The 908289-nt window shown below is 73.6% G+C and carries 788 protein-coding genes, 6 tRNA genes, 12 pseudogenes and 4 riboswitches (2 of these 810 running past the window's edge); of the genes and pseudogenes, 461 read left to right on the forward strand and 345 right to left on the reverse strand.

Going from position 1 to position 908289, the window contains the following annotated elements:
- From D1J60_RS27865 to D1J60_RS27885, 4 genes are all read right to left on the reverse strand, one after another.
- A protein-coding gene (locus tag D1J60_RS27865) for a M14 family zinc carboxypeptidase (RefSeq protein ID WP_125822938.1) crosses the window boundary here: on the reverse strand, window positions 1-597 show its beginning. Its footprint begins 627 nt before the window's first position; the window shows 597 of its 1224 coding nt (coding positions 1-597); it begins with the start codon at window positions 595-597; its stop codon lies beyond the left edge, outside the window.
- Between the two features lie 529 nt (window positions 598-1126).
- Window positions 1127-1477, reverse strand: a complete 351-nt coding sequence (locus tag D1J60_RS27875; RefSeq protein WP_125822939.1) for a hypothetical protein — start codon at window positions 1475-1477, stop codon at window positions 1127-1129.
- 50 nt (window positions 1478-1527) lie between these two features.
- Entirely contained in the window at window positions 1528-1938 is a 411-nt protein-coding gene (locus tag D1J60_RS27880; RefSeq protein ID WP_125822940.1) for a hypothetical protein, read from the reverse strand.
- A gap of 43 nt (window positions 1939-1981) precedes the next feature.
- Window positions 1982-2767, reverse strand: a complete 786-nt coding sequence (locus D1J60_RS27885) for an RICIN domain-containing protein (protein ID WP_125822941.1) — start codon at window positions 2765-2767, stop codon at window positions 1982-1984.
- A gap of 203 nt (window positions 2768-2970) precedes the next feature.
- Here D1J60_RS27885 and D1J60_RS27890 point away from each other — a divergent pair, with 203 nt between their 5' ends.
- The 3 genes from D1J60_RS27890 to D1J60_RS27900 all read left to right on the forward strand — a co-directional run bounded on the left by D1J60_RS27890 (window position 2971) and on the right by D1J60_RS27900 (window position 5227).
- Window positions 2971-3531 carry a hypothetical protein gene (locus D1J60_RS27890; protein WP_125822942.1) on the forward strand — a complete coding sequence of 187 codons (561 nt, stop codon included), beginning with the start codon at window positions 2971-2973 and terminating at the stop codon, window positions 3529-3531.
- 15 nt (window positions 3532-3546) lie between these two features.
- On the forward strand, window positions 3547-3996 hold the full coding sequence (locus D1J60_RS27895; protein ID WP_125822943.1) for an RICIN domain-containing protein: 450 nt from the start codon (window positions 3547-3549) through the stop codon (window positions 3994-3996).
- A gap of 157 nt (window positions 3997-4153) precedes the next feature.
- Window positions 4154-5227 carry a serine hydrolase domain-containing protein gene (locus D1J60_RS27900; protein ID WP_206436583.1) on the forward strand — a complete coding sequence of 358 codons (1074 nt, stop codon included), beginning with the start codon at window positions 4154-4156 and terminating at the stop codon, window positions 5225-5227.
- Window positions 5228-5419: 192 nt separating this feature from the next.
- On the opposite strand, the gene treY is transcribed toward D1J60_RS27900, so the two are convergent.
- Window positions 5420-7687, reverse strand: coding sequence for a malto-oligosyltrehalose synthase (gene treY / locus D1J60_RS27905; protein ID WP_125822945.1), 2268 nt, complete (start codon window positions 7685-7687; stop codon window positions 5420-5422).
- 82 nt (window positions 7688-7769) lie between these two features.
- On the opposite strand from treY, the gene D1J60_RS27910 reads away from it, so the two are divergent.
- Complete coding sequence (locus D1J60_RS27910; RefSeq protein ID WP_125822946.1) at window positions 7770-9122, forward strand: MFS transporter; 1353 nt, start codon at window positions 7770-7772, stop codon at window positions 9120-9122.
- On the opposite strand, the gene glgX is transcribed toward D1J60_RS27910, so the two are convergent.
- A complete protein-coding gene (gene glgX / locus D1J60_RS27915) occupies window positions 9107-11221 on the reverse strand; it encodes a glycogen debranching protein GlgX (protein ID WP_125822947.1) in 2115 nt (704 codons plus the stop codon). The genes D1J60_RS27910 and glgX overlap by 16 nt on opposite strands.
- 318 nt (window positions 11222-11539) lie before the next feature.
- Here glgX and D1J60_RS27920 point away from each other — a divergent pair, with 318 nt between their 5' ends.
- Both D1J60_RS27920 and D1J60_RS27925 read left to right on the forward strand, forming a co-directional pair.
- Entirely contained in the window at window positions 11540-12823 is a 1284-nt protein-coding gene (locus D1J60_RS27920) for an SAV2148 family HEPN domain-containing protein (RefSeq protein ID WP_125822948.1), read from the forward strand.
- Window positions 12824-12952: 129 nt separating this feature from the next.
- Window positions 12953-13678 (forward strand): exonuclease domain-containing protein, encoded by a 726-nt coding sequence (locus D1J60_RS27925; RefSeq protein WP_125822949.1) that lies wholly within the window; start codon window positions 12953-12955, stop codon window positions 13676-13678.
- A 143-nt stretch (window positions 13679-13821) separates the two neighbouring features.
- Here D1J60_RS27925 and D1J60_RS27930 read toward each other — a convergent pair whose 3' ends face one another.
- A complete protein-coding gene (locus tag D1J60_RS27930; RefSeq protein ID WP_125822950.1) occupies window positions 13822-14685 on the reverse strand; it encodes an aminoglycoside phosphotransferase family protein in 864 nt (287 codons plus the stop codon).
- Between the two features lie 179 nt (window positions 14686-14864).
- Here D1J60_RS27930 and mgt point away from each other — a divergent pair, with 179 nt between their 5' ends.
- Window positions 14865-16076, forward strand: coding sequence for a macrolide-inactivating glycosyltransferase (gene mgt / locus D1J60_RS27935; protein ID WP_125822951.1), 1212 nt, complete (start codon window positions 14865-14867; stop codon window positions 16074-16076).
- A gap of 20 nt (window positions 16077-16096) precedes the next feature.
- Window positions 16097-16660 carry a DUF1697 domain-containing protein gene (locus tag D1J60_RS27940; RefSeq protein ID WP_125822952.1) on the forward strand — a complete coding sequence of 188 codons (564 nt, stop codon included), beginning with the start codon at window positions 16097-16099 and terminating at the stop codon, window positions 16658-16660.
- A 12-nt stretch (window positions 16661-16672) separates the two neighbouring features.
- On the opposite strand, the gene D1J60_RS27945 is transcribed toward D1J60_RS27940, so the two are convergent.
- Window positions 16673-17524: an aldo/keto reductase gene (locus D1J60_RS27945; RefSeq protein ID WP_125822953.1), complete on the reverse strand. Its 852-nt coding sequence runs from the start codon at window positions 17522-17524 to the stop codon at window positions 16673-16675.
- Between the two features lie 44 nt (window positions 17525-17568).
- On the opposite strand from D1J60_RS27945, the gene D1J60_RS27950 reads away from it, so the two are divergent.
- Window positions 17569-18570 (forward strand): 2-dehydropantoate 2-reductase N-terminal domain-containing protein, encoded by a 1002-nt coding sequence (locus tag D1J60_RS27950; protein ID WP_125822954.1) that lies wholly within the window; start codon window positions 17569-17571, stop codon window positions 18568-18570.
- Between the two features lie 43 nt (window positions 18571-18613).
- Here D1J60_RS27950 and D1J60_RS27955 read toward each other — a convergent pair whose 3' ends face one another.
- From D1J60_RS27955 to D1J60_RS28015, 14 genes are all read right to left on the reverse strand, one after another.
- A complete protein-coding gene (locus D1J60_RS27955; protein ID WP_125822955.1) occupies window positions 18614-19375 on the reverse strand; it encodes a sirohydrochlorin chelatase in 762 nt (253 codons plus the stop codon).
- Between the two features lie 7 nt (window positions 19376-19382).
- Window positions 19383-20279: an ABC transporter permease subunit gene (locus D1J60_RS27960; RefSeq protein ID WP_125595146.1), complete on the reverse strand. Its 897-nt coding sequence runs from the start codon at window positions 20277-20279 to the stop codon at window positions 19383-19385.
- Complete coding sequence (locus D1J60_RS27965) at window positions 20266-21057, reverse strand: ABC transporter ATP-binding protein (protein WP_125595147.1); 792 nt, start codon at window positions 21055-21057, stop codon at window positions 20266-20268. The genes D1J60_RS27960 and D1J60_RS27965 overlap by 14 nt, the downstream gene beginning before the upstream one ends.
- A 33-nt stretch (window positions 21058-21090) precedes the next feature.
- On the reverse strand, window positions 21091-22224 hold the full coding sequence (locus D1J60_RS27970; RefSeq protein WP_125822956.1) for an ABC transporter substrate-binding protein: 1134 nt from the start codon (window positions 22222-22224) through the stop codon (window positions 21091-21093).
- Between the two features lie 211 nt (window positions 22225-22435).
- A complete protein-coding gene (locus tag D1J60_RS27975; RefSeq protein WP_125822957.1) occupies window positions 22436-23764 on the reverse strand; it encodes a GTP-binding protein in 1329 nt (442 codons plus the stop codon).
- Window positions 23765-23766: 2 nt separating this feature from the next.
- On the reverse strand, window positions 23767-24708 hold the full coding sequence (cysD, locus tag D1J60_RS27980; protein WP_125822958.1) for a sulfate adenylyltransferase subunit CysD: 942 nt from the start codon (window positions 24706-24708) through the stop codon (window positions 23767-23769).
- Entirely contained in the window at window positions 24705-25295 is a 591-nt protein-coding gene (cysC, locus tag D1J60_RS27985; RefSeq protein ID WP_125822959.1) for an adenylyl-sulfate kinase, read from the reverse strand. The genes cysD and cysC overlap by 4 nt, the downstream gene beginning before the upstream one ends.
- Window positions 25295-25993: a phosphoadenylyl-sulfate reductase gene (locus D1J60_RS27990; RefSeq protein WP_125822960.1), complete on the reverse strand. Its 699-nt coding sequence runs from the start codon at window positions 25991-25993 to the stop codon at window positions 25295-25297. The genes cysC and D1J60_RS27990 overlap by 1 nt, the downstream gene beginning before the upstream one ends.
- Window positions 25990-26169 (reverse strand): hypothetical protein, encoded by a 180-nt coding sequence (locus tag D1J60_RS27995; protein WP_125595153.1) that lies wholly within the window; start codon window positions 26167-26169, stop codon window positions 25990-25992. The genes D1J60_RS27990 and D1J60_RS27995 overlap by 4 nt, the downstream gene beginning before the upstream one ends.
- Complete coding sequence (locus tag D1J60_RS28000; protein WP_125824218.1) at window positions 26166-27872, reverse strand: nitrite/sulfite reductase; 1707 nt, start codon at window positions 27870-27872, stop codon at window positions 26166-26168. The genes D1J60_RS27995 and D1J60_RS28000 overlap by 4 nt, the downstream gene beginning before the upstream one ends.
- A gap of 219 nt (window positions 27873-28091) precedes the next feature.
- Window positions 28092-28175: a putative leader peptide gene (locus D1J60_RS38885; RefSeq protein ID WP_312847410.1), complete on the reverse strand. Its 84-nt coding sequence runs from the start codon at window positions 28173-28175 to the stop codon at window positions 28092-28094.
- Window positions 28176-28641: 466 nt separating this feature from the next.
- Window positions 28642-29205 carry a GNAT family N-acetyltransferase gene (locus tag D1J60_RS28005; RefSeq protein ID WP_125822961.1) on the reverse strand — a complete coding sequence of 188 codons (564 nt, stop codon included), beginning with the start codon at window positions 29203-29205 and terminating at the stop codon, window positions 28642-28644.
- A 5-nt stretch (window positions 29206-29210) separates the two neighbouring features.
- Window positions 29211-30476 (reverse strand): GAF domain-containing protein, encoded by a 1266-nt coding sequence (locus D1J60_RS28010; protein ID WP_125824219.1) that lies wholly within the window; start codon window positions 30474-30476, stop codon window positions 29211-29213.
- A gap of 400 nt (window positions 30477-30876) precedes the next feature.
- Entirely contained in the window at window positions 30877-32520 is a 1644-nt protein-coding gene (locus tag D1J60_RS28015; RefSeq protein ID WP_125822962.1) for an acyl-CoA dehydrogenase family protein, read from the reverse strand.
- A gap of 17 nt (window positions 32521-32537) precedes the next feature.
- Here D1J60_RS28015 and D1J60_RS28020 point away from each other — a divergent pair, with 17 nt between their 5' ends.
- Together D1J60_RS28020 and D1J60_RS28025 are read left to right on the forward strand one after the other, a co-directional pair.
- Window positions 32538-33662 (forward strand): YihY/virulence factor BrkB family protein, encoded by a 1125-nt coding sequence (locus D1J60_RS28020; RefSeq protein WP_125595156.1) that lies wholly within the window; start codon window positions 32538-32540, stop codon window positions 33660-33662.
- 27 nt (window positions 33663-33689) lie between these two features.
- Window positions 33690-34421, forward strand: coding sequence for a helix-turn-helix domain-containing protein (locus tag D1J60_RS28025; RefSeq protein WP_125822963.1), 732 nt, complete (start codon window positions 33690-33692; stop codon window positions 34419-34421).
- On the opposite strand, the gene D1J60_RS28030 is transcribed toward D1J60_RS28025, so the two are convergent.
- Window positions 34355-34753, reverse strand: coding sequence for a VOC family protein (locus D1J60_RS28030; protein ID WP_125822964.1), 399 nt, complete (start codon window positions 34751-34753; stop codon window positions 34355-34357). The genes D1J60_RS28025 and D1J60_RS28030 overlap by 67 nt on opposite strands.
- Window positions 34754-35248: 495 nt before the next feature.
- On the opposite strand from D1J60_RS28030, the gene D1J60_RS28035 reads away from it, so the two are divergent.
- The 4 genes from D1J60_RS28035 (at window position 35249) to rsgA (ending at window position 38844) form a co-directional block, all read left to right on the forward strand.
- A complete protein-coding gene (locus D1J60_RS28035; RefSeq protein ID WP_125604256.1) occupies window positions 35249-35713 on the forward strand; it encodes a DUF1453 domain-containing protein in 465 nt (154 codons plus the stop codon).
- A 40-nt stretch (window positions 35714-35753) separates the two neighbouring features.
- The gene (locus D1J60_RS28040) at window positions 35754-36842 is read left to right on the forward strand and encodes a histidine kinase (protein WP_164720978.1); all 1089 of its coding nucleotides are present in this window, start codon (window positions 35754-35756) and stop codon (window positions 36840-36842) included.
- On the forward strand, window positions 36839-37522 hold the full coding sequence (locus D1J60_RS28045) for a response regulator transcription factor (protein ID WP_185899759.1): 684 nt from the start codon (window positions 36839-36841) through the stop codon (window positions 37520-37522). The genes D1J60_RS28040 and D1J60_RS28045 overlap by 4 nt, the downstream gene beginning before the upstream one ends.
- A gap of 215 nt (window positions 37523-37737) precedes the next feature.
- A complete protein-coding gene (gene rsgA / locus D1J60_RS28050; RefSeq protein ID WP_125822966.1) occupies window positions 37738-38844 on the forward strand; it encodes a ribosome small subunit-dependent GTPase A in 1107 nt (368 codons plus the stop codon).
- A 174-nt stretch (window positions 38845-39018) separates the two neighbouring features.
- Here rsgA and D1J60_RS28055 read toward each other — a convergent pair whose 3' ends face one another.
- The gene (locus D1J60_RS28055; RefSeq protein WP_125822967.1) at window positions 39019-39975 is read right to left on the reverse strand and encodes a helix-turn-helix domain-containing protein; all 957 of its coding nucleotides are present in this window, start codon (window positions 39973-39975) and stop codon (window positions 39019-39021) included.
- Window positions 39976-40207: 232 nt separating this feature from the next.
- On the opposite strand from D1J60_RS28055, the gene D1J60_RS28060 reads away from it, so the two are divergent.
- From D1J60_RS28060 to D1J60_RS28070, 3 genes are all read left to right on the forward strand, one after another.
- Window positions 40208-41647: a protein phosphatase 2C domain-containing protein gene (locus D1J60_RS28060; RefSeq protein WP_125822968.1), complete on the forward strand. Its 1440-nt coding sequence runs from the start codon at window positions 40208-40210 to the stop codon at window positions 41645-41647.
- 66 nt (window positions 41648-41713) lie between these two features.
- On the forward strand, window positions 41714-43456 hold the full coding sequence (locus D1J60_RS28065) for a pyruvate dehydrogenase (protein ID WP_125822969.1): 1743 nt from the start codon (window positions 41714-41716) through the stop codon (window positions 43454-43456).
- A gap of 183 nt (window positions 43457-43639) precedes the next feature.
- Window positions 43640-44029, forward strand: coding sequence for an ATP-binding protein (locus D1J60_RS28070; protein ID WP_185899380.1), 390 nt, complete (start codon window positions 43640-43642; stop codon window positions 44027-44029).
- A gap of 56 nt (window positions 44030-44085) precedes the next feature.
- Here D1J60_RS28070 and D1J60_RS28075 read toward each other — a convergent pair whose 3' ends face one another.
- Together D1J60_RS28075 and D1J60_RS28080 are read right to left on the reverse strand one after the other, a co-directional pair.
- A complete protein-coding gene (locus D1J60_RS28075) occupies window positions 44086-45144 on the reverse strand; it encodes a DUF2637 domain-containing protein (RefSeq protein ID WP_125595477.1) in 1059 nt (352 codons plus the stop codon).
- A 192-nt stretch (window positions 45145-45336) separates the two neighbouring features.
- On the reverse strand, window positions 45337-46182 hold the full coding sequence (locus D1J60_RS28080) for a (2Fe-2S)-binding protein (protein WP_125822970.1): 846 nt from the start codon (window positions 46180-46182) through the stop codon (window positions 45337-45339).
- Window positions 46183-46388: 206 nt separating this feature from the next.
- Here D1J60_RS28080 and D1J60_RS28085 point away from each other — a divergent pair, with 206 nt between their 5' ends.
- Window positions 46389-47021 (forward strand): GntR family transcriptional regulator, encoded by a 633-nt coding sequence (locus D1J60_RS28085; protein WP_241253614.1) that lies wholly within the window; start codon window positions 46389-46391, stop codon window positions 47019-47021.
- Between the two features lie 229 nt (window positions 47022-47250).
- Here D1J60_RS28085 and D1J60_RS28095 read toward each other — a convergent pair whose 3' ends face one another.
- Together D1J60_RS28095 and D1J60_RS28100 are read right to left on the reverse strand one after the other, a co-directional pair.
- Entirely contained in the window at window positions 47251-48006 is a 756-nt protein-coding gene (locus D1J60_RS28095; RefSeq protein WP_185899378.1) for a hypothetical protein, read from the reverse strand.
- A 191-nt stretch (window positions 48007-48197) separates the two neighbouring features.
- Window positions 48198-49874, reverse strand: a complete 1677-nt coding sequence (locus D1J60_RS28100; RefSeq protein WP_125822972.1) for a PucR family transcriptional regulator ligand-binding domain-containing protein — start codon at window positions 49872-49874, stop codon at window positions 48198-48200.
- 253 nt (window positions 49875-50127) lie between these two features.
- Here D1J60_RS28100 and D1J60_RS28105 point away from each other — a divergent pair, with 253 nt between their 5' ends.
- The 7 genes from D1J60_RS28105 to D1J60_RS28135 all read left to right on the forward strand — a co-directional run bounded on the left by D1J60_RS28105 (window position 50128) and on the right by D1J60_RS28135 (window position 59792).
- Window positions 50128-51021, forward strand: coding sequence for an FAD binding domain-containing protein (locus D1J60_RS28105; RefSeq protein WP_007267274.1), 894 nt, complete (start codon window positions 50128-50130; stop codon window positions 51019-51021).
- 2 nt (window positions 51022-51023) lie between these two features.
- The gene (locus D1J60_RS28110) at window positions 51024-51623 is read left to right on the forward strand and encodes a (2Fe-2S)-binding protein (protein ID WP_125822973.1); all 600 of its coding nucleotides are present in this window, start codon (window positions 51024-51026) and stop codon (window positions 51621-51623) included.
- Window positions 51624-51625: 2 nt separating this feature from the next.
- Window positions 51626-54025, forward strand: coding sequence for a molybdopterin cofactor-binding domain-containing protein (locus tag D1J60_RS28115; protein WP_125595472.1), 2400 nt, complete (start codon window positions 51626-51628; stop codon window positions 54023-54025).
- Window positions 54026-54362: 337 nt separating this feature from the next.
- Window positions 54363-55826 (forward strand): NCS2 family permease, encoded by a 1464-nt coding sequence (locus tag D1J60_RS28120; protein ID WP_125595471.1) that lies wholly within the window; start codon window positions 54363-54365, stop codon window positions 55824-55826.
- Between the two features lie 76 nt (window positions 55827-55902).
- Window positions 55903-57054: an XdhC/CoxI family protein gene (locus D1J60_RS28125; RefSeq protein WP_125595470.1), complete on the forward strand. Its 1152-nt coding sequence runs from the start codon at window positions 55903-55905 to the stop codon at window positions 57052-57054.
- A 115-nt stretch (window positions 57055-57169) separates the two neighbouring features.
- On the forward strand, window positions 57170-58435 hold the full coding sequence (locus D1J60_RS28130) for a YncE family protein (protein ID WP_125822974.1): 1266 nt from the start codon (window positions 57170-57172) through the stop codon (window positions 58433-58435).
- A gap of 115 nt (window positions 58436-58550) precedes the next feature.
- Window positions 58551-59792, forward strand: a complete 1242-nt coding sequence (locus D1J60_RS28135; RefSeq protein WP_125822975.1) for a GNAT family N-acetyltransferase — start codon at window positions 58551-58553, stop codon at window positions 59790-59792.
- Window positions 59793-59808: 16 nt separating this feature from the next.
- On the opposite strand, the gene D1J60_RS28140 is transcribed toward D1J60_RS28135, so the two are convergent.
- Together D1J60_RS28140 and cobN are read right to left on the reverse strand one after the other, a co-directional pair.
- The gene (locus D1J60_RS28140; protein ID WP_125822976.1) at window positions 59809-62025 is read right to left on the reverse strand and encodes a germacradienol/geosmin synthase; all 2217 of its coding nucleotides are present in this window, start codon (window positions 62023-62025) and stop codon (window positions 59809-59811) included.
- A gap of 135 nt (window positions 62026-62160) precedes the next feature.
- Entirely contained in the window at window positions 62161-65781 is a 3621-nt protein-coding gene (gene cobN / locus D1J60_RS28145) for a cobaltochelatase subunit CobN (RefSeq protein WP_125822977.1), read from the reverse strand.
- A gap of 32 nt (window positions 65782-65813) precedes the next feature.
- Window positions 65814-65971, reverse strand: a riboswitch (cobalamin riboswitch).
- A gap of 355 nt (window positions 65972-66326) precedes the next feature.
- Here cobN and D1J60_RS28150 point away from each other — a divergent pair.
- From D1J60_RS28150 to D1J60_RS28160, 3 genes are read left to right on the forward strand one after another with little or no spacing between them, the layout of a single operon-like run.
- Window positions 66327-67622 (forward strand): cobalamin biosynthesis protein CobG, encoded by a 1296-nt coding sequence (locus D1J60_RS28150; protein WP_164720979.1) that lies wholly within the window; start codon window positions 66327-66329, stop codon window positions 67620-67622.
- 4 nt (window positions 67623-67626) lie between these two features.
- Window positions 67627-68274, forward strand: a complete 648-nt coding sequence (locus tag D1J60_RS28155) for a precorrin-8X methylmutase (RefSeq protein WP_125603406.1) — start codon at window positions 67627-67629, stop codon at window positions 68272-68274.
- Complete coding sequence (locus D1J60_RS28160; protein ID WP_125822978.1) at window positions 68271-69773, forward strand: precorrin-2 C(20)-methyltransferase; 1503 nt, start codon at window positions 68271-68273, stop codon at window positions 69771-69773. Before D1J60_RS28155 ends, D1J60_RS28160 begins: the two co-directional genes overlap by 4 nt.
- Window positions 69774-69884: 111 nt before the next feature.
- Here the strand turns inward: D1J60_RS28160 and D1J60_RS28165 are convergent, their stop codons facing one another.
- Genes D1J60_RS28165 through D1J60_RS28180 form a run of 4 tightly spaced genes read right to left on the reverse strand, consistent with a single transcriptional unit; the run spans window position 69885 to window position 73855 of the window.
- Complete coding sequence (locus tag D1J60_RS28165; protein ID WP_125822979.1) at window positions 69885-70652, reverse strand: cobalt-precorrin-6A reductase; 768 nt, start codon at window positions 70650-70652, stop codon at window positions 69885-69887.
- Window positions 70642-71391 (reverse strand): precorrin-4 C(11)-methyltransferase, encoded by a 750-nt coding sequence (gene cobM, locus D1J60_RS28170; RefSeq protein WP_125603409.1) that lies wholly within the window; start codon window positions 71389-71391, stop codon window positions 70642-70644. Before cobM ends, D1J60_RS28165 begins: the two co-directional genes overlap by 11 nt.
- A complete protein-coding gene (cbiE, locus tag D1J60_RS28175) occupies window positions 71388-72638 on the reverse strand; it encodes a precorrin-6y C5,15-methyltransferase (decarboxylating) subunit CbiE (RefSeq protein ID WP_125822980.1) in 1251 nt (416 codons plus the stop codon). The genes cobM and cbiE overlap by 4 nt, the downstream gene beginning before the upstream one ends.
- Window positions 72635-73855 (reverse strand): MFS transporter, encoded by a 1221-nt coding sequence (locus tag D1J60_RS28180; protein WP_125822981.1) that lies wholly within the window; start codon window positions 73853-73855, stop codon window positions 72635-72637. Before D1J60_RS28180 ends, cbiE begins: the two co-directional genes overlap by 4 nt.
- 168 nt (window positions 73856-74023) lie before the next feature.
- On the opposite strand from D1J60_RS28180, the gene D1J60_RS28185 reads away from it, so the two are divergent.
- From D1J60_RS28185 to D1J60_RS28195, 3 genes are all read left to right on the forward strand, one after another.
- Entirely contained in the window at window positions 74024-74497 is a 474-nt protein-coding gene (locus tag D1J60_RS28185; protein ID WP_125822982.1) for an SgcJ/EcaC family oxidoreductase, read from the forward strand.
- A 188-nt stretch (window positions 74498-74685) separates the two neighbouring features.
- Complete coding sequence (locus tag D1J60_RS28190) at window positions 74686-75663, forward strand: winged helix-turn-helix domain-containing protein (protein ID WP_125822983.1); 978 nt, start codon at window positions 74686-74688, stop codon at window positions 75661-75663.
- A gap of 328 nt (window positions 75664-75991) precedes the next feature.
- Entirely contained in the window at window positions 75992-77401 is a 1410-nt protein-coding gene (locus D1J60_RS28195; RefSeq protein WP_206436584.1) for a hypothetical protein, read from the forward strand.
- Here the strand turns inward: D1J60_RS28195 and D1J60_RS28200 are convergent, their stop codons facing one another.
- Together D1J60_RS28200 and D1J60_RS28205 are read right to left on the reverse strand one after the other, a co-directional pair.
- Window positions 77402-78145 (reverse strand): trypsin-like peptidase domain-containing protein, encoded by a 744-nt coding sequence (locus D1J60_RS28200; RefSeq protein WP_241253418.1) that lies wholly within the window; start codon window positions 78143-78145, stop codon window positions 77402-77404.
- Between the two features lie 295 nt (window positions 78146-78440).
- Window positions 78441-80720 (reverse strand): immune inhibitor A domain-containing protein, encoded by a 2280-nt coding sequence (locus D1J60_RS28205; RefSeq protein WP_206436585.1) that lies wholly within the window; start codon window positions 80718-80720, stop codon window positions 78441-78443.
- Between the two features lie 191 nt (window positions 80721-80911).
- Here D1J60_RS28205 and D1J60_RS28210 point away from each other — a divergent pair, with 191 nt between their 5' ends.
- Both D1J60_RS28210 and D1J60_RS28215 read left to right on the forward strand, forming a co-directional pair.
- A complete protein-coding gene (locus D1J60_RS28210) occupies window positions 80912-82027 on the forward strand; it encodes an AMP-binding protein (RefSeq protein WP_125822985.1) in 1116 nt (371 codons plus the stop codon).
- Window positions 82028-82046: 19 nt separating this feature from the next.
- Window positions 82047-82715, forward strand: a complete 669-nt coding sequence (locus D1J60_RS28215) for an O-methyltransferase (RefSeq protein WP_164720980.1) — start codon at window positions 82047-82049, stop codon at window positions 82713-82715.
- Window positions 82716-82744: 29 nt separating this feature from the next.
- Here the strand turns inward: D1J60_RS28215 and D1J60_RS28220 are convergent, their stop codons facing one another.
- Window positions 82745-83275, reverse strand: coding sequence for a hypothetical protein (locus D1J60_RS28220; RefSeq protein ID WP_125822986.1), 531 nt, complete (start codon window positions 83273-83275; stop codon window positions 82745-82747).
- Window positions 83276-83381: 106 nt separating this feature from the next.
- On the opposite strand from D1J60_RS28220, the gene D1J60_RS28225 reads away from it, so the two are divergent.
- The 20 genes and pseudogenes from D1J60_RS28225 to D1J60_RS28315 all read left to right on the forward strand — a co-directional run bounded on the left by D1J60_RS28225 (window position 83382) and on the right by D1J60_RS28315 (window position 110915).
- The gene (locus D1J60_RS28225) at window positions 83382-84611 is read left to right on the forward strand and encodes a hypothetical protein (protein ID WP_125822987.1); all 1230 of its coding nucleotides are present in this window, start codon (window positions 83382-83384) and stop codon (window positions 84609-84611) included.
- Window positions 84608-86716 (forward strand): caspase family protein, encoded by a 2109-nt coding sequence (locus D1J60_RS28230; protein WP_125822988.1) that lies wholly within the window; start codon window positions 84608-84610, stop codon window positions 86714-86716. The genes D1J60_RS28225 and D1J60_RS28230 overlap by 4 nt, the downstream gene beginning before the upstream one ends.
- Before the next feature lie 73 nt (window positions 86717-86789).
- Entirely contained in the window at window positions 86790-87866 is a 1077-nt protein-coding gene (locus D1J60_RS28235; RefSeq protein WP_164720981.1) for a MoxR family ATPase, read from the forward strand.
- Window positions 87863-91861 (forward strand): SAV_2336 N-terminal domain-related protein, encoded by a 3999-nt coding sequence (locus D1J60_RS28240; protein WP_125822989.1) that lies wholly within the window; start codon window positions 87863-87865, stop codon window positions 91859-91861. Before D1J60_RS28235 ends, D1J60_RS28240 begins: the two co-directional genes overlap by 4 nt.
- A 52-nt stretch (window positions 91862-91913) precedes the next feature.
- Window positions 91914-92663 carry a tyrosine-protein phosphatase gene (locus tag D1J60_RS28245; RefSeq protein ID WP_125822990.1) on the forward strand — a complete coding sequence of 250 codons (750 nt, stop codon included), beginning with the start codon at window positions 91914-91916 and terminating at the stop codon, window positions 92661-92663.
- Between the two features lie 324 nt (window positions 92664-92987).
- Window positions 92988-95033 carry an elongation factor G gene (fusA, locus tag D1J60_RS28250; protein WP_125822991.1) on the forward strand — a complete coding sequence of 682 codons (2046 nt, stop codon included), beginning with the start codon at window positions 92988-92990 and terminating at the stop codon, window positions 95031-95033.
- 157 nt (window positions 95034-95190) lie between these two features.
- Window positions 95191-96639: an MFS transporter gene (locus D1J60_RS28255; protein ID WP_125822992.1), complete on the forward strand. Its 1449-nt coding sequence runs from the start codon at window positions 95191-95193 to the stop codon at window positions 96637-96639.
- 174 nt (window positions 96640-96813) lie between these two features.
- A pseudogene (locus D1J60_RS28260) lies at window positions 96814-97644 on the forward strand (aminotransferase class V-fold PLP-dependent enzyme); the annotation flags it as partial.
- Window positions 97645-97747: 103 nt separating this feature from the next.
- Window positions 97748-97984 (forward strand): PLP-dependent transferase, encoded by a 237-nt coding sequence (locus D1J60_RS38730; protein WP_277607526.1) that lies wholly within the window; start codon window positions 97748-97750, stop codon window positions 97982-97984.
- Window positions 97985-98086: 102 nt separating this feature from the next.
- A complete protein-coding gene (locus tag D1J60_RS28265; RefSeq protein WP_125822993.1) occupies window positions 98087-98593 on the forward strand; it encodes a MaoC family dehydratase in 507 nt (168 codons plus the stop codon).
- Window positions 98594-98628: 35 nt separating this feature from the next.
- Window positions 98629-99468, forward strand: a complete 840-nt coding sequence (locus D1J60_RS28270; protein ID WP_125822994.1) for an SAM-dependent methyltransferase — start codon at window positions 98629-98631, stop codon at window positions 99466-99468.
- On the forward strand, window positions 99465-100511 hold the full coding sequence (locus tag D1J60_RS28275) for a methyltransferase domain-containing protein (protein WP_125822995.1): 1047 nt from the start codon (window positions 99465-99467) through the stop codon (window positions 100509-100511). The genes D1J60_RS28270 and D1J60_RS28275 overlap by 4 nt, the downstream gene beginning before the upstream one ends.
- 44 nt (window positions 100512-100555) lie before the next feature.
- Window positions 100556-101449 carry a diiron oxygenase gene (locus tag D1J60_RS28280; protein WP_125603927.1) on the forward strand — a complete coding sequence of 298 codons (894 nt, stop codon included), beginning with the start codon at window positions 100556-100558 and terminating at the stop codon, window positions 101447-101449.
- Between the two features lie 33 nt (window positions 101450-101482).
- Window positions 101483-102358: a hypothetical protein gene (locus D1J60_RS28285; RefSeq protein ID WP_206436586.1), complete on the forward strand. Its 876-nt coding sequence runs from the start codon at window positions 101483-101485 to the stop codon at window positions 102356-102358.
- Between the two features lies 1 nt (window position 102359).
- The gene (gene acpS / locus D1J60_RS28290; protein ID WP_125822996.1) at window positions 102360-103136 is read left to right on the forward strand and encodes a holo-ACP synthase; all 777 of its coding nucleotides are present in this window, start codon (window positions 102360-102362) and stop codon (window positions 103134-103136) included.
- Window positions 103133-104341, forward strand: a complete 1209-nt coding sequence (gene metK, locus D1J60_RS28295) for a methionine adenosyltransferase (protein ID WP_125822997.1) — start codon at window positions 103133-103135, stop codon at window positions 104339-104341. Before acpS ends, metK begins: the two co-directional genes overlap by 4 nt.
- Before the next feature lies 1 nt (window position 104342).
- A complete protein-coding gene (locus D1J60_RS28300) occupies window positions 104343-105326 on the forward strand; it encodes a carbohydrate kinase family protein (RefSeq protein ID WP_125822998.1) in 984 nt (327 codons plus the stop codon).
- Window positions 105323-108781 (forward strand): methionine synthase, encoded by a 3459-nt coding sequence (metH, locus tag D1J60_RS28305; protein WP_125822999.1) that lies wholly within the window; start codon window positions 105323-105325, stop codon window positions 108779-108781. Before D1J60_RS28300 ends, metH begins: the two co-directional genes overlap by 4 nt.
- A 35-nt stretch (window positions 108782-108816) precedes the next feature.
- Complete coding sequence (gene ahcY / locus D1J60_RS28310) at window positions 108817-110223, forward strand: adenosylhomocysteinase (RefSeq protein WP_206436587.1); 1407 nt, start codon at window positions 108817-108819, stop codon at window positions 110221-110223.
- 14 nt (window positions 110224-110237) lie between these two features.
- Window positions 110238-110915 carry a maleylpyruvate isomerase family mycothiol-dependent enzyme gene (locus tag D1J60_RS28315; protein WP_125824225.1) on the forward strand — a complete coding sequence of 226 codons (678 nt, stop codon included), beginning with the start codon at window positions 110238-110240 and terminating at the stop codon, window positions 110913-110915.
- Window positions 110916-110993: 78 nt separating this feature from the next.
- Here the strand turns inward: D1J60_RS28315 and D1J60_RS28320 are convergent, their stop codons facing one another.
- Window positions 110994-111737: a PIG-L deacetylase family protein gene (locus tag D1J60_RS28320; protein ID WP_125601975.1), complete on the reverse strand. Its 744-nt coding sequence runs from the start codon at window positions 111735-111737 to the stop codon at window positions 110994-110996.
- A gap of 145 nt (window positions 111738-111882) precedes the next feature.
- Here D1J60_RS28320 and D1J60_RS28325 point away from each other — a divergent pair, with 145 nt between their 5' ends.
- The 3 genes from D1J60_RS28325 (at window position 111883) to mshA (ending at window position 117058) form a co-directional block, all read left to right on the forward strand.
- Window positions 111883-113679 carry an asparagine synthase-related protein gene (locus tag D1J60_RS28325; protein WP_125823001.1) on the forward strand — a complete coding sequence of 599 codons (1797 nt, stop codon included), beginning with the start codon at window positions 111883-111885 and terminating at the stop codon, window positions 113677-113679.
- 185 nt (window positions 113680-113864) lie between these two features.
- Window positions 113865-115439, forward strand: a complete 1575-nt coding sequence (locus D1J60_RS28330) for a class I tRNA ligase family protein (protein WP_125823002.1) — start codon at window positions 113865-113867, stop codon at window positions 115437-115439.
- A gap of 284 nt (window positions 115440-115723) precedes the next feature.
- Complete coding sequence (gene mshA / locus D1J60_RS28335; RefSeq protein WP_125823003.1) at window positions 115724-117058, forward strand: D-inositol-3-phosphate glycosyltransferase; 1335 nt, start codon at window positions 115724-115726, stop codon at window positions 117056-117058.
- A 404-nt stretch (window positions 117059-117462) separates the two neighbouring features.
- Here mshA and D1J60_RS28340 read toward each other — a convergent pair whose 3' ends face one another.
- The 9 genes from D1J60_RS28340 to D1J60_RS28380 all read right to left on the reverse strand — a co-directional run bounded on the left by D1J60_RS28340 (window position 117463) and on the right by D1J60_RS28380 (window position 125384).
- Complete coding sequence (locus D1J60_RS28340; protein ID WP_241253419.1) at window positions 117463-118515, reverse strand: helix-turn-helix transcriptional regulator; 1053 nt, start codon at window positions 118513-118515, stop codon at window positions 117463-117465.
- 224 nt (window positions 118516-118739) lie between these two features.
- The gene (locus D1J60_RS28345; RefSeq protein WP_241253420.1) at window positions 118740-119180 is read right to left on the reverse strand and encodes a transcriptional repressor; all 441 of its coding nucleotides are present in this window, start codon (window positions 119178-119180) and stop codon (window positions 118740-118742) included.
- Between the two features lie 88 nt (window positions 119181-119268).
- Complete coding sequence (locus D1J60_RS28350; protein WP_125823004.1) at window positions 119269-120171, reverse strand: class I SAM-dependent methyltransferase; 903 nt, start codon at window positions 120169-120171, stop codon at window positions 119269-119271.
- A gap of 180 nt (window positions 120172-120351) precedes the next feature.
- Window positions 120352-120831, reverse strand: a complete 480-nt coding sequence (locus D1J60_RS28355; RefSeq protein WP_125823005.1) for a GNAT family N-acetyltransferase — start codon at window positions 120829-120831, stop codon at window positions 120352-120354.
- A gap of 164 nt (window positions 120832-120995) precedes the next feature.
- On the reverse strand, window positions 120996-121904 hold the full coding sequence (locus D1J60_RS28360; RefSeq protein WP_125823006.1) for a M56 family metallopeptidase: 909 nt from the start codon (window positions 121902-121904) through the stop codon (window positions 120996-120998).
- Window positions 121901-122290 carry a BlaI/MecI/CopY family transcriptional regulator gene (locus D1J60_RS28365; protein ID WP_125823007.1) on the reverse strand — a complete coding sequence of 130 codons (390 nt, stop codon included), beginning with the start codon at window positions 122288-122290 and terminating at the stop codon, window positions 121901-121903. Before D1J60_RS28365 ends, D1J60_RS28360 begins: the two co-directional genes overlap by 4 nt.
- Window positions 122291-122447: 157 nt before the next feature.
- Window positions 122448-122729: a metal-sensitive transcriptional regulator gene (locus D1J60_RS28370; RefSeq protein WP_125605416.1), complete on the reverse strand. Its 282-nt coding sequence runs from the start codon at window positions 122727-122729 to the stop codon at window positions 122448-122450.
- Between the two features lie 9 nt (window positions 122730-122738).
- Complete coding sequence (locus tag D1J60_RS28375; RefSeq protein WP_125823008.1) at window positions 122739-124997, reverse strand: heavy metal translocating P-type ATPase; 2259 nt, start codon at window positions 124995-124997, stop codon at window positions 122739-122741.
- Between the two features lie 96 nt (window positions 124998-125093).
- Window positions 125094-125384: a cation transporter gene (locus tag D1J60_RS28380; RefSeq protein ID WP_125603832.1), complete on the reverse strand. Its 291-nt coding sequence runs from the start codon at window positions 125382-125384 to the stop codon at window positions 125094-125096.
- Window positions 125385-125578: 194 nt separating this feature from the next.
- Here D1J60_RS28380 and D1J60_RS28385 point away from each other — a divergent pair, with 194 nt between their 5' ends.
- The 4 genes from D1J60_RS28385 (at window position 125579) to D1J60_RS28400 (ending at window position 129875) form a co-directional block, all read left to right on the forward strand.
- On the forward strand, window positions 125579-126568 hold the full coding sequence (locus D1J60_RS28385) for a hypothetical protein (protein ID WP_125823009.1): 990 nt from the start codon (window positions 125579-125581) through the stop codon (window positions 126566-126568).
- Window positions 126569-126661: 93 nt separating this feature from the next.
- Window positions 126662-126979 carry a metal-sensitive transcriptional regulator gene (locus D1J60_RS28390; RefSeq protein ID WP_125823010.1) on the forward strand — a complete coding sequence of 106 codons (318 nt, stop codon included), beginning with the start codon at window positions 126662-126664 and terminating at the stop codon, window positions 126977-126979.
- Between the two features lie 116 nt (window positions 126980-127095).
- Window positions 127096-128424: an MFS transporter gene (locus D1J60_RS28395; RefSeq protein ID WP_164720982.1), complete on the forward strand. Its 1329-nt coding sequence runs from the start codon at window positions 127096-127098 to the stop codon at window positions 128422-128424.
- Window positions 128425-128573: 149 nt separating this feature from the next.
- Window positions 128574-129875 (forward strand): NAD(P)/FAD-dependent oxidoreductase, encoded by a 1302-nt coding sequence (locus tag D1J60_RS28400; RefSeq protein ID WP_125823011.1) that lies wholly within the window; start codon window positions 128574-128576, stop codon window positions 129873-129875.
- A gap of 41 nt (window positions 129876-129916) precedes the next feature.
- On the opposite strand, the gene D1J60_RS28405 is transcribed toward D1J60_RS28400, so the two are convergent.
- Both D1J60_RS28405 and D1J60_RS28410 read right to left on the reverse strand, forming a co-directional pair.
- A complete protein-coding gene (locus D1J60_RS28405) occupies window positions 129917-131455 on the reverse strand; it encodes an amino acid permease (protein ID WP_125603833.1) in 1539 nt (512 codons plus the stop codon).
- Window positions 131456-131528: 73 nt separating this feature from the next.
- Entirely contained in the window at window positions 131529-132515 is a 987-nt protein-coding gene (locus D1J60_RS28410; RefSeq protein ID WP_125604227.1) for a hypothetical protein, read from the reverse strand.
- A 411-nt stretch (window positions 132516-132926) separates the two neighbouring features.
- On the opposite strand from D1J60_RS28410, the gene D1J60_RS28415 reads away from it, so the two are divergent.
- The 4 genes from D1J60_RS28415 (at window position 132927) to D1J60_RS28430 (ending at window position 137510) form a co-directional block, all read left to right on the forward strand.
- Window positions 132927-134363 (forward strand): FGGY family carbohydrate kinase, encoded by a 1437-nt coding sequence (locus D1J60_RS28415; protein WP_125823012.1) that lies wholly within the window; start codon window positions 132927-132929, stop codon window positions 134361-134363.
- The gene (locus D1J60_RS28420; protein ID WP_125823013.1) at window positions 134360-135760 is read left to right on the forward strand and encodes an FAD-dependent oxidoreductase; all 1401 of its coding nucleotides are present in this window, start codon (window positions 134360-134362) and stop codon (window positions 135758-135760) included. Before D1J60_RS28415 ends, D1J60_RS28420 begins: the two co-directional genes overlap by 4 nt.
- On the forward strand, window positions 135757-136956 hold the full coding sequence (locus tag D1J60_RS28425) for an FAD-dependent oxidoreductase (RefSeq protein ID WP_125823014.1): 1200 nt from the start codon (window positions 135757-135759) through the stop codon (window positions 136954-136956). The genes D1J60_RS28420 and D1J60_RS28425 overlap by 4 nt, the downstream gene beginning before the upstream one ends.
- 152 nt (window positions 136957-137108) lie before the next feature.
- Entirely contained in the window at window positions 137109-137510 is a 402-nt protein-coding gene (locus D1J60_RS28430) for a VOC family protein (protein WP_125823015.1), read from the forward strand.
- A gap of 62 nt (window positions 137511-137572) precedes the next feature.
- Here D1J60_RS28430 and D1J60_RS28435 read toward each other — a convergent pair whose 3' ends face one another.
- Both D1J60_RS28435 and D1J60_RS28440 read right to left on the reverse strand, forming a co-directional pair.
- A complete protein-coding gene (locus D1J60_RS28435; protein ID WP_125823016.1) occupies window positions 137573-138451 on the reverse strand; it encodes a sigma-70 family RNA polymerase sigma factor in 879 nt (292 codons plus the stop codon).
- A 77-nt stretch (window positions 138452-138528) separates the two neighbouring features.
- Window positions 138529-139029, reverse strand: a complete 501-nt coding sequence (locus D1J60_RS28440; RefSeq protein ID WP_241253421.1) for a hypothetical protein — start codon at window positions 139027-139029, stop codon at window positions 138529-138531.
- 495 nt (window positions 139030-139524) lie between these two features.
- Between D1J60_RS28440 and D1J60_RS38230 the strand changes: the two genes are divergently transcribed.
- The 5 genes and pseudogenes from D1J60_RS38230 (at window position 139525) to D1J60_RS28465 (ending at window position 145260) form a co-directional block, all read left to right on the forward strand.
- The gene (locus D1J60_RS38230; RefSeq protein ID WP_241253422.1) at window positions 139525-140532 is read left to right on the forward strand and encodes a helix-turn-helix domain-containing protein; all 1008 of its coding nucleotides are present in this window, start codon (window positions 139525-139527) and stop codon (window positions 140530-140532) included.
- 130 nt (window positions 140533-140662) lie between these two features.
- The gene (locus D1J60_RS28450) at window positions 140663-141505 is read left to right on the forward strand and encodes an NAD(P)-dependent oxidoreductase (RefSeq protein WP_125823018.1); all 843 of its coding nucleotides are present in this window, start codon (window positions 140663-140665) and stop codon (window positions 141503-141505) included.
- A gap of 270 nt (window positions 141506-141775) precedes the next feature.
- Window positions 141776-142204: pseudogene (locus D1J60_RS28455) on the forward strand (flavoprotein); the annotation flags it as partial.
- Window positions 142205-142404: 200 nt separating this feature from the next.
- Window positions 142405-143535, forward strand: a complete 1131-nt coding sequence (locus D1J60_RS28460; RefSeq protein ID WP_125823020.1) for a winged helix DNA-binding domain-containing protein — start codon at window positions 142405-142407, stop codon at window positions 143533-143535.
- Between the two features lie 45 nt (window positions 143536-143580).
- Complete coding sequence (locus D1J60_RS28465; RefSeq protein ID WP_125823021.1) at window positions 143581-145260, forward strand: AMP-binding protein; 1680 nt, start codon at window positions 143581-143583, stop codon at window positions 145258-145260.
- 131 nt (window positions 145261-145391) lie between these two features.
- Here the strand turns inward: D1J60_RS28465 and D1J60_RS28470 are convergent, their stop codons facing one another.
- Together D1J60_RS28470 and D1J60_RS28475 are read right to left on the reverse strand one after the other, a co-directional pair.
- Complete coding sequence (locus tag D1J60_RS28470) at window positions 145392-145880, reverse strand: glutathione peroxidase (protein WP_125817995.1); 489 nt, start codon at window positions 145878-145880, stop codon at window positions 145392-145394.
- A 95-nt stretch (window positions 145881-145975) separates the two neighbouring features.
- Entirely contained in the window at window positions 145976-146857 is an 882-nt protein-coding gene (locus tag D1J60_RS28475) for a hypothetical protein (RefSeq protein ID WP_125823022.1), read from the reverse strand.
- Between the two features lie 267 nt (window positions 146858-147124).
- Between D1J60_RS28475 and gcl the strand changes: the two genes are divergently transcribed.
- Window positions 147125-148912, forward strand: coding sequence for a glyoxylate carboligase (gene gcl, locus D1J60_RS28480; protein ID WP_125823023.1), 1788 nt, complete (start codon window positions 147125-147127; stop codon window positions 148910-148912).
- A gap of 205 nt (window positions 148913-149117) precedes the next feature.
- Window positions 149118-149804 (forward strand): alpha/beta hydrolase, encoded by a 687-nt coding sequence (locus tag D1J60_RS28485; protein ID WP_125823024.1) that lies wholly within the window; start codon window positions 149118-149120, stop codon window positions 149802-149804.
- Between the two features lie 381 nt (window positions 149805-150185).
- Here the strand turns inward: D1J60_RS28485 and D1J60_RS28490 are convergent, their stop codons facing one another.
- From D1J60_RS28490 to D1J60_RS28500, 3 genes are all read right to left on the reverse strand, one after another.
- Window positions 150186-151643, reverse strand: a complete 1458-nt coding sequence (locus tag D1J60_RS28490; protein ID WP_125605315.1) for a catalase — start codon at window positions 151641-151643, stop codon at window positions 150186-150188.
- Between the two features lie 243 nt (window positions 151644-151886).
- Complete coding sequence (locus D1J60_RS28495; protein ID WP_125823025.1) at window positions 151887-152786, reverse strand: 2-hydroxy-3-oxopropionate reductase; 900 nt, start codon at window positions 152784-152786, stop codon at window positions 151887-151889.
- A gap of 75 nt (window positions 152787-152861) precedes the next feature.
- On the reverse strand, window positions 152862-153695 hold the full coding sequence (locus D1J60_RS28500; protein WP_125823026.1) for a TIM barrel protein: 834 nt from the start codon (window positions 153693-153695) through the stop codon (window positions 152862-152864).
- 125 nt (window positions 153696-153820) lie between these two features.
- On the opposite strand from D1J60_RS28500, the gene D1J60_RS28505 reads away from it, so the two are divergent.
- From D1J60_RS28505 to D1J60_RS28535, 7 genes are all read left to right on the forward strand, one after another.
- Window positions 153821-154072 (forward strand): thiamine-binding protein, encoded by a 252-nt coding sequence (locus D1J60_RS28505; protein ID WP_125598709.1) that lies wholly within the window; start codon window positions 153821-153823, stop codon window positions 154070-154072.
- Window positions 154069-154473, forward strand: coding sequence for a helix-turn-helix domain-containing protein (locus tag D1J60_RS28510; protein ID WP_125823027.1), 405 nt, complete (start codon window positions 154069-154071; stop codon window positions 154471-154473). The genes D1J60_RS28505 and D1J60_RS28510 overlap by 4 nt, the downstream gene beginning before the upstream one ends.
- A 146-nt stretch (window positions 154474-154619) precedes the next feature.
- The gene (gene uraD / locus D1J60_RS28515) at window positions 154620-155135 is read left to right on the forward strand and encodes a 2-oxo-4-hydroxy-4-carboxy-5-ureidoimidazoline decarboxylase (protein WP_125598703.1); all 516 of its coding nucleotides are present in this window, start codon (window positions 154620-154622) and stop codon (window positions 155133-155135) included.
- Window positions 155136-155137: 2 nt separating this feature from the next.
- On the forward strand, window positions 155138-155527 hold the full coding sequence (gene uraH, locus D1J60_RS28520) for a hydroxyisourate hydrolase (RefSeq protein WP_007267387.1): 390 nt from the start codon (window positions 155138-155140) through the stop codon (window positions 155525-155527).
- Window position 155528: 1 nt separating this feature from the next.
- A complete protein-coding gene (gene pucL, locus D1J60_RS28525) occupies window positions 155529-156452 on the forward strand; it encodes a factor-independent urate hydroxylase (protein WP_125598700.1) in 924 nt (307 codons plus the stop codon).
- A 187-nt stretch (window positions 156453-156639) separates the two neighbouring features.
- Complete coding sequence (locus tag D1J60_RS28530) at window positions 156640-158040, forward strand: 8-oxoguanine deaminase (RefSeq protein ID WP_125823028.1); 1401 nt, start codon at window positions 156640-156642, stop codon at window positions 158038-158040.
- A gap of 448 nt (window positions 158041-158488) precedes the next feature.
- A complete protein-coding gene (locus D1J60_RS28535) occupies window positions 158489-159889 on the forward strand; it encodes a nucleobase:cation symporter-2 family protein (protein WP_125823029.1) in 1401 nt (466 codons plus the stop codon).
- Between the two features lie 203 nt (window positions 159890-160092).
- Here the strand turns inward: D1J60_RS28535 and D1J60_RS28540 are convergent, their stop codons facing one another.
- Window positions 160093-161190: an Lrp/AsnC family transcriptional regulator gene (locus tag D1J60_RS28540; RefSeq protein ID WP_125823030.1), complete on the reverse strand. Its 1098-nt coding sequence runs from the start codon at window positions 161188-161190 to the stop codon at window positions 160093-160095.
- Window positions 161191-161318: 128 nt separating this feature from the next.
- On the opposite strand from D1J60_RS28540, the gene D1J60_RS28545 reads away from it, so the two are divergent.
- Window positions 161319-163358, forward strand: coding sequence for an AAA family ATPase (locus D1J60_RS28545; RefSeq protein ID WP_125823031.1), 2040 nt, complete (start codon window positions 161319-161321; stop codon window positions 163356-163358).
- 132 nt (window positions 163359-163490) lie between these two features.
- The gene (locus D1J60_RS28550) at window positions 163491-164561 is read left to right on the forward strand and encodes a saccharopine dehydrogenase (protein ID WP_125823032.1); all 1071 of its coding nucleotides are present in this window, start codon (window positions 163491-163493) and stop codon (window positions 164559-164561) included.
- 16 nt (window positions 164562-164577) lie between these two features.
- Here D1J60_RS28550 and D1J60_RS28555 read toward each other — a convergent pair whose 3' ends face one another.
- From D1J60_RS28555 to D1J60_RS28565, 3 genes are all read right to left on the reverse strand, one after another.
- Window positions 164578-165180, reverse strand: a complete 603-nt coding sequence (locus tag D1J60_RS28555; RefSeq protein WP_125598682.1) for a 3'-5' exoribonuclease — start codon at window positions 165178-165180, stop codon at window positions 164578-164580.
- Window positions 165181-165221: 41 nt separating this feature from the next.
- Window positions 165222-166502, reverse strand: coding sequence for a GDSL-type esterase/lipase family protein (locus D1J60_RS28560; protein WP_125823033.1), 1281 nt, complete (start codon window positions 166500-166502; stop codon window positions 165222-165224).
- 166 nt (window positions 166503-166668) lie between these two features.
- Window positions 166669-167907: a glycosyltransferase family 87 protein gene (locus D1J60_RS28565; protein ID WP_164720983.1), complete on the reverse strand. Its 1239-nt coding sequence runs from the start codon at window positions 167905-167907 to the stop codon at window positions 166669-166671.
- A gap of 319 nt (window positions 167908-168226) precedes the next feature.
- Between D1J60_RS28565 and D1J60_RS28570 the strand changes: the two genes are divergently transcribed.
- Window positions 168227-169390: an acyltransferase gene (locus tag D1J60_RS28570; RefSeq protein ID WP_125598672.1), complete on the forward strand. Its 1164-nt coding sequence runs from the start codon at window positions 168227-168229 to the stop codon at window positions 169388-169390.
- Between the two features lie 153 nt (window positions 169391-169543).
- Here D1J60_RS28570 and aceB read toward each other — a convergent pair whose 3' ends face one another.
- From aceB to D1J60_RS28585, 3 genes are all read right to left on the reverse strand, one after another.
- A complete protein-coding gene (gene aceB, locus D1J60_RS28575; protein WP_125823035.1) occupies window positions 169544-171163 on the reverse strand; it encodes a malate synthase A in 1620 nt (539 codons plus the stop codon).
- A 252-nt stretch (window positions 171164-171415) separates the two neighbouring features.
- The gene (locus D1J60_RS28580; protein WP_125605428.1) at window positions 171416-171997 is read right to left on the reverse strand and encodes a nucleotidyltransferase family protein; all 582 of its coding nucleotides are present in this window, start codon (window positions 171995-171997) and stop codon (window positions 171416-171418) included.
- A gap of 38 nt (window positions 171998-172035) precedes the next feature.
- On the reverse strand, window positions 172036-172257 hold the full coding sequence (locus D1J60_RS28585; RefSeq protein ID WP_125823036.1) for a hypothetical protein: 222 nt from the start codon (window positions 172255-172257) through the stop codon (window positions 172036-172038).
- Between the two features lie 89 nt (window positions 172258-172346).
- Here D1J60_RS28585 and D1J60_RS28590 point away from each other — a divergent pair, with 89 nt between their 5' ends.
- A complete protein-coding gene (locus D1J60_RS28590; protein WP_125823037.1) occupies window positions 172347-173834 on the forward strand; it encodes a PLP-dependent aminotransferase family protein in 1488 nt (495 codons plus the stop codon).
- Window positions 173835-173843: 9 nt separating this feature from the next.
- On the opposite strand, the gene D1J60_RS28595 is transcribed toward D1J60_RS28590, so the two are convergent.
- The 3 genes from D1J60_RS28595 to D1J60_RS28605 form a co-directional block, all read right to left on the reverse strand.
- Window positions 173844-174212 (reverse strand): hypothetical protein, encoded by a 369-nt coding sequence (locus D1J60_RS28595; protein ID WP_125823038.1) that lies wholly within the window; start codon window positions 174210-174212, stop codon window positions 173844-173846.
- Window positions 174213-174445: 233 nt separating this feature from the next.
- On the reverse strand, window positions 174446-175075 hold the full coding sequence (locus D1J60_RS28600) for a response regulator transcription factor (RefSeq protein ID WP_007267402.1): 630 nt from the start codon (window positions 175073-175075) through the stop codon (window positions 174446-174448).
- Between the two features lie 2 nt (window positions 175076-175077).
- A complete protein-coding gene (locus D1J60_RS28605; RefSeq protein WP_125823039.1) occupies window positions 175078-176262 on the reverse strand; it encodes a sensor histidine kinase in 1185 nt (394 codons plus the stop codon).
- Between the two features lie 134 nt (window positions 176263-176396).
- On the opposite strand from D1J60_RS28605, the gene D1J60_RS28610 reads away from it, so the two are divergent.
- Both D1J60_RS28610 and D1J60_RS28615 read left to right on the forward strand, forming a co-directional pair.
- Window positions 176397-177485, forward strand: a complete 1089-nt coding sequence (locus tag D1J60_RS28610) for an ABC transporter permease (protein WP_125823040.1) — start codon at window positions 176397-176399, stop codon at window positions 177483-177485.
- Complete coding sequence (locus tag D1J60_RS28615) at window positions 177482-178198, forward strand: ABC transporter ATP-binding protein (protein ID WP_125823041.1); 717 nt, start codon at window positions 177482-177484, stop codon at window positions 178196-178198. Before D1J60_RS28610 ends, D1J60_RS28615 begins: the two co-directional genes overlap by 4 nt.
- 76 nt (window positions 178199-178274) lie before the next feature.
- On the opposite strand, the gene D1J60_RS28620 is transcribed toward D1J60_RS28615, so the two are convergent.
- A complete protein-coding gene (locus D1J60_RS28620) occupies window positions 178275-179078 on the reverse strand; it encodes an IclR family transcriptional regulator (protein ID WP_007267406.1) in 804 nt (267 codons plus the stop codon).
- A gap of 327 nt (window positions 179079-179405) precedes the next feature.
- Here D1J60_RS28620 and allB point away from each other — a divergent pair, with 327 nt between their 5' ends.
- Together allB and alc are read left to right on the forward strand one after the other, a co-directional pair.
- A complete protein-coding gene (allB, locus tag D1J60_RS28625; protein ID WP_125823042.1) occupies window positions 179406-180749 on the forward strand; it encodes an allantoinase AllB in 1344 nt (447 codons plus the stop codon).
- Between the two features lie 2 nt (window positions 180750-180751).
- Window positions 180752-181864 carry an allantoicase gene (gene alc / locus D1J60_RS28630; RefSeq protein ID WP_125823043.1) on the forward strand — a complete coding sequence of 371 codons (1113 nt, stop codon included), beginning with the start codon at window positions 180752-180754 and terminating at the stop codon, window positions 181862-181864.
- Between the two features lie 104 nt (window positions 181865-181968).
- On the opposite strand, the gene D1J60_RS28635 is transcribed toward alc, so the two are convergent.
- A complete protein-coding gene (locus D1J60_RS28635; protein WP_125823044.1) occupies window positions 181969-182703 on the reverse strand; it encodes an SDR family oxidoreductase in 735 nt (244 codons plus the stop codon).
- 173 nt (window positions 182704-182876) lie between these two features.
- On the opposite strand from D1J60_RS28635, the gene D1J60_RS28640 reads away from it, so the two are divergent.
- Both D1J60_RS28640 and D1J60_RS28645 read left to right on the forward strand, forming a co-directional pair.
- The gene (locus D1J60_RS28640) at window positions 182877-183494 is read left to right on the forward strand and encodes a dihydrofolate reductase family protein (RefSeq protein ID WP_125823045.1); all 618 of its coding nucleotides are present in this window, start codon (window positions 182877-182879) and stop codon (window positions 183492-183494) included.
- 127 nt (window positions 183495-183621) lie between these two features.
- Window positions 183622-184536, forward strand: a complete 915-nt coding sequence (locus D1J60_RS28645) for a DMT family transporter (protein ID WP_125823046.1) — start codon at window positions 183622-183624, stop codon at window positions 184534-184536.
- Between the two features lie 98 nt (window positions 184537-184634).
- Here D1J60_RS28645 and D1J60_RS28650 read toward each other — a convergent pair whose 3' ends face one another.
- On the reverse strand, window positions 184635-185639 hold the full coding sequence (locus D1J60_RS28650) for a Gfo/Idh/MocA family oxidoreductase (RefSeq protein WP_125603903.1): 1005 nt from the start codon (window positions 185637-185639) through the stop codon (window positions 184635-184637).
- A 142-nt stretch (window positions 185640-185781) separates the two neighbouring features.
- On the opposite strand from D1J60_RS28650, the gene D1J60_RS28655 reads away from it, so the two are divergent.
- The 12 genes from D1J60_RS28655 to D1J60_RS28710 all read left to right on the forward strand — a co-directional run bounded on the left by D1J60_RS28655 (window position 185782) and on the right by D1J60_RS28710 (window position 195721).
- Window positions 185782-186792, forward strand: a complete 1011-nt coding sequence (locus D1J60_RS28655; protein ID WP_125603904.1) for a sugar ABC transporter substrate-binding protein — start codon at window positions 185782-185784, stop codon at window positions 186790-186792.
- The gene (locus tag D1J60_RS28660; protein ID WP_007267413.1) at window positions 186789-187826 is read left to right on the forward strand and encodes an ABC transporter permease; all 1038 of its coding nucleotides are present in this window, start codon (window positions 186789-186791) and stop codon (window positions 187824-187826) included. The genes D1J60_RS28655 and D1J60_RS28660 overlap by 4 nt, the downstream gene beginning before the upstream one ends.
- Window positions 187793-188659, forward strand: a complete 867-nt coding sequence (locus D1J60_RS28665; RefSeq protein ID WP_125603905.1) for an ATP-binding cassette domain-containing protein — start codon at window positions 187793-187795, stop codon at window positions 188657-188659. The genes D1J60_RS28660 and D1J60_RS28665 overlap by 34 nt, the downstream gene beginning before the upstream one ends.
- The gene (locus tag D1J60_RS28670) at window positions 188656-189825 is read left to right on the forward strand and encodes an ROK family glucokinase (RefSeq protein WP_125823047.1); all 1170 of its coding nucleotides are present in this window, start codon (window positions 188656-188658) and stop codon (window positions 189823-189825) included. Before D1J60_RS28665 ends, D1J60_RS28670 begins: the two co-directional genes overlap by 4 nt.
- Window positions 189822-190421 (forward strand): hypothetical protein, encoded by a 600-nt coding sequence (locus D1J60_RS28675; protein WP_125823048.1) that lies wholly within the window; start codon window positions 189822-189824, stop codon window positions 190419-190421. The genes D1J60_RS28670 and D1J60_RS28675 overlap by 4 nt, the downstream gene beginning before the upstream one ends.
- A 25-nt stretch (window positions 190422-190446) precedes the next feature.
- On the forward strand, window positions 190447-191079 hold the full coding sequence (locus D1J60_RS28680; protein WP_125823049.1) for an MBL fold metallo-hydrolase: 633 nt from the start codon (window positions 190447-190449) through the stop codon (window positions 191077-191079).
- A gap of 30 nt (window positions 191080-191109) precedes the next feature.
- Window positions 191110-191889, forward strand: a complete 780-nt coding sequence (locus tag D1J60_RS28685; protein ID WP_125823050.1) for an exodeoxyribonuclease III — start codon at window positions 191110-191112, stop codon at window positions 191887-191889.
- A 63-nt stretch (window positions 191890-191952) separates the two neighbouring features.
- Window positions 191953-192393 carry a DUF6278 family protein gene (locus D1J60_RS28690; protein ID WP_125823051.1) on the forward strand — a complete coding sequence of 147 codons (441 nt, stop codon included), beginning with the start codon at window positions 191953-191955 and terminating at the stop codon, window positions 192391-192393.
- A gap of 130 nt (window positions 192394-192523) precedes the next feature.
- The gene (locus tag D1J60_RS28695; RefSeq protein WP_125824229.1) at window positions 192524-193267 is read left to right on the forward strand and encodes an amino acid ABC transporter ATP-binding protein; all 744 of its coding nucleotides are present in this window, start codon (window positions 192524-192526) and stop codon (window positions 193265-193267) included.
- 11 nt (window positions 193268-193278) lie between these two features.
- Window positions 193279-194184 carry a glutamate ABC transporter substrate-binding protein gene (locus D1J60_RS28700; protein WP_125823052.1) on the forward strand — a complete coding sequence of 302 codons (906 nt, stop codon included), beginning with the start codon at window positions 193279-193281 and terminating at the stop codon, window positions 194182-194184.
- A 17-nt stretch (window positions 194185-194201) separates the two neighbouring features.
- Window positions 194202-194846: an amino acid ABC transporter permease gene (locus D1J60_RS28705; protein WP_125823053.1), complete on the forward strand. Its 645-nt coding sequence runs from the start codon at window positions 194202-194204 to the stop codon at window positions 194844-194846.
- Complete coding sequence (locus D1J60_RS28710) at window positions 194843-195721, forward strand: amino acid ABC transporter permease (RefSeq protein ID WP_125823054.1); 879 nt, start codon at window positions 194843-194845, stop codon at window positions 195719-195721. The genes D1J60_RS28705 and D1J60_RS28710 overlap by 4 nt, the downstream gene beginning before the upstream one ends.
- A gap of 25 nt (window positions 195722-195746) precedes the next feature.
- On the opposite strand, the gene D1J60_RS28715 is transcribed toward D1J60_RS28710, so the two are convergent.
- Together D1J60_RS28715 and D1J60_RS28720 are read right to left on the reverse strand one after the other, a co-directional pair.
- The gene (locus D1J60_RS28715) at window positions 195747-197333 is read right to left on the reverse strand and encodes a CocE/NonD family hydrolase (protein WP_125823055.1); all 1587 of its coding nucleotides are present in this window, start codon (window positions 197331-197333) and stop codon (window positions 195747-195749) included.
- 130 nt (window positions 197334-197463) lie between these two features.
- The gene (locus tag D1J60_RS28720; RefSeq protein WP_125823056.1) at window positions 197464-198696 is read right to left on the reverse strand and encodes an Ig-like domain-containing protein; all 1233 of its coding nucleotides are present in this window, start codon (window positions 198694-198696) and stop codon (window positions 197464-197466) included.
- Window positions 198697-199007: 311 nt separating this feature from the next.
- On the opposite strand from D1J60_RS28720, the gene murJ reads away from it, so the two are divergent.
- The 5 genes from murJ (at window position 199008) to D1J60_RS28745 (ending at window position 204745) form a co-directional block, all read left to right on the forward strand.
- Window positions 199008-200678 (forward strand): murein biosynthesis integral membrane protein MurJ, encoded by a 1671-nt coding sequence (gene murJ / locus D1J60_RS28725; protein ID WP_125823057.1) that lies wholly within the window; start codon window positions 199008-199010, stop codon window positions 200676-200678.
- A gap of 40 nt (window positions 200679-200718) precedes the next feature.
- Window positions 200719-201399 carry a response regulator transcription factor gene (locus D1J60_RS28730; RefSeq protein WP_125823058.1) on the forward strand — a complete coding sequence of 227 codons (681 nt, stop codon included), beginning with the start codon at window positions 200719-200721 and terminating at the stop codon, window positions 201397-201399.
- A gap of 3 nt (window positions 201400-201402) precedes the next feature.
- The gene (locus D1J60_RS28735) at window positions 201403-202848 is read left to right on the forward strand and encodes a HAMP domain-containing sensor histidine kinase (RefSeq protein ID WP_125598127.1); all 1446 of its coding nucleotides are present in this window, start codon (window positions 201403-201405) and stop codon (window positions 202846-202848) included.
- On the forward strand, window positions 202845-203363 hold the full coding sequence (locus D1J60_RS28740; RefSeq protein ID WP_125823059.1) for a hypothetical protein: 519 nt from the start codon (window positions 202845-202847) through the stop codon (window positions 203361-203363). Before D1J60_RS28735 ends, D1J60_RS28740 begins: the two co-directional genes overlap by 4 nt.
- Before the next feature lie 113 nt (window positions 203364-203476).
- A complete protein-coding gene (locus tag D1J60_RS28745; RefSeq protein ID WP_125823060.1) occupies window positions 203477-204745 on the forward strand; it encodes a cytochrome P450 in 1269 nt (422 codons plus the stop codon).
- On the opposite strand, the gene D1J60_RS28750 is transcribed toward D1J60_RS28745, so the two are convergent.
- A complete protein-coding gene (locus D1J60_RS28750; protein ID WP_125823061.1) occupies window positions 204705-205427 on the reverse strand; it encodes a hypothetical protein in 723 nt (240 codons plus the stop codon). The genes D1J60_RS28745 and D1J60_RS28750 overlap by 41 nt on opposite strands.
- 101 nt (window positions 205428-205528) lie before the next feature.
- Here D1J60_RS28750 and ggt point away from each other — a divergent pair, with 101 nt between their 5' ends.
- The 7 genes from ggt to D1J60_RS28780 all read left to right on the forward strand — a co-directional run bounded on the left by ggt (window position 205529) and on the right by D1J60_RS28780 (window position 213871).
- The gene (ggt, locus tag D1J60_RS28755; protein WP_125823062.1) at window positions 205529-207328 is read left to right on the forward strand and encodes a gamma-glutamyltransferase; all 1800 of its coding nucleotides are present in this window, start codon (window positions 205529-205531) and stop codon (window positions 207326-207328) included.
- Window positions 207329-207551: 223 nt separating this feature from the next.
- Window positions 207552-207713, forward strand: coding sequence for a hypothetical protein (locus D1J60_RS37455; RefSeq protein ID WP_164720984.1), 162 nt, complete (start codon window positions 207552-207554; stop codon window positions 207711-207713).
- 23 nt (window positions 207714-207736) lie between these two features.
- Window positions 207737-209110, forward strand: coding sequence for a hypothetical protein (locus D1J60_RS37460; RefSeq protein WP_164720985.1), 1374 nt, complete (start codon window positions 207737-207739; stop codon window positions 209108-209110).
- 167 nt (window positions 209111-209277) lie between these two features.
- Window positions 209278-210120: a nitrilase-related carbon-nitrogen hydrolase gene (locus tag D1J60_RS28765; protein ID WP_125823063.1), complete on the forward strand. Its 843-nt coding sequence runs from the start codon at window positions 209278-209280 to the stop codon at window positions 210118-210120.
- Window positions 210117-211412 (forward strand): aspartate aminotransferase family protein, encoded by a 1296-nt coding sequence (locus D1J60_RS28770; protein ID WP_241253423.1) that lies wholly within the window; start codon window positions 210117-210119, stop codon window positions 211410-211412. Before D1J60_RS28765 ends, D1J60_RS28770 begins: the two co-directional genes overlap by 4 nt.
- Before the next feature lie 10 nt (window positions 211413-211422).
- Entirely contained in the window at window positions 211423-212814 is a 1392-nt protein-coding gene (gene hydA / locus D1J60_RS28775; protein WP_125823064.1) for a dihydropyrimidinase, read from the forward strand.
- A gap of 43 nt (window positions 212815-212857) precedes the next feature.
- Window positions 212858-213871, forward strand: a complete 1014-nt coding sequence (locus D1J60_RS28780; protein WP_125823065.1) for a TIGR03842 family LLM class F420-dependent oxidoreductase — start codon at window positions 212858-212860, stop codon at window positions 213869-213871.
- Between the two features lie 201 nt (window positions 213872-214072).
- Here D1J60_RS28780 and D1J60_RS28785 read toward each other — a convergent pair whose 3' ends face one another.
- The 3 genes from D1J60_RS28785 to D1J60_RS28795 form a co-directional block, all read right to left on the reverse strand.
- Complete coding sequence (locus tag D1J60_RS28785) at window positions 214073-214312, reverse strand: hypothetical protein (protein ID WP_241253424.1); 240 nt, start codon at window positions 214310-214312, stop codon at window positions 214073-214075.
- Window positions 214313-214338: 26 nt separating this feature from the next.
- Window positions 214339-214551, reverse strand: coding sequence for a hypothetical protein (locus D1J60_RS28790; RefSeq protein ID WP_125823067.1), 213 nt, complete (start codon window positions 214549-214551; stop codon window positions 214339-214341).
- A gap of 193 nt (window positions 214552-214744) precedes the next feature.
- Entirely contained in the window at window positions 214745-215782 is a 1038-nt protein-coding gene (locus tag D1J60_RS28795) for a saccharopine dehydrogenase NADP-binding domain-containing protein (RefSeq protein WP_206436588.1), read from the reverse strand.
- A 128-nt stretch (window positions 215783-215910) separates the two neighbouring features.
- On the opposite strand from D1J60_RS28795, the gene D1J60_RS28800 reads away from it, so the two are divergent.
- From D1J60_RS28800 to D1J60_RS28815, 4 genes are all read left to right on the forward strand, one after another.
- Entirely contained in the window at window positions 215911-216846 is a 936-nt protein-coding gene (locus D1J60_RS28800; protein ID WP_125823068.1) for a helix-turn-helix domain-containing protein, read from the forward strand.
- A 70-nt stretch (window positions 216847-216916) separates the two neighbouring features.
- Complete coding sequence (locus D1J60_RS28805; protein ID WP_125823069.1) at window positions 216917-218452, forward strand: hypothetical protein; 1536 nt, start codon at window positions 216917-216919, stop codon at window positions 218450-218452.
- A gap of 58 nt (window positions 218453-218510) precedes the next feature.
- Window positions 218511-221534, forward strand: a complete 3024-nt coding sequence (locus D1J60_RS28810) for an AAA family ATPase (RefSeq protein ID WP_125823070.1) — start codon at window positions 218511-218513, stop codon at window positions 221532-221534.
- 177 nt (window positions 221535-221711) lie between these two features.
- Window positions 221712-222728, forward strand: a complete 1017-nt coding sequence (locus D1J60_RS28815; protein WP_241253425.1) for an alpha/beta hydrolase-fold protein — start codon at window positions 221712-221714, stop codon at window positions 222726-222728.
- 13 nt (window positions 222729-222741) lie between these two features.
- Here the strand turns inward: D1J60_RS28815 and D1J60_RS28820 are convergent.
- From D1J60_RS28820 to D1J60_RS28835, 3 genes and pseudogenes are all read right to left on the reverse strand, one after another.
- A pseudogene (locus D1J60_RS28820) lies at window positions 222742-223029 on the reverse strand (potassium-transporting ATPase subunit C); the annotation flags it as partial.
- Window positions 223030-223229: 200 nt separating this feature from the next.
- Entirely contained in the window at window positions 223230-224561 is a 1332-nt protein-coding gene (gene lysA / locus D1J60_RS28830) for a diaminopimelate decarboxylase (RefSeq protein ID WP_125823071.1), read from the reverse strand.
- A 14-nt stretch (window positions 224562-224575) separates the two neighbouring features.
- Window positions 224576-224944 carry an SAV_915 family protein gene (locus D1J60_RS28835; RefSeq protein WP_125603760.1) on the reverse strand — a complete coding sequence of 123 codons (369 nt, stop codon included), beginning with the start codon at window positions 224942-224944 and terminating at the stop codon, window positions 224576-224578.
- A gap of 244 nt (window positions 224945-225188) precedes the next feature.
- Here D1J60_RS28835 and D1J60_RS28840 point away from each other — a divergent pair, with 244 nt between their 5' ends.
- Window positions 225189-226649, forward strand: a complete 1461-nt coding sequence (locus D1J60_RS28840; RefSeq protein WP_125823072.1) for a glycosyltransferase — start codon at window positions 225189-225191, stop codon at window positions 226647-226649.
- Here D1J60_RS28840 and D1J60_RS28845 read toward each other — a convergent pair.
- The 3 genes from D1J60_RS28845 to D1J60_RS28855 form a co-directional block, all read right to left on the reverse strand.
- Window positions 226642-228216 carry a M4 family metallopeptidase gene (locus D1J60_RS28845; protein ID WP_125605208.1) on the reverse strand — a complete coding sequence of 525 codons (1575 nt, stop codon included), beginning with the start codon at window positions 228214-228216 and terminating at the stop codon, window positions 226642-226644. The genes D1J60_RS28840 and D1J60_RS28845 overlap by 8 nt on opposite strands.
- A gap of 205 nt (window positions 228217-228421) precedes the next feature.
- Window positions 228422-229477: a M4 family metallopeptidase gene (locus D1J60_RS28850; RefSeq protein ID WP_241253426.1), complete on the reverse strand. Its 1056-nt coding sequence runs from the start codon at window positions 229475-229477 to the stop codon at window positions 228422-228424.
- Between the two features lie 266 nt (window positions 229478-229743).
- Entirely contained in the window at window positions 229744-230817 is a 1074-nt protein-coding gene (locus D1J60_RS28855; RefSeq protein WP_241253427.1) for a trypsin-like peptidase domain-containing protein, read from the reverse strand.
- A 128-nt stretch (window positions 230818-230945) separates the two neighbouring features.
- Between D1J60_RS28855 and D1J60_RS28860 the strand changes: the two genes are divergently transcribed.
- The 3 genes from D1J60_RS28860 to D1J60_RS28870 all read left to right on the forward strand — a co-directional run bounded on the left by D1J60_RS28860 (window position 230946) and on the right by D1J60_RS28870 (window position 233781).
- Window positions 230946-231770 carry an inositol monophosphatase family protein gene (locus D1J60_RS28860; protein WP_125823075.1) on the forward strand — a complete coding sequence of 275 codons (825 nt, stop codon included), beginning with the start codon at window positions 230946-230948 and terminating at the stop codon, window positions 231768-231770.
- A gap of 77 nt (window positions 231771-231847) precedes the next feature.
- On the forward strand, window positions 231848-233266 hold the full coding sequence (locus D1J60_RS28865; protein WP_125823076.1) for an NAD(P)/FAD-dependent oxidoreductase: 1419 nt from the start codon (window positions 231848-231850) through the stop codon (window positions 233264-233266).
- On the forward strand, window positions 233266-233781 hold the full coding sequence (locus D1J60_RS28870; protein ID WP_206436589.1) for an O-acetyl-ADP-ribose deacetylase: 516 nt from the start codon (window positions 233266-233268) through the stop codon (window positions 233779-233781). Before D1J60_RS28865 ends, D1J60_RS28870 begins: the two co-directional genes overlap by 1 nt.
- Window positions 233782-234015: 234 nt before the next feature.
- On the opposite strand, the pseudogene D1J60_RS28875 reads toward D1J60_RS28870, so the two are convergent.
- The 3 genes and pseudogenes from D1J60_RS28875 to D1J60_RS28885 form a co-directional block, all read right to left on the reverse strand.
- A pseudogene (locus D1J60_RS28875) lies at window positions 234016-234848 on the reverse strand (IS5 family transposase).
- A 40-nt stretch (window positions 234849-234888) separates the two neighbouring features.
- Window positions 234889-235434, reverse strand: a complete 546-nt coding sequence (locus tag D1J60_RS28880; protein ID WP_125823077.1) for a tetratricopeptide repeat protein — start codon at window positions 235432-235434, stop codon at window positions 234889-234891.
- Window positions 235431-236558, reverse strand: a complete 1128-nt coding sequence (locus D1J60_RS28885; RefSeq protein ID WP_241253428.1) for an NlpC/P60 family protein — start codon at window positions 236556-236558, stop codon at window positions 235431-235433. The genes D1J60_RS28880 and D1J60_RS28885 overlap by 4 nt, the downstream gene beginning before the upstream one ends.
- Window positions 236559-236868: 310 nt before the next feature.
- Between D1J60_RS28885 and D1J60_RS38735 the strand changes: the two genes are divergently transcribed.
- From D1J60_RS38735 to D1J60_RS28925, 8 genes are read left to right on the forward strand one after another with little or no spacing between them, the layout of a single operon-like run.
- On the forward strand, window positions 236869-237726 hold the full coding sequence (locus D1J60_RS38735; RefSeq protein WP_206436590.1) for a hypothetical protein: 858 nt from the start codon (window positions 236869-236871) through the stop codon (window positions 237724-237726).
- Between the two features lie 13 nt (window positions 237727-237739).
- Window positions 237740-238039 carry a hypothetical protein gene (locus D1J60_RS28895; protein ID WP_125823079.1) on the forward strand — a complete coding sequence of 100 codons (300 nt, stop codon included), beginning with the start codon at window positions 237740-237742 and terminating at the stop codon, window positions 238037-238039.
- Window positions 238036-238836 carry a hypothetical protein gene (locus D1J60_RS38245; protein WP_241253430.1) on the forward strand — a complete coding sequence of 267 codons (801 nt, stop codon included), beginning with the start codon at window positions 238036-238038 and terminating at the stop codon, window positions 238834-238836. The genes D1J60_RS28895 and D1J60_RS38245 overlap by 4 nt, the downstream gene beginning before the upstream one ends.
- Window positions 238826-240748, forward strand: a complete 1923-nt coding sequence (locus D1J60_RS28905; protein ID WP_125823080.1) for a hypothetical protein — start codon at window positions 238826-238828, stop codon at window positions 240746-240748. Before D1J60_RS38245 ends, D1J60_RS28905 begins: the two co-directional genes overlap by 11 nt.
- Window positions 240748-242274: an SCO6880 family protein gene (locus D1J60_RS28910; protein ID WP_125823081.1), complete on the forward strand. Its 1527-nt coding sequence runs from the start codon at window positions 240748-240750 to the stop codon at window positions 242272-242274. The genes D1J60_RS28905 and D1J60_RS28910 overlap by 1 nt, the downstream gene beginning before the upstream one ends.
- Window positions 242274-243827 carry a type VI secretion protein gene (locus D1J60_RS28915; protein ID WP_125823082.1) on the forward strand — a complete coding sequence of 518 codons (1554 nt, stop codon included), beginning with the start codon at window positions 242274-242276 and terminating at the stop codon, window positions 243825-243827. Before D1J60_RS28910 ends, D1J60_RS28915 begins: the two co-directional genes overlap by 1 nt.
- Before the next feature lies 1 nt (window position 243828).
- On the forward strand, window positions 243829-245538 hold the full coding sequence (locus D1J60_RS28920; protein WP_206436591.1) for a type IV secretory system conjugative DNA transfer family protein: 1710 nt from the start codon (window positions 243829-243831) through the stop codon (window positions 245536-245538).
- Window positions 245525-246046: a hypothetical protein gene (locus D1J60_RS28925; RefSeq protein ID WP_206436592.1), complete on the forward strand. Its 522-nt coding sequence runs from the start codon at window positions 245525-245527 to the stop codon at window positions 246044-246046. The genes D1J60_RS28920 and D1J60_RS28925 overlap by 14 nt, the downstream gene beginning before the upstream one ends.
- 16 nt (window positions 246047-246062) lie before the next feature.
- On the opposite strand, the gene D1J60_RS28930 is transcribed toward D1J60_RS28925, so the two are convergent.
- Complete coding sequence (locus D1J60_RS28930; RefSeq protein ID WP_125823083.1) at window positions 246063-246617, reverse strand: hypothetical protein; 555 nt, start codon at window positions 246615-246617, stop codon at window positions 246063-246065.
- 44 nt (window positions 246618-246661) lie between these two features.
- Here D1J60_RS28930 and D1J60_RS28935 point away from each other — a divergent pair, with 44 nt between their 5' ends.
- Window positions 246662-249484, forward strand: a complete 2823-nt coding sequence (locus D1J60_RS28935; RefSeq protein ID WP_125823084.1) for a hypothetical protein — start codon at window positions 246662-246664, stop codon at window positions 249482-249484.
- Between the two features lie 46 nt (window positions 249485-249530).
- Here D1J60_RS28935 and D1J60_RS28940 read toward each other — a convergent pair whose 3' ends face one another.
- The gene (locus tag D1J60_RS28940; RefSeq protein ID WP_277607518.1) at window positions 249531-250025 is read right to left on the reverse strand and encodes an Lrp/AsnC family transcriptional regulator; all 495 of its coding nucleotides are present in this window, start codon (window positions 250023-250025) and stop codon (window positions 249531-249533) included.
- A 166-nt stretch (window positions 250026-250191) separates the two neighbouring features.
- On the opposite strand from D1J60_RS28940, the gene D1J60_RS28945 reads away from it, so the two are divergent.
- The 7 genes from D1J60_RS28945 (at window position 250192) to D1J60_RS28975 (ending at window position 258157) form a co-directional block, all read left to right on the forward strand.
- The gene (locus tag D1J60_RS28945; protein WP_241253431.1) at window positions 250192-251220 is read left to right on the forward strand and encodes a DMT family transporter; all 1029 of its coding nucleotides are present in this window, start codon (window positions 250192-250194) and stop codon (window positions 251218-251220) included.
- Entirely contained in the window at window positions 251213-252400 is a 1188-nt protein-coding gene (locus D1J60_RS28950) for an aromatic amino acid transaminase (protein ID WP_125603274.1), read from the forward strand. The genes D1J60_RS28945 and D1J60_RS28950 overlap by 8 nt, the downstream gene beginning before the upstream one ends.
- A 191-nt stretch (window positions 252401-252591) precedes the next feature.
- Window positions 252592-253206 (forward strand): hypothetical protein, encoded by a 615-nt coding sequence (locus D1J60_RS28955; protein WP_125823085.1) that lies wholly within the window; start codon window positions 252592-252594, stop codon window positions 253204-253206.
- Window positions 253203-254411: an MAB_1171c family putative transporter gene (locus tag D1J60_RS28960; protein ID WP_125603272.1), complete on the forward strand. Its 1209-nt coding sequence runs from the start codon at window positions 253203-253205 to the stop codon at window positions 254409-254411. Before D1J60_RS28955 ends, D1J60_RS28960 begins: the two co-directional genes overlap by 4 nt.
- On the forward strand, window positions 254408-255328 hold the full coding sequence (locus tag D1J60_RS37465; RefSeq protein WP_164720986.1) for a DNA-binding protein: 921 nt from the start codon (window positions 254408-254410) through the stop codon (window positions 255326-255328). Before D1J60_RS28960 ends, D1J60_RS37465 begins: the two co-directional genes overlap by 4 nt.
- A gap of 144 nt (window positions 255329-255472) precedes the next feature.
- Complete coding sequence (locus D1J60_RS28970; protein ID WP_125603271.1) at window positions 255473-255952, forward strand: DUF3574 domain-containing protein; 480 nt, start codon at window positions 255473-255475, stop codon at window positions 255950-255952.
- Between the two features lie 135 nt (window positions 255953-256087).
- Window positions 256088-258157: a SpoIIE family protein phosphatase gene (locus tag D1J60_RS28975; protein WP_125823086.1), complete on the forward strand. Its 2070-nt coding sequence runs from the start codon at window positions 256088-256090 to the stop codon at window positions 258155-258157.
- 15 nt (window positions 258158-258172) lie between these two features.
- On the opposite strand, the gene D1J60_RS28980 is transcribed toward D1J60_RS28975, so the two are convergent.
- A complete protein-coding gene (locus D1J60_RS28980; protein WP_125823087.1) occupies window positions 258173-260971 on the reverse strand; it encodes a SpoIIE family protein phosphatase in 2799 nt (932 codons plus the stop codon).
- Window positions 260968-261954 carry a helix-turn-helix domain-containing protein gene (locus tag D1J60_RS28985; RefSeq protein ID WP_164720987.1) on the reverse strand — a complete coding sequence of 329 codons (987 nt, stop codon included), beginning with the start codon at window positions 261952-261954 and terminating at the stop codon, window positions 260968-260970. Before D1J60_RS28985 ends, D1J60_RS28980 begins: the two co-directional genes overlap by 4 nt.
- A 113-nt stretch (window positions 261955-262067) precedes the next feature.
- On the opposite strand from D1J60_RS28985, the gene D1J60_RS28990 reads away from it, so the two are divergent.
- Window positions 262068-262673 (forward strand): cysteine hydrolase family protein, encoded by a 606-nt coding sequence (locus D1J60_RS28990; RefSeq protein ID WP_125602719.1) that lies wholly within the window; start codon window positions 262068-262070, stop codon window positions 262671-262673.
- A 233-nt stretch (window positions 262674-262906) separates the two neighbouring features.
- On the opposite strand, the gene D1J60_RS28995 is transcribed toward D1J60_RS28990, so the two are convergent.
- Window positions 262907-264055 (reverse strand): glycerate kinase, encoded by a 1149-nt coding sequence (locus D1J60_RS28995; protein ID WP_125823089.1) that lies wholly within the window; start codon window positions 264053-264055, stop codon window positions 262907-262909.
- A gap of 142 nt (window positions 264056-264197) precedes the next feature.
- Here D1J60_RS28995 and D1J60_RS29000 point away from each other — a divergent pair, with 142 nt between their 5' ends.
- Genes D1J60_RS29000 through D1J60_RS29010 form a run of 3 tightly spaced genes read left to right on the forward strand, consistent with a single transcriptional unit; the run spans window position 264198 to window position 266945 of the window.
- Window positions 264198-265910, forward strand: a complete 1713-nt coding sequence (locus tag D1J60_RS29000) for a BCCT family transporter (RefSeq protein ID WP_125823090.1) — start codon at window positions 264198-264200, stop codon at window positions 265908-265910.
- Window positions 265911-265969: 59 nt separating this feature from the next.
- Window positions 265970-266470: an NUDIX hydrolase gene (locus D1J60_RS29005; protein WP_125823091.1), complete on the forward strand. Its 501-nt coding sequence runs from the start codon at window positions 265970-265972 to the stop codon at window positions 266468-266470.
- A 46-nt stretch (window positions 266471-266516) separates the two neighbouring features.
- Window positions 266517-266945, forward strand: a complete 429-nt coding sequence (locus tag D1J60_RS29010; RefSeq protein ID WP_042802173.1) for a hypothetical protein — start codon at window positions 266517-266519, stop codon at window positions 266943-266945.
- Between the two features lies 1 nt (window position 266946).
- Here D1J60_RS29010 and D1J60_RS29015 read toward each other — a convergent pair whose 3' ends face one another.
- From D1J60_RS29015 to D1J60_RS29070, 12 genes are all read right to left on the reverse strand, one after another.
- Window positions 266947-267462, reverse strand: coding sequence for a methylated-DNA--[protein]-cysteine S-methyltransferase (locus tag D1J60_RS29015; protein ID WP_125823092.1), 516 nt, complete (start codon window positions 267460-267462; stop codon window positions 266947-266949).
- Complete coding sequence (locus D1J60_RS29020) at window positions 267459-268958, reverse strand: AlkA N-terminal domain-containing protein (protein WP_125823093.1); 1500 nt, start codon at window positions 268956-268958, stop codon at window positions 267459-267461. Before D1J60_RS29020 ends, D1J60_RS29015 begins: the two co-directional genes overlap by 4 nt.
- An 82-nt stretch (window positions 268959-269040) precedes the next feature.
- Complete coding sequence (locus D1J60_RS29025) at window positions 269041-271260, reverse strand: caspase family protein (protein ID WP_125823094.1); 2220 nt, start codon at window positions 271258-271260, stop codon at window positions 269041-269043.
- Between the two features lie 163 nt (window positions 271261-271423).
- Complete coding sequence (gene pssA, locus D1J60_RS29030; protein ID WP_185899636.1) at window positions 271424-272245, reverse strand: CDP-diacylglycerol--serine O-phosphatidyltransferase; 822 nt, start codon at window positions 272243-272245, stop codon at window positions 271424-271426.
- A 25-nt stretch (window positions 272246-272270) separates the two neighbouring features.
- Window positions 272271-272927, reverse strand: a complete 657-nt coding sequence (locus D1J60_RS29035) for a phosphatidylserine decarboxylase (RefSeq protein ID WP_125603019.1) — start codon at window positions 272925-272927, stop codon at window positions 272271-272273.
- Window positions 272928-273113: 186 nt separating this feature from the next.
- On the reverse strand, window positions 273114-274319 hold the full coding sequence (locus tag D1J60_RS29040; protein WP_007267474.1) for an acyl-CoA dehydrogenase family protein: 1206 nt from the start codon (window positions 274317-274319) through the stop codon (window positions 273114-273116).
- A 2-nt stretch (window positions 274320-274321) separates the two neighbouring features.
- Window positions 274322-274834, reverse strand: coding sequence for a MaoC family dehydratase (locus tag D1J60_RS29045; RefSeq protein ID WP_125603018.1), 513 nt, complete (start codon window positions 274832-274834; stop codon window positions 274322-274324).
- Window positions 274835-274914: 80 nt separating this feature from the next.
- Window positions 274915-275889, reverse strand: coding sequence for a CoA ester lyase (locus D1J60_RS29050; protein ID WP_125603017.1), 975 nt, complete (start codon window positions 275887-275889; stop codon window positions 274915-274917).
- Complete coding sequence (locus D1J60_RS29055) at window positions 275886-277955, reverse strand: protein meaA (protein WP_125603016.1); 2070 nt, start codon at window positions 277953-277955, stop codon at window positions 275886-275888. Before D1J60_RS29055 ends, D1J60_RS29050 begins: the two co-directional genes overlap by 4 nt.
- A 31-nt stretch (window positions 277956-277986) precedes the next feature.
- The gene (ccrA, locus tag D1J60_RS29060) at window positions 277987-279324 is read right to left on the reverse strand and encodes a crotonyl-CoA carboxylase/reductase (protein ID WP_125823095.1); all 1338 of its coding nucleotides are present in this window, start codon (window positions 279322-279324) and stop codon (window positions 277987-277989) included.
- A 391-nt stretch (window positions 279325-279715) separates the two neighbouring features.
- The gene (locus D1J60_RS29065) at window positions 279716-280531 is read right to left on the reverse strand and encodes a TetR family transcriptional regulator (RefSeq protein ID WP_185899635.1); all 816 of its coding nucleotides are present in this window, start codon (window positions 280529-280531) and stop codon (window positions 279716-279718) included.
- Between the two features lie 181 nt (window positions 280532-280712).
- A complete protein-coding gene (locus D1J60_RS29070; protein WP_125823096.1) occupies window positions 280713-282515 on the reverse strand; it encodes a 3-hydroxyacyl-CoA dehydrogenase in 1803 nt (600 codons plus the stop codon).
- A gap of 395 nt (window positions 282516-282910) precedes the next feature.
- On the opposite strand from D1J60_RS29070, the gene D1J60_RS29075 reads away from it, so the two are divergent.
- Window positions 282911-283480, forward strand: a complete 570-nt coding sequence (locus D1J60_RS29075) for an adenylosuccinate lyase (RefSeq protein WP_125823097.1) — start codon at window positions 282911-282913, stop codon at window positions 283478-283480.
- 163 nt (window positions 283481-283643) lie between these two features.
- Here D1J60_RS29075 and D1J60_RS29080 read toward each other — a convergent pair whose 3' ends face one another.
- The 3 genes from D1J60_RS29080 to D1J60_RS29090 all read right to left on the reverse strand — a co-directional run bounded on the left by D1J60_RS29080 (window position 283644) and on the right by D1J60_RS29090 (window position 286847).
- On the reverse strand, window positions 283644-284069 hold the full coding sequence (locus tag D1J60_RS29080) for a RidA family protein (RefSeq protein ID WP_125823098.1): 426 nt from the start codon (window positions 284067-284069) through the stop codon (window positions 283644-283646).
- Between the two features lie 24 nt (window positions 284070-284093).
- Complete coding sequence (locus D1J60_RS29085) at window positions 284094-285677, reverse strand: alpha/beta hydrolase (RefSeq protein WP_125823099.1); 1584 nt, start codon at window positions 285675-285677, stop codon at window positions 284094-284096.
- A gap of 135 nt (window positions 285678-285812) precedes the next feature.
- Window positions 285813-286847 carry an Rv2578c family radical SAM protein gene (locus D1J60_RS29090; RefSeq protein WP_125823100.1) on the reverse strand — a complete coding sequence of 345 codons (1035 nt, stop codon included), beginning with the start codon at window positions 286845-286847 and terminating at the stop codon, window positions 285813-285815.
- Between the two features lie 310 nt (window positions 286848-287157).
- Between D1J60_RS29090 and D1J60_RS29095 the strand changes: the two genes are divergently transcribed.
- The 4 genes from D1J60_RS29095 (at window position 287158) to D1J60_RS29110 (ending at window position 292082) form a co-directional block, all read left to right on the forward strand.
- Window positions 287158-287601: an SRPBCC family protein gene (locus tag D1J60_RS29095; RefSeq protein WP_125602815.1), complete on the forward strand. Its 444-nt coding sequence runs from the start codon at window positions 287158-287160 to the stop codon at window positions 287599-287601.
- A 237-nt stretch (window positions 287602-287838) separates the two neighbouring features.
- Complete coding sequence (locus tag D1J60_RS29100; RefSeq protein WP_125602816.1) at window positions 287839-288672, forward strand: M55 family metallopeptidase; 834 nt, start codon at window positions 287839-287841, stop codon at window positions 288670-288672.
- A 1-nt stretch (window position 288673) separates the two neighbouring features.
- Complete coding sequence (locus D1J60_RS29105) at window positions 288674-290065, forward strand: M20/M25/M40 family metallo-hydrolase (protein WP_125824239.1); 1392 nt, start codon at window positions 288674-288676, stop codon at window positions 290063-290065.
- A 13-nt stretch (window positions 290066-290078) separates the two neighbouring features.
- Window positions 290079-292082, forward strand: coding sequence for a prolyl oligopeptidase family serine peptidase (locus D1J60_RS29110; RefSeq protein ID WP_125823101.1), 2004 nt, complete (start codon window positions 290079-290081; stop codon window positions 292080-292082).
- A gap of 12 nt (window positions 292083-292094) precedes the next feature.
- On the opposite strand, the gene D1J60_RS29115 is transcribed toward D1J60_RS29110, so the two are convergent.
- Complete coding sequence (locus D1J60_RS29115; RefSeq protein WP_125824240.1) at window positions 292095-292775, reverse strand: hypothetical protein; 681 nt, start codon at window positions 292773-292775, stop codon at window positions 292095-292097.
- A 37-nt stretch (window positions 292776-292812) separates the two neighbouring features.
- Here D1J60_RS29115 and D1J60_RS29120 point away from each other — a divergent pair, with 37 nt between their 5' ends.
- From D1J60_RS29120 to D1J60_RS29130, 3 genes are all read left to right on the forward strand, one after another.
- Window positions 292813-293343: a GNAT family protein gene (locus D1J60_RS29120; RefSeq protein WP_125823102.1), complete on the forward strand. Its 531-nt coding sequence runs from the start codon at window positions 292813-292815 to the stop codon at window positions 293341-293343.
- A gap of 66 nt (window positions 293344-293409) precedes the next feature.
- The gene (locus D1J60_RS29125) at window positions 293410-294309 is read left to right on the forward strand and encodes an arginase family protein (RefSeq protein WP_125823103.1); all 900 of its coding nucleotides are present in this window, start codon (window positions 293410-293412) and stop codon (window positions 294307-294309) included.
- Between the two features lie 64 nt (window positions 294310-294373).
- On the forward strand, window positions 294374-296347 hold the full coding sequence (locus tag D1J60_RS29130; protein ID WP_125823104.1) for a DUF5107 domain-containing protein: 1974 nt from the start codon (window positions 294374-294376) through the stop codon (window positions 296345-296347).
- A gap of 4 nt (window positions 296348-296351) precedes the next feature.
- Here the strand turns inward: D1J60_RS29130 and D1J60_RS29135 are convergent, their stop codons facing one another.
- Complete coding sequence (locus D1J60_RS29135; RefSeq protein WP_125824241.1) at window positions 296352-297182, reverse strand: methyltransferase domain-containing protein; 831 nt, start codon at window positions 297180-297182, stop codon at window positions 296352-296354.
- Between the two features lie 204 nt (window positions 297183-297386).
- Here D1J60_RS29135 and D1J60_RS29140 point away from each other — a divergent pair, with 204 nt between their 5' ends.
- The 3 genes from D1J60_RS29140 (at window position 297387) to D1J60_RS29150 (ending at window position 300691) form a co-directional block, all read left to right on the forward strand.
- A complete protein-coding gene (locus tag D1J60_RS29140) occupies window positions 297387-297959 on the forward strand; it encodes a TIGR03086 family metal-binding protein (protein WP_125823105.1) in 573 nt (190 codons plus the stop codon).
- Between the two features lie 122 nt (window positions 297960-298081).
- A complete protein-coding gene (locus tag D1J60_RS29145; RefSeq protein WP_125823106.1) occupies window positions 298082-299326 on the forward strand; it encodes an aminotransferase class I/II-fold pyridoxal phosphate-dependent enzyme in 1245 nt (414 codons plus the stop codon).
- Between the two features lie 399 nt (window positions 299327-299725).
- On the forward strand, window positions 299726-300691 hold the full coding sequence (locus D1J60_RS29150) for an MBL fold metallo-hydrolase (protein ID WP_241253432.1): 966 nt from the start codon (window positions 299726-299728) through the stop codon (window positions 300689-300691).
- Here the strand turns inward: D1J60_RS29150 and D1J60_RS29155 are convergent.
- From D1J60_RS29155 to D1J60_RS29170, 4 genes are read right to left on the reverse strand one after another with little or no spacing between them, the layout of a single operon-like run.
- Window positions 300688-301386 carry an XRE family transcriptional regulator gene (locus D1J60_RS29155; RefSeq protein WP_125823108.1) on the reverse strand — a complete coding sequence of 233 codons (699 nt, stop codon included), beginning with the start codon at window positions 301384-301386 and terminating at the stop codon, window positions 300688-300690. The two genes, D1J60_RS29150 and D1J60_RS29155, sit on opposite strands and share 4 nt — an antisense overlap.
- A 60-nt stretch (window positions 301387-301446) precedes the next feature.
- Window positions 301447-301782, reverse strand: coding sequence for a MazG-like family protein (locus tag D1J60_RS29160; RefSeq protein WP_125823109.1), 336 nt, complete (start codon window positions 301780-301782; stop codon window positions 301447-301449).
- Window positions 301779-302420: a VTT domain-containing protein gene (locus D1J60_RS29165; RefSeq protein WP_241253433.1), complete on the reverse strand. Its 642-nt coding sequence runs from the start codon at window positions 302418-302420 to the stop codon at window positions 301779-301781. The genes D1J60_RS29160 and D1J60_RS29165 overlap by 4 nt, the downstream gene beginning before the upstream one ends.
- On the reverse strand, window positions 302417-303193 hold the full coding sequence (locus D1J60_RS29170; RefSeq protein ID WP_125824243.1) for an MBL fold metallo-hydrolase: 777 nt from the start codon (window positions 303191-303193) through the stop codon (window positions 302417-302419). The genes D1J60_RS29165 and D1J60_RS29170 overlap by 4 nt, the downstream gene beginning before the upstream one ends.
- A gap of 118 nt (window positions 303194-303311) precedes the next feature.
- Between D1J60_RS29170 and D1J60_RS29175 the strand changes: the two genes are divergently transcribed.
- The 4 genes from D1J60_RS29175 (at window position 303312) to D1J60_RS29190 (ending at window position 308018) form a co-directional block, all read left to right on the forward strand.
- Window positions 303312-303716 (forward strand): hypothetical protein, encoded by a 405-nt coding sequence (locus D1J60_RS29175; RefSeq protein ID WP_125823110.1) that lies wholly within the window; start codon window positions 303312-303314, stop codon window positions 303714-303716.
- Window positions 303717-303917: 201 nt separating this feature from the next.
- Window positions 303918-306035 (forward strand): phage holin family protein, encoded by a 2118-nt coding sequence (locus D1J60_RS29180; RefSeq protein WP_206436593.1) that lies wholly within the window; start codon window positions 303918-303920, stop codon window positions 306033-306035.
- Between the two features lie 75 nt (window positions 306036-306110).
- On the forward strand, window positions 306111-307535 hold the full coding sequence (locus D1J60_RS29185) for an amino acid permease (RefSeq protein WP_125823111.1): 1425 nt from the start codon (window positions 306111-306113) through the stop codon (window positions 307533-307535).
- 42 nt (window positions 307536-307577) lie between these two features.
- The gene (locus D1J60_RS29190; RefSeq protein ID WP_125603264.1) at window positions 307578-308018 is read left to right on the forward strand and encodes an SRPBCC family protein; all 441 of its coding nucleotides are present in this window, start codon (window positions 307578-307580) and stop codon (window positions 308016-308018) included.
- A 129-nt stretch (window positions 308019-308147) separates the two neighbouring features.
- On the opposite strand, the gene D1J60_RS29195 is transcribed toward D1J60_RS29190, so the two are convergent.
- Together D1J60_RS29195 and D1J60_RS29200 are read right to left on the reverse strand one after the other, a co-directional pair.
- Entirely contained in the window at window positions 308148-309728 is a 1581-nt protein-coding gene (locus D1J60_RS29195) for an RNA polymerase sigma factor (protein ID WP_125603265.1), read from the reverse strand.
- Window positions 309729-309943: 215 nt separating this feature from the next.
- Window positions 309944-310705 (reverse strand): methyltransferase domain-containing protein, encoded by a 762-nt coding sequence (locus D1J60_RS29200; RefSeq protein ID WP_125823112.1) that lies wholly within the window; start codon window positions 310703-310705, stop codon window positions 309944-309946.
- Between the two features lie 57 nt (window positions 310706-310762).
- Window positions 310763-310865, forward strand: a riboswitch (ZMP/ZTP riboswitch).
- Between the two features lie 74 nt (window positions 310866-310939).
- On the opposite strand from D1J60_RS29200, the gene D1J60_RS29205 reads away from it, so the two are divergent.
- Together D1J60_RS29205 and D1J60_RS29210 are read left to right on the forward strand one after the other, a co-directional pair.
- Window positions 310940-311785 (forward strand): bifunctional 5,10-methylenetetrahydrofolate dehydrogenase/5,10-methenyltetrahydrofolate cyclohydrolase, encoded by an 846-nt coding sequence (locus D1J60_RS29205; RefSeq protein ID WP_125824245.1) that lies wholly within the window; start codon window positions 310940-310942, stop codon window positions 311783-311785.
- 60 nt (window positions 311786-311845) lie between these two features.
- A complete protein-coding gene (locus D1J60_RS29210) occupies window positions 311846-313102 on the forward strand; it encodes an NADH:flavin oxidoreductase/NADH oxidase family protein (protein ID WP_125823113.1) in 1257 nt (418 codons plus the stop codon).
- Here D1J60_RS29210 and D1J60_RS29215 read toward each other — a convergent pair.
- Entirely contained in the window at window positions 313099-314286 is a 1188-nt protein-coding gene (locus D1J60_RS29215; protein ID WP_125823114.1) for an MAB_1171c family putative transporter, read from the reverse strand. The genes D1J60_RS29210 and D1J60_RS29215 overlap by 4 nt on opposite strands.
- Window positions 314287-314364: 78 nt before the next feature.
- Window positions 314365-314928, reverse strand: coding sequence for a toxin-antitoxin system, toxin component (locus D1J60_RS29220; protein WP_125823115.1), 564 nt, complete (start codon window positions 314926-314928; stop codon window positions 314365-314367).
- A 381-nt stretch (window positions 314929-315309) separates the two neighbouring features.
- Here D1J60_RS29220 and D1J60_RS29225 point away from each other — a divergent pair, with 381 nt between their 5' ends.
- Complete coding sequence (locus tag D1J60_RS29225; RefSeq protein ID WP_125823116.1) at window positions 315310-315738, forward strand: hypothetical protein; 429 nt, start codon at window positions 315310-315312, stop codon at window positions 315736-315738.
- On the opposite strand, the gene D1J60_RS29230 is transcribed toward D1J60_RS29225, so the two are convergent.
- The gene (locus D1J60_RS29230) at window positions 315724-316527 is read right to left on the reverse strand and encodes a helix-turn-helix transcriptional regulator (protein ID WP_125823117.1); all 804 of its coding nucleotides are present in this window, start codon (window positions 316525-316527) and stop codon (window positions 315724-315726) included. The genes D1J60_RS29225 and D1J60_RS29230 overlap by 15 nt on opposite strands.
- A 33-nt stretch (window positions 316528-316560) precedes the next feature.
- Complete coding sequence (locus tag D1J60_RS29235; protein WP_241253434.1) at window positions 316561-318420, reverse strand: FAD-dependent oxidoreductase; 1860 nt, start codon at window positions 318418-318420, stop codon at window positions 316561-316563.
- A 190-nt stretch (window positions 318421-318610) separates the two neighbouring features.
- On the opposite strand from D1J60_RS29235, the gene D1J60_RS29240 reads away from it, so the two are divergent.
- Complete coding sequence (locus D1J60_RS29240) at window positions 318611-318916, forward strand: 4a-hydroxytetrahydrobiopterin dehydratase (protein ID WP_125819435.1); 306 nt, start codon at window positions 318611-318613, stop codon at window positions 318914-318916.
- A 22-nt stretch (window positions 318917-318938) separates the two neighbouring features.
- On the opposite strand, the gene D1J60_RS29245 is transcribed toward D1J60_RS29240, so the two are convergent.
- The 7 genes from D1J60_RS29245 to D1J60_RS29275 all read right to left on the reverse strand — a co-directional run bounded on the left by D1J60_RS29245 (window position 318939) and on the right by D1J60_RS29275 (window position 328409).
- Window positions 318939-319364, reverse strand: coding sequence for an RICIN domain-containing protein (locus tag D1J60_RS29245; protein ID WP_125604083.1), 426 nt, complete (start codon window positions 319362-319364; stop codon window positions 318939-318941).
- A gap of 7 nt (window positions 319365-319371) precedes the next feature.
- Entirely contained in the window at window positions 319372-320214 is an 843-nt protein-coding gene (locus D1J60_RS29250; protein ID WP_185899743.1) for an aldo/keto reductase, read from the reverse strand.
- A 182-nt stretch (window positions 320215-320396) separates the two neighbouring features.
- Window positions 320397-321161: an ABC transporter ATP-binding protein gene (locus D1J60_RS29255; protein ID WP_125823118.1), complete on the reverse strand. Its 765-nt coding sequence runs from the start codon at window positions 321159-321161 to the stop codon at window positions 320397-320399.
- Complete coding sequence (locus tag D1J60_RS29260) at window positions 321158-324115, reverse strand: ATP-binding cassette domain-containing protein (protein WP_125823119.1); 2958 nt, start codon at window positions 324113-324115, stop codon at window positions 321158-321160. The genes D1J60_RS29255 and D1J60_RS29260 overlap by 4 nt, the downstream gene beginning before the upstream one ends.
- A gap of 9 nt (window positions 324116-324124) precedes the next feature.
- The gene (locus tag D1J60_RS29265) at window positions 324125-325396 is read right to left on the reverse strand and encodes an ABC transporter substrate-binding protein (protein WP_125823120.1); all 1272 of its coding nucleotides are present in this window, start codon (window positions 325394-325396) and stop codon (window positions 324125-324127) included.
- Between the two features lie 122 nt (window positions 325397-325518).
- Complete coding sequence (locus D1J60_RS29270) at window positions 325519-327345, reverse strand: AMP-dependent synthetase/ligase (protein WP_125823121.1); 1827 nt, start codon at window positions 327343-327345, stop codon at window positions 325519-325521.
- 212 nt (window positions 327346-327557) lie between these two features.
- On the reverse strand, window positions 327558-328409 hold the full coding sequence (locus tag D1J60_RS29275; protein WP_125604038.1) for a LysR substrate-binding domain-containing protein: 852 nt from the start codon (window positions 328407-328409) through the stop codon (window positions 327558-327560).
- A gap of 140 nt (window positions 328410-328549) precedes the next feature.
- Here D1J60_RS29275 and D1J60_RS29280 point away from each other — a divergent pair, with 140 nt between their 5' ends.
- Complete coding sequence (locus D1J60_RS29280) at window positions 328550-329602, forward strand: bile acid:sodium symporter family protein (RefSeq protein ID WP_125823122.1); 1053 nt, start codon at window positions 328550-328552, stop codon at window positions 329600-329602.
- A 9-nt stretch (window positions 329603-329611) separates the two neighbouring features.
- Complete coding sequence (locus D1J60_RS29285) at window positions 329612-330049, forward strand: (2Fe-2S) ferredoxin domain-containing protein (protein ID WP_125823123.1); 438 nt, start codon at window positions 329612-329614, stop codon at window positions 330047-330049.
- Here D1J60_RS29285 and fdhD read toward each other — a convergent pair.
- Window positions 330046-330897, reverse strand: coding sequence for a formate dehydrogenase accessory sulfurtransferase FdhD (gene fdhD, locus D1J60_RS29290; protein WP_125823124.1), 852 nt, complete (start codon window positions 330895-330897; stop codon window positions 330046-330048). The genes D1J60_RS29285 and fdhD overlap by 4 nt on opposite strands.
- A 208-nt stretch (window positions 330898-331105) precedes the next feature.
- Here fdhD and D1J60_RS29295 point away from each other — a divergent pair, with 208 nt between their 5' ends.
- The 3 genes from D1J60_RS29295 (at window position 331106) to D1J60_RS29305 (ending at window position 334166) form a co-directional block, all read left to right on the forward strand.
- On the forward strand, window positions 331106-332047 hold the full coding sequence (locus D1J60_RS29295; protein ID WP_125604034.1) for a beta-ketoacyl-ACP synthase III: 942 nt from the start codon (window positions 331106-331108) through the stop codon (window positions 332045-332047).
- A gap of 194 nt (window positions 332048-332241) precedes the next feature.
- Window positions 332242-332326, forward strand: a tRNA-Leu gene (locus D1J60_RS29300).
- A gap of 232 nt (window positions 332327-332558) precedes the next feature.
- Window positions 332559-334166 carry a serine/threonine-protein kinase gene (locus tag D1J60_RS29305; RefSeq protein ID WP_241253616.1) on the forward strand — a complete coding sequence of 536 codons (1608 nt, stop codon included), beginning with the start codon at window positions 332559-332561 and terminating at the stop codon, window positions 334164-334166.
- Between the two features lie 35 nt (window positions 334167-334201).
- Here the strand turns inward: D1J60_RS29305 and D1J60_RS29310 are convergent, their stop codons facing one another.
- Together D1J60_RS29310 and D1J60_RS29315 are read right to left on the reverse strand one after the other, a co-directional pair.
- A complete protein-coding gene (locus tag D1J60_RS29310) occupies window positions 334202-336061 on the reverse strand; it encodes an IclR family transcriptional regulator C-terminal domain-containing protein (protein ID WP_125823125.1) in 1860 nt (619 codons plus the stop codon).
- Entirely contained in the window at window positions 336058-336588 is a 531-nt protein-coding gene (locus tag D1J60_RS29315) for a sigma-70 family RNA polymerase sigma factor (RefSeq protein WP_241253435.1), read from the reverse strand. Before D1J60_RS29315 ends, D1J60_RS29310 begins: the two co-directional genes overlap by 4 nt.
- Before the next feature lie 584 nt (window positions 336589-337172).
- Between D1J60_RS29315 and metG the strand changes: the two genes are divergently transcribed.
- Complete coding sequence (metG, locus tag D1J60_RS29325) at window positions 337173-338888, forward strand: methionine--tRNA ligase (RefSeq protein ID WP_125823127.1); 1716 nt, start codon at window positions 337173-337175, stop codon at window positions 338886-338888.
- A 192-nt stretch (window positions 338889-339080) separates the two neighbouring features.
- Window positions 339081-340334: a glycosyltransferase 87 family protein gene (locus D1J60_RS29330; RefSeq protein ID WP_125823128.1), complete on the forward strand. Its 1254-nt coding sequence runs from the start codon at window positions 339081-339083 to the stop codon at window positions 340332-340334.
- Between the two features lie 11 nt (window positions 340335-340345).
- On the opposite strand, the gene D1J60_RS29335 is transcribed toward D1J60_RS29330, so the two are convergent.
- Together D1J60_RS29335 and D1J60_RS29340 are read right to left on the reverse strand one after the other, a co-directional pair.
- Entirely contained in the window at window positions 340346-341005 is a 660-nt protein-coding gene (locus D1J60_RS29335) for a response regulator transcription factor (protein WP_125603570.1), read from the reverse strand.
- Window positions 340993-342312 (reverse strand): sensor histidine kinase, encoded by a 1320-nt coding sequence (locus D1J60_RS29340; RefSeq protein ID WP_125823129.1) that lies wholly within the window; start codon window positions 342310-342312, stop codon window positions 340993-340995. The genes D1J60_RS29335 and D1J60_RS29340 overlap by 13 nt, the downstream gene beginning before the upstream one ends.
- Before the next feature lie 144 nt (window positions 342313-342456).
- Between D1J60_RS29340 and D1J60_RS37470 the strand changes: the two genes are divergently transcribed.
- Window positions 342457-343029 (forward strand): hypothetical protein, encoded by a 573-nt coding sequence (locus D1J60_RS37470; RefSeq protein ID WP_164720988.1) that lies wholly within the window; start codon window positions 342457-342459, stop codon window positions 343027-343029.
- Window positions 343030-343089: 60 nt separating this feature from the next.
- Window positions 343090-343866: a DUF4239 domain-containing protein gene (locus D1J60_RS29350; protein ID WP_125602948.1), complete on the forward strand. Its 777-nt coding sequence runs from the start codon at window positions 343090-343092 to the stop codon at window positions 343864-343866.
- Between the two features lie 75 nt (window positions 343867-343941).
- Here D1J60_RS29350 and D1J60_RS29355 read toward each other — a convergent pair whose 3' ends face one another.
- From D1J60_RS29355 to D1J60_RS29365, 3 genes are all read right to left on the reverse strand, one after another.
- Entirely contained in the window at window positions 343942-345117 is a 1176-nt protein-coding gene (locus D1J60_RS29355) for an MAB_1171c family putative transporter (protein WP_125823131.1), read from the reverse strand.
- Entirely contained in the window at window positions 345114-345671 is a 558-nt protein-coding gene (locus D1J60_RS29360) for a toxin-antitoxin system, toxin component (protein ID WP_164720989.1), read from the reverse strand. Before D1J60_RS29360 ends, D1J60_RS29355 begins: the two co-directional genes overlap by 4 nt.
- 64 nt (window positions 345672-345735) lie before the next feature.
- Window positions 345736-346404, reverse strand: coding sequence for a helix-turn-helix transcriptional regulator (locus D1J60_RS29365; RefSeq protein WP_125602946.1), 669 nt, complete (start codon window positions 346402-346404; stop codon window positions 345736-345738).
- A 332-nt stretch (window positions 346405-346736) separates the two neighbouring features.
- On the opposite strand from D1J60_RS29365, the gene D1J60_RS29370 reads away from it, so the two are divergent.
- The 3 genes from D1J60_RS29370 (at window position 346737) to D1J60_RS29380 (ending at window position 351367) form a co-directional block, all read left to right on the forward strand.
- On the forward strand, window positions 346737-347609 hold the full coding sequence (locus tag D1J60_RS29370; protein ID WP_125602945.1) for a helix-turn-helix domain-containing protein: 873 nt from the start codon (window positions 346737-346739) through the stop codon (window positions 347607-347609).
- Window positions 347610-347868: 259 nt separating this feature from the next.
- Window positions 347869-349224 (forward strand): 6-phospho-beta-glucosidase, encoded by a 1356-nt coding sequence (locus tag D1J60_RS29375; RefSeq protein ID WP_125824248.1) that lies wholly within the window; start codon window positions 347869-347871, stop codon window positions 349222-349224.
- A 52-nt stretch (window positions 349225-349276) separates the two neighbouring features.
- Window positions 349277-351367, forward strand: coding sequence for an MDR family MFS transporter (locus D1J60_RS29380; RefSeq protein WP_125823132.1), 2091 nt, complete (start codon window positions 349277-349279; stop codon window positions 351365-351367).
- A gap of 13 nt (window positions 351368-351380) precedes the next feature.
- Here the strand turns inward: D1J60_RS29380 and D1J60_RS29385 are convergent, their stop codons facing one another.
- Window positions 351381-351911 (reverse strand): NUDIX domain-containing protein, encoded by a 531-nt coding sequence (locus D1J60_RS29385; RefSeq protein WP_125823133.1) that lies wholly within the window; start codon window positions 351909-351911, stop codon window positions 351381-351383.
- Between the two features lie 126 nt (window positions 351912-352037).
- On the opposite strand from D1J60_RS29385, the gene D1J60_RS29390 reads away from it, so the two are divergent.
- Window positions 352038-353960, forward strand: a complete 1923-nt coding sequence (locus D1J60_RS29390) for an NAD(P)-binding protein (protein ID WP_125823134.1) — start codon at window positions 352038-352040, stop codon at window positions 353958-353960.
- Window positions 353961-354024: 64 nt separating this feature from the next.
- Here D1J60_RS29390 and D1J60_RS29395 read toward each other — a convergent pair whose 3' ends face one another.
- Window positions 354025-355092 carry an ATP-dependent DNA ligase gene (locus D1J60_RS29395; protein WP_125824249.1) on the reverse strand — a complete coding sequence of 356 codons (1068 nt, stop codon included), beginning with the start codon at window positions 355090-355092 and terminating at the stop codon, window positions 354025-354027.
- A gap of 75 nt (window positions 355093-355167) precedes the next feature.
- Here D1J60_RS29395 and ligD point away from each other — a divergent pair, with 75 nt between their 5' ends.
- Window positions 355168-356190, forward strand: a complete 1023-nt coding sequence (ligD, locus tag D1J60_RS29400) for a non-homologous end-joining DNA ligase (protein WP_125605421.1) — start codon at window positions 355168-355170, stop codon at window positions 356188-356190.
- A gap of 80 nt (window positions 356191-356270) precedes the next feature.
- Window positions 356271-356771, forward strand: coding sequence for an HAD domain-containing protein (locus D1J60_RS29405; RefSeq protein WP_125823135.1), 501 nt, complete (start codon window positions 356271-356273; stop codon window positions 356769-356771).
- On the opposite strand, the gene D1J60_RS29410 is transcribed toward D1J60_RS29405, so the two are convergent.
- Window positions 356768-357259, reverse strand: coding sequence for a DUF6183 family protein (locus tag D1J60_RS29410; RefSeq protein WP_125823136.1), 492 nt, complete (start codon window positions 357257-357259; stop codon window positions 356768-356770). The two genes, D1J60_RS29405 and D1J60_RS29410, sit on opposite strands and share 4 nt — an antisense overlap.
- An 82-nt stretch (window positions 357260-357341) precedes the next feature.
- Here D1J60_RS29410 and D1J60_RS29415 point away from each other — a divergent pair, with 82 nt between their 5' ends.
- Window positions 357342-357587, forward strand: coding sequence for a WhiB family transcriptional regulator (locus D1J60_RS29415; protein WP_125604078.1), 246 nt, complete (start codon window positions 357342-357344; stop codon window positions 357585-357587).
- Window positions 357588-357656: 69 nt separating this feature from the next.
- On the opposite strand, the gene D1J60_RS29420 is transcribed toward D1J60_RS29415, so the two are convergent.
- The 3 genes from D1J60_RS29420 to D1J60_RS29430 all read right to left on the reverse strand — a co-directional run bounded on the left by D1J60_RS29420 (window position 357657) and on the right by D1J60_RS29430 (window position 361125).
- A complete protein-coding gene (locus D1J60_RS29420) occupies window positions 357657-358628 on the reverse strand; it encodes an acyl-ACP desaturase (protein WP_125823137.1) in 972 nt (323 codons plus the stop codon).
- A 241-nt stretch (window positions 358629-358869) separates the two neighbouring features.
- The gene (locus tag D1J60_RS29425; RefSeq protein ID WP_125823138.1) at window positions 358870-360513 is read right to left on the reverse strand and encodes an ABC-F family ATP-binding cassette domain-containing protein; all 1644 of its coding nucleotides are present in this window, start codon (window positions 360511-360513) and stop codon (window positions 358870-358872) included.
- A gap of 195 nt (window positions 360514-360708) precedes the next feature.
- On the reverse strand, window positions 360709-361125 hold the full coding sequence (locus D1J60_RS29430) for an SsgA family sporulation/cell division regulator (RefSeq protein WP_007267557.1): 417 nt from the start codon (window positions 361123-361125) through the stop codon (window positions 360709-360711).
- A gap of 343 nt (window positions 361126-361468) precedes the next feature.
- Between D1J60_RS29430 and D1J60_RS29435 the strand changes: the two genes are divergently transcribed.
- Window positions 361469-362557, forward strand: a complete 1089-nt coding sequence (locus D1J60_RS29435) for an oxidoreductase (protein ID WP_241253436.1) — start codon at window positions 361469-361471, stop codon at window positions 362555-362557.
- 375 nt (window positions 362558-362932) lie between these two features.
- On the opposite strand, the gene D1J60_RS29440 is transcribed toward D1J60_RS29435, so the two are convergent.
- Window positions 362933-363229 carry a YciI family protein gene (locus D1J60_RS29440; RefSeq protein ID WP_125823139.1) on the reverse strand — a complete coding sequence of 99 codons (297 nt, stop codon included), beginning with the start codon at window positions 363227-363229 and terminating at the stop codon, window positions 362933-362935.
- A gap of 25 nt (window positions 363230-363254) precedes the next feature.
- Here D1J60_RS29440 and D1J60_RS29445 point away from each other — a divergent pair, with 25 nt between their 5' ends.
- Together D1J60_RS29445 and D1J60_RS29450 are read left to right on the forward strand one after the other, a co-directional pair.
- Window positions 363255-363944, forward strand: coding sequence for an endonuclease V (locus D1J60_RS29445; protein ID WP_125823140.1), 690 nt, complete (start codon window positions 363255-363257; stop codon window positions 363942-363944).
- A 168-nt stretch (window positions 363945-364112) separates the two neighbouring features.
- Entirely contained in the window at window positions 364113-365459 is a 1347-nt protein-coding gene (locus D1J60_RS29450) for a DUF11 domain-containing protein (protein ID WP_125823141.1), read from the forward strand.
- 63 nt (window positions 365460-365522) lie between these two features.
- Here D1J60_RS29450 and D1J60_RS29455 read toward each other — a convergent pair whose 3' ends face one another.
- Window positions 365523-366737: a saccharopine dehydrogenase NADP-binding domain-containing protein gene (locus D1J60_RS29455; RefSeq protein ID WP_125823142.1), complete on the reverse strand. Its 1215-nt coding sequence runs from the start codon at window positions 366735-366737 to the stop codon at window positions 365523-365525.
- Between the two features lie 201 nt (window positions 366738-366938).
- Here D1J60_RS29455 and D1J60_RS29460 point away from each other — a divergent pair, with 201 nt between their 5' ends.
- Genes D1J60_RS29460 through D1J60_RS29475 form a run of 4 tightly spaced genes read left to right on the forward strand, consistent with a single transcriptional unit; the run spans window position 366939 to window position 372729 of the window.
- A complete protein-coding gene (locus D1J60_RS29460) occupies window positions 366939-368066 on the forward strand; it encodes a CaiB/BaiF CoA-transferase family protein (RefSeq protein ID WP_125823143.1) in 1128 nt (375 codons plus the stop codon).
- A 35-nt stretch (window positions 368067-368101) separates the two neighbouring features.
- Window positions 368102-369244: an acyl-CoA dehydrogenase family protein gene (locus tag D1J60_RS29465; protein ID WP_125824251.1), complete on the forward strand. Its 1143-nt coding sequence runs from the start codon at window positions 368102-368104 to the stop codon at window positions 369242-369244.
- A 46-nt stretch (window positions 369245-369290) separates the two neighbouring features.
- Complete coding sequence (locus D1J60_RS29470; RefSeq protein ID WP_125604004.1) at window positions 369291-370505, forward strand: acetyl-CoA C-acetyltransferase; 1215 nt, start codon at window positions 369291-369293, stop codon at window positions 370503-370505.
- 52 nt (window positions 370506-370557) lie between these two features.
- Window positions 370558-372729: a 3-hydroxyacyl-CoA dehydrogenase NAD-binding domain-containing protein gene (locus tag D1J60_RS29475; protein ID WP_125823144.1), complete on the forward strand. Its 2172-nt coding sequence runs from the start codon at window positions 370558-370560 to the stop codon at window positions 372727-372729.
- A 79-nt stretch (window positions 372730-372808) separates the two neighbouring features.
- Here D1J60_RS29475 and D1J60_RS29480 read toward each other — a convergent pair whose 3' ends face one another.
- Window positions 372809-373471, reverse strand: coding sequence for a 1,4-alpha-glucan branching protein (locus D1J60_RS29480; RefSeq protein WP_125823145.1), 663 nt, complete (start codon window positions 373469-373471; stop codon window positions 372809-372811).
- Between the two features lie 16 nt (window positions 373472-373487).
- Entirely contained in the window at window positions 373488-374210 is a 723-nt protein-coding gene (locus D1J60_RS29485; protein WP_125823146.1) for a MerR family transcriptional regulator, read from the reverse strand.
- A 94-nt stretch (window positions 374211-374304) separates the two neighbouring features.
- Here D1J60_RS29485 and D1J60_RS29490 point away from each other — a divergent pair, with 94 nt between their 5' ends.
- Window positions 374305-376131, forward strand: a complete 1827-nt coding sequence (locus tag D1J60_RS29490; RefSeq protein WP_125823147.1) for an AMP-dependent synthetase/ligase — start codon at window positions 374305-374307, stop codon at window positions 376129-376131.
- A gap of 747 nt (window positions 376132-376878) precedes the next feature.
- Here D1J60_RS29490 and sph read toward each other — a convergent pair.
- Window positions 376879-377868: a sphingomyelin phosphodiesterase gene (gene sph, locus D1J60_RS29495; RefSeq protein WP_125823148.1), complete on the reverse strand. Its 990-nt coding sequence runs from the start codon at window positions 377866-377868 to the stop codon at window positions 376879-376881.
- A gap of 139 nt (window positions 377869-378007) precedes the next feature.
- Here sph and D1J60_RS29500 point away from each other — a divergent pair, with 139 nt between their 5' ends.
- On the forward strand, window positions 378008-378898 hold the full coding sequence (locus D1J60_RS29500) for an oxygenase MpaB family protein (RefSeq protein WP_125823149.1): 891 nt from the start codon (window positions 378008-378010) through the stop codon (window positions 378896-378898).
- Between the two features lie 46 nt (window positions 378899-378944).
- Here the strand turns inward: D1J60_RS29500 and D1J60_RS29505 are convergent, their stop codons facing one another.
- Entirely contained in the window at window positions 378945-380447 is a 1503-nt protein-coding gene (locus D1J60_RS29505) for a M1 family metallopeptidase (RefSeq protein WP_125823150.1), read from the reverse strand.
- Window positions 380448-380964: 517 nt separating this feature from the next.
- Between D1J60_RS29505 and D1J60_RS29510 the strand changes: the two genes are divergently transcribed.
- The 5 genes from D1J60_RS29510 to D1J60_RS29530 all read left to right on the forward strand — a co-directional run bounded on the left by D1J60_RS29510 (window position 380965) and on the right by D1J60_RS29530 (window position 386504).
- Entirely contained in the window at window positions 380965-383412 is a 2448-nt protein-coding gene (locus D1J60_RS29510) for a Tex family protein (RefSeq protein ID WP_125823151.1), read from the forward strand.
- Window positions 383413-383671: 259 nt separating this feature from the next.
- Window positions 383672-384178, forward strand: coding sequence for an ImmA/IrrE family metallo-endopeptidase (locus tag D1J60_RS29515; RefSeq protein ID WP_125600683.1), 507 nt, complete (start codon window positions 383672-383674; stop codon window positions 384176-384178).
- Complete coding sequence (locus tag D1J60_RS29520; protein WP_125823152.1) at window positions 384168-385373, forward strand: MAB_1171c family putative transporter; 1206 nt, start codon at window positions 384168-384170, stop codon at window positions 385371-385373. The genes D1J60_RS29515 and D1J60_RS29520 overlap by 11 nt, the downstream gene beginning before the upstream one ends.
- 20 nt (window positions 385374-385393) lie before the next feature.
- Complete coding sequence (locus D1J60_RS29525) at window positions 385394-386176, forward strand: SDR family oxidoreductase (RefSeq protein ID WP_125823153.1); 783 nt, start codon at window positions 385394-385396, stop codon at window positions 386174-386176.
- Between the two features lie 79 nt (window positions 386177-386255).
- On the forward strand, window positions 386256-386504 hold the full coding sequence (locus D1J60_RS29530) for a hypothetical protein (RefSeq protein WP_125600674.1): 249 nt from the start codon (window positions 386256-386258) through the stop codon (window positions 386502-386504).
- Window positions 386505-386600: 96 nt separating this feature from the next.
- Here D1J60_RS29530 and D1J60_RS29535 read toward each other — a convergent pair whose 3' ends face one another.
- On the reverse strand, window positions 386601-388238 hold the full coding sequence (locus D1J60_RS29535) for an ABC-F family ATP-binding cassette domain-containing protein (protein ID WP_125823154.1): 1638 nt from the start codon (window positions 388236-388238) through the stop codon (window positions 386601-386603).
- A gap of 31 nt (window positions 388239-388269) precedes the next feature.
- The gene (locus D1J60_RS29540; protein WP_241253617.1) at window positions 388270-389532 is read right to left on the reverse strand and encodes an SLC13 family permease; all 1263 of its coding nucleotides are present in this window, start codon (window positions 389530-389532) and stop codon (window positions 388270-388272) included.
- A gap of 129 nt (window positions 389533-389661) precedes the next feature.
- Here D1J60_RS29540 and D1J60_RS29545 point away from each other — a divergent pair, with 129 nt between their 5' ends.
- Window positions 389662-390630: a GlxA family transcriptional regulator gene (locus D1J60_RS29545; protein ID WP_125823155.1), complete on the forward strand. Its 969-nt coding sequence runs from the start codon at window positions 389662-389664 to the stop codon at window positions 390628-390630.
- A gap of 138 nt (window positions 390631-390768) precedes the next feature.
- The gene (locus tag D1J60_RS29550) at window positions 390769-391398 is read left to right on the forward strand and encodes a DJ-1/PfpI family protein (RefSeq protein ID WP_125823156.1); all 630 of its coding nucleotides are present in this window, start codon (window positions 390769-390771) and stop codon (window positions 391396-391398) included.
- Here D1J60_RS29550 and D1J60_RS29555 read toward each other — a convergent pair.
- On the reverse strand, window positions 391391-392134 hold the full coding sequence (locus D1J60_RS29555; RefSeq protein ID WP_125823157.1) for an enoyl-CoA hydratase/isomerase family protein: 744 nt from the start codon (window positions 392132-392134) through the stop codon (window positions 391391-391393). The two genes, D1J60_RS29550 and D1J60_RS29555, sit on opposite strands and share 8 nt — an antisense overlap.
- Window positions 392135-392214: 80 nt before the next feature.
- On the opposite strand from D1J60_RS29555, the gene D1J60_RS29560 reads away from it, so the two are divergent.
- Both D1J60_RS29560 and D1J60_RS29565 read left to right on the forward strand, forming a co-directional pair.
- Window positions 392215-392886: a DUF308 domain-containing protein gene (locus tag D1J60_RS29560; protein ID WP_125823158.1), complete on the forward strand. Its 672-nt coding sequence runs from the start codon at window positions 392215-392217 to the stop codon at window positions 392884-392886.
- Window positions 392887-393016: 130 nt separating this feature from the next.
- Complete coding sequence (locus D1J60_RS29565) at window positions 393017-393511, forward strand: ATP-binding protein (protein WP_241253618.1); 495 nt, start codon at window positions 393017-393019, stop codon at window positions 393509-393511.
- Between the two features lie 46 nt (window positions 393512-393557).
- Here D1J60_RS29565 and idi read toward each other — a convergent pair whose 3' ends face one another.
- Together idi and D1J60_RS29575 are read right to left on the reverse strand one after the other, a co-directional pair.
- Window positions 393558-394160: an isopentenyl-diphosphate Delta-isomerase gene (idi, locus tag D1J60_RS29570; protein WP_125602988.1), complete on the reverse strand. Its 603-nt coding sequence runs from the start codon at window positions 394158-394160 to the stop codon at window positions 393558-393560.
- A gap of 130 nt (window positions 394161-394290) precedes the next feature.
- Window positions 394291-395541 carry a GNAT family N-acetyltransferase gene (locus D1J60_RS29575; RefSeq protein WP_125824253.1) on the reverse strand — a complete coding sequence of 417 codons (1251 nt, stop codon included), beginning with the start codon at window positions 395539-395541 and terminating at the stop codon, window positions 394291-394293.
- 447 nt (window positions 395542-395988) lie between these two features.
- Here D1J60_RS29575 and D1J60_RS29580 point away from each other — a divergent pair, with 447 nt between their 5' ends.
- From D1J60_RS29580 to D1J60_RS29650, 15 genes are all read left to right on the forward strand, one after another.
- Window positions 395989-397764 carry a DUF5941 domain-containing protein gene (locus D1J60_RS29580; RefSeq protein WP_125823159.1) on the forward strand — a complete coding sequence of 592 codons (1776 nt, stop codon included), beginning with the start codon at window positions 395989-395991 and terminating at the stop codon, window positions 397762-397764.
- Window positions 397761-398513, forward strand: coding sequence for a phosphocholine cytidylyltransferase family protein (locus D1J60_RS29585; RefSeq protein ID WP_125823160.1), 753 nt, complete (start codon window positions 397761-397763; stop codon window positions 398511-398513). The genes D1J60_RS29580 and D1J60_RS29585 overlap by 4 nt, the downstream gene beginning before the upstream one ends.
- Window positions 398501-399562 (forward strand): iron-containing alcohol dehydrogenase family protein, encoded by a 1062-nt coding sequence (locus D1J60_RS29590; RefSeq protein WP_125818570.1) that lies wholly within the window; start codon window positions 398501-398503, stop codon window positions 399560-399562. Before D1J60_RS29585 ends, D1J60_RS29590 begins: the two co-directional genes overlap by 13 nt.
- The gene (locus tag D1J60_RS29595) at window positions 399540-400319 is read left to right on the forward strand and encodes a CDP-alcohol phosphatidyltransferase family protein (protein ID WP_125823161.1); all 780 of its coding nucleotides are present in this window, start codon (window positions 399540-399542) and stop codon (window positions 400317-400319) included. Before D1J60_RS29590 ends, D1J60_RS29595 begins: the two co-directional genes overlap by 23 nt.
- Window positions 400320-400327: 8 nt before the next feature.
- A complete protein-coding gene (locus tag D1J60_RS29600) occupies window positions 400328-401200 on the forward strand; it encodes a glycosyltransferase (protein ID WP_125824254.1) in 873 nt (290 codons plus the stop codon).
- Window positions 401201-401296: 96 nt separating this feature from the next.
- On the forward strand, window positions 401297-402226 hold the full coding sequence (locus tag D1J60_RS29605) for an ABC transporter permease (protein ID WP_125823162.1): 930 nt from the start codon (window positions 401297-401299) through the stop codon (window positions 402224-402226).
- Window positions 402219-403001, forward strand: a complete 783-nt coding sequence (locus D1J60_RS29610; RefSeq protein ID WP_007267598.1) for an ABC transporter ATP-binding protein — start codon at window positions 402219-402221, stop codon at window positions 402999-403001. Before D1J60_RS29605 ends, D1J60_RS29610 begins: the two co-directional genes overlap by 8 nt.
- Window positions 403002-403390: 389 nt before the next feature.
- The gene (gene hpnC, locus D1J60_RS29615) at window positions 403391-404323 is read left to right on the forward strand and encodes a squalene synthase HpnC (protein WP_125824255.1); all 933 of its coding nucleotides are present in this window, start codon (window positions 403391-403393) and stop codon (window positions 404321-404323) included.
- Window positions 404320-405270 carry a presqualene diphosphate synthase HpnD gene (gene hpnD / locus D1J60_RS29620; RefSeq protein WP_185899837.1) on the forward strand — a complete coding sequence of 317 codons (951 nt, stop codon included), beginning with the start codon at window positions 404320-404322 and terminating at the stop codon, window positions 405268-405270. Before hpnC ends, hpnD begins: the two co-directional genes overlap by 4 nt.
- 370 nt (window positions 405271-405640) lie before the next feature.
- On the forward strand, window positions 405641-407020 hold the full coding sequence (hpnE, locus tag D1J60_RS29625; protein WP_125823163.1) for a hydroxysqualene dehydroxylase HpnE: 1380 nt from the start codon (window positions 405641-405643) through the stop codon (window positions 407018-407020).
- Window positions 407017-408174 carry a polyprenyl synthetase family protein gene (locus tag D1J60_RS29630; RefSeq protein WP_125602619.1) on the forward strand — a complete coding sequence of 386 codons (1158 nt, stop codon included), beginning with the start codon at window positions 407017-407019 and terminating at the stop codon, window positions 408172-408174. Before hpnE ends, D1J60_RS29630 begins: the two co-directional genes overlap by 4 nt.
- A 112-nt stretch (window positions 408175-408286) precedes the next feature.
- Window positions 408287-410317 carry a squalene--hopene cyclase gene (shc, locus tag D1J60_RS29635; RefSeq protein WP_125823164.1) on the forward strand — a complete coding sequence of 677 codons (2031 nt, stop codon included), beginning with the start codon at window positions 408287-408289 and terminating at the stop codon, window positions 410315-410317.
- Window positions 410317-410964 carry a 1-hydroxy-2-methyl-2-butenyl 4-diphosphate reductase gene (locus tag D1J60_RS29640; RefSeq protein WP_125823165.1) on the forward strand — a complete coding sequence of 216 codons (648 nt, stop codon included), beginning with the start codon at window positions 410317-410319 and terminating at the stop codon, window positions 410962-410964. The genes shc and D1J60_RS29640 overlap by 1 nt, the downstream gene beginning before the upstream one ends.
- Before the next feature lie 6 nt (window positions 410965-410970).
- A complete protein-coding gene (gene hpnH / locus D1J60_RS29645) occupies window positions 410971-412002 on the forward strand; it encodes an adenosyl-hopene transferase HpnH (RefSeq protein WP_125602613.1) in 1032 nt (343 codons plus the stop codon).
- The gene (locus D1J60_RS29650; protein ID WP_125823166.1) at window positions 411999-413402 is read left to right on the forward strand and encodes an aspartate aminotransferase family protein; all 1404 of its coding nucleotides are present in this window, start codon (window positions 411999-412001) and stop codon (window positions 413400-413402) included. The genes hpnH and D1J60_RS29650 overlap by 4 nt, the downstream gene beginning before the upstream one ends.
- Before the next feature lie 48 nt (window positions 413403-413450).
- On the opposite strand, the gene D1J60_RS29655 is transcribed toward D1J60_RS29650, so the two are convergent.
- Window positions 413451-414218, reverse strand: coding sequence for a tyrosine-protein phosphatase (locus tag D1J60_RS29655; RefSeq protein WP_125824256.1), 768 nt, complete (start codon window positions 414216-414218; stop codon window positions 413451-413453).
- A gap of 331 nt (window positions 414219-414549) precedes the next feature.
- A riboswitch (cyclic di-AMP (ydaO/yuaA leader) is annotated at window positions 414550-414752 on the forward strand.
- A 4-nt stretch (window positions 414753-414756) separates the two neighbouring features.
- Here D1J60_RS29655 and D1J60_RS29660 point away from each other — a divergent pair.
- The 3 genes from D1J60_RS29660 (at window position 414757) to D1J60_RS29670 (ending at window position 418069) form a co-directional block, all read left to right on the forward strand.
- Window positions 414757-415758 (forward strand): M23 family metallopeptidase, encoded by a 1002-nt coding sequence (locus D1J60_RS29660; protein WP_125823167.1) that lies wholly within the window; start codon window positions 414757-414759, stop codon window positions 415756-415758.
- Between the two features lie 163 nt (window positions 415759-415921).
- The gene (locus D1J60_RS29665) at window positions 415922-416707 is read left to right on the forward strand and encodes an SGNH/GDSL hydrolase family protein (protein ID WP_125602605.1); all 786 of its coding nucleotides are present in this window, start codon (window positions 415922-415924) and stop codon (window positions 416705-416707) included.
- A gap of 168 nt (window positions 416708-416875) precedes the next feature.
- Window positions 416876-418069: an MBL fold metallo-hydrolase gene (locus D1J60_RS29670; RefSeq protein ID WP_125823168.1), complete on the forward strand. Its 1194-nt coding sequence runs from the start codon at window positions 416876-416878 to the stop codon at window positions 418067-418069.
- A 65-nt stretch (window positions 418070-418134) separates the two neighbouring features.
- Here the strand turns inward: D1J60_RS29670 and D1J60_RS29675 are convergent, their stop codons facing one another.
- Genes D1J60_RS29675 through D1J60_RS29685 form a run of 4 tightly spaced genes read right to left on the reverse strand, consistent with a single transcriptional unit; the run spans window position 418135 to window position 420790 of the window.
- On the reverse strand, window positions 418135-419076 hold the full coding sequence (locus tag D1J60_RS29675; RefSeq protein WP_206436594.1) for a sporulation-delaying protein SdpB family protein: 942 nt from the start codon (window positions 419074-419076) through the stop codon (window positions 418135-418137).
- Window positions 419058-419666: an SdpA family antimicrobial peptide system protein gene (locus D1J60_RS29680; RefSeq protein ID WP_164720990.1), complete on the reverse strand. Its 609-nt coding sequence runs from the start codon at window positions 419664-419666 to the stop codon at window positions 419058-419060. Before D1J60_RS29680 ends, D1J60_RS29675 begins: the two co-directional genes overlap by 19 nt.
- On the reverse strand, window positions 419663-420349 hold the full coding sequence (locus D1J60_RS37475) for a hypothetical protein (RefSeq protein ID WP_164720991.1): 687 nt from the start codon (window positions 420347-420349) through the stop codon (window positions 419663-419665). The genes D1J60_RS29680 and D1J60_RS37475 overlap by 4 nt, the downstream gene beginning before the upstream one ends.
- 39 nt (window positions 420350-420388) lie before the next feature.
- Window positions 420389-420790 (reverse strand): SdpI family protein, encoded by a 402-nt coding sequence (locus D1J60_RS29685; RefSeq protein ID WP_125823170.1) that lies wholly within the window; start codon window positions 420788-420790, stop codon window positions 420389-420391.
- Between the two features lie 253 nt (window positions 420791-421043).
- On the opposite strand from D1J60_RS29685, the gene D1J60_RS29690 reads away from it, so the two are divergent.
- From D1J60_RS29690 to D1J60_RS29715, 6 genes are all read left to right on the forward strand, one after another.
- Window positions 421044-422102 carry a helix-turn-helix domain-containing protein gene (locus D1J60_RS29690; protein ID WP_125823171.1) on the forward strand — a complete coding sequence of 353 codons (1059 nt, stop codon included), beginning with the start codon at window positions 421044-421046 and terminating at the stop codon, window positions 422100-422102.
- A 225-nt stretch (window positions 422103-422327) separates the two neighbouring features.
- Window positions 422328-424601 (forward strand): ATP-binding protein, encoded by a 2274-nt coding sequence (locus tag D1J60_RS29695; RefSeq protein ID WP_125823172.1) that lies wholly within the window; start codon window positions 422328-422330, stop codon window positions 424599-424601.
- Between the two features lie 23 nt (window positions 424602-424624).
- Window positions 424625-425068 (forward strand): roadblock/LC7 domain-containing protein, encoded by a 444-nt coding sequence (locus tag D1J60_RS29700; protein ID WP_125595263.1) that lies wholly within the window; start codon window positions 424625-424627, stop codon window positions 425066-425068.
- The gene (locus tag D1J60_RS29705) at window positions 425065-425502 is read left to right on the forward strand and encodes a DUF742 domain-containing protein (RefSeq protein ID WP_125595261.1); all 438 of its coding nucleotides are present in this window, start codon (window positions 425065-425067) and stop codon (window positions 425500-425502) included. The genes D1J60_RS29700 and D1J60_RS29705 overlap by 4 nt, the downstream gene beginning before the upstream one ends.
- On the forward strand, window positions 425480-426100 hold the full coding sequence (locus tag D1J60_RS29710; protein ID WP_125823173.1) for an ATP/GTP-binding protein: 621 nt from the start codon (window positions 425480-425482) through the stop codon (window positions 426098-426100). The genes D1J60_RS29705 and D1J60_RS29710 overlap by 23 nt, the downstream gene beginning before the upstream one ends.
- A complete protein-coding gene (locus tag D1J60_RS29715) occupies window positions 426097-426642 on the forward strand; it encodes a GAF domain-containing protein (RefSeq protein WP_125595259.1) in 546 nt (181 codons plus the stop codon). Before D1J60_RS29710 ends, D1J60_RS29715 begins: the two co-directional genes overlap by 4 nt.
- On the opposite strand, the gene D1J60_RS29720 is transcribed toward D1J60_RS29715, so the two are convergent.
- Together D1J60_RS29720 and D1J60_RS29725 are read right to left on the reverse strand one after the other, a co-directional pair.
- Complete coding sequence (locus D1J60_RS29720) at window positions 426643-427539, reverse strand: transketolase (RefSeq protein ID WP_125824258.1); 897 nt, start codon at window positions 427537-427539, stop codon at window positions 426643-426645.
- A 20-nt stretch (window positions 427540-427559) separates the two neighbouring features.
- Window positions 427560-428261, reverse strand: a complete 702-nt coding sequence (locus D1J60_RS29725) for a transketolase (RefSeq protein WP_125823174.1) — start codon at window positions 428259-428261, stop codon at window positions 427560-427562.
- 145 nt (window positions 428262-428406) lie between these two features.
- On the opposite strand from D1J60_RS29725, the gene D1J60_RS29730 reads away from it, so the two are divergent.
- From D1J60_RS29730 to sulP, 5 genes are all read left to right on the forward strand, one after another.
- Window positions 428407-428483: transfer RNA gene (locus tag D1J60_RS29730), tRNA-Pro, on the forward strand.
- A 243-nt stretch (window positions 428484-428726) separates the two neighbouring features.
- Entirely contained in the window at window positions 428727-429062 is a 336-nt protein-coding gene (locus D1J60_RS29735) for a hypothetical protein (RefSeq protein ID WP_125823175.1), read from the forward strand.
- Complete coding sequence (locus tag D1J60_RS29740; protein WP_125823176.1) at window positions 429062-430048, forward strand: polyphosphate kinase 2 family protein; 987 nt, start codon at window positions 429062-429064, stop codon at window positions 430046-430048. The genes D1J60_RS29735 and D1J60_RS29740 overlap by 1 nt, the downstream gene beginning before the upstream one ends.
- 59 nt (window positions 430049-430107) lie before the next feature.
- Complete coding sequence (locus D1J60_RS29745; protein ID WP_125823177.1) at window positions 430108-432828, forward strand: HAD-IC family P-type ATPase; 2721 nt, start codon at window positions 430108-430110, stop codon at window positions 432826-432828.
- A 17-nt stretch (window positions 432829-432845) separates the two neighbouring features.
- Window positions 432846-434624, forward strand: a complete 1779-nt coding sequence (gene sulP / locus D1J60_RS29750) for a sulfate permease (protein WP_241253437.1) — start codon at window positions 432846-432848, stop codon at window positions 434622-434624.
- A 9-nt stretch (window positions 434625-434633) separates the two neighbouring features.
- On the opposite strand, the gene D1J60_RS29755 is transcribed toward sulP, so the two are convergent.
- Window positions 434634-435977 (reverse strand): diacylglycerol kinase family protein, encoded by a 1344-nt coding sequence (locus tag D1J60_RS29755; protein ID WP_125823179.1) that lies wholly within the window; start codon window positions 435975-435977, stop codon window positions 434634-434636.
- A 155-nt stretch (window positions 435978-436132) separates the two neighbouring features.
- Here D1J60_RS29755 and D1J60_RS29760 point away from each other — a divergent pair, with 155 nt between their 5' ends.
- Entirely contained in the window at window positions 436133-437878 is a 1746-nt protein-coding gene (locus D1J60_RS29760; protein WP_125823180.1) for an alpha/beta-hydrolase family protein, read from the forward strand.
- A gap of 57 nt (window positions 437879-437935) precedes the next feature.
- On the opposite strand, the gene D1J60_RS29765 is transcribed toward D1J60_RS29760, so the two are convergent.
- Both D1J60_RS29765 and D1J60_RS29770 read right to left on the reverse strand, forming a co-directional pair.
- Window positions 437936-438652 carry a CPBP family intramembrane glutamic endopeptidase gene (locus D1J60_RS29765; protein WP_125823181.1) on the reverse strand — a complete coding sequence of 239 codons (717 nt, stop codon included), beginning with the start codon at window positions 438650-438652 and terminating at the stop codon, window positions 437936-437938.
- Between the two features lie 48 nt (window positions 438653-438700).
- A complete protein-coding gene (locus tag D1J60_RS29770) occupies window positions 438701-439063 on the reverse strand; it encodes a transglycosylase family protein (RefSeq protein WP_125823182.1) in 363 nt (120 codons plus the stop codon).
- Between the two features lie 342 nt (window positions 439064-439405).
- On the opposite strand from D1J60_RS29770, the gene D1J60_RS29775 reads away from it, so the two are divergent.
- Window positions 439406-439825: a TOBE domain-containing protein gene (locus D1J60_RS29775; protein ID WP_125823183.1), complete on the forward strand. Its 420-nt coding sequence runs from the start codon at window positions 439406-439408 to the stop codon at window positions 439823-439825.
- On the opposite strand, the gene D1J60_RS29780 is transcribed toward D1J60_RS29775, so the two are convergent.
- The 3 genes and pseudogenes from D1J60_RS29780 to D1J60_RS29790 all read right to left on the reverse strand — a co-directional run.
- Window positions 439826-442600 (reverse strand): molybdopterin-dependent oxidoreductase, encoded by a 2775-nt coding sequence (locus tag D1J60_RS29780; RefSeq protein ID WP_125823184.1) that lies wholly within the window; start codon window positions 442598-442600, stop codon window positions 439826-439828.
- A complete protein-coding gene (locus D1J60_RS29785; protein ID WP_125823185.1) occupies window positions 442597-443421 on the reverse strand; it encodes an FAD binding domain-containing protein in 825 nt (274 codons plus the stop codon). The genes D1J60_RS29780 and D1J60_RS29785 overlap by 4 nt, the downstream gene beginning before the upstream one ends.
- Window positions 443422-443549: 128 nt before the next feature.
- Window positions 443550-443795 (reverse strand): annotated as a pseudogene (locus tag D1J60_RS29790) (molybdopterin-dependent oxidoreductase); the annotation flags it as partial.
- A 162-nt stretch (window positions 443796-443957) separates the two neighbouring features.
- Between D1J60_RS29790 and D1J60_RS29795 the strand changes: the two are divergent.
- Window positions 443958-445457, forward strand: coding sequence for a helix-turn-helix domain-containing protein (locus tag D1J60_RS29795; protein ID WP_125823186.1), 1500 nt, complete (start codon window positions 443958-443960; stop codon window positions 445455-445457).
- Window positions 445458-445630: 173 nt separating this feature from the next.
- Window positions 445631-446161 carry a DM13 domain-containing protein gene (locus D1J60_RS29800; RefSeq protein WP_241253438.1) on the forward strand — a complete coding sequence of 177 codons (531 nt, stop codon included), beginning with the start codon at window positions 445631-445633 and terminating at the stop codon, window positions 446159-446161.
- 137 nt (window positions 446162-446298) lie between these two features.
- On the opposite strand, the gene D1J60_RS29805 is transcribed toward D1J60_RS29800, so the two are convergent.
- Together D1J60_RS29805 and D1J60_RS29810 are read right to left on the reverse strand one after the other, a co-directional pair.
- Window positions 446299-446622 carry a hypothetical protein gene (locus tag D1J60_RS29805; protein WP_125823188.1) on the reverse strand — a complete coding sequence of 108 codons (324 nt, stop codon included), beginning with the start codon at window positions 446620-446622 and terminating at the stop codon, window positions 446299-446301.
- Window positions 446619-447203 carry an RNA polymerase sigma factor gene (locus D1J60_RS29810; protein WP_125823189.1) on the reverse strand — a complete coding sequence of 195 codons (585 nt, stop codon included), beginning with the start codon at window positions 447201-447203 and terminating at the stop codon, window positions 446619-446621. The genes D1J60_RS29805 and D1J60_RS29810 overlap by 4 nt, the downstream gene beginning before the upstream one ends.
- Before the next feature lie 430 nt (window positions 447204-447633).
- Here D1J60_RS29810 and D1J60_RS29815 point away from each other — a divergent pair, with 430 nt between their 5' ends.
- The 4 genes from D1J60_RS29815 (at window position 447634) to D1J60_RS29830 (ending at window position 453779) form a co-directional block, all read left to right on the forward strand.
- Window positions 447634-448707 carry a hypothetical protein gene (locus D1J60_RS29815; protein WP_125823190.1) on the forward strand — a complete coding sequence of 358 codons (1074 nt, stop codon included), beginning with the start codon at window positions 447634-447636 and terminating at the stop codon, window positions 448705-448707.
- A gap of 184 nt (window positions 448708-448891) precedes the next feature.
- Window positions 448892-450721 (forward strand): ABC transporter ATP-binding protein, encoded by a 1830-nt coding sequence (locus D1J60_RS29820; protein WP_125823191.1) that lies wholly within the window; start codon window positions 448892-448894, stop codon window positions 450719-450721.
- A gap of 386 nt (window positions 450722-451107) precedes the next feature.
- Complete coding sequence (locus D1J60_RS29825; protein ID WP_125823192.1) at window positions 451108-453171, forward strand: SpoIIE family protein phosphatase; 2064 nt, start codon at window positions 451108-451110, stop codon at window positions 453169-453171.
- A 170-nt stretch (window positions 453172-453341) separates the two neighbouring features.
- Complete coding sequence (locus tag D1J60_RS29830) at window positions 453342-453779, forward strand: hypothetical protein (protein WP_125823193.1); 438 nt, start codon at window positions 453342-453344, stop codon at window positions 453777-453779.
- Between the two features lie 50 nt (window positions 453780-453829).
- Here the strand turns inward: D1J60_RS29830 and D1J60_RS29835 are convergent, their stop codons facing one another.
- From D1J60_RS29835 to D1J60_RS29860, 5 genes are all read right to left on the reverse strand, one after another.
- Complete coding sequence (locus tag D1J60_RS29835) at window positions 453830-454486, reverse strand: DUF305 domain-containing protein (RefSeq protein ID WP_125823194.1); 657 nt, start codon at window positions 454484-454486, stop codon at window positions 453830-453832.
- Window positions 454487-454557: 71 nt separating this feature from the next.
- Complete coding sequence (locus tag D1J60_RS29840) at window positions 454558-454986, reverse strand: DUF6153 family protein (RefSeq protein ID WP_125823195.1); 429 nt, start codon at window positions 454984-454986, stop codon at window positions 454558-454560.
- A 150-nt stretch (window positions 454987-455136) separates the two neighbouring features.
- On the reverse strand, window positions 455137-455613 hold the full coding sequence (locus tag D1J60_RS29845; protein ID WP_125823196.1) for a hypothetical protein: 477 nt from the start codon (window positions 455611-455613) through the stop codon (window positions 455137-455139).
- A gap of 120 nt (window positions 455614-455733) precedes the next feature.
- Window positions 455734-456780: an NUDIX hydrolase gene (locus D1J60_RS38250; protein WP_241253439.1), complete on the reverse strand. Its 1047-nt coding sequence runs from the start codon at window positions 456778-456780 to the stop codon at window positions 455734-455736.
- A gap of 123 nt (window positions 456781-456903) precedes the next feature.
- The gene (locus D1J60_RS29860) at window positions 456904-457527 is read right to left on the reverse strand and encodes a LysE/ArgO family amino acid transporter (protein ID WP_125823197.1); all 624 of its coding nucleotides are present in this window, start codon (window positions 457525-457527) and stop codon (window positions 456904-456906) included.
- Window positions 457528-457595: 68 nt separating this feature from the next.
- Here D1J60_RS29860 and D1J60_RS29865 point away from each other — a divergent pair, with 68 nt between their 5' ends.
- The 6 genes from D1J60_RS29865 (at window position 457596) to D1J60_RS29890 (ending at window position 465404) form a co-directional block, all read left to right on the forward strand.
- The gene (locus tag D1J60_RS29865; protein ID WP_125823198.1) at window positions 457596-458501 is read left to right on the forward strand and encodes a LysR family transcriptional regulator ArgP; all 906 of its coding nucleotides are present in this window, start codon (window positions 457596-457598) and stop codon (window positions 458499-458501) included.
- Between the two features lie 110 nt (window positions 458502-458611).
- On the forward strand, window positions 458612-460300 hold the full coding sequence (locus D1J60_RS29870; RefSeq protein WP_241253440.1) for a serine/threonine-protein kinase: 1689 nt from the start codon (window positions 458612-458614) through the stop codon (window positions 460298-460300).
- A gap of 94 nt (window positions 460301-460394) precedes the next feature.
- On the forward strand, window positions 460395-461477 hold the full coding sequence (gene corA / locus D1J60_RS29875) for a magnesium/cobalt transporter CorA (RefSeq protein ID WP_125824259.1): 1083 nt from the start codon (window positions 460395-460397) through the stop codon (window positions 461475-461477).
- Window positions 461478-461649: 172 nt separating this feature from the next.
- Window positions 461650-462480: a chitosanase gene (locus D1J60_RS29880; protein WP_125824260.1), complete on the forward strand. Its 831-nt coding sequence runs from the start codon at window positions 461650-461652 to the stop codon at window positions 462478-462480.
- A gap of 167 nt (window positions 462481-462647) precedes the next feature.
- On the forward strand, window positions 462648-463001 hold the full coding sequence (locus tag D1J60_RS29885) for a DUF805 domain-containing protein (protein WP_125823200.1): 354 nt from the start codon (window positions 462648-462650) through the stop codon (window positions 462999-463001).
- Window positions 463002-463184: 183 nt separating this feature from the next.
- Window positions 463185-465404, forward strand: coding sequence for an NADP-dependent isocitrate dehydrogenase (locus D1J60_RS29890; RefSeq protein WP_125823201.1), 2220 nt, complete (start codon window positions 463185-463187; stop codon window positions 465402-465404).
- Window positions 465405-465536: 132 nt separating this feature from the next.
- Here D1J60_RS29890 and D1J60_RS29895 read toward each other — a convergent pair whose 3' ends face one another.
- The gene (locus D1J60_RS29895; RefSeq protein ID WP_125823202.1) at window positions 465537-466010 is read right to left on the reverse strand and encodes a hypothetical protein; all 474 of its coding nucleotides are present in this window, start codon (window positions 466008-466010) and stop codon (window positions 465537-465539) included.
- 554 nt (window positions 466011-466564) lie between these two features.
- On the opposite strand from D1J60_RS29895, the gene D1J60_RS29900 reads away from it, so the two are divergent.
- The gene (locus tag D1J60_RS29900) at window positions 466565-467719 is read left to right on the forward strand and encodes an aminotransferase class V-fold PLP-dependent enzyme (RefSeq protein WP_125823203.1); all 1155 of its coding nucleotides are present in this window, start codon (window positions 466565-466567) and stop codon (window positions 467717-467719) included.
- Here the strand turns inward: D1J60_RS29900 and cobF are convergent.
- The gene (gene cobF / locus D1J60_RS29905; RefSeq protein ID WP_125595551.1) at window positions 467706-468458 is read right to left on the reverse strand and encodes a precorrin-6A synthase (deacetylating); all 753 of its coding nucleotides are present in this window, start codon (window positions 468456-468458) and stop codon (window positions 467706-467708) included. The genes D1J60_RS29900 and cobF overlap by 14 nt on opposite strands.
- Window positions 468459-468476: 18 nt before the next feature.
- On the opposite strand from cobF, the gene D1J60_RS29910 reads away from it, so the two are divergent.
- Genes D1J60_RS29910 through D1J60_RS29925 form a run of 4 tightly spaced genes read left to right on the forward strand, consistent with a single transcriptional unit; the run spans window position 468477 to window position 471754 of the window.
- A complete protein-coding gene (locus tag D1J60_RS29910) occupies window positions 468477-469262 on the forward strand; it encodes a (Fe-S)-binding protein (protein ID WP_125823204.1) in 786 nt (261 codons plus the stop codon).
- Complete coding sequence (locus D1J60_RS29915; RefSeq protein ID WP_125823205.1) at window positions 469259-470737, forward strand: lactate utilization protein B; 1479 nt, start codon at window positions 469259-469261, stop codon at window positions 470735-470737. The genes D1J60_RS29910 and D1J60_RS29915 overlap by 4 nt, the downstream gene beginning before the upstream one ends.
- Window positions 470734-471360, forward strand: a complete 627-nt coding sequence (locus D1J60_RS29920; protein WP_125823206.1) for an LUD domain-containing protein — start codon at window positions 470734-470736, stop codon at window positions 471358-471360. The genes D1J60_RS29915 and D1J60_RS29920 overlap by 4 nt, the downstream gene beginning before the upstream one ends.
- A 4-nt stretch (window positions 471361-471364) precedes the next feature.
- Window positions 471365-471754 carry a VOC family protein gene (locus D1J60_RS29925; RefSeq protein WP_007267700.1) on the forward strand — a complete coding sequence of 130 codons (390 nt, stop codon included), beginning with the start codon at window positions 471365-471367 and terminating at the stop codon, window positions 471752-471754.
- Here D1J60_RS29925 and D1J60_RS29930 read toward each other — a convergent pair.
- Window positions 471751-472242 carry a DUF309 domain-containing protein gene (locus D1J60_RS29930; protein WP_125823207.1) on the reverse strand — a complete coding sequence of 164 codons (492 nt, stop codon included), beginning with the start codon at window positions 472240-472242 and terminating at the stop codon, window positions 471751-471753. The two genes, D1J60_RS29925 and D1J60_RS29930, sit on opposite strands and share 4 nt — an antisense overlap.
- Window positions 472243-472358: 116 nt before the next feature.
- Here D1J60_RS29930 and D1J60_RS29935 point away from each other — a divergent pair.
- Window positions 472359-472435 (forward strand) — tRNA-Pro (locus D1J60_RS29935).
- 28 nt (window positions 472436-472463) lie between these two features.
- Here the strand turns inward: D1J60_RS29935 and D1J60_RS38255 are convergent.
- The 4 genes from D1J60_RS38255 to D1J60_RS29960 form a co-directional block, all read right to left on the reverse strand.
- Window positions 472464-473282: a site-specific integrase gene (locus D1J60_RS38255; RefSeq protein ID WP_125824261.1), complete on the reverse strand. Its 819-nt coding sequence runs from the start codon at window positions 473280-473282 to the stop codon at window positions 472464-472466.
- 912 nt (window positions 473283-474194) lie between these two features.
- Window positions 474195-474755: a hypothetical protein gene (locus tag D1J60_RS29950; RefSeq protein WP_125823209.1), complete on the reverse strand. Its 561-nt coding sequence runs from the start codon at window positions 474753-474755 to the stop codon at window positions 474195-474197.
- 170 nt (window positions 474756-474925) lie between these two features.
- The gene (locus D1J60_RS29955; protein WP_164720992.1) at window positions 474926-475909 is read right to left on the reverse strand and encodes an SDR family oxidoreductase; all 984 of its coding nucleotides are present in this window, start codon (window positions 475907-475909) and stop codon (window positions 474926-474928) included.
- 73 nt (window positions 475910-475982) lie between these two features.
- Window positions 475983-477182, reverse strand: a complete 1200-nt coding sequence (locus tag D1J60_RS29960; protein ID WP_125823211.1) for a hypothetical protein — start codon at window positions 477180-477182, stop codon at window positions 475983-475985.
- A gap of 311 nt (window positions 477183-477493) precedes the next feature.
- Between D1J60_RS29960 and D1J60_RS29965 the strand changes: the two genes are divergently transcribed.
- The 6 genes from D1J60_RS29965 to D1J60_RS29990 all read left to right on the forward strand — a co-directional run bounded on the left by D1J60_RS29965 (window position 477494) and on the right by D1J60_RS29990 (window position 483373).
- Window positions 477494-479308: a fatty acyl-AMP ligase gene (locus D1J60_RS29965; RefSeq protein WP_125823212.1), complete on the forward strand. Its 1815-nt coding sequence runs from the start codon at window positions 477494-477496 to the stop codon at window positions 479306-479308.
- A complete protein-coding gene (locus D1J60_RS29970; RefSeq protein ID WP_164720993.1) occupies window positions 479305-479601 on the forward strand; it encodes an acyl carrier protein in 297 nt (98 codons plus the stop codon). The genes D1J60_RS29965 and D1J60_RS29970 overlap by 4 nt, the downstream gene beginning before the upstream one ends.
- Window positions 479598-481106 carry an NAD(P)/FAD-dependent oxidoreductase gene (locus D1J60_RS29975; protein ID WP_125823214.1) on the forward strand — a complete coding sequence of 503 codons (1509 nt, stop codon included), beginning with the start codon at window positions 479598-479600 and terminating at the stop codon, window positions 481104-481106. The genes D1J60_RS29970 and D1J60_RS29975 overlap by 4 nt, the downstream gene beginning before the upstream one ends.
- The gene (locus tag D1J60_RS29980) at window positions 481106-481333 is read left to right on the forward strand and encodes an acyl carrier protein (RefSeq protein ID WP_125823215.1); all 228 of its coding nucleotides are present in this window, start codon (window positions 481106-481108) and stop codon (window positions 481331-481333) included. Before D1J60_RS29975 ends, D1J60_RS29980 begins: the two co-directional genes overlap by 1 nt.
- 90 nt (window positions 481334-481423) lie before the next feature.
- Complete coding sequence (locus D1J60_RS29985) at window positions 481424-482716, forward strand: beta-ketoacyl-[acyl-carrier-protein] synthase family protein (protein ID WP_125823216.1); 1293 nt, start codon at window positions 481424-481426, stop codon at window positions 482714-482716.
- 123 nt (window positions 482717-482839) lie between these two features.
- On the forward strand, window positions 482840-483373 hold the full coding sequence (locus tag D1J60_RS29990; protein ID WP_164720994.1) for a sterol desaturase family protein: 534 nt from the start codon (window positions 482840-482842) through the stop codon (window positions 483371-483373).
- Between the two features lie 1361 nt (window positions 483374-484734).
- Here D1J60_RS29990 and D1J60_RS29995 read toward each other — a convergent pair.
- Together D1J60_RS29995 and D1J60_RS30000 are read right to left on the reverse strand one after the other, a co-directional pair.
- The gene (locus tag D1J60_RS29995) at window positions 484735-486012 is read right to left on the reverse strand and encodes a hypothetical protein (RefSeq protein ID WP_206436595.1); all 1278 of its coding nucleotides are present in this window, start codon (window positions 486010-486012) and stop codon (window positions 484735-484737) included.
- Window positions 486009-486971 carry a hypothetical protein gene (locus tag D1J60_RS30000; protein WP_125823218.1) on the reverse strand — a complete coding sequence of 321 codons (963 nt, stop codon included), beginning with the start codon at window positions 486969-486971 and terminating at the stop codon, window positions 486009-486011. Before D1J60_RS30000 ends, D1J60_RS29995 begins: the two co-directional genes overlap by 4 nt.
- A gap of 382 nt (window positions 486972-487353) precedes the next feature.
- Here D1J60_RS30000 and D1J60_RS30005 point away from each other — a divergent pair, with 382 nt between their 5' ends.
- Window positions 487354-488421: a glycosyltransferase gene (locus D1J60_RS30005; RefSeq protein ID WP_164720995.1), complete on the forward strand. Its 1068-nt coding sequence runs from the start codon at window positions 487354-487356 to the stop codon at window positions 488419-488421.
- A 33-nt stretch (window positions 488422-488454) separates the two neighbouring features.
- Here the strand turns inward: D1J60_RS30005 and D1J60_RS30010 are convergent, their stop codons facing one another.
- The 4 genes from D1J60_RS30010 to D1J60_RS30025 all read right to left on the reverse strand — a co-directional run bounded on the left by D1J60_RS30010 (window position 488455) and on the right by D1J60_RS30025 (window position 494717).
- Complete coding sequence (locus tag D1J60_RS30010; RefSeq protein WP_125823220.1) at window positions 488455-489465, reverse strand: clavaminate synthase family protein; 1011 nt, start codon at window positions 489463-489465, stop codon at window positions 488455-488457.
- Between the two features lie 40 nt (window positions 489466-489505).
- Window positions 489506-490504 carry a hypothetical protein gene (locus tag D1J60_RS30015; protein WP_241253442.1) on the reverse strand — a complete coding sequence of 333 codons (999 nt, stop codon included), beginning with the start codon at window positions 490502-490504 and terminating at the stop codon, window positions 489506-489508.
- 482 nt (window positions 490505-490986) lie between these two features.
- Window positions 490987-492504, reverse strand: a complete 1518-nt coding sequence (locus tag D1J60_RS30020) for an NAD(P)/FAD-dependent oxidoreductase (RefSeq protein WP_164720996.1) — start codon at window positions 492502-492504, stop codon at window positions 490987-490989.
- A gap of 992 nt (window positions 492505-493496) precedes the next feature.
- Entirely contained in the window at window positions 493497-494717 is a 1221-nt protein-coding gene (locus D1J60_RS30025; RefSeq protein ID WP_241253443.1) for a glutamate--cysteine ligase, read from the reverse strand.
- A gap of 323 nt (window positions 494718-495040) precedes the next feature.
- Between D1J60_RS30025 and D1J60_RS30030 the strand changes: the two genes are divergently transcribed.
- Window positions 495041-495226 (forward strand): hypothetical protein, encoded by a 186-nt coding sequence (locus D1J60_RS30030; RefSeq protein ID WP_125823222.1) that lies wholly within the window; start codon window positions 495041-495043, stop codon window positions 495224-495226.
- Between the two features lie 48 nt (window positions 495227-495274).
- Here D1J60_RS30030 and D1J60_RS30035 read toward each other — a convergent pair whose 3' ends face one another.
- Window positions 495275-495820 carry an EF-hand domain-containing protein gene (locus D1J60_RS30035; protein WP_241253444.1) on the reverse strand — a complete coding sequence of 182 codons (546 nt, stop codon included), beginning with the start codon at window positions 495818-495820 and terminating at the stop codon, window positions 495275-495277.
- A gap of 450 nt (window positions 495821-496270) precedes the next feature.
- On the opposite strand from D1J60_RS30035, the gene D1J60_RS30045 reads away from it, so the two are divergent.
- From D1J60_RS30045 to D1J60_RS30055, 3 genes are all read left to right on the forward strand, one after another.
- Window positions 496271-497455: a PP2C family protein-serine/threonine phosphatase gene (locus tag D1J60_RS30045; RefSeq protein ID WP_125823224.1), complete on the forward strand. Its 1185-nt coding sequence runs from the start codon at window positions 496271-496273 to the stop codon at window positions 497453-497455.
- 95 nt (window positions 497456-497550) lie between these two features.
- Window positions 497551-498621: a tRNA (adenosine(37)-N6)-threonylcarbamoyltransferase complex transferase subunit TsaD gene (tsaD, locus tag D1J60_RS30050; protein ID WP_125824266.1), complete on the forward strand. Its 1071-nt coding sequence runs from the start codon at window positions 497551-497553 to the stop codon at window positions 498619-498621.
- Window positions 498622-498694: 73 nt separating this feature from the next.
- Window positions 498695-499135, forward strand: coding sequence for an ATP-binding protein (locus D1J60_RS30055; RefSeq protein WP_125823225.1), 441 nt, complete (start codon window positions 498695-498697; stop codon window positions 499133-499135).
- Window positions 499136-499178: 43 nt separating this feature from the next.
- Here the strand turns inward: D1J60_RS30055 and D1J60_RS30060 are convergent, their stop codons facing one another.
- Complete coding sequence (locus D1J60_RS30060; protein ID WP_347147199.1) at window positions 499179-500210, reverse strand: translation initiation factor 2; 1032 nt, start codon at window positions 500208-500210, stop codon at window positions 499179-499181.
- A 92-nt stretch (window positions 500211-500302) separates the two neighbouring features.
- On the opposite strand from D1J60_RS30060, the gene D1J60_RS30065 reads away from it, so the two are divergent.
- Window positions 500303-504754 (forward strand): NACHT domain-containing protein, encoded by a 4452-nt coding sequence (locus D1J60_RS30065; protein ID WP_125823227.1) that lies wholly within the window; start codon window positions 500303-500305, stop codon window positions 504752-504754.
- The gene (locus tag D1J60_RS30070; protein WP_125823228.1) at window positions 504751-506130 is read left to right on the forward strand and encodes a hypothetical protein; all 1380 of its coding nucleotides are present in this window, start codon (window positions 504751-504753) and stop codon (window positions 506128-506130) included. Before D1J60_RS30065 ends, D1J60_RS30070 begins: the two co-directional genes overlap by 4 nt.
- Window positions 506131-506144: 14 nt before the next feature.
- Here the strand turns inward: D1J60_RS30070 and D1J60_RS37480 are convergent, their stop codons facing one another.
- Window positions 506145-506315, reverse strand: a complete 171-nt coding sequence (locus D1J60_RS37480; protein ID WP_164720997.1) for a hypothetical protein — start codon at window positions 506313-506315, stop codon at window positions 506145-506147.
- Window positions 506316-506358: 43 nt separating this feature from the next.
- Window positions 506359-506910 carry a type 1 glutamine amidotransferase domain-containing protein gene (locus D1J60_RS30075; RefSeq protein ID WP_125823229.1) on the reverse strand — a complete coding sequence of 184 codons (552 nt, stop codon included), beginning with the start codon at window positions 506908-506910 and terminating at the stop codon, window positions 506359-506361.
- 208 nt (window positions 506911-507118) lie between these two features.
- Between D1J60_RS30075 and D1J60_RS30080 the strand changes: the two genes are divergently transcribed.
- Window positions 507119-507577: a flavin reductase family protein gene (locus D1J60_RS30080; RefSeq protein ID WP_125824267.1), complete on the forward strand. Its 459-nt coding sequence runs from the start codon at window positions 507119-507121 to the stop codon at window positions 507575-507577.
- 102 nt (window positions 507578-507679) lie between these two features.
- Window positions 507680-508186, forward strand: a complete 507-nt coding sequence (locus tag D1J60_RS30085) for a hemerythrin domain-containing protein (protein WP_125823230.1) — start codon at window positions 507680-507682, stop codon at window positions 508184-508186.
- A 63-nt stretch (window positions 508187-508249) separates the two neighbouring features.
- On the opposite strand, the gene D1J60_RS30090 is transcribed toward D1J60_RS30085, so the two are convergent.
- From D1J60_RS30090 to D1J60_RS30115, 6 genes are read right to left on the reverse strand one after another with little or no spacing between them, the layout of a single operon-like run.
- Entirely contained in the window at window positions 508250-509272 is a 1023-nt protein-coding gene (locus D1J60_RS30090; RefSeq protein WP_125823231.1) for a glutathione S-transferase C-terminal domain-containing protein, read from the reverse strand.
- Window positions 509269-509856, reverse strand: a complete 588-nt coding sequence (locus tag D1J60_RS30095; protein WP_206436596.1) for a hypothetical protein — start codon at window positions 509854-509856, stop codon at window positions 509269-509271. Before D1J60_RS30095 ends, D1J60_RS30090 begins: the two co-directional genes overlap by 4 nt.
- Window positions 509853-510116: a CDGSH iron-sulfur domain-containing protein gene (locus tag D1J60_RS30100; RefSeq protein ID WP_125601028.1), complete on the reverse strand. Its 264-nt coding sequence runs from the start codon at window positions 510114-510116 to the stop codon at window positions 509853-509855. Before D1J60_RS30100 ends, D1J60_RS30095 begins: the two co-directional genes overlap by 4 nt.
- Window positions 510113-510886 (reverse strand): metallophosphoesterase, encoded by a 774-nt coding sequence (locus D1J60_RS30105; RefSeq protein WP_125823232.1) that lies wholly within the window; start codon window positions 510884-510886, stop codon window positions 510113-510115. Before D1J60_RS30105 ends, D1J60_RS30100 begins: the two co-directional genes overlap by 4 nt.
- The gene (locus D1J60_RS30110; protein WP_125601022.1) at window positions 510883-511137 is read right to left on the reverse strand and encodes a hypothetical protein; all 255 of its coding nucleotides are present in this window, start codon (window positions 511135-511137) and stop codon (window positions 510883-510885) included. Before D1J60_RS30110 ends, D1J60_RS30105 begins: the two co-directional genes overlap by 4 nt.
- Window positions 511134-511841 carry a nucleotidyltransferase family protein gene (locus D1J60_RS30115; protein ID WP_345498428.1) on the reverse strand — a complete coding sequence of 236 codons (708 nt, stop codon included), beginning with the start codon at window positions 511839-511841 and terminating at the stop codon, window positions 511134-511136. The genes D1J60_RS30110 and D1J60_RS30115 overlap by 4 nt, the downstream gene beginning before the upstream one ends.
- Window positions 511842-512677: 836 nt before the next feature.
- Here D1J60_RS30115 and D1J60_RS38890 point away from each other — a divergent pair.
- From D1J60_RS38890 to D1J60_RS30135, 4 genes are read left to right on the forward strand one after another with little or no spacing between them, the layout of a single operon-like run.
- Window positions 512678-513259 carry a cytochrome P450 gene (locus D1J60_RS38890; protein WP_347147200.1) on the forward strand — a complete coding sequence of 194 codons (582 nt, stop codon included), beginning with the start codon at window positions 512678-512680 and terminating at the stop codon, window positions 513257-513259.
- Window positions 513231-513554, forward strand: a complete 324-nt coding sequence (locus D1J60_RS30125) for a plasmid stabilization protein (protein WP_125823234.1) — start codon at window positions 513231-513233, stop codon at window positions 513552-513554. Before D1J60_RS38890 ends, D1J60_RS30125 begins: the two co-directional genes overlap by 29 nt.
- A gap of 22 nt (window positions 513555-513576) precedes the next feature.
- A complete protein-coding gene (locus D1J60_RS30130) occupies window positions 513577-514251 on the forward strand; it encodes an HAD family hydrolase (RefSeq protein ID WP_125823235.1) in 675 nt (224 codons plus the stop codon).
- 5 nt (window positions 514252-514256) lie between these two features.
- Window positions 514257-514793 carry an isochorismatase family cysteine hydrolase gene (locus D1J60_RS30135; RefSeq protein WP_125824268.1) on the forward strand — a complete coding sequence of 179 codons (537 nt, stop codon included), beginning with the start codon at window positions 514257-514259 and terminating at the stop codon, window positions 514791-514793.
- Between the two features lie 97 nt (window positions 514794-514890).
- Here D1J60_RS30135 and D1J60_RS30140 read toward each other — a convergent pair whose 3' ends face one another.
- Entirely contained in the window at window positions 514891-516360 is a 1470-nt protein-coding gene (locus D1J60_RS30140; RefSeq protein ID WP_125823236.1) for an amino acid permease, read from the reverse strand.
- Between the two features lie 555 nt (window positions 516361-516915).
- Here D1J60_RS30140 and D1J60_RS30145 point away from each other — a divergent pair.
- Together D1J60_RS30145 and D1J60_RS30150 are read left to right on the forward strand one after the other, a co-directional pair.
- Window positions 516916-517281 carry an STAS domain-containing protein gene (locus D1J60_RS30145; RefSeq protein WP_125823237.1) on the forward strand — a complete coding sequence of 122 codons (366 nt, stop codon included), beginning with the start codon at window positions 516916-516918 and terminating at the stop codon, window positions 517279-517281.
- 15 nt (window positions 517282-517296) lie between these two features.
- Window positions 517297-517752: an ATP-binding protein gene (locus D1J60_RS30150; protein WP_206436597.1), complete on the forward strand. Its 456-nt coding sequence runs from the start codon at window positions 517297-517299 to the stop codon at window positions 517750-517752.
- On the opposite strand, the gene D1J60_RS30155 is transcribed toward D1J60_RS30150, so the two are convergent.
- Window positions 517724-518317, reverse strand: coding sequence for a hydrolase (locus D1J60_RS30155; protein ID WP_125823238.1), 594 nt, complete (start codon window positions 518315-518317; stop codon window positions 517724-517726). The two genes, D1J60_RS30150 and D1J60_RS30155, sit on opposite strands and share 29 nt — an antisense overlap.
- Window positions 518318-518409: 92 nt before the next feature.
- On the opposite strand from D1J60_RS30155, the gene D1J60_RS30160 reads away from it, so the two are divergent.
- Together D1J60_RS30160 and D1J60_RS30165 are read left to right on the forward strand one after the other, a co-directional pair.
- Window positions 518410-518967, forward strand: coding sequence for a DUF6434 domain-containing protein (locus D1J60_RS30160; RefSeq protein ID WP_125823239.1), 558 nt, complete (start codon window positions 518410-518412; stop codon window positions 518965-518967).
- Window positions 518968-519092: 125 nt separating this feature from the next.
- Window positions 519093-520166 (forward strand): enoyl-CoA hydratase/isomerase family protein, encoded by a 1074-nt coding sequence (locus D1J60_RS30165; protein ID WP_125823240.1) that lies wholly within the window; start codon window positions 519093-519095, stop codon window positions 520164-520166.
- A 64-nt stretch (window positions 520167-520230) separates the two neighbouring features.
- Here D1J60_RS30165 and D1J60_RS30170 read toward each other — a convergent pair whose 3' ends face one another.
- Window positions 520231-520977 carry a TetR/AcrR family transcriptional regulator gene (locus D1J60_RS30170; RefSeq protein ID WP_125597396.1) on the reverse strand — a complete coding sequence of 249 codons (747 nt, stop codon included), beginning with the start codon at window positions 520975-520977 and terminating at the stop codon, window positions 520231-520233.
- A gap of 282 nt (window positions 520978-521259) precedes the next feature.
- Between D1J60_RS30170 and D1J60_RS30175 the strand changes: the two genes are divergently transcribed.
- Both D1J60_RS30175 and D1J60_RS30180 read left to right on the forward strand, forming a co-directional pair.
- Window positions 521260-522006: a class I SAM-dependent methyltransferase gene (locus D1J60_RS30175; RefSeq protein ID WP_125823241.1), complete on the forward strand. Its 747-nt coding sequence runs from the start codon at window positions 521260-521262 to the stop codon at window positions 522004-522006.
- Window positions 522007-522122: 116 nt separating this feature from the next.
- A complete protein-coding gene (locus D1J60_RS30180; RefSeq protein WP_125823242.1) occupies window positions 522123-523373 on the forward strand; it encodes a cytochrome P450 in 1251 nt (416 codons plus the stop codon).
- Window positions 523374-523483: 110 nt separating this feature from the next.
- On the opposite strand, the gene D1J60_RS30185 is transcribed toward D1J60_RS30180, so the two are convergent.
- The 3 genes from D1J60_RS30185 to D1J60_RS30195 form a co-directional block, all read right to left on the reverse strand.
- On the reverse strand, window positions 523484-525061 hold the full coding sequence (locus D1J60_RS30185) for a molybdopterin-dependent oxidoreductase (protein ID WP_125823243.1): 1578 nt from the start codon (window positions 525059-525061) through the stop codon (window positions 523484-523486).
- A gap of 40 nt (window positions 525062-525101) precedes the next feature.
- On the reverse strand, window positions 525102-525281 hold the full coding sequence (locus tag D1J60_RS30190; RefSeq protein WP_125823244.1) for a hypothetical protein: 180 nt from the start codon (window positions 525279-525281) through the stop codon (window positions 525102-525104).
- Window positions 525282-525451: 170 nt separating this feature from the next.
- Window positions 525452-527137 (reverse strand): ricin-type beta-trefoil lectin domain protein, encoded by a 1686-nt coding sequence (locus D1J60_RS30195; RefSeq protein WP_241253445.1) that lies wholly within the window; start codon window positions 527135-527137, stop codon window positions 525452-525454.
- Between the two features lie 203 nt (window positions 527138-527340).
- On the opposite strand from D1J60_RS30195, the gene D1J60_RS30200 reads away from it, so the two are divergent.
- From D1J60_RS30200 to D1J60_RS30210, 3 genes are all read left to right on the forward strand, one after another.
- On the forward strand, window positions 527341-527997 hold the full coding sequence (locus D1J60_RS30200) for an AsnC family protein (protein WP_164720998.1): 657 nt from the start codon (window positions 527341-527343) through the stop codon (window positions 527995-527997).
- A gap of 116 nt (window positions 527998-528113) precedes the next feature.
- On the forward strand, window positions 528114-529034 hold the full coding sequence (locus D1J60_RS30205) for a serine/threonine dehydratase (RefSeq protein WP_125823246.1): 921 nt from the start codon (window positions 528114-528116) through the stop codon (window positions 529032-529034).
- A gap of 121 nt (window positions 529035-529155) precedes the next feature.
- Window positions 529156-529515, forward strand: coding sequence for a hypothetical protein (locus tag D1J60_RS30210; RefSeq protein ID WP_125823247.1), 360 nt, complete (start codon window positions 529156-529158; stop codon window positions 529513-529515).
- A 30-nt stretch (window positions 529516-529545) separates the two neighbouring features.
- On the opposite strand, the gene D1J60_RS30215 is transcribed toward D1J60_RS30210, so the two are convergent.
- The 8 genes from D1J60_RS30215 to D1J60_RS30250 form a co-directional block, all read right to left on the reverse strand.
- Entirely contained in the window at window positions 529546-529755 is a 210-nt protein-coding gene (locus D1J60_RS30215) for a hypothetical protein (protein WP_125823248.1), read from the reverse strand.
- Window positions 529752-531668, reverse strand: a complete 1917-nt coding sequence (locus tag D1J60_RS30220) for a peroxidase family protein (protein ID WP_125823249.1) — start codon at window positions 531666-531668, stop codon at window positions 529752-529754. Before D1J60_RS30220 ends, D1J60_RS30215 begins: the two co-directional genes overlap by 4 nt.
- A 9-nt stretch (window positions 531669-531677) precedes the next feature.
- Window positions 531678-533051 carry an alpha/beta fold hydrolase gene (locus D1J60_RS30225; protein WP_125823250.1) on the reverse strand — a complete coding sequence of 458 codons (1374 nt, stop codon included), beginning with the start codon at window positions 533049-533051 and terminating at the stop codon, window positions 531678-531680.
- Between the two features lie 13 nt (window positions 533052-533064).
- The gene (locus tag D1J60_RS30230; RefSeq protein WP_125823251.1) at window positions 533065-534417 is read right to left on the reverse strand and encodes a cytochrome P450; all 1353 of its coding nucleotides are present in this window, start codon (window positions 534415-534417) and stop codon (window positions 533065-533067) included.
- Window positions 534414-535829: an FAD-linked oxidase C-terminal domain-containing protein gene (locus D1J60_RS30235; RefSeq protein ID WP_125823252.1), complete on the reverse strand. Its 1416-nt coding sequence runs from the start codon at window positions 535827-535829 to the stop codon at window positions 534414-534416. Before D1J60_RS30235 ends, D1J60_RS30230 begins: the two co-directional genes overlap by 4 nt.
- A gap of 63 nt (window positions 535830-535892) precedes the next feature.
- Entirely contained in the window at window positions 535893-537503 is a 1611-nt protein-coding gene (mdlC, locus tag D1J60_RS30240) for a benzoylformate decarboxylase (protein WP_125823253.1), read from the reverse strand.
- Between the two features lie 303 nt (window positions 537504-537806).
- The gene (locus D1J60_RS30245; RefSeq protein WP_241253446.1) at window positions 537807-540161 is read right to left on the reverse strand and encodes a hypothetical protein; all 2355 of its coding nucleotides are present in this window, start codon (window positions 540159-540161) and stop codon (window positions 537807-537809) included.
- Window positions 540161-540235, reverse strand: a tRNA-Gly gene (locus tag D1J60_RS30250). Before D1J60_RS30250 ends, D1J60_RS30245 begins: the two co-directional genes overlap by 1 nt.
- Before the next feature lie 225 nt (window positions 540236-540460).
- Here D1J60_RS30250 and D1J60_RS30255 point away from each other — a divergent pair.
- The 7 genes from D1J60_RS30255 to D1J60_RS30285 all read left to right on the forward strand — a co-directional run bounded on the left by D1J60_RS30255 (window position 540461) and on the right by D1J60_RS30285 (window position 549834).
- Window positions 540461-541795 carry a sugar ABC transporter substrate-binding protein gene (locus D1J60_RS30255; RefSeq protein WP_241253447.1) on the forward strand — a complete coding sequence of 445 codons (1335 nt, stop codon included), beginning with the start codon at window positions 540461-540463 and terminating at the stop codon, window positions 541793-541795.
- 95 nt (window positions 541796-541890) lie between these two features.
- Window positions 541891-542766: a sugar ABC transporter permease gene (locus D1J60_RS30260; protein ID WP_125824273.1), complete on the forward strand. Its 876-nt coding sequence runs from the start codon at window positions 541891-541893 to the stop codon at window positions 542764-542766.
- Window positions 542763-543602: a carbohydrate ABC transporter permease gene (locus D1J60_RS30265; RefSeq protein WP_125823254.1), complete on the forward strand. Its 840-nt coding sequence runs from the start codon at window positions 542763-542765 to the stop codon at window positions 543600-543602. Before D1J60_RS30260 ends, D1J60_RS30265 begins: the two co-directional genes overlap by 4 nt.
- 56 nt (window positions 543603-543658) lie before the next feature.
- Window positions 543659-546682: a glycoside hydrolase family 38 C-terminal domain-containing protein gene (locus D1J60_RS30270; protein WP_125823255.1), complete on the forward strand. Its 3024-nt coding sequence runs from the start codon at window positions 543659-543661 to the stop codon at window positions 546680-546682.
- 129 nt (window positions 546683-546811) lie between these two features.
- The gene (locus D1J60_RS30275) at window positions 546812-547177 is read left to right on the forward strand and encodes a hypothetical protein (protein ID WP_125823256.1); all 366 of its coding nucleotides are present in this window, start codon (window positions 546812-546814) and stop codon (window positions 547175-547177) included.
- 171 nt (window positions 547178-547348) lie between these two features.
- A complete protein-coding gene (locus D1J60_RS30280) occupies window positions 547349-549373 on the forward strand; it encodes an NADPH-dependent 2,4-dienoyl-CoA reductase (RefSeq protein WP_125823257.1) in 2025 nt (674 codons plus the stop codon).
- A 47-nt stretch (window positions 549374-549420) separates the two neighbouring features.
- Window positions 549421-549834 carry a PaaI family thioesterase gene (locus D1J60_RS30285; protein WP_125823258.1) on the forward strand — a complete coding sequence of 138 codons (414 nt, stop codon included), beginning with the start codon at window positions 549421-549423 and terminating at the stop codon, window positions 549832-549834.
- Between the two features lie 10 nt (window positions 549835-549844).
- Here the strand turns inward: D1J60_RS30285 and D1J60_RS30290 are convergent, their stop codons facing one another.
- From D1J60_RS30290 to D1J60_RS37740, 5 genes are all read right to left on the reverse strand, one after another.
- A complete protein-coding gene (locus D1J60_RS30290; protein ID WP_241253621.1) occupies window positions 549845-551407 on the reverse strand; it encodes an alpha/beta hydrolase in 1563 nt (520 codons plus the stop codon).
- 185 nt (window positions 551408-551592) lie between these two features.
- Window positions 551593-552039 (reverse strand): hypothetical protein, encoded by a 447-nt coding sequence (locus tag D1J60_RS30295; RefSeq protein WP_125823260.1) that lies wholly within the window; start codon window positions 552037-552039, stop codon window positions 551593-551595.
- A 100-nt stretch (window positions 552040-552139) separates the two neighbouring features.
- The gene (locus tag D1J60_RS30300) at window positions 552140-553189 is read right to left on the reverse strand and encodes an SCO0930 family lipoprotein (protein WP_164721091.1); all 1050 of its coding nucleotides are present in this window, start codon (window positions 553187-553189) and stop codon (window positions 552140-552142) included.
- A 154-nt stretch (window positions 553190-553343) separates the two neighbouring features.
- The gene (locus D1J60_RS30305; RefSeq protein WP_125823261.1) at window positions 553344-554795 is read right to left on the reverse strand and encodes an NADH-quinone oxidoreductase subunit NuoF family protein; all 1452 of its coding nucleotides are present in this window, start codon (window positions 554793-554795) and stop codon (window positions 553344-553346) included.
- Window positions 554792-555781: a hypothetical protein gene (locus D1J60_RS37740; RefSeq protein ID WP_206436598.1), complete on the reverse strand. Its 990-nt coding sequence runs from the start codon at window positions 555779-555781 to the stop codon at window positions 554792-554794. Before D1J60_RS37740 ends, D1J60_RS30305 begins: the two co-directional genes overlap by 4 nt.
- A 454-nt stretch (window positions 555782-556235) precedes the next feature.
- On the opposite strand from D1J60_RS37740, the gene D1J60_RS30315 reads away from it, so the two are divergent.
- The gene (locus tag D1J60_RS30315) at window positions 556236-557510 is read left to right on the forward strand and encodes a PucR family transcriptional regulator (protein ID WP_125823262.1); all 1275 of its coding nucleotides are present in this window, start codon (window positions 556236-556238) and stop codon (window positions 557508-557510) included.
- Window positions 557511-557593: 83 nt separating this feature from the next.
- On the opposite strand, the gene D1J60_RS30320 is transcribed toward D1J60_RS30315, so the two are convergent.
- The 3 genes from D1J60_RS30320 to D1J60_RS30330 form a co-directional block, all read right to left on the reverse strand.
- Window positions 557594-558985, reverse strand: a complete 1392-nt coding sequence (locus D1J60_RS30320) for a DUF1996 domain-containing protein (protein ID WP_125823263.1) — start codon at window positions 558983-558985, stop codon at window positions 557594-557596.
- A 4-nt stretch (window positions 558986-558989) separates the two neighbouring features.
- Window positions 558990-559718 (reverse strand): DUF4142 domain-containing protein, encoded by a 729-nt coding sequence (locus tag D1J60_RS30325; RefSeq protein ID WP_241253622.1) that lies wholly within the window; start codon window positions 559716-559718, stop codon window positions 558990-558992.
- A 329-nt stretch (window positions 559719-560047) separates the two neighbouring features.
- Window positions 560048-560431: a hypothetical protein gene (locus tag D1J60_RS30330; protein ID WP_125823265.1), complete on the reverse strand. Its 384-nt coding sequence runs from the start codon at window positions 560429-560431 to the stop codon at window positions 560048-560050.
- A 237-nt stretch (window positions 560432-560668) separates the two neighbouring features.
- On the opposite strand from D1J60_RS30330, the gene D1J60_RS30335 reads away from it, so the two are divergent.
- A complete protein-coding gene (locus tag D1J60_RS30335) occupies window positions 560669-563182 on the forward strand; it encodes a DUF6185 family protein (RefSeq protein ID WP_241253623.1) in 2514 nt (837 codons plus the stop codon).
- A 10-nt stretch (window positions 563183-563192) separates the two neighbouring features.
- Here the strand turns inward: D1J60_RS30335 and D1J60_RS30340 are convergent, their stop codons facing one another.
- Genes D1J60_RS30340 through D1J60_RS30350 form a run of 3 tightly spaced genes read right to left on the reverse strand, consistent with a single transcriptional unit; the run spans window position 563193 to window position 569188 of the window.
- Complete coding sequence (locus D1J60_RS30340; protein WP_125823267.1) at window positions 563193-564908, reverse strand: thiamine pyrophosphate-binding protein; 1716 nt, start codon at window positions 564906-564908, stop codon at window positions 563193-563195.
- Between the two features lie 25 nt (window positions 564909-564933).
- Window positions 564934-566313 (reverse strand): hypothetical protein, encoded by a 1380-nt coding sequence (locus tag D1J60_RS30345; RefSeq protein WP_125823268.1) that lies wholly within the window; start codon window positions 566311-566313, stop codon window positions 564934-564936.
- A 13-nt stretch (window positions 566314-566326) separates the two neighbouring features.
- Window positions 566327-569188, reverse strand: a complete 2862-nt coding sequence (locus tag D1J60_RS30350) for a peroxidase family protein (RefSeq protein WP_125823269.1) — start codon at window positions 569186-569188, stop codon at window positions 566327-566329.
- A 227-nt stretch (window positions 569189-569415) separates the two neighbouring features.
- Here D1J60_RS30350 and D1J60_RS30355 point away from each other — a divergent pair, with 227 nt between their 5' ends.
- Window positions 569416-570579, forward strand: a complete 1164-nt coding sequence (locus tag D1J60_RS30355; protein WP_164720999.1) for a PP2C family protein-serine/threonine phosphatase — start codon at window positions 569416-569418, stop codon at window positions 570577-570579.
- 6 nt (window positions 570580-570585) lie between these two features.
- Here the strand turns inward: D1J60_RS30355 and D1J60_RS30360 are convergent, their stop codons facing one another.
- The 8 genes from D1J60_RS30360 to D1J60_RS30395 form a co-directional block, all read right to left on the reverse strand.
- On the reverse strand, window positions 570586-570879 hold the full coding sequence (locus tag D1J60_RS30360; protein ID WP_125823270.1) for a hypothetical protein: 294 nt from the start codon (window positions 570877-570879) through the stop codon (window positions 570586-570588).
- On the reverse strand, window positions 570876-572534 hold the full coding sequence (locus D1J60_RS30365) for a PAS domain S-box protein (RefSeq protein ID WP_125823271.1): 1659 nt from the start codon (window positions 572532-572534) through the stop codon (window positions 570876-570878). The genes D1J60_RS30360 and D1J60_RS30365 overlap by 4 nt, the downstream gene beginning before the upstream one ends.
- A complete protein-coding gene (locus D1J60_RS30370) occupies window positions 572527-572904 on the reverse strand; it encodes a PadR family transcriptional regulator (protein ID WP_125823272.1) in 378 nt (125 codons plus the stop codon). Before D1J60_RS30370 ends, D1J60_RS30365 begins: the two co-directional genes overlap by 8 nt.
- A 128-nt stretch (window positions 572905-573032) precedes the next feature.
- On the reverse strand, window positions 573033-573848 hold the full coding sequence (locus D1J60_RS30375) for an ATP-binding cassette domain-containing protein (RefSeq protein WP_241253448.1): 816 nt from the start codon (window positions 573846-573848) through the stop codon (window positions 573033-573035).
- On the reverse strand, window positions 573845-574840 hold the full coding sequence (locus tag D1J60_RS30380; protein WP_164721000.1) for an ABC transporter ATP-binding protein: 996 nt from the start codon (window positions 574838-574840) through the stop codon (window positions 573845-573847). Before D1J60_RS30380 ends, D1J60_RS30375 begins: the two co-directional genes overlap by 4 nt.
- Before the next feature lie 5 nt (window positions 574841-574845).
- Window positions 574846-575745, reverse strand: coding sequence for an ABC transporter permease (locus tag D1J60_RS30385; RefSeq protein ID WP_125823275.1), 900 nt, complete (start codon window positions 575743-575745; stop codon window positions 574846-574848).
- On the reverse strand, window positions 575742-576695 hold the full coding sequence (locus D1J60_RS30390; RefSeq protein WP_125824276.1) for an ABC transporter permease: 954 nt from the start codon (window positions 576693-576695) through the stop codon (window positions 575742-575744). Before D1J60_RS30390 ends, D1J60_RS30385 begins: the two co-directional genes overlap by 4 nt.
- Complete coding sequence (locus tag D1J60_RS30395; RefSeq protein WP_125823276.1) at window positions 576692-578329, reverse strand: ABC transporter substrate-binding protein; 1638 nt, start codon at window positions 578327-578329, stop codon at window positions 576692-576694. Before D1J60_RS30395 ends, D1J60_RS30390 begins: the two co-directional genes overlap by 4 nt.
- A 131-nt stretch (window positions 578330-578460) precedes the next feature.
- Between D1J60_RS30395 and D1J60_RS30400 the strand changes: the two genes are divergently transcribed.
- Window positions 578461-579573: a LacI family DNA-binding transcriptional regulator gene (locus tag D1J60_RS30400; protein WP_125823277.1), complete on the forward strand. Its 1113-nt coding sequence runs from the start codon at window positions 578461-578463 to the stop codon at window positions 579571-579573.
- Here the strand turns inward: D1J60_RS30400 and D1J60_RS30405 are convergent.
- Window positions 579540-581180, reverse strand: coding sequence for an amidohydrolase (locus tag D1J60_RS30405; RefSeq protein ID WP_125823278.1), 1641 nt, complete (start codon window positions 581178-581180; stop codon window positions 579540-579542). The genes D1J60_RS30400 and D1J60_RS30405 overlap by 34 nt on opposite strands.
- Before the next feature lie 95 nt (window positions 581181-581275).
- Between D1J60_RS30405 and D1J60_RS30410 the strand changes: the two genes are divergently transcribed.
- Window positions 581276-581986 (forward strand): TetR/AcrR family transcriptional regulator, encoded by a 711-nt coding sequence (locus D1J60_RS30410; protein ID WP_125823279.1) that lies wholly within the window; start codon window positions 581276-581278, stop codon window positions 581984-581986.
- Window positions 581987-582051: 65 nt separating this feature from the next.
- Here the strand turns inward: D1J60_RS30410 and D1J60_RS30415 are convergent, their stop codons facing one another.
- From D1J60_RS30415 to D1J60_RS30430, 4 genes are read right to left on the reverse strand one after another with little or no spacing between them, the layout of a single operon-like run.
- Window positions 582052-582507: a MaoC family dehydratase gene (locus D1J60_RS30415; RefSeq protein WP_125823280.1), complete on the reverse strand. Its 456-nt coding sequence runs from the start codon at window positions 582505-582507 to the stop codon at window positions 582052-582054.
- 53 nt (window positions 582508-582560) lie between these two features.
- On the reverse strand, window positions 582561-584081 hold the full coding sequence (locus tag D1J60_RS30420; RefSeq protein ID WP_125823281.1) for a long-chain fatty acid--CoA ligase: 1521 nt from the start codon (window positions 584079-584081) through the stop codon (window positions 582561-582563).
- A 2-nt stretch (window positions 584082-584083) separates the two neighbouring features.
- The gene (locus D1J60_RS30425; RefSeq protein ID WP_241253449.1) at window positions 584084-584962 is read right to left on the reverse strand and encodes an amidohydrolase family protein; all 879 of its coding nucleotides are present in this window, start codon (window positions 584960-584962) and stop codon (window positions 584084-584086) included.
- Between the two features lie 11 nt (window positions 584963-584973).
- On the reverse strand, window positions 584974-585885 hold the full coding sequence (locus D1J60_RS30430; RefSeq protein ID WP_125823283.1) for an SDR family NAD(P)-dependent oxidoreductase: 912 nt from the start codon (window positions 585883-585885) through the stop codon (window positions 584974-584976).
- Between the two features lie 157 nt (window positions 585886-586042).
- Here D1J60_RS30430 and D1J60_RS30435 point away from each other — a divergent pair, with 157 nt between their 5' ends.
- Both D1J60_RS30435 and D1J60_RS30440 read left to right on the forward strand, forming a co-directional pair.
- A complete protein-coding gene (locus tag D1J60_RS30435; protein ID WP_125823284.1) occupies window positions 586043-586909 on the forward strand; it encodes a PaaX family transcriptional regulator C-terminal domain-containing protein in 867 nt (288 codons plus the stop codon).
- A gap of 138 nt (window positions 586910-587047) precedes the next feature.
- Complete coding sequence (locus D1J60_RS30440; protein WP_125823285.1) at window positions 587048-588442, forward strand: FAD-dependent oxidoreductase; 1395 nt, start codon at window positions 587048-587050, stop codon at window positions 588440-588442.
- Between the two features lie 66 nt (window positions 588443-588508).
- Here the strand turns inward: D1J60_RS30440 and D1J60_RS30445 are convergent, their stop codons facing one another.
- Window positions 588509-589198, reverse strand: a complete 690-nt coding sequence (locus tag D1J60_RS30445) for a substrate-binding domain-containing protein (RefSeq protein WP_125823286.1) — start codon at window positions 589196-589198, stop codon at window positions 588509-588511.
- A 76-nt stretch (window positions 589199-589274) separates the two neighbouring features.
- On the opposite strand from D1J60_RS30445, the gene D1J60_RS30450 reads away from it, so the two are divergent.
- The 7 genes from D1J60_RS30450 (at window position 589275) to D1J60_RS30480 (ending at window position 596360) form a co-directional block, all read left to right on the forward strand.
- Complete coding sequence (locus tag D1J60_RS30450) at window positions 589275-590042, forward strand: IclR family transcriptional regulator (RefSeq protein ID WP_125823287.1); 768 nt, start codon at window positions 589275-589277, stop codon at window positions 590040-590042.
- Between the two features lie 103 nt (window positions 590043-590145).
- Complete coding sequence (locus tag D1J60_RS30455) at window positions 590146-591357, forward strand: 4-hydroxybenzoate 3-monooxygenase (protein WP_125823288.1); 1212 nt, start codon at window positions 590146-590148, stop codon at window positions 591355-591357.
- Between the two features lie 26 nt (window positions 591358-591383).
- A complete protein-coding gene (locus D1J60_RS30460; protein WP_125823289.1) occupies window positions 591384-592418 on the forward strand; it encodes an amidohydrolase family protein in 1035 nt (344 codons plus the stop codon).
- A gap of 18 nt (window positions 592419-592436) precedes the next feature.
- Complete coding sequence (gene ligK, locus D1J60_RS30465; RefSeq protein WP_125823290.1) at window positions 592437-593126, forward strand: 4-carboxy-4-hydroxy-2-oxoadipate aldolase/oxaloacetate decarboxylase; 690 nt, start codon at window positions 592437-592439, stop codon at window positions 593124-593126.
- Window positions 593127-593128: 2 nt separating this feature from the next.
- Window positions 593129-594049 (forward strand): amidohydrolase family protein, encoded by a 921-nt coding sequence (locus tag D1J60_RS30470; RefSeq protein ID WP_125823291.1) that lies wholly within the window; start codon window positions 593129-593131, stop codon window positions 594047-594049.
- A gap of 24 nt (window positions 594050-594073) precedes the next feature.
- On the forward strand, window positions 594074-595384 hold the full coding sequence (gene ligA, locus D1J60_RS30475; protein WP_125823292.1) for a protocatechuate 4,5-dioxygenase subunit alpha: 1311 nt from the start codon (window positions 594074-594076) through the stop codon (window positions 595382-595384).
- 1 nt (window position 595385) lies between these two features.
- A complete protein-coding gene (locus D1J60_RS30480) occupies window positions 595386-596360 on the forward strand; it encodes a Gfo/Idh/MocA family oxidoreductase (protein WP_125823293.1) in 975 nt (324 codons plus the stop codon).
- Between the two features lie 110 nt (window positions 596361-596470).
- Here the strand turns inward: D1J60_RS30480 and D1J60_RS30485 are convergent, their stop codons facing one another.
- Window positions 596471-596893 carry an arsenate reductase ArsC gene (locus tag D1J60_RS30485; protein ID WP_125823294.1) on the reverse strand — a complete coding sequence of 141 codons (423 nt, stop codon included), beginning with the start codon at window positions 596891-596893 and terminating at the stop codon, window positions 596471-596473.
- Between the two features lie 107 nt (window positions 596894-597000).
- Between D1J60_RS30485 and D1J60_RS30490 the strand changes: the two genes are divergently transcribed.
- Together D1J60_RS30490 and D1J60_RS30495 are read left to right on the forward strand one after the other, a co-directional pair.
- Window positions 597001-597315, forward strand: coding sequence for a metalloregulator ArsR/SmtB family transcription factor (locus D1J60_RS30490; protein WP_125823295.1), 315 nt, complete (start codon window positions 597001-597003; stop codon window positions 597313-597315).
- Between the two features lie 40 nt (window positions 597316-597355).
- On the forward strand, window positions 597356-598132 hold the full coding sequence (locus D1J60_RS30495; RefSeq protein WP_125823296.1) for an aquaporin: 777 nt from the start codon (window positions 597356-597358) through the stop codon (window positions 598130-598132).
- Window positions 598133-598193: 61 nt separating this feature from the next.
- Here D1J60_RS30495 and D1J60_RS30500 read toward each other — a convergent pair whose 3' ends face one another.
- From D1J60_RS30500 to D1J60_RS30510, 3 genes are read right to left on the reverse strand one after another with little or no spacing between them, the layout of a single operon-like run.
- Window positions 598194-599009, reverse strand: coding sequence for a sulfite exporter TauE/SafE family protein (locus tag D1J60_RS30500; RefSeq protein ID WP_241253450.1), 816 nt, complete (start codon window positions 599007-599009; stop codon window positions 598194-598196).
- A gap of 56 nt (window positions 599010-599065) precedes the next feature.
- On the reverse strand, window positions 599066-599554 hold the full coding sequence (locus D1J60_RS30505) for a GNAT family N-acetyltransferase (protein ID WP_125823298.1): 489 nt from the start codon (window positions 599552-599554) through the stop codon (window positions 599066-599068).
- Window positions 599555-599559: 5 nt separating this feature from the next.
- Window positions 599560-599928, reverse strand: a complete 369-nt coding sequence (locus D1J60_RS30510) for a metalloregulator ArsR/SmtB family transcription factor (protein ID WP_125823299.1) — start codon at window positions 599926-599928, stop codon at window positions 599560-599562.
- A gap of 294 nt (window positions 599929-600222) precedes the next feature.
- Between D1J60_RS30510 and D1J60_RS30515 the strand changes: the two genes are divergently transcribed.
- The 5 genes from D1J60_RS30515 to D1J60_RS30540 all read left to right on the forward strand — a co-directional run bounded on the left by D1J60_RS30515 (window position 600223) and on the right by D1J60_RS30540 (window position 605323).
- A complete protein-coding gene (locus tag D1J60_RS30515) occupies window positions 600223-601587 on the forward strand; it encodes an FAD-dependent oxidoreductase (protein ID WP_125823300.1) in 1365 nt (454 codons plus the stop codon).
- A gap of 221 nt (window positions 601588-601808) precedes the next feature.
- Complete coding sequence (gene panD, locus D1J60_RS30520; protein WP_125602581.1) at window positions 601809-602228, forward strand: aspartate 1-decarboxylase; 420 nt, start codon at window positions 601809-601811, stop codon at window positions 602226-602228.
- Window position 602229: 1 nt separating this feature from the next.
- Window positions 602230-602598 carry a GNAT family N-acetyltransferase gene (locus D1J60_RS30525; protein ID WP_125824277.1) on the forward strand — a complete coding sequence of 123 codons (369 nt, stop codon included), beginning with the start codon at window positions 602230-602232 and terminating at the stop codon, window positions 602596-602598.
- Window positions 602595-603209, forward strand: coding sequence for an arylsulfatase (locus D1J60_RS30530; RefSeq protein WP_125823301.1), 615 nt, complete (start codon window positions 602595-602597; stop codon window positions 603207-603209). Before D1J60_RS30525 ends, D1J60_RS30530 begins: the two co-directional genes overlap by 4 nt.
- A gap of 734 nt (window positions 603210-603943) precedes the next feature.
- Window positions 603944-605323 carry a transglycosylase family protein gene (locus D1J60_RS30540; protein ID WP_125823303.1) on the forward strand — a complete coding sequence of 460 codons (1380 nt, stop codon included), beginning with the start codon at window positions 603944-603946 and terminating at the stop codon, window positions 605321-605323.
- 24 nt (window positions 605324-605347) lie between these two features.
- Here D1J60_RS30540 and D1J60_RS37745 read toward each other — a convergent pair.
- Window positions 605348-606160, reverse strand: a pseudogene (locus D1J60_RS37745) (DMT family transporter); the annotation flags it as partial.
- Window positions 606161-606440: 280 nt separating this feature from the next.
- Between D1J60_RS37745 and D1J60_RS30550 the strand changes: the two are divergent.
- Entirely contained in the window at window positions 606441-607916 is a 1476-nt protein-coding gene (locus tag D1J60_RS30550; RefSeq protein ID WP_125823304.1) for an SDR family NAD(P)-dependent oxidoreductase, read from the forward strand.
- Window positions 607917-607960: 44 nt separating this feature from the next.
- Here the strand turns inward: D1J60_RS30550 and D1J60_RS30555 are convergent, their stop codons facing one another.
- The gene (locus D1J60_RS30555) at window positions 607961-608371 is read right to left on the reverse strand and encodes a hypothetical protein (protein WP_125823305.1); all 411 of its coding nucleotides are present in this window, start codon (window positions 608369-608371) and stop codon (window positions 607961-607963) included.
- Between the two features lie 297 nt (window positions 608372-608668).
- Between D1J60_RS30555 and D1J60_RS37495 the strand changes: the two genes are divergently transcribed.
- Complete coding sequence (locus D1J60_RS37495; RefSeq protein WP_164721003.1) at window positions 608669-608839, forward strand: hypothetical protein; 171 nt, start codon at window positions 608669-608671, stop codon at window positions 608837-608839.
- Window positions 608840-609023: 184 nt separating this feature from the next.
- Entirely contained in the window at window positions 609024-610007 is a 984-nt protein-coding gene (locus D1J60_RS30560; RefSeq protein WP_125823306.1) for an NAD-dependent epimerase/dehydratase family protein, read from the forward strand.
- On the opposite strand, the gene D1J60_RS30565 is transcribed toward D1J60_RS30560, so the two are convergent.
- On the reverse strand, window positions 609993-611432 hold the full coding sequence (locus D1J60_RS30565; RefSeq protein ID WP_125823307.1) for a lipase maturation factor family protein: 1440 nt from the start codon (window positions 611430-611432) through the stop codon (window positions 609993-609995). The genes D1J60_RS30560 and D1J60_RS30565 overlap by 15 nt on opposite strands.
- A 90-nt stretch (window positions 611433-611522) precedes the next feature.
- Here D1J60_RS30565 and D1J60_RS30570 point away from each other — a divergent pair, with 90 nt between their 5' ends.
- From D1J60_RS30570 to D1J60_RS30585, 4 genes are all read left to right on the forward strand, one after another.
- Window positions 611523-613088 carry a DUF6777 domain-containing protein gene (locus tag D1J60_RS30570; protein WP_206436599.1) on the forward strand — a complete coding sequence of 522 codons (1566 nt, stop codon included), beginning with the start codon at window positions 611523-611525 and terminating at the stop codon, window positions 613086-613088.
- 7 nt (window positions 613089-613095) lie between these two features.
- Window positions 613096-615159, forward strand: coding sequence for a SpoIIE family protein phosphatase (locus D1J60_RS30575; RefSeq protein WP_125823308.1), 2064 nt, complete (start codon window positions 613096-613098; stop codon window positions 615157-615159).
- 108 nt (window positions 615160-615267) lie between these two features.
- Window positions 615268-616128: a DNA-formamidopyrimidine glycosylase family protein gene (locus tag D1J60_RS30580; RefSeq protein ID WP_125823309.1), complete on the forward strand. Its 861-nt coding sequence runs from the start codon at window positions 615268-615270 to the stop codon at window positions 616126-616128.
- Window positions 616129-616165: 37 nt separating this feature from the next.
- The gene (locus D1J60_RS30585; RefSeq protein WP_125603427.1) at window positions 616166-616546 is read left to right on the forward strand and encodes a hypothetical protein; all 381 of its coding nucleotides are present in this window, start codon (window positions 616166-616168) and stop codon (window positions 616544-616546) included.
- Window positions 616547-616561: 15 nt separating this feature from the next.
- On the opposite strand, the gene D1J60_RS30590 is transcribed toward D1J60_RS30585, so the two are convergent.
- Window positions 616562-617062, reverse strand: coding sequence for a hypothetical protein (locus tag D1J60_RS30590; protein ID WP_164721004.1), 501 nt, complete (start codon window positions 617060-617062; stop codon window positions 616562-616564).
- Between the two features lie 221 nt (window positions 617063-617283).
- Window positions 617284-617817, reverse strand: coding sequence for a sigma-70 family RNA polymerase sigma factor (locus tag D1J60_RS30595; protein WP_125603425.1), 534 nt, complete (start codon window positions 617815-617817; stop codon window positions 617284-617286).
- A gap of 369 nt (window positions 617818-618186) precedes the next feature.
- On the opposite strand from D1J60_RS30595, the gene D1J60_RS30600 reads away from it, so the two are divergent.
- Window positions 618187-619389 (forward strand): CapA family protein, encoded by a 1203-nt coding sequence (locus D1J60_RS30600; RefSeq protein ID WP_125823311.1) that lies wholly within the window; start codon window positions 618187-618189, stop codon window positions 619387-619389.
- A gap of 130 nt (window positions 619390-619519) precedes the next feature.
- Here the strand turns inward: D1J60_RS30600 and D1J60_RS30605 are convergent, their stop codons facing one another.
- A complete protein-coding gene (locus D1J60_RS30605) occupies window positions 619520-619981 on the reverse strand; it encodes a universal stress protein (RefSeq protein WP_125823312.1) in 462 nt (153 codons plus the stop codon).
- Window positions 619982-620041: 60 nt separating this feature from the next.
- Here D1J60_RS30605 and lysX point away from each other — a divergent pair, with 60 nt between their 5' ends.
- Both lysX and D1J60_RS30615 read left to right on the forward strand, forming a co-directional pair.
- Entirely contained in the window at window positions 620042-623344 is a 3303-nt protein-coding gene (gene lysX, locus D1J60_RS30610) for a bifunctional lysylphosphatidylglycerol synthetase/lysine--tRNA ligase LysX (RefSeq protein ID WP_125823313.1), read from the forward strand.
- Between the two features lie 91 nt (window positions 623345-623435).
- Complete coding sequence (locus D1J60_RS30615) at window positions 623436-624308, forward strand: polysaccharide deacetylase family protein (RefSeq protein WP_125823314.1); 873 nt, start codon at window positions 623436-623438, stop codon at window positions 624306-624308.
- Between the two features lie 57 nt (window positions 624309-624365).
- Here D1J60_RS30615 and D1J60_RS30620 read toward each other — a convergent pair whose 3' ends face one another.
- Window positions 624366-625028 (reverse strand): class F sortase, encoded by a 663-nt coding sequence (locus D1J60_RS30620; RefSeq protein ID WP_125823315.1) that lies wholly within the window; start codon window positions 625026-625028, stop codon window positions 624366-624368.
- 353 nt (window positions 625029-625381) lie between these two features.
- Between D1J60_RS30620 and D1J60_RS30625 the strand changes: the two genes are divergently transcribed.
- Window positions 625382-625882, forward strand: coding sequence for a hypothetical protein (locus D1J60_RS30625; protein ID WP_125605488.1), 501 nt, complete (start codon window positions 625382-625384; stop codon window positions 625880-625882).
- Between the two features lie 82 nt (window positions 625883-625964).
- Here D1J60_RS30625 and D1J60_RS30630 read toward each other — a convergent pair whose 3' ends face one another.
- From D1J60_RS30630 to D1J60_RS37500, 3 genes are all read right to left on the reverse strand, one after another.
- A complete protein-coding gene (locus tag D1J60_RS30630; protein WP_125823316.1) occupies window positions 625965-626735 on the reverse strand; it encodes a hypothetical protein in 771 nt (256 codons plus the stop codon).
- 188 nt (window positions 626736-626923) lie between these two features.
- On the reverse strand, window positions 626924-627694 hold the full coding sequence (locus tag D1J60_RS30635) for a DUF4239 domain-containing protein (protein ID WP_125823317.1): 771 nt from the start codon (window positions 627692-627694) through the stop codon (window positions 626924-626926).
- Between the two features lie 33 nt (window positions 627695-627727).
- Window positions 627728-628327, reverse strand: coding sequence for a hypothetical protein (locus D1J60_RS37500; RefSeq protein WP_241253451.1), 600 nt, complete (start codon window positions 628325-628327; stop codon window positions 627728-627730).
- A gap of 378 nt (window positions 628328-628705) precedes the next feature.
- Here D1J60_RS37500 and D1J60_RS30650 point away from each other — a divergent pair, with 378 nt between their 5' ends.
- Both D1J60_RS30650 and D1J60_RS30655 read left to right on the forward strand, forming a co-directional pair.
- A complete protein-coding gene (locus D1J60_RS30650) occupies window positions 628706-629536 on the forward strand; it encodes an SAM-dependent methyltransferase (RefSeq protein WP_125823319.1) in 831 nt (276 codons plus the stop codon).
- A 200-nt stretch (window positions 629537-629736) separates the two neighbouring features.
- The gene (locus tag D1J60_RS30655) at window positions 629737-631905 is read left to right on the forward strand and encodes an EAL domain-containing protein (protein ID WP_125824278.1); all 2169 of its coding nucleotides are present in this window, start codon (window positions 629737-629739) and stop codon (window positions 631903-631905) included.
- Window positions 631906-631961: 56 nt separating this feature from the next.
- Here D1J60_RS30655 and D1J60_RS30660 read toward each other — a convergent pair whose 3' ends face one another.
- Complete coding sequence (locus tag D1J60_RS30660; protein ID WP_125823320.1) at window positions 631962-633026, reverse strand: FAD-dependent monooxygenase; 1065 nt, start codon at window positions 633024-633026, stop codon at window positions 631962-631964.
- 118 nt (window positions 633027-633144) lie between these two features.
- On the opposite strand from D1J60_RS30660, the gene D1J60_RS30665 reads away from it, so the two are divergent.
- Window positions 633145-633804, forward strand: coding sequence for a TetR family transcriptional regulator (locus tag D1J60_RS30665; RefSeq protein ID WP_125823321.1), 660 nt, complete (start codon window positions 633145-633147; stop codon window positions 633802-633804).
- Window positions 633805-634098: 294 nt separating this feature from the next.
- Here D1J60_RS30665 and D1J60_RS30670 read toward each other — a convergent pair whose 3' ends face one another.
- Window positions 634099-634980, reverse strand: a complete 882-nt coding sequence (locus D1J60_RS30670; protein ID WP_125823322.1) for a LysR family transcriptional regulator — start codon at window positions 634978-634980, stop codon at window positions 634099-634101.
- A gap of 95 nt (window positions 634981-635075) precedes the next feature.
- On the opposite strand from D1J60_RS30670, the gene D1J60_RS30675 reads away from it, so the two are divergent.
- The 4 genes from D1J60_RS30675 to D1J60_RS30690 all read left to right on the forward strand — a co-directional run bounded on the left by D1J60_RS30675 (window position 635076) and on the right by D1J60_RS30690 (window position 639338).
- Window positions 635076-635780 (forward strand): succinate dehydrogenase, encoded by a 705-nt coding sequence (locus D1J60_RS30675; RefSeq protein ID WP_125823323.1) that lies wholly within the window; start codon window positions 635076-635078, stop codon window positions 635778-635780.
- Between the two features lie 2 nt (window positions 635781-635782).
- A complete protein-coding gene (locus D1J60_RS30680; RefSeq protein WP_125823324.1) occupies window positions 635783-637807 on the forward strand; it encodes a fumarate reductase/succinate dehydrogenase flavoprotein subunit in 2025 nt (674 codons plus the stop codon).
- Window positions 637804-638544: a succinate dehydrogenase/fumarate reductase iron-sulfur subunit gene (locus D1J60_RS30685; RefSeq protein WP_125823325.1), complete on the forward strand. Its 741-nt coding sequence runs from the start codon at window positions 637804-637806 to the stop codon at window positions 638542-638544. Before D1J60_RS30680 ends, D1J60_RS30685 begins: the two co-directional genes overlap by 4 nt.
- 131 nt (window positions 638545-638675) lie before the next feature.
- Window positions 638676-639338, forward strand: coding sequence for a hypothetical protein (locus tag D1J60_RS30690; RefSeq protein ID WP_241253641.1), 663 nt, complete (start codon window positions 638676-638678; stop codon window positions 639336-639338).
- 15 nt (window positions 639339-639353) lie between these two features.
- Here the strand turns inward: D1J60_RS30690 and D1J60_RS30695 are convergent, their stop codons facing one another.
- Both D1J60_RS30695 and D1J60_RS30700 read right to left on the reverse strand, forming a co-directional pair.
- Window positions 639354-641771 carry an excinuclease ABC subunit UvrA gene (locus D1J60_RS30695; protein WP_125823326.1) on the reverse strand — a complete coding sequence of 806 codons (2418 nt, stop codon included), beginning with the start codon at window positions 641769-641771 and terminating at the stop codon, window positions 639354-639356.
- 10 nt (window positions 641772-641781) lie between these two features.
- Window positions 641782-642816, reverse strand: a complete 1035-nt coding sequence (locus tag D1J60_RS30700) for an MsnO8 family LLM class oxidoreductase (protein WP_125823327.1) — start codon at window positions 642814-642816, stop codon at window positions 641782-641784.
- 89 nt (window positions 642817-642905) lie between these two features.
- Here D1J60_RS30700 and D1J60_RS30705 point away from each other — a divergent pair, with 89 nt between their 5' ends.
- Window positions 642906-643400 (forward strand): hypothetical protein, encoded by a 495-nt coding sequence (locus tag D1J60_RS30705; protein ID WP_125823328.1) that lies wholly within the window; start codon window positions 642906-642908, stop codon window positions 643398-643400.
- Window positions 643401-643460: 60 nt separating this feature from the next.
- On the opposite strand, the gene D1J60_RS30710 is transcribed toward D1J60_RS30705, so the two are convergent.
- Entirely contained in the window at window positions 643461-643676 is a 216-nt protein-coding gene (locus D1J60_RS30710) for a dodecin (RefSeq protein ID WP_042802362.1), read from the reverse strand.
- A gap of 171 nt (window positions 643677-643847) precedes the next feature.
- Between D1J60_RS30710 and D1J60_RS30715 the strand changes: the two genes are divergently transcribed.
- The 3 genes from D1J60_RS30715 (at window position 643848) to D1J60_RS30725 (ending at window position 647039) form a co-directional block, all read left to right on the forward strand.
- Window positions 643848-645104 (forward strand): extracellular solute-binding protein, encoded by a 1257-nt coding sequence (locus tag D1J60_RS30715; RefSeq protein WP_125824280.1) that lies wholly within the window; start codon window positions 643848-643850, stop codon window positions 645102-645104.
- A gap of 166 nt (window positions 645105-645270) precedes the next feature.
- Window positions 645271-646080: a GNAT family N-acyltransferase gene (locus D1J60_RS30720; protein ID WP_206436600.1), complete on the forward strand. Its 810-nt coding sequence runs from the start codon at window positions 645271-645273 to the stop codon at window positions 646078-646080.
- Entirely contained in the window at window positions 646077-647039 is a 963-nt protein-coding gene (locus tag D1J60_RS30725) for a lysophospholipid acyltransferase family protein (protein ID WP_125823329.1), read from the forward strand. Before D1J60_RS30720 ends, D1J60_RS30725 begins: the two co-directional genes overlap by 4 nt.
- Here the strand turns inward: D1J60_RS30725 and egtD are convergent.
- The 4 genes from egtD to egtA are packed head-to-tail and all read right to left on the reverse strand — an operon-like array spanning window position 646931 to window position 651400.
- A complete protein-coding gene (gene egtD, locus D1J60_RS30730; RefSeq protein WP_125604523.1) occupies window positions 646931-647896 on the reverse strand; it encodes an L-histidine N(alpha)-methyltransferase in 966 nt (321 codons plus the stop codon). The genes D1J60_RS30725 and egtD overlap by 109 nt on opposite strands.
- A complete protein-coding gene (egtC, locus tag D1J60_RS30735; RefSeq protein WP_125823330.1) occupies window positions 647893-648651 on the reverse strand; it encodes an ergothioneine biosynthesis protein EgtC in 759 nt (252 codons plus the stop codon). Before egtC ends, egtD begins: the two co-directional genes overlap by 4 nt.
- Window positions 648651-649985 (reverse strand): ergothioneine biosynthesis protein EgtB, encoded by a 1335-nt coding sequence (egtB, locus tag D1J60_RS30740; RefSeq protein ID WP_125823331.1) that lies wholly within the window; start codon window positions 649983-649985, stop codon window positions 648651-648653. Before egtB ends, egtC begins: the two co-directional genes overlap by 1 nt.
- Window positions 649982-651400: an ergothioneine biosynthesis glutamate--cysteine ligase EgtA gene (gene egtA / locus D1J60_RS30745; protein ID WP_125823332.1), complete on the reverse strand. Its 1419-nt coding sequence runs from the start codon at window positions 651398-651400 to the stop codon at window positions 649982-649984. Before egtA ends, egtB begins: the two co-directional genes overlap by 4 nt.
- 108 nt (window positions 651401-651508) lie before the next feature.
- Between egtA and D1J60_RS30750 the strand changes: the two genes are divergently transcribed.
- Window positions 651509-652324 (forward strand): TIGR02452 family protein, encoded by an 816-nt coding sequence (locus tag D1J60_RS30750; RefSeq protein ID WP_125823333.1) that lies wholly within the window; start codon window positions 651509-651511, stop codon window positions 652322-652324.
- 9 nt (window positions 652325-652333) lie between these two features.
- Here D1J60_RS30750 and D1J60_RS30755 read toward each other — a convergent pair whose 3' ends face one another.
- Together D1J60_RS30755 and D1J60_RS30760 are read right to left on the reverse strand one after the other, a co-directional pair.
- Complete coding sequence (locus D1J60_RS30755) at window positions 652334-652798, reverse strand: type II toxin-antitoxin system PemK/MazF family toxin (protein WP_125823334.1); 465 nt, start codon at window positions 652796-652798, stop codon at window positions 652334-652336.
- A 293-nt stretch (window positions 652799-653091) separates the two neighbouring features.
- Window positions 653092-654285 carry a cytochrome P450 gene (locus tag D1J60_RS30760; protein WP_125824282.1) on the reverse strand — a complete coding sequence of 398 codons (1194 nt, stop codon included), beginning with the start codon at window positions 654283-654285 and terminating at the stop codon, window positions 653092-653094.
- A 344-nt stretch (window positions 654286-654629) separates the two neighbouring features.
- Between D1J60_RS30760 and D1J60_RS30765 the strand changes: the two genes are divergently transcribed.
- Window positions 654630-655292, forward strand: a complete 663-nt coding sequence (locus D1J60_RS30765) for a GPP34 family phosphoprotein (protein WP_125823335.1) — start codon at window positions 654630-654632, stop codon at window positions 655290-655292.
- A gap of 247 nt (window positions 655293-655539) precedes the next feature.
- Here the strand turns inward: D1J60_RS30765 and D1J60_RS30770 are convergent, their stop codons facing one another.
- Window positions 655540-656784, reverse strand: coding sequence for an MFS transporter (locus tag D1J60_RS30770; protein WP_125823336.1), 1245 nt, complete (start codon window positions 656782-656784; stop codon window positions 655540-655542).
- 211 nt (window positions 656785-656995) lie between these two features.
- Here D1J60_RS30770 and D1J60_RS30775 point away from each other — a divergent pair, with 211 nt between their 5' ends.
- From D1J60_RS30775 to D1J60_RS30795, 5 genes are all read left to right on the forward strand, one after another.
- Window positions 656996-658045 (forward strand): LacI family DNA-binding transcriptional regulator, encoded by a 1050-nt coding sequence (locus D1J60_RS30775; RefSeq protein ID WP_241253452.1) that lies wholly within the window; start codon window positions 656996-656998, stop codon window positions 658043-658045.
- A gap of 535 nt (window positions 658046-658580) precedes the next feature.
- Window positions 658581-659780, forward strand: coding sequence for a thiolase family protein (locus tag D1J60_RS30780; RefSeq protein WP_125823337.1), 1200 nt, complete (start codon window positions 658581-658583; stop codon window positions 659778-659780).
- 162 nt (window positions 659781-659942) lie between these two features.
- Window positions 659943-661382 (forward strand): aldehyde dehydrogenase family protein, encoded by a 1440-nt coding sequence (locus tag D1J60_RS30785; RefSeq protein WP_125823338.1) that lies wholly within the window; start codon window positions 659943-659945, stop codon window positions 661380-661382.
- Window positions 661383-661463: 81 nt separating this feature from the next.
- Complete coding sequence (locus D1J60_RS30790) at window positions 661464-661856, forward strand: thioredoxin family protein (RefSeq protein ID WP_125823339.1); 393 nt, start codon at window positions 661464-661466, stop codon at window positions 661854-661856.
- Window positions 661857-661962: 106 nt separating this feature from the next.
- Window positions 661963-663399: an NAD(P)/FAD-dependent oxidoreductase gene (locus D1J60_RS30795; RefSeq protein WP_125823340.1), complete on the forward strand. Its 1437-nt coding sequence runs from the start codon at window positions 661963-661965 to the stop codon at window positions 663397-663399.
- Window positions 663400-663419: 20 nt separating this feature from the next.
- Here D1J60_RS30795 and D1J60_RS30800 read toward each other — a convergent pair.
- Window positions 663420-664052 (reverse strand): annotated as a pseudogene (locus D1J60_RS30800) (phosphoribosyltransferase family protein); the annotation flags it as partial.
- A 248-nt stretch (window positions 664053-664300) separates the two neighbouring features.
- On the opposite strand from D1J60_RS30800, the gene D1J60_RS30805 reads away from it, so the two are divergent.
- The gene (locus D1J60_RS30805; RefSeq protein WP_125823342.1) at window positions 664301-665065 is read left to right on the forward strand and encodes a metallophosphoesterase; all 765 of its coding nucleotides are present in this window, start codon (window positions 664301-664303) and stop codon (window positions 665063-665065) included.
- On the opposite strand, the gene D1J60_RS30810 is transcribed toward D1J60_RS30805, so the two are convergent.
- The 6 genes from D1J60_RS30810 to D1J60_RS30835 all read right to left on the reverse strand — a co-directional run bounded on the left by D1J60_RS30810 (window position 665038) and on the right by D1J60_RS30835 (window position 669312).
- The gene (locus D1J60_RS30810; protein ID WP_125823343.1) at window positions 665038-665355 is read right to left on the reverse strand and encodes a DUF2087 domain-containing protein; all 318 of its coding nucleotides are present in this window, start codon (window positions 665353-665355) and stop codon (window positions 665038-665040) included. The genes D1J60_RS30805 and D1J60_RS30810 overlap by 28 nt on opposite strands.
- A gap of 93 nt (window positions 665356-665448) precedes the next feature.
- A complete protein-coding gene (locus tag D1J60_RS30815; RefSeq protein WP_125823344.1) occupies window positions 665449-666099 on the reverse strand; it encodes a hypothetical protein in 651 nt (216 codons plus the stop codon).
- Window positions 666096-666533 carry a DUF6114 domain-containing protein gene (locus D1J60_RS30820; RefSeq protein ID WP_125823345.1) on the reverse strand — a complete coding sequence of 146 codons (438 nt, stop codon included), beginning with the start codon at window positions 666531-666533 and terminating at the stop codon, window positions 666096-666098. The genes D1J60_RS30815 and D1J60_RS30820 overlap by 4 nt, the downstream gene beginning before the upstream one ends.
- On the reverse strand, window positions 666524-667081 hold the full coding sequence (locus tag D1J60_RS30825; protein WP_125603102.1) for a DUF6230 family protein: 558 nt from the start codon (window positions 667079-667081) through the stop codon (window positions 666524-666526). The genes D1J60_RS30820 and D1J60_RS30825 overlap by 10 nt, the downstream gene beginning before the upstream one ends.
- 217 nt (window positions 667082-667298) lie before the next feature.
- Window positions 667299-668078 carry a MerR family transcriptional regulator gene (locus tag D1J60_RS30830; RefSeq protein ID WP_241253453.1) on the reverse strand — a complete coding sequence of 260 codons (780 nt, stop codon included), beginning with the start codon at window positions 668076-668078 and terminating at the stop codon, window positions 667299-667301.
- Between the two features lie 40 nt (window positions 668079-668118).
- The gene (locus D1J60_RS30835) at window positions 668119-669312 is read right to left on the reverse strand and encodes a methyltransferase (protein WP_125824285.1); all 1194 of its coding nucleotides are present in this window, start codon (window positions 669310-669312) and stop codon (window positions 668119-668121) included.
- Window positions 669313-669436: 124 nt separating this feature from the next.
- Between D1J60_RS30835 and D1J60_RS30840 the strand changes: the two genes are divergently transcribed.
- Window positions 669437-670402: a pirin family protein gene (locus tag D1J60_RS30840; RefSeq protein WP_125823346.1), complete on the forward strand. Its 966-nt coding sequence runs from the start codon at window positions 669437-669439 to the stop codon at window positions 670400-670402.
- A 402-nt stretch (window positions 670403-670804) separates the two neighbouring features.
- Here the strand turns inward: D1J60_RS30840 and D1J60_RS30845 are convergent, their stop codons facing one another.
- The 7 genes and pseudogenes from D1J60_RS30845 to D1J60_RS30870 all read right to left on the reverse strand — a co-directional run bounded on the left by D1J60_RS30845 (window position 670805) and on the right by D1J60_RS30870 (window position 674131).
- Window positions 670805-671365, reverse strand: coding sequence for a hypothetical protein (locus tag D1J60_RS30845; protein WP_125823347.1), 561 nt, complete (start codon window positions 671363-671365; stop codon window positions 670805-670807).
- A 114-nt stretch (window positions 671366-671479) separates the two neighbouring features.
- A complete protein-coding gene (locus D1J60_RS30850) occupies window positions 671480-671725 on the reverse strand; it encodes a hypothetical protein (RefSeq protein ID WP_125823348.1) in 246 nt (81 codons plus the stop codon).
- Between the two features lie 12 nt (window positions 671726-671737).
- Window positions 671738-672106: an ATP-binding protein gene (locus tag D1J60_RS38895; RefSeq protein WP_347147208.1), complete on the reverse strand. Its 369-nt coding sequence runs from the start codon at window positions 672104-672106 to the stop codon at window positions 671738-671740.
- A 16-nt stretch (window positions 672107-672122) separates the two neighbouring features.
- A pseudogene (locus tag D1J60_RS30855) lies at window positions 672123-673118 on the reverse strand (histidine kinase); the annotation flags it as partial.
- Between the two features lie 2 nt (window positions 673119-673120).
- The gene (kdpF, locus tag D1J60_RS30860; RefSeq protein WP_125594421.1) at window positions 673121-673210 is read right to left on the reverse strand and encodes a K(+)-transporting ATPase subunit F; all 90 of its coding nucleotides are present in this window, start codon (window positions 673208-673210) and stop codon (window positions 673121-673123) included.
- A 319-nt stretch (window positions 673211-673529) separates the two neighbouring features.
- Window positions 673530-673697 (reverse strand): hypothetical protein, encoded by a 168-nt coding sequence (locus D1J60_RS37505; protein WP_164721006.1) that lies wholly within the window; start codon window positions 673695-673697, stop codon window positions 673530-673532.
- A 14-nt stretch (window positions 673698-673711) separates the two neighbouring features.
- Entirely contained in the window at window positions 673712-674131 is a 420-nt protein-coding gene (locus D1J60_RS30870; protein WP_241253454.1) for an SDR family NAD(P)-dependent oxidoreductase, read from the reverse strand.
- A gap of 271 nt (window positions 674132-674402) precedes the next feature.
- Between D1J60_RS30870 and D1J60_RS30875 the strand changes: the two genes are divergently transcribed.
- Together D1J60_RS30875 and D1J60_RS30880 are read left to right on the forward strand one after the other, a co-directional pair.
- On the forward strand, window positions 674403-674819 hold the full coding sequence (locus D1J60_RS30875; RefSeq protein ID WP_125823350.1) for a hypothetical protein: 417 nt from the start codon (window positions 674403-674405) through the stop codon (window positions 674817-674819).
- Entirely contained in the window at window positions 674816-675148 is a 333-nt protein-coding gene (locus tag D1J60_RS30880; RefSeq protein WP_125823351.1) for a transcriptional regulator, read from the forward strand. Before D1J60_RS30875 ends, D1J60_RS30880 begins: the two co-directional genes overlap by 4 nt.
- Before the next feature lie 88 nt (window positions 675149-675236).
- Here D1J60_RS30880 and D1J60_RS30885 read toward each other — a convergent pair whose 3' ends face one another.
- The 8 genes from D1J60_RS30885 to D1J60_RS30915 all read right to left on the reverse strand — a co-directional run bounded on the left by D1J60_RS30885 (window position 675237) and on the right by D1J60_RS30915 (window position 684189).
- Window positions 675237-677780: a sensor histidine kinase KdpD gene (locus tag D1J60_RS30885; RefSeq protein WP_125823352.1), complete on the reverse strand. Its 2544-nt coding sequence runs from the start codon at window positions 677778-677780 to the stop codon at window positions 675237-675239.
- 39 nt (window positions 677781-677819) lie between these two features.
- Window positions 677820-678509, reverse strand: a complete 690-nt coding sequence (locus tag D1J60_RS30890) for a response regulator (protein WP_125823353.1) — start codon at window positions 678507-678509, stop codon at window positions 677820-677822.
- A 97-nt stretch (window positions 678510-678606) separates the two neighbouring features.
- The gene (locus D1J60_RS30895) at window positions 678607-679323 is read right to left on the reverse strand and encodes a potassium-transporting ATPase subunit C (protein WP_125823354.1); all 717 of its coding nucleotides are present in this window, start codon (window positions 679321-679323) and stop codon (window positions 678607-678609) included.
- 6 nt (window positions 679324-679329) lie between these two features.
- Entirely contained in the window at window positions 679330-681432 is a 2103-nt protein-coding gene (gene kdpB, locus D1J60_RS30900) for a potassium-transporting ATPase subunit KdpB (RefSeq protein ID WP_125823355.1), read from the reverse strand.
- Window positions 681429-683093, reverse strand: coding sequence for a potassium-transporting ATPase subunit KdpA (gene kdpA, locus D1J60_RS30905; protein ID WP_125823356.1), 1665 nt, complete (start codon window positions 683091-683093; stop codon window positions 681429-681431). The genes kdpB (D1J60_RS30900) and kdpA overlap by 4 nt, the downstream gene beginning before the upstream one ends.
- A gap of 6 nt (window positions 683094-683099) precedes the next feature.
- Window positions 683100-683189, reverse strand: a complete 90-nt coding sequence (kdpF, locus tag D1J60_RS30910) for a K(+)-transporting ATPase subunit F (RefSeq protein WP_125594429.1) — start codon at window positions 683187-683189, stop codon at window positions 683100-683102.
- Window positions 683186-683341: a hypothetical protein gene (locus tag D1J60_RS37510; RefSeq protein WP_164721007.1), complete on the reverse strand. Its 156-nt coding sequence runs from the start codon at window positions 683339-683341 to the stop codon at window positions 683186-683188. The genes kdpF (D1J60_RS30910) and D1J60_RS37510 overlap by 4 nt, the downstream gene beginning before the upstream one ends.
- Window positions 683342-683439: 98 nt before the next feature.
- Window positions 683440-684189 (reverse strand): DUF4118 domain-containing protein, encoded by a 750-nt coding sequence (locus D1J60_RS30915; protein ID WP_125823357.1) that lies wholly within the window; start codon window positions 684187-684189, stop codon window positions 683440-683442.
- A 221-nt stretch (window positions 684190-684410) separates the two neighbouring features.
- Here D1J60_RS30915 and D1J60_RS30920 point away from each other — a divergent pair, with 221 nt between their 5' ends.
- From D1J60_RS30920 to D1J60_RS38265, 5 genes and pseudogenes are all read left to right on the forward strand, one after another.
- Window positions 684411-686294 carry an APC family permease gene (locus D1J60_RS30920; protein WP_125823358.1) on the forward strand — a complete coding sequence of 628 codons (1884 nt, stop codon included), beginning with the start codon at window positions 684411-684413 and terminating at the stop codon, window positions 686292-686294.
- Window positions 686295-686549: 255 nt separating this feature from the next.
- Entirely contained in the window at window positions 686550-688700 is a 2151-nt protein-coding gene (gene kdpB / locus D1J60_RS30925) for a potassium-transporting ATPase subunit KdpB (RefSeq protein ID WP_125823359.1), read from the forward strand.
- 297 nt (window positions 688701-688997) lie between these two features.
- The gene (locus D1J60_RS30930) at window positions 688998-690935 is read left to right on the forward strand and encodes an APC family permease (protein WP_125823360.1); all 1938 of its coding nucleotides are present in this window, start codon (window positions 688998-689000) and stop codon (window positions 690933-690935) included.
- 77 nt (window positions 690936-691012) lie between these two features.
- On the forward strand, window positions 691013-691186 hold the full coding sequence (locus D1J60_RS37515; RefSeq protein WP_164721008.1) for a hypothetical protein: 174 nt from the start codon (window positions 691013-691015) through the stop codon (window positions 691184-691186).
- A gap of 160 nt (window positions 691187-691346) precedes the next feature.
- A pseudogene (locus D1J60_RS38265) lies at window positions 691347-691647 on the forward strand (transposase); the annotation flags it as partial.
- Here D1J60_RS38265 and lysA (D1J60_RS30935) read toward each other — a convergent pair.
- Both lysA (D1J60_RS30935) and D1J60_RS30940 read right to left on the reverse strand, forming a co-directional pair.
- Window positions 691643-692866: pseudogene (lysA, locus tag D1J60_RS30935) on the reverse strand (diaminopimelate decarboxylase); the annotation flags it as partial. The pseudogenes D1J60_RS38265 and lysA (D1J60_RS30935) overlap by 5 nt on opposite strands.
- Window positions 692866-693219 (reverse strand): SAV_915 family protein, encoded by a 354-nt coding sequence (locus D1J60_RS30940; protein ID WP_125823362.1) that lies wholly within the window; start codon window positions 693217-693219, stop codon window positions 692866-692868. The pseudogene lysA (D1J60_RS30935) and the gene D1J60_RS30940, both read right to left, overlap by 1 nt.
- 290 nt (window positions 693220-693509) lie before the next feature.
- Here D1J60_RS30940 and D1J60_RS30945 point away from each other — a divergent pair, with 290 nt between their 5' ends.
- The 5 genes and pseudogenes from D1J60_RS30945 to D1J60_RS30965 all read left to right on the forward strand — a co-directional run.
- The gene (locus D1J60_RS30945; RefSeq protein ID WP_125823363.1) at window positions 693510-694022 is read left to right on the forward strand and encodes a universal stress protein; all 513 of its coding nucleotides are present in this window, start codon (window positions 693510-693512) and stop codon (window positions 694020-694022) included.
- 187 nt (window positions 694023-694209) lie between these two features.
- Complete coding sequence (locus D1J60_RS30950; RefSeq protein ID WP_125823364.1) at window positions 694210-694542, forward strand: PadR family transcriptional regulator; 333 nt, start codon at window positions 694210-694212, stop codon at window positions 694540-694542.
- Window positions 694543-694544: 2 nt separating this feature from the next.
- On the forward strand, window positions 694545-694934 hold the full coding sequence (locus D1J60_RS30955) for a DUF1048 domain-containing protein (RefSeq protein WP_125823365.1): 390 nt from the start codon (window positions 694545-694547) through the stop codon (window positions 694932-694934).
- A 151-nt stretch (window positions 694935-695085) separates the two neighbouring features.
- Window positions 695086-696321, forward strand: a complete 1236-nt coding sequence (locus tag D1J60_RS30960; RefSeq protein WP_125824286.1) for a serine hydrolase domain-containing protein — start codon at window positions 695086-695088, stop codon at window positions 696319-696321.
- A 152-nt stretch (window positions 696322-696473) separates the two neighbouring features.
- Window positions 696474-696635: pseudogene (locus tag D1J60_RS30965) on the forward strand (pirin family protein); the annotation flags it as partial.
- Window positions 696636-697340: 705 nt separating this feature from the next.
- Here the strand turns inward: D1J60_RS30965 and D1J60_RS30970 are convergent.
- Window positions 697341-701075 carry a DEAD/DEAH box helicase gene (locus tag D1J60_RS30970; RefSeq protein WP_125823366.1) on the reverse strand — a complete coding sequence of 1245 codons (3735 nt, stop codon included), beginning with the start codon at window positions 701073-701075 and terminating at the stop codon, window positions 697341-697343.
- Between the two features lie 765 nt (window positions 701076-701840).
- Between D1J60_RS30970 and D1J60_RS30975 the strand changes: the two genes are divergently transcribed.
- The 4 genes from D1J60_RS30975 to D1J60_RS30990 all read left to right on the forward strand — a co-directional run bounded on the left by D1J60_RS30975 (window position 701841) and on the right by D1J60_RS30990 (window position 704813).
- On the forward strand, window positions 701841-702143 hold the full coding sequence (locus D1J60_RS30975) for a CU044_2847 family protein (RefSeq protein ID WP_125823367.1): 303 nt from the start codon (window positions 701841-701843) through the stop codon (window positions 702141-702143).
- 181 nt (window positions 702144-702324) lie between these two features.
- Entirely contained in the window at window positions 702325-702603 is a 279-nt protein-coding gene (locus D1J60_RS30980; protein ID WP_125823368.1) for a polyprenyl synthetase, read from the forward strand.
- Complete coding sequence (locus D1J60_RS30985) at window positions 702600-703640, forward strand: polyprenyl synthetase family protein (RefSeq protein ID WP_125823369.1); 1041 nt, start codon at window positions 702600-702602, stop codon at window positions 703638-703640. The genes D1J60_RS30980 and D1J60_RS30985 overlap by 4 nt, the downstream gene beginning before the upstream one ends.
- Before the next feature lie 15 nt (window positions 703641-703655).
- Window positions 703656-704813: an oxygenase MpaB family protein gene (locus tag D1J60_RS30990; protein WP_125823370.1), complete on the forward strand. Its 1158-nt coding sequence runs from the start codon at window positions 703656-703658 to the stop codon at window positions 704811-704813.
- Between the two features lie 48 nt (window positions 704814-704861).
- Here the strand turns inward: D1J60_RS30990 and D1J60_RS30995 are convergent, their stop codons facing one another.
- Complete coding sequence (locus D1J60_RS30995; RefSeq protein ID WP_125823371.1) at window positions 704862-706094, reverse strand: NUDIX domain-containing protein; 1233 nt, start codon at window positions 706092-706094, stop codon at window positions 704862-704864.
- Between the two features lie 323 nt (window positions 706095-706417).
- On the opposite strand from D1J60_RS30995, the gene D1J60_RS31000 reads away from it, so the two are divergent.
- The 3 genes from D1J60_RS31000 (at window position 706418) to D1J60_RS31010 (ending at window position 708703) form a co-directional block, all read left to right on the forward strand.
- Window positions 706418-706990, forward strand: coding sequence for a GIY-YIG nuclease family protein (locus D1J60_RS31000; RefSeq protein WP_125823372.1), 573 nt, complete (start codon window positions 706418-706420; stop codon window positions 706988-706990).
- 320 nt (window positions 706991-707310) lie between these two features.
- Window positions 707311-708309: a hypothetical protein gene (locus D1J60_RS31005; protein WP_125823373.1), complete on the forward strand. Its 999-nt coding sequence runs from the start codon at window positions 707311-707313 to the stop codon at window positions 708307-708309.
- Window positions 708310-708346: 37 nt separating this feature from the next.
- The gene (locus D1J60_RS31010) at window positions 708347-708703 is read left to right on the forward strand and encodes a hypothetical protein (protein WP_241253455.1); all 357 of its coding nucleotides are present in this window, start codon (window positions 708347-708349) and stop codon (window positions 708701-708703) included.
- A gap of 850 nt (window positions 708704-709553) precedes the next feature.
- On the opposite strand, the gene D1J60_RS31015 is transcribed toward D1J60_RS31010, so the two are convergent.
- Window positions 709554-711428 carry an ABC transporter ATP-binding protein gene (locus tag D1J60_RS31015; protein WP_241253625.1) on the reverse strand — a complete coding sequence of 625 codons (1875 nt, stop codon included), beginning with the start codon at window positions 711426-711428 and terminating at the stop codon, window positions 709554-709556.
- 490 nt (window positions 711429-711918) lie between these two features.
- Window positions 711919-713694, reverse strand: a complete 1776-nt coding sequence (locus D1J60_RS31020; protein ID WP_125823375.1) for a helix-turn-helix domain-containing protein — start codon at window positions 713692-713694, stop codon at window positions 711919-711921.
- A gap of 270 nt (window positions 713695-713964) precedes the next feature.
- On the opposite strand from D1J60_RS31020, the gene dnaK reads away from it, so the two are divergent.
- The 8 genes from dnaK to D1J60_RS31060 all read left to right on the forward strand — a co-directional run bounded on the left by dnaK (window position 713965) and on the right by D1J60_RS31060 (window position 723825).
- A complete protein-coding gene (gene dnaK, locus D1J60_RS31025) occupies window positions 713965-715863 on the forward strand; it encodes a molecular chaperone DnaK (RefSeq protein ID WP_125823376.1) in 1899 nt (632 codons plus the stop codon).
- A gap of 9 nt (window positions 715864-715872) precedes the next feature.
- A complete protein-coding gene (locus tag D1J60_RS31030) occupies window positions 715873-716406 on the forward strand; it encodes a nucleotide exchange factor GrpE (protein WP_125823377.1) in 534 nt (177 codons plus the stop codon).
- A gap of 6 nt (window positions 716407-716412) precedes the next feature.
- Entirely contained in the window at window positions 716413-717366 is a 954-nt protein-coding gene (locus tag D1J60_RS31035; RefSeq protein ID WP_125823378.1) for a J domain-containing protein, read from the forward strand.
- Window positions 717363-717770 carry a chaperone modulator CbpM gene (locus D1J60_RS31040; protein WP_125823379.1) on the forward strand — a complete coding sequence of 136 codons (408 nt, stop codon included), beginning with the start codon at window positions 717363-717365 and terminating at the stop codon, window positions 717768-717770. Before D1J60_RS31035 ends, D1J60_RS31040 begins: the two co-directional genes overlap by 4 nt.
- On the forward strand, window positions 717761-720400 hold the full coding sequence (gene clpB, locus D1J60_RS31045) for an ATP-dependent chaperone ClpB (RefSeq protein WP_125823380.1): 2640 nt from the start codon (window positions 717761-717763) through the stop codon (window positions 720398-720400). Before D1J60_RS31040 ends, clpB begins: the two co-directional genes overlap by 10 nt.
- Complete coding sequence (gene trxA, locus D1J60_RS31050) at window positions 720397-720837, forward strand: thioredoxin (RefSeq protein WP_125823381.1); 441 nt, start codon at window positions 720397-720399, stop codon at window positions 720835-720837. Before clpB ends, trxA begins: the two co-directional genes overlap by 4 nt.
- A 29-nt stretch (window positions 720838-720866) precedes the next feature.
- The gene (locus D1J60_RS31055; protein ID WP_125823382.1) at window positions 720867-722639 is read left to right on the forward strand and encodes a cyclic nucleotide-binding domain-containing thioredoxin-disulfide reductase; all 1773 of its coding nucleotides are present in this window, start codon (window positions 720867-720869) and stop codon (window positions 722637-722639) included.
- A 64-nt stretch (window positions 722640-722703) separates the two neighbouring features.
- Window positions 722704-723825 (forward strand): hypothetical protein, encoded by a 1122-nt coding sequence (locus tag D1J60_RS31060; RefSeq protein WP_125823383.1) that lies wholly within the window; start codon window positions 722704-722706, stop codon window positions 723823-723825.
- 74 nt (window positions 723826-723899) lie between these two features.
- Here D1J60_RS31060 and D1J60_RS31065 read toward each other — a convergent pair whose 3' ends face one another.
- The 8 genes from D1J60_RS31065 to D1J60_RS31095 form a co-directional block, all read right to left on the reverse strand.
- Entirely contained in the window at window positions 723900-725099 is a 1200-nt protein-coding gene (locus D1J60_RS31065) for a low specificity L-threonine aldolase (protein ID WP_125823384.1), read from the reverse strand.
- Window positions 725100-725177: 78 nt separating this feature from the next.
- Window positions 725178-726464: an MFS transporter gene (locus D1J60_RS31070; RefSeq protein WP_164721009.1), complete on the reverse strand. Its 1287-nt coding sequence runs from the start codon at window positions 726462-726464 to the stop codon at window positions 725178-725180.
- Window positions 726457-727716 (reverse strand): biotin carboxylase, encoded by a 1260-nt coding sequence (locus tag D1J60_RS37520; RefSeq protein ID WP_164721010.1) that lies wholly within the window; start codon window positions 727714-727716, stop codon window positions 726457-726459. The genes D1J60_RS31070 and D1J60_RS37520 overlap by 8 nt, the downstream gene beginning before the upstream one ends.
- Window positions 727713-729344 (reverse strand): class I tRNA ligase family protein, encoded by a 1632-nt coding sequence (locus tag D1J60_RS31075; protein WP_125823386.1) that lies wholly within the window; start codon window positions 729342-729344, stop codon window positions 727713-727715. The genes D1J60_RS37520 and D1J60_RS31075 overlap by 4 nt, the downstream gene beginning before the upstream one ends.
- Window positions 729341-730444, reverse strand: a complete 1104-nt coding sequence (locus tag D1J60_RS31080) for an FAD-binding oxidoreductase (protein ID WP_125823387.1) — start codon at window positions 730442-730444, stop codon at window positions 729341-729343. The genes D1J60_RS31075 and D1J60_RS31080 overlap by 4 nt, the downstream gene beginning before the upstream one ends.
- On the reverse strand, window positions 730437-730814 hold the full coding sequence (locus tag D1J60_RS31085; protein WP_125823388.1) for a cupin domain-containing protein: 378 nt from the start codon (window positions 730812-730814) through the stop codon (window positions 730437-730439). Before D1J60_RS31085 ends, D1J60_RS31080 begins: the two co-directional genes overlap by 8 nt.
- Window positions 730811-732040, reverse strand: a complete 1230-nt coding sequence (locus D1J60_RS31090; RefSeq protein ID WP_125823389.1) for a SidA/IucD/PvdA family monooxygenase — start codon at window positions 732038-732040, stop codon at window positions 730811-730813. The genes D1J60_RS31085 and D1J60_RS31090 overlap by 4 nt, the downstream gene beginning before the upstream one ends.
- A 16-nt stretch (window positions 732041-732056) precedes the next feature.
- Entirely contained in the window at window positions 732057-733319 is a 1263-nt protein-coding gene (locus tag D1J60_RS31095; protein WP_125823390.1) for an ATP-grasp domain-containing protein, read from the reverse strand.
- A 265-nt stretch (window positions 733320-733584) separates the two neighbouring features.
- Between D1J60_RS31095 and D1J60_RS31100 the strand changes: the two genes are divergently transcribed.
- Window positions 733585-734646, forward strand: a complete 1062-nt coding sequence (locus D1J60_RS31100) for an NAD-dependent epimerase/dehydratase family protein (RefSeq protein WP_125823391.1) — start codon at window positions 733585-733587, stop codon at window positions 734644-734646.
- Between the two features lie 19 nt (window positions 734647-734665).
- Here D1J60_RS31100 and D1J60_RS31105 read toward each other — a convergent pair whose 3' ends face one another.
- Complete coding sequence (locus tag D1J60_RS31105) at window positions 734666-735784, reverse strand: HAMP domain-containing sensor histidine kinase (RefSeq protein WP_125823392.1); 1119 nt, start codon at window positions 735782-735784, stop codon at window positions 734666-734668.
- Window positions 735781-736569 (reverse strand): response regulator transcription factor, encoded by a 789-nt coding sequence (locus D1J60_RS31110; RefSeq protein WP_125823393.1) that lies wholly within the window; start codon window positions 736567-736569, stop codon window positions 735781-735783. Before D1J60_RS31110 ends, D1J60_RS31105 begins: the two co-directional genes overlap by 4 nt.
- A gap of 116 nt (window positions 736570-736685) precedes the next feature.
- Here D1J60_RS31110 and D1J60_RS31115 point away from each other — a divergent pair, with 116 nt between their 5' ends.
- The 6 genes from D1J60_RS31115 (at window position 736686) to D1J60_RS31140 (ending at window position 742206) form a co-directional block, all read left to right on the forward strand.
- Complete coding sequence (locus D1J60_RS31115; RefSeq protein WP_164721011.1) at window positions 736686-737408, forward strand: glycosyltransferase family 2 protein; 723 nt, start codon at window positions 736686-736688, stop codon at window positions 737406-737408.
- Window positions 737405-738034: a DUF2064 domain-containing protein gene (locus tag D1J60_RS31120; RefSeq protein WP_125823395.1), complete on the forward strand. Its 630-nt coding sequence runs from the start codon at window positions 737405-737407 to the stop codon at window positions 738032-738034. The genes D1J60_RS31115 and D1J60_RS31120 overlap by 4 nt, the downstream gene beginning before the upstream one ends.
- Before the next feature lie 290 nt (window positions 738035-738324).
- Entirely contained in the window at window positions 738325-738978 is a 654-nt protein-coding gene (locus D1J60_RS31125) for a class I SAM-dependent methyltransferase (RefSeq protein WP_241253456.1), read from the forward strand.
- Complete coding sequence (locus tag D1J60_RS31130) at window positions 738975-740387, forward strand: glycosyltransferase 87 family protein (RefSeq protein WP_125823397.1); 1413 nt, start codon at window positions 738975-738977, stop codon at window positions 740385-740387. Before D1J60_RS31125 ends, D1J60_RS31130 begins: the two co-directional genes overlap by 4 nt.
- A gap of 32 nt (window positions 740388-740419) precedes the next feature.
- On the forward strand, window positions 740420-741688 hold the full coding sequence (locus tag D1J60_RS31135; protein ID WP_125823398.1) for a molybdopterin-dependent oxidoreductase: 1269 nt from the start codon (window positions 740420-740422) through the stop codon (window positions 741686-741688).
- Complete coding sequence (locus tag D1J60_RS31140; protein WP_125823399.1) at window positions 741685-742206, forward strand: hypothetical protein; 522 nt, start codon at window positions 741685-741687, stop codon at window positions 742204-742206. Before D1J60_RS31135 ends, D1J60_RS31140 begins: the two co-directional genes overlap by 4 nt.
- Here the strand turns inward: D1J60_RS31140 and D1J60_RS31145 are convergent.
- The 3 genes from D1J60_RS31145 to D1J60_RS31155 form a co-directional block, all read right to left on the reverse strand.
- Complete coding sequence (locus D1J60_RS31145; RefSeq protein WP_125823400.1) at window positions 742166-743356, reverse strand: cytochrome P450; 1191 nt, start codon at window positions 743354-743356, stop codon at window positions 742166-742168. The two genes, D1J60_RS31140 and D1J60_RS31145, sit on opposite strands and share 41 nt — an antisense overlap.
- A gap of 429 nt (window positions 743357-743785) precedes the next feature.
- The gene (locus tag D1J60_RS31150; protein ID WP_125823401.1) at window positions 743786-744952 is read right to left on the reverse strand and encodes an agmatine deiminase family protein; all 1167 of its coding nucleotides are present in this window, start codon (window positions 744950-744952) and stop codon (window positions 743786-743788) included.
- A gap of 175 nt (window positions 744953-745127) precedes the next feature.
- Complete coding sequence (locus D1J60_RS31155; protein WP_125823402.1) at window positions 745128-745736, reverse strand: TetR/AcrR family transcriptional regulator; 609 nt, start codon at window positions 745734-745736, stop codon at window positions 745128-745130.
- A gap of 112 nt (window positions 745737-745848) precedes the next feature.
- On the opposite strand from D1J60_RS31155, the gene D1J60_RS38270 reads away from it, so the two are divergent.
- The 11 genes from D1J60_RS38270 to D1J60_RS31210 all read left to right on the forward strand — a co-directional run bounded on the left by D1J60_RS38270 (window position 745849) and on the right by D1J60_RS31210 (window position 758546).
- Window positions 745849-747384 carry a serine/threonine-protein kinase gene (locus tag D1J60_RS38270; RefSeq protein WP_241253457.1) on the forward strand — a complete coding sequence of 512 codons (1536 nt, stop codon included), beginning with the start codon at window positions 745849-745851 and terminating at the stop codon, window positions 747382-747384.
- Window positions 747385-747491: 107 nt separating this feature from the next.
- Window positions 747492-748655 carry an agmatine deiminase family protein gene (locus D1J60_RS31165; protein WP_125823403.1) on the forward strand — a complete coding sequence of 388 codons (1164 nt, stop codon included), beginning with the start codon at window positions 747492-747494 and terminating at the stop codon, window positions 748653-748655.
- A 128-nt stretch (window positions 748656-748783) separates the two neighbouring features.
- Window positions 748784-749365 carry a TetR/AcrR family transcriptional regulator gene (locus D1J60_RS31170; RefSeq protein ID WP_185899817.1) on the forward strand — a complete coding sequence of 194 codons (582 nt, stop codon included), beginning with the start codon at window positions 748784-748786 and terminating at the stop codon, window positions 749363-749365.
- A gap of 257 nt (window positions 749366-749622) precedes the next feature.
- On the forward strand, window positions 749623-750327 hold the full coding sequence (ureA, locus tag D1J60_RS31175) for an urease subunit gamma (RefSeq protein WP_125823404.1): 705 nt from the start codon (window positions 749623-749625) through the stop codon (window positions 750325-750327).
- On the forward strand, window positions 750324-752075 hold the full coding sequence (locus tag D1J60_RS31180) for an urease subunit alpha (protein ID WP_241253458.1): 1752 nt from the start codon (window positions 750324-750326) through the stop codon (window positions 752073-752075). The genes ureA and D1J60_RS31180 overlap by 4 nt, the downstream gene beginning before the upstream one ends.
- A 77-nt stretch (window positions 752076-752152) precedes the next feature.
- Window positions 752153-753169 carry an agmatine deiminase family protein gene (locus tag D1J60_RS31185; protein WP_125823405.1) on the forward strand — a complete coding sequence of 339 codons (1017 nt, stop codon included), beginning with the start codon at window positions 752153-752155 and terminating at the stop codon, window positions 753167-753169.
- 81 nt (window positions 753170-753250) lie between these two features.
- Window positions 753251-754921, forward strand: coding sequence for an ABC transporter substrate-binding protein (locus D1J60_RS31190; RefSeq protein ID WP_125823406.1), 1671 nt, complete (start codon window positions 753251-753253; stop codon window positions 754919-754921).
- The gene (locus D1J60_RS31195; RefSeq protein ID WP_125595945.1) at window positions 754918-755877 is read left to right on the forward strand and encodes an ABC transporter permease; all 960 of its coding nucleotides are present in this window, start codon (window positions 754918-754920) and stop codon (window positions 755875-755877) included. The genes D1J60_RS31190 and D1J60_RS31195 overlap by 4 nt, the downstream gene beginning before the upstream one ends.
- Window positions 755874-756728, forward strand: coding sequence for an ABC transporter permease (locus tag D1J60_RS31200; protein ID WP_125823407.1), 855 nt, complete (start codon window positions 755874-755876; stop codon window positions 756726-756728). Before D1J60_RS31195 ends, D1J60_RS31200 begins: the two co-directional genes overlap by 4 nt.
- Complete coding sequence (locus D1J60_RS31205; RefSeq protein ID WP_125823408.1) at window positions 756725-757741, forward strand: ABC transporter ATP-binding protein; 1017 nt, start codon at window positions 756725-756727, stop codon at window positions 757739-757741. The genes D1J60_RS31200 and D1J60_RS31205 overlap by 4 nt, the downstream gene beginning before the upstream one ends.
- Entirely contained in the window at window positions 757731-758546 is an 816-nt protein-coding gene (locus D1J60_RS31210; RefSeq protein ID WP_125823409.1) for an ABC transporter ATP-binding protein, read from the forward strand. The genes D1J60_RS31205 and D1J60_RS31210 overlap by 11 nt, the downstream gene beginning before the upstream one ends.
- A gap of 11 nt (window positions 758547-758557) precedes the next feature.
- Here the strand turns inward: D1J60_RS31210 and D1J60_RS31215 are convergent, their stop codons facing one another.
- Entirely contained in the window at window positions 758558-759205 is a 648-nt protein-coding gene (locus D1J60_RS31215) for a TetR/AcrR family transcriptional regulator (protein WP_125823410.1), read from the reverse strand.
- Between the two features lie 157 nt (window positions 759206-759362).
- On the opposite strand from D1J60_RS31215, the gene D1J60_RS31220 reads away from it, so the two are divergent.
- Window positions 759363-760514, forward strand: coding sequence for an agmatine deiminase family protein (locus tag D1J60_RS31220; RefSeq protein ID WP_125823411.1), 1152 nt, complete (start codon window positions 759363-759365; stop codon window positions 760512-760514).
- 76 nt (window positions 760515-760590) lie between these two features.
- Here D1J60_RS31220 and D1J60_RS31225 read toward each other — a convergent pair whose 3' ends face one another.
- Together D1J60_RS31225 and D1J60_RS31230 are read right to left on the reverse strand one after the other, a co-directional pair.
- A complete protein-coding gene (locus D1J60_RS31225) occupies window positions 760591-761103 on the reverse strand; it encodes a hypothetical protein (RefSeq protein WP_241253459.1) in 513 nt (170 codons plus the stop codon).
- Between the two features lie 83 nt (window positions 761104-761186).
- Window positions 761187-761945 (reverse strand): hypothetical protein, encoded by a 759-nt coding sequence (locus tag D1J60_RS31230; protein ID WP_125823412.1) that lies wholly within the window; start codon window positions 761943-761945, stop codon window positions 761187-761189.
- 231 nt (window positions 761946-762176) lie between these two features.
- Here D1J60_RS31230 and D1J60_RS31235 point away from each other — a divergent pair, with 231 nt between their 5' ends.
- Complete coding sequence (locus tag D1J60_RS31235; RefSeq protein ID WP_125595966.1) at window positions 762177-763502, forward strand: hypothetical protein; 1326 nt, start codon at window positions 762177-762179, stop codon at window positions 763500-763502.
- Window positions 763503-763622: 120 nt separating this feature from the next.
- Here D1J60_RS31235 and D1J60_RS31240 read toward each other — a convergent pair whose 3' ends face one another.
- Window positions 763623-765746 (reverse strand): transglycosylase domain-containing protein, encoded by a 2124-nt coding sequence (locus tag D1J60_RS31240; protein WP_125823413.1) that lies wholly within the window; start codon window positions 765744-765746, stop codon window positions 763623-763625.
- Window positions 765747-766015: 269 nt separating this feature from the next.
- Between D1J60_RS31240 and D1J60_RS31245 the strand changes: the two genes are divergently transcribed.
- From D1J60_RS31245 to D1J60_RS31265, 5 genes are all read left to right on the forward strand, one after another.
- Window positions 766016-767167 (forward strand): amidase domain-containing protein, encoded by a 1152-nt coding sequence (locus tag D1J60_RS31245; protein ID WP_125823414.1) that lies wholly within the window; start codon window positions 766016-766018, stop codon window positions 767165-767167.
- A gap of 285 nt (window positions 767168-767452) precedes the next feature.
- Entirely contained in the window at window positions 767453-768865 is a 1413-nt protein-coding gene (locus tag D1J60_RS31250; protein WP_125823415.1) for a family 2B encapsulin nanocompartment shell protein, read from the forward strand.
- A gap of 98 nt (window positions 768866-768963) precedes the next feature.
- Entirely contained in the window at window positions 768964-770349 is a 1386-nt protein-coding gene (locus D1J60_RS31255) for a family 2 encapsulin nanocompartment cargo protein terpene cyclase (RefSeq protein WP_125823416.1), read from the forward strand.
- Window positions 770350-770363: 14 nt separating this feature from the next.
- On the forward strand, window positions 770364-771251 hold the full coding sequence (locus D1J60_RS31260; RefSeq protein WP_206436601.1) for a geranyl diphosphate 2-C-methyltransferase: 888 nt from the start codon (window positions 770364-770366) through the stop codon (window positions 771249-771251).
- A gap of 133 nt (window positions 771252-771384) precedes the next feature.
- Entirely contained in the window at window positions 771385-772107 is a 723-nt protein-coding gene (locus tag D1J60_RS31265) for a hypothetical protein (RefSeq protein ID WP_125823417.1), read from the forward strand.
- A gap of 70 nt (window positions 772108-772177) precedes the next feature.
- Here D1J60_RS31265 and D1J60_RS31270 read toward each other — a convergent pair whose 3' ends face one another.
- The 7 genes from D1J60_RS31270 to D1J60_RS31300 all read right to left on the reverse strand — a co-directional run bounded on the left by D1J60_RS31270 (window position 772178) and on the right by D1J60_RS31300 (window position 778530).
- On the reverse strand, window positions 772178-773482 hold the full coding sequence (locus D1J60_RS31270) for an MFS transporter (protein ID WP_125823418.1): 1305 nt from the start codon (window positions 773480-773482) through the stop codon (window positions 772178-772180).
- Window positions 773482-774576 carry a PLP-dependent cysteine synthase family protein gene (locus tag D1J60_RS31275; RefSeq protein WP_125595988.1) on the reverse strand — a complete coding sequence of 365 codons (1095 nt, stop codon included), beginning with the start codon at window positions 774574-774576 and terminating at the stop codon, window positions 773482-773484. Before D1J60_RS31275 ends, D1J60_RS31270 begins: the two co-directional genes overlap by 1 nt.
- Window positions 774577-774699: 123 nt before the next feature.
- On the reverse strand, window positions 774700-775065 hold the full coding sequence (locus D1J60_RS31280; protein ID WP_125823419.1) for a hypothetical protein: 366 nt from the start codon (window positions 775063-775065) through the stop codon (window positions 774700-774702).
- Between the two features lie 202 nt (window positions 775066-775267).
- Window positions 775268-775675, reverse strand: a complete 408-nt coding sequence (locus D1J60_RS31285) for a hypothetical protein (RefSeq protein WP_125823420.1) — start codon at window positions 775673-775675, stop codon at window positions 775268-775270.
- Window positions 775676-775778: 103 nt separating this feature from the next.
- Window positions 775779-776297, reverse strand: coding sequence for a universal stress protein (locus D1J60_RS31290; RefSeq protein ID WP_125603437.1), 519 nt, complete (start codon window positions 776295-776297; stop codon window positions 775779-775781).
- A gap of 114 nt (window positions 776298-776411) precedes the next feature.
- Window positions 776412-777860 (reverse strand): ATP-binding protein, encoded by a 1449-nt coding sequence (locus tag D1J60_RS31295; RefSeq protein ID WP_241253461.1) that lies wholly within the window; start codon window positions 777858-777860, stop codon window positions 776412-776414.
- Complete coding sequence (locus D1J60_RS31300; RefSeq protein WP_125823421.1) at window positions 777853-778530, reverse strand: response regulator transcription factor; 678 nt, start codon at window positions 778528-778530, stop codon at window positions 777853-777855. The genes D1J60_RS31295 and D1J60_RS31300 overlap by 8 nt, the downstream gene beginning before the upstream one ends.
- A gap of 136 nt (window positions 778531-778666) precedes the next feature.
- Between D1J60_RS31300 and D1J60_RS31305 the strand changes: the two genes are divergently transcribed.
- From D1J60_RS31305 to D1J60_RS31315, 3 genes are all read left to right on the forward strand, one after another.
- Window positions 778667-779254, forward strand: a complete 588-nt coding sequence (locus D1J60_RS31305) for a hypothetical protein (protein WP_125823422.1) — start codon at window positions 778667-778669, stop codon at window positions 779252-779254.
- A gap of 148 nt (window positions 779255-779402) precedes the next feature.
- Window positions 779403-779603, forward strand: coding sequence for a hypothetical protein (locus D1J60_RS31310; protein WP_125823423.1), 201 nt, complete (start codon window positions 779403-779405; stop codon window positions 779601-779603).
- Between the two features lie 80 nt (window positions 779604-779683).
- Window positions 779684-781747: a SpoIIE family protein phosphatase gene (locus tag D1J60_RS31315; RefSeq protein ID WP_125823424.1), complete on the forward strand. Its 2064-nt coding sequence runs from the start codon at window positions 779684-779686 to the stop codon at window positions 781745-781747.
- Window positions 781748-781765: 18 nt separating this feature from the next.
- Here D1J60_RS31315 and D1J60_RS31320 read toward each other — a convergent pair whose 3' ends face one another.
- Together D1J60_RS31320 and D1J60_RS31325 are read right to left on the reverse strand one after the other, a co-directional pair.
- Window positions 781766-783406, reverse strand: coding sequence for a PucR family transcriptional regulator ligand-binding domain-containing protein (locus D1J60_RS31320; protein ID WP_125823425.1), 1641 nt, complete (start codon window positions 783404-783406; stop codon window positions 781766-781768).
- Between the two features lie 61 nt (window positions 783407-783467).
- Window positions 783468-785141 carry an AMP-binding protein gene (locus D1J60_RS31325; RefSeq protein WP_125823426.1) on the reverse strand — a complete coding sequence of 558 codons (1674 nt, stop codon included), beginning with the start codon at window positions 785139-785141 and terminating at the stop codon, window positions 783468-783470.
- A gap of 86 nt (window positions 785142-785227) precedes the next feature.
- Here D1J60_RS31325 and D1J60_RS31330 point away from each other — a divergent pair, with 86 nt between their 5' ends.
- From D1J60_RS31330 to D1J60_RS31350, 5 genes are all read left to right on the forward strand, one after another.
- Entirely contained in the window at window positions 785228-785854 is a 627-nt protein-coding gene (locus tag D1J60_RS31330; protein WP_125823427.1) for an alpha-ketoglutarate-dependent dioxygenase AlkB, read from the forward strand.
- 4 nt (window positions 785855-785858) lie between these two features.
- Window positions 785859-786809 carry a tellurite resistance/C4-dicarboxylate transporter family protein gene (locus D1J60_RS31335; protein ID WP_125823428.1) on the forward strand — a complete coding sequence of 317 codons (951 nt, stop codon included), beginning with the start codon at window positions 785859-785861 and terminating at the stop codon, window positions 786807-786809.
- 99 nt (window positions 786810-786908) lie between these two features.
- Window positions 786909-787583: an epimerase gene (locus tag D1J60_RS31340; protein WP_125823429.1), complete on the forward strand. Its 675-nt coding sequence runs from the start codon at window positions 786909-786911 to the stop codon at window positions 787581-787583.
- A 67-nt stretch (window positions 787584-787650) separates the two neighbouring features.
- On the forward strand, window positions 787651-788868 hold the full coding sequence (locus D1J60_RS31345) for an RNA ligase (RefSeq protein ID WP_125823430.1): 1218 nt from the start codon (window positions 787651-787653) through the stop codon (window positions 788866-788868).
- 2 nt (window positions 788869-788870) lie between these two features.
- Window positions 788871-789803: an AAA family ATPase gene (locus D1J60_RS31350; RefSeq protein WP_241253462.1), complete on the forward strand. Its 933-nt coding sequence runs from the start codon at window positions 788871-788873 to the stop codon at window positions 789801-789803.
- Window positions 789804-789875: 72 nt separating this feature from the next.
- On the opposite strand, the gene D1J60_RS31355 is transcribed toward D1J60_RS31350, so the two are convergent.
- Window positions 789876-790418, reverse strand: coding sequence for an SH3 domain-containing protein (locus D1J60_RS31355; RefSeq protein ID WP_125600484.1), 543 nt, complete (start codon window positions 790416-790418; stop codon window positions 789876-789878).
- A gap of 217 nt (window positions 790419-790635) precedes the next feature.
- Between D1J60_RS31355 and D1J60_RS31360 the strand changes: the two genes are divergently transcribed.
- Window positions 790636-791010, forward strand: a complete 375-nt coding sequence (locus D1J60_RS31360; RefSeq protein ID WP_125600487.1) for a YbjQ family protein — start codon at window positions 790636-790638, stop codon at window positions 791008-791010.
- A 51-nt stretch (window positions 791011-791061) separates the two neighbouring features.
- Here the strand turns inward: D1J60_RS31360 and D1J60_RS31365 are convergent, their stop codons facing one another.
- Window positions 791062-792006 carry a DMT family transporter gene (locus D1J60_RS31365; protein WP_125823431.1) on the reverse strand — a complete coding sequence of 315 codons (945 nt, stop codon included), beginning with the start codon at window positions 792004-792006 and terminating at the stop codon, window positions 791062-791064.
- A gap of 29 nt (window positions 792007-792035) precedes the next feature.
- Between D1J60_RS31365 and D1J60_RS31370 the strand changes: the two genes are divergently transcribed.
- The 5 genes from D1J60_RS31370 to D1J60_RS31390 all read left to right on the forward strand — a co-directional run bounded on the left by D1J60_RS31370 (window position 792036) and on the right by D1J60_RS31390 (window position 796716).
- On the forward strand, window positions 792036-793499 hold the full coding sequence (locus tag D1J60_RS31370) for a PLP-dependent aminotransferase family protein (protein ID WP_125823432.1): 1464 nt from the start codon (window positions 792036-792038) through the stop codon (window positions 793497-793499).
- A 350-nt stretch (window positions 793500-793849) separates the two neighbouring features.
- The gene (locus D1J60_RS31375; RefSeq protein ID WP_241253463.1) at window positions 793850-794803 is read left to right on the forward strand and encodes a nitroreductase/quinone reductase family protein; all 954 of its coding nucleotides are present in this window, start codon (window positions 793850-793852) and stop codon (window positions 794801-794803) included.
- A gap of 124 nt (window positions 794804-794927) precedes the next feature.
- The gene (locus D1J60_RS31380) at window positions 794928-795422 is read left to right on the forward strand and encodes an LAETG motif-containing sortase-dependent surface protein (RefSeq protein WP_125823433.1); all 495 of its coding nucleotides are present in this window, start codon (window positions 794928-794930) and stop codon (window positions 795420-795422) included.
- 8 nt (window positions 795423-795430) lie between these two features.
- Window positions 795431-796153 carry a sigma-70 family RNA polymerase sigma factor gene (locus tag D1J60_RS31385; protein ID WP_241253464.1) on the forward strand — a complete coding sequence of 241 codons (723 nt, stop codon included), beginning with the start codon at window positions 795431-795433 and terminating at the stop codon, window positions 796151-796153.
- Window positions 796150-796716: a hypothetical protein gene (locus D1J60_RS31390; RefSeq protein ID WP_125823434.1), complete on the forward strand. Its 567-nt coding sequence runs from the start codon at window positions 796150-796152 to the stop codon at window positions 796714-796716. Before D1J60_RS31385 ends, D1J60_RS31390 begins: the two co-directional genes overlap by 4 nt.
- A 17-nt stretch (window positions 796717-796733) precedes the next feature.
- On the opposite strand, the gene D1J60_RS31395 is transcribed toward D1J60_RS31390, so the two are convergent.
- Window positions 796734-797186: a MarR family transcriptional regulator gene (locus D1J60_RS31395; RefSeq protein ID WP_125605116.1), complete on the reverse strand. Its 453-nt coding sequence runs from the start codon at window positions 797184-797186 to the stop codon at window positions 796734-796736.
- A gap of 199 nt (window positions 797187-797385) precedes the next feature.
- Here D1J60_RS31395 and D1J60_RS31400 point away from each other — a divergent pair, with 199 nt between their 5' ends.
- From D1J60_RS31400 to D1J60_RS31410, 3 genes are all read left to right on the forward strand, one after another.
- On the forward strand, window positions 797386-798630 hold the full coding sequence (locus tag D1J60_RS31400) for an MFS transporter (protein ID WP_125823435.1): 1245 nt from the start codon (window positions 797386-797388) through the stop codon (window positions 798628-798630).
- 49 nt (window positions 798631-798679) lie between these two features.
- A complete protein-coding gene (locus tag D1J60_RS31405; protein WP_125603876.1) occupies window positions 798680-799117 on the forward strand; it encodes a heme-binding protein in 438 nt (145 codons plus the stop codon).
- 67 nt (window positions 799118-799184) lie between these two features.
- A complete protein-coding gene (locus D1J60_RS31410) occupies window positions 799185-800831 on the forward strand; it encodes a glycoside hydrolase family 20 protein (protein WP_241253465.1) in 1647 nt (548 codons plus the stop codon).
- 156 nt (window positions 800832-800987) lie between these two features.
- On the opposite strand, the gene D1J60_RS31415 is transcribed toward D1J60_RS31410, so the two are convergent.
- Entirely contained in the window at window positions 800988-801812 is an 825-nt protein-coding gene (locus D1J60_RS31415; RefSeq protein WP_125823436.1) for an endonuclease, read from the reverse strand.
- Between the two features lie 218 nt (window positions 801813-802030).
- Between D1J60_RS31415 and D1J60_RS31420 the strand changes: the two genes are divergently transcribed.
- On the forward strand, window positions 802031-802597 hold the full coding sequence (locus D1J60_RS31420) for a DJ-1/PfpI family protein (protein ID WP_125823437.1): 567 nt from the start codon (window positions 802031-802033) through the stop codon (window positions 802595-802597).
- 52 nt (window positions 802598-802649) lie between these two features.
- Here D1J60_RS31420 and D1J60_RS31425 read toward each other — a convergent pair whose 3' ends face one another.
- Complete coding sequence (locus D1J60_RS31425) at window positions 802650-803462, reverse strand: glutamate ABC transporter substrate-binding protein (RefSeq protein WP_125823438.1); 813 nt, start codon at window positions 803460-803462, stop codon at window positions 802650-802652.
- Between the two features lie 235 nt (window positions 803463-803697).
- Between D1J60_RS31425 and D1J60_RS31430 the strand changes: the two genes are divergently transcribed.
- The 7 genes from D1J60_RS31430 (at window position 803698) to D1J60_RS31455 (ending at window position 811224) form a co-directional block, all read left to right on the forward strand.
- Entirely contained in the window at window positions 803698-804792 is a 1095-nt protein-coding gene (locus tag D1J60_RS31430; RefSeq protein WP_125824295.1) for a hypothetical protein, read from the forward strand.
- A 66-nt stretch (window positions 804793-804858) separates the two neighbouring features.
- Window positions 804859-804931: transfer RNA gene (locus D1J60_RS37525), tRNA-Arg, on the forward strand.
- A gap of 119 nt (window positions 804932-805050) precedes the next feature.
- On the forward strand, window positions 805051-806202 hold the full coding sequence (locus tag D1J60_RS31435; RefSeq protein ID WP_125824296.1) for a gala protein: 1152 nt from the start codon (window positions 805051-805053) through the stop codon (window positions 806200-806202).
- The gene (locus tag D1J60_RS31440; RefSeq protein ID WP_206436602.1) at window positions 806199-808139 is read left to right on the forward strand and encodes an ankyrin repeat domain-containing protein; all 1941 of its coding nucleotides are present in this window, start codon (window positions 806199-806201) and stop codon (window positions 808137-808139) included. The genes D1J60_RS31435 and D1J60_RS31440 overlap by 4 nt, the downstream gene beginning before the upstream one ends.
- Window positions 808136-809326 carry a sigma 54-interacting transcriptional regulator gene (locus D1J60_RS31445; protein WP_125823439.1) on the forward strand — a complete coding sequence of 397 codons (1191 nt, stop codon included), beginning with the start codon at window positions 808136-808138 and terminating at the stop codon, window positions 809324-809326. The genes D1J60_RS31440 and D1J60_RS31445 overlap by 4 nt, the downstream gene beginning before the upstream one ends.
- A 16-nt stretch (window positions 809327-809342) precedes the next feature.
- On the forward strand, window positions 809343-810554 hold the full coding sequence (locus D1J60_RS31450) for a VWA-like domain-containing protein (protein WP_125823440.1): 1212 nt from the start codon (window positions 809343-809345) through the stop codon (window positions 810552-810554).
- A 124-nt stretch (window positions 810555-810678) separates the two neighbouring features.
- Window positions 810679-811224 carry a TerD family protein gene (locus D1J60_RS31455; protein ID WP_125823441.1) on the forward strand — a complete coding sequence of 182 codons (546 nt, stop codon included), beginning with the start codon at window positions 810679-810681 and terminating at the stop codon, window positions 811222-811224.
- A 159-nt stretch (window positions 811225-811383) separates the two neighbouring features.
- Here D1J60_RS31455 and D1J60_RS31460 read toward each other — a convergent pair whose 3' ends face one another.
- Window positions 811384-812004 carry a TetR/AcrR family transcriptional regulator gene (locus D1J60_RS31460; RefSeq protein ID WP_125823442.1) on the reverse strand — a complete coding sequence of 207 codons (621 nt, stop codon included), beginning with the start codon at window positions 812002-812004 and terminating at the stop codon, window positions 811384-811386.
- Window positions 812005-812152: 148 nt separating this feature from the next.
- Here D1J60_RS31460 and D1J60_RS31465 point away from each other — a divergent pair, with 148 nt between their 5' ends.
- The 10 genes and pseudogenes from D1J60_RS31465 (at window position 812153) to D1J60_RS31510 (ending at window position 821440) form a co-directional block, all read left to right on the forward strand.
- Window positions 812153-812995: a phosphatase PAP2 family protein gene (locus D1J60_RS31465; RefSeq protein ID WP_125823443.1), complete on the forward strand. Its 843-nt coding sequence runs from the start codon at window positions 812153-812155 to the stop codon at window positions 812993-812995.
- A complete protein-coding gene (locus tag D1J60_RS31470) occupies window positions 812992-813861 on the forward strand; it encodes a hypothetical protein (protein WP_241253466.1) in 870 nt (289 codons plus the stop codon). Before D1J60_RS31465 ends, D1J60_RS31470 begins: the two co-directional genes overlap by 4 nt.
- 5 nt (window positions 813862-813866) lie before the next feature.
- Window positions 813867-814157, forward strand: a complete 291-nt coding sequence (locus tag D1J60_RS31475; RefSeq protein ID WP_125823444.1) for a hypothetical protein — start codon at window positions 813867-813869, stop codon at window positions 814155-814157.
- A gap of 65 nt (window positions 814158-814222) precedes the next feature.
- The gene (locus tag D1J60_RS31480) at window positions 814223-814489 is read left to right on the forward strand and encodes a GlsB/YeaQ/YmgE family stress response membrane protein (protein WP_125823445.1); all 267 of its coding nucleotides are present in this window, start codon (window positions 814223-814225) and stop codon (window positions 814487-814489) included.
- Between the two features lie 70 nt (window positions 814490-814559).
- A complete protein-coding gene (gene rraA / locus D1J60_RS31485) occupies window positions 814560-815045 on the forward strand; it encodes a ribonuclease E activity regulator RraA (protein ID WP_125823446.1) in 486 nt (161 codons plus the stop codon).
- A 202-nt stretch (window positions 815046-815247) separates the two neighbouring features.
- Window positions 815248-816765 (forward strand): annotated as a pseudogene (locus D1J60_RS31490) (peptide-N4-asparagine amidase); the annotation flags it as partial.
- A gap of 27 nt (window positions 816766-816792) precedes the next feature.
- On the forward strand, window positions 816793-818475 hold the full coding sequence (locus tag D1J60_RS31495; protein WP_206436604.1) for a serine/threonine-protein kinase: 1683 nt from the start codon (window positions 816793-816795) through the stop codon (window positions 818473-818475).
- An 88-nt stretch (window positions 818476-818563) separates the two neighbouring features.
- The gene (locus D1J60_RS31500; protein WP_125823447.1) at window positions 818564-819463 is read left to right on the forward strand and encodes a squalene/phytoene synthase family protein; all 900 of its coding nucleotides are present in this window, start codon (window positions 818564-818566) and stop codon (window positions 819461-819463) included.
- 85 nt (window positions 819464-819548) lie between these two features.
- The gene (locus D1J60_RS31505; RefSeq protein ID WP_241253468.1) at window positions 819549-820835 is read left to right on the forward strand and encodes a sensor histidine kinase; all 1287 of its coding nucleotides are present in this window, start codon (window positions 819549-819551) and stop codon (window positions 820833-820835) included.
- Complete coding sequence (locus tag D1J60_RS31510; RefSeq protein WP_125600311.1) at window positions 820835-821440, forward strand: response regulator transcription factor; 606 nt, start codon at window positions 820835-820837, stop codon at window positions 821438-821440. Before D1J60_RS31505 ends, D1J60_RS31510 begins: the two co-directional genes overlap by 1 nt.
- 19 nt (window positions 821441-821459) lie before the next feature.
- Here D1J60_RS31510 and D1J60_RS31515 read toward each other — a convergent pair whose 3' ends face one another.
- Both D1J60_RS31515 and D1J60_RS31520 read right to left on the reverse strand, forming a co-directional pair.
- A complete protein-coding gene (locus tag D1J60_RS31515; protein WP_125823448.1) occupies window positions 821460-822230 on the reverse strand; it encodes a transglycosylase SLT domain-containing protein in 771 nt (256 codons plus the stop codon).
- Window positions 822231-822630: 400 nt separating this feature from the next.
- Window positions 822631-823581 carry a dihydrodipicolinate synthase family protein gene (locus D1J60_RS31520; protein ID WP_125823449.1) on the reverse strand — a complete coding sequence of 317 codons (951 nt, stop codon included), beginning with the start codon at window positions 823579-823581 and terminating at the stop codon, window positions 822631-822633.
- Window positions 823582-823652: 71 nt separating this feature from the next.
- Here D1J60_RS31520 and D1J60_RS31525 point away from each other — a divergent pair, with 71 nt between their 5' ends.
- From D1J60_RS31525 to D1J60_RS31545, 5 genes are all read left to right on the forward strand, one after another.
- Window positions 823653-824606 (forward strand): LysR substrate-binding domain-containing protein, encoded by a 954-nt coding sequence (locus D1J60_RS31525; RefSeq protein ID WP_125823450.1) that lies wholly within the window; start codon window positions 823653-823655, stop codon window positions 824604-824606.
- A gap of 103 nt (window positions 824607-824709) precedes the next feature.
- Window positions 824710-825795 (forward strand): S-(hydroxymethyl)mycothiol dehydrogenase, encoded by a 1086-nt coding sequence (locus D1J60_RS31530; RefSeq protein ID WP_125823451.1) that lies wholly within the window; start codon window positions 824710-824712, stop codon window positions 825793-825795.
- Between the two features lie 141 nt (window positions 825796-825936).
- A complete protein-coding gene (locus D1J60_RS31535; protein ID WP_125823452.1) occupies window positions 825937-827247 on the forward strand; it encodes an alpha/beta fold hydrolase in 1311 nt (436 codons plus the stop codon).
- Window positions 827248-827293: 46 nt separating this feature from the next.
- Window positions 827294-828058: a PIG-L deacetylase family protein gene (locus D1J60_RS31540; RefSeq protein WP_125600323.1), complete on the forward strand. Its 765-nt coding sequence runs from the start codon at window positions 827294-827296 to the stop codon at window positions 828056-828058.
- A gap of 53 nt (window positions 828059-828111) precedes the next feature.
- Window positions 828112-828945 (forward strand): enoyl-CoA hydratase/isomerase family protein, encoded by an 834-nt coding sequence (locus tag D1J60_RS31545; RefSeq protein WP_125823453.1) that lies wholly within the window; start codon window positions 828112-828114, stop codon window positions 828943-828945.
- On the opposite strand, the gene D1J60_RS31550 is transcribed toward D1J60_RS31545, so the two are convergent.
- From D1J60_RS31550 to D1J60_RS31560, 3 genes are all read right to left on the reverse strand, one after another.
- Window positions 828932-829573, reverse strand: coding sequence for an SMI1/KNR4 family protein (locus D1J60_RS31550; RefSeq protein ID WP_125823454.1), 642 nt, complete (start codon window positions 829571-829573; stop codon window positions 828932-828934). The two genes, D1J60_RS31545 and D1J60_RS31550, sit on opposite strands and share 14 nt — an antisense overlap.
- A gap of 93 nt (window positions 829574-829666) precedes the next feature.
- Window positions 829667-830566: an SDR family oxidoreductase gene (locus D1J60_RS31555; RefSeq protein ID WP_125823455.1), complete on the reverse strand. Its 900-nt coding sequence runs from the start codon at window positions 830564-830566 to the stop codon at window positions 829667-829669.
- A 54-nt stretch (window positions 830567-830620) separates the two neighbouring features.
- Entirely contained in the window at window positions 830621-831745 is a 1125-nt protein-coding gene (locus D1J60_RS31560) for a hypothetical protein (RefSeq protein WP_125823456.1), read from the reverse strand.
- 297 nt (window positions 831746-832042) lie between these two features.
- Between D1J60_RS31560 and D1J60_RS31565 the strand changes: the two genes are divergently transcribed.
- The 5 genes from D1J60_RS31565 (at window position 832043) to D1J60_RS31585 (ending at window position 836731) form a co-directional block, all read left to right on the forward strand.
- Window positions 832043-833020 carry an NADPH:quinone oxidoreductase family protein gene (locus tag D1J60_RS31565; RefSeq protein ID WP_125823457.1) on the forward strand — a complete coding sequence of 326 codons (978 nt, stop codon included), beginning with the start codon at window positions 832043-832045 and terminating at the stop codon, window positions 833018-833020.
- Complete coding sequence (locus D1J60_RS31570; RefSeq protein WP_125823458.1) at window positions 833017-834207, forward strand: acyl-CoA dehydrogenase family protein; 1191 nt, start codon at window positions 833017-833019, stop codon at window positions 834205-834207. Before D1J60_RS31565 ends, D1J60_RS31570 begins: the two co-directional genes overlap by 4 nt.
- Window positions 834204-835343, forward strand: coding sequence for an acyl-CoA dehydrogenase family protein (locus D1J60_RS31575; protein WP_125823459.1), 1140 nt, complete (start codon window positions 834204-834206; stop codon window positions 835341-835343). The genes D1J60_RS31570 and D1J60_RS31575 overlap by 4 nt, the downstream gene beginning before the upstream one ends.
- A gap of 129 nt (window positions 835344-835472) precedes the next feature.
- On the forward strand, window positions 835473-835841 hold the full coding sequence (locus D1J60_RS31580; protein WP_125823460.1) for a tyrosinase family oxidase copper chaperone: 369 nt from the start codon (window positions 835473-835475) through the stop codon (window positions 835839-835841).
- Window positions 835842-835867: 26 nt separating this feature from the next.
- The gene (locus D1J60_RS31585) at window positions 835868-836731 is read left to right on the forward strand and encodes a tyrosinase family protein (protein WP_125603765.1); all 864 of its coding nucleotides are present in this window, start codon (window positions 835868-835870) and stop codon (window positions 836729-836731) included.
- A 117-nt stretch (window positions 836732-836848) separates the two neighbouring features.
- On the opposite strand, the gene D1J60_RS31590 is transcribed toward D1J60_RS31585, so the two are convergent.
- Entirely contained in the window at window positions 836849-837136 is a 288-nt protein-coding gene (locus D1J60_RS31590; RefSeq protein WP_125603764.1) for a chaplin, read from the reverse strand.
- A gap of 299 nt (window positions 837137-837435) precedes the next feature.
- Between D1J60_RS31590 and D1J60_RS31595 the strand changes: the two genes are divergently transcribed.
- Window positions 837436-838890, forward strand: a complete 1455-nt coding sequence (locus tag D1J60_RS31595) for a carboxylesterase family protein (RefSeq protein ID WP_125823461.1) — start codon at window positions 837436-837438, stop codon at window positions 838888-838890.
- On the opposite strand, the gene D1J60_RS31600 is transcribed toward D1J60_RS31595, so the two are convergent.
- Window positions 838868-840316, reverse strand: a complete 1449-nt coding sequence (locus D1J60_RS31600; protein ID WP_206436605.1) for an alpha/beta hydrolase-fold protein — start codon at window positions 840314-840316, stop codon at window positions 838868-838870. The two genes, D1J60_RS31595 and D1J60_RS31600, sit on opposite strands and share 23 nt — an antisense overlap.
- A gap of 264 nt (window positions 840317-840580) precedes the next feature.
- Between D1J60_RS31600 and D1J60_RS31605 the strand changes: the two genes are divergently transcribed.
- Genes D1J60_RS31605 through D1J60_RS31615 form a run of 3 tightly spaced genes read left to right on the forward strand, consistent with a single transcriptional unit; the run spans window position 840581 to window position 843809 of the window.
- Window positions 840581-841471, forward strand: a complete 891-nt coding sequence (locus D1J60_RS31605; RefSeq protein ID WP_125823462.1) for an alkaline phosphatase family protein — start codon at window positions 840581-840583, stop codon at window positions 841469-841471.
- A 2-nt stretch (window positions 841472-841473) separates the two neighbouring features.
- Complete coding sequence (locus tag D1J60_RS31610) at window positions 841474-842760, forward strand: MFS transporter (protein ID WP_125823463.1); 1287 nt, start codon at window positions 841474-841476, stop codon at window positions 842758-842760.
- A gap of 23 nt (window positions 842761-842783) precedes the next feature.
- A complete protein-coding gene (locus D1J60_RS31615) occupies window positions 842784-843809 on the forward strand; it encodes a hypothetical protein (protein WP_125823464.1) in 1026 nt (341 codons plus the stop codon).
- 46 nt (window positions 843810-843855) lie between these two features.
- Here D1J60_RS31615 and D1J60_RS31620 read toward each other — a convergent pair whose 3' ends face one another.
- Window positions 843856-844542: a GNAT family protein gene (locus tag D1J60_RS31620; RefSeq protein ID WP_125603023.1), complete on the reverse strand. Its 687-nt coding sequence runs from the start codon at window positions 844540-844542 to the stop codon at window positions 843856-843858.
- Between the two features lie 140 nt (window positions 844543-844682).
- On the opposite strand from D1J60_RS31620, the gene D1J60_RS31625 reads away from it, so the two are divergent.
- The 3 genes from D1J60_RS31625 (at window position 844683) to D1J60_RS31635 (ending at window position 847129) form a co-directional block, all read left to right on the forward strand.
- Complete coding sequence (locus tag D1J60_RS31625; protein WP_125823465.1) at window positions 844683-845492, forward strand: alpha/beta fold hydrolase; 810 nt, start codon at window positions 844683-844685, stop codon at window positions 845490-845492.
- 89 nt (window positions 845493-845581) lie between these two features.
- A complete protein-coding gene (locus D1J60_RS31630; protein ID WP_125823466.1) occupies window positions 845582-846430 on the forward strand; it encodes an alpha/beta hydrolase in 849 nt (282 codons plus the stop codon).
- 12 nt (window positions 846431-846442) lie between these two features.
- The gene (locus tag D1J60_RS31635; protein ID WP_125823467.1) at window positions 846443-847129 is read left to right on the forward strand and encodes a (2Fe-2S)-binding protein; all 687 of its coding nucleotides are present in this window, start codon (window positions 846443-846445) and stop codon (window positions 847127-847129) included.
- A gap of 65 nt (window positions 847130-847194) precedes the next feature.
- On the opposite strand, the gene D1J60_RS31640 is transcribed toward D1J60_RS31635, so the two are convergent.
- Both D1J60_RS31640 and D1J60_RS31645 read right to left on the reverse strand, forming a co-directional pair.
- Window positions 847195-848964: a S8 family serine peptidase gene (locus D1J60_RS31640; protein WP_125824301.1), complete on the reverse strand. Its 1770-nt coding sequence runs from the start codon at window positions 848962-848964 to the stop codon at window positions 847195-847197.
- 292 nt (window positions 848965-849256) lie between these two features.
- The gene (locus D1J60_RS31645; protein ID WP_125824303.1) at window positions 849257-850693 is read right to left on the reverse strand and encodes a cation:dicarboxylase symporter family transporter; all 1437 of its coding nucleotides are present in this window, start codon (window positions 850691-850693) and stop codon (window positions 849257-849259) included.
- Between the two features lie 118 nt (window positions 850694-850811).
- Here D1J60_RS31645 and D1J60_RS31650 point away from each other — a divergent pair, with 118 nt between their 5' ends.
- Window positions 850812-852359, forward strand: coding sequence for a sensor histidine kinase (locus D1J60_RS31650; protein WP_125824302.1), 1548 nt, complete (start codon window positions 850812-850814; stop codon window positions 852357-852359).
- The gene (locus D1J60_RS31655; protein ID WP_125602623.1) at window positions 852356-853054 is read left to right on the forward strand and encodes a response regulator; all 699 of its coding nucleotides are present in this window, start codon (window positions 852356-852358) and stop codon (window positions 853052-853054) included. Before D1J60_RS31650 ends, D1J60_RS31655 begins: the two co-directional genes overlap by 4 nt.
- Here the strand turns inward: D1J60_RS31655 and D1J60_RS31660 are convergent.
- Entirely contained in the window at window positions 853012-853857 is an 846-nt protein-coding gene (locus D1J60_RS31660) for a tyrosinase family protein (RefSeq protein WP_125823468.1), read from the reverse strand. The two genes, D1J60_RS31655 and D1J60_RS31660, sit on opposite strands and share 43 nt — an antisense overlap.
- Entirely contained in the window at window positions 853857-854249 is a 393-nt protein-coding gene (locus D1J60_RS31665) for a tyrosinase family oxidase copper chaperone (protein WP_125602627.1), read from the reverse strand. Before D1J60_RS31665 ends, D1J60_RS31660 begins: the two co-directional genes overlap by 1 nt.
- A gap of 298 nt (window positions 854250-854547) precedes the next feature.
- Between D1J60_RS31665 and D1J60_RS31670 the strand changes: the two genes are divergently transcribed.
- Entirely contained in the window at window positions 854548-855939 is a 1392-nt protein-coding gene (locus D1J60_RS31670) for a glutamate decarboxylase (RefSeq protein WP_125823469.1), read from the forward strand.
- Between the two features lie 42 nt (window positions 855940-855981).
- Here D1J60_RS31670 and D1J60_RS31675 read toward each other — a convergent pair whose 3' ends face one another.
- The 3 genes from D1J60_RS31675 to D1J60_RS38740 form a co-directional block, all read right to left on the reverse strand.
- Window positions 855982-858486, reverse strand: a complete 2505-nt coding sequence (locus tag D1J60_RS31675; RefSeq protein WP_125823470.1) for a DEAD/DEAH box helicase — start codon at window positions 858484-858486, stop codon at window positions 855982-855984.
- Between the two features lie 94 nt (window positions 858487-858580).
- On the reverse strand, window positions 858581-860248 hold the full coding sequence (locus tag D1J60_RS31680; protein ID WP_125823471.1) for a sigma-70 family RNA polymerase sigma factor: 1668 nt from the start codon (window positions 860246-860248) through the stop codon (window positions 858581-858583).
- Between the two features lie 76 nt (window positions 860249-860324).
- On the reverse strand, window positions 860325-863585 hold the full coding sequence (locus D1J60_RS38740) for an AAA domain-containing protein (RefSeq protein ID WP_125823472.1): 3261 nt from the start codon (window positions 863583-863585) through the stop codon (window positions 860325-860327).
- A gap of 242 nt (window positions 863586-863827) precedes the next feature.
- Between D1J60_RS38740 and D1J60_RS31690 the strand changes: the two genes are divergently transcribed.
- A complete protein-coding gene (locus tag D1J60_RS31690; RefSeq protein WP_241253469.1) occupies window positions 863828-864466 on the forward strand; it encodes a bifunctional 4-hydroxy-2-oxoglutarate aldolase/2-dehydro-3-deoxy-phosphogluconate aldolase in 639 nt (212 codons plus the stop codon).
- Window positions 864463-865434, forward strand: a complete 972-nt coding sequence (locus D1J60_RS31695) for a PfkB family carbohydrate kinase (RefSeq protein ID WP_125823473.1) — start codon at window positions 864463-864465, stop codon at window positions 865432-865434. The genes D1J60_RS31690 and D1J60_RS31695 overlap by 4 nt, the downstream gene beginning before the upstream one ends.
- On the opposite strand, the gene D1J60_RS31700 is transcribed toward D1J60_RS31695, so the two are convergent.
- On the reverse strand, window positions 865431-866660 hold the full coding sequence (locus tag D1J60_RS31700) for a serpin family protein (protein WP_125823474.1): 1230 nt from the start codon (window positions 866658-866660) through the stop codon (window positions 865431-865433). The genes D1J60_RS31695 and D1J60_RS31700 overlap by 4 nt on opposite strands.
- Window positions 866661-866727: 67 nt before the next feature.
- On the reverse strand, window positions 866728-868062 hold the full coding sequence (locus D1J60_RS31705) for a glycoside hydrolase family 18 protein (protein WP_125824305.1): 1335 nt from the start codon (window positions 868060-868062) through the stop codon (window positions 866728-866730).
- Between the two features lie 235 nt (window positions 868063-868297).
- Between D1J60_RS31705 and D1J60_RS31710 the strand changes: the two genes are divergently transcribed.
- Complete coding sequence (locus D1J60_RS31710) at window positions 868298-869380, forward strand: dihydrodipicolinate reductase (RefSeq protein ID WP_125823475.1); 1083 nt, start codon at window positions 868298-868300, stop codon at window positions 869378-869380.
- Entirely contained in the window at window positions 869377-869856 is a 480-nt protein-coding gene (locus D1J60_RS31715; protein WP_125603312.1) for a carboxymuconolactone decarboxylase family protein, read from the forward strand. Before D1J60_RS31710 ends, D1J60_RS31715 begins: the two co-directional genes overlap by 4 nt.
- A 99-nt stretch (window positions 869857-869955) precedes the next feature.
- Here D1J60_RS31715 and D1J60_RS31720 read toward each other — a convergent pair whose 3' ends face one another.
- Window positions 869956-871608, reverse strand: coding sequence for a GMC oxidoreductase (locus tag D1J60_RS31720; protein ID WP_125823476.1), 1653 nt, complete (start codon window positions 871606-871608; stop codon window positions 869956-869958).
- Between the two features lie 161 nt (window positions 871609-871769).
- Window positions 871770-872228, reverse strand: a complete 459-nt coding sequence (locus D1J60_RS31725) for a DUF4232 domain-containing protein (RefSeq protein ID WP_125823477.1) — start codon at window positions 872226-872228, stop codon at window positions 871770-871772.
- A gap of 130 nt (window positions 872229-872358) precedes the next feature.
- Here D1J60_RS31725 and D1J60_RS31730 point away from each other — a divergent pair.
- The 8 genes from D1J60_RS31730 (at window position 872359) to D1J60_RS31765 (ending at window position 880340) form a co-directional block, all read left to right on the forward strand.
- Window positions 872359-872435: transfer RNA gene (locus tag D1J60_RS31730), tRNA-Trp, on the forward strand.
- Window positions 872436-872769: 334 nt separating this feature from the next.
- Window positions 872770-873090 (forward strand): hypothetical protein, encoded by a 321-nt coding sequence (locus D1J60_RS31735; protein WP_125823478.1) that lies wholly within the window; start codon window positions 872770-872772, stop codon window positions 873088-873090.
- Window positions 873087-875501, forward strand: a complete 2415-nt coding sequence (locus tag D1J60_RS31740) for a tetratricopeptide repeat protein (RefSeq protein WP_125823479.1) — start codon at window positions 873087-873089, stop codon at window positions 875499-875501. The genes D1J60_RS31735 and D1J60_RS31740 overlap by 4 nt, the downstream gene beginning before the upstream one ends.
- A gap of 137 nt (window positions 875502-875638) precedes the next feature.
- Entirely contained in the window at window positions 875639-876085 is a 447-nt protein-coding gene (locus tag D1J60_RS31745) for a hypothetical protein (protein ID WP_125823480.1), read from the forward strand.
- Window positions 876082-877350, forward strand: coding sequence for a hypothetical protein (locus D1J60_RS31750; RefSeq protein WP_125823481.1), 1269 nt, complete (start codon window positions 876082-876084; stop codon window positions 877348-877350). The genes D1J60_RS31745 and D1J60_RS31750 overlap by 4 nt, the downstream gene beginning before the upstream one ends.
- Before the next feature lie 35 nt (window positions 877351-877385).
- Window positions 877386-877529, forward strand: a riboswitch (cobalamin riboswitch).
- Between the two features lie 35 nt (window positions 877530-877564).
- A complete protein-coding gene (locus tag D1J60_RS31755; RefSeq protein WP_125823482.1) occupies window positions 877565-878554 on the forward strand; it encodes an ABC transporter substrate-binding protein in 990 nt (329 codons plus the stop codon).
- Window positions 878555-878601: 47 nt separating this feature from the next.
- Entirely contained in the window at window positions 878602-879567 is a 966-nt protein-coding gene (locus tag D1J60_RS31760) for an iron ABC transporter permease (protein ID WP_125824306.1), read from the forward strand.
- Window positions 879564-880340 (forward strand): ABC transporter ATP-binding protein, encoded by a 777-nt coding sequence (locus D1J60_RS31765; RefSeq protein ID WP_125823483.1) that lies wholly within the window; start codon window positions 879564-879566, stop codon window positions 880338-880340. The genes D1J60_RS31760 and D1J60_RS31765 overlap by 4 nt, the downstream gene beginning before the upstream one ends.
- Before the next feature lie 96 nt (window positions 880341-880436).
- On the opposite strand, the gene D1J60_RS31770 is transcribed toward D1J60_RS31765, so the two are convergent.
- Entirely contained in the window at window positions 880437-880817 is a 381-nt protein-coding gene (locus tag D1J60_RS31770) for a VOC family protein (protein WP_125604026.1), read from the reverse strand.
- A 244-nt stretch (window positions 880818-881061) separates the two neighbouring features.
- Here D1J60_RS31770 and D1J60_RS31775 point away from each other — a divergent pair, with 244 nt between their 5' ends.
- On the forward strand, window positions 881062-882009 hold the full coding sequence (locus D1J60_RS31775) for an aldo/keto reductase (RefSeq protein ID WP_125823484.1): 948 nt from the start codon (window positions 881062-881064) through the stop codon (window positions 882007-882009).
- 48 nt (window positions 882010-882057) lie between these two features.
- Here D1J60_RS31775 and D1J60_RS31780 read toward each other — a convergent pair whose 3' ends face one another.
- Together D1J60_RS31780 and D1J60_RS31785 are read right to left on the reverse strand one after the other, a co-directional pair.
- Window positions 882058-882960 (reverse strand): ABC transporter permease, encoded by a 903-nt coding sequence (locus tag D1J60_RS31780; protein WP_125823485.1) that lies wholly within the window; start codon window positions 882958-882960, stop codon window positions 882058-882060.
- On the reverse strand, window positions 882957-885722 hold the full coding sequence (locus tag D1J60_RS31785) for an alpha/beta fold hydrolase (RefSeq protein WP_125823486.1): 2766 nt from the start codon (window positions 885720-885722) through the stop codon (window positions 882957-882959). Before D1J60_RS31785 ends, D1J60_RS31780 begins: the two co-directional genes overlap by 4 nt.
- A gap of 315 nt (window positions 885723-886037) precedes the next feature.
- Between D1J60_RS31785 and D1J60_RS31790 the strand changes: the two genes are divergently transcribed.
- The 3 genes from D1J60_RS31790 to D1J60_RS31800 all read left to right on the forward strand — a co-directional run bounded on the left by D1J60_RS31790 (window position 886038) and on the right by D1J60_RS31800 (window position 888582).
- Window positions 886038-887576, forward strand: coding sequence for an ATP-dependent DNA ligase (locus D1J60_RS31790; RefSeq protein WP_125823487.1), 1539 nt, complete (start codon window positions 886038-886040; stop codon window positions 887574-887576).
- An 89-nt stretch (window positions 887577-887665) separates the two neighbouring features.
- Window positions 887666-888331, forward strand: coding sequence for an XRE family transcriptional regulator (locus tag D1J60_RS31795; RefSeq protein WP_241253470.1), 666 nt, complete (start codon window positions 887666-887668; stop codon window positions 888329-888331).
- A 122-nt stretch (window positions 888332-888453) separates the two neighbouring features.
- Complete coding sequence (locus D1J60_RS31800) at window positions 888454-888582, forward strand: DUF6126 family protein (protein ID WP_042804421.1); 129 nt, start codon at window positions 888454-888456, stop codon at window positions 888580-888582.
- A 28-nt stretch (window positions 888583-888610) separates the two neighbouring features.
- Here the strand turns inward: D1J60_RS31800 and D1J60_RS31805 are convergent, their stop codons facing one another.
- Window positions 888611-890263: a DHA2 family efflux MFS transporter permease subunit gene (locus tag D1J60_RS31805; RefSeq protein ID WP_241253471.1), complete on the reverse strand. Its 1653-nt coding sequence runs from the start codon at window positions 890261-890263 to the stop codon at window positions 888611-888613.
- A gap of 242 nt (window positions 890264-890505) precedes the next feature.
- Between D1J60_RS31805 and D1J60_RS38745 the strand changes: the two genes are divergently transcribed.
- From D1J60_RS38745 to D1J60_RS31825, 4 genes are all read left to right on the forward strand, one after another.
- The gene (locus D1J60_RS38745; protein WP_125823488.1) at window positions 890506-894072 is read left to right on the forward strand and encodes a S8 family serine peptidase; all 3567 of its coding nucleotides are present in this window, start codon (window positions 890506-890508) and stop codon (window positions 894070-894072) included.
- A gap of 124 nt (window positions 894073-894196) precedes the next feature.
- Window positions 894197-895150 (forward strand): hypothetical protein, encoded by a 954-nt coding sequence (locus D1J60_RS37530; RefSeq protein ID WP_164721012.1) that lies wholly within the window; start codon window positions 894197-894199, stop codon window positions 895148-895150.
- 37 nt (window positions 895151-895187) lie between these two features.
- Window positions 895188-895886, forward strand: coding sequence for a hypothetical protein (locus D1J60_RS31820; protein ID WP_125604816.1), 699 nt, complete (start codon window positions 895188-895190; stop codon window positions 895884-895886).
- Window positions 895883-896125 carry a hypothetical protein gene (locus tag D1J60_RS31825; RefSeq protein ID WP_125823489.1) on the forward strand — a complete coding sequence of 81 codons (243 nt, stop codon included), beginning with the start codon at window positions 895883-895885 and terminating at the stop codon, window positions 896123-896125. The genes D1J60_RS31820 and D1J60_RS31825 overlap by 4 nt, the downstream gene beginning before the upstream one ends.
- Window positions 896126-896151: 26 nt before the next feature.
- On the opposite strand, the gene D1J60_RS31830 is transcribed toward D1J60_RS31825, so the two are convergent.
- Together D1J60_RS31830 and D1J60_RS31835 are read right to left on the reverse strand one after the other, a co-directional pair.
- On the reverse strand, window positions 896152-897549 hold the full coding sequence (locus tag D1J60_RS31830) for a gluconate:H+ symporter (protein WP_125823490.1): 1398 nt from the start codon (window positions 897547-897549) through the stop codon (window positions 896152-896154).
- 11 nt (window positions 897550-897560) lie between these two features.
- Entirely contained in the window at window positions 897561-898073 is a 513-nt protein-coding gene (locus D1J60_RS31835) for a gluconokinase (protein WP_125823491.1), read from the reverse strand.
- Window positions 898074-898207: 134 nt separating this feature from the next.
- Here D1J60_RS31835 and D1J60_RS31840 point away from each other — a divergent pair, with 134 nt between their 5' ends.
- Window positions 898208-898918 carry an FCD domain-containing protein gene (locus D1J60_RS31840; protein ID WP_125604807.1) on the forward strand — a complete coding sequence of 237 codons (711 nt, stop codon included), beginning with the start codon at window positions 898208-898210 and terminating at the stop codon, window positions 898916-898918.
- 67 nt (window positions 898919-898985) lie between these two features.
- On the opposite strand, the gene D1J60_RS31845 is transcribed toward D1J60_RS31840, so the two are convergent.
- Window positions 898986-900866, reverse strand: a complete 1881-nt coding sequence (locus tag D1J60_RS31845) for an ABC transporter ATP-binding protein (protein ID WP_125823492.1) — start codon at window positions 900864-900866, stop codon at window positions 898986-898988.
- A gap of 140 nt (window positions 900867-901006) precedes the next feature.
- Between D1J60_RS31845 and D1J60_RS31850 the strand changes: the two genes are divergently transcribed.
- Entirely contained in the window at window positions 901007-903031 is a 2025-nt protein-coding gene (locus tag D1J60_RS31850; RefSeq protein ID WP_125823493.1) for an AMP-binding protein, read from the forward strand.
- Between the two features lie 432 nt (window positions 903032-903463).
- Here D1J60_RS31850 and D1J60_RS38310 read toward each other — a convergent pair whose 3' ends face one another.
- The gene (locus tag D1J60_RS38310) at window positions 903464-905254 is read right to left on the reverse strand and encodes a GNAT family N-acetyltransferase (protein WP_125823494.1); all 1791 of its coding nucleotides are present in this window, start codon (window positions 905252-905254) and stop codon (window positions 903464-903466) included.
- A gap of 116 nt (window positions 905255-905370) precedes the next feature.
- On the opposite strand from D1J60_RS38310, the gene D1J60_RS31860 reads away from it, so the two are divergent.
- The gene (locus D1J60_RS31860; protein WP_125819052.1) at window positions 905371-905793 is read left to right on the forward strand and encodes a DUF350 domain-containing protein; all 423 of its coding nucleotides are present in this window, start codon (window positions 905371-905373) and stop codon (window positions 905791-905793) included.
- Window positions 905794-905881: 88 nt separating this feature from the next.
- On the opposite strand, the gene D1J60_RS31865 is transcribed toward D1J60_RS31860, so the two are convergent.
- Complete coding sequence (locus D1J60_RS31865; RefSeq protein WP_125823495.1) at window positions 905882-907093, reverse strand: pyridoxal phosphate-dependent aminotransferase; 1212 nt, start codon at window positions 907091-907093, stop codon at window positions 905882-905884.
- 94 nt (window positions 907094-907187) lie between these two features.
- Between D1J60_RS31865 and D1J60_RS31870 the strand changes: the two genes are divergently transcribed.
- Window positions 907188-907853 (forward strand): helix-turn-helix domain-containing protein, encoded by a 666-nt coding sequence (locus D1J60_RS31870; protein WP_125823496.1) that lies wholly within the window; start codon window positions 907188-907190, stop codon window positions 907851-907853.
- Between the two features lie 262 nt (window positions 907854-908115).
- Here the strand turns inward: D1J60_RS31870 and D1J60_RS31875 are convergent, their stop codons facing one another.
- A protein-coding gene (locus tag D1J60_RS31875) for an acyltransferase (RefSeq protein WP_125823497.1) crosses the window boundary here: on the reverse strand, window positions 908116-908289 show its 3' portion. The gene runs 1053 nt beyond the window's last position; the window shows 174 of its 1227 coding nt (coding positions 1054-1227); the start codon falls outside the window, past its right edge; the stop codon is at window positions 908116-908118.

Here is a 908289-nt window from a genome sequence, read left to right on the forward strand (position 1 = left end):
CACCGGGATCCGCAGCTCGGCGGCCGACTTCCCGAAGGGCTCGGCGAGCCCGGGCACGTCACGCGTCAGCTGCACCCAGGACCCGCCGAGGTCCGTACCGTGCAGGGAGACCTGCAGGGCGGGCCGGAGTTCGTCCAGGAGCCCGGTCAGGGTGCGCGTCTCGGGCGGGAGTCGGTCCGGGGGGAGCAGGGCGGGCGCCCACTCGGGCTGCTCCGGCCCGGGCGGGCGGTAGAAGCCGCGGTGGTAGTCCAGCAGCGAGTGCGGGCGCGGCGTGCGGTGCAGGGCGGCGCCGTCGGGGTCGGCGCAGAGCAGGAAGTGCCAGCCCGCCCCGCCGCCCCCGGCCCCGACCACCCGCCGGGCGAGGTCCAGCGCGGTCGCCCCGCCGACGGGCTCGTTGGCATGGGCCCCGGCGACGACGAGCACCTCCCCGGGCCCGCCGCGCTGACCGTCGACGGAGAGCAGCCAGAGCGGCCTCCCGCCCCGGGAGACACCGGCCTGCCGCATCCGCACCCGCCCGGGGTGCTCGTCCGCGAGCGCCCGGCCGGCCAGGGCGAGTTCGTGCGGGGTGGGGTAGCGCATGTCAGGGAGGAGGGTCACATGGTGCCCATGCCCGCCACACCGGGCCGCTACTGCTCCACGGGGGTCGAATGTGTGTGCCGCCGGTGGGCGGGCCGGTGGTGTGGGCTGCCGGTGTTCCGGCCGGGCGGTTTCACAGCCGGTTCGGGGGTTTCCCGTCAGTCCCATCGTCCTTCCGGGTCGGGCCGGTCCCTCAAGGGCGCTCCCTTCGGTCGCGTCACTTCGTGATCGCCTTCGGCGACCCTTGACCGACCGGCCCGCCCCGGAACGCCGAAAGACTGCCGGGAAGCCCCCGAAGGAACGGTCACCGGGGGAGGAAGGGGGAGGGCGGGTCCGTCAGGGAGCGCGGGCGGGGCCTGGCGCCGGCCCGCCGGGCATCCGGGGGACCGGGGCGTGCGGATCCGGGCCAGAGGCGCGGCAACCCGCACGAGAGGTTGAACAGAGCCACCCGCGGAGCGCCCGGGCGCATCAGATCGCTCCGCGCTCCCGCCGGCTCGGCGGCCGGCCGCCGTCCGGGGCTGACATCCGCACGGGGACGTCGGCGGTGGGATTACAGGCGTCGCTGGGCCGCTTCCAGGAGTTCCCCCACCGTCGAGTTGAACGCGATGGCGGCCTGCGGGGCGTGGCGGGGGATCAGGTTCACGATGAGCTCGAACAGCGGCAGCAGGTGCTCGGACTTGCGGATGCCGCCGCCGACGATCACCACGTCCCACGGCTTCCTCGTGAGTGCGGCGACGAGGGTGGATTCGACCTGCTCGTCGTGGACGACCAGCTCCATGGCGGCGTCGATGCCGTGCTCCCCGAACCGGACCATCTCCGCGTCGAGGGCTGCCTGGAGGGCCGATCCGTCGATGCCGGGGATCGCCTGGGGTTCATAACCGATCAGAAGTGTAGAAGGCATGCAACGAACCTAACGAAGTCCGCTGAGGCGCGATCGGTTTCCGGACACCCTCAGCCGTCGGCCCCCGCCAAGGCGGACCGCAGCAGTTGCATGGAGTCCGGAGAGCAGCCGATCAGGACGGTCCTGTCCCCGTCACGGCACTCGGCCACTCCCCAGGTGAACTGCACGAGCCGGGAGTCGGTGTGCCGGTCCCTGTGCCGGACCCTGACGAGGCGCAGGGCCGGGATCCGGCTGGGGTGGAGTTCCGGGAACTCCGTGGGCGTCACGTGCAGCGTCGGGCCGGTGACCCAGAGGTGGACCAGGGACTGGTTGCGGCAGTACGAGCGGTCGCCCAGGACGCAGGCGGGGAAGCCGACCCGCTCCCCCCGGGCGGCCGAGCTCTCCCGTTCCCGGGCCCTGCGGCGTTCGTCGGCCCACGACAGCACTGCCCCACCGACGAGTTCGAGCAGTAGTCCCAGCACCCGTCCACCCTTGGTGAGCGGACGGGATCGGACAAGGCTGAAGTCAGCCCCACTTCTGGCGGTCCGAGCGGTCGCAGGGGCGTGCGCGCAGGCCGCCGGGGCCGTCGTCCAGACACTGGCCGGTGCCGGCGCTCCTGACCTCCACCGACGCGTCGGCCCACGCGGTGACCTTCCACTTCTGGGACGTGGACTTGCCGCACGCGCGGGCGGTGAGGCCCGTGTCGTCGCCCTGCAGGCAGGCGCCCGTGGCGTGGTTCCTGAGCGTGCCGGTGCCGTCCGGGAGGGGGTGGAAGGTCCAGCGCTGGTAGCTCATGCCGTTGGGCGGGAAGGAGCGCAGGCCCTGGTCGAGGCTGTGGTCCAGGCAACTGCCCGTGGAGCGGTTGACGAAGTTGCGGATCATGTCGTTCGATGCGGCCGCGGCCCCCGCACGGGGCTCCGCCGGAGTTGGTTCCGGCGGAGCCAGGAACATTCGGCACAGTCCGGCGCCCAGGAGGAGGCCGGCCAGGGCTGCTCCGGCTGGCCACGTCCAGCGGGCCCGCCACCACGGGGCGGCCGGAGCCGGCGGTGGGGGCGGCGGGGCGGGCTGGCTGCGGTCGGCCGCCTCCCACAGGGCGCGGTACTCCGCCGGATCGGCACCCAGCGCCCGGCACAGGTCCCGGACGGTGTTCCACGGAGGGACGGTGCTGCCGCGCAGGTAGCGCGAGAGCGAGGAGTCGCTGATCATCACCTCGGACTCCAGGGAGCGCAGCGTACGGCCGGACCGCTGCTGCAGAGCCCTCAGCGCACCACCCAGTTGCTGCCCCGGGCTGCGCCCGTCGACGTCCGCCATGTTCGCCCCTGTCCCGGGATGGTCATGTCCCAGCAGGTCAGAAGGTTAGGGATCCCGACTCGGGCGAAGCAAACGGGACACCGTTGCCAGGCCCCGCCGGACCCCCGCAGACTCGGCACCAGCCGGCTCCCAGTCGAGTGAGCGGCGAACCCTCATCAGCGCCCGACCGGCGCATTTCCCCTGCCAGAAAACGGAGAACGGGCATGTCCGTGAACCTCACCCGCCGCGTGGCCACGGCCGCGTTGACCACCATCCTCTCCCTGGGCTCCCTCGCCCTGACCGCGCCCACCGCCCCGGCGGCCACCACCGTCCAGGCCCCCGCCGAGGCCGCGCCGCGCGTCAGCCGGGCGGAGGTCATCGCCCGGGCCAAGACCTGGCTGACCGCCAACAACGGCCGCCCGGTGCCCTACAGCCAGAAGAAGCACTGGAAGGACGGCTACCGGCAGGACTGCTCGGGCTACGTCTCCATGACCCTCGGTCTGCGCAAGCCCGGCCCCAACACCGTCTCCCTCAAGAAGGACGGCTTCACCCGCCGCATCGCGATGAAGGACCTCGCCCCCGGCGACCTGGTCATCAAGGCCGACAGCGACAGCGCCGACTTCCGCCACGTCGTCATCTTCGACGGCTGGGCCAACGGCGCGCACACCGCCTACAAGTCCTACGAGCAGGCGGGCGGCGTCGGCACGCGGTGGAAGCAGCACTCCTACGGCGTGAACGGCCGCGACGGCTACCACGCCTACCGCCCCGTCAACATCACCAACTGACCGAGGAGCACAAGCATGAGCACCATCCTGCCCACCGTCCTGCTCGCCACCACGCTGCTCACGGCCACCGCCACGGAGGCCGGCTCCCTCGACAGCGTCCAGACCTTCCGCAACGCCGCCACCTCCGCCTGCCTCGACGACAGCGACGCCGGTGTCCGCACGTACACCTGCCTGGGCAACGACCACCAGAAGTGGAACGTCCACCAGTGGGCCGACGGCACCCGCGAGCTGAGGAACCGCAAGACCGGCCTCTGCCTCACCGACCACCCGCGCGGCACCGCCTCGGCACAGCCGTGTGACAAGGCCAAGGACGAGAGCTGGATCGTCCACCGCTACCCGGACGGAGCCGTCGAGTTCAGGAACCAGGCGACCGGCCTGTGCCTGGACGACAGCCCCCAGCACCACCTGCGCACCTTCCCGTGCGGCACCCACGCCCAGAAGAGCCCCTACCAGACCTGGCACTGACCACCCCCGGGCCTGCCCTCCCGAGGGAGGTCAGGCCCTCCACCGTCGGGGGATACCCCCACCCCCGCCATGCGGACAGCCGGATCGCCCGGGAGGGCCGACCCCGGAAATGCTGGGCACATCACCGATCTCCCCACCATTGCCCAGGAGTTGCCCCATGCCCCGACGAAGGACCTTCCTGCGGGTGACGGCCGCGGCCGCCGCGGTCACCGCCCTGCTGGCCCCGTCCGCGACGGCCGCCCCCCGCCCCGACACGGTCCGGCAAGGCCTCAGCGCCCTCGTCCGGACCGACCACCTCCCGGGCGCGCTCGCCACCGTGACGGACCGCGACGGCCGCACCCGCACCTACACCGCGGGCGCCGAGGACGGACAGGTGCGCATCGGAAGCAACACCAAGACCTTCACCGCCGTGGTCGTGCTCCAGCTGGTCGGCGAGGGAAGGATCGGCCTCGACACCACGGTCGACACCTACCTCCCGGGACTCGTACCGGGCGAAGGGATCACGGTCCGCCAACTCCTCCAGCACACCAGCGGACTGCCCGACTACGAGGAGGACGTCAGCGACGCCATCCTCCGGCGCCGCTACTTCGAACCCCGCGACGTCCTCGACATCGCCCTCCGGCACAAGGCCGCCTTCCCCCCGGGCACCAGCTGGGCCTACAGCAACACGAACTACGTCGTGGCCGGCCTGATCGTGCAGAAGGTCACCGGACGCCCCCTCGCCGAGGAGATCGACAGGCGTGTCATCCGGCCCCTCGGACTGCGCCACACCTACTTCCCGGCCGCCGGCGACACGACCATCCGGGAGCCCCACCCCAGGGGCCACCACCAGGACTCGCCGGGCGCCCCGCTGCGCGACGTCACGGACATCGACCCCTCCGCGGCCTGGGCCGCGGGCCAGATGATCTCCACGAACTCCGACCTGAACCGGTTCTTCACCGCGCTCCTGGCCGGCGACCTCCTCCGGCCCGCCCAGCTCGCCCAGATGCGCACCACCATCCCCCTCGGCGACTCCGGCGCCGGCTACGGCCTGGGCCTGATGAGCCGGCCCCTGTCGTGCGGTGGTCTCTACTGGGGCCACGGCGGTGACATCACGGGCTACGAGACCCGCGGAGGAGTCACCGAGGACGGCCGCGCCGCCAACGTCACGGTGACCGTCGACCCCACCGACGGCGCGACCACGAAACACGTCGAAGCCCTCGTGGACACCGCCCTCTGCCGAAGCGCCTGACCACCGTCCCCGTGCGGATGTCAGCCCCGGACGGCGGCCGGCCGCCGAGCCGGCGGGAGCGCGTAGCGATCTGATGTCCGGCCGGAACACCGGCAGCCCACACCACCGGCCCGCGGACAGGGCGGCGGGTGGGCAGCTGCCGACCCGCCCCCACCCCTCGAGGGGGAGACAGCGGGCCCGCGCCGCGAGCCCCTACCCCCGCACCAGCACCGCCACCGGCTGCGCCGCCAGCAGCTGCGCCAGGGCCACCCGCCCCTCGTGGACCGTGCCCCCCGCCGCCGCCCACCGCCCCGCGGGCAGGTCCAGGGCGGTGTCGCGCCAGCCGCCCGCCGCCGCCAGGCGGTGGGAGAGGCGGGTGGCCACCGCGATGAGGCCGGGCGGGCGGGCGAAGGCCAGGCAGTGGCCGGCCGCCGGGCCCCGGGCCGCCAGGGGGGCGTAACCGGTGAACAGCCCGGGCCGGTCGCGGCGCAGCCGCAGCAGGGCGGCCGTCAGCGCGAGCTTCTCCCGCGCGAGGTCCGCCGGGACGGCGCCCGCGTCCAGGGCGGCCAGCGCCTCCCGGGGGAACTCGACGGGGCGGCGGTTGTCGGGGTCGACCAGCGCCCTGTACTCGTACTCGGCGCCCTGGTACACCTCCGGCACCCCCGGCATCGCCAGGTGCAGCAGGGTCATCCCCAGCACGTTGGCGCGGGCCGCCCGCGCCAGTTCCGGCGGGAGCTCCACCGCGTCCCGGGGCACCAGGTCCGCGATCCGCGCCTCGTACTCCTCGTCGGGGTCGGTCCAGGAGGTGTGCACCCCCGCCTCCCGCGCGGCCTTCAGCAGGGCGGCCGCCAGCCGGGACTCCCGCTCGGGCGCCGCGCCCAGCCCCAGCGCGCTCTGCCGGGCCGTCCACGCCATCCGGGGATCCGCCCCCGGCGGCACGACCGGCGCCCCCATCGCCTCCGGGGCCTGGGAGAGCACCGCGATCCGGGCCCGTACGTCCGCGCTGCGCTTCGTGTCGTGCGTGGACAGCACCGTCCCCGAGGCGGGCCAGTCCCGCTCCAGCTCCGCGCAGTACGCGTGGAACCCGGCGGCCGACACCGCCGGGTCCCCGGGCTCCCCGCCCACCTCGGTGGCCGACAGGAGGGGCGCCCACCGGTAGAAGGCCCGGTCCTCCAGGGACTTGGCGCGCAGGGCCGCCGAGGTCTGGGCGAACCGCGCCGCGAAGGCGGGGTCCCGCAGCAGCAGCGCCCGTACGCCGTCCACCGCCCGCGCCCCCGCCCGCCCGGCGGCCCGCTCCAGGGTCTCGGCCGACGGCCCCGGCCCGCCCGGGTACGTCCGGTACACCGGGAAGGCGATCAGCAACTCGCGCACGCCGTCGGCCAGTTCCGGCCCGGCCCAGCGTTCCAGCAGGGCCAGCTCGGCGGCGAGGTCGACGGTCAGCACCTCCCGCGCCGCGGCCGCGGCGGTCTCCTCCCACGAGGCGGGGCCGCCGCCGGACTCCCCGTACGCGCGGGCCAGCCGGGCCGCCCCCGCCGGGTCGGTGAACACCCCGTCGATCCGGTGCAGCGCGTCGTACCCGGTGGTGCCGGCCACCGGCCAGGACGACGGCAGCCGCTCCGGACGGGCCAGGATCTTCTCCACGACCACCCAGCAGGCGTCCCCGGTCGCGGCGCGCAGCCGGCGCAGGTACTGCTCCGGATCCGCCAGCCCGTCGACGTGGTCGATCCGCAGGCCGGACACCACCCCGTCCCGCACCAGCTGCAGCACCTTGGCGTGGGTCGCGGCGAACACGGAGGGGTCCTCCACCCGCACCCCGATCAGGTCGGAGATGGTGAAGAAGCGGCGGTAGTTGAGCCCGGTCCGGGCCTCGCGCCACCACGCGGCCCGGTACCACTGCGCGGCCAGCAGCTCCGGCATCGGCAGCGAGGCGGTGCCCGCGCGCAGCGGGAACTCGTGGGACCCGTACCGGAGCACCCCCGCCCCGTGGTCCACCTCGCCCTCCCGCGCCTCGTCCTCCCCGCCCAGCACCGGCAGCAGGACCTGCCCCCCGCCGCCCTCCCAGTCGATGTCGAACCACCGCGCGTACGGCGAGTGCGGCCCCTCCCGCAGCACCTCCCACAGGGGCCGGTTGAGCCGCAGCGGCGCCGGTACCGCCATGTGGTTCGGGACGATGTCCAGGACCAGCCCGAGCCCGTGGGCCCGGGCGGCCGCCGCGAGCGCGCGCAGCCCCCGCTCGCCGCCCAGCTCGGCCCGCACCCTCGTGTGGTCGGTGACGTCGTACCCGTGCTCCGAGCCCGGCACCGCCTCCAGCACGGGCGACAGGTGCAGGTGTGACACGCCGAGCGAGGAGAGGTACGGTACGGCTGCCTCGGCCGCCGCGAAGGTGAAGCGCGGGCCCAGCTGGAGACGGTAAGTGGACGACGGAGTGTCCGGCGTCCGAACACCGGATTCCGATCGGCTGATTGAATACTCCAGGCTCATGAGAACGTACGTACCCAGCCCGCGCGATTCCGTGCCATTACCCAATGCATCCGGGTGACTGCGCCGCGTTAGTGTCGATCAGGTGGTTGGAACCGTCAGTACCTATCGTCACGTCATCGCCCTGACCGGGCCCCTACTCCCGCTCGTCTCCTTCTTCGCCCGACTGCCCGTCGCGATGTCCCAGTTCGGGAGCGTCCTGCTGGTCGCCGAGACCAGCGGTTCGCTCGCCACCGCCGGAATCGTGGGAGGCACCCTCTCCGCCGGCCAGGTGGTCTTCGGGCCCCTCCTCGGCCGGCTCGCCGACCGCCACGGGCAGCGGCCCGTCGTCCTCACCGCGGCGGCCGTCAACGCCCTCGCCACCGGCGCCCTCGTCGCCGGCGCCCTCGGCGGCCTCGCGACCGCCCCGCTCGCCGCGATCGGCGCCGTCACGGGGGCCTCCGTACCGCTGATCGGGCCGCTCGCCCGCACCCGCTCCGTCGCGCTCGCGCACCGTGCGAAGGCCGACGAGAGGACCGTCGGCGCCGTGCACTCGCTCGAAGGCACCCTCGACGAGGTCTCGTTCGTCTTCGGCCCGGCCCTCGTCGGCCTCGCCGCGCTCCTCGCGCACCCGGCCGTCGCCCTCGGCGGCGCCGCCGCCCTGGTGGCCGTCTTCGGCACCGCGTACGCCCTGCACCCGACCGCCGCCGTCACCGCCGGGACCCCCGCACCGCGGCGCGCCCCCGGAGCCCGGCGTGCCCGGCAGCCCCGCGTGGTGCACGCCGTACGCGGCTCCCTCGCCCTCCAGGGCGCCATGTTCGGCGCCTGTCAGGCGGGAATCGCCTCGCTCACCGCGCAGTTGGGCGTCCCGGGCCAGGCCGGCGTCGTGTACGCCGCCATGGGGGTCGTCAGCGCCGCCGTCGGCCTCGCGCTCGGCGCGCTGCCCGCCCGCTTCGGACTGCGGCTGCGCTGGCGGGTGGCCACCGGCGCCGCGCTGGTCCTCTCGGTGCCGCTGCTGTTCACGCAGACCCTGTGGCCGCTGTACCTGGTCGTCACCGTCCTCGGCGCCGCGTACGCCCCTCACCTGATCACCGCGTTCGCGCTCACGGAGCGGGTGGTGGAGCCCGCCCGGCTCGCCGAGGCCATGGCCTTCGCCGCCAGCTCCCTGGTGGCCGGGCAGGCCGCCGCCCTGGCCGTCTCCGGCCGCCTCGCAGAGTCGTACGGGCCCGCCGGGGCCTTCGCCGTCGCGGTGGGCGCGGCCGCGCTGTGTCTGGCCATCGCCCTCGTCACCCGGGTGCCGTCCGCCCGGACCCGGTCCCAGGACCCGGACCAGGCCCAGGACCAGGCCCCCGACCGGGACCCGGCCCGGGACGCTCCCAAGCTGTTCATCCCGGCCCAGCGCACGGCCTCCCCCGAGGACTCGGCGGCCGGCTCCGGGACCGGCTACGCCGGCCGCTGAAGCACCACCAGGCACCGTCCCGTCAGCGCCACCCGGTCCCCGGCCGCGTACTGCGGCCCGGTGCCGGGTGGCAGTACCTCCGCCCGCGCCGTGTCCACGACCATCCGCCAGTGCGCCCCGTGGCCGGCCGGGACGGTGAAGTCCTGCGGTTCGGCGCCCGCGTTGAACATCAGCAGGAACGAGTCGTCGGTGATCCGCTCCCCGCGCGTGCCCGGCTCGGAGATCGCCTCCCCGTTGAGGAACACGGTCAGTGCCCGCGCGTGCTGCGCCTGCCAGTCCCGCGCCCGCATCTCCTCGCCGTGCGGGGTGAACCAGGCGATGTCGGAGAGTTCGTCGTGCGTGCCCTCCACCGGCCGGCCGTGGAAGAACCGGCGCCGCCGGAACACCGGGTGGTCGCGGCGCAGCCACACCATCCGCCGGGTGAACTCCAGCAGCGAGGGCGGGGGCTTGCCGGGCTCCGGCCAGGCCACCCAGGACAGTTCGTTGTCCTGGCAGTAGGCGTTGTTGTTGCCCTCCTGGGTGCGGCCGAACTCGTCGCCGTGGCTGAGCATCGGCACGCCCTGCGACAGCATCAGGGTCGCGGTGAAGTTCCGCATCTGCCGCGCGCGCAGCTCCCGGACCTCCGGGTCCTCGGTGGGGCCCTCGACCCCGCAGTTCCAGGACCGGTTGTGGGTCTCGCCGTCCCGGTTGCCCTCCCGGTTGGCCTCGTTGTGCTTCTCGTTGTACGAGACCAGGTCGTTCAGGGTGAAGCCGTCGTGGCAGGTGGTGAAGTTGATCGAGGCCAGGGGCCGTCGCCCGTCGTCCTGGTAGAGGTCGGAGGAGCCCGTCAGCCGTCCCGCGAACTCCGCGAGGGTGCGCGGCTGGCCGCGCCACAAGTCCCGTACGGTGTCCCGGTACTTGCCGTTCCACTCGGTCCACAGCGGCGGGAAGTTCCCCACCTGGTAGCCGCCCTCGCCCAGGTCCCAGGGCTCCGCGATCAGCTTCACCTGGCTGACCACCGGGTCCTGCTGCACCAGGTCGAAGAACGAGGACAGCCGGTCCACCTCGTGGAACTGCCGGGCCAGGGTGGCCGCGAGGTCGAAGCGGAAGCCGTCCACGTGCATCTCGGTCACCCAGTACCGCAGCGAGTCCATGATCAGCTGGAGGACGTGCGGGGAGCGCATCAGCAGCGAGTTCCCGGTACCCGTGGTGTCCATGTAGTGCCGGGGGTCGTCCGCGAGCCGGTAGTAGGAGGCGTTGTCGAGGCCCCGGAAGGACAGTGTCGGGCCCAGGTGGTTGCCCTCGGCGGTGTGGTTGTAGACCACGTCCAGGATCACCTCGATCCCGGCCTCGTGCAGCGCCCGCACCGCCGACTTGAACTCCAGCACCTGCTGGCCCCGGTCCCCGGAGGCGTAGCCGTTGTGCGGGGCGAAGAAGCCGATGGTGTTGTAGCCCCAGTAGTTGCTGAGACCGTCGTTCACGAGGCGGTGGTCGTTGACGTACTGGTGCACCGGCATCAGCTCCAGCGCCGTCACCCCGAGCTTCGCCAGGTGCCCGATCACCGCCGGGTGCGCGAGCGCCCCGTAGGTGCCCCGCAGCTCCTCCGGGAGGTCGGGGTGGCGCATGGTCAGGCCCTTCACGTGCGCCTCGTACAGCACCGTGTGGTGGTACTCGTGGCGCGGCGGCCGGTCGTTGGCCCAGTCGAAGTAGGGGTTCACCACGACCGAACTCATCGTGTGCGGGGCCGAGTCCAGGTCGTTGCGGGAGTCCGGCCGGCCGAAGTGGTAGCCGTACACCTCCTCGCCCCAGGACACCTTCCCGCTGATGGCCCGCGCGTACGGGTCCAGCAGCATCTTCGCCGCGTTGCAGCGCTGCCCGCGCTCGGGCTCGTACGGGCCGTGCACGCGGAACCCGTACCGCTGGCCGGGCATGATCCCCGGCAGGTAGGCGTGGCGCACGAAGGCGTCCGTCTCGCGCAGCTCGACGGCCGTCTCCGAGCCGTCGTCGTGCAGCAGACACAGCTCGATGCGCCGGGCCACCTCGGAGTAGACGGCGAAGTTGGTGCCCGCGCCGTCGTACGTGGCGCCCAGCGGATACGCCTGCCCCGGCCAGACTTGCATGGCTAACGACTCTTCCCATCCTGGTCCGGCTCGGTCCGGTCCGCGATCCGGCTGGACCGGGCACGGATGACGTCTCTGCCAGATCTTCCCCGAAAGAGGGTCCCCACGCGTGGACTTGGAATGCTGCCGATGGGTGAACCGGAGAGCTGATATGAGGGTCAACGGACTGTCCGGGCATCACATAATGGGTCAACGGACAGCCGGACCAGGGGACCTGAGGTCACTGGGGACGGCTTCGGGCTGCGTCGGGCCGCGTGCGCGGAGTACCCTTCCGTGATCACTGGAGACGGGCGTCCAGACGCAGAAGGCGGTGCACGGGTGAGCTCGGGAGGTCTGGAGCTGCCCCCTGGTGACAGCGGTCACGAGGGTGGCCCGGTGGACGCCGCGGGCGGTCCGGCGGGTACGGCCGGCGGCGTGCCGGGCGCGGCGGCGGCCGGGGCGGCGGTGTCACTGGCCCCGCAGGCGACCGGGGACGCGCGGGCCGGGGCCGAGCTGGACTGGGGCGCGGACGCGTGGAGCGAGGTCCGTACCCGGGCCCAGCGCGCGGGCCGTGCGTACATCTGGCTGAATCTCATCGAGCAGCGGCTGCGGTCGGTGGTCGGCGCCGTCCTGCGGCCGGTCTACGAGCCGGTGCACGGCGGTGACGACTGGGTCGTCGCCGCGGCGGGCCCCGCCGGGCAGGAGTGGGTGCAGCGGGCCGTGGCCGTGCGCGAGGTCAGCCGGCGCAAGGGCTACCTCCTCGACCCGGCCGACGACAACGTGCTGAGCTTCCTGACGCTGCCGCAGCTGCGGGAGCTGATGGTCCAGCACTGGCCGTGCTTCGAGCCGTACTTCGACGACCGGCGCGAGATCGAGCTGGCGCTCGACGAGCTGGAGGTCACCCGGAACGTGGTCTCCCGCAACCGGGCGCTGTCACGGGCGGTGCTGGAGCAGGCGGAGCGCGCCTCGGCGCGGCTGCTGGAGGTGCTGGGCGCCGGCTCGGGCAGCCCCTCGGCGGACCGGCTGCCGATCGACGCCGTCGAGGACCTGGTGGGGGACCGGTACGCGGACGTCATCTCGGTCCACCCGGACCGGGTGCGGCTGCAGCGGCAGCTGCCGGCGGAGGACCTGTTCGGGGGCGCGCGGCGGCTCGACGCCATCGGCATAGGCCTCAACCTGCTGGTGCAGAACTTCTCGGGGCGCAGGCTCGTCCGGCTGACGGAGGCGGGCTGCCGGGTGCGGCTGCTGTTCCTGAACCCGGCGAGCAGCGCGGTCAAGCGGCGCGAGCGGGAGCTGGGGCTGCGCAAGGGCGAGCTGAGCCGGTCGGTGGAGATGAACATCCTGCACGTGCGCCGGGTGCGGGCGGGCCTGAAGGACCCGTCGCGCTTCGACATCCACGTCTTCGACGAGACCCCGCGCTTCACCGCCTACCTGGTGGAGGGGCAGTCCTCGGGCATCGCGGTGGTCCAGTCGTACCTGAGGCGGGCCCGGGGGATGGAGGCGCCCGTGCTGGTGCTGCGCGGGGGCGGCCGGGGCGTCCCGAAGGACGCCGACCACGGGCTGTTCCAGACGTACCGGGAGGAGTTCGAGTCGGTCTGGGAGGACTCGCGGCCGGTGTCGTGAGGGTGGGCCCGTGACCCCGGGCTTACCAGGTGGGGTCCGGGCCGGCGCCCGGGGGGTGCCCCGGCCGGGTGTCAGTGGCGCGTGGCAGGCTGAAACGCGTTGACCGGAAACACGGGGGAGGGGCGCGTCATGGAGGCGTGGCACGGGGGAGCGCTGGTCGGGTTCGACCTGGAGACGACCGGTACGGAGCCGGGGGAGTCCCGGATCGTGACGGCCGCGGTGGTCGAGGTGCGGGGCGGCGAGGTACGGGCGAGGCGCGGCTGGCTCGCGGATCCGGGGACACCGATCCCGCAGGAGGCCGCGGCGATCCACGGGATCAGCACGGAGCGGGCCGTCGCCGAGGGCCGTCCGGCGGCGGAGGTCGCCGAGGAGGTCGCGGCGGCACTGGTGGAGCACTGGCGCGGCGGCGCGGTGGTCGTCGCCTACAACGCGGCCTTCGACCTGACGCTGCTCTCGGCCGAGCTGGCCCGGTACGGGCTGCCCTCGTTCGCCGACCGGCTGGGCGGGCCCGAGACCGGGCCGGTCGTGGACCCGCTGACGATAGACCGGGCCGTGGACCGCTTCCGGCGCGGCAAGCGGACGCTGGAGGCGGTGTGCGGGGTGTACGGGGTCACCCTCGACGCGGCGCACGACGCGGGGGCCGATGCGCTGGCGGCGGTTCAGGTGGCCCGGGCCATAGCCGCCCGGCACCCCGAGGTGGCGGCACTCAGCCCGGCGGAGCTGCATGACCGTCAGGGCGGCTGGCACGCCCGCTGGGCCCGTGACTTCCAGTCCTACCTGCGCCGCCAGGGCAGCCCGGACGCGGTGATCGACACGGCCTGGCCCCTGCGCGGCCTCCTCCCGGCCCCGGCCTGACGCGGCCCCCGGGGGTGTCCGCGACGTGGCGCCCGCCGCCCGGCGGGTGGGCCGCCGGCCGCGCCGGGAGTGCGCGCCGCGCACCGCGAGATCCGCCCGACCCGGCCACCCGGCAGCCCGTGCCCCGGCCTGATCCGAAGACCCTAGAAGGGGTGCCAGCGGGTTTCCGTGTCGCCTTCGCGGAGGGAGGCCACGCGGCGGCGGAACTCGGCGAGGGCCTGCGGGTTGGCGGGGGCGTGCTGGGCGACCCAGGCGCAGCTCGCCGTCTCGCGGGCGCCGCGCAGGACCGCGCAGCCCTCCCACTCCCGGACGTCCCAGCCGTACGCCGCCGTGAAGGCCCCGTACGCGGCGGCGGGCATCCCGTACCGGTCGCGGGACAGGGCCATGACCACCAGGTCGTGTTCGCGCAGGTCCGAGGAGACGGTCTCCAGGTCCACCAGCACCGGTCCGTCCGGGCCCACGTGCACGTTGCGCGGCAGGGCGTCGCCGTGGACGGGGCCGGGGGTCAGGTGCGGGGTGAGCGCGGCGACCTCGCCCGCGTAGGCGTCGCGCCGGGCGCGCAGGTACGCCGCGTCCTCGGGGTCGACGGCGTCGCCGGCCAGCCGGAGCCATCGCTCGACCCCGCCCAGCAGGTCCCGCGCGGGCAGTGCGAAGGGGGGCGCGGGCAGCGCGTGCAGCGGCCGCAGCAGCGCCGCGAGGTCCTCGGGGCCGGCCGGGCGCAGGGGGGCCGGGAGCCGGTGCCAGACCGTCAGCGGGTGCCCGCCGACCAGCCGGGGCGCCGGTTCGGCGGCCCGGACCGCCGGGATCCCGGCCTCCGCGAGCCAGCCCGCCACCGCGAGTTCCCGTTCGGCCCGTTCCAGCAGGGCCGCCTCGCGGCCCACCTTGACCACCAGGCCGCCGGCCGCGAAGACGGCGTTCTCGCCGAAGGCGAGCAGCTCGGGGCGGTCCGCCCCGGTGCCCGCGAATCCCGCCTCCGCCAGTACGTCCCTGGCCCGCGCCTCGTCCATGCGTTCGTCTCGTCCTTCGCCGGATCGTCGTGATCACCGTGAGTCCGCCCAGTCTCGCATTGCGGGCCCGGGAGGGCCGGGTGGGGCGGGAATCGGCCAGTGCGTCGGTTTTCGGGCGGGACGGCCCGGGCGGCGCCTTTTCCGTTGCACGAGACGTCTCGTCTCGTTATGGTCGGGTCATGATTCCAGCAGCCACGGCCAAACCCGCACACATCGCCATGTTCTCCATCGCCGCCCCCGGGCACGTCAACCCGAGCATCGAGGTCATCCGGGAGCTCGTCGCCAGGGGACACCGCGTCAGCTACGCCATCCCCGCCTCCTTCGCCGAGAGGGTCGCCGAAACCGGTGCCACCCCGGTGGTCTGGACGTCCGTCCTGCCCACCGAGGACGAGCCCGAGGGATGGGGCACCGAACTCGTCGACAACCTCGAACCCTTCCTGAACGACGCGGTCCAGGCGCTCCCGCAGCTCGCCGACGCCTTCGAGGGCGACGAACCCGACCTCGTCATCCACGACATCACCGCCTACCCGGCACGCGTCCTCGCCCGCCGCTGGGGCGTCCCCCAGATCTCCCTCTCCCCGAACCTGGTCGCCTGGACCGGCTACGAGGAGGAGGTCGGCGCCCCGATGACCGCGCAACTGCGCGCCTCCGAGCGCGGGCGGGCCTACTACGCGCGCTTCCGCGCCTGGCTCGACGAGAACGGCATCGACGAGGACCCCGACCACTTCGTCGGCCGGCCGACGCGCAGCATCGTCCTGATCCCGCGCGCCCTCCAGCCGCACGCCGACCGGGTCGACGAGTCCGTCCACACCTTCGTCGGCGCCTGCCAGGGCGACCGCAGCGCCACCCAGGGCACCTGGGAGCGGCCCGCCTCCGCCGAGGGGAAGAAGGTCCTCCTCGTCTCCCTCGGCTCCGCCTTCACCCACCAGCCCGCCTTCTACCGCGCCTGCGTCGAGGCCTTCGGCGGCCTCCCCGACTGGCACGTGGTCCTGCAGATCGGCAGGTTCACCGACGAGGCCGAACTGGGCGAGGTCCCCGCCAACATCGAGGTCCACCGCTGGGTCCCCCAGCTGGACATCCTGCGCCAGGCCGACGCCTTCATCACCCACGCCGGCGCCGGCGGCAGCCAGGAGGGCCTGGCCACCGCCACCCCGATGGTCGCCGTACCGCAGGCCGTCGACCAGTTCGGCAACGCCGACATGCTCACCGCCCTCGGCGTCGCCCGCCGCGTCGACACCGAGGACGCCGACGCCGCCACCCTGCGCGAGGCCGTCCTCGGCCTGCTCGCCGACCCCGAGGTCGCCGCCCGCGCGGAAGCCGTCCGCGCCGGCATGGCCGCCGAAGGCGGAACGCGGCAGGCCGCCGACCTCATCGAGGCCGCACTGTCATAGCCACCGCCTAGGGTGCGGCCATGACGAAGACGACGGGCACGAAGAAGTACGCCGCCCTCCTGCGCGGCATCAACGTCGGCGGGAACAAGAAGGTCCCGATGGCCGAGCTGCGCTCCGTCCTGGAGGGCCTCGGCCACCGCGACGCGCAGACGTACCTGCAGAGCGGCAACGCCGTCTTCAGCAGCGCGGAGACCGACACCACCGCCCTCGCCCGGGGCCTGGAGGCGGCCATCGAGGCCCGCTTCGGCTTCCGCGTGCCCTGCCTCGTCGTCGACGGGGACCACCTCGCGGCCGTCGTCGCGGCCTGCCCCTTCCCGGCGGACGAACTGGAGGGCAGGCAGCTCCACGCCACCTTCTTCTCCGAGCAGCCCGGCCCCGAGCGCTTCGCCGCGCTCGACGGCGCCGCGTACCTCCCGGAGGAGTACCGGCTGGGGGACCGCGTCCTCTACCTCTACGCCCCGGACGGCCTCGGCCGCTCCAGACTGGGCGAGGCCCTCGCCCGGCCCGCCGTCGTCAAGGGCCTGGACGTCACCACCCGCAACTGGAACACCGTCGTCAAGCTCGTGGAGCTGACCCGCCCCTGAGCACGGGACGCCCTACCCGGCCCCCACCCCGTCGAGCAGCGCCAGGTCGCCGTCGGACAGGGACAGCGCCGCCGCGTCCAGGTTCTCCGCCAGGTGCACCGGGGAGCCGGTGCCCGGCGTCGGGCACAGCACCGGCGAGCGGTGCAGCAGCCACGCCAGCGCCACCTGCCCCCGGGTCGCCCCGTGCGCCCCGGCCACCTCCGCTACGGCGGTCGCACCCGCACGCGTCAGGGCCCCGCTGCCGAGCGGGTAGTACGGCAGGAAGGCGATCCCGCGCGCCTCGCACAGCGCCAGCACGTCGGCGGAGGACCGGTCCCGCAGGTTGAACGGGTTCTGCACCGCGGCGACCGGCACCGACTCCACCGCCAGGAGCAGCTGCTCCACCGTCACGGTGTCCAGACCGATGTGCCGGATCTTCCCCTCCGCCCGCAACTCCGCCAGCGCGCCCAGCTGTTCGGCCACCGGCACCGCCGGGTCGAAGCGGTGCAGCTGGTACAGGTCGATCCGCTCCAGCCGCAGCCGCCGCAGGCTCGCCTCGCACATCCGCCGCAACTCCTGCGGCCGGCCCGCCACGTGCCACTCGTCCGGGCCGGTGCGCACCACCCCGCCCTTGGTTGCGACCACCAGCCGCTCCCCGTACGGGTGCAGGGCTTCGGCGACCAACTCCTCGGCCAGCCCGGGCCCGTAGTTGTCGGCGGTGTCGATCAGGGTCACGCCCCGCTCCACCGCGGCCCGCAGCAGCGCCCGGGCCTCGGCGCGGCTGCCGCGCGGCCCCCAGTAGCCGGCGCCGACCAGTCCGCCCGTGCCGAGACCGATACGGCGGACGGGCAGGTCCCCGCCGAGAAGGAACGTCGGATTCGTCATGGCCCGAACGTAGCCGGGCGCTGCGGGTGTGTCAGGCTCGGGGCATGCGGTACATCATCATCGGCGCCGGAGCGATCGGCGCGACCATCGGCGGACGCCTCGCCGAGACGGGCCGGGAGGTCGTCCTCGTCGCGCGCGGCGCGCACGCCGAGGCGCTCAAGGCCGACGGGCTGCGGCTCACCACCGCCGACGGCACCCGCGTGCACCGGCTCCCCGTGGTCACCGGCCCGCCGGAACTGGGCGAGCTACGGCCGGACGACGTCCTGCTGCTCACGGTGAAGACGCAGGACGCCATCGCGGCCCTGGACGCGTGGGGCGACGCGGAGGTCGCCGGCGGCGGCACGGCCGCGCAGCGGCTGCCGCTGCTGTGCGCGCAGAACGGCGTGGAGAGCGAACGGCTCGCGCTCCGCCGCTTCTCCCGGGTGTACGGGGTCTGCGTCTGGCTCCCCGCCACCTTCCTGGAGCCGGGAGTGGTCTCGGCCCTGTGCTCCCCGCTCACCGGGATCCTGCACCTCGGGCGGGCCGCCGGCGGGTCGGACGCGCGGATCCGGGCGATCGCCGCCGACCTCGGCGGGGCGGGCTTCGAGGCGCCCGTCGTCGAGGACGTGATGCGGTGGAAGTACGCGAAGCTGCTCGGGAACCTGGGCAACGCCGTCCAGGCGACCACCGGCCCCGAGCCGGACCCGGCCAAGGCCGCCCTGCTGCTGCGCGCCGTCCGGGAGGGCAGAGCCGCCTTCGACGCGGCGGGCATCGGCTACGTCACCGAGGCCGAGCAGGCGGCGGCCCGCGACGGCAAGGTCGACCAGCCCGCGGGCGTCCGCGGCGGCTCCTCCTGGCAGAGCCTGGCCCGCGGCACGGGCTCGGTGGAGGCCGACTACCTCAACGGTGAGATCTCCCTGCTGGGGCGCCTGACCGGCGTGCCCACCCCGGTCAACGACGTCCTGCGCCACGCGGCGAACATCTTCGCCCGGGAAGGCCTCCCGCCGGGGGCGATGTCCATCGCCGACCTGACCTCCCTGGCCGACGAGGCCGCGGCCCGCGGCTGACGGGGCCCGCCGCCCCCGGCGACGGGGGCGGCACCTCGGGCCCTCAGGCCGTCAGGGCCCGGTGCGGGGCGCCGGCCGGGGCCGCGGTGTCGTAGCGGTGCAGCAGGAGGCGGGCCAGCTCGACGGTGGCGCCCAGGACGGGCGCGATCACGTCCGCGCCCGCGGCCTCGGCGCCCGCCGAGATGCGGTCGGGCAGGAAGCCCGGGGCGATGACGTACGGGGCGACCGCCACGCGGCGGACGCCCTCCGCGCGCAGGGCGCGTACGGCGTCCTCCGTGCGGGGAAGGGCGGCGGAGGCGAACGCGGGCCGCACGGCGCACCAACCGGTGTGCCGCCACTCCCGCGCGATTTCAGCGATCACCGCGATCGCCTCCGGGTCGGTGGAACCGGCGGACGCGAGGACGACACCGGTCGTCGCGCGGTCCGCCGGGGTGAGGCCGAGGCCGGCCTCGGCGAGGCGGCGCTCCAGGGAGGCCACCAGCAGGGGGTGCGGGCCCAGGACGTCCGCGACCCGGACCGAGAGGTCGGGGAGCCGGACGGCCGACTCCGCCAGGACGGCCGGGACGTCGGCCTTCGCGTGGAAGGCCCGGGTCAGGAGCAGGGGCAGGGCCACGACCTCGCGGACGCCCGACAGGTAGAGGGAGGCCAGGGACTGGGAGACGGTCGGGCCGTTGAAGTCCAGGAAGGCCGTCTCCACCCGGAGCCCCGGCCGCAGCGACCGGGCCCGCCCGACGAGGGCGTGCACGGTCGCCGCGTGCCGCGGATCGCGGCTGCCGTGGGCGATGACCAGAAGTGCGCGGGACATCGGGTGCTCAGTTCTTGACCAGGAGGCCGCGGCTGCGCAGGACCCACCGCTCGACGGGGCTGAAGATCAGCAGGTCGATGGCGATGCCCACGACCAGGATCAGGATGATCGCGAGGAACACGCCCGGCAGGTCGATGTTGTTGCGGCCGTTCTCCAGGAGCTGGCCCAGGCCGAGGCCCAGGTCGGGGGAGCTGGCGATGATCTCGGCGGCCATCAGGGAGCGCCAGGAGAAGGCCCAGCCCTGCTTGAGGCCGGCGACGTAGCCGGGCAGGGCCGCGGGCAGGACCACGTGCCAGGCACCGCGCAGGCCCGTGGCCCCCAGGGTGCGGCCGGCCCGCAGGAACAGCGGCGGGATCTGGTCGATGCCGGAGACGAGGCCGTTGGCGATCGACGGCACCGCGCCGAGCAGGATCACCGTGTACATCATGGCGTCGTTGAGGCCGAACCAGAGCACGGCCGGCGGCACCCAGGCGACCGACGGCAGCGACTGGAGGCCCTGGAGGATCGGGCCGATCGCGGCGCGGACGAACCTCACCCGGGCGACGAGCAGGCCGAGCGGGGTGCCGATGGCGAGGGCGAGGAGGAAGCCGAGGAGGCCCCGGGAGACCGAGGTCCAGACGACCTCGACGAGCGTCCCCTTGAGCCACATGTCGGACAGGCTGTGCCAGACGGCGGACAGGGCGGGGAGCTTGGTCTCCTCGGTGACCTTCGCCGAGACCAGGACCTGCCAGACCACCAGCACCAGGGTGACGGCGAGCGCCGGGGGCAGGACCTTCTTGGTGAGGACCTCGCGCACCGGCGTGCGGTGGGTCTGGACCGCGTCGAGGGCGTCCAGGCCGGCCTCCAGGCCGGCCAGGTCGTCGGTCTTCGCCGGGGCCTTCGAAGTGGTGTCAGTGCTGGCCATGGCGGCGGATCTCCCCACGCAGGTGTTCAGTGATCTCGAGGGACAGTTCCGCGACGTCCGCGTCCTCGATGCGGCGCGGCTGCGGGATGTCCACGGTCCATTCCTTCGCGACCCGCCCCGGGCGGGAGGAGAGGAGGACCACGCGCTGGGCGAGGCGGACGGCCTCGCGCACGTTGTGGGTGACGAACAGGACCGACACGCCGGTCTCTTCCCAGATGCGGGTGAGCTCGCCGTGCAGGACGTCGCGGGTGATGGCGTCGAGGGCCGCGAACGGCTCGTCCATCAGCAGGAGGCGGCTGTCCTGGGCGAGGGCCCGGGCGAGGGCGACGCGCTGGCGCATGCCGCCGGAGAGTTCGTGGACCCGCTTGCCGTACGCGCCGCCGAGCCGGACCAGCTCCAGCAGCCGGTCGGCCTCGGGCTTGCGGTCGGCCTTGGCGACGCCGCGCAGGCGCAGCGCCAGCTCGATGTTCTTGCCCGCGGTGAGCCACGGGAACAGGGCGTGCTCCTGGAACATCAGGGCCGGACGGCCGAGGGTCTCGATGGACCCCGCCGACGGCTTGTCCAGACCCGCGACCAGGTTCAGCAGGGTGGACTTGCCACACCCCGATGCCCCCAGGAGCGTGACGAACTCTCCGGGAGCGACATCGAGGCTGATGTCGTCCAGGACGAGCTGCGATCCGGCCGGGCCGGAGAAGGACTTCGAGACGTGCTCGATGCGGGCGGCGTGCGTCTGCTCCGCTACCGAGCCCTCGGCAGCCTTGGCGAGAGTGGTGGCCATGGTCGTCACCTCCTGGGATTGCTGGACTACGGGTTACTTGGCGCCGAGGCCGGCGTCGGACACCGGGGGCTTGCCGGCGGCCTTGAGGACCTTGTTCAGGAGCGTCAGGTCGTAGATGCCGGCCAGGTCGGGGTTCTCCAGGAGCTTGGCCTTGACCGCCCACTCCGACTGCTTCTTCAGCGTCGCCGCCAGCGGGTCGTCGGTGACCGAGATGCTCGGCCACGCCGGGTCGATGACCTTCGGGTCCAGCCCCTTGCCGGTCTCGGCGAGGAGCCGGGCGTTCGCGGAGGCCTTCGCCTTGTCCTGGTTGGAGTGGATCCACTCGTTGGTCTTCACCGTGCCGCGCAGTACGGCCTCGACGACGTCCGGGTGCTCCTTGAGGAACTTCTGCGACACGATGACGTTCGTGATCACGAACTTGTTCCCCGGCCACAGGCTGCCCTCGTCGAGGAGGACGGAGCCGCCGTCGGAGACGAGCTTGGATGCGGTGGGCTCGGGCACCCAGGCGCCGTCGATCGAACCCTGCTTGAAGGCGTCGGGGGTGACCTTGTTGTCCGTACGGACCACCGACACGTCGCCCTTGCCGGACTCGGGGTCGACCGACCAGCCCTTCTCGGAGATCCAGTTGAGGAACGCGACGTCCTGCGTGTTCCCCTTCTGCGGGGTGGCGATCTTCTTGCCCTTGAGGTCGTCCAGGGTCTTGATCTTGTCCGGGTTCACGACCAGCTTGACGCCGCCGGAGGCGGAGCCGGAGATGATCCGCAGGTTGGAGCCCTTGGACTTGACGTAGCCGTTGATGGACGGCGAGGGCCCGATGAAGCCGATGTCGAGGGAGCCGCCGTTGAGGGCCTCGATCTCGGAGGGGCCGGCGTTGAAGGACTGCGGCTTGACCTTGGTGCCGTTCAGCTCCTTCTCGATCAGGCCCTCCTGGAGGCCGACCAGGGCGGTGGCGTGGGTCAGGTTCGGGAAGTACCCGATGCGGACCTCGGACGCGGAGAGCTTCTGGCCGCCGCCGTCGGCGGCGGCCGGCCGGGCGTCCGCGTCGGCGGTCTTCTCGGCCTGGGACCCGTAGCCGCAGGAGGCGAGGGCGCCGATCAGCAGCGGCAGGGCGGCGACGGCGGCGAGGCCGCGGCGCGGGGTCTTGCGGGTGTCACGGGGGGCAGGCACGGGAGGGCTTCCTCTCGACGCGCCGTCAGGGGACTACGGCGCGGGTCTTCGTCTGTGGTGCGTGGGCGGGTACGGCTCGCGGGGGGTGCGCATGAGGTGCGCGTACGTCATCGCGCACATCGCGCCACCCCTCCCTGGCCGCTGCCGAGGGCGCCGCTGCCCACGCGGCCGCCCTCCTTCGCGAAAGTGGAGTACATGTCGGCGGGCATCACTAGAAGTCCCACCCGTCCTCGTCCGCAGCCACGACCTCGGCCCTGGAGGCGAAGGACTCGCCGGCCATGCCGGCCGCCAGGGTGGTGCCGTCGGCCGGGTCGATCAGCAGGAAGGAGCCGGTGCGGCGGGAGTCGGCGTACGCGTCGAGCGCGAGGGGCTCGGCGGTGCGGACGACGACGCGGCCGATGTCGTTGGCCACCAGCTGCCCGGGGTCCGGGTGCTGGGACAGGTCGTCCAGCGTGAGCCGGGAGGGGATCTCCTTGACGATCGCCTTGACCGTGCGCGTCGTGTGCTTGATCAGCACCCGTGCGCCGACGGCCAGCGGCTGGTCCGCGACGTGGCAGACGGTGGCGACGACGTCCTGCGTGGTCGCCGGGGCGGTCGCGGACGGCGCGATCAGGTCGCCGCGCGAGATGTCGATGTCGTCCTTGAGGCGCAGGGTCACCGACTGCGGGGACCAGGCGATGTCCACGGACTCGCCGAGGGCGTCGATGCCCTCGATGACCGAGGTGCGGCCCGACGGCAGGACGGTGACGGCCTCGCCGACGCGCAGGACGCCGGAGGCGATCTGGCCCGCGTAGCCGCGGTAGTCGGGGTGCTCGGCGGTCTGCGGGCGGATCACGTACTGCACCGGGAAACGCGCCGGGCAGGCGGTGAGGTCGTGGCTGACCGGGACGGTCTCCAGGTGCTCCAGGACGGTCGGGCCGCCGTACCAGTCCATGTTCGCGGAGGGCTCGACCACGTTGTCGCCGGCGAGGGCCGAGATCGGGATCGCGGTGATCTCCGGGACGCCCAGCTCCGAGGCGTACGCGTTGAACTCCTCGGCGATCTTCGCGAAGACCGGCTCCTGGTAGCCCACGAGGTCCATCTTGTTGACGGCGAGGACGACGTGGGGGACGCGCAGCAGGGCGGCGACGGCGGCGTGCCGGCGGGTCTGCTCGATGACGCCGTTGCGGGCGTCGACGAGGACCACGGCGAGGTCGGCGGTGGAGGCGCCGGTGACCATGTTCCGGGTGTACTGCACGTGCCCGGGGGTGTCGGCCAGGATGAACCGGCGGCGGGCGGTGGCGAAGTAGCGGTAGGCCACGTCGATGGTGATGCCCTGCTCGCGTTCGGCGCGCAGGCCGTCGGTGAGCAGCGCCAGGTCCGGGGCGTCCTGGCCGCGGTCGGCGGAGACCCGCTCCACGGCCTCCAGCTGGTCCTCCAGGACCGACTTCGAGTCGTGCAGCAGGCGGCCCACGAGGGTGGACTTGCCGTCGTCGACGGAACCCGCGGTGGCGAAGCGCAGCAGCGTGGTGGCGCTGAGCTGCTCGGTGGTGGTCGTCATGGTTAGAAGTACCCTTCGCGCTTGCGGTCTTCCATCGCGGCCTCGGACAGCTTGTCGTCGGCGCGGGTCGCGCCCCGCTCGGTGAGCCGGGACACGGCGATCTCGGCGATCACGGCGTCGAGGTCGGCGGCGTCGGAGTCGACGGCGCCGGTGCAGGACATGTCACCGACGGTGCGGTAGCGCACGAGGCGCTTCTGCACGGGCTCGGACTCCTTGGGGCCGCCCCATTCGCCGGCGGTCAGCCACATGCCGTTGCGCTGGAAGACGTCACGCTCGTGCGCGAAGTAGATCTCGGGGAGTTCGATGTCCTCGCGGGCGATGTACTGCCAGACGTCGAGCTCGGTCCAGTTGGAGAGGGGGAAGACGCGGACGTGCTCGCCGGGGGCGTGGCGGCCGTTGTAGAGCTGCCACAGTTCGGGGCGCTGGCGGCGGGGGTCCCACTGGGAGAACTCGTCGCGCAGGGAGAACACGCGCTCCTTGGCGCGGGCCTTCTCCTCGTCGCGGCGGCCGCCGCCGAAGACGGCGTCGAACCTGAGCTGCTGGATGGCCTCGGTGAGCGGGACGGTCTGCAGCGGGTTGCGGACGCCGTCGGGGCGCTCGCGGAGCTTGCCGGCGTCGATGTACTCCTGGACGGAGGCCACGTGCAGGCGCAGGCCGTGCTTCTCGACGGCGCGGTCGCGGTAGGCGAGGACCTCGGGGAAGTTGTGCCCGGTGTCCACGTGCAGCAGCGCGAACGGCACCGGCGCGGGCGCGAAGGCCTTCAGCGCCAGGTGCAGCATGACGATGGAGTCCTTGCCGCCGGAGAACAGGATCACCGGCTTCTCGAACTCGCCCGCCACCTCGCGGAAGATGTGCACCGCCTCGGACTCGAGGGCGTCGAGGTGCGACAGCGCGTAGGGCGCGTCGGAGCCGGACTCGGTGTGCGGGTGCGCGGCGGTGGTCATGCCAGACCCCTCTCGGTGAGCAGTGCGTGCAGGGCGGAGGCCGACTCCTGCACGGTCTGCGTGTGCGACTCGATGCGGAGGTCCGGGTTCTGCGGTGCCTCGTAGGGGTCGTCGACGCCGGTCAGACCGGAGATCTCGCCCGCCGCCTGCTTGGCGTACAGGCCCTTCACGTCGCGCTCGGAGCACACCTCGACGGGGGTGGCCACGTGCACTTCGAGGTAGTTCGTCGAAGCGGCGGCGTGCCGCTTCGCGACGGCCTCGCGGCTGTCGGCGAACGGCGCGATCACGGGGACGAGGGCCTTCACGCCGTTGCTGGCGAGGAGTTCGGCGACGAAGCCGATCCGCTGCACGTTGGTGTGCCGGTCCTCGCGGCTGAAGCCCAGGCCCGCGGAGAGGAACTCGCGGATCTCGTCCCCGTCGAGCACCTCCACCCGGTGGCCCTCGGCGCGCAGCCGCTCGGCCAGCGCGTACGCGATGGTGGTCTTGCCCGCGCTGGGCAGACCGGTCAGCCACACCGTGGCTCCCTGGCCGGTCACGCTCATCCGCTTCTCCGTAAGTTCCGTGGTTTCCGTAGGTGTCGTGGTCATCAGCCGTGCAGTCCGCACTCGGTCTTGCCGCGTCCGGCCCAGCGTCCGGCCCGCGCGTCCTCGCCCTCCGCGACCCGGCGGGTGCAGGGGGCGCAGCCGACGGAGGCGTAGCCGTCCGTCAGCAGCGGGTTGGTGAGGACCCCGTGCTCGGCGACGTACGCGTCCACGTCGTCCTGCGTCCAGCGGGCGATGGGGGAGACCTTGACCTTGCCCCGCTTCTCGTCCCAGCCGACGACCGGGGTGCCCGCCCGGGTGGGGGACTCGTCGCGGCGCAGGCCCGTCGCCCACGCGTCGTACGCGGTCAGGCCCTCTTCGAGGGGCTTGACCTTGCGCAGCGCGCAGCACAGGTCCGGGTCGCGGTCGTGGAGCCTCGGCCCGTACCGGGCGTCCTGCTCGGCGACCGACTGGCGCGGGGTCAGCGTGATGACGTTGACGTCCATCACCGCCTCCACCGCGTCCCGGGTGCCGATCGTCTCCTCGAAGTGGTACCCGGTGTCGAGGAAGACCACGTCCACACCCGGAGCGACCCGCGAAGCCAGGTGGGCGACGACGGCGTCCTCCATGGAGGAGGTCACGCAGAACTTCTTCCCGAAGGTGTCGACCGCCCAGCGCAGGATGTCCAGCGCGGAGGCGTCCTCGAGGTCGCGGCCCGCCTGCTCGGCCAGTTCTCTGGGACTCGCGTCTTGAGTGGTGGTCATATCTCGTCCCCTCCAGCGGCGTTGGACTGGACACCCCGGGACAGCAGGCCGAGGTACTTGAGCTGGAAGGCCCGGTTGCAGGCCCTGCATTCCCAGGCGCCGTGACCCGTTTCGTGGGGAAACAGGTCCTCGTCGCCGCAGTACGGGCAGTAGAACGGTGCGGCGCGCTCGCTCATGAGAGGCTCGCGTCGCTGGCGCGGCCGACCCAGGCGGCGAAGCGCTCGCCGTCCTCGCGCTCCTCTTCGAAGCGCTTGACGACCCGCTCGACGTAGTCGGGCAGACCGGCCGAGGTGACCTTGAGGCCGCGGACCTTGCGGCCGAAGCCGGCCTCCAGGCCGAGGGCGCCGCCGAGGTGGACCTGGTAGCCCTCCACCTGGTTGCCGTCGTCGTCCAGGACCAGCTGCCCCTTGAGACCGATGTCCGCCACCTGGATACGGGCGCAGGCGTTCGGGCAGCCGTTGATGTTGATGGTGAGCGGCTCGGCGAAGTCCGGCAGGCGGCGCTCCAGCTCGTCGATCAGCGAGGCGCCGCGCGCCTTGGTCTCGACGATGGCCAGCTTGCAGAACTCGATGCCGGTGCAGGCCATCGTGCCGCGGCGGAACGGGGACGGCTTGACCCGCAGGTCCAGCGCCTCCAGGGCGGCGACGACGGAGTCGACCCGGTCGGCCTCGATGTCGAGGACGATCATCTTCTGCTCGGCGGTGGTCCGCAGGCGGCCGGAGCCGTGCTGCTCGGCGACGTCCGCGATCTTGGTGAGGGTGGCGCCGTCCACCCGGCCGACGCGGGGCGCGAAGCCGACGTAGAACCTGCCGTCCTGCTGCTGGTGCACGCCGACGTGGTCGCGCCACTGGCCGCTGGGCTGCTCGGGCGCGGGGCCGTCGGTCAGCTTGCGCTTGAGGTACTCGTCCTCCAGGACCTGGCGGAACTTGGCCGCGCCCCAGTCGGCGACCAGGAACTTCAGGCGGGCGCGGGTGCGCAGGCGCCGGTAGCCGTAGTCGCGGAAGATCGAGATGACGCCCTCGTAGACGTCGGGGACCTCGTCCAGGGAGACCCAGGTGCCCAGGCGCACGCCCAGCTTGGGGTTGGTGGACAGGCCGCCGCCGACCCACACGTCGAAGCCGGGACCGTGCTCGGGGTGGTTCACGCCGACGAAGGCGATGTCGTTGATCTCGTGCGCCACGTCGAGCAGCGGCGAGCCGGAGACCGCCGACTTGAACTTGCGCGGCAGGTTGGAGAAGTCCGGGTTGCCGACGATGCGGCGGTAGATCTCCTCGATGGCGGGCGTGCCGTCGATGATCTCGTCCTGGGCGATGCCGGCGACGGGCGAACCGAGGATGACGCGGGGCGTGTCACCGCAGGCCTCGGTGGTCGACAGGCCGACGGCCTCCAGACGGCGCCAGATCTCGGGAACGTCCTCGATCCGGATCCAGTGGTACTGCACGTTCTGGCGGTCGGTGAGGTCGGCGGTGCCCCGCGCGAACTCCTCGGAGATCTCGCCGATGACGCGGAGCTGCTCGGTGGTCAGCCGGCCGCCGTCGATGCGGACGCGCAGCATGAAGTACTTGTCGTCCAGCTCCTCCGGCTCCAGGATCGCGGTCTTGCCGCCGTCGATCCCGGGCTTGCGCTGGGTGTAGAGGCCCCACCAGCGCATGCGGCCGCGCAGGTCGTTGGGGTCGATCGAGTCGAAGCCCGTCTTGGAGTAGATCGTCTCAATGCGCGTCCGCACGTTGAGACCGTCGTCGTCCTTCTTGAACTGCTCGTTGCCGTTGAGGGGCGTGTGGTGCCCGACGGCCCACTGGCCCTCGCCGCGGTGACGGCCGGTCTTGCGGCGCGCTGCGGCTGCGGGGGCGGCTGCGGGCGTTTGAGGGGTGGCGGCCATGGCGGGTACGTCCTTCTTCAACGGCTCGACGTGGAGGCAGGGGGGAGCGGCGGCGCGCCCCTGTCACGCTGGAGTCTCCGAGCAGGTGTGGCCGGTTTCCGCCCGCGTGTCGGGGTTGCCGACAGGCAGGGGGCGGCGTTCGGCCTCAGGGGGCTTGCGGGTGATCGACGCGTCCGCGGCGGCGGGGACTGCGGCGATGTGCGGCGGGTGCTGGTTCCGTCAGCGCGCCGGACAGATGGCGCTGGACATGCGGCCGAGGTCGACGTGCCGCCGACTCACCAAGGCAATTCCAGCTCCATTCATGGCCGAAGCGTGTCATGTGCCGATTGGAGGAGTCCACTACTGTCCACGATGCGGACGAACTCGTCCCGGATCATGAGACCACGTGACCGGGGTCACCTTTTTTGACACGCCGCTCGCACGGCTCGGCGCCGGGGCGCCTCCCCGGCTTCGCGCCGCTGCGCCGGCCTCCGGCCGTCGGGTGCGGGGCGGGGGTCCCCTACCCGCCCTTCGCCCGTTCCCTGGGGGCTCCGCCCCCAGACCCCCGCGCCTCAAACTCCCCAAGCTACCGCTGGGAGGTGCCCCCAGGCGGGGCTGGACACATCCAGCCCGCGCGGCGTTTGAGCGCACCGGGCGCGCAGCGCCCGGCTCTTTCAGCCTCGCCGGCGTTTGAGGCGCGGGTCCGGGCAGCGCCCGGGGAACGGTGGAAGGGCGGGTCGGGGGCAGCTCCGCGCAGCGGCACCCGGTCCCCGCCCGGCCGGGGCAGGGGCTACGCGCCCGGCCAGGGGCCCGGGGTCGGGGTTTCTTCCGTGGGTTCCGTTTCCGTCTTGAAGACCTTGAAGCCGCGGCGCCGGTAGTTGTCCATCGCCGTCGGGCCGTCCTGGCTGCACGTGTGGACCCACACCCGGCGGGTCGGCTCGCGGTCCGGCCAGCGGGACGCGAGGTCCCAGGCGCGGGCCGTGCCGAACGTCAGCAGGTGGCCCCCGATGCGGCGGCCCCGGAAGTCCGGCAGGAGGCCGAAGTACATGATCTCCACCACGCCGTCGGGCTGCGGGTCCAGCTCGACGTAGCCCGCCGGGGTGCCGCGGTCGTACGCGACCCACGTCTCCACCCCCGGCCGCTCCAGCAGCTCCACCCACTGCGCGCGGGTCAGCGACAGCCGGTCCGTCCAGTGGATGTCCTGGCCCACCGAGGCGTACAGGAAGCGGCTCAGCTCCGGGGACGGGACTTCCGCGCGGGTGATGGTGATCTCCGGGCCCGGTATCGCCGCCGGGACGAGGTCCTCGGGGGAGGTCATCTCCAGGGACCAGGTGGTGAGGGTGATGGTGCTCATGCCGTTCAGGGAACCACGGGCGCCCCGCCGCGGCCCAGGCGGGCCCTGATCACGGCCGGGGCGGTGGAGTGGGGCAGCAGCCGGCCCGGGTCCGCCGGGCGGATCAGCTCCACCTCCACGTCCTCCGCGAACCGGTACGGCCGGTGCGTCAGCACCCCCGCCAGGTGCCTGCGCACCCGGGACAGCTCGGCGCGCACCGTCACCGTCCGCGTCGGGTCCCCGAACAGCTCGGCGGCCAGCTCCGCCGCCGAACGCCCCCGCGGGGTCTCCGCCAGCAGGAACAGCAGCTCCGCGTGGCGCGGGCTCAGCTCCTGGGACCAGCTGCCGGCTGCCCCGTACACGGTCGCCGACCAGGACCGGGGCCCGCTCAGGTCCAGCACCACCCGGCTCACCGCCGGCGCGGCGCCGCGCGCCTCGGCCAGCCGCAGCAGCCAGCCGCCGGGCAGCGGCTCCGCCACGCAGTCGCCCAGCTGCCCGACCCACGCCGGGCCGGGGCCCAGCCCCTTCGGCAGGGCGACCCGGTCGGCGGGGGCCAGCCCCGTCACCGCCGCCGTCCAGCCGTGCGGGTCCACGACCGCGGCCCGCCCGGGCAGCCGGGCCAGCAGCGGCGCCGCCACGGCCCGCAGCCGCTCCAGGGACTCCAGGTGCCGCACCCGCAGCTCACGCTCGGCGAGCCGGGCCACGGAGCTCACCCAGGCCAGGGTGGCCGGGTGCATGGTGGCCAGCGGGCCGCTGACGTCGACCACGCCCAGCAGCCGGCCGTCCCTCGGGTCGTGCACGGGCGCCCCCGCGCAGGTCCAGTCGTGGTGGCTGGAGACGAAGTGCTCCGCCGAGAACACCTGGACCGGCCGCCGCGTCACCAGCGCGGTGCCCACCCCGTTCGTGCCGACCACGGCCTCGTCCCAGTCGGCCCCCACCGCGAAGCCCAGCCGGTCCGCCTTGCGCAGGATCGACCGGTGCCCCTCCCGCCACAGCAGCCGCCCGTCCGCGTCGGCGACGACCATGATGTGCAGGGCCTCGTCCAGCGCGGGCAGCAGCCCCTCGCGCAGCACCGGCAGGACCTCCCGCAGCGGCGAGACCTGCCGGCGCTCCTCGGTCTCGGCGGCCGACAGCAACCGCGAGCGGGCGTCCCGGTCGGGGTGCACCCCGCCGGCGAGCATCCGCCGCCAGGACTCGGCGATCTCGGGGCGGGGGGCGGCCGGCGGACGGTCCCCGGCCAGCGCCGCTGCCCGGACCCCCTTCAGCAGGCGCGTCGCCTCCCGCGTGTCCATGGCCGAGATGCGCGCCACGTCGACCGTGCTGCCTGCGGTGTTGGCCACCGGAACCTCCCCGTGCTGAACAGGACGTACTGCGCAAGCCGCCCCCCGTGCCGCACGCGCGTACTTCCCGGGCACATGCGGCGGGCGAATTCCGAGCCGTAAGGAATGCAGGGTTGCAACGGTATGCAACCCTCGCCAACCCCCGGTCACCCGACCGAAACTATGGGCACGCCGCCGAGCGGCGTGACAGCTCCTTCCTCGGGGCTCTTGGACCAGGGGTGGTGCCGAGTCGGCGCGGCGCCACTCCTGATCCCACCTCCACGGGCTCGGATCCGGCGCTGACCGCTCCGCCGGCCGCGCAATGGTTTGGGGACCACCGCGGCCGGGGAGCAGGGTGGTCTGGGGACCGCCGTCAGCCCGTGATCCGCGCCCGTGCCACCACTTCGGCCAGGTCGAGGCCGTGCGGCAGAGTGCCGAAGGCAGCCCCCCAGTCACCGCCGAGCCGGGACGCGCAGAACGCGTCCGCCACCTCCGAAGGGGCCCAGCGGACCAGCAGCGAGCCCTGGAGCACCAGGGCCATCCGCTCCACCACCCTGCGGGCCCGGGCCTCGATCCCGTCGAGGTCGGCCAGCTCCGTCAGCAGGTTCTTGATCGCCGCGTCCAGCCGGTGGTCCGCGCCCCTGGCCAGGCCGACCTCCTGGAGGAACGCGTTCAGGGCCCGGGGTTCGCGCTGGAGCGCGCGCAGCACGTCCAGGGACTGGACGTTGCCCGAGCCCTCCCAGATGGAGTTCACCGGGGATTCGCGCAGCAGTCTCGGCAGGCCGGACTCCTCGACGTAGCCGTTGCCGCCCAGACACTCCAGGGCCTCCGCCACCATCGGCGTACACCGCTTGGTCACCCAGTACTTCGCGGCGGGCACCGCGAGGCGCAGGAAGGCCCGCTCCTGGTCGGTGCCGGCGTCGTACGCGGCCGCGAGACGCAGCGTGAGGACGGTGGCGGCCTCCGACTCCACGGCGAGGTCGGCGAGGACGTTGCGCATCAGCGGCTGGTCGATGAGCGGCGCTCCGAAAGCAGAGCGGTGCTCCGCGTGGTGGACGGCCTGCGTCAGCGCCTGCCGCATCAGCGAGGCCGAACCGATCACGCAGTCCAGTCGGGTCGCCGCGACCATCTCGATGATGGTCCGCACCCCCCGGCCCTCCTCGCCCACCCGCCGCGCCCACGTCCCGGAGAACTCGATCTCCCCCGAGGCGTTCGACTTGTTGCCCAGCTTGTCCTTCAGCCGCTGGATCGCGAACGCGTTGCGCGTCCCGTCCGGCAGCACCCGCGGCACCAGGAAGCAGGTCAGCCCGCCCGGCGCCTGCGCCAGCACCAGGAACCCGTCCGACATCGGCGCCGAGCAGAACCACTTGTGCCCGGTCAGCACGTACTCCCCGGCCGCGTCCAGCGGAGCCGCCGACGTCGTGTTCGCCCGTACGTCGCTGCCCCCCTGCTTCTCCGTCATGCCCATCCCGAAGAGCACCCCGGCCTTCTGCCCGGCCGGCCGCAGCCCCTCCTCGTACACGTGCGAGGTCAGCCTCGGCTCCCACTGCGCCGCCAGCTCCGGATCGGCCCGCAGCGCCGGCACCGCCGCGTGCGTCATCGACACCGGACAGCCGTGCCCCGCCTCCGCCTGCGACCACAGGAAGAAGCCCGCCGCCCGCCGCAGGTGGCCGGCCGGACGCCCCCAGGCGTCCGTCAGCCCGGCGCCGACCGCGTGCCCGAGCAGCCGGTGCCACGACGGGTGGAACTCCACCTCGTCGATCCGGTTCCCGTAGCGGTCGTGCGTCCGCAGCACCGGCGGGTTCTCGTTCGCCTCCCGGCCCCACCGCTGGGCCTGCGCCGAACCCGCGGCGCGGCCGAGCGCGGTGAGCTCCTCCCGTACCTCGTCGCGGAGTTCGGGGGCCGCGTCGGCGAGGTGCCGCTCCACGCCCTCGGTGAGGGCGCGGTCGCCGAGGTAGACCTCGTACCCGACGAGCGGCGGGGCCTGGTTGCTGACTGTGTGGGTGGTGGCTGCCATGCGGATACCGTAAGGACGTGCAGCCAGCAAAAGAAACACCCGAGGGGACCCCGGTACGCCCGGGCAGGCTCCACCGGGCCCGCGTCCTCTACCGCAACGTCTCCAAGCGCAAGATGGGCTGGCTGCTCCTCAAAGACACCGTCAACTCGTGCATCGAGTACCGGATCCTCGGTCTCGCCGCCGAAGCCGCCTTCTTCACCCTGCTCTCCCTGCCGCCGCTCTTCCTCGGCCTGCTGGGTCTGCTCGGCTACGTGGACGGCTGGACCAACACCCAGTCCGTGGCCAGCATCGAGGAGAACATCCTGCGCGCGGTCGGCACCGTCCTGTCCGACCGCGGCGTCAACGACATCGCCAGACCCATGCTCGACGACGTCACCAGCCGCGGCCGGCCCGACCTGATCTCCCTCGGCTTCGCCTTCGCCCTGTGGTCGGGCTCCCGCGCCGTCAACGTCTTCATCGACACCATCACCGTCATGTACGGGCTCGACGGGCAGCGGGGCATCGTCAAGACGCGGCTGCTGGCCTTCCTCCTCTACGTGATCGCCCTGCTGATCGGCGCGATCGTGCTGCCGCTGATGGTCGTCGGACCCGACGCCGTCGTCCGCCTGGTGCCCTGGAGCACCGAGGTGATCGCCGTCCTGTACTGGCCGGTGGTCACCCTGCTCTCCATCGCCTTCCTGACGACCCTCTACCACGTGTCCGTCCCCGTCCGGTCGCCGTGGATCGAGGACGTGCCCGGCGCGCTCGTCGCGCTCGCGATGTGGGTGCTCGGATCGTTCCTGCTGCGGATCTACCTGACCAACACGGTGGAGGGCCCGACCATCTACGGGTCGCTGGCCGCGCCCGTCGCGATCCTGCTGTGGATCGGCATCTCGGCCTTCGCGGTGCTCGTCGGCGCCGCCGTCAACGCCGCCATCGACCGGGTCTGGCCCTCCGTGGCCACCGCCGCCGCCCGCGAGGCCAACGAGCGGGTCCGCGAGGCCGAGGCCGCCCAGCTCGTCGCCCGCGCCGCCGCCTGGCGGGCCCTCGCCGAGGGGGAGTCGGAGGACGACGAGGACGCCGGGATGCCCTCGGAGTTCCCCGAACGCTGGTCGAACTTCCTCCCGCCCGACGACTACACCTCCCGCCTGCGCAAGCACTGACCGGCGACCACGGCCTACGGTGGCGGTGTGTACGAGGAAGCGCCGTCCCGGGCCGTGGCCGGAGCCGTGCTCTGGCGGGCCGAGGGGCCCGGCGGGGTCGTGCTGCCCGACGGGTGCATGGACCTGCTCTGGACCGGCGGCCGGCTGCTGGTCGCCGGCCCCGACACCGGCCCGCACCCCGCCGGGGAGGTCCCCGGCCGCGCCTTCGCCGGAATCCGCCTCGCCCCCGGCACCGCGCCCGCGCTGCTCGGCGTACCGGCCCATGAGCTCCTCGACCGGCGCGTCGAGCTGGCCGACCTGTGGCCCGGCCCCGAGGTACGCCGCCTCACCGCGCGCACGGCCGCGTACGGGGACCCGTGCGCGGCCCTCGAAGCGCTGGCCCGGACCCGCCTCGCCGCCGCGGGCCCGCCCGACCCGCTCCCCGCCGAGGTCACGGCCCGGCTCCGCGCGGGCCAGCCCGTCGCCGCCATCGCCCGGGCCGTCGGCCTCGGCGAACGCCGGCTGCGCCGGCGCTGCCTCGACGCCTTCGGGTACGGCCCCCGGACCCTGGGCCGGGTGCTGCGCCTCCAGCGGGCGCTGGCCCTGGCCCGGCGCGGGCTGCCGCAGGCCGAGGTGGCCTGTGCCGCCGGGTACGCCGACCAGGCGCACCTGGCCCGCGAGGTGCGCGCGCTGGCCGGGACCACCCTCGGGGCCTACACGGCGTCCGCCGGCGCGAACAGCGACACCCCGCAGCCGTCGGGGTCGAGCACCACCGCGTAGCGCTGGCCCCAGAAGGCGTCCCAGGGCTTCAGGTGCCCCTCGTACCCGGCGCCCGTCAGCTCCGCGTACAGCGCGTCCACCTCCGCGGGGGACTCGCACAGAAAAGCGAGCTCCCGGCGCTGCCCGCCGCGGGGCGGGGTCCAGGAGGGGTCGAAGGAGCGGACGGTCTCCTCGGTGTCCCAGCCGATCCGCAGCCCGCCGGGCAGCACGGCCTCGACGTGCGGCAGGTCGTCGGCGCCGGCGGGGACGTCCAGGCCGAGCCGGCGGTAGAAGGCGAGCGAGGCGGCCATGTCGGAGACGACCAGGCCGATCATGTCGAGTCGTGGAGTCATGCCCGCAGGCTAGGCACGCGGCCGCCCGACGGTCTTGAACGAAACGGACACGCCCGCCGGCCCGGCACCCGCTCCAGCCCCACCGGCGTCTGAGGCGCGGGGTTCGGGACGGAGCCCCGAGGAACGGTGAAGCGGGGGTCCCCCCGGACGGAGCCTGGGGGAGGGCAGGTGACCTCGCCCCGCGCACCGGCGCACTCCGCGCACCGGCCCGTCCCGCGCACTGGCCCGTCCCGCGCACTGGCCCGTCCCGCGCACTGGCCCGTCCCGCGCACTGGCCCGTCCCGCGCACTGGCCCGTCCCGCGCACTGGCCCGCCCCGCGCGGCGCCCGCCCCGCGCGGCGCCCACCCCGGCGCGGACGCCCGACCCCCGACCTCCCGGAACGGCCCGGGCTCGGGAGGCCGGTGGGCTCCACCCCCGGGTGGAGAGCGGACCTCCACCCGGGATCCACCCCGGCGCCGATCACAGCCGCCCCGGCCGCTCCTAGCGTGGAACCCATGGATGCCGCACGCCTTCTCGTCACCGCCCTCGTCATCGTCCTCGTCGTGGTCCGCCGGTTCACCGGGCGGCCCGTCAAGGAGCAGGAGCGCCTCTGGGTCCTGCCCGCCGTGCTGGCCTTCTTCGCCGTGGCCGGCGGCGGGCTGGTCGAGCCCCGGCACCCCGTGGCGGCCGTCCTGCTGCTCGCCGCCGAGACCGGGGTGGCGTTCGGGCTGGGCCTCCTCATGGGCCGCGCCATGACCGTGTGGCGGGAGCCCGACGGAACCCCGTGGGCCAAGGGCAACAAGGCCGTCCTCGCGCTGTTCGGGCTCTCCCTCGCCACCCGCGCCGGCCTGGCCCTGCTCGGCTACGCCGACGGCATACCCCCGCACACCGGGGCACTGCTGCTCACCCTCGCCGCCTGGATCCTCGCCCAGGGCCTGGTCCTGGCCGCCCGCGTCCGCCGCGTCCCGCTCCCGGCATGACCCGCACGCCGCCCCCGGGACACGGCCTAGCATGGGCGAGATGCCGCCGCCACGACCGTTGCCCCAGGTCACGACCACCCACATCCGGGTCGCCGTGCAGGTAGCGCTCCTCGGCTGGTTCCTGCACGGGCTGCTCGTCCCGCCCACCGGCGCCGCCGCCCTCGCCTGCGGGATCGCCGGGCTGGGCCTGATCGTCCTCGGGCTGACCGCCCTCGACCGCACCCCGGCCGGCGCCGGCGCCCTCGGGGCCGCGCTCGCCGCCGCCTGCGCCACCGGGCTGCTGGCCCCCGGCACGCCGTGGGTGGCCCTCGTCTTCGCCGCCTGCGGCTTCGCCGCCGCCCGCCACGGCACCGCCGCCGGCGCGGCCCTCCTCGGCTGCGGCGCGGCCGCCGTCGCCGCCGTCACCCTGCTGCGCGACCGCGACCCCGTCGAACTGTGGAACGTCGTCGGCCTCTGCGGCATGTACGCGTACGTCCGTGCCGGCCGGGCCCGCCGCGCCGCGCAGGAGTCCGAGCGCGAACGCGCCGTCCTGGCCGAGCGGGCCCACGTGGCCCGCGAGGTCCACGACATCCTCGCGCACTCCCTCTCCGCCCAGCTCATCCACCTGGAGAGCGCCCGCCTGACCCTGGCCGCCGGCCATTACGAGGAAGCCGGTGCCCTCGTCGAGCGGGCCCGCTCCCTCGCCAAGGGCGGCCTGGAGGAGACCCGCCGGGCCGTCGCGGTGCTCCGCGGAGACGTCCCCGCCCCCCAGGAGGCCCTCGCCGGCCTGGCCGAGGAGTACCGCCGCACGACCGGCTCCGCGTGCGACCTCACCGTCACCCCCGGCCCGCGCCCGCTGCCGCCCGAGGCCGCCCTCGCCGTCGTCCGCACCGCCCAGGAGGCCTTGACCAACGCCCGCCGGCACGCCGCAGGGGCCGACGTGGTGGTCACCCTGTCCTACCCGGCGGACCGCTGGGAGCTGTGCGTCACCGACACCGGGGGCACCGGCCCGGGCCCCCACGCCGCCTCCGGGGGCGGGTACGGGCTCGTCGGGATGACCGAACGGGCCGAACTCATCGGGGCCGCCCTCGACGCCGGACCGTACGGCACCGGCTTCCGCGTCCGGCTGGAAGGACCCCTGTCACCGTGACCGACCCCAACGCCCCGGCCGGAGCCCCGATCCGCGTCGTCGTCGCCGACGACCAGACCGTCGTGCGCGAGGGGCTCGTGCTCCTCCTCGGCCTGCTCCCCGGCACCGAGGTGGTAGCCGCCGCCGCGGACGGCGCCGAAGCGGTCCGGCTCGTCGCCGAGCACGCCCCCGACGTGGTGCTGATGGACCTGCGCATGCCCCGCATGGACGGGGTGGAGGCCACCCGGCGGATCACCGGCGCCCACCCCGGCACCGGCGTCGTCGTCCTCACCACCTACAGCGACGACGCGTCCGTGCTGGCCGCCCTCAGGGCCGGGGCCCGCGGCTACCTCACCAAGGACGCCGACGCGCAGGAGATCGCCCGCGCCCTCGCCGCCGTACGGGACGGCGCGACCAGCCTGGGCCCGGCCGCCCAGGAACGCCTGGTGGCCGCCGCCGTCTGCGCGGAACCGCCGCGGAGCCACCGCACCGGCCTGCCCGACGGCCTGACGGCACGTGAGGGCGAGGTGCTCACCCTGATCGCCGCGGGGCACTCCAACTCCGAGATCGCCCGGCGGCTCGTCATCGGCGAGTCCACGGTCAAGACGCACATCAACAACCTCTTCGCCAAGACCGGCGTCCGCGACCGCGCCCAGGCCGTCCGCTACGCCTTCCGCAACGGCCTGGCGGCCGCGGATTAATCCAGTGGTGCGGCCGGCCGGGGCGGGCTAGGGTTCCGCAGGAACGGACCAGCAGGAAGCAGGAGGTGAGGACATTGATGACTGTCACGGAGACGGGCACTGCCCGCATTCAGGAGTTCGTCATCGTTTCCACCCCTGTGGCCTCCGGCTGACCTCACACCCATCGCACCGCCGCCGGGCGGGCGCTGCCGGGGCCACCCTTCGAAGGGTCCCCCTTGACTTCCTCTTCTTCCCCCTCTTCTCCGTCGCGCTCCCTCACCTCCCTCGCCGCCTTCGGCTGGGACGAGGCGTGGGCCGCCGAGTTCGCCCCGTACGCCGCGCAGGGACTCGCCCCGGGCCGCGTCGTCCGGGTCGACCGTGGCCAGTGCGACGTGATGACCGAGGACGGCGTGATCCGCGCCGACACCGCTTTCGTCACCCCGCACGACCCGCTCCGGGTCATCTGCACCGGCGACTGGGCCGCCGTCGAGACGGCCGGCAGCCCGCGCTACGTGAAGGCGTACCTGCCGCGCCGGACCGCCTTCGTACGGTCCACCTCCTCGCAGCGTTCCGAGGGGCAGATCCTCGCCGCCAACGTCGACCACGCCGTCATCGCGGTCTCGCTCGCCGGCGAGCTCGACCTCGGCCGCATCGAGCGGTTCCTCGCGCTGGCCTGGGAGTCGGGGGCGCAGCCGCTGGTCGTGCTGACCAAGGCGGACCTCGTCCCGGACCCGGCCGCCCTGGCCTACCTGGTCCAGGACGTGGAGACCACCGCCCCCGGCGTGCAGGTGCTCACCGTCTCCTCCCACACGGGGGAGGGCACCGACGTGCTCGCCGCGGTCGTCGCCGGCGGCACGAGCGTGCTGCTCGGCGTCTCCGGCGCGGGCAAGTCCACGCTGGCGAACGCGCTGCTCGGCGCGGACCTCATGGACGTCCAGGAGACCCGCGAGGTCGACGGCAAGGGCCGCCACACCACCACCACCCGCAACCTCCTCGCCCTGCCGGGCGGGGGCGTCCTCATCGACACCCCGGGACTGCGCGGCGTCGGCCTCTTCGACGCGGAGGCGGGGGTCGGGCAGGTCTTCTCGGAGATCGAGGAGTACGCCGGACAGTGCCGCTTCCACGACTGCGCGCACGAGCGGGAGCCGGGGTGCGCGGTGCTGGCGGCGGTGGCCGAAGGGGCGCTCCCGGAGCGCCGCCTGGACAGCTACCGCAAGCTGCTGCGCGAGAACCAGCGGATCGTCGCGAAGACGGACGCCCGGCTGCGGGCGGAGCTCGCACGGGACTGGCGCATGAAGTCCGCGGAGGGGCGCGCGAACTACGCGGCGAAGCGGGGGCGCTAGCCGCTGCCGGACCAGTGCGGGGTGGGGGCCGCTGCGCGGAGCGGCCCCCACCTGGGGGCTCCGCCCCCGGCCCCACCTGGGGGCTCCGCCCCCCGGGCCCCGCGCGGGGGCTCCGCCCCCGGGCCCCGGCGCCTCAAACGCCGGCGGGGCTGGTTCGTGCCGCCCATCGGCGGGCTACCGGGCCACCCAGCCCCGTTCGTACGCGTGCCAGCCCAGCTGGAGCCGGGTCGTCACGCCCGTGAGCTCCATCAGCCCCTTCACGCGCCGCTGCACCGTCCGCAGGCCCAGTTCCAGGTGCTTGGCCACGCTCGCGTCCGTCATCCCCGCCAGCAGCAGGGAGAGGATCTCCAGGTCGGTGGTGTCGGGGCCGCCGTCGCCCTCCTCGGGGTGGCCGGTGGCGCCGAGCCGCAGCGGGAGGGACTCCCGCCACACCGCCTCGAAGAGGCCCCGCAGCGATTCGAGCAGGCCCGACGCGTGCACGACGAGGGCCGCCGGCTCGGCCCCGGGGGGCGTCAGCGGGACCATGGCGAGGCTGCCGTCCGTGATCAGCAGTTTGGTGGGGACCGCCGGCGACACCCGGATCCGTGCGCCGCGGGCCAGCGCGCTGGAGGCGGCCCGCACACCGGTGGGCAGGGTGAGGACCTCGCGCTCGACGACCACCCGGTGTTCGACGCCGCGTGCGGGCGTCCGGTCGCCGTCCCCCTCCTCCGGGCCCGACAGCAGCGCGCAGACCTCCTTCCGGGCGCCCAGCCGGAGCTGCTGGAAGCGGCGGGCCACGGCGCTCGCGCCCGTCACCACCTCCACCAGGTCGTGCGCCGCCGGTTCGGCGGCCTCCGCCCGGTACTCCAGGGCCAGCAGCGTCGCGGCCCGTTCCGCCCGCTCCAGTTCGTCCCGCTGGCGGGTCAGCAGGGCCTCGAGGGCGGTGTGCGGAGGGGCCGCCACCCAGCGGCCCGGACGGGCCGGGGAGCGGGCGGCCAGTCCGTGGCGCTCCAGGTGCCGCAGCGCCCGCTCGGTCTGCGGTACGGACAGCGCCAGCCGGTGTGCGAGGTCGGGGACCTCCGCCGCCCCCAGTGCCACCAGCGCCCGGTACGCCGATTCCTGGCCCTCGTCCAGGCCTATCGCTCCCAGCAACCCGTCCACCCCCACGCCCCAGGGCCGTTCCCCGTTCCCGCCGACATCTTCGCCGCACGCCCCACCCGTTCGGCAAGGAGGTGCCGCCCCGGCCGGAAGGGGATTCGATCGGATGTGTCAATTGCGCCCGTATGTGCGGGTCGTGCGGGGTGGGCGCGCGGGGTGGCGGCCCGGTGGGGCCTTTTCCCGGATTCGGGGTTTTCCACCGCCCGGTCGCGCCCAGAATGGGGGCATGAGTCAGCAGGGCGCGCAGGACTGGTGGCAGAAGCTGTACGAGGACCCCGACGCGGGCCCCGAGGCGGGCCCCGCCCCCGACCCGGGGGACACCCTGGACCAGCGCTTCCGCTCGGCGTCGGTCCTGGTGACGGAACCCGGCCCGGCCGGCCACGGTCCCCCCGGCCCGGCCCCCGCCGAGCAGCCGTCGCTGCCCGGCCCGCGCCGGGAGGCCCACGCCGGGGCGGCCGTACCGCCGCCCCCGCCGGGATACCGGACCGCGGCCCCGCCGGAACCGCCGGTGCCGCCCGTACCCCCCGCCGCGCCGGAACCGCCGGCGCCGCCCTCGCCGGGGTACCGGCCCGCGGCGCCGCTGGAACCGCCGGCGCCGCCCGTACCCGCCGCCGCGCCGGAACCGCCCGTGCCGCCCCCGCCGGGGTACCGCATCGCCGCGCCGCCGGAACCGCCCGTACCCCCCGCCCCGCCCGTACCCCCCGCACCGCCGGACCCGCGGGTGGCGGGGGAGACCGGGTACGCGCAGGGGGACCTGGCCGTGCCCCCGGCTCCGGTTCCGGCTCCCGGGGAGGCGGCCGGCCCGCCGCCGCCCGGGCGGCCCGCGGTGCGGTACCTCGGCGACCGCGCCCCCACCTACGCCGCCGAGCCGGGGGCGCTGCCCGCCGCCGACCCGGCCGCGCTGGACTTCCTGACCCCGGACACCGTCCTGGAGGGCGCCCGCTACGGGACGTACACCCTGCGGGCCGCCTCGCTGCGCGGGGACTCCGCCCGGTACCGGGGCGAGGCCCGGCGGGACTTCCTGCTCACCGCCCGCTTCGGCAGCGGCGACGAGGCCCTGGTGCTGGTGGTGCTGGCCGGCGGGGACCGGGCCGCCCCCGGTGCCCGGGAGGCCGCCGCCGAGCTGGGCCACCTCGTCGCGGCGGCCGTCGGGCGCAGCCGGGAGCGGCTCGCCGACGACATCCGGGCGGGCCGGCGCGAGGCCCTGCTGTCGGGGCTCCAGCGCCTCACCGACCGGGGCTACGGGCGGCTGCGGGCCCGCGCCGCCGAGCTCGGGCTCGCCGAGGAGGCGTACACCGCCGGGCTGCGCGGGCTCCTGCTGCCGCTGGATCCGGACTGCCCCCACCGGATCTGCTTCGGCGCCGGCGCCGGCGGGGTGTTCCGGCTGCGCGGGGGCCGCTGGCAGGACCTGGAGGAGGACGGCGCCACGCCCGGCGTCACCGGCTTCCGGTTCCGCGCCTCGGTGGCCCGCCCGGGTGACACCCTGCTGCTCTGCTCCGGCGGTCTCGCGGAGCCCATGCGGGAGGAGGGCCTGCTCCCGGCCGAGCTCGCCGCCCGCTGGTCGCACGGGGAGCCGCCCGGCCTGGCGGCCTTCCTCGCCGACACCCAGCTCCGCCTCAAGGGCTACGCCGACGACCGGACGGCCGCCGCGCTCTGGGAGGCGTAACCGCGCGGGACGTGCGTGGATGGAAGACGCACACGGCTCGCGGGGAACCGGAGAGGGCGTCCAACCATGGCCAGGCAGAACGTGGCGGAGCAGTTCGTCGACATCCTCGTGCGCGCGGGCGTGCGCCGGATGTACGGGGTCGTCGGCGACAGCCTGAACCCGGTCGTCGACGCGATCCGCCGCACCGGCGGCATCGAGTGGATCCAGGTCCGCCACGAGGAGACGGCCGCGTTCGCGGCGGGTGCCGAGGCCCAGATCACCGGGCGGCTCGCCGCCTGCGCGGGCTCCTGCGGTCCCGGCAACCTCCACCTGATCAACGGCCTGTACGACGCGCACCGTTCCATGGCCCCCGTCCTGGCCCTCGCCTCGCACATCCCCTCCGGCGAGATCGGGCTCGGCTACTTCCAGGAGACCCACCCCGACCAGCTGTTCCGCGAATGCAGCCACTACAGCGAGCTGATCTCCAACCCGGCGCAGATGCCCCGGCTGCTGCAGAGCGCCGTCCAGCACGCCGTCGGCCGCGGCGGCGTCAGCGTCGTGGCACTGCCCGGCGACATCGCCGCCCAGCCGGCCCCGGAGAAGGCCGTCCAGCACGCCCTGGTGACGGCCCGGCCGTCCGTACGGCCCGGCGACGGGGAGATCGAGAAGCTGGTCCGGCTGATCGACGAGGCCGACCGGGTCACGCTCTTCTGCGGCAGCGGCACCGCGGGCGCGCACGCCGAGGTGATGGAGTTCGCCGACCGGGTCAAGGCCCCGGTCGGGCACGCCCTGCGCGGCAAGGAGTGGATCCAGTACGACAACCCGTACGACGTCGGCATGAGCGGCCTGCTGGGGTACGGCGCCGCCTACGAGGCCACGCACGAGTGCGACCTGCTGGTGCTGCTCGGCACGGACTTCCCGTACAACGCCTTCCTGCCGGACGACGTGAAGATCGTCCAGGTGGACATCCGCCCCGAACACCTGGGCCGCCGCTCGCAGTTGGACCTCGCCGTGTGGGGTGACGTACGGGAGACCCTGCGCGCGCTGAACACGCGGGTGCGGCCGAAGCAGGACCGCCGCTTCCTGGACCGGATGCTGAAGAAGCACGCGGACGCGCTGGAGGGGGTGGTGAGGGCGTACACGCGCAAGGTGGAGAAGCACACGCCGATCCACCCCGAGTACGTGGCGTCCGTTCTCGACGAACTCGCCGACGAGGACGCGGTGTTCACCGTCGACACGGGCATGTGCAACGTGTGGGCCGCGCGCTATCTTTCCCCGAACGGCAAGCGGCGCATCATCGGCTCCTTCAGCCACGGCTCCATGGCCAACGCCCTCCCGCAGGCCATCGGCGCACAGTTCACGGACCGGAGCCGTCAAGTGGTGTCGATGTCGGGTGACGGCGGTTTCTCGATGCTGATGGGAGATTTCCTCACCCTCGTGCAGTACGACCTGCCCGTCAAAGTGATTGTCTTCAACAACTCCTCCCTGGGGATGGTGGAGTTGGAAATGCTGGTTTCCGGCCTTCCGTCGTACGGAACGACGAACCGGAACCCGGACTTCGCCGCCATCGCCCGCGCGGCGGGCGCCTACGGGGTCCGGGTCGAGAAGCCCAAGCAGCTCACGGCCGCTTTGCGGGACGCTTTCCGGCACAAGGGCCCGGCTCTGGTGGACGTGGTGACGGACCCCAACGCCCTGTCGATTCCTCCGAAGATCAGCGCCGACATGGTGACCGGATTCGCACTGTCCGCCAGCAAGATCGTGCTGGACGGCGGGGTTGGCCGGATGATCCAGATGGCTCGATCCAACCTGCGCAACATGCCCAGGCCTTGAGCACGAAGGAGTGCGGACCGTCGCCGGGGGCATGCATTCCGTAGACCTGTTCGAGACCACGGGCAGCGCGATACGGGGAGGTATGTCGCCGTGCGGGTGGGGGCGAGGACCGGGAAGACGTGGCGGACCGAGCGGCCGCCGGCGCGCGAGCCGTCGGCGGACGCCGAGCAGGACCGCGCCGAGATGGCGCGGAGCGTGCGCCGGGCCGACCTGAAGGCGGTGGGGGAGGTCCGCCGGGCCCTGCGGGAGCTGGTGCGGCACCGCTGCCGGGGCGAGACGGCCGACGTGGCGGAGCTGCTGATCACCGAGGTGGTCACCAACGCCCTCGTCCACACCGACGAGGGCGCCGAGGTGTCCGCGACCGTCCGGGCCGGCCGGCTCAGGGTCGAGGTCCGCGACCACGCCGGCCGCCTGCCCCGGCCGCACGTACCGTCCGCCGACGACGGTACGCACGGCCGCGGGCTGGTGCTGGTGCAGGCGCTGGCCGACGCCTGGGGCGTGGACCCCCTCACGAGGGGGCGCGGCAAGGTCGTCTGGTTCGAGCTCGGGGCCGCGGGCGCGGCGGTGGCCTGAGCGTGCGGAGGCGGGGCGCCCAGGGGGTGCCCCGCCTCCGTGCCATCGCGGTCCGGTCAGCCGAACTGCTGCTCCAGGTCCTTCAGTTTGCGCTCCAGGGAGTCGAGCCGGGGGATCGTCTGGGTGTCGTCCTCGGCGGTGAGGTCCACCGTCCGGGGCCCGGACGGATCAGGGGATTCGGTTCCGTTCACGGCCTGCAGGGAGGGCCTTTTTCGCAGGGGCAGCTGTCCCGCTTCCGATATGGCCGGCTCCGCGCCGACCGGCGCGGAGCCCGTCCCGGGGGTCAGCCCCGGCAGGTCGACCTGACGCGCCCGGGCCCGCCCGAACGCCCTGTGCTGCCGGCCCAGCGCCTTGATGCGGGCGCGGTCGAGGCGGTGCTGTTCCCGCCTGCGGTGCCGGTCCTGTTCGCGCTCCTTCTTGTCCTCGCGCACCTCGTCCACGGCCTCGTCGAGGGTGCGCACCCCCTCCAGGAGCATCAGCGACCAGGCGCCGAAGGTCTCCCGGGGGGCCCGCAGCCAGCGGACCATGCGGATCTGCGGCAGCGGGCGCGGGATCAGGCCCTGTTCGCGCAGGGCCGCGCGGCGGGTCTGCTTGAGGGCCCGGTCGAAGAGCACCGCGGCCGAGAGCGACATCCCGGCGAAGAACTGCGGGGCGCCGTCGTGGCCCGTGCCCCGGGGGGCGTGGACCCAGTTGAACCAGGCGGCCGCCCCGGCGAAGAGCCAGACCAGCATCCGGGAGCCGAGGGCCGCGTCGCCGTGGCTGGCCTCGCGGACGGCGAGCACCGAGCAGAACATGGCGGCGCCGTCGAGGCCGAACGGGACCAGGTACTCCCAGCCACCGGAGAGGTTGAGGTTCTGCCGGCCGAAGCCGACGAGCCCGTGGAAGGAGAGCGCGGCGGCCACCGCAGCGCAGCAGAAGAGCAGGACGTACGAGGCGGTCCCGTAGACGGCCTCCTTGCGGCGGCGGCGCTCCTCGCTGCGTTCCCAGCTGTCGTCGGCCGTCGCCTTGTCGCCCTCACGCTTGCCCCGGGCCACCACCGCCACTGCCGCAAGCACGCCCAGGATCAACAGGCCGCCGGGCAGCAGCCAGTCCAGCGATATGTCGGTCAGTCTCATGCGGATGTCCCTTGCCTCGCGTATGCGGCTTTCCGGGCGCCATAGTGGCGCAGCCGGTCAGTGGTGCACGTGGGTTTCGGGGCAAGTGGACGCCATCGGGGGGCGGGTCCCGTCGGATAGGGTGTTGTGGGTCGAACTGGCGCTCGTACGAGTCGAGTTGAGTTCGAATTCACTTCATCCGCACGGGTGGGTTCAGCCGTCGGCCCCCGTGAGCCGGGTGACGCGGTCCGCGTCGCAGGTGCGCGGGCAGGTCGTACAGGTGTCCTCCGGCCGGATGGTGTAGAAGAAGCAGCAGCTCGCCCGGTCCCGGGTGGTCAGCTCCGCCCCGCCGGGGCCGGGCAGGGTGCGGAAGCCCGCGGCGCCGGTGTACGGGGCGAGGGCGCCCGGCAGCAGCAGCTCCAGCTCGCGCACGGCCCGCCGCTCCTCGCCGAGCAGGCTCCCCAGGTACCAGAGCCCCTCGACGACCTCGTCGGCGGCCATCGCCCACAGGGCGCGGCGGCCGCGCCGCATCCGCGGGCCGAAACCTTCCAGCAGCGGTCCGAGGTGCTGGGCCACCGCCGCCCGCACCTCCTCGCGCAGGGCCTCCTCGTCGGCGACGACCCGCGCCCCGGGGAGGAGGGCCGCCGGGTCGCCCGGCAGGCAGGCGAACTCCTCGACGCGTACGGACATCAGCCCGCGTGTCCGGTGGAAGGCCACCCGGTCCACGGGCAGCCGGGGCACCCGGCGCTCCAGGAACCACGGGACGGTGATCAGCAGGCTGGCCGGCCAGGCGTACCGGTGCAGGCCGAAGCCGGCCACCACGTCGGGCCGCGCCCGGCGCCCGTAGTCCCGCAGTACCTGGGCCTCGTCCCAGGCGAGGTGGGCGTCCAGGGCCGCCCCGCCCGCCGCGAGCTCGTGCGCGCCGACCCAGCCCACACCGCGAGGGAGGGGTTCGTGCGCGCCGCGCTCCTCGGCCCGCAGGCCGGGGTAGGCGTCCGCCAGGCGCTCGTACGCACGGGCCACCGGAGAGCCGGCCGGGGCGGGCGCGGACAGGAGCATGCGGACCACCGAATCACGCGTCGGGAAGAAAGGTAAGGCTTACCTTAGCTGATCTCGGGGGGTGTGGGGAGCCCGGGGAGGCTCGAGTTCCGCCTATCCTCGGAACCGGTCGAGACCCGGAGGAGGACCGAGTGCACGGAGCGGCCCACGCCCTGGTGTCCGAGGCGGAGTCGGAGTACGAGGCGGCGGACAAGGCCGGGGAGCCCCTGATCCCGCCGCAGAAGGTGCTGCGCCACTCCGTGCGCGGGCAGGTCCTCGAGGCCCTGCGCGCCGCCCTCGTGGACGGGGAGCTGGTGCCGGGGGAGATCTACTCGGGCCCCGCGCTCGGCGAGCGGTTCGGGGTCTCCGCGACCCCCGTCCGCGAGGCGATGCAGCAGCTCGCGCTGGAGGGGGCGGTGGAGTGCCTGCCGAACCGGGGCTTCCGGGTGCTCACCCGCACGTCGCGCAGCCAGGCGGAGCTGTCCGAGGTCCGGGCGCTGATCGAGGTGCCGGTGATGCTCCGGCTGGCCCGGTCGGTGCCCGCCGCGACCTGGGAGTCCCTGCGGCCGGCCGCCGAAGCCGCCGCGGAGGCGGCGCAGGAGGGCGACCTGCCGCGCTACGCGGAGGCCGACCGGGCCTTCCACCGGGCGGTGCTCGGCCTGTCGGGCAACGGCCAGCTGGTACGGACCGCCGAGGAACTGCACCGGCGCGCCCAGTGGCCCCTGCCGGGTGCCCCGCGGGTGCGGCGCGACGACCTGGTGGCCGACGCTGCGGAGCACGGGGCCCTGCTGGACGCCCTTGTCGCGCGCGACCTCCCGGCGGTGGAGGCCCTGGTACGGGCCCACTTCGCCGGCGCCTGACCGCTCCCGCTGGGGCGCCCCGGTTTCCGCTGCGCGGGGCCGTCCCCTACCCGCCCTTCCACCGTTCCCAGGGGCTCCGCCCCTGACCCCGATACCGGGCGCTCCGCGCCCGGTGCGCTCAAACGCCGCGCGGGCTGGAGAATCCGGCCCCGCCGGCGTTTGAGGCGCGGGGTCTGGGGCGGAGCCCCAGGGGGCCGCCCCGCAGGGGCCCCGGACCGGCCCCGCAGGGTTACGCGGCCGGGGCCAGTTGGTCCGCCAGCCAGGTGGGGATGCCGCCCAGCAGGTGGAACAGGCGGCGGGCCTCCGCGCGGAGCCGGGCGGCTTCCGGTTCCGGTTCGACCTCCGCCAGCGCCGCCAGCGCCGGCGCGGTACCGACCAGGAAGCCCAGGTCCTCCCGGATCCGCAGGGACTCCGCGAAGCCCTTGCGGGCCTCGGCGACCTCCCCGTCCCGCAGCGCCAGCGCGGCCAGGTGCCGCCAGGTGAACGACAGCAGCAGGGTGTCCCCGTGCGTGACCGCCCCCGCGTGCGCGCGGTGGTACGCCGGCCGGGCCGCCTGCGGGGCGTCCGCCAGGTGCTCGGCGACCAGGCCGCGCCGGAAGTCCAGCAGCGGGCGCGTCCGCGACCCCGGGGACAGCAGCGCGGCCGCGCGCCCCAGCGCCGAGCGGGCCTCGTCGGCCCGGTCCCGCACGCCGAGCACGGTCGCCGCGTACGCCAGCTGGCCCCGCTCGCAGGCCGCCGCGCCCCGTTCGTCGTCGTCCCGGGCCACGGCCTCGGCCGCCCGCAGCGCGTCCTCCGCGTCCGACCAGCCCTGGCCGGTGAACAGGCACCGCTCCACCAGGAGCGCGGTGCGCTGCACCGCCGCGCCCGCGTCGTGCGCGTGCGGCGTCAGCAGGGCCGCCGCGTCCGTCCAACAGCCGCGCGAGCGCAGCCGCCATATCGCCCGCTGGAGGGGGTCGTCGCCCCCCGTCGATCCCGCACCGGACATGGCGGTATCCGCCACATTGCCCTCCCCGAAGCAGCCAAGCAGCACGTCGTTGAGCCCTGGGGCGAAATGAGAGCACGGATCGGCTGCCTCGGCCAAGGGGTCGGGTGAACTCTTTCACAAAGTCCGGACGGCTCGTCAGCCGCCTCTGCCCGGCCCCTCCGGGGGGAGTGCGCAGATGGGAGGCCCGGGGGTCAGCTCATGCGCAGTGCCAGGAAGAAGTCCAGCTTGTCCTCCAGGCGCGAAAGGTCGCGCGCCGTCAGCTGCTCGATTCGCCCGACCCGGTAGCGCAGCGTGTTGACGTGCAGGTGCAGCCGGGTCGCGCAGCGGGTCCAGGAGCCGTCGCAGTCCAGGAACGCCTCCAGGGTCGGGATGAGCTCCGCCCGGTGCCGGCGGTCGTAGTCCCGCAGCGGGTCCAGCAGGCGGGCCGTGAAGGCGCGGCGGACGTCGTCCGGCACGAACGGCAGCAGCAGCACGTGCGAGGCCAGCTCGTGGTGGCCGGCCGCGCAGACCCGGCCGGGGCGGGCGGCGGCGACCCGGCGGGCGTGCCGGGCCTCCTCCAGCGCCCCGCGCAGCCCTTCGGCGGAGTGCACGGCCGCGCTGACGCCGAGGGTGAGCCGGCCGTCGTCGGCCAGGCCGGCCGCCAGCGGCTCCCGTACGGTCGCCAGGAGCACGTCGGCGTGCAGGGCCGAGTCCGGGCCCTTGTCCTCCCCGGCGTCGCCGGAGAGCGCGGGCAGCGGCACCAGCGCGATGGCCTCGTCGCCGGCGTGGGCCACCGCGATCCGGTCGGACGGCTCCGGTCCGGACATCGACGGGTCGACCAGGATCTCCTCCAGCAGCGACTGGGCCACCGGGCCGCCGGGGATGTCCCCGCTGTCCCAGTCCACCCGCGCCACCACGACCTGCCAGTGCGGGGCCGCGCCCAGTCCGGGCAGCAGCACCGGGGCCGCCACCCGCAGGCGGGCGGCGATCTCGGCGGGCGGGGCGCCCGTCTGGACCAGCTCCAGCACCTCCTGCGCCAGCCGGCGGCGCACCGTGCGGGCCGCGTCGCGGCGGTCCCGCTCGACCGCGATCAGCTGGGTGACGCCCTGGAGCAGGTCCAGTCGTTCGGCGGGCCAGTCGCCCGCGTCCGCCTCGACGGCCAGCAGCCAGTCCGACAGCACGCTCTCGCGTACGTCGCGCACGGCCTGACCAGGGCCGCGACCGTGTCCCCTGATCGGGAAGAGGGAGTAGGTAATACCCTGGATGGACAGCCGGTGCGGGCCCCTGCGGCCCGTCCGGACCGCCGCGAGGTGTTCGCTCGCCAGCGTCGCGCAGATCCCCGGCGCCAGCGGCTCGCCCGCTCCGGCGATCTGCCGGCCGGTGGGGGAGAGCACCCAGGCCCGCAGATCGAGGTCCGTGGTGAGCAGATCCAGCACCACATCGGGTCCGCCGCCCGCGGGGCCCGAGGTCATCAGACGCCGGTGTCGGTCCACGACCGCCGCGAGGTCGCCCGCACGCTCCCCGGAGACCTGCCGCACCACGTATTCCGTGATGGTGGCGAATGCAACGTCCTCGTTCACCGCGAAGAGCGGCAGCCGGTTGCGCACGCAGGCCGAAACCAGATCATCCGGGATGTCGCCCAGTTCCGCTTCGCCGGCCGCGAGGCCCGCCACTCCCGCGCTCGCGAGGATTCGTACGAATGGCTCGGAGTCGGCTGAATTTCTTCGCCATGCCAGGCCGGTGAGAACAAGTTCTCCCCCGGTCAGGTATCGGCTGGGATCCCTCAGGTCGGTCGTCATGACCCCGCGGACCGTCCGGTCGAGTTCTTCCTCGCCGCCCAGCAGCCGCAGCCCCAGCGCCTCGGTTTCCAGCAGTGCGCGCAGCCGCATGATGTCGCCGCCGATCTGTCTCGAATGTTGCCGTTGGAAATCGGGCAGGTCGTCGCATCCTGCCTTTCATACGAATCTACAAGACGAAGGAGGCCGCCAGCCAACTCCTTCATGGTTTCGGTGACTGCACCCGAGGGACACCGGGCTTGTGTACTGACTCCACACCGCGTTAACAGCACGTGAACGACCAGTCGAGGGCCTTCGGCCTCCTGGCTTGAAGTGAACGACCCGATTAAGAAGAAGAGAGCCGCACATGGACTTCCTTCGCCCCGCCAGCTGGGAGGAGGCACTCGCCGCGAAGGCCGAGTACCCCACAGCTGTGCCGATTGCGGGTGGCACCGACATCATGGTCGAGATCAACTTCGATCACCGCCGTCCGGAATACCTCCTGGACCTCAACCGCATCGAACTGCTGCGGGAGTGGGAGGTCGGCGAGGAGGTCACCAAGCTCGGCGCCTCCGTCCCGTACACCCAGATCATGGAGAACCTGCGCGCGACGCTGCCGGGTCTCGCGCTCGCCTCGCACACGGTCGCGTCCCCGCAGATCCGCAACCGCGGCGGTGTCGGCGGCAACCTCGGTTGCGCCTCGCCCGCCGGTGACTCCCACCCCGCGCTGCTCGCCGCCGACTGCCACGTCGAGGTCGAGTCGGTGCGCGGCTCCCGCCTGATCCCGATCGACGAGTTCTACACCGGCGTGAAGCGCAACGCGCTCGCCGCCGACGAGCTCATCAAGACGGTCCACATCAAGAACGCCACGGGCCCGCAGCAGTACTCCAAGGTCGGCACCCGCAACGCGATGGTCATCGCCGTCTGCGGCTTCGGCATCGCGCTGCACCCCGACACCCGCACCGTGCGTACGGGTATCGCCTCGGCCGCCCCGACCCCGATCCGGGCGAAGGCCGCCGAGGAGTTCCTGAACGCCGCACTCGAAGAAGGCGGCTTCTGGGACAACGGCAAGGTCATCACCCCGTCGATCGCCAAGCAGTTCGGGGAGCTCGCCTCCGCCTCGTGCAACCCGATCGACGACGTCCGCGGCACGGCGAAGTACCGCCGTCACGCGGTCGGCATCCTTGCTCGCCGCCAGCTCGTCTGGACCTGGGAGCAGTACCGCGGCACCAACGGCCGCTCGCTTGAAGGGGCTGCGTAACCATGCGCGTCAATTTCACTGTCAACGGCCGTCCGCAGGAAGCCGACGACGTCTGGGAGGGCGAGTCCCTCCTCTACGTCCTGCGTGAGCGCCTGGGCCTGCCCGGTTCCAAGAACGCGTGCGAGCAGGGCGAGTGCGGCTCCTGCACCGTCCGCCTCGACGGCGTGCCGGTCTGTTCCTGCCTGGTCGCGGCCGGTCAGGTCGAGGGCCGCGACGTCGTGACCGTCGAGGGCCTGGCGGACTTCGCCAAGCAGCGCGACCAGCACGGCCACGCCTGCGGCACCGGCGCGTGCGGCGGCGGCAAGGGCGTCTCCACGGACGAGGCCAAGCAGTGGTCCGCCAAGGGCACCGACTCCCAGACCGGTGAGGGCGGCGAGCTCTCCAACATCCAGCAGGCGTTCATCGACGCCGGCGCGGTCCAGTGCGGTTTCTGCACCCCGGGTCTGCTGGTCCAGGCCGACGCTCTCCTGGAGCAGAACGCCGACCCGTCCGACCAGGACATCCGTGAGGCCCTGTCCGGCAACCTCTGCCGCTGCACGGGCTACGAGAAGATCCTCGACGCGGTCCGCCTCGCGGCCGCCCGTCAGGGAGAGGCGGTCTGATCATGGCTCAGGACACCCGCACCGTCGGCACGCCGAAGAACGTCACCCAGACCCACACCAAGGGCGGCATCGGCGAGTCCACGCTCCGCCCGGACGGCACCCTCAAGGTCACCGGTGAGTTCGCGTACTCCTCGGACATGTGGCACGAGGACATGCTGTGGGGCCAGACCCTGCGCAGCACCGTCGCCCACGCCGAGATCGTCTCCATCGACATCTCCGAGGCCCTGGCCATGCCGGGCGTCTACTCGGTCCTGACGTACGACGACCTGCCGGCCGAGATGAAGAACTACGGCCTGGAGATCCAGGACACCCCGGTCCTGGCCAACGGCCGGGTACGCCACCACGGCGAGCCGGTGGCCCTCGTGGCCGCCGACCACCCGGAGACCGCCCGCCGCGCGGCCGCCAAGATCAAGATCGACTACCGGGAGCTGCCGCTCGTCACGGACGAGGCCTCCGCCCTCGCCGCCGACGCGCCGCTGATCCACGAGGGCCGCGACGACCACCACGCCGGCCACGTCCCGCACCCGAACATCGTGCACCGCCAGCCGATCATCCGCGGCAACGTGGAGGAGGCCCGCAAGCGGGCCGACGTGATCGTCGAGGGCGAGTACACCTTCGGCATGCAGGACCAGGCCTTCCTCGGCCCCGAGTCCGGCCTCGCCGTGCCCTCCGAGGACGGCGGTGTCGACCTGTACGTCGCCACCCAGTGGCTGCACTCGGACCTCCAGCAGATCGCCCCGGTCCTCGGCCTCCCGCCGGAGAAGGTCCGCATGACGCTCTCGGGCGTCGGCGGTGCCTTCGGCGGCCGCGAGGACATCTCGATGCAGATCCACGCCTGCCTCCTGGCCCTGGCCACGAACAAGCCGGTCAAGATCGTCTACAACCGCTTCGAGTCCTTCTTCGGCCACGTGCACCGCCACCCGGCGAAGCTGTACTACGAGCACGGCGCCACCAAGGACGGCAAGATCACGCACATGAAGTGCAAGATCGTGCTCGACGGCGGTGCCTACGCGTCCGCCTCCCCGGCCGTCGTCGGCAACGCGTCCTCCCTCTCGGTGGGCCCGTACGTCATCGACGACGTGGACATCGAGGCGATCGCGCTCTACACGAACAACCCGCCCTGCGGCGCGATGCGCGGCTTCGGCGCCGTCCAGGCCTGCTTCGCGTACGAGGCCCAGATGGACAAGCTCGCGGCGAAGCTGGGCATGGACCCGGTCGAGTTCCGCCAGCTGAACGCCATGGAGATGGGCACGATCATGCCCACCGGCCAGGTCGTGGACTCCCCGGCCCCGGTCGCCGAGCTGCTGCGCCGGGTCAAGGCCCGCCCGCTGCCGCCGGAGCGCCAGTGGGAGACCGCCGGCGAGCACGCGGACGTCCGCGCGCTGCCCGGCGGCCTGTCCAACACCACCCACGGCGAGGGCGTCGTCCGCGGCGTCGGCTACGCGGTCGGCATCAAGAACGTCGGCTTCTCCGAGGGCTTCGACGACTACTCCACCGCCCGCGTGCGCCTGGAGGTCATCAACGGCGAGCCCGTCGCGATGGTCCACACGGCCATGGCGGAGGTCGGCCAGGGCGGTGTCACCGTCCACGCGCAGATCGCCCGTACCGAGCTCGGTGTCACGCAGGTGACCATCCACCCGGCCGACACGCAGGTCGGCTCCGCCGGTTCCACGTCCGCCTCCCGGCAGACGTACATGACCGGTGGCGCCGTGAAGAACACCTGCGAGGCCGTCCGCGAGAAGGTCCTGGAGATCGGCCGCCGCAAGAACGGCTCCTACCACCCGGCGTGGGCGACCGCCGAGCTGCTCCTGGAGGGCGGCAAGGTCGTCACCGACGGCGGCGAGGTGCTCGCCGACTTGGCGGACATCCTGGAGGGCGAGGACGCGATCGACCTCGAGCTCGAGTTCCGCCACCGTCCGACGGTCGCCTTCGACCTGAAGACCGGCCAGGGCGACGGCCACGTCCAGTACACCTTCGCCGCGCACCGCGCGGTCGTCGAGGTGGACACCGAGCTCGGCCTCGTCAAGGTCGTCGAGCTGGCGACCGCCCAGGACGTCGGCAAGGCGCTGAACATGCTCTCCGTGGTGGGCCAGATCCAGGGTGGTACCACCCAGGGTCTCGGCGTGGCCGTCATGGAGGAGATCATCGTGGACCCGAAGACCGCGAAGGTGCGCAACCCCTCCTTCACGGACTACCTGATCCCGACCATCCTGGACACCCCGACCATCCCGGTCGACGTCCTGGAGCTGGCCGACCCGAACGCGCCGTACGGCCTTCGCGGTCTCGGCGAGGCCCCGACCCTCTCGTCCACCCCGGCCGTCCTCGCGGCGATCCGGCAGGCGACCGGTCTGGAGCTCAACAAGACGCCGATCCGTCCGGAAGCCCTTACCGGGACCCTCTAGGACGGCGTGGTCCGGGGGCCGCCAGGCCCCCGGACCCCACCCCTCGGATTTCCGGGCGGTGTGACTCGGGAACGTCACACTTCACGCCACACCGCCCGGAGCAAGAAGTACGCGGTACCGCACCGCTCGCGGTCCCCCGTCACTCGGCAGAGCAGAACCCCTGCACAAACCCCCACGTAGTACCAGCGGTCACCCCCGCACTACCCGCAGTACACGCAGTGCACCTTTCGCGTCGCCTCGGGCCGTCACCCCGGGTCGTGCAGCCAACGCAGTTTCCCAAATCCCGCGTCTCCAATCTTTATGCGGGTGCCCCTTTGAACCTTGGGAGTTAGGCACCATGACCCAGTCGTCTGTGGAGCCCAAGACCACCGCGGAAGAGGCCGGCGACGGCACTCTGAACCCCGCTGGGCGTTCTTGGCTCGACCGTTACTTTCACATCACCCACAGAGGGTCGAACGTCGGCAATGAGATTCGTGGCGGCGTCACGACCTTCATGGCCATGGCGTACATCCTCCTGCTCAACCCGCTGATCCTCTCCGGCAAGGACGTCGCCGGGGACACGATGAGCCAGAAGGCCCTGATCACGGCCACCGCCTTCGCCGCGGCCCTGACCACCCTCCTGATGGGCTTCATCGGCAAGGTCCCGCTGGTCCTCGCCGCCGGCCTGTCCGTCTCCGGCGTCCTGGCCTCGCAGGTCGCCCCGCAGATGACCTGGCCGCAGGCCATGGGCATGTGCGTCATGTACGGCGTCGTGATCTGTCTCCTGGTCGTCACCGGCCTCCGCGAGATGATCATGAACGCGATCCCCCTGGCGCTCAAGCACGCGATCACCATGGGCATCGGCATGTTCGTCGCCCTGATCGGACTCGTGAAGGCCGGCTTCGTCGGCAAGGGTCCCGAGTTCGGTCCTCCGGTCCAGCTCGGTTCGGTCGGCGAGCTCGCCGGCTGGCCCGTCCTGCTCTTCTGCGTCACCCTGCTGGGCATCTTCATGCTCCAGGCCCGCAAGATCCCCGGCGCCATCCTGATCGGCATCGTCGGCGGCACCGTCCTCGCGGCCATCCTGAACGCCGTCCTGGACATCGACCCGAAGGCCTGGAAGAACGGTCCGCCGACCCTCGAGGGCTCCGCGATCTCGATGCCGGACTTCTCGCTCTTCGGCAAGGTCGAGTTCGGCGGCTGGGGCGACGTCGGCGTCATGACCGTCGGCATGATCGTCTTCACCCTGGTGCTCGCCGGCTTCTTCGACGCGATGGCCACCATCATCGGCGTCGGCACCGAGGCCAAGCTGGCCGACGACAAGGGCCGCATGCCGGGCCTGTCCAAGGCGCTGTTCATCGACGGTGCCGGTGGCGCCATCGGCGGCATCGCCGGCGGCTCCGGCCAGACGGTCTTCGTCGAGTCCGCCACCGGTGTCGGCGAGGGTGCCCGCACGGGTCTCGCCTCCGTCGTCAGCGGTCTGCTCTTCGCCGCCTGCCTCTTCTTCACCCCGATCACCCAGATCGTCCCGGGTGAGGTCGCCTCCGCGGCCCTGGTGATCATCGGCGCGATGATGATGCAGAACGCCCGCCACGTGGACTGGGCCGACGCCGCCACCGCCATCCCGGTCTTCCTGACCGTGGTGATCATGCCCTTCACCTACTCGATCACCCCCGGTGTCGCCGCCGGTGTGATCTCCTACGTGGCCATCAAGGTCGCGCAGGGCAAGGCCCGCGAGATCGGCGCCTTCATGTGGGTCCTGACCGGTGTCTTCCTGGTCTTCTTCGCCCTCCACCCCATCGAGGCGTGGCTCGGCGTCAAGTAGGGCGAGGCCCGTGGGCACCACCTGACCCTCCACGCATCCGATACTGGAACCCGAAACCTCTCCGAGGAGGCCGCACATGCTGGACATCGCCGAAGAACTGAACCGGTGGGTCGAGCAGGGACGTGACTTCGCCGTCGCCACCGTGGTGGCGGTCGGCGGGAGCGCTCCCCGGCAGCCCGGAGCCGCGCTCGCCGTCGACGGCGAGGGCACGGCCATCGGTTCGGTCTCCGGCGGATGCGTGGAGGGCGCGGTCTACGAGCTGTGCCGGCAGGCGATCGAGGACGGCGAGACCGTGCGCGAACGCTTCGGCTACAGCGACGACGATGCCTTCGCCGTGGGTCTGACCTGCGGCGGGATCATCGACATCCTGGTCACCCCGGTCCCCGTGGGCTCCCCCCTGCGGGAGGTGCTCGCCACTGCGCTGCGTGCCGCCGCGCAGGGCGAGGCCGCCGCGCTGGCCCGGATCGCCGAAGGTCCGGCCGAGCTGACCGGCCGCGCCCTCGTGGTCCGCCCCGACGGCACCTTCGAGGGCGGCTTCGGCGGCCACCCCGAGCTGGACCGCACCCTGGCCGAAGAGGCCCGCGCCATGCTCGACGCCGGGAAGACCGGCGTGCTGGAGATCGGCGCCGACGGCCGGCTCTGCGGAGAGCCGCTCAAGGTCCTGGTCGAGTCCAGCGTCCCGCCCCCGCGGATGATCGTCTTCGGTGCCATCGACTTCGCCTCCGCCTTGGTGCGCATCGGCAAGTTCCTCGGCTACCACGTCACGCTGTGTGACGCCCGGCCCGTCTTCGCGACGAAGAAGCGTTTCCCCGAGGCGGACGAGATCGTGGTCGACTGGCCGCACCGCTACCTGGAGACCGCCCGGGTCGACGGCCGGACCGTGCTCTGCGTCCTCACCCACGACGCCAAGTTCGACGTACCGCTGCTCGAACTGGCCCTCAGGCTTCCCGTCGCCTACGTCGGCGCCATGGGCTCCCGCCGCACCCACGAGGACCGCAACAAGCGGCTCCGCGAGGTCGGCGTGAGCGAACTCGAACTGGCCCGGCTGCGCTCCCCGATCGGCCTGGACCTCGGCGCCCGCTCCCCGGAGGAGACCGCGCTGTCCATCGCCGCCGAGATCGTGGCGAACCGCCGCGGCGGCAGCGGAGCCGCCCTCACCGGCGCGCACATCCCGATCCACCACGACACCTCGAACACGGTGATCGGCAGGATCGGCTCGGTCGCCTGAAGGGGCGACCCCCTGACATGAGCGAAGGCGCGACCCTCCCGGGGGTTGCGCCTTCCGCATGTCCCGCCTATTTTACCGGCCGGTAACAGCGCTTTCCCGTATCGGAGTTGAGCGGATGTCCCGGACCCGTCACACCCCCGCACGCGCCCTCCGCCTCACCTGCGCCCTGGCGCTGGCCGGCCTCGCCGCCACCCTCGGCCCCGCCTCGCGGGCGGCGACCCCGCCGGACGGCGGCCTGCGCGAAGTGCTCTTCGTCGGCAACAACTGGGAGGGCACCGCCGACGTCCTCGCCTCCACCGGCGACCTCGCCCGCGTCGGCCGGATCAACGTCGTCCCCGACAAGGAGGAACGCCTGCGCGAGATCTACCTCAACCCCGTCAGGCTCGGCTTCTTCCTCGGCATCCGCGCCACGGCCGGCGAGGGCCACGACCAGTTCGTCGACGACATGTACACCACCCCCGACGGCTCCGCCGTCGTGGTCTCCCGCCCCAGCTTCGCCGACGTGGTCTCCATTGACCTCCGCACCGGCCGGATCAACTGGCGCTTCCCCGTCGCCGGTCACCGCTCCGACCACATGGCCGTCTCGCCCGACGGCACCCGCGTCGCCGTCTCCGCCTCCACCGCCAACACCGTCCACGTCCTCGACATCGCCACCGGCCGGCAGACCGGATCCTTCACCACCGGCGACAAACCCCACGAGAACACCTTCACCCAGGGCGGCCGGTACCTCTGGAACAGCGCCATCGGCGACGTCACCTCCGCCCTCGACGCACCCTGGCTCGACTGGACCAAGGGCGACCGGAAGATCACCGTCGTCGACACCGAGACCTTCCGCACCGTCCGCGTCATCGACATGCGCGAACGCCTCGACGCCTTCGGCCGCGGGGACCTCTCCGACGCCGTACGGCCGGTCTCCTTCAGCCCCGACGAGACCAAGCTCTACTTCCAGGTCTCCTTCTTCAACGGCTTCGTCGAGTACGACGTCCCCTCCGACCGCATCACCCGCGTCAAGACCCTCCCCGAGAACCCCGCCACCCCCGCCGACCGCACCAAGTGGGTCAACGACTCCCGCCACCACGGCATGTCCATGAGCCCCGACGGCCGCAAGCTCTGCGTCGCGGGCACCATGGACGACTACGCCACCGTCGTCGACCGCGCCACCCTCGCCGAGGGACCGCTCGTCCCCGCCGCGAAGCCCTACTGGGCCACCGTCAACGGCGACGGCACCGCCTGCGTCATCTCCGAGAGCGGCGCCGACCGCGTCACCGCCATCGACTTCGCCACCGGGATGCCCCGCGTCTCCGTCCCCGTAGGCGACCACCCCCAACGGGTACGAATCGGTCACGTCCCGGCAGGCTGGAACGGCCCCGTCACCCGCTGAGAGCCCCTGCCGACAAGCCCGGACACCGGCCGGACCCGGCATCGGGACCGGCCGGACGGGCAGATCCGGCCAATATGGTGCGAGCGGTCCGCGATGACCGATTAGTCTCCGGATCATGGTGGACATCCGCGAGGTACCCGAAGCCGACATCGACCGCGCTCAGGAGCTCGCCTACCTGGTCTTCCACGACCGCCCGGAACCGGAGACACGCGAACGGCACCACCGCCTGCTCGCACGCTGCGCCCGCCTCGGCGCCTACGACGGCGACGCACTGGTCGGCTTCATGGCCGCCCACCCCTTCCGCCTGTCCGTGCCCGGCGGCACCGACCTCGCCGGCCCCGGCCTCACCTTCGTCTCCGTCGCCCCCACCCACCGCCGCCGGGGCGTCCTGACCGCCCTCATGGACGAACAGCTGCGCCGCGCCGGCGCCGACGGCAGCCCCCTCCTCGTCCTGTGGGCCTCCGAAGCCGCCATCTACGGCCGCTTCGGCTACGGTGCCGCCACCCAGGGCGCCACCATCGAGATCGACTCCACCCGGCCCCTCGCCCTGCGCATCGACCCCGACCCGCGCCCGCTGCGGCTGGTCGACCCCGACGAGGTCCCCACCGTCATCGCCCCCTTCCACGAAGCCGCCCGCCGGACCCGGGCCGGCCGGCCCAGCCGGAGCGCGGAGCGCTGGGCCCAGGAGTGGCTCTGCGAACAGGACGAGGAGGACGAGGAGCTGGGCCCGCCCCGGATCATCGCCCTCGGGGAACCGGGGGAACCCGTGGCGGGCTACGTCCTCTACCGCACGAAGCACGAGGACGACGGGGCGCCGCCCGCCCGCGGCGGCCCGGGCCTCGTCCGCGTCGAGGAACTGGAGGCCGAGACCCCCGCCGTCGCCGCCGCGCTGTGGCAGTGCCTGGCCTCCCTCGACCTGACCGGCAAGGTCTCCGCGTGGGGCCGCCCCCCGGACGACCCGCTGCTGCACTTCGCCGCCGACCGGGACCAGGTCAGGGTCACCGCCCAGTACCCGGCCCTGTGGCTGCGGCTCGTCGACGTACGGGCCGCGCTCACCGGGCGGTCGTGGGCCGCCCCCGTGGAACTCGTCCTGGACCTCGCCGACGCCCGGCTGCCCGCCAACGCGGGCCGGTTCCGGCTCAAGGCCGGGCCCGGCGGGGCCACGTACGAGACCGCCCGCGCGGAGCCCGACCTGTCCCTGGACGTACGGGAGCTGGCCGCCTGCTACCTGGGCGGGACCCGGGTCGCGGAACTCGTCGCCGCAGGGCTCGTCGCCGAGCACCGCCCCGGCGCGGCCGCCGCCCTCGACGCGGCGCTGCGCACCGGGCCGCTGCCGCACACCTCCGACGAGTTCTAGCGTCCTCCAGCGGGTTTCAGCGTCCCGGGATCCGGGCCGCCGCCATGCCGAAGCCGCCGCCCAGGACCAGCGTGGACAGGGCGTCGACCGGCGGCCGCAGGTCCTCGTCCCGGTAGCGGCGGGTCGTCCGGTGCCAGTGCAGGACCCCCGCGAGCCAGTCCCGGAGCCCGCCGACGTACGCGTCGAGCCCGGCCCGCGCCCCGGCGTCGAGCCGCTGGTCGTCGCAGAGGACGGGCAGCCGGTCGGCGGCGATGTGCTGGAACTCCTCGACGCGCTGAGCCAGCAGGGAGTGGCAGATGTGCAGCGCCTCGGGGTAGCCGATGTCGAAGAAGTTCCGCGTGACGAGGACGTGGTTGTGCACCTCGCCCTCGAACTCGACCTCCTTGCGGTAGGAGAAGATGTCGTTCACGAGACACCCGGCGTCGGCCGCCGCGTTCTCCAGCGACCGGATGGTGCCCGACCGGTACACCTCGTCGGGGATGCCCCGGCCCTCCTGCCCCAGCCGGCACATGTACATGGTCATCCGGGAGCCGAACGTCAGACGGCGCATCTCCGCGTAGTCCACCGGGTCCGGGACCCGGCGGTGGAACTGGTTCTCCACCTCCCACACCCAGCTCTCCAGCATCTCCACCATCGTCGCCCGGAACTCGGCGCGGGCGGCCGCGGCCATGCCGCGGACGGTGCGCGCCCACAGGTCGGCGAGGCCCCGCTCCAGCACGGTCACCGGCGCGGGCCCCGCACCGCCGTCCTGCGGCGGCATCATCGCGACCAGCCGCGCGGTGGCCGCCCTGGCGCCCGCGATGTCGCCGGTCCGCCCGAACACCACGGGGTAGTAGTCGTCCGCGTACGTTCCCCAGGTCAGCCAGCACGCGTTGAGCAGCAGCGCCGCGGCGGTCGCGGCGGGGGCGATGGCGGCCGAGCAGAGCGCGAAGTCGTAGCCGCGCAGCTTCTGTTCGTCCCAGATCGCCGACCCCGGGTCCCCGGGCTGCGCGTCCAGCAGCCCCGTCCGCCGCGCCCACGCCACCGAGCCCTCGCGGGCGTGTCCCAGGTGCGGGCTCAGGCGCAGCTCGTAGGGCATCCGGATGTCGGGGAGGAGCAGCGGGCCGGTCTTCTGGTACGGGACGTGGGTGAAGGAGCGGCGGCGCAGCTCCATCGAGCGGCGGGTGAAGGCGGAACGCAGGTCGAAGGCGCTGGTGCCGAGCCCGGAGGGGAGGAAGGGCAGCGTCGTCCGGCCGGTGGCCCGGGCGCCCTCGTTCATGTAGCGGCTGGAGGCCATGTGCCATTCGTGGCCGCCGGACTGCCAGTCCTGAAGGCCCTTGGTGTAGGCGAGTACGGCCGCGGTCTCGGCGGGCGTCAGGGCGTGTTCGGCGAAGAGGCGGGGGAGTTCGGTCAGCGCGGTCTGCTCGAACTGCTGGAGCCGGGAGGTGATCAGGTCGTTGGAGACCTCGGCGGCCTGCTGGGTGGTGCAGCCGAGGAAGGTCTCCAGCACCAGGACGGCGTTGGAGAGTTCGCCCTCGTCCTCCACCTCGCGCTGGTAGGAGAAGAGGTCGTTCCTGAGGTGCACGGCGTCGGAGAAGGCGTCGCGCAGGACGCCCAGCGGCCGTGAGTGCGCCACCCGCGCCGGCACCTCGGCGGCCACGTACTCGACCAGGCCGGCCGACCAGGGCGCCCCGCCGACCTTGCGGCGCATCTCGATGTACTCCAGGGGGTTCGCCACCCGGCCGATGCCGATGTTGGCGAGCTCCCACATGGACTCGTCGAGCAGGTTCCTCGTGGAGAGCGAGAACCGCTCCCGCCAGTCCGCCGACATGGCCGGGACCGTACGCGCCCACAGGTCGGCGAGCCCGGCCTCGACGGGGTTGGAGGCCTCGGGGAAACCTTCCGCCAGGTCCATCGGCATGAAGGCGGGCAGCCGGTCCAGGTAGGCCTTCGCGCCGGCCCGGTCCTGGGAGCGCTTGAACATCTCCAGGAAGTGGTCGTCGAAGAAGAACACCCACACGTACCAGTCGGTGACCAGGGACAGCGCCTCGGCGTCGCAGTCGGGGTGCGTGTACGAGCACAGCAGCGCGTAGTCGTGCGAGTCGAGGTCCGACTCCTCCCACACCCCGGACCCCTCCAGCATCCCGAACGCCCGCGCCCACCGCCTGCTGTGGGCCCTGGCCTCCTCCAGGTGGGGGTTGAGGCGCGCCGGGTACGGCACGTAGAACTCCGGCAGGCGGAACGGCTGCGTCACTGCGGGGCCGGCCTTTCGTCAAGGTGCGGGGGCCGGCGTTCCGGCCCCCGCACGAGATCAGCACTGCCCTACCCGCGGCGCCTCCCGGACGAGGGGGAGTTCACCGCTTCAGGTGACGTTCGCACGGGCGTCCGCCTACTCGGCTTCGCCCTCCAGGTTGCCCTCCGTGTCCAGGTAGACCTGGCGCAGCGCCTCCAGGACCTGCGGGTCCGGCTTCTCCCACATGCCGCGGGACTCGGCCTCCAGGAGGCGTTCCGCGATCCCGTGGAGGGCCCACGGGTTGGCCTCCTCCAGGAAGGCGCGGTTGGCCGGGTCGAGGACGTACGTCTGCGTCAGCTTGTCGTACATCCAGTCCGCGACCACGCCCGTCGTGGCGTCGTAGCCGAAGAGGTAGTCGACCGTCGCCGCCAGCTCGAAGGCGCCCTTGTAGCCGTGGCGGCGCATCGCCTCGATCCACTTGGGGTTGACCACGCGGGCGCGGAAGACGCGGGAGGTCTCCTCGACCAGGGTGCGGGTCTTGACCGTCTCCGGGCGGGTGGAGTCGCCGATGTACGCCTCGGGGGCCGTGCCGCGCAGGGCGCGCACGGTGGCCACCATGCCGCCGTGGTACTGGAAGTAGTCGTCGGAGTCGGCGATGTCGTGCTCGCGGGTGTCCGTGTTCTTCGCGGCGACGGTGATGCGCTTGTACGCCGTCTCCATCTCGGCTCGCGCCGGACGGCCCTCCAGGCCGCGGCCGTACGCGTAGCCGCCCCAGACGGTGTAGACCTCCGCCAGGTCGGCGTCCGTACGCCAGTCACGGGAGTCGATCAGCTGGAGGATGCCCGCGCCGTAGGTGCCGGGGCGGGAGCCGAAGATGCGGGTGGTGGCCCTGCGCTCGTCGCCGTGGGCGGCCAGGTCGGCCTGGGCGTGGGCCCGGACGAAGTTCGCCTCCGCGGGCTCCTCCAGCGAGGCCGCCAGCCGGACCGCGTCGTCCAGGAGACCGATGACGTGCGGGAACGCGTCACGGAAGAAGCCCGAGATGCGCAGCGTCACGTCGATGCGGGGACGGCCGAGTTCGTCCGCCGGGACCGCCTCGATGCCGGTGACGCGGCGCGAGGCCTCGTCCCAGACCGGGCGGACGCCGAGCAGCGCCAGGGCCTCGGCGACGTCGTCGCCGGCCGTGCGCATCGCGCTCGTGCCCCACAGGGAGAGCCCGACGGAGGCCGGCCACTCGCCGTCGTGGTCGGCGCGGTAGCGGGTCAGGAGCGAGTCCGCCAGGGCCTGGCCCGTCTCCCACGCCAGCCGCGAGGGCACGGCCTTCGGGTCGACCGAGTAGAAGTTGCGGCCCGTCGGCAGGACGTTGACCAGGCCGCGCAGCGGGGAGCCCGACGGGCCGGCCGGGACGAAGCCGCCGTCCAGGGCCCGCACGACGTGGGCGATCTCGTCCGTCGTGCCCGCCAGGCGCGGGACGACCTCGTTCGCCGCGAAGCTGAGGATGTCCGCGACGGCCCGCGGGTGGTCCGCGGCGACCGAGGGCACCGCCTCCGGGTCCCAGCCCGCGTCCTCCATCGCCTGCACCAGCGCGCGCGCCGTCTCCTCGACGGTGTCCGCCGCGGTGCGCGTCGCCGCCGACTCGTCGAGGCCGAGGGCCTCGCGCAGGCCGGGCAGGGCGGAGGTGCCGCCCCAGATCTGACGGGCCCGCAGGATGGAGAGGACCAGGTTGACCCGCGCCTCACCGGTCGGGGCGCCGCCCAGGACGTGCAGGCCGTCACGGATCTGGGCGTCCTTGACCTCGCACAGCCAGCCGTCGACGTGCAGCAGGAAGTCGTCGAAGCCGTCGTCGTCCGGGCGCTCCTCCAGACCCAGGTCGTGGTCCAGCTTCGCCGCCTGGATCAGCGTCCAGATCTGCGCGCGGATCGCCGGGAGCTTCGACGGGTCCATGGAGCTGATCTGGGCGTACTCGTCCAGGTGCTGCTCCAGGCGCGCGATGTCGCCGTACGACTCCGCGCGGGCCATCGGCGGCACCAGGTGGTCGACGAGGGTGGCGTGCACGCGGCGCTTGGCCTGCGTGCCCTCGCCCGGGTCGTTGACCAGGAAGGGGTACACCAGGGGCAGGTCGCCGAGTGCGGCGTCGGGCGCGCAGGAGGCGGACAGGCCCGCGTTCTTGCCGGGGAGCCATTCGAGGTTGCCGTGCTTGCCCAGGTGGATCATCGCGTCGGCGCCGAAGCCGCCGTCCTCGGACGCCGCCTGGATCCAGCGGTACGCGGCCAGGTAGTGGTGCGAGGGCGGCAGGTCCGGGTCGTGGTAGATCGCGATCGGGTTCTCGCCGAAGCCGCGCGGCGGCTGGATCAGGATCAGCAGGTTCCCGCGGCGCAGGGCCGCGAGGACGATGTCGCCGTCCGGGTTCGAGGAGCGGTCCACGAACATGTTGCCGGGCGCCTCGCCCCAGTGCTCCTCGACGCTCTCGCGCAGGTCCGAGGGGAGTTCGGCGAACCAGCGCCGGTAGTCCGCGGCGGGGATGCGGACCGGGTTGCGGGCCAGCTGCTCCTCGGTCAGCCAGTCCTGGTCGTGGCCGCCGGCCTCGATCAGCGCGCGGATCAGCTCGTCGCCGTCGCCGGAGACCAGACCGGGGATCTCGGCCGCGGGGCCGAAGTCGTAGCCGTGCGAGATGAGGGTGCGCAGCAGCTCCACGGCGCTGGCCGGGGTGTCCAGGCCGACGGCGTTGCCGATGCGGGAGTGCTTCGTCGGATACGCGGACAGGACCAGGGCGATCTTCTTGTCGCGGCGGTCGACGTGCCGCAGGCGGGCGTGGCGCACCGCGATGCCGGCCACGCGCGCGGCCCGCTCGGCGTCGGCCACGTACGCGGGCAGGCCGTCCTCGTCGATCTCCTTGAAGGAGAACGGGACGGTGATCAGACGGCCGTCGAACTCGGGGACCGCGACCTGGGTGGCGGCGTCGAGCGGCGACAGGCCCTCGTCGCTCTCCTCCCAGTCGCCGCGCGAACCCGTCAGGCACAGGGCCTGCAGGATCGGCACGTTCAGGGAGGCGAGCGCGCCCGCGTCCCAGGACTCGTCGTCCCCGCCGGCGGAGGCCGTCGCGGGGCGGGTGCCGCCGGCCGCGAGGACCGTGGTAACGATCGCGTCGGCACCGGACAGGGCCTGGAGGAGCTCCGGCTCGGGGGTGCGCAGCGAGGAGACGTACAGGGGGAGCGGCCGCCCGCCCTTGGCCTCGACGGCGTCGCAGAGGGCGTGCACGAAGGCGGTGTTGCCGCTCATCTGGTGCGCGCGGTAGTACAGCACCGCGACCTGCGGGCCGGTCGCCTCCGTGGCCGGGCGCTCCAGGGCGCCCCAGGTGGGGGAGGCGGCGGCGGGCTCGAAGCCGTGGCCGGTGAGCAGCACGGTGTCGGAGAGGAAACGCGCCAGCTGTTCGAGGTTGGCCGGGCCGCCGTGCGCGAGGTAGCGGTGCGCCTCGGCGGCGATGCCGATCGGAACCGTGGAGGCCTCCATCAGCTGCGCGTCGGGGGCCTGTTCGCCGGTCAGCACGACCACCGGGCGGGTCTGGCCGGCGGCGAGGAGCACGTCCAGGCCCTCCTGCCAGGCGCGCAGGCCGCCGAGGAGGCGTACGACGACCAGCCCGACCCCGTCGAGCAGACCGGGCAGGTCGTCCAGGGGGAGGCGGGAGGGGTTCGCGAACCGGTACGGCACGGGGCCGCCGGCGACGTTCGCGGCGCGGGCGCTGAGCAGATCGGTGTCGGACGTCGACAGCAGCAGGATCATGCGGCGGCAGGCCTTCCTCGGGGTTTCCGCGCCCCGGGCAGTGAGGACGGCGGGAGTTCCTGACTCACCCGGCCGATCGCTCCGCGGGGTTCACAGTGGCGGGACCGCGCCGGAATCGCACCGGGCTTCCTCCCATGTCGCCGTCCTCGGCGGTGACGGGCCGAACGGCCCGTCGGAAGGTCATCTTAGGCGGCCTTTCCCCTGGCCGGGAGTGGGGGTGGGCGGGGCGGTGCCGCACGGCCCGCGTGGGGCGGGTGCGCCGGGAGCCGAGGGCGGGCCCCGCCGCGCGGGCTCCTCCCCGCCCGGCCCTTCGCCCGTTCCCCGGGGCCGCGCCCCGGGGGCCCTTCGGGGCTGGGGCCCGGGCTCGCCTCGGGGCTGGGGCCCGCGCGGGTGCGCCGCGGGCTCGCCTCGGGGCTGTGCCGGGGGTCGGGGGCGGGGGGCTCGGGGCCGTGGTCCGGTGGTCCGGGGGTGGTGGGGCGGAGGTGCTGGTCGGGGTGGCGACGGCCACAGGTCGGGGGTGGGGAATCGTGGGTATGCTCGCGGCCATGCCCCAGCCCCCCTCCGCCGCGTCGCGGGACAAACCCGCCATACGCGAGCGCGGCGACGCCTGTCCCGGCGCGCTGCGGCTGCACGCCGCCGACGACGGGTACCTGGCGCGCGTCCGGATCCCCGGCGGGCTGCTCACCACCGCGCAGGCGTCCGTGCTCGGGCTCGCCGCCGACCGGTTCGGGGACGGGCACCTGGAACTCACCTCGCGCGGCAACGTCCAGCTGCGCGGCCTCGCCGACGGCTGCGGCGCCGGCCTCGCGGAGCTCCTCGACGGCGCCGGGCTGCTGCCCGCGCCCGCCCACGAGCGGGTGCGCAACGTCGTCGCCTCCCCGCTGGGCGGGCCCCGCGTCGTGCGGGGGGTCCGGGAGCTGGACCGCCTGCTGTGCGCCGGCGCCCGGGCGACGGGCCTGTCCGGGCGGTTCCTGTTCGCCCTTGACGACGGGCGCGGGGACGTCGCCGCCCTCGACCCCGACGTGACCGTGCTCGGCGACGGCGACGGCGACGGCGACGGCCGCGGCCGCGGCGGCGACCGGGTGCTGGTGCGGCTCGGAGCCGCGGCCGGGGCCGTCGAGGTGGCCGCGGTCGACGCGCCCAGGGCGGCGCTGCTGGCCGCCGAGTACTTCCTCGACGCCGCCGACGCGGCCGGGACCCGGCCCTGGCGGGTCGCCGAGCTGCCCGACGGACACGCCCTGGATGACGGGGAGTTCGCCCTGCGGCTGGCCGCCGCGGGGATCGCCGCCGACCGGCTGCCCGAGGTGGCCTGGCCGCACGCGGAACCGCCCCGGCCCGGCGTGCACGGCGACGCGCTGTGCGTGCTGCCCCCGCTCGGCCGGCTCGGCTCCGCCCAGTGGCGGGTGCTGGCCGAGGTCGCCGACGCCGCCGGCGACGGGCTGCGCGTCACCCCGTGGCGCAGTGTCGTCCTGCCCGGCGCGGGCGCCCGCGGCCCCGCCGGCGGCCGCGCCGCGCTGGAGGCGGCCGGCCTGGTGACCGGGCCCGGCGGGCCCTGGCAGTCCGTCACCGCCTGTACGGGCAGGCCCGGGTGCGCCAAGTCCCTCGCGGACGTGCGCGCCGACGCGCGTGCCGTCGTAGGACAAGACCACTCCGCGGCCGCGCTGCCCGTGCACTGGTCCGGGTGCGCCCGCCGGTGCGGGCACCCGCGCGGCACCGCCTGGGTGGACCTGGTCGCCACCCCCGACGGGTACGAACTCGACGGCCGGCCCACCCCGTTCGCAGACCTCGCGGCCGCCCTCACGGCCGCACGCACCACCACCACACCACCCGCACCGCAGTGAAGAAATGAGCGAGTACACCGTGTTCGAGTACGAGAAGGACGGCGCCGCGATCTACCGCCAGTCCTTTGCCACGATCCGCGCCGAGGCGGACCTCTCCGGGCTGCCCGCATCGGTCGCCCAGGTCGCGGTGCGCATGATTCACGCCTGTGGCATGACCGACCTCCCCCAGGACCTCGGCTACACCCCCGACGTCGTCCTGCGGGCCCGCGCGGCCCTGCACGCCGGCGCGCCGGTCCTGTGCGACGTGCAGATGGTCGCCAGCGGCGTCACCCGCAAGCGGCTGCCCGCCGGCAACGAGGTGATCTGCACCCTCTCCGACCCGGCCGTGCCCGCCCTCGCCGCGAAGACGGGCACCACGCGCAGCGCCGCCGCCCTCGAGATCTGGCGCGACCGGGGCCTGCTGGAGAACTCCGTGATCGCCGTCGGCAACGCGCCCACCGCCCTGTTCCGGCTGCTGGAGATGATCGAGGAGGGCGCCCCGCGCCCCGCCGCCGTCATCGGCGTGCCCGTCGGCTTCATCGGCGCCGCCGAGTCCAAGGACGCCCTCGCCGCCCACCCCTCGGGCCTCGACCACCTCATCGTGCGGGGCCGGCGCGGCGGCAGCGCCATCGCGGCCGCTGCCGTCAACGCCATCGCGAGCGAGGAAGAATGAGCGACCGTCAGGACACCAAGGGCAAGCTGTACGGCGTCGGGCTCGGCCCCGGCGACCCCTCCCTGATGACCCTGCGGGCCGTCGAGGTGATCGCCGAGGCGGACGTCGTCGCCTACCACAGTGCCCGCCACGGCCGCTCCATCGCCCGCTCGATCGCCGCGAAGCACCTGCGCTCCGACCACGTCGAGGAACCGCTGGTCTACCCGGTCACCACCGAGACCACCGACCACCCCGGCGGCTACCAGGGCGCGATGGAGGAGTTCTACGAGGCCTCCGCCGCCCGCCTGGCCGCGCACCTCGACGCCGGCCGCACCGTCGCCGTGCTCGCGGAGGGCGACCCGCTCTTCTACGGCTCGTACATGCACATGCACAAGCGGCTCGCGGACCGGTACGAGGCCGAGGTCATCCCCGGCGTCACCTCCGTCAGCGCCGCCGCCGCCCGCCTGGGCACCCCGCTCGTGGAGGGCGAGGAGGTGCTGACGATCCTGCCCGGCACCCTGCCCGAGGAGGAGCTCACCGCGCGCCTCGCCGCCACCGACTCGGCGGTCGTGATGAAGCTCGGCCGTACCTTCCCCGCCGTCCGGCGCGCCATGGAGGGCAGCGGCCGCCTCGCCGAGGCCCGCTACGTCGAGCGCGCCACGATGGAGGGCGAGCGGACCGGGGTCCTCGCGGACACCGACCCGGACAGCGTCCCCTACTTCGCCGTCGCCGTCGTGCCCAGCCGCATCGGCAACCCGGGCAGCGTCCCCTCCGGACCCGGCGAGGTCGCGGTCGTCGGCACCGGCCCCGCCGGGCCGCTGTGGCTGACCCCCGAGACCAGGCGGGCGCTGGCCGACGCGGAGGTCCTCGTCGGCTACACCACCTACCTGGACCGGGTGCCGGTCAAGCCGGGCCAGGTGCGGCACGGCTCCGACAACAAGGTGGAGTCCGAGCGGGCCGAGTTCGCCCTCGACCTCGCCCGGCGCGGCAAGCGGGTGGCCGTCGTCTCCGGCGGCGACCCCGGGGTGTTCGCCATGGCCACCGCCGTCCTGGAGGTCGCCGGGCAGGCCCCGTACGAGGACGTCCCCGTACGGGTGCTGCCGGGCGTCACCGCCGCCAACGCGGCGGCCGCCGCGGCCGGGGCCCCGCTGGGCCACGACTACGCCACCCTCTCGCTCTCCGACCGGCTCAAGCCGTGGGAGGTCATCGCGGAGCGGCTGCGCGCGGCCGCCGCCGCCGACCTGGTGCTCGCCCTGTACAACCCGGGCTCGCGCAGCCGGACCTGGCAGGTCGCCAAGGCGCGGGAGCTGCTGCTGGAGCTGCGCGCGCCGCAGACCCCGGTGGTCGTGGCACGGGACGTGGGCGGCCCGGAGCAGTCGGTGCGCGTGCTGACGCTGGCCGAACTGGAGCCGTCCGAGGTGGACATGCGGACGATCCTGCTGATCGGTTCCTCGCAGACCCAGGTCACGCGGCGGCCCGACGGCTCGCACGTGACGTGGACGCCGCGCCGCTACCCGTGAGCCGGGGGCTGGGGCTGGGACCGGCGTTGGGGCTGGGGCTGGGGCTGGGGCTGGGCTGACGGGGCGCCGGCCGTCGCCCGGGCGGGCGGACCGTCCGGGCCGCGGCCGGCGTCAGTTCCGGCGGAGCCAGTCCAGGGCCGCCTCCACCGAGGCGGCCCGTGGCACGTGCTCCGGGACCGGGGGCCGGCGTACGACCAGGACCGGGATCCCGGCCTCGCGGGCGGCGGTGAGCTTGGGGGAGGTGGCGTCGCCGCCGCTGTCCTTGGTGACCAGCACGTCGATCCGGTGCCGGGCCAGCAGCTCCCGCTCCTCCTCCAGCCCGAACGGGCCCCGCGCCAGCAGCACTTCCAGCCGCGGCGGCATCGGCGCGGCGGGAGGGTCCACCGAACGCACCAGGAACCAGGTGCCGGTGAGGTGCGCGAAGGCGTGCAGGCCCATCCGGCCGGTGGTCAGGAACACCCGCCCGCCGAGCGAGGGCAGTACGGCGGCCGCGTCGGCGAGGGAGTCCGCGAACGTCCAGTCGTCGCCCGCCCCCGGGGTCCAGCCGGGGCGGCGCAGCGCCAGCAGCGGCACGCCCGTGAGCGCCTGCGCCTGCGACGCGTGGAAACTCATCCGCTCCGCGAAGGGGTGGGTGGCGTCGACCACGTGCGTGACGCCGTGGCCGGTGATCCAGCCGGCGAGTCCCTCGACGCCGCCGAAGCCCCCGATCCGGGTCTCGCCCGGCGGGAGCACGGGCGCGGAGACGCGGCCCGCGAGCGAGCTCGTCACCCGGTACGGGGTCTCGCGCGCCAGCGCCTCCGCCAGCCGGCGGGCCTCCGTCGTACCGCCCAGGATCAGGACGTGCCGGCCGGCCGGCGCTGCGCCGGCCTCAGCAGACATGCCGGTCGCGTTCGGGCGAGTACAGGTGGCTGTCGCGGAACTGCTCGGCGCCCAGCGTCCGGCCCACCACGATGACGGCGGTCCGCACCAGTCCGGCCGCCTTCACCTGCGCCGCGATGTCGGACAGGGTCCCGCGCAGGATCAGCTCGTCGGGGCGGCTGGCCATCGCCACCACCGCCACCGGGCACTCGGCGCCGTAGTGCGGCAGCAGTTCGTCCACGACCCGGTCGACGTACCGGGTGGCCAGGTGCAGCACCAGCAGCGCACCGCTGCGGCCGAGCGTGGCCAGGTCCTCGCCGGGCGGCATCGGCGTGGCCTGCTGGGCGATCCGGGTCAGGATCACGGTCTGGCCGACGGTGGGGACCGTCAGCTCCCGCTTCAGGGCGGCCGCGGCGGCGGCGAACGCCGGTACGCCCGGGACCACTTCGTAGGGGATGCCGGCCGCGTCGAGGCGCCGCATCTGCTCGGCGACCGCGCTGAAGATGGACGGGTCGCCCGAGTGCAGCCGCGCCACGTCCAGGCCCGCCCCGTGGGCCCGTACGCACTCCGCGATGATCTCGTCCAGGTTCAGCTGCGAGGTGTCCACCAGCCGGGCGCCGTCCGGGCATTCGGCGAGCAGCTCGCGCGGGACCAGGCTGCCCGCGTAGAGGCAGACGGGGGCGGCGGCCAGGGTCCGGGCGCCGCGCACCGTGATCAGGTCGGCGGCGCCGGGGCCCGCGCCGATGAAGTACACGGTCATGCTGCTTCTCCTTGTGTCTTCGTGACCGACCACTGGGTGACCGGCATGGCCTGACGCCAGCCCGTGAAACCGCCGACCGGCACGGCGTGCGCGACGGCCAGCTTCACCAGCTCGCCGCCGTGGCGCCGGTAGCGCTCGGCGAGGACCGCCTCCGACTCCAGGGTGACCGTGTTGACCACCAGCCGGCCGCCGGGTGCCAGCGCCGCCCAGGCCGCGTCCAGCAGCCCCGGCGCGGTCAGGCCGCCGCCGATGAACACCGCGTCGGGGGCCGGGAGCCCGTCCAGGGCGGCCGGGGCGGCGCCGACGACCACGCGCAGCGCGGGAACGCCGAGCGCGGCCGCGTTGCGGCTGATCCGCCCGGCCCGCTCCGGGACCCGCTCGATCGCCACCGCCCGGCAGGACGGGTGCGTACGCATCCACTCGATGCCGATCGACCCGGAGCCGCCGCCGATGTCCCAGAGCAGCTCGCCGGGGGCCGGGGCGAGCGCGCACAGGGTCGCGGCCCGCACGTGGCGCTTGGTGAGCTGGCCGTCGTGCTCGTACGCGGCGTCGGGCAGGCCGGGGGTGGCGCCGAGCCGGGGCACGTCGGCGGCCGGGTCCCGGCGGCACTCCACGGCGACCACGTTGAGCGGGTCGCCGGGTGCGCGGTGCCAGTCCGCCGCGGTGCCCTCGTACGCGTCCTCGCGCTCGGAGCCGAGCTGTTCGAGCACCCGCATCCGGCTCGGGCCGAAGCCCCGCTCTCGGAGCAGAGCGGCGATCTCGTCGGGGGTCGCCGCTCCGGCGCTGAGCACCAGCACCCGCCGGCCCTCGTGCAGCGCCGCCGCCAGCCGGGCCACCGGCCGGCCGACCACCGTCACCACTTCGGTGTCCTCCACGGGCCAGCCCAGGCGGGCGCACGCGTACGACACCGACGAGGGGTGCGGGTGGATCCGCAGCGCGTCCGGGCCCAGCTCCTCGGAGAGCGCCCGGCCGATCCCGTAGAACATCGGGTCCCCGCTGGCCAGTACGGCGACGCGGCGCCCCGCGTGCTCGGCCATCAGCTTCGGCACGGCCGGGCGTAGCGGGCTCGGCCAGGCCACCCGCAGCCCGGCGCAGTCCGCGGCCGGGAGCAGGTCCAGCTGCCGGGGGCCGCCGATCAGCACCTCGGCCGATGCCAGCGCGGACCGCGCGCCGGCGGTGAGCCCGGCCCAGCCGTCGGCGCCGAGGCCGACGACCGTCACCGGTGCGGGGGGTGCTGCGGAGCTCACTGCGCGGTACCTCGGGGAAGGGGAGAAGGGGAATGCGGCGGACGGATCCGCAGCCTATCGGGGCGCAGACCCGGCTCCAGTGCCAGGGTGACCACGACGGACAGCGCCGCCAGCGCGGTGATCGCGGCCGCCGGCGAGGTGTACTGCGCCACCGCCCCGGCGAGGGCCGCGCACACCCCCTGCATCGTGAGCATCCCGGCCGAGTGCAGCCCGAGAGCCTGCCCCTGCGTCCCCTCGGGCAGCAGCGGTACGAGCCGCTCCTGCATCAGCAGCCCGGCCGCGTAGCCGGTCGACGCCACGGCGACGGCGGCCGTCGCGAGGACCGGCCCCGGCTGGAGGGCGAACACCAGGTAGGGCAGCGCGAGCAGCAGCCGCAGCGGGGCCGCCAGACGGGTGCGCCACCGCTCGGGCAGCCAGCGGCCCGCGACGGTGTCCCCGGCCAGCATCCCGGCGGCGGCACAGCCGAAGAGCAGCCCGGCGTGCGCGGGGTCGTACGGGACGAACAGGGACTCGCAGCCGACGATCAGGCCGTTCGGCACCCAGAGGGCGAGGTACAGGGTCCGGCGGGCCGGGTCGGACAGCAACAGGCGGTTGACGCGCCGGGTCTCGGCGGGCGACGGCCTGCCCCCGGCCCGGGGCGCCCGGCGGCGCAGCCCGAAGCGGACCGTGAGCGCGGCGGCCGCCCCGAGCCCGGCCGACACCAGCAGCACCCCGCGCGGGGACAGCGCGGCGAGCAGCAGCCCGCCGGCGGCGAAGCCGGCGACCTGCGTCACACCGGCGGCGACGGCGAGGAGGGAGCGGCCGAGGAGATAGTCCCCGGGCGGCAGGATCTCGGTGAGCAGCCCGTAACGGACCCCGCCGGCCAGGGAGTCGGCCAGCCCCTGCCCCAGCAGCACCGCGAACACCGCCCACAGCGGCAGCCCGGGGGCGGCGAGCAGCCCGGTCCCGGCGGCGGCGAGAGCGGCGAGGGCGGCGAGCGCGGCCCGCGGGGGCAGCCGGTCGGCGGCGGCCATCAGCAGGGTCGCGCCGAGCACCTGGGCGAGGGACGGCCCGAACATGGCGAGGGCCGACAGCAGCGGGGAGCGGGTCCGGTCGTAGACCAGTACCCCGAGGGCGAGGCCGCCGGTGGTGGACGCGGCGACGCGGAGGGAGGCGGCGAGGAAGAAGGGGGCGAACTCGGGGGTGCGGAGGAGGAGGGAGCGGTAGCTGCGCGACATGCCGGGAGTCTGCGACGGGTGGCGTGCGGGTCCCAGAGTTTCGCCCGGACGCGAAACCCCGGCGGTCCGCACGCCCCTCCCGCGGGCTTGTCGCGGCATCCACGGACGATCGTGTTCCCCTAAAGGCCGCTTGACCGTGGAACGGGACCCCCTTTCATACTTATCCGCATGGACACGACGAAGCCGGTTGACGAGCAGAAGAAGCAGGACATCGAGGCGATCAGGGAAGTGGTCGCCCGGGTGCAGCATTCTCAGCAATATGAACTCGTCGACGAATTCCTGGCCCTTTTCCGTGAGGACGCGATCTACACCGCACCGCACGGGCGGATCCTGACCGGGCTGGCGGAGATCGCGGAGTTCACCCGTCGAGTCCTGCCCGGGGCCATGGAGAACGCCACGGTCACCTACGAACTGATCGACGTGCTGTTCATCCGTCCCGATGTGGCGGCGGTGAAGCTCAAGGGGCAGCATTACACCCTGGACGGGAAGCCCGACGGACACCCCAACTCCCCGCTCTACGTGATGTCCAAGGAAAACGGGAAGTGGCTGCTGACCGCATGCCAGGGCACTTTCCAGCTGTACCCGGAGTTCGACATCCCGAGCCGTATTCCCCCGGCGCCGGAAACCGTCGAAGCCGGCTGAACCGGTCCGGGGCGGGCCGGGGGCCGCACCCCCCGGCCCTCGGGTCGTACAGCCCCCGGCCCCGGGCCGCACCACCCGGCGGTGCCCCCGGCCCCGGGGCCGCGCGTACACCCCGGCCGGGGGCGCGGCATGATCGGGGCAGCCCCCGGAGGGACCGGCGGCCCGGACACCGACTGGCGGCGGTACCCATGGGATGGTGGCGCATCGACACCGACGCGCTCGCGCGCAGCCGCTTCGTGGTGTCCCCCCTCGCCGAGACCACCGCCGCTCTCATGGCCCTGGAGCGCCGCGCCCCCGCCCACCCCGCCGAGCGGGCCTGGCTCGCGGACCGGCTCCCGCACTACCGGGCCCACCTGGCCGCCGAGCCCCTCACCGCCGCCCTCGTCCGGGCCGCCCTCGGCCGCCTGTGGATCGCCGGGTACCTGACCCCGCCCGCCCACCGGGACGGCCGCGCCTTCGCCGAGGAGCTCGCCACCGTCCGCGCCGCCCCGGACGCGGTGGTCCGCACCGACCTGCGCGCCGCCACCGGCCGGCTCCCCGAGGGCCTCGACCGGGCCCGCGGCCTCGGCCCGAGGACGGCCGAACTGCTGGAGTGGGTCTGGGAGGAGGCCGTACGCCCCGACTGGGAGCGGCGCCGCCGGACCGCGGAGGCCGACGTCCTGGTGCGCACCAGCCAGCTCGGCCGGGAGGGCTGGGCGGCGGCCCTTTCCGGAATGCGGCCGGGGATGGCATGGCTGGGCGGCGGGCGGCTGCGGGTCAACCTCCAGCAGCGGCGGCCGCGCGAGCTGTCGGGGGACGCCGGGCTGGTCTTCGTACCGGTGACGCACGCCCACGGCTGGGTCGCCTGGACCGGTACGCACCGGCACGCGCTGGTGTACCCGTGCGCGGGCCAGCTCGCCCAGCCGGGTCCCGGGCCGGCCGCGCCGCAGGCGCTCGTACGGCTGCTGGGGCCGGTGAGGGCGCGGGTGCTGGTGCTGCTGGAGAGCCCCAAGTCCACGACGCAGCTGGTGGCGCTGACCGGGTACAGCCTGGGCGCGGTGGCCGGGCAGCTGAAGGTGCTGCTCGCGGCGGGGCTGATCCTGCGCCGACGGGCGGGCCGCAGCGTGCTCTACAGCCGGGTCGCGGCCGGGGACGTACTGGTGTCGGCGGCGGGCGCCGCCGAGTAGGGTGGCCGCGGCGGGCCCGAGGAGGCGCCGGCGACGCGGCCGGCGAGCGCCCGTGGGCCGCGTCCAAAGAAGCTCACGGGGCCTCAGGTACCGCCTCTGTGGCCGACCGGCCGGCCCGCACCTGTCGGCCGACCCCGGTCGCCGATGAGGCCGGCGCCCCGCCGATCCCCTGGGCGATCCCCCCCGCCACGCCCCCTCCACCTGCCCCCCGCACGCGCCCCCGGCCGCCCCCTCCGCCCCGTCCGCGCCCCCGCCACGCCCCGGCACGCAACCGTCCGCCCCGGCCGGGGCCTGACCCGGGCCGCCCCGACGGCCGGACACTCGTCCCATGGACGACACTCCGGACAACCACACAGAATCCCCCGGGGACCACGCCGTGGTCCTCGGGGCCGGCCTGGCCGGTCTGCTGACGGCACGGGTCCTGGCGGGGCGGTTCGCCCGCGTCACCGTCGTCGAACGGGACGAACTGTCCCTGCACGGGCCGGAGTTCCGCCCCGGCCTGCCGCAGTCCCGGCACGCGCACGTGCTGTGGGCGCGCGGTGTCGAGCTGATGGAGCAGCTGCTGCCCGGCACCACCGCCGAGCTGCTGGAAGCCGGCGCGGCCCTGCTGGAGTCGCCGCGCGACTTCCTGTGGCTGAGCCCTTCCGACTGGTTCCGGCACGTACCGGGCGCCGGGATGCTGATCGGCAGCCGGGAGCTCCTCGACTGGACGCTGCGCCGTGCCGTACTGCGCGACGGCCGGATCCGGATGCTCGGCGGCCGGCTCGCGACGGGCCTCGTCGGCGGCCCGGGCAACCGCTCGGTGACCGGCGTGTCCTTCCGCGACGGCGGCCGCCTCGCCGCCGCGCTCGTGGTCGACGCCACCGGCCGCACCTCCAAGGCCCCCGCCTGGCTGGCCGCCCTCGGCTACCCCGCCCCGGCGGTCACCCGCTACGACTCCCACCTCGGCTACTCCAGCCGCCCGTACGCCATCCCCAAGGCCGCCCTGGACGACCCGCGGCGCCGCTGGCACGGCATGTACGTACAGGGCCGGCCCGACAGCCCGCGCGGGGGAGTGCTGGTGCCGCTGGAGGGGGACCGCTGGCTGGTCACCCTGATCGGCAACGGCGAACACGCCCCGCCCACCAAGGACCCCGAGTTCCTCGGCTTCGCCCGCACCCTGCGCAGCCCCGCCCTCTACGACGCCATCCGCGACGCGGAACCGCTGGCCCCGCCCGCCGGCTTCCGGGCCACCGCCAACGAGTGGCGCCACTACGAGCGCATGGACCGCTGGCCGGAGGGCTTCCTCGTCGTCGGCGACGCGGCCTGCCGCTTCAACCCGGTCTACGGGCACGGCATGACCGTCGCCGCCATCACCGCCCAGGCCCTGGGTGACGCCGTCAGGGCCCTGCCCACCGCGCAGATCCCGGCCGGGACCCGGCGCGTCCAGCGGCACACCGTCACCGCGGCCAACGTCGCCTGGCAGATCGCCACCAGCGAGGACCTGCGCTACCCGGGCACCGAGGGCCCGCCGGCGGACCGGGCGACCCGCGTCCTCCAGGCGTACATGTCCCGCGTCATGGCGGGCGCGAACACGGACCCCGCCCTCTCGGCCCCGTTCTTCGGCGTCCTGTCCCTCTCCACCCCGCCGAACACCCTGCTCGCCCCGGCCACGGTCCTGCGCGTCCTGTCGAAGTGGCGCCTGCCCACCTCACCCCGCACGACGACGGCCTACCCGCCGCACCACGGCCCCGCCTGACTACCCCCGCACGGCCCGCTCGTACAGTTCACGCACCCCGTCCCCGAAGTAACTGCTGTACGACGTCACCTCGTCCCCGCCTCCATCGCGGCCGCCGATCACCCCGATCAGGGTTCCGGCCGCGGTCAGGACGGGGCCGCCGCTGGTCCCGTTGGGCACGTCCGCGCAGTCCAGCCGCAGCTGCGTGGACCCGGCGGCGACGGCCGTGTTGGCGCACCCCAACGGCTGCTCGGCGTCGTTGGGGTAGCCCACCAGCCGGGCGGGGGCGGGCAGCTGCTGCCCGAACCGCACGGGGTGCGCCCCGGTGACGTCCTCCAGCCGCTGCCCGGCATGCCCGGGCCGGCGCACCCGGATGAACGCCACGTCGTAATCCGGATCCGCCTCCTCCACCCACCGCGGATCCACGTCGATCCGCGTCGGCACCCACACCCCGAACGGCGCCTTCCCCTCGGCGTACCCGGGCACGAACGCCAGATTGGTCCGGAACCCCCGCGCGTACACGCAGTGCGCGGCGGTCACGACGAGGTCCCCGCCGGCGGAATGCACCACGCTCCCGGAACAGTGGTGCTCGTCGTCCCAGTCCATCCCGGGCGAGAACAACGCCCCGATGGCCGGCTCGGCCTCGACGACCCCCGCCTCGAGCGGCTCGGACACCTTCCACCCGGCCCCGTCGGGCGCCGCCCGCCGCTCCCCACCCCCCTCGACGAGCCCCTCCAGCGCCTCGGCAGCGGTCTCGTCCCCCACCCGCTCACCCTGCACATAACTCCCGCGCCCGGCATCCCCGACGGCCACGGTCCCGAACCGCCCCACGGCAAAGGCCACCCCGGCCACCACAACCGCACAACAGACCCCCGCCAGCACACACACCCGCACGGCCCTGCCGGTCATACCCCACTCCCAAAGATCGCCACCACCCCCCAACGGCTCCCGCCGCCCGCGGGTTCCCTACCAGGGCGTGTCCGTCCTCACAGCTCCCCGGCCCCGTACGCGCGAGCGCCCCGCCGGGAGGGCCGGCGGGGCGGGCGTGTGGGGGGTGGGGTCAGGGGGAGGGGGTGAGTTGGAGGGTGGTGCGGGTGGTCGTTTCCTTGGTGAGCTCGATGCGGGTGCCGGTGTCCGGGACCTTGACGCCGAGCTGGGGGAGGTCCGGGTTCCAGTACGTGTCGCGGTGGTCGTCGAAGACGCGGATGCCCGGGCGGGAGGGGACGGTCAGGGAGGTGCCCGGTTTGTGGAGGGTGATGCGGTCCGTGGGGCGGGTCGAGAAGGGGGCGTCGAAGGTCTGGGCGCGGGCGTTCAGGAGGCTGCCGTCCGGGTAGCGCAGGGGGGCCGGGCGGGCGTCGACCGGGAGGATGAGGCCGTTGCCCGGGTGGGCCTTGGTGGTGTTGTCGCTGTACGCGGTGTCCCAGAGCCAGAGCAGGACGCCCTGCTGGTAGGGGTAGAACTCCACCCGCTGGTCGGTGGAGGTGAAGTTGTAGGGGCCCGTCCTGAGGAAGGAGCCGTAGCCGGTGTGGCGGCGGTACTCGGCGAAGTAGGCGCGGGGGTGTTCGGTGGTGCCGGTGCGGCCCTCCGCGCGCGACCACTTGAGCGGGGTCCAGCCGTTGTCGCCCTGTTCGGCGCCGTCCTGGAGGAGGGTGCGGCCGTCGGCCGCCGTGACGCGGATGTCGTCGAGGGTGACGCCGCGGCCGTGGGTGTTGCTGTCCGAGGTGGTGCGCAGGCGCAGGTGGGTGGTGGACGCGGGGAGGGGGGCGGTGAGGGTGGTCCAGGACGGTGAGGTGCCCGAGATGCCCTTCGGGGGGATCGGGGTGCCGCCCACCGTGCCGGGGAGGATGGTCCAGGTCTTGCCGCCGTCCGCGGAGGCTTCCGCCGTGAGGAAGTCGAAGTCCTGTTCCAGGTCGTACCAGACGCGGGCCGTGAGGGTGGCCGGGCCGGCGGCGGGGTCCAGCGGGCGGGTCAGGGTGTTGTCCATGAAGTCACCGGTGCCGCTCCACCACTGGCGGGCGCCCTCGTAGGGGTCGGTGAGCTCGGTGCGGGTGGTGGAGGGCGGGAGGTGGACCAGGAGGGCCTGGGGGTCGTCGGTGTGGTAGCCCGAGACGCCGAGGGTGGCGCGGGTCCTGCGGCCCGCGTCGGCCTCCGTGTAGTCCAGCCAGCCCAGTTGGAGCTTGCTCCACGGGTCCAGGTCGCCGGGGAACTGCCCCGTGGTGTTGGGGCCCTTGCCCAGGTAGGAGGCCGAGGACATCAGGGACCAGAAGTTGACGCCGTTGTCCCCGTCCGAGCTGTAGAGGTCGGGCAGCCCGAGGTCGTGGCCGAACTCGTGGGAGAAGAGGCCCGCTCCGCTGTTCTCGCCGCCGGTGAGGTAGTCGCCGGCCCAGATCCCGGTGTCGCCGACCGGGGTGCCGCCGGCCTTGTTGCCCTCGGGGCCCGCGCTGCCGGCCTGGTTCCAGTACGCGAACCAGCGGTGCGCCCAGATCGCGTCCTTGCCCTGGGCGCCGCCGCCCCAGGTCTGGTCCTTGCCCGCGTGGACGACGACCAGGTGGTCGAGGTAGCCGTCGGGCTCGTCGAAGTTCCCGTCGTGGTCGGCGTCGTAGCGGTCCCACACGTCGTACTGGGCCAGTTCGGCCTTGATCTCTTCGGGGGTGCGGCCCTTCGCGCGCTCGGACTCGTACCAGGCGGTGGTGGAGTCGCGGACCAGGTCCCAGTTGGTGCGGCACTGGCCGGCCTCGGTGCACGTGTCGGTGCCGTAACGGGCCTCGTTGTAGGGGAGCTTGACCCAGTCGGTGACCTTGCCGTCGATGTCGTAGCGGCCGGAGGACTGGAGGTTGTAGTAGGCGCGCAGGGACGCCGAGCCGGGCGTGGGCGAGAAGAACTGCTGCTGGTAGTAACCCCTGTCGAAGTCCTTGCGCCAGAGGGTGTGGTTGTCGTCCGGGGCGGGCTTGCCGATGGTGTTGTGCAGGGGGCCGGGGGTGCCGCCGAAGCGGGGGTCGGTCTGGTCGCCGAACTCCGCGAGGATGACGAACACCTTGTCCTTGCGCCGCTGGGCGAGTTCGACGTACTGGTCGCCGATCTTCGCGGTGCGGGGGAGCGGGCCCGCCGCCCGGGCGGCGGCCCGGTCGCCGGAACCTCCCGCCGCGATGCCCTCCAGCGCCTGGCGGCGCAGGGCCTGGCGCTGGAGCTCCAGCGGGGCGAGGGGCGGGGCGGCGGCCTGTTCGGCCCCGCCCGTCGGCGGGGTGGGCGGAGGAGCGGTGGCCGCCAGGGCGGCGGGGGCGGGCAGGAGGGCGAGTACGGCGAGGGATATCGCCGCACCCGCCGAGGCGAGTCTGCGCAACGGAGTTGCCCTTTCGGGGAGTTCGGGGCCGGGGCGCAGGTAATATTTCACATGTCACAGGTGATGGATAGGGGGTGCGTGTAGGGCCCGCCGTGTCCCCGGAGGGGCCCGCGTCGTTGTGCCCCTGAGGGCTCCCGGGGTGCCGGTCCGCCCCCGCCCCGGAACCCGAACGCACAGGGGGAGACGCGCACATGTCCCTCGAACCGCCGTACCCCGCACTGCCCCTCGACGCCCTCTGGGAGGGCCCCGGCATCGGCACCGCCGCCCCCGACGGGCCGCCGGGCCCCTGGCACCTGCCGTGGGACCGGCTCACGCCCGCCGAAGCCGCCGAGGCCCGGGAGGGGCTCGCCGGCCGGGCGTACGAGTTCCAGGCCTCCGACGCCGCCACCGGCGACCCCGTCCGGCGGATCTTCACCGGCGACCTGCTGCGCGCCGACGCCGAACGGACCGCCCGCCTGCTCACCCCGTACGCGCCCGAGGCGATCGTCGCCTTCGCCCCGCCCCGGCACGTCTACGGGGCCGCCGCCGGCGTGTTCCTCCCCGCCGTGACCGGGCTGCCCGTGTGGTTCTGGCCCGCCGGCGACTGCCCGCCTCCGGCCGTGCCCGCCCGGCGGATCGCCGTCGTCGCCATCCCCGCCGCCTTCCGCGCCCTCGCCCGCCACCCCCGCTGGACCGCCTCCTTCGAACAGCTCACGTTCCTGCACGGCGGCGCCGAACTCCCGCCGGAGGCACGCCGGTTCGCGACCGACCCGCGCGCCGCGCTGATCGAGCTGCTCGGCTCCACCGAGACCGGATCCGTCGCCCACCGCACCGGCTGGGACCCCGCCGGACCCTGGACGCTGCTCGACGACGTCGCCTTCGCCGCCCCCCGCACCGGCGCCGAGGGCCCCCTCATCGTCACCGGGCCCCGGCTGTCCGCGCTGCCCGACGGCAGCCGGCCCGACCGGCACGAGATGGACGACGTGGTCCGCCGCCTCGGCGACCGGCTGTTCCTGCGCCTCGGCCGCCGTGCCCAGCTGGTACGCGTCAACGGCGTCCGGTACGACCTGGGCGCCATCGCCGCCCGGCTGCGCGCCGCGCTCCCCGGCGCCGACGTGGCCTGCGTACGGGTCCCCGGCCCGGCCGGCCCGCCGCACGAGGAGGCGTACGACGTGCTCGTCGCCGGAGGCGGACCCCTGACGGCGGACGGCGTACGGGCCGCCGCGCGCGGCCTCGGCGCCGAACCCCGCCTGGTGCGCCTCGTGGACCGGATCCCGCGCGGTCCCCTCGGCAAGCCCCTGCCCGCGCAGCTCAACCCGCCCGACTGACCCCGAGAGGACGTACGCCGTGAACCCGCAGCCCGAAGACGTGAAGACGGTCCCCCTCACCCCCGAGGTGTACGCGTACCTGCTCGCCCAGGCCGAGCCGCAGACCGGGGTGCAGCGACGGCTCGTCGAGCGCACCCGCGCCCTCGGCGACCGGGCCGTGATGCAGATCCCGCACGAGCAGGGCGTCCTCCTCACCCTCCTCGCGAAGCTGACCGGAGCCCGCCGCGTCGTGGAGGTCGGCACCTTCACCGGCTACTCCACCCTCGCCCTCGCCGCCGGACTGCTCCCCGGCGGACGGGTCCTCACCTGCGACGTCTCGCAGGAGTGGACCGCGATCGCGCAAGAGGCCTGGAAGGAGGCCGGGGTCGCCGACCGGATCGAGCTGAGGCTCGCGCCCGCCCTGGACACCCTGCGCGCCCTGCCCGCCGAACCCGTCCTCGACCTCGTCTTCCTGGACGCCGACAAGGGCGGCTACCGGGACTACTGGGAGGAACTGGTGCCCCGCGTACGCCCCGGCGGCCTGCTCCTCGCCGACAACGCGCTCTTCGGCGGCGCCGCCGCGGACCCCGCCGCGCGGGGCAACGGGCTGGCCGTGCGCGAGTTCAACGCCCACGTCCGCGCCGACGACCGGGTGGAGTCCGTGCTCCTCCCGATCGCGGACGGGCTGCTGTTCGCGCGCAAGCTCTGAGCACCGGCCGGGCCGGCGGGGGTCACGCGTCAGTCGTCGTCCGCGACGCCCAGGTCATGGCGCATGGCGGTGCGCATCGTCCGCAGCAACTCCCAGAGCGCGTACTGCTCGCGGGCCGCCGTGTTCATCGTCTCGCCCGGCGCGGGCTCGTCCCGTTCCAGCCGCTTGACCTGGCCGTACACCGTGTTGAGGCCGTGGTTGACGGCGCTCGCCGTCACGAGCACCGCGTCCGGGGCGACCATCTGCGCCTCCGAGTAGCGGTCGCGGTGCGCACCCTTCGCCGCGTCGAGCGCGACCCGGTCGGCGTCCTCCACGGTCCGCTCCCGCATGACGTGCAGGTGGTGGCTGAGCGCGGTGGCGAACTGCCGCGACTCCCTGTTGAGTTCGGCGTAACAGGTGCGCCGGAGCGCCCGGCTCTCGCGGATCTCCTCCTGGGCGCGCACGAGTTCTATCTCCCGGCGCTTGGCCCGTTCCGCACCCCGCTGCGTCAGCAGGGACCCGCCCAGGGTTCCGGCGACACCCGCCACCGCGATGACCACCGAACTCAGATCCACCCACATGCTCCTTCACGGTCGAGGGCGCCCGAACCGGCCATTCGGTACGCCGCCTCGCGGACTCGGCGCTATCGTGCCGGGCGGGGGAGAGCGACGAGGGGGCGGGGCGGCCATGCGGTTTCTGTTCGTTCACGGTACGGGGGTGCGGCGGGAGCGGCACGACGCGCTGTTCGCGCTGGTGCGGGAGCGGCTCGGGGAGCGGTTCCCCGGGGCCGAGATCGACTCGTGCTTCTGGGGCGAGCGGTTCGGCGCGCGGTCGGGCGCCGGCGCACGCTCCGTACCCGGGACGCCGGAGGGCGCTGACGGGGGCGCGGAGGCCGCCGAGTGGGGGCTGCTGCTCGCCGACCCGCTGTGCGAGCTGCGGGTCCTGGCCGAGACCGGCTGGGCCGACGCGGGCCCGGAGGACGACCCCTTCGCCATGCCCGGCTTACGCCCCGCCGGGGAAGCGGTGCTGGAGCTGCTGCGCCGGCTCGCCGGGGCCCCCGACGCGGACGGCCCCGGCGAGCTGCGCGCCCTGCTCGACGGCACCGGCCTCGCCGCCGGGTTCCGGCCCGCGCTGGAGGGCGCCGCCGGCTCCGCCGAAGCGGCCCGCGCCGCCGCCCGCGCCACCGCCGAACCGCAGGCCCGCGAGCTGGCCGCCTCCCTCGCCCGGGCCGTCACCGCCGGGGCCCTCGCCGAGGCCGGGACCGACGCCGACTGCACCGCCGCCGAACGGGACCGGCTCGTCGAGCTCCTCACCACCCGCCTCGGCGGCGGCGCCCGCGTCCCCGGGGCCCGGGCCGCCGCCGTCCTCGGCCGGCTCGCGCAGCGGGTCACCACGCAGCCCCTGCTCAACGCCTGGCGCGGCCCCCTCACCGCCGGTGCCGCCCCCGCGCTCGGCGACATCCTGCGCTACCAGGCCAGAGGCGCCGGCCTGCGCGCGTACCTGCGCGAACGGATCACCGCCCGGCCCGGCCCGACCGTACTGATCGGCCACAGCCTCGGCGGGATCGCCCTGGTGGACCTGCTCGCCCTGGCCGCCGCCGACGGCGTACCCGTACCCGGCGCCGAACTGCTCGTCACCGTCGGCTCGCAGGCCCCGTACCTCTACGAACTCGGCGCCCTCACCGCCCTCGCCCCCGGCAGCCGGCTCCCGTACGGCTTCCCGCGCTGGCTCAACGTGTACGACCGCCAGGACGTGCTGTCCTACCTCGCCGCGCCCGTCTTCCCCGGCGACCCCCGCGTCAGCGACCACGAGATCCGCAGCCGCCAGCCCTTCCCCGCCAGCCACAGCGCCTACTGGAAACAGCAGTCCCTCTACGAGCGCGTCGAACGGGCGGTGACCGAAGCGGGGATGGCGTGACGGCCCCCGGCGGACCGCACACCGACGTGGACCCCCGGCGCGCCTTCGCGCTCGTCGCCGGGGTCGAGCGGTACGAGGTCAGCCACCACTGGAACCTGCGCGGACCCGCCCGGGACGCCCTGCGCTTCGCCCGGTGGCTGACCGGTCCCGGACAGGTGCCCGCCGCGAACGTACGGCTGCTGCTGTCACCGCTCGACGACCCCGACACCCTCGACTGGTCCGCGTCCGAGGGCCTGGCCGCGCTGCGGGCCTCGTACCGGCCCGCGACCGAGACCAACGCCCGCACCGCGCTGCTCGACGAACTCCCCGCATGCGACGGCGACCTCCTGTGGATCTTCTGGGCCGGGCACGGCTACCTCGGGCGCGACCACGAGCTGATGCTGCCCTGCGCCGACGCCCGCCCCGGCCAGATCCGCCACCTCAACCTGGACTCGGCCCTGCGGTGGTGGCGCACCGACCTGGTCAAGCACCGGCGGTTCCCGCTCCAGGCCGCACTGGTGGACGCCTGCCGCGTCGACGCGCCCCGCGACAGCCGCTGGAACTTCGGCAGCGCCGACTACGGCGGCGGCCACACCGTCCCCGGGCGGCGCCAGTTCCGCCTGTACGCCTCCCGCGTGGGGGAGGCCGCGCAGAACGACGCCGAACGGGGCGCGGGCCGCTTCACCGAGGCCCTGCTCGGCGAACTCGGGGACCGGTCCGTGGGGGAGGGCGCGGCCCTCCTGCCCGAGGCCGCCCGCAGCATCCACCTCGCCTTCCGGGGACTGCGCGAACGCGGCGAGAGCTGGCAGCTGCCGCAGTTCCTCGTCGACAGGGACTGGGACGCCAACTCCTTCCTCGACTTCCCCTCCTTCCCGGCCCTCCCCGCCCCGGCCCTCCCCGCCCCGGCCGACGACGGCCCCGCCGTCCCCGCCGGCCCCGGCGGCGGCCCGCCCGGACCGTCCCTGCCCAGCGCCCCCCGCCTCGACCAGACCGGCTGGGACGGGCTCGGCGACCTGTTCGAGGGCCGTGACCTGCCGCGCTGTGCCTACGAGGCCTACGCCTGGGCCTTCAAGGCGGCCGGCTGCACCACCCCCGTCGACGGCGGACTGCCCGCCGACACCCTCCTCGAGGTGGTCGCCGACCTCGACGAACGGCAGGGCGGCCGGACCGGGATGCCGCTCGCGGTGCCCTTCGTGCACTTCCTCGCCGACCGGACCGCCCGCCCCGGCGGCGGACCCGGCGGCGGCCCCGAGGACCCCGAGTGGGCCGCCGCCCTCGCACGCTGGGTACGGGACACCCGCGAGCGGCTCGGCCTGCCCGCCCTGCGCCCGCCGCCCGCCCCCGCCCGCAAGGCCACCCTGCACGTGCGCCTGGAGTCCCCGCCCGGCGGCGAGGACGGCCTGCTGGCCCGGATGTGGCTGCGCGGCGAACGGACCCGCCACGTCTGGGAGTCGGAGGGCAGCCCGGTCCAACTGGCCGCCGTACGCGCCGAACTCGTACGCCGCCTCGCCGAGGCCGCCGCGGGCGGGCAGCCGCACGGCGGCATCGGGCGGATCGAGTTCCACGTCCCCTACGAACTGCTGGAGACGGACTTCGACCAGTGGCCCGTACCCCGCCGCGGACCGGGCGGCCGGACCCGCCCGCTCGGCGCCGTCCACGAGGTGGTGGTGCGCTGCCCGCAGGAACGCGAGGACACCCGCACCGAATGGCTCGACAAATGGCGCTGGCTCCACGTCCACGACGGCCGGCACCCCGACGCCGTACGGACCGTCGAGGACCCCGACGTCACCGACGCCCTCGGACTGCGGCTGGGGGCGGCGCCCGCGCCCGCCTGCGTCCTCGGGCACGTCGGCGGCCCCCGTACGGCCGCCCTGCTGGACGCCCTCCTCGAAGGCGGGGTGCCCGTCGCGGTGTGGCGGCGCGGCGGCGGAACACCCCCCGGGGGACTGCCCGCGCTGCTCGCCCCCGACGCCGGGCCGGGGGCGCCCTCGGTGTTCGCCCTGCCCGCCCGCGTGCGCGAGGTGCGCCGGGCGGCCGCCGGCCAAGGACCGGAAGGGGGAGACCCGTTGGTGCTCCTGTGGGACGATCCCGACGACACGGTCCACCTCCGTTCCCTGGCCACCTGACCCCACCGCCCACGACAGCCCGAGAACCGGCCCGCCACGGGCCCGACCCGAACGCACCACCCGCGAACAGACGATGGAGGCACAGGCAGTGGCGAAGGACTGGTGGCTGTACCGGGGCGCGGGCCCCGGCGAGGAGCGCCGCACCCGGCTGGAAGCCGGACCACCGCCGCCCTGGCGGGACTTCACCGGCGAACCAGACCCCGCCTACGCGCCGCCCGGCTGCTCCGGCGAGGCCTGGGAACGCACCCGCAGGCGCGGCGAGGGCTACGTCCCCGACGAGGCGGAGAAGGACGTGGTCAACACCGCCCTGCACCTGCGCCGGCCGCTGCTGATCACCGGGAAGCCCGGCGTCGGCAAGTCCACCCTCGCCTACAGCATCGCCACCGACCTGGCCCTGGGCCCCGTACTGCACTGGCCGATCACCAGCCGCACCGTGCTGCGCGACGGCCTCTACCTCTACGACGCCATCGGCCGGCTCCAGGAGGCCGGCCTGGAACAGGTCCGCGTCCCCGGCGCCCGGCTCCCGGACCCGGCGGAGCAGCCGGCCGCCGTGCCCTCCATCGCCCGCTACCTGCGCCTCGGCCCGCTCGGCACCGCCCTCCTCCCGCAGCACGGCCCCCGCGTCCTGCTCATCGACGAGATCGACAAGAGCGACATCGACCTGCCCGGCGACCTCCTCACCGTCTTCGAGGACGGCGGCTTCGTCATCCCCGAACTGGCCCGCCTCGCCAAGGAGGAACCCACCGTCGCCATCGGCACCGACGACGACCCCGACGCCGGCGTGGCCGTCACCCAGGGCCGCGTGCAGTGCCGCCACTTCCCCGTCGTCATCCTCACCAGCAACGGCGAACGCGACTTCCCGCCCGCCTTCCTGCGCCGCTGCGTCCGCCTCCACCTGGACGCGCCCGGACCCGAGAAACTCGCCCGCATCGTGCGCGGCCGGCTCGGCGTCGACATCACCGGCGAGGACGCCGCCGAGTACCAGGACCTCGTACGCAGCTTCCTCGAACGCGCCGAGGACGGCGACCTGGCCACCGACCAGCTCCTGAACGCCATCCAGCTGCGCCTGGCCGGAGCCTGGTCGGCGCCCGCCGACCGGGACCGTTTCCTCGCCACCGTCATGCAGCACCTCACCGGGCCCACCGCGTGATCGAGAGGCTGCTCGCCGCCTTCGCCGAAGGCGCCGAGGACGGTGCCGCGCCCCGCACCGCCGTCGGCCCCGAGGAGATCGCCGACATCCTCTGGCTGGCCGCCCGCGTGGACCCGGCCGCCGCCGCGTCCCCGGACGGCGGGGTGCGTCCGCCCGGCCCCGAGGGACCCGACGGGACCGCGGAGCCGCCCCCACACCCCGACGGGCCCGCATCCGGTGCCGGGCGGGCCGGCCCGGACGCGGCCGGGGCCGTCCAGCTGTTCCCCGCCGTCCGCGCCCGGCCGGAGCGGCCCGCCGAGCCGGCGGCCGACGCGCCCGCGCGGCGCGGCGTACCGCTGCGGCTGCCCCGCACCGCCTCCCTCGACGACCCGCTCGCCCTGATGCGGTCGCTACGGCCCGTCGGACGCCGCGCCATCGGCGGCCCGGGGGAGGAGCTGGACGAGCAGCTCACCGTGGAACGCAGCATCGAGGCGATGGTCCCCACCCCGGTCCTGCGCCCCGCCGAGAGCCGCTGGCTCGACCTGGCCCTCGTCGTCGACGCCCACCCCTCGATGCTCCTGTGGAGCGACCTGGTGGACGAACTGCGCGGGGTGTTCACCCGCAGCGGGGTCTTCCGCGACGTCCGAACCTGGCAGCTCACCGGCACCGCCCCCGGCGGCACCCCGATGCTCGCCCGGGGCCGCGGCGGCCCGCCCCGCAACCCGCTGGAACTCGCCGACCCCGCCGGGCGGCGGCTGATCCTGCTCGTCTCCGACACCGTCGCCGGGGGCTGGCAGGAGACCCCGCTGCTGCGCGTCCTGCGGCACTGGAGCGCCCACAACGCCGTGGCCGTGCTGAACGTACTGCCCGAACGGCTGTGGACCCGGGGCGCCGTGCGGCCCGTGCCCTTCGCCGTCCGCTCCGACCGGCCCGCCGCCGCCACCCGCTCCTGGCAGCGGGTGCCCGCCGCCCGGCGGGCGCGGGGCGGCGGGCCCGTCGTCCCCGTGGTGGGGCTCGCCTCCGGCAGCCTGGCCCGGCTCGTGCGGACGGTGTCCGGGGACGGGCGCTGGCGCCGCCTCGCCTGCCTGCGCCTGGACGCCGCCCCCGCCCCCGGCACGGCACCGCCGCGCCGGGCCGCCACCGCGCTGGAGGCGGTCGAACGGTTCCGGGCGAGCGCCTCCCCGACCGCCCAGCAGCTGGCCGCCCACCTGGCCGCCGTACCGCTGACGCTGCCCGTGATGACCCTCGTACGGCGCTCCCTGCTGCGCGACTCCGAGCACGGGCACCTGGCGGAGGTGGCCCTCGGGGGGCTCTTCGCCCCGTGGGAGGGGCAGCAGCGGCCGGAGGACGCGGAGTTCGACTTCCTGCCGGGGGTACGGGACGTGCTGCTCGGCTCCCAGCTGCGCGGGGACGTCGCCGCCGTACGGGAACTGGTGCGCCGCCGCGTCTGGGAGTTCATGTACCGCCACCGGGGCACGGGCCCCGACTTCTCCGCGACCCGGGTCACGACGGGGGCGGAGGGCCGCCGCCGGGTCCCGGCGGAATCCCTGCCGTTCGCCGAGCGGCCGGGCCCCGGTCCGGGGGTGGGCGAGGGAGTCGTACGGGTCCGCTTCGAACCCCTCGCCGAGCCGCGCGAGGTCGGCACCTTGCTGACCCCCCGCCTGGTGCTCACCGCCGCGGACGCGGCCAGCCCCCGGGACACCGTCGCCTGGGCCGGCACCCCCGACGGCAGGGAGGCCGCCTGCCGGCCCGTCTGGTGGGACGACGCGAGCCCGCGGGTGCTGCTGCTGGAGAGCGAGGAGGACCTGGCGGACCCCGGGTTCTTCACGCCGCCGGCCTGGGAGGCGTCGCCCGCGCCGGACGAACCGTTCGTCTTCGTGCCCGGATTCGCGGACGGTCACGACTGGCTCACGACCGCGGGCGAGACACGGCTGCAGGGCCGGTCCCGCAACGGCGAGATCGTCGGGCTCTCACCGGAGGCGGAGGACTGGACCCGCTTCCGAGGTGCCCCCGTGCTCTCGGTGCCGGGCGGTCTGCGCGGCGTCGTGCACACGGTCGGGCCCGACCGGATGGTCTTCCTCACGGCCGAGGCCCTGCTCGCCCAGGACGGCTTCCGCGCCGCGCTGGGCGACCAGGCACCCGGGAAGGCGGTGACCCTGGCCGTGCGGGCGGACGAGAGCGTGCACGGGCCCGGCCGCTCCGCCCGCCGGGAGCTGACCAGCCTCCTGGCGGAGGCGATGGACGACGCCGAAGTGGCCGAGCGGGTGGAAAGCGCGTCGATGGGCGTACGCGTGACCCTGGCCGGGCCGGATGCCTTCGCCCGGACGGGAGCGCTGCTGCTCGCGCTGTACCGGGTGGCGCTGAGGGTCCGCTTCCAGGGCCCACCGCTCGCCGTGGCCCTGGCCGGACGCGGTCCGGGGGAGGACGCCGACACCATGGACCGGCTCCTCGACAACGACGTGGTCAACGGGTGGCTGCGTGACGGCGGCCCGGACGACACGCCCAGTCTCGTGCTCACCCTCTCCCGGTCGCTGTACGAGGAGCTCCACGAGCTCCTCGGCCCGCTGGCCCTGCGCCCCCTCAAGCCGTTGGGGGAGGAGCCGGGCGGATGGTTCGTCCTCGGGGACCCCAGCCGGGTGGCGGAGCTGCTGACCGACGCGGAGACGTACCCGGTGGAGGAGTCCGTCTGGCCCCGCTGCGGCTTCGGCGCGTCGGAGGAGAACCCCTCGGGGTGCATGGGAGTGAAGGTGACGGGCCGCCACAACTGCCTGGCCCATCTGCCGAGCACCGAGCGGGAGGCCTACCTGAGCAGCTTGGGGCCCGGATCCTCCGTCGACTTCCGGGGGACCACTTTCGAGGGGGGCCTGCTGGGGCGTGTGCTCGACGCGGTGCGCGAACCGGCGACGGGACGGGTCAGGCTGGGCTCGGCGGCCTTCACACGAGCGTGCTTCAAGGACGACTGGCTGGTGGTGGCGGGCACCTTCACCGGCGAAGCCGACTTCACCCGCGCCGTGTTCGAGGGCGCCTCGGGCTTCACCACCAGCACCTTCGCTTCGGATGCGAACTTCGACCGTGCGGTCTTCAACAAGGGGGCGGCCTTCCAGCGGGCCAGGTTCATGGGCGCGGCCGCCTTCGGCCGGACCGTCTTCGAGCAGGAGGCGCTCTTCGAAGGATCCGCCTTCGAGGGGGCGGCAGCCTTCGACCGTGCCGTTTTCGTCGCAGCGGCGCAGTTCGCGGAGGTCACCTGGTTCGAGGACATGTCCTTCGGGCGCGCCGTCATGGAGGGGGAGGCGGTGCTGGACGGGATGACGGTGCGCAAGCGGGCGGACTTCGACCGGGTCGTCTTCAAGGGGCGTGCATCGCTGGGTGACTCCGTCTTCTGGGGACCGCTCTCCTTCGCACGCGTCGTGTGCGAAGGGCCGTTCTCGGCGACGGGAACACGCTTCGCGCACGCGTCGGATTTCGAGTCCATGGTCTGTGAGGGGGAGGCTGTCTTCCGCGACGCCCGTTTCGACGGCCCGGCCGCCTTCGCCGGTGCTCTCTTCCACGGTCTGGCGGCATTCGACGCGGCCAGGTTCGGGGAGCGGGCGGGCTTCGACGGTGCCGTCTTCCGGGGCCCGGTCCTGATCAAGAACAGTGTGTACACGGAACCGGTCAGCTTCGACGGCGCTGTGTTCGAGGGCCTGCTCCGGTGGGTCGACACGAAGACGGAGACGGAGGCGGCACACAGCAGTTTCGCGGGAGCCGTCTTCCAGGGCGCGTCCCGCTTCCTGCGCGGCGAGTTCACTGGCGACGCCGTCTTCGACGGGGCCGTCTTCGACTGGTCCGTCACCTTCGAGGGCTGCGACTTCCGGGCCGCCCTCTCCCTGGCCGGCGCCGTCTTCCACGGGCAGGCCACCTTCACCGAGGTCACCCTCGCCCAACCGCTCCGACTGCAGGCGGGCTGGAGCGCGACCGAGTCGGACGGGGTGTGGGAGATCACGTCCCCCCAGCGTCCGGAATCCGGTGACGCCTGAGGCATTCTGGCCAGGTCGCAGCCAGCGCCAACCCTTGCCCCAGGAGCCACAGTTGACCCAGGCCACCGCCGCCGAAGGCACCCGGCACATCCCCTTCGACCGCCTCCACAACTTCCGCGACCTGGGCGGCTACCGCTCCGCCGACGGCCGGGCCGTCCGGTGGGGGTGCCTCTACCGGGCCGACTCCCTCGGGAAGCTGGGGGGCGCCGACTGGGAGCGGTTCCTCCGGCTCGGGGTCCGGACCGTGATCGACCTGCGCTACCCCTGGGAGATCGAGGCCAAGGGCCGGATACCGGAGCCGGAGCGGTTCACGTACGCCAACCTCAGCATCGAGCACCGCCCCTACGACCAGGCCGAGATCGACCCCGCGCTCGACCCCTGGCGCTACCTCGCCGACCGCTTCGCGGAGGTCGCCGAGGACGGCGTGGACGAGATCCGGCGGGCCGTCGAGCTGATCGCCGACGGCCCCGGCCCCGCCGTGTTCCACTGCACCTCCGGCAAGGACCGCACCGGCCTGATCGCCGCCCTGGTGCTGACCCTGCTCGACGTGTCCGAGGAGCAGATCCTGGCCGACTTCGCCCTCACCGAGCTGGCCACCGAGCGCCTCACCGCCGACTGGCACGCCGCCAACCCGGGCCGCACCATGCGCTGGCCCTCGTACGGCCGCGCCCCGGCCACCGTCATGGAGCTGGTCCTGGCCGACCTGACCGGCCGTTACGGGTCCCCGTCCGCCTATCTCACCGAGGCCGTCGGCATCACCCCGCAGACCACGGCCCGGCTGCGGGAGCGGCTGCTCGCCTGAAAGGCCGCGCCTGAAAAACCAGGTGCCCCGGCCGGCGCGCGCCGCCTACAGTCGCGGTGCGCGCCGCCGCCAGGGCGGTGCCCGCCGATGCCGAGCGAAGAGAAGGGGAACCGGGCCATGCGTACGAACCGCACCGCCGCCGTCGTTCCCCCCTGCCGGTACGACGTGATCCCGGTGTCCCGAAGCGCGCGGTAACAGCCGCGCGGCTGTCACCGTACGCCCGTGACGCACCCCTTTTTGAACGCTGCACCCCGCCACGGGGTGGAGCGGCGTCCCGGGAATCGCGCTGCCCTCTTCCCACCCAGGCACCGAAAGGCCCGGGCCATGCGCACCGATCACCGTCACACCAACGTCACCACCGCCGCCGTGCGGAACCTCGGCATCCTCGCCCACGTCGACGCCGGCAAGACCACCGTCACCGAGCGGATCCTCTTCGCCACCGGCGCCATCCACAAGCGGGGCGAGGTCCACGACGGCACCACCGTCACCGACTACGACCCCCAGGAACGCGACCGCGGCATCACCATCTTCGCGGCGGCCGTCAGCTGCGCCTGGGACGGCCACCGGGTCAACCTGATCGACACGCCGGGCCACGTGGACTTCGCCGACGAGGTCGAGCGCTCCCTGCGGGTGCTCGACGGCGCGGTCGCGGTCTTCGACGCCGTCGCCGGCGTGGAGCCGCAGAGCGAGTCGGTGTGGCGCCAGGCCGACCGGCACGGCGTGCCGAGGATCGCGTTCGTCAACAAGCTGGACCGGGCGGGCGCCGACCTCGACGCCGCCGTCGGCTCCATCAGGGAGCGGCTCGGCGCGGTCCCCCTGGCCGTGCAGCTGCCCGTCGGCCGGGAGGACGGTTTCACCGGCGTCGTCGACCTGCTGCGGATGCGCGCGCTGCTCTGGGGCGCGGGCGACGGCTCGTACGAGGAACTGCCGGTGCCCGGGCCGCTGCTGGAGGAGGCCCGGCGCAGGCGCCGGCTGCTGGAGGAGACGGTGGCCGGACTTCACGCGGAGGCCCTGGAGGAGTTCTGCGCCGGCGACGGACTGGGCGAGGCGACCCTGGCCCGTGCCCTGCGCGAGCTGACCCTCGCCGGGGACGCGGTGGTCGTGCTGTGCGGTTCGGCGTACCGCAACCGGGGCATCGAGCCGCTGCTCGACGCCGTGGTGGCGTACCTGCCCGCACCGGGGGACATGCCGCCGGTGCGGGAGCGGGCCGCCGACCCGGCGGAGCCGCTGGCCGCGCTCGCCTTCAAGGTGACGGCGACGGCGACCGGCCGGCTCACCTATCTGCGGGTCTACGCGGGAACCCTGCGCAAGGGGGACTCCGTACTGGATCCGGCGACGGGCCGGACGGAACGCGTCGGGCGGATCCTGCGGGTGCAGGCCGACCGGCACGAGGAGCGGGAGGAGGCGGTGGCCGGTGACATCGTCGCCGTCGTCGGGCTGAAGTCGGCGCGGGCGGGGACGAGCCTGTGCGCGCCGGAGGCGCCCCTGCTGCTCGAACCGCCCGTGGTGGCGGACCCGGTGGTGTCGGTCGCGGTCGAGGCGGGCCGGGGTACGGACACCGGGCGGCTGGCCTCCGCGCTGGCCCGGCTCGCCGAGGAGGACCCCTCCCTGGTGGTGCGGACCGACGCGGAGACCGGGCAGACCGTGCTGTCCGGGCTGGGCGAGCTGCACCTGGAGGTGGCGGTGGAGAAGGTGCGCCGTCTGCACGGGGTGGAGGTCGTGGTGGGCCGGCCGCGGGTCTCCTACCGGGAGACCGTGGTGCGCGGGGTGACCGGATTCGTGTACCGGCACGTCAAACAGGACGGCGGCGCGGGCCAGTTCGCGCACGTCGTGCTCGACGTGGAGCCGTTGGAGGAGCCCGGTTTCGAGTTCCGTTCGGCGGTGACGGGCGGGCGGGTTCCGCAGGAGTTCGCGCGGGCCGTGGAGGCCGGCTGCCGTGACGCCCTCGCCGAGGGTCCGCTCGGCGGGCATCCGGTGACGGGCGTGCGGGTGGTCCTGACCGACGGGGCGACGCACTCCAAGGACTCCTCGGAGATGGCGTTCCGCGCGGCGGGCCGGTTCGCGCTGCGCGACGCCCTGCGCGCCTCGGGGCTGGAGCTGCTGGAGCCGGTCGCGGAGGTCACGGTGACGGTTCCGGACGACGGTGTCGGCGCGGTCCTCGGGGACCTGGCCGCCCGCCGCGGCCGGGTCACGGGCTCGGCCGGGCAGGCCGGGACCACCGTGGTCACGGCGACGGTGCCGCTGGCCGAGCTGTTCGGGTACGCGTCCCGGCTGCGCGGCCGTACGCAGGGCCGGGGGTCCTTCACCAGCCGCCCGGCGGGTCTGGCGCCCGTTCCGGCGGGGGTGGCGGCGACCCTGACGGCCCGCTAGCACGGCGGGGCCGACCCGCTGTGGGGCCCCGTCCCGGCTTCGGCCGGGGCGGGGTCCCTTCGCGTTCCCACACCGCTCTTACATACCCCCCATGGGTATGCTACGTTGCTGCGCGTAGGTACCCCCCAGGGGTATACCTCAGAGGAGGGTCAGGGCAATGTCAACCGTCAATCCCCGGCGCTGGTGGGCACTTGGCGTGCTTGCCGCCGCTCAGTTCATGGTCATCATGGACACCTCGATCATCGGGGTCGCGCTCCCCGAGATGCAGAAGGACCTGGGCTTCTCCCAGGGCGAGCTCCAGTGGGTCTTCAACGCCTACGTCATCGTCTTCGGCGGGTTACTGCTGCTCGGCGGGCGGCTCTCCGACCTGTTCGGCGCCCGCAGGATCTTCGCCACCGGCTGGGTGGTCATGATCGCGGGCTCGGTGCTCGCCGCCGCCGCGCAGAGCGCCTCGGTGGAGATCGCCGGCCGGGCCGTCCAGGGAGTCGGCGGCGCGCTGATCGCGCCCTCGGCGATGACGCTGCTCATGATGCTCTTCGGGCACGACCCCAGGGAGCTGGGCAAGGCGATGGCCCTCTACGGCGCCGCCGCCCCCGCCGGCGGTACGGCCGGCGTGTTCCTCGGCGGCGTGTTCACCGAATGGGTCAGCTGGCCGTGGGTCTTCATCATCTACGTCCCGATCGGCGTCGCCACCCTCGCCGCGACCGGGCTGCTGCCCGCCGTCCAGGCCCGCCGCGGCTCCGTCGACGTCCTGGGCGCCGCCGCCGTCACCGCCGGGCTCGCGCTCGCCGTGTTCGCCGTCGTCCGGGCCCCCGAAACCGGCTGGGGCGCCACCGCCACCGTACTGGAGCTCGTCGGCGCGGCCGTCCTGCTCGCCCTCTTCTTCGTGATCCAGCGGACCGTCCGCGAGCCGCTCATGCCGCTCAGCGTGTGGCGGATCCCGCGCCTGGGCTCGGCCAACCTCGCGATGACGCTGCTCGGCGCCGCCTGGATCCCGATGTGGTACTTCCTCAACCTGTACCTCCAGCAGGTGCTGGACTACGGCGCCTTCGCCTCCGGCGCGGCGCTGCTCCCCATGACGGTGCTGCTGATGATCTTCATGACGGCCATCACCGCCCGCCTCATGGGCCGCTTCGGGGCCAAGCCGCTGATCGTCGCCGGTCTGTTCGCCCTCGCCGCCGGGCTGGTCTGGCTGTCGGCCGTCGAGCCGACCGGCACCTTCCTCGTCGACGTCCTGCCCGCCTCGCTCGTCGCCGCGCTCGGCATGGCGCTCGCGTACATCCCGGCGATGATGGCCGCCATGTCCGGTGCCCCGCAGGAGCAGGCCGGCCTCGCCTCCGGCATCGTCAACACCACCTACAACGTGGGCTCCGCCCTCGGCCTGGCCGCGCTGACCGCGCTCGCCACCACCCAGGGCGCCGGAGAGCTGGGCAACCTGCCCGCCCTCACCGACGGGTTCAGCGCCGCCTTCATCGGCGCCGCGGTCATCGCCGCCGCCGGCGCGGTGATCACCCTGTTCGCGATGAAGGGCGACGGGCCCGCCGCCGCGGCCGCCGCTCCCGCCGCCGACGCCCCGGCGTCGCGCAGCGAGACGGCGGGGGTGTGACGTACGGGACCGCCCGCACGCACCCGAGGGGTCGCCCGACGTCCGTCCCGGACGTCGGGCGACCCCTTTCCCGTACCCCGGCCCCGTACCCCCGTCCCGTGCGCCGCCCCCCATACCCCCGCCCCGTATCCCGGGGCCCGCTCCCGGACCCGCTCCCGAACGAAAGGCCCCCCGATGAAGGACATCCGCACCCGCGCGGTGCACGTGGCCCACGAGCTCGAAGTCCCCGCCAGCCGCCCGCTGTCCGTACCGCTCGTCCAGTCCTCCGCCTTCGCCTTCGACTCCGCCGACGAACTGGCCCGGGCCATGGCCGGCCCCGACGGCGACTACGTCTACAGCCGCCGTGGCAACCCCACCGTCCGCGCCCTGGAACGGACCCTCGCCGGACTGGAGGGCGGCGCCTCGGCCATCGCCTTCGCCTCCGGGATGGGCGCCATCAGCGGGGTGCTCCTCGCCCTGCTCCGCCCCGGCGACCAGGTGATCGCGCAGCGCTGCCTGTACGGGGGGACGTACGCGGCGCTGAGCGACCTGAAGGAGCGCTACGGGGTACGGGTCGACCACATCGGCGGTGACGACGCGCGGGAGTTCGAGGCGCTCGCCGGGCCCCGCACCCGGCTGCTGGTCCTGGAGACCATCGCCAACCCCACCGGCCAGGTCCCCGACCTGCCCGGCCTGCTGGCGGCGGCCCGGCGCCTCGGGGTGACCAGCGCCGTGGACAACTCCCTGGCCTCGCCCGTCCTGTGCCGGCCGATCGAGCACGGCGCCGACATCGTGCTCCACTCCACCACCAAGTACCTCGCGGGGCACTCCGACGTCCTGGGCGGCGCGGCCGTCTTCGCGGACGACGCCCTGCGCCGGGAGGTGTGGCCGCGCACCGTCGAACTCGGCGCCAGCGCCGACCCGTTCGCCGTCTGGCTGACACTGCGCGGGATCGCCACGCTGCCGCTGCGGATGCGCGAGCACTGCGCCAACGCCGGCGTGCTCGCGCAGCGGCTGGCGGCCCACCCGGCGGTGGCGGCCGTCCACTGGCCGTGGCTGGGAACGCACCCCTCGTACGCGATGGCCCGCAAGGTGCTCTCCGGGGGCGGGGGGGCTGCTCTCCTTCGACCTGCGCGGCGGCCGGGAGGCGGGCCGCGCCTTCGTCGAGGGGGTGCGCCTGGCGCGGCTCGCGCTCTCGCTGGGCGGGGTGGAGACGCTGGTCACGCACCCCGCCAGCACCTCCCACCGGGAGCTGGACGAGGGGGCGCTGGCGCGCGCCGGCATCGGTCCGGGCCTGGTCCGGATGTCGGTGGGGATCGAGGACCCGGAGGACCTCTGGCAGGACGTGGAACAGGCACTGCGATAGAACAGACGATGCGGTCTTCTTTTGGGTTGACAAAATAATCGGCTGATTCGTAGATTGGTTCACGCCAGAGGAACTGTTTCTCTCCGTCAAGGGGGTTGCGTGATGCGCTACTTCGAGGACTTCCGGACCGGTGACGTCCACGAACTGGGCTCCGTCACCGTCACGGCGGAGGAGGTGCTGGAGTTCGGCAGGCGCTTCGACCCGCAGCCCTTCCACACCGACCCGGAGCTCGCCGCCCGGACCCCGTTCGGCGGCCTGATCGCCAGCGGCTGGCACAGCGCCTCGATGTTCATGCGCCGCTACGTCGACGGGCTCCTCGCCTACAGCGCCTGTACCGGCTCCCCCGGCGTGGACGAGATCCGCTACCTGCGGCCCGTCCGCCCCGGGGACGTGCTCACGGCGCGCGTAGAGATCCTGGGCTCGCGCCCCTCGCCGTTCAACCCGCGCACCGGCGTCGTCCAGCCCAGGTGCACGCTGGCCGACGCCGACGGGAACGTCGTGTTCAGCATGATCCTGCACAGCATCTTCGAGCGGCGGCCCGCCGAGTGCGACGCGCCGCACCCCGCCGCGGCGGAGGACCCGGTCGTCCGCGCCGGCTCCCCGGCCTGACCATCCCCCCACCCCACGAGTGAAGGGAGCCTCCCGTGGAGGCCGTATCCCGCACCGCCCAGTGGACCGCCGCCGCGCGGGCCCTGGAAACCGAGCGCGAGGACCGGCTGTTCGCCGACCCGTACGCGCGCACCGTCGCCGACACCATCGGCTTCGACCTGCTGGAGCGCTACGCCGGCGCCGGCACCGTGCCGTTCCTCGCCATCCGCACCACCTACCTGGACAGGGCCATCGTCCGTGCCGTCCAGGACCACGGCATCCGCCAGGTGGTGTTCCTCGCCGCCGGCATGGACACCCGCTTCTACCGGCTCCCGTGGCCCGAAGGCGTCACCGTCTACGAACTCGACCGGCCCGCGCTCCTGGAGGCCAAGGCCGAGATGCTGGCCGGGGAACCCGACCCGGCCGGGCGTACCCGCGTCACCGTCCCCGTCGACCTGACCCAGGACTGGACGGGGCCCTTGGAAGAGGCCGGCTGGCGCGCCGACCAGCCCGTGCTGTGGGTCGTCGAGGGTCTGCTCTTCTTCCTCCCCGAGGACGCCGTACGCGGCCTCATCTCCACCCTCGCCGGCCACTCCGCGCCCGGATCCGTCCTGCTCGGCGACGTCATCAGCAAGGCCGCCCTGCAGAACCCGCTCTCCCGGCCCTTCCTCAACTGCCTCGAGGAGGACGGCAACCCGTGGCTCTTCGGCACGGAGACCCCCGAGGCCCTCCTCACCGAATGCGGCTGGGACGTGCGCGAGGTCCGCCAGCCCGGCGAGGACGGCGCCGACTTCGGCCGCTGGCCCTACCCGGTGCCCGCCCGCGAGGTCCCCCGCGTCCCGCGCTCCTTCCTGTTCACCTGTGACCTCCCGACCGCCGAGGTGAAGGCAGCATGACCGCCGTCCACGACTTCCACCAGCGCGTCATCAGCGACGCCGGCGCCGCCGTCCGCGGCCTGACCGTCGCCCTCGGGGAGCGGCTCGGCCTCTACCGGGCGCTGGCCGGGGCCGGCCCGCTGACACCCGCCCAGCTCGCCGAGCGCACCGGGATCAGCACCCGCTACGCCGAGGAGTGGCTGCACGCCCAGCTGAGCGCCGGATACGTCGAGCGCCACCCGGGCGCCGGGGCGTACACGCTGCCCGCCGACCACGTCCCCGTGCTGGCCGACCCCACCGCCGTCACCTTCGCCGCCGGGTTCTTCACCGCCCTCAAGGCCCTCTACGGCACCGAGGACCTCCTCGTCGACGCGTACCGCACCGGCGACGGCGTCGGCTGGGCGGAGCACGACCCGGCCCTCGACACCGGCATGGGCAGCTTCTTCCAGCCCACCTACGAGCACCGCCTCGTCCCCGAATGGCTGCCCGCCCTCACCGGGGTCACCGCCAAGCTCGCCGCCGGCGGCACCGTCGCCGACGTCGGCTGCGGCGTCGGCCACACCACCCTGCTGATCGCGAAGGCCTTCCCGCAGGCGACCGTCCACGGCTTCGACTACTCCGAGGAGGCCGTCTCGATCGCCCGCCGCCTCGCCGACGAGGCCGGGCTCGGCGACCGCGTCGTCTTCGAGGTCGCCTCCGCGGACGACTACCCCGGCACCGGCTACGACCTGGTCACCTTCTTCAACGCCCTGCACGACATGGGCGACCCGGTCTCCGCCGCCCGGCACGTGCACAAGTCCCTGGACGCGGACGGCACCTGGATGCTCGTCGAGTCCAACGTCTCGCCCGACGACATCGGCACCCAGACCCCGGCCGCCCGCATGTTCATGGCCCTCTCCGCCGTCATGTGCCTGCCCGTGGCCGTCGCCCAGCACGGCCCCCACGCGCTCGGCAACCACTCGGGCGAGACGGCCTTCCGCGGCATCGCCGAAGAGGCCGGCTTCACCCGCTGGCGCCGCGCCACCGAGACCCCGGTCAACGCCGTCTACGAAGTCCGGCCGTAGCCGCCGCACCCGGCCCGCGCCACCCCACACCCCGAGGAGTCACCATGGGCGTCAGCGCCCCCCTGCCGGTCACCGACCGGTTCCTTGAAGTCCTGGAACGGCTCAGCCACCGCTCCATCGAGGAGTACTACAACCCCTACCAGCAGTTCGACTGGCCCGAGCAGCTCGACGAGGGCCGCATGTGGATGACCCCCGAACTGCTCACCGTCTACGGCACCCCCTTCCACGAGGAGCTCGGCGAGGAGACCCTCCGGCGCCTCTCCAAGTGGGAGAGCATCAACTTCTACAGCCTCAACGTGCACGGCATCCGCGAACTGCTCATCGAGGTCGTCGGACGCATCCACATGCCCGGCTTCGAGGTGCCCTCGGACTTCTTCCACCACTTCATCGGTGAGGAGAACGAGCACATGTGGTTCTTCGCCGAGTTCTGCCGCCGCTACGGCGACAAGATCTACGGCTCCACCGCCCTGCGCGCCGACTCCGCCTGGGAGCCGGAGGTGGAGAACTTCCTGGTCTTCGCCCGCATCCTGTTCTTCGAGGAGCTCGTCGACCACTACAACACGCGGATGGCGCGCGACGAGGACCTCTGCCACACCATCCGCGAGGTCAACCGCATCCACCACCAGGACGAGTCCCGGCACATCGCCTTCGGCCGGGAACTGGTCTCCCTGCTCTTCGACCGGATGCGCCAGGCCGTCCCCGCCGCCCGCGTCGCCGAGGTCGAGGCCTACCTCAAGCGGTACGTCGTCTACAGCCTCAACTCCCTCTACAACCCGCACGTCTACCGCGACGCCGGCATCGCCGACCCGGTGGGCCTGCGCAACGCCCTGGTCGCCGACGAGCGCCGCCGGCCCTTCGAGCGCAAGACCATCCGCAAGCCGCTCGGATTCTTCCTGAAGACCGGGATCTTCACGGACGACGTCCTGCCCGTCGTCTGAGCGGCCCACCGCCGTCCGAGAGGTGACTCCCCCATGACCGCCATGACCGCCATGACCACCGCCACCACCACCGCTCCGGCCACCACGGGCCTTCCGTCGCTCGGCCCCGAGGGCACCGCCCTGCTGCGGCTGCTCGACGACACCTTCGAGAACTGGGGCGTCCAGGCGGGCGCCCGCTCGATGACCATGCCCCCGCTGCTGCCCGCCGCCGACCTGGCCCGGCTCGACTACTACGACAACTTCCCCCACCAGGCCGTCGTGGCGGCCCCGCTGAACCTGGACGTCCGGGAGACCAGCGAGTTCTGCGCCGACACCGGCTGCTTCCCCTGTGACGCGCTGGAACCGGCCGCCCTCGGCCTGCCGTCCGCGTCCTGTTACGCCGTCTACATCGACCACCAGGGCCGCCCGGCCGCCGACGACGAGCTCGTCACCGTCGTCGGCTGGTGCTTCCGCAAGGAGGCGCACTACGAGGGACTGCGCCGCCAGCTCGGCTTCCGCATGCGGGAGATCGTCGCCATCGGCACCCGCGAGCACGCCGAACGGCACCTCGCGACCTTCACCCGGCGGATCCACGCCTTCGCCGAGGCCCTCGACCTGCCGCTGAGCCGCGAGGCCGCCTGCGACCCCTTCTTCGACAAGGGCAGCTCCAAGGCCGTCCTCCAGCGCCTGACCCCGGTCAAGCACGAGTTCCTGTACGAGGACCTCGCGATCGCCTCGGTCAACACCCACCGCAACTTCTTCGGCGACCGGTGCGAGATCCCCCTCGCCTCCGGCGGCGGCCCCGCCTTCACCAGCTGCGTCGCCTTCGGACTGGAGCGCTGGCTGTCCGCGCTCACCCGCCGCCACGGCAGCTGGGGCGCCGCGACCGCCGCGGTCCTGCGCGCGAACGCCGCCGGGCCGGCGATCTGAGATGCCGACCCGACCCGTCGTCGCCCCGCCGGCGGGCGGCCTGGGCTGGGCGAACCTCGGCATGGACATCGTGTCCGTCACCCGTGTCCGCCGGCTCCTGCGCCTCTACGGCGAGGACTTCTTCCAGCGCATGCTCGCCCCCGGCGAACTCGCCGACTGCCGCACCGCCGCCAAGCTCGACGTACTGAGCCTGTGCGGGCGGATCGCCGCCAAGGAGGCGGCGTTCAAGACCCTCCGCGTCCGCGCCGTGTTCCTGCCCTGGCGGGACATCATCGTGCGGCGCTCCGAGGGCGGCTGGCCGCTCGTGGAACTCCACCGGTCCGCCGCCGAGATGGCCGAGCGCTCCGGCATCGCCGGGATCACCGTGACCATCAGCCACGACGTGGACTACGCGGTGGCGGTCGCCGCCCCCGTACTGGACCCGAACGCCGTCCCGGAGCCCCTCCCCGCCCCGGGCCCCGCCCCGGAGCCCGCCCCGGCCCCCGCGCCCCCCACCCCACCCGTACACAGCACTTCAAGGAGAGACACCATGTCCGACGGTCTGCAGCTCGTGAAGAACTGGCTCCTCGCCCGCCACGAGGAGCTCGACGACATCGCCGGCGACCTCGACCTCATCGAGACCCGGCTGATCGACTCCCTGTCCTTCGTCGAGTTCGTCTTCCTGCTGGAGCAGCACAGCGGCCGCGCCATCCAGCTGGAGACCCTGGAGGTCGACGAGATCCGCACCCTCGACGCGATCCGCACCCACTTCTTCACCGCCCAGGCGGTCCAGGCATGAGCAGGCGCCTGTTCACCTCCGAATCCGTCACGGAAGGCCATCCCGACAAGATCGCCGACCGGATCAGCGACACGATCCTCGACGCCCTCCTGCGCGAGGACCCGGCGTCCCGCGTCGCGGTCGAGACCCTCATCACCACCGGCCAGGTCCACATCGCCGGAGAGGTCACCACGACGGCGTACGTGCCGATCGCCGAACTCGTCCGCGGCGCCATCCTCGACATCGGCTACGACTCGTCCAAGAAGGGCTTCGACGGTGCCTCCTGCGGCGTGTCGGTGTCCATCGGCGCCCAGTCCCCGGACATCGCCCAGGGCGTCGACACCGCCTACGAGCAGCGCGTCGAGGGCGAGGGCGACGAACTCGACCGGCAGGGTGCCGGCGACCAGGGCCTGATGTTCGGCTACGCCACGGACGAGACGCCCGAGCTGATGCCGCTGCCGATCCACCTCGCGCACCGCCTCTCGCGCCGTCTGACCGAGGTCCGCAAGAACGGGAAGATCCCCTACCTGCGCCCCGACGGCAAGACCCAGGTCACCATCGAGTACGACGGTGACAGGGCCGTCCGCCTGGACACGGTGGTGGTCTCCACCCAGCACGCCGCCGACATCGACCTCGACTCCCTCCTCACCCCGGACATCCGGGAGTTCGTCGTCGAGCACGTCCTCGCCCGGCTCCTCGAGGACGGCATCAAGCTGGACACCGAGGGCTACCGGCTGCTGGTCAACCCGACCGGCCGCTTCGAGATCGGCGGCCCGATGGGCGACGCCGGCCTGACCGGCCGCAAGATCATCATCGACACGTACGGCGGCATGGCCCGCCACGGCGGCGGCGCCTTCGCCGGCAAGGACCCCTCGAAGGTGGACCGCTCGGCCGCCTACGCCATGCGCTGGGTCGCCAAGAACGTGGTCGCCGCCGGCCTGGCCGCGCGCTGCGAGGTCCAGGTCGCCTACGCCATCGGCAAGGCCGAACCCGTCGGCCTCTTCGTCGAGACCTTCGGTACCGGCACCCTGCCCGACGAGCGGATCCAGGAAGCCGTGACCGAGGTCTTCGACCTCCGCCCCGCCGCGATCGTCCGTGACCTCGACCTGCTGCGCCCGATCTACGCCCAGACCGCCGCCTACGGCCACTTCGGCCGCGAACTGCCGGACTTCACCTGGGAACGCACCGACCGAGTGCACGCGCTGCGCAAGGCCGCCGGGATCTGACATGCGCATCGCTGTCACCGGGTCCATCGCGACCGATCACCTGATGACCTTCCCCGGCCGGTTCGCGGACCAGCTGCTCGCGGACCGGCTGGACCGGGTCTCCCTGTCGTTCCTCGCCGACAACCTGGAAGTGCGACGGGGCGGGGTGGCGGCGAACATCGCCTTCGGGCTGGGCGTGCTGGGACTGCGCCCGTCCCTGGTGGGCGCGGTGGGCGGGGACTTCGAGCCCTACCGGGTGTGGCTCAAGGACCACGGGGTGGACACCGACTCCGTCCGCGTCAGCGACACCCGCCACACCGCCCGCTTCGTCTGCACCACCGACCGGGAGCAGAACCAGATCGCGACCTTCTACGCCGGCGCGATGGCCGAAGCCCGCGAGATCGACCTGCGGGAGGTCGTCACCCGCCACGGCCGGCCGGACCTGGTCCTGGTCTCCCCGGACGACCCCGAGGCCATGCTCCGGCACACCCGGGGCTGCCGCGAACTCGGCATCCCCTTCGCCTCCGACCCCTCCCAGCAGCTGGCCCGGCTCGACCGCGACGAGGTGCGCGAACTGGTCGACGGCGCGCAGCGGCTGTTCACCAACGAGTACGAGTCCGCCCTGCTGTGCGAGCGGTCCGGACTCACCGAGGAGCAGGTCCTGCGGCGCGTCGGCTCCTGGGTCACCACGCGCGGCGAGGACGGCGTACGGATCCGCGCGGAAGGCCGCGAGACCCTCACCGTCCCCGCCGTGCCGGTCGCCGAGGTCGTCGACCCGACGGGCGTCGGCGACGCCTTCCGGGCCGGCTTCCTCGCCGGGACGGCCTGGGGCGTCGCCGAGCGGTACGCGGCCCGGCTGGGCTGCGCGGTCGCCGCGACCGTCCTCGACCACACCGGCACGCAGGAGTACCGCCTGGAACGCGAACCGCTGCTGGCCCGGCTCCGCACCGCCTACGGCCCGGCCACCGCGACGGAACTGTCCACACACCTGGGGGCTCTGGAATGAGACGGTCACTGCGGGAGGAACTCGCCAGACGCGTCGTCGTCGCGGACGGCGCCATGGGCACGATGCTCCAGGAGGCCGACCCCGCCCTGGACGACTTCCTCGGACTGGAGGGCTGCAACGAGGTCCTCAACCTGACCCGCCCCGACATCGTCCGCTCGGTCCACGACGCCTACTTCGCCGTCGGCGTGGACTGCGTCGAGACCAACACCTTCGGCAGCAACCTGTCCGCGCTCGCCGAGTACGGCATCGAGGACAAGGTCTACGAACTCTCCGAGGCCGGAGCCCGCATCGCCCGCGAGTCGGCGGACGCGCACACCGCCCGGGACGGCCGGCCCCGCTGGGTGCTGGGGTCCCTGGGCCCCGGCACCAAGCTGCCCACCCTCGGGCACGTGGGGTACGAGCCCCTGCGCGACGCCTACCAGCAGAGCGCCGAGGGCCTGGTCCGCGGCGGCGCGGACGCGCTGCTCGTGGAGACCACCCAGGACCTCCTCCAGACCAAGGCCGCCGTCATCGGCGCGCGACGGGCACTGGACTGGTGCGGCATGGGAGACCTCCCGCTGATCGTCCAGGTCACGGTCGAGACCACCGGCACGATGCTGCTGGGGTCGGAGATCGGTGCGGCGCTGACGGCGTTGGAGCCGCTGGGGATCGACATGATCGGTCTGAACTGTGCGACGGGTCCGGCGGAGATGAGCGAGCACCTGCGCTACCTCGCCCGCAACGCGCGGATCCCGCTGTCGTGCATGCCGAACGCGGGCCTGCCGGTGCTGACGAAGCAGGGCGCGCACTATCCGCTGTCGGCCTCCGAGCTGGCGGACGCGCAGGAGACCTTCGTCCGTGAGTACGGGCTGTCGCTGGTGGGCGGCTGCTGTGGTACGACGCCGGAGCATCTGCGGCAGGTGGTGGAGCGGGTGCGGGGCACGGCGGTGACCGAGCGCAGTCCGCAGCCGGAGGCGGGTGCGGCGTCGCTCTATCAGACGGTGCCGTTCCGGCAGGACACCTCGTACATGGCGATCGGTGAGCGGACGAACGCGAACGGGTCGAAGAAGTTCCGTGAGGCGATGCTGGAGGGCCGCTGGGACGACTGTGTGGAGATGGCGCGGGACCAGATCCGTGAGGGCGCGCACATGCTGGATTTGTGCGTGGACTACGTGGGCCGTGACGGTGTCGCGGACATGCGGGAGCTGGCGGGGCGTTTCGCCACCGCCTCCACCCTGCCCATCGTCCTGGACTCGACCGAGGTCCCCGTCATCCAGGCGGGGCTGGAGAAGCTGGGCGGGCGTGCGGTCATCAACTCGGTCAACTACGAGGACGGTGACGGGCCGGACTCGCGGTTCGCGAAGGTGACCCGTCTGGCGCGGGAGCACGGTGCTGCGCTGATCGCGCTGACCATCGACGAGGAGGGCCAGGCCCGTACGGTCGAGCACAAGGTCGCCATCGCCGAACGCCTCATCGAGGACCTGACGTCGAACTGGGGGATCCGGGAGTCGGACATCCTCATCGACACGCTGACGTTCACGATCTGCACGGGGCAGGAGGAGTCCCGTAAGGACGGGATCGCGACGATCGAGTCGATCCGTGAGCTCAAGCGCCGTCATCCGGACGTGCAGACGACGCTGGGTCTGTCGAACATCTCCTTCGGTCTGAATCCGGCGGCCCGGGTGCTGCTGAACTCGGTGTTCCTGGACGAGTGCGTCAAGGCGGGTCTGGACTCGGCGATCGTGCACGCGTCGAAGATCCTGCCGATCGCCCGGTTCGACGAGGAGCAGGTCAGCACCGCCCTCGACCTGATCTACGACCGGCGTGAGGGTGACTACGACCCGCTGCAGAAGCTGATGGCCCTCTTCGAGGGGGTGAACACCAAGTCGCTGAAGGCCGGCCGTGCGGAGGAGCTCCTGGCGCTGCCGCTGGAGGAGCGGCTCCAGCGGCGGATCATCGACGGCGAGAAGAACGGCCTGGAGGCGGACCTGGACGAGGCCCTGCAGTCCCGGCCGGCGCTGGACATCGTCAACGACACCCTGCTGGAGGGCATGAAGGTCGTCGGTGAGCTGTTCGGTTCCGGGCAGATGCAGCTGCCGTTCGTCCTGCAGTCGGCGGAGGTGATGAAGACGGCGGTCGCCTACCTCGAGCCGCACATGGAGAAGACGGACGACGAGGGCAAGGGCACGATCGTGCTGGCCACGGTCCGCGGGGACGTCCACGACATCGGCAAGAACCTGGTCGACATCATTTTGACCAACAACGGCTACAACGTGGTGAACATCGGCATCAAGCAGCCGGTCTCGGCGATCCTGGAGGCCGCGCAGGAGCACAAGGCCGACGTGATCGGCATGTCCGGGCTGCTGGTCAAGTCCACGGTGATCATGAAGGAGAACCTGGAGGAGCTCAACCAGCGCAAGCTGGCGGCCGACTACCCGGTGATCCTCGGCGGCGCCGCCCTCACCCGCGCCTACGTCGAACAGGACCTCCACGAGATCTACGAGGGCGAGGTCCGCTACGCCCGGGACGCGTTCGAAGGCCTGCGGCTGATGGACGCGCTGATCGCCGTCAAGCGCGGCGTCCCCGGCGCCCAACTCCCGCCCCTCAAGCAGCGCCGCGTACCGCAGCGGGCGGCCGTACTCGACGTGCACGAGCCGGAGGAGTCCGGCGCCCGCTCCGACGTCGCCGTCGACAACCGGGTGCCCACCCCGCCGTTCCTCGGCACCCGGGTCGTCAAGGGCGTCCCGCTCAAGGAGTACGCGGGCTGGCTCGACGAGCAGGCGCTCTTCAAGGGCCAGTGGGGCCTCAAGGACGCGGAGTCCGTCGAGACGGAGGGCCGGCCCCGGTTGCGCGGCTGGCTGGACCGGCTGCACACCGAGCGGCTCCTGGAGGCCGCCGTGGTCTATGGCTACTTCCCCTGCGTCTCCAAGGGCGACGACCTGATCGTCCTGGACGAGGACGGGGGAGAGCGCACCCGGTTCACCTTTCCCCGCCAGCGCCGCGGGCGTCGGCTCTGCCTCGCCGACTTCTTCCGCCCGGAGGACTCGGGCGAGACCGACGTCGTCGGCCTCCAGGTGGTCACCGTCGGCTCCAGGATCGGCGAGGCCACGGCCAAGCTGTTCGAGTCGGACTCCTACCGCGAGTACCTGGAGCTGCACGGCCTCTCCGTCCAGCTCGCCGAGGCCCTCGCCGAGTACTGGCACGCCCGCGTCCGCGCCGAGCTCGGCATCGCCGGGTCGGATCCGGCGGCCATGGACGGCATGTTCCGCACCGAGTACCAGGGCTGCCGCTACTCCCTCGGCTACCCGGCCTGCCCCGACCTGGAGGACCGCGCCAAGATCGCCGACCTGCTCCGGCCGGAGCGGATCGGCGTCCACCTCTCGGAGGAGTTCCAGCTCCACCCCGAGCAGTCCACCGACGCCATCGTCATCCACCACCCCGAGGCCGGCTACTTCAATGCCGGAGGCCGCCGATGACCTCCGGCGCCGGACGAGTTCAAGGAGCACTTCCCATGTCTGACGGGTTCACGGACTTCAAGGTCGCGGACCTTTCCCTTGCCGCCTTCGGCCGCAAGGAGATCACCCTGGCCGAGCACGAGATGCCGGGTCTGATGTCGATCCGCGAGGAGTACGCCGAGGCGCAGCCGCTGGCCGGCGCCCGCATCACCGGCTCCCTGCACATGACCGTGCAGACCGCCGTGCTGATCGAGACCCTCGTCGCCCTCGGCGCGGAGGTCCGCTGGGTGTCCTGCAACATCTACTCGACGCAGGACCACGCGGCCGCGGCCATCGCGGCCGCGGGGATCCCCGTCTTCGCCTGGAAGGGCGAGACGCTGGAGGAGTACTGGTGGTGCACGGAGCAGGCGCTGACCTGGCCCGGGCACGCGGGCCCGAACATGATCCTGGACGACGGCGGGGACGCCACCCTCCTGGTCCACAAGGGCGTCGAGTTCGAGAAGGCCGGGGCCGTTCCCGACCCGTCGACGGCCGACAACGAGGAGATGGCCCTCGTCCTCGAACTCCTGGGCCGCTCCGCCCTGAACTGGACCGAGCTCGCCTCCGGGATCCGGGGGGTGACGGAGGAGACCACGACCGGTGTCCACCGCCTCTACGAGATGCACCAGGCCGGCGCCCTCCTCTTCCCGGCGATCAACGTGAACGACGCCGTCACCAAGTCGAAGTTCGACAACAAGTACGGCTGCCGGCACTCGCTGATCGACGGCATCAACCGTGCCACCGACGTCCTGATCGGCGGCAAGGTCGCGGTCGTCTGCGGCTACGGCGACGTGGGCAAGGGCTGTGCGGAGTCGCTGCGCGGCCAGGGCGCGCGCGTCATCGTCACCGAGATCGACCCGATCTGCGCGCTGCAGGCGGCGATGGACGGCTACCAGGTCGCCACCCTCGAGGACGTGGTGGAGACCGCGGACATCTTCATCACCACGACCGGCAACAAGGACATCATCATGGCCTCGGACATGGCCAAGATGAAGCACCAGGCCATCGTGGGCAACATCGGCCACTTCGACAACGAGATCGACATGGCCGGCCTCGCGAAGATCGAGGGCATCGTCAAGGACGAGGTCAAGCCGCAGGTCCACACCTGGAAGTTCCCCGACGGCAAGGTCCTGATCGTGCTGTCCGAGGGCCGCCTGCTGAACCTGGGCAACGCCACCGGCCACCCCTCGTTCGTGATGTCGAACTCCTTCGCGGACCAGACCCTGGCCCAGATCGAGCTCTTCACCAAGCCGTCCGAGTACCCGACCGACGTCTACGTGCTCCCCAAGCACCTCGACGAGAAGGTCGCCCGCCTCCACCTCGACGCCCTCGGCGTCAAGCTCACCACCCTGCGCCCCGAGCAGGCCGCGTACATCGGCGTCAAGGTCGAGGGCCCGTACAAGCCCGACCACTACCGCTACTGACGGCCGTGGCCATCATGGAAGCGGCCGTGGAAGCCGACGCCGAGGTGCGCGACCCGTGGCTGCCCGACCGGCTGCTGCGCACCGAACGGGACGCGCTGCTCCCGCTGTTGCGGCGTACGCCGGAGTCGGCGTTCGGGCTGCGCACCGCCTGCCCGGGGTGGACCGTACGGGACGTGCTCGCGCACTGCGGGGCCGCCCTGGTTCGCATCGTGGAGGGCCGGCTGGAGGAAGGCGTGTTCCTGCCCGCCGCCAACGCCGCCGACGTGGCCGAACGCGCGGAGTGGCCGCTGGCGCGGATCGTGGACGAGCTGGAGCGCGGGCTCGGCGAGGCCGGCCCGGTCATCGCCGGGGGCGACGGCACGCTCGACGCCGTGGCCCTGGGGGAGTGGATCCACGCGGGCGACGTCCGCGCGGCCTTCGGGGAGCCCGGGGCGTACGCCGGGGACAGCCTGCCGCTGGCCCTGCCCCTGCTGCGGATGGTCAGCCGCAAACGGGACACGCCCCGGCTGGTCGCGGACACCGGCGGCCCCGGGGGCCCGCTGGTCCTGGGCAACGAGGTGCCGGGCCGGCCCCCGGCCCGCTTCCGGGGCGACGCGGCGACGCTGATCCGCCTCTACTCCGGCCGCCCCCTGGTCGCGACCCGCTACGAACTGGCGGGCGCGGCCGAGGCGGAACTGCTCGTCTACCGGTGACCCCGGACAGCACGACGGCCAGGTCCCGTACGCCCCACAGGGCGCACGCGGCCCGGCCCCGGGAAGGCCCCCGGCCGGTCAGTCGGTCCTGACGACCTGGAAGGCCTCCGCCATCCGGCCCGGGGGCAGCCCCGCCGCCCGGGCGTGCTCGCCCAGCCACTCCCGCAGCAGCCCCGCCAGGTCGTCGAAGTGCGCGGTCTGCGAGGTGTGGATGCGCAGGGCCTCGACCTTGCGGTCGAAGACGGGGGTGACGTCGATGTACTGGTTGGGCGTCGGCCCCGTCATCAGCCACAGCTCCGGCACGATCCACGGCTCCAGGCCCTCCTCCTTGAGGAGTTCGGGGTGCGCGAACGGGTTGCGCGCCTCGGGGTAGACGGCCCGCAGGGCGGCGTCGCCCACCGCCCGGTGGTCCGGGTGCAGGTCCGCGATCCGGCCCCAGTTGATCTCCGGGCTCGGGATGACGGCACGCTGCGGCCGGACCTGCCGGATCACCCGGCACAGGTCCCGGCGCAGCTCCACGCTCGCCTCGACGTAACCGTCCGGGTAGCCGAGGAAGCGGACGTCGTCGACGCCGCTGCGCTTGGCCGAGTGGACCTGCTCGGCCCGGCGCAGGTCCCCCATGGCCTGGCGCGGGAGCTGCTCGTCGTAGCCGCCCGCACCGCCGTCGGTGACGATGCAGTACGTCACCCGGGTGGTGCCCTGCGCGATCCACCGCATGACCGTCCCGCTGACGCAGAACTCGATGTCGTCCGGGTGCGCGGCCACGACCAGCAGGGATTCGGGGGCGCTGCGGTCTGTGTGATCGGTCGCGAAGTGTTCCATGTGATCAGCGTGTTGGGCTCGGGCACCCGCCGCAAGGCGGCCCCTTTGGCGTACTCGCGACATGTCGCCTGTACGCCACGCGCAGGTCTGACTGCTCCACATCGTCGAGGGAACCACGCACGCGTGGGAAGCGGAGGCGTCCGGCATGGGCAGGATCTTCGGCTCGCTCGCGGCCGGCGCGGCCGCACCCGACCCGGCCGAGCTGGCGGCCGTCTCGGCCCGGCAGCGGCACGGCGGCCCCGACGGGCACCAGGTGCTGCGCGGGCCGGGGTGGGCGCTGGGCTGCGACCGGCTCGCGGTGACCGACCCGCGCGGCGGGCGGCAGCCGTACCGGCTGGCCCACCTGCCGGGGGTGGTCGCCGTCCTGGGCGGGGAGATCTACAACCACGCCGAGCTGCGGCGCGAACTCGCCGCCCGCGGCCACCGCTTCCCCGACCTGTGCGACGGCACGCTGCTGCCCGCGCTGTACGCCGAGTACGGGACGGGATTCGCGCAGCGCCTCGACGGGATGTTCGCCGTCGCCGTCGTCGACGTCCGCGCGGCCCCCCGCCTGGTCCTGGCCGTGGACCCCATGGGCGGCAGGTTCCTGCACTACCACCAGGGCGCGGACGGGGCGTTCCGGTTCGCCTCCGAGATCCCGGCGCTGCTGGCGTTCGACGGGGTGCGGGCGGCGCCGCGTGCGGACAGCCTCGACACCGTCCTCGCCCTGCGCACCCCGATCACCGCCCGGACCGCCCTGGAGGGCATCAGTACCCTGCCGCCCGGCGTGACCGCCGTCGTGCACCCGGGCAGACCGGCGGCGCTGCGGCGGCTCCCGGCACCGCCGGCCCCCGAGCGGGGACGCCGGTCCACCGCGGACGTGCTCCGCCGGGAGGTGCGCCGCCTCGCGCGGGCCGATGTGCCGGTGTGCGTCCTCACCAGCGGCGGGCTCGCGTCGGGCCTGGTCACCGCGCTGACGGCCGAGTACGCCCGGGAGGCGGGGGCGCCCGCCCCGCACGGCTTCCACCTCCGCTACCGGGGGCGGTGGCCCGACGGGGAGGCCGCGTACGCCCGCGCTGTGGCCCGGCACACCCGTACCGTCCACCACGAAGTCGCCCTGGACCCGGCCGAGCTGGGGTCGCTGCTGACCCTCACCACCCGCCACCTGGGGCAGCCTGACGCCGATCCGGCCGCGCTGAGCACGTACGCCCTCTTCCGGGCCGTGCGGCGGGCCGGGTACAGCGTGGCCCTGACCGGGGACGGCGCCGACGAGCTGTTCGGTGCCGACGCGCGTACGCGGGTGGCGGGCACGGGCCCGTTCGTCGCCGACTGGGCCGCCGCCTACACGGACGGGCTGTCCGCCGCGCCGCGGCTGCTGCGCGAGTACCTGTACACGCCCGACTACCGGGCCTTCATCGAGGAGGAGGGCTCGGCCGCCGACCGCGTCGAACGGGAACTGCGCTCGGCGGGCGGAGACCGGCTGGCGGCGGTCACCACGTTCGAGGGCCGCTGGCGGCTGCCGTCCCGGCACCTGCGCCGGCTCGACCACCTGGGCATGGCCTCGGCCGTCGAAGCGCGGACGCCGCTTTGCCGGCCGCAGGTGGCCGCGCACGCCCGGGCCCTGCCGCCGCGCCTGCTCCAGGACCGGCGGGCACTGGCCGAGGCGGGCCGGGAGCTGCTGCCCCGGGCCGTACGGCGGCGGCCCCGGCAGCCGTTCGCGCTGCCGGTCACCGCGATGCTCGCCCCCGGCGGGCCGCTGCTGGAACCCGTACGCGACCTGCTGTCGGCGGAGCGGCTGGCGCGGGCCGGGCAGGTCCGGCCGGACCGGGTGCGGACCCTGCTGGCCCGCCAGCTGGAGCGGCCCTCGGACGGCGACGCGCTCGCGCTGTGGGCGCTGGCCACGTACGAGCTGTGGACCGAGGTGGTGCGGGGGCTGCGGGTGCCGGCGGACTGCGCCGCCTGAGGGCCGCGCACCGGCCGCGCACCGGCCGTGGGGAGGTCCGCTGGCGTGTCCACGCAACGGCGCGAACGCGCAAGCCGATACCAGACCGGGCGGTCCGTTTCTCTGTCAGTCTTGGCTGGGCACCCGCTGTCCCTTCCGTTCCGAGCCTCGCTGCGTCCTTCGCACCACAGCGTCAAGGAGGTCCCATGAGCACCCCCGTCTGGATCACCGCGACCCCGCCGGCCACCCACGGCGAACTGCACGTCGGCCATCTCGCAGGACCGTACGTCGCCGCCGACGTACTCGCCCGGTTCCTGCGGGCCGAGGGCGAACCCGTCCGGTTCACCACCGGCACCGCCGACCACGACAGCTCCGTCCACGTCCGCGCGCTCCGCGCCGGCCGCAAACCGGAGGAGGTCGCCGAGGGGTACCGCGCCGCGATCACGTCGGACTGGCTGCGCTCGGGAGTCGAGTTCGACCACGTCGTGCGACCCCGCCAGGACAAGGGCTACCGGGGCCGGCTGACGGAGCTCTTCCGGCAGCTCCACGCGGACGGCGTCATCGCCGCCCGCACCCGCCTGACCCCGTACTGCGAGCCCTGCGGGCGCTGGCTCCACGGAGCACACGTCACCGGCACCTGCCCGCACTGCGCGGCGGCCTGCGAGGGCGGGATGTGCCACGAGTGCGCCCGCCCCAACGACGGGGGCGACCTGCTGGAGCCGCGCTGCGCCCTGTGCGACTCCCCGGCCTCGCTCCGGCGCTGCCGGCGGCTGTACGTCCCGCTGGAGCCGTACCGCGAGGCCCTCGCCGAGTACTGGGCCGGCACCGGGCTGCCGCCGAGGCTGGCCGCGCTGTGCGAGTCGCTCGTGGAGGACGGGCTGCCGGACATCGCGGTGTCCCACCCCGCCGAGTGGGGGCTGCCCGTCCCCGTCGACGGGTTCCCCGAGCACCGGATCGACGGCTGTTTCGAGGCGGCCGCCATGCACCTCTTCGGCCACGGTGACCGGCCGTTGCCCGAACGGGCCGTCCACTTCTGCGGGTTCGGCCACGCCTTCTGCCACGCGGTGCTGCTGCCGGTGCTGCTGTTCGCCCAGGGGCTCAAGCTGCCCCAGCACTTCTGCGTCAACGAGGCGTACCTCATCGAGGACGAGGCGCTCGTCCGGGGCTCCGGCCCGAAGGCCTGGGCGCTGGACCTGATCACCGAGTACGGTTCGGACACCCTGCGCCGGCACGTCCTGCAGGCCCGCCCGCTCGGCCGCCGCACGGCCTTCCGCGCCGACCGGCTCGCCGCCGCCCGCCGGGAGCTGGACGAGAGCTGGAACAGCTGGCTCGCCCGGCTTTTCGCCGCCGTCCGCGAGGAGTGCGCGGGACGGGCCCCGGAAGCCCTTCCCGCAGGCTCCGGCTGGGAGCTGCTGGAGCGCCGGCTGCTGCGCGGGCTGGAGGACCTGCGCGAGGCCTACTCCCCGGAGGGCTTCGACCCGCGCAGGGCGGTCGCGCTGCTCGACGAGATGGTGCGTTCCGCGGCGGACTTCGGGCACGTCAACGCGCACGAGGCCCACCGCCCCACCGGCGCCGGCCGCCACCTGCCGGTGCTGGCCGCGCAGTTGGCGGTGGCCCGGGCGCTGGGCGCGTGGGCGCGCCCGGTGATGCCGGAGGGCGCGGACCGGCTGGCCGCCGCCCTCAGGACGCGACCGGGCGGCCCGGTCTCGGCCGCCGCCCTCGTCCCGCCGGCCCCGGGCACGCGCCTGGCCCCGCCATCGGGACCGGTGTTCGGCTTCTAGCGCCGGGCCGCGGCGCGCCTCCCGCACCGACGGCACGCGCACGCCGCGCACGACGCACACCACGGGCCCGGCGCGCACGACGCCGACACCGGGGCCGACGCGCACCCCGCGCCCGACGCGCACCCCGCGCCCGACGCCCACACCCCGCCCGACGCCGCACGCCCCCCGCGCGAGCGCACCACCGCACCACCGCACCACGACAGAAACCCTTCCTCGCCGCGTGACCGCGCGCCGGTCGCCCGGCGGTGCGGGGCGGGCGCGGCCCCTGCCCGTAGGAGCTCCACGTGTCCCTGCGCGTCGCCATGCTCAGCGTCCACACCTCGCCGCTGCACCAGCCCGGCACCGGGGACGCGGGCGGCATGAACGTCTACATGGTCCAGCTGTCCCGCGCGCTCGCCGAACACGGCGTCGAAGTGGACCTGTTCACCCGCTGCCGGGGCGAGGCCCGCCCCTCCCCGGACGCCCTCGGCCCCGGCGTACGCGTGCACCACCTGGAGGCCGGCCCGCGCGCCGCCCTCGCCAAGGAGGACATGCCCGCCCTGGTCGTTCCGTTCTCGCTGGCGCTGCTCAAGCGGGAGCGCCGCTACGACCTGGTCCACTCGCACTACTGGCTCTCCGGCCAGGCGGGCCGGATCGCCGCGGCCGGCTGGCGGATCCCGCTGGTGCACACCGCGCACACCCTGGTCCGGGTGAAGAACGGGGCCCTCGCCGACGGCGACGCCCCCGAGCCGGAGCTGCGGATCCGCGGCGAGCACCAGGTCGTCGGTTCCGCGGACCGCCTTATCGCCAACACCGCCGACGAGGCACGGGCATTGCGCGAGCTGTACGCGGCCGAGGAGCGGCGCACGGAGGTCGTCCGGCCGGGGGTCGACCTGCGCACCTTCGGGCCCGGCCGGGGGCGGGCGGCGGCGCGGGCCCGGCTGGGACTGCCGGCCGGCGCGTTCGTCCCCCTGTACGCGGGCCGCGTCCAGCCCCTGAAGGGCCCGGACGTGATGGTCCGGGCCGTCGCCGAACTGCTGCGCCGGGAACCGGGGCTGCGCCGGCGGACCATCGTCCCGGTGGTGGGCGGCGACTCGGGGGCCGGGCCGCGCGGCGGGGCCTGGGAGCTGGCGCGCGAGCTGGGGGTGTCGGACGTACTGCGGCACTGCCCGCCGGTGCCGCAGGCGGAGCTCGCGCAGTGGTACCGGGCGGCGGACGTGCTGCTGGTGCCCTCGCGCAGCGAGTCCTTCGGGCTGGTCGCTCTGGAGGCGCAGGCCTGCGGGACCCCGGTGCTGGCGTCGGCGGTCGGCGGGCTGCCGACCGCCGTGCGCGACGGGGTGACGGGACGGCTCGTACGCGGCAACGACCCGCTGGAGTACGCCCGTTGGCTGCACTGGTTCGCCGGGCGGCCGGAGGAGGCCGCGCGGATGGGGCGGGCGGCGGTGCGCCACGCGCGGAGTATGAGCTGGCGGGCCGCGGCCGCGCGCACCCTGGAGGTCTACCGGGACGTGCTGCGCGAGGAGCGGTGGGGGCCGGAGGTGAGTGAGGCAGGAGCGGCGGCACGCTCCTGCCTCGCCGACGCCTCTCCCCTGGAGGGCCGAGAAGGCCGGAGGGCCACCCTAACAGCTCTTTTGAGCTGACCAAAGGTGTGCAGGTGTAACGTCTGTATGAACTCCAGATCCGCCCTAAAGGCGCTACAGGAAAGTGGTCCGGGCGCGGAATCCATATGAGAATGGAGATGTCTTCGACGGAATACCGGCGGCACGGATCCGCGGAGACGGAATCGATATTCAGACTTCCTGGAGGAATCATGTCCGTCGTGCGCACCACCCGAATCCGCGCGAACTCCCGTCACGCCGCTCTCGTCCGCCCGTCCTGTACCGGGGCCGTCGCCGTCGGCGCGGTGTCCCGCGCGGACGGCAACGGCTGGGACTGAAGGCCCTGACCCGCCCGGCCTGCCCCGCTCGGGCGGGCGGGCCGAAGCCCCGTGACCGCCTCCCGCGGACGCGGGGCTTTTCGTTTTCCCGGTGCGTGTCCTGTGAAATCAGTCCAGCCAGCCGAGCCGCTGGGCGCGTACGCCGGCCTCGAAACGGCTCGAGGCGCCCATTTCCTGCATCAGCTCGGACAGCATGCGGCTCACCGTCCGCAGGGACACCCCGAGATTTCGTGCGACCTTCTCGTCCTTCATTCCCGAGGCGAGCATTTTCAGGGCGGCCCGCTGCTGTTCCGAAAGGCCGTCGCCGCCGAGTTCCGGCGCGACGTCGTCGCCGTAGGGGGTGGCCGCGTGCCAGCAGTGCTCGTACAGCGCGAGGTAGGAGCGGACCAGGGCGGGGCCGCGGGCGAGGATCGCGCCGGCCGCGCGGTCCTCGGGGTGTACGGGCAGCACGGCGAACTGCTGGTCCGCGATGATCATGTTCATCGGGACGGCGGGGGAGAGCCGGATCTCCACCCCCGCCTCGACCCGGCGGCGGAGCATCTCCACCGCCTCCGGCGAGGTGGTGATGCGCTGGTGGTAGATGGCCCGGATGCGCACCCCGTTGTCGATCTGCCGGCGGTCGCGGCTGAGCACCCGGTCGGCGACCTCCCGGACCAGCGCAGTGACGTGCATGGACGTCAGGTCGTGCCGGATGACGTCGGTGATGTCCTCCAGCACCTGCTGGATCCGGCCGTAGTCGTCGAGGATCTCGACCTCGACGTCGGACGCGTTCAGCGAGCCGGGCCGCAGGAACCGTCCGACCAGGTTCTCCAGCGCGCTGTACGCCCGGTCGGACTCGTCGAGGTGCTCGCGCAGCCGCTCGCGTTCGCGCTGGAGCATCCGCAGCAGGGCGATCTCGGGGTCGATCACGGTGACCGCGTCGGGCCCCGGCTCCCAGGCGCCGGACTGGAGGTCGGCGCGGGTGGCGTGGGTGGTGCCGGTCGGTACGATCAGGCCGAGGGAGGTCAGCTCGGCGCGCCACTTCTCGTACTCCTCGGGCGCGATGCCGAGCTCCCGGAAGACCTCGTTCAGGTCGGACACCCCGCGCAGGCGCAGCTCCTGATAGAAGGCCAGCACCCTGTCGGCGGACTGGATGCCGTCCCTGCCGTCGCCCGTTGCCATCGCGAAGCGACCCCCTCATCTTACGAATCGACAGTCACACTTTGGCACATACCTATGGGAGGGCTCCCGTCCCCGCGAACGGGATGTGACGGGCGTCACAGGGTGCCTCTGAGGTGCGCGACTGCGCTTCCGGCCGGCCCGGACGGGGCTCCGGCGGGGGTGGTACGGGACCTTCCGCGCGCCAACTCCCTTGCGGCCGACGGGAGACGGCCGGGGGTGGGCCGTCAGTCGCGCGGCGTGGCCTGACAGTCGGGGCACAGCCCCTTGAAGGTGATCTCGGCGCCTTCGCCCATGCGCCACGCGCGGATCGTGTCGCCGACCGGCTCGGGCACCTCCGCCCGCACGTTCTCCACCCGGCCGCAGCGCACGCACAGCGCGTGCTGGTGGGGCGGGCCGGCGATCTCGAAGACGGCCGGCAGGCCGGGGCGGTCGAACTTCTGCGCCAGCCCGGTCTCCAGGAAGTGCCGCAGCATCTCGTAGACCGCCTGGCTGGTGAGGGTCCCGAGCCGCTCGCGGGCGGCGGCGGTGAGGGACTCGACGTCCATGTGGCCGCCCGCCGACAGCACTTGCAGCACTTCGAGGCGCGGCCCGGTGACCCGCAGCCCGACGTCGCGGAGGCGCTGGATCACCGCCTCGCGGCCGGTCGACTCCTCCACGACAGCCATCTCCCCGCCACCATCCGCGATCTGGTCCGCTCAAACTTTTGTGGGCATCGTACCTCTTGCCCGACCTCGCGGAACGGCGGCCGAGGGGTCAGTCCCGGGCCCGGCAGACGAGCAGGACGCTCTGGGTCCGCTCGTCCACGCGGTGACCGCGGCGGCGCTCCACGCGCAGGCCCGCCCCGTGCAGTTCGGCGGTCAGTCGCTCCGGGTCGACGATCCACTTCCGGGTGGCCGTGACCACCCGTTCGCTGCCCGGCTTGCCCGTCCGGACGGAGTGGTAGGTGATGTGCTCCCGCATGCCGTCCAGGTCGAACTCCTGGCGGGCCACCGTCCACTCCTCCACCCCGTCGAACCGCGGCACCTGGAACGCCCAGGTGCGCGAGGGGTCCTGCGCCAGGCCGCGCAGCTGGTGCGCCGTGAAGTCCAGGGCGAGCGCGCCGCCCGGCTCCAGGTGCGCGGCGATCTCGCGCAGCAGCCCGGGACGGGCCCCGGGCGGCACGGCGGAGATCATCGCCCCGGCCAGCAGGACCAGCCGGTACCCGCCCCGCAGCCGCAGCCCCGCGAGGTCGGCGCGGGTGGTGACCAGGCGCTCCGAGACGTGCGGCCCGATCCGCCTGCCCCAGGCCCGCAGCCGCTCCAGGCTGTCGGCGTCCCGGTCCACGGCCTCGACCCGGAAGCCCTGCCGGGCGAACGGCACCGCGAGCCGCCCCGCGCCGCAGCCCAGGTCCAGCACCGGGCCGCCGCCGCAGTCCCGCGCGAGGCCCAGGTAGCGGACGATGTCCGCGCTGTGCGGGCCCAGCAGGGCGTCCTGGAGCCAGAGCGAGTCCTCGTCGGCGGGCGCGGCCGACTCCAGGCCGGGCAGGAAGCCCGCGTACGACGGGACGGCGGCCGTGCGCGCGGCCGGCGCGAGGGGCGCGGCCGGCGCGAGGGGCAGGGACGGGGCGGGCACGACCGGAGGTCGGGGCGGGGAAAAGACGCCGCTCGGTGTGTTCATCGCTCCTCCAGGGGGTCGCTCGGTCCAGCCGTCCGGGGCGGGCGGAGCTCCCGTGCCGCCGGGACCGCACCGCTGGGGAAATCCTGTCCTGGGCGGGAGGTCCGGGGCCAGAGCGGCGGGCTGCGTGAACACGCGATGGCGTGGATCTGCCACGCCCCGGCGCGGGACGGGCGGCGGCCGTCAGAGGCTGCGGCCGAGCCTGACCGGCGTGAGCGTGCCGAAGCCGTGGTGGGTGAAGAAGGGGAGTGCGGGGGCCTGTTCGCCGGGCAGGGTGATCCGCTGGTACGCGGCCCCGTGCGCCCGCATCCGGTCGGTGGCCGCCTCCAGCAGCGCCGTGCCCACGCCCTCCCGCTGCCGGGCCGGGGTCACGCACAGGGCGTAGATCTCGCCCTCGGCGTCGACCGGCACGCCGCCCGAGACGGCGCCCACCACGGTGCCGTCGGTGTCGGCCGCGACCAGCCAGCCCAGCCAGGCGGGAGCTCCGCCGGGAATTCCAATTTCCGCTCGAATGCGGGGCAGGGCGCAATGGTCCGACACCAGCCGGCCGACCCGGATTTCCCCGAGGGTCTCGCCGTAGCCGTCGCGAATCGCTTCGGCGAGGAGCCGGGAAATCGCCGTCGCGTCACCGGGCGCTGCCGTCCGCACGTCAGCCAGCAGCATTCTTTCCGCACCTCTCGCCGTACCGGTCCTGAGCCCGCACGCGCTCAGAATAGCGGGCAATTCGAGTGGCCGGGGGCGGCGGGAAATCTACGAATTGGCTTAGTAATTAACCGGGTTGGGGCTAACCGGGTTGGGGCCGGAGAGAGGACGAGCGCAATCCGCTGTCAGGACGTCCAACAACACGCGACCACCAGCGGAACGACCGCCGACACGGCCGCGCCCACCGCCAGCACCCCGCGCAGCACGGGACGTCCCGCCCGGCGCGGCCCCAGGATGCGCCGCATCCGCAGCGCCGCCGACGGCCCGCCCGCCGCGAACGCCCTGCGCGGCGCCCGCCCCGAGGCCAGCGCGTACAGCGCCGTGGCCAGCGCGTCGCTCGAACAGCCGCGCAGCGCCCGGTCGTCGGCCGCCATCTCCAGCAGCAGCGGCACCGTCCGCCCGCCGATCCGGGCCAGCGGCAGCCGGCGGAACACCGCCGAGTACGCGCCCGCCGCCGCGACCAGCAGGTGGTGCCGGCCGCCGATGTGCGCCCGCTCGTGGGCGAGCGCCGCGGCCAGCTCCTGTTCCGTCAGCACCTCAAGCGCCCCCGAGGACACCACCACCCGCCGCGACCGCCCCGGCAGGCAGTACACCGCCGGGCGCGCGTCCTGCAGGACCGTCGCCCCGAGCCGGGAGTCGTACCGGCCGACGAGGCGCAGCAGTTCGGCGTGCCGGGTGCGGGCCCGGCGCGCCCGCACGAGTTCGCGTACGAAACCGGTGGCCGGTACCGCCAGCACCGCCAGGGCCGCCAGCGCGGCGAGGGCCTCGCGCGCCGTGGCCGCGGCCAGCCGCCCGCGGGAGGGCGGGGTCAGGGTCAGCACGGCGTCGACGAGCCGGTGGCTGGTCTCCGCGGGGAGCAGCAGCTGCGCCGGCAGCAGGGCCGTGGACAGCGCGAAGGCGGCGCCGCAGGCGATCCAGGCGGCCAGCCCCAGCCGGGGCACCTGCTGGGCCCAGCGGGCGCGCACCAGCAGTAACGGCAGCACCAGACCGGTGACCAGGGCGAGTCCGAGGGGCGGCAGGACGTGGTGGTTCACCGGCCGCGCCCCTCGGCCGGCCGGTCGGTGCGGGCGGCGCGCAGCGCCTCGTCCAGGGCTTCCACGTCCTCGTGGGACATCCGCTCCACGAACCGCAGCAGCGTCGCCCTGCGGTCCTGGCTGTCGCCGAGCGCGTCCTGCATCAGCGCCGCGGTGTACTCCTCGCGGCTGCGTACCGCCTCGTACATCCAGGCCCGGCCGGATTTCTCGCGGCTGAGCCAGCCCTTGCGGTACAGGATGTCCGCCACGGTCATGACGGTGGTGTAGGCGACCTTGCGGACCCGGTTTATGTCGTCCACGATCTCGCGGACCGAGGCGGGGCGTTCCCACTGCCACACCCGGTCCATGATCTCGGCCTCCAGCTCTCCCAGCCGGCGTACGCGCATCCCTCTCGGACCTCCCCCTCGCGAGCGGCTCATCGTACGGCCCGCCCCGGCGCCGGGGGCATACCCGGGCCAGGTACGCGGGCCCCGGACGGCCGCCGCCCCTCCACCGGGGGTTCCGGTGGAGGGGCGGCGGCCGAGGGGCCGGGGGAGGGGCCCGTCAGGTGCGGATCAGGCGGGCGATGGCCCGGGTCGCCTCGACGACCTTGGTGTCCGCCTCGTCCCCGCCCCTGGCGACGGCCTCGGTGACGCAGCAGGCGAGGTGTTCGTCGAGGAGGGTCACGGCGCAGGACCGGAGTGCGGCGTTGATCGCGGAGACCTGGGTGAGCACGTCGACGCAGTAGACGTCCTCGGCGACCATCCGCTGCACGCCGCGGACCTGGCCCTCGATCCGCCGCAGCCGTCTGATGACGTCGTCCTTGTGTTCTGAGTAACCGGCCACGGGGACTCCTCAGTCGGTGGCGGCCCGGAAGCCGCGCAGCCGCAGGCTGTTGCCGACGACGAAGACCGAGGAGAAGGCCATGGCCGCACCGGCGATCATCGGGTTGAGCAGTCCCGCCGCGGCGAGCGGCAGGGCGGCCACGTTGTAGGCGAAGGCCCAGAACAGGTTCGAGCGGATGGTGCCGAGGGTCTTGCGGGCGAGCCGGATGGCGTCGGCCGCGGCCCGCAGGTCACCGCGTACGAGGGTCAGGTCGCCGGCCTCGATGGCCGCGTCGGTGCCGGTGCCCATCGCCAGGCCCAGGTCGGCCTGGGCGAGCGCGGCCGCGTCGTTGACGCCGTCGCCGACCATCGCGACGCTGCGGCCCTCGGCCTGGAGCCGCTTGACGACGTCCACCTTGTCCTGCGGCATGACCTCGGCGATGACCTCGTCGATGCCCACCTCGCGGGCCACCGTCTCGGCGACGGCCTTGTTGTCGCCGGTCAGCAGGATCGGGGTGAGGCCGAGGGCGCGCAGCCTGCGGATCGCCTCGGCGCTGGTGTCCTTGACGGCGTCCGCGACCTCCAGGACCGCGCGGGCCTCGCCGTCCCAGGCCACCGCGATGGCGGTGCGGCCGGCGGCCTCCGCCTCGGACTTGGCGCGCTCCAGGTGCACGGGCAGTTCCATCGCCCATTCGGCCAGGAGCCTGCCGCGGCCGACGAGGACCGCGTGGCCCTCGACGACGCCCTGGACGCCGAGGCCGGGGATGTTCGCGAAGTCCTCGGGGGTGGGCAGGGTGCCGACCCGGGCGGCGGCGCCGGCGGCGACGGCCTGCGCGATGGGGTGTTCGGAGGAGTGCTCCAGCGCTCCGGCGAGGCGCAGCACCTCGGCCTCGTCGGTGCCCTCGGCGGTGTGCACGCGCAGCAGGGTCATCTGGCCGGTGGTGACGGTGCCGGTCTTGTCCAGGACGATGGTGTCGACCTTGCGGGTGCTCTCCAGGACCTCGGGACCCTTGATCAGGATGCCGAGCTGCGCGCCGCGGCCGGTGCCGACCATGAGGGCGGTCGGGGTGGCCAGGCCCAGGGCGCAGGGGCAGGCGATGATCAGTACGGCGACGGCGGCGGTGAAGGCGGCCGCCAGGCCCGAGCCGGTGCCGAGCCAGAACCCGAGGGTGGCCAGGGCCAGTCCGATGACGACGGGGACGAACACCGCGGAGATCTTGTCGGCGAGCCGCTGGGCGGCGGCCTTGCCGTTCTGGGCGTCCTCGACCAGCCGGGCCATCCGGGCGAGCTGGGTGTCGGATCCGACCCGGGTGGCCTCGACGACCAGGCGGCCGCCGGCGTTGAGCGTGGCGCCGGTGACGGAGTCGCCGGCGGAGACCTCCACGGGCACGGACTCGCCGGTGAGCATGGAGGCGTCGACGGCCGAGGAGCCCTCGACGACGGTGCCGTCGGTGGCGATCTTCTCGCCGGGGCGGACCAGGAAGCGGTCCCCGACCTGGAGGTCGGCGGTCGGCACGGTCACCTCGCGGCCGCCGCGCAGCACGGTGACCTCCTTGGCGCCCAGTTCCAGCAGGGCTTTGAGGGCCGCGCCGGCCTTGCGCTTGGACTTGGCCTCGAAGTACCGGCCCGCCAGGATGAAGGCGACGACGCCGGCCGCGGCCTCCAGGTAGATGTTCCCCGCGCCGTCGGTGCGGGCGATGCTGAACTCGAAGGCGTGCGTCATGCCGGGGGTGCCGGCGGTGCCGAAGAACAGCGCCCACAGCGACCACAGGAACGCGGCGATGGTGCCCACCGAGATCAGGGTGTCCATGGTGGCCGCGCCGTGCCTGGCGTTGGTCCAGGCGGCGCGGTGGAAGGGCCAGGCCGCGTACGTGACGACGGGCGCGGTCAGGGTCAGCGAGAGCCACTGCCAGTAGTCGATCTGGAGGGCCGGGGCCATCGCCATCGCGATGACGGGCACCGCGAGCGAGACGGCGGTGACGAGCCGCTGGCGCAGCGGCGCGAGTTCGTCGTGCTCGGGCTGTTCCCCCTCGGGGCCGGCGGCGCCGTCGGTGCGCGGCGCCCTGGGCTCCTGCGCGGTGTAGCCGGTGGCCTCGACGGTGGCGATCAGGTCCGCGACGGAGATGTCGGCGTCGAAGGTGACCTTGGCCTTCTCGGTGGCGTAGTTGACGGTGGCCTCGACGCCGTCCATGCGGTTGAGCTTCTTCTCGATGCGTGCCGCGCACGAGGCGCAGGTCATGCCGCCGATGGCGAGCTCGACCTGGGCGGCGCCGGGAGTGATGGTGGTCATGAGTGCTGCTCCTCGTTCGAGCGCGGGGTGGGGGCCGGGGCCCGGTGGGACGGACGGGGCCCCGGCGGCCGGGTGGGTCGGGGGACTGACCGGGTGTCAGGCCCGGCCGGTCAGCTCGTAGCCGGCGTCGTCGACCGCCGCGGTGACCGCGGCGTCGTCGGGCTCGCCTGCGGTGGTCACCGTGACCAGGCCCGCGTCGACGTCCACGTCGACGGAGACGACCCCGTCGAGCGCGCCGACCGAGGCGGTGATGGCGGTCCGGCAGTGCCCGCAGGACATGCCGGTCACGCGGTAGACGGTGGCGGTCGTGTCGACCACGGCCACGGTGGTGGTCGTCTCGCCGGCGTTCGTACCGCAGGTGCCTTCGGGGGTGCAGCAGGAAGACATGTGTTTCTCCTAGATCGGACCTCAGTCGCCGATGCATACCCGCTGGGGGTATCCGGTCTGACTCCAGGTATACCCCCCAGAGGTATGCGCCGCAAGTGTCCCTCCCGCTTGACTTGATACCCCTGGGGGGTATCTTGAAGTGCAGGGAACCGCTGGATGCGGCCCTGGTACGTACGTCGTAGGGGAGATCAGCCATGAACACCGGAGTGAAGATCACCGTTTTCGCCGCAGCCCTGGCGGCGACCTTCGGCACCGCCTACGGGGTGGGTGCGGGCGTGGGCCCCGTGGGCGGACCAGCCGAGCCGGCCCACGGCGCCCACGCGGCGCAGGCCTCCACCGGACCCGGGGGGCCCGGAGGATCCGCGGCGGCGCCCGCGGGCCACGGTGGCCATGACGCCGCCCCGGGGACGGCGGCCCAGGGGCCGGCGGCCGGCGGACTCCAGGTCTCGGAAGGCGGGTACACGCTGAGCCTGGACACCCCGAACATCGCGGCCGGCCAGGGTGAACTGCGGTTCTCGGTCAAGGACGCGCAGGGCCGCAAGGTCACCGGGTACAAGACCGAGCACGGCAAGGAGCTGCACTTCATCGTGGCCTCGCGCGACCTGACGGTCTACCGCCACCTGCACCCGGTGCGGGCGCAGGACGGCACCTGGTCGGCGCCCGTGGACCTGCCCGCGGCAGGCGCCTACAAGGCGTTCGCCGACTTCGCCCCGGACGTGCCCGGCGCGAAGAACGTCACCCTGGGCGCGGACCTCTCGGTCCCCGGGGCGTACGCGCCGGCCCCGATGCCGCCGGCCCTGAACACGACCGAGGTGGACGGCTACCGGGTGGCCCTGGGCGGGACCCTCGACCCCGGCAAGGCCGGCGAGCTCAAGCTCACGGTCAGCAAGGACGGCAAGCCCGTCACCGACCTGGAGCCCTACCTGGGCGCCTACGGGCACCTCGTCGCCCTGCGCGACGGAGACCTCGCCTACCTGCACGTCCACCCCAACGAGGGCGGCCCCGGCCCGGACGTCTCCTTCACCGCCACCGCGCCGAGCGCCGGCACGTACCGCCTCTTCCTGGACTTCCAGCACGAGGGCAAGGTGCGCACGGCGGCCTTCACGGTCAACGCGGGCGGCGCCGCCGCCGGGCCCGCGGCGGCCCCCGCGGCGCCGGAGGAGCCGGGCGCCCACTCCCACTGAGCGGGCGCGCCCGGATACCCCCCGGGGGGTTGCGCACCAGACGTACGAGACGCAGGAGACGCACGAGACGCAAACGGGAAGGATCCGACCGCCGTGACCGCTTACACCGCACTCTCCGCACGCCCCGCAGACCCCGCCCGCCGTACGGACAAGGACGACGTCCTCAAGCGGCTGCGCCGCATCGAGGGCCAGGTGCGCGGCCTCCAGCGCATGGTGGAGGGGGACACGTACTGCATCGACGTGCTCACCCAGGTCAGCGCCGCCACCAAGGCCCTGCAGTCCTTCGCGCTGACCCTGCTGGAGGACCACCTGCGCTCCTGCGTCGCCGACGCCGCGGCCGAGGGCGGCGACGGGGCGCGCGAGAAGGCCGAGGAGGCCTCCCGGGCCATCGCCCGCATGCTCCGCTCCTGACGCCGGGGAGGCGCGGCCCGGCCGGAAATATCTTGACGTCGAGATGAATGGCGGGCAGGCTGCCGTGAGGTATCTCGACATCGAGATACTTTCCACGGGGGAGACGGAGGCCAGCCATGCGGCGGCTCGGCACGGAACGGCGACGCGACACGGACCACCACCCGGCCGGAGACGCCGACGGCGGCGGCGGACTGATCGCACAGCTCAGACGGCCGCCCGGCGGCCGCGACGCCCGGATCATGCTGCTCGGCCAGCTCGTCGACCGCACCGGCAGCGGCATCTGGGCCGCCGCCTCGGTGCTCTTCTTCACCTTCGTCGTCGGCCTCGACGCCGGCCGGCTCGGCCTGCTGCTCGGCGCCGGCGCGGTCGCCGGCATCGCCGGCTCACCCCTCGCGGGTCACCTCGCCGACCGGTGCCCCGTACGCCCCCTCCTGATCGCCTGTCACCTGCTGCGCCTGGCGACCCTCGGTGCGATGCTCGTCGTCACCCGCTTCGAAGCGCTCCTGGTGATCGTCGCCCTCACCTGCCTCGGCGACCGCGCCGCCAAGACTCTCGAAATGCTCTTCGCGACCCGGGTGGCGGGCGAACGCCGCACCACCTACCAGGCCCTGTCGCGCAGCGCCGCCAACGCCGGGTGCGCCGTCGGCGCGGGCCTCGCCGCCATCGGCCTCGCCGTGGGCACCCGGGGCGCGTACGAGGTCCTGATCCTCGGGAACGCGCTGTCCTTCCTGGCGGCCGCCGCCCTGGTGTGGCGCACGCGCGAACCCCGCGGCCACGGCCGCGTCGTCGCCCCCGTACCCGGCGACGGCCCGCCCGGGCCGAAGGCCCCGGCCCCCGGACCCTGGCGGGACCGCGGCTACCTCCGCTTCGTCCTCCTCGACACCGCGATGAACCTCGACGCCTCGCTCCTCGACGTCGGGCTCCCGCTGTGGCTGGTCCACCACACCGACGCACCGCACGCCGTCGTCCCCGCCTTCCTCGTGCTCAACACCGTGCTGGTCGTCGCCCTCCAGCTCCCCGTGTCGGCGAAGGTCCGCGCACCCCGCCAGGCGGCGGCCGCCGTCGCCTGGTACGGGCTCTTCCTGCTCGGCGCCTGCGCCCTCCTCGCCCTCACCCCCGAGCACGGACCCTGGACCGCCTCCGCGACGCTGCTGGCCGCGGCCGCCCTGGTCACCGCCGCCGAGCTGGTCCGCTCGGTGTCCTCCTGGGAGCTCGCCGTCTCCCTCGCCCCCCGCCAGGCGCGCGCCTCCTACCTCGGCGTGGCCGGCATCTCCTCCTCCGCGCAGAAGGCCGTCGGCCCGCCACTGCTCACCGGCGCCGTCATGGCCGCGGGCCCGCCCGGCTGGCTCGCACTCGGCGCGGGCGTGACGGCCCTGGCCCTCCTCCAACGCCGCACCGGCCTGCGCCGACTGGAGGCGGTGAGCCGGGCCGTGTCCAGCGGCTGAGCCGTACCACACCGGACAACCGGACGATCATGCTCCAAAGGGCACATTGACAACAGGGCTGCTCCCGACTGCAGTTGAGGCGGCACCACACAGCTCCACACTGCGCCACTCCCACGACCGCACCACACCCCGAAGGGGGCGATCAGCGCATGACCGAGCCCGAGAGCGCGGCAGACGGCCACGACGTCGTCATCAGCGGAGCCAGCCTCGCCGGATGCACCGCCGCGATCCTGCTCGCGCGGCGCGGTGTCCGCGTCGCACTGCTGGAACGACGCTCGGACCCCGAGGCGTACAAGGTGCTGTGCACCCACTCCATGACCGCCAACGCCGCCCCGGTACTGGACGAACTCGGGCTCCTCCCCGCTCTCGAGAAGGCCGGGGCCGTCCGCAACGAGGCCCGCTGGTACACCCGTTGGGGATGGATCCATCCGCGCTCCGCCCCCGCCGGGCCCGCGCTGCCGTACGGGTACAACGTCCGGCGCAGCACCCTCGACCCGCTGATCAGGGCCCGGGCGGGGGAGACCCCCGGCGTCGACCTGCTCCTGGGCCACCAGGTGACCGGGCTGGTCACCGAAGCCGGGCGGACCGTGGGCGTGCGGGCGAGGACGCCGCGGGGCGAGCGGGAGATCCGGGCCCGGCTCGTGGTCGGCGCCGACGGCAAGGACTCGGCCGTGGCCAAGCTCGCCGGGGTGCCCACCCGGAGCCACGAGAACGCGCGGTTCGGGTACATCGCGTACTTCCGCGGCCTGACGCTGGAAGGGGGGCTGGGCCGCGCCTGGTTCCTGGAGCCCGACATGGCGTACGCGTTCCCCAACGACGACGGGGTGACGGTCGTCGCGGTGCTCCCGGACAAGAAGCGGCTGCCGGCCTTCCGCGACGACCTGGAGGGCAGCTTCCGCTCCTTCGTCCGGGGCCTGCCCGAGGCGCCGGACCTCGACTCCGCCGAGCGGATCGGCAAGATCATCGGGACCGTCGACTACCCGCTCCTCACCCGCGAGCCGACCGCGCCGGGCCTCGCGCTGATCGGCGACGCCGCCCTGACCGGCGACCCCCTGTGGGGCGTGGGGTGCGGCTGGGCGCTGGAGTCCGGGAGCTGGCTGGCCGGGGCGGTCGCCGCGGCCGCCGCGGGCCGGGGCGACCTCGACCGCTCGCTCGCGGCGTACGCCCGTACGCACCGGCGCCGGCTGCGCGGCCACCAGGCGCTGGCCGTCGACTACGCCAAGGCCCGCCCGTTCAACCCCCTGGAGCGGCTGATGTTCGCGGCGGCGGCCCGCGACGAGGCCATGGCGCGCCACATGCACCACTTCGGGTCCCGCCTGATGGGTCCGGCGCGCTTCATGAACCCCGCGGCGCTGGCCAGGGCCGCGGTCATCAACGCCCGCTACCGCGGGACGCCCGCCCCGGGCGCCGCGGTCCCCGGCGCCGCCGCCCCGGGCGGCGGGCGCCGCTGAGGCACTCCCGGCGCCGCCCGCCGCTCCGCGGGACCCGGGGGTCAGACGATGCCCTCCGCGATGTCCGCCTGCTCGCGGGCGGTGCCGTAGGCGGCCGGGGTCCCGTACGAGCGCCGGGCGGCGTACCACCACACGCTGGCGAGGACCAGGACGACCGCCAGGGCGATCACGGCGTAGTTCATCGAGTCGATCGTCACCGGGGACTTCTGCGGCAGGCAGAACAGGACGGTGACCAGGGCCACCCACCCGACGGCGACCCAGCCGACCGGCTTGCCCCAGCGGCCGAGGCTCCACGGCCCGGGCTGGAACCGGTCCCCGGCTCGCAGCCGCAGGTAGATCGGGATGGCGTAGGCCGGGGTGATGCCGATGACGTTGATGGCGGTCACGGCCCCGTAGGCGGTGGCGGACCACAGCGAGGGCAGCGCGAGCACGCCGGCGGCCGCGACCGAGAGCCAGACGGCCGGGACGGGGGTCTGGGTGCGGCCGCTCACCTTGCGCCACAGGGCGGAGCCGGGCAGGGCGTTGTCCCGGCTGAAGGCGAAGACCATCCGGCTCGCCGCGGCGACCTCGGCGTTGCCGCAGAAGATCTGCGCGACGATCACGACGAGCAGCAGGGCGGTGGCGCCGCCGGAGCCGAGGGCGTCGAGGAAGATCTGCGCGGGCGGCACTCCGGTGGCGCTGTCCTGGACGGCCGCGTAGTCCTGGATGGCGAAGGTGAGCCCGGCGAGCAGCGCGAACCCGGCGATCCAGGAAGCCCAGATGGCCCGGACGATCCCCTTGGCCGCGGAGACGGAGGCGTTGGAGGTCTCCTCCGACAGGTGCGCCGAGGCGTCGTAGCCGGAGAAGGTGTACTGCGCGAGCAGCAGGCCGATCGCCGCGACGTAGAGCGGGTTGGCCCAGCCGGTGTCGTTGACGAACTCGGTGAAGACGAAGGAGACCGACTGGTGGCGGTCGGGTACGAAGGCCAGAGCGCCGACGATCACGGCTACGCCGGCCAGGTGCCACCAGACGCTGATGGAGTTGAGCACGCTGACGAGCCGGACGCCGAACAGGTTGAGCACGGCGTGCAGCAGCAGGATGGCCAGGAAGATCAGGAACGTCGAGCCGGGGGTGGGCACGAAGCCGAACTGGAGGTTCAGGAAGGCGCCGGTGAACAGGGCGGCGCCGTAGTCGATTCCGGCGATGGCGCCGAGCAGGCCGAGCAGGTTGAGCCAGCCCGTGTACCAGCCCCAGCGGCGTCCGCCGAGCCGGTCGGCCATGTAGTAGAGCGCGCCGGAGGTCGGGTAGGCGCTGGTCACCTCGGCCAGGGCCAGGCCCACGCACAGGACGAAGAGGCCGACGCCGGCCCAGCCCCACAGCATCACGGACGGGCCGCCGGTACCGAGGCCGAAGCCGTACAGGGTCATGCAGCCGGACAGCACGGATATGACCGAGAAGCTGATGGCAAAGTTGCCGAAGCCGCCCATCCGGCGGGCGAGTACGGGCTGGTAGCCCAGTTCTCTGAGCCGCTCCTCCTCGTCCTGGTGGGGCGGGGCCTTGTGGTCCGGGCGGGCTGCCGGCGTGGTGCGCGACACGGGGATACCTCCGAGGGGGGTTGGAGCGGGGGACGGGGGGAGACGGAGCGGGGGTGGGGGGTGCCTGGGGCGAGGGGCGTCAGTTCCCGCCGGCCAGGCTGCGGGACCTGGCACGCAGGAACACCTCCTCCGCGAGCGCCGCGTCGGCGGGGTCGCGGGTCCGAAGGGCCCAGGGCAGGGTGGTCCAGTACCCGCCCATCGCGTCGAAGACCCGGACCGCCGACTCGAACCGGTGCGCTCCCCACAGGGCGTGCGCGAGGTGGTTCAGGTCGAGCGGGGAGGCGAGCGCCGGGTCGGCGTAGGGGAACCAGGCGTCCAGGGCGTGGACGGCGTCGCGGATGGCGTCCTCCGCGACCCAGTGCAGGTCGAGGGCGCGTTCCTGTCCGCCTTCGCGGCGGTAGCGCTCGACGTGCACGTAGAGCGGCAGGAGGTGCACCGCCGACCCGGGCGGGGCCGTGGCGACCGCCCAGCGGGCGAAGTTGGCGGCCTCGGTACGCGGACGCGGCCCGGGCGCGCCCGCGTACACGAACTGGAGCATCCGGTGGTAGGCCTCACGGTTGTGCGGGTCCCGCTCGTCGGCCTGCGCCAGGATGCCCCACGGCCCGGGGGGCAGCATCGGGCCGGGCGGCGGCAGCCGGTGCTCGTCCATCCGGCGGTCCTCGTCGAGGAGGGCCAGGGCGAGCAGGCAGACCCACGGCACGGGATCGGCGGGGCTCAGGCCTGCGGTGGTCCGGCAGGACTGCCAGGCCTCCTGCCACAGCTCGTGCGTACGGGGATGTCCCGCGCGGTGGGCGCGGACGGCGCGTTCCACCGCGACCCGGGTGTGCATGACGGTCGCCGCCATGCTGGTGGGCTGCTCGCTCCGCCAGGCCTGGACCACGTCGGAGCCGGCCGCGACGGCGGCGAGCACCTGGGTGCGCTGGGTCCACAGGCCCCAGCCGTCCGTGCGCTCCAGCAGCCGCGCCATCGACAGCCAGCGGCCGGTGCGCAGGTCCTGTACGGCGGCGCGCAGGTCGTTGTCGAGGCCGGCGGGGTGGTAGACGGGCCGGAAATCGCCGCCCGCCATCACCCGGTCCCGGGCGAGGTGCGGCCGGAGCCGGCGCGTACTGCGGTCATCGTGGTCATCGGTCCTCGGATCGCATGGAGGGACGGGTCGGTCCGTCTGGCGTCCGATCGCCGCACCGGCGGAGTCGGGCCAGCCCCAGGGATGCGTGAACCATGAGCTGACTGTTCGGCGGACCCCCGCAGTTGAGCCACGGGCGGCCCCGTTACCGCCCGTTGATCGGCGATCACTATAGAGCGGGTGCGGCGGATCTCACCCGGAAACTTTTTCGATGGCAAGTTTCAAGCCACTCCGCAGAGGTGATTGTCCGTCAGCCGGGACGGGGGAGGAGCGGAAGGATCTTGACGGGCGTCCTGCGCTGGTGGAGGCTTCCGACCGGCGGACCTGCCGGCATGCGGACGGAGCGGAGTGGTGATGACGGGCCCGGTGCTCGCAGTGGACCAAGGCACCTCGGGGACCAAGGCCCTCGTCCTGTGCCCCGACCGCGGGATCATCGGCTCGGCCTCCGCCCCCGTACGCCCCCGCCACCTGCCGGACGGCCGCGTGGAGGTGGACCCGGCCGAACTGCTGGACTCCGTCGTCGACGCCGGACGGGCCGCGCTGGCCGCCGCCGGCGAGCCCGTGGCGGCCGTGGGCCTGGCCAACCAGGGCGAGACCGTACTCGCCTGGGACCCCGCCGACGGCGAGCCGCTGACCGACGCGATCGTCTGGCAGGACCGGCGCGCCGCCGGCCTGTGCACCGAACTGGCCCCGCACGCCGAGATGCTGCGCGAGCGCACCGGACTGCCGCTCGACCCCTACTTCGCCGCGCCCAAGATGGCCTGGATACGCCGCCACCTGACGCGGCGCGGCGTGGTCACCACCAGCGACGCCTGGCTGGTGCACCGCCTCACCGGCGCGTTCGTCACCGACGCCGCGACCGCCGGCCGCACCCAGCTGCTCGACCTCGACACCCTCGGCTGGTCGCCGGAAGCCCTCGGAGCCTTCGGCCTCGACGGCGAGGCGCTGCCCGAGGTCGTCGACGCGGACACCCGCGTCGGCACCACCACCGCCTTCGGCCCCGAACTGCCGCTGACCGGGCTGCTCGTCGACCAGCAGGCCGCCCTCCTCGCCCAGAGCGTCACCGCCCCCGGCACCGCCAAGTGCACCTACGGCACAGGGGCGTTCCTCCTCGCCCAGACCGGGTCCCGGCCGCGCCGCAGCACCACCGGACTCGTCGGCTGCGTGGCCTGGCGGATCGGCGGCCGCACCAGCTACTGCCTCGACGGCCAGGTGTACACGGCCGCCTCCGCCGTGCGCTGGCTCACCGACCTCGGCGTGATCTCCGGCGCCGGGGACCTCGACACCGTCGGCGCCGGCGTCCCGGACTCCGGCGGCGTCACCTTCGTCCCCGCCCTCGCCGGACTCGCCGCCCCCTGGTGGCGGGGCGACCTGCGCGGCTCCGTCACCGGCCTCGGCCTCGGCACCACCGCCGGACACCTGGTGCACGCCCTGTGCGACGGCATCGCCGCCCAGGTCGCCGAACTCGCCGACGCGGCGGCCGCCGACCTCGGCACCCCGCTCACCACCCTGCGCGTCGACGGCGGCCTCACCCGCTCCGCCCTGCTCATGCAGGCCCAGGCCGACCTGCTCCGGATACCGGTGGAGGTGTCGGCCCTGCCCGACGCCACCGCCCTCGGCGTCGGCGCGGTCGCCCGCCTCGGCCTCGACCCCGCCCTCACCGTCCGCGACGCCGTCCCGCAGTGGAAGCCGGCCGCCGTCTACGAACCCAGGGCCGGCGCCGACGAAGCCGCCGAACGCCGGGCCCGCTTCCGCACGGCGGTCGCCGCCCTGCTCGACGGCCCCGCGTGAGCGTCACCACCCGCGGCGCCCTGCCCGGCGGCGCGTACGACGTCACCGTCATCGGCGCCGGCGTCGTCGGCTCGGCCATCGCCCGCGAACTGGCCCGGCTCCCGCTGCGGATCGCCCTGCTCGACGCCTCCGACGACGTCGGCGACGGCACCTCCAAAGCCAACACCGCCATCCTGCACACCGGCTTCGACGCCGTCCCCGGCTCCCTGGAGTCCCGGCTCGTCCGCGACGGCAGCCGGCGCCTGGCCGCGTACGCCGCCGAGAACGGCATCCCCGTCGAGCCGCTCGGGGCGCTCCTCGTCGCCTGGGACGGCGAACAGCACGCCGCGCTCCCCTCGCTCGCCGCCAAGGCCGGGCGCAACGGCTACCACGACGCCCGCATCGTCACCGCCGAGGAGGTCCGGTCCCGCGAGCCGCACCTCGGCCCCGGAGTCCTGGGCGCCCTCGACGTACCCGGCGAGTCCGTCATCTGCCCCTGGACGACCACCCTCGCGTACGCCACCCAGGCCGTCCGCGCGGGCGTCGACCTCCACCTCAACTGCCGCGTCGACGCCGTCACTTCCGGCGACCCGCACCTGCTGGCCACCGGCCGCGGGCCACTGCGCACCCGGCACCTGGTCAACGCGGCCGGCCTGTACGCCGACGAGATCGACCGGCTGCTCGGCCACGACGACTTCACCGTGACGCCCCGGCGCGGCCAGCTCGTCGTCTTCGACGCGCTCGCACGGGACCTCGTACGCCACATCCTGCTGCCGGTGCCGGGCGCACTCGGCAAGGGGGTCCTGGTGACGCCGACCGTGCACGGCAAGGTCATGCTGGGCCCCACCGCCGAGGACCTCGACGACAAGACGGCCACCGGATCGACCGCCGAAGGCCTCGCCCTGCTGCGGGAGAAGGGCCGGCGGGTCCTGCCCGCCCTCCTCGACGAGGAGGTCACCGCCGTGTACGCGGGACTGCGGGCCGCCACCGGCTCCGAGGACTACGCGATCCGCGCCCACCCCGCCCAGCGGTACGTCACCGTGGGCGGCATCCGCTCGACCGGCCTGACGGCCTCGATGGCCATCGCCGCCCACGTCGTGGACCTCCTCGCGGAGGGCGGCCTGCCGACCTCCGGTGCCGAGGACCTCGAACCGCTCCGCATGCCGAACCTGGGCGAGGCGTTCCCCCGCCCCTACCGCGACGCCGAACTGATCGCCTCGGACCCCGAGTACGGCCGGATCGTCTGCCACTGCGAGCGCGTGACCCGCGGGGAGATCCGCGACGCGCTCGCCTCCACCGTCCCGCCCGGCTCGCTCGACGGCCTGCGCCGCCGCACCCGCGCCCGGGCCGGCCGCTGCCAGGGCTTCCACTGCGGGGCCGAGGTCCGCGCCCTGCTCGAGTCGAAGGCCCGCCCGTGAACACCACCGACCGACGGGTGGACGTACTCGTCATCGGGGCGGGCCCGGCCGGGCTGGCCCTCGCCGCCCGGGCCGCCCGCGCGGGCGCCGGCCGGGTCGAGGTCCTGGAACGCGACCAGCAGCCCGGCGGCGTACCCCGCCACTGTCACCACGGCGGCTTCGGCAGCCCCCCGCGGCCCTGGCTGCACGGCCCGGAGTACGCACGCCGCGCGGTCACGGCCGCCCTGGACGCCGGAGCGGCCCTGCGCACCGGCGTCACCGCCACCGGCTGGGCGGGACCGCTGACCCTGGAGACCACGAGCCCCGCCGGGCTGGAACGGATCACCGCCCGGGCCGTCGTCCTCGCCACCGGCGCCCGGGAACGCCCCCGCAGCGCCCGCCTCGTCCCGGGAACCCGCCCGGCGGGCGTCCTCACCACCGGCGAACTCCAGCGGTCGCTCCACGCGTACGCCCAACCGGTGGGCCGCCGGGCCGTACTGGTGGGAGCCGAACCGGTGTCCCGCCACGCGGCACGCGCCCTCCGCCGCGCGGGAACGCAGGCCGTGGCGATGCTCACGGAACACCCGCGCGGCACCGCCCTCCCCGGAGTCCCCCTCCTCACCCGCACCACCGTGACCGCCCTCCACGGCCGGGGCCGCCTCACGGGCGTCGCCGTACGCCACCAGGACGGCCGGGCGGGGGTCATCGCCTGCGACACGGTGGTCTTCACCGGCGACTGGATCCCCGACCACGAACTGGCCCGCCGCGGCGGCATCACCCTGGACCCGGGCACCCGGGGCCCGTGCGTGGACCCCGCCTTCCGCACCACCACCCCGGGCGTCTTCGCCATCGGCAACGCCCTCCACGGCGCCGAACCCGCCGCCACCGCGGCGGCCGAGGGCACCGCCGCGGCCCCGGCCGTCCTCGCCCACCTCACCGGCACCCCCTGGCCCACCCCCGGCCCCCGCCTGCTCCCCGAGTCCCCCCTCACCTGGATCACCCCGAACCACCTCCCCACCCCGGCCACCCGCCCCCTCCTCCTCCGCGCCACGACCCCCCTCACGACCCCCCTCCTCCAGGCCCACCAGGACGGCCGCCCCCTCTGGCACCACCGCTTCCCCACCCACGTCCCCCCGTCCCGCTCCCTCCACCTCCCGCCGGGCTGGACACGACGGATCGACGGGGAGGGCGGCCCGGTGATCCTGTCGGTCTCGTGAACGGGGCTTCGAAGCCCATGCCGTAGCGGTGCCGTCCAAGCCGGGGGTGCAGAGGACCGCGGTCACCGCTCGCACGGTCCGCCCGCCCGTTACCTTCGTCCGCCGGGGTCCGTCAGTGAGGTGACACAGACCGCGGACGGAAGGACCCCACGATGCTCACCGACATCATGTACGTGACGCTCTACGTCACCGACCAGGACCGCGCCCTGCGGTTCTACACCGAGCAACTCGGCCTGGAGAAGCGCATCGACTACCCCAACCCCGGTGGGCGCTTTCTCACCGTCGGCCTTCCCGGCACCCCCGTCGAGCTCCTCCTGTGGGAGGACCCCGCCGCCGCGGGCCGGCCGACGGCGCCGGGCGCCGCGCCCGGACCCGTCATCCTGGAGTCGGACGACCTGCGCGCGGACTTCAGGGTGTTCCGGGACCGCGGGGTGATCTTCGACGAGCCGGAGCCGGAGGACTACGGCTTCGGCGTCCGCATCGAGACGGCGGACCCGGACGGCAACCGCATCTCCCTCCGTGAGCGCGCCCGCGCACCCCGCGGCAACGGCTGACGCCCCTGACCACCGGCGCGGTCCGGCGCGGCGCTGCGCCGCCGGACCGCGCCTCGCCCCGCTCACAGCGGGTCCGGCAGGTCCGTCAGAGCGAGCTTGGCCGGGTCGGTCACAGCCGTGATGTCCGTGATCCGCCCGTCGACGACGGTGAAGGCGAGGACCGAGAGCGGGGAGCCGTCCTCCCGCCAGGAAACGACCCCGGGCAGACCGTTGACGAGCGCAGCCCGCCCCAACGCGGCCGCACCGGCGGCCAGCCGCGCGCCGGCGGCGACCTTGGTGGCGCCGAGGACGACGACCACGCCGTCGGGGGTGTCGACGGTCAGCCTCACCTCGGGGTCGAGCAGCCGCAGCAGCGCCTCGAACTCGCCGCCGCGGGCCGCCGCCAAGAAGGCCTGGACCACCTCTCTCTGCCCCCGCCCGCCGCCGGCCGGACGCTCGGTCGCCCGCACCTTCCTGCGGGCGCGGCTGGCCAGCATCTTGGCGGCGGCGGTGGACTTGCCGAGGATCTGGCCGATCTCGTCGAACGGCACGGCGAAGAGGTCGTGCAGCACGAACGCCAGCCGCTCGTCGGGCCGGAGTGATTCGAGGACGACGAGGAGCGCGAGCCCGACCGAGTCGGCGAGCACCGCGTCCTCCTCCGGCGCGGCGGCATCGTCGAGCGTCACCACGAGCTCGGGCAGCCGGTCGTCGTAGGACGCCTCGGGACGGGCCTGCCGCGATCGCAGGACATCAAGGCTGATCCGTCCCACCACGGTGGTCAGCCAGCCGCCGAGGTTGTAGATGCTCGCCGTGTCCTGGCGGGAGAGGCGCAGCCACGCCTCCTGGACCACGTCCTCGGCGTCGGCCTGTGACCCGAGCATGCGGTGGGCGACCGCGCGCAGCCGGTCACGCTGAGACTCGAACGCCTCGACCATCGAGGCCGTGGGGCCGGTGTCGGACATGGTGCCACCTTCCTCGGATCCGCTCCGTCATGGGTGATGACGGACCCGGACGGGCGCAGGTAACCGATGACGGGCTCTCAGGAGACGACGCGTTCGCCAGACGGCTCGGCGACCACGATCTGGATGTGCGGCGGGCCGTACTTGCGTGCCTTGTCGACCATCTTGGCCACATCGACCTTGTGCCGTTGCGCGGATACGTACAGCGGTGCCGGCATGGCCGGGTTCGGCGGCGGTACGGTCGCTCCGGCGGGCAGCGTCATGCCCGGCCGCAACCGGACCCCGATCAGGGCGCGTTCACCGTCCGGGGGGATCACCACGACGAACTGAGTGACATCGCTCCACGGCAGTATCACATTGCCGATCCGCACCAGGGCGGTGTTGAAGTAGAACAGGAGCCGCCGGGAGTCGAACCAGGACGAGATGAGTGGGATCGCGAAGACGATCACCGCTCCGCCCTTCATGTCGAGCGCCCAGCCAAGGAACAGAGCGAGCGCCACCACGGCGACGATCGCCCCCCACAGTCCCGCCAGGTCCTGCGAGGAGGCCGGGCGCGTCACCTTGTAGCGCTGCCACCGCATACCACGCTTCGGCCTCCATTCCGCGCCCGCTGAGGAGTTCGGATAAGACGAATTCGGATTCGACACGGAAAGAACCTCTGAATCTCACTGGGATGGATATCGAGTTGCGACAAGGGGCGGCTCGGCCGCCGGTCGCGGACGACGCGGGCAGGTACGGCGACTGTGAAGTACCGCACAGGTTCGATCGGCTCGAAACCGGATCCGGATCGAACACGCGCCGGTTGGATGTGCTCATGCATGTCGCAACCGAGGTCTTCCTTCACGTCAGGGCTCCGCCCCGTACCGGTGGTGGCCGGGGTCGGTTTTTGCGCTCCCGGGGCGCAAGGCCTCGCGGCGTACGGACGCCCGGGCCCCTCACCGTCGCCAGCCGTGCGCCGCGCACATTCAAACCGGCATCGCGCCGCGTGTCCCGGCCCGCCGGCCTCGTCGGACAGACACCGGACAATCGCCGGACAACGGCTTTCCGGACGCTCCAAGGAGAGAAAGGAACGAGAGGTGGGACGCCAAGAGCAGCCGCTGGACCCCGAGCAGGGGCCTGTGGTCCGATTCGCCCACGACTTGCGCGACCTCAGGCGGCGGGCGGGTAGCCCGTCCTACCGCCAACTCGCCGCCCGGACCCACTTCTCGGCCTCCACGCTGGCGTCCGCGGCTGCCGGTCAACGCCTGCCCAGCGCCGCCGTGCTGGCGGCCTTCGTCAACGCCTGCGGCGGCGACCCGGAAGAATGGGAACAGCGCCGCATCCACACGCACGTCCTCTCCACCAGCCCACCTTCGGTCTCCTCGCCGTCGACGCCCAACGCCCAGGTCGAGACACGCGATTCTCCGCAGCAGTCGAAGTCGCGGTGGCGGGTGTTGCGCAAGCTCGCCGGCCCTGCCGCGGCCTTGGCGACGGCTGTCGTGATGCTCGGCGTGTTCGCCTCCGGCGACTCCGTGCCATCGAAGGGCGCCCAGGCAGCGGACCGGCTGCCCGACATGCCTGCCGCCATGGTGGAGGTCCGACTGCGTGATGACGGACGGTGGTTGCGAACCGACGCGGGCATTCCCCGGCAGTATCGGCACCTGATCGTCGAGGCCGGGACCATGTGCGACGTCCCGCAGGTCACGCCCGCCCTGGTGGCCGCCATACTCGAGGCGGAGAGCGAATTCGACCCCCTGCTGAGCGACCCGGCCAAGGACGAGTACGGCATCGCCCGCTGGACACCCCGAGTCCTCCGCTACTACCTGCCGCCCGCCAAGCAGAAAGCCATCCCCAAGCCGCCCTTCAGCCCCGAGGACTCCATCCCCGCCGTGGGCAGGATGCTGTGTGCGATAGCCCCCGAACTCGAAAGCATCCCAGGTGACCGGGCCCTCAACCTCGCCGCCGGCTACCGAATCTCGACCTGGCGAGTACAACTTCAGGGCGCCGAACTCCGAAGCATTCAGCCCTACCTCAACCGAGTCCGCGCCAACCTCGACCGATACCAGCCGGCGTCGGACTCTTCCCATGGCCTTGCCGGGCGGTAGCGCGCTCAGCACAAACGCCATGCCCTGCTCGTGAACGCGCAGCCGGATCACCTGCCACGATCGGCCTGCGTGAGGTGATCATTGCCCATAAGGAACGCATGCCCGCTCAGCTCCCGCCAGGAGGCAATCAGTGACGACCTTGACCCTCCTGAATCCGGGCGCCATGGGTGCGGCCGTCGCCGCCCAGGCGGTCAAGGCAGGCCACGAGGTGCTGTGGGTGCCGGAAGGCCGGAGCGACGCCACCCACCGACGCGCGAACGAAGTCGGCGCCACCGCGTGCGACTCGCTCGACGAGGCGCTGGAGAGGAGTGAGATCGTCCTGTCGATCTGTCCTCCGCAGGCCGCCGAAGACGTGGCGACCAAGGTCGCCGGCCACGCCTTCGCCGGGGTGTACGTCGACGCCAACGCGATCAACCCCCAGCGAATGCAGCGCATCGCGGAGGAGATCAGGCCGGGCGCCATGGTCCTCGACGGTGCGATCTTCGGCCCGCCGCCCGGTGGCCGGCGGGCTGCTCGTTTCTACCTCGCGGGCGAAGCCCAGGCCGTGGACACGGTGCAGCCCGTGTTCAAGGACACCGCATTGCTCGTCCGCCGCGCGAGCGGCGGCATCGGCTCAGCCTCCGCGCTGAAGATGGCGTTCGCCAGTTACCAGAAGGCCGCCCGAACCCTCGCCGGCGTGGCCCACGCGCTGGCCCATGCTCATGGCGTCGGGGACGAGCTCACGGCCGAGGCACAGGTGATGGCGTCCAACATCCTCTCGGCCCCTGGATACCTGCCCAGCGTGGCCGCACGCGCCTGGCGCTGGGCTCCGGAGATGGAGGACATCGCCGAAACGCTCCGCGCCGCCGGGTTGCCTGCGGATATGGCCGATGCGGCGGTCGCGGTCATGGCCCGCTGGGAAGGAGACAAGGACCACTACGACCTGTCGGTCGCGGAGGTCTTGTCCCATTTGCGGGAACAGCCTGCTCGCTGAGTGGCGGCCCCTTCAAGACAGTGGCGTGGTCGCGGCTCATCTGCTGCCCAGAGGGCAAAGAGGAAGCGGAAGATGTGGTTGAACGGGGTGGTCCTGTGAGGTTCCGGTCACCCGGTCGCGCTGCGCCACAACCCGGTACCCGACAGCCGAACCGCACTGTGGGTGTAACCCGCCCGCCCCTACGCACAGCAGGGGCCACCTCGTCGACGTCTACCGGGCCCGGCGGATCGCCGAGACCTGCGCCGCCCAGGACGTACGCCGCCCCGCCGACCACAGGGTCTCGAGTTCCTCGACGCTTGGGCGATCGAGGGGCGGACCGGGTACCCGGTCCGGTCCGCCTGGCGCTCGCCCGGCGAGGCGCGGACCTACCCGCGGGCCGATGCCATCGCGGTCGCGCCGGCCACGTTCAACACGGTCAACAAGTGGGCCGCCGGCTTCGCCGACAACCTCGCGCTCGGCATCCTCTGCGAAGCCCCCGGCATGGGCATCCCCACGGTCCTGCTGCCCTATGTGAACACCGCGCTCGCCGCCCACCGGGCCTACCGGCGCAGTATCGACGAGCTCCGCGAGATGGGCGTGCTGATCGGCAGCTACGAGCCCCACCGCCCGAAGTCCGGCGGCGGGGCCGACCGCTTCCCGTGGGAGGAAGCGGTCGATCTGCTCACCCCGCTCCTCCGGACCGGGGCCGAGCCGCAGTGAACGCGCTTGGGCGGCCCTCGCCGAGATCTCCGGATACATCCCGTACCGCCTGTTCGAGCGGGTGCAAGAGCACCTCGACGTCGTCCTGGAGCGTTGACGCGGACCGACCGCGGGAGGGGCGGCGGTTGGGTGGTTCGGCAGAATTGCCGGTCGGGTCGTTGCGGACAGGGGGTGTCCGCTATCGGGGATAGGTTGCCGGTATGGCTTCCAGGACGAATCCCGTGCTCGACACCCGCGCGCTGAACCGTGCCACGCTCGCCCGCCAGCTGCTGCTGAGCCGCGCCGAGATGTCCCCCGAGGACGCCGTCGCGCACCTGCTCGGACTCCAGGCGCAGAACGTGAAACCCCCGTACTTCCAGCTCCACGCCCGGCTCGCCGGGTTCCGGCCGGAGGCGTTGGCCCGGCTGATGGAGGAGCGGAAGGTCGTCCGGATGGTGACCATGCGGTCCACCATCCACACCCACACCGTCCGGGACGCGCTGGGACTGCGGCCGCTCGTGCAGGGGGCCCGCGACCGGGAGGTCGGCTACTTCCGCAAGGGGCTCGTCGGCGTGGACCTGGAACGGCTCGCCCGGCGCGCCCGGGCCTTCGTCGAGGCCGAGCCGCGCACCATGGGGGAGATCCGCGAGGAGCTGCTGCTGGAGTGGCCCTCCGCCGACCCGCAGGCGCTGGCCGTCGCCGCCCGCTGCCTGCTCCCGCTCGTGCAGGTCACCCCGCGCGGGGTGTGGGGCCGCAGCGGGCAGGTGCGGCTGACGACGGTGGAGGCCTGGGTGGGGGAGACCCCGCAGGAGCGCGCGTCGGACGGCGTCGACGACGTCGTGCTGCGCTACCTGGGTGCCTTCGGGCCCGCCTCCGTCAAGGACATGCAGACCTGGGCCGGGCTCACCCGGCTGCGCGAGGCCTTCGAGCGGCTGCGCCCGCGGCTGGCCGCCTTCCGCGACGAGAACGGCATCGAGCTCTTCGACCTGCCCGACGCGCCCCGCCCCGACGCCGGCACCCCGGCGCCGCCCCGCTTCCTCCCCGAGTTCGACAACCTGCTGCTCTCCCACGCCGACCGCTCCCGCGTGATCCCCCCGCAGGCCAAGGGCCGCAGCTGGACCGGGAACCAGGCCCACTGCACCCTCCTCGTCGACGGGTTCCTCGCCGGCCTCTGGCGCATCGACGACGCCGGCGGACGGCCGCGCCTGACCGTCGAGCTCTTCGGTACGCGGACACGGCCGGGGAAGGAGGAGAAGCAGGAGAAGGAAGAGATCGTCGCCGAGGGCGAAGCCCTGCTCGCCGCGATGGGCGGCGCGCCCGGGCCCGTCCGCTTCGGGTCAATCCACGGCTGACGCCGCCCTGGTGGAGGTCCCTCCCGGCGCGGCACGATGCCTCTCATGACGGAGAACAGCGCCACCGAAAGCTTCCAGGCCGCGCGGGACTTCCTGCTCGAACACCGCGGGAAGTACGACGCCGCCCACGCCGGCTTCACCTGGCCCCGCCCCGAGCGCTTCAACTGGGCCCTCGACTGGTTCGACCACATCGCGACGGGCAACGGCGCCGACGCCCTGCGCATCGTCGAGGAGGACGGCACCAGTCGGTCCGTCTCCTTCGGGGAGATGGCGAACCGGTCGGACTCCGCCGCCAACTGGCTCCGCGCCCAGGGCGTCGCCGCCGGCGACCGGATCCTCGTCATGCTCGGCAACCAGAGAGAGCTGTGGGAGGTGATGCTCGGCGCGATGAAGCTGCGCGCCGTCGTCATCCCCGCCACCCCGCTGCTCGGCCCCGCCGACCTGCGCGACCGGGTCGACCGCGGCCGGGTACGCCACGTCATCGCCCGCGCCGAGGACACCCACAAGTTCGACGAGGTTCCCGGCACCTACACCCGCGTCGCCGCCGGGACCGAGGTCCCCACCGGGTGGCGGCGGCTGGAGGACATGTACGCCACCGACTGCGACTTCACCCCGGACGGCGTCACCCTCGCCACCGACCCCCTGATGCTCTACTTCACCTCGGGCACCACCGCCAGCCCCAAGCTGGTCGAGCACACGCACGCCTCGTACCCGATCGGACACCTGTCCACCATGTACTGGCTCGGGCTGCGCCCCGGCGACGTCCACCTCAACATCGCCTCGCCCGGCTGGGCCAAGCACGCCTGGTCCAACATCTTCGCCCCCTGGAACGCGGGCGCGACCGTCTTCGTCCACAACTACACCCGCTTCGACGCCGAGCGCCTCATGGCCGAGATGGACCGCGGCGGCGTCACCACCTTCTGCGCCCCGCCCACCGTCTGGCGGATGCTGATCCAGTCCGACCTCACCAAGCTGCACAAGCCCCCGCGCGAGGCCGTCGCCGCCGGCGAGCCGCTGAACCCCGAGGTGATCGAACGGGTCCGGGACGCCTGGGGCATCACCATCCGCGACGGCTTCGGCCAGACCGAGACCACCCTCCAGGTCGGGAACTTCCCCGGCGCCGAGGTGAAGCCCGGGTCCATGGGCCGCCCCGCGCCCGGGTACGAGATCGTCCTGCTGGACGCCGTCACCGGCAAGGAGTCCCCCGTCGAGGGAGAGCTGTGCGTGGACCTGCGCCATGCCCCCGCCGGGGTGATGACCGGCTACCGCGACGATCCCGAGCGCACCGCCGAGGCCATGGCCGACGGCCTCTACCGGACCGGCGACATCGCCTCCCGCGACGCCGACGGCTACCTCACCTACGTGGGCCGCGCCGACGACGTCTTCAAGGCCTCCGACTACAAGATCAGCCCGTTCGAGCTGGAGAGCGCCCTCCTGGAGCACGAGGCCGTGGCCGAGGCGGCCGTCGTCCCCGCCCCCGACGAGCTCCGCCTGGCGGTGCCGAAGGCGTACGTCACCCTCGCCGCCGGCTGGGAGCCCGGCGAGGAGACCGCCCGGGCGCTCTTCGAGCACTCCCGGGCGGTCCTCTCCCCCTACAAGCGGATCCGGCGCATCGAGTTCGCCGAGCTTCCCAAGACCGTCTCCGGCAAGATCCGCCGGGTCGAGCTGCGGGAGCTCACCGCGGCCGGCTCGACGCGCGAGTACGACGAGGCCGACCTGGGCTAGGTACGGCGTACGGGCCTACGGGCGTACCGGCCCGAGGCGTACCGGCCCGAGGCCCACGCGCCCGAGGCCCACGCGCCCGAGGCCCACGCGCCCGAGGCCCACGGGCCTGCGGCCTGCGCGGCCCAGGGGCCTCAGCCCGGCAGCTGCGCCTCGATCGCGGCGATGACCTCGGGGGCCTCGGGCTCGGTGCGCGGGCGGAAGCGCGCGACGACCTCGCCGGCGGGGGAGATCAGGAACTTCTCGAAGTTCCACTGGATGTCCCCCGCCTCACCCTCGGCGTCCGGGGTCTTCACCAGCTCCTGGTAGAGGGGGTGCCGGTTCTCGCCGTTCACCTCGGACTTCTCCAGCATCGGGAAGGTCACGCCGAAGCCGGCCGCGCAGAAGGTCTGGATGTCCTCCGCGGTGCCCGGCTCCTGCCCGCCGAACTGGTTGCAGGGCACACCGATGACGGTGAAGCCCTTCTCCTCGTACTTGAACTGCAGCCGGGCCAGTCCCGAGTACTGGGGGGTGAGCCCGCACTGGGAGGCGGTGTTCACCAGGAGGATGGCCTTGCCCCGGTGGGCCGCCAGGCTGGTGGGCTCGTCGTCCAGGGTCGTCAGCGGGATGTCGTACAGGCTCATCGGGCTCTCCTCGGCGGGGGAAGGGGCGTCGGGACGGTGTTCACGATGGCGTCCGAGACGTCGAACGTCGATACGGACATCAACAGCCCCAGAGCCTAGGCCCCCATTCCCACCAGCCGGTCCGCCGGGTCGTTGACCGGCTGCGGCATGCCCGTCAGGTCCATCACGAACAGCGGTATCCCCAGGTCGTCCGCCCGGCTCCGAGCCTCCTCGGTGTACCCGGCCAGGGAGAAGTAGACGCTGGTCGCGGAGGCCGTCAGGCCGTTCAGCCACACGCATTCCACCGCCCGCAGCCCGGCCGGCGCCGTGGTCGGGTCCACCTGCGCCACCACCCCGGGCGCCCGCAGGTCCACCACCGCCGACGGGATCGGGACCTGGTCGGGCTGGCGCACGTCCTGGAAGCCGAGCCAGCGCAGGTACAGCGCGGCGGTGACCACCGCGTCCCGCGCGGTACGGATGGTCACGGGCCGGAACGCCGGCCGCGACACCGCGGGCTGCCCGGTGGCGGGGGCGCCCGTCCGGGGCCCGGCGCCGCCCGCACCCTCCGGGTCGCCCGGGCCACCCGCACCGTCGCCGGGCTCCGCCCGCCCCGCGTCCCGCCGTACGCCGTCCCGCGCGCCCGCTGCCGCGCCCCCGCCCGACGCGCCGGTGTCCCCGGCAGACGCCCCGGCCTCCCCGGCCTCCCCGGCCGGCCGGTCCGCCGGCGGCCGCTCCACCGGATGCACGGGCACCCGTACTACCGTCCCGCAGGAGCCGCAGCCGACCTCCGGGTGCGGCCACTCGCTCTCCCGCCCGCAGGCCGCGCAGCGCACGGTCACCCAGGCCTCCGACCAGTTGCGGTGCGTGAGGGGGACGGCCGGGGCGGCCAGGTCCAGGGGCGGTGCGACCGGGCTCCCGCAGGCGCAGGGATAGACCGGGACGCTGTAACCGTTCTCGCGCCGGCACGAAGGACAGCGCACCGGTACCGCTTCCGCCATGAGACCTGGACCCCCTCCGTCGCTGTGCGTGGCTCCATGCTCCACCACCGGCGACCCCGGCGGGACGAGGACCGGCCGATTCACGCCGATCCGGCTCCGGGCCCGGTCATTTGTACAACTCACCGAACGCAATGCGGCTTTTGGTGGGTTCGGGGGTGCCTCGGCGCCTTGACGTGCGCGAAGTCGCGCCTTAGCTTGTTCCGTATAGCAGAACAAAAATTCCGGATGACGGAAAAAGTCTGACCGCCAGACCCGCAGGAGAACCTGATGCCTCGTATGACAGCCGCCGCTGCCGCAGTTGAGATCCTCAAGCTCGAGGGTGTCGAACAAGCGTTCGGCGTGCCCGGTGCTGCGATCAACCCGTTCTACCGCGAGCTCAAGAACGTGGGCGGCATCGCGCACACGCTGGCCCGCCACGTCGAGGGCGCCTCGCACATGGCCGAGGGCTACACCCGTGCCCAGGCGGGCAACATCGGCGTCTGCATCGGTACCTCGGGCCCGGCCGGCACCGACATGATCACCGGCCTGTACTCCGCCATCGCGGACTCGATCCCGATCCTCTGCATCACCGGTCAGGCTCCGGTCTCGAAGCTCCACAAGGAGGACTTCCAGGCCGTCGACATCGCCACCATCGCCAAGCCCGTCACCAAGGCCGCCACCACGGTCCTGGAGGCCGCGCAGGTCCCCGGCGTCTTCCAGCAGGCCTTCCACCTGATGCGCTCCGGCCGTCCGGGTCCGGTCCTGATCGACCTGCCGATCGACGTCCAGCTGACCGAGATCGAGTTCGACCCCGAGACCTACACCCCGCTGCCGGTCTACAAGCCGCAGGCCAGCCGCGCCCAGGCCGAGAAGGCCCTGGGCTTCCTGCTGGAGGCCGAGCGCCCGCTGATCGTCGCCGGCGGCGGCATCATCAACGCCGACGCCTCCGACCTGCTGGTCGAGTTCGCCGAGCTGACGGGCATCCCGGTCATCTCCACCCTCATGGGCTGGGGCACCATCCCGGACGACCACGAGCTGGCCGCCGGCATGGTCGGCGTCCAGACCGCGCACCGCTACGGCAACGCCACGTTCCTGGAGTCGGACACGGTCATCGGCATCGGCAACCGCTGGGCCAACCGTCACACCGGTTACAACCTGGACGCCTACACCAAGGGCCGCAAGTTCGTCCACGTCGACATCGAGCCCACCCAGCTGGGCAAGATCTTCGCCCCCGACTTCGGCATCGCCTCCGACGCCAAGGTCGCCCTGGAGCTCTTCATCGAGGTCGCCAAGGAGTGGAAGGCCGAGGGCAAGCTCCCCGACTTCTCCGCCTGGGCCGCCTCCGCGCAGGAGCGCAAGGCCACCCTGCAGCGCCGTACGCACTTCGAGAACATCCCCATGAAGCCGCAGCGCGTCTACGAGGAGATGAACAAGGCGTTCGGCCCGGAGACCCGCTACGTCACCACCATCGGCCTCTCCCAGATCGCGGCCGCGCAGTTCCTGCACGTCTACAAGCCGCGCCACTGGGTCAACTGCGGCCAGGCCGGCCCCCTCGGCTGGACCATCCCGGCCGCCATCGGCGCCGCCACCGCGCAGCCGGACGTCCCGGTCGTCGCCCTCTCCGGCGACTACGACTTCCAGTTCATGATCGAGGAGCTGGCGGTCGCCGCCCAGCACAAGGTCCCCTACGTCCACGTCCTCGTGAACAACGCCTACCTGGGCCTGATCCGCCAGGCGCAGGGCGGCCTCGGCATCAACTTCGAGGTCAACCTCGAGTTCGAGAACATCAACACCCCGGAGATCGGCGTCTACGGCGTCGACCACGTCAAGGTCGCCGAGGGCCTGGGCGTCAAGGCCATCCGCGTCACCGACCCGGACAAGCTGGGCGAGGCCTTCGAGGAGGCCAAGAAGCTGGCGCAGGAGTTCCAGGTCCCGGTCGTCGTCGAGGCCATCCTGGAGCGCGTCACCAACATCGCGATGAGCAAGACGGTCGACATGAGCGACGTCACCGAGTTCGAAGAGCTCGCGACCGAGCCGGGCCACGCCCCGACCGCGATCAAGGCCCTCCAGGTCTGATCACACCCCGTACGCACCCCGCGGCCCCCGTTCCTCCACCCGGAGGGGCGGGGGCCGCGGGGCGTTGGGGGGTACGGGGCCCGTGGGCGTGAGTGAGGGGGCCGTCGGGATGCGGGGCGGCGGGGACTGGTGTGGACTGCTGGGGGTGGCCGGCGGGCTGTGGAGTCCGTGCGGGGCGCGGTCGTCCTACCGGAGGAGCACGTACATGTCGCCGAGCAAGCCGAGCATCGTCTTCGCCCACGGGCTGTGGGCCGACGGGTCCTGTTACAGCAAGCTGATCCCGGTCCTCCAGAGCGAGGGCCACGAGGTCGTCTCCGCGCAGAACACCCTGGACTCCCTGGAAGGGGACGTGGACGCCGTCCACCGTGCCCTGGGGCGCGTCAGCGCGCCGGCCGTCCTCGTGGGGCACTCCTGGGGCGGGTACGTCATCACCGCCGCCGGTACGGACGAGCGGGTGAAGGGGCTCGTCTACGTCGCCGCCCTGGGTCCGGACGCCGGCGAGTCCCCCGAGGAGCTGATCGGGAAGTTCGACCCGCCGCCGCTCTTCTCCCACCTGGACAACGAGGACGGGCGCATCTGGATCGCCCGTGACGGCATCTCCCACTTCTGCGGGGACCTGCCCCAGGCGGAGCAGCAGCTGGTGTGGGCGACGCAGGGCGCCCCGCGCGCGGAGGTCCTGGGCTCCAGGCTCGACGAGCCGGCCTGGCGGACCCGGCCCAGCTGGTTCCTCGTCGCCACGCGGGACCACGCGGTCAACCCGGAGCTCCAGCGGTTCTGCGCTCAGCGGATGGGGGCCACCGTCGCCGAGGTCGAGTCCTCGCACACCCCCATGCTGTCCCGGCCCGAGGCGGTCCTGGACCTGATCCGGACGGCGGCCCGCTCGGTGGGGTGAACGGCAAAGAGCCGAGTCACGGGACCGTCCGTGACTCGGCTCTCTGGTTGTTACCGCCCGACGGAGCGAGGCTGGCGCGACAGGACGTTCGCACCGCCGGGCGGAGTCGGAAGGTTCTCCTCCATACGGAGGGGGCCCTGTGCGTGGCCCCTCTGTACAGAGGAGTGGCTGGGACCGTGGCGGTCGGGCGACGAGAACTCCGGCGTCGTCTCCCTCAGGTCAAGAGACGGGCCTCGGAACCCATTACCACCGCACTGGCTCGCTCGCCCGCCACGGTCCTCGTCCTGCCCCCACCGCGTACCACCCCTCATCCGGGTCCGCGGTGCGGGCTCGGCACCCGGGACCTGACCTCCCGTCAGGCCCCCGGTGCAGCTTGTCGGCTCAGGCGTCGCGCAGGGCGCGGACGGCCTCCTCGACGCGGCGGCCGTAGTCGGCGTCCGCGGCGTGGAAGTGAGCCAGGTTCTTCTCGATGACGTCCTCGAGGGTGACCTGAGACAGGCCGCCGGCGATGTTCGCCACCAGGCGCTGCTTCTCGGCCTCCGACATCAGGCGGTAGAGCTCACCGGCCTGGAAGAAGTCGTCGTCCTTGGTGTGGGCCGGGGCCTCGTGGGTGCCCGTGTAGCCGGAGACGGCCTTCGGGGCACCGAGGGCTATGCCGGTCTCGGCGGGGCCCTGGTACGAGTTGGGCTCGTAGTTCTTGTCGTGGCGCGAGCCGTTGCGCAGCGCCATGACGCCGTCGCGGCCGTAGTTGTCGGCCTTCGTCGCCTTCGGGGCGTTGACCGGCAGCTGGGTGTGGTTCACGCCGAGGCGGTAGCGCTGGGCGTCGGCGTACGCGAACAGGCGGCCCTGGAGCATCTTGTCCGGCGAGGCGGTGATGCCCGGGACGAAGTTGTTCGGGGAGAAGGCGGACTGCTCGACCTCGGCGAAGACGTTGTCCGGGTTGCGGTCGAGGACCAGGCGGCCCACGCGCTGCAGCGGGTAGTCGGCGTGCGGCCACACCTTGGTGAGGTCGAACGGGTTGAAGCGGTAGTCCGCGGCCTCGGCGGCGGGCATGATCTGGACGTAGAGGGTCCAGCTCGGGTTCACGCCGCGCTCGATCGCCTGGAGCAGGTCGGTCTGGTGCGAGTTGGCGTCCTGGCCGACGAGCTCGGCGGCCTGCTCGCCCGAGAGGCAGCGGATGCCCTGGTTCGTCTTGAAGTGGTACTTGACGAAGAAGGCCTCGCCCTGGGCGTTGGTCCACTGGTAGGTGTGGGAGCCGTAGCCGTTCATGTGGCGGTAGGAGGCCGGGATGCCGCGGTCACCCATCAGCCAGGTGATCTGGTGCGTGGCCTCGGGGGCGTGCGCCCAGAAGTCCCAGACGTTGTCCGGCTCCTGCTTGCCCGTGAAGGGGTCGCGCTTCTGGGAGTGGATGAAGTCGGGGAACTTGATCGGGTCCTTGATGAAGAACACCGGGGTGTTGTTGCCGACGAGGTCGTAGTTGCCCTCTTCGGTGTAGAACTTGAGCGCGAAGCCGCGCGGGTCGCGGACGGCGTCCGCGCCACCGAGGGAGTCGGCCACGGTGGAGAAGCGCAGGAAGGTCTCGGTCTTCTTGCCGACGGTGTTCAGGAACGCCGCGCTGGTGTACGCGGTGACGTCGTCGGTCACCTCGAAGTAGCCGTACGCGCCCGAGCCGCGGGCGTGCACGACGCGCTCCGGGATGCGCTCGCGGTTGAAGCGGGCGAGCTTCTCCAGGAGCTGCTGGTCCTGGATCAGGAGCGGGCCACCGACGCCGGCGGTGGCGGAGTTCTGGTTGTCGGCGACCGGGGCGCCGGACTCGGTCGTCAGCGTGCGCTTCGACATGGTGACCTTCCGTACGGGTAACTGCTGACGGAAAGCGTCTTCCGTCATGCGGAACAGCCTAATTTCGGCGTGAACTCGACGTCAACAGTTTGTTTAAAAGAAAGAGAGAGGAGAGGTGATCCGGACGGTGCCGGCACTTGGGCGCGACAGGACAGGTGTCAGCACCGGCACCATCCGGAAACTCAGGCCCCCGTCAGGGCGGGGGGAGGGCGGCCGGCCCGGGGGAGCTGGCCGCCGCGGGGATCAGACCTGGGCGCCGGAGAGGCGCTCGACCGCGCGCAGCAGCGCGGAGTGGTCCAGGCCGCCGTCACCCTGGGCGCGCAGCGAGGCGACCAGCTGGGCGACGACCGCGCCGACCGGCAGGGCCGCACCGACGTTGCGGGCGGCGTCGGTGACGATGCCCATGTCCTTGTGGTGCAGGTCGATCCGGAAGCCGGGCTTGAAGTCGCGGTTCAGGAAGTTGTCCTTCTTGCGGGTCAGGACCGTGGAGCCGGCCAGACCGCCGTTGAGGACGTCGAGGGCGGCCTCGAGGTTCACGCCGGACTTCTCGAGGAAGACGACGGCCTCGGCGCACGCCTGGATGTTCACCGCGACGATGAGCTGGTTGGCGGCCTTCACCGTCTGGCCCGAGCCGTGCGGACCGCACAGCACGATGACCTTGCCGAGGGTCTCCAGGATCGGGAGCGCGGCGTCGAAGTCGGCCTGCTCGCCACCCACCATGATCGACAGCACGGCCTCGATGGCGCCGGCCTCGCCGCCGGACACCGGGGCGTCGATGACGCGGATGCCCTTCTCGGCGGCGTTCTTCGCCAGGTCGACGGAGGTCTGCGGGGTGATCGACGACATGTCGATGATCAGCGCACCGGACTTGGCGTTCTCGAGGATGCCGTTCGGGCCGTAGTTGATGGCCTCGACCTGCGGGGAGGCGGGCACCATCGTGATGATGACGTCGGCGTCGGCGACGGCCTCGGCGATCGAGCCGGCCGCGGTGCCGCCGGCGGCGGCCAGGCGGTCCAGCTTGTCCTGCTCCAGGGTGAAGCCGGTGACCGAGTAGCCGGCCTTGAGGAGGTTCTCGGACATGGGGGAGCCCATGATTCCGAGGCCGATCCAGGCGATCTTCGGGAGCGCAGCGGAGTTGCTCATGATGAGGGTCCTTCTCTTAATGCTTCGTACGAAAAGTGCGTGAGGTGCCTGGCCGATCGCCCGGACTTCGTCCTCTTACTTGGCGGCCCGGGCCTCGGCCGGGAGCCAGTCGAAGGACGCGGCGGCGTCGGCGGCCTTGTACTCCAGGCCGACAAAGCCCTGGTAGCCGGCCTTCTTCAGCTGGTCGAGGAGGTCCTCGAGGGGCAGCTCGCCGGTGCCGGGGGCACCGCGTCCCGGCTTGTCCGCGATCTGGACGTGCCCGGTCTTGGCGGCGTACTTTTCGATGACCTCGGAGAGGTCCTCATCGTTCATCGCCAGGTGGTACAGGTCGAGGAGGAACTTGGCGTTCCCGAGGCCGGTGGCCTCGTTCACCTTGTCCACCACCTCGATGCCGGCCGGGGCGCTCACCAGGGGGTAGAGCGGCGACTCGGGCTTGTTGAGGGTCTCGATCAGGAGGATCGCGCCCACCCGGTCCGCGGCCTGGGCCGCGACGACCAGGTTCTTCAGGGCCAGCTCGTCCTGGACCGCCGGGTCCACGCCCTCGACGCGGTTGCCGTACAGGGCGTTGAGCGCCTTGCAGCCGACCGAGGCGGCGAAGTCCGCCGCCACGTTGATGTTGGCGTTGAAGCGGTCCGACTCCTCGCCGGGGACCGATACCGCGCCGCGGTCCGGGCCCGGCAGCCGGCCGGCGTAGAAGTTCAGTCCCACCAGCTGGGTGCCGGCGTCCTCAAGAGCCTTCTTGAGGGCGTCCAGCTCCTCCTGAGCGGGGGTGGGGGTCTCGATCCAGGGCCACCACAGCTCGACCGCGGTGAAGCCCGCCGCGGCGGCGGCCGCGGGGCGCTCCAGGAGCGGGAGTTCCGTGAAGAGGATCGACAGGTTCACATCGAAGCGCTGGTCCGTGTATCCCATGAGGGGTGTGCGCTCCTTCCGTATTGCGGAAGTTATTTTCTGCTTGATGGAAGACTGCAAGCCGACCGTCGTACTTGTCAAGTGCGGGCTCCCGGAATCTCAGGACTGCCGGGTAGCTTGGCGGCGTGCGATTGAGAGTTGAGTTCACGACCGAGCCCTTCGACCTCGAAGAGGCTCCCGCCCACGCCGTGGCCGCCCGCGAGGTCATCCAGAAGGCCGAGCTGGACGCGGTCGACGTCGGCCCGTTCGGAAACACCGCCGAGGGCGACTCCGACCGGGTGCTGACCGCCGTCGCCGCGCTGCTGCGCGACTCCCTGGACGCCGGCGCGACCCGCGTCTCGCTCCAGGTCAACGTGATCGGGGAGGACGGCGCATGACCGAGCCCCGCGACCACCCCTTCGTCGCCGCGGTCAAGCCGCTGGTGGACGCGATGGGCGGCGAGATGATGGACCCCGCCCTGGCCGAGCCCGACGACGTCGTGCTCGCGTGGGAGGGCCAGGAGCTGCTGGCCGTGCGCCTGCCCCAGCTCTCCGACTCGCTGGACCGCATCCTTGCCGTGCTGGAGCGCCGCCACGGCGTACCGTTGGCGCAGCTCGACCGCAAGGCCAAGCAGGACGTGGTGCGGATACTGGAGGCGCGGGGCGCCTTCTCGGTGCGGCACGGTGTGGAAACGGTCGCGAGCGCCCTGGGCGTCAGCCGTTTCACGGTCTACAACTACTTGAACCGGGACGCCGCAGCTCAAACGAAGCCCGAAAAGACAGCCAAGGGTGAGGATTGAATAACCCGTGGTGACGAGCCGCCGCCCAATTCACCCGGGCGGCGGCTTTTGTGTACGGGAAGTTTCAACAAAGTGTTGACGCGGTGTTGTGGAGGGCGTTAGCTATGCGCAGCCCGTCAAGCAACAACAGGCCACGGAGGCCTACCGTGACTTCGAGTCCGACCCCGGGTCTCACCCGGTTCAACGCCTTGGACGACAGCGCGGCCACGGCCGAGCTCCACGAGGTGTGCGCCAGTTCGGCGTGGGGGAGCAAGATGCTCGCCCAGCGCCCCTTCGCCACCGCCGACGCCCTGTTCGCCGCCAACGAGTCCGCCATGGCGGAACTCACGGCGCAGGACCTGGGCGAGGCGATGGGAGGCCACGCGCCGATCGGCCGGCCGAAGCCGGGAGACCCGACCTCCGCCCGCGAGCAGCGTGGCATGGCCGGTGCCTCGGAGGAGCTCAAGACCGAGCTCCTGGAGCTGAACCTGGCCTACCAGGAGAAGTTCGGCCACGTCTTCCTCATCTGCGCCACCGGTGCGACCGGTGAGTTCATGCGGGACGCGGTCAAGGTCCGGATCGAGAACAGCGCCGAGCAGGAGCGAGAGATCGCCCGCGGCGAGCTCGTGAAGATCAACCGGATCCGCCTGACCCGCCTCGCCGAACTCGCAGAAGGAGAGTGACCATGAGCACCGAGACCACCGCGTCGGTGTCCACCCACATCCTGGACACCAGCATCGGCCGCCCCGCCGAGGGCGTCGCCATCTCCCTGTCGGCCCGCGCGGGCCTCGACGGCGAGTGGGCGGCCCTGGGCGGCAGCGCCACCGACGCCGACGGACGCTGCAAGGACCTGCCGGCCCTGCCGGAGGGCACCACACACGTACGTCTCGACTTCGAGACCGAGACGTACTTTTCGAAGAAGCAAGCCGAGGCGCAGCAGGACGCCCCCCGCGTAAGGGACAGCGGTGCGTTCTTCCCCGAGGTAACCATCACCTTCGCGGTGAACCCGGGCGAGCACTACCACGTACCGCTGCTGCTCAACCCGTTCGGCTACTCCGTTTACCGAGGGAGCTAGCATGGCCACGATTCTGGGCCAGAACCAGTACGGCAAGGCAGAGAACCGCGTCGTCAAGATCACGCGGGACGGCGACACCCACCACATCAAGGACCTGAACGTCTCGGTCGCCCTCTCCGGCGACATGGACGACGTCCACTACTCCGGCTCGAACGCCAACGTCCTCCCGACGGACACCACCAAGAACACGGTGTACGCGTTCGCCAAGGAGTACGGCATCGAGTCCGCCGAGCAGTTCGGCATCCACCTGGCGCGTTGGTTCGTGAACAGCCAGGAGCCGATCCAGCGCGCGCGCATCCGGATCGAAGAGTACGCCTGGGACCGCATCGCGACCTCGGACGCCAACTCCAAGTTCATCGGCGCCGACGAGGTCAACCACTCCTTCGTCCGCAAGGGCATGGAGACCCGCGTCACCCAGATCACGTACGACGGCCAGAACTGGGAGGTCATCTCCGGCCTCAAGGACCTGATCGTCATGAACTCCACGAACTCCGAGTTCTGGGGTTACGTGAAGGACAAGTACACGACCCTGCAGGAGGCGTACGACCGCATCCTGGCCACCCAGGTGTCGGGCCGCTGGCGCTTCAACTGGACCGACGACGAGCAGCGGATGCCCAACTGGGAGAAGTCCTACGCCGAGACCAGGAAGCACATGCTCCAGGCCTTCGCGGAGACCTACTCCCTGTCGCTCCAGCAGACCCTGTACCAGATGGGTTCGCGCATCATCAACCACCGTTCGGAGATCGACGAGGTCCGCTTCTCGCTCCCGAACAAGCACCACTTCCTCGTCGACCTGGAGCCCTTCGGCCTCAAGAACGACAACGAGGTCTACTTCGCCGCGGACCGCCCGTACGGTCTGATCGAGGCGACGGTCCTCCGCGACGGCGCTGACGCCCGTATCCCCGTGGACATGACCAACCTCTGAGCAGTGCACGCGCGCCCCGGGGCTCCGCAGTGGCCCCGGGGCGCGACACCCCCACAACTTCCTGAATCGGCACCCGGACCAGCACACGGGGCGGCAGTACTGTCAGCTGTCAGGCCCCCGGCTCCGGCACTCAAATCCCCTGGGTTTTGCCGTGCCCGCACCGCCACTGAAAGCACGAGGAAGTCCCATGGCACCGGCAGCCCATGACAGCGCCGTAGAGCGCATCGTCATCGAGAACTGTGCGATCGCTACCGTCGACGCGAACGACACCGAGTACGCCTCGGGTCACATCGTCATCGCCGGCAACAAGATCGAGTCCATCGGCGCGGGCAAAGCCCCCGAGAACCTCGACAACGTCGTCCGCCGGATCGACGGCACCGGGCACCTCGTGACCCCCGGTCTGGTCAACACGCACCACCACTTCTACCAGTGGATCACGCGTGGCCTGGCCACCGACCACAACCTCTTCAACTGGCTCGTCGCGCTGTACCCGACCTGGGCGCGCATCGACGAGCAGATGGCGTACGTGGCCGCGCAGGGCTCCCTGGCCGCGATGGCCCGCGGTGGTGTCACCACCGCGATGGACCACCACTACGTCTACCCCAAGAACTCCGGCGACCTCTCCGGCGCGATCATCCGCGCCGCGTCCGAGATGGGCGTCCGCTTCACCCTCGCCCGCGGCTCCATGGACCGCAGCGAGAAGGACGGCGGCCTGCCGCCGGACCACGCCGTCGAGACCCTTGAGGGCGCCCTGGCCGACACCGAGGCGACCATCAAGAAGTTCCACGACGCCTCCGCCGACTCGATGACGCAGGTCGCGGTCGCCCCGTGCTCCCCCTTCTCGGTCTCCACCGAACTGCTGAAGCAGGGCGCCGAGCTGGCCCGCCGCCTGGGCGTGCGCATGCACACGCACGGCTCGGAGACGGTCGAGGAGGAGAAGTTCTGCCACGAGCTCTTCGGCATGGGCCCGACCGACTACTTCGAGTCGACCGGCTGGCTCGGCGAGGACGTGTGGATGGCGCACAGCGTCCACATGAACGACTCCGACATCGCCGCGTTCGCCCGCACCAAGACCGGTGTCGCGCACTGCCCGTCCTCCAACGCCCGTCTGGCCGCCGGCATCGCCCGCGTCCCCGACATGCTGGCCGCCGGCGTACCGGTCGGCCTCGGCGTGGACGGCACCGCCTCCAACGAGTCCGGTGAGCTGCACACCGAGCTGCGCAACGCGCTGCTGATCAACCGCCTGAACCCGGTGCACCGCGAGGCCGCGCTCAACGCGCGCCAGTCGCTGCGCCTGGGCACCTACGGCGGCGCCCAGGTCCTCGGCCGCGCCGACAACATCGGTTCGCTGGAGGCCGGCAAGAACGCCGACCTGGTGCTGTGGAACCTCAACACCTTCCTGCACTCCTCGATCGCCGACCCGGTCACCGCGCTCGTCTTCGGCGCGGCCGCCCCGGTCACCGCCTCGTTCGTCAACGGCAAGCAGATCGTCGAGAACAACCGGCTGCTCTTCGCGGACGAGGAGGCCATCGCGGTCTCCACCCGCGAGGAGGCCCAGCGCCTGGCGCGGATCTCCGCCCAGGGCTGATCTCCCCAGCGACCGCTGGGGGGAACCCCAGGAGTCCGGCCGGGGGGGACGGCCCCCGGCCGGCGGCCGCGGACCCGAGCGGGGTCCGCGGCAGCCGTTCCCGGGAAGCGCCCGAGGAGAGATCCGACGGCGCTCCCGGGAGCGGTCACCGCGCCACCGGAGCGGTGATCCGCGCGACGACCGCCCGGCGGCGATGACTCGTCGCACCCGCACACCCGCACACTCACACCGCAGGCGACACGTACACCGCGTGCTTGCCACGGCACCGCCGGCCCCTGACCGGGGCGGGGCCACCGCGTGGAGCCGATTTTGGGCGAATCGATTCCGCACCCCTTGGGACGAGAAGTAGCAGCACCCACAACTCCATACAGGCTGGACCAGCACGCTTTCGCACCACCTCCATGACACCCACGTCCCTGCCGACGTGTTTAACCGACCGGAGGAAGCCGTGGCCGCAACGCCCAGGTTTCGCAAAGATGCAGTCGCAGTACCGGAGGAGAAGCACCCGGTCGACGAGACCCTGCCTCCGCTGAAGATGTTCACGAGCGGTCTCCAGCACGTGGCGGCCATGTACGCGGGTGTCGTAGCCCCGCCCATGATCGTCGGACCGGCGGTCGGCCTCTCCGCCGCCGAGACCGCCTTCCTGATGGGCGCCTCGCTCTTCACCGCAGGGCTCGCCACCCTGCTCCAGACCCTCGGGTTCTGGAAGATCGGCGCCAAGCTGCCCTTCGTCAACGGCGTCTCCTTCGCCGGTGTGACCCCGATGATCGCCATCGGCAAGGGCCAGGGGAGCGACGCCATCCCCATCATCTTCGGCGCGATCATCGTCGCCGGAGTGGTCGGGTTCATAGCCGCCCCCTACTTCGGCAAGCTCGTACGCTTCTTCCCGCCCGTCGTCACCGGCACCGTCATCACCCTGATCGGCGTGTCCCTGCTGCCGGTGGCCTTCAACTGGTCGCAGGGCGGCAACCGCGCCGCCGCCGACTACGGCTCCATGAAGAACATCGGCATGGCGGCCCTCACCCTGGCGATCGTCCTGGTGATGCGGAAGTTCCTGCGCGGTTTCCTCCAGCAGATCTCCATCCTGCTGGGCCTGGTCGCCGGCACGCTGATCGCCCTCCCGCTGGGCATGACCAGCTTCGACGCCGTCAAGAACGCCTCCGTCGTCGGCTTCCCGACCCCCTTCCACTTCGGCGCCCCGCAGTTCCAGGTCGCCGCCATCGTCTCGATGTGCATCGTGATGCTGGTCTGCATGACCGAGTCGACCGCCGACATCCTGGCCCTCGGCAAGATCGTCGGCCGGCCCGCGGACGCGAGGACCATCGAGGGCGGCCTGCGCGCCGACACCCTCGGCAGCGCGCTCAGCCCGCTGTTCAACGGCTTCATGTGCAGCGCCTTCGCCCAGAACATCGGACTCGTGGCGATGACCAAGGTGCGCAGCCGCTTCGTCGTCGCCGCCGGCGGCGGCATCCTGATCCTGCTCGGCCTGTGTCCCATGGCCGCCTCCGTGATCGGGGTCGTCCCGCTGCCCGTCCTCGGCGGCGCCGGCGTGGTCCTCTTCGGTTCGGTCGCGGCCAGCGGCATCCAGACCCTGGCGGGCGCGGCCATGGAGAAGGGCGAGAACGCCCTGATCGTCGCCGCCTCCGTCGGCATCGGCCTGATCCCCATCGCCGCGCCCGGCTTCTACCACGCCTTCCCGAAGGACCTGCTCGTCGTCCTCGACTCCGGCATCAGCACCGGCTGCGTGGTGGCGATCCTGCTCAATCTGGCCTTCAACCACCTCGGTGCGAAGCGCGACGCGGCCGCGGAGGACGCGGAGGCCGCGGCGGAGCCGGCCTTCGTCCACTGAGCCCGCCGCCCCGGCCCGCCGGGCCGGACCCGGGCGCCGCGCGCGGCGGCGCGTACGTCACCCACTGCGGGTGTGGCGTGCGCGCCGCCGCGCGTCGGCGAGGCCCCGCACCCGCCGTCACCGCGGGGGCCCGGCACCGCGGACCGGGCGCCGCGGACCCGACGCCCGTGAAGGCGCCCGCGGCCGCCCCCGCGACCACCCTCCTACGCCGTCCCGTGCGGGCGGCCGGTCCCGTAGGGCAGGGCCTCGTCCCAGGCCACCGGCGTCGTGTCCGCCCAGATGTCCGGCCGGACCGTCCGCACCCGCCGGCCCGTCCGGTCCAGCTCCTGCGCCTGCGACTTGCGTACGTGCAGGGCCACCGCCGTGTCGGTCACGCGCAGCCCCGGCATCCTCCGCGTCAGGTCGGCGGTGTACCGCGACAGTTCCTCCATGGTGCGCAGCCGGGCGCCGATCATGAAGTTCCAGCGGCCGCTGACGGACATGCAGGTCCGGGTCTCGCGCAGACCCGAGGCCACCGCCGCGCAGTCGGCCACCTCGTGCTCGGGCACCTCCGCCCACACGGTCGCGGACACCGGCCAGCCCGTCAGCCCCGCGGCCATCGCACAGCTGTAGCGCAGGCTCTGCCCCGCCTCAAGGCGGCCCAGGCGGCGCCGTACGGTCGACTCGCTCATGCCCGACTCCCGGGCCAGCGAGGCCACGCTGCGCCGCGCGTCCGCGGCCAGTGCCAGCACCAGCGGCCGGTCCTCCTGCGGCATCGGGGCGACGGGCGCCGGGGAGGCGGTGGCTCCCTTGCGGCGGCCGCGCCCGGTCAGCAGGTCGGCCTGGGCGGGCGTCAGCTGGTCCAGGCGCCAGCGGTCGGGGGAGGCGTGCACGGCCGTGACCATCGAGGAGCGGGTGCCGACCACGCCCGGTATCCGCTGCACCCGGAAGGAGAGGTACTGGTACAGCATGTGCAGGTCCGGCACGGCGACGAAGGCCAGCAGGTCGCGGTCGCCCGTGGTGTGCTCCACGCCCATGGTGTGGGCGTCGCCGGTCAGGGCCGCGCCCACCGCCGGAGCGGCGCCCGCCGCGCACGTCACCTCGACCCACGCCATGCAGGGGGCCTGGTTGCCCGTGCGCAGCCCGAGGCCGCAGACCCAGGCGTCGCCGGCGGCGGTCATCCGCTCCCAGCGGCGGGCGAGGGTCTCGGGACGCACGCCGAGGACCTGGGCCAGGCGCTCCCAGCTCGCGCGCGGGGCGAGTTGGAGTGCGTGGACGAGCGCCCGGTCGGTGTCGTCGATGGCGGAAATGGCCGAGTTCATACCTTCCCCTGGTGGTTCTCCCGGCCATGGGCCGGTCAACCCTGCTTTCGGCTGATCATCTCTCCTCGTGGGCCCGGCCGTGCCACCAGGCGGTTGAGTGGGCCTTGAGGAGATCGGGAGGAGGACGTGTGGGGAACCCCGGCTCGAACCTGCGCCACGCGGTGCCGGCCGAACCGTCGAGCTTCGTGGGGCGGGAGCGCGAGCTCGCGCGCACCGCTGCCCTGCTCCGTACGGAACGCCTGGTCAGCCTGGTCGGACCAGCGGGAATAGGCAAGTCCCGGCTGGCCGCGCGGACCGCTCGCGCCCTGGTCCGCGAGGAGGGCGCGGAGGTGGTGTGGGCCGCTCTCGCGAGCCTGTCCGCGCCGCGGGGAACCCTGGCGCGGGAGTTGGAGGGGCGGCTCGAAGGCCGCCGGGCGCTGCTGGTGCTCGACGGCTGCGAGCGGCTCGGGGAGCGGGCAGGGGTGCTGGCGGGCCGGCTGCTGGCTCGATTGCCGCAGGTGCGAATTCTGGCCACCTCGCAGCGGACTCTCGGGTTCCATGACGGGGCGGAGGTCTTCGTGGGCCCGCTTCCCCTGCCGCCGGAGCCACACGATCCGGCCAGTCGGCGGCCCTCCCGCGACCTCCCCGACCGGGCCGGAGCCGACGCGTTCCGTACGGCCGGGGCCGACGGGTGCGCCGGCGCCGCCGAGGTCTCCGGCTACGCCTCCGTACGCCTCTACGCGCAGCGGGCGCGCGCCGCGGACCCCTCCTTCGAGCTCACCGACCACAACGCCGCCGCCGTCGCCGCCCTGTGCCGCGCCCTCGACGGGATCCCCGCCGCGCTGGAGCTGGCCGCCGGGCGCGCCGGCCGCTACAGCCCGGCCGAGGCGCTGCACCGGCTGACCGCCGACCCGCTCGGGTTCCTCGCCGAGGGAGCGGACCGCCCCGGCGGCACCGACCTCCTGCGCGCGCACCGGCTGTCCTCGCCCGGGGAGCGGCTGCTGTGGACCCGGCTGTCCGTCTTCGCGGGCTCCTTCGACGAGGCCGCCGTCGCGCAGGTCTGCGGCTTCGGCGAGCTCGGCCCCGAGGACGCCGCCGAGACCCTGCGCCGGCTCGCCCCCGCCCTGCTCGCGGAGCCCGGGGAGCCGGGCCGCTACCGGCTGCCCCTGTCCGTACGGGCCTACGAGGCCCGGCGGCTCGCGCACGCCCCGGGCACCGAGGCGGCGCTGGCCGAGCGCCGCCACCACGAGCGATGTCGGGTCATCGCCGAACGGGCCGCCTGGCTGTGGCGGTCGGGGGCGCAGCCCCAGGCACGCGCCCTGGCGCTGCGGGAACTGCCCGAGCTGCGCCGGGCGATGGACCCGCTGTCGGAGGCCGGACCGGCGGGGGCGCTGGAGGTGGCCGTGTCCCTGTGGTTCCTCTGGTCGGCCTGCGGGCTGGAGGCGGAGGGGCGCCGGCACCTGGAGCGGGCCCTGGCCCTGCACCCGGAGCCCCGGCCGGCCCGCGCGCTGTGCCTGGCGGCCTGGCTGGCCGCCGCCTTCGGCCCGGCGGGGGCGGCCGATCCGCTGCTGGTGGAGGCCTGGACCGCGGCCGTACTGGAGGGGGAGGACACCGCTCTGGCCTACCTCGCACATGCCCGGGGCACCGCGGCCCTGTGGCAGGACCGGCCCGGCGAGGCCGGCGACGAGTTCCGTGACGCCCTCGGCCAGCTGCCGCCGGAGCCGGAGTTCGGGCCGGGCCGGGAGGTGCTGCGGGCCGCCCTCGCGATGGCGCTCGCCCACACCGGCCCGGGGCCCGCACCCGTCGGGGACGGCGCGGGGGACGACGTCCCCGCCGACCTGTGGGCCCGGTCCTGGTCCGACTACGCCCACGCGCTCGTGCAGCGGCGCGAGGACCGCCCCGCGCTGGCCCGGACCCGGCTGGTGGCCGCCCTGGAGATCCAGCTGGCCCTCGGGGACCGGCTGGGGCAGGCCCTCTCGGCGGAGCTGCTGGCCGAACTGGAGGCCGGCCTCGGCCGCTACGAGGAGTCCGCCAAGCTGCTCGGCGCGGTCGCGGGCCACCGCCCGGCCGCCGCCTGCACCCCGCGCGCCGAGCGGACGCTGCGGGCCCGCATGACCCCGGAGGCCTTCCGGGCGGCGCACGCGGAGGGCTCACGGAGCACCCTGAGGGACCTGCTGCCGGAACTGTGAGCCGCAGGTCACCGGGTGGGGCGGGAGGTGCCCGCGGGCCCGGAGTTCCTGCGCCCGCCCGGCGTACCGCGTCAAGGACGCGGAAAGACATCGCATGAGCCCACCCCTTCCGACCGGACAGGTGGTAAAGCGATGCCCGAAACACCGCAGCTCTGGATGCGCGCCGAGACCCGGCCCACCGAACGCCGCGCCCCCCTGACCCCCGAGGACGCCTTACGGCTCGTCCGGCAGGGCGTACGGATCACCGTGGAGGAGTCCGGCCACCGGGTCTTCCCGCTCGAGGACTACGAGGCCGCCGGCTGCCGCACCGCGCTGGCCGGCTCCTGGTCGCGGGCCGCGCCCGGGTCCGCGTACGTCCTCGGCCTCAAGGAGCTCCCGCCGACGCCCGAGCTCCTGCACCACCGGCACGTCTACTTCGGGCACGCCTACAAGGGCCAGGCGCAGGCCCCCGCGCTGCTGCGCCGCTTCGCGGCGGGCGGCGGGACCCTGCTCGACCTGGAGTACCTCGCCGACGCGCAGGGCCGTCGGCTGGCCGCCTTCGGCTACTGGGCCGGGTACGCGGGAGCCGCGCTGGCCGCCCTGCACGCCCGCGGTGCCCTCAGCACCCCGCTGGTCCCGCTGCCCCGGCCCGAGCTGGACGCCCGGCTGCGCGCGGCGGCCCCCGACGGGCTGCGGGCACTGGTCATCGGCGCGGGCGGCCGCAGCGGGCGCGGCGCCTGCGACGCCCTCGCCACCGCCGGGATACCGGTCACCCGCTGGGGCCGCACCGCGACCCGCAGCCTGGACCGGGCCGCGCTGCTCGGCCACGACATCCTGGTCAACGCGGTGCTGACCACCCGTCCGGTGCCGCCCTTCCTCACCCCGGCGGACCTGGAGGCCGGGGGCCCCCGGCGGCTGTCGGTGATCGCCGACATCACCTGTGACACCGGATCGGAGCTGCACCTGCTCCCCGTCTACGACCGCCTCACGGACTGGACGGCCCCGGCGCGGAGGCTGCCGGGCGGCGGGCCGCCGGTGGACGTGATCGCCATCGACAACCTCCCGTCGCTGCTCCCGGCGGAGGCGGCCCGGGCCTTCTCGGCGGACCTCCTGCCCAAGCTCGCCGCCCTGCACGCGCCGTCCCCGGACCCGGACTGGCTCCGCTGCCGCGCTGCCTTCGCCACGGCCCTGGCGGCCCTGACGGGTCCGGACCGCGCGGCCTAGGACGGCTTCGGGGCAGCTACGGGAGGTCCGTGTCCGGCTGCCAGAGCATCAGGTTGCTCATCAGCTCCGCCTGCTCGACCGCGTCGTCCAGCGCGTGGTGGGTGTGGCGGCGCTGCGAGCGCAGTTCGCGGGGCATCCGGCCCTTCACGGCCGCCCGCAGGGGGACCCGGGCCTTGGCCGCGTACAGGGTCTTCATGTCCAGGCAGCCAGAGTGGCCGAAGGGGCTGTCGTCCCCGAACTCGATCAGGTACCAGTAGAGGAAGGTCCAGTCGAAGGAGGCCGGGTAGCCGCACATCACCGGCTGCGCCCCGGCCGAGACCTCCCGCACCCACGCTCGGAACTCCGCCATCGCCGCGGCCGGGTCGGCGCCCTCGCGGAGCAGTCGTTCGCGGTCCAGGCCGCTGACGGCGAGGGCGGCGTCCACGTACCGGTCGCTGATGGGGCGCAGCTCCCGGTAGAAGGTGTGCCGTTCCGGGTCGGCGGCCGTGTACACGGCCCCGTCCTGGCGGCCGGCGACGGCCGCGCCGAAGCTGATCATCGAATAGGGGCCGGGGATCGGGCCGTCGGCCTCGATGTCGACGGAGATGTAGAGACTGGGACGCGCGGGACGGACTGCCATGGCCTGATCATGACAGCCCGCCCCGCGCGTCCACCTCCGATTTACGGAGCAGCCGTCAGGAACATGCCGGTGTGGTCGCCCCCGGCGGTGTTCTTGCAGCTGGAGGCCGAGTTGGCGGGCTGGGCCACGGCCAGGGCCAGGCAGCGGCCGACGGCCAGCTGGCCGTAGTAGTTGGGGTGCATGGACTCCTGGACCAGGCCCTGCGATTCGTTGTTGTCGATCCAGCGCGCCCATTCGCCCGTCTTCGCCGAGGCCGGGACGGTGGAGCTGACCTGCTTGCTGGCCTTCGCGCAGACCTCACGGCCCTGGAGCATGTCCCGCAGGTCCAGGAACTGCACGCCCTTGGCGGCCGCGACGCCCTTGAGGCGGTTCGCGATCTGCGGCACGAGGGAGTCGCGGGCCCAGTCGGAGTCGCGGTTCCAGAACGGACAGCCGCCGGTGTTGAGCCGGCTCCAGTCGCTCTGGGTGTACCGGTTCTCCGCGCCCCGCGGGATCGGGGACGGGTAGGACTGGAGCACGATCCGGTACGAGGCGTCCGCGTACCCGGCCTGGCGCATCACGGCGCGGATCTCGTCGACCGACTTGCCGACGTTCGCCATGACGCCGTCGATCTTCTGGTCGACCCCGGCCTGCTGGTCGTCGTAGCAGTACGAGCCCCACAGGACGAAGTCGTACGCGCAGTCCTTGATGATGTCGGCGAAGCCCAGGTCGTTGCCGCCGACGGACAGCGCGATGACCTTCACGTCGCGGCTCGCGGCGACCGCGGCGAGCTGGTCGGCCTGCGGCGCCTCGCCCTTGTAGGCCACGCCCCCGTTGGAGGCGCGGAAGACGTTCTGCGAGACCGCCCCGGAACAGGCCAGGTTCACCGCCGTCTCGGCGACGGCTCCGGCGCTCAGCACCTCGGCCGAGTCGGAGCGGTGGCACCCGCCCGCGGTGGTGCCGTATACCTTCGCGGGATCGTAGGAGCTGCCACTGACCCACGCCCGGTCGGTGCCGTTCCTGCTCCCGCTGTTGGTCAGGCTGTTGCCCTTCCAGCGTCCGGCCTCGCCGGAGATGTAGCTGTCGCCCATGGACACCACGGCGGTGGGCCCCGTCCCGGGTCCGGCCACGGCCGTCCCGGCTCCGCCGGCGAGCAGCGCGGCCGCGAGCGGCAGTACCATCCCGGCGCCGGCCAGTCGTCGCACACGACGAGGGGCCGCACGGCCCTCGCCGGCCTTTCGGAATCCGATCACTGCGGAACTCCTGCGGTCGGCCACGCCGAAGTCGCCAACAACTTCGGTGCGTGGCTTGGAAAGTGGGGGTACCTCCGGCGCCGGTGGCATCGGAAAGGTGGCACGCGCCCGCTTGTTACCGCTAGGTACAGTCAGGTTACGATGCAGTAACGTCCGACCGGTCGGTCGGGCGCCGGGGCCGCGTCAGGGCGCGGCCGTGCGTGAACGCGCCGGAGCCGGGCCCGTTGGCACGGGCCCGGCTCCGGTGTGCTTCGAGTCAGACGCCGGAGGGCGTCCGCTGCCGCTCCTGCGTACGGCCGGGAGCGGCGCCGGCCGGGGCGGCTCCGGCGGGCCGTCGGCCCACGGCCCGGGAGGCGAGCGTGGCGGCCGAGACCAGGTTGGTGCCCAGGACGCGGTAGTTGTACGTGTTCCAGGCGGAGACGAACGGCAGCGTCAGACCGTTGACCATCGGGACGTAGCCGATCCAGAACCACGGGGAGCGCGAGGCCGCGCCGGGGACCACCACGGCCGCGGCCATCGGGACCAGGACGATCAGGGTGTAGTGGTCGAAGGACGGCTTGGTGCCCAGGAAGGCCGCCAGCATCAGCATGGCGCTGGTCTCCACCAGGCGCAGGCCCTCGTGGCCGCCCCGGCGCCAGCGGAGCCAGGCCAGCACGATCATGAGGGCCGCCGCGGCCAGGCCGGCGGCCCCGGCCACGCCCTCGGGCAGGCCCAGCCGGGTCAGGACGTTGGAGACCGAGGCGTCGAACGGCGCGGCGAAACCGCCCTGTCCGCCGAGCAGGTAGGGCAGCGTCTTGGTGAGGAACAGCGTGGGCTGGGGCATCATCGCGCCGGCCGCCACCGCGATCACCGCCGGCACCACTATCGCGACGGCGAAGGCCTTGAACTGGCGGGCCATCAGGAAGACCAGCACCACGGGGGCGAGGATCGGCTTGATGCTGATGGCCACGCCGAACACCACCGCGGCCGCCGTCCAGCGGCGGTTGGCGGCCAGCAGCAGCACCGCCGGGAGGGCCATCACGTAACCGGAGGTCCAGTTGCCGATCTGCACGACGTTGGTGAACGGCTCCAGGAAGCAGAGCGCGATCGCACCGAGCACGGCCAGGCGGCTCCGCGCCGAGACCCCGAATATTCGCAGCGAGAGGATCCAGCCCGTGAGGACGAAGGCGATGCCGACGAAGGGCAGCAGGTCCAGCCGGGTCTTCAGGGAGAACCAGAGCCAGGGCACGCCGGCGAGGACGCCCGGCGGCAGGTAGAGGAAACGTTCCTCCTCATACGGGGGCCTGCCGTGGTTGAAGACGTCCGCGGCCTTGATGACCCACTCGTTGTCGAGGCCGACGTTCCCCGAGTGACGGGCCTGGTAGTAGACGTTGGCGAGCAGCGCGACCGCCGCCGCCACCAGGGCCAGCGGCGCCCGTCCCCGGAGCCAGTCGAAGAGCCGGGGGTCGCCGTCGCCGGCTCCCGCCGAACGCCGTGTTCCGGGCGCGCTACGCATGGGACGAGTCCATTCGGTGTCGATGTCGGCGGGTGCTGCCACTCGGCTGCCACCGGCGCCGTGACCGGTCGGCCGGGCCAGGTCGCAAGGCCCGCGGCGGGCAACCTTACCCGTTGCCCCCGGTGCCCCGGTGAACTGAGGTGCCGTCAGCGCCCCTGACCGGGACCCCCTCTCGGGTGGGGGAGGCGGGCGGCCGGGCCGGGATCGGCCCATGATATGGTGACCGGGTTTGCATCTGAAATTGTACTGATAAGTACCTCCGCACCGGCCCCCGAAAGCGTTGTCGATGGTCTCCGACGTCAGTTCCCCGCCGGTATCCATGTCGCCGCCCCCGGCGGCCCAGCCGGAGGAGGTGCGAGGCGGCGCGCCGGCCGCCGGCAAACGGCCCCGGCTCTACGTCCTGGACGGCCTCCGCCTGATCGCCGCGATGGGCGTCGTCCTGTGGCACTGGCTCGGAGTCGAGCGCTTCCCGCAGATCTGGCACGGCAAGCCCAGCGAACTGATGCCGGCCGGCCACCTGGTCGGCGCGTACAGCTGGACCGGCGTCGAGCTGTTCTTCCTGATCAGCGGCTTCGTCATCTGCATGTCCTGCTGGGGCCGTTCGGTCGGCGACTTCGTCACCTCGCGCGTGGTCCGGCTCTTCCCCGCCTACTGGGTCGCGGTCCTGCTCACCTCCGTCTGCCTGCTGATCGTGCCGACCATCTGGGGCGACAACACCAAGCGGCCGACCCTCTCGCGCATCCTCACGAACCTGAGCATGGCCAACATGCCGGTCGGGGTCGACAACCTGGACCCGGTCTACTGGACCCTCTGGGCCGAGCTCCGCTTCTACCTGCTGTTCGGCGTACTCGTCGCGATCGGCCTTACCTACCGCCGGGTGCTGGCGTTCTGCGGGATCTGGGGCGTCGCGGCGCTGATGGCGAGCGCGTCGAACTTCCCGCTGCTCACCGTGATCGTCCAGCCCACCTACGCCTGGTACTTCATCGCGGGCATCGCGATCTTCCTGATGTACCGCTTCGGCCCCAACCTGCTGCTCTGGGGCATCGTCGGATTCTGCTGGCTGATGGCCCAGGACTCGCTGCGCGGCGTGGCCGGCGGATACGAGTACGGCACCCAGCACCGGCTCTCCTGGACCCTCACGCTGTTCTGCACCACGGTCGCCTTCGGCGTCGTGATCGCCGCTGCGCTGGGTGCGTTCAACTGGATCCGGTGGAAGTGGCTGACCGTCGCGGGGGCGCTCACCTACCCGCTCTACCTGCTGCACCAGATGATCGGCTGGCAGCTGATCACCCGCCTGCGCCGGTACCTGGAGCCGTATCCGACGCTGATCGCGGTGACCGTGATCATGATGGTCGCGGCCTACCTGGTGCACCGGCTGGTGGAGCGCCCGCTGGCCCCCTGGATGAAGCGGAAGCTGGACGCCTCCTTCGCCCAGGTCCGCAAGGACGTGCTCACCGGCGGCGGCAGGGCCGCGAAGGGCTGACCGCCCGTCCCGCCCGTCCCGCCCGTCCCGCCCGCGCGAACGCGGCTCCCCGGACACGGCTCCGCCCCCGGCACCATCTCGGTGCCGGGGGCGGAGCCGTACTCGACTGCTGTGCGATTCAGCCGAAGAGGGTGGTGCGGGCCGTGCCCGGGGTCAGCCGACCAGCTGGTCGTACGCGGGGAGCGTCAGGAAGTCCGCGTAGTCGGCGTCCAGGGAGACCTGGAGCAGGAGGTCGTGGGCCTGCTGCCACTTCCCGGCCGCGAAGGCCTCCTCGCCGACCTCGGCGCGGATCGCGTCGAGCTCCTCGGCGGCGATCTTGCGGGTCAGCTCGGCGGTGGCGCGCTCGCCGTTCTCGAAGACGACGCCCGCGTTGATCCACTGCCAGATCTGGGAGCGCGAGATCTCGGCGGTGGCGGCGTCCTCCATGAGGCCGAAGATGCCGACGGCGCCGAGGCCGCGCAGCCAGGCCTCGATGTAGCGGGTGCCGACCTGGACCGCGTTGCGCAGGCCCTCGTAGGTGGGCTTGGCGTCCAGCGAGTCGATCGCGATCAGGTCGCCGGGGGCCACCGAGACGTCCTCGCGGAGGCGGTCCTTCTGGTTGGGCTTGTCGCCCAGGACGGCGTCGAAGGAGGCCATGGCGATCGGGACCAGGTCGGGGTGGGCGACCCAGGAGCCGTCGAAGCCGTCGCCGGCCTCGCGGTCCTTGTCGGCCTTGACCTTCGCGAAGGCGACCGCGTTGGCCTCGGCGTCCTTGCGGGACGGGATGAAGGCCGCCATGCCGCCGATCGCGTGCGCGCCGCGCTTGTGGCAGGTGCGGACGAGCAGCTCGGTGTAGGCGCGCATGAAGGGGGCGGTCATCGTCACCGCGTTGCGGTCCGGCAGGACGAACTTGGCGCCGCCGTCCCGGAAGTTCTTGACGATGGAGAACAGGTAGTCCCAGCGGCCCGCGTTCAGGCCCGCCGCGTGGTCCTTGAGTTCGAAGAGGATCTCTTCCATCTCGTAGGCCGCGGTGATGGTCTCGATGAGGACGGTCGCGCGGACGGTGCCCTGCGGGATGCCCACGTAGTCCTGCGCGAAGACGAAGATGTCGTTCCAGAGGCGGGCCTCCAGGTGCGACTCCGTCTTCGGGAGGTAGAAGTACGGGCCCTTGCCGAGGTCGATCAGGCGCTGGGCGTTGTGGAAGAAGTAGAGGCCGAAGTCCACGAGGGAGCCGGAGGCCGGACCGCCCTCGAAGCTGAGGTGGCGCTCCTCCAGGTGCCAGCCGCGCGGGCGCATGACCACGGTCGCGAGCTGGTCGGCGGGCTTCAGGGCGTAGGCCTTGCCGGTGCGCGCGTCGGTGAAGTCGATGCGGCGCTCGTAGGCGTCGATGAGGTTGAGCTGGCCGAGGACGACGTTCTCCCAGGTGGGAGCGGAGGCGTCCTCGAAGTCGGCGAGCCAGACCTTGGCGCCCGAGTTCAGGGCGTTGATGGTCATCTTGCGGTCGGTCGGACCGGTGATCTCCACGCGGCGGTCGTTCAGGGCGGCCGGGGCCGGCGCGACCTTCCAGTCGCCCTCGCGGACCTGTGCGGTGTCCGGGAGGAAGTCGAGCGTGGAGGTGCGGGCGATCTCGGCGCGCCGCTCGCCGCGTCGGGCGAGGAGCTCGGCGCGGCGGGGGGCGAACCGCCGGTGGAGCTCGGCCACGAAGGCGAGGGCCGCTTCGGTGAGGACTTCGTCCTGCCGGGGCAGGGGCTCGGCGTCGACGATGGCCAGCGGGGACGGCGCTGGTGCGGACATATCTGTCACTCCTTCAGCGGCGGTGCCTGGCGGCCGCGGGGGAATGCTCGCGCGAGACGGCACGCAGTGCCGTCGGGTGTGGAGAGTTCCGGGTAACGGTCGCGGGCGCCGTCTGGGGGTTCAGGGCGCTTCTGACCAGTGGATAGTAATTTCCTCATGGTGGAAGTTCAATGGTTTGTTGATGTCGAGATTCTCTGAGTCGACAGATTCCACTTGCCGGTGGCCCTCAGTGCCATCGCGGTCACGCCCCGCTCAGTCCAGACGCGCCAGGTCGGGCGGGGTGTCGATGTCGAAGGCGGCCGCGACGTCCCCGCACTCCACCAGCATGACCTCGGCGGCGTGGTTCCTCAGGTGGACGCGCGCACCCTGGTCCCCGGTCGCGGTCGCCGCGATGTCCGCCCAGCGGTCCGCCCCGAACAGCACGGGATGCCCGCGCTCCCCGTCGTACGCCGCCGCCACCAGGCTCGACGGCGACCGGTACGCCTCCCGCACCCGGGCCACCGCGGCCGCCCCGATGCCCGGCTGGTCCACCAGCGACACCAGCGCCGCGCTCGCCCCCGTGCCGGCCAGGGAGGTGAGGCCGACCCGCAGCGAGGAGCCCATCCCCTCGGCCCAGTCCGGGTTGTCCACGACCACGCACCCCGCCAGGTCGGCGCGCTCGCGGACCTCCGCGGCCGAGGCCCCGAGCACCACGTGCACCGGGCCGCAGCCGGCCTCGCGCAGCACGCGCACGGCGTTCTCGACGAGCGGCCGCCCGCGGTACGGGAGCAGCGCCTTGGGGCGCCCGCCCAGCCGGCGCCCGCCGCCCGCGGCCAGGAGCAGGCCGGCGATCAGGGGAGGGGGCGGGGGGAGGGCCTCCCCGGACGCGGAGGTCACTGGGGCAGCGGACCGGCCGGGGAGGGCTTCGCGGGAACGTTCGACTGCTGACATGTCAGCGATTCTCGCCGCCCCTTCCCCCGAAAGGGTGGCAGCCCCGCCAGCAGCCGCCGTACGGAGGCCAGGGCGACCCCGATCCGCAGCGGCTCGCAGACCCGGTTCTCCGCGGCGGCCACCAGGGCCCGTTCGTCACGATCGGTGAACACGTCATACGGCATCGCGGAGCACTCCTTGCCAATCGGGGGCCAATACCGCGAGTCTGGACCCGGATTGGCCTGGCGGGCAGAGCCAATCAGGGGAGGTTGGCATGGCGAACGGGCGAGTGGTCCATACGGCGGACAGGACGATCGGGAGCCGCCAGCTCGCGGCACTGCTCCCGCCCGAGGTACTGGCCCGACCCGGATACCGGGCCCTCGCCGACTCCGTCCGCACCCTGATCCTCGACGGCCGGATCGCCCTGCACGTCCGCCTGCCCGCCGAACGCGAACTGGCCGAGGCGGTCGGCGCCAGCCGCGCCACCGTCACCGGCGCCTACGACCTCCTCCGCGGCAGCGGCTACGTACGCAGCCGGCGCGGCTCCGGCACCTGGACCGAGCTGCCCGACGGACACGGACCCGTCGGCGCCCACGCCCTCGTCGGGGCCGGCGGCTACAGCGCCGACGGCGACCCCGGCATCGACCTCGCCATCGCCGCGATGGGCGCCCCCGAGGGCAGCCTTGCCGACGCCCTCGCCCGGGCCGCCCCGAAGCTGCCCGCCCTCACCCGCACCCCCGGCTACCACCCCTTCGGACTGCCCGACCTGCGCGCGGCCGTCGCGGACCGCTTCACCCGCCGCGGCCTGCCCACCCGCCCCGAGCAGATCCTGGTCACCGCCGGGGCCCAGCAGGCCTTCGCCCTCGTGGTCAGCCTGCTCTGCCGGCCCGGGGACCGGGTGGTCACCGAGAACCCCACCTACGCCAACGCCCTCGACGCCCTGCGCCACGCGAGACTGCGCACCGGGTCCATCGCCGTCTCCGACACCGGCTGGGACATGGAGATCGCCGAGTCCACGCTGCGCCAGACCGTGCCCCGCCTGGCGTACGCGGTCCCGGACTTCCACAACCCGACGGGCTCCCTGATGCCGCAGGAGCAGCGGCTGCGGCTGCTCGCGGCGACCCGGGCCACCGGCACCTGGCTGGTGGTCGACGAGACCATCGCCGACATCGCCCTGGACGTGCCCGCCCCCACACCACTGGCCTCGCTCGCCCCCCGGTCCGGCGCCGACCACGTGATCACCATCGGCTCGCTGAGCAAGACCCACTGGGGCGGCCTGCGGGTGGGCTGGGTCCGGGCCACCGCGAAGCTGATCGCCGAGCTGACCGCCGTACGGGTCTCCGCGGACATGACCGGCTCCGTACTCGACCAGGCGGTGGCGCTCGTGCTGCTGGAAGACCTGGACCGGACCCTGCCCGGCCGGCTCGCGCAGCTGCGCGCCCAGCGGGCCGCCCTGGTGTCCGCGCTCCAGCGGCACACCCCCGAATGGTCCTGGCGGCTGCCGCCGGGCGGCCTCTCCCTCTGGGTGGACCTCGGCGAACCGGTCAGCTCCGCCCTCGCGGAACGCGCCGCGGCCGCCGGGGTGCACATCGGGCGCGGGGCCCGCTTCGGCGTCGACCCGGGCACCTTCGAGCACCGCCTGCGCATCCCGTACACCCTGCCGGCCGACCGCCTGGAGGAGGGCGTGCGCCGCCTCGCGGCCGCCTTCCACGACGGCGTCCCGCTGGCCCCGGGGGTCGAGCGGCCGTACTGGGTGGCCTGAGCGGCGGCCCTACCGGGCGGTCCGCCGGAAGTACGCGTTGGCCGCCGGCCGGAACATCAGGGCCACGGCCACCAGCACGGCCGCCACGTGCACGCCCCGGCTGGCCCCGAAGACCAGGTCGAGGGCGCCCGCCCGGGCCAGGGCGTCCGCGACCGAGCCGCCGTCGGCGAGGTAGCCGAGCGGCTGCACGACCATCGAGGCGGTGCCCAGCACGCCCAGGCCCAGCGCCAGGGTGACCCGTGCCCACCGGGCGCCGCCCCGCATCCGCCGGGCGCACAGTACGGCGAGGGTGAAGACCGTGAGCCGGACGGCGAGACCCGTTCCGATCTCCCCGGCGGAGCCGGTGCCGCCGGCGGCCATCCGGCCGACCGCGAGCACGGTTTCGAAGGCTCCGGCGGCGACGGCCGCCAGCCACAGCCCGTAGGCGGTGCGGCCGGGGGAGCGGTGGGGGCGGGGAGGTCGTGCCGTTCGGTCGTGCCGGGGATCGCGGACATCGGGGGCTCGCTTTCGCGTACGGGGATCGACCCCCCGAATGCTTCCGGCCGGGCGGCCCCGCCACCCGCCTGCCTCCCGGTGTCCGAGCGGGGGGACAACCCCCGTGAGGACGGCTCCTACGGCGTGCGGATCAGCCGGCGGGTGGCGGCCGCGGCGACCGCGGAGGTGCGCGAGTCGACGCCGAGCTTGGCGTATACGTGCACCAGGTGGGACTTGACCGTGGCCTGGCTCAGGAACAGCCGCTTGGAGATCTGCTGGTTCGACAGCCCGTCCGCGACCAGCTGGAGCACCTCCAGCTCGCGCTTCGTCAGCGCCTCCGCCGGGGTGCGCATCCGGTCCATCAGCCGCAGCGCCACCGCCGGGGCCAGCGCCGACTGGCCGGCCGCCGCAGTGCGCACCGCCGCCGCCAGCTCCTCCGGCGGGGCGTCCTTGAGCAGGTAACCCGAGGCGCCGGCCTCCACCGCCGCCAGGATGTCGGCGTCGGTGTCGTAGGTGGTCAGGACGAGGACCCGGGGCGCGCCCGGCCGGGCGGTGATCGCCGCCGTGGCGGCCGAGCCGTGCATCCCGGCCCCGAACTGGAGGTCCATCAGCACGACGTCCACCGGCTCGGACGCGGCCAGCTCCACCGCCCGCTCCGCCGTCGCCGCCTCCGCGACCACCGCGAAGTCCGGCTCGGTGTCCAGCACCGCGCGCAGCCCGGCGCGCACCACGGGGTGGTCGTCGGCGAGCAGCAGCCGGATGGTCATGGTCAGGCCTCCACGGGCAGCGGCAGGGTGACGGCCACGGCGGTGCCCTGGCCCGGGTCGGACTCCACGGTGAACAGCCCGCCCAGCGACTGGGCCCGCGCCCGCATCGCGGGCAGGCCGAAGCCGCCGTCACCGCCGGCGGCGACGCCGGCGGGGTCGAAGCCCCGGCCGTCGTCGACCACGTCCAGGGTGACCGAGCTGTCCATGAAGGTCAGGGTGATCTCCGCCCGCCCGGCCCCCGCGTGCCGCACCACGTTGGCCAGCGCCGACTGGGCGATCCGCAGCAGGGCCACCTCGTACGGGGTGGGCAGCGCCCGGGGTGCGCCGCTGACGGAGAAGCGCACGCGCGGGCCCGGGGCCCCCGAGCACAGCCGCTCCAGCGCCGCCGCCAGCGAGCCGTGCTCCAGGTCCGGGGGAGTCAGGGCCCGTACGAAGCGGCGTGCCTCGGCCAGGTTGTCCTGCGCGGCCTGCCGGGCCCGGGCGATGTGGTCGGCGGCCGGCGCGTCCTGGGGCAGCGCCCGCTCGGCCGCCCGCAGCAGCAGCTGGATGGAGGACAGGCCCTGGGCCAGGGTGTCGTGGATCTCCCGCGCGAGCCGCTCCCGCTCCGCGAGGATCCCCGCGCCCCGCTCGGCCGCCGCCAGCTCGGCCCGGGTGGCGATGAGCTCCTCGATCAGCTCGCGGCGGCGCTCGCTCTCGCGGTACAGCGCCTGGTAGCCGAGCACCGTGGCGACGGCCACCGCCCCGCCCAGCAGCGGCCCGAGGAAGGCCCCCGGGGTGAGGGCGCCGCCGTGCGCGAGGAAGCCCCCTATGGCGGCGCAGGCGGTGACCCCGACGGCCGCGAGGGCCCAGCGCAGCCGCAGCAGGTGCAGCTCCAGGAAGTACAGCGGGAAGGCCACCCACAGCCCGTCGGGGGAGAGGACCAGCAGGGCGGCCCACACGGCCCCCACCCCGGCCAGCCACAGCCCGGCGGCCCGCGCCGAGCGGTGCACGGCGGGGGCGCGCACGCCCGCCGCGTAGACGGCGGCCAGCAGCACGCACAGGCCGGTCACCCAGCCGGCCCGCGGCGCGGAACCGGCGACGGCGCGGGCGGAGGCCAGCGCGAGCAGCCCGAGCAGCAGCGCGTGCAGGCACAGCCGCAGTACGCGGGTGACGGGTGTCAGGGGGCGGGAGGGCGGTGCGGCAGACATCGTCCGACCAGCGTAAGCGGGCGGCCGGGGACCCCGGTCAACCGAAAGTTCGATGTCCGGATGCCACCTTCGATACCAGGATGCCTCCCGTGGCGCGATGCCCGGGGCCCGCGTGCGACACCAAGGTGGGGGACATGTTCGTCGCATGGAGAGATCTACGGTTCGCCAAGGGCCGCTTCGCCCTCATGGGCTCGGTCGTACTGCTGATCACGCTGCTGGTCGGCCTGCTGTCGGGACTCACCTCCGGACTCGCCCGGGAGAACGTCTCGGCCGTCACCGGCCTGCCCGCCTCGCACCTGGCCTTCGCCGCGCCCGCCGGGGACCAGAAGGTCTCCTTCACCCAGTCCCAGCTGCCCGAGGCAGCCTGGAAGACCTGGCGGGCGCGGCCGGGCGTCGGGGCCGCCCAGCCGCTCGGCATCCGCACCGTCAACGCCGTCGCGGGCGGGCGCACCGCCGCCGTCTCCGCCTTCGGCGTCGAGCCGGACGGCCGGCTCGCTCCGGCCGGGACGGGGCTCGGTCCGGGCCGGGCGGTCCTCACCGAGAAGGCGGCCAAGGAGCTCGGCGGGCTCACCGCCGGGGCCCGGGTCCGGATCGGGACGCAGGAGCTGACCGTCGCCGCCGTCTCGGGCACGGCCGCCTACAGCCACACCCCGGTCGTCTGGACGGACCTGGCCGACTGGCAGCGCGTCGGCGGTCCCGCCGCCTCCCCGGACACCACCGCCACGGTCGTCGCCCTCGAAGGCTCCGGGGGCACGGACTGGGCGGCCGGCGACGCGGCGGCCGGCACGAAGACCCTGACCGTCGACGAGGCCCTGGGCGCCATAGGGTCCTACCAGGCCGAGAACGGCTCGCTCCAGCTGATGCGCGGCTTCCTGTTCGCCATCTCCGCCCTGGTCATAGGGGCCTTCTTCACCGTCTGGACCATCCAGCGCAGCGGTGACGTCGCGGTCCTGAAGGCACTGGGCGCCTCCACCCCGTACCTGCTCAAGGACGCCCTCGGCCAGGCCGTGGTGATGCTGGCGATCGGCACCGGGGCCGGTACCGCGCTCGCGGCCGCCATCGGCGCCCTGATCAGCGGCGGTGACGTGCCCTTCGTCCTGGACGCCGCCACCGTGCTGGCCCCCGCCGCGATCATGATCGTGCTCGGCGTGCTGGGCGCGGCCCTGTCCATCCGGCGGATCACCGCCGTCGACCCGCTGACCGCCCTGGGGAGCGCCCGATGACCCTGCTCGTTGACGACGTGACGCTGACCTACCCCGACGGGGACGGCCGTCTCACCGCGCTCGACGCGGTGTCCCTGGAGGTGCCGGCGGGCTCCCTGACCGCGATTGTGGGGCCCTCCGGCTCCGGGAAGTCCAGCCTCCTGGCGGTGGCGGCCACCCTGGTCACCCCGGACTCCGGCCGGGTCGTGGTGGCCGGCCGGGACACCAGCCGGCTCGGGCCCGCCGGGAAGTCGGCGCTGCGCCGGGAGCGGATCGGCATCGTCTTCCAGCAGCCGAACCTGCTGGCCTCGCTGACGGCCGCCGAGCAGCTCCAGGTGATGGCCCACGTGTCGGGCCGCCCCTCCCGGCAGCTTCGCCGCCGCGCCCTGGAGCTGCTGGACGCGGTGGGCCTGGCCGACAAGGCCGGCAAGCGCCCGCACGAGCTGTCCGGCGGCCAGCGCCAGCGCGTGAACATCGCCCGGGCCCTGATGAACGAGCCGGCCGTGCTGCTGGTGGACGAGCCGACCAGTGCCCTGGACCACGAGCGGGGCGCGGCGGTCCTGGACCTGCTGGTCACCCTCACCCGGGAGCGGGGCACCGCCACGGTGCTGGTCACCCACGACCACGCCCACCTGGAGCGCATGGACCGTACGGCGACCATGGCCGACGGCCGCCTCACCCCCGGCGCCCCGGCCGCCGCCGAGCCGCCGTCCGCCTCGCTCCCGGCGGCTTGAGCCCACCCGCGGCCCGCACGCGCGGGAGCCCCGGCACCCCCACAGGGGGAGGGTGCCGGGGCTCCCGTCACACGGCTTAGGCGGGGGTCTGGCTCTGCAGGGCCACCGACAGTTCGGCGGCGACGCCCTGGAGGATCGGTACGAAGGACTCGGCCACGGCCTGCGTCACCCGGCCGGCCGGGCCGGAGATGGAGATCGCGGCGGCGGTCGGCGAGTCGGGCACCGAAACGGCCAGGCAGCGGACTCCTATTTCCTGCTCGTTGTCGTCGACGGCGTAGCCCACGCGGCGGACCTGTTCCAGGGCCTCCAGGAAGCCCTCGGGGGTGGTGATGGTCTTCTCGGTCGCGGCGGGCATCCCCGTGCGGGCCAGCAGGGCGCGGACCTCGTCGGCCGGGGTGTGCGCCAGCAGGGCCTTGCCCACGCCGGTGGAGTGGGGCAGGACGCGGCGGCCGACCTCGGTGAACATGCGCATGGAGTGCTTGGACGGCACCTGGGCGACGTAGACGATCTCGTCGCCGTCGAGCAGGGCCATGTTCGCGGTCTCCCCGGTCTCCTCGACCAGGCGGGCGAGGTAGGGGCGGGCCCAGGTGCCCAGCAGCCGCGACGCGGACTCCCCGAGGCGGATGAGGCGCGGTCCGAGGGAGTACCGTCGGTTGGGCTGCTGCCGGACGTACCCGCAGGCGACGAGGGTGCGCATCAGGCGGTGGATGGTCGGCAGCGGCAGGCCGCTGGCGGCCGAGAGTTCACTGAGGCCGACCTCGCCACCCGCATCGGCCATGCGTTCGAGCAGATCGAAGGCGCGCTCGAGGGACTGGACGCCACCGCCGCCGGCGGTGGGCTTGGCGGAAGCGTCGGTGGTGCTGGCGCTGGACGTCGGCACGGCGCGGTCCTTTCGGTGCTGGCAGGCAAGGAAGCAGCCTACCGGTCGGTCGACGTCGGCCCTAGAGCCGGGCCCTCGCCGTCCTCGCCGGTCAGAGGTGGTTTGTCCTGGTGGTGGACGTCCTCGGGAAGTTACCCGCCCGCTCCCAGGTGGCGGTAGCTACATTCTGGATAGTGAAATCCTAATTCCATCCTGTGGAAACATCCAATCGCGGTGAGAACGTGTCAGCAGTCCCTCCGGGCGCTCTTGACTGGCCCCGCATCGGGGTGAAGACTCCGTCAACAGAACGTTGAATTTCGCTCTGTGGAAGTAGATGGGGAGGTTCCGGTGGCCGACGTGGCAGTGGAACTGGTACTGCGCTCGACGCGCGTCATCACCCCCGAGGGGACGCGCGCCGCCTCGGTGGCCGTCGCCGGCGGGAAGATCACGGCCGTGCTGGCGCACGACGCCGGGGTACCGGTCGGAGCCCGGCTGGAGGACTTCGGTGACGACGTCCTGCTCCCCGGCCTGGTGGACACCCACGTCCACGTGAACGACCCGGGCCGCACCGAGTGGGAGGGCTTCTGGACGGCCACCCGCGCTGCCGCGGCCGGCGGTATCACCACCATCGTCGACATGCCCCTGAACTCCCTGCCGCCGACCACCACGGTCGACAACCTCCGCGTCAAGCAGGAGGTCGCCCGCTCCAAGGCGCACGTGGACGTCGGCTTCTGGGGCGGCGCCCTGCCGGACAACGTCAAGGACCTGAAGCCGCTGCACGACGCCGGCGTCTACGGCTTCAAGTGCTTCCTGTCGCCCTCCGGCGTGGACGAGTTCCCCCTGCTGGACCAGGAGCAGCTGGCCACCTCGCTCGCCGAGATCACCGGTTTCGGCGGCCTGCTGATCGTGCACGCCGAGGACCCGCACCACCTGGAGTCCGCCCCGCAGAAGCCGGGCCCCAAGTACGCCGACTTCCTGGCCTCCCGCCCGCAGGACGCCGAGAACACCGCGATCCAGAACCTGATCGACCAGGCGAGGCGGCTGAACGCCCGCGTGCACGTCCTGCACCTGTCCTCCGCCTCCGCGCTGCCGCTGATCGCCGCGGCCAAGGCCGAGGGCGTGCAGATCACCGTCGAGTCCTGCCCGCACTTCCTCACCCTCACCGCCGAGGAAGTCCCGGACGGCGCGACCGAGTTCAAGTGCTGCCCGCCCATCCGCGAGGCCGCGAACCAGGACGTCCTGTGGGACGCGCTCGCCGACGGCACCATCGACTGCATCGTCTCCGACCACTCGCCCTCCACCGCGGACCTGAAGACCGGCGACTTCGCCACCGCGTGGGGCGGCATCTCCTCCCTCCAGCTGGGCCTTCCCGCCATCTGGACCGAGGCGCGCAAGCGCGGCCGCACTCTCGAAGAGGTCGTGCGCTGGATGTCCACCGCCCCCGCCGCGCTGGCGGGCCTGGCGCAGAAGGGGGCCATCGAGGCCGGCCGTGACGCCGACTTCGCCGTCCTGGCCCCCGAAGAGACCTTCACCGTGGACCCGGCCGAGCTGCACCACCGCAACCAGGTCACGGCGTACGCGGGCAGGACCCTGCACGGCGTCGTGAAGTCCACCTGGCTGCGCGGCACGCAGATCGCCGACCACGGTACCCCGACCGAGCCCACGGGCCTCCTCCTCGAAAGGCAGAACTGACAGTGGCGATTCCCTCCTTCACCGGTAACGCGAACCCGTACGGGGGCGGCGACCCGTACGCGGACTACCGCACCGCGGAGTTCCCCTTCACCCAGTACGCGAACCTCGCCGCCCGAGAGCTGGGCGCCGGTGTCATCGCCGCCAACGACGAGTTCTTCGCCGAGCGCGAGAACCTGCTGATCGCCGAGGCCGGCCACTTCGACCCCGAGCACTTCGGGCACAAGGGCAAGGTCATGGACGGCTGGGAGACCCGCCGCCGCCGCGGCGTGTCCGCCGAGCAGCCCTGGCCGACCGCCGCGGACCACGACTACGCCCTGATCCGCCTCGGCGCCCCCGGCGTCATCCGCGGCATCGTCGTCGACACCGCCCACTTCCGCGGCAACATGCCGCAGGCCGTGTCCATCCAGGGCGCGTCCGTCGAGGGCTCCCCGACCGAGGCGGAGCTGCTCTCCGACGACGTCAAGTGGACGACCCTCGTCGAGCGCACCCCCGTCGGCGGCCACGCGGCCAACGGCTTCGAGGTCGACGTCGAGCAGCGCTTCACGCACCTGCGCCTGAACCAGCACCCGGACGGCGGCATCGCCCGTCTGCGCGTCTACGGCGAGGTACGCCCCGACCCGAAGTGGCTCGCCGTGCTGGGCACCTTCGACGTCGTCGCCCTGGAGAACGGCGGCTCGGTGGAGGACGCGTCCAACCGCTTCTACTCCCCGCCGACCAACACCATCAACCCGGGCCGCTCCCGCAAGATGGACGACGGCTGGGAGACCGCCCGCCGCCGCGACAACGGCAACGACTGGATCCGCTACCAGCTCGTCGCCGAGTCCGAGATCCGCGCCGTGGAGATCGACACCGCCTACCTCAAGGGCAACTCGGCCGGCTGGGCCTCGCTGTCGATCAAGACGGGCGAGGAGGGCGAGTGGACGGAGTTCCTGCCGCGCACCCGCCTGCAGCCCGACACCAACCACCGCTTCGTGCTGGACGCCCCGGCGGTCGGCACCCACGTACGGATCGACATCTTCCCGGACGGCGGCTTCTCCCGCCTGCGCCTGTTCGGTTCCCTGACGGAGGCCGGCGCGGCCGCGCACGCCGCCCGCCACCAGGAGCTGGGCGGCTGACCCGCCCCGCCCCGTGACCCGCCCCGGGGGCCGACACCCCCGGGGCCCGGGCACAGCCCTGTGGGGGCGCACCGCGTACGCGGTGCGCCCCCACAGGCGTTCCCTCAGGCGGCGTGGCCGCCGTCCACCGAGAACTCCGCCCCCGTGACGTACGCGGAGTCCGGCCCGGCGAGGAAGGACACCATGGCGGCCACCTCCTCGGGGGTGCCGTAGCGTCCGAGCGCCGTCAGTGAGCGCTGCGCGTCCGCGTAGGGGCCGTCGGCCGGGTTCATGTCCGTGTCCGTCGGGCCCGGGTGGACCAGGTTGGCGGTGATGCCGCGCCCGCCCAGCTCCCGGGCGAGCGCCTTCGTCAGGCCCGTCATGGCCGCCTTGCTCATCGCGTACAGCGTGCCGCCCGGGCCGGGGACCCGGCCCGTCATGCAGCTGCCGATGGTGACGATCCGTCCGCCGGAGCCCAGGTGCGCCGCCGCGGCCTGTGCGGCCAGGAAGGCGCCCCGGACGTTGACGCCGAGGACCAGGTCCACCTCGGCGGGGCCGAGCGTGTCGAGCGGGCCGACCACCCCGACGCCGGCGTTGTTGACGAGGACGTCGAGCCGCCCCAGCGCCCGTACGGTCTCCTCCACCGCCGTCCGCGGGCCGTCGGCGGCGCCCGCGTCGGCCCGTACCGCCAGGCCCCTGCGGCCCAGCGCCTCGATCTTCCCGACGACCTCGGCGGCCGCCCCGGCGCCGTTGACGTAGGTGAGCGCGACGTCGAAGCCGTCCTCGGCCAGCCGCAGCGCGGTGGCCGCTCCGATGCCCCGGCTGCCGCCCGTCACCAGGGCCACCGTGTTGCCGTTCATGTCGTTCCTCCCCGATCCGTTCCCTGCATTTGGTTGCGGGTTCAATGAAATACGGGGGAGGCCGACGGCGCTGGCGGGAATCCGACCCGGCGTTCACGCGCGCCGCACCGATGAGTGCGGGCACCGGCGGGAGTCTGAGGAGGAGAAGCAGACGACACAAGGAGCGCCGCGCCATGGGCAAGCTGACCCTGACCACCTTCCTGACCCTCGACGGAGTGATGCAGGCCCCCGGCGGCCCCGACGAGGACCGCAGCGGCGGGTTCGCGTACGGCGGGTGGCTCGTGCCCTTCGCCGACGAGGGCATGGGGGAGTTCGTGAACGAGCTCTTCGGCCGGGCCGAGGCCTTCCTCCTCGGCCGCCGGACGTACGAGATCTTCGCCTCGTACTGGCCGCTCCACGACGACCCGGCCGACCCCGTCCCGAACAAGCTCAACCGACTGCCGAAGTACGTCGCCTCCACCACCCTCAAGGACCCCGAGTGGGGACCGGCCGCCGTGGTGGACGGGGAGCACCTCCAGTCGGAGATCGTCCGGATCAAGGACGGCATGGACGGGGAGCTCCAGGTGCACGGCAGCGGACAGCTCGCCCAGTGGCTGCTCGCGCGCGACCTCGTCGAGGAGCTCAACCTGCTGGTCTTCCCCGTCTTCCTCGGCGCGGGACGCCGGCTCTTCCCCACCGGCGGCCTGCCCACGGCCTTCGAGCTGACCGCCTCCCGCACCACCGGCAGCGGAACCGCCATCCACACCTACCGCCCCACCGGCCGCGCCTCCTTCGGCACCTTCGCGGACTGAGCGGGGGAGGGGGCTCCGCGGGTGCCCCGGTTAACCGGTCGACCGGGAAGATCCACTCGGTTACCGTGGGCCCGCACCCGTGCGAGCCGCCGACGTCTCCACGCCCTCCACCCGTCGGAGCCGCCCGGTGACCACCCTCACCGCCCCCGCCCCCGCCCTCGCCCCCCGCCGGGCCTGGCTCGCGGACCTGCCCGTCCTGCTGGTCGCCGTCGTCTGGGGCGGCAGCTACCTCGCCGCCAAGGGGATCACCACCGCGCACACCGTGATCGCGGTCCTCGTGCTGCGCTTCGCGCTCGTGCTCCCGGTGCTGGTCCTCGCCGGACGCCGGCGGCTGCGCGCGCTGGGCCCCGCCCAGCTGCGCGGCGCGGCGGTGCTGGGCCTCGTACTCGGCGGGATCTTCCTGCTGGAGACCTACGGGGTGGTGCACACCTCCGCCACCAACGCCGGTCTGATCATCAGCCTCACCATGATCTTCACGCCGCTCGCCGAGTCCGCCGTGCGCCGCAGGAAGCCCTCGGCCGCCTTCCTCGGGGCCGCGGCCGTCTCGGTGGCCGGTGTCGTGCTGCTCACCCAGGGCGCCGGCTTCACCGCACCCGGCCCCGGCGACCTGCTGATCCTCGGCGCGGCCCTGGCCCGCACCCTGCACGTCCTGCTGATGGCGCGGATCAAGGCCGTCCAGGACGCCGACCCGCTCTCCCTCACCACCGTCCAGCTGGGCGCGGCCGTACTGGTCTTCGCCCTGCTCGCGGCCGTGCCCGGGACCGGGGACCGGCCCTGGACGGCCGCCGCGGACTTCGGCCCCGCCCAATGGGCCGGACTCGCCTTCCTCTCCGTCTTCTGCACGCTGTTCGCCTTCTTCGTGCAGATGTGGGCCGTACGCCGCACCTCCCCGTCCCGCGTCAGCCTGCTGCTGGGCACCGAACCGCTGTGGGCGGCCGCCGCCGGCATCGCCATCGGCGGCGAGCACCTCGGCCCGGCCGGACTCGCCGGAGCCGCGCTCGTCCTGGCCGGCACCGCCTGGGGACGCCGCGCGGCGCGCTGACCGCCCCGCCCCCGCCGGCCGCGATTGGCCGGTAAATGGCTCCTGCGGGCTTGATCAGCCCGCCTACTGTGGCCCGCATGTCCGCCGGCGCCCGCACCCTACAGGTCCGGGAGCTCCTCCAGCCGTACGGGCCGGCGCTCCCGCCGGGAGCGTTCGCAGGCCTCGGCCACCCGGAACGCGGCGAGCGCCTGGAACCCGTCGCACGGGTTGTCCCCCTCGCCGCGCACCAGCCGTACGAACGCCGCCAGCTCGGCCTCGTAGGCGGGGGCGAACCGCTCCAGGAACCCGGACCACGGATTGCCGGCCGGGGGCGGGCCGTGCGGCTCCGTCGAGGCGATCGGGGTCCGGTCGTCGAGCCCGCAGGAGACCTGGTCCAGCTCCCCGGCCAGCTCCATCCGCACGTCGTACCCGGCGCCGTTGCAGCGGGTCCCGGTGCTGGTGACCAGCGTCCCGTCGTCCAGTGTGAGCACGGCGGCGGCCGTGTCGACGTCCCCCGCCTCCCGGAACCGGGCCGGCCCCCTGTCGGAACCGGTCGCGTACACGTCGGCGACCTCGCGCCCGGTCACCCAGCGGACCATGTCGAAGTCGTGCACCAGGCAGTCCCGGTACAGGCCCCCGGAGGCCGCCAGGTACTCGGCCGGCGGCGGCGCCGGGTCGGCCGTCATCGTGCGCACCGTGTGCAGCCGTCCCAGGGCACCCGAACGGACCAGTTCGCGGGCGGTCCGGCAGCCCGCGTCGAAGCGCCGCATGAAACCGACCTGGAGCAGCCCCCGGGCCGCCCCCACCTCGCGCAGCACGGCCAGGGTCCGGGCCAGGTCGGGGGCCACCGGCTTCTCGCAGAACACCGGCAGCCCGCCGCGCACCGCCCGGACCACCAGGTCGGCGTGGCCCTCCGTCGCGCAGGCCACCACCACGGCGTCCACGCCCCAGGTGAAGACCTGGTCGACCGTCGGGGCGGCGGTCGCCCCCAGCCGGTCCGCGAGCCGCGCGGCCCGCCCGGGATCGGCGTCGGCCAGCAGCAGCGAGCCGGCGTCCGGGTGGCGGGCCAGTGCGGCCGCGTGGAAGGAGCCGATCCGGCCCGTTCCGATCAGCCCGATGCGCATGCACTCAACGTGGCCCCGTACGGGGGACCTGTCAATCTGCCCGCGCATGCCCCGATGACCCTTCATGGTCCACTGTGGCGGATACTGGGCGGCTGAAACCGTAATGACCGATTGATGACGGACGAGGGAAGGGCACGGGGACGTGGCTAGGGTTCGGACAGGGGTACGCGTCGTCGGCGCCGTGCTCGCGGCGGTACTGGGGGCCTCCCTCACGGGCTGCAGCAGCACGGGCGGCAAGCGCGCCGAGGAACGGGCGAAGGCCGCGGAGGCGGGCCGGCCCGCCGTGTCCACGCCGCGCTGGACCTTCGCGATGATCACCCACGCGGGCGACGGCGACACCTTCTGGGACATCGTGCAGAAGGGCGCCAAGGAGGCCTCCGCGAAGGACAACATCAACTTCGTCTACTCCCACGACGACCAGGCGCAGCAGCAGGCCCAGTTCGTGCAGAACGCCATCGACCAGAAGGTCGACGGGATCATCGTCAGCCTCGCGAAGCCCGAGGCCCTCAAGGACGTCATCGCCAAGGCCGTCAAGGCCGGCATCCCGGTGGTCACGGTCAACTCCGGCTCCGCCCAGTCCGCCGCGTACGGGGCGCTCACCCACATCGGGCAGGACGAGGAGATCGCCGGCGAGGCCGTCGGCACCGAGCTGACCAGGCGCGGGAAGAAGAAGGCCGTCTGCGTCCTGCACGAGCAGGGCAACGTGGGCCACGAGCAGCGCTGCGCCGGGGCGAAGAAGACCTTCGGCGGCAGCATGGAGAACCTGTACGTCGAGGGCACCAACATGCCCTCCGTGCAGGCCGCCGTCCAGGCCAAGCTCCAGGCGGACCCCTCCGTCGACTCCATCGTGACCCTCGGCGCGCCCTTCGCCCCCACGGCCGTCAAGGCCAAGGACGCGGCGGGCAGCAAGGCCGAGGTGGACACCTTCGACCTGAACGAGTCCGTCGCCCGGGACCTGAAGTCCGGGGCGCTGGGCTTCGCCGTGGACCAGCAGCCCTACCTGCAGGGCTACCAGGCCGTGGACCTGCTGTGGCTCTACCGCTACAACGCGGACGTGCTCGGCGGCGGCCGCCCGGTGCTGACCGGCCCGCAGATCGTCACCGCGGCCGAGGCGGCCAAGCTGGAGGAGTACATCAAGCGGGGCAGCCGATGAGCGCCGCCGCCCCCGCGGCCGACGAACGGCTCGCGCCCACCTCGTACGTCCGGCGGCTGCTGGGCCGGCCCGAGCTGGGCGCGGTCGTCGGCGCCGCCGCCGTCTTCGTCTTCTTCTGCTTCGCCGCCGACAGCTTCCTGAAGCCCTCCAGCCTGAGCACGGTCCTGTACTCGGCCTCCACCATCGGCATCATGGCGGTTCCGGTCGCCCTGCTGATGATCGGCGGCGAGTTCGACCTCTCCGCCGGCGTCATGGTGACCACGTCGGCGCTGTTCAGCTCGATGTTCAGCTACCAGATGACCGCCAACGTCTGGGTCGGCGTCCTCGTCTCCCTGCTGGTCACGCTGGCCATCGGCTTCTTCAACGGGTTCATGCTGACCCGCACGAAACTGCCGAGCTTCATCATCACGCTCGGCACCTTCCTGATGCTGACCGGCCTGAACCTCGGCTTCACCAAGCTGATCAGCGGCTCGGTGTCCACCAAGACGATCGCCGACATGGAGGGCTTCTCCTCGGCGCGGGCCCTGTTCGCCTCGCAGTGGAACGTCGGCTCGGTCACCCTCAAGGTCACCATCCTGTGGTGGCTGGTGCTGGTAGCCGTCGCCACCTGGATCCTGCTGCGCACCCGCGCCGGGAACTGGATCTTCGCCGTCGGCGGCGGTGCCGACGCGGCCCGCGCCACCGGCGTCCCGGTGGTCAAGACCCGGATCGGCCTCTACATGGGGGTCGCGCTGTGCGCCTGGATCTCCGGGCAGCACATCCTCTTCTCGTTCGACGTGGTCCAGTCCGGCGAGGGCGTCGGCAACGAGTTCCTCTACATCATCGCGGCCGTCATCGGCGGCTGTCTGATGACCGGCGGCTACGGCTCCGCGATCGGCTCGGCCGTCGGCGCCTTCATCTTCGGCATGACCAGCAACGGCATCGTCTACGCGCAGTGGAACCCCGACTGGTTCAAGTTCTTCCTGGGCGCCATGCTGCTGCTCGCCACGCTGCTGAACGCATGGGTCCGCAAGCGGGCGGAGGCGCGGGCATGAGCACGCCACTGGTGAAGCTGACGGACGTCAGCAAGTACTACGGGAACATCCGCGCCCTGCACGGCGTGTCCCTGGAGGTCTCGGCGGGCGAGATCACCTGCGTGCTCGGCGACAACGGCGCCGGCAAGTCCACCCTCATCAAGATCATCGCGGGGCTGCACCGGCACGACGCCGGCAGTTTCGAGATCGAGGGGGCCGAGACCGAGCTCGCCAACCCGCGCGCCGCCCTCGACCACGGCATCGCCACCGTCTACCAGGACCTGGCCGTCGTCCCCCTCATGCCGGTGTGGCGCAACTTCTTCCTCGGCTCGGAACCGACGAAGGGCCGCGGCCCCTTCCGCCGCCTCGACGTCGACCTCATGCGCGAGACCACCCGCACCGAGCTGCTGCGCATGGGCATCGACCTGCGCGACGTCGACCAGCCCATCGGCACCCTCTCCGGCGGCGAGCGGCAGTGCGTGGCCATCGCCCGCGCCGTCCACTTCGGCGCGAAGGTCCTCGTCCTGGACGAGCCCACCGCCGCCCTCGGCGTCAAGCAGTCCGGCGTGGTCCTCAAGTACGTCGCCGCCGCCCGCGACGCGGGCCTCGGCGTGGTCCTCATCACCCACAACCCGCACCACGCGTACCTGGTCGGGGACCGCTTCGTGCTCCTCAAGCGGGGTGCCATGGCGGGCGGTCACACCCGCGACTCGATCACCCTGGACGAGCTCACCCGGCAGATGGCGGGCGGCTCGGAGCTGGAGGAGCTGAGCCACGAGCTGGAGCGGGTGGCAGAATCAGGGGCGACCACCCCATCCGATCCGGCCACCGACAGGGACGAAACGACTCGATGAGCACGTACCGGGACTTCACGCTCGCCCACCGGGGGGCGGCGCGGGGCACCGTCCTGCGGACCGTCGGGACCCGTGAGCGCCGCTCCCTGCGCACCGCCCCGCGCGTCCCGACCGTGGGCATCGACATCGGCGGCACCAAGGTCATGGCGGGCGTGGTCGACGCCGACGGGGTCATCCTGGAGAAGATCCGCACCGAGACCCCGGACAAGTCCAAGAGCCCCAAGGTCGTCGAGGACACCATCGTCGAGCTGGTGCTCGACCTGTCCGACCGGCACGACGTGCACGCCGTGGGCATCGGCGCCGCCGGGTGGGTCGACGCGGACCGCTCCCGCGTCCTGTTCGCCCCGCACCTGGCGTGGCGCGACGAGCCGCTGCGCGACGCCCTCCAGTCCCGGCTCGCGGTCCCGGTCATGGTCGACAACGACGCCAACACCGCCGCCTGGGCCGAATGGCGCTTCGGAGCCGGCCGCGGCGAGGACCACCTCGTCATGATCACCCTGGGCACCGGCATCGGCGGGGCCATCCTGGAGGACGGCCAGGTCAAGCGCGGCCGCTTCGGGGTGGCCGGCGAGTTCGGCCACATGCAGGTCGTCCCCGGCGGACACCGCTGCCCCTGCGGCAACCGCGGCTGCTGGGAGCAGTACAGCTCCGGCAACGCCCTGGTCCGCGAGGCCCGCGAGCTGGCCGCCGCCGACTCCCCGGTGGCGTACAACATCATCGCCAGGGTCGGCGGCAACGTCCAGGAGATCACCGGCCCCCTCATCACCGAGCTGGCCCGCGAGGGCGACGCCATGTGCGTCGAGCTCCTCCAGGACATCGGCCAGTGGCTCGGCGTCGGCATCGCCAACCTCGCCGCAGCCCTCGACCCGTCCTGCTTCGTCATCGGCGGCGGCGTCAGCGCCGCCGACGACCTGCTGATCGGCCCCGCCCGGGACGCCTTCCGCCGCCACCTCACCGGCCGCGGCTACCGCCCCGAGGCCCGCATCGCCAAGGCCCAGCTGGGCCCCGAGGCCGGCATGGTCGGCGCCGCCGACCTCGCCCGCCTCGTCGCCCGCCGCTTCCGCCGCGCCACCCGTCGGCGCGTCGAGCGGCACGAGCGCTACGCGCAGCTGGGCCGGCGCGGCGCTACGGCCCCCACGGACCCCAAGGATCAGGAACAGCAGTGACCCCGCCCTCCCTGCCCCGCCAGGCCTCCTCGCCCGAAGCGGGCGGTACGCAGCCGCCCACCGCCGAGGAGCGCGAGGACCGCCGGCACACCGTACGGCGCCGCTGGGTCACCGCGATCATCATCGTCCTGCTCATCGGGGTCCCGGCGGGGTACCTGTTCGTCTCGGCGCAGCAGAGCCGCCAGAGCGGCCGGGACAAGGCCGCCCGGGTGGGCGCGGTCAAGGTGCGCACCGACTGGCCCTCCAAGGTGCAGCGCAGCATCTACGAGGTGCCGATCCCGCTGATGGCCTCCCACGTCGGCTACCTGGAGACCAACAACTGGCACACCAGCCGGCTGTACGTGCAGTTCCAGGTGACCCCCGCGGAGCTGGACACCTTCCTGGCCGGAGTGGGCACCAGCAGGGACGCCCTGACCGCCGGGGTGTCGGTCTCCGAGCGCGACGCCAAGGTGGCCGGCTGGAGCTGGAGCCCGAAGCACCAGTGGTCCGGGGTCACCGTGGAGGCCGGGGACCCGCGTCCCACGCGCGACGTCACCGTCGACTTCACCAACCCGTCGGCCCCCCGCGTCTACGTGGTCTCCACCACCGTGCCGTAGGCCCGCCACGGCCTATGGTGGGATCATGAAGCTCACCAAACGGCTGCACTCCTGCGTCCAGTTGGAGAAGGACGGGCGCGTGCTCGTCATCGACCCGGGCGCCTTCAGCGAACCGGACGCGGGCCTCGGGGCGGACGTCCTGCTGGTCACCCACGAGCACCCCGACCACTTCGACGAGGGCCGGCTGCGCGCGGCGCTCGACGCCAACCCGGCCGCCGCCCTGTGGACCCTGAGCAGCGTGGCGGACCGGATGGCCGCCGCCTACCCGGGCCGGGTGCACACGGTGGGCCACGGCGACGCCTTCACCGCCGCCGGCTTCGAGGTCCAGGTCCACGGCGAGCTGCACGCCGTGATCCACCCGGACATCCCGCGGGTCACGAACGTCGGCTACCTCGTGGAGGGCTCCCTCTTCCACCCCGGGGACGCGCTGACCGTGCCCGGCGTCCCGGTCCAGACGCTGATGCTGCCGGTCCACGCGCCGTGGAACAAGGTCGCCGAGGTGATCGACTACGTCCGCGAGGTCAAGCCGGCCCGGGCCATCGACATCCACGACGCCTACCTCGCCGACATCGCCCGGCCGATCTACGACATGGCCCTGGACACCTTCGGCGGCGCCCCGCACAGCCGCCTCGGCGCAGGTGAGAGCGCCGCGCTCTGACTGTCGGTGCCGAGCGGTAGGTTGGTGTACATGCGTATCGCCACGTACAACGTCAACTCGATCACCGCCCGGCTGCCGCGCCTGCTGGCCTGGCTGGAGAGCTCCGGCACGGATGTGCTGTGCGTCCAGGAGACCAAGTGCTCCGCGGAGCAGTTCCCCGCCGCCGAGCTGCGCGAGCTGGGCTACGAGTCGGTCGTCAACGCCACCGGCCGGTGGAACGGCGTGGCCCTGCTCTCCCGCGTCGGGCTGGAGGACGTCGTCGTGGGGCTGCCCGGCGGCCCCGACTACGAGGGCGTCCAGGAGCCCCGCGCCATCTCCGCCACCTGCGGCGGGGTGCGCGTCTGGTCCGTGTACGTGCCCAACGGCCGCGAGGTCGAGCACGACCACTACGGCTACAAGCTGAACTGGTTCGGCGCCCTGGCCACCGCCATCGCCGAGGACGCGGCCGGCAGCCGCCCCTTCGCGGTCCTCGGCGACTTCAACGTGGCGCCGACCGACGAGGACGTGTACGACCCGGCCGTCTTCGAGGGCCTCACGCACGTCACCCCCGCCGAACGGGCCGCCCTGGAGGCCCTGCGCGCCGCCGGCCTGGCCGACGTCATGCCGCGCGCGCTCAAGTACGACCGCCCGTACACCTTCTGGGACTACCGCCAGCTCGCCTTCCCCAAGAACCGGGGCATGCGCATCGACCTGGTGTACGGGAACGAGCCCTTCGCCAAGGCCGTCAAGGACGCCTACGTGGACCGCGAGGAGCGCAAGGGGAAGGGCGCCTCCGACCACGCCCCGGTCGTCGTCGACCTGGACGTCTAGAAGACGGACGGATCGGGGCGCGCCCTGTGGCCAGCCGGGGATCCTGCTGCCACGCTGGTCGGTATGGACATCCCTTTCCTGGCGAACTGGCTGAACCGGAACGAAACGGAACAGGGTGCGGGGCTCGCCGCCACCCTCGGGGATGATCACGAGGACGTCGCCGAGCTGTTCTCGGAGTGCGAGATGCTGCGGTCGCAGGCGAGGGCGGCCGGACTGGAACTCGACGAGACCCCGGCCTCGTTGGAGGCCCTGGACCAGCTGATGCCGCGCTGGCGCCGGGACCCCGAGGCGGTGCCCTGGCTGGGCAACGACGCGGGCTTCTACCTCGGGACCGTGATCGTGCGCAGCCTCCCGGGGGCCGGCTGGCGGGTCTGGCCCAACGGCCGGCCGGTGATCCGGCTCGCGTCCGGGCGGGAGCTCAACGTGATCGAGTCGGGCCTGTCCTGGGCGATGACCGGCTCCCCCGAGCTGAGCCAGGCCTACGCCGAGGCCTCCGAGGGCTGAGCGGGGGGCCGGCGCGGGCCACTATAGGTCAATGTACTTTATGTACCTTTTTGGCGTGTCGGAGCGAAGTACCCCCGACGGCTGGATAGTTTGCGCTGACCTCGACACCGACAAGTGGGCAGGGCAGCGCATGGCCGTCGATCCGTTGATCGAGCTGCGGAACGTCAACAAGCACTACGGGAATCTGCACGTCCTCCAGGACATCAACCTCACCGTCGGCCGCGGGGAGGTGGTGGTGATCATCGGACCGTCCGGGTCCGGGAAGTCCACCCTCTGCCGGACGATCAACCGGCTGGAGACCATCGAGTCCGGCACGATCACCCTCGACGGCCACCCCCTGCCCGCCGAGGGCAGGGAGCTGGCGGGCCTGCGCGCCGAAGTCGGCATGGTCTTCCAGTCCTTCAACCTCTTCGCGCACAAGACCGTCCTGGCCAACGTCTCGCTCGCCCAGATCAAGGTGCGGGGACGCAGGAGGGAGGAGGCCGACAAGCGCTCCCGGGAGCTCCTGGACCGCGTCGGCCTCGCCAGTCAGGCGGACAAGTTCCCCGCCCAGCTCTCCGGCGGCCAGCAGCAGCGCGTGGCCATCGCCCGCGCCCTCGCCATGAACCCCAAGGCACTCCTCTTCGACGAGCCCACCTCCGCCCTCGACCCCGAGATGATCAACGAGGTGCTGGAGGTCATGCAGCAGCTCGCCCGCGACGGGATGACCATGGTCGTGGTCACCCACGAGATGGGCTTCGCCCGCTCCGCCGCGAACCGCGTCGTCTTCATGGCCGACGGCCGCGTCATCGAGGACCGCACCCCGGAGGCCTTCTTCACCGCCCCCGAGAGCGACCGGGCCCGGGACTTCCTCTCCAAGATCCTCAAGCACTGAGGGGCGGCCCGATGAAGCACACCCTGCGCGCACTCGCCCTGGCCGCGCTGATCCTCGCGGCCGCCGCCTGCGGCAAGTCGGGCAGCCCCCCGGTCAAGGGCCCCCAGCCCGAGGACCTGCCCGTCTACAAGGTCGACACCGGCTTCTCGCTGCCCGCCTCGCGCACCTGGGAGAAGGCGAGGAAGCGCGGCCGCCTCGTGGTCGGCGTCAAGGAGGACCAGCCGTACATGGGGGAGAAGGACCCCGCCAGCGGCCGCTACTCCGGCTTCGACATCGAGATCGCCAAGATGACGGCGGCCTCGCTCGGCTTCGACCCCAAGACCATCGAGTTCAAGACGATCGCCTCCGCCAACCGCGAGACCGCCCTGCAGAACGGCCAGATCGACTACTACGTGGGCACCTACACGATCAACGACAACCGCAAGAAGCAGGTCGGCTTCGCGGGCCCCTACTTCATGGCCGGCCAGTCCCTCCTCGTCCGCGGGAACGAGAAGGACATCAAGGGCCCCGAGGACCTCGCCGGGAAGAAGGTCTGCTCCGCCGCCGGCTCCACCCCCTACCAGCGGCTCCAGAAGGAGTACCCCAAGGCCGTGCTCGTCGCCTACGACACCTACTCGGCCTGCGTGGACAACCTGCTCTCCTACCAGGTCGACGCCGTCTCCACCGACGACTCCATCCTCCTCGGCTACGCCGCCAAGGCCCCCGAGGAGCTCAAGGTCGTCGGCGAGCCCTTCTCGAAGGAGCCCTACGGCATCGGCGTCCCCCGTGGCGACAACGCCCTGCGGCTCGCCCTCGACGACGCGCTGGAGGCCGACGAGAAGAACGGCGACTGGAAGAAGGCCTACGAGGCCACCCTCGGCCTCTCCGGCCGGCCCGCCCCCCAGCCGCCCGCCATCGACCGCTACCCGGCGGGCTGAAGGGAGAGCGCACCCCCGTGAACGTACTCACCGAGAACTTCGCGCTCTACGGCGAGGGCTTCCTCGGCACCGTGGAGCTGACCGTCTACGCCTCGCTCGTCGCCCTGGTCCTCGGCTTCCTCATGGCCTCCTTCCGCGTCGCGCCCGTCGGCTCCTTCCGCGTCTTCGGCACGGTCTGGGTGACCGTGCTGCGCAACACCCCCCTCACCCTGCTCTTCTTCGCCGTCATGCTCGGCCTGCCGCGCTTCGGACTGGTCCTGCCCTTCGAGCTCTTCGCCGTCCTCACCCTCGGCTGCTACACCTCGGCCTTCATCTGCGAGGCGCTGCGCTCCGGCATCAACACCGTGCCCAAGGGCCAGGGCGAGGCCGCGCGCAGCCTGGGCATGTCCTTCGGGCAGACCCTGGGGACGGTGGTGCTGCCGCAGGCCTTCCGCTCCGTCATCCCGCCCATCGGCTCGACCCTGATCGCGCTCGCGAAGAACTCCGCCATCGCCGGCGCCTTCAGCGTCACCGAGCTGCTGGGCACGTACAAGACCCTCAACGAGCTGGGCTACAGCATCATCTGGACCTTCGTCTGGATCGCCGTCGGCTACCTGATCATCACCCTGTCCATCAGCGCGGTCTTCAACGTGCTGGAGAAGCGCTACGGAGTCGCCCGATGACCGCGCACGCGCTGCACGGGGACCTGGAGTCCACGGCCCTCTACGACCTGCCCGGGCCCAGGGCCCAGCGCCGCCACCTCCTCTACGGGATCCTCTCGACCGCGGTGATCCTCGGCCTGCTGGCGTGGATCCTCTACCTCCTCTTCGACACCGACCAGTTCACCGCCGCCAAGTGGAGCCCCTTCGCGTACGAGGGCATCCAGGAGCTGCTGCTCAGAGGGCTCGGCAACACCCTGAAGGCCTTCGCGTACGCCTCCGTGCTGTCGCTGGTGCTCGGTGCGGTGCTCGCGACCGGCAGGCTCTCGGTGCACCGTCCGGTGCGCTGGGCCGCCACCCTGTGCGTGGAGTTCTTCCGGGCCATGCCGGTCCTGGTGATGATCTTCTTCATCTTCGTGGCGCTGAAGGTCCAGCCCCTGCCGGCCCTGGTGGCGGGGCTGACGCTGTACAACGGCTCGGTGCTCGCCGAGGTGTTCCGCACGGGCGTCAACGCCGTGGAGAAGGGCCAGCGCGAGGCGGCGTACGCCCTGGGCATGCGCAAGACGCAGGTGATGACCTTCGTCCTGGCACCGCAGGCGGTCCGGGCGATGCTGCCCGCGATCATCAGCCAGCTGGTGGTGGCCCTCAAGGACACCTCGCTGGGCTTCCTGATCACCTACGAGGAGTTCCTGCACGCGGGCAAGCTGATCGCCTCCAACCTGGACTACGACCTGCCCTTCATCCCCGTCGTGATGATCGTCTCGCCGGTCTACATCGGCATGTGCATGCTGCTGTCCTGGTTCGCCACCTGGGTCGCGCGGCGCGAGCGGCGCAGCCTGAAGACCAGGGCGGTCGAGGTCGCGCCCGCCGAACCGGGCACGGTGCTGCCGGGGAGATAGACGGCCCCCCGGCAGCGGCCGCGGATCACTGCTCGCGCAGCGGCACCGAGACGTACGAGGGATCGGTGCGCGGCGAGGAGAAGGTCAGCTGCGCGCCGGCGGGGTTGTGCTCGATGTAGAGCGGGTCGACCGTGTCGACGACGAGGGCCAGGCGGTGGCCCTCGGGGACGTCGTAGGCGGTGGAGAAGAGGTCCAGGTCGACCCCGAAGGACTGGCCGGGCGTCTTCCCGTGGAAGGTGTACGGGGCGTTGCTGACGAGCTTGCCGATGCCGAGCGGGCCGACGTCGTAGAGGTAGGCGACGAAGGTGCCGTCGCCCTTGGTGGGCGTGACGGTGGTGTGCAGGCGCACGGTGCCGCGGATCCGGCGCTCGTCCTCGTAGCGCGGGGACTGCCAGACGGCGGCGAAGGCGCGGGGGAGCAGCGGGATCGAGGCGGCCGGCGGGGCCTTGGCGAACTGGTCGAGGATGCTGGAGAGGAAGAGGATCCCGCCGTTGGCGCCGGAGTCGACGTTGGCCCAGACGTGCTCGCTGCCGGTGAGCGGGAGCTTCTCGGTGCCGCCGGAGCCGACCGACTTCCAGTCCGCGTAGCCCTCGTACCCGTCGGTGCTGCGGGACTTGATCTGCACGGGGGCTTCGGTGTCGACCCCGTTGCGTTCGCCCTTGAGGTAGCGGTCGAACCAGCGGTGGGCGTTGGTCCAGGTGTCGTTGGGCAGGCCCAGCAGTCCGGTGGCCTCGGCGGTGGCGTGGTCGCCGGGGCGGAACTCCAGGCGCTTGGGGCCGGTCAGCTTCTCGAAGAACTCGGCGTACTGGTTGGGCGGGAAGATCGTGTCGCCCCAGGCGTTGCCGAGCATGATCGCGGCGCCGTTGGCGTTGATCCGGCCGACCTGCTCGGAGGCGGAGCGCTTCTTCCCCCACTCGATCATCGCCTGCTCGTTCTCCAGCTTCGAGCCGAGGAAGTCGCCGAGGATCTGCTGGAGTTCGGGTCCGGGGCGGCCGGTGAGGTGGCCGGCGGCGCCCAGCATGCCGGCGGCCTGGAGGTGCTGGGTGCGGCCGGAGTAGATGGACTCGATGAGGTCGGCCCAGCCGCTGAGGGCCACCACGGCCTTGACGCGCGGGTCGTGCGCGGAGGCCAGCAGGCTGATGCCCGCCCCGTAGGAGACCCCGCCGAGGCCGATGCGGCCGGGGTCGGCGGGGGCGTTGGCCAGGGCCCAGTCGATGACGGCGGAGACGTCGGCGATGTCCGCCGGCCCCGCGGTCTCGATCTGCCCGCCGGAGAGCCAGAAGCCGCGGGAGGTGTAACTCACCACGACGTAGCCGGAGTCGGCGAGCTGCTTGGCCTGGGCGATGTATTCGATCTGCGGCATGCCCCAGCTGGTGGGGAGCACGATCAGCGGGTACTTCCGGCCGGGCTCGGCGCCGGCCGGGGTGAAGACGTTGCCCTTGAGGGTGATGCCGCCCGAGCCGGGGATGTCGTGGAAGCGCACCTGCGAGGAGGTGCCGGTCTGCGAGGTGGCGGCGGTCGGCGCCGCCTGGGCCTGATGGGGGGACAGGCCCAGCGCGGTCGCCGCGAGCAGGGCGGCCGCGGCCGCTGCGGTGGTGGGGCGGGTTCTCATCGATCGCTCCTCGCGTGCGCCGGTGTCCAAAAGTGACCCGACGGTAACGGGAGGGGCTTACCCGAGGTAACCCGTGAGTAAGTTACGTAGCGGTAACAATTGGGGAGGGGCCGGTCGGCCGCCCGTACGGTCAGCCCTGCGGGGAGCCGCCGCCGGCCAGGGCGCTCTTCGCCTTCCACTGGTCCCACGACAGGTTCCACTCGCCGTACCCGTTGCCGAGCTCGGCGTTGCCCTTCGAACCGCTGCCGACCACCTCGAAGGGATCGCCGACCTGCACCCGCTCGTAGAAGGACTTGGCCTCGGCGTCGCTCATGCCCACGCAGCCCGAGCTGGAGTTCACGCGGCCGAAGTTGGCGGAGTTCCAGGGCGCGGCGTGCGCGTACATGCCCGACCAGGTCAGCCGCATCGAGTAGTCGACCATCTTGTCGTAGGAGTCGCCCAGGCCCACCGTCTGGGAGTCCATCCGGATGGTGCCCTCCTTCGCCATCAGCACCATCTTCCCGGACCAGGAGGCCTTCTGGCCGCCGGGCGTGCCCGCCGAGACCGGGATCGTCTTCACCGTCTGGCCGTCCTCGGTCACCGTCATCTTCTTGGTGTCGAGGCTGACCTCCATCCGGCGGTCCTTGCCTATCTTGAACTCGGTGTTGTAATCGCGCGCGAAGAGCCCGCCGCCGGAACCGGAGTCCACTCCGTTCAGGTGCATGTCGACCTTCACGTCGGTGCCGGACTTCCAGTACTCCTTCGGCCGCCAGTCCACCCGGTCCTTCCCGGAATAGTCCTTGAACCAGCCCCAGGCGCCCTCGGTGTTGTTCGAGGTGGTCACCTTCAGTTGCTTCTCGACCTCGGCCTTGTTCTTCACCGGATTGTCGAAGACCAGTGAGACGGGCATCGCGACGCCCACCGTGCTGCCCTTCGGGATGTTGATGGAGACCTTGTTCACCTTGTCCGCGGGCGAGGTCTTGAACTGGGTGGTCGCGCTCTGGCTGGCGGTGTTCTGCGCCTCGACCTTGTAGTCGGTGCCGGGGGAGGCGTTGCGCTCCGAGGTCCAGGTCCGGCCGTCGGCGGATATCTGCCCCGCCAGCTCCCCGCCCTTGCCGTCGACCACCTTGACCAGGGAGAACTTGCCGTCGGCGAGGGTCACCTTCACCGGCTCGCCGGCCTTGACCTGGTCGCCCGTGAGGTTCACCGAGATCGCCATGTCCGGGCCCTTCTCCGTCCCGCCCCCCTTGCCGTCGCCGCCCGCCTTCCCGTCCGTACCGCCGCTCCCGCAGGCACTGAGGGCGAGGGTCAGCAGCGCGGTGCCCGCCAGCACGGTGTGACGGGTGCGGCGGCGCGGAAGTGCGGTGCGGCGTGTACGGCTCAACGAAAACCCCTCCGAAGAAATAACGGTCGTCCTCAGGTAAGGAGCGAACGCGGCCACATTAGGTTGCGCATTCCGCACAAAAACTCCCCGGGGCCGTTGTGACATGGGCCGCAGCGGAACTGTTGCCGTCCGGTCACATTCGGGGACTTGTGGAATCCGGCCGTCCGGAATTGGCCAACGGGCTCGTCCGGGGCGGAAAAAGGGCCCTTCCGCGCCGTGGCGGGGGCCAAAGGACCCTACCGGGAGGTGAATTCGCCCCGACCCGGCCACCGGGTTACCCTCCGTCTTCGGCTCGGCGAAGGGAAAGACCGATGTACGGATCCACCAGCAGCGCGGCGCCGGGCGCGGCACCCGCGGCCCCGGCACCCGCGACTGCGGCGGCCGGGGCCCCGGCGAAGGCCTCGGTGCTGCGCAGCGGTGCGCTGATGGCCGCCGGCTCCGTCGTCTCCCGCGCCACCGGCTTCGTCCGCTCCGCCGTGGTCCTCGCCGCACTGGGCGCCGGATTCCTCGGAGACGGCTACACCGTCGCCAACACCGTCCCGAACATCCTCTACATGCTGCTCATCGGAGGCGCCCTCAACGCCGTCTTCGTCCCCGAGCTGGTCCGGGCAGCCAAGGAACACCGCGACGGCGGAGCCGCGTACACCGACCGGCTGCTGACCGCCTGCACCGCGGCGCTCCTCGCGCTCACCGCCGCCGCCGTCCTCGCCGCACCGCTGATCGTGGACGCGTACACCCCCGCCTCCTACACGGACGCCCAGCGCGCCACGGTCGTCGCCCTGGCCCGTTTCTGCCTCCCGCAGATCCTCTTCTACGGGCTCTTCACCCTGCTCGGCCAAGTACTCAACGCGCGCGGCCGGTTCGGCGCCATGATGTGGACCCCGGTCCTCAACAACATCGTCATCATCGGCGTCTTCGGCTTCTTCCTGTACGCCTCCGGCGGCGGCCGCGACGCCCTCGACGCCGCCGACACCCGGCTGCTGGGCATCGGCACCACCGCCGGGATCGCCCTCCAGGCCCTCGCCCTCGTCCCCTCGCTGCGCGCCGCCCGCTTCCGCTGGCGCCCCCGCTTCGACTGGCGCGGCAGCGGCCTCACCCGCCCCCTGCGCAACGCGGGATGGCTGGTCGTGCTCGTCCTCAGCAACCAGTTCGCCTACTGGGTGGTGACCAAGCTCTCCACCACCGTCGGCGACCGGGCCCCCGGCTACGGCTACGCCGCCTACACCAGCGCCTACCAGCTGTGGATCGTCCCCCAGGGCATCATCACCGTCTCCCTGGTCACCGCCCTCATGCCCCGGATGAGCTCGGCCGCCGCCGACGGCGACCTCACCGCCGTCCGCGAGGACGTCTCGTACGCCCTGCGCTCCAGCGCCGCCCTCGTGGTCCCCGCCGCCGCGCTCTTCGCCGCACTCGCCCCCTGGGTGATGGACTGCGTCTCCGGATACGGCAAGGTCACCCCCGCCGAGGTCGCGGCCATGGCCGGCATGCTCGCCGCCTTCGCGCCCGGCCTGATCGCCTACTCCGCCCAGTACGCGCTCGCCCGCGGCTTCTACGCCCTCTCCGACACCCGCACCCCCTTCTTCCTGAACCTGGTCATCGTCGCCCTCAACGCCGGCCTGTCCTACGCCGCCTACCTGCTGCTGCCCGTGCGCTGGGCCGTCACCGGCATGGCCGCGGCCACCTCCCTCGCCTTCATCGGCGGCGCCGCCGTCACCGCCTGCGCCCTCTCCCGGCGGCTCGGCCCGCGCCCGAAGGGCCGCACCACCGCCCTCGCCACCCACCTGCGGCTGCTCGCCGCCTGCCTGCCCGCCGCCGGCGCCGCGTACGCGGCCGCCCGCGCCGCCGACGGCCTCGGTTCCTTCGCCGCCGCCGGAGCGGGAACCGCCGCGCTCGCCCTGGTCGTCGTACTCCTCGCCCGGCCGCTGCGCCTGGCCGAGATCACCGACCTGCTGGACTCCCTGCGCCGGAAGGCCGGCCGATAGCGGGAGGAAACCCCATGAACCACCCTGGAATACTGACCGGATGCCACGCGTACTACTGATCGAGGACGACCCTTCCATCCGGGAAGGGGTCGGCCTCGGCCTGCGCCGCCGCGGCCACGAGGTGAGCGCCGCCGCCACCGGCGAGGAAGGACTGGCCCTCATCGGGGGCTTCCGCCCCGAGCTGGTCCTCCTGGACCTGATGCTGCCCGGCATCAACGGCGTACAGGTCTGCCGCCGGATCCGCGAGACCAGCCAGGTCCCCATCATCATGCTCACCGCACGCGGCGACGACTTCGACATCGTCGTCGGCCTGGAGGCCGGGGCCGACGACTACATCGTCAAACCAGCCCGCACCGAGATCATCGAAGCCCGGATCAAGGCCGTCCTGCGCCGCCTCAAGGGCCCCGGCGGCCCGCCCGGCGTGGAACACCACGGCGAACTCGCCATCGACCGCGCCGGACTGACCGTCGCCAAGAACGGCGAACGCGTCGCCCTCGCACCCAGCGAGATCAAGCTCCTGCTCCACCTGTCGGCCTCACCCGAACAGGTCTTCTCCCGGCAGCAGCTGCTGGAATACGTGTGGGAGCACAGCTACCACGCCGACGCCCGGCTCGTGGACGCCTGCGTACGCCGGCTGCGCAACAAGGTCGAGGACCCCGACCGCCACCCCCGCTACATACAGACCGTGCGGGGCTTCGGCTACCGCTTCGGCCCCCTCTAGGCCGTGCGCCGTCTCCCGCCGCTCGGCCTGCGCACCCGGCTGATCGCCGCGTTCCTGCTCGTCGCCGCCATCTGCGCCGTCAGCACCGCCGCCCTCACCTACCGGCAGGCCCGCAGGGCCGTACTGACCCAGAGCCAGGACACCGCGGTCAGCACCCTGCGCGACCAGCTGGAGGGCCAGGGCATGAGCCTGCCCATGGACCGCCAGCAGCTCCAGCGCCTCGTCAACGACCTGGGCAAACGCGGCAAACCCCACTCCTGGGTGGTCTACGGCGAGTACGGCACCCTGCGCGCCTCCTCCAACGGCACCCCCACCACCTCAGCCGTCCTCACCGAGAAGCTGCGCGAGCAGGTCGCGGCCAACCCGCACGGCGCCTTCCAGCGGGTGCAGGACGGCCGCGGCGAGCCCTACCTGACCATCGGCATGCCCGCCGTCTTCACCCGCGACGGCAGCCGCGAGCCCACCGGCGTCACCGTCTACGCCGTCATGCCGCTCACCAGCGAACGGCAGACCGTCGACGCCATGGTCGAAGCCGCCAAACAGGGCGCCGTACCGGGCCTGGCCATCTCCCTCGTACCCGCCCTGCTCGCCGCGCGCAGCGTCCTGCGCCCCGTACGCGACATGCGCCGCGCCGCCCAGAACCTGGGCCGGGGCCGTCTCGACACCCGCATCGCCGTCAAGGGCGCCGACGAACTCGCCGGCCTCGCCCGCACCTTCAACGAGACCGCCGGCGCCCTGGAGGAATCCGTCACCGAACTGCGGGAGGCGGAGGCCCGGGCCCGCCGCTTCGCCGCCGACGTCTCCCACGAACTGCGCACCCCGCTCGCCGGGATGCTCGCGGTCACCGAGGTCCTCGACGAGGACGCCGCCGGCCTCGACCCCGACACCGCCAAGGCCCTGCGGCTGATCAGCGCCGAGACCGGCAAGCTCGCCGTCCTCGTCGAGGACCTGATGGAGATCTCCCGCTTCGACGCCCGCGCCGCCGAACTCAACCTCGACGACGTGGACGTCGCCGAGGCCGTCGGCAAGACCCTGGAACGCCGCCGCTGGGACGACGACCGGGTCACCACCGACCTCCCCGGAGGGATCCGCGCCCGGCTCGACCCGCGCCGCTTCGACGTGGTCCTCGCCAACCTCGTCGGCAACGCCCTGAGGCACGGCGAGGCCCCCGTACGGGTCGCCGTACGCACACAGGAGCACCCCGGCGGGCCACGCCTGCTGCTGGAGGTCGCCGACAGCGGCCCGGGCATCGCCGAGGAGGTCCTCCCGCACATCTTCGACCGGTTCTTCAAGGCCGACGCCGCCCGCGCCCGCTCCGCCGGCAGCGGCCTCGGACTCGCCATCACCCTGGAGAACGTCCGCCTCCACGGCGGCACCCTGACCGCCGCCAACGGAGCCGACGGGGGAGCCGTGTTCACCCTCGACATGCCGCTGGAGGCAACCGCATGAGCCGTACGCGGTCCCTCGCCGCCCGCGCCGCCGCCCTGCTCGGCCCGGCGCTGCTGCTCACCGGCTGCGGGATCAAGCCGACCGGGGTCGTCGAGAGCGGCGCGGCCGCCAAGGTGGCCGTCGCCGCGCCCGCCCGCACCTCCATGGCCTACTTCGTCACCCCCGAGGGACGGCTCGTGCCCGCACCGCAGCCCGAGCACACCCGCGACGGCCCCCGCGGCAGCCTGACCGGACTCCTCACCGGTCCCGGAGCCCCGGAACTGGAAGCCGGGCTCGGCACCCGGCTGCCCGCGGTCGACGAAGCGGGGCTGGAACAGATCGGCGTCGGCTTCACGGCCCGCGACCGGGTGGAGGCACGGCTCCCCTTCTCCGTCGCCGGCCTGGACCCGACCGCCCGCCGCCAGCTCGTGTGCAGCGCCCTGTCGACCCTCGCCCCGGCCTTCGACGTGGTGCTGCGCGGCACCGACACCGCGCTGGAGGCGGCCCGCTGCGAGTTCGGGGGCCGGACGGGCTGACGGCCCCTCGCGGTGGCCCCCGGCGCCCTTGCGCGGGTCCCCGTTGCCGGTGCCCTTCGCGGTGATCCCCGTACCCTTGCGCGGGTCCCCGGCAGCCCGCCACCGTGTGGGCCATGGAACGCGCCGCCCGGCCCACCGGCATCCCCGACGTCTTCGACCCCCGCCTCTACGCCGAGGGCGTCCCGCACGAGCGCTACCGGCTGCTGCGCGAGCGGCACCCGGTCGCCTGGCAGGAGGAGCCCGAAGTCCAGGGCTGGCCCGCCGGGCCCGGCTTCTGGGCCGTCACCCGGCACGCCGACGTCGTCCGCGTCCTGCGCGACCACACCGCGTACTCCTCCTGGCTCGGGGCCACCCAGATCCGCGACCCCGACCCCGCCGACCTGCCGTTCCTGCGCAGCACCATGCTCAACCAGGACCCTCCCGACCACGGCCGGCTGCGCCGCCTGGTCTCCCGCGCCTTCACCCCCGCCCGCGTCGACGCCTTCGCGGACCGGGCCCGCCGGCGCGCCCGTACCCTCCTCGCCGCCGCCCGCGACGGCGCCGAGGACGGCACCGCCGACGTGGTGCGCGCCGTCACCGACGAGTACGCCCTGCTCAACCTCACCGACCTGCTCGGCGTGCCGCCCGCCGACCGGGGCCTGCTGCTGGAGTGGACCGTACGCGTCATCGGCTACCAGGACCCCGACGACGCCCCCGCACCCCTCCTCGGCCCCGACGGCAAGCCGCTGAACCCGCGCTCCCCGGCCCTGCTCGGCGAGATGTTCGGCTACGCCCGCGAACTCGCCGCGTACAAGCGCGCCCACCCCGGGGACGACGTGATGACCGCCCTCGCCCAGGCCGGACTGGAGCCCGCCGAGCTGGAGATGTTCTTCTTCCTGCTCACCGTCGCCGGCAACGACACCGTACGCGGCGCGGCACCCGGAGGCCTCCTCGCCCTCGCCCGGAACCCGGGCGCCTACCGCCGGCTCGCCGCCGGCGCCACCGGCACGGACCGGGCCGTCGAGGAACTCCTGCGCGTCCACCCGCCGGTACTCAGCTTCCGCCGCACCGCCGCCCGCGACACCGAACTCGCCGGGACACCGATCCGCGCCGGCGACAAGGTGGTCGTCTTCCACGCCTCCGCCAACCACGACGAACGCGTCTTCACCGACCCCGGCCGGCTCGACCTCGGCCGCTCCCCGAACCCGCACGTCTCCTTCGGCGACGGCCCGCACGTCTGCCTCGGCGCCCACTTCGCCCGGCTCCAGCTGCGCACCCTCTACGAGGAGTGGCGTACGGCGATGCCCGCGCCCGAACTCGCGGGGGAGCCGCGCCGGCTGGTCTCCAACTTCATCAACGGCATCACCCGGCTGCCGCTGCGGGTGTCCGCGCCGCGTCGGTGACGTCCGCCACCAGCTCCGTCACGTCCGGCCCGTAGGCGTCGGAGTTGACCACCTTCAGCATCAGACAGAAGGCCTTCCCGTGGTGCTTGCGCGCCAGCTCCTGGTGGTTGCGGGCCAGGTATCGGGCCGCCGCCTGATTGCTGTTGGCGGTCTGCCCCGACAGCAGGAAGACCGGCCGCGTACCCGGCCCCGTGGTCAGCCGGGCCAGCAGCACGTACTCGGCCAGGCCCGGCTCCCAGCGGTACGTGTCCCCGCCGACGGCTATCGCCCCCCGGTCCGGACCGGATTCGGTGGACACGTCGACCCGCACACCGGGAAGCAGCGAGTGCAGGTGCGCCACCGTACGGGAGTTGGAGGCGGGCCCGCCGACGCAGAACTCGGCGCGCTCGCCGAAACCCTGCCGCGCCTGGTGGGTGACGACCTGCACCGTCGCCCCGCAGTCCTTTATCAGGGCGGATATCTCCAGCAGCGCGAAGGCGTCGTTGCGGTGCAGCGAGTTCTCCGTGCCGCCCATCTGGCGGTTGACCACGAACAGGCAGTCCGAGCCGGCCGGCAGCCCGAAGAACGCCTGCTTGCGGCGGAGCGCCCGGCGCCAGAGGTAGGTCCGTGCGAACCAGCCGAAACCACCACTGATGGCCGTGGCCACCACCCCGAGCACGATGTTGCGGACGTCATCGTTCATGCGGCGGATGGTAGCCGTCACACCACCGTCATGACGCGGGGGCCGGGGCGGAGCTAGGCTGCCGCTCCTAGGTCTGACAGGCAGTCGACTGGAGGAACCGGATGCGTGCTTCCGCCGCACGTCAGTTAGCGTTCGCCGCCCTCGCCGGGGCGCTCGTCTCCACCGGGGCCGCCGCCCCGCCCTCGCAGACGGCGACCCCGCCGAAGGTGCCGGTCGCCGCCGGCTACGGCGGAGCCGTCGCCAGCGTCGACGCGGACGCCTCCGCCGCCGGCGTCGCCGTACTGCGGGCCGGCGGCAACGCGGTGGACGCCGCCGTCGCCGTCGCCGCCGCGCTCGGGGTCACCGAGCCGTACTCCGCCGGGATCGGCGGGGGCGGCTACTTCGTCTACTACGACGCCTCCTCCCGCCGGGTGCACACCATCGACGGCCGCGAGACCGCGCCCGCCACGGCCACCGCCACCCTCTTCCAGGAGAACGGCGTCCCCATCCCCTTCGCCGAGGGCCAGACCAGCGGACGCTCGGTCGGCGTCCCCGGCACCCCCGCCACCTGGAAGAGCGCCCTCGACGCCTGGGGCAGCCGCCCGCTCGCCCAGCTCCTGCGCCCCGCCGAGAAGCTGGCCCGCGACGGCTTCACGGTCGACAGCACCTTCCGCGCCCAGACCGAGGCCAACCAGGACCGCTTCAAGGACTTCCCCGCCACCCGCGAGCTGTTCCTGCCCGGCGGCCAACTGCCCGTGGTCGGCTCCACCTTCAAGAACCCCGACCTCGCCGCGACCTACGCCGAACTCGCCCGCAAGGGCACCGGCGCGCTCTACCGGGGCCCGATCGCCGAGGACATCGTCAACACCGTCCGCAAACCCCCCGTCGACCCGGCCGCCACCCGCAACGTCCGCCCCGGCGACCTCACCACCGCCGACCTGCGCGCCTACGCGACCAAGCGGCAGGCCCCGACGCAGATCGCGTACCGCGGCCTGGACGTCTACAGCATGGCGCCGTCCTCCTCCGGCGGCACCACCGTCGGCGAGGCGCTGAACATCCTGGAGCGCACCGACCTGTCGGGGCTGTCCCAGGCGCAGTACCTGCACCGCTACATCGAGGCCTCCCGGATCGCCTTCGCCGACCGGGGCCGCTGGGTCGGCGACCCGGCCGCCGAGTCCGTACCGACGCGGGAGCTGCTCTCGCAGCGGTTCGCCGACAGCCGCGCCTGCCTGATCAAGCCCGACCGGACGCTGACCAGCCCGCTGGCCCCCGGCGACCCCCGCAACCCGGTCCCGTGCGCCACCACGGGGGAGACCGCACCCACCACCTACGAGGGGGAGAACACCACGCACCTGACGATCGCCGACCGCTGGGGCAACGTGGTCTCCTACACCCTGACCATCGAGTCCACCGGCGGCAGCGCCATCACCGTCCCCGGGCGGGGCTTCCTGCTCAACAACGAGCTGACCGACTTCTCCTTCGCCCCGGCGGCCCCCGGCGTACCCGACCCGAACCTGCCCGGCCCCGGCAAGCGCCCGCGCTCGTCCATGTCCCCGACCATCGTCCTGGACCACGGCCGTCCGGTCCTCGCGGTCGGCTCCCCGGGCGGCGCCACCATCATCACCACCGTCCTGCAGACCCTGACCGGCCACCTGGACCGGGGCCTGCCGCTGGTGGACGCCATCGCGGCCCCGCGCGCCAGCCAGCGCAACCAGACCACCACCGAGCTGGAGCCGGGCCTGTGGAACAGCCCGCTGCGCGCCGAACTGGAGGGCCTGGGCCAGGCCTTCCGGCAGAACCCGGAGATCGGCGCCGCGACCGGCGTCCAGCGGCTGCCCGACGGCCGCTGGCTGGCGGCGGCCGAGACCACCCGCAGGGGCGGCGGCTCGGCGATGGTCGTACGGCCGCACGGCAAGCCGTAGCCGCCGCCCCCGCGGTGCGGTGAGTACCCTCGGGCCGCCCGCGGTGACGGCGACCGCGTGCTCGGCGCGGGCGGCGCGGGGGCCGTCGGTGGTGCTGCGCGGCCGGGTCCCCGACCCGGCCGCGCGGGCCGGCAGCCGCCCCTGCGCGGGCGTGTCCGGCGGCCGGACGGACCAATGGGCGTGGCAGGTTCCCCGATCCGGGAACGGTGAAGGCGTGTCAGTGATGAACGCAGCCACACGCCTCGGCCTCGCACTCCTCGGCGCCCTCCTCGCGGCCGCCCTGCTGGCCGCCGCCTGCTCGACCCGCGGAGGGCGGGCCGACGCCCGGAGTGCCGTGGACGCGGGTTCGCCGTCAAGGTTTGAGATGTCCGTAGCCCGCCCGTAACACGGATGGGATGCAATGCGTGCATGGAGACGCCGACTGCGCTGGTGATCGGGCAACTCACGGACTACCTGCGGGGGTTGACGCAGCGACTGGATCCCGGCACCGGCTGGTACGGGGAGTTCCTGCGGCGCGATCCGGAGGAGATGCGCGCGTGCCTCGAGGGGGTCGCGGTGCCGCCGTGGGACGTACTGGAATCGCTGCTCGGCGACCTGCCGGGTGAGCCGGGCGGCGCGGCCGGCGAGGCGGCGTACGCGGCCTCACTGCGGGCGGCCGCGGTCGCCGCGTGGGACGCCCTGCCCGGCGGCGCGGGGGAGCTGCGGATCCTGCTCGACACCGCCGCCGGCCAGCGGGCCGCCCTGGACCGGGCCCTGCGTACCCTGAGCGCCCGCCTCGCCGGCGCGACGGACCCGGGGGAGGCGGCCGCCCTGAACCGGGAGCTGGCCTGGACCCGCGACGACGCGGCCCGCGCCGCGGCCCGGCACGCGGACCTGCACGCCCGCCTGACCGCCCTCGGCCCGGCCGCCCCGAACCCGACCCCGACCCCGGGGCCGGACCCGCGGCTCCTGCCGCCGGAGCCGGAGGCCGAGGTGCTGCCCGGGGTGCCGGCGCAGCGGGAGGGCGGGCGGTGGCTGCGGGGCGGCGGCCGGCGGGGCGGGGGAGCCCGGTACGCGGGGGCGCCGCACGCCGCCGCGGTACCCGCGCCGCCCGGGGAGGCCGTCCGGCCCGCCGGCGCCGTGCCGGACCTGCCCGCTCCGCTGCCGCGCGGCGCACGCTACCTCCGCCCGGCCCCCGGCCCGGCGGCACCGGAGGCCACCCCCGACGAGCCCTCCCTCTGGGACGCCCCCGCCCCGGCCCCCGCCCCGGCCCCGGCGGCCGGTCCGCGCGGCGGGTTCACCGCCGAGCTGCTCGCGCTGCGCGCCCAGGGCCGGAGCGGCGAGGCGCACGCCATGCTCTGCGAGGCCGCCGCCTGGCCCGCCCCCGCACTGCCCGCCCTCGCCGCCGAGCTCGGCCGCGCCGGACTCGCCGCCGACTGGGCCACCCTGCTCTGGGAGGCGGCCTCCCTCCCGCCCGACCGGCTCGCCGCGGCCGCCGCCGCCCTCGGCGCGGCGGGTCGGGAGGCCGACTGCGACGGGCTGCTGCGCCAGGGCGTGGCCCGCCCCGCCGCCGAGGTCGCCGAGGCCGCCGTCGCCCTCGGTGCGGCCGGCCGGGACCGCGAGGCCCAGGCCCTGCTCGGCGCCTTCGTCCGGCTGCGCACCGCCGAGGAGGCGGCCGGCCTGGCCCGCCGGGACCCGCACTGGTTCGCCCCCCGGCTGCTGCGCGCCGCCGGGGCCCTGTCCGCAGCCCGGCACCGGGACCTGGCGCACGCCCTGCGGGTGGCGGGAATCCCGGTGGCCTGAACCGCCCGTCTGCTGACCGCAAACGCCCACGTATCGACGTAACGTGATCGACTACTCCAATCGCGCAAGGCGGTCTTGCCCCACGCTGTGACGAGGCCTACCTTCGACTCCCTACGCACACCGTCTACGTGCGTAGAAGCCGGCGTTCCCGTCGCGAGGAGCAGCTCATGGCCCAAGTCGTCCGCGCCGCACTCGTCCAGGCCACCTGGACCGGAGACACCGAGTCGATGATCGCCAAGCACGAGGCGCACGCCCGCCGGGCGGCCGCCCAGGGCGCGCGGATCATCGGCTTCCAGGAGGTGTTCAACGCCCCCTACTTCTGCCAGGTCCAGGAACCCGAGCACTACCGCTGGGCCGAGCCCGTCCCCGACGGCCCCACCGTGCGCCGGATGCAGGAGCTGGCCCGCGAGACCGGCATGGTGATCGTCGTACCGGTCTTCGAGCTGGAGAGCGAGGGCTTCTACTACAACACGGCCGCCGTCATCGACGCCGACGGCAGCTACCTCGGCAAGTACCGCAAGCACCACATCCCGCAGGTCAAGGGATTCTGGGAGAAGTACTACTTCCGCCCGGGCAACCTCGGCTGGCCGGTCTTCGACACCGCCGTCGGCAAGGTCGGCGTCTACATCTGCTACGACCGCCACTTCCCCGAGGGCTGGCGCCAACTCGGCCTCGGCGGCGCCCAGCTGGTCTACAACCCCTCCGCCACCTCCCGGGGCCTCTCGGCGTACCTGTGGCAGCTGGAACAGCCCGCCTCCGCCGTCGCCAACGAGTACTTCATCGCCGCCATCAACCGCGTCGGCCAGGAGGAGTACGGGGACAACGACTTCTACGGGACCAGCTACTTCGTCGACCCCCGCGGCCAGTTCGTCGGCGAGGTCGCCAGCGACAAGGAGGAGGAACTCCTCGTCCGCGACCTGGACTTCGACCTGATCAAGGAGGTCCGCGACCAGTGGGCCTTCTACCGCGACCGCCGCCCCGACGCCTACGGAGGACTCGTACAGCCGTGACCAACCCCATCCCGCTGCACAGCCGCCACCGCACCGTCCTGCCCGACTGGCTCGCGCTCTACTACGACCGCCCCATCGAACTCACCCACGGCGAGGGCCGCCACGTCTGGGACGCCGACGGCAACCGCTACCTCGACTTCTTCGGCGGCATCCTCACCACGATGACCGCCCACGCGCTCCCCGAGGTCACCAAGGCCGTCGCCGAACAGGCCGGGCGGATCATCCACTCCTCCACCCTGTACCTCAACCGGCCCATGATCGAGCTGGCCGAGCGGGTCGCCGCCCTGTCCGGCATCCCCGACGCCCGGGTCTTCTTCACCACCTCCGGCACCGAGGCCAACGACACCGCCCTGCTGCTCGCCACCACGTACCGCCGCTCCAACCAGATCCTGGCGATGCGCAACAGCTACCACGGCCGGTCCTTCTCCACCGTCTCGGTCACCGGCAACCGGGGCTGGTCCCCGACCAGCCTCTCCCCGCTCCAGACGTACTACGTCCACGGCGCGGTCCGCACCCGCGGCCCCTTCGCCGGCCTCGACGACGCCGGCTTCACCGCCGCGGCGGTCGCCGACCTGGAAGACGTACTGGGCCAGGCGCGCGGCGGAGTGGCCGCGCTCATCGCCGAACCGGTCCAGGGAGTCGGCGGGTTCACCTCACCGCCCGACGGCCTGTACGGGGCCTTCCGCGAGGTCCTCGACCGGCACGGCATCCTGTGGATCAGCGACGAGGTGCAGACCGGCTGGGGCCGCACCGGCGACAACTTCTGGGGCTGGCAGGCCCACGCCCAGAACGGCCCGCCGGACATCCTCACCTTCGCCAAGGGCATCGGCAACGGCATGTCCATCGGCGGTGTCGTGGCCCGCGCCGAGGTGATGAACTGCCTCGACGCCAACTCCATCTCCACCTTCGGCGGCTCCCCGGTCACCATGGCGGCCGGCCTGGCCAACCTGGCCTACCTGCTGGACCACGACCTCCAGGGCAACGCCCGCCGCGTCGGAGGCCTCCTCCTGGAGCGGCTGCGCGCCGTCACCGCCTCCGTGCCGGCCGTACGGGAGGTCCGCGGCCGGGGCCTGATGGCCGGCATCGAGCTGACGGAGCCGGGCACCGACCGGGCCGACCCCCAGGCGGCCGCCGCCGTCCTCGAGGCCGCCCGGGAGCGCGGGCTGCTCCTCGGCAAGGGCGGCGGGCACGACACCAGCGTGCTGCGCATCGCGCCGCCGCTCTCCCTCACCGTCGCCGAGGCGGAAGAGGGCGCCGGGATCCTCGAACAGGCTCTGAGCACCATCCAGTAGGGGGACGCACATGAGCATCCGTACGCTGATCAGCGGCGGCCTCGTCATCACGGCTTCCGACGAGCTCCACGCGGACGTCCTGATCGAGGACGGCCGGGTCGTGGCGATGGCGACGGCGGGCAGCCAGCAGTGGACCGCCGACCGCGTGATCGACGCCTCGCGGAAATACGTGATCCCGGGCGGGGTCGATGCGCACACGCACATGGAGTTGCCGTTCGGCGGCACCTTCGCGTCGGACACGTTCGAGACCGGGACCAGAGCCGCGGCCTGGGGCGGGACGACCACGATCGTCGACTTCGCGGTGCAGACGCCCGGGCACTCCCTCCGAGAGGGCTTGGACACGTGGTACGCGAAGGCCGACGGCACATGCGCGATCGACTACGCCTTCCACATGATCGTTTCCGACGTCAACGAGCGCTCCCTCAAGGAAATGGACGGACTCGTCGAGGAAGGCGTGAGTTCGTTCAAACTGTTCATGGCATATCCGGGCGTCTTCTATTCCGATGACGGTCAGATCCTGCGGGCGATGCAGCGGGCCTCGGGCAACGGCGGGCTGATCATGATGCACGCCGAGAACGGCATCGCGATCGACGTCCTCGTCGAACAGGCCCTGGCCCGTGGAGAGACGGACCCGCGCCACCACGGCGAGGTCCGCAAGGTCCTCCTGGAGGCGGAGGCCACGCACCGCGCCATCCAGCTCGCGCGGGTCGCCGGCGCCCCCCTCTACGTGGTCCACGTCTCGGCGGAGGAGGCCGTCGCGGAGCTGGCCGCCGCCCGGGACAAGGGCCTGCCGGTCTTCGGCGAGACCTGCCCCCAGTACCTCTTCCTGTCCACCGACAACCTGGCGGAGCCGGACTTCCAGGGCGCCAAGTACGTCTGCTCCACCCCGCTGCGCCCCCGCGAGCACCAGGCCGCCCTCTGGCGCGGCCTGCGCACCAACGACCTCCAGGTGGTCTCCACCGACCACTGCCCCTTCTGCTTCCGCGGCCAGAAGGAGCTGGGCCGGGGTGACTTCTCCAAGATCCCGAACGGGCTGCCGGGGGTGGAGAACCGCATGGACCTCCTGCACCAGGCCGTCCTGGACGGGCACATCAGCCGCCGCCGCTGGATCGAGATCGCCTGCGCGACCCCGGCCCGGATGTTCGGCCTCTACCCGCAGAAGGGCACCATCGCCCCCGGCTCCGACGCCGACATCGTCCTCTACGATCCGCACGCCGAGCAGGTCATCTCCGCCGAGACGCACCACATGAACGTGGACTACTCGGCGTACGAGGGCAGGCGGATCACCGGACGCGTCGACACGGTCCTCTCCCGGGGCGAGATCGTCATCGACCGGCGCGAGTACACCGGCCGGGCCGGCCACGGAGCCTTCGTCCACCGCTCCACCTGCCAGTACCTGTAAGCCGCAAGCCCGCAAGCCCGCACGCAGCAGCAAGGAGCCATGCATGGACTTCGGCCTCGTCCTGCAGACCGATCCGCCGGCCTCCCAGGTCGTCAGCCTCATGAAGCGTGCCGAGCGCAACGGCTTCCGCTACGGCTGGACCTTCGACTCGGCGGTCCTCTGGCAGGAACCGTTCGTCATCTACAGCCAGATCCTCGCCAACACGCAGAAGCTCCACGTCGGCCCGATGGTCACCAACCCGGGCACCCGCACCTGGGAGGTCACCGCCTCCACCTTCGCCACCCTCAACGACATGTACGGCAACCGCACCGTCTGCGGCATCGGCCGCGGCGACTCGGCGATGCGCGTCGCCGGCCGCGCCCCCAACACCCTGGCCCGCCTCGGCGAGGCGATCGAGGTCATCCGCGACCTCGCGGAGGGCCGCGAGGCGGTCGTGGACGGCAACCCGATCCGCATCCCCTGGATCAAGGACGGGAAGCTCCCCGTCTGGATGGCCGCGTACGGCCCGAAGGCCCTGGCCCTGACGGGCCAGAAGGCCGACGGCTTCATCCTCCAGCTCGCCGACCCGTTCCTCACGGAGTGGATGGTCAAGGCGGTCCGCGACGCCGCCACCGAGGCGGGCCGCGACCCGGCGTCGGTCACCATCTGCGTCGCCGCCCCGGCGTACGTCACGGCCGACGACTCGCCGGCCGCCCTGGCCCACGCCCGCGACCAGTGCCGCTGGTTCGGCGGCATGGTCGGCAACCACGTCGCCGACCTGGTCTCCCGCTACGGGGAGCACTCGGGCATGGTCCCGGACGAACTCACCGAGTACATCAAGGCCCGCCAGGGCTACGACTACAGCCACCACGGCCGCGCCGGAAACCCCTCCACCGACTTCGTCCCGGACGAGATCGTCGACCGCTTCTGCCTCCTGGGCCCGGCGGAGGCCCACATCGAGAAGCTCCGCGCCCTGCGCGACCTGGGCGTGGACCAGTTCGCCGTCTACGACATGCACGACGCCCGGGAAGCAACCATCGACACGTACGGCTCCGACATCATCCCGCTGTTCCGCTGACGCCCGCAGAGCGGGGCCGATCCTGGAGTCGGCCCTCTCAGCTCCCACGGCGGACGAGGCTCTCGCGCATACCGGCAACGGATACGAGGACCAGGTGGCCCACGGGCGCGGGCCCACTTCAGATTCTTGACTTGGCGTGCATTTCCTCGATCCACGCGCCCAGATTCTCGGTGTCCCACTGTTCGGGCCAAAGCCCACGGATCAGGTATCCCCCCGCAGGCTTCGCGCGATGTCGATGTCGTCCCCCAGCGCGCTGAAGCGGGGATAGGGTTCGCGGCCGGCGTCCAGGACACAGACATGGAGCCTGTCGCCCGCCCGCGGTGGTGCCACGCTCGCGTCCCACCACGACGGGTGTTTGACCTGGTCGACGAAGCCAAAGACGCCGTCTTCGCCGTCCACTTCGACCTTCACGCCTACGGGCGCGACCCCGACGACGGTCACGTCGAGCTCCTGGTGGTCACGGAATCTCAATTCGGCCCTCCAAAGATGTTGATCCAGCTGCGCCGCTGCGTCAGTTCGTTGAACCGGTCGAGCATTTCGACGGGTATCTCGAACTCCAGTCGTACGGCGCCGCCCGGCCCGTTCCTGTCGTGGATCTTCACGCGGTCGGCGAACTCCTCAAGGAACTTCGGATGCATTTTGCCCGGCCGATACGCGGCAATCTCTGCCGTCAGTTCCATGCTCTGAGTCCCCCATCAGGCGGTGTTCAGCGGAACGGAGCACAGTACCTTGATCGCTGACTCGGGCGTTGGCCAGAAGGCGGTAACCGGACTCGGACAGCTGTGACTGGTGGGGGTCGCCACCTCGTTCGGGACGGGGCGAGGAGGTCGTGGAGCCCGGCGTGTGCTTGTGGGATGCCGGAGGCGGGTGCGGTCAGGCGTTTTGTGGGTGGAGGGCCAGCGTGATGTGCGGGGCGAGCGTGCGGAGGAAGTCCTGGGCGTCGAAGATCTCGCCGGCCGAGGCGACCCCGGTGGTCTTGGTGCGGCCGGTCAGCACGCGGTCGAGGGCCTCGACGACCAGGGGCGCGGTAACGGCGTAGATGTCCTGCCCGCCGGCCGTGGCCCGGCGTTCGACTCCGCCCGAACGTACGACGGCGTCGACGAGGAAGGTCTGGTCCGAGCGCCCGCTGCGGTCGGCGGCGGTCGGGGCCGGTGTATGGGGTGCGGCGATGTCACGGACCGCCTCGACGGTCATGTAGGTGGTCACGTCGGGGATGGACAGGTGCTGGGGAACGGTGACGACGTCCGCCATCGTGAACTCCCCGATCACCTCCCGGGCCCCCATCGGTTCCGGGAAGGTCCACCGAAGCGTGGGCGCGGCGTCGGTGCGCCGCTCCCACTGTCCGCCGCTGTAGCGCAGGCGGACGTCGCCGCGGCGCTCGCGGGAGACGGCACCGGACAGGCGGGTGCCGGCGGTGGGGTGCCAGCTGCTGAGCGCGTAGGCGATGTGGGCCTCGTCGGCCTCCGTCCAGTCGCCCATGGCCGCGGTGGCCAGCAGGTCGCCCAGACCGCCGAAGAAGGCCATGGCCGGGACGATCACCGCTCCCGCTTCCCGGGCCCGGTCCCGGTAGTGGGCGAAGGTGTCGAGGTTGGCCTCGAGCTCGGCGGCCACGTCCAGATACGGGATCTCCGCACGGAGCGCGGCCTCGATCACGGGGCCGGTGGTCGTCGCGAAGGGCCCGGCGCAGTTGATGACCGCCACCGTTCCCGCGAGGGCCCGCTCCAGCGAAGCGGCATCTTCCGCGGAGGCCACCCGGGCCTCAAGGCCGAACTCGTCTGCCAGCTCCCCCAGGGCCCGCATGCTGCGCCCGGAGGGCACCGGAACGAACCCGCGCGCTGCCAGCTCCGCGACCACGAACCGCCCGGTGTGTCCGTACGCGCCGAACACCGCCACCAGCTGACCTGACCCCATGAGGCTGCTCCCCGTGCACTCGAACATCCGCTGCGCCGGCCATCCGGCGCGGTCTGACACCCCCATCCTGTCCCCGCGGCAGCACCCGCACGAGCGTCGGAAACGACATGACGCGTACAGTTTCGGACATGCCCACCGTTGCGCTGGCCGTCACCGACGGCATGCTCCACTACGAACTGTCCGTAGCCCTTGAAGTCTTCGGTGCCGACCTGACCCACATCGTGAGTCCCTGGTACGACTTCCTCCTCTGCGGGAACGGCGCGGCGCACGTCGACCGCTTCCGCCTCGAACCCGACCACGGCCTCGACCACCTCGCGCACGCGGACACGGTGATCGTCCCCGGTTGGGCCGACACGGATCGCGAGCCGCCCGCCGAGCTGGTCGAGGCGGTGCGCGCCGCCCACGCGGCCGGCGCCCGCGTCGCCTCCCTGTGCACGGGCGCCTTCATCCTGGGCGCGGCCGGACTGCTCGACGGAAGACGCGCCACCACACACTGGGCTCACACACGCGAACTGGCCCGGCGCCACCCGAAGGCCACCGTCGATCCGGACGTCCTCTACGTCGACAACGGCGACGTCCTCACCTCCGCGGGCAAGGCCGCCGCCATGGACCTGTGCCTGCACCTGGTCCGCCTCGACCACGGCTCGGCCAACGCCAACAAGATCGCCCGGCGGCTGGTCGTCCCGCCCCACCGTGACGGCGGCCAGGCACAGTTCATCTCCACCCCCCTCCCCGCCCCGGGCAACCACCCTCTGGGAGAACTCTTCCCCTGGGCACTGGAGCGCCTGGACCAACCGCTCACCGTGGAGGACCTGGCCCGCCAGGCCCGCATGAGCTCACGCCACCTCGCCCGTCACTTCAGACACCTCACCGGCACCACGCCCCTGCAGTGGCTCCACGCCCAGCGCATCCGCCACGCCCAGGAGCTCCTGGAAACCACCACCGCCACCGTGGACAGCATCGCCACGGCCACCGGCATGGGCACCGCCACCACCCTGCGCCGCCACTTCCACCGCAGCGTCGGCGTCCCGCCCGACACCTATCGCCGCACCTTCCGGCCCTGAACACCGCTCACGGGCCGATCCGGCGACACGTGGACACGGGTGCCAGGTAAAGGTGGATTAAAATGCGCCGGTGAGTGAGCAGAGAGCGCATGTACGAATAGCGGGCCTCCTCGGCCGGGGGTGGGTCCTCGGGCCGCTGGTCGGGCTGGCCGCGGCCGTGGCGATGGCCGTGCGGATCTTCCACGGAGGTCCGATCGGGATGGCGGACAACGGCGACGGTCCCTCCCGCATGTGCGCCCTCGACACCTCCGTCCACGTCGACAAGGGCTCCTCGTGGTGGTTCGACTTCGCCAATTTCCGGTACGACCGGGCCGAGCCGCAGGCCTGCACCTCCCAGAACACCTATCCCGGCAGCGGCAAGTGGATGCCCGTGCTGGCCCGGCCGCTGAGCCGGCTGCTGGGCTACGAGGGGGCGATCGACCTCCGGGCCCAGGCGCTGCTCTGGTGCGTCCTGGTGGGAGTGGCCTTCGCGGTGTTCGCCGTGGCGCTGCGCGGGCGGCTCCTGGTGCGCCTGCTGGTCTGTGCCGCGCTGTTCCTGGTGGTGGGGGACTCGGTGGTGGCGGGGTACGCCGCCTCGCCGTTCAGTGAGCTGGCCGGGCTGACCGGGCTGCTGTTCGCCGCCGTCGGAGCCCTCCATCTCGGCGGTACGCCCCGGGCGAGGCTCGGCGGGCTGCTGCTCTTCACCGTCGGGGCGGTCACCCTGGTGGGCTCGAAGATGCAGGCGCTCACCATGGCCGTCCCCCTCCTGGCTCTCCTGCTCTGGTCGAGGGTGCCGGTCGGCCGGCTCACCGGCCGGTTCTCCGCCCGGGTGCTGCCCCTCGCGGCCGCGCTGGTCATCGGCGCGGCGGGCACGCACACGCTGCTGTTCCAGATGGAGGCGTTCAAGGAGATCAACCGGACCGAGATGATCTTCGTCGGGATCATGGGCAAGAGCCCGGACCCGGCCAAGGACGCCGTAGAGCTCGGGCTCCCCGCCGACTTCGGGCAGTACGCCGGGCTGAACTGGTGGGGCGAGAAGGCGCCCCAGAAGGACCCCCGCTGGCCCGAGGTCAAGGACCGCATCACCTACGCCAACATCGGCACCTACCTCGCCAAGCACCCGGGCGTCGCGCTCCGGATCGCGGACGGCGGCCTGGACGACTTCGCCGCCTCCCGGCCCGACAACCTCGGCTCGTACCCCGTCGCCGCCGGCGAGCCGGCCGGTACCCAGGAGCACCGGCTGGCCCTCTACACCGGATTCCTGCGGACCCTCGGCGGCGGCTGGGTGCTCGGCCTCCAGTTCGCGTTCCTGGTGGCCGGTGCCTGGTGGCTGCGCCGCAGCGCGGACAATCCGCGCCGCCGCGCGTTCCTGGCGATGATGATCTGCCTCGGCGGGGCGACGCTGACCCAGTTCGTCACCGCCATGTACGGCGAGGCGATCGAGAACACCAAGCACCTGATCTACGGCATCTTCGCGACCGGCCTGGCCTTCGTGCTGACGGCCGCCGCCGCGCTGTGCACCCCCGCCTCCGTGTCGTCCGGCCGGGGGCCGCTCGGGTCGTCGTCCGGCACCCGCCGGACGACGACCCACCGGGCCGGACCGGCTCCTCGGGTGCCCGCCTCCTGACATACGATCAGGAGCGCGGGTCGTCGCCGTGAACGGGGGGCAGATGTTCAGGTTGCTGGTGTCGCAAACGGACCCGAGGGGCCTGCGGACGATCCTTGACGCGCTGGAGGTCCCCAGGCCTGCCGGACCCGTCCTGATCGACGTAGCGCCGGGCCACTACCGGATCGACGCGCTCCGCTGTTGGGGCACGGTCGTCATCGCCGCGCTCGGCGGGCCCGGGTCCGTCGTCATCGACGGGGCCGCCTCGTACAACTTCCAGGTCGAAGGCCATATGACGCTGCGGGGCCTGGTCCTGCGGAACTGGAACGAGACCGGCCGGGCGCTCGCCGTGGTGGGCGGTACGGCCGTAGTGGAAGACTGCGAGTTCCTCGCCAAGTCGGGCAACGCCGTCAGCGCCTGGGGCGGATCCGAACTCTTCCTGCAGCGCAGCACCGTGAGGGAGGGGGCCGTCGTCTACTCCGACGCCGCCGGCCTGATCGAGGGCAGCGAGGTCGTCGGCTCCTCCCGCTGTGGGATCGCGCTGCGCGACGGCAGTCGGGTCAGCGTCCGCAACACCCTGGTACGTGGGGCCGCGGAGCACGGCATCCTCGTGGCCTCGGGAGTGAACGCGCTGATCGAACAGTGCCGGGTCGAGGACGCCGGACAGGCGGGGATCCTGGTCCGGGAGCACGCGCAGACGGCCATCCGGGCCAGCGAGATCCACCGTTCCACCCAATGCGGCCTGGTGGTCCGTGACAGCGGGCAGGCCGATGTCCACGGCCTCCTGGTCGCGGAGCCGGCGATCGACGGCGTGTGGTGCACGAGCTCCGGCACACTGACCGCCGCCCGGATGACCGTCCGGGCCCCGCAGCGCCACGGGGTCTCGGTGGACGAGCAGTCGACCGCCACCCTCACCGACTGGCAGGTAGCGGGGGCCGGCGCGCACGGGATCCTGTCCGGCGACGGGGGCAAGCTGGCCCTGATCAGGGGAATGGTCTCGGAGTCCGACGTCGGGGTGGGCGTCACGGCCGACGGATCCCTGATCATGGACGGAACCCTGGTGGCGCGCAGCGGCCGGGTCGGCCTCGCGGTCGACGCCGGGGCGCGGGTCGTGCTGCAGGGCTGTCGGGTCACCGACACCGACGGCCCGGGCATCATCACCACACGGGGCTCCCACGTCGAGATCCGGAACCTGGTGGCGGAGGGCAACAAAGCCGAAGACCGCCTGGACGTCCCGCCCGTGGAGACGGCCGCGGCGTCGGCACAGGCCCCGCCTCCGGCGGCCGCGGAGCCCGTACGGACCGAGCCCGTACGTACCGAGTCCGTGCATAACGAGCCCGGACGTAACGAGCCCGGACGTGACGAGCCCGTGCCCGCCGAGTCCGTGCGTACCGAGCCCGGCCGGTCGGTGGCGCCCGTGACGGCCGAGGCGGTGGACGGCCTCCTCGCCGAGCTGGACGCCATGGTCGGGCTGCGGGAGGTCAAGGACGAGATCCGCAAGGTGGTCAAGTTCCTGCGGGTCGCCGAACAGCGCCGGGCGGCGGGGCTGCCCGAAGGGCCGGCGATCGGCCGGCACATGGTGTTCTCCGGCTCCCCGGGGACCGGCAAGACCACCGTCGCCCGCGTCTACGGCCGGCTGCTGGCCGCGCTCGGCGTGGTAGCCGGCGGCCATTTCACCGAGGTCTCCCGCGCCGATCTGGTCGGGTCACACCTCGGCGAGACGACCGCCATGACCACCGCGGTCTTCAACAGGGCCCGCGGCGGCGTGCTGTTCATCGACGAGGCCTACAGCCTGTCCCGTCGGTTCGGCTCCGGAACCGACTTCGGGCAGGAGGCGATCGACACCCTCGTCAAGCTGATGGAGGACCACCGGGACGAGGTCGTCGTCGTCTTCGCCGGCTATTCGGCCGAGATGCGTGAGTTCCTGTCCGCCAACCCGGGCCTGCAGTCGCGGATCTCCCGGACCATCGAGTTCGAGGACTACAGCCCGGACGAGCTGGTCGGCATCTTCGAGCGACTGACCGGGCAGTACGGCTTCCTCCTCGCCGAACCCACGCGCGCCGAGCTGGCGGCGCACTTCCGGCGGGCCCGGCGGACCGAGACCTTCGGAAACGGGCGGGAGGCCCGGCGGATCTTCGAGGCCGCCCTCGAACAGCAGGCGCTCAGGCTGGCGGACCTGGAGGACACCCCGGCCCCGGACGAACTGATCCTGCTCCTGCCCGAAGACCTGGACGGAGTCGTCGACCGCGGACTCGGCGCACGGTTCGCGGAGGCCAGGGATGCCGGACAGCTGGACACGATCCTCGGCGAGCTGTCGGCCATGGTCGGGCTGGAGGGCATCAAGGCGGAGATCCGCGACCTGATCGACCTGATCCTCACCACACGGCGACGCCGCGAGGCCGGCCTTCCCGCCGACCCGATGCCGAGCCACCTGATCTTCTCGGGCCCTCCGGGTACGGGCAAGACCACGGTCGCCCGCCTGTACGGTTCCCTGCTCGCCGCCCTCGGCGTCCTGGCACGTGGCCAGGTGGTCGAGGTGTCCCGCAGCGATCTGGTCGGCCAGTTCGTCGGGAGCACCGCCCTCCGGACGGCCGAGCAGTTCGAACGCGCCCGTGGCGGCGTCCTGTTCATCGACGAGGCGTACACCCTGGCCCGCCCGGGCGGAACGGGACACGACTTCGGGCAGGAGGCGATCGACACCCTGGTGAAGCTGATGGAGGACCACCGGGACGAGGTCGTCGTGATCGCCGCCGGCTACACCGACGAGATGAGGGCCTTCCTCGACGTCAACCCCGGCCTCGCCTCGCGGTTCTCGGCCACCATCGCCTTCCCCTCCTACAGTCCGGAGGAGCTGCTCACCATCCTGGCCCACCAGGCGGAGCGCTCCGGCTTCGAGACTCCGGACGCCACGCTACAGGCGGTCCGCGCCCGGATCGCCGCCGACCCCGAGCGGTTCACCCGAGGCAACGCGCGCGAGATCAGGAAGCTCTTCGACGAGGTCAAGAGCGCCCATGCGCGCCGCGTCGCCGCCTTGGAACGCACCGGTCGCGAAGCGACCCTGGACGACCTCCGCGTCCTGCTCCCGGAAGATGCCGCCCGGTAGGGGAGGGCGCGCGGCAGGGGTCATCCGATCATTCGAACAGATCAGGCTAAGATGCCACGGCAGACGCTAGCTGCCCACCGCGGCCCGTGCACGAGGCCGCCGTAGGCGCGGTTCCGTACGGGGCCACCGCCCCTGGTCGGACGGACCGGGCGCGTCATTGCTTGGAGAGTTCCCGCCGTGTTCGGACAGCCTTCCCGTTCCCGTGCCGTCGTGACCGGCGCCGCCGTCGTGGCCCTCGCCGTCGCGCTCGCGGGCTGCGGGACCACCAAGGGTGAGAAGGGTGAGAAGGGGAAGAAGGCCCCGGCGGCCGCGAGCGGTCCCGCCGCCCCGGCCGCCTCGCCCTCGGCCGAGGGCAGGGTGCGGATGCCGGCCGGTCCGCCTCCCGCCATGACCAAGGCCCGCGACACCTCCGCCGGCCCGGTCATGGTGACCAGGCTGGCCGGCCCGAAGTCCGGGGTGACCGGCCAGGTGTGGGTCTGGCTGCCTCCCGAGTACCACGACCCCGCGTACGCCAAGACCGGCTTCCCGGTGCTGACCCTGTTCGCGGGCGGCCAGAGCAACGGCTACAACACCTGGGCCGGCAGCGAGCTGCCGATCCAGGAGGAGGACGTCCGGCTGGCCAAGGCCGGCAAGGCCCATCCGTTCATCATGGTCATGCCGGTGCAGAACTTCAGCGGCGACGAGAAGAAGGCGCTGGACTGCTCGGACATCCCCGGCCAGCCCAAGATGGCGACCTGGATGGCCCAGGACATCCCGGACTGGGTCCGTGCCAACTTCCGCACCCTCAAGGGCCGCGACAGCTGGGGCGTCATGGGTGCCTCCACGGGCGGGTTCTGCAGCGCCAAACTCGCGCTCCAGTACCCGGACGTCTACCGGGCCGCGGTGCCGATCGACGGCTACTTCGCCCCCGACTCCCGCCTGTGGCAGGGCCACGAAGCGGAGAAGGCGGCCAACAGCCCCGACCAGCTGGTCGCGCAGGGCAAGGCCGACGTGAAGATGCTGGTCACGGCCGGCGGCGCCGACGGGTACGAGAAGGGCGTGGTCAGGAGCTGGATGGCCAAGGCGGTTCCGCCGGTCGCCATCGAGTACTACGAGCAGCCCGGCGGCAAGCACCTGACCTCGGACTTCAAGAAGATGATCCCGGACGCCCTGCAGTGGTTCACCAAGAACCTGGAGGGCCCCGCCCACGACTGACCCGGCACCCGGGTCATCGGTGCGCGGCCGCCCTGAGCGCGGTGTTGAGCTCCAGGACGTTGACGCGGGGCTCGCCCAGGAAGCCGAGCTGCCGCCCCTCGGTGTGGTCCTCGACCAGCTTCTCGACCCGCTCGACGGGCAGTCCGTTCCTCTCGGCCACCCGGTGGACCTGGATGCGCGCGTACTGCGGGGAGATGTGCGGGTCCAGGCCGGAGCCGGAGGAGGTGACCGCGTCGGCCGGCACGTCCCCGGGCCTGACCTCGTACGTGGCCGTGGAGTTGTCGGCGACGACGGCGGCCTTGACGACGTCACGTCCGGGACGAGACCGGCCAGCGCCCGCACATCTGCTTCGAGTGGACCGAGGGCAACCCCCTGGCCAACTTCCTGCGGTTCTTCCTCTTCGGGCAGGGCGAGGTCGCCCCCGTCACCCGCGAGGTCATCCGTGAGGCCGAACCGGACCGGGCCCGCCGCCCGCACGTGCACGCCGGCTGACGACGGACCCTAGTCGCCGACGTCCCGCCGGCGCAGGTCCTCGGAGGTCTCCCGGCGGACCAGGAGCCGGGCGGTGCCCCCGTGCACGGCGACCACCGGCGGCCGGCCCACCATGTTGTAGCCGGACGCCATGGAGAGGTGGTACGCCCCCGCCACCGGCACGGCGATCAGGTCCCCGGGCCGGACGTCCCCGGGCAGCTCCACCCCGGCGGCGAGCACGTCACCGGCCTCGCAGTGCCGGCCGACGACCGTCGCCGCGCGGGGAGCGGCCGCCGTGGCCCGGCCGATCAGCCGGGGCGCGTACCGGACCCCGTACAGGGCGGGCCGGGGGTTGTCGCTCATGCCCCCGTCGACGGCGACGAACAGCGTGTCCCCGGTGCGCTTGACGGCCAGCACCCGGTACACGGCCACCCCGGCCGGCCCCACGACCGCCCGGCCCGGCTCGACCGCCAGCCGCGGCACCGGCAACCCCGCGGCGGCGCAGCCCTCGGCCAGCCCGTCCCGCAGCGCCCGGGCGAGCGCGGCCACGTCCAGGACCGGCTCGCCCGGCCGGTAGGCGATGCCGTGGCCACCGCCCAGGTCGAGCTCGGGCAGGACCGTCCCGTGCGCGTCGCGGACGCCGGCCATCAGGGCGATCATCCGGCGCAGCGCCGTGAGGTAGGGCTCCGTCTCGGTGATCTGGGAGCCGATGTGGCAGTGCAGCCCGGTGAGTTCCAGCCGCGGCTGGTCCAGGACGCGGGCCACGGCGCGCGCCGCGGACCCGTCCGTGGCGGACAGCCCGAACTTCTGCCCGTCCGTGCCCGTCCGGATCTTCTCGTGGCCGCCGGCCGAGACGCCCGGGACCACCCGCACCATCACCTTCTGGCGGCCGCCCGGCCCGACGGCGGCGGCGATGCGGGCGATCTCCGACGGGCCGTCGATCACGATCCGCCCGACCCCCAGGCGCAGCGCCGTGCCCAGGTCGCGCGGCGACTTCGCGTTGCCGTGCAGCACGATCCGCTCGGGCGGGAACCCCGCCGTGATGGCCAGCTCCAGCTCTCCCGCCGAGCAGACGTCCAGGCCCAGCCCCTCCTCGTGGACCCAGCGCACCATCGCGCGGGAGAGGAACGCCTTGGCCGCGTAGAAGACCTCGGCCTCGGGGAACGCCTCCCGGTACGCCCGGCAGCGCCCGCGCACCTCCCCCTCGTCCAGGACGTACACCGGGGTCCCGAACCGCTCCGCCACCTCGGCGAGCTCCACCCCGGCGACCGTCAGAGCGCCGTGCGCCGGCCGGTCGGTGGACGCCGGCCAGACGCCGAGGTCGTCCGTCCCGGACGCCGGCGCCACCACCTGTGTGGTCATCGTCCCGCCCCCGCTCAGGCGGCCGGGGCCGAGGAGGCGCGCGGCGCGGCCGGCGCGGTCCGGGCACCGCAGGAGGCGTCCGTCGCCGCGCCGGACACCGCCGGAGCGGTCAGCGTCGGGTCGACGGTCAGCAGCCCCACCCCCAGCGGCTCGGCCAGCGCCCTCAGCGCGGGCCCGGAGAGCCGGATCCACGGCTGCTCCGCACCCAGCGTGGCGGCCAGCAGCTCAGGGCCGGTGAACCCGACCGCGGTGCGCGCACCCAGCGGGGTCCGGAACATGCGCACCACCACCCGCGCCGTTCCCGGCCGGACGGGGACGTAGAGGAGTCCGGCCGGGACGCGTTCCTCGGGCTCGGGGTCGTCGTCGTACTGGAACAGGCACATGGGGCTCTCCTCAGGAACCGTGGACGGAGTCCGGGCCCCGGGCGCGGGGAGGCGTCCGGGGCGCCACCCGAGAACCATCCCCGTACCGGCGCCCGCGCGACCCGCCCCTGACGGGACCCTGACGGCGACCGGCCCGGTCCATACGCGGCGCTGACGCCCGCCGCCGGGACCCCGGCCCCCCGCCCCCGGCCGGTACGGACGATCATCGAAGCGGCACGCGGAGGCGGACGAGGGGAGGGGCGGCATGGCGGAGACCGTCGGCACGGACGTGGCCGGGGAACTGGCACGGGCCGGAGCCGAGGAACGGGACCGGATCCTGGAGCGACGCGCGGCGGCGGTGGCCGACCTCATGGCCGACGGGTTCGGCCGCACGCACCCGGAGTTCGCGGCGAAGTCCGGCTTCGCCCGCTGGCAGCTCGCGGCCCTGGCCGTCGTCGCCACCGCCGCCACGGCCGGGCTGGCGGCCGCCCCCATGGCCGTACTCGCTCTGCTCAGCGCGGTGGTGACGGCCTACAGCCTGCTGCACGCGGTGGTCATGCGGGCCGGCCTGGGGCGCGGCCGCACCCGCGCGGTGGCGGACGACGCGCCGCTGCCGGACGCGGAACTGCCGTTCTACACGGTGCTGGTGCCCGCCTACCGGGAGGCCGGGGTGATCGGCGGCCTAGTCCGGCACCTGGCCGCCCTGGACTACCCGCCGGACCGGCTGGAGGTGCTGGTCCTGGTGGAACGCCACGACCCCGCGACCGCCCGGGCCGTGCTGGCCGCCGGTCCGCCGCCGTTCGTCCGCCTCGTCCGCCTTCCGCCGGGCCCGCCGCAGACCAAGCCGCGCTCGGTGAACCTGGGCCTGCTGCTGGCCCGCGGTGAACTCCTGGTGGTCTTCGACGCCGAGGACCGGCCCGACCCCGGCCAACTGCGCCGCGTCGCGGCCCGGTTCGCCGCCCGCGGCGCGGAACTGGCCTGCGTGCAGGCGCAGCTGCTCTTCCACAACGCCGCGGACAACTGGCTGACCCGGCAGTTCGCCATGGAGTACGCCCTGCGCTTCACCCTGGCACTGCCCGGCCTGGTACGGCTGGGGATGCCGGTCCCGCTCGGCGGGACCAGCAACCACTTCCGCACCGCCACCCTGCGCGCCGTCGGCGGCTGGGACGCCTGGAACGTCACCGAGGACGCCGACCTCGGCATGCGCTGCGCCGCCCTGGGCCACCGCACCGAGACCATCGGTTCGGTCACCTGGGAGGAGGCCCTCGGCGCCGTCCGCCCCTACGTCCGCCAGCGCACCCGCTGGTTCAAGGGGTTCCTGCTGACGGCGGTGGTGCACACCCGCCGCCCCCGCCGGACCGTGCGCCGGTTCGGCGCCCGGGGGCTGCTCACCCTGCTCGGCGTCGTCGCGGGCGCCGCGGTGACCTCGTTCGTCCAGCCGCTGCTGGCCGCCCTGACCCTGATCGGCCTCTGCGGCCTGTCCTGGTCGCCCGTCGGAGCGGGCCTGCTGCTGCCGTCCGTGGCCGCGCAGGCCGTGGCGGTCCTGGCCTGGACCGCCATCACCTTCACCGCGGCGAGGCGCGCGGGCCTCGGTGCTCCGTGGCACGCGCTCCTCGCCCCGCTCTGCTCGGTGTTGTGGTGGTTCGCGGCCTGGCGGGCGGTGCACCAGCTGGTCTTCTCCCGGTTCAGCTGGGAGAAGACACCGCACGGGACCGGGATCAGTTGACGTTGACGGCCTTCCAGGCGGCCGCCACCTGCTGGTACTCGGTGCCGGAGGCCCCGTACAGGTCGGCCGTCGCCTTCAGGGTCGCGGTGCGCGCCCCCGCGTAGTCGGTCGTGGAGGTCATGTAGGTGGAGAGCGCCTTGTACCAGATCTTGTACGCCTTGGTGCGGCCGATCCCGGTGACGGTGGAGCCGTCGTAGGTCGGGGAGTCGTAGGACACCCCGTTGACCGTCTTGGCGCCGCTGCCCTCGGAGAGCAGGTAGAAGAAGTGGTTGGCGACGCCGGAGGAGTTGTGGACGTCGAGCCGGCCCACGGTCTTCGACCAGTAGTCGGCGGAGGCGCCGTCCTTGCTCGGCTTGTCCATGTAGCGCAGCGGGGTGCCGTTGCCGCGGATGTCGATCTTCTCGCCGATGAGGTAGTCGCCGGGGTCGGCGGCGTTGTTGGCGAAGAACTCCACCGAGGTGCCGAGGATGTCGCTGGTGGCCTCGTTGAGGCCGCCCGACTCGCGGCTGTAGTTCAGCTTGGCGGTGGCGGCGGTCAGGCCGTGGCTCATCTCGTGTCCGGCGACGTCCAGGGAGGTGAGCGGCTTCTTGTTGTTCGCGCCGTCCCCGTAGGTCATGCAGAAGCAGCTGTCGGACCAGAACGCGTTGACGTAGGCGTTGCCGTAGTGGACGCGGGAGTACGCGGCCTTGCCGTCGCCGGCGATGCCGTTGCGGCCGAGCTCGCTCTTGTAGAAGTCCCAGGTGACGGCCGCGCCGTAGTGGGCGTCGACGGCGGCGGTCTGGCGGTTGGCCGGGGTGCCGTCGCCCCACGCGTCGTCGGCGTCGGTGAAGAGGGTGCCGGTCGCGGTGGAGGTGGCGCCGCCCAGGTCGTAGGTCTTGTGGCCGCCGCGCCCGCCGTCGGTCAGGCTGTACGCCGACCCGCTCTGCGTGGTGGCGAGGGGCACGGTGCCGGAGTAGCCGCTGGTGCCGGTCCCGGTGTCGATGGCCTCGTACGCGTACAGCTCGGCGCCCGTCGCGGCGTCGGTGATGACGTGGCGCTCGCTGGGGGTGCCGTCGGGCTGGGTGCCGGTGACGACGGCCTCGTAGGCGAAGACCGGGTTGCCGGTGGCGGCCCACACCACCTGCCGGGCGCCGGCCGGGGCGGGCTTCAGGCCGCGGGCGGCGGCCGGGGCGATCCGGGCCTCGGTGCCCTTGGTGGTCTTGCGGCTGCCGTCCTTCTTCTGGTGGACGATCAGATCGCCGCCGAGGACGGGGACTCCGGCGTAGGTGCGCTCGTAGCGGGTGTGCACGGTGCCGTCGGCGTCCTTGACCACGTCCCGTGCGACGAGGCGCTCCTCGTCGGACAGGCCGATGGCGCGGGCGGTGCCGGCGGCCTCGCCCTGGGCGGCGGATATCGCCTGCGTGCGGGCGGCGGAGGACAGCGTCAGGGCGGTGGCGCCGGCCTCGCGTTCGGCCGCCGCGCTGGCGGCGCCGCTCTGGGCGGCGACGGCGACCATGGCCGCGGAGGCGACCACGGCGGCGGTGCGCAGCATCCGGGTGCGGTTGCGGGAGGTGGGGGTGGAGGACATGGGGTGGGTCACTCGCTCTCCTGGTGTCGTGGGGGACGCCGGGGAGATTGCCAGAGAGCAGACCCTCAATGACAGGTACGCAACAATTATTTGACCTGCTGTTATCCGAAGAGCGGAGATCGTTGTCCGCTGACCGGACGAAACCGGTGCATTCCGGCGCCCGCCCGGGAACGGGCGGGCGCCGGTGGCCTGATCGGGTCCGGGACTACTGGATGCCGGGAATCCGGCGGGACTTGAACGCCGCCGTGACGGCGTCCGCCGCGCTCTGGCCGTACATGCTCCGCGCGGTGTCGACCGTGGCCAGCGCCGCCTCCCGGAAGCCGGTGTCCGGGGCGAAGCGGAACTGGGCGTTCACGATGATGCGGTCGGCGGTCCTGGCGCCGAGGGCGCCGCGGATGTCGAAGAGGGCGCGCGACCAGATCTCGCCGTCGGCGTGGACCTCGCCGACCCTGTCCTCGTAGACCTTGGTCCCGTCGATGCGGCGCAGGCAGTGCGGGGCGGGGCTGTACGGGGTCGAGTCCCAGTCGGCGACGCACGCCCGGTCCGCCGCGCGGGGCCAGCCGTACGCGGCGGCGGCGTGGTCGCCGACCTCCACCGCCAGGTAGTCGCCGAAGGCCTCGCCGATCGCCCCGGCCTCGGGGGAGCTGCCGAAGCCGGGCACCTGCGCGTTGTGCACGGCGTGCCCGTACTCGTGGACGATGACCTCGGCGTCCTCGGCGTCGTCGACACCGCCCTTGCCGAAGCGGATCTCGGCCTTCTTGTCGGTGAAGAAGGAGTTGTCGGCACCCCACTGGTTGATGCGGACCGGCTGGACGCGGTCGTTGGCGCCGGGCAGCTCGCCGCCGAAGCCGAGCCCCTGGAGGTACTCCTGCGCCTCGTTGACCCAGAAGTACGCCATGACCTGCTCGAACTGCTCGTCGGAGCGGTCGTAGCGTGCGGCGCCCGCGACCGACGCCGGCGCCCCGGTCTCCGAGCGCACGGAGGCCCATCTGCCCGAAAGGCCCCCACTGGAGTCGAGGTTGCGCAGCGCCGCGGTGGCGTAGGCCGAGGCGGGTACCGCCGTGGCGGAGTCCTTGGCGTCGGTCAGCGTCTGGTCGCCGGAGGACTGCACGGGGTTGACCATGAAGACGCGGCCCTGGGGGAGGGCGGCTCCCGCGCCGGCGGCCGGCCGGGGAGCGGTGGCCGAAGCGGGGACGGCGAGGCCGAAGAGGGCCACGGCGGCGGTGGCCGTCGCGAGCAGTCCGCGGGGTGTGCGGGGCATGGACATCCTCCTGTGGGGGACGCGGAGTACGCAAGGAAGTGCGGTCGCGTGGTGCGGACGCGATCATTGCCCACCCGCGGTGCCCTTGACCAGGCCCCGGAAGCACCTGCCGTCCCCGCTCCCGCATCCCCGCTCCCGCATCCCCGCTCCCGCACCCCACCGCTCCCGCACCCCACCGCTCCCGCGCCCCCGCAGCAGCGAGGGACCCGGCCGTGCCGGGTCCCTCGGGATCTGCTCGGACGGACGGACGGGCCGCCCGCGGAGCCCTACTGCTTGTCCTTGCCGATGACGAGGTCGGTGCTCCAGCCCTCGCCGGACTTCATCTCCTTGCCGTCGGCGTTGACGGGGGAGTAGACCCCGTCCACGGGTACCGTCTCGCCGGGGGCGGCCGACTGCAGGACGTCGCAGACCTCCGCGAGCGAGGCGACGGAAGTGTCCTTCATCGCGGTGATCACGTCACCGCTGCCCAGCTTGGCCTTGTAGGCGGGGGAGTTGGTCATGGTGTACACGACCATCATGCCGTCGACGTCCTTCAGCGCCTTCTGCGTCTGCGCCACCTTGGCGGCGTCCTCCTCGGCGAAGTAGTCGGCCAGGTTCGGGTTCTTCAGGTCCACCAGCTGCCAGCCGGGGTCGTTCTTCCTGTCGCCGGCGGCCAGCTGGTCGAGCAGCGGCCGGACGTGGTCGCTGCTGATGGCGTAGAACTGCCCCTGCGTCCCTCCCCCTTGGAGGGACAGCGTGTTGATCCCGACCACCTCGGCCTTGCCGTTGAGCAGCGGCCCGCCGGAGTTGCCCGGGTTGATGGTCGCCGAATGCTGGATGGTCGAGGGATAGCGCGGCAGGGTGGCGTCCGGGGCGGAGTCCTTGACGTCCGGGTTCTGCACGGCGCCGGTGGTGAACACCGGCTTCTGCGCGCCCTGCGCCTCGATCGATTCGGGATAGCCGAGGGCGGTGACGTTGTCGGCGAACGCCACGTCCTTGCTGTCGCCGAACTTGGCTTCCTTGAGGTCCGGTTGGGCATGCGAGAAGGTCAGCACGGCGAGGTCCTCGCACGGGTCGATGCCCAGCAGGCGGGCGGGCACGGGCGCCCGGTCCTCGACGGCGACCCGCAGGGAGGGCTCGCCCTGCACCACGTGCGCGTTGGTGACGATGAGCCCCTTGTCCGCGTCGTAGACGACCCCGGTGCCGGCACCGTAGGTCCCGATCACGTGCACCGTGGACGGCGCGGCCCGTTCGTAGATGTCCTTGGGTGACAGGTCGTCGGCGAACGCCACCCCACCGCCGCTGACCGTGAGCACCACCATCGTGGCCACCGCCACGGCACCCCTGGTCCGTCCTCTCATGAGTTCGCCGCCTTTCTCCCGCACGGACGGCCCCTTTCCAGGCTAGACCCGCACCCGGGCGGTGTCCTGCCGGCCGCGGGCCCGCCCGGGCGGTGGGGATCGGCGGGCCGCCGTGATGTGATGGGGGCATGATCGATGAGTTCCTGGCCCAAGGCCTGCCCGAGGTGGAAGAAGCCGTCCGCAAGGCCGCGGCGGTCGAGATCATGCCGCGGTTCCGGCAGCTCGCCGAGCACGAGGTGGACCAGAAGAGCGGCCCGCACGACCTCGTGACCGTCGCCGACCGGAAGGCCGAGGAACACCTCACCGCCTCCCTGACCCGGCTGCTGCCCGGCTCCGTCGTCGTCGGCGAGGAAGCCGTGCACGCCGACCCCAACGTCTACGCGGCACTGCGCGGCGACGCCCCCGTGTGGATCGTCGACCCGGTCGACGGCACCCGGCAGTTCGTCAACGGCGAATCCGGCTTCTGCACCCTGGTGGCGCTCGCCCTGCGCGGCGAGCTCCTCGCCTCCTGGACCTTCGCCCCGGCCCTGGAGGAGATGTCCACCGCCGTGCGCGGGCAGGGCGCGTACGTCAACGGCGTCCGCATCCACAGCGGTTCGCCCGAGCCGGGGGCAAAGCTGCGCGTGGCGACCGCCCACCCCCTGTACACCTCCGAGGAGGACCGGCGCGGCCTCGCCCGGCTCGACGTGCCCGGCATCGCCGCCCGGCCGTGCGGCTCGGCGGGTCTGGAGTACCTGAAGGTGGCGCGCGGCGAGATGGACGCGCTGGCCTTCACCTGGCCCTCTGCCTGGGACCACGCGGCCGGGCTGCTGCTGGTCGCCGAGGCGGGCGGCGCGCAGAGCACCGTCGAGGGCGTCCCCTTCCGCGTGGACCGGGACAACGCCCTCCCGTTCGCCGTCGGCCGCGACGAGGCCACCGCGATCCGCGTCCGCGACCTGCTCCGGGGCGCGTGACCGCGGCAGAGGGCGGGTGTGGACGGGCGGACTAGGCTGGGGCCAGTGGCCGTCGCCGGACGAAGGAGCTGTTGTCAGTGCCGTCGATTCTCGACGCAGTCGTGGTGGGGGCGGGGCCCAACGGTCTGACGGCCGCGGTCGAACTGGCCCGCCGGGGGCACTCGGTGGCCGTCTTCGAGGCCGCCGACGTGATCGGCGGCGGCGCCCGCACCGAGGAGCTGACCCTCCCCGGCTTCCGCCACGATCCCTGCTCCGCGGTGCACCCGCTCGGCGCCGGCTCGCCGGTGTTCAAGACGATGCCGCTGAAGCGGTACGGGCTGGAGTGGCTGCACGCCCCGCTGCCCATGGCGCACCCCTTCGACGACGGCACGGCCGCCGTGCTCTCCCGTTCCGTGGCGGAGACGGCGGCCTCCCTCGGCCCCCGCGACGCGGGCGCGTACCGGCGGCTGGTGGAGCCGTTCCTCGGCCGGTGGGACACCCTCGCCCGGGACTTCATGTCCCTGCCCGGCACCGCCCTGCCCCGCGACCCCGTCACCCTGGCCCGCTTCGGCCTCGCCGGACTCCCGCCCTCCAGCTGGCTGATGCGCCGCTTCCGCGACGACCGCGCCCGCGCCCTGTTCGCCGGGCTCGTCGCGCACGTCATCGCCCCGCTGAACGGGATCGCCACCGGCGCCGTCGGACTGGTCTTCGCGCTCGCCGCGCACGCCGGCGGCTGGCCGATGCCGCGCGGCGGCTCGCAGTCCGTCTCCGACGCCCTCGCCGGCTACCTGACCGACCTCGGCGGGACCGTCCACACCGGCTTCGAGGTCAAGCGGCTCGACGATCTGCCGCCGGCCCGCGCGTACGTCTTCGACACCTCGCCGACCGCGCTGGCCCGGATCGCCCGCCTCGGCCGCGCCTACGACGGCTACCGCTACGGGGCCGCCGCGTTCAAGCTGGACTACGCCCTGGACGGGCCCGTCCCCTGGACCGCCGAGGCCCCCCGTCGGGCCGGCACCGTCCAGATCGGCCCCGGCAGCCGGGACATCGACGCCGCCCTCCAGCTGGCGACGGGCGGCCGCGCCCCCCGCAACCCGTTCCTGATCACCGCCCAGCCCAGCCTGGTCGACCCCGGCCGGGCACCCGAGGGCAAGCACGTCTTCTGGGCGTACGGGCACGTCCCCGCCGGCTGGGACGGCGACCTCACCGACGCCGTCGAACGGCAGCTGGAGCGCTTCGCCCCCGGCTTCCGGGACCTCGTCCTGGCCCGCGCCACGGCCGGCCCGCCGCAGCTCGCCGCCCGCAACCCGAACTACGTCGGCGGGGACATCGCCTGTGGCGCCGCCGCCGGCCTCCAGCTCCTGCTCCGGCCCAAGATCACCCTGTCCCCGTACACCACCGCCCACCCCGCGGTGTTCCTGTGCTCCTCGGCGACCCCGCCGGGCCCGGGCGTCCACGGCATGTCCGGCCACAACGCGGCCAAGGCCGTCTGGCGCCACCTGCGAAAGGCCCACTGATGGTCCGCATCACCCTCGTCCAGGGCGACATCACGGCCGAGAAGGCCGACGCCATCGTCAACGCCGCCAACTCCTCCCTGCTCGGCGGCGGAGGAGTGGACGGCGCCATCCACCGCCGCGGCGGCCCCGAGATCCTCGCCGCCTGCCAGGACCTGCGCCGCTCCCACTACGGCAAGGGCCTCGCGACCGGCCAGGCGGTCGCCACCACGGCCGGCCGGCTGGCCGCCGGGCACGTCATCCACACCGTCGGCCCGGTCTGGTCGCGCGAGGAGGACCGCTCGCACCTGCTCGCGTCCTGCTACCGCGAGTCCCTGCGCGTGGCCGACGAGCTGGGCGCGCGCACGGTCGCCTTCCCGGCGATCTCCACCGGCATCTACGGCTGGCCCATGGACGACGGCGCCCGCATCGCGATCCAGACCGTCCGGTCCGCCCCCACCTCGGTGGAGGAGGTCCGCTTCGTCCTCTTCGACGCCGCCGCCCATACCGCATTCGAGACCGCCCTGGGCGCGGCCTAGGCCGTGTCTTCCGGATCTGGCTCCCCCAGCTACCGCTGGGAGGTGCCCCCAGACCCGCGCCGCCCGGTGCCGCACCTCGCCGCGTTCGCGGTGCACCCGAGTACGTCCAGTACAAGGGCGCCCCGCCAACGCGCCGATGCACGGCACCTGGGGGCCCCTCCCAGCGGTAGCTGGGGGAGACGCGGGCTTGACCGGCAAGATCCGGAAGACACGGCCTAGGGCGTGTCCGCAATGTCAGGTGGGGAGCCATAGTCGCAGGCAGGCGAGGGTGACCAGGGCTTGGTAGTGGCGGGCTCGTTTGTCGTAGCGGGTGGCGAGGGCCTTGTTCTGCTTGAGCCGGTTGAAGCAGCGTTCGACGACGTTGCGGCGCCGGTAGACCTCACGGTCGAGACGGCACAGGCTCTCGCCTCGTCGCAGGCGTCCGCTGATCTGGTCGACGCGTTCGGGGATGGTGCAGGCGATGCCGCGTTTACGCAGGTAGGAGCGGATCTTGCGGGACGAGTAGCCCTTGTCACCGACCACCCGCAGCGGCCGGGTGCGGGGCCGGCCCGGCCCGCACCGTGTGATGCGGATGCGGGCCATGACAGGCTCGAACTGCGTGCAGTCGTTCACGTTCCCGCCGGTGAGCGTGAACGCGAGCGGCCGGCCCTGTCCGTCGCAGGCGAGGTGGATCTTCGTGCTCAGTCCGCCGCGGGACCGGCCGAGTGCCTCACCCGTCCAGGGCCCCCTTTTCGCGCTCCGGCTGCGTGCTGGTGGGCCCGCACGATCGTCGAGTCGACGCAGACGACCGACCAGTCGACCTCGCCGATCGCGTCCGAGTGCTGCTGGACGTGGGCCAGGAGGCGGTCCCAGGTTCCGTCGGCCGACCAGCGGCGGAATCGTTCGTAGACGGTCTTCCACGGCCCGTACCGCTCGGGCAGGTCCCGCCAGGCCGCACCCGTGGACAGCTTCCACAGGATCCCGTTGAGGACCTGCCGCCGGTCCCGCACCGGACGGCCCATCCGGGGCGGAGCCAGCAACGGTCCAATGACATCCCAGGCCTGATCAGTCAGTTCATGACGTCGCACCACGAACGGAGTAACGACTGAACGACATTGCGGACACGGCCTAGGCGCCGGCCGCCAGCTCGGCGCTGCGGCGGCGGGTCCGGCGCGCGGCGCGGGAGTCCGGGCCCTGGGCCTCGGTGAGGGCGGCCAGCAGGGCCGGGGCGGCGTCCTGGGCCCCGGCGGGCGGCAGCGTGCGCCAGAGGCTGTAGGCGCGGCGGGCGGCGGCCTCGGTGTCGGGGGAGTCGGGGCCGTGGAGCCGGGCGCGCAGGCGGAGGGCGTGGAGGTACCACTCCAGCGCTTCGGGCGCGCGGCCGGCCAGATCGGTGAGGTAGCCCCGGACCTCGCGCACCTGGATGGTGTCGAGGCTGACCTCGCCGTGCGCGGCCGTCAGCTGCGCGTCGAGCTCCTCGGCGAGGAGCAGCGCGTCCTCGTGCCGGCCGGCCGCGGAGGCCGCGTGGATCGCGGCGAGGCCGCAGGGGACGGCGGGCGGCGCCTCCGGAGCGGTCTCGGCGCCGGCCCAGAAGGAGGGGCTGACGATGCCCCAGGGGTGGTGGAGTTCGGGCTGGTCCATCGGCGCGTCCCCCGCGGTCGTGAGGTTTCGGGTCACCAGTTCACGACCCTGCGGACGCCGGAGACCTTGGTCATGTAGTTGGTGGAGTGACGCCAGCTGTTGTAGGTGACGATGCGGGTGCGGACCCCGGTGCGCGGCGCCTCCAGGACGAAGCCCTGGTCGGGGTCGGCCCCGCCGATGTACATGCCGACGTGTCCGGGGGAGGCCTCGCTCCCGTCGCTGCCGGGGTTGAACACCAGGTCGCCGGCCTTGGGGTGGTTGAGGTCGACCCGGATCGGCAGGTTGATCTGGTCGAAGGTGACCCGCGGGATGTCGATGCCGGCGGCCTTGTACGCCTGCTGCATGAGGGAGGAGCAGTCGCACCAGTGGTCGGGGTCCTGGCCGTGGGCGTTCGTGCAGTCCCCGCCGAGGTGGTACCAGCCGTCCTTCTGCTTCAGGGCCCAGGACACGGCGGTGCGGACCTGGGGAGGGGTGTCGGAGGGCAGGGAGTACTCGGGGGGTATGTCCACCGGCCCGCCGGGGCTCGCCTCCGTGAACTGGACGGTCTTCTCCATGATCGCCTTCACGTAGTCGTACGTCTGCCCGCCCGCGAAGGACCGGGGCGGTACGCCCCTGAACTCGTCGACCCTGCCCCAGCCCGCGTTGTAGCCGGCGAGGGCCAGCTCGACGGGCGATCCGTTGTAGCCGGGGTGGGCTTTGGCGGTCCGCAGGAGTTTGCACATCATCGAGCCCTGCGAGGGGATCGCGTCCTTGGGGTCCATGACGTCCTTGTCGCCGTCGCCGTCCCCGTCGATCCCTTCGACGGCCCAGGTGTCGGGGATGAACTGGCTGATGCCGTAGGCGATCGGCGCGCCGGTCCGCGGATCCCGGGATATGGCGTCCGGCTTGAAGGTGGACTCGGCCCAGATCTGGGCGGCGAGGACGGCCGGCGGCAGCCCCTGGTCGCAGCGGGCGGCCGCGTCGAGGATGAGCTGGGCGTACTGCGGCGGCACGCCGTCCTTCCCGCCGATCTTGAGGCTGCTCGCCGTGGGCCAGGTGCCCCCGCCGCCGCCGTCGTCCTGGGCGATGACCGCCACGAGCAGCACCATGGCGACGCCCATGGCCACCGGTGTGGCGACGATTCCCCCTGCGGCAGCAAAGATCCACTTCTTCGACGTCACGTGTTTCCCCCCGGTCCCCCGGTCCGCCCGCGCCCCCGGCGGCCAAGCCAGCTATTTGCTCCACCAAAGATGGTTTCGGCCAAGCCTCGAACAGGCGGGTGGGCGGGCCGGGTTCCCTGATGATGCGTGACACTATGCCACTTCGGACAACTGCTCAGGTCCGTGGTGTCTTCTGCTGTTCCGTCAGATCGGGCATGTAGTGTGCGTCCTGGCTTGATCCAGCCATGTTCGAATCATGTTGTTTGCGCAGGCAACTATTTGCTGCGTTTTTCTGGGGGGATTGATGCGGAAACGTCCAGATTTCCTGGGCGTGCTGCCGACCGATGCCCGGCTGACGGTGCCGGTACTGGCACCGACGGGCGGGGCCGGGAGGTCCACGCTCGCGTTCCTGATCGCGTCCGAACTCGCCGCCACGGGCGACACGGTGGTGCTGGACACCGCCCCGCGCCTCGCCTCCCCCTGGCCCGCCTGGAGCAACGCCCCCGGCCGCGGCCTGTCCGCGCTCCCGCCCGGCGAACCCGCCTCGCGGGAGACCGCCCGGGCCGCCTGCGCCGCCATGAGCGGCCCCGCCGGCCCCTGGGACCTCCTGACCGACGGCCGGGACTGGAGCGCCCCGCCCCTCGACCTCCCCCAGGAGCCCGCCGCCTGGTACCAACTGGCCGCACTCGGCGGCTGGCGGGCGGTCGTGGCCGACACGGCGCACCCGGTGACGCACGACCTGCTCACCGCCCGCTGCGCCGGCCTCCCCGGACTGACCCGGGCCTGGCTGGCGCTCCCGTACGCGGTGCCCGTCCTGTGCGCGGCGGCCTCCGCCGAGGGCGTGCAGGCCCTCCAGCAGGCCGTGATGGCCATGGCGGCGGAGAACCTGCCGCTGCACCGGACGGTCGCGGTGCTCGTGGCCACGGGCGACGGGCGGCCGCCGCCCGTCGCGCGGGCCGCCGCCACGATGCTCTCCGGCCGGACGGCCGACGTCGTCCACCTCCCGCACGACGCGAACCTGCGTTCCAGCGGCCTGCGTTCGGGGCGCGTCCATCCCCGCACCCGGCAGGCGGCGGCCCGCGTCGCGGCCGCCGTCCTGGGCGCGGCCCACGAGTCCTGGGGCGCTCCGCTCCCGCCGGCCCCGCAGCCGGCGGTCCTGCGCCCCGTATCCCCTGAAGTTCCTGCCTAAGAGGTATCTCCCCATGAGCATGACCACGCACGTCCTCGCCGACGCCGTCCCGAAGTTCACCCCCACCGTCCCCAACGAACTGAACAACGCCGTGACGACGGTCCTGGGCTGGGCGGCGGGCATCGGCCTGGCGGTCGCCGTCCTCGGCGGTCTCCTGTCCTGGGCGGCCATCGCCGTCGGGCACAACTCCTCCAACGCGCAGCTCGCCGCGCGCGGCAAGACGGGCGTCCTGGCGTCGCTGATCGGCGCGGGCGGGATCGGAGCCACTTCGGCGCTCGTGCTCATGGCGTACAACCTGATAGGCAACAAGTGAGCGCGGACGGCGACCGCAAGGCCCGCAGGGCCAAGCTGACCCTGGCCGGGCTCGCGGTGGCCGCGGCGGTCCTCCTGGCCGGCGGCGGCTACGGCGCCGCCGTACTGCTGGACGACGACGGCGGCCCCGGCGCCCCGAAGGCGGGTGCCCCGGCCCCGGGGGCGCCCGCGAAGGGCCCCTCGGCCGGGCCGTCGGCGTCCGGAGCGGAACTGTCGAAGACACCCGAGACGGGCCCGAAGCTGAAGCTCTTCAAGCCGACCGGGCACGCCAACGGCGTGGCCACGGGCTTCAGGCACTCAGGGGTCGACGCGGTGAGCGCGGCGGTGTACTGGTGGGAGGAGTACGCCTGGCTGGACGACCAGAAGGCCCGGCAGCAGCTGGAGGCCGTTGTCTCGCCGGACGCGCCCGGCTACGTCGACCAGCAGGTGTCCGAGGTGCGCAAGCTGCGTGAGCAGGCCGGCCTGCCGCCCTCCGGCGGCACCCCGTCCGCCATCTCCTTCACCACGTCGGTACAGGCGGTGCGTTACTACGCGCTGCCGGTGGAGGGCGAGAAGGACGGCGACGTGATCGAGGTCTGGATGACCTACGACCGCTACGCGACCGGACCTGACGGAAAACCGGACACCAACCCTCTGAAGGGCGAGCTCACCAGCGTGGTCCTGCGCTGGCAGAACGGGATGTGGCGCATCACCAACCAGCCCGGCTACGTGAAGAACTCGAGCCACCCGGTCTCGTACTTCCCCGAATCCCCGTACGCCTGGCGCGACGGGTGGCGGCAGGTGCAGCGTGCGGGTTAGGACTTCGTCGCACCCGCTGGTCCGGGCCCTCGTGGTCCTGGTGGCCACGCTGCTCTGCATGCTGGGTACCGCGTCGGCGCCCGCCATGGCCGAGGACAAGCAGGAGTACCACGCCAAGGTCGGGCCGCCCGAGCCGGTTCCGAAGGACTTCGAGGCGAACGCCTCGGGGGCGATCGGCATCGACAAGCAGGGCCACTACTGCTACGAGAGCGTGATCCGCGACCAGGAGCTCTGCCGGACCGCGAAGAAGGGGGAGATCCCCGGGCGCGACATAGGCATCTGCGAGGGCGCGGACGGAACAGCCGCCCGCAACTGTGACGACGAGGGCAAGAAGGAGTACGAGCTCAAGCGGCTCAAGGAGTGGCAGGAGGCCACCAAGGACAAGCACAAGCTGGAGAACTACCCCAAGCTGAACGAAGCCCTCACGAAATGCGTGAACGAGGGCGGCATCTTCAAGGTCTGCCTGAACAAGTGGGAGCCGGAGTATCCGCTCACGCCGACCCTCGGGGAGTGGGCCGCGGGGAAGATCTCCAAGCTCGCCAGTGACGCCCTGAAGGAGGCCGCCGGCTACATCGGCGAAGGCGTGGTGTGGCTCCTGGGGGAGTTCGCGAACCTCTTCAACAAGTCGTCCACCATCGACCTCGCCCAGGCGGGAATCGGCAAACCGCTCGGCATCACCATGGCGGTCAGCGCGATGCTCGCCGCCTTTCTGGTGCTGATCCAGTTCGGGAAGACGGCCGTTTCCCAACGCGGGGAGCTGGCCGGCACCGCCCTGGGCGGCCTGCTCAAGTGGGGCGTCGTCAGCAGCGTCTACATGCTCTTCACGCAGCAGGGCCTGATGGTCGCGGACGAACTCTCCGAGTGGATGGTCGAGTTCTCCTTCGGCAAGGAGGGCGGCGCCGCCGAGGCGATGAAGCAGCAGCTCGGAACCATGTTCGCCTCCCTCACCACCAGTGGCGGGGTCGCGGGGGTGACCGGGACCATGGCGGTCACGGGCCAGGCCGTGGCGCCCGCCGCCGTCGGCGTCGTGATCGTCATCGGCGTCGTCACCATCGTGGCGATCGGCGCGCTGTGGATCGAGATCCTGATGCGGCAGGCCGGGATCATGATCCTGGTCGTCGCCATGCCGATCGTGCTGACCGGTGAGATCACGGACTCCACCAAGAACTGGTGGCCTTCGGCGCGCAACGCGATGATCAGCCTGATCCTCATGAAGCCGGTCATCGTCCTCCTCTTCACCATCGGCTTCTTCGCGATGGGAGAGAGCACCGGCGTCCAGAACGTGATCGTCGGGCTCGTGATCTTCCTCGGCGCCTGCTTCTGCTGGCCGGTGCTGGCGAAGTTCCTGACCTTCACCACCAACGGCGAAGGCGCCTCGATGATGTCCGGGCTGATGAGCTCGATCGGCTCGTCATCCGTCTCGGGCTCCGGCGGGCAGTCCGGCGGCGCCGGATCGGTCGGTGGCGGAAGCGGCTACACCAAGGCCCTGGAGCGGGAAGCCCCCCTGATGGACGCCGGTGCCCCCCAAGGCGGCGGTGCCGCCGCGGGCGGGGCGGTCAAGGGCGCCTTCGCCGGGGGGATCTCGGCCGCCACCGTCGGGCTCCAGTTCGCGGCCGCCGGAAAGGACGCGCTGGAGTCGGGCATGGCCAACACCGCGGCCAACGCCGGGCTCGGCCACGGCGCCGCCGGTGGCCGGCACGGCGTGGTCGCCCAGCGCCGGTCCCGCGAGGACCGCGAGGACCGGGCGGACCCGGCGGAGGCCGAGGCACCCGAAGCCCCGCCCGTGGGCTCGTTCGTGGAGGTGCCCCCTCCACCGCCCCGGCAGGGCATCGGCATCAGCCCCGCCGAGCCCACGCAGATGTACGACGGCACGGAGCCCATGGCCCCGCCGCCGCCCGGTAAGGAGAACTGATGGCGCAGAGTCACCCCACCTACGGGGGCTGGCAGTCGGAGCGTTCCGGCTGGTTCGGGCACATGTCCGGGCCCGGGTTCGCGCTCGTCGCCACCGCGGCCCTGCTGCTGCTCCTGCCCCTCAACCTCGGGAGCTGGACGGCGGCCCTGGTCTGCGTCCCGGTCAGTCTCCTCCTCGTCGGCCTCGCCTTCGGCCGGGTCATGGGCCTGTCCGCCGACGAATGGATCCTCCTCGCAGTAAGGCACCAGATCGCTGTGGCAACCCGACGGAACATCTTCCACAGCGGGGCACTGGCCCCGCGCAGCAAGGAAACGGGCGAGCAGCCCATGGACCTGCCGGGCACCCTGGCCCGGCTGCGGATCCTGGAGGCCCCGGACGGCCTCGGCGGCCGGCTCGGCATCAGCCACGACCCGGTCGCCGCGACGTACACGGCCGTCGCCCGGGTGACCTATCCGGGCCTGGCACTCATCGACACCGACCGGCAGGCCACCCGCGTCGCCGGATGGGCGGCGCTCCTGCGGACGTACTGCACGGAGGACTCGCCCGTCACCCGCCTGAGCGTGCACCAGCGCGTCCTGCCCGACGACGGCGCCGCGCTGGCGTCCTGGACGGCCCGGCACATCAGCGCGGACGCCCCGGAAGCCGCCGTGACCGCGCTCACCGAGGTGATGGAGGGCGCGGGCCCGTCGGCGTCCGCCCGTGAGACGTACCTGTCGGTGACCCTGTCCGCCTCCCGCGCGCGCCTCGCCATCAAGGGGGCCGGCGGCGGCCAGGTGGGCGCGGCCGCCGTCCTCGTACGCGAACTGCACGCGATGGGACAGGCCCTCTCCAGCGCGAGCCTCCAGGTCGAGGAGTGGCTGGACCCCCGCGGGGTCGCCCAGACGATACGCACCGCCTACGACCCCGAGGCCCAGGTGATGCTCGCGACCCGCAAGGCCGCCGCGGCCAATCCGGGATGGGAGGGCGCGGCGCCCGGCGTCGACGTCGAGCTCGCCGGGCCGGCGTACGCCGAGACCGGCATGGGCGTCTACCGGCACGACGGCGCCTGGACGGTTTCCTACCAGGTGCGCGGCTGGCCCCAGTCGCAGGTCTACGCGACCTTCCTCCAGCCGCTGCTGCGCCCCCGGGCCAACGCCCGCCGCAGCCTGTCCCTCGTGTACGAACCGCTGGGCCCCCGCCGGGCGCGCAGCGAACTCGCCCGCGAGACCACCAAGCGCAACGCGGCCCGCAAGCTCCGCGCCAAGACCGGCCGGGACGAGAGCGAGGACGAGCGCCGCGCCGAGATGATCGCGCGCCGCCAGGACGCGGAGCGCGCGGCCGGCGAGGGCGTGGTCCGGATGACGGCGATCCTGTCGGTCACCGTCACCGACGCCGACGAGCTGGAGACCGCGTGCGCGGAGCTCCAGGCCGACGCGGGCGCCGCCAACCTGGAGCTGCGCCGGATGTGGGGCACCCAGGACGTCGGCTTCGCGGCCGGGGCCCTGCCCCTGGGCCAGGGCCTGCCGGACCGGCGGGGGGCGTTCTGATGGCGCTGCTCCGCCGCAAGGCAGACGACGGCACCCTGCTGGCCGAGACCGGGCTGCGGGAGGCCGCCGGGATCGGAGCCGTACCCGCGGCCCGGCGCCCCGAGGGGCCCAGCGCCCGCGAGCTGCGCGAGGCCCGGTTCCTGGAGGACCCGGCCTCCGTCATGCGGGTCGCTCCGAAGAAGGGCTGGAAGGGGCCGTTCGCGGGCCGTTCGGCCTCGCTCCCGCGCGCCGAGGTCGTACGGGCCACCACGGTCAACGCGGCCGGGGCCTTCCCGTTCCTGCACGCCGCGAGCCTGCCCGCGGTGGGCGCGTACATCGGGCACAACGTGCTGACCACGGCGGCGTTCTCGGCACACCCCACCGTCTGGGTGCAGCGGGGCCTGGTCACCAACCCGAACGTGATGATCACGGGCATCCCGGGTTCCGGGAAGAGCGCCCACGTCAAGGCGCTCGCCTTCCGCCTGATGGCCTTCGGGCACAAGGCGCTGATCGCGGGGGACGTGAAGGGCGAGTACGCGGCGATGTGCCGGCACCTCGGCGTCGAGCCGGTCCGGCTCGGCCCCGGCCTGCCCGGCCGCCTCAACCCCCTCGACGCGGGCCCGCTCGGCGCCGACCTCGACCGGATCAAGGACCCCGCCGTCCTCAAGGGCCGGCTGACGGAGATCCACCGCCGCCGCCTCACCCTCCTCAAGGCCCTCCTGGAACTCCAGCTGCGCCGCACCCTCGAACCGCAGGAGGAGGAAGCACTCGACGTCGCCGTGCGTGACCTGACGGGGGAGCTGTCCGGAACCACGTCGCTGCGTACGCCCACCCTTCCCCTCGTCTACGACAAACTGCGCGACCCCACCGACCTGATGGCCCGTGAACTGCGCATCCGGGACGGGGACGTCCAGCGCGCCCGGGAGTCCATGGCCTCCATCCGCTCGGCGCTCGGCATCATGGTGACGGGCCACCTGGGCGGCCTCTTCGACCAGGAGACCTCCCTCGGCCTGGACTGGGCCGCCCCCATCCAGAGCGTCGACATCAGCGCGCTGACCCCCTACGGCGACGAGACCGTCGCCATGGTCCTGTCCTGCGTCTCCTCCTGGGCCCAGTCGGCGATCGACCGGCCCGGCCAGGCCCCCCGGATCGTCATCCGTGACGAGCTGTGGCGGCAGATGCGCTCGGGAGGCGCCGCCATGGTCAAGAAGATCGACGCCGACCTGCGCCTGTCGCGCGCGACCGGCACGATCCAGGTCCTCGCCACCCACCGCCTGTCCGACTTCGAGTCGGTCGGCGCCGCCGGCTCCGAGGCCGTCGCCATCGCCCGCGACCTGATCTCCAGCTGCGAGACCCGCATCCAGCTCGCCCAGGACACCCGCCCCCTCGCCTTCACGCGCGAGGCGATCGGGCTGACCTCGGCCGAGTGCGACCTGATCGGCTCCTGGGGCGCGGCGCAGCGCGGCCGGGCCCTGTGGAAGGTCGGCCGGGGCGGCGGCTCCCATGCCGTGCAGCTCATCCTCTCCCGCACCGAGCAGCACCTGTTCGAGACCGATGAACGGATGGTGATCTGACGTGGCCGACCGCGGCACCCGGTCCTCGGCGACCGCGACGGTGGACGACAACACCCTGCTGGCCGCGTACGGGGCCGGCCTCGTCGTCACGGTGGGCGGGGCCGTCCTGCTGGCCGGACCGCTCGCCGCCCTGCTGTCGGGGCGCGGCTGGGCCCGCAGCGGGGAAACCGTTCCCGAGACGGTGATCCACGCCCTGGCCAAGGGCCCCGGCTCCGTCTTCCACCCGGCCCCGCCCTCCTGGCTCTTCTACACCCTGACCGCCCTCCTCGTCCTGGCCGTGGGCGTCGCCGCCGTCAAGGCCGCCGCCCTGCTGTCCTCCCGAGGGCGCACGGGCGGCGCCCAGTGGGGCGGAGCGAAGACGGAGCGGAAGATGGCCGCCCCCGACGCCCCCGCCCGGCGCGTCAACCGCATCACCGCCGGACGGGGCCTGCGCACCGGCAAGATCGTCGCCGCGCAGCCCAACATCTCCGCGACGGTGTTCGGCGTACCGGGCTCCTCGAAGACCACCGGCCTGGTCCTGCCGAACGCGGCCGAATGGGCCGGTCCCCTGGTGGTGACCACCACCAAGGCGGCCGACCTGGACGTGATCCACGCGCGCCGCCGCGCCGTCGGGCCGGTCTGGGTCATCGCCCCGGCCGGCATCCCCGGCCGGGCCGGCGACCACTGGTCTCCGGTCGAGTACTGCACCGACGCCAAGGCCGCCGACCGCATGGCCTCCTGGCTCGCCGAGGCCTCCTCCTCGGGCGACGACAAACGGGCGGCCCCCTGGGTCGACCAGGCCAAGAGCGTCCTGAAGGGCATCCTGCTCGCCGCCCGCCTCTCCGGCGGCGGCCTCGCCGACATGCGCCGCTGGATCTCCCTCGGCAAGGACGCGGTCGACCACGTCCGCGCCGTGCTCCTCGCGCACGGCCACACCGACGTCGCCGACGACTACGCCTCCCCCTGGCTGCGCCTGCACGAGGACGGCATCGGCTCCATCCAGTTCAGCCTCAACGTCCTGGCCAGGGTCTTCGCCGACGAGGAGGTCCGGGAGACCTGCGCCCGCTCCGACTTCACCTTCGAGCGGTGGCTCGACGAGCGGGGCACCATCTGCGTCATCGCCTCCGAGGCCGACGCCGACCGCTTCGCCCCGCTCATCAGCTCCCTGATCGCCGGAGCGATCCACGCCGCGGAAGCCCTGTACAACTCCACGGGCACGCCCATCGACCCGGGCGTCGGCATCCTCGTCGACGAGGCCGGCAACATGCTCCGCTACCCCCGCCTGCCCAACATCCTCACCACCGGACGGGGCATGGGCATCACCCTGCTGACCGTCTGGCACGACCTGTCCCAGCTCCGCGAATCCCTAGGAACGCAGAAGGCCAACACCGTCCTGTCCGCCAGCGGCCTGCGCATGCTCCTGCCCGGCTGCGGCGACCTGGAGACCCTGCGCTACTTCTCCGGCCTGTACGGGCGCACCGAGGTCGTGAAGACCAGCCACGGCCGTTCCCGGGGCGAGCACTCCACCACGACCCAGACCACCGAGACCGACCTCGCGCCGGTCCACTCGCTCCAGCAGCTCCCCGACTTCACGGCGATCGCGCAGTACACCAACCTGCCGCCGGTCAAAGTGCGGATGCGGCTGACGTTCCGCGACAAGGACCTCAGGAGGCTCCTGTCCGGACCGAAGCCCGGGCCCGAGAAGAAGGCGGCCGGCCTTGACCGACCCTGACCTGTCCGACCCGGCCGCCCTGTGGCCGGCCGTCCCCTCCTGCGCCCCGGCGCAAGAGCCGCAGCGCTGGGTGTGGGCGGCCATGGACCCCGCCGGCCGGCGGGCCCGGCTGAGGGAACTTGGCGTGTGGGCCGACTGGCTGCGCACCACGTACGAGCTCCACAACACCCTCACGCACTGCTGGTACCGCCACCCGGCGGTCGTCGAGCACCTCACCGCCCTCTACACGGGCTGGACGCGCACCTACGCGGGGGAGGACCCGCCCGGGCGCGAGCTCGCCGAGGCCGACTGGATCAACACCCTGCACGCCTTCGTCCCGCACCTGAAACTCCCGGCCTGCGCGACCGGCACCCACCAGGACCCGCCCCCGCTCGTCCCGGCGCCCCCCGGCGCCGCGGAGGCCTTCGAGCAGTACCTGACCCACTCCGCCGCGGCCACGGCCCCGGCGGCCCACCCGGCGGCCGCCGAACTCACCCGCCGCCGGGCGGAGCCGGACCCGCCGCTGTGACCGGGGGAGGGACCGCTCAGCCCAGGGGAGGGCTGACGCGGTCGATGCCGGCGAGGATCTTCCGGTCCCGCTCCAGCGTGGAGACGAGAAAGGCGCGCTTGAACCGCGACGGGTCCTGCGCGTACATCTCCCGGCCCAGCTCGGATGTGAACCGTTCCTCGGGGATCCGGTCGGCTTCCTCGGGAAGGAACTTGACGACCTCTTCGAGGGCGGCGGCCGCGTATGCGACGGTCGGCCGGATCTCGCGGTGCTCGGCGTTCGGGGTGTTCAGCAGCTGCTGCCCGGATGCGAGTGACAACCGCCTGGCCACCCAGAGGAACTCGCCCGGGTCGATGATCTGCGAGGGCTCGGGACCACCGAAGGCCGGAGGAGCGACAGGACGGTCGTCGGCGAAGACGAACTCGAACACGCGGGTACGGCCGCACTCGGAGCAGGCGCCTTCGTAGACGCTGACCAGCACGCCGTCGCGGTCCTCGACATGGTGCTCGCGGTCGAACCGATTCGCACCGCACACGCAGGCATGGAGATCCATGTAGAGGTGCGATTCCTGCGCCGAACGAGTGATCAACATGACATGATCCTACTGGAATGGGCAGGTCAAGTGGGGGGACGTCAGTGGACCTGAGCACGGGCGAAGGGCGGCTGCTCGCCGCGGCCGAAGCGGCATTGCCCGAGGTGCTGAGGGACCTCTATTCCGCGCGGTTGCGGGGCGGCACCCTCACCGAGCGGGACGGCCGGCGGTTCTTCCTGCTCGGTGATCCGGCCGGAAATCCCGTCGAGCTGCGCTTGGACACGGCGGAACTGCCTCGGCAGACGGCGGCCCGCACCTTCACCAACACCACGGCCGACCGGTACGTCGTCCAGTTCGCCGATACGCTCCGTCCCGATCAGGCCGGACAGGTCCTGGCCCGCGAGCTGGGGGAGCTCCTCGCCGTACGGGAGCGCGCTGCCGTCGGCGGACCGGCGCCCATGGCCGACTTGCTGGCCCCGGGTGCGACCCTGCCCGCGGAGCTTGAGCTGTCCGACGCCGACCGGGGCCGTGTCGGCGAGTTCGCGTACCTCACCCGCAGGATGAACGACGCGGACATCACGGTCGCGGAGCGCAGGGAGGCGCGAGACCGCTTCTCCGCACTGGTCGACGAGTCCGGGCTGCGCACGTGGACCCCTCAGGACGACCCGAACCACGCTGACGACGCGTATGCGGTGGAAGTACGCCTGAACGTCGTCCACTGGCACCTGCCCGAGGAATCACGCACCGCCCTGGACGCGCTCGCCCTCCCCCTGGAGCAGCTCGACCCCGCCGATGCCCAGGCCCTGACGGCCGCCCGCGCCGCCCGCGCCCGGGCCCCGCAGCCGGTGGCCCTGTCAGACGCGTACCCCATGCCCGGCCTGCGCCCCGACGGGACGCCCGTGCCGCGAGAGGAGCTGGGCCGGGCCGCCGCGGAGGCCGCGAGCCGGCGGACCGAGCTCAGCGCCCGGACCCTCGCCGAACTGCGCGCCCGGCAGGCGGACCTCCCCGAGGGCCGGTACCCGGAGTTCGAGATCATGATCGGCGGTGGTGCCGCCCTCGCCGGACGCGACCCCGGCGCCCTGCTCGTGGACGCCCGCGGACGCTGGCACGTGGACCCCATCACGGCGATCGTCCAGTCCGCCGACCAGGTCCGCCACCTGCGCCAGAGCGGCATGGGCGACCCGTACCAGTTCGCCGGCCCGCAGGAACGGGTGCCGCTGCCGGCCCTCCAGCTCTGGGAGGACACCGCCGCCGCGCGCGGCCCGCTCGTCGACGGCCGGGCGGAGCTGGGCGTCAGCGCCGAAGGCCGCCTGATCGCCGAGATCGTCCCGGCCGACGGTTCCGACCCCGTGAAGGTGGAGGTCAAGGGCGCCCCCCTGATCGCCACCGGCATCCCGCCCGAGATCATCCCCGGCGCCGACCGCCGGATACCGACCGAACGGGAGGCGACGGCGGTCCTCGCCGAGGCCCTCACCGCGGCGGGCACCCCCGAAGCCGAGGCGGCCCGCGCCAGGCTCCTCGCCCTCCCGGACGGCGAGGGCCGCGCGGCGGCCGCTCTGGAGGTGCTGGCCGATCCGCCGGTATCGGCCGTCCTGAGTGCCTCGGCGGACGCGAAGGTCCCGGGCGCGACCGAGACGCTCCGGGCCACCGCCGCATGGGAACGGGCCGCCGAGCTCGCCCCCGGCCGCGTCCTCATGGGCGACGAGGTCGGCGACGGCGAGTACGACCCCGCCGTCGCCAAGGACTGGGTGATCGCCGGCGTCGGCGGCGCCGCCATCGCCAACGCGGAGATCATCCTCCAGGCCGACCCCGAGGCCCGGGTGTTCATGGTCGGCAAGGACGCGCCCTTCGTCCTCCACAACGACGCCCAGTACACGGCTCTGCGCCGCGCACACGACGCCGAGTACGGCGGTGACGGCCGCCTCGTGACGTACGGGGGCCGCTACCTCGGCTCGGTCGGTACGGTGACCGCCCCCGACGGCCGCGTCCGCCTGGAGGCCCTCGACAGCGACGGCAACTCCCTCGGCATCGAGGGCGACGCGTACGTGGCCTGCCTCGGCCGCGTCTCCCGCCTCCCGCAGGCCCTCGACCCCGTGGAGTCCGCCGTCCGCTCGGCCGGCGGGGAGGTACGGGGGGAGCTGGTCTTCGACGACGACCGCCAGTACCTCGGCTACCGGCTGGAGTTCGAGGCGCGGGGCAGGCGGCACACGGTCGACGTGACGGGGGCCGCGTCCCGCATGCTCCCCGGCAACGTCTTCGACAGCCGGGGCGACGACGCGAAGCGCCTGGCCGCGTTCGACGCCAAGGTCGCCCCGCCGGAGAGCGGGAACGTCTCCGCCGGCTTCATGGCCACGGCCCTCCAGGGCTCCCAGCTCGCCCGGCACCGGGCGGCGCGGCGTCCCCCGGGCGACGGCGGCCAGGGGCTGCCGGGCCGTACCCCGCCGCAGCCCGGCCCGCAGGGCCCGTCCCAGCGGTACGACGGCCCGGCGGCGCCCGCCCCGTACGCCACCGCGCAGGACGCCCGGCAGGCGGGGGAGGGCGTCAGCCGCGCCTTCCAGACCTGGATCCGCAGCGACATGGGCCGGGAGCTGGCCGGTTCGGACCACCCCCGGATCCGCGGCCTGCGCGAGGCGTGGCAGCAGCTCCCCCCGCACGACCTGCCCGAGGGCCCCGGCCGGGCGGCGGCTCCCTACGGGGCCGTGGCCGAGCGCGCCGGTGCGGCGGTCACGGCAGCCGTCGCCGCGGGCCGCTTCGCCCCCGAGGACGTGAAGGCGCTGACCGTCATGGCCCGGGCGGCCCGCACCCACGCGGTGCGCCTGTCGGCCACCCAGCCGGACGCCGCACCGCCCGCGCGGGCCGCGGCCCCGGCACCCCGTGTGGCGGCCCCCGCCCCCGCCGCGGCCCGCTCGCCCCGGCTGGCCACCTGACGGGCGGGCGGCGACCCGCCCGCGTCCTGCGGTCCCGCCGCGGCGGTCAGGGGTTCCGCGCCCCGCGCCCCGGGGTGGGGCGCGGGTAGGTGCGGGACTGTTTGACGCTGCCGTACGCGAAGCTCGACTCGATCGACGCGATGCCGGGGATGGCGTGGATGCGGTGGCGCACGAGGGACTCGTACGCCTCCAGGTCCTCGATGACCACCCGGAGCAGGTAGTCGCTGCTGCCCGCCATCAGGTAGCAGTCCTGGATGTGCTCGATCACCGCGACGTGCTCCTCGAAGAGGGCGACCGCCTCCGCCGTGTGCCGTTCCAGGCGGATGCGTACGAAGACGGTGATCGGGAGCCCGAAGGACACCTGGTCCACGACGGCCGTGTAGCCGCGGATCAGCCCCGCCTCCTCCAGCCGGCGGACCCGCCGCAGGCACGGGGAGGGCGAGAGGCGGACCCGGTCCGCCAGGTCCTGGTTGGAGAGCCGGCCGTCGGCCTGCAACTCCCGGATGATCTGCAGGTCGACCGCGTCCAAGACTGCTCCCAAGGGCTTTCCCGGGCGTTCCGGGGGGCTTCTCCGCCGTTTCTTGGCAGATCCTGCCCCAAACGTATGTCCGAGCAGCAGAACTGGCAATCGGCTGCCCCGGCCAAAGCCCTAACGTTGCCCGCGAACGGGCCGGACCGGCCCGCTCTCACAGGCTGGAGCAGATCCCTTGGTCGCGACCAACACCACCGGCGCGGCCGCGCCTCACGACACGGCGGTCCCGCCGGCCGGCAACCCCGCCCGGCGCGGACCGTCACCGCAGGCGCGCGGCATGGCCGCGCTGCTGGTGACCGTGGCGATCTGGGCGGCCTTCGCCCTGAGCGCCCGGGGCCTGAGCGCCTCCAGCCTCCTGCCCGCCGACGCGGCCCTGCTGCGTTTCGGCGTCCCGCTGCTCGTCCTGGCGCCGGCCCTGTGGCGGCGCAGGCGCCGCATCGCCGCCGTGAAGCCGGGCGCCGCACTCAAGATCGTCTGTGGGGCGGGGGTGCCGTTCTTCCTCGCCGCCATGCACGGCGGATCCCTGACCTCGGCCGCTTTCGTCGGCTCGATCGTCCCCGGCATGGTCCCGCTGTTCGTCGCCGCGCTGATGGCGGCCCGCGGCCACGGACTGCCGAAGGGCACGCAGGTCGCCGGGCTCGCGCTGATCGCGGCCGGGGTGGCCGCCCTCGTCTGGCGCTACGTCGTCCCCGTCGACACCGACGTCCTGGAGGGCGCCGGCACCCTCCTGGTCGCCAGCGGGCTGTGGGCCCTCTACACGGTCGGGCTGCGGGACGTCGACCTCGACCCCGCCGGGTCGATCGGCCTGCTGTGCCTGCCCTCCTTCGCCGTGATCGGGCTGCTGGTCCTGACCGGGGCGCTCCCGACGGGCCTCGCGCACGCCACGGGCGGCGACATCGCCACGTTCCTCGTGGTGCAGGGCCTGGGGGTCGGGCTGTGCGCCGGCCTGCTCTACGCCTACGCCATCCGCAGCCTCGGCGCCGAGCGCAGCTCCGTCGTCGGCAGCCTCAGCCCCGTCGCCGTCGTCCTCCTCGCCGTCCCCGTCCTCGGCGAGTCCCCGACCCCGGCGGTGCTGATCGGCGTACCGCTGATCACCGCCGGCGTCGTGCTCGCCAACCGCCGCCGCACCCCCGCCGGTTCCGCGCCCGCCGCTTCCGCCCCCGCCCGTCCCGCCCCCCGCCCCGAGGTCCCCGCAGATGCTTGAGCTCCTCCCCCCGCCGCCCACCGACCCGCTGTGGGACCTGACGTACGAGTTCGGCTCCGACGAGCGGGCCGAGCGGCTCAACCTGGTCCTCGGCGTCTACCGCGACCACACCGGCCGCACCCCGGTGATGGCCGCCGTCCGCGAGGCCGAGATACGCCTCGCCGAGCGCTCCGAGTCCAAGGAGTACCGCGGGCTCTCCGGCAACGCCGCCTTCAACCGGGCCCTGCTGGACCTGGTGCTCGGCCCGCAGGGGCCCTCCGACCGGGCCGCGGCCGTCCAGACCGTCGCCGGCTCCGGGGCGCTGCGCCTGCTCGCCGACCTGATCTGCCGGACGCGCCCCGGCACCACGGTGTGGATCAGCGACCCCGCCTACGTCAACCACCGCCCCATCCTGGAGGCCGCCGGCCTGGAGGTCCGCACCTTCGGCTGGTGCGACGCCGAGGGCGGGTTCGACGCCGCCGGAGTCCTGCGCGACCTGGCCGGGGCGCGCCGCGACGACGTCGTCCTGCTCCAGGGCTGCTGCCACAACCCGACCGGCGCGGACCCGGCGCCCGAGGACTGGGCGGCGCTCGCGGAGCTGGCGGCCCGGGACGGCTGGGTCCCGTTCGTCGACCTCGCCTACCACGGGCTCGGCGACGGGCTGGAGGCCGACCTGGCGGCGACGCGCCTGCTGGCCGAACGGGTCCCGGAGATGCTCGTCGCGGTCAGCTGCTCCAAGAACTTCGGCCTCTACAGCGACCGCACCGGCTGCGCCATCGTCCTCGGCGCGTCGGCGCGGGCGGTGCGGCACGCCGAGACGGCCCTGCAGAACGCCGCCCGGACCCTGTACTCCATGCCGCCCGAGCACGGGGCCGCCGTCGTCACCACCGTCCTGGAGGACGCGGGGCTACGGGACCTGTGGCGCGCGGAGCTGGACGCGATGCGGGCCCGCATCGAAGCCAACCGGACGGACCTGGCCGCTCGCCTGACCGCGATGGGGTGGCAGGCGCAGGCCCGCTCGCTCGCACGGCAGCGCGGCATGTTCTCGATGCTGCCGCTGACGGCGCAGGAGATGCTCCGGCTGCGCCGGGAGTACGCCATCTACGGGACCACCGCCGGGCGCGTCAACATCGCGGGCATCCCCGCCGACCGGGTCCCCTGCCTCGCGCGGGGCATCGCCGGAGTGCTCGCGGGCCGCTGACGGGAGGGGCGCCTCTTTCCGGTAATTCCGGTGTATTGCCGATTTCCTCCCCGTCATCCCTGGTCAAGGGAAATCGGCAGCCGGAATCCGGAAGTGAATGGCCGGATAGAACTGGCCTTGAGCAGGGCCGAGTTGGGGTGTGGCATCATGGCCGCATTGTCCGACCGCTGGGTTCCCCGGAGGACTGAGGGATGAAGTTACCTGGCTCCGGGTTACCGGCGTCGGAGGACAGACGGCTCAGGCGCCGTCTCAAGAAGGTCCGCCACACCTGCGAGGCCCTGCTCTCCGAGTGGGGCATGGAGCACGGCTGCGGCATCGACGAACTCCACGCATATCTCAGCGAGCAGCGCGGGCGGCCCATCCATTTGATTCCGACGGCCTTCCCCGAGCGGCATCTCTTCGGCATATGGCTGAAAACCGATGACTTCGACATCATCGCCTTCGAGAAGGCCGCTTCGGCGTCGCACAAGGAACACATCATCGCCCACGAGCTCGCCCACATAGCCTTCGACCACGACGGCTCCGTACAGCTGGACCAGCCCGGTGCCGGACCCTCCCCGGCGGCCGGTCAGGGCGATCCCGGCGAGCTGTTCTCGGACGTCGACCCCGAGGCGGTGCGCGGCGTCCTCATGCGCTCCCGCTACAGCGACGACGAGGAGCAGGAGGCCGAGACCATGGCCTCGCTGATCCTGGCCCGCGCCACCAAGCGCTGGACCGAGCGCGCCTGGGGCGTGCCCGACGAGGCCGCCGAGATCGTGGCCCGCATCGAGAGCGGGCTCGGCCGCCCCGACCAGGGGCCCGCGTGATCTACACCGTCCTCGCGTGGGTCTGCGCCTTCGTGGGCCTCGCGGCCTTCGCGTACCGCCTTCCCGACCTGCTGCGCCGCAGGAACGACATCGCCCTGTGGGCGCTGTGCACCTACTTCCTCTGCTCCGGGATCAGCTTCCTGGTCGACCTGGACCAGCTCCGGCTGCACATCTCCGCCTTCTTCGGCCTGCCGAACATCACCTCGCTGATCACCCAGGCCGCCGTGGTCGTGCTGACCGCCGCCCAGCAGGTCGTCCTCGTCTGCTGGTCCTCGCCGCCCGCCGAGGCCCGGCGCACGGCGCGCCGCCGCGTCCTGTTCTTCGCCGCGGCCCTCGCCGTCCTGGTCGTCGCGTCCTTCGCCGTCGGCCCCGTGGCGCACTCGGAGACGGCCACCTCCACGATCCTGCTCAGCATCAAGCACGGCAGCTACGCCCTCTACATGTCCTTCTACCTGCTGATCTGCGCCGTCGGCCAGTTCGAGACGGTCCGCCTGTCGCTGCGCTTCACCACGATGGCCAACCGGCAGTGGCTCAAGGTCGGCATGCGCACCGTCACCGTCGGCGCCGGCATGATCCTCGTCTACTGCGTCACCCGGGGCATCCAGATCGCCGGGACGCGCCTGGACTACGACGCGGCCGCGCTCGACCCGATCCAGTGGACCTGCGGCAGCGTCGGCGCCCTCCTCCAGATCGCCGGCTGGACCATCCCCTCCTGGGGGATCCGCATCACCCGGGCCCGCGGCTGGGCCCGCAGCTACCGCTCCTACCGCCGCCTGCGGCCCCTGTGGTGGGCCCTGTACGAGGCCTCCCCGGACATCGCCCTGGACCCGCCCCGCTCCTGGCTGCGCGACCTGGTGCCGCCCCGGGACCCGCACTACCGCCTCTACCGGCGCGTCATCGAGATACGCGACGGCCAGCTGATCCTGCGCACCTCCCTCTCCCTGGAGGACTTCGTCCGGGTCGCCCGCTCCCTGGAGCTCCCGGAGGACCCCACCTCGCCGCTGGGCGAGGCGCTCCAGGTGCGCGCCGTGCTCAGCCGCCCGCCCCACGAGCGGGCCGAACGGGCCGAGGCCTGCGACATCCCCGCGCGACCCCCCTACGAGGACTTCCGCGACGAGGTGGACTGGCTGAGCAAGGTGGCCTCCTCCTTCGACGACCTCGGCCGGCGCCGCGCCCGCGCCCTCGACGCCGGCCTGCTGTCATGACGGCGGCCGCCCCGCCCGGCGGAGCCGAGGAGCACGAGGCGGCGCTCCGGCTCGCCGTGCGCACCACCGGCCGCCTGCTGGCCCTGGACGCCCGGCAGGGTGCGACGGCCGCCGTGCCCGCCGTACGCGAGGCCGTGCGCCGGATCCCGGAGCTGTCGGCCGACCCCCGGGCCCTCGGCGGGTACGGCCCGGACCGGCTCGCGGCCCTCGCCGAGCTGACCGAGGTCATCGGCTGGATCCTCTTCGACGCCGGCCGCTACCGGGCCGCCGGCCGGATGAACGCGAGGGCGCTGGCCCTGGCGGACCTCTGCGGAGACCGCTGGACGGCCCGGCTGGTCCTGCTGAACCACAGCATGCTCACCACCCACACCGGGCGGCCCCGCGCCGCCCTGGCGGCCGCCGCCCGGGCGGACGGGCCCCGGCCGCTGCCGGCCCGCGTCGCCGGCCTCGTCCTGATCCGGCGGGCCCACGCGACGGCCCTGCTCGGAGCCCGTACGGAGCCCCTGGAGCTGATCTCCCGGGCCCGCGGCCGCTTCCTCGACGGGGTCTCCCGCCGGGACCCGCACTGGGCCTGGTGGCTCGACGAGGCCGAACTGCTGGGCCACGAGGGCTGGGTCCAGGCCCGGCTGCGCCGCTGGGACCGGGCCATCCCGCTGCTGCACCGGGCGGCCACCGCCCCGGGCCCCTCCTACCGGCACCTGTTCACCGCGGAGCTGCTCTCGGCCCTGGCCGGGGCCGGGGCCTGGCGCGAGGCGGAGGAGCTGATCGCGCGGGTCGCCCCGGGAGCCGCCGCGATCGGCTCGGTGCGCACCACCGAGACCCTCCGCCGGACGGCGGCGGCCCTGCACCGGGCCCCGGCGGCCCCGGCAGCGCTGCGGGACGCGGCGGCCTTCCTGCGGGAATCGCTGCCCGCCTGACCCACGAGCCCCGCCGGGACGTCACGAGACGCCCCCGCGGTACACCCCCAGACCTCCCGGACCGCACCGGGGCCGCCCCGGCGCGTCCCGCGCACCCGCCGGTCCGCGGACCGCGCACGACACACGGACTGATTGGACGACTGCATGCGCAGCATAAGGATCTCCGCACCCGCCGCCGGCCTGCTGGCGGCGGCGGCGCTCCTCCTCACCTTCGGCGGGCCGGCCCCGCAGTCCTCCCTGGGGGCCGGCACCGTCTCGGCGGCGTCGGCCGAGGCGGACACCGCCCAGACGGGCAGCCCGTACATCTCGACCCACCTCTACTTCGGCACCGGCCGGCACGACGGGCACCCGCCGATCACGGACGAGGAGTTCGACAAGTTCATCGCCGACGTGGTCACCCCGCGCTTCCCCTCCGGGCTGACCCTCCAGGAGGGCCGCGGCCAGTGGCGCGACAAGGACGGCGACATCAACCGCGAGAGATCGTACGAGCTGACCGTCATGTACCCGGTGCGCGAGGCCCGCGCCCGGAACGCGGACATCGAGTACATCCGCCGCCTCTACTGCACGATGTGGGAACTCGAATCGGTCGGCCGGGAGGACGTCCGCTCCCAGGTCGACTTCTGACCGGCGGGCCCCGGTCCGGCGAGCCCGGACCGGGGCCCCTCCGTCGGCGCCGGGCCCGTGCGGAGCGCCCCGCGCCGGGGGCTCGGATAGGGTGAATCGGTACGAATTGGGCCCCCTCGGGGTGAGGTCGGTGCATTGGACACGTACCAGTCGACGAGCAAGGTGCCCGACCCGCCGGCGGCGGCGGTCGGGTACGCGGGCGTACTGCGCGAACTGCTCCCGATCGCCCTGTGGCGGGAGGACGCGGACGGCCGCGTCGTGGAGTGGTCCCTGGCCGCCCAGGACCTGCTGGGCCACCGCCCCGAGGACGTCCTCGGCCGCCCCGGCACCGCCGTGCTCGTCCCCGAGGCCAACCGCGAGCTCGCCGACGACCTGACCCGCCGGGTCCAGGCCGGCGAGACCGTCGTCGGCACCCTGCCCGTGCGCCACCGCGACGGACACCGGGTGGCCATGGAGATGTGGATCGTCCCCGCCGCCGACCCCCAGGGCCGCACCGGCGCCATGCTCATCGCCGTCGAGACCTCCGAGGTCCTGCGCATGCGGGACTCCCTCGCCGCCCTCCAGAGCCTCTTCACCCAGTCCCCGATCGGCCTGGCCACCCTCGGCCCCGACCTGCGCTTCCTGCGCGTCAACGACGCCCTCGCCCGGATGAACGGCGTCCCCGCCGCCCAGCACCTCGGCCGGCGCCTCAGCGAGGTCGTCCCCGGCGTCAACGCCACCGCCCTGGAGGACACGATGCGCCAGGTGCTCGAACGGGGCACCGCCGTCGTCGACGTCCGCCGCACCGGCCGCACCCCCGCCGACCCCGGCCACGACCGCACCTGGTCCTGCTCCTACGCCCCCCTGCTCGACGGCAGCGGCCGTCCCCTCGGCCTGATCGCCTCCCTCATCGACATCACCGAGGGCCAGCGGGCCCTCCTGGAGGCCGAACGGGCCCGGTCCCGCTTCGCCCTGCTCGCCGAGGCCGGCACCCGCATCGGGACCACCCTCGACCTGGGCCGCACCGCCCAGGAGATCGCCGACCTCCTCGTCCCGCAGCTCGCGGACTCCGCCGACGTACAGCTCCTCGAAACCGTCCTGGACCCCGACGAGAGCGCCGTCGCCGCCGCCTCCGCCCACGGGGTGCTGCGCAGGCTCGCCGCCACCTTCCCCGACCCCGCCGCCCCCACCTCCCGCCTCGCACCCGGCCAGACCTTCCAGATCCCCGCCGGGACCGTCTACGAGCGCGTCATCGCCGAGGGCGTGCCCATGAACCTGTACGCCTCCGACATCCCCGCACTGATCACCGACCCCCGCGCGGACGCCCTGCGCGACTACCTCGCCACCCTCGGATCGGCCCGCATGGTGCCCCTGGTCGCCCGCGGCAAGGTCCTCGGAGCCGTCGCCGTGACCCGGCTGAGCTCCCGCGAGCCCTTCGACGCGCAGGACTGCGTCCTCATCGACGAACTGGTCGCCCGGGCCGCCCTGAACATCGACAACGCCCGCATGTACACCAGCCAGCGCCAGGCCGCCCTCACCCTCCAGCGCAGCCTCACCAACAGCGCCCTGCCCGAGGTGCCCGGCCTGGAACTCACCGGCCGCTACCTGCCCGCCAGCGAGCACGACGTCGGCGGCGACTGGTTCGACGTCATCCAGTTGCCCCGCGGCCGCACCGGCCTCGTCATCGGCGACGTCATGGGCCACGGCATCCACGCGGCCGCCGTCATGGGCCAGCTCCGCACGGCCGTGCGCACCCTCGCCCGCCACGACGTACCGCCCGCGCGGATGCTCCGCTCCCTGGACGCGGTCGTGGCCGACCTCGGCGAGGACGAGATGGCGACCTGCGTCTACGCCGTCCACGACCCGGTGACGGGCGGCTGCGTCGTCGCCCGCGCCGGGCACCCGCCGCCCGCCGTGGCCACCCCCGGCGGACGGGTCGCCTTCCTCCAGGGGCCGCCCGGCCCCCCGCTGGGCACCGGCGGGCGGGATTTCCGCACCGAGGAGGTCCCGCTGCCGCCCGGGACCCTGCTCGCCCTGTACACCGACGGGCTGATCGAGTGCCGCCACCGGGACCTCGACGAGGGCATGGACCGCCTCGCCCGGACCCTGCGCCGGGCGGACCGGCCGCTGGAGGAGCTGTGCGACGACGTCCTGGCCCGGCTGCTGCCCGAGGCTCCGCAGGACGACGTGGCCGTCCTGCTGGCCCGCACCTCCCGCACCCCGTGACGAGTCGGGCGGTCCTCACCAGCCCAGGTCCTCCAGGGCGTCCAGGTCCATCTCCAGCGGCACCAGGGCCTCACCGCCCGACGACGACAGCTCCGCCCAGATGACCTTGCCGCGCTCCGTGTAACGGGTGCCCCACCGCTCGGCGTACTGGGCCACCAGGAACAGGCCCCGGCCCCCTTCGTCCGTCGTCGCCGCGTACCGCAGGTGCGGGGAGGTGCTGCTGCCGTCGGCGACCTCGCAGATCAGCGACCGGTCGCGGAGCAGCCGGACCCGGATCGGCTCGTTCCCGTACCGGATGGCGTTGGTGATCAGCTCGCTGAGGATCAGCTCCGCCGTGAACGAAGCCTCCTCCAGCCCCCAGTCCCGCAGCTGCGCGGCGGCCTCCCGCCGCACCCGGGAGACGGCCGCCGGATCGTCGGGCACCTCCCACTCCGCGATCCGGTCCGGCTCCAGCCGCCGGGTGTCCGCCACCAGCAGCGCGATGTCGTCGCTCGGCACCGGGACCAGCATCGCCGACAGCACGTCCGCGCAGGCCTGCTCGGGGCTGCGGCCCGGCCGCGACAGCGTCTCGCTCAGCAGCGCTAGCCCGCTGTCGAAGTCCCGGTGGCGGTCCTCCAGCAGCCCGTCAGTGAACAGCACCAGCCGGCTCCCCTCGGGCAGCTCCAGCCGTGCCGTCTCGAAGGGCATGCCGCCGACCCCGAGCGGCAGCCCGGTGGGCAGCTCGGGGAACTCCACCCGCCCGTCCGGGTGCACCAGGGCGGGCCCGGGGTGCCCGGCGCTGGCCATCGTGCAGTGCCCGGACACCGGGTCGTAGACGGCGTACAGGCAGGTGGCGCCGGTGATCCCGGCCGGCGGCTCCTCCGCGTCCCCGGCCAGGCCCGGGCCCTCGGCGCCCGCGCCGGACTCCCCGTCCTCCAGCTGGTCGATCCGGTCGGTCAGCTCGTCCAGGTGGCCCAGCAGCTCGTCCGGCGGCATGTCCAGGGTGGAGAAGTTGTGCACCGCCGTCCGCAGCCGGCCCATCGTCGCCGCCGCGTGCACCCCGTGCCCGACCACGTCGCCCACCACCAGCGCCACCCGGGTCCCCGGCAGCGGGATCACGTCGAACCAGTCCCCGCCCACCCCCGCCGTCGCCGGCAGGTAGCGGAACGCCGCGTCCACCGCGCTCAGCCGGGGCAGCACCCGGGGCAGCAGGCTCCGCTGAAGGGCCACGGCGGTCGCGTGCTCGCGGGTGAACCGGCGGGCGTTGTCGATGGACACCGCCGCCCGCGTTCCCAGCTCCTCCGCGAAGGACAGGTCCTCCTCGTCGAAGGCCTCCGGGGTGTCGGCCGCCCGCCAGAAGTTGGCCATGCCCAGCACCACGCCCCGGGCCTGGAGCGGTACGGAGATCAGCGAGTGGAAGCCGTAGTCCAGGGCCTGCTTCGTCCCCGCCTCGTCCTGCGCCCGCCAGCCCATCGCCGCGTGCAGGTCGGCGGCCAGCACCGCGTGCCCGGCGGCCAGGGCCGTGGCCATCGGAGCCGTCGGCACGTCGAAGCGGATCACGTCCCCGACCGGCTGGAGCGGCTGGTCGGAGCGGGTCCCGCTCATCGCCGCCCGGCGCATCCGGGTGTGCGCCCCCGCCGCCGACGAGGGCTCGTCCCCGCGCAGCACCGGCTCCAGCAGCTCGACCGTGACGAAGTCCGCGAAGCGCGGCACCGCCACCTCCGACAGCTCCTCCGCCGTCCGCACCACGTCCAGGGTGGTGCCGATCCGCACGCCCGCCTCGTAGAGCATCTGGAGCCGCTCCCGGGCCACCTCGGCGCGCCCGGACAGCGCCGCCAGCTCGGTCGTGTCGCGCAGGGTGGTGACACTGCCCGAGGGCCGCCCGGCGAACGGCTCCGTGGGCCGTACGTTGACGGCGAGGAGCCGGTCGCCCGCCAGGTGGACCTCGTCCGTCGCCACCCGCCCCGACAGCAGCAGTTCGGTGGTGCGCGGGTCCAGGCCGAGGTCGCCGACGTACCGCTGTTCGGCGTCGGCGGGCAGGTCGAGCAGCCGCCGGGCCTCGTCGTTGGCGAGCAGCAGCCGGTGGTCGGCCCCGACGATCAGCACGCCCTCGCGCACGGCGTGCAGCACCGCCTCGTGGTGCTCGTTCATCCGGGCCATCTCCACGGCGCCCAGGCCCCGGGTCTGGCGCCGCAGCCTGCGGCTGACCAGGGCGGCGCCGCCGGTGCCCAGCAGCAGGGCGCCGGCCGCCGCGCCGAGCAGCAGCGGCAGCTGGCCCTCCACGGCGTCGCCCACGTTCTCCACCTCGATGCCGGTGGCGACCAGCCCCACGACGTCGCCCCGCCCGTTCCGTACGGGGACCACGGCGCGGACGGCGTCACTGGGATCCCCCCGGAACACCTCGGTGAAGGACGCGCCCGCCACCGCCCGGGAGAGATCCCCGGTGGCGCGCCGGCCGATCAGCTCGGGTCTGGAGTCGGTGAAGCGGACCCCGTCGGTGGTCATGACGGCGACGAAGTCCACCCCCGCGCCGCGGCGGGCGCCCTCGGCCAGCGGCTGGAGCGCGGCCGTCGGGTCGGCCGACGCCAGGGCCGCGGGCAGGCCGGGGGCGTGCGCGAAGGCCTCGGCGGCGGCCAGCGAGCGGTCCCGGGCGCCGCGCTCGCTGTCGTAACGGGCCTGGAACACCAGGGCCAGCGCGGCCGCGGCGATCAGCACCAGCACGATGACGGCGGTGACGGAGAAGACCTGTCCGGCGATGCTGTGCCGGGCCGCCCACAGGCGTGCGGGCAGGCTCGCGGGCCGCGTCTCCCTGTGCCGACCCGAACGTCCGGTCATGAGCCATTTCTAACACTGTCGCCGCCCGCGGGAGCGGTGGCCGCGGCCGCCCGGTACGCGCGCGGGCTCAGCCCGAAGGAGGCACCGAACTGCTGGCGGAAGGTGACCTCGCTGGCGAACCCCGCGCGCCGGGCCACCTCGGGCACCGGATGGTCGGTCCGCTCCAGGAGCTTGCGGGCCTCGTCCAGACGGCGGCTCAGCAGCCATCTGTGCGGCGTGGTGCCGGTGGCCGCCGTGAAGTGCCGGGCGAAGGACCGCGGGGACATGCCCGCCCAGCGGGCCAGGGTCGCCACGTCCAGCGGCTCGTGCAGCCTGCGCAGCGCCTGCTGCCGTACGGCGGCCAGCGCCTCGGCCGTGCGGTCCGCCGCCGGGGTGGGCCGGTCCAGGTACTGGGCGTGGTCCCCGGTGCGGAAGGGGCCGGTGACCATTGAGCGGGCGATGGCGGCGGCGGCCTCCGCGCCGTGGGCCTCACGGACCAGGTGCAGGCACAGGTCGATCCCGGAGGCCACCCCGGCCGAGGTCCACAGCCCGTCGTCCTCCACGAAGAGCGGGGCCTCCTCGACCAGCACCGCCGGGTAGCGGGCCGCCAGCTGCGGGGCCAGCCACCAGTGCGTCACCGCCCGGCGGCCGTCCAGCAGCCCCGCCTCGGCGAGGACGAACGCCCCGGCGCAGAGCGCGGCCACCGGCACCCCGCGGGCGTGCGCCGCGCGCAGGGCGGCGAGGACGGGCTCGGGCGTCGGGTCGGCGGGTTCGGCCAGTGCCGGTACGACGATCAGGTCGGCCTGCCCCAGCCAGTCCAGGCCCCGGTCGGGCATCAGGGTCAGCCCGCCCGGCAGGGAGATCGGCCCGTCGTCCAGGGCGCAGCGGCGCAGCTCGAAGACGGGGACTCCGGTGCGGCTGCGGTCGGGGCCCCAGACCTCGGTGATGACGGCGAGGTCGAAGCCGCGGATCCCGGGCTGGGCGACGATGGCGACGCGCTGCATGGGGCCACTGTGCCAGAGCCCGGGCGGGCGGTACTGCCAGACTGGCAGGATCTCATCGGTTCGCAGACCCGGGACCCCTGGGGCGGCTGCGGCCGGCGGGACACGATGGAGCCATGACAGAGAACGCGATCGAGATCGCCGCCGACAGCGCCCTGCTCGTGATCGACGTCCAGAAGGGCTTCGACGACGCCTCCTTCTGGGGGAAGCGCGACAACCCGGACGCCGAGGCGAACATCGCCGCCCTCATGGACGCCTGGCAGGAGACCGGCCGCCCGGTGGTCCTGGTGCGGCACGCCTCGCTGCGGCCCGGCTCGGTACTGGCCCCGGACCACCCCGGACACGCCTTCAAGGACCTCGTCGAGGACCGCCGGGGCCAGGAGGCGCTGCTGGTCACCAAGACCGTCAACTCGTCCTTCTACGGCACCCCGGACCTGGAGGCCTGGCTCAGGGCGAGCGGCATCGGCCAGCTGGTCGTGACCGGGATCCAGACCAACATGTGCGTCGAGACCACCGCCCGGATGGCGGGCAACCTCGGCTACGAGGTACTGGTCCCGCTGGACGCCACCCACACCTTCGACCTCGCCGGCCCGGACGGCCTGTCCCTGACCGCCGCCGAACTGGCCGCGGCCACCGCGGTCAACCTCCACGGCGGCGGCTTCGCCCGCGTGCTGACCACGGCCGAGGTGCTCGACGCCGCCGGGGCGGCGCACGCCGCGTAGCCGGTGCGGGTGCGTGCGGGAGCGGGGCGACCACCGCTGCGCGGAGCGGTCCCCTACCCGCCCTTCGCCCGTTCCCCGGGGGGCTCTGCCCCCAGACCCCCGCGCCTCAGACGTCGGCGGGGCTGTTCATAGCCCGCCGGCCCCGCCGGCCCCGCCGCGGCTCCGCCCCGGGGACGGGCGAGGCCCGTCACCCCGCAGGGGGTGACGGGCCTCGGGGCCACGGCCGGCCCGGGTCAGAGGACCTCGGCGGCGATGTTCTCCGCTACGCGCTCCAGCAGGGGACCGGCGTTCGGGATGGACTTCGCCGGGTCCGGCTCCAGGTCCGTCAGCGGGTACGCCTTGCGGATGCCCGCCGCCTCCAGGGCCTCCTGCCCCAGCAGCAGCCGCCCGCACACCGCCACCACCGGCTTGCCCGCCGCCCGCGCCGCGGCCGCGACACCGGCCGGGGCCTTGCCGTGCAGGGTCTGCTCGTCCAGGGAGCCCTCACCCGTGATGACCAGCGTGGCCCGCTCCAGCGCCGGGGCGAAGCCCAGGACGTCGAGCATCAGCTCGATGCCGGGGCGGAAGCTGGCGCCCAGCAGCAGCGCGCCGTAGCCGATGCCGCCCGCACCGCCCGCGCCCGGGGAGGCGGCGAGCTCGGCCGCCTTCGCGCCGATCGACTTCTCCAGCACCACCGCGAAGTGCGCCAGCGCCGCGTCGAGCGCCGCCACGTCCTGCGGCGAGGCGCCCTTCTGCGGGCCGTACACCGCCGCGCAGCCCTTCGGGCCGGTCAGCGGGTTGTCCACGTCGCTGGCGAGGACGAACTCCACCTCCGCGAAGCGGGGGTCGACCCCGGACAGGTCCGCCGACGCCAGCTGCGCCAGCGCGCCGCCGCCCGGACCGACCGGTTCGCCGTTCGCGTCCAGGAACACCGCGCCCAGCGCGGCCAGCATGCCCGCGCCGCCGTCGGTGGTCGCGCTGCCGCCCACACCGAAGACGATCGAGCGCGCGCCCGCGTCCAGCGCGGCCTTCAGCACCTCGCCGGAGCCGTACGTGGTCGCCGTCAGCGGGGCGAAGGTGCCCGCCGGCAGCAGCTGGAGCCCGGAGGCCTCCGCCATCTCGACCACGGCGGTCCCGTCGCGCAGGGCGAAAGCGGCCGTGACCTGGTCGCCGAGGGGGCCGGTGACCCGTACCTCCCGGCGTTCGAAACCGGCCGCCACGGCGGCCGCGACCGTGCCGTCGCCGCCGTCCGCGACGGGGAGGGTCTCGACCTCCACGTCCGGTACGGCCCTGCGAAGGCCGGCCGTCACCCGCTCGGCGACCTGAACGGCCGTGAGCGAACCCTTGAATTTGTCCGCGGCGATGAGCACGCGCGCGGCCTCAGTTACTGCTCCGTCCGTCACCTTGCTATCCCTTGCTATCGAACAGTGCAGTCGCGCCACCATGAGCTTATCCGGAGGATCCTCCTATGCCCACGAGTGGCCTGGGCCACATGCGGCGCGCCATGCGCGTAAATAGGGATATATCCCCGCATAGTGTGGCCCCATGAGCGCGGAATCACTGGAACAAGCACGTCCGGACGCCCCCGGAACGGGGTCCGGGGGTCCGGCGGACGACTCACCCGACCTCGGGGTCGTCACCGTCGGGGTGCTCGCCGTGCTCGCCGTCGTCGGCTGGGCCGCCCTCGGCAAGGACTCCTTCGACACCGCCTCCTCCACCGCCCTGGCCTGGGTGCTGGCCAACTTCGCCTGGCTCTTCGTGATCGCCGCCGACGTCTTCCTCGTCCTGTGCGTCGTCCTCGCGATCAGCCGCTTCGGCCGGATCCGGCTCGGCGCCGACGACTCCGAGCCCGAGTTCGGCAACCTCGCGTGGATCGCGATGATGTTCAGCGCCGGCATGGGCATCGGCCTGATGTTCTACGGGGTCGGCGAGCCGCTCACCCACTACCTGAACCCGCCCCCCGCCAGCGGCGCCGCCCCCGGCACCGGGGCCGCCGCCCGCGCCGCCCTGGACTACTCGTTCTTCCACTGGACCCTCACCCCCTGGGCCATCTACGGCATCGCCGGCCTCGCCCTGGCCTACGCGACCTTCCGCAAGGGCCGCGGCAACCGCCTCAGCTCCGCCTTCGTCCCGCTCATGGGCGAGGCGCGGGCGGCCGGCCGGCCCGGCAAGGCCATCGACCTGCTCGCCGTCTTCGCCACCGTCTTCGGCACCGCCACCAGCCTCGGCCTCGGCGCCCTCCAGGTCGCCAAGGGCCTGAACATCACCACCGGCATCGAGGACTCCACCGGCGTCGAGCTGGTCATCATCGCCTCGCTCTCCGCCGCCTTCGTACTGTCCGCCTTCTCCGGACTGCACAAGGGCGTCAAATGGCTCAGCACCGTCAACATCGTGCTCGCCGCCGCCCTGATGCTCTTCGTCTTCGTCCTCGGCCCGACCGTCTACATCCTCGACGTCATCCCGGCCGGCGTCGGCAGCTACCTGCACGAACTGCTGCCCATGGCCTCCCGCACCGGCGCCTTCACCGACAGCGCCTGGCTCGGCGCGTGGACCATCTTCTACTGGGCCTGGTGGCTGTCCTGGGCCCCCTTCGTCGGCACCTTCATCGCCCGCATCTCCCGCGGCCGCACCATCCGCGAGTTCCTCATCGGCGTCCTGCTCGTCCCCAGCGGGGCCACCGTCGTCTGGTTCTGCGTCATGGGCGGCACCGCCATCCGCCTCGACTCCACCGGCGCCGCCGACCTCGCCTCCAAGGTCAAGGAGGGTGCGGAGGCCTCCCTCTTCGCCATGCTCGACGCGCTCCCGCTCGGCACCCTCACCTCCTGGGTCGCCATGGCCCTGGTCATGACGTACTTCGTCACCAGCGCCGACTCCGCGTCCCTGGTCATGGGCTCCCTCACCAGCCGCGGCTCCCTGCACCCGCCCACCTGGCTCGTCGTCACCTGGGGCGTCCTGATGGCCGCCGTGGCCGCCGTCCTGCTCGTCGCGGGCGGCCTGAAGTCCCTGCAGACCGCGACCATCCTGGTCGCCCTGCCCTTCGTGATCGTCATGCTGCTGCTGTGCTGGGCGCTCCTGAAGGAACTCCGCGAGGACCCCGGCGCGGGACCCGCCCGCCACCCCGCCCTCCACGGGCTGCGGGACGCCGTCAAGGCCATGGTCGGTGACGCCATCACCGAGCAGGGCCAGACCCGCCACCCCCGGCTGCGCCGCGTCGCCGAATCCCGGGGACGCGACCGCGAGGACGGCGACGGCACCTGAACGGGTTCCGCGCGGGCCCGCCCTGCCCGGCGGCCCGTACCGCCGGTTAGGGTGGCCGCGTGACCACCACGGATGACTTCGCCACCTACATCGCGAGCCTGCCCCGGGTGCTGGCCGGAGCCGCCGCCCTCTTCCGCGACGAACGGGGCCGGGTCCTGCTCGTCGAGCCCAACTACCGCGAGGGCTGGGCCCTGCCGGGCGGAACGGTCGAATCGGACAGCGGCGAGTCACCCCGTACGGCCGCCCGGCGCGAGAGCGCCGAGGAGATCGGCATCGACGTCCCCCTCGGCCGGCTCCTCGCCGTCGACTGGAGCGTCGGCGCCGGCCGCCCGCCGCTCGTCGCCTACCTCTACGACGGCGGCGTCCTCGACGCCGTACAGCTCGACTCCATCAGACTCCAGGAGGAGGAACTGCTCTCCTGGAAGCTCGTCGAACCCGACGAACTCACCGGCCACCTCCTCGGATCGCTCGGCCTGCGCACCCGGGAGGCGTACCGCGCCCTGGAGACGGGCGAGGGCACCGTGGAACTGGAGAACGGCCGCCGGCCGGTCAACCCCTGAACCACCCCGCGAACTTGGACTCCTCCGACCAGGGCAGAATCAACAGATGATCACGATGTACGCCTGGCCGAGCACGGCCGACGGGCCCGACGCCCTCCCCATGGTCCACTTCACCACCGACGAGCAGTCGGGCGGCGAGGTCTCCGAAGAGGGCATGCCGATCTGGCTGTTCGACACCGCGATACGCGAGGGCGGCTGGTCCGCCTTCGAGGACTTCGAGGGCTGGTCCGCGCCCGCCGAGGGCTGGCAGGCCTTCTACCGCCGCGAGGACGACGTCCTCGCCGTCACCGGCCCCGGCGCCTGCGAGGGCTGGTACCAGGGCCGGCTCGGCGCCGACGACGACTGGATCAAGGCGGCCGCCACCCAGAACAGCGTGGTCCTGCTCGCCGCCCCCGTCCAGCACCCGTCCCTCTACGCCTACGCCGTCGAAGCCGGCGCCGGCTTCGCCCTGCTCGCCCCGCTCGTGGTGATCTGACCTAGGCCCCGACGCCGCTCTCGAACTCCAGCAGCCGCACCTTGCGCTCGATGCCGCCGCCGTACCCGGTCATCGAGCCCGAGGCGCCGATCACCCGGTGGCAGGGCACGATGATGCCGACCGGGTTCCTCCCGTTCGCCAGACCGACCGCGCGCGAGGCGTTCGGCTTGCCGAGCTCCGCCGCGAGCCGCCCGTACGACCACGTCTGCCCGTAGGGGATCCGGACGAGCTGCTCCCACACGCTGCGCTGGAACGCCGTCCCCTCCAGCCGCACCGGCACGGTGAACTCGGTCAGCTCCCCGGCGAAGTACGCGGCCAGCTGCCGCCGCACCTCGGGGAACGGCTCCTCGGAGTCCGCCACCCGCTCGCCGAAGGACTCCTCGGCCGGCCGGTGCCGCTGGCCCGTCATGTACAGCCCGCTGAGGACCCCGTCGGAGGCGACCAGGGTGAGCGGCCCGTACGGGCTGCCGACGACGGTGTGGACCTTGTTGCTGACGCTGCTGACGGTGCTGCTCACGACGGTGCTCCTTGTGCTACGGGCAGATGGTTGATCGGGTGGTCGTCGGTGGCCCACAGGTACTGGACGGCGTACGCGCGCCAGGGCCGCCAGCCGCCCGCCCGGGCGGTCAGGGCGGCGGGCGTGGACGGCAGCCCCAGCGCCCGCGCGGCCTTGCGGACCCCCAGGTCGGACGGGAGGAAGGCGTCGGGGTCGCCCAGCGCCCGCATCGCGATGACCTCGGTGGTCCACGGCCCGAACCCGGGCAGCGCGGACAGACGGGCGCGGGCCGCCTCCCAGTCGCTGTCGATGCCGAGCGGCAGCGAACCGTCGGCCAGGGCCGCGACCAGGGTGGTCAGCGTCGTGCGGCGACTGCGCGGCATCGACAGCGACTCCGGGTCGATGCCGGCCAGCGCGGCGGGGGAGGGGAACAGGTGGGTCAGCCCGCCCTGCGGGTCCTGCACGGGCTCCCCGTACGCGGCCACCAGCCGGGCCGCGTGCGTACGGGCGGCCGCGGTGGACACCTGCTGCCCGAGGACCGCCCGTACGGCGAACTCCGCCGCGTCGACGGTACGCGGCACCCGGCGCCCGGGCGCCTTGTCCACGAGCGGGGCCAGCAGCGGATCGGTGCGCAGCTGCCCGTCGACCGCCTCCGGGTCGGCGTCCAGGTCGAGCAGCCAGCGGCAGCGGCTGATGGCGATGGTCAGGTCCCGCAGGTCGGTCAGCGCGAGCCGGCAGCCGATGTGGTCGGGGCCGGGCGTCAGCGCGACCACCCCGGAGCCGTACGGGAGCCGCAGCGTCCGCCGGTAGGCCCCGTCACGCCACTCCTCCACCCCGGGAACGGCGGTCGCGGCCAGGTGCCCGAAGAGGTTGTCGGGGTTGAGCGGCGCCCGGTAGGGCAGCCGCAGGCCGATCGTCCCCGGGATCCGCGGCTCGCCCCGCCCGCCCGCCCGGCGGCCCGCCCGCAGGCGCAGCTCGCCGGGGGTGAGGGCGAAGACCTCCCGGACGGTCTCGTTGAAGTTCCGGATCGAGGAGAACCCGGCGGCGAAGGCCACGTCCCCCATCGGCAGCTCGGAGGTCTCGATCAGCAGCCGGGCGGTCTGGGCGCGCTGCGCCCGGGCCAGGGCCAGCGGCCCGGCACCGAGCTCGGCGTTGAGCTGCCGCTCGACCTGCCGGGTCGAGTACCCGAGCCGCAGCGCCAGCCCCGGCACGCCCTCGCGGTCCACGACCCCGTCCTGGATCAGCCGCATCGCGCGTGCGACGGCGTCGGCGCGGGCGTTCCACTCGGGCGAGCCGGGACTGGTGTCGGGGCGGCACCGCTTGCAGGCCCGGTAACCGGCCTGCTGGCAGGCGGCGGCACTGGGCAGGAAGCTCATGTTCTCGACCTTGGGCGGCACGGCCGGGCAACTGGGCCGGCAGTAGATGCCGGTCGTCCGGACCGCGGTGAAGAACCACCCGTCGAACCGGGCATCCTTCGACCGCACGGCCCGCACGCAGCGGTCGGTGTCGGTGTACATGGCTCCAGCATCCCGGTCGCACCCTGGGCAGGGCTGGCAGTTTTCCGACATCAAGCCTACGTCGGGACGGGGCTACCGGACTTCACCACTGCTCGATCCCGGCCACGACATCGGAGATCACTTGGGCCACCCGGCTCACGCCCGACACGTCCATGGTCACCTCCTCCACCGTGAGGTAGACCTGGTAGGCCCCCTTGTTGCCGGCGCTGCGCTTCACACCCGGGAATCGACCCACGATGCGGTCCAGGCGTGCGTTTATGGACTGACGGGCCGCCTTGCCGGAAGTCAGCGACGGAACGGGGATGTTTGCGGTCACGGAGAGTTCGATCTCCAGCACCGCACGGCCAGACGTGATGATGCTCTTCAGGCGGGTGACGATTTCGACCTGGCCGGACCGGCTGTTCATCCGGCACTCGCCCTCGCTGGCCGAGTACCCGTTCATTCCCGCGTACAGGTGTCCGATCCTGCGGCACAGGTCTTCCTCCGGAACGGCGTCCGTACCACTCGCCGTCTGGATGATCGACTCCGCGTATCGAAGTGCGGAAACGAAGCCCCCCACGTTCTCGGGCCGCTTGCCGGGGTCCTTGGCGGTCGCCTCCCGGTACAGGCTGATCAGGGCGTCCGCTGCGCGATCGTCGATCCAGCTGCCCACTTCGCGGGTGAGGGTCTCTACGTTTTTCGTGAAGTTCTCTCCGCTGGGGTCCCGACCCGTGATCACGAAGAACATCAGCTGAGCCAGGCTGAAGACGTCGACCGTCTCGCTGCGGGCCGTCTTCGCGTTGGGTTCGAAGAGCTGCTCGGGGGCGGCGTAGTTGATGACACCGCCGACACCGATGTTGGTGGTCACCGTGCGGTTGGTCTCGTGGTAGGCGAGGTCGAAGTCGGTGAGGTACGGCTGGAGCCGGCCGGTCTGGGCGTCGTAGGTGGCGATGATGTTCTCGGGTTTGATGTCGCGATGCCGCACGTGGAGTGAGTGGGCGTGACGCACGGTCTCACAGATGTCGATCATCAGCTGGATGACGGCCTCGGGATCGGACCGGTCGATGTACGCCTTGCGAAGGTTGTCGCCGGGGATGGCGTCCATGAGGAACCCGAAGGGCGCGGAGATCATCTCGTGTACTCGGACGATGTAGGGGTGCTTCAGCTTGCGCATGTTGTGGTAGCCGTTGGCGAAGCGTCGAACCTTCACCTCATCGTCCAGCTCGTTGCCGTGGAACACCTTCATGGCGTAGGCCTTGCCATCGGGACCTTCGAGCTGCCACACGTGTCCGTAGCCGCCGTGGCCGAGGTGCCGTACCACCCGGCCGAAGGCCGTCTCCTCGCCTTCGCTGAGATCGGCGAGGTTCTTGCGGAATTCCCGCACTCGGCCGACAAGGGCCTGCCAGTCGGAGTTCCGCTTGACGTCGGGCAGGGCCTTTTCGGTGTCGTCGAACCATCTGACCAGATCGACCAGAGCGTCCGAGCACCGCTTGGCGCCGTACTTGAGGCGGACGTTGCGTTCACTGAGTTCGGTGAGCTGGAGGTAGTGGTACTGATCGACGAGCGTATGGGCTTTGGCCAGGTTGCGGGAAAGCTCGTTCTTGTCGATCGGGCGGCCCTCCCGGGGCGGGAAGCCGCTGCCGAGAACGACCGTGCCGGCGATGTCGCCCTTGAAGACGGGTGTCTGAATCTCGGCCGAGACGGCGCCCGCCACGTATTCGTAGACCCCGAGCAGGCTGACCTCGCCGTCCCAGTTCACGGCCGAGCCCATGAGGGCTTCGGTCAGGGCCGTGGTGAAGACCCCGTGGGCCTGTTCCTCCTGGGCCTCCTCCTCCGGGCGGCAGGCTGCCAGGATGCAGCGGCTCTCGTTGACCGTGGGGACCTCGCGCTCGATGTCACCCGCCTGCAGGGGCCTGCTGGCAGTCCAGGAGAAGGCGGCGCCGGAGTGGCAGCAGTCGAGAATGGTGACCACGTGCCTGAACTTCAGACTGGCAGACTCCATGAGCTGTGCAAGGTGGCTGAGGGAGATGCCCAGGTCGAATTCCTGCCCGTCGCGGGTGACGAGGTAGCCTGCCTGCCCCAGAACGGCGCCGTGGCCGGCGAAGTAGAAGACGAGGGTGTCTCCCTCTTCCTGTCCGTACGCGAGCTCGGACAGCGCACGGACAATGTTGCCGCGGGTGGCCTTCGAGTTGAGCAGAAGCAGGCAGTCGAAGTCGAACTCCGGAAACGACAGGCACGTCGCCACGTCGTTGGCGTCATTAACGCAGCCATAGAGCGGAGCATCAGGGTAGTTGTCGATTCCTACGATGATTGCCTTGTTCACGTGACTCTCCCCACCCGAAGCACTTCACCGTTGATCGGCGACATCGTAGACGGGCGCGGATCATGTGGGGGTGGTATCCGGCCTAGCGCATCCGGTCAGCCGCCGAACGCAAGAACCCCCGATGTCGTCCGACGACATCGGGGGCCCTTGTACGACGTGGAAGCTACGGCTGGGAGGCCGCCCGCGCCTCCCGCCGGTTGTGGCGGAACGTGTTCGCGCGACGGGTCGTCGCGAACAGCGGGATGGTCGCCGCCAGGGCGATCTGGAGCGCGCAGCCGGTCTGGAGGAGCAGCTGGCCGCCCGGGGCGTCGAACGCCCAGGCCGCCAGGAGGCCCATCGCCCCGACGATCCAGCTCAGCATCGCCGCCGCGAGGACACCCCGCGGCTTCGGGTACTCGACCCGGCTCACCATCAGCCAGGCGACCCCGATGATCGCCAGCAGCGTCGGGACGAACGGCAGCTCCAGCAGCACGATCGAGACGACCGTCAGCGCGCCGAAGGGGCTCGGCATGCCCTGGAACATGCCGTCCTTCATCGTCACGCAGCTGAATCTGGCGAGCCGCAGCACGACCGCCAGCAGCACCACGATCGCCGCGAGCGCCGACATCTTCTGGTGCGCGTCGTCGGCGACCATGCCGTAGACCAGCACGAAGTACGCCGGCGCCAGCCCGAAGCTGATCAGGTCGGACAGGTTGTCCAGCTCGGCGCCCATCGGCGAGCTGCGCAGCTTGCGGGCCACGATGCCGTCGAAGAGGTCGAAGACCGCCGCGAGGAGCATCAGTATCACCGCGGTCGCCGCGCTGTGCCGGGCCATGCCCGACTCGCCGCTGCCGGTGAGGTGCGGGATGAGGATCCCGGTGGTGGTGAAGTACACCGCCATGAATCCGCACGTGGCGTTACCGAGGGTGAGCGTGTCCGCTATCGACAGCCGCAGCGAGAGCGGCATGTCGTCCTCGGCGGACTCCTCCTCGGCGGACTCGGGCACCCAGCCGGTGGCAGGAGTCTCGGGGTCAGTCACGGTCAATTCGGGTCACCCCCGCGGTGGTGGCCTGACCGACCTCGACCGCGACCTCGACGCCCTCCGGGAGGTAGATGTCGACGCGGGAGCCGAAGCGGATCAGACCGATGCGTTCGCCCTGCTCCACCTTGGTTCCGGCCGGCAGGTACGGGACGATGCGACGCGCGACGGCGCCGGCGATCTGCACCATCTCGATGTCGCCGAGCTCGGTGTCGAAGTGCCAGACGACGCGCTCGTTGTTCTCGCTCTCCTTGTTGAACGCCGGGACGAACCCGCCGGGGATGTGCTCCACGGACGTCACCGTGCCCGCCAGGGGCGCGCGGTTGACGTGGACGTTCAGCGGGCTCATGAAGATCGCGACGCGGGTGCGCCCGTCCTTCCACGGCATGATGCTCTGCACCACGCCGTCGGCGGGCGAGATGACGCGGCCCTGGGCGATCTCGCGCTCGGGGTCGCGGAAGAACCACAGCATGCCCGCCGCGAGAGCGGTGGCGGGCACGGCCGCCGCGGCCCAGCGTCCGGACTTGCGGGCCCGGGTGAGGCTGAGCGCCGCGGTGGCGACGGTCGGCAGAAGCCACGGCGATGCTCCGCGCGCGAGGCGTACGCCCGTGAGGCTGTCGCGGTGTGCAGAGGTTTGGCTGTGGGGCATGGATGACCTTCGTAGCGGGTGATTGCCGCGCCGCAAACGGGGGGACGGGACGGCGGCTTTACTGGAATGCTATCGGTTGCGCGCAACAACTGGGCAAGCCAGAAGCCGAGTCGATGGCCGTCGGCCAGTGACTGCTGGTGACTCTCCTGCGGTGGATCATCGGATGATCCACCGCAAAAGGGACATTCAGCCCTGGAGTCGGTACTCCTCGAGCAGGCGTCGCCCGATGATCATTTTCTGGATCTCGGCGGTTCCCTCACCGATCAGAAGCATCGGCGCTTCACGGTAAAGGCGCTCGATCTCGTACTCCTTCGAGAACCCGTAGCCGCCGTGGATACGGAAGGCATCCTCGACGACCTCCTTGCAGTATTCGGAGGCGAGGTACTTCGCCATCCCGGCTTCGAGGTCGTTTCGTTCCCCGGAGTCCTTTTTGCGTGCCGCGTTCACCATCATGGCATGGGCGGCCTCGACCTTGGTAGCCATCTCGGCCAGCTTGAACTGGATGGCCTGGTGCTCGGCGATCGCCTTACCGAAAGTGTGACGTTGCTGGGCATAGGAGACACCCAGTTCGAAAGCACGCTGCGCGACGCCGCAGCCACGCGCCGCCACGTTGACGCGGCCGACCTCGACGCCGTCCATCATTTGGTAAAACCCTCGGCCCGTCTGGCCTCCGAGGACCCGATTGGCCGGAATGCGCAGTCCGTCCATGATGAGCTCGGTCGTGTCGACGCCCTTGTAGCCCATCTTGTCGATCTTGCCCGGGATCGTCAGGCCCGGACGGACCTCCCCGAAGCCGGGCTCCTTCTCCACCAGGAAGGTGGTCATCGACTTGTGCGGCGCGGTGCCCTCGGGGTGTCCTTCGTCACTTCGGACCAGAACGGCCACCAGCGTCGAGGAGCCGCCGTTCGTCAGCCACATCTTCTGGCCGTTCAGGACGTACTCGTCGCCGTCCTTCACCGCCTTGGACGTGATGGCCGACACGTCCGAGCCGAGACCCGGCTCCGACATCGAGAACGCGCCGCGCACCTCGCCCAGCGCCATGCGCGGGAGGAAGTACTCCTTCTGCTCCTGCGTGCCGTGCTGCTTGAGCATGTACGCCACGATGAAGTGCGTGTTGATGATGCCCGAGACGGACATCCAGCCGCGGGCTATCTCCTCGACGCACAGCGCGTAGGTGAGCAGCGACTCACCCAGGCCGCCGTACTCCTCCGGGATCATCAGGCCGAAGAGGCCCAGCTCCTTGAGGCCGTCGACGATCTGCTGCGGGTACTCGTCGCGGTGCTCCAGCTCGGTCGCGACCGGGATGATCTCCTTGTCGACGAACTCCCGGACGGTCTTGAGGATCTCCTGCTGGACGTCCGTGAGCCCGGCGGTCTGGGCGAGTCGTGCCATGGCTACTTCCCCTGTTCCTTCAGCTGAGGCCGGCCGGGCTGCTCGCCGCCGCGCGCCTTGATGTACGTCTCGGTCGGGACCATCACCTTGCGCCGGAAGACGCAGACGAGGGTGCCGTCCTGCTTGTAGCCCTTGGTCTCCACGTAGACGATGCCGCGGTCGTCCTTGGACTTGGACGGGGTCTTGTCCAGGACCGTGGTCTCGCCGTAGATCGTGTCGCCGTGGAAGGTCGGCGCCACGTGCCGCAGGGACTCGATCTCCAGGTTGGCGATGGCCTTCCCGGAGACGTCCGGCACGGACATGCCGAGCAGCAGCGAGTAGACGTAGTTGCCCACCACGACGTTCTTGCCGAAGTCGGTCGTGTTCTCCGCGTAATTGCTGTCCATGTGGAGCGGGTGGTGGTTCATGGTCAGCAGACAGAAGAGGTGGTCGTCGTACTCGGTGACCGTCTTCCCGGGCCAGTGCCGGTAGACGTCGCCTACGGTGAACTCTTCGTAGGTGCGGCCAAACTGCATGGTGCCCCCTCCGGGGTGCTCGCCCGGGCCGTGCGGGGCCCGGGACTGGGGATGGGTGCGCCCGACGCTGCGGGAGCGCCTCAGGCGGTGGGGACCTCGAACTTCGACGTCCTCTGCATGCCGGCGGCCCGGCCCTTGCCGGCGATGACCAGGGCCATCTTGCGGCTGGCCTCGTCGATCATCTCGTCGCCGAGCATCGCGGAGCCCTTCTTGCCGCCCGCCTCGGAGGTGCACCAGTCGTAGGCGTCGAGGATCAGCTCGGCGTGGTCGTAGTCCTCCTGGGAGGGCGAGAAGACCTCGTTGGCGGCGTCCACCTGGCCGGGGTGCAGCACCCACTTGCCGTCGAAGCCCAGGGCGGCGGCGCGGCCGGCGACCTCGCGGTAGGCGTCCACGTCGCGGATCTGGAGGAAGGGGCCGTCGATCGCCTGGAGGTTGTGCGTACGGGCCGCCATCAGGATCCGCATCAGGATGTAGTGGTAGGCGTCCGCCGGGTAGCCGGGCGGCTGCATGCCCACGACCAGGGACTTCATGTTGATCGAGGCCATGAAGTCGGCCGGGCCGAAGATGATGGTCTCCAGGCGGGGCGAGGCGGCGGCGATCTCGTCGACGTTGACCAGGCCCTTGGCGTTCTCGATCTGCGCCTCGATGCCGATCTTGCCGACCTCGAAGCCCATGGTCTTCTCGATCTGGGTCAGCAGCAGGTCCAGCGCGACGACCTGCTGGGCGTCCTGGACCTTGGGCAGCATGATGCAGTCGAGGTTCTGGCCCGCGCCCTCGACGACGGTGATGACGTCGCGGTACGTCCAGTGGGTGGTCCAGTCGTTGACGCGCACCACGCGGGTCTTGCCGGTCCAGTCGCCGTTGTTCAGCGCGTCCACGATGGTGTGGCGGGCGCCTTCCTTGGCGAGCGGGGCGCAGGCGTCCTCCAGGTCCAGGAAGACCTGGTCGGCCGGCAGGCCCTGGGCCTTCTCCAGGAACCGCGGGTTCGAGCCCGGGACCGCGAGGCAGGAGCGGCGCGGACGCAGCCGGTTCACGGGGGAGAGGGGCGTGGTCATGCGGGGACCTCCGTGCTTTCAGCGATGTTGAGAGGGTGGAGCTTGTTGGCCTTGCGGATCTCGTCGACGATACGTCCGATGATCTCCGTGATGCCGAAGTCCTTCGGGGTGAACACGGCGGCCACCCCGGCGGCCTTCAGCGTGACGGCGTCGGCGTTCGGAATGATGCCCCCGACGATGACGGGGATGTCGCCCGCCCCCGCCGTGCGCAGTCGTTCCAGGACGTCCGGGACCAGTGCGCTGTGCGAACCGGACAGGATGGACAGTCCCACGCAGTGCACGTCCTCGGCCAGGGCCGCCGAGGAGATCTCCTCGGGAGTCAGCCGGATGCCCTGGTAGACCACCTCGAACCCGGCGTCGCGGGCCCGCACGGCGATCTGTTCGGCACCGTTGGAGTGGCCGTCCAGGCCGGGCTTGCCGACCAGCAGGCGCAGCCGGCCGGAGCCCAGCTCGTCCGCCGTCCGGGAGACCTTCTCGCGGACCAGGGCCAGCGGGGTGCCCTCCTCCGCGGTGACGGCGACCGGCGCCGAGGAGACACCGGTGGGGGCGCGGAACTCGCCGAAGACCTCGCGCAGGGCGTTCGCCCACTCGCCGGTGGTGACACCGGCGCGGGCGCACTCCAGGGTGGCCTCCATCAGGTTCTCGGTCCCGGCGGCGGCCTCCTTCAGCCGGTCCAGGGCCTGACCGGCGGTCGGGAAGACGAACGGGTCGCCGTTCCCCTGCCGGTCCGAGGACTCCTGCCGCTCGGCCCGCCAGCGGGTGATCCGCTCGACGGTGAAGGCCTCCACCGCCGGGTCGACGGTCATGATGGCCCCGTCGAGGTCGGCGGTGAGCGGGTTCTCCTCGGTCTGCTGGAAGCAGTTCACCCCGACGATCTTGTCCTCGCCGGCCTCGATCCGGGCGCGCCGCTCGGCGTGCGAGGAGACCAGCTGGGACTTCAGGTACCCGGACTCGACGGCCGCCATGGCGCCGCCCATCTCCTGGATCCGGTCGATCTCGGCCAGGCAGTCGGCGACCAGGGAGTCGACCTTGGCCTCGATGACGTGGGAGCCGGCGAAGATGTCCTCGTACTCCAGCAGGTCGCTCTCGTGGGCCAGGACCTGCTGGATGCGCAGCGACCACTGCTGGTCCCAGGGCCGGGGCAGGCCCAGCGCCTCGTTCCAGGCGGGCAGCTGCACCGCGCGGGCGCGGGCGTCCTTGGAGAGGGTGACCGCGAGCATCTCCAGCACGATGCGCTGGACGTTGTTCTCGGGCTGCGCCTCGGTCAGGCCGAGCGAGTTCACCTGGACGCCGTAGCGGAACCGGCGCTGCTTGGCGTTCTCGATGCCGTAGCGCTCCTTGGTGACCTTGTCCCAGATCCGGCCGAAGGCGCGCATCTTGCACATCTCCTCGATGAAGCGGACGCCCGCGTTCACGAAGAAGGAGATACGGGCGACCACCTCGCCGAAGCGCTCCTCGGGCACCTGGCCCGAGTCGCGCACCGAGTCCAGGACGGCGATGGCGGTGGACATCGCGTACGAGATCTCCTGGACCGGCGTGGCCCCGGCCTCCTGCAGGTGGTAGCTGCAGATGTTGATCGGGTTCCACTTCGGGATGTGGTTGACCGTGTACGCGATCATGTCCGTCGTCAGGCGGAGCGAGGGCCCGGGCGGGAAGACGTGCGTCCCGCGCGAGAGGTACTCCTTGACGATGTCGTTCTGGGTGGTGCCCTGGAGCTGGGAGATGTCGGCGCCCTGCTCCTCGGCGGCCACCTGGTAGAGCGCCAGCAGCCACATGGCGGTGGCGTTGATCGTCATCGAGGTGTTCATCTGCTCCAGGGGTATGTCCTGGAACAGCCGGCGCATGTCGCCGAGGTGCGAGACCGGGACCCCGACCCGGCCGACCTCGCCGCGGGCGAGGACGTGGTCGGGGTCGTAGCCGGTCTGCGTCGGGAGGTCGAACGCGACCGACAGGCCGGTCTGGCCCTTGGCGAGGTTGCGGCGGTACAGCTCGTTGGACGCCTCGGCCGTGGAGTGGCCGGCGTACGTCCGCATGAGCCACGGACGGTCCTTCTGGCGCTCTGTCATCTCAGGCGATCCTTATGGCCTTTGAGCGGACTCAGACGTTGCGGAAGCGGTTGATCGCGTCGAGGTGCCGGGCGCGCATCTCGTGGTCGCGGACGCCCAGGCCCTCCTCGGGTGCGAGCGCGAGGACGCCGACCTTGCCCTGGTGGAGGTTGCGGTGGACGTCGTACGCCGCCTGGCCGGTCTCCTCCAGGGAGTAGACCTTGGAGAGGGTGGGGTGGATCTTGCCCTTGGCGATGAGGCGGTTGGCCTCCCACGCCTCGCGGTAGTTCGCGAAGTGCGAGCCGATGATCTTCTTGAGGGACATCCACAGGTAGCGGTTGTCGTACTCGTGCATGTAGCCCGACGTCGAGGCGCAGGTGGTGATCGTGCCGCCCTTGCGGGTGACGTAGACGGAGGCGCCGAAGGTCTCGCGGCCCGGGTGCTCGAAGACGATGTCGATGTCCTCGCCGCCGGTCAGCTCGCGGATCTTCGAACCGAAGCGCTTCCACTCGCGCGGGTCCTGGGTGCGCTCGTCCTTCCAGAACTTGTAGCCCTCGGCGTTGCGGTCGATGACCGCCTCGGCGCCCATCTTCCGGCAGATCTCGGCCTTCTCCGGGGAGGAGACGACGCAGATCGGGTTGGCGCCGCCGGCCAGGGCGAACTGGGTGGCGTAGGAGCCGAGGCCGCCGCTGGCGCCCCAGATCAGGACGTTGTCGCCCTGCTTCATGCCGGCGCCGTTGCGGGAGACCAGCTGGCGGTAGGCGGTGGAGTTGACCAGGCCGGGGGAGGCGGCCTCCTCCCAGCTGAGGTGGTCGGGCTTGGGCATCAGCTGGTTGGACTTGACGAGGGCGATCTCCGCCAGGCCGCCGAAGTTGGTCTCGAAGCCCCAGATCCGCTGCTCGGGGTCGAGCATCGTGTCGTTGTGGCCGTCCGAGGACTCCAGCTCGACCGAGAGGCAGTGCGCGACGACCTCGTCGCCCGGCTTCCAGGAGTTGACGCCGGGGCCGGTGCGCAGCACGACGCCCGCGAGGTCGGAGCCGATGACGTGGTACGGGAGGTCGTGGCGCTTGGTGAGCTCCGACAGGCGCCCGTAGCGCTCCAGGAAGCTGAAGGTGGAAACCGGCTCGAAGATCGAGGTCCACACCGAGTTGTAGTTGACCGAGGAGGCCATGACGGCCACCAGGGCCTCGCCCGGGCCGAGTTCCGGAACCGGGACCTGGTCCAGGTGCAGGGACTTGCGCGGGTCCTTCTCGCGGGTGGTGAGCCCCGCGAACATCTCCGCCTCGTCCTTGTGCACGGTGATCGCGCGGTACGAGTCGGGGAGCGGCAGTGCGGCGAAGTCTGCGGCGGTGGCGGACTGCGACTGAATCGCGTCCAGGATGTCCTTCACGGTATAGCCTCCGGCAAGCGCTGATGAGGGTGCGCTGAGGGATGCGCGGGTGCGCGGTTACGTGTGGTGTGGTGCTGCGAGGGTGCCGTCGGTCCGGCGGTGCTGTGGTGCTGTCGCGCCTGTGGTGAGGGCGGAGCGGGGCCTGGTGACGCAGGCATCCGGGGCGCGTTCCGTACCGAGTGGGCGTGGGCCGCGGGGACATCCGGACGGGATTCAACGTATGGCACCCCGTGTCACTCGGCAAGGCACTGGGTGCCAAAAATTTCTCTCACTTGCCGATTGACCTGCGCAGATGAGCGATGATCGATCAGAGTTACCCGCGAGTAGGGGCAACTCGGACAAAGGAAAACGGCCGCCCCCGGAACGGGAGCGGCCGCTGTGACGAGCGTGACTACTTGTTCTTGAGGGCTTCCTCGATGGTCCGCATGACCTCGTCGAGCGGAGCGTCCGTACGCGCCACCGCGACCAGGACCTCGCCCTCCGTGCGCACCGCCGCCTGCGGGGCCCCCGCCGGCACGCCCTGCGTCCGTCCGGCGCCGATACCCGACCCGAAGGTCTTGCGGACGATCGCGAAGGCGTGGTCCAGCTGCGCCTCCACGTCCCCCTGGCCCCCCGCCCGCAGCCATCGCCGCAGCACGTGGTTGTGCGCGGTCACCACCGCGGAGGCGGCCACCTCGGCCAGCAGCGGGTCGTCGTTGCCGTCGTGGTGGTCGGTCTCGTCGAAGTGGGCGAGCAGGTAGCGGGTGAAGAGCCGCTCGTAGCGGGCCACGGAGGCGATCTCCCGCTCCCGCAGCGCCGGCACCTCGCGGGTCAGCCGGTAGCGCTCCACCGACACCGCCGGCGAGGCGGCGTACATCTTCATGACTTCCTTGATCCCCCGGCACACCGTGTCGAGCGGGTGCTCGTGCGCCGGGGCCACGTCCAGGACCGCCTCGGCGCGGATCAGGGTGTCGTCGTGGTCCGGGAAGATCGCCTCTTCCTTGGAGCGGAAGTGCCGGAAGAAGGTCCGGCGCGCCACCCCGGCGGTCGCGGCGATCTCGTCGACCGTCGTGGCCTCGTACCCCTTGGTCGCGAAGAGCTCCATCGCCGCGGTGGCGAGCTCGCGGCGCATCTTGAGCCGCTGGGCGGCCGCCCGGGTGCCGGCCGCGCTCTCCTGGGAGTCGGCGGCCGACGTGGCGCGGGGTGAGGTCTTGGCGGGCTGGGACATAGAGCGAAAGTACTTCATTCGCGCAGGCGCGCGCGCCGGAGGGGGGTACGAGGGGGGCGGATGCGGGGGAGGGCCCGCACTGGGCTCGGGAGGGTGTGCCCGCCGTGAGGGTCCGGCGGACCCGAGCAGCCCTCCCCACGCATCCTGATCGGGGCCCGGCCCGGGATCGGGGGGTGTCCCCCTACCGGCGGGCGTACTCACGGAATCCGCGGCCGGTCTTCCGGCCCAGGCAGCCCGCCGCCACCAGGTGCTCCAGCAGCGGGGACGGCGCCAGGGCGGGGTCGCGGAACTCCTGGTACAGGACCTTCTCGATGGCGAGCGACACGTCCAGGCCGACCACGTCGAGGAGCTCGAAGGGCCCCATCGGGTAGCCGCCGCCCAGCTTCATCGCGGCGTCGATGTCGTCGATGCCCGCGTAGTGCTGCTCGACCATCTTGACGGCGTTGTTCAAGTACGGGAACAGCAGCGCGTTCACGATGAAGCCGGCCCGGTCCCCGCAGTCCACCGGGTGCTTGCGCACCTTGGCGCAGACCTCGCGGACCGTGGCGTGCACGTCGTCGGCCGTCAGGACCGTGCGGACCACCTCGACCAGCTTCATGGCCGGCGCCGGGTTGAAGAAGTGCATGCCGATCACGTCCTGCGGACGCGAGGTGGCCCGCGCGACCGCGATCACCGGCAGGGAGGAGGTGGTGGTGGCCAGCACCGCGCCCGGCTTGCAGACCTTGTCCAGGCCCGCGAAGAGCTGCTGCTTGACCTCCAGGTCCTCGGCGACCGCCTCGACCGCCAGGTCCACGTCCGCGAAGGCGTCCAGGGACCCGGCCGGGGTGATCCGGTCCAGGGTCCGCGCGGCGGCCTCCTCGGTCAGTCGGCCCTTGGACACCGCACGGCCCAGGGACTTCCCGATCGCGGCCTTCGCGGCCTCGGCCTTCTCCTCGCCGCGGGCGGCCAGCACCACGTCGTAGCCGGCCTGCGCGAAGACCTGCGCGATGCCGCTCGCCATGGTTCCCGAGCCGGCCACGCCGACCGAGGAGACCGGACGGCCCGTGCCCAGCAGCGACCCGTCCAGCGGGGTCTGCAGGTCGCGGACGACCACCGGGCTGCCCGGGGCCTCGTACGTGTAGAAGCCGCGCCCGGCCTTCTGCCCGGTCAGGCCCGCCTCGACGAGCTGGCCCAGGATCGGCGCCGGAGCGTGCAGCCGGTCGCCCGAGGAGGCGTACATGGCCTCCAGCACGGTGCGCGCGGTGTCCACGCCGACCAGGTCGAGCAGGGCGAGGGGGCCCATCGGCAGGCCGCAGCCCAGCTTCATCGCCGCGTCGATGTCCTCGCGGGAGGCGTACTTGGCCTCGTACATCGCGGCGGCCTGGTTGAGGTAGCCGAAGAGGAGGCCGTCGGCGACGAAGCCCGGCCGGTCGCCGACCGCGACGGGCTGCTTGCCCAGCTCCACCGCCAGCTCGGTGACCGCCTCGACGGCCGACGGGGCGGTCAGCACGCTGGAGACGATCTCCACGAGCTTCATGGCCGGCGCCGGGTGGAAGAAGTGCATGCCCAGGACCCGCTCCGGGTGGCGGGACTCGGCGGCGAGCCGGGTCACGGACAGCGCGTTGGTACCGGTCGCCAGCACCGTGTCGGGCCGGACGACCGCGTCGAGCTCGCCGATGATCCGGTGCTTGAGATCGTAGTCCTCCGGGACCACCTCGATGACGAGGTCGGCCTCGGCGGCGGCCCCGAGGTCCGTGAAGGTGCGGAAGCGGGCCAGGACCGCCTCGCGCTCCTGCTCGGTGAGCCGGGACTTGGCCACCGAGCGGGCCGTGGCGGCCGCGAGGGCCCCGGCGGCGCGGCGGGTGGCGGCCTCGCTGACGTCGATGCCGATGACCTCGCGGCCGGCCCGGGCGAGCACCTCGGCGATGCCGGTGCCCATCGTGCCAAGACCGACGACGGCGACGGTGCGGAGGGAGGACTGACTGGACGTGGACGGAAGGTCCATCGCGGGACTCCAGTGGAAGAGGGTGACGACTGAGGGAGCGCGCGGCGCACGACGCGCGCGGATGCCGTACGGGAGAGCCGTGCGGAGCGGACCCGGCGGTGCGCCCGGAGAGGTATGGGGCGCGGCGGGGGCGCGGCGGGTGGAGACGGCGGAACCCTGTCCCGGGGTCCAGCCGTACGGGTGAAACGGTCGAGCGAACGGACCGACTGGTACGGGGCGGCTGCGTCACCAGGCCGCGTCCGTACGTGTTGGGAGGAGACTAACCGGCCGGTAACTGGTCCGCCAGGGCGCGGAGATGTGACCTGTACCGCCCAAATGTACCGATCATCGATCATCGATCAGCCGGGTCCCCGGAACCCCGCCCACCGGGGGCGGCGGGGCCCTAGGGTGGCCGCGTGAACGACGTGCTGGAACGCCTGAGGGCGGAGGCCGGCGACTCGGCCGCGTACGCGGAACTGCTCGCGGCGGCGCCGGACGCCCTGGCCGCCTCCCTGACCTCCGCCGGGCTGCCCCTGTGGGCCCGCGAACTCGCCGCGTACCGGCTCGGAATGGCCGGGGACCGGCGGGCCTTCGAACCGCTGGTCCTGCTGCTCAACCACCGGGACCCGGCCCGCTGCGCCGCCGCCGCGCAGGCGCTCGGCGTCCTCGGGGACCCCCGCACCGCCCGCGCGGCGGCGGCCCTGGCGACCAACTCCCTGCGCACCGCGTACGCCCTGCACCCGGTCCGGCTGCTGACCGCGCTGCGGGCGCCCGAGTCGGCCCCCGCCCTGATCGAGACCCTGTCGCGGCTGCTGACCCCGCACGACCCGTACTGGCGGGTGGCTCTGGCCTGCGTCGAGGGCCTGGGCGCCCTCGGCGACGCCCGGGCCCGCGACGTCCTGGTCCGTGCCCAGGCCCACCCCCGGCTGGCGCAGGCCGCCACCGAAGCCCTGGCCGGGCTGATGGCGGGGCACCCCGACGCCTGAGCCCTGGCCGGGCGGGGTGCGGTGCCGCTGCGCGGGCTGCTCCCCGCCCCGCCCTTCGCCCGTTCCCCGGGGCTGCGCCCCGGACCCCGTTCTGGGGGCTCCGCCCCCAGACCCCCGCGCCTCAATCGCCGGCAGGGCTGGATCTCGCGCAGCGGTCCAGTCCTCAGCTGCCGGCGACGACGGCGAAGGCCTCCACCTCCAGCAGCAGCTCCGGGCGGAACAGGGCCGCGACCTGGACCGCCGAGGAGGCCGGCTGCCGGTCCGGGGCGATCACCTCGTCCCGGGCCGCCCGGACCGCCGGCAGGTGGGCCACGTCCGTGACGAAGTACGTCAGCTTCACCACGTCCTCGAAGCCCGCCCCGGCCGCCGCCAGGCACCGCCGCAGGTTCTCGAACACCTGCCGCGCCTGCGCGGCCGCGTCGCCCTCGCCGACCACCTCCCCCTTCTCGTCGAAGGCGCACTGCCCCGACACGGCCACGAACCGCCCGGTGCCCCAGACGACGTGGCTGTACCCGGTGCCGGGACTGACGCCCTCGGGCGCGGAGATGCGGGTGAGGTGGTCGTCAGCGGACGGAGAAGGAGAAGTCATGCGGACGATCTTGCCTGGTCGGCCTCAGCCGCGGAAGCCCAGCAGCCCGTGCAGGGCCGCACCGCCCGCCGAGGGCGGCACCGCCCGGGTCGCCGTCGCCGGCTTCGGCGCGGGCTGCGCCCGGCAGGTCGCGTCCGCCGCCTGACCCGTCCTCAGGTACGCGGACAGCTTCTCGTCCAGGCACTTGTTGCCGCTCAGGGCGATGCCGTGGTTGCCGCCGCCCTCCTCCACCACCAGCGCCGAGCCCGCCAGCTTGTCCCGCATGCTCACCGCACCCTCGTACGGCGTGGCCGCGTCCTCCGTCGCCTGGAACAGCAGCGCCTTCGGCAGCGCCGTGTTCGTCACGTCCGGGGCCTCGAGCGGCTGCGTCGGCCAGAACGCGCACGGCGCGTTGTACCAGGCGTTGTTCCAGGTCATGAAGGGCGCCTTGGCGTGCGTCCGCCACATGTCCGCCCGCCACCGGTTCCAGTCCCGCGGCCACGCCGAGTCCCGGCACTGCACCGCCGTGTACACGCTGTAGCTGTTGTTCGCCGACGGCTCCACCGCGCCCAGCCGCTCGTACGCCGCCACCAGCGGCTTCGGGTCCTGCTTGACCGCGTACGCCGCGAAGGCCTCGGCCAGCGACGGCCAGTAGCCGTTGTAGTAGCCGCCCGGCATGTACGTGTCCTCCAGCTCGGCCGGGCCCACCTTCCCGCCCGCCGGCGTCCCGCGCAGCGCCTCGCGCATCGCGTACCAGCGCTCCTCGACCCGGGCCGGGTCGGTGCCCAGGTGGTACGTGGAGTCGTACTGGGCCACCCAGGCCAGGAACGCCTTGTGGCGGGCGTCGAAGGCCAGGTCCTGCGAGAGGTTGTCCTCGTACCAGACGCCGCCCGGGTCGACCACGGAGTCCAGCACCAGCCGGTGGACCCGGTCCGGGTGGAGCTTGGCGTACACGGCGCCCAGATAGGTGCCGTAGGAGTAGCCGAAGTAGCTGAGCTTCGGCGCGCCCAGCGCCGTGCGCAGCACCTCCAGGTCCCGGGCCGCCGAGACGGTGCCGACGTACGGGAGCACGTCCGCGTGCTTCTCCTGGCAGGACACCGCGAAGGACCGCACCCGCTCCAGGTTGGCCCGCTCGGTCGCCCCGTCCCGCGGCACGGAGTCGGGCCGTACCGGGTTGAAGTGGCCGGTCCCGCAGTCGAGGGCGGGCTCGCTCTTGCCCACGCCCCGGGGGTCGAAGCCGATCACGTCGTACTGGGCGGCCACGTCCTTGGGCAGGGCCGAGGCGATGAACCCGGCCAGCGCGCGGCCGCTGCCGCCCGGGCCGCCGGGGTTGACCAGCAGCGGCCCCTGGGAGGCGGCGGCGGTGTGCGGGACGCGGGTCAGGGCCAGGGAGATCTGCCGCCCGGCGGGCTGCTCGTGGTCGAGCGGGACCTTGAGGGAGGCGCACTGCAGCGTCGGGTAGCGGGGGGTCGCGCAGCCGGTCCAGCGCAGGCCCGCGGCGGCGGGCGCCTCGGCGGGCGCGGCCGGCGCGGCGGTGAGGGGGGTCGCGAGTGCGGCGGCGACGGTGGAGATCGCCAGCAGGACGGCGGCCCGCTTCTTCGCGGGGCGCAGCTTCGAGGGGTGGAGCATGGGGCCTCCCAGCCGAGGGTTCTGGGCGGAATCGTCCCGGAAACCGTGGCGGGAAGACGGGATTGGGCCGCGCATTGGCCCGATGTGATGACCCGTCGGGAGGCGTCCGGGTCACGGGCGGTGCGCGCGGCGGGGTCACATCAGCGTCAGCTGCGTCGGTCCGGCAGGGGCGGGGGCGGCGGGCCGCTCCGGCTCGGGCAGGGCCCGAGGCTGCCCGCGCCGGGCCGGTCCGATGCCGAATTCGGCCGCGAGCTCGTGGACTTGGCGGGTGATCCGGCGCTGGTACCAGGTGGGCGCGTACGAACCGCCCGCGTACATGCGTTCGTATCGTTCGACCAGGTGTGGGTGATGGCGGCCGAGCCAGGCCGTGAACCACTCGCGCGCCCCCGGCCGCAGATGGAGTACCAGGGGTGTCACGGAGACCGCCCCGGACGCGGCGATCGCCCCGACGGTCGCCCGCAGCTGCTCGGGGGAGTCGCCGAGGAAGGGGATCACCGGCGCCATCAGCACCCCGCATTCGAGGCCCGCGTCGGTCAGGGCCCGTACGGCGGCCAGCCGGGCGGCGGGGGAGGGGGTGCCCGGCTCCACGGTCCGCCACAGGCCCGCGTCGGTGAACCCGACCGAGACGCAGACGCCGACCTCGGTGACCTGGGCGGCCTGCCGCAGCAGGGGCAGGTCGCGCAGGATCAGCGTGCCCTTGGTGAGGATCGAGAAGGGGTTCGCGCGCTCCCGGAGCGCCTCGATGATCCCCGGCATCAGCCGGTAGCGGCCCTCGGCGCGCTGGTAGCAGTCGACGTTGGTGCCCATCGCGATGTGCGCCCCGCCCCAGCGCGGCGCGGCCAGCTCGCGGCGCAGCAGCTCCGGGGCGTTGACCTTGACGACGATCTGGGAGTCGAAGCCGATCCCGGTGTCCAGGTCGAGGTAGCCGTGGGTCTTGCGGGCGAAGCAGTAGACGCAGGCGTGGCTGCAGCCCCGGTAGGGGTTGACGGTCCATTCGAACGGCATCCGCGAGGCCCCGGGCACGCGGTTGACGATCGAGCGGGCCCGCACCTCGTGGAAGGTGATCCCGCGGAACTCGGGGGTGTCGAAGGTGCGGGTGACGACGGAGCCGGCCCCGAACAGGGCGGCCGGACCGCTGCCCGGCGTCCCGGTCAGATTCTCCCAGCGCATGGATGCCTCCTCGGTGACGGGGACCCGAGAATAGAACAAACGTTCCCATGATCGTGCGGACGGTCCCGGGCGGGCGCGCTCCGTGGCGGCGGTGCGACGGGCCGTAGCCGCCGCGCGCCGAAGGGGATGCCTCCCGTGGAGGGGGCGTCCCGCCCGGCCCGCCGGGATGGCCACCGGCATCCCGTCCCCCGGCAGGAGGCACCACCCGCCGGCTGCCGGGGCCGCCCGGCGGCGGAGGGCGGATTTGGGCGCCCGCCCCGGAGGTGATTGGCTTGCCGCCGCAACGTTCACGACTGCTGGAGGAACAGGTATGGCGCAGGTCGAAGCCACCACGGAGCGCATCATCGAGGCCGACGCGGACACCGTGTTCGACGCGCTGGCGGACTACACCGGCACCCGGAGCAAGCTGCTCCCCGAGCACTTCAGCGAGTACGAGGTGCGCGAGGGCGGGGACGGCGAAGGCACCCTGGTCCACTGGAAGCTCCAGGCCACCAGCAAGCGCGTGCGCGACTGCCTGCTCGAGGTCACCGAGCCCACCGACGGCCAGCTCGTGGAGAAGGACCGCAACTCCTCCATGGTCACCACCTGGACCGTGACCCCCGCGGGCGAGGGCCGCTCCCGGGCCGTGGTCAGCACCGTCTGGAACGGCGCCGGCGGCATCGGCGGCTTCTTCGAGCGCACCTTCGCCCCCAAGGGCCTCGGCCGCATCTACGACACCGTCCTCGAGAACCTGGCCAAGGAAGTCGGCGCCTGACGGACGGCCCTCGGGCCGCCGACGGGACGCCGCCGCCGGCCGGACGGCGCCCGGGGACGGGACAACTCCCGGGGACGGCTCACCGGTTCGGGTGGAATTCCCGTCTGCCGTGAGCCGCCCCGGGACCCGCCCCGCGACCCGCCGCGCACCCCGGCCCGGCCCCGGGCGTGGCCCGGGGCCGGCGGCGTGCCGGGCGGCTAGGGTGGGGCTCCGCGACCCGACCCACCGGGGGGCCCGATGAAGATCCTCGTCTCCGCCGACATGGAAGGCGCCACGGGCGTCACCTGGCCCGCCGACGTGCTGCCCGGCACCCCGCAATGGGAGCGCTGCCGGGGCATGTTCACCTCCGACGTCAACGCCGCCGTGCTCGGCTTCTACGACGGCGGCGCCGACCGGGTCCTCATCAACGAGGCCCACTGGACCATGCGCAACCTCCTCCTGGAGAAGCTCGACGCCCGCGCCGAGATGATCACCGGCCGCCACAAGTCCCTCTCCATGGTCGAAGGCGTCCAGCATGGCGACGTCGACGGCATCGCCTTCGTCGGCTACCACACCGGCGCCGGCAGCGAAGGCGTCCTCGCCCACACCTACCTCGCCAACTCCATCACCGGCGTCTGGCTGGACGGCCTGCGCGCCGGCGAGGGCGTCCTGAACGCCCACGTGGCCGCCGAGTACGGGGTCCCCGTCATCCTCGTCACCGGCGACGACCTGACCTGCGCCGACGCCGCCGGATACGCGCCCGACGCCCGCACCGTCGCCGTCAAGGACCACGTCTCGCGCTACGCGGCCGTCTGCCGCACGCCCGCCCGCACCGCCGCCGACATCCGCGCCGCCGCCACCGAGGCGGTCAAGCTCGCGGTCCGGCACGAGCCGGTGCGCGGCGGCCCCCACACGGTGGAGGTCGAGTTCGACGCCGAGCACCTGTCGATGGCCGCGACCGTCGTCCCCGGCGTCGAGCGCTCCGGCGAACGCAGGGTCGCGTACACCAGCGAGACGATGTACGAGGGGATCCGGACCTTCAAAGCGGTCACGACGGTCGTCTCGGCGGCCGTGGAGGAGCAGTATGGCTGACATGCACCGGGTGGAAGGCGCCCCCCGAGGGAGCGCCCACGAAGAAGCCGCGGCCCCCGCGGGGGCCGCGGGGGCCTGCGTCGACGAGACGGCCCTCGCCGAGGTGGTCGAGTTCACCTCCGGCCTGATCCGGATCGACACCACCAACCGCGGCGGCGGCGACTGCCGCGAGCGCCCCGCCGCCGAGTACGCCGCCGAGCGCCTCGCCGGAGCCGGCCTGGAGCCCGTGCTGCTGGAGCGCACCCCCGGCCGCACCAACGTGGTCGCCCGGATCCAGGGCACCGACCCCTGTGCCCCCGCCCTCCTCGTCCACGGCCACCTCGACGTGGTCCCCGCCGAGGCCGCCGACTGGAGCGTCGACCCCTTCTCCGGCGAGGTCCGCGACGGCGTGGTCTGGGGCCGCGGCGCCGTCGACATGAAGAACATGGACGCCATGGTGCTGGCCGTCGTACGCGCCTGGGCCCGCCACGGCGTTCGGCCCCGCCGGGACGTCGTCATCGCCTACACCGCCGACGAGGAGGACAGCGCCGTCGACGGGTCCGGCTTCCTCGCCGACGAGCACCCTCACCTCTTCGAAGGCTGTACGGAGGGCCTGAGCGAGTCCGGGGCCTTCACCGTCCACCCCCGGCCGGGCCAGGCCCTCTACCCCATCGCCGCCGGCGAACGCGGCACCGCCTGGATCAAGCTGACCGCCCACGGCACCACCGGGCACGGCTCCAAACCCAACCGGGCCAACGCCGTCAGCCGGCTCGCCGCCGCCGTCGCCCGCATCGGCGAGTACGACTGGCCGGTCCGCCTCACCGACACCGTCACCGCCTGCATCACCGAACTCGCCGCCCTCCAGGGCCTCACCGTCGACCCCCGCGCCCCCGGCACCGACCTCGACGGCCTCCTCGGCAAGCTCGGCCCGGCCGCCGCCCTCGTCGACGCGACCGTGCGCAACAGCTCCAACCCCACCATGCTGAGCGCCGGTTACAAGCTCAACGTCATCCCCGGTCACGCCACCGCCCACGTCGACGGACGCACCGTCCCCGGCGGCGAGGCCGAGTTCACCGACACCCTCGACCGGCTCACCGGCCCCGACGTGCACTGGGAGTTCCAGCACCGGGAGGTGGCCCTCCAGGCCCCCGTCGACGGACGCACCTACGGCATCCTGCGCGAGGCCGTCGAACACTTCGACCCCGACGGGCACGTCGTCCCCTTCTGCATGGCCGGCGGCACCGACGCCAAACAGTTCTCCCGGCTCGGCATCACCGGCTACGGCTACTCCCCGCTCAGACTTCCGCCGGGCTTCGACTACTGGTCCCTCTTCCACGGCGTGGACGAACGGGTGCCCGTCGACGCCCTCCACTTCGGCGTCCGCGTCCTCGACCGCGCACTGCGGGCCCTGTGATGGGAGCCCGGTGATGGCGGCCGCCGCCGTCGGAGGCCCCTACGGCAGCTGGCCCTCCCCGCTCACCGCCGCGCACGCCGCCGCGCACGACGGCCGGCCCGAGTACCTGGGCACGATCGGCGCCGAGGTGTGGTGGACCGAACCCCGCCCCGAGGAAGGCGGCCGCCGCACCCTGGTGCGCCGGCCCGCCGACGGCGGCCCCGCCCGGTCGGTACTGCCCGCCCCCTGGAACGTGCGCAGCCGCCTCACCGAGTACGGGGGCCTGCCCTGGGCGGGCGCCGAGCAACCCGGCCGGGGGCCCCTGGTGGTCTTCGTCCACCACGCCGACCAGCGGCTGTACGCGTACGAGCCGGACGCCCAGGGCGCCGCCGCGCGGCCCCGCCCGCTCACCCCCGTCTCCGCCGTCGGCGGCGGCCTGCGCTGGGCCGACCCCGTGCTGCGTGGCGGCGAGGTCTGGTGCGTGCTCGAGGAGTTCACCGGCCCCGGCCCGGGAGACCTGCGCCGGGTCGCGGCCGCCGTACCGCTGGACGGGTCGGCCGCGCAAGACCGGTCCGCCGTACGGGAGCTGACCGACGACCGGCACCGCTTCCGCACCGGGCCGAAGCTCTCCCCCGACGGGCACCGCGCCGCCTGGCTGGTGTGGGACCACCCCCGGATGCCCTGGGACGGCACGGAACTGGAGCTGGCCGACGTACACCCCGACGGGACGCTCGGCCCGCCCCGCACCGTGCTCGGCGGGCCGGACGAGGCCGTCGCCCAGGCGGCGTGGGCGGCCGACGGGACCCTGCTCGCGGTGAGCGACCGCACGGGCTGGTGGAACCCGTACCGGGTCGACCCGGACGGCGGCGAACCGGTCAACCTCTGCCCCCGCGAGGAGGAGTTCGGCGGCGCCCTGTGGAAGCCGGGCCTGACCTGGCTGGCCCCGCTGCCCGAGGGGACGGTGGCCGTACTGCACGGACAGGGCTCCGCGGTCCTCGGCGTCCTCGACCTCGACACCGGCGACCTCGTCGACGCGGCCGGACCCTGGACCGCCTGGCAGCCGGCCCTGGCCGTCAGCGGAACCCGCGTCTACGGGGTCGCCGCCAGCCCGCGCAGCGCCTACGAGGTCGTCGAGCTGGACGTCGGCACCGGGCACGCGCGGCCCGTCGGAGCCCGGGCCGCCGACCCCGTGGACCCCGCCTACTACCCGGAGCCGCAGAGCCGCACCTTCGCCGGGCCCGGCGGCCGGGACATCCACGCCCACGTCTACCCGCCGCACCACCCCGTCCTGCGGCCGCCCGACGACGAACTGCCCCCGTACGTGGTGTGGGCGCACGGCGGCCCCACCGAGCACGTCCCGCCCGTACTGGACCTGCACATCGCCTACTTCACCTCGCGCGGCATCGGCGTCGTCGAGGTCAACTACGGCGGCTCCACCGGCTACGGCCGCGCCTACCGCGAGCGGCTGCGCGAACAGTGGGGCGTCGTCGACGTCGAGGACTGCGCCGCCGTCGCCCGGGCCCTGGCCGCCGAGGGCACCGCCGACCCCGCCCGGCTCGCGATCCGCGGCGGCAGCGCCGGCGGCTGGACGGCCGCCGCCTCCCTGGCCGCCACCGACCTGTACGCCTGCGCCGCGGTCATCTACCCGGTGCTCGACCTGCTGGGCTTCGCCGCGGAGACCCACGACCTGGAGTCGCACTACACGGACGGCCTGGCCGGCCCCCCGGCCACCCTGCCCCTGCGCTGCCGAGAACGCTCCCCGGTGGCCCGCGCCGACCGGATCGAAGCCCCCTTCGTCCTGCTCCAGGGCCTCGACGACCCCGTATGCCCGCCCGCGCAGGCCGAACGCCTGCTGGCCGCCCTCCGCGGCCGCGAGCCGGCGGTCCCGCACGCCTACCTCACCTTCGAGGGCGAGGGCCACGGCTTCCGGCGCGCGGACACGATGGTGCGGGCGCTGGAGGCCGAACTGTCCCTGTACGTACAGGTGTTCGGCGTCGAGCGGGGGGACGTGCCGCGGCTGGAGCTGGGTACGGAGTGAAGCCGGCGGCCGCTAGGCGGTGTGCAGCCAGATCCGGAGCGGGCCGAGGGGCGTGAAGCCGGCGCGCACGGCAGTGTCCAGGTCCTGGCCGTGCTCGTAGCCCACCACCGGCAGCTCCGGCCAGTGGCGGGCGGCCGCGTCGAGGGCCGCCGCCCAGGCTGCGTCGGCGTCCGCGTCGTCGTGGGCGAACACGTTGGAGACGCCGACGACCCCGCCGCCGGTGCTGAGGACGGCCCCGGCGGTGATCCGGGACCCGTCGCGGCCCGCGAGGAAGACGACCCCCTCCCGCAGCAGGCCCTCGTGGAACAGGCCGGTGGATTCCTCGCCCTCCCAGGCGGCCTCCCAGGCGGCCAGCTCCCCGGGCGCCTCCAGCTCGTCCCACTCCAGCCGCCCGCCCGCCGGGGCGGCGGCCGTCCCCGCCGGGCGGTGCATCCACTGCGCCTCGAACAGCACCTCGAAGCCGGCCAGGGCCAGGTCGAGCGCGACGAAACTGTCCTTCACCGAGCAGCCGGGCGCGGCCGTGTCGACCCCGGCGAGCACTTCGGCGGCCGTGGCATCCGGGGTGAGGGTGACGGCGTCGGGGTACAGGGGAGGGGTGCGGTGGGGGCTGCACCAGAGCGCGTCGCGGAAGTGGCCGCTGCGGGAGACCGCCGCGCACCACTCGGCGTTGTTGCGGGCGGCGGCGGAAATGATCACACCGGGATGCTGCCACAGTGCCTAGCCTGGGGCGATGTCTTATTCCGCTGAGTACGTCAGTACGGGCGCCCGGGTCGGTCTGCGCCCCTTCCGGCACGCCGACGGCCCCGAGTTCACCGCGCGGGTCCGCGAGAGCCGCGAACTGCACCGGCCCTGGCTGTTCCCGCCCGCGACCCTGGAGGAGTACGAGCCGTACGCGGCCCAGCGGGCGGGGAGCGGGTTCCTGGTCTGTGAGCTGGCCAGCGGGGACATCGCCGGGTTCGCCAACGTCAACAACATCGTCCGCGGCGCCTTCCAGTGCGGGGCGCTCGGTTACGGGGCCTTCGCGCACGCCGCCGGGCGCGGGCTGTTCGGCGAGGGCTTCGGCCTGCTGCTGGCACACGCCTTCGCCGCTGACGGCCTGGGGCTGCACCGCCTGGAGGCCAACATCCAACCGGGCAACACCGCGTCGATCGCTCTGGTGCGGGGGCGGGGCTTCCGGCTGGAGGGGCTCTCGCCGGAGTTCCTGTACGTGGACGGGGCATGGCGGGACCACGAGCGGTGGGCGCTGACCGCCCCCTCGTGATGCCGGGCGGGACCGCACGGCGGAAAACCCGGGACGGACGGGGGCGCATGGAACAGGATGGGTCGTATGCGAAGCCTCGTACTTCTCGACGCCCCGTCCAACCTCGGCCTGCGGCCGCCCGCCCCCGGGACCGTGCCCGGGGTCTACAAGCTCGCCGGCGCGCTGCGCGAGCAAGGGCTGCTCCAGCGGCTCGGAGCCCGGGAGGGCGGGGTGGTCGTTCCGCCGCGCTACGACCGGGGTGAGTGGAAGGAGGGCGACGGCGTCTTCCACGCCGAGGCCATCGCCGCGTACACCGTGACCCTCGCCGACCGGATCGAAGCGCACCTGCGGGCCGGCGAGTTCCCCGTCGTCCTCGGCGGGGACTGCTCCATCCAGCTCGGCGCCGCCCTCGCGATGCGCCGGCTCGGGCGGTACGGGCTCGCCGCCATCGACGGCTCCGCCGACTTCCGGCACCCCGGCAACGAGGCCGCCAACGGGCCCGTCGGGGCGGCCGGGGGCGAGGAGCTCGCGCTGTCGACGGGGAGGGGGCACAGGGGCCTGAGCGACTTGGAGGGGCTCGGGCCCTATCTGCGGGAGGAGGACGTGCGGCTCTTCGGGCTGCGGGACGCAGATGAGGACCTGCCGGAGCTGCGCGCCGTCGGCATCGCCGCCCACACCGTCGGGGAGATCCGCGAGCGCGGTGCCGGTGCGGTGGCGCGGGCGGCGCTGGACGGGCTGCACCCGCCGGAGACGGCGGGGTTCTGGATCCACCTCGATGCCGACGTGCTCGATCCCTCCGTCATGCCGGCCGTGGACAGCCCGGACCCGGGCGGGCTGCTGCCGCAGGAACTGGGTCAGCTGTTGGGTGAGTTGGCGCGTTCACCGCGGTGCGTCGGGCTCAACGTGACGATCTACGACCCGGATCTGGATCCGGACGCGCGTGCGGGGGCCCTCCTCGCCGACCTCGTCGTGGGGGCCTTTGCGTAATCCTGACCGGTGGTGATGTGCGGAACCACTGTGCACGCGGCCCACCCGCGTGTTCCATTCCCCCATGGCCACCACCGTGCGACGTGCCCAGCTGATCCTTCCCGCCGCCCCCTTGGGCCCCGACAACCCGCTGCCCGCGCTGCGCGCCCCCGACGGCGTGCACGAGCTGGACGAGCGCTCGCGGCGGGGACTGCCGCGCGACATGGCGCGGCAGATCGGTTACGAGCCGCTGCGCTCCCTGCTGCCCGTCCGGATCCGCGACGGGTACGGACGGCGGCGCACGGAGCGGGAGTTCGAAGCGGTCGTCATCGAGAACGGGCGGCTGCGCGTCACCGTGCTGCCCGGGCTCGGCGGCCGGATCCACTCGCTCGTCCACCTGGAGAGCGGCCGCGAACTCCTCTACCGCAACCCGGTGTTCCAGCCCGCCCACTTCGCTCTCAACGGGGCCTGGTTCTCCGGCGGCGTCGAGTGGAACATCGGGGCCACCGGGCACACCGCCCTGTCCTGCTCCCCGTTGCACGCCGCGCTGGTCGCGGCGCCCGACGGGGGCGTGATGGTGCGGCTGTGGGAGTGGGAGCGGCTGCGGGACCTGCCGTTCCAGGTGGACCTGTGGCTGCCCGCGGAATCCGAGTACCTGTACGTGGGCGTGCGGGTGCGCAATCCGCACGAGCGGCCCGTCCCCGTGTACTGGTGGTCCAACATCGCCGTTCCCGAGGGCTCCGGGACGAGGGTGCTGGCGCCCGCCGAGGAGGCCTGGCACTTCGGGTACGAGCGGGCGCTGCGGCGGATCCCCGTGCCGGAGTGGGAGGGCGCCGACCGGACGTACCCGCTGGGGAGTACGTATCCCGCCGACTTCTTCTACGAGGTCGAGGGCGGGGCCGCCGACCGGCCCTGGATCGCGGCCCTGGACGGGCAGGGGTACGGGCTGGTGCAGGCCTCCACCGGGCTGCTGCGGGGGCGGAAGCTGTTCACCTGGGGTGCGGGGCCGGGCGGCCGGCGGTGGCAGGAGTGGCTGACGGAGCCCGGTACGGGTGGCTACGCCGAGATCCAGGCCGGGCTGGCCCGGACCCAGCTGGAGCACGTACGGCTGGACGCCGGGGCGGAGTTCAGCTGGCTGGAGGCGTACGGGCCGCTGTCGGCGGATCCCTCGGCGGTGCACGGGGCCGACTGGGCGGCGGCGCGCGGGGCCGCCTCGGCGGCGCTCGACGCGGTACTGCCGGCCGGGGCCCTGGACGCGGCGTACAAGGCCTGGCGCGGGCACGCCGACACCGAACCGGGGGAGCGGCTGGCGGACGGCTCGGGCTGGGGCGCGCTGGAAGTGCTGTGCGGGGGCTACGAGCTGCCCGGCACGCCCTTCCCGGAGTCCACCCTGGGGGAGGAGCAGGAGCCCTGGCTGGAGCTGTGGCGCACCGGGGTGCTGCCGGCCCCGGAAGCGGACGCGCCGCCCGGCCCGGGCCTGGTCGCCCCGCACTGGCGGGACATGCTCGAGACCGCCCCGGCGGACCCGATGACCGAGTACCACCTCGGGGTGGCCCAGTGGCACGCCGGCGACGTCGCCCAGGCGGTGCGCAGCTGGGAGCGGGGGCTCGCCCAGGCGCCGTCGCGCTGGCCGCTGCTGCGCTGCCTGGCGGCCGCCGACGCCCTGGCCGGGAACACGGAGCGGGCCGCCGACCGCTACGAGGCGGCCTTCGCGGCCCTGGCGGAGCAGGGCCGCGGCGGTGCGTCGTGGGCGGCGGCCGAGGCGGCCCTGGGGCGGGAGGCGATGACCGTCCTGCTCGCGGCCCGGCGGCCGGCGGCGGCGCGGGCCGTCTGGGACCGGCTGCGGCCGTCGCTGCGCGAGCAGGGCCGGTTCCGGCTGCTGGCCGCCCGGCTGCTGGCGGCCGAGGGGCACGTGGGCGCGGCCCGGCGGGTCTTCGAGGACGGCTTCGAGATCGCCGACCTGCGGGAGGGCGAGGAGACCCTGTCCGAGGTCTGGGCGGCCCTCACGGACCGCCCGCTGCCCCCGGAGTACGACTTCCGGATGCGCCCGCCGCAGTAGTCCCTCAGGCGCGGCACAGCAGTTCGCCGTTCAGGACGGAGAACCAGGCGTCGGGGGCCTTCCCCCAGGCGTGCCAGGCCTCGGCGACGGCGGTCAGCTCCCGCGGGGTGGCGTGGCCGCCCTCCGTCGCGACGGAGGCGTAGGAGGAGGCGGTGGTGCGGTCCGCCCACAGCGAGGACCACCAGGACACCTCCTGCGGCGTGGCGTAGCACCAGGCCGTCGCGGAGGCCGTCACGTCGGTGAAGCCGGCCGCCCGCGCCCACGACAGCAGCCTGCGCCCGGCGTCGGGCTCGCCGCCGTTGGCGCGGGCGACCCGCCGGTACAGGCTCTGCCACTCCTCCAGGCCCGGCGTCGCCGGGTACCAGGTCATCGCCGCGTAGTCGGCGTCCCGTACCGCCACGATCCCGCCGGGCCGGCACACCCGGCGCATCTCGCGCAGCGCCCGCACGGGGTCGCCGACGTGCTGCAGCACCTGGTGCGCGTGGACCACGTCGAAGGAGTCGTCGGGGAACCGCAGCGCGTGGACGTCGGCCGTGGCGAAGTCGACCGCCCCGGACAGTCCGCGCCCGGCGGCGTGCGCGGCCGCCTGCTCCAGTACGTCGGCCGCGGCGTCGACGGCGGTGACGTGGCCGCCGGGGGAGACCAGTTCCGCCAGGTCCGCGGTGATGGTGCCCGGGCCGCAGCCCACGTCCAGCACGCGCATGCCGGGGCGCAGTTCGCCGATCAGGTACGCGGCCGAGTTGGCGGCGGTGCGCCAGCGGTGCGAGCGCAGCACGGACTCGTGGTGGCCGTGGGTGTAGAGCGCGCTCTCGTGGGCGTCGCGGGCGTCGGTCATGGCGTACTCCTCGTCGTCGAAGGCCGTCGAAGGCGTGGTGATCACCGTAGGCGATCCGCTCGCGATATGAGATACGCGTTTCGTCATGTGGACAACCCTCTTGTGGGGGACGGGCCTTGGCCGGGTCGGTGGCAGGGAGGGGCGGGGGCGAGGATCGTGGGGCCCAGGGGGCGGCCGACCTCGGGGCGAAGGACGGTGGGACCCATGCCCCAGACGCTGCTGGAATGGCACGCCGCCGCGCTGCGGCTCTTCGGGGAGCGCGTGCGCGCCGTCGGGGCCTCCCAGTGGGACGCGGCCACCCCGTGCACCGAGTGGAACGTGCGCGACCTGGTCAACCACGTCACCGGCGAACAGCTGTGGATCCCGCCGCTGGTCACCGAGGGGCGCACGGTCGCGGACGTGGGCGACGAACTCTCCGGCGACCTGCTGGGCGACGACCCGCCGGCCGCCTGGGAGCGGGCCGCGGCCGCCGGGCACGCGGCCTTCGCCGCGCCCGGCGCGCTGGACCGGACGATCACCCTCTCGTACGGGCCCACGCGCGGATCGGCGTACTGCTCGGAGCTGACGGCGGACTGCGTCGTGCACACCTGGGACCTCTCGCGGGCCATCGGCGCGGACGACCGGCTGCCGGCCGACCTCGTCGAGTTCTCCATCAAGGAGGTCATGCCGTACGCCGACGGGCTCGCCGCGAGCGGGATGTACGCGGAGCCGCTGGAGGTTCCGGCCGGCGCGGACGCCCAGACCCGGTTGCTGGCCCTCCTGGGGAGGAAGGGGTGAGGGGGAAAAGCCCGACGGGGCCGTCACGGTTAACGGGCGTATCGGTGTAAATAATCGTATAAAGAGCGGGTCGATCGGTGGTGGCGGCGGAAGGCGGGCACGTGTCGGGGATGGCCGAGCGCATGACGGAAGGGCTCGCCGGGCTCTGGCACCGCCCGGCACCGGAAGGGCGCGGACCCGTCAGGTACGGACCCCCCGCCCCCGAGCCGGGTCTGCCGGTCCTGCCCGAGCTGACCTCCGTGCTCGCCGCCGCCGCGGACCGCCCCGCCCCCGAACCCCCCGGCGGCGGGCAGGACCTGCGCGAGGCCGCCTGCCGCCACTGGGCCCGGCGCGGACTCGCCACCGCCCCCGAGAACGTGGCGGCCGGGCCCGGCGCGCCCGCCCTGCTGCTGGCCCTGCTCGGCGCGTACGGCGGCGACGTCATGCTGCCCCGGCCCTGTCCCGCCTGGTGGACCCCGCAGGTCCGGCTGCTGGGACGCCGGGCCTACCACGTGCCGACCCCGGCGGAGTGCGGGGGCGTACCCGACCCGTACGCCCTTCTCGAGACCGTGCGGCGGGTCCGGGCCGAGGGCGGCGACCCGCGCGTCCTGCTGCTGTCGGTGGCCGACGACCCGACCGCGACCGTGCCGCCGCCCGAGCTGGTGCGCGAGGCCTGCGAGGCGGCCGAGGCCGCCGGGCTGTTCGTGGTCAGCGACGAGAGCTGGCGCGACACCGTGCACCGGCCGCACGACACGCTGGTGCTGAGTCCCGCCGAGATGCTCCCCGACCGGGCCGCCGTCCTCGTCGACCTCGCCGGAGCACTGCTCCCGGGCGGCTGGCCCGCCGCCGTGGTCCGCTTCCCCGGCACCCCGGGCGGCACCTGGCTGCGCGCCCGCACCCTCGACGTCCTCACCGCCACCGGCGCCCTGGTCGCCGGCCCCGTCGCCGTCGCCGCCGCGCACGCCCTCGACGAGACCGACGCCGTCGCCGGACGCGCCTACGCGGCCGCCGCCCTGCACGGCACGGTGGCCGCCGCCGCGCACCGGGTGCTGCTGGCCGCGGGCGCCCTCGCCCGGCCCCCGCAGGCGGGCCGGCACCTGTACGCCGACCTCACCCCGCTGCGCGCCGGCCTCGCCCGGCAGGGGGTCGGGGACGCCATGGAACTGGAGGACTGGCTCGGAGCCCGGCTGGGCACGGCCACACCCGGCGGACAGCGCTTCGCCGACGAACTGGGCGCCCCGCGCGTACGGCTGTCGACCGGACCGCTGCTGGGAGCCACCCCGCGGGAACGGCTCGCCGCGCTGGGCGCCCGCGACCCGCTGACGCTGCCGCAGGTACGGGGCGCGCTCGACCGGCTCGGGTCGGTGCTCGCCGGACTGGCCGACTGAAGTGCGGCCCGCGCCGACGGGCCGCCGCCGAACGGAGACTTCGCGATGAGGGACCAGCCGGACGCCCCCGTCACCACCGCCCCGCCGGGAGCCGCCCCGGCCGCACCGCCCGGCCACCCGGCCCGCCGCCCCCCGACGCCCGCCGGCCCCCCGCGCCCCCCCGCCCCCGACCCGGCCCTCCCCGGGCCCCCCGCGGCCGGGACGGCGCCCGGGCCTGCCGCGGCTGGGATGGCCCCCGGGCCTGCTGCGGCCGGGACGGCGTCCGGGCCTGCCGTGGCCGGAGTGGCGCCCGGGCCTGCCGCGGTCGGGGTGGCAGCCGGGTCCCCCGCGGCCGGGGCGGCGTACGGTTCTGCCGGGCGCGAGCCGGCCCCCGGGCTCTCGGCGCCCGGGGCGGTGACGGTGCCCGGCGCGCTCCGCCCGCTCGGCGAGCACCGCCTCTGGCCGCGGTCGTTCGCGGACCGGCTGACCACACCGCTGCCCGGGCTGCGCGCCTTCGCCCGGCTGGCCCGCGAGGGCGCCTTCCGGCCCGGGGCCGAGGGGCTGAGCGGAATCCCCGACCTGCCGTACGAGCCCGCCCCGCTGCCCGAGGTGACCCCGGGCACGGTGTCCGCCACTTGGGCCGGGCACGCCAGCTGGGTGCTGCGGACCGGCGGCCTGACGGTGCTGACCGACCCGGTGTGGTCCCGGCGGATCCTCGGGACCCCCGCGCGGGTGACGCCCGTCGGGGTGCCGTGGGAGCAACTGCCGCCCGTGGACGCGGTGGTGATCAGCCACAACCACTACGACCACCTCGACGCCCCCACCCTGCGGCGGCTGCCCCGCGACACCGCGCTCTTCGTCCCCGCCGGACTCGCCCGCTGGTGCCGCCGCCGGGGCTTCACCCGGGTGACGGAGCTCGACTGGTGGGAGTCGGCCGAACTGGGCGGCGTACGCTTCGAGTTCGTCCCCGCGCACCACTGGTCCAAGCGCTCCCTGCTCGACACCTGCCGCACCCTGTGGGGCGGCTGGATGCTGACCGACGCGGCCGCGGGCCGCAAGGTGTACTTCGCGGGCGACACCGGCTACGGCCACTGGTTCGCGGAGATCGGCCGCCGGCACCCCGGCATCGACCTCGCCCTCCTGCCGATCGGCGCCTACGCCCCGCGCTGGTGGCTGCGCGACGTGCACGCCGACCCGGAGGAGGCCGTACGGGCCTGCCTGGACCTCGGCGCCCGCAGGATGGCCCCGATGCACTGGGCCACCTTCGTGCTGTCGGCGGAGCCCGTCATGGAACCCCTGCACCGCGCCCGCGCCGCCTGGGCCCGCGCCGGGCTGCCCCGCGAGGACCTCTGGGACCTGCCGATCGGCGCCTCCCGCAGCCTCTAGTCCTGCGCCTCGGCTTCACCCTGCGCCTCCGCCTGCGCCTGCGCCTTCGACTTGGGCTTCGCGACCACGTGCATCCGCTCGCCCTGCTTCCCGAAGAGGCTGAGGATCTCCACCGGCCGCCCGTCGGCGCTGCCGAACCAGTGCGGGGTCCGGGTGTCCCACTCGGCGGCCTCGCCGGGACCGAGGACCAGATCGTGCCCCGCCAGCACCAGCCGCAGCCGGCCGGACAGTACGTACAGCCACTCGTAGCCCTCGTGCGTGCGCAGGTCCGGCTCGGCGCCGCGGTCCGGGATGACCATCTTGTACGCCTGGAGCGGCCCCAGGCCCTGGGTCAGCGCCACGGACGTCCCGCCGTGCCGCATCGCGCGGGGCGTCATCCGCACCCGGGGATCGCCCACCGCGGGCGCCCCGACCAGCTCGTCCAGGGCCACCCGGTAGGTACGCGCCAGCGGCAGCAGCAGCTCCAGGCTCGGCCGGCGCTGCCCGGACTCCAGCCGGGACAGGGTGCTCTTGGAGATCCCGGTCTCCTCGGACAGCACCGCCAGGGTGAGCCCCCGCCGCTCCCGCAGCCGCCTGAGCCGGGGGCCGACCTCGTCGAGCACGGCACGGTGGGAGGCGGCCCCGTCCGGCGGCCCGCCGCCGGGGCCACGGTCGTGGGCGTGCGCGTGCGCGTGGTCATGGGCAGGAGCGTCCATGCGGGCATTCCACCCCACCACCCCCCGAACGGCAACAAGGCCGAAGCCGGCGGACGCGCCCTAGGGCGACCCCTCCGGAAGGAAGCGGGCCGACTTCAGGGCCAGTTGCTCCGCGAAGTAGGCCGGCGCGTCGGGACGCATCCGGGCCAGCGCGACCATGCCGGTGATGATGACGTCGCACACCTCCTCGTGCACGTCGGCCCAGCTGTGCGAATCCCCCTTGCGCGGGTTGCTCCCCGTCGCGCCGATCACCGCCTGCGCGGCCTCGCCGAACTCCTCGCCGATCTTCAGCACTTGCAGGACGTGGCTCTGCGGAGGGTGCACCCCGCGTGCGGCGGCGGCCGCGTCGAAGCGGGCGGCGAGGGCGCGGACGGTTTCCCAGGAGGCGGAGTTCACTGCCGGACCCTGCCCGGCCGCAGCCGCCGCCACACCCCCGGGGCCGCGCTGATCAGCAGCGTCAGGCCCACCGCCAGCACCACGCCCTTCCACGGCTCCGAGAACAGCGAGCCGCCCAGGATCCCGATCAGCCCGTACGTCGCCGCCCACGCCACGCAGGCCGGCGCGTCCCCCCGGGCGAACCGGCGCAGCGGCAGCCCGCCCAGCAGGCAGGCCAGCATCACCGGGATCCGGCCCGCCGGGACCAGCCGCGACAGCACCAGCACCAGCACCCCGTGCTCGTCCAGCTTGCGCCGCGCCCGCTCCAGCCGCTCCGGCTCGGCCCGCCCCCGCAGGGACTCCAGCCACCGCGAGCCGCCCCGCGAACGCACCCCGCGCGACCCCAGCCAGTACAGCGCGACGTCCCCGCAGAAGGCCGCCAGCGCGGCCACCGCGATCACCAGCAGCACCCCGAGGGGCAGCGACCGCTGGTGGAACGCCACCACCGCCGCCGAACTCACCAGCGCCCCCGTCGGGATCACCGGCACCAGCGCCCCCAACGCCACCAGCACGAACAGCGCCGGATAGCCCACCGCCTGCTGCGTGGTCTCCGGCGGCACCCGGCCCACCACCTCCGCCGCGACCCGCCACCGCGTCACGGCAGCAGCACCCGCTCCCCGTGCCCGGGGACCCGCACCGCCACCTTCGGCGCGAGCCGCCCCGCCAGCCGGGCGAACTCACCGCCCGGCGCGTGGAACTCGTGCGGCCGCACCGCGTCCATCCCGATCGGCCAGTACGTCCCGTAGTGCACCGGCACCGCCGCCGCCGGAGCCAGCTCCGCCACGGCCCGCGCCGCTCGCTCCGCGTCCAGGTGACCCGGCCCCAGGTACGGCCCCCAGCCCCCGACCGGCAGCAGCGCCACGTCCACCGGCCCGACCTCCTCGGCCATGGTGTCGAACAGCCCGGTGTCCCCGGCGAAGTACGTGCGCGCCGCCCCCTCCACCACGTACCCCAGCGCCGGCGCCCGCTGCGGCCCGAACGGCACCCGCCGCCCGTCGTGCCGCGCGCTCACCGCCCGGACGCGTACGCCGTCCCGTACGCCGACCTCCTCGCCCGGCAGCACCTCCCTCACCACCAGCCCCCGCGCCCCCGCCAGCCGCGCCAGCCCCGGCACCGCCCGGCGCGCCCCGCGCGGCACCACCAGCCGGGTGCCGGGCGCCAGCGCCGCCAGCGACGGCAGGTGCAGATGGTCGGCGTGCAGGTGCGACACCAGCACCACGTCGGCCTCCGCGGCCTCCGCGGGCGGCACCGCCCCGCGCCGCCGCCGCAGGTGCGCGAGCCGCCGCGCGAACAGCGGGTCGGTCAGCACCCGCACCCCCGAGTCCCGTACCGCACAGGTGGCATGACCCCACCAGGTGATCTCCACCGCCACCGGCACCACCCCCTTCCCTCGACAGACCGAGCCTAAAGGGGTCCCTGCCCGCCCGCGCGGAAGCAGAACCCGGCGCACCCCTCCTCCCCGGGCCCGGATCGGAGTAGGGTCGGGCGCCATGGATGCGCTGCGCGTGGCCGCGATCGCCAGCCTGGCCCCGCTTGAGGAACTCGACGCCGACCCCTTCGCCGTGGACACCCGCGGCCAGCACGCCGTGTGCGCGCGCTGGGCCGCCGAGCAGGGGTACGTGGTCACCCGGCACCTGCTCTTCTACGGGCTGCGGGCCGACCACTGCGGGCTCTGGCGCGACGTGGAGGCCGGACAGGTCGACCTGTTCGTCGCCCCCAACCGCCGGGTCCTGGCCCGGGCGCTGCGCTCGGTCGAGGAGTTCACCGCCGAGTGCGAGCGGCGCGGCGTACGGCTGGAGACCGCGGGGGCCGAGGAGCCGGCCTACACCTCCGCCATGAAGGCCGAGGTGCACCGCCGGCTGTCCATGCCGACCGCGGGCTACGACGGCACCTGACCCGCCCCCCCGCGCGACCGGCCCCGTACGACGGCACCTGACCCGCCCGCCCGGCGCGGCCGGCCGCTACGAGGGCACCCGCCCGCCGCGTCCCGTACTCCCGTGCGCCACCCGTGTCGACCGGCCGCCCCCGCGGCCCTGTGCGACGCTGGCAGGGGGGACCGCGGGCCGGGCGCGGCCCGGGAGCGAGGCGGGTGCGGCGTGTGGCGGGAGCGGTTGCGCTGGCGGGCCGCGGGCGGGGCACTGGTGCGCGTGGTGCTCGTCTGGGCGGCGTCCACCCTCACCATGCTCGTGCTCGCCGGGATCCTGCCCGACTTCCGCCTGCAGTCCGCCGACGGTGACAGCGTCACCCGGATCGGGCTGACGGCCGCCTGGGGCGCCGGGGTCTTCGGCCTGCTGAGCGCGCTCGTGTGGCCGGTCCTGGTACGGGCCCTGCTGCTCGTGCCCGCCCTGGTGCTCGGGCTGCTCGTGTTCTTCCTCAACGGCTCGCTGCTGCTGATGGCCCTCAGCCTGATCCCCGCCGGACGGGGCGCGGCCGTCGCGCCGGAGACCGCGGTGGTCGTGGCCGCCGCGATGTCCGCCGTCGCCTCGGCCACCTCCACCGCACTCGCGGTCCGCGACGACGAGGCGTACCGGCGCCGGTTGTACCGGCTCGCCGACCGGCGCCGCCGCCGCTTCGGGGCACCTCCCGGCGGCAGCCCCGGCCTGGTCTTCCTCCAGCTCGACGGGGTCGGCTACGAGGCGCTGCGCCGGGCGGCGGCCGAGGGGCTGATGCCCACCGTGGCCGGCTGGCTGGAGCGCAGCCACCGCGTCATGCCCTGGCACACGGACTGGTCCAGCCAGACCGGCGCCAGCCAGCTCGGCATCCTGCACGGCTCCAACTTCGACGTCCCGGCCTTCCGCTGGTACGAGAAGGACACCGGCGAGGTGATGGTCTGCAACCGGCCCACCAGCGCCGCCGAACTCCAGCGCCGGGCCGTCGAGCGGACCCGGGACGGCGGGCTGCTCACCCTGGACGGCGCCAGTCGGGGCAACCTGTTCAGCGGGGGCGCCGACCAGCTGGCGCTGGTGCTGTCCGTCGCCGCCCGGCGCGGCCGCGCCAACCGCTCCCGCGCGGGCTACTTCGCGTACTTCAGCGACCCGGCCAACGCCGTGCGCACCGCGCTGTCCTTCGTCGCCGAAGTGGCCCGGGAGATCGGCCAGTCGCTGCGCTCCCGGCTGCGCGGGGACCGGCCCCGGGTGGCGCGCGGCGGGCTCTACCCGCTGATCCGGGCCTTCGCGACGGTGGTCGAGCGCGACGTGGTGGTCGCCGCGGTCATCGGGGACGTACTCGCCGGCCGCGCCGCCGTCTACGCCGACCTGGTCGCCTACGACGAGGTCGCGCACCACTCGGGCCCGCGGGGCCGGGACACCGACCGGGTACTGGCCCGGCTCGACCGGAGCCTCGCGCTGATCGCCCGGGTCGCCGAGCACGCCCCCCGGGAGTACCGGGTGGTGCTGCTGTCGGACCACGGCCAGAGCCCCGGGGAGACCTTCCTCGGCCGGTACGGGCTCAGCCTGAAGGACCTGGTCCGGGCGGGCTGCGGGCTGCCCGTCTCCCGCCGGGCCGGCCGCACCCGCAGCGGGGCCGAGGCGCGTGCGGCGGTGCTCGCGGCCCTGCACCGGCCGGTGGAGGAAGCGGCGGAGGAGGCCCGTCCGGGGCCGGGGCCCGACCCGGTGGTGCTGGCGTCGGGCAACCTCGGCCTGATCTCCTTCCCGGCGCTGCCGGGGCGGGCGTCGCGGGCGCTGATCGAGCGGGCCCACCCCGCCCTGCTGCCCACCCTGGCCAACCACCCGGGCGTCGGCTTCCTGCTGGTCGACGGGGAGGTGCTGGGCCCGGGCGGGGCGGTGGCGCGGCTGGACGTACCGGGGGAGGCGGAGGCGCTGCTGGCGCCGTTCGGGCCGGGGGCGGCGCGGGCCGTGCGCCGGACGGACTCCTTCCCGCACGTCGCCGACATCATGGTCAACTCGGCGTACGACCCGGAGACCGGTGCCGTGCACGCCTTCGAGGAGCAGATCGGCTCGCACGGCGGGCTGGGAGGGGAGCAGGCCCACCCCTTCCTGATGTGGCCGACCGTGCTCTCGCAGCCGGACCCGGAGCCGGTCGGCGCCGAGGCCGTGCACGCGGTGCTGCGCCGCTGGCTGCGCGAGGCGGACGGCCCCCAGGTGCCGTTGACGCCGCGGCCCTCACGGGCTTCGCGGGAGGATTACCGGCAGGGAGGCCCTTCAGGCGGAATCCTTCCTTCCGGGGAGGTCCCGGAGCCGGACGAAACCCGGTGATTTGGCGCCCAGTTCGCGGTGGTCAACCATGTGTTGACCTGCCCAGCATGTGAGACACCCAGAGGCGCGCCACCGATGACCAGCACCGCAGCCCCGCCCGCAGAGGACCGCACCACCCCCGGGGCCGTCGCCGAAACGCCTCTGGCCGCCGGATCCCCGGCACCCCGGGGGGACCGGCACGCCCGCCGCTTCGGCCTCCCGGTCGCCGTCTGCCTGGTCATGGGCAACGTCATCGGCGGCGGCATCTTCCTGCTCCCCGCCTCGGTCGCCCCCTTCGGCACCATCAGCCTCCTCTCCTTCGCCGTCCTGACCCTCGGCGCGATCGCCCTCGCCCTCGTCTTCGGCCGCCTCGCCCAGCGCCACCCGCGGACCGGCGGCCCGTACGTGTACGTGCGCGCCGCCTTCGGCGACTTCGCCGGCTTCCTCGCCGCGTACAGCTACTGGATGACCGCCTGGGTCTCGAACGCCGCGCTCGCCGTCGCCTCCGTCGGCTACCTCGCCGTCCTGTTCCCGGCCGTGGGCGAGCACCGGTGGACCATGTGCCTGGCCGCCCTGGCGGTCCAGTGGCTGCCCGCCCTCTCCAACCTGGCCGGCACCCGGTACGTGGGCGCCGTCCAGGTCGTCGCGACGGTCCTCAAGCTCGTCCCGCTGCTGCTCGTGGCCGTGGGCGGACTGTTCTTCTTCGACCCGGCGAACCTCGGCCCCTTCCAGGCCACCGACCAGAGCCCCGTGGGGGCGGTCTCCGCCTCCGCCGCGATCCTGCTCTTCAGCTACATCGGCGTCGAGTCCGCCGCCGTCAGCGCGGGCGAGGTCCGCGACCCGGCGCGCAACGTCGGCCGGGCCACCGTCCTCGGCACCATCGGCGCCGCCACCGTGTACCTGCTCGGCACCCTGTCCGTCTTCGGCCTGGTCGCCCACGAGAAGCTGGTCTCCTCCCAGGCCCCGTTCACGGACGCCGTGAACGCCATGTTCGGCGGCAGCTGGGGCGGCACCCTCGTCGCCGGCGCGGCCGTGGTCTCGATGCTCGGCGCCCTCAACGGATGGACCCTGCTCAGCGCGCAGACCCCGTACGCGGCGGCCAAGGACGGGCTCTTCCCGCGGGTCTTCGAGAAGAAGCAGCGCGGTGTCCCGGTCGTCGGCGTCGTGGTCACCGTCGTCCTGGCCTCCGCCCTGACCGTCTACAACTACACGGCGGGCTCGGCGGCCGTCTTCGAGTCGCTCGTCCTGATCACGACCTTCACCGCGACCGTCCCCTACCTGCTCTCCACCGCCGCCCAGCTCTACTTCCTGGCCTCCGGCCAGGGCGAGCGGGTCCGGCGCGGGCGCCTGGTCCGCGACGCCGTCCTCGCCGGGGTCGCCTTCGCCTTCTCGATGTGGCTGGTCGCCGGCTCCGGCTACGCGGCCGTCTACCAGGGCGTGCTCTTCCTCTTCGCGGGCGTCCTCGCCTACGCGCTGATGGCCGCCCGCAAGCACCGCGCGGCCGGTACGGCCGCGGAGTAATTTGGAAGAGAAGACCGGCCAGGGGGGCTCCGAGGGGTCGCCATGTCCGCGATCAGCAAAACCATCGACATCGACCGCAGGCCCGAGGACGTCTTCGCCTACGTGACGGACCCCACGCACCTGCCCGAGTGGCAGGACAGCGCCGTGGCCGCCGTCCCCGTGGGAGACCTGCCCGTGCACGTCGGTTCCAGGGTCGCCATCACGCGGCGGTTCGGCAAGCGGAGGATCCCCACCACCGTGGAGTTCACCGAGCTCGACCCGCCGCGGAGCTGGCACATCCACGGCGTCTCCGGCCCGGTCCGGCCCGAGGTGCACGGCAGGATCGAGCCCCTCGACGACGGGACGCGCTCCCGCGTCACCCTGTCGGTGGACTTCGAGGGCCGCGGCCTGGGCCGGGGACTGGTCCCCCTGGTGGTGAAGCCCAGGCTCCGCAAGGAGATGCCGCGCAGCGAGGAGAAGCTCAAGCACCTCCTGGAGCACTGACCCCCGCACCGGCGGGGAGAAACGGCCCCCGCACCGGGGGAGAGAACTGACCCCCGCACGGCCGGGGCAAACGCGGAGGCCCGCGCCGTGACGGCGCGGGCCCCTCGTGTGTCCGGAACCGGGACCGGATCAGTCCAGGTAGTCGCGCAGGACCTGCGAGCGCGACGGGTGGCGCAGCTTCGACATGGTCTTGGACTCGATCTGGCGGATGCGCTCACGGGTGACCCCGTAGACGCGGCCGATCTCGTCCAGCGTCTTCGGCTGGCCGTCGTTGAGGCCGTAGCGCATGGAGACCACGCCCGCCTCGCGCTCGCTCAGGGTGCCCAGGATGGACTGGAGCTGCTCCTGGAGGAAGGTGAAGGACACGGCGTCGGCCGGCACGACCGCCTCGGAGTCCTCGATGAGGTCACCGAACTCGCTGTCGCCCTCCTCACCCAGCGGGGTGTGCAGGGAGATCGGCTCGCGGCCGTACTTCTGGACCTCGATGACCTTCTCGGGGGTCATGTCGAGTTCCTTGCCCAGCTCCTCCGGGGTGGGCTCGCGGCCCAGGTCCTGGAGCATCTGGCGCTGCACACGGGCGAGCTTGTTGATGATCTCGACCATGTGGACGGGGATGCGGATGGTGCGCGACTGGTCGGCCATGGCACGCGTGATCGCCTGCCGGATCCACCAGGTCGCGTACGTGGAGAACTTGAAGCCCTTGGTGTAGTCGAACTTCTCCACCGCGCGGATCAGACCGACGTTGCCCTCCTGGATCAGGTCCAGGAAGAGCATGCCGCGGCCCGTGTAGCGCTTGGCCAGCGAGACCACGAGACGGAGGTTGGCCTCCAGCAGGTGGTTCTTGGCCCGGCGGCCGTCCTCGACGAGGATCTCCAGCTCGCGCTTGAACGCGGGCTTGTGGTCCTCCTCCTCTTCGAGCTTGTACTCGGAGAACAGGCCCGCCTCGATGCGCTTGGCGAGCTCGACCTCCTGCTCGGCGTTGAGGAGCGGCACCTTGCCGATCAGCTTCAGGTAGTCCTTGACCGGGTCGGCGGTGGCACCGGCCACCATGACCGTCTGCGCCGGGGCGTCGTCCTCGTCGTCGTCGGACAGCACGAAGCCCTGGGCGCCGGCCTTGGGCGCCTCCTCCTCGGTCTCGTCGGCGAGGTCCTCGACGGCCCAGTCCTCACCCTCGACGGCCGGGTTCTCGGCGTCGTCGGCGTCCTTGGCGCCGGCCTTCTTCGAGGCGGCCGTCTTCTTGGTGGCCGTGGCCTTCTTGGCGGCGGCCTTCTTGACCACGCGCTTCTTCGGCTCGGCGGCGGCCTCGGCCGACACCTCCTCCGACGCGGCGGCCGACGGAGCGGATATCGCCGCGGCCGCGGCGGGAGCGGTGGCGGAGGCCTTGCGCGCGCCGATCGGGCGCGGCGGGGCGACCGCCTTCTTCGTCACGGTGCGGGCCGGAGCGGCAGCTGCCTTGCGGGGCTTCTTGGCAGCAGCCTTCGTGGCGGGGGCGGCGCTGACGTGGAGGGCGACGCCCTCCTCGTCCAGGACCTGGTTCAGGCTGCGCAGGACCCGCTTCCACTGGTCCACCGGGATGCGGCCGGCCTCGAAGGCCTGCCGGACATCGTCACCGTTGATGTGACCCTGCTCGCGGCCGCGCTCGACGAGCGCGACCAGGGCCTCGGATTCGGCGATCTCCGGAGGGAACGTACGGGACGGGCTGAGCGACACAAGGAGCCTCTCGTTGCGAACAGATAAGGAGTGGGCGGGACATCATCGCGCGGACTCGGGAAACAGACCCGGGCGGGTCTGTATTCCGGGGCCGCGCGAGGACACCTGTCGGTTCATCGCCTGCCCGAGTCGATTCGTTACGCGCTGAATTGAGTGACCTGCGCCACGCTGTGGCCGCGCAACCGATCCGGCGTGGATCCGTCCGCCCTCCCGGGTCACTCCTTCTTGCGTGCCTCGATCAGGAAACGGGCGGTGTGCGCGACGAACGGACCCTCGCGCCCGATCCGTTCGTGGAGCTCGCGCAGCCGGTCACGGTACTGGCCGACCGTGAAGCCGGGAACCATCCAGATCACCTTCCTCAGGAAGTAGATCACGGCACCGATGTCGTGGAACTCCGTACGCAGCCGCTCGGAGCGCAGATCGGTGATCTCCAGCCCCGCCCGGGCGGCGTCGGCGACCGCGTCGTCGGGGTGGCGGGCCCGCCGGACCTCCTCCGGCTGCGGGCCGAGGAAGTACTCGACGAGCTCGAAGACGCTCGCCGGACCCACCTGCTGCGACAGGTAGGTGCCACCGGGCGCCAGCACGCGCGCGATCTCGTCCCACCAGATCGTCACCGGGTGCCGGCTGGCGACCAGCTCGAAGGCCCCGTCCCCGAAGGGCAGCGGCGGCTCGTCGGCGTCGGCCACCACCACCGCGCCCAGCGGGTGCAGCAGCCGGGTGGCCCGCTCGACGTTCGGCGGCCAGGACTCGGTGGCGGCCATCAGGGGCGGCAGCGGGCCCGCTCCGGCGAGCACCTCGCCCCCGCCGGTCTGGATGTCCAGCGCCGAGCGGACGGTCGCCAGGCGCTCGCCCAGCAGCCGCTGGTAGCCCCAGGAGGGCCGCTGCTCGGTGGCCCGGCCGTCGAGCCAGGAGAAGTCCCAGCCGTCGACGGAGACGGACTCCGCCTCGGCGACGAGATGGTCGAAAGTGCGCGTCATGTCTCGATCGTCCCAGCTCGGGCCCCGGTCATCCACTGGATAAGTCGACTACAGTGGGACCCGGGCCGTGACTGGCGTTCGGGTGGATCACCACCGGGGAGCGGCCCGGCGTACGCCACGACGGTCCGTACGCCGTCTGCCGCGCGCCTGGGCGAACCGCGATCAGCGAACCGCGATCCGCAGCGACGTTCAGGAGACCCCGTGACGACCGCCCCCACCGCCACCGCCCAGCTCATGGACGGCACCGCCCTCGCCCGCCGCGTGTCCGAGCGGACCGCCGCCCTCGCGGCGAAGATCACCGAGCGCACCGGCACCGCCCCCTGCCTCGCCACCGTCCTCGTCGGCGAGGACCCCGCTTCCGTGACCTATGTCAAGATGAAGCAGAACCGCTGCGCCAAGGCCGGGATCACCTCCCGCCACGTGGAGCTGCCCGCCGGGACCACCACGGAGGAGCTCGTCGCTGCGATCACCGCCCTCTCCGAGGACCCGGAGATCAGCGGCATCCTGCTCCAGCACCCCGTCCCGCACCACATCGACGAGCGCGCCGCCTTCGAGGCCATCGCCCCCGGCAAGGACGTCGACGGCGTGACCATGCACTCCTTCGCCGCCATGGGCTTCGGCCTGCCCGGCTTCGTCTCCTGCACCCCCGGCGGCATCATGCGCCTGCTGGAGGAGTACGACGTGGACCTCACCGGCAAGCACGCCGTCGTCGTCGGCCGCAGCGCGATCCTGGGCAAGCCCGCCGGGATGCTGCTGCTCGAGAAGAACGCCACCGTCACCTACTGCCACTCCCGCACCCAGGACCTGCCCTCGATCGTGCGCCAGGCGGACGTCCTGGTCGCCGCCGTCGGCAAGGCCGAGTTCATCCGGGGCGAGGACATCAAGCCCGGCGCGGTCGTCCTGGACGCCGGCTACAACGAGGGCAACGTCGGCGACGTCCACTTCGAGTCGGCCGCCGCCCGCGCCTCCCTCATCACCCCGGTGCCCGGCGGCGTCGGCCCGATGACCATCGCGGTCCTGCTGGAGCAGACCGTGCAGGCCGCAGCGGCCCAGGCCGGGCTGGACCTCGCGGAGCTCTGAGGCGATCATCTTGTGGCGCGGCCCCGCGTGACGGCCGCGCCACAAGCTGGGGGGACTCGGATGGACCTGTTCACACCGCTCGACCTGCCGGGAGGCACCACCCTTCCCAACCGTCTCGCCAAGGCCGCCATGGAGGAGAGCTTCGCCGCCCAGCCCGGCCAGCTCCCCGACGAGCGCATGGAGCGGCTGTACGCCCGCTGGGCGCGCGGCGGCGCGGGACTGGTCATCACCGGCAACGTGATGGTCGACCGGCGCGCCCTGACCTCCCCGGGCACCGTCGTCCTCGACGAGCACTCCCCGCTGGAGCCCTTCCGCCGCTGGGCGGCCGCCGCGGCCTCCGGCGACGCCCGGGTCTGGATGCAGATCAACCACCCCGGCCGCCAGGTCGGCTCCGACATGCCCGGCACCGCCTGGGCCCCCTCCGCCGTCCCCATCAGCCTCGGCAGGCACACCAAGCGCTTCGCCCACCCCACCGCCATGACCGAGGCCGACATCGAGGCGACGATCGCCCGCTTCGCGCTCACCGCGGGCCGCGCCGAGGAAGCGGGCTTCCACGGCGTGCAGGTCCACGCCGCGCACGGCTACCTGCTCAGCCAGTTCCTCTCCCCGCTCGTCAACCGGCGCACCGACCGCTGGGGCGGCAGCCTCGACAACCGCGTACGGATGCTCACCGACACCGTCGCCGCCGTCCGGGCCCGGGTCTCGCCCGGCTTCGCCCTCGGCGTGAAGCTGAACGCCGCCGACTTCCAGCGCGGGGGCTTCGACAGCGAGGAGGCCGCCGAGGTCATCACGGCCCTCGACGGCCTCGGCGTGGACCTGGTCGAACTGTCCGGCGGCACCGTCGAGAGCCCCGCCAGCATGGGCCACACCACCGACCAGCGGACCCTGGAGCGGGAGGCCTACTTCCTGTCCCTCGCGGAGCGCCTGCTGGAGACCGCGACCGTGCCCCTGATGCTGACCGGCGGCATCACCCGCCGGGCCACCGCCGAGAAGGCCCTGGCCCGCGGCGTCGCCGTGGTCGGCATGGCCTCCGCCCTGGCCCTGCGCCCCGACCTGCCCGAGCGCTGGCGCGCCGGCGAGGACGTACGGGTGGACGTGCCCCGGCTCGGCTGGCGGGACCGGAGTCTGGCGGCCGCGGGCACGCTGGCCCTCGTACGCTTCCAGCTGGACCGGCTCGCCCAGGGCCGGGAACCCCGCAGCCGCGTCTCACCGCGCTGGATCTTCACCGCCGACAGCCTCCGGCACCGCCGCAGGGTCCGCGCGTACGGCGCCTGGCTCGCCCGCGAACCGTCCGCAGGCTCCCCCGGGACGGCCTAAGCCCCCCGGCCGACGGGGAGGCCGCGCCGGGCCGCGTCCACGATCGGCGAGCCGCGGAACTCCCGGGCGAGCGCGGTCAGCGGCTGCCCGTCGAGGCGGTACGGGGCGGGTTCCGCGGAGCCCGGGTCCGGGGCGCCCGGGCGTTCGGCGGCGGCCCGCGCCCGGCAGGCGGCGGCGAGCATGGCCGCGTCCGCCACCACGGCCGCGCCCGCCTCGGTCAGGCCCTGGCGGCGGGCGGCCCCGTACGCGGCCGTCCGCACGGCCGGGTCGAACCAGCTCGCCAGGGCCAGCAGCCCGTCGTCGATCACCGACTCGCGGTGGATCAGCCGGATCCCGACCGGCGACCACCACGTCAGCGGCACCGTCGCCACGCCGGCGCGGGCGAACCCGCGCAGGGCCTTCCACAGCGGGCGCAGCCGCCGGTACTGGCTGAAGTCCCGCCAGGCCGCCGAACCGCCGACCATCGGGACGATGAACCCGGCGCCCACCAGCAGGGCCGCCGCCGAGGCGAGCGGCGGGGCCACGTACGTGGACAGGCCGTCCCAGTCGCGGCCCGCCCAGCGGGCTCCCACCGCCGCCCACTTCGCGACCAGGTACCCCAGGTCCAGCAGCCCGCCCAGGGTCAGCAGCGCCAGCCCGGTCCGCAGCGGCCGCAGCGCGGGATCGACGCGCAGCATCCACTTCAGCGAGAGCAGGCTCAGCGCGGCGCTGCCGACCGTGTGCGCCAGCAGGTAGGAGACGATCATCTCGCGCAGCCACGGCGTGTTCGCGTAGTACGTGTCCAGGTCCCGCAGCCGCTCCACGCGCGCGTCCCCGAGCACGAAGAAGGCCACGATCAGCACGGTGACCGCGCCGAACACCGCCACCGTCACCCAGGTCGCCCGCCGCAGCGCCGCCGCCGGACCGCCCGCCCAGTGCAGGATCAGCACGATGGAGGCCCCCGAGAAGGCCGTCAGCACGCCGTACACCAGCGGGGCGGCGAAGTTGGCGACCCCGGTGAGCCGGTTGACCGCCGCCAGGGACGGCGGGGGCGCCAGGAAGGTGAGCAGGCAGCCGACCACCAGCAGCGCGCACACGGCCCGCATCAGCGGCTGGTCCCAGCCCCGCCGCAGGGCCGGCGCCTTGATCAGCAGGGCCAGCACCAGCACCGAACCCGCCACGTAGAGCGGCAGTCCGTCCTTCACCGCGCACGGCCGGGGGTCGGGGGAGGCAGGAGCGGGGCGCAGGTGGGGTGCATCGTGCGGTGCTTTCTGTCGGGGTGGTCAGCGGTTCCAGCCGAGGGAGGACTTGATGCGCTCGGTCCCGTCGGGGGCGGGCTCCTGCCGGGGCGGCGGCAGGAACGCCTTCAGGACCTTGCCGAGGTGCAGGCCGAAGGTCTCGGCCCGGATCTCGGCCGGATCCTCCCGGTCGGCACGGGCGGCCGCCTGACGGACCACCGAATCCAGCGCGGAGTCCCGCCGCAGCAGGTCTGCGAGGCTGCCGTGCGGGCCCGTCAGGCGGGCGGCCACCGCCATGCCGGGACCGTGGCCGTCGCAGGCGCCCTCCTCGATGTGCCACAGCTCGTGGCAGGCGATCACCAGCTGGTGCTCGGGCCGGGTGCGGGCCTCCACCACGACCAGGTCGCGCTCCTCCAGCTCCAGCCACAGCCCGCTGGCGGTCTCCGGCGGGAACGGGGCGAAGCGGAACTCCACCGGCCGCCCGCCGCGCCGGCGCCCGAACGCCGCGCACAGCCCCCCGATGATCGCCTCCGCCCCGGCCGGTGCCGTCAGCCGCGCCTCCGCCACCAGCTCGGCGCCGAGCTTCCGCATGGTCCGTGTGGTCCTCATGGCGCTTCCCCCTCGGCGGTAAGGTCCGGGCGCGCGGCCCGCGACTCGGGCCCGGCCCCGCCGGCACCACGGCGCGGCGGCCCCGGCCCCGCCGGGACCGGCTCGGGCGGCGGCCCGCACCGGAGGTTTCTCCGCGTCTCGACGGGGTGTTCGGGTCGGTGGCTCGGTGCGGTGAAGCCTAGCCGCCGGCCCCCGCCCCCGCCCACCGCATCCCCACACCGCCCGCCGCCCCCACCCCCCGGCACCGGCCATGACCCCGGAGGTAATCGACCCCGTGCGGGGGCGGCGGCAGAGTGGGGGCATCGGGTTCCGGGGCCGCGCACTCGGCTCCGGGACCCGGTCCCACCAGCACGAACGACCCCCGATGGAGGCTGAACCGTCATGTCCGCGACCCTGCTCGCCAGCATCGCCCGCACCACCGCCCCGCAGACCGTGCTGCGCCGCTTCCTCGCCCTCGACGCGGTGGTCACCGCCGGCAACGGCCTCGCCTACGCGGCCTTCTCCGCACCGCTCGGCCGGCTCCTCGGCGTCGGGCAGGCCGCCCTCTTCGAACTCGGCCTCTTCCTCACCGCCTTCGGCGCCGGAGTCGGCTGGCTGGCCTCGCGCCGGCGGCCGCCGGTCCTCCCGGTGAAGTTCGTCATCGAGGCCAACTACGCGTGGGCCGCCCTCAGCCTGGTCTCCCTCGCCGTCTGGTTCGAGCCGACCACGGCCGGCGCCGTGTGGATCCCGGCGCAGGCCCTCACCGTGGCCGGCTTCGCGCTCCTCCAGCAGCTGGCGCTGCGCACCGGCGGGGGATCAGGGGCCCAGTGAGCGCAGGTACTTCACCGTCGCCGGGTCGGCCGGGAGGAACGTCTCGATGGCCAGCTCGGCGACGGTCACGTCCATCGGCGTGTTGAAGGTCGCGATCGACGACACGAAGGACAGCAAGTGCCCGTCGTGCTCGATCACCAGCGGCAGCGCGATGTACGGGACCGGCTCGTCCGGTCCGGCGTCGCCGGGGCGCTCCGGCACCGGGTAGGCCGACACCTCCTCGTACAGCGCGCGCAGCGGCGCGGAGCGGGCCAGGGCGATCTGACGCTCCATCTGCGCCAGCAGGTGCCCGCGCCACTCCCTGAGGTTGCGGATCCGCGGGGCGAGGCCCTGCGGGTGCAGGGTGATCCGCATCGCGTTCAGCGGCGGCGTCAGCAGGTGCTCGGGCAGCCCGTCCAGCAGCATCCCGATGCCCGCGTTGGCGGCCACCACGTCGTACACCGCGTCCACGACCAGCGCCGGGTAGGGCTCGTAGCCGGTCAGCAGCCGCCGCATACCCTCGCGCAGCGTCTCCATGGCCGGGTCGTCCAGCGCGGTGTGCGCGTAGTGCGGGGCGTAACCCGCCGCGAGGAGCAGCGCGTTGCGCTCCCGCACCGGTACGTCGAGCCGGTCGGCGAGCCGCAGCACCATCTCCTCGCTCGGCCGGGACCGGCCCGTCTCGATGAAGCTGATGTGGCGGGACGAGGAGTCGGCGCGGCCCGCCAGTTCCAGCTGGCTGATCCCGCGCCGCTCCCGCCAGGTCCGGAGCAGGGCGCCGACCGTGGGCGCCGAGGGGGTCGAAGGGGTCATGGCCACGACGGTAGTCGAGCCGATCGTCCCCGATCAGCCCAGGTCGAAGACGTTCCGCAGGCCGAGACGGTAGCGCCACAGGTCGTGCCGCTTCGCCGCCTCCAGCTCCGCGGGCCGGTGGCGCGGGATGACGGCGCACCGCGCCGCCCCCGAACCGTCACGGTCCAGCAGGGCGTTGACGGCCGCGCGGGCCGAGGCGTTCGCGCCCTCCATCGTCGCGAGGTCGATGTCGACGGCCACGTAGTCCCCGCTGAGGAAGAAGTTGGGGACGCGGGTGCCCGCGCTCGGCCGGTCGTGGAAGGTCCCGGTCGGGTGGATCAGCAACTCGTCCTGGTTGGTGGGCTGCGGGGTGCCCAGGCCGTCCACGCCCGGGTCCAGGAACCAGGAGTGCAGGGTGCGGTCGGCCAGCAGGGTCCGGCCGGTGTCGTTGAGCGAGGCCTTCAGCTGCGCCCACACCTCGCGCGCCACCTCCTCCCGGGTGCACTGCTTGGCCGTCTTCCCGTACAGGATCCCGGGCCTGTCCCACTCGGAGACGTCCACCGACAGGCAGTCCACGACCGTGCCGTCGCCGTAGTCGGCCGGGAAGTCCCGGGCCGGCCAGTGCTCGGCCTGCTGGATCGCCGTCAACGACCACGGCGAGTCGACGCAGTTGAGGTGCCCGTGCACGAGCGGGGCGCGCTCGGTCAGATAGAACTGGATGCCGGTCATCCAGTCGGTCCGCAGCCGGTCGCAGCGCCCCAGCATGGGGTCCGCGGCCCGCAGAGCCGGGCTCCAGGTGCGCCGGGCGTGCTCCACGGGCAGCGCGCTGACGTAGTGGGTGGCGGTGACGGTCCGCCGCGCCCCGTCCGGGTCCAGGACCGAGACCCCGCTCACCCGGCCGTCCCCGTACCGCACCTCCTGGACGGTCCAGCCGATCCTGAACTCCACGCCGAGGGACCGCAGGTGGCGTTCCCACGGGTCGATCCACGCCTCGTTGGTCGGCAGGTTCAGGATCCGGTCCGGCGGGCCGTCCGCCCCCTGGCCGAGCGCGTTGCAGACGAAGGCCTCCCCGAGGGTGCCGACCGTACGGGTCGAGGCCTCCTCGGCCTTGGTGGCCACGATGTTGCGGGTGATGCCCACGGCCAGGATGCGCTGGTACTCGGTGGACATCCGCGCGGCCCGGGTGAACTCCCACCAGGGGGTGCGCTCCCACACCTCGTCGCGGCGCTCGTCGCAGCTGGTGAGGAAGACCAGCACCCGGTTGACGAAGTACGCGGTCTCGTGCGCGGGCAGCCGGACCAGGGACTCCAGCATCCCGGTCAGGGCCCGCCGCAGCTCCTCCGGGGTCAGCCCGCCGGCGGAGTGGCCGGGCCAGGGGATGGGGGCGCGCAGGTCCTCGCGGCCGCCGGCCCGGGCGAACATCATCTCGGGCGGGGCCACCAGGTTGTCCCACACGCCGTTCGCGTTGCCGGGGAAGGGGATGCGGCGCATCGTGTCCGGGAGATTGTGGTAGATCCCGGGGATGAAGCGGAAGCCGTGCTCGGCCGGCAGCGGTCTGCGGCCGCCCCGGGCGCTGCCGGGTACGTCCATGCTGCGGGCCTTGCCGCCCAGCGCGCGGCGTTCGTACACGGTGACGGCGTAGCCGCGTTCCGCGAGCTCGTGCGCGGCCGTCAGCCCGGCGACCCCGCCGCCCAGGACGGCGACGGAGCGTCCCGCCGCGGCCGCCGCGGGGCCCGCGGCGGCGGCGGGCGCCGCGAGGGCGCCCAGGGCCGGGAAGGTGCCCGCGGCGGCCGCCGCGCCCGCGATGAACGCGCGCCTGGAGCTTCCCGGGGTCTCCGTGCCCGCCGTGCCGTCCGTGCCGCCGCTCCCGCCCGCCGTGCCGTCCGTGCCGTTGCCGTCGCCCGTAGCGGCCATGCCCCGCCTCCTTGTTACCGGTGGTAATGCTCGGTCCGGCGCTGGAGCATAGGGCGGGCGGCCAAGGCCCGGAAGCGCCGCGAAGCACCCGGGCGCACTATGGCGGGAAAGGTTCACCACGGCGCGCGCCGTGGAAAACTGACAGCACATCACGGGACCACGGGCACGACCACGGGGAAGGAGACAGCGGATGCCGAGCGACCCGCTTTCGCAGAAGGAGATCGAGGACCGGCTCCGGGAACTCCCCGGCTGGGCCTTCGAGGACGACCGCATCGAGCGCACGTACCGCGTGGACACCCACCGGGCCGCCAGCGCCCTCGTCTCCCACATCTGCGTGGTCCAGGACGAGCTGAACCACCACTCCGAGCTCACCCTCGGCTACAACACCGTCCGCCTCTCGGTGAACAGCCACGACGCGGGCGGCGTCGTCACCGAGAAGGACTTCGCACTCGCCGAACGCGTCGAGACCCTGGCCCCCGCCCACGGCGCGGCCTGACCCGCCCGCGCCGGCGGGCGCCTCAGACGGGCTCCAGCCGCCACCACTGGGAGGGCGAGTCGGTGTCCTCGCCCTGCCGGACCCGGCCCTCGCCGTCGGCCTCCAGCGGCAGCCCGCTGATGCACGCCACCAGCGACACCACCCCCGGATCGTCCAGGTGCCGCTCCACCAGCCACTCCTGGGCGCCGAAGGCGTTGGCCCGCCACACCTGCACCCGGGCCCCGCTCTCGGTCGAGGCGTTCGCCACGTCCAGGCGCCGCCCGTTGTCCTCGCTCACCACGTGGAAGACCCCGCCCCCGCTGTGCACGGCGGAAACCCGCCACCGCCGGGCCGCCGCCGGAGCGGGCGGCCCGTCGGGGCCGACCCGCACCCGGGAAGCGCCCTCCAGCTGGAGCACGAGCCCGCTGTCCACGTTCCGGATCCGGTACGTACCGTCCTCGAAGCCCATTCGCGGCTCAGATGTCGAAGACGGCCGGATCCGGCCCGATCCGGTGCCCGCCCGCGCCCAGCGCGTCCAGCGCCGCCAGGTCCTCGGCGTCCAGCTCGAAGCCGAACACGTCCAGGTTCTCGCGGATCCGGGACGGGGTCACCGACTTCGGGATCACCACGTTGCCCAGCTGGAGGTGCCAGCGCAGCACCACCTGCGCGGCGCTGCGGCCGTGCTTGGCGGCGACCGACACCACCGCCGGCAGCCCGAGCAGCTCCTTGCCCTGGCCCAGCGGCGACCACGCCTCGGTGACGATGCCCAGCGAGGAGTGCAGGGCGCGCATCCCGGCCTGCGGGAACAGCGGGTGCAGCTCGATCTGGTTCACCGCCGGCACCAGCGGGCTCACCTCGCGCAGCCGCTCCAGGTCCTCCGGACGGAAGTTCGACACCCCCACCGCCCGCGCCCGGCCGCTCGCCGCGATCTCCTCGAACGTCTTCCAGATGGTCAGGAAGTCGTCGCGCATCGGACGCGGCCAGTGGATCAGGTACAGGTCCACATGGTCCAGGCGCAGCTTGCCGAGCGACTCGTCGAAGGCGCGCAGCGTCTCCTCGCGCCCCCACCGCTGCTTGGAGCCGTTCCACAGCTTGGTGGTGACGAACAGCTCCTCGCGCGGGATCCCGGAGGCGGCGAGCGCCTTGCCGGTACCGCGCTCGTTGCCGTAGACCGCGGCCGTGTCGACACTGCGGTAGCCGGCCTCCAGCGCCGTCGAGACGGCCTTCTCCGCCTCGGAGTCCGGTACTTGCCAGACGCCGTAGCCGAGCTGGGGCATGGACGTGCCGTTGTTGAGCGGGACGGCGGGCACCTGGTTCACGTCTGGTCGTTCCCTCGGGTTCGGTGGAGCGGTACGGCCGCGCCGCGGAGTGCGGCGCACGGGGGCGGCAACCGGCCTCCCGCCCACCCTATTCCCGCCACCCGTCCGCTCCGCTCAGGGCGCGGGACCGACGGGGAGGACCGGGCCGGTGGACGGTGTACGCGGCCGGCGCCCACCCGCCCCTACGCCGGCCCCAGGTACGCCTCCCGCACGCGCCGGTCCGCGCGGACCTCGGCGGGGGTGCCCTCGGCGAGGACGGAGCCCAGGTCCAGGACGACGACCCGGGTGCAGAGGTCCATCACGAAGGCCACGTCGTGCTCCACCAGCAGCACCGCGCAGCCCTCCGCCGCCAGCCGCCGCACCACCCCCGCGAGCTGCGCCCGCTCCGGCGCCGACATCCCCGACGCGGGCTCGTCGAGCAGCAGCACCCCCGGCGGGTCCGCCACCGCGCGGGCCAGTTCCACCATCCGGGCCTGCCCGACCGGCAGCCCGCCCGCGTACGAGGACCCGAGCGAGCCGATCCCGCAGTCCGCCAGCACCCGCCCGCCCCGCCCCCGCCGCGCCCGCTCCCGGGCCCGGCGGGCGGGCAGGGCCAGCAGGTCGGCGGCCGGCCCGCCCCCGCCGCCCCGCCACTCCTGCGCCACCAGCACGTTGTCGGCCACGCTCAACTGCCCGAACAGCTGCTGCCGCTGGAAGGTGCGGCGCATCCCGTGCCGGGCCCGCCACACGGGGGAGCGGCGGGTGATGTCCGCCCCGTCGAGCAGGATCCGCCCCCGGTCGGGGCGCCGGATCCCCGACAGCACGTCGAACAGGGTGGTCTTCCCGGCCCCGTTCGGCCCGATCAGCCCGCACACCTCCCCGGCCCGGATCCCGATGTCCACCCCGGCGAGGGCCCGGACCCCGCCGAAGCTCACGCCGATCCCGCTCGCGCGGAGCACGTCGCTCATGGCGCCATCCCCAGGTAGGCATCGGTCAGCCGGTCCTGTTCCACCTCGGCCCGCGGGCCGCACCACGCGACCCGGCCCCGTGCGAGGTAGGCCACCGTGTCGGCGATCCCGAGGACCTCGGCGGCCTTCTCCTCCACCAGCAGCAGGGCGGTGCCGGCGTCGCGGAGCTCGGTCAGCAGCGCGAACACCTCCTCCACGACGCGCGGCGCGAGGCCGAGCGAGGGCTCGTCCGCGATCAGCACCGCCGGCGGGCGCTGGAGCAGCGGGGCGAGCGCGAGCATCTGCTGCTCCCCGCCCGAAAGGGCCCCGGCGGCGACGGCGCGCCGCTCGCGCAGCCGGGGGAACCGGCCGTACACGGCGTCCCGTTCGGCGGGGTCCTCCAGGTACAGGGCCAGGTTCTCCTCGATGGTGAGCGCGGGGAAGATCCCACGGCCCTCGGGGACGAGCAGCACCCCGGCGCGCGAGCGCCGTACGGGCCCCTCGCGGGTGGTGTCCCGCCCGGCCAGGGCGACCGTCCCGCCCGTGGCCGGCAGCAGCCCGGCCGCGACCCGGCAGGCGGTGCTCTTCCCGGCGCCGTTGGGCCCGAGCAGGGCCAGGATCTCCCCGCGCCGGACGGTGAGGTCCACCCCGTGCAGCACGCTCCCGCCGTCGTACCCGGCGGTGACCCCGCGCAGCTCCAGGGCAACGGGCACGCCACCCCCGCCCACCGCCGAAGCCCCCACCGCCGAAGCCCCCGCCCCCGGACCCCCGCTGCCGGTCCCGGCGGCGTCCGGCCGGCTGCCGGGCGCCGGGGAAGGGAACGGACCGGGGGCACCCCCGGCTGCGGCCCGCGCGGCCGCGACCGGCCCCCCGGCTCCGCCGTCCGCGGCCGGGGGCGCCTCCGGGGCCGCCGCGGCCCCGGAGGCGCCGGCCCGGGTGTGCCCGGCCCCGTCGCTGCCCTCGCCGGCGGGGCCGGCCGGCCTGGCTCCCTCGTGCCCGGCCGGGGCGGCCTCGGCGGCCGCGGCGCCGGCCAGGGCCGGGGCGGCCGCCGGCCGGGTTCCCTTCCGCCCGGCCAGGGCACGGGCTCGGCGGGCCGGGATCGATGCGCAGTAGCCGTCCGGGTCGTTGGCCAGGGCCAGGCCGGCCAGGCCGAACAGGATCACCGGCAGGTGGGCCGACTCCGTCACGTAGTCCGACAGCAGCCGCGGGGCCACCGCGAACACCAGCCCCGCCACCACCGCGTACGGCGCCCGCCGCACCCCCGCCGCGACCACCACCGCCAGCCACACCAGCCCCGTCATGGCGGTGAAGTCCGTGGCCGTGATCCGGGTGTTGTACGAGGCGTACAGCACGCCCCCGAAGCCGGCCAGCCCCGCCGACAGGGTGAACAGCAGCAGCTTCGTCCGCAGCACGGACACCCCGCAGGCCATCGCCGCCGCCGGCGCCGAGCGCACCGCCAGCATCGCCCGCCCCGACGGGGAGTTCCGCAGCGCGCCCAGGGCGGCCGCCACCAGCGAGACCAGCACCACCAGGGCCACCCCGAACGCCCGGTCGTCGGTCAGGTCCACCGGCCCGAACACCGGGCGCGGCACCGCCCAGCCCGCGTCCCCGCCGCGCAGCCACCGCATCTGGAACAGCACCTGGTCGGCGAGGAACGCCAGCGCCAGGGTGGCCAGCGCCAGCGAGCGCCCGCCCAGGCGCAGCGCGGGCAGCGCCACCAGCGCCCCCAGCGCGGCCGCCACGCAGGTACCCACCGCCAGTGCCGCCGCGAAGGGCCAGCCCCGGCTCATCAGCAGCCCCGCCACCAGTGCGGCCCCGGTGACGAAGGTGGCCTGTGCGAGCGAGACCATCGCGCCGAGCCCGGTCACCACCGTGAAGGACATGAACACCAGCCCGATGGCCAGCCCCTGCGCCAGCAGCCCGCTCCAGAACGGGGTGGTGACGGTGTAGAACGCCGTACCCAGCAGGACGGCGCCCGCCGCCCACACCCCCCACCGGCGGCCCCAGGGGGCCCCGGCCAGGTGGTCGGGCGGCGGCGTTTCCACGGCCGTCACCCCGGCGGTGCGGGCCCGCCGGGTCAGCACCAGCAGTCCGCCGAACAGGATCAGGAACGGCACCGCCGTGCGGAACCCGGTGATGCCCTCGGCGAAGGAGGCGTACCCGGCGACGAGGTTCTGCACCACCCCGAGCCCCAGCCCGCCCGCGAAGGCCAGCGGCACGGAGGCGAACCGGCCGATCACGGCGGCCGTCGCCGACACGAACAGGAACAGGGTGAAGTCGTGCGCGGACAGCCCCAGCAGCGGGGTGGCCAGCACGCCGGCGAGCCCGGCCAGCGCGGAGGCGATCATCCACGCGACCGACGACAGCCGGTCGGCGCTGATCCCCCGCAGCTCGGTCAGCGGGCGGTTGTCGACGGCGGCCCGCAGCCGCAGCCCCAGCCGGGTGTGCCGCAGCAGTACCCACAGGGCGGCGGCCACCACCGCCGTCACCACCCAGGTGATCAGCTGGTCGGAGTCCACGCCGACGCCGTCCGCGAGCCGCCAGGACCGGGCGGGGCTCGGCCCGACGCCGGGCAGCCCGAACTGGTTCTCGGCGGGCTTCAGCGGCAGGCCCGCCTCCCTCAGGACGTCCACGGCCCAGAGTCCCGCCGCCGGCAGCGCCACCAGCAGGCCGATGGTCGCCACGATCTGGGCGGTCTCCCCGGTCCGCGCGAGCCGGCGGAACATCAGCCGGTCCAGCCCCCACCCGAGACCGGGCGCGAGGAGGCACACCACCAGCAGGGCGGCCGGGACGGCCGGCCAGCCCAGGCCGGAGTGCAGCTCGTAGAAGGTGAGCGCGCACAGGTAGGCGGTGGCCCCGTGCGCGAAGTTGAACAGCCCGGACGCCGAGTACGACAGCACCAGCCCGGTGGCGAGCAGTGCGTACAGGGCGCCGGAGACCAGGCCGCTCAGTACGAAGACCAGCAGGTCGCCCATGCCGCCGCCCTACGTGAAGGGGATCGGCTCGTGGCACTCGAACGGCACGGAGACCTCGTACCGGCCGCCCTTGAGCTGGACGAGCGCCCCGCAGCCGAAGCTGTCCTTCTGGCCCTTGGGCTCGGCGCGGTCGCCGACGAGGGTGCCGGTGTCGGAGAAGCTCTGGGCGGCGTTCTGGAAGTGGGTGGTGGTGAGGTCCTTCCCGGCCTTCTGGGCGATGGCGAGGAAGAGGTCGGCCGACATGTACCCGGTGAGCATGTGCATGTTCAGCGGTACTTCCTGTCCGCCCGAGGCGGCCTTGATGTCGGCCTTGAACTGCCTCATCTTCGGGCTGTCCGACTCGAAGGGCTCGAACTGGAGCAGGACGTGCACCCCTTCGAGGGCCTGCCGGGTGGCGTCCTTGGCGAGCAGCCCCGGGTCGTAGTCGGTGGGGTCGGAGATCACGCCCTTGTAGCCGGCGCGCTTGAGGGCGGTGAAGAGGCCGATGTTGTTCGGGGTCTGCATGACCGAGACGACGGCGTCCGGCGCCTTGCCGCCGGCGCTCTCCATGATCTCCTTGACGTACGCGCTCCAGTCGCTGGGCACGGCCGTCGCGGGCACCAAGGCCTTGGCGTAGGGGACGGTGAAGCCGGCCGCGGCGAAGCCCTGCTGGAAGGTGCGGATGCCGAACTTGCCGGCGTCGCTGTCGTTGGCGATGACCGCCACCGACCTGCCCTCGGCCCCGCCGAGGACCTTGGCGATGCCCTCGGGCCAGGTCTGGTTGAGGGTGCCGCCGGGGGAGGGGACCAGGCAGCCGTTGAAGCCGTAGATGTACTTGGGGCCGCAGAAGGAGGGCAGGGTGCCCCAGCCGAAGGTGGGGACCTTCTCCTGCTCCAGGAAGTCGGCGCCGGAGAAGGTCACCGAGCTCATCGGGGCGACGGCGAAGACCTTGTCCTGCTGTACGAGTTTGCGGGCCGCGGCCAGGTTCTTCCCGGGGTCCTGCCCGTCGTCCTCCGCGCCGACGTAGTCGATGGTGCGGCCGTGGACGCCGCCCTCCGCGTTGGCCCTGAGGTAGCGGGCCTTCGCCCCGAGGTCGGTGTCCTTCTTGCTGTAGCCGCTGGCGCTGGTCATCGACACGATCCCGCCGACCTTGATGCTCTTGTCGGTGACCCCGCGCTGGATCCCGGGCGCGCCCCCGGAGCTCCCCGGCGTCGTCCGGTCGGAAGGGGCGGCTGAATTGCAGGCGGAGACGAGTGCGAGTACGGCCGCCGAGGCGGCCAGGGCCCGGATGGGTCGCGACATGGGTGGGATCCCCTCCGTAGGAATCCCCGCATTCTGTGCGTGACCTGACGCACCGTCAATATTTTTGGCGGGCACGAATGACGGTCCGTCAGGTCACGTAGGCCTACACGGGACCGACACCCCTACGACGGATACAGGCCCGCGACCTCCCGCTCGTACGCCTTCTCGATCGCCCGCCGCTTCAGCTTCAGCGACGGCGTCAACAGCCCCCGCTCCTCGGTGAACTGCTCCGCCAGCACCCGGAAGGCGCGGATCCCCTCGGCCTGCGACACCAGCGTGTTCGCCGCCACCACCGCCCGCCGCACCTCCGCCGTCAGGTCGGGGTCCCCCGCCACCTGCTCGGCCGTCCGCTGCGGCAGCTTCCGCATGGACAGCCAGTGCGCCACCCCCTCCATGTCCAAGGTCACCAACGCCGCGACGAACGGCCGGTCATTGCCCACCAGCACGCACTGCGACACCAGCGGATGCGACCGCACCCGCTCCTCCAGCGCCGCCGGGGCCACGCTCTTGCCGTTGGAGGTCACCAGGATCTCCTTCTTGCGCCCCGTGATGACCAGGTAGCCGTCCTCGTCCAGCCGGCCCAGGTCCCCCGTCGCCAGCCAGCCGCCGCGCAGCACCTCCTGCGTGGACCGCGGATCCCCCAGATAGCCCGAGAAGACGTGGCCGCCGTGCAGCCACACCTCCCCGTCGTCGGCGATGTGCACCGTCGTGCCCGGGATCGGCGGGCCCACCGTCCCGTACTTGACCGCCCCCGGCGGATTCGCCGTCGCCGCCGCACAGGACTCCGTCAGCCCGTACCCCTCGAACACCGTGATCCCGGCACCGTCGAAGAACAGCCCCAGCCGCCGCGACATCGCCGACCCGCCCGACATCGCGTACCGCAGCCGGCCGCCCAGCGCCTCGCGGACCTTGCCGTACACCAGCTTCTCGAAGAGCTGGTGCTCCACCCGCAGCGCAGCCGTTGGCCCCGGACCGCTCCCGAACGCCTTCTGCTCACGCGCCTCCGCGTACCGCACCGCCGCCTCCACCGCCCGGTCGAACGGCCCCCGGCGGCCGTCCGCCTCCGCGGCACGCCGCGCCGCCGCGAAGATCTTCTCGAAGACGTACGGCACCCCCAGCACGAACGTCGGCCTGAACGCCGCCATGTCGGGCAGGAGTTCGGCGGCGGCCACCGCCGGCTGGTGTCCCAGCTTCACCCCCGCCCGCACCGCCGCCACCTCCACCATCCGCCCGAACACGTGCGCCAGCGGCAGGAACAGCAGCGTCGACGGCTGCTCCCCGCCCGGCCCCGCCCGGAAGACCGCCTCCCAGCGCGCCACCAGCGTGTCGGCCTCGTACATGAAGTTGGCGTGGGTGAGCACGCACCCCTTGGGCCGGCCCGTGGTCCCCGAGGTGTAGATGACGGTCGCCACGGCGTCCGGGGTCACCGCCCCGCGGTGCCGGTGCACCACGTCCTCGGCCACCCCCCGCCCCGCCGCCACCAGCTCCTCCACCGCCCCCGCGTCGAGCTGCCACAGCAGGCGCAGCCCCGGCAGCCGCTCGATCACGGAGCCGACCGTCATCGCCTGGTCCTCGTTCTCCACCAGACAGCCCGTGCAGGCCGAGTCGTACAGGATCCAGTGCACCTGATCCGCCGACGACGTCGGGTACACCGGGACGGGCTGCGCGCCGATCGCCCACAGCGCGAAGTCGAACAGCGTCCACTCGTAGCGCGTACGGGACATCACGGCGACCCGGTCCCCGAACCGCACCCCCTGCGCCAGCAGCCCCTTGGCGAGCGCGAGCACCTCCCCGGCCAGCTGACGGGCGGTCACGTCCCGCCAGACCCCGTCCGCCTTCCGCCCGAGCACCACGTGCTCCGGATCCTGCCCGGCGCGCAGGAACACGGTGTCGGCCAGGCCTCCGACCGGCGCGCCGGTGACCAGGGGTGGGACGGTGAACTCGCGCACGTTCCGCTCCTCTGCGTGCAGGGCGCCGCGACGCTACCTCACCCGCACCCGTGCCCGGCACCCCCAAGGAAACCTCCACAAGATCCCCCCGCCCCCACACCCCCCACGACCTGCGACGCAGCCCCCGCACGGCGTGCCCACGGGGGTGCGAACCCCAGGGCGGGGAGGGTGACGCGGCGCTGCCGGGAACGGGATCCCCCCAACCCCGCCCCCTACGCCGGCCGGCTCAGGCGGTCGCCGCCCGCCAGGACGGCGGCTGCCAGGGCCTCCGACGCCGGGGTGGGGCGGCGGCCCTGGAGCAGGGCGAACTCCACCGGCCCCAGCTCCGGAAGGCCGCCCACCCGTACCAGCCCCGGCGGGATCAGCCCCCGGGTGTGGGCCATCACCCCGAGCCCCGCGCGGGCCGCCGCGACCAGGCCGCTCAGGCTGCCGCTCGTACAGGCGATCCGCCACGCCCTGCCGTTCCGCTCCAGCACCTCCAGGGCCCGCGCCCGGGTGATCCCCGGCGGCGGGAACACGATCAGCGGCACCGGACGCTCCGGGTCCACCCGAAGCCCCTCCGCGCCGATCCACACCATCCGGTCCCGCCACACCAGCCGGCCCCGCTCGTCGCCCGGCCCGCGCCGCTTGGCCAGCACCAGGTCCAGGCGCCCCGCGTCCAGCCGCTCGTGCAGCGTGCCCGACAGCTCCACCGACAGCTCCAGGTCCACCTCGGGGTGCTCGTGCCGGAACCCCTCCAGGATCTCCGGCAGCCGCGTCAGCACGAAGTCCTCCGACGCCCCGAACCGCAGCCGCCCCCGCAGCCGGGTCCCCGTGAAGAAGGCCGCCGCCCGCTCGTGCGCCTCCAGGATGGTCCGCGCGAAGCCCAGCAGCGCCTCGCCGTCCTCCGTCAGCCCGACGCTGTGCGTGTCCCGCACGAACAGCGGACGTCCCGTGGCCTCCTCCAGCCGCCGTACGTGCTGGCTGACGGTGGACTGCCGCACCCCGAGCCGGGCCGCCGCCTGCGTGAAGCTCAGCGTCTGGGCCACCGTGAGGAAGGTGCGCAGCTGGACCGGGTCGTACATGCCCCCAGCCTAAGCCCGGGTCATCGCGTTCCGTGATGGCAGTCAGTGCGGTGTGCGTGTTTCCCGATGACCGCCGACCCGCGACGATGGTCCTACCCCCTCGCACCCCTCCCCCCCCGTACGACAGCAAGCGAGCCCCCATGCGACGCCCCCGCCTTCCCGCCCGGCTGCCCCTGGACCCGTACGTACTGGCCCTGCTCGCCACCGTGGGACTCGCCGGGCTGCTCCCCGCCACGGGTGCCGGCGCCACCGTCGCCGAGGGGGCCGCCGGCGCCGCCGTGGCCCTGCTGTTCTTCCTCTACGGGGCCCGGCTGTCCACCCGGGAGGCCCTCGACGGGCTGCGCCACTGGCGGCTCCACCTCACCGTCCTGGCCTGCACCTTCGTCCTCTTCCCGGTGCTGGGCCTGGCGGCCCGCCTCCTGGTGCCCGGACTGCTCACCCAGCCCCTCTACAGCGGCCTGCTCTTCCTCTGCCTGGTCCCCTCGACGATCCAGTCCTCGATCGCCTTCACCTCCATCGCCCGGGGCAACGTCCCCGCCGCGATCTGCGCCGGCTCCTTCTCCTCCCTCGCCGGCATCCTCCTCACCCCGCTGCTCGCCGCCGCCCTCCTCGGCAACGACGCCGGCGGCTTCTCCCTCGACTCCCTGCTCAAGATCGTCCTCCAGCTGCTGCTGCCCTTCCTCCTCGGCCAGGGGCTGCGCCGCTGGGTCGGCGGGTTCCTGACCCGCAACAGGAAGGTGCTCGGCTACGTCGACCGGGGCTCGATCCTGCTCGTCGTCTACGCGGCCTTCAGCGCGGGCGTGGCCGCCGGGGTCTGGCACCAGGTCAGCCTCCCGCGCCTGGGCGCCCTGATGGCGGTGGAGGCCGTACTCCTCGCCGTCATGCTCCTCGCCACCTGGTACGGGTCCGCGCGCCTCGGCTTCGGCCGTGCGGACCGCGTCGCCATCCAGTTCGCGGGGTCGAAGAAGAGCCTGGCCGCCGGACTCCCGATGGCCAGCGTCCTGTTCGGGGCCCAGGCCTCCCTGGCGGTGCTGCCGTTGATGCTGTTCCACCAGATGCAGCTGATGGTCTGCGCGGTCCTGGCCCGCCGCCGCGCGCGGGACCCCGAGGCGGTGCTCCAGGACCAACTCGACGCCCGCCGTGTGGTGGAGGTCTCGCCCGCGGTCCAACCCCCCGCCGCGCAGGGCCGGTAACGTGCGGCGGTGACCTGGATACGCCCGCTCGCCGCCAGCGCCCCGCGCCCCTGCACCCTCGTCGTCTGCCGGGGCTGCTGCTGCGGGGACCCCCGCAAGAACCCCGGCTCCGACCACGCCGGCCAGCTCGCCCGGCTGCGGGAGGCCGCCGCCGCCTCCGGGGGGCGCCTCGCGGTCCGTACGAGCGACTGCCTCGGGCCCTGCGCGCAGGCCAACGTGATCGTGGTCCAGCCCACCACCGAGGCCCGCCGGCGCGGAGCCAGGGCGGTCTGGTTCGGCTGGGCCCTGGACGACACCGCGACGGACGAGATCATCGCCTGGGCCGAATCCGGCGGCCCCGGCACCACCCCGCTGCCCGCCACCCTCGACCTGCACCGCATCGACCCCCCGGAGCCGAAGCAGCCCACGGCCTCCCGGCGCGGCGGCCGCCGCCGCCAGGGTCCCTAAGCCGTCGGGGACCCGTCACCCGGCAGGATGATCCGCTGCTCGCCCGCGTACACGTTCATGTTCGCGCCGCGCAGGAAGCCGACCAGGGTCAGGCCCGACTCCAGGGCCAGGTCCACCGCCAGGGAGGACGGTGCCGAGACCGCCGCCAGCACCGGGATGCCGGCCATGACCGCCTTCTGCGCCAGCTCGAAGGAGGCCCGTCCCGACACCAGCAGCACCGAGCCGGCCAGCGGCAGCCGGCCCGCCTGGAGGGCCCGTCCGACGATCTTGTCCACGGCGTTGTGCCGGCCCACGTCCTCCCGTACGTCGAGCAGCTCGCCCTCCGCCGAGAACAGCGCGGCCGCGTGCAGCCCGCCCGTGCGGTCGAAGACCTTCTGCGCCGCGCGCAGCCGGTCCGGCAGCTCGGTGAGGAGCTCCGCGCGGACCCGTACCGGGTCGGCGGCGAGGCCGGGGAAACGGGTCGCCGTACGGACCGCGTCCAGGCTGGCCTTCCCGCACAGCCCGCAGGAGGAGGTGGTGTAGACGTTCCGCTCCAGCGTGATGTCCGGGACGGGAACCGAGGGGGCCAGCTGGACGTTGACCACGTTGTAGGTGTTGGAACCGTCCTCGGTGGCGCCCTCGCAGTACGTCACGGCCTGGACGTCCGAGGTGCGCGCCAGGACGCCCTCGCTGACCAGGAAGCCCGCCGCCAGCGCGAAGTCGTCCCCCGGGGTGCGCATCGTGATGGCCAGCGGCTTGCCGTTCAGCCGTATCTCCAGCGGCTCCTCCGTGACCAGGGTGTCGGGCCGGACTCCGGCCGCTCCGCCCCGGATGCGTACGACGCGGCGCCGTTCGGTGACCCGTCCCATCGTGATCAGCCCACCTGTTCCGTCCTCGCGTACACCTGACGGGGACATTCTCCCGGATCCGCCGCCGCGACCGGTTCCGGCAGGAAGTTGCTCGGAATGCTCCAAATTCCGGTGGCGGAATCCTGTTGGGTCACGCGCACCCGTACCCACCGGTAGCAGGCAAAGCTGGTCAACCTGACTGCCTGCCGTACAGAGGGGGACCCCGCCCATGACCGGTTCACGCGTGGTGGCGCTAGGGCACTACCAGCCCGCGAAAGTGCTCACCAACGAGGACCTCGCGGCCATGGTCGAGACGAACGACGAGTGGATCCGCTCCCGGGTGGGCATCCGCACCCGCCACGTGGCGGGTGCCGACGAGCCGGTCGACGAGCTCGCCTACCAGGCCGCCGGCAAGGCCCTCGCGCACGCCGGCCTGAGCCCCGACGACATCGACCTCGTCCTCGTCGCCACCTCCACCGCCATCGACCGTTCCCCCAACATGGCCGCGCGCGTCGCCGCCAAGCTGGGGATGCGCGGCGCGCCCGCCGTGATGGACATCAACGTCGTCTGCTCGGGCTTCACCCACGCCCTGGCCACCGCCGACCACGCGATCCGGGCCGGCTCCGCCACCCGCGCGCTGGTCATCGGCGCCGACAAGATGACCGAGATCACCGACTGGACCGACCGCACCACCTGCGTGCTGACCGGCGACGGTGCGGGCGCGGCCGTCGTCGAGGCCAGCGAGGAGCCGGGCATCGGCCCGGTGCTGTGGGGCTCGGTCCCGGAGATGGGCCACGCCGTGCGGATCGAGGGCACGCCGCCCGTCTTCGCCCAGGAGGGCCAGTCCGTCTACCGCTGGACCACCAGCCAGCTGCCGCCGCTGGCCCGGAAGGTCTGCGAGAAGGCCGGGGTGACCCCCGAGGAGCTCGCCGGGGTCGTGCTGCACCAGGCCAATCTGCGGATCATCGAGCCGCTCGCCGCGAGGATCGGCGCCGTCAACGCCGTCGTGGCCCGCGACGTCGTCGACTCCGGGAACACCTCCGCCGCGAGCATCCCCATGGCCCTGTCGAAGCTGGTCGAACGGGGCGAGATCCCCTCCGGCGCCCCGGTCCTCCTGTTCGGCTTCGGCGGCAACCTCTCCTACGCCGGCCAGGTCATCAGCTGCCCCTAGGCCAGCCCCCCGGCCGGGGCCCGGAGCCGGGTCCCGGCCGCCGGGGGTGCGGCCCCGCGCCGCCCGGCTCCCGGCATGCCCGCAGGTCAGCGCGGCGTGGCGGACCGGCGGCCGCCCGCAAAACGTGGTCGGAAGCCCGGCGATCCCCTGCTATGGTTGTCCATGTCGCCGCGGGAAACCGGGGCCGACCACCGGTCCGGGTGGCGGAATGGCAGACGCGCTAGCTTGAGGTGCTAGTGCCCTTTATCGGGCGTGGGGGTTCAAGTCCCCCCTCGGACACACAGAGAAAGAACCCCACTCCGGTGGGGTTCTTTCGCGTTTCCGGGCGGAGCCGGTCCCTTCGGCGGCGAAGCCCGGGTGACCTCGGCGGAGAACGGGGTGGCCGGATCCACCCGTGCGGCATCATGGGGCCTGACCGGGTCGAGGGGGGAACGTGTCGCAGGACGAACCGCGCAGTGACGTCGTGATCGCCGGGCGGTACCGCCTGGGGAAGAGGCTGGGACGCGGCGGTATGGGGACCGTGTGGCAGGCGTCGGACGAGCTCCTGGGCCGTGCGGTCGCCGTGAAGGAACTCCACGTCGGCGAGGGCAAGGAAGCCGCCGGAGCCCTGCGCGAGGCCCGCACCGTCGCACAGATCAAGCACCCGCACGTGGTCGTCGTGCACGACGTCGTCGAGGACGACGGCCGCCCGTACATCGTGATGGAACTCGTCGAGGGCGGCTCGCTCGCCGACCGCCTCGGCGCCACCGGTCCGCTGGACGCCGGTGAGACCGCCCGCATCGGGCTCGCCCTGCTCGGCGCCCTCGGCGCGGCGCACGACCGCGGGGTGCTCCACCGGGACGTCAAGCCCGCCAACGTCCTCATGGAGGCGGGCACCGGCCGGGTCGTGCTCACCGACTTCGGCATCGCCCGCCTCGCGGGCTCCACCACCATCAGCGAGACCGGCGCCTTCGTCGGCTCGCCCGAGTACACCTCCCCGGAGCGGATGCGGGGCGCAGCCGCCGGACCCGAGTCCGACCTGTGGTCCCTCGGCGCGCTGCTGTGCGCCGCGCTGACCGGCGAGTCCCCCTTCCACCGGGACTCGCTGGGCGGGGTGCTGCACGCCGTCGTCTACGACGAGATCCGCCCGCCGGTGCAGGCCGGGCCCCTGACCCCGCTCGTCCGGGGCCTGCTGGAACGCGACGCCGAACGCCGGCTGGGCGTGGCGGACGCCCAGCGGATGCTGTCCGCGTACGTCACCACCGGCAGCCTGCCCCTCCTCGACCGCACCCCCGGCCCGGCCCGCCCCGCGGGCCCGGCCACCCCGCCCGGCCCCGCCGGCCCTCCCGGGTACTCGCCGACCGAACGCGTCACCGCCCGGACCGGCCCCGCGGCCGAGCCGGGGACTCGCCGGGCCGGCCTGCGCGTCGGGCTGGTCGCCGCGCTCGTCGTGGTGGCCGTCATCGGCGCCGTCGTCGTGACCTCGCTGCTCTCCGACCGGGCCGCGGACAAGGGCACCCGGGCGGCCGGACCGGGCAACCCCGCCTCTCCTTCCCCCGGCGTGACCGCGTCAGCCCCGCAGTCCCCGGCGGCCGCCCCCACCCCGCCCGCCGCCGCCGCGGGGGCCACGGCCACCGCCACGACCACGGTGACCGCGCCGGCCCCGGCCCCGCCCGCACAGCAGGCCCCCGGCAAGCCGGCGCCCGCCGGATACCGCTTCGTCTCCGACCCGGACGGCTTCGGCCTCGCCGTGCCGCAGGGCTTCCAGCGCACCACCGACGACCAGCGGGTCTTCTACGTCTCCCCGGACGGCGCGATCCGGATCGGCATCAAGGTGAAGCCGGCCGCGGGCGGCCCGCTCGCCGCGATGCGGCAGTCCGACGCCAACGGCCCGTCCAACAACCCGGGCTACCGCGACAACACGATCGTCCCCACCACGCACAACGGACTGCCCGCGGCGCTCTGGGAGTTCACCTGGAACGGCTTCACCACCTCCGAGGGCCCCCGGCACACCTTCGACCTGTGCTGGGACGAGAACGGACGCATGTACGACGTCTGGGTCTCGGCCCCCCTCGGCCGCCTCACCCAGGCCAGGGGGAACTTCGACGCGGCCCTGGACTCCTTCGTCCCCGTCGGATAGAGGAGGGGCGACGGGGCGACAGGCGACGCGCGCGGTTACGCGTCCCCCCGCCCCGGCTGGGTGCCCAGGACCACCAGGCCCTCCGGTGCGGGCAGGCTGCCCGGGGCGAGCGGGCCCAGGGTCTGCGGCAGCGCGAGGCGCGGCCCCCCGCCCTCCGGGGGCGCGTCGAAGAGGTACGCCGCCCCCGACGAGGAGTCGCTGACCAGGTGTGGGCCCCCGGCCGACGCGGTGAAACGGGTCAGCGGGGTCCGGAAGAGCCTCCCCAGCTGGCGCAACGTCTCCGGGGTGGCGGCGGCGGGCGGTGCGGCGGGCGCCGCGCCGGCCGGGCCGGCGTCCGGGGGGATGGCCCCGGACAGCAGCAGCGCCAGCAGCACCGGGACCGCCTTGCGGCGCAGGGCCTCGGTCGCGGGGCCCAGCCGGTGCGCCGCGGCGGCCGGCAGGGACAGGGCCAGGCTCCCGGCGGCCTCGCCCGTCGCGATCGGCACCGCCGAGCAGACGACCCCGGGGGAGTACTCGCGCAGGTCGAACACCGGGGCGCCCGGAGCCACCGCGTCCAGGGCGCTGAACAGGACCCGGCTGTCGGTGATGGTCCGCGCGGTGAGCCGGGTGGGGCGGTGGCGGGCCACGTGGTCGGCCCGGCCGTCGTGGTCGAGCTGCGTCAGCAGGCACTTCCCGACCGCGCTGGCGTGCGCGGCCGCCCGGAAGTCCACCCACTCCCGTACCGGCGGAGCCCCGGGGCCGTCCGCCATCTGCGTGATCCGGACCTCGCCCTCCGCGTACCGGCTCAGGTACACGGCGGCGCCCGCGCTGTCGCGGGCCAGCGCCAGGGTGCGCTGAAGCTGCCCCGCCAGGCCGGTGCCGCCGGGGGCCGCGAGCCGGTCCAGGGCCGGGCCGGGCGCGTACACCCCGGGGCCGGGGCAGTACGCGTACTCCTCCTCGCGCAGCATCACCAGCAGCGGGCGCAGCTCCGCCCCGCCCAGCCCCGACTCCCGTGCGAGCTGGGCTGCCCGCACGCCGAGCGGGTGCCGCTCCAGGACCCGTACGGCGGCCAGCGCGCGCCGCGCCTGCGCCAGGGCCTCGCCGGTGTCGGACTGGACCACCGTCCCCCGCGCGGCCGACGTCAGCGCGGGGTGCCGCAGCGGGCCCGGCCCGGGGCGCGGCCGGGGCGCCGGGGGCGGGGCCGGCGGCAGGAACGCGGCCAGCACCGCGGCCAGCCCCGGCCTGGGCAGCGGTACCGGGCCCAGGTCGGGGTCGTCGCACTGGTCGACGTACCGCAGGACGGCCGCCTGGGCGCACAGCCGCACCTCGCGCAGCTCGCGGCGGCCGCTCGGACGGAACCCGCGGCGGCCCAGCTCCCGCGCCCAGAGGCGGGCGTCGTGGTGCTCGCCGCGCCGGGAGTGGTCCAGGAAGAGGCAGTAGGCGGCCGGAGCGGTGCGCGGGCTGCCGGAGCCGGCGGCGAACTGCCACCAGAAACGGGATCCCTCGCGCAGCCCCGACAGGTACAGCAGGCAGCCGAAGACGACCGCGCCCGGCAGGTCGCTGTGCCGACTGTCCAGGAAGGCTTCGAGGTCGGCCCCGGCGCGCGGGTCCCCCACCACGGCCAGGCAGGCGGCCTTGAGGTCCCGCCGGGCCCGCTCCGACTCCAGCGGGCGGTCCCGTGCGGGATCGCTCCAGCCGAAGGGCCGGCGCCGGCTCCGGGCCGGGGCGGCGGCGGGGGCGCCGGGGCCGCGGGGCGCGCGCAGCAGCCGGGCCTCGGCCGCGCCGAGGTCGTAGTGCGGGTACCGGTCGCGCACGCTCGCGCGGGCCAGGAACTCCGCCAGGCTGCGCGGGGCCGCCGCACGGTCGCCGTCGGGGTCGCCGCCGCGACCGCCGCCGGGGTCCTCGCCGGGCCTCATGATCCGGCGGACGTGTCGAGCAGCCGGGCGAGGCGCCGGTGGGCCTGGCCGAGCTGCGAGCGGACGGTGGCCTCGTCGACGCCCATCACGGCGGCGGCCTCGCCGGGGGTGCACTGGAGCCCGTAGCGCAGCAGCACGGTGTCCCGCTGCCGCTCGGCGAGGCGGGAGACCGCCGAGTAGAAGCGGATGGTGTCGGTCAGCACCTCGTACTGGTCGGCGTGGGCCTCCTTGAGGGCCGCCTCGAAGGCGCTGATGTCCATCGGCTCGGGCCGGCGCAGGCGCGGGTCGCGGCGCTGCTGCCAGTCGACGATCCGCTGCTTGAGCACGGTCCAGGCGTAGGCGTCGAGGCGGTCCATGTGGAGCATGCGCAGCCACTCGTTCATGATCGAGTCGAAGGTGGCGTCCACCGCGTCCTCGGCGGCCGCGTCGGAGCCGAGCTGGAGGTACGCGAAGCGCATGTACGCCGGCCGCCGATTCGCGTGGAAGGCCCAGTACGACAGGCGCGCGGTCGGATCCCACTGACTCATGGGCGTCGGCTGCCGCCGTCGGCTGGGCAGTCCCACGGTCCCGCCGGACTCCTCCGGTCCGCCATCGTTCACCGTTCCCCACCTCATCCCCTGTGCGGGGTCCATGAGAGCAGCGCCTACGCCTTCCGAGGGGGCGGAGGAGCAACATGAGGGGATTAGGTGCGGGGATGATCAGATGGTGACCGATGCCGATCACGCGAGGTGCCGCGGAGCCCGAACGCATATGCCGGGGCCGCGCGGAGCCGAACGGGATCCGACGGTCCGTCCGGCGCCCGGTCCGACGGCCCGTCCGGCGCCCGGTCCCGCGCCCGGCCCGGCGTCCGGCCCGGTGCCCGGTCCGGTGCCCCGGTCCGGCGGGCGGACACCGGTCGGGGCCCCGGCGGTGCGGCTGTAGCATGGGCCCATCGCGAGGGCCGTGACGCAGAGGTCACAGTCCTCGCTTTTGCGTTGCGTCCCCGCGCACCGCCGCCGGACCCCCGGACCCCCGGGAAAAGCCGACGCGTGGCGTTTCGCCGGTTCGATACGATGAACCGCGCGTTGTCACGCGTAGATCCGTACAAATGAAACGAATGGAGCATCCGAGGATGGCTCGACACCTGATCACCAGCGCGCTTCCCTACATCAACGGGATCAAGCACCTGGGCAACATGGTCGGGTCGATGCTTCCGGCGGATGTGTACTCCCGGTACCTCCGCCAGCGCGGCCACGACGTCCTGTACATCTGCGCCACCGACGAGCACGGCACCCCCGCCGAACTCGCCGCGAAGGAGAACGGCCTGCCGGTCTCCCAGTTCTGCGCGCAGGCCCACGACGCCCAGAAGGCGGTCTACGACGGCTTCGAGCTGTCCTTCGACTACTTCGGCCGCAGCTCCTCCGCGCAGAACGTGGAGATCACCCAGCACTTCGCACGGCAGCTCCAGGCCAACGGCTTCATCGAGGAGCGCGCGATCCGGCAGGTGTACTCGCCCGCCGACGGCCGCTTCCTGCCGGACCGCTACGTCGAGGGCACCTGCCCGCACTGCGGCTACGACAAGGCGCGCGGCGACCAGTGCGAGAACTGCACCCGCGTCCTGGACCCCACGGACCTGATCGAGCCCCGCTCGGCCATCTCCGGCTCCACCGAGCTGGAGGTCCGCGAGACCAAGCACCTCTTCCTGCTCCAGTCCAAGCTGCAGCACGAGGTCGAGGCCTGGGTCGCGCGCCACGAGGACGAGTGGCCCCAGCTGGCCTCCTCCATCGCCCGCAAGTGGCTGACCGAGGGCCTGCACGACCGCGCCATCACCCGCGACCTCGACTGGGGCGTCCCGGTCCCGGCCGACACCTGGCCCGAGCTCGCCGCCGAGGGCAAGGTCTTCTACGTCTGGTTCGACGCGCCGATCGAGTACATCGCCTCCACCAAGGAGTGGGCCGACGCCGACCCGGCGAACCGCGACTACAAGTCCTGGTGGTACGAGGCCGAGGACGTCCGCTACACCCAGTTCATGGCCAAGGACAACGTCCCGTTCCACACGGTGATGTTCCCGGCCACCGAGCTCGGCACCCGCGAGCCGTGGAAGATGGTCGACTACGTCAAGGCCTTCAACTGGCTGACGTACTACGGCGGCAAGTTCTCCACCTCGCAGAAGCGCGGCGTCTTCACCGACCAGGCGCTGGAGATCCTGCCCGCCGACTTCTGGCGCTACTTCCTCATCGCCAACGCCCCCGAGTCCGACGACTCGTCCTTCACCTGGGAGCACTTCGCGGCCACGGTCAACAAGGACCTCGGCGGCACCCTCGGCAACTTCGTCAACCGCGTACTGACCTTCTCCCGGAAGAAGTTCGGCGACGAGGTCCCCGCCGGCCACGCCGCCGGCGAGGCGGAGGCCAGGCTCGGCCGCCAGATCGCCGAGCTGCTCGCCGAGTACGAGGGCCACATGGAGACCCTCCAGTACCGCAAGGCCGCCGCCGCCCTGCGCGCCCTGTGGTCGGCCGGCAACGCCTACCTCGACGAGAAGGCCCCGTGGCTGGAGGTCAAGACCGACCTCGACGCCGCGGCCCTCACCCTGCGCACCGCGATGAACCTCATCCACCTCTACTCGGTGGTCTCCGAGCCCTTCATCCCGGCCTCGGCGCGCGCCATGCGCTCCTCCTTCGAGCTGCCCGGCGACACCGCCGCCTGGGTCACCCCGGAGCAGGCCGAGGCGCTGGACACCGTCCCGGCCGGGACGCCGTTCACCGTGCCGCCGGTGCTCTTCGCCCGGATCACCGAGGAGGACCTGGAGTCCTACCGCGAGCGCTTCGGCGGCGACCCGGAGGCCTGAGCGCTCCGATGACCGCCCTGGAGGGGCGCGGCCCGCGCGGCCGCGCCCCTTCGGCGCGCCAGGGGGTAGGCCGGGCCCGGGGGCGGGCCGGGCCCGGGGGTTGGCCGGTCCCCGAGGGTAGGCAAAACCCCACCATGAGGACTCCGCCTGGGCGTGCAGACCTGGCCGGGGGTGCGCGGCTGGAATGGGTCCATGACCCCTTCCCGTACCGTCCGGTGGACCGCCGGCTGGCTGCTCGCGGCCGCCTGGGCGCTGTCGTTCCCGCTGTTCTCCGCCCTCGCCCCGCACCGCCTGTGGGGCTGGTGCGCGGCCGCCGGATACCTCGCCGCCGCGGCCGCCACCGCCCTGGGCCGGCGCCGGGAGGCGCTCGCCGCGGCGCTGCTGGGCGCGGTGGCCGTACCGCTGCTGTACCTGGTGCTCACCGGACAGGGGCAGTCCGAGGTCGGCGTCATCGAGCGGTCCGGGCGGCTCCTGCTGGAGACCGGAAGGCTTTACGTGGACCAGCCGGCCGGGGTCGAGGAGTACACCCCCTACCTCCCCGGCATGGCCCTCCTGGGCATCCCGCGCGCCCTGCTCGGCGACGGCTCCGGCGACGGGCACCAGTGGGCGGTGCGCCTGCTGGGCGACGCCCGGCTGTGGTGCGCGACCGTGCTGTTCGGCGGGATGCGGGCGGGCCGCCGCCTCCTGGGCGCCGCCCCCTCCCCGCTGCTCCCGGCCCTGGTGGCCTCGCCGGTCGTGGCGCTCCCGCTCGCGGTGAGCGGGGTGGACCTGCCGCTGGCGGGGCTGTGCTGCCTGGCCCTCGCGGCGGCCGCCTCCGGCCGCCCGGCGGCCTCCGGGGCGGCCCTGGCCGCGGCGTGCGCCCTGAAGTGGACGGCGCTGCCCGCGGTGGCGGTGGTACTGGCCCTCCTCGCGGCGTGCCGGGGCCGGCGGGCGGCGCTGCGGTGCGTTCTGGTGACGCTGCTGGGTACGGCGGCCCTGGTGGTGCCGGGCCTGCTGCTCCAGCCGGGGGAGCTGTGGCGGCAGGTGTTCGCCTTCCCGACCGGCCGGGCCGAGGTGGCGACCCCGGCGAGCAGCCCGCTGCCGGGACACCTGCTGGCGGAACTCGCGCCGTGGGGCTGGTACCTGACGGTGAGTCTGCTGGCACTCGGCGGGCTGGGGGTGGCGGTGTCGCTGCTGGTGCGCCCGCCGCGCACGGTGGTGGCCGCGGCCGACCGGCTCGCGCTCGGCCTGACCCTGGCCTTCCTGCTGGCCCCGGCGGGCCGCTTCGGCTACCTGGCGCTGCCGCTCCTGCTGGCCGCCTGGGCCCGCTCGGCGAGCCCGGCCGGCCCGGCCGTCTCCCGCGTGGTGACGGTCTCCGGCCCGGCCCGGCCCGCACCCCCGGCGGCCGCCGGGAGCGCGGCGGGACCGGACCGGGCGGTGTCCGCGCCCGCCGCGGGCGCCCGGTAGCGGTCCCCGGTTCAGGCCGGTTCCGCTCCGCGCAGGTGGGCCAGGACCGCCAGGACGCGCCGGTTGCCCTCCGTCGGGTCCAGGTCCAGCTTCGTGAAGATGCTGCTCGCGTGCTTGACGACGGAGGCCTCGGTGATGAACAGGCGGGCAGCCAGGGCCTGGTTGTTGAGGCCCTGCGCCATCAGCGCGAGCACCTCCCGCTCGCGCGGGGTCAGGCGGGCCAGCGGCTCGTTCGCCGGCCGCGGCGCGAGCAGGACGCGGACCACCTCCGGGTCGATGACCGTCTGCCCCTCGTGCACCCGGCGCAGCGCGTCGAGGAACTCCTCCACCTCCCCGACCCGGTCCTTGAGCAGGTAGCCCAGCCCGGCCGCCGAACCGCCGGTGAAGAGCTGGGTCGCGTACGCGGTGGCCACGTACTGCGAGAGCACCAGGACCGGCAGGGACGGGTCCGCGGAGCGCAGTTCGAGGGCCGCGCGCAGCCCCTCGTCGCGCAGCCCGGGCGGCATCCGCACGTCCGTGACGACCACGTCGGGACGCTCGGCGGCCACGGCCCGCAGCAGCGCGGGGGCGTCGCCGACGGAGGCGAGGACGCGGTGGCCGCCCAGGGTCAGCAGCTCCGTCAGCCCGGCCCGCAGCAGGACGGAGTCCTCGGCCAGGATCACCCGGAGCACGGGACCTCCACCCTCAGTTCGGTCGGACCGCCCACCGGACTGGACACCGTCAGCCTGCCCCGCAACATCGCCACCCTGTCCGCGAGTCCCGCCAGGCCCGCCCCCGCGCCGGGATCGGCCCCGCCGCGGCCGTCGTCGGTGATGGTGAGAGTGAGCCGGTCACCCTCGACCCTACCGGCGACGCCGACCCGGGAGGCGCCGCTGTGCTTGGCCGCGTTGGCCAGGGCCTCGGCGACGGTGAAGTAGGCGGTGACCTCGACCGGTTCGGGCAGCCGGGGCAGCTCCAGGTCCACCGTCACCGGCACGGGATGGCGCAGCGCGACCTCGGACACCGCCGCCGCGAGCCCGTGGTCGGTGAGCACCTGCGGGTGGATCCCCCGTACGAGGTCGCGCAGTTGGGCGAGGGCCAGCTTGGCCTCCTCGCGGCCCCGGCTCACCAGCGCGGCCGCGTCCGCCGCCTCCGGGTGCGCGCGGAGCCGCAGTTCGGCGAGGCCCAGGGTCATGCTGAGGGCCACCAGCTGCTGCTGGGCCCCGTCGTGCAGGTCCCGCTCGATGCGCCGCCGTTCGGCTTCGAACGCCTCCACCAGCCGCACGCGCGAGCGGGTCAGCTCCAGCACCCGGTCGTCCTCCGTGCGCGGCCCGAGCAGCAGCCGGGCGCACTTGACCTGGGCCCCGGCGATCAGCGCACCCGCGTACGCGGTCAGCACCAGCCCGGCCAGCCCCACGGCCGTACCGCCCAGCGCCTCCAGCGGTCCGGCCACCACCTCGCCGGGCACCAGCATCACCGGCTCCGGCGCGAGCGCCCACACGATGACGGGGGAGGCCACCAGCATCAGCGAGAACGCCAGCAGCGACACCACCCCGAGGCCGGCCGCCCCGAAGACCGGCCCGAGCAGGGCGGCGTACCCGAACTCCCGCCAGGTGGCGCGCTCGCGCAGCCGGGTCCGCAGCCAGGCGGCGGGGCCGGCCCCGGCGAGCGAGGTGTGCGGGTCGGCCACCGGCCGCGGCTCCACCCACCGCAGCCGGCGCCGCTCCAGCTCCCCCAGCGGCACCGCCCCCGCCAGGGCGGCGGTCAGCAGCAACAGCCCGACCCCGGCCACCGCGAGCAGCACCCCGAGCCCGAGGAGCACCGCCAGCGCGAGCAGCACCCCGTACCCGAGGGGGAACCCGCTCCCGAGGTACGCCCAGCACCGCCAGGGCCACCAGGACCCCAGGAACCGCAGCGGCCGCCGCGCGGCCCGCCAGACGGCGACGGGCGGGGCGGGCGGGGCCGGGGGGACGGGTACGGAGGGTATGGACGCGGACATACCGACAGCCTAGGTGAGCCGTGCCGGACGCTAAGTGAGCCGTCGCACAAGGATCTTGACCTGTCCGGCGCGTGTCCGAATGCGGGCCTTGATCGTTTCTTCAGCCGTAACCCTCATATCGGCTGCCGGATCGGGAGGACCGCGGTGACGGCTTGGCAGTACTTCGCCGGGGCGGGGCTGGTGGCCGCGCTCTGCCCGCTGCACGGCCATGTGGCGGTCGCGGGCGACGGCCACGGCCGCGGGGCCCGGGTCGACGTGTGCGTGCCCGGAGGGCCGCCGAAGCCGCCCGCGGGGCGGCCGCCCGTCATGCCGCCCCCGCCCGTGGCGCGGCCGGGGACCCCGTCGGCGCAGCCGCCCGTGCGGGTGACGGTGCCCGGCGCCGTCCGGCCCACGGTGCGCCACCCCGGCGCCGCGCCGGGGCTCGCGGAGCGGCCCGCGCCCGGGGCGGCGGTGCCCGGCGGGCCGGCGCAGCCGCCGCAGGCCCCGCCGGCGGCGGACCCGCGGCCGGAGCCGGCCCCGGCCGATGCCCCCGCCCCGCCCGGGGCCGCAGCCGCCGCCGAACGGGTGAGCCGGTTCCACGTACGCCCGTACCACTCGGCGGCCCTGGCACGGCGCGGCCCGGACGGACTGAGCACCATGATGCTGATGGTGGTCATGACCACCCCGGCCGTGCTGGCCGCCGCCGCGCTGCGCCCCCGCTCCAAGAGCCGGAGCTGACGCCCCCGGGCGCCCCTCACGCATCCACGCACCCACGCACCCACGAACGGGAGATCCCTCGTGTCCGAATGGCTGGTCCTGGCCATCGCCATGGCGCTCGTCTGCGCCCTCGTCCTCGCCATGACCGTGGTCCGGCACCGCCGGGTCGCGGACGACGAGGACACCAGCGAAACCCCCGACGTCATCGAGTACATGACGATGATGGTCGGTGTGGTCTACGCGATCGTCCTGGGCCTGGCCATCGCGGGCGTCTGGGAGGCGCGCGGCGCGGCCGAGGACAGCGTGCGCCGTGAGGCCCAGTCGCTGTACGAGGTCACGCAGCGGGCCGACGTCTACCCCGGCCCCGTCCGCGACCGGATCCGCGGCGAGGTGGACGCCTACGTCGCCCACACCGTCAGCGTGGACTGGCCGCGGCTGGTCTCCGGCCAGGACGCCTCCGCCGAGGGCGCCCAGCTCCTCGGAAAGCTGCGCACCGACGTCACCCACCAGAGCCCCGCCAACGAGCTCCAGGCACAGGCCTACCAGCCGCTGCTCGACCACATCGCGGCCGCCGACGACGCCCGGCACTCGCGCACGCAGAGCGACGAGTCCACCCTGCCGAGCGTGGTCTGGTTCGGGCTGGTGGTCGGCGGCCTCGTCACCATCGGGCTGATCTTCACCCTGCAGATCCGGCGCTCGGGGCGCGAGCTGCTGCTGGCAGGGCTGTTCAGCGCGCTGATCGTGTTCCTGCTGTTCATGGTGTGGAGCTTCGACGCCCCGTACGGGCGGGACGGGACCGACTCCGCCGGCCCCTTCCAGGACCTGTTCCCGGCCCTGTCGGTGACGGCCTCCCGCTGAGCGCCGCCCGCCGGTTTCCGCTGAGCCCCCGCGGGCCCTGGCAGGGGGCGCGCGCCAGGCCCCGTACGGCGGCGCTCAGCCTCCGGCCGGGGCCTCCTGCCGCCGTACGGCGGCCACGAGCGGCGAGTGCCGCAGGGCGTGCGAGATCCGGACGAGGTCGCGCGGCCCGTCGGCCAGCAGCGGCACCCGCTCCTCGTCGCCGCTCCCGGCCGCCTCCGGGGCGGCGGTGGCGGCCCGTACGGCGGCGACCACCATCGCCGCGTCCGCGACGGCGCGGGCCGTCTCCTCGTCCGCCCCGGCCGCCCGGGCCCGTTCGTAGGCGGTGTCGCGGTGGTGCCGGTCGAAGGCCGGGCCCAGGCGCAGGAAGCCGTCGTGGATGTCGGACTCCCGCTGGATCACCCGGATCGCGGCCGGGGACCACCAGGACATCCGTACGCAGGGCGTGCCGCGGGGTACGGTGCTCTGCACCTCGTGCCACAGCGCGCCGAGGTGGCGGTAGGTGCTCCAGGTGCGCCAGCTGTCGGACACGCGCTGGCACGCGAGCGGCAGTACGAAGCCCACGGAGCTGACGAGGGCGGCGAAGGCGGCCAGCGGCGGGGCGAGGTAGGTGCTGAGGTAGTCCAGGTCGTGGCCCAGCCAGCGGGCGGCGACGGCGGACATCTTGGACGCGTCGTAGGCGAGGCTGATGGTGTAACCGGCGACGATGATCACCAGTCCGGCCCGGAGCCAGCCGCCGACCCGCAGGGACCAGCGCCAGCACATCGACACCATCATCAGCACGGCGGCGTTGTGGGCCAGCAGGTAGGCCGTGATCATCAGGCGGATGTACGGCGTGTTGGCGTAGTAGGTGTCGAAGTCCCGCAGCCGCTCGACGGGGGCGTCACCGAGGGCGAAGAGGACGACGATGGCCACGATGACCACGGAGTAGCCCGCGATCCAGCGCTGGGAGGTGCGCCGGATCTCCTGCGCCGGGCCGCCGCGCCAGTTGAACATCAGGACGAGGCAGGAGGCGCTGAAGGCGGTCATCAGGCAGTAGACGAGCGGGGCGGAGACGTTGGGGACGCCGGTCCAGCGGTTGACGGCGGCGATGGTGGGCGGGGCGGCGAAGGTGAACACCGAGCCGCCGAGGAGGAGCAGGACGAAGACGGACCGCAGGAGCGGATCGCGCCCGTTGGCGCGCAGCGCCGGCAGCTTGCACACGAGGGCCACTGCCATCGCGGCAGCCGGGATGTAGTAGTCCGGTCCGCTCAACGGTCGTTCCTGCGCCCCCGGTAGCCGAGCGAGGTCTCGATGCGGCCGGCCAGCTCGTCCCGCTGGGCCGGTGGCCGGTGGCCCGCCGATCCGGCCAGCCAGGTGCGACAGCGGCTGCCCAGCAGGAGGCCGAAGCTCTCGGCCTCCGTCTCCTCCTGGACGTCGGCCCGGGTGCGGGCGGCGACGCTGCGGACCGTCTCGCCGAGGTCGGCGGCGTCGGTCAGCAGGCGGGCGGCGACGGCGGCCCCGTCGACGTGGTGGCTGCAGTGGCCGGCCTTCATGTGCCACAGCTCGTGGCCGAGGATGACGAGCTGGTGGTCGGGCGCGGTGCGCTCCTCGATGACCACCAGGTCCCGGTCCGCCATGTCGAGCCAGAGGCCGCTCGCGGTCCCCTGCGGGAACGCGGCCATCCGGAACTCCACCGGGCGGCCGCGGTGCCTGCTCATGCCCTCGCAGAGGGCGGCGTAGAGGTCCAGTGGTTGCACGGGGGCGGCCAGCTTGATGCCGGACACCAGCTCCGCGCACAACCGCCGCTGCGCTCTGCCTATGCTCACCGTTCTCCCCGTCGGCGCGGATCCGGATCAGGACTCAAGGATCAGATCCAGACTTTCGACTGGGTCATGATTCGTTCGGTTTGACGCTTTCGAGAAGCATGTCCAGCCATTCGGTCACCTTGTCCCGGTGCTTGTCGCTGGGCAGTTGGGCGGCGCGCCAGGCGATGCCCCGTACGCCGTGGTTCTGCAGGAGTCTTGCCAGCGGATCGCCCGCCGAAGCCGCCTCCGCCGGTACGGTCTGCCGCTCGCGCCCGGCGAAGTCCTGGAGCAGCTGCTGCTCGGTGCGCTGGAGCGCGTCCGTGAGGGCGTCGGCGTCGTGGGCGGTGAGGAAGCCCGCGTGCACGCCGAAGAACCGCTGGATGGCGTCGCAGTGCTCCATCGTGGGCCGCCGGTCGCCGTTGATCAGGGCACCCGCCTGCTGCCGGGACATGCCGGCGCCGTCGGCGATCTCCTGCTGCGTGTAGCGGCGCCCGTTGGGTTTGACCCGGGTCCGTCGCAGCAGGTCCAGGCGCTGGAGGAAGCGCGCCTGGAGATCGGGCTCACCCGCCCGCCGGCCGTCGAGCAGGCTCCTGATCACATCGGTGGGAACCCCGGAGGCCTCGGAGAGCCGGCGGAGGTCGAAGACCTGGTTCGGGTCGCGGCCCATTTTGTTCGCCAGTTCGGCGACCCGCGTGACGGTCGCTGCCAGGGGCGCGTTGGCCACCGCGACGGGAGCCGGGAAGCCGTCTGTCACCAGTGGTTCTCCTAGATCGCGCGAGGTCAGTGGGCACGTGGTCGGCCTTGAGGAATCTATCCGGTTTGTTTTGGGAGAGCCAGAACTTGCCACAGCTGTGGCGGGAATGAGCTGTCGCTCGGCTGGAATTGCCACAATAGTTGACACTCGAATGAAGTCGGTAGCAGGATCGCCACACGGAAATGAAGATCCAGACCGTTGAGGAGGGGGAGCTCTCGGTGCCACATCTCGCAGCGGTGGGCCCGTCTGATGGCCTCGTCCGAGCCGGTGAGGAGCGCCTGACGGGCGAAGAGCCCCGCGGCGCAGTGCGAACGGAGCGGCGCAAGGAGATTTTGCGCCAGCGCCGCGAAGAACTGGGCCTGAGCCAGGACGACGTCGCGTCGCGGTTGCGCATCAGCGTGCGCGCGTACGGAAACTGGGAACGCGGGCTCGTCAAGGAGTGGACGGACCGCAAACTGCTCGCCCTGGCCGAGGCCTTGGAGATGAGCGAGCGGCAGTGCTTCTGGCTGTTCCGGGTCATGGTCGACCGGGACCCGCCGCCCACCTGGCGCGCGGCCGAGGAGAACCGGCTGCCCCAGGACCCGGCCCAGCGCGACTACCTCGTCGACTACGCGGCCCTCATGGAGGCCGTGCCCTACCCGAGCTTCCTGGTGGACCACCGCTGGGACGTGGCCCTCACCAACTCGGCCTTCGACCGGCTGTTCCAGTCGGTCCGCCCCCACCCGACGGCCCTGCCGGACGACAACTTCCTGCGCTTCGTGCTGTTCCACCCGGACGCCGCGGCCGTGCTGGAGGACCACGAGCCGGCCTGGTGCGTGCCGCTGCTGGCCCGGTTCGCGACCGCCCTGGGCGAGGCCCCGGAGGACGAGGGACTGCGGAGCATCCGTCAGGAGGTGGCCCGGGACCCGTTCATGGAGGCCGCCTACCGCTACGGGGTCCCGCACTGGCTGACCACCCACGGGGAGGCCGCCGCCGAACTGGACGGCGCCGTGCGGACGGTGCGCCACCCCGACCCCGGCTGGGGGCTGGTTCGGTGCCGGATGGTGGCGGAATCCAGCCGAATGCTGGAGGGCATGGGCCTGACCCGGATCACCCTCGTGCTCTCGGCCCCGCAGGGCCTGCCGGCCGGTCCGGTGCGCGGCGGCGGGGGCTTCCCGCAGCAGCAGGGCGCCCGTCTGCGGGCCGTGCCGCCGCTGGGGGAGTGACGCCGCGGGGGAGACTGGTCCCCTGAAGGGGAGACTGGTCCCCTGAAGCACGCGCCACGGCCCGTGCCGGGGCGGGGTCGGTGGCACGGTGCCAAACCGACTGCCTGGTTCGGTGCTGCGGATGCCACGATCCGCGACACCGCGCGGATGCCACGGATCGTGGCACCGCCGCGGTGCCGCCGGAGCCGTGGCTTCGCCCGTGCCCGGGGCAGCCCCGGGCCGTGGCCGCGGCCACGACGGTGGAAGGGCGGACATGGGCATGCGGTTGACCATCCTCGGCGGGGGCGGATTCCGCGTCCCGCTCGTCTACGGGGCCCTGCTGGCGGACCGGGCCGAGGGCCGGGTGTCCCACGTGACGCTCTACGACGAGGATCCCGCCCGGCTCACCGCCATGGCCCGGGTCCTCACCGACCAGGCCGCGGCCTCCGGCGCGGCGGACGCCCCGGCCGTCACCGCCACCGCAGACCTGGACGAGGCCCTGCGCGGGGCCGACTTCGTCTTCTCCGCCATCCGCGTCGGCGGCCTGGAGGGCCGCGCCGCGGACGAGCGGATCGCACTGGCCGAGGGAGTGCTGGGCCAGGAGACGGTGGGCGCCGGCGGGATCGCGTACGGCCTGCGGACGGTGCCCGTCGCCCGGGAGATCGCACGCAGGATCGCCCGTACCGCCCCGCAGGCGTGGGTCATCAACTTCACCAACCCGGCCGGCGTGGTCACCGAGGCCATGGCCGAGGAACTGGGCGACCGGGTCATCGGCATCTGCGACTCGCCCGTCGGGCTCGGCCGCCGGATCGCCCGGCTGCTCGGCGCCCGGCCCGGCGAGGCCTGGATCGACTACGTCGGCCTCAACCACCTCGGCTGGGTGCGCGGCCTGCGGGTCGGCGGGCGCGACGAACTGCCCCGGCTGCTGGCCGACCCCGAGGCCCTGGAGTCCTTCGAGGAGGGGCGCCTCTTCGGGGCCGACTGGCTGCGCTCGCTCGGCGCGATCCCCAACGAGTACCTGCACTACTACTACTTCAACCGTGACACGGTACGCGCCTACCAGGAGGCGAAGCAGACCCGCGGCGCCTTCCTGCGCGACCAGCAGCGCGGCTTCTACGCCGAGGCCGGCCGGCCGGGCCGGCCCGCCGGGGCGGCGCTCGCCGCCTGGGAACGCACCCGGGCCGAGCGCGAGGCCACGTACATGTCGGAGAACCGCGAGGTGGCCGGCGTCGGGGAGCGCGAGGAGAGCGACCTGGAGTCCGGCGGCTACGAGAAGGTCGCGCTCGCCCTGATGCGGGCCATCGCCCGCGACGAGCGGGCCACGCTGATCCTCAACGTCCGCAACGGCACCACCCTGTCCGTGCTGGATTCCGAGGCGGTCGTCGAGGTGCCCTGCCTGGTCGACGCGAACGGCGCCCACCCGGTGTCGGCGGCACCCCTGCCGCTGCACGCGGTGGGTCTGGTCACCTCCGTGAAGGCGGCCGAGCGGGCGGTGCTGGCCGCCGCCGCGAGCGGCTCCCGCGCCGACGCGGTGAAGGCCTTCGCGCTGCACCCGCTGGTGGACTCGGTGGCGGTGGCCCGGCGGCTGCTGGACGGGTACGCGGCGGAGCACCCGGGCCTGGCCTACCTGCGCTGACGCCCTCGGCCGCGGCCGGGGCGGCGGTTTCACCCGTACGGCGGCTTGCGGCATGCGCCGCGGTGGGGGCGCTGTGAGAGTGCGAGATGTGACCACTGCCCGCGCCGTCGCCGCGGCGCCCCCCGTGCTGGACCGGCGGCGGCGCAACGTCGTCTTCGGCACGATCATGCTGGGCGTGCTGCTGGCCGCGCTCGACCAGACGATCGTGGGCACCGCCCTGCCCACCATCGTCGCGGACCTCGGCGGCGCGGCCCACATGGCCTGGGTGGTGACCGCGTACCTGCTCGCCGAAACCGTCGCGACCGTGCTGGTCGGCAAGTTCGGCGACCTCTTCGGCCGCAAGATCGTCTTTCAGATCTCCGCCGTCGTCTTCATCGCCGGATCGTTCCTGTGCGGCCTCGCCGGCAACATGACCCTGCTCATCCTGTGGCGGGGCCTGCAGGGCATCGGCGCCGGCGGCCTGATGGTCACCTCCATGGCGCTGATCGCCGACGTCGTCCCGCTGCGCGAACGCGGCAAGTACCAGGGCGCGATCGGCGCCGTCTTCGGCGTCGCCACCGTCATCGGACCCCTGCTGGGCGGCCTGTTCACCGACCACCTCAGCTGGCGCTGGGCCTTCTACGTCAACGTGCCCGTCGCCGTCCTCGTCGTCGTGGCCGCCGCCCGCACCATCCCCTCGGTACGCGCCGTCGGCCGGCCCGTCATCGACTACCCGGGCATCGCCCTCGTCACCGTCGGAGCCAGCGCCCTCATCCTGGCCACCAGCTGGGGCGGCAACGAGTACGCCTGGGACTCGCCGGTGATCATCGGCCTGTTCGCGGGCGGCGCGCTGGCCCTCGCCCTGTTCTGCCTGGCCGAGACCCGGGCGGCCGAACCGATGCTGCCCATGCGGCTCTTCCGCAACCCGGTCTTCACGGTCTGCTCCGTCCTCAGCTTCGTCGTCGGCTTCGCCATGCTCGGCGCGATGACCTTCCTGCCGACCTACCTCCAGTACGTGGACGCGGACTCCGCCACCCTGTCCGGCGTACGGACCCTGCCGCTGGTCGTCGGCCTGCTCATCGCGTCCGTCTTCAGCGGCAACGCCACCTCCAGGACGGGCCGGTACCGGATCTACCCCATCGTCGGCTGCGCGGTGATGGGCGCCGGCCTGTACCTGCTGTCGCTGATGGGGCCCGGCACCGGCGCCTGGCTGGAGTCCGTGTACATGTTCGTGCTCGGCGCCGGCATCGGCCTGTGCATGCAGGTGCTCACGATCGCCGTGCAGAACACCGTCGACTACGCCGACCTCGGCACGGCGACCTCCGGAGTCACCTTCTTCCGTACGCTCGGCAGCTCCTTCGGGACCGCCGTCTTCGGCACGATCTACGCCGGCAGCCTGGAGCCCGAACTGAACGCCGCCATCGCCGAGGCGGCCCGCGCCACCGGCGCCGACCCGGCCCGCATCGGGGCCGCCGCGCAGAGCCCGCAGGGGGTGCACGGGCTCGACCCGGCCGCGGCGGGCCCGGTCGTCGACGCGTACGCCGACGCCCTGCACACCGTGTTCCTGTGGACGGTGCCGGTGGCCGCCGTGGGCTTCGTCGTCGCGCTGTTCCTCAAGCAGGTCCGGCTGCGCGACAGTGCCCGGGCGGGCTCGACCGACATGGGCGACGGCTTCGCCTCCCCGGCCACGGCCTCGGGGGACTCGGCCAAGCTGCTGGAGCTGGCGGTCGGCAAGCTCGTGCGGAACATGGGGCCCGACACGGCGCGGGCCATCGTCAACGCCTCCGACACGCGCCTGGACATGGCCGGCGCGTGGGCGGTGATGCAGGTGGACCTGATGACCCGGACCGTGGGGCACGCCGGCCTGGGGCTGATCGCCTCACGGCTGTCGCTGCCGCCGGAGGTGCTGCTGCCGGTCTTCGACCGGATGGTGGAGGAGGGCTTCCTGACGCGGCAGAACGGCTTCTTCGCCCACACCCGGGCGGGCGAGCGGGAAGCCGCCGTGATCTCCCGGGCCTGGGCGGACTGGCTGGGGGACCGGCTGGAGCGGGACCGCGGCCGCCCGGGCAGCGGAGAGCTGCGGGCGGCGGCGGACGCGATCGCGAAGCGGCTGCTGGCCGAGGACCTGGGGGAGGGCAACTTCGCGCCCCGGCGCACGGCTTAGGCCGTTGCCGCTTCTAGGAGGGGCTGCTTCCGGTGCCGGTGGGATAGTCGTGCGAGGGGACGGGCGGCAGGGCCGTGAGGTCCGGGCGCCAGACGCGCAGGACGGCCGCCGACGGAGGGTAGAGGGCGCCGGGGATCTCCTCCGGGGCGAACCACTGCCAGCGGGCGATCTTGTGCGGCTCGGTGACGGCCGGGGTGCCCTCGGCCGAACGGGTGAGGGCGGCCACCGTCAGACGGGTCGGCGGCTCGGGGTCCGCGTACAGCTGGACGGCGAGCAGCTCGACGTCCCCGGGGTCGGCCCGCAGGGAGGTCTCCTCCTCCAGCTCGCGGGCGGCGGTCTCCTCGAAGCGCTCCCCGGGGTCCACCTTGCCGCCGGGCAGCTCCCAGTTCCCGTCGTGGGCCCGGCCGAGCAGGACCCGGCCGTCGGGGCCGACGACGATCAGCCCGACGCCGACGGTCGCGTGGATCCCGGCGAGGGCGCGGGCGGGCGGGGAGCCTTCGGGGCGGGATCCGGTGTCGCGGGCGCTCTCGTGTTCGCTGGCCATGAGGTCATCTTCGCCGGTGGGGCGGCGCGCCCACCCTAGGACGGATGTGCGAGTTTCGGCCGGGCTCCGGACGTGCAGGCTCTGGGCGGTCAGATCGTCGTACGGGACGCCGGGTCGGGGGTTGCCATGGCACATCTGCTGGTCATCGGCGGAGGTGTCGCCGGGCTCGCGACCGCCCTCCTCGCGGCCCGCCGGGGGCACACCGCCGAGGTCTTCGAACGCGACACCCGCGCCCCGGGCACCGCCCTCGACCGGGACTTCTTCGGCTGGCGCCGCCCGGGCGTACCGCAGGCGGCGCAGCCGCACGTCCTGCTCGGCGCCGCCCGCCGGCTGCTGCGCGCCGAACTGCCCGACGTGCACGCCGAGATGCTGCGGCTCGGCGCCCGCGAACGGCACGAGCTCGACTGGTTCGAGGTGCGGCCGCCCGCGCGCCCGGGGGACGAGGACCTGGTCATGATCCAGGCCCGGCGGATCGTGCTGGAGAGCGCGCTGGCCGGTGCCGTGCGGGCGGAGCCGGGCGTGGTGGTGCGGTACGGGGAGCCCGTCGTCGGCCTGACGCGGGGCGAGGGGGGTGAGGGGGGTGAGGGGGGCGAGGAGGCCGGGAGGGCGGCGGGGGTTGACGGGCCCGGGGTGGCCGGGCCGGCCGGCGCGGTGCCGTGGGTCCGGGTCACCGGGGTGACCACCCCGGGCGGCGCGTACCGGGGCGACCTCGTGGTGGACGCGGCCGGCCGGCGGAGCGGCTCCGCCGGCCTGGCGGCCGCCGCCGGCTGCCGTCCGGCCCCCGTCGAGCGGCACCGCACCGGGCTGGCGTACTTCTGCCGCTGGTACCGGCTCCCCGACGGGACGGACGAGGGGCCGCGCCGGCCGTGGACCGTGACCGGCGGCGCCTTCGCGGGCTGCGCGGTCTTCCCGTCCGACAACCGGGTCTTCGCCGTCACGGTGTTCGCGCACACCGGGGACCCCACCCGCGCCGCCCTGCGGGACCCGGCCGTGTTCGAGGCCGCCGCGCGGGCCTTCCCGCCCGGCGCGGCCTGGCTCGGGCTGGGCGCCGAGCCGCTGTCGGGGGTGCTGGCGGCCGCGGGCCTGGACAACCGGTGGAGCCCGCTCGCCGACGGGCGGGGCCCGGTGGCCGGCGGGATGGTGCCGGTCGGCGACGCGCTCACCCACACCAACCCGACCCTGGGGCAGGGGACTTCGCTGGCGCTGTGGGCCGCCGACCGGGTGGCGCGCACGGCCCACCAGGACCCGGGCTCCTTCGGCTTCGCCGCCGCCTACCACGGCTGGGCGCTTCGCACCCTGAAGCCGTGGTTCGACCTCCAGGTCGGGGCCGACGCGGCGGTCGGGGAGCGGCTCGCGGCGGGGGCCGGCGGCGTGGCCGGCGGTGCCGGGGCGGGCCGGGCCCGGGAGGCGGCCGCGCTGTTCGAGTGCGCGCTGGAGGACCCGGAGGTGATGCGGGCCCGGGCCCGGGTCCGCCACCTGGCCGAGCCCCCCGAGCGCGCCTACGCGGCCCCCGAGGTCCGGGCGCGGGTGGCCCGCTGGCTCGCGGCCCGGCCGGACTGGACGCCGAACGCGGTGGGCCCGGCCCGCGCGGAATGGGAGGAACTCACCGGCACCCGCAGCGGCGCGCACACCGGGGCCGACGCTGACACGAACCCCGGCACCGGGAGCGGCCCCGGGAGCGGCCCAGGCACGGGCCTCAGCACCAGCCCCGGCCTCAACACCGGATGCGGCCCCGGCCTCAACACCGGCCCCGGCCCCGACACCAGGTGCGGCACCGGCCCCGGCACCAGCATCGGGAGCGGTCCCGGCACCAGCACCGGCACGGGCCTCGGCACCAGCACCGGGTGCGGCCCCGGCACCGGGACGGGCCTCAGCCCCGGCCCCGGCCCCAGCACCGGCACGGGCCTCGGCACCAGCACCGGGTGCGGCCCCGGCACGGGGACGGGCCTCAGCACCGGCCCCGGCACGGCCATCGGCTCCGGCCCCGCTCCCGGCCCCGGCCAGGCCCAGGCAGCGGTGCCCGGGCCGGCCCGGGGCGCGGCCGGGTGAGGGGGCGGGGGCCGGTCCCGTGCCGACCGCAGCCGGGCCGTTGCCCGCGGGCCGGGGCGGCGGCTCAGCCCGTGCCGCCCAGCACCTCGGCCAGGTCGTAGCCGACGACCTCCTCCAGCTGGGCGTACGTACAGCTCTCCGGCGTCCGGTCGGGGCGCCAGCGCGCGAACTGCGCGGTGTGCCGGAAGCGGTCGCCCTCCATGTGGTCGTACCGCACCTCGCAGACCCGCTCCGGGCGCAGCGGTACCCAGGACAGGTCCTTCTTCCCCGTCCAGCGGCTCTGCGCGCCCGGCAGCCGGGCGGTCTCGTGGGCCGCCTCCTCGGCCCAGGCGGCCCAGGGATGGCCGGCCGGGTCCGGCATGCGCAGGGGTTCGAGCTCCTCGACGAGCTCGGCCCGGCGCTTCATCGGGAAGGCGGCGCAGACGCCCACGTGCTGGAGGGCGCCGTGGTCGTCGTACAGGCCGAGCAGCAGCGATCCGATGATCGGACCGCTCTTGTGGAAACGGAAACCCGCGACGACGACATCGGCCGTACGCTCGTGCTTGATCTTGAACATGAGGCGGGCGTCGGGCCGGTAGGGAAGATCGAGGGGTTTCGCGACGACCCCGTCGAGCCCGGCGCCCTCGAACCGCTCGAACCACTCCCGCGCGAGCCCGGGATCGGTGGTGGCGGGCGCGAGGTGGACGGGGGGCCGGGCGGTGGAGAGCGAATGGACGAGGGCGCTGCGGCGCTCGCCGAGCGGGGTGTCGAGGAGGGACTCGTCGCCGAGCGCGAGCAGGTCGAAGGCGACGAAGCTGGCCGGCGTCGTCCCGGCGAGCAGCTTCACCCGGGAGGCGGCGGGGTGGATCCGCTCGCTGAGACGGTCGAAGTCGAGGCGTCCGCCGTGCACGACGACGATCTCCCCGTCGACCACGCAGCGGGCCGGCAGGTTCTCCTTCAGCGCGGCCACCAGCTCGGGGAAGTACCTGGTCAGGCTCTTGCCGGTACGGCTGCCGACCTCCACCTCGGCCCCGTCACGGTGCACGATCGCCCGGAAGCCGTCCCACTTGGCCTCGTACTGCATGCCCGGCGGGATCCTGCTCACCGACTTGGCGAGCATCGGCTTCACGGGCGGCATCACCGGCAGGTCCATGCCCTCGATTCTGCGGTGGTACGTCCGGGCCCGCTCGGTGTGCGCGTCCGCCCGCACCCGCCTACCGTGGCGCCCATGGGCGGTAGCGCGGGTGGTGCGATCGAGCTCGAAGCGGGCGGACGGGCGGTACGCCTGTCCAGCCCGGACAAGGTGTACTTCCCGGAGCGCGGCCTCACCAAGCGGGACGTCGCCGAGTACTACCTGGCCGTCGCCGACGGGATCACCCGCGCGCTGCGCGACCGCCCCACCACCCTGGAGCGGTACCCGGAGGGAGTGGAGGGGGAGTCCTTCTTCCAGAAGCGCGCCCCGAAGAACCTGCCCGACTGGATCCCCACCGCGCACATCGCCTTCCCCAGCGGCCGCACGGCCGACGAGATCTGCCCGACCGAGCCGGCCGCCGTCCTGTGGGCCGCCAACCTGGGCTGCCTGACCTTCCACCCGTGGCCGGTGCGCCGCGAGGACACCGACCGGCCGGACGAACTGCGCATCGACCTCGACCCGCAGCCCGGCACCGACTACCACCACGCGGTGGCGGCGGCGCACGAACTGCGGGCGCTGCTCGACGAGCTGGGGCTGCGCGGCTGGCCCAAGACCTCGGGCGGCCGCGGCCTGCACGTCTTCGTCCCGATCGCGCCGCGCTGGACCTTCACCGAGGTCCGCCGCTGCGCCATCGCCCTGGGCCGGGAGCTGGAGCGCCGCATGCCGGGCAAGGTCACCACGGCCTGGTGGAAGGAGGAACGCGGCGAGCGGATCTTCGTCGACTACAACCAGACGGCCCGCGACCGGACCATCGCCTCGGCCTACTCCGTCCGCCCCCGCCCGCACGCCCCGGTCTCGGCGCCGCTGCGCTGGGACGAGGTGGACGACGCGGAACCGCGCGACTTCGACATCGTGACGATGCCGGCACGCTTCGCCGAACTGGGTGACCTGCACGCCGACATGGACGACCACGCCTTCGGCCTGGAATCCGTCCTGGAACTCGCGGCCCGCGACGAACACGACCACGGCCTGGGCGACATGCCGTACCCGCCGGACTACCCGAAGATGCCGGGCGAACCGAAACGCGTCCAGCCGAGCCGCGCGAAGCCCGCCGACTGACACCCAGCCCGGCTTCCGGGGCCCGGGGCGCGGGCGACTCCCTTGCTCCCGCCCGGGGCGCCAGGGCCTAGCCTGGCGGCATGGACGCCGCTCCCGCCCCGCTCCCGCTGCTCTTCCTCGACGTGGACGGCCCGCTGATCCCCTTCGGCGGAACCGGCTACCCCCCGGCCGCCGGGCCCGGCAATCCGCTGCTCGCCAGGCTCGACCCCGGTCTCGGGCCCCGGCTGCTGGCCCTGCCGTGCGAGCTGGTGTGGGCGACGACCTGGGCGGACGAGGCCAACGAGACGCTCTCCCCGCGCCTGGGTCTGCCGTGCCTGCCGGTGGTGGAGTGGCCGGAGCCCTCCGACGCCGAGGGCCGGGACGGCCTGCACTGGAAGACCCGCACCCTCCTGGAACGGGCCGGCGAGCGGCCGTTCGTCTGGGCCGACGACGAGATCACCCCCGCCGACCGGGCCTGGGCTGCCGCCCACCACCCCGCCCCCGCGCTCCTGCACCGCGTCGACCCCCGGACGGGACTGACGGACGCGGACTTCGCCGTACTGGCCCGCTGGCTGGGCAGGCCCGGAGCGGACACCCCCTAGTCGGTGTCCGTCGCCGCGAGGAGGGCCAGGCGGCGGCGGTCGGGGGAGAGGGCCGCGATGGCGAAGTCGGTGCCTGTCTCGTTGTGGAACCAGCCGGAGTCGGCCTCGAAGCGGAACCAGGTGGTCTCGCGGGCCCAACGCTCCACTTCCTCGGCGTCGGCCAGGGCCGGGGCCCCGCTGAGGGCGGACATCGAGCGCCATGCCCACATCCGACCCCACGCTCCGCCCACGCCCTGGTCGTACACCCCGCCCATCGAGGCGGAGGCGAAGAGCAGCTGCCAGACGTCGTCCAACGGTGTGAGCGCGACCTCGAAGCGGGCCGTGGCGCCGACGTCGGCGTGCGCCAGCTGCTCCTGGTACGTCCGCGCCCGCCGGGCGGCGTCCTCGTACCCGTCGGCGAGCCGCGCCCCCAGTTCCCGGAGGTACGCGACGTCGCCCTCGGCGGCACGCCGCTCCGGCTCGCCCCGGACGAACTGAACGTCTTCCATGATCTTCACCCTCATCGGACACGAGCACCGCTGTTGATCAGGTGTTGATCGGACGTCCATCCCGCCCGTCCACGATCGGCGCATGTCGATGAACTCCATTGCCGCCCCCGCCTGGTACGACCAGGCCCTGTGCGCCCAGACCGGTCCGAGCTTCTTCTTCCCGGAGCCGGGGTCCTCGCTCCAGGACGCGAAGCGGCTCTGCGGGGCGTGCGAGGGCAGGGCGGCGTGCCTGGAGTACGCGCTCGCGAACGACGAGCGCTTCGGGGTGTGGGGCGGCCTGTCGGAGGCGGAGCGCTCCGCCCTGCGTCCGCGCGGCGGAACGGCGTAGCGGGAGGGCGGGCCGACGCGGCCGGACACGGCGGAACCCCCGGCGGGGCCGGGGGTTCCGGGTGGCGGTTCAGCCCTTGCGGGCGGCCATGCGCGCGGCGCGCGCGGCGAGGCGCTCGTCGAACTTGCGGGCCTCGCTGTCCAGGCCGTTCATGAAGAGCCCCAGCTCCTCCTGGGCCTTCTGGCCCTCCGGACCCAGGTCCTCGATGTCCATGATCTTGAGGAAGCGGATCACGGGGCTCAGTACGTCGTCGTGGTGAATCCGCAGGTTGTAGACCCCGCCGATCGCCATCTGCGCGGCCATCCGCTCGAAGCCGGGCATGCCGTGTCCGGGCATCCGGAAGTTGACGACGACGTCCCGCACGGCCTGCATCGTCAGGTCGGGGGCGATCTCGAAGGCCGCCGCAAGCAGGTTGCGGTAGAAGATCATGTGCAGGTTCTCGTCCTGCGCGATGCGGGCGAGCATCCGGTCGCAGACCGGGTCACCGGACTGGTGTCCGGTGTTGCGGTGCGAGATGCGGGTCGCCAGCTCCTGGAAGGCGACGTAGGCGACCGAGTGCAGCATCGAGTGGCTGTTGTCCGACTCGAAGCCCTCCGACATGTGCTGCATGCGGAACGCTTCCAGCTTGTCCGGGTCCACGGCGCGCGAGGCGAGCAGGTAGTCGCGCATCACGATGCCGTGGCGGCCCTCCTCGGCGGTCCAGCGGTGCACCCAGGTGCCCCACGCGCCGTTGCGGCCGAAAAGGGTCGCGATCTCGTGGTGGTAGCTGGGCAGGTTGTCCTCGGTCAGCAGGTTCACGACCAGGGCGATCTTGCCGATGTCGGTGACCTTGGACTGCTGGGGGTCCCAGGCCTCGCCGTCCTCGAAGAAGCCCGGGAAGTTGCGGCCGTCGCTCCACGGCACGTACTCGTGGGGCATCCAGTCCTTGGTGACCTTCAGATGGCGGTTGAGCTCCTGTTCGACCACCTCTTCCAGCGCGTACAGCAGCTTGGCGTCGGTCCACGCCTCCGAGCTGCCGAGGTGGGGAGAGGTGATCGTCACGGGTACTCCTGGGGACAAAGCGAATTACCTACGGTTCCGTAGCCTACGGAATCGTAGGTTAAGCGCGACATCAAGGAGCGCCAAGCCCCACCCGTCGGTCTGTCCGGCTACATCCGGTTATCCATGCAGTTCGAGACGGCGCCGGACTGCTCCGCGGACGTGAGAATCACGCCGGAAGGTGGTCCGCGACGCCGCCTTGACGGCGCGGACCGCCTTCTCCGGGGCCGGCCCGTCCCGGGCGCTACCGCCCCGTCGCCCCCCGGACCTCCTCGGCGGAGGCGGCCCGCAGCACGCCGCCGTCGAGCAGCAGCCAGCGCGTGATGCCGATCGACTCCAGGAACGGCACGTCGTGGCTGGCCACCAGGAGCGCGCCCTCGTAGGACTCCAGGGCCGCGCCGAGCTGCCGCACGCTCGCCAGGTCCAGGTTGTTCGTCGGCTCGTCCAGCATCAGCAACTGCGGAGCCGGCTCCGCGAGCAGCAGCGCCGCCAGCGTCGCCCGGAAGCGTTCGCCGCCCGACAGGGTGCCGGCCGGCCGGTCCGCCCGGGCGCCCCGGAACAGGAAGTGCGCGAGCCGCGCCCGGATCACGTTGTTCGTGGCCTGCGGGGCGAACCGTGCCACGTTCTCCACCACCGACCGCTCGTCGTCCAGCACGTCCAGCCGCTGCGGCAGGAAACGGGCGGGGACGTGGGTCACCGCCTCCCCGGACGCGGGCGGCAGCAGGCCGGCGACGGTCCGCAGCAGGGTCGTCTTGCCCGAGCCGTTCGCGCCGACCAGCGCGATCCGCTCCGGGCCGCGCACCTCCCACTCGCCCGCGACCCGCGCGCCGCCGTGGGCGAGGCGCAGGTCACTCAGGGTGAGCACCCGGCGCCCCGGCGGGACCTGGGTGGCGGGCAGCCGGACGCGGATCTCCGCGTCGTCGCGCACCGCCTCGACGGCCTGGTCCAGCCGCTCCCTGGCGTCCGCCAGCTTCTCGGCGTGCATGATGCGGTGCTTGCCCGCCGACTCCTGGGCGGCGCGCTTGCGGGCCCCCATCACGATCTTCGGCTCGCGCTTGTTGTCGTTCATCTTCTGGCCGTACCGCTTGCGGCGGGCCAGTTTGACCTGGGCGTCGGCCAGTTCGCGCTTCTGGCGCTGTACGTCGGCCTCGGCGACCCGGACCATCCGCTCGGCCGACTCCTGCTCGGCCGCCAGCAGCCGCTCGTATGCGCTGAAGTTGCCGCCGTACCAGCGGACTTCGCCCTCGCGCAGGTCGGCGATCTGGTCGACCCGCTCCAGCAGCTCCCGGTCGTGGCTGACCAGCACCATCACCCCGGACCAGGACTCGACGGCCGCGTACAGGCGGCGCCGGGCCCGCAGGTCCAGGTTGTTGGTGGGTTCGTCGAGGAGCAGTACGTCCGGTCCGGCGAGCAGCAGCGCCGCCAGCCGCAGCAGGACGCACTGGCCGCCCGACAGCTCGGCGACGGTCCGGTCCAGGCCGATACCGGCGAGGCCGAGCTGGTCGAGGACGGCGAGTGCCCGCTCCTCCACGTCCCAGTCGTCGCCGACGGCGGTGAAGTTGGACTCGGTGGCCTCACCCGCCTCGATGGCGTGCAGGGCCTCTCGGGCGGTGCGGATGCCGAGCGCCTCGTCCACCCGCAGGGCGGTGTCGAGCGTGGCGTCCTGCGGGAGGTAGCCGACGGTCCCGGCGACCGACACCTGCCCCGAGGACGGGGTCAGGGCGCCGGCGAGGAGCTTCAACAGGGTGGACTTCCCACACCCGTTGAGGCCGACCAGGCCGGTCCGTCCGGGCCCGACGGTCAGGTCGAACCCGTCGAAGACCGGACTGCCGTCGGGCCAGTCGAAGGAGAGGGCGGTGCAGGTGGCGAAAACAGGGGCATGGCTCATGGAGGCCTCCAGGTTGCGTGGATGGTGCGTGCAACGTGGTGAGACGGCCGACTGCCACGGGGTCCGCGAGGATGCGGCGGGTGGTCGAAGGTGTCGGTGTCTCGGTCCTCAGAAGAGCAATGTCCTACTCCGTTTCGGCGACTGCAGGGCCTTCACGAAGCTACGGGCGGCCGGGGCCGCCCGCAAACGAATTAGTCAGCAGGAGCCGCGCATCAGCTCGTCGAGACTGTGGTCCATGTCGAGATAGCGGTGTTCCAGGCCCGGGGGCACGAGCGCGGAGGTGCGTTCGAGGAACCGCTGGAGCTCGGCCGTGGTCATCAGCACGATCGCCACGCCCTCCGGCGCGTGGAACTCGACCGTGGTCCGGTCCCCGTCGTACGGCCGCACCCGCACGTCGCCGCACCCCGACGGATGGCGCAGCCCGGACATCAGCAGCTCGCGGGCGAAGGTCCAGGACACCTCCACGCCTTCGAGCGTGGCCAGGGCGGGGAAGGCCATGCGGACGGCGAAGGGGTCCGAGCGGTCGTAGCAGAGGGTGACGGGGACGGTCTCGACCTTCGGTGCGGTGGCGATCAGTCGGGCCTGCACGGCCTGCTCGATGACAGTGATCAAGGCTCGCTCCCTTGCGGCGGATCTGCTGTCGGGCTGTGGGGTGGAGCCCGGCAACCGGATAGACGCCGGAATCGGCAAATCCGTGCATGGCGGATGACGTGAGCTGTGTCACCGATTGGCGCGATCTCATCTGTGCGATCGCACAGAGTGAGCGGTGGTGACATGCGGTCAAAGGGCGCGGAGACGGCGACGGCCCCGCGCGGCGATCTCAATACGTCCGGTATTCGATCGCTCCGCAGGCCTAAGCGGATGCGGGAGGGGCCCGAGGGGCTGGTGGAGGCACCCTGGACGGAGTCCGTGGGGTGCGTTAGCTTCCCGCGCCATGAGACTTCTGGGAGTTGGCATGTGCGCGGCAGCTCTGCTGGTCGCCACCGCTGTGGCGCCGGCGAGCGCGGACGGCGGCGCTGGCGGCGGCGCGGACCTGGCGCCGGGCTCACGCGGAGTCGGCTGGGCGGTCAAGGACACCGGGCAGGTGGGCGCCGAAGCCGTCCGCTTCCGCGGCCTGGCCGCCGTCAGCCGAGGCACGGCCTGGCTCGCGGGCTCCAAGGGGCGGGTGCTGCGCACCGGGGACGGCGGCCGCAGCTGGCGGGACGTCTCGCCGCCCGCCGCGGTGGCCGAGGGGCTGGAACTGCGCGACATCGAGGCCTTCGACGGGCGGCGCGCGGTCGCCCTGTCCATCGGCGAGGGCGAGGCCTCCCGGGTCCTGCGCACCGAGGACGGCGGCGCGACCTGGACCGAGGCCTTCCGAAACACCGATCCGCGTGCCTTCTACGACTGCCTGACCTTCTTCGACTCCCGTCACGGTCTGGCGGTGAGCGACCCCGTCGACGGGAAGTTCCGTCTCCTGGCCACCGATGACGGCGGGCGCAGCTGGCGGGTGCTCCCGGACGCGGGGATGCCGCCGGCGCTGACGGGCGAGGCCGCCTTCGCGGCGAGCGGGCAGTGCCTGACGGCCTCCGGGCCGCGGGACGTGTGGCTGGCCACCGGCGGGGGGCCGACGGCACGGGTGCTGCACTCCGCCGACCGGGGCCTGACCTGGCGGGTCGCCGACTCCACCGTCCCGGGCGGGGACCCGGCGCGCGGGGTGTTCGCCCTGGCCTTCCGCGACCGCACGACGGGCCTCGCGGTCGGCGGCGACTACCGGACCGGCCAGCCGTCGCCGCGGTCGGCGGCCCGCTCCGCCGACGGGGGCCGCGGCTGGACCCAGGCGGCTGTTCCGCCGCCGGCCTACCGTTCGGGCGCGGCCTGGTACCCGTACGGGCACGCCACCGCCCTCGCGGTCGGCCCGACGGGCACGGACGTCACCACCGACGCGGGGCGGACCTGGCGGGCGCTGGAGGCGGGGTCGTTCGACACCGTCGACTGCGCGGCGGACGGGGGCTGCTGGGCGGCAGGCGAAAAGGGCCGCGTGGCCCGCCTGGAGCGCCACTAGCCGGCCCCGCTGCGCGGGCTGCTCCCCGCCCCGCCCTTCGCCCGTTCCCCGGGGCTGCGCCCCGGCCCCCCTGGGGGCTCCGCCCCCAGACCCCCGCGCCTCAAACGCCGGCGAGGCTGGAATTCGCTGCGCGAATCCAGCCCGCGCGGCGTTCGAGCGCAACTGGGTCCGGGGCGGAGCCCCGGTTCTTCCAGCCTCGCCGGCGTTTGAGGCGCGGGGGCAGGGGCAGCGCCCCTGGGAACGGTGGAAGGGCGGGTAGGGGACGGCCCCGCGCAGCGGCCGACACACCGGCAGAGGGCAGCCCCCGCGCGGCGGTCCAGCCCGGCGGGCGCGGGACGGCCCCGCGCGGCGGGGCCCCGGACCGCCCGGCCAGGGCTACGGCAGGGTCTCGCGGGCCTCGGCCAGCGCCGCGGAGGTCTTCGTGGCGATGAACTCCGTGATCCGGTACGCGCAGACGCCCGCCACCACGAAGGGGTCCCCGGCCGCTATCTCCTCGATCTCGCCCCGCGAGACCCCGCGGGCCAGGATCACCCCGCCGTCCCGTGGGACCTTGCGCCCGGAGGCGAGGAAGACGCCGGACGCGTAGTACCCGTCCAGCCACGCGAGGTGGGCGTCCATCCGCTCTTCGACGGCTTCGATGGGCGCGGTGTAGCTGAGCTCCATGACGAACATGATCGTCAGGCTACCCTCGCACCCCATGACGACTGTGAAGACCCCCGCCGACGAGGCCGAGGCCCGGGCGATACAGGACGAACTGCGTGGCCGCGTCGTGCTCGACGAGGTAGGCCCCCCGCCCGGCCAGGGGCTGATCGCCGGGGTGGACGTGGCCTACGACGACGAACGGGACCTGGTCGCGGCCGCCGCCGTGGTCCTCGACGCCGCCACCCTGGAGGTGGTGGCCGAGTCCACCGCCGCCGGGAACGTCAGCTTCCCCTACGTGCCCGGACTGCTCGCCTTCCGCGAGCTGCCGACCGTGCTCGCCGCCCTGGAGGCCCTCCCCGTCACCCCCGACCTCGTCGTCTGTGACGGCTACGGCCTCGCCCACCCGCGCGGCTTCGGCCTGGCCTGCCACCTCGGGGTGGTCACGAGCCTGCCCAGCATGGGCGTCGCGAAGAACCCCTTCACCTTCACCTGCGAGGAGCCCGGCGCCCCGCGCGGCGAGTCCTCCCCGCTGCTCGCGCCCGACGGCGGCGTCGTCGGCCGGGCGCTGCGCACCCAGCACGGGATCAAACCGGTGTACGTCTCCGTCGGCCACCGCGTCTCCCTGGACAACGCCTGCGCCCACGCCCTCGCGCTGAGCCCCCGCTTCCGCATCCCCGAGACCACCCGGCACGCCGACTCCCTGTGCCGTCGCGCCCTCCGGGAGGCCGTCGACGGCCTCCAGTGACCGGAGCTCGCCCGTGTGTTCGCGCCCCTGGTGCATTTGAGCGAACTCGGCCGGTGAAGCCCGAGCCTCCGTGTACGGCCCAATGCCCTTTGTGCTCGTCTTTGTCCGGTACGCGCGGTACCAACGGTGCGCAGCCCGGCTGCGCTTGGCGGCGGAAGGGGCAGATTCGTGAGCAGAGGTACGAACGGAGCGGGCCAGAGGAAGCGGCAGCGGCGGGCGGTGGCCGCGCTGAGCGCGCTCGGCGTCGTCGCGGGGCTCGCGGCCGGCGCGCTGGCGGCTCCGGCCGGCGCCGCCGCGGCACCAGCGGGCCCCAAGGGCTCCGCGGCGGTCTCCGATCCGAAGCACCCGGACGGGAGCCCCGTCGCGTGCGACGGGAAGGTCTACCTCTCCAAGGGCGATCCGGACCAGCTCTACACCGTCGAACGGGGGCCCGGGAAGGTCCGGTTCAAGGAGCTGGGCGAGCCGACGCCCTTCCTCTACAACGCCATCGGCGTGAACCCGGACGACCGCTTCCTGTACGGGACCACGTTCGGCGACGGGGCCAACAAGCTGGTCCGCTTCGACGGCGAGGGCGAGTACGTCCTGAACGAGGACGGGGTCGAGGGCCTTCCGGCCGCCCTCTACATCTCGGGCACGTTCGACGACGAGGGCAACTACTTCGTCCTGGCCGACAACACGGGTCTGATCCAGCAGATCGACGTGAAGAACAACAGGGTGGTCCGGACGATCGACATCCCGGCCCTGGCTCCCGACGCCCTCGACATCTTCGACATCGCCTTCCACGACGGGTACCTCTGGGGCGCGACCGAGGCGGGCGCCATCGTACGGATCGACGTCGAGAACGCGAGCGCGGACTTCTTCCCCGGCGTCCTGCCGGGCGGTTCCGACTTCGGCGGCGTCTTCGTCTACGGAAACGGCGACCTCGGGTTCTTCCGCAACGCCGGAGAGCTCATCCGCGTCCACGTGAAGAACGCGGCCGGATCCAACCCGAAGTTCACCGTGCTGTCGCGGCAGGCGACGCCGGAGCAGTCGCTGACGAACGTCGACGCCACCTCCTGCTTCTTCGACTCCTCCGCCGACCTGTCGGTCCACAAGCGCGGCCCCAAGGTCGTCAGGGCGGGCGACGAGATCACCTACGACATCACGGTGAAGAACGACCACAAGGGCGCCTCCTCCGGCTGGTCCCTGGTCGACGACCTCCCCGCGAGGGTCCTGGACCCCGCCACCGACACCGAGGGCTGCGAGATCAGCAACGGCCTCCTCTCCTGCACGGGCGGCCCGCTGCGCGAGGGCGGCCGCGTGAAGATCACGGTGTCCGGCACCGCCGCGGACGTCACCAAGCCGACCGCCGTGCCGAACACCGCCACGGTCTTCGGTGACGACCAGGACCCGCGCAAGAAGAACAACACGGGCTTCGCGTCCACGAAGATCAAGCCGGCCGCCGGCGACGGGGAGGAAGAGCAGAAGGAGCGCGAGGAGCACAAGGAGCACGGGGACGGGCACGGCGGGCGTTAGCCGGCCGGGGGAGGCGGCGGGGACCGGGCCGGGACGAGCGCCCGGGGCCCCGCCGCCGAACCCCTACCGCTGCGCCGCCACCCGGAAGCGGATGCCGGCCTTCTGGAGGCGGGCCGACAGGGCGTCACCCATGGCCACCGCCGTCGTCAGCTGGCCGGAGCGGTCCGGGAGGGCGTCGTGGGCCAGGCACAGCGCGGACTCCGCCAGCATCTTCGCGGTCTCCCCGTAGCCCGGGTCACCGCCCGACACCTCGGTGAACACGCGGCGGCCACCGCCCTCGCCGACGAAGCGGACCGTGAACCAGCTGCGGGCGCGCCGCTCCGCGTCCGGGCCGTTGCCCGGCTCCCACAGGCCCATCAGCCACCGCCGGGCCGGCGGGACCTGCACCAGCGCCGCGGTCGCGCCCACCGCCGCCGTCAGGCCCACCGCGACCGGCAGGTGCCGCACCGAGGCGTAGTGGCGGTAGCGGAAGTCCGGCCCGTACCGCTCCAGCACGGCCGCCGACCGGGTCACGATCCGCGGGTCCAGTACGGGCAGCGGCAGCGCCCAGGTCCCGGTCTCCCGGCTGAAGCGCGGAACGCCCACGGGCCCGCGTACGCGGCGCCCCGGCAGCCGGGGCTCGTGCAGCCGGCGGGCGCGCGCGGCCGCCAGGGTCTGCGGCCCCCGGCCCAGCGCGGTCAGGGCGGAGGCGACGGTACCGCCGGAGGCGAGCGCCCCGGCCCGCAGGAACCCGTCCACCCGCAGCGGCACCCCCGAGGGCAGCAGGCCCACCGTGAAGTACGCCCCGAGGTCGGCCGGGATCGAGTCGAACCCGCACGCGTGCACGAGCCGCGCCCCCGTCTCGCGGGCCCGCGCGTCGTGCTCGACGTACATCCGGTCCACGAACTCCGGCTCCCCGGTGAGGTCCGCGTAGTCGGTGCCCTCCGCGGCGCAGGCCGCGACCAGCTCCGCACCGTGATGGACGTACGGCCCGACCGTGGTGGCCACCACCCGGGTACGGGCGGCCAGTTCGCGCAGCGCCCGCCGGTCGCCCGCGTCGGCCCGCAGCAGCGGCAGCCGCGCGCAGTCCGGGTTCAGGGCGGCCAGCCGCTCGCGCAGCCGCTCCAGCTTGCCGAGGTCGCGCCCGGCCAGCGCCCACCGGGTGCCGACGGGGGCGTGCCCGGCGAGGTACTCGGCGGTGAGTGCCCCGACGAAGCCGGTGGCGCCGTAGAGCACGAGGTCGAGCTCCCGCCCCGGACGGCCGCCGCGGACGGGCTCGTTGTGTACCTGCTCGGTCATGGAACGTTCCTCCCAGCTGGTGTGGGTGGCTGAGGTTAGCGTTGACACCGACGGTCCGGGCGAGCAGGAGCCACAGCGGAAACCTGCTAAGCGCTTGCTCTTGTGCTGAGTGGGGAGCATTCCTAGCATCACTGGTGTTACATCGGTTGTGTCACACACCTGCACACCCACCCACCCGTACACCAGGATGCCGGGGGCACGATGGCAGTGACAGCAGGCCCGCTCGCGGGAGTACGCGTCGTCGAACTGGCGGGCATCGGCCCCGGCCCGTTCGCCGCCATGGTCCTCGCCGACCTCGGCGCGGACGTCGTACGCGTGGACCGGCCGGGCGGCGGAGGGCTCGCGATCGACCCGGCCCACGACGTCACCAACCGCAACAAGCGTTCCGTCCTGGTCGACCTGAAGTCCCCCGAGGGCCCCGCCCTCGTACTGGACCTGGTCGAGCGCGCCGACGTGCTGATCGAGGGCTTCCGCCCCGGGGTCGCCGAGCGGCTCGGCGTCGGCCCGGACGACTGCCTCGCCCGCAACCCCGGGCTGGTCTACGGCCGGATGACCGGCTGGGGCCAGCAGGGCCCGCTCGCCCACACCGCCGGCCACGACATCGCGTACATCGCCGTCACCGGCGCACTCGGCATGATCGGCAACCCCGGCGAGCCCCCGGCGGTCCCCGCCAACCTCGTCGGCGACTACGCGGGCGGCTCGCTCTACCTCGTCATCGGCATCCTCGCCGCCCTCCACCACGCCCGCGGCCCCGAGGGCGCCGGCCAGGTCGTGGACGCCGCGATCGTCGACGGCACCGCCCACCTCACCGCCATGATCCACGGCATGGTCGCGGCCGGCGGCTGGCAGGACCGGCGCGGAGCCAACCTCCTGGACGGCGGCTGCCCCTTCTACGGCACCTACGAGACCTCCGACGGCCAGTACATGGCCGTCGGCGCTCTGGAGCAGCAGTTCTACGACACCTTCACCGAGCTCCTCGGCATCGCCGACCGGGCCCCCGCCCGCAAGGACCTCGCCCGCTGGGGCGAGCTGCGCGAGGCCGTCGCCGCGCGCTTCAAGTCCCGTACGCGCGCGGAGTGGACGGCCGTCTTCGAGGGCACCGACGCCTGCGTGGCACCCGTCCTCTCGCTCCGCGAGGCCCCGCACCACCCCCACCTCACCGCCCGCGGCACCTTCACCGACTTCGGCGGCACCCTCCAGCCCGCCCCCGCCCCGCGCTTCTCCGCCACCCCGACCCGCGTCGCCTCCGGCCCTGCCCTGCCCGGCGCGGACACCGGCTCCGTGGCCGCCGACTGGGGCGTACCGGCACTGCTCCCGAAAGAGGCCTGATGGAACTGTCCAGCCGTACGACGAGCGCGGCCCCGATGCGACGCCGCATCTACGACGCCGACCACGAGGCGTTCCGCGAGACCGTACGCACCTTCCTGAACAAGGAGGTGCTGCCGCACTACGAGCAGTGGGAGAAGGACGGCATCGTCAGCCGGGACGCCTGGCGTGCCGCAGGCCGGCAGGGCCTGCTGGGCCTGGCCGTCCCCGAGGAGTACGGCGGCGGAGGCAACCCGGACTTCCGCTACGCGGCGGTGCTCGCCGAGGAGTTCACCCGCGCCGGAGCCCCGGGACTCGCGATCGGCCTGCACAACGACATCATCGGCCCCTACCTGACCTCGCTGGGCACCGAGGAGCAGAAGCGCCGCTGGCTGCCCGGCTTCTGCTCCGGCGAGACCATCACCGCGATCGCGATGACCGAGCCCGGCGCCGGCTCCGACCTCCAGGGGATCCGCACCACCGCCGAGGACCGGGGCGACCACTGGCTGCTCAACGGCTCCAAGACCTTCATCTCCAACGGCATCCTCGCCGACCTGGTCATCGTCGTCGCCAAGACCACCCCCGAGGGCGGGGCGCACGGACTGTCCCTGCTGGTCGTCGAGCGCGGCGCCGAGGGATTCGAACGCGGCCGCAACCTCGACAAGATCGGCCAGAAGTCCCAGGACACCGCCGAGCTGTTCTTCAACGACGTACGCGTCCCCAAGGAGAACCTCCTCGGCGAGCTGAACGGGGCCTTCGTCCACCTGATGACCAACCTCGCGCAGGAGCGCATGGGCATCGCGATGGCCGCCATCACCGCCGCCGAACACCTGCTGGAGATCACCACCACGTACGTCAAGGAACGCGAGGCCTTCGGGCGGCCGCTCTCCAAGCTCCAGCACATCCGGTTCGAGATCGCCGAGATGGCCACCGAGTGCGCCGTCACCCGCACCTTCCTCGACCGCTGCATCACCGACCACGCCAACGGGGAACTGGACCACGTCCACGCCTCGATGGCCAAGTGGTGGGCCACCGAACTCCAGAAGCGGGTGGCCGACCGCTGCCTCCAGCTGCACGGCGGATACGGCTACATGACCGAATACCGGGTGGCGCGCGCCTTCACCGACGGCCGCATCCAGACCATCTACGGCGGCACGACCGAGATCATGAAAGAGATCATCGGCCGCTCCCTCCTCGGCTGACTCCGCCCCCGACCTCCCCCTCGGACACCTTCGAAAGGCCTGACCAGTGAGCACCGAAGCGTACGTGTACGACGCGATCCGCACCCCGCGCGGCCGGGGCAAGGCCAACGGCGCCCTGCACGGCACCAAGCCGATCGACCTGGTCGTCGGCCTCATCGACGCCCTGCGCGAGCGCAACCCCGGCCTGGACCCCGCCGCCATCGACGACATCGTCCTCGGCGTCGTCGGTCCCGTCGGCGACCAGGGCTCCGACATCGCCCGCATCGCCGCCATCGCCGCGGGCCTGCCGGACACCGTCGCCGGCGTACAGGAGAACCGCTTCTGTGCCTCGGGCCTGGAAGCCGTCAACCTGGCCGCCGCCAAGATCCGCTCCGGCTGGGAGGACCTCGTCCTCGCCGGCGGCGTCGAGTCCATGTCCCGCGTCCCCATGGCCTCCGACGGCGGCGCCTGGTTCGCCGACCCCATGACCAACTGGGACACCGGCTTCGTCCCGCAGGGCATCGGCGCCGACCTGATCGCCACCATCGAGGGATTCTCCCGGCGCGACGTGGACGAGTACGCCGCCCTGTCCCAGGAGCGCGCCGCCACCGCCATCAAGGAGGGCCGCTTCGCGAAGTCCGTGGTCCCCGTCACCGACCGCAACGGCCTGGTCGTCCTGGACCACGAGGAGTTCGTCCGCCCCGGCACCACCGCCGACACCCTCGCCAAGCTGAAGCCCTCCTTCGCCGACATCGGCGACCTCGGCGGCTTCGACGCCGTCGCCCTGCAGAAGTACCACTGGATCGAGAAGATCGACCACGTCCACCACGCCGGCAACTCCTCCGGCATCGTCGACGGCGCCTCGCTCGTCGCCATCGGCACCCGCGAGGCCGGCGAGCGGGGCGGCCTGCGCCCGCGCGCCCGGATCGTGTCCGCCGCCGTCTCCGGCTCCGAGCCCACCATCATGCTCACCGGCCCCGCCCCGGCCACCCGCAAGGCCCTCGCCAAGGCCGGACTGACCATCGACGACATCGACCTGATCGAGATGAACGAGGCCTTCGCCGGCGTCGTGCTGCGCTTCGTCAAGGACATGGGCGTCTCCCTGGACAAGGTCAACGTCAACGGCGGCGCCATCGCCCTCGGCCACCCCCTCGGCGCCACCGGAGCCATGCTCCTGGGCACCGTCGTCGACGAACTGGAGCGCCAGGACAAGCGCTACGGCCTCGTCACCCTCTGCGTCGGCGGCGGCATGGGCGTCGCCACCATCGTCGAACGCGTCTGACCCGTCCTGATCCCCGATCCCTGATCCCACCTCTGACACGGAAGTAGCGAACATGAGCGAGTCCACCACGATCCGCTGGGAACAGGACGAGACCGGCGTCGTCACCCTGGTCCTCGACGACCCGGGCCAGTCCGCCAACACCATGAACCAGGCCTTCAAGGACTCCATCGCGGCCGTCGCCGACCGCGCCGAGGCCGAGAAGGACTCCATCCGAGGCATCATCTACACCTCCGCCAAGAAGACCTTCTTCGCCGGCGGCGACCTCAAGGACATGATCCGCCTCCGCCCCGAGGACGCACGGCTCGCCTTCGACACCGGCACCGAGATCAAGCGGTCCCTGCGCCGCATCGAGACCCTCGGCAAGCCCGTCGTCGCCGCCATCAACGGCGCCGCCCTCGGCGGCGGTTACGAGATCTGCCTCGCCTCCCACCACCGCGTCGCCCTCGACGCCCCCGGCTCCAAGATCGGCCTGCCCGAGGTCACCCTCGGCCTGCTCCCCGCGGGCGGCGGCGTCACCCGCACCGTCCGCCTCATGGGCATCGCCGACGCGCTGCTCAAGGTCCTGCTCCAGGGCACCCAGTACGACCCCCGGCGCGCCCTGGCCAACGGCCTGGTCCACGAACTCGCCGCCACCCCCGAGGAGATGCTGGCCAAGGCCCGCGCCTTCATCGACGCCAACCCCGAGTCGAAGCAGCCCTGGGACGTCCCCGGCTACAAGATCCCCGGCGGTACGCCCTCCAGCCCGCGCTTCGCCGCCAACCTGCCGGCCTTCCCCGCCAACCTCAAGAAGCAGCTGAACGGCGCCCCCTACCCGGCCCCGCGCAACATCCTGGCCTGCGCCGTCGAGGGCTCCCAGGTCGACTTCGAGACCGCCCTGACCATCGAGGCCCGTTACTTCACCGAGCTGGTCACCGGCCAGACCGCGAAGAACATGATCCAGGCGTTCTTCTTCGACCTCCAGGCCGTCAACGCCGGCCGCAGCCGCCCCCGGGGGACCGAGCCCCGCAAGGTCCGCAAGGTCGCCGTCCTCGGCGCCGGCATGATGGGCGCCGGCATCGCCTACTCCTGCGCCCGCGCGGGCATCGAGGTCGTCCTCAAGGACGTCACCGCCGAGGCCGCCGCCAAGGGCAAGGCGTACTCCGAGAAGCTGCTCGACAAGGCGCTCGCCAAGGGCCGCACCACCGAGGCCAAGCGCACCGAGCTGCTCGCCCGGATCACCCCGACCGCCGACGCCGCCGACCTGACCGGCTGCGACGCCGTCATCGAGGCCGTCTTCGAGGACACCGCCCTCAAGCACAAGGTGTTCCAGGAGATCCAGGACGTCGTCGCCCCCGACGCGCTGCTCTGCTCCAACACCTCCACCCTCCCCATCACCGGGCTCGCCGAAGGCGTCTCGCGCCCCGCCGACTTCATCGGCCTGCACTTCTTCTCGCCCGTCGACAAGATGCCGCTCGTGGAGATCATCAAGGGCGACCGCACCGGCGACGAGGCCGTCGCCCGCGCCTTCGACCTGGTCCGCCAGATCAACAAGACCCCGATCGTCGTCAACGACTCGCGCGGCTTCTTCACCTCGCGCGTCATCGGCCAGTTCATCAACGAGGGCGTGGCCATGGTCGGCGAGGGCATCGAGCCCGCCTCCGTCGAGCAGGCCGCCGCCCAGGCCGGCTACCCCGCCAAGGTGCTCTCGCTGATGGACGAGCTGACCCTCACCCTCCCGCGCAAGATCCGCAACGAGACCCGCAGGGCCTTCGAGGCCGAGGGCCGCGAGTGGACCGAACACCCGGCCGACCGGGTCATCGACCGGATGGTCGACGAGTTCGGCCGCCCCGGCCGCAGCGGGGGCGCAGGCTTCTACGAGTACGACGAGAACGGCAAGCGCAGCCGCATCTGGCCCGGCCTGCGCGAACACTTCGCCAAGCCGGACGCGCAGATCCCGTTCGAGGACATGAAGGAGCGGATGCTCTTCTCCGAGGCCCTGGACACCGTCCGCTGCCTCGACGAGGGCGTCCTCACCTCCATCGCCGACGCCAACATCGGCTCCATCATGGGCATCGGCTTCCCCGCCTGGACCGGCGGCGTGATCCAGTACATCAACGGCTACGAGGGCGGCCTGCCCGGCTTCGTAGCCCGCGCCCGCGAGCTGGCCGCCACCTACGGCGAACGCTTCACCCCGCCGGCCTCGCTGGTGGCGAAGGCCGAGCGCGGCGAGACGTACGCCGACTAGGACGGCCAGAGGTCCCGGGCCCGCGAAGGCGGGCCCGGGGCCGGCGGGACGGGCCGGACCGGCGGGAGCCGCCGGGGCCTCAGGCCCGCAGGTGCGCGAACGCCCCGCGGTGCGCGGCGCCGTCCGGGGCGGACCAGCCGGCCAGCACCTGCCCGAGCAGCCCCTCCCCGGAGGCGGGCCCGGGACGCAGCACCCGGCTCAGGGTCAGCGTCAGCACCGGGGCGTCCTGACCCACCGGCCCCGCCGTGACCTCCGTACCGGCGGCGGTGTCCGACACCCTCCCCGGGCCGGTCAGGCCCGCCGGCACGCCGCGCCCCTCGGAGCGGACCTCGACCGTCGGATCGGGGGTGGCGGTCTCGCCCTGGGCCTGGGCCACCGCCCCGCCCGCCAGCAGCGCCAGCAACTGCTCCACCAGGACGGGGTCGTGGGCGCCGTCGTAGACCCAGCGCTTCCCCAGCACCCCGTGCTCCAGCGTCCCGACCAGGCCCGCCTCCGCGCCCTCCAGCGGCGCGCCCCGGTAGGTCAGCGGCGCCAGGTAGGAGACCGGCTCCGGCCCGGACCCGTCGGTGACCACCATGAACTCGACCCCCACCTCGCCCTCGGGGTCGTCGAGCCGGAAACCCCCCGCCTTCGCGAGCCGCGCGGACGTCCCCACGCCCTGGTACCAGGGCCTCAAGGGCAGCCACTCCGCGAGGAGTTCGAGTTTGGTCGGGGACAGCGTGGTGTGATGGATGATCGCCATGCGGCCGAACCTACCCTCACTCCGAGGCGAACGCCGCCCGCAACTCCTCCTTCAGGGACCGCTGGAAGGCCGTCACCAGTGCCTGCACCACCATCGGCTGCATGTGCGCCGACAGAGCCTTCATCGACTCCACCCGCTCCGGGTCGTCCTCGTCCTCGGTGAACGGCCCCCACACCTCGTCCCGGAACAGCGCCGTCAACTGGTGCGCCGCCGTCCGCGCGTGCTCCAGCAGGATCCCCCGCGCCACCAGCAGCGTCTCGTGGGCGATCGGTACGTCCAGCAGCGCCACCCCCAGCCGCAGCAGGCCCACGTCCACCCGGAAGCCCTCCCCGGACCCCGCCACCACGTTCATCGCCGCCAGCCGGCGCAGGTCCCCGTCCGACAGGATCCGCCCCGCCCGCCTCTCCAACTCCGCCCGCGACACCTCCTGCGCCGCGTCCGGAGCCCACGTCGCCACCAGCGCCCGGTGGATCGCCAGGTCGTGCGCGCTCAGGTCGTCCGGCAGGGCGTCCAGATAGCGCTGGATCGCCGACAGGGTCATGCCCTGGTGCTGGAGCTCCTCGATCAGCGCCAGCCGCGACAGGTGCTCGGGCCCGTAGTGCCCCACGCGACGAGGTCCGATCACGGGAGGGGGCAAAAGCCCGCGCGTGCTGTAGAACCGTACGGTGCGGACGGTGACACCGGCCTTGGACGCCAGTTCGTCCACGGTGAGCATCGGCTCGGTCGCCTGGTCGGCCATCGCCCGCTCCTCGCTCTCTGAGCTCTCTGATCCACGGCTTGGGTTCAACAGTATTGCTGTCGCACCAACGATGTGAAACGGCCAGGAGCTGCCCATGACCACGAACCTGCGACTGCCCGGACGACCCGAGGACATCACCCTCCCCGCCCTGCTGGCCCGCAACGCGGCCGAACACCCGGACCTGCCCGCCCTCTCCTGGCGCGAGGCCGACGGCTGGAAGACCCTGAACTGGGGCCAGGTCCGCCACGAGGTCGCCGTCCTCGCCGCCGGCTACGCCGCCCTCGGCGTCGAACGCGGCGAACACGTCCTGCTGATGATGGCCAACCGCCCCGAGCACTGGCTCAGCGACCTCGCCCTCGTCCACCTCGGCGCCGTCCCCGTCACCGTCTACGGGACCTCCGCGCCCGAGCAGATCGCCCACATCGCCCGCCACAGCCGGGCCCGGCTGGCCGTCGTCGAAGGCGCCGGCGAACGCGACCGGTGGGCGCCCCTGCTGGACGACCCCGGGACCCCGCTGGAACGCCTCGTCATAGCGGAGGCCGCCGAAGCCGGCCCGCACACCGCCTACGGCTCCGTCTACGCCGACGGCGCCCGGCTGCACCGCGCCGACGGCTTCGAGAAGGCCTGGCGCGAGACCCGCCCCGAGGACCCCCTCACCGTCGTCTACACCTCCGGCACCACCGGCGACCCCAAGGGCGTCCGGCTGACCCACCGCAACATCCTGCTCCAGTCCGTCCGCCTCGACCGAGGCGTCCAGCTCCCCGAACACGCCGAGCACGTCTGCTACCTGCCGTTCGCGCACATCGCCGAACGGATCCTCGGCATCTACCTGCCCCTGCTGCGCGCCGCCCACGTCCGCCTCGTCGCCGACCCCACCGCGGTGGCCGCCGCCGTCCGCGAGCTGCGCCCCGTGCAGTTCTTCGGGGTGCCCCGGGTCTGGGAGAAGCTCGCCGCGGGCGTACGCGCGGTCCTGGCGGGCCTGCCGGAGGAGCAGCGGCGCGCCATCGACGCCGCCGGGGACCTGGCCCGGGCCCGGGCCGCCCACCAGGAACGCGGCGAAGACGTGCCGGCCGCGCTCGAAGCCGCGTACGCCGGGGCGAAGGAACGGGTCCTGGACCCGCTGCTGCGGCTGGCGGGGCTGGACCGGCTCGTCTGGACGGCCAGCGCCACCGCGCCGATGCCGATCGACGTGGTCCGCTTCTGGGCCGGCTGGGGGATCACCATCATGGACGCCTGGGGGCTGACCGAGACCTCCGGCGTGTGCACCCTCAACAGCAACACCCCCGACGGGTTCCGGCTCGGCTCGGTCGGCCGGCCCATCGAGGGGCTGGAGCTGAAGGTCGCCGCGGACGGGGAGGTCCTCACCCGCGGGGCGACCGTCTTCGGCGGCTACCTGCGGCCCGACGGGACGGTGGAGAGCGCGGCCGACGCCGAGGGCTGGTTCCCGACCGGGGACATCGGACGGCTCGACGAGGACGGCTTCCTGTGGCTGACGGACCGCAAGAAGGAGCTGATCATCACCTCGAACGGGAAGAACGTCTCCCCGGCGCTGGTGGAGAACACCGTCAAGGAACACCCGCTCATCGGCCAGGCCCTGGTCCACGGCGACGGCCGCTCCTACCTCGTCGCCCTGCTCGTCCTGGACCCCGAACTGGCCCCGGCCTGGGCGGCCGCCCGGGGCATCGAGACCACCTCCCTGGCCGGCCTGGCCGAACACCCGGCCGTCCTGGAGGAGACGTCCCGCGCGGTCGCCGCCGCGAACGCCCGCCTCAACCGCACGGAGCAGATCAAACGCTACCGGCTGCTCGCGGAGGAATGGGGCCCGGCCACGGGAGAACTCACCCCGTCCCTGAAACTCCGCCGCAGGGTGGTCAGGGAGAAGTACGGGGCACTGATCGAGGGGCTGTACGGGGAGGGGTGACGGGGCGCGACCGCCTGGGGGAGTCGCGGCACGGGCCCGCTATCTCCCCCTCGACCCCCCGGGGGTCGGGCGGCGGTTGCCCACCCGCCTCCCTGTCTGCGGGCCGGGGGTGCGGGGGGCGGTAGCCCCTCGCCCCGTCTCAGAGCTGGTTGGGGGTTTCCCGTCAGTCCCATCGTCCTTCCGGTTCGTGCCGGCCTGTCAAGGGCGCTCCTTCGTCGCGTCGCTTCGTGATCGCCTTCGGCGACCCTTGACAGGCCGACCCGCCCCGGACTGCCGAAAGACTGCCGGGAAACCCCCAGAGAAACGGCACGGTCCATCGTTGGAGGAGCGGGCGCCTCAGCGATGAGGCGAGGGGCCGGGCGCGGCCCGCCGGGAATCCGGGCCCTCAAGAGTCGAGATTCCGGGCCAGGGGCGCGACTACCCGCGCGAGAGGCCGATCAGAGCCCCCTGCGGAGTGCCCCGGCGCGACAGATCGCTACGCGCTTCTCTGATCTCGGCGGCCGGCTGCCGTCTTGGGCTGGTCATGGGTCGCACAGAAGGCTCATGTAGCCCTTTTGTGCCAGTTGGGGGGTGTGGGGTTGGACGGTGCTCTGTCGGAGTCTGCGGGTGAAAGAGTCACCCGCAGACTCCGACAAGTGGTCAAAGGCCCTGGGAGAGGGCTGATTCGCCCCTCGCAGGCGTTCGTCCGCCCCTGTTCCTCGCCGTCCCCCGCCGTCTTTCGCCTACACCGGCCCCAGGCACGGGTCGTCAGCGGCCGATGACGGGGTAGTGGTCCGAGAGGTTGGAGTACGTGTATGACTTGCCCCAGCTGGAGACCGTCCAGGGGGTCGACTGCTCCTTGACCACGTTGTTCTCCCAGCCCGCCGGGCGGGCGTTGCCCTTGCGGTACAGGACGTAGTCGAGGTCCTCGCGGGGGTCCGTGGGGTAGCGGTAGTTGGCGATCGAGTTCTGCGCCGTGTCGAAGGAGTACGGGTGTCCCGTGCGGGTGTCGGCGCCGGCGAGGTCGGCGTCCGCGAGCATCGAGGCGTACTCCGGGGTGCGGGAGTCGACGTTCATGTCGCCCGCGACGATGACCTGCTCGTTCGCCGGGATGTTCTTGGCGTCGAGGAACGCGTCTATGTTCTTGAACTGGCGGCTGCGCATCTGCGCCGCCTCGCCCGCGCCGCAGCCCGGGTCGGTGGACTGGGCGTGGGTGCCGACGACGTGGACCCTGGTGCCGTTGACGTTCAGGACGACGTAGGCGAAGCCCTTGTTCGACCACCAGTCCGCGCCGCAGGCGTCCTTGTAGACCACCTGCTCCTTGCGCAGGATCGGCCACTTGCTGAGGATCGTGACGCCGCCGTCCTCCGGGGTCGTGGTGGAGTACGAGCCGCCCGTGGCGTCCCAGCCGCTCTTGCTGCGGCCCACCACCGGGGTCTGGTACGGGTACTGCGCCGAGGCGTTGGCCTGGAGGGCGTCGGAGGCGCCGTTGTCGAAGGCCTCCTGGAGCACCACCACGTCGTGGCCCTGGAAGAAGGAGGCCCGGGGGATCTCGGCGGCGCGGTGGTCCTGGCCCCAGTTCGGGTACAGGCTCTTGCTCATCAGGAACACGTTGTAGGTCAGGACGCTCAGCCGCGGGGCGGCGGAGTCCTCGGCGGCCGTGGCGGCGGGCGCGGCGGTGAGGGCGAGGGCTGCGGCGGCGGTCGCGGCCACGGCCGTGGCGGCGGCGCGGGCGCGGCGGTGCGTGATCTGCGGCATGGGGGTCTCCGTCAGTCCGGTGGTTCCTGCGGGGAAGATCGACGCCGCAATCCAAGCAGCCGCGGTTACCTCTGGGTAACACCCGTGACAAGACTTTCTGTCCGGGGCGAAGACTTCTCGCGCTCGCATAATTGGTCCCATGGACGACATGGATCACATAGCACCCGTCAGAGCCGGCAGGGGGCTCGATCCCGAGCCGCCGCCGCCCGGTGGGGTGCTGTGGTCGACCGCCGGGGACGTGCGGTCCCTGCTGACCCTGCCCGCCGCCTTCACCATGCAGGTGGCCCACCCGGCCGTCGGTGCCGGCGTCGACCAGTACTCCGTCTTCCGCACCGACCCCTGGGGCCGGGGCGAGCGCTCGCTGCGCTCCGTGATGCTGTGGGTGTACGGCGGGGCGGAGGCCGTCGCGGAAGGGCGCCGGGTGCGCCGGCTGCACAAGGAGATCCGGGGTACGGACACCCGGGGCCGGCGCTACCACTCCCTGGACCCGGCCTGCTACGCCTGGGTGCACGCCACCGGATTCCCCGTCGCGCTGTACGCGGGGCGCTACCTGTTCCGGCCCATCACCCCCGCCCACGAGCGGCAGCTGTACGCGGAGTGGCTGCGGGTGGGGCGGATCCTGGGGCTGCGCGACCGGGACATGCCACAGACCGTCGAGGAGTTCTGGCCCTACTACCGGCGGATGCTGGCCGAGGAGATCGAGCCCACGAAGGTGGCCCGCGAACTGGTCGCCACCGACGCGGACCTGCCCCGCCCCGAGGTGGGCTCCCCGGTGCTGCGGCTGCTGCTGCGGCTCACCTGGCCGGCCCTGCGCGCCGGCTACCTGCGCTTCCGGGCCTTCGTCACCGTCGGGTACATGCCGCCCGACGCCCGGGCCGCCATCGGTCTGGAGTGGACCCCCGCGCAGGAGCGCCGGCTCCGGCGGTTCAGTACGGCCGTACGGCTCCTCGTACCGGTGCTGCCGGAGCGGCTGCGCTACCTGCCGCGGGCCCGGGCGGCGCGGGCGCGGTGGCGCGCCGGCACCCGCTGACGGGTGCCGGCGCGCGGATCGGCGTGGGCGCGTCCGTGCGCGTGGATCAGTGCTCGTGGACGGTGTTCGTCGCGGCGATCTTCTTCCAGGACTTGGGCTCCGCGGCCGGCTTGGCCGGGGACTGGAGGGTGCGGGCGCCGGACTTGGCGGCCGGCGGGGCGAAGGCCGGCTTGCCCGGGGTGTACAGCCAGGTCTCGAAGAGCTGGGCGAGGGGCTTGTTCGAGATCTTCTCCGCGTACCGGACGAAGTCCCCGACCTTGGCGTTGCCGTAGGCCCGCTCGGTCGGCCAGCCCTTGAGGATCTGGAAGAACTTCTCGTCGCCGACCTCGTTGCGCAGCGCCTGGATCGCGATCGCACCGCGGTCGTACACGGCGCCGTGGAACTGGTTGTCCGGGCCCGGGTCGCCGGGCTTGACCTGCCAGAACGGGTCCTCGGCCGGGCGGGAGGCGTACGCCCAGTCGGCGAGCTCCTGCGCGGTGCCCTCGCCCTCCTTCTCCGACCAGAGCCACTGGCTGTAGCGGGCGAAGCCCTCGTTGACCCAGATGTCCTTCCAGTTGTCGACGGACACGCTGTCCCCGTACCACTGGTGGGCCAGCTCGTGGACGACGACGGAGACGTTGGCGCCGTTCGCGAACTGGCGCGGGCTGTAGAAGGGCCGGGTCTGGGTCTCCAGGGCGAAGCCGCTGGGGACGTTCGGGACGTAGCCGCCGAGCGCGTTGAAGGGGTACGGGCCGAAGACGCCCTCCAGCCACTCCGCGACCTCGCCGGTCCGCTCGACGCTCGCGCGCGCCGAGCCCGCGTTGTCGCCGAGGTCCTTGCTGTACGCGTTCAGGATCGGCAGGCCGTTCGCCGTCTTGTCGGTGGTGATGTCGAACTTGCCGATCGCGAGGGTCGCCAGGTAGGTGGCCTGCGGCTTGTTGGACCGCCAGTTGTAACGGGTCCAGCCGAGCTTCGAACTCTGCGACTGCAGCACGCCGTTGCTGATGGCCTGGGTGCCGTCCGGGACGTTGACGGACACGTCGAAGGTGGCCTTGTCGAGGGGGTGGTCGTTGCTCGGGAACCACCAGGCCGCCGCGTCCGGCTCCTGCGCCGCCACGCCGCCGTCCGGGGTGCGCTGCCAGGCCGACCAGCCGTCGACCTTGAACTCGGAGGGCTTGCCCGCGTACTTGACGACGACCGTGGCCTGACGGTCCTTCTGGAGCGGCTGCGCCGGGGTCACTTCGAGCTCGTGCGCGCCCGAGGTCGCGAACTTCGCCTTGGCACCGTTGACCCGGACCTCGCTGACCTTGAGGCCGAAGTCGAGGTTGAAGCGGGACAGGTCCTGCTTGGCGGTCGCCAGGAGGGTGGCCGTGCCCTCCAGCAGGTCGGTCTTCGGCTGGTACTGGAGCCGCAGGTCGTAGTGGGAGACGTCATAGCCGCCGTTCCCGCTGGCCGGGTAGTAGGTGTCGCCGATACCCGGGGCGCCGGGACCCGCGCTGGCCGCCGATGCCGGGATCACCAGCAGGAGTGAGGCGGCCAGGACGCTCGGGGCGATGACTTTGCGGTGCACGAAGAGCTCCAAGGGGTAGGGGAGACAGATCGGTCAAGGTCTCGTCGTTCGACCGTATTCACCCGTGGCGCCTCAGGTCATGTCCATGGCTCCTGCTGTCACACGATCGCCATTCGGCCGTCATGATCCGGGGCCGTGGCGACGGCCGGGAGGGGCGTCTGACGTGCGCTTTCGTGCCCGTACGGGGCGCGCGGCGGGCCGGATTCCGGGTGCGGCCGGGCGGGTGCGCGTGGTGACCGCGCGTCAGATGAGGGGCGATATTCGGACACGCGTACGCCGCCCACCCCCTGGGTGTGGCGGCTCGCACGCCGCGTCAGGGCGATTTCCGGCCGCCCCGGCGGCGGCGGACCACCGCCGGCCGCGCAGGACGCAGAGTGGCCCGATCGGCGCTCTTGCATCGAGCCGCTAGGGCGCGACCTCGGGGGACAGGGCCGAGGGGCTCCCGCGGTCCACCGGCGGCACCTGCCACAATTGACAGCCTTCCACGCAAACGCACGAAGGCAGGCGGGACCGCACAGTGACCATGTCCATCGAAGGCAGGATCGCCGAGGAGCTCGGCGTACGGGAACGGCAGGTCAAGGCCGCCGTCGAGCTGCTCGACGGCGGCTCCACCGTGCCGTTCATCGCGCGCTACCGCAAGGAAGCGACCGAGATGCTCGACGACGCCCAGCTGCGCACCCTGGAGGAGCGGCTGCGGTACCTGCGCGAGCTGGAGGACCGCCGCTCCGCGATCCTCGACTCCGTGCGCGAGCAGGGCAAGCTCGACGCGGAGCTGGAGGCCCGGATCGCCGCGGCCGACACCAAGGCCCGGCTGGAGGACATCTACCTCCCCTTCAAGCCCAAGCGCCGCACCAAGGCCCAGATCGCCCGCGAGGCCGGCCTGGAGCCCCTCGCCGAGGGCCTGCTCGCCGACCCCTCCGCCGAACCCGCCACGGCCGCGGCCGCGTACGTCGACGCCGGCAAGGGCGTCGCCGACCCGGCCGCCGCGCTGGAGGGCGCCCGCGCCATCCTCACCGAGAAGTTCGCCGAGGACGCCGACCTGATCGGCGACCTCCGCGAGCGCATGTGGGGCCGCGGCCGGCTCGCCGCGAAGGTCCGCGAGGGCAAGGAGGAGGCGGGCGCCAAGTTCTCCGACTACTTCGACTTCGCCGAGCCCTTCACCGCCCTCCCCTCGCACCGCGTCCTGGCCATGCTGCGCGGCGAGAAGGAGGACGTCCTCTCCCTGGACCTGGAGCCCGAGGAGCCTTCCGACACCCCCGGCCCCTCCACGTACGAGGGCGTCATCGCCCGCCGCTTCGGCATCGCCGACCGCGGCCGCCCCGGCGACAAGTGGCTCGCCGACACCGTCCGCTGGGCCTGGCGCACCAAGATCCAGGTGCACCTCGGCATCGACCTGCGGACCCGGCTGCGCGCCGCCGCCGAGGACGAGGCCGTCCGGGTCTTCGCCGCCAACCTGCGCGACCTGCTGCTCGCCGCCCCCGCCGGCACCCGTGCCACGCTCGGCCTGGACCCGGGCTTCCGCACCGGCGTCAAGGTGGCCGTCGTCGACGCGACCGGCAAGGTCGTCGCCACCGACGTGATCCACCCGCACGTCCCGGCCAACAAGTGGGACGAGTCCATCGCCAAGCTGGCCCGCCTCGCCGCGCAGCACTCCGTCGAGCTGGTCGCCATCGGCAACGGCACCGCCTCCCGCGAGACGGACAAGCTCGCCGGGGACCTCATCACCCGCCACCCCGAGCTGAAGCTCACCAAGGTGATGGTCTCGGAGGCCGGCGCCTCCGTGTACTCCGCCTCGGCCTTCGCCTCGCAGGAACTCCCGGACATGGACGTGTCCCTGCGCGGCGCGGTCTCGATCGCCCGCCGCCTCCAGGACCCCCTCGCCGAACTGGTCAAGATCGACCCGAAGTCCATCGGCGTCGGCCAGTACCAGCACGACCTGTCCGAGCTGAAGCTGTCCCGCTCGCTCGACGCGGTCGTCGAGGACTGCGTGAACGGCGTCGGCGTGGACGTCAACACCGCCTCCGCCCCGCTGCTCTCCCGGGTGTCGGGCATCAGCGGCACCCTCGCCGAGAACATCGTCGCCCACCGCGACGCCAACGGCCCCTTCCGCAGCCGCAAGGGCCTCAAGGACGTGGCCCGCCTGGGCCCGAAGGCGTACGAGCAGTGCGCCGGCTTCCTGCGGATCCGCGGCGGGGACGACCCGCTGGACTTCTCCAGCGTGCACCCCGAGGCCTACCCCGTGGTCCGGGCCATGGGCAAGCAGGCGGGCACCGAGGTGGCGGCGCTGATCGGCAACACCTCCGTGCTCTCCTCCCTGCGGCCCGAGCAGTTCGTCACCGAGGCCTTCGGCCTGCCCACGGTCACCGACATCCTGCGCGAGCTGGAGAAGCCCGGCCGCGACCCGCGCCCCGCGTTCAGGACGGCCACCTTCAAGGAGGGCGTCGAGAAGATCGGCGACCTGGCGCCCGGCATGATCCTGGAGGGCGTGGTCACCAACGTCGCCGCCTTCGGCGCCTTCATCGACATCGGCGTCCACCAGGACGGACTCGCACACGTGTCGGCCCTGTCGAAGACCTTCGTCAAGGACCCGCGCGACGTGGTGAAGCCGGGCGACATCGTCCGGGTCAAGGTCATGGACGTGGACATCCCGCGCAAGCGGATCTCCCTCACCCTGCGCCTGGAGGACGAGGCGGGCGCCGAGCGCGGTGCCGGCGCCCCCCGCCAGCGGGACGAGAGGCAGGGCGACCGCCGCGGTGGCGGCCGGCCCCCGCAGCAGCGCGGCGGTGGCCAGGGCCAGGGCCAGGGCCGGCGCGGCGGCGACGGCCGGCGCCAGGGCGCGGGCGGACAGGGCGGCCAGGGCGGGGCAGGGCAGCGCTCCGGCCCCGCCCCGGCCAACAGCGCCATGGCCGACGCACTCCGCCGGGCCGGTCTCAGCAGCCCCGAGGAGGGCCGCGGCCGCCGCTAGCGGCACCCGGGTCCACGGCCCGGAGGAGCCTTCGGCAGGGGTGGCCGAATAGCCACCCCCGCCAGGGGAACTTCCTTGCCAACTCCCCGGGAAGATCGGTAGGGATGGCGGAACGCCCGTTCGCGCGCGCGGACGGGCGTTCCCCCTTTCCCCTCGGGGGGCGCACCTCCGAGGCCGCCCCAAGGCACAGGACGCCATGCCGATGCCCACCCCCCACGCCTACCGCCGCTGCCCGAGAAAGGGTCCGAAGAGGGAAAACATGCCCTACCGGGACCTCAGCCTGCGCAAACGCTGCGAGACCATTCTCGGTCGCCTGGACCTGACGACCCCGTTCTCCCTGGCGGGCCTCTGCGCGCACATGGCCGACCGGCGCGGCCGCCCCATCCGGCTCCACCCGCTGCCCAGGGAGGCCGCCGAATCCGGCGTCTGCGGGCTGTGGGTCGGCACCGACACCGTCGACTACGTCTTCTACGAGGCCCACACCACCCCCCTGCACCGGGAGCACATCGTGCTCCACGAACTCGGGCACATCCTCTTCGGCCACCACTCCCTGGAGGGCGAGGAGAACGACGGCCGGGCCCCCGTCGTCCGCGGCCGCACCAACTACACCACCCGCCAGGAGAAGGAGGCGGAGATGCTCGCGAGCATGATCCGCATCCGCACCTCCACCGCCGGCCACCCCCGCCGCGGCGCGGCCCCCCGGGGAGCCCTGGCCCGGCTGGAGTCAGCCATGGGCTGCGCACGGGGCCACCGCGATGGCAGCTGAGCTCGCCGCCGCCGGGGACTGGCTCGCCGTCCCCGGTGTGGTCTGCCTGTGGATAGCCGTGCTGATCCGCGCCCCCGGCGCGCTGCGCTCCCCGGAGCAGCGCGGACTGTGGCTGGCCGTCGCCACCGCGGCCGCCGCGATGACCCTCAACCTGCCCGCCGTCGTCACGTACGCCATGAGCCGCGAGCCCTCGTACGCCCACACCGTCGGTCTCGTCCGCAACCTCATCGGCGTCCTGTCGGCCGGTGCCGTGCTCTACTTCGTCGCCGCCGCCACCCGCGGACGCAGGCTCCAACTCGCCTCCTGGGCGGGCACGGTGCTCTGGTTCGCCGTCCTCATCACCCTGGACGCGGGCGCCCCCGAGCACGGCACGCACACCATCCCGACCGCCGGGACGCCCGTGCCCTCCCTCGCGTACTGGCTCGTCCTCATCTCCGCCCACCTGATCGCCAACACCATCTGCGTCTTCGTCTGCTGGCGCTACGGCCGCCGCTCGGAAAGCCGCGCGCTCGCCCTGGGACTGCGGCTGTTCGGCCTGGGCACCGCGTTTGCCTGGGCGTTCTGGTTCGCCTACCTGCTCAAGGCCCTCTTCGGCAGCACCTGGGCACTGCCCGCCCTGCCGCTGATGATGAGCCTGCACGGCCTGCTGCGGGCCGCCGCGATCCTCGTGCCCACCGTGTTCGCGCTGCGCCGCACCCTCGCCGACACCGCCACCGCCTGGCGGCTGTGGCCGCTGTGGCGGGACCTGGTCCACGCGGTCCCTTACGTGGTCCTCACCGAACCCCGCACCGGGCGGCTGCTGGAACTGCTCTGGCCGCCCGTGCCGCGCAACCTGCTCGTCTACCGCAAGGTCATCGAGACCCGCGACGCGATCCTGATCCTGGGGGAGTACGTCACCCCGGGCGTCCCCGAACTCGCCCGCGGCCATGTCGCCGGTACGGGCGTCCCCGAGCAGCGGCGCACCGCCGCCGCGCTGGCCTGCGTACTGAAGGAGGCCCGGCGGGCGAAGCTCGCCGGACTGCCCGGATCGCCCGGACAGCCGCCACGGGCCCCCGCGCTGGACCTCCCGGCCGTGATGCGGGCCTCCGCCGAGGACGGGGACCTGGAGGACGAGGCCAGGTTCCTGGTGGACGTCGCCCAGGCCTGGGCCTCGCCCACGGCCGCCGCCTTCACCCCCGCCACCCGAACCGCCTGAACACCCGAGAGCGAGCCCACGTGCCCACCACCGTACTGATCACCGGGGCCAGCGCCGGCCTCGGCGCCGCCTTCGCGCGGGCCTTCGCCGCCAAGGGCTGCGACCTGGTCCTCGTGGCCCGGGACAAGGACCGCCTGGAGGCCCTGGCCGCCGAGCTGGCCCGGACCGACGGCAGCACCTGCGAGGTGCTGCCCGCCGACCTGCTCGACCCCGCGGCCCTCGCCGCCGTCGCCGACCGGCTCGCCGACACCGCCCGGCCCGTCGACGTCCTCGTCAACAACGCCGGGTTCGGCCTGCCCGCGCCCTACCCGTACAACCCCGTGGAGGACGAGGAGCGGATGCTCGACCTCCTCGTGAAGGTCCCGCTCCGGCTCACCCACGCCCTCCTGCCGGGCCTGCGCGAACGCCGCCGGGGCGCCGTCCTCAACGTCTCCTCCGTCGCCGGCCTCCTCCCGACCGGCACCTACGGGGCGGCGAAGGCCTGGATCACCGCCTTCAGCGAATCCCTCCGGATCGACATGGAGCCCTACGGGGTCCGCGTGCTCGCGGTCGTCCCCGGCTTCACCCGTACCGAGTTCCAGGAACGCGCCGGAATGGACGTCAGCGCCCTGCGCGACGCGGTGTGGCTGGAGCCGGAGGCCGTGGTGGCCAAGGCCCTGCGCGACCTCGCCCGCCGCCGCCCGATCAGCGTCACGGGCCGCCACTACCAGGCGTACGCCTTCGCGGTCCGGCACCTGCCGCGCGCCTTCGTGGCCCGCAGGATGGCCCGCGACCGGCGACCCCCGGCCGGCCGCCCCGCCTGAGCGGGCCGGTTTGCGGGAAGGCGCTCCGGGCAGCAGCCTGGCGAGGGGGACAGCGACCCGGGGGCGAGGAGGATCCGTCATGGACGAGCAAGGCGGCGCCGGAGGCGTCCCGCTCCACCACGATGACGCAGGACGGCAGCAGCACCGCAAGCCGCGCGCCGAGCGCCAGCGCTCCGCCCCGGAATCCAGGCCGGAGCCGGAGCCCGCGCCCGTCCGGCGCGAGGACACCGACGAGGCGAGCCGCCTCGACCGCCCCGGGGCCCCCGAGCAGGACCCGGCCGAGCCCCGTAAACACCGCACCCACGGCAAGGGCCCGGACGAGTTCTAGACCCCCGGCCCGGGCTCCGGCCGCGCGCAACGCGCGGGCCGGGGCCCCGGGGCGCCCGGTTGCGCCCGTGCCGGGTGACGTCCGAGCCCGGTGACGTCAGAGTTCGGTGACCTTGCCGGCGACGACCTCGAGGCGCCGCGTCACGTGCACCGCGTCCAGCATCCGACGGTCGTGCGTGACCAGCAGCAGCGTGCCCTCGTAGGACTCCAGGGCCGACTCCAGCTGCTCGATCGCCGGCAGGTCCAGGTGGTTCGTCGGCTCGTCCAGCACCAGCAGGTTCACCCCGCGCCCCTGGAGCAGCGCCAGGGCGGCCCGGGTGCGCTCGCCGGGGGACAGGCTCGCCGCCGGGCGCAGCACGTGCGCCGCCTTCAGGCCGAACTTGGCCAGCAGCGTGCGCACCTCGGCCGGCTCGGTGTCCGGAACGGCCGCGCAGAACGCCTCCAGCAGCGACTCCTCGCCGAGGAACAGGCCGCGCGCCTGGTCGACCTCGCCGACCAGGACGCCCGAGCCGAGGACGGCCGAGCCGGAGTCGGGGGCCAGCCGGCCCAGCAGGACCGCGAGCAGGGTGGACTTGCCGGCGCCGTTGGCCCCGGTGATCGCCACCCGGTCCGCCCAGTCGATCTGCAGGCTCGCCGGGCCGAAGGAGAAGCCGCCGCGCTTGACCGCCGCCTCGCGCAGGGTGGCGACCACCGAGCCGGAGCGCGGGGCCGCCGCGATCTCCATGCGCAGCTCCCACTCCTTGCGGGGCTCCTCCACGACCTCCAGGCGCTCGATCGCCCGCTGCGTCTGGCGGGCCTTGGCGGCCTGCTTCTCGCTGGACTCGCCGCGCAGCGCCTTGCCGATCTTGTCGTTGTCGGTGGACTTGCGGCGGGCGTTGCGCACGCCCTTGTCCATCCAGTTGCGCTGCATCTGCGCCCGGCCTTCGAGCGCGGCCTTCTTGTCCGCGTACTCCTCGAAGTCCTCGCGGGCGTGGCTGCGGGCCCGCGCGCGCTCCTCCAGGTACGACTCGTAGCCGCCGCCGTAGAGGTTGATCTGCTGCTGCGCCAGGTCCAGTTCGAGGACCTTGGTGACCGTCCGCGTCAGGAACTCGCGGTCGTGGCTGATGACCACCGTACCGGCGCGGAGTCCCGTCACGAACCGCTCCAGGCGCTCCAGGCCCGCCAGATCGAGGTCGTTGGTGGGCTCGTCGAGGAGGAACACGTCGTAGCGGGACAGGAGGAGGGAGGCCAGGCCCGCCCGGGCGGCCTGGCCGCCGGACAGGGCCGACATCGGCAGGTCCAGGCTCACGGCCAGACCCAGCTCGTCGGCGACCTCCTGGGCGCGTTCGTCGAGGTCGGCGCCGCCGAGGTTCAGCCAGCGGTCGAGGGTGTCGGCGTACGCGTCGTCGGCGCCCGGGGTGCCGTCCACCAGCCCCTGCGTGGCCTCGTCCAGCGCCGCCTGCGCGGCGGCCACGCCGGTCCGGCGGGCCAGGAACTCGCGCACCGACTCGCCCTCGCGGCGCTCGGGCTCCTGCGGGAGGTGGCCGATGGCCGCCCCGGGCGGGGAGAGCCGAAGCTCCCCGGTCTCGGGGGTGTCCAGCCCGGCGAGCAGGCGCAGCAGGGTCGACTTCCCGGCGCCGTTGACGCCGACGAGGCCGATGACGTCGCCGGGCGCGACGACGAGGTCGAGACCGGCGAAGAGCGTGCGCTCACCGTGCGCGGCGGTGAGGTTCTTGGCGACGAGGGTTGCAGTCATGATGCCCCGATCCTATCGGCGCGCCGCCGCCCTACCCGCCGATCAGCCGCAGGCCCGCCCACAGGGCCGTCACCGCCGCCGCGACGGTCACCGGCGTGGTCAGCAGCCCGAGCCGGGTGAAGTCGCCCAGCCGGACGTCCTCGCCGTGCGCGTGCAGCAGCCGCCGCCACAGCAGGGTGGCCAGGGAGCCGACGTACGTGAGGTTCGGGCCGATGTTCACGCCGATCAGCACGGCCAGCACCACCCCCGGCCCGCCGGGGGCGGCCAGCGGCAGCAGCGCGAGCACCGCGGGCAGGTTGTTGATCAGGTTGGCGAGGACGGCGGCCACCCCGGCCACCGCCAGGAGCGCGGGCAGCGAGTCCCCGTCGGGCAGCAGCCACTCCAGCCCGTCGCCGAGCCCGTGGCCCACCACGGCCCGTACCACCACCCCCAGCGCCAGCACGAACAGGCAGAACGCCGGCGCGGTGGAGGCCGCCAGCCGCCGCGGGGTGGTCTCGCGGCGCCGCAGGGCCCGTACGCCCAGCACCACCGCACCGGCCAGCGCGGCCCAGGCGGGACTGGCCTCCGCGAAGGAGGCCACCGCGAAGCCCGCCAGGGTCAGCAGCAGCACGACGAGGGCGAACCGCGGCACGGGCGCCGGCTCGGCCGCCTCGGGCACGTGCTCGGGCGGGGCGGCGAGGTCCGCCCGGAAGAAGCGGCGGAACACCGCGTACTCCACGGCGATGGCGACCGCCCAGGGCGCCGCCATCAGCGCCGCGAACCGGGTGAAGGTGAGCCCGCTCGCGGCGAAGGCCAGCAGGTTCGTCAGGTTCGACACCGGCAGCAGCAGCGAGGCCGAGTTGGCCAGGTGCGCGGTGGCGTACACGTGCGGGCGGGGCCGGGCGCCCAGCCGGGCCGACGTCGCCAGTACCACCGGTGTCAGCAGCACCACCGTGGCGTCCAGGCTCAGCGAGGCGGTGACCGCCGAGGCCACCAGGAACACCCCGCCCAGCAGCCCCGCCGCCCCCCGCCCGGCCGCGCGCCGGGCCACGGCCGCCCCGGCGGCCCGGAACAGCCCCTCGTCCGCGCACAGCTGGGCGAGGGCCAGGATCACGGCCAGGAACCCCACCACCGGCAGCAGCTCGCGCGTCTGCTCCCAGGCGTCGGCCGGCGACACCACCCCCAGGGCGACGAGCAGCCCGGCGGCCGGCACGGCGGCCGCCGCCTCGGGGAGACCGCGCGGGCGCAGCACGGCGAAGGCCAGCACGGCGAGCAGCAGGGCGACGGACAGGGACTCGGCGAGGACGGTGTTCAGGACGGTACTCCGGACGGCGCGGTGGGGACCGCCCCAGGATCGCACCCTCCGCCGCTTTCCCCGCCCGTGTCCGGATAGGTGGGGTACCCGTCATTGCGGCCATCCCGTCCGCGGTCACAGGATGGAGCCATGTCACCGCGAAACGTGCTCGTCGTCCTCTACGACGGGGTGCAGAGCCTGGACGTCACCGGCCCCGTCGAGGTCTTCGACGGAGCAGGCCGTCTCCCGGGGGAGGAGGGGTACGCCATCCGCACCGTCTCCCTCGGCGGCGCCGCGGTGCGCACCAGCAGCGGGCTGACCCTGCTGCCGGACGGCGCTCTGGAGGATGCCCGCCCCGGTCCGCGGACCACCCTCCTGGTGCCGGGCGGGCGCTACACGGCCGACTTCGAACCGAGGCTCACCCGCTGGCTGCGCGCGTACGGGGGTCGCGCGGGCCGGCTGGTGTCGGTCTGCACCGGGGGACTGCTGCTGGCCGAGGCCGGGCTGCTGGACGGGCGGCGGGCCACGTCGCACTGGTCGGTGTGCGAGCGGATGGCCCGGGACTACCCGCTGGTGTCGGTGGAGCCGGACCCCATCTACGTCCGGGACGGGCCCGTCGCCACCTCGGCCGGGGTCACCGCCGGGATCGACCTCGCGCTGGCCCTGGTGGAGGAGGACCTGGGGCGGGACGCGGCGCTGGTGATCGCCCGGCACCTGGTGGTGTTCCTGCGCCGCCCCGGGAACCAGGCGCAGTTCAGCGCGCAGCTGGCGGCGCAGACGGCCCGGCGGGAGCCGCTGCGGGACGTCCAGCAGTGGATCGCCGAGCACCCGGACGGCGACCTGGGCGTGGAGGCCCTGGCGGCCCGGGCGGCGCTGTCGCCCAGGCACTTCGCGCGGGCCTTCCAGGCGGAGACGGGGGTCACCCCGGGGCGGTACGTGGAGCGGGTGCGGGTGGAACACGCGCGGCGGCTGCTGGAGGAGGGCGGGGAGGGCATCGCGCAGATCGCCCGCTCGTGCGGCTACGGCACCCCGGAGGCCCTGCGCCGGGCCTTCGTCAAAACCCTGGGCCAGCCCCCGGCCGAATACCGCCGCCGCTTCGGCCGCAAGCCCCTTCCCTGACGCGGTCCCCGCACCGCCCGTGCGGCGGGCCGGGGAGGAGGGCGTGCCGCCGGGCGCGTCGCGGGCGTTGAACCGGCGCCCGGTACACACACATGTTTCCGCCCCGCGAACGGGGCGGCCTACCGCTCCGGAGGAGCCATGCAGATCGCCGTACTGCTCTACGACCGTTTCACCGCGCTCGACGCCGTCGGGCCCTACGAGACCCTCAGCCGGATCCCCGACGCCGAGACCGTGTTCGTCGCGGAGCGCCCCGGTCCCGTGCGGACGGACAACGGGGTGCTGGGGCTCGTCGCCGACAAGGCGCTCGACGAGGTGACCCGGCCGGACATCGTCATCGTGCCCGGCGGCCCGCACCCCGAGGCGGAGATGAAGAACCCGGCCGTGCTCGACTGGCTGAGGGCCGTGGACGCCACGACCACCTGGACCACCTCCGTCTGCACGGGTTCGCTGCTCCTCGCGGCCGCCGGCCTGCTCGAGGGGCGGCGGGCCACCAGCCACTGGCTCTACCTCGACAGGCTGGTCCCCTTCGGCGCCGAGCCGACGGGCGAGCGGGTGGTCTTCGACGGCAAGTACGTCACCGCCGCCGGGGTGTCCTCCGGCATCGACATGGGCCTCGGGCTGCTCGGCCGGATCTCCGGGGACGAGTACGCGCAGGCCGTGCAGCTGCTGTGCGAGTACGACCCGCAGCCGCCGTACGACGCGGGTTCCCCGCAGAAGGCGCCGGCCGAGCTCGTCGCCCGGATGCGCGCCGCCAACCCGCTCAGCTAGAAGGCCAGCCGAAGGCGGGGGGCCGCCGTTCCAGGAACGCGGCGACACCCTCCGCGGTGTCGCCGCTCGCGGCGGCCTGGGCCGCCCAGTACGCGTCCCGGTCGGTGCGGCCGTCCGCGAACTCCTTGGCGGCGGCCTGCGTCAGCCGCGAGCGGGTGGTCAGGGTCCGGGCGAAGGCGGCCACCCGCTCCTCCAGGCCGCCCGCCGGCAGCAGCTCGTTCAGGAACCCGGCCCGCAGGGCCGTCTCCGCCCCGATCAACTCGGCGGAGAACAGCAGGTACTTGGCCCACGCGGGGCCGACCACCGAGGCCAGCCGGCGGGTGGAGGAGGCCGGGTAGACGATGCCCAGCTTCGCCGGGGTCACCCCGAAGGACGCGCCCTCCTCCGCGAAGCGCAGGTCGCACGCCGCCGCCAGCTGGCTGCCGCCGCCGACGCAGAACCCGCGGATCGCGGCCAGCGTCGGCTTCGGGAAGGCCGCGAGGGCCTCCTCGGCGGCCACGGCCACGGCCTGCGGGTCTTCCTTGCCGGTGAGCGAGGAGATGTCGGCCCCGGCGCAGAAGGTCGTACCGGCCCCGGTCAGCACGAGCACCCGTACGGCGTCGTCCTCGGCGAGCAGTTCCAGCAGCTCCGGAAGCTCCCGCCACATGGAGGCGGTCATGGCGTTCCGCTTGGCCGGGTGCGAGATGACGACGGTGGCGACCCCGTCGCCGACCGTGTGGTGGAGGGCTGCGTCCATGCGCGGGATGCTATCCCGGGCAGCCGATCCTATGATCAAGGGAGTCCGACTCCGGGGGGTGCCGAGGAGGTGGCACGCCCATGGGCGCCGACCGCAGTGACCCGGACTCGCGGCAGCGGGAGAAGAAGAAGCTGAAGCGCGGCTTCGGGCTGATGACCCTGCTCGGGGTGATCCTCGTCCTGGCCGGGCTGGTGGGCCTGGTCTACACGAACGTGGCCGCCCTGACCTCGATGTTCCTCTTCGGCTGGCTGCTGCTCATCGGCGGCGTCGTCGGTCTCGTGCACGCCGTGCAGTCGCGGGGGACCAGCTACTTCTGGCTCGCCGTCATCGTCGCGGCCGTCAACCTGGCCGCTGGCGTCGTGATCCTGCGCCGCCCGGAGGCGAGCGCCGAGGCCCTGACCATGTTCGCGGCCCTGCTCTTCCTCACCGCCGGGGTGTTCCGCCTCGTCGGCGCCCTGGTGGTGCGCGGCACGAACTTCGGGATCGCCCTGGTCCAGGGCGCCTTCGGGCTGCTGCTGGGCATCCTGATCCTGTCCAACTGGCCCGGCAACAGCCTGTACGTGATCGGAACGTTCTTCTCGCTCGCCCTGCTGTTCGACGGATTGAGCCTGATGGCGCTGGGCCTTGGCGGCCGCCGGATCCTCGGTCTGGTCAGGGACGATGACGCGGGGGCCGCGCCGGGCGCGATGGGCGGGACGGGGGAGGCGGCCGGGAACCGGCTTGCACCGGATCAGGAACAGCGCAACAACTGACTCTGTCATAAACCAGTGGTCAGAAAGCGTCCGATTGACGCTGACTTCTGGTCAGCGGCGCGGTCCGGACCAGTGTTTTCCCCACTCTTGACACGTGGAGACGATCGAGCGCGAAGACGGGGGCCGGAAGATGGACGACAGCGGGAGCATCCCGCCGGCCCGGGGAGGTGAGGTGTCGGCCCCGGCCGACCCCCTCGCTTACGAGGGAGTGTGGCGCTTCACCGCGCCCGCGGTTGAAGAATCCGTTCCGCAGGCCCGCCGCGCGGTTCGCGACCTGCTCGGCCGCCAGGGGGTGCCGGCCCAGCAGGACCTCGTGTACTCCCTGCTGCTGATCGTCTCCGAACTGGTGACGAACTCGGTCCGGCACGCGGCCCTGCTCTCCCCGGAAGTCGCCGTCGAGGTGGCGGTGGGCCGGGAGTGGGTACGGGTGGCCGTCGAGGACAACCACCCGTACCGGCCCAAGGCGCTGGAGGCCGACTTCGGCCAGACCGGCGGCCGGGGCCTGCTGCTGGTCCGGGAGGTCACCCGGGAGGCCGGCGGGGTGTGCGACGTCGAGCACACCGCGTCGGGCGGCAAGGTGATCTGGGCGGCACTGCCGCTCACCGCCCCGGCCCCCGGGATCTGACGTCCGGGGCGGCCGTCCCGGACGTCCGCCCCGGACGGCGCAGCGGCTACCAGCCGGCCGCGTCGCCGGTCAGCTCGCGGATCGCGGGGCGCGCCGCGTCGAGCACCGTCATGAACCAGGCGGAGAACGGCTGCTCCGCGTGCCGCTTCGCCAGCTCCTCGGCCGTGACGAAGGCGGTGTCGCCGACCTCCTCCGGATCCGGGTCCAGCACCGGCCGGGCCAGTCCCACGAACAGGTGGTTGTACTCCTGCTCGACCAGGCCCGAATCCGGGTCCGGGTGGTTGTAGCGGACCGTACCCGCCTCCGCGAGCAGGGAGGGCGAGAGCCCGAGCTCCTCGTGGGTGCGCCGGGCAGCGGCCGCGAACGGCGACTCCCCGGGGTAGGGGTGGCCGCAGCAGGTGTTCGACCAGACGCCGGGGGAGTGGTACTTCCCGAGGGCGCGCTGCTGGAGCAGCAGCCGGCCCTGCTGGTCGAAGAGGAACACGGAGAACGCCCGGTGCAGCAGGCCCGGTGCCCGGTGCGCGGAGAGCTTCTCCGCCGTGCCGATGGTGTTGCCGGACTCGTCGACCAGTTCGAGCATGATCGGTTCTTGAGCTCCGGTGCCGGTGGACGCGCTGCTGGTGGCGTCGGTGGCTGGTGTGGTCGGCATACCCATCCTTCGCTTCGGACTTCGGCCTTCAGTCTGCCGTACAAAAGAGGCTTGTCCCCACTTCGGCAATCCGCGCACGTCCGCCCCCCGCCGCGTGGTAAGCGGCGGGGGGCGGAGGTCCGGCAGGGGATCAGACGCCGAAGGCGGCCGGGTAGGAGATCGTGCCCGCCGGCACCGGAACGGAATCGTCCAGCACCAGGGCCATCATCGCCCCGTCGGGCACCTCGAAGGGCGCACCGATCCCGAACCGCGACGCCGGCGCGAAACCGAACCGCGGATAGTACGAGGGGTGCCCGAGGACCAGCACCAGCGCCTCCCCGGCCTCCCGCGCGGCCGCGAGCAGCGCCCGTACGACGGCGCTCCCGGCGCCCGAGCGCTGGACGGCGGGATCGGCGGCCACCGGCGCGAGGGCCAGCGCGGGCACCCCGCCCACCCGGCAGCGGGTCAGCAGCGCGTGCGCGGCCACCTCACCGTCCGGGCCCTCGGCCACGTACGAGAGCCCAGGCAGCCAGGCCTCGGCGTCGGCGCGCAGCGCGTCCACGAGATCGGCCTCGAGCGGAGTACCGAAGGCCGCCAGGTTGACGGCCCGTACGGCCGCCGCGTCGGCCGGAGCCTCCGGGCGGGTCCGCCAGCGGCCCCCGTCCCCGGCGGTCACCGGTGCCAGCACGTAGCCCGTGTACCCGTACTCGTGCCCGTGCCGTTCCCGTACGGCGAGCTCCTCGCGTACGTATCCCAGCGCGGCCTCCTGCGCGGCGGAGGCGGGCACGGCCGCCCGGACCCGCTCGCCGAGCGGGCCGTAGTACTCGGCCCAGTCGGAGTCGGGCTGCAGCAGGGTGCCGAGCACCCGGTACCCGGCGGCCTGGACGGCCGCGGTGTTGCGGGCGGCGGAGCGCAGCGGGTACTGCGGGTCCCAGAAGGCCCGGGCCCCGGCCGAGGGTTCCTCGGCGGTCCACTCGCACTCGCTCAGCACGAGCCGCCCGCCCGGTGCCAGCAGGCGCTTCCACTCGGCGAGCGCCCGGTCGAAGCCGAGGATGTAGGCGGAACCCTCCGCCCAGACGAGGTCGAAGGAGCCGTCCTCGAACCCCTCGGAGGGCAGCGCGCCCATGTCGGCGCGCACCGTGCGCACGCGCCCCTCCAGGCCCCGCGCGCGGGCGGCGGCGCGCAGCTCGTCGAGGAAGGGCTCGTGGAGGTCGAGGGCCGTCACCTCGGCGAGGCCCGCCCCGCCCGCCTCGGCGGCGAGCAGCAGGGCGCTGCGGCCCGGACCGCAGCCCAGGTCGAGGACGCGGGGCCGCTCGGGCAGCGGTCCGCACAGGGAGAGCAGGTGCCGCGTGGAGTCGTCGGAACCGGGGGACTGCCGGGGCAGCCCGCGGTGCAGCTCCATGAAGGCGGCGAAGACGCCGTCGTCGGAGCCGGAAGCGGAGGAAGAAGCGGTGTTGTCGGTCAACGTGAACCCTTGAACGGGGGCTCCGGCCGACGAGGTCTTACCGGTGTGGGATCAGACCCGGCCGGACGCCCGGAAGGAAACGGGGATGTACCGGAGTTCGCCGCGCACGGCAGCGACCACTGCGACGGTCATCAACCCACCTCGTTTCCCGTTCGATCCGCCGGCGGTGCCCCTTCGGCCCGCCTTCGCGCACCCCGTGACCCGGGTGCGCCGCCGTCCACCCTAACATCCGGGCCCGAACGGCCCCGTTTCGGGCCGAACAGCTGATGAATGGGGCCTTCCATTCATCCGATAGCCTCTGCCGACAGCCCTGCCGACGCGCTGCCACCGCCCCCACCCGGGCAAGCGGCCGTCGGGAATGTCCGTCGCAAGGAGTGAGTTCGTCTGCCGACCGTCATCCTCACCGGCCCGCCGGTACCCGGATCACCGCTCCAGGACGAGCTCCGGTCGCTCGGGTTCGACGTCCGCCCGGCCGCCGGTCCCGAAGACACCGCCGGCGTCCTGGCCGGGATCCCGGCCCAGGAGCGGGTGGCCGTCGTCGACAGCGCCTTCGTCGGGCACCCGCACGCGCTGCGCCTCGCCCTGACCGACCCGCGCTTCGACGCCTGTGCCGTGACCGGCGCCCTCGCCGTCCAGGCGGGGGCCCGCGCGGCCCTCGACAAGGCCGCCGCGCTGGCCCCGGCGGGCACCGGACCGTACGCGGACCGGCTCGCCGCCGCCGTGGAGGCCGCCGGGACCACCGTCCAGCGGCCCGAGCTGGGCAGCCTGGTCGCGGCCGTGCCGGAGGGCGAGGCCGAGCGTTCCGAGGCCCTCGCGGCCGTGGCCGCCGTGGACGACGAGGCCGTACGCCTGCGCACCGCGGTGAAGTCCCGCGACGGCTTCTTCACCACCTTCTTCATCAGCCCGTACTCGCGCTACATCGCCCGCTGGTGCGCGCGCCGCGGCCTGACCCCGAACCAGGTCACCACCGCCTCGCTGATCACCGCGCTGGTCGCGGCCGGCTGCGCGGCCACGGGGGAGCGCTGGGGCTACGTCACCGCCGGCGTGCTGCTGCTCGTCTCCTTCGTACTGGACTGCACCGACGGGCAGCTCGCCCGCTACTCGCTGCAGTACTCGACGATGGGCGCCTGGCTCGACGCGACCTTCGACCGTGCGAAGGAGTACTCCTTCTACGCGGGCCTCGCGCTCGGCGCGGCCCGCAACGGCGACGACGTCTGGGCCCTCGCCCTGGGCTCGATGATCCTCATGACCTGCCGGCACGTGGTGGACTTCTCGTTCAACGAGGCCAACCACGACGCCACCGCCAACACGAGTCCCACGGCGGCCCTCTCCGGCAGGCTCGACAGCGTCGGCTGGACCGTCTGGGTCCGGCGGATGATCATCCTGCCGATCGGCGAGCGCTGGGCGATGATCGCCGTGCTGACCGCCTTCACCAGCCCCCGCGTCGTCTTCTACGCCCTGCTCGTCGGCTGCGCCTTCGGCGCGCTGTACACCACCGCCGGACGCGTCCTGCGCTCGGTGACCCGCAAGGCGAAGCGGACGGACCGGGCCGCCCGGGCCCTCGCGGACCTCGCCGACTCGGGCGTCCTGGCCTGGACCGGCTACCCCCGGCCCACGAAGCGACCGGACCGCGCCGCACCCTGGCTGGCCCTGGGCGTCTCGGTGCTGATGACCGGCGCCGCGCTCACCCGGGACTTCGGGGACCCCTGGCTGATCGGGACCGCCGCCGCGTACGCGCTCTTCGCCGGCGCCGCGGTCTCCGCGCCCCTCAAGGGCCCCCTCGACTGGCTGATCCCGCCGCTCTTCCGGTTCGGGGAGTACGTGACGGTCCTCGCGCTCGCCGCCAAGGCCGACGTCCCCGGGGCCCTTCCGGCCGCTTTCGGACTGGTCGCGGCGGTCGCCTACCATCACTACGACACGGTCTACCGCATCCGTGGCGGCTCGGGCGCTCCCCCGCACTGGCTGGTGCGGACGACCGGCGGTCACGAGGGCAGGGTCCTGCTGACCGTGGTCCTCGCCACCGTCCTCGCCCGCGACGCGTTCCCCGTCGCGCTCACGGCCATGGCCGTGTTCGTGGCACTCGTGGTGCTCGTGGAGAGCATCCGCTTCTGGGTCTCCTCCGGGGCACCCGCCGTACATGACGAAGGAGAACCAGCATGATCGGCCTTGTCCTCGCTGCCGGTGCCGGACGCCGCCTGCGTCCCTACACCGACACCCTGCCCAAGGCCCTCGTGCCCGTCGGCCCGGAGGGCCGGGAGGACAGCCTCACCGTCCTCGACCTGACCCTCGGCAACTTCGCCGAGGTCGGCCTGACCGAGGTCGCGATCGTCGTCGGCTACCGCAAGGAGGCCGTCTACGAGCGCCGGGAGGCCCTGGAGGCCAAGTACGGCGTCAAGATCACGCTGATCGACAACGACAAGGCCGAGGAGTGGAACAACGCCTACTCCCTGTGGTGCGCGCGTGACGTCCTCAAGCGGGGCGTGATCCTCGCCAACGGCGACACCGTCCACCCCGTCTCCGTCGAGAAGACCCTGCTCGCCGCCCGCGGCAACGGCCAGAAGATCATCCTCGCCCTCGACACGGTCAAGAACCTGGCCGACGAGGAGATGAAGGTCGTCGTGGACGGCGACAAGGGTGTGCGGAAGATCACCAAGCTGATGGAGCCCGCCGACGCGACCGGCGAGTACATCGGCGTCACCCTCATCGAGCCCGAGGCCGCCCAGCAGCTCGCCGAGGCGCTGAAGACCACCTTCGAGCGCGACCCCGACCTCTACTACGAGGACGGCTACCAGCAGCTCGTCAACGACGGCTTCACCATCGACGTCGCCCCCATCGGTGACGTCAGGTGGGTCGAGATCGACAACCACGACGACCTCGCCAAGGGCCGGACGATCGCATGCCAGTACTGACGCGGCTGATCCCCTCGCCGGTCGTCGTCGACATCAGCCGCGGGGCGATGGACCAGCTGGACGGCATCCTCGCCGACCAGCGGATCTCCGCGTCCGGCCGGCTGGCGATCGCGATCAGCGGGGGCTCCGGACAGGCGCTGCGCGCCCGTCTGGAGCCGGCCCTGCCGCTCGCCGACTGGTACCCGGTCGTCGACGGCACCATCGACTCGGCGGTCAAGCTCGCCGACGACATAAAGGGCCGCCGCTACGACGCCGTCGTGGGGCTGGGCGGGGGGAAGATCATCGACGTGGCGAAGTACGCCGCGGCGCGGGTCGGCCTGCCCATGGTGGCCGTCGCCACCAACCTCTCCCACGACGGCATCTGCTCGCCGGTGTCCATCCTGGACAACGACAACGGCCGGGGCTCCTACGGCGTCCCCACCCCGATCGCGATGGTGATCGACCTCGACGTGATCCGCGAGGCCCCCACCCGCTTCATCCGCGCCGGGGTCGGCGACGCCATCTCCAACATCTCGGCCATCGCCGACTGGGAGCTCTCGCACAAGATCACCGGCGAGTCCGTGGACGGCCTGGCCGCCGCCATGGCCCGTACCGCCGGCGAGTCGGTGCTGCGCCACCCCGGCGGATGCGGCGACGACGAGTTCCTCACCGTGCTCTCCGAGGCCCTCGTCCTCTCCGGCATCGCCATGTCGATCAGCGGGGACAGCCGCCCCTCCTCCGGGGCCTGCCACGAGATCAGCCACGCCTTCGACCTGCTCTACCCGGGGCGCTCCGCGCTCCACGGCGAGCAGGTCGGCATCGGCGCCGCCTTCGCCATGCACCTGCGCGGGGCCGCCGACCAGGCCGGGCTGTTCACGGAGGTGCTGCGCCGCCACGGCCTGCCGGTACTGCCCGAGGAGATCGGGTTCAGCGTGGACGAGTTCGTCGCCGCCGTCGAGTACGCCCCCCAGACCCGCCCGGGACGCTTCACGGTCCTGGAGCACCTCAACCTGTCCGCAGCCGAGATCAGGGACGCTTACGCCGACTATGCCCAGACCATCCGTAGCTGAACTCCGGCCCGTCGTTCACCCGCCGGGCGTCAAGGACCGGCGCAGTGGCGAGCACTGGGGCGGCCGCCTGTACATGCGCGAGGTCTCCCTGCGCATCACCCGGCTGCTGGTCACCACCAAGGTCACGCCGAACCAGCTGACCTACGTGATGACCCTCGCCGGCGTCCTCGCCGCCCCGGCCCTGCTGGTGCCGGGCGTGCTCGGAGCCGTCCTCGGCGTGGTCGCGGTCCAGCTGTACCTGCTGCTCGACTGCGTCGACGGCGAGGTCGCCCGCTGGAAGAAGCAGTACTCGCTCTCCGGGGTCTACCTGGACCGGGTCGGCGCCTACCTGTGCGACGCGGCCGTCCTCGTCGGCTTCGGCCTGCGCGCCGCCGACCCGTGGGGCGGCGGGCGCATCGACTGGCTGTGGGCCTTCCTGGGCACCCTCGCCGCCCTCGGCGCCATCCTGATCAAGGCCGAGACGGACCTGGTCGGCGTGGCCCGGCACCAGGCGGGCAAGCCCGTGGTGCAGGAGTCCGCCGCCGAGCCCCGCTCCTCCGGCATGGCGCTCGCCCGCCGGGCGGCCGCCGCGCTCAAGTTCCACCGGCTGATCCTCGGCATCGAGGCGTCCCTGCTGATCCTGGTCCTGGCCGTCGCCGACCAGATCCGGGGAGACCTGTTCTTCACCCGCCTCGGAGTCGCCGTGCTCGCCGGCATCGCGCTGCTCCAGACCGTGCTGCACCTGGTGTCGGTCCTGGCCTCCAGCAGGCTCAAGTGACGGCCCCGATGCGGCTGGGCGCCGTGATCATCACCATGGGCAACCGACCCGACGAGCTGAAGGCGCTCCTCGACTCGGTCGCGCGCCAGGAGGGCGACCCCGTCGAGGTGGTCGTCGTCGGCCAGGGCGTCGAGGTCACCGGGCTCCCCGAGGGCGTGCGCACCGTCTCCCTCCCGGAGAACCTGGGCATCCCCGGCGGCCGCAACGTCGGCATCGAGGCCTTCGGGCCCGGCGGCTCCGACGTCGACGCCCTGCTCTTCCTCGACGACGACGGGCTGCTGGAGCGCACCGACACCGCCGAGCTGTGCCGGCAGGCGTTCGCCGAGGACCCGAAGCTCGGGATCGTCAGCTTCCGCATCGCCGACCCCGAGACCGGCACCACCCAGCGCCGCCACGTGCCCCGGCTGCGCGCCTCGGACCCGATGCGCTCCTCCCGCGTCACCACGTTCCTGGGCGGCGCCAACGCCGTCCGCACGAAGGTGTTCGAGCAGGTCGGCACGCTCCCCGGCGAGTTCTTCTACGCCCACGAGGAGACCGACCTGGCCTGGCGGGCGCTCGACGCGGGGTGGCTGATCGACTACCGGGCGGACATGGTGCTGCTGCACCCGGCCACCGCCCCCTCCCGGCACGCGGTGTACCACCGTATGGTGGCCCGTAACCGGGTGTGGCTCGCCCGCCGCAACCTGCCCGCCCCGCTGGTCCCGGTCTACCTGGGCGTCTGGCTGGCGCTGACGCTCGTACGCAGGCCCTCCGCGCCGGCGCTCAAGGCCTGGTTCGGCGGGTTCAAGGAGGGCTGGACCACCCCCTGTGGTCCCCGGCGTCCCATGAGGTGGCGCACGGTCTGGCGGCTGACGCGGCTGGGCCGCCCGCCGGTCATCTGACAAGCTCGGGTCTGGGACCATGGGCCCATCAAGGGTCCGGCGTCCCAGCCCCCGATGCCCCTCCTGCCGCATCCAGAAGACGGAAAGTTCCAACTTGTGAGTGACACAACCCACGACGGTGCCCTCGCCACGAGCAAGCCGCCGTCCGACGACGCCGGGCTCAGCCCCGCGGAGCTCGCCCGGAAGTACGGCCTGTCCGTCAGCGGCGCGCGGCCCAGCCTGGGCGGATACGTGCGGCAGCTGTGGGGCAGGCGCCACTTCATCATGGCCTTCTCGCGGGCCAAGCTGGTGGCGCAGTACAGCCAGGCCAAGCTCGGCCAGGTGTGGCAGGTGGCGACCCCCCTGCTGAACGCGCTGGTGTACTACCTGATCTTCGGCCTCATCCTGAACGCGGGCCGGGGCATGGAGAAGGGGGTCTACATCCCCTTCCTGGTGATGGGCATCTTCGTCTTCACCTTCACCCAGAGCTCGCTGATGGCGGGCGTCCGGGCGATCCCGGGCAACCTCGGCCTGGTGCGCGCGCTGCACTTCCCGCGCGCCTCCCTGCCGATCTCGTTCTCGATGCAGCAGCTCCAGCAGCTCCTGTACTCGATGATCGTCGTGGTCGTCGTCGCCGTGGCCTTCGGGAACTACCCGCGGCTGTCGTGGCTGCTGGTGATCCCGACGCTGGCGCTGCAGTTCGTCTTCAACACCGGGCTCGCGCTGGTCTTCGCGCGCATGGGGTCCAAGACCCCCGACCTGGCGCAGCTGATGCCCTTCCTCACCCGTACCTGGATGTACGCCTCGGGCGTCATGTTCTCCATCAACGAGATGCTGAAGGACCGGCCGGCGTGGATCGCGGACGTGCTCCAGTGGAACCCCGCCGCGATCTACATGGACCTGGTCCGCTTCGCGATGATCGACGGCTACGGCGCGGAGAACCTCCCGCCGCACGTCTGGGGCTTCGCGGTCGGCTGGGCCGTGGTGATCGGCGCCGGCGGCTTCGTGTACTTCTGGAAGGCTGAGGAGCGTTACGGCCGTGGCTGACAACACCCAGGGGCGCGTCCCCACCGTCATCGCGGACGAGGTGCACATCGTGTACCGCGTCAACACGGGCAGCTCCGGCAAGGGCAGCGCCACCGCCGCGCTGAGCAAGATCCTCCGCCGGGGCAAGGGCGACGCCCCGGGCGTCCGCCGGGTCCACGCCGTGCGGGGCGTCTCCTTCACCGCGTACCGCGGCGAGGCCATCGGCCTCATCGGCTCCAACGGCTCCGGCAAGTCGACCCTGCTGCGCGCCATCGCGGGCCTGCTGCCCTGCGAGTCCGGCAAGGTCTACACGGACGGCCAGCCCTCGCTGCTCGGCGTCAACGCCGCCCTGATGAACGACCTCACCGGTGAGCGCAACGTCGTCCTCGGCGGTCTCGCGATGGGCATGAGCCGCGAGCAGATCAAGGAGCGCTACCAGGACATCGTCGACTTCTCGGGGATCAACGAGAAGGGCGACTTCATCTCCCTGCCGATGCGCACCTACTCCTCCGGCATGGCCGCGCGCCTGCGCTTCTCGATCGCCGCCGCCAAGGACCACGACGTCCTGATGATCGACGAGGCGCTCGCCACCGGCGACCGCAGCTTCCAGGTGCGCTCCGAGAACCGCATCCGCGAGCTGCGGGAGAAGGCCGGCACGGTCTTCCTGGTGAGCCACAACAACAAGTCCATCCGCGACACCTGCGACCGGGTGCTCTGGCTGGAGAAGGGCGAGCTCCTGATGGACGGCCCCACCGAGGAAGTGGTCTCGGCGTACGAGAAGGCCAGCGGCCACTGACCCGAGGGTCCGCCGCCGCCCCCGGCCCCGAGGCCCCCACCGCTCCCCGCGGTGGGGGCCTCGCCGTGGGGGAGGCGCCGACGGACCGGCGGGCGGAGCGGGAGATCCGGGGCGGCGGCCGACATTCCGGGGCGCGGGGAGACCCGATAGGCCCCCGCGGCGTTGTACAGCGTAAGCTGGACCAGTTCTCAATCGCGCCAAGAGTGGACGATTCCCCGCAGCCGGCTCCGTGGGGATACCCCCGGGTAAGGTCCGGCGGCGTGTCCGAAATAGGATGACTTGGGTCGGCAGTGTAGAACGGGAGACGTGACGGCAATGGCTACGGGAATTCTCCGGCCCCCAGGCACAGCGGCCGTCCCGGGCGGCGGGCGGTGACCCCCGGGCACGGCATCCGTCCCGCGCCGCCGGCCGGCGAAGACGCCCCCGGCCGGCACCACACCCGGGCCACCCTCGGCAAGGCCGCGGCGGAGAACTTCCCCGTCGCCCCCGTCTTCCTCCCGCGCGCCTGGCGCGACGGCCTCATGGCGGTGTACGGGTACGCCCGCCTGGTCGACGACATCGGCGACGGCGACCTCGCCCCCGGCGGCCGCGACGCCGTCCTCCTCGGCCTGGACGCCGCCGCGGCCGACGACCGGCCGGCGATGCTCGACGCCCTCGAAGCCGACCTGCTGCGCGTCTACGGCGGCACCGACGGCCCCCCGCGCCACCCCCTGCTGCTCGCGCTCCAGCCGGTCGTACGCGACCACGGCCTGAGCGCCGAGCACTTCCTCGGGCTCATCGAGGCCAACCGCCAGGACCAGCGCGTGGCCCGCTACGAGACGTACGGGGAGCTCCTCGGCTACTGCGAGCTCTCCGCCAACACCGTCGGCCGCCTCGTGCTGGAGCTCACCGGCACCAGCACCCCCGAGCGGATCCGCCGCTCCGACGCCGTATGCACCGCCCTGCAGCTCGTCGAGCACCTCCAGGACGTCGCCGAGGACCTCGGCCGCGACCGGCTCTACCTCCCGGCCGAGGACATGCGCCGCTTCCACGTCGCCGAGGCCGACCTCCGCGCCCCGTCCGCCGGGGCCGCCGTGCGGTCCCTGATCGCCTTCGAGGCCGAACGCGCGCGCGACCTGCTGAACGAGGGCACCCCGCTCGTGGGCAGCGTGCACGGCAGGCTGCGGCTGTTGCTCGCGGGATTCACGGGAGGGGGGCGGGCGGCCCTGCGAGCGGTCGCCGCCGCCGGCTTCGACGTGCTGCCCGGCCCGCCCAAGCCCACCCGGAGCCTCCTGCTCCGCGAGGTGGCCGCAGTTCTGCGCACAGCGCCGAGAAAGAGGTGAGCCCGAACGTGGAGGGCACCGCACACGCGTCAGCACCGTCCGCCCAGGTCCTCGCGGCCTACAGCTACTGCGAGGCCGTCACCGGCACCCAGGCGCGCAACTTCGCGTACGGCATCCGGCTGCTGCCCAACGACAAGCGGCAGGCGATGTCCGCGCTGTACGCCTTCTCCCGGCGCGTCGACGACATCGGCGACGGCACCCTCGCGCCCGAGGTCAAGCTGGCCCGGCTGGAGGACACCCGTGCCCTGCTCGGCCGGATCCGCGCCGCGGAGGTCGACGAGGACGACACCGACCCGGTCGCCGTCGCCCTCGCGCACGCCGCGCGCCGCTTCCCGATCCCCCTCGGCGGCCTCGACGAACTCATCGACGGCGTCCTGATGGACGTCCGCGGCGAGGAGTACGAGACCTGGGACGACCTCAAGGCCTACTGCCGCTGCGTCGCCGGGGCCATCGGACGGCTCTCCCTCGGCGTGTTCGGCACCGTCGGCCCGGCCGGCCGCGCCGACGAGTACGCCGACACCCTGGGCCTGGCCCTCCAGCTCACCAACATCCTGCGCGACGTCCGCGAGGACGCGGGCAACGGACGCACTTACCTGCCGGCCGAGGACCTCGCCAAGTTCGGCTGCTCCGAGGGCTTCCAGGGCGGCCGGGCCCCCGCCGGCTCCGACTTCGCCGGGCTCGTGCACCACGAGGTCCGGCGCGCGCGGGCCCTGTTCACCGAGGGCTACCGGCTGCTGCCGATGCTCGACCGGCGCAGCGGCGCCTGCGTGGCCGCCATGGCCGGCATCTACCGCCGCCTCCTGGACCGCATCGAGCGCGAACCCGAGGCGGTGCTGCGCGGCCGCGTCTCGCTGCCGACGCACGAGAAGGCGTACGTGGCCGTACGCGGCCTGTCCGGCCTCGACGCCCGCACCGTCTCCCGCCAGTCCACCCGGCGGCGGCCCTGATGCGGCCTGCGGGCACCCGCCCGTCCCGCCCCACCCGCCCAACGCCCCCCGCGGGCACCCGCCCGGCCCCGGCCTCCGTCACCCGTGCGACGGCCCCGTCGGCCGCGGGTGCGGGCCCGGCACGGGCCCGTGCCACCCGTCCGTCCGCCTCGGCCGCCGTCGGCCCGGGCCACCCGGGTCAGCGATCCGGCGGCGGCGCCGGCGGGACCCGCCCGCAGGGCCGTACCGGCCTGGGACCGGCCGTGCCGGGGCGGGCCACCGCCGGCCGGCGGGCAACCCCGTGGAGCGTGCGCGCGTCCGTACGTGCGGGCTCCGCCCGCAGCGCAGTACACCCCGGCCCGCAGGGCCACCGCACCACATGGGAGGCCTCATGAGCGCCAGCGACCACCGCGCCGTCGTCATCGGCGGCGGCCTCGCCGGCGTCACGGCCGCGCTGGAACTCGCCGACGCCGGACTGCGGGTCACCCTCCTCGAAGGGCGGCCCCGGCTCGGCGGCCTCGCCTTCTCCTTCAAGCGCGGCGACCTGACCGTCGACAACGGCCAGCACGTCTACCTGCGCTGCTGCACCGCCTACCGGTGGTTCCTGGACCGCGTCGACGGCGCGGCCCTCGCCCCCCTCCAGGACCGGCTCGACGTGCCCGTCCTCGACGTGGCCCACCCCCGCGGGCCCCGCCTCGGACGGCTGCGCCGCAGCGCGCTGCCCGTACCCCTGCACCTGGCCGCCTCGCTGGCCACGTACCCGCACCTCTCGCTCGCCGAGCGCGCGAGCGTCGGCCGCGCCGCCCTGGCGCTGCGCCGCCTCGACCCCGCCGACCCGGCCCTCGACGGCCTCGACTTCGGCACCTGGCTCGCCCGCTACGGCCAGTCCCCGCGCACCGTCGCAGCCCTGTGGGACCTCGTCGGCATCGCCACCCTCAACGCCACCGCCGCGGACTCCTCGCTGGGCCTGGCCGCCATGGTCTTCAAGACCGGCCTGCTCTCCGAGAACGGCGCCGCCGACATCGGCTGGGCCCGGGTCCCGCTCGGCGACCTCCACGACACCCTCGCCCGCAAGGCCCTCGACGCCGCCGGCGTGCGCACCGAACTGCGCACCCGGGTCACCGCCGTCACCCGCACCGAGGACGGCGGCTGGCGGGTCGACACCGAGGGCGAGTCCCTCGACGCGGGCACCGTCGTCCTCGCCGTCCCCCAGCGCGAGGCGCACGCCCTGCTGCCCGCCGGGGCACTGGCCGACCCGGACAAGCTCCTCGACATCGGCACCGCCCCCATCCTCAACGTCCACGTCGTCTACGACCGCAAGGTGCTCAAGCAGCCCTTCTTCGCCGCGCTGGGCACCCCCGTCCAGTGGGTCTTCGACCGCACCGACGCCTCCGGACTCACCGACGGCGGCCAGTACCTGGCGCTGTCCCAGTCCGTCGCCCAGGACGACATCGACGAGCCCGTCTCCGTCCTGCGCGCCAAGTACCTGCCCGAGCTGGAACGGCTGCTGCCGGCCGCCCGCGGCGCGAAGGTACGGGACTTCTTCGTCACCCGCGAGCGGACCGCCACCTTCGCCCCCAGCCCCGGCGTCGGCCGGCTGCGCCCGGGCCCCCGGACCGACACGCCGGGGCTCTACCTCGCGGGTGCGTGGACCGCCACCGGCTGGCCCGCGACCATGGAGAGCGCCGTCCGCAGCGGCCTCGGCGCGGCGCACGCCGCGCTGGCCGCTCTCGGCCGCCCCCGCGAACACCCCCTGCAGGAGGCGGTATGAGCATCACCACCAGCACCACCGGCACAGCACGCACAGGAACCAGAGGAGAGCCAGTGAACCCGGGGAACCCGGCTGTCGAGAACACGGATGCCGGCACGGGCGCGGCCGGAGGGGGAGCGGGGAACGCCGACACCCTCGCCCTCCTCGAACGCGGCCGCGACCTGTCGACGCCCGTGCTCCGCGCGGCGGTGAGCCGGCTCGCGGCGCCCATGGACACCGTCGCCGCCTACCACTTCGGCTGGATCGACGCCCAGGGCAACCCGGCGGACGGCGACGGCGGCAAGGCCGTGCGCCCCGCCCTCGCGCTGCTCTCCGCCGAGGCGGCGGGCGCCGCCGCCGAGGTCGGCATCCCCGGCGCCGTCGCCGTCGAGCTGGTCCACAACTTCTCGCTGCTGCACGACGACCTGATGGACGGCGACGAGCAGCGCCGCCACCGCGACACGGTGTGGAAGGTGCACGGCCCCGCCCTCGCGATCCTCGTCGGCGACGCCCTGTTCGCCCTCGCCAACGAGGTGCTGCTGGAACTCGGCACCGTCGAGGCCGGGCGGGCGACCCGCCGCCTGACCACCGCAAGCCGCAAGCTCATCGACGGCCAGGCCCAGGACATCTCGTACGAGCACCGCGAGCGCGTCAGCGTCCAGGAGTGCCTGGAGATGGAGGGGAACAAGACCGGAGCCCTGCTCGCGTGCTCGGTGTCGATCGGCGCCGTGCTCGGCGGCGCCGACGACCGCACCGCCGACAAGCTGGAGGAGTACGGCTACCACCTCGGCCTCGCCTTCCAGGCCGTCGACGACCTCCTCGGCATCTGGGGCGACCCGGAGTCCACGGGCAAGCAGACCTGGAGCGACCTGCGCCAGCGCAAGAAGTCCCTGCCCGTCGTCGCGGCCCTCGCCGCGGGCGGACCCGCGTGTGAGGAGCTCGCACGGCTGCTCGCGGCCGACGCCAAGAGCAACGACTTCGAGAACTTCTCCGAGGAGGAGTTCGCCCACCGCGCCGCCCTCATCGAGGCCGCGGGCGGCCGCCAGTGGACCGCGGACGAGGCGCGCCGCCAGCACGCCATCGCCGTCCGGGCGCTGGACGACGTGGACATGCCGCAGCGCGTGCGGGAGCAGCTCGTGGCCCTCGCCGACTTCGTCGTCGTGCGCAAGAGGTGAGCTCCGCCGGAAAGTGGATATGAATCGCGAGTCGCCGGCCGGGGATCCCCCCTAGGGACCCCGGCCGACGGCAGACCCGGGCACAGCCGAAGCTCTGTTCGAAGGGGAAGCCATGACAGCGACGACCGACGGCGGCGGTGCGATCACCGACGGCGCGGATCCGCGACACGAAACCACGACGGCCCCGGCCGCCACGGCCGTCGGCCCGTCCGGCGACGGCACCGGCCTGCCGACGGGCGTACGGGAGGCCGTCGACCGGGCGGTCGGCGAGCTGCTGGCCCGCCAGGACCCGGCGGGCTGGTGGAAGGGCGACCTCCAGACCAACGTCACCATGGACGCGGAGGACCTGCTGCTGCGGCAGTTCCTCGGCATCCGGGACGAGGCCGTCACCCGCGCCGCGGCCCTCTTCATCCGGGGCGAGCAGCGCGACGACGGCACCTGGGCCACCTTCCACGGCGGACCGCCCGAACTCTCCGCCACCATCGAGGCGTACGTCGCCCTGCGCCTGGCCGGGGACCCGCCCGACGCCCCGCACATGACCCGCGCCTCGGCCTGGATCCGCGCCCACGGCGGGATCGCCGCCGCCCGGGTGTTCACCCGGATCTGGCTGGCCCTGTTCGGCTGGTGGAGCTGGGACCAGCTGCCGGAGCTGCCGCCCGAGCTGGTGTTCCTGCCGCCGTGGGTGCCGCTGAACATCTACGACTTCGGCTGCTGGGCCCGCCAGACCATCGTCCCGCTCACCGTGGTCTCCGCGCTGCGGCCGGTCCGCCGGGCCCCCTTCGCGCTGGACGAGCTGCACGCCGACGCCCGCGACCCCAGCCCCGCCAAACCCCTCGCACCGCTGGCCAGTTGGGACGGGGCCTTCCAGCGCATGGACAGGGCCCTGCACCTCTACCGGCGGGTCGCCCCGCGCCGGCTGAGGAAGGCGGCCATGGCGGCCGCCGGCCGCTGGATCGTCGAACGCCAGGAGAACGACGGCTGCTGGGGCGGGATCCAGCCCCCCGCCGTCTACTCCGTGATCGCCCTGCACCTGCTCGGCTACGACCTGGGGCACCCGGTGATGCGGGCCGGGCTGGAGTCCCTCGACCGCTTCACCGTGTGGCGCGAGGACGGCGCCCGGATGGTCGAGGCCTGTCAGTCCCCGGTCTGGGACACCTGCCTCGCCGCCATCGCCCTGGCCGACGCGGGTCTGCCGCCCGACCACCCCGCCCTGGTCAAGGCCGCCGACTGGATGCTCGGCGAGGAGGTCCGCCGTCCGGGGGACTGGGCCGTGCGCCGTCCCGGACTCGCCCCCGGCGGCTGGGCCTTCGAGTTCCACAACGACAACTACCCCGACATCGACGACACCGCCGAGGTGGTCCTGGCGCTCCGCCGGATCCGCCACCCCGAACCGGGCAGGGTCGAGGCGGCCATCGCGCGGGGGGTGTCCTGGAACCTCGGGATGCAGTCGAAGAACGGCGCCTGGGGCGCCTTCGACGCCGACAACACCAGCCCCTTGCCCAACCGGCTCCCCTTCTGTGACTTCGGGGAGGTCATCGACCCGCCCTCGGCGGACGTCACCGCCCACGTGGTGGAGATGCTCGCCGCCGAGGGCAGGGCCGCCGACCCGCGCACCCGGCGCGGCATCGCCTGGCTGCTCGCCGAACAGGAGCCGGAGGGGCCCTGGTTCGGCCGCTGGGGCACCAACTACGTGTACGGGACCGGGTCGGTGGTCCCGGCCCTCACCGCCGCCGGGATCGCGCCCTCGCACCCCGCCGTCCGCCGGGCCGTCCGCTGGCTGGAGTCCGTACAGAACGAGGACGGCGGCTGGGGCGAGGACCAGCGTTCCTACCGGGACCGCTCCTGGGCCGGGAGGGGTGCCTCGACCGCCTCGCAGACCGCGTGGGCCCTGATGGCCCTGCTGTCGGCGGGGGAGCGGGACGGCGACGCCGTCGCCCGGGGACTCGCGTACCTGGTGGAGACCCAGCGCCCCGACGGGACCTGGGACGAGCCGTACTTCACCGGCACCGGTTTCCCCTGGGACTTCTCCATCAACTACCACCTCTACCGGCAGGTGTTCCCGCTCACCGCCCTCGGCCGGTACCTCCACGGAGAACCGTTCGGCCCGCAGCGCCGGAGCATCCCGGCCGCGGGGGAGTCCTGATGCCCGCCGGGGCCGCCGGGGCCGGCCCCCGACCCCCGCTGCTGGTCGCCTGCGCCCTGCGCATCGAGGAGGCGGCCCTGCGCAGCGCGGGCCGCGCTGCCGCGGGCGCCGGCACGGTCCTGCGTACCGGCATGGGACCGCGCGCAGCCGACCGGTCCGTCGCCCGGGCCCTGGCGCGGCCGGGCATGGACCGGGCGGCCGTCCTCGCGACCGGGTTCTGCGCCGGCCTGGTGCCCGGCATGCACCCCGGCGACCTGGTCGTCGCCGAGGAGACCCGCGACCCCCGCGGGGCCGTCGGCTGCACCGGCACCGCCCTGCTCGCCGAGGCACTGGCCCGCGCCGCACCCGGCCGGACCGTGCACACCGGCGCACTGACCGGATCCGACCACGTCGTCCGGGGCCAGGAGCGCGCGCAGCTGCGCGCCACCGGCGCCGTCGCGGTCGACATGGAGTCCGCGGCCACCCTGTGGACCGCCGCGTCACCGGGACGCCCGGTTGCGGCCGTCCGGGTGATCGTGGACGCTCCGGAGCACGAGCTCGTCCGTATCGGCACGGTTCGCGGTGGAATATCTGCCTTCCGTGTACTACGTGCAGTAATGCCCGCGTTTTACGAATGGCACCGTTCGTTGCTGCTTCCCAGGAGGTGAATCCAGATGGCCATGCCCCTGCGACAGTCCATCAGGGTCGGGACCTATCTTCTCGAACAGAAGCTCCGCAAGCGCGAGAAGTTCCCGCTGATCGTCGAGCTGGAGCCGCTCTACGCCTGCAACCTCGCCTGCGAGGGCTGCGGGAAGATCCAGCACCCGGCCGGAGTGCTCAAGCAGCGCATGCCCGTCGCCCAGGCGGTCGGCGCGGTCCTGGAGTCCGGCGCGCCCATGGTCTCCATCGCGGGCGGCGAACCCCTGATGCACCCGCAGATCCACGAGATCGTGCGCCAGCTGGTGGCCCGCCGGAAATACGTGTTCCTCTGCACCAACGCACTGCTGCTCCGGAAGAAGATCGAGAAGTTCACCCCGTCCCCCTACTTCGCCTTCGCCGTCCACATCGACGGACTGCGCGAACGCCACGACGAATCCGTCGCCAAGGAAGGCGTCTTCGACGAGGCCGTAGCCGCCATCAAGGAGGCGAAGCGCCGCGGATTCCGGGTCACCACCAACTCCACCTTCTTCAACACCGACACCCCGCAGACGATCATCGAGGTACTGAACTTCCTCAATGACGACCTCCAGGTCGACGAAATGATGATCTCGCCCGCCTACGCCTACGAAAAGGCGCCCGACCAGGAACACTTCCTCGGCGTCGAACAGACCCGGGAACTCTTCAAGAAGGCCTTCGCGGGCGGCAACCGCCGCCGCTGGCGGCTCAACCACTCCCCGCTCTTCCTCGACTTCCTCGAAGGAAAGGCCGATTTCCCCTGCACGGCCTGGGCCATTCCCAATTACTCGCTCTTCGGCTGGCAGCGCCCCTGCTACCTGATGAGCGACGGCTACGTGCCCACGTACCGGGAGCTCATCGAGGAGACCGACTGGAGCAAGTACGGCCGCGGCAAGGACCCGCGCTGCGCCAACTGCATGGCGCACTGCGGCTACGAGCCCACCGCCGTCCTCGCCACCATGGGCTCCCTCAAGGAGTCCCTGCGCGCCGCCCGGGAGACCGTGGCGGCCAACCGGGACGCGTCGGCGTGAGCGGCGGACAGGGAGCGCGGCGGGGCTTCGACCTCGCCGCGCTGCTCGCCGAGCGCGGCGGGGAGCGCTACGAGCTGCACTCCCGCCACCTCAACCACCAGTTGCCCCGCATGCTGCACACCATCGGCTTCGACAAGGTCTACGAACGGGCCGAGGGCGCCCACTTCTGGGACGCCGAGGGCAACGACTACCTCGACATGCTGGCCGGCTTCGGGGTGATGGGCCTTGGCCGGCACCACCCGGTCGTCCGCCAGGCCCTGCACGACGTCCTGGACGCCCAGCTCGCCGACCTCACCCGCTTCGACTGCCAGCCGCTGCCCGGTCTGCTGGCCGAGAAGCTGCTGTCCTACAGCCCGCACCTCGACCGCGTCTTCTTCGGCAACAGCGGCACCGAGGCGGTGGAGACCGCCCTGAAGTTCGCCCGCTACGCCACCGGGCGGCCCAGGATCCTCTACTGCGACCACGCCTTCCACGGGCTGACCACCGGCTCGCTGTCGGTCAACGGCGAAGGCGGCTTCCGCGACGGGTTCGCCCCGCTGCTCCCCGACACGAAGATCGCCCTCGGGGACCTGGCGGCGCTGGAACGCGAACTCGCCCGCGGGGACGTCGCCGCCTTCGTGGTCGAGCCGGTCCAGGGCAAGGGCGTGCACGCAGCACCGCCCGGATTCCTGCGCGCCGCGCAGGAGCTGCTGCACCGGCACAAGGCCCTGCTCATCGCCGACGAGGTGCAGACCGGCCTCGGACGGACCGGCGATTTCTACGCGTACCAGCACGAAGTGGGCGTGGAGCCGGACCTGGTGTGCGTGGCCAAGGCCCTCTCCGGCGGGTACGTGCCCGTCGGCGCGACCCTGGGCAGGGACTGGATCTTCCAGAAGGTCTACTCGTCCATGGACCGGGTGCTGGTGCACTCCGCCAGCTTCGGTTCCAACGCCCAGGCGATGGCGGCGGGCCTCGCGGTCCTGTCCGTCATGGAGGACGAGCAGGTGGTGGCCAACGCCCGGGCCATGGGCGACCTGCTGCGCGGGCGCCTGGCGGCGCTCGTGGAGCGGTACGAGCTGCTGCACGAGGTGCGCGGGCGCGGACTGATGATCGGCATCGAGTTCGGCAAGCCCTCCTCCCTGGGGCTGCGCAGCCGGTGGGCGATGCTCCAGGCGGCCCGCAAGGGCCTGTTCGCGCAGATGGTCGTGGTGCCGCTGCTGCGCAGGCACCGGATCCTCACCCAGGTCTCCGGGGACCACCTGGAGGTCATCAAGCTGATCCCGCCGCTGATCGTGGACGAGGCGGACGTGGAGCGCTTCGTCGGGGCCTTCCAGGAGGTCATGGACGAGGCGCACGGCGGGGGCGCCCTGATGTGGGACTTCGGCCGGACCCTGGTGAAGCAGGCGGTCGGCAACCGCTGAGGCGCGGCGGCGGAGGGGTCCCCGACGGGCCCCTCCGGCCGTCCCGCCTCAGCCCTCCAGGAGCCGGTCCCGCAGCCGCTCCAGGGCCTCGGGCGCGAGCGAGAGCCCCTCGGTGAGGTAGCGCCCCACCCCGCCCCACTGCTCGTCGATGACGGCGAAGGCCGCGAGCAGGTACTCCGCGCGCGCGTCGAACAGCGGCGCCAGCAGCTCCATCACCTCGGGGGAGCGGGCCTCGGGGGCGTCGCTGCCCCGGCGCACCCGGTAGCGGTTGTGCGGGACGTTGGACTCCAGGTAGTCCGCCACGATCGCCTCGCGTTCCACGCCCAGCGCGAGCAGCGTCACCGCGACCGACAGCCCGGCCCGGTCCTTGCCGGCGGCGCAGTGCATCAGAGCCGGCACGCTGTCCAGCGCGAGGGCGTGCACGACGCGGCTGTGTTCGGCGGTGCGGGTGCGGATGATCGTGCGGTACGAGTCCGTCATGCGGGCGGCGGCCCGGCCCTCGCCCAGGAGGCCGCGGAGCTGGTCGAGCTCGCCGTCGCGGACCATCTTCCAGAACTCCCGGCCGTCGGCCGGATCCGTCAGCGGGATGTTCACGTTGCGCACGCCCGGCAGTTCGACGTCCGGGCCCTCCAGCGCGTGGTCGGCCGCGTTGCGGAAGTCGAAGACGGTGTGCAGCCCCAGCGAGGCGAGGAACTCTGTATCGGTTTCGGTGGCATGCGCCAGATGTCCGCTTCGAAACAGTCGTCCCGGCCTGACCCTCCGTCCGTCCGTGGTCGGCAACCCGCCCACGTCACGGAAGTTGCGCACTCCCGTCATCTCCGTGCCGCGTTCGGGTCCGGCCGGAAGGGGCTGGGGTATCTGCTGGGTCACGTGTACTCCTCCGCGTGGGTCGTGGTGTCCGAATTGGTCCGGTTGGGACCAACTTGCCATATGTGGAGGCGAGATCGGGCCCGGCCCCGTGAGCCAGATCATACGGTGACCGTGCGTGCCTGATCGCGGGAACCGAATTGCCTTGTGAGAGCGGTTGTTGATGGTGCGGAATGGACGCAGGGTGACCGGAATTCCATTGATCCCCCCAATCTGCGAATCCGTCAGGGAATTCGCGGCTTGTTGCCCGCCACCCCGCTCGATTACCTTCGCGATCGATCCGGGTGGACCGCCTAATCCTGCCGCCGCCCGGGAACCGCACCCGACCATCGCGCGCGGCAGGAGCGGGGGAACCAGGTAGGCCGCTGTTCCGGATCATTTCCGGCGCAGCTAGGGGTGAAGCCGAACCCGTGCACCGCACGTACGGCCGGACATCTCCAGTCCGAACCCGACAGCTCACCTCGCAGGCGCCGGAGAGGAATTCGCCATGCCCGGAAAGGGTAAGCACCGCCGTCCGAAGTCCCGTTCGATATCCCGTGGCTTCGCCGTCGCCGGAACCGGCGGAGCGGCCCTCGCGCTCCCGCTGATGGGTGCCGCCGGCGCCAACGCCGCCCCGGCCGCGTCCGTCCCCGCCCAGAGCGCGCAGGCCCCGCAGGCCCTCCGCTCCGCCGCCCCCGCGGCCGCCCCCACGGCGGCGGCACCCACCGTCTACACGGTCGTGCCGGGCGACTACCTCTCCAAGATCGCCGCCGAGCGCCACATCGAGGGCGGCTGGGAGCAGCTGTACGCCGACAACCGCGAGGCCGTCGGCGCCGACCCCTCCCTCATCCACCCGGGCCTGAAGCTGAACCTCGTCGGCGGCCAGGACGCGGCCCCCGCCCCCAAGGCCCCTGCGGCCCCGGTCGAGGAATCCTCCAGCGAGGCTCCGGCCGCGCCCGAGGGCCTGAACGGCAAGGCCCCGAAGGCCGCGGGCAAGACTACCGCCGGCAAGCCCAGCCGTACGTCCGGCGGCGCGGCCGCCCAGGGCTCCGGCGCCGCCGCCAAGAGCGAGAAGGCCGCAGCGCCCGCCGCGCCGGCCGCCGCGTCCGGCTTCACCGCCCCCGTCGGCGGCGGCGTCTCCACCCAGTACCGCACGAGCGGCGCCATGTGGTCCTCCGGCTACCACACCGGCGTCGACTTCATCGCGAGCACCGGCACCACCGTCCGGGCCGTCGGCGCGGGCACCGTGGTTTCCGCAGGCTGGGGCGGTGCGTACGGCAACGAGGTCGTCATCAGGCACGCCGACGGCAAGTACTCCCAGTACGGCCACCTCTCCTCGCTCTCCGTCTCCGTCGGCCAGAGCGTCACCGGCGGCCAGGCCATCGGCCTCTCCGGCGCGACCGGCAACGTGACCGGCCCGCACCTCCACTTCGAGATCCGCACGGGGCCGTCCTACGGCTCGGACATCGACCCGCTCGCCTACCTCCGCTCCAAGGGCGTGAGCATCTGACGGCACCCGCCGTCGGCACGAGGACGCGCGCGGAGCCGGGGCCCGAGGGGGGTCCCGGCCCCGCGTGTACTTATTCCTTATCCCCCGCGTGGTATAGATCACGGCCCGTCAACCCCTCATTACGTTGGCGTAGGTTGGTTGCCAAGGTGAAGGATGCTGTCCTGTGGCAGCGACGAAGACGACACTGAAGACCATCGGCTCGTACGCGGCGATCGGGGACAGCTTCACCGAAGGCGTGGGAGACCCGGGACCCGGGGATTCTTACCTCGGCTGGGCGGACCGCCTCGCCGTACTCCTGGCCGATCAGCGCGACGAGCACGACTTCCGGTACGCGAATCTGGCCGTGCGGGGCAAAGTACTCGACCAGATCGTGGCCGACCAGGTCCCGAGAGCCAAGGAACTCGCCCCCGACCTCGTGACCTTCTGCGCGGGCGGCAACGACATCATCCGCCCCGGCAGCGACCCGGACGACGTCGCGGAACGGTTCGAGGCGGCCCTCGCCGACCTCAAGGCCTCCGTGGGCCTCGTGATGATCACCACCGGCTTCGACACGCGGGGCGTGCCGGTCCTCAAGCACCTGCGCGGCAAGATCGCGACGTACAACGTCCACGTCCGCGCCATCGCCGACCGCTACGACTGCCCCGTGCTCGACCTGTGGTCCCTCAAGACCGTCCAGGACCGCCGGGCCTGGGACCACGACCGGCTCCACCTCTCGCCCGAGGGCCACACCCGCGTCGCGCTGCGCGCCGCACAGGTCCTCGGCTACGAGGTGCCGGCCGACCCGGACCAGCCCTGGCCGCCCGTCCCGCCGCGCGGCTCGGTCGACGTCACCCGCGACAACATCCAGTGGGCGCGCGAGCACCTCGTCCCGTGGATCGGCCGCCGGCTGCGCGGCGAGTCCTCCGGCGACCACGTCGAGGCCAAGCGCCCGGACCTGCTGCCGCTGTAACGGACGCGCGGGGGAGGGGGAGCGGGGGAGGGGCGGCGGGGGACGGGCAGCGGGGTGACGGCCGCCACGGCTGTCCGGACACCGCGCGGCGGAATCCTCGGGGGCCGGTGTGCGTTGGGATGGTCGTAGCACTCGACCGTCCTGTCCCGCACCCTCCCAGGAGGCGCCTTGACCGGCTCCCTTCCCCCGCGTCCCCGGCTGCGCGCCCTGCGGCCCGAAGCCTTCGGCGCGGACCCGTCCGGCGCACGGCTGGAGCGGATCCTGCGCTCGCCGAACTTCGCCGACGGCGTCTTCCAGAACCCGGTGGGGGCCCGGACCAGGCCTTCCGGATCGATGGCGGAGTTCGCCAAGCTCTACTTCCACAAGGAGCAGCGGGCCCGCCGCAGCCCCGAAGCGCCGATCCCCGTCCACCCGACCACCCTCGCCGACCTGGCCAAGCCGCCGGCCAGCGGGCTCCGGCTGACCTGGATGGGCCACTCCAGCATCCTCGCGGAGATCGACGGGCGCCGCGTCCTCTTCGACCCCGTGTGGGGCGACCGCTGCTCCCCCTTCCCCTTCGCCGGGCCCAAGCGGCTCCACCCCGTCCCGGTGCCGCTGGCCTCGCTGGGCTCCGTCGACGTCGTCGTGATCTCTCACGACCACTACGACCACCTCGACCTCCCCACCATCAAGGCCCTGGCCCGCACGGACACGGTCTTCGCCGTCCCGCTGGGCGTCGGCGCGCACCTGGAGCGCTGGGGCGTCTCGCCGGACCGGCTGCGCGAACTCGACTGGAACGAGTCGACCGAGGTCGCGGGCCTCACCCTCACCGCCACTCCCGCCCGTCACTTCTGCGGGCGCGGCCTGCGCAACCAGCAGTTCACCCTGTGGGCCTCCTGGGTCGTCAGCAGCGCGGAGCACCGGATCTTCCACAGCGGGGACACCGGCTACTTCCCGGGCTTCAAGGAGATCGGCGCCGAGCACGGCCCGTTCGACGCCACGATGATCCAGATCGGCGCCTACTCGGAGTACTGGCCCGACATCCACATGACCCCCGAGGAGGGCCTGCGGGCCCACCTCGACCTCCAGGGCGGCACCCCGGCCGGCACGCTGCTGCCGATCCACTGGGGCACCTTCAACCTGGCCTTCCACGCCTGGGCCGAGCCCGCCGAGTGGACGCTCGACGCCGCCGAGGGCGCGGGCCAGCGCGTCGCCGCCCCGCGCCCCGGCGAGCCCTTCGAGCCCGCCGGGACGCTGCCCGTCGAGCCCTGGTGGCGCCCGGTCTCCACGCCCATCGCCCACCCGTGGCGCACCCCGGCTCCGCAGGACCTGCCGCGCGGCGGTACCCGGACCCCAGACCTGGACCTGGCCGGGGAGCGGTGACACGCGAAACGGCCGTCGGCCGTGGTGCGCACGGGAACGTGCGCACCACGGCCGACGGCCGTTTCCTAGGGCTGGAGGCGGGCGGTGAGACCGGCCGGCGGCCGGTGTGAGAGCCGGCCGCGCCAGTACGGGGCGTACGCGTCGACGCCCCGGGAGGCCGCGCACAGCACCGCCCCCACCATGACGAACCCGAAGGACACGATCCCGATCTGAAGGACGATCAGGACGTGCAGGGCCGCGCTGATCGCCGCGGCCACGGCCTGCCGGGACTCCCGGCGCAGCAGGAACAGGGCGATCAGGCCTTCCGCGAGGATGGTCCCCCAGGTGGTCAGGAGGGCGATCAGGGTGATCCCCGTCGCCCACCGGAACAGGTCGGCGAACAGGCCGGCCGCCCCGAAGTTCTCCATGCGCGCGACGTAGTACGTCGCACTGCCCTCCGACCACGGGCCGACGGGCAGCTTCGCGAGGGCGCTGTCGAGGTAGATGTACGCGACCTGGAGCCGCACCCCCCACCAGCCCGCCCAGGCGATCCCCGTCCAGACCGATCCCGCCCGGTCCCCGCCGCGGGGCCGCTGCCAGTGCCAGGTCCTCCTGTCACCGGCGCAGGCCAGGACGAGGAAGAAGGTGACGACCTGGGCGACGGCGTCGCCCCCGTCCGGCAGCGAGACCGACTGGCCCAGGGAGAGGGACGCCCAGAAGTGCAGGACGGTCGTGAAGCGGGGCAGGATCCCGCTCGCGACGACGAGGAGCAGGGCCAGCACCACCAGGCTGACCACCTGCCGGTCCGCCGTGTCCGCCAGGCAGTACAGCGACACGGCCTGCACCGGGGCCGAGCAGCCGGTCTCGGTGCCGCCCACCGGCACGAAGAGGTGCGACGCCGGGGTGAACGCCAGGACGGACGCCTGGGCCAGGGCGATCACCGACCTGCCCGCCCCGAGGGCCCGGGACTCGGCCGGGAAGCGGCGGACGGACCGCTCCAGCACCGCCGTCAGTCGTTCCCCGAACACGTCGCCTCCACCACGGCGGCCCTCTTGTCGAGGCGCCACCCCTCGTACCGGTCACGGAACTTCCACGGGACCGGCCTCGTCTCGACGAGGACCACCCGCCCGCACAGGGTCGGGACCGGGGATGTGTTCTTGACGGAGACGGCTCCCGGGGACCCGGCGACCACGGCCGGGCAGTCCCCCTCGATCCCCTCGCAGTCCCGCCACCTCCGCACCTGGTTCGCCATCGCCGCGACCTCGGGGCCCTGCGCGCGCTGGCGGCGGGTGAGCCCGTAGAGGTTCTCCGCGCGCGAGTTCGGCAGCAGCGCGGCGTGCGCGACGCCACCGTCGGAGACCAGGTAGGGGACGAACTCGGGGTCGCTCGGGGGCTTGGTGAAGAAGGCCCAGCTCTGCGGCAGGAGCCTCGCGGACAGCGCCCTCAGGTCACCCCCGTCGCGCGTGGAGAGCACGTTGCTCGGAAGCGAGAAGAAGACCGATCCGGCCAGCAGGGCCCCGACCAGCAGGACGCCTCCCGCGGCGGAGACCAGGACCCGGACCGGGACACCGGGGTGATCGGCGGCGTGCTGCTCCGTGGCCGCCGGGCCGTGCCTCACGTGAGGGCGGACGTCAGGGCGTCGACGAACGCGTCCCGCTCGATGTCCGAGCCGTTCGGGCTGCCGTCCTCCAGGTACCAGGTGACGACCACGAGGGTGGCGAGGGCGTTGGTGGCGACCCCCGCGTTCGTGTAGGCGACGGCGTTGGCGGCGCCCACGGCGTTCACGTAGACGGCCACGTAGGCGCCCATCCAGAACCAGCCGCGCGCCTGGGCCACCCCGGCCGGGCCCGCGCCGTCGCCGGCCGGCCGGGAGGTCTGCCCGAGCCACTTGTTGAAGGAGACCGAGAAGTCGCGGAGCGCGGCGTCGACGCGCACCGGATCGCCACTGTGGAACCCGGCCGCCGTGTCCTCGTGGAACCCGGGGTGGGCGGCCAGGTATCCCGCGATGACCCGGTCGAGCGCCTCGTCGTCGGTCCGTGGCTTGGCGGGATCGAAGCCGAGCATCCGCTTCAGCTCGGGGTGCGCGTCGGCGATCGGCCCCTGTGCGGCGAGCAGCAGCCGCAGCAGATCCGTATCGCTGTATTCCGCGGTGTTCTTCGCCGCGTCCTTGAGCCGTGCCCTGCCCGGCGCGGAAGTGCCGTGGCCCGCGTCCGCGAATGCGGTCTGGGCGGTGATGCCGCCCCCGACGATGACCGAGACGAGTGCCGCCGCGGCAACGGTCTTTCTGGAAAGGGAGTTCATGCCGTCCTCCTTGGACGTGTGGTGTTTCTTCGATGCCGTTCAGTGCGGGCCGGACGGGCGGTCCGGGTCGTCGGCCGCGCGTGCGGCCGCATTCGCCTTGACCGCCGCCGTCACGAGGAGCGCGAGGAACGCCACGGTCCCGGCCGCCGGGACCACGAGGGCCGCCGGGCTTCCCGAGCCGGTCGACGCCGCCGCCACGGCCAGGGCGAGGGAGACCGCGGCCGCGGCGTAGGCGGTCAGGAACGCGACGGTCAGCATCGGAGCGGCCGCCGCGTGCCCCGCACGCCACGCGCCGTCCGAGGCCATGGTCGCCCTGGTGCGGATTCCCAGCGCCGAGTTGCGCCCTGTCGCGCCGCTCGCGACCTGGTTCCTCGTGTAGTGGACCACCGCGCCCATCGCGACGAGTCCTGCGGCGAAACCGAAGCCCGCGGTCGGATCCACTTTTCGTCCTCCAAGAACGCAGACGTCAACGGCATGCGGCCGGAGCGTGGCCCGCGCCGCAAACGATCATGAACATCCTGGCTGCCTGAGGACCGCATTTCACTGCCCGATTCCGGCAGATTCGCCGCCCCCGCCTTGCCGGAGTCCGTCACCCGCACCGCAGCCGGGGCCCGCCGTCGGCGAATTGGCGTATTTCGCGGTCTTTTACGTACTCTTGACGCCGCATTGACCATGGAAAACAAAGGAGAACGGGGTGGCGGAGCACCGGATATCCCCCGAATACCTGGCCGGGTACGAACGGATCCTCGCCGACGTGGCCGAGACCGGACGGCCCCTGAGCCGGGCCGAGTTGCGGACCCGCAGGGAGTTCGGGGAGCGGGCCGCCGAGGCCGGCCACGGCCTGCGGACCCTCGTCGGCGGCCACCTGCTCGCCACCCGTGCCGCCTGGCCCGGCCCGGACGCACCCGCCCACCGCCTCCTCGCCGCCGTCGAGCAGGCGATCGACGCCTTCGTCGAGGGCTTCGAGCACGCCCAGAACGCCGCCGTCCGCCAAGAGGAGGCCGCCCGCCGCGAGTTCGTCGACGACCTGCTCTACGCAGGAAGCGACCTCGGCCGGCTGGCCGAGCGCGCCGAACGCTTCGGACTGCGCTTCTCCCACACCCACGCCGTCGCCGTCGCCGGCCACCGCGCGTCCGACGACGACTCCGGCTCCCTCCTGCGCCGCGTGGAACAGGCGCTGTTCGCCCGCTTCGGCGCCCGCCGCATCCTGCTCACGACCAAGGACGGCCGGCTCGTCTGCATCGCCCCCGGCGACCAGGACGAGGTCCTCACCCACTTCGCCCGGCAGACCCGCGCCGCCGCCGACGGCACCCCCGTCGCCATCGGACGCCCCCACAGCGGCGCCGGCGGCGTCGTCCACTCCTACGAGGAGGCCCTGGGCGTCCTCGACCTCGCCGAACGCATGGACCTCGCCGGGCCCGTACTGCGCGCCGCCGAACTCCTCGTCTACCCCGTCCTCACCCGCGACCGGGACGCCATGGCCGACCTCGTACGCCACACCCTCGGCCCGCTCCGCGACGCCCGCGGCGGAGCCGTCCCCCTGCTCGACACCCTCACCGCGTACTTCGACACGGGCTGCAACGCCGCCGCCGCGGCCCGGCGCCTCAGGCTGGGCGTGCGCACCCTCACCTACCGCCTCGAACGCGTCCACCAGCTCACCGGCGCCGACCCCGCCGACCCCGAACACCGCTACATGCTGCAGACCGCCGTCATCGGCGCCCGGCTCCTGGACTGGCCGCGCCAGGAGCTGTGAGCCCCGCACCGCCCCGGCGGCGCACGCCCCCGCCCGTGCGGGAGCAAGCGCTCCCGGCGCATTCGGGCTGTCGTACGAGCGCTCCATCGGGAGCGGGAAGCACCCCGGTGAAGTTCCCCAACTGGGCAACAGCTGCGGGATCGTGCGGTCTAGCGTGGGTATCCGGTGATCAACACCGGGCCCCGCGACTCGCTGGGGGCCGGGCCCCACGTACCGAGGACGCCGATGTCCGGACTCCGCGCCGCCCGCCACTCCCCGTCGAGACACGCCGTCAAGGGACCGGGCCGGCAGATACGCCCCCAGCTGATCCGCGCCGCCGTACTGCCCACGCTCGCCGCCGGGCTCAGCGGCGCCGCCGCGGTCATGTTCACCCTCCACCTCGGCGGGGGATCCGGAGCGCGCGACGACCGGCTCTGGCCCGTACTCGCGGGCTGCGCCCTGCTCGCCGTCGGAGCGCTCGCGGCCGCCCTGCTCGGGGCCCAGCGCGCCGCCAAGGCCGTCCGGGACCGCTGCGAGGCGCTGCGCCGCTCCAGCGTGCGCGGGCGCGAGGAACTGCGCACCGCCGCCGAGCGGCTCGCCCGCGGGGAGGGTCCCGTCCGCCCCGTCCGCGGGGACCGGGCCGGGGCCCCGCCGGAGGGCGAGCAGGCCGGGGTGGACGAGTTCTGGCTGCTCGCGCAGGAGCTGCGCGGCGCCCGGGAGCAGGCGCAGACGACCCTCGTACGGCTGGCCCTGCCGGCCGCGCCGACCGACAGCGACCGCAAGGTGGAGGTCTTCGTCAACCTCGCGCGCCGGCTCCAGTCGCTCGTGCACCGCGAGATCTCCCTGCTCGACGGGCTGGAGGACACCGTCGAGGACCCCGACCTGCTCAAGGAGCTCTTCCACGTCGACCACCTCGCCACCCGGATCCGCCGGCACGCCGAGAACCTCGCGGTGCTGGGCGGGGCCGCCTCCCGGCGCCAGTGGACCCGGCCCATCGACCTGAGCGAGGTGCTGCGGTCCTCGGTGGCCGAGGTCGAGCAGTACACCCGGGTCAAGGTGGTGCCACCGGCGGGCGGCACCGTCCGGGGCCACGCCGTCGCCGACGTGGTCCACCTGCTGGCCGAACTCGTCGAGAACGCCACGGTGTTCTCCGCCCCCGACACCGACGTGGTGGTGCGGGCCGAGCGGGTCACCGCCGGGATCGCCGTCGAGGTCGAGGACCGCGGGCTGGGCATGCCGGCGGAGGAGCAGCACCGGATGAACACCCTGCTGGCCGACCCCGACCAGGTGAGCGTCCGGCACCTGCTGGCCGACGGGCGGATCGGCCTGTTCGTGGTCTCGGCGCTGGCCCGGCGGCACGGCATCGCCGTCGAGCTGAAGTCCAACATCTACGGCGGGGTGCTGGCGGTCCTCGTACTGCCCCAGGGCCTGCTGGGCGCGGAGGCCCCCGGCGCGGCCGACGCGGCGGGCGGCTCCCGGGCCACCTCGTGGGGCACCGTCTCCTGGCCGGACACCCTGCGCCCCGTGCCCCGCGACCCCCTGCCCCCGACGGCCCGGCCCACCCGCCCGGCCCCGCCCCCCGCCGCCGAACCGGGCCCGGCCCGGACCCCGTTGCCGTACGCGGCCGAGGGCCGGCGCCCGGGTGGCCCCGACGGCCTGGCCCCGGCGCCCGCGGCCGACCCGGACCCGGCCGCGTTGCCGTACGCCGCCGAGGGCCGGCGCGCGGGCGACGCCGACGGCCCGACCCCGGCGCCCGCGGCTCACCCGGACCCGGAGCCGGCCCAGGTGCCGGTGCCGTACGCGGCCGAGGGCCGGCGCGCGGGCGGCGACGTCCCGGACGCGGCGTACGTCGTCGACCCGGCCGGCGGGGCGGCCCGGGGCTTCTGGCAGGCGCCGGAGAGGGGCCCGGTAGCCACCCCGGCCCGGGAAGCGGCTCCGGCCGTGGAGGCGGCTCCGGCCGGGGGTGCGGTGCCGGAGCCGGCCGGGGGGCTGGACGGTGTCCTGGCGCCGGCCCTGCCGCCGGCCCCGGCCCCGGGTTCCGAGCCGACGGCGTGGGGCGCGGAGCCCGGCCCCGGCGCGGGCGGCGCCGGACTCGGGCCGGTCGTCGCCGCGCCGGGACCCGGCGGATCCGTCTGGGCCTGGGGCCCCGCAGCCGAGGAGGCCCCGGACCCGGACCCCGCCTGGCCCCTGGACCCCGGCACCGGCGCGGCAGCCGGCCTGGAGCCGGCCTGGCCCCGGCACCCGGGCCCCGGGACCCCGGAACCGGGCGCGCGGCCCGGCCCCGCCCGGGCCTGGGCGGCGCAGCCCCCGCCGCACCGCGTCCCCCCGCAGAGCCCCGCCCCCGAAGCGGCGCGACCGCCCCTTCCCCGGCGCCGTGCCCAGCAGCACCTCGTGCCCCAGCTGCGCGAGGCCCCCGCCCCCCGGCGGACCGACGAAACCGAACAACCCCTGCACGACCCCGGCCTGATGGCGGCCTTCCAGCGGGGCTTCGGCCTCGCCCAGACCGACGAACAGGCATGAACCCCAGCAAGGAGCACACCCCCATGGCCGGCGAACTCGCGACGAAGACAGGCAGTAAGACAGGCAGCCTCTCCGATCTCGACTGGCTGCTCAGCGGTCTGGTCCAACGGGTCCCGTACACCCGCAGCGCGGTCCTGCTCACCGCCGACGGACTCGTCACCTGCGTCCACGGCCTGGACTCCGACAGCGCCGACCACATGGCCGCCCTCGCCTCCGGCCTCTACTCCCTCGGCCGCAGCGCCGGCGCCCGCTTCGGGGACGGGGCAGAGGTCCGGCAGGTCGTCGTGGAACTCGACACCGCACTCGTCTTCGTCTCCGCCGCCGGCTCCGGCACCTGCCTGGCGGTGCTCGCGGACCGGGAAGCCGACGCCGGCGTGCTCGGCTACGAGATGGCGATGCTGGTCAAGAGCGTACGGCCGTACCTGGCGGCCCCGCCGCGCCGGCCCGTCGCCGACGCGGAGCGATGAGGGCCTGGGCGAGGGGGGTCCACGGTTTCCCGCCGGCCGGCTTCGGCACGGCCAGGGACACGCCCTGGCTGGACGACTCCGCCGGCCGGGTCATGCGCCCGTACACCGCCTGCGGCGGCCGGACCCGTCCCGCCGTCGCGCTCGACCTGCTGTCCCGGATGACCGCCACCGGCGTCCGCCCGGGCATCCCGCTCGGAGCCGAGCACACCCTCGCCCTGCGCGCGTGCGCCGGCGCGGCGGCGGTGACGGTCGCCGAGGTGGCCGGGCAGCTGCGGCTCCCGGCCGTGGTGGTGAAGGTGCTGCTGTCCGACCTGATGGAGTACGGGGCCGTCATGGCACAGGCGCCCCGCTTCCCGAGCGGCGGCGGCTCCTTCGCCGCCGACGACCTGTGCCTGCTGCGGGCGGTGCTCGATGGCCTTCGCCGACGGCTCTGAGACGGCCGCCCCGGCCCTGCCCGCGACCTTGAAGATCCTGGTCGCGGGCGGCTTCGGGGCGGGGAAGACCACCTTCGTGGGCGCGGTCAGCGAGATCGAGCCGCTGTGCACGGAGGAACTCCTGAGCGGGCTCGGCGAGAGTTCCGACCGGCTCGACGGGGTCACGTCCAAGACGGCCACGACCGTCGCCCTGGACTTTGGCCGCCTCACCCTGGACGACCGGCACGTCCTGTACCTCTTCGGCACGCCCGGGCAGGAGCGCTTCTGGTTCCTGTGGGAGGAACTGTGCGCGGGAGCGCTCGGGGCCGTCGTCCTCGCCGACACCCGCCGGCTCGCCGACTGCTTCCCCGCCGTGGACTTCTTCGAGCGGCGCGGGATCGGCTTCGTCGTCGCCGTCAACGAGTTCGACGGGAGCCACCGCTACACCTCCCAGGAGGTCCGCGACGCCGTCGGCCTCGACCCGGACGTACCCGTCGTGCGGTGCGACGCGCGCCTCACCCGCTCCGGTACGGGGACCCTGGCCGCCCTCGTCCACCACCTGCTGTCCACGGCCCGCCAGGGCCGCCCACCACACCCGGATCCGGGGGAACCGCCATGACCCAGTACGAATCGACCGGCCACCTGCTGCTCACCCCCGTGGACCGGGAGGCACCCGCGCGGGCCCTGCGGCTGCGCGAGATGGGCCTCGGCGAACGCGAGGACGCGGAACTCGACGACTTCGCCCGCAGGGTGGCCCGGACGCTGCAGGCCCCCTACGCGGGCGTCAACTTCGTCGGCGAGGAACGGCAGTTCTTCGCCGGCCTGCACCACGGCCCGGACGCCGCCGCCAGCGGCTACCCGGCCCGCGTACTGCCCCGGGACCACGGCTACTGCCCCCACGTCGTGGTGCGGCGGCGGGCCCTGGTCCTGGAGGACGTACGCGACTTCGCGCGCTTCGCGGGCAACGCGGTCGTCGACGAGAGCGGGGTGCGCTCCTACCTCGGAGCGCCCCTGACCGACCGGCGCGGCTTCGTCCTCGGCACCGTCTGCGCGGTGGACGTGGTGCCGAGGCGGTGGGGGACCCAGGGACTGGCGACCGTCAAGGACCTCGCGTCCGAGCTGGCGGAGCTGCTGCACGCCCGGCCCGGCCGCCGGGGGTGATCAGCGCAGGAAGCCGGTGATCCGTCCCCGCAGGGAGCCCGCGTCCAGGCCGTGGGCGGCGGTGTGTTCGTCGATCGTGCCGTAGCGGCGCAGCTCGGCGCGCCCCACGCCCAGCGGCAGCACCCGGTGCGGGAGGTCCACGAGGGCCTGTCCGGCGGCCGCCGCCGAGGTGCCCGCGAGGTACGGCTCCACCAGCACCACGTCCGCCGAGGCCCGTCCGGCGGCGGCGCGCAGGGCCGCGTCGTCGAAGGGGCGCACGGTGGCCGCGTACAGGACGGTGACGTCGAGCCCCTCGGTCGCCGCGAGGACGTTGTCCAGTAGCGGCCCGACGGCCAGCACCACGCCCGCGCGTCCCTCCCGCACGGTCTGGAAGCGCAGGTCGCCCAGGGGGCGCGGCGCGGCGTTCGACTGCTGGGAGAGCCGGACGTACACCCGGTCGTCCCCGGCGGCGTAGGCGTGCCGCAGCAGCGCCTCCGCCTCGTCGGGGTGGCCGGGGACGTGGACGGTCCAGCCGTCGAGGGTGTCGAGCAGGGCGACGTCCCCGGGTGCCATGTGGGTGAAACCGCCGGCGGGCCAGTCGTAGCTGGCGCTGGCACTGACCAGCACCCCGCCCGTGCCCTGGTGTCCGAAGTCCAGCTTGACCTGCTCGAACGGCCGCTCGACGAGGAAGCTGGCGAAGGTGTGCAGCACGGGCCGCAGCCCGGTGAGGGCCAGCCCGCCGCCCACCCCGACGAGCAGCTGCTCCCGGATCCCGACGTTGATCACCCGGTCCGGGTGCCGCTCCTGGGCGGGCCGGAAGCCGTCCATGGAGATCTCGGCGAGCACGACTGCCAGCCGCCGGTCCTCGTCGAGCAGCCGCGACGTGACCGAGATGAACCTCTCCCGCATGGTGTCCATGACGTCCATGCCCCTTCCCCTCAGAACTTCTTCTCGACGCGGGCGACGACGGCGTGCGGCCGGCCCGGATGCGGTGCGGTGAAGGCGGCGTGCAGCGCCGCGTGGTCGCGCCCGTCCACGGTGACGGCGCTCCAGCCGGCCGCCTCGAAGCGGGAGGCGATCCCGCCGGGCCAGCCGTGGGTGGCGGAGTCGTTGTCGATCACCACGGTGTGCAGGGCCTCCAGCCCGGCCGAGCCGGCGTGGGCGATGGCCTCGTGGTTGCTGCCCTCGTCGAGCTCCGCGTCCCCGATCAGCACCCACACGGCGGCCCCGTCCAGCCCCTGGGCCCGCAGCCCGAGCGCGCTGCCGACGCCGAGCGGCAGCCCGTGCCCGAGGGAGCCGCTGGAGATCTCCACGCCGGGGATCAGGGTGCGGTCGGGATGGTGGCCGAGCGGGGAGTCGTACGCCCCGAAGCCGGGCAGCCAGTCGACCGGGAAGAACCCCTTGGCGGCGAGCACGGCGTAGTAGGCCATCGGCCCGTGCCCCTTGGAGAGCAGGAACCGGTCCCGCCCGGCGTCCCGCGCGTTCCCGGGCCCTACGCGCAGCACCCGGTCGTAGAGCACCCACAGCACGTCGAGGGTGGAGGTGGCGGCGGGCCCGTGCTTCTCGGCCCCTGTCATGAGCGCGATCAGCCGGTCCAGATCCTCGTAGCGGAGCCCGGTGTCCGCGGATACCTGTGTCATGCACCAACCGTGCAACCTCAAGCAGGCTCGAGGTCAACCCCCGCCCCCCGCGCCGCCCCGGAAAAGGTGCGCGCGACCACCCCCCGAAGTGCGGTATTGTTCTCGTGCCGGTCAGGCCAGGGGGAAACCCCAGGTCAGCAGGCATCGGGACGTGGCGCAGCTTGGTAGCGCACTTGACTGGGGGTCAAGGGGTCGCAGGTTCAAATCCTGTCGTCCCGACCACGCGGAAACGCAGGTCGGAGGCCGTTCTCTCATCCATGGGAGGACGGCCTTTCGTGCGTCCCGGGCCAGGGCGCTCGCCATGTGGTCGCACGTCCGGTCCGCGGCCGGGCGGGCAGGTGCGGGTCCCCGGAGGGCGATCTTGTCCGGGTGAGCAGACAATGAGCGGCAAGGGCCCTCTCGTGGTGATGGCGAGAGGGGCGGTTCTGCGGTCTGGAGGTCGTGGAACATGGGATCGGTACCGCCATGACGATCGAGGAGCAGACCCGTCAGGCCGACGTGCACCCTCCCGCCGAGGGCTCGATCGGCCTTCCCCGGCCGACTGAGCGGGCCGGCCCCGCGACGCCGCCCAGCGGCTCCCCGCCCGGCCCGTACGAGGAATCGGCGACGATCCGGGACATGGTGACGCGGCTGCGCGCCGCCTTCCCGTCCGTGGACGGGGCGACCGTCGAGGCGACGGTCAGGGCCGAGTACGACTCGTTCCGCGAGGCCAGGATCAGGGCCTTCATCCCGATCCTGGTCGAGCGGCGTTCCCGCAGGGCGCTCGGCGCCGCCTCGGAGCAGACAAGGAACGATCGCTGATGTCCGATGAGAGAGCCGAGCGCATCGCGGACTTCATCCGGCCGCTCCGGGTGGAACCCGGGTCGGACGTGCTCCTTTCCCGGGACTTCGATCCGCGCTACAAGGCCGGACTGAAGAAGCGTGAAGGGATCGAACTGCTGCGCAACGGGGTGTCGTTGCTGGCGGAGTACCAGGAGCGGCTGGCCGCCCAGGACACGTACGGGGTGGTCCTCTGCCTCCAGTCGCTCGACGCCGGCGGCAAGGACGGGACGATCCGCCACGTGATGAGCGGCGTGAACCCCCAGGGAGTACGGGTCAGCAGCTTCAAGGTGCCCTCCGCGGAGGAACTCGACCACGACTACCTGTGGCGTTACGGACAGCGGCTGCCCTCGCGGGGCGAGATCGCCATCTTCAACCGCTCGCACTACGAGGAAGTCCTGGTCGTGCGGGTCCACCCCGAGGTCCTCGCCCGCCAGAACCTGCCCGAGGACTCGTGCGGGCCGGGCCTGTGGGACCGGCGGTTCCGGGAGATCAACCGCTGGGAGCGCTACCTCACGGACAACGGCTTCAAGGTGGTGAAGATCTTCCTGAACCTGTCCAAGGAGGAGCAGCGCATCCGCTTCCTGAAGCGGATCGACCTGCCGGAGAAGAACTGGAAGTTCTCCGCGGCCGACGTCCGCGAGCGGCGCCACTGGGACGACTACCAGCACGCGTTCTCCGAGATGCTCTCGGCCACCAGTACGAAGTGGGCGCCCTGGTACGTCGTGCCGGCGGACCGGAAGTGGTTCGCGCGGATCTGCGCGGCGGCGGTCCTCGCGCACACCATGATGGACATCGATCCCCAGTTCCCCGACGTGGGCGAAGAGGCGCGCAAGGAGCTGCTGGTGACCCGGCGGGCGCTGGAGGAGGAGGCACCCGACGGGGCCGAGGCCGACCGGTACGCCGCCGTACACCCCGGGAAGAGCAAGAAGAAGAGCAAGAAGAAGAGCAAGAAGGGGAAGGCCTAGCAGCCAGGACCGTCGTACCGGCCCGGACCCGTCCGCGGCCACGGATCGGAGGCAGCACGATGACCGTGCGGTCGGTTTCCCCGGGTGAGCAGCCGCAGGCTGCGGAGGACGCCTGGTACACGCGTGATCCCGATGAGGTCGCAGCGGCCTTCGGCGTCGATCCGGCGGTCGGCCTGTCCGCGGCCCGGGCCGCGGAGCTCCTGGCCGCGCACGGCCCGAACGCGCTGCCGGCGGAGACGCGGACGCCGACCTGGCAGCGGTTCCTGCGTCAGTACCGCAGCTACATGCAGCTGGTCCTGCTGGCCGCGGCTGTCGTCTCGCTGGTGATCCAGGAGTGGACCACGGCGATCCTGCTGATCGTCCTGACCCTGCTGAACGCGGTGATCGGCCTGCGCCAGGAGGGCAAGGCGGAGAGCGCGATGAACGCGCTCCAGTCGATGATGAAGGCCTCGGCGCGGGTGCGCAGGGACGGGAGGGAGGCGGAGATCCCCGCCGAACAGCTCGTCGTCGGCGACATCGTGCTCATCACGGCCGGGGACCAGGTGGCGGCCGACGGGCGCGTCATCGAGGCCAGCGCCCTGCAGATCGACGAGTCGGCCCTCACCGGCGAGAGCGTCCCGGCCGCGAAGGACACCGGTACGCTGCCGGCCCCCCTGCCCGCGCCCGGCGACCGGACCTGCATGGCGTTCATGAACACCCCGGTCACCCACGGCAGCGGCGTCCTGGTCGTCACCGCGACCGGCGCCGGCACCGAGGTCGGCAAGATCTCCGGGATGCTGTCGGCCACGGAGAAGGAGGTGCCGCCGCTCACCAAGGAGCTCGACACCCTGACGCTGTGGATCACGGGCGCGGCCGGCCTGACCATGATCGTGATGTTCGCCCTGGGGCGTCAGCGGGACCAGGCCTGGGACGTCCTGTTCGTCAGCGCGGTCTCCCTGGCCATCGCCGCCATCCCCGAGGCCCTGCCGACCGTGACCCAGGCGATCCTGTCCGTCGGCAGCCTCAACCTGGCCGAACGGAACGCGATCGTCAAGGAGCTGCCCTCGGTCGAGACCCTCGCCTTCACGTCGGCGATCAACTCGGACAAGACCGGCACGCTGACGATGAACGAGGTGACCGTCGTCGAAGTGCTCACTCCCGCCGACCGGTACACCGTCTCGGGCACCGGCTACGGGCTCGAGGGGAAGGTCCACCACGCCGCGGGGACCTCCGCGGCCATCGAGGACGCGATCCTGCCCTACGTGGTGGCCAGCGACGCGAAGCTGGTCGACGGCAAGGTGGTGGGCGATCCCACCGAGGGCGCACTGCTGGTGCTCGCGCACAAGACCGGTCTGGACGTCGACGGCACGAGGGCGGCCTTCCCGCGGCTCGCCACGCTGCCGTTCGACCCGACGTACAAGCTGATGGCCACCTTCCATTCGGCGGTCGACTCCTCCGGCCGCCAGGTCGTGCGCTGCTTCGTCAAGGGCGCGGCCCCGGCGGTCACCTCGCGGGCGGCCACCGCGCTCGCGGCGGGCGAGAGCGTCCCCTGGGACGCGGAACTGGCCGGGCGCGCCGAGGCCCAGACCCTGCGGATGGGCGGGGAGGGACTGCGGGTGATGGCGGCGGCCACCCGTGAGCTGGACCCGGACGGGTTCGACCCGGACGGCGACCTGCTGGGGTACGTCACGGGGCTGTGCATGACCAGCCTCGTCGGCATGGTCGACCCGCCCCGCGAGGAGGCCAAGGCCGCGGTGGCCGGCGCCCAGGAGGGGCACATCCGGGTCCGCATGGTGACCGGCGACGACGTCGTGACCGGTGCGGCCATCGCCCGGCAGCTCGGCATCCCCGGCGAGGCGGTCCTCGGTGCCGACTTCGCCGCCATGAGCGAGGAGGAGCAGCTCGCCCGGATCGACGGCATCGGCGTGGTGGGGCGCGTCGCGCCGGAGCACAAGGTGCTGCTCGCCAACACGCTGAAGAAGAAGGGCGACGTGGTGGCGATGACCGGGGACGGCGTCAACGACGCGCCCGCCATCAAGGCCGCCGACATCGGGATCGCCATGGGCAGCGGCACGGACGTGGCGAAGAACGCCGGTCGCATGATCCTCTCCGACGACAACTTCGCCACCATCGTCTACGCCGTGGAGCAGGGCCGGCGGATCTACGACAACCTCACCAAGTACATCCGGTTCGTCCTGCTCCTGCTGGTCACCTTCGTGGTGACCTTCCTCGGCGCCACCGTCTTCAACATCGCCGCCGGTGAGCCCTTCACCCCGCCGCAGGTGCTGTGGATCCACTTCGTGGTCAACGCCTCCTTCGGCTTCGCGCTCGGCTTCGACCGGGAGAGCCCCGGGCTCATGCGCCGCAGGCCCCGTCCGCGCGGGGAGTCGGTGCTCACCCGGCCCGTGCTGATCACGGTCGGGCTGGCCGGACTGGCGATCACGGTCGTCCTGCTGGGCCTGATCAAGCTCGGCGAGGCCCACTACGACAGCACGGCGACCGGCCAGTCGATCGCGTTCACCGCGTTCGCCCTCTGTCTGATCGTGGCCGCGTTCGAGTGCCGGAGCGAGACCGACTCGGTGTTGACGACGACCACCTTCGACAGCAAGCAGATGAACTGGGTGGCACTGGCCCAGTTCGTCCTCGCGGTGATGGTGACCCAGATGGACGGCTTCCGCCGCCTCCTCGGGACGACCGAGATCGACGCACGGCAGTTCGGCTGGGCGCTGCTCGCCGCCGTCGCGCTCCTCCTCCTGTGGGAGCTGGGCAAACTCGTGGCACGCCGGTCACGACGCACCTGATGGGCGGAGGAGGGCCGGTGACCACCCGGCAGGAGGACCGCGGGCTCCGCCGCCGGCTGCGGGCCGTTCCCGGGGTCCGCGCGGTGTCGTCCTACCGGCGCGAGTGGCTGGTCAAGGACCTGGTGGCGGGTGTCGTCCTGACCACACTGCTGGTGCCGCAGGGCATGGCGTACGCCGAACTGGCGGGCCTGCCGGCCATCACCGGCCTGTACACGACGATCCTCTGCCTGCTCGCCTACGCGGTGTTCGGGCCCTCCCGGATCCTGGTGCTGGGCCCAGACTCCTCACTGGGGCCGATGATCGCGGCCACCGTGGTGCCGCTGGTGGCGGCCGGCGGGGACCCCGGACGGGCCGTCGCGCTGGGGTCGATGCTCGCGGTCATGGTGGCGGCCATCATGATCCTGGCCTCGGTCGCGAAGCTCGGCTTCATCGCCGACCTGATCTCCAAACCGACGATGATCGGTTACATGAACGGCCTGGCGCTGACCATCCTCATCGGTCAACTGCCCAAGCTGCTCGGCTTCAAGGTCGAGGCGGACAGCCTGATCGGCGAAGCCACCGGATTCGTGGAGGGGCTCGCCGCCGGTGAGGCGGTACCGGCCGCCGCGGCGGTCGGCTGCGGCGGCATCGCCCTGATCCTGCTCCTGCAGCGCTTCCTGCCGAAGGTCCCCGCGGTGCTCGTGATGGTGGTCCTGGCCATCGCCGCGACCACGGTCCTCGACCTGGGCGCGCACGGCGTCGGCCTGGTCGGGAAACTGCCGGAGGGCTTCCCGCCGTTCACCGTCCCCCACATCCGGCTCTCCGACCTGGGGCCGCTGCTCGTCGGCGCCGTTGGCATCGCCCTGGTGTCCCTCGCCGACACGATCTCCAACGCGTCGGCCTTCGCGGCCCGCACGGGGCAGGAGGTCCGCGGCAACCAGGAGATGGCGGGGGTCGGTGCGGCCAACCTGGCCGCCGGGCTCTTCCAGGGCTTCCCGGTCAGCACCAGCGGATCGCGTACGGCGGTGGCCGAGCGCGCGGGAGCCAAGAGCCAGCTCACCGGCGTCGTCGGAGCCCTGCTCATCGTCCTCATGCTGGTACTGGCGCCGGGGCTGTTCCGCAACCTGCCGCAGCCGGCCCTCGCCGCGGTGGTCATCACCGCTTCGCTGTCGCTGGCCGACATCCCGGGGACGGTGCGGCTGTGGCGGCAGCGCCGGGCGGACTTCCTGCTGTGCGTAGCGGCCTTCCTCGGCGTGGCGCTGCTGGGTGTGCTGCCCGGGATCGCGGTCGCCGTGGCGCTGTCCGTCCTCGACGTCTTCCGGCGCGTCTGGTGGCCGTACGACACCGTGCTGGGGCGGGTGCGGGGCCTGGAGGGCTACCACGACATCCGCTCCTACCCGCAGGCCGCACAGCTGCCCGGGCTGGTGATCTACCGGTTCGACGCCCCGCTCGTCTTCGCCAACGCCAAGACCTTCCGGGACGAGGTCAGGAGGCTCGCCGCCGCGGACCCGAAGCCGAGCTGGATCGTGGTCGCGGCGGAGCCCATGACCGATGTGGACACCACCGCCGCCGACGTGCTGGAGGACCTCGACGAAGCGCTCAACGCGGACGACGTGCACCTCGTGTTCGCCGAGCTGAAGGACCCGGTGCGGCGCAAGATCGAACGGTACGGTCTCACCCGCACCATCGACCCCGCCCACTTCTTCCCCACGGTGGAGGCCGCCGTCGCCGCCTTCCGCCGGCGCACCGGAGCGCAGTGGACGCCGCACGGGCCGGCCGAGCCGCCCGAGCCGTCCACCGGGGAGGAGGGGGCCTGATCCCGTAGGTCAGGCGGCCGCCCCGTGCCCGGTCGCGGCGCGCCCCATCGTCAGCGCCAGACGGCGCACCCGGCGCCAGTTCATCGGCGGTGCGACGCGCGGCACGCCGGGCCTGTGCCGCGGCACCCACACGCGCAGGGCGCGGGGCACGAGACTGCAGCGCACCGGGGTGGGCAGCGACAGGGCCTCGCCGTCGACGCCGACCGGGATGACGGCGGCGTCGGCGTCCACGACGACCTCCCGGGCCGTGGCCTCGGTCAGCCCGCGCCCCTGCCCGTTCTGCAGCAGGAGTTCCGTCGCCTCGGCCGCGTTGCCGACGTGGACGCACAGCACCCCGAGCCTGCCCGAGTCCAGCCGTTCCCGGCGTCCCAGGCCCGCCGAGTCGCCCCGCTGGTAGGGGTTGTTGCTCACGAGGACGGCCTGGGGGCCCTCCATGGACAGCGAACCGGCACGGACGGCGAGCCGGGCGCCGGTGTTGTGCGCCAGCAGGTCCGGCAGCATCTCCAGCATGGTGCGGGCCTTGTCGTCGCGGTAGGCGGGGCTCTGGACGACTTCCGCGTACACGCCGAACGAGGCGTTGTTGATGAAGACGCGGCCCGGTCGCCGTTCCCCCTCCTCCCCGGTGTGGAGGTAGCCGATGTCGATGCGCTGCTCGACGCCGTCGGTCAGCGCCTCCAGACAGGTGGACGGGTCCTGCCGGTCCAGGCCCAGGTCCATGGCGAAGTGGTTGCGGGTGCCGGCGCTGATCACCATGAACGGGAGGTCGTGTTCCGCCGCCACCCCGGCGACCAGGGCCTGCGTACCGTCACCGCCCGCGACGCCGAGCAGGTCGGCCCCGCGCCGGACTGCCTGCCGCGCGAGCTCCTCCACGTCCTCGTGGGTCTCCGGGTCCAGGACGTGGACCTCGGCGCCCAGGGCCCTGGCCCGCTCGGCCAGCCGGAACTTCTCGACCTTTCCGCCGCCCGAGCGCGGGTTCATGATCAGGAACGGGTGCCGGGCCCGGCCGGCGGGGTGCTCGGGCATGCCCGGCGGGCGGTCCTCCCGCAGCGCGGACCTGCCCGCGTACACGGCCAGCATCCACAGGGCGACGGAGACCAGTACGACCCACAGCAGCCCGGCCGCCGCGTACAGGACCAGGACGGTGACCGGCGCGGCGACCATCAGCAGCACCGCCCCGGCCCTGATCAGACCGGTGTGGGTCAGCATCCACCAGGCACCCGCCACCGTGAGGACCAGCCCGGCCCACCCCACGCCCATGAGCAGCAGGCTCCGCAGCCCGCCGAAGAGCACCAGGACCACGACCGCCGCCGCGCCCGCCGCCAGGGCCAGACGCGCGGCCCACCGCGTACTCATGGGGTGACCTCCCACCGCTTCGGCGTCAGCGTTCACCTCAGGGTACGAGCGGCCACCCGGCGCGGCACGTCCGTCGTCCCGCGCGCCGCCGCGGGCCGGATGGCAGAACGGGCCGGGCGGGGGGACCATTTTCCTGGATTCCCTGGAGGTCAGCCATGGCCCATGACACGTCGGTCCCTCCGCCGTCCCCACCGAACGGGCCGCCGTCGCACGACGGCGGCGGCGGCCGTGAGGAGGCCGGGCACGTCGGGCCGTCACCCGGATCCCGGTGGCGGCGTCTGCTCCCCCGGCTCACGCTGCCCGGCTGCTGGACCGCGCTCGTGCTGGCGTGCCTCTCCTTCACCCCGTCGCTGCTGCCGCGCGGGGGCGTGCTCCAGGGGCTGATCTGCGGGATCAGCGCGGCCATCGGGTACGGGATCGGCGTGGTCGGGGCCTACGTGTGGCGCGCCTTCGCCGACCGGGACGCGCGGCCCCCCTCGCGCGGGTCGTGGCGCCTGCTGCTGATCGGCGCGGTCATCCTGTTCGGGCTCGCGTTCGGGTTCGGCCAGTACTGGCAGCACCAGATCCGCGGGCTGATGGGGGTCACCGACTACAACGTCCTCACCGCCGTCGCCTGCCCGTTCGTCGCCGCCCTCGTCTTCTGGCTCCTGCTCCTGACCGGGCGGGGGCTGCGGCGGCTCTACCACTGGGCGGCCCGGCTGCTCGGGCGCTGGATCGGCCCGCGGGCGGCGCGGGTGGTCGGCTGGATCGTCGTCGTGGGTCTGGCCTGGGCGGTGTTCAGCGGGGTGCTGCTGGGCGGCTTCGTGAACGCGGCCAACGAGGCGTTCTCCGTGCGCGACACGCAGACCCCCGAGGGCGTCCACCAGCCCACGACCGCCCTGCGCTCGGGCGGGCCCGGCTCGCTGGTGCCGTGGGACACGCTGGGCAGGCAGGGCCGGGCCTTCGCCGCCGGCGGACCGACGGCCGCGCAGATCGGCGCGTTCACGCACCGCCCGGCGCAGGAGCCCGTCCGGGCCTACGCCGGGCTGGAGACCGCCGACAGCACCGAGGCCCGGGCGGAGCGGGCCGTCGCGGACCTCGAACGGGCGGGCGGCTTCACGCGCAAGAACCTGCTCGTGATGACGACCACGGGCAGCGGCTGGGTCGATCCGGCCGCCGTGGACTCGTTCGAGTACCTCGGCGACGGCGACTCGGCCACGGTGGCGATGCAGTACTCGTACCTGCCCTCGTGGATGTCGTACCTCGTCGACCAGTCCAAGGCGCGCGCGGCCGGCCGGGACCTCTTCGACGCGGTCTACGACGTCTGGTCCAAGCTGCCCCAGGACCGGCGGCCGCGGCTGTTCGTGGCCGGGGAGAGCCTGGGGTCGTTCGGCGGCGAGACGGCCTTCAGCGGGGCGCACGACCTGAGCAACCGCACCGCGGGGACCCTCTTCGCCGGTCCGCCCAACTTCAACACCCTGTTCCGCGAGTTCAGCGACCACCGCGAGCCGGGCAGCCCCGAGATCGAGCCCGTCTACAAGGACGGGCGGACCGTACGGTTCACCGACGACCCCACGGCGGGCATCCCGCCGACGGGCCGCCCGTGGGACGGTACGCGCGTGCTGTACCTGATGCACCCGTCCGACCCGATCGTCTGGTGGAGCCCCGGCCTCGCCCTCTCCGAACCGGCCTGGATCCGCGAGAAGCCCGGCACGGACGTGCTCGGCTCGATGGTCTGGATGCCCTTCGTGACCTTCTGGCAGGTCACCGCCGACCTGCCGTTCTCCACCGGCGTGCCGGACGGCCACGGCCACACCTACAAGGCCGCGTACGTCGACGGCTGGAACGCGGTCATGCGGCCCACCGGGTTCACGGCGCAGGACCTGGACCGGCTCAGGGAGATCATCCACCCGCAGGGCTGACCCGGACCTGACCCCTACCCGGCCCGGACGGCCACCGGCTCCCCGCCGCCGCGCTCGTCAGCGCAGCAGGAACCCGGCGACGTAGCCGAAGGCGTTGACCGCCCAGTGCAGCCCCATGGGGGCCAGCAGGCTGCCGCTGCGACGGCGCAGTTCGCAGAACAGGACGCCGGCCGCGGCCGTGAACAGCACGGCCGCCGCGACCGCCGCGCCGGCGCCGGCCGCGGAGTCGCCGAAGACCGGGTTCAGGCCGGGTTTCACCGCCGCCAGGTGCAGGGACGGCAGGACGTGCCACAGACCGAAGAGCAGGCTCGACACGGCCGTCGCCCGGACGGCCCCGCGGGCCCGGTCCACCAGGCCGTAGAGCACGCCGCGGAAGGCCACCTCCTCCACCAGGACCGTGCCGACGGGAACCGTCACGAACACGCGCAGCATCAGCTCGCCCCCGCTCATCCCCTCGTACCGCCGGTCCTCGAACAGCCCCCTGGTGACGGGCAGCAGGGCCCCCACCAGGTAGACGAGGGCGACGAGCCCGGCCAGGGCCAGCGCCCAGCGGGCGCCGCGGGCCAGGGTGCCGGGGGCCAGGCCCGCGTCCGCGCGGGTGCCGCCGGCCCAGCGGAGCACGCCGAGCAGCAGGGCGCTGACCACGACGGCGGTCACCAGGCCGGTCAGGCCGCTCCAGCGGTGCAGGACGACGTTGGCGGCGACGAGCACGGCCACCGTGAGGCCCACGGCCGGCCAGGTGCCGATCCGTCTCGGGTACCGGCTCTGCGGCATCCGGTCTGCTCCTCCGGTCGACGGCGGGCGCCCTGTCGGCGGTGTCCGTCAGTGGCGTCGTGCGCAGGTCCAGGCCCCCATGCCCTGGATCTCGGCGAGTCTTCTCGCGGTCGCGATCTGCTGCGCCTTCGTGGCGAGGTCGGCGCGCGGTGCGTACCTGCGGCCTCCTGCCGCGTTCCAGCTCGACTGGGTGAACTGCAGGCCGCCGTAATGGCCGTTGCCGGTGTTCGCCCGCCAGTTGCCGCTCGATTCACAGCGGGCGATGGCGTCCCAGTCGGTGCCGGGTCTGGAGTGGACGGCGGCGGCGTGGGCACCGGAGACGTCCAGCAGGGACACGGTCAAAAAGACGGCGGAGGCCAGCAGTTGGCTGATCACGCTCCGACTTCTCCAGTCCTTCCCGTTGCGCGACATCAGTCCTCCTTCGCTGTTGGGGCGAGCCTGCCGCGACAGCGGGCGGGCCCGCGCTCGGCCCCGTTCGGGCCGAGGGCACAGCACAGCACGGACCTGTCTGCTTGCGGCGGCACTTGCCGTCGGCGAACGGATGACGCCACCCGAACGGACGCCCGCCCCCGGCAGCACGGGACCCCGTCGGCGAGCGGCATGTGGTCCTCAAGAGGACCGTGAACGACACCTGCTCAGGTCAGTTCCGACGATGCGCCTGCACAAAGGGGCGGAGAGTGTGCCGTAGGGTCGGAACAGCCCAGGCCGCAGCAGGGTCTGCGGTCCGGACGACTTTCCTGTGAGGCGTTTTCCATGAGCCTGAGCATCCGCAACCAGATCCCCGGCACGGTCACGGCCGTCACCACCGGCGAAGCGATGGCCACGGTGCGGGTGCGGCTGGCGGGCGGTCAGGGCATCACCGCGGCGATCACCGCCGACGCCGTCAAGGACCTCGGCCTTGCCGAGGGCTCCGCGGTGAAGGCGCTGGTGAAGTCCACCGAAGTGGCCCTCGCCACCGCCCCGGTGGAGAACATCTCGATCCGCAACCAGATCGCGGGCACCGTCACCGAGGTCGCCATCGGCGGTGCCATGGGTTCCGTCAGGGTCACCGTCGAGGGCGGTGAACTGACCGCCGCCATCACGAAGGACGCCGTGGACGCGCTCGGCCTGGCCGCCGGGACCTCCGTCGTCGCGCTGATCAAGTCCACCGAGATCTCGCTCGCCGGCGCCTGATCACACGGCGCTGCCGCGGTCGAGGGCGAGCCACATGCGGTCGCGGGTCACCGGCAGCTCCGTGAAGCGGATCCCGGTGGCATCGCGCAGGGCGTTGGCGAAGGCCGGCGCGACCGGGTTGAAGGGGCTCTCGCTCATCGACTTGGCGCCCAGCGGTCCGATGGCGTCGGAGGTCTCCATGAAGTGGACCTCCGTACGCGGGACGTCGGCGTACTGCGGGAGCCGGTAACGGCGGAAGGCGGTGGTGGTGACCTCGCCGCGCCCGTCGATCCGTACGTTCTCGAAGAGCGTGGCGCCGAGCGCCTGGGCGACGCCGCCCTCGACCTGGCCACGGCACTGCATCGGGTTCATGACCTTGCCGGCGTCGGCGGCGTGCACGCTGCGCAGGATGCGGATCTCGCCCGTGCCGGGGTCGACGGCGACGCGGAACCACTGGGCGTTGAAGGCGACGGAGCGCGGGGAGCCGCCCCAGTGGCCGTCGGCGGCCAGCTCCTCCTCGGCGCCCCTGGCGTGCGCCGACCCGTACAGCTCCTTGAGGGTCACCACCCGGCCCGCGCAGTCGAAGGCTTCGGCGCCGAGCGTGCACAGATGGCGGGCCACTCCGGTGTGGCGGGCGGCGAGGGTCTTGAGCCGCTCGGCGAGCGACGTGGCCGCCAACAGCACCGCCTTGCCCGCGACGACGGTGCCGGCCGAGCCGAAGGCGCCGGTGTCGTGGCGGACGACGTCCGTGTCGGACTGCCGGATGCGGATCCGGTCCTCCGTCGTGTTCAGGGCGCCGGAGGTGATCTGCTGGTGGACGGTGGTGGTGCCGTTGCCGAACTCGGCGGTCCCCACCGCGACGTCGTACGTGCCGTCCTCCAGCAGCGAGATTCGCGCGTCGGCGTAGTGTCCGCCGGGCGGACCGGTCGCGATCATCGCCATGGCGGCGCCCTGGCCGGTGAGCCAGCCCTCCGGGACCTCCTCCGTGCTGGTGTCCTCGGCGAGGGCCCGGCGGACCACGCCGAGGCACTGGTCGAGCCCGTAGGAGGCGATGTGCAGGTCCTCCTCCTCGCCGATCGGGCTGACCATGTGCTCGCCCGCGCCGATGACGTTCCTCTCGCGCAGGACCAGGGGGTCCATCCCCAGGCGGCGGGCCAGCTCGTCCATGGCCGACTCCACGGCGAACGTGACCTGGCCCAGTCCGTAGCCGCGGAACGCCCCGGCCGGCACGCAGTTGGTGTAGACGGAGTACGCGTCGACCTTCTTGTGCGGAGCCCGGTAGACGGCGAAGGACTCGCCGACGCTGTGGAACATCACGGCGGGGCCGTGGTTGCCGTACGCCCCGGTGTTGGCGACCACACGCATCTGGACGGCCGTCAGGGTGCCGTCCGCGCGGGCGCCGAGCTTGATGCCGATGGTGAACGGGTGGCGGGTGGTGGCGCCGTGGAACTGCTCGGCCCGGGTGTACTCCAGCTTGACCGGGCGACGCAGCTTCAGCGCGGCGAGGACGACGACGTCCTCGGTCAGCATCTCCTGCTTGCCGCCGAAACCGCCGCCGACCCGGCCCGCCACCACGCGTACCTCGTCCTCCGGCAGCCCGTACAGCGCGCACAGGGCACGGCGGGTGAGGAAGGGGGCCTGGGTGGAGGAGCGTACGGTGAGCCGCTCGCCGGTGCCGTCCTCCTTCGGCTCGAAGTACGCCACGCTGCCATGGGTCTCCAGGCTCGCGTGCTGTACCCGCTGGGTCCGGAACGTCTCCTCGTAGACCACGGCCGCCTCGGCGAAGCCGTCCGCCACGCAGCCGATCTCGCCGTGCACCTCGCCGGCGACGTTGTCGGCGGCCCGGGCGATCCGCGACTCGGGTCCCTTCTCGCCGTGCAGGGCGGGCGCGCCCGGCCGCATCGCCTCCTCCGGGTCGGTGACATACGGGAGTTCCTCGTAGACGATCCGGACGCGGCGGCAGCCCTCCTCGGCGGCCTGTTCGCTGTCGGCCACGACCGCGGCCACGCGCTGGCCGACGTAGCGGACGACGTCGTCCAGGACCCGGGTGTCGTCCGGGTCTTCCGTGGGGTGCTCGTGGCGGGCGGTGGAGTAGAGGGTGGTCGGTGCGTCCTCGTGGGTGAGGACGGCGTGGACGCCGGGCACCCGCAGGGCGTCGGCCGTGTCGATCGACACGATCCGGGCGTGTGGGTGCGGGGAGCGCAGCAGCTTCATGTGGAGGAGGCCGGGGACGTCGATGTCGAAGGTGTAGCGGGCGGTGCCCGTGACGACCTGCGGGCCGGCCGGTGCTCCGAGGCTGCGCCCCACCGCTCCGCCCGCGCAGGGCCGTTCGGTGTGCCGGACGCCGCGGACGGCGTCCTCGATGGCGCGGTAGCCGGTGCAGCGGCAGATGTTGCCCTTGAAGGCGCGGGGCAGGTCGTCGAGCTTGCCGTCGTCGTGCTCGGTGCCGCGCTCCGCTTCCAGGGCGGCGGTGGTCATCAGGAACCCGGCGGTGCAGAAGCCGCACTGGAAGCCCTGGGCGTCGAGGAACCTCTGCTGGACGGGGTGGAGTTCCCCGCCGGGGCGGGTCAGGCCCTCGACGGTGGTGACGCTGCGGCCGTCGGCGCGGAAGGCGGGGTAGAGGCAGCTGTGCACGGGCTCGCCGTCCACGTGCACGGTACAGGCGCCGCAGTCCCCGGCGTCGCAGCCCTTCTTCACACCGAACCAGCCCTGCTCGCGCACGTAGGTGCGCAGGCACTGGCCCGCACGGGGTGCGGTGTCGGCGGGCTGCCGGTTGATGTGCGTGCGGAAGCTCATCGGGCACCGTCCCGGGTCAGTTCGCGGCGGATCTCCTCGGCGAAGCGCAGCGTCATGTGCCGCCGCCACTCGGGAAGCCCGTGGATGTCTTCGAACCACTCGTCGTCGGCGACGGCGGAGCGGATGGCGCGGCTCAGGCCGTCCGCGTCCGGCGGCAGGGGGAACCAGAGGCGGAACGGGCGGGTCGTGGCCGCGGTGACGGTGATGGCCAGGGAGCCGTCCCGCGGGCCGAGCGTGCCGATGACCAGCGCGCCGGAGCGCCCCAGGCCGTAGAGGGACGCCTGGCGGAAGGCCGTACGGCAGGCGAGGGCCGACGCGGGCAGGGTCACCGAACGCAGCAGCTCCCCGGCGGCCAGGTCCTTGCGGCCCGCGCCGAGGACGAAATCGGCCGCTTTCACGCGACGCGTGGCGCCGTCCTGCGACCGGAGCAGGCACGTCCCGTCCAGCGCCGCCGTCAACGAGATCATCGGCCCGGCCGGCAGTGCGTTGCAGAGGTTCCCGCCGACGGTCGCCGTGTTCCAGATCTTGAAGGAGGCGAGGAAGGCGCGGCAGCACTGCTCGAACAGCGGCCCCGCCGGCTCCTCGAGCCGCCGTCCGTACCGGGAGAGCTGGGTGATCGTGCAGGTGGCGGCGATCTCCAGCGAGCCGTCGGGCAGGCGGGTCAGCGGCTCCCAGCCCATCCGGCTCAGGTCCACCAGCCGCCGGACGTGCGGCTGCGGCTCGGAGAACAGGTACGTGCCGCCCCCGAGCCACGCGTCACCCGGCCGCCAGGGCTCGTGTCGACGCGCGTCCCGCACGTCCAGGACTGTGTTGAGATCCATGACCTACCACCCGTTCGCGACCTTCTCGTCCTGTTCAGTGAAGTCGCTGGGGTGGCCGGAATCGACTGGAGCCGCACACGGAAATCCCCGGGGCCGTCAGCGTCCTCCTGGTGGATCGACCAGGTCGCTCATGTGCGGGTTCCCTTGAACTGCGGGGTGGTTGGTGCGTCGCCTGACTCGGCGGGGAGCGGCAGGGCGCCGATCCGGAGGCAGGTGAGGGCGCTGACGTAGCGGGCTTCGCAGCGGTCCGTCGGGACCACGAGCTGGCTGCCCTCGGCGTCGAGGTCCCGCCCGTCCATCCGGGTGGCCAGCAGCACGGGTGCGTCGCCGAAGTCCTCGTCGACCTCCGCCCAGGCGAGCACGCTGCGATGGCCGCTACGGCGGAACATCCGACCGTCCCACCCTCGCTCATGGAGCATCGCCCAAGAGGTATTTCAGGCCATCGGCCTGGCATTTACGATGTGAAAAGCCGCATCGCCCTGGTGAATGCGGATCGGCGGACACTCCTGTCCGCTGCAATGCAAGGGGGCCGGAACATGCACGTCGAACAACTGCTCCAGGACGAGGATCTCGGGCTGCGGCTGCTGTGGGCCGAGGACCCGCTGCTGCGCAGGGAGATCAGTGGTCTTACCGCCACGGACCTCGAAGACCCGACGCGATTCCTGCAGCCGGGCGAGATCGTCCTCAGCGGGCTCGTGTGGTGGTCGGCCGACGGCGGGCGCCAGAAGGCGGAGCAGTTCGTCTCCTCGCTCAGCGGGGCCGGAACGGCCGCCCTCCTGGCTGGGGAGGAGACGCACGGGGCGGTGCCCGACGACATCGTCGTCGCCTGCATGAACCACGAGATCCCGCTCATCGCAGTCCCGGCGGAGGTCAGCTTCCGCACCATCACGGACGCCTTCTACCTCAGAGAGTGGGGCCGGCTCAGCCGGCGTCCCGCCCCCCATCACGCCCTCCCCACCGCCGTGCGCACCCAGTTGCAACGGCTGCTCACGGCCGGGGCCGGACCGGAGGAGCTCCTGAACGCGGCCTCCACGCGGCTCGGGCCCGCGGCGTGCAGCGTCCTCACCGCCACCGGCCGCATCGTCGCCCGCACACCGGGGACGCCGGTCCTGGAGCCCCGTCAAGCGGCCGAGCACATCAGGGGCGGGGTCGGCGTGACCCTGCCGATCGAAGGAGAGGCGTCCCCCTACGACCGCTGGTACCTCAACGTGATGGACGCGACCGACGTGCCCCCGCGCGTCCTGCACGAACTCGCGGGCGTGCTGGCCGAGTGCCGAGAGCGGGCGCACGAGAACCCGGCGGACGAGCGGTCCGCCGAGCTGGGGCAGCTGCTCGGCGCCTCTGCGGCCGATCCGGTGGCCGTCGCGGAGCTGCTGCGCTCCTGCGGTCTCCCGGACGAGGGCCCGTTCCACGTGGTCGCCGCCGGCACGAGTACGGGCGATGCGGGACGAGCCGTCGCCGTGCTCGTCGAGGCCCTCGCCCACCAGGGGGCCGCGCACGTCGTCACGGAACTGAACGACGGCGCCGCAGCCCTCGTATCCGGGCCTTCTCCGCGCAGCACACTGGAGTCGGTCTGGCCGCTCCTGCACGCCTGCGACCCGACCACGCTCCTGCACGCGGGCGTCAGTTCCCAGGTCGCCGCGCCCGACGGCCTCGAGGGGGCCGTGCGCGAAGCCCGCTACGGTCTGGACTCGGCCCGCGGCGCCGCCCCCGACCGCTCGGAGGTGAGCGACACCGGCAGCTTCACCACGCTCGCCAGACTCCTCACCGGTCTTCCGCGCGAAGTGCGCAGGGCCTTCAGCGCGCGGGTACTGGGGCCCCTCGCCACAGAGGACGGCACCTCGGCCGCCATGCTGCGGGAAACGCTGGAGACGTTCCTCGCCCACAACGGTTCCTGGGCGCGTACGGGCGAATCCCTCCACCTGCACGTCAACACGGTGCACTACCGCGTCCAGCGCATCGAGGTCCTCACGGGCCTGGACCTCTCCCGGCTCGACCACCGCCTCGACCTCCGTGCGGCGCTGCTGTGCCGTTGAGGGGCAGGACGTGGGCACGGTCGCGCGATACGCGGGGAACCCGCGCCGGCCTCCGCAGCGACGGCGCGGGTGACGCCGTAAGGATTTCGTCATCGGGGCGGGGCTGTCCGGCGCCGGCCCCCTCACGTTGGATGGGGGTGAAGGTGAAGAGACGGGTCGGGAGGAGGGGCGTCGTGGGGCGCTTCGCGAGGAAGCAGTGGTGGGCCGCGGGGGCCGTGGCGGGTGCGGTGGTGCTGTCGGCCGTGCTGGTGTGGTTCAAGCCGTGGGCGCTGTGGGTGGACGAGACGGTGCACGAGGCGCTGCCCTCCGCGTCGAACGCCGCCCCGCAGGCGGCGGCCTCCCCCGCGGGGCCGGTCACGCTCGCGCAGGGCACCTTCATCAGCCACGAGCACGCCACCACCGGCACGGTGAAGATCATCCGCCTCGCGGACGGCACCCACACGCTCCGCCTCGAAGGCCTGGACACGAGCAGCGGGCCCGACGTGCGCGTCTGGCTCAGCGACGCGCCCGTCAAGGAGGGCACGGAGGGCTGGCGGCTCTTCGACGACGGGCAGTACGTCAACCTCGCCAAGCTGAAGGCCAACAAGGGGGACCAGAACTACCCGCTGCCCGCGGACCTCGACTGGGCGAAGTACTCCAGCGTCAGCATCTGGTGCGACCGGTTCGACGTCTCCTTCGGCGCCGCGGCGCTCGCCCGCACCTGAGTCCCCGGACGGCCCCGCCCGGTCGAGGAGTTGGCGAAGACCCGGGCGGCGAGCCGGGGGCGGCCGCGAGGTTCTCGTACCCGGTCGGCCCGCACCGGCCGCCGCCGCCCCCGCCGCCCCCGCCGCCCGCCCGCGCGTCACTTGCGGGTGGTGGCCGCCGGGTCCGCTCTGGTGAGGGTGCACGTGCCGTCCGTGCACGCGCGCTGGAGGCGGCCGCGGGAGATGGTCTGGGCGAGGCCGACCATCCAGCAGGTCGGGCAGCCGCGGAAGGCGATCAGGGACAGCGGGGCCGCCAGCAGGGCGGCCGGGCCGACCGTGGGGACCAGGGCGATCGAGCCGATGATCAGGCCGAAGCCGAGGACACCCCGCGCCAGGTGGCGCGGGACGGAGCTGCTGGCGAAGTCCGGCGGGGCGGTGGCCGGCGGGGCGGTAGCGGGCCGTGGGGGCTTCGTGGTCGTCATGGTCGTGGGTCTCCTGCCGCTGGGTGGGTGGGCTGTGCCAGGGAGAGCCGCAGCGTCGCGCGAGCCCTGTGCAGCCGGGACTTCATCGCGGCGGTGCTCAGGCCCAGCGCGTCCGCCACGGCCCTGCCGGGCAGGCCCTGGACGTCCCGCATGATCAGGACCTGCCGCTGGTCCCGGGGGAGGGCGCTCACCGCCGCCGCGATCCGCTCCGCCTCCAGCCCGCGCAGCACCGCCTCCTCGGCGGACATCTCCGCCGGGCCGTCCGGGCCGTCCGGGGCATCCGGGCCGGCGTCGTTCCGGGAGACGAGCAGCCGTACCTGGCGCAGGCACTCGTTGCGCACGATGCGGAACATCCACGAGGCGAGCGCGCCCGTGGCCCGCAGGGTGCCGATCTTCCGGTAGAGGATGATCAGCGCCTCCTGCGCGGCGTCCTCCGCGTCCTGCGGCGAGGAGCACAGCGAGAGGGCGAACCTGCGTACGTGGGGCTGCGATTCCATGACGACGGTGGTGAGGGACGTGACGTCGCCGTCCTGCGCGGCCTTGATCAGCCGGTCGTCCGGCCAGGCGAAGCGTTGTTTCATGTGCTGCTCGTCTCCGACGGGTGCCTCGGGGTGCGTTCGGTGCTCAGCCGCGGCTCTTGAAGCGCCGCAGCAGGTGCCAGGAGCAGGCGCCGACGAGCAGGGCTCCGACGACTGCGAGGGCGGTGATCAGCATGGGGTGCCTCCGTGGTGCGGTGGTGTGCGGGGTGTGCCCGGTGGGTTCTTACGCGGACAAGAGGCGGGGAGGCGCCCTGAGGATTCGCCCCCGGCCGGAATTTCTTCCGTGGGTCCCCTGGTTCGGCCGCCCGGCCCGGTTCGACCGTTTCGGCCGTTTCGGCCGTGTGGCGGGAAGGCGCGCTGTAGCGTGAAAGGGCACCCCACGGCGACTCCCTCCCGGGATCCGTGCGCGCTGCCGTGCCCCGATCCTCCCCCCACCCGGTCCACCGTTCCGTGTCCGACCGAAGGGAAGACCATGAGCACCCAGACCCCGTCCGTGCCGTACCCGAACCTGCTGCGCTGGCTGGCCGGCGAGGCACCCGACACCCCGAAGATCGCCGCCGAGCTCAGGACCATGGCCGGCCTGCCGCACTACGAGCGGTTCCTGCTGGACCTGGAGGACGAGCGGGGGGCCTTCCAGGCCGCCCTGCTCGCGGCCTTCCCCCAACCCGCCCTGGACAAGAGCGACTTCTCCCAGGCCCAGGGCAGCCTGACGGCGGTGACCTCCCCGACGCTGAAGACGGCCGGCCCCGTCTGCCTGACCTCCCTCGGCGAGCCGCGCGACGCCTTCAGGCCCGCGTACCTGTGGACCGCCCCCGACGGGGTGCTCCGGTACAAGGGCGGCACGGTGTACGTGACGACCCTGAACACGCGGATGAAGCTCTCCGCCGACAACACCGGGCGGCTGTACGTCGCTTCGGCGAAGCACCCGCTCAAGCTCTGGATCCGCAAGGGCAACCAGGACGCCACCGTCCAGCAGGTGTTCACGGTCGTGGCCGGCGCGGGTGCGGGCGGGTACGACGCCCTCGGCGCGCAGGGCGTCGTCGTGTGGGACAGCTCGCCCGGCGGGCCGCTGGACACCCCGAAGGGGCTGGTGACCGTGATCACGAAGAGCGGCGCCTTCCGCTCGATCACCTGGACCACCCCCTACTGCACGGCAGGCTGGGTCGACTCCCTGCTGCCGACGCTGATCACCCGCGGCACCATCCCCGGCCCCGGCGGGGAGAAGAAGATCGCGCAGAACGTCCACTCGGCACAGATCGTCGGCAGCGCGTGGCTGCCGGACGTCGACAACCTCGACTGCAAGCCGGCCGAGATGCCCCCGCAGTGGCAGGCCGACGTGGCGGCCACCCTGTGCCCGCTCGCGGCCAACCACGTCCAGCTCGGCCACATCACGGAGTTCTGCGGCATCCTGAAGAAGGCGGGCTTCGCCGCGGGAGGCACGGACCTGGCGGCCCGCATCACCTACCTCCTCGTCAACCACCCGCAGCGCCGCGCGGACCTGGAGTCGCTCCCCCACATCAAGGCCTACTACAAGCAGTGCTTCTGAGCGGTACGGCAGGTACGGCCTGGTAGGGCGGGTACGGGCCGGTAGAGCCGGTACGGTCCGTGCGAGGACGGTGCAGACACCATCCGATCGGCGGAAAGAAGGAGAAAACGCTTGGACGGGGCGAGCGGCCCTGCGGAACACTGCGAACCCTGTCCTGCCACCGCTCACACCGCACAGGGTTGGTATGGGATCTCCCGAAGCACACCGAAGTCCGCCGGGCAGGGGCCCGGTACTCCTCGCACTCCGCCACTACGGGCGGGAGCTGTACCGGCTCCGCCGCCTGGCCGCACCCGCCATGCTGTTCCCGGCGCTGGGCAACATCGGCATCAACTACGTCGCACCGCTCGTCGTCGCCAAGCTCGTCGGCCGGATCGCCGACGACCGCGGCGCCGTCGCGTCGGGCATCGGCCCGGTCCTGCCCTACGTCCTCGGGTTCGCCGGCGCCCTGCTGCTGTCCGAGGCGCTGTGGCGCCTCGGACTGCACTGCCTCAACCGGCTCGACGCACTCGGCGTCGAGCGGCTCTACGTCCTCGGGATGGACGAACTGTTCGCCCAGGACGCCGCGTTCTTCCACGACAACTTCGCCGGCTCGCTCACCAAGCGGGTCCTCAGCTTCGCCTCCCGGTTCGAGGAGTTCGTCGACACGCTGACCTTCCAGATCTTCGGCAAGTTCGTGCCCCTCGCCTTCGGCTCGGTGGTGCTGTGGCAGTACGAACCACTGCTCGTCGTCGGCCTCCTGACGATGATCGCGGTCACCGGGTTCCTCGTGACACCGCTGATCCGCCGCCGGCAGCGGCTCGTCGACCAACGCGAGGCGGCCATCGCCCGGGTCTCCGGCCATGTCGCCGACAGCCTGATGAACATGGACACGGTCCGCGCCTTCGCCGCCGAGGAACGCGAGGCCGCCGAACACCGCTCGCGGGTCGCCGAGTCCCGGCGGCTCATGCTCCGTTCGTGGGACTACGGCAACCTGCGCATCGACACGATCGTCGCCCCCATGTCCGTCCTGACCAACGCCCTCGGCCTGCTGGTCGCCGTCGGGCTCGCCGCGCGCGGGCACGGCGTGGAGACGGTCGTCGTCGCCTTCACCTACTACGGCAACGCGACCCGGATCATGTTCGAGTTCAACCAGATCTACCGCCGTCTGGAAAGCTCGATGACGGAGGCCGCGCAGTTCACCGCACTGCTGCTGACCCCGCCGACCGTCCTCGACCCGAAGACCCCGGAGCCGCTGCTGTCCCGGGGCGCCGAAGTGCGCTTCGAGAAGGTGGACTTCGCCCACGCGGGCGGGGAACCCCTCTTCACCGGGCTCGACCTGGCCGTGCCCAGCGGGACGAAGATCGGCCTCGTCGGCCGGTCCGGCGGTGGCAAGACCACCCTCACCCGGCTGCTGCTGCGGATGACCGACATCGACGGAGGGCGGATCACGGTCGGCGGCCAGGACATCAGCCGGCTGGCCCAGTCCGACCTGCGCGGCCTGATGGCGTACGTACCGCAGGAGCCGGCCATGTTCCACCGCACCCTGCGCGAGAACATCGCCTTCGCCCGCCCCGGCGCGACCGACGCCGAGATCCGCCGGGCCGCCGAGGCGGCGCACGTTACGGAGTTCGCCGACGCCCTGCCGGACGGCTTCGACACGATGGTGGGGGAGCGCGGGGTGAAACTCTCCGGCGGACAGCGCCAGCGGGTCGCGCTGGCGCGTGCGATCCTGCGGGACGCCCCGATCCTGCTGCTCGACGAGGCCACCAGCGCCCTCGACTCCGAGAGCGAGATCCTCGTCCAGGACGCCCTCTGGCGGCTCATGGAAGGGCGGACGGCGCTCGTCGTCGCGCACCGGCTGAGCACCGTCGCCACCATGGACCGGCTCGTCGTCCTCGACCGCGGCCGGATCGTGGAGCAGGGCACGCACCAGGAACTGCTCGACGCGGACGGTACCTACGCGAAGCTGTGGCAGCACCAGTCGGGCGGCTTCCTCGACGACACCCCGACGGCCGGAGCCGACCTGCGCCCGTGACCCCGCCCCGCCCTCCCGCCGGGCACGGCGCGGGGGCGGTACGGGGGCGAGGGTGCGGGGGCACGGCGGGCCGGGGAGGGGCGGGGCGCAGACCGTGCCGCCCCGGCGTCGTGGACCCCCTGCGGCCCCGCCTCGGGCGCACCCGCGCCGACCTGCACGGATCCGGCCCGCCGGCCGCCGGCGCCGCCCGGACCGGTCCCGGAGCCCACCGCCGTACGGGTCACCGAGCGGGGCGCCGGCCTCACCCGCGACACGGGGCGGCCGGGCCCGGCCGGCGGCGGGCGGGGGGCCCCGGGAGGCGGCGGCACCCGGACCGGCAGACGATGGAGGCGTGCAGGAGCCACACGACCCGGCCGCCGCCGGCGGACCCCGATGAGCGAGGTTCCGTGAACGAACAGGTCCCGGTCGACGAGCTGATCAGCAGCGCCGCGCAGGCCGCCGGCGGCTGGCTGGGCGCGCTGCCCGTCGCACTCGTCGCCACCGGCGCCGACGGGACCGTCGTCCGCTGGAACCAGACCGCGCAGGAGCTGCTGGGCTACACCCCGCCCCAGATGCTCGGACGCAACATCGCCGACCTCCTGCACCCGGGAGCCGACCGCAGCCTCGGCCGCTCCCTGTGGGAGGCCGCCGCCTCCGGACGCGGGGTGATGGGCACCGTCACCGCCTGGCACCGCGACGGGCACCCCCTGGAGGTCGAGATCTGGGCCTCCCCGGTCTCCGACCGGCAGCACGGCTCGACGGTGCTCGTCTTCGCCGCCGACGCCCACGTCGCCCGCCGCATCCGCGGCTCCTCGGCGGTCTGGGACGGCCTCTTCGCCCGCTCGCCCGTCGGCATCGCCATCCTCGACACCCAGCTGCGCTTCCTCCAGGTCAACGCCGCCCTCGAAGCCATGAACGGCCTGCCCGAATCGGCGCACGTCGGACGCCGCCTCGCCGAGATCCTCCCCGAGGTCAACGCCCTGGAGATGGAGGAGGCCATGCGGCAGGTCCTGGAGACCGGGAAACCGGTCCTGGACCGCCGCCGCGTCGGCCGGACCCCCTCCGAACCGGACCACGACCGCGTCTGGTCCTGCTCCTACGTCCGGGTGGAGGACCCCGCCCGCATGCCGATCGGCGTGATCGCCTCCCTCGTCGACATCACCGAGCAGCAGCGCGACCACGTCGAAGCCGAAGCCGGCCGGCGCCGCCTCGCCCTGCTCAGCGAGGCCAGCATGCGCGTCGGCTCCAGCCTCGACCTGGAACGCACCGCACAGGAGCTCGCCGACCTCGCCGTACCGCGCCTCGCCGACGCCGTCACCGTCGACGTCCTCGACGCCCTCGCCCGCGGGGATGAACCCGGCATGGGGCTGACCGGCGGCGCGGCCCTGCGCCGGCTCGGCCGGGCCCCCCTGTCCGGATCCCGGGTCACCGACATCCTCGCCCCCCTCGGCCGGACCCTCACCTTCCCCGTGACCGCCCCGTACACCCAGGCCCTCGCCGCACGCCAGCCCTTCCTCGTCGCCCGCCTCGACGACAAGGCCGTGGCCCCCGCCGCGCGCCACACGTCGAAACCCGCCCAGCTGCTCGTCGCGGGGGTGCACTCCTTCGTCATGGCGCCCCTCGTCGCCCGGGAATCCGTGCTCGGCGTCGCCACCTTCTACCGCACCCGCCCCATCGGGCCGTTCACCGCCGAGGACGTCACCCTCGCCGGGGAACTCGCCGCCCGCGCCGCGCTCAGCATCGACAACGCCCGGCTCTACCACCGCGAACACGAGACCGCCGTCATCCTCCAGCGCAGCATGCTCCCGCAGCACATCACCCCGCCGCCCGGCATCGAGGTCAGCCACCGCTACCTGCCCGCGAGCGACGTCAACGAGGTCGGCGGTGACTGGTACGACGTCCTCGCTCTGTCCGGGGGCAAGGCCGCCCTCCTCATCGGCGACGTGATGGGCCACGGCATCGCCGCCGCCGCGGTCATGGGCCGGCTCTCCGCCTCCGTACGCTCCCTCTCGCGTCTGGACCTCTCACCCGTACAGCTGCTGCACCAGCTCGAGGCCGCGCTGGCGGACCTCGCCGAACCGATGCTGGCCACCTTCCTCTACGTCGTCTGCGACCCGGCCACCGGTCGCTGTACGGTCACACGCGCCGGACACCCCCCGCCGGCCCTCGCCCTCCCGGACGGAACCGTCCGCCTCCTCGACACCCCGCCCGGGGTCCCGCTGGGCGTCGGGGGCATCGCGTTCACCCCCACCGAGGTCGAAGTGCCTCCGGGCAGCCTCCTCGTCCTCTACACCGACGGCCTCATCGAGGCGCGCGGCAGCGACCTCGACGAGCGGCTCGGCGAACTGACCCAGCTGCTCGCCGACCCCCAGCGCCAGCTGGACCACCTCTGCGACTCGCTGATCACCCACCTCGTCCCGGCGGCGGCCGACGACGACATCGCCCTGATGGTCGCCCGCGTCGGCGGCTGAACCACCCCTTCCGCCGGGGCCGGACGCATGACATGGGGGGGCGGGCACGGCCGGCGGTGACTCGTTCGGGTGAAGTCAGGCCTCAGGGCGGGAGGGGTGGGTAAGCCTGCCGCCGAGGTTCCGTGCACCATGCACCGGAGCCGATCGTCCCGGCCGCCCCTGGAGGGCCCATGTCCATCGCACGCCGTATTCCCCAGCTGCTGACCGCCGCCTCCGTCGCCGTGCTCCTCTCCGTCGCCGGAGCGGGCCTCGCCGCCCCGGCGACCGGCGCCACGGCCGCCGTGGCGGCGGAGCGTTCGGCCCGGGTGCCCGGGTTCAACGCGGGCGGGGTGTACGACATCTACCAGAGCAACGCCACCGTCCACGTGGACTTCTCGCAGAACGCCGAGGGACGCCTGTTCGGGTCGGTGCGCTCCGGCAACACCGTCGGCAACGTCCGGGAAGGCTCGGTCGACGGCCAGGAGATCTACTTCGTCATCGCCTGGTCGCACGGCCCGGTGGGCCGCTACACCGGCAAGCGGGGCCCGGACGGCCGGCTCTCCGGTACGACGTACGACCTGACCAACCCGTCCAGCCAGGCGACCTGGCGCACCGAGCGCCGGTTCTGAACGGGCCGGGGAGCCCCGTAGGTTCGTGCGGGGCTCCCCGGGCGTCGGGGTCAGCCCTTGCCGAGGAGCTTGTTCATCCGGGTGATCTCGGCGCTCTGCGAGCTGACGATGGCCGCGGCCATGTCCTTGGCGGGCTGGTACCTGCCGTCGGCCTGCTCCGTCTTGGCCATGGCGACGGCACCCTCGTGGTGCTTGACCATCAGGTCGAGGAACGCGGTGTCGAAGGCCTTGCCGGAGGCCCCGGTGAGCTGGTCCATCTCCTCGCCGGTCATCATGCCGGCCATGGAGTGCCCGGCGTGCCCGCCCTGCGCGGCGTCGGCCGCCGGGACCTGCTCGCCCCAGGCCGTCAGCCAGCCGGACAGCGTCTTGATCTCCGGGTCCTGGGCCTTCTTGATCTCGGCGGCGAGCTCCTTGACCTCGGCCGACTCGGCACGGGTCGCGGCGAGGTCCGCCATCTCCACCGCCTGGCGGTGGTGCGGGATCATCCCCTTGGCGAAGGCGGTGTCGGCGGCGTTGTTGGCGGCCTGCGGCGCTCCGGCGGAAGGCTTGGCGGAGGTGGACGCGGAGGCGGACGCCGTGGCCTCGTGGCCGCCGTGAGCCGAGGAGCCGGAGCCGGCCTTCCCTCCGCAGGCGGCGAGGACGAGGGCGGCGGTGGCGGCCGCGGTCAGCGCGGCGGTGCGGCGGATCAGGGAACGCTTGACGGTCATGGCGGTGCTTCTCCTGTAGGGGTGCGTACGGGCGTGCGTGCTCGGCCGGCGGGGACGCCGGCGGGCCGCGCCTATACGCGCAGGAGTTGCAGTTCGCTCAGGGACGGCGGCGCGCGCCCGCATGCCCTGGCCCCGAGCACGACCCCGTGCGGGGCCTCGGCGCCGGCGGGCGCCCCGCCGGACGCTGCCGCCGGGGCGTACAGCACCGGGGCGCCACTGGTGCCGGACGCGGCGCAGGTCGGGTCGGCGTGCTGGGCGTGGCCGCCGGAGGGTCCCTCGTGGTCGGGGCCGTCGGCGTGGACGCAGTCGCAGGGGCCGGCCGACGGGTGCCCGGTGGTCGCCGAGTGGGCGGCGGCGTGCGCCGCGGCCGGCGGGAGGGCTCCCGGGCCGAGGCCGTGCATGCCGACGATCCCGATGAGCACGGCCAGGACGAGGAGCAGCCGTGCGCGCGGCCGCCAGGAGGGCCTCCTCGCGCGTCCGGCCTGCGTACTCGTCCTCATGGCGGCATCGTAGAGGACCCGCTGGAGATACTCCAAAGGGGTAGGGGGTATGTCGCGGAACCCGCGGCTCCGCACCCGCCCGCTCACGGGGTGGCGGTCCCGGCACGATGACGGCCATCACGGCTCCGTGCGGCGCCAGGGGCCGCGCTCCTACGGACGTCCAGGGCCGTCGGGGTGGTGGTCGAGGTGCCCCGCCGCCGGGACCGGGTACAGCCCGGCGAAGAACGGGCGCGCGGGGTCGTCGCTGAGCAGCCGGGTGAGCAGCGAGCGGAAGGTCTCGGCGGTCGTCGTGCGCAGCACCAGCTCGCTCTGGTACATGCTCGCCGGACCGAGCCCGATCTCCAGGACCGCGCCCGCGCGGTGCGTCTCCACCGTCACCGGCGCCTCCTGGATGCCCGTGAGCCCGCAGTGGAGTGTGCCCTCCAGGCGGCCCGCCAGTTCTTCGAGCCGCTGCGCCGTGCAGCCCTCGGAGGAGGAGAGGGTGGTCAGCAGCCGCAGCCGCTCGAAGAGCATCCGGGGGCCGGTGACGGCGATCCGCAGCTCGGTCGTGTCGGCCAGCAGGTCGACGAGGCCGGGCCCGCCCTCGGACAGCACCACCGAGGCGGTGCTGGGTGGCGCCGGGGGCATGGGCCGCCCCTTCCGGTGGTGGGAGCAGGTCGGGCCGGGCGCGTACGGGCCCCCCGGCCGTCCCCGTCGAGTCTCCCGCCGCCCGGCCGCCCCGGCGATCCCGCGAAGGCCGAACGGGTCTCAGCGCGGGCCCGCCCGGCGCCCCGAGTGGAGTTCCAGCGGGCCGGAGCCCTCGGCCAGGGCCGTCAGGCAGGCCTCGATCTGCCGGCGCAGCTTGGGCTTGACCAGACCGCGCAGCTCCTCGCGGCGCGCCGTGCGCCACTCCAGCAGCTCGGCGGGCGGGAGCCGGATCGCGGCGAACTCGGCCGGGCCCAGGACCCCGCCGTCGTAGAGGAAGCGGATCCGGGCCGGGTAGCCGGGCCGGTGGGTCCAGTTGACGGCGAGGAGGCGACCGGGCTCCCGCTCCAGCCCGGTCTCCTCGCGGACCTCGCGCGCCGCCGCGTCCCGCGGGGTCTCGCCGAGGTCGCTGTCGACGCCGCCGCCGGGCAGCAGCCAGCGGCCCGGCTCGCCGTAGCCGGGCCGGACCAGCAGGACCCCGCCGGCCCCGTCGGTGAACAGCACGTTCGCGGCGGTGAGGGCCTTGGGCCGGGCCGCGCGGTGGCCGGCCGGGTCGTAGCGGCCGGAGTGCTCCAGGGCGGCGCGGTCGGCCGGGTCCAAACCGGCGGGGGATCCGGGCTGCGGGACGCCGTCGACCAGGTGCGCGACGGATCCGGAGTACAGGGCGGCCAGCCCGGCGCGCAGCCGGGGCGCCAGCCGTCCGGGCAGCTGTTCCGCGGCCGCCTCCGGGGTGAGCCAGTGGGCCTCGGCGACCTCGCCGTCCGCGTGGGCGATCCCCTCGGTCTCGGCGTCGGTCAGCGGCCCCACGAGGTACGCGTGGACCACGAGGGAGCGGCCGAGCGCGCCCGGCGGGCAGGAGTCCACGGCCAGCAGCCGGCCGACCGGGACGGACAGGTCCAGCTCCTCCGCCAGCTCCCGGGCCAGGCCCTGTTCCGGGGTCTCGGTGTCCTCCACCGTGCCGCCGGGCAGTTCGAGTCCGTCCTTGTACGAGGGGGTCAGTACGAGGACCCGGCCCCGCCGGTCCAGGACGATGCCGGTCGCGGCGACGAGGGGGGACGGCTGGGCCGCGTAGTAGGCGCGCACGGCCTCGGGAGACGGGCGGTCGGGCACGGCGGCGGCTCCGGGGTCGGGGAGAGGGGGAGGGGGGAGAACGAGGCGGGAGGGGGACGGCGTACCGGGAGCGGTAGCGGTCCCCGGAACCATAACCACCTCCCGTCCCGTCCCGGCCCTTCCTCAGGCGCGGGCGAGGAGCATTCCGCCCATCGTGACCATCGTGGCGGCCACCAGCCCGTCCAGCACCCGCCAGGCACCCGGCCGTGACAGCGGGCCGCTGAGCAGCCGGGCGCCGTAGCCCAGGGTGGCGAACCAGATCAGGCTGGCCAGCCCGGCCCCGATCCCGAAGGCCCAGCGCAGGTCGCCCCGGTCGGCCGCCAGCGAACCCACCAGCAGGACGGTGTCCAGGTAGACGTGCGGGTTGAGCCAGGTCATGGCCAGGCAGGTCAGCACGGCGGCGCGGACGGAACCGGCCGTGGCGCCCTCCGCGGTGAGGGCCGCGCCGGGGGCGGGACGCAGCACCCGGCGGGCCGCGATGATCCCGTAGCAGATCAGGAAGCCGCCCCCGGCGATGCCCACCGCGGTCAGGGCTGCGGGCCACGCGGTGACGAAGGCGCCGACCCCGGCCACGCCGAGGAAGATGAGCACCGCGTCGGAGACGGCGCAGATCGCGACCACCGTCAGGACGGCGTGCCGCCGCGCGCCCTGGCGCAGCACGAAGGCGTTCTGCGCGCCGATCGCGACGATGAGGGACAGACCGGTACCGAAACCGGCCAGTAGTGCTGTGATGATGCCGTTCGTCATGCTCCGACCGTAAGGACCGCGCGCCACCGCGTACAGCTAAAGATTTTTACGTATCATTAGCTCTCGTGATGGACGAGCTTCCCCTGGAACAGGTCCGGACCCTCCTCGCGGTCGTCGACGAGGGCACCTTCGACGCGGCCGCCGCGGCCCTGCACGTGACGCCCTCCGCCGTCAGCCAGCGGGTCAAGGCCCTGGAACAGCGCACCGGACGGGTGCTGCTGATGCGGACCAAGCCTGTCCGGGCGACGGAGTCCGGAGAGGTGGTCATCCGCTTCGCCCGGCAGCTGGCCCGGCTGGAACGGGACGCGCGCGCCGAGCTGGGCATGGGCATGGCCGACGGCCTGGGCCCGGTCCGGATGCCGATCGCCGTCAACGCGGACTCGCTGGCCACCTGGTTCCTGCCCGCCCTCACCCGGGTCCCGCAGCAGCCGCCCATCTGCTTCGAACTGCACCGCGAGGACGAGTCCCACACGACGGCCCTGCTGCGGGAGGGCCAGGTCATGGCGGCCGTCACCTCCTCACCCGACCCGGTGGCCGGCTGCACGGTCCGGGCGCTGGGACTGGCCCGCTACCTGCCGGTGGCGAGCCCCGACTTCGCCGACCGGCACCTGACCGGGGCCCCGGCCCGGGACCTGCGGGAGGCCCCGCTGATCGTCTTCGACCGGCGCGACGTCCTCCAGGACGACTTCGTCCGCGCGCTCACCGGCGGCGCCTCGCCCGCCTCGGCCGCACGGCACCTCGTCCCCACCTCGGAGGGCTACCGGGACGCGGTGGCGGCGGGCCTCGGCTGGGGGCTCGTACCCGAACCGCAGGCGGAACCGCTGCTGGAGAGCGGCGCACTGGTGCCGCTGGCGCCGGGCCGGTGGCTGGACGTACCGCTGTACTGGCAGCAGTGGAAGCTGGACTCTCCCGCGCTCGCCCTGGTCGCCCGGGTGGTCGCCGAGACGGCCATGGAGGAACTCCGGCCGGTCTGACCCCCTGGAGGGCAGGGGGTGTCCGCCCGGAGCGCCCGCCGATCGTGCATCTACGCTTGTGCCCCGTCAGATCGTCGAGACGGACGACCGGTCGTGGAACGGAGCATGCGGTGCCAGCGGGCCAAGCGGGGGAAGCGAACGACGGGGACCTCGTCGGCAAGGTGCTCGGAGGGCGCTACCGGGTGACCTCGGTGATCGGCCGGGGCGGCATGGGCGTGGTCGCCCGTGCCGTCGACGAACTGCTCGCCCGCGAGGTCGCCGTCAAGGTCCTGCGGGCCTACACCGACGCCGACGACGAGGAACTGGCCGACCTGCGCACCCGGATGGAGCGCGAGGCACAGGCCGCCGCCCGCGTCCGGCACCCCGGCGTGGTCACCGTCCACGACGTCACGCACGAGCGGGGCCTGCCCGTCATCGTCATGGAACTCGTCGACGGGCCCTCGCTCGACGACTCCGTGACCCGGTACGGCGCGCTCGACCCGCAGGAGGCCGCCGAGATCGGCGCCAAACTGATGGACGCGCTGGACGCCGCGCACCGGGCGGGCGTCCTGCACCGCGACGTGAAGCCGGGCAACGTGCTGCTGGAGCGGGGCGGCCGCGTCGTGCTCACCGACTTCGGCATCGCCACCATGGAGTCCTCCGACGACGAGGCCCTCGCCAAGCTGACCCGCAGCGGCCAGCTGGTCGGCTCCCTCGACTACCTGCCGCCGGAGCGCGCGCAGGGCCGGGAGCCCGGCCCCGCCTCGGACATCTGGTCGCTCGGGATGACCCTGTACGCGGCGGTGGAGGGGGTGTCGCCGTTCCGCCGCACCTCGGTGTGGTCCACGCTCGCCGCGATCGTCGGGGACCCGCTGCCCGAACCGCGGCGTGCGGGGCCCCTCGCGCCGGTGCTGCGGGCGCTGATGGCGAAGGAGCCGGAGCACCGGCCCACCGCCGAGCAGGCCCGCGCGATGCTGGAGCAGGTCGCGGCGGGCGGCGCGGCCCCGGCGGTACCGGCCGCGCCGTCGCCGTACGCGCCCGGGCCCGCGGCGGTGGCGGCGCCGGCTCCCGGATTCGGACCCGCGCCGGCGGCGGGCCCCGGGCCCGGAGGCGGCCCCGGCCCCGGCCCCGGCGGCGGCGTAACGTTTCCGCAGCCCTACGCCCCCGCCGCCCCGCAACCCGGCTTCCCGCCGCAGGGACCCCCGCCCGGCCCGGCGCCCACCCTCGCCCGGTCCGGTTCGGCGGACGTCGACCGCGCGCGCCGCCGCAGCCGCGCCGCGATAGCCGTCGCGGTGGTCGCCGTGCTCGCCGCGGGCGGGGTCACCTACGCCGTGACCTCGGGCGGCGGCGGCAAGGGCGTCGCGGCGCCCACCCCGGCGCCCGGCGGCTCCCCGACCGGGGGCGCACAGTCCGCCACGGCCGCCCCGGCCCCCTCGCCCTCCGTCTCCGGGCCCACGGCCAAGCCCTCCGCGAGCACCTCGAAGAAGCCGGGTACGCCGTCGCCCTCCGGGAAGCCGTCCTCGCCCGCGCCGGGCGGGCCCAGCCCCGTACCGACGGGCTGCGCCGGCTGGACCCACCACGACCCGAAGCCGGGGACGTACGGCTACATATCCGGCGACCACCACCTGCTGGCCGCGCCGTACCAGCAGTGCGCCAAGGGCACCCTGGTCAAGGACGGCACGAAGCTCTGGTACCACTGCTACATCGTCAACTCCTACGGCAACCAGTGGACGTTCGTGCGCGTGGAGGGCACCAACGCCACCGGGTGGCTCTACAACCGCGACCTCAAGGGCCAGAAGGGCTCCTCCCCGGCCTGCTAGGCACGGGGCGGTGGGCGCGGGTGCGTGGCCGGGCCGCCGGCCGGGCGGTGGCAGACTGGCCGCTGATCCGCCGAAGGGGAGTACGCCCGTGTCCATGTTCAGCAACCTGCGCCGTGCCGTGCGCCGCGGCTACCGGCGGGCCGTCGACCTCAGCCACCCCGCCCGCTCCCCGCTCGGCAGCGCCGTCGTCAACTGCGTGGTCTACCAGGACGGCATCCGCCAGGACGGCTGCGCGGAGGCGGAGGAGGCCCTGCGCCGGGTCCGCAAGACGGGCGCCGGGTTCGTCTGGATCGGCCTGCACGAACCCTCGGAGCAGGAGCTGGCCGGCCTCGCGGAGCTGTTCGGCCTGCACCCGCTCGCCGTCGAGGACGCCGTCCACGCCCATCAGCGGCCGAAGGTGGAGCGCTACGACGAGACGCTCTTCGCCGTCTTCAAGACCGTGCGCTACGTCGAGCACGAGGAGCTGACCGCGACGAGCGAGGTGGTGGAGACCGGCGAGCTGATGGCCTTCATCGGCGAGGACTTCGTCATCACCATCCGGCACGGCGGACGCGGCACCCTCGGTCCGGTCCGCGAGGCCCTGGAGGCGGCGCCGGACCAGCTCGCCAAGGGGCCGGCGGCCGTCCTGCACGCCATGGCGGACCACGTGGTGGACGACTACGTGGCCGTCACGGACGCGGTGCAGAGCGATATGGACGCCGTGGAGACGGCGGTGTTCAGCGAACACGGGGGCCGGGGCGACGCGGGCCGGATCTACCAGCTCAAGCGGGAGCTCCTCGAACTGCGCCGGGCGGTGGCCCCGCTCGGCCGGCCCCTCCAGCACCTGGCGACGCAGCCGATACCGGTGATCCCGCCGGATGTCCGCGCGTACTTCCGCGACGTCGCCGACCACCTGGCGCGGGCCACCGAGCAGATCGGCGCGTACGACGGCCTGCTCGACTCCATCCTCCAGGCGCACCTGGCGCAGGTGACGGTCGCGCAGAACGAGGACATGCGCAAGATCACGGCGTGGGCGGCGATAGTGGCCGTGCCGACGATGGTCTGCGGGGTGTACGGGATGAACTTCGACCACATGCCCGAGCTGCACTGGACGTACGGATACCCGCTGGTCCTGGCGGTGATGGCGGTCGCCTGCCTCGTGATCCACCGGGGGTTCAGGCGCAACGGCTGGATCTGAGCCCTGCCGGGGCCTTGGCCGGGCGGGGCGGGCGGCGCGCCGGACTCCGGGCGCCGCGGGGGGTGTTCGCCGTGTCCGATGTCTGGTAGGAAAGTTTCCTAACGGATCAGGGAAGACTCAATCCCCCCACGGAGGCCCTGTGTTCACCCGCTTCACTCCCCGTCGCACGACGATGGCCGTCGGCGCCCTGCTCGGCACCGCCCTCCTCACCGCCCCGGTCGCGGCCCACGCCACCGCCGCGCCCCCCGCCGCGGCCGCGCCAGCACCCGGCGCCACCGCGGCGGCCGCCGCCGCCACCGGGCTCGACGACCCGGCGAAGAAGGACATCGCCATGCGGATCGTCTCCAGCGCCGAGAACTCCTCCCTCGACTGGAAGGCCCAGTACAAGTACATCGAGGACATAGGCGACGGCCGCGGCTACACCGCCGGCATCATCGGCTTCTGCTCCGGCACCGGCGACATGCTCGACCTCGTCGAGTACTACACCAAGACCAAGCCCGGGAACGTGCTCGCCAAGTACCTCCCCGCCCTCCGCAAGGTCAACGGCGGAGACTCGCACGCCGGGCTCGACCCGAACTTCACCAGGGACTGGGCCAAGGCCGCCCAGGACGCGGCGTTCAGGAAGGCCCAGGACCACGAGCGCGACCGCGTCTACTTCAACCCCGCCGTCGGGCAGGGCAAGGCCGACGGGGTCGGCACCCTCGGACAGTTCGTCTACTACGACGCCATCGTCATGCACGGCGACGGCGGCGACCCCACCAGCTTCCGCAACATCCGCAAGCGGGCCCTCGCCAAGGCCAGGCCGCCGGCCCAGGGCGGCAACGAGACCGCCTGGCTGAACGCCTTCCTCGACGCCCGCGTCTGGGCGATGAAGCAGGAGGAGGCCCACAGCGACACCAGCCGCGTCGACACCGCCCAGCGCGTCTTCCTGAAGAAGGGCAACCTGGGCCTCGACACCCCGCTCGAATGGAAGGTCTACGGGGACTCCTACCGCATCGGCTGAGACGCCCGGGACGCCAGTGACAGCTGTCGCCAACTCCCCCTGAAACCAAGCCCGATGGCCTAAATCAGGCACCCTGGGATGGCTTGGGCACGACGGCCCCAGGGCATAACCCGGGCCCGGCCCCTTTCAGGCCGAGGGGCCGTCGATGCCGTCCTTAGGGGGGACTCGTGCACTACTACGTCGACGTCATCAAGCGCTACGCGGACTTCGCCGGCCGCGCGCGCCGCCGGGAGTACTGGATGTTCGTCCTGTGCAGCATCCCGATCATGGTCGTGGCGATCGTGCTGGACTTCGCGCTGGGCAGCTACCCGGTCATCTTCTACATCTACAACCTCGCCGTCTTCCTCCCCACCCTGGGCCTGAGCGTCCGCCGGCTCCACGACACCGGCCGGTCCGGGTGGTGGTACCTGATCAGCTTCATCCCCTTCGTCGGCTGGATCGCGATCATCGTCCTGATGGCCCTGGAGGGCCACGCCGGGCCGAACGAGTACGGCGCGAACCCCAAGCAGGTCACCGCCTGACACGCACGGCGCAGCGGCGCCGCCGCCGGCCCCGGAGGCCGGCGGCGGCGCCTTTCGCGTTGCCGTGACGCGCGTCTCCCCGGTCTTGCGGCAGGGGGCTGTCCAGACATGCCCGATCACGAGATATCTTGATGTCGAGCAATGTTGCAGACGAGAGACGCAGACTGTGGAGCGGAGCATCCGGTGACTGACTCGACCATCATCTACACGCACACTGACGAGGCCCCGGCCCTCGCGACGTATTCCTTCCTGCCTGTGATCCAGGCCTACGCGTCGACGGCCGGTGTGAATGTCGAGACCCGTGACATCTCCCTGGCCGGTCGGATCATCGCCGTCTTCCCCGAGTACCTCGAGGAGGGGCAGCGGATCGCCGACGCCCTCGCCGAGCTCGGCGAGCTGGCGAAGACCCCCGAGGCCAACATCATCAAGCTGCCCAACATCTCGGCCTCGATCCCGCAGCTGAAGGCCGCGATCGCCGAGCTCCAGGGCCAGGGCTACGCCCTCCCGGACTACCCGGACGACCCGAAGTCGGACGAGGAGCGCGAGATCCGCGCCCGTTACGACAAGATCAAGGGCAGCGCCGTCAACCCGGTCCTGCGCGAGGGCAACTCCGACCGCCGCGCGCCCGGCTCGGTGAAGAACTACGCCAAGACCCACCCGCACCGCATGGGCGCCTGGACCCCCGAGTCGAAGACGAACGTCGCCACCATGGGCGAGAACGACTTCCGCTCCACCGAGAAGTCCGCCGTGATCGCCGAGGCCGGCACGCTGCGCATCGAGCACGTCGCCGCCGACGGTGCCACCACGGTGCTGCGCGAGTCCGTACCGGTCCTCGCCGGCGAGGTCGTGGACGCGTCCGTCATGCACGTCGACGCCCTGCGCACCTTCCTGAACGACCAGATCGAGCGTGCCAAGGCCGAGGGCGTCCTGTTCTCCGTGCACCTCAAGGCCACCATGATGAAGGTCTCCGACCCGATCATCTTCGGCCACGTGGTCCGCGCCTTCTTCCCGAAGACCTTCGCCCGCCACGGCGAGGCCCTCGCGGCCGCCGGCCTGTCCCCGAACGACGGCCTCGGCACCATCCTGAACGGCCTCGGCGGCCTCGCCGACGGCGACGCGATCAAGGCATCCTTCGACGCCGAGCTCGCCGAGGGCCCCGCCCTCGCGATGGTCGACTCCGACAAGGGCATCACCAACCTGCACGTGCCGTCGGACGTCATCGTCGACGCCTCCATGCCGGCCATGATCCGCACCTCCGGCCACATGTGGGGTCCGGACGGCGCCGAGGCCGACACCCTCGCCGTCCTCCCGGACAGCAGCTACGCGGGCGTCTACCAGGCCGTCGTCGAGGACTGCCGCGCCCACGGCGCGTTCGACCCGGCCACCATGGGCTCGGTGCCGAACGTCGGCCTCATGGCCCAGAAGGCCGAGGAGTACGGCAGCCACGACAAGACCTTCGAGATCGCCGCCGCGGGCACCGTCCGCGTCGTCGACGCCGCGGGCAACGCGCTCATCGAGCAGGAGGTCGCCGCCGGCGACATCTTCCGCGCCTGCCAGACCAAGGACCTGCCGATCCAGGACTGGGTCAAGCTCGCCGTCACCCGCGCCCGCGCCACCGGCGCCCCGGCCGTCTTCTGGCTCGACGAGACCCGCGCCCACGACGCGCAGCTCATCGCCAAGGTCAAGACGTACCTCGCGGACCACGACACCGAGGGCCTGACCATCGAGATCCTCTCCCCGGTCGAGGCCACGAAGTACTCCCTGGAGCGCATCCGCCGCGGCGAGGACACCATCTCGGTGACCGGCAACGTGCTGCGCGACTACCTGACCGACCTCTTCCCGATCCTGGAGCTGGGCACCAGCGCCAAGATGCTGTCGGTCGTCCCGCTGATGGCGGGCGGCGGCCTCTTCGAGACGGGCGCCGGCGGCTCCGCCCCGAAGCACGTCCAGCAGCTGGTCAAGGAGAACTACCTGCGCTGGGACTCGCTGGGCGAGTTCTTCGCGCTGGCCGCCTCCTTCGAGCACCTCGCCGCCACCACGGGCAACGCCCGCGCCCAGGTCCTGGCCGACACCCTGGACCGCGCGACCGGCACCTTCCTCAACGAGGACAAGTCGCCGACCCGTCGCCTCGGCGGCATCGACAACCGCGGCAGCCACTTCTACCTGGCCATGTACTGGGCCCAGGAGCTGTCCCGCCAGATCGACGACCCGAAGCTCGCCGCGGCCTTCGAGCCGCTCGCCAAGACGCTGGCCGAGTCCGAGCAGAAGATCGTCGCCGAGCTGAACGCCGTCCAGGGCTCCCCGGCCGACATCGGCGGCTACTTCCAGCCCGACCCGGCCAAGGCCGCCGAGGTCATGCGCCCCTCCGCGACGCTGAACCAGGCGCTCGCCCTGCTGGGCTGACCCCCGGCAGCGGGCAGCAGCAGTAGGCGTTCCGCCCCGGCAGGGCCCCGTGCCCGGCCGGGGCGGACGTGCGTCCGGAGGCGGCGGGCGTGGGTCCGGGGGCGGGCGGACGTGCGTCCGGAGGCGGGCGGCTCAGAGCCGGTGCACCCGGCCCTGGCCCACGGCGAGCGGACGCCGGCCGGCCGCCAGGATGCGCAGCCCGGGCGCGGCGGCGAGCAGCTCCCGCACCCAGGCCAGCGCCTCGGGGCCGAGCCGGTCGGTGCCGTCCAGGACCAGCAGCATGTCCCGCTCCGCCAGCCAGGAGGCCGCGTTGGCCGTGCCGCAGGGCAGGAAGGGCATGCCCGGTACGCAGCCCAGCGCGGCCACGAGGCCGCGTACGCCGCCGTCCGGGCTGACGGTGACCACCGCCGCCCCGTCGCAGAAGTTGGACGCCAGCCGCCGGGCGACGTCCCGCACCAGCAGGCTCCGGGCCTCGTGGAACCGGCCCGTGACCGTCAGCACCCGGCCCCGCCGGACGGCGGTGAGCAGGCGGGACAGTTCGGTGGACGTGGTCGGCAGTGTTCCGGTCGCTCCGCCCGATGGTGTCGGCCGGGAGTCCCCCATCATCACGATGCCCCCCGTCGCATACGTGACCCCGTGCGGCACGAGGGTTGTTTCGCGCCGCGTGACGATGATTATGCGTCAATTCGGCAGCATGGCCAGGGGAATGCCGTATTCCGGCGCATGGTCCGGGAACGCCCTGCTCAGCCGCTGCCTTCGCGGGCCGGTGAGTCCGGTACCTATGACCCGTACGGCCCGTACGGCCCCGGCCGCGGGGCCGGCCCGGGCGGCGTGCGCGCCGCGCCCCGGCCGCCGGCGAGCGGTCGTCGGCAGGGCGCCGATCGGCTCTACTGCCGGACCGCCCCTCGCAACAGGGGCGGTTCCCCCGGGAGGGGACCGGGCGCACCGGCGGCGCTCCCGCTCGTCGGGACGCCGGCTCGCGTGCTCGTCACCGCCCCCTCCTCGCCCGCGCCCGCGCCGCGGCCGGCGTCGCCGGGGACCCCTCGGCCAGGCAGGCCAATCCGGCCCAAGCGGCCCTTCCCTCCCGGGGCGACGAGACCCCATGCTCCGGATGCGGCCCACGAGGCCCGCACCCGACACGTCCCGCACCGGAGGTACCCGTGCCCGCGCCGTCCGCCCCCTCAGCCCCGCCCGCCTACCCCGGCGGCCCCGGCCTCTTCCGGCTGGACCCCGCCGTCGCCCACCTCAACCACGGCTCCTACGGCGCCGTCCCGCTGCCCGTCCAGGAGGCCCAGGAAGCCCTGCGGGCCGAGTTCCACGCCGACCCCGACGCCTTCTTCTTCTCCCTCCCCGACCGGCTGGCCGCCACCCGGGCCCGCATCGCGGCCCGGATCGGCACCGACCCGGACGGCCTCGCGTTCGTCTCCAACGCCACCGAGGGCGCCAACCTCGCCTTCGGGGCCATCCCGCTCGCCGGGGACGACGAGGTCCTCGTCACCGACCACGGCTACGGAACCGTCACCGCGGCCGCCGCCCGCCGCGCCCGCGTCACCACCGTGGCCCTGGACCCGCACCTGCCCGACGAGGACGCCGTGCGCGAGACCGTGCTCGCCGCCCTCACCCCCCGCACCAAGGCGGTCCTGCTCGACCACGTCAGCTCGCCCACCGCCCGGCTCATCGCCTCGCCCCGGCTGCTCGCCGAGCTCTCGGAACGCGGCGTCACCACCGTCGTCGACGGCGCCCACACCCCCGGCATGCTGGCCGAGCCGGTCGCCGGCGCCGACTTCTGGTTCGGCAACCTCCACAAGTGGGGCTACGCGCCCTCCGGCACCGCCCTCCTCGCCGTCGCCCCCGCCCACCGCGCCCGGGTCCGCTCCCTCTCCCCGTCCTGGCAGGACCACCTCGGCTACCCGCGCTCCGTCGAGTTCCGCGCCACCGCCGACTACACCGGCTGGCTGGCCGCCCCCGAGGGCCTCGACCTCATCGAACGGCTCGGCGCCGACGGGGTCCGGGCCCACAACAGCGCCCTCGCCGCCTACGGGGCCGCACTGCTCGCCCGGATCCCCGGCATCACCGAGCTCCCGCACACCCCGGGCCTGGCCATGCGCTCCCTGCTGCTGCCGCCCGGCACCGCCGAGACCCAGGACGCCGCCGCGGCCCTGCGCGAGGAGATCGCGGCCAAGGCCCGCATCCGCACCCTGGTCTGGGCCCGGCCGGGCGGCGGCGGCATCCGGGTCTGCGGGCAGCTCTACAACCGCGCCGAGGAGTACGAACGCCTCGCCGAGGTCCTGCCCGCCTTCCTCAGGGGCGCCTGAGCAGGTAGGTGTCCATGATCCAGCCCTTGCGGGCGCGGGCCTCGCTGCGCAGCTCCTCGATGCGGCCGGACACCTCCGCCAGCTTCCCCTGGACCAGGATCTCGTCCGCGGTGCCCACGTAGGCGCCCCAGTAGATGTAGAGGTCCTGGTCCAGATGGGCGGTGAAGGCGTGCCGGGCGTCCAGCATCACCACCACGTCGTCCACGTCCTGCGGCCAGCCCTCCGCGAGCCGCCGGCCGGTGGTGATCTGGACCGGCCGCCCGACCCGGTTCAGGTTGGTCCGGTGCCGGGCCAGCAGCGCCGACACGCTGCTGATGCCCGGCACCACCTCGTGCTCGAACGCCACCCGGCCGTGCTCCAGCACCTCTTCGAGGATGGCGAGCGTAGAGTCGTACAGCGAAGGGTCGCCCCACACCAGGAACGCACCCGTCTCGCCCTCCGCCAGGTCCTCGGCGATGAACCGCTCGAAGATCTCGGCCCGCGCGCTGCGCCAGCCGTCCACCGTCGGGGTGTAGTCGGCCGGGGTGCGGTCCCGGTCCGGGTCACGGCCCTCCACCAGCCGGTGGCCGGGACGGGCGTGCGCGTCGAGCATCGCCCGGCGCAGACCGGTCAGGTCCGACTTGTCCTCCCCCTTCTCCAGGATGAGGAATGCGTCCGCCGCGCCGATCGCCCTGACCGCCTGGAGGGTCAGGTGGTCAGGGTCGCCCGCGCCTATGCCGATGACTGAGAACTTCTTCACCGGGCTATTGTGCCCATCATGCGCGCCGCCCTGTTCGTCACCTGCGTCAACGACGCGCTGTACCCCCGCACCGGCATCGCCGTCGTACGCCTGCTGGAGCGCCTCGGCGTCCAGGTGGACTTCCCCGCCGCCCAGAGCTGCTGCGGCCAGCCCCAGTACAACACCGGCTACCGCCACGAGGCCGAGCCGCTGCTGCGCCGCACCGCCGCCGCCTTCGCCGGGTACGACCACGTCGTCACCCCCTCCGGCTCCTGCGCCGCGATGATCCGCGAGCACTACCCGCGCATGGGCCGCCGGGCCGCCGAGGAGGGGCGGGGCGGCGGGCTGGCGGAACTCGCGCAGGACCTCGTACCGCGCGTCCACGAGCTCACCGAGTTCCTCGTCGACGTCCTCGGCGTCACCGACGTCGGCGCGTACTTCCCGCACACCGTCACCTACCACCCCTCCTGCCACGGCCTGCGCTCCCTCGGCCTGGGCGAGCGCCCCCGCCGGCTGCTGGCCGCCGTCAAGGGCCTGGAACTGGTCGAGCTGCCCGGCGCCGACGAGTGCTGCGGCTTCGGCGGCACCTTCTCCGTCAAGAACCCCGACGTCTCCGCCGCCATGGGCACCGACAAGACCGCCGCCGCCCGCGCCACCGGCGCCGAAGTGCTCTGCGGCGCCGACAACTCCTGCCTCGCCCACCTCGGAGGCATCCTGCACCGCGCCGGGGACCCGATGCGCACCCTGCACCTCGCCGAGATCCTGGCCGCCACGGAGGAGGACCCCCTGGAGGAGGACCTCTTGGAGGAGGACCCCCTGCCATGACCGGTACGCACCTCGGCATGCCCGCCTTCCCGCCGTTCCCCGAGGCCGCCCGCGAGGCCGTACGGGACGGCGTCCTGCGCGCCAACCTCCGCCACGCCACCCACACCATCCGCGGCAAACGCGCCCGCGCCGTCGCCGAACTCGCCGACTGGGAGCGGCTGCGCGCCGCGGGCAAGGCCGTCAAGGACCACACCCTGCGCCACCTCGACCGCTACCTGCTCCAGCTGGAGGCCTCCGTCACCGCCGCCGGCGGTACCGTCCACTGGGCCGCCGACGCCGACGAGGCCAACCGCATCGTCACGGACCTGGTGCTCGCCACCGGCGAGAGCGAGGTCGTCAAGGTCAAGTCCATGGCCACCCAGGAGACCGGCCTCAACGAGGCCCTGGAAGCCGCCGGGATCGCCGCCTACGAGACCGACCTCGCCGAACTCATCGTCCAGCTCGGCCACGACCGGCCCTCGCACATCCTCGTCCCCGCCATCCACCGCAACCGGCGCGAGATCCGCGACATCTTCCGCTCCGAGATGGGCGGATGGGGCCGCCCCGCCCCCGAGGACCTCGGCGACGACCCCCGCGAACTCGCCGAAGCCGCCCGCCTCCACCTGCGCGAGAAGTTCCTGCGCGCCAAGGTGGCCGTCTCCGGCGCCAACTTCGTGGTCGCCGAGACCGGCACCATGGTCGTCCTCGAATCCGAGGGCAACGGACGCATGTGCCTGACCCTGCCCGACACCCTCATCTCCGTCGTCGGCATCGAGAAGGTCGTCCCCACCTTCCGCGACCTCGAAGTCTTCCTCCAGACCCTGCCGCGCTCCTCCACCGCCGAGCGGATGAACCCGTACACCACCATGTGGACCGGCACCCACGAGGGGGACGGCCCCTCCGCGTTCCACCTCGTCCTCCTCGACAACGGCCGCACCGACACCCTCGCCGACGCCACCGGCCGCCAGGCCCTGCGCTGCATCCGCTGCTCGGCCTGCCTCAACGTCTGCCCCGTCTACGAACGCGCCGGCGGCCACGCCTACGGCTCCGTCTACCCGGGCCCCATCGGCGCCGTCCTCAGCCCCCAACTGCGCGGCACCGCCGGCGCCGTCGACGCCAGCCTGCCCTACGCCTCCACCCTCTGCGGTGCCTGCTACGAGGTCTGCCCCGTCGCCATCGACATCCCCGAGATCCTCCTCCACCTCCGCGAACGCGTGGTCCAGGGCGGCCCCGTGACCCGCGAGGGCGTCCGCGTACGCCTGCGCCCCGCACACGGCCACACCGCCGAACGGGCCGCCATGCGCGCCGCCCGGCTGCTCCTCGACCACCCCGGTGCGCTGCGCGCGGGGGAGCGGCTGCTGGCCCGCGCCCGCCGGCTGCGCCCCCGGCGCCTGCCCGGCCCCGGCCGGGCCTGGACCGACACCCGCGAACTGCCCGACATCCCGGCGGAACCCTTCCGCGACTGGTGGCTCCGAGAACGGGGGAACCGACCTTGAGCACCAGGGACCGCATCCTGTCCCGCATCCGGCGGGCCACCGCCGGGGCCCCGGACGCCCCGCCCGTCCCGCGGGACTACCTCCGCGTCCACGGCAGCCGCACCCCGGCCGAGACCGCGGACCTCCTCGCCGCCAACCTCACGGAGTACCGGGCGACAGTCCACCGCACCGACGAGGACGGCATCGCGCGGCTGCTGGCCCGGCTGCTCGCGGCCTCCCGCACGGTCCTCGTTCCGCCGGCCCTGCCGGGGCACTGGCTGGCGTCCACCGCCGCGACCCGCGTCCACGACGACCCGGCCTCCACCCCGTACGACCTGGACCGCGTCGACAGCGTGGTCACCGGCTGCGCCCTGGCCATCGCCGAGACCGGCACCCTCGTCCTCGACGGCGGCCCCGACCAGGGCCGGCGCCGCATCACCCTGGTCCCGGACCACCACGTGTGCGTGGTCCGGGTCCCCGACCAGGTCGTGGACTCCGTCCCGCAGGCCCTCGAACGCCTCGACCCGACCCGCCCGCTGACCTGGATCTCCGGCCCCTCCGCCACAAGCGACATCGAACTCGACCGGGTGGAGGGCGTGCACGGCCCCCGCACCCTCGACGTCGTCCTCCTCGGCGCACAATAGCCGCATGCCATCCCACATCGCCCTGACCGCCCTCGTGGTCCACGACTACGACGAGGCCATCGACTTCTACACGCGAGCGCTCGGCTTCGAACTCGCCGAGGACACCCCCCGGCCGGACGGTTCCCGCTGGGTCGTGGTCCGCCCGCCCGGCGCCAAGGAGTCCGCCCTCCTCCTGGCCCGCGCCAAGGACGACGCCCAGCGCTCCCGGATCGGCGACCAGACCGGCGGCCGCGTCGGCTTCTTCCTCTACACCGCCGACTTCGCCGCCGACCACGCCCGGATGACCGCCGAGGGCGTCCGCTTCCTGGAGGAGCCGCGCCACGAACCGTACGGCTCCGTGGCGGTCTTCGAGGACCTCTACGGCAACCGCTGGGACCTCCTCCAGCCGGCCTAGGCCCCCGGGTTCCCCGTCAGCCGGGGAGCCTCGGCCGCCGCGTCGACCCGCTCCCCGGCCTCCACCCGCCCGGCCAGCTCCCGGGCCCACCCGACGAGCCCGGCCACGTCCAACCCGTACGCCTCCCCGAGCCCCAGCCCGGCCAGCGCCCCGGCCCCGCGCCGCAGCAGCCGCGCCCCGCCGACGGAGTTCCCCCGCGCGGCGTGCGTCAGCCCCACCGCCAGCTGCGCCAGCGCCTTCCACAGGCCGGCGTCCTCGGCCCGCCCGGACTTCCACGCGTCCTCGAACACCTCGTGCGCGTGGAAGGGCATCCCGGCGTCCAGCAGCCGCTGCGCCTCCGCCACCGTCAGCCCCGGCGCCCGCACCACCCCCTCGGGCTGCCGCGCCACGCCCTCGGCCCCGTACGGCAGCGGCCGCCCCAGCCCGTCCCGCGGCCGCGCACTGCGCGCCCGCCCCTCACCGTCCCGATCGCGTTCCCGTTCCGTCACCCGGCCATCCTCCCCGCCACCGATTACCCGTGCACACGCACCCCTCGCCGTGGGGTAATGTTCTGCATGTGCCCGGCACGAGGGGGAAACCCCAGGTGAGGGGCACGAAGCAGTAACGGGACGTGGCGCAGCTTGGTAGCGCACTTGACTGGGGGTCAAGGGGTCGCAGGTTCAAATCCTGTCGTCCCGACCATGCTTTATGCAGGTCGGAGGCCGTTCTCTCATCCACGAGAGGACGGCCTTTCGTGTGTCCGGGGCCATGGTGGTCGCAATGTGGTCGCACGTCCAGCCTGTGGCTGGTCCGTTGCCGCGCAGAAGGCCGGCGGCGCGGGGGAGTGGACCCGGCCGAGGGCTTCGCGCAGCTGCTGCAGGTGGTCGCGTGGTGGTCGCAGCCATGCCGGGCGGCGTGTTTCGCGGCCGGTGTTCTGGGCTCCGGTGAGGGTGCGGTCGATGGTGTCGACGGCTTCGCGGGCTGCCTGCCGGGTGAGGTGGCTGTAGATGTTCGCGGTGGTCGACAGGGTGGAGTGCCGCAGCGTCTTGGACACCACAGTGCGCGGAACGCCGGCGGAGATCGTGATCGTGGCAGCCAGGTGACGCAGGTCGTGGACGGTGATCCGCGGGACGCCAGCCTCTTCGGACAGCTCGTGTAGCCGGTCGAGGACCTGGTGCGGTCCGAGCGGTCGCCCGTCGGGTCGGCAGAAAACCAGACCGGTGAACGGGTCGTCAGGATCAACCCTCGTACGGGTCGTTGTGAGCGCCCGGTGCCTGAGTGCGGTAGCGACGCGAGGTGAGATGGCGACCCAGGCGCGGCTGGAGCGGGTCTTCGGGGCGGTGATGACGAGGTGGTTGTTGTCGATCGCGGAGAGCGTGCAGCGCACGTAGAGGAGGCCCTCGCCGAGGTGGACGTCGTCCCAGTGGAGTCCGAGGGCTTCGCCTTTGCGCATGCCGGTGCCGATGAGGAACTCGAATAGGTCGGCGATCTCGGGGTCGGCCTGGTGGCAGTAGGTGAGGAAGCGTGCGGCCTCCTGCGCGGTCCAGATGCGTCGTTCCGGTGCCGGCGGGCGGCGTAGGACCGGGGGAGAAGCGGGGTTGTCGGACGGCGTCGCCGAGGGCGCTGGAGAGGGTGGCCAGGCAGCTGTAGAGGGTGGTGCGGCCGCGGCCGGCGGCGAGCTGGCAGGTGACGAAGGCGGAGATGTGGCGGTGGGCGAGCTGGTCGAGCTTGAGTGTGCCGAAGGCGGGGATGAGGTCGTTGCGGACGTAGTCGCGGTAGCGGGCCATCGTGGTCGGCTTCAGCACCAGGGCCTTCGCCTGCAGCCAGGCGTCGAGGTAGGCGGCGACGGTCTGGCTCGGGTCGGCGTTGTACCCGCCGGCCTCGCCCTCGAGGAACCGGCCCAGCGCCTGCTCGGCCGCGTCCTGGGTGGAGAATCCGCCCCGTCGCACCGTGGTGCGGTGACGGTCCGGGGTGGGGACGTCGACGGCGAAGTTCCAGGTGCCGTGCTGGCTGTCCGTGGTCAGGTGGGGGCAGCGGGTGCCGAGCTGGTGGTGCTGGGGGTCTCTGCAGCCGCAGCGGCGGTAGATCCGGCCGCGGCCGACGCTGGTATGCATGGGGATCGCCTCCAGGAGGCGAGAGCTGGAGTGGATTCTTCCAGCGTGCGACCACAGGCGACCACCACGCCTTCCAGAGCCTCTTGACCAGCACGTTTCCCTTGGCAGTGCGCCAAGGGCAGCGCGGTTACCCAGCTCTGCGGGAGCGGCGTACGATCCCCTCTCTCTTCGACGGCACGGGGCATCACCAACCCGCTCGGAGGGCTACCCAAGCTGTAGCCGCCGGTGAGCCCCAGGTTGGGGTTCGTACAGGTCGCGGCCGGCGCCGTTCGGCACCGGCCACGTCTGTCGGCGGACATGGCCCCGGTGGAGCAGGGCGCTGTCACCCCGCTCCGGCCTGCGGATATCTAGGGGGTGGGGAACTTGCTCAGAGGGTTGACGATCTCAGCGTGCCCTTCGAAGGTGAAGAGCGCGGTACCGGCTGCTGCGGGACTCGTACCGAAGGTGTCGGTGAAGGCCGCCGCGGCCGGGGTCGTGATGTACAGGGTGTTGGGTGAGGCGTCGAAGGTGGTGGGGGTGACCTTGGCCAGGCTCGGCGAGGATTTGTAGTGCAGGAAGTCGGTGGGGGTGGCCGGTGAGCCGTCCGGGGCGAAGTCTGCGCTGGTGTCGCCTTCGGTGAGGCGGACGTGGATGTGGAGGTTGGTCACGTCCAGACGGTGTCCGTTGCGCGAGAAGCGCATGCCGCCTTGGAGGGGGGCGTCCCCGCCGGAAAGGTTGGCCTTGGCGGTGCCGGTGCCCGGCAGGGTCACGCAGGTGCCCGTGGCCGTCGCGGGTGCGATGGCTTCCATGGTGACGCCCTGGGCTTCCGCGGCGCGAGCTGCCTCGGGGGTGAGGCAGTACGTTCCGGTGCCGCGCAGAGACAGGTCGGGGCCGATGGCGGCGACGGTGGCGACGGCTGCCACAGCCACGAGTGACAGGGTGGCCAGGCGCTTCGGGGTGGGAGAGATATTCATGCCCCGGTAACGAATCGCCTCCGGATACGACGCGAACAGCGGATCATGATCACCCGAATGCCACGTACCAGCCTCTCGCGGCGACTCACGAAGCTCTTCTGCCGGGAAGCCGGCGCCAGGCCAGGTCAGATCGCCCACGGTGCGCAGCGCCGGACATCGTGCGCGAGGGCCTTCATCGCTTCCGCCCGGGTCAGTTGGCGCGGCAGTAGCCGAGGCAGGTCGCAGGGCAGGGCGGACTGGGTGGGCGGCTGGAATCCGAGTTGGGCCAGGCGCGCCATGCCGTGGGTGCGGGAGTGCGCCGTGGCGGGTTCGGCCAGCAGTGGGCCCCGGGCGGGTCGGCCGGCTTCCTCCAACCAGTCGAGGCAGGCTTCCTCGATGTCGGCCGCGGTCAGCCGCGCCGGCCCGGCGGTGGCCCAGTGAACGCCGCCCACGGTGGGGTCCCCGGCGAGCAGGGCTTCGGTCAGCGCGATGATGTAGTCGACGAGCAGTTCCATGGGCAGGATGTCGCACCAGTGGTCGGGGTTGACGGGCACGCCGCCGGCCCTGCCGCGCAGCAGTACGTCGTACAGGACGTGGGGGAACTGGTGCCGGGGTGGCGTGGAGGCGCTGCGCGAGGCGAACAGCAGAGCGGGCCGCACGATGGCGACGGGCTGCTCACTGTGGGCTGCCCACTCCTCGGCCCGGCGCTTGGAGCTGCTGTAGGCACGCATCGAGCGGGCGGTGAGGTCGTCGCCGGTGACCTCGAAGGCGGCCGCGGCCGAGGAGAGCAGGACCACGGGTGCCTGTGCCTCTGCGGCGAGTCGGAGGATCCGGCGGGTGCCGTCGGCGTTGACGTCGTCGAAGGCGGTGAGATCGGGCGGGGCGAAGGCGGTCAGGGCGCCGCAGTGGACGATGACGTCGGTACGAGCCGCCAGATCGCGGCGCCGGCGGGTGTCCAGTCCGAGGCCCTCGGCGGTGAGGTCGGCCTGTACGCAGGTGGGGGCGCCCGGGGGGCGGCTGCGGTGGACGAGTGCGGTGACTTGGTAGCGGGCGGCGAGCGCCGGGAGCAAAGCGGAGCCGATCACTCCCGTCGCGCCGGTGAGCAGGACGGTCGGGCGAGGCGAAGTCATGGTGTGCCTCCATCGGGCTTGTGGGCGGGACGGCGGATGCGGTGCCCGGTTCGAGACTGGTTGCCGCAAGAGTTCAATGGCGGGTGGCGGCGGCCAGTGTCGCCAGTTCTTGCTCCCACAGGCGGGGCAGGTCTCGGACGTGCTGGTGCTCGCCGCGGGCGGTGAAGGAGACGGTGGCCCGGGTGCCGCAGAGGAGGAGCGCGCTGGAGAAGAGATGGCCGGCGGCGAGCGGTGGCATGGCGGTGCTGCCGATGACGGGGGCTCCATCGAAGGCCAACGGGGTCGGGATCCCCAGCAGGGTGGCGCTGGCCAGCGCGTCCCCCGGGCTGAGTGAGGGCGCGATGTGCTGCCACAACATGTGGTGGGGCGCCCGGTCCAGGATGCGGCGGATCTGGTCTCGGGGCCAGAAGCGGGTCTGCTCGACCATGCGCTCGAGGCGCTGGCCCGCACTCGGCTCGTCCACCGGAAGGAGCAGGCGCGCATGCCCCATCCGGTTGCCTCGGTCCTGGCGCTCGGTGCGGAGTCGTACGTTGAACGGGACCCGCACGGGGACGGGCTGCTGGCATGCGCCCGGTGACAGCCAGGTCCGTACGGCACCAGCCAGGGCGGCGAGGTAGATGTCGTTGAGGGAGGCGCCCGAGGCGCGGACCACGGCACGCATGGTGTCCACGGGAACGTCCACGCAGGTCAGGAGCCGATCATCGGTGCATGGTGGGCAGCTTGCCGACCGGCGGCCTTCAAGCGGCTGCTCGGTCAGGGGAATTGCGGGGACGCGGTCGGTGAACAGGCGCCGGATCGTGTGCGCGACGGCTGCGCCGTCCTGGGCGGCGTGGTGGACGCGGTAGGCGAGCAAATATTCGTCCTCGCGTTCAGCGTCCAGCAGCCACACACCCCAGCGCGGCCGGTCGTCCGGAACCGGCTGGTTGGCCATCCTCTCCGTACCTGTGCGTGGATCGCCGCCGCCACCGAGAACGTGAACGTGATCGCCCACATGGAAGGAGTCGAACGGGTTCCAGCGCTCCTCGCGGGGCGGACCGTCCAAATACTCCTGGAGTACGGGTACTTCAGCCAGGCGGGCAGCGATCAGGGAGGCAAGCCGCTCCGGGCCGGGTCTGGGGCCGCGCAGCCGTAGGGCGACACCGACGACGAATCCGTCGTCGGGACGCTGACGCGCCCACTCCAGCATGCCGCGGTCCTGCGCGGGGCTGAACTCCCCCTCGGCCGAGAGCGCGGCAGGCCCCCCATTGCCCTTGGCCGCCACCGGTTCCTCCACTTCTCGGTCTTTATATGAAGGGGAACGGCCCTGGACGGGTTTGGTTACTACCGGTGCTGGTGGGGGCGTCACCTCAGCCCTTCCCCAGTCACCTGAACGGCGGCATGAATGACCCGAATGGCTCAGGTGGCTTCTGCTCGATTGCGATGGGGAGTGCAACGTACGGTCAGCTGCTGGTCATGGACGGCCGCGCTCCGTGCTTCGGCCTACCCAGCCGGCCCGCCCGGCCCGGGACAGCAGACCTCCCCGTCGGAACGTCCGTTCCACATGCCCACAGTTCGCCCGACGCTCGGTGAAAGGAACCTCCGGTCATGCCCGGCCACTGCGACTCCGGTTCTGCCTCCTCGCTCGCTGCTGCTGCCCCGGGTGCCTTATCGGCGAAGCCGGAGTGGGCCCCGCTTCCGGTTGTCGTCAGCGGCCATGCCGCCGATTGCGGCGACCGTCCCGCGCTCAGCTTCGTCAGCTACAGCCACGTCCCGGAAGGGGCCTGGCACACGCTGACCTTCGCGGAGGTGGACCTGCGGGCACGGGCGCTCGCCGCCGCTCTCGAAGCCCGCTTCCCCCGGGGCGAGCGCGTGGCAGTGCTGTGCCCGCAAGGCAGCGGGTACGGTCTGGCGTTCCTGGCCTGCCTGTACGCCGGCATGATCGCGGTACCGCTGTTCCCGCCGGAGGATCCCCGCCGTACCGGCCGGCTGAAGGCAGTGCTGGCGGACGCGGATCCGGTGTGCCTGCTCACCGTGGAGCAGGAGTCGGCACCCTGCCGGAACCTGGCCGACGGGCGCCTGCCGGTATGGGCGGTGGACGACATCGATCTCAGCCTCGCAGCCCACTGGTCAGGACACGCTGCCGCCCCGGGGGACCCCGCCTACCTGCAGTACACCTCCGGCTCCACCGGAAACCCCCGGGGTGCCGTCATCACCCACGGAAACCTCGTGGCCAGCACGCGCCAGGTCATCGAGGGTTGCGGCCTGTCCGACAGCACCCCCCTTGCAAGCTGGCTGCCGCTCTACCACGACATGGGGCTCTGCAACGGCGTGCTCCTCCCGATGCTGGCCGGCGCGCACCTGGCGCTCATGTCCCCGCTGGCATTCATCCAGCGCCCCGTGCGCTGGCTGCGGCTGCTCGACGCGCACCGGGCCCACCTCAGCGCCGGCCCGAACTTCGCCTACGACCTCTGCGTCCGCAGGATCCCCGAACCCGCTGACCTGAACCTGGATTTGAGCTGCGTGCGCGTGCTGACCAACGGGGCGGAGCCGGTTCGCCCGGGCACCCTGCGCCGCTTCACCGAGGCCTTCGCGGGCTCGGGGCTCGCCCCTGATGTGGTCAAGCCCAGCTACGGGCTGGCCGAGGCCACCGTGCTGGTGTCCTGCAACCGCGTCGGACAGCGCTGGACCGAACTCGTTCTGGACAGCGCAGCGCTCGCCTCCGGCCGGGTCCGCGTCCTGAACGGCACCGCAACCGCCGCCGGTGCAGGGGCGACCACGGTCGTGGGCTGCGGTCGGCCCGTCGGCCAGGACGTACGGATCGCCGACCCGGAGACCGGCGTCGAGCGGGAGCCCGGCCTCACCGGTGAGATCTGGGTACGCGGCCCCAATATCGCCGCTGGCTACTGGAACCAGTCGGAGTCCTCCGCCGAGCTCTTCGACCGGACCCTGAAGAACCTTGACGGCGCCGAGCATGGCTGGATGCGTACGGGGGACTTGGGCTTCGTACACGAGGGGGAGGTGTTCGTCCTCGGCAGGATGAAGGACGTCATCATCATCCACGGCGCCAACCACGCGGCCACTGACATCGAGGACACCGTCCACCAGGCGATCGGCGAAGCCGTCCCCGGCGGGGTCGCCGCCTTCGCCGTACCGGGCGACGACCACGAGGGCGACCGGCTCGTCATCGTCGTGGAACTCACCGCCGGGCCCCTGCAAGCCGAGTCCATCGGCCTGCGCCACCGCGTCCAGACCGCCGTCGCCACCCGCCACGGCGTGCGGCCCTACGACGTCCTCGCCGCCAAGCGCGGCAGCCTGCCACGTACCACCAGCGGCAAGCTCCGGCGCGGCGACTGCCGTGACCGCTACCTCGTGGAGCGGGACGCGACCTGCCTGACCACGAAGATCAGGGACGCCCAGTGAAAGACCACACCGAGATCTCGGACATCACCGACTGGCTGGCCGGCCACCTCGCCGCCCTGCTGGACGTCCCCGCCGCGGACATCGACACCACCGTGCCTCTGGATGCCCTCGGTGTCACCTCGATGGAAGAGGTCGCCCTCACGGGCGCCCTGGAAGAGCAGTACGGGCTGACCATCCCCCTCACCGACGTGAGGCGCCACCCCAGCGTCGAGTCCCTCTGCGCCCACCTCAACGGCCTCGTCGCCCAACACCCCAACGAAGCCCTTTCCTCGACCGGGGAAGGCGCGGCATGAGCGGTCCGGCCGGCCGATCGCCGCGTGTCGCTGTCATCGGGGCAGGCGTATCGGGCCTCTGCATGGGGCACCGGCTCAAGAGCGCGGGCATCGACGACTTCGTCATCTACGAGAGGGCGCCCGAGGTCGGCGGGGTGTGGCGGGACAACACCTACCCGGGCCTCAACTGCGACCTGCCCTCGCGCAACTACGCGTACTCCTTCGCCCCGAACGCGGAGTGGACGCAGTTCTACTCCGACGGCCAGGAGATCCGCCGCTACCTCAACCACGTAGCGGACACCTGCGGCCTGCGCGAGCACATCCGGCTCGGCGAGGAAGTCACCACCGCGACCTTCGCCGACGGGCAGTGGACTCTCGAGACGGCCCTGGGAGCGACGGAATCGTTCGACTTCCTCCTGTGCGCCACCGGACTGCTCGTCCATCCGAAGGTTCCGCAGATCCCCGGCCTGGACGAGTTCGCGGGCGCCGCATTCCACTCCTCGCGCTGGGACCACACCGTCCCACTGGCAGGGCGGCGGATCGCCGTCATCGGAACGGGATCAACCGGCGTCCAGCTCACCTGCGCACTCGCCGAAACGGCCGGCCGCTTCATGCTCTTCCAGAGAACCCCGCAGTGGGTCTTCCCGAAGGTGAACAAGCGCTACAGCGCCTGGGCCAAGGCGGCCCACCGACGCATCCCGGGCTTCTCCCGCCTCGCCGACCACGCATGGCGTCTCGCCTATGAACACACCATCGGCGCGGCGCTGGTCAAGCCGGGGTTGCGGCGCGCCCTGTTCGGCCTCGGATGCCGCCTCGCGCTGAGGAGCGTCCGGTCGGCTCCGCTACGGCGCAAACTCACCCCCGACTACCAGCCGATGTGCAAGCGGATCGTCACCGCCTCCGGGTTCTACCGGGCCGTCCAGCTACCCCACGTCGACGTGGTGACCGAGTCGCTCGAGAAGATCACGCCCACCTCGATCCTCACCGCCGACGGCCAGGAACACCCGGTGGACGTCATCATCCTCGCCACCGGATACCACGCGGACGCCTACACCCGGCCCATGAAGGTGACCGGACAGGACGGGATCACCCTGGACGCGGCATGGGCGGACGGTCCACGCGCCTACCGGACCGTCGCCGTCTCGCGCTTTCCGAACATGTTCCTCCTGTGCGGGCCCAACAGCCCCTATGCCAACGAGCCGGTCCTGCGAACGGCGGAAACCCAGGCCGACTACATCATGCAGTGGATCTCCCTCTTTCAAGAAGGGAAGATCTCGCAGGCCGCCCCCACCCGTGAGGCGACCGACTCCTACAACGCCGCCATCAACCGGGCGCTCCCACGCACCGTCTTCGCCGCCGGCTGCGCCAGCTGGTACCAGGACGTGCACGGCGTGCCGGTGATCTGGCCGTGGACCGCGAGCCGGCACCGAAAGATGCTCGCCGCGATCCGGCCCGACGACTTCGATACCCGACCCGGTCATGCACATCCCGAGGCGGACCGGCCCCTACAGATGGAGAACCCCTGATGTACGAGAAGCTGCTCGCTCTGCTGGACGAGATGGGCATCGACATCGCGCAGGCGACACCGCAGACCACCTTCCGCGACCTCGAGATGGACTCCCTGTCGCTGACCGAGCTGGCTGTCAACATCTCGGACGATACGGGCGTCTTCGCCGACGGCGAGGTCAGGGACATGACCCTCGCCCAGGCCGCACAGCGCCTGATGCAGGCAGCCGAGCCGCAACAGGCGTGACGCGGCGGGTCGCCCCCACCTCCCCGCCACACCAGCGGAACCTGCAGCGATCAGCGCCGCCCTCTGACCTCACGGATGAAAGTAAAATCCATGACCGGCACCCGCCAACAACCCGCGACGGCAACCGCACGTCTCGGCCCAGTCCCGGGCCAGGAATTGACGAAGCGACCCGAGATCGCCGTCACCGGCCTCGGCATGCTCACCCCCGCCGGAACCGATGTGGAAACCACCTGGCACGGCGTCTGCGACGGCACGCCCACCGCTGCCACCTTCGACCGGCTCGCCGGACTTCCCGTCGATTTCTGCTGCTCCATCCCGTCGTTCGACGCCGACGCCGCGATCGGGCGCCGCACCGCCCGTCGCCTGGACCGCTCCACGCAGCTCGTCATCGCGGCCGCCAAACAGGCGCTGAACGATGCCGGTCTCGACCCGAACACCTGGGACAGCGCCCGAGTCGCGGTCATCACCGGCATCGCCCTCGGCGCCTCCCACACCTGGGAGAACCAGCACGACATCCTGCGCGACCGCGGACCCAAGCAAGTGTCGCCCCTAATGATCACCATGATCGGGCCGAGTGCCGTGGCAGGGGAAGTCGCGCTCGCCTGTCGCGCCCACGGTCCCAGCCTCATGACTGCAACCGCCTGCGCTTCCGGCGCCACGGCCATTTCGCTCGGGCGCGACCTCCTCGCTACCGGACAGTGCGACATCGTCATCGCCGGCGGCACCGAATCCTGCGCCACCCCTCTGATCGTGACCGGCCTCGCCCAACTCGGCGCCCTCTCCAGGCGATGCGACGACCCCGCCGCCGCTTCCCGGCCCTTCGACCAGGCGCGTGACGGATTCGTCCTGGGCGAAGCAGCCGCCGTCCTCATCCTCGAACGGGCGAAGGACGCGAGGGCACGCGGCCACCGGCCCCGCGCCCTACTCGCCGGCTGTGGCTCCACCACCGATGCCCATCACCCCACGGCACCCCACCCTGAAGGCCGCGGGGCCAAGGAGGCCATGCGCCTGACCCTGGCCGACGCCGATCTCAGCCACCACGACGTCGCGTACGTCAACGCGCACGGCACCTCGACCCTCCTCAACGACGCCGTCGAAGCCGACGTGATCCGCACCCTGCTGCCCCGCGGACCCCTGGTCACCTCCACCAAGGGGGTGCTGGGCCATTCATTGGGGGCAACAGGCGCGGTCGAAGCGGCTCTGACCGTCCTGAGCGTGCAGCACTCCCTGGTCCCCCCGACTGCCAACCTGGAGAGCCCGGACTTCGGCTGCGACCTGAACTTCGTCACCAAGGCCGCCGAGAGCCGGCGCATCGAGGCGGCACTCAGCAACTCGTTCGGCTTCGGCGGCCACAACGTGGTCCTTGCCTTCCGGGCCCCGTGAATCCATGCACATCAGGAGCGAGCGATGACGCCTTCCCACGCAGGTCGCACAGAGCGCCGACCTGCCTCGCCGCCCGAGTTCGGATCCGGAATCCCGGAGGGTTTCACCCGGATCCACCCGGCCGTGCCCGTCATCCTCTACGGCCCGGCCGTCATCCTGCTCACGGCTCTGGCGCTTCCGTACGTCGACTGGCCCGCACTGGTCGGATACGGCGTGCTCGGCTACCTGGCATGGACACTGACGGAGTACTGGGTCCACCGGGCAGCCTTCCACTTCACCCCGAGAGGACCACGAACGCAAAGGCTGCACTGGATGGTGCACGGTCTTCACCATGACCACCCCAGCGATTCGCGGCGCCTGGTCCTGCATCCTCTGGCCACCCTCCTCGGCAACAGCACCACCTACGGCCTCAGCCACACCCTCTTCGACGCAGGCGCCGCGGACGCCTTCACTGCCGGATTCATCGCCGGCTACCTCCTCTACGAGGCACTGCACTACCACCTGCACCACAACTCGCCGTCATCCGTACTCGGGCGTCGCTTGCGCGCACACCACCTGCGCCACCACTTCCAGGACGACGGCCGCGGGTTCGGCATCAGCTGCCCCTACTGGGACACCGTCTTCGGTACGGCGCCCGCACCCGCAGGGACGCACTGACTCTGGCCTGCCCCACGGGAGAGCTACGAACTCCTACTCGAAGCGGCGTGCAGCAGTGGGTGACCCGGTCGCCATAACAGCGCAGCCGAACCCACTTGTCACCTGGACCGGCACCTGCCACCGACCGACAGGCCACCTCATGGCAGCCCTGCGACAGATCTGACGAAGCACTCCAGCACGTGTCCGGCCGGTCGCTGCGCGGCTGCGGACCCTCCCTCCGGGGGAAGGGCCGGGAAAAGCAGTTGGCCGACAGGTGTTGCAGGTGACGCTTTGTCGGCGGCCCGCTGAGGGGGCCTGCCGTGCCCACCGGTTTGGCGCGGGAGGTCAGCCCCTGCCGAAGCTCCTGGAGGCATGCGGCGGGGAGGGTCATGTGGTGCCCCTTGGGGGCCAGTTGGGGCCCAGTGCCCACGTCGATGGGCGCACAGCATGTATGGATGTGCATGCTGTGCGCCCTCGGATTGCCGTATGTCTGGACTTTTTTCACCGACCCCCTGGGGGTCAAGGGGTCGCAGGTTCAAATCCCGGTCGTCCCGACCAGCGTTTATGCAGGTCGGAGGCCGTTCTCTCACACGTGAGAGGGCGGCCTTTTCCGTGCCCGGAATGCTGGTGGTCGCAGCCATGCCGGGCGGTCTGTACGCGTGCTGGTCTTCTCGGCTCTGGTCAGCGTGTGGTCGACGGCTTCGCAGGCTGCCTGCTGGGTGAGGCAGCGTCTTGGAGACCACGGTCAGCGGCACGCGGGGTGAGATGGCGACCCGGCCGCGGCTGGAGGGGGTCTTCGGCGTGGTGATGACGAGGTGGTTGTTGTCGATGGCTGAGAGGGTGCAGCGGACGTAGAGGACGTGTTCCACGTAGGCCGAGATGTGGCGGTGGGCGAGCTGGTCGAGCTTGAGGGTGCCGACGTGGGGACGAGGTCGTTGCGAACGTAGTCGCGGTACCGGGCCATCGTCGTCGGCTTCAGCACGAGCGCTTTCGCAGTGAGCCACGCGTTCAGATAGGGGCGGCGATAGTGGTTCGGGTCGGCGTCGAACCCGCCGGCCTCGCCCTCGAGGAACCGCCGCAATGCATCGGCTGAGTCTTGGCTGACGAACCACCTCGACGGACCGTCGCCCGACGACGTTCCGGTGCAGGGACATCGACGGCGAAGGCCCAGGTCCCGTGGGTGCTGTCGGTGGCCAGGTGAGGACAGCGAGCACCGATCTGGTGGCGGTGGGTGTCCCGGCAGCCGCAGCGGCGGTGGGCATACCCTCGGGGACCGGAAATCGTCTGCTCATGGTCGGGATGGCAGCGGGTGGTCCGCAACTGGTCCGGATCTCGGTCCGCCCAGGGGCAGCGTCGTCTTGGGTCGTAGCGGGCGCTGAGCGTCAGGCTGGGGAGTCGCCGGCCTGGGTCTTGAATTCGCGATCACGAGGAGAGATCAGTGTGCCGTGGTGGAAGCCGAGCCGAGGGTCGTGCCGCCAGGAGAGGCCGTCGACGTACTGCCGCAGTTCCGGCATGTGCACGCGCTGGCGGACCGTGTTGGCGGGGTAGTCGTAGATGGTGATGGTGTTGAGTCCGCGGTTGGCGGTGAACAGCAGGGTCTGGTCGGCGGAGAGCTGGCAGGCGTACACGGAATCGAGCAGGGTTCCGCGCGAGACCCGCAGGGCGGCGAGGAAGTGCCTGCTGCTCGCGGTCGGTGAGCCGCGGGTGAAGGCGTCGGTCACCTGGTGCAGTGCCTGTCGGCCGGCGAGGAGCTGCTCGGGCAGGCCGGGGCGCTCGTCGATGATCCGGTGGGTGGCGAAGTCGTCCAGGTCGATCATGACGATGGTGCCGCTGCCGCCGTTGCAGTAGATCAGTTCGCGGTCGGAGACGCAGACGTCCGAGTTGATGTGCGCCGGGGTCTCCCGCGGGGCCGTCCAATGGCGCAGGACCTGTCCGTGTGCGGCGTCGATCTCGAAGACGTATTCCTTGAGGTAGGCCATGGCCCATTCGTGCCAGTCGTGTCCTTCCTGGGGCAGGACGCGGAAGGACAGGGCGTAGAACCGGTCTTCGCGGGGGTGGGCGGCCACGTGCCAGCAGGTGGCGGGTAGGCCGACGTGGCGGGCCGTGCCGGTGTGCAGGTCGAAGATGCCGACCTCGCGGGCCTCGCCGCGGCCGGGGTGGTCCATGCCGCCGTAGACGAGGTAACGGCCGGAAGCCGTGGTCTTCATGGCGTGGGGCAGCTTCAGGCCGTGCGGGCCCAGGCGCTCGGGAGCGTCGAGTTTGTCGAGGTCGAACCGCCACAGGTGCTCCCCGATCGCGCCGACGAACTCCCGGTCACCCAGCCAGGTGACGTGCGTGGTGCCTTTGATGGACGAGTCGGTAGGTTCGATCCTCAGGGTGGACAGGCGGGCGGTCTCGTCGAGGGTGGCGGTGTCGTAGAAGAGCAGGTGCTGGCCGGTGTTGCCGAGGAATCCGACGGCGTGGTCCGGGCTGACGCTGACGGCGTGGCCGCCGGCGATGCCGTCGTAGTAGTCGATCTTATAGGCGTACCGGCCGGTGGCGGGGTCGTAGTGGAAGACGCAGACGCCTGCCCGGCCTTCGAGTCCGTTGAGGCCGTTGCCGTCGAGGGCGATGTGGAAAGCGTACGGGTACTCGTGCGGCTCGGTGGCCAACGGGATCAACGGGGCTGCCTTTCGGGCCTGAAGTGACGGAAGCCAGAACTGTCGGTGTAGCCGGGCCGCATCGGCCTCCACGGGGCCCACCCGGCCGGCGGGCTCAACGGCTCGGCCGCGCGGGCGACGGTGTCCCAGAGGGAGGAGGCGGCACCGGCCGCCTCCCCGACCGGCTCGGCGCTGCCCTGCCCGTGTGCCGCGATAGTGCTCAGGGTGATACGGAAGGACGTGCGGTAGGCGTCCTCCACCAGAGCGCGCCTGACTGCGGGCCACAGCACGGGGGTGATCGCCCGCCACAACGGAGGAAGGGCGAACTGCTGATAGGCGCAGACGGTCACTCCAGTGCCGCCCGGGGTCCGGGCGAAGGACACCGAGCCGTCGTCCTGGACGGCGGAGCCGTTCGCACTGTGCACCTGCCGCCAGCGCAGCAGTTGCTTGTCCAGGCCGTAGTCAATGGTTTCCAGCTTGCAGACGTCGAGCACATCCGCGCCGGAGAGTGCGAGGTAGGCGGGCTGGGCCCGGCTGATGCTGCGCTCGAGCTGCCGGATCGGCCTGCCGGCCTCATCCCGCGCCCGGACATCCGTACTGCCGCCAAGGTAGCCGCTGGTCAGACCGATCACCCGGCTGATGTCGAGGGATGCGGTGAAGTCGTCGAACGGAGTGGGCACTTCCGCCTCGCAACGGAACAACACGGCTTCGTCCAGGTAGCGCCACCGCATCCCGTCGGCATCGGGCGGGACGGCCGCGATCAGCTGGTCCAGTGGTTCCAGATGGCCAGTCACCGCCTCGAACTCCGAAGGCCCGAAGGCCAGTACGTCGACGCCGAGCGGTGTCTCCGCCGTACGAGGCGCGGCGTCATTCGGGCTGATCCGGAGGGCGGACGCCAACCCTGTCGCCAACTCGGCCGTTTGGTCGACGACCGTCAGTAACCTTCGCAGCGCCACTTCGGCCAGGGGGATGTTGGGCATGGTTCCGCCCTACCCGGCGCCACCACCTCCCATACCAGCCGTGCTCGCCGAGTCCGGCCCATGCGCCGATCGGCGAACTGTCGAGGTGGACGGTGTACCCGTCGGCTCTCGGGGCCGGCGGTAGCGGCGCATGGATAGCGGTAACGCCGTCAAGAAGAACTCGGCACGCGCGTCGGTGCCGACGGGATCCGGCCACTTCCCGGATCCCGGGCGCTACCTGCCGCCTCACCTGTGAACATTCATCACGGACACGTCAAGTGCACTGCCATCCACGGCGATTCATGACCCGTACGGCGCTGTCACCCCCGGCCCTCCCCGCACCCAGGGACCTCTGCCCCGCAGTGGGGCTTCGGAGGGCGGCTGTGCGGTGACCGGCCTCCGCGTGCTCCAGATACCCGAGACCTGCGGCTGGAACGACTACGTCGCACTCCAGGAGAGCCACCTCGCAGCACGAGGGGCTGTGGTGTTGCGCCCGGGGCTGTGTCGCGACGAACCAGGCTTCGCCCCCGGAGACCTCTTCCAGCTGGTCGGGGCTGTGCCGGACATCGTGCACCTGCACTGGCCCGAAATGCTCGCCCGGTTGCTCGCCGACACCGAGGCGGTCGCCCTTCTGCGGGAGCTTGCCGCCAGGGGGACGCGTCTGGTGCAGACGGTGCACGAACTTGCCCCGCACGAAGAAGGGATGCACGGCAATGTGGCGTTCATCGACGAGGTCGACTCGCTCACACACGGCGCCCACTTCTCCACCAAAGAGCACGAGTTGGCCGCCCGCCGGATCCGCAGCCGACTGCCCGGTCCGGCGCTGCACCTGCCCCACCCCCTCTACCTTCACCTCGTCCCCGGTCGAGGGGGATCTCCGTACGGCGCGACGATCGGCTGCTTCGGCCGGTTGCGCCCCTACAAGCGGACCGCGGCCTTCGCTCAGGCGTTCGTCCGGCACGTCACCGGGGAGCAGCGGCTGCTGATCGCGGGATACCCGGAAGATCCGGCCACCCACCACACCCTGAGCGAGCTCGCGGCCGCCCACGATCGGGTCCGCTACCTTCCGGGCTTCCACCCCGGTTCTGAGTTCGTGCGGCTGCTGGAGCAGGTGGACTGGGTTGCGCTGCCTTACCAGCGGGTGTGGTCCAGCGGCGTGCTGGTGGCCGCGGCGCAGCAAGGCCGCCGAATCCTGGCACCGCCGCCGGTGGGAGCGGACGCCTACGGGCCGGTGATCGAGGACTGGCAGATCGTGGAGCCGTGGGACATCGACAACCTCGGCCGACGGGGCACACCTCGACGACCTCGTCCTGGACGTTCCGCTCCAGCGCTACGCGACCCTTGCCGAGGTGGTCCACGCCGTCGCGGCGCTGGCGACACCGGTCTTCGACTTCGCCAACGGCGCGACCTACCTCTTCGACGAGGGTCTCGCCCAGCAACTGCGCTCCCAGGCCATCGAACGACCCCCTGAGGACTAGGGAGTCGGCTGACATACAGGGGCCGGTCAGCGGGCGAGTACGTGGCCGTCGTGGGGGCGGTGGTCGCGGGAGCGGCGCAGGTCGGTGGTGACGTACGTGCGTTGCAGCCAGCGGTCCGCTCCGTCGTATCGAGGGCGGAAGGCGGTGCGGCCGTGGACGGTGACGCGGTTGTCGATGACGACCAGGTCGCCGGGTGTCAGGAGCAGGGTGCGGGCGGTCGCCTCGCAGGCGCGGCCGAATTCGGCCAGCGCCGCTGTAGCCCGAGGGGTGAGCGGGGTGGTGACGAGTTGGGCCATGCGTATGTCGGGATCCTCGACCGCTCCCGACAGCACCGGTCGGGGCTCGGTGTCGGGCTTGCTCGCGGCGGCGTCGGGGCCGAAGGAGGGTGGTGGTGTGGTGATGAACTCCGGTGCGAACAGGATCTGGCGACTGGCTGGGGTGAGGAGCGGCAGTGCTTGGCGGATGCCGGCGACGCGCATGCCGGCGCGTCGGTCGTGGTCGGCGCGCAGGCACAGGAAGATCACATAGTCGGGTGGGTGGGGGTGGAAGCCGTTCTCGGTGTGGAAGGACAGCGGCACCGATCCGGCGTTGCCGTGGAAGGTCTCCTGCCCGGGGACGGGCACGACGTCCTGCACGAGGGCGCCGGATTTCTCGGCCCGGTAGGCGAGGGGCTCGCCGAGCCCGCATGCCACCATGGTGAGCACCGCCGCCGCAATGGTGGCCTGGCGCTGGACCGAGCCCGGTACGGAGGGTGTCGCGGGCAAGGCCGCCTGATCGACGGGCAGGCCACCGATCACCAAGGTGCCGTGTGGGCCGGAGTGCCTTCGGAACCGGCGCACTTCGCGGCGCAGCTGTAGCGGAAGGTCTTCCCAGGCGTCCCGGGCCCTTGTCACCCACTCGGGGCTGTCGACCTGGTGGTCCCCGCGAGTGCACAGGGTGCGGGCCAGACGTTCGCATGCGCCGGCATCGGCCGGATCCAGTTCCCAGTCCGCGGCTTGGACGGTAGTTCGGGTGGTGTCGGGCGTCGTCTCGGGCATGGGGGTCTCCTGCCGGGGTGTGGGCGGCGGACGCGCGGACTCACGAGTGGCGCAGGCCGGCCACGGCGTCGGCGATGTAGTGGTCCCCGAATCGGATCAGCGAGGCGTACTGGGCCGCGCGGCGATGCCGCATGAGCCGTAGTTCGGCCACGGCATTGTCGGGGCCTTCGGGTTTCTGAGCGATGGAACGGCGCAGGTGCACCATCGAGTACGCGAGGGTGACGTGCCGTTCACCGTCCACGATGTCGGCTTCCAGGAGCGCGCCACGTGCCTCCGCCAGCTCCGGGGCGCGGGCCGCCAACCGCGCGTAGGAGTCGGGAAGCACGGACAGCAGGTCCTTCATCGCCGCCCGGAACAGCTTGTATCCGCGATGCTGGCGCCCGCTCAACGGGACGTCCACCGACGGCGGCGCCATGGTGTGGCGTATCGCCGCCATGTAGTAATCGGCCGGGACCGTACTGGCGTGGGTCATAGCCGCCGAGAAGCCCCGCACGTACACCGTCGCGTCTGCCAGTCTCAGCAGCGCGGCGTCGCCGTCGCCGTGCCGCAGATGGCGGGTGGCGTCGGCCACGGCGACCGCGGCGTAGATATTGAACAGGACATGGACCTGGTGACCGATGAGCCACCGAGCACTCCACACACTCTCCAACGACGACCCCGCACCGGCCTCGGGGACGGTCACCGGCGGGACGGAGTCATGGTCCGCGCCCGGCGCTGCGCCGGTGAGATCGAGCACCGACTGCCGCATCCCGGCCACCTCCAGCGCCAGGTCGGAACCCGACAGCGGAGCATCACACAGATCATCCAGACCGCGGTGGATGACCAGGACACCATGCAGGGCAGCCTGTTGATCCGACAGCTCCCCCTCGCGGACCCGGAAGTAGGACTGACTGATCGATTCCGCCGACAGCCCCTCACCGACCACGGCCGGAGCCAGATCCGACAGCGCGGCCACCAACTCACCCGCAGCCGCGGCGGCCTCCCGCAGCGCGAGGGTCCGCTCGACAGGTCCGGCATGCGTCGACAGCCCGGCCAGCACGTGCGCGGTCCGCTTCGCCTCCGCATCGACCCGTGGACCCAGCACCGGTACGGGCCGACCGCCTCGGGGCTCACGGAAGACAGCGACAGCAGGATGACCGGTAACCGGCGATAAGCCCATGGTGGAAGTACTTCGCCAAGAACACTCCATACGAAACCTGATCAGCAAGACATTCCTGTGCGGTGCAACGGAGTTGGTCGGGCGGCCACCCGCTCGCTGGGCCGCCGGTAGCCCGCCCGCAACCCGCTTGGTGACAGCCCTCGTCCCGGACCGACGGGGGAGCTCAGAGGTACCTCTAGCTGACGGCGATCTGCTCGGCAACGATCAGCCCACCGAGGGCACAAGGGGCTCCGTAGAGCCGAGGCGACGTCACCGCGGCGGACGCCGGCGGGGTTCGACGTCGTGGAGTTTGCCGCCGTGGCTTTCCAGTGTCAGAGGGGAGCCGCCCCTGAGCCCGGGCACATCCGTGACCCCGTCCCGGCTCAATCGCGGGTTTGCCGGCGCCGGAAGGCCCCGAGGCTGTCATCCTGCGGTGCTCGCGGGATGGGTAGGGAGAGGGGTGGGGAGGGGGTGTGCCAGATGTAGGAGGAGGGGTCGAAGTGGCGAAGCCGGCGTGTGAGGCGTGCGGTGGACCAGGGCCAGGCGAAGGTGTTGCGGCCGCTGGAGGTCAGGTAGTAGCTGGTGCAGCCGCCGGTGTTGTAGACGGTGGTCGCCAGCGCCTTCTGTACGGCGCTGTTGTGGGTGTCCTGGACGGCAGGCCGGACCTCCAGCGCCTGGTTGCCGCTCTGGTCAAGGTGGGTCAGGGCGGTGGTGAGGTAGGTGAGCTGGGCTTCCAAGACGCTGATGGCGGAGGTGGATCCGCCGAGCAGGTTGGGGCCCAGGAGCAGGAAGAGGTTGGGGAAGCCGGTGACGGTGGTGCCGAGGTAGGCCTGCGGGTCGCCGCCCCAGACGTCGTGCAGGGTCCGGCCGTCCGCGCCGTACAGGTCCCGGGCCAGTGGTAGTTCGCCGACGCGAAAGCCGGTGGCGGTGATGAGGACGTCCGTTTCGGCGGTGGTGCCGTCGGCGCCGACGATCTTGTTGCCGCGCACGGCGCTCACCGCGGTGGGGTGCAGGCGCACGTGCGGCCGGTTCAGGGCCGGGTAGTAGGTGCTGGAGGTGAGCAGGCGCTTGCAGCCCAGCCGGTAGTCGGGGGTGAGGGCCCGGCGCAGCTGCGGGTCCGGAACGGCGAGTCGCAGGTGCGCCCGGGCGCCGGCTTCGAGGAGGCGGGCGAGCTCGGGGTGGCGGAAGGCGTAGCCGAAGCTTTCCTGCAGTGCGTACTGGGAGGCGCGCAGACCGCGTCGGGCGCCGGGCAGTCGGTTGACGACACGGTTGAAAGCGGGGGACAGGGCCAGGTCGGGTTTGGGCAGGACCCACTGGGCGGTGCGTTGGAAGAGGTGCACGGCTGCCGCCCGGCCGATGATGGCCGGGACGACCTGCACGGCGGAGGCGCCGCTGCCGACCACGCTCACACGCTTTCCGGACAGGTCGACGCTGTCGTCCCAGCGGGCGGTGTGGAGCACGGGCCCGGCGAATTCGTCGAGCCCCGGCACGTCCAACGGGCGCGGGACGTGCCACGGACCGGTGGCCATGACCAGGGCCGCGGCACTGTAGGGCCCGTCGCTGGTCTGAAGCAGCCAGCGCCCGGCGGCCGGATCCCAGCGGGCTCCGTGCACCTGCACGCCGCAGCGCAGCACGTCGCCGAGTCCGTACCGCTCGGCGGTGGCGGCGAGGTAGGTGCGGATCTCCTCCTGTCCGGCGAACATGCGGCTCCAGGCCGTGTGCGGGGTGAAGGAGTAGCTGTAGAGCGTCGAGGGCACATCGCAGGCACAACCCGGGTAGGTGTTCTCCCGCCACGTACCGCCCAGCTGCGGCGCCTTCTCCAGCACCAGCACATCGCGAAACCCCGCTTCGCGCAGCCGGATGGCGGCGCCGAGCCCCGAGAACCCCGCTCCGACCACCATCACCCGCACATCCCGTCCGTGCCGACCGCCCTGCACGGGAATCACCGCGTCCCTCCGGCCGGGCCGACCGCACCCTGCCGCGGATCACCGCTCGCATGCGCGAACCACGGACACCTGAAACTCTTCAGAAACGCCATGCGACGCATGATCCCCAAGCCGCTCTCCCCGGCATGGCTGCGGGCTGGCGGCCAAATGCGGTGAAGAAACGTCCCACCCTGGCCTGTCGTCGTGGTGATGCGACGTTGAGATCCCTCGAACGAAGCATGGCTCCGAGCCTCGGCTTGCGCCGCCCTCGCGGGTCGGCCAGCCGCCGAAGGCCGGACCCTCTCGCCGAGCTGCGGCCGATGAACGGTGCCTGCCTGCGCGAGTCGCAGCAGGATGCGATTTTCCTGCACAGCTCATGGGTGTCGAAGCCACACAAGGACGCGTTCACCCCCTTCAGCGCCGGCCACCGCCGCTGCGTCGGCGACGGCTAGGCCTGGCCACACTGACCCTCACGCTCACCGACTTCCTGGCCCAATGGCCGAGGCGGGGACCGGCCGGGTTCGACTTCGCCGTTTCACGCTCGACGCACGGGCGGACGACAGATGACCGTACGTCCGAACCGCACCCCGTTCCTCCAGGAGAGGGAGATCCGGGCCCTGCGCATCGGGGACCCGACGGCCGGGACAGAGCCGTTCGATTGACAGACCCGGGGCGCTCGCCCCAGAAGCCGGACGAGCGCCACTTGAAGTGAGTCGGCTACCAAGTGAAGTTTCCCCATGATCTTGAACACGTTGTTGTTACGCCGCGAGGGCTTGCTCTCGTCGGTAGCGCAGGCGGGTTTCGTGGGGTGTGAGGTAGCCCAGTGGAGTAGGGTTGACCTGCTCCGCAAGGCGTTCGAGCTGCTGCGGCGGCCTCAGCCCGATGCGCTGCTCACCGGGCTGGCGCTGCGAGGGACCAGCTGGCCGCCAGCCCTGTGCGGAGGGGCCGGTGCTGCGGGGAAGCGGGGGCTACGCGCCTCGTTGCCGCGGTGGGGCGGGAGGATCGTCACCGAGCGTGTGGGCCGGGAAGTCTGCGGTCATGGCGCGCATCAGGTGGTCGACGACACCGGTGAGGTCATCGTGGTTCCGGTGTGCGGCCCGTTGGCGGTCGGCGCCGCTGCCTGCCGCGCGGAGCGCCGCCCAGCCCGCCGTGACGGTGTCCAGGTCTCCGTGCCGTCGCAGTGACGGGCTGACGTCTGCCAGCAGTTCGTCCATGACGGCGGTCGCGGGGACGAGACGGTGACTGCGCAGGTCCACGGCTTCGCCTGTCAGGCCGTCGCGGGAGGCCCGCCAGCACGCGGCGCGGAGGATCTCGGGGGACGGGCGGAAGGCGGGCCGTCCGGCTTCGATGTCGGCCAGGGCGGTGTCGACCAGGGCCCTGACGACCGCGGCGAGCAGCACGGTGTCCTGCGCGGTGGCGGTGGCGTCGGCGACCCGGACCTCCAGGGTGGGTGCGTGGTGCGAGGGCCGGACGTCCCAGTACAGTCCGCCGCGGTCCAGGATGCCGCCGGTCGCGGTGAGAGCGGCGACGAGACTCTCGAAGTGGGCTCGCGACTCGACGTACGGGGGCGGACCCGCGGCCGGCCAGCGGGCCCAGGCCATGGTGCGCCAGCTCGCGTAGCCGGTGTCCCGGCCCTGCCAGAACGGGGAGTTGGCCGCCAGCGCGATCAGGGCCGGCAGGCGGGGCCGCAGATGGTTGCCGGCCTGGAGGGCGGTTTCCAGGTCGGGGATGCCGATGTGGATGTGGCAGGCGCAGATGCTCTGCTCGTCGTCCAGGGCGCCGAACGCGGCGACGCTCCTGGCGTAGCGGAGGCCTTCGGTCATCGGGGGCGGGAGCGGATGCGGCAGGACCGGTGTGCCGCTGGAGATCACGCCCAGGCCGTGGCGCGCGGCGGCGCGTACCACGGCCGCGCGCATGGAACGTACCTGCTCGGCGAACAGGTCGAGACGCGAGTGGGGGTCGGTGCGTACCTCGACCTGGTAGGCCGTGATCTCGGTGGTCACCCGGTCGCCGAGTTCGCCGGCGGCCTCCGCCACCACTTTCGGTGCCTCGGGACGCGGCTCCCGTGTGACCGGGTCGACCAGGAGGTACTCCTCCTCGGCGCCGACCGTCAGCGGTCTCCTCTCCCACCCCGCCGGGGCGGTACCGGGGACCTCGGGGATCGCCTGCGGCGACACGTCACGGGTCACGGCCCCATCGTGACACGGACGGCGCCGGCGGGGGAGATGGCGTTCGGCCGGTTCAGACGTGGCCGAGGACCCTGTTACCGGGGGCCTTGGGGCCGGTGGAGCGTCGGCGAGGGCGGTGAAGTCCCGTTCGCCGACGTAGTCGTCCCCGTCGGTGCCGAGCAGGTCGAAGCGGTGCCGGAACTCATGGCACAAGCAGGTCTGCGGGCCGGGCTGCTGACGTTGCGTCAGGGGGCAGGCCTATGCGCCGGTTCGGCGCCTTCCGCGATGTGGCCACCTGGGGGTACTGCGGGGCGCCCGGCCCGCGCCGGGGGTCACCGGGCTCCGTGAGGAGCGACCACTCGTACGTGGCCGACCGGTTCCGCGGACCGGGCTGGTACGCGGCCCGCTTCCTCGACGGAGGACATGGCGCGGGCACCATGACCCCATGGCCCACCGGCACCGACCAGGCGGTCGCCGGCCTCAGGCTGACGCCGGAACTCCGCCTGGTCCTGCGCCGGGTCGAAGCCTGACCTTGTTGCCCGCGTAATCGCCGGCCAGCCGACCGCCTGGGCCACCGGTCAGGGGCTGGGGAGGGTTCGGTAGGCGGCGGCCATGGGGGAGGCGCCGGTGGTGACGTAGTCGTGGATGCCGGCGAGGTAGTCGTCGCGGTCGACGAGGCCGTCGCCGTCGGTGTCGAGGTCGTCGAAGGCCTGGCCGGCGTCCGCTTCGGCGTTGCTGGACGCCATGCGCAGCCGGGTGAACTCCTCGCGGGTGAGCCGGCCGTCACCGTCGTGGTCGGCGACGTCGAAGAGCGAGCCGAGAGCCGGTCGGCAGGACCGCTCGAATGCGTCGTGCCCGGCCCAGGTGCGGTACTCCTCGAACGTGACCCGCCCGTCGTGGTCGGCGTCCATGTCCGTGAACACGGCCTCGTGCGCGGTGCGTGCCGCGTCCACGACCGGGTCGTCGGCGGGCCGGCCCATGGCCGCTGCCGCGCGGTCGACCCGCGCGAGGTACTCCGTGCGGGAGATGGCGCCGTCGCCGTCCCTGTCGAGCATGGCGAAGATGCGCCGCTTGGCGGTGTCGGTCATGGTGGCGGTGGCGGTGGTGGTGGCTCGTTCGGGCATTTTCCTGTTCCTGTCTGCCGTCCAAAGGGCCCGCTCGGCATGCACGACCGGCATGCGGTTCACGTCGTGCACGGATGCCTGCGGGATGACACCGCCAAGATCACCACGTTCGTCCGCCGGCCGCCTCCGGCCCGCCCGAGGTACACCCGAAATGCTTGCACGGCGCCGAAGTCCGCCCTGCGGTTCCGCAGGGCCGTCGGGCCGGCCGCGGGGGTCCACGGCGGACGGAGGCCGCGTTCGTCACGGGCCAGACCCTCACCGTCGACGGTGGCCAGACCGCCCCCGAATCGCTTGACGCACTCGCCCCCACCCCCGGCTGGCGGCGCCTGTCCGTCCCCGGGTCGGGGTCCGCGCGCGCGGGCGCCCCCGGCATGTCGTGTGCCGCGGGCTGCCGCCGGTGTGGTTGTGTCAGCCCGGCGGCAGGGTGAACCGGGTATGCGGGGGGCTGGTGTGGCAGGCGACCGGATCGGGCTGGCGCAGGTGCTGGCGGCCGCGGAGGCAGCCGCTCCGGTGGATTCCCTGGATGTGGTGGCGCGTAACCTGCGGGACCGGTTCGCTGCCCGGTACGTGTCGTTCCTGTTCGTCGACGTCGTGGGCCGCCGTCTGCTGCGGGTCCACGACACGGCCACCCGGCAGCGGGAGGACCGGGCCGAGCGGATCCCCCTGGCCGGCAGCGGCGTCTACGACGACGTCCTGCGCTACCAGCGCCTGGTCCTGGCGCCGGACGGCGGGCAGGGGCAGCGGGTGCTGGCGCCGGTCACCAACCGCGGCGACACCATCGGCGTCCTGGAGCTCTTCCTCGCCGACGTCACCGAGGAGGTGCTGGCCCAGGTGCAGGAGGCCGCGCATGCGCTGGCGTACGTCATCGTCGCCGACCGGCGCTTCACCGACCTCTATCACTGGGGCAACCGCACCACCACGGTGAGCCTGTCCGCGGAGATCCAGCGCCAGCTCCTGCCCGCCGCCTCCTCCTGCGAGGCCCCCCAGTTCACGCTCGCCGGCGCTCTGGTGCCGGCCTCCGACATCGCCGGCGACACCTACGACTACAGCCTCGACCAGAACACCCTGCACCTTTCGATCACCGACGCCATGGGCCACGACGTCAACGCCTCCCTCATGGCCACCCTCCTGGTCAACGCCTCCCGCGGCGCCCGCCGCGCGGGCGAAACCCTCGCCGAACAGGCCCGCCAGCTCCACCGGGCCCTCCTCGACCACGGCCACCACAGCATCGCCACCGGCCAGCTCCTGCGGATCGCCCTCGACGGCACCAGCGCCCAGCTCGTCAACGCCGGCCACCCCTGGCCGCTGCGGCTGCGCGACGGCACGGTCACCGAACCGGCCCTGGCCGTGGACCTGCCCTTCGGCCTCACCATCCAGGGCGCCTACCGCGTCCAGGACCTCGACCTGCGCCCCGGCGACCGCCTCCTGCTCTACACCGACGGCATGCAGGAACGCGACGCCGCGACGGTCGACCTGCCCGGCCTGCTGCGCGAGACCGCGGCCGAGCACCCCCGGGAGGTGGTCCGTGCCCTGGTCGGGGCGGTCTCCGACGCCTACGACGGCCGGCCGCCCAGGGACGACGCCACCGTCCTGTGCCTGGACTGGCACGGCCCCCACACCGCCACCCCCACCTGAGGCGGGCCGAGACCGGGGCGAGGGGCTTGTGTACCTTGTTGCACATCACTTGCAAGAGCAGTTGATGTGCGAAAGAGGCTGGTGTGGGCGCTCCCGTGGTGCTGGGTATCGAGTCGTCGTGTGACGAGACCGGGGCCGGGATCGTGTCCGGCGGGCGGCTGCTCGCGCACGTCGTGGCGTCGAGCATGGACGAGCACGCCCGCTTCGGCGGGGTCGTCCCGGAGATCGCCGCCCGTGCGCACCTCCAGGCGTTCAACCCGGTCGTCCGGGAAGCCCTCGACCGGGCCGGGCTGCGCCTGAGCGACCTCGACGCCGTCGCCGTGACCACCGGCCCGGGGCTCTCCGGAGCCCTGCAGGTCGGCCTCGCCGGTGCGAAGACGCTGGCGTACGCGGCCGGAGTGCCGCTGTACGGCGTGCACCACCTGGCCGGGCACGTGGCCGCGGACACCCTCGCGCACGGACCGCTGCCCGACCCCTGCGTGGTCCTGATCGTCTCCGGCGGCCACACCTCCCTGCTCCTGGTACGGGACCTCGTGCGCGACCCGATCCTGCACCTCGGCGATACCGTCGACGACGCCGCGGGGGAGTGCTTCGACAAGGTGGCCCGCGTCTTCGGCCTGCCGTACCCCGGCGGACCCGCGGTCGACCGTGCGGCCCGCGGCGGCGACCCGTGCGCGGTGGCCTTCCCGCGCCCGCTGACCGGCCCGCGCGACGCCCCGTACGCCTTCTCCTTCTCCGGACTGAAGACCGCCGCCGCACGATGGGCCGAACGGCACCGGCAGACCGGCGAAGAGCTCCCGCTGGCCGACGGCGCCGCCTCCCTGCAGGAGGCCGTCGCGGACGTGCTGACCCGCAAGGCCCTCGCCGCGTGCCGCGAGTACGACGTGCGGACGCTGGTCGTGGTGGGCGGCGTCGCGGCGAACTCCCGGGTCAGGGCCCTCGCGGAGGAGCGCTGCGCGGCCGCCGGCGTCGCGCTCCGGGTGCCGCCGCTGACGCTGTGCACCGACAACGGGGCGATGATCGCGGCCGTCGGCGACCTCCTGGTGCGGGCCGGCTCCCGGCCGGCACGGCTGGACGTGTCCATCGACCCCTCCGCCCCTCTCGAACGTGCCGCCCTGCACCCGATCGCGCGGACGGCCGTGACGCCGTGCGGTCGCGGAGGGTAGCCGCATACGGCGCGGCAGGCGGGGAAGGGGCCCTGCGGGGGACGCGGCGTCATACGGGCTGAGGAGGTCGAGCATGTCGGAGTCCGCTCTGTCCCGCCCGGTGCGCCGGCGGCACTGCCAGTGCCAGGGAGACGGTGCGCCGGCCCGGGCCCGGGAGGAGGTCCACCGGCTGGTGGACGAAGCCGGGGCGGGCGGGCGGCCGGTACCGGCGGAGGTACGGGACGCGGCCCTGCTCGTCGCCAGTGAGCTGGTGACCAACGCCGTGAAGTACGCCTCCGGGCCCTGCGGGTTCGACGTCGGCTGGTCGACCGACGGCCTGGACATCGACGTCACCGACTCCAGCCCCACCCCGCCCCGAGGGCGCCCCGCCGACCCGAGCGGAGCGGCCGGCGGGTACGGGTGGCCGCTCGTGCGGCGGCTCAGCTCGCAGGTGGACGTCCGGCCGACGCCGGAGGGCGGCAAGACCGTCCACGCCCGCATCCCGGGCCGGCCCGGCATGCCCGGCCCGGGCTGACGCCCAGGCGGGCCGACGTGGCGTCTGCCCCGTCCCGGCGGCCCTACGCCTGCGCGCGCCCGGCCGTTCCCCGCCCGGCGAGCCGCTGTACGGCCCGCCGTTCGGCCGCCTCGACGTCGAGGCGGCCCGAGGGGTTGCCGCCGCGTGCCACCACGGCCTCGCGCACCAGGGCCATGTAGAAGAGCGCCGGCGCGCACGGGGTCCACTCCCGGCCCTCCTCCAGGAGGAAGTCGAGGACGCTGTCCGGATCGGCGGGCACGAACCCGAACCGGTCGTGCTCCCACTTGTCCTCCACGCCCCTGCTGCGGCGCCGGACGAGGTCCTCGGCCGTCAGACCGGGGAGCACGGCCCGGTAGAAGGCCGCCCACTGGTGGCCCCGCAGGTCCAGGGCGAAGGCGAGCAGCTCCAACTCCACCTCGTCACCGTCCTGGACGGCCAGCTCCTCCCGCAGCGCCCGGCGGGCCACGGCGTGGAGGCTGATCGGGGAACCGTCCGCGGGCACGTCGTGGACGGCGGCGAGGCCCTCGTTCGCCGAGGAGTTCCAGCGCTCGGTGTTGTGGCCCGCCACGCGGGCGCTGCGGCGGGCGAAGACCATCTTCCGGTCGGGCCCGGTCCGCACCGCCACGTTGACGCCGAAACTGCAGGAGAGGAAGGCGGGCGCCGTCACCGGATCGGTGTCCTCCAGGTACTGCGTGCGCAGCGTGGCCGGTTCGCCCTCGCGCAGGGGCCGGTCGAGGTTGACCGACGTGGCCAGGAAGTCGAAGTAGTCGGCGTCGCACAGGCTCAGCTGTACGACCGGCAGCTCGTCCTCGTCGGTGCGGGAGAGCACGATGCTCTCCACCGCGAAACGGGGGTTGTTCCACCGGTGGGGCTCGCCCGCGGCCTGCTTGCGTTCCTCCTCCGCCTGGATCGCCCGCCGCCACTGCTGCACCTCCAGGGGCAGTGACACCCGGCGGAGCCCGGGCTCGTGGATGACCCTCACGTTCTCCTCGAGGATCGGACGGGTGCCGTCGCCCTCGAAGACGTAGCAGTCCGTCACGAGATGCCCGACGACGAATCCCTCGCGCTGCGTCACCGAAACCCCTTGGTCTGATGTCGAGTTGAGTGAAAATCGTGCCATGCGCCGGACGGCGGCGGGCCTGGTTTCCCAAGGGAGGGCGGTTGCGGATGGTCGACGTCCCACACGACGGCGTCGTGGCCACGGTGGTGGTGGACGCCTACCAGGGCGACGCGCTCCGCCGGCGCGACCGCTCCTACCTGCGGCGCAGCGCCGAACGGTTCACCGAGCAGGCCAGGCGGCTCGGCTTCGACGCCCCGCCCCTGGGGGCGGCCAGTACGCGGGACACCGGCACCCCGGACCCGCCCCTGGAGCGCGGGCGCGTCCGGGAACTGGTGGCGAGGCTCCGCGCGCAGCCGGCGGGCCGCAAGATCCTCTACTGGACCGGCCACGGTGAACGCGTCGGCGACACCTTCTACCTCGCCTGCCAAGACTCCTACGCCGACGGCCGCTTCGACCCCGCCCGGGCCGTCTCCGCCGCCGAACTCGTCTCCTGGCTGGCCGAGGACACCACCGACACCCTCCTCGTCCTCGACGCCTGCTTCTCCGGGACGGCACTGGACGACGTCAACCAGCAGGTGAAGGCGGCCAGGGCGGCGCGGGCCGGGAACGGGCGGCACGGCGACGCCGGATTCGCCGTGATCGCCACCGCCGAAGCCGGCGAGGAGGCGGTCGAGGGCCGCTGGACCGCCCGGCTCAAGGAGGTCCTGGACACGGCCGACGCCCAGACCCGCGCGGTCCCGCTCTTCCACCGGGAGAACCCCGTCGTCCCGTTCACCCACCTCATGCTCGCCGTCCGGGCCCTGACCGCCGGCCAGGTGCCCGAGTGGGCCGAAGTACGGACCCTGCGACCCGACTTCCTGCTCAACCCCTACTGCTCCGAGCGCGTCCGGCCCGCCCTGCGACCCGCCGACGACGAGTCGTGGATCGGCGAGGAACTCAGCGCCGACGTCATGCCGCTCTTCTCCGGCGCCGGGGAGGGCCGCAGCCTGCGCGAGTTCTCCTCCCGCGACCGGATCCTCGGGGAACTGGTCACCTGGATGGCGACCAGGAGCACGGGCCTGTTCGCCCTCTCCGGCGCTTCCGGCGCCGGCAAGTCCACGCTGCTGACCTACCTCGCCCACCTGACGACACGCGGCTTCGCGGCCTCGCTGCCCGCCGGCCGGCGGCCCCGGATCCAGCCCGAGCTGTACTCCGTGCACGCGGCCCTGCACTGCCGGGGCAAGACCCTCGCGGCCCTCTGCGAGGAACTCGCCCGCAGGCTGGGCCCACTCGGCCTCGGCCGGCCCGACGGCCCCGACCGCGGGGCCCCGCACCTCCTCGTCGAACGGATCGCCGCCCTCGCGCGGCGCAAGGGCAGCCTGACCCTGCTGTTCGACGGGCTCGACGAGGCGGCCGCCGGGCACGCGTTCGACATGGCGCGTGGCCTGATCAACCCGCTCGCCGGGACACCCCTGGTGAAGGCGGTGGTCACCACCCGCCCCAACGCGCGCCGGAACCTGCCCGGCGAACTCCCCGCCGAGACCCTGCTGGAAGCCCTCCACTGCGAGGACCCGGTCGAACTGGACCGGCTCCCCGAGACCGAGGGCGACATCGCACGGCACGTCGAACGCCTGCTCGCCCGGGACGGGTCCCCCTACCGGCCCGCCGGGGCCGAGGAGGCCCGGCGCGCCGCCGCCCGCCACATCGCCTCCCGCAGCAACGGCCTCTTCCTGGTCGCCACCCTCTGGGCCCGCCGCCTGGCCGCCCTGGGCGAGCTGCCGGAACCCGACCGGCTGGACGGCGAGCTGCGGCACGGAACCGCCGTCCTGGACTCGCTGCTCGGCGACGAACTCGACCGGCTGGACCCGGCCGAACCGGCCCGCATCCGCGACCTGCTGCGGCCCCTGGCGCTGGCCCAGGGCAACGGCCTGCCCCAGCCGCGCGTCTGGCTGGCCATGGCGGACGCCGTGCGCCCGCCCGGCAGCAGGAAGTACACCGAGGACGACCTCAGGCACGTCATCGGCGCGGCCACCGGAGTGGTCCTCGCCCGGGACGGCGAGTTCGGCACGGAGGTCCACCGGCTGCACCACCCCAGCTTCGGCGCCCACCTGCTCGGCGACGAGGCCCGGCAGCGACGGCTCCACCGGCGCGTCGCCCTGGCCCTGCGGCCGCCCCGCAGCGAGGACTGGGCGAGCGTCGAACCCTACGTCGCCCACTACGCCGCCGCACACGCCGCCCTCGCCGGCGACGCCACCCTGGACGAGCTGACCGGCGACTACCACTTCGCCGTCCACGCCTCACCGGACGTCCTCGAACCCCTGGTGGCCACCCGCCTGGCGGTGGCGCCCCGGCCGGCGCTCTACGCACAGGTCGCCGACCACTTCCGCACCCATCCGGCCCCCGCCGCACGCTGGGCCGTGCTGCGCGCGACCGCCCTCGCCGTGTTCCCCGCCGAGGTCCTCCAGGGCATCCCGCGGCCCCCCGAGGTCTTCTGGGACGACGTGTGGAGCAGCGCGGACCGGCTCCCGCTGCAACGGAGCTGGCCTGCGCCGATGGGCGGCGCGCTTGCGGTCCACTGGGAAGGCCGTCCGGGCCGGGAGGGACACGGCGAGGGCCTCATCCACGCCGCCGGCGCCGGAGTGATCAGATCGTGGACCGCCGGCGGCCGGGAGGTCCGGGGCCGCGACACCGGACCGGCGGGCTGGACCACCGCCGGCCGCCAGCGCGGCCTCGCGGTGGCCGAAGGCGGCACCGGCCGGCGGGTGATCGCGACGCACGACGGACGGGCGCTGCGGCTGTGGCGCGGCGAGGAGAGGCACCCCTTCGAAGAGCTGTACTGGGGCGGGGCACCCGAGGCCGTGGCCGCCGCCTGGTGGAACGGGCTGGTGCACCTGGCGGCCGTGGAGGCCGGGCGGCTGTGGTTGTGGACGTGGGACGGGACCGGGACGTACGCCCGCGACCTGCTGCGATTACGCCTGCTGTCCGCCGCCGTGTCGTCCGCGGCGCTGCTCCCGCTGGAGGGCGCCGTCACCGCCGTCGCGGGCGGACCGCGCGGACTGACCCTGTGGGCCGTGCCCCGCCGCGGCCCCGGACCCACCGGGCCCCTGCACGGCGCGGCACCGCTGCTGGACACCGGCCACCCGGTGCGGGCGCTGTCCGCGTTCGCGCTGCCGGACGGCCGGGGCGCCGTCCTCGCGGCCCTGGACGGCCGGGAGCTCTCCGTCTGGCAGATGCCCGACCCGCTGTACGACGACCACCGCGAACTCCTCCTCCACACCCGCAGCGCCGGGCAGGCGGTGAGCGTCGGAGAAGGGCCCGCGGGCCTGCTCGTCGCGGTGCGCGAGGGCTCCGAGGCGCGGGTCTGGTCCGGATCGGGCACCGAGCACGTGCCCCTGCCGTGCACCAGCCACCACAGGTCGCTGGCCTTCGACCCCTCGGGATCGGGGCGGCTGGCCGTGGCCGACGAGACCCGCGTCCGCGTCTGGGAGCCGCACGCTCCCGCCGGCCCGGCCGCGCCCGCGGCCCCGCGGCGGCCCCGCGGCGGCGACCCCCGCGCCCACCCGCGGGCCGCGGCCGCCACCGGAACGGCGGGGGAGTTCCTGCTGTGCAGGTCCGAGGACGGCGAGGTCCTCGTGAGCCTGCACACCCCGGCCGGCCCCCGGCTCGTCGGCCCGCCGCTGACCCACGGCGACCCGGTCACCGCCCTCGCCGCCGCCCCGGACGGGGCACGGTGGACGGTGGCGGCCGTCGGCCGCAGGACCGCCCGCGTGTGGACCCTCGGCCCCGGCCTGGACCCCGAGACCACCGACGAACTCCCCCTCGCGGGCGCACGGGACGTACCCGTACCGTCCGTCGCCCTGCGCGCGGCCCCCGGACGGCGCCTCCAGCTGTTCTGGCCCTCCGGCCAGGGCGTGGCCTGCTGGGAACGCGCCCCCGCGCCCGGCACGGGCTGGACCCGCGGGACCATCCGGCCGATGGGCGCCTCCGGCGCGGTGCAACGCCTCGCCGTGGCCGGGACGCCGCAGGGGCGGTCCTGGCTCTCGGCGTGGGGCGGCGACGCCGTGCGCGTCTGGGACCTCGACGCCGCAGGGGCCGCGCCCTTCCCCGTGGACTCCGTCCTGATCCACGCGGTCGCCACCGGGGTCCTGCGCAAGGGGCGCCGTACGGTCCCGCTGGTGGCCATCGCGTCCGGCAACGAGGTGGAGATCGCCGAGTGCGAGGGCTGGCTCTTCGGCACCGGCACCACCCTGCCGCCGCCGCCCGGTGACGCCCCCCTCGACGGCCTCGCGCTGGCCGGCCCGGACCACCGGCCGCTGCTGGTCGGCTGGCGGAACACCTCCGGCCGCCTCCACCTGTGGGACGTCGCCGCCGAGCGGGCCCTCCCCGACGTCGAACCCCGCGGCTACGACGTCTCCCAGGTGGTCTCCGCCTTCGGCGACGCCGGCATCAGCCTCCTGGTACGGGGCGGCCCGCAGGCCGCCCTGCGTTGCGACCAGCTGCTGCTGACCCCCGGGAACCTGGCCCGGCTCGGCGTTCCGCTCACCCCGCCCACCCCACCCACCGAGGAGCAGCTGCCGTGAAGGACGACCTCGTCGTTGTCGTGCCGGGCATCATGGGCACCGCGTTGACCTGGGAAGGCGTGGACGTGTGGAACCTCGGCCCGCGCGCCGCCGCCGGGCTCCTGCGGCCCGGAAGGACGCTGGAACGGCTGCGGTTGCAGCAGGGGATCGGGGACGAGGACCCGGAGCCGCCGCACGCCCTGTCCCTGGGCGGCCCCATCCGGACCCAGCGCGTCCTGCCCGGCCTCGTGGCGCACCTCGGCTACGGCGGACTGGCCGGGCGGCTCGGCATCGCGCCCGAGCGGCTGGCCGTGTTCCCGTACGACTGGCGGCTCAGCAACGTCAACTCCGCCATGAAGCTCGAACGGTTCGTCGGCGAGCGCCTCGAACGCTGGCGGACCACCGCGGACCCGGAGCGGTTCCCCGGCGCGCGGGACGCCAAGGTGGTCTTCGTCTGCCGCTCCATGGGCGGTCTGGTCGTACGGCACTTCGTGGAGGTGCTCGGCGGCCACCGGGTGACGCGCGCGGTCGCGTCCCTCGGCACGCCCTACATGGGCAGCGTGAAGGCGCTCCGGTTCCTGCTGGGCGAGGGGCTCGGACCCCTGCCGGCGGCGTGGCGGGAGGCCATCGCCGAGGCCTGCTCGACGTACCCGTCCCTGCACCAGCTGCTCCCGGTCTACCGGGCGGTCGTGACCGAGGACGGCTACCCGGCCCGGCTCGGCGAGGTCCCGCCGGTCCCCGGGCTCCCCACCGCGATGATCGTGGACGCCTTCAGGTTCCACCGCCGGATGCAGAAGGCCGCCAGGGCGAACAGGGCGAACGAGGCGGGCGGGACCGCCGGCTACGACCTCGTCCCGCTGGGAGGCGCCACCCACCGCACCGCGCACGGCGTCTCCTTCGATCCCGCGGGCCGCCCCCGGTTCCACGACGGCCTGCCCGGCGACGGCGGCCCGTGGCTGGGGGACGGCACCGTCCCGCAGCTCTCCGCCACCCCTCCGGAGCACCGCACCACGGCGACGACCATGTGGTTCCCGCACCGGCACGCCTCGCTCCTGGACGCCGCACCCGTGCAGTACCAGCTGCGCCACATCTGCAACGGCGTCGAACGCCCCCGGTTCCTGGCCTCGGACCACGACATCGGCATCGAACTCCCGGACGTGGCCCTGGCGGGAGCGCCGATCGAGGTGTGGGCCACGCGCGTTGACCGGGCCATGGACCTCCGCGTCCGCCGCCTCGCGCAGGACGGCCGGTGCCTCGCCGCCGAGCCGATGCGGCCCGCCGGCGACGGCCGCTTCCGCGCGGAGCTGCGGGCCGAACCGGGGACGTGGACGCTGGAGGTGTCCTCCCCGACGACCGGCTACGCGTGCCGGGACGCCGTCCTGGTGATGGAGGCATAGCCGGCCCCCGCGCGTCAGTCGGGCGGTTCCGGCACCGGCTCCTCGGGGTTGCCGTCCGGGGGCCCGTCCGGGGGCCCGGGCGGGCGGGCCGGGGGGTCCTGCGGCCGCGGGTCGCGGGGGACCGGCTCGGGGCCGGACGGCACCGGCTCGGGGCCCTCGGGCGGCGGCGGGGTCGGTTGCGTCACGGTACTCACCTCTCCTGCGGCGGAGGTGACGAGCGGCCCGGTCTCAGGCCCGGGCCGCCGCCGCCCGGTCGAACTCGCGCAGCACGGCGGCGCAGAAGACGTCCAGGTCGTCCGGCTTGCGGCTGGTGACCAGCGTCGACGGCCCCGCCCGGCAGACCCGTACCGGCTCGTCCACCCAGGTGCCGCCGGCGTTGCGGATGTCGGTGGCCAGGCTCGGCCACGAGGTCAGGGTCCGGCCGCGTACGACGTCCGCCTCGACCAGGGTCCACGGGGCGTGGCAGATCGCGGCGACCGGCTTGCCCTGGGTGAAGAAGCTCCTGGTGAAGCCGACGGCCCGGTCGTCTGTCCGCAGGGCGTCGGGATTGGCGACCCCGCCGGGCAGGACCAGCGCGTCGAACGCGTCGGCGGTGTCCCCGGCCAGGACGTGGTCGACGGTGAAACGGCCGGCCCGGTCGAGGTGGTTGAACGCCTGGACCTGTCCGGCCTGCGTCGAGACCAGCTGCGGGTTCCAGCCGGCCCCCTCGACGGCCTTCCACGGCGCGGTCAGTTCCACTTCCTCGACGCCTTCGGGTGCGGTCAGAAAGGCGATGCGCACCGAATCCACCTCCTCGTACTCCGTCCGGTTCGCGCGTACCACCCCCGCCTGCCCGGACACGCGCCGCCCAAGCACCCGCTTCCCCGGTGCGGTGGCCGACCATGGGGAGGGTGTCCGCGGCGCCCGGCCGCGGCCCGCCAGCCAAGGAGTCCCCGTGCCGGAACCGGACCAGCAGCCCGGCCATGACCTCGGCGGCCTCGCCGAGGCCATGGACGGCGCGATGTACGTCGTCACGGCCGCGGCGGGCGGGCGGCGGGCCGGCTGCCTGGTCGGCTTCGCCTCGCAGTGCTCGATCGACCCGCCGCGCTTCGTGGTGTGGCTGTCCACCGAGAACCGCACCTACGACGTCGCCCGGGCGGCCCGCCACCTCACCGTGCACGTACTGGGCCGGGACCAGCGGGCCCTGGCGGAACTCTTCGGCGGGCGGACGGGCGACGACGTGGACAAGTTCGCGCGTACCGCCTGGGAGCCGGGGCTGGACGGCAGCCCCGTGCTGTCGGACGTACGCGTCTGGTTCACCGGCCGCGTCGAGCGGGTCCTCGAGGCGGGCGGCGACCACGTCGGCTTCGTGCTCGCCCCGGCCGGGCCCGGCGCCGGCCCCGCCGAGCCGCCCGGGCCGCTGCGGTTCAGCGCCGTCAGTGACGTGGAGGCCGGCCACCCGGCCTGACCGGCGGACGGGCGGCGATCAGGCCGTAGGGACACGTTTCAACCGGCCGCGAGCGAGCACCCGCCAGACGACCGACGGAGATCCGACCGAGGAGGAAGAGCCATGTCCGAGTCCGCGGACCGCAGGGAACAGGACGTCGTCGCGGTGATCCTGGAGGACCACCGGACCATGGAGGAGCTGTTCCGCAGGATGCGCAGCGTCGAGGACGACCGCGCGGGAGCGCTGCGGGAGTTCGCCGCGCTGCTCATCGCCCACGGCGAGGCGGAGGAGTCGGAGGTCTACGGCGCGCTCAAGCGCTACCGGAACGTCGACGACGAGGAGGTCGAGCACGGCGTGGAGGAGCACGAGGAGGGCAACAAGGCGCTGCTCGACCTGCTGGAGGTGGAGGAGGTCGGCTCCGAGGAGTGGGACTCCAGGCTGGAGGACCTGGTCGAGGCCGTCTCGCACCACGTGGACGAGGAGGAGCGCACCATCCTCAACGGCGCCCGCGAGAACGTCCCGGACGAGCGCAGGACCGAGCTGGCCGCCGCGTTCCTGAAGGAGCGCCAGAGGCAGCTGGAGTCGGACTGCGGCAGCATCGAGAACGTCCGGGCCGTCGTGAACGGGTGACCGCGGGCCGTTGACGGGTGACCGCGGGCCGGTGGGCCACGGCCCCCTGCGCCGGGCCCGCGCCTACGCCGGGCCCGCGCCCGGGAGGGGGTTGTGGCCCGCCGGCACCCGTTCCTCGCGGGGCGGTGGCCCCGGCGGGGTGCCGGCGCCGAAGGGCCGGCCGCCGAGGCCGGCCCGGTCGTGCGGGGCGAGCCAGGCCCGCGGTTCGGGCCCCGCCGGGACGATGCCCGTGGGATTGATGTCGGTGTGCACCAGGTGGTAGTGCCGTTTGATGTGGTCGAAGTCCACGGTGTCGCCGAAGCCGGGCGTCTGGAACAGGTCCCGCGCGTACCCCCACAGCACCGGCATCTCCGCGAGCTTGTTCCGGTTGCACTTGAAGTGGCCGTGGTACACGGCGTCGAAGCGGACGAGCGTGGTGAACAGCCGTACGTCGGCCTCGGTGAGGGTGTCGCCGACCAGGTAGCGCGAGCGCGCGAGCCGGTCGGAGAGCCAGTCGAGCCGGGCGAACAGCCGCTCGTACGCCTCCTCGTAGGTTTCCTGGGAGCCGGCGAACCCGGCCCGGTAGACGCCGTTGTTCACGTCCCGGTAGACCACCTCGTTCACCGCGTCGATGTCCGGCCGCAGCGCGGCCGGGTACAGCTCGGGCGCGCCCGGGCGGTGGTGGGGCGTCCACTCCAGCGACATGTCGATCGTGATCTGAGGGAAGTCGTTCGTGACCACCGCGCCGGTCGGGACGTCGACGATCGCGGGGACCGTGACGCCGCGGTCGTAACCGGGGTCCCGCGCCAGGTAGGCCTCCTTGAGGCGCTCGATGCCGAGCACCGGGTCCCGGCCGCCCGGATCGAGGTCGAAGGTCCAGCTGTCGTCGTCGTGGACCGGGCCGGCGACGGCCATCGGCAGGGCCCGCTCCAGGCCCAGCAGCCGCCGGACGACCACCGCACGGCTCGCCCACGGACAGGCCCGGCTGACGGCGAGGCGGTAGTGCCCCGGCAGCACGGGGAAGCCGTCGCGGCCGTCGGCGGTGATCCGCGTCGCGATGTAGCGGCTGTCGCGCTCGTACCCCTTGCCGGGGCTCACGTAGGTCACGCCGTGCGCCTGCCCGCGTGGTGCGCCGGCGAACGCGCGGTGTCGCGGCGGCGGGCTGCCGTGGTCCCCGCCACGTCGGGGGCGAACACCTGCGCGGAGCGTTCCCCGCGCAGGGTCTCCAGGATCCGGATCTGCCGCTCGGCCCGCCGCAGCAGCTCGTGCAGGCGGTCCCCGTCGACCCGGGCGCCGTGGTCCGCGAGCGCCAGCAGCGCCCGCCACATGCAGGCCTTGCCCTCCGCCCCCAGACGCATCGCCTCCAGCTCCAGGACGTCGCTGAGCGGCGAGCGCGTGAACAGGTGCCCGTTGAGCTTGAGCCGGCCGGCCTTCTCGGCGAGCCCGCCCAGCGCCGCGCGGACCCGTGACTCGGGGACGCCGAGGCCGGCCATGACGGCGCGCAGGCTCTCCCGGTCCTCGGCGACCTCCCGGGCCAGCGCCGCCAGCGGCGGCCCGAGGGCGGTGCCGCGGTGGGCCCGGGCGGCGCGGCGCAGCAGTTCGGTGCCGGCGCTCGCCCCGGCGAGGTGGTCGTTGAGGTAGATGCCCAGCAGCTCGGGCGCCGGACGGCCGGCGGTGGGGCGGCTGTTCATGACGGTTCCTCTCGGTCGGGCGGACCCGTGCACGGCGCCCCGCCTCCGTCCCCGGGCGCCGCCTCGCGGCGGCGGGGCCGGTGGCTGGTGTCGCACCACGGGTAGGTGCGGCTGCGGCGGCAGGTGCACACGGCGACGGTGAACCGGTCGGAGCGGACGACGGTGCCGTCGTCGAGGACGACCTCCACGGGGCCCTCGACGAGCACCGGCCCGGCCGGGTCCACCGCCACCCGGCGGGCGGCGGGGTCGGGAGCGTTCATGTGCGCGCCTCCTGGGGAGTGGCGGTAGACCGGTGCGCGGCGGCACCGTCGGGGGAGAGGTGGTACACCGAGAACGCCTGTCCGATGACGGGCATGGCCACGTTGCGGACCTGGACCCCGCCCGCCGTCATGCCGTGTTCGGTGCCGAGGTGGGCGTGGCCGTGGACGGCGAGGTCGGCGCCCTCCTCGTCCATCGCCTCCGCGAGGAGGTAGCTGCCGAGGAAGGGGTAGATCTCGCGGGGCTCGCCCGCCAGGGTGTCCGGCACGGGGGAGTAGTGGGTGAGTGCGATGCGCAGCGCGCTGCCGGCCTCGCGCAGCTCGCGCAGGGCGCGCCCGAGGGCCTTCGCGCTGGCGCGGGTGCAGCGGATGAAGGACTTCATCTCCGGTTCGCCGAACTCGCTGCCGGCGCGGCCGGCGAACCCGCCGCAGAAGCCCTTGGTCCCGGCGATCCCCACGGGGGTGCCGTCGAGGTCGAGGAGGACGCCGTCGCCCTCCAGCACGTACAGGCCCGCCGCGCGGAGCTCGTCCGCGACGGCCTCCTGCCGGTCGCTCTGATAGTCGTGGTTGCCGAGCACCGCGACCACGGGCACCGGCAGCCCGGCGGCCTCGGCGGCCACCACCCGCGCCTCCTCCGGGGTGCCGTGCCGGGTCAGGTCGCCGGCGAGGAGCAGCAGGTCGGCGCAGCCGCCCAGGGTGTCGAAGGCGGGCCGCAGCAGCCCGGCGCTGTCCGGGCCGAGGTGGATGTCCCCGACGGCGGCGACGCGGATCACGACAGCTCCTCGGCGTGGTCGGGGGGCCGGGCCCGGCTCAGGGTGATGTCCTCGTACCAGTCGTGGCCCGCCAGCTCCTCGTCGGCGATCCGCAGGACGGCCGCCTTGCGCTCCTCGTCGCCCACGCAGCCGCGGAGCACGGCGCGGGCGCCGTGCAGCTCGACCCGGACGCCCAGCTCGGCCAGTTCCTCGCGGGCCAGGCGCTCGCGCAGGTGCTCGATGCGGTACTCGATGATGCCGCTGGAGGTCATGTCCGTTCTCCCGTCGCTCCTTCTCCGGTCACTCCTTCTCCGGTCACGCCCGCTCCCGCCACGTCCGTGCGTTCGATGACGCGGAGCCGTTCGAGCAGGTGGAAGAACGCGTCGGGCAGCGGTTGCGCCCGGTGGTCGCGCTCCAGCCGGGCCCAGTCGATCTGCTCGCGGAGCATGCGGGCCATGGGCAGCAGGTCGCCGAAGTCGCAGTAGTGCTCGCACAGCGCGGCGAGCCGGCTGTCCATCAGGTCGGTGGGCGAGAGGACCGGCATCCACACCGAGTCCACCGCCTTGACGCTCGCCCGTTCCAGCAGCTCCGTGCCGACCGGACGCCGGGCCAGCTCGAAGATCAGGTCGATCTCCTCCCCGCCCGAGCGGCCCTTGACCAGCCAGTCCTCCGGGGCCCGGCGCATGGCGATGCCACCGTCCTCCAGGGCCTTGACCGCCTGGTCGGCGTCCTCGGGGCGCACGCAGAAGTCCGTGTCGTGCTGGAAGCGGGCCGGCAGGCCGTGGGCGAAGGCGGCCACGCTGCCGGCGAGGGCGAAGGGCGGCCCCGAACGTTTCAGGAGGGCGGCCACCCGCTTGGTCGTCTCCAGGATCGCCTGGGTGTGGTCCTTGGGCAGCGCTCCCTCGGCCGGCGCGGGAGCCGTCAGGCCCTCCGGCGGGGCGACGCCCTCGAGGGCGGAGGAGGTACGTGCGGCCACGGGGCGCCTCCCTGGTTCCACCCGCACGGTTTCACGGTCGGGCATGGCCCCCGCCTAACCCGTCCGGCCGTGTCGAAACCCCCGGGGCGCGAGGAGTGCCGCGGGACGCGCCGGGTAGGCGGGCGGCATGTCCCCACTGATCGACAGCACGGTCCCCCTGCTGACCCAGGGCTACGCCTGGGCCCCCGACCTGCGGCGCCGCCACGGCGACCCGCCCGCCGTCCGGACCCGGCTGATGGGCCGGCCCGCGCTCCTGCTGCACGGCCCGGCCGCCGTGGACTTCTTCTACGACGAGCGGCACGTGCTCCGGGACGGCGCGCTCCCCGGGCCCGTGCTCGACACCCTCTTCGGACGGGGCGCCGTCCACACCCTGGACGGCGAGCGGCACCGGGTCCGCAAGGCCCTGTTCGTGTCCCTGCTGATGCGGGACGGCTCCGTGGACCGGCTCACCACACTCGTACGCCGGCACTGGGCGGCCGCCGTCGACGGATGGGAGGGCCGGGGCGCCGTCCTGTTCGACGAGGCGGCGACGGTGCTCGCCCGGGCCGTCTGCGACTGGACCGGCCTCGCGGTACCCGAGGACGCCGCCCGCGAGATCGCCGAGGACTGCGTGGCCATGGTCGACGGCTTCGCGACCCCCGGACCGCGCCACTGGCGGGCCCGCCGGGCCCGGGCCCGCCAGGAGGAATCCCTCGCCCGCACCGTCGAGGAGCTCCGCGGCGGAGTGACCCGCCTCCACCAGGCCCTCCCCCCCGGGCGGCGGGAACACCGCGCTGGAGGCGGTCGCCCGGCACCGCGACGCCGACGGCCGGCTCCTCGACCCGCGCACGGCGGCCGTGGAACTGCTCAACGTCATCCGCCCCTGCGTCGCCGTCGCCTGGTTCGTGGCCTTCGCCGCGCACGCCCTGCACCGCAGGCCCCGGCTCGCCGACGCGCTGCGCGCGGACGACGGGGCGTACGCCAGGGCCTTCGCCCACGAGGTGCGGCGCTTCTACCCCTTCGTGCCCTTCGTCGGCGGTCTCGCCGCCCGCGACCTGCGCTTCGGCGGGCAGGCCGTCCCCGAGGGCACCCTGGTCCTCCTCGACGTGTACGGCCACCACCACGACCCCGCCCTGTGGCCCGACCCCTACCGTTTCGACCCGCTGCGCTTCCTCGGCCGCGAGCCCGGCCCCGGCGCACTCATCCCCCAGGGCGGCGGCGACGCCCGCACCGGCCACCGCTGCCCCGGCGAGGACATCACCGTCGGCCTGCTCGCGGAGTTCGCCTCCGCCCTGGCCGGCCTGGACACCGAGGTCCCCGAGCAGGACCTGCGGATCCCGCTCCACCGCATCCCGACACGGCCGCGCAGCGGGTTCACCGTGTCGGTCCCGTCCCGGCAGAGGAGTCACCATGCCCCGAGGTTCCAGTCCCAAGCGTGAGAGGCAGTACGAGCACATCAAGGAGAGCGCCGAGGAACGCGGCGAGAGCCCCGAGCGGGCCGAGGAGATCGCGGCGCGCACCGTCAACAAGGAACGCGCCCGCGCGGGCGAGTCCAAGACCGCCAGCAAGAGCTCCCTCGACGACATCTCCTCCTCCCGGCGCGGCGGGCTGCACTCCCACAGCGGGTCGCGGGGCCCCACGTACGACCAGCTCTACGCGGAGGCCAAACGCCGCAACCTGCACGGCCGTTCCTCCATGGACAAGGCCGAACTCGAACGCGAACTGGGCTACTGAACCCCGCCCCAGGGAGGCACGCATGAACCGGGCCGCGCTGTTCGACGTCGACGGCACCCTCGTCGACACCAACCACCTGCACGTCACGTGCTGGTGGGAGGCACTGCGGCAGGCGGGCCACGAGGTGGCGATGCACGACGTCCACCGCGCGGTCGGCCTCCCCGGCGAGGACCTGCTCGCGCACCTCCTCGGCGAGGACCGCGACACCGCCGAGGACGAGCGGCTGTCCGCCGCGCACGAGACCCTCTACGCCACCTGGTTCGACCGGCTGCCCCCGTTCGGCTCGGCCTCCCGGCTGCTGCGCGAACTGGACCGGCGGGGCTGGCGGGTGGTGCTCGTGACCTCCGCCAAGGAGGCCGAGCTGGACGCCCTGCGGCGGGCCGTCGACGCCGACGACGCCATCACCGCCACGGCCAGTTCCGACGACGTCGACGAGGGCAAACCCGCACCCGACCCGGTACACCACGCCCTCGGCCTCGCGGGCGCGCGGGCGCGCGGCTCCGTCCTCGTCGGCGACACCGTGTGGGACATGCGGGCCGGCACCCGGGCCGGCGTCTCCTGCGTCGGCCTGCTGTGCGGCGGCATCCCGCGCGCCGACCTGGAGGAGGCCGGCGCCCGCGCGGTGTACCGGGACCCGGCCGACCTGCTCGCCCACCTCGACCGGAGTCCCTTCGCGGCGGCGGAGCGGGCGGGGTGAGCGCCGTGCCGGAGACCGCGCTGATCGTCATCGACATGATCAACACCTACGAGCACGAGGACGCCGAACTGCTGCTGCCCTCGGTGAGCGAGGTCCTGACCGGGATCGGGACCCTGCTCGGCGCCGCCCGCGAGCGGAAGGTCCCGGTCGTCTACGTCAACGACAACTTCGGATTGTGGCGCTCCCACCACGGCGAGATCCTGGAAGCGGCCCTCGCCGGCCCGCACGCCGACCTCGTCGAGCCCGTCCGGCCCGACGAGGAGTCCCTCTTCGTCGTCAAGGCGCGCCACTCCGTCTTCTACGAGACCCCGCTGGCCTACCTCCTGGGCCGGCTCGGCGTCGGCCGGCTGGTGCTGTGCGGCCAGGTGACCGAGCAGTGCGTCCTCTACTCCGCCCTCGACGCGCACGTCCGCCACCTGGACGTGACCGTCGCCCGCGACGCCGTGGCCCACATCCACCGGGACCTGGCGGACGCGGCCCTGCGCATGATGGAGGTGAACATGGCCGCGGAGGTCCGCGACGCCGCGGACGTCCGCCTGTGACCGCGACTCGCGGCGGAGCCGGGGCGGGCACGCCGAAAGGGGCGCACCGGCCGGGGGAGGGGCCGGCACGCCCCCTTCGGGGGAGTGCGGTCAGCGGTCAGGACCGGGCCGCGGGCTCCAGCGCCTCGTCGGCGTCGCCCGCCGCACGCGCCGCGACCTGCGGGTTGCGCGACTTCAGCACGGCCCAGCCGATGGCCAGGCAGACGGCCCAGCCGGCGCCCACGTACAGGGAGACGCGGCTGTCCGGGTCGATGGCGATCATCACGGTCACCAGCAGCAGGAAGGCCACGGCGATCCAGCTGCAGATGGTGCCGCCCGGCGCCGGGAAGGAGGAGGCGGGCAGCTTGCCCGCGTCCACCGCGCGGCGGTAGCGGATGTGGCTGACCAGGATCATCAGCCAGGTCCAGATGCCGGCCGCCGTCGCCACCGAGGTGACGTAGCCGAAGGCCTTCTCCGGGACGACGTAGTTCAGGACCACGCCGATGCCCATGAGGGCGGTGGAGAGGGTGATGGCCACGGCCGGGGTCTTGGTGGAGCTGAGCTTGCCCAGCAGCTTGGGCGCCTCGGAGTTCGCGGCCAGGTCGCGCAGCATGCGGCCGGTGGAGTACATGCCGGAGTTGCAGGACGACAGGGCCGCGGTGAGCACCACGAAGTTGACGATCGCCGCGCCGGCCGGGATGCCGATCTTCGCGAAGGCCGCCACGAACGGGCTGACGCCGGGCTGGAACTCGGTCCACTTGACGACCATCAGGATCACGCTGAGCGCACCGACGTAGAAGACGATGATGCGCCAGGGCAGGGTGTTGATGGCCTTGGGGAGGGTCTTCTCCGGGTTCTCGGACTCGCCGGCGGTGACGCCGACGAGCTCGACGGCCAGGTAGGCGAACATGACGCCCTGCAGGGTCATCAGGCTGGAGCCGACGCCCTTGGGGAAGATGCCGTCGAAGGCCCAGAGGTTGGACACGGCGGCGGTGTCACCGGCCTGGCTGAAGCCGAAGGTGACCACGCCGATGCCGATCACGATCATGCCGATCAGGGCCGTGACCTTGACCATCGAGAACCAGAACTCGATCTCGCCGAAGATCTTCACCGAGATGAGGTTGGCGACGTACAGGACCACCAGGAAGACCAGGGCGGTCACCCACTGGGGGACGTCCGGGAACCAGAAGTGCACGTAGATGGCCGCGGCGGTCAGCTCGGCCATGCCGGTGACGACCCACATGAGCCAGTACGTCCAGCCCGTCACGAACCCGAAGAACGGGCTCAGGAACTCGCGGGCGTACTCCGCGAAGGAACCCGAGACGGGGCGGTACAGGAGCAGCTCGCCGAGCGCTCGCATGATGAAGAAGACGATGACGCCGGCGAGGGCGTACATGAGGATGAGGCTGGGCCCGGCCTTGGCGATGTTCGCCCCGGCTCCCAGGAAGAGGCCGACGCCGATGGCGCCGCCGATGGCGATCATCTGGACCTGGCGGCTGCCGAGGCCGCGCTCGTAGCCCTCCTCGGGCGTGGTGCCCGTGGTGGCGTTGTCGTCGCCGTGGTGCTGTTCGACCTGCGTCGAGGTCATGCTCTGGTGCGCCTTTCCGCTCCATGCCGATCCGCCGCCGTGCTCGGCCGCGGATCGGGTTCCGATCCCCCGGATGCTGATGGAGTTGCATGCCGGCGGTCGGCCGACTTCAGCGCCCCTGTCCGGACGTGGGTGGTCCGGCAGGCGGTCGAGAAGATGTACCACGGTGTCCGGCGCGGGGCCGTGGCGAACATCACCGGCAAATCGGCCATTCGCCCGTGACCAGGCCCAAAGACCCTTGCGCAGTGATGTCATCGTTATCCGGATCTGAGCCTCCGCTGAGCGAACGCACAATGACATCGAGGCAACGCGTGCCACCGCCGTCCCGCACGGGCGCCGCGACGGTCACGCAGCGTGAACGCCGAACGGTGGCGCCACCCGATGCCCGTCGGTCGATGCCCTTCGGTGCCACCGCCGGGGCCTTCGTCCATGGGACCGGGCCGCCCGGGGGAAAACCCGCCGGGTTCCCCGGGAGTCCCGAGGAGTGCGGCGGCGCCGCATATAGCGTCGGGCTGGGGGAAGGCGTAGGGGGCAGCTGACGGAAGGTGATGCCGGATGGTCTCCGGAGCGGACGACAAGCGGTTCACCGTCGCGGTGCGGACGGTGGACGGGGTTGTACTGCTCACCCTCGGCGGTGAGCTGGACCATGACACGGCGGGACCCCTCAAAGAGGCCCTGGACGCGGCCGCCCGGCGGGGCGGCCGGCTGCTGGTCGACATGGCGGGACTGCGCTTCTGCGACTCGACGGGTCTCAACGCCCTGCTCCACGGCCGCCTGGCCGTCCAGGAGGCCGGCGGCAGCCTGGAGCTGGCCGGGCTGGCGGGGCCGGTCGCCAGGATGTTCCGCATCACCGGCGCTGACGGGGTCTTCCCGGTCCACGCCGACGTCGCTCAGGCGCTGGGTGCCAACCAGGGGCGATGAGAGGGGGCGAGAGCTGTGGAGCAGCGTGGCCCGGCCGAGCGCAACTGGCTCCTGGTTCTCGAGGGGATGGCCGACCCCGTCCTGCGCAGCCGTGACTTCACCCGGCGGGCGCTGACCGCCTGGCATTGGCTGCCGGTGCGGACTCCGGCGGCGCGGGAGGCGGTGGAGGACGTCCTGCTGCTGGTTTCCGAGGTGGTGGCCAACGCCTGCCTGCACGGCGGCGGGCCCGGGGTCCTGGTCCTGGACTGTGCGGACGACCGGCTGCGGATCGAGGTCACCGACTCCAACCCGGCGCCGCCCGTGCCGTCGGGGGACGGGAGGGACCCCAGCCGGCCGGGTGGGCACGGGCTGATGATCGTGGACCGGCTGGCCCGGGCCTGGGGCACGCGGCCCGGGGCCGCCGGCAAGTGCGTCTGGGTGGAAGTGGCGTGCCCGGGCACCCTCAGTGGAGCGTGTCCAGAACCGCGATGATCTCGCGGGTGGTGCTGACCCGGCCGATCCGGGGGAAGATCTTGCCGAAGGTGTGGGCGTGCGAGTCGGCGTCCACGTCGGCGGTCGCGTCCTCGGCGAAGACCAGGCCGTAGCTGTGCTCCCAGGCGGCCCGGGCGGTGGACTCCACGCCGATGCTCGTCGAGATGCCCGCAAGGACGATCCGGTGGATCCCGCGCCGGCGCAGCTGGAGGTCCAGCTCGGTGCCGGTGAAGGCGCCCCAGTGGCGTTTGGTGACGGTCACGTCCCCCAGCGCGGCCAGTTCGGCCGGGATCTCGGAGAAGGCGGCCGGCGGGGCGGTGGCGGGGCCGGGGCGGTCGACGTCGGTGGTCGGCAGGTCGCCGCCGTCGGGCGACCAGGCGACGTTCACCAGGACGACCGGCAGTCCGTGCGCCCGGAAGGCCTCGGCGAGCGCGATGCCGTTGCGCAGGATCTCCTCGCCGGGGCGGGCGGTGGGCAGGGCGAGGATGCCCCGCTGGAGGTCGACGAGCACGAGCGCGGTGCCGGTGTCGAGGACCGGAGCGGAGGCGGGGGAGGGGGAGGTCATGGGGACGACCGTAGGAAAGGGCGGGCGCGGTTGCACGCGTGTCCTGCGGCGGGGCGGCCGTGTCGCCGTCGTCGCCCCCCTAGGATGGGAACATGAGTGCGAATCACGTGGGGGAGAGCCGGCCCGAGCCCACCCCGGAGCTGTCCGGGGCCGAGCTGCTGCGCTGGTACTGGACGCTGGAGGAGCTGACCGGGCTCGCCCGGCGGACGGGCGTCTCCACGGGCGGCGGCAAGGCCGCGCTCACGGAACGGCTCGCCGCCGCGCTGGACGGCCGCGCCCTCCCGGCCCCCGCCCCGGCCGCCCGGCGGGGCGGGCGCCAGCTGAAGGCGCCCGTCGGCCCGGCCAGCGTGATCCCCGAAGGCCAGCGGTGCAGCCAGGTGCTCCGGGAGTTCTTCCTCCGCGAGATCGGACCGGGTTTCCACTTCGACGCCTTCATGCGGGAGTACGTATCCCAGGGCGCGGGCCGCACCCTCGCCGAGGCCGTCGCCCACTGGCACGCCACGCGGCAGCGCGCGGCCGAACCCCAGGAGGTCGGCGCCCAGTTCGAGTTCAACCGGTTCCTGCGCGACTGGCACGCCCGCCACCCGGACGGCGCCCGTGACCAGGCGCTCGCCGCCTGGCGCGAACACCGGGCCCGCCCCCGCGACTGAGCCGCGGCCGGGTGCTGTGCCCCCTCGTTCCCCAAACCTCTGGTACAGACCTGGTTCACCCCGAATCCGGTCAGACTTGACAAGTCCACCAGAAACGATCTTCATGGGGCGGGGGAGGAGACATACTGACGGACGTGACCGACGACACCGTTCTGATCGAGACCGACGGCTGTACGGGGCTGATCACCCTCAATCGCCCCCACGCCCTCAACGCCCTCACCCACACCATGGTGCTGCGGATCGGGGAAGCCCTTGCGGCCTGGGAGGGTGATCCCGCCGTGAGCCAGGTACTCCTGCGCGGCGCCGGGGAGCGCGGCCTGTGCGCGGGCGGGGACATCCGGGCCATCCACGCCGACGCGAAGGCGGGCACCACCGGCTCCCTCGATTTCTGGCGGGACGAGTACCGGCTCAACGCCCGCATCGCCCGCTACCCCAAGCCGTACGTGGCCCTCATGGACGGGATCGTGATGGGCGGCGGCGTCGGGCTCTCGGCCCACGGCGGCGTCCGCGTCGTCACCGAGCGGTCCCGGGTGGCCATGCCCGAGACCGGGATCGGCTTCGTCCCCGACGTCGGCGGCACCTACCTGCTCTCCCGCGCCCCGGGCGAGCTCGGCACCCACCTGGCCCTCACCGGCACGGCCGTCGGCGCGGGCGACGCCCTGCTGTGCGGACTCGCCGACCACTACCTGCCCTCCGGCTGGCTGGAGGAGTTCACCTGGGAGCTCACCAGGGCACCCGTGGCCGAGGTGCTGCCCAAGTTCGGCGACGCCACCACCCCCGAGGCCCCGCTCGCCGCCGACCGGGAGTGGATCGATCACTGCTACGCCGCCGACACCGTGGAGGAGATCCACCAGCGGCTGCTGGAGTCGGGCCTGGCGGCCGCGCGGGAGGCCTCCCGGCTCCTGCACGCCAAGTCGCCGACCTCCCTCAAGGTCACCCTCGCCGCGCTGCGCCGCGCCCGCGAACTGGACTCGCTGGAGCGGGTGCTGGAGCAGGAGTACCGGGTCTCCGCCGCCGCGCTGTCGACGCCCGACCTGGTCGAGGGCATCCGGGCCCAGGTGATCGACAAGGACCGCCGTCCGCGCTGGTCCCCGGCCGCCCTCTTCCAGGTCCGCCAGGCCTCGGTGGACCGGCACTTCGCCCCGCTCGGCGAGGACCGCGAGCTGACCTTCCCGCAGCCCGGGGCCGGCCGCGGCTGACCCGGGTCGCCGGGCGTCCCGGACCGGACCGCTCCCCGCGTCCCGGACCGGCCGGCCTCCCGCGTCAGTCCCGGGCGAGCCGGACCGCGAGGCCGTCGAGGACCCGCTGGAGCCCGTAGTCGAAGTTCTCGTCCCGCAGTCGCGCCGGGTCCTGGTTGTGCCGGGAGTACGCGTGGTCCTTCACCACGGGGTGGTCCTCCAGGGCGGCCTCGGCGGCGGGCAGCAGCGACTCCAGCCACTCCGTCTCGGTCTTCCCGCTGCGGGCGAGGAGCGAGAGGTAGGAGGCCTCGCTGGTGGTGGCGCCGATGACGTAGGAGATGACGGCCTTCACCGCGAGGTCCGCCTCGCCCGCCGGGAAGCCCGCCGACACGGACAGGCCCAGCAGCCGTTCCGACATCCGGATCAGGTTCGGCCCCAGGTGCGCCAGCCCGACCTGCCCGAGGACCGAGGCCACCCAGGGGTGGCGCAGCACCATCGCCCGCAGGCTGTGGCCGCACTGCGCGAGGGCCTCGCGCCACTTCTCCCCCGCGCCGTCGGCCGCGGGCAGCTCCAGCTCGCCGTAGACCTCGTCCACCACCAGCTCGATCAGCTCGTCCTTGTTGGCCACGTGCCGGTAGAGCGAGGTCGCGGCGGTGCCCATCTCCGCGCCGAGCTTGCGCATGCTGAGCGCCTCGATGCCCTCGGCGTCCAGGAGTCGCACCGCGGCCGCGACGATCTGCTCCTGGCTGAGCGCGGGCTGTTCCTTCCGTCGCCGCGGCCTGGTCCACACGGAGGGCACCGGCGCGAGGGTCTGCTGCTCTGAAGAGGACATGTTCTCAGCCTAACCCGATGCGAACAGTGTACGCATCATGCGTACACCCCGGCGCGTCTCCCCCGGAATCCGTTCACAAAGCAGCCCCGGCCCCCGCCGCAGAGGCCCCTGGGCGGCCCTCGGAGGGCCCCGTGGCGGCCGCGCGCCCCGGTCGGGACGGGCGGGGAGGCTCCGCCCGCCGCAGACCGCCACGCACCCGCCCGCACCCCTCCCGCACCGCTTCCGACCTGGGATGACGTACCCCTGCCGGGCTATGATCTCCCCCTGACCGAAAGGGAGTTGATGGACCGCGCCATACGCTCGACGGAAGACGTACTGGACCTCCTCGACGGGCTGTTCACCCGGGACGCCGACCGCTGGACCGACGACGGCGCCTCCTGGTGGGACGGCTTCTACGCCGACCGCTCCAAGCCCGTGCCCTTCTTCGTGGCGAAGCCCGACGAGAACCTCGTCTCGTACGCGGAAAGGGGCCTGATCCGCCCCGGCCGCGCCCTCGACCTCGGCTGCGGACCCGGACGCAACGCCCTCCACCTCGCCTCCCTCGGCTTCGAGGTCGACGCCGTCGACCTGTCGCCGACGGCCGTCGCCTGGGCCGAGGAGCGCGCCCGCGCCACCGGCGCCACCGGCGTCCGCTTCCACCGCGGCGACGCCTTCCGGCTGACCACCGCCGAACTGGGCGGCCCCTACGACCTGGTGTACGACTCCGGTTGCTTCCACCACCTGCCGCCCCACCGGCGCGTCAGCTACCTGGCCCTGCTGGACCGCGTCCTCGCCCCGGGCGGCCACTTCGCCCTCACCTGCTTCGCCTCCGGCGCCATGGGCAGCGAACTCCCCGACGCCGAGCTCTACCGGCAGGGCAGCCTCGGCGGCGGCCTCGCCTACACCCCCGAGTCGCTGCGCCTGATCTTCTCGGGCCTGGAGGAGGCCGAACTGCGCCGGATGCGCGACGAGGACGCCGCGTCACCGCTCTTCGGCGAACCCTTCCTCTGGACGGCCCTGTTCCGGCGTCCGCAGCCGACCCGGCGCTAGCGCCCCCGGCGGGGTCCGGGGACCGGGAAACGAGGCGGGCGGGCTTGTCGAACACGCCCTTCAGGCCGCACTGTTGGCCGGGATCCGCCCATCCGGCCAGCCTCAGGAGAGCCCGCTTGACACCCGACCGCGCCCCCGCGCACCCCCAGGCCCACGTCATCGACCCCGCCGGCGGCTGCCCCCACGCCCTCAACGCCCGGCTGCGCGCCCGCGGCCCGGTGGCCGAGGTGGTCCTCCCGGGAGGCATACCCGGCGCGGTCGTCCTCGGGCACGAGGAGCTGAAGGAGTTCCTGTCCCACCCCGATGTGGCCAAGGACGCCCGCCACTTCCCCGGCCTGCACGACGGCACCGTGCCCGCCGACTGGCCGCTGCGGGTCTTCGCCAACGCCCAGGGCATGCACACCGCCGACGACGCCGACCACCGCCGCCTGCGCTCCCTCGTCGGCAACGCCTTCACCGCCCGCCAGGTGGAACGGCTGCGCCCGCGCGTGCGGGACCTGGCCGACGAACTCCTCGACGGCCTCGCCCGCGCCGCCGGGGACTCCGCCGACGGGACCGCCGACCTGCGCACGCACTTCGCGCTGCCGCTGCCGATGAGCGTCATCTGCGAACTGCTCGGCGTGGACCCCGAGCACCGCGGCAGGCTGCACCACCTCTCCAACACCGTCATCATCTCCACCGACGTCCCGCCCGCCGAGGTCATGGCCGCCGTACGGGAACTCGTCGAGCTGATCGCCACCATCGCCGCCGCCCGCCGCGCCGCCCCCGGCGAGGACCTCACCAGCGCCCTGATCGCCGCCCGCGACGACGACGGCGACCGGCTCAGCGAGGCCGAACTCATCGGCACCATGAGGCTGATGCTCGTCGCCGGCCACGAGACCACCCTCAACCTGATCAGCAACGCCGTCCGCGCCCTGTGCACCCACCGCGACCAGCTCGCCCTGGTCCTCGAGGGCAAGGCGAGCTGGTCGGACGTGGTCGACGAGACCCTGCGCTGGGACGGGCCCGTCAGCTGGTTCCCCTTCCGCTACCCCACCCGCGACCTGCCCCTCGGCGGCACCGTCATCCCGAAGGGCACCCCCGTGCTGGCCGGCTACACGGCGGCCGGCCGCGACGGCGCCGTCCACGGGCCCGACGCGGACCGGTTCGACGTCACCAGGCCCGGCGCCGGCCGCAACCTCTCCTTCGGGCACGGCGCGCACTACTGCGTCGGAGCCCCGCTCGCCCGGCTGGAGGCCACCATCGCACTGGAACGGCTCTTCACCCGTTTCCCCGGCCTCGACCTCGCCGTCCCCGAGGCGGAACTCCCCCACCAGCGCAGCTTCATCGGCAACAGCGTCGAGACCCTCCCGGTCCGCCTGGCCTGATCCCAAGGACACGGCCCAGGCCCAGGAGACGGCCTAACGGGCGGCCGGCGCGGACAGCTCCGTGCTCAGCCGGCCCAGCGCGTCCCCCCACCCCGCCCGGTCCCGCCGCGCTACGCGCGCACGTCCACCGTGACGGAGTGCCAACCGGTCGCCCCGTCGGGCAGGGTCCCGGTACGCCGCTCCGGCTGGACCCCGCCCCGGCCGTCGGTGGCCCGGACCTCCAGGGTGTGGCGCCCGGGCGGCGCCTCCCACCGCCACACCCACTGCCGCCAGGTGTCCACCCCGTCGGCCGCCCCGAGCCGGGCGTCCCGCCAGGGCCCGCCGTCGGCCCGCACCTCGACCCGGGAGATCCCCCGGTGCTGCGCCCACGCCACCCCCGCCACCGCGACCGGGCCGGCCGGGTGCCGCGAGAGGGGGCGCGGGGTGTCGATCCGCGACTGGGTCTTGACCGGCGCCTCCCGCGCCCACGAGCGGCGCACCCAGTACGCGTCGTACGCGTCGAACCTGGTCAGCCGCAGCTCGCGCAGCCACTTGCACGCGGAGACGTACCCGTAGAGGCCCGGGACGACCATCCGGACGGGGAATCCGTGCGCGAACGGCAGCGGCGCCCCGTTCATCCCGACGGCCAGCAGCGCCTCCCGGCCGTCCATCACCGCCTCGACGGGGGTGCCGGTCGTCATCCCGTCCACCGACCGGGCCACCAGCTGGTCGGCCGGCCCGCCCCGCGACGGCGGCCGCACCCCGGCCTCGCGCAGCAGGTCGGCGAGGCGTACGCCGAGCCAGCGGGCGTTGCCGACGTAGGGGCCGCCGACCTCGTTGGAGACGCAGCACAGGGTGATGTCGTGCTCGACGAGCGGCCGGGCGAGCAGCTCCGGCAGGGACAGCGTCAGGGGTCTGGCGACGCCCTCCCCGCGGATGTCCAGCCGCCACGCGTCCGCATCGACCCGGGGCACCACCAGGGCGGTGTCCACGCGGTAGAAGTCCCCGGCGGGGGTGAGGAACGGCCCCAGGCCCGGCAGGCGCAGGTCCGCCCCGGCGGGTACCGGCGGCGCGGGGACGGCGGGCGGCGGCAGGACCAGGCCGGCCCGGGAGGCGGTGGCCCCGGCCGCGCCGTGGGCGCCGAGGCGCCGGCCGGCGTACCCGGCCGCGGCGGAGGCGGCCACGGTGGCCGCCAGCAGCCGGCCGAAGGCCCGCCGGTCCAGCGGCCAGGTGCCGCCGGAACGGCCGGCCGCGGTACGGGGCCGGCGCAGGGCCGCGGCCAGCACGTACAGCACCCCGGCGGCCACCGCGCCGCCCGCGAGCGACGGCAGCGCGTCCCGCCAGCCCGCCCCCGGCCGGCCCAGGGCCGCCACCGCCCCGAGGAGCCCCACCGAGGCGGCGAGCGCGCAGCCCGCGCGGGGACGGTGCGGTGCGAGGATCCCGGCCAGGGCGGCGAGCACCGCCAGCAGCAGTACCGTCCCCAGCGTCAGGACGGGCTTGTCGGCGGTGCCGAAGGCCCGGACGGCCCACTCCTTGACGGCCGCCGGAGTACGGTCCACCACGGCCCCGCCGACCGCCGTGAGCGGGGCCGCCTCGGGGCGTACGAACGCCGCCGCGAGCTCCGCGACGGCCAGGCCGGCGAACGCCGCGGCCAGGCCGGCGGCGGCGCCCGCCAGGCGCGTTCCTCGGTCCCCCCGTACTCGGGTCATCCGGAGCCACCTCCGCCCTGTCACGGTAGCCCCGCGGCCCTCACGGGCGCGCCGCTCCCGGCGGCTGCGCCCGCGCCGCCTCGCAGCCGCAGCCCCCGCCGCCGGCACGCCCCTCGGGGCCGGGACCGGCCGGGCGCCGTTTGCGCAGCTCCACGACGCCGTCGGTGATGCCGGCGGGGGGCGCGGGGGGCTGGGTGCGCTCGTGCGCGGTCTCGGACATGTGGGTGCACTCCTGTCGCCTCGTGGCCCGCGTCGGGAAGGGGCGGCCGCCGAATCGTTCCGGCTCCGCCCCGGGCCAGTGAACCCGCCACCCCCGCCGGGCGGGGGCCCGCCCGGCGCCGGTTCCCCCGGAAGTGTGAGGGCGCCGGGCCGCCGTCGGCCGGAGGCGGCCTAGACCGGGAGGGACCAGGCCTGGTCCACCTGGTGGTCGCCGCAGGCCGTCAGCCGCAGCCGCTCGGCCGGGGCGTCGGGGGTCGCGGGTGCCGCCGGGGCGGTGAGGCACTGCCCGCCGGTCTCCTCGACCAGGGTCCCGTCGCGCCGGTGGCTCCAGCTCTGGCCCGCCTGCCGGCCCGGGGCGCAGTCCGCCAGCTCCACCAGGCCGCCCGCACGGGCCGTCAGGCACGCGCCGGCCAGCTTCAGCCGGCCGCCGCCGCCCAGGGTCCACCGCTGGTCGGCCCCGGCGGTGCAGGTGCCGAGGACCACCGAGCCGACCCCGCTGGTGCTGGCCCCGTCGGCGCACTTGGCCCCGAGCCCGTTGATCTGCCCGGTGGGCACGGCCTCGGCGCAGCCGCGCGGGGTGAGCCGCCACACGGCCGTGTCGTGGGCGGCGAGCCGCCCCGTCAGCGCGTCCACCACCTCGGTGCGGCGCCCGGTCCACAGGTCCTCGGCGTCCGCCACGCACGCGGCCGGCAGCCCGATGTCGGCCAGCGGTACGGAGACGTCCCGGGCGCTGCCGGAGCGGTTGAGCACGGCCACCGCGCGGTCGCCGTTGGCGAGCGGCCGGGCCAGTACCTCGAAGGTGGCGTTGGAGGAGACCACGGCGCCCTGCCGGCCCAGCGGGTCCTGGTCGAGCCCGATCAGGCGGGTGTTGCCCAGCGCGGCGAGCCCGCCCGGGGTGAGGGCCGACACGTCGGAGGACAGGATGAAGGGGGCCGCCATCATCGCCCACAGCCCGACCTGGCTGCGGCTCTCCGCGTCCGTGAGGCCCGGGGCGCCCGCGATCAGGAAGTCGGGGTCGTTCCAGTTGCCGGGGCCCGCGTACCGGCCGAGCCAGCGGTTGTAGCCGTAGTTGCCGAGCACCGAGCTCCAGCGGGAGGTGGCGGGGGCGTTCGGGGCGTACACCTTGATGTCCCGGCCCTCGCGCCACAACTGGCCCGTCTCGCCGACCCAGTCGAGGACCCTGTGCCAGTCGGAGCCGCCCCATTCGCCCTGCTGGAAGTAGGCGGGCGCGGAGGCGGACAGGACCATCGGGCGGCCGCTGTCGCGCAGCCCCCGGGCGACGGAGTTGTAGGCGTCCCGGTAGGCCTGCTCCTTCGTCTTCCCGGGCGGCACCCACAGGTTGCAGCCGTCCATCTTGACGTAGTCCACCTTCCAGGACGCGAACAGCCGCGCGTCGCGGGCGTAGTGGTCCGGGCCGCCGCCGTCGGGGGAGCCGCTGCCCGGGTACCGCTCGCAGGTGAGGGAGCCGGCGTCCTCGTAGATGCCGAACTTCAGCCCCTTGGCGTGCAGGTACTCGCCGAGCCAGGCCATGCCGTGCGGGAACTTGACGGGGTCGGTGACCAGGTTCCCCTGCGCGTCGCGCTCCTTGAGCATCCAGCAGTCGTCCACGGTCACCGTGTCGTAGCCCTTGGCGGCGAGACCGCTGGAGACCAGGGCGTCGGCGTTGGCGACCACCTTGGCCTCGTCGATGTCGCACATGTAGTGCGCCCAGTTGTTCCACCCCATGGGCGGGGTGAGGGCCAGCGGGGTGTCCCAGGTCGCGGTCGGCTCGGCCGCCGCGGGGGCGGGGACGAGCGCGAGGGCGAGCAGGGCGGCCGCGGTGAGACAGGGGAGCGCGGCGCGCGGGCGAGGCGGCACGGGGCCTCCTTGGCGTGGGGGAGTACCGGTGGATGTTCGTGCCTCAGTGCAGCGGTGCGGTCACGCGCTGTCAACGGGAGTCGGTGGTTATGGCTCAATGACCAGCAATTTGGCCGCGGTCGATGTCACACGTCCGTGGCGGGCGGGATGGGGGGCGCGGAATGCCCACGCCGTATGTTACGGCGGCTGATACGCTGTATCTCATGCCGAGGAGATCACCCGCCCTGGACCGCGCGACCCCGCCGGCCATCGCCGTCACCGCCCTGCGCATCCTCGACGAGGAAGGGCCCGGGGCGCTCAGTTTCCGGGCCCTGGCCGAACGGCTCGGCGTCTCCCACGCCACCGTCCAGCGCCGCTGCACCGACCTCGCCGGCCTGCTGGACCTGTGCACCGACCACCTCGCCGGACAGCTCCCCGAAGTCCCCGCCGGCACCGGCTGGGCCGAAGCCTGCGAGATGCGCTTCGGCGCCCTCTACCGGCTGCTCACCGCCCACCCCGGACTGCTCGTCCTGCGCGGCGGGCGCCCCTGGCTCGGCCGACAGCTGCTGGCCCGCCTCGTCGAGCCCGCGCTCGCCGACGGCGTCGCCGCCGGGATGACCCCGGCCGAGGCCATGACCGCCTACCGGCGGATGTACCTGCTCACCCTGGGCAGCGCCGCCTTCGTCGACCACCGCGACCCGGCCGGGGCCACCGCCGCCTCCCGGGCCGCCATCGCCGCGCTCGACCCGGACGGGTTCCCGGTCCTCACCGGCGCGCTGGCCGAGGTACTGCCCCCGCTGACCGACCACGAGGTCTACCACGGCGCCCTGCGCCAGCTCATCGAGGCGGCCCGGCCCACGGGCCCGCGGGCCGCGTCCTGACCCCGCACGTGTCCTGACGGCACGTGTCCTGACGGCACGTGTCCTGACGGCACGTGTCCTGACGGCACGTGTCCTGACCCCGCACGTGTCCTGACCCCGCGAAAGGCAGACCCACCATGGAACAGCAGCTCGACTACGCCGCCGTCCGCGCCGCCGCCGCCCGTACCGCGGGCGCGGTCCGCCCCGCCGCGGTCGTGCCCGCCTCTGAGGGCGTCTGGTATGCCCTGGAGTACCTCCAGCACACCGGCTCCTTCAAGGCGCGCGGCGCGCACAACTTCCTCGCCGCGCACCGCGAGGCGGGCCGCCTCCCGGCCGCCGGCGTCACCATCGCCTCCGGCGGCAACGCCGGCCTGGCCTGCGCCTGGGCGGCCCGCGCCCACGGCATCCCCGCCACCGTGTTCCTCCCCGCCAACGCCCCGCGCGTCAAGGTCGACCGGCTGCGCGGCTACGGGGCCGACGTACGGCTCGTCGGCGACCGGTATGCCCAAGCCCTCGCCGCCTGCCGGGAGTTCGCCGTCGCCAGCGGCGCCCTGAGCAGCCACGCCTACGACCACCCGCTCGTCGCGGCCGGCGCCGGGACCCTGCTCGACGAGGTGCGGGCCGCCCTGCCCGGCCTGGACACCGTCGTCGTCGCGGTCGGCGGCGGCGGGCTGTTCGCCGGCGTCGCCACCGCCGCCCGCGAGCACGGCGTCCGCGTGGTCGCCGCCGAGCCCGAGCACTGCCGGGCCCTGAACGCCGCCCTGGAGGCGGGCGAGCCCGTCGACGTCCCGGTGGCCTCCGTAGCCGCCGACTCCCTCGGCGCCTCCCGCGTCTCGGCGGACGCCCTGGCCGCCGCCCGGCACGCGAACGCCGTGTCGGTGCTCGTCCCCGACGGGGCGATCACGGCCGCCCGCAGGGCGCTCTGGGACGAGCACCGGATCGTCGTCGAGGCCGGCGCCGCCACCGCCCTGGCGGCCCTGCGCACCGCCCCGGAGCCGCTGGGCGAGCGGGTCGCGGTCGTCCTGTGCGGGGCCAACACCGACCCCCGCGACCTCTGAACGACGATCGTCGCCCCGGCCCGAGACTTTCGAGTACGGCACCGGCCCCCGCGCCCCTGCGAGGCTCCGGCTGCAAGGTGCGGACCGCACCGCGACGTCGAGGGCACGGAGGAACGGGGCCATGGCTCAGCGCAAGGGTTGTCTCATCGGGTGCGGTATCGCGCTGGTGCTGGGGGCAGGGCTCCTCGTGGCGCTGTTCTTCGGGGCGGCCAAGGTCCTGGACATAGCCGACAAGACCCTGCTCGACCCGAAGGTCTACGAGGCGGTCAAGGTCGGCGACGCCGAGAGCGAGGTCCGCGCGAAGCTCCCCTCGGGCGACACCTTCGTCAAGGACGCCCTCAAGGAAGGCGGCCCCGCCGAGCCCGCCGGCAGCGTCTGCGCCTGGTACCTCTCCGCCGCCGACGGTCAGACCGAGGACGTGTTCCGCCTCTGCTTCAAGGACGGCAAGCTCGCGGAGAAGGCCCAGTACCGCATGAAGTAGCACCGGGACCGGGCCCCACCCCGCCCCGGGCTACCCCCGGCCGTCCAGCCGGGCCGCCGAGCGCGACAGCCCGTCCGCGGCCGTGGCGCACCGCTGGGCCAGCTCCTCGACCCGCGCCCGGAAGGCGTCGGCCTGCGGGCCCCGCCAGTCCAGGCCGGCACAGGCGCCGCGCAGCCGGTCCGCCCGCTCGCGCAGGGCCGCGGCGTGGCTGCGCAGTCCGTCGGCGGGGTGTCCGCTCACGACCGCTCCTTCCAGGGGGCGAAGGCGTTGGTCACTCCGGCCAGCGCCGGGGCCAGCTCGGGGTGGTGCCGCAGGAGGACCGTGACCATCGAGTTCCGGTCGATCCAGCGCAGCCCCTCGGGGGTGTACACCTCCGGCCGGTAGTCCGTGGTGAAGAACCGGTCGCTCTTGATGCGGCGGGTGGCCATCAGGGCGAACACCCGGAACAGGGTGTCGCTGAACCCGAAGCCGGCCGGCCGGGGCTCGGCCAGGTTCCCGACCAGGGTGTCGACCCGGTCGAGCCGGCCGTCGTACAGCTCCCGCAGCAGCGGGGTGTCCCCCGGGTGCCCGCCGGTGAGCTCCTCGAAGGAGGTGACGGGCCGCTTGCGCAGCATCCGCCGCTGGGCGTTGTAGCGGGGGATGCCCCGCTCCCGGTCGCGCAGGACGTCGACCGTGCCGAGGTCGATGTGCTCGCCGGACAGCCGCTTCAGGTTGCGCAGCGCGTCCGGGTGGTTGTGCAGGACCAGCGCCCCCGGGTTCGAGACGCCGAAGGTGTAGAACAGGTCGCTCATCCCGTACGCGTCGACCGCGGTGCGCGTGGTCGCCCCCTGCATGTCGTCGAAGCCGACGGTCTCGCGCGGCGTACCGCGCCGGTGGTCCCGGACGGTGATCTCGTCGGGGATCAGCGGGTGCAGCCGGTACGCCGAGACGAACTCCTCCGTCATGGAGAACGGCGCGGCGTGGTGGTCGGTGCCCGAACCCCGGGAGCCGCTGAGGACCTCGCCGCCGATCCGCCCGAAGGTCCTGGTGACCCAGCGCGGCAGCAGCCCGTCCCAGTTGGCGCGCATCGCCCGGTGCACCACGGGGTGGTCGAGGATGCCCGGGGTCCACTCCACCGTGTGGATCTTCGCCATGAGCGCGGTGTTCACCAGCCGCGCCGTGTGGAAGATCCGCTCGTCGTCCCAGGTGGGGTGGTGCGAACGGATCAGGTCGCAGACGGAGTTGTGCTCCTTGGCGAAGAGGGTGTGCAGCAGCGACAGGCCGGTCCAGTAGTCGCTGTTCATGCCCGTGGCGTCCAGGCAGTCCATTCCGGGCCGCGGATCGGCGGGCAGCCGGCCGCCGTCGACGATCAGCCGGCCGTGCTCCCCGGTCCGCAGCGAGCGGCAGCGGGCCTCGTCCGACCCGTAGATCTGCGAGCCGTCCCACCAGTGGCTGACGGTGTTCTCGTACGTCGGCGGGACGTCCGGGGTGGTGTGCGCGACCGGGTCGGGGCGGGTGCGGTTCACCCGCATCGGGCAGCCGCCGCCCTGCTCGGCCCAGTCGTCGTCGGCGGCGAGCGGGACGGTGAACGGCTCGGCCTCCTCGTTGTCCCCGTGGTTGGCCCAGCCGTGGTTCTGGAACTGGATCCAGGCGGCGGCCAGCAGGTTCAGGGAGGGCGCGGGGACGAAGCCGCGCCGGGCCAGCAGCTGCCGGCTCACCTCGCGGGGACTGGGCGTCATCAGCGCCTCGTCCTCGTCCGGATACGCCATGTGCAGCGGGGTGTTGCGGTCCAGACGGGTGCCCACCCGGCCCATGTCCTCGTCGTACGGGTCGTAGCCGGAGCCGTCGTACGAGCGGTACGGCGCGAGGTGCCCGGTGGGCCGCCGGTCGCGTTCGCCGCCCGCGCCGAAGGTGTCGTGCAGGTTGTGGCGGCGCAGGTCCTCCCGGATCACGGCCAGGTTCAGCAGGCCGAGCGGGGCGGGCAGTTCGTACCACTCGCGGGTCCGGTTGACGCGGGCGAAGGCCGCCGACTCCAGCCGCTCCAGCAGTCCGGGCGGGCCGTACGGCCGCTGCGGCGCGGGCGGCGGCTGGTGCCGGTGGGAGGCCTGGGCCGGCAGCTCCGGCGCGGCCGGCGCCGCGTCCGTCGGGGGAGTGTGCGCGTCGGTGTCGGTCATGCGGGGTCCTCAGCGGTCGTGGAGGGTGAAGAGGTGCGTGCCGGTGACCCGGCCGCGGAAGGCGGCGAGTTCGGAGTCGACGTGCGTGCGCGCGTGCGGGACGTCGTGCTCCAGGTTGTGCGCGTACCGCTCCGCGGCATGGCACAGCGGGAAGGCCTGCGTGTCGTCGGTCCAGGTGAACTCCGTGAACTCCTTGGGGAGTTCGATGGGCGAGACCGTCGAGCGGCCCTCCAGGCTCGGTACGATGTCGTGCTCGTTGACGAGGGAGACCACCCGGGTGCGCGGATCGGCGGCCCGCTTGTGGTCGATGGGCGAACCGATCGCGACCACGTGCGTCACGGTGTACAGCGCGTTGAAGTCCCGGCTCGCCGCCAGGTTCATCGCGGTGATCCCGCCCTGGCTGTGCCCGACCAGCGCCACCTGCGCACCGGAGGGCACGAGCCGGCGCAGGGCCCGGACCACCGCACGGGTGTAGGTGGTGTCGATGGCGCCCACCGCGTTGAGGCTGCCCAGCAGGTCCTGCGGACTCTCCTGGTTGAAGCACGGCCCCATCCCGGCCAGTTGGACGACGTAACGGTGTTCCCCGTCCGGCCCGGCGACCTGCTGGACGAGCAGCAGCCCGCGCGTGCCGATCCGGTCGATGTTGCGGACGTAGCCGACGATCGTTCCGGAGTCGTCGATGCTGCCCAGCAGTGCGGCCGAGGGCGTGTGCGGCTCCGCCCGGCCGGGGCCCCGGTTGAGGAGCGCCCACACCGAGTTGCCGATGCCGGCGAGGTACTCGGAGGTCAACGGCCGGCCGGTGGCGATCTGCCAGCCGGCGGTGTCGTTGAAGGGGTTCTCGTCGGTCAGCGCGTTCCAGGCCATGATGTCCGTGAAGGACGGCGCCAGCAGGGCGAGGGCGTACTCGGCGCCCTTCTCCGTCAGCAGGCCCCGGAACAGCCGTACCGCCTCGGTCTGGCGGTCCTCGTCGATGGCGCGCAGCACCCGCGAGGTGGTCGGGTTGTCGAGCAGCTCCGGGTGGCGGACGGCCGCCGCCCGGATCCTGGCCTTGAGGCCGGTGACGGCGAGGCTGACCGCGAGGCTCTCCCGGCTGGTCAGCACCCCGGCCAGCCAGAGCGCCCCGGCGAGCGGGGAACTGCCCTGCGGGGCCCAGCCCAGGCCCTTCGGGTCCATCAGGGTCCGCAGCAGCGCGCGCTGCGCGGCGCGGGCCCGGCGCCGCCCGGCCGCCGCCAGCGGCAGCCGGGCGCCGAGGGCGACGCGGGAGGCGTACCGGGCGGCGTCGCGGACCGCGTCGGCCGCTTCGGCCAGCTCGCGGCAGACGTGGTGCAGGGAGGCGATGTCGGGCTGGGTCACGGACGCCCGGGCACCGTTGGCTTCGGTCATGGCGGCCTCCCTCCTACACCCGGCCGAGGCGCAGCCGGATGCCGGCCGTGTCGAGGATCCCCGGCAGCGGGCGCCCCGGGTCGAGCACCGGACGGGCCCCGGTGAGGCGGTGGCCGCGCAGCACCTCGGCGCAGACCAGGGAGGTCAGCAGCAGGGCGACGTACTCGCCCGGGCAGCGGGCGCCGCCGTGGCTGAACGGGGCCACCCGGGTGTCCCGGTGCGCGTCCGGGGCCAGCCAGCGGCCCGGCGCGAACAGGTTCCCGCCGTCGACCCGCTCGGGGTCGCGCTGGTGGAAGCCCATCGGCACCAGCACGTTGGTGCCGGCCGGGTAGCGCACCCCGCCCCACTCGGTCTCGCGGCGGGTGACCCGTACGAGGTCGGGCACGATCGGGTACAGCCGCACCGACTCCTCCAGGCAGGCCCGCAGCCTCGGCAGCCCGGGGACGCGGCCGGCCGCCTCGGCGTGGGCGGCGTCCTGTTCGGCCGGGTGGTGGGCGAGCAGCAGCAGGGTGCGGGCGACGACGGGCGCGGCGAGGTCGATGCCGAGCAGCCAGTGGTGGGTCTGGCCGAGCGGGTCGGTGCCCTCCGGGCAGGGCTCGGCCAGGGCGCGGGCGGCCAGGGTGTGGGCGGGCGCGTCGGCCGCGTACCGGGCGATGCGGGCCTCGATCCTGGAGTAGAGGGCCTTCGCGGCCTCCGGCTTGCTGCGGCCCATCCAGTTGGCCTGGCCGCGCAGGGTGGCGAGCCAGTCGGACAGCTCCTGGTCGTCGGAGGCCTGGTCGCCGAGGACCACCCGCCGGGAGATGCGGGTCAGCGTCTTCCACAGCAGCGGGAAGTCGACGACGGAGCGGGAGGTGAGCCGCCGGCACTCCTCCTCGACCACGGCCCCGAACTCCGTACAGGAGGGGTGCACCGGCCGGTCGGCGGCGAGGGCGTGGTCGTTGACCCGGCGCCGGTCCTCGCGGACCGGGCCGTGCGAGCAGATCACCCCCGTCGGTTCGAAGACGGACAGGCTGGCGTACTTGTCGTCGGCGTCCATCGCGAGGACCGACACCGGCTCCTCGAAGAACCGCCGGACGTCGCCCTGGTCGAACAGGACGAGCATCTCTCCGGAGAGCGCGCGCACCATCACCGGCGCGCCCCGGTGCCGGGCCCGCATCGCGCGCAGCGTGGCGTTGGACCAGGCGGGCTGGTTGACGCGGGAGTACAGCGCCATGACCGGGAAGCGCGGGTTGGCGACGCCGCGTACGAAGACGGGCAGGGTGTGCGTGGCGACGAAGCGGACGGTCTCCGCCAGGCCGGCCCGGACGGGCGGCAGCCCGGACGCGCCGCCCCGGGTGGTGTCCGGGGCCTCGGTGGACTGGGTCATGCCGCGACCACCTTGCCGGGGTTGAGGAGGTTCTTGGGGTCGAAGAGCCGCTTGAGGCCGCGCTGGAGCTCCAGCGAGACCGGTCCCAGCTCGCGCTCCAGCCACTCCCGCTTCAGGGTGCCGATGCCGTGCTCCCCGGTGGTGGTGCCGCCCAGTTCGAGGCCGGCCGCCATGATGGCGTCGTACGCCTCGCGGGCGCGGCGGACCTCGTCCGGGTCGGACTCGTCGAAGACGACCGTGGGGTGCAGGTTGCCGTCGCCGGCGTGGCCGAGGGTGAAGACCCGCAGGCCGTACCGCCCGGCGATCTCCTCGATCCGCCCGACCAGCACGGGCAGCGCGCTCCTCGGCACGGCGACGTCCTCGATGAACGCGGTGAGCCGCCCGCCCCGGGAGGCCATGTACGCGGCGAGGGCGGGGCTGACCAGCCGACGCGCCTCGATGATCTCGTACGCCTCCTCCGCGGTGGCGGACGTGGCGATGTGCTCGGCGCCGGCCTCCTTGCAGAGGATCTCCATCGCGGACAGCTCCGAGGAGGGGTCGGCGCCGTCGCTCTCGACGATCAGGGTGGCGGCGCTGCCGGGGCGCAGCAGCGGGTGGGTGCCGAGGTCCACGACGGCCCGCGTCGTGGCCCGGTCGAGGAGTTCGAGCGCGGACGGGGTGTGCCCGGCCGCGGTGATGGCGGCGACGGCGTCCCCGGCGGCGGTCAGGGTCGGGAACTGGGCCAGCAGCGACAGCGCCGGCGGCCGGGCGGGCCGCAGCGCGAGGGTGGCGCCGACCACCACCGCCAGGGTCCCCTCGGAGCCGACGATCAGGCGCGTCAGGTCGTACCCGGCGACGCCCTTGGCGGTGTCCCGGCCGGTGCGCATCCGCCGCCCGTCCGGCAGGACGAGGTCCAGTCCGAGGACGTAGTCGGCGGTCACCCCGTACTTCACGCAGCAGATGCCGCCCGCGCCGGTGGCGATGTTCCCGCCGATGGTGCAGCGGTCCCAGGAGGCCGGGTCCGGCGGGTACGTCAGCCCGTGCTCGGCCACCGCTTCCGCGAGGCGCCGGGTGGTGACCCCGGGCTCGCAGCGCACCAGCCGGTTGGCGGGGTCGACGGACAGGATCCGGTCCATCCCGGCGGTGGACAGCACCACGCAGCCGTCGACGGCGTTGGCGGCGCCGGCCAGGCCGGTGCGGGCGCCCTGCGGGACGACGGGGACGTCCAGTGCGTACGCGGTGCGCATGACGTGCTCGACCTGCTCGGCCGTGCGGGGGACGGCGACCACGGCCGGGGTGCCGCACTCGGAGAAGGGGGCGGAGTCCCGGGCGTGGGCGGCGCGTTGCGCCGGGTCGGTGAGCAGGGCCTGCGCGGGGAGCGCGGAGCGGAGCCGTTCGAGGAGCAGGGAGGTGGTGTCGCTGGTGAGGGGCATGCCGGCCTTCCGGGGCGGTGCGGTGGGGCGACGGGGGTGGAGCGACGGCGGTGGGGCTGGGGCCTACAGGGTGGGCAGTTCGGTGGTGACCGGTACGTCGATCAGCACCGGGCCGTCCTGCTGGAGGGCCGACTCCCGGACGAGCTTGGTCAGTTCGCCGAAGCCGGTCGCGCGGTGGGCGCGGACCCCGTAGCCGGTGGCGACGGCCGCGATGTCCAGGCCTGGGATGTCGAGGCCGGGGGCGCCCTGGGCGCGTTCCACCTCGGCGAACCACTGGAGGATCGCGTAGCGCTGGTTGCTCAGGACGACGAAGGTGACCGGGACCTTGTACGCGGCCGCGGTCCACAGCGCCTGCACGGCGTAGTGGGTGGAGCCGTCGCCGATGACGCAGACCACGGGCCGGCCGGGTGCGCCGAGCTGGGCGCCCACGGCCGCGGCCAGGCCGAAGCCGAGCCCGCCGCCCGCCGTGAAGAGGAACGAGCCGGGGGTGTCGATCCGGGTGGCGTCGTGGAACTGCCCCAGGTTGGACGGGGACTCGTTGACCCAGAGGGTGTTCGCCGGGGCCCCCTGGGCGATGGCCGTCATCGCGGCGAGCGGGGTGAGCACCCCGTCCACCTCGGCGGCGGACTCGGCCCGCGCGATCCGCGCGGCCGGGGCGGCGGCCTCCCGCGCGGGCAGCTCCGCCAGCAGGGCCCGCACCGTCAGGGCGAGGTCGGCGACGACCGCGTCCCCGACGGGCGCGCGGGCCGCTTCCTCCGCGTCCCGGGTCAGGTGCACCAGCTCGGTGCCCTCGGGCAGATGGGCGCCGGGGACGTAGGGGTAGTAGCAGAACACGGGGGCGCCGATCACCAGGACCAGGTCGTGCCCCTCCAGGCAGCGGGAGAGCGGCGCGATGGCCGGGGGCAGCGTGCCCCGGTACTGGGGGTGGGACTTGGGGAAGGAGACCCGGCCCTCGGTGGGCGCCGACCAGACGGGCAGGCCGGTGCGTTCGGCCAGTTCCACGACGGCGTCCCAGGCCCCCGAGGCGTCCACGTCGTTGCCGGCGACGAGGACGGCGCTGCGGGCGCCGGCCAGGCGGGCGGCGAGCCGCCGGACCACCGCGGGGTCCGGCGCGGCGGCGTGCGTCACGGTGCGGGACGCGGTCCGCAGGGCGGCCCGGTCCTCGTCCTCGCCGAGGACGACGTCGAAGTCGTCCATCGGCAGGGAGACGAACACCGGCCCCTGCGGCGGGGTTTCGGCGATCTGCACGGCCCGGGCCAGGGCGGGGGCGACGTCCGCCGCGCGCGGGGGCTCGTAGGCCCACTTGACGGCGGGCTGCGGCAGCAGGGTGGACTGCGGGTTGGTGAGCAGGGCCTCCATGGTGAGCATGGCGCGGACCTGCTGGCCGGCGGTGACCACCATGGGGGTGCGGTTGGCGCGCGCGTTGAGGATGGCGCCCATCGCGTTGCCCGTGCCCGGGCCGGTGTGCAGGTTGACCAGGCCGGTGGTGCCGGAGGCGAGGGCGAAGCCGTCGGCCATCCCGACGACCACGGCCTCCTGGAGCCCCAGTACGTAGCGGAAGTCGTCGGGGAACTGCTTGAGCATGGGCAGTTCGGTGGAGCCGGGATTGCCGAAGACCGTGGTCATCCCGCGGGCTCGCAGGACGTCGAGGGCCGACTCGCGGACCGTGCGCATGGAGGTTCCTTCACGGAGCGGATGAATGCGGTGGGTGATCAATGCATCACATTGCGTTGATCAAGGCAAAATCCATGATCCGTTCGGGTCGGACGCCGAAGAACCCCTGGTGTCCGCCCGTCCCGCGTGTTATCGACCCCGCGCGTGAGCACGCCGAACGTCCCCTGCCCGTACGGGCGGGGGGCCATCGCCAGAGGGGGCGCCCCCCTACGGAGCGCCGCGTCGGCCGGGGCCGGGGCCGCCCGGCCGGGCCCGCTCCCGCCGGGCCCTGCACCCCGGCCGGGACCGCCCGTTTCCGCCCGGCTAGGGCATCCGCATCCAGTGGCCGTCCGTGCTCCAGCCCAGCAGTCGGCGCGCCCGGCCGCCCTCGCCCGTGCCGTCCGCGCCGAAGGAGCCGCCCCGGGCCACCAGGCGCAGCCCCGCCAGCGCGGGGGCCAGCCGGGCCCGCACGTGCGCCGGGCGCAGCGCCGACTCCGCCTCGATCCAGGCCAGTACCGAAGCCCGCTCGCGCGGACCGCACAGCGACAGGTGGAACAGCATCTGCCGCCACGCGTACGCCGCGTCCTTGATCGCGGGCAGCGGCCGCGGGTTCCCCTCCACCCGGGCCACCAGCCGGCACACGGTCTCGAAGCACTCCCGGGCGGGCCGGCCCCAGCCGCCCGGCACGGTGACCCCGGCCCGCCCGACCAGGGTGGCGAGGTTGTGCGTGGTCAGGACCTGGGCCTGCTCGATCACCTTGCCGTTCGCCGCGACCGACCAGGCCCGGCCCCCGCCCGCCCGCTCCGCGCACAGCGCCGCGAACTCCGGTGCGGTGCGCGCCGGACGGCCGCTGCGCGCCGACTCGGCGGCCTGGGACACCGCCATCCGGCGCACCGCCGCGTAGTCGATGCCGTAGTAGCGCGCGTACAGGCTCTCCTCCAGCAGCTCTCCGGCGACGCGGGCCGCGACGAGGAACTTCGGACCGAAGGTGCCCATGAAGATGTCGGCGGCCAGCTCCTCCGTGAACGGCGCGCCCAGTTCCGCCTGCCGGGCCAGCTGGCCCAGCTCGCGCACCAGCGGGTTGGGCAGCACCGTGCCGGGGAAGGCGTGCACCGCCAGCCCGCCGAGCCGGCGCAGCGCCTCCGCGGCCGGCCCGGTGTCGGCCCCGTCGGCGCGCAGGTGGCCGGAGACCGCCCGCAGCCAGGGGAGTTCCTCGATCCGCACCTGGGACTCCAGGTTCAGCAGGAGCAGCGAGCGGCGGCCCCGGAAGGCGCGGTACGTCGCCGCCATCAGGTTCCGCAGCGGCCCGTCCGCGTACCGCTCGGCGGTGACGGCCGCGACGAGCTGCGGCACCAGCTCGGCCAGCACCTCCGCCGACGGCACCACCCCGCGCTCCACCAGCACCTCCAGCGGGGCGCTCAGCGCCGCCCGGACGGTGCCCGCCACGGCCGCCGGCACCCGCGCACCGGCGGGCAGGCCGCTCTCGCGGGCCTCCTCGGCGCTCACCGGAGCCACCGGGGTGTCCGTGTCCGGGGTCCCGGCGCGCTGGTCGAGCCCGGCGATCCGGCGCAGCACCAGGTTGGCCAGCGCGTGGTGCGAGGGCAGCGCCGCCTGGCGGGCCTGGACGGCCCGGAGCCGGGCGTGCCCGGGGGAGCCGGGCGCGCCGCGCTTGGCCAGCATCGACTCGACGGCGACCCGCAGCAGCCCGGCGAGCCGGGGCGCGGGCGCGCGGCCGGCGACCTCCTCCTCCAGGGCCCGGCGCAGGATCGCGGCGTTCGACTTCGGGTCCAGGTGCTTGGTGCACAGGGTGTGCGCGGCGGCCAGCGTGCGGTAGCGCGCCAGCAGTGCGGCGCCCCGGGCGTGCCAGTCCGGGCCGGGCGCGCGGCCGTGGGCCAGGAGCCGGTGCGCGAGCAGCTCGTCCTCGAAGGGGCGCCACACGGCCAGCGCCTCCCGCTGGGTCTCCACGGCCGTGTTGGGTCCGCGCCGGGCCAGCGCCGCCGAGGCCTCGCCGACGGTGCGGCGGTGCACGCAGTCCACGCCGGGGGCGGGGCGGTCGGCGGGGCGCGGGGAGAAGCGCAGTCGGCCGGCGAAGGGCCGCAGCACCGTGACGAGTTCGGCGGCGGCGTCGAAGTCCCCGGCGCGCACCAGCCACGCCACGGTCGCGAGCGCCGCCTCCTCGGGCACGCGCACCTCGTAGCGGCCGCTGTCGAGCAGCGACCACAGGTACGCCAGCCCGTCCTCGGTGAGGAAGTGCGCGAACAGCTCCGCACGGTCCGCCGGTACGCCGGCCAGCCGGGCGGCCTCCTCCTCGTACGGCAGCAGCGGCCCGCCGGCCGAGGCGGCGCCGGTGGCGAAGCCGCCGGTGACCACCTCGGGGGTGGCCCAGGCGGGGAGCGCGGCGACGGGGGTGCGGGAGCCGATGGCCAGGGAGCCGTCCGCGATGCCCGCCAGGACGCTCTGCCACTTGCGGGCGCGGGACTCGGCGCGTTCGCGGGTGGCGGTGTCGCCGTGGGTCCGCGAGGTCCGCAGGGCGCGGGCCAGCCGCTCCGCCGCGTACGACGGGGACACGGATACGGCCACCGGCGCGGGGCCGGCGGTGGTCGTCGCGGTGGGTCCGGGGACGGGCGCGGGGCCGGTCCGGGACGGGATGGGAGGCTGCTTGTCAGCGTGTGCGTCCATGGCCGACGTGGCAGGTTCCGCCCCTGCGCCCTCCGGGTAGGAAGCCCGGCGCTCTGCTGCTGAGCTACACGTCGTGGTAGGCCGTCAACCTAGGCGCCCGCCCGCCCGCCGCGCAAAGGTTTTTGCGGCGGGCGGGCACGCCGGCCGGGACCCGGGCCGGGCGCCCGCCCGTACGCCGCGGGGGACGCACCGCTTCAGGCCACCGGGGCGGGGGCCTCGTTGACGGCCCTCCGCCCCGGGGTCAGCGTGGGCACCGCCCTCCGGCAGTGAAGCCGGAAACTCCCCCGAAGGCGGCGACGATGACTCGTTCCCCCCTGACCCGCACGGCCCTCGCCACGCTGGTGGCCGCGGGCCTCCTGGCCGCGTCCGGATGCGGCCTGAGCGGAGGCGGCGCCGGTGCCGAGGAGGCCCGCAGAACCGGCGAGGTGTCCGGCGCCATCACCTTCCGCACCCTCCAGCTCAAACCGAAGTTCACCGCCTACGTCCAGGGCGTCATCGACGCCTTCGAGGCCGAGCACCCCGCGGTGAAGGTGAAGTGGGAGGACGTGCCCGGCGACGGCTACAACGAGAAGCTCGTCGCCGACGCCCAGGCCGGGGCCCTGCCGGACGTGGTCAACCTCTCCACCGACTCCTTCCAGCTCCTCGGGGACCGCGGCATGCTCGCCGACGTGGCGCGGCTCGACGGCGCGGTCGCCGCGGAGTACGTCCCGGGAGCCTGGGAGCAGTTCAAGCTGCCGGGGAAGGGCGACGGCGTGTACGCCTACCCCTGGTACGTCACCCCCGAGATCCTCACCTACAACAAGGACCTCCTCGCCAAGGCCGGCCTGGACCCGGACCGGCCGCCCACCACCGTCGAGCAGTTCTTCGACTACGCGGAGCGGATCGCCGCCCGCTCCGGCGGACAGTACGCCGCGTTCATGGCCGACCCCAAGGGCCGGCTGCCGGGCGACTGGCAGAAGATGGGCGTCCCCCTGCTGAACGCCGGGCGGGACCGCTTCACCTTCGACACGGACCGGGCCGTCGCCTGGGTCGAACGGATGAAGGACCTCTACGCCAAGGGCGCCATGCCCAGGGAGTCCCTCCTGAAGGCCGACGACATCAACCAGCTCTACGGCGCCGGCAAACTCGTCTTCGGCCCCGGCTCCCCGGGCTTCGTCCGCGACATCAGGCAGAACGCCCCGCAGGTCTACGCACGCACCGGCGTCGCGGGCGCCGTCACCGGCACGCTCGGCCACATCGGGATCTACGCCCAGTCCCTCGGCATCCGCAAGGACACCAGGCATCCGGACGCCGCGGCCGAGTTCGCCAAATGGGTCACCAACGGCCCCAACCAGGTGGAGTTCTCCAGGAACGCCACCATCTACCCCTCCAACGCCAAGGGCCTGGCCGACCCCCGCTTCGCCGACCGGGGCGACGGCCAGGACGCCGAGACCCTGGCCCGGGCCATCGGCGCGGAGCAGCTGAAGACGGCGGACCTCGACGCCAACACCCCCGTCCAGTGGACCAACCAGGTCGGCGACGCGGTGGTGCGGGAGGTGCAGCGGGCCATCCAGGGCGAGCAGGATGCCCGGACGGCCGTGCGCAGGGCCCAGGAAGAGGCCAACCGGCTGCTCGCCGCCGGGACGCGCAGGTGACCGCTCCCGCCCCGGCGGCCCCCGCACCGCTGCGGGACCACCGCGCCGGGCGGCCCCGGCGCCGGGCGGAACGCGCCCTGGGGGCCGACCCGGGACTGGTCCACCGCAGGTGGTGGACCCCGTACCTGTTCCTCGCCCCGGGCCTGCTGATGGTGGCCCTGTTCAGCCTCTGGCCGTTCCTCAACACCGTCGTGCTGTCCTTCACCGACGCCCGCGTCCTGAGCGGCGGCCACTTCGTCGGCCTCGACAACTACGGCCGGGCCCTGGCCGATCCCGACTTCTGGACCGCCGCCCGCAACAGCGTGCTGTACCTGCTGGTCGTCGTCCCCTGCCTGGTCCTGCTGCCGCTGGCACTCGCGGTCCTCGTCCAGGCGAAGGTCCCCGGCATCGGCCTCTTCCGCTCCGCCTTCTACACTCCGGTGATCGCCTCGGCCGTCGTCGTCGGCCTGATCTGGCAGTGGGTGCTGCGCAGCGACGGACTGGTCAACACCGTCTTCCAGGCGCTCGGCGTGGTCTCCGAGCCGGTCCCCTTCCTCACCGACAGCACCCTGCTGCTGTTCTCCGCCATGCTCGTGACCGTGTGGAAGGGCCTCGGCTACTACATGGTCTTCTACCTGGCCGCCCTCGGGAACGTCCCCGCCTCCCTCCACGAGGCGGCCGCCCTCGACGGCGCCGGCCCCCTGCGCCGCTTCTTCAGCATCACCATCCCCCAGGTGAAGCCGATGATGCTGCTCGTCGGCACCCTCTCCGCGGTCTCCGCGCTGCGCGTCTTCACCGAGATCTACATCCTCGGCGGCGAGAGCGGCGGCCCCGGCGGCGGCGCCCGCACCCTGCCGTTCCTCATCCGGCAGGCCGGCCTCGGCTTCGCCGGGGAGACCGGCTACGCCTGCGCCATCTCCCTGCTGCTGTTCCTGCTGACCCTGGCCTTCAGCCTGCTGGGCCACCGCCTGTCGAGGGGGGACGAGGAGTGAGCGCCAGCACCCGCCGCCGGCGCCGCCGTGCCGGCCGGGCCGCCCGCTACGCCGTGCTCGCGCTCGTGCTCGTACTGATGCTCGGGCCGATCGTCTGGCAGTTCCTGACCTCGGTCCGCGGCCGCACCGAGAACGTGTACGACGGGCTGCTGCCCTCACACCCCACCTTCGACAACTACCTGCGCGTCGCCGAGTCCTTCCCGCTCCTCCAGTACGTGGGCAACACCCTGGTGGTGGCGGTCCTCGCGGTCGCCTCCAACGCGCTGTTCGCGGCGATGGGAGGCTACGCCCTGTCCCGGGCCGGCTGGAAGGGCCGGCGGGCCGTCTTCACCGTCCTCGTGGCGACCCTGATGTTCCCCTTCGAATCCGTGATGATCTCGATGTTCCTCACGGTCCGGGGGATGGGCCTGGTCGACACCCTCGTCGGGGTGTGGCTGCCCGGTGCCGTGTCCGTCCTCAACGTCATGATCATGCGGGCGGCGTTCCTCGCCGTCCCCCGGGAGATCGAGGAGGCCGCGGTCCTGGACGGCGCGGGGGAGTGGACCCGGTTCACCCGGGTCTTCCTCCCCGGTGCCCGGGGCGCCCTGGCCGTCGTCTGCGTCACCAGCTTCATGGGCGCCTGGGACGACTTCCTGTGGCCCCTGCTGGTCCTCACCGACAGCGACCACTACACCCTCCAGCTCGGCCTGAAGACCCTGGCCGGGGCCACCACGACCAGCGACCAGCGGATCGTCGCGGCGGGCGCGATGACCGCGCTCGTCCCGATGGTGCTGCTGTTCCTCCTCCTCCAGCGTTTCTTCTTCAAAGGCGTGGGCGAGGGGGCCGTCAAGACCTGACCGCACGCCCGTTCCCCGCCACGCCACGTCCGCGAACGACCTCCTGGAGCCGCCTCGTGCACGACGACCGCGCCATCACCGAACACCGCCTCCGCCGGGTCCTGGCCGAGCGCGTCCGTCCCGCCGTCCACTCCCGCCCGGTCCCCCTCACCGTCGAGCGCTGGGAGGCCCCCGGCGAGCCGGTCCCGGTCGCCGAGGCGCTGGCCGCCCCGTACGGGCCCTGCGCGGCCGGCGACGCCTGGGGGCCTGCCTGGGGCACCACCTGGTTCAAGGTCACCGGCGAAGTCCCCGCCGACTGGGCGGGCCGTACCGTCGAGGCCGTCCTCGACCTGGGCTTCGACCGGATGATGCCCGGCTTCCAGTGCGAGGGACTGGTCCACCGGGCCGACGGCAGCGAGGTCAAGGCCCTCAACCCGTACAACGACTGGGTGCGGGTCGCCGACGCCGCGACGGGCGGCGAGCGGGTCGAGTGGTACGTGGAGGCCGCCTCCAACCCCGTCCTGGTCGAGCACGCCCCCACCTTCGAGGGCGACCGGCTGACCAGCGGGGACCGGCCGCTCTACCGGCTGGCCCGGATGGACCTCACCGTCTTCGAGCCCGAGGTCTGGGAACTCGTACAGGACCTCGACGTCCTCGCCGAACTGATGCCCCAGCTCGGCGAGGACGACGCACGGCGCTACGCGATCCTGCGCGCCGTCGACTGCGCCCTCGACGAGATCGACCTCGACGACGTCGCCGGCACGGCCGCCGCCGCCCGCGCACGCCTCGCCGGGGTGCTGGCCGCCCCGGCGAACGCCTCCGCGCACCGGATCAGCGCGGTCGGGCACTCCCACATCGACTCGGCCTGGCTCTGGCCGCTGCGCGAGACCGTGCGCAAGGTGTCGCGCACCACCTCCAACATGGTCGCCCTGATGGACGAGCACCCCGAGTTCGTCTTCGCCATGTCGCAGGCCCAGCAGTTCGACTGGCTCAAGACCCACCGGCCCGCACTCTTCGAACGGGTCAAGAAGAAGATCGCCGACGGGCAGTTCGTGCCCGTCGGCGGCATGTGGGTGGAGTCCGACACCAACATGGTCGGCGGCGAGGCCATGGCCCGCCAGTTCCTCTACGGCAAGAAGTTCTTCCTGGACGAGTTCGGCGTCGAGACCCGGGGCGTCTGGCTGCCCGACTCCTTCGGCTACACCGCGGCGATGCCGCAGCTGGTCGGGCTCTCGGGAGCACAGTGGTTCCTGACCCAGAAGATCTGCTGGTCCCAGATGAACACCTTCCCGCACCACACCTTCTGGTGGGAGGGCATCGACGGGTCCCGCGTGTTCACGCACTTCCCGCCCGTCGACACCTACAACAGCGACCTCGGCGGCGCCCAGCTGGCCCACGCCGCCCGCAACTACCGCGAGAAGGGCCGGGGTTCGCGCTCCCTGGTGCCCTTCGGCTGGGGCGACGGCGGGGGCGGCCCCACCCGCGAGATGCTGGCCCGGGCCAGGCGCCGGCGCGACCTCGAAGGCTCCCCGCGCGTGGAGATCGAGCGGCCCGACGCCTTCTTCGAGAAGGCCCGCGCCGAGTACGAGGACGCCCCCGTCTGGGCCGGCGAGCTCTACCTGGAGCTCCACCGCGGCACCTACACCTCGCAGGCCCGGACCAAGCAGGGCAACCGGCGCAGCGAGTCCCTGCTGCGCGAGGCCGAGCTGTGGGCGGCGACGGCCGCCGTGCGCGTACCGGGCCACGGCTACCCGTACGAGGACCTGGAGCGCCTCTGGAAGACCGTCCTGCTGCACCAGTTCCACGACATCCTGCCCGGATCCTCCATCGCCTGGGTGCACCGTGAGGCCCGCGCCACCTACGAGCGGGTGCGCGAGGAGCTGACCGCGATCACCCTCGCGGCGCAGACCGCCCTCGCGGGCGCGGGCGAGGAGGAGCTGGTCTTCAACTGCGCCCCGCACGAGCGGCGCGGCGTCCCGGCCGGCGGCGCGGGCCGTCCGCAACCGGCCGAGCAGCCGGTCACGGTGGAGGAGCGGCACGGCGGCGGACACGTCCTGGCCAACGGGCGGCTGCTGGTCGAGATCGACGGGCGGGGCCTGATCGTCTCCGCGTACGACCTGGAGGAGGGCCGCGAGGCGCTCGCCCCCGGCGGTGCCGCGAACCTGCTCCAGATCCACCCCGACTTCCCGAACATGTGGGACGCCTGGGACGTCGACGCCTTCTACCGCAACAGGGTCACCGACCTCACCGCCGTCGACTCCCTGGAGGTCACCGGGCCGGGCCCGGACTCCTGCACGGTCACGGTCACCCGCTCCTTCGGCTCCTCCGCCGTCACCCAGGCGCTCACCCTGCGGGCCGGGGCCAAGACCGTGGACATCACCACCGACGTGGACTGGCACGAGACGGAGAAGTTCCTCAAGGCGGCCTTCCCCCTCGACGTCAAGGCCGAACGGACCGCCTCCGAGACCCAGTTCGGCCACGTGTACCGGGCCACCCACACCAACACCTCGTGGGAGGCGGCCAAGTTCGAGATCTGCGCCCACCGCTGGATCCACGCGGAGGAGCCCGGCTGGGGCGTGGCGCTGCTCAACGACTCCACGTACGGGCACGACGTCACCCGCCGGATCCGGGAGGACGGCGGCCAGACCACCACCGTCCGGCTCTCGCTGCTGCGGGCCCCCCGCTACCCGGACCCGGAGACCGACCAGGGGCGGCACACCCTGCGCTTCTCCCTCGCGCCCGGCGCCGGCATCGGCGACGCGGTGCGCGAGGGGCACGCGTTCAACCTGCCCGAGCGGACCCTGCGGGGCGCCGGGCCGGTGGCCCCGCTGCTGGCCGTCGACCACGACGCGGTGGTGGTGGAGGCGGTCAAGCTCGCGGAGGACCGCTCGGGGGACGTGGTCGTCCGGCTGTACGAGTCCCGCGGCGGCCGCGCGAAGGCCGTCCTCAGGCCCGGGTTCGCGGTCGCGGAGGCGGTCGGGAGCGACCTGCTGGAGCGGCCCCTGCCGGGCTCGGCGGTCGGGGCCCCGGCCCCGGACGGCGGGGTCCCCCTCACCCTGCGCCCGTTCCAGATCCTCACGGTCCGCCTGCGGCGCGGCTGACCCCGGAGCCGGCCCGGACGAGGGCCGGCCGCGCCGCGTTCATCCGGTCGGCCGAGCAGCGCAGGCCGCCGGGGCTCCGCCGGGCAAGGCTGTGGGGAGGACCACCACCGCACAGACGAGGACCGTGCCATGTCCCACAGCCGACGGATCAGCACCATCGTGGGGGTCGCGGCACTGCTGCTGACGGCCTCCGCCTGCTCCGACCTGGGCCGGAGCACGGTGGGCATGCTCACGTTCCGGGGCCACGACTCACCGGTCGAGGTGAGCTACTCCAACACCCCGGTCGAGGGCTGCCACAAGATCCTGATTCCGAAGGGGGCCACCCACGTCGAGAACAACACCCTCGTGGACATCGTCCTGTACCGGACGGAGAACTGCGCCAAGGCCGAGGCCGAAGGGCCCGAGGGTGCCGAGGGCATCTACGTGGCCACGACGCTCTCGAACGTGACCGCCCCGCACAGCCTGCCCTGGCGCAGCTTCCGGGTCATCCACTGACGGCTCCCGCCCGGGGTGCGGCGTGAACTCCGCCACACCCCCGGCGCCGCGCGCCCCCGGGCCGGGGATTCCCGGCCCCGGGGGCGCGCAGCCGGTTATGCACTTAGTTGCAAAACCCGGCCCTCCTCGCTAGAACAGGTTCATCACCCCCGCGCGAGGAGGCGCCCCCTCATGAGTTCCCAGAGCCGGTACCCGCACCTGCTGAGCCCCCTGGACCTCGGCTTCACCACGTTGCCGAACCGCGTGATCATGGGCTCGATGCACACCGGCCTCGAAGAGCACGCGCACGGCTTCGAGCGCCTGGCCGCCTTCTACGCCGAGCGCGCCCGCGGCGGCGCCGGCCTCATCGTCACCGGCGGCATATCGCCCAACGACGCCGGACGCCCCTTCGAGGGCGGCTCCCGCCTCACCACCGAGGAGGAGGCCGCCGAGCACCGGGTGATCACCGAGGCGGTGCACGCCGAAGGCGGGAAGATCGCCATGCAGATCCTCCACTTCGGCCGCTACGCGTACCACAAGGACCTCGTCGCCCCCAGTGCGATCCAGGCCCCCATCAGCCCCTTCGTCCCCAACGAGCTCACCGGCGACGAGGTCGAGGCCACCATCGAGGACTTCGTCCGCGCCGCCCGCCTCGCCCGGCTCGCCGGCTACGACGGCGTCGAGATCATGGGCTCCGAGGGCTACCTGGTCAACGAGTTCATCGCCGCCGCCACCAACCGGCGCACCGACGACTGGGGCGGCGCGTACGAGAACCGCGTGCGCTTCCCGCTGGAGATCGTCCGGCGCACCCGCGCCGCCGTGGGCGACGACTTCATCCTGATCTACCGGCTCTCCATGCTGGACCTGGTCCCCGGCGGCTCCACCCTCGACGAGGTCGTCCACCTCGCCAAGGAGATCGAGGCGGCCGGCGCCACCATCATCAACACCGGCATCGGCTGGCACGAGGCCCGCATCCCCACCATCGCCACCTCCGTCCCGCGCGGCGCCTACACCTGGGTCACCAAGCGGCTGATGGGCGCGGTGAGCGTGCCGCTGGTCACCAGCAACCGCATCAACACCCCCGAGAAGGCCGAGGAGATCCTCGCCGACGGCCGCGCCGACCTGGTGTCGCTCGCCCGCCCCTTCCTCGCCGACGCCGACTTCGTGGCCAAGGCCGCCGCCGGGCGCTCCGAGACCATCAACACCTGCATCGGCTGCAACCAGGCCTGCCTCGACCACACCTTCAGCGGCAAGATCACCAGCTGCCTGGTCAACCCGCGCGCCTGCCACGAGACCGAGCTGGTGCTCTCGCCCACCCGCACGAAGAAGCGCGTCGCCGTCGTCGGCGCCGGCCCGGCCGGCCTCGCCTGCGCGGTCACCGCCGCCGAACGCGGCCACGCCGTCACCCTCTTCGAGGCCTCCGGGCACATCGGCGGCCAGCTCGACGTGGCCCGCCGCATCCCGGGCAAGGAGGAGTTCGAGGAGACCATCCGCTACTTCGGCACCCAGCTCGCCGCACACGACATCGACGTCCGCCTGGACACCCGCGCCGACGTGGACACCCTGCGCGGCTACGACGAGGTCGTCGTCGCCACCGGCGTCACCCCCCGCACCCCCGCCATCGAGGGCGTGGACCGGGAGAACGTCGTCGGCTACCTCGACGTACTGCGCGACGGCGCCCCCGTCGGGCGGCGCGTGGCCGTCGTCGGCGCCGGCGGCATCGGCTTCGACGTCGCCGAGTACCTCACCGACAGCGGCGAGGGCGCCTCCCAGGACCCCGAGGTCTACTTCCGGCACTGGGGCGTCGACACCGCGTACGCCGGCCCGGGCGGCCTCACCGCCCCCGAGCGGCCCGCGGCCCCCCGCCAGGTCACCCTGCTCCAGCGCAAGGCCACCAAGGTCGGCGCCGGCCTCGGCACCACCACCGGCTGGATCCACCGCGCCGAACTCAAGCACCGCGGGGTCGTCTCCGTCGCCGGGGCCACGTACGAGCGGATCGACGACGAGGGCCTGCACATCACCGTCGGCGGCGAACCGCACCTCGTGCCCGCCGACACGGTCGTCCTGTGCACCGGCCAGGAACCGCGCCGCGACCTGTACGAGGCGCTGCGCGCCGAGGGCATCGAGGCGCACCTGATCGGCGGCGCCGACGTCGCCGCCGAACTCGACGCCAAGCGCGCCATCCGCCAGGGCACCGAAGTGGCGGCCTCCCTCTAGGGATCCGCGGCTTGTGGCGGCCCGCTCCGGGCCGCCACAATCACCGGGTGACGTTGACACCGGCAGACGCGGACAAGATTCTGGGCGACAACTTCGCCCCCTGGGTGCTGGCCCTCGGCCTCACCGTCGAGGAGACCGGCGAGCGGCACGCCGTCCTGCGGCTGCCCTGGTCGGACTCCCTGGCCCGCGACGGCGGCGGCCTGTCCGGCCAGGCCCTGATGGCCGCCGCCGACACCGCCACCGTCATCGCGATCTCCGCCGCGCGCGGGGCGTACGGCCCGATGACCACCGTCCAGCAGTCGACGAGCTTCCAGCGTCCGGTCGTCGCCGCCGACGTACTGATCGACGTACGCGTCAGCAAGCTGGGCAAGCGCATGGCCTTCGCCGACGTCACCATGACCCCCGAGGGGGCTGTGGAACCGGCGGCGAAGGCCTCCACGGTCTACGCCCTGCTCGGCTGAACCCGCGGCGTCAGAACCGCCGCGGACCGGACGGCAGCGGCAGCGGCTTCGGCGCCGGGAGCACGTCCTGCCGCTGGGCCGGGGCCGGAGCCGTCCGGCAGGTCACGTCCCGGTCGGGCAGCCGGCCCGTGGCCAGGTAGGAGTTGACCGGCGCGTTGGCGCAGGAGGCGGGGTCGGCCAGGTACACGCCGTGGCCCTCCCCGCCCATCGCGAGGACCATCCGCGAGCCCTTCAGGGCCCGGTGCAGGCCCTGCCCGCTCACCAGCGGGGTCTGCGAGTCCCACTCGTTCTGCACGGTCAGCACGTTCGCCCGGGTCTTCATCGGGGTGGCCGCCTCGGCGGGCCGCTGCCAGAAGGCGCAGGGCTTGATGTTGGAGGCGATGTCCCCGTACAGCGGGTAGCGGGCCTTGTCCCGCGCCGCGTCCCGCGCGTACTGGCCGGGATCGCGCGGCCAGGCGCCGGTGTCCCCGCACAGCACGGACCAGAACACGGCCGTGCCGTTGTCGGAGGCCGGCGCCGGGGCGCCCAGCAGCTCCCGCAGGTCCGGCACGGCCGCGCCGGCGGGCTGCGGAGCGCCCTCGGCGGCCGCCTTCAGCGCGGCGACGAGCGGCCCGGCCTGCTGCGGGTAGAAGAACAGGCCGCGCGCGGAACGGATGTCATCGCCCGTCAGCTTCATCCCCTGGAACTCGATCGGCTCGCGGTCGGCGCGGGCCACCAGGCCCCAGAACGTCGCCGACACCGCCTGCGGCGTCGCACCGAGCCGGTACTCGCCGTCGCGCTCCGCCGTCCACCGCGTCCACCGGGCGAACGCCGGCTCGGCCTCCGTGGCCCACACCTGGATCATCCCGCGCCAGAGCAGCTGCGGGTCGACCCCGCTGTCGAGGACGAAGCGGTCGGTACGGGACGGGAACATCTGGGTGTAGACCGCGCCGAGGTAGGTCCCGTACGAGTAGCCCACGTAGGAGATCTTCCGCTCGCCCAGGGCCGCGCGGATCGAGTCCATGTCGCGGGCCGTGTTGCGGGTGGTGATGTACGGCAGGACCGAACCGGCCTTCTCCCGGCACTTGTCCGCGACGGTGCGCGCCCAGGCGACGTCGGCGGGGAAGGTCTCGGGGCGGTACGCGCGGTCGAAGTTCTGCTCCGCCTCGTTCAGTCCGCAGCTGATCGGGCTGCTGGCCCCGACGCCGCGCGGGTCGAAGCCGATCAGGTCGTAGCGCTCCCTGACCTCCTTCGGCATGGACTCCTCCATCATCAGCGGCAGGTCGAGCCCCGAGCCGCCGGGTCCGCCGGGGTTGAGCAGCATGACCCCGTGCCGCTTGGCCGGGTCCGGGCTCTTGATCCGGGATATCGCGAGGTCGATGGTCCTGCCGCGGGGGCGCTGGTAGTCGAGCGGCACCTTGAGCGTCGCGCATTCGTACGCGGCAGGCCGGTCCGTGGCGCAGCGGTGCCAGGAGGGCTGCCGCGGCTGGTAGTCGGAGGGGGCCGGGGCGGCCGCCGCCTGGGTGGCGGCGAGCAGGGGGAGGGAGGTCGCGAGGAGTCCGGCGGTGGCGAGCAGGGGCGCGAGGCGTTTCATGCGCACGGAGAGCCGTTCCTTTCGGAGAGGGGCGGTCCGTGCCACCTTGGAACACGCGGAGGGTGGGGCGAATCATCCCTCAGGGCGGCTCCCGTACTTCTCCGTGCACCTCGGGAATGAGGTAAATTCCGGACAACTGGCCGACGCGCCGCACATGTTGGCGGATCCCGCGAGCCGCCGCGGAGTCAGTGCCCGCCGTGCTCCTCGCCCGTCTCCAGCGTGCCGCCGAGGCGTTCGCGGAGTGCGGTCAGGGCCTCGGGTGACGGGGCGGTGACCACCCAGCGGTTCCCCACGAGGTAGACGCCGCCGTACACCCGGGTCTCCGCCAGCCAGGAGTGCAGGCCCTCCTGGGCGGCGAAGGTGGTCAGGCGGTAGGCGCCCTGTGCGGTCGCGCACGCCCCCTGGCGCAGTTCGTCGGCCTCGGTGAGCGACTCGGCGGTGCAGCCCAGGGCGGAGGCGAGCTCCTCCACCGTGGCGGTCCTCCCGGCCGGGCTCGCGTCCGCGTGGGTCGCGTGGGCCGCCGCCCCGGGGTGCGCGGCCCGTTCCGTGGCGCAGCCGCCGGCCAGCAGCGCGGCGCACAGCGCGGCGCGGGCCGCGAGGAGGCGGCGGGTCGGGCGGTCTGACGGGGGCATGGCGACCTCGCTGGAGGGGATCGGCGGGAGAAGGGGGTGTGGTGCCCGGCGGGGAGGGGAGGGGGACCGGGCACCACGGATCATGGGTGTCCCGGCCGGCTCAGCCGGCCGCCTTCTTCCCCTTGTCGGTGACGGCCCACCAGAGGTTCTGCTTGCCCTGCCCGTTGACGTCGCCGGGCGCCTTGTCACCGGTGAACGTGTAGACCGGCCAGCAGTCGATGGTCAGCTGTTCCGTGCCGTCCGGCCTTTTCACCGAGCCGATCAGTTTCGGGTCGATTCCCGACACCTGCGTCTTGTCGACGAGCGGGGCGGGCTTCCAGGTGTCCGTGCAGGAATCCACGCAGCCGATTTTCATCGGCCAGGCACTGTCCTTGTCGAAGCGGTAGAGGGTCCAGCCCTCCGCGTTCTGGACGATGTTCCCGAGCCTGGCGTCCTTCCGTACCGAAAGCGCGACCTTGGCCGCTTCCTGCGACCCCTCTTTCGCCCCTCCTCCCGATTCCATTCCGTGTCCCTGCATTTCCGTTCCCGTTCCCGTTCCCGTTCCCGGCGCCGCTCCCTTTCCGGCGCCGGCCGGTTTCCCGTCGGGTCCCAGGACGTGCCAGGTGCCGCCGACGCCCTCGCCGAGGGCGTCGCCCGCCTTGGTGTCCTTGGCGTAGCGGTACACCGGCCAGCCCCCGACCGTCAGCTGCTTGCTGCCGTCGGCCCGGGTGACCGAACCGAGCAGGGCGGCGTCGACGCCCGCCCCCGCCGAGGCGTCGTCCGCCGGGACCACCGGCCAGGCCTTGGCGCAGTCCCCCTCGCAGTTGGACTTGGGCGGCTTCGCGGTGTCCTTGTCGAAGCGGTAGAGCGTGAACCCGTCGCCGTCGGCGACCCCGGAGCCCACGTTCGCCATCTCCCGCACCTGGAGCTTCCCGGCCGTCCCGCCCTGCCCGCCCCCGCCGGCCGGGCCGGCGCCGGAGCCCTCGCCGTAACCCGATCCGGATCCCGCCCCGTATCCCGAACCCCCGTCGGAGCCGTATGCGCCGAGCTGCTTCCCGGAACCCGCCGGCTGGACCGCGTCCGCTTTCGAGGAGGGTTTGTCGGCGGCACCGCATCCGGCCGTCAGCAGCAATACCGCGACCGCCGACCCGGCGATTATCTCCCGGCGCATTGTCTTCACGATCTCTCCTTGGGACTCGGTGCCGTCGTGCTCTTTGCCTGCGGTCATTGATACGGGGCGAACGGCGGCCGGAGCGGATATCCACGGGAATTTGTCAGATCGCGCCAACAATGAACTCGCAGGCGTCCCGCACTCGTGCGCCCGCTCATTCCTGGATGCGCAGCGCGAGGGCGGGGCAGCGGCGCACCGCCCGCAGCGCCTTGGGCCGCAGGTGGCCCGGCACCGGCATGGACGCCTCCGCCGGGAAGCCGTCCGCGTCGAGCCGCACCACGTCGGGCAGGACGTCCACGCACAGCCCGTGCCCCTTGCACAGGGTCCAGTCCACCACCAGCCGCTCCGGCGGACTCTCGTCCTGCGGCAGCGGCAGGGCTCCCGTGATCCGCCGCCCGCAGCCGCTGCCGAGGGCGTGGTCGCGGAACTCCTCGGGGAACGCGGCGAGCGCGGAGGCCACGAAGTGCGAGGTGCCGTCGGGATGGCTGCACGCACCCCGCCCCCGGACGGCCCTCAGCCGCGTCTCCACCGCGTCGAGGGCGCCGCGTCCCCCGCCCCGCACGGCGTCCTCCAGTACGTCGGCCAGCCCGGGCAGGCCCCGTACGCAGGGCCCGCACTGCCCGGCCGACTCCTTCGCCATCCAGCGCGTCACCCGCGCGACCTCGCCGGCCGGACAGGTGTCCTCGGGCAGCGGCAGCACCGCCCCCGCCCCCAGCACCGCCCCGAAGGCGGACAGCGACCCCCGGGACACGTCCGCCGAGCGCGCCGCCCCCGGGTCCAGCCAGCGGCCGTGGTACCCGCCGACCAGTACGCCCTGCCCGGTACGGGTGCCGCACAGGTCGAGGACGTACGCCAGCGAGGTCCCCGTCGGGGTCTCGACCACCGTCTGCCCGGCGACGGTCAACAGCACGGTGCCCGGCTCGGAGGGCAGGCCGGCCGCCCGGTAGTCGGGGGCGCCCATCCGGGCGGCCACGGCGAGCTGTGCGTAGGTCTCGGTGTTCGACAGCAGCGTCGGCACCCCGCCCAGCCCCCGCTCGCTGGTCCGCACCCGCCGGCCGGACGGCAGCGCCGCGCCGCCGTTCAGCCCGCCGACCATGGCGGTCCCCTCGCCGGTCACGAAGCGCTCGGGCAGCAGGGCCACGCGCACCCTGCGGCCGCCCGGCCCCCGTTCCGCGACCGCGTCCCGTACCGAGCGCTCCACGTCCGCCCGGGTGACGGCCACCACCACCTCCTCCGCGCCGACCGCGGCGGCGGCCAGCAGCGCGCCGTCGAGCACCAGGTGCGGGGCGTGCAGCAGCAGCGCCTTGTCCTTGAGGCAACTCGGCTCCCCCTCACTGCCGTTGACCACCACGGCCGTCGGCCCCTCGCGCTCCCGGGCGGAGCCGATGACGGCACGCAGCTTCCGGGCGAAGGGGAAACCGGCTCCGCCGCGGCCCCGCAGGTCGATGTTGGCGGCCAGGTCCACGAGTTCGTCGGAGGCGTACCGCGGCAGCGGGCCGTGCGCCGCCAGATGGGCCTCGCGGTCCAGCCGCGGGTCCCGGTCGAGCCCGGCGAGCAGCCGGGGGGTGCCCACGCAGCCGAGGCCGGGGCGTGCGGCTCCGCTCACGACCACCGCTCCCCGTCGCCGAGGGGCCCGGGCCGCCGGTCGGCGCCGGGGCCCGCGGCGGCGGCCGCGTAGGGCGCGCGGCCGGGCCGCGACGACGCCGCGGCGGGCCCGGGGGGCGCGCTCCTGCGGGGCCGTACCAGCAGGTCCGCCAGCGGCACGTCCTGGATGAAGAACGGTCGTACGCGCGGGGGTTGGACGGGCGCGCTCCCGGCGCCGGTGTTCTGCGGGGCGGGCGGCTGCCAGGCGGCGCCCAGCCCGCGGGCCCTGAGCCGGAAGGCGAGCAGGGCGATGACCCCGGCCAGGCACAGCCCGTAGGCCGCCGTCACCCAGGTGTCGGCGGCGCGGCCGGCCTTGAGCCCGTGCAGCAGCGACGCGCCCCACGCCGGGTACGCGCCGATGTGCAGGGCCCGCCACCACAGGGAGCGGCTCTTGGTGGCGAACACACTACGCAGGGCTCCGGAGACCGCGACGGCCACGAAGAGATATCCGGCCAGGGTGCCCAGGCCGATGACGACGGGCCGGCCGCTGTCCGCGAACGGCACGGCGGCGGCAGCGGCGTCGGCCTGCTTCCCGGCCACCTTGACCCAGATGTGCAGGCCGAGGAAGCCCAGCCCCGCCACGGCGAGGCCCCGGTGCACGCCTTGGGCCAGCAGCCGGTGGCCCGACCCGAGCAGCACCCGGTCGGTGGCCACCAGCCCCCACAGGACGGTGGAGGTCAGGCAGACGAGCGACAGCACGCCCGCGCCGAAGTCGAGGAACTCCCACAGGCGGGTCAGGGCGCCCGCGCGGGCCGCCACGAGGAGCGAGACGAGCGCCGCGCCGGCGGCGCACAGCGCACTGGGTCGCAGTCTTCCCGCCGAGGGCAGCAGCGAGGGCCGCCGGACGGCCCGCCGCCCGGCGGCCGGAGCCGCGGCGGCCTCGGCCGCGTGGCGACTCCTGCGTCGTGCCCTGTGGGAGCGGGGTATGTGCGGCTGGGGCAGGGGCATGCGGTTCTCCTGAGCACCCGGGCTCCGAGCGGTCCACCTCGCGCTCGGCTCCCGGGGGTTGGGGGACGGTGACGGCCGGCAGCGCTGCGAATTCCCGCGCCGGCCGAGGGGCTCGGGGGCCGGAGTGCAGCAGCATCGTGGAGCTACGCAGCATCTCCACAGGATTTATCGAAACGTGATAATTTCTCGCACCGCGTCTACAGCGCATCGAACAACCCCGGAAGATTCCCCTCCAGTGGAGGTTGCGACAGGCCACCGCCTCGTCGGCCATCCATGCGTCCCCGGCCGCAAAAACAAGGCAAACCCGTGGGACCGAAAGTGGCCGGAACCCTCCAGAAGGGGATGCGGTGGCTGCAACTCTCTTGACAGACAGGGTTGTTGGCGAGTCCGGCACCCTGGCGGGCCTGTCACCCCTGCACCGGACAGGCCTCACCCCGGCAAGAACGAGGAAACGATGTGCGAACTTCTGAACCGCATCTGGTCCCGCCCCCGCGGAGAGTGGACCCGCGTCCTGCGCAGGGAACTCCCCGCGCTCGCCGCGGAGATAGTGGAGGAGCTTCTGCATGGAATTCCGGAATTTTCCGCCCTTGTCGATGACAACGATGCCATCGATGACGATCTGCTCCGGCTGAGGGTGGAAGAGGCCCTCCTCTCCGCCCTCGGATACCACGACGAACGCGACGAAGACCGCGACGAACACCGCGACGGAGACCGCGGCGACGGCCGCCGCGACCCGCAGTGCGCGGACCCCGGCCCGGACCCCGCCCCGGACCCCGCCCCGGATCCCGACGACCGCCACGACGGCCGGGTGGAGGAGCCGCGCGGAGTCGTACGGGAACACGTCCGCGAACCCGCGCGCGAGCACGGGCACGAGCGCCCCGACGCCGGCCACGCCCCGGGCCACCCGCTCCGGCAGCTGCCCGCCGCCCCGCCGGACCGGGCCAGGCAGGAGCTCTTCAGGGCCCTCACCGACGACCGGACCGCGTGCGAGAACTCCCTCGCCGAACTCGCCGAGGCCGCCCACTGGCCCCTCCCGCCCGCCGTGCGGGCCGTCGCCCTCGCCACCCCCGGCGAGACGCAGCAGCTGGCGGCCGTCCTCGACGACGCCCTCGCCGGCATGTTCGCCGGCCGGCCCTGCCTGCTGCTCCCCGACCCCGACCCCGACGCCCGCGCCGCCCTCGAAGCCCCCCTCCGCGGCCGGCTGGCCGCCGTCGGCCACGCCGTCGCCCCCCGGGACACGGCCTCCTCGCTGCGCTGGGCGCTGCGCCTGCTGACCCTGACCCCCCACCGAGGCGGCCTGGACACCCGGGCCGTCTTCGTCGACGACCACCTCTCGACCCTCCTGCTGCTCCAGGACGAACCCCTCGCCCACGCCCTGGCGGCCCGCTGGCTCAAGCCCCTCGCCGACCTCACGCCCCGCCAGAGCGAACGGCTGGAGGTCACCCTGCTCGCCTGGCTGGAGGGCGGCGGCGCCCCGGAGGCGGCCAAAGCCCTGAGCGTGCACCCGCAGACCGTGCGCTACCGGATGCGCCAGCTGGAGAAGCTCTTCGGGCCCGGTCTGCGCGACCCCCGGACCCGCTTCGAACTGGAGATGGCCCTGCGCAGCCGCCGGCTGATGGCCCAGGTCCGGCGCCAGAACTCGCGTACCGGCCGGAGGAACGGACGGGTGGTCACCGCCGACTTCACCCCCCTGGTCGTCGGACGGATGGCCCGCGTCAACGGCCTGTGAGCCGCACGCCCGCCGTCCCGGCGGGCACACGAAGGCGGTGGCCCGGAGCCCTCAGGCTCCGGGCCACCGCCCCGTCCGTCCCGTCAGCGGCAGGTGCGCCCGCCGTTGATGCAGCCCACGGCCCTGGCCATCAGCCCGTCCGACATGACGTTGATGAAGTCGCCGTGGTCGGTCACCGGCTTGTGCAGCTGCTCGGGGAAGCTGTCCACCGCGATCCGCGACCCCGGCGCGACCCCGTACGTGATCCGCTGCACCAGTTGCGGAACGGCCGTGAAGCCCTTCTTGCAGCGGCCGTTCTTGTCCGCGAAGTCCACGTGGGTGCGGTGGTTGGCGCTGTCGGTGTTGCGGCCGTCCCAGCAGCTCTGGAAGGTGAAGGTGCGCACCACGTCACTGCCCTTCGGGCACACCGGGTACTTGTCCTTCAGCTGGCGGTCCTCGAAGCCGGTGCAGCTCCAGGAGGCGTTGGCGTTGGCCGTGCCGTTGCTGAAGGCCTTGGCGTCACCCGTGATGATGCGCAGGAACCGGGGCATCGCCTTGACCTGACTCACGGGACTGCCCTTGAAGCTGATCGTCACCTGCTTGGGCTTCAGGATCGTGCCCACGTTGGCGTCCTGGCCGCCGCCCGGCGCCTTGGCGTCCTTCTCCGCCCGGCCGTCGCGCAGCCGCAGCACCGGCCAGTAGTACGTGGACTGGTCGCCGTTGCCGCAGGTGGTACCGGAGTTGGCGAGGCTGTTGTTGGTGGAGAAGGCGTCGGTGGTCTTGTTGCCCACGTAGTCGTGCATGTGGTGCGCGCCGTTGGAGACGCCCGGCGCGACGATGACGTTGTCGGGGTTGAAGTGGCCGTTCTCGTTGCGGCCGCACTCGGAGCTGAAGGACCCCTTGGACGCGCCCCCCGAGGGCGCGGGGGTGCGTACGTTCGGCTTGACCTTGGTGATGTCGACGAAGTCGCTCCTGGCCGGCCCGCTCTTCTGCCCGATGCTCCGGGCGGCGGCGTCCGGACCCGAGGCCGCGGCCGCCGCGGCGTCGGGCGCCGCCTCGTCCTGCGCCGCCGGGGCCTCCTTCATCTCGCAGCCGCTGAGCTTGTCCAGACCCTCCGGGCGCCCGGAGGAGCGGCCTATCGCGTCGGACACCTTGCTGATCGTCGTCGCGCGCTGGTCCCGCAGCCGGCCGAGGAGGGCGTCCTTCTGCGACGTGCCCCGCACCTGCCCGGAGGCGAGCTGCCGGTAGGCGTCGGCCACCTGGACGTCCAGCTGGGCGAGGTTCTCGTCGACCTCGCCCCTGGCCTGGTCGGGGACCGAGGTCAGCCGGTCGCCCACGTCCGGGCAGTCGATGGTGGCCGTCACCTGTCCCGTACGGCCGTCCTGCCCGGCACTCGCGTTGCCGGCGACGACGGCGACCCCGCCGCCGCCCAGCACCAGGGCGGAGACCACCGCGAGGAGCTTGAACCGGGGGCGCCTGTGGCCCTTGTGACTCATGCGATCACTTCACTTCGTATCGTCGGTCGGACATCTGAGGGGGCGCGGCCCCCTGGTGGTGGACCGGGGTGGGGGAGGCGGGCGCCGGGCCCGTGTCGGAGACGGAGTCGAAGTCGACCAGCCCGCTCTCCTCCAGGACCGTGATGTGGTCCAGCACGGTGGCGTTGGCCGAGGTCGCCAGGGACCGCACCATCGAGTTGCGGGTCTGCGCACGGATCTGCGCCAGCAGCGCGAACACCTTGCCGTGCGCGCGCCGCAGCAGCTGGATGAACAGCCGCTCGTACTCGGCGTTGGAGGCGTTCGTCAGCTGGTTCAGCCAGTCCTGCTGCTGGGCGCTCGGCTTGTCGGGCAGGTCCATGCCGAGGGCCTGGCCGACCTGGAGCACCTGCCGGTCCAGCTCGGTGTGCCCCTCCACCAGGTGCATCCCGGCGGTGCGCACCGAGGGACGGGTCCCGCGCTGCTGCGCCTGCCGTCCCGCCGGCAGCTCCCAGAGCCCGGCCAGCCGTACCTTGCGGACGAAGTCCCGGTCGGCGGCGGACAGCGGCCCGTACGCCGTGCTCATGGTCCCGGCGCCGTCGTCCTCGATCCCCGGCTTGGCGGCCGTTCCCGACGCGGCGGCGGCCGACGCCCGGTCGCCGAACTTCGACACGGGGATCAGCAGCGCGATGAGCGTGACGGCCAGGGCGGTGATGACCAGACCGCTCCCGATCGTGTATCTCGTGGCCACCGACAAGCCGCTGACGGATCGCCGTCGCAATGACAGCACAGTGCCTCCTCGCTCCGTGGGCCGTCAGGAGGAGCGGGGCGGCAGCGACGGCAGGCGCCCTGCGGTGCGCACCCGCACTCCTGGGGTGCCACGGGACGCTAGTGCCCCGTCCGGGGCCGTCGCGGAAGGACCATCACCATCGGACAAACATCCGGGGCAGGGCTCGGAGGGCTGCTATCTTGCCGCGGTCCGCCGGTCGGCGTGGTGTACGCGCGGTCCGGCGTGGTCCGGCGTGACCCGCCGCGGGCAAGAGTCGACCGGACGGCCCGCGAGGGCCGTCCGGTCGGCGGCATCGGTCAACCGTTGCGGCCTTCGCGGCCGGGGCACAGGTCGAGCGGGTCGCACAGCATGACGACCTGGTAGGGGCCCTGCGCGCCGGCCGTGCCGTGGGGCGCAAACCGCCACTGGGAGGGCTTGACGTGCCGGGTCCGGTCCGTCTTCTCCACATGGGCGTGCAGGGTGCGCGCCGCGGAGTCGTTCGTTTCCACGATGATCTCGTCCGCGGCGAGCGGGAAGTGGTCGTGCAGCAGGCACAGGCCGAAGCGGTCCAGGTTGCCGTGCTTCTCGAGCACGTCGACGAGGTCCTGTACGAAAGCCGCGTCGGAGGGCCCCAGCCCTTCGGCTTCCTCGAAGCGGGGGAGCGGCTTCCGGGCGATGGTGGATTCCTTGGAATGGGTCATGACATGTCCCGTGGGGTGTCGGCGGTCCCCGTTGCCATCATCGAACGCCGGCCGGTCCCGTGCAATCCCGTTGGCGGCGGCCGACGGGGTGAGTGCCGGGACCTGCGGCCGCGCGTCCCGTGCGGGCGGTCGTGCCCGCGTGTTAAGGCTCCGAGGACGGGGTGCTGGACGAGGCGGTGCGGACGGGGCGCGATCGTGAAAACCCGGTGGTGGTTGCTTCTTCTATTGTTGACGGCTGTGCTAATGGGCGGGGGAGGAGCGGCGCGGGCGCACGGTGCGGTCGCCGACCCCTGCGACAGGGAGCGGCTGAAGGCCCGCAACGTCTCCGCCAGTATCGACTTCGACTACCACGACCGCATCTACGCCCAGGTGACCTCGAACCTGACCGTCAGTGTCTCGGCGGACCAATGGCCCCCCGCGCTGTTCCTGGCGAGCAGTGAGAGATCGGACGAATACCAGACGGTCATGCGCTGCCTGCTGCGTGACGACCACGACCAAGCGCGCAACCGCGAGTGGCGCTACCGGGAGCCGCGGGTGACGGTGCGGGGCGACGTGGTCACCGTGGACTACGAAGCGACCGCCTGGATCGAACAGAATCGAGGATTCCACCTCGGCCCCTGGATCATCGGCGTCGATGCGGCCGGTACGGAATGGACCGTTCGCCTCGTGCCGCCCAGGGCACTGGACCACAGCAAGTGGGGTCAGGTCGAGGTGAAGTTGAACGGTCTCGACGCCCACGACATCGCTCCCAAGGTGGCCTCCGCCGATTCGGACCGGCTGGTCTGGATCGATCCCCCCAAACCCATCAGGGTGCAGGTCTTCCTGGATCCGCCCTGGCAGCGCTCCTTCAACGTGGGGGAGAGGTGGGGGTCGCTGGGATGGGCGGGCGTCGCCTCCTGGTGGGTGTTCACCTGGGCGCTGATCGTGCTGGCCGTCCACCACGCCGCGCGGGAGGAACCCTCCCCCTTGTCCGGACCGCGGGGACGGAGCGTCCTCGCGCGGGTGGTCGTGCTCTGGGTCGCGCTGAGCGCCGCGGTGGCCGTGGCGCTGCACCTGGCGATGACGTACCCGGCCATGCTCCGTACGTCCTGGTCCTCCGTCGTCACCATCGCACTGGGCCTGGTCCTGGTGCTCGTGGCCCAGCCGTGGTGTCACATCGGGCCGTTCCCCGCGGCGCGGCAGCCCGGAGCCGACCGGAGCCCCGGGGGCGAGGGCGGCGAACGCCGTCAGGTCTGTGTCGTGACCGTCACCGCGTCGATCACGGCGCTGTTCTGCCTGCTGCTGGTCGTGGGCCTGCGATCGTCCAGGGCCGGCACTCCCCAGCTCGTCGGGTACGCGCTGCTGTCGCTGGCGACGCTGTGGCTGTGGCTGGCCGCGATGGCGGCGTGGGCGTGGCGTTTCGCGCGGGAGGGGGAGTTGGTCCCGCGGTCCTGGAACGCCGCCTGGGGCAGGGCTCCGGCTCGCTGCACGGCCGTGGCGGGGAGCCTGCTGGCGGTGGCCGTGGTGGCCCTCTTCGCCTCCAACTGGTGGACTCGCGAGCGCCAGTGGCGGCGGGCCTACTGGCTCGTCGATCCGTCCGGGACCGAACGCGCCCAAGCGCGGCTCCGGTTCATGCGGGAGTTCGCCTACATCGGGCTCGCCTGGGTCTACGCCTACGCCTGGCTGCTGGCGGGCATCGCGCTCGTCGCGCTGCTGCACCTGCGCGTCAAGGCAAGGCGGGCCCGGTCCGATGACGTGCAGCGGGGGATCTCGCTCGGACCGGCCGGTGTCGACCTCTTCCTGACGGTCGTGATCTTCGCCCTGACGGTGGGGCTGCGCCAGGTCGAGTTCGCCGGCTCCAACGCGCTGTTCGGCCTCTGGATCCTGATGATGATCGCCTCCCTGCACGCCCTGGTGGCGGTGGGCCGGCGGGCTTCCGTGCTGGGACGGACGGGAGAACAGTTCTGCACGCGCAGACTGGGTTCGAGGCGGCGCCGGAACCAGTTGCTCGCGAAGGCCCACGAATTCCGCAACCTGCACCACCAGATCTACTCCCTGGACCGTGGCCGGGGGGAAGGTGGGATGAAACGCGAGGAGTTGGAGGCGAAACTGGACGGTCTGCACCAATGGCTGTTCGACGGCTGGGGCAAGGGCCATCCGCCGGCCCAGATCTCGGTACTGGACGCCGCCCTCAGCTGGGGGCCCGGCCAGGACTGGTGGGACAACGCCCGGCACGCCGCGCGGCTGGCCTTCTGCTTCGGACTCCCCGCCAGTGCCGCCCTGGTCTGGATGGCCTATCTGAGGGACGCCCACATCCGGATGTCCACGTTCCAGAGTCCCAACGGGCTGATGGAGATCGCGGCGAAGTTCGGCGCGTGGCAGGTCGCATGGGCCGGCGCGGGCCTCGTCCTGGGGGCCCTGTGGCGTCTGCTGCCGGGGCGCCGGAGTCCGGTGCGCGCCCTGAGCCTGACCGCCGCGTACGCCATCCCCATCTGCGTCGGAGCGCTGATCGCCCAGATCACCGACACCGAACTCGGGTACGTCTTCCTGCACGTCGCGCTCATGCTCCTGGTCCTGACGCTCACCAGCATCTGGATGGACATGGCGACGTTCAGCGAGGAGAGGAAGTTCTGGCCCAGCAGCGTCGGGCTGCTCCTGTCGGTCTACCAGATGCGCGGACTGTCCACCCAGATCGCCTACCTCGCCGCCCAGCTGGCCGTCGTCGTCGGCGTGTGGCGCAGCCTGGCCGGCGGCGACTCCCGGCCGAAGTAGGCCCGGCCGCTCAGTCCACCAGCCCCCGCAGCCGCTCCTCCACCGTCTCCACCAGCCCCGCGATCACCCCGTTCGGCGACGGGCTGTAGTGCGGCACCGCCCACCGGGTGATCCGGGCGTCGATCAGCGCGGGCCGGCCCGAGGCCAGGGCCGAGCGGAAGGCCTCCTCGAACTCGGACAGGGTCTCCACCCGGTGACCCTCCGCCCCGCAGGCGCGCGCGTACGCCGCGAAGTCCGGGTTGCGGAACTCGACCAGGGCCGACTCCCCGTAGGTGGCCAGCTGGAAGAGCTTGATCAGCTTGAACTGCGAGTCGTTGAAGACGACCCAGATGACCGGGATCTCGTTCTCCACGGCCGTCATCAGCTCGAAGCCGGACAGCGAGTAGCAGCCGTCGCCGCAGCCCACCACCACCGTCCGGTCCGGGTGGGCGACCTTCAGCCCGATGGCCCCGTTGACGTGCCCGGCCATCGGCCCGAAGGAGCCGGCCTTGCGGAAGTTCTGTCCCTCCTCCAGCTCCACGTAGTACCCCAGCCACGCCAGATGGGCCCCCGCGTCGGCGAGCAGCACCCCGCGCGGCGGCAGCATCCGGCCGATCGACTGCGCGAGCTGCCCCGGGTGGATCCCGCCCGTCAGGTGCGTGATGTGCCGGGCCTCGTAGTCCCGGCCCTCGACCTCCACCGGCGGAACCTCGCCCACCCGCCGCTCCAGTGCCTCGGTCAGCGCGGCGACCGCCGGGCGCGCGTCGGACAGCAGCGCGTGGTCGGGCGGGTAGGCCTTGTGGAACTCTCCCTCGGAGATGTTCACGTGGATGAGCACCTTGCCCTCGAAGAGGTCCGGGCGGTAGTTGAACGTCGCGTGCTGGTTGAGGGAGTTCCCGACGCACAGCACCACGTCCGCCTCCCGGAAGGCCTTCCACGCGCTGGAGTGGCCGCTGTCCGCGAAGACGCCGACCGACAGCGGGTGCCCCTCGGAGACGATGCCCTTGCCGTCCAGGGTGGTGAGCAGCGGGATCCGGAAGCGCTCGATCAGCCGCTTGACCTCGGGCCCCGCCCCGCTGCGCACCGCGCCGAAGCCGACGAGCGCGACGACCCGCCGGCCCCGCGCGAGGGCGTCCGCCAGTACGTCCGCGATCTCCTCGACCCGCGCCGGATCGGGCAGCACCGGCGCCACGTCCAGCCGGACCGGCCGGAAGCCTCGTACCTCGACGCCCCGGTGGGTGAGGTTCTCGGGCACGTGGATGTGCACCGGCCCGGGCCTGCCCTCGAAGGCCGTGTTCACCGCCTCCTCCAGCACGTCGCAGGTGTCGGCGGCGTCGGTGAGCAGGAAGGACTTCTTGGTCGTCGCGGCGAACATGGCCTGCGAGTCGGGTGTGCGGTTCAGGCCCGAGGTCTCGTTGAGCGAGCCCCATCCGCGCCACTCCATCGACGCGTACCCCGAGACGGCGAGCACGGGATAGGAGTCCGACATGGCCACGGCCAGCCCCGAGAACAGGTTGAACGCGCCGGGGCCGGCCGTCGCGAAGCAGAAGCCGAGCCGGTTCGTGTACATGGCGTAGCCGCAGGCCATGAACGACGCGGCCTGCTCGTGGCGCGTGATGACGGGCCGGATCAGCTTCGAGTGCTTCAGCGCCAGCATCAGGCCGGCCGCGTTCTCCCCGGCACCGCCGAACGCCGCCCGCACCCCGATGCCCTCCAGCCCTCTGACGATGGCCTCGTAGACCCTCATCGCCTCGCCCCGCTCTCTGCGTTTCCTACGCGTCCCAGTGCGCGGCGTGCCGGCGGTGCGCGTCGGTCAGGCCGCTGCGGAAGAACCGGTCGTAGTACTCGGACTCCACGTGGTGCGCCTGGAGCCAGACGCCGGGCACGTGGATGGCGTCGGTGTGCGCGGGGAACCGGCCGTGGGTCTCGTGGATGTAGACGCAGATGTCCCGGGCGCAGTCGATGACCTGCCGGTCGTACTCGCTCGCCTCGGCGAGGTAGCGCCGCGCGTAGTCGTCCTTGTAGACGCGGTCGAAGAGTTCCTTGTCCGCGTAGACGCCCTTCTCGCCGAACTTGGACCGCACGACGGAGTCGACGGCCTCGCGCATCGACGGGTAGTGGGGCGGGCAGGCGGCCTTGATGAGGTGTTCGCCGCCGGACCGCAGCCCCACCGGGTGGGCGCGCAGCGCCGCGTACTTCGGCAGCGGCACCTGCCAGCGCACCACGTCGAGGGGACGGAACCTCGGGGTGACGAAGTCGAAGCCCAGCATCCGTCCGTAGGCGCGGGAGAACTTCGGGTCGCCGAGCATGATCTGCGGGCTGATCGAGGCGTGGATCCAGGCGCCCAGCCCCATCGCGTCCGCGACCAGCATCATGTTCTGCAGCAGCAGGTCGGCCTCGATCTGGGTGCGCATCGGCCCCAGGGCGCCGAGGGGCATCTTGATCTCGGGGTTGAGGAAGCCGTTGTCGATCCACTTGCGGACCCCGGCCGGACGGTAGAAGTTGCGGTCGTCGACGAGGGTGGGCCGGGCCCCGTCGGGCTGGGTGAGCAGGTACATCAGGGCGTTGACGTACTGGTGGGACAGGTCGACCACCGGCAGGAACAGGGTGGTGCCCGGCAGGTTGGACAGGAACCGGTTGGAGTCGAGGTAGGCGGGGAAGTCGCGCATCCCCTCCACGACGTCCAGCCGGTGGTCGAGCACCCGTACCTTGGCCGTGCGGGCCCGCTCGACCAGGGTGTCCGGGTCGAAGGCGGCCCCCGGGGCGGGCGGCAGCTTGCGCAGGTAGTAGGTCCCGCTGTCGTTGATCATGAAGAAGTGGGTGGCCTGCGCGTTGTCCGGGCTGCCGGCGGTGCGCCCCGTCATGTTCAGGTTCGGCTTCGCCATGATCGGCTTGTGGTCGCGCGGGTCCTCGAAGGGGCGGTCGGGCATGGTGAGCCCCGAGGAGCCGGTGAGGGCGATCAGCACCGCCTCCTCCAGCTCGTCCAGCGGCCGCGGCCGGTGCGGGGAGCTGTAGCTCATCGACCCGGCCGGCACGCACGCGCCCCGGCTGACCCGGTGGGTGCGCCGGCCGAACACGGTCTGCAGCAGCGGCCGGGTGAGCAGCTCCTCCAGGCCCGGGTGGCGGCGGCCGGTGGCTTCAGGTGCGGACACGTCCCCTCCCCGGTCAGCCGCGGCCGTCGTGGTTGCGGACCGGCTGGACCGGCCGCCAGGGCGCGAACGCGCTCGCCCCGCGCGGCAGTACCCCCGCCAGCTCGGGGCAGTGCCGCAGGATGACGCTCGTCATGCCGTTGCGGGCGATCCAGTCCATGCCGAGCGGGGTGTAGATCTCGGGCCGGAAGTCGACGGTGAGGAAGCGGTCGCTCTGCAGCCGCCTGCTCGCCATCAGGATGAAGACGCGGAAGGCGGTGTCGCTGAAGCCGAACCCCGCGGGCGGGTTCTCGGCGAACAGCCCCACCACCGTGTCGACGTCGTCCACCGACCGGTAGACGTCCCGCAGCCGCGCGACCGTCCCCGGGTCCTGGGAGAGGTCCTCGAACCGGCGGATCCGCGGCTTGTGCAGCCCGGCCCGGAAGTCGTTGTAGCGGGGGACGCCCCGGCGCCGGGTGCGCACCAGGTCGACCACGGACAGGTCGATCACCTCCCCGTCGCGCTGGAACGCCATGAGCGAGCGCGGGAAGTTGTGCAGGGTGATGGCTCCCGGGTTGGCGATGCCCAGTGAGTAGAGGGAGTCCACCAGCCCGGTCTTGCGGATGAGCGGCTCCGCCGCGGCGCCCTGCAGGTCGGCGAAGCCGAGGGTGTCGAGCCGGCGGCCGAAGCGGTGGTCGACGAACTCGTAGTCGTCCGGGATCAGCGGGTGCATCCGGTAGACCGTGACGAACTCCTCCGTCAGGGCGTACGGGATCCCGTGGTGCTCGGGCAGGGTCCTGGGGATGCCGTCCCCGGCGTTCGCCTCCAGCAGCCAGACGCCCAGCTGGTCGAGCCAGTTCTTCGGCGGCCCCTCCCAGTTCGTCCGCATCCCGATGTCGAGCGTCCTGGTGGCCAGGATCGCGGGCGTCCACTCCACCGTGTGGATCTTGGCGATGAGGGCGGAGACGACCAGCCGCGCCGTGTGGTAGATCCGCTCCTCGTCCAGGTGCGGGTACTCGCCGCGCAGGGCCGCGCACACCGCGTTGTGCTCGCGGGCGAAGAGGGTATGCACGGCGCTCAGGCCGAGCCACCAGTTGTCACTGAACCCCGTCACCGGCAGGCCGTCCGCACCCGTCGGCAGGTGCCCCTGCTCCAGCCGCAGCCCGGCGCCGCCGTCCGGCTCCCGCAGGGACGTGGCGACGGCCTGGTCGCCGCCGTACACCTCCGAGCCGTCCCACCAGTGCGACACCCCGCCGGCGAACCGGATCGGGGGCCGCCCGCTGCCGGCCGCGTCCAGCGGATCGTCGTCGCCGAAGCGCATCACCTTCTCGCGCGGCCCGCCCGGGGTGTTCCGCCAGTCCGTGCCGGGCGGCATCGGCACCTCGACGCTCCGGGTGCCCACCGGGAACCGCTTGTGGTTGACCCAGTCGTGCACCTGGAACTGGATCCACGCCGCCGCGATCACGTTCAGCGACGTCGCCGGGATGAAGGCCTCGCGCCGCAGCAGCTCCCGGCTGACGACCACCGGGTTCGGGGTGTCGAACCGCTCCGGCCGGTAGTCCGGCGGCATGGAACGCCCGAAGGCCGCGCCGACGGCGCCCATCCGCGGCTCGGACAGGTCGTTGTGGCTGCCGTCGTAGCTGCGCCTGACCAGCAGCTCCTCGTCCACGGGCGGCTCCACCGGACCCGCCTGGGGCGGCGCCTCGTGCAGCTCGGTGTCGATCAGGTTGTGCCGGCGCAGCGTCTGCCGGAACGCCATCAGGTTCAGCAGCGCGACCGGCGTGGGCAGCCGGTGCCACGGGACGACCCGGTTCACGGAGCGGAACGCGGCCCGCAGCGGGGTGCCGAGCAGGGCGTTGCGGCGCGGCTCCACGGTCACGAAACGGCGGCCCAGGCGGTGCGCGCTGCTCGCCTCGTACGCGAGTTTGCGGGCCCGGTTGAGGTTGCCCAGCGGACGGAAGCCCTCCGAGGTGTGCCAGGGGTTGAAGGCCAGCAGCTCGACCCGCGCCGCGGCGGCCCGCGCACCGGCCGTGTGCAGGTCCTGGCGCGGGATCGTCAGCGTGGCCACGGGCACCACCGGCGCGTCCCGCTCGCTCCACTCGGCCGCGCCGTCCTCGATCGGGGTGCGCCCGGGGTCCGCGTAACGCTGCACGCACAGCTCGAAGACGACGTCCCCCGCCCCCAGCCGCCGCGCCAGTTCGTCCCGCAGGCCGTCGGGACCGGCCGGCGGCCCCGCCGGGGCCGGGGCGGTGCCCGGAGCGGGCCGCAGCTGGTAGCGCACCGGCCCCGCGCCGCCCCACAGGATCGCGCCCCGGCTCCAGTACGTCTCCAGCGCCAGGCTGGACACGGTCCGCCTGGTCCCCGCCATCACGTTGCGCCGCATCCGGGCCGCCGTGGACCAGCCGACCGCCAGGGGCAGCCTGACGAACAGGGCGAACCCCTGGGCGGGCCGCGACCGGGCGCCCGCCATCGCCTTGGCGAAGGCGACGAACTCGCGCGCGTCCCGGGCGTGGGAGACCGGGAAGCTGGTCATCAGCAGGTCGTGGGTCTCCTCCGGCCCCACCTCGACGCGCAGCGCCGCCCCGCGCAGGTCGGGCGCGGAGTCGGGCCGCCGGACCCCGCTGGCGTTGGACAGCCGGACCGTCACCGGGTACTCGGCGCCGGGCCGGGCGAACCCGCTCCGCAGCGGCTCGGGCAGGTCGTCGCGGAACCGCAGGCGCCCGTTCTCCACGCCGAGCACCGCCTTGGCGTGGAAGGTCCGCTCCGGGGCGGCCGCTCCGCTGCTCCGCTGCGCCTTGAGCTGTACGCGCAGCAGCTCCTTCGCCAGCCGCTCGAAGACCAGCCGCTCGGCCTCCGGGCTGCCGCCGGCGTATCGCTCGTACCGCTCGGCCTCGTCCATGCGTGCCTCTTCACGAAGGGGGTGGGGGCTTTGGGGGCTTTCGGGGGCTTCCCCGCACTCCCCCGACGTTTCCCCACGCACGCGGCCGTGTCGTGCCGAGCGGGGCAGACGGGTTCCCGGCGTGGCCCCTTCGGGTGGCCGCGCCCGCGCCGGCCGGCCTCGGGGCACGGTGCAGGGGCGCGCGCATGGAGTGGCGTCCGTGCATGCGGCAGGGGCAGGCTGTACTCATGAGAGCGCCCTCGCGCTCGTCCCCGGGACCGGGAGCCGGCGGTCACCACCAGGTCCTCTTCCTCCTCGCGGAGTGCGTGCCCTTCCTGATCGCCCTGCTGGTCCTCCTGGTCGAGCTCACGCCCGCGCACGTCGTCTACACCGGGCCGCTGCTGGTCGCCACGCCCGCCCTGGCGGCGGTGACCACCGGCCCCAGGGGCACGCTCGCGGCGGCGGGAGTGGCCGTTGTGGTCAGCGTTGTCACGGCCACCCACAACCACGCCTGGGGCGGCCAACAGGTCTACACCAACCTCCTCGCCCTGTCCCTGGTCACGGCGGCGAGCTTCACGACGAGCCGCGCCGCCCGCACGCGCCGGGAGGGCCAGCTCAACCAGGTCCGGCGGATCGCCGCGGCCGCCCAGGAGGTGCTGCTGCGGCCGGTGCCCGACCGGCTGGGCCCCGTCCGCGCGGCCAGCATGTACCTGGCCGCCGAGGCGGGCGCCCAGATCGGCGGCGACCTGTACGACGCCGTCCAGACCCGGTACGGGGTCCGGATGATCGTCGGGGACGTCCGGGGCAAGGGGCTGCCCGCCGTACGGGCCGCGGCGGTGGTCCTGGGCGCCTTCCGGGAGTCCGTGCACTACGAGGCCGACCTGGTCGAGGTCGTCAACCACTGCGCGGCGGCCCTCCGCAGGGACGCCGCCCTCGCGAGCACCAGCGTCCACGCCGAGACGGACCCGGCCGACGGCACCGACCCCCTCCTGGAGGGGTTCGTCACCGCCCTCGTCGCCCAGGTCCCGGACGGCCCGCACGTCGAGGTGGTCAACCGCGGCCACCCCGCGCCGCTGCTCCTCCACGCGGGCGAGGTCCGGCCCCTGACGCCCGGCACGCCCCAGCCGCCGCTGGGCCTGGAGGAGTTCATCACCGGTCCCCCGCCGGGCACGGAGACCTACCCGTTCACCCCGGGCGACCGCCTCCTGCTGCACACCGACGGCGTCATCGAGGCCCGCGACCGCGACAGGGCCTTCTTCGACCTGGCCGGGGCCGTGTCCACCCTGCGCGACCACTCCCGTCAGGGCTTCCTGGAGGGCCTGCGCCGAGCCCTCCTGCGGCACACGCACGGCAGCCTGGGCGACGACGTGGCCCTCCTCGTCGTGGACCGGCAGGACGCCGCGGGGCGGTGAGCGCCGTCATCGGCCGATCAGCTTGTGCAGGCCCACAGTGGCCGCCCCGAAGCCGGACAGGGCGGCGATCAGGCCCCCGGCGGCATTGCCCGTCGACAGGACGGTGAGGGCGCCGAGGACCGTACCGATGAAGGCCGCCGTCAGCAGCACCAGCGCGGTCCGCGCGCTCACCAGGGGCTCCGCGTCGGGGGGTGGCGGGGGTGCCGGGGCCGGTGCCGGCACCGCTGCGGGTGCGGGGACGGGGACGGGCTGCGCTGCCGGCTCCGGGCGGGGAGGCGAGGGCGGGGGCGGGGTGGTCATGCGGACTCCTTGTCGCGGCCGCTGCGGACGGTGTAGGCGAATCTGGGCATGGCGAACAACTGTTTGAGGATCCATCTCCACTGCTCGCGGCGCCCCGGAAGGCAGTAGAGGATGGCCCTCTGCTCCTCCAGCCACCCGCTGCGCTCCTCCGTGGGCAGCAGCAGCGCTCCGAAGTGGAGCACCCGCCCGCCGGGCTCCTTCGCGCGGCTCCCCGGCCCCCGTGCCCCCGCCGGGGCACGGTTCTCCCGGGGCGCGTCGCCGTCTGGCGGTTCGCCGGTGTCACCCTCGTCCGCGTGGGGTTCGGAGGGCGCGAATCCGGGCGCGGGCGGCGGGAGATCCGGATCGGCAGGCCGGCCGATCCGGGCCGGGAGCCGGACGCGGGGGGTGACGTCCCGGCTGTTGAAGATCAGTCCGCCCTGGTAGCGGCTGATGGTCGATTCCACGTCGAGCCAGCTGCCGTCGCCGGTCCGGAAACGGCACTCCAGGCGCGTGGTGGGCTCCTCCAGGGCGTCGGCGCCGAGGAACCGGCGGATCTCGTGGACCAGGAGCCCGACGTCCTCCGGGTGGACCAGCGCCACCAGTTCCTGCCCCACGAGCTCCTCGGCTGCCCGGCCGTAGACCCCGCTGGAGGCGGGGCTGACGTACTGGAGCACGCCGTTCGGTGTGGCGATCATGATGACGTCGCTGGAGGACTGGATCAGGGCGCGGAAGTGGTTCTCCTTCTGGGCCAGCTCCTGGACGAGGTTCATGTTGTCCAGGAGCACGATCCCCAGCCGGAACACGACGCCGATGACGGTGCTGCCGCAGGCGATGAGGGTCGCCCTGTCGACACGGCCGTCGTCGAGGGCGTCGTGGAGGATCCCGAGGATGCCGACGGCCGTGGCGAGGTACGGCGCGAGCGTGAGCAGTGCGGCACCGGTCGAGCGGCTGCCGATCCGGATTCCGGGCCGCGGGGGAGGGGCCGCGGCCGTGTCCGTCCGCCGGGAGCGCCTGAGCGCGTAGGCGACGAGGAGCGGGCCGCCGAACCAGGCGGTGTCGTGGAAGGGCGTCGCGACGAGCAGGTCACCCACCCCGATCGACACCAGGGCGGCAGCGGCCGTGCCGACGGCCGGGCGGCCGGGACCGGAACGGTGGAAGTGCAGGACGAGCGCGAACGCCACGAGGGCGATGTCCAGCAGCGCACGCGCGGAGGCGGACGGGGCGTGCTGAACGGCGCCGGCCGTCGCCAGGCTCCGGTACAGGACGAACAGGGAGCCGGCGACCAGCCACACGTCGATTCCCATACAGACCCGGCCGGCCCAGCTCGCGGGCCGTCTGGCCAGGAGCGCGAGCCCCACGACGGCGGGCGGTACGAAGCCCGGCAGGAGCGGGGCGGCCAGGTGCCCGAGGGCCGCCATCGTGAAGGCCGGCCCGAACAGCAGCCAGGCCGGCCGGTTTCGGCCGTCGGAGGCCAGTCCCTGGCGGAAGCAGGCCGCGGCGGCGAGCACGGCGGTGGCGGTCAGCGTGAAATCGCCCATGACGAGGGCGAGTTGGCGGGAGCCGCACCAGCCCAGGGCGGATCCCGCGGCGTAGCCGGCGCAGACGGCCGCGAGAAGGACCGCCGTCACCCGCGAGCCGGGCCGCGCGGCGCGCGTGGCGCTACCGCGGTCACTCACCGGTACCCCCGGCCAGTCCGGGGCGTCCGATGCCCGGCCGTGCCACCGCCGGTGCCGCGGCGCTCGCCTCGGCGAGGGCCTGCGGGGCGAGGACGGCACCCTTGGGGCTGATGCGGTAGAAGCGGCGGCGGGGGCGGCCTTGGGCCTCGGCTATGGCGTCCTGCTCCCAGTACCGCTCCACCCAGCCCGCCTGGCGCAGCCGTTCGAGGATGGGGAACAGCGTGCCGTTGGGCAGCCCGGTCCGCCGGACCAGGTCCAGCCCGTACAGCCCCTCGGTGAGCACCACCGAGCGCTGCCCGGTGTCGACGCCCTGGCCGAGGAGGGCGCGCAGCAGCGTCTGGGTGTGCGGCGTCAGGTTCACGTCCGGCATGGCGGCAATCTACTTAGGTAGAAGACGGGCCGTCTACCTAAGTAGAAGCATCCGGACACCTGAACTTGCGTACGCCGAACGGGAGTTCGCCACTCCTGGTCTCGGCCTGTGGTACCGCCCGGCTCCGGTCAGCCGAGCCCCCGCCGCCCCGCCGCCGCCGCGCCCGGGTCCCAGCCGCGGCGGGGGACGGAGTCGAGCAGGAGCCGGGTGTACGGGTGCTGCGGGGCGTCCAGGACCTGGTCGGTCGGGCCCGATTCCACGACCCTCCCCGACTTGAGCACCAGTACCTCGTCCGCGATGTGCCGGACCACCGCCAGGTCGTGGGTGACGAAGAGGTAGCCGACGCCGGCCTCGCGGCGGATCGCCGCGAGCAGTTCGAGGATCTGCGCCTGGACGGAGACGTCGAGCGCCGCGACGGCCTCGTCCAGCACGAGGACCCCGGGCTCCACCGCGAGGGCGCGTGCGATGGCCACGCGCTGGCGCTGCCCGCCGGAGAGGCGGCGCGGGAGCGCCGAGGCCTCGCGTGGGCCGAGGCCGACCTGCTCCAGGAGCTCGGCGGCCCGGGCCCGGCGGGCGGCCGCGTCCAGCCGGGTGTGGAGCCGCAGGACCTCGTCCACGCATCCGGCCGCCGTCACCCGGGGGTCCAGCGACAGGTAGGGGTCCTGGAAGACCATCTGGATCTCCCGCGCCCGGGCGAGCCGTTCGGCCCGGCCGCGGACCCGTGCCGTACGGTCCCGGCCGCCCAGGCGTACGGTGCCGGCGTCCGGGCGTTCCAGGCCGACGAGCATGCGCGCCGTGGTGGTCTTGCCGCTGCCGGACTCCCCGACGACGGCGAGCGAGGCTCCCGGTGCCAGGGTGAACGACACGTCGTCGACGGCGGCGTGGTCGCCGTACCGCTTGCACAGCCCCTGGACGACGAGTTCGCGGGTCGGGGTGGTCGTCACAGCGTGATCCCTTCGTCGGCGCGGTGGCACGCGGCGAGGCCGTCGCCGTACCGCGCGAGTGCGGGTGTCTCCTCGGTGCAGCGCGGCAGGGCGTGGACGCAGCGCGCGGCGAAGGCACAGCCCGGCGGCGCCTCGGCGAGCGAGACGGGGCGGCCGGGGACGGGCCGGGGGGCCGGGGAGCCCCGTTCGATGCGCGGGGTGCAGGCGAGCAGCCCCGCCGTGTAGGGGTGGCGCGGCCGCTCGAACAGCTCGTCCGTGCCCCGGGTCTCGACGATCCGGCCCGCGTACATGACGTACACGCGGTCGCAGACGGCGGAGGCGAGTTCGAGGTCGTGGGTGACGAAGAGCAGGCCCGTGCCGCGCTCGGCGCGCAGCCGGGTGAGGATCGCGATGACCTCCGCCTGGGTCGTGACGTCCAGGGCGGTGGTCGGCTCGTCGGCCACGAGCAGGGCGGGTTCGGCCGCGAGCGCCGCGGCGATGACCACCCGCTGGAGCATGCCGCCGGAGAACTCGTGCGGACGGCGGCGCAGGGCGCCCCGCGGATCGCGGATGCCGACGGCGTGGAGGAGCTCCTCGGCCCGGGCGGTGGCCGTGGCGGCGGGGGTTCCGGCCGCGCGCAGGCCCTCGGTGAGGAAGTCGCCGATCCGGCGCAGCGGGTTGACGGAGGACCGCGGGTCCTGGAAGACCATCGCGACCTGCCGGGCCCGCAGCGCGGTCCGTTCGGCGCGGTTCATGGTGAGCACGTCCCGGCCGGCGACCCGGACGTGCCCGCTGGTGCGGGCGCCCGCGGGCAGCAGCCCGAGGACGCTGCGGCAGGCCACCGACTTGCCGGAGCCGGATTCGCCGACGAGGCCGACCGTCTCGCCGGGCAGCACCCGCAGGCTGACGCCGTCCAGGATGGGCCGGGCCGCCCGGTCGGCCGCCAGGCGGACGCCGAGCCCGTCGATCTCCAGGACGGGCGGCCCGTCGGGCGGGGGGTTCTCCTCGGTCATGGCGTTCACCGTTCCCGCCTCGCGATCCGGTCGGCGAGCCCCTCGCCGACGATGCCGAACGCCACCACCGCGAGCACGATGCACGCCGAGGGGGCCAGGGCGGGCAGCATCGCCCCTTGCTGGACGGCCGACTGGCCCTCGTTGATCATGGCTCCCCAGTCGGCGGCGGGCGGTTGCACGCCGAAGCCGAGGAAGGAGAGCGCCGCCAGGTCCATCAGCGCGTACCCGAAGTTCATCGCGGACTGGGCGAAGACGGTCGGGGCGATGTTCGGCAGCAGGTGCCGCAGGCATACGTTCCACCCGGACCAGCCCTGCACCCGGTAGGCCTCGATGTACGGGCGGGCCTTCTCCTGGCGCGCGATCCCGCGCACCAGCCGTCCCACGTACGGGGTGTAGGCCACCGCCATGGCGATCACGGGCGCGGTCATGCCGGAGCCGACGACGGACACGAGCAGGATCGCGAGCAGCAGGCCGGGGACCGCGAAGACCATGTCCATCGAGCGGGACAGGACCGAGTCCGCCCAGCCGCCGCGCCAGGCCGCCACGACGCCGAGCAGGGTGCCGAGGAGGGTGGAGACCCCGACGACGAGCAGGGGGCCGAGCAGGCCGGTGCGGGCGCCGTGGAGCAGCCGGGACAGGACGTCCCGCCCGGACTGGTCGGTGCCGAGGAGGTGGTCGCCGGTGGTGCCGACGAGCGGCGAGGAGAGGTCGAGCACCTCGGGGTCGTACGGGGCGAGGACGGGTGCGAGGAGCGCGACCAGCACGAGGGCGGCGAGCACCGCCACCGAGGCCGTGAACAGCGGGCCCTGGCCGAGTCCGCGCAGGAGGCGCAGACCGGGCCGGCGGCGCAGCGGCGCGGGAGCCGCGCCGGGCGGGGAGGCCGCGGAGGGCGTGGTGAGGGTCATGAGGAGCCTTCCCCGTGGAGGGACAGCCGGGGGTCGATGAGGGGGACGAGCAGGTCCACGGCGAGGTTCACCAGGACGAAGGCCGCCACGCTGAGCAGGGTGACCGCCTGTACGACGGCGAAGTCCTTGGCGGTCACGGACTGCACGAGCAGGGAGCCGAGCCCCGGTACGTCGAAGGCGGTCTCGACGATCGAGGTGCTGATGAGCAGTCCGGCGAGCATCGTGCCGCCGACGGTGACGACCGGGCCCAGGGCGCCCCGCAGCACGTGCTTGCGCACCACGGTCCACGGTGCGACGCCGCGGGCGTGCGCCACCTCGACGTGCTCGCGGCCGAGCTCGTCCAGCATCGCCGAACGCGTCACCCGGGCGAGCATGCCCGCGAAGGTCAGCGCCAGGGCGAAGGCCGGCAGCGTCAGGTGGTACAGCCGGTCCGAGAAGCCCGCGGGGGTGCCTCCCGGGCCCGGGAACCAGCCCAGCCGGACGGAGAAGAGCGACACGAGCGCGATGGCGGTGACGAACGAGGGGGTCGCCGTGGCGACGCCGGTGCCGATGAGCACCGCGCGGTCCGGCAGGCCCGGCCGCAGCGCCGCGAGGACGCCGCCCGCCACCCCGAGGACGGCGACCAGCAGGGCCGCGTACCCGACGAGCAGGGCGGTGCCGGGCAGCCGCGAGCCGATGAGCGCCGTCACGTCCTGGTGGAACTGCGCGGAGCGGCCGAAGTCGCCGCCCAGGACACCGCCGAGCCACTTCGCGTACTGCACGGGCAGCGGGTCGTCCAGGTGGTACTGGGAGCGCAGGGCCGACACGGCCTCGGGGGTGGCGGGGCGGCCGTGGAGCAGGAAGGACACCGGGTCGCCGGGGGCGAGGTGGAGGGAGCCGAAGACCACGAGGGAGGTCACGAACAGCACCGTCACCAGGCCGAGGAGCCGTCCGACGAGGTAGCGGGTCATCGCTTCGCGGCCCCGATCGTCGCGGCCCACGGGTAGTACAGCTGCGCGATCCCGGTCGGCGCGCCGGTCACCCGGTCGCCGAGGAAGACCGAGTAGGGCGCCTCGTAGACGGGGATGACCGGCAGCTCGCGCAGCGCGATCCGCTGGAGCGCGGCGGTCAGCTCGGCCCGTTCGGCGGGGTCGGGCTGCGCGTTGGCCTGGTCGAAGGCGGCGTCGTACTCGGCGTTCGACCAGCTGCCGTAGTTCCCGAAGTCCCCGGTGCGCAGGTACTGGTAGAACTCCAGCGGGTCGGGGGTGTTGTCGTACCCGTTGGTGATGACCAGGTCGAGGCCGGCGCGTGCGCCCGGGTCGGTGAAGATGCTGCTGTACGCCTCCGGGGCGACGGACTTGAGCCGGACGTCGAGGCCGATCCGGCGGCCGGCGGCCTGGACGGCGTTGGCGACGACGCTGATCTCGGGTGCGAGCGTGCTCGTGGCCAGGGTGACCGTGCGGCCGGTCGCCCCCGCCTCCCGTACGAGCTCCTGCGCGGCCTTGACGTCGAACGACGGCTCGGGCACGGCGTCGAAGAGCGAGGCGGTCTTCTCCGGGGCCAGCGACCAGGCGCCGCGCGCGGCCGGAGCCTTGGCCGGGTAGCCGACGCCGCCGGCCGCCGCCTTGACGATGTTCTTCCGGTCGAGCGCGAGCGACAGGGCCTTGCGGACCTTGAGGTCGCCGAGCGTGCCGTGGAAGTCGAGGACGGCCAGGTTCGCCGCGGCGGTGTTGGGGCCGAAGAGGACCGATCCCTTGCCGCTGCCCCGCAGCTGCGCCAGCGAGGAGGAGGGCACCATGTACCCGCCGTCGGCGGTCCCCGAGAGGAAGGCGTTGGCCCGGGCGGCGGCGTCCTCGATGAACGTGAACTTCACGGCGGCGGACTTGGGGGTCAGCGACCGGTCCCAGTAGTCGGCGCTCTTCTTGAGGGTGATGCTCTCGCCCTGCGCCCACTGGTCGAGGGCGAACGGGCCGGTGCAGTTGACCGTGCCCTTCGGGGTGCCGTAGTCCTTGCCGGCCTTGGCCAGGGTGGCCGCGCTCTCTACGGTGCCGGGGGAGGCCGCCATGAGTTCGTTCAGGAGGACGTCCGGCCGGGAGAGCCGGAGCGTGACCTCCAGGGGGCCGGTCTTCTCGACGGCGGTGACGTTCTTGAACGCCGAGGCCCAGGGGGATCCGGTCTCCGGGTTCCGGTGGCGGTCCAGGGAGGCGACCACGTCGTCGGCGGTCATCGTCGTCCCGTCGTGGAACTTCACTCCGGGCCGCAGGGTGTAGACCAGCGTGCGGGGGTCGGGCTGCGCGTACTTGACGGCGAGACCGGGCTCGATCTTCAGGTCGGGCGTGACCCGCAGGAGCTGCTCGCAGACGTTGGCGAGCACGGTGTTCGGCGGGTAGTCGTACGCGAGGGCGTAGTCGAGCGTGTAGGGCTCGGCGTACAGGGACCAGGTGAACGAGTCCAGGGCGCCCTGCGCGGGCGGTGAGGTCGCGGTGACCTGGTAGCCGCCGACGCCGTCGGCGGACCGGGGAGCGGAGGCGCCCGAGCAGGCGCTGGTGGTGGCCGCGAGGGCGGCGGTACAGGCGAGGAGCGTGGCGATCCTGGGCGTGCGCATGCAGACCCACCCCTTTACGGGTGTAGTGACGGGCGCTGGGGGATGGAGCGAGTATTGATGCGGGAACGTTCCCGCACAAGGCTTTGCGGGAACGGTTTTGCAGAGGTCACGGGGGTGGCAGCATCGTCCCCATGACCGATGTTCCAAGGCATGGCGAAGCCGCCCCGCAGCCCGCCCCGCGCGTCCGGCTCGTCGACGTGGCCCGCGAGGCGGGGCTGTCCAAGACGACCGTCTCGGCGGCCCTCAACGGCACCGGACGCCTCTCCGCCGAGGTGCGGGAGAAGGCGCGCGAGACCGCGCGCGTCATGGGCTATCGGCCCAACGCGACGGCCCGCCAGCTGCGCACGGGACGGGCCCGGCTGATCGGGTACATGGTCGGAGAGTTCGCCGACACCCCCTGGTCCTTCCTGGAATCGCCGTACTTCGCCAGGCTCACCGGCGCCACCGCCGCGACCGCGCTGCAACGCGGCTACGCCGTGGTGCTGCTGCCCGCCGGCTCCCTTCAGGGCGAGTGGGCCGGCCTGCCGCTCGACGCGGTGGTCGTCGCCGACCCCGTCCCCGACGACCGGGTCGTCGGCGACCTGCTCGCCGCCCGCATCCCGGTGTTCAGCGACCGCTCCGTCGAGGGGCGGCCGGGGGCCTACTGGGTGGACGTCGAAGCCGGACCGGCCGTGTGCGGCACCCTGGACCACCTCCGGGAACAGGGGGCCCGGCGGCCCGCGATGGTGCTGCCCGACAGCACCACCCGGTTCCACCGGGAGGTGCTCGCCGCCTACCGGGGCTGGTGCGCCGCCCACGGCGTGGCGGAGCGGATCGGGTACGCCGAGGCCCCCGGCAACGGACCGGTCGTACGGGCGGTCGAGACCGCCCTGGCGGGTGACGGGGAGGGGCCGGACGGGCTGCGCCCCGACGCCCTCTTCCTGGTGGCCGAGGCGAGCCCGCCCCTCGTCCTGGAGGCGGCGCGCCGCCAGGGCTACGAGGTGCCCGGGGACCTGCTCCTCGCCTGTGTGAGCGAGGACGTCACGGCCGCGCACACCGAGCCGCCGGTGACGACGCTGAGCCTGCGGCCCGAGGAGATCGCGCAGGCCGGTGTCGAACTGCTCGTGGCGGTCCTGGAGGAGGGCCGGCGGGAGTCGGCCGGGGTGCTCGTGCCGACCCGGCTCGACGTACGGGCGTCCTCCCTACGGCGCCCCGGAGCGGCGTCGGCCCCTCAGGCGCAGTGGACGAGCCTGCCCCCGACGTAGGTCCGCTCCACCCTCGCCTCGGCGATCTCCTGCGGGGGCGCGGCGAAGACGTCCCGGTCCAGGACGACCAGGTCGGCGAGGTGGCCGGGGCGCAGGCTGCCCGCGTCGTCGAGGCCGTTCACATGGGCGGAGCCGGCCGTGTAGGCGGCCAGCGCGGTCGCGAGGTCGAGGCGCTGTTCGGGCAGGAAGACCCGGTCGTCGGCGGGATCGGCCTCGGGGTCCCTGCGGTTGACGGCCACGTGGATGCCCGCGAGCGGGTCGGGGCTGCTGACGGGCCAGTCGCTGCCGGCGGCCAGGGTGGCGCCGGCCCGCAGCAGATCACCGAAGGGGTACTGCCAGGCCGCGCGCTCGGGCCCGAGGAAGGGGATGGTCAGCGCGTCCATCTGCGGTTCGTGCGCGGCCCACAGCGGCTGGATGTTGGCGATGGCGCCGAGCCGGGCGAAGCGGGCCAGGTCGTCGGGGTGGACGACCTGGAGGTGGGCGAGGTGGTGGCGGTTGCCGCGCCGGCCGTTGGCGGCCACGGCGGCTTCCAGGGCGTCGAGGGCCTCGCGGACGGCCCGGTCGCCGAGGGCGTGGAAGTGGATCTGGAACCCGAGGGCGTCGAGCTCGGCCACGTACCCGCGCAGCGCCACGGGGTCGACGAAGCTCAGGCCGGTGTTGGCCGTCGCGCAGCCGCAGCCGTCGAGGTACGGGGCGGTCATCGCGGCCGTGAAGTTCTCGGCGATCCCGTCCTGCATGATCTTCACCGAGCCGGCCCGGAAGCGTCCGTGGCTCAGCTTCTCCCGCAGCGCGACCAGTTCCCCGATCTGCTCGGCGCCGCGGTCCCGGTCCCACCAGAGCGCGCCGGTCACCCGGGCGGTGAGCGAGCCGTCCCGGGCGGCGGTGACGTAGGCGTCCGAGGGATCGGGCTTGCCGCCGAACACGCCGAGCAGCGCGTCCTGCCAGCCGGTGATGCCGAGCGAGTGCAGCAGTTCCTGGGCCCGCAGCAGGCCGGCCAGCCGGTCGGCGGGGGTGCCGGCGGGCACGAGACGGGAGACCAGCGCGGTGGCTCCCTCCTGGAGCACCCCGCTGGGACCGCCGTCCGGCTCCCGTTCGATGCGGCCGTCGGCGGGGTCCGGGGTGGCGGCGGTGATCCCGGCGAGTTCGAGGGCCCGCGTGTTGGCCCAGGCGCCGTGGTGGTCGCGGTTGACGAGGAACGCCGGCCGGTCCGGGACCACGGAGTCCAGCAGCTGCCGGGTGGGCAGCCCGCCGTCGAAGCTCTCCATCGACCAGCCGCCGCCGGTGATCCACGCGTGGTCCGGGTGGGCGTCCGCGTACGCCCGGATGCGGGTCAGGTACTCCGGGACGCCGACCGTACCGGTCAGATCGCACTCGGCCAGCTCCGTACCGCCGTAGACGGCGTGGACGTGGGCGTCCTGGAACCCGGGGACCAGCAGCTTCCCGGTCAGGTCGACGACCTCGGTGCGGGGGCCGATCAGCTCCCGTACCTCGTCGTGGCCGACGGCCGCGATCCGGTCGCCGACGACGGCGAGCGAGGTCGCCCGCGTGCGGGCCGGGTCGACGGTGAAGACGGGACCGCGGGTGAAGACCAGATCTGCCTTGGTCATACGGAGCTCCAGTACGAGGGGCGACAGTGGGGGGACGGGGACATGGAAGCCGGGCGGCCGTTTACACGTCAATGGTGTTGTCGTAAGGTCCGTGCATGTCAGAACGCGTGGTTCCCGAAGCCGGCCGCCGGCGTCGCCGGCCGACCAAGCAGGGCGCCGTGCTCTCCGAACGGCTGATCGTCGACACCGCCCTGCGCCTGATCGCGCAGCACGGCGCCGCGGCCCTCTCGGCGCGCAGGCTCGGGGCGGCGCTCGGCGCCGACCCCAGCGCCCTCTACCGTTACTTCCGCAACACCGACGCCCTGCTCCTCGCCCTCTCCGACGAGCTGATCGGCCGCGCGCAGGAGGGCTGGACGGCCACCGGGGACTGGCGGACGGACCTGCGCGCGATCGGGCTGCGCATCCACGCCTGCTACCAGTCCAACCCCCAGGCCGCGCTCCTCACGGCGCACCGCACGACGGGGCGGCGCCACGAGACACGGGCCGTCGAGAGGATCCTCGCCACCCTGCGCTCGGCGGGATTCCCCGACGCCCTCGCCGTACGGATCTACCACGCCTTCGTGGACCAGGCGCTGGCCTTCGCCGCGCAGGACGCCGCCGCGCGCGCCCTGCCGGAGGCGGCCCGGGTGGCGGACGAGGAGGTCTGGCACGAGGTGTACGGCAGGCTGCCGCCCGAGACCCACCCGAACATCGCGGCGACGTTCCCGCTGCTCGCCGCCGACATGAGGGACAGCGGCTACCCCTTCGCCCTGGAGCTGATGCTCGCCGCGGTGGCGGCGCTGCACCCGGCGGCGGACGGCGGCTGACACGCGCCCGGCACGCGCAAGAGGGACGGCCGCCGTGTGCGGCCGCCCCCGGGTGGTTGCGTACGTCAGGCGTAGAAGCGGTACACGGCCTGGGCGACGCACGCCGGCTTGTCACTGCCGTCGATCTCCACGGTCAGGTCCGCGACGACCTCGACGCCGCCCTTGACGTCCTCGACGGACACCACCCGGCCGTGCGTCCGGATCCTGGACCCGACGCGCACCGGCGCGGGGAAACGGACCTTGTTCAGGCCGTAGTTGACCTTCATCGACACGCCCTCGACGTCGAGCAGCTCGCTCCACATCGGGATGAGCAGGGAGAGCGTCAGATAGCCGTGGGCGATGGTGGCGCCGAACGGACCCGCGGCCGCCCGCTCCGGGTCGACGTGGATCCACTGGTGGTCGCCGGTGGCGTCGGCGAAGGTGTCGACCCGCGGCTGGGCGATCTCGACCCAGGCGCTGTGCCCGAGGTCGGCGCCGGACCGGTTGCGGATCTCGTCGATCCCGTGGACGGTGACGGACATGGCGGTGCTCCTTGACTGGTGGGGGTGGTGGGGGCGGTGGGGGCGGACCGGTCTCAGTTGCCGGTGCCGTAGCGCGCCCGGATCGGGTCCTTGAGCAGCTTGCCGGTGGCGTTGCGGGGGAGTTCGGGAGCCAGGACGATGCTCCGCGGGATCTTGTAGCGGGCGAGCCGGTCCTCCAGATGGGCGATCAGCCGCGCGGGCGTGGGTGCGGCACCCGCGCGCAGGACGACGACGGCCCGCCCGACCTCGCCCCATCTGGGGTCGGGTACGCCGATGACGGCCGCCTCGGCCACGTCGGGGTGTTCGAGCAGGGCGTCCTCCACCTCGGCCGGGTAGACGTTCTCCCCGCCCGAGATGAACATGTCCTTGAGGCGGCCCACGAGTCGTACGTAGCCGTCCGCGTCGACCGTGGCCACGTCGCCCGAGCGGAACCGCCGCCCGTCGAGGAAGGCCGCCTCCGTCGCCGCCGGGCGGTTCCAGTAGCCGGGCGAGACGTTCGGGCCGGCGACCACCACCTCGCCCTCCTCACCGGGCACGGTCTCCTCGCCCGAGGGCCGCAGGACCCGTACGTCGGTGAAGAAGTGCGGCACGCCCGCCGAACCGGCGTGCGTCAGCGAGTCGGACCGGTCCAGGACCAGGGCCCCCGGCGCGGTCTCCGTCATCCCGTACCCCTGGACGAAGGCCAGGCCCCGGTCCAGATAGGCGCGCGCCGTACGGCCCGGCACCGGGGCGCCGCCGCACAGCAGGGTGCGCAGGCTCGACAGGTCCGCCTCGGCCCAGCCGCTCGCGGCGGCCATCGCGTCGTACATCGTCGGTACCCCGAACATGCGGGTCACCCGGTGCTCCTCGATGAGCCCCAGGCTGCGCTCCGCGTCGAAGGAGGACTCCAGGACGACGGTGCCGCCCTTCAGCAGGGTGGGCAGGCAGCTCATGTTCAGTGCGGCGGTGTGGAACAGCGGCGCGCAGACCAGGGCCACCTCGTCGCCGGCGAGGTCGGTGTCGACCAGCACGTTGAGGCTGTTCCAGACGAGGTTGCCGTGGGTGAGGACGGCGCCCTTGGACCGGCCGGTGGTGCCCGAGGTGTACATGATGAGGCACGCGTCCTCGTGCCCCACCTCCTCGTCGACCGGCTCGGTGGCGGCGGCCGCGAGCAGTTCCTCGTAGGGCAGCCCCGGTCCCGGACCGACGGCGAGGAGCGTGGGAATCCGTGCGCCCGCCGCGAGTTCGGCGACCCGTTCCTCCGGGGTCCTGGCGTGGACCAGGACCCCGCTGCCCGAGTCGGTCAGCTGGTGCAGCAGCTCGGGCACGGCGAGCCGGGTGTTGAGCGGGACGAAGACGGCGCCGAGCAGTCCGGTGGCGAACAGCGTCTCCAGGTAGGCGGGATGGTTGGGGCCGAGGTAGGCGACCCGGTCCCCGCGTCCGACGCCGGCGCCGCGCAGGGCGTGGGCGAGACGGTTGGAGCGTTCGTGGAGTTCGGCGTAGCCGACCGCGCGGCCCTCGTACAGGAGGGCGGTGCGCCGGGGGGTCTTCCGGCCGCGGCGGGCGGGCCAGGAGCCGATGCCCTGATTGCGCACGGTCAGCCCTCGCTCCGGGTCAGGCCCAGCAGCGCGGCCGCGTTCTCCTTGAGGATCTTCGGACGCACCTCGTCCTTGATCGGCAGTTCGGCGAAGTCGGCCAGCCAGCGGTCGGGGGACAGGAGCGGATAGTCGGAGCCGAACATCACCTTGTCCTTGAGCAGGGTGTTGGCGTACTGGACCAGGCGCGGCGGGAAGTACTTCGGGGACCACCCCGAGAGGTCGATGTACACCTGCGGCTTGTGCGTGGCCACCGCGAGCGCCTCGTCCTGCCAGGGGAAGGACGGGTGGGCGAGGATGATCCGCATGCCGGGGAAGTCCGCGGCGACGTCGTCCACGTCCATGGGGTTGGAGTACTTCAGCCGGACGCCCCCGCCACCGGGAGCGCCCGCGCCGATGCCGGTCTGGCCGGTGTGGAAGACGGCGATGGCGCCGGCCTCCTCGATGGCCTCGTACAGCGGGTACGCCATCCGGTCGTTCGGGTGGAACGCCTGGATGTTCGGGTGGAACTTGAAACCGCGCACCCCGAAATCCGCGACGAGGCGGCGGATCTGACGGACCGCCGCCCTGCCCTTGTACGGATCGACCCCGGCGAACGGGATGATCACGTCGGGGCTGGCCAGGGCGGCCTCGGCGATCTCCTCGTTCGGCACCGGCGGGACGCCGGTGGCCGACTCCGCGTCGACGGTGAACACCACGCACGCCATCCGGCGTTCGCGGTAGTACGCGGCGATCTCCGGCAGCGTGGGATGGCGGTGCTCGGCCTTGAAGTAGGCGCCCGCGGCCCGGTCGAGCTCGGCCGAGAGCGAGGCGCAGCCCTTCGAGGAGACCTCCGCGTGGGTGTGGACGTCGATGGCGACGAGCTCGTCGGGATTCGGCACGGCCTTGCTCCTCACAGCTGCGGGGCGGGGATGCCGACGGTCTGCGGGGTGCGGCCCACCGTCAACGGCCAGGCCGCCGCGATGGCTTCGGCGCTCCAGCCGCCGTCTGCGTACGCGACCGACACCTCCTGCGGGTGCGACCACAGGGCGAGCTTGTCGCCGCCGATGCCGATGCACTGGCCGGTGATCCCGGCGGAGGCGTCAGAGGCGAGGAAGGCCACCAGCCCCGCGACGTCCTCGGGCGTGCCGAAGCCCTCGCCCTTGCGCAGGCCGTCGGGGAAGGCGGTGCCCTCCCGCTCCAGCGCCTCGACGTGCGGGGTGAAGGCGGGGATGGTCCGCGTCATCGCGGTCGCGGCGACCGGGATGACGGCGTTCGCGGTGATGCCGGCCCTGCCCAGCTCCATGGCCCAGGTGCGCACCATCGCGGCGATGCCGGCCTTGGCGGCGGCGTAGTTGGTCTGGCCGAAGTTGCCGCGCTGGCCGGCGGGGGAGCCGGCGACCACGATCCGTCCGCCCCCGCCCTGGGCGCGCATCCGTTCCACGGCGGCGCGGACGCAGGTGAAGGTGCCGCGCAGGTGCACCTGGACGACGGTGTCGAAGTCCTCGTCCGTCATCTTCCACAGGACCCGGTCCCGCAGGACACCGGCGTTGGTGACCATGGCGTCGAGCCGGCCGTAGCTGTCGACCGCGCGGGCGACGAGGGCCTCGGCGGCCTCCGTGGAGCCGACCGGCACCACCTCGGCGACGGCGCGGCCGCCGGCCCCGGTGATCTGCCGCACGGCCGCGTCGGCCGCCTCGGCGTCCACGTCGTTGACCACCACGGCCGCGCCCGCGGCGGCGAGCGAGCGGGCGTAGGCGAGGCCGAGACCGCGGCCGCTGCCGGTGACCACGGCCACCTTGCCGGAGAGATCCAACTGAGCCATGAGAGGGGGTCCTTCCCGTAGGCCGGGGGCGGGACGCGGGGAGCCGCGGCCTGGGGCACGCACCGGCGGCGCCAAAGCTAGGCATAATTTTGTCTGCGGTCAATGAACTGCCGAATGTTGGGGTGGGCGGGCAGGTCCCGCGCCTACGCTGTCCCCCGTGACCCCTCCCGATCCGAAGCGGCGGCCGCAAGCCGAGCCCGACGCGGCCGGCCCCGGCGCCGCGGCCCGCCCCCAGTCCCTGATGCTGACCTTCTTCGGCATCCACGTCCTCGGCACCGGCACCGCCCTGTCCTCGGCGAGCGTGATCGACGCCTTCGCCCGGGTCGAGGTGGGCGAGGACGCCGTGCGCTCGACCCTGACCCGGATGGTCGGCCGCGGCCTGCTCGAACGGCACCGCCGCGGTCGCCGGATGTACTTCTCGCTCACGGCCCGGGCGGCCGCGGTACTCGCCGACGGGGAGGAGCGGGTCCAGCGGACGGGCGCCGTCAACCGGGCCTGGGACGGCACCTGGACCCTGGTCGGCTTCTCGCTGCCCGAGTCCTGGCGCCGCGAACGGCACGACCTGCGCTCCCGGCTCGTCTGGGCGGGCTTCGGTCCGCTGCAGAGCGGGCTCTGGGTCGCCCCCGGACGCGTGGACGTCGCGCCCATCGCCGAGGAGCTCGGGCTCGGGGACCGTATCAGGGCCTTCCACGGCGAGGCCGCCGCGCCCACCGAGGCCGGACCCCTGCTCCGCACCGCCTTCGACGTCGACGCGATCGCCGAGGGCTACCGCTCCTTCCTGGACCGCTGGGGCGGCGGCACCGCGCCCGCGGAGGCGCGCGACGACCTGGGCCGCCTCCTGCTGCTGCACACCGACTGGCTCGACCTGGTGCGCCGCGACCCGCACCTGCCGGCCGAGCACCTGCCCGCGCAGTGGCCCGCCGCACGCGCGGAGGCACTGTTCCGCGCACTCTCCGCGGACTTCGAGCCCGGGGCCCGGCGGATCGCCGAGGAGATCCTCGACCGCTGGGAGCCGGAGGCGTAGCCGCAGCGGGAGGCCCGGTCGGCCGGCGGGGGAGGCTTATGACAACACCATTGACCTTGCTGTGCGGCGGCGGGTCTCATGGTCGGCACCCCGGAGGGTCCGTGCGCTCGGACGCCTCCGCGAACCGAAGGAATCCCCATGGACCCCCTCACCTCGCTCAGGGATGCCGAGCCCCGCCCGTTCTGGCTCGACGACCCCCGCCGCCCCCAGGCCGCCCCCGCCCTCGTGGGCGCGACCACCTGCGATCTCCTCGTCGTCGGCGGCGGCTACACCGGCCTGTGGACCGCCCTCCTCGCCAAGGAGCGCGACCCCTCCGCCGACGTGGTGCTCATCGAGGCGGACGAGGCCGGCGGCGCCGCCTCCGGCCGGAACGGCGGATTCTGCGAGTCCAGCCTCACCCACGGCCTGCGCAACGGACTCCAGCGCTGGCCCCGGGAGATCGACCTCCTGGAACGGCTCGGCCGGGAGAACCTCCAGGCCATCGAGGACGCCGTCCTGCGCCACGGGATCGACTGCGACTGGGAGCGCACCGGCTCCATCGTCGTGGCCACCGAGCCGTACCAGCTCGCCGGCCTCGCCGAGGAGGCCGAGGCCGCCGCCCGCCACGGAGGCGAGCCGGTCCTCCTCGACGGCGCGGCCGTCCGCCGCGAGATCGACTCCCCGACCTTCCTCGGCGGCCTGTGGAACAAGGACGACGTCGCCATGGTCAACCCGGCCCGGCTCGCCTGGGGACTCAAGAGCGCCTGCCTCGCCCTGGGCGTCCGGGTCCACGAGCACACCCCCGCCACCTCGCTCGCCGAACACGGGGCCGTGGTCGGCGTCCGCACGCCCTACGGCCGGATCACCGCCCGCCGCGTCGCCCTCGCCACCAACGCCCACCCCTCCCTGGTCCGGCGCCACCGCCCCTACACCGTCCCCGTGTACGACTACGCGCTGATGACCGAGCCCCTGACGCGGGCGCAGCTCGCCTCCGTGGGCTGGACGCGGCGCCAGGGCTTCGCGGACAGCGCGAACCAGTTCCACTACGTCCGCCTCTCCGCGGACAACCGCGTCCTGTGGGGCGGATACGACGCCGTCTACCGCTACGGCGGCCGCGTCCGCGCCGAACACGACCGGCGGCCCGAGACCTTCGCCACCCTCGCCCGCCACTTCTTCACGACCTTCCCGCAGCTGGAAGGGGTCCGGTTCACCCACTCCTGGGGCGGAGCCATCGACATGAGCACCCGCTTCTGCGTGTTCTTCGACACGAGCCACCACGGCAAGGTCTCCTACGCCGCCGGGTTCACCGGACTCGGCGTCGGCGCCAGCCGCTTCGGGGCGCAGGTGATGCTCGACCTCCTCGCCGCCGAACGCACCGAGCGCACCGGACTGCGGATGGTCCGCAGCAAACCCCTGCCGTTCCCGCCGGAGCCGGTCCGGTCCGCCGGCATCGGCATCACCCGGTGGTCCCTGGCCCGCGCCGACCGCAGCCAGGGCCGCCGCAACCTCTGGCTGCGCGGCCTCGACCGCTTCGGCCTCGGCTTCGACAGCTGACGCCCCGCCCCACCCGCGTCGGCCCCGCCCCGCCCGGACGCTCCGGCCGGGGCGGTCGCCGTAAGGCTAGGCCGGCCGCATGCCCCTGGAGCGGGCGAGCGCCGACGCGGCGTCGGAACCGAGGAGGCCGAGGACCTCGCGGGCACGGCGCGGCTGCGTGGAGGACGCCAGGACGCCCGCGCTGAACACCGAGCTGATGGCGGCGTCCCCCGGCAGCGGGCCGATGACCACCACCCCCGGCAAGTCCATCAGCTCGCTGTGCTGTTGAAAGGCCAGATCGGCATGGCCGGACGCCAGGAGGCTGCCCGCGGGCACCCCGGGGGGTGCCTGGACGAGCCGGTCCCCCAGCGGGCCGGCGAGACCCAGCCGGGTGATCAGGCCGACCAGGGACGTACCGCTGGGGCCCGTGGAGTACGCGACCCTCCGCGCCGACAGCAGCGCGGCCCGCAGGTCGGACTCCGATCCCAGTGCCGGAACCGGCGCTCCCTCCGGCACGGCGGCGACGACCGACGAAACCCACAGCGGGCGCACCGTGTCCGAGAGCAGGTGCCCCGCCCCGGCCAGTTCGGCCACGGCACCGTCGGCCAGCACGAGCAGATCGGCTCCGGCGCCCTCGCGCACCCGCCGTGCGGTCTCCACCCCGCCGGCGGCCTCGAAGCGCACCCCGATCCCGTGAGCGAGCCGGATGTGTTCGCAGAGCCCGGCCAGAATCGGCCGGGTCGCCATCGAGGAGAGACCGCGGATGTCTTCGTTCACGTCGATTCCCTGGTGTGCTGCGGATGATGGGGGGCACGGGTCCGGCGGCCCGGAACCCGTCTGCGAGACTGCCCGCGTGAGCACGACCGGGAGCACCGCGGCCGGCAAGGTCCTCAAGGTCCTCGCCGCCTTCGACCGTGAACACCCGTCGCGGACACTGTCCCAGATCGCCCAGTGCACCGGCCTGGCCCTCAGCACCGCGCACCGAGTGGTCGCGGAACTGGCGGAGTGGGGAGCGCTGGAGCGGGGCGAGGACGGGTCCTGGCACGTCGGGCTGAGGCTCTGGGAGATCACCTCGGGATGCCCGCGCACCCAGATCCTGCGCGACGCGGCCCTGCCGTTCATGCAGGACCTCTACGAGGCGACCCACGAGAACGTCCAGCTCGCGGTGCGGGAGGGCACGGAACTCGTCTTCGTCGAACGTATCACCGGGCACCGGTCGGTGCAGTTGTTGACGGAGGTCGGGACCCGGTTCCCCGTCGGCTCCACCGGGATGGGCCGGGTGCTGCTGGCACACGCACCGCGGGACATCCAGGAGGAGGTCCTCCGATCGCCGCTGCGCGCCTGGACCCCGCACACCGTCACCGACCCGAGGACGCTGCGCGCCCAGCTGGACCGCATCCGCCGCGAGCAGGTCTTCCTCAGCGACCGGCAGCTCTCCCATGACACGGTGGCCGTCGCCGCGCCCGTACGCATCGGCCGCGCCGGACCGGTCAGCGCCGCCCTGGGGATCGTCGTCGCCGCGAGTGGCGCCGGCGACGCGCGCGGGCTGCGCGAGCCGCTCCTGAGGGCGGCGTACGGGATCTCCGACGAGCTCGGCCGGCGCGCCCGCACGACGGCCTGACGCCACAACGGGCTTCCGCCTGACGGAAACACCGGCGACCGGCCGGGGCTCCGGCTGCCACCGTTCGGGGTGTTCGAACGTTCGCAGTTGCCCAGGAGATGCCATGCCCGACATCGCCGTCGACACCGTCGCCTCAGTTCCCGTCGCCGTGGTCGGTGCCGGTCCGGCCGGCCTGATGCTGGCCCACCTGCTCGGACGCGCGGGCGTCGGGACGATCGTGATCGACACCCGCACGCGGCACGAGATCGAAACCACCCAGCGGGCCGGCATCCTGGAGGCCGACGCGGCCCGGGACCTGATCGAGACCGGAGTGTCCGACCGGATCCTGCGCGACGGCCACGAGCACGAAGGCGTCGAGATCCGCTTCGACGGCCGTCCCCACCGCGTCGACTTCAAGGCACTGACCGGACGCTCGGTGTGGCTCTACCCGCAGACCGACGTGTTCACCGACCTGGCCGACGCCCGGGCCCGGGACGGCGGAACGGTCCACTTCGGCGTCAAGGACACCGAGGTCCTCGACATCACCACCAGCGCGCCGCGGGTCCGCTACACCGCGCCCGACGGAGCCCGGCACGAGATCCGGGCGCGGTACGTGGTCGGCGCGGACGGGTCGCGCAGCATGTGCCGCGACCTGGTCCCCGAGGACCGGCGGACGCGCTACGGCAAGGAGTACCCCTTCGCCTGGTTCGGCATCATGGCCCAAGCACCCATGAGCGCACCCGAGTTGGTCTACGCCCACTCCGAGCACGGGTTCGCGCTGATCAGCCGGCGCACCGAGACCGTTCAGCGGATGTACTTCCAGTGCGACCCCGACGAGGCGGTCGACGCCTGGCCGGACGACCGCGTCTGGGAGACGCTCCAGGCCCGGGTGGCGGGCCGGGACGGCTTCCGCCTCCAGGAGGGGCCGGTCCTGGAGAAGACGGTGCTGCGGTTCCGCTCGTTCGTGCAGGAACCGATGCGCTGGGGCTCGATGGCCCTCGCCGGCGACGCCGCGCACACCGTGCCGCCGACCGGCGCCCGCGGACTCAACCTCGCGCTGCACGACGTCAAGGTGCTCGCCGAGGTCCTGCCGCGGGCCCTCGGCAGCGGGGGCGGGGCCGCGCTGGACGAGTACCAGCCGCGCGCCCTGCGCCGGGTCTGGCGGGCGCAGGACTTCTCGTACTGGATGACCCGGCTGCTGCACACCCCGCCCGGCGCCTCACCGTTCGACCTGCGGCGCCAACTCGGCGAACTCGACAACGTCGTGGGCACGCGCGCGGGCCGCGCCCACCTCGCCGAGCAGTACACGGGCTGGCCCGCCGGCTCCCTCGACTGACTCCGACGACCAGCAGGAGACCACACGTGATCATCGACTGCCACGGCCACTTCACCACCGCGCCGCCACAGCTGGCGCGGTGGCGGGACCGGCAGGTGGCCGCGTACGCCGCCCCCGGACCCGCGCCCGACCCCGACGACCTGGTCATCACCGACGACGACCTGCGCCACGCCGTCGAGCCCCACCAGCTGCGGCTCATGGACGAACGGGGCACCGACCTGACGGTCTTCTCCCCGCGCGCCAGCTTCATGGCCCACCACATCGGCGACTTCGCGGTCTCCTCGGTGTGGGCGCGGATCTGCAACGACCTGGTCCACCGCGTCACCACGCTCCACCCCGACCGCTTCGCGATGGCCGCCATGCTGCCGCAGTCACCGGACACCGACCCCGCCACCTGCCTGCCCGAACTGCGCCGCGCCGTGGAGGAACTCGGCGCGGTGGCGGTCAACCTCAACCCCGATCCGTCGGGCGGCAGCTGGACCGCGCCGCCGCTGACGGACCGCGTCTGGTACCCGCTCTACGAGGCGATGGCCGCGTACGACGTCCCCGCGATGATCCACGTCAGCACGTCGTGCAACCCGGCCTTCCACACGACGGGCGCCCACTACCTCAACGCCGACACCACGGCGTTCATGCAGCTGCTCCAGGGCGACCTGTTCGCCGACTTCCCGACGCTGCGGTTCGTGATCCCGCACGGCGGCGGGGCGGTGCCCTACCACTGGGGCCGGTTCCGCGGCCTGGCGATGGCACTGGGCCGGCCGGACCCCGAAACGCTGCTGGACAACGTCTCCTTCGACACCTGCGTGTACCACCAGCCCGGCATCGACCTGCTCACGCGGGTCGTCCCCAGCCGGTCCGTGCTGTTCGCCAGCGAGATGATCGGCGCGGTCCGCGACATCGACCCGCGCACCGGCCACCACTTCGACGACACGAAAAGGTACGTGGAGGCCACCGCGAACCTGTCCGAGCGGGAACGCGCCGCCGTCTACAGCGGCAACGCCCTGCGCGTGTACCCCCGCCTCGCCGACCGCCTCGCCTCCCGCCCCGCCACCGGCCCCTGAACCCCAGGAGAAGAACCCATGGAGCACACCGAGACCGGTGTCGTCCACACCTCGGTCACCCGCGCCGATCCCCGGGCCGTCGCGGCGCTGTCCGCCTTCGGAGTCGCGACCGTCCACGAGGCCATGGGCCGGACCGGCCTGATGCGCCCCTACCTGCGCCCCGTCCACCCCCGGGCCCGCATGTGCGGTACCGCGGTGACCGTACTGCTGCAGCCCGGCGACAACTGGATGCTCCACGTCGCCGCCGAACAGATCAGGGAGGGGGACGTCGTGGTCGCCGCCTGCACGGCCGAGAGCGAGGACGGCTTCTTCGGCGACCTCCTCGCCACCTCGTTCCGGGCCCGGGGCTGCCGGGGCCTGGTCATCGACGGCGGCGTGCGCGACGTCGCCGACCTGGAGGAGATGGACTTCCCCGTCTTCGCCCGGGCGATCAGCGCCAAGGGCACCGTCAAGGCCACGCTCGGTTCGGTCAACGTCCCGGTCGTGTGCGCCAACGCCCTGGTCAGGCCGGGGGACGTGGTCGTGGCGGACCGTGACGGCGTCGTGGTGGTGCCACGTGAGCGGGCCGCCGAGGTCGCCGCGGCCGCGGCCCGGCGCGAAGCCGGCGAGGAGAGCAAGCGCGCCCGGTTCCGTGCGGGCGAACTCGGCCTGGACATCTACGGCATGCGCGGCCCGCTGGCCGAGCTCGGACTGCGGTACGAGGACTGACGATGACGAACGGCTTCGAGAAGACCCCCGGCTGGCTGGACTGGTACGCGGGCCCCAGCCGGCCCCGGTTCCAGCTGCCCGGGGGCGCCGTCGACGCGCACTGCCACGTCTTCGGCCCGGGGGAGCGGTTCCCCTACGCCCCCGAGCGCAAGTACACCCCCTGCGACGCCTCCCGGGACCAGCTCTTCGCACTCCGCGACCACCTGGGCTTCGCCCGCACCGTCGTCGTCCAGGCGACCTGCCACGGCGCCGACAACAGCGCCATGGTCGACGCCCTGCGGGCCTCGGGAGGCCTGGCCCGCGGCGTCGCGACGGTGCCCCCCGGCATCTCGGACGCGGGGCTGCGGGAGCTGCACGACGCGGGGGTCCGCGGCGTACGGTTCAACTTCGTCAAACGGCTCGTCGACGCCGCGCCCCGCCAGGACCTGCTGGACGTGGCCGAACGGATCGCGCCCTACGGCTGGCACGCCGTCGTCTACTTCGAGGCCGCCGACCTCGCCGACCTGCGCGACTTCCTCCTCTCGGTCCCGGTGCCGCTGGTCGTCGACCACATGGGCCGGCCCGACGTCACCAAGGACCCGCACGGCCCGGACTTCGAGGCCTTCCTGGACTTCATGCGGGCGAGGCCGGACATCTGGTGCAAGGTGACCTGCCCGGAGCGGCTGTCGGTCAGCGGCCCGCCCGCCCTCGACGGCGAGCGACACGCCTACCGCGACGTCGTCCCCTTCGCGCGGCGCGTGGTCGAGGAGTTCCCCGACCGGGTGCTGTGGGGCACCGACTGGCCCCACCCGAACCTCACCGGGCACATGCCCGACGACGGCCTGCTCGTCGACTTCATCCCGCACCTCGCACCGACGCCGCGGCAGCGGCAGCAGCTCCTCGTCGACAACCCGATGCGCCTGTACTGGCCCGACGCCGACTGACCCACGCCCGATCGGAGGCCCACCATGTCCCTGGACAGGACCTACAGACTGGTTCCGGGAACGACCATCTTCGACACCGAACAGTCCGCCAAGGGGTACCACCTCAACCAGTTCTGCATGTCGCTGATGACGGCGGAGAACCGCGCCCTCTACCTCGCCGACGAGCGCGCCTACCTGGACGCGTGGCCCCTGCGCGAGGAACAGAAGCGGGCACTGCTCGAGCGCGACCTCAACGCCGCCGTGCGCGAGGGCGGCAACATCTACTTCCTCGCCAAGTGGGGCGCGACGCTGGGGTTCTCCTTCCAGCGGATGGCGGGCTCGATGACCGGGATGACCGAGCAGGAGTACCGCGACATGATGGCCGGCGGCGGCCGGCCCGTCGAGGGGAACCGGATCGACCACGCCGTCCTCGAAGCGGCGTACGCCGACGCCGCGCCACCGGACGGGCACGCCGTCATCACCGGCGCGGTCTTCACCTCGCACGTCCCGGCGATCGGCGCCGCCATGGACCACCACAAGACCGAAGAGCCCTACTGGAGGCCGGTCTTCGAGGGCTACGCGTTCTCCCGGAGATGGGCGCGGGAGAACCTCCCCGACGTGGTCCTCCTGGTCTACAACGACCACGCCACCGCCTTCGACCAGTCACTGGTCCCGACGTTCGTGCTCGGCACCGGGGCGGCCTACCCCGCCGCCGACGAGGGCTACGGGCCCCGCCCGGTCCCGGGCATCGAGGGCGACCCCGACCTGGCCGCCCACCTCGCGCACTCGCTCATCACGGACGACTTCGACCTCACCCTGGCCAACGAGATGACGGTCGACCACGGCCTGACCGTCCCGCTGTCGCTGATGTTCGGCGACGTCGAGGAGTGGCCGTGCAAGGTGATCCCGCTCCACGTCAACGTGGTGCAGTACCCCGTGCCCTCCGGCGCCCGGTGCTTCGCACTCGGCCGGGCCCTGCGCAAGGCCGTCCAGTCCTACGACAAGCCCCTGAAGGTCCAGGTGTGGGGCACCGGCGGCATGAGCCACCAGTTGCAGGGCCCGCGCGCCGGACTGATCAACAGGCAGTGGGACAACGCCTTCCTCGACAGGCTCGTGGCGGACCCGGCCAGCCTCTCGCGGGTACCGCACCTCGAATACGTCGAGGAGGCGGGTTCCGAGGGCATCGAGCTGATCATGTGGCTGATCGCCCGCGGGGCGATGAGCGACCTCGACGGCTCGGGCGAGATCGAGGTCAGGCACCGCTTCTACCACGTACCGGCGTCCAACACCGCCGTCGGCCACCTGATACTCGAAGACCACCCGCGGGCCCAGGAGCCCGCCGAAGGAGTGAACTGACATGAGCGACGACCGCACCCTGCGGGTGGCCCTGGCCGGCGGTGGCGCCTTCGGCGCCAAGCACGCGGCCGCACTCCGGCGGATCGAGGGCGTCGAGGTGGCCGCCGTCGTGAGCGGCAGCCTCGAAAGCGCCCGGAAGTTCGCCGCGGAACACGGCGTCGGCCGCGGCGTCGCGACCCTGGAGGAGGTGCTGGCGATGGACGACGTCGACGCCGTCGTCCTCGCCACGCCCACCCCGCTGCACGCCGCGCAGACGCTGGCCTGCCTGGAGGCGGGCAAGCACGTCCAGACGGAGATCCCGCTCGCCGCCTCCCTGGCCGACGCCGAGGCCTGCCTGGCGGCACAGCGGCGCACCGGACTCGTCGCGATGGCGGGACACACGCGCCGGTTCAACCCCAGCCACCAGTGGATACGGCGGCGGGTCCGGGCGGGGGAGTACCGCATCCAGCAGATGGACGTGCAGACGTACTTCTTCCGCCGCACGAACCTCAACGCCCTCGGACAGCCCCGCTCCTGGACCGACCACCTGCTCTGGCACCACGCGGCGCACACCGTCGACCTGTTCGCCCACCAGACCGGATCCCCGATCGTCCAGGCCAACGCGGTCCAGGGCCCGGTCCACCCCGAGCTCGGCATCGCGATGGACATGTCGATCCAGCTGCGCGCGGCGAACGGCGCCATCTGCACCCTGTCGCTGTCCTTCAACAACGACGGCCCGCTGGGCACGACCTTCCGCTACATCGGCGACACGGGCACCTACGTCGCCCGCTACGACGACCTGGTCACCGGCGAGGGCGAGCCGATCGACGTGAGCGGGGTCGACGTCTCGACGGACGGCATCGAACTCCAGGACCGGGAGTTCGTCGCCGCCATCCGCGAGGCCCGCGAACCGAACGCCTCCCTCACCCAGGTGCTGCCCTGCTACCGCACCCTGGCGGCCCTCGAGGAACAGCTCCTGCTCCAGTCCCGCATCTGACGTCCGCGCCCCCGGACGGGCGGCGGGATCCTGGTCAGGCCTTCACGGACCGTGCTCGTCGAGCCGGCGGGTCCGCCCGACACGGCCGCCGAACCACCCAGCCCACGGGGTCAGTTCGCCTTCTGTTGTGCGTCGATCTCAGAGATCAGGTCCTCGATCAGAACCTTGATCTCGTCCCGGATGGGTCGGACGGCTTCGACCCCTTGGCCGGCCGGGTCCTCGAGCTGCCAGTCCAGGTACTTCTTGCCGGGGAAGTACGGGCAGGCGTCGCCGCAGCCCATCGTGATGATGTAGTCGGACGCCTGGGCGGCCTCGGGGGTGAGCACCTTGGGGGTCTGGCCGGAGATGTCGATGCCGAGCTCGGCCATCGCGGCCACCGCGGAGGGGTTGATCCGGTCGCCGGGGACGGAGCCGGCGGAGCGGACCTCGACGCGGTCCCCGGCGAGGTGCCGCAGGAACCCGGCGGCCATCTGGGAGCGGCCGGCGTTGTGGATGCAGACGAACAGGACGGACGCGAGCGGGTTCGCGGGCATCGGCTCTTCCTAGGGGTGGCAGGCGCGACTGCGGCACCGCCGTCCCACTGGCGGCACAGGTCAGCCAGGGCTGGTATCAGCCCTCAGTGATGTGACAGTATCAGTGGATGATGACGTCAGTCGACACTGATCTGATCCGGGTTCTGGCCGACCCGCTCAGGCTGCGGATCGTGACCCTCCTCGCCCGCGAGACCCTCTGCACCACCCACCTGGTGGAGGAGACGGGTGCGAAGCAGACGAACCTCTCCAACCACATGAAGGTGCTGCGGGAGGCCGGGGTCGTGGAGACGGAGCCGTGCGGGAGGTACATCTACTACCGCTTGCGCCCGGAGGCCATCGAAGCCCTCGCCGGTCAGTTCGCCGACCTCGCTCGGACCGCGCGGGCCAGCACCGAAGCGAACCTCAAGCGGTCCTGCCCCTAGCCTTCCGCGCTTTGCCTCACCTGCCCGAGGAGAACCCGCCTTGACCGCCACCCAGCCCGTCGGCACCCTGACATCCGCCGACGTGCCGCAGCCCGCTCCCGGTGCGACCCCGCCCCGCACCCCGCTGATCGCCCGTGCCGCCGCCGAACTGACCGGCACCGCAGCGCTGGTCGCCGTCGTCGTCGGGTCGGGCATCCAGGCCACGAAGCTCACTCAGGACGTGGCCCTGCAGCTGCTGGCCAACTCCACCGCCACGGTCTTCGGCCTCGGCGTCCTCATCGCCCTTCTCGGCCCGGTGTCCGGGGCGCACTTCAACCCGGCCGTGACGGTGGCCGAGTGGTGGACCGCGCGCCGCGGCGGTGCCGGCGTCACAGCGCGTGAGCTGGCCGTGTACGTGCCCTCGCAGATCACCGGCGCGATCACGGGCGCGATCCTGGCGGACGCGATGTTCGGCGAGCCCCTGGTGAAGTGGTCGACCCACGACCGTTCCGCCGGGAACCTCCTCCTCGGCGAGGTCGTGGCCACCACGGGCCTGATCGTGCTGATCTTCGGCCTGGCCCGCACCGACCGCCTCCGCTTCGCCCCCGTAGCGGTCGCCTCGTACGTCGGCGCCGCGTACTGGTTCACCTCCTCCACCTCCTTCGCCAACCCGGCCGTCACCCTCGGCCGGGCCTTCACCGACACGTTCGCGGGCATAGCCCCCGGATCCGTGCCCGGCTTCGTCGGCATGCAGCTCCTCGGGGTCGTCCTCGGCCTGGCCCTGGTGGCGGTCATCTTCATGCGGGCCAGGCCCGGCACGGAGCAGCCCGCCGCATGACGCAGCGCGCGGACGTGCCACCTGCGCCGCCAGGGCGTCGAGCACGTCACGGTGTACGACGTCAGTCGTGACGGGCGAGTTTGGCTGCGGACACCAGCAGGATCACGGCCAGTGCGGGGATGAGGACCACGTCCGGGAACACGCCCAGCAGCAGGCCTCCCAGAACGGCTCCGGCGACCGACCCTGAGGCCATGACTGCGGTGAAGCCGAGGTTCGCGCCGAGGACCGCGAAGCTGCCGTCACGGCTGTAACGGGCGAAGGCCACCAGCATGGTGGGCAGGGAGACCAGCAGGGACAGGCTCCCGGCGGTCTTGATGTCCTGGCCGAAGAGCAGCACGATCGTCGGGATGAGCAGTTCGCCGCCGGCCACTCCCATGATCGCGGCGACCACGCCGGTGCCGAACCCGGCCACGACGCCGGCAGGTACTTGTGCCCACAGCGGCAGGTCGAGGGTGCCCAGGGTGGCCGTGTGGGTGAGGACCAGGGCGGCGGCCATGAGCACCATCAGCGCCGCGAGGACCTTGTAGAGGGTGGCCGAGCGCATCCGTACCGCCCAACTGGCCCCGGCCCAGGCGCCGAGCAGGCTTCCGGCCAGCAGGTTGACCGCGACCGGCCAGCGCGCGGCCACCTCGGCGGCCGGGACCGCTGTCAGGCGGGCGGGCAGCGCGACCAGGACCACGACCAGGCTCATCGCCTTGTTCAGGATGACCGCCGACAGGGCGGCGAACCCGAACAGGCCGATCAGCAGCGGCAGGCGGAACTCCGCACCGCCGAGCCCGATCATCCCGCCCAGCACCCCGATCGCGGCTCCAGCGCCGAACACCACGGGCGCCGACGGTGCCGAACGGAGGGGGGCGAGGCCCCGGTCACTACTCACGACCTGCATCCTCGCTGGTCACAGTCCCGGCCGCTACACCCCGACCTGAGCAGGGCCTACGAGACCACGGTGCTGCGACGCTCCAGCAGGACGACGTCCCGCCACGCGCCGTGGTGCCGGCCGATCCGTTCCCGGATGCCGATGATCCGGAAACCGGCCCGCTCGTGGAGGGCGAGGCTGGCGGTGTTCTCGGGGAAAATCCCGGACTGGATCGTCCAGATCCCGGCCGTCTCGGTCGAGGTGATCAGGGCGTCCAGAAGGGCGCGGGCGACACCCTGGCCGCGGGCGTCGGGGTGGACGTAGACGGAGTGCTCGACCACGCCCGCGTACGCACACCGGTCGGATACCGCGCTGGCCGCGACCCACCCCAGCACGACGCCGGCGTCGCCGAGGGCGACGAAGCGGTGGCCGGGCAGCTTGGCCTTGTCGAACGCCGCCCACTCGGGCGCCTGCGTCTCGAAGGTGGCGTTGCCCTCGTCGATCCCCGCCTGGTAGATGCCCAGCACCTGCTCGGCGTGCTCGGGCAGCATGGCGTCGATCCGCATGCCGGTCACGCCGCCTTCGCGGCGCCGGCCAGCAGCGCACCCATGGCGGCGAGCACGGACGGCTCGACCCGGTAGTACACCCACGTGCCGCGCCGCTCCGAGGACAGCAGCCCGGCCTCCTTCAGCTTCTTCAGGTGGTGGGAGACGGTGGGCTGCGAGACGCCGACGTCGGAGATGTCGCACACGCAGGCCTCGCCGCCCTCGTGGGAGGCGACGGCGGAGAACAGGCGCAGCCGGACCGGGTCGCCGAGGGCCTTGAACATCTTCGCCGCGACCTCGGCCTCGTCCGCGGACATGGGGCGCTCGTCCAGCGGGGGACAGCACGGGGCGACGGCCTCGGGCTCCAGGAGCGGCAGAACCTTGGCATTCGACATGCGTCTATGTTGACACACGTCGAACCAAGGTGGCAGGGGGTCAGGTGCGGGCCGGGCGGGCGGCCGGTCGGCGGCCCGCCCGGACGGCATCCCTGCCGGCCGGCTCACGGGTGCCCGCGCGGACGACCGCCTGCGGTCCGGATCCCCGCCGAACGCATGCCGGGCAGTCGGCGGCGTCCGCAGGGTCCACAGCCATCTCTTTTCGATGAATGTCTATGTTGACGAGCATCGAAACAAGTGTCACGCTGGCGGCGCAAGCCATCGACAGACATCGAAACAGTCAGGGAGCCGACCGTGAACGCGCCAGCCACCACCGATCTGCCCGTCGTCGTCATCGGGGCCGGCCCCGTCGGCCTGGCAGCCGCCGCCCACCTGGTCGACCGCGGCCTGGAGCCCCTGGTCCTGGAAGCCGGCCAGGTCGCCGGAGCCGCTGTACGGGAGTGGGCGCACGTGCGGCTGTTCTCCCGCTGGGCCGAGGTCGTCGACCCGGCCGCCGAGAAGCTCCTGGCCCCGACCGGCTGGACCAAGCCCGCCGCGGACAGCTACCCCTCCGGCGGCGACTGGGCCGAGTTCTACCTCCAGCCCCTCGCCGACGTCCTCGGCGAGCAGGTCCGCTACGAGGCGACCGTCACCGGCGTCTCACGCACCGGCCGCGACCGTGTCGTCGACGCCGACCGCGAGACCCAGCCCTTCGTGGTCCACGTCCAGAGCGCCGACGGTCGCGAGCAGCGGGTCCTGGCCCGCGCCGTCATCGACGCCTCCGGCACCTGGTCCACCCCGGGCCCCGCCGGCGGCAGCGGCCTCGCCGCGCTCGGCGAGAAGGCCGCCGCCGACCGGATCACCTACCGCATCCCGGACCTCAAGAACTCCGCTGTCCGTGCCAGGTACGCGGGCAAGCGCATCGCGGTCATCGGCTCCGGAGCCTCCGCCTTCACCGCCCTCGCCTACCTCGCCGACCTCGCCAAGTCCGAAGACGGCCAGGGCACCCACACCACCTGGATCCTGCGCCGCGGCATCTCCGGCTCCACCTTCGGCGGCGGTGAAGCCGACCAGCTGCCCGCCCGCGGAGCCCTCGGCCTTGCAGCCAAGGCAGCCGTCGACGACGGCTACGCCGACGCGGTCACCGGATTCCGCACCGACACCATCGAGAAGAACGACGAGGGCCGGGTGGTGCTCGTCGGCGAGGACGGCCGCCGCCTGGACCCAATGGACGAGGTCATCGTCCTGACCGGCCTCCGCCCCGACCTCACCTTCCTGAACGAGCTCCGTCTCGGCCTCGACGAACGCCTCCAGGCCCCCACCGGGCTCGCCCCGCTGATCGACCCCAACCAGCACTCCTGCGGCACCGTCTACCCCCACGGCGTGAACGAGCTCTCCCACCCGGAGAAGGACGTCTACCTCGTCGGCATGAAGTCCTACGGACGCGCCCCGACCTTCCTCGCCATGACCGGCTACGAGCAGGTGCGTTCCATCGCCGCCCACCTCGCCGGTGACCGGGAAGCCGCCGAGCGCGTCGAACTCACCCTCCCGGAGACCGGCGTGTGCGGCGGGGCGGGTCTCTTCGACGAGCCGGAGGCCGCCGAAGAGAGCGGCGGCTGCTGCGCAGCCCCGGCCACCCTCACCATCGGCGCGGCGCCCGTCTCCTCCGGCGGCTGCTGAACCGTGCCAGGCCCCCCGGCCGGCGTGGCCGCGGCGCACCCGCCCGTGCCGCTGCCGCCATTGCTCCTCTCGCCGTCGCAGTCCTGGCCGGATCCCTCGGCGCTCACCGGCGCAGAGGACGGTGTTCCTTTTCAGCTTCGTCTCAACAGGCGCCCGTGTAGAGTGCGTAGCGCCCTTGACCTGCAGAAAGCGGGCAGGGAGCCGTCTTCAAGGAGCTCACATTGCTGCGCACCATGTTCAAGTCCAAGATCCACCGGGCCACCGTGACGCAGGCCGACCTGCACTACGTCGGGTCCGTGACCGTCGATGCCGATCTGCTCGACGCCGCCGACCTGCTGCCCGGGGAGCTCGTCCACATCGTGGACATCACCAACGGGGCCCGGCTCGAGACCTACGTCATCGAGGGCGAGCGCGGGTCCGGGGTGATCGGGATCAACGGCGCCGCCGCGCACCTCGTGCACCCCGGGGACCTCGTGATCCTCATCAGCTACGCGCAGGTCGAGGACGCCGAGGCGCGGGCGTTGAAGCCGCGCGTGGTGCACGTGGACGGTGACAACCGGATCGTGGAGCTGGGTGCGGATCCTTCCGCGCCGGTGCCGGGTACGGATCAGGAACGCAGCCCGTATTCGGTGGCTGTCTGAGCTGAGGGAGCGGGCCGTGGCGATCGAGCTGGTGGACGAGCGGAAGGCCGGGCGGCTGCTGGCCGTCGAGGACCGGCGGGTGGTCGGGTTCATCGCGTACTTCGTGCTCGCCGCGGAGCCCCACGCCCTGGTGGCGGTGCACACCGTCGTCGAGCCCGGGCACGAGGGGCGGGGGATCGGCGGGGAGCTCGTCAAGGGCTTCTACGCGATGGCCGCGGCGGAAGGTGACGGCCAGGGCGTGCCGGTCGTGCCGCTGTGCCCCTATGCCGCCGCGTGGGCCGGACGGCATCCCGAGCTGGCGCCCGAGGCGCCGGCCGGGGTGGTCGCGGCCGCGCGGGAGCAGCTGGAGCGGGACGCCGATCTTTGGTGACGCTGACCCTCCTGCACACCGCCGCGGTGCACGTGCCCGTTTTCGACGCGCTGGGGGAGCGGGAGCATCCCGGTGCCGTGCTGCGGCACCTCGTGCGGCCCGGGCTGCTGGAGCGGGCCCGGGTGGTGGGGCCGGAGGGCGTGCGGGCAGAGGTGCGGGAGGTGCTGGCGGAGGCCGCAGGGCCCGTGCTGGTGACCTGCTCGACCATCGGGGGAGTCGCCGAGTCCCTCGCCCCCGAGCTGGGGTACCCCGTGCTGAGGGTGGACCGGGCCATGGCCGCGCGGGCGGTGGCGACCGGGGCGCGCATCGTGGTGCTGGCCGCCCTGGAGTCGACCCTGGGACCGAGCACCGAGCTGCTCGGCGAGGAGGGGGCCCGCGAGGTGCGCGGTCTCGTGGTGCCCGGGGCCTGGGGGCTGTTCGAGGCCGGGGACGTGGGTGGGTACCTCCGTGCGGTGGCGTCCGCCGCCGACCGGGTGAAGGGCGCCGACGTCATCGTGCTGGCGCAGGCCTCCATGGCCGGGGCCGTGCCCCTGGTGCGGACGCGGATCCCCGTGCTGGCCAGCCCGGCGCTGGGGCTCGCCGCCGCGCTGGCCGGGGAGCGTACCGGCTGAGATCGGGGGAAGGTGGGTCCTATGGTGCGAAACCTTGAGCAGACACAGCCGCCCGTGCCCGGGCCGGACCCCGTCCCCGCCCCGGTCCCCCCGCTGCCGGGCCCGAGCCCCGTGCCGCCCCCGGTACCCCCCGTGCCGGGCCCCGTCCCGGAGCCGGACCCGGTGCCCCCGCCCCCGGGTCCCGCCCCGATCCCCCAGCCCGGCCCCCTCAGCTGACGGTCCCGGCGGTGGTTCCGCTCCGAGCAGCCCCCAGGGGCCCTGCGCCGGTCCCGTACTCCAGCCCCCTGAGCTGACGGCCCCTGCGGTGGCTCCGGCTCGAGCGGCCCCCCGCGGGCGCCGGGCCGGTCCTGTACCTGAGCCCCTGAGCTGACGGCCCCGCCGGCGGCGGCTCCGCTCCGAGCATCCTCCCGGTGCCCCGCGCTGGTCCCACAGCCCGGCCCCCGAGCCGGCGGTCCCGGTGCCGGGGCGCTGCGAGGGGCCCGGTGCGCAGCGTTCGTGCGGGGTCAGGGGTGGTGGTCCTGAGGGTGCCTCGCCCCGCGTGGCGGCGCATCCGCCCGCGCACGCCCCGGGTCCGCCCCGGAGGGGACCGGCACGGATCCGCGGATTCGCCGGACTGCGGGCGGGGGTCTGTGGGATCGTCAACTCACGCCGCCCTACGGCTGGTTGTCGCCCTTGTCAGCTCATGGGGCCGCCGTTAGGTTGTGCGGTTCCTGATGTCTTCCAGGGGGGCTCCCATGGGTGTACGGGGTCGGCACCGCCGGTACCAGCCGAGCAGCATCAACCGGGCCTCGCTCGTCGTCACCGCGGGTGGCGCCGGGATCGCGCTCCCCCTCATCGGCGCCACGGGCGCGCAAGCCGCTTCCGTGGACACCTGGAACAAGGTCGCCAACTGCGAGTCCACCAACAACTGGCAGATCAACAGCGGCAACGGCTACTACGGCGGCCTCCAGTTCAGCCAGAGCACCTGGCGCGAATTCGGCGGTACCGCCTACGCCCCGCGCGCCGACCTCGCCACCAAGGCCCAGCAGATCGCGGTCGCCGAGAAGGTGCTCAAGGGCCAGGGCCCCCGGGCCTGGCCCGCCTGCGGGCCCCAGGCCGGGCTCAGCCGCAGCGGGCCGGCCCCCGCGCTGGGCACCAAGGCCCCCGCGAAGCCCGCGGCGAAGCCCGCCGCCAAGCCGCCGGCGGCCGAACCGGCCGCGAAGCCGTCGGGGCAGGCGCACAGGGACCTGGTCCGGCCGACCAAGGCCACCACCCCGACGCCCGTCGGCATGCCCCGCCCGACCGGCACCTCGGTCCTGCCCAACCCGTACGTGGTCGCCCCCGGGGACTCCCTCTCGACGATCGCCTCCGAGCAGCACGTGGAGGGCGGCTGGCAGGCCCTGTACGAGACGAACCGGTCCACCGTCGGCGGCAACCCCAACCTGATCTTCCCGGGCCAGCGCCTCACCCTCAGGGTGACCACCGCCCCGCCCACACAGAACCCCGAGAAGCCGCCGCGCACCGCCGAGCCGGTCAAGCCCGTGGAACCGGCCGCTCCCAAACCGGAGCAGCAGAAGCCCGAGCCCTCCAAGCCGGCCGAGAAGCCCACGCCGCAGCCGGAGCAGTCCAAGCCCGCCGAGAAGCCCAAGCCCGAGCCGGCCGCCAAGCCGCCCGCCGCCAAGCCCGTCGGCAAGCCCGCCTCAGCGGACCAGAAGCCCGCCGCGGGCGGCGGAGCCTTCACCGCCCCCGTCGACGCCGGCATCGGCACCGCCTACCGCGTCGCGGGATCCTCCTGGTCCAGCGGGTACCACACCGGCGTCGACTTCCCGGTGCCCACCGGCACCAGCGTCAAGGCCGTCGGACCCGGCACGGTCGAGTCGGCCGGCTGGGCCGGGGCGTACGGCTACCAGGTCGTCATCAAGCACGCCGACGGCCGCTACTCCCAGTACGCCCACCTGTCCGCGCTCGGCGTCAAGAGCGGCCAGCAGGTCTCCGGCGGCCAGCGCATCGGCCGCTCCGGCTCGACCGGCAACTCCAGCGGCCCCCACCTGCACTTCGAGATGCGCAGCGCCCCCGGCTACGGCTCCGACATCGACCCCCTGAAGTACCTCCGGAACAAGGGCGTCGGCATCTGACCCCCGCACGTGCGGCGGCACGGCCGTGAGCAGGATCAGGCCGGCCGCCGCGAGCGCGCCGCTCACCAGCGCCGCCACCGCCCCGGTGGTCCCGTACCGGAAGCCCTCGTCGAACAGCGAGACCCCGACCGCCGCCGCGACCACCGGGTTGACCACCGTCACCGTGGCCAGCGGCGCGGTCAGGCCCGCACCCCGGTAGGCCGCCTGCGACAGCAGCAGCCCGCCGGACGCCAGTACGGCGATGGCCGCCAGGTCCGGCCACAGGGCGCCGAGCGTCCCCGGCGAGAAGCCCTCGGCCACCGACTTGGTGAACACCGAGCCCATCCCGAAGGCCGTACCGGCCGCCGCGGCCAGCAGCACGCTGCGCAGCACCGCCCGCCGCATCCGCCCCGCCACCAGGACCAGCACCGCCACCCCGGCCGCCGTCACCGTCAGCAGCAGGCCGCGCTCGCCGTCCGCCAGTGCCTGCCGCCCCGCGCTCTCCCCGCCCGTCAGGGCCAGCAGCCCGGCCAGCCCCGCCGTCGCCAGCAGCGCCCCGCGCCAGGCGGCAGCCCCCGCCCGGCGCCGTACGGACACGGCCGCCAGCGGGAGCGCGAAGACGATGGTCAGCGCGCCCAGCGGCTGCACCAGGCTCAGCGGCCCGAACGCCAGCGCCACCACGTGCAGCAGCGCCCCGAGGCCGTTCAGCGCGACCGCGGCCCACCAGCCGGCCCGGCGCAGCGGGGCGTAGGGGCGGTCCGGCGAACTCGCCGCCACGTGTTCCTGGAGGATCGCGCCGCCCGCGTACGCGACGGCGGAGACCAGGCAGAGCAGAACCGACAGGGCCAGGGCACTCATGAGATCCACCATGCCCCAAAGGGACGCGTCGTTCATCCGCCCGCGGACCCCTTGATCGCGGGCCGAGTCATCCTCGTGGCATACACCAGCGGGAGTACGCGCAAGCCGCCCGAGGGGGGCGAAGGGGCTTGATCCCCTTCATACCGTGACAGTCCGCTCGCGGTCCGTGAGCCGGGCGGGAACGGGTTTGGACCCGGGCGTGTCGGATCCGTACAGTTTCCGTTTTGGGGACTTCCGCAGCAGGCGGACGCGGACGAGCGAGCAAGGAACGGCAGCGGCCATGACGGTGACCGAAGACAACCACGCATACGGGCCGGGCATCGACCCCGAGCGCCTCGCCGTCTGCCTCAGCGTGCTCGACGAGCTCGACAAGATCGACGTCGACCACCCCGACGCCATCACCGTACGCCGCGCCACCGCCGGCATCTACCGCACGGTGAAGCAGCGCCGCCGCCAGGAGCGCCGCGCCTCCAAGACCGCCAACGACAAGGCCGTCACCGAGGCGACCGCGACCGGCTCCGCCGAGCGCATCGACGACGAGACCGAGGGCCTTCTGCCCTCCTCCGCCACCGGGGCCGGCCGGATCGCCGGGATACTCCAGCGCCCGCGCTCCTGCTACGTCTGCAAGACGCGGTACGTCGAGGTCGACTACTTCTACCACCAGCTCTGCCCGAGCTGCGCCACCGAGAACCGCGCCAAGCGGGAGGCCCGCGCGGACCTCACCGGCAAGCGCGCGCTGCTCACCGGCGGCCGCGCCAAGATCGGCATGTACATCGCGCTGCGGCTGCTGCGCGACGGCGCCCACACCACGATCACCACCCGCTTCCCCAAGGACGCCATCCGCCGCTTCAAGGCGATGGAGGACTCGGCGGACTGGATGCACCGCCTGGAGGTCGTCGGCATCGACCTGCGGGACCCGGCCCAGTCCGTGGCCCTCGCCGAGCAGGTGGCCGCCGCCGGCCCGCTCGACATCCTGATCAACAACGCGACGCAGACCGTGCGCCGCCTCCCCACCGCGTACGCCGCGCTGGTCGAGGGGGAGAGCGCCCCGCTGCCGGCCGGCGAGCTCCCGGCCCACCGCGTCATCGGCGCCTTCAACTCGGGTGCGGTCGACGGCCTGGCGGCGCTGCCCGTCGGAGTCAGCGGTCTGGAGGCGCAGAAGGTCGCCGACCTCGCCCTCGTGGCGGGCAACGCCAGCCTGGAGCGGCACCTGGCCGGCACCGCCATCGACGCGGGCGGCCTGCTGCCGGACGTCGTCGAGACCAACACCTGGGTGCAGACCATCGACCAGATCTCCCCGGTCGAGCTGCTGGAGACCCAGCTCTGCAACTACACGTCGCCGTTCATCCTGATCAGCGCGCTCCGTCCGTCGATGGCCGAGGCCGCCCGCAAGGCGTCCAGCGGGCGTGCCTACGTCGTCAACGTCTCGGCGATGGAGGGCGTCTTCAGCCGCGGCTACAAGGGCGCCGGGCACCCGAACACCAATGCCGCCAAGGCGGCGATGAACATGGTGACGCGGACCAGCGGCCAGGAGATGTTCCAGACCGACGGCATCCTGATGACCTCGGTCGACACCGGCTGGATCACCGACGAGCGGCCCCACTTCGACAAGCTGCGCCTGGCCGAGGAGGGCTTCCACGCCCCGCTCGACCTGGTCGACGGCGCCGCCCGCGTCTACGACCCGGTCGTCCGGGGCGAGGCGGGCGAGGACCTCTACGGGGTCTTCCTGAAGGACTACGCCCCCGCCAACTGGTAGCAGGCCCAGGAGGGGCCGGACGTCCCGCCGGGGCGGCCGGCCCCTCACTCGTACGGGCGAACCGCTCCCCGGATTCCGTAGGCCCCCGCGGCGACCAGTTCCAGTAGCGGCCGCCAGTCCTCCACCACCCCCGCGTCCAGCCCCGACGTGCCGCCCGCGCGCACCGCCTGGCGCAGCGCCTCGGCCGCCGCGTCCCCGGCCTCTTCGGACGCGTCGGCCCTTGTCAGACGGGCCACCCGGTCGCCCAGCAGGGGGCGGACCGCCTCGGCCGCGTCGCCTCCCCGAGCGGTCAGCAGCGGGCCCAGGAAGTGCACCAGCCCGGCCACTTGGAGCTCCTTGTCGAAGGGGTGCGAGCGGCGGAGCAGGGCCGCCGTTTGGAGTCCCCGGCCGCCGCGGTGCGCGTGCAGGAGTTCCATCAGCTCGTCGACACTGTCGATCGTGGGCAACCCCGACATAGCCACAACGGCTCCCTCCGTCGTCCGCGCGCACGCGCCACCGCCGGCGAGCAGATCAGCCCCGGCGGACACGCCGGTGTACGACTTCCTGAACTCGGGGCGAAAACAAGCGGTCCGGCGCGGATTTTACCGTTCCATCGAGCGGACCCCCGCTCATATGTGTACCCTAAGGCGCAAGGAGCCCCCACCCGGGCACCCGCTCCACCAAGGCGCCACCGCGTCCGGACGAACCACTGAATCCCCCTATCCGGCGCGCGGTCCTGCCCGCCGGGTTACGCGACACACAGGGAGTGCGCGGTGACTGAGACCAAGAAGACCGACCCGACTCTGGAGCTCACGGGACGGGGAACGACCACCCGGTCCGACGAACTCGGCAGCCTCGAGGTCTGGGCCCGCTCGGCGCCCATCCGGCTGGCCGGCTACGAGGACGACCTGGCGGAGCCGCACATCCTGCCCGGCATCGACTGACGCCCCGGCCCCGGCCCGGCAGAGCGCCCCGGCCCCGCAGCACGGATCCGTGCCCCCGCGCCCCACGGCGACGGGGGCGCGGCACGTACACCCCCGCGGTTCCGGCACGCGCTACGCCGTCAGCGTCATCGCCGTGGGCGATCAAGCCTTCCGCCGCCCCGCCGCACTCGGCAGAGTCGGGCCCATGAGACTCCTGATACTGGGCGGGACCGAATTCGTCGGACGTGCGATCACCGAAGACGCGCTGCACCGGGGCTGGGAGGTGACCGTCTTCCACCGGGGGAACCACGCGCCCCCGCCCGGAACCGCGGCGCTGCACGGCGACCGCACCGCCCCCGGCGGGCTCACCGCCCTCGCCGAAGGGGAGTGGGACCTGGTCGTCGACACCTGGAGCGGCGCCCCCACGGCCGTCCGCGACAGTGCCCGCCTGCTCTCCGGCCGGGCGGGCCGGTACGCGTACGTCTCCAGCCGCTCGGTGTACACCTACCCCGCCCCCGCCGGCCTCGCCGAGGACGCCCCGGTGGTCGACGGCTCGCCCGACGCCGGCCCCACCGCCTACGCGCAGGACAAGCGGGGCGGGGAACTCGCCGCCCTCGACGCCTTCGGCGACCGCGCCCTGCTCGTGCGCGCCGGGCTGATCCTCGGCCCCTACGAGAACGTCGGCCGGCTGCCCTGGTGGCTGGACCGCGCCGCCCGCGGCGGCCCCATGGTCGCCCCCGGCCCCCGCGACCTGCCGCTCCAGTACATCGACGTCCGCGACCTCGCGCACTGGACCCTGGACGCCGCCGCGGCCGGCCTCGGCGGCCCGTACGACCTCGCCTCGCCGCCGGACCACGCCACCACGGCCGGCTTCCTCGAAGCCTGCGCGGCCGTCACGGGGGGCGGCGCGGAGCTCCGCTGGACCGACCCGGAACGCATCGCGGAGGCGGGCGTCGAGGCCTGGACCGAACTGCCCTGCTGGCTGCCCCCGGGCGAACTGCACGCCCACATGTTCGGCAGCGACGTCACCAAGGCCCTCGCCGCCGGCCTGGAGTGCCGCCCGGTGGAGGAGACCGTCGCCGACACCTGGGCCTGGCTCCGCTCGATCGGCGGCACGGCCCCGCTGCGCCCGGACCGGTCGTCCAAGGGCCTCGCCCCCGAACGGGAGGCGGCCCTACTCGGGCTCTGACGAGGCGGCCTCCGCGAGGCGGGTCGGCGGCAGGTACTCGCGCAGCAGCCTGCGGTGCCACCAGGCGCCCGTCTCGCGCAGCTCGCGCCAGGTGGTGAACCGGTAGCGGTACAGCCTGGCCCGCACGAACCGGGGCGGGGCGTCCGGGAAGGGGTTGTGGCGGATCAGCCGCAGCGTGTCCCGGTCGCCCGCCAGCAGCCGCTCCACGAACGGCCCGAACCAGTCGCGGGCATAGCCGGGGGAGAGCGCCGCGAACCACATCAGCCAGTCGAGCCGCAGGTGGTACGGGGCGAACTGGCGCGGGATCCGCCGCAGTTCGGTCGGCTTCCCCTTGAAGCCGTACTCGCGCCAGTCCCCGTCCTCCAGGGGGACGCGGTCGGCCGTGCCCTCGACGACCACCTCGTCGCGGATCCGGCCGACCGTGCCGAAGGCCCCGTACGTGTTGACCAGGTGCAGGGAGTCGAAGGAGCGGTTCATCACCTGGCGGCGCGAGACCAGGTTCGCCACCGGGTGCCGGCTCAGCGCCAGCACCAGCACGGTCACCGCGCAGACCAGGACCGCGTACCAGACGGGCGCCCCGCGCGAGGCGGCCGCGGGCGGCGGACCGGCGATCCCGGTGAAGTCCACCGCCGAGAGGGCGAGCGTGATCGTCAGCCAGTTCAGCCAGGCGAAGTTCCCGGACAGCACCAGCCACAGCTGGGTGGCGACCATGACCCCCGCCGCGTACGAGGCCACCGGCTGCGGGGTGAACAGCAGCACCGGCACCACCAGCTGGGTGAAGTGGTTCGCCGCGCACTCCACCCGGTGCAGCGGCTTCGGCAGGTGGTGGAAGAACCAGCTCAGCGGGTTCGGCATCGGCTGCGTCTCGTGGTGGTAGTAGAGGCAGGTCAGCCGGCGCCAGCAGGCATCGCCCCGCAGCTTGATCAGCCCGGCGCCGAACTCCACCCGGAAGAGCACCCACCGCAGCAGCCACAGCACCAGCACGGGCGGCCCGACCCGGGCGTTGCCGAGGAAGACGGCGAGGAAGCCGACCTCCAGCAGCAGCGACTCCCAGCCGAAGGAGTACCAGGTCTGGCCCACGTTGACGATGGAGAGGTACAGCAGCCACAGCACCGCCCACATCCCCATGGCGGCGCCCAGCGGCACCAGGTCCCCCGCCCCGGCGGCCAGCGCCGCCGCCACGGCCGCCCCGGCCCAGGCGCAGCAGGCGAAGAGCCGGTCGGAGTAGCGCAGTTGGAACAGGCTCGGGGCGTGGCGGAAGGGCACGTACCGCACGTAGCGCGGGACGGGCAGCATGCCGTTCGCCCCGATCAGGGCCCGGAACTGCAGGGCGGCCCCGACGAAGGCGAAGACGTAGACACCGGCCAGGGCCCGCTGGAAGACCAGCCGCCCCAGCCAGTAGCCGGGCGCGGTGAACCACTCCATCGCCTCCAGTATCCGGCGGCGCTCCGGTTGCGGCACCCCGGGACATGGGGCAGACAAGAGGGAGCAACCGGGGCGAAAAGGGAGAGCAGCGTGAACGACCTGAACGACGTGCCCGCACCGACATCCCGTCAGGCAGCGCGCCGTCAGGCACCGCGCCGTCACGCACCCGCCCGCACCGCCCTCTTGGCGGCCCTCGGCCTGATCGCCGCCGGCTGCTCCGGCACCGCCCCCGAACAGACCAAGGGCCCGGTCCCGGAAAGCCTGGAGCTCACCCTCCAGCCCGTCGGGGCGGCCGGACCCGACCCCTTCACCCCCTCCTCCGCCACCGCGGAGTCGGCCCCCGTCCAGCCCCCGCTGCCCAACGCCAGCGGCCGCGGCATCCGCACGGTCGGCGCCGCCACCCCCGGCCTGTACGGCGGCACCAACCGGCTCGGCAGCTGCGACGTGGAACGCCAGGTCGCCCTCCTCACCTCCGACGCCGCCAAGTCCCGCTCCTTCGCCCAGGCCGCCGGCATCGAGCAGGAGAAGATCCCCGACTTCCTGCGCGCCCTCACGCCCGTGGTGCTGCGGGCCGACACCCGCGTCACCAACCACGGGTTCCGGGACGGCCGGGCCGAGGGCTACCAGTCGGTGCTCCAGGCGGGGACGGCCGTGCTCGTCGACGACCACGGCATGCCCCGGGTGCGCTGCGGCTGCGGCAACCCCCTCGCCGCTCCGCGCTCCGCCAAGGGGAACCCGGTGCTCAAGGGCGACCAGTGGAACGGCTACCAGCCCACGCAGGTCATCGTCATCGAGCCGACCATCCAGGTGATCAAGCGGCTGGTCATCGTCAACGTCGCCGACAACACCTGGATCGAGCGCAAGGCCGGTGACGACGGGGCGCAGGACAAGCCGCCCAGGACCCTGCCCCCCTACGACCCGGCCGACGGCATCCCGGACGCCCCCGCGACCCCGGCCGACGACCCCTGCGCCGGCGCCGAAGCGGACGGCCGGGCCCGGACCACCCCGCCCCCCTCCCCGCCGCCGGCCGGCCCCCCGACCCCGCCGGCCGGCCCCCCGGCCCCCTCGGCCGGCCCCCCGGCCGCGGGTCCGGACGGGCCGACCGCCCAGCCCCCGCTCCCCGGACCCGACGCCTTCGCGCCCGACGTCCCGGGCGCGGGGGAGCCCCCCGCCTCCGACCTGATCCCGCCGCCCGGTCTCGACCCGGCGGCGCCCCCCGGGCCCCCCGCCTCCGACCTGATCCCGCCGCCCGGCCTGGACCCGGCGGCGCCCCCCGCCGCCCCCGGCGCCGCCGGCCCGCAGGCCGCGGACCCCGTCGGCCCGGGCGCGGCCGCCCCCTCGCCCAGCCCGAGCCCCTGCCCCTCCGCCCCCGGCACCGCCCCGCGCGCCCCCTCCGCCCCCCAGGACGTCCCCGGAGGCCTGCCCCCGTCCGACGGCCCCGCCGCCACCCCGCCCGACGCGGGCGGCGACCTCCCGCGCGACCTGCCCGGCAACGTCCCGCCCGACCAGGCCCCGACGTACACCCCCGACGACGGCCCGGGCACCGGCGGCACCGATCCCGCCCTGCCCCCGGACGCGGCCGACCCCACCGCCCCGGACGGCCTCCCCGACGGGCAGCAGGTCACCGACCAGCCCCCGTACCTGGAGAGCGCCTGACGCCGCGCTGTGTCATGGTGGACCGGTGCCGAGCACCGTATCGCTGCCGGAGGACTGGCCCGCACACGCGGACCGTTCCCTGTCACTGAACCGGATGGGCAGTTTCGACTGGGACCTGGTCACCGGACTCATGCACATGGACGCGGCGGCCCTCGACGTCTTCGACACGACCCCGGACGAGTACGACGGACGGCCGGGATCGCTCTCCCCGCACGTCCCGCCCGCCGAGTCCGCCCGGCTCGACGCCCTCGTCTCCAGCGCCCTCAAGAGCGGCGTCGACACCTACGGCGCGTACTTCCGCATCCGCTGCCGCGACGGCACCCTGCGCTGGACCCACACCCAGGGCCGCGTCATGCGCGACCCGGACGGCCGCCCGTACCGGATCATCGGCATCGTCCGCGACGCCACCGAGGAGCTGAGCCACTCCGCCGAACGCCTCGGCCTCGACGAGGAGCGCCAGCGCCAGACGACCGTCGTCGAGAGCACCACCGCCGCCCTCGCGCACGCCCGGACCGTACGCGACGTCATCGACGTCATCGGCGACGCCCACGGCCTGGAGCGGCTCGGCTCCATGGGCATGGTGATGGGCCTCGTCGAAGCCGGCCGGATCCACCTGGTGGCCGAGGGACCCGCCGACAGCTTCGTCCCCGGCACCCGCTACACCCGCATCGACGAGCAGTACCCGATGAGCGAGGTCGTCCGCTCGCTCCAGCCCCGCTTCCTCGACTCCGCCGAGGAGTTCGCCGAGGAGTACCCCGACCTCTGGTCGAAGATCTCGGACATGCGGATATCGGCCGCCGCCTACCTGCCGCTGATCGCCCAGGCCCGGCCGATCGGCGCGATCGGGCTGCTCTACCAGGACAAGGACGGCTTCACCCAGGACGAGCGGAACCTGCTCGTCGCCCTCGGCAGCAGCATCGCCCAGAGCCTCCAGCGCGCCATGCTGCTGGAACAGGAGCACGACCTCGCCGAAGGCCTCCAGCAGGCCATGCTGCCCCGCCGGATCCCGGACGTACCCGGGGCCCAGATCGCCGTGCGCTACCGGTCCGCCCGCATGGGCCGGGACATCGGCGGCGACTGGTACGACGTCATCCCGCTGCCCGGCGGCCGGGTCGGCGCAGTCATCGGCGACGTGCAGGGGCACGACACCCAGGCGGCGGCCGTCATGGGCCAGCTGCGCATCGTGCTCCGCGCGTACGCCGCCGAGGGGCATTCCCCGAGCACGGTGATGGCCCGGGCCTCGGTGTTCCTGCACGAGCTGGACACCAACCGCTTCGCGACCTGCACCTACGTGGAGGCGGACCTCTCCACGGGCGTCCTCCAGCTGGTGCGCGCCGGCCACATCGACCCGCTCGTGCGCACCCGCGACGGGCAGTGCCGCAGGCTGCCGGTGGAGGGCGGGATGCCGCTGGGCCTGTCGGCGGAGTTCGGGCGGCTGGAGTACCCGGTGACCACCGTGGAGCTGGACCCGGGCGAAACGCTCGTGCTGTGCACCGACGGACTGGTGGAACTGCCCGGCGCCGACCTCGACGACGGTGTCAACCTGCTGGCGTCCATGGTCAGGGGCGGCCCGGCCGACCTCCAGCGGCTCGCCGACCGGCTGTGCGAGGTCGTCGACCACCGGGGCGGCGACGACGACATGGCCCTGCTCCTGCTGCGCCGCCAGGGCGAGGACACCCGGCCCGGCGGCGGCCGGCTCCAGCAGCACGTGGCCCCCGGGGACCCCGAGGCGCTCGTCGCCGCCCGGCACATGATCGGCGCGGCGGTCCGCTCGTGGGGCGCGCGGGAGCGGGCCGACGAGATCGAGCTGGTCGCGGACGAGCTGATCGTGAACGCCCTGATGCACACCGACGGCCCCGCGATCGTGACCCTGCGCGTCCTGGCCGGCCCGGAGCGCCGGCTGCGGGTGGAGGTGGAGGACCGCTCCAGCGCCCTCCCGCGCCGCCGCGAGGCGGGGGAGGCGGGGGTATCGGGGCGGGGCCTGATGCTGGTCGACCGGCTGGCGGACGTCTGGGGCGTGGAGTCCCGGGGCAGCGGCAAGTGCGTGTGGTGCGAGTTCGTGATGGCCTGAACGCCGTGCCGCCCCGGGCTCCGGGCCGCGGGGCAGCCGTTGCGGTCGCGCGGAGCCCCGGCCGGGCTTCGGGTCGCGCGCCGCGGGGCGGGGCGGCAGGCTGGGAGGGTGCCCGAGTTGCCGGAGGTCGAGGCCCTGAGGGAGTTCCTCGACGAGCACCTCGCCGGGAGGGTGGTCGAACGCGTCCTCCCGCTCGCCGTCAGCGTGCTCAAGACGTACGACCCTCCCCCCACCGCCCTCGAAGGGCAGCCCGCCGGCCCCGTGGCCCGCTACGGCAAGTTCCTCGCCCTGCGCGTCGGCGGGCTCCACCTCGTCACCCACCTGGCCCGGGCCGGGTGGCTGCGCTGGCGCGAGGAGTTCCCCGCCCAGCCGCCCCGCCCCGGCAAGGGCCCGCTCGCGCTGCGCCTCGTACTGGAGGGCGGCGGCGGCTTCGACCTCACCGAGGCGGGTACCCAAAAGCGCCTCGCCGTGTACGTCGTGCGCGACCCCCAGGAGGTCCCGGGCATCGCCCGCCTCGGCCCCGACCCGCTCGACCCCGGCTTCGACCGGGACGCCTTCGCCGCGCTGCTGGCCGGTGAGCGGCGGCAGATCAAGGGCGTGCTCCGCGACCAGAGCGTGATCGCCGGGATCGGCAACGCGTACAGCGACGAGATCCTGCACGCCGCGAAGGTCTCGCCGTTCAAACTGGCCGCCTCCTTCGACGAGGAGCAGGTCACCCACCTGTACGGGGCCGTGCGGGACACCCTGCGGGCGGCCGTCGAGCGGGCCCACGGGCTGGCGGCCCAGGACCTGAAGGCCGAGAAGAAGAGCGGGCTGCGGGTCCACGGCCGGGAGGGCGAGCCCTGCCCGGTGTGCGGGGACACCGTCCGCTCGGTGTCCTTCGCGGACTCCTCGCTCCAGTACTGCCCCACCTGCCAGACCGGCGGCAAGCCGCTCGCGGACCGCAGGCTCTCCCGCCTCCTCAAGTAGCCCCGGCACCGAGGGCGCCCCCGTAGACTCCGGCACCATGGCCGAGCAGCAGCCGCCGCCCCGGCGGGAGATCGTCACCGGCGTCCCGCGGGGCGCCCGCCGCCGTCCGCCCGCGCACACCCCCGCCCGCTCGGAGATCTCGGAGCAGACCAGCCTCGGTGCTACCTACGTACGGGCCCTGATGCGCAGCCAGCTGCGCGCGGGGCTGGCGGCGCTGGCCGTGCTGGCCCTGGTGCTGGGGCTGCTGCCGCTGGCATTCCTGCTGCCCCGGCCGGCCTCGGGCCCGCTGGTCTGGGTCGCGCTCGGGCTGGCGGCGTACCCGGTGATGTGGCTCATCGCCCGCTGGTACGTGGGCCGGGCCGAGCGCAACGAGGCCGACTTCACGGGCCTGGTCACGGACCCGTCCGAGCCGGCGTAGGCCGGCGGCCCACCCCTAGAACAGGTGCATCGCCAGGTGCCCCAGCGGCAGTCCGAGCTGCCAGGCCGGGGTCCAGACGCGGGCGTTCTCGTCCAGGGCCGGCGGGCTGTCCGAGCCGCCGTGCCGACCCGGGTCGAGGTTGGTGGCGAAGAGCTCCGTGTGGTCCAGCCAGCGCCACGCCGCCCGGGCCAGTTCGAGGTCCGGGTCCTCGCCGCGGCCGCGCTCGCGGGCCTCCTCGCCCAGCGCGAGGAACCGGGTGTGGACCCAGTCGCGCCAGGGGTGCCCGTACGCCGTCAGGGAGAGCCACTCGTCGAGCTGCGAGACCACCCGGATCCCGGACAGTTCGCCGGCCGCGTCCGAGAGGTAGATCGTCAGCGCGAGCGTGTCGCGCCCGGCCCGGAACTCCAGCGTGCTGGCCGGGATCAGCCGGCCCGTGCGCAGCAGCTCGTCGGCGATGTACTCGGCGTAGAGCCACGCCATGGGGACCGCCAGTCCGCCGTCGCTGGTGCCGTTCATACCCTCGGGCTGCACCGTGCCACCCTCTCCCGCGTGTCGAGCCTGCCGCCGTCATCCCCGAGCCTTCACCGGAGGGCTCGCGCAACGGGGGATGTTTACTCAACTTGCACGGACTGGTGCCGATATCGGTGTGCTCCGTGTCCGGATCGTGTGCATCGCGGGCGTTCCTTGAGTGTTTCTCCACCGTCCCTGCGGCGGTCCCGGCGTCGCCCGGGCGCGGCTCAGGCGCCGAGCCCGTACCCCTGGAGCCCCTTCCGCAGGGCGCGCAGGGCGTAGTACGTGCGGGACTTGACCGTCCCGGCGGGTATGCCGAGCTCCGCCGCGGCCTCGGCCACCGAGCGGTCCTGGAAGTAGACCTGCACCAGCACGGCCCGGTGCTCCGGCCCCAGGCTGCCCACCGCCCGCCGGACGTCGATCGCGGTGACCGACCCGGCCACCGCGTCCTCGGGGGCCGGTGCCTGCTCCAGGCCGTCGGGGTCGACCTCCTGCGGCCGCGCCAGCCGTGCCCGGCGGGCGTCGATCGCCAGCCGCCGCGCCACGGTGAACAGCCAGGGCCGCATGGACTCGTGCCCGGTCGTCAGCACCTCCGGGTGCTGCCAGACGCGTACGAGGGTCTCCTGGACGAGGTCCTCGGCCCGCTGGGCGTCCCCGTTGGTGAGGCCGAGCAGGAATCCGAACAGGGCCCGCCCGTGTTCGCGCTGGAGTTCCGCGAGCGCCTGGGGTTCCGTGCGCTGGAGGGTGGGGGAGGGCGACACGAGTGGCTCCTTCCGGGTCCGGGGTCCGCTGGGCTGCCGGGCCGCGGGCCCCCGCTGCGGGCCGGGCCGCGCGCCGGGCCGTGGGGCTCGGGCCGTGGGCCCGGGCCTGGGGCCCGGGCTGTCGGCGTTCCCCTCACCCTCACCTGCACGGAGCCGCCCGGGAACTGTCCGGCGGGGGCGTTGCGCCCAAGGCCCCGGGTCGTCCGGTGGGCGGCCGCGCCGGGCGACGAACGGTCGAACGGCGCGGCGAACGGCCATCGGCCGTCGGGGTGGCGCACGGCCGCGGGGCGGTGCCGCTCCTTGACTTGAAGGCCCTTCTCCTATGGATTTCGGTTGATCCGACAGTCCTATGAACGGGAGCTGGGACAGATGACCAAGCGCACCCGGCGGGCCCTCGCCCTGCTGACCGCCCTGCTGCTCCCGGCGTCGGCGGCGGCCTGCTCCGCCACCGGGGACCGCACCCCGGCCCGCCTCGGCTCCAGCGCCGCCGGGGCCCCCGCCGGAACGGCCCCGGCCACCCCGTCCGCCGGCCGGGGGTTCACGCTGGTCGCGAGCGGGGACGTACTCCCGCACACCTCGGTCATCAAGCGCGCGGCGGCCGACGCGGGCGGCGACGGCTACGACTTCCGGCCGATGTTCTCCAAGGTCAAACCGGTCGTCACGGCGGCCGACCTCGCCCTGTGCCACATGGAGACCATCTACGGCGAGGACGACGGCCCCTTCAGCGGCTACCCCGCCTTCGTCTCCCCGCCCAGCGTCGCCGACGCCCTCAAGGACGCCGGGTACGACGGCTGCTCCACCGCCTCCAACCACACCCTGGACGACGGCGCCGAAGGGCTCAAGCGCACCCTCGACCGCTTCGACAAGGTCGGCCTCGGCCACGCCGGCTCCGCCCGCACCGCCGCCGAGGCGGCGCGGACCACCCTCTACACCGCCGGCTCCGCGAAGGTCGCGCACCTCGCGTACACCTACGACACCAACGGCTACCCCATGCCCGACGGACAGCCGTGGGCGGTCAACCTGATGCGCCAGGACGAGATCCTCGCGGACGCCCGCGCGGCCCGGAAGGCAGGGGCGGACGTGGTGCTGGTCAGCATCCACTGGGGCACCGAGTGGCAGACCGGACCGGACGAGACCCAGCTCTCGCTGGGCAGGGCGCTCACCGCCTCGCAGACCGGCGGACGCCCCGACATCGACATGATCCTCGGCACGCACGCCCACGTCCCCCAGGCCTACGAGAAGGTCAACGGGACCTGGATCGTCTACGGGATGGGCGACCAGGTCGCCGGCGAGATGTACAACCACTCCGGCGCGCGCGACATGCGCGGCAACTACGGCTCCATCGCCCGCTTCACCTTCGCCCCGCCCGCCGCCGCCGGACAGCGCTGGCGGGTGACCGGGGCCGAGTTCGTCCCGCAGATGATGGACCTGTCGATCGGCAGGGTCGTCAACCTGCCCGCCGCCCTCGCCGAGGACCCGGGCGAGGAGGAGTACGAGAGCGCCGACGAGGCCGTCACCGAGGCCGTCCTCAGCCGCGGCGCCGCCAAGGACGGCCTCAAACGCGCCGGGTAGAGCAGGCCGCGGGCACCGCGGGCCCCGCAGGCATCGAGGCCACCGCAGGCATCGCGGGCCCCGCAGGCATCGCGGGCACTGCGGGCATCGCGGGCACTGCGGGCACCGCGCAGGACTTTCGCGGCACCCCCTACGGGACGACCGTCACCGGCCAGCGGCCCGCCTTCACCAGGCGGACCGCGACCGACCCCACGATCCGGTGGCCGGCCCGCTCGGAGGCGCCCACCACGACCGCGTCCGCCCGCAGCTCCTCCGCGGCACCGACCAGCCCCGCGTAGGGGTCGCCGCGGAAGGTGTGGAACTGCCAGCGCACCTCGAAGATGCCCTTGAGGCGCTCGGCCGAGGCCCGGATCTCGGCCACCAGCCCCTCCGCGATCTCCCCGGTCGTGTCCGCCACCGGCGCGCCCAGGGCGGCCCCGGCGGCCAGCACCGGCTGGACGTACACCAGGGCCAGCAGCGCGTTCTGCCGCCGGGCCAGCCCCGCCGCGTAGGCCGCCGCCCGCAGCGAGGACTCCGAGCCGTCAACCCCGGCGAGGATCACCTTCGGCCCGTCGGTGCCCCGCTCGAATCCCGTGTCCACGTGCTCCGTCACCCTCCCGAGGCTATCGGGTTCGGCGAGCGCACCCGCGCGGCCCTCCCTACAGTGCCAAGCATGAGTGCCACGCTGGAGGAGACCCGGGGGACCCGCAACCGCTTCCTGCACCGGGTCCCGGACGCCTCCGGGGCGTTCTTCGGGACCCTGGGCCTGGTGTGCGCGCTGCTGGCGCTGTCCCCGACGCTGCGCAGACTGCTGCGGCCCGTGGTGCGCTTCCTCGACGACTTCGTGGTGCCGGTCAGCGAGAACCTCGCGTACGCCGTCTTCCTCTTCCTCCTCGCCGCCGCGCTCGGCACCCGCAAGAAGATCGCCTGGTGGATCGTCGTCACCTATCTGGCCCTGCTGATCCTGGTCGACCTGCTGATCATCGCCGACGGGGACTTCTGGGTCGGCGGTCCCTCGATGGTCCTGGCGGTGGCTGCCCTCGGCGTCCTCGTCGCCGCCCGCAAGGAGTTCTACGCGGCCTCGCGCCCCGGCGCCGTCTGGCGGGCCATGCTGGTGCTCGGCCTCGGGCTCCTCGCCGCGGTGCTCCTCGGCTGGGCGCTCGTCGCGCTCTTCCCCGGCACCCTGCCCAAGGGGCAGTGGCTGGACTGGGCCGCCAAGCAGGTCTTCGGCGGGCTCTTCTCCGCCCGGCAGTTCGACGGCCACCCGCCCCGCCCCCTCTACTTCCTGCTCGGCCTGTTCGGCGCCCTCGCCCTGCTGAACGCGGCCGCGACCCTGTTCCGCTCGCAGCGGCTGACCGCCGCCCTGCACGGGGACGAGGAGCCCCGGATCCGGGCGCTGCTGGGCGCCTACGGACGGGCCGACTCCCTCGGCTACTTCGCCACCCGGCGCGACAAGGCCGTCGTCTTCGCCCCGAACGGCAAGGCCGCCGTCACCTACCGGGTGGAGGCCGGGGTCTGCCTGGCCAGCGGCGACCCGGTGGGCGACCCGGGCGCGTGGACCCCGGCCATCGACGCCTGGCTCGGCGTCGCCCGCCGCTACGGCTGGCAGCCGGCCGTGATGGGCGCCTCCGAGGACGGGGCGACCGCGTACGCCCGCTCCGGCCTGAGCGCCCTCCAGCTCGGCGACGAGGCCATCCTGCACGTCGCCCACTTCGACCTCGACGGCCGCGACATGCGGGTCACCCGGCAGGCCGTCAACCGGGTCAGGCGGACCGGCGCCACCACCGCCATCCGCCGCCACTCGGCCCTCACCGAGGAGGAGATGCGGACCATCGTGGACCGGGCCGACCACTGGCGCGACACGGAGACCGAACGCGGCTTCTCCATGGCCCTGGACCGGCTCGGCGACCCCGAGGACGGGGACTGCCTGCTGGTCGAGGCCTTCGACGCGGGCGGCGAACTGATCGCCCTGCTCTCCTTCGTCCCCTGGGGCAGGGACGGCATCTCCCTCGACCTGATGCGCCGCGACCGCGCCGCCCCCAACGGGGTCATGGAGTTCATGGTGGCCGAGCTCTGCGCGGCCGCCCCCGGCCTCGGCGTGCGCCGCATCTCCCTCAACTTCGCCGTGTTCCGCTCCGCCTTCGAGGAGGGCGGGCGGATCGGCGCCGGCCCGGTGCTCAAACTGTGGCGCCGGCTGCTGCTGTTCTTCTCCCGCTGGTGGCAGCTGGAGGCCCTGTACCGCTCCAACGTCAAGTACGGCCCGGAGTGGTACCCGCGCTTCCTGTGCTACCAGGACGCCGGCTCACTGGCCCGGGTCAGCCTCGCTTCCGGCATCGCCGAGGGCTTCGTCTCCGTACCCAGCATGCGCAAGCTCTGGGGCAACGGCCACGCCAGGGGCCTCACCGCCCCCGCCAACACCGCCGCGCTGCCCTCCATCGACTCGCTGCGCCTGGACCTCGCCGGCGAGGAAGGCGACCGGGCCCCCGCCGAGCGGATGCCCGAACAGGTCCGGGTCCGGCACGCCAAGCTGGAGCGCATCCGGGCCGCCGGAACGGACCCCTACCCGGTCGGAATCCCCCAGCGCACCCACACCGCCGCCGCCCTCCGGGCCGCCCACCCCGGCCGCACCCCCGGCGCCCGCACCGGCGAGCAGGTCACCCTCGCCGGGCGGGTGATGGTCGTGCGCGACCTCGGGGGCGTGGTCTTCGCCGTGCTGCGCGACTGGACCGGCGACGCCCAGCTGATGTTCACCCGCGACGAGTCCGGCCCCGGCGTGCTGGACGCCTTCACCTCCCAGGTCGACTTCGGCGACCACGTCGTCGCCACCGGAGAGGCCGGCGCCAGCCGTAGCGGGGAGCCGTCCGTCGTGGTCGGCTCCTGGCAGCTCACCGGCAAGTGCCTGCGCCCCCTGCCCGACAAGCGCAAGGGCCTGGCCGACCCGGAGGCCCGGGTCCGGCGCCGCTACCTCGACCTCGTCGCCAGCCCCGACGCGCGGGACGTCGTACGCGCCCGCTCCAGCGCCGTGCAGGCCCTGCGCCAGGGGCTGCTGGACCGCGGCTACCTGGAGGTCGAGACCCCGATGCTCCAGCAGATCCACGGCGGGGCCAACGCCCGGCCGTTCCGCACCCACATCAACGCCTACGACCTCGACCTGTACCTGCGCATCGCCCCCGAGCTGTACCTCAAGCGGCTGTGCGTCGGCGGCATGGAGAAGGTCTTCGAGATGGGCCGCACCTTCCGCAACGAGGGCGTCTCCTACAAGCACAACCCCGAGTTCACGATGCTGGAGGCCTACCAGGCCTTCGCCGACTACGACGTGATGCTCGACCTCACCCGGGAGCTGATCCAGGGCGCCGCCACGGCCGCCTTCGGCTCGCCGGTCGCGCACAAGGCCGGCCCCGACGGCAAGCTCGTCGTCCACGACATCTCCGGGCCCTGGCCGGTCAAGACGATGTACGGGGCCATCAGCGAGGCCCTCGGCGAGGAGGTCGACGCCGACACCGAGGAGCACGTGCTGCGCGTGCTGTGCGACCGGGCGGGCGTCCCGCACGGCCCCGACGACACCCGCGGGGACGTGGTCCTGGAGATGTACGAACGGCTCGTGGAGGAGCGGACGCAGCTGCCCACCTTCTACAAGGACTTCCCGACCGAGGTCTCCCCGCTCACCCGGCAGCACCGCGAGGACCCCCGGCTGGCCGAACGCTGGGACCTGGTGGCCTTCGGCACCGAACTGGGCACCGCCTACTCGGAGCTGACCGACCCCGTCGAGCAGCGCCGCCGGCTGACCGCCCAGTCGCTGCTGGCGGCGGGCGGCGACGCCGAGGCGATGGAACTCGACAACGACTTCCTCGACGCCCTGGAGTACGCGATGCCGCCCACCGGCGGACTCGGCATCGGCGTCGACCGGCTGGTCATGTTCCTCACGGGCCTCACCATCCGCGAGACGCTGCCGTTCCCCCTGGTGCGACAGGGCTGACCAGCGGGGCGGCTGGTCCGAGGGGGTGACGGCGGTGGGGTGCGTCCGCGCCTCTCGACATCTCCGGCGATGGCGTTGATACGTAGTAATAATGAAAAATGACGAGCCGACAGTGGGACGACGCGTGCTCCTGCGTACCGCCGTCCTCCTCGGAATCGCCGCCGCCTCCGGACTGCTCAGCGCCGGCGAGGACGGCCCCCAGGGCGGGGCCACGGCCGGCGCCCCCGCGCCCGGCACCCCCGCGCCCGCCCCGGGAGCCCCGGGCCTGCGCCCCGCAGGGCCCCCGGACAAGTCCTACCGGCTGCGGCCCATGACCGCCGAGGCGCCCGCCGGGCCCCCCGCCGCCGCCAAGCCCGCCGTCCGCACCCGGCCCATCCTGGAACTGCCCGCCGGACCGGACACCGGCAACGCCATGGTGCTCACCTTCGACGACGGCCCCGACCCCCGCTACACCCCCGCCATCCTCGACACCCTCGCCCGCTACGGGGTCCGGGCGATGTTCTTCGTCTGCGGGGAGATGGCCACCGAGAACCGCGACCTGCTGCGCCGGATCGCCTCCGAGGGCCATGTCATCGGCAACCACACCTGGACGCACCCGCTCATCCCCAGACTCTCCCGGTCCGCCCTGGAGGCCGAGATCGGGCGCACGAGCGAGGTCGTGCACCAGGTCACCGGGCAGGCCCCGCTGTGGTTCCGGGCGCCCTACGGGGCGTGGAACCGGGCCGCCTTCGAGATCGGCGCCGAGCTGAACATGGAGCCGTTCGCCTGGACCGTGGACACCCTCGACTGGAAGGAGCCCGGGAGCGCAACGATCATCTCCCGGGTGCTGTCGGGCGCCGGGCCGGGGGTGGTCGTGCTGAACCACGACGCCGGCGGCGACCGCTCGCAGACCGTCAGGGCGCTGGAGGCGTACCTGCCGCAGCTGATGGGGCGCGGCTACCGGATGACGCTGCCGACCCGCTGAGGCCGGCCGTCCGGCCCGCTCCCGCCGGGGGTGCGGGCCGGACGGTGGAGCGCCGCGTCAGTGGGCCGCCACCATCCGGGCGAAGACGACCACGTTGCCGTCGTAGCCCTTGGCCTTGGAGTAGCTGCCGCCGCAGGTGATCACGCGCAGCTCCGGGTGGCCGGTGTCCCCGTACACCCGGGAGCCGGGGAAGGCGTCCTTCGAGAACACCTCCACGCCGTACACCTCGAAGACCGCGGTCCGCCCGTCGTAGCGCTCCACCTCCACCCGGCTCCCCGGCTTGAGCGAGCCGAGGCCGTAGAAGACCGCCGGGCCCTGCGCGTTGTCCACGTGGCCCACGATCACCGCGGAGCCCTGCTGGCCCGGCGAGATCCCGTTGAGGTACCAGCCCGCCAGGTTGCGGTCCTGTGGCGGCGGGGCGTCGATCCAGCCCTGCGCGTCCAGGCCGACCGCCATCACCGGCGCGTCCACGTTGATCGCCGGAATCCGGATGCGCTGCACCGACGAGTGCTCCAGCACCTCCAGGTCCGCCGGCGGCCTGGGCGCCTGGGCCGGCAGGTGCTCCGCGCGCGCGACGGCCGCCGCGGCGGCCGGCTGCGGCGGGCCTTCCCCGGCGTTGGCCCCGTTCCTCATCATGGCGAGGCCGCTGAGCATGACCAGCGCGAGCACTCCCCAGGGGGAGCGTCTCCTCGGCCGCTGCTCGCACTCGTCCTCGGTCATGGCTCTCCCTTCCCGACGCGGGGGTCCCGACCCGCGTTCCAGTCCCTCCCCGGTACGCCCTTCTTCACGCACGCTAAGGGTGCACGCCCGGGACGGCGATCGGGGAAGGGCGAACGGGTGGTCGCGTCCGGTCGGGGTGCGTCCATCCAGGTATTCGTCACATAAATGCCTGACGGCTCATGACCTGCGGATCCGTCAGATGATCAGTGCGGGCTTCGGCGTGTCGCTCAACCGGGCGGCCCAAAGTCGGAAATGCGCTGGTTGCGCGGTGGCCCGAGGGTTCGTGATGGGAGGCGTTCTCGTCGATCTGCCCGGACCACCGCTCCGGGGCGCTTCCCGCTGGAGGTTCCATCATGCGTGTTCTGCGCGCTCTCACCGTGACGGCGGCTGCCTGCGCCGCGATCGGTCTCAGTGCCCCGTTCGCCACCGCGAACTCGCCGCAGGGCGGCGGCAACGGGCCCAGCAACGTCACCGTCAACCCGTACTCCGTGCACCAGGGCGCCTCGATGCAGGTCAGCGCCGCCGGCTGCGGCCACGGCGGCACGGTCTGGTCGAACGGCAACTTTCCGCAGACCAACCTCTCGGCCGGCTCCATCGGCTTCGCGACCGTCCGGATCTTCAACCACGCCTCGCCGGGCCACCACACGCTGTCCGTCAAGTGCCACGACAACAGCCTCGTCGCAACGCACCGGTTCACGATCCTGCCGGGCAACGGAGCACAGGGCGGCCTCGGCGGCTCCTTCGGCCCGTCCACCGCCGAGACGGCCATCGGCGCCGGCCTCGTCGGCGCCGCCGCGCTCGGCGCGGGCGCGCACGTGATCCGCCGCCGCCGTCCGGTCGGCTCCCGGGGCTGACGCGCCCCGTCGGCCGCGGCCACGGTACGCCCCGGGTCCCGGACCCGGGGCGGCCGGCCGGTGCCACGGCCGGGGTGCGGGGTCAGTGGCCGCGGGCCGGGCGGCGCCGGCGCACGGCGTACGCGGTCCCGCCCGCGGCGGCGGCGAAGAGCGCGGCACCCGCCCCCAGTTCCACGGGGTCCATCCCGGCCACGCTGCCGCCGAGGCCGCCGCGCACGCCGAGCGCGGCCGGGGTGCTGCGCTGGGCCGAGACCGGGGCCGATGCGCGCGCGGTGGGCGTGATCCGGGCGGCCGGGGCGGTGCGCACGGCGGTGGGAACGGCCTTGGGGGGCGGGGTGGCCGCGCGAGTGGCCGTGGCGGTGGCCGTGGGGGCGGTGGCCGTGGCGGTGGCCCGCGGCCTGACTCCGAGGGTGGGCTCCGCGGACGGGGTGCGGCGGACGCCGGTGGTGGAGCTGGTGCTCGGCGTCGACGTGGCGCCGGTGATCGTGAGGTCGGCTGAGCCGTTCTCCCCGTTGCAGGTGAAGGTGACGGAGTACAGCGCTCCGCGCCGGGCGTCCCGGTCCACCGTGACCCGGACGGTCTGGCCGCGCGGGATGCTCACGGTGTCGAAGACGCCGGAGGAGGCGGTGGCGTACGCGGCGTCGCAGTCGCTGACCGAAAGGGTCACCTGGCCGCCGGGGGCGACCGTCGACGGGATGAGCGCGAAGGCGAAGGAGGTCGCGGGCGCGGCCTGCGGAGCCGGAGCCGCGGGCGGGGTCCCGGGGGCCATGGCGGCGGGCGCGCAGAACGCGCCGAGCGCGATGAGGGCGCCGGCGCTGAGCAGGGCGGTGGCGGAGCCGCGTATCGCACTCATGGTCGGTCCTCCGGATCCCGAGGCGCACTCGCGCAGCGTTTGCGCAGGTGGGGGTCGTGCACCTCGTTGTCCGCCACGCTAGGCGCCGGGCCGGTGACCCGCGATCAGGAGCGGGCGAATGGGGCACGGCCGTAGGCCGAACCGGCGACGGCGGGCCCGCTCCCGGTTTCCCGGGAGCGGGCGCCCGTTCAGCTTTTGAGGTCCAGGTGCGGGAACTGGGCGAGGAACGGCTCTGCGGTGGCGGAGATGCCGCGCCCGAAGGGCGAGTCGAAGTCCCAGATGAGGAAGAGCAGGAAGGCGATCAGCGCGCTGAACAGGCCGGCCAGCAGCATCTCGCGGAAGGAGCGGCGGATCTGCAGGGTGAAGATCAGGCCCACCGTGACCAGGGCCCCGGCGATCAGCCCGAACCACACCACGCCGGGCATGGTGGCCCCGGCGCTCTGGCCGCGCGCGTTGCGGGCGTCGTCCACGAGCGCGACCTGGTCGACCAGCGGCTGGTACGCCTGCCCCTCGTGGTCGGTCTGCGGCACGTAGTCGGTGACGTCGCGGCGGATCTTCTCCAGCAGCTCCCCGCTGCGTTCGGTGACGTCCTCGCCGTCGGCCATCCGCTGCCACTCCGTGTCGACCACGTAGGTCACGTACGCGTCGACGTCGGCGCGGATCCTCCCGCGCACCTCGGCCGGGTAGACCTGGGAGCGGACGCTGATCTCGTGCAGGGCCTGCGCCTCCTGGCGCACGTACTCCTGGGCGGCCCCGCGGCCCTCCCAGACGCCCGCGATCGCCAGGCCCAGGACGATCGCGTAGATCACCCCGATCATCATCGTCATGTACTCGATGACGTCCGGGGTCTCGTTCGGATCGTCGTCCTCGCCGATCCTGCGGTGGTTGAAGAAGGCGATGGACAGCACCACGGCACACGCCGCGGCCATCGCGAGGGACAGGACGAGCCATTCCGACAAGATGACTCCCAATCGATGAGCGGTGGGTGCGGCCTAGCGCGGGCGCAGCGCGACGATCGCGAGCACGGCGGGGGCGGCGGTCATGAGGGTGAAGGTGACCGGGGAGACGTGGTGCTCCACCGGCTTGCGGGTGGGGGTGTGGTAGCTGGGGCGGGCGACGGGCTTGGGCTTGGGCGCGGGGGCCGGCGTCGGCGGGGGCGGCGGCTCGGGCGCGGGCGGGGGCGGCGCGGGCGTCTTGTACACCCGGGGCGGCGCGGGCGCCGGCGGCTTCGGGGCCGGTGCGGGCGGTGGCGGCGGGGCCGGGGCCGGCCGGGGCGGCTCGGGGGCCGGCTTCGGCGGCGGTGGCGGAGTGGGCTTCGGCGGCGGCTTCGGCGGCGGAGTGGGCGGCGGCGGAGGCGGTGGGGGCGGCGGCTTGGGTGTCGGCTTGGGCGGGCACGGCGGGGGAGGCGGCGGGCAGTCGTGCGCGTGGCCCTTGCCGCGGTGGCCGCAGGTGTGTCCGTGGCCGTGGCCGCCGTGATGTCCGCCACCCCGGCCGGCCCCGCCGCCGCCGCCGCTTCCGGCGTACGCGTACAGCTCGACGACGCCCGTCCCGTCGGCGGTGCCGACCGTCGCGTAGGCGCAGCTATCGGCCACGGCCGGTGTGGCGGAAAGGGATGCCCACAGCAGGACCGGGATCGCCAGCATGCGTCTGGCTAAGGCTCTGTTCACCCCGGGAGCATGGGCCCGCGCGCGCCCGCGCACGCGAGGCCCGGTACCGGTTCGCCTGATCGGGTGGAGTGTGGAGCATAGATGTTTGAGCCAGCTGGGGACCGCTTCGCAGAGTTCGCGGTCGAAATCTCAAATGGTATTTGTCGGCTTCTTCTTCGCAGGTGGCGGGGGCCGCACGTGCCTTTGGTGTGTGACCAAGAACGGACCGCCAATTTCCGCTTTTGCTCGCCCTGTTGGGAAATGATCAGTACATTCGGCTCGGACAGCAGTCCGACCACGGCACGACGAGGCTTGGAGACCCCGATGGAACGCCCCGCCTGGGCCCCGCCAGGCATCGACATATCGGTGCCCAGTGTGTCCCGCATCTACGATTACTACCTGGGCGGCTCCCACAATTTCGAGGTCGACCGCCAGGCCGCCCGCCGCGCCATGGAGTTCATGCCGGGCCTGCCCAAGATCATGCAGGCCAACCGGGCCTTCATGCGCCGCGCCGTCCGGCACGCCGTGGCCGAGGGCGTCACTCAGTTCCTCGACATCGGCTCCGGCATCCCGACCTTCGGCAACGTCCACGAGATCGCCCGCAACGCCAGCCCCGAGGCCCGCGTCGTCTACGTGGACCACGACCCGGTGGCCGTCGCCCACAGCCGCGCCGTCCTGGCCGGGGACGACCGCACCGGCGTCGTCCCCGCGGACCTGCGCAAGCCGCAGGACATCCTCGGCTCCGCCGAGGTCGGCCGGCTGCTGGACCTGGAACGGCCCGTCGCGCTGCTGCTCGTCGCCGTACTGCACTTCCTGGAGGACACCGACCGGCCGTACGAGGCCGTCGCCGAGCTGCGCGACGCCCTGGCCCCGGGCAGCATGCTGATCCTCACCCACGCCTCCTACGAGGGCATCCCGCTCACCGAGGAGGTCGCGGGCGGCGCCGTCGGCGTCTACCGCGACATCCGCAACCCGCTCGTCATGCGCGGCCACGAGCAGATCACCGGCTTCTTCGACGGGTTCGAGCTGCTGGAGCCGGGCCTGGTGTCCATGCCCGACTGGCGCCCCGAGGACACCGGACCCCTCGCGGACGGCGAGGCGCCCGAGGATCCGTACGCCTTCTCGGGCTACGGCGGCGTGGGACGCAAGGCGTGAGACTCCCCGCCCCGACGCCGCCGCCCGCCGGCCCGCGCCCGGCCGGCCCCGCCTCCGCGACGCCCGCCCACGGCACCCCCGCCCCCGCTCCCGGTGCCGGCTCCGCCCCCGCCGGGGCGGGGGCCGCCGGACGGCGGGTGCCCCCGCAGGCCACCCCGGACCCCGCCCAGCAGCCCGGCCCGCCCCAGGGCCGGGCGTCGGTGCGTGAACTGCGCAGCGGCCTGGAGGACCGGATCGCCCGCTTCGCCACCATCTGGGGCCGGGCGATCTTCCCCGTCACGGCGACCTCCCTGACCCGCCCCGAGTTCGAACAGCACCTCGTCCCCCTCGCCCGGACCCTGACCGAGGCCCTGCACGCCCGCCCCTTCGACGCGGGCGTCGCCCAGGGCGTGGGCGCCGAGCTCGTCGCCGTGCACTGCACCGACCCGGAGGCGCTCGCGGGCACCCTCGGGGTGGTCGAGTCCTACCTCGTGCTCTACTGCGGGCCCGACGGCGCAGGGACCGAGGGCAAGGAGGAGTACCGCTCCCGCTGCGCCCGGCTCCAGCACGGCATAGCCGCCGGCTTCGCCCGCGCGCTGCGCGAGCGCACCCTGCGGGAGCAGGAGGCCATCGCCCGCTCCGCGCTGACCGCCCGCAGCGACGCCCAGCAGGCCCTGCACGCCAGCGAGGAGCGCTTCCGGGCGGTCTTCGAGGGCGCGGCCGTCGGCATCGGCATCGCCGACCTCGACGGCAACGTCCTGGAGGTCAACGACACCCTGCTGAAGATGTTCGGCGGCCTGGAGGGCCACGTCCGCAGCCGCAACGTCAGCGAATGGGGCCACCCCGACGACACCCCGCACGTCTGGCGGATGTACGGGGAGCTCGTGCGCGGGGAACGCGAGCACTACCGCGTCGAGAAGCCCTACTACCGCCACGACGGCACCGTGCTGTGGACCAACCTGACGGTGTCCCTGCTGCGCGACGCCGACGGAGTGCCCCAGTACCAGCTGGCCCTGATGGAGGACACCACCGAACGCCGGCTGCTCAACCTCCGGCTGCGCTACGAGGCCACCCACGACGCGCTGACCGGCTTGCCCAACCGCACGCTGTTCTTCGAGCGGCTGGAGAAGGCCCTGGGCGGCGCCCCCGGCAGCCGCTTCGGCCTGTGCTACCTCGACCTGGACGGCTTCAAGACGGTCAACGACAGCCTCGGCCACTCCGCGGGCGACCGGCTCCTCGTCGAGGTCGCCGACCGGCTGCAGAGCTGCGCCACCGGGCCGGGCGAGGTCGTGGCCCGCCTCGGCGGCGACGAGTTCGTCGCCCTCACCACCAGCCCCGCCAGCGGCACCGGCGAGGACCCCGGAGAGAAGGTGACCGACCTCGCGGTGCGCATCCTGTCCGCGCTCTCCACCCCCATCCGGCTGGAGGGCCGGGAACTGTCGGTGCGCGGCAGCATCGGCATCGTCGAGGGCCGCGCGGGGGAGCGCACCCCGGCGGAGGTGCTGCGCAGCGCCGACATCACCATGTACCGGGCCAAAGCGGCCGGCGGCAACCGCTTCGAGTTCGCCGACGCGGAGGCCGACGCCCGGGCCATCACCCGCCACGGCCTGACCAACGCCCTGCCGGCGGCGCTGGAGCGCGGCGAGTTCTTCATCGAGTACCAGCCCCTGGTGCACATGCACGACGGCAGCGTGCACGGCGCGGAGGCGCTGGTGCGCTGGTCGCACCCCCAGTACGGGGTGCTCGGCCCGGACCGGTTCATCCCGCTCGCCGAGCGGACCGGGCTGATCGTGCCGCTCGGCCGCTGGGTGCTGGAGGAGTCCGTCCGCCAGGCCCGCAACTGGCAGCGCCAGCACGGCGGGGCCGCCCTGCGCGTCAACGTCAACCTCTCGCCGACCCAGCTCCACCACCCCGGCCTGGTCGCCGACACCGTCCGGGTGCTGGAGGCCTCCGGGCTCGCCCCGGGCGCCCTGTGCCTGGAGGTCACCGAGTCTGCCCTGATCGGCGCCGACGACGAGCTCCTCGAACCGCTGCGCCGGCTTGCCGCGCTCGGCGTGGACATCGCCCTCGACGACTTCGGCACCGGCTACTCGAACCTGGCCAACCTGCGCCGCCTCCCGGTCAGCGTCCTGAAGCTGGACCGCTCCTTCACCCAGGGGATGCAGCAGCAGCCGGCCGACCCCGTGGACGTCAAGATCGTGGAGGGCATCGTCTCCCTGGCCCACAGCCTGGAACTGGCGGTGACCGTGGAGGGCGTGGAGACCGGCGCCCAGGCGGCCCAGCTCCGGGCCCTGGGCTGTGACACCGCCCAGGGCTGGTACTACGCCCGCCCCGGCGCCCCGGACCGGATCCACGCCCTCACCCTCTCGGACGCGGTCCCCACCCCCTGAGCCGGCCGGCCCCCGGCCGGGGTCCCGCCCGGGGTCCCGCCCGGGGTCCTGGCGGGTCAGCCCAGTCCGGCCTCCGTTCCCCGACCGGGCTCGCGCACCGCGGCCAGGACCCGCCGGTGCCGCTCGGAGGTGTCGGCGAGCAGCCGCGCGGCCGCCGGCAGCCGCTCGGCCTCGTACCCGTCGAGCGCCGGCGCCCCGGCCTCCCCGGTCAGGGCCGCGCCCAGCGTCCGGCCCAGGGCCATCGCGTCCTGGATCCCGGTGTTCATCCCGAGCCCGCCGGCCACCGAGTGGACATGGGCCGCGTCCCCGGCCAGGAAGGCCCGGCCCACGCGCATCCGGTCGGCCATGCGGACGTTGACCCGCCAGGCGGAGAGCCAGGACGCTCCGGCGAGCCGTATCCCCTTCATCCGGGCGTGCCGGTCGAAGAGCCGCTGGAAGCCCTCCAGCGAGGGCGGCACCGGTTCGCCGTCGGCGTCCCTCTCGGGTGAGGCCTGGAGCTGGAACACCGGCGTCCCCGGTATCGGACAGAGCATCACGGCCCCGCCGTCCGAGGTGAACCACTGGTGCCAGACGTCCCGGCTCAGGTCCGGGGCCGTCACGTCGCCCAGCACCATCGTCCCGGTCTCCTCCGAGGTCCCCTCGAAGGCGATCCCGAGGAGCCCCCGGATCGTGCTCCGGCCTCCGTCGCAGCCGGCGAGGTACCCGGCGCGGACCGAGCCGCCGTCCGCCAGCCGCGCGGTCACCCCCTGCGGGTCCTGCTCGATCCCGGTGACCCGGGCACCGTGCTCCACCCGGACGCCGAGGGAGGCGAGGTGTGCGCGTAGGACGTCCTCGATCTGCCACTGGCCCAGGAACAGGATGTCCTTCAGCCGCGTGTCTTCGACCCGTGCCCCGTCGAAGTACTTGCGCAGCACCAGCTCCCGGCCCACCTCGGAGATCGGGCCGAGCAAGCCCAGATCCGCCATCGCGTCGAGGCCGTCCCGGTTGAGGCTCTTGCCGCGGGACTCGCGGTGCGGACGGGGCCGCTGGTCGAGCACGCGGACCGGGATGCCGCGGCGGGCGAGGTCGCAGGCCAGCGTGAGTCCGGTGGGGCCGCAACCCACGATCAGTACGTCGCTCATCGGAGTGTCCTCTCCTCGGTGCCGAATCGCTCGATGAACCAAGGAAAGCGCGACCCGGGCAAAAAAGCAACCGGGTCACGAAATTAACTGGGTCATTGTTTTGTGGTACGGTGGGGGCATGGAGAACATCACGGGTTCGCGCACGGGACTGCGCGAGAGCAAGAAGGCACGTACGCGGCAGCAGCTGGCCGCCACCGCACTCGAACTCTTCCTCGAACGCGGCTTCGACGCCGTGTCGGTGGCCGACGTCGCCGCGGCGGCCGAGGTGTCCAAGCCCACCCTGTTCCGGTACTTCCCGAGCAAGGAGGACCTGGTCCTCGACCGGTTCGCCGACCACCAGGACGAGGCGGCCCGGATCGTGCGCGAGCGTCCGGAGGGCCTGACCCCGGTCCGGGCGGTCCACGAGCACTTCCTGGCGGCACTCGCCGAGCGGGACCCCATCACCGGCCTCTGTGACCACCCGAACGTGCTCGCCTTCCAGGAGCTGCTGTACTCCACGGCCAGCCTGCAGACGCGGATCGCCCACTACACGGCAGGCGAGGTGGAAGCCCTGGCGGCCGCCCTGGAGGCGGAGGAAGTCCCCCCGTTCCCCGCACGGCTGGCGGCCCTGCACCTGGTGACCGTCCGCCACGAGCTGGGCCGGGAGAACTGGCGCCGGATCTCCGCCGGCCAGAGCGCCGACGCGGCCTACCCCGCGGCCGTCGCCGAAGCGGACGGGGCCTTCGCCATGCTGGCCGACGGTCTCGACCGGACCCTGGGCCCGCTCATACCCTCCTGACACCGGCGGACGGGACCGCCGAAAAGCCGGTCCGCGGAGGCGGGCGAGCGCAGGGTCGCCAGGTATGTCACCGAACTGGTGGGGGCGTTGGAGCGCCACGGCAACCGGCCGGCGCTCGGCCCGCTCCCGGGCCGCTCAGCCCCGGCCCCCGGTCGTGGGCCCCGGCCGCCGGCTCCTGGTCGTGGGCCCCGGCCGCCGGCTCCTGGTCGTGGGCCCCGGCCGCCGGCCCCACGGTCCGGCCCCCGGCCCCCGTGAGGAGCGCGCCCGTTCGGGCGCGGGGCGCCGGCCGGGCGGTCAGTCGCCTACCAGCATGCGCTTCAGTTCGCGGGCCGCCCGTGGGGGTGCCACGTCCGTGCGGTGGGCCAGGGCGATGGTGCGGCGCAGCGGGGATCCCGCGAGGCGGGTGGCGCGCAGGCCCGGCCCGGCGTGCTCCACCACCATGGCCGGGACCACCGCGATGCCCAGCCCGGCCCGGACGAAGCCGAGGACCGCGTCCATCTCCCCGCCCTCCACCGTGAACACCGGCTCGAACCCTGCGGCCCGGCACGCCGCCACCGTCAGGTCCCGCAGGTCGTAGCCGTGGCGGAACATCACCATCGGCTCCCCGCGCAGGTCGGCGATGGCCGGCTCCCCGCCGCCCGCCGGGGGCGGGAGGTCCGCGGACGAGACCACCACCAGGTCCTCCGTCAGCAGCTCCACCGTGGTCAGGGAGGGGGCCGAAGGCGGTAGCGGCAGCGCGATCAGGGCCAGGTCCAGCACCCCGCGCGCGAGTTCCCGTACCAGGTCCAGCGAGCCGCTCTCCTCGATCAGCAGCTCGATGCCCGGGTGCGCCGCGTGGAAGGCCCGCAGCACCCCCGGCAGCAGGCCGGTGCACACGCTCGGGGTCGCCCCCAGCCGCACCCGGCCGCGCCGCAGCTGCGCCAGCTCCTGCACCTCCAGCCGCGCCGTGTCCGCGTCCGCGAGGATCCGCCGCGCCAGCGGCAGCAGGGCCTCGCCCGCGTCCGTGAGCGCGATGTTCCCGCGCGCCCGGCTGAACAGCTCGGCGCCCAGCTCCCGTTCGAGCGCCTTGATCTGCTGGGACAGCGAAGGCTGCGCCACGTGCTCCCGTTCGGCGGCGCGCGTGAAGTGCCGCGTCTCGGCGACGGCCACGAAATAGACCAGCTGCTGGAACTGCATGCCCCCAGGCTAACGCCACCCATAGGCTTTGCCTATCGCGATCAGCTCCACCATGTCTTGGACCTCTCGGGACCTTGGTCCTTACCGTCAACGGCATGGCTCTGGCAACGCGGACGGATCGACGGCCGTCCACCACGCGCACGCTCTGGGACTCCACCGTCGGCAAGAAGTCCGTGATGGCCGCATCGGGCCTGGTGATGCTCGGCTACCTCGTCGCGCACATGCTCGGCAACCTGAAGATCTTCTTCGGGGCGGACGAGTTCAACGGCTACGCCCACTGGCTGCGCACCCTCGGCTCCCCCTTCCTGCACCACGAGTGGGCCCTGTGGATCGTCCGCGTCGTCCTGGTCGCCGCAGTCGTCGCCCACGCCGTCTGCGCCTACCAGCTCAGCCGCCGCGACATCAAGGCGCGCCCGGTCAAGTACGCCCGCAAGCGCCGCCGCGCGAGCTACGCCACCCGCACCATGCGCTGGGGCGGGATCATCCTCGGCCTCTTCATCGTCTGGCACCTCCTCGACCTGACCACGCTCACCGTCAACGAGCGGGCCTGGGCCGGCCACCCCTACGAGAACGTCCTGTCGACCTTCTCCACCTGGTACGGCAACACCGTCTACATCGTGGCCATGGCCGCCCTCGGCCTGCACGTCCGCCACGGCTTCTGGAGCGCCGCCCAGACCCTCGGCGCGGGCAACGCCCGGCGCGACCGGACCCTGAAGTCCCTGGCCGACGTCCTGGCCCTCGTCCTCTTCGCGGGCTTCGTGTCCGTCCCCGTCGCCGTCATGACCGGAGTGGTGAGCTGACCATGAGCACCGAGAACGGAACGTACGCCGAGAACGACACGTACACGGAGAACGGAACCCACACCGAGAACGGCGACCGCACCGAGTACGCCGCCTACACCACCGGCGACCCCGTCCGCGACACCAAGGCCCCCGGGGGCCCGATCGCCGAACGCTGGGACCGCCGCCGCTTCGAGGCGAAGCTGGTCAACCCGGCCAACCGCCGCAAGCACACCGTGATCGTCGTCGGCACCGGCCTGGCGGGCGGTGCCGCCGGCGCGACCCTCGCCGAGCAGGGCTACCACGTGGTCCAGTTCTGCTTCAGCGACTCCCCGCGCCGCGCCCACTCCATCGCCGCCCAGGGCGGCATCAACGCCGCCAAGAACTACCGCAACGACGGGGACTCCGTACACCGGCTCTTCTACGACACCGTCAAGGGCGGCGACTTCCGCGCCCGCGAGTCCAACGTCCACCGCCTCGCCCAGATCTCCGTGGAGATCATCGACCAGTGCGTGGCCCAGGGCGTACCCTTCGCCCGCGAGTACGGCGGCCTCCTCGACACCCGCTCCTTCGGCGGCGTCCAGGTCTCCCGCACCTTCTACGCCCGCGGCCAGACCGGCCAGCAGCTGCTGCTCGGCGCCTACCAGGCGCTGTCCCGGCAGATCGCCGCCGGCAACGTCGAGCTGCACGCCCGCACCGAGATGCTCGACCTGATCACCGTCGACGGCGTGGCCCGCGGCATCGTCGCCCGCGACCTGATCACCGGCAGCATCGACACGTACTACGCCGACGCCGTGGTCCTGGCCACCGGCGGCTACGGCAACGTCTTCTACCTCTCCACCAACGCCATGAACTCCAACGCGACCGCCGTCTGGCGGGCGCACCGGCGCGGCGCGTACTTCGCCAACCCCTGCTTCACCCAGATCCACCCCACCTGCATCCCGCGCACCGGCGACCACCAGTCCAAGCTCACCCTGATGAGCGAGTCCCTGCGCAACGACGGCCGCATCTGGGTCCCCAAGGCCAAGGGCGACACCCGCCCCGCCGCCGAGATCCCCGAGGCCGAGCGGGACTACTACCTGGAGCGGATCTACCCCTCCTTCGGCAACCTCGTCCCCCGCGACATCGCCTCCCGCGCCGCGAAGAACGTCTGCGACGAGGGCCGCGGCGTCGGCCCCGGCGGCCAGGGCGTGTACCTCGACTTCGCCGACGCCATCCGCCGCATGGGCCGCGACAAGGTCGCCGAGAAGTACGGCAACCTCTTCGAGATGTACGAGCGGATCACCGCGGAGGACCCGTACGAGGTCCCCATGCGGATCTACCCGGCCGTCCACTACACGATGGGCGGACTGTGGGTCGACTACGACCTCCAGACCACCGTCCCCGGCCTGTTCGCGATCGGCGAGGCCAACTTCTCCGACCACGGCGCCAACCGCCTCGGCGCCTCCGCCCTGATGCAGGGCCTCGGCGACGGCTACTTCGTGCTCCCCTCCACCATCAACGACTACCTCGCCCGCCACCCGCACCCCCAGCCGGTCGACGACAGCCACCCCGAGGCCGCCGCCGCGGTCCGCGAGACCCGCGACTGCCTCGCCAAGCTGCTCGCCGTCGACGGCGACCGCACACCCGACTCCTTCCACCGCGAGATCGGCGAACTCATGTGGGAGTACTGCGGCATGTCCCGCACCGAGGAGGGCCTGCGCAAGGCACTCGCCCGCATCCCCGAGATCCGCGAGGAGTTCTGGCGGCGCATCAAGGTCCCCGGCAGCGGCGAGGAGTTCAACCAGTCGCTGGAGAAGGCCAACCGCGTCGTCGACTACCTGGAACTCGCCGAGCTGATGTGCCTCGACGCCCTCCACCGCGCCGAGTCCTGCGGCGGCCACTTCCGCGAGGAGTCCCAGACCCCCGACGGCGAAGCCGCCCGCCGCGACGAGGAGTTCGGCTACGCCGCCGCCTGGGAGTACCAGGGCACCGGCACCGCCCCCGTCCTGCACAAGGAAGACCTCGTCTTCGAGTACGTCCACCCCACCCAGCGGAGCTACGCATGAAGCTCACCCTGCGCGTCTGGCGCCAGCAGAACGCCGACGCCCCCGGCGCCATGGCCTCCTACGAGGTCGACGGCATATCGAAGGACATGTCCTTCCTGGAGATGCTCGACACCCTCAACGAGGACCTCATCCTGCGCGGCGAGGACCCGGTCGCCTTCGACCACGACTGCCGCGAGGGCATCTGCGGCGCGTGCAGCCTCGTCATCAACGGCGACGCCCACGGCCCCGAACGCACCACCACCTGCCAGCTCCACATGCGCTCCTTCGCCGACGGCGACACCATCGACGTCGAACCCTGGCGGGCCTCGGCCTTCCCCGTGGTCAAGGACCTCGTCGTCGACCGCAGCGCCTTCGACCGGATCATCCAGGCCGGCGGCTACATCACCGCCCCGACCGGCTCCGCCCCCGAGGCGCACGCCACCGCCGTGCCCAAGCCGGCCGCGGACTCCGCCTTCGAACACGCCGAGTGCATCGGCTGCGGCGCCTGCGTCGCGGCCTGCCCCAACGGCTCCGCGATGCTGTTCACCTCCGCCAAGGTCAACCACCTGAACGTGCTCCCGCAGGGCTCGCCCGAGCGCGAGACGCGGGTGCTGGACATGGTGGCGCGGATGGACGACGAGGGCTTCGGCGGCTGCACCCTGACCGGCGAGTGCGCCACCGCCTGCCCCAAGGGGATCCCGCTGCCGTCGATCGCCGCGATGAACAAGGAGTGGCTCCGCGCCCTGCGCAAGGCCTGAGCGCCCACCCCGCTCCCGTACGGGCCGCCCTGGGCCGATCGGCTGACCCGATCCGCCGACCGGGCGCTCGTACGGGCCGTACGCCGTGCCGTGCCCCGGCCCGGTCCGGTGCGTGGGGTTCAGTGGACCCCATGCCCCAAGCCCCCGCCGGGTCCGGACCGCGCCGCCGCACCGCGCTGGCCGCCGCCCTCGCCGGCCTGGCCGCGGCCGGCTGCACGGCCGAGGACAACGCGACCCGCCGGAAGCCGCCCGGCCCCGCCCCCGGCCGGCCCGCCGACAAGGACGCCCTCGTCATGGTGATCCGGCACGCGGAGAAACCCTTCGCCGGAGCCACCGGCGAGGACGACGAGGGCAACGAGGATCCCGGCTTCCTCGCCGGCCGGGGCCGCCGCCGCGCGGAAGAGCTGCCCCGGCTCTTCGGCCCGGCCCACAGTGCCCGGCTGCCCCGGCCCGCCGCGCTGTACGCGACCGGCGGGCCGCGGACCGCCCCCGCCCGGTCCCGGCAGACCCTGGCGCCCCTGGCCGCCGCCCTGCGGGTCCCCGTACGCTCGCAGTTCGCGCTCGGCGCCGAAGCGGGGCTGGCGCGGGCCGTACTGGAAGCCCGGGCGCCCGTACTCGTGTGCTGGGAGGCCGCCGGGATCCCCCGCCTGGTCCACGCCCTCGGCGCGCACCGCGTCATCGGCGTCCCCGCCGCCTGGCCCGACCGCTGCGACCTCGTCTGGACGCTCACCCGCACCCGCGGCACGTGGGCCTTCCGCGAACTCCCGCAGGCACTGCTGCCCGGCGACGCCTGAGCCCGCCGCCGGCGTCTACAGCCCCAGCGCCCGCGCCAGGTAGGGCGCGGTGCGGGAATCCGGGGAGGCGGCCACCGCCGGCGGCGGGCCCGCGGCCGTGATCCGGCCGCCCTCCGCACCGCCGCCCGGGCCCAGGTCCACGACCCAGTCCGCGCCCGCCACCACCTCCATGTCGTGCTCCACGACCACCACCGAGTGCCCCGCGTCCACCAGCCCGTGCAACTGCCCCAGCAGCACCCGCACATCGGCCGGGTGCAGCCCCGTCGTCGGCTCGTCCAGCAGGTACAGGGTGTGGTCCCGGCGCAGCCGCTGCAGCTCCGTCGCCAGCTTGATGCGCTGCGCCTCGCCGCCCGACAGCTCCGTCGCCGGCTGCCCCAGCCGCAGGTAGCCCAGCCCGATCTCCTCCAGTGCCCGCAGGCTGCGCGCCGCCGCCGGGACCTCCTCGAAGAACCCGGCCGCCGCCTCCACGGTCAGGCCCAGCACCTCCGCGATGGTCAGCCCCGCGTAACGCACCTCCAGCGTCTCGGCGTTGTACCGGGCGCCCGCGCACGTCGGACAGGGGGCGTACGTGCTGGGCAGGAACAGCAGCTCCACCGAGACGAAGCCCTCGCCCTGGCAGGTCTCACAGCGCCCGCCCGGCACGTTGAAGGAGAACCGGCCCGCCTTCCAGCCGCGCGCCCGCGCCTCGGGAGCGGCCGTGAACAGCTTGCGGACCACGTCGAACAGGCCCGTGTACGTGGCCAGGTTGGAGCGCGGGGTCCGTCCGATCGGCTTCTGGTCCACCTCCACCAACCGCCGCACGGGAAAGCCCGGTTCGGCCAGCCGCCCGGCCACCTCGCCCGCCAGCACCTGCCCCACCAGGGTGGACTTCCCCGAACCGGACACCCCCGTCACCGCCGTGAACACCCCGAGCGGGAACTCCACGTCCACGCCCCGCAGGTTGTGCCGCTCCACGCCCGACAGCCGGATCGAGCCGGACGCCGGGCGCGGGGTCCGCCCGCGCCCGGACGCCGGCGGCGCGAACAGGTGCCGTGCCGTCGCCGACTCCCCGACGGCCGCCAGCTGTGCCGGGGGCCCGCTGTACAGCACCCGCCCGCCGTGCTCCCCGGCCAGCGGTCCCACGTCCACCACCCAGTCGGCGCGGCGCACCACGTCCAGGTGGTGCTCCACCACGAAGACGGTGTTCCCCGCCGCCTTCAGCCGCTCCAGCACACCGAGCAGCGCCTCGGTGTCCGCCGGATGCAGCCCCGCCGACGGCTCGTCCAGTACGTACACCACCCCGAACAGCCCCGACCGCAGCTGGGTCGCCAGCCGCAGCCGCTGGAGCTCGCCCGCCGACAGGCTCGGCGCGGTCCGGTCCAGGCTCAGGTAGCCGAGCCCGAGTTCCGTCACCGGCGCGATCCGCGCCCGCAGGTCCCCGGCCAGCACCCGCGCCGCCTCGTCCGCCGGCGGCGCGGCGGCCAGTACGCGGTCCAGGTCGTCCAGCGCCAGTGCCGCCAGCTCCGCGATCGTGCGGCCCGCGAAGGTCACGGCCAGCGCCTCCGGCCGCAGCCTGCGCCCCTGGCACGCCGGGCACGGGGCGTCGGTGAGGAACTTCTGCGCGCGCGCCCGCAGCGTGGCGCTCTTGGTGTCGGAGAAGGTCCGCATCACGTAGCGGTGGGCGCTCATGTACGTGCCCTGGTAGGGCCTTTGGATCCGGTCGGCCTCCCGCACCGGGTGCACGGTGACCACGGGCTGCTCCTCGGTGAACAGGATCCACTCGCGGTCCTCGGCCGGCAGCTCCCGCCAGGGCCGGTCCACGTCGTGGCCGAGCACGTCGAGGATGTCGCGCAGGTTCTTTCCCTGCCAGGCGCCCGGCCAGGCGGCGATGGCGCCCTGACGGATCGACAGGCTCGGGTCCGGCACGAGGAGTTCCTCACTCGTGCGGTGGATCCGGCCCAGCCCGTGACAGGAAGGGCAGGCCCCCGCGGCCGTGTTGGGGGAGAAGGCGTCCGAGTCGAGCCGCTCGGCGCCCGGCGGGTAGGTCCCGGCCCGCGAGTACAGCATCCGCAGGGAGTTGGAGAGCAGGGTCACCGTCCCCACCGAGGACCGCGAACCCGGGGCGGAGCGACGCTGCTCCAGGGAGACCGCGGGCGGCAGTCCGGTCACCGAGTCCACCTTCGGGGCGCCGATCTGGTGGATCAGCCGGCGCGCGTACGGGGCCACCGACTCGAAGTACCGGCGCTGTGCCTCGGCGTAGAGGGTGCCGAAGGCCAGGGAGCTCTTACCGGAGCCGGAGACCCCGGTGAAGACGGTCAGGGTGTCGCGCGGGATGTCCACGTCCACCCCGCGCAGGTTGTGCTCCCGGGCGCCGCGTACCCGTACGCAGGGATCGGGGGCGTCCGGCCGGCCGGGCTCGCCGGGGGTGTCGGGGGAGTCGGGGGTGTGGTGCATTCGCCCCAGTTTAGAGCCCCGGGCCCCCGGGGGCCGGGCGGGCCGGGCCGGCCGGGCTCAGCCCGGTGATCCGGGCCAGCCGGGTGAAGGAGTCCAGCAGGGCCGTGCGGTCGTACGTGGAGGTGGTGACCAGCAGCTCGTCCGCCCCGGTGGCCCCGGCGACCCCGGCCAGGGCGGCGGCCACCTGCTCCTCCGTCCCGGCGATGTGCCCGGCGAGGCCGCCCTCGTACAGCTCCCGCTCCTTCGGGGTCATCTCCAGCGCGGCGACCTCCTGCGCCGGGCGCAGCGGCGGGAAGCTGCCCCGGGTCCGGGAGCGGGCCAGGGCCCAGGCCTCGGGGAGCAGGATCCGCCGGGCAGCCTCCTCGGTGGCGGCGACCGCGACCGTCCCGGAGACCACCACGTACGGCTGCGCCGCCCACGGGGACGGCCGGAACTCCTCGCGGTACCGGCGCACCGCCTCCGCGACCTTGGCGCGCCCGCGCAGGTCGCCGACCACCACCGGGAGTCCGGCCCGGGCGGCGATCCCCGCGCCCTCGCCGGTGGCCAGGACGAAGGGCGGGATCCGCAGCCCCTCGGCGGGCCGGGCGTGCACCTCGGGGTGGGCGCGCTGGGTGCCGTCGATCCAGCGGAGCAGTTCGGCCAGCTGCTCCTCGAAGCGGTCGGCGTCGGCGGTGTCCCGGCCCAGGGCGCGGCGGATGCCGCCGGTGAAGCCGACGGAGCGGCCGAGGCCCATGTCGATCCGGCCGGGGAAGAGGGCTTCGAGGACCCCGAACTGCTCGGCCACCACGAGGGGCTGGTGGTTGGGCAGCATCACGCCGCCGGTGCCGACCCGGATCCGCCGGGTGGCGGCGGCGACGGCGGCGGCCAGTACGGTGGGCGCGGAGCCGGCGACGCCGGGCACGCTGTGGTGCTCCGACACCCAGAAGCGGTGGTAGCCCAACCGGTCCGCCGCGCGGGCCAGTTCCACGGTCTCGCGCAGGGCCTCGGGGGCGGGGTGCCCCTCGCGGGTGCGGGACCGGTCGAGGATCGAGACTTTTCGGATCACACCCGTCTCAACGCGCGTCGGCGCCGGTGATTCCCGGGCCCCGGTCGTGACGTCGTCCGTTTGTCGTACCGGACGCCTAGGCTGCGGGCATGACACAGACCCCGCCCCGCCGTCCGCTCGCCGTCTTCGACATCGACAACACCCTCGCGGACACCAGTCACCGCCAGCACTTCCTGGAGGGGCGCCCCCGCGACTGGGCGGGGTTCTTCGGGGCCGCGCCGGCGGATCCGCCGCTCGCCCGGGGCGTGGCGCTGGCGGCGGAGCGCGCGGCCGACTGCGAGGTGGTGTACCTGACCGGGCGGCCCGAGCGGTGCCGCGCCGACACCCTGGACTGGCTGGCCCGGCACGGGCTGCCGGAGGGCCGGGTGTGGATGCGCGGCGACCAGGACCGGCGCCCGGCCCGGCTGACGAAGCTGGAGGTGCTCCGGCGCATCGCCCGGGGGCGCGAGGTGCGGGTGCTGGTCGACGACGACGAACTCGTCTGCGAGGCCGCCCGTGCGGCCGGCTTCCGGGTGGTCCTGGCGGACTGGGCGGCGGACGCGCCGGAACTCAAGCAGGCGCAGGAGGACGAGGGCCGCACCTGACGCCCCGCCGCCCGCCCGCCCGCCCTCGGGTCCTTCCCGTTCCCCGGTCCCGCCGGCTGCTCAGTCCTCGCCGTCGAGGCGGAAGCCGACCTTCAGTCCGACCTGGTAGTGCGCGACCTGCCCGTTCTCGATGTGTCCGCGCATCTGCGTGACCTCGAACCAGTCCAGGTTGCGCAGGGTCTGCCCCGCGCGGGCGATCCCGTTCCGGATGGCCTGATCGATGCCCTCGTGGGAGGTGCCGACGATCTCGGTCACGCGGTAGGTGTGGTTGGACATGGGGGTCTCCCGCCAGTCGTCGCTGTTGCCTTGTTCCACGGTGCCCCAGTAAGCCCGGGTCCGCGAACTATGCGTGAACAATCCCGGGCGAAAGGGGGTTGACCCGCTCATTGGTCTATGCCAATTTCAAGCCATCGGAGATCCATCCCCAGAAGGTGACCCCTCGTGAAGATGCGCTTCCTCGCCGTGTGCACCGCCCTCGCGGCAGCGACCGCCCTCACCGGCTGCGGCCAGTCGGCGGGATCCGGCGGGGGCTCCGACAAGGTGACCCTGTGGCTGATGAAGGGCAGCGCCTCCGAGGACTTCATCCGGAAGTTCACCGCCGACTTCGAGAAGCAGCACCCCGGCATCGACCTGGAGGTGAGGATCCAGGAGTGGAAGGGCATCGGCGACAAGGTCAACGCCGTCCTCGGTGGTAAGTCCGAGGACCGCGCCGACGTCATCGAGGTCGGCAACACCCAGGTCGCCCAGTACGTCGAGACCGGCGGCGTCTCCGAGGTCACCCTCGAAGGCCTGCGCGAATGGGGCAGCAAGGACTGGCTCAAGGGCCTCTCCGACCCGGGAAGCGTCAACGGGGCGCAGTACGGCGTCCCGTGGTACGCCGCCAACCGGGTGGTGATCTACAACAAGGACCTGTTCGCGGCCGCCGGGATCAAGACCCCGCCGAGGAACCGCCAGGACTGGATCGCCGCCACCCAGAAGCTCGACAAGGGCGAGCAGCAGGGCATCTACCTGCCCGGCCAGAACTGGTACGTCCTCGCCGGGTTCGTCTGGGACGAGGGCGGCGACCTCGCCGTCGAGACCAGCGGCCAGTGGGTCGGCGCCCTCGACGACGAGAGGGCCCTCGCCGGAATGGACTTCTACAAGCAGCTCCAGGCCCTCGGCGACGGCCCCAAGAGCGGCGACGAGGAGACGCCCCCGCAGTCCGAGGTCTTCGCCCGCGGGCAGGTCGCCCAGATCATCGCCACCCCCGGCCAGGTCGCCCAGATCGAGGCCGCCAACCCGGCCCTCAAGGGCAAGCTCGGCTTCTTCCCCATCCCCGGCAAGACCGCCGACAAGGCCGGCGCCGTCTTCACCGGCGGCTCCGACCTGATCATCCCCGAGAAGACCGCCCACCGGGCCCGCGCCGTGGACGTGATCACCGCCCTGGTCAGCGAGAAGTGGCAGACCGAGCTCGCCCGCACCATGAGCTACGTCCCCAACAAGACCACCCTCGCCCGCGTGGTCGAGGGCAACGACGGCGCCGCCGCCATGGCCCCCGGCGCCGCCCAGGGCCGCGCCACCCCGAAGTCCGCGCGCTGGGCCGAGGTCGAGGCCGCCAACCCGATCAAGCCCTACATGACGGCCGTGCTCAGCGGCCAGGACCCCCGCCAGGCGGCGAAGGCGGCCTCCGACACCATGAGCCGGGTCCTCAACTCCGACCGCTGACCGCCGCGGGCGGGGGACCCGCCGCGGCGCCGACCGCCGAGTTCAGCCTCCGCACATCCGGGGGCCGCCGGTCGGCCATGTCGAATCCAGCCGGTCACGGAAGAAGTAGAGGAGCCGGGCCCGCCACCCGCGGACCCGGCTCCCCGTGCCCGGACCAGGAGCAGCCATGACCATCGCCCCCCTGTCCCCGTCCCCCCTCGCACACCCGGCCCCGGTCGCCGCCCCCACGGCCCCCGAGGCCCCCGCCACCCCCCGCTACACCGTCCGCCTCGCCCGCGACGAGGACGAGGTCCGCGCCGCCCAGCGGCTGCGCCACCAGGTCTTCGCCGGAGAGCTCGGCGCCCGCCTCGACGGCCCCGAGCCCGGCCTGGACGCCGACGCCTTCGACGCCTACTGCGACCACCTCCTCGTCCTCGACGAGGAGACCGGGCAGGTCGTCGGCACCTACCGGCTGCTGCCGCCGGAGCGCGCCGCCGTCGCCGGACGCCTCTACTCCGAGGGCGAGTTCGACCTCTCCGCCCTCGCCCCGATCCGCCCCGACCTGGTCGAGGTCGGCCGCTCCTGCGTCCACCCCGACCACCGCAACGGCGCCGTCATCGCCCTGATCTGGGCCGGCCTGGCCCGCTACATGGAGCGCACCGGCCACAACTGGCTCGCCGGCTGCTGCTCGATACCGCTGGCCGACGGCGGGGTGCTCGCCGCCGCCACCCGCGAGGCCGTTCTCACCCGCAACCTCGCCCCGCAGGAGTACCGCGTCACCCCGCACCTGCCCTGGAGCCCCGGCGCGATCACCGTCCCCGGCCGCACGGAGCTGCCGCCCCTGCTGCGCGGCTACCTCCGCCTCGGCGCCTGGGTCTGCGGGGAGCCCGCCTTCGACGCCGAGTTCGGCTGCGCCGACCTGTACGTGCTGCTCTCCCTGCGCCGGACCAACCCGCGCTACCTGAACCACTTCCTCTCGCTCGCCCCGGGCGCATGAACACCTGGCTGCCCACCTCGCCCTGCACCCCCGGGGCCTGCGCCCACCAGCCGGGGCGCCCCGCCGGCGCGGTCCGGGCCGTGCTGCGGCTCGCCACGGCCCTCGCCCTGGTCCTGCTCGCCGTCCCGGCCGCCCCGGCGGTCCGGCTGCTCCCCGCCGGGCCCCGGCGCGCCCTGGTCCGGGCCTGGTCCGCCGCGCTCGTCCGGTCCATGGGCGTACGGATCACCGTGCACGGCAGCCCGGGCCCGGCCGGGGGCGGCCTGATCGTGGCCAACCACATCTCCTGGCTGGACGTCCCGCTCGTCGCCGCCGTCCTGCCCAGCCGGATGCTGGCCAAGAGCGAGATCGGCGCCTGGCCGGTGCTCGGCCCGCTCGCCGCCCGGGCGGGCACCCTGTTCATCGAACGCGACCGGATCCGGGCCCTGCCCCGCACCGTCGCGGCCCTCACCGGGGCGATGCGGGCCGGGGACCGGGTCACCGTCTTCCCCGAGGGCTCCACCTGGTGCGGGCGCGCCCAGGGGCCCTTCCGGCGGGCCGCGTTCCAGTCGGCGCTGGACGCGCGGGTACCCGTACAGCCCCTGCGAATCGGGTACCGGCTGGCGGACGGATCGCTCGCCGGGGCGCCGGCCTTCGTCGGGGACGACCCGCTGACCGCCTCCCTGTGGCGGATCGCCCGGGCGCGCGGGGTGCGGGCCGAGGTCCGGCTGCTGCCGCGCATCCCGCCGGGCCGCCACGCCGACCGCCGCGCGCTGGCGGCGGCCGCGCGGGAGGCCGTACTCGGCACCACCGGGCGGGAACGGCCGCTGCTGACCGGCGTACCCGGACAGCAGCGGCCCGGCGGGGAGCCGGATCAGCCCTCGGCCACCGAGAGGGACAACGCGAAGCGGCCCGCCGCGTCCGTCCACCAGTGCGCCAGTTCCAGGCCCGCTTCCGCCAGTTCCTTGCGCACCCCGTCCTGACGGAACTTCGCGGAGACCTCCGTCAGGATGTCCTCGCCCGCCTCGAACGGCACCAGCAGGTCCAGCGCCCGGACCTTGACCGTCACCGCCTGCCGGGCCCGCAGGCGCATCTCGATCCACTCGTGCTCCCGGTTCCACACCGCCACGTGGTCGAAGTCGGCGGTGTGGAAGTCCGCGCCCAGCTCGCGGTCGATCACCGCCAGCACGTTCTTGTTGAACTCGGCGGTCACCCCCCGCGCGTCGTCGTACGCGGCCACCAGCACGGCCTCGTCCTTCACCAGGTCGGTGCCGAGCAGCAGCGCGTCCCCGGGCGACAGCATCGCCCGCACGGACGCCAGGAACGCCGCCCGCTCCGGCGGCAGCAGGTTCCCGATCGTGCCGCCCAGGAACACCACCAGCCGGGGCCCCTCGGAGTCCGGCAGGTGCAGCGGCTTGGTGAAGTCGGCCAGCAGCGCGTGCACCCGCAGGCCCGGATGCTGCGCGGGCAGCAGCTCGCCCGCGCCGACGAGGGCGCTCTCGCTCACGTCCACCGGCACGTACGTCCGCAGCGCGGGCATCGCCTCGATCAGGTGCCGGGTCTTCTCCGAGGAGCCGGAGCCCAGCTCCACCAGGGTGCGGGCCCCGCTCACCGCCGCGATCTCCCCGGCCCGCTCGAGCAGGATCTCCCGCTCGGCCCGGGTCGGGTAATACTCCGGCAACCGGGTGATCTCCTCGAAGAGTTCACTGCCGCGGGCGTCGTAGAACCACTTCGGCGGCAGCTCCTTGGGGAAGCGCGTCAGGCCGTCGAGAACGTCGGCGCGCAGCGCCTTCTCGGCGGCGTGCTCGTCCAGGGTCCGGGTCAACTGGAAATCGCTCACGGGGAGGTCTCCTTGAGGGGGGTCAGGGCGACCCGCGTGCGGGTGGCGGTCAGCAGGGTCCGGTCGGGCACCTCGCACCAGCGGGCGTCGTCGTCGTGCGGCTCGGACGCCACGACCACGCGCCCCGCCGCCGGTTCGGCCAGGTACCACAGGGAGTCGCCCCAGGCGGTCGCCGCGATCGTGGCGCCGTCCGTGAGCAGCAGGTTCAGCCGGGAGCCGGGGGCCGCCTCGGACAGCTCGCGGACCGGCTCGGCCAGGGCGGTGCCGATGTCGTCTCCCTCCCGCAGCCGGCGCAGCACCAGCCCCCATACCAGCGCCGAGTCCGTGCGGGCGGCCAGCTGGAGCAGCTCCGGGGGCGGCAGGGCGGCGGCGAGCGGCCCCGCCGCGTCGGGCCAGTCGCGCACGGCCCCGTTGTGGCTGAACAGCCACGGGCCCGAGGCGAAGGGCGCCGCGGCGGCCTCCCCGTCCGCGCCCGGCAGCGTGGCGTCGCGTACGGCGGCCAGGAAGGCGCCGCTGCGCACCACGCGGGCGAGGTCGGCGAAGGTGAGGTCGCCCCAGACGGGCCCGGCGCGCCGGTAGCGGGCCGGGACCGGGTCGCCCTCGGCGTACCAGCCGAGGCCGAAGCCGTCCGCGTTGACGGTGCCGAACCGCTGGCGGCGCGGTTGCCAGGACTGGCGGACCAGGGAGTGCTCGGGCTCGCTCAGCAGCCGTTCCAGCGCCACGGGCGGCCCCAGGTAGGCGAGGTGACGGCACATCAGGCGTCCCTCGCGGTGCGGAAGCCGGAGAAGATCTGCCGCCGCACGGGCAGGTCCCAGTTGCGGAAGGTGCCCCGGCAGGCCACCGGGTCCACGGCGAAGGAGCCGCCGCGCAGCACCTTGTGCTCCGGGCCGAAGAACACCTCCGAGTACTCCCGGTAGGGGAAGGCGCGGAAGCCCGGATAGGGCAGGAAGTCCGAGGCCGTCCACTCCCACACGTCGCCGATCAGCTGGCGCACACCCAGAGGGGAGGCCCCGGCGGGGTAGCCGCCCGCCGCGGAGGGGCGCAGGTGGCGCTGGCCCAGGTTGGCGTGGGCGGGGGTGGGGTCGGCGTCGCCCCAGGGGTAGCGGCGAGAGCGGCCGGAAGCCGGGTCGTGGCGGGCGGCCTTCTCCCACTCCGCCTCGGTCGGCAGCCGGCGGCCCGCCCAGCGGGCGTACGCGTCGGCCTCGTACCAGCTGACGTGCAGAACCGGTTCTTCATCGGGTACGGGCTCGGTCACCCCGAACCGGCGGCGCAGCCACTGGCCGCCCTCGCGGTGCCAGAACAGCGGCGCCCCGATGTCGTGCGCCCGGATCTGCTCCCAGCCCTCGGGGGCCCACCAGCGGGGCTCGCGGTAGCCGCCGTCCGCGATGAAGGCCTGGTAGGCGGCGTTGGTCACCGGGACCGTGTCGATCCGGAAGGCCGCCACCTCCCGCACGTGCGCCGGCCGTTCGTTGTCCAGGGCCCAGGGCTCGGTGGAGGTGCCCATGGTGAACGGTCCGCCCGGCACGAGGACTTCGGCCGCCGGGGGCGGGGGGCCCTGCGGCGGATCCGGGTCCGGGGCGGTCAGCACCGGAGCGCCGGCCCGCAGCTGATGGGTGATCAGCATCGTCTCGTCGTGCTGCTGTTCGTGCTGGGCGATCATCCCGAACACGAAGCCCTCGTCGAGCAGCGCCGTGCCCTCCAGCGGAGTGCGCTCCAGCAGCCCGAGGACGCGGCCGCGCACCTCCGCCGCGTAGCGGCGGGCCGCCTCCGGGCCCAGCAGGGGCAGCTTCGGCCGCTCGGAGCGGGGATGCTCGAAGGCGTCGTACAGGGAGTCGATCTCCGGGTGCATGGACTCCCGGCCGGCCACCCGGCCCAGCAGCCACAGCTCCTCCTGGTTCCCGATGTGCGCCAGGTCCCAGACCAGCGGTGACATCAGGGGGGAGTGCTGCGCGGTCAGGTCCTGGTCGCTCACCGCGTCGGTCAGCGCCGCGGTACGGGCCCGGGCGGCGGTCAGGGCGGCGGCGGCGCGCTCGCGCAGCAGCTCGGGGTGGATTCCGGGGTGGGTTCCGGGGCGGGTCTCGGCGGTCACGGGCGGGGTCCCTTCGCGACGGTCGGACGGCGCCGGTGTTCCCCCGCGCCGACTCCGGCGGTGGCGGTGGCGGTGGCGTGGGGCTTGACGGCTCGGGCCGCTGCTCCGGCTCTGCCGCCGGCTCCGGACTCGGATTCGGCCTCGGCGTCGTCGGCGGGGCAGCGCCCGCGCCGCACGAAGCGGTCCGCGAAGGCGCCCACCGCGTCCTGGACCTCCCTGCCCGCGCCGAGCCGGGGCAGCGCCTCGGCCGCCGCCCGGAAGCACACGGCGGCGGCCGTGCGCAGCTCCGGATCCGCGAGCCCCGACCGGGCGGCGGTCCGCCACAGGCGGTTGCGCGGCGCGCACTGGGATCCGTACGCGTCGGCCAGCGCCTTCACCGCCCGGTAGGCGGTCTCGGCGGCCCCGGGGTCGTCGAAGAGCGCGTGCACGAGCGCGACCGGGACCAGCCAGCCGTCCTCGCCCGGCTGCGCGTCGATCATCCGCAGCTCCAGGTGGCCGCGCGGCCGGACCGGCGGGAAGAGGGTGGTGAGGTGGTACTCCAGGTCCTCGGCGGTGGGCCTGCGCCCGGCGGCCGTACGCGGCCCCGCGCGCAGCCATTCGCGGAAGCTCAGCCCGCTCGGCACCGTCCAGGGGCCGTCACCGGGCGCGCGTACGCACATCACCTCGGTGTCCAGGGCGTGCCGGACCCAGCCGGCCCGGGGCTCGGACGCCAGGGGCGGGGCCAGCGCGCGCCGCGGGTCGATGTCGCTCCAGATGCCCTGCCGCGCGCACCGCCAGCCCCGGTAGGGACCGTCGCGGCGGCCGGGGGAGTTGGCGAAGACGGCGACCAGTACGGCACCCAGCAGATGGGCGAGGTGCCAGCGCCGCCCGTACCCGAGCGGGCCGGGCTCCTCGTGGCCGGCGTCCACGCAGACCTGCACGGAGGCGGAGGAGCGCATCATGGCGCGCCCGGCGGGGCCGGTCCGGTCGAAGTGGGCCTCCATCGCGTCGTAGCGCGGGCTGGACAGCAGCCGCTCGAGCTGCGTGCGGGGGTCCTGGCCGAGGCCGCGCAGGACGAGGCCCTGGGCGTCCAAGGCGCCGCGGACCGCGGTGAGATCGGCCCGCAGGCCGTCCAGGCAGGCGGTGAGGGAGTCGGCGGGGGCCGAGCTGAGTTCCAGCTGGCCGCCGGGCTCGACGGTGAGCCGGGAGTTCAGGGGCAGTGCGCGGGCGGCCGCGTGGGCGGCGTTCAGCCTCTCGGGGGGCAGGGGCAGCCAGGGCCGTTCGGCGTCCAGGACGAGCCATTCGAGCTCGGCACCGAGGAGGCGCGGCGGTCCGGTCTTGAAGCAGATGCCGTGGACGATGTCCTCGGCGGCCGCTTCGGTCAGGGGGTCGTCTTCGGCGTTCGGGGCTGATGGAGCGGGCGAGTTCTCGGGCATGACCGGAACCTCGTCTCCTGTCGTCGGCCGTGATGTCACCCGTGCCCTACCCCTCATCGGAGCGCTAATTCCTTTGCCGTTTCCCGTTCCGGGGCCCAGGATTGCGGCGTGAGCAGCAGATTGCGCGAGATCGCGCGGGAAAACGCGTTGATCGCGGCGTCCGGGGAGTACCGGACGCGGTCGGGGCGGCGTGTCTGTCTCGCCGCCGACCTGGCGGAAGCCAAGGCCGGAACCAGGATATACGGCCCGAACCGGGTCATACCGGGCGAAGAGCCCGTTGGGGGAGGCCGTACGACGGTCTTCGAGGTCACCGGGGAGAGCAGCACGGTCGCCGCGCGCCGCCTCGCGGCGGAGGGCGGCGTGGCGGTCCTGAACTTCGCCTCGGCCCGCAATCCCGGGGGCGGGTACGTCCGCGGCGCCAAGGCCCAGGAGGAGGCGCTGTGCCGCGCCTCGGCCCTGTACGAGACCCTGCTGGAGGCCCCGGAGTACTACGAGGTCCACCGGGCGGGAAAGAGCACCTTCTACACCGACCGGGTGATTCACTCCCCCGGGGTACCGGTCTTCCGCGACGACCGGGGCGAACTGCTGGACACCCCCTTCCGGGCCGGGTTCCTCACCTCTCCCGCCCCGAACGCGGGCACCATCCGCCGCCAGGAACCGGAGCGCGCGCACGAGATCCCGGCCGCCCTGGCCCGGCGCGCCGGGCTGGTCCTGGAGGTGGCCGCGCTGCACGGGTACCGGCGGCTGGTGCTGGGCGCGTGGGGGTGCGGGGTGTTCCGCAACGACCCGGCGCAGGTGGCGGAGGCCTTCCGCGCGGCCCTGACCGGCCGCTTCGCGGGGACCTTCGAGCGGGTCGCGTTCGGGATCCTGGACCGCGACCCCCGCACCCGCGAAACCTTCACCGCGGCCTTCGCCCCCCACTGACCCCGGCGGCTACTGCCAGCCGTACAGGACGCGCAGCCGGTCCACCACCAGGCGGAAGCGGGCCAGGTCCAGCGCGCAGGCCTCCCGGCGCATGCCCGCCTCGTGGACCCGCAGTACCCGGTCCAGGGCCACCCAGGACTCCCGGCCCGCACCGTCCCAGGGGCCCGAGCCGATCGCCACCCACTCCCGGTCGTGGTCGTGCCGCTTGCTGGAGAGCTGGACGGCGAGCAGCGTCGCCCCGCCCGCCTCCCGCGCGACCACCAGTACCGGCCGGTCCTTGCCCCGCCCGTCGTTCTCCTCGAAGGGCACCCAGGTCCACACGATCTCCCCCGGGTCCGGATCCCCGTCCGGGTCGGGCGCGTACTCGGTGCGGACCGGGCCGATGGCGCGCGGATCGGCCTCGGTGGTGGCCGTCGGACCGCCCCGTCCGGGCTGCTCGACGTGGCTGCTGCCGTGGTGTGAGAGTGCCGTCATTTCGCGGAGAGTACTAGGCTTCGGGGCCCCGCCGTGCCGGCCCCGGCGGGGCGCACGGCAGCCGTTCACCGGGCGCCGCACGCGACCGCTGCGCCTCTCGGCGGTGGGGTCCCACCGCGGGAACGGCCGGCGGGAAGCAGGGGCGTGCCCCGCGCGCGGGGGACTGCCGGCAGTCGGCTCGGGCCGCGCCGAAGAGCTGCACACCCACCCTCCTCGAACGGGCCTCCGAAGCCACGGAGTCCGCGACCCGCGCGTACGCGGAGCCTTCGGCGTGGCGCGGCTGGCCGCGGCGCTCACCAGCCGATCGGCATGACGCGCGCCCCGCGCACCAGCATCTCCGTCTTCCAGACGACGTCCCCCACGACCTTCAGGCCCGGGAAGCGCGCCAGCAGCGCCGCCAGCGCCTCCTGGAGTTCCATGCGGGCCAGCTGGGCGCCCAGGCAGTGGTGGACGCCGTGGCCGAAACCGAGGTGCTGGTTGGAGGCGCGCCGGATGTCGAGGACGCCGGGTGCGGTGAAGCGCAGTGCGTCACGGTTCGCGGCGCCCGTCGCGACGAGGACCGGCTCCCCGGCCCTGACGAGCGTGCCGCCGACCTCGACGTCCTCGGTGGCGTAACGGGCCTGGCTCGCCCCGCGGCCCAGCGGCACGAACCGCAGGAGTTCCTCCACCGCCGGGGCGATCAGACCGGGATCGCGGCGCAGCAGTGCCAGCTGGTCCGGGTGGTCCAGCAGGGTGAGGACGAAGTTGGGGATCTGGGAGGCCGTCGTCTCGTGCCCGGCGACCAGGACCCCGACGCACAGGTCGACGAGCTCCGGCTCGGAGAGCCGGTCGTCGTCACCGTCGCGGGCCTCGATGAGGGCCGTCATCAGGTCGTCTTGCGGCTGCCGGCGGTGCAGTTCTATCAGCCCGGCCATGTAGCCGCGCAGTTCCTCCAGATTGGCGCCGAACTCCTCGGCCGTCAGCGAGCTGGTCGAGAGCGCCGCGTCGCTCCACACCCGAAAGCGCGGCCGGTCCTCGACCGGCACGCCCAGCAGCCGGCAGATCACGGCCACCGGGACGGGCAGCGCGAAGCGGTCCACGAGGTCGACCGGGGGGCCTGCCGCCTCCAGTTCGTCGAGCAGCTCCGCGGTGAGCGCGCGCACCTGGGGGCGCAGCTTCTCGACCTGCCGGACGGTGAAGGCCTTGGCCACCAGGGACCGCAGCCGGGTGTGGTCCGGAGGATCCATGCCGAGGATGCCGGACCCGCCGCGGCCCTCGGACTGCCGGGGTTCGTCGCGGGCGGCCGCCGCGGCGCGGCTGAACCGCGCGTCACCGAGCACGAGGCGGGCGTCCGCGTACCGGGTGACGAGCCAGGCCTCCTCGCCGTACGGCATCCGTACGCGTAAGAGGCCGGGCAGGCCGCGGACGCGCTCGTACTCCTCGGCGAGCCGGAGTCCTTCGGCCGTGTTGAAGGGGTAGGAGAGGGGGGTGGAGCCGGTGGCCGTCACGTCGACCTCCAAGGTCGCGAGCAGATGCCTGCAAGGTAGGACGGGCGGCTGTGGCGGTCAACGACGCCTCAGTACGCCGCTCTTGACGGATGCTCGGATGGCGCGAGATGACCACACCACGGTCGGCGTGAGGACGCCGTCCCGGCTACGTGGGAGGTGCCGGCCCGTCCACGGCCCGGCCGCGCTGCGTACCGGGGGGGGCGAGCGGCGCGTCCGTCAGCGGACCCGGGCCCTGGCAGTCCCGCCCGGTTCCCGGCCTCGTCAGCGCCGGGCGGGAACTCCTGTCGGGCGTCCTACGTCTCACCTGTTGAGAGGACGATCACGGAGCATGCGGGGGTAGCGGTATGGCGATCACACTGGCGGAGGAGATCGTGCTGCTCTCGCTGGACGACGAGTCCGGCTCGGCGCAGCAGCGGCAGGCGGCCGGCTGGGCCGTCGCCGGGGGGTTCCTGCTCGAACTGGTCCTGGCCGAGCGGGTCTCCGTCAGTGGCGAGGCGCTCGTCGTGACGGACCCGAGTCCGACCGGGGAGCCGCTGCTCGACGGTCGCGTCGAGCTGATCGGGACCTGGCTGCGGGGACGCGGACGGCACCGTGCGACGGACTGGCTGACGAGGGACCAGCCCAGGGCCGTCACCGCGGCCGTGGAGCGGCTGTGCGAGCGCGGGGTGATCGTGGAGGAGAAGCGCAAGGTGCTCGGCATGTTCCCGGTGCGCCGCTACCCGGAAGCGGACGGCACGGTCGAACGCGAACTGCGCGCCCGCCTCGCCGCCGTCGTGCTGGGCGGCGCGGAACCGGACACCCGGACGGCCGGCCTCATCGCGCTGATCCACTCCGCGAAACTGCACGGCCTGGCCTTCCCGGACGATCCGCGCAAGGCGGTGGAAGCGCGGATGGCGGAGATATCCGAGGGCCAGTGGGCGGCCGAGAGCGTCCGCACCGCGATCCGCGACACGCAGGCGGCGATGACCGCGGTCACGGTGGTGACGACGACCACGATCCTCATCTGAGGCCCGGCCCGGCCCGGTCGGTCTGCCCGTCCGGGAGGCGCGGCGCGGGGGAATCGGCTCGGACCCGTGGGCGGCGCCGGCCGCCCTCTCCGGCTTCGTGCCGGGCGGGAGGGGCTCGACGAGGTCGGCGTCGGTACCCCCGCGCTGGGGGCGTGGCCCGGCCGGGCGGCGGGTGCGGGGTGGTCGGTCATGAGGCCGTGGACCGCGGGCAGGCGCGCCGTACGGTTCCTTCCGGATCGCCAACAGGTCAGCGGACGCCGCGGATCGGGCGGACCGCCAGCGCCCCCGCCACCGCCAGCACGGCGGCGACGACGAACAGCGCGGTGTAGCCGCCGCTCACCGAGACCACCACGGAGGCGACGAACGGGGCGACGATCTGCGGACCGGCGTTCGCGATGTTGAGGACGCCCATGTCGCGCGCCGCGTCCTCGGCGGCCGGCAGGACCATCGTGACCAGCGCTGTGTCCACGGCCATGTAGCTGCCGAACGCCAGGCCGTTGACCACGGAGAAGGCCAGCATCGCGGCCCAGCTCGCGGACACGGCCGGGATGACGAGCGCGACCGCCGACAGCAGCGCCGAGGCCCCCACGAACAGCTTGCGCCGGTCCAGCCGGTCCGACAGCCAGCCGCCCGCCACCGTGGAGACGACCATCGCGACGCTCGACAGCGGCATCAGCAGGGCCACCGCCGCCTCCGGCTCCATCCCCTCGGGCAGCACGGTGTGGTCCTGGAGGATGTACAGCTGGTACCCGCTCACCGCGAAGTAGCCGAGCACGAGCAGCGCACGCCCGATGAACGCCCAGCGGAAGTCGTGGTCGCGCAGGGCGCCGGCGAAGGCGGCGAGCTGGGCCCGCGCGGGCAGCGGGGCGCGCGTCGGCAGCCGCGGCTCACGGGCGCAGGCGGTGAACAGGACCGCCGCGGCCGCCACGATCGCGCCGAAAACGAGGTAGCCGGTACGGAAGTCGTCCGAGAAGGCCGCCCCGGCCAGCGCGCCCAGTACGGATCCGAGGGGCAGGCCGAGCCCGACGGCCGCCGAGGCCTTGCCGCGGGCGCTCACCGGCACCCGGTCGGGGACGACGGAGGTGATGGCGGCCTGGTAGACGTTCATCACGGCCTGGCCGAGGCACCAGGCGATGGTGATCAGCAGGATCGTGTCGGCCAGGCCCAGCAGCAGCATCGCCGGCACCGCTGCGAGCCCGCCGCCGAGGATCCACGGGTTGCGCCGTCCGGTGCGGTCGGACAGGGCACCCGCGACGGGGTTGAACACCGTCGCGAAGACCGCGGAAACCCCCGCGATCAGGCCGAAGTTGGCGACCTTGTCGACCGGGTCGACGCGCTCCACCTGGAGCGCGAGCAGGATGCCGGCGACGCCGACGTAGAGGGCGTACATCGCGGAGTTGCCGAGCAGCAGCAGCGGCAGCAGTCCGCGGCCGGGGGAGGGTCTGTCGGGGGTGGCGGCGGCGGTGCCGGTGCCGGGGGAGGAAAGAGCCATGGTGCCCTCCTGGGCAGGGGTGGAGGGGTGTGCGCCGCCCCGTCGCGGGTGGCGGGGTGCGACGGGGTGCGAGGGGGCGGCGGCACGTCTGGGAGGGGGCCGGCGAAGAGGGGGTTACACGTGTCACTGAAACGTGTAAGCACTGTCTAGCACCCGTTTCCGGCCAACCGCCAGCCCCCGTACGCGATCGGTCTGGAAAGATGCCCGGGCCATGTCTGACTCACCGAACCCGCCGGGCCGGCGCACCCCGCCCGCACCGCCCGCGGCGGCACCCGTGCCGACCAGCGCCGACGTCGCCCGCCTCGCGGGCGTCTCGCGCGCGACCGTCTCGTACGTCCTGAACAACGCGGAAGCCGTACGCATCAGCGAGCCGACGCGGCGGCGGGTCCGCGAGGCCGCCGAGGAACTGGGCTACGTACCGCACGCCGCCGCCCGCAGCCTGCGCGCCGGGCACACCCGCATCGTGCTGCTGCCCACCGCGCACGTGCCGGTCGGGCCGCTCTACAGCAACTTCCTCAACGAACTCCAATGGGCCCTGCGCCGCCGGGACTACACCGTGGTCCAGTACGGCAGCCTCGGCCTCAGCGGCGACGAGGCCGCCCGCGCCTGGGCCGAACTGCGGCCCGTGGCGGTGATCTCCCTCGGGGAGACCGTCCTGTCCCCGCAGAACGTCGCCACCCTCAAACGGGCCGGGGCGCGCGCGGTCATCACGATGGGCCCCGACACGGTCCCGGGCGCGCACGCCCTCGTGATGGACCAGGCGGAGGTGGGCGCCCGCGCCGCCGCGCACCTGGTGGAACGCGGCCGCCGCCGGATCGGGGTGATCGTGCCGCGCGAGGACGGCCTGGAACTGTTCTCCGCACCCCGACTGGCGGGCGCCGAATCGGTCGCGGGCGCGGACGTCGTACGGGCACTGCCGATGGCCTACACGGAGGAGTCGGCGGCGGCACTGGCCGCGCGGTGGGGGGAGCTGGGGCTGGACGGGGTGTTCGCGTACAACGACGAGTACGCGATGCTGCTGATGCGGGCGCTACAGGACGCCGGCGTGCGGATCCCCGGGGACGCGGCGGTGATCGGCGCGGACGACCTGCTCATCGGGCGGCTGCTGCGGCCGAGGCTGAGCACGGTGCGGATCGAGCTGCCGACGGGGGAGCGGCTGGCGGGGCTGGTGGACGCGGCGGTGCGGGATCCTTCGGAGATCACGGAGCGGCACGATCTGATGGCGGCGGTGGCGGTGCCCCGCGATTCCACGTCCGTGTGAGGCCCCGCCCCGTGCGTGTGGCCGTCGGGCCGTCGGGCTGCCAGCGGGCCGCTGGGCGGGGCCGGTTCGCGTAGCCGCCGGCCGTCCGCGGGTGCCGGGCCGCTGCGCGGGCGGGGTCCCCTACCCACCCTTCCACCGTTCCCCGGGCTGCGCCCGGACCCCTTCCCAGGGGCTCCGCCCCCGGACCCCTTCCCAGGGGCTCCGCCCCCGGACCCCTTCCCAGGGGCTCCGCCCCCGGACCCCTTCCCAGGGGCTCCGCCCCCGGACCCCTTCCCAGGGGCTCCGCCCCCGGACCCCCTCCCGGGGCTCCGCCCCCGGACCCCCAGCGGCCTGGGCAAGGGTCCGGCCGCACCGCACGGCCAGCGAGGGCCGCCCGCACCCCGCCCGGCCAGGGCAAGGGCTACCGTTGACACGCCCCGACGCCTCGGCGGAGACTGCGGGCGCGCCCCACCGGGCGTGACCGGGGGTGGGTCCCGGTGTCGACGCCGGCACCCGGGCCGCCGCCGACCGTACGGAGCCGCCCAGGAGAGCCGCCATGAGCACCCGCACCGTCCGCGACGTCTACGTCGTCGACGCCGTCCGCACCCCGATCGGCAAGTTCGGCGGAGCCCTCGCCGGGGCCCGCCCCGACGACCTCGCCGCGCACGTCGTGCGCGCGCTCGTGGACCGTACGCCCGACCTCGACCCCGCCCGCATCGACGACGTCGTCTTCGGCGACGCCAACGGCGCCGGCGAGGACAACCGCGACGTGGCACGGATGGCCGTGCTGCTCGCCGGGCTGCCGGTGACCGTTCCCGGCGTGACCGTCAACCGGCTCTGCGGTTCCGGCCTGGAGGCCGTGATCCAGGCGGCCCGCGCGATCGCCCTCGGCGACGCCTCGGTCGCCATCGCCGGCGGCGTCGAGTCGATGTCCCGCGCCCCCTGGGTGGTGCAGAAGCCCGAGCGCGCCTTCCCCGCCGGGCACCAGCAGATGTGGTCCACCACCCTCGGCTGGCGCATGACCAACCCCCTGATGCCCGCCGAGTGGACGGTCTCCCTCGGTGAGGGCGCCGAGCTCGTCGCCGACAAGCACGGCATCTCCCGCGAGGCGCAGGACGCCTTCGCCCTGGAGAGCCACCGCAAGGCCGCGGCCGCCTGGGCGGACGGCCTGTACGACGGCGAGGTCGTGCCGTACCCCGGCGTGGACCTCCCGCGCGACGAGTGCATCCGCGAGGGCTCCACCCCCGAGGCGCTGGCCCGCCTCAAGCCGGCGTTCCGGACGGACGGTTCGGGCACCGTCACGGCCGCCAACGCCTCCCCCCTCAACGACGGCGCCGCCGCGCTGCTGCTCACCGACGAGGAGGGGCTGGCCGCGACGGGCCGGGAGCCGCTCGCCCGGATCAGCGCCTGCGCCGTCACCGGGATCGAGCCGCAGCTGTTCGGCCTCGGCCCGGTCGACGCCGTCGAGCGTGCCCTCGGCAAGGCGGGCCGTTCCCTCTCCGGTCTGACGGCCTTCGAACTGAACGAGGCCTTCGCCGCGCAGGCGCTGGGCTGCCTGGCGGCCTGGCCGGAGCTGGACCCGGCGGTCGTGAACCCGCGCGGCGGCGCCATCGCCATCGGCCACCCGCTCGGCGCCTCCGGTGCCCGGCTGGCCGGCTCGGTGGCGCACCAGCTGGCGGCGGCCGGCTCCGGCACCGGCATGGCGGCGCTGTGCATCGGCGTCGGCCAGGGCATCGCCCTGGTCCTGGAGCGGTAACGGCACCACACACCACCACCCCACAGGACCCCGTCGATCGTTTCCGGTCACGGGGTCCTGCCAACTGCCCTATAAACCAACAGAGATGAAGCCCCCGGTCTGGCACGATGGCGCCTGCTGCCGCCCCCCGCCCCGCCCACCCCCACCCGGAGGCCCCGCGCCATGCCGCTGCTCGAACCGACCCTCTGGCAGGACGGACCCACACTCACCGGCGGTACCGCACCGGTCGTCGAACCCGCCACCGGCCGTACCCTCGCCACCGTCAGTCTCGCCGCCCCCGCGGACGTCGCCGAGGCGGCCGTACGGGCCCGGGCCGCGCAGCGCGACTGGGCGGGCGCGACCCACCTGGAACGGGCGGCCGTACTGCGGCGCGCCGGGGACCTGTTCGCGGCCCACGCGGACGAGCTGCGCGAGTGGCTGGTCCGCGAGTCGGGCTCCATACCCGGCAAGGCCGACTTCGAACTGCACGTCGCCGCCCAGGAGTGCTACGAGGCGGCGGCGCTCGCCTCCCGCCCGGCCGGGCAGGTGCTGCAGAGCGAGGCGCCCCGGCTCTCCTTCACCCGCCGGGTCCCGGCCGGCGTGGTCGGGGTGGTGGCGCCGTTCAACGCCCCGCTGATCCTCTCCATCCGCTCGGTCGCCCCCGCCCTCGCGCTCGGCAACGCCGTCCTGCTCAAGCCGGACCGCAGGACCGCCGTCAGCGGCGGGCTGTCCCTGGCCGCCGTGTTCGCGGCGGCGGGACTGCCGGCCGGGCTGCTGCACGTACTGCCTGGCGGGGCCGACACGGGCGCCGCGGTGGTCAAGGACCCGCTGGTGCGCGTGGTCTCGTTCACCGGGTCCACCGCGGCCGGCCGTGCCGTCGGCGAGCTGGCGGGCCGTCACCTCAAGCGGGCGCACCTGGAGTTGGGCGGCAACTCGGCCCTCGTCGTACTCGCCGACGCCGACGTCGAGGCGGCCGTCGCGCAGGCCTCCTGGGGCTCCTTCTTCCACCAGGGCCAGATCTGCATGACCGCCGGGCGCCACCTCGTGCACACCTCGCTCTACGACGAGTACGTGGAGCGGCTCGCCGCCCGCGCCGAGGCCCTCGCCGTCGGCGACCCCTTCCGCGAGCGCGTCCACCTGGGCCCGCTGCTCGACCGGACGCAGCTGGAGCGGGTCCACGGCCTGGTCGGGGCCAGCGTCGAGCAGGGCGCCAAGCTGGTCGCGGGCGGCACCCACCAGGGGCTCTTCTACCGGCCGACGGTGCTCGCGGGCGTGGCCGACGACACCCCCGCCTACGCCGAGGAGGTGTTCGGCCCGGTGGCGCCCGTACGCTCCTTCGCGACCGAGGACGAGGCGGTGGAGCTGGCCTCGGCGGGCCCGTACGGGCTCTCCCTCGGCATCGTCACCGCCGACGCGGGGCGCGGCCTGGAGCTGGCGGGCCGCATCCCGACCGGAATCGCGCACGTCAACGACCAGACGGTGAACGACGAGGCGGTGGCCCCCTTCGGCGGCGTCGGTGCCTCCGGCACGGGTGCCCGGTTCGGCGGGGACGCCAACCTCGACGCCTTCACCGAACTGCGCTGGACCACGGCCCGCACCACCGCGCCCGGCCACCCGTTCTAGTGGTTCCCGCCCGGTCGCGGAATGCGGCGGGGCGGCCGGTCGTTCCTTCAGGACACCCGCAATTCAGGAGGTCTGGAAACCGTGGCTACTGTCGAGCTCACCAAGGAGAACTTCGACGAGACGGTCAGCGAGAACCCGTTCGTGCTGATCGACTTCTGGGCCGGCTGGTGCCGCCCCTGCCTCCAGTTCGCGCCGGTCTACGAGAAGGCCGCGGAGGCCAACCCGGACCTGGTCTTCGCCAAGGTGGACACCGAGGCCCAGCAGGAGCTGGCCGCGGCCTTCCAGATCACCTCGATCCCCACGCTGATGATCGTCCGTGACCAGGTCGCCATCTTCGCGCAGCCCGGAGCGCTGCCGGAAGCCGCCCTCACGGACCTGATCGGGCAGGCCCGCGCCCTCGACATGGACGAGATCCGGGCGAAGATCGCCGCCTCCCAGTCGGAGCAGGACGCCCCCGGCACGCCCGAGGCCTGAAGGGTGGTGCCACCGCACCGGGCGCCGCGGGCCGATTCGGCCTGATCACCAGGACACGGCCCGGCTTGCCGGACGCGGCCCGGCCGTTGAGGGGACACTGGACCGCATGACCGAAGCCGTGGAGTACGACGTCGTGGTCCTCGGCGGGGGGCCGGCCGGCGAGAACATCGTCGACCGGACCCGCGCCGCAGGCCTGAGCACCGCCCTGGTGGAGAGCGAGCTCGTCGGCGGGGAGTGCTCGTACTGGGCCTGTATCCCCAGCAAGGCCCTGCTGCGCCCGGCCCTCGCCCGCGCGGACGCCCGCCGCGTGCCGGGGCTCGCGGACGCCGTCCGCGGTCCGCTCGACGCCGAGGCCGTCTTCGCGCACCGCGACTACTGGACGGGCCACTGGAAGGACGACGGCCAGGTCGACTGGCTCGACTCCATCGGAGCCCACCTCTACCGGGGCCACGGCCGCCTCTACGGCATCCGCAAGGTGGCCGTGACCAGCCCCGAGGGCGTGCACCACGTGCTCTCGGCCCGGCACGCCGTCGTCGTCGCCACCGGCAGCCGGGCCGTGCTCCCGGACCTGCCGGGCCTGGCCGGCGCCGGGGCGTGGACCAGCCGCGAGGCCACCTCCGCCCGGGAGGTGCCCGGGCGGCTGCTGATCGTCGGCGGTTCGGTGGTGGCCGCGGAGATGGCCACCGCCTGGCAGGCCCTCGGCTCGCAGGTCACCGTGCTCGTACGGGGTTCCGGGCTGCTGCCCCGGATGGAGCCCTTCGCCGGGGAGCTGGTCGCCGAAGCGCTGACCGGGGCCGGCGCGGTGGTCCGTACCGGGGTGGCGGTGGAGGCGGTCGTACGCGACGGCCCGGCGGGACCGGTCACGGTGGTCCTGGAGGGCGGCGAGCTGCTGGAGGGCGACGAGCTGCTGATGGCGACCGGCCGCGCGCCCCGTACGCAGGACATCGGGCTGGACACGGTGGGGCTGACGCCCGGGGACTGGATCGGGGTCGACGAGAGCTGCCGCGTCCCCGGCCACGACTGGCTCTACGCCGTCGGGGACGTCAACCACCGGGCGCTCCTCACCCACCAGGGCAAGTACCAGGCCCGCATCGCGGGCGCCGCCATCGTCGCCCGGGCCGCCGGGCCGGGTGCCCCGGCCCCGGACACGGGCCGCTGGGGCGCGCACGCGGCGACCGCCGACACGGAGGCCCTCCCGCAGGCCGTCTTCACCGAGCCGGAGGCGGCGGCGGTCGGCCCCACCCTCGCCGAGGCGGAACGGGCGGGCCACCGGGTCCGCGCCGTCGACGTCGACCTCGGCAAGGTGTCCGGCGCGGGCCTGTACGCCGACGGCTACCGGGGCCGGGCCCGCATGGTCGTGGACCTCGACCGGCAGGTGCTGCTGGGCGCCACCTTCGTCGGCCCGGGCGCCGCCGAGCTGCTCCACGCGGCGACCGTGGCCGTGGCGGGGGAGGTGCCGATCGACCGGCTGTGGCACGCGGTCCCCGCCTTCCCCACCATCAGCGAGCTCTGGCTGCGGCTCCTGGAGGCCTACCGGGGCTGACCCCCGCCGTCCCCGCGCCCGGCCGCCGCCTCGGCGAGCAGGGCCACGACCTCCTCGTCGGGGGTCTGGGAGAAGTCCCGGTACCACTCGCCGACCGCGCGGAACGCGGGCGGCGACGACAGGCACACCACCTCGTCCGCCGCCCCCCGCAGCCGGAGAACCGCCTCCGGCGGCGCGACCGGAACGGCCAGCACGACCCGCGCCGCGCCCGCGGCGCGCGCGATCTCGCAGGCGGCCGCGGCCGTGGCGCCCGTGGCGATCCCGTCGTCGACCAGGACCACGGTCCGGCCGTCGAGCGGCACGCGCGCCCGGCCCTCGCGGAACCGGTGAGCCCGCCGCTCCAGCTCGGCCTCCTCGCCGCGCTCGACCTCGGCCAGTTCCCGCTCCGGGGCGCGGCTGCGGCGGACGACGTCCTCGTTGAGGACCCGGACCCCGCCTTCGCCGATGGCGCCGAAGGCCAGCTCGCGGTGGTGCGGCACGCCGAGCTTGCGGACGACGATCACGTCGAGGTCGGCGCCCAGCGCCCGCGCCACCTCGAAGGCCACGGGAACGCCGCCGCGCGGCAGCCCCAGGACGACGGGGTCCTCGCCCCGCAGCCGGCCCAGCGCGTCCGCGAGACGCCGTCCCGCGTCCGCACGGTCGGTGAAGATCACAGCCGCTCACCCCGTTCCGGGCGTCCCCCTCGAACGAACCCCATCCCCGGGTCGTCCGCAACCGGAGCCGGCCGGGGGGGGGGGGGGGGGGGGGGGGGGGGGGGCGGCGGGTGGCCGAAGCGGCGTGCGGGCGCCGGAACCGCCGCTGATCACGTCGGATAGGTTGAACGAAGCCCACCCGACGGCACGGTGACCGATCGTCACCTCACGCCCCGGGGCCCGGACCGGCGACGAAGGAGCCACCGCCCGTGATCGTGATAGCCCACCTCAGTGACGTCCACCTCGACGGCGGGCCCCGGGCCGCCGAGCGCACCCGCGCCGTGCTGGACTACCTGGACGGCCTCCCGTACGACCTCGCCGCGGTCCTGATCAGCGGGGACATCACCGACAACGGGACCCCGGACGAGTACGAGGAGGCCCGGAAGCTGCTGACCTCGCGGCACCCGCTGGTGATCTGCCCCGGCAACCACGACGAGCGCCTCGCCTTCCGCCGGGGCCTGCGGGGGGAGGAGGAGCCCTCCGCCGCCCCGGTCGACCAGGTGCTGCGGGGCGAGGGCTTCGTGCTGGCGGTGTGCGACTCCTCGGTCCCGGGGGAGCACCACGGGTACCTGGAGGACTCCACCCTGGAGTGGCTCGACGGCGTCCTGACCGCCACGCCGCCGGAGGTGCCCGTCCTGGTCGCCTTCCACCACCCGCCGGTCGCACTGCACACCCCGTACGTGGACGACATCAGGCAGTTCGGCGAGGAACGCCTGGAGGCGCTGGCCCTGCGCCACCCCCACCTGCGCGCCTTCCTGTGCGGGCACGCCCACACGGCGGCGGCGACCACCTTCGCGGGCCGCCCGCTGCTGGTGGCGCCCGGGGTGGTGTCCACCCTGCGGCTCCCGTGGGAGGAGCAGAGGGACCCCGGTCACCACGTGCACCTGGACGAGCCGCCGGCCGTCGCCTTCCACGTGCTGGGTGGGGACGGGCGGCTGACGACGCATTACCGGGTGGTCGTCGCCCGGCGGTAGCTGCTGCCGTCGCGGGTCCGGGTGAGCCGGCCCGAGGTGATCAGGTAGCGGCGCAGGGCGGAGCAGTCCTCGTGCACGGTCCGCAGCGCGTCGTTCACCTCGGGCTCCGAGTACTCACGGTCCGCGGCGAAGAGGGTCTCGCTCAGGTGCTCCAGCAGCTGTTCGCGGCGGGCGGCCTTGCGCGGGATGGCGAGGAGGCGTCCGCCGGAGAAGAGGTCGGCGACCCCGCGGGGCTCCCGCCGGCCGGTGTCGCGCTGCTCGGCGCCGTGTTGATCAGTGGTCTGTGACATGCCCAGAGCTTCGCCCGGGCCCATCGGGCCGTGCAACGCGTTTTCCCCCGCCCCCGGGCCGGCCCGGGAGCGGGGGACGCGCAGCGGGAGCCGTCAGAGGGTGACGGCGATCTGCTGGGACGGGTCGGTGGTGTCGGTGACCTTGTAGACGGCGTTGAAGGTCGACGTGGTCGCGCTCGTCGGGCAGCCGAAGCCGCCGGAGACGGTCACGGGGACGGTCGCGTTGGTGAAGGTCAGGCTCGACGGGGCGCCGTTCGTCCAGCTGCCCGGGGCGCTGGCGGCCCCGCCGGGCGCGGCGGTGACGGTGCAGGAGGCCAGGCCCGAGGTCTGCACCACGAGCCCGCCGGACGGCACCGTCATGGTCGCCGTGATCGGGGAGCCGTTCTGCATCGACACCGCCCAGGACCCGCTGGTGGTCACCGTCGCGCTCACGCCCGGCATGCTGGTCGTACAGGAGCTGTAGGTCGGCGGGGAGATGGGCGAGGAGACCGGGCCCGCCGGGTTCTGGTTGCCGGGGGCGGCCGGCACCGAGCCGGTGGAGACGGAGACCGAGCAGGTCACCGTGACCGAACCGGCCTTGAGGGTGGCCTTCCCGCTGAGGGTGGCCTTGAAGGCGTGCCCGGCCGGGGTGACGGTGGTCGACCCGGCCGCCGGTAACGGCGCGGCGGTGGCGGTGGCGGAGGCCGCCGTCAGTGCGGCCGCGGCGGCCAGGCCGAGGGCGAACGCGGTGCGCGTACGGCTCATGGCTGTGCTCCTTGGGGATCGGGGTGCGGAGTGGGGGAGTTCCCGGCGGGGGAGGGCCGGGCGGGGGCGGCGGAGCCCCCGGCGCGTGGGGCGGCGTACGGCTGCCAGGCGAACATCAGCCCGCCGCCGAGGATGCCGAGCAGGGTGCCGATCAGGAACCCGCCGAGGTTCGACATGACCAGCGCGGCGGTGGCGACGAGCGTGGTGAGGATCCCGGCGAGGGTGCGCTGTGCGGGGGAGAACCAGCCGGTGAGACCGAGGACGATCATGACGGTGCCCATCAGGACGGACGGGATGCCCGCCACCCCCTGCTGGAGCATGATCTTCAGCGGGGCCAGCGGCAGCACGCTGATCCACGCGCCGGCCAGGACGGCGAAGAGCCCGCCCCAGAAGGGCCTGCCGCGCCGCCACCGCCGCCAGCGGCTCAGAAGCATTCCTTCTTGCCCTTGCTGATGTCCATGCTCAGCCCGGAGAGCTTGAAGGTGCCGGCGTTGGTCGCCCACGCCGTCTGCTGGAGACTGCTGATGCTGACCTTGTCCGCCTGCTGGGCGAACAGGTCCTGCATGCCCTGGGCCTCCGCCGGACCCTTGTCGAGGGTGGAGGCGTCGCGCCCGATCTCGATGTTCGTGAACTCGGCGTCGCCGGCGAGCTGGGTGGCGTCCACGAACAGGTTGGAGGCCTCGACGGGGGCCTTCTTGCCGGCCGTCAGGTTGAGCGAGATGTCCCCGATGACGGGGAGGCTGGTGACCACCGACTGGCACAGCTCGTGCAGTTTGGCCTCCTTGATGGCGGTGACCGCCACCGGGATCAGCTCCTGACGGGCGTTGACGTCGACGCTGCCGTACTGGGCGAAGCCCTCGCCCTCCAGGCTCTTCGCCGACACCTTGAACTGCTGGCCCGACACCGCGAAGGAGGCGGCGAGCGCACCCTGGGCGAGGGCGATGCCGAGACCGGCGGTGACCGCGACGGCGGGGGCGGTCAGCAGGACGAACCTGCGCCAGCGGACCCGCCCGCCGTCTCTGACGAGCTCCTCGCCGGGCGGCTCGGCACCGGATCCGGGCCCGGATTCGGATAAGTTCGGTGAATTTGCCATGAGATGGTCCCTATCTCGGCTGTGCACCTTTGTTACCGACGAGTTGAATGTAAGAGTGCCAATGGTGGTTGGCAAGGTTGTGCGAGTGCACCCTTTGAGCCGACTCCTACTGCTCCGTACGCAGCAGTTCGGCGACCTCCGCCTCCACCCGGCGGCCCATCGCCCGGGCGAACTCCGTGGCCACCACCTCGCCGGCCACCGGCCGCAGCGCCGCCACCGCCTCCCGGACATGATCCAGCTGACTGGCCGAAAGTCGCCCCAGCCCCTCCATGCCGATCACGTGCCGCCGGAACAGCGCCACGAAGCGGTCCGCCAGCGCGGCCGCCTGGACCTGTACGAAGTCCCCCGCGTCCAGGATCTCCCCGAGCGGCACCCCCTGCCGCACCAGCGCCACCGTCGCCTCCAGCAGCCGCCGGCTCGCATACGTGACCCGCTCCCCGTCCAGGCGTACGTAGCCCAGCTCGGCCGCCCGCCGGGTGTGCTCGGCCGTCGCCCCCGGGCCGAACAGCTCGCGCAGCTCGGCCCGGGTCATCGTCACCGGCTCCTCCTGCACCCAGTCCCGGGTCAACTCCCGCTCCAGGCCCAGCAGTTCGGACAGTCCGCCGCCGTGCTCCCAGGCGGCCAGCAGCTCGCCGATGCCGTTGACCGTGTACCCGCGCCCCAGCAGGTCGCTGATCAGCCGCAGCCGGGTCAGGTGGTCGTCGGAGTACCAGGCGATCCGGCCCTCGCGGCGCGGCGGGGGCAGCAGCCCGCGCTCCTGGTAGTAGCGCAGGTTGCGCACCTTGACCCCCGCCGCGCGGGCCACGTCCTCCCGGCGGTAGCGCCGGTCCCCGCCGGCGGCCTGCGCCGCGTCCTGCGTACCGTCCGTCTGCGCCTCGGTGCTCACGCGGCCGAGTGTAGGACCTACCGGCGGGTGTACCGGCAGGTCACATGGGGCGGGGCCGCGACTCGCGCTTGACCGCCCGCAGCACCACGAACTTCGGCTCGCTCGCGGCGACTTCGCAGTTCCCGAACAGGCGCTGGAGGTGCGTGTGGTAGCCCATGTGCCGGTTGGCGACCACCCACAGCTCCCCGCCCGTGCGCAGCGCCTTGCGGGACTGCGCGAACATGCGCAGCGCCGTCGCGTCGGTCGTCGCCTGGTGGGAGTGGAACGGCGGGTTGTTGAGGATCAGGTCCACGGAGGAGGGCGCCAGCATGGCCACCCCGTCGCCGACGAGGAACTCCGCCGTCCGCCGGCCGGGGCGGACGTTGGCCTCGTACGTGGCCCGGGCCGATGCGACGGCCTGGTACGACTCGTCGGTGAAGACCACCTCGGCGTCCGGGTCGGCCACCTGCACGGCCGTGCCGACGACGCCGTTGCCGCAGCCCAGGTCCACGACCCGGGCGCCGTCGGTGTTGGTCGGGATGCTCTGGAGGAAGAAGCGGGTGCCGACGTCCAGACGGTCCGCGCAGAAGATCCCGGCGTGGTTGACCGTCGCCAGCCCGGCCCCCGAGCCGCCGTCCTCGTCGACCGTGTACGTCACCGGCCACGGCGAGGGTCCGGCGGCGGCGAGCAGCGCCGGGTCGGGGGTGCAGAAGATCAGCCGGGCCTTCTTCTCGGCGAGCGAGGTGCGCGTCGGCCCGAGGATCTTCTCGAAGAGGTTCAGCGTGGAGGTGTGGATCTCCTTGACCATGCCGGTGCCCACGACGACCGTGCCCGCGTGCAGGTGCGGGGCCAGCCGGTGCAGCTGGTCCTCCAGCAGCGCCAGGCTCTTGGGCACCCGGACGAGGAGTACGTCGATCCGCGCGGGCGGCGCGTCCCGCGTGGTCAGCAGGGTCACCGTGGACTTGGAGGTGCCGATGCCGGCCCGGTCCAGGTTCGCCTCGGTCGCGGCGCGGGCCAGCGAGGAGTCGGTGATCTGGGCGGGGCGGTACGCGGCCAGGGCCGTGGTCAGCGCCCCCCAGCGGTCGCCGACGACCGTGATCTGCCCGGCGCCGGCCAGGTCCACCGGGCCGCGCTCGCCGGTACCGGCGTCGAGGTGGCGCAGCAGGTACTCGTCGGCGGCGTCCCAGGCGCGGAGCCGGTCGCGGGGGTCGGTGGGGAAGCGGGTGAGTTCGTAGGAGCCGAAAGGCGTGGTCAGGCGGTTCATATTGGCACCCAGGCTAGCCGAGGCGGCCCCGGACGCGTGCCCGGCCGCACCCGCGCCCTGACATTCCACGCCAAGGAGCGGTGCCGGCCCGCCGCCGCGCCACTAAGTTGTGGGCATGAGCAATCTCGATCGCCAGCCCGCTCTCTCCGCCTGCGGCGGCCGCGGCTTCGTCGTGGCCGAGCCGGTGCGCGAGCTCCTCAGCCCGCGCACGGTCAAGCTGGGGGAATCCACCGAGGTCCGCCGACTCCTGCCGAACCTGGGCCGCCGCATGGTGGGCGCCTGGTGCTTCGTCGACCACTACGGCCCGGACGACATCGCGGACGAACCCGGCATGCAGGTCCCGCCGCACCCCCACGCCGGGCTGCAGACCGTGAGCTGGCTGCACGACGGCGAGGTGCTGCACCGCGACAGCACGGGCAGCCTCGCCACGATCCGCCCGCGCGAGCTGGGCCTGATGACCTCCGGCCGGGGCATCAGCCACTCCGAGGAGAGCCCCCGCCCGCACGCCCGCCTCCTGCACGGCGCCCAGCTGTGGGTGGCCCTCCCCGACGCCCACCGCGACGTCGCCCCGCACTTCCAGCACCACGCCGACCTCCCCCGGGTCACGGCCCCCGGCCTGGACGCGACGGTGATCCTGGGCACCCTGGACACGGCGACCTCCCCGGGCACCGCGTACACCCCCATCGTCGGCGCGGACCTCGCCCTGGCCGCCGGCACCGAGACCCGCCTCCCCCTGAACCCGGACTTCGAGTACGCGGTCCTCTCCATGTCGGGCGAGGCCCACGTGGACGACGTCCCGGTCCTCCCCGGCTCGATGCTCTACCTGGGCTGCGGCCGCACCGAACTCCCCCTGCGCGCGGCCTCGGACGCGGGCCTGATGCTGCTGGGGGGCGAGCCGTTCGAGGAGGAGATCGTGATGTTCTGGAACTGGATCGGCCGCTCCCACGAGGAGATCGCCCAGGCCCGCGAAGACTGGATGAACGGGTCCCGATTCGGCGAGGTAAAGGGCTACGACGGCCCTCCGATTCCCGCCCCGGAACTGCCTCCAACCCACCTGAAAGCGCGGGGAAGGGTGCGTTGACCTGCTATTTCATGCGGACCCGGGCCGGGTGCAGTGTTCGCACCCGGCCCTCCGCTTCACGTTCTGCAGAAGAGTCGGCCAGCGGTGGTGCGACAGCCGTCGGAGCCAGCGGTCGAGGCTCCTGACCGGCACCGCGAACCGCATCAGCGGCCGAGCCGGCTGCGCCCCGCCCGCGCTCGCGGCGCAGGGGTTCGACGCCACCCACACCGTCGACGACTGCTCCGGAAAGCCCACGTACTTCGCCATGGAAACCGGCTTCCGCTACACCGAATCCCTCGGAGCCGGCGCACTTGCCCCACGGGATTTGTTCACCGCGTTCGTCAAGGCGGCCGAGTCCAAATGCGGGTGTGCCAAGTCGTAGTGGCCCGTCGTTGGCCTTCAACTGGAGGCGGGCGTAGGGGGTCACTCCAGGCCGGAGACCCTGAAGACCGTTCGGGCCGTCTCGCGGTCGATGCGCTGCGCAAGCTGTTGCAGGGCGGTCACGCCGGAGAGCAGGGTGCCCTGCCGGATCGATGCGCGTGCGTCCGTATCGAGGAGGTGCCACATCGCCGGATTGCGGACCAGGACGGTCGGGTCGATCTCCACCCGGTTTCCGTCCGTGTCGCGAAGGACCATCCGCTGGGCCACCCCGTCAGACCAGCGGACCGAGACGAGGCAGTCGGTGCGGACCGTGTCCGTCGTGAGCAGTCCGCGGGAGCTCAGCAGGCCAGTACGTACGGAGACCCGAGACGGATGCAAGATCACGAAGAGCAGGCCGGCGAGGCCGGTCCACAGGGCGCCACGCGTCGGATCGAGGGTTCCGAAACCGGCGTCCACGACGAGCAGAGCGGCGAAGAGGAGGAACGCGACGCCGATCGCAGAGCGCAGCTCACCAGCCCAGTTGACGTCGTGCGCGAGGGGGCCGGGACGTGCCGCCGCGGCGGCGTGTGCGCCGGTCGGGGCAGGGGTGCGACGTCGTTCCATGAGAGCGACGTTAGGGCTGGTAGAGGCTCTGGAGCCGGACTCTGACGCACCGCTGATGTGATGGCTACGCCATCTTGATGAGACTCCCCTCTTCCGAGCGGAAGCCCGTCGGCCTCAAGGGCCCGGTGGGGTGAGTGACGGCGACGGCCGGGAGTCGTCGTACGGCGGCGGGCTCCATGGTGCGGGGGTGGGCGAGGGCTTGAAGGGTCCTGCCCGGTTCGCCATGAGGATCAGCATCGTCCCGGTGAAGAGCAGAGTGATGATGATGAGGGCGCGCCCGACGGAGTTGTGGGGGTTGTAGGAGTAGCGGTTCGTACCCCACTTGCTCCGTCTGAAGACCGGTTCGTCGTCGTACCGCACAGGCAGTCTCCTTCAAGTCACAGGGGGGAGGAGGATAGTCCGGTCAGGGCCGTGGAACGGTTCGAAGGCACGCTCACGGTCGTCGGCGTGGATCCCGGGACCCCGGTCGGCGATCCTGATCTCGACCCGGCCGGCCAGGGCGCTCGCCGTCACCAGCACGGGAAGGTCCCCGGGGGCGTGGCGGACCGCGTTGCCGACCAGGTTCGCCAGGACCCGTTCAAGGAGAGGCGGGTCGGCTTGGAGCGCCGGGACCGTCTCCAGGTTCTGTACGTCGATGCCGGGCCCGTCCGCGGACAGCGGTTCCAGGGAGTCCAGTGCGGCCGGCAGGACTTCCTCGAGGGTGGCGCCCCGCAGTTCGAGGGTGAGGGCGCCGGCTTGCAGGCGGCTGAGATCGAGCCGCCATCGCGAAGTCCACCAGGGCCGTGGGGACTTCGTCGCCGACGACGGAGTGGTAGCTGCCGCCCAGGTCCTCGACGAGGGCCCGCTGCGCGGTGAGTGCCGCGTGCGAGACCCCGGCGGCGAGACCGTCGCTGCGCGTGATGTGCACGGCGAGCAGCTCGCCGCCGGCGGACCTGCCGGCGATGCGGGCGGCGCGGCGGATCAGGGTCTCGCCCTCGGGACCGCCCGTGAGCGCCACCACCACCCGCTCCCGGGTCTCCCAGACGTCCCCGATTCCGTGCTCGACCCGGTACTTGTGCAGGGCTTCGTCCACCCGCCCGGCCAGACACAAGAGCGCCAGTTCGCGCAGCGCGATGAGGTTGCCGGGGCGGAAGTAGTTCGCGAGGGAGGCGTCGATCCGTTCCGGGGGACAGATATTGCCGTGGGCCATCCGGCGTCGGAGTCCCTCAGGGGGTATGTCGACCAGCTCGATCTCGTCGGCACGGCGTACGAACTCATCGGGGACCGTTTCGCGCTGCGGCACCCCGGTGATCTTCTCGACGACGTCGCTCAGCGACTCCAGGTGCTGGATGTTGAGGGTGGTGACGACGTCGATCCCGGCGGCGAGCATGTCCTCGACGTCCTGCCAGCGCTTCGGGTGCCGGTCTCCGCCCGGGACGTTGCTGTGGGCGAGTTCGTCGATCAGCACCACCTGCGGCTTCCTGGCCAGCAGCGCCTCGCGGTCCAGCTCCGTGTACCGGCCCCCACGGTAGTCGTGGCAGGCCAGGGGGAGCATCTCCAGACCGTCGAGCTTCGCCTCGGTGTGCCGGCGCCGGTGGCACTCCACGAAACCGCCCACGACGTCCGCGCCGCGGGCCACCCGGCGGTGCGCCTCGTCGAGCATCCGGTACGTCTTGCCGACACCGGGAGCCGCGCCCAGAAAGACCTTGAGCCTTCCGAGCCAGAGGTCCGGCCGCGCACCGGCCGCCGGGGCGGCCTCGTGGATGGTCGTCACGCTCAGAACTTCTCGGGGAAGAACAACGCCAGGACCAGATACCCGACAAGGCTGACCGCGACGACGATGCCTACGACAGTCTCCGTGCTCACCCGTACACCGACTCCTCCGTGCGTCCTCGACCTCACCAGCGAACATCAACAGAACACTGAACGAAACGGCCCATACGGCTTCCTGACGCGGGTCGGCCGGGACTTTGACGGTGTATTGACGGCCGCTCCATCGAGAGGGTGAAGGTTGGTGTGCCGGGAAGCCTGGTCGGCGTCGTGTGACCGCATGGTCCGCGTCGACTCGGGTGGGGGCGGAATGCGCGGCGTCGGTACGGTCTTGTTCCTCGTGGTGCTGGCCACGGTCGTACCCACGGGCGCCCGCCGATGGCGAATCCCCGCGCACTCACTGCTCGCCCCTGCTCTACGCCAGTGCGGAGGACTGTCCCGGCGCGAACTGCGCCTCGTGAGGGAGCCGGTCAGCGTGCTCGCCGTCGGCCTGGTCCTGGCCTCGGCGGCCGCAGGAGGGGTTGCTGCCGTGGTTGGATCCCTTCTTGCGGCGGGCCCTCTTCCTGCGTGCGCGCTTGGACATGCCGGTGTACCCCTTCAGGCGGTGTGGCCGACGAGGAGGTCGGCGAGCTTGTTGAGGCGCTTGACGGTGCGGTCCTCGGTGGCGGCGGGGGCCGGGGCGACACGCTCGGAGCGGTCGTAGTACGCGCCGTTGACGATCTCCGTGGCCGCGTCGCAGAGCCGTGCGACGTGACGGGCGCCTTCCGCGGCCGGCGCGCCCTCGTGTCCGTACAGCGGAAGGAGGCCGTTCTCGCACACGCCGGCGGTGGCGATCAGCCGGTCGGTGGCCGCCTGGGACTCCTCGGGGGTGCGGCCGTGGAGGAGGACGGTGGCGCCGCGCTCGGCGAGCTGGCGGGTGGTCTCGTAGCCGATGCCGGAGGTGGCTCCGGTGACGACTGGCCGCTGGCTGGACGCAGACTGGTGTGGCGGCGGAGCCGGAAGACGGTCCGGCGGCACGCGGCTGGTGGCGGTGACCCGAACATCGTCCGAAGCGGCGCAGGGTCCCACCGTGGGGGTACGGACCTGAGCGAGCGCGTGCCGGTCACCCGTCGCGCAACACATGAGCCGTCCGGCTCTCCGGTGAGGGGATACCGGGGCCGGACGGCTCGCGTGTTTTCCCGCGTAAGCGAAGCCGAGTCCTCCCGGCTGGCAAGTAGTTGCTAATGTGGCAAGTAGATGCCGGGCTGGCAGGTACAAGGTTGCTCGGCGACGGCGGGAGGGGTTTGCCATGCATGAACAGGCCGATGCAGCGGCATCGTTGAAGGGCATTGCGCGGATCGAGGGGACCGTGCGGGGGCGAGGCGGCTGGTACGTCGGCTACCTCTGGCTGTTCGCCGTGTGGCAGCTGGCCCTCGTTCCCGCGGTGCTGCTGTGGCACGGGCGAACGGGGACCCTCGTCAGCACGCTCTCGAACGCTCTCGTGGTCATGGGGCTGTCCCTGTTCGCCACGCGGCAGCCCGTAGTCCCGCGCGGCTACGGCGGCAGGCACCTCAGGGTGATCGGAGGTTGGGCGGTTGCCTACGTCCTGACCCTCGTGTTCGGCTTCACCGTCTTCCTGGACAGCGTCGCGTTCGCGGCCGTGGCCGCCCTCGCGTGCGCGCTTCCGGCTGCTGCGGCAGCCTGGCGGGAGGTGCGCGCCGTATGACGCCGGTGGCCTCGGCGGGTGCCGGGCAGGGCCCTCATCCGCGCCACGGACTCGCGCCCCTTCTGGCGTCGGCCGTGCGTCTGTCGATCGTCGCGGCCCTCGCTGCCGTGGAGAAGGCCGAGTTCGCCTACGTACGGGATCTCGTCGAGATCACCGACTCCGCCTTGTCGAAACAGGTCTCGCGCCTGGAGGAAGCGGGTTGGGTGACGGTCGAGAAGGGGCAGGTCGGACGCCGGCCACGGACCTGGCTGTGTCTGACCGAGGAGGGACTGGCCGCCTACCGGCGCCACGTCGCCGCGCTCACGGCAATCGCGGGTCCGCTGTACTGATACGCGGGGCGATGGCTGCCACAGCCTGTGACCAGCCTCGTCGGGACCCGGTCCGCGGGCCCCGACGGATCGGCCGGTTGTCGCGTTGTCAGGTGACCGCAGAGGTCGGCAGGTCCGCGGTGACCGGCGGGGTGCCGCCTGCCATGGGAAGTGTGAGGACCATGGTGAGGCCGCCGCCGGGGGTGTCCTCAGCGGTGAGGGTGCCGCCGATGGCCTCCGTGAAGCCGCGGGCGACGGCGAGTCCGAGGCCGACGCCGGCGCCTCGCGGGGCGTCGCCGTGGCGTTGGAAGGGTTCGAAGATGCGGTCCTTGGCCTCGTCCGGGACGCCGGGGCCCCGGTCGACGACCCGTAGTTCGACGCGGCTCCCCAGAGCGCTGGCGGAGACGTTGACGGGCTGGCCGGCAGGGCTGTACTTGACCGCGTTCTCGACGATGTTGGCGACGGCCCGCTCCAGCAGACCGCGGTCGACGGCGACCATCGGAAGGGTCTCGGGGATGTCGAGTTCGACACGGTCCTCCGGTACGCCGCCCAGGGCCATGGGGACGACCTCGTCGAGGTCGGTCTCGCGGATGAGCGGTACGACGGTGCCGGTGTTGAGGCGGGACATGTCGAGGAGGTTCCCGATCAGGGCCGCTAGGCGGTCGGCGCCGTCTTCGATCCCTTCGAGGAGTTCGGCCTTGTCGTCATCGGACCATTCGACGTCGTCGGAGCGCAGGGAGCTGACGGAAGCCTTGATGCCGGCCAGCGGGGTGCGCAGGTCGTGGCTGACGGCGGCGAGCAGTGCGGTGCGGATGCGGTTGGCCTCGGCGAGTGAGCGCGACTTCTCCGCCTCGTCGACGAGGCGCTGGCGGTCGAGTACCACGGCCGCCTGCGCGCCGAAGGCGCCGAGGACGCGGCGGTCCTCGGCGGGCAGGACCCGGCCGGTCAGGGCGAGCGCCAGGTTGTCGCCGATGGGCAGGTCGACGTCCGCCTCCTCGGGACGGCTGACGGGACCGGTGCCGACGGATGCCGCCGTCGTCCAGGGGTCGACTTCACTGGTGCGTTCCAGCAGGACGACCGACTGCATGGCGAAGGTCTCACGGAGCCGTTCGAGGAGGGCGTCGAGGGAGTCCTCGCCCCGCAGGACACTGCCGGCGAGGAAGGAGAGGATCTCGGACTCGGCGCGCAGCCGGGCCGCCTGGTGGGTGCGCCGGGCGGCGAGGTCGACCACGGAGGCCACCGACACCGCCACACCGACGAAGATCGCGATGGCGACGATGTTCTTCGGGTCGGAGATCGTGAACTGGTGCAGCGGCGGCGTGAAGTAGTAGTTCAGGAGCAGGGACCCGAACGCCGCCGAGGCGAGTGCGGGGAGCAGCCCGCCGAGGAGTGCCGCCGCCACCGTGCACGTGAGGAAGAGCAGCATGTCGTTGGCGAGGCCGAGGTCGGGGACGAGCTGGTTCAGCAGAACGGTGAGCAGGACGGGGCCGCCGATACCGGCCAGCCAGCCCCAGATGCGGCGGGACCGTCCAAGGCGTGCGCCGCGCGCGACGGGCAGGCCGCGGCCCTTGGCGGCCTCGTCGTGGGTGACGATGTGGACGTCGAGGTCCGGGCCCGATTCGCGGGCGACGGTGGCGCTGACGCCGGGGCTGAAAACGGACTGCCAGGACTTGCGGCGACTGACCCCGAGGACGATCTGGGTGGCGTTGCAGCCGCGGGCGAACTCCAGGAGCGCGTCCGAGACGTCGTCGCCTATGACGTGGTGGAAGGTGCCGCCCAGGTCCTCGACCAGGGTTCTCTGGACGGCCAGCTCCTTGGGTGAGGCGGCGGTGAGGCCGTCGCTCGCGGCGATGTAGACGGCGAGTACCTCGCCGCCCGCGCCCTTCTCCGCGAGACGGGCGGCGCGCCGGATGAGCGTACGGCCCTCGGGGCCGCCGGTGAGGCCGACGACGATGCGTTCGCGCGCCTGCCAGGTGGAGCGGATGTTGTGCTCGCCCCGGTACTCCTGGAGGTACTCGTCGACCCGGTCGGCCACCCACAGCAGCGCCAGCTCACGCAGAGCGGTCAGATTGCCGGGACGGAAGTAGTTGGAGAGGGCCGCGTCGACCTTGTCGGGCTTGTAGACGTTGCCGTGGGCCATACGGCGCCGCAGCGCTTGCGGGGACATGTCGACCAGCTCGATCTGGTCCGCCCGCCGGGCCACCTCGTCGGGGACGGTCTCGCGCTGGCGGACACCGGTGATCGTCTCCACCACGTCGCCCAGCGATTCCAGGTGCTGGATGTTCACGGTCGAGACTACGTCGATGCCCGCCTGGAGCAGTTCCTCCACGTCCTGCCAGCGCTTGGCGTTGCGCGAGCCGGGCACGTTGGTGTGGGCGAGCTCGTCCACCAGCGCGACGGCGGGGCGCCGGGCGAGGATCGCGTCGACGTCCATCTCGGTGAACGTGGAACCGCGGTACTCCAGCTCACGCCGCTCGATGAGCTCGAGCCCGTGCAGCATTACCTCGGTCCGCGGCCGGCTGTGGTGCTCGACGAATCCGACGACGCAGTCGGTGCCCCGCTCGACCCGGCGATGCGCCTCGGAGAGCATCGCGTACGTCTTGCCGACGCCGGGTGCCGCACCGAGGTAGATGCGGAGCTTGCCGCGTCCCATGTTCAGACTCTTCTTCTCTGTTGGCGGTCGGGCGGATGATCAGGGTTCGAAGCGGTATCCCATGCCCGGTTCGGTGATCAGGTACCGGGGGTGCGAGGGGTCCGCTTCCAGTTTGCGCCGGAGCTGGGCCATGTAGACGCGCAGGTAGTTGGTGTTCTCGCCGTAGGTCGGGCCCCAGACCTCCAGCAGCAGTCGGGCCTGGGTGATCAGTCGGCCCGGGTGGGTGATGAGGATTTCCAGCAGGTGCCACTCGGTCGGGGTCAGGCGTACCGTGCGATCGCCGCGGTACACCTTCTTCGCGACCAGGTCGACGGTGAACTCTTCGGTCGTGACGCTGGAGACCTCGTCGGCCCGCGAGGCGCCTGCCGGCTCCTGTCTGCGGGCGGCCGCCCGCAGGCGGGCCAGGAGCTCGTCCATGCTGAACGGTTTCGTCACGTAGTCATCGGCGCCCGCGTCCAGGGCCCGGATCTTGTCTTCCGAGGTGTGGCGGGCGGACAGCACCAGGATGGGCACGCGGCTCCAGCCGCGAACACCCTTGATCACGTCGACGCCGTCCATGTCGGGCAGCCCGAGGTCGAGCACGATGACGTCCGGCTTGCGCGCGGCCGCCAGGCGCAGGGCCGAGCCGCCGTCCGGAGCCTCTTCGACCTCGAATTTGCGCGCCTGGAGATTGATCTTCAGGGCGCGGACGAGCTGGGGATCGTCCTCCACCACCAGCACCCGGGTCATGGGTGTGCAGCCTTTCCTTCGATGCGGGCACGGTCGGGAGCCGGCGAGACGCGAGCATCCGCGCCCCGCCGGCTCCCGGTCCGTGCGATGTGGCACATCAGCTCTTGGTCAGTGCCTTGAGGGCGGTGTTGAGTTCGAGGACGTTGACGCGGGGTTCGCCCATGAAGCCGAGGGTCCGGCCGGTGGTGTGGTCCGCGACGAGCTTCTCGACCTGCTTGACGTCGAGCTTGTTCTGCTCGGCGACCCGGTGGACCTGGAGCTTGGCGTACGCGGGGGAGATGTTCGGGTCCAGGCCGGAGCCGGAGGAGGTGACGGCGTCGGCCGGGACGTCCTCGGGCTTGACCTTGTAGCCGGCCGTGGAGTTGTCGGCGATGACGCCTTCCTTGGCAGCGACGACCTGCGCGCAGAGGGTGCCTTCCTCGGCGTCCTTGGTGCACTTGCCGTCCACGGCCCCGTTGTCGGCGGAGCGGTTGGTGGCGCCCGACAGGATCAGCGAGTACTGGGTGTTGACGCTGTTGGCGCCGAGGCCGTTGGAGGGGCGCGGCTGGAACCACTTCAGGTCCGGCTTCGCGGCCTCTTCCGGGTCGTCGGGGTTCTGCTTCGGGAGGTTGTAGGTCTGCCCGATGAGGGAGGAGCCGACGACGTTGCCGCTCTTGTCCTTGATCTCGGAGCCGTTGGCCTTGTCGTTGAAGAGGGCCTGGGCGATGCCGGTGACGGCGAGCGGGTAGATGACCCCGCAGATCACGGTCAGGACGAGCAGGGCGCGCAGGCCTGCGCCGATCAACCGTGCGGTGTTGCCTACAGAGTTGTTCATGTCGTCTCAGCCGATTCCGGGGATGAGGGTGATGAGGAGGTCGATGATCTTGATGCCGATGAACGGGGCGATCAGACCGCCCACGCCGTACAGCCCCAGATTGCGGCGGAGCATCTTGTCGGCGCTGGTGGGCTTGTACTGCACGCCCTTGAGGGCGAGCGGGACGAGCGCGATGATGATCAGCGCGTTGAAGATGACGGCCGAGAGGATCGCCGATTCGGGCGAGTGCAGGCCCATGATGTTGAGCTTGTCCAGGCCCGGGTAGACCACGGCGAACATGGCCGGGATGATCGCGAAGTACTTCGCGACGTCGTTGGCGATCGAGAAGGTGGTCAGGGCGCCCCGGGTGATGAGGAGCTGTTTGCCGATCTCGACGATCTCGATGAGCTTGGTGGGGTTGGAGTCCAGGTCCACCATGTTCCCGGCCTCCTTGGCGGCGGAGGTGCCGGTGTTCATGGCCACGCCCACGTCCGCCTGCGCGAGCGCCGGGGCGTCGTTCGTGCCGTCACCGGTCATCGCGACGAGCTTGCCGCCGGCCTGCTCCCGCTTGATGAGGGCCATCTTGTCCTCGGGGGTGGCCTCGGCGAGGAAGTCGTCGACGCCGGCCTCTTCGGCGATGGCCTTCGCGGTGAGCGGGTTGTCGCCGGTGATCATGACGGTCTTGATGCCCATGCGGCGCAGCTCGTCGAACCGCTCGCGCATGCCCTCCTTGACCACGTCCTTGAGGTGGATCACACCGAGGACGCGGGCGCCCTTGTCGTCCTTGACGGCGACGAGTAGTGGTGTACCGCCCGCTTCCGAGATGCGGTTCGCGAGGAGGTCGGCGTCGTCGCCGACCTGGCCGCCCTGCTCCTCGACCCAGGTGATGACCGAACCGGCCGCGCCCTTGCGGGTCTGCCTGCCGTCGACGTCCACACCCGACATACGGGTCTGGGCGGTGAACTCGATCCAGGTGGCGTGCGCCAACTCGCCCTGGTGACGCTCGCGGAGCCCGTACTTCTCCTTCGCCAGGACGACGATGGAACGGCCCTCGGGGGTCTCGTCGGCCAGCGAGGACAGCTGGGCGGCGTCGGCCAGTTCGGCCTCGGTGGTGCCCTTGACGGGTACGAACTCGGAGGCCTGGCGGTTGCCCAGGGTGATGGTGCCCGTCTTGTCGAGCAGCAGCGTCGACACGTCGCCCGCGGCCTCGACGGCCCGGCCGGACATGGCCAGGACGTTGCGCTGGACCAGGCGGTCCATGCCGGCGATGCCGATCGCGGAGAGGAGCGCGCCGATGGTGGTGGGGATCAGGCAGACCAGCAGGGCCGTCAGCACGATCATCGACTGCTCGGCGCCCGCGTAGATCGCGAAGGGCTGGAGCGTGACGACCGCGAGCAGGAAGACGATCGTGAGGGACGCGAGAAGGATGTTCAGCGCGATCTCGTTCGGGGTCTTCTGCCGGGCCGCGCCCTCGACCAGAGCGATCATGCGGTCGATGAACGTCTCACCGGGCTTCGTCGTGATCTTGACGACGATGCGGTCCGACAGGACCTTCGTACCGCCCGTGACCGCGCTGCGGTCGCCACCGGACTCCCGGATGACCGGGGCGGACTCGCCCGTGATCGCGGACTCGTCCACCGAGGCGACGCCCTCGACGACGTCACCGTCACCGGGGATGACGTCCCCGGCCTCGCAGACCACCAGGTCACCGATCTTCAGCTCGGTCCCCGGTACGGACTCCTCGCCCCCGTCCTTGGTCAGGCGGCGGGCGACGGAGTCCGTCTTGGCCTTGCGCAGGGTGTCGGCCTGCGCCTTTCCACGGCCCTCGGCGACGGCTTCGGCGAGGTTGGCGAAGATCGTGGTCAGCCACAGCCAGGCCGTGATGGCCCAGCCGAACCAGTCCGTCGGGTCCTTGACGGCCAGCACGGTGGTCACGACCGAGCCGATGAGGACGACGAACATGACCGGCGACTTGATCATGACGCGTGGGTCGAGCTTGCGGATCGCGTCGGGGAAGGACTTGACCAGCTGCGTGGGGTCGAAGAGGCCGCCGCCGACGCGGCCGGCCGGCGGCTTGTGGCCCGTGGGCAGGTCCTCGTGCGGGGCACGGGTCGGGGTGGCGGTGCTCATGATGCGAGCCCTTCGGCGAGCGGACCCAGCGCGAGCGCGGGGAAGTAGGTCAGTCCGGTGACGATGAGGATCGTGCCGACGAGCAGGCCCGTGTAGAGCGGCTTGTCGGTGCGAAGGGTGCCCGCGGTCTCGGGGACGGGCTTCTGCTCTGCGAGCGAGCCGGCCAGTGCGAGGACGAACACCATGGGGAGGAAGCGGCCCAGGAGCATGGCCAGGCCGATCGTGGTGTTGTACCACTGGGTGTCGGCGTTCAGGCCGCCGAAGGCCGAGCCGTTGTTGTTGGCGCCCGAGGTGTACGCGTACAGGACCTCGGAGAAGCCGTGGGCGCCGGAGTTGAGCATCGAGTGCGGCGGGGTCGGCAGCGCCATGGCGGCGGCGGTGAAGCAGAGCACGAGCGCCGGGGTGATCAGGATGTAGCAGGCCGCGAGCTTGATCTCGCGGGTGCCGATCTTCTTGCCCAGGTACTCGGGGGTGCGGCCGACCATCAGGCCGGCGATGAACACCGCGATGATCGCCATGACAAGCATGCCGTAGAGGCCGGAGCCGACACCGCCCGGCGCGATCTCGCCGAGCTGCATGCCCAGCAGCTGGATCCCGCCACCCAGCCCGGTGTAGGAGGAGTGGAAGGAGTTGACCGCACCGGTCGAGGTCAGCGTGGTGGCGACCGAGAAGATCGCCGAACCGGCGATGCCGAAGCGGGTCTCCTTGCCCTCCAACGCCCCGCCCGCGACCTCGAAGGCCGGGCCGTGGTGCGCGAACTCGGTCCACATCATCAGGGCGGTGAACCCGAGCCAGATGGTCGCCATCGTCGCGAGGATCGCGTAACCCTGGCGCAGGCTTCCGACCATGCGGCCGAAGGTGCGGGTCAGCGCGAACGGGATGACGAGGATCAGGAAGACCTCGAAAAGGTTGGAGAAGGGGGTCGGGTTCTCGAAGGGGTGGGCGGAGTTGGCGTTGAAGTAGCCACCGCCGTTCGTGCCGAGCTCCTTGATGACCTCCTGGGAGGCCACGGCGCCCCCGTTCCACTGCTGCGAGCCGCCCATGAACTGACCGACCTCGTGGATGCCGGTGAAGTTCTGGATGGCGCCGCAGGCGACCAGAACGATCGCGCCGATCACGGCGATCGGAAGGAGGATCCGGACGGTGCCGCGGACCAGGTCCGCCCAGAAGTTGCCCAGCTCACCGGTACGGGAGCGCGCGAAGCCCCGTACGAGCGCGACCGCGACGGCCATGCCGACCGCGGCCGAGACGAAGTTCTGCACCGCCAGGCCGCCGGTCTGCACGACGTGGCCCATGGCCTGCTCGCCCGCGTACGACTGCCAGTTGGTGTTGGCCACGAAGGAGGCGGCCGTGTTGAACGCCTGGTCGGGGTCGATGGAGGCGAAGCCGAGCGAGCCGGACAGGACGCCCTGGGCGCGCTGGAGGCCGTAGAGGAACAGGACGCTGACCGCGGAGAAGGCGAGGACGCCGCGCAGGTAGGCGGGCCAGCGCATTTCGGCGGACGGGTTGGCACCGATCGCCTTGTAGATCCACTTCTCCGGGCGGTAGTGCCGTTCGGAGGAGTAGACGCGGGCCATGTAGTCGCCCAGCGGGCGGTAGGCCAGTGCGAGCGCGGCGATCAGTGCGAGGAGCTGGAGCACACCAGCGAGAACGGGACTCATCGGTGGCTAGAACCTCTCCGGCTTGACGAGGGCGAGGACGAGGTAGCCCAGCAGGGCGACGGCCACGAGGAGGCCGACGATGTTCTCGGCGTTCACAGCTTGGTCACCCCCTTGGCGATGAGAGCCACCAGCGCGAACACCGCGACCGTGGTGACGACGAAGGCCAGATCGGCCATCGCGAGCTCCTGAGTGAAGTGGGAAGTAATGAATCGGCCAGATGGCCGATGACGAGATAACCGTGTCTTCATCCCGGCGTTAAGACGCCTTGACGGGGTCCATACGGGCGCAGGGGAACTCTTAACGACACCCTTACGGGAAAGGACGGGAAAGGACGGAAAAGGCCCGGTCAGCCCAGGTGGGCCAGGCCGGCCGTGTCCAGGGCGGAGCCGGCCTGAGCGGCCAGCGCGACGGCCACCAGGCGGTCCTGTTCCGGGGGCAGCGGGCCGGGGAGCGGATCCAGCAGGAAGCGGCCGTAGTGGTGTCCGCCGCCGATGACCCGCAGTTCGGTCTCGCCGTCCGGCCAGTCGCCGTACTCCGTGATCCGGCCCGGGCGGCGCAGCCACACGCCACCGTCGTGCTCCAGGCGCGGCAGGCTTCCCATCAGGGTTCCGTACTCGAAACGGCAGCCCCGCAGCCCGAGCAGGCCGACGAGCTCCCGGCGCACGTACTCGACGACCGCCTCCGGCGAGCGGCCGTCCTCGGCCAGCCGTGCGGTGCCTTGGAGGCTCGACAGATGGGCGGCGTCGGTGACCACGGTCGTCTGCAGTCGGCGTGCGCGTACCGCCAGTTGGGAGACGATCAGGCCGACGACGAGCAGCAGGACCGCCGTCTCGACGTCGCCTCGGTCAGTGATCACGAACCGTCGGTAGGGCTCGGTCAGGAAGAAGTCGAACCAGGCGGCCGCCGACAGTGCGGCCACCGCGCCGGCGGTCCGCGTACCGATGGCGGCGACCGCGACCACCGCGACGACGAGGACCAGTGCCGCGTTCGTCGCCGAAAGGTCCGTACGGAAGGGCACGAGCGCGAGCGCCACGAGGAGGGGGGCCACGAGCGCCGCGAGCAGGGCGGCGGCGTCGTGGAGTCGGAATCCGGACATGTGGGCCTCCTGTCCGTTCGCTTCAACCCTGCTCCTCGCCGCAGGCGCGGGCAGCCGCCGCCGCGAAGTCTTGACGCACCCCATATGGTGCTCCCGCTTCGGCATCAAGAGCGCGTGAGGACTGGCGCGGCGGCCGTATGGACCACGTCAAGGACCCTGGCGATCCGGCCATGGAATCTCCGACGCTGTCCTCGCTTTGTCCAACGGAGGAACAGCGAGAGATGTCGATAGACATGGGAAAGACTGGCACCGCAGGGCAGGCTCCGGGCACGGAGGAGCCGCCTGATACCCGCATCTCTACAGCGGTGGTAGAGGACCGGCACCGGCTGACCGCCCTCCAGGGGCTGGCCGCGCTGTCGTTGGACGCCATGGCGTCCGTGGCGTACGGGCCGGAGTCGATCGTGCTCGTCCTGGCCGCGGCCGGCGCCTACGGCATGGGCTTCACCCTCCCCGTCACCTTGGCGATCGCAGCGCTCCTCGCGGTGCTGGTGGCCTCGTACCGGCAGGTCATCGCGGCCTTCCCGGACGGCGGCGGCTCCTACGCCGTCGCCAAACGCCACCTGGGCCGGCGTACGAGCCTGGTCGCGGCGGCCTCGCTGATCCTGGACTACGTCCTGAACGTCGCCGTCTCCGTCACGGCCGGCGTGGCCGCCCTGACCTCGGCGTTCCCCGAGCTGTACGGGGAGCGGGTGTGGATCTGCCTGGGCGTCCTGGTCCTGGTCACCGCAGTGAACCTGCGCGGGGTCGTGGAATCCGCCAAGGCGTTCCTCGTTCCCACCGCCGTGTTCGTCGGCTCGATCCTCGCGATGGTCGTGGTCGGCCTCTTCCGTGACGGCCCCGTCAGCACCGCCTCCGCGGCCGGGCACGCGTCCGCCCTCAGCGAGGGTGCGACCACCGTGGGCGCGCTCCTGCTGCTCAAGGCCTTCGCCGCCGGCTGCTCGGCGCTGACCGGAGTCGAGGCCGTCGCCAATGCCGTCCCCTCCTTCCGGGCCCCGGCCGCCCGCCGCGCCCAGCGCACCGAAGTTGCGCTCGGCGCGCTCCTGGGCGTGATGCTCATCGGCCTGTCGATCCTCATCGGGCGCTTCCACCTCCAGCCGGTCGAGGGCGTGACCGTCCTCGCCCAGCTCGCGGACGCCTCCTTCGGCCACAACGTCGCCTTCTACGTGGTCCAGTTCGCGACGATGGTGCTGCTGGCCCTCGCCGCGAACACCTCCTTCGGCGGTCTGCCCGTCCTGATGAGCCTCCTGGCCCGCGACAACCACCTCCCGCACGTGTTCGCGCTCAAGGCCGACCGCCAGGTCCACCGCCACGGCGTGGTCTGGCTGGCGCTCGTCTCCGCCCTCCTGCTCGTCCTCTCCGGCGGCGACACCAACACCCTCGTCCCGCTCTTCGCCATCGGCGTCTTCGTCGGCTTCACCATCTGCCAGGTCGGCATGGTCCGGCACTGGTACGGGCAGCGCCCGCGCGGCTGGCAGGCGAAGGCGGCACTGAACGGCTTCGGCGCGCTGCTGACCGGTGTCTCGGCGGTCGTCGTCACCGCCACCAAGTTCACCGAGGGGGCGTGGCTGATCGTCGTCGCGCTGCCGCTGCTCGTCCTCGGCTTCGAGAAGATCCACCGTGCGTACACCGAGATCGGCGAACGCCTGGAACTCGGCCGGATCCCGCAGGCCCCGCAGCGCTCCCGCTCCGTGGTCGTCGTCCCCGTCTCCGGCCTGTCCCGCCTGACCAGCCAGGCCCTCACCGCCGCCCGCTCGCTCGGCGACGAAGTCCTCGCCGTGACCGTCACCCACCCCGCCCCCGAGGACCGACAGGCGGCCGAAGCTCTTCGGCGGGACTGGGAATTGTGGAAGCCCGGCGTTGAGCTGATCGAGCTCTCCTCGGAAACCCGCTCGCTCGGCCGTCCCCTGTCGGCGTACGTGCGGAAGCTGGCGCAGGCCCACCCGGACGCGCAGGTGACCGTGCTGGTCCCGGAGACCGAACCCGCCCGGCTCTGGCAGCGGCTGCTCCAGAACCAGCGCGGCTCCGTCGTCGCCCACGCGGTCCGCCGCGACACCGACGCGGTCATCTGCCGGCTGCGCTTCCGCATCACGGCCGACGCACACTGACGAGTGTTGACGCACCTCTGACAGCGATTTGACGCGCCTCGTGCGCCGCCATCAAGAAGGCGCCAATTCCCGCTCCCACATCGGCATTTCCCATGGGACGGGCAGTGGTTTCCTGCCTGTTGCGCCGCCGGGGACCTCGAATACTCACATGACGGCCGAGGGGGTCCATGGAGACAGTCCCCGGCGGCGACACCCCTCTTCCGCACCTGGCCACCAGCCGCCAGGGCTGCCACGCTCCCCATTCGGAAGGTCTTGATGCCTCCCGTCGCCGCGCAGCACGTTCCTCCGGGTCTCGGGACCCCTCCGCGGACTCCGACCCACCGACCGTCCCGGAAGCGCTCCGGCCAGGTGAACGTGGTGGATCCCGAGCTGCTGGCCGCCTCGGCGCGAGAGGCCGTCGGCAAACTCCACCCGCGCGAACTGGTGAAGAGGCCGGTGCTGTTCGTCGTCGCCGTCGGATCCGTGCTGACCACGCTCTCGGCGCTCATCCACCCGTCCGTGTTCACCTGGGTGATCAGTGTCTGGCTCTGGCTGACTGTCTTGTTCGCCAACCTCGCCGAGGCCGTCGCCGAAGGCCGGGGCCGGGCCCAGGCCGAGTCGCTGCGCAAGGCCCGTACGGACACGGTCGCCGTGCGGCTGCACCACTGGACGTACGGCGCGAACCTGCGGCACGCGGAGACCGAGGTGGTCACGCCCGCCGAGCTCCAGCCCTTCGACTTCGTCCTCGTCGAGGCCGGCGAGCTGATCCCGGCCGACGGCGACGTCGTCGACGGGGCCGCGATGGTCGACGAGTCGGCCGTCACCGGCGAATCAGCCCCTGTCCTGCGCGAAGCGGGCGGCGACCGGTCCGGGGTCACCGGCGGTACGACCGTGCTGTCCGACAGCGTCGTCGTACGAGTCACCTCCCGCCCGGGGCACAGCTTCATCGACCGGATGATCGCCCTGGTCGAGGGCGCCACCCGGCAGAAGACCCCCAACGAGATCGCGCTGAACATCCTGCTGGCGGCCCTGACCGTCATCTTCATCCTGGTGGTCGTCGCCATCCAGCCGATGGCCGCCTACGCGCACGCCGCACAGTCCACGACCGTCCTGGTCGCCCTCCTCGTCACCCTCATCCCCACCACGATCGGCGCCCTCCTGCCGGCGATCGGCATCGCGGGCATGGACCGGCTCGTCCAGCGCAACGTCATCGCGATGAGCGGACGCGCCGTCGAGGCCGCCGGAGACGTGAACACCCTGCTCCTCGACAAGACGGGGACCATCACCCTCGGCAACCGCGAGGCCGCGGCCTTCATCCCGCTGCCCGGCGTGGACCACCTCAAGCTCGCGGAGGCCGCCCAGCTCTCCTCGCTCGCCGACGAGACGCCCGAGGGCCGGTCCGTCGTCGCCCTCGCCCAGCAGTACGGACTGCGGCCGGCCGCCGCGGAGGACCTCAGCAATCCGCGGTTCACCGAGTTCAGTGCCCGGACCCGGATGAGCGGGGTCAACCTGAGCTGGGACAACGGGGCGGGCTGCGCCATCCGCAAGGGTGCGACCGCCCAGGTCTGCGACTGGGTGGCCATGCGCGGCGGCACCGTACAGGCGGAGGCGGTGACCTGGTCGGCCACCGTGTCGGAGACCGGGGGCACGCCCCTGCTGGTGGCGGTCCACGACTGGGACGGCCCGAGGGTGCTCGGCATCATCCATCTCAAGGACGTCGTCAAGGAAGGCATCCGCGAGCGCTTCGCGGAGCTGCGCAGCATGGGCATCCGCACGGTCATGGTGACCGGCGACAACGAACTGACGGCCCGCGCCATCGCCGCCGAGGCCGGCGTCGACGAGTACCTGGCCGAGGCCACCCCTGAGGACAAGATGGCCCTCATCAAGCGGGAGCAGGCGGGCGGCAAGCTCGTCGCGATGACGGGTGACGGGACCAACGACGCCCCGGCCCTCGCCCAGGCGGATGTGGGCGTGGCCATGAACACGGGTACGTCGGCCGCCAAGGAGGCCGGGAACATGGTGGACCTGGACTCCAACCCCACCAAGCTCATCGAGATCGTCGAGATCGGCAAACAGCTCCTCATCACCCGGGGCGCCCTGACCACCTTCTCGATCACGAACGACGTCGCGAAGTACTTCGCGATCATCCCGGCCATGTTCACGGCGGCCTACCCGGGACTCGAAGCCCTCAACATCATGGGCCTGAGCAGCCCGACCTCCGCCATCACCTCGGCGATCATCTTCAACGCGCTGATCATCGTCGCCCTCATCCCGCTCGCCCTGCGCGGCGTCCGCTACAAGCCGGCCTCCGCGCACGACCTGCTCCGCCGCAACCTCGGCGTATACGGCCTCGGCGGCCTGATCCTGCCCTTCGTCGGCATCAAGCTCGTCGACCTGCTGGTGTCCTGCATCCCCGGCCTCGGCTGACATCAGCCAAGGACGCCAGACCACGGCCGCACCAGGCCGGCCAGCGTTGATCCACACTCCGCTGGTTCCCCTGCCGGGGCGGCCCCCGTTCGGGTCGCCCCCGCTTCTTTCGTCCTGCACCCTCCGACCGAGCATGAGTGTGCCCTCGCTACACCACCGGACGGAAAGACGTTAAGAGCGCGTCAGGATTCCGTGAGGCAGGGATATAGACGTATCGGCTGTGCTCTCGCTGCGTACGCTGGCCCAGCCGTCGACTCCGATGGCCGAATCCACGCTGCACGACAGGAGCCCCCCACGATGGCCACCCCTGCCCGCACCTCGCGCCTGCGCGCGTGGATGCTGGAAGGCCTGACCGCCGATACGAGTTCGCCCGCCGCCAAGGAGACGGCGGCCCAGCCGCACGGCCGCCCGTGGTGGCGGGTGATGTGCCTGACGGGTCTGGACTACTTCTCCACCCTCGGCTACCAGCCCGGCATTGCCTTCCTCGCGGCAGGCCTGCTGTCGCCGCTGGCGACCATCGTGCTCGTGCTGCTGACCCTCTTCGGCGCGCTGCCCGTCTACCGGCGCGTGGCGGAGGAGAGCCCGCACGGCGAGGGCTCCATCGCCATGCTGGAGAAGCTGCTGTCGTTCTGGAAGGGCAAACTGTTCGTCCTGACCCTGCTCGGGTTCGCGGCGACCGACTTCCTCATCACCATCACCCTCTCCGCCGCCGACGCGACCGCGCACATGGTGGAGAACCCGCACCTCACCAGCACCCTGCACGGCCACGAGGTACTGATCACCCTGGTCCTGATCGCGCTGCTCGGCGGAGTCTTCCTCAAGGGCTTCAGCGAGGCCATCGGCGTCGCCGTGGTCCTGGTGGCCACCTATCTCGGCCTGAACGTCGTCGTCGTGGCGGTCGGGCTGTGGAACGTGTTCACCGCACCGCAGGTCATCACCGACTGGACGGCAGCGCTGACCGCCGAGCACGGCAACGTCTTCATGATGATCGCCATCGCGCTCGTCGTGTTCCCCAAGCTCGCGCTGGGCCTGTCCGGCTTCGAGACCGGTGTGGCGGTCATGCCGCACGTGAAGGGCGACCCCGACGACACCGAGGCCAAGCCCGCCGGCCGGATCCGAGGCGCGAAGAAGCTGCTGACCACGGCGGCCGTGATCATGAGCATCTTCCTGATCTGCTCCAGCCTCATCACCACCCTGCTCATCCCGGCTGCCCAGTTCGAGCCCGGAGGGGAGGCCAACGGACGCGCGCTCGCGTACCTGGCACACGAGTACCTGGGCTCCGCCTTCGGCACCGTCTACGACGTCTCCACGATCCTGATCCTGTGGTTCGCCGGCGCCTCCGCCATGGCCGGCCTGCTCAACCTGATGCCGCGCTACCTGCCCCGCTACGGCATGGCCCCGCACTGGGCCCGAGCCCTGCGCCCGATGGTCATCGTGTTCACCCTCGTCGCGTTCCTCGTGACCTGGCTCTTCAACGCCGACGTGGACGCCCAGGGCGGCGCATACGCCACCGGTGTCCTCGTCCTGATCACCTCGGCGGCCGTGGCCGTGACCATCGCGGCCCGCCGGGCCGGGGAGCGCGGCTGGACCATCGGCTTCGGGATCATCTCGGCCGTCTTCATCTACACCACGGCCGTCAATGTCGTGGAGCGCCCGGACGGCGTCAAGATCGGCGCCTGCTTCATCGGAGGCATCATGGCGCTCTCCCTCCTCTCGCGCCTGGCCCGCGTCTTCGAGCTGCGCGTCACGGACATCGAGTTCGACGACATGGCGCAGCGGTTCATCCGCGACACCGCCAACCGGACGATCCGCTTCATCGCCAACGAGCCGGACAGCCGGGACATCGAGGAGTACCGGCAGAAGAAGGCGCAGATCCGCGCGGACAACGACATCCCGGCCGAGGACGACGTCATGTTCGTCGAGGTCACCGTCCTGGACGCCTCCGAATTCGAGTCCGGCATGCGCGTACGCGGCGAAGTCCTGCACGACCGCTATCGGGTCCTGACCCTGGAGAGCTCCAGCATCCCCAACGCCCTCGCCGCCCTCCTGCTCCACGTCCGCGACGAGACCGGCCAGCGGCCCCACATCTACTTCGAGTGGACCGAGGGCAACCCGATGGCCAACTTCTTCCGGTTCTTCCTCTTCGGCCAGGGCGAGGTAGCCCCCGTCACCCGCGAGGTCATCCGCGAAGCAGAACCGGACCGCTCCCGTCGCCCCCACGTCCACGCCGGCTGACCCCTCTGCATCAAGGCGCCGACAGGAATCCCGCTGGACCCTCGCCATGGCGACGGTCCAGCGGGATTCTCAGTACCGTGACCACTCGCTCGCGCGCCGACCGCGGAATCCGCAGGACCGTACTCGCCCTCGGGGCGGCCGGACTGACCGTCATCGCCACCGGCGCCGTCCTCGACGCCCTGTGGCTGCTCGGCATCGGGGTCTGGGGCGTCATTGCAGCGATGGCGCTCGAGCTCGTCTACCGGCCTTAGAGGTCGTCTCAACTGGCTTGTTCAGTAGGCTGACGGCCGTGATGGCGATGGTGGAGCGTCTGGTGCCGGACGGGTTGTGGGAGTTGTTCCCGTGGGTGGTTCCGGCTGCTCCGGTACGACCCCGGGGCGTTGGCCGGCGAAGGTATGGGGATCGCACCTGACAGGTCCGAATCCCGTAGATCGCGGCAAGAAGGGATCAAAGATCCACGTGCGGGGCATTCCCCCCGATCCGGTCCCGCCGCGGACCGCGCCGCCGTCGACCGGCCAAGCTGCACGGTGACAAGGGATACGACTTCGACCGGCTTCGCACGTGGCTCCGCTCCCGCAACATCACACCGCGCATCGCGCGCCGGGGCATCGAATCCTCCCAGCGACTGAGCCGTCATCGGTGGACAGTGGAGCGCACGGTGGCGTGGCTGTCCGGGTGCCGCCGTCTGCACCGTCGCTACGAGCGCACAGCTGGTAGGCGCCGGCCACCGGTACGGCGAGCAGGTCTCCGGGGCGGATGTCGGCCGGCAGTTCCACATCGGCTGCGAGGATGTCGCCGGCCTCGCAGTGCCGGCCGACCACCGTGGCCGTACGGTGTCCAGTCGTCGACGCGCGGCCGACCAGGCGGGGCGCATAGCGCACCCCGTACAGGGCGGGACGCGGGTTGTCGCTCATTCCTCCGTCGACGGCGACGAAGACCTTCTCGCCGCTGTGCTTGACGGTGAGTACCCGGTACAGGGCGACTCCGGCCGGCCCGACGATGGCCCGCCCGGGTTCGACGGCGAGACGGGGTACGGTCAGCCCGGCGGCCGCACAGCCTTCTATGAGCTCGGCGCGCATCCTGCGTGCGAGTGTCGTGAGGTCGAGGGCGGGTTCCCCGGGACGGTAGGCGATGCCGTGGCCACCGCCCATGTCCAGCTCGGCCAAGGCGACCCCGTCAGCGTCACGGACACGGGCCATCAGTCCGACCATGCGGCGCAGGGCGACCAGATAGGGCTTCACGTCGGTGATCTGGGAGCCGATGTGGCAGTGCAGTCCGGTGAGTTCGAGCTGCGGCTGGCCGAGTACCCGGGTGATGGCGTGCTGTGCGCCCCCGTCGGCGAGGGAAAGACCGAACTTCTGGTCGTCGGTACCGGTACGGATCTTGTCGTGTCCGCCGGCCGAGACCCCCGGCACCACCCGCACCATGACCTTCTGGCGCCCGTCGGCTCCGACGGCGGCTGCGATCCGGGCTATCTCCGACGGGCTGTCGATGACGATCCGCCCCACGCCGAGGCGCAGCGCGGCTTCCAGGTCGCGGGGCGACTTGGCGTTGCCGTGCAGCACGATGCGTTCGGGAGGGAATCCGGCCGTGACGGCGAGTTCCAGCTCGCCGGCGGAACACACGTCCAGGCCCAGCCCTTCTTCCCGCACCCAGCGGACCATGGCGCGGGACAGGAACGCCTTGGCGGCGTAGAGGACGTCGGCTTCGGGGAACGCGTCCCGATAGGTCCGACAGCGCTCGCGGACTTCGCCTTCGTCCAGGACGTAGGCGGGGGTGTCGAACCGTTCGGCGATCTCTGCCAGCGGTACTCCGCCGACGGCCAGCCCACCGTGCGCCAGCCGAGTCGTGGATGCCGGCCAGATCGAGAGATCACCCGCACGGGGCTGTACCTCGGACAGGACCGCCGTCGCCACCGTGTGATCCCCCATCAGGCGAACCGGGCTGCGATCGGAGATGCCTGGGGCAGCGACGTCGCGACCGGAGGCACCGCGGCGACCGCCGGAGCGGTGAACGTCGGGTCCACGGTCAGCAGAGATACACCGAGCGGATCGGCCATCGAGCGCAGCGCGGACTCGGAGAGCCGGATCCACGGCTGCTCGGCGCCGAGCGTGGCGGCAAGACGGTCCGGGCTGGTGAAGCCGACGCTGGTGCGCGCTCCCAGCGGGGTCCGGAACAGACGAACCACGACCTCCGCTCCTCCCGGCCGGACCGGCACGTACAGGGGCCCGGCCGGGATCCGTTCTTCAGGCTCGGGATCGTCGTCGTACTGGAACAAACACATGGGGCCCTCCTGGAGAACCACGAGTCGGCAGGTGACGCCCAGGGTGCGGGGAGGCAGTCCGGGGCGCGACACTGAAGCTATCCCCGCATCCCCGTGCCTACGGCAGCCCCGTAACGAGACCCTTACGGAGGCGAGCCAAGTCCTGACGGATCACTGACGCGAGAGCGGGACGGCATCAGAGACCCGTCACGGTTACGGATCTCTGCGCTAGAAGGCCGTCAACAGCGGCACCTCACCCTCCGCCGAGCCCCTTCCATGGGGACGATCGACGAGACGAGAGGGAAAAGGCCGTGCGAAGAGTCGTAGTCGGCGTGACCGGAACCCCAGGGAATCTGGCCGCGCTGCACCGGGCCGCTGCGGAAGCCCGCGTGCGTGGTGCGGAGCTGTTGGCCGTCCTGGCCTGGCAGCCGCCCGGCGGAGAACTCGGAAGCCGCCACAGCCTCGGAACCTCCGTCCTTGCGCAATGCCGCGCCGCGGCTGTCGAGAGACTCCGCGAGGCCCTCGACACGGCCTTCGGCGCCGTAAAACCCGGTGTCACCCTCGGCGGCCTCACGGTACGGGGGACTCCGGGAGCGGCCCTCGTTGACGCGGCACGTGACACGGAGGACCTCCTCGTGGTCGGCACGGGATCCCGCACATGGGTGCGCCGCCTCGTCCGCCCCTCGGTGGCCCGGTACTGCCTCGCCCACGCCGCCTGCCCCGTCCTGGCGGTTCCTCCCTCTCCGCTCCAAGCCGAGCTGGAATCCGTACACCGCCGCAACATCTGGAGAGTTCCGCTCGACCTGCGGGAGCTGACCCCATAAGGCGTCACCTCGTGTGGCTCCAGGAGGTGAAGGCGGAGGCATCGACCCCGACTGCCGCGACCGTGAGGTACGCCGGGACATGCCGGACCACCCGAGCCGCGCTATTCCGTGTTGCTGAGTACCAGTAGTCAGTGTTACGTTGTACCGGTACTCAGTATCGCCGACTAGCTAGGGGAGGGGGTGTTCCATGGCCAAGCTGCTGACGGAGATGCTCAAGGGCACGCTGGAGGGCATCATCCTCGCGTCCCTGTCCGGCCGGCCCGCCTACGGCTACGAGATCACGGCACGACTGCGGGAGCAGGGTTTCTCGGACATCGCCGAAGGAACCGTCTACGCGCTGCTCATCAGGATGGAGAAGCGCGGTCTCGTCGACGTGGAGAAGGTGCCCTCTGAGAAGGGGCCGCCGCGCAAGGTGCATTCCCTCAACTCTCAGGGTCGGGAGTACCTCGAAGAGTTCTGGAGGACGTGGAGCTTCCTCACGGAACGACTGGACCAGCTCCGCGAACGGGGAGGCGAGTGACCATGTCCGAGGGCGAAAAGACCGGCTTCATCTCGAAGATGATCGGGCCCAAGAAGCGCTGGCGGGCGTACAAGGCCCGCGTCAAGGAGCTTCCCGAGAACTACCGCACGGCGGTCGAGGCGATCGAGCGGTACCTGATGTACTTCGTGCCCATCGACGCAGACAGCAACGCCTTGACGTTCGAGGACCTTGCCGACCTGTTCGAGCAGGCAGCGGTGAACGGAACTCCGATCCGCGAGATCGTCGGGGAGGACCCGGTCGAGTTCGCCGAGGCGTTCGCCCAGAACTACACCGAGGGCGGCTACGTTCCCGCCCGCGCACGGAAGCAGCTGGCCGACGACATCGAGCGCGCCGCGGGTCCTGAGACCGGAACGCAAGACAAGACGGTCTGATAGCACCTCAGCACGACGCTCGCCCAAGGGCCGAGCACTGCGCTCATCGCCATTCTGCACAGCGCGGGCCGACGGGGTCATGCCCCGTCGGCTGTCTCTCGCCGCATGTCCGCGGCGTCGCAACTGACCACTGCGCACAAGGAGATCCATGATGGAAACCGGCAACAGCGGATTGTCTGAAGCAGGTCGGCGCCGACTGCGCGAGGTGCTGGAAGCGCATGTCGAGTCCAGGAAGATCCCCGGGCTCGTCGCCTTGGTCGGCCGGGGTGGGGAGACCCATGTCGAGGCGATCGGGACGATGCGTCATGACGGCGGCGCGCCGATGTGCCGGGACACGATCTTCCGGATGGCCTCGACGACCAAACCGGTCGCGGTGGCCGCGACCATGGTCCTGCTGGACGAGTGCCGGCTGCGACTTGACGAACCGATAGACCGATGGCTGCCGGAACTGGCCGACAGGCGGGTGCTCAAGGGGCCCGACAGTCCGCTGGACGACACCGTGCCGGCCCGGCGTCCGATCACCGTACGAGACCTGCTCTCCTCCACCTGTGGGCTGGGGCTGGACATGACGGCGATGGGCTCCCCGATGATGACCGCCTACTTCGAGCGCAAGGTCTACGGTGAGAACGGATGGATGCTGCCGGCGGTGGAGCCGGACGAGTGGATGCGCCGCCTCGGCACGCTTCCGTTGATGTACCAGCCCGGGGAGCGGTGGCTGTACAACGTCAGCGACGACGTGCTGGGGGTGCTGGTGGCCAGGGTCAGCGGTCAGTCGTTCGAGGCGTTTCTGCGCGAGCGCATCTTCGATCCGCTGGGCATGGAGGACACCGGCTTCCACGTTCCCGCCGACAAGATCGACCGGCTGCCTCCGCTGTACGCCCCCGACCCGCAGACGGGGGAGTTCATCGTGGAAGACCCGGCCGAGGAGGGACACCACAGCAAGCCCCCGGCGTTCCAGTCGGGCGGCGGCGGACTCGACTCGACCGTCGACGACTACCACGCCTACTTCCGGATGCTGCTCGACCACGGCATGCACGGCACCCAGCGCATCCTGTCCCGGCCCGCCGTCGAGCTGATGACCACCAACCGCCTCACCCCCGACCAGACAGCCGCCCTACAGACCTGGGCCCGCAGCGTCGCCCACCTGTCACACGGCCAGGGACAGACCGGCGGCTGGGGCTTCGGAATGACGGTGCGCACCTACCGAGGTGACTACGCGCCCATCGGCCAGTTCGGCTGGGACGGCGGAGCCGGCACCACCACCTACGCCGACCCGCACAACCAGCTCGTCGGCATCCTGCTCACACAGACCGGGATGTCCACCCCGGACTCGGCGCGGGCCATGCAGGACTTCTGGACCACTCTCTACCAGGCCATCGACGACTGATGGTGAAAGTGGAGCCGTGGGGCGCTCGAATCAAGTTGCGGGAGAGCGGGTCCTCCTCCCGCGCGCCTGGCGGAAGCCCCCGATGCTGACTTTTGCTGACTTCAAGGGACTTGCGGCGCTCTGAACTGCGGAAACGCCGTTCGATTCAATGGTTCTGGAACTGGATCGGACGGTCACACGATGATATCGCGCTGGCTCGCGAAGACTGGATGAACGGGTCCCGATTTGGTGAGGTAAAGGGCTACGAAGGCGCTCCCATTCCGGCTCCCGACCTCCCTCCGACCCACCTGAAGCCCCGGGGAAGGGTGCGCTGAACTGCTGCTTTGTGCAGGGTCGGCGCTCGGTGTGATGGGCGCCCACGGCCTTTCGTTGACCTGGTTTCGCGGGAACGCCACGGGAGGTGGGGCGGCGGCCGTCGGCGCCAGGCTGAGTCCCGTGTGTGACAGCCTGTAAGCGACTTCAGTCAGGGAGTCACTCTGGCCGTAGGCGATGAGCCGTTGTTCATGACGTCCGGCGGCATCGCCAGCGCCGGTACCTGGCGCCGGCGGTTTTGGCGTCCGCGGGAGGCGGGTCGCCAGAGAAAAGGCGCTGGCTACGGAGCCAGGTGACCGGTGGCGCGGCTCCGACGCCGTCTCGAGGCCGGCTGCGGTGTACTGGCTGGAGGAGTTGCTGTGCCCGTCAATCACAGATTTGGCTGTGCTGTCGGTCGACGGGAACGATGAGAGGGTACGAATCCCTTTGTCGAGCAGATGCCGGGGCTGACCCGTCGATACGGTCGACGTACCGAGCGGCTGCGGTCGACGTCGAAAGCCGACGTGCAGTGGACCTGCCTGCCTGGGTTCTGGGAATCACGCGCGAACTGGGTGCTGAGGCGTCAGTCGGCCGGCTTCCGTTCTGAGGGTGAGTGGAATCTGTCGTGCACGGGCCAAGGGGTCGATTCTGGCTTGTGTCTTGAGCCGGGCTTGCGGCGTCGTGTCGGGACGCCCGTGTGGGCCTCTGCTCTGCCGTTTCGTCGGCGGTTACTCGCCGTCCGGCGGCCAGGTGGCGTGGTCGCGGAGGTGATGGAACTCCGTCAGCTCGGAGGCGAGGACGTCGAAGTGCGGCAGCGGGGCCCACAGGTTGCGCTCGCCGATGACGTAGAGACGGCGTTTGGCGCGGCTCGCGGCGACGTTGAGCAGGTGCGGGGTGCGGGCCGCCCACTCGCGGGCGCCGGGCCGACCGCCGCCGAGCACGAGGACGACGACGTCGGCTTCCTTGCCCTGGGCCCGGTGGACGGTGGCGCAGCGCTCCTCGATCAGTTCGGACGTCCAGCCGTCCCGACCGCGGCAGATCTTCTGGCATTCGGCGACGAGGGATCGGAAGGGGGCGATGACGCGCACGCGCTCGACGGTGACGCCGTGCCGGTGCAAGTGGTCGAGGACGAACTCGAAGGCCCGGCGGTCGCGTTCGCCCCAGGGGGCCTCCGACGGGCGGCTGGAGTCGTCGGTGTTGAGCCAGCGGCTGGGCAGCAGGCCGTCCCGTTCCGTATCGGGGAACGCCTTGGGTGCGGTGCCGTAGACCATGAGGCCGCCGTAGGCGACCTCGTTGCTGACCGTGAACATCGGCTCTTCGCAGCGGCGGTGCACGCGCAGCGGAGAGCCCACCCAGACGAGCTCGTCGTCGGTGCCCGGGGCCGGCAGGTAGGTGCCGTAGCGGTTGGTCCGGTCGGCGACGGTCTGGGCGGAGGTGGCCGAGGGCAGCCAGTGCTCGTCGACGCCGTAGGCGCGCAGCAGCCGGCGCTGGAGGGCCGTGGGCATGGTGACGACGGGTTCGAGCTGGAGCGGATCGCCGACCAGCACGGCACGGCGGGCCCGCCACAGTGCGCCGACGGCGGCCTGTGGGGTGGCTTGCCCGGCCTCGTCGACGAGGACCCAGCCGATCGATTCCCGGCCGAGGCGGGCGAACATGCTGCCGATTGAGGAGAACGTGGTGGAGACGACGGGCACGAGGAGGAAGAGAGTGTGCCAGGCTCGCTCGACCTCCTCGTCGGGGACGGGCCCGTTGGTACCGGCCATCAGTTCCATGAGGACCTGGAGGTTCCCGCGGACCTTCTTCGCGGCTCCGGCGACGAACGCGCGGTGCAGGTCGAGGGCGCGCAGGAACAGGTCGCTGCGCGCGGTGGACCATGCCTCGTCGGACCAGGGCGAGCCGAGTTCCTGGTCGGCTTCGGCAAGGTGCGACCAGCCGAGCGGCAGGGACGGCAGCGCCCGGGCCGCCTCCCGCAGTTCGCGGTGGCTGCCGTCGAGTTCGGCCACGGCGGCTCGTAGTCCGCTGCGGGAGGAGTCGGCGACCTGCCGGGCATGGCGGAGGGCGGTGGCTGCCGCGGACTCCCGCGCGCCGGCGGCCCGTTCGTGGCCGCGGGCGGCGGTGAGATTGGCGGCGGCCTCGTCGACGGCGGCGGCGGACCGTGTGTGCCGGTCGGCGGCCAGGGACTCGGCGCGTACGGCTGCGGCGACCTGCTCCAGAGAGTCCTCGAGCGCGGTGCGCTGCCGGACGAGCAGGTGCGCGATCTCGGACTGGGTGCGCTCCTGTTGCCGTTCGGCGGCCTGCCGGTCGGCCGCGCTCTGCAGCAGGCGGCGCAGCCCGCCGCGCAGGCCGCGCTCGATGACCGGGGGCGCGTCGTGGCGGGCGGTGAGCGCGGTCACGTACTCGCGGTGGTGCGCGGCCAGTTCACGGGCGGCCGACAGGTCCGCGCGGGCGGTGGCCAGCTCCTGGCGGGCCCGCGGTACGTGTTCGGAGGCCGTCCCGTGTCCGGCCTCGGCCACCACCGTGGCCGTCCGGGCGGTGGCCGAGGCGGCGGCGGCCCGGTCCAGGACCGCCGCGGCGGCGGCGACCTGCTGGTCGGCCCGGGACACGGCGGATTCCAGGTCCGCGATCCGCTGGCCGGCCGACGGGGACTCGACGGCCGCCAGGGCACCGGCCAGCCGGGCGCGTCCGGCGCGCAGCCGCTCCACCTCGGCCTGGGCGGTACGGAACGCGGCGACGGCGTCGGTCCACGACGGCACGGGCTGGGCGGGTCCCGCCGCCGCAGCCTGGTCCGCCGGGGTGACGGGACGTCGGCCTCCGGGCGGTGGCTTCGGCGGAAGCCAGTCGCGCAGGACCTCCTGCATGCCGCGCAGCGGCGGCAGTCCCGCGGCGGAGCGAGCCTGGGTCTCCTTCTCGGGCAGCCGGCCCCACCAGAAGCGGTTTCCGAACTCCTTGCGGTTGGTCTTGTTGCCGAGCACCGCTGCGACCAGACCCCAGGCCGGCCCGCCGAGGAGCGCGGAGGCGAGGTCGGAGAAGTGGTCGGGGCCGCCGTGCCAGTGCTCGCCGAGCGCGCCCATGCCGGGCAGTTCGGCGGTGATGTTCTCCACGGCGCCGTTGTTGGAGGAGGTGACCACGATCTCGAACCCGGTCAGCCGCGGGTCGAGCCGCGACACGGTGCGGGGGTAGGCGCCCTGGCGGTCCCTGCCCTTCCAGGCCGGACCGGTGAACGCCTTCTCGGGCCGGGTGAACGTGGCCAGCACAGCCGCTCGCTCGACGACCAGTGCGGCGACCAGGTCGCGCAGCATCGTGGTCTTGCCCGTGCCCGGCGGGCCGTTCACGGAGAACATTCCGCCCTCGGTTCCCGCTCGGTCGGCGAGCATGCGGTCGACCGCGAACTGCTGGCTCAGCGCGAGCGGGAACCGTGCCGGTGCGGGCCAGCGGCCGGCCGGAACCAGGTCCGGAGCCACCCCTTCCAGGACGACCCCGCGCTGCCGGCGCACATCCGTCCGCGCCCCCACGGCGACGGTGTCGAGCTCGGTCAGGTACGCCTCCAGCGCCGGGCCGAAACCCTTCCCGATGGCCGCGGACACCCGGGCCAGATCAGGGGGAAGCAGACTGTTCAAGAACGGCGCGGAGGCGGTGACCTTCGCCTGCGGGTCCCGCGGCCGTTGGACCAGCCTGCTGCGCACCCGGACCACCTGTGGGCGCAGGTAATCCCGTACCCCGCACAGGTCGGCGATCTGCGCGGTCAGGGCGACCAGATCGGCGAACCCGAGTGCACGGGCACCGGCGCCAGCCTCGTAATCCGCCTCGGTCGACATGTCAGGACCGTCGGCCGACGACCCCTCGTGGACGCCCCGGGTGCCGTCCGGCCGCCCGGGCTGCGGCTGCTCCTCGGCGGGGCGGCGGGCGGCGACCCAGTCCGCGGCGCGGCGCACCAGGGGTTCCGCCGCACCCTGCAGGGCGGCGCCGGCGACCTCGCCGAACAGGGCCCCGACCGCGCCGACAGCAGCGCCGCCCAGGATCTCGGCGAGCAGCCGCTGCCAGCTCCCGCCGCTGGCCCCGGCCGGAGCTCCCGGCCCAGCCACGGAGCCGGACCACCGCTCGTACGCCGTTCCGGCGGTCGGGGAGGTGGGGCCGTAAGGGATCGCGGTGGCCGTAAGCTCGTCGATCGCCGTGCCGAACGCGTCGTCGAGTTCCTCGAACCCGTCCAGCCACCCCGGTGCGGACGGCCCGGGATCGAACAGGCGGCCGGTCGCCCAGGCGCACGCGGAGATCACGGACGTGTCTTCGAGCGGTCGGCCCTCGTCGTCCAGGACCAGCGCGAACATCGCGCTCTGGCCCGACAGCACCAGCTCGGTCTGAGGCACGCCGGGGTCGGGATCGGTTCCCGCGGGCAGTACGGAGATCATTGCCTGGCGGAGCAGCTCCAGATCGAAGACCCCGCAGTAGACCTCGTGCCGCCACATACGTCCGTACGGTGCCCGCCGTGCCCCCGTCTCCGGATGGTCCGGAGCCCACGGCAGGAGCGGCGGCACCCGGCCGGGTTCAGGAGTCAGGTCAACTACGTACTCGTCCCTCGGCCCGGAGCGCGCGGCGGGGCGCCGACGAGGCAGTGCCGGGATGGTTGGCGGACTGAACAGTTCGATCGCGCGCCAGCACTCCAGCAGGGCCTTCCGTCGACGGTCCTGCGTGTGTCCGCTCCGCACCCACTGCCCCCGTGTCGCACGCGCGGCATGGTGCCGCTCCCTTGAAGATCAGCCGTATCGCTGAATCTACCGGACCGTCAACAGGGCGTGTCACGCTCCGGAACGCCTGGGCCCACAGGGCCGGATCGGCCGACTTGGCACGGGCGGGAGGGGGTCCGGCGTGTGATGCGCGCTGCATCGTCGGCGATCAGGTCCGTCCCGCGAGCGCATCGCCGAGAACTTGAGGAATGCGGTCGTGGTGAAGCCGCGGGTCTCAGGGTGGACGTCCGCGGTGTGGTCTCCCAGGGCGATCGCAGAAGCGACCGCGACTCGCGAAAGTTCCGCTGGGTCCGCCGGCAACTGTGCCTCACCGGGTCCACGACTACGAACACGACCACCGGGTCGGCTTCGCCGCCGAGCCGACTGCCCAGGAAGGTCTGGGCGCAACCGGAGGATCGACACCTTATGGCCAACCGGGGGTGCGGCATGCCGTCGGCTCGATGACGATCTGGGAAGGACCGGAATCGCGCCGGCGAAGGAGGATCCTTGACGCGTCTTGCTCGGATCCCGCTGGCGGAGGGCGGATCCATCTTGGTCGAGGCCCCGGGCGCAGCGGAGGGGCCGGTGAAGGCGGGGCGTCTCGGCGAGGCCATTCAGCAGCTCCCGGAGAACCTCCAGTCCGCGCTGGACTCGGTCACCGAGGCGGCGGGCGCCGTGCTCGACCAGCTGCGCAAGGCCGGACCTGACGGGGTCACCGTGGAGTTCGGCGTCGACCTCGCGCTCACGGCGGAGGAACGGGCGGGCTACCTGCCGGATCAGGAGACCGCCCCCGTCTGCGGCCGCGGGTGAGCGCGAAGAAGACCCGGTTGGTGCGGCCCCTCGAAGACGACGCCTGGTCCATCCTCCTTGCGAGTGAACCGTCCCCGAACGCATCCGGTGTGCCGACAGGGCGGACCAGAGTGGGCGTACCTCCACCCCCATCGGCCGCGCACCAGCCGGCGTGCCGCACCACCACCGAAGGAGACCACCTGTGGCACACCACGGCGACCGCACGGCGAACCCGGTCGAGGAGGCGGTGGCGCTGCTGGCCGGCCTGGCCGACCTCGCCCTCAGCGGACTGGGCAGCGCCGTCGGCACCGCGGGAAGCCTGCTGCGCCGTACGGACATCGGCGATCTTCTGGCCGACGGCCACGAGGACACCAAGGCCCGGGGCAGGCTGTTCCTCGACCGGCATGCCGGAACGGCGCCGTCCCACATGGAGGTCCTCGCCCGCACGGTCGCGGCACGCTCCCAGCCGAACATCCCGTGACCGACCAGCACATCCCGCTGAAAAGCCGGGTCGATCAGGTCCTCGCCGCCTTCGTCACCGCCGAGGCGGAGGCGCTGGCCGACATCGACGCCGCCCTCGGGCCGGTCGGTGATCAGCTCCATACCGCGACGCGCCATGGCAAACGGCTGCGGGCGGCGTTCTGCTACTGGGGCTGGCGCGGCGCCGGCCAGCCCGACAGTGACGCGCTGGTACGGGCTGCCGCCGCGATCGAACTGGTCCACGCCGCCGCGGTCGTCCACGACGACCTGATCGACGGCAGCAGCACCCGGCACGGCCGCCCGACCGTCCACACGGCCCTGCACCAGTCCTCCGCCGACGGTGCGGACGCCTCAGCCCGGGCCCTGGCCATGCTGGTGGGCGACCTGCTGATGGCGATGGCCGGACAGCTGTTCACCGACTCGGGCGTGCCGGGCGCGTTCCTCAACCGGGCCAGGCCGTTGTGGACGGTCCTGGCCCGCGAACTGATAGCCGGGGAGTGCCTGGAGATCATGAGCACCGGGCGCGCCCCCGATCCGGAGGCGTCGGTGAAGGTGATCCGGTACAAGACCGCCAAGTACACCGTCGAACACCCCCTGCAGATCGGCGGCCTCCTCGCCGGCGCCCCACCCCGGCTCCTGCGTGCCTACAGCGACTACGGCCTCCCGCTGGGTGAGGCGTTCCAACTCCGCGACGACCTGCTGGGTCTGTTCGGAGATCCCGCGAGGACCGGCAAGGATCCGGCCGACGATGTGAGCGGCAACCGCCCCACCGTCCTGATGGCCCACGCACTCGCCTCCGCCACTCCCGCCGAACGGGAAGAGCTCCAGGACCTGCTCGGCCGGGAAGGCCTCACCGACCAGCAGGTCCAACGGGTGCGGGACATCGTTCGCGGCACCGGAGCCGTCACCCGCGTCGAGCACATGATCACCGCCCGGCAGCGCGAGGCCCACGACGCACTGGCCGACGCCGACCTGACCGGCGAGGCCCGCCGTGCGCTCACCGTCCTGGCCGCCGACGCCACCGTCCGCACCCACTGACCGGAAGACACCACGATGACGTACACACCGGCGTCCCTGGACGCCCTGCGCACCCAGGGCGACGAACTCGCCGACGCGACCGTGACGACCCTGTTCGAGCGCGGCGAGGTGGCCAAGTTCAACACCCTCATGCGCTACTTCTCCACCGTCGGCCAGGAACTCCCCGACGGGCTGCCCGACGTCGCCCGCGAGTACCTGCACGCCACCAGCCGCGCGCCGGACTGGGTCGACTGGTCCGAGATGGAGAAGGCCCGGCTCTTCTTCACGGACAACAACGTGCACATCTCCACCGCGCTGTCGTTCGCCTCGATGCCCGCCTGCTACGTCCTTCCCCACGTCGCGAAACTCCTCTCCGCCACGCACTCCCTGAAGTACCCGTCCAAGCGGATGGCCGAGACCGGCCAGTTCACCGTCTACCTCATGCGGCCCGACGCCTTCGAAGCCGGCAGCCGCTTCATCCCCGCCGCCCAGAAGGTCCGCCTGCTGCACGCCTCCATCCGCCACCACCTGGCCCGCGAGGACCGCTGGGACACCGGAACCCTGGGTACGCCGATCTGCCAGGAGGACATGATCGGCGGCCAGATGATGTTCTCCATCCAGGTCCTCGACGCCCTGCACCGCCTCGGCATCCACATGAGCAACGAAGGGGCCGACGCCTACTACTACGCGTGGCGCGTGGTCGGCGCCTTCCTCGGCGTGGACCAGGCCCACGCCCCGCAGACGCTCCAGGAGGCCCGCGCCTTCTCCGACCTGTACATGACGCGCCACATGGGTCCGAGCGAGGAAGGAGCCCACCTCACCCGCCAGCTCATCGACCTCTACGAGGAGGTAGTGCCGGGCACCCTCTTCGACCCCGTCGTCTCCGCCCTCATCCGCTACCTGATCGGCGACACCTGCGCCGACTGGCTGCAGGTGCCCCGCACCTCCTGGGACACCCTCGTCAAGGCCGCCCCCGCCCTGCTGGGCGTACTGGAAACCCTAGAGGACCGCTCCCCCCTGGCCGCGTGGGCCCTGGACCGCCTCGGCTACCTGACCAGCGTCCTCGAACTGTCCTCGCTCACCCGGGGACGGGTGATGCACTACGCCATCCCCGAACAACTCAAAGCCGACTACGGCGTCAGCACCGCCGTCCCCCCGAAGGCCCGATGGACCCCGCCCCCGGCGACCGTATGACCCAACGGCACACGACGGCCGCCCGTGCAGGGTGGGAAGCGCGAGCGGTCAGGTCCAGCCGAGCTCGGTGTAGGGGCGACCGGCTCGGATGCCTTCGATCGCCGCGCGGGTGTAGGGGACGATCGGCTCCGGAAGGGCGTCGGCGGGCCACCAGTCCCAGGAGACGCACCGGTCCGGCTCCCGGACCTGGGGTGTCCCGGTCCACTGCCGGGCGCGGAAGACGAACCCGATTCGAGGCTGGTCCCCGGCCTTGTCCACCATGTGCACCACGTGCGCGAGTTCGACATCGTCCGGGTCGATGAGTAGTCCGGCCTCTTCCTGCGCCTCGCGGACCAGGCAGGCCACGGCGGACTCCTGCTCGCAGTGCCCGGCGAGGAAGTGGTGGGTGCCGCTGGCGTACGCGGAGCCGGGGTGGCGCAGGCCGAGCAGCACCTGGCCGTCGCGTTCCAGGTAGAGGTGGACGCCGACGATGTGCGGGACGCCTGTGCTGCCCGCCTTCGGCCCGTCCGGCCCGCTGCGGGCCGCGTGGTGGGCGTGCCGGCGTACGAGGTCCAAGGTGGAGGGGCTCAGTCTCAGGCGCTCCATGGCGTCGGGGCGGAACCAGGCCAGCATCACGCCCTCGGTGAGGGGCAGGCGGGCGGGGTCGCCGTTCCACCGGGCGGTGAACACCTGCACCGGCACCGTCAGGCCGTCGGTGCCGGTGGCGAGCTCGACGGCGAACGGCTCCACGACGCCCGGCTCGAGTCCGGCTTCCTCGCGCAGTTCGCGGCGGACGGTGTCTTCGAGCGAGGTGTCGCCCGGCTCGCGGCCTCCGCCGAGCAGCGCCCAGGCCCCGGGCGCCCAGATGCCGGGGATGTCATCGCGCAGGTGCAGCAGGTAGCGGCCGTGCCCGTCGTGGATCAGCGCCGAGGCGTTGGCCGGCTCGATGCGGCCGTCGAGCCTGGACGCGGAGAGCTTCGCCCGCAGCTGCGGGGCCGTGACCCTGTCGAAGGCGACCCACTGGGGGGCCGAGACCTCCTCAGGCTGCGCCGTGACCTTGACGTCCCTGTCCACCAGATGGAAGACGAAGCGGAAGTCCCAGTGCTGGTGTGCGCCTTCGCGCTTCGCCGGGTTGGCGTCGATGTCGAAGACGTCGATGTCGATGGGCAGGTGACCGTAGGCGGCGGTGGCGCACAGGGCGCCGGGAGGGATGCCGGCCTCCTCGTGGACCTCGCGCAGCGCTGTCTCCAGCAGCGAGCGATCTGCTGCCTCGACGTGCCCGCCGTTAGTAACAGTTCGCATGTCTCAGGGACCTCCTGTCTCATCAACCGACCTGCCGCGCACCACCGCCGTGCTTCGGCATCGACGGTGGATGGTGTCTCAGCCGAAGCGCGAGATTTTGCCGTCCTGCCATCTGGCGCGAGCGCTGCTGGCGGCCCGACCCACTGCCCGTCAGCCGGCGGTCGAGTGACGCCAACGACCCTAGCTTGGAACCCGTCTGTGGCCGGCTGCCCGCGGCGTAAGGCGCAGGGCGCGATTGCGGGGCCACGCCGTGCGCGGTCATGCAGGGGGTCACGTGGCTCAGAGCCGCTGATCTGTCGTAACCAACCCCTAGGGTTGTCGCCATGGACGAAGCCATCGTGCACGCCGCTCTCGCTGCCTTGGCCGACGGCCCGCGTCACACGGCAAAGGAAGCCCTTAGGGTGGTGCCGAACGAGGCAGGTCTCTATGCGGTCCATGGTGACCTGTTGGCGGTCGGGGAACTCGCAGCAGGTGCGGTTGGCCATCCCCTCTACGTGGGCAAGGCAGAGCGCAGCTTGGTAGGACGTGACCTGCATACGCACTTCGCAACGGGCAAGACTGGCTCCTCCACCCTGCGACGGACGCTCGCGGCGCTCCTGCGGGAACCACTGGAGCTGCGAGCGGTGCCCCGCAACCTCGCTCGGCCTGACGGCAGCGCCAACTTCTCTTTGGAGAGCGGCGGCGATGCGCGGCTGACGGAATGGATGCACGTCAGGCTGCGGCTCTCAGTGTGGGTAAGGCCTGACGGTGTGATCCTCGATGAGGCGGAGACTGCTGTACTCAATGCGCTACGGCCACCCCTCAACTTGGCGAAGACGGGAAGCCTGGGTGACCGCAGAGTCAAGGCGGCTCGCGCAGCGATGGCAGAGGAAGCAAGAGCCTGGCGAGAGGCGTGACGGAATGATTGGCGGACCTGAGTTCGGTGCGGATGGTATCGAGGGAGGCAGTGCTTACGGGCCGGCAGGCACCAGATCGCATGGATCACCCGCCAGTACGGCCTTGGACTGCGTGGAGGCTCGCGGTGACCACTACCCTCGGTCAGACAGACCGGTACGACCCGCTACGCTCCCTCACCTGAGGATTCCAACCTTCTTGACGACGATCACGATTTCCGACAAGGGCAAGTGGACGTGTCCTCAACTTTTTTGGTTACCCATCAGGCGGCGCGCGTGAGCGCCCTGGGGCTCGTGGCTCCGTACGTCATCCGGAGGCAACTATGCGGTTCCCGCTGATCCCCGTGGCCGTCGCCGTTGGCACGTCGGCCGTCAGCGTGATCGGAAACAAGGTTCTCGCGGACCGGGCAAAGAAGAAGATCGCAGACCTTCAGGCTCACCACGATGCCCAGCACGCGAAGCACCGAGACATCGCCGACTCCACCATTGGGCAACTGCGAGGGTTGGGAGTTCGGCAACAGTCCGCTCTCGAAGCGGTGACGCCTCGACTGCGGGCCTTTGCTGAACGCAACGAGCGGCAGCTCCGGATGCGTGGGCGCCAAGTCATTGAGGGCGGAGAGGCGCCCGCGGCCTGCCAAATCGATACGTCGCCCGAAATCTCCGGTCCCAGCGGGACCGCGACCGCGATGAGGGGCATCGCTTCCGCGGCCGCTGGAATCGGACTGAGCGGTGCCGCCTATGCAACTGTCGCGAAGGTCGCCACCGCGTCTACCGGTGCTGCGATCAACACGCTGAGCGGCGCAGCCAAGAGGAATGCCACCTTGGCTGCCATCGGAGGCGGCGCGCAGGCTGCGGGGGGCGGGGGTATCGCAGCAGGAGTTCGTCGCCTCAACACCATCACGGTGGTACCGGCGGTCGCGTTGACCGTCGGGTTGCTGATCAAGCAGAAGTCCGACGAGGACAGGGCAGTCGCGAAGTTCGACGCAGATGTCAAGAAGGCCGTCGCCACTTACCACCGGGGTACGGTGCTCCTTCAAGGCGTAGACAGCCGAATCGGCGAGTTGCTCGCCGTGCTGGCTGGAATGATTCGGCGGGCCAGCGACGCACTCGACCGACTGGAAGAGACTGAGCAGGCGCCGGGCGGGTTCGACCTCGATAGCGATGACCATGCGCATCGGCTCCATACGGCGCTTCAGCTGGTGAAGGGCGTCGTCGAACTCGCCGAAGCACCTGTGATGAATCCAGATCTGACGCTCGACCCGAGCGGCGAATTCCTCGTGGTCAAGTACCGCGACTACAACCCGGAGTCCACGAATGCCTGACGCCCGCGTAAGTACCGTCGTCGAAACGGTCGGCCGTGTGGCCACCACCGCGGATGCCGCCAAGTACCTCATGGCAATCATCGACGTCGCCAAAGGCATTGATGCCAGCCTGACGGAGCGCGCCCGGATTGCCGCGGACCGGGACAAGGAGGTCGCCAGAATCAACGCCGCGAGCGAAGGCCTGCGGGACTACCTGGACCGCGTTTTCAGCGAGCGTCGCGAACTGCACCGAAGCTTCTTCGCTCGACTCGACAGGGCGATCGAGGACAGCGACCCGGACACCGTGCAGGCTTGTGTCGCCGGGATCGTCGAGGTAATGAAGCACTCTCCGCTGCACGACATCGTCGAACTTCGCTCAGTCTGGTCAGACCCGAGGGCAGTGATCGAATTTTAGGGCCTGAAACCACGCGTTCCGCGACATGGTCGGCGTCCCGACACGCCAGGAATGGGTGGGGACTGGAGGTCCAGCCGGATCTGCGCGACGGGCTACTACCCGAACATCTCGTAACGGTGACACGCTGTCTCGCATCGGCCGGGGCGACTCGCTCCGCAGCCTAACGTCGCGCGCCGCTACTGCTCGGTCTGCACCAGCGCGAGTAGCCGCTCAACGGACACAAATGTCGCATCAGACGTCTCCTTGTAGCCGCCCATCGGCGTCTGCGCGTTGCTGAGGAACGCGGGGTGACCCTCAGCCTTATGCCGGCGGATCACGCTCGCTCAACGCGGTAGGCGTCCGCGCCTGTCGGGGACTCGCGTTGGAAGATTGCGTCCACCCGCGGTCCTGGAAGCGTGCAATGTGGTTCTCGCGAGTCTGCAGCCCAGATCCCGATCTTCACCGCGCCGCCGACGGCGTGGGAGAGGATGTACAGCCGTGCCGGGGCCGCCCGGGTCCCAGGCCGTAGCGTGCGCAGTGCGTGCTGGCGGTACTCACCCCTGTTGCGGCGTGGTTCAACCTGGGGGAGGAGGTCTGAGGTTGTTCCGGTTTGGCGGACATCCGCAGATCTGGGCGCGTGCCCGGGAAGGGATGTCCATGATGGTGAGCATGGCGAACAGGAAGCCGCGGAGGCCGCGGCGGCAGTTCACGCCGGACTTCAAGGCGGAGATCGTGGAGTTGAGCCGAGGTCGGCAAGGACTTTGATCTCACCGAGACAGCCGTACGGTTGTGGGTGGCCCAGGCACAGGGGCCTTCGGGAACCGGGCCGGGCGGACGTTCACCCCGCCGGCCTGTTCGTGGGCGGCGACGGTCATGCGTGGTCCTGGGTGCGCAAGGTGTCGTGGTCGCCGGTCGGCTGGGTGGGGAGCGTGGCGTCGAAGGCCGAGGCCTGGAGGCGGTAGGCGTCGCGGAAGTCCCCCGTACCCGTGGCCGGGTCCATGAGTTCCTCGAAGGTGCCCGACTCGGCGACCCGGCCGTCCTTCAGGACGTGGATGAGGTCGGCGTGGCGTACGGAGTGCAGGCGGTGGGTGATGAGCACGATCGTCTGCCCGGTGGTCGCGGCCAGCGCCCTGATCTGGTCGAAGACCCGCTGCTCCGCGACCGCGTCCAGGGCGCTGGTGGGCTCGTCCACGATCAGGATCTCGGCCTGCCGGTACTTCGCCCGCGCGATGCCGATGCGCTGCCACTGACCGCCCGAGATCTGGTGCCCGCCGCGGTAGCCGCGGGCCAGCAGCGTGCCGAGGCCGCGGGGCAGGTCGGCGAGGACCTGGTCGGCGCCGGAGAAGGCGGATGCCTCCTCGACCGCCCGGTCGTCGATGGCCTGACCGGGCTGGCCGATACCGACGTTGACCCGGTAGGTGAAGGGCCAGTGGTAGAAGTCCTGCGACATCAGCGCGACGCGGCCGAAGACCTGGTCGCGGTCGGCGGTGCGGGCGTCGACGTCGTCCCACCAGATCGTGCCGCTGCCCTCGTCCGGAAGGTAGAGGCCGGCGAGGAGCCTGACCAGGGTGGACTTGCCGGAGCCGTTCTCGCCCACCAGCGCGATGATCTTCCCCGTCGGGAACGAGAGGCTCACCTCGCGCAGCGTGGGTTCCGGTTCGCCGCCACCGCCGCTGCCGGGGTACGTGAAGGTGACCTTCTCGAACCGGACCTCCCGCAGCCGTTCCGGAAGGGCCTGCCCGCCGCTGGGGATGGCCCGGGTCGTCGCCTCCCGGCACAGCCGCTCGAAGTCGGCGACGAACAGGCTCTCCTGGTGGAGTTCGGTGATCTGCAGCACGAGCGTGTCCAGGCTGCCGGCGCCGCTGCGGATGGCGAGCACGGCCGTGCCGGCGACCGCGAGATCCATGGCCCCGCCCCACAGCAGCAGCCCGAGCGCTCCGTAGGTGAGCAGGGTGGCGAGGCCGCCGGCGCCGTCGGCGGCGAGCCCGATGCGGGCGGCACGGCGGGCCAGCCGGGTCTGTTCGCGTTCGCTGGTCTCGGCCATGGTGCGGAAATGCCCGAGCAGGAAGGGGCCGACGCCGTGGACGCGGACCTCGGCCGCCGCTTCCTTCTGGGTCAACAGCTGGCCGAGCAGGTGCCCGGCGCGGGCGTGCTGGACGAAGGCGTGGAAGGAGATGTACCGCTGGCGGGAGATCATCAGCGAACTCCACGCACTCGGCAGGGTCATGAGGACCAGGAGCGGCAGCAGCAGGGGGTGCAGGACGGTGAGCACGCCGGCCGCTGCGATCAGCGACACCGCGGAGTTGAGGGTGTTGGTGCAGTACCGGATCATCCGCCGGGCCGAGTCGGCTCCGTAGCGGGCCGCGTCCAGCAGCCGGTGGAACTCGTCGTCCTCGATCGCCGACAGCTCCGTGCGGTGCACCAGGCCGAGGTACTGCTCGGTGGCGACGCGCTGCACCTTCGGCTCCAGGGCCCCGGTGGCCGCCGTGGAGGCCGAGCGCAAGAGGGATCCGAGGAACGCCGTGACGGCCACGACCGTGAGCGCGGGCAGCGCCTGAACGAGGCGCTCGTTGGTGCTGCCCGCCGCGAGGACGTGGCCGAGCACGCTGTTGACCGCGACCAGGCCGACCGCCTGCGCGATGCCCCGCCCGGCCTCCGAGGCCAGGACCACGCGCAGGGCCCGTGCGTCGGCGAGGTGGGCGAGCCGCAGGCCGGTCCCCGCCAGCCGGGGGAGCTGCCGCGCCATCGTCCAGAGCCCGAGCCCCAGCCAGGCGCCCTCGTGCTGGTCCCAGCCGATGTCGTAGGCGAGCTCACCGCCGAAGAGGAGCCGCTCGGACTCCGACACGCCCGCGGAGTCGGATCCGTTCGTCGAATCCTTGCTCACGCGGCCCTCCCGGGGGAGGACACGGCGTCAACGCGGAACGCACAGGTCGGGCGTGAGCACGCGGCAGGCCGGGGATGTTCGATTGCGGCGGCAGTGTCGGGTGGGTTCGACGCGGGATGCAACGGGGTCCTCCGGATGGGCGCACGGCTGGTACTGGTGCTCTAGGAACGGCTCTCGATCGGGTGCCGTCACGGCCGGATCCGGAGCGGATGGTGAACTGATGTTCTGATGTGGCCCGGCGGGCTTGGCGGGCCTGCGGGGGCCGCGTTGAAACTCGCTCGAACAGGTTCCTGTCACTCCGCCGGGGGATTGCGGGCCTTGGAGCGGGCCACGGGCCCGGGCGTGGGCGTTGCTATCCGAGAGGGGCCGCCGAGCGGCCTTGAGGGCCGGGTCCGCCCGGTTCGCCTCCGCCCAGCACGATCTTCCACACCCGGGTCGCCACCTGGAGGTTGAGCCGGTCCTCGACGTTCGAGAGGTCGTTGCCGCTGATCTCGCGGATGCGCTGAAGCCGGTAGCGCAGCGTGCTGCGGTGGATCGCGAGGGACGCGGCGGTCTCGTCGTAGTTGCCGCCGCAGTCGAAGTAGCGGGAGAGGGTCTCCACCATGGCCGCGTGATGGCGGGAGTCGTAGTCGATGAGCCGCCCGAGCCATTCGTGGACGAACGTCTCCAGTTCCCGGCGGCCGGCGCCGGGTCCCAGGATGCGGTACAGGCCGAGTTCGTCGAAGAAGGTCGTGCCGTACCGCTCGCGAGAGTTGAGGCGCACTTCCAGGGCGCGCTGCGCTTCCCGGTAGCGGTGGGGGATGTCGGGCACGGAGTCGGAAGGGGCGCTCACCCCGATCGTGCCGGACCGCGTTCCGGTCTCCCGGGCGAGCGCCTCGTGCAGTGCGCGAGCGTGCGGCCTGTCGTCGGCGACCAGGACGATGTGGTCGGAGCGCTGGGTCAGCAGCGAGCGCATGCCGACGGCGGAGGCGGCCCGGCCCACGGTCTGGGCGAACGCATCGTCCGCGGGCCGGTTCGACCACTCCACGACGAGGACGTAGTGGCTGCGATGCAGGTCGTGTCCGACGGCCTCGGACCGGGCGTAGGCGCTCGCGGCGTCCGTCCCCGCCAGGAGGTCGTCGACCAGCTCGCGGTGCAGCCTCAGCTCCACTTCGGCCAGGCTGCGCAGGTGCGCCAGGGCCAGGGCGAGGGCCGCGGCGGCGTGTTCGAGCGCGAACACGGTGTGCTCGTCGGCCTCGTCCGAGGCGTCGACCAGTGCCAGCATGCCCAGGATCTCCCCGTGCGGGCGGACCAGGGCGATCAGCCGGTCCCTTATCCGTACGGGCCCGAACTCCCGGGCGGCGGTCCGCAGCATGTCGTTCTGGCGCACGGGATCCGGTTCCGGGTAGGGCTCGGGGCGGCCGGGACCCGACCAGGACGTCAGGCGGCCGAAGCGGTCTTCGACCAGCGCCGGAAGTCCGGTGAGCTCGTGCAGTGCGCGCGTCGCGGCCTCCGCACCGCCGCCGGAGGCGGCGATGTCGGCCATGAGCGCGTGAACGGCCCGCTGGTACCCCAGCTCGGCCGCCACGGAGATCAGCTGCTGCTGAAGGGCGGTGCGCTCCTCCCTGACCTGGCAGAGTTCCCGCGCGTCCTCGCGTCCGCGGCGCCGCGCGAAGGCCACGGACAGGGCGGCGGCGGTGTGCCGGACGAGCGTGGTGAGCAGGGCCTGCTGGGCCCAGGTGGGGCGGGCCGGGGACGTCACCACGAGGTAGCCGTGGAGCCCCTCCAGCCCGCGCAGCCCCAGCGCCCGGCCCCAGGGAGTGCCGGGCACGGTCACAGGGCCGTCCTGTCCCTCCAGCTCCCGCACCCTGCGGTCCACGGCTGCGGCATGCGGCCGACCGTTCCCGGGGCTGGGGGCCAGGTGACCGTCCACCTCGAGGTATCCGGCCTCGGCGCGGTACGGCCCGGCGGCGGCTACGTGGTGCATGGCCAGGCGCAGGATCTCGCCTTCGTTCGAGGCCTCGAACAGGGCGCGGGAAAGCGATTCCAGCTGGTGGAGGGCATGATCGACCGGGCTCGGGGCGTAGGGGCCCGGCGCAGGGCCGCCCTCCGGGCCGGAGTAGACGTGGTGCGTCCGGCTGCCGGTCATGAGCTGACTCCGTTCTCCCCGTGTCTCCGGGGAGGCGATCGTCTGCCCCGTCTACCCATTCGGGGGCGGCTCACCCGAGATGTTCGATTTTCCCCTCTCCTACCCGCGGGGCTACCGGGCGCGTGCACTTCTGACTCGTCAGGAGCAGGCGCGGAGCCACCCGGCTGGCGACCCTGGAGAGGGTCCGGAAAGCCTCCGCGGGCATCGGCATCGGCATCGGCATCGGCAGCGGCGGAGATGCGGGACCGCCGCACCAAGAGGAGATCTCTCATGGCCAAGGCAGTGGGTATCGACCTGGGTACCACGAACTCGGTGATCGCCGTGTGGGAGGGCGGCGAGCCGTCCGTGGTGCCCAACAGCGAGGGCAACCGCACGACACCGTCCGTCGTGGCCTTCACCGACACCGGTGAGCGTCTGGTGGGCCAGATGGCCCGGCGCCAGGCGATCCTCAACCCCAAGGGCACCATCTACTCGGCCAAGCGGTTCATCGGCCGGCACTTCGACGAGATCTCCGACGAGGCCAGGGCGGTCGCGTACGACGTCGTCGAGGGCGACGGCGGGGCGGCCCGCTTCAAGGTGCGCGACAAGCTGTACGCGCCGGAGGAGATCAGCGCCCAGGTGCTGCGCAAACTCACCGAGGACGCCTCCAAACAGCTGGGGGAGCGGGTCACGGAGGCGGTCATCACGGTGCCCGCCTACTTCAACGACGCCCAGCGCACCGCCACCAAGGACGCCGGCCGGATAGCCGGACTCGAGGTGCTGCGGATCATCAACGAGCCGACGGCCGCGGCCCTCGCGTACGGCATGGACAAGCAGCAGCACGAGACCGTCCTCGTCTTCGACCTGGGCGGCGGGACCTTCGACGTGAGCGTCCTCGACGTCGGCGACGGCGTGGTGGAGGTGCGCTCCACCGCCGGTGACAGCCACCTGGGCGGCGACGACTTCGACCGGCGCCTGGTGGATCACCTCGCGGACGACTTCCAGAAGGAGAACGGCATCGACCTCCGCAAGGACCCGCAGGCGCTGCAACGCCTGTTCGAGGCGGCGGAGAAGGCCAAGACCGAGCTGAGTTCGGTGACGCAGACGCAGGTCAGCCTGCCGTTCATCACCGCCGACGCCGGTGGCCCCAAGCACCTCACCGACTCGATCATGCGGTCCACCTTCGAACAGATCACCGGCGACCTGGTGGAGCGGTGCCTCGGGCCGGTCCAGCAGGCCATGACCGACGCCAAGGTCGGTGAGAGCGACATCGACGAGGTCATCCTCGTCGGCGGCTCCACGCGCATCCCCGCCGTCCAGGCCCTCGTCCGCCGGCTGACCGGCGGCAAGCAGCCCAACATGAGCGTCAACCCCGACGAGGTCGTGGCCCTGGGTGCCGCGATCCAGGCCGGGGTGCTCAAGGGCGAGGTCAAGGACGTCCTGCTGCTCGACGTGACCCCCCTGTCGCTGGGTGTCGAGACGCGCGGCGGTGTGATGACGAAGATCATCGAGCGGAACACCACCATCCCCGTCCGCCGGTCCGAGACCTTCTCCACCGCCGAGGACAACCAGCCCGCCGTGGACATCGTCGTCCTCCAGGGCGAGCGCGAGCTGGCCGCCGACAACCGGGTGCTGGGGCGGTTCCAGCTCACCGACATCCGGCCGGCGCCGCGGGGCGAAGCGCAGATCGAGGTCACCTTCGACATCGACGCCAACGGGATCCTCAACGTCACGGCCCGCGACAAGGACACCGGCAAGGAGCAGGGCATCACCATCAGCGAGAGCTCCAACCTGGACCGGAGCGAGGTCGAACGCATGGTCCAGGAGGCCGAGCGGAACCAGGGCCAGGACCAGGCGCTCCGCAAGGCCGTCGACGCCCGCAACGAGCTCGACGCGGTCGCCTACCAGGTCGAGAAGCGCCTCGCGGAACTGGGCGACAAGGCGCCCGCGCACGAGAGGGCACGCGCCGAGATGCTCGTGTCCGACGCCCGGGCGGCGGTCAAGGAAGAGGCGGACGCCGAGCGCGTGCGGCCCCTCACCTCCGAACTCCAGCAACTGCTCGCGGGACTGGCGGCCCACCAGGGCCCCGCCGACACGAGCGGCCCCGGGCAGGACACCACCGCCGGCGGTCCCACGAGTGGCAGTGCCGCTGACGACGACGTCATCGACGCCGAGTTCGACAGGACCTGAGGAACCGCCATGCCCATCCACCCCGAGGAACCCGACCCGACCGGGCCCGCCACGGACGGGCACCCCGGCCCCGGGGCGGCCGCCGGCGGCCCCGCACCGCCCGAGGACGAGTACACCGCCGAGCTCAGGGAACTGGAGGACCGCTGGCGGCGCGCGCTCGCCGACCTCGACAACCTGCGCAAGCGCCACGTCAGGGAACTGGAGCGGGAGCGGCAGGCCGAACGTTCCCGGACGGCCGCCGCCTTCCTGCCCGTCCTGGACAACCTCGAACTCGCCCTGACCCATGCCGGCGCCGATCCCGGTGCCATCGTGGAGGGCGTCCAGGCGGTCCGCGACCAGGCGGTGAACGTCCTCGAACTGCTCGGCTACCCCCGGCACGCGGAGACCGGCATCGCCTTCGACCCGGCCCGGCACGAGGTGATCGGCGTCGTCCAGGACCCCGACGCCTCGCCGGGCACGGTCGTCGACGTGCTGCGCCCGGGCTACGGGGACGGCGACCGGCAGCTCAGGCCCGCCGCCGTGACCGTCGCGAAGCGGGAGTGACCGGCGATGGCACAGGACTTCTACGAGGTGCTGGGCGTGTCGCGCACCGCCGGCCAGGACGAGATCCAGCAGGCGTACCGCAGGCTCGCCCGCAAGTACCACCCCGACGTCAACAAGGACCCGGGGGCGGAGGAACGCTTCAAAGGCCTCAACGAGGCGTACAGCGTCCTGTCGGACCCGAAGACCCGGGCCCGCTACGACCGCTTCGGGGAGGACTTCCGCAAGATCCCCGAAGACTACGACGAACGGGTCGCGGCCGGCGCGGGCGGCGGCTTCCGCACCCGCAGGACCGCGGGCGCGGGCGGCCCCCGGGGCCGGTACGCCACCGGCTTCGGAGACGACTTCGCGGCGGAGGACATCGACATCGAGGACCTGTTCGGTTCGTTCTTCGGAGCGGGCGCCGCCCGCGGCGGCGTACCCGGAGCCGACCAGGAGGCCGAGCTGCCGCTCACCGTGGAGGAGGCGTTCCGGGGCGGCCGTCGCGCCGTCACCCTCGCCGGGCCCACCGGGCAGCCGCGCCGGTACGAGGTCGACGTGCCGCCGGGCGTCACCGACGGACAGCGCATCCGGCTGGCGGGGGAGGGCGGCCGGGGAAGCGGGAACGCCCCCGGCGGCGACCTGTACCTGCGGGTCCGCATCCAGCCCCACCCGCAGTTCCGGCTGGACGGCCGCGACGTCCACGTCCAGGTACCCGTCACCCCCTGGGAGGCGGCCCTGGGCGCGACCGTGCCCGTGCCCACCCCCGGCGGCGGCACGGCCAAGGTCACGGTGCCGGCGGGCTCGTCCAGCGGCCGGCGACTGCGGCTGCGCGGCGAGGGCATGCCCAACCCGCGCGGCGCCGACGGCGACCTGTACGCCGAACTCCGCGTCATGGTGCCGCCCACCCTCGGCGACCGGGAGCGCGAACTGTTCGAGGAGCTCGCCGCCGCCTCCTCCTTCGACCCCCGGAGGACACGATGAACGACCGACCCTCGGGAGCGGCGCCTACCGGCCGGGCCGGCTGGGGCGACCGTCCGGTACGAACGGGCGCCGACATCACCGCCTCGACGGCCGTCCGGTACGCACTCGTCCCCGTCCGCAGACTCTCCCTGGACGCCGTGGCCCGTCTCTCGGGCCTCCACCCCGACCTGATCCTCCGGTTCGTCGCCCTGGGACTGGTCGACGCCGACCGCGACGCCGCGGGACACCTGGTGTTCGACCCCACGGCCCCGGCCGTGCTCGCCCGCATCCAGCGGCTGCGCTCCGGACTCTGCCTCAACTACGCCTCGATCGGCCTGGTGCTCGACCTGCTCGATCGCATCAGCCTGCTCGAAGCCGCCCTGCGAGGGCGCGGCACGAGGAGTGAAAACCCCCCATGGACATGAACCGTCTCACCCAGAAGTCCCAGGAAGCCCTCCAGCAAGCCCAGACCGCCGCCGTCGGCATGGGGCAGACCGAGGTCGACGGGGAACACCTGCTGCTCGCACTCCTCGATCAGGAGGACGGCCTGATCCCGAGGTTGCTGCGACAGGCCGGCACCGAGCCGGAGGCACTGCGTACGGCCGTGCGCGAGGAACTCTCCCGTCGTCCCAAGGTCACCGGCCCCGGCGCCGCACCCGGCCAGGTCTTCGTCACCCAGCGCCTCGCCCGCCTGCTCGACGCCGCCGAACGGGAGGCCAAACGCCTCAAGGACGAGTACGTGTCCGTGGAGCACCTCCTGCTCGCCCTGGCCGAGGAGGGCCCGTCGACCAAGGCCGGGCGCCTGCTCAAAGAGGCCGGCATCACCAGGGACTCGTTCCTGAGCGCGCTCACCCAGGTCCGCGGCAACCAGCGCGTCACCTCCGCCAACCCCGAAGTCGCCTACGAGGCCCTGGAGAAGTACGGCCGCGACCTGGTCGTGGAGGCCCGGACCGGCAGGCTCGACCCGGTCATCGGCCGGGACGCCGAGATCCGCCGCGTCACCCAGATCCTCAGCCGCAAGTCCAAGAACAACCCGGTCCTCATCGGCGACCCGGGCGTCGGCAAGACGGCCATCGTCGAGGGCCTCGCCCAGCGCATCGTCCGCGGCGACGTGCCCGAAGGACTCCGCGACAAGATCGTGTTCGCCCTTGACATGGGTTCCCTGGTCGCCGGGGCCAAGTACCGCGGTGAGTTCGAGGAACGGCTCAAGGCCGTGCTCAGCGAGGTCAAGGCCGCCCAGGGGCGCATCCTGCTCTTCGTCGACGAACTGCACACCGTCGTGGGCGCGGGTGCCGCCGAGGGAGCCATGGACGCGGGCAACATGCTCAAGCCGATGCTCGCGCGCGGAGAACTCCACATGATCGGCGCCACCACCCTCGACGAGTTCCGCAAGCACATCGAGAAGGACGCCGCCCTCGAACGCCGCTTCCAGCAGGTGGTGGTCGACGAGCCGAGCGTGGAGGACACCATCTCCATCCTGCGGGGACTGCGCGAACGCCTGGAGGTCTTCCACGGAGTGAAGATCCAGGACACCGCGCTGGTCTCCGCGGCCACCCTCAGCCACCGCTACATCACCGACCGGTTCCTGCCGGACAAGGCCATCGACCTGGTGGACGAGGCGTGCGCCCGGCTGCGTACCGAGATCGACTCCATGCCCGCCGAACTCGACGAGATCACCCGGCGCGTCACTCGCCTGGAGATCGAGGACGCCGCCCTCTCGAAGGAGACCGATCCCGCCAGTGAAGCCCGCCTGCAAGAGCTGCGCAGGGAACTGGCGGACCTGCGCGCCGAAGCCGACTCCCAGCACGCCCAGTGGGAGGCCGAGAGGCAGGCGATCCGCCGCGTGCAGGAACTGCGCCAGGAACTGGAGCAGGTCCGCCACGAGGCGGAGGAGGCCGAACGCGCCTACGACCTCAACCGCGCCGCCGAACTCCGCTACGGCCGCCTGCGCGAACTGGAGCGCCGACTCGCCGCGGAGGAGGAGCAACTGGCCGCCAAACAAGGGCAGAACCGGCTGCTGCGCGAGGTCGTCACCGAGGAGGAGATCGCCGAGATCGTCGCCGCCTGGACCGGCGTCCCCGTCGCCCGCCTCCAGGAGGGCGAACGCGAGAAACTGCTCCGCCTCGACGAGATCCTGCGCGAGCGCGTCATCGGCCAGGACGAAGCCGCCAGGCTCGTCGCCGACGCCATCATCCGCGCCCGCTCCGGCATCCGCGACCCGCGCCGCCCCATCGGCTCGTTCATCTTCCTCGGCCCCACCGGCGTCGGGAAGACCGAGCTGGCCAAGACCCTCGCCCGGGCCCTGTTCGACTCCGAGGAGAACATGGTCCGGCTGGACATGAGCGAGTACCAGGAGCGGCACACCGTCAGCCGGCTCATGGGCGCACCGCCCGGATACGTCGGCTACGAGGAGGGCGGCCAGCTCACCGAGGCCGTACGCCGCAAGCCTTACTCGGTCGTGCTGTTCGACGAGATCGAGAAGGCGCACACCGACGTCTTCAACACGCTGCTCCAGATCCTCGACGACGGCCGCATCACCGATGCCCAGGGCCGCACCGTCGACTTCCGCAACACCGTGATCATCATGACGTCCAACATCGGCTCCGAGCACCTCCTCGACGGCGCCACCGCCGAGGGCGAGATCAAGCCCGACGCCCGCGCCCGGGTGATGGGCGAGCTGCGCGGACACTTCCGCCCGGAGTTCCTCAACCGCGTCGACGACATCGTGCTGTTCAAGCCGCTCGGCGAGCGGCAGATCGAGCGGATCGTGGAGCTGCAGTTCGACGAACTGCGCCGGCGGCTCGCCGAGCGCCGCATCACCGTCGAACTGACCGACGTCGCACGGGAGCTGATCGCCCACCAGGGCTACGACCCGGTCTACGGGGCGCGGCCGCTGCGGCGCTACATCTCCCACGAGGTCGAGACGCTCGTCGGGCGCGCCCTGCTGCGCGGAGACGTCCAGGACGGTGCGACCGTGCGCGTCGACGCCGAGCACGGAGAGCTGGTGGTCACCTACGACCAGCAGGAGGAGGTCCGGGAGGCGATGGCGGCGTGAACACCACCCGGACGACGACGGCCACCTGCCCCCACTGCGGGCGCGGCAACCGGATTCCCGTGGCCGCCGAGGGACGGCCCAGGTGCGGCCACTGCAAGCAGCCCCTGCCCTGGCTCGTGGACGCCGGCGACGACGACTTCGCCGAGGTCGCCGAGCGCGCCTCCGTGCCCGTGGTCGTCGACCTCTGGGCCACCTGGTGCGGCCCCTGCCGCATGGTCAGCCCCGCCCTCGAACAGGTCGCCCGCGACCTCGCCGGACGGATCAAGCTCGTCAAGGTCGACGTCGACAAGAACCCACGGCTCAGCCGCCGGTTCGAAGTGCAGGCCGTTCCGACCCTCCTCGTCCTGGACCAGGGCGAGCAGATCGCCCGGCAGGCCGGCGCGGCACCCGCACACGTCCTGCGCGCGTGGGTCGAGCGGGCGATGGCGGACCGGTGAACCGCCGCGATCACGGAAGGAGAACGCTGATGGCCACGACTCCCGACCCGCACCCGACGGGGGTGCGCCCGGTGACCGGTGCGGTCCGCGAGACACCCGACCGGTACGGGGCGTTTCCGCGTCTGACACCGGAGCAGCTCCAGGACCTGGAGGGCCACGGTGAACGCCGAGGCGTCGCCGAGGGCGAGGTGCTGTACCGCGAGGGCGAGCCGTTCCGCGAGTTCCTCGCGATCCTCAGCGGCACCGTCGAGATCCTCCACGACCACGGTGGGCCCGAGGAGCGCACGGTGGCCGTGCACGGGCCCGGCAGGTTCCTCGGCGAGCTCGGTCTGCTGGAGGGCCAAGCCGCCTTCGACACCGCGGTGATGCGCCGGGCCGGCGAGATCCTGGCCGTTCCGGTGGAGCGGCAACGCGCCCTGGTCGACCGCGACCCCGTCCTCGGCGATCTGATCCTCCGCGCCTACCTGGGCCGCAGGTACCTGCTCATCGGCCTCGGCGCCGGCTTCCGGATCCTGGGCTCGTGCTATTCACCGGACACCTTGAGGCTGCGTGAGTTCGCCGCCCGCAACCGGCTGCCCCACCGATGGGTGGATCTGGAGAAGGACAAGGAGGCCGACGCGCTGCTGCGCCGGTTCTCGATCCGGCCCGAGGAGACCCCGGTGGTCCTCTGGAAGAGCGAGCGGGTGCTGCGCAATCCGAGCAACGCCGAACTCGCCCGGCTCATCGGGCTGCCCGCCCCCTCACCCGAAGCCGCGCGGTGCGACGTGATGGTGGTCGGTGCGGGCCCCGCGGGACTCGCCGCCTCCGTGTACGGCGCCTCCGACGGCCTCACCACGGTCACCGTCGACGCGGTGGCCACCGGAGGACAGGCCGCCACCTCGTCCCGCATCGAGAACTACCTCGGCTTCCCGTCGGGCGTCTCCGGGGGCGAGCTCATCGAACGGGCGGTGCTCCAGGCCCACAAGTTCGGCGCCCGCCTCATGGTGCCGGCCCAGGTCACGGAGCTCACCCCGCAGGACGGCGAGTACGTCGTCACCTTCACGGACGGGTCCACGGCGCGGGCCGGCGCCGTGGTGCTCGCCTCGGGCGTGTGGTACCGCAGGCTCGAGGTCCCGGACATCGACCGCCTGGAGGGCGTCAGCGTCTACTACGCGGCGACCGTCCACGAGGCCAGCCTCTGCCAGGCGGACCCGGTCGCCGTGGTGGGCGGCGGGAACTCCGCCGGACAGGCATCGCTGTTCCTCGCGAACCACGCGTCCCGGGTCCATCTCCTCGTCCGGGGCGGCGACCTCAACGCGGACATGTCGCGCTACCTGGTGGACCAGGTGGAACGGCACCCGAAGATCGAGGTGTCGCTCCACACCGAGGTCCGGGGCGTCCGCGGGCAGGAGAAGCTGGAGTCGCTGACCGTGGAGGACAACGCGAGCGGTGAGCGCCGCGAACTGCGGGCCGCGGCGCTGTTCGTGTTCATCGGGGCCCGGCCGCGCACGGACTGGCTGGAGGGCGTGCTGGCCCTGGACGAGAAGGGTTTCGTCCTCACCGGCGCCGACGCGCAAGCGGTGGCCGACGCGTCCCGGTGGGACTCCCTCGGCCGCGATCCGCTGCTGCTGGAGACGACCCTCCCGGGGGTCTTCGCCGCCGGTGACGTCAGGAGCGGTTCGGTCAAGCGCGTGGCCTCGGCCGCCGGTGAGGGAGCCATGGCGATTCGCTTCGTGCACGAGCACCGGGAGGTGACGGGCAACCTGGTCCGCCCCGCAGGCCCTGAGGGGCCCCAGCCTGCGGCGGGCCATCCGGTGGCCTGACGGTGACCGCCCCGCCGCCCGCGGGAGCCGGCCGGGGGAGAGAGCCAACGAGAAGGATCGGGTCATGCACACGCCGCCCCAGGACGTCACGGTCGTAGCCCTTCTCGCGGACCCGGACGCGCCGACGGACGTCGCGCAGCGCATGGCCCGGGTGCTCGCCCCACGACTCGCCGACAGGTCGGGCCCGGGGCGGCGCTTCGAGGTCAGGGTCGTCAGCGAGCCCTTCACCGCGGGGGCCGAGGACCCGCACACCCTGATGCGCCGGGTCAAGGAGCGCGGACGTACGGAGCACTGGGACATCATCGTGGCCCTCACCGACCTCCCGCTGCACGCACACGGGCGCAGGGTCGTCGTGGATCTCAGTCACGCGCACGGGCTGGCGCTGCTCTCGCTTCCCTCCCTGGGGGGTCTGCGCCTGCAGACCAGGGCCCGGCGGGCCGTGGAGGAAGCCGTGCTCGGCCTGGCGGGTCCGCGGGACACCGGTGCCGAGGAGCCCGCGCGAAGGCAGCGGCGTCCACGGCCGTTCGCCGGCCGTCTCACGCCCGTCCATCCGGGCCAGGTCGGTGACGAGGAGACCGCCGATCTGCGCTACGTCATCAGCGGGCCGCGCGGCTACCTGCGCGTGCTCCTCGGCATGGTCCGCGCCAACCGGCCCTGGCGCCTGGTGCCGGGGCTTTCGAAGGCCCTGGCGGCCGCGCTCGCGACGGGAGCGGTCGCCACCGTGAACTCCACCGTGTGGAGTCTCGCCGAGGCCCTGAGCGCGCCGCGCCTCGTGATCGCCATGGTCGGGTCCGTCACGCTCATGATCGGCTGGCTGATCGTGGACGCGGAGCTGTGGCACCGCCCGGCCGGGGGTTCGCCGGAGGCGAGGCAGAAGACGAGGCTCTACAACGCGTCGACGGTCCTGACCGTGGGCATCGGGGTGCTGGTCTGCTACGCGGGTCTCCTGCTCGTCAACGTGGTGTGGGCGCTGTTCATCCTCAACGACCAGGTCTTCGCTTCCATGACACGGGAACCGCTGGACGCGACCGAGTACTGGACGTTGTCATGGTTCGTCGCTTCGACCGCGACGGTGGGCGGCGCGCTGGGCTCCGGCCTGGAGAGCGACGAGGCCATCCGGGCAGCCGCCTACTCCAAGCGCGAACAGGAACGACGCCACATGCTCCAGGACGACCACGGTCCCTAGGGGTTCCAGGCCGTGGCGCTCGACGCGGCCGGCGGGTCGGCGCGTTCGCGCCGGCCCGCCGGGCCGGCCGCCGGCTACTTCGTGGTGCGGTCCGCGGAGAAGGCGGGCGCCTTGCCGAGGGCTTCGATGGCCTCTTCCATCTCGCGGACCCGTCGGCGCAGCAGCGCCAGTTCCTCGCGCTCGGACGTGGTCAGCGCGCCCGACGGCCCTTCGCCGCGCTCCGCCGCCAGCTCCTGCGCGATGGCCGCCGCGAACGCGTCCACGTCGTCCTCGGTGGTGTCGAAGGAGGTCATCCAGCGGACCTCGCCCGCCTGCTCGTCCCAGGTGTAGAAACGGAAACGCTTCTGCAGGCGCTCGGTGACGGCCGGGGGCAGCACGGCGAAGATCTGGTTGGCCTGCACCGGACGGGCGATCTCCAGGCCCGGCAGGTCGCGCACCGCCGCGTACAGCCGCTGGGCCATCGCGTTGGAGCGGGCCGCCGAGCGCAGCCAGAGGTCGCCGCCGAGCAGCGCCTCGAACTGCACCGACATGAAACGCATCTTGGAGCCCAGCTGCATGCTCGTCTTGCGCAGGTGGGCCAGGCCGCGCACCGCGTCCTGGTTGAGGACGATCACCGCCTCGCCGAAGAGCAGGCCGTTCTTGGTGCCGCCGAGCGAGAGGACGTCCACGCCGACGTCGGTGGTCATCTCGCGCAGCGAAACCCCCAGGGTGGCGGCCGCGTTGGCGAGCCGGGCGCCGTCCAGGTAAACGAGCATGCCCAGGTCGTGCGCGTGGTCGCAGATCGCGCGGATCTCGTCCGGCGTGTAGCAGGTGCCGAGCTCGGTGGACTGGGCGATCGAGACGACCCTGGGCCGGGCCCGGTGCTCGTCCTCGAAGCCCCACGCCTGACGGTCGATCAGCTCGGGGGTGAGCTTGCCGTCCCAGGCCGGCACCGTCAGGAGCTTGATGCCGGCCATCTTCTCGGGCGCCCCGCCCTCGTCGACGTTGATGTGGGCCGACTCGGCGCAGACCACGGCCTCCCAGCGGTCGAGCATGGTCTGGAGCGCGAACACGTTCGCGCCGGTGCCGTTGAAGACCGGGTACGCCCGCGCGGTGGGGCCGAAGTGCCCGCGCACCACTTCCTGGAGGCGCTCGGTGTAGACGTCGGCGCCGTAGCTGACCTGGTGGCCGCCGTTCGCCAGGGCGATCGCCGCAAGGACCTCGGGGTGCGCGCCCGCGTAGTTGTCGCTGGCGAAGCCGCGCTCGTCCGGGTCGTGTCGTCGCTGTACGGTCATGGTGCTCGCTGCTCGCTTACTTGTCTCGGTCGTAGGGGTGTGACACGCGGGGGGCCGCACGGGCGGCTGCCGGCGCGCTCAGGTCGGCGCCGGCACCGGCTCCGTCCGGGCGCGGGCCTTCTCCAGGCCGCGCACCAACGCGGGCGCGGCCAGCCCGAGCAGGGCGAAGAGCGCCGCGAGGACCAGCCAGCCCGTCGCCGCCGTGCCGACGACCAGGGAGGTCATCAGCCACGGCCCGGCGAACTGCTGGAGCCCGCGCCCCAGGGAGAACACCGCCTGGTACTCCCCCTGCCGGCCCGCCGGGGCGAGCCCGAAGGACAGGCCCCAGCTCGCCGACGCCTGGTACAGCTCGCCGAGGACGAGCACCAGCGTGCCGCCCAGCAGGGCCGCGGTGTCCAGGAGCGCGCCGTGGCCCCCGCTCACCGCGAAGACCAGGCAGGACGCCCCCAGCGCCCACCCCGCCCAGCGCAGCATACGGGCAGCCCCCGCCGGGGTGCGCGCGCCCCCGCTGACCGCGACCTGGAACAACAGCACCAGGACGGTGTCCACGATCAGCAGCCCCGACACCAGCAGCGCGGGCGCGTCGGTGGCGGTGACGATCCACAGCGGCAGTCCGACCGTCAGCAGCGGGTGGTACAGCTCCAGAGCGCCGCACACCAGCGCGACCGCCACGTAGCGCACGTCCCGCAGCGCGCCGCTGCGCAGTACCCCGCCCGGCGCCCCGGCGGCGGTGGCCCGGGGCCCGGCGCCCGCGGGCAGCCGCATCCCGAGCAGCACGGCGACGGACAGCAGCTGGAGGGCGGCGTTGGCGAGGACCGTGGCGTACAGGGCGGCCGGGGTGCCGGCCGCGATGGCGGCCCCGGCCAGCGCGGCGCCGCCGAGGAAGCCCAGGTTGAACAGGCTGCGCATCTGCGCGCTCACCCTGACCCGCTCCCCCTCGCCCACCAGCGCGTCGGTGAGCGACGCCTGGAGCGCGCCCGCCGAGGTCTCCAGGACCGCGATGGCGCAGGCGACCACGAGGAACGCGGCGAAGCCGTCCACCAGGCAGTACGCGGTGAACCCGGCGGCGGCGAGCAGGAAGTTGGCGGTGAGCACCCGGCCCGCGCCCAGCCGGTCCGCGAGCCGGCCGATGGGCACCGTGCAGAGGAGGCCGCAGAGCCCGGCGACCGACAGGGCGAGGCCCACGCGCTGGGCGGGGATGCCGATGGTCCGGGTGAAGAACACGGCACTGGAGGTGAGGAACACCCCGAGCCCCAGCGACTGGACGAGCGTGAGGACGCCGAGCCTGCGCGCGTTCCCGGCGGCCGGAAGCGTCTCCCGGAGCCACGCGCGCAGCACGGAGCCGTACCGGCGGGCCTCAGCCATGCGGCTCGGCTTCCCCGGCTCCCGGGGCCCGCTCGGTCCGCAGCCCGTACACCTCCATCGCGGTGTGCACGGCGGCCCGCACCCCGGCGGCGCTGCGCCCCCGGAACCGGAAGATCCCGCAGCCTTCGTCATAGCTGCCGGGCCCGGTCATGACCTGGCCGATCGCGGGCAGCTCCTCGTGGTAGACCTCGGGGACGGCCGCCCTGGGCGAGGTGCGGGCGACGACCCGTCCGGGCAGCTCGCGCGGGGCGGGGTAGATGAGCCAGCCGCCGGCCCGGTGCCCGGCCGGTTCGGGGGACGGCTGCCACAGCGGGGGCAGGTCCAGGGCCGCCCGGAACGCCTCGGCGAACAGGTCGATGCCGTAGAGGTCGACGTGCAGGAACGGCACCTGCGCGCCGCCCGGCCGCAGCCCGACCTCCAGGAACACCAGCTCGCCCCCCGGACGCCGGATCGCCTCCAGGTGGAACGCGCCGTCGCGCAGCCCGAGTGCCCGCAGGCAGCGGTCGGCGAAGAGGGTGAGCTCGTCGCGCTCGGGGCCCGGGTCGAGCAGGACCGAGCCGAGCGGGCGGCCCTGCGCGTAGTCCAGGCAGGTGTGGACGTACTGGGAGGCGGTGACGAAGTGGAGGCGGCCGGAGCGGCGGACGCCGTCGACGTGGAAGATGTCCCCCTCGACGTACTCCTCGCACTCGTACGCCTGCGGGTCGACACCCTTGAGGGCCTCGCGCAGTTCGCCGGTGCCGTGGACGACCGTGACGCCCTGGGAGCCCGCCGCGGCGCGCGGCTTGAGGACCAGGGGCAGACCGCCGAGGGCGTCGACGACCGCCTCCGCCGACGGGGCGTCGTCCAGGCGCAGGAACCGGGGGACCCGCAGTCCGGCCGCGCCCACCGCGCTCTTCATGGCGGGCTTGTCCTTGAACCGCCGGACGAGGTCGAGGCCGTACCCGCCGGGAACGCCGAGCGCGTCCGAGAGCCGGGCGGCCGTCAGGATGTCGTACTCGGACTGGCCGAAAACGGCCTCGGGCGTGCCGTGCCGGTCCGCGATCTCCCGTACCAGGGGCAGCAGGTCGTCGTGGGCGAGGCTGTCGCGCACGTGGACCTCGGTCGCCCCGCCCCGGTCGAGCGCGGGCAGCCCGCCGGGCGTGGTGAGGTACACCGTCCGGCAGGGGTGGCCGGCGAGGAAGCGGTGGTACTCGCCGAACTCGTCGCCGGAGCGGTTGAGGACGACGTACAGCGGTGTGGTCCGGTCGGTCACGCGTCCGCTCCCGGTCGCAGGGTGTCGGGCAGGCAGGCGTCCAGATCGGCGGCGCTCACCCGGTTGAAGCCGGGCGCGGGCAGGTCCCGGTGGGCCGGGGTCCTGGCCAGGAAGGCCGCCGCGCGGGGCTCCCCGGCGCCGCCGAGGCGCTGCCAGACGAGCTCGGCGAGGTCCGGCATCACCGGGAACGCCAGCAGGGACAGGCCCTTGAGCCACCAGTAGGCGCCGTCCCCGTCCGCGTGGACGACCGCGTCGTCGGCGCACCAGCGGTCGAGGGCCGCGACCGCGCGCCGGGTCGAGACGCGGGTGCCGTCGAGCGCGGCGGACTGCTCGGCGAGCAGGGTTTCCAGGAGGCCGACGGCGGCCGGGGCGGGCGCCTGCGGCGGCCCCTCGGGCAGCCGGCTCCAGGCGGCACCGATGCGCTTGCCGAGGCCGTCGGCGAGCACGGCGTTCGCCGTCTCCAGGAAGTCCGCGGTCTCGAAGCTCGCCGCGCCGGACTCCAGATCGGCCCCGGCGAGGTGGTACCGGACGGTGTCCACGCCGATGGCGTCGGACGCGGCGATGTCCGCGGCCCAGATGGCGTGCCGGGCGCTGGTGGAGAACTTCCGCCCGGCCAGCTCGTAGAAGTGGTTGATCAGGCACCGGTCGTACGGCTTCATGTCGCCGTGCAGCAGGCTGGTGCCGACGATCGAGACCAGTGTGGGGATCACGTTGTCGATCCCCAGGGTGGTGATGGTGGTGACCCCGGAGTCCGGGTCGAAGGCGTTCACGCCGGTGCCGGAGAGCCTGCCGTGGACGGCGCCGGCGAGACGGGCGAACATGAAGATCCCCGCGTACGGGAAGAGGGCGCGCGGTACGTCCGGCTCCGCCGCGGGCAGCGCGAGCCCCCACGTCTGCGGGGCGCTCAGCCGTACGGTCAGGCCGTCGCGCTCCAGGAAGCGCGCCACGGTCGCCCGGTAGCGGTCGGCGACGCCCAGGTCCACCAGCGTGCGGTCCAGGAGGTCGCGGTCCGGCAGCCGCAGGAAGAGGCTGGAGATCTCCCGCCAGGTCAGCGGCCCCTCGTCGAGCAGGGGGCGCGGCTCGACGACCGCCTCGGGCAGGAAGTGCGCGCTGCACTCCTCGCAGAAGTAACTGGCGATGCCCGCACCGCACTCGGGGCAGCGTCCCTGGAGCCAGCCGCCCACCACCCAGCGGTCCGACGCCGCGCAGTGCGGCACGCGCTCGGTGCGCGTCAGCACCGCGCCGCGGGCCGTCAGCCGCTCGATCGAGGCGGCGACCTCCTGCTCGAACTGCTCCCGCCAGGGCTGCCGGTCGGGGACGATGAACGCGTCGACGCCGATGCGCAGCGCGGCCAGGTCGTCCTGGATGCGCTGTCCGTAGCGGGCGGCGACCTCGCCGGGCGTGGAGTCCTCGGCGTGCGCCCTGAGCGTCACGTACGACTCGTACACGTCGCTGCCGGTGATCACCAGCGGCAGGTCGCCCCGGACCCGCAGGTGCCGCGCGATCATGTCCGACCACAGGAAGGGGCCGCCGATGTGGCCGAGGTGCAGGGGGCCGTTGGGCGTGGCCTCCGGCGGCACCAGGAGGTAGTGCCGGGGGACGTGCGCGTCCCCGGTCAGCAGGCTCATGATCGCGTTCTCCAGTCGAGCAGGTTCAGTGCGTCCTCGGCCATGGCCGGGGCGAGTCGGTAGCCGGAGCCGGAGCCGCCGATGGCCATGACCACGTCGTCGTCGCCGGCCGTGTCCACGACCGGCAGGTGGCCGGGGGTGAAGCAGTCGCTGAAGACCCGGCCGCCGAGCAGGTGCGGCAGGAAGCCCGGTACGTGCCGGGCGAGCAGGGTCCGGGCGAGCTCCCGGTCACGGGCGTCGATGGCGAGGGGTCCGTCGGGGCCGCGGTCCCAGTCGGGCGAGGTGATGCTGAGGATCCAGTGGCCGCCCGGGTGATGGGGCAGCAGGAAGGCGTCGGCGTCCTCCAGCACGAGCGCCGGGGCGCCCGGCGGGGGCGGGGCCATGATGTGGAACGCCACCACCTTCTTGACCCGGGCCCCGCGCTCGCGGGCGGCCGCCGCCAGCGGCCCGTCCAGGGCCCAGGGGCCCGGCGCCAGGACAGCCTGGTCGGCGGTGATCCGGCTGCCGTCGGCGGCGGCCAGTTCGAGCCGTCCGTCCGTGCGGCGTACACCGGTGACCCGCAAGCCCTCCAGGAGGGTGTTGCCCGGCCGGCCGAGGACCTCGTCGAGCAGCCGGTCGGCGAGCCACTGCGGCTGACCGGCCGTCATGGGGTCGCTGGCCAGCAGGACTTCGGCGTCCCCGTGGGCGAGCCCGGGGAACGTCCGCTCCAGCAGGGACCGCTGCTCGGCGGTGACCGGGCGGGTGCGGCCGCCGTCGGCCATGGTCGCGTCGAGCGCGGCCGTGTTCTCCCGCGTCACGAGCCAGCGGACGTCGACCGGAGCGCGTCCGGCGTCGCCGAGTGCGGCGGCGAGCTCGTCGAAGAGCGCGGTGCTGCGGGCGGCCAGGGCGCGCTGGGCCGGGTTGTGCCCCGTGGGCGTGTCGAACCCCGCCGAGAGGCGGGTCGCGCCCGCCCCTCGTCCGGCGTGCGTGATCACGGCGACGCGGCGGCCCGGGTCCCGGCGCACGGCGTAGTACGCGGTGAGGGAGCCGACCGCGCCCGCGCCGACGACGGCGAGGTCGAAGTGGGGCGCCCCACCGGTCCCGGTGGTGCGGTCACTCATCGGGCGCCGACCACCAGAAGGAGTAGACGACCAGGTCCTCGCCCTGGTCGGCGAAGATCTCGTGGACGGACCGCGAGGCGAAGCCCACCATGGAGCCGGGTCCGACGAGGGTCCGTTCGCCGTCGACCTCCAGGGTGCCGGATCCGGCGTGGACCACCCAGATCTCCTGGACCGCGTGCTGGTCGGGAGAGCTGGTCCCGCCCGCCGGCACGGTGAAGCGGGCCGCCTCGAACGGCACGCGGGGGAAGACCGAGCGGGCGAAGTCCGCCTCGGCGACGCTCACTCCGTCGGGTTCCACCTCGGTCGGGCCGAAGGGGACCAGGGCGCCGGTCGCCTCCGCCTGGAACTGCGGGGCCTGATGGGTGGTCATACCCTGTACCTCGTCTCACCGAGCATGCTGTTGAGGATCACCGCGCTGCGCCAGGCGAGCAGGCTGAGGTTGGGATCGGCGACGCCCCAGGAGTGCCGGGCGCCGTTCTGGAGGTAGATCCGGTTCTCGGCGGGCCCGTCCCACGCGACCGAGAAGTCGTCGCCGACGACGAGCATCCCGTCCTCCCGGCGCAGCCGGGCGTCGAGCGGAGCCATGAAGTCCGGCAGGGCGTAGGCGTATCCGGTGCTCAGGATGACGATGTCGGCGGCGAGCAGGGCGGACGCGTCCGGGCCCGAGGACTCGACGGTGAGCTTCCACTCGTCGGGGCCGCCCTCGATCGCGGTGACCGCGCAGTCGGCCATGAAGCGGAGCCTGCCGGGCCTGTTCTCGATGAACTCGTCGCGGTAGCTCAACCGGTAGATGTCCTGGAGGACTTGGAGGTCGATGCCGTCGCTCGTGTACTTCTGCCGGTCCAGGAGCCGGGCCTTGTGGCCGGCGGGCAGCGCGTGGAAGCGGCGTACGTAGTCCGGCGTGTAGAGGTCGTTGGCGAACGGCGAGTCGTCCATCGGCAGGAAGGACGAGCGCCGGCTGACCCAGGTGATGCTCTCGGGCGCCGCGCCGGCCGCCAGGTGCCGCACGATCTCCGCGCCGCTCTGGCCGCCGCCGACCACGACGACCCGCCGTCCGGTCACCTCGGGGGCCCGCAGCAGGAACTCCCCGGAGTGGAAGACGGTGGGGCCGAGGAAGGGGCGGAAGGGCTCGGGTACGGACGGGGTGAGCCCGGTACCGAGCACCAGGTGACGCGCCGTCACCTCGTTTTCCCCGGCGCGGAGGTGGAAGGCGCCGTCGTGGAAGTCCACGCCGTGCACCTCCGCCCCGAACGTCAGGCTCGGCAGCCGCGCCGCGACCCACTGGAGGTACTGGTTGAACTCGGCGCGCAGGACGGCCGGGAAGTCCGCGGCCAGGAACCGGTAGAGCCGGCCCTCGCTCGCGAGGAACGCCAGGAACGAGAAGGGGCTGGACGGGTCGACCAGCGTCACCAGGTCCTTGAGCAGCGAGACCTGGAGGGTGGCCTCGGGCAGCAGCAGTCCGGGGTGCCAGGAGAAGCTCTCACGGCGTTCCAGGTGGGCGCCGCGCAGCCCTTCGACGGGCTGCGCGAGCGCGGCGAGGCTCATGTTCGCGGGGCCGATGCCGACGGCCGCGTAGTCGAGTACGTGTGCGTTCATCGTGGGATCCGCCGGGTCAGGCCGGGACGACGAGGTCGCCGAGCGCCTGCCAGCGGTCGACGGCGCCCTGCGGGGAGCCGGCGGTGAACAGGGCGTGGCCCAGGCGCGAGCGGCAGTCCTCGACGCCGGGGATGGTCTCGCCCGGCGCGAAGTACACGGCGGTCTCCAGGACTTCCGGCATGGCCTCCAGCTCCGCCCACCCGGAGAGCTCCCGGTACGAGGAGCGGCCCGCGGCGGAGAAGAAGCGGATGCCGGCGCTCTCGGCCTCCGGCCGTGCGAAGGCGCCGACCGCCTCCGGGCCGAGACCGAGCGCGGTGGCGACGGCCACCCTGGGCAGGCTGACGCCGGTCACGAGCCGCAGCAGCTCCACGATCCGGTCGCCCGGCAGCCGGGCGCCGATCTCGATGAGCACCGGACCGTCGGCGGCCAGGCGCAGCTCGCAGTGGAAGGGGCCGCTGGTGATGCCGACCGCGCGGACGACGTCGCCGACGTAGGCCTCGACGCTCTTCAGGGTGGCGTCGTCGACCAGGGCCGGGGTGAGGTGGCCCATCTCCACGAAGTCGGGCTCGGGGCCGAGCAGCGTGCGGCTGAGGGCGACGACGGTGACCCGGCCGTCGTCCAGGACGTAGCCGTCGGCGCTGAACTCGGGCCCCTGGACGTACTCCTCGACGAGCACCCGGTGCTCGTGCAGCTTGCCCATGTCGGGCTCCGGGTCGGTCACGAGCCGCTGGAACGCGGCGGTGAGCTGGTCGAGGTCGTCCGCGCGGCTGACGTGGATGCTGCCGGAGCAGGCGACCGGCTTCAGCACGCAGGGGAAGCCGACCCGTTCGGCCGCGGCGCGCAGTTCGGCGTCGGTGGTGGCCTGGGCGAAGCGCGGGGTGCGCAGCCCGGCCTCCGCCACGGCGGCCCGCATGACGCTCTTGTCACGGACCCGGTCGACGGTGGCCACGGGCAGGCCGGGCAGGCCCAGCGCCGCGGCGACGCGCGCGGTCGCCACCACGTAGATGTCGGAGCCCGGCAGCACCGCCTCGAACGGCTCGGCCCGGTGCAGTTCGAGCACGGCCGCTTCGAGGGCGGCCTGGTCGTTGGTCTCCACCGTCAGCACCGAATCGGCCGCCGCGCGCACGGCGTCGGAGAGCCGGCGGTCGCCGGAGTCGGCGGTGGCGACGACGACCCGCAGCCCCATCTCGGCGGCGACGCCGATCAGGGTGGCGCCCCCGGAGGAGGCGGGTTCGACCACGAGGACGCGGGCAGGACGAAGTGCATCTGTGTGCGGCAAAGCGAATTCCCCCGGGGCAGTGCTGTGTTGGACCGGATCGCGGCCCTGATCGTGATCTTTCTATCCGTGCGCTTCGGCCCCGGTCAATGGATCACCGCAAAAACATCTGCCAGAGGGCGTTCGCGCCGGATATTTTCCGGAATGGGAGGCTGGTCGGGCCTGTCGGGTTCCCCGAAGCGGACATCCCGGGGGGAAGGGTGACGGAAGTCTTACGGCACGGTGCGGGAGCCGTCCGCCGGGGTCCCGGTTCCGTAGCGTGCCGGGCATGCGCGTACTCGTCACAGGAGGAGCCGGGTTCATCGGCTCGCACGTGGTCGCCGTCCTGGCCGCCGGGGGACACACCCCGGTGGTGCTGGACGCGCTCTTGCCGGCCGCCCATCCGCGGGCCCCCCGGCTGCCGGACGCCGAGTTCGTCCGGGGCGACGTCCGGGACGCGGAGGCGGTGGGGCGCGCGCTGCGCGGCGTGGACGCCGTGTGCCACCAGGCCGCCATGGTGGGCCTGGGGAAGGACTTCGCGGACGCGCCGGAGTACGTCGCCTGCAACGACCTGGGGACGGCGGTGCTGCTGGCCGCGACGGCCCGGGCCGGGGTGCGCAGGTTCGTACAGGCCGGCTCGATGGTGGTGTACGGGGAGGGGCGGTACGAGTGCGCCGGGCACGGGGTGGTGCGGCCGGGGCCGCGGGCGGCCGCGGACCTGGAGGCGGGCCGGTTCGAGCCCCGTTGTCCGCGCTGCGGGGACGCGCTCGTCCCGGGGCTGGTGGACGAGGACGCGCCGGCGGATCCGCGGAACGTCTACGCGACGACCAAGCTCGCGCAGGAGCACCTGGCCGCCGCCTGGGCGCGGTCGACCGGAGGTACGGCCGTGTCGCTGCGGTACCACAACGTGTACGGGCCGGGCATGCCGCGGGACACCCCGTACGCGGGCGTCGCCTCCTTCTTCCGGTCCGCCCTGGCCCGGGGCGAGGCCCCGCGGGTCTTCGAGGACGGTGGGCAGCGGCGGGACTTCGTCCACGTACGGGACGTCGCCCGGGCCAACGCGGCCGCCCTGGCCGGCCTCGCGGGCCCGCCGGACGGCGGCCACCGGGCGTACAACGTCGGCAGCGGCGACCCGCACACCGTGGGGGAGATGGCCGCCGCGCTCGCCGCGGAGCACGGAGGCCCGGCGCCCGTGGTGACGGGGGAGTTCCGGCTGGGCGACGTCCGGCACGTCACGGCGGACTCCTCCCGGCTGCGGCGGGAGCTGGGCTGGCGTCCCGAGGTCGGGTTCGCGCAGGGCATGGCCGAGTTCGCGCGGGCCGGGCAGCGGGCCTCAGCCGGGGCCGGTTAGGCCCCGGCGGCGGCCCCGGTCAGGTGTTCGCGGTGGCGAGCGGCAGGGTGACCTCGAAGCGGCAGCCGCCGGGCACGTTGTGGACCCGGGCCCGCCCGGCGTGGGCCTCGACGATGCCCCGTACGATCGCCAGCCCGAGCCCGGCACCGGCAGGGGGCGTACGGGCCCGGTTCCCGCGCCAGCCGGTGTCGAACACCTTGGGCAGGTCCTCCTCGGGGATGCCGCCGCAGCCGTCGGTGACCGACAGCACGGCGGTGTCCTCGTGCCGGTCGACGCGCACGGCCACGGTGCCGTCGGCCGGGGTGTGGCGGATGGCGTTGACGAGCAGGTTCGTCAGGACCCGGGTCATCTCCTTGCCGTCCACCTCGACCGGGACGTGGGAGATGTCCTCGCCGCACAGCCGCACCCCCCGCTCGCGGGCCAGCGGGTCGGCGCCGAGGAGGGCGTCGGCCGCCAGGTCCCGGAACGAGACCCGGCTGGGAGTCAGCTCCAGGGCACCGGCGTGGATGCGGGAGAGCTCGAAGAGGTCGCCGACCATGGAGCCGAGGCGTTCGACCTCGGTACGGATCTGCCGGTGGTAGCGGGCGGGGTCGGCCGCTACCCCGTCCTCCAGGGCCTCGGCCATCGCCCGCAGTCCGGCCAGCGGGGTGCGCAGGTCGTGGGAGATCCAGGCGACGAGCTCGCGGCGGGAGGACTCCAGGGCGCGCTCGCGCTCCCGGGAGGCCGCGAGCCGGGCGCTGGTGGCGGCCAGCTCCCGGGTGACGGCGGCCAGTTCCGCGGTGGCCCGGGCCGGGGGTGCGGCGAAGCTGCCGCCTTCGCCGAAGTCCCGGGCTGCGCGGGCGAGTTCGCGGCTGCGGGCCACCACCCAGCGGCCCAGCAGCAACGCGGTGGCCAGCGACACGACGGCGGCCATGGCGGCCACGAGGGTGACGACGCTCAGGTCGTGGGGGGAGAGGAACATCGCCCGGGCGACGGCGAGGGTGCCGGCGAGCATGGCGGCCACGGCGACCGCGGCGACGACGGCCAGGGAGACGGTGACGGACCGGTGCCGCAGCAGGCGCAGCGCGACCGCGCCGAGCAGGCCGGCGCAGGCCGCGCCCCCGAACGCGAAGGCCGCGATCAGCAGGACGTCCTTCACCGGGACCCCTCCTCCCCGCCCGCGCCGGCGCCCGCGTCCCCGCCCGCGTCGAAGCGGTACCCGACGCCCCAGACGGTCTGGATGAGCCGGGGCGCCGCCGGGTCGTCCTCGATCTTGGCGCGCAGGCGGCGTACGTGGACGGTCACGGTGGACAGGTCGCCGAAGTCCCAGCCCCACACGTCCCGCATCAGCTCCTCCCGCCCGTGGGCCCGGCCGGGCTGGGTGAGGAAGTGCGCCAGGAGGTCGAACTCCCGCAGCGTGAGCGTGAGTTCCCGGCCGTTCCGGTCGGCCCGGCGGGTCCGCGGGTCCAGCCGGATCCCCGCCCCGGTCAGCAGACCCCGCCCGGCGGGCCCCGGCGTCGCGGCCCGGCTGCGGCGCAGCACGGACTCGACGCGCAGGACCAGCTCGCGCGGGCTGAAGGGCTTCGTGACGTAGTCGTCCGCGCCGAGCTCCAGCCCGGCGATCCGGTCGTCCTCGTCGCCGCGCGCCGTCAGCATGATCACCGGAACGGGACGCTCGGCGCGCAGCCGCCGGCACACCTCCAGCCCGTCGATCCCGGGCAGCATCAGGTCGAGGACGACCAGGTCCGGGGCGCACCGGGCGGCGGCGTCGAGGGCGGCGGGGCCGTCGGCGGCGTGCCCGACGTCGTGGCCGGCCCGGCGCAGGTAGCCGGTGACGACCTCGGCGACGGTGGGGTCGTCGTCGACGACGAGGACCCGGGCGGGCGAAACGGGCGGGGGCGTGCTCGGGGTCGCCGTCGTGGTCGTGCTCGCGGTCGTGCTCATGAAGGCAAGCCTCCCACCGCCGGCCCCCTCCCGTCCCCGGCGGCCCGACCCCGGACGGCCGACGTCCGCGTTTCGTAAGGAGTCGATGTCCGCTATGTCCCCGGGGAATTCCTACGGTGGCAGTCGTGACCGAAATCTCCGTGGACGTCGTCCTGCCCTGCCTGAACGAGGCCGGGGCCCTGCCCTGGGTACTCGCCCGCATCCCCGCCGGCTGGCGGGCCCTGGTCGTGGACAACGGGTCCACCGACGGGTCCGCCCACCTCGCCCGCGCCCTCGGCGCCACCGTCGTCCAGGAGCCGCGGCGCGGCTTCGGCGCCGCCTGCCACGCCGGACTCCTGGCCGCGGAGGCCGAGTACGTCTGCTTCTGCGACTGCGACGCCTCCCTCGACCCCGGCCTGCTGAGCGGGTTCGTCCGGGCCGTCGCCGCGGGGGAGGCCGACCTCGTGCTCGGCCGCCGCCGCCCCCGCGGCCGGGGCGCCTGGCCGGCGCACGCCCGGGCGGGCAACCTCGCCCTGGCCCGGATGCTGCGCCGCCGCACCGGCCTGCGCCTGCACGACCTCGGCCCGCTGCGGGCGACGCGCCGCGAGGACCTCCTGCGCCTGGAACTGACCGACCGGCGTTCCGGCTACCCCCTGCAGATGGTCGTGCGCGCCGCCGACGCCGGCTGGCGGGTGCGCGAGGAGGACGTGCCCTACCTGCCGCGCAGCGGCAGGTCCAAGGTCACCGGCACCTGGCGGGGGACCTGGCAGGCCGTCCGCGACATGCGCGCGGTGCTCGCCGAGCCGCCGTACGCCCCCGCGGGAGCCGCCCGCACCGAGCGGTCCGGGGGCGCCAGGTGACCAGCCTGCTCGTGATCGCCAAAGCGCCCGTGCCCGGCCGGGTCAAGACCCGGCTCACCCCGCCGTTCAGCCCCGGGCAGGCGGCTGCCCTGGCCGAGGCCGCGCTCGCCGACACCCTGGCCGCCGTCGCCGCCACCCCGGCCGGCCGGCACGTGCTGGTCCTGGAGGGTGCCCCGGGGCGGTGGCTGCCGCCCGGCTTCGAGGTGGTGCCGCAGAGCGGCGGGAGCCTCGACGAACGGCTCGCGGCCGCGTTCGCCGGCTGCACCGGCTCGGCGCTGCTGATCGGCATGGACACCCCGCAGGTCACCCCGGCGCACCTGGCGCCGGCGCTGGAATTCGACGCGTACGACGCCTGGTTCGGCCCCGCAGCCGACGGTGGGTTCTGGGCCCTGGGCCTGGCGGCGCCCGACCCGGCCCTGCTGCTCGGCGTACCCATGTCCGCACCCGACACCGGGGCGGTGCAGTACGAGCGGCTGCGCGCGGCCGGACTGCGCACCGGGCTGCTGCCCCGGCTCCGCGACGTGGACACCGCCGCCGACGCCGCCGAGGTGGCCGCCCTCGCCCCGACCGGCCGCTTCGCCACCTGCCACCGGCGCCTGAGCGCCGACACGGCGGTGACCCGATGACCACCCCCGCCACCTCCCCACCCCCGCCCCACACGGCGGTCACACCCGGGCCCCCACCCGCGCCCCGCTCGGCGCCCGCGCCCGCGTCCCGTACCGCGGTCACGCCTGCGCCTGCGTCCCGTACCGCGCCTGCGCCCGCGCCCGCGCCTGCGTCCCGTACCGCGCCCGCGCCTGCGCCCGCGCCTGCCTCCCGTACCGCGCCCGCGCCTGCGGCCGCGCCTGCCTCCCGCGCCGCGTCCGCGGCCCCGGCACGTGTCGCGGGTGGGCCGGCGTGGCGGGACGATCCCTACGTGCTGGCCCTGCGCGCCGGCCGGGGGCCCCTCTTCCTGCGCAGGTCGGACGGGTGGCTGCTGCCCCTGGACGTCGAACGGTGGTGTGCCGGGACCGACGCCGCCGACGAGAGCGTGCTCGCCCGCTGCCACGGAGCCGTCCTCGACATCGGCTGCGGTCCAGGCCGGCTCGTCGCGGCGCTGGCCGGACGCGGCCACCGCGCGCTCGGCATCGACGTGACCCCCGCCGCCGTGACCCGGACCGCGCGTCGCGGCGGAACGGCACTGTGCCGCTCCGTCTTCGACCCCCTCCCCGGCGAACGCCGCTGGAACACCGCCCTGCTGATCGACGGCAACATCGGCATCGGCGGAGACCCCGCCGCGCTCCTGGAACGCACCGCGGACCTGCTCGCCCCCGGCGGCCGCCTGGTAGCCGAGGCCGCGCCCGTCGAAGTGGACGAGCGGTGCGAGGTGCGCCTCGACGACGGACGCGGCACCCTCGGCACCCCCTTCCCGTGGGCCCGGGTCGGCATCCGGGCCCTGCGGGACCACGCCGAGGCCGCCGGCTGGCGCACCGTCCGCAGCTGGACGCTGGCCGGCCGGCCCTTCGCCGAACTCGTCCCCGGCCCCCGGCGCCGCGCCGCGGCCCCCGCCCCCGCCGGAGCCGCGCCGTGACCCGGCCGCCCACCGCCGTCCCGCGGCGCGCCACGGCCGTCACCGCCGTCCTGCTGACCGCCCTGGCCGGCCTGCTCGTCCTCACCGTGCGCGAGGACGGCTACTTCGCCGACCCGGCCGGCCTGTCCTGGCTGTACGCCGCCTGCTGGGCGCTGTTCGCGGCCGCCGTGTGGTCCCTGCGCCGGGTACCCGCCCGGCACGCCACCGTCCTCGTCCTCGCCGGCGGCATCGCCGTCGCCCTGACGGGCCTCGGCGCCCCGCCCCGCACCAGCACCGACTCGTTCCGCTACGCCTGGGACGGCCGCGTACAGGCGGCGGGCATCTCCCCCTACGACCACGCCCCCGCCGACCCCGCCCTGCTGCCGTACCGCGACGACTGGCTGTTCCCCACCGGGACGGCGTGCGGCGAGCCGGACCTCGCCCCGGTGTCCGAGGGGGTCTGCACCCGCATCAACCGCCCCGGCGTGCACACCGTCTACCCCCCGGCCGGCGAGCTGTACTTCCTCCTCGTCCACGCCCTCTCACCCGACGCGGTGCGCCACAAGGCCCTCCAGACGGGCGGCGCCCTCCTCGCCGTCACCACCACCCTGGTCCTGCTGCGCGTCCTGCGCCGCCGCGGGGACCCCCGTACCGCGGCCTACTGGGCCTGGTGCCCGGCGGTCGCCGTCGAAGCCGTCAACAACGCCCACGCCGACGCCCTCGCCGTCCTGCTGTCCGTCCTCGCCCTGGGGCTGACGGTCCGCCACCGGGCCCTGGGCGGCGCCGTGCTCGGCCTGGCCGTCGGGGCCAAGCTCCTGCCGGCCGTCCTGGTCCCCGGCGCGCTGTCCGGCGTACGCCGCCCCCGCGCCGCCGCCGCCACCCTGCTCCCCGCCGCCGCGGTGCTCACCGCCCTCTACCTGCCGTACGTCCTGCTCTCCCGCTCCTCCGTCCTCGGCTACCTCGGCGGCTACGCCGACGAGGAGGGCTACCAGGACGCCTCCGCCGGCAACCGCTACGCCCTCCTGCGCCTGCTGCTCCCCGACTCCTGGGCCGTGCCCGCCGTCGCCGCGGGCATGCTCGCCGTCAGCCTGTACGTGATGCGGCGGGGCGACCCCGGGCGACCGTGGAGCGGAGCCCTCCTGGTCACCGGGACCGCCTTCCTCCTGACCACCCCCGGCTACTCCTGGTACGCCCTCCTGCTGATCGCCCTGGTGGCGCTCGACGGGCGCTGGGAGTGGCTCGGCGTCGCGGTGGCCGGCGCGGCCGCCTACCTCACGGGCCGGGTCGTCCCGGACGCCGGCACGGCCGCGTACGCCGCCGCCGCGCTCGCGGTCCTCTGCGCCTGGGCGGCGCGCCGGCGGCCCCGCGGACGCCGCACCACCTCCGACCGTACGACCGGCACGCCCTCCCCGGCGGGGGAAGCCCGGTGAACCCGCGACCGCACGACCCGAGGAGACACCCCATGGCAGCGAAGAGCGGCGCGGCACCCACCCCCGGGGGCCCGTTCCGCCCGGAGTTCTGGCGCAGCCCGCTCCGCGGCCCCTGGCTGACCGCGGTGTTCGGGACCGTCCTGCTCCTCGGCATCCCGATCCTGTTCGTCACCGGCCTGCTGTCGTACGCCGCGTACGAACCGGACCTCGCGGCGGTCAACGACCAGACCCCCGGCAAGGGATGGCTCGGCTTCTACCTCTTCTCCTGGCCGACCTCTCCCCACTGGCTCTACCGGGTCACCCAGGGCGTGCACGTCACCCTCGGCGTGGTGCTCGTGCCCGTGCTCCTGGCGAAGCTGTGGTCGGTGATCCCGAAGCTCTTCGCCTGGCCCCCCGTGCGGTCGCCCGCCCAGGCCGCCGAGCGGCTCTCGCTGCTCCTGCTGGTGGGCGGCGCCGGATTCGAGTTCGCGACCGGCATCCTCAACACGCAGCTCAAGTACGTCTTCCCGGGCTCCTTCTACACGCTCCACTTCTACGGGGCCTGGGTGTTCACCGGCGCCTTCGCCGTCCACGTGGCGTTCCGGCTGGGACGGGCCGTGCGGGCGCTGCGCGCGGGGCCTCGGCAGCCGGACCCGGACAGCGAGGAGGCGGCCGGCCTGGTCGCGCCCCGCCCGGCCGCCCCGACGATCTCGCGGCGGGGCGCGCTGGGCATGGTCGGGCTGGGTGCGTTCGCGCTGTTCGCCGTGACGGCGGGCCAGAGCGTGGGCGGGTGGTTCCGCCGGACGGCGCTGCTGGCCCCGCACGGACAGGAACCGGGCCCCGGCCCCAACGGCTTCCAGATCAACAAGACGGCCGCCTCCGTGGGCATCCGCCCCAGCGACACCGGTCCGGCCTGGCGGCTGACCGTGCGCGGTGCGGGCCGCCAGGTCGACCTCACCTACGACCGGCTGCTCGGCCTGCCGCAGAACGAGGCGCTGCTGCCCATCGCCTGCGTGGAGGGCTGGTCGACCGCCGACCAGCACTGGAGCGGTGTCCGCCTGACCGACCTGGCCGCGCTCGTGGGGCTGGGCGCGCACGCTCCGCAGGTCCTGGTGGAGTCCGTCCAGCGGGGCGGCTCGTTCGCCTCCGTCGTGCTGAGCGGCGGCCAGGTCCGTGACGCGCGCTCGCTGCTGGCCGTCCGGGTCAACGGGGCGGTCCTGTCCCCCGACCACGGCTACCCGGCCCGGGTGATCGTGCCCGGCGCCCCCGGGGTCCACAACACCAAGTGGGTCACCCGCCTGACCTTCGGGGAGCCTTCGTGAAGCCGCCGCCCGCCGACTCCGCCGTAAGCCCCTTCCGGCACCGCTACGGGGCTTCCCCGCTCCACCTGCTCCTCGTCCTCGCCTCCTTCGCCCTGGCCTGCTACGCGGGCCTGCGCCTGCTCGAAGGGGACGCCCTCGGCGTGGCCCTGTGGTTCGTCGGGGCCGCGCTCCTGCACGACCTCGTCCTGCTGCCCCTGTACGCGGTCGCCGACCTGGCCGTCCAGCGGCTCCTCGGCCGCGGGGCCGGGCCGGGGGCGCGCCCGCCCCGGGCCGGCGTGAACCACGTGCGGGTGCCGGCCTTCGTCTCCGGGGTCCTGCTGCTCGTGTACTGGCCGCTGGTGCTCGGGGAGGTCGGCCCCTACACGGCCGCCACCGGCCTGCCGTCCGACGTGTTCCTCGGGCGGTGGCTGCTGATCACCGCATGCCTGTTCGCCGCCTCGGCGGCCGTCCTGGCCGGGCGGCTGTGGGCCCGGCGGGTCAGGCCAGGACGAGGGGGAGGGCGGCCAGGCCCCGGGTGAGGCGGGTCCGGCGCCAGGTCAGGGATTCCGGGGGGACGGCCAGGCGGCTGTCCGGGAAACGGGTCAGGAGGGTGCGCAGGGCGGTTTCCGCCTCGGCCCGGGCCAGGGGGGCGCCCGGGCAGCGGTGGATGCCGTGGCCGAAGGCGAGGTGGGCGCCGGCGTCGCGGTCGAGGTCCAGGCGGTCCGGGGCGGGGAAGGCGGCCGGGTCGCGGTTGGCGGCCCCGGGGGCGATGAGGACCGGATGGCCGGCCGGGACGACGGTCCCGCCGATGCTCAGGTCCCGCGTGCTGTGGCGGAAGGTGGCCACGCCCACCGGGGAGTCGTGGCGCAGGAGTTCGTCGAGGGCGCCGGGGATCAGGTCCGGGTCCCGGCGCAGCCGTTCGAACGCCTCCGGGTGCCGGAGCAGGGCCAGGACGGCGTTGCCGATGAAGTGGGTGGTGGTCTCGTGCCCGGCCACCAGGAGCAGGGCGGCCAGCGAGACGGCCTCGTCCCGGTCGAGGCCGCCCTCGTCGCAGTCGCGGAGGAAGGAGTGGAGCGGGCCGTCCCCCGGGGTGGTGCGGGCCCGGTCGAGGAGGGCGGTGAGGTGGTCGCCGATGCGGTGCGAGGCCGCGTCGACGCGGGCGGTGTCCGTGGCGTCGAAGAGGTCGTGGGACCACGCGGCGAGGCCGGCGCGGTCGGCTTCGGGTACGCCCAGCAGTTCGCAGACGACGGTGACCGGGAGGGGGACGGCCAGGCCGGCCACCAGGTCGATCTCCGTGCCCGGCCCCCATGCCGACGTGAGGTCGTCCACGACCCGGGTGATGAACGGGCGCAGCGCGCGGACCCGGCCGGTGGTGAACAGGGGCGTCGCCACCCGGCGGTGGCGGGTGTGGACGGGCGGGTCGCTCGACAGCATGGTGCGGGAGACGGCGGGGTGCAGGTCGCGGTCCGAGGGCCGGCCGGCGAAGAACCGGGCCGTGTCCTTGGACAGGCCGGGGTCGGTGAACGCCTGCCGGGCCTCGGCGTGGCCGGTGACCAGGTACGCGTGGTGGCCGCCGGAACCGGTGGTGATCCGCTGGACGGGGCACTCCCGGCGCAGCCGCTCGTAGGCCGGGTAGGGGTCGTTGAAGAAGGCCGGGTCGCGCAGCGGGTCCTGCCGGGGGCCGCTCACGAGGCGGCGCCGGCGTGCGCGGCGGCAGCGAGCGGCGGCCGGGCGGTCTCCGCCGGAAGCCCGTCCTCGCGGGAGCGCCCGGCACGGGGCGCGCAGCTGCTCAAGGTCCTTGTCCTCACTCTGGTGACGCCGGAACGCACCCCCATGCTGGCACGCCCGACGCCCCCTGGGGCCGGCGACCGGCGCGCGGGTCACGCCCCCTCGGGACGGTGTTCCCCGAAGCGGGCCCGGCCGATGACCCGGGCCGCCCGTCGCACTCGGCCCGCGGCGCGCTATGGTGGTGTGCGAGGCCCCGCGTCATCCCCCGTGCGCGGGGCCTCACTTGACGCCGTGACCCCGCGCCCCGGCCGGCTGGAGCCTGGACTTCCCCGACGACGTCCAGCACGCCGGCGGGGTCGAGGGCGGCATCATCCGGAACCGACGCGTACGTCAGGCGGCGGGCTTGCCCGGCTGGTCGTGGGTCGAGCAGTGGATGCCGCCGCCGCCCGAGGCGATCGTGTCGATGGAGACCGGCACCACGTCGCGCTTGGGGAAGTGCTCCCGGAGGATGCCGCGGGCGCGGTCGTCCGCCGCGCGGTCGCCGAACTTGGGCATGAACACCGCGTCGTTGGCGATGTAGAAGTTGGCGTAGGTGGAGACGAAGTCGTCGCCGTGCCCCGTGATCCGGTTCAGGTCGGGCTGCGGGAGGTCGATGATCTCGAAGCGCCGGCCCCGGGCGTCCGTGGCCTTCGACAGGACGGACTTCGCCTGGTCCGCCGACCGCGACCAGGAGTCCGGCGGGGTGCTGGGGTGCGCGCGGTCCAGCAGGACCACACCGGGCTCGGTGAACCGTACGAGGCTGTCGACGTGGGCGTCGGTGATGTCCTCGCCGCGCACGCCGGCCAGCCAGATGACCTTCTCCACGCCGAGGGTCCGCTTCAGCTCGGCCTCGATGGTGTCGCGGGACTTGCCGCGGTTGCGGTTGTCGTTGACGATCGAGCTCTCGGTGATCAGCAGCGTGCCCTCGCCGTCGGGCTCGAACGAACCGCCCTCCGCGACCAGCGGCGCCTGCACCCGGGGGACCTTGTACTTCTGCAGCAGAGCCCGCCCGACCTGGGCGTCGTTGGGGTGCTTCTGCTTGTTCCCCCAGCCGTTGAAGTTGAAGTCGACGCCGGTGACCTTGCCGCCCTCCTCGACGAAGACGGGGACGGTGTCGCGGGCCCAGAGGTCGTCGACGGCCAGCGGGATGACCTCGACCTGGGAGCCGACGGCCTGCTGCGCGGCCGCCACCTGCTCCGGGCGGGCCATCATGACCACGGCCTCGTACTCGCCGATCGCGCGGGCGATGCGGGCGATGTCCTCGCGGACGTAGCGCAGGTCCTCCTCCCACACCCCCGCGGCCAGGGCCGGCCAGGACATGAAGGTGCGGGTGTGGCTCTCCCACTCGGCGCCCAGGCGGCGCTTGGCGGTGCCGGAGGCGGACTGGGCCGAGCCGGCGGGTTCGCCGGACCCCAGGGCGGTCTCGGCCGGGCCGCAGGCGGCGGCGCCGAAGACGAGGGCACCGAGCCCGGAGAGGGTGCGCAGGACGGTCCGTCGGGTGGGGGGCGGGTTCGTCACGGGAGGCTCCGATCGTTTACCGGCGGGACAGGAACGTCTCGCCGGGACGGGCGCGGGGGCGCTACCAGGGGCGGGCCCCGGGCTCTCACCACAAGGGTGCGCGTCAACCCCGCGGTCGGCCGTTCGGCAGTAAAGCGGAACGGCCCGTGTCGGTACTGTGGCACTGACTGGATTTTCAGTCAAACCGCGACGCGCGGGGCGGTGCCAGCCGGTCCGCCTCCACCCGGACCGCCGCCCGCAGCAGCTCGCGGGCGTGCGCCGGCGGCGTCAGCCCGCTCAGCCAGCGGACGCTGAGCCCCTCCAGCAGGGCGGTCAGCCGCTCTGCGGCAGCCGTGACGGCGTCGGCGGGCGCCCCCGGGTGCACGCCGGCGAGCAGCTCCGCGACCTCGGCCGTCCAGGCGGCGCCGGCCGCGGCGAGCTCGTCCCGCAGCTCCGGGTCGAACACCGCGTGGGCCCGCAGCTCCCCCCAGGCGGCGCTGTTCTCGCGCACCTCGGGCAGGTCCTGGACCTCCAGCAGCAGCATCCGTTCCAGCCGCTCCCTGGGGTCGCCGGCCGGACCGGCCGGGAGTGCGTCCCGCCCGGTCTCGGTGTAGCGGTCGGCCCGGTCCCCGATGAAGGCGAGGGCGTGCCGCAGGATGCCGGGGCGGTCCCGGAAGTGGTAGTAGACCAGGGCGGTGGAGACCCCCGCCTCCGCCGCCAGCTCCGTCACCCGCAGCCCCCGTACGCCCCTGCGTGCGATGACCCGGGCGGCGCTTTCGAGGATGACGCGTCTGCGGTCCGTCACGGTGTGATCCTTCCTGGCGATGTCGCGTCTCGCATTGTCGCACGTTGACTGAAAATCCAGTTAGGGCGACGATGCGATCCGGTCACTTCCGCATATCCGAAAGAGCCACCGCATGTCCGTGCAGCCTTACGGCGTACAGCCGGCCCACCAGGCCCTGTCCGCAGACGACCCCCGAGAGATCGGCGGCTACCGCCTCCACGCCCGGCTCGGCTCCGGCGGCATGGGGGAGGTCTACCTCGCCCACACCCCCGGCGGCCGCCCGATCGCGCTGAAGGCCGTACGCAGGGAGTTCGCCGCGGACCCGGCCTTCCGGGAGCGGTTCGCCCGCGAGGTGGCCAGCGCCCGCCGGATCCACGGGCTCTTCACGGCCCAGGTGGTCGACTTCGGGGTCGACGAACGCACCCCGTGGCTGGCCACCGCCTACGTGCCGGGTCCCTCGCTGGACGAGGTGGTGCGCCGGCACGGCCCGCTGCCGAGCCGCACGGTGCTGCTGCTCGTCGCGGGCATCGCCGAGGCGCTCCAGGCCATCCACGGCGCGGGCGTGGTCCACCGCGACCTCAAGCCGGCCAACGTACTGCTCGCCGGCGACGGCCCGCGGGTGATCGACTTCGGGATCGCGCACGCGGCCGGCTCGGCCGCCCTGACCGGCACCGGACTGCGGATCGGGACCGCCGCCTTCATGGCGCCCGAGCAGGCCCTCGGCCGGCCGGTGACACCCGCCACCGACGTCTTCGCCCTCGGCGCGCTGACCGCGTACGTGGCGGGCGGGCAGCCGCCCTTCGGGGGCGGCCCGGAGTCGACGGCCCTCTACCGGGTGGTCCACGAGCACCCCGACCTCTCCCGGGTCCCCGCCGAGCTGGAGCAGCTGGTCCGCTGGTGCCTGGCCAAGGAGCCGGCGGACCGGCCCACGACCGCCGAGCTGATCGGGTACGTCCACGCCCACCCCGGTGTCGGGCCGCGGCCGGAGTTCACCGAGGGGTGGCTGCCGCGGCCGGTGCAGGAGGAGGTCGGCGCGGGGCGGGACGCCGTACGGCCCGCCGCACCGGCCCCGTACACCCCACCCGCCCCGCACGCACCGACCGCCCCGTCCGCCCCCGTGGCGCCCGCGCCCGGGCCGACCCCCGTACCGGAGGCGGGGGGCGGCGGACGCAGGGCGGCGCGGCGGCGCGGCCGCGGTCGCCTGCCGGCGGTGGCCGCGACGGCCGCCGTGACCCTCGCGGCCTGCGGCGCGGCCCTGTACTGGTTCGACACCGCCGAGCCCGGCGGCGGCAGTGCCGACGGCTTCGTGCCCGGCTACACGGGGGCCCGGCTCACCGCCCCCGACGCCGGCTACGAGTTCGACCTGGAGGCCGGGAAGGTGGTTCCCGCCGACACGGCCACCTGGTACCTGGCGCCGGAGGGCCGGTCCTTCGTCCCCTCGGAGTCCTCGGACGTCCACCTGGCCGAGGGCGCCGCGCCGACACCCGCCGACTGCGAGCAGGGCATCGCCACGAAGCCGGTGACCGCCCTGCCCTTCAGCGCCCTGGGGGAGCGGCGCCCGTTCTGCGTGCGCAGCCCCGACCACGACCGCATCGTCGTCGTCCGGCTCGTGGAGGCGGCCGCGGACGGCTCCGTCACGATCCTGGTGGACCAGTACCACCGTGAGTGAGCGCCGGGTCCCCACCGAGCGGAATCCACCGGACCCGCTGCTTGACTGAATTTTCAGTTAACGCAAGGATGCCCGTCATCCCCGCCCCTTCCTCGTCAGGGAGCACCATGGACACGTCCCGCACCACCCGCCGAAATCTCCTCCGGTACGGCGCGGCAGCCGTACCGCTGGCGGTCCTCGCGCCGGTCATCCCCACCACCGCCGCCCGGGCGGCGACCGCCCCGAGCGCGGGCGCCGCGCTGACCGTGCCCGCCGAGACGGACCCGCACGTCCGCACGTACATGGCCTGGCCCGCGCTCTCCTCGGTCTGGGGCCGCCCGCTGGAGCGGGTCCGCGCCGACATCGCCGAGGTCGCCCACGCGATATCGCGGTTCGAGCCGGTGGTCGTCCTGGCCCGCCCCGGCCAGGCCGCCGACGCCCGCCACCTGTGCGGCCGGGGCGCCCGGTACGCCGTCGACGTGATCGAGATCCCGGTCGACGACCTCTGGATCCGGGACTTCGGCCCCACCTTCGTGGTGGGCCCGGGCGCCGTCGCCGGTGTGGACACCAACTTCAACGGCTGGGGCAAGACGGGCACGAAGTACGCCCAGCCCTTCGCCAACGACGCCGCGGCGGCCGGCATCCTCCTCGACGAGTACCAGGTGCGCCGGATCCGGGCCGGTTTCACCGGCGAGGGCGGCTCGCTGGAGACCGACGGCGAGGGCACCCTGCTCGCCACCGTCAGCTCCCTCGTCAACCCCAACCGCAACCCCGGGATGGACCAGGCGCAGGTGGAGGACGCCCTGCGCGCCTCCCTCGGCATGGACAAGGTGATCTGGGTGCCGGGCCTGGCCGGCCAGGACATCACCGACTGCCACATCGACTGCCTGGCCCGCTTCACGGCCCCCGGGAAGGTCATCCTGGACCGCCCGGCCCCCGGCACCGACCCCAAGTGGGTCGCCGTGTACGAGGAGACCAGGCGCGTACTGGAGAGCGCGACCGACGCCCGCGGCCGACGCCTGGCCATCACCGAACTCCCCGGCCCCGACCGCGGCAGGATCCGGGGCAAGGGGGAGGAGTTCCTGTCGAGCTACACCAACTACTACACGCCCAACGGCGCGGTCGTCCTCCCGCAGTTCGGCGACCCGTACGCCGACGGCGTGGCCTACGCGATCCTCCAGGCCGCCTACCCGGCCCGCCAGGTGGTCCAGGTCGACATCGACGGCATAGCGAGCGGGGGCGGCGGCATCCACTGCGCCACGCAGTCGCACCCCGTCCCGCCGGCCCTCTGATGCCCGCCGGGGTGCCCCGGCGGGCGGGCGCCGCACCGGTCCGGGGGCGGGCCGCGCCCGCCGCGGCCCGAACGCCCGGTGACGGGCCGCTTACGTCCGGCCGGGAGCACCCCGGTAAGGTGCGGGACATGGCGTCTCGCAGCACTCAGATCCTCGAAGCGGCCGCCCGGGTGATCGCCCGGCGCGGGGTCCGCGGGCTGCGCGTGGAAGAACTCGCGGCCGAGGCCGGGGTGTCCACCGCCCTGATCTACTACCACTTCAAGGACCGCACCGGGGTCCTGCGCCAGACCCTGGAGTTCATCAACGACCGCGCCGAGCGGTACACCACCGACCGCGACCCCTCCGAGCCGCCGCTCTCGCCCCGCCAGGAACTGGAGGAGACCCTCCTGCTGGAGCTCCAGGACACCGTCGAGGTGCGGGAGAACAGCGCGGCGTGGGGCGAGCTGCGGGCCAGCGCCGTCTTCGACGAGGTGCTCCGCGAGGACCTCGCCCGCGCCACCCTGGTGTGGGTCCAGGAGGTCGCCGCACTGCTGGGCCAGGTCCAGCCCATGGTCCCGGCCTCGGCGCTCGCCGCCGCGGCCGAGCGGCTCACCGCGCTGCTGGAAGGGCTCAGCATGCGCTGGCTCAGCGGCGGCATCCGCATCGGCCACGCCCGCGAGCTGATGCTCGGCGCCATCGACGCCGAACTCGCCGGGCTCAAGCAGGGCTGAGCCCCCTTCGTCCCCGCCGTGAGTGACGGGGACGTTGTTCCGTCCCGTCTCTTGACTGAATTTTCAGTCAGTGTCAGAGTGAAGTTCAGACCGGCCCCGGCCGCATCCCCCGCGGACTTCCCGCGCCGCGCCTACGAGGCGCCCCGCGCCGCCGCACCCGGACGGGCGTACCCCTTCGGCCCTCCGGCACTCCGCCCCGGCGCACCACGCCACGCCGCACCACGCCACCCCCCTCCCGTCTCCGGAGGAAGGACACCATGCCCCTGACCCCCACCGAGCGTGACCGGCTGCTGCTGTTCACGACCGCCGAACTGGCCCGGGCCCGGCGCGCCCGGGGCCTGAAGCTGAACGTCCCGGAAGCCACGGCGCTGATCGCGGACGCGGTGTGCGAGGCGGCGCGCGACGGTCTCCGCCTCGCCGAGGCCCTGGAGCGCGGGCGCGCCGTACTCGGCCACGACGACGTGCTCCCGGGCGTGGCGGACATCGTCACCGAGGTCATGGTGGAGGCGGTGTTCGAGGACGGCAGCCGGCTCGCGGCCGTGAGCGACCCCTTCGGGGAGCACCCCCGCCGCGATGCCGCGCCGGGCGCGGTCCTGCCCGCAGGTGACGGCGTGGTGGCACCGGAAGCGGAGGTCACCCTCACGGTCCGCAACACCTCCGCCGTCCCGGTCAGCGTGACCTCGCACTTCCACTTCTTCGAGGCCAACCCGCGCCTCGACTTCGACCGGGCCGCGGCCTACGGGATGCGCCTGGCGGTCGCCGCGGGCTCGTCCACCCGGTTCGACCCCGGTGCCGACGTCGAGGTGGGTCTCGTACCCGTCGGCGGCGACCGGATCGCCCTCGGCTTCGCCGGTCTGGTGGACGGACCCCTGGACGCCCCCGGCGCCAGGGCAGAGGCCCTGCGCCGGGCCGCCGCCCGCGGCTACCTCGGCGCGCGCACCCCGGAAGGGACCTCCTCGTGAGCAGGCCCACGCGGCACGCCGACCACTGCGACCCCGGCAACAGCCGCCACATCGACCCGCACGAGTACGCGGCGGTGCACGGCCCCCGGGCCGGGGACCGGGTCCGGCTCGGCGACTCGGGCCTGACCGTCCGCGTCGAGTACGACGCCCAGAAGCCCGGCGACGAGTTCCTCGCGGGCTTCGGCAAGACCGCCCGCGACGGCCTGCACCTGAAGGGCGCCGCCGTCCGTGAGACCTGTGACGTGGTGATCAGCAACGTCCTCGTCATCGACGCCGTCCTCGGCATCCGGAAGGTGTCCATCGGCATCCGCGAGGGCCGCATCCACGCGATCGGCCGGGCCGGCAACCCGGACACCCTCGACGGGGTCGACGTGGTCGTCGGAACGGGTACGACGATGATCCCGGGCGAGGGTCTGATCGCCACCGCCGGGGCCGTGGACACCCACGTCCACCTGCTCTCCCCGCGCATCATGGAGGCCTCGCTCGCGAGCGGCGTGACCACGATCATCGGGCAGGAGATCGGGCCGAGCTGGGGTGTGGGCGTGAACTCGCCCTGGGCCCTGCGGCACGGGTTCAACGCGTTCGACGCCTGGCCGGTGAACATCGGCTTCCTGGCGCGCGGTTCCTCCTCGGACGCCGCTCCGCTGGTGGAGGCCCTGGCCGAGGGCGGCGCGTCGGGCTTCAAGGTGCACGAGGACATGGGCGCGCACACCCGGGCCCTGGACACGGCGCTGCGCGTGGCCGAGGAGCACGACGTGCAGGTCGCCCTGCACAGCGACGGCCTCAACGAGTGCCTGTCCGTCGAGGACACCCTGCGGGTGCTGGAAGGCCGCACCATCCACGCCTTCCACATCGAGGGCTGCGGCGGCGGGCACGTGCCCAACGTGCTGAAGATGGCGGGCGTGCCGAACGTGATCGGTTCCTCCACCAACCCGACGCTGCCCTTCGGCCGGGACGCGGTCGCCGAGCACTACGGCATGATCGTCTCCGTCCACGACCTGAAGCCGGACCTTCCCGGGGACGCGGCGATGGCCCGTGACCGGATCCGCGCGGGGACGATGGGGGCCGAGGACGTCCTGCACGACCTGGGCGCGATCGGCATCACCTCCTCCGACGCCCAGGGCATGGGCCGGGCCGGTGAGACGATCCGCCGCACCTTCGCCATGGCCGCCAAGATGAAGGGCGAGCTGGGCTCGCTGGACGGTGACGGTGAGGGCGACGACAACGCCCGTGTGCTGCGGTACATGGCGAAGCTGACGATCAACCCGGCCATCGCCCACGGCCTGGCGCACGAGATCGGCTCCATCGAGATCGGCAAGCTCGCCGACATCGTCCTGTGGCGTCCCCCGTTCTTCGGCGCCAAGCCGCAGCTGGTCCTCAAGTCCGGCTTCCCGGCCTACGGCGTCACCGGCGACCCCAACGCCGCCACCGACACCTGCGAACCCCTCGTCCTCGGCCCGCTCTTCGGAGCCCACGGCGCGGCCCCCGCCGACCTCTCGGTGGCCTTCGTCAGCCGGGCCGCCGCCGAATCGGGCTCGTTCGGCGCCCCGTACGACTCGCTCGGCACCCGCCGCCGCAGGGTCGCCGTGCGCGGCACCCGGGGCATCGGCCCCAAGGACATGGTGGGCAACGACCGCCTCGGGGCCGTGGACGTGGACCCCCGGAGCGGCCTGGTCACGCTCGACGGCGCCCCCCTGCGCTCCGGGGCCGCCGACGCGGTCTCCCTCAACCGCCTCTACTTCCTCTGACCGCACGCATGCCCTGCCTCTTGACTGAAATTTCAGTCGGGTGACAGACTCCGCCAACGCAAGAAATGAGACACCTGATGGCTGAATACCGTATGCCCGCCGAGTGGTCCGCGCACGATGGCTGTCTGATGGCCTGGCCCACCCGCCCGGACCTGTGGGGCAGCGTCCTCCCCGCCGTGAAGGAGGAGTACGCCGACGTGGCCCGCGCCATCGCCGCCTTCGAGCCCGTCACGATGGTCGCCCCTCCCGGCCACGCCGAGGACGCCCGCGCCCACTGCGGGGACACGGTCACCGTCATCGAGCTGCCCCTCGACGACTCCTGGTTCCGCGACTCCGCCCCGCTGTTCGTCCTCGACGCCCAGGGCAACCGGGCCGGGGTCGACTTCCGCTTCAACGCCTGGGGCGGCAAGCACCACCCGTGGGACTCCGACGACCGCGTCAGCGCCCTGCTGCTGGAGCACGTCGGCACCCCGCGCATCCCTTCCGACATGATCCTCGAAGGCGGCGCGATCACCGTCGACGGCGAGGGCACGCTCATCACCACCGAGCAGTGCCTGCTGCACCCCAACCGCAACCCCGGCATGAGCCGCGAGGAGATCGAGGCCGAGCTGAAGGCCCGGCTCGGGGTCACGAAGGTCATCTGGCTGCCGTACGGCGGTCTGCTCGACACCGAGACCGACGGACACGTCGACGGCGTCGCCGCCTTCGCCGCGCCCGGCACCGTCGTCATCTCCCTCCCCGAGGACCCGGCCCATCCGGACTACGCCCGGATGCGCGCCAACCGCGCCGTGCTGGAGGCCGTCACCGACGCCCGGGGCCGCCGCCTGGAGCTCGTCGAGGTCCCGCAGACCGCCTTCGCCGACCTCGCCGGCGGCGAGATCGAGGTGTCCTACCTCAACTACTACGTCGCCAACGGCGGCGTCGTCGTCCCGGTGGCCGGCCTGCCCCAGGACGAGGAGGCCCTCGCCGTGATCGCCTCCGCCCACCCCGGCCGCAAGGTCGTCGGCGTCCGGGCGCTCGCCATCGCCTTCGGCGGCGGCGGCGTCCACTGCATCACCCAGCAGGTCCCGGCCGCCCGCACCACCAGCGGCTGACCGGACCGGACCTGCCCGGCGGACCGCCCGCGCGGTCCGCCCGCTCCTCCCCGCATCCCTCACGGAAAAGAGAGCGCGACGATGACCACCCCACCACCCCGCACCGCCAGACGCCCCCGCCGCCGGCCCGCGGGCACGCGCACCGCGGCCGCCGCCACCGCGGTCCTGTCCTCCCTCGCCCTCCTCGCGGCCTGTGCGGGCCCGCCGAAGGACAGGTCCGGCGGCGTCACCGACGTCAAGCTGTCCGCCTCCACTCCGGAGGCCAAGGGCGAGATCGACTCCTTCACCTGGGCCGTCTACGCCGAACCGCCCACCCTCGACTACACGGTGGCGTTCGACTACCCGCAGAACACCGTCCTGTCCAACGTGTGCGAAAGCCTCATGCGCTGGAACCCGGACCTCACCACCGAGCCCGGTCTCGCCCGCAAGGCCTCCAACCCCGACCCCACGACCTGGGTGTACGACCTGAGGCCCGGCGTGCGCTTCCACGGCGGCGGGGAGATGACCGCCGACGACGTGGTCTTCAGCCTCGGCCGCCAGACCGACCCCGCGAACGCCGCCGCCTGGGCCCAGAACTTCCAGAACGTCGAGTCCGTCACCAAGAGCGGCCCGCTCCAGGTCACCGTCAAGCTCAAGAAGCCCGACTCCCAGTTCCCCCAGTACATGGCCACCGCCGCCGGGGTCGTCGCCTCCAAGGCCGTCGTCGAGGCCGCCGGCAAGGACTACGGCACCACCGGCGGCCTCGGCTGCACCGGCCCCTTCACCCTCGGCACCTGGAGCAAGGGCCAGTCCATCGAACTCGACCGCTTCGACGGCTACTGGGGCACCAGGGCCAAGTCCAAGAAGGCCGTCTTCCGGTTCCTGACCGACCCCTCCGCCCGCACCAACGCCATGCTCAGCGGCGAGATCGACGGCGGCTACCTCATCCCCACCGAGAGCTACGGCCGGCTGCGCGGCAGCGGCGTCGGCACCCTCTACTTCGGCGAGGGCCTGAGCACCGTCAACGTCAACGTCACCAACACCCAGGGCCCCCTGGGCGACGTCCGCGTCCGCCGCGCCCTGTCCCTGGCGCTGGACCGCACCGGCTTCGTCAAGGCCGGACTCGGCGGCGCCGGCACCGTCACCAGCTCCCTCACCACCCGCGCCGCCTGGGCCGCCGCCCCCGAGCAGACCCTCAAGACCGCCTTCGACGGACTGCCGCCCAGCGGCCAGGACGTCGAGCGGGCCAAGGCCCTCGTCAAGGAGGCCGGCGCCACCGGCAAGACCCTCACCGTCGCCACCAGCTCCATCGGCCAGGACGTCTCCCTCCTCGCCACCGCCGTACAGGCCGCCGGCACGAGCATCGGCCTCGACATCCGGCTGAAGACCATCGCCCCCAACGCCTTCACCGCGCTCTTCACCGACCCGCAGGCACGCGAGGGCATCGACATGTTCCCCCTCACCTACTACGACTCGATCACCGACCCGCTCGACCTGCTGGCGAACTTCAAGACCGGCGCCTACATGAACTTCGCCGGCCACAGCGACCCCGCGTACGACAGGCTCGTCGACGAGGCCACCGCCGCCTACGACCCGGGCAAACGGCTGGAGACCGTCGCCAGGCTCCAGCGGCAGGCCGCCGAACAGCTGCTGTGGATCCCCGTCGCCGAATGGCCCACCGCCGTGTTCCTGAACAAGCGGATCACCGGCGCCCCGACCACCATCTCGTACATGTACCACCCGTGGGCCGCCGCCGTGGGAGCCGCACAGTGAGCTTCGCCCGATTCGCGGCACGCCGGCTGGGGGAGATGGCCGCCACCCTGCTCGCCGCCTCCTTCGTGGTGTTCGGGGCCATGTACCTGGCCCCCGGCGACCCGGCCAGCTTCCTCCTCGCCGGCCGCTCGGCCTCGCCCGAAGCGCTCGCCTCCGTCAAGGCCCAGTACCACCTGGACGAGCCCTTCCTCGTACGCTACGGCCGCTGGCTCGGCGACGTCCTCCAGGGCGACTTCGGACGCTCCATCACCTACCGCACCGACGTCTCCCGCCTGCTGGCCGACCGGCTGCCCACCACCCTGCTCCTCGTCACCATGGCGCTCCTCGTGGTGGTGGCCGTCGGACTGTTCCTCGGCCGCCTCGCCGCGGTCCGCGGCGGCGCCACCGACACCGCCGTGCTCGTCACCACCACCTTCGCCGTCGGCACCCCGTCCTTCGTCGCGGCCGTCCTGCTCCAGGGCCTGTTCGCCGTCAAGCTCGGCTGGTTCCCCACCAGCGGGGCCGGAGAGGGCCTCACCGACACGCTCTGGCACCTCGCGCTCCCCGCGACCGCCCTCGCCCTCTACCTCATCGGCATGCTCGCCCGCGTCACCCGCTCCGCCATGGCCGAAGCCCTCGACAGCGACCACGTCACCGTCGCCCGCAGCCGCGGCGTACCGGAACGCCACGTCATCCGCCGGCACGTGTTCCGCAACTCCCTCGGCACCGTCCTGACCACCGGCGGCCTGATCGTCTCCACCCTCCTCGTCTGCACCGTCCTGGTGGAGACCGCCTTCAGCGTCGGCGGCATCGGCCAGCTCCTCGAACTGTCCACCAGCACCAAGGACTTCCCGACCGTCCAGGCCATCTCGCTGATCATCGTCGCCCTCTTCATGGCCGTGAACCTGGTCGTGGACCTGCTGCTCCCGCTCGTCGACCCCCGGGTCACCCTCGGCACCAGAGGGGCCGCCGTATGACCGCCGTACTGACCCGCCGCCCCGGCATCTCCAGGATCCGCGCCGCGGGCTCCCCGCTCCACCTCGCCTGCCTCGGCCTCGTCGGCCTGGTCGTCCTCGCCGCGCTCCTCGCGCCCTGGCTGGTACCCCACGACCCCAACGCCGTCGACCTGGGCAACGCCCTGGCCGGCCCCGACACCGAGCACCCCCTCGGAGCCGACGCCGCCGGCCGCGACACCCTCTCCCGGCTGCTGCTCGGCGCGCGTACCTCCCTGCTCGGCCCGCTCGGCGTCGTGGTCTTCTCCACCCTCGCCGGGGTCGCCGTCGGCACCGCCGCCGCCTGGCGCGGCGGCTGGCTCGACTCGCTGCTCTCCCGCAGCACCGAGCTGGTCTTCGCCTTCCCCGGCATGCTGCTGGCCATCCTGATCATCTCCGTGTACGGCGAAGGACTGCTCGCCCCCGTCATCGCCCTGGCCGTCGCCTACCTGCCCTACGTCAGCCGCCTCACCCGCTCCCTCGTCCTCGCCGAGGCGGCCCGCCCCTACGTGAGCGCCTACCGGGTCCAGGGCCACTCCGCCCTCCAGATCTGCCTGCGCCACGTCCTGCCCAACATCGCCCCTGTCGTCCTCGCCCAGTCCACCATCAACTTCGGCTACGCCCTGATGGACCTCGCCGGGCTGTCCTTCCTCGGCCTCGGCGTCCCCGCCCTCACCCCCGACTGGGGCCGGATGGTCTTCGACGGACAGACCGCGATCCAGCACGGCTACCCGCTGTCCGCGGTCCTGCCCTGCGCCGTCATCGTGCTGACCGTGGTCGCCTTCAACGTGGTGGGCGAACGCTGGGCCGACCGCGTCGCCAGGAGAGACCGATGAACACCCCCGCAAGCACCCCCGCGACCACCCCCGAGCACGCCCTCGACGTCAGCGGGCTGCGGGTCACCCTCCCCGGCACCGCCCGGCCCGTCCTCGACGGGATCGACCTCACCGTCGCCCGCGGCGAGACCGTCGCCCTCGTCGGCGAGTCCGGCTCCGGCAAGAGCATCACCTCCCGCAGCGCCCTGGGACTGCTGCCGCCCGGCGCCCGCGCCGAAGGGGCCGTACGGGTCTGCGGGCGCGACGTGCTCGCCATGACCCCGGCCGAGCTGGGCGGCGTACGGGCCGGCACGGCCGCCATGGTCTTCCAGGACCCGCGCGCCGCCGTCAACCCCCTGCGCCGCGTCGGCGACTTCCTCACCGAGAGCGTCCTCCTCAACGGGACGCTCGGCCGGCCCGCCGCCACCGCCCGCGCCACGGAACTGCTGCGGGCCGTCGGCCTGGACGAGTCCGTCCTGCGCAGGTACCCCGGCCAGGTCTCCGGCGGCATGCTCCAGCGCGTCGTGATCGCCGCCGCCCTCATGGGCGACCCCGCCCTCCTGCTGGCCGACGAACCGACCACCGCCCTCGACGTCACCAGCCAGGCCGAGGTGATCTCCCTCCTCGCGTCGCTGCGCGCACGCTTCGGGACCGGGCTGCTGTTCGTCACCCACGACCTCGACCTCGCCGCCGCCATCAGCGACCGGGTCTACGTCATGTACGCCGGGCGGATCGCCGAGACCGGACCCGCCGAGGCCCTCTTCGCCCGGCCGCGGCACCCGTACACCGCCGCCCTGCTCGCCTCCACCCCGCGCATGGACGGCCCCCGCGGAAGGCTCGCCGCCATCGACGGCCGCCCGCCCGACCTGCGCGAGGAGCTGCCCGGCTGCGGCTTCGCCGCCCGCTGCCCGCTCGCCACGGAGATCTGCGACCACCGCGCCCCGCACCCGGCGTCCGCACCCGGCCGGCCGGACCACCGGGCCGCCTGCCACCACAGCGACCGGCTCGAAGGGAGCACCGCCGATGCCCGATAGCCCCGCCGCCACCCCGCACCTGCTGGAAGTCCGGGGCCTGCACCGCACCTTCGGCTCCGTCCGCGCCGTGGACGACGTGTCCTTCGCCCTGCCCGAGGGCGGATCGCTGGGCGTGGTGGGCGAGTCCGGCTCGGGCAAGACCACCACCGCCCGCATCGTCGTCGGCCTGGAGCGGGCCGACGCGGGCGAGGTCCTCGTACGCGGCCTGACCCGGCCCGGCCGCACCCGCGGCAGGGCCGCCCGGCTGGCCCGGGCCCGGCAGGTGCAGATGGTCTTCCAGGACCCGTACCTCTCGCTCGACCCGCGGACCCCGGTCGGGGCCGCCCTGCGCGAGACCCTCGCCCTCCACTTCCCCGGCCGCGACCACACCGCGCGGGTACGGGAACTGCTCGACCAGGTCGGCCTGGGCGCCCGGGCCACCGAGGCCCGGCCCCGGCAGCTCTCCGGCGGGCAGCGCCAGCGGGTGGCCATCGCCCGCGCGCTGGCCGTCGAGCCGGCCGTACTCGTCCTGGACGAGGCCGTCGCCGCCCTCGACGTCTCCGTCCAGGCGCAGATCCTCAACCTGCTCGCCGACATCAGGGAGGAGACCGGGATCGGGTACCTGTTCATCACCCACGACCTCGGCGTCGTCCGGTCCGTCACCGACGAGATCGTGGTGATGCGCCGGGGAGCCGTGGTCGAGAGCGGGCCGACGCAGGAGGTCCTCGCCGCGCCCCGGCACCCGTACACCCGGCTGCTGCTGGACTCCGTCCCCCGGCCGGGCTGGGACCCGGACGCCATCGCCGGGGCCCGGCGGGCGCTGTAGGACGGGGCGGCTCAGGACCCGGCGGCGAGCGTGCGGAGCAGCGTACGCAGCACCGGGCCCGGGTCGACCTCGGCACCCAGCGACTCCACGGCGGCCAGGCCGTCGACGGCGGCAGCCACGGCCTCGCCCAGCAGGCGCGGGTCGACGCCCCCGCCCCGCTCCTCGGCGAGCACCTCGAACAGGGCGGTGAAACAGCCCCGCCAGCGCCGGTACTCGGCCTCCAGGGACGCGCGGACCCGGGAGTCGTTCAGGGCGTGCCAGTGCAGCGCCGAGTGGAGGTGGGAGAGTTCCGTGCCCTCGGGCCGGGAGAGCAGCCCGACCACCCGCTCGGCCCGCTCGGCGAAGGACCCCGGCGCCGCGACGGCCTCCTCCAGCGGGAGGATCCACTCGGGGCGCATGTCCGCGACGACCGCGAGGACCAGATCGGTCCGGTCCTGGAAGTGGTAGTGGCACATCCCGTGCGACACGCCGCTGAGGGCCGCCACGTTCCGGGTGGTGAAGCGCTCGCTCATACCGCCCGCGAGGAGGGTCCGCGCGGCTGCGATCAGCCGTGCCCGGGTCTGCTCGCCCTTGGCCGAGACCCGGGTACGGCCCGCGCCCGCCCCCGCCGGCGCGGGGGGCGGGGAGAGGTCCGGGGAGTCCTTCGCGGAAGCAGCCATGGCGTCACTCTAGTCAGCCTCCCGCACCCCACCTGCGCCTTTCCCGGAACCTCCGGAACGGTCCTGCCAGAACTATTGACCGAGCGCTTGGCCAGTTTTAGCTTTCCGGTCAACCCCGCACCGCCGCGGGGGAGTCGGAGAGCCGAAGGAGATCCCCATGAGCGACCACGCAGCCGGTCCGCCCCGCCCGGGCATGGACAGGCGCCGCTTCCTCACGGCCGCGGGCCTCGCCGCCGCCGGCGCCGCCGTCACCGCCGCCGCACCGGCGTCGGCCCGGCCCGCCGCCCGTCCGGCCGCCGCGGGCGCCTTCCGCGTCCCGATCGAGGACGTACGCCACACCCGCACCTGGATGGCCTGGCCGGACAGCACCGCGATCTGGGGGAGCAAGCTCTCCGGCGTCCAGTCGGACATCGCCCTGATCGCCCGCACCATCGCCAAGTACGAGCCGGTCCACCTGTGCGCCAACTCCGGCAGTGCCGCCCGCGCCCGCTCGCTGTGCGGCCCCACCGTCACCGTCCTCACCTCCATCCCCGTCGACGACTGCTGGATGCGCGACTCCGGCCCGGTCTTCCGTACGGACGGGGCCGGCGGCCTGGACGCGGTCGGCCTGAACTTCAACGGCTGGGGCAACCGCCAGGCCCACGCCAAGGACGCCCTGGTCGCCGGGCGCGTCGCCGCCTACACCGGGGTCCCGTTCACCAGCGCGGCCCTGGTCGGCGAGGGCGGCGCCGTCGAGCAGGACGGCGCGGGAACCCTCATGGCCACCCGCAGCAGCCTGGTCAACGGCAACCGCAACCCGGGGATGTCGCAGGCGCAGATCGAGGCCGCGCTGTGCACCGCGTACGGCGCCTCCAAGGTCATCTGGTTCGACGGCGTCCGCGGCCAGGACATCACCGACGACCACGTCGACGCGACCTCCCGCTTCCTGGCGCCCGGCAGGGCCCTGGTCCAGATGCCGCTCGCCACGGACACCGACGCCTACGCCAAGGACGCCCGGCAGCAGTACCAGATCCTGTCCGCGGCGACCGCCGCGAACGGCACCCGCATCTCGGCGGACCAGCTCCGGGGCCCCGACTACTACAAGATCCGCTCGACCAACCCGGACTTCCTCGCCTCCTACGCCAACTACTACGTCTGCAACGGCGCGGTGATCTCCGGCCAGTTCGGCGACACCCGCGCGGACACGGCCGCCCGGGCCACCCTCGCCCGGCTCTTCCCCGGCCGCGTCGTCGAGCAGCTCAACATCGACCGCCTCGGCACCGGCGGGGGCGGCATCCACTGCGTCACCCAGCAGCAGCCGGCCGCGTAACCCGCCGGCGACCTGCCCGGCCGGCGCCCGCCGGGGTGCGGCCGGGCGGGTACCGGGGCCACCGCGTCACCGCCCCTCAGTAGCGCAGGGCCGTACCGGTCTCCGCCCGCACCGTGCCGGACAGCCCGTGCGTACTGCGCGCCGTGCCCGTCCCCGTACCGTGGCCGGCGACGTCCGTGACCGTGACCACCACGGTGTCGAGGAGCTTGCCGCCCTCGTCCTTGAACTCGACCTGCACCGCGAAGGACTTCTGCTCCCCGTCGGTGTTCCGTACGGTCACGGGAACCGTCGTACGGCCCTCCGCGTCCGTGGCGACCGGGCCCAGGGACACCTGGCCCGAGGCGTCCACCCCGTCCTTCACCCCGGCGAGCTTGTCCTTGGCGACCGCCGCGGCGGACTCCGCGGCCCGCGCGGCGTCGGCTGCGGCGGACGAGACCGCCTCGCCGGCCGACTTCACCGCCGCCGCTGCGCTCGACACCGCACCGGAGGGGGTGCCGCCGCCGTCCGAACAGCCCGCGGCACCGAACGCCAGCACCACCAGCACCGCGCCACCCGCCGCACCACGCGCCCACGCGAACGCCGCCATCATGCCTCCCAACCTGTTCCGGGCCTCCCAGTCAACGCCCCCAAGGCGCGGACGCCCACCGCAGGAGGCAACCGGGTGACGCGCGGCTACGCCGGCAGGGCGCGGGCGAGCGCCGTCATCACGATCCTGGTCTTGGTGTCGCCGGTCGGGGGAAGGGCGAGGCCGCGTGCGCGCAGGGCCCCTTCGAGCAGGTCCTGGGCGTCCGCCGCGTCCTCCACGTCCGCGCGTACCGAGACCTCCAGGAACCGCAGCCCGCCCTCGGTGGTCCACTCCTCGACGGCCACCGCCCGGGGCAGCTCCTCCCACTCCTGCTTCCACTTGACTGCGTGCACCGGCCCCAGCGCCGTCAGCCCGCCGAGCCCTCCGTCCGCCGGCCCGGCGGCGCCCAGCAGCTCCAGCTGCTCCTCCACCAGCAGCCGGCCGGGCGAGCCGGGGTCGAGGGAGGCCGCGAAGCCCACCCCGGCCTGCAGCGAGGCCGCCACCACGGGCTTGAACGCGGGCGCCGCCCGGTCCTCCTCGATCCGGTACTCCCAGTCCTCGCCCTCCCGCCCCTCCAGCCAGCGCGGCGGCAGCCCGGGACACGGACGCAGCTTGACCGTGACGTCCGCCTCCTCCTTCGAGCCGTGCCCCTCCCGGTCCCGGCGCAGCCGCAGGATGACGCCGTGCTCCAGGAGCGGCAGGTCCACCTCCGCCCCGGAGGTCCTCACGGGCCTGTCCCAGAAGTGGACGGACCGGCGCCGGCCCTCGTCGCGGTCGAGACCGAGGGCGTCGAACGCCGCCGCGGCCTCCGTCCCGGCAAAGCTGACCTTGATCTCGGCGGCCTCGGCCGTGGGGGGCTGCGTCATGCTGCCGTTATCGCCCGAAGACACCCGGGGTCCGGCGGGCCACACCGCCGGACCCCGGGATTCACCCGAGTGCCGCACACCCGGTGCCGCGAACGGCCGCCGGGCTGTGGATCGGCTGTGAAAGGGTGTTCCGCGGGGGGTGTGGTACGGGTGGTGTGCCAACAAGTTCTATATTCGTACGAAGCATCCACGCGCGGCCCGGCTGCGGAGATTCAGGGGGGTACGACCGCGATGGCCGAGACCGACGCCGCCGGCAGCGCACGGGCGAAGTCCCGGACGGCCCGCAAAGCACGCCGCAAGACCCGCAACCGCAAGCGCCTGGGCATAGCCGGCGCCGTCCTCGTCGTCGGCGGGGCCGCCACCGCGTTCGCGGTCGGGTTCTCGGGCTCCTCCGACGCCCAGCGCGACGCGCGCCTCGCGGCCCCGGCGGGCGCGGGCGGCGTGACCGGCGGCCCGGGCTTCGGCAAGGGGCCGAAGCCGAACTGGGACGGCAAGGTCGAGGTGCTGGGCGACGGCTCCACCTCCTACACGGGGCCGCAGCCGGGACAGCTCAAGCCCGAGAAGCTGAAGCCGGGCGAGAAGCCGCCGCAGTTCGTCGTCTTCTCCTGGGACGGCGCCCTGGAGGGCGACGACCACCTCTTCTCGCACTTCCGCCAGGTGGCCAAGCAGAACAAGGCTCACATGACCTTCTTCCTCACGGGCATCTACCTCCTGCCCGACGCGAAGAAGAACCTCTACCGCCCGCCGCAGCACGGCCAGGGCTCGGCCGCCATCTCGTACCCGACCGCCCCGCACGTGAAGACCACGCTCCAGCAGCTGCGCGGGGCCTGGACCGACGGCAACGAGATCGGCTCCCACTTCAACGGGCACTTCTGCGGGCCCAAGGGCGGCGGGGACTGGAGCCCCGAGGAGTGGAAGAGCGAGATCGACCAGGCGTACGGCTTCATGAAGGCCTGGAAGACCAACACCGGCTTCAGCACCGAGGCGCCCCTGCCCTTCGACCCGGACCGGGAGGTGGTCGGCGGCCGCGCGCCCTGCCTGGAGGGGCAGAAGAACCTGATCACCGCGATCAAGCCGTACGGCTGGCGCTACGACGCGAGCTCCTCGGGCGACTTCCAGCTGTGGCCGTCCAAGATCGACGGCATCTGGAACTTCCCCCTCCAGCTGGTCCCGCTCCAGGGCAAGGAGGTGCAGGTGCTCTCCATGGACTTCAACTTCCTCTACAACCAGTCCGGCGACAGCACCCAGGGCGACCCGGCGAAGTTCCCCGCGTGGCGGGACCAGGTCCGCGGCTCCTACATGAACGGCTTCAACCGCGTCTACAACGGCAGCCGGGCCCCGATGTTCATCGGCAACCACTTCGAGGACTGGAACGGCGGCATCTACATGAAGGCCGTCGAGGACGTGATGAAGGACGTCTGCAACCGCCAGGACGTGCGCTGTGCCTCGTTCCGCGAGGTGGCGGACTGGATGGACGCCCAGGACCCCAAGGTCCTGGCCCAGCTGCGGATGCTCGACCCGGCGCAGGCGCCGGACTGGAAGGCGGTCGTCAAGTAGGACCGCGGGACGCGGAAGGCGCAGGGGCCGGGCGGCACACGCCACCCGGCCCCTCCGTCGTGTCCGGTCCCTGCGCCGTTCCCGGCGCCCGGGCCGTTTCCGTCCGCTTCCGGGCCCCGGCTACTTCACGGCCTTGGCGTAGTCGGCCCACAGGTCGACCGCCCGCGCGCTGCCGGGCCTGGTGGGGGCGTCGCCGCCCAGCCCGGTCAGCGGCAGCGGGATCAGGTCCAGCAGCGACATCCGGTAGACCACCACCGCCGTGGTCTCCTGCGCGGTGCTCCCGACGAACCAGCCGGCCGTGTTCGCCGAGGTCGTGCCCGTCTTGCCCGCCGCGCCCGGCTGCGCCTTGGCGGCGGACTTCGCCGAACCCTCGCTGACGGCCGAGCGCAGGGCCTCCGTCACCGTGCGGGCGGTCTTCTGCGACATCGCCTTGACCGCCTTCGGCGGGTCCAGCGGCACGGCGGCGCCGGCCCGGGTGGCCGAGCGCACCGAGTAGGGGTCGGTGTGCATGCCGTCCGCCGCGAAGGTCTGGTAGGCGCCGGCGATCCGGATCGCGCTGGGCTTGGAGTTCTCCCCGAGGGCGAAGGTGGGGATCCGCGGCCCGAGGCTCGACGGGAGCAGCCCGGAACGCTCGGCGTAGGCCTCCACCCTGTCGACCCCGACGTCGATGCCGAGCTGGAGCATGGGGGTGTTGACCGAGTTGGCGACCGCCTGCTGGAGGGTGATCTGCCCCCAGCTGCGGTCGCCCTCGTTGTGCCCCTTGAGCACCTTCCCGCTGCGGTCCCAGTACGGGCCCTCGGGCGTCTGCACCGTCGCCTGGTCGTTGCCGTCGTACATGCTGGAGGACGAGACGGGCGTACGGGCCTGGCCGCGCGTGCGCACCACGCCGTCCTCCAGCGCGGCGGCGTAGACGAAGGGCGTGAACACCGTCCCGGCCGGGATCGTGGTCGCGTTCGCCTCGTTGAAGCCCTGCTTCAGGTAGTCGGGGCCGCCGTAGACGGCCAGCAGCCGGCCGTCGCGGGCGACGCTGGCCGCACCGACCTTCGCGAACTTGTCGGTGTCGGGCCGCTTCTCGGGGTCGAAGTCCTTCTGCGCCTGCTGGACCGCGGCGGTCAGCGCCGCCATCCGGTTCTTGTCGAAGGTCGTGTAGATCTGGTAGCCGCCGAGGTCGAAGTCGGACTCCTTCAGGTGCCCGGCCTTGATCGCGTACGCCTTGGCCATCTCCACCAGATAGCCGTTCTGCGCTCCGGGCATGCCCACCAGGGAGGCGTCCGAGGGCTCCGGGAACTTCGTGTAGGTCGCGCGCTCGGCGGCGGAGAGCCGGCCGGTCTCCACCATGCGGTCCAGGATCCAGCTCCAGCGCTCGACGGCGCGGGCGTGGTTCTCCTTGCCGAGCGAGGGGTCGAACAGGCCGGCCCCCTTGAGGAGCGAGGCCAGGAAGGCGCCCTCGCTGGCGTTCAGCTGCGAGACGTCCTTGCCGTAGTACGCCTGGGACGCGCGCTGGATGCCGTAGGTGCCGCGCCCGAACCAGCTGGTGTTGAGGTAGTCCTCGAGGATCTGCTTCTTGCCCGCGCGGCTGTCCAGCTTCACGGCGAGCAGCAGCTCCGTGAACTTCCGGGACAGGGTGCGGTCCTGGTTGAGGTAGGCGTTCTTCACGTACTGCTGCGTGATGGTGGACCCGCCCTGGGTCTCACCGCCCGTCAGCGCGGCGCGCACGGCGCGCAGCACGCCGGAGGGCGAGACGCCGGGATCGGAGTAGAAGCTGGCGTTCTCGGCCGCCAGGACGGCCCCCTGGACCTTCTTGGGTACCTTCTCCAGCGGCATCTCCTGGCGCTGGACCCAGCCCGTGCGGGCCATCGTGGACCCGTCGGACCAGTAGTAGACATTGTCCTGCTGTGTCGCGAAAGAGTTGAGGTCATCGGGTATGTCCGTTGTGGCGTACGCGATTCCGACGAAGCCGACCATGCCGACGAACAGGTACAGAACGGCTCCGAGCCACTGGCGGCCCGAGGGTATCCACCTGCGCCAGCCGCTGCGCCCCGGCCGCGGGTACGCCGGACGCAGGCGCCGCAGCGCCGGGCGCGCCTTGGCCACGACCGGGCCGAGGACCGGCGCGAGGCGGCTCGCCAGGCCGGAACCGGAAGCCGCCCGGCGGCTCCCGGACTTCCTGCGGCGGCCGGCGGGGGCCGTGCCGGTGCCCTTCGGGGCCGCGCGCCTGCCCCGTGATCGCCCTCTCGAGGACATGTCCTGCCTGCTCACTCCGTATGCCCCCCGTACTCCGCTGCCACGTACACCCTAGATGCATTTCCTGTGAAGACGATGAGGAGGTGGTGGGAACCGGAGCGCCGTCCGGGCGCGTCTCGCGATGCGGAAGCGGAGTCGTGGCGGCCGGCTTGCGGAACGATCATTGCCGGGCAACCGGGGACGAAACGGAACGCGGCCACAGCATCGCCCAGTTGTGCGAAGATTCCGTCCTCCCGGTCCGTGTGGACCGGGTGACAAGGGGATGCACAGTGATACCTAAGAGGTTCAGGCTGGCCGCCATCGGGGCCCTGACCGTGGCCATAGCGTCCGGCAGCCTGTTCGCCTACTCCGCGAGCGCGGGCACGACGGAGGAAGCCGACCGTGCCACCGCGGACGCCTTCGGCCGCATAGCCGACGACGTCCTCTCGCAGCGCACGCAGGCCCTGGTCGACGGCCACGTGAAGCACCGAGACGCGGCGCCTTCGTCCAAGAGGAAGGCCCGCCTGTCGGACAAGCTGAAGAAGGACGAGGACGCGGCGATCGCGTCGCTCAAGTCCCGCAAGACCCGCCTCGCGGAGCTCGGTGAGGCCTACACGGCCGCCGACACCCGCGTCGTGGTGGAGAAGGCGACCATCACCGGCGGCAAGGCGACCGTCCAGGTCACCGAGCAGACCACGCTCACCTACAAGAAGGTGCGCGGGGACGAGCCGGAGACCACGGACTTCAAGACGCGCTACGAGCTGACGCTGACGGGCAAGAAGGGCGGCTCCTGGGAGCTGAACTCCATCAAGTCCCAGGACAGCGCCAACGCCCCCGTCGCGGTCAACGAGCCGGTCGCCGCCAAGGTCGCCGCCACCGTCAAGGACGACGGCAACCAGTACCCGGACGGCACGCCCGCGTCCACGAAGTACCCGGCCCCGGCGCCCAAGCCCAAGACGCTGACCGGCGGCGCGTACGACTACAACGCCATGGCGAAGTACGCGGAGAAGTACTGGAGCAACTACAACCCGGCCTTCCGCAAGTTCAACGGCGCCGGCGGCGACTGCACGAACTTCATCAGCCAGTCGCTGCAGGCCGGCGGCTGGAAGCCGGTCCCGGGCACCTCGTCGGACTACCGCAACTGGTGGTACGACGGCACCCGCCAGTCCGACTCCTGGGTCGGGGCGAACGAGTGGGCCTGGTTCACGCTCTCCAACGAGCGGGCCGCGAACCTGGCGAACGTGTACCAGATGGACATCGGCGACATCCTTCAGGTTGACTTCAACAAGGACGGGTCCAAGGACCACTCCATGATCGTCAGCTACCGCAGCCGTGCGGGGATGCCGTACCTCACGTACCACTCCACCAACACGTACCGGAAGTCGCTCGCGAGCATCATCGCGTCCTACCCGGACGCGCGCTACTTCGCGTACCGCACCTGACGGTCGGCCTCCTGAGCCCCTCCCGCCGGCGGAACACCCGTCGGCGGGAGGGGCTTCCGCATGCCCGGACCTGGCCGGAACCCGTGGTTTTCCGCGCCAAACCTCCCGGCCATCAAGATCACTGCATTGAGGTAATGCCCCTGGCATTTCAAGGTCATCCGAGCGGAGCGGCGGTTACTGTCACTCGGGATCTGGACGGATTCCGGAAATTCGCCCTTCTTTTTCCTTTTCACCGGTGACGTGCGCTTATGTCCGTCGCCGAGCTTACGAAGGAGAGCTCGTCGCATGACCGTTGACACCAGCCCGGAAGCCCAGCTGGATCCGCCGCAGCAGTCCAGCCTGAGCACGGCGGCCGCCCGCAACCTTGCCAGCACGACCAAGTCCGCCCCGCAGATGCAGGAGATCACCTCCCGCTGGCTGCTGCGGAGCCTGCCCTGGGTCGAGACCAAGGGCGGCACCTACCGGGTGAACCGCCGGCTGAGCTACACCGTCGGCGACGGGCGGATCGAGTTCGTCCAGGACGGCGCCTCGGTCCGGGTGATCCCCCAGGAGCTCGGCGAACTCGCCCTGCTGCGCGGCTTCGACGACGTGGAGGTGCTGACCGCGCTCGCCGGCCGGTGCGTCCAGCGCGACTTCCGGGCCGGCGAGGTGCTCGTCGAGCGCGGTGCCCCCGCCGACCAGATCCACATGATCGCCCACGGCCGGATCAGCCAGACCTCCCTCGGCAAGTACGGCGACGAGGTGGCCATCGCCACCCTCGCCGACGGTGACCGCTTCGGCGAGAACGCCCTGCTCGACGGCGACGCCGGCTGGGACTACACCGCCACCGCGGAGACCCCGGGCACCCTGCTGACCCTCTCCCGCAGCGAGTTCGCCGCCGTCCTGGCCTCCGCTCCGACCCTCCAGGCGCACATCCAGGAGTTCAGCTCGCTGCCGCAGCAGCGGCAGAACCGTCACGGCGAGGCCGAGATCGCCCTGTCCGCCGGCCACACCGGCGAGTACGAGCTCCCCACCGCCTTCGTCGACTACGAGCTCAACCCGCGCGAGTACGAGCTCTCCGTCGCGCAGACCGTCCTGCGCGTCCACACCAGGGTCGCCGACCTCTACAACGGCCCGCACAACCAGACCGAGGAACAGCTCAGGCTCACCATCGAGGCGCTGCGCGAGCGCCAGGAGCACGAGCTGATCAACAACCGCGAGTTCGGCCTCCTCCACAACGCCGACTTCAAGCAGCGGATCCAGACCCACTCCGGCCCGCCCACCCCGGACGACCTCGACGAGCTGCTCTGCCGCCGCCGCGGCACCAAGTTCCTCTTCGCCCACCCCAAGACGATCGCGGCGATCGGGCGCGAGTTCAACGCGCGCGGGCTCTACCCGGACCACGTCGACGTCGGCGGCCAGCAGGTCCCGGCCTGGCGGGGCGTGCCGATCCTGCCCTGCAACAAGATCCCGATCAGCAAGGAGAACACCAGCTCCATCCTCGCCATGCGTACGGGCGAGGACAACCAGGGCGTCATCGGCCTGCGGCAGACCGGTCTGCCCGAGGAGTACGAGCCCGGCCTGTCGGTGCGCTTCATGGGCATCAACGAGCAGGCGATCATCTCGTACCTGGTCACCACCTACTACTCCGCCGCCATCCTGGTGCCCGACGCCCTCGGCGTCCTGGAGAACGTGCAGATCGCCCGCAGGCGCGACTAGAGGACCTGCCCACCGGCCGCGACCCCCGGCACGCCCCGGGGCAGGCCGAGCACGCCCGGGATCCGGGCCACCTCACCCACCTCACCAAGGAGTCACGGATGCCCGATCCCGGGCCTTCCCCTCTGCAGTCGAGCCTGCCTTCCGCCGCCGCCCACTTCGGTGCGCACGTCCTCGCCCAGACCCTGAGCCTGGGCCGGGCACCGGCAGGCACCCCGGTCGCGGAAGCCGCCGCGGCCGAGGCCGTCCCCGAGGCGGCCCTCGCCGCGACGCCCGTCGTCACGGCCCCCGCGGCCACCCGCTCCGCCCTGCCGTCCGCGCCCGTCCTGCCCTTCGGCACCCGCACCCCCGCCGCGGCCGCTCCCGCTCCCGCGGCGGCGGGAGAGGGAACGGTACGGCAGGCCGGCGAGGCACTGGAGCGGATCATCCGCGGACCCAGCGGCCTGGGCACGACGGCCCTGCACCTCGCCCCGTACACGGAGCCGCCGGCGCCCGCCGCCCCGGTGGACGCCCTCCACATCCCCGGCCTGTACTACCACCCGGTCCCGGAACCCGACCCGGCGCGGGTGGCCGAGCTCAGCCGCCGGATCAAGGCCTGGGCGCTGGACGAGGTCCAGCTCTACCCGGACGACTGGGAGGGCCAGTTCGACGGCTTCTCCACCGGCCGCTACATGGTCGCCTGCCACCCGGACGCCCCCACCGTCGAGCACCTGATGGTCGCCGCCCGGCTGATGGTCGCCGAGAACGCGGTCGACGACATGTACTGCGAGGACCACGGGGGGTCGCCCGTCGGCCTCGGCGGCCGCCTGCTGCTGGCGCACAGCGCCCTCGACCCGCTGCACACCACCGAGGAGTACCGGCCCCGGTGGGCGGAGTCGCTGCACGAGGACGCCCCCAGGCGCTCCTACCGCTCCGCCATGGAGTACTTCGTCCAGCAGTCCACGCCCTCCCAGGCCGACCGCTTCCGGCACGACATGGCCCGGCTGCACATGGGGTACCTCGCCGAGGCCGCCTGGGCGCAGACGGACCACATGCCCGAGGTGTGGGAATACCTCGTGATGCGGCAGTTCAACAACTTCCGGCCGTGCCCGACCATCACGGACACCGTCGGCGGCTACGAACTGCCCGCCGACCTGCACGCGCAGCCCGCGATGCAGCGCGTCCTCGCACTCGCCGGCAACGTCAGCACCATCGTCAACGACCTCTACTCCTACACCAAGGAACTCGCCAGCCCCGGGCGCCACTTGAACCTGCCCGTGGTGATCGCCGAACGCGAGGGGGTCTCCGACCGGGAGGGCTACCTCAAGGCGGTCGAGGTCCACAACGAGCTCATGCACGCCTTCGAAGCCGAGGCCGCCGCCCTGGCCGCCGCCTGCCCCGTACCGAGCGCGCTGCGCTTCCTGCGGGGGGTGGCCGTATGGGTCGACGGCAACCACTACTGGCACCAGACGAACACCTATCGCTACAGCCTGCCCGATTTCTGGTAAGGACGGACTTATTCGTGACCAGCACTGATCTCACCACCACCCCCTCCGTCGGCTCCGTGCTCATCCCCGCGCCGACGACGCCCTACCAGGGCGACATCGCCCGTTACTGGAACAACGAGGCCCGCCCCGTCAACCTCCGCCTCGGCGACGTCGACGGTCTTTACCACCACCACTACGGCATCGGCGACATCGACCGCGCCGCCCTCGGCGACACCGAGGACAGCGCGTACGAGAAGAAGCTGATCGCCGAACTGCACCGGCTGGAGTCGGCCCAGGCCGAGCTGCTCCTGGACCACCTCGGTCCGATCACCCGCGACGACACCCTCGTCGACGCCGGCTGCGGCCGCGGCGGCTCGATGGTGATGGCCCACCAGCGCTTCGGGTGCAAGGTCGAGGGCGTCACCCTGTCGGCCAAGCAGGCCGACTTCGCCAACCAGCGCGCCCGCGAACTCGGCATCGAGGACCACGTCCGCGCCCGCGTCTGCAACATGCTGAACACGCCCTTCGAGACGGGCCGGGCCGCGGCCTCGTGGAACAACGAGTCGAGCATGTACGTCGACCTCCACGACCTGTTCGCCGAGCACTCCCGGGTCCTGTCCGTCGGCGGCCGCTACGTCACCATCACCGGCTGCTGGAACCCGCGTTACGGCCAGCCCTCCAAGTGGGTCTCGCAGATCAACGCGCACTTCGAGTGCAACATCCACTCCCGCCGCGAGTACCTGCGGGCCATGGCCGACAACCGCCTCGTCCCGCAGGCCGTCATCGACCTGACCCCCGACACGCTGCCCTACTGGAAGCTGCGCGCCACCTCCTCCCTGGTCACCGGCATCGAGGAGGCGTTCATCAAGTCCTACGAGGACGGCTCCTTCCAGTACGTCCTGATCGCCGCCGACCGCGTCTGACCAGGCTCTGAGCGGGCCGCTCCGACCGAGCCCGCCCGCGGACGCCAGGGGCCGGGACCGTCAGCCGACGGACCCGGCCCCTGACGGGCATGTGACCATGGCCCCCGGTACATCCGCACCACCTGGGGGAAGCATGTCCACCCGCACCACCGCAGCGCGCGCTCTCGCCGCCGCACTCGCCGCACTGATCGTCCTGACCGGATGCACCTCGCCGGACAAGGACCCGAAGGCGGCGGGCGGTTCGGGCTCCCCGGCGGCCGTGGCGGCGCCGCCCGCACCGGCCGGCGCCGGAGCCGGGTACGAGGGGCCCCGCCCCCAGGACCAGAACCTGCTGGCCTGGACCGGCGACCCGAACGACGCGGGCCACGTCACCGCCCAGTCGGCGGCGGGCGTCGGCGGACGCGTCACCCTGGTCCGGATCGTCCTGCGCCAGGAGATCACCTGGTCGAACATCTGGCTCGGGCTGGCCGGGCTCGATCCCAACGCCCAGCTCTCCCACTGCTACGTGGGCGTGTACGACGCCACCGGCACCCTGCGCGCGGCCAGCCCGGACATCTCCCCCCAGCTGATGACCGACCCCGTGGCCAAGCCGCTGGCCCTCGCCAAGCCGTTCACCGCCGCCCCCGGGACCTACTTCATCGCCCTCCTGCTCAACGGCAACTGGGCCACCAACGCCCTCACCCTGAAGTCCACCGGCGCCGGCATCTCGGTCAACGCGGGCCTCACGCCCCCCAACCTGCGCTACAGCACCCTGCTGACCGGCCAGAACTCCCTGCCCGCCAGCGTGAACCTCGCCGAGCAGTCCACCAGCACCATCAACACCGGCTGGGCCAGCCAGTGGTACGGGATCTCCTGAGCCCCCGTCCCTCCTGAGCGCCCCCGCCCCGTGCCCGCCGCCCGGCCCGAGCCGGGCGGCGGGCACGGGTTCAGGCCGGCACGGGCTCGGCGCGGGGCGCGCGGCCGGGCGGGGCGAGGCGGCCCGTGCGGTCGAGGCCGTACAGCGCGGCGGTGCACCCGAGGCCCAGGACGAACAGCGCCAGCCAGGGCAGCGCCGACATCCCGGCGGCGCGGGCCGCGTCCAGCGCCGCCCCCGTGAGCAGGTTGCCCACGGCGATGCCCACCCCGCACACCGTGTTGTACAGCCCGTAGTGCGTGGCCACCAGGCGGTCCCCGCAGAGCCGGACGATGGTGTCCATCTCGAACGGGTACGCGATCATGGTCCCGACGGCCAGCAGCAGCGCCGCCAGCACCGGCGGCACCGCCGCCAGCAGCCGGGTCCCCAGCTGCGACCCGGGCACGGGCAGTGCCGTGGCCGCCAGCAGGGGAAGGAACGCCGCCCCCATGGCCAGCAGCCCCCAGGCCAGGGCCCTGCCCGGCTCCAGACGGGCCTTGCACCAGGCGGTGACGCGGGTCTGGAAGAGGATCGTGCTGAGCCCGGAGACCGCGAAGAGCACCGCCACCGCGGCCGTGCCGAAGCCGCCCTCGCCGCCGAGGCGCCGGACCTCCAGCGGCAGCGCCATGTAGACCTGGAAGGTCATCACGTACGAGCCGATCATCGCCACGGAGAACAGCAGGAACGGCCGGTTGGCGAGGATCCCGCGCCACTGGACGAGCACCCCCTCCCGGGGGCCGTCGGCCCGCTCGCCGGCGTCGTTGCCCCGGCGGGCGGGCAGGGCCCGGACCTGCACGATGCTCAGCACCGCGAAGATCCCGGCCGCGACCAGGCAGGTGACGCGGAAGTCGACGCCCGTCAGCACCATGCCGACCAGCGGGCCCAGCAGGATGCCCGCCTGGTAGAAGACGTTGAACAGGGCGAAGGCCTCCACCCGGCGCTCTCCCGCGTCGGCCGCCAGGTAGGCCCGGGTGGCCGGGTTGAACAGCGCCCCGGCCAGCCCCGTCGCCGCGGAGGCTGCGATCAGCGCCGGGACGGAGTCGACCAGTCCGAGGGTCGCGAACCCGGCGATGCGCAGCGCGAGCCCGGTGATGATCATCGGCTTGTAGCCGAGGCGGTCGGCGAGGGTGCCGCCGATCAGGAACATGCCCTGCTGGCTGAAGTTGCGCACGCCGAGGATCAGCCCCACCGTCCAGCCGGCCAGCCCGAGCGGGCCGGCCAGGTGCGTGGCGAGGTAGGGCATGAGCATGTAGAAGCCGAGGTTGATGGTGAACTGGTTCACCATCAGCAGCTGGACGCTGCGCTCGTACGTGCGGACCTGCGCGAGGGTGCCCTTCATCAGGCGGGAACCTCCGAGGCGCGCAGGGCCAGCGGGTCCACCACGCTCGCGCAGCGCGTCCAGCGGGTGACCTCCTTCTCGTCCAGCCGGCCGATCGTCTCGGGCTCCGCGGCCGGCGGGGAGTCCAGCAGCCCGTGCGCGGCGCAGTAGTCGTCGTCGTACACGGTGCCGAGGTAGCGCTGCGGCCCGTCGGGGAACACCGCGGCGATCCGGGTGTCCTCGGGCAGGGTCCGGGCCAGCCAGCCGGCCACGAGGGCCACGGCGCCGACGCTCCAGCCGCCTGCGGCGTAGTGGGAGGCGGCGAGCTGGCGGCAGGTCCACACGGCCTCGCCGGGGGCGACCCAGTGCACCTCGGAGAACTGCTCGTAGGCCACGTTGCGCGGATAGATGCTCGAACCGAGGCCGCGCATCAGGCGCGTGCGCGCGGGCTGGCCGAAGATGGTGGAGCCGACGGTGTCCACGCCCACCAGCTTCAGCTCGGGGTAGAGCTGGCGCAGGACGCGGGAGACGCCCGCCGAGTGCCCTCCGGTGCCGACGCTGCACACCAGGACGTCGATGTGGTGCAGCTCGGTGGCCAGTTCGAGGGCCAGCGGGGTGTAGGCGGTGGTGTTGTCCGGGTTGTTGTACTGGTCCGGGCACCAGGAGCCGGGGTGCTGGGCCAGCAGCTGGGTGACGCGGTCGCGGCGGGCCTGCTGCCAGCCGCCGGTGGGGTGGGGTTCGGAGACGACGTTGACCTGGGCCCCGTACGCCGTCAGCAGGCGGGTCATCGACGATTCCAGGCCCGGATCGGTGACGAGGGTGACGGGGTGCCCGTGGACCATGCCGGCCAGGGCGAGGCCGAGGCCGAGGGTGCCGCTTGTGGACTCGATGATCCGGGCGCCCGGCTTCAGTTCGCCCCGGGCGCGGGCCCTTTCGACCATGTGCAGGCCGGGCCGGTCCTTGATGCCGCCGGGGTTGAAGCCCTCGAGCTTCGCCCAGAAGCCGCGCCCCGCCGGGGCCAGTGGCTCCGACACGCGCAGCAAGGGGGTGTTGCCGACCAGCCCGGAGAGGCCGGAGCGGGCGGGAGGAGTGACGTCGGTGGCCGAAGAATGCATTGTTCCGCTCTCGTTCGATGGTGCGTCGGTGGTCGCGCTCGTGGGAAATGCCGAGCCGGGGCAGGGCAGGGTCCGCCCGTTGGGGCATACGTCAGCCGTTGCGAACGGGCTTACGGGAGCGGACTAGAGCCGCCATCGACAGACGATGGTCAGAGTGGAACGTCCTGAGCGGGCGACGGCGGGCCCGTCGGAGCCCGCGGGAGCCGCCCGGGCGGCCGTCGCAGCGGCGGCCGGCGGCGCGCAGGGCCGTGCGGGCCCGGCCGACAGGGGGATCGGCCCGGGGCCGGCGGGGACCGGGTCGGAGGCGGCGCAGCCGGCGCCGTGGCCGGGATGCGGGTGTGCGTGGCCCAGGGGCTCTGCAGGCGCTGTCGGCCCGGGCTCCAGCGCGGCTCCGGCGGTGGGCGAGCCGGAGGAGACGTCGGTGTGCCCGTGTGAGGAGCAGGCGAGGGCCGCGAGGAGCAGCGCGCCGAGCATCCCGACGACCAGCACGCGATACCAGGGTGAACCGGGACGTAAGGGTCGGGTGTGGCGGTGGGTGGGCAAGGTTCCTCCATGCGGCGGGCACCCCTGGGCCCGTGCGGGCGGAGGGTGGTGGGGATCGCGGGACGGACCCGGAAGGATCCCGGGTCTGGGCCGTGTCTTCCGGATCCTGCCGGGCGGCGCGGGTCAGGCAGGATCCGGAAGAGACGGCCTACACCTGGAGGACGGCGGAGGGCGCTGGGGGTGCCGGGGGGACGGCTCCGGCCGGCCGGCGGACCGGGCCGGGGTGGCCGGTGGCGCTCCGGGGGGCCGCGGGGACGGGCCGGGTGGCGTCTGCCGGGGAGGTGGCGGCCGTGTCCGCGGGGGTGGCCGTCCGCGGCGCCGGGGGAGCACAGTCGTGGACCGGATGGGTGGGGGCGTGGTGGTCGGCGGGAGCCGCCGTGGCGGGCGTCGCGGCCGTCCGGGCGGCCGATGCCGTGAGGGTGGTGTGGGCGCCGCCGTGCGATCCGGCGCCGTGCGCGCAGAGCAGGCCGAGCAGCAGCAGGGTCAGCCCGAGCAGGTGCGGCAGGCCCGCGGAGGTGCGGGTCCGCGGCGTGCGCGAGGACCTGGCTGTGACCACGCCGTGATCTTAGCTCGTCCCCCGTGTGAGGGGCGGACCCGAACCGGACAATCGCCGACCGCTTCCCGGCCGGTGTCCGCCGGCGCGGGGCCGCCCGGCGGGGTCAGCCCGCCAGCTCCCGCGCGTCCAGCCGCAGGCGCCAGGCGTTGCGGCGGCGCACGGCGTGCAGCTGGGCCTCCAGCGGGTTCGGCGGCACGGCGAGCACGGGGCACGGCGCGTGCGCCAGGCAGTGGCGGGCCACCGAGGGCCACAGCGCGCCCAGCGGCCGGTACCGCCGGCCCGCGCCGACCACCAGCAGGTCGTCCGTGTCCCGGGCGGCGTCGGTCAGGACGGCCCGCGGGGTGCCCCGTACGATCTGCGCCTTCAGGGGGACGCCGGGACCGCCGGGCCCGAAGGCGGTGACGAGGGCGTCGCGCAGCCGGGCGGCCGCCGCGTCGCGGTACTCGGGGTAGGTGTCGCAGACGCAGGAACCCCGGCTGCCCAGGCCCCCGCGGGGCGGCTGCCAGGCCAGCACCGCCCACAGCCCGGCCCCGCGCAACCGGGCCTCGTCGGCGGCCCGGTGCAGGGCCGTCAGACTCCCGGGCCCGCCGCTCACACCCGCAACCACCCGCCGTTCGTCCACCGCCGGCCCCTCCCGCGTCGCGCCGCCAACCGTCCGGACTCCATTGAACGCCCGCCGGCGCCGCCCGTACGTCAGCGGTGCGTATGGACCCGGTTGGCGGGCGTCAGGTTCCCGTCAGGAAACGGCCGCCGCGGGCAGGACGGCCCGCAGGCGGGCACCGCGGTCCGACGGTTCGGCGGTGAGGGTGCCGCCGTGGTGGGCGGTCAGGTCGCGGGCGATGGCCAGGCCCAGGCCGGCGCCGCCGTGGTCGCGGCTGCGGGCGTCGTCGAGCCGGGTGAACCGCTCGAAGACGCGCTCCCGGTCGGCGGGCGGGATGCCGGGGCCGTCGTCGAGCACATCCAGTACGGCCGTCCGGGCCCCGTCGGCGGTCGCGGTGCGCAGGAGGACCTCGACCCGGCGGTCGGCGAACCGCTGGGCGTTGTCGAGCAGGTTGGTGACCACGCGGGTCAGCCACAGCTCGCTGCCCTCCACCTCCACGCCGGCCTCCAGCCGCGTGCGTACGGGGACCCGGTCGCCGTGGCGCGCCTCCACCGCGGACCGCACCACGTCGCCCAGGTCCAGCCGGGCCGCCACGAGGGGCTGGGCGGCGTCGATCCGGGCCAGCAGGAGCAGGTCCGAGGCCAGGTGCTGGAGCCGCTCGGTGTCCTCCAGCGCCCCGCCGATCAGCTCCGGCCACAGCTCCGGGTCCCGGACGGCGAGGGCCACCTCCAGCTGGGTGCGCAGCGCGGTGAGCGGGCTGCGCAGTTCGTGCGAGGCGTCGGCGATGAACCGGCGCTGGCGGTGCCCGGAGGACTCCAGCCGGTCCAGGGTGGCGTTCATGGTCTCGGCGAGGCGGGCCACCTCGTCCCGGGTGGGGGGTACCGGGACCCGGCGGTGCAGGTCCCGGTCGGTGATCTCGGCGACCTCCGCGCGGATCGCCTCGACGGGCCGCAGGGCGCGGCCGGTCACCCGCCAGGTGACCAGGGCCACCGTGGCGAGGAGCAGCGGCCCGCCGACCGCGAGCGCGGCGGTGGTGGTGTCGTCGGCGGCGTCCACGTCGCGCAAGGAGGTGCCGACGTACACGGTGACCAGGCCCTGCGGGGTGTCCGTGGTGACCTGGACGACCCTCAGCCGGTGTTCGCCGCCGAGCGGCCTGACCCGCCAGGTGTGGAAGGCCGTTCCGGGGCCGGCCGGCCCGCCGGGGCCGAGCGCGGGCGCGCCGGCCAGGTTGGGGGTGGCCCGCAGCACCCGGCCGCGGGCGCCCACCACCTGGACGAAGTCGGCGCCGGGCAGCGGCGCGCGCATCCGGTCCAGCCCGCCGGCGGCGGCCAGCCGGGCGATGGTGAGCGCCTGCCGCTCGGCGTCGCGCTCGGCGTTGCGCAGCAGGTTGGCCCTGAGCAGCCCGAGCAGGGCGAACGAGGCCAGGGCGAGGGCCGCCGCCACGACGACGACGGCGCCGGCGGTGGCCCGTCCACGGACGGTGGCGGGCCCGAGCCGCCGCAGCAGGCGGCGCAGGGGTCCGCGTACGCGGCCGGGCGGGCGGCGCACCGCGCCGGTCCCGGCCGGAGCGGGCGCCTCAGCCACCGTCGGCCGCCAGCCGGTAGCCGGCACCGCGCACGGTCTCCAGGGCGGACCGGCCGAACGGCGCGTCGATCTTCCGGCGCACCGCGCTGACGTGTACCTCGACCACGTTCGGATCGCCGTCGAAGGCGCTGTCCCAGACCTGTTCCAGGATCTCCCGCTTGGGCACCACCTCGCCGGCGCGCCGGGCCAGGCACTCCAGCACCGCGAACTCGCGGGCGGTCAGCCGTATCTGCGTCCCGCCGCGGGAGCACAGGTGGCGCGCGGGATCGACCAGCAGGTCGCCGAACTCCATGGTCCGCGGGCCGCGGCGGCCCGTGCGACGGCCCAGGGCGCGGAGGCGGGCGACGAGGACGAGGTAGGAGAAGGGCTTGGAGAGGAAGTCGTCGGCGCCGGTGTCCAGGGCCTCGGCCTCGTCGTACTCGCCGTCCTTCGCCGTGAGCATCAGGATCCCGGACTCGTTGCCGGCGGCGCGCAGCCGGGCGCAGACGCGGTAGCCGTTGAGGCCGGGCAGCATGATGTCGAGCACGATCAGGTCGTAGTCGTGCTCGCAGGCCATCCACAGGCCCTGCGGCCCGTCGTGGGCCACGTCCACCGAGAAGCCCTCCGACCGGAGCCCCCGCTGGAGGGCGAGCGCCAGCCGTCGTTCGTCCTCCACCACCAGTACGCGCATGCCGACCAGGGTCTCAGGTGGGGTGGGGGCTTTGCTGAAGGGGTCTTCAGGCGGCTTCAGGTGGGCTTCAGCATGGCCCCGGCATGCTCGGCGACGAGCCGGGTGTGGTGCCCGGTTGTGCCTGAGGAGTGCCGGTATGTCTGAGTCTTTGCCGCCGTCCGAGCAGCCCGAACAGCCGTCGGAGCAGCCCGTCGAGCAGCCCGCGAAGCCCGCGCGCAAGGGGCTGGGCGGCGTCGTCCCCCGGGGCACGGGCGCGCGCTGGGCGGTGGCCGTCGGCGCGGCCGCGGTGATCGTGGGCGGCGGGGCGACAGCGGTGGCCGTGGCCGCGCACCACCACGGCCACGCCGACCGGGCCCGCCACCTCGTCCGCCCGGAGCCGGGCCGCCCGCACGCCCCCGAGGGCGCACACAAGGCCGGCCCGAAGGTCCGCGACGGCGCCGGCCCCGCGCGCGGCGGCTTCGCCGGGCACGCCCCGGCGCACGGGCAGGCGCCCGCGCCGCTGCCGGCCCTGCCCATCGGCCAGGCGGCGGAGAAGGCGGCCGCGGCGGTGGAGGGCGGCAAGGTCGAGGGCCTGCGTGCGGTCGCCCAGCAGGGCGGCGGCAGCGCCTGGCGCGCGGTGGTCCTCGGCCCGGACGGCGTCCGCCACGCGGTGACGGTCTCCGGCTCGGACGGCACCATCACCGCCAACACCCCGCTGAACGGCCGGGGCGCCTCCGCGCGGTAGGGGGTGCCAGGCCCGGCAGGCCCCGCAGCGGCCTGGGATTCCGTCCGCCCCCGGGCGACGCGTGCGCCGGCGGGGTGGTCCCGGTACGGCTGCGCCCCGCCCGGGCCGCCCGCGCCCCGGGCGGTGCGCTCCGCGTGAGGGACGGGGGATGACCGTCTTCCGGTGTGCCGGCTGCGGTACGGCCGTCACCGCCGAGGTCGAGGAGGTGCCCCTCCCGGAGCGGGAGGGACCGCTGCCCTGCGAGGCCGAGGGCGAGCGCCCGCCACGGATCCCGCCCGGCCGCTTCGCCCGGCGCCAGATCGTCCTCGAGCCGCGCCGGGTGGTCGCGCGGGACGGGCCCGCGCCGTGATGTCCGCTCCGCCGATGGCGCGCAGAATGTAGGGGAGCGGCGCGCGTCCCCCCGCGCGCCCGGGGCAGAGGAGGCTTCCCGTGCCGTCGGAGCAGGCGCGGGGCCCGGGGGCCGCCGGTCCGATCCGGTCGGAGCCGGGGTCCCTGCTGGAGCACGTGCCCGTGGCCGTCTTCGGCATGGACGCCGACGGCCGGATCCGCTTCTGGGGGCCCGGCGCGCAGGAGCTCTTCGGGCACGAGGCGGCCGACGTGCTGTCCCGGCCCGCCGCCGCCCTCTTCCCCGAACCCCCCGCGGGGACCCCCGGCTCGGCCGCGCGGCTGACGGAGCGGGCCCGCACCCTCGGGTACTGGCGGGTGCGGCTGCCGGCCCTGCACCGCGACGGCTCCGTCTTCGACTGCGGGTTCCGCGTCTTCCCGGTGGCCGGCAGCGCCGACGACCCGGTGGTCATGGGGCTGGCCAGCCGGGGGGACGAGCTCGACCGGGTGAAGACCAACCTCGCCTTCCTCGACGCCCTCTTCGAGACCTGCCCCATCGGCCTGGTCATGCTCGACCAGGACCTGCGCTACGTCCACCTCAACCAGGCCCTGGCCGACATGGACGGCCTCCCCGTCGCCGCCCACCTGGGCCGCGCCACCGACGAGATCATGCTCACCTCCGACGACGGCGAGTTCCAGCGCATGCTCCGCGCCGTCGCCGAGGAAGGCCGCCCCCTGGTCGACGCCCTGGTGGGGATGCGCACCCCCGGCCGCCCCGACCGCGACCAGGTGCGCTCGGTCAGCCTGTTCCCGCTCAGCCGGGCCGGGGAGACCCGCCCCGGCGTGGGCGGCCTGCTGGTCGACGTCACCGACCGGGAGCGCGCCCTGCTGGAGGCCACCGCGGCCCGCCGGCGGCTGGCCCTGCTGGACCGGGCCGCGGCCCGCGTCGGCACCTCCCTGGACGTGGACACCACCGCCCGGGAACTGGTCGAGGTGGCCGTACCGGACTTCTGCGACGGCTGCGTGGTCGAGCTGGTGGAGTGGATGAACCCCGCGGAGGCCTTCGACCCGCGGCTGCCCCTGTTCACCCGCCGTATCGCCTCCGGCACCGTCCTGCCGCCGCCCGCGCCGGAGCTGGTGGCCGGCCTGGAGCGGGTGGAGTACCCGGCGGGCTCCGGCATCCACCGCATGCTCGCCGGCGGCCGCCCGCTGTGCGTGGGGGTCGACGAGGAGTTCGCGGCCGGGGCCACCGACCGGCCCGGCCGCGCCCGGCTGCTCCTGGAGAGCGGCCTGGACCGCATCGTGATCGCCCCGCTCGTCGCCCGGGGCACGGTGCAGGGCATCGCCATGTTCGGACGTTCCCGCGCCCGCCCCGACTTCACCGAACAGGACCTGAGCCTGGCCGGGGAACTCGCCTCCCGCGCCGCCCTGTGCCTGGACAACGCCCGCCTCTACAGCAGGGTCCAGGACATCGCCCTCACCCTCCAGCGCGCCCTGCTGCCGAGCGCCCTGGCCCGCAGCGAGCACGTGGCCATCGCCCACCGCTACCTGCCGGGCAGCCGGGCCACCGAGGTCGGCGGCGACTGGTACGACGTGATCGAGCTGCCCGGGGACCGGGTCGCCCTCGTCGTCGGCGACGTCATGGGACACGGGGTGCCCGCCGCCGCCTCGATGGGCAGGCTGCGCATCACCGCCAAGGCGCTGGCCCGCCACGGCCCGGAGCCCGAGCGGATCCTCGGCGAACTCGACGCGTGCGCCCGGGAGTCCGGCATCGAACTGGCCACCTGCGTCTACGTCGAGTACGACCCGCACACCGGCCGGGCCCGCATCGCGAACGCCGGCCACCCCCCGCCCCTGCTGCGCCGCCCCGACGGCACCGTCGAGACCCTCGGCGGCGGACTCGGCGTCCCGCTCGGCGTCGGCGGGGTGCCGTTCCGCTCGGAGGGCGCCCGTCTCCCCGACGGTGCCGTCCTCGCGCTCTACACCGACGGGCTCGTCGAGGCCCGCGGCCAGGACATCGAGACGGGCCTGGACGCCCTGCGGAAGCGGCTCGCGGCGGTCGGGGGCCCCTTGGAGGAGGAGGTGGACCGGGTCCTGTCGGCCATGGTCCCCGACGCGGCCACCGATGACACGGTCCTGCTCCTGGCCCGGATCCGGCACGCGCGGTGAGCGGGGCCGGTGCGGGAATCAGTCCATGCGCAGGGCCGCCGCGAAGTCCATCTTGTCCTCCAGCCGGGCCAGGTCCCGCCCGGTCAGCGACTCGATCCGGCTGATCCGGTACCGCAGCGAGTTCACGTGCAGGTGCAGGGCCTCCCCGCAGCGCGCCCACGAGCCGTCGTGCTCCAGGAACGAGCGCAGCGTCGGGACCAGTTCGCACTGGTGGCGCCGGTCGTACGCGTGCAGCGGCGCCAGCAGCCGGCGGCTGAAGGCCCGCCTGACCTCGGCGGGGAGCAGCGGCAGCAACGACATGACGTGCGCCGCCATGTCCCCGGTGCCGCACACGGCGACCGCCTCCGCCTCCGGGCCGGCCGCCGCCCGGCGGGCGCCGCGGGCCTCCGCCAGGGTGTGCCGCAGGTCGTCCGGCTCGGCCACCGGGTCGCCGAGGCCGAGGCTCAGCCGTTCCCCGCCGCGCAGCCCGCGCGGCAGCGCACCGCCCGCGGCCTCCCGGACCGCCTCCGCGGTCAGCTCCCCGCCCGGGGCGACCCGTACGAAGGCCACGGCCTCGCGCCCGTCGAGCGCGGCGGCGAGCCCGATCCGCCGGGCGGCGCCCGGCCCCAGGCAGGCCGGGTGCAGCAGCACCTCCTCCAGCAGGCCGCGCACCGGCGAGGGCCCGTCGCCGCCCGGTACGCCGTCCAGCCGGGCCGCGACGGCCTGCCAGCGGCCCCCGTCGCCGGGCGCCTCCGCCGCGAGCCGCCCGGCGGCGTCCCGGACCTGGTCGCGCGCCCCGGTGCCCCTCCCGCCGGAGTCCAGCAGTCCGAGCAGCCGGCCGGCGGCCCGCCGGCGCGCGGTGCGGTCGGCGTCACGGCCGCCGCGCTCCACGGCGATCAGCCCGGCCAGCCGTTCCACCAGGCCGATGCGCTCGTCGTGCCAGTCCCCGCTGTCGGCCTCCACGGCGACGGCCCAGTCGGTCAGCGCGGGCCCGGCCCCCGGCGCCGACCGCACCGGGAACAGCGAGTAGGGCACCCCGTGGGCGGCCGTGCGGTGCGGGGCGCGCCGGCCGGAGCGTTCGGCGGCCAGGAACCGCCCGGCCAGGGTGGTGGCCGTCCGCTCCGGCAGCGGCGGCCGGGCGCCGGCGATCAGCCGCCCGGTGGGGGACAGGACATGGGCCCGCAGGTCCAGCTCGGACAGCAGCAGGTCCAGGAGCGCCCCGGCCCCGGCGCCGCTGCCGGGCCGGGGCGCCATCAGCCGCCGGTGCCGGTCCACCAGCGCGGCGAGGTTCCCGACGCGGGCCCCGCTGCGGCCGCGCGCCACGAACTCGGCGACGGGGCCGAAGGGCACGTCCACGCCGACCGCGAACAGCGGCAGCCCGTGCCGCTCGCAGGCCCGCACCAGCTCGTCCGGGACGTTCCCGAACTCCGCCTCGCCCGCCCCCAGCGCGACGGCGCCCGCCTCCAGGACGATCCGTACGAAGGCGTCGGCGCGCCCGAGGTCCGGCCGCAGCCAGACCAGCCCCGACAGCACCAGGTCGCCCGGGGAGATGAACCGCCCCGGATCCGGCAGGTCGATGGTCACGGCGGCGAGCACGGGCCGCCGGAGCCCCTCCTCGCCGCCGACGAGGTACCGCAACGGCGCCGGGCCGCCGGAGAGGATCACATCACGCAACTGCATGGCGACAGCCTGCCATGCGTGATCAAAGCCCCAACTGCCGCCCTGAGCAACGAAATGCGTACTACATCGACTCCAGCAGGCGGGCCGCCGTCTCGCGCATCTCCACCTTGCGGATCTTGCCGGTGACCGTCATCGGGAACTCGTCCACGACGTGGACGTAGCGCGGGATCTTGAAGTGGGCCAGGCGGCCCGCGCAGTACGCGCGGACCGCCTCCGCGGTCAGCGGCTCCGCCCCCTCGCGCATCCGCACCCAGGCCATCAGCTCCTCCCCGTACTTGGCGTCGGGGACGCCGATGACCTGGACGTCCAGGACGTCGGGGTGGCCGTGCAGGAACTCCTCGATCTCGCGCGGGTAGAGGTTCTCGCCGCCCCGGATCACCATGTCCTTGATCCGGCCGGTGATGCTCAGGTAGCCGTCCGCGTCCATGACCGCGAGGTCGCCGGTGTGCATCCAGCCGTCCCCGTCGACGGCCTCGGCGGTCTTCTGCGGTTCGCCCCAGTAGCCGAGCATCACCGAGTAGCCCCGGGTGCACAGCTCGCCCGGGGTGCCGCGCGGGACGACGGCGCCGGTCTCCGGGTCGACGACCTTGACCTCCAGGTGCGGTCCGACCCGGCCCACGGTGGAGACCCGGCGCTCCACGGAGTCGTCCGCCCGGGTCTGCGTCGACACCGGGGAGGTCTCCGTCATGCCGTAGCAGATGGAGACCTCGGTCATCCCCATCCGCTCGATCACCTCGTTCATCACCTCGACCGGGCAGGGCGAGCCGGCCATGATCCCGGTGCGCAGGCTCGACAGGTCGTACCCGTCGAAGCCGGGCGCGGCCAGTTCGGCGATGAACATCGTCGGCACCCCGTACAGCGAGGTGCACGCCTGCGCCTCCACCGCGGCGAGGGTGGCCGCCGGGTCGAAGGCCGGCGCCGGGATCACCATCGCCGCCCCGTGGCTGGTGCAGGCGAGGGCGCCCATGACCATGCCGAAGCAGTGGTAGAAGGGCACCGGTACGCACACCCGGTCCCGCTCGGTGTAGCCGCACAGCTCGCCGACGAAGAAGCCGTTGTTGAGGATGTTGCGGTGGGAGAGGGTGGCGCCCTTGGGGAAGCCCGTGGTCCCCGAGGTGTACTGGATGTTGACCGGGTCGCCCGGGTCCAGGGCCGCGGCCGCCCGCGCCAGGTCCGCGGGGTCGCCCAGGGCGCCGCGCTCCCGTAGCGAGTCCCACTGCGGGCCGCCCAGCAGCACGGTGAACTCCAGGTCCGCGCAGCGCGGCCGGACCTCCTCGATCATCGCCGCGTAGTCCGAGCCCTTGAAGCTGTCCGCCGCGACCAGCAGCCGCATCCCGGACTGGTTCAGCACGTACTCCAGCTCGTGCGAGCGGTACGCCGGGTTGACGGTGACCAGGATCGCCCCGATCTTCGCGGTGGCGTACTGGACCAGGGTCCACTCGGCCCGGTTGGGGGCCCAGATGCCGACGCGGTCGCCGGCGGTGATGCCGAGGTCCAGCAGGCCGAGGGCCAGGACGTCCACGTCGGCGGCCAGCTCCGCGTACGTCCACCGCCGTCCGGCGGCCACGTCGACGAGGGCGTCCCGGTCGGGGAAGCGGCGCACGGTGCGGTCGAGGTTGTCCCCGATCGTCTCCTCCAGCAGGGGGACCCGGTGGCTTCCTGACGCATGACTGGGCGCGACCGACACGTGTACCTCCACGACTCTGTGGCCCGGCGGGGGCCGGTGTGCGGCCATGATCCTCTTCCGGCGGCCGCCGGGCCAGACCCCGGAGCCACCCGTTCTTTCGAGCATGTGTTCGAGGTGAGGAGTAGGCTGTTCCCATGCACGCACTCCAGGGCTCCCTCTTCGACCAGACCGACGAGATCCGCCTCGGACCGCTCTCACCGGTACGCAGGACCGTGCTCGGAGCCGGCGCCTGGGCCGACCACCTCCCCGGGTGGCTCACCGGCGCCGACGCCCTCTTCGAACGGCTCGCCGCCGAGGTCCCCTGGCGCGCCGAGCGGCGGCAGATGTACGACCGCGAGGTGGAGGTCCCCCGGCTGCTGGCCCACTACGGGGAGGGCGAGCCGCTCCCGCACCCCGTGCTCACCGAGGCCCGCGACGCCCTCGGCCGGCACTACGCCGCCGAACTCGGCGAGCCCTTCGCCACCGCCGGGCTCTGCCTCTACCGCGACGGCCGCGACAGCGTCGCCTGGCACGGCGACCGCACCGGCCGCTCCTCCACCGAGGACACCATGGTCGCCATCCTCTCCGTCGGGGACCCCCGCGACCTCGTCCTGCGCCCCCGGGACGGCGGCCCCACCCTGCTGCGGCTGCCGCTGGGCCACGGCGACCTCGTGGTCATGGGCGGCTCCTGCCAGCGCACCATGGAACACGCCGTCCCCAAGACGGCACGGGCCGTCGGCCCCCGGATCAGCGTCCAGTTCCGCACCCGCGGCGTAATGTGAGGCCATGCGCAGCGGGAGCCGTCCGAGGTCCTGGTGCTCCGCCCTGGAGCCCGCCGCGGGCGGGGCGGTCATGGCCTGCGGGATCCTCTCCATCGGCCTGGAGCTGACCGGCCACACCCGGCTCTCCCTCGCCGCGCTGGTCGTCGCGGGCGGGCTGTGGCTCGTCCTGGCCGGCGACTTCGCCGTCCGGCTCGTCGGCGACCGGGGCCGGTTCCGGGCCGAGGCGGACACCCCGGCCGCCCTCACCGCCGTCGCCGCGACCACCGTGCTCGGCGCCCGCCTCTCCCAGCTCGGCCGGCCGCGCGAGGCCGCCGCCCTGCTCGCGCTGGCCGCCCTGCTGTGGCCCGGGCTCCTCGTCTCCGTCCTGCGGCACTGGCGCCGCCGCATGCCGGGCGCCGCCTTCCTCGTCTGCGTCGCCACCCAGGGCCTCGCCGTCCTCGCGGCCGCCCTCGCCGCCGCCGGGAACCTCCGCTGGCTCGCCCTCGCCGCCCTGGCCTGCTTCTGCCTGGGCCTGCTGCTGTACGGCCTCGCCCTGACCCGGTTCGACTTCCGCGAGGTCGTCAGCGGGGCGGGCGACCACTGGGTGGCCGGCGGGGCCCTGTCCATCACCGCCCTCGCCGGGGCGAAACTGACCACCCTGCCCCTGTGGACCGGCCCGGCGCACACGGCCCTGCGCGCCGTCACCCTCTGCGCGCTGGGCATCTCCCTGGCCTGCTACGCCGTCCTCCTCGCCGCCGAACTCCGCAGCCCCCGCCCGGGCTACGACGTCCGCCGCTGGTCCACCGTCTTCCCCCTCGGCATGACCGCCACCGCCTGCCTCACCGCCGCCCCCGCGACCGGCGTCCCCTGGCTGCGCCCCCTCGGCGAGGTACTGCTGTGGATCGCGGTCGCCGCCTGGGTCCTGACCTTCCTCGCCTTCGCCCTCAGCCGCCGACCCGGCCGCGGGGCGGCCTGACGGGGGCCGGCCGGCACCGCTCGAAGGACGGCCCACAGCCGCTCGACGGCAGCCGCACCCGCGGGCCCGGGCCGCCGGGCACGCACCTACGCTGAGCCCATGAACGTCATCCTCTACGGCGGAACCGGAATGCTCGGGCGCGGCGTACTGCTCGAATGCCTGCGCGACGACTCCGTCAAGAGCGTCCTGTCCATCGGCCGTACCCCGCTCGGCGTCAGCCACCCCAAGCTGCGCGAGCACATCCGTCCCGACCCGAGCGACCTGTCGGACCTCGCCGGTGAACTGTCCGGCTACGACGCCTGCTTCTTCTGCCTGGGCATCTCCTCCCTGGGCAAGAAGGAGGAGGAGTACCGCGCCGTCACCCACGACCTGACGCTCGCCGTCGCCCGCCCGCTGGCCGCCGCCAATCCGGCCCTGACCTTCACCTACGTCACGGGCGAGGGCACCGACAGCACCGAACAGGGCGGCACCATGTGGGCCCGGGTGAAGGGGAGGACGGAGAACGAGCTGCTCGCCCTGCCCTTCAGCGCCTACATGTTCCGGCCCAGCATCGTCCAGCCCGTCAGCGGCATGCCGACCCGGACCTGGCTCCACCGCGTGGGGTACGTCGTCACCAAACCGCTCTACCCCCTCGTGGGCCGGTTCGCACCGAAGCAGTTCACCACCACGAAGGCCCTCGGCCGGGCGATGATCGCGGTGGCGACCCCCGGATCGGAGCCCGGCACCCGGATCCTGCGCTCCCCGGACATCAACCGCCTCGCCGGTGACCAGTAGTAATTGATTACCGGGGGCTCCCTCCCGCAGGCGAGAATGAGCCATCTCGAACCGGGAGGAACCCCACATGAGCCAGGAGCACCTGACTCTGCACGGCCTGCTGCCCGCGCAGGAGCTGGCGGACGCCATCGACGCCGGGCACGTGAGCCGCAAGCGGCACCCCGAACTGCCGCTGTCCATCTACACGTACACGCGCACCGCGCAGTACGAACAGGTGTGGAACGCGGTCACCACCCGCTGCCGCGGTCTCGTCGCCGACGACGAGACCGGAGCGGTCGTCGCGCTGCCGCTGCCGAAGTTCTTCAACGTCGGCGAGCACACCTCCGGCCGCCCCTACGCGCCCGTCCTCCCCGACGAGACGTTCGAGGTGTACGACAAGGTCGACGGCAGCCTCGCCGTGGTCTTCCACTACGCGGACCACTGGCGGGTCGCCTCCAAGGGGTCCTTCATCAGCTCCCAGGCCGCCTGGGCGCAGCGCCTGCTCGACACCCGCGACACCTCGGCCCTGGTGCCCGGCACGACCTACCTCGCGGAGATGCTCTACCCGCAGAACCGGATCGTGGTGGACTACGGCGACCGCCGCGACCTCGTTCTCCTCGCCGCCTTCGGCCCGGACGGGGCCGAGGTGCCGCTCGCCGAGGCCGCCGGCCACTGGCAGGGCATCGGCTCCGTCGTCAGGGTGTGGCCCGCCATGCCGCTCGACGAGCTCCTCGCGCTGGCCGAGTCCAACACCCTGCCCGGCGGCGGTTCCGCGGCCGGCACCGACGCCGAGGGGTTCGTGCTGCGGTTCGCCTCCGGCGTCCGGGCGAAGGCCAAGCTCTCGGAGTACGTGCGCCTGCACAAGCTGCTGACCGGCGTCACCGAGCGGGACGTGTGGCGCAGCCACGGCATCCAGCGCTTCGCGGGGACGTCGGTCAAGCGCCTCGCCCAGGGCCTGGGCCTGTCGGTGGCCGAGCTCCAGGGCGTCCGCTCCAAGGGCGGCCGCCCGCTCGACGAGCTCCTGGAACAGGTCCCCGACGAGTTCGACGCCTGGGTGCGCGAGGTGATCGAGGGCCTGGAAGCGGAGTTCACCCGCCGCGAGCGGGCCGTCGACGAGGCCTTCGACTCCCTGGCCCACCTGGCCGGCGACCGGGCCGCCTTCGCCCGCGCCGTGCGGGAGGTCCCCGACGGCACGATCCGCTCGGCCGTGTTCCTGCGCCTGGACGGCCGTTCGACCGAGCTCGTCAGCTGGCGGGCCGTACGGCCGGAGACGGCCGACCCCTACACCACCGACGAGGAGAACTGAACGTGTCCGAAGAGCCCCGCCTCCCCGTGGTCCACGTCATGACGGGGTTGCCGGCCTCGGGCAAGACGACCGCCGCCCGCGCCCTCCAGGCCGAGGCCGGCGGCCGCGTCCGCCGGGTCAACCTCGACGACCTGCGGGCCATGCTCGACCTGCCCGACCCCGAGCGCGGCCGGTCCTACCGGCACGAGCAGACCGTGCTCGCCGTCCAGGACGCGGCGGTCCGCGCCGCCGTCGACGACGGCTTCGACGTGGTCGTCGACAACACCCACCTGACGTCGAACATCCCCAAGCGGCTCAAGGCGGCGGTGGCCGGGCGCGCCACCTTCGTCGTGCACGACTTCACCGACGTGCCGGTCGAGGAGTGCCTGCGCCGCGACGCGGCGCGGGAGCGGCCGGTCGGCGAGGAGATCATCCGGATCCTGGCCGACAAGCACGCCAAGGCGAAGAAGGGCGGCTGGCGGCTCACCGCGGAGTGGCTGAACGACCAGCCGCCCGTCCGCCCGTACGTCGCCGACCCGGAACTGCCGCCGGCCGTGATGTGCGACATCGACGGCACCCTCGCCCTCACCGGCGACCGGGGCCCGTACGACTTCTCGCGCTGCGACATCGACCTGCTGAACGAGCCCGTACGGCACGCGCTCGACGCCTTCCGGCGTGCGGACGGCGACGTCATCGTGCTGCTGTCCGGGCGCGGCGAGGAGCACCGGGAGCAGACGGAGTCCTGGCTGCGGCGCCACGAGGTGCCCTACGACGAGCTGTGGATGCGGGCGAAGGGCGACACCCGCCGCGACGACGTGGTCAAGGCCGAGCTCTTCGACGCGCACGTCCGCGACCGTTACGCGGTGCGGGTCTCGCTCGACGACCGGGACCGGGTGGTCGCCGTCTGGCGCCGGATGGGACTGCCGACCTGGCAGGTCAACTACGGGGACTTCTGACACGCCGGAGGGCGTGCGGGACACGGGGCCGCGAGGCCCGTCCCGCACGCCCTCCGGCGCGGTCGGCGAGGCTCAGCGGCACCACTTCACGGGGGTGACGTCCTTGACCCAGCGGGCGGAGACCCAGGCGCGCTTGTGGTCGTACTTCTTGCCCGCCGCGCGGTCGTCGTCGTCCTTGCGCTCCAGCAGGTACCAGATGCCGTTGCCGTCGACCTTCTCGCCGCGCTTCTTGCACACGAGCGTCAGCTTCTGGTGGGGGTGCACGTGGCCCAGCACCTTGGAGTGCGTGGTGGGCTTGCTGCGGATCTTCAGCGGGCCCTGCGAGACGACCCGGCCCAGGGCGTACTTGGGCTTGGGGTAGATGACGGGCCCGTCGCCGCCCGGCCGGCCCTCGTCGCCGTCGTCGTACCCCTCGTCGCCGTCGGAGTCCTCGTACCCGTCCCCGTCGTCGTACTCGCTGTACTCGTCGTAGCCGTCGTCGTCGCCGCGGACCTGCGCCTTGCCCGGCGCCCCGTCCACCGGACCCTCGTCCGCGACGGCGACGCCCGCGCCGAACAGGCCGAGCACCATGCTGCCGGCGGCAAGAGCGAGGATGGTCCTGGTGGGCTTCAGCATGAGCCGCTCCTCCACGAAGTCTTCCGCCCGGCCGCAGGGCGCGGCTCGGGGCGGCAGCCCGCAGGCTGCCACGGACGACTATGACGAGGCGGGGGGCGCAGCCCCGGCCGACGCACCGCCGATTAGCCCGATATGCCCAATATCTTCAGGTTGGCCCCCATGTGAGACCCGGAGCCCAGCGGATGCGCGCGGCCGCCACGGGCAGCACAGTGGGCCCATGGGTATCGAAGACTACGGCGGCGGCCCCGGCGCCCAGCAGACCGGAGTCCTGGTCGTGACCACCAACGACGTCCCGGGCTACCGCGTCGAGCAGGTCATCGGCGAGGTGTTCGGGCTCACCGTGCGCTCCCGGCACCTCGGCAGCCAGATCGGAGCCGGCCTGAAGTCCATGATCGGCGGCGAGCTGAAGGGCCTCACCAAGACCCTCGTGGCGACCCGCAACCAGGCCATGGAACGGCTGATCGAGCAGGCCAGGGCGCGCGGCGCCAACGCGGTGCTGATGATGCGCTACGACGTGACGGACGCCGCCGACGCAGGCACCGAGGTCTGCGCCTACGGCACGGCCGTGGTCCTGGTCCCCGCCGGAACCTGAGCCGGAGGTCCCTGCGCCGTCCGCTCGACGGCCAGAGCGGGCGGGGCGGGATCAGGCGGCGGGGGAGGCGTCTTGGCCGCCGCGCAGGCCCAGGGCCAGGCCGGTGACCACCACCACCAGGCCCAGCCACACCGCCGGGCGGGGGACCCCGCCACCCGACAGGGCCCCGGCGCAGGCCGCCGCGAGCGGGGCGACGCCGGTCAGCAGCCCCGCCCGGCCGGAGCCCACCGCCGCCACCGTGCGGTACCAGAGCAGGAAGGCCACCGCCGTCACCAGCACCGCCAGGTACCCGACGGCACCCCACTGGCGGGCCGTCAGCTCCGCCAGGGCGGACGGGCGTTCCGTGCACACCGACAGCGCCCCCAGCATCACGGCCCCCATCCACACCGCGTGCACGGACACCCCCCACGCGCCGTGCCGCCCCAGCACCGGCACCGCGAGCAGCGTGAACGCCGCCTCGCAGGCCAGCGCCAGCACCGCCCAGCCCACCCCGGCGGCGTCGGTGCGCCCCGTCCCCTCGACCAGGACCGCCCCCGCGACCACCACGGGCGCCGCCAGCAGCACCCGGCGGCTGGGCCGGCGCTTCTCCAGCAGCGGGCCGACCACCCCCAGCAGGACGGGTACGGAGGCCACCGCGACGGCGATCACGGCCGGCTCGGCGTGCGCCACGCCCCGCACCACGGCCACGTTGAACAGCACCAGCCCGCCGGCCGCGATCCCGGCCAGCCACAGCCACTCCCGCCCCCGCGGCCGGGACAGCGGCACCCGGGCGGCCCGGGCCAGGAGGACCAGGATCACGGCGGCGGCCACGTAGCGGACCGCCTGGGCGGCGAACAGCGGGGCGTCCACCAGGGAGCGGGAGACGGTGACGCTGCTGCCGACCAGCGCCATCCCGATGGCCCCCGGGGCCAGGTCCCGCAGCGGGACGGAGGAGGAGGCGGAGAGGGAGGGGGAGGGGGCGGGCGGGGCGGACGGAGTGGGAGTGGAGGTGCTCATGCCGTCCAGCCTGGAGGCACAATGGTCCCGTGAGCAGGTCCAAAGAAGGCGCCACCGAGGGGTCCACAACCGGCTCGGACTTCCTCCAGCTCGACATCGGCCAGGCCCCGCCCGGCAACCGCACCGAGTGGCTCGCCGGCCGGCTGCGCGCCGCCATCGCCGACGGCACACTGCCCGTCGGCAGCCGGCTCCCCGCCAGCCGGGTGCTCGCCGCCGAACTGCGCGTCTCCCGCGGGCTGGTGACCGAGGCCTACCAGCGGCTCGCCGAGACCGGCCAGGTGGCGGGCCGGGGCCGGGCCGGCACCGTCGTCGTCGCCGCACCGCCGCCCCCGGCGGCCGGGCCCGCGGCGGCGGTACCGCGCGGCGGGCTGGTGGACGCGCTGCGCGCCGAGCCCTGCCACATCGACCTCTCGCCCGGCGTGCCCGACCTCACCGCCTTCCCGCGCACCGCCTGGCTCCAGGCCGAGCGCCGGGTCCTCGCCGCCCTCACCCCGGCCGACTTCGGCTACGGCAACCCGCAGGGCGCGCCCGCCCTCCGGGAGGCGGTCGCCGGGTGGCTCGCCCGGAACCGGGGGATCCGGGTCGATCCCGCCGAGGTCGTCGTGGTCGCCGGGGTCGCGCAGGCCCTCGGGCTGCTCGCGCAGGTGCTGCCCGCGGCCGGGGTGCGCCGGGTGGCGGTGGAGGACCCCGGCTCGCTGGGGGCGCGGCAACAGCTGGAACACGGCGGCCTGGACGTCGTCGGCGTACCCGTGGACCGGGCCGGGCTGGACGTGGCCGCGCTGCGGGCGAGCGGGGCGCGGGCGGTCCTCATGACCCCGGCGCACCAGTTCCCGACCGGGGTCGTCCTCGACGGCGAGCGCCGCCGCGACCTGCTGGCCTGGGCCGCCGCCGGGGGACTGGTCCTGGAGGACGACTACGACGCCGAGCACCGCTACGACCGCGCCCCCGTCCCCGCCCTGCGGGCCCTGGCGCCCGAGGGGGTCTGCTACGCCGGGAGCGTGTCCAAACTGCTGGCGCCGGCCCTCCGGCTGGGCTGGCTGCTGGTCCCGCGCCGGCTGCGGGAACCGGTCGTGGAGGCCAAGCGGTACGCCGACCTCGGCAACCCGGTCCTCGCGCAGCTCGTCCTCGCCCGCCTGATGGACTCCGGCGAACTGGAACGCCACCTGCGCTTCGTCCGGCGCCGCCACCGCCGCCGCCGCGACGCGATGCTGCGGGCCGTCGGCCGGCACCTGCCCGGAGCCCGGGTGCACGGCGCCGCCGCCGGGCTGCACCTGACCGTCACCTTCGACGGCGCGGCCTTCGACGACACCGCCGTCGCCGGGGCCGCCCTGGCCCTCGGGGTCAAGACGCACCCGCTGTCCTGGCACCGGCTGCGCCCCGGCCCACCGGGCCTGATCCTCGGCTACGCGGCCGGGCCGGCGGGCGAGATCGAGGAGGGCGTCGCCGTCCTGGGCCGGGCCCTGCGGGAGCACCTCCAAGATCATCGGCATTGACAACTCCCTTGCCCTCCGCGTCTAATGGCCGACGGTGTCGCGTGACTCCGGCCACAGAGCAGTGGGCCGGCCGGTGATCGGGCGAACACCCTTCACTCAGGGACACGCCATGAGTCAGTACTCCGCGCCCCGCAGTTGACGTAGCGCAGCCGCACCGCCGGCTCCCGCGTCGCGGCCGGCCATCGAGCCGCCGCCTCCCCTTCTTCCGTCACTCCGTACGCGACCGCGCACGCACGCGGGTCCGTACGCCCGCTCCCGCACGCCCCGCCCCGGCGACTCCCGCTCCACCGCGGCCCGTCGGGGGAGCGCGGGCGTGCCGGACCGGCCTGCCCAGAAAGAGAACGAAAGACGTGCCCACCACACCCGAGACCGCACCCGAGACCGTGCCCGCGACCACACCCGCCCAGGACTTCAACCGCTCCGTCATCGAAGAGTTCCGCGCCAACGGGGGCCAGGTCGGCGGCTGGTTCGAGGGCGAGGACCTGCTCCTGCTCACCACCACGGGCGCCCGCACCGGAGCCGAACGGACGACCCCGCTCGGCTTCGTCCGCCACGAGGGCGTCCTGCTGGTCGTCGGCTCCAACCTCGGCGCCCCCGCCCACCCCGCCTGGTACCACAACCTCCTGGCCCACCCCCAGGTACGGGTCGAGCTCGGCACCGACGCCTTCGACGCCCTCGCCGTCCCCGCGGAAGGCGCCCGCCGCGAGGAGCTCTTCGCAGCCGTCGTCCGCGCCGCCCCCGGATACGCCGACTACCAGGCCCGCACGACCCGCCCGCTCCCCGTCGTCCGGCTGGAGCCCGCCGAGCCCGACGGCTGGCAGCCCCCCGCCGAGGTCCGCACCCTCGCCGGCAAACTCCTGGAGGTGCACACCTGGCTGCGGGCCCAGCTGCGCCACGTCGGCGCCGAGACGGAGGCCCACTTCGCCGCCCGCGCCGCCCACACCGGCCCCGGCGGCCCCCCGGCGCCCGGGCTGGGGCTCCAGATCCGCCAGCGCTGCCTGGCCTTCTGCCAGGGCCTGGAGTTCCACCACACCAGCGAGGACGCCCACCTGTTCCCCGGCACCCTGGCCCACCACCCGCACCTGGCCCCCGTCTTCGAGCGGCTGCGGGAGGAACACCGTACGGTCGCCCGGATCCAGGGCGAACTGGTGGCCCTGCTGGGCGGGGTGGCCATCGCCGAACCCGAGCGGTTCCGCGCCGAGCTGGCGCGGATGACGGCGGAGCTGAACGCCCACCTCGACCACGAGGAGGAGGTGCTGCTGCCCCTGCTGGAGGAGGTCCCCTGGCCGCCGCCGCGGCCGTGAGACGCCGGGTGGCGGGAACGCGCGAGAAGTTTTTCCGAAACGGCGGCAACCGATCGGGCACTCGCACGTCGTGCGGGGGTGAAGGGCGAAGTTCCCGCCCCGGACCCGACCGTGGAGAGCCACTGTGAAGAACCTGAAGCGCGTTGTTCCCGCCACCGCCCGCCGGGCGGCCGTCGCCGCTGCCGCCGCCGGGGCGGTCCTCGCCCTCGCCGGGCCGGCCTCCGCCGCGCAGGGAGCATCCGCCTCGCCGTCGCCCGCCCCCTCCGGTTCCGCGGTGCCCAGCCCGGTCCCGACGCACCCCGCGAGCGGGAAGCCCAGCCCGGTCCCCTCGCACCCGGCGGGCGGCGGCAACGGCGGCAGCGGCAGCGCCACTCCGAGCCCCGCCCCGACCTCGCCCGCGAGCGGCACGCCCACCCCGGTCCCCTCGCACCCGGCCTCCGCCCGGCCCTCCGCCCAGCCGTCGTCCAGCCCGTCGGGGGCGGCCGGTTCCGGTGAGGGCTCCGAGCTGGCGCATACTGGCTCCTCGGCGACCACCCTCGCCCTCGGCGGCGGCGCGGCCGCGCTCGTCGCCGCGGGCGGCGGCGCCCTGTTCGCCGTGCGGCGCCGCGCCGCCAACTGAGGACACCCGTGCTCGAACTCGCACCATCCGCCAGCCCCCTCACGTCCGGCCCCGCCCGGACGTGGCGGGGCTTGTGGTGGTGGATCACGCGCCGCGAACGCACCGCACCGGCCGCGGCCGGCCCCCGCGGGTACGGCGACGGCCCCGGCGCCCCCGCGGCGGGGACCCGCGCCTACACGTACGCGCACGACTCCGCGTACGGTCACGGCGGCGACGGCGGCCCCGGCGCGGGGGAGGTCCCGCGCCCGCCGACCGTCAGCGAGCTGTACCACGCCCACCGCCTGGGCATGGTCCGGCTCGCGGTGCTCCTCGTCGACGACCTCGGCACCGCCGAGGACGTGGTCCAGGACGCCTTCACCGCCCTCTACCGCCGGTACGGCGAGGAGATCGCGGAGGTCGACAACGCGCTGGGCTACCTGCGCACCTCCGTGGTGAACACCGCGCGGTCCGTGCTGCGCCGGCGGCGCACGGCCCGCGCCTGGACCCCGCCGGCCACCGCCGACGTCCCCTCCGCCGAGGCGTCCGTGGTCCTGGGGGAGGCCCACCGCGAGGTGCTCGCGGCCCTGGGGCAACTGACCGCGCGCCGCCGCCAGGTGCTGGTGCTGCGGTACTGGGCGGACATGAGCGAGGCGGAGATCGCCGAGACCCTGGGCATCAGCCGGGGCGCGGTGAAGTCGAACGCCAGCCGCGCCCTGGACGCGCTGGAACGGATTCTGGAGGGAAGGGTATGACCGGTCCTACGGGTACGGCGCCCGACGGCGAACGCCCCGTGGAGCGCCGGCTGCGCCAGGCCCTGGAAGCCCGTGCCGAGGAGGTGACGGTGGTCTCGCTGCGGCCCGCCGATCCGCCCGGCCCGCACCTGCGGCGGCTGTCCCCGCGCGCGCTGTGGCTGCGGCGCGGGGCGTGGACCCTCGCGGGCGTGTCCGGCCTGGCCGCGGCAGCCCTGGCGGGATACCTCGTGCTCGGCGGGCCCGACCAGCGGCCGGTCCGCCCCGAGCCGCCCGCCGCGCCGCCGGAGCTCAGCCCGACCGGCCCCTCGGGCTCGCCCGCGCCGAGCGTGTCGCCGTCGGCCTCGGTGCCGCCGGGCGCGTCGTCCGTCCCCGCGGGATCGGGTACCGGGACGGGAACGCCCTCGCCCACGCCGCCCGCGTCGACCTCGACGGCGCCGGTGCGCCCGCCGCGGTCCGGGCCGCCGGCGACCGTGCCGGCCGGGGGCTCGGCCACGCCGGTCCCCTCCGGCGGGGCCGGCACGCCGACGGGCAGCCCGAGCCCCTCCGCGAAGCCGGGGGGCTGACCGGAGGGCGCGCCCTGCTAGCGGGTGCCGTTCTCCACCGCCGCCACCAGCGGGGCCAGCTCCGGTACGAGCGCGGCCTCGTCCAGGGCCTCGCGCAGGGCGGCGGCGTTCGTCGGGCGGGCCTGGTCCAGGAGGGCCAGGCCCGCTTCGCTGACGTCGGTGTAGATGCCCCGGCGGTCGGTGTCGCAGATGTAGCGGCTCAGCAGCCCGCGGTCCTCCAGCCGGCTGACCAGCCGGGTGGTCGCGCTCTGGCTGAGCACCACCGAGTCCGCGACCTGGTGCATCCGCAGGTGCCCGCCCGGGCCGCCGTGCTGGCGGCTGAGCACGTCCAGCAGCGAGTACTCGCGCACGCTCAGCCCGTGGCCCGCCTGGAGGGCCCTTTCGATGTGCGCCTCGATCCGGCCGTGGAGGAGGGAGAGGGCGCACCAGCCCTGGGCGAGGCCGGTCAGTGCGCTGTCCGTGGCCGTCATGTGGCTCCTCCGTCGTGGGCGTGGCGCGAGCGTGGCCGTGTCCGCGCGTGTACCGCCAAGGATAGGACACGGGTGCAATAGCCCGCGCTTGCAAATATCCGCGTCTGCAATTAATGTGGACGAGCGTAACCGGCGAGCGCAAAAACGTTCGCCCGGCGCCCACCCCCGCCCCCCCCGCAATCTGAAGGGCAGCTTCGTCATGCCTCTCGCGCTCCTCGCCCTCGCCATCGGAGCCTTCGGGATCGGCACCACCGAGTTCGTGATCATGGGCCTCCTCCCCGAGGTCGCGGCCGGCTACGGCGTCTCGATCCCCACCGCCGGCCTCCTGGTCACCGGCTACGCCCTGGGCGTGGTCCTCGGCGCCCCGGTGATGACCGTCCTCGGCACCCGCGTCCCCCGCAAGCGCATGCTGATGCTGCTCATGGGCCTCTTCATCGCCGGCAACGTGCTCTCCGCGCTCGCCCCCGCCTTCGGCGTGATGCTGGCCGGACGCGTCGTCGCCTCCCTCGCCCACGGCGCCTTCTTCGGCATCGGCTCGGTGGTCGCCGCCGGGCTGGTGGCACCCGAGAAGAAGGCCGGCGCCATCGCCATGATGTTCACCGGCCTGACCGTCGCCAACGTGGTCGGCGTCCCCCTCGGCACCCTCGTCGGCCAGCACCTCGGCTGGCGCGTCACCTTCCTGCTCGTCGCCGCACTCGGCGTGCTCGGGCTGCTCGGCATCGCCCGCCTCGTCCCCGACCTGCCCCGCCCCGAGGGCGTACGGGTGCGCCACGAGGTGGCGGCGTTCCGCAACGTCCAGGTACTGCTCGCCATGGCGATGACCGTCCTCGGCTTCGGCGGGGTCTTCGCCGCGATCACCTACATCACCCCGATGCTGACCGACGTCGCCGGCTTCGCCGACACCTCCGTCACCTGGCTGCTCGTCCTCTTCGGACTCGGCATGGTCACCGGCAACCTCGTCGGGGGCCGCTACGCGGACCGGGCCCTCATGCCGATGCTGTACGCGTCCCTGGGCGCGCTGGCCGTCGTCCTGGCCCTCTTCACCCTGACCGCGCACGACAAGGCGGGCGCCGCCGTCACCGTCTTCCTCATCGGCGCCCTCGGCTTCGCGACCGTGCCGCCGCTGCAGAAGCGGGTCCTGGACCAGGCCGCCGGCGCCCCCACCCTGGCCTCCGCCGTCAACATCGGCGCCTTCAACCTCGGCAACGCCCTCGCCGCCTGGCTCGGCGGGCTGGTCATCACCGCCGGGCTCGGCTGGACCGCCCCGAACTGGGTCGGCGCCGCCCTCGCCGCCTCCGCTCTCGTCCTCGCCCTCGTCTCCGGAGCACTGGAGCGCCGTACGGCCCGCCGCGCGGCGGACGGCGCGTCGGACGCCGCGGCGGGCACGAGCCGGGTGGTCGCGGCCGGAACACCCGCCGCGGCGCCCGCCCCCGTCCACCACTGACCCCCCACCCGCACCACCCGCACCACCCGCACAGCAACAGGAGCACCCCATGTCCCGCACCGCAGTTTCCCCGCTCACCACCGAGGACGCCGAGCTGCTCGTCAGCGCCGCCCGCACCGCCGCCGACGCGGCCGGGGTCGCCGTCAGCGTCACCGTCCTGGACGCGGGCGGCCACCCGCTCGCCTTCCGCCGCGACGACCGGGCCGTCCTGATCTCCGGCGAGACCAGCACCCGCAAGGCCTACACCGCCCTCCAGCTGAACGCCCCCACGGCCGACCTCACCGACGCCGTACTGCCCGGCGGCCCCTTCCACAGCCTGCCCACGGCACTCGACCGACCGCTGCTGTTCATCGCCGGCGGGCTCCCCGTCCACCGCGACGGCCACCTGATCGGAGCCGTCGGCGTCGGCGGAGGCGCCCCCGAGCAGGACCACGGCTTCGGCGCGGCCGCCCTGGAGGCCCTGGAGCGGGCCGGCTCCGCCGCGTAGGGAGGCCCGCCCCGGGTCGCGCGACCACGTCCCCCGTGCCAGGTTGGTACGGGGGACACGGTGCACCATGAGGCAGACGACCGGGCGGTTCAGCGGAAGTCGGGCCATCGCGACGGCAGCGGCCGCCACGCTGGTCGCCCTCGCCGTACCCGCGTGCTCCGCCGGAGCCGACGGCACCCGGGCCACTCCGGGCACCGGATCCCGGGCCCCCGTCCCGACCGCCGTCTCCCCGACGCCGACGCCGACGCCGACCGGGCCGCCCGCGTCGTCGTACCCCCTCTCCACCGCCCCGCGCACCGTGCCGTCCGTACGCGAGCACGTGCCCGCCCGGGGCCCCGGCTGGAAGCCCGCCCCCGGCGGACGCGTCCTCGTCGCCCCCGCCGACAGCGCCGCCCTGTCCGATGAGGGGAAGCTGCTCGCCGGCGAACTGGGCCTCGGGTACGCCGAGTCGGACCAGAGCGCGCCCGGTGACGTCCAGCTCGGCCTCGCCGCGAAGGGCTCCGGCCCGGCGGAGTCGTACACCCTCACCGTCAAGGACGGCAGGGTCGGGATCACCGGCCCGGACGAGGCGGGCGTCTTCTACGGCACCCGCACCCTCAAACAGGAGATACGCGGCGCCGGTTCGGCCCCCGAGGGCACGGTGAAGGACGCCCCGGCCAAACCGCAGCGCGGACTCAACCTCGACATCGCGCGCAAGTACTTCACCCCGGAGTGGATCGAAGGCCGGCTGCGCGAGATGGCCGACCTCAAACTCAACCAGCTCGGCCTGCACTTCTCCGACGACCAGGCCTTCCGGATCGAGTCCGCCACCCACCCCGAGATCGTCTCGACCCCGCACCTGACCAAGGCCGAGGTGCGCCGGATCAACGCGCTCGCCGCCGCCCTGCACATCGCGGTCGTCCCCGAGATCGACTCGCCCGGACACCTCGGCGCCGTGCTCCGCGTCCACCCCGAACTGCAACTGCGCGACGTGGCGGGCCGGGCCGTCAAGGGCGCCGTGGACATATCCAAGCCGGCGTCGGCCAAGCTCGTGGACGACCTGCTGCGCGAGTACCTGCCGCTGTTCCCGGCGGGCGCCTGGCACCTGGGCGCCGACGAGTACCAGGCCCTGGTGGTCCGCGACCCCCAGGCCTCCTTCCCCGCCCTCGCGAGCGCCGCCCGGGCCCGCTACGGGCCCACCGCCCGGGTCCAGGACCTCGCGACGGGCTGGCTGAACGACCGGGCGGCCGTGGTCCGGCCCTCGGGCAAGGCGCTCAAGGCCTGGAACGACGGCTTCTTCCGGGGCGGCGTCGCCAAGGCCGCCCCGGACATCCAGGCCGAGTACTGGACGGGCAAGGAGATCGGCGCCCGGCCACCGCTGGAGTACCTGGAGGCCGGCCGCAAGGTGGTCAACCTCAACGACGAGTACCTCTACTACGTGCTCGGCGAGCCCAACCAGTTCACGTACCCCACCGGCAAGCGGATCTACGAGCAGTGGACCCCGCTCGTACTGCGCGGCACCACCCCCGTCCCGGCCCGCTACGACCCGCAGGTGCTCGGCGGGCGCCTCGCCGTCTGGTGCGACCTGGCCGCCTCGCAGACCCCGGACCAGGTCGCCGCGGGCATCCGGCTGCCGCTGGCCGCCCTGTCCCAGAAGCTGTGGGACCCCCGCCCGCCGCAGGCCGCCTGGACCGACTTCCAGTCCCTCGCCGGCCGGGTCACCGCCGAGCGGTGACCGGTGCCCGCCGAGCGGTGACCCGCGTCCGTCGAGTGGCAGCGGAGGTCCGTACTCCGCTCGGGCCTGCCCTTCCGCTACCACCTGAACGCGGCCGGCGTCATCAACACCCTCCAGGAGGTATACGTCAAGTAGCGCCGGGCGCGGAGCGGGCGGCTACCAGATGGAGTTGACCCACTCCGGGTGGTCGATGAACGGGTTGCGGTTGTGCTGGTAGGTGTCGTAGATGACCTGGTTGCGGCGCTTTTCGAAGGCGTCCGGCGGGTCCATCTGGTTCCACTGCTTCAGCAGGCTGATCCGCCCGAAGAGCGGGGCGGTCCCGTTGTTCACCCTGTCGTTCAGCTCCAGGTCGGCGAAGCCGTCCCCGCCGTCGTAGCGCACCGCCATGTACAGCAGCATCCGCGCGACGTCGCCCTTGACGGCGTCCCGGGGCTCGAAGGAGTCGGCGTCGGTGAAGCTGCCCGGCGCCTGGGCGACGGGGCTGCCGCCCATGTCGAAGTCCTTGTTGCCGCGGGTGCTGTTGACGGTGACGTCCTCGGGACGCAGGTGGTGCAGGTCGGTGCCCGGCCCGGTGGCGGTGCCGAAGTCGCCGTGGCTCTTGGCCCAGACGTGCTCGCGGTTCCAGTCGTCGACCCCGCCGCCGTTGGTGGACTTGGACTGGGAGCGGCCCGAGTAGACCAGGATGACGTTGTTCGGGTTCGCGGGGTCCTGGTCCGTCACCTTCAGCGCGTTCCACACGCCGTCGTAGGTGACCTTGGACTGGGTCTTGATGATGTCGTGCAGCGCGGTCTTCAGCGCGGCGCCGGTCTTGCCCGTCGCGGGCGCGTAGTAGTCGTCGACGGTGACCGGGTAGGCCTGGGGAGCGGCCTGCGCGGTGTCGGCGGTGGCGCGGTGCTGGCCGGCGGTGGCGCTGGCCGGTATGAGGAGCAGCGCGGCCGCGGCGAGCCCGGCGGCCCAGGGGGCGGTACGGGAGATTCTCATGACGTGGGGGATACCTCTCCACAAACACCGTTCCCGCCATGGCAGTTGGCGGGGGATCAGGTGGCAGAGCGAGGATCCTATTGTCATGTGCCGAACAAGTAAAAACCATGTGTCCGCCGCGTGGACCTTGGGGTTTGTCCCCGGCGTGCCCCGGGCACGGTAGCGGGTGCCCCCGGCGGCCCCGACGCGGCCGCCGACAGCTCTCACCGGAGTGGCCCATGGCAGTGAAGATCCTCATCGTGACCGGCGACGCGGCGGAGTCCCTGGAGGTGCTCTACCCGTACCAGCGCCTGCGGGAGGAGGGGTACGAGGTGCACATCGCGGCGCCCGCGGTCAAGAAGCTGCGGTTCGTGGTGCACGACTTCGAGGAGGGCTTCGACACCTACACCGAGAAGCCCGGCTACACCTGGCCCGCCGACATCGCCTTCGCGGACGTGGACCCCGCCGAGTACGCGGCCGTCGTCGTCCCCGGCGGGCGGGCGCCGGAGTACCTGCGCAACGACCCGGAGGTGCGGCGGATCCTGGCCGCCTTCGCGAGGGACGACAAGCCGGTCGCGCAGATCTGCCACGGCCCGCTGATCACCGCGGCGAGCGGCGGCCTGGACGGGCGCCGGGTCACGGCCTATCCGGCGCTGGAGCCCGACATGAAGGCGGCCGGGGCCACCTTCCGGGACTCCGAGGCCGTGGTCGACGGCACCCTCGTCTCGGCCCGTGCCTGGCCCGACCACCCCGCCTGGATGCGGGAGTTCCTGACCGTGCTGCGCGGCAAGGCGCCGCTCGCGTAGAGGCGCCGGGGACCGGGGCGGGGGCCGGACGGGGCCCCCGCCCCGGGGTCCGTCAGTGGCCGGTCGTGACCTGGGGGGCCGGCTCGTACTTGTAGTTGGCCGGGCCGAAGTTCTTCTTCACGGCCGCTTCCCAGGAGCCGTCGGAGACCATCTTGGTGATCGCCGTGTTGATCTTCCGCTGAAGGTCGTTGTCGCCCTTCTTGAGGCCGATGCCGTAGTTCTCGTTGCTCATGTTCAGCCCGAGCAGCTTGAACTTGCCCGCGTTCTCCTTGCGCGCCGCGTACCCGGCGAGGATGGAGTTGTCGGTGGTCATCGCGTCGGCGGTGTTGTCCCGGATGGCCACGAGGCACTCCGAGTAGCCGCCGAGCTCCAGGACGCTCGCCTTCGGTGCCAGGTTCTTGCGGATGTTCTCGGCGGAGGTGGAGCCGCTCACCGTGCACAGCCGCTTGTTGTTCAGGTCCTCGGCCTTGGTGATCGAGTTGTCGTCGGCGCGGATCATCAGGTCCTGGTGGGCGACGAAGTAGGGTCCGGCGAACTCGACCTTCTCACGGCGCTTGTCGTTGATCGTGTAGCTCGCGGCGACGAACTTGACCTCGTTGTACTGGATCAGCAGTTCCCGGTCCGAGCTGTAGACCTGCTTGAACTCGATCTCGTTCGCCTTGTAGCCGAGCTCCTTGGCGATGTAGGTGGCCACGTCGACGTCGAAACCGGTGAAGGTGCCGTCGGGCTCGCGCATCCCGATGCCGGGCTGGTCGAACTTGATGCCGATGGAGATGGGCTCCTTGGGGGCCTCACCGCCGCAGCCGGAGGCGGTGGCGGCGAGGGCGATCACCGTGGCGACCGCACCGGCCTTGGGAACCTTCATGCTGAACTCTTTTCCTCGGGAACGCGGAATCCCGGGGGATGACGCGGGAACGGGGGCAGGCGTGCGGAACCGCGGGGGCGCGGGGGCACGTGTATGAGGAAGCTAGGAAGGTGACGGCCGCACCGTCACTACATCTGAGGAAAACTTGAGCATAACGATCCGGTTCAGTCGAGATCTTCCGGCGGATCCGGAGAGTGGCGGGAGAAGGGGGCTGTCCGCAGTGGCGAACGAGGAAATGGGCGCGGCCAGGATCGAGGGCAATGCGCTCCTGCTGGGCGAAGGGGTGCGGATCCGGTTCATTCGGACATTGCGCCTGCCCGAGTCGGGTACGCACGCGCTCCCGCCCGGCCTGGGGGAGTTCCCGCTGCGGCGGGTCGAGGACTACCCGGACACCGTTCCGCCGGAATGGCTCGCCAAGGGCGGCGTGATGCTGCCGGTCTACCTCCGTGAGGCCATGTGGCTCAGCTTCGGCGGCTCGCACGAGCCCGCCGCCCTCCAGGTAGGCGTGGGCAAGGTGTGCGCCGTCTCCGGCAAGCGGTGGACCGGCCGGCTGGAACGCAAGCCGCAGAACTACCTGGTGCTGCCCCGCCAGCCCTGGCTCGACGGGATCAACTCCGGCAAGGGGACGGTGCGCCAGTTCGTCGCCGTGCCGCTCGGCCTCGGCGCCACGGTCGAGGGGCAGGTCACCGGCGAGGAGGTCACCGGCGGCGTGCAGCTCCAGGCGTTCCCGCTCGGCCCCAAGGCCCTGGCCGCCTGGCGGGAGGAGGAGCGGCTGCGGCACGAGAGCGCCGCACCGCAGCAGCTCTTCGGCGGGGGCGGCTACGGTGCGGCGCCCGCCATGCCGCCCGCGATGCCCGCCCCGCCCGGGGCGGCGCCCGTGGCGATGGCCGCCCCCGCCCCGGGCGCCGCACCCGCCCGCCCGGCCGCGCGCCGCGCCCCCGCCCCGGCCATGGGGCTCGGCGTGGGCGGCGCGATGCGCCAGGAGGTCTACCAGGACGACCGGAAGCTCTCCGCCTGGGCCGACCGGCCCGCCGCGCGGGTCTTCGTCCACCTGGTCACGCCGCCCGAATGGCGCCGCATCACGGGTGAGGACGCGCCGCCCTCGCCCGTGGACCGGGCCGCCTACACCCAGGCCGGCCTGCCCTGGTACGACTACTACGACGAGACCGGCACCGACCTCCCGGCGGCCGGTCCCCTCGCCGAGGTCAAGCCCGTGGGCGACTGGATCGGCGACGACCACACGCCCTGGACGCCCCCGGCGCCCGGCCAGGTCCTCCCGCTCGGCAACGCGCCGCGCCCCGGCAAGCCCGTTCAGGACGGGGACTGGTAGCCCGGGGAAGCTTAATCAAACGGGTGATCGATTTTCGGCCGTCGAGCCGTTATGATCACCGTCGGCAAGGCCGTAGCGCAGAGGTCGTCGCGCCCAAGCATCGAGCTGGAGGACGTCGGTTCGAATCCGACCGGTCTTGCCTTTTCTCTCACGTCATGTCGGAACGGCGGCAGCACGGCGCGAAGGCGTGCCGGCCTGCCGCGGCTCCGCGAAGTCGCAGGGTCGCCGGGCGCCGGCGAAGGAACCGGTGGAATGCTGATGACACGGCCGACGCCCGTACGGTGCCCCGCAATCGAGCACCCGGACCTGCCCCTGGCCGACCCCGCGGACCTCGGCCCGCTGCTCGCCCGCCTCGCGCAGGAGCGCCCCGTCGAGGCCGACGAGACCTTCCCCCTCGGCACCCTGCGCCCCGACGGCCGCGTCGACCTCTGCAAGCAGGGCCTCGGCCCCGCCGGCACGGCCCGGCTGCTGCCCGTCGCCCTGACCTCCCCGCACGCCGCGCACCTGCTCCTAGGCACCAACTCCCTGACCGACGGGGGCGCCCGCACCCTCGCGACGGCCCTCGCCGGCGCCGACGGCCGCCACGGGGTGCACACCCTCTACCTCGGCTGCAACCGCATCGGCCCCGACGGCGCGCTCGCCCTCGCCGCAGCCCTCGCGGACGACACCGCCGTCCGCGCCCTCTGGCTCAAGCGCAACCCCCTCCACGAGGACGGCGCCCGCACCCTCGCCGCGCTGCTGCGCCGCAACACCGCGCTGCGCACCCTCGACCTCGTCAACACCGGCATCGGCGCCGACGGCGTACGCCTCCTGCTGGACGCCCTCCGCGACCGCGAGGCACCCCTGGAACGGGTCTTCCTCGGCGGCAACGGGCTCACCGCCGAAGCCGCCCCGCTGCTCGCCGCCCTCATCCGCGAGGCCGGGGTCCGCGAACTGTACGTCCCGGCCAACCACCTCGGCGACGAAGGCACGGCCGTCATCGCCGCCGCGGCCGCCGAAGCCGGCCCCGCACGCCCCGTCCGCCTCGGCCTCGGCGGCAACGGCATCGGCGTCGCCGGAGCACGCGCCCTCGCCGACGCCCTCGGCGGCATCGAGGCCCTCGACCTCGGCCGCACCATGTCCGAGCGCAGCCTCGGCTCCGCCGGCAACGCGACCGGCGACGAAGGCGCGTACGCCCTGGCCGCCGCCCTGCCCGGCAGCCCGCTGCGCCGCCTGGAGCTGCGCCACACCGGCATCACCGGGCGCGGGGCCAAGAGCCTGCTCGCCGCCCTGCCCGAGAACGCCCCGCTGGAGCACGTCGGCCTGGGCCCCGGCACCCCCCGCCGCCTCAAGCGCTCCTTCGCCGAACGGCTGCGCCCCGCCCGGGCCTCCCACCCGGACCTGCGGGCCATCGGGAGCGTGTACCGGTGAGCGAGAACGCCCGCACCACACCGCCCGGCGGGCTCCCGCCCGAGGACGCGGCGGCCTGGCAGCGGATCCGCCGCTACGCCGTGCCCGCCCGCATGATCGAGCGGGCCACCGCACACCGCCTGGCCGGGGACTGGCGCGCCGCCTGCGCCGCCGCCGGCACGGAGACCACCGTCGACCCGGCCGCGCTCGCCGCGGAACACGGCTCCGCCGTCGCCGCCGCGGTCACGGAGGACCTGCGCCACTTCGCCCCCGACCTGCTGCGCTGGCACCTGCCCCGGGTCCTGGGCGGCCGCACCGTCGTCGCCCCCAACCGCCGCGTCGTACTGGCCCGCTACGGCACCGGCTCCGACGCGCCCGTCCTGTACGTCACCACCCGCGCCATGGTGGACGGCCCCCAGCGGCTGCGGCTGCACTGCGCCCCCGTCGACCCGCACGCACGGCGCCACTCCTACGCCTCCTGGGTCACCGAGGACTGGACCCGGGCCCGCTGGTTCTGGGACGCCCGGCACACCGCCGAGCTGCGCGCCAGCGCCGGCCCGGCCGACCGGATCCCCTTCTTCCACCCCGACGGCACCCCGCTGCGCGAGGACGAGCTGCCCACCGCCGACCCCGGCCCCGCCGACCCCGCCGGGCGGGCGGAGTGGGCCGCCGTCCTCCAGTGGCGCGGCGAGAGCGTGGAGGCCTTCGCCGCCGCCGGGATCGCGCTCGACCTGACCCTCCCGCCGAACGCCTACCGCTGGAGCGACGCCGTCGCCGCGCTGAAGGGCGCCGCGCTGGACCCGGCCCTGCTCGCCGCCGGGGTACGCCGCCTCGCCGCGGCCGGCGCGGGCGACCGGTTCACGTTCGCCCCGCACTGGCGCTGCATGCTGCTGGTGGAACCCGCCGGCCCCGACGGCGCGCTGCGGGCCCGGCTCGTGGACTCCTCCGAGGTGCGCGACGTGCCCCGGCTGCCCGACCAGGCCTGGCGGCCGCTGCCCGACCTCCACCTCGTACGCACCGGCCGGACCGCCCCGCGCGAGCTGCACCCCCTCGTCACCGCCGCCCTCTTCCCCGCCGCCGGACCGGCCGGCGGGCCGCCCGGCCCCGCCGCGCCCCGGACCGTCCGGGTGCGCTGCGTCGGCGAGTGGCACGAGGTGCGCTCCCGGGGCGGCGTGCTCGAACTCCCGCACAGCGCCGAGGAGCAGCAGCGCGAGCGCGCCCTGCGGGCCTTCGGCGGCGAGGTCGCCGGCTGCTTCGCCGTCCGCGAGGCCTGGGCCTGTGGCAAGGGCCGGCTGCCGCGCGCCCTGCGCGCCGAGCGGCGGGAGCTGTTCGAGCGCGTCCAGCACGGCGACACCGCCGGGGTGCTCGCGCTCCTCGACGCGGGGCTGGACCCGCGGGTGCGCAACGGCAGGGGCCAGGGGCTGCTGCACCTGCTGCCCTTCGTACGGCACGAGGAGCTGCTGCCCAGGCTGCTGGAGGCCGGACTCGGCCTGGAGGAGCAGGACGACTTCGAACGCACCCCGCTGCAGTCCGCCGTCCAGAACGGCGGTACCGCGTCCCTGGTCCGGGCGCTCCTCGCGGCCGGCGCCCGTACCGATGTCGTCGACGACATGGAGCTGTCCCTGGGCCAGGTGGTGTCCCGCTACAAGCGGACCGACCTGACCTTCCTGAAGGAACTCGTCGAGGAGCGCCACCCCGGCATCAACTTCGAGGAGTACGACGAGTTCATGGCCGAGCGCGCCGAATGGGGCGACTTCGAGGACGACGACTACGAAGAGGACGGCTACGCCGAGACGGGTGACCCCACCGCGGACGGCTCCGGCCCGGGCGTCTCCGGCCCGGGCGTCTCCGGGGCCGCCGGTCCGGAGGCCGACGAGCCGGGAGCGGCCGGCGACTCGGGAGCGGGGGGCGCGCGCACCGCGGCCGGTTCCGCCGGTGACGGGGAGGTCCGGGCATGAGCACCGCACCCCCGCCCGCGCTGGCCGTCGCCGACGAGCTCGGCGCCCGCCTCGGCGCCACCCGTACCGAGCCCGCCGCCAACCACCAGCTGGAGGCCCTCTCCCTCGCGGTGACGGCCAATCAGCCCGTCCTGCTCTGGGGCGAACCCGGCATCGGCAAGTCCGCCGGCATGCAACGGCTCGCCGCGTCCCTCGGGGTCGCCCTGGAGACCGTCGTCGCCAGCGTCCACGAGCCCTCCGACTTCGCCGGCCTGCCGATCGTCGGCGACGATCCCGCCACCACCGGCGTGCCCATGGCCCCGCCGGACTGGGCGGTGCGCCTGGCCCGCACCGGACACGGCCTGCTCTTCTTCGACGAGCTCTCCTCCGCCCCGCCCGCCGTACAGGCCGCCCTGCTGCGCGTGGTCCTCGAACGCCGGGTCGGCAGCCTGGAACTGCCCGCCTCCGTACGCATCGTCGCTGCCGCCAACCCGCCCGCCAGCGCGGCCGACGGCTGGCACCTCAGCGCGCCCCTCGCCAACCGCTTCGTCCACCTCGACTGGACGCACGACCCGCGCACCGTGGCCCGCGGCATGGCCGGGACCTGGCCCGAGACCGTCCTCCCCACGGTGAACCCCGCCCGCTCCGCCGGCGCGGTCGCCCGCGCCCGGGGCGCGGTGTCCGGCTTCCTCACCGCCCGCCCCGGCCTGGTCCACCACATGCCGGACGACGCCGAGGCCCGGGGCAGGGCCTGGCCCTCCCCGCGCACCTGGGAGATGGCGCTGCGCCTGCTGGCCACCGGCTACGCGGCCGGCGCGGGCCGCGAGGCGCTGTCCGCCGCCCTCACCGGGGCCGTCGGCGACGGAGCCGGCCTGGAACTGCTGACCTACCTGGAGCACCTGGACCTGCCCGACCCGGAGCGGGTGCTGGCCGACCCCGCGGCCTTCGCGCTGCCCGAGCGCGGGGACCGGCAGCTGGCCTTCCTCATCGCGGTCGTCGCCGCCGTCCAGGCGGAGCCCACCCGCCCCCGCTGGGAGGCCGGCTGGGAGGTCCTCGCCAAGGCCGTCGACGCGGGCGTGCCCGACGTGGCCGCGCGGGCCGCCGCCGACCTCGCGGCGATGCGCGACCTGTCCTGGCCCGTCCCCGCGGGGATCGACGCCTTCGTGGAACTGCTCCAGCTGGCCGGGGCCCTGCCCGGCGCCCGCTGAGAGGCGGGCCGCGCCGGTGGACGTCCCGCTCGACCGGGCCAGGCTGCTCGCCGCCCGCTACGCGGCCGCCGAGGCCCGGCCCTACCTCGCCTCCGCCCTGTACGCGCTGACCGTCGTCCCCTCCCCGGGCCCGTCCGGGGTGCGGACGATGGGCGTCGACCGGCACTGGCGCTGCTACGTGGCGCCGGAGTTCGTGGCACGCACCCCCGTCCCCGAACTGTCCGGGGTGTGGATCCACGAGGTGGCCCACCTGCTGCGCGACCACCACGGGCGCGCCGACCGGCTGCCGCCCGCCGACCAGCGCGACCCGGTCCGGATCAACATCGCCCAGGACTGCGAGATCAACGACGACCTCCTCGCCGACGGCCTGGTCCTGCCGGCCGGCCGGATGGAGCCGGGTCGGTTCGGCCTGCCGGAGGGCGGGATGTTCGAGGGCTACCTGCCCGGCATCCCGCCGACGCCCCCGCACGCCGTGGACTGCGGCTCCGGCGCGCACGGCAGGCAGGCGCCCTGGGAACTCGGCGGCGGCGACGGCACGGCCCGGATCGGCCCGGTCGAGGCGGAGGCCCTGCGCCGCCAGACCGCCCAGGCCGTACGCGCCCACCTGCGCTCGCGGGGCCGGGGGAGCGTGCCCGCCGGTTGGGAGCGCTGGGCGGAGCAGGTGCTGGAGCCGGCCGTCGACTGGCGGCGCGCCCTGTCGGGGGCGGTGCGGGAGGCCGCCGCCTGGGCCGCGGGGGCGGTGGACTACACCTACCGGCGGCCCTCGCGCCGCACGCCCGCGCTGGGCGGCCGGGTGGTGCTGCCGAGCCTGCGCCGGCCGCTGCCCCGGGTGGCGGTCGTCATCGACACCTCGGGCTCCATGGGCGACGCGGAACTCGCCGCCGCCCTCGCCGAGGTCACCGGGGTGCTGCGCGAGGTCGGCGTGGGCGGCAACCGGGTCACCGTCCTCGCCTGCGACGCCGACGTGCACGCCGTGAGCCGGGTCGCCAGTGCCGGGGAGGTGACCCTGGCCGGGGGCGGCGGCACCGACATGCGGGTGGGCATCGCGGCCGCGCTGGCCCGGCCGGACCGGCCCTCGATCGTGGTCGTGCTGACCGACGGCCACACCCCCTGGCCCGCGCAGCCCCCGTCCTGCCGGCTGATCGCCGCACTGATCGGGGCGCGGGCACCCCGGCCCCCGGGCTGGGTGGAGACCGTACGCCTGGACCCGGCCGAACCGGGCCGCTGACCGGGCGGTGCCGCGAACTGGCCGGTTGTGTACGGTCGTTCGCACGGTGATCACGGCCGCGTGGCAGCATGGCGACGGACAGCACGGCGAGGCGGCCGGAGCGGCCACGCGGAGGGGGAGTTCGGTGAGCGGAGTACGCAAGAGCCTGGCCAGGGTGGAGATAGCGCTGCGCTGGGACCCCAGCCCCGCGGGCACGCCCGCGAACGACCTGGACATCGTCGCGGCCGTGTACGGCGCCGCGGACCCGTACGGGGAGCCCGTCTACCTCGTCCACTTCGGCAGCCGCGCCCCCGACGGGACCATCACCCTGGCCCGGGACAGCCGCACCGGCCAGGGCTTCGGCTTCGACGAGGTGATGACGCTCGAACTGGACCGGCTGGCGCCCGAGCTGGGCCGGGTGGTGGTCGGCGTGGTGATCCAGGACGCAGGGTCCGCCGCGGCGCCGGACCGCAAGACCTTCGCCGCCGTCGGCGGCACGGGGCTGCGCGTCCGCGAGGGGTACACCGACCTCGCCACGACCGACTTCGCGGAGCTCGCCGGGGCCACGGCGGCCACCGTCGCCGAGTTCACCCGGGACGGCGCGGGCGGCTGGACGCTGGACGCGCGCACGCGCGGCTTCGACGCGGACCCGCAGGAGTACGCCCGGGTCATGGGCGCGGTACGCGGCTGAGGGCGGGTGCCGGTGCGTCCGTACCGGACCGGGCGGCGGTCACCCTGCTCGGGAGTGGCCGCCGCCCCGTCCGGGTGGCGCGCTGCCACCGTCCCCACGAGGCAGCGCGAGTGGGTCGCCGTCCGGTCATCGTGAACGGCGGCCCACCGGTTCAGGGGGTCAGGGGTTCGGCGGGCCGATGCCCAGCGCGGGCAGCAGCGCCGCGTCCACGAACCTGACCAGGTAGTCGGCGTCCGCGTACCGGCCCTCCAGCACGGGCCGGATCCGCAGGACGCCCATCAGCTGCGCCGGCAGGAACTCCACGGCCGGGTGGTCCGCGGCGAGCTCCCCGCGCGCCACGGCCCGCTCGACGATCGCGTCGAAGGCCGCCAGCTCGGGCTCCGCCAGCGCCTCGCGCAGCGCCGCCTGGAGCTCCTCGTCGGCGAAGACGGCCACCCCGAGCGCCTGGGTGAGCCGGGTGTCGGGGCCCGAGGTGCCGGCCGCGATCCGGGCGGCCTCGCGGAGGTCCCCGGCGAGGGTCCCGGTGTCCACGTCCGCCAGGGTCCGCTCCCCGCGCCGGGTGCGGCCCGCGCGCAGGGCGGCGGCGACGAGCCGGGGCTTGGTCCGCCACTGCCGGTAGAGCGTGGACTTCCCGCAGCAGGCCCGGGCGGCGATTCCCTCCATGGTCAGGGCCTCGTAGCCGTGCTCGCGCAGCTGGTCGAGGACGACGTCGTAGAACTCCTGCTCGCGCTCCGGGCTGATCTTGGAGCGGCGCGCGGGGCCCTGCGGCGTCGACGTCATGGGGTGGGGTTCTCCTCGCGGGATCCAGCGGTGGGTCCGTGCTCCGAGTGTACGGCCATCCGAGCTTATCGGGACACCAGCGTATCGATACGCTGATGTATCGATACACTGGCGTGTCGACAGGAACCGAAAGAAGCGAGACCGGGGGATGACCTCCCAGACCACACCGGACCGGCCACCGGCCGGGAAGAGCGACTCACGCCGGCGGCTCATACGCGAGCTGCTGCTCGTCGCGGGACTGTTCGCCGCCTACAAGGCGGGCCGGACGCTCTCGACGGGCCGCACCGACGAGGCCTTCCGCAACGCCGCCCGGGTGTGGGACGCCGAACGCGCCCTGCACCTGCCCGGAGAGGGCGCCGTCCAGCGGCTGCTGCTCCACTCCGACGCCGTCGTCCACACCGCCAACACGTACTACGCGGCCGTGCACTTCCCGGCGACCGCCCTGTTCCTGGTCTGGCTGTACCTGCGCCGCCCCGGGCACTACCTGTGGACCCGCCGCGTGCTCGCCGTCCTCACCGCCGCCGCCCTCGTGCTGCACCTCTCCTTCCCGCTCGCGCCGCCCCGGATGCTGGACGCCGCACGGCTCGTGGACACCGCCCAGGTGTACGGGCCGAGCGTCTACGGAACCGCCCCGGAAGCCGACACCATGGCCAACCAGTTCGCCGCGATGCCCTCGCTGCACTTCGGCTGGGCACTGATGCTGGCCCTCGGGATGATCGCCGCGACCCGGTCCCGGTGGCGCGCCCTGTGGCTGCTGCACCCGCTGGTGACCCTGCTCGTCGTCGTGGGCACCGCCAACCACTACTGGATCGACGCCGCCGTCGCCACCCTGCTGCTGGGCGCGGCCCTGCTGCTGGTCCCGCGCCCGGCCCCCGCCGACGCCGCGCCACCGGTACGGGGCCTGCCGCGCCCCCGCCCGGCACCCGACGCCGCACCCGACGCCGCGGGCCACCCCGCTCCCGCGCCCGTCCCCGCCGGAGGCGACCGGTGAACGCCACCCTCCTCGCCGTCGCCCTCTGCCTCGCCTCCGCCGCCACCTACGCGGCCGCCGCCGTCGCCCAGGAACGCCTCGCCCGCCGGGCCGTCGCCCGCAGCGCCCGGGCCCTGCTCGGCAACGGCGCCTGGTGGTGGTCGGCCGGACTGAACGCCGCCGCCGCACTGCTGCACGCCGCCGCGCTGCGCTACGGCCCGCTGACCCTGGTCCAGCCGCTGGGCGCGCTCACCCTGGTGGCCGCCGTCCCGCTGGGGGCCCGCGGCGCCGGGCGGCGGGTCGCCGCCACCGAGTGGCGCGGCACCCTGGCCACCGTCGCCGGCCTCGGGCTGCTGCTGCTCCCCGCCTCCGGCCCGGCCCCCGACGACACCCTCACCCTGGCCGAGGCGCTCGCCGTGTCCGGAGCCACCGTCGCCGTGATCCTGCTGCTCACCGCCCGCAAGGACCCCGGCCCGGGGCTGCGCCACGCCACCGCCTCCGGGCTGGCCTCCGCCGTCGCCTCCGCCCTGACCCAGACCGTCGCCGTCGCCGGCGGCCGGGGCGGGGCGCTGCTCAGCGGCCGGGTGGTCACCGTGGCCCTGCTCGTGGTGGTCTTCGCCGTCGGCGGGATGCTGCTCTCGCAGCGGGCCTACCGGGGCGGCCTCGGCGCCCCGCTCGCCGTGGTCAACCTGGCCAACCCGCTCGCGGCCGCCGCGATCGGCATGATCCTGCTCGGCGAACGCCTCCAGGGCGGCGCCCTCGGCATCCTGCTCGCCGCCGCCGGAGGCCTCGCGGCCACCCGCGGGGTCCTGCTGCTCACCCGGGGCGCGCCCGCCGCGCAGCCCGCCGAAAGCCGCCCCGTACCGGCCGGCCATGTGACAGCATGATCGGCATGGACGACCGTTCGTACCTCTCCCTCTGGTCCAGGAACTCCGTGCTGTCCATCGGCTCGGTGGGCTCGGTGCTCTCCATCGGCTCGGCGGGCAGCTTCCTCTCCGTCGCCTCCGTCGGGTCCGCGCTCTCGGTCGGCTCCACCGCCTCCTGGCTGAGCGCGGGATCCGCCTTCTCGGCCCGCTCCACCCTCTCCCTCTTCGCCTACCGCTCCCGGGGCGGCGTCGCGGTGGCCGGCGCCGTCGCGGGAGCGGCCGCGGCCGCCGCACTGTGGCGGGCCCGCCACCGCTGAGAACCGCCGGGCCCCCGCTCGCGTCCTCAGGGGCACAGACGCACACGACGAGCGGAGAGAACGGCATGGGCATCATCGGCTGGATCATCCTGGGCCTGCTGGCCGGCGGCATAGCCAAGATCCTGCTCCCCGGCCGCGACCCGGGCGGCTTCATCGTCACCACCCTCATCGGCGTGGCCGGCGCCTTCATCGGCGGCTGGCTCTCCGCGAAGTTCCTCGACCGCCCGATCCAGGCCCAGTTCTTCGACCTCGCCACCTGGGGCTCGGCCATCGTCGGCTCCCTCGTCCTGCTCGTCGGCTACCGCGTCCTCTTCGGCAACTCCCGCCGCTGAGCGCCCGCCCGAGGACACCTCCTAGGCTGGGCCCCGCGCGACGTACGAGATGCGAGGAGCCCGGAACCCCATGAGCCCCACCCCGATCCCCACCGCCGACCTGTACGACGAGCACGGCGAGGACCTCGGCATCTGCGCCGTCCAGTTCCGCCGGATCGGCGGCCGGCACCTGTACGCCGGACCCGTGCGCACCGTCCGCTGCCACGAGGACAACGCCCTGCTGCGCGAACTCCTCCACACCCCCGGCGAAGGCGCCGTCCTCGTCGTCGACGGCGGCGGCTCCCTGCGCACCGCACTGGTCGGCGACCTCATCGCCGGCGCCGCCCACGCCTCCGGCTGGGCCGGGCTGATCGTCAACGGCGCCGTCCGCGACAGCGTCGCCCTCGGCGCCCTGGACCTCGGCGTCCAGGCGCTCGGCACCTGCCCGCGCAAGAGCGGCAAGACCGGCGAGGGCGCCGTCGACGAGCCCGTCACCATCGGCGGGGTCACCTTCCGCCCGGGCGACACCGTGTACGTGGACGACGACGGCGTCGTGGTCCTGCCCGCCGCGCACTGACCCGTCGGTTTCGCGCCACCCGCCGGCCCCGGCCCTGGCGGCGGCGGGCCGCCAGGGGTTTCACTGCGGGCCCATGAGACGACACAGGATCATGGGCCTGCTCGGCACGCTCACCCTCGCCGCCGGCGCCCTGGCCGGCCCCGCGGCCGCCGCCGGCACCCCCGCGGCCGCGCCCCCGGCCGCCACCACCGGCCCCGTCCCGCCCGCCGAGTTCGGCACCGACTGGCACGACCCGCTCACCGCCGCCCCGCCCGTCGAACACCCCGCCACCCGCTCCTGCGAGGTGACGCTGGCCGAGGCCCAGTTCCGCGACTTCACCCCCTACAAGGGGACCTACACCCCGCCCGCCGGCTGCGGCCGCTCCGACTGGGCCAAGGCCGTCCTGCGCCTCGACGGCAAGGTCAAGGGCCGCCAGTACGACCGCCTCGGCAACCTCACCCTCGGCGGCGTGGAGATCCTGCGCACCTCCACCCCCGAACCCTCGCCCGAGGGCATCGAGTGGTCCGTCGAGAAGGACGTCACCCGCTACCGCGACGTCCTCGGCCGCCCCGGACCCGTCGAGATGCTGATCGGCAACGTCGTCAACGACACCTACACCGGCGTCATCGACGTCAAGGTCACCCTGACCCTCTACGCCGCCGACCGGCACACCCCGGCACCCGACACCCCCGACCGGGTCCTGCCGCTCACCTCCCCGGCGGTCACCACCCCCCGCAACACCGAACGGCTCCTCGCCGAGGTGTACGCCACCGGCTCCGGCGGCGGCTGCGAGGAGTACTGGTACATGACGGTCCCCGACGCCGCGCCCTACTCCTGCAAGGCCGCCGACGGCCCCTACCGCGAGGTCCGGATCGCCGTCGACGGACAGCTCGCCGGCCTGGCCGCGCCCTTCCCGACCGTGTGGACCGGAGGCTGGTCCAACCCCTTCCTCTGGTACGTCACCCCCGGCCCGCGCGCCTTCGACGTCCAGCCGATCGTGTACGACCTCACCCCCTACGCCGCCCTGCTCAACGACGGCCGGGAGCACCGCGTCGAGGTCTCCGTCGCCGGCGTCCCGGCCGGCCAGGCCGGCTGGAGCACCCCGGCCAACCTGCTGCTCTGGCAGGACCACGGCCGCCAGGTCGTCACCGGTGCCCTGACCCGCCACGAGGAGGGCGCCCCCACCGGCTCCTCCCGCTGGACCCCCGCCGCCCCCGGCGGCGAACACCGCCTGGACACCGACGGCGCCCACCGCCTCACCGTCGCCGGGCACCTCGACACCTCCCACGGCCGGATCACCACCACCGTCACCCGCGCCGTCTCCCACACCTCGGCGCACCGCTGGACCGACGGCGAGAACCGCGACGCCCTCACCGCCACCTGGACCGACGAGGACAGCGTCACCCGCGGCCCCACCACCACCCGCACCGCACGCACCTACACCATGGACGGCGAGACCACCCTCGCCGCCGGGGACCGGCTGCGCACCGTCCTGACCCTCGGCGACCGGGCCGACACCACCACCCTGCGCGGCGGCCGCCAGACCGGCCGCACCCTCCTCGACGACCGGTACACGGGCGACGCCTCGTACACGGCGAACGTCCCGCGCGACCAGCGGCACGCCGTCGGCACCTCCACCGAGCGCTACCGCCTGTACGGGACGGGCACCGGCCGCGGCTGCTACGACCGTACGGTCTCCACCGCGCAGGGCACGCTGACGGAGGACCGCCTCCGCTGCTGACGGTGGCGGGGCCTACGATGACCGCCCATGGAGAACAGTGAGGCCGGCAGACGGCTGATCGACGGCCGTTTCGAACTCATCGACCCCCTGGGCGCCGGAGGCATGGGCACGGTGTGGCGCGCCCGCGACATCGCACTGCACCGCGAGGTCGCCCTCAAGGAGGTGCGCCCGCCGGACCCCGCCACCGCCGCCGCGCAGCCGGACCTCGCCGTCCAGCTGCGCGAGCGGGCCATCCGCGAGGCGCGGGCCCTGGCCCGCCTCGCCCACCCCAACGTGGTGACGATCCACCACATCGTGGAGCCCGCCCCGGGCACCGAGGGCCACCCGTGGATCGTGATGGAGCTCCTCAAGGGCGGCTCCCTGCACGACCGGCTCGCCGCCGGACCGATGCCGCTGCCCGAGGTGGTGCGGCTCGGGCTCGACATCCTCTCCGCGCTGCGCGCCGCGCACGCCGAGGGCGTCCTCCACCGGGACGTCAAGCCGGCCAACGTCCTGCTGCGGCCCGACGGGGCGGGCGTACTGACCGACTTCGGCATCGCCGCCCTGCACGGGGCGACCGCCCTCACCTCCACCGGCGTCCTGATCGGCTCGCCCGAGTACATCGCCCCCGAGCGGTGCCGGGGCGAGGAGGGCCTGGCGGCCTCCGACCTGTGGTCGCTCGGCATGATGCTGTACGTGGCCGCCGAGGGGACGCACCCGCTGCGCCGTGCCACCAGCCTGGCCACCGTCGTCGCCGTCCTCGACGAGCCGATCCCGGCGCCCGTGCGCTCGGGCCCGCTGGGACCCGTACTGGAGCGGCTGCTGGTCCGCGATCCCGCCGCGCGGCCCGACGGCGCCGAACTGGAAGCACTGCTCCGGGGTGCGAGCACCGCTCTCGACGCGGGTGCCGGAGCCGCTGCCCCCGCCGCCGGTCCGGCCCCGGCCCCGGTCGCGGGCCCCGGCCTGTACGGGCCGCCCCCCACGGCCTCCGGCACCCGGCCCTTCACCCCCGGCGGCGGCTCCCCGTACGGGCCCACCGCCCCCGTCCCCGCCCCCGTCCCGGCCCCCGCCCGGGGCCGCGGCCGCGCTGCCCTGATCGGCGGCGTCCTCGCGCTGGCCCTCGCCGGCGGCGTCACCGGGCTCGTCCAGGCCCTGCCCGACGGCACGTCCGGCGACCCCGGCGCCAAGGTCTCCACGGCCTCCGCCCCGGCCACCAACGCCGCCCAGCCGCCCGTCACCCCCAGGGCCGCCACGCCCAAGCCGCAGGGCACCCCCGCCTCGGCCGCCAAGGGCAGCCTCCTGACGCCCGACAAGGTCCGTACCGTCATCGAGGCGTTCAAGCAGAAGACCGGCACCACCACCTTCGTGGAGATGACCGTCTACGAGGGGTACGTGCTGGCCTCCATCCCCACCGCCCCCGGCGCCGACACCTACGACCGGTACGAGTACCGCGACGGCCAGGTCAAGAACGACGGACCCGGCGGCACCGTCAAGCCGGACGAGCCGCCCATCGACATGGCGGCCGTCAAGTGGGACGCCCTGCCGGGCCTCCTGGAACGGGCGCAGCAGGAACTGGGCGTCACCAAGCCCACCTCCCGCTACGTCATCATCGAGCCCTGGATCTTCGACGCCTCCGCCTCCATGCGCCCCTACCTCACCGACGAGTACGGGCGCGGCGGCTACGTGCACGCCGACACCCAGGGCAACGTGAAGAAGGTGTACCGCTCCTGACATCGTGTAGCCGTACACGCGCACCGGTACGCGCACCCCGTACGCGCACCCGCGTACGGCAGACACGGTCCAAGGAGCACGGTCCCCCATGCCCAGCTGGCGCAGCACCCTCACCCAGGCCGGGATAACCGACCCCCGGCTGCGGGCCGACCACACCCACGCCGCCCGCCGGGTGCTGCGCCGCGAACCGGCCCCGTACCTCACGCTGCGCCTGCTCGCCGCACCGCCCCTGGTGCCCTGGCTCTCCACGGGCCTCGCCTTCATGAACCTGGTCGACGACGTCGCCGAGACCGGCACCCCGGCCGTGCGGGCCGCCGGACTCGCCGCGCTGGCCGGCCGCGTCGAGTCGGCCCTGGCGACCGGCGACAGCCCCGACCCGCTGCTGCGCGCCTACGCCCACGCCGTCCGCTGCAGGGGCCTGCCGGACCACTGGATCACCCGCTTCCTCGACGGCGCTGCCACCGCCGAGGCCGCCTTCGACGGCTTCGCCGCCGAGGAGGACTTCCAGGCCTACCTCGACGCCTACGCCTGGCCCGGGATCATGGTCTTCACCGGGCTCCAGTACCAGGGCGGACCCGACCCCGCCCAGGCGGCGGGCTGGCGCGCCTTCGTAGACGCCGCCCAGCGGGTCGACTTCCTCGCCGACCTGGCCGGCGACCTCGCCGAGGGGCGGCTCTGCATCCCGCGCTCCCGCCTCGCCGAGCACTCCGTCACCCGCGCCGACCTCGAACAGGCCCGCGAGACCCCGGAGGTACGCGCCCTCCTCGCCGCCGAGTGCGCCCGCGCGCGCACCGCCCTCGCCGCGGCCGGGGGCGTCCTCGACCTCACCGAGCCCGGCCTGCGGCCGGTGGTCGCCGCCATGACGGAGCTGATGGGACACCAGCTGGCCGCGGTGGAGAAGGCCGGCACCGGCGCCCTGCGCAAGGACGTCGGCTACGGCCTGGCCGCCCCCGTGGGCACCCTGGTCCGCGCACTGCGGCGCCGGTGACCTCGACCCGCGGTGACATTTGTACTGCTCAGGACCGTACGGCCGGATCTGCCGCCGCCCCGCCCCGGTACCTAACGTGAAGGACATGACAGAGCACACCCGAACGGGCGGCACGAGGACGGAAGAGGGACCGGACATGCGGGGCAAGGGGGCGGCGGCCGACCGGAAGGCCGACCGGAAGGCCGAATGGGCCGCCCGCAAGGCGGAATGGCGGGCGAGCGAGAAGGCCCGCAAGGCGCGCGGGGAGGCCCCCGACTACGGCAGCGGCCCGATGGGCCCGCCCAACGCCTTCACCCTGCTGCCCTGGCTGCTCCTGGGCATGGGGGCGATCTCCAACATCGTCCACGGCGAGACCCCCGACCCCTGGGTCGGCGTGGCCGGCCTGCTGGTCTTCAACTCCCTCTACGTCACCCTGGTCTTCCGGGCCTTCCACAAGCCGGCCCGGGAGGCCGCCGCCACCCGCTGGTGCCTGGGCGCCCTGGCCGCCGTCACCTGCGCCATGGCCGGCGGCTACGGCGGCGACTGGCTGCTCTTCTTCCCGCTGCTGGGCCTCGCCACCGGCGCGGTGGTCCGGGGACGCGGGCTCGCCCCGGTGATGTTCACCGTCACGGCCGTCGCCGGAGTCGTCGCGGGGCTGTGGGAGGGCTGGGACGCGCTCGGCATCGTCTACGGGACCTTCCTGTCCGGCATGGTCACCGCCGCCATCCTCGCGCTGGCCGAGACGGTACGGGAACTGCGCGAGACCCGGCAGGAACTGGCGCGGGCCGCCGTCGACCAGGAGCGGCTGCGCTTCTCCCGGGACCTGCACGACCTGCTCGGTCACACCCTGTCGGTGATCGTGGTGAAGTCGGAGGCGGCCCGCCGGATCGCACCGCGCGACGTGGACGCCGCCCTCGACCAGGTCCGCGACATCGAGTCGGTGGGCCGGCAGGCGCTCACCGAGATCCGGGAGGCCGTCACCGGCTACCGCGAGGCGAGCCTGGCCGCCGAGCTCGACCGGGCCCGCGCCGCGCTGACCGCTGCCGGCATCGAGCCCGTCGTACGCCAGTCCGGGCCCCCGCTGCCCCCGCAGACGGCGGCCCTGCTGGGCTGGGTGGTCCGCGAGGCCGCCACCAACGCCGTCCGCCACAGCGGTGCCTCCCGCTGCGAGATCGAGCTGGACGGCACCGGGGACCGGGTCCGCCTGGTGATCACGGACAACGGTACGGGCGCAGTAGGCTCGACCCCGTCGGGCTGCGGGCTGACGGGCCTGCGCGAACGCCTCGCCGCGTCGGGAGGCACGCTCACCACGGGCCCGGCGGCGGACGGCGGTTTCCGGGTCACCGCCGGGCTCCCGGCGGATCCGGCCGCAGGAGGGGACGGAACGCACTGATGGTCAGGCTGCTGCTGGCGGAGGACCAGGGCATGATGCGGGGCGCGCTCGCCCTGCTGCTGGGGCTGGAGGAGGACTTCGAGGTCGTGGCCCAGGTGGGCGCCGGGGACGAGATCCTGCCCGCCGCGCTGGAGGCCCGGCCCGACGTGGCCCTGCTCGACATCGAGCTCCCGGGTCTCAGCGGCCTCGACGCCGCCGCGGAGCTGCGCACCCGGCTGCCGGACTGCCGGGTGCTGATCCTGACCACCTTCGGCCGGCCCGGCTACCTGCGCCGGGCCATGGAGGCCGGGGCCGCGGGGTTCCTCGTCAAGGACGGGCCGGTGGAGGAGCTGGCGGTGGCGGTCCGCCGGGTACTGGCCGGGGAGACCGTGATCGACCCGGCGCTCGCGGCCGCCGCGCTGGGCGCCGGCCCGAACCCGCTGACCGCGCGCGAGACCGACGTGCTGAACGCCGCCGCCGACGGGGCCACGGTGGCCGACATCGCCGGCCGGGTGCACCTGTCCGAGTCGACCGTGCGCAACTACCTCTCGGCGGCCATCGGCAAGACCGGCACCCGCAACCGGATGGAGGCCGTCCGCGCGGCCCGCCGCCAGGGCTGGCTCTGACGGCCCGTCGGCCGGGTTCCTAGTAGGCGCCGTTGACGTTGTCGATCGAGCCGTAGCGGGCGGCGGCGTAGTTGCAGGCCGCGGTGATGTTGGCGACCGGGTCGTACGAGTCCAGGGGCGTGCCGGGGACGTGGTAGGCGCGGAAGGTCGGGTCGATGACCTGGAGCAGGCCCTTGGAGGGGATGCCGTTGCGGGCGTTGATGTCCCAGTTGTTGATGGCGAGGGGGTTGCCCGAGGACTCCCGCATCACGTTGCGGTGGATTCCGTTGTAGCTGCCGGGAATTCCGTGCCGGGCCATGATGGCCAGCGACTGCCGGATCCAGCCGTCGAGGTTGTTCGCGTAGACCGGGGTGGCCGGCTTGGCGGCGGGCTTCACGGCGGCCGCGCGGGCCGCCGCGCCGAGGCTCAGTTTCAGGCCGGGACGGATCACCGAGGGATCGGAGCCGATGGTGCTCCGGTTGGCCTCGTAGAGCGCCTGCCAGCCGCCGCTCACGGAATGCGCGGAGGCGATCTTCGAAAGGGTGTCACCGCCGACCACCGAATAGGTCAGGGCTGCCGCCGCCTTTTGCACGGACGCCTTTTCCGTGGCCGACTTCTCGACCGACGGCTGCACCGCGGTGGCCTTCTCCACGGCCGCCTTGACGAGCGAGGCGGGCTGCGTGCCGGTCGCCCCGGCCGTCGTGGCGCTGATCAGAGGGAGGGCGAGAGCCGCTCCACCCGTGCCGGCGACCGCCAGCTTGCGGGCGATCCAGTGCTGCTTCGGCCGACGGTGCTTGCCGTGTCGGGGCATGGCGCTGTTCCTCACGTGGGGGTACGGGAGAGCCCCGGCGGCGGCCGGATTCGGCAGTCGGCCGCGGGGAGTGAGGTGACCGTAGGCGAGCGCGCGGCGCGGGAACAAGACACGAATTCCACCGGGAGATCGACTTCTCGGGCATTGCGCGGTAATTGACCATGAATTGCGGATCAAGGAACGGCCGATTTCCTTTCCGGGGAAAGGGAATCGGCCGTTCCGGATGAATTGATGTTGTTCGGCCCCGCGTGACCCACATCACGGGTCCGGCAGGTTTGGGTCCGCCTCGCGCAATACGGTCAATTGGCGGCCCGATACTGCCGATTCGGGCGACCGGTACGAGGGTGCCGAAGGGTGTTCAATCGGGCATTTCGGGCGCTCGTCGGCCTGGCCCGGCTCCTCATCGGCCTGGTCCGGCCCCTCGGAGGGAGGCCAGCGCCTCCAGGGTGGCGTCCACGGCCCGCCCGGACGCGGGCAGCAGGGGCAGGCGCACGTCCGGGGCGGGGATCCGGCCCTGTGCGTGCAGCACGCCCTTGACCACCGCCGGGTTGGGCTCCGCGAAGGCCGCCGCCGACACCCGTGCCAGCCCGTGCCCCAGCTCCCGGGCCCGCCCGACGTCACCGGCCCGCCAGGCCGCCGCGAGCTCCACGAACCGCCCCGTCGCCAGATGGGCCGAGGCGAGCACCGCCCCCGAGGCGCCGAGCGCCAGCATCGGGGACACATACGCGTCGTCCCCGGCCAGGACCGAGAACCCGTCCGGCAGCCGGCCCACCAGCGCCACCGTCTCCGCGTCGATCCCGCCCGCGGCGTACTTCACCCCCGCCACCCCGGCCAGCGAGCCCAGCGCCCGCAGCGCGTCCGCGTCCAGGGGCCGCCCCGTCCGGTACGGGACGTGATAGACGATCAGCGGCACTGGGCTCACCTCCGCCAGCCGCGCGAAGTGGGCCAGCACCCCCGCCGCCGAGGGCCGTACGAACGACGGCACCGTCACCAGCGCCGCCCGGGCCTGTGGCCACCGCGCCAGCCGCGCCAGCGACGCCTCGCTCGCCCGGGTCCCGCTCGCCCCCGCCCCCACCGTGAGCGGCACGCCCCTCTCCCCGCAGACCCGCGCGCAGATCCCGGTCACCAGGTCCCGCTCCGCCTCGTCCAGCGCGGCGGCCTCGCCCGTCGTGCCGAGGGCCACGATCCCGGCGGCCCCCGCGTCGAGGACCTCGTGGGCCAGGGCCTCCAGCGCCTCGGCGGCGACCTCCCCGCCGGGTGTGAACGGGGTGACGAGCGGGACGTGGATCCCGTCGAGGATCAAAGGGTCGCTATGGGCCGTTTGCCCGCCCTGGGGCGTTTCCTGTCGCATGCAGAAGAGCTTCGCCCGGACCGAGCGCCGAATCCAGTTCGCATTTCTTCGCTGATCCGTAAGCTGAGCCGATGCTCGACGTCCGCCGCCTGCGCCTGCTGCGGGAACTCGCCCGCCGGGGCACCATCGCCGCCGTGGCCGAGGCCCTCGCCTTCAGCCCCTCCGCCGTCTCCCAGCAGCTGGCCGTCCTCGAACGCGAGGCCGGCCTGCCCCTGCTGGAACGAACCGGCCGCCGCGTCCGCCTCACCCCGGCCGCCCAGAACCTCGTGCGCCACGCCGAGGCCGTCCTGGAGCGCCTGGAGCAGGCCGACGCCGACCTCGCGGAGGCCCGCAGCGGCCTCGCCGGAGTCCTGCGCGTCGGCTCCTTCCCCACCGCCACCCGCGCCATCGTCCCGGCCGCCCTGGTCCACCTGGCCCGGCGCCACCCGGGGCTGGAGCCGAGGATCCGCGAGACCGACCCGGCCGCCGTCGCGCACGCGCTGCGGGCCGGGGACCTGGACGTGGCCCTGGTGCACGAGTACGACTTCGTCCCCGCGCCGCCGGAGCCGGGACTGGGCACCCGCCCGCTGTACGGGGAGGCGATGTACCTGGCGGCCCCCGCGGCCCCGCCCCCCGCGGCCACCCGGGCCGCCCCGGCGCCGGACGGCGGCTCCGAGCAGGGCGCGGTCCTGCGCACCCACCAGGACGAGCCGTGGATCACCGCCACCCCCGGGACCCTCTGCCACGCCATGACCGTACGGGCCTGCCAGGCGGCCGGGTTCACCCCCCGGATCCGGCACGAGGTCGACGAGTTCGACACCGTCCTCGCGCTGGTCGCGGCCGGGCAGGGGGTGGCCGTCGTCCCCCAGCTCGGAATGACCGGATCCGCGGACCCCGCCATCACCCTCACCCGGCTGCACATGGAACGCCGCACCAAGGTCGCCTTCCGCAGCGGCGCGGCCGCCCACCCCGCCGTCGCCGCCTTCACCGCCGCGCTGCGCGCCTGCGTACCGCCGGATCTGGCCGGAACCGGAAGCGGGGGGTGACGCGAAGGCCCGCACAACTCCCTTGGACAGCCGCGCCCGTGTACGTTCGATGATCCAGACCGATCCGGCCGATCGGACCGATCCGAACAGAACGGGGTACGACGTGACACATCGCGTACGAGGGGTCATCGCGCGGAGCAAGGGCGCACCGGTGGAGACGACCACGATCCTCGTGCCCGACCCGGGGCCCGGCGAAGCCCTCGTAAAGATCCAGGCCTGCGGGGTCTGTCACACCGACCTGCACTACCGCGAGGGCGGCATCAACGACGAGTTCCCCTTCCTCCTCGGCCACGAGGCCGCGGGCGTCGTCGAGTCCGTCGGCCCCGACGTCACCTCCGTCGCCCCCGGCGACTTCGTGGTCCTCAACTGGCGTGCGGTGTGCGGCGCCTGCCGGGCCTGCAAGCGCGGCCGGCCCTGGTACTGCTTCAACACCCACAACGCCACCCAGCCCATGACGCTGGAGGACGGCACCCCGCTCTCCCCAGCCCTGGGCATCGGGGCCTTCGCCGAGAAGACCCTCGTCGCCGCCGGTCAGTGCACCAAGGTGGACCCCGCCGCATCGCCGGCCGCCGCCGGACTGCTCGGCTGCGGCGTGATGGCGGGCCTGGGCGCCGCCCTGAACACCGGCAACGTCGGGCGGGGCGACTCGGTCGCCGTCATCGGCTGCGGGGGAGTGGGCAACGCGGCCGTCGCCGGCGCGCGGCTGGCCGGCGCCTCGCGGATCATCGCCGTGGACCTGGACGAGCGGAAGCTGGAGTGGGCGCGCGGCCTCGGCGCCACCCACACCGTCAACGGGCGCACCGAGGACGTGGTCAAGGCGATCCAGGAGCTGACCGGCGGGAACGGCGCGGACGTGGTCATCGAGGCCGTCGGCCGCCCGGAGACCTACCGGCAGGCCTTCTACGCCCGCGACCTGGCCGGCACCGTGGTCCTGGTCGGCGTACCGACACCCGAGATGCGGCTCGAACTCCCGCTCCTGGACGTCTTCGGGCGCGGCGGCGCCCTCAAGTCCTCCTGGTACGGCGACTGCCTGCCCGAGCGCGACTTCCCGCTGCTGGTCGACCTGTACCTCCAGGGCCGGCTCGACCTCGACGCGTTCGTCTCCGAGACCATCCCGCTCGACGGGGTGGAGGACGCCTTCGCCCGCATGGAGCGCGGCGAGGTGCTCCGCTCCGTGGTGGTCTTCTGACCCGCCGCCCCGGGGCCCGGCCAGGGGCCCCGGGGCACGGGGCATAAACTCGGCCGGGACGTCAGCCCCGGCCACGGGCCCCGCCGCGATCCGGCGAAGGCGCGGGGAGGGGGATCCGCACCCACACCCCAGGGGCCGTCCGTGACCCTCCCGCGCAGCTACCGCCAGCCCGGTGTCGTCCTGACCGACCACCACTTCACCGTGCCGCTCGACCACGACCGCCCCGGCGGCGAACGGATCGAGCTGTACGCCCGCGAGGTCGTCGCCCACGACAAGGACCCCGAGCGGCTGCCCTGGCTGCTGTACCTGGAGGGCGGACCCGGCTTCGGGGCGCGGCGGTTCACCGGACGCCAGGCCTGGCTGGAGCGGGCCCTCGCCGACCACCGGGTGCTCCTCCTGGACCAGCGCGGCACCGGCCGCTCCACCCCCCTCAACCGGCAGACCCTGCCCGCGCGCGGCACGCCCGACCAGCAGGCCGCCCACCTCACGCACTTCCGCGCCGACTCCATCGTGCGCGATGCCGAGGCCATCCGCCCCGCCCTGACCGGCGGCGCGCCGTGGACCGTGCTCGGCCAGAGCTTCGGCGGGTTCTGCGCCACCCACTACCTCTCCACCGCGCCCGAGGGCCTGGCCGCCGCCCTGATCACCGGCGGGCTGCCCTCCCTCCACGCCACCGCCGCCGAGGTGTACGAGGCCGCATACCCGCGCGTCGAGCGCAAGAACCTCGCCCACTACGCCCGCTACCCGATGGACGTCGAGCGCGCCCGCCGCATCGCCGCCCACCTCGCCGAGCGCCCCGCCGAACTCCCCGGCGGCTACCGGCTCACCACCGAGGCCTTCCAGTCCCTGGGCCTGATGCTCGGCGCCGGCGACGGCAGCCACCAGCTGCACTACCTCCTGGAGGACGCCTTCGTCACCACCCCGGCGGGCCCCGCCCTCTCGGACGCCTTCCTGCACGCCGTCCACGCCCACCTCTCCTTCGCGGGCCACCCCCTCTACGCCCTGCTCCACGAGGCGATCTACGCCCAGGACCCGGCGGCCCCCACCGACTGGGCCGCCGAGCGGGTCCGCGCCGCGCACCCCCGCTTCGACGCCGCGAAGGCCCTCGCGGGCGACGGCCCCGTGCTCTTCACCGGCGAGAGCATCCACCCCTGGCACTTCACCAGTGACCCGGCCCTCGCCCCCCTCCGCGAGACGGCCGACGTGCTGGCGTCCCGCACCGGCTGGGAGCCCCTCTACGACCCGGCCCGGCTCGCCGCCAACGAGGTCCCGGTGGCGGCCGCGGTCTACCACGACGACATGTACGTGGACACCGCCCACTCGCTGGCCACGGCCCGCGCCGTCCGCGGCCTGCGGACCTGGGTGACGGACGAGTTCGAACACGACGGCCTCCGCGCGGGCGGCCCCCGCGTCCTTGACCGGCTGCTGTCCCTGGTCCGCGACGAGGTCTAGAGGTGCGTGCGGGCCCGGCGGGGGTACGTCGCCTAAGGTGCGGCGTATGACCGAACAAGCTGAGCAGCAGCCGCCCTTGCAGCCGATGCCCGCCGACTGGCGGCGCGCCCTCGCGGTGGTCGCGCACCCCGACGACCTGGAGTACGGCTGCGCCGCCGCCATCGCCGAGTGGACGGACGGCGGCCGCGAGGTCGCCTACCTCCTGGCCACGCGCGGCGAGGCGGGCATCGACGGGGTCGCCCCGGACGAGTGCGGCCCGCTGCGCGAGGCCGAGCAGCGGGCGAGCGCGGCGGTCGTCGGGGTCTCCACCGTGGAGTTCCTCGACCACCGCGACGGCGTCGTCGAGTACGGACTCGGCCTGCGCCGGGACATCGCGGCGGCCATCCGGCGGCACCGCCCCGAGCTGGTGATCACCCTCAACCACCGTGACACCTGGGGCGGGGTGGGCGGCGGCGGGTACTGGAACACCCCCGACCACAAGGCCGTCGGCCGGGCCGTCCTGGACGCCGCCGCCGACGCGGGCAACCGGTGGATCTTCCCCGAGCTCGTCTCCGAGCAGGGCCTGGAGCCGTGGGACGGGGTGCGCTGGGTCGCGGTGGCGAACACCACCACGCCCACCCACGCCGTCGACGCCGGCCCCGGGCTGGAGCGCGCCATCCGGTCCCTGCTGGAGCACAAGGCGTACATCTCCGCGCTGACCGACCAGGACCCCGAGGAGTACGTGCGCGCCTTCCTCACCGGCAACGTCCAGCAGACCGCCGCCCGCTTCGGCGGCCGTCCGGCGGTGCCGTTCGAGGTCTTCCCCCGCTGACCGGACCCCCCTAAGCTGACGCTCCGTCAGTCGGCTTGGGGGTGGGGTACCCGGTGATCGACACGCTCGGCAGGCAGGTGGGCGAGGGCGCGGAGCGCATCCGGCTGGACGTCGAGGACGGCATCGCGCTCCTCACCCTCTGCCGCCCCGACAAGCTCAACGGCTGGAGCTGGGAGTCCACCCGCCAGCTGGGCCTGCTCGCCGACCGGATCCGCTTCGACCCGGACGTGCGCGCGGTCCTGCTGCGCGCACAGGGCCGGGCCTTCTGCGCGGGCATCGACGTGACCGCCCCCGGCGGCGCCATCACCGGTGACTCCGCGGCCGAACGGGCCCGGAACTACTACGAGGGCATCCGCTGGGTACACGAGCGCTTCTCGGTCCTCGCGCGCCTGCCACAGCCGGTCGTCGCCGCCGTCCAGGGCTACTGCCTGGGCTTCGGCTTCGAACTGGCCCTGATGGCCGACATCCGGATCGCCGCCGACGACGCGGTCTTCGCCCTGCCCGAGGCCCAGCTGGGCGTGGCGGTGGACGCGGGCGGCGACCTGCGCATCGCCAGGGAGGCCGGAGCCGGCTGGGCCAAGTTCCTCGCCCTGACCGGCCGCCGGATCGACGCGGCCACCGCCGAGCGCCTGGGCCTGGTCCAACTGGTCGTCCCCCGGGCGGGACTGGAGGCGGAGGCCCGCGCCCTGACCGCCGAGATCGCGGCGAACGCCCCGCTCGCCGTCCAGGGCATCAAGCGCTCGATCGACGCCTACGCGGACGCCGCCCTGCCCGCCGCCCTGGACCGGGTGGCCATGACGGCGGCCCTCACCCTCACCTCCGAGGACGCCGCGGAGGGCTACGGGGCCAAGGCCGCCCGCCGGCCCCCGCGGTTCAGGGGAGCGTGACCGGCGGGGTCCCGCCGTCGGGCCGGCGCAGGGCGCGGAAGCCCAGGTACTCCGCGTACATCAGATCGGCGAAGGACTCGTGCCGCTCCGGACCGGATCCGCTCCAGCTGGAGAACCGGTACGCCGCCCACTCGCCCTCGGCGCTGACGTCGCCGGGGTCGAGGATCAGCCAGGTCTGGTCCCCCTCCAGGGATATCTGGACCGCCCGGCCCCACCGCGCGGACTCGTACGGCACGGACCCCGCCTCCGCGTCCTCCTCGTCATCGTCCCCGCCCTCGTCCGCGTCCTCCTGGTCCTCCTCCTCGGCGAGGTCCTCCTGCTCCCACTCGCTGAGCATCTCGTACAGGTGCTCCGTCCGTTCCCGCAGCGGCCCCACCTCCGCCGCCGGGGCGAGCAGTTCCACGAACTCCCCGGCCCACCGCCAGCCGTCGGTGACTTCCAGGAAGGAGCGGTACGAAGCCGGCAGATCGAGCCCCAGCCTGGCTTCGAGCGCCGCTATCCGCTCCGGCGGAGCGGGGTCGAAGCCCAGCCAGCCGAGGGGCGGCTCCGCGGGGGCCTCGGCGCGCAGGGCCGTCTCCCGCTCGGCGCTCCAGGCGCGCAGGAAGGGTTCCCAGTCGTCGGTCTTCATGCCCCGATGGTGCCGCACGCCACTGACAACGCCTCCACTGACAACGCCTCCACTGACAACGCCTCCACTGACAACCCCTGCACTGACAACGCCTCACGGCTGGAACGGCCCGCGCCCCAGCTGCTCGCGCACCGGCACCACCTCGGGCTGGACCAGCGCCCGCCGCTGCCAGTTCGCGCCGTCGACCACCAGCGTGTGGCCGGTGACGAAACGGGCGTAGGGCGAGGCGAGGAAGGTGGCGGCCCAGCCCAGTTCGCGCGGGGCGCCCACCCGCAGGGCGGGCTGCCGGGAGTCCTTGGAGTCCGGGGCGGCCCGCTCCAGCCCCTCCCGGATGTCCTGCGGCATGTCGGCGTGCGGGAACAGGCCGGGCACCAGCCCGTTGACGCGGATGCCGTACGGGCCCCACTCCACGGCGAGGGTCTCCACCAGGTTCTTCACCCCGGCCTTCGCGGCGGCGCTGTGGGCGAAGCCGGGCCCGCCGGTCCAGGCGTACGAGGCGCCGACGCTGACGATCGCCCCCGGGCTGCCCGCACCGAGGTGACGCCGGCCGAACTCGCGGGTCATGAACCAGGTCCCGGTCAGGGTGGTGTCGACCACCGCCCGCCAGGCGTTCGGGGACAGGTCCTCGGCGGGGCTGGGGAAGTTCGCCGCGGCGTTGTTGACCAGCACGTCCGGCAGTCCCAGCGCGGCCCCGGCGGCGTCGAAGACGTCCGCCACCCGCTCGGGGTCCCGGATGTCGCAGACCGCGGCCGCCACCCGGCCCGCCCCGGGCACGGCCGCCAGCTCCTCGCGCGCCGCCTCCAGCTGCCCGGCACGGCGCCCCGCGATCAGCAGGTCGGCGCCGAGCCGGGCGAACTCGGCGGCGATGGCCTTGCCCAGCCCGGTGCCGCCACCGGTCACGAGGACCACCTGGCCCGCGTACGTGCCGGCGGGCAGGGCGGCGGCGCCCAGCGGAGGCGGCGCGGGCAGGCCGCGCTGGATCTCGTCCGTCATGGGGGCATCGATAGCGCGCCGGGGCGCAGACCGCCATGCCCGTGACGCAGGCCGCTACTTCGGCAGGTACGCCTGCTTCGTCGCGCAGGTCCAGATCACCGGCTTCAGCGTGCCGCCCGCGTTGACGGCCGCGCCGCCGACCCGGCCGTCGTCGGCGGCCGACGAGGCGGCGCTGGCCTGGTTCGCGGCGAGCCGCGGCAGGGCGAGCACGGGCCCGGTGCCCGTCCACAGCTGCGCCTGGTCGGGCAGGGTCTGGATGTCCGGGTGGAACTTGGCGGTGCCGACGGACACGCCGGTCGTCGGGCTGACGGCCTCGAAGGTGCCGTAGGGGTGGGTCTTCAGCGCGCCGGGGGCGCCGACGGGCCCGGTGTAGGGCGGGGTCCAGGTCACCGGCCGGAACTGGTAGCCCATGCCGTACCAGTCGTAGCCGACGACGCGGCCGCTTTCGTCGATGTCCTGCACCCAGCTGTCGTTGGAGGTGCGGGACAGGGCCCTGGCCGGTCCGCCGTCGCCGGGCCAGAGGACGGGGTAGCTGCCCTCCAGGTGCTGGCCGGTCTCCGGGACCTCGTAGTCCTCGCGCGCCATGCCGATGACGTCGCCTTTGTTGTTGATGCCGGAGACCAGCTCGATCCGGGTGCCGGGCGCCGCGTCGGCGGGCACGGCCAGGTCGCGTACCTTCAGGCCGTCCTTCCACACGGCGCCCGCGCCCGGACGGGTGCGCGAGACGACGTAGCCGGCGTCGTTGACGTCGGCGTCGTCGGACAGCCAGTCGCTGCCCGGGAGCCGCCTGGCCGTGGCGTCGCCCGCCCGGTAGGTGAAGAGGTAGCCGTCGGCGCCGTGGGTGGCGCCGACCATCAGGCCGCTCTTGTTCACGGCGAGCACCGCGCCCGGAAGGGCGTCGGGCAGCGGGACCTGGTGGAGCCGGGTGCCGGTCCAGTAGACGGGCTTGCCGCCGGAGACGCCGACGGACAGGGTGCCCGTGCCGAGGCCGAGGACCCCCTCGGTCTGCTCGTTGCCCACGTTGTACCCGCCGGTGCCGATGGAGCCGAGGACCTGGATCCGGGGTGTGCAGGACGGTGCGGCCGCGGCCGGTCCGGCGGCGGTGACGATCCCGGCCAGGACGAGGGCGGCGGTGGCCGCCGCGCCGGTCCGGCGCGTGCGGGTGCGTGTGCTGTTCATCGTTCGGTTCCCCCTGTGGTGTGGGCGTGCGCAGAGGCGCGCCCGGAGCGGTCGGCTCCGGGCGCGCGGAATCCCCTGGTGCGTCATATGCCCTGTGCGAGCGGCCCGTTGATGTTATCTACGGATACGGGTGTTCACCTGTGGTTCGTCCGTCCGATTTCCGGAACGGGCGGGCGGGCCCGCCGCGGGGCCGGGATGCGCCCGCAGGGGATGGCGGGGACGAGGGTTCCCAAGGGGGCAAGCGACCGCTTAGTATGCCGCCGAGCGTGGTCCCTCGACGGCGGCTGGAGGCCCCGGATGCAGGCATGGCGAGTACACACGACCGGCGAACCCCGCGAGGCCATGCGCCTCGAAGAGGTGCCCGAACCCGTGCCCGGCGAGGGCGAGGTGAAACTCCGCGTCCTCGCGGCGAACGTCAACTTCCCCGACGCGCTCCTCGTCCGCGGCCAGTACCAGATCCGCCCGCCCCTGCCCTTCACCCCGGGCGTCGAGGTCTGCGGCCTGACCGAGGACGGCCGCCGCGTCATCGCCAACCCGAGCCTGCCCCACGGCGGCCTCGCCGAGTACGTCACCGCCCCCGCCCGCGCCCTGCTGCCCGCCCCCGACGCCCTGGACGACGCCGAGGCCGCCGCCCTGCACATCGGCTACCAGACCGGGTGGTTCGGCCTCCACCGCAGGGCCCGCCTCCAGCGCGGCGAGACCCTGCTCGTGCACGCCGCCGCCGGCGGCGTCGGCAGCGCCGCCGTCCAGCTCGGCAAGGCCGCCGGAGCCACCGTCATCGGCGTCGTCGGCGGCAAGGCCAAGGCCCGCACCGCCGAGGAACTCGGCTGCGACCTCGTCATCGACCGCACCACCGAGGACGTCGTCGCCCGCGTCAAGGAGTTCACCGGCGGACACGGCGCCGACGTCGCCTACGACCCCGTCGGCGGCGACGCCTACACCGCCTCCGCCAAGTGCGCGGCCTTCGAGGGCCGCATCGTCGTCGTCGGCTTCGCCGGCGGCACCGTCCCGGCCCCCGCCCTCAACCACGCCCTGATCAAGAACTACTCCGTCCTCGGCCTGCACTGGGGGCTGTACGCGGCGAAGGACCCCGGCGCGATCCTCGCCTGCCACACCGAACTCACCCGCCTCGCCACCGACGGCGCGATCAAACCCCTGGTCAGCGAACGCGTCCCGCTCGACCGGGCCGCCGACGCCGTCCAGCGCGTCGCCGACGGCACCACCACCGGCCGGCTGGTCGTCGTACCGTCCCGGGACCGCGGAGCCGCCCGATGACCGCCGACGCCGAAGACCTCCGCGCCCGCACCCGCGCCCTCCTCGCCGCGCACCCGCCCGCCGCCACCGCCCCCGCGGACTTCCTCCGCGCCCGCTTCGACGCCGGCCTCGCCTGGGTCCACTACCCCGAGGGCCTCGGCGGGCTGGGCGCGCCCCGCACCCTCCAGACCGCCGTGGACGCCGAACTGGAGGCCGCCGGAGCCCCCGACAACGACCCCCGCCGGATCGGCATCGGCCTCGGCATGGCCGCGCCCACCATCCTCGCCCACGGCACCGAGGAGCAGAAGGCCCGCTTCCTGCGCCCCCTCTGGCTGGGGGAGGAGGTCTGGTGCCAGCTCTTCAGCGAACCCGGAGCCGGCTCCGACCTCGCCGCCCTCGGCACCCGCGCCGTCCTCGACGAGGAGGCCGGGGAATGGGTGGTCGACGGCCAGAAGGTGTGGACCTCCAGCGCCCACACCGCCCGCTGGGCCATCCTCCTCGCCCGCACCGACCCGGACCTCCCCAAGCACCAGGGCATCACCTACTTCCTGTGCGACATGCACGCCCCCGGCGTCGAGGTCCGCCCGCTGCGCCAGATCACCGGCGAGGCCGAGTTCAACGAGGTGTTCCTCACCGGCGTCCGCATCCCCGACACCCACCGCCTCGGCGCCGTCGGCCAGGGCTGGGCCGTCGCCCGCACCACCCTGATGAACGAACGCGTCTCCATCGGCGGCATGCGGATCCCGCGCGAGGGCGGCATGATCGCCCCCGTCGCCGCCGCCTGGCGCGAACGCCCCGAGCTGCGCACCCACGCCCTGCACCAGCGGCTGCTCGAACTGTGGGTCGAGTCCGAGGTGGCCCGCCTCACCGGCGAACGGCTGCGCCAGCAGCTCGCCGCCGGCCGGCCCGGCCCCGAGGGCAGCGGCATGAAGCTCACCTTCGCCCGCCTCAACCAGGAGATCAGCGGACTGGAGCTGGAACTCCTCGGCGAGGAGGGCCTCCTGTACGGCGACTGGACCATGAGCCGCCCCGAGACCGTCGACTTCACCGGCCGCGACGCCGGCTACCGCTACCTGCGCGCCAAGGGCAACAGCATCGAGGGCGGCACCAGCGAGATCCTCCTCAACATCGTCGCCGAACGCGTCCTCGGCCTGCCCCCCGAACCGCGCGACGACAAGGACACCGCCTGGAAGGACCTCTCCCGATGACGACGCAGCCCGCCCCGGCGGCCCCCAGCGCCCCCTACGACCTGCTCTACTCGCAGACCGAGGAGGAGCTCCGCGCCGCCGTACGCGCCCTGCTCACCGACCGCTGCGCCCCCGCCGGCGTCCTGGCCCGGGCCGAGACCGGCCGCCCCCACGACCCCGAGCTGTGGCGGACCCTCGCCGCCGGGATCGGCGCCGCCGGCCTGCTCGTCCCCGAGAAGCTCGGCGGGGCGGGCGCGACCCACCGCGAGGCCGCCGTCGTCCTGGAGGAACTGGGCCGGTCCGTCGCCCCCGTGCCGTACCTGACGTCCTGCGTCCTCGCGGCGGAGATCCTGCTCGCCGTCGCCTGCGACAACGCCGACGCCGCCGCCCTGGTCGCGGAGGCCGCCTCCGGCGGGCTGGTCTGCGTCCCCGCCCTCCCCCTCACCCTGGCCCCCGGCGCGCCCCTGCCGGCGCCGGTCCACGACGGCGGCGGCGGGGTGCTCAGCGGCACCGTCACCTCGGTCGCGGACGCGGTCGCCGCCGACGTCCTGCTGGTCCAGGCCGACACCGGGCTGTACGCCGTCCCCGCCGACCGCGCCGCCCTCACCCCCCGGGTCCCCCTGGACCTCACCCGGCCCCTCGCCGACGTCACCCTCGACGGCGCCGCCGCCACCCGCCTCGCGGACCCCGCCAGCGCCCGCGCAGCCGTCGCCGGAGCACTGCTGTCCGGCGCCGGACTGCTCGCCTCGGAGCAGCTCGGGCTCGCCGAGTGGTGCCTGACCGAGACCGTCGCGTACGTACGGGAGCGCCACCAGTTCAACCGCCCCGTCGGTTCCTTCCAGGCGCTCAAGCACCGCCTCGCCCGGCTGTGGCTGGACGTGGCCTCCGCCCGGGCGGCCGCCCGCGCCGCCGCCGACGCCCTGGCCACCGGCGCCCCGGACGCCCCGCTCACGGTCGCCGTCGCGCAGGCGTACTGCTCGGGGGTCGCCGTCCGCGCGGCCGAGGAATGCGTCCAGCTCCACGGCGGCATCGGCATGACCTGGGAACACCCCGCCCACCTCTACCTCAAGCGCGCCAAGGCCGACTCCCTGGCGCTCGGCACCGCCGGCCACCACCGCGGCCTGGTCGCCGACTTCGCGGAACTCCCGGCGCCCTGACCCGCCGGGCGGGGACCGCCCCGCCCGGCTCCACCCGAAGCCCCCCGAGGCACCCCGGGTGACAGGTGACCTCGCACGGCCGCTCCTCGTTGGACAGGCGAACACCGCCCGCCGAGCGAGGGAGACCGTATGTACGCAGCACCCGCCGCCCCACTGACCCGCCGCGCGGTCCTGCGTACGGCCTTCGGCGCGGCCGTGGCCGGCGGCGTGGCCGCGGCCCTGGCCCCCGTACTGCGCGCCCGGGGCCCCCGCCAGACCCTCACCCCGGCCCCCCTCGCCGAGGAGACGTACCGCGGCCGCCACATCAGCGTCGACCTCGCCTCCGCGCAGGTCCGCATCGACGGCCGGCCCCTGCACGTCATGCGGCGCGCCGACGGGACCTACCTCAGCGGGGTCAACCACTTCCAGTCCTACGGGACCCCGCTGGAACTCGCCCGCGCGGCCGTCGACGAACTCGGCACCAGCCAACTGGCCCTCGCGGCACCGCACCACGGCTGACGGACGGGAACGGGAGGAGCCCCGCGTTGTACACCCGGCAGAACCAGAAGAACCTGACCAGCGCCCAGAAGAAGCGGTTCACGGCCGCCCTGCTGGAACTCAAGCGCAACGGCGTCTACGACGACTTCGTCCGCACCCACGGCACCTACTTCGTGCCCGACCGGGACCGGAAGCTGCGCGTCGGGCACATGTCCCCGTCGTTCTTCCCCTGGCACCGCCGCTACCTGCTGGAGTTCGAGCGGCGGCTGCGGGCCGTCGACCCGCAGGTCTCCATCCCGTACTGGGACTGGACCACCGACAACAGTCCCGTCTCCTCCCTCTGGGCCGAGGACTTCCTCGGCGGCACCGGCCGGGAGGGCGACCGCCAGGTGACCACGGGCCCCTTCGCCTACGCGCGGGGCAACTGGACGGTCACCGTCGGGGTCAGCGAGGCCCCGTTCCTCACCCGCAACCTGGGCCGGCCCGCCAGCCCGATCACCCTGCCGACCGCCGCCGAACTCCAGTGGGCGCTCGACGACCCCGTCTACGACTCCGCGCCCTGGGACTCCACCGCCCGCGAAGGCGGCTTCCGCAACAAGCTGGAGGGGTGGGCCGCGCCCCGGAGCGAGCGCTGGCGCAACCACAACAAGGTCCACCAGTGGATCGGCGGCCACATGACCGGCGGCACGGCCCCCAACGACCCCGCCTTCTGGCTGCACCACGCCTTCGTGGACCTGCTCTGGGACCGCTGGCAGCAGCGGCACCCCGGCTCCGGCTACCTTCCGGCGGCCCCGCTGGAACTGGGCGACCTGCAGCGCGGCCGGGTCATCTCCCTCGACGAGCCGATGCCGCCGTGGGACGTCACCCCGCGCGAGATGCTGGGACACCGGGGCGTCTACCGCTACGAGTGACCGCCGGCTCCCCGAGTACGCGGGGGGCCGGGCCCCGTATCCGTACGCGGACACGGAAAGGGCCCCCGCCGGGTGGCGGGGGCCCTTCAGCCGGTCAGGCTCAGGCGGGCGAGAGGGTCACTCGCCGTAGCTGCCGCCCTCGGTGTGGTGCTTGTCGCCGCCGCCGGAGGCGTTGACGCAGGTGTTGCCGAAGGCCGGGTTCAGCAGGGCGATCACGTTGACGGTGTTGCCGCAGACGTTGACCGGGATGTGGACCGGGACCTGGACCACGTTGCCGGACCCGACACCGGGGGAGCCGACCGCCGCACCGTGCGCTCCGGCATCGGCGACAGCCAGACCCGCACCCGCGGCCACGGCGGTGCCCGCCACAGCGGTGATGGCGAATGCCTTCGCGATACGCGACATCAAGATCTCCTCATGGGATGTGGGGCGCCGCATCCCTGCGGCGCGTGACATGGCGTACAACGCGGTGGGAGCCGAGTGGTCACGGTCCGTTCGGCTACCGGGTGACACGAAAACGGACAGAGCCGGAGTACGACCGCACCCGAGTGACCGTTTCCCGGCCGCTTCCGGCCCGCTTCCCGCCCGCACGAGCGACACTCCCGGCCCGGCGCGATCCGCCCGCACGACCCGATCGTGCCTTGTCAGGCCATGGACGCCTGTGCGACGGTGCCCGGGAGGACACCCTGGCGAGGAGAGCACGGATGAGCGCAGCGGGCGGCGGACGACCCCGGGCCGGTACCGGACACGGCGTCGTGGAGGGCCGCTGGGAGGGTGACGGGATCGCCGTCTTCCGGGGGATCCCGTACGCCGCCGCGCCCGTCGGTCCCCGCCGGTTCGACGCCCCGCGGCCCCCGGCCGCGTGGGACGGCGTACGCGACGCCGGGGCGTTCGGGCCCACCGCGCCCAAGGTGCCCTACCCGCCGGCCTTCGCCGCTCTGCTGCCCGATCCGAAGGTCCCCGGCGCGAACTGCCTGAACCTGAACGTCTGGACCCCGTACCCGGCTCCCGGGGCCGGCCTGCCCGTCATGGTGTGGCTGCACGGCGGCGCCCACACCCGGGGCTCCTCGGCCGTCCCCGTCTACGACGGCTCGGCGTTCGCCCGCGACGGGATCGTGCTGGTCTCGGTCAACTTCCGGCTCGGCGTCCTCGGTTACGGGCTCTTCCCCGACGCGCCCGCCAACCGGGGCCTGCTCGACCAGATCGCCGCCCTCGCCTGGGTGCGGGACAACATCGCGGCCTTCGGCGGCGACCCCGCCCGGGTCACCGTCTTCGGGGAGTCCGCCGGCGCCATCAGCGTCGGCGCCCTGCTCGGCGCGCCGGCCGCCGAGGGCCTCTTCGCCCGGGCGGCCCTGCAGAGCGGCGCCCCCGAGGCGCTGCCGCGCGACGGGGTGCGGACCATGGTGCGGCGGATGGCCTCGCTCCTCAAGGTGCCCGCCACCGCACGGGCCTTCGCGGGGGTGGGCCTGCCCGCGCTGCTCGCCGCCCAGGCGGCGGTGCTGCGGCGGTCCTCCCCGGTGCTGGGCGGTGCCGCCTTCGGGCTGGTCACCGACCCGGACTCGCTGCCCGCCGACCCGCTGGAGGCCGCCTGCGCCTCGAAGGTGCCGCTGCTGCTGGGCTGGACCGCCCAGGAACACCGGCTGTGGCTCGCGCCGACCGGCGGCGGGCGGCTCCTGGACCGGCTCGGTCCGGCAGCCGTGGCGCTGGGCCGGCTGCGCGGCGGCAAGGACCGGGCGGCCGTACGGGCGCTGCGCGCCGCGCTGCCCGGGGCCACCCCGGCCGACCTCGCGGGGCACCTGGTCACCGACCGGCTGCTGCGCGACCCCCTGCGCAGGCTCGCCGGGGCGCCGCGCCCGGCTCCGAGCCACCTCTACGAGTTCCGCTGGCCCAGCGGCGTACCGGGCCTGGGCGCCTGCCACGCCCTGGAGCTGGGGTTCGTCTTCGACACCCTGGGGGTCCCGGAGTCGACGTGGCTGGCCGGACCGGACGCCCCGCAGGAGCTGGCCGACGAGATGCACGGGGCCTGGGTCCGCGTCGCGGCCACCGGGGACCCCGGCTGGGCGCCCTGGGACGGCGACGGCCCGCCGAAGTTCTTCGACGGGCCGGAGCCGGAGGCAGGACGGGGCGCGGAGGCCGTTACTCCACTGGTCCTTCCATGACCTTGCTGATGAACTCCATCGGTCCCAGGCCCATGTTGGGGACGTAGGTCTTGGCGTTGTGCTGGCCGCCGGGGATCACCCTCAGGCTGGTGTGGATCGGGCCCTTGGTGTACGTCTGGACGAACTTCTGCACGTCCGGGAGCGTCTTCTTGTTGCTCTCGTTGTCGCCGACCTGGAAGGCCAGGTAGACGTCCGGGCCCTTCTTGTCGATGAGCTGCTTGGCGAGGAGCTCCGGGTTGTTCTCGGCCTTCTCCTTGTCGTGGCCCTTCCACAGGGAGGAGTCCGGGACGATGTCGGGGCCGGAGGCGATCACGGCCTTGAACTTGTCCGGGTGCTTCAGCACGGCCTTCAGGCCGGCGAAGCCGCCGGTGGAGGAGCCCATGAAGGCCCAGCCGTCACGGGACTTGACGGTGCGGAAGTTCTCCCGCATCAGGTCCGGGACGTCCTCGGTCAGCCAGGTGCCCATCTTGGGCTGGCCGGGGATGTCGGAGCCGTCCCAGTAGACGCCCCCGTCGTCCGGCGCCGGGTTCAGCACCGGCATGGCGAGGATGAAGGGCTTGCCCTTGCCCTCGTGGTACCACTTGCTGATGCTCGTCTGGAGGCCCAGGTCGGTGCCCATCCAGTAGTTGCCGGGGAAGCCGGGGCCGCCCGGCAGGGCGATCATGACCGGGAAGCCGCTCTTGGCGAACTTGGGGTCGCTGTACTCCTTGGGCGCCCACACCCAGACCTTGCCCGTGAAGCCGGACTTCTTGCCGGTGACGGTGGCGACGCCGATCTGCGTGCCGTCGCTCAGCGTCGAGGTGTTCTTGAACTCGGTCTTCGGGCCGGTGGGCATCGACATCTTCGAGTTCGGCGCCGGCTTGGCCGCGCCGTTCTTGTCGCCGGCGGCGGGCCCGCCGAAGGAGACGTCCTTGCCCTTGTCGGTGAAGGGGGGTATCTCGAAGTAGGCCATCGTGCCCGCCGCGATGCCGCCGAGGGCCAGGACGGTGACGCCCGCGATGATCCAGCGCTTCACCTTGGACTTGCGGCGGGGCTCCTCGCCGTAGGGCGGCTCGGAGTAGCCGTACTGCTGCTCGTACGGGGGCTGGCCCGGGCCCGGCTGGTACCCCTGGCCGGGGCGCTGCTGGTCGAAGCGGGGCGGCTCGTAGTCGGGGCGCTCGTAGCGGGGCTGGGCCTGCGTGGGCTCGTCGAAGCCGCCGGGGCGGTACTGGTCCTGGCCCTGCGGGGGCCGGGGCGGCTGCGGACGGCCCTGCGGCGGGCCGCCGTGGGGGCCGGCCCCCTGCGGGGCGCGGCCGTACGGCTGCTGGGGCCGGCCGCCCTGGGGCGCGTACTGCGGCGGGCCCTGCTGTCGGCCTTGCTGCCGGCCGGGCTGCTGCCCGTGCGGCCGGTACGGCGGCTGGTCCTGGCCGTCGGGTTCGTACGACATGTGCGGTGGCTCTCCGGCTGTTGCTGCCCCGTCTGGGGATGGTCTGCTTCCGTTCGAATGATGAGCGAAAGCGCTGCTGGGTTCCTCATTTTTACTTCTCTTGGGATTTCGTGGAGAAGGTCATTACCCGTCACCCACGGTGCCCCCCGTGTTCCCTTCCCGTTATCCAAGCATCCCTGGCTCATGCACATGGCGGTGGGTATGGTGCGTCCGCGCCGCCACCCCAGACCCCCGCACCTTCCCCACGCCCGGAGGTACGTCCCCATGTTTGGCATGACCATTTCACGACCTCGCCGCAGGACCGCCCTCGCCACCGCCTTCGGCGCCACCGCCGCCGGAGCCGCGCTCTGGGCCGGCATCGGCACGGCCCAGCCCGCGCACGCGGCCGGCCTGCCCGCCCCCGACCACACCGTCGTCGTGGTCTTCGAGAACCACGCCTACAACCAGGTCGTCGGCAGCTCCAGCGCCCCCTACATCAACTCCCTCAAGGCCGGGGGTGCCAACCTCACCAACTCCTACGGCATCACCCACCCCAGCCAGCCCAACTACCTCCAGCTGTTCTCCGGCTCCAACCAGGGCGTCACCGGCGACAGCTGCTACACCCCCGGCTTCAGCTCCGCCCCCAACCTCGCCTCCGAGCTGATAGCCGCCGGCAAGAGCTGGGGCAGCTACAACGAGGGCCTGCCCAGCCAGGGCTCCACCACCTGCTCCAGCGGCAGGTACGCCCGCAAGCACAACCCCTGGTTCGCCTTCTCCAACGTGCCCACCGGCACGGCGAAGACGATGGCCCAGTTCCCCACCGACTTCACCACCCTCCCCAAGGTGTCCTTCGTCGTCCCCGACCTGTGCAACGACATGCACGACTGCTCCGTCGGCACCGGCGACACCTGGCTCAAGAACAACCTCAAGGCCTACGCGGACTGGGCCAAGACCCACAACAGCCTCCTCGTCGTCACCTTCGACGAGGACAACCGGCTCGCCGGCAACAAGATCCCGACCGTCCTCTACGGCCAGCCCGTCACCCCCGGCTCCACCTCCTCCACCACCTACAACCACTACGACGTGCTGCGGACCCTGGAGGGCCTGGCCGGGCTGACCACCCACGCCGGGAACGCCGCCACCGCCAAGGACATCACGGGGATCTGGGCCTCCTGACCATGTACGTCGCGGACAGTCGCGGTACCCCCGCCCCGGCCGAGCCGCAGGCCGCCGCCCCGGGCACTCCTCCAGCCACCGCTGGGGGGACCCACAGCCCGGGGCGGCGCGCCGCCCTCGCCCCCACGGTCCTCGCCCTCGGCACCGTCTCCCTGATCACCGACGTCTCCTCCGAGATGGTCACGGCCGTGCTCCCGCTCTACCTCGTCGCCGGACTCGGGCTCAGCCCCCTCGGCTTCGGCCTGCTCGACGGCCTCTACAACGGCGTCAGCGCCCTGGTCCGGCTCACCGGCGGCCACCTCGGCGACCGCCTCGGCCGCCACAAGGCGCTCGCCGGGATCGGCTACGGCCTCTCCGCCCTGTGCAAGCCGCTGCTGCTGCTCGCCCACACCCTGCCCGCCATCGGCGCCGTCCTCGCCCTCGACCGCACCGGCAAGGGCCTGCGCACCGCCCCCCGCGACGCGCTGATCTCCCTGGCCGCCGCCCCCGCCGAACGCGGCCGCGCCTTCGGCGTCCACCGCGCGATGGACACCGCCGGCGCCCTGATCGGACCGGTCCTCGCCTTCCTGATCCTGCGCGGCGCCGCCGACGGCTACGACGCCGTCTTCACCGTCAGCGCCTGCGTGGCCGCGCTCGGCGTCCTGGTGCTCGTCCTCTTCGTACCCGGCCGGCGCACCACCCCCGCCACGGCCGCCCCCGTCTCCCTGCGCGGCGCCCTCGGCCTGCTGCGCGTCCGCGACCTGCGCCGGACCGGCCTCTGCGCCCTCCTGCTGGGCCTGTGCACCGTCAGCGACGCCTTCGTCTTCCTGCTGCTGCAACGGGCCGCGGGGATCGCCGACCGCTGGTTCGCGCTCCTCCCGCTGGGCACCGCCGCCGCGTTCTTCCTGCTGGCCCTGCCGCTGGGCCGGCTCGCCGACCGCGCCGGCCGCCGCACCGTCTTCCTCGGCGGCCACCTCGCGCTGCTCGCCGTGTACGCCCTGCTGCTCACCGGCGCCCAGCACCCGGTGCTGCCCTACGCGGTGCTCCTGCTGCACGGCGGCTTCTACGCCGCCACCGACGGGGTGCTCATGGCCGAGGCCGCCGGAGCCGTCCCCGAGGAACACCGGGGCGGCGGGCTCGCCCTCGTCCAGACCGGCCAGGCACTCGCCCGGTTCGCCGCCTCCCTCGGCTTCGGCGCCGCCTGGACCCTCTGGGGTGCCCGGCCCGCCCTCGCCGTCGCCGCGGTCCTGCTCGCCGCGGCCCTCGCCGGATGCCTGTGGCTGCGGCCCGCCGCCGCCCCGCAGGCCTGATCCCCCGTCCCCGAAAGGCCCCCATGACCCTCCAGCGCCGGATCCTGATCCTGGTCACCGCCGTCCTGCTGCTCGCCGGGGTGGGGGTGTCCGCCGTCGTGCGGGCCTCCTCGCGCGCCGCGGAGAAGGACCAGGCCCGCGCCGGCGGGCCACGGGTCACCCCGGGCGAGGTGTCCCTGGCCCCGGGCGGCGGCAGCCGGATGGTCTTCCGGAACATGGCCTGGGGCCCGCACCGCGACGAGCTCGCCACCGTCCCGGCCGACGCGCCCGGGGGTCCCCGTACCGCCTCCGGCGTCAGCTGCCTGCGCTTCCACGCCGCGGCCGGCACCGGGATCTGCCTGCGGGCGGACAAGGGCGGGGTCCAGGAGAGCTACCGGGCCGTCGTCCTCGACGCCGCCCTCAAGGAGGTGTCGACGCACCCGCTCGCCGGGATCCCCACCCGCGCCCGGGTCTCGCCCGGCGGGCGCCTCGCAGCCTGGACCGTCTTCGTCGGCGGGGACTCGTACGCGGGCACGGACTTCTCCACCCGCACCTCGCTGCTCGACCTGCGCACCGGGAAGCTGGACGCCTCCCTGGAGGACTTCACGGTCCTCAAGGACGGCAAGGAGTACCGCAACGCCGACGTGAACTTCTGGGGCGTGACCTTCACCGCCGACGAGAAGGCCTTCTACGCGACCCTGGCCACCGGCGGCACGACCCACCTGGTCCGCGGGGACCTGGCCGCCCGGACGGTCACCACCCTCCGGGAGAACCTGGAGTGCCCCTCGCTGTCCCCCGACGGGACGCGGCTGGTGTTCAAGAAGCGGGTGCCCGGACTGCCCGCCGAGGCGCCGTGGCGGCTGTACGCGCTGGACCTGGCCTCGATGCGGGAGACCCCGCTCGCCGAGGAGCGCAGCGTCGACGACCAGGTGGTGTGGCGCGACGACCGGACCCTCGTCTACTCCCTGCCGGGCGACTTCGGAGCCGACCTGTACACGCTGCCCGCCGACGGGAGCGGCGCCCCCGTCCGCCTGGCGGACTCGGCCCTCGCCCCGGCCTTCCTCGGCTGAACCAGCGGGGGAAGGGCGGGACGGGGGCCGGGGCGCAGCAGGACCGTTACGCCGGGATCAGCGTCCGGCGCCGGCGGCGGCGCGGGGCGGCGCTGGAGAGCCGCAGCTCGATGACCGACCGGACGGTGGGCCACTCCTCGTCGAGGACCGAGTAGAAGGCCGTGCTGCGCACCGCTCCGTCGAGCCCCCGCGAATGGGCCCGGCGGACCCCCTCGCAGGTGAAGCCGAGGCGTTCCATCGCGGCCCGCGAGCGCCCGTTGCGGGCGTCCGCGCGCAGCGAGATCCGCCGCACGCCCCAGGTCTCGAAGGCGTGGCGCAGCATGAGCAGCTTCGCCTCGGTGTTGATCCCGGTGCCCTGGGCGCCCGGGGACAGCCAGGTGTTCCCGATCTCGGCGGCATCGGGGATCGCCGTCGCCGGATCACCGAAGGGGACCCCGGGGACGGCGGGCCACACCAGCGGACCCTGCCAGTAGTCGAGTTCCAGGAAGCGGGTCGAACCGACCACCCGACCGTCAGTGGCTCTGACGACGGCGAACGCGAGCGATCGACCCGCCGCCTGATCGGAGAGGGCACGGTCGATGTACTCGTGGGACGCCTGCAACCCGTGCGGAACGGGAGTGAAGGCGTAAGTCGTACGATCCTCGGCCCCGGCCACGGCCAGGGCCTCGGTGTGGTGGGGGGCGAGGGGCTCGAGCCGCACGGAGCGGCCCGCGAGGAGTACGGGTACGGGCACGGAGCCTTCGGTCCTTCTGGGCGGTGGGGTGGTTGCACAGTGTGCGCTCCTGACGTCACCCCCCGCGCAAAACGCGAGTGAAAGGCAACGGGCTGTCAGGTGAACGCGAGTGGCTCAATGTAGCTCCTTAAACTCCTCTCATGAACCCCCAATTTGGCAATGGCGCGGCATCGTTTTGGGATGACTTCGGTCCCGGGGGTGCGCAGCCCGTCCTGCTGGTCCACGGACACCCGTTCAACCGGTCCATGTGGGCCCCGCAGGCGGCGGCGCTGACGGCCGCCGGCTACCGGGTCATAGCCCCTGACCTGCGGGGATACGGGGAGAACCCGGCGGTCGGCGAGCGGACCCTGCTCGCGGACTTCGCCGACGACCTGGCCGCTCTGTGCCGCCGCCTGGAAATCGAACGGGTGGTCGTCGGAGGAGTTTCCATGGGCGGGCAGATCGCGCTCGAGCTCCGGTTGCGCCACCCGGGTCTGGTGGGGGCCCTCGTGCTCTGCGACACCTCCCCCCTTCCGGAGTCCGGGGACGGCAGGGATTTCCGCCGGAAGCTCGCCGAACGGCTCCTCGCGGAGGGTATGCGTCCGTATACCGAAGAGGTCATTGACAAGATGCTGGCGCCCTACAACGTCACCGGCCAGCCGGAGGCCGCCGCCCGGGTCACCGCCATGATGTGCGCCACCGACCCCCGGGGAGCGGCGGCGGCCCTGCTCGGGCGGGCCGAGCGGCCCGACTACCGGCCCGTGCTCGCCGCCCTGCCCCAGGAGGTTCCCTGCCTGGTGCTGGTCGGCGCGGACGACGTCTACACCCCGGTCGCCGAGGCCGAGGCGATGTGCGCGCTCGTACCGCACGCCCGGCTGGCCGTGATCGAGCGGGCCGGGCACCTGCCGGGGGTGGAGCAGCCGGAGGCCGTCAACCGGGCCCTGCTGGAGTTCCTCGCCACCCTGCCGTGAGCGCTGCTCCGCGGTGGCGGTCGTCGCGCCCGTTCCGCCGTCGATGAACGCCCTGGCCGCGCACGGGCGGCGGGGCTAGGTTGGCCGTCATGCGCGAAGTGATCTTGGAAGACGGCCGGAAGCTGGCGGTCGAGGAGTGGGGCGTGCCCGGTGGTACGCCGGTCGTCTACCTCCACGGCAGCCCGATGAGCCGGCTGGCCCGGCACCCGGACAGTTCGCTGTTCCGCGAGCTCGGCGTACGGCTGATCACCTACGACCGGCCGGGCTTCGGCTGTTCCACCGCGTCCGAGGGGCGCCGGGTCGTCGACGCCGCGGCCGACGTGGCGGCCGTCGCCGACGCGCTCGGGCTGGACCGCTTCGCGGTGCTCGGGGTCTCCGGGGGCGGACCGCACGCGCTGGCGTGCGCCGCCGTGCATCCCGGACGCGTCACCCGGGCGGGAGTGCTGGCGAGCCTGGCGCCGCGGGACGCGGCCGGGCTGGAGTGGACCGCCGGCATGAACGAGGGCAACCGCCGCAGCGCCGCGGCCGCCCTGACCGGGCGGGCCGCCGTCCTGGAGCACCTCGCGAACGTCGGTACGGCCGGCCTGCCGCCGCTGCCTGAGGTGGAGCGGGAGGTCCTCTCCCGGCCGGACGTCAGCGCGATGCTGGGCGCGGCCTTCGCCGAAGCGGTCCGCCCGGGGCTGGACGGCTGGGTGGACGACGTCATGGCGCTCTTCGGCACCGGCTGGGGGTTCGACCCGGCGGCCGTCCAGGTGCCGGTGCGGCTCTGGCACGGCGGCCTGGACACCCTCGTCCCGCCCGCCCACGGCGAGTGGCTGGCCGCGCGCATCCCGGGCGCGGGCCTGCGGTTGCAGGCTGATGCCGGGCACGGCGGACATTTCGACGCCACCCCCGCGATGCTCGGCTGGCTCGCCGACGGCGCCGGCCGGCCCGTCTGAGAACATCCGGGGATGGACATGGACGACGTACTGCGCCGGCTGGCCGCCGTCGGGCCCTTCTTCTCCGTCCCGTACGGCGCCGAACCGCCCGGACCGGGCTTCCGGCCGCTCGCGGAGCTCTACGGGGAGCGGCTGGGCCCCTACGTCGAGGAGGTGGGCCGCCGGACCCGCAGCGGCCCGGGACGGGTCGCCGCCTCCACCGCCCAGTTCGGGATCGCCTCCCGGCTGTGGTCGCTGGGCCTTGGCTGCGCCGCCCTGTCCGGGCGGCTGCCGGACCTGGACCCCGGCCGGGTGTGGTGGCGGCTGCCCGCGGCGGGCTCGCTGGAGCTCTGGCTGCCCGAGCCGGCCGCGGACCTGCCCGCCGACGCCCTCGGGGAGAGCGTCCTCGGGAACCTCGCCCACCTGGACGCCGCCCTGCGGGAGCGGTACGGGGTCTCCGGCAAGGTGCTGCGCGGCAACGCCGCCTCCGGGCTGGTCGGCGCCCTGCGCGTGCTGCTCGACCGGGTCCCCGCCGAGGAGGGCGCAGCGGCGGTGGAGCTGGCGGGCGGCCTCCTCGCCGAGGGCGGGGCGCTGGCCGGTAGCGGCTCCTTGATCCACGAACCCGGGCTGGGCGTGGCCTTCGTACGGCGCAGCTGCTGCCTCTACTACCGGGTGCCGGGCGGCGGGCTCTGCGGGGACTGCGTGCTGCGCACCCGGTGACGCGACGAAGGGCCGCCGGGGAGCGGACGTACCGCTTCCCGACGGCCCCTTGGCGGCTGGGCGTCCTAGAAGGTGAGGTTCCAGGAGTCGATCTTGCCGGTGTCGCCGCCCGCGTTGTCGTTCACACGGAGCTTCCAGGTGCCGTTCGCGACCTCGGAGGAGGCGTTGACGGTGTAGGTCTGGTTGATGTTGTCCGTGCTGCCGCCGGCCCGGTTGTGGACCGTGTAGACGGTGCCGTCCGGGGCGACCAGGTCGACCTTCAGGTCACCGATGTAGGTGTGCGCGATGTTCACGCCGACCTTGAGGGTGGCCGGGGCGTTGCCGGTCACACCGGTGACGGTGATCGGGCTCTCGACCGTGGTGTTGTCGCCGATGGCGAAGTCCGCGGTGTTCTCGAAGTACTTGCCGGCCGGGGGAGTGGAGCCGCCGACCGCCTTCAGCGCGTCGACCTGGCCCTCGCCGAAGAAGGCGTTGTTGGCCGCGGTACCGGTGCAGCGGTTGTCCGACGGGCAGGGGATGTCGTTGGCCTGGGTGGCCAGCCGGTCGCGGATCTGCGCCGGGGACAGCGCCGGGTTGGCGCTGGCCATCAGCGCGGCGACGCCCACCACGTGCGGGGTGGCCATCGAGGTGCCGCTCTTGGAGCCGTACTTGCCGCCGGGCAGCGTGGAGTAGACGTCCTGGCCCGGGGCCGCGACGTCGATGACGCCCTGGCCGAAGTTGGAGAACGAGGCCTTGGTGGTGCCGGTGCCGTTCGCCGCGACCGTGACCACGCCGGGCAGTTCGGTCGGGATGTCGACGCAGGCGTTGGTGATGGTGCGGGTGACCGGCGTCGAGTCGTTCGGGCTCGCCGTGTCGGTCGTCTTGTGGGCGAGGTCGTAGTTCTCGTTGCCCGCCGCGGCGATCTGGAGCGAGCCCTTGCCCTCGGCGTACGCCTGGGCGCGGTTGACGCCCTCGATGATGGCGGCCTGGTCGAGGTTGTCCGGGCAGTTGAACTGCCACGGGTCGGTGTAGTAGCTGTTGTTGGTGACCTTGAAGCCGTGGTCACCGGCCCACACGAACCCGCAGATGGTGTTCTCGGCGAAGAAGAGCGAGCTGGTCGGCTCCGCGATGCGGACCGAGGAGATCTTCACGCCCGGGGCGACGCCGACGACGCCCTTGCCGTTCTTGGACGCGGCCACCGTGCCGGCGACGTGCGTGCCGTGGTCGCCGACGTCGCGCCAGGCGCCGGCGCGGGTGTCGGGCTTGCCGTAGGCGCAGGAGACCGAGTCGGCGGCGTTGAAGTTCGGCGCCAGGTCCTGGTGCTGGTCGTCCACGCCGGTGTCGAGGATGCCGACCTTGACGGCGGCCGAACCGGCGTTGACGGCCCAGGCCTGGTCCGCCTTGATCTGGCTCATGTCGGCGCGGACCGGCTCGCCGGCCGGGGTCGTCGACTGGGCCGGGTTGGCGGGCAGCGCCGGGTTGTAGGCGTCGGCCGGGACGTCCGAGGTACGGGTGGCGCCGACCTTCTGGACCCCGCTGACCCCGCGCATCGTCTGCGCGAAGGTGCCGGAGGCCGAGTGGGCGACGATCACGCCGATGGCGTCGTAGTACGAGAAGACCGTGCCGCCGTTGGCGGTCACGGCCGAGCGCACTGCCGAGCTGTCACCGGGGGCGGTGATCACGAGGTAGGCGCGGGTGCCGGCGGCCCAGGTCGCACTCTGGGAAGCCGGGGCCGCAGCCTTGGGGGCCGCCGCCGTGGCGGAGGCCGGGGAGCCGGAGGGGCCGACGGGAGCGGTGCCGGCGAGCGCGGCGGGAGCTCCGAAGGTGAGGGCGGCGCCGAGGGCGGCCGCCAGCACCATCGCACGTCGAGGTCGGCTGGATATGTGGGGTATCAATGCGTCCTCCGATGACGGCCCGGCGGTGCTGGTGGCACCTACCGGGCCGTACGAAACGAGTGGTGGACGCAAGATGTCAGACGCGCCGCCCCTGAGGGAAGTACCTTTTAGCGCAGCAGAGTTGAAGATCACATGGCCGAAAGTGGCGGTTCGCGGCCGTTCGTGGGCGTATGGGGCGGGGTCCGGCCGGGCTGGGCACCGTGGGGGCGAGCCCTGCCGGGCCGGAACCCGCGGGTGTGCGGGGCCCGGAGGCTCAGGCCGCCGGCACACCGTCCTTGGGGCCGGCCGCCGGACCGGGCACGGCCGGCGCGGCGGGCTCGGCCGGTGCGGCGGGCTCGACCGCTTCACCGGCCGCGGTGTGGCCGTCGTCCACCAGCGTGGTCTCGTCGAAGGGCAGCCGCCCGGCCAGGACTTCGGCGGCCCGGTCGCGGTCGAACTCCTTGGTCCACGTCCCGATCAGGACGGTGGCCACCGCGTTGCCCGCGAAGTTCGTCAGCGCCCGCGCCTCGCTCATGAAGCGGTCGATGCCCACGATCAGGCCCACCCCGTCGACCAGTTCGGGCCGGTGCGACTGGAGGCCGCCCGCCAGGGTGGCGAGGCCCGCGCCGGTGACCCCGGCCGCGCCCTTGGAGGCCACGATCATGAAGAGGAGCAGCGAGACCTGTTCGCCCAGGGCCAGCGGCTTGCCCATCGCCTCCGCGACGAAGAGCGAGGACATGGTCAGGTAGATGGCGGTCCCGTCCAGGTTGAACGAGTAGCCCGTCGGCACGGTGATCCCGGTGACCGGGCGGGAGACGCCCAGGTGTTCCATCTTCGCGATCAGCCGCGGCAGCGCCGACTCGGAGGAGGAGGTCGACAGGATCAGCAGGAACTCCCGGCCCAGGTAGCGCAGCAGCGCGAAGACGCTGACCCCCGTGCAGACCCTGAGCAGGGTGCCCAGCACCACGAAGACGAAGATCAGACAGGTCGTGTAGAAGCCGATCATGATGACCGCGAGGGACTTCAGCGCGTCGATCCCGGTCGCCCCGACCACCGCCGCGATGGCCCCGAAGGCACCGACGGGGGCCGCCCACATGATCATCGCCAGTACGCGGAACACCAGCTTCTGCACGTGCCCGATCCCGCGCAGCACCGGCTCGCCCGCCCGGCCCATCGCCTGGAGCGCGAACCCGCACAACAGCGCCACCAGCAGCGTCTGGAGCACCTCGCCCCCGGTGAAGGCGGAGACCAGGGTGGTCGGGATGATCCCCAGCAGGAACTCCTGGGTGCTCTCCGCCCCGCCCGCCTTGGCCTGCGCCTCGCCGGCCCGTGCCGCCGCCTCGGTCAAATGCAGTCCGCTGCCCGGCTCCAGCAGGTTCCCCACCAGCAGCCCGATGGCCAGCGCCACCGTGGACATCACCATGAAGTAGCCGAGGGCCAGCCCGCCCACCGCGCCGACCTTGGCGGCCTTGCGGACCGACCCGATGCCCAGCACGATCGTGCAGAAGATCACGGGCGAGATCATCATCTTGATGAGGTTCACGAAGCCGGTGCCCAGCGGCTTGAGCTCCACGGCCACGCCGGGTGCGGCGAAGCCGACGGCGATGCCGAGCAGCACCGCGGCGATCACCGCGATGTAGAGGTAGTGGGTTCTGTCGCGTCTGGCGGCCATGTCGCGCTCCTGGGTGGTGAGGTCGTTCCGGGAGACCATCGCCCAGCCTGTGACCCCGGTCACCCTTGCGTTCATTGAGTTCACGGCCCGGTGCACACTGAGCGCCATGTTCCGCTTCCCCCGGCCGCCCCGCAGCCTCGCCGGCCAGCTCTTCGCCATGCAGGTCCTGCTGGTCGCGCTGGTCGTCGCCGGCTGCGCGGTCTTCGCGTACGCCACCGCCCGCGACCAGGCCGAGGACGCCGCCCGCCGGCAGGCCGGAGCGGTGGCCCGGGCCGTCGCGGACTCGCCCTCCGTACGCGAGGCCGTACGCGCCGGCACCCCCGGAGCCGATCCCTCCGCCGCGCTCCAGCCCTACGCCGAGCGGGTGCGCACCGACTCCGGCGTGGACTTCGTGACGATCATGGCCCCGGACGGGCGGCGCTGGACGCACCCCGACCCGCGCCGCATCGGCGAGCGCTTCCTCGGCAACACCGCCCCGGCCCTGCGCGGCGCCACCTTCAGCGAGACCTACACCGGCACCCTCGGCCCCTCCATCCGCGTGGTCACCCCGCTCCGGGACGCGGACGGCTCCGTCATCGGCCTGGTCAGCGCGGGGATCACCGTCCGGGCCATCAGCGCCCGCCTCGCGGCGCAGCTCAGCGCCCTCGCCTGGGTGGCCGCCGGGGCACTGGCCCTCGGCGCGGTGGGTACGTACGTGGTCAACGCCCGGCTGCGCCGCCACACCCACGGGATGGACGCCGCCGGGCTGAGCCGGATGTACGACTACCACCAGGCGGCCCTGCACGGGGTCCGGGAAGGGCTGCTGATGCTCGACGGCCGGCGCAGGATCACCCTCATCAACGACGCGGGCCGGGAACTGCTGGGCCTGCGCGGGGAGGTCGACGGCACGGGCGTCGCCGACCTGGGCCTGCCCGCGCCGCTCACCGGGGCGCTGCTCGCCGACCGGCCCCGGGTGGACGAGGTGCACCTGAGCGCGGAGCGGGTCCTCGTCGTCAACAGCTCGCCGGTGGCCGGCGGCGGGCGCCGCGGCACCGTGGTCACCCTGCGGGACCACACGGAACTCCAGGCGCTGGCCGGGGAGCTGGACCACGAGCGCGGGTTCACCCAGGCCCTGCGCTCCCAGGCGCACGAGGCGGCCAACCGGCTCCACACCGTGGTCTCCCTGATCGAACTGGGCCGCAGCGAGGAGGCGGTGGAGTTCGCCACCGCCGAACTCGAGCTCGCCCAGGCGCTGACCGACGAGGTCGTCGCCGCCGTGGGCGAGCCGGTGCTGGTCGCCCTGCTGCTCGGCAAGGCCGCCCAGGCGCACGAGCGCGGCATCGAGCTGGTCGTCACGCCGGAGTGCGGGGCGATCGAGACGGGGCCGGGGGTGCCGCCGGCCCGGGACCTGGTCACCGTGCTCGGGAACCTCGTCGACAACGCCCTGGACGCCCTGACGGGGGTCCCGGGCGGCCGGATCACCGTCACCGTGCGCCGGGACGCGGCCGGGCTGCTGCTGCGGGTCGCGGACAACGGGCCGGGCCTGCCCGAGGGGGTGGACGTCTTCCGGCGGGGCTGGTCGGGCAAGGGGGAGGGGCGGGGCCTGGGCCTGGCCCTGGTCCGGCAGGTGGCCCAGCGGCACGGCGGCACGGTGGAGGCCGGGGACGCCCCCGGCGGCGGCGCGGCGTTCACCGCGCGGCTCCCGCTCGCGGGCGGTGCGGCGTGAGCGGGCCGGTGCGGGTCCTCGTCGTCGAGGACGACCCCGTCGCCGCCGACGCGCACGCGCTCTACGTCGGCCGGGTGCCCGGCTTCACCGCCGTGGCGGCCGTCCACTCCCTGGCCGAGGCCACCCGGGTGCTGGAGCGCACCCCCGTCGACCTGCTGCTGCTCGACCTCACCCTCCCCGACGGCCACGGGCTGCGCTTCGCGCGCGGGCTGCGGGCGGCCGGCCATCCCGCCGACGTGATCGCGGTGACCTCGGCGCGGGACCTGGCCATGGTCCGCGAGAGCGTGTCGCTGGGCGTGGTGCAGTACGTGCTCAAGCCCTTCGCCTTCCCCACCCTGCGCGAACGGCTGCTCCGCTACGCCGAGTTCCGGGCCGCCGCCGGTGAGGCGGCGGGCCAGGACGACGTGGACCGGGCGCTCGCCGCACTGCGTGCGCCCGCCTCGGCCCAGCTGCCCAAAGGACTCAGCGCCCCGACCCTGGACCGGGTCGCGGCGCTGCTGCGGGCGGCGCCCGGGGGGCTGACCGCCGCGGGGGCGGCCGAGGCGGCCGGGATCTCGCGGATCACCGCCCGCCGCTACCTGGAGCACCTGGTGGACACCGGGCGCGCGGACCGAACGCCCCGGTACGGCCAGGTGGGCCGCCCCGAACTGCACTACCGCTGGCTGGCGGCGGCCGGCTCGGTGTCGAACGTGTAGAACTTCCGGTGGTCGAGCATGTCCGCCGGGGTCACGTCGTTCCACGGCCGCATCGTGTCGCGCAGGTCGACCACGTTCGGGGTGCCCGCGGCGGGCAGGTAGGGGGAGTTCGGGTTCTTCGCCTGCCAGTCCGCCCAGAGCTTGTCCACGAAGGCGTGGTGCATCCAGAAGACCGGGTCGTTGGGGGAGACGCCGGTGCCCATCTGGCCGCCGACCCACACGTGCACCCGGTTGTGGAGGTTGGCGCCGCGCCAGCCCTCCAGGTTGTTGCGGAAGCCGCCCGAGGAGCTGTTCCAGGGGGCCATGTCGTAGACCGGCATGGCCAGTACGGCGTCCACCTCGGCCCGGGTCGGCAGCTGGGCGACGCCCTCGCCGAGTGCGCGCCGCAGGTAGGAGCGGCCGTCGACGCGGACCGCTATCTCCCACTTGCCCGTCGCGTAGGCGAAGGGGCCGTCCATGACCTGCCCGTCGCGGGCGCGGCCGGTGCCGCCGAGGAAGTCGGCGGCCCAGAGGGAGGAGCGGGAGGTGCGGTCGGCGGTCCAGTCCCAGTACGGGAGCGAGACGCTCTTGTCCACCGCCTGAAGAGCCGCTTCGAACTCCAGCAGAAAGCGGCGGTGCCAGGGGAGGAACGAGGGGGAGCGGTGGCCCACCCGGTCGCCCGAGTCGGTGTCGCTCATGATGAAGCCGTTGTGGGTGGTGACGAAGCGGTCGTAGCGGCCGGTGCGCTTCAGTTCGAGCAGCGCGTTGGTGAAGGCGCGCTTCTCCTCGGCGGTCAGCGTGGCCTGGTTCTTGCGGACGGTCATCACATGCCGCCCATCTGCATCGGGGCGAGCTGGGCGCCCTGGAGCTCGCGCACGGCGGCCCGGGCCAGCGAGGCGGGGTCGGCAAAGGTCTCGTAGTGGTTGACGACGCTGATCCAGGTGCCGTCGGCGTTGCGCATGACGTGCAGCTCGCGGCCGTCTATGCGGACGGTCGGCGTCCCGGCGCCGCCGTGGTGGCCACCGTGGTGACCGCCGCCGGTGGCGGGGGATATCTGGATGCGACGGCCCTGGTACACCTCGTCGACGGTGCCGGCCGGGGTGGTGGCGGCACGGGAGTCGGTGGCGGCGGCGTGCGCGGTGGCGCCGGCGATGCCGAGGACGGTGAGTGCGCCGGCAGTGGTGCCCAAGGCCTGCCGACGGGTGATCTTGTTCATGGCGGAAGAACTATCAGTGCCTGTACGACAGTTGACCGCTATCCGGACAACGCCGGATAAGTTCTATATAGAACCATTTGGGTGATCTTCCCGTCCGGACCGGCTCCAGTGGCCCGGACGGGAAGATCTACGGAAGGAATGCTACTCGACGGTAATTTTTTCGGCAGACCGGGGGTCCCTATGGAGGGGGTCACACCCCGTAGTCGGCCGGAAGCAGCGCCGGAAACCGCCCCGCACGACCGGTCCTCCACGGTTCCTGGAGCCGGAATATCCGGCGGTTTGCCCTTATAGTCCCGATATGGCTCTCCATCAGACGAAGGACACGCACGGCATGGACGACGGGACGGACGTGTTCGCGTCCGCCCTGAGCGGCCAGGTCCTCCCGAAGTACCGGATCCCCGACGACCACTCGCCCGCCGAGGTCGTCTACTCGCTCCTGCACAACGAGCTGCTCCTCGACGGCAACGCCGCCCAGAATCTGGCCACCTTCTGCACCACCTGGTCGGACGACGCCGTGCACCGCCTGATGAACGAGTGCCTCGACAAGAACATGATCGACAAGGACGAGTACCCGCAGACCGCCGAGATCGAGGCCCGCTGCGTCAACATCCTGGCCGACCTCTGGAACGCCCCGCCCGGACACGTCGGCACCGGCTGCTCCACCACCGGCTCCAGCGAGGCCGCCATGCTCGGCGGCCTCGCCCTCAAATGGCGCTGGCGCGAGCGCCGCCGCGCCGAGGGCAAACCCGCCGACCGCCCCAACCTGGTGTGCGGCCCGGTCCAGATCTGCTGGGAGAAGTTCGCCCGCTACTTCGACGTCGAGCTGCGCCAGGTCCCCCTGGAACCCGGCGCCACCGGCCTGCGCCCGCACCAGCTCGCCGGGTACGTCGACGAGAACACCATCGGGGTCGTCGCCATCCTCGGCGTCACCTACACCTGCGACTACGAGCCCGTCGCCGAGATCGCCGCCGCCCTCGACCGGATCCAGGCCGAACACGGCTGGGACGTCCCCGTCCACGTGGACGCCGCCAGCGGGGGGTTCGTCGCCCCCTTCCTCCACCCCGACACGGTCTGGGACTTCCGGCTGCCCCGGGTGGCCTCCGTCAACACCTCGGGCCACAAGTACGGGCTCGCCCCCCTCGGCGTCGGCTGGATCGTCTGGCGCACCGCCGACCTGCTCCCCGCCCAGCTCGTCTTCGACGTGGACTACCTGGGCGGCGACATGCCCACCTTCGCCCTCAACTTCTCCCGCCCCGGCGGCGAGGTCATCGCCCAGTACTACCTCTTCCTGCGCCTCGGCCGCGGCGGCTACCGGCGCGTCCAGCAGGCCTGCGCCGACACCGCCCGCTACCTGGCCGCCGAGATCGAGGGCATGGGGCCCTTCACCCTGCTCTACGACGGCCAGGGCGGCCTGCCCGCCGTCTCCTACACCCTCACCGACCCGGCCGGAGCCGGCTTCAGCCTCTACGACCTCTCCGACCGGCTGCGGATGCGCGGCTGGCAGGTCCCCTCGTACCCGCTGCCCGCCGACCGGCAGGACACGGTCGTCCAGCGCGTGCTGATCCGGCACGGGGTGACCCGCGACCAGACCGCCCTGCTCGTCGACGACCTGCGCCGGGCCGTGGAACACCTCACCGCCACGCCGCAGCCCGTCCCCGCCACCGCACCCCGGTCCGGCTTCCACCACTGACCGGCGGCCCGCCCGCTCCTACGCGGAGGCGGCCGCCGGCTCCTACGCGGACGCCGCAGCGGACGCCGGCTCCGACGCCGCGGACCAGCGCATCCCCAGCTCCGTCAGCGCGGCCACCCGCTCCGGGGCCAGCCCCGCCGCCCGGGAGCGCTGGTTCGCGATCCACGCCCCCAGCCGCAGCTCCCGCCCCCCGACCGGCTCCACGTGCGTGCGCGGCACCCGCAGGTGCCCCTCGCGGGCGTGGAACCGCCGGGCCGCCTCCAGGTGCTCCGCCCAGGCGTCGGCATGGCTCCGCCGCGGCGGCGGACGCTCCGCCTCCGCGGCCGGCGACAGCCCCAGACCGTGCTCCAGCAGCCACCGCTGCGCCCACGCCAGCCGCTCCCAGCCCAGCCGCTGGGCGCGCACCCACAGCCCCAGGTCCTCGCCCTGGACCACCACCGAGCCCGGCCCGAGCGGCACCGCACCGCCCGCGTCCAGATGGGCACGGGTCAGCCGGAACGCCCGCTGCCAGCCGATGTCCCACGCCGGGCACCAGGACGCGTCGATCTCCTCCAGGGCCTCCCGGCGCTCCTGCGGCAGCGCACCCGGCCCCTCCCGCCGGGCCGCGGCCCGGTTGTTCTTCATCCACACCCCGACCGGCACCCCCCGCCAGGTGGCGTCCACCGGCGGCAGCAGGTGCCCGTGCTCGGCCGCCCAGGCACGGGCCGCCGCCAGCCCCTCCTCGAAGGCCACGTCGAAATGGCTCCACACCATGCCGAGTTCCTCCAGCTCACGGGTCCGCTCCCGGCCCAGCGCGCCCCTGCGGTACGTGCGCCGCGCGTCCGCGATCCACTGCCCCAGCGGGAACCCCGCCAGCGCCGCCGGCCACTCCTCCCGCGCCGCCGGCACCCGGAACGCGAACGGCACCTTCAGGTCCCCGGCCGTCGCCGCGTAGACCCGGGCCGCCTCCACACCCCGCCGCCACTGCGCGTGCTCCGGGTTCAGCACGCGCAGCCGGATGAACGCCGCCAGCAGCGCCGGATCCCGCGGCACCGAGAAGCTCAGCAGCGCCCGCGCACCCGCCCCCGGGCCCGTGCCGGTCCCGGCCGCCGGGGACTTCGCCGCCGCGCTCGGCGCCTGCGGCTGGGCCAGGCCCTCCACCAGCCTGGAGTCGTGCGCCCGCAGCGCCTCCAGCAGCCGCGCGAGGTCCCCGTACGCCCGTGACGTCAGCATCGACTCCGGGGACTCCCCGGGCCCCAGCAGCACCGGCACCACCAGCGAGGCCACCTTCCCCTCGCCCGGCCGTATCCGCAGCGCCCGGCCCACCGCCTGCACCAGGTCCGGCATGGAACCGCGCACGTCCGCCCAGAAGACGGAGTCGCACTCCTTGGTGTCCACCCCCTCGCCCAGCACCCGCACGCTGCCCAGGAACGCCTTGTCCGCGACCCGGTCCGCGGCGAAGGCCTCCAGCACCCGGCGCCGGTGCGCGGCCGTGTGCTGCCCGCACAGCCAGTCCGCCCAGACCGTACGCGGATACACCGGCCGCACCGACCGGCTGGTCGCCCGCAGCCGGGCCGCGACCGCCGGAAGCCCCGCCGCGAACGCCTCGGCCTCCTTCGTCAGGTGATGGAACACCAGGGTCCGCCGGAAGCCCTGGTCCGCCGCCGCCTTCACCAGGGCCGCCTGGAGCGCCGCCAGCCGCATCCCGCGCACCCGGTCCGAGCGGCCGTCGGCGCCCAGCAGCACCGCCGACTGGAACCCCGGGTCGCTGACGTCCACGCACACCACCCGGTACGGGGCGCAGACGCCCCGGTCGATGGCCTCCGACAGGGACAGGGTGTAGCAGCGGGCGCCGAACGGCCCCTGGGGATCGTCCTCCATGGACGCGACCAGCTCGCCGCGCCCCCGCGGCTCGGCGCCCCCGGCCGTCTCGGCCGCGAACGCGCCCGCCCCGGCCTCCTCCTCCGGCTCCTCGGCCTCCTCGCTGTCCTCGCCGTCGCGCCACACCCGGGGCGTGGCCGTCATGTACAGCCGCCGTACGGACGGGATACGGGTGTTGTCGTGCACCACCGCCCAGGGCTTGCCGATCCTGCCCGAGGTGCGGTGCGCCTCGTCGACCACGACCAGGTCCCAGGACGGCAGCCCCGCCAGGTGCGCCCCCTCGATGGTCCCCAGGCCCAGCGACGCGTACGTGGCGAACACCGTCAGCCGCTCCACCGGCCGCGACCCCCACCGGGCCAGCTGCCCCGGGGCGGTCGTGGTGGGCACTCCCACGTCCTCGCCGCGCAGCGAGCACACCGCGAGCGCCCGGCCCGTACGGCCCCCCTCCCGCCAGGCGGCGACGGTCTGCACGAGCAGATCGAGGGAGGGGACCAGCACGAGCACCCGGCCCGCCCGCAGCTCCTCGGCCGAGCGCACGGCGACCAGGGACTTCCCGGACCCGGTCGCCATGATCACCTGCGTCCGCAGGCCCCGCTCGGGCACCCGCCCCGTGGCGGGCAGCTGGAGCGCGCGCACGACCGCGTCGACGGCCTCACGCTGATGAGGGCGCAGCTCCTGCTTCGGCATACACCCACCTCACCCGCGTTGATCTGCTCGTTCCGCTCCAGCTCCTATCTTGCCCGGATTCTGAGTCAAAAAGGAGCAGGGGCGGCGGGCCGGATCAGCGCGCCCCGAAGTTCTGCGTCCACCAGGGGCCGCCGGAACCGGTGTGGATGCCCACGCCGATGTCCTTGAAGGAGCAGTTGAGGATGTTCGCCCGGTGGCCCGGGCTCTTCATCCAGGAGTCCATGACGGCCTGCGCGGTCTGCTGGCCCTTGGCGATGTTCTCCCCGTACGTCGACCACCGGTACCCGGCGGCCGTCGTCCGCGCCCCCGGGTCGGCCCCGTCGGGGTTGGTGTGGTCGAAGAAGTCCCGCCGCGCCATGTCGTCGGAGTGCCCCTGCGCGGCGCTGCGCAGCTGCGCGTCCTCCTTCAGCGGGCCGCAGCCGGCCGCCGCGCGCTCCTGGTTGACCAGCGCGATGACCTGGCCCGCCACGCCCGCCGGAGCCGGGCCCGGGGCCGGCGGGGCCGGGGGCTTCGCGGTGCTCTTCGCCGGCGCGGGAGCCGCCGAGGTCTTCGCGGCGCTCGCCGAGGCCGACGGGGAGGCCGAAGCGGAAGCCGACGCGGACGGCGAGCCCGACGCCGAAGCGGAAGGCGAGGCGGAGGCGGAGCCCGACGGCTGCGGCGCGCCGGAGTCGGGCGCCGACAGGGCGGCCAGCGGCGAGCCGGGCGCCCCGCCCGCCTCGGTCTTCTTCGCGCCGGGCAGCTGCCCGAGGTACACCAGGCCGCCGCCCGCGACGCACGCGGCGACCATCGCGCCGCCGATGGCCCGGCGCCGGCTCCGGCGGCGCCTGCGCTGCGCCGCGCGGCCGTCGGGGCCCTCGCCGCCGGCCTCGGCCCCGCCCTTGCGCCGGGCGGCGCGGCCCGGGCCGGACACCACCGGCGAGAGCTGGGTCGCGGCCTCCGCGAAGGCCGCGTTCGCCGGGGCGGCACCGGCCGCCGCGGCGGTCCGTACGCCCGCCAGCAGCGCCGCCGTCACCGGCACCAGGGCCAGGCCCGCCAGCAGCCCCTCCGCCGGCACCAGCCCGTTCCACAGCCCCGAGCAGCGCAGGCACTCGCGGGCGTGCCGGGCTATTCGCTTGCGCCACAGCGCGGACGGCCGGCCGTCCCAGGTGCCCGTCATCGCCCGCAGCCCCTCACAGGGCGGCTGCGTCTCCAGGGCCCGCTCCACCACACGGGCCGACTCCAGCTGCGCCTTCATCCGCTGCACCCGCACCGCCGTGTGCTGCGGGGTCAGCTCCAGCGCCGAGGCCACGTCGGCCCGGGTCAGCTCGCCCGCGCACTCCAGCCACCACAGCGACAGCAGCGCCCGGTCGTCGGGCTCCAGCCAGCGCGTGGCCCGGGCCGTCTCGCGGCGCTGCCCGGACAGGTGCAGCCGCGTGACCGTCAGGTCGGCGAAGTCGGCGCCGGGGTCGGCGACGTCCTGGGCGGCCTCCAGCCCGCTCTGCCCGGGGCCGCCGCTCGTGGCCTGCCAGTGCGCCCGTACGCGGTTCATCGCGATGGCCACCAGCCAGGACCGGAAGCTCTCGTCGCTGCGCAGCGTGCCGAGCCCGTCGAGTGCCCGCAGCATGGTGTCCTGCACCACGTCGTCCACGTCGTGTGACCCGTTCAGAGCCCGCCCGACCACGTTGTAGACCAGCGGCAGATGGGCACTGACCAGCTCGTCCTGCGCGCGGGGGTCGCCCGCGCGGGCCGCTGCCACCAGCTCTGCCGTGTGCTGTGTACTCATGTGAAGTTCCCTGTCCGTACCGGCGGTCGATGTTGCCCGATAACTGGGAGACCGTCGAGTGGGGCCCCGATAACGGTTATCCGGAAGAATTTCTTTCGCCGTGACCGGACGGGCTCCAGGAGTGGGACGGCAGGGACTCCGCCAGGGTGGTGAAGAAGCGCTGGTCGCGCCAGGCGTCGCGGTTGCCGATCACGAACAGCCGGCGCTTCGCGCGGCTCACCGCCACGTTGAGGAGGTTCGGGCGGGAGGCCGCCCAGGCCCGGGCGCCCGGGCGGCGCGGGTCCGTGCCGAGGACCAGGACGACGACGTCCGCCTCCTTGCCCTGGGCGGTGTGGACCGTGCCCACCCGCCCGTGCGGCACCAGGTCCCGGCAGGCCCGCCGCGCGCCCGCCGCCACCTGCCGGAACGGGCTGATGACGAAAACGTCCCGGGCCAGGTCCACGCCCCCCTCGTCCCGCAGCCGCTCCAGCACCCGCCGCAGCGCCCGGCCCTCCTCCGGGATCCAGTGCCCGTCCGCCTCCGCGCCGACGACGTCCACCCAGCTGCTGGCCGGCCGGTACGCGTACGGCTCGCGGGCCCCCGGGTCCACGCCCTGCACCATCAGGCCGTCGTAGGCGACGGCGTTGCTGACCGAGAACATCGGGTCGTCGCACCGCCGGTGCACCCGCAGCGGTGCCCCGACCCACACCTCGTGCCCGCCGTCGGGCAGTTCCGCCGGCAGCAGCGTGCCGTAGCGGTTGGCGCGGTCGGCCAGCCGCTGCACCGACGTACGGCCCGGCGCCCACTCCTCGGCCACCCCGGACTCCTCGCGCAGCGCCCGCTGCGCCGTCCACGGCAGCACCACCACCGGCTCCAGCTGGAGCGGGTCGCCGACGACGACCGTGCGCCGCGCCCGCCACATGCCGCCCACCGCCATCTGCGGTGTCGCCTGCCCGGCCTCGTCCACGAACAGCCAGCCCAGCGCCTGTGCCCCCAGCCGGCCGAAGACCCGGTCCAGGGAGGCGAACGTGGTCGACACCACCGGCACCACCAGGAACAGGCTCTGCCAGGCGGCCCGCACGTGCGCCTCGGGCACCGTCCCCGGCACCGTGCCGACGACCGCGTCCATGCCGGCCATCAGGTTCGCGTACATGGTGCGGGCGGTGCAGCGCAGGAACGCCCGGTGCAGGTCGAGCGCGGCGAGGAACAGCTCCGTGCGGGCCCGCGTGATCTCCGGGTCCGACCAGGGCGCGGAGCGCTCCCGCAGCGGGTCGTCCGTCAGCCAGGCCCCCTCCGGCACGAAGCCCTCCCACCGGGCGCGGGCCGCCCCGACGGCCTCCTCCATGCGCGCGGCGCGGTCACGGGCGGCCTCCGCGGCTCCCCGGGCCCCGTCCAGGCGCGCGGAGGCGGCGGCCACGCGGGCGCGTACGCCGTCCAGCCGGGCCCGCTCCGCGTCCTGCTCCCGCCGGGCGGCGGACACGGCCCCCGCCGCCACGGACTCCTCCGCGTGCCAGGCCCGGGCGGCCCTGCCCAGGGTGAAGAGGCTGACGGAGAAGCCCGGGCGCCGGGCCAGGTGCTCCCGGTGCGCCTCCTCGGCCCGTTCCAGCGACCGCCGTACGCCGGCCAGCGCGTCCTCGGCCGGCGGCAGTTCCTCCCGGGCCCGGTCCAGCGCCGCGGTGTCCCGGTCGACCGCCTCCCGGGTGTGGCGCAGCGCCTCGTACGCCGCCGGCAGGCCCTCGTACGCCGCCGCCGCGTCCGCACGCTCGCCGCGCAGCCGCTCGACCTCGGCCAGCGCGTCCCCGAACCGCTTCCGGGCCTCGGTCCACACGCCGGTCTGCGGGGTGTCGCGCCACTGCCGCAGGAGGTGGGCGAGGCCGTTGCCGCTGTCGATCCAGGGGTCGCGCAGGCCGCGGCGGCCCTGCTGCGGCACGGGCGCCGGTGCGGGCGCGCCGGCGTCGGTGCGGCGGTACTTGCCGTGCCAGAAGCGGTTGACGAACTCCAGCCGGTTCCGCTTGCTGCCGAGCCGGGCGGCGACCGCGCCCCACGCGGGCTCGCCCTTCAGCAGCCGGGTGGCCTGCTCGGCGAAGTAGTCGGCGTCCTCGCGCCAGCGCGCCCCGAGGGCGGCGCGGGCGGGTATCTCGGTCGAGATGTTCTCGACGGCGCCGTTGTTCGCGGAGGCGACGACCATCTCGAAGCCGGTGAACTCGGCCCGCAGCGGGGTGACCGTGCGGGTGTGGTCGCCGCTCTTCCACACGTACGGGGACTGCCGCTCGAACGCCTCGGACGGCAGCCGCAACGCGGCGAGGCGGCGGGCCCGCTCGACGACGGCGGCGGCGAAGCAGTCGCGCAGCATGGTGGTCTTGCCGGTGCCGGGCGGGCCGTTGACGGCGAAGATCCCGGCGGTCGGGGCGAGTTCGCAGTGCACGGCGTTGACGGCGAACTGCTGGCTCAGCGCGAGCGGGTGCCGGGCGTCGGCCGGCCAGCGCCCGGCGGGGGTGCGCTCCGGCGCGACGCCGGCCAGCGCCGCCTCGGGCCGCAGCCGCAGGTCGACGCGGTTCGCCCGGTCGAAGCCGGAGTCGGGGGTGAGGTAGGCGGCCAGCCCCGCCCCGGGCTCCTCGCGGGCGAGCACGGCCGCCACCCGCTCCAGGTCGGCGGCGATGAAACTGTTGAGGAAGTCCTGCTGGTCGGCGGCGTCGGCCTGGTCCAGCCGCACGGGCACGCTGCGCACCCGCACGGTCGCCGGGTCCAGCGCGACGGAGACCCCCCAGGTGCGGGCCAGTTCGCCGGTGAACTCCAGCAGGTGGCCGGCGGAGACCACCCCCGGCCCGAGGGGGGAGTCCCCCTCGCCCCCCACGGCACCGGCGGGGTACCGGACGGGGTCCCCGAGCGCCCCGGCCCGCCGGCCCCAGGCGTCGGCGTCCTCCTGGAACCCGTCGAGCCAGCCCGGGGTGCCGGGGCCGGGGGCGACGGCGCGGCCGGTGGCCCAGGCACAGGAGGAGAACACGGCGGAGTCCAGGAGGAGCCGCCCCCGGTCGGTCACGGTGAGGGCGAACAGCGCGCTCTCGCCGTCCATCCGGCCGTCGTGGTCCTCGCCGCTCTCCCCGAACACGTCGAGCAGGGTGTCGCGTACGGAGCCGAGGGCGAACACCCCGCCGTAGACGACGTGCTGCCACCCGTACCCGCCCTCCAGCGGAACCGCCCGCACCGGATGGCCCGCGTCCCACGGCATGGGCCGCCCCGCCTCGACCGGGTACACCCGGTCCCGGACGGAGAGGGCGGGCACCTTCTGCGGACTGAACAGCTCCACCGCCCGCCAGTACCCCACCACCCCGCTGCGGCGCCGCCGCTCGCCCCCCATAACGCCCACTCCCGTCATCGGTGATCAATACGTCGCACCCTACGGGCCCGGTGACGGTGGGTCAGGCGGTTGCGAGGTTCGGGGGAGCGGAGCGCGGCCCGCGCGCGGGTACCCCGGCCGTGGCGGCGCAGGACCGGGCGGGCGAGGGGTGACCGGACGGCGCCGCACTGTGTATGGTCTAGACCATCAAGCCGGGCCGTGTGACGTACCGTTCCACGCCGCTGAGCAGCCGGGAGGGTACCTTGTCCTGCCATCCGTACGCGGTGCTGGCCGCCCAGCGCCTGCTCCCGGTGCTGCGCAGCGCCGACGCCGACCGGGCCGTGGCGGCCGCCGCGCGGCTGCTCGGCGCCGGCTGCCGGACCGTGGAGCTCACCACCTCCACCCCCGGCTGGGCCCGGGCCGTCACCCGCGCCGCCGGGCTCCGCGACGCCCGCGGGCGGACCGCCGTCATCGGGGTGGGCACGGTGACCACCGCCGCCCAGGCCCGGGCGGCCCTCGAAGCGGGCGCCGCGTTCCTCGTCTCCCCCCACCCGGCCCCCGAGGTCCGCGAGGCCGCCGCACGGCACGGGACGCCCTTCCTCGAAGGCGGCTTCACCCCCGGGGAGATAGCCGCCGCCGTGCGGGACGGCGGCGCCGCGAAGGTGTTCCCCGCCCACGTGGGCGGGCCGGACTTCATCCGCTCCCTCAGGGCCGTGCTCCCGTCCGGGGCCCTGCTCGTCCCCACGGGCGGGATCCGGCCCGGCGAGGTCCGCGCGTGGCTCGACGCGGGCGCGGCCGCCGTCGGCGTCGGCAGCGGCCTGCCCGACGACCCCGGGGAACTGGCCGCCGTCTTCGCGGAGCTGGCCGGACCCTGCTGCGGCGGGGAGGGGTGCCGGCCGTGACCGCCCCGCGCTACGACGTCCTCGTCCTCGGCGAGGTCCTGGTCGAGGTCCACGCCGGCACCGCCCTGCGCGACGCCGCCGACGGCACCCCCGCCCGCATCTCCTACTCCGGCGACGCCCTCAACGCCGCGGCGGCGGCCGCCGCGGCCGGGGCCCGCACCGCGCTGCTGACCGTCGTCGGGGACGACGAGCTGAGCGTCCCGCTGCTGCGCCGCGCCGCCGAGCTGGGCGTGGACACCGCCCACGTGCACCGCGCGCCCCGCCCCAACGGGGCCTACCTGCTCTGCGCCGACCCCGACGGGGACCGCGAGTTCGTGTACTGGCGCACCCGCAGCGCCGCCTCCACCCTCTCCCCGGCCCACGTCGAGGACTGGCTCCCGCTGCTGACCGGCTGCCGGGCGCTGATCACCAGCGGTATCACCGGCGCGCTCTCGCCGGGCAGCCGCGCGGCCGTACTGGCCGCCGCCCGCGCCGTCCACGCGGCGGGCGGGCACGTCACGTACGACCCCAACCACCGGCCCCGCCTGACCGGCCGCGCCGAGGCCCGGTCCCTGCTCGCCGAGGTCGCCCCGCTGACCGGGCTGCTGAAGACCTCCTGCCCGGCCGACGCGCTCGCCCTGGTCGACACCGCCGACCCGCCCGCCGCGGCCGCGCGCTACCGGGCGCTGGGGGCCCGCGCGGTGGCCGTCACCGCCGGAGCCGGGCGGCTGCTGCTGGACGACGGCACCCGGGCGGCGTACCAGCCCGTCCCCGTGGACCCGTCCCCGGTCGACACCACCGGCGCCGGTGACTGCTTCACCGGCACCGCCACCGCCCGCCTCGCCCTGGGCGACCCGCTGGCCCGGGCGGTGGCCTACGGGGTGGCGGCGGCGTCCCTGTCGGTGGCGGGCCGCGGTGGCACGGGCCGGGTGCCGGCCTTCACGGAGACGGCGGCGCTGGCGGCGCGGGTGGCGCAGGACACTCCCTAGTCGGCCCAGAACTCCGCCTCCTCGGCCTCCCGGTCCGGCTCCTCGTACGGGAGGGGGTCCGTGACCCAGCCGGCCGCCAGGACCAGGCGGGAGGTGCGGTGCACGGCCAGGAAGCCGAAGGGGCGGTCGACGTACGCGTGCGCGTGGCGGGTCCGGTGGCGCAGGTGGGGAATGCCGGCCCCCACCGCACCGAACGCCGTCACCGCGGCCGCCTCGAAACCCGTCGCGTGGAAGCGGGCGACCGCCGACTGCCGTGCCGAGCCGATGGCCAGGGGCTCGGAGCTGATCCCGGGAAAGCTGCCAGAGCCGCGGCCCGTGGCGGCCACCAGGCCGAACAGCCCTGCACGGGCCAGGAGATCGTGGTCCGCCCGGACCTCGAAGGCGGGCGTCGCGATGCTGAGCCGGGGCTCGGGCGACTCGGAGCGCACCGTCCTGACGGTCAGGCCCGGGCCCGGGTTCCCGTCGGGCAGCAGGCTCGCGGGCGTCGAGGGACGGGCCCGGGTGGCGGCCTCGATTCCTGTGGTCAGGACGGTGCCCGGCGGCGCGTCCGGCCCGCCCAGGACGAGGTGGACGTCGACCCCGGTGTCCCCGACGACCTCCAGCAGGGTGACCGGACCGGCGGCGCCGTGGGCCACCTTGGCGCGGTCCAGCAGGGAGGTGCTGCGGTGCAGCACGACCAGTTCCCGGCCGGCCCAGGGGCCTTCGTGCATCTGCTGGGGCCACTCCTGGAACGGCCGGATCCACTTCAGCCGCAGCGCGAGCGCCGAGGCCAGGACGAGCCGGACCGCGTCCGGCCCCTCGGGCAGCGCGACCGGCATGCGTTCGATCAGGCCGTCCGTCCGCTCGGCGGCCCACGCGTCCAGCGACTTGCCGTCCGCCTCCGGGTCGCCGGTCAGGGTGCCGCGGGTGCCGTCCGGGAGGCGGGCCGTCCAGGGGGCCTCCAGCGGCAGGTCCGCCGCGGCCCACAGGCCCGTGGCCGCCCGCAGGCCCCGTACGCCGGCCAGCGCTGCCAGCAGCTCCCGCCCGGCCCCCGCCGCGTCCCCGGCGGGTATGCCGAGGGCCTGCTCCAGCTCCGCGCGGGCCGGGCCCGCCGCGCCGTCCGCGAGCAGGGCCAGCAGCGGCCACACCCCGGCCGCGGTGAGGACCGTACCCCCGTCCCCGTCGGCGGCTTCGGCGGCCCAGCGCGCCGTGAGCCGGTTGACCGCCCGTACCGTCGAGTTCCTCATGCAGGGGAGGGTACGTGGTGGGGCGCCGCCGGGCCGGACCGTTGCTCCTCGGCCCGGCGGCGCCGGTTCAGCGGCCGCGCAGGCCCTGGTCGACGGCGGAGGTCAGCTCCCCGTCGGCGGTGTCGGCGTCCAGGGACCAGAACATGGCGCCGCCCAGGCCCTGTTCGCGGACGTACCGGGCCTTCGTGCGCAGCACCTGCGGGTCGTCGTACGTCCACAGGGTGGTGCCGTCGAAGAGCCAGGCGTGGCCGCCCCGCCGGTCGCGGTGCAGCCGGAAGGTGCCGGAGGCGGCCAGCTCCTTCAGCTCCTTGTAGTCCGCGTATCCGGCCGCCCACTTCGCGGGTGCCGGTCCCGTGGCGGGCTTGCCCATGCCGTCACCGCCGCCGGTGACCCCGGTCCAGCCCTGCCCGTAGAACGGCATGCCGACCACCAGCTTGCGGGCCGGTGCCCCGCGCCGCAGCCAGGAGTCCACCGTGCCGTCGACGCTGAAGTCGCCCCGGGCGTACAGCGCCGACTGCTGGGCGGTGGTCTTCTCCCCGGACACGTGGAAGTCGTAGCCCTGGAGCGTGACGAAGTCGAGGTCGCGCATGATCCGGCGGACGTCGAAGCCCGCGTCGATCTTGGCGGGGGCGGCCGGGACGAAGGCCGTCAGCTCGTACGGGCGACCGCGCTCGCGCCCGAACGCGTCGAGCTGGGTGCGGAACTCGTGCACCAGCTCGGCGAAGTTGCGCTTGTCCTCCGGCCGGAACCTGGTGTCGGTGTCGCCCTCCGAGCCCGGCCACTCCCAGTCCAGGTCGATGCCGTCGAAGACCCCGGCGGCGGCGCCGGCCCCGCCCCGGGCGCCGTCCTGCGGGAGGTTCCCCTTGAGGTAGAGGTCGATGCAGGAGCGGACGAGGGCCTTGCGGGAGGCGGGGGTGAGGGCCGCGTCCGAGAAGTGGGTGGACCAGCTCCAGCCGCCCAGCGAGATCAGCACCTTGAGGCCGGGGTGCCTGGCCTTGAGCTCCTTCAGCTGGTTGAAGTTGCCGGCCAGGGGCTGGTCGGCGGTGTCGGCGACACCGTCCACGGAGTTCGCCGCGTCCAGCGGGCGCGCGTAGTCGGCCCAGGCGTCGGCCTCGCCGGCCACGTTGCCGGTGAAGCACCTGCCGTCGGCGCCGATGTTGCCGAACGCGTAGTTGAGGTGGGTGAGTTTGCCGGCGGTGCCGTTCGCCTCCAGGTCCTGGACCTGGAAGTCGCGTCCGTAGACGCCCCACTGGGTGAAGTAGCCGACCTTCCGGTACGAGCGGTCGTGCCCGCCCGCCGGATCCCGGTCCCCGCTCCCGGCGGCCGCCGCGGGCGCGAAGGCGGTGAGCAGGGAGAGGGAGCAGGCGGCGACGGCCAGCCGGCCGAGGGTACTGCGGCGCATGGGGCGCGTGGGACGCATGGGCTTCCTTTGCGGATGCGGGGGAGTGGTGCTCCTGAGCCGTGCGGGGACGGGCGCGGCCCTGCACCGGCGGCGCCCGTCCCACCCGGGAACGTATTGGTCTGGACCATCCCGGTCAAGGGGGTGTTCACCCGTGCGCGCGACACGGCCGCGGCCCGTCCGAAAAACCTCCTTCACGACGCTGGGCACCTCCACGCCCCCTCGCTACCCTCCGCGCATGATTCCCACGGTGGTCTGGGGCACCGGCAACGTCGGCCGCGCGGCGATCCGCGCCGTCGACGCCCACCCGGCGCTCGAACTCACGGCAGTCATCGTCCACGACCCCGCGAAGGCCGGCCGCGACGCCGGCGAACTCGCGGGCCTGGCCCACCGGCTGGGGGTGGCGGCCACCCGAGACGTCGAAGCGGTGCTCAGCACCCGCCCGGCCGCCGTCGTCTACGCGGCCTCCGGCGACATCCGCCCCGACGACGCCCTCGCCGACATCACCCGCGCCATCACCGCGGGCGCGGTCGTCGTCAGCCCCGCCCTCTACCCCCTCTACGACCACCGCAGCGCCCCGCCGGAGTTCCGCGACCCCGTCCTGGCCGCCATCGCGGAGGGCGGCGGCTCGCTCTTCGCCTCCGGCGTCGACCCCGGCTGGGGCAACGACGTGCTCCCGCTGCTGATCAGCGGCCTGGGCACCACCGTGGACGCCATCCGCTGCCAGGAGATCTTCGACTACTCCACGTACGACCAGCCGGACTCCGTACGCCACCTCGTCGGCATGGGCCACCCCATGGACTACGAGCCGATGATGCTGATGCCCTCGATCCCCACCATGGTGTGGGGCGGCCAGATCCGGATGATGGCCCGCGCCCTCGGCGTCGAACTCGACGAGATACGCGAGACCTCCCAGCGCCGCGCCCTCGACACCACGGTGAGCACCCCCTCCATGGGCGACTTCGAGGCGGGCACCCAGGGCGCCATCCGCTTCGAGGTGCAGGGCGTCGTCGGCGGCGAACCCCGCATCGTCATCGAACACGTCACCCGCATCCACCCCTCCTGCGCCCCCGACTGGCCCGTACCGCCCGGCGGCGGCGCCGGAGCCCACCGGGTGGTCATCGAGGGCCGCCCGCGCATCGAGGTCACGGTCGAGGCCACCGACGAGGGCGAGAACCGCTCGGCCGGCGGGAACGCCACCGCCGTCGGCCGCCTGGTGGGCGCCATCGACTGGCTGGTGGACGCGGAACCCGGCCTCTACGACGCCCTGGACGTCCCGCTGCGGCCCGCAGTCGGCAGACTCGGAAGGAAACAGCCATGAGGATCGACATCCCCGAGGGTCAGCACCCGATCGAGTACGTGTGGGGGGACATGGTCCCCGGCATCGGCATGGCCGCCGCCAACTTCTCCCTGTCCGTGTACGCCCACACCACCCTCGGCCTGCGCGAGTTCGAGGCCGCGCGGCTGCGCATCGCGCAGATCAACGGCTGCGTCTTCTGCCTGGACTGGCGCACCGACCGGGACGGGGAGAAGGTCGAGGAGGAGTTCGCGGACGCGGTCACCGCATGGCGCACCACGAAGGCGTTCGACGACCGCACCCGGCTCGCCGCCGAGTACGCCGAGCGCTACGCCCTGGACCACCACAACCTGGACGAGGAGTTCTGGGCCCGCATGACCGCGCACTACAGCCAGCTGGAGATCGTCGAGCTGAGCATGAGCATCGGCTCCTGGCTGGCCTTCGGCCGGCTCAACCACGTCCTGGGCCTCGACAGCGTCTGCGTGCTGCCCGGCGGTTGACCGGTGACGCCCCGGCTCCCGGCGCACCGCCCGGGGCCGCCCGGAGTGTCCGGACGGCCCCGGTCACCGGCCCGCTCGCGGGCCGGCCCGCGGACCCGCTCAGAGGTCCGTGGCGATGATCTTCTCGATGTTCCGCTCGGCGAGGGCCGTGATGGTCACGAACGGGTTCACGCTGGTGTTGCCGGGGATCAGCGCTCCGTCGATGACGTACAGGCCCGGGTGCCCGTGCAGCCGGCCGTAGTTGTCCGTGGCCTTGCCCAGCACCGCACCGCCCAGCGGGTGGTAGGTGAGGTGGTCGCCCCAGACCTTGTTGGTGCCGAAGAGGTCGGTGCGGTAGATCGTCCCCTCCTTGGCGTTGATCTTGTCGAAGATGGTCTTCGCCATGTCGATGGACGGCTGCTTCCACGCCGTCTGCCAGTCCAGCTCGACCTTCCCCGCCGCCGCGTTCCACGAGAACCGGGCCCGGTTCGGGTTCTTGGTGATGGAGAGGTAGAAGGACGCGTACGTCTCGATCCCCGTCGGCAGCGGGGCCACCTCGGCGAAGGCGCCGCCCGCGTCCCAGTTGTCGATGCCGCCGCAGGGGATGGAGGCCTGCACCTTCCCGGTCGGGTCCCACATGTGGTTGGCGCGGCCGCACATGACGTTGCCGTTGTCGCCCCAGCCCTTGCCCACCTCGTCGTTCAGGTTCGCCAGCGCGCCGGTCGCCTTCAGCCGCACCAGCAGCTTGCTCGTGCCGACGCTGCCGGCCGCGAAGAACACCCGGCCGGCGGTGACGGTCTTGGTGGCGAGGACGTCGCCGGTGGTGGAGAGCTGCTCCATGACGACCGTGTAGCCGCCACCGTCCGAGGGGGAGACGGTGGTGACCCGGTGCAGGGGCGAGATGGTGACCTTGCCGGTCGCCCGGGCGGCGGCCAGGTAGGTCTGCTGGAGGGACTTCTTGCCCGCGTTGTTGCCGTAGAGGATCTCCCCGTCCACCGCGGACTTGGGGACGGTGCCCGCCACCTCCTGCTTCATGTAGTCCCAGTCGTAGACGTCCGGGACGAAGACGAACGGGAACCCGGAACGCTGGGCGTGCTTGCGGCCCACACGGGCGAACTGGTAGCAGTCCACCGTCTCGAACCAGTCGGGGTCGATCAGGCCCACCCCGAGCCCGGCGTTGGCCCGCGGGTAGTAGGTCCGGTACATCTCCTCGGCGTCCACCGAGGGCAGGATGGCCGCGAAGTTCTGCCGCTTGGGGGTCACGGCCATGCCGCCGTTGACCAGCGAGCCGCCGCCGACGCCCCGGCCCTGGTAGACGATGATGCCGCCCATCTCCTCGGCATCGAGGATGCCCGTGTAGCGGGGGACGTCCTTGTCGATGGGGAAGCCGAGGAAGTTGCTGAGCGGCGCCTTGGTCCGGGTGCGCAGCCAGTACGAGCGGTAGTCGGGCTTGGTGGTGTTGGCGAAGATCTTGCCGTCGCTGCCGGGGGTGTCCCAGGCCATGCCCATCTCGGCCATGTGCACCGGGACCCCGGCCTGGGCGAGCCGGAGCGCGGCGACGGAGCCGCCGTAGCCGGTACCGATCACGAGGACCGGGACGCGGGCCCCGGATTCGATGGGACCGGCGGTGGTGGTGGCGGTGGCCGGTTCGGCATGGGCCGGGGTGACGTTGACCGTCAGTGCCAGCGCCCCGAGAATAGAACCAGTTCCAGCGATGAATCCACGGCGGGAGACACCCCCGGATCCCTTGTTGTGCAGGCCTTTGTCACTCATGTGACGTTCCTCACTCTCGACGGAGTGGGAACAAGTTCTACTGGCGAACGCCTACTAAGTCACTACACGCGTCGCAGCAACTTCCGGCTGATTCCGGCCCCTTGACGCGGCGGCTCGGGAAGACTCGGGCCGGCTCCGGACGGTCGGACGGTCGGGACGGCTCAGGAGAGGCTCCACTGCCCGACGTCGTCACCCAGCCCCGCGTCCAGCGCGAACTGCACGGCCGCCAACCCGGCGCCCTCCGGAACCCGGAAGGTGACGAAACCGGATGCCGAGTCCCCGGGGTCCAGGCTCACCGTCTCCGGCAGGCTCGGCCCCGCCCCGGTCGCGGCGGCCGTCCCCGTGAACCGCTGCCCCGCCGTGTCGAGCAGGTGCGCGGCCGGCGCGGGGGAGTCCTCGTACGGCACCGACCCGGTGTTCTCCAGCCGCAGCTCCACCGCCACCAGCCGCTCGGCGTCCGCCCGGCCCGCGGGGTCCACGACCCGGGTCAGCGTCACGTCGACCCGCTCCCCGGGCCGGTCCCCGTCGAGGGACACGGTCTCCCCGGACCCGTCGGGCCCGGCACCGACGAGCAGCAGCACGAGCAGGGGCCCCAGCAGACGCCCCGGACGGTGACGCACCACGCCTCCCGGCCTCGCCGACCCACCCCCTCCCCGCCCACGATCCTCCGCCGGCCCGGCTCCCGCCACCGGCGACGCGGCAAATGGATTGGATCTTCCGGCCGCTTCATGGCAGGGTGTGACCCACCGAAGGGGTATAGCTCAGCTGGTCAGAGCGCTGGTCTCCAAAACCAGATGTCGTAGGTTCGAATCCTGCTACCCCTGCCATGCCTGACCAGGCATCTCACGTACAGCGGGCTCCGGGAGAACACTCCCGGAGCCCGTTTTGTCTTCTCCTGGGGACAGGGTGGGGACAATCCGGTGGCGTGCCCCGCAGGAGGGCGAAGAGGGCGATTTCCTCACGGAGGGCCACGCGCGTCCCTATGCTCCTCTGCTGACGCCATGAGCCTGCCTGTGGGGGGACGCCTTGGACCCGGAAGCGCTCGACCTCGCCGACAGGGCGGGAACCTTGCTCGTACAGCAGGTGCCCTCCGGCAACTGGGAGCGTGTTTGCGCCGCAGTGGTGTGGCTGTGGCGGCGGTACCGCCGGGAGGATGCCCCCATGGTCGAGAGCGGGCTCGCCGGGATGCGCGACGAACTCCTCACGTCCGGCGCCGCCGCCGACCTGGCGGCCCGGCGCACGGCGGTCACAGCCTGGCAGATGCAGTTCCGGGCGCTCCTGGCGGCGGGGCCCGCGCCGGCCGCCGAGCTGCGGATGCTCGTGGCCGACGGCCTTCTCCTGTCGGCCGCCGATCGGGAGCCGTCGTATACCTGCGACGTGACCATGAAGGCGGTGGCGGAAGACCACGGCACCGTCCACCAGCTCGGTCAGGGCATCATGCACGTCACCGTCGGAACGCGGGCGCGGATCGAGGGCCGGTGAACCAGGAGCCCGAACCGGTCGGGGCCGGTATGCACTTCACCACCAACGTGAGCGGCACGGGCCAAGCCTTCGTGGCCGGCGGCGACATGATCGTGTTCGACGGGCCCGCCCCGGTTGCCATGGCCGCTCTGCCGGCGGCACCCGCGTACCTGGTCGGGCGCGCCGAGCAGCTCGACGCCCTGAGCGAGTTCTTCCTTGCCGCGCCCGAGGGGCCCAGCTTCACCAACATCGCGCTGATCACCGGGTTCGCCGGCTCCGGCAAGCGGGCCCTGGCCACGGCTGCCGCCCGGCAGGCACTGCAGAGGGGGCGTTTCACCGGAGGCGTCGTCTTCGTGGACCTGGAGCACGACGACGGCCGGCCCCTCAGTCGCGGTCAGGCACTGGCCTCGGCCCTCTTCTCGCTCGGCCTGCGGCACTCGGCTGAAATGGGCGGGTCAGACGCCGACCGCACATCCCTCTACCGCTCCCTGCTCCAGGACCGGGCCGTCGCTCGCGGTCCGGTCCTGGTGGTCGCGGACAACGCCTCTCGGCCCGACCAGGTGGACGTGCTGCTCCCCGGCAGCGGTGAGCACCGGCTCCTGGTCACCAGCCGTGAACTGCTGCCGATCGCCGGCGCACGCACCGTGGTGACGGGGCCGCTGGACGCGGCCGACTCGTTCCTGCTGCTGCACTACGCCGTCGAGCGGCGGGGCCTCTCCCGCATCGGCTCCATCGAGTCCCTCACGTCGACGGAGATGAACCATCTCCACGGCCTGCTGGAGCTGAGCGGGCTCCTGCCCGCTGCCATCACGGAGATCGCGCACCATTTCTCGCAGGACGGCGGGCTGACCGCAGAGGAACTCCTGGGCGACCTGACCAAAGCACTCGACTCCTACACGGAGGGCGGCCCCCCGGACGGGCCGTTGCTGGCTCCCCTGCGGCGCGGCTTCGACGAGACCTACCTGCGCCTCGGCCCCGAAGCCGCGGAACTGCTCCCCCTGCTCGGTCTGGTGCCCGGTCCGAACATCACGTCGCGACAGGCGGCCCACCTCGCCGGTCCGGACCGGGACGACATCCGCTCCCGGCTCGCCGCTCTCGCCCGGGCGCACCTCGTGGCGGAGGAGCGGGTCGGCTGCGACCGCTGGCGACTGCACCCCCACGCCCGCCGCGAGGCCACAGCCCTGGCCCGACGGCTCCCGCAGGCCGTCCGGGAGGCGGCGCAGCGGCGGCTGCTCGACGAGTACGCGCGGATCGCCCGGATCGCCGTCGAAGAAACGAACGGCGAGGGCTCCGCCCTCCACCTGCGTGCGGGACGCAAGGCATCCCGGGAGAGGTTCGAGGCCGAATGCCCCAACCTCGTCCCGGGCGTGGACATGGCCGTGTCGGCCGGCCTCGACCGGCACGCCGCGGAACTCGCCCTCCCGGTGTGCCAGCTCCTGCTGCACCATCACCGCTTCGACGAGCTGGCGACCTGCGCCAAGGCGGGAGTGGGCGCGGCCAGGCGTGCGGGCGACCGCACGACCGAGGCGGAGCTGTTGAACGTCCGAGGCGGCTGGCTTCGGAAACTGGGCGGGCACCATGAGGCGCTGGGACAGTACACGCAGGCCCACGACATCTTCGCCGCACTGGACGACCGGCCGGGCCGCGCCAAAACCCTCGGCAACATCGCCAGCATCCACTACGAACGAGGTGAGTTCGAGCAGGCCTACGTCATCTACCGGGAGGTGGCCGCAGAGTTCCTCGCGCTCGGAGACACCCGCCTCGAAGCCATGTGTCTGAAGAACGCCGGCGACACGCTGGCCGCTGCCGACGAGCTCGATGCCGCTCGGCACGCCTACACGGAATCGATCAAGGTGTACCGGCAGCGCGGGGACCTGGACGGCGAGGCAGAAGTGCTGAACTCCCTCGGTGAACTCCTGCGCTTCGCGGGACCACCGCAAGAGGCCCTGCCCTACTACAACCGCGCGTTGCAGCTGGCCGAAGACGCAGAGAACCCCGGCCTCCAGGGCGCGGCGCTCCGGGGGGCCGGCGAGTGCCTGATCGACGGAACGGCCCGCCGACGGCGCGAGGCCCTCCGGATGCTGCAGAGGGCCGCCGATCTCCTGGAGCAATCGGGGAACCTGCGTGCCCATGCCGCCGTCTGCGGCAGGATCGGCCGGCATTACTACGACACGCGCAAGTACGCCAGGGCCATCGACTACCTCCATCGGGCCGGCATCGTCCTCCTGCACGAGTTCAAGGACACCGACGCGGCCGCCGTTCCGCTCGGCCTCATGGACCAGGCACGCCGGGTGATGGAGGGACGAGGCCTCCTCAGAACACCGCTCAACTACCTCCGAGGCCAACGCCCGCCCCGCTCCTGGGAAGTCGGGCCGGGCCACGTGTTCACCCTCGAGCCAAAGCCGTGGACGGACGGCCTGTCCGACGGCTGAACCGCGGGCGCTCGCCCAGCCGGAGGTCCACCCGAGGCCCGTTCGTCCGTCGACAGAGTTCACTTCCACGGATCGAGGCACCCGCAGCGCCGCCGATCGGTACATTGCGTGGTCCACGCGATCGTCGGGGAGGAAGCATGCTGACAGAGGCGCTGGCGGCGGTGGCCGCGTCGTGCAGTACCGCAGTGGTCCAGGCTGCCGGGACCGATGCCTGGGCGAGCCTCCGGCACCGCTTGGCGACCCTGATGGGCGACGGCGACGCCCAGCGGGCCGCCGCTGAACTGCAGCGGCTCGAACGGACGGCGCAGCTGATCGCCGACGCCCTGCCCGAACAGTCCGCCCGGGTCCGCATCCTGCAGGAAGGGAGCTGGCAGGCACGCCTTGAGGACCTGCTGGAGTCCCGGGCGGGAGCGGCGAGGGAAGCGGTGGCCGAGGAGCTGCGCAATATCGTCGCCTCCTTGAACGAGGACGGGGCCTCGACGCACAAGACCTGGAGCGGCGACGTCCGCCAGGTCGCAAAGGCGTCCGGCGAAGCGCGCGTGTACCAACTCGGCCAAGGCGAAATGCACATCTCAGGATCATGAACACGGAAGAATCGCGCAGCATCAGCGTCAACATCGAGGCGGCCGACAACAGCCGCGTCTACCAGGTCGCCCAGGGAAACATGTTCATCGGACGGGACCCCGTCGAGGTGACAGCCCGGAAGCTGGCTACTCTGCCGGTCTCCAAGGCGGCCGAGATGCTCGTCGAGATGTCCCCGGAGGAGCGCGCCTCGGTCATCGCGGCCATGGAAACCGGGCCGGCGGCGGCGCGGATGGCGCTCCTGGAGTCGTCAGCCGCAGTGGACGTCCTGGTGTCCATCGACGAGCTGCTCGCCGTCGAACGGCTCCTTGCCATGGACGCGGTGAGCGCCAGGCGCCTCGCGCTGGCGGCCCCGCAAGCGTGGTGTACAGGTCTTCTTTCCAGGCTGACGCTGGAACAGACGCTCCGACTGATCGGAGAACTCGGCGAAGGAGGGAACTTCACCTTCCAGCCCGACGTCCTGGAGTGTTTCGCCACACGTCTCCCCACCGACGTCATGACCACGCTGCTGTCATCCGGCGGAATGCCGCCCGAGACGGCCGCACGTGTCCTGCGGGCAGTGGCCGACCGGGAGTTCGTCACCTGGCTCCTGATCGGCAATCCGAGCGCCCGGCTCGCGCTCCTCGACCACATGCCCCTCGAGTTCCTCACGACTGCCGTCGTCGCCCTGTGGGAACCGCCGGAGGAGCTGCGCCTCCTGTGTACGGCCCAGGGCGTCGGCCTGCCACAGGTCGCCGACGTGCTGAGCGCGCTGCGGCCGCAGCGGCTGGTCGAGCTGGTCACCGGTTCCGACATCGGCTTCGGCATCTACGAGGCGTTCTCGCCCGACACCCGGGCGGGTCTCCTCCGGTACACGGACGACCGGCGGTTGGCCGACCTCCTCCAGCGCTACCAGGAGGGCCCCCTCGTGGAACGCGTTTCCGGGATGCTGCTGGCGGATGAGCTGAGCGGCAGGGCCCATCACGTCCACCGTCATCTGGCGGCCGCGCTCGTCGTGTCGACGATCGACGCCGACCGTCTGCTGGAGTCCCTTCCACGCCATCAAGCCGCCGCCGTCTGGGACTCCCGGTGGGCCCACGGCGTGGCCCGCACCCTCGAAACCTACGACGTCGAGGCCGGCTACAGGGAGCTGAAGCAGCTCCCGGAAATGAGGAAGGCGGAGGTCGTCTGGCACCTGTCCGCGGAACGCCGGGCTCTGCTGCGGGAGAGGGCGGACAACCTCTCCGACAACCAACTCCTCCGCGACGGGGGACGGCCGCTCTCCTGAGTCCGCCACCACCCCTTCCGGGTGCAAAGGCCGCGTCTGGCAGACTTGGCCGGGTTGTCCCGGCGGTGCAGGACAGGAAACCGGTGTGAATCCGGTGCGGTCCCGCCACTGTGACCGGTCGCCGCGTGCGCGTGCGTGGGGGCCGGGAGTCAGACACTGACGCACCGCCTCTTCACTTCGACCGGGGACGAGGATCCCCCGGAGAGGCCTCACCATGTCGCGTGTCCGCGCCGCCGTGCGCTCCTTCCTGCCCTTCGCCCTCGTCGTGCCGCTCGCCGCCTGCGGCGGGCCCGCCGGGCCCGAGCGGTCCGGGGGCGGGGCGCAGGCCGCGCCCGGGTTCCCGTACACCGTCACCAACTGCGGTGTCAGCAGCACCTACCAGGCGCCGCCCGAGCGCGCCGTCACCATGAACCAGCACGCCACCGAACTCATGCTGGCCCTCGGGCTGCAGGACCGGATGGCCGGGACCGCCTATCTCGACGACTCCGTGCTGCCCGCCTACCGGCCCGCCTACGACCGGATCAAGGTGCTGGCGAAGGAGTACCCCTCGAAGGAAGTGCTCCTCGGCGCCAACCCCGACTTCGTGTACGGCGGTTACGCCAGCGCCTTCGACAAGGGGCAGGGCCGGGACCGGGACGCGCTGGCGAAGGCCGGCATCGGGTCACGGCTGAGCGTGGAGTACTGCACCCAGGGCCCGGTCGGGCTCGAACAGCTCAAGACCGAGATCACCGAGGTCGCCCGGACCTTCGGCGTGCCCGAGCGGGGCGAGGAACTCGTCCGGGAGGAGCAGCGGCGCGTCGACGCCGTCACCGCACGGGTGAAGGACCGGCCCCGGCCGTCCGTCTTCGTCTACGACTCCGGCGAGGCCTCCGCCTTCACCTCGGGGGGCAACGGCATCGGCAACGAGATCGTCTCCCTCGCCGGAGGCACGAACGCGTTCGCCGACCTCAAGGACACCTTCGGCGACGTGCCGTGGGAGAAGGTCATCGAGCGCGCGCCCGAGGTCGTCCTCATCTACGACTACGGCGGCACCACCGTCGAGGCCAAGAAGCAGCGCCTGGTGAACGACCCGGCGCTGGCCGAGGTTCCCGCCGTCAAGAACCGGCGGTTCGTGGTGCTGCCGCTCTCCTCCGCCGTGCTCGGCGTGCGCGTCGCCGACGCCGTCGAGTCCCTCGGCCGCCAGCTGCACCCCGACGCCCCGTGAGGCGCGGGCTGTCGCTGGTGCTGCTCGCCGCCGCGCTCGCCGTCTCGATGGTGGCCGGGCTGGCCCTGGGACCCGTACGGATACCGCCCGGCCAGGTCCTCGACATCGTCCTCGGCGGCCCCGGCGCGCGCGGGGCCTTCGCCTCCATCGTGTGGGACGTGCGGATGCCGCGCGTCCTGCTCGGAGCCGTCGTCGGGGCCGGACTGGCCGTGACCGGCACCGTGCTCCAGGCCCTCGTGCGCAACCCGCTCGCCGACCCCTTCCTGCTCGGAGCCTCCTCCGGGGCCTCGGCGGGCGCGGTGCTGGTCATCGTGTCCGGCGCGGGCGCCGCGGCGGCGGGCGGACTCGGCCTGCCGGCCGCCGCTTTCGCCGGGTCCCTGGCCGCGCTCGTCGCCGTCTACGCCCTGGCCCGCCGCGGCGGCACCATGACCACCGGCCGGCTGATCCTGGCCGGGGTCGCCGTGCAGTACGTCCTCTCCGCGCTGACCAGCCTGGTCCTCGTCCTGTCCGCCAAACCCGACCAGCTGCGCACCGCCCTGTTCTGGACCCTGGGCGGCCTCGGCGGGGCCCGCTGGGACGAACTCGCCCTGCCGGCCGCCGCGCTGCTCGCCGGCACCGTCCTGCTCACCGCCCTGGCCCGGCCGCTGGACCTGCTGCTCGCGGGGGAGGAGGGCGCGCGCACCCTCGGCCTGGACACCGGCCGCTTCCGGGCGGCCGTGTTCGTGCTCGCCTCCCTCGTGGTCGGGGTGCTCGTCGCCTACAGCGGGGCCATCGGCTTCGTCGGCCTGATGGTCCCGCACGCCGCCCGGATGGCCGTCGGCGCCGGCCACCGCGCGCTGCTGCCCGTGGCCGCGCTCGCCGGGGCCGTCTTCCTGGTCCTGGCCGACCTGGTCGCCCGTACTGCCGCGGCCCCCGAGGAGATCCCGGTCGGGGTGGTCACCGCGCTGGTGGGCGGGCCGTTCTTCCTGTGGATGCTGCGCCGCACCAGCCGCACCGAGGGGGTGGCGGGATGACGCGCGGACCGGCGGAACTCACCGTCGAGGCCCTGCGTTACGAAGTGGACGGGCACACCCTGCTGCACGGCGTCGACCTCACCGCCCGCCCCGGCGAGACGGTCGGCGTGGTGGGGCCGAACGGCAGCGGCAAGACCACCCTGCTGCGCTGCGTCTACGGCACGCTGCGGCCCACCGCCGGCCGGGTGCTCCTCGACGGGGCCGACGCCGGCGCGCTCGGCGCCAGGGAACGGGCCCGGCGCGTGGCGGTGGTCCCGCAGGACGCCACCGGCACCTTCGGGCTGACCGTCCGCGAGGTCGTCGCCATGGGCCGCAGCCCGCACAAGCGCTTCTGGGAGCAGGACGGCCCGAGGGACCGGCGGCAGGTGGCCGGGGCACTGGAGACGGTCGGCGCGGCCGGCTACGCGGAGCGGCGCTTCGAGGAGCTCTCCGGCGGCGAGCGCCAACGCGCCCTCGTCGCCCGCGCCCTCGTCCAGGAACCGGGCCTGCTGGCCCTCGACGAGCCGACGAACCACCTGGACATCCGCTACCAGTTGGAGGTGCTCGGCCTGGTCCGCGGCCTGCCCGCGACCGCCCTGCTCGTCCTGCACGACCTGAACCTCGCGGCCTCCTTCTGCGACCGGCTGTACGTCCTGTCGGCGGGCCGCGTCGTCGCCGCGGGTCCGCCGGGCGACGTACTGGACGAGGCCCTGCTGGCGGAGGTGTACGGGGTCCGCACCCGCGTCGGGGTCCACCCGACCACGGGCGCCCCCAGCATCGTCTACCTGCCGTGACACGGCCGTGAACGGATCCGGGCCGGCCCCGAAAGGAGCCGGCCCGGCCGTCCGGGGATCCGGCCAGGCCCGTGCGGGCCGGGCCGGAAGGCCGTACTAGCCGCCGTACGGACGGGTGATGATCTCCATCGCGTGCCCGGCGGGGTCCATGAAGTACACCCCGCGGCCCCCGTCGTTGTGGTTGATCTCGCCCGGGTGCCGGCCGTGCGGGTCGGCGAAGTACTCGACCCCCGACGCCCGGATCTTCGCGAAGGCGGAGTCGAACTCCTCCTCCGAGATCAGGAACGCGTAGTGCTGCGGCGTGATGGACTCGGCCGGGATGGTCGCGAAGTCCAGGGTCACGCCGTTGGCGGTGGACACGGGGACGAACGGGCCCCACTCAGGGCCGACTTCGAGACCGAGGACGTCCGCGAGGAAAGCGGCGGACGCCTTGTTGTCGAGGGAGTGGACGATCGTGTGGTTCAGCTGGACCGACATGGGTGAATGCCTCCGAAAGGCAGTCACGGCACCTCCATGCCTCACCCGGTCGGTGACCGACACGCGATGCCGTCAACTTGATCCTAAACAGACCGTCCCGGTGCGGTCCACCCCTTTCGCGCCGTGTGCGCGCCGTCCCGGCCGCGGCCGACACACACTGTTCACGCCCCGCGGGCCGGCCCGGCCGACCGGTCTCCCTAGACTGCGACGTGGCCCACCGCACGAGCACGGAGGAAGAACCCGCATGCGCTACGTCCCCCTGGGCACCTCAGGGCTGAAGGTCTCCGCCGTCGGCCTCGGCTGCAACAACTTCGGCGGACGCCTCGACGCCCGGGCCACCGCCGCCGTCGTCGACGCCGCCCTCGACTCCGGGATCACCCTCCTCGACACCGCCGACATCTACGGCGGCCGCGGCGGCTCCGAGAGCCACCTCGGCCAGGCCCTCAAGGGCCGCCGCGACCAGGTCGTCCTCGCCACCAAGTTCGGTTACGACGGCGTCGACATGGGATACGGCCCCGCCGCCGGATCCCGCGGCGGCCGCGCCTACATCCGCCGCGCCGTCGAGGAGTCCCTGCGCCGCCTGGACACCGACCACATCGACCTCTACCAGCTGCACAGCCCCGACCCGGGGACGCCCGTCGCCGAAACCCTCGCCGCCCTCACCGAACTCGTCGCCGAGGGCAAGGTCCGCTACATCGGGCACTCCAACCTCAGCGGCTGGCAGCTCGCCGAAGCCGCCCACACGGCCCGCGAGACCGGTGCCGCGCCCTTCGTCTCCGCGCAGAACGAGTGGTCGCTGCTCCAGCGTTCCGCCGAGCGGGAACTGGTCCCGGCCGCCCGCCACTACGGCCTCGGCGTCCTCCCGTACTTTCCGCTGGCCAACGGCCTCCTCACCGGCAAGATCCGCCGGGGCGCCCCCGTCCCGGCCGGCTCCCGCCTCGAAGGCCGCGAGGGCTACCTCACCGAGGAGCGCCTCGACACCGTGGAGGCGCTGGCCGCGATCGCCGACCGGTACGGCCGCAGCGTCCTGGAACTGGGCCTCGGCTGGCTCTCCGCCCAGCCCGGCTGTTCCTCCGTCATCGCCGGAGCCACCTCGCCCGAGCAGGTGCGCGCCAACGCCGCGACGGCCGAACGGCCCCTGGAAGCGGAGCTGCTGGCCGAGATCGACGAGGTCGCGCGCGCCCACGCGTAGACGCGGGCCCGCGCGTGGTCGCGCGGGCCCGCGGCCGGACCCGGGGGGTTAGGACGTGACGTCCTTGCGGGAGAACCCCCGGAAGGCGAGCGCGAACAGCACCACGGCGTACGACACCGACACCACCACGCCCTTGACCATCCCGCCCCACTCCAGCTGCGGCTGCAGGGCGTCCGCCCAGGCGAACTGCCAGTGGGCGGGCAGGAAGTCGCGCCACGACCCGAGGGCCGTCACCGCGTCCAGCACGTTCCCCACGATCGTGAGGCCGACCGCCCCGCCCACCGCGCCGAGCGGCGCGTCCGTCCGCGTCGACAGCCAGAACGCCAGCCCGGCCGTCACCAGCTGCGACACGAACACGAACGCCACCGCCAGCGCCAGCCGCGGCACGGAGTCACCGGCGTCCAGCGCCCCGCCCGTCGGGAGCCGCAGCGGCCCCCAGCCGTACGCGGCCGTGCCCGCCGCCAGCGCCACCACCGGCAGCAGGACGATCGCCGCCAGGCTGAACCCCAGCGCCACCACCAGCTTGCTCCACAGCAGCCGGCCCCTCGGCACCGGCGAGGCCAGCAGGTACCGCAGCGAGGACCAGCTCGCCTCCGAGGCCACCGTGTCCCCGCAGAACAGCGCCACCGGCACCACCAGCAGGAACCCGGCCGACACGAACAGGCAGGTCACCGCGAAGTTCGCGCCGGAGGCCGTCGCCGTGTCGATCAGGCTGATCCGCCCGTCGGCGCCGCCCCCGCCCCGCCCCCCGTCCGGGCCGCCGCCCACCGCGAACGCGATGATCATCACGAACGGCAGGGCGGCCAGCACCCCGCCCATCACCATCGTCCGCCGCCTGCGCCACTGCCGCAGCGCCTCCACCCGCAGCGGCAGCGTCCGCCCCGCCCGGTAGCCGGGCGCGGTCTCCCGCACCCGGGTCTCCTCCACCCGGGTCTCCTCCACGGTGCTCATGCCGTACCTCCGATCAGGGTGAGGAAGGCGTCCTCCAGCCTCCGGTGCGGCCCCACCGCCGACACCGGCAGCTCCAGCCGCACGAGATCGCCGATCAGCGCCGCGGGCGACGCGCCGTCGAGCCGGACGAGCAGCCCCTCGTCGCAGGGCACCGCGGAGGCCACGCCCTCCAGGGCGGCGACCTTCCCCACCGTCACCTCGTCCACCGGCTCCGCCAGGGTCACCAGCAGGGTGTCCCCGCCGCCGGTGATCTCGGCGACCTCGCCGGCCCGCACGAGCCGCCCGCGGTCCATGACCACCAGGTGCGTGCAGGACTGCTCCACCTCCGACAGCAGGTGGCTGGAGACGATGACCGTCCGCCCGCCGGCGGCGTAGCGGATCATCACGTCCCGCATCTCCCTGATCTGCGGCGGGTCCAGACCGTTCGTCGGCTCGTCGAGGATCAGCAGGTCCGGCATCCCGAGCATCGCCTGCGCGATGGCGAGCCGCTGGCGCATGCCCTGCGAGTACGTGCGCACCGCCCGCTCCAGCGCGTCGCCGAGCCCGGCGATCTCCAGGGCCTCCGCCATGTGCGCGTCCTCGACGGGACGGCCCGTGGCCTGCCAGTACAGCTCCAGGTTGGTCCGGCCCGTCAGGTGCGGCAGGAACCCGGCGCCCTCCACGAACGCCCCCACCCGCGACAGCACCGGGGCGCCGGGCCGGATCGGATGCCCGAACACCCGGATCTCCCCGGCGTCCGGCGTGATCAGGCCCATCAGCATCCGCAGGGTCGTGGTCTTGCCCGCGCCGTTGGGCCCGAGCAGGCCCAGCACCTGGCCCTTCTCCACCCGGAAGGACAGGTCCCGCACGGCGTAGCGGTCCTGTGCCTTCGCGTACCGCTTCGTCAGCCCGGTGATGTCCAGTGGTACGTCGGCCAGTGCGGGTTCGGGCTGCGCTTCCCGCACCCGCGTCCCCGCCCGGCCCCCGCCGGTCCGCCGGATCCCGAGGAGCCCCGCGGCCAGCGCCAGCGCGCCCAGCGGCATCCACCAGGTCCAGGCGGGCAGCCCGGCGGCCGCGGTCTCCACCCCGTCCGCGACGGGCACCCGCAGCGGGCCCTCCGCCGAGACGGTGTAGGAGGCCGGAGCGGCCGGTGAGGCGTAGCCGAGGTCGGTGGCGGCGACCACCAGCCGCAGCCGGTGCCCTGCCTGGACGGCGTGGTCGATCGCCGGGAGCCGCAGCTCCACGCTCCGGCCCTGCCCGGCGTCCTCCACCCGTACGGGCGCGACCAGCTGGGAAGGCAGCACCTGCTGGCGCCCGTCCGGCCCCACGTCGTACACCTTGCCGAACAGCACGGCCGATCCGTCGGCGGCCGTCGACCTCACCTTCAGGGTGACGGTCGGCGAGCCGGTGACCCGTACGGCCTCGGTCAGGGGCTCCGACTCGAAGCGGGCGTTCTGCCCGGGGAAGTCCAGCGAGAGCCCGGTTCCGAGGGCGGCGAGCTGACCGCCGACCCCGGGCAGCGCGGACAGCGCCGGCGGCGCCCCGCCCGCCGGGTTGGCGAAGGTCTGCTCACGGCCCGAGAGGGCGAACCCGCGCGGAGCGGAGGCCAGTCCCGGGTAGCGCTCCCCGCTCGCGCCGCGCAGGGTCAGCCGCCCGTCGGTGGAGTCGAACCCGCCGGAGCGCGACACCCGGAACGCCGGGCCGGTGTCCGCCGAGCCGTCGTCCTTCAGGTAGCGGTCGAACCAGGCGGTCACCCGGGCCTCGACCCGGGCCGCCTCGCGCATCCCGCCGTCGTGCCCGCCGGCCGCCCAGTCCAGGGCCACGGGGGCCCCGTTCGCGGCGATGGCCTTCGCCATGGCGTCGGCCTGGTCCAGCGGGAAGAGGGAGTCCTCCTGCCCCTGCACGATCAGCGCCGGCACCTTGATCCGGCCGGCCACGGCCGAGGGGCTGCGCCGCTCCAGCAGCTCGCGCGCCTCGGCGTCGGGCTTCCCGGCCACCGCGACGCGCTCGTACATGGCGCACAGCTGCGGCTCGAACCGGCCGCAGCCGGGCGCGCCGGCCGGTCCCGCCGGTCCCGCCGTTCCCGCCGTCGGCGTACCGGCGTCCGCGAGGGGCTGCGCCTGCTGGAGGCCGCCCGCCGCGCCGGTGGTGAAGAAGATCCCGGCCCAGAGCTTCTTGAACACGCCCTGGGGGAAGAGGGAGTCGGCGAGGTTCCAGTACGTGATCTGCGGGGCGATCGCGTCCACCCGCCGGTCGTACCCGGCCGCCAGCAGGGCCACGGCCCCGCCGTAGGAGGCTCCGGCAACGCCCACGCGGGGGTCGCCGTCCGCGTCGAGCCGCACCTCGGGCCGCCGGGCCAGCGCGTCGACGAGCGCGGAGACGTCCTTGACCTCGTGCTCGGGGTCGTTGAGCCCGATCTTCCCGCCGGAACGGCCGAAGCCGCGCGCCGACCAGGTCATGACGGCGTAGCCGTCGCGGGCCAGGCGCTCGGCCTGGGCGCGGACGTCGTCCTTGCTGCCGCCGAAGCCGTGGCCGAGGAGCACGGCGGGCCGCTTCGCCGAGGGGTCCCCGGAGGTGAAGAAGGAGGTGTCGATCCCGGCACCGGGCGCGCCCGGACCCGCGGCGTCCAGCCCGGGCACCTGCACGAACCGGTCCTCGCGGCGCACGGCCGGCTCGTCCCCGGACGCGGCGGCCGTCCAGGAGCCGGCGCCCACCAGGACGGCGAGGGCGGCGGCGCCGGCGAGCAGGCGGTCCCGGGGCCGCCGGGGCAGTCGTAGCTTCATACGGGCACCCTAAAGCCCGTGATCGTCTTCCCCGAGCTCCCTCAGGGTGAGCTCGGCCCCTTCTCCAGGACTACCCGCACGCACGGCCGTACCGCACCCGCAGTAGACCCCGGCCGCTGCCGGTCGCCGGTGGGCCCGTGGCCCGACGCCGTGGCCCGTGGCCCGGCGCCGCTCGTCGGTGGCCCGACGCCATGGCCCGTCGGCTGTGGCCCGAGGCCCGGGGTCCGGGATCCGGGGCCGCGTTTCGTCACGCGGCGGACCCGTTCCGGCGGGGTGGGTCTGCGGTGGGGGGCGAGCGGCGGGAGGATGGGCGGCATGCTGCTTGCCGAGGTCGCACGTGTGTCCCGGGAGGTCGCGGAGACCTCCGCCCGCTCCCGCAAGACCGCCTTGCTCGCGGAGCTCTTCGCGGCCGCCCCCGCGGAGGAGGCCGCCCTGGTCATCGCCTACCTCTCCGGGCGGCTCCCGCAGGGCCGCCCCGGAGTCGGGTGGCGCACCCTGGCCCAGGACACCGCCCCCGCCGAGGAGCCGGCGCTCACGGTGACGGCCGTCGACGCCGCCGTGGCGGAGCTGGCCGCCGTGGCGGGGCCGGGGGCGCAGGCCGAACGCCGCCGGATCGTCGCCGGCCTGCTCGGCGCCGCCACCGCGGACGAACAGCGCTTCCTGCGCAGTCTGCTGTCCGGGGAGGTGCGCCAGGGCGCGCTGGACGCCGTCGCCCTGGAAGGGGTGGCCAAGGCCTCCGGGGTGCCGGCCGCCGAGCTGCGCCGGGCCGTGATGCTGGACGGCTCGCTGCCCCGCACGGCGGCGGCCGCGCTGGTCGGGGGCGCCGAGGCGCTGCGCGGGGTCACCCTGCGCATCGGGCAGCCCGTACAGCCCATGCTGGCCGGCACCGCGCGCTCCCTGGCCGACGCCCTGGCCGCGCTCGCCCCCTGCGCGGTGGAGGAGAAGCTCGACGGGATCCGGGTACAGGTGCACCGGGACGGGGACGAGGTACGGATCCACACCCGCTCCCTCGACGAGATCACCGGCCGGCTGCCGGAGGTGGCCGAGCTGGCCCGGAGCCTGCCCGGCGAGCGGTTCGTCCTCGACGGGGAGGTCATCGGGCAGGACGCCGCCGGGCGGCCGGTGCCCTTCCAGGAGATCGCGGGCCGGGTCGGCTCCCGGCTGGACGTGGCGGCGGCGCGCGAGGCCCTCCCGGTGACCGTCTACTTCTTCGACGTGCTGGCCCTCGGCGACGAGGTCCTGCTGGACCTGCCGGTCCGCGAGCGGCACGCGGCCCTGGCCGCCCTGGTCCCCGAGCCGGCCCGGGTGCGGCGGCTGGTGGTGGAGGACGCCGGGGCGGGGGCGGCCGCCGCCGAGGAGTTCTGGGCGCGGACCCTGCGCCGGGGCCACGAGGGGGTCGTGGTCAAGGCCCTGGACTCCCCGTACGCGGCGGGCCGGCGCGGCAAGCAGTGGCTCAAGGTGAAACCGGTCCACACCCTCGACCTGGTGGTGCTCGCCGCCGAACGCGGCCACGGGCGCCGCACCGGCCTGCTGTCCAACCTGCACCTGGGCGCGCGCACCGGGGACGGCGGCTACGCCATGCTCGGCAAGACCTTCAAGGGGCTGACGGACGAGATGCTGCGCTGGCAGACCGCGCGGCTGCACGAGCTGGCGGTGGAGGACGACGGATTCACCGTCCGGGTCAGGCCCGAACTGGTGGTGGAGATCGCCTACGACGGCCTCCAGCGCTCCCTGCGTTACCCGTCTGGGGTCGCCCTGCGCTTCGCCCGGGTCCTGCGGCACCGCCCGGACAAGACGGCGGAGGAGGCGGACACGGTGGAGACCGTACTGGAACAGGGCCGCCGGGACGGCTGAGGGGGCGCCGACCGGGGGTCCGGGCGCGGCGTTTTGCCTCAGAGGCAAGCACGTTTGCCAGGGAGGCAACCCTCTGGCTCAATCGGGGTATGACGCCCCGCTCCGAGGATCCAGACGGCACCCACGGCAGTGGCACCGGCGGCGCGGCCCCCGCGGAGGCCCTCGCCGACGAGCTGCCCGCCGTCGCCCCGCAGCTGCGCGAACTGCGCCGCCGCGCCGGGCTCACGCTGGAGGCCGCCGCCGCGCGGGCCAGGCTCTCGCCCGCGCACCTGTCCCGGCTGGAGACCGGCCGGCGCCAGCCCTCGCTGCCGCTGCTGCTCGGGCTCGCCCGCACCTACGGTACGACCGTCTCCGAGCTGCTCGGCGAGACCCCCGCCGTCGCCGATCCCATCGTACGGGCCGGCGGCCCCGGGGCCCGCGAGGCCGACGGGTGGACGTACTGGCAGGCCGGCGGTTCCGGGCGGGGGATGCAGGCGCTGCGCGTGCACGTCCCGCACGGGCGCAGCCAGGGCGAGCTGGTGCGCGTACACCCCGGGGAGGAGTGGCTGTACGTGCTCAGCGGACGGCTCCGGCTGCACCTGGGGGAGGCCGAGCACCTCCTGGAGCCGGGGGACAGCGCGCACTTCGACTCGCTCACCCCGCACCGGATCGGCGCGGCCGGGCCGGGCGGGTGCGAGCTGCTGTTCGTCCACACCCTGCTGCAGAGCAGCCTTGCCGGGCTGTGCCTCGGCACCAAGACCACGCACCAGCACTAGGGGGAACCGTCACCGTGCCCGAATCCGAGTCCCGAGGAGACCAGATGTCCCGTACCGCAGAGCAGGCCGTCCCGGAGCAGGAGCAGGAGCAGGAGCAGGCACAGGCGCCCGCGTCGCCCACCATCCGCGAGCGTTTCGAGTCGAAGTTCCCGCGCGGCCTGATCATCCGGCTGATCGCGTACCTCTTCGTGGGGCACCTCTTTGCCTTCTTCGTCTACCTGCTCTTCGTCCTGGGCGGCCAGAACCAGTAGCCCCGCCCCCGAGCCGGCGGCGCCGCGGTCAGTGCGGTCCCGGTGCGGGTTCCGTTCCCGAGGGGTGTTCCAGCGGCGGGGCTCCGATCGCGCAGTGCGTGCGGCATTCGGGGTGGCAGGCCCCGGGCGCGGGGGAGCGTACGGTCGCCCAGGCGGTGGCCGCGCCCGCCACGAGGGCGCCCGCGCACCAGAGCATGGCGCGTCCGAAGGCCGAGTCGAAGGCCTCGGCGGACAGGTACGCGTCCGGGCCCATTCCGGCCAGCAGCGGCAGCGCGGCCACCGCGAGCAGTCCGGCGGCCCGCGCGGCGGCGTTGTTGATCCCGCTGGCCAGGCCCGCCCGGCCGGCCGGCACCGACGACAGGACGGTCGCGGTCAGCGGGGCCACCAGTACGGTCATGCCCGCGCCCATCACCACCATGGCCGGCAGCACGTCCCGCGGGTAGGAGGCGTCCGGGCCCACCCGCAGCGTGAGCAGCGTCCCGGCCGCGCACAGCAACGGCCCGACGGTGAGCGGCACGCGCGGGCCGATCCGCTCCCCGAGCGTGCCCGCCCGCGAGGACAGCAGCAGCATCAGGACGGTGGTGGGCAGCAGCGCGGCACCGGCGCCGAGGGCGGAGTACCCGGACACCACCTGGAGCTGGAGCACGACGAGGAAGAAGAAGCCGCCGAAGGCCGCGTAGACGAACAGGGTGACGAGGTTGACGGCGGTGAACTGCCGGGAGGCGAACATGTCCGGCGGCACCATCGGATCCGGCCGGTGCCGCTCCACGTACACGAACACGGCCGCCAGCAGCAGCCCGCCCACCGCCGCGCCGATGACCGGGGCCGCCGCGGACCGGGCCTCGATCAGCGCGTACGTCAGCAGGCCCAGTGCCGCCGCGCCCAGGACCGCGCCGAGCACGTCGAACCGCGCCCCCGCCGCCGCCGGGTCCCGCGATTCCGGTACGTGCTTCAGGGCCACCGGCACGCACAGCGCGGCCACCGGCACGTTCAGCAGGAACACCCACCGCCAGCCCGGCCCGTCCACCAGCCAGCCGCCGAGGAAGGGCCCCACGGCCGCGCCGACGCCGCCGAAACCCGACCAGAGGCCCACCGCGCGCGCCCGGTCGTCCGCCCGGATCGAGCCCTGGATCAGGGCGAGGGAGCCGGGTGTCAGCAGCGCGCCGCCGACGCCCTGGAGGGCCCGGGCGGCGATCAGGACCCCGGCGTTCGGCGCGAGTCCGCACAGCAGCGAACCCGCCGCGAACCACACCACGCCGAGGACGAAGACGCGGCGCCGGCCGAACCGGTCACCGAGCGCCCCGCCCACCAGGATCAGCCCGGCCAGGGTCAGCAGGTAGGCGTTCACGGTCCACTGGAGCACGGCGAGGTCGGCGCCGAGGTCCTGTCCGATGCGGGGCAGCGCCACGTTGACCACGGTCGAGTCCAGCAGGGCCATCGCCGAGCCGAGCACGGTCGCGACCACGATCCACCGCCCCTGCGCGGAGCCGAGGGCGACCGCGGGCTCCGGGGCGACCGCGAGCCCCCGGCCGGCCACGGACTCGGTCTCGGGAACGCCCGCCGGCCCCGAGGCGGGCGCGGCCTCCGGCGCGGCCCCTGGTTCCGGAGCGGGCCGGGGGCCGGGCCCGGGTGCCGGTGAGGGGCCGGGCTCGGGCGCCGGTCCGCCGGGCTGCGAGCTCATCCCCCCAGGCTGACGCGCCCACGTCCGAAAGGCCACCGGGCGGGGCGCCCCGCTGTGGGCGGACCCGTACGGCCCCGCCCGTTCCATGGCTCACGAGGCCCTCTTGTAATGCACATGGCACCTCCCAGAACATGGCCCGCGCACTTCCCGCACGGCCTTCCCACACGCTTTGCGCGATCCACGCGACCCGCACGCTCCGGACGATCTGCACGCGCCGCACACGGCGCGAGAGGAGACGACACGTGCCACCACGCACCCGACGACGTTCCTTACGCACGGCGCTCGCCGCTCTGGGCGCGGCCCTGCTCCTCCCGGTCGGCGCGGGCGTCGCCGCCGCGGCCCCGGAGCCCGGCCCCGCGCCCACCGCGGCCGAGCGCAAGCTCGAGCCCGCCCTGCGCACCCAGTTCGACGGTTCCGAGAAGGCGGTCTTCTGGGTCTACCTCGACAGCGCCGCCGACCTGACCGCCGCGGGCAGGCAGCAGACCCGCGCCGCCAAGGCCGAAACGGTTCTGCGCACCAAGCGGGAGCACGCCTCGCGCACCCAGGCCGAGGTGCGCAAGGCCCTCGACGCGGCCGGGGCGGAGTACACCTCGTACTGGATCGTCAACGCCGTCCGCGTCGTCGGCAGCCGCAAACTCGCCGGGACCCTCGCCGAGCGCCCCGAGGTCGCCCGCATCGACGCCGACGACAAGGTCAGCCTCCCCGCACCCGCCGAGGGCACCCGGGAGAAGACCGCCGCCGACGCCGTCGAATGGAACGTCGACCGGATCAAGGCCCCCCAGGTCTGGGAGCAGCTCGGCGTACGCGGCGAGGGCATCGTCGTCGCCAACATCGACAGCGGCGTCGACCACACCCACCCCGCCGTCAGCCGCCAGTACCGCGGCAGGAACGCGGACGGCACCTACGACCACGACTACAACTGGTTCGACCCGGCCGGCGTTTGCGCCGGCGCCGCGCCCTGCGACAACAACGACCACGGCACCCACACCATGGGCACGATGGTCGGCGACGACGGCGGGGCCAACAAGATCGGCGTCGCGCCCGGCGCCAAGTGGATCGCCGCGAAGGGCTGCGAGACGAACTCCTGCTCCGAGGCCTCCCTGCTCGCCTCCGGACAGTGGATCGTCGCCCCCACCGACCTGCACGGCCAGAACCCGCGCCCCGACCTCGCCCCGCACGTCGTCAACAACTCCTGGGGCAGCGCCGCGCACGACGACTGGTACCAGCAGGTCGTGGACGCCTGGCGCGCCGCCGGGATCTTCCCCGCCTTCTCCAACGGCAACTCCGGCCCCGGCTGCGGCACCAGCGGCTCGCCCGGCGACTACGCCCGCTCCTACAGCTCCGGAGCCTTCGGCAGCGACGGCGCCATCGCCTCCTTCTCCTCCCGGGGCGCGGGCCCCGGCGGCATCGTCAAGCCGAACATCGCCGCCCCCGGCGTGAACGTCCGCTCCTCCGTCCCCGGCGGCGAGTACGCCTCCTTCTCCGGCACCTCCATGGCCTCCCCGCACACCGCCGCCACGGTGGCCCTGCTGTGGTCGGCCGCGCCCTCCCTCGCCGGTGACGTGGCGCAGACGGAAGCCCTCCTGGACGGCACCGCCCAGGACACGGACAACGGGCAGTGCGGCGGCACCGCCGCCGACAACAACGTCTTCGGCGAGGGCCGGCTCGACGCCCTGGCAGCGGTGAACTCCGCCCCGCGCGGCGCGGTCGGCGCCCTCGCCGGCACCGTCCGCGACGACGCCGGCGCACCCGTCGCGGGCGCCAGGGTCACCGCGCACGGCCCGATCGACCGGACCGCGACCACCGCCGCCGACGGCACCTACCGCTTCGCCGTCCTGTCCGCCGGCGCGTACGAGGTCACCGCCTCGAAGTTCGGCTACGGCCCACGCGGCACGACCGCGGCCGTCACCGAACAGGCCACCGCCACCGCCGACCTCACCCTGCCCCGGGCGGCCAGCGCCAGGCTCACCGGCACCGTCACCTCGCCCGCCGGGCCCGCCGCCGGCGCGGCCGTCACCATCGCGGACACCCCCGTCACCGCCACCACCGACGCCCAGGGACGCTTCGAGGTCACCCTGCCGCACGGCACCTACGACGTGACCGCCACCCACCCCGCCCGCTGCCTCACCGCCGGTACGGCCAAGGCCACCGTCAGCGCGGACACCACCGTCACCGTCGCCCTCCCCGAGCGCACCGACGGCTACGGCTACGCCTGCGCCGCGGACGGCGGCCGCCCGTACTCCGCCGGCGACCGGCGCCTCGCCCTGACCGGCGACAACACCACCGAGCGCGTCGACCTGCCCTTCCCGCTGCCGCTGTACGGGAAGACGTACGCGCAGGCCTGGATCGGCACCAACGGCACGGTCAGCCTCGGCGGCAACCACACCGGCGACGTCAACGCGGACATCCCGAGCGCGGCCACCCCCAACGCGGCCCTCTACCCCTTCTGGGACGACCTCGTCGTCGGCGCCGCCGACAGCGGCTCGGGCGTCTTCACCGCCGTCACCGGCACCGCCCCGCACCGCAGTTACGTGATCGAGTGGCGCAAGGTCGCCCACTGGTCCGCGCAGGCCGACGCCTTCTCCTTCTCGGCGTCCATCGGCGAGGACGGCAACGTCACCTACTCCTACAAGGGGACCGGGGGAACCGGCCTCAAGGGCGGCTCCTCCGCCACCGTCGGGGTGGAGAACGCGGCCGGCACCGACGCCTTCAAGTACTCCTTCAACACCCCCGCCCTCACCGACGGCCTCTCCATCGCCTTCCGCACCACGCGCAGCGGGGTCGTCACCGGCCGGGTGCTCGACGCCAACGACGGGGGCGGCGTCCCCGGCGCCACCGTGACCGTCGGCAGCGGCGACTCGGCCGTCTCCGCCACCACCGCCGCCGACGGCGGATACGTCGTCCAGAGCCCCTCGGGCGCCCGTACGGTCACCCTGGCCGCACCCTCCTACGAGACCGCCACCACCACCGCCGACGTCAAGCCGGCCGACGTCACCGCCGTCAGCCAGTCGCTGCGCACGGGCCGGGTCACCGCCGCCGCACCGGCCGTGGAACTGGTCCTGCCGGCCGACCAGCGGCGCACCCGCACCCTGGAACTCGCCAACTCCGGCCTCACCACCGCCTACGCGGTCGCCGAGGACGCGCCGTGGCTGACGGTGACCCCGGCGGAGGGCAACCTCCCGACCGGCGGCAAGGCCCCGCTCACGCTGACGGCGGACACCGCCGGGCTGGCCCCGGGCACGGTGCTGAGCACCGGACTGCGGATCACCTCGGCCAGCGGCCGCACCCCCGTCCTCACCGTTCCCGTCAAGATCGTCGTACCGCGCTACCAGACCGCCGTGGACGCCGGCTCCGACCGGGCCGGCACGGACGCGGCGGGCGACGCCTGGTCCCCGGACCGCAAGTACACCGCCGGCTCGTACGGCTACCAGGGCAGCTCCTCCGTCCACTCCACCGCCCGCACCATCACCGGCACCGACGAGCAGCGGCTCTTCCGCAGCGCCCGCGAGGGCATGTACGAGTACCGCTTCGACAACGTCCCGAACGGCACCTACACCGTGGAGCTGGGCTTCGCCGAGCTCTCCACCACCCGGCCCGACAAGCGCGTCTTCGACGTCCTCGCCGAGGGGACCCAGATCCTGCCCTCGCTGGACATCTCCCTGGAGGCGGGCACCTACACCGCCCTGACCAGGACCTACACGGTCAAGGTCACCGACGGGGTGCTCAACCTCCGCTTCGTCACCCACAGCGGCTTCGGCAAGCCCCTGGTCAACACCATCCGGGTCACCGACCGCCCCGACAAGGACTAGCGCGTCCCGGTCCCGGCCCCGCCGCCGCCCGCCGCCCGGCAATCGGGTGGCGGGCGGCGGCTCGCCGGGACGTCCCGGCCGGCGTGCCCGGACCGCCCGGCGGGGCGACGTAGCGTGGAGGACCATGACGCCGCAGATCGAGGCACTCGAACGGGCCGCGGGCCCGGCCGCGCTCTGGGCGGTGGGATCGGCCGACGCCGTCCACGCCGCCCGCCCCGGCATCCCCGACGCAGACGCCGGAAACACCGGCAGCGCAGGAAGCACCGGAGACGCCGGCAACGCAGGAAGCACCGGAGACAGCGGAGACGCCGGAGACACCGGAAGCACCCGAGACTGGGACGCCCCGCTGGACGCCGGGGCCCTGACCCCGCTGCTCGCCCTCTGGCCCGTCATCGGCGGTCTCGTCGCCCGGGGCGAGCTGACCCTGCACACCCCCCTCACCGCCTACGGGGAGGCCGCCGCGGCGGGGCTGCCCGGCGGCACCACCACCCACCACCTGCTCACCCGGTGCGACGGCCCCGCTCCCCTCGACGCCCTCACCCGCCTCGCCGGCACCCCGCTGGCCGACTGCGCCCGTACCCGGGTCTGGGGACCCCTCGGCATGACCCGCACCGGCTTCGCCGGCGCCACACTGCGCACCAGCCCGGCCGACCTGGCCCGCTTCCTGCGCCACCTGCTCTCCACCGACGACACCCCCACCGCCCCCACCGCCCCCACCACCCCCACCGCCCCCACCGCCCCCACCACCCCCGGCCCCGCGGCCCCCGCGGGCGCCGGCGCCTACGACGCCGAACGGCCCGTCAGCCGCGCCTGGACCGCCGAGTCGCTGCGGATCCGCACCGGCGAACTCACCCCCTCGCGCGGCCTGCTCTGGCACCCCGCACCCGCCGGGGTCTGGACCCACCACCCCCCGTCCGGCTCCGGCCCGGCCGTGTGGATCTCGCCCCGCCAGAACCGCTGGGCCCTGCTCGTCCCGGGCCCCGGGAGCGACGGCTCCGGCCCGCCCCGCGCGGCGTTCCGCGAGGCCGCGTTCGGGCCCGCTCCCGCGCGCGCCGGCCGCGGCGCGGACGTACGGTGATGCCGAAGTCACCGCCCGCAGCCCCCGCGAGGAAGCCATGTCCGACGCCGCGACCGCCCTGGCCACCGACCCGGACGCCGACACGCTCGACGCCCTGTGCCGTGACCTGGCCGAGGCCGCCGACGCCGTCGGCGAGGCCGCCCGGTACGCCTCCGGACTCGCCCTCGGACCCCGCCTGACGACAGGGGCGCTCGTGGGCCGCGGCGGCAGCCGCCGCCGGGCCTGGCGCACCCTGCTGCGCACCCTCACCGACCCGGCCGGTCTCGGCTGGGCCCCGCGCGGACGGGGCCTGGCCCGGGCCGGCTGGCTCGCCGGGATCCTGGGCGGCCGCGAGAGCCTCGCCGTCAGTACCGCCGTCTGCGGGCTCAAGGGCCGGATCCGCGGGGCGACCGCGGGCCGCCCCGAACTGCTGGCCGACCCGGACTGCGCCGGCCTGCTGCGGGCGGTCGCCGAGGACCGGCAGGCCGACGCGGCCCGCGCCTTCCGCACCCTGCTGCGCGAACGGGGCGCCCCGCGGGCCTTCGCCCTGCTGAGCCCGGCGTTCGCGGACGTGCTGGCCTGGCACGCCCTGACCGACGAGAACCCCTTCAACGACCACGCGGGCTGGCAGGTGGCCACCGGCCGGGCCGTCACCGCCGAACCACTGCTGGGCCTCGGCGCCGCCCTGCGGGCCTTCTGCGCCCGCAGCCCCGGCCCGGCGGCGCCCGCGCCCTCGAACCGCCGGAGGAGCCCGTGAACGACTGCCACCTGACGAGCCGTCCCGCGCCGGCGGACGGCCTGCGCACCCACTCCGCCGCCCTGCGCTCGCACGCGCGGCGGCTGCGGGCGGGCGCGGCCGCCCTGGAGTGGCGCGGCCGGGAGGCCGACGCGTACCGCGCCGAGGTCACCGCCCTCGCCGACCGCTGCGCCCGCGCCGCCGCGGGCCTCGCCCTGGCGGCGGCGCAGCTGGAGGGGCCGCACGTCCGGCGGCGGTGACCCCCGCGGCGACGTCCGGCCGCGGGTCACAGGACCAGCGACAGCAGCAGCACGAAGCCCAGGCCGCAGACCGAGATGACGGTCTCCATCACCGACCACGTCTTGAGGGTCTGTCCGACGCTCATCCCGAAGTACTCCTTGACCAGCCAGAACCCGGCGTCGTTGACGTGGCTGAAGAACAGCGAGCCCGAGCCGATCGCCAGGACCAGCAGCGCCGTCTCCGTGGTGGACATGCCCGCCGCGAGCGGCGCCACCAGCCCGGCCGCCGAGATGGTGGCGACCGTCGCCGAGCCCGTCGCCAGCCGGATGGCGACCGCGATCAGCCAGGCCAGCAGCAGGGCCGGAACGGACCAGTCCTTCGAGACGTCGAGGATCATCTGGCCCACGCCGGCGTCGATCAGCGTCTGCTTGAAGCCGCCGCCCGCGCCCACGATCAGCAGGATCCCGGCGATCGGCGCGAGGGACTTGTCCACCGTGGACGACAGCCGCTCCCGGCTGAACCCGGCGGCCCGGCCGAGGGTGAACATCGCGACCAGGACGGCGGCGAGCAGGGCGATCAGCGGGGATCCGACGACGTCGGCGACCTTCTGCACGGGGGCGGCCGGGTCGTCGACAACGATGTCGACCAGAGCCTTGACCAGCATCAGCGCCACCGGCAGCAGCACCGTGAAGACCGTCGCCCCGAACCGGGGGCGGTGCGCGGCCTCCACCGGCGGGCGCTCGGGGGCCAGGGGCTCCGGTGCCGGGATGTCCACCCAGCGTGCCGCGTACCGGGAGAAGAGCGGTCCGGCGATGACCACCGTGGGGATCGCGACGAGCACCCCGAGGGCGAGGGTGACGCCCAGGTTCGCGTGCAGCGCGTCGACGGCGACCAGCGGGCCGGGGTGCGGCGGGATCAGCCCGTGCATGACCGACAGGCCGGCCAGCGCGGGCACGCCTATCCGCATCAGGGAGTAGCCGCCGCGCCGGGCGACCAGCAGCACCACCGGGATCAGCAGCACGATGCCGACCTCGAAGAAGAGCGGCAGCCCGATCACCGAGGCGATCAGCACCATCGCCCAGGGCATGGCCCGGCCCCGCGCCCGGGCCAGGATGGTGTCCACGATCTCGTCCGCGCCGCCCGAGTCGGCCAGCAGCCTGCCGAGGACCGCGCCGAGTGCGATGAGCACGCCGACCCCCGCGACCGTGGCGCCGAGGCCGGCGGTGAAGCTGGCGATCGTCTTGTTCAGCGGGGCGCCCGCGAAGGACCCGAGGGCCAGCGAACCGACCGTCAGGGCCAGGAAGGCGTGCATCTTGAGGCGGGTGATGACCAGGACGATGACGGCGATGCCCGCGAGGACGGCGACGCCCAGCTGCGCGTCGCCGGCCGAGGTGATGGGGCCGGGGGCGGTCGCTGCCAGAGTCTCGACGCTGAGACCGGTCACGGTGGGGTTCCTCAACTCTCGGACGTGCGGAGGGCGGCCAGCGCCCGTTCGGTGATCTCTTCGGGCGTGCCGGCGACGTCGACGGCGAACCCGCGCTCGTCCGCCCGGAGCGGTTCGAGCACGGCGAACTGGGAGTCCAGCAGGGAGGCGGGCATGAAGTGGCCCTTGCGGTCCGCCATCCGCCGCTCGATGAGCGGCCGGTCCCCGGTGAGGTGGACGAACACGACGTCCGAAGCGGCCGCGCGCAGCCGCTCGCGGTAGGAGTGCTTGAGGGCGGAGGCGGCGACCACACCGCCGCCCGTGCCGGCCCGGTCGCGGATCCACGAGCCGATCGCGTCCAGCCAGGGCCGGCGGTCGGCGTCGTCCAGCGGGACGCCGGCCGACATCTTGGCCACGTTGGCCGCCGGATGGAAGGCGTCGCCCTCGGCGTACGGGAGGCCGAGCGCCTCCGCGATCAGCCGCCCGACGGTCGTCTTGCCGGTTCCGGCGACGCCCATCACCACAATGACGCGCTGGGAGCTCACGTCGTACCTCGCTGTCCTCGGTGGTCCTCGTTGCTGGGAGCACCACTGAAGCCTATTAAGTAGTACTTATTCAAGGTCCGGGTGGTAAAACATCACACCTTTTGGCGCCCCGGCCGTCACCGTACGCTTACGCCATGACCACCGAAGGCAGTCCGGGCCAAGGACTCCACTCCCAGGTGCTGGACACCCTCGGCCTCGCGATCACGGCGGGGGAGTACCCGCCCGGCAGCGTCCTGCGCACCGACGAGATCGCCGGGCGCTTCGACGCCTCCCGCACCGTCGTCCGCGAAGTGGTCCGCGTCCTGGAGTCGATGCAGCTCGTCGAATCCCGCCGCCGGGTCGGGGTCACCGTCCGCCCCGCCGAGCAGTGGAACGTCTACGACCCGCGCGTCATCCGCTGGCGGCTGGCCGGCCCCGACCGCCCCCGCCAGCTGCGCTCCCTGACCGTGCTGCGCTCTGCCGTCGAACCCGTCGCCGCCGGGCTGGCCGCCACCCGCGCCACCCCCGAGCAGTGCGCGCGGCTCACCGAGGCGGCCCTCGGCATGGTCCGCACCTCCCGCGGCCACCAGCTGGAGGGCTACCTCCGCCACGACGTGGCCTTCCACCGGACGGTCCTCGACGCCTCCGGCAACGAGATGTTCGCCCGGCTCGGCGACGTCGTCGCCGAGGTCCTCACCGGCCGCACCCAGCACGACGTGATGTTCCACGACCCCGACCCGGCCGCCGTCACCCTGCACGTACGGGTCGCCGAAGCCGTCCGCGAGGGCGACGCGGCCGCCGCCGAGGCGCTGACCCGCCGGATCGCCCTCGGCGCCCTGGAGGAACTCGACGTGCTCGCCCCCTGAGATACGGCCCCCGCGAACCGGCCCCGCCCCGGATCCGCCCGGCCGTACGAGCCGGCCCCCCGGCCGCCTACCCGGCGGCGGGCGCCCCGCGCGTGGCGAACTGGGTCCGGTACAGCTCGGCGTACCGGCCGTCCGCCGCCAGCAGCTCCGGGTGCGTACCGCGTTCGACGATCCGGCCGTCCTCCACCACGAGGATCAGGTCGGCGGCCTGCACCGTGGACAGCCGGTGCGCGATCACCACCGCCGTACGGCCCGACAGGGCCTCGGCCAGCGCCTCCTGCACGGCCGCCTCCGAGGTGGAGTCCAGGTGGGCGGTGGCCTCGTCGAGGATCACCACCCGCTGACGGGCCAGCAGCAGCCGGGCGATGGTCAGCCGTTGGCGCTCCCCGCCCGACAGCCGGTAGCCGCGCTCGCCGACAACGGTGTCCAGGCCGTCCGGGAGGGCGGCGACCAGGGTGTCCAGGCGGGATCGGCGCAGGGCCTCCCACAGCTCGTCCTCGCCCGCCCCGGGCCGGGCCAGCAGCAGGTTGGCCCGTACCGACTCGTGGAAGAGGTGGCCGTCCTGGGTGACCATGCCGAGCGTGTCGCGGATCGAGTCCGCGGTGAGGTCCCGTACGTCGACGCCGCCCAGGCGGACCGCGCCGGCGTCCGCGTCGTACAGCCGGGGCAGCAGCTGGGCGATGGTCGACTTGCCGGCGCCCGAGGAGCCGACGAGGGCGATCATCTGGCCGGGCTCCGCGCGGAAGGACACGTCGTGGAGGACCCGGGTGCCGCCCCGGGCGTCGAGCACGGCCACCTCCTCCAGGGAGGCGAGGGAGACCTTGTCGGGGGAGGGGTAGCCGAAGAAGACCCGGTCGAACTCCACCGACACCGGCCCGTCGGGCACCCGGACGGCGTCCGGCTTCTGGGCGATCAGCGGCTCCAGGTCGAGGATCTCGAAGACCCGCTCGAAGCTGACCATGGCGCTCATCACCTCGACCCGGGCCCCGGCGAGCGCCGTCAGCGGGGCGTACAGCCGGGTCAGCAGCAGGGCGAGGGCCACCACGGAGCCGGCCTCCAGGGTGCCGCGCAGCGCGAAGTACCCGCCCAGCCCGTACACCAGGGCCAGGGCCAGCGCGGAGACCAGGGTCAGGGCGGTGATGAAGGCCGACTGGGCCATCGCCGTACGGATCCCGATGTCGCGGACGCGGGCCGCGCGTGCCGCGAACTCGGCGGACTCGTCCGAGGGCCGCCCGAACAGCTTCACCAGGGTCGCGCCCGGCGCGGAGAACCGTTCCGTCATCTGCGTGCCCATCGCCGCGTTCAACGCCGACGCCTCCCGCTGCATCCCGGCCATCCGGGCGCCCATCCGCCGGGCCGGCAGCACGAACACCGGCAGCAGCACCAGCGCCAGCAGGGTGATCTGCCAGGAGATGGTGAGCATCACGCCCAGCGTCAGCAGCAGCGTCACGATGTTGGAGACCACCCCGGAGAGGGTGTTGCTGAAGGCCCGCTGCGCGCCGATCACGTCGTTGTTGAGCCGGCTGACCAGCGCCCCCGTCCGGGTCCGGGTGAAGAAGGCCACCGGCATCCGCTGGACGTGGTCGAACACCGCCCGGCGCAGGTCCAGGATCAGCCCCTCGCCGAGGGTGGCCGACAGCTTGCGCGTCATCAGGCCCAGCCCCGCCTCGGCCACCGCGATCACCGCGATGAGCAGCGCCGGCCGGACCACGTCCCCCTCGGCCCCGTGCCCGACGATGGTGTCCACGATCCGGCTGGCCAGCAGGGGAGTGGCCACCGCCAGCAGCGCGCCCACCACGCTCAGCACCAGGAAGAGGGTCAGCCCGCGCCGGTGCGGGCGGGCGAAGGCGGCGATCCGGCGCAGGCTCGCCCGGGAGAGCGGGCGGCGGTCCTGCTGGGCGTTGATCGCGCTGTGCAGCGAATGCCAGGCGGTGACTTCCATGTCCATGGCCCCCACGCTAGAACCTCAACCGGCCTTCAGGTCAACGGATTGGCCGCCCCTCACTCCGAGGTGTGGTCAACTCACGTTTTGCCAAAGGAACTTCGCCGTCACCGGGCCCTGTCGGTGCCCGGTGGCATCATCGGGGAATGACGCAGTCACCGCAGTCATCGCAGTCCTCACAGCCGGACCGACCCGCCCGCCAGGGCGCCGACACCGTCCTGCACCGCTTTGACGCATGGGCCCGCCGGACCCCGCAGGCCCCCGCGCTCATCACCGGGGACGAGACCGTCCCGTACGCCGTGCTCGACGCGGAGTCCGGCCGACTGGCCCGGCAGCTGACCGACGGGGGCCTGCCCGCGAACGGCCTCGTCGCCCTCGCCCTGCCCCGGCAGCGCGAGCTGGTCACGGCCCTGCTCGCCGTGCTCAAGGCCGGCGGGGTCTACGCGGTCCTCGACGTCGCCGACCCGCGCTGCGGGAGGCGGCAACTCGCCGCCCTCGCGCCGGACCTGCTGATCGCCGGCCCCGCCGACGCGGCCCGCCTCGACGCGGGCAAGGAGCTGCGGGTCCTGCGCCCCGGCGAAGGCGCCGCCGGCACCGCCCCGCCGCCCCTGCCCGAGGCCGCCGCCGGCGCGGCCGTGCTGTTCACCGGGGCCGCCACCCCCCGCCCCGTCCCCGTCGGCCACGCACTGCTCCTCGCCGCCTACGAGGGATGGGCCCGCACGGCCCGGCTGGCCCCCGGCGACCGGCACCTGTTCACCGCCGGCCCCGACACCACGCCCTTCGCCGCCGGCTGGACCCGCGCCCTGTGCTCCGGAGGCGCCCTCGTCCTGCCCGAGAGCGCGGCGTGGCTGCCGGGACAGGTGCGGCGGGCCGTCCGGAAGGCCGAGGTCAGCGTGGTCCACACCGACCCGGCCGGTGCCGCGGACCTGCTGCTCGCACAAGCGCCCCCGGCGTCCGACATCGCCCCGTTCCGCCTGGAGCCGGACGCCGAACTCCGGTCGCTGAGGCTGCTCGCCGTCAGTGGCGACCGCCTCTACCTCGACGAACACAGCGCCTTCCAGGACCGGCTGCGCCCCGGCGCCCGCGTCCTCAACGTCTACGCCCTCACCGAGGCCGCCGGCACCGGCGCCTTCTTCGAACTGCCGCAGCTGCCCCGCCCGCTCGACGGGCCCGAGCGGATCTCCCTGCTCGGCACCCCCTTCCCCGGCTGCCGGGTCCGGGTGCTGGACGGCCGGCTCACCGTGGACCCGCCCGCCGGCGGGGAGGCGATAGCCACCGGGGACCTCGGGGTGCTGCGCCCGGACGGGCTCCTGGAGTTCGGAGGCAGGGCCGCGGACCGGATCGAGTCCGAGGACGGCACCCGGATCGACCCCTACCCGCTGGAGTCCGAGATCCGGGCGCACGACGCCGTGGGCAGCGCCCTGGTCACCCGCGTCCCCGTCACCGGGGGCGGGCACCGGCTCGTCGCGTACCTCTCCCCGCCGCCCGGCCTCCCGGCCGAGGTCCTGCCGGACACCGCCCGGCTCAGGGAGCACCTGTCGGGGAAGGTGCCCCCCGGCGCGGTCCCGCGCGCGGTGGTCCGCGTACGCGCCCTGCCCCGCACCCGGGCCGGCCGCGAGGACCGGACCCAGGTCCCGCAGCCCCCGCTGCTGCTGGCCCCCGTCGCCGGGCGCCGGGGCGGCGGCAAGTACGGGGGATCCTCCCGGACGGCGGGAGCGGCCGGGAGCCAGGAGGCGCTGCCGCTCGCCTCCGCCCTGGGCTGCGGCGCCCCGCTGTTCGGCCTCCTCGCGCTGGCGTTCACGGGCGTCATCTGGCCCGGCTCCACCGACCTGACCGGCGTCCCCAACCCGTGGGCCGCGCTCTTCTGGATCCTCTACCTCTGCGAGAGCCTCGCCTTCGGGGCCGGGATGGTGTTCCTCTTCAGCGGCCGCGGACCGATGCTGGCCCAGCGGCGCGGGCGCGGCATCACCACGGCCGCGCACCTGGCGATCGTCTACCTGCTGATCGCCTGGTGGCCGCAGGACAACCTCTACCGGCTGGCGGCCAAGCAGGACTGGCCGCGCCAGGCCGCCCTGGTGTACGCCTTCAACGTCCCGCTGATGATCGCGGCCCTGGTCGTGGCCGTCTACGCGACGCGCAAGCCGGCCAGCCCCTTCGACTTCGACGCCTGACCGCCGCCGGTTTCGGGGGCGGGGGCCGGGTCGGTCGGCCGGGAGCCTGGCCGGGGCCGGGGCCACGAACCGGGAGGGGGCAGGATCAGGGCCGGGGCCTGGAGTCGGGGCGGGGAGCCCGGCCGGGGCCGGGATCAGGGCCGGGAACCGAGAGCCCGGTCGGGACCGGGGTGAGAGCCGGGACCGGGAGCCGGCAGCCAGGTCGGGACCGGGATCGGGGCCGGGGGCCGGGAGCGGAGGGCCGGGATCAGGGCCGGGGGCCGAGAGCCCGGTTGGGGCCGGGAGCCGGGTCGGGGCCGGGATCGGGGCCGGGGGCCGGGAGCCGACAGCCGGATCGGGACCGGGACCGGGGCCGGGAGCCGGGCCGGGGGTTGGGAGTCGGACCGGGGCCGGGAGCCGGGCCGGGGGTTGGGAGTCGGGCCGGGGCCGGGGTCAGGGTCGGGGGTTGGGAGTCGGGCCGGGGGTGGGGCCGAAGGCGGTGCCTGCCGCGCGGGCGCGCTGTCGCACCAGGGTCTCGGCCGCGTCCAGTGCCCGCGCGCCGCGCGCGGCCACCAGCACGCCCACCCACGGTTCCGGGTCGAACGCCCCCGTCGGGATCGCCGGCACGAACACCGCCCCGAGCGCGGCGCAGTCCCGCACCAGGTCCGCGCAGAGCGCCTCCAGCTGCGCGTCGGGCAGCCGCGCCCCCAGCTCCACGCGGTCCGCGATCCGTACGAGGTGTCCCGCGCCCCGCAGTTCGTCCAGCCGGGCCGCCACCATGAAGGCCACCGACGGGCCGGTCAGCCGCAGGTTGGCCTCGGTCGGCGCGAGCCGCCCCGCCGCGTCGGTGACGAAGTCCACGTCGAACCAGCCCCGGTGGCCGGCCGCGGCCAGCTCCCGGCCCACCGCCGCCCCGAACGCCAGCAGCGGCCCCGCGAGTCGGTCGGGCACCACCGAGGGGCCGACCGTTGCGCCGCGGTAGCCGCCGCCGGCCACGTCCATCACCGCCGCGCCGACCTCGTGCGGCCGGCCGTCGCCGTCCACGAACCCGTCGTACGTCAGGTCCCGCGGCAGGTGCGCCTCGCCCGGGCCGTGCACGTACTCCTCCAGAAGCAGCGGCCCGCGCGGCAGCCGACGCAGCACCGCCCGGGCCCCTCCGGCCGCCTTCACCTCCCCGGGCGAGACCACCGTGGTGCCCGAACCGCCGACACCGTGCTCCGATTTGAGAACGGTGCTCTCGCCCGACCGGGCCCGCGCCGCCAGCAGCCGGACGGCCGCCCGCCGGGTGCGGGCCCGCCACTGCGCGGGGAGCGTGATCCCCGGGTGCTTCCCGCCCGCCAGGATCCGCCCGAACAGGGCGTGCGCGGCCGACTTCGACTCGTACCGCAGTCCCTCCGGCCGCCACGGCAGGCCCGCGAGACGGGCGTACGGCCCGGTCAGCCCCCACGGGACGAGGGGCAGCCCGCCCTCCGTCAGCCGCCGGGCGAGCGCCGGCCGGGCCGCCACGGCGTCCGACAGCCCCGGGCCCCGATCCGCGAGCCCGTCGTACACCTCGACCTCCGGGTCCCAGCCCAGCTGCCGGCCGACCAGCGCGACCCAGCCGGGGGACACCGCGCGGGGCAGCACCAGGGCCGCCGGGCGGGGGCTGTAGAAGGCGGCGAGGCAGGCGTAGTCGTGCGCGGCGCGCTGCCCGGCGTCGAGGGAGGCGTCGGCGAACTGCGCGTTGAACTCGGCGACGTTGCCCACGTGCACCGCCGGGACGCCGCCCGTCCAGGCCCGGGCCCACTCCGCGAGCGGAACCGGCGCGGCCTCGAACCGTACGAGCCCCTCCGGGGCGGCGCCGGGGCGCTCCTCGGCGCCCATCTCCCGGTAGAAGCCGGCCGCGTGCGGATCGGCGTCGATCAGCAGCCGGCGCACGCCCAGGGCGGCGGCCCGGCGCAGCACGTCCCGGTACAGCAGCCGGCCGGTGCCGAGCCCGATGGCGGACGGCTCCACGAAGAGCAGCCCCAGCCGGGCGTCCGGCCCGTCCCCGACGTCGTCCAGGGAGGCGAGGCCCAGCAGTTCCCCGCGGGCGTTTTCGGCCACCGCGATCCGCCGGGAGGCCAGCTCCGCCTCCCGTACGCGCAGCTGCGGCGCGCACGCCGCGAGGAAGGCGGCGTCGTAGCCCCAGTGCGCCTTCGACCGCATCACCAGCGCCGTCAGCGCCTCCGCCTCACCGGCCCGCGCGGCCCTGACCTTTGCCATTTCCTGACCTCCCCATGGTCCGGGGCGGGGCCGTGCGATAGATTCGGCCTCCCCACGGCACCGATCCGGCCCGTACCGGGCCATCCTTTCCCACCCACGCGGAGACAGGCTTCTCAATGAGCGACATCGTCAACGGACTTGGCCGTACGAGCGCCTACGGCGCCCTCGGCCTGGTGCTGCTGATCCTCGGCATCGTCCTGGTGGACGTGCTGACGCCCGGGAAGCTCCCCAAGCAGATCTGGGAGGAGCGCAACCGCAACGCGGCCCTCCTGCTCAGCTCGGCCCTCCTGGGCATCGGCGGCATCGTCTTCACCTCGATCTGGACGACCTACGAGGACTTCGGCAAGGGCCTGCTGTCCACCGCCGCCTTCGGCGTGCTGGGCCTGGTCCTGATGGCCGTGGCCTTCCTGGTGCTGGACCTGGTGACCCCGGGCAAGCTCGGTGCCATCGTCGTCGACCCCGAGCCGCACCCCGCCGTGTGGGTCACCGCCTCCTGCAACCTGGCGGTCGCCGCCATCGTGGCCGCCTCGATCGCCTGACCGGCGCCCGGACCGCACGACGAGAGCGCCGCTCCCCACCGGGAGCGGCGCTCTCGTCGTCGCGGCGCGCCGCCGTGTGCCGCCGGGCCTACTGCCGGTACCCGCTCAGGAAACGGCCGATCCGGCTGATCGCCGCGTCCAGGTCGTCGGCGTACGGCAGGGTCAGGATCCGGAAGTGGTCGGGGCGCGGCCAGTTGAAGCCCGTGCCCTGGACGACCTGGATCTTCTCCCGCAGCAGCAGGTCGAGCACGAACCGCTCGTCGTCGTGGATCGGGTGCACCTTGGGGTCGATGCGCGGGAACGCGTACAGCGCGCCCTTCGGCTTCACGCAGGACACGCCGGGGATCTCGTTCAGCTTCTCCCAGGCGCGGTCGCGCTGTTCGCGCAGCCGGCCGCCGGGACCGGTCAGTTCCTTGATGGACTGGCGTCCGCCGAGAGCGGCCTGGATGGCGTACTGCGCGGGGGCGTTGGCGCACAGTCGCATCGAGGCGAGCATGGTCAGCCCCTCCAGGTAGCTGCGCGCGTGCTGCCGGGGGCCGCTCACCACCAGCCAGCCCGACCGGAACCCCGCCACCCGGTACGTCTTGGACAGGCCGCAGAAGGTGAGGACGACCAGGTCGGGGGCGAGGACGGCGGCGCTGTGGTGGACCTCGTCGTCGTACAGGATCTGGTCGTAGATCTCGTCGGCGAAGACCATCAGGCCGTGGCGGCGCGCGAGTTCGAGGATGCCCTCCAGGACCTCCCGGGGGTAGACGGCGCCCGTCGGGTTGTTCGGGTTGATGATGACCACGGCCTTGGTGCGGTCCGTGATCTTGGACGCCATGTCCTCCAGGTCCGGGTACCAGTCGGCGGACTGGTCGCAGACGTAGTGCACGGCCTTGCCGCCCGCGAGGGTGGTGACGGCGGTCCAGAGCGGGAAGTCCGGTGCGGGGATGAGGACCTCGTCCCCGTCCTCGAGCAGCGCCTGGACGGCCATGGAGACCAGTTCGGAGACGCCGTTGCCGAGGAAGACGTCGTCCACCGTCACATCGGTCAGGCCGATGGCCTGGTAGCGCTGGACCACGGCCCGGCGGGCGGAGAGCACGCCGCGCGCGTCGGTGTAGCCGTGGGCCCGGGGGAGCATCCGGATCATGTCCTGGACGATCTCCTCCGGGGCCTCGAAGCCGAAGGCCGCCGGATTGCCGGTGTTCAGGCGCAGCACGCTGTGGCCCGCCTCCTCCAGCGCGTTGGCGTGTTCGATCACCGGGCCCCGGATCTCGTAGCAGACCTCGCTGAGCTTGCTCGACTGCCGGAACTCCATGCCGTGCCCTCCCTGTTCCCGTACACCGGACCTCTTGCTTGGTTTTACCAAGCAAGAGCTTGGAAAGTCCAACATGTTGTCTAGACTGCGCTGCATGTCACCTCGTCAGCCACGCCGTCGAAGCTACGACCAGTACTGCGCCTCGGCCCGCGCCCTGGACGCCGTCGGGGACCGCTGGACCCTGCTGATCGTCCGGGAGCTGCTGGCCGGCCCCCGCCGGTACACCGACCTCCACGCCGACCTGCCCGGCGTCTCCACGGACGTCCTGGCCGGCCGGCTCAAGGACATGGAGGCGCAGGGACTGGCCACCCGCCGCAAGCTCCCGCCGCCCGCGGCCGCCACCGTGTACGAGCTGACCGCGCGCGGCGCCGGACTGCTGCCCGTGCTCACCGCACTCGCCGAATGGGGCGCCCCCGACCTCGCCGACCGCCGCCCCACCGACGCGCTGCGCGCCCACTGGTACGCGCTGCCCCTGCTGCGCCGCCTCCCCCCGACCGGGGTCCCGGCCGTGGTCGACGTGGTCCTCGACGAGGGAGTGTTCCACCTACGGCTCGGCGGCGACGGCCCGGCCCACGGCGGCGGCCCGGTCTACGGCGACGGGCCCGCCGAAGCGGCCGACGCCCGCCTCGTCCTCGACGCCGACACCTGCCGGGAACTCGGCGAGGGCGCGCTCGACGTGGCACAGGCCGTCCGTGCGGGCCGCCTGAAGGTGCACGGCGAGGGCCCGGCGGCCGCCGCCCTCCGCGGGGAGACGGGCTAGGCCGTGTCTTTTGGATCTTGCCGGTTAAGCCCGCGTCTCCCCCAGCTACCGCTGGGAGGGGCCCCCAGGTGCCGTGCATCGGCGCGTTGGCGGGGCGCCCTTGTGCTGGGCGTACTCGGGTGCTCGGCCAACGCGACGAGGTGCGGTGCCGGGCGGCGCGGGTCTGGGGGCACCTCCCAGCGGTAGCTGGGGGAGCAAGATCCGGAAGACACGGCCTAGGGGCCGCCAGGTGCCGTGCCGTGCGGGACGTTCGCCCCACCCCTCAGGCGAGTCCCAGGGCGAAGACGGCGAAGCCCGCGGCCAGCAGCCCCGCCACGGCGCGGCGTACCGCCGGGGCGAGGCGGCCCCGCGAAGGGACCGGGGCGGTCTCGAACCGGCGGGCGTACCGGGCGATGACGACCAGCAGTACCGCGAACACCGGCATCCACGCCGCCCG

Source organism: Streptomyces sp. W1SF4 (assembly GCF_003950035.1).
Classification (GTDB): domain Bacteria; phylum Actinomycetota; class Actinomycetes; order Streptomycetales; family Streptomycetaceae; genus Streptomyces; species Streptomyces racemochromogenes.

What these genes read in the sequence shown, in the direction of transcription:
- D1J60_RS31325 (WP_125823426.1), bottom strand. Translation starts at nt 785,141, where the DNA reads ATGGCCGCACACCGGCCCCCGCCGGGCCACAGAGTCGTGGAGGTACAC.
- D1J60_RS29240 (WP_125819435.1), top strand. Translation starts at nt 318,611, where the DNA reads ATGCCGAGCGACCCGCTTTCGCAGAAGGAGATCGAGGACCGGCTCCGG.
- D1J60_RS31795 (WP_241253470.1), top strand. Translation starts at nt 887,666, where the DNA reads ATGACGCCCCGCTCCGAGGATCCAGACGGCACCCACGGCAGTGGCACC.
- D1J60_RS29865 (WP_125823198.1), top strand. Translation starts at nt 457,596, where the DNA reads ATGGACGAGCTTCCCCTGGAACAGGTCCGGACCCTCCTCGCGGTCGTC.
- D1J60_RS28225 (WP_125822987.1), top strand. Translation starts at nt 83,382, where the DNA reads ATGCGGTTTCTGTTCGTTCACGGTACGGGGGTGCGGCGGGAGCGGCAC.
- treY (WP_125822945.1), bottom strand. Translation starts at nt 7,687, where the DNA reads ATGAGCCTGGAGTATTCAATCAGCCGATCGGAATCCGGTGTTCGGACG.
- D1J60_RS30725 (WP_125823329.1), top strand. Translation starts at nt 646,077, where the DNA reads ATGAACACCTGGCTGCCCACCTCGCCCTGCACCCCCGGGGCCTGCGCC.
- D1J60_RS30490 (WP_125823295.1), top strand. Translation starts at nt 597,001, where the DNA reads ATGATGACGTCAGTCGACACTGATCTGATCCGGGTTCTGGCCGACCCG.
- D1J60_RS29515 (WP_125600683.1), top strand. Translation starts at nt 383,672, where the DNA reads ATGCCCTACCGGGACCTCAGCCTGCGCAAACGCTGCGAGACCATTCTC.
- D1J60_RS28210 (WP_125822985.1), top strand. Translation starts at nt 80,912, where the DNA reads ATGTCCCTCGAACCGCCGTACCCCGCACTGCCCCTCGACGCCCTCTGG.
- D1J60_RS30430 (WP_125823283.1), bottom strand. Translation starts at nt 585,885, where the DNA reads ATGGCTCAGTTGGATCTCTCCGGCAAGGTGGCCGTGGTCACCGGCAGC.
- D1J60_RS28315 (WP_125824225.1), top strand. Translation starts at nt 110,238, where the DNA reads ATGGAAGCGGCCGTGGAAGCCGACGCCGAGGTGCGCGACCCGTGGCTG.
- D1J60_RS29530 (WP_125600674.1), top strand. Translation starts at nt 386,256, where the DNA reads ATGGACGAGCAAGGCGGCGCCGGAGGCGTCCCGCTCCACCACGATGAC.
- D1J60_RS31360 (WP_125600487.1), top strand. Translation starts at nt 790,636, where the DNA reads ATGGGTATCGAAGACTACGGCGGCGGCCCCGGCGCCCAGCAGACCGGA.
- D1J60_RS31335 (WP_125823428.1), top strand. Translation starts at nt 785,859, where the DNA reads ATGCGCAGCGGGAGCCGTCCGAGGTCCTGGTGCTCCGCCCTGGAGCCC.
- D1J60_RS30625 (WP_125605488.1), top strand. Translation starts at nt 625,382, where the DNA reads ATGCGTGTTCTGCGCGCTCTCACCGTGACGGCGGCTGCCTGCGCCGCG.
- D1J60_RS31670 (WP_125823469.1), top strand. Translation starts at nt 854,548, where the DNA reads ATGGCTCTCCATCAGACGAAGGACACGCACGGCATGGACGACGGGACG.
- D1J60_RS30585 (WP_125603427.1), top strand. Translation starts at nt 616,166, where the DNA reads ATGGCCGAGCAGCAGCCGCCGCCCCGGCGGGAGATCGTCACCGGCGTC.
- D1J60_RS28860 (WP_125823075.1), top strand. Translation starts at nt 230,946, where the DNA reads ATGATCGATGAGTTCCTGGCCCAAGGCCTGCCCGAGGTGGAAGAAGCC.
- D1J60_RS31395 (WP_125605116.1), bottom strand. Translation starts at nt 797,186, where the DNA reads ATGACGGCCACGGACAGCGCACTGACCGGCCTCGCCCAGGGCTGGTGC.
- D1J60_RS28470 (WP_125817995.1), bottom strand. Translation starts at nt 145,880, where the DNA reads ATGAGCCTGTACGACATCCCGCTGACGACCCTGGACGACGAGCCCACC.
- D1J60_RS30095 (WP_206436596.1), bottom strand. Translation starts at nt 509,856, where the DNA reads ATGAACAGCCGCCCCACCGCCGGCCGTCCGGCGCCCGAGCTGCTGGGC.
- D1J60_RS37460 (WP_164720985.1), top strand. Translation starts at nt 207,737, where the DNA reads ATGGAGACGCCGACTGCGCTGGTGATCGGGCAACTCACGGACTACCTG.
- D1J60_RS30140 (WP_125823236.1), bottom strand. Translation starts at nt 516,360, where the DNA reads ATGACCTCGACGCAGGTCGAACAGCACCACGGCGACGACAACGCCACC.
- D1J60_RS31430 (WP_125824295.1), top strand. Translation starts at nt 803,698, where the DNA reads ATGGGCGCGGCCAGGATCGAGGGCAATGCGCTCCTGCTGGGCGAAGGG.
- kdpB (WP_125823359.1), top strand. Translation starts at nt 686,550, where the DNA reads ATGCCTCCCGTCGCCGCGCAGCACGTTCCTCCGGGTCTCGGGACCCCT.
- D1J60_RS30940 (WP_125823362.1), bottom strand. Translation starts at nt 693,219, where the DNA reads ATGTGTTTGTTCCAGTACGACGACGATCCCGAGCCTGAAGAACGGATC.
- D1J60_RS28410 (WP_125604227.1), bottom strand. Translation starts at nt 132,515, where the DNA reads ATGGCGGGCGGCGATTTCCGGCCCGTCTACCACCCCGCCGGCCTCGAC.
- D1J60_RS30410 (WP_125823279.1), top strand. Translation starts at nt 581,276, where the DNA reads ATGTCAGAACGCGTGGTTCCCGAAGCCGGCCGCCGGCGTCGCCGGCCG.
- D1J60_RS27990 (WP_125822960.1), bottom strand. Translation starts at nt 25,993, where the DNA reads ATGACCACCACTCAAGACGCGAGTCCCAGAGAACTGGCCGAGCAGGCG.
- D1J60_RS29895 (WP_125823202.1), bottom strand. Translation starts at nt 466,010, where the DNA reads ATGATGGGGGACTCCCGGCCGACACCATCGGGCGGAGCGACCGGAACA.
- D1J60_RS28895 (WP_125823079.1), top strand. Translation starts at nt 237,740, where the DNA reads ATGAGCATGACCACGCACGTCCTCGCCGACGCCGTCCCGAAGTTCACC.
- D1J60_RS30190 (WP_125823244.1), bottom strand. Translation starts at nt 525,281, where the DNA reads ATGTCCGAGACCGCGCACGAGCGCACCCAGCCCCCCGCGCCCCCCGCC.
- D1J60_RS28555 (WP_125598682.1), bottom strand. Translation starts at nt 165,180, where the DNA reads ATGGCAGTCCGTCCCGCGCGTCCCAGTCTCTACATCTCCGTCGACATC.
- D1J60_RS28165 (WP_125822979.1), bottom strand. Translation starts at nt 70,652, where the DNA reads ATGTCTGCTGAGGCCGGCGCAGCGCCGGCCGGCCGGCACGTCCTGATC.
- D1J60_RS28835 (WP_125603760.1), bottom strand. Translation starts at nt 224,944, where the DNA reads ATGTGCCTGTTCCAGTACGACGACGACCCCGAGCCCGAGGAACGCGTC.
- D1J60_RS28530 (WP_125823028.1), top strand. Translation starts at nt 156,640, where the DNA reads ATGGCACCGGCAGCCCATGACAGCGCCGTAGAGCGCATCGTCATCGAG.
- D1J60_RS30510 (WP_125823299.1), bottom strand. Translation starts at nt 599,928, where the DNA reads ATGTCGAATGCCAAGGTTCTGCCGCTCCTGGAGCCCGAGGCCGTCGCC.
- D1J60_RS31390 (WP_125823434.1), top strand. Translation starts at nt 796,150, where the DNA reads ATGACCGGTCCTACGGGTACGGCGCCCGACGGCGAACGCCCCGTGGAG.
- D1J60_RS31305 (WP_125823422.1), top strand. Translation starts at nt 778,667, where the DNA reads ATGTCTGAGTCTTTGCCGCCGTCCGAGCAGCCCGAACAGCCGTCGGAG.
- D1J60_RS30360 (WP_125823270.1), bottom strand. Translation starts at nt 570,879, where the DNA reads ATGACCACCCCGCCCCCGCCCTCGCCTCCCCGCCCGGAGCCGGCAGCG.
- D1J60_RS30440 (WP_125823285.1), top strand. Translation starts at nt 587,048, where the DNA reads ATGGACCCCCTCACCTCGCTCAGGGATGCCGAGCCCCGCCCGTTCTGG.
- D1J60_RS29265 (WP_125823120.1), bottom strand. Translation starts at nt 325,396, where the DNA reads ATGTCGCGACCCATCCGGGCCCTGGCCGCCTCGGCGGCCGTACTCGCA.
- D1J60_RS31020 (WP_125823375.1), bottom strand. Translation starts at nt 713,694, where the DNA reads ATGACCGGCAGCCGGACGCACCACGTCTACTCCGGCCCGGAGGGCGGC.
- D1J60_RS28710 (WP_125823054.1), top strand. Translation starts at nt 194,843, where the DNA reads ATGACCGCGCACGCGCTGCACGGGGACCTGGAGTCCACGGCCCTCTAC.
- D1J60_RS29020 (WP_125823093.1), bottom strand. Translation starts at nt 268,958, where the DNA reads ATGTACACCGACACCGACCGCTGCGTGCGGGCCGTGCGGTCGAAGGAT.
- D1J60_RS31860 (WP_125819052.1), top strand. Translation starts at nt 905,371, where the DNA reads ATGAGCGACATCGTCAACGGACTTGGCCGTACGAGCGCCTACGGCGCC.
- D1J60_RS30290 (WP_241253621.1), bottom strand. Translation starts at nt 551,407, where the DNA reads ATGAAACGCCTCGCGCCCCTGCTCGCCACCGCCGGACTCCTCGCGACC.
- D1J60_RS28985 (WP_164720987.1), bottom strand. Translation starts at nt 261,954, where the DNA reads ATGCAGCGCGTCGCCATCGTCGCCCAGCCCGGGATCCGCGGCTTCGAC.
- D1J60_RS31225 (WP_241253459.1), bottom strand. Translation starts at nt 761,103, where the DNA reads ATGATGGCGGCGTTCGCGTGGGCGCGTGGTGCGGCGGGTGGCGCGGTG.
- D1J60_RS30315 (WP_125823262.1), top strand. Translation starts at nt 556,236, where the DNA reads ATGTGCGAACTTCTGAACCGCATCTGGTCCCGCCCCCGCGGAGAGTGG.
- D1J60_RS29780 (WP_125823184.1), bottom strand. Translation starts at nt 442,600, where the DNA reads ATGAGCTTCCGCACGCACATCAACCGGCAGCCCGCCGACACCGCACCC.
- D1J60_RS29560 (WP_125823158.1), top strand. Translation starts at nt 392,215, where the DNA reads ATGGGCGCCGACCGCAGTGACCCGGACTCGCGGCAGCGGGAGAAGAAG.
- D1J60_RS31705 (WP_125824305.1), bottom strand. Translation starts at nt 868,062, where the DNA reads ATGCGCCGCAGTACCCTCGGCCGGCTGGCCGTCGCCGCCTGCTCCCTC.
- D1J60_RS28075 (WP_125595477.1), bottom strand. Translation starts at nt 45,144, where the DNA reads ATGAGACTGACCGACATATCGCTGGACTGGCTGCTGCCCGGCGGCCTG.
- D1J60_RS29760 (WP_125823180.1), top strand. Translation starts at nt 436,133, where the DNA reads ATGGCCCATGACACGTCGGTCCCTCCGCCGTCCCCACCGAACGGGCCG.
- D1J60_RS29385 (WP_125823133.1), bottom strand. Translation starts at nt 351,911, where the DNA reads ATGGCCAGCGAACACGAGAGCGCCCGCGACACCGGATCCCGCCCCGAA.
- D1J60_RS30300 (WP_164721091.1), bottom strand. Translation starts at nt 553,189, where the DNA reads ATGCGCCGGGAGATAATCGCCGGGTCGGCGGTCGCGGTATTGCTGCTG.
- D1J60_RS30400 (WP_125823277.1), top strand. Translation starts at nt 578,461, where the DNA reads ATGACCGATGTTCCAAGGCATGGCGAAGCCGCCCCGCAGCCCGCCCCG.
- D1J60_RS28065 (WP_125822969.1), top strand. Translation starts at nt 41,714, where the DNA reads ATGGCCAGGCAGAACGTGGCGGAGCAGTTCGTCGACATCCTCGTGCGC.
- ggt (WP_125823062.1), top strand. Translation starts at nt 205,529, where the DNA reads ATGCGTGCTTCCGCCGCACGTCAGTTAGCGTTCGCCGCCCTCGCCGGG.
- D1J60_RS29640 (WP_125823165.1), top strand. Translation starts at nt 410,317, where the DNA reads ATGCCCGCCGGGGCCGCCGGGGCCGGCCCCCGACCCCCGCTGCTGGTC.
- D1J60_RS30220 (WP_125823249.1), bottom strand. Translation starts at nt 531,668, where the DNA reads ATGACCGACACCGACGCGCACACTCCCCCGACGGACGCGGCGCCGGCC.
- D1J60_RS27875 (WP_125822939.1), bottom strand. Translation starts at nt 1,477, where the DNA reads ATGCCTTCTACACTTCTGATCGGTTATGAACCCCAGGCGATCCCCGGC.
- D1J60_RS31720 (WP_125823476.1), bottom strand. Translation starts at nt 871,608, where the DNA reads ATGAGTGACAAAGGCCTGCACAACAAGGGATCCGGGGGTGTCTCCCGC.
- D1J60_RS28910 (WP_125823081.1), top strand. Translation starts at nt 240,748, where the DNA reads ATGGCGCAGAGTCACCCCACCTACGGGGGCTGGCAGTCGGAGCGTTCC.
- D1J60_RS31330 (WP_125823427.1), top strand. Translation starts at nt 785,228, where the DNA reads ATGCACGCACTCCAGGGCTCCCTCTTCGACCAGACCGACGAGATCCGC.
- D1J60_RS30715 (WP_125824280.1), top strand. Translation starts at nt 643,848, where the DNA reads ATGCGCTTCCTCGCCGTGTGCACCGCCCTCGCGGCAGCGACCGCCCTC.
- D1J60_RS28255 (WP_125822992.1), top strand. Translation starts at nt 95,191, where the DNA reads ATGTCAACCGTCAATCCCCGGCGCTGGTGGGCACTTGGCGTGCTTGCC.
- egtA (WP_125823332.1), bottom strand. Translation starts at nt 651,400, where the DNA reads ATGCCCGAGAACTCGCCCGCTCCATCAGCCCCGAACGCCGAAGACGAC.
- D1J60_RS29110 (WP_125823101.1), top strand. Translation starts at nt 290,079, where the DNA reads ATGGCGGCCGCCGCCGTCGGAGGCCCCTACGGCAGCTGGCCCTCCCCG.
- D1J60_RS28195 (WP_206436584.1), top strand. Translation starts at nt 75,992, where the DNA reads ATGGACGACACTCCGGACAACCACACAGAATCCCCCGGGGACCACGCC.
- D1J60_RS28465 (WP_125823021.1), top strand. Translation starts at nt 143,581, where the DNA reads ATGACGGAGAACAGCGCCACCGAAAGCTTCCAGGCCGCGCGGGACTTC.
- ureA (WP_125823404.1), top strand. Translation starts at nt 749,623, where the DNA reads ATGCCCCTGACCCCCACCGAGCGTGACCGGCTGCTGCTGTTCACGACC.
- D1J60_RS29705 (WP_125595261.1), top strand. Translation starts at nt 425,065, where the DNA reads ATGAGGGCCTGGGCGAGGGGGGTCCACGGTTTCCCGCCGGCCGGCTTC.
- D1J60_RS28740 (WP_125823059.1), top strand. Translation starts at nt 202,845, where the DNA reads ATGAGCCGTACGCGGTCCCTCGCCGCCCGCGCCGCCGCCCTGCTCGGC.
- glgX (WP_125822947.1), bottom strand. Translation starts at nt 11,221, where the DNA reads ATGCAAGTCTGGCCGGGGCAGGCGTATCCGCTGGGCGCCACGTACGAC.
- D1J60_RS30565 (WP_125823307.1), bottom strand. Translation starts at nt 611,432, where the DNA reads ATGGAGTGGTTCACCGCGCCCGGCTACTGGCTGGGGCGGCTGGTCTTC.
- D1J60_RS28300 (WP_125822998.1), top strand. Translation starts at nt 104,343, where the DNA reads ATGCGCATCGCTGTCACCGGGTCCATCGCGACCGATCACCTGATGACC.
- ligD (WP_125605421.1), top strand. Translation starts at nt 355,168, where the DNA reads ATGGGCGGTAGCGCGGGTGGTGCGATCGAGCTCGAAGCGGGCGGACGG.
- D1J60_RS31675 (WP_125823470.1), bottom strand. Translation starts at nt 858,486, where the DNA reads ATGCCGAAGCAGGAGCTGCGCCCTCATCAGCGTGAGGCCGTCGACGCG.
- D1J60_RS29390 (WP_125823134.1), top strand. Translation starts at nt 352,038, where the DNA reads ATGGCACATCTGCTGGTCATCGGCGGAGGTGTCGCCGGGCTCGCGACC.
- D1J60_RS28355 (WP_125823005.1), bottom strand. Translation starts at nt 120,831, where the DNA reads ATGCTGCTGGCTGACGTGCGGACGGCAGCGCCCGGTGACGCGACGGCG.
- D1J60_RS31525 (WP_125823450.1), top strand. Translation starts at nt 823,653, where the DNA reads ATGCTCGACGTCCGCCGCCTGCGCCTGCTGCGGGAACTCGCCCGCCGG.
- D1J60_RS28185 (WP_125822982.1), top strand. Translation starts at nt 74,024, where the DNA reads ATGGACACGACGAAGCCGGTTGACGAGCAGAAGAAGCAGGACATCGAG.
- D1J60_RS29455 (WP_125823142.1), bottom strand. Translation starts at nt 366,737, where the DNA reads ATGACCGAGCAGGTACACAACGAGCCCGTCCGCGGCGGCCGTCCGGGG.
- D1J60_RS31760 (WP_125824306.1), top strand. Translation starts at nt 878,602, where the DNA reads ATGGTGGCCGGGCTGGCCCTGGGACCCGTACGGATACCGCCCGGCCAG.
- D1J60_RS28015 (WP_125822962.1), bottom strand. Translation starts at nt 32,520, where the DNA reads ATGGCAGCCACCACCCACACAGTCAGCAACCAGGCCCCGCCGCTCGTC.
- D1J60_RS31625 (WP_125823465.1), top strand. Translation starts at nt 844,683, where the DNA reads ATGAACCCCCAATTTGGCAATGGCGCGGCATCGTTTTGGGATGACTTC.
- D1J60_RS30010 (WP_125823220.1), bottom strand. Translation starts at nt 489,465, where the DNA reads ATGCCCGAGACGACGCCCGACACCACCCGAACTACCGTCCAAGCCGCG.
- D1J60_RS31570 (WP_125823458.1), top strand. Translation starts at nt 833,017, where the DNA reads ATGACCGCCGACGCCGAAGACCTCCGCGCCCGCACCCGCGCCCTCCTC.
- hpnE (WP_125823163.1), top strand. Translation starts at nt 405,641, where the DNA reads ATGAGCGCCAGCGACCACCGCGCCGTCGTCATCGGCGGCGGCCTCGCC.
- D1J60_RS30200 (WP_164720998.1), top strand. Translation starts at nt 527,341, where the DNA reads ATGCCGAGGAGATCACCCGCCCTGGACCGCGCGACCCCGCCGGCCATC.
- D1J60_RS30930 (WP_125823360.1), top strand. Translation starts at nt 688,998, where the DNA reads ATGGCCACCCCTGCCCGCACCTCGCGCCTGCGCGCGTGGATGCTGGAA.
- D1J60_RS28155 (WP_125603406.1), top strand. Translation starts at nt 67,627, where the DNA reads ATGAGCGAGTACACCGTGTTCGAGTACGAGAAGGACGGCGCCGCGATC.
- D1J60_RS29130 (WP_125823104.1), top strand. Translation starts at nt 294,374, where the DNA reads ATGGCCACCACCGTGCGACGTGCCCAGCTGATCCTTCCCGCCGCCCCC.
- D1J60_RS29715 (WP_125595259.1), top strand. Translation starts at nt 426,097, where the DNA reads ATGACCCAGTACGAATCGACCGGCCACCTGCTGCTCACCCCCGTGGAC.
- D1J60_RS28795 (WP_206436588.1), bottom strand. Translation starts at nt 215,782, where the DNA reads ATGGGGTCAGGTCAGCTGGTGGCGGTGTTCGGCGCGTACGGACACACC.
- D1J60_RS28375 (WP_125823008.1), bottom strand. Translation starts at nt 124,997, where the DNA reads ATGACCACCATCACTCCCGGCGCCGCCCAGGTCGAGCTCGCCATCGGC.
- D1J60_RS28000 (WP_125824218.1), bottom strand. Translation starts at nt 27,872, where the DNA reads ATGGCCGCCACCCCTCAAACGCCCGCAGCCGCCCCCGCAGCCGCAGCG.
- D1J60_RS31065 (WP_125823384.1), bottom strand. Translation starts at nt 725,099, where the DNA reads ATGACCGTACAGCGACGACACGACCCGGACGAGCGCGGCTTCGCCAGC.
- D1J60_RS29725 (WP_125823174.1), bottom strand. Translation starts at nt 428,261, where the DNA reads ATGACACAGGTATCCGCGGACACCGGGCTCCGCTACGAGGATCTGGAC.
- rraA (WP_125823446.1), top strand. Translation starts at nt 814,560, where the DNA reads ATGAGCCCCACCCCGATCCCCACCGCCGACCTGTACGACGAGCACGGC.
- D1J60_RS30840 (WP_125823346.1), top strand. Translation starts at nt 669,437, where the DNA reads ATGAGCAATCTCGATCGCCAGCCCGCTCTCTCCGCCTGCGGCGGCCGC.
- D1J60_RS28780 (WP_125823065.1), top strand. Translation starts at nt 212,858, where the DNA reads ATGGACTTCGGCCTCGTCCTGCAGACCGATCCGCCGGCCTCCCAGGTC.
- D1J60_RS29710 (WP_125823173.1), top strand. Translation starts at nt 425,480, where the DNA reads ATGGCCTTCGCCGACGGCTCTGAGACGGCCGCCCCGGCCCTGCCCGCG.
- D1J60_RS30280 (WP_125823257.1), top strand. Translation starts at nt 547,349, where the DNA reads ATGAGTTCCCAGAGCCGGTACCCGCACCTGCTGAGCCCCCTGGACCTC.
- D1J60_RS37475 (WP_164720991.1), bottom strand. Translation starts at nt 420,349, where the DNA reads ATGAACTCCCTTTCCAGAAAGACCGTTGCCGCGGCGGCACTCGTCTCG.
- D1J60_RS28955 (WP_125823085.1), top strand. Translation starts at nt 252,592, where the DNA reads ATGAAGTTACCTGGCTCCGGGTTACCGGCGTCGGAGGACAGACGGCTC.
- D1J60_RS31500 (WP_125823447.1), top strand. Translation starts at nt 818,564, where the DNA reads ATGCCCAGCTGGCGCAGCACCCTCACCCAGGCCGGGATAACCGACCCC.
- D1J60_RS29925 (WP_007267700.1), top strand. Translation starts at nt 471,365, where the DNA reads ATGCCATCCCACATCGCCCTGACCGCCCTCGTGGTCCACGACTACGAC.
- D1J60_RS29050 (WP_125603017.1), bottom strand. Translation starts at nt 275,889, where the DNA reads ATGACCACGCCCCTCTCCCCCGTGAACCGGCTGCGTCCGCGCCGCTCC.
- D1J60_RS27960 (WP_125595146.1), bottom strand. Translation starts at nt 20,279, where the DNA reads ATGGCCAGCACTGACACCACTTCGAAGGCCCCGGCGAAGACCGACGAC.
- D1J60_RS29830 (WP_125823193.1), top strand. Translation starts at nt 453,342, where the DNA reads ATGTCCATCGCACGCCGTATTCCCCAGCTGCTGACCGCCGCCTCCGTC.
- D1J60_RS31805 (WP_241253471.1), bottom strand. Translation starts at nt 890,263, where the DNA reads ATGAGCTCGCAGCCCGGCGGACCGGCGCCCGAGCCCGGCCCCTCACCG.
- egtC (WP_125823330.1), bottom strand. Translation starts at nt 648,651, where the DNA reads ATGTGCCGTCACCTCGCCTACCTGGGGCCGCCCGTGGCGCTGGAACGG.
- D1J60_RS29880 (WP_125824260.1), top strand. Translation starts at nt 461,650, where the DNA reads ATGGCCGTCGGCGCCCTGCTCGGCACCGCCCTCCTCACCGCCCCGGTC.
- D1J60_RS30125 (WP_125823234.1), top strand. Translation starts at nt 513,231, where the DNA reads ATGCCCCGAGGTTCCAGTCCCAAGCGTGAGAGGCAGTACGAGCACATC.
- D1J60_RS31615 (WP_125823464.1), top strand. Translation starts at nt 842,784, where the DNA reads ATGACCCTCCAGCGCCGGATCCTGATCCTGGTCACCGCCGTCCTGCTG.
- D1J60_RS31650 (WP_125824302.1), top strand. Translation starts at nt 850,812, where the DNA reads ATGCAGGTCCTGCTGGTCGCGCTGGTCGTCGCCGGCTGCGCGGTCTTC.
- D1J60_RS28510 (WP_125823027.1), top strand. Translation starts at nt 154,069, where the DNA reads ATGACCGAGCCCCGCGACCACCCCTTCGTCGCCGCGGTCAAGCCGCTG.
- D1J60_RS29500 (WP_125823149.1), top strand. Translation starts at nt 378,008, where the DNA reads ATGGACGACATGGATCACATAGCACCCGTCAGAGCCGGCAGGGGGCTC.
- D1J60_RS29915 (WP_125823205.1), top strand. Translation starts at nt 469,259, where the DNA reads ATGACCGGTACGCACCTCGGCATGCCCGCCTTCCCGCCGTTCCCCGAG.
- D1J60_RS30210 (WP_125823247.1), top strand. Translation starts at nt 529,156, where the DNA reads ATGGCTCAGCGCAAGGGTTGTCTCATCGGGTGCGGTATCGCGCTGGTG.
- D1J60_RS27950 (WP_125822954.1), top strand. Translation starts at nt 17,569, where the DNA reads ATGCGGTACATCATCATCGGCGCCGGAGCGATCGGCGCGACCATCGGC.
- D1J60_RS31635 (WP_125823467.1), top strand. Translation starts at nt 846,443, where the DNA reads ATGGACATGGACGACGTACTGCGCCGGCTGGCCGCCGTCGGGCCCTTC.
- D1J60_RS28160 (WP_125822978.1), top strand. Translation starts at nt 68,271, where the DNA reads ATGAGCGACCGTCAGGACACCAAGGGCAAGCTGTACGGCGTCGGGCTC.
- D1J60_RS31270 (WP_125823418.1), bottom strand. Translation starts at nt 773,482, where the DNA reads ATGAAGGGCACCCTCGCGCAGGTCCGCACGTACGAGCGCAGCGTCCAG.
- D1J60_RS29140 (WP_125823105.1), top strand. Translation starts at nt 297,387, where the DNA reads ATGCCCCAGACGCTGCTGGAATGGCACGCCGCCGCGCTGCGGCTCTTC.
- D1J60_RS30670 (WP_125823322.1), bottom strand. Translation starts at nt 634,980, where the DNA reads ATGCAGTTCCAGCAGCTGGTCTATTTCGTGGCCGTCGCCGAGACGCGG.
- D1J60_RS28665 (WP_125603905.1), top strand. Translation starts at nt 187,793, where the DNA reads ATGGGTCCGCAAGCGGGCGGAGGCGCGGGCATGAGCACGCCACTGGTG.
- D1J60_RS30380 (WP_164721000.1), bottom strand. Translation starts at nt 574,840, where the DNA reads ATGACCGAGGAGAACCCCCCGCCCGACGGGCCGCCCGTCCTGGAGATC.
- D1J60_RS28095 (WP_185899378.1), bottom strand. Translation starts at nt 48,006, where the DNA reads ATGTCCGGTGCGGGATCGACGGGGGGCGACGACCCCCTCCAGCGGGCG.
- D1J60_RS29225 (WP_125823116.1), top strand. Translation starts at nt 315,310, where the DNA reads ATGTCCGCGACCCTGCTCGCCAGCATCGCCCGCACCACCGCCCCGCAG.
- D1J60_RS28060 (WP_125822968.1), top strand. Translation starts at nt 40,208, where the DNA reads ATGAGTCAGCAGGGCGCGCAGGACTGGTGGCAGAAGCTGTACGAGGAC.
- D1J60_RS30480 (WP_125823293.1), top strand. Translation starts at nt 595,386, where the DNA reads ATGAGCGACGACCGCACCCTGCGGGTGGCCCTGGCCGGCGGTGGCGCC.
- D1J60_RS29545 (WP_125823155.1), top strand. Translation starts at nt 389,662, where the DNA reads ATGTCACCGCGAAACGTGCTCGTCGTCCTCTACGACGGGGTGCAGAGC.
- D1J60_RS31000 (WP_125823372.1), top strand. Translation starts at nt 706,418, where the DNA reads ATGGACGAAGCCATCGTGCACGCCGCTCTCGCTGCCTTGGCCGACGGC.
- D1J60_RS28235 (WP_164720981.1), top strand. Translation starts at nt 86,790, where the DNA reads ATGGAGGCACAGGCAGTGGCGAAGGACTGGTGGCTGTACCGGGGCGCG.
- D1J60_RS28605 (WP_125823039.1), bottom strand. Translation starts at nt 176,262, where the DNA reads ATGTCTGCCGCACCGCCCTCCCGCCCCCTGACACCCGTCACCCGCGTA.
- D1J60_RS31480 (WP_125823445.1), top strand. Translation starts at nt 814,223, where the DNA reads ATGGGCATCATCGGCTGGATCATCCTGGGCCTGCTGGCCGGCGGCATA.
- D1J60_RS28730 (WP_125823058.1), top strand. Translation starts at nt 200,719, where the DNA reads ATGCCACGCGTACTACTGATCGAGGACGACCCTTCCATCCGGGAAGGG.
- D1J60_RS31405 (WP_125603876.1), top strand. Translation starts at nt 798,680, where the DNA reads ATGTCCCGCACCGCAGTTTCCCCGCTCACCACCGAGGACGCCGAGCTG.
- D1J60_RS28650 (WP_125603903.1), bottom strand. Translation starts at nt 185,639, where the DNA reads ATGCGCATCGGGCTGATCGGAACGGGCCGGATCGGCTCCTTCCACGCG.
- D1J60_RS28080 (WP_125822970.1), bottom strand. Translation starts at nt 46,182, where the DNA reads ATGCTCCTGTCCGCGCCCGCCCCGGCCGGCTCTCCGGTGGCCCGTGCG.
- D1J60_RS30185 (WP_125823243.1), bottom strand. Translation starts at nt 525,061, where the DNA reads ATGACCCGAGTACGGGGGGACCGAGGAACGCGCCTGGCGGGCGCCGCC.
- kdpB (WP_125823355.1), bottom strand. Translation starts at nt 681,432, where the DNA reads ATGAGCACCGCCACCCCGACCCGTGCCCCGCACGAGGACCTGCCCACG.
- D1J60_RS29490 (WP_125823147.1), top strand. Translation starts at nt 374,305, where the DNA reads ATGACCACGAACCTGCGACTGCCCGGACGACCCGAGGACATCACCCTC.
- D1J60_RS29035 (WP_125603019.1), bottom strand. Translation starts at nt 272,927, where the DNA reads ATGCCCCACAGCCAAACCTCTGCACACCGCGACAGCCTCACGGGCGTA.
- D1J60_RS29765 (WP_125823181.1), bottom strand. Translation starts at nt 438,652, where the DNA reads ATGCCGCAGAGCCGGTACCCGAGACGGATCGGCACCTGGCCGGCCGTG.
- D1J60_RS28635 (WP_125823044.1), bottom strand. Translation starts at nt 182,703, where the DNA reads ATGAACGGCAACACGGTGGCCCTGGTGACGGGCGGCAGCCGGGGCATC.
- D1J60_RS31100 (WP_125823391.1), top strand. Translation starts at nt 733,585, where the DNA reads ATGCGCGTACTCGTCACAGGAGGAGCCGGGTTCATCGGCTCGCACGTG.
- D1J60_RS29010 (WP_042802173.1), top strand. Translation starts at nt 266,517, where the DNA reads ATGATCACGATGTACGCCTGGCCGAGCACGGCCGACGGGCCCGACGCC.
- D1J60_RS29380 (WP_125823132.1), top strand. Translation starts at nt 349,277, where the DNA reads ATGCGCCGCGGTGGGGGCGCTGTGAGAGTGCGAGATGTGACCACTGCC.
- D1J60_RS31610 (WP_125823463.1), top strand. Translation starts at nt 841,474, where the DNA reads ATGTACGTCGCGGACAGTCGCGGTACCCCCGCCCCGGCCGAGCCGCAG.
- D1J60_RS29280 (WP_125823122.1), top strand. Translation starts at nt 328,550, where the DNA reads ATGCGACGCCCCCGCCTTCCCGCCCGGCTGCCCCTGGACCCGTACGTA.
- D1J60_RS31560 (WP_125823456.1), bottom strand. Translation starts at nt 831,745, where the DNA reads ATGAACAGCACACGCACCCGCACGCGCCGGACCGGCGCGGCGGCCACC.
- D1J60_RS28325 (WP_125823001.1), top strand. Translation starts at nt 111,883, where the DNA reads ATGGGCAGGATCTTCGGCTCGCTCGCGGCCGGCGCGGCCGCACCCGAC.
- D1J60_RS28475 (WP_125823022.1), bottom strand. Translation starts at nt 146,857, where the DNA reads ATGGCGGAAGCGGTACCGGTGCGCTGTCCTTCGTGCCGGCGCGAGAAC.
- D1J60_RS31015 (WP_241253625.1), bottom strand. Translation starts at nt 711,428, where the DNA reads ATGGCGCGGCAGCTCCCCCGGCTGGCGGGGACCGGCCTGCGGCTCGCC.
- acpS (WP_125822996.1), top strand. Translation starts at nt 102,360, where the DNA reads ATGCCGACCCGACCCGTCGTCGCCCCGCCGGCGGGCGGCCTGGGCTGG.
- D1J60_RS28350 (WP_125823004.1), bottom strand. Translation starts at nt 120,171, where the DNA reads ATGAACACACCGAGCGGCGTCTTTTCCCCGCCCCGACCTCCGGTCGTG.
- D1J60_RS30330 (WP_125823265.1), bottom strand. Translation starts at nt 560,431, where the DNA reads ATGACCCATTCCAAGGAATCCACCATCGCCCGGAAGCCGCTCCCCCGC.
- D1J60_RS30065 (WP_125823227.1), top strand. Translation starts at nt 500,303, where the DNA reads ATGGTCGACGTCCCACACGACGGCGTCGTGGCCACGGTGGTGGTGGAC.
- D1J60_RS30995 (WP_125823371.1), bottom strand. Translation starts at nt 706,094, where the DNA reads ATGCGAACTGTTACTAACGGCGGGCACGTCGAGGCAGCAGATCGCTCG.
- D1J60_RS28800 (WP_125823068.1), top strand. Translation starts at nt 215,911, where the DNA reads ATGCCCACCGTTGCGCTGGCCGTCACCGACGGCATGCTCCACTACGAA.
- D1J60_RS29965 (WP_125823212.1), top strand. Translation starts at nt 477,494, where the DNA reads ATGCCCGGCCACTGCGACTCCGGTTCTGCCTCCTCGCTCGCTGCTGCT.
- D1J60_RS31820 (WP_125604816.1), top strand. Translation starts at nt 895,188, where the DNA reads ATGTCCGACGCCGCGACCGCCCTGGCCACCGACCCGGACGCCGACACG.
- D1J60_RS30355 (WP_164720999.1), top strand. Translation starts at nt 569,416, where the DNA reads ATGAGAGCGCCCTCGCGCTCGTCCCCGGGACCGGGAGCCGGCGGTCAC.
- D1J60_RS29295 (WP_125604034.1), top strand. Translation starts at nt 331,106, where the DNA reads ATGACCGGTTCACGCGTGGTGGCGCTAGGGCACTACCAGCCCGCGAAA.
- ligK (WP_125823290.1), top strand. Translation starts at nt 592,437, where the DNA reads ATGGAGCACACCGAGACCGGTGTCGTCCACACCTCGGTCACCCGCGCC.
- D1J60_RS31135 (WP_125823398.1), top strand. Translation starts at nt 740,420, where the DNA reads ATGGCAGCGAAGAGCGGCGCGGCACCCACCCCCGGGGGCCCGTTCCGC.
- D1J60_RS31070 (WP_164721009.1), bottom strand. Translation starts at nt 726,464, where the DNA reads ATGGCTGAGGCCCGCCGGTACGGCTCCGTGCTGCGCGCGTGGCTCCGG.
- D1J60_RS30600 (WP_125823311.1), top strand. Translation starts at nt 618,187, where the DNA reads ATGACCAAGCGCACCCGGCGGGCCCTCGCCCTGCTGACCGCCCTGCTG.
- D1J60_RS30950 (WP_125823364.1), top strand. Translation starts at nt 694,210, where the DNA reads ATGGCCAAGCTGCTGACGGAGATGCTCAAGGGCACGCTGGAGGGCATC.
- D1J60_RS29480 (WP_125823145.1), bottom strand. Translation starts at nt 373,471, where the DNA reads ATGGCGATCATCCATCACACCACGCTGTCCCCGACCAAACTCGAACTC.
- D1J60_RS28930 (WP_125823083.1), bottom strand. Translation starts at nt 246,617, where the DNA reads ATGTTGATCACTCGTTCGGCGCAGGAATCGCACCTCTACATGGATCTC.
- D1J60_RS28750 (WP_125823061.1), bottom strand. Translation starts at nt 205,427, where the DNA reads ATGAACGATGACGTCCGCAACATCGTGCTCGGGGTGGTGGCCACGGCC.
- D1J60_RS31540 (WP_125600323.1), top strand. Translation starts at nt 827,294, where the DNA reads ATGACCGAACAAGCTGAGCAGCAGCCGCCCTTGCAGCCGATGCCCGCC.
- D1J60_RS29205 (WP_125824245.1), top strand. Translation starts at nt 310,940, where the DNA reads ATGGACGGCACCGCCCTCGCCCGCCGCGTGTCCGAGCGGACCGCCGCC.
- D1J60_RS27890 (WP_125822942.1), top strand. Translation starts at nt 2,971, where the DNA reads ATGTCCGTGAACCTCACCCGCCGCGTGGCCACGGCCGCGTTGACCACC.
- D1J60_RS29700 (WP_125595263.1), top strand. Translation starts at nt 424,625, where the DNA reads ATGGCCGGCGAACTCGCGACGAAGACAGGCAGTAAGACAGGCAGCCTC.
- metH (WP_125822999.1), top strand. Translation starts at nt 105,323, where the DNA reads ATGAGACGGTCACTGCGGGAGGAACTCGCCAGACGCGTCGTCGTCGCG.
- sph (WP_125823148.1), bottom strand. Translation starts at nt 377,868, where the DNA reads ATGCCGCAGATCACGCACCGCCGCGCCCGCGCCGCCGCCACGGCCGTG.
- D1J60_RS28320 (WP_125601975.1), bottom strand. Translation starts at nt 111,737, where the DNA reads ATGGAACACTTCGCGACCGATCACACAGACCGCAGCGCCCCCGAATCC.
- D1J60_RS29555 (WP_125823157.1), bottom strand. Translation starts at nt 392,134, where the DNA reads ATGGACGCAGCCCTCCACCACACGGTCGGCGACGGGGTCGCCACCGTC.
- D1J60_RS31495 (WP_206436604.1), top strand. Translation starts at nt 816,793, where the DNA reads ATGGAGAACAGTGAGGCCGGCAGACGGCTGATCGACGGCCGTTTCGAA.
- D1J60_RS28590 (WP_125823037.1), top strand. Translation starts at nt 172,347, where the DNA reads ATGGCGAACGGGCGAGTGGTCCATACGGCGGACAGGACGATCGGGAGC.
- D1J60_RS28285 (WP_206436586.1), top strand. Translation starts at nt 101,483, where the DNA reads ATGACCGCCATGACCGCCATGACCACCGCCACCACCACCGCTCCGGCC.
- D1J60_RS31055 (WP_125823382.1), top strand. Translation starts at nt 720,867, where the DNA reads ATGGCCACGACTCCCGACCCGCACCCGACGGGGGTGCGCCCGGTGACC.
- D1J60_RS28180 (WP_125822981.1), bottom strand. Translation starts at nt 73,855, where the DNA reads ATGTCGCGCAGCTACCGCTCCCTCCTCCTCCGCACCCCCGAGTTCGCC.
- D1J60_RS28745 (WP_125823060.1), top strand. Translation starts at nt 203,477, where the DNA reads ATGGAACGCGCCGCCCGGCCCACCGGCATCCCCGACGTCTTCGACCCC.
- D1J60_RS28120 (WP_125595471.1), top strand. Translation starts at nt 54,363, where the DNA reads ATGACCCAGTCGTCTGTGGAGCCCAAGACCACCGCGGAAGAGGCCGGC.
- D1J60_RS31790 (WP_125823487.1), top strand. Translation starts at nt 886,038, where the DNA reads ATGCTGCTTGCCGAGGTCGCACGTGTGTCCCGGGAGGTCGCGGAGACC.
- D1J60_RS30255 (WP_241253447.1), top strand. Translation starts at nt 540,461, where the DNA reads ATGACTCGTTCCCCCCTGACCCGCACGGCCCTCGCCACGCTGGTGGCC.
- D1J60_RS31275 (WP_125595988.1), bottom strand. Translation starts at nt 774,576, where the DNA reads ATGCATTCTTCGGCCACCGACGTCACTCCTCCCGCCCGCTCCGGCCTC.
- D1J60_RS28415 (WP_125823012.1), top strand. Translation starts at nt 132,927, where the DNA reads ATGACGGGCCCGGTGCTCGCAGTGGACCAAGGCACCTCGGGGACCAAG.
- D1J60_RS31475 (WP_125823444.1), top strand. Translation starts at nt 813,867, where the DNA reads ATGGACGACCGTTCGTACCTCTCCCTCTGGTCCAGGAACTCCGTGCTG.
- D1J60_RS38740 (WP_125823472.1), bottom strand. Translation starts at nt 863,585, where the DNA reads ATGGGGGGCGAGCGGCGGCGCCGCAGCGGGGTGGTGGGGTACTGGCGG.
- D1J60_RS31680 (WP_125823471.1), bottom strand. Translation starts at nt 860,248, where the DNA reads ATGAGTACACAGCACACGGCAGAGCTGGTGGCAGCGGCCCGCGCGGGC.
- D1J60_RS30590 (WP_164721004.1), bottom strand. Translation starts at nt 617,062, where the DNA reads ATGAACGGCACCAGCGACGGCGGACTGGCGGTCCCCATGGCGTGGCTC.
- D1J60_RS28130 (WP_125822974.1), top strand. Translation starts at nt 57,170, where the DNA reads ATGTCCCGGACCCGTCACACCCCCGCACGCGCCCTCCGCCTCACCTGC.
- D1J60_RS29305 (WP_241253616.1), top strand. Translation starts at nt 332,559, where the DNA reads ATGGGGACCGTGTGGCAGGCGTCGGACGAGCTCCTGGGCCGTGCGGTC.
- D1J60_RS29255 (WP_125823118.1), bottom strand. Translation starts at nt 321,161, where the DNA reads ATGAGCGACGTGCTCCGCGCGAGCGGGATCGGCGTGAGCTTCGGCGGG.
- D1J60_RS29585 (WP_125823160.1), top strand. Translation starts at nt 397,761, where the DNA reads ATGATCGGCCTTGTCCTCGCTGCCGGTGCCGGACGCCGCCTGCGTCCC.
- hpnH (WP_125602613.1), top strand. Translation starts at nt 410,971, where the DNA reads ATGGCCATGCCCCTGCGACAGTCCATCAGGGTCGGGACCTATCTTCTC.
- hydA (WP_125823064.1), top strand. Translation starts at nt 211,423, where the DNA reads ATGAGCATCCGTACGCTGATCAGCGGCGGCCTCGTCATCACGGCTTCC.
- D1J60_RS31190 (WP_125823406.1), top strand. Translation starts at nt 753,251, where the DNA reads ATGACCACCCCACCACCCCGCACCGCCAGACGCCCCCGCCGCCGGCCC.
- shc (WP_125823164.1), top strand. Translation starts at nt 408,287, where the DNA reads ATGACAGCGACGACCGACGGCGGCGGTGCGATCACCGACGGCGCGGAT.
- D1J60_RS28340 (WP_241253419.1), bottom strand. Translation starts at nt 118,515, where the DNA reads ATGGCAACGGGCGACGGCAGGGACGGCATCCAGTCCGCCGACAGGGTG.
- D1J60_RS28330 (WP_125823002.1), top strand. Translation starts at nt 113,865, where the DNA reads ATGAGCACCCCCGTCTGGATCACCGCGACCCCGCCGGCCACCCACGGC.
- D1J60_RS30650 (WP_125823319.1), top strand. Translation starts at nt 628,706, where the DNA reads ATGGAACGCCCCGCCTGGGCCCCGCCAGGCATCGACATATCGGTGCCC.
- D1J60_RS31265 (WP_125823417.1), top strand. Translation starts at nt 771,385, where the DNA reads ATGTCCACCCGCACCACCGCAGCGCGCGCTCTCGCCGCCGCACTCGCC.
- D1J60_RS30405 (WP_125823278.1), bottom strand. Translation starts at nt 581,180, where the DNA reads ATGACCAAGGCAGATCTGGTCTTCACCCGCGGTCCCGTCTTCACCGTC.
- cobM (WP_125603409.1), bottom strand. Translation starts at nt 71,391, where the DNA reads ATGACCGTGTACTTCATCGGCGCGGGCCCCGGCGCCGCCGACCTGATC.
- D1J60_RS29975 (WP_125823214.1), top strand. Translation starts at nt 479,598, where the DNA reads ATGAGCGGTCCGGCCGGCCGATCGCCGCGTGTCGCTGTCATCGGGGCA.
- D1J60_RS29375 (WP_125824248.1), top strand. Translation starts at nt 347,869, where the DNA reads ATGCGGTTGACCATCCTCGGCGGGGGCGGATTCCGCGTCCCGCTCGTC.
- D1J60_RS28125 (WP_125595470.1), top strand. Translation starts at nt 55,903, where the DNA reads ATGCTGGACATCGCCGAAGAACTGAACCGGTGGGTCGAGCAGGGACGT.
- D1J60_RS31310 (WP_125823423.1), top strand. Translation starts at nt 779,403, where the DNA reads ATGACCGTCTTCCGGTGTGCCGGCTGCGGTACGGCCGTCACCGCCGAG.
- lysX (WP_125823313.1), top strand. Translation starts at nt 620,042, where the DNA reads ATGAGTGCCACGCTGGAGGAGACCCGGGGGACCCGCAACCGCTTCCTG.
- D1J60_RS29535 (WP_125823154.1), bottom strand. Translation starts at nt 388,238, where the DNA reads ATGACTGCAACCCTCGTCGCCAAGAACCTCACCGCCGCGCACGGTGAG.
- D1J60_RS28970 (WP_125603271.1), top strand. Translation starts at nt 255,473, where the DNA reads ATGCGCAGCATAAGGATCTCCGCACCCGCCGCCGGCCTGCTGGCGGCG.
- D1J60_RS29410 (WP_125823136.1), bottom strand. Translation starts at nt 357,259, where the DNA reads ATGGAAGACGTTCAGTTCGTCCGGGGCGAGCCGGAGCGGCGTGCCGCC.
- D1J60_RS30920 (WP_125823358.1), top strand. Translation starts at nt 684,411, where the DNA reads ATGTCGATAGACATGGGAAAGACTGGCACCGCAGGGCAGGCTCCGGGC.
- D1J60_RS30620 (WP_125823315.1), bottom strand. Translation starts at nt 625,028, where the DNA reads ATGACCGAGGACGAGTGCGAGCAGCGGCCGAGGAGACGCTCCCCCTGG.
- D1J60_RS30795 (WP_125823340.1), top strand. Translation starts at nt 661,963, where the DNA reads ATGACCGAAGCCGTGGAGTACGACGTCGTGGTCCTCGGCGGGGGGCCG.
- D1J60_RS31550 (WP_125823454.1), bottom strand. Translation starts at nt 829,573, where the DNA reads ATGAAGACCGACGACTGGGAACCCTTCCTGCGCGCCTGGAGCGCCGAG.
- D1J60_RS37465 (WP_164720986.1), top strand. Translation starts at nt 254,408, where the DNA reads ATGACGGCGGCCGCCCCGCCCGGCGGAGCCGAGGAGCACGAGGCGGCG.
- D1J60_RS29590 (WP_125818570.1), top strand. Translation starts at nt 398,501, where the DNA reads ATGCCAGTACTGACGCGGCTGATCCCCTCGCCGGTCGTCGTCGACATC.
- D1J60_RS29095 (WP_125602815.1), top strand. Translation starts at nt 287,158, where the DNA reads ATGGCGCAGGTCGAAGCCACCACGGAGCGCATCATCGAGGCCGACGCG.
- D1J60_RS29810 (WP_125823189.1), bottom strand. Translation starts at nt 447,203, where the DNA reads ATGAAACAACGCTTCGCCTGGCCGGACGACCGGCTGATCAAGGCCGCG.
- D1J60_RS31750 (WP_125823481.1), top strand. Translation starts at nt 876,082, where the DNA reads ATGAACACGGAAGAATCGCGCAGCATCAGCGTCAACATCGAGGCGGCC.
- D1J60_RS30225 (WP_125823250.1), bottom strand. Translation starts at nt 533,051, where the DNA reads ATGACCGAAGCCAACGGTGCCCGGGCGTCCGTGACCCAGCCCGACATC.
- D1J60_RS31435 (WP_125824296.1), top strand. Translation starts at nt 805,051, where the DNA reads ATGACACGGCCGACGCCCGTACGGTGCCCCGCAATCGAGCACCCGGAC.
- D1J60_RS29210 (WP_125823113.1), top strand. Translation starts at nt 311,846, where the DNA reads ATGGACCTGTTCACACCGCTCGACCTGCCGGGAGGCACCACCCTTCCC.
- D1J60_RS31735 (WP_125823478.1), top strand. Translation starts at nt 872,770, where the DNA reads ATGGTCGAGAGCGGGCTCGCCGGGATGCGCGACGAACTCCTCACGTCC.
- D1J60_RS29135 (WP_125824241.1), bottom strand. Translation starts at nt 297,182, where the DNA reads ATGACCGACGCCCGCGACGCCCACGAGAGCGCGCTCTACACCCACGGC.
- D1J60_RS28460 (WP_125823020.1), top strand. Translation starts at nt 142,405, where the DNA reads ATGGCTTCCAGGACGAATCCCGTGCTCGACACCCGCGCGCTGAACCGT.
- D1J60_RS29565 (WP_241253618.1), top strand. Translation starts at nt 393,017, where the DNA reads ATGGACGACAGCGGGAGCATCCCGCCGGCCCGGGGAGGTGAGGTGTCG.
- D1J60_RS28570 (WP_125598672.1), top strand. Translation starts at nt 168,227, where the DNA reads ATGTCGCCGCCCCCGGCGGCCCAGCCGGAGGAGGTGCGAGGCGGCGCG.
- D1J60_RS31165 (WP_125823403.1), top strand. Translation starts at nt 747,492, where the DNA reads ATGGACACGTCCCGCACCACCCGCCGAAATCTCCTCCGGTACGGCGCG.
- D1J60_RS28585 (WP_125823036.1), bottom strand. Translation starts at nt 172,257, where the DNA reads ATGCCGTATGACGTGTTCACCGATCGTGACGAACGGGCCCTGGTGGCC.
- D1J60_RS30155 (WP_125823238.1), bottom strand. Translation starts at nt 518,317, where the DNA reads ATGACCTCCCCCTCCCCCGCCTCCGCTCCGGTCCTCGACACCGGCACC.
- D1J60_RS28870 (WP_206436589.1), top strand. Translation starts at nt 233,266, where the DNA reads ATGGTCCGCATCACCCTCGTCCAGGGCGACATCACGGCCGAGAAGGCC.
- D1J60_RS29000 (WP_125823090.1), top strand. Translation starts at nt 264,198, where the DNA reads ATGAGCGCGGAATCACTGGAACAAGCACGTCCGGACGCCCCCGGAACG.
- D1J60_RS30675 (WP_125823323.1), top strand. Translation starts at nt 635,076, where the DNA reads ATGGCTCTGGCAACGCGGACGGATCGACGGCCGTCCACCACGCGCACG.
- ahcY (WP_206436587.1), top strand. Translation starts at nt 108,817, where the DNA reads ATGTCTGACGGGTTCACGGACTTCAAGGTCGCGGACCTTTCCCTTGCC.
- D1J60_RS28485 (WP_125823024.1), top strand. Translation starts at nt 149,118, where the DNA reads ATGTCGCCGAGCAAGCCGAGCATCGTCTTCGCCCACGGGCTGTGGGCC.
- D1J60_RS37530 (WP_164721012.1), top strand. Translation starts at nt 894,197, where the DNA reads ATGACGCCGCAGATCGAGGCACTCGAACGGGCCGCGGGCCCGGCCGCG.
- D1J60_RS31630 (WP_125823466.1), top strand. Translation starts at nt 845,582, where the DNA reads ATGCGCGAAGTGATCTTGGAAGACGGCCGGAAGCTGGCGGTCGAGGAG.
- D1J60_RS31205 (WP_125823408.1), top strand. Translation starts at nt 756,725, where the DNA reads ATGAACACCCCCGCAAGCACCCCCGCGACCACCCCCGAGCACGCCCTC.
- D1J60_RS31575 (WP_125823459.1), top strand. Translation starts at nt 834,204, where the DNA reads ATGACGACGCAGCCCGCCCCGGCGGCCCCCAGCGCCCCCTACGACCTG.
- D1J60_RS31700 (WP_125823474.1), bottom strand. Translation starts at nt 866,660, where the DNA reads ATGAGGAACTCGACGGTACGGGCGGTCAACCGGCTCACGGCGCGCTGG.
- D1J60_RS27975 (WP_125822957.1), bottom strand. Translation starts at nt 23,764, where the DNA reads ATGACGACCACCACCGAGCAGCTCAGCGCCACCACGCTGCTGCGCTTC.
- D1J60_RS31765 (WP_125823483.1), top strand. Translation starts at nt 879,564, where the DNA reads ATGACGCGCGGACCGGCGGAACTCACCGTCGAGGCCCTGCGTTACGAA.
- D1J60_RS30540 (WP_125823303.1), top strand. Translation starts at nt 603,944, where the DNA reads ATGGGTGTACGGGGTCGGCACCGCCGGTACCAGCCGAGCAGCATCAAC.
- D1J60_RS29740 (WP_125823176.1), top strand. Translation starts at nt 429,062, where the DNA reads ATGTCCGATGAGAGAGCCGAGCGCATCGCGGACTTCATCCGGCCGCTC.
- D1J60_RS31220 (WP_125823411.1), top strand. Translation starts at nt 759,363, where the DNA reads ATGAGCGACCACGCAGCCGGTCCGCCCCGCCCGGGCATGGACAGGCGC.
- D1J60_RS31565 (WP_125823457.1), top strand. Translation starts at nt 832,043, where the DNA reads ATGCAGGCATGGCGAGTACACACGACCGGCGAACCCCGCGAGGCCATG.
- D1J60_RS28005 (WP_125822961.1), bottom strand. Translation starts at nt 29,205, where the DNA reads ATGAGCACCATCACCCTCACCACCTGGTCCCTGGAGATGACCTCCCCC.
- D1J60_RS30775 (WP_241253452.1), top strand. Translation starts at nt 656,996, where the DNA reads ATGTCTGACTCACCGAACCCGCCGGGCCGGCGCACCCCGCCCGCACCG.
- D1J60_RS30785 (WP_125823338.1), top strand. Translation starts at nt 659,943, where the DNA reads ATGCCGCTGCTCGAACCGACCCTCTGGCAGGACGGACCCACACTCACC.
- D1J60_RS30885 (WP_125823352.1), bottom strand. Translation starts at nt 677,780, where the DNA reads ATGGGACGCGGCAAGCTCCGCATCTACCTCGGTGCGGCACCCGGCGTC.
- D1J60_RS29105 (WP_125824239.1), top strand. Translation starts at nt 288,674, where the DNA reads ATGCACCGGGTGGAAGGCGCCCCCCGAGGGAGCGCCCACGAAGAAGCC.
- D1J60_RS31665 (WP_125602627.1), bottom strand. Translation starts at nt 854,249, where the DNA reads ATGAACAAGATCACCCGTCGGCAGGCCTTGGGCACCACTGCCGGCGCA.
- D1J60_RS28685 (WP_125823050.1), top strand. Translation starts at nt 191,110, where the DNA reads ATGCGTATCGCCACGTACAACGTCAACTCGATCACCGCCCGGCTGCCG.
- D1J60_RS29860 (WP_125823197.1), bottom strand. Translation starts at nt 457,527, where the DNA reads ATGACGAACGGCATCATCACAGCACTACTGGCCGGTTTCGGTACCGGT.
- D1J60_RS30880 (WP_125823351.1), top strand. Translation starts at nt 674,816, where the DNA reads ATGACGCCGGTGGCCTCGGCGGGTGCCGGGCAGGGCCCTCATCCGCGC.
- D1J60_RS30845 (WP_125823347.1), bottom strand. Translation starts at nt 671,365, where the DNA reads ATGGAACGACGTCGCACCCCTGCCCCGACCGGCGCACACGCCGCCGCG.
- D1J60_RS28265 (WP_125822993.1), top strand. Translation starts at nt 98,087, where the DNA reads ATGCGCTACTTCGAGGACTTCCGGACCGGTGACGTCCACGAACTGGGC.
- D1J60_RS28680 (WP_125823049.1), top strand. Translation starts at nt 190,447, where the DNA reads ATGAAGCTCACCAAACGGCTGCACTCCTGCGTCCAGTTGGAGAAGGAC.
- D1J60_RS28440 (WP_241253421.1), bottom strand. Translation starts at nt 139,029, where the DNA reads ATGCGGTGGCAGCGCTACAAGGTGACGCGCCCGGCCTCCTCGCAGGAC.
- D1J60_RS31865 (WP_125823495.1), bottom strand. Translation starts at nt 907,093, where the DNA reads ATGGAGTTCCGGCAGTCGAGCAAGCTCAGCGAGGTCTGCTACGAGATC.
- D1J60_RS29695 (WP_125823172.1), top strand. Translation starts at nt 422,328, where the DNA reads ATGTCCGGACTCCGCGCCGCCCGCCACTCCCCGTCGAGACACGCCGTC.
- D1J60_RS27930 (WP_125822950.1), bottom strand. Translation starts at nt 14,685, where the DNA reads ATGGACGAGGCGCGGGCCAGGGACGTACTGGCGGAGGCGGGATTCGCG.
- D1J60_RS28915 (WP_125823082.1), top strand. Translation starts at nt 242,274, where the DNA reads ATGGCGCTGCTCCGCCGCAAGGCAGACGACGGCACCCTGCTGGCCGAG.
- D1J60_RS28845 (WP_125605208.1), bottom strand. Translation starts at nt 228,216, where the DNA reads ATGTCCTCCACCCCCACCTCCCGCAACCGCACCCGGATGCTGCGCACC.
- D1J60_RS31850 (WP_125823493.1), top strand. Translation starts at nt 901,007, where the DNA reads ATGACGCAGTCACCGCAGTCATCGCAGTCCTCACAGCCGGACCGACCC.
- D1J60_RS29145 (WP_125823106.1), top strand. Translation starts at nt 298,082, where the DNA reads ATGACGGAAGGGCTCGCCGGGCTCTGGCACCGCCCGGCACCGGAAGGG.
- D1J60_RS29230 (WP_125823117.1), bottom strand. Translation starts at nt 316,527, where the DNA reads ATGACCCCTTCGACCCCCTCGGCGCCCACGGTCGGCGCCCTGCTCCGG.
- D1J60_RS29185 (WP_125823111.1), top strand. Translation starts at nt 306,111, where the DNA reads ATGACCAGCACCGCAGCCCCGCCCGCAGAGGACCGCACCACCCCCGGG.
- D1J60_RS29630 (WP_125602619.1), top strand. Translation starts at nt 407,017, where the DNA reads ATGAGCATCACCACCAGCACCACCGGCACAGCACGCACAGGAACCAGA.
- cysC (WP_125822959.1), bottom strand. Translation starts at nt 25,295, where the DNA reads ATGACCACGACACCTACGGAAACCACGGAACTTACGGAGAAGCGGATG.
- D1J60_RS29840 (WP_125823195.1), bottom strand. Translation starts at nt 454,986, where the DNA reads ATGAGGACGAGTACGCAGGCCGGACGCGCGAGGAGGCCCTCCTGGCGG.
- D1J60_RS27940 (WP_125822952.1), top strand. Translation starts at nt 16,097, where the DNA reads ATGACGAAGACGACGGGCACGAAGAAGTACGCCGCCCTCCTGCGCGGC.
- ligA (WP_125823292.1), top strand. Translation starts at nt 594,074, where the DNA reads ATGTCCCTGGACAGGACCTACAGACTGGTTCCGGGAACGACCATCTTC.
- murJ (WP_125823057.1), top strand. Translation starts at nt 199,008, where the DNA reads ATGTACGGATCCACCAGCAGCGCGGCGCCGGGCGCGGCACCCGCGGCC.
- D1J60_RS29550 (WP_125823156.1), top strand. Translation starts at nt 390,769, where the DNA reads ATGCAGATCGCCGTACTGCTCTACGACCGTTTCACCGCGCTCGACGCC.
- D1J60_RS29595 (WP_125823161.1), top strand. Translation starts at nt 399,540, where the DNA reads ATGCCCAGACCATCCGTAGCTGAACTCCGGCCCGTCGTTCACCCGCCG.
- D1J60_RS29745 (WP_125823177.1), top strand. Translation starts at nt 430,108, where the DNA reads ATGACCGTGCGGTCGGTTTCCCCGGGTGAGCAGCCGCAGGCTGCGGAG.
- D1J60_RS31460 (WP_125823442.1), bottom strand. Translation starts at nt 812,004, where the DNA reads ATGACGTCGACGCCGCAGGGCCCCGCGCGCCGCTCCAAGATCAGCCCG.
- D1J60_RS28700 (WP_125823052.1), top strand. Translation starts at nt 193,279, where the DNA reads ATGAAGCACACCCTGCGCGCACTCGCCCTGGCCGCGCTGATCCTCGCG.
- D1J60_RS31520 (WP_125823449.1), bottom strand. Translation starts at nt 823,581, where the DNA reads ATGCGACAGGAAACGCCCCAGGGCGGGCAAACGGCCCATAGCGACCCT.
- D1J60_RS30660 (WP_125823320.1), bottom strand. Translation starts at nt 633,026, where the DNA reads ATGAGCGACGTACTGATCGTGGGTTGCGGCCCCACCGGACTCACGCTG.
- D1J60_RS29655 (WP_125824256.1), bottom strand. Translation starts at nt 414,218, where the DNA reads ATGACGGGAGTGCGCAACTTCCGTGACGTGGGCGGGTTGCCGACCACG.
- D1J60_RS30890 (WP_125823353.1), bottom strand. Translation starts at nt 678,509, where the DNA reads ATGACCCGGGTGCTGGTGGTGGAGGACGATCCCCAGCTCGTCCGCGCC.
- D1J60_RS28990 (WP_125602719.1), top strand. Translation starts at nt 262,068, where the DNA reads ATGACAGAGAACGCGATCGAGATCGCCGCCGACAGCGCCCTGCTCGTG.
- D1J60_RS30145 (WP_125823237.1), top strand. Translation starts at nt 516,916, where the DNA reads ATGGTCTCCGGAGCGGACGACAAGCGGTTCACCGTCGCGGTGCGGACG.
- D1J60_RS29435 (WP_241253436.1), top strand. Translation starts at nt 361,469, where the DNA reads ATGTGCGCGGCAGCTCTGCTGGTCGCCACCGCTGTGGCGCCGGCGAGC.
- D1J60_RS30720 (WP_206436600.1), top strand. Translation starts at nt 645,271, where the DNA reads ATGACCATCGCCCCCCTGTCCCCGTCCCCCCTCGCACACCCGGCCCCG.
- D1J60_RS29155 (WP_125823108.1), bottom strand. Translation starts at nt 301,386, where the DNA reads ATGGACGCTCCTGCCCATGACCACGCGCACGCGCACGCCCACGACCGT.
- D1J60_RS30175 (WP_125823241.1), top strand. Translation starts at nt 521,260, where the DNA reads ATGGACCGCGCCATACGCTCGACGGAAGACGTACTGGACCTCCTCGAC.
- D1J60_RS28690 (WP_125823051.1), top strand. Translation starts at nt 191,953, where the DNA reads ATGGACATCCCTTTCCTGGCGAACTGGCTGAACCGGAACGAAACGGAA.
- D1J60_RS28010 (WP_125824219.1), bottom strand. Translation starts at nt 30,476, where the DNA reads ATGGACACGCGGGAGGCGACGCGCCTGCTGAAGGGGGTCCGGGCAGCG.
- D1J60_RS28110 (WP_125822973.1), top strand. Translation starts at nt 51,024, where the DNA reads ATGCGCGTCAATTTCACTGTCAACGGCCGTCCGCAGGAAGCCGACGAC.
- D1J60_RS31845 (WP_125823492.1), bottom strand. Translation starts at nt 900,866, where the DNA reads ATGGACATGGAAGTCACCGCCTGGCATTCGCTGCACAGCGCGATCAAC.
- D1J60_RS28850 (WP_241253426.1), bottom strand. Translation starts at nt 229,477, where the DNA reads ATGCCCCGCACACCCCGCGGACTGCTCGCGACGGCCACCGCCGCCGTG.
- D1J60_RS29835 (WP_125823194.1), bottom strand. Translation starts at nt 454,486, where the DNA reads ATGACCGTCAAGCGTTCCCTGATCCGCCGCACCGCCGCGCTGACCGCG.
- D1J60_RS31780 (WP_125823485.1), bottom strand. Translation starts at nt 882,960, where the DNA reads ATGAGCACCGTGGAGGAGACCCGGGTGGAGGAGACCCGGGTGCGGGAG.
- D1J60_RS27895 (WP_125822943.1), top strand. Translation starts at nt 3,547, where the DNA reads ATGAGCACCATCCTGCCCACCGTCCTGCTCGCCACCACGCTGCTCACG.
- D1J60_RS30685 (WP_125823325.1), top strand. Translation starts at nt 637,804, where the DNA reads ATGAAGCTCACCCTGCGCGTCTGGCGCCAGCAGAACGCCGACGCCCCC.
- D1J60_RS29785 (WP_125823185.1), bottom strand. Translation starts at nt 443,421, where the DNA reads ATGGATCTCAACACAGTCCTGGACGTGCGGGACGCGCGTCGACACGAG.
- D1J60_RS29415 (WP_125604078.1), top strand. Translation starts at nt 357,342, where the DNA reads ATGTCGATGAACTCCATTGCCGCCCCCGCCTGGTACGACCAGGCCCTG.
- D1J60_RS30560 (WP_125823306.1), top strand. Translation starts at nt 609,024, where the DNA reads ATGAGACTCCTGATACTGGGCGGGACCGAATTCGTCGGACGTGCGATC.
- D1J60_RS31785 (WP_125823486.1), bottom strand. Translation starts at nt 885,722, where the DNA reads ATGAAGCTACGACTGCCCCGGCGGCCCCGGGACCGCCTGCTCGCCGGC.
- D1J60_RS29260 (WP_125823119.1), bottom strand. Translation starts at nt 324,115, where the DNA reads ATGGGCGACCTGCTGGTCTTCGTACTGAGCGGCCTGGTCTCCGGCGCC.
- D1J60_RS30035 (WP_241253444.1), bottom strand. Translation starts at nt 495,820, where the DNA reads ATGCCCGAACGAGCCACCACCACCGCCACCGCCACCATGACCGACACC.
- D1J60_RS28380 (WP_125603832.1), bottom strand. Translation starts at nt 125,384, where the DNA reads ATGTCTTCCTGCTGCACCCCCGAAGGCACCTGCGGTACGAACGCCGGC.
- aceB (WP_125823035.1), bottom strand. Translation starts at nt 171,163, where the DNA reads ATGTCCGCACCAGCGCCGTCCCCGCTGGCCATCGTCGACGCCGAGCCC.
- fusA (WP_125822991.1), top strand. Translation starts at nt 92,988, where the DNA reads ATGCGCACCGATCACCGTCACACCAACGTCACCACCGCCGCCGTGCGG.
- D1J60_RS29120 (WP_125823102.1), top strand. Translation starts at nt 292,813, where the DNA reads ATGTCTTATTCCGCTGAGTACGTCAGTACGGGCGCCCGGGTCGGTCTG.
- D1J60_RS29315 (WP_241253435.1), bottom strand. Translation starts at nt 336,588, where the DNA reads ATGAGTCAGTGGGATCCGACCGCGCGCCTGTCGTACTGGGCCTTCCAC.
- D1J60_RS31060 (WP_125823383.1), top strand. Translation starts at nt 722,704, where the DNA reads ATGCACACGCCGCCCCAGGACGTCACGGTCGTAGCCCTTCTCGCGGAC.
- cysD (WP_125822958.1), bottom strand. Translation starts at nt 24,708, where the DNA reads ATGACCACCGCCGCGCACCCGCACACCGAGTCCGGCTCCGACGCGCCC.
- D1J60_RS31075 (WP_125823386.1), bottom strand. Translation starts at nt 729,344, where the DNA reads ATGAGCCTGCTGACCGGGGACGCGCACGTCCCCCGGCACTACCTCCTG.
- D1J60_RS31110 (WP_125823393.1), bottom strand. Translation starts at nt 736,569, where the DNA reads ATGAGCACGACCGCGAGCACGACCACGACGGCGACCCCGAGCACGCCC.
- D1J60_RS30130 (WP_125823235.1), top strand. Translation starts at nt 513,577, where the DNA reads ATGAACCGGGCCGCGCTGTTCGACGTCGACGGCACCCTCGTCGACACC.
- cobN (WP_125822977.1), bottom strand. Translation starts at nt 65,781, where the DNA reads ATGATCCTGCTGCTGTCGACGTCCGACACCGATCTGCTCAGCGCCCGC.
- mgt (WP_125822951.1), top strand. Translation starts at nt 14,865, where the DNA reads ATGATTCCAGCAGCCACGGCCAAACCCGCACACATCGCCATGTTCTCC.
- D1J60_RS28100 (WP_125822972.1), bottom strand. Translation starts at nt 49,874, where the DNA reads ATGCGGCTGCGCGCACTGCTGGAAACCGAGGCGCTGGGGCTGCGGCTG.
- D1J60_RS29395 (WP_125824249.1), bottom strand. Translation starts at nt 355,092, where the DNA reads ATGGACCTGCCGGTGATGCCGCCCGTGAAGCCGATGCTCGCCAAGTCG.
- D1J60_RS30875 (WP_125823350.1), top strand. Translation starts at nt 674,403, where the DNA reads ATGCATGAACAGGCCGATGCAGCGGCATCGTTGAAGGGCATTGCGCGG.
- D1J60_RS29190 (WP_125603264.1), top strand. Translation starts at nt 307,578, where the DNA reads ATGTCCGCGATCAGCAAAACCATCGACATCGACCGCAGGCCCGAGGAC.
- D1J60_RS29125 (WP_125823103.1), top strand. Translation starts at nt 293,410, where the DNA reads ATGCGAAGCCTCGTACTTCTCGACGCCCCGTCCAACCTCGGCCTGCGG.
- D1J60_RS28980 (WP_125823087.1), bottom strand. Translation starts at nt 260,971, where the DNA reads ATGACCGGACGTTCGGGTCGGCACAGGGAGACGCGGCCCGCGAGCCTG.
- D1J60_RS29755 (WP_125823179.1), bottom strand. Translation starts at nt 435,977, where the DNA reads ATGAGTACGCGGTGGGCCGCGCGTCTGGCCCTGGCGGCGGGCGCGGCG.
- D1J60_RS29575 (WP_125824253.1), bottom strand. Translation starts at nt 395,541, where the DNA reads ATGGAGCTGCACCGCGGGCTGCCCCGGCAGTCCCCCGGTTCCGACGAC.
- D1J60_RS29460 (WP_125823143.1), top strand. Translation starts at nt 366,939, where the DNA reads ATGGCAGTGACAGCAGGCCCGCTCGCGGGAGTACGCGTCGTCGAACTG.
- D1J60_RS38270 (WP_241253457.1), top strand. Translation starts at nt 745,849, where the DNA reads ATGTCCGTGCAGCCTTACGGCGTACAGCCGGCCCACCAGGCCCTGTCC.
- D1J60_RS28030 (WP_125822964.1), bottom strand. Translation starts at nt 34,753, where the DNA reads ATGACTCCACGACTCGACATGATCGGCCTGGTCGTCTCCGACATGGCC.
- D1J60_RS27995 (WP_125595153.1), bottom strand. Translation starts at nt 26,169, where the DNA reads ATGAGCGAGCGCGCCGCACCGTTCTACTGCCCGTACTGCGGCGACGAG.
- D1J60_RS28560 (WP_125823033.1), bottom strand. Translation starts at nt 166,502, where the DNA reads ATGCCACCGGCGCCGGAGGTACCCCCACTTTCCAAGCCACGCACCGAA.
- D1J60_RS31240 (WP_125823413.1), bottom strand. Translation starts at nt 765,746, where the DNA reads ATGTCCTCGAGAGGGCGATCACGGGGCAGGCGCGCGGCCCCGAAGGGC.
- D1J60_RS31030 (WP_125823377.1), top strand. Translation starts at nt 715,873, where the DNA reads ATGCCCATCCACCCCGAGGAACCCGACCCGACCGGGCCCGCCACGGAC.
- D1J60_RS30770 (WP_125823336.1), bottom strand. Translation starts at nt 656,784, where the DNA reads ATGGCTCTTTCCTCCCCCGGCACCGGCACCGCCGCCGCCACCCCCGAC.
- D1J60_RS30780 (WP_125823337.1), top strand. Translation starts at nt 658,581, where the DNA reads ATGAGCACCCGCACCGTCCGCGACGTCTACGTCGTCGACGCCGTCCGC.
- D1J60_RS28615 (WP_125823041.1), top strand. Translation starts at nt 177,482, where the DNA reads ATGACCCTGCTCGTTGACGACGTGACGCTGACCTACCCCGACGGGGAC.
- D1J60_RS31715 (WP_125603312.1), top strand. Translation starts at nt 869,377, where the DNA reads ATGAGGATCGACATCCCCGAGGGTCAGCACCCGATCGAGTACGTGTGG.
- kdpA (WP_125823356.1), bottom strand. Translation starts at nt 683,093, where the DNA reads ATGAGTCCCGTTCTCGCTGGTGTGCTCCAGCTCCTCGCACTGATCGCC.
- D1J60_RS31745 (WP_125823480.1), top strand. Translation starts at nt 875,639, where the DNA reads ATGCTGACAGAGGCGCTGGCGGCGGTGGCCGCGTCGTGCAGTACCGCA.
- D1J60_RS31555 (WP_125823455.1), bottom strand. Translation starts at nt 830,566, where the DNA reads ATGACGGACGAGATCCAGCGCGGCCTGCCCGCGCCGCCTCCGCTGGGC.
- D1J60_RS28365 (WP_125823007.1), bottom strand. Translation starts at nt 122,290, where the DNA reads ATGCGCGTACGCCGGCTGGGAGAGCTGGAGGCCGAGATCATGGACCGG.
- D1J60_RS28105 (WP_007267274.1), top strand. Translation starts at nt 50,128, where the DNA reads ATGGACTTCCTTCGCCCCGCCAGCTGGGAGGAGGCACTCGCCGCGAAG.
- D1J60_RS30415 (WP_125823280.1), bottom strand. Translation starts at nt 582,507, where the DNA reads ATGTCCGTCACCGTCCACGGGATCGACGAGATCCGCAACCGGTCCGGC.
- D1J60_RS37455 (WP_164720984.1), top strand. Translation starts at nt 207,552, where the DNA reads ATGAACGCAGCCACACGCCTCGGCCTCGCACTCCTCGGCGCCCTCCTC.
- D1J60_RS29660 (WP_125823167.1), top strand. Translation starts at nt 414,757, where the DNA reads ATGCCCGGAAAGGGTAAGCACCGCCGTCCGAAGTCCCGTTCGATATCC.
- D1J60_RS30615 (WP_125823314.1), top strand. Translation starts at nt 623,436, where the DNA reads ATGAAAAATGACGAGCCGACAGTGGGACGACGCGTGCTCCTGCGTACC.
- D1J60_RS31300 (WP_125823421.1), bottom strand. Translation starts at nt 778,530, where the DNA reads ATGCGCGTACTGGTGGTGGAGGACGAACGACGGCTGGCGCTCGCCCTC.
- D1J60_RS29600 (WP_125824254.1), top strand. Translation starts at nt 400,328, where the DNA reads ATGCGGCTGGGCGCCGTGATCATCACCATGGGCAACCGACCCGACGAG.
- D1J60_RS27925 (WP_125822949.1), top strand. Translation starts at nt 12,953, where the DNA reads ATGGAGGCGTGGCACGGGGGAGCGCTGGTCGGGTTCGACCTGGAGACG.
- D1J60_RS28550 (WP_125823032.1), top strand. Translation starts at nt 163,491, where the DNA reads ATGCCCGAAACACCGCAGCTCTGGATGCGCGCCGAGACCCGGCCCACC.
- D1J60_RS31215 (WP_125823410.1), bottom strand. Translation starts at nt 759,205, where the DNA reads ATGGCTGCTTCCGCGAAGGACTCCCCGGACCTCTCCCCGCCCCCCGCG.
- D1J60_RS30665 (WP_125823321.1), top strand. Translation starts at nt 633,145, where the DNA reads ATGGAGAACATCACGGGTTCGCGCACGGGACTGCGCGAGAGCAAGAAG.
- D1J60_RS30455 (WP_125823288.1), top strand. Translation starts at nt 590,146, where the DNA reads ATGCCCGACATCGCCGTCGACACCGTCGCCTCAGTTCCCGTCGCCGTG.
- D1J60_RS30295 (WP_125823260.1), bottom strand. Translation starts at nt 552,039, where the DNA reads ATGCCCCCGTCAGACCGCCCGACCCGCCGCCTCCTCGCGGCCCGCGCC.
- D1J60_RS30020 (WP_164720996.1), bottom strand. Translation starts at nt 492,504, where the DNA reads ATGGTGGTCGGAGCGGGGTTCTCGGGGCTCGGCGCCGCCATCCGGCTG.
- pucL (WP_125598700.1), top strand. Translation starts at nt 155,529, where the DNA reads ATGGCCACGATTCTGGGCCAGAACCAGTACGGCAAGGCAGAGAACCGC.
- D1J60_RS29220 (WP_125823115.1), bottom strand. Translation starts at nt 314,928, where the DNA reads ATGAGGACCACACGGACCATGCGGAAGCTCGGCGCCGAGCTGGTGGCG.
- D1J60_RS31755 (WP_125823482.1), top strand. Translation starts at nt 877,565, where the DNA reads ATGTCGCGTGTCCGCGCCGCCGTGCGCTCCTTCCTGCCCTTCGCCCTC.
- D1J60_RS28040 (WP_164720978.1), top strand. Translation starts at nt 35,754, where the DNA reads ATGCCGCCGCCACGACCGTTGCCCCAGGTCACGACCACCCACATCCGG.
- D1J60_RS28565 (WP_164720983.1), bottom strand. Translation starts at nt 167,907, where the DNA reads ATGCGTAGCGCGCCCGGAACACGGCGTTCGGCGGGAGCCGGCGACGGC.
- D1J60_RS29485 (WP_125823146.1), bottom strand. Translation starts at nt 374,210, where the DNA reads ATGGCCGACCAGGCGACCGAGCCGATGCTCACCGTGGACGAACTGGCG.
- D1J60_RS30245 (WP_241253446.1), bottom strand. Translation starts at nt 540,161, where the DNA reads ATGGACGCACACGCTGACAAGCAGCCTCCCATCCCGTCCCGGACCGGC.
- D1J60_RS30485 (WP_125823294.1), bottom strand. Translation starts at nt 596,893, where the DNA reads ATGCCCGCGAACCCGCTCGCGTCCGTCCTGTTCGTCTGCATCCACAAC.
- D1J60_RS28395 (WP_164720982.1), top strand. Translation starts at nt 127,096, where the DNA reads ATGCGGCGGCTCGGCACGGAACGGCGACGCGACACGGACCACCACCCG.
- D1J60_RS31410 (WP_241253465.1), top strand. Translation starts at nt 799,185, where the DNA reads ATGAGGCAGACGACCGGGCGGTTCAGCGGAAGTCGGGCCATCGCGACG.
- D1J60_RS29235 (WP_241253434.1), bottom strand. Translation starts at nt 318,420, where the DNA reads ATGGCCGCTACGGGCGACGGCAACGGCACGGACGGCACGGCGGGCGGG.
- D1J60_RS30960 (WP_125824286.1), top strand. Translation starts at nt 695,086, where the DNA reads ATGGAAACCGGCAACAGCGGATTGTCTGAAGCAGGTCGGCGCCGACTG.
- D1J60_RS29770 (WP_125823182.1), bottom strand. Translation starts at nt 439,063, where the DNA reads ATGTCGCGCAACGGGAAGGACTGGAGAAGTCGGAGCGTGATCAGCCAA.
- D1J60_RS29200 (WP_125823112.1), bottom strand. Translation starts at nt 310,705, where the DNA reads ATGACGCGCACTTTCGACCATCTCGTCGCCGAGGCGGAGTCCGTCTCC.
- D1J60_RS28345 (WP_241253420.1), bottom strand. Translation starts at nt 119,180, where the DNA reads ATGGCTGTCGTGGAGGAGTCGACCGGCCGCGAGGCGGTGATCCAGCGC.
- D1J60_RS29955 (WP_164720992.1), bottom strand. Translation starts at nt 475,909, where the DNA reads ATGACTTCGCCTCGCCCGACCGTCCTGCTCACCGGCGCGACGGGAGTG.
- D1J60_RS31185 (WP_125823405.1), top strand. Translation starts at nt 752,153, where the DNA reads ATGGCTGAATACCGTATGCCCGCCGAGTGGTCCGCGCACGATGGCTGT.
- D1J60_RS29045 (WP_125603018.1), bottom strand. Translation starts at nt 274,834, where the DNA reads ATGCAGTTTGGCCGCACCTACGAAGAGTTCACCGTAGGCGACGTCTAC.
- D1J60_RS29175 (WP_125823110.1), top strand. Translation starts at nt 303,312, where the DNA reads ATGGATGCGCTGCGCGTGGCCGCGATCGCCAGCCTGGCCCCGCTTGAG.
- D1J60_RS30110 (WP_125601022.1), bottom strand. Translation starts at nt 511,137, where the DNA reads ATGACCTCCAGCGGCATCATCGAGTACCGCATCGAGCACCTGCGCGAG.
- D1J60_RS29795 (WP_125823186.1), top strand. Translation starts at nt 443,958, where the DNA reads ATGCACGTCGAACAACTGCTCCAGGACGAGGATCTCGGGCTGCGGCTG.
- D1J60_RS31345 (WP_125823430.1), top strand. Translation starts at nt 787,651, where the DNA reads ATGAGCCAGGAGCACCTGACTCTGCACGGCCTGCTGCCCGCGCAGGAG.
- D1J60_RS29820 (WP_125823191.1), top strand. Translation starts at nt 448,892, where the DNA reads ATGGGATCTCCCGAAGCACACCGAAGTCCGCCGGGCAGGGGCCCGGTA.
- D1J60_RS30080 (WP_125824267.1), top strand. Translation starts at nt 507,119, where the DNA reads ATGGACGGCGCGATGTACGTCGTCACGGCCGCGGCGGGCGGGCGGCGG.
- D1J60_RS30555 (WP_125823305.1), bottom strand. Translation starts at nt 608,371, where the DNA reads ATGTCGGGGTTGCCCACGATCGACAGTGTCGACGAGCTGATGGAACTC.
- D1J60_RS31590 (WP_125603764.1), bottom strand. Translation starts at nt 837,136, where the DNA reads ATGTCGCGTATCGCGAAGGCATTCGCCATCACCGCTGTGGCGGGCACC.
- D1J60_RS30810 (WP_125823343.1), bottom strand. Translation starts at nt 665,355, where the DNA reads ATGTCACAGACCACTGATCAACACGGCGCCGAGCAGCGCGACACCGGC.
- D1J60_RS30370 (WP_125823272.1), bottom strand. Translation starts at nt 572,904, where the DNA reads ATGCCGGACGTGAACCTGACGCCGCACACCCAGACGCTGCTGCGCGCC.
- D1J60_RS28765 (WP_125823063.1), top strand. Translation starts at nt 209,278, where the DNA reads ATGGCCCAAGTCGTCCGCGCCGCACTCGTCCAGGCCACCTGGACCGGA.
- D1J60_RS29100 (WP_125602816.1), top strand. Translation starts at nt 287,839, where the DNA reads ATGAAGATCCTCGTCTCCGCCGACATGGAAGGCGCCACGGGCGTCACC.
- D1J60_RS31415 (WP_125823436.1), bottom strand. Translation starts at nt 801,812, where the DNA reads ATGAGAATCTCCCGTACCGCCCCCTGGGCCGCCGGGCTCGCCGCGGCC.
- D1J60_RS31645 (WP_125824303.1), bottom strand. Translation starts at nt 850,693, where the DNA reads ATGGTCTCCCGGAACGACCTCACCACCCAGGAGCGCGACATGGCCGCC.
- D1J60_RS29275 (WP_125604038.1), bottom strand. Translation starts at nt 328,409, where the DNA reads ATGTACGACCCGGTCCAGCTGCGCACCTTCCTCACGGTGGCCCAGACG.
- D1J60_RS31235 (WP_125595966.1), top strand. Translation starts at nt 762,177, where the DNA reads ATGGCCGAGACCGACGCCGCCGGCAGCGCACGGGCGAAGTCCCGGACG.
- mdlC (WP_125823253.1), bottom strand. Translation starts at nt 537,503, where the DNA reads ATGCGCACGGTCCGCGAGTCGGCCCTCGACGTCCTGCGAGCCCGCGGG.
- D1J60_RS28495 (WP_125823025.1), bottom strand. Translation starts at nt 152,786, where the DNA reads ATGAGCAACTCCGCTGCGCTCCCGAAGATCGCCTGGATCGGCCTCGGA.
- D1J60_RS29080 (WP_125823098.1), bottom strand. Translation starts at nt 284,069, where the DNA reads ATGACTTCTCCTTCTCCGTCCGCTGACGACCACCTCACCCGCATCTCC.
- D1J60_RS30915 (WP_125823357.1), bottom strand. Translation starts at nt 684,189, where the DNA reads ATGTCCGGATTCCGACTCCACGACGCCGCCGCCCTGCTCGCGGCGCTC.
- D1J60_RS29520 (WP_125823152.1), top strand. Translation starts at nt 384,168, where the DNA reads ATGGCAGCTGAGCTCGCCGCCGCCGGGGACTGGCTCGCCGTCCCCGGT.
- D1J60_RS28070 (WP_185899380.1), top strand. Translation starts at nt 43,640, where the DNA reads ATGGCGCGGAGCGTGCGCCGGGCCGACCTGAAGGCGGTGGGGGAGGTC.
- D1J60_RS30230 (WP_125823251.1), bottom strand. Translation starts at nt 534,417, where the DNA reads ATGACCCAGTCCACCGAGGCCCCGGACACCACCCGGGGCGGCGCGTCC.
- D1J60_RS30955 (WP_125823365.1), top strand. Translation starts at nt 694,545, where the DNA reads ATGTCCGAGGGCGAAAAGACCGGCTTCATCTCGAAGATGATCGGGCCC.
- D1J60_RS30055 (WP_125823225.1), top strand. Translation starts at nt 498,695, where the DNA reads ATGTCGGAGTCCGCTCTGTCCCGCCCGGTGCGCCGGCGGCACTGCCAG.
- D1J60_RS27900 (WP_206436583.1), top strand. Translation starts at nt 4,154, where the DNA reads ATGCCCCGACGAAGGACCTTCCTGCGGGTGACGGCCGCGGCCGCCGCG.
- D1J60_RS30990 (WP_125823370.1), top strand. Translation starts at nt 703,656, where the DNA reads ATGACGTACACACCGGCGTCCCTGGACGCCCTGCGCACCCAGGGCGAC.
- D1J60_RS29405 (WP_125823135.1), top strand. Translation starts at nt 356,271, where the DNA reads ATGGACGCCGCTCCCGCCCCGCTCCCGCTGCTCTTCCTCGACGTGGAC.
- D1J60_RS37505 (WP_164721006.1), bottom strand. Translation starts at nt 673,697, where the DNA reads ATGTCCAAGCGCGCACGCAGGAAGAGGGCCCGCCGCAAGAAGGGATCC.
- D1J60_RS31080 (WP_125823387.1), bottom strand. Translation starts at nt 730,444, where the DNA reads ATGAGTGACCGCACCACCGGGACCGGTGGGGCGCCCCACTTCGACCTC.
- D1J60_RS30705 (WP_125823328.1), top strand. Translation starts at nt 642,906, where the DNA reads ATGACACAGACCCCGCCCCGCCGTCCGCTCGCCGTCTTCGACATCGAC.
- D1J60_RS28035 (WP_125604256.1), top strand. Translation starts at nt 35,249, where the DNA reads ATGGATGCCGCACGCCTTCTCGTCACCGCCCTCGTCATCGTCCTCGTC.
- D1J60_RS28435 (WP_125823016.1), bottom strand. Translation starts at nt 138,451, where the DNA reads ATGTCCGACACCGGCCCCACGGCCTCGATGGTCGAGGCGTTCGAGTCT.
- dnaK (WP_125823376.1), top strand. Translation starts at nt 713,965, where the DNA reads ATGGCCAAGGCAGTGGGTATCGACCTGGGTACCACGAACTCGGTGATC.
- D1J60_RS29445 (WP_125823140.1), top strand. Translation starts at nt 363,255, where the DNA reads ATGACGACTGTGAAGACCCCCGCCGACGAGGCCGAGGCCCGGGCGATA.
- D1J60_RS29040 (WP_007267474.1), bottom strand. Translation starts at nt 274,319, where the DNA reads ATGGCACGACTCGCCCAGACCGCCGGGCTCACGGACGTCCAGCAGGAG.
- corA (WP_125824259.1), top strand. Translation starts at nt 460,395, where the DNA reads ATGTTCAGCAACCTGCGCCGTGCCGTGCGCCGCGGCTACCGGCGGGCC.
- D1J60_RS31210 (WP_125823409.1), top strand. Translation starts at nt 757,731, where the DNA reads ATGCCCGATAGCCCCGCCGCCACCCCGCACCTGCTGGAAGTCCGGGGC.
- D1J60_RS28640 (WP_125823045.1), top strand. Translation starts at nt 182,877, where the DNA reads ATGGGCAAGCTGACCCTGACCACCTTCCTGACCCTCGACGGAGTGATG.
- D1J60_RS30385 (WP_125823275.1), bottom strand. Translation starts at nt 575,745, where the DNA reads ATGACCCTCACCACGCCCTCCGCGGCCTCCCCGCCCGGCGCGGCTCCC.
- D1J60_RS28715 (WP_125823055.1), bottom strand. Translation starts at nt 197,333, where the DNA reads ATGAGAACCCGCCCCACCACCGCAGCGGCCGCGGCCGCCCTGCTCGCG.
- D1J60_RS28220 (WP_125822986.1), bottom strand. Translation starts at nt 83,275, where the DNA reads ATGTGGGTGGATCTGAGTTCGGTGGTCATCGCGGTGGCGGGTGTCGCC.
- D1J60_RS30815 (WP_125823344.1), bottom strand. Translation starts at nt 666,099, where the DNA reads ATGAGCCGTACGCGCACCGCGTTCGCCCTCGGCCTGGCCGCCGCGGCC.
- D1J60_RS29065 (WP_185899635.1), bottom strand. Translation starts at nt 280,531, where the DNA reads ATGTCCCAGCCCGCCAAGACCTCACCCCGCGCCACGTCGGCCGCCGAC.
- D1J60_RS29090 (WP_125823100.1), bottom strand. Translation starts at nt 286,847, where the DNA reads ATGCGCTGGGAGAATCTGACCGGGACGCCGGGCAGCGGTCCGGCCGCC.
- D1J60_RS27885 (WP_125822941.1), bottom strand. Translation starts at nt 2,767, where the DNA reads ATGGCGGACGTCGACGGGCGCAGCCCGGGGCAGCAACTGGGTGGTGCG.
- D1J60_RS28840 (WP_125823072.1), top strand. Translation starts at nt 225,189, where the DNA reads ATGGCGGAGACCGTCGGCACGGACGTGGCCGGGGAACTGGCACGGGCC.
- D1J60_RS38885 (WP_312847410.1), bottom strand. Translation starts at nt 28,175, where the DNA reads ATGAATGGAGCTGGAATTGCCTTGGTGAGTCGGCGGCACGTCGACCTC.
- D1J60_RS28500 (WP_125823026.1), bottom strand. Translation starts at nt 153,695, where the DNA reads ATGGGATACACGGACCAGCGCTTCGATGTGAACCTGTCGATCCTCTTC.
- D1J60_RS31595 (WP_125823461.1), top strand. Translation starts at nt 837,436, where the DNA reads ATGAGCGCAGCGGGCGGCGGACGACCCCGGGCCGGTACCGGACACGGC.
- D1J60_RS28280 (WP_125603927.1), top strand. Translation starts at nt 100,556, where the DNA reads ATGGGCGTCAGCGCCCCCCTGCCGGTCACCGACCGGTTCCTTGAAGTC.
- D1J60_RS30550 (WP_125823304.1), top strand. Translation starts at nt 606,441, where the DNA reads ATGACGGTGACCGAAGACAACCACGCATACGGGCCGGGCATCGACCCC.
- D1J60_RS30205 (WP_125823246.1), top strand. Translation starts at nt 528,114, where the DNA reads ATGGAACAGCAGCTCGACTACGCCGCCGTCCGCGCCGCCGCCGCCCGT.
- D1J60_RS30970 (WP_125823366.1), bottom strand. Translation starts at nt 701,075, where the DNA reads ATGTGGCGGCACGAGGTCTACTGCGGGGTCTTCGATCTGGAGCTGCTC.
- D1J60_RS29245 (WP_125604083.1), bottom strand. Translation starts at nt 319,364, where the DNA reads ATGGGCTTCGAGGACGGTACGTACCGGATCCGGAACGTGGACAGCGGG.
- D1J60_RS28190 (WP_125822983.1), top strand. Translation starts at nt 74,686, where the DNA reads ATGGGATGGTGGCGCATCGACACCGACGCGCTCGCGCGCAGCCGCTTC.
- D1J60_RS29440 (WP_125823139.1), bottom strand. Translation starts at nt 363,229, where the DNA reads ATGTTCGTCATGGAGCTCAGCTACACCGCGCCCATCGAAGCCGTCGAA.
- D1J60_RS31005 (WP_125823373.1), top strand. Translation starts at nt 707,311, where the DNA reads ATGCGGTTCCCGCTGATCCCCGTGGCCGTCGCCGTTGGCACGTCGGCC.
- D1J60_RS31340 (WP_125823429.1), top strand. Translation starts at nt 786,909, where the DNA reads ATGAACGTCATCCTCTACGGCGGAACCGGAATGCTCGGGCGCGGCGTA.
- metK (WP_125822997.1), top strand. Translation starts at nt 103,133, where the DNA reads ATGAGCAGGCGCCTGTTCACCTCCGAATCCGTCACGGAAGGCCATCCC.
- D1J60_RS28600 (WP_007267402.1), bottom strand. Translation starts at nt 175,075, where the DNA reads ATGACCATCCGGCTGCTGCTCGCCGACGACCACCCCGTGGTGCGCGCC.
- D1J60_RS28540 (WP_125823030.1), bottom strand. Translation starts at nt 161,190, where the DNA reads ATGAACTCGGCCATTTCCGCCATCGACGACACCGACCGGGCGCTCGTC.
- D1J60_RS30690 (WP_241253641.1), top strand. Translation starts at nt 638,676, where the DNA reads ATGCCCCAAGCCCCCGCCGGGTCCGGACCGCGCCGCCGCACCGCGCTG.
- D1J60_RS30100 (WP_125601028.1), bottom strand. Translation starts at nt 510,116, where the DNA reads ATGAACGCTCCCGACCCCGCCGCCCGCCGGGTGGCGGTGGACCCGGCC.
- D1J60_RS30820 (WP_125823345.1), bottom strand. Translation starts at nt 666,533, where the DNA reads ATGCTTCTGAGCCGCTGGCGGCGGTGGCGGCGCGGCAGGCCCTTCTGG.
- D1J60_RS28400 (WP_125823011.1), top strand. Translation starts at nt 128,574, where the DNA reads ATGACCGAGCCCGAGAGCGCGGCAGACGGCCACGACGTCGTCATCAGC.
- D1J60_RS31505 (WP_241253468.1), top strand. Translation starts at nt 819,549, where the DNA reads ATGACAGAGCACACCCGAACGGGCGGCACGAGGACGGAAGAGGGACCG.
- D1J60_RS29980 (WP_125823215.1), top strand. Translation starts at nt 481,106, where the DNA reads ATGTACGAGAAGCTGCTCGCTCTGCTGGACGAGATGGGCATCGACATC.
- D1J60_RS28790 (WP_125823067.1), bottom strand. Translation starts at nt 214,551, where the DNA reads ATGGAACTGACGGCAGAGATTGCCGCGTATCGGCCGGGCAAAATGCAT.
- D1J60_RS28275 (WP_125822995.1), top strand. Translation starts at nt 99,465, where the DNA reads ATGACCGCCGTCCACGACTTCCACCAGCGCGTCATCAGCGACGCCGGC.
- D1J60_RS30350 (WP_125823269.1), bottom strand. Translation starts at nt 569,188, where the DNA reads ATGGACGAGGCCGAGCGGTACGAGCGATACGCCGGCGGCAGCCCGGAG.
- D1J60_RS31465 (WP_125823443.1), top strand. Translation starts at nt 812,153, where the DNA reads ATGACCTCCCAGACCACACCGGACCGGCCACCGGCCGGGAAGAGCGAC.
- D1J60_RS28135 (WP_125822975.1), top strand. Translation starts at nt 58,551, where the DNA reads ATGGTGGACATCCGCGAGGTACCCGAAGCCGACATCGACCGCGCTCAG.
- lysA (WP_125823071.1), bottom strand. Translation starts at nt 224,561, where the DNA reads ATGACCACACAGGTGGTGGCGCCGGCGTCCGGGACGGACGACCTCGGC.
- D1J60_RS29735 (WP_125823175.1), top strand. Translation starts at nt 428,727, where the DNA reads ATGACGATCGAGGAGCAGACCCGTCAGGCCGACGTGCACCCTCCCGCC.
- D1J60_RS31775 (WP_125823484.1), top strand. Translation starts at nt 881,062, where the DNA reads ATGCGCTACGTCCCCCTGGGCACCTCAGGGCTGAAGGTCTCCGCCGTC.
- D1J60_RS31400 (WP_125823435.1), top strand. Translation starts at nt 797,386, where the DNA reads ATGCCTCTCGCGCTCCTCGCCCTCGCCATCGGAGCCTTCGGGATCGGC.
- D1J60_RS31355 (WP_125600484.1), bottom strand. Translation starts at nt 790,418, where the DNA reads ATGCTGAAGCCCACCAGGACCATCCTCGCTCTTGCCGCCGGCAGCATG.
- D1J60_RS30395 (WP_125823276.1), bottom strand. Translation starts at nt 578,329, where the DNA reads ATGCGCACGCCCAGGATCGCCACGCTCCTCGCCTGTACCGCCGCCCTC.
- D1J60_RS31090 (WP_125823389.1), bottom strand. Translation starts at nt 732,040, where the DNA reads ATGAACGCACACGTACTCGACTACGCGGCCGTCGGCATCGGCCCCGCG.
- D1J60_RS29815 (WP_125823190.1), top strand. Translation starts at nt 447,634, where the DNA reads ATGAGCACCCAGACCCCGTCCGTGCCGTACCCGAACCTGCTGCGCTGG.
- D1J60_RS28150 (WP_164720979.1), top strand. Translation starts at nt 66,327, where the DNA reads ATGCCCCAGCCCCCCTCCGCCGCGTCGCGGGACAAACCCGCCATACGC.
- D1J60_RS29465 (WP_125824251.1), top strand. Translation starts at nt 368,102, where the DNA reads ATGCGACGCCGCATCTACGACGCCGACCACGAGGCGTTCCGCGAGACC.
- D1J60_RS31200 (WP_125823407.1), top strand. Translation starts at nt 755,874, where the DNA reads ATGACCGCCGTACTGACCCGCCGCCCCGGCATCTCCAGGATCCGCGCC.
- D1J60_RS31040 (WP_125823379.1), top strand. Translation starts at nt 717,363, where the DNA reads ATGAACGACCGACCCTCGGGAGCGGCGCCTACCGGCCGGGCCGGCTGG.
- D1J60_RS30000 (WP_125823218.1), bottom strand. Translation starts at nt 486,971, where the DNA reads ATGCCCAACATCCCCCTGGCCGAAGTGGCGCTGCGAAGGTTACTGACG.
- D1J60_RS28950 (WP_125603274.1), top strand. Translation starts at nt 251,213, where the DNA reads ATGCTTGAGCTCCTCCCCCCGCCGCCCACCGACCCGCTGTGGGACCTG.
- D1J60_RS30160 (WP_125823239.1), top strand. Translation starts at nt 518,410, where the DNA reads ATGAGTGCGAATCACGTGGGGGAGAGCCGGCCCGAGCCCACCCCGGAG.
- D1J60_RS30755 (WP_125823334.1), bottom strand. Translation starts at nt 652,798, where the DNA reads ATGACGGCACTCTCACACCACGGCAGCAGCCACGTCGAGCAGCCCGGA.
- D1J60_RS31840 (WP_125604807.1), top strand. Translation starts at nt 898,208, where the DNA reads ATGACCACCGAAGGCAGTCCGGGCCAAGGACTCCACTCCCAGGTGCTG.
- D1J60_RS30275 (WP_125823256.1), top strand. Translation starts at nt 546,812, where the DNA reads ATGTCCCACAGCCGACGGATCAGCACCATCGTGGGGGTCGCGGCACTG.
- D1J60_RS31515 (WP_125823448.1), bottom strand. Translation starts at nt 822,230, where the DNA reads ATGCCCCGACACGGCAAGCACCGTCGGCCGAAGCAGCACTGGATCGCC.
- D1J60_RS31710 (WP_125823475.1), top strand. Translation starts at nt 868,298, where the DNA reads ATGATTCCCACGGTGGTCTGGGGCACCGGCAACGTCGGCCGCGCGGCG.
- D1J60_RS31580 (WP_125823460.1), top strand. Translation starts at nt 835,473, where the DNA reads ATGTACGCAGCACCCGCCGCCCCACTGACCCGCCGCGCGGTCCTGCGT.
- D1J60_RS31170 (WP_185899817.1), top strand. Translation starts at nt 748,784, where the DNA reads ATGGCGTCTCGCAGCACTCAGATCCTCGAAGCGGCCGCCCGGGTGATC.
- D1J60_RS28610 (WP_125823040.1), top strand. Translation starts at nt 176,397, where the DNA reads ATGTTCGTCGCATGGAGAGATCTACGGTTCGCCAAGGGCCGCTTCGCC.
- D1J60_RS29310 (WP_125823125.1), bottom strand. Translation starts at nt 336,061, where the DNA reads ATGAGGCCCGGCGAGGACCCCGGCGGCGGTCGCGGCGGCGACCCCGAC.
- D1J60_RS28660 (WP_007267413.1), top strand. Translation starts at nt 186,789, where the DNA reads ATGAGCGCCGCCGCCCCCGCGGCCGACGAACGGCTCGCGCCCACCTCG.
- D1J60_RS28670 (WP_125823047.1), top strand. Translation starts at nt 188,656, where the DNA reads ATGAGCACGTACCGGGACTTCACGCTCGCCCACCGGGGGGCGGCGCGG.
- idi (WP_125602988.1), bottom strand. Translation starts at nt 394,160, where the DNA reads ATGCCGACCACACCAGCCACCGACGCCACCAGCAGCGCGTCCACCGGC.
- D1J60_RS29085 (WP_125823099.1), bottom strand. Translation starts at nt 285,677, where the DNA reads ATGCTCCACCCCTCGAAGCTGCGCCCCGCGAAGAAGCGGGCCGCCGTC.
- D1J60_RS29720 (WP_125824258.1), bottom strand. Translation starts at nt 427,539, where the DNA reads ATGGACACCATGCGGGAGAGGTTCATCTCGGTCACGTCGCGGCTGCTC.
- D1J60_RS28430 (WP_125823015.1), top strand. Translation starts at nt 137,109, where the DNA reads ATGCTCACCGACATCATGTACGTGACGCTCTACGTCACCGACCAGGAC.
- uraH (WP_007267387.1), top strand. Translation starts at nt 155,138, where the DNA reads ATGAGCACCGAGACCACCGCGTCGGTGTCCACCCACATCCTGGACACC.
- D1J60_RS30170 (WP_125597396.1), bottom strand. Translation starts at nt 520,977, where the DNA reads ATGTCCTCTTCAGAGCAGCAGACCCTCGCGCCGGTGCCCTCCGTGTGG.
- D1J60_RS30895 (WP_125823354.1), bottom strand. Translation starts at nt 679,323, where the DNA reads ATGAACAACTCTGTAGGCAACACCGCACGGTTGATCGGCGCAGGCCTG.
- D1J60_RS29910 (WP_125823204.1), top strand. Translation starts at nt 468,477, where the DNA reads ATGCGCGCCGCCCTGTTCGTCACCTGCGTCAACGACGCGCTGTACCCC.
- D1J60_RS37740 (WP_206436598.1), bottom strand. Translation starts at nt 555,781, where the DNA reads ATGCCCCTGCCCCAGCCGCACATACCCCGCTCCCACAGGGCACGACGC.
- D1J60_RS31255 (WP_125823416.1), top strand. Translation starts at nt 768,964, where the DNA reads ATGCCCGATCCCGGGCCTTCCCCTCTGCAGTCGAGCCTGCCTTCCGCC.
- D1J60_RS29070 (WP_125823096.1), bottom strand. Translation starts at nt 282,515, where the DNA reads ATGGACCTTCCGTCCACGTCCAGTCAGTCCTCCCTCCGCACCGTCGCC.
- D1J60_RS30340 (WP_125823267.1), bottom strand. Translation starts at nt 564,908, where the DNA reads ATGAGGGTCTACGAGGCCATCGTCAGAGGGCTGGAGGGCATCGGGGTG.
- D1J60_RS37510 (WP_164721007.1), bottom strand. Translation starts at nt 683,341, where the DNA reads ATGAAGACACGGTTATCTCGTCATCGGCCATCTGGCCGATTCATTACT.
- D1J60_RS31510 (WP_125600311.1), top strand. Translation starts at nt 820,835, where the DNA reads ATGGTCAGGCTGCTGCTGGCGGAGGACCAGGGCATGATGCGGGGCGCG.
- D1J60_RS31365 (WP_125823431.1), bottom strand. Translation starts at nt 792,006, where the DNA reads ATGAGCACCTCCACTCCCACTCCGTCCGCCCCGCCCGCCCCCTCCCCC.
- D1J60_RS27945 (WP_125822953.1), bottom strand. Translation starts at nt 17,524, where the DNA reads ATGACGAATCCGACGTTCCTTCTCGGCGGGGACCTGCCCGTCCGCCGT.
- D1J60_RS28385 (WP_125823009.1), top strand. Translation starts at nt 125,579, where the DNA reads ATGAACACCGGAGTGAAGATCACCGTTTTCGCCGCAGCCCTGGCGGCG.
- D1J60_RS29425 (WP_125823138.1), bottom strand. Translation starts at nt 360,513, where the DNA reads ATGAGCCATGCCCCTGTTTTCGCCACCTGCACCGCCCTCTCCTTCGAC.
- D1J60_RS31660 (WP_125823468.1), bottom strand. Translation starts at nt 853,857, where the DNA reads ATGACCGTCCGCAAGAACCAGGCCACGCTGACCGCCGAGGAGAAGCGC.
- D1J60_RS31230 (WP_125823412.1), bottom strand. Translation starts at nt 761,945, where the DNA reads ATGACGCAGCCCCCCACGGCCGAGGCCGCCGAGATCAAGGTCAGCTTT.
- D1J60_RS30320 (WP_125823263.1), bottom strand. Translation starts at nt 558,985, where the DNA reads ATGAGTCACAAGGGCCACAGGCGCCCCCGGTTCAAGCTCCTCGCGGTG.
- D1J60_RS30765 (WP_125823335.1), top strand. Translation starts at nt 654,630, where the DNA reads ATGGCGATCACACTGGCGGAGGAGATCGTGCTGCTCTCGCTGGACGAC.
- D1J60_RS31605 (WP_125823462.1), top strand. Translation starts at nt 840,581, where the DNA reads ATGTTTGGCATGACCATTTCACGACCTCGCCGCAGGACCGCCCTCGCC.
- D1J60_RS30695 (WP_125823326.1), bottom strand. Translation starts at nt 641,771, where the DNA reads ATGCACCACACCCCCGACTCCCCCGACACCCCCGGCGAGCCCGGCCGG.
- clpB (WP_125823380.1), top strand. Translation starts at nt 717,761, where the DNA reads ATGGACATGAACCGTCTCACCCAGAAGTCCCAGGAAGCCCTCCAGCAA.
- D1J60_RS31445 (WP_125823439.1), top strand. Translation starts at nt 808,136, where the DNA reads ATGAGCACCGCACCCCCGCCCGCGCTGGCCGTCGCCGACGAGCTCGGC.
- D1J60_RS30680 (WP_125823324.1), top strand. Translation starts at nt 635,783, where the DNA reads ATGAGCACCGAGAACGGAACGTACGCCGAGAACGACACGTACACGGAG.
- D1J60_RS28855 (WP_241253427.1), bottom strand. Translation starts at nt 230,817, where the DNA reads ATGAGAGGACGGACCAGGGGTGCCGTGGCGGTGGCCACGATGGTGGTG.
- D1J60_RS28490 (WP_125605315.1), bottom strand. Translation starts at nt 151,643, where the DNA reads ATGTCGAAGCGCACGCTGACGACCGAGTCCGGCGCCCCGGTCGCCGAC.
- D1J60_RS29805 (WP_125823188.1), bottom strand. Translation starts at nt 446,622, where the DNA reads ATGACGACCACGAAGCCCCCACGGCCCGCTACCGCCCCGCCGGCCACC.
- D1J60_RS31035 (WP_125823378.1), top strand. Translation starts at nt 716,413, where the DNA reads ATGGCACAGGACTTCTACGAGGTGCTGGGCGTGTCGCGCACCGCCGGC.
- metG (WP_125823127.1), top strand. Translation starts at nt 337,173, where the DNA reads ATGGCTCGACACCTGATCACCAGCGCGCTTCCCTACATCAACGGGATC.
- D1J60_RS31085 (WP_125823388.1), bottom strand. Translation starts at nt 730,814, where the DNA reads ATGACCACCCATCAGGCCCCGCAGTTCCAGGCGGAGGCGACCGGCGCC.
- D1J60_RS30390 (WP_125824276.1), bottom strand. Translation starts at nt 576,695, where the DNA reads ATGACCCGCTACCTCGTCGGACGGCTCCTCGGCCTGGTGACGGTGCTG.
- D1J60_RS31770 (WP_125604026.1), bottom strand. Translation starts at nt 880,817, where the DNA reads ATGTCGGTCCAGCTGAACCACACGATCGTCCACTCCCTCGACAACAAG.
- D1J60_RS27955 (WP_125822955.1), bottom strand. Translation starts at nt 19,375, where the DNA reads ATGTCCCGCGCACTTCTGGTCATCGCCCACGGCAGCCGCGATCCGCGG.
- D1J60_RS31870 (WP_125823496.1), top strand. Translation starts at nt 907,188, where the DNA reads ATGTCACCTCGTCAGCCACGCCGTCGAAGCTACGACCAGTACTGCGCC.
- gcl (WP_125823023.1), top strand. Translation starts at nt 147,125, where the DNA reads ATGCCTCGTATGACAGCCGCCGCTGCCGCAGTTGAGATCCTCAAGCTC.
- fdhD (WP_125823124.1), bottom strand. Translation starts at nt 330,897, where the DNA reads ATGGGACGGGTCACCGAACGGCGCCGCGTCGTACGCATCCGGGGCGGA.
- D1J60_RS28695 (WP_125824229.1), top strand. Translation starts at nt 192,524, where the DNA reads ATGGCCGTCGATCCGTTGATCGAGCTGCGGAACGTCAACAAGCACTAC.
- D1J60_RS30085 (WP_125823230.1), top strand. Translation starts at nt 507,680, where the DNA reads ATGTCCGAGTCCGCGGACCGCAGGGAACAGGACGTCGTCGCGGTGATC.
- D1J60_RS31320 (WP_125823425.1), bottom strand. Translation starts at nt 783,406, where the DNA reads ATGCAGTTGCGTGATGTGATCCTCTCCGGCGGCCCGGCGCCGTTGCGG.
- D1J60_RS30470 (WP_125823291.1), top strand. Translation starts at nt 593,129, where the DNA reads ATGACGAACGGCTTCGAGAAGACCCCCGGCTGGCTGGACTGGTACGCG.
- D1J60_RS29330 (WP_125823128.1), top strand. Translation starts at nt 339,081, where the DNA reads ATGACCCCTTCCCGTACCGTCCGGTGGACCGCCGGCTGGCTGCTCGCG.
- D1J60_RS30235 (WP_125823252.1), bottom strand. Translation starts at nt 535,829, where the DNA reads ATGCCCCTCACCAGCGACACCACCTCCCTGCTCCTCGAACGGCTCCGC.
- D1J60_RS27965 (WP_125595147.1), bottom strand. Translation starts at nt 21,057, where the DNA reads ATGGCCACCACTCTCGCCAAGGCTGCCGAGGGCTCGGTAGCGGAGCAG.
- D1J60_RS29845 (WP_125823196.1), bottom strand. Translation starts at nt 455,613, where the DNA reads ATGCCCCCGGCGCCACCCAGCACCGCCTCGGTGGTGCTGTCCGAGGGC.
- D1J60_RS31420 (WP_125823437.1), top strand. Translation starts at nt 802,031, where the DNA reads ATGGCAGTGAAGATCCTCATCGTGACCGGCGACGCGGCGGAGTCCCTG.
- D1J60_RS28115 (WP_125595472.1), top strand. Translation starts at nt 51,626, where the DNA reads ATGGCTCAGGACACCCGCACCGTCGGCACGCCGAAGAACGTCACCCAG.
- D1J60_RS31600 (WP_206436605.1), bottom strand. Translation starts at nt 840,316, where the DNA reads ATGTCGTACGAACCCGACGGCCAGGACCAGCCGCCGTACCGGCCGCAC.
- D1J60_RS38310 (WP_125823494.1), bottom strand. Translation starts at nt 905,254, where the DNA reads ATGGCAAAGGTCAGGGCCGCGCGGGCCGGTGAGGCGGAGGCGCTGACG.
- D1J60_RS29775 (WP_125823183.1), top strand. Translation starts at nt 439,406, where the DNA reads ATGAGCCTGAGCATCCGCAACCAGATCCCCGGCACGGTCACGGCCGTC.
- D1J60_RS30630 (WP_125823316.1), bottom strand. Translation starts at nt 626,735, where the DNA reads ATGAGTGCGATACGCGGCTCCGCCACCGCCCTGCTCAGCGCCGGCGCC.
- D1J60_RS29055 (WP_125603016.1), bottom strand. Translation starts at nt 277,955, where the DNA reads ATGACAGAGCGCCAGAAGGACCGTCCGTGGCTCATGCGGACGTACGCC.
- D1J60_RS29340 (WP_125823129.1), bottom strand. Translation starts at nt 342,312, where the DNA reads ATGTCCGCGTCCATACCCTCCGTACCCGTCCCCCCGGCCCCGCCCGCC.
- D1J60_RS30505 (WP_125823298.1), bottom strand. Translation starts at nt 599,554, where the DNA reads ATGCGGATCGACGCCATGCTGCCCGAGCACGCCGAGCAGGTGCTGGGC.
- D1J60_RS29985 (WP_125823216.1), top strand. Translation starts at nt 481,424, where the DNA reads ATGACCGGCACCCGCCAACAACCCGCGACGGCAACCGCACGTCTCGGC.
- D1J60_RS31250 (WP_125823415.1), top strand. Translation starts at nt 767,453, where the DNA reads ATGACCGTTGACACCAGCCCGGAAGCCCAGCTGGATCCGCCGCAGCAG.
- D1J60_RS30710 (WP_042802362.1), bottom strand. Translation starts at nt 643,676, where the DNA reads ATGTCCAACCACACCTACCGCGTGACCGAGATCGTCGGCACCTCCCAC.
- D1J60_RS31425 (WP_125823438.1), bottom strand. Translation starts at nt 803,462, where the DNA reads ATGAAGGTTCCCAAGGCCGGTGCGGTCGCCACGGTGATCGCCCTCGCC.
- D1J60_RS29475 (WP_125823144.1), top strand. Translation starts at nt 370,558, where the DNA reads ATGAGCGAGTCCACCACGATCCGCTGGGAACAGGACGAGACCGGCGTC.